Origin of the sequence: Nocardia sp. NPDC050435, assembly GCF_040655395.1 — a bacterium.
Classification (GTDB): domain Bacteria; phylum Actinomycetota; class Actinomycetes; order Mycobacteriales; family Mycobacteriaceae; genus Nocardia.
This window is the reverse complement of the sequence record NZ_JBFAJW010000001.1, coordinates 1-871,921: the sequence shown is the minus strand read 5'-3', so window position 1 is coordinate 871,921 and position 871,921 is coordinate 1. Positions and strand designations below refer to the sequence as shown.

Here is an 871,921-nt window from a genome sequence, read left to right as displayed (position 1 = left end):
ACCAGGTGCACGTCGGTGCCGCCGGTGAGCACGGTGATGCCCTTGTCGGCGACGTCGGCGCCGGTGAGGCGTTCGGCGAGGATCTTCGCGCCGGACAGGGTGCGTTGCTGGCGGTCGTGGAATTCGGGGCCGGCGGCGATTTTGAAGGCGACGGCTTTGGCGGCGATGGCGTGCATGAGCGGGCCACCCTGCTGGCCGGGGAAGACGGCGCTGTTGAGTTTTTTGGCGTAGTCCTGTTTGGCGAGGATGAGTCCGGAGCGGGGGCCGCCGAGGGTTTTGTGGACGGTGGAGGAGACGACATCGGCGTGCGGGATCGGGGAGGGGTGCAGGCCGGCGGCGACGAGTCCGGCGAAGTGGGCCATGTCGACCCAGAGGTAGGCGCCGACTTCGTCGGCGATCTCGCGGAAGGCGGCGAAGTCCTGGTGGCGGGGGTAGGCCGACCAACCCGCCACGATCACCCTGGGCCCGACATTGCGCGCGATCCGCCGGACCTCGTCCATATCGATCCGATGATCGTGGCGGCTGACGCCATAGGTCTGCGCGGAATACAGCTTGCCCGAGAAGTTGAGCCGCATGCCGTGGGTGAGGTGGCCGCCGTGGGCGAGGTCCAGGCCGAGCAGCCGGTCGCCGGGGTTCATCAGCGCCATCAGCACCGCGGCGTTGGCCTGGGCGCCGGAATGCGGTTGGACGTTGGCGAATTCGGCGCCGAAGAGTTCCTTGGCGCGGTCGCGGGCGAGGGTTTCCACGACGTCGACGTGTTCGCAGCCGCCGTAGTAGCGGCGGCCGGGGTAGCCCTCGGCGTATTTGTTGGTCAGGACGCTGCCCTGGGCTTGGAGCACCGCGCGGGGCACGAAGTTCTCCGAGGCGATCATCTCGAGGGTGTCGCGTTCGCGGGCGAGCTCGCCGGCCATCGCGGCGGCCAGCTCCGGATCGAGCTCACCGAGTGACTGCGCATTGACGGAAACGGTGGACATCGGAGGTGCACTCCTTCGAATCAGGCGCTCAGGGGCGCGGCGGTGACCTGGTGGCCGAGGTTGGTCAGCACCTCGGTGGTCGCCTTGGCGAAATTGAGAGTGATGAAATGCAGGCACGGCGCGCCTTCGGCGACGAGCCGCTGCGCCATCTCGGTGGCGATCTCGATGCCGGCCGCCCGCACCGCCGCCCGGTTCTCCTCCGGGCCGTCGCCGGCTGCTGCCGTCAGACGCTCGAGTACGGCGGCGGGCAGTGCCCGCCCGCTCAGCTCTTCGGCGCGCGCGACCGTGCGCAGCGAGGTGATCGGCATCAGCTCCGGAATGATCGGCTTGGCGCCCTGCTCCGGGTCCGCGGCCAGCACCCGATCGCGCAACCGCAGATAGTGCTCCACGTCGAAGAACATCTGCGTGATCGAATAGTCCGCGCCCGCACGCAGTTTCGCGATCAAGAACGCGGTATCGGTGTCCAGGTCCGGCGAGCGGTGGTGCCCCTCGGGGAAGGACGCCACGCCGACGTTGAAATCGCCGAGATCACGCACGATGCGCACGAGTTCCTCGGCGTAGGTGACGCCCTCGGGATGCTTGTGCCAGGCGCCCAGCGGGTCACCGGGCGGATCGCCGCGCAGCACCAGCATGTTGCGGATACCGCAGTCGGCGTAGGAGCCCACCAGCGCACGCAATTCCGCGAGGCTGTGCCCGACCGCGGTGAGGTGCGCGACCGGGGTCAGGGTGGTTTCCTGCGCCAGCTGGCCGGTGATGCGCGCGGTGCGGTCCTTGGTGGAACCGCCCGCACCGTAGGTCATCGACACGAACGCCGGATGCATGCGCTCGAATTCGCGCACCGCCCGCCACAGTCGCGCCTCACCCGCGGCATCGCGCGGCGGATTGAACTCCACCGAGAACGGCACCCGCGCACCGCCATGGGTGCGCAGGCTCTGAACGACGGACGGGACCATCGGGGAAATCCGGGACAATCGGCCGGAACCGAGGTGCCCGAGGTCGGGAACGGAATGCATGATCGCCTTCGTGTAGTGCCGGAGAACTCGGGACGCCGGGGCGCCGCACACCCGGTGCGGCGCCCCGGCGATCCGTCAGCGCAGCGCCCGCGCCGCCGCGACGAGATTGCGCAACGAGGCGACCACCTCGTCGGTGCGCCGCGTCTTCAAGCCGCAGTCCGGATTGGCCCAGAGCCGCTCGGCCGGAACCGCTTTCAACGCCTGTGCGAGCGAGGTCTCGATCTCCTCGGCGCCGGGCACGCGCGGGGAGTGGATGTCGTAGACACCCGGGCCCACGCCCAGATCGAAGCCCGCGGCGTTGAGGTCGTCGAGCACCTCCATGTGCGAGCGCGCCGCCTCGATCGAGGTGACATCGGCGTCCAATCCCGCGATGGCGCCGATGATCTCGCCGAACTCCGAGTAGCACAGGTGGGTGTGGATCTGGGTGACATCGGCCACGCCCGCGGTCGAGAGCCGGAACGCGTCCACCGCCCACGCCAGGTACTCGGCCTGATCCGCGCGCCGCAGCGGCAGCAGCTCACGCAGCGCGGGCTCGTCCACCTGGATGACGCCGATGCCGGCCGCCTCCAGATCCACCGTCTCGTCCCGGATGGCCAGCGCGATCTGACGCGCGGTGTCGGCCAGCGGCTGATCGTCGCGGATGTAGGACCAGGCCAGGATGGTCACCGGACCGGTGAGCATGCCCTTGACCGGCTTGGCCGTCAGCGACTGCGCGTAGGTGCTCCAGCCGACGGTCATCGCCGCCGGGCGGGTGACATCGCCGAACAGGATCGGCGGCCGCACGCACCGGGTGCCGTAGGACTGTACCCAGCCGTTGACGGTGGCGGCGAAACCGTCCAGCTGCTCGGCGAAGTACTGCACCATGTCGTTGCGCTCGGGTTCACCGTGCACCAGCACGTCCAGGCCGATCTCCTCCTGGAGCGTGATGACCTCGGCGATCTCGGCGCGCATCCGGTTGTCGTACTCGGCCTGATCGATCTCACCCTTGCGCAGTTCCGCGCGCGCCACCCGGATCCGGGAGGTCTGCGGGAACGAGCCGATGGTGGTGGTCGGCAGCAACGGCAGGTTCAGTCGTTCCTGTTGCAGCACGCGCCGTTCGTCGGCCGGAGTGCGGCGGCTGGCGTCGGCATCGAGCTCGGCCAGGCGCGCACGCACCGACTCGACCCGCAGACGGGGATCGGCCTTGCGATCGGCGACCGCGGTGCGCGCGATCTCGAGCGCCTCGGCGACCGCGTCCTCGCCGTCGTGCAGGGCGGTGGCCAGCACTCGGACCTCGGCGATCTTCTCCTTGCCGAAGGCCAGCCAGCTGCGCAGGCGCGGATCCAGCTCGGTTTCCGGCTCCAGGCCGTAGGGCGAGTGCAGCAGCGAGCACGAGCTCGACACCGCCACCGTGGCCCCGGCCTCGCGCAGCGCGCGCAGCCGCGGCAGCGCCTGGTCGGGATCCACGCGCCAGACGTTGTAGCCGGGCACGATGCCCGCCACGACCAGCGTGTCGCGCAGCGCGGCGGCGGCCGCGACATCGGCGGACCCGCCCGCCACCAGATCGATGGCGATGCCCTCCACGCCCGACTTCGCCAGCGCCGGAAGCACTTCACCCAGACGTCCGAAGTAGGAGGCGACCAGGATGGCGGGCCGGTTCTGGGCGTCGGCCAAGCGGCGATAGGCGGTGAAGACCGTCGCCTGCTCGGTCTCGGTGAGATCGGTCACCAGCGCGGGCTCGTCCAGCTGCACCCACTCGGCGCCCGCCTCGGCCAGCAGGCCCAGCAACTGCTCGTAGAGCGGCAGCAGATCCGGCAGCCGGTCCAGCAGATCACTGCCGTCCACCGACTTGGCCAGCTTCAGGAACGTGATCGGCCCCACGATCACCGGGCGGGCCGGAACGCCCAGCGCAAGCGCCTCTTTCAACTCGGCCAGCGGCTTCTCGGGATGCAGCGAGAACTCCGTCGCGGCCGAGAGCTCGGGCACCAGGTAGTGGTAGTTCGTGTCGAACCACTTGGTCATTTCCAGGGGCGCGACCTCGGCGGTGCCGCGCGCGGCGGCGAAATAGCGATCCAGCTCGTCGGCGATGCCGCCGACGCGCTCGGGCAGCGCGCCCAGCAGCACGGCCGTGTCGAGGACGTGGTCGTAATAGGAGAAGGTGCCCACCGGCACCGAGTCGAGTCCGGCGTCGCGGACGGCGGTGAGTTGCGCGGTGCGCAGGGTGCGGGCGACCTCGTGCAGGGCGGCGGCATCGGAGCGCCCGGCCCAGTAGGCCTCGATCGCACGCTTGAGTTCCCGGTTGGGCCCGATGCGCGGCAGTCCGAGCACCGTGGCGGTGAAGGTGTTGCGGGGGTTCGACATTGGTGAACTCCAGAGTTCGGCTACGGAAAGAGCCGCCACCCATTACGAGCGCACGCTGACGGAGCCCACTAAGCATCGTTCCCGTGCCCGGGTCCACTCGGCGTGCCACCCAATCCACGAGGCGACGACCGCCGGATACGGCGTATCCGGCACAACGGGCAGGTCTTCGGACTCGTGGGCATCGACCCTCGAACGGGTCGGCCTCGGGCTCGGGGCCCGGGGCTGGTCCTACCGACCGTCGCTTCCCAGGCATCGCGTACTCGCGCCCAGTGCGGGTGACGGCTGTCGTTCCCACTTACCGCTGCGGGACAGTCCCGGATTCTCACCGGGTTCCCTCTCACCCGCGCCTGTGCGAACACAAGCCCGGGCTTCGACGCCTCGGGTGGATCAGGGGCTCCTCGACTCCACCTCCGGCGAACCAGCTGCCAGATGAATATAGCTGGCCCCGGCTGCTAGGTTCACTCCCGCAGGGAACACCGGTGCGAATCCGGGGCTGTCCCGCAACTGTGACCGAGGAGCGAACCTTCATCCATGGCCACGACCTTCCTGGGTTGGAAGGCCGAAGGCGAGCGTCGATCCGGGAGCCAGGATACCTGCGCCACTTCAGGATCGAGCTTCACGAGGATGAGAATGCGAGTGCTCACTCGCCGCCGGCCCAGCGCCGCGCGGCTACCCGGCCACGCTCCGGAACGACGTCGTCGGTCCCGGGTCGCGGCCACCCTGGCAGGGCTGCTCGCAGTCGCCATGGTGTTCACCGGCTGTGCGTCCGACGACGGCGGCGCGGCGGCTTCGGCTCGCGCGCTGCGCGCCGCCGGCGACGGCACGCTGACGATCTACAACTCCTACAAGATCGCCGGACTGGACCCGATCGGCACCGGCACCAACTGGCTCTTCGACTGGGGAGTCGCGGAGAACCTGCTGCAGATCACCGAATCCGGCGAGGTCGCGCCGTGGCTGGCGGAATCGGTCACCCGCGACGGCGACACCCGCTGGGTGGTGCGCTTGCGCCCCGGCGTGACCTTCCAGAACGGCAAGCCGGTCGACGCCCCCGCCGTGGCCGCGGCCCTGACCAGGCAGATCGCGCGCTCGGCCGCGGCCCGGGTGTATCTGGACGCGGCCACGACGGTGGTCGCGGACGGCGACAAGGTCGTGCTGACCACACCCACCCCGAACGCGATGGTGCCCGCGGCGCTCGCCGCGCGGGACAACTCGCTGCAGATCTACGACGTCGCGGCCATGGAGGCCGCCGGCGGTGATTCGGCGAAGATCGTCGGCGCGGGCGCGTACTCGGGCCCGTACGCGATCACCGCGTGGACCCCGGAGAACCTGGTGCTCGCCCCCTACAGCAAGCACTGGGAGGGCACTCCGCCACTGAAGGGGATCACGGTCCGGGTGGTGCCCGACGAGCAGGCCCGCCTGGCCGGTGTGCGCAGCGGCGAGGCCGACATGGCGTTCTATCCCTCCACCTCGGCCAAGCTGGAGTTGCAGGGTGACAAGGACATGCACGTGCTGTCCTCGGAGCAGGCGTTGCAGTCGCTGCTGGTGGAGATGAACCTGAAGGCGGGCATCTTCACCGACACCGCGGTGCGCAAGGCGTTCACGGCCGCGATCGACTATCGGGCCATCGCCGCCGATGTCGGCAACGGCCAGTTCGCGGCCGCCACCGGTCTGTATCCGCCGTCGATGTCGTTCGCGGCCGACAACCAGGTGCACGATCTCGACGCCGCCAAGCGCGCGCTCGACGCGGCGGGCTGGGTGCCGGGCAGCGACGGCATCCGCGCCAAGGACGGCCGGAAACTGGTGGTGCGCTTCGTGACCCAGGCCCAGGGCCCGGAGACCAACGATGTCGCGATCGCGGTGCAGGACCAGGTGGCACGCGCCGGATTCGAGCTGCGCATCGACAACGCCGAGGATTCCGCGGCGGTGAAGAAGGACCCCGGCGCGTGGGACTCGTCGGTGGCGCTGAGCGGTTCGCTCTCCGGCACCGCCGACCCCATCCAGCCGTATCTGGTGCGCTGGACCACCGGCGGCTCCGCGAACGCCCAAGGCGTGGCGAACCCGGAAATCGACGCCATCGGCGCGCAACTGCGCGGCGAGTTCGACACCGCGCGCCGGGACGCGCTGCTGCGCCGGGCGCAGGAGATCCTGGTCCGGGACCAGGCCTATGTGGTGGCGGGCACGTTCAAGTACTTCACCGTGGTCACCGGTCCGGAGTGGGCCGACTATCGGGTGTCGAACGTGCGCCGGCATCTCACCAGCCGCACCGGCGCGTAACGCGTTTCGATGCGAGTTCTCGTCCCGGCCCGGCGCCGGGCGGTCGAGGCGTTGCTCACCCTGCTCGGCGCGAGCGTCCTGATCTGGGCGCTGCTGCCGCTGGCCCCGGGCGATCCCGCGCGCATGATCCTCGTCGCGCAGGGCGTTCCGGAGCCCACGCCCGAGCAGATCGGCGCGCTCGAGCGGGAGCTGCACCTGGATCGGCCGGTGCTCACGCAGTACGCGCACTGGCTGTGGGGTGTGCTGCGCGGCGACTTCGGGCTGTCGTTCGGGTCGGGGCGACCGGTGTCCGGTGAGTTCGCCGAGCGGCTGCCGGCGACGCTGCTCCTGGCGGCGGCAGCCCTGCTGCTGGCGTTGCTGCTCTCGGTGACGCTCGGTGTGCTCGCGGCCCGGTATCCGCGGCGCTGGCCGGATCACGGCACCCGGTGGGTGGCGCTGGTGTTCGCGTCGGTGCCCGGATTCGTGGTGGCGCTGGTGCTGATCCAGGTGCTCGTCGTGGGGCTGGGCTGGGGCAAGGCGGCCCTCGACGGCACCTGGCGGCAGGTGTGGCTGCCCGCGGTGTGCCTGGCGGTCGGACTGTCCGACAGCTGGTCCCGGCTGCTGCGGGCCACTCTGCTCGAATTCCTGGAATCACCCACCGCGGCGGTGCTGCGCGCTCGCGGCGCCTCGCGGTGGCGGATCCTGTGGCGGCACGGGCTGCCCAACAGCGCGGTGCCGTCGCTGCACGCGTTCGCCGTCGGGCTGGCGGTGCTGCTCGGCGGGGCGACGGTGGTGGAGACGGTGTTCACCTGGCCGGGGCTGGGCTCCTATGTGGTGGAGGCGGTGAAGACCCGCGACCTGCCGGTGATCCAGGCGTTCACCGTGTTCGCGACCGCGAGCTATGTTCTCACCAGCCTGCTGGCGGATCTGCTGTCCGCGGTGATCGACCGCAGAATCGCGGTGGCCGCGTGAGCGCCCGGCTGCGTCTGCCCGGGTCGGTGCGCGCCGGAGCGGTACTGCTCGCGATCCTGCTGGTGCTGGCGATCGCGGGTCCGATGCTGGTGCCGTTCCCGCCGAACGAACCGCACTACGCCGACAAACTGCTGGCGCCCAACGCCGAATACTGGCTCGGCACAGACCAGTACGGACGCGACCAGCTCGCCCGGGTGCTGCACGGCCTGCGGTTGTCGCTGCTGTCGGCGCTGCTGGTGCTGGCGGGGTCGGCGACCATCAGCCTGCTGGTCGGGCTCGCGGCCGGACTCTACGGTGGGCGGCTGGATCGGATCGTGTCCCGGGTGATCGATGTGGTGCTGGCGATCCCGGGGCTGGTGCTGGCCTTGGCCGTGGTCGGCCTGCTCGGACCGGGATACCTGAATTTGCTGCTGGCGCTGGTGATCACGAGCTGGGCAGCCGACGCCCGCGTCGCCCGGGCGCTGACCCTGGACGCCCGCGCCCGCCCCTATGTCGTCGCCGCGCGAGTCGCGGGTGTGAGCCGGCCCGCGATCGGCGTGCGGCACCTGCTGCCCGCGGTGGTCGGCCCGTTCCTGATCGTGGCCACGCTCCGGCTCGGCGGCATCGTGGTCGCCCTGGCCGGCCTGTCCTTCCTCGGTCTCGGCGTGCAGATGCCCCAGGCCGAACTCGGCGCGATCATGGGCGACGCGCGCCGATTCCTCACGGCCGCACCGTGGTTGCTGCTCGCTCCGGCGCTGGTGATTCTGCTGCTGGCCGCGGCGGCGAACCTGCTGGCCGAAGGGTTGCGGGAGCGCGGTGCGCGGGAGTCGGTGGGATGAATGGCACGGGAGGGCACGTGCGGGCCAAGGGGGCAGGCCCTGTCGCTGGATCGTTGTCGGGGTCGGTGTGCGAGGGGCTCGGTGGAAGAGCGGAAGCGGCGGCGGTCGTGCCGAGTTGGGTGAGGGAGGTAGCCCGATGAGCGCGCCGACTGCGGAGATTCGTGGGCTGACGGTGGCGTATCCAGGCGCTGGACCGGTGCTGCGCGCCGTGTCGCTGTGCGTGCGGCGCGGGGAGACGGTGGCGGTGGTCGGGCCCAGCGGGTCCGGCAAGACGACGTTGATTCGGGCGCTGCTCGGGACGCTGGACAGCGCGGCGCGGATCGACGGTACGGTGCACGTCGACGGGGTCGAGGTGCGGGACTTTTCCGCGCTGCGGGGAACGGTGCTCGGCTACGTCAGCCAGGATCCGTTCGCCGCGATGGATCCGATCATGTCCGTACGGACCAATATCGCGCAGGCTTGGCGGATCGCGCGGCGGCCGGTGCCGCGAGGGCGGATCGTCGCCGATTTGGAAGCCGTGGATATCGGCGATGCGGCGGCGCGCGTGCGGCAGCGGCCCTTCACCTGGTCCGGAGGCATGTTGCAGCGCGGTTCGGTGACGACCGCGCGAGCACTGGATCCGGCGCTGGTGCTGGCCGACGAACCGACCTCCGCGCTGGACGAAGCGAACGCGCACCGGGTGCTGGCCGCGTTGACGGCGGGGCCCGCGGCGCTGCTGATCGTCAGCCACGACCGGCGGCTGGTGCAGAAGTACGCCGACCGGGTGTACGTAGTCGACAACGGTGTCGTCGTCGAGGCAGATTCGGTGGAACTCGATGTCGCACCGCCGATTCCGGCGCGCAAGCCGGTGCCGCCCGGTCCACCACTGCTCCGTGCGCGCGGTGTGGCAAAGCTGTACACGGCCGATACCGGTCTGGCGGCCACCGATCTCGAGCTGCGCCGGGGCGAAATCCTCGGCATCGCCGGACCGTCCGGCGCGGGCAAGAGCACACTGCTGCGGGTGCTGGCCGGCCTCGAAGCGCCCAGCGCCGGTCACCTGAGCTGGGACGGCCGTGACGGCGCACCCGCGCCGGGCCGGATCGGTGTGATGTTCCAGGACGCCGTCGGCAGCTTGAACCCGCGAAGACCGATCTACCGCAGCATCACCGAGCCACTGCAACCGCGCCTGCGCAGCCGCCTGCCCCGCGCCGAGGCACTGGCCCTCGCCCGCGAGGCGCTGACGCGAGTCGGCCTGGGCGACCTCGATCCCGAACGGCGACCCGGTCAGCTCTCCGGTGGTCAGGCCCAGCGCGTAGCCCTTGCCCGAGCCCTGGTCGGCGATGTCCGCCTGCTGCTGGCCGACGAACCGACCGCCGCACTGGACGAAGCCTCGGCCGCGCGGATCATCGAAATCCTGCGCGAAGCTGCCGACGCGGGAATGGCGATTGTCCTGGTCTCACACTCGGAACGGCTGCTGGCCGAACTCGCCGACACCGTGGTGCGGATCGAACCGGTGCCGGAGGTTCCCGCCGCCGGGTGACGGGCGATCGGTATGGCGTGCGCTGTGGTTCGGCGATGCGATCGGCGCGGACACGGGCGAGACCGGTCCGGAGGTCGCGGCAGCTCACACTCTGACGCGATCGGGGCGCACGCGGACGAGGCGGGGGGCCGAATATCGCGGCAGCTCGTCACGTAGGCGCAATCGACGCGAACTCGAGCAAGGCCGGTCCGGCGCCCGCGACAGCTCGCCACGTCGGCGCAATCGGGGCGAACGCGGGCGAGGTGAGTTCTGGGTATCGCGGCAGCTCGTCACGCAGGCGCAATCGGCGCGAACGCGAGTGAGGAGGGCCCGGGATGTCGCGGCAGCTCGTCACGTAGACGCAATCGGCGCGAGCACGAGCAAGGCCGGTCCGGCGGCCGCGACAGCGCACCATTAATGCCTAATCGACGCGAACGCGGGCGAGGCAGGGGCCGGATGTCGCGGCAGCTCGTCATGTAGGTGTAATCGGGGCGAACGCGGGTGAGGTGGGTTCTGGGTGTCGTGGCAGCTCGCCATGTAGCCGCAATCGGGGCGAACGCAAGCGAGACCGGTCCGGATGTCGCCACAGTTCTCCATGAAGGCGCAATCGGCGCGAGCGCGTGCAAGACCGGTCCGGATGTTGCGGCAGATCGTCACGGAGCGCGGCGATCGACTCTTGCCGCACAGCCCGGAAGAACGCTGTCAGGACCGCTCCGATGCGGATGCTGCACAGCGTCAATTATTGATAACACCGTCGGCGAACAGGCGCAGGCTGGTGCGGATGGCGGTCGCTGAGGGGGCGGCCGGTTGGACGTTGCACAGGAATTCGGTCGCGTCGGGGAGTACGAGGTCGTCGCGGATCGCGGCGGCTACCTCGGTGGCGGAGCCGAGGTAGCCGTGGCCGGTGTCGACGTAGTCGCGTGCGGTGAAATCGGCGGGGAAGCGGCCGGTTTCGATCGAGGTCGCGACCCAGCGTTCGATGCCGGGGCGCATGTGCTCGAAGGCGGTCGCCGTGGTGTCCGCGCAGAGGACCGAACGGGAGACGCCCACGCGGGGGACGCGGCCGTCGGCGTGTTGTGCCGCACAGTATTTCGCGACGCGTTCGGCGGCGATCTCGTCGTGCGGTCCGTCGGGGGAGGATGTGCGGCCGGTGAGCACGCCGAGGTCGAGGTCGGCGGCGAGGGCGAAACCCGACTCCGAGGCGGTGCCGATCCACAGGCGCTCGCGCAGGCCGGGTGCGGCGGGCACCAGGTCGCTGCCCGGGGCCAGCGCCGCGCACAGGTGGTGCAGGGTGTCGAGGAATCGTTCGTGGCGGTCCTCGTGGGAACGGCCGAAGCGTTCGGCGGTTCGCGCGTCGGCGCCCGCGCCGAGCCCCAGTTCGAGCCGGCCGCCGCTGAGCGCGTCCACCATGGCCGCGTCCTCGGCGAGGCGGATCGGATCCTCCAGCGAGGCGACCACGACCGCGGTGCCCAGCCGGATCCGGGTCGTGCGCTGCGCGATGGCCGCGAGCAGCACCAGCGGCGAGGGGCAGTGCGCGCGCTGCGCCCCGAAGTGGTGCTGCGCCACCCAGAACGAATCGAACCCGCACTCCTCGGCGAACACCGCCAGGTCGACGGTCGCGCGGAGTTCCGTCGCTGCGTCCCCGGCGCCGACCACATGCGAGATGAACCCGAACCGCATAACCCACCTCTCGCCTCGAAACCGGATTCCACCGTAGCGGCGGTCGCGCGGATCCCCTATTCGTCGGATTCGGCGTCGGGGTGCAGGAGTTGCTGTGGTCCAGATTGATCGGATTCGACGTCAGGGTGCAGGAGGCGCTGTGGTCCAGATTGGTCGGATTCGACGTCGGGATGCGGGAGGCGCTGTGGTCCGGATTCCTCGGGCTCGGCGTCGGGATGCAGAAGGCGCTGCGGTCCGGCGCCGTTGCGGGCGAGGCTGTCGGCCGGGTTCAGGACGTAGCAGCGGCGCAGGGACAGGCAACCGCAGCCGATGCAGTCGGTGAGTTCGCTTTGCAGTTGCTCGATCTCGCGGCGGCGCGCCTCGAGGTGATCGCGCCAGCGCCGGGAGATGCGATCCCAGTCCCGCTTGCTGGGCATGTGATCCTCGGGCAGGCTCGCGAACACGGCCGCGACCTCGGCGAGCGGGATGCCCAGCCGTTTGGCGAACAGCACCAGCGATAGGCGGCGCAGCACGTGGCGGGGATAGCGCCGCTGGTTGCCGGAGGTGCGCACCGAGGTGATCAGGCCCTGGTCCTCGTAGAACCGCACGGCGGAGGTCGCGACACCCGCGCGCCGGGCCAGATCACCGATGGTCAGCAGATCGGTCGGAGTCTGTTTCATGCTGCGTTACCGCCGATCTCGGCGTGAAGTACGGCCGCCCCGCACGGTCAGGTCCCGCTCTCTGTTGACTTCAATAGAACTTGAAGTTTTAGCGTAGCCTGTCGTGACTGAAACTTCCTCGAAAAGCGCTGTGACAGCGGCAGATGTACCGGAAACCGACGATGCCGGGCGCTGGTCCGAACTGTTCGCGGGATCGCGGGCGGCAACCGTGCTGGTACTGGCGGGCGGCGTGGCGCTGTACGCGATGAACCTGTATTTCACCGCCGCGCTGATGCCCTCGATCGTCGAGGACATCGGCGGCGAGCGGTACTACGCCTGGGTCGCGACCGGCTTCCTGATGGCGGCGGTGATCGCCGCCATGCTGGTCAGCCGGATCCTCGAAGCCTGGGGTGCGGCGCGGGCCTACCTGACGGCGTTCCTGGTCTTCGCCGCCGGCGCCGGCCTGAACGCCGTGGCCCCGAGCATGGGGTTGCTCGTCGCGGGCCGGGTGGTGCAGGGGCTCGGCGGTGGTCTGCTCGCGGGTCTGGCCTTCGCCGTCATCAGAACCGCTCTGCCGCAGCGGCTCTGGGCGCGTGCGGCGGGGCTGGTGTCGGCCATGTGGGGTGTGGGCACGCTGATCGGCCCGGCCTCGGGCGGACTGTTCGCCGAACTCGGCGCGTGGCGGTGGGCCTATGCGCTGCTGCTGGTCGTCGCGGTGGTGCTGGCCGGACTGACGCGACGGGCACTGCCGCGCGGTGGTGCCGCCGCAGCTGACCGGGCTCCATTGCCCACCCTGCCGCTGGTGCTGCTCACCCTCGCCGCCACCGCCTTCAGCCTCAGCTCGACGGTCGCGCCGGGTGCGCACACGGCGATCGCGCTGGGCGTGGGCGTCGTGCTGATCGCCGCGTTCCTGGCGATCGAGGCAAGGGGGCGGCACAGTGTGCTCCCGAAACTCACCTACCAGCGCGGTAACTCGCTGAAGTGGGTCTACCTGACCGTGGCGGCGCTGTGCGCGGGCGTGATGACCGAGAACTTCATTCCCCTGTTCGGTCAGGAACTCGGCGGTCTCTCGCCGCTGGTGGCGGGTCTGCTGGGGGCGGCGCTGTCGGTGGGGTGGGTGGTGGCCCAGCTCTACAGCGTGGGTCTGGGCCCGCGGGCGGCACGCCGGGCGGTGCGGGTGGCGCCGGTGCTGCTCACCGGCGGTCTCGCCGCCTACGGCCTGCTGCAGATCGACACGGCCTCGGGCCCGCGCGTCGCGCTCTGGGCCCTGGCGCTTTTCGTGGCGGGCACCGGTATCGGCCTGGCGTTCCCGCATCTGAGTGTGGCCGCGATGCGCAGCACCGACGACCCGGCCGAGGGAGCCAAGGCGGCCGCCGCCCTCAACACCACCCAGTTGATCACCTACGCGGTGAGCGCGGCGATCGCGGGCACGCTGATCCGCTTCGGCGACGCGTCGGTGGTCGGTTCGGCGCGGTGGATGGCAATCGGTATCGCGGTGCTCACCGCGCTGGGGGTGGGGACCGCGGTTTTGGCCACGCGTGAGCGGTCCTGAACGAAGGTTCGGGCGCTGCACAGTTTTCGAGGCGTTCCGTCACGGTTTCGTTTCGTATGCCGTGACCAAACGTAAACGAATTAGATCCACGGTCAAGCGGGGAATGCCGCACAGGCTAACCCCCGATAATGTTCACTTATCGGAGGTCAGGACGGCGGGGTCGACTAACGAGACCATCTGGCGCGACACGGCTTTCGTTTCGTGTGAATACGTTGGTTGCGACGCAAACAACGCTACGATTCAGCGGTGTCGAGCGTATGCAACTACCCGGGATGTGTCCGACCCATTACGCGCGGGGGTGGCCCCGGCCGGCCCTCGGAATACTGCGATCACCCCGACCACACGCGATGGCGCGCGTGGCGGGAAAGGCAACGGCTCCAACAGGAGTCGGAGGCACCCGCCGCTTCCGTCACTGTGACGCCACAGGGGCCGGTGACCGTCGCCCGATTGCGCGCCGATGAGCTGCTCGGTCAGTTCCGTTTGCTCGCCGAACAACTGGGCACGAATCTGAACGCGGCCGTCGCGGAACTGGCCACCCTGGCCGACCCGTCGGTCGCCGAGGCGCAGGTCCAGGCGGTGCAGGCCGACGCCGGGCGGCGTATCGCCGAAGCCGAGGTCGCCGCCGTCGCCGCCGAGCAGGCCCGCCGCGACGCCGACGATGCCCGCGCCCTGGCCGAACAGGCCGCCGAGGACGCCGCCGACGCGGCCGAGCGGGCCGAAACACTGGTGGCCGAGGCGAACACGGCCCGCGACGACGCGTTGCGGGAGGTGGAGCAGGTCACCCGGCAGGCCGCCGACGACGTCTTCGCCGCCCGCAGCGAAGCCGAAGCCGACCTCCGCACCGCGCGCCGGGAAGCCGCCGAGGATGTCGCTCGCGCCCGCGAGCAGGCCGAGGAGGAGATCGAGAAGGCCCGCCGCAAGGCCGCCGCCGAAATCGAGCAGATCCGCCGGGAGTCCACGCAGCAGCTCACCGCCGCGGGCGCCGAACGCGACCTGGCGATCCAGCGGGCCGCCGACGCCGAACGCGCCATCGACCGCGCCGAGCAGGCAGCCGCCGAACGCGCCGAAGCCGCCGCCGAGGCACGCGAGGAAACCCGCCGCCTGCGCACCGAATTGGACACCGTCCGTGGTGAACTCACCGAAGCCCGCCGCACCGCCGCCGCCGAACTGGCCGCCGCCCGCGCCGACGCCGTGACCGCCGCGGAACAAGCCCGCGCCGAGGCCGCCGCCACCCTCGACCAGGTCCGCACCGAGGCCGCCCACCGCCTCGAAGCCCTCGACCAGGCCCGCGCCCAAACCCTGGCCCGCGCCGAACGCGCCGAAGCCCAGCTCGACGAGCACCTCGCCGAAGCTCGACGGCCGGGAAGGACTCCGCGTGCGACGGGCTGATCCTGCCTGGGCGGAATCGTTGGCGAGATCGTGCCCGGCTCGTGGAGTAAAGGCTCCGAATTCGTGCACCGCAGACTGAACAGGCTTGAACTACGCGGCGGGCAGCATGCGAAACGCGGATCGTGCCGAGGTGGCGGTAGTCGCCACGAGTCGTTGCCCGGCGCGGGCTCGTGCGTGGCGATAGCGCGACGAGTCCGCGCCCGGCAACGATCTTGTCTGTACTCTCCGCTGCGGCGGTGGTGAGTGACAACGAATGCTCGCCGGGCGGTTCTACTCGCTTGCGGCCTACCGGCTGTCAACGAGTTGCCGCCAGGATGGGTGACGCCGCTGGATCTCGCTAGGTGGCGGTCGCGGCAAGTCGACCTTGCCCGTGGCGGTGGAGCGCAAATCGCCCGAGCATGTGGCCCGCCGGAACGATCCTGTCAGGGCAGACGTGATCGAATTCCAGCGACCGGGGACATACGGTAGCGCGCTGCGTGGGTGGAGGCTCCAGCGTTCGAGCCTCCACCCACTCCGGCCTACAGCGCGAGCAACGCCCTGCTGGCCAGTGTGTTGTCGCGAATCGGCCGCATCGCCAGGCGAACCAGGGCGAGTGGGTTGTCGTCCCCGGCCGTGCGGTTGACGCTGAGTCTCCCGCAGGTGCGGCACTGGTGGATCAGCATCCACTCGCCGTCGGCGCGGGCGCTCATCGCCACGGCCGCCATGCGACCCCGGCACGGTGACGCACGATCGCCGGGGATGCGGCGATCGAGATGCAGTGAGGTCAGGCACGCCGGGCAGTGGTTGCGGTGCGCGGTGCCCGGCGCGTGAATCGGGACCACCTCGCGGCAGGCGACGCAGCGGAAATCGCCGGGACCGTCGTGGGCGTGCAAGACCGTCTTGTTTCGTTGCGGGCGACGCGCAGTCCGGTTGGTGTGGCGTGGCATTACAGCGCCCCGAAGGCTTCGAGCGGGAAGGGCGGCTGTGCGAGCGGGCGGACCGCGATGCGCATCAGCACCAACTGGTTGTCGTCGGCGCAGATCGGGCTCGCGGTCAGCTCGTCACAGCGCACGCAGCGGTGGATGAGCAGCCAGTCGCCGTCGCGCGGCACGGCGATGGACAGCGGCGACATCCGCGCGCCGCACTCGCTCGCGCCACCGTCGACATGGTCGAGGACGTGGCGGGAACGCAGGCAGGACGGGCAGTGGTTGCGTCGCACCTCGCCGGCGTAGGCGGACACGATCGAGCCGCACCACAGGCAGGTGAAGGTTTCGAGCTGACGAGAGGTATAGGTGGACACCCGGGGACTCCTTTGCTGAAGACAGGTTGTGACAGCAGGAGCAGGCCGAGCGGGTCCTCGACGGAACGCGTGAATCACGCGAGCGGATAGGGCACCGGGACACGCGTCCAAGGCGCAGCCGAGGGGAAAACGGCAGGCGGGGACGCGATTACGCGGCGCGGCGAGGCGCGCTCGGCGCTGGCCGGGACATCAACACCCGCTTTCTGGGCCGCAGCCCCGTGGTCATCGGCAAGACGACCGAAACCGTAGCAATCGGTCACCACCGCCGCCACCGAATTAATCGCGCGCCCCGGGCTGGTCCGGAACGCGCCCGCGACCGATCGCCGGCGGCGGAGAATGGACCGGGTGGACGACGCGAAACGGCCCGAAGGCGACGACGGCCGGGCAGCACGGTTGCGCGCGGCGGCCGCGGCCGAGGTCCACCGGCATCGAGGTCTGGTGCGCACCGCACGCCACGGTCGGATCCTCAGCGCGCTGATGCTGCCGATGGTGCAGGTGTCGCCGCCCGCGGGATATGGCGTGCTCACCACGGTCGGCCGCAGGACCGGTCGGCGGCGGCGCAAGTGCCTGCGGGTCGTGTGTCAGGGTGAGCGCGCCTACCTGGTGCAGCTCGTTCCGCCGCATCTGGGGCTGACCCGGCCCGGGGCGGTGACGAGCTGGGTGCACAACATCCGGGCGAATCCGCGAGTGCGACTGCGGGTTCGAGGCGGCACCGTCACGGGTACCGCGCGCGAGATCACCGACCCGATCGAAGCGGCGCGGGCCCGATCAGCGCTCTGCGACACCGTGTATCCGATCGACTACATCGAGGCCGCACTGCATCTACGTGGGCGGCCGACCCTGGCCAAGATCGTGGATCTGCACCGCTATTGGTTCGACACCGGGCATCCGCTCGTCATCGAATGGGCAGCAACGTCGCGGCGCGGCGAATAGTCCACGGGAATTTCGCTCATCCCAGGCGCTTCAGCTCCACCGCCTCGTCGAGGAACAGCACACCGTCGACCAGGTGCAGCTGATCCGGGTCGAGCGGAAAGTAGGCGAAGTCGTGGGAGGGCCGGCGCGTGGTGGGCGGGAGCGCGGCGGCCAAGGCGCGAGCGTCGAGGAGGGCGCGGTCCTGCTGGAGGGTCGAGAGCAGGCCCTCGAGCGAATCCGCGGGCGGCACATCGTCGCCGAGGGTGCCGAAAGCCGAGGCCAGGAAGGCGTAGCGCGGGCCGAGGCGGGTGGCGGCGATCGCACCGGCGCTCCACCAGGTGAGCTGGTGGTCGCCGAAGGACATGACGGTCTCGTGGCGTTGCAGGTGCAGGTTGGAGGCGAAGATCAGGGCGGGGCCCTGCTCGGCGACCGCGCAGAGGTTGGCGGCCATCAGGGCGTCCCGCAGAGCCGACAGGCGGGACCAGCGGGTGGGGGAGTCGTCGGCCATCCAGTGGTGGTAGCGCAGCAGGCCGATCGCGGTGCGCGCGTAGAGGTTCGCGCGTTCCCGCTCGGGTGCGCTGAGCTCGGGGGATCGGGTTTCGAGGAGAGCCAGCAGATCGTCGGCGATGATCCGCAGGCGCCGGGCGTGCGGGGAACGGCCGATCGACCGCGCGGGATCCATCGCGGCATCCTCGTTCGACCACGGTTCGTCGGGGCCCAGCAGCGCGTCGAGGTCTTCACCGCTCACGATCGTGGCGGGGCCCTGGAGCAGGGCGTAGAGAGCGGTGAGAGCTTCGCGCGGGCTCGCGGCCCAGTACTCCAGCGGACCGTCGATCCCGAAGAACCGCAGCTGTTCGTCATGGCACGCGTTGTAGTCCCGCATCCACTGCACGAGTTCGCGATTGGCGGCGACCGAGCCGAATCCGTGGCTGAAGCCGCGTTCCATGACCTCGTCGAGGCTGCCTTCCCCGGTGCGCAGGTAGTCGTCGACGACCAAGCCCATCAGGCAGTCGCTTTCGATGCCGAAGCCGCGATACCCCTCGTGCTCGACCAGATGGCGGAAGATCTCGTTGCGCGCTGTGCCCAGTTCGCCGACGAAATGGCGTGCTTCGCCCAGCCCCAGCAGCGTCGGGCGGGTGGGCAGCGCGCGCAGAAACGCCGAGATCCCGGGACCGTCGAGCGGGTAGGCCATGTTCTCGATATCCATACCTTCAACGGTATCGTTGAAATATCGGTGTAAACTTTCGCGACTTTTCCCAGGTTATCTACTGCATAACTTTCAACAGGGGGCTCATCATGAGGCCGGTCGATCTGGCGCGCGGGCACGGTCTGTCCACCCAGGCGATCCGGAACTACGAGGACGCCGGCATCCTGCCCGCCGCCGGGCGCACCGACTCCGGCTACCGCACCTACACCGAACTGCATGCCCGCGCCCTGCGCGCCTTCCTCGCCCTCGTCTCCGGGCACGGACATCAGACGGCCGCGGCGATCATGCGCGCAGTCCATCGCACCGCGACCGACGACGCGCTGCGACTCATCGACGAGAGCCACGCCCGCTTGCTCGAAGACCGCCACACCCTGACCGCCGTAGCGGCCGCGCTGCGCGACCTCGCGCCGGTGCCGGCCCAGCGCGGCGACACCTTCATCGGCCCGCTCGCCCGCGCGCTCGGCCTGCGCCCGGCCACACTGCGCGCCTGGGAGAACGCGGGATTGGTGCGGCCGAGGCGTGACCCGGCCACCGGCTACCGGATCTACGACGCCGCCGACGTCCGCGATATCCGCCTCGCCCATCAGCTGCGACGCGGCGGCTACCCGCTCGAACGGATCGCCCCGCTGCTCGCCCAGGTCCGCGCCGCCGGAGGCATCGCGCCGCTGGAATCGGCGCTGCGCGAATGGCAGGACCGCCTGTCCACGCGCGGCCGGGCGATGCTCACCGGCGCCGGGGCGCTGGCCGACTACCTCGAGGCCCGCGAGCTCACGTGCTGAGCTTGCCGCGCAACTCGATCGCGATCTGTGCGGCATCGAGATTCGCGAGTGCGTTGTCCAGGACGTCCGCGTCGAAGGTGCCGTCGTCGCGGGCGTCCAGCAGCGCCGAGCGCTGGGCGTCGATGACCGCGAGCCGGTGGCGTTTGGCGTCGGTGAAGGTCTGCTGGGTGGGTTCGCCGTCCGGATGCGGCGGTTCCGGGACGGTCTCGGCGGCGGTGCGCAGCATGTGCATGACCCGGGTCAGTTCGGCGCTGGTCTGCGCGTCGACCTCGGCCTGATCCACGTCGGAAGGCAGCCGGCGCAGCAGCGGCCCGAGGGTTCCGCCCTGGACGAGCAGCGAGATCAGCGCGACCGCGAACGCGATGAGCACCAGCACCGAACGCTGCGGGGTGTCCTCGGGCAGGGTCTGCGCCGCGGCGACGGTGACCGCGCCGCGCATGCCCGCCCACACCACCGCCGCGCCCTCCCGGCGGCCGAGCGGCTCCCGCAGAAAGTATTCGATGTTGGCCAGCCCCCGGGTGATTCGCACGCCGAGCCGGTCCAGCTGCCGTTCGGAGACCCTGCGGCGTTTACCGGCGTGTTCGAACATCTCCTGTTTGCCCTCGGGCGTGCTCATCTTCTCCTGCATGTCCTGCAGGCGCGGCTGGAGCAACTCGCCGCGGCGGACGCGGGCGTTCAGATAGACCAGCAGCGGGCTGACGTAGGCGGCGCGCACCAGGATCGTCAGGATCAGCGCACCGGCGGCGATGAGCACGGCGGTGCCGACGCCACCGTGATCGTGGTGCACGTTGGCCAGGATCGACCGGATCTGCAAGCCCAGCGTGAGGAACACGACGCCCTCCAGCACCAGTTCGATGGTGCCCCAGTTCTGGGTGTCGGAGAGCCGGTTGCGGGGTGAGAGATCGCGTGGCGCACGGAATCCGGTGATCAGCCCGGCCACCACCGCCGCGACCAGACCCGACCCGCCGAGCAGTTCGGCCGGCACCGAGGCGACGAACGGCACCGTGAACGAGAGGACGGTATTGACCGCGGAATCGGTGACGCGTTTGCGCACCACCAGATTCAGCCGGCCCACCACCCCGCCGATCACCACGGCCACCAGCACCGCGTAGGCGAAGGTGCCGACCGCGCCCCAGAAGGAGAACGCCGCGGCCGTCGCCACGATCGCGGTGCGCAGCAGCACCAGCGCGGTCGCGTCGTTGAGCAGGCTCTCGCCGTCGAGCATGGCCAGCACCCGTTTGGAGACCGAGGTCTGTTTGACGATGGAGGTCGCCACGGCGTCGGTCGGGCTGATGATCGCGCCCAGCGCGACACCCCAGGCGAACCCGAGATCGGGGATGACCAGCATGAAGAACACGCCGAGCACGAGCGCGGTGCCGACCACCAGCAGCACCGACAGACCGCTGATCGCCCCGAATTCGCGGCGGAAGTTCATCGAGGGCATCGACACCGCCGAGGAGTAGAGCAGCGGCGGCAGCAGCCCCTCCAGGATCCACTCGGGTTCGATGTGGACGGAGTCGAACACCGGCAGAAAACTCGCCGCCACCCCGAGCGCGACGAGCACCAGCGGCGAGGCCACCCCCAACCGGGGACCGGCGATGGCCGACGCGGCGATCACCAGCAACGCGGTCACGATCACGATCAGCAGTTCGGTCACGCGGCAATGGTGTCAGCTGGGCGGGCAGATGCGCGGTGTCCGCGCCGCGCTCGGCACGGTGTTCGAGCTGCTCGAGAACGGGCTGTCCGGGGTTCGGTGACGCCGGGCCGGACACACGGAAGAACGGCGACGCACCGAGAAAGCGGGCAAACCTCGGGTTATTGAGAGCAAGCGCTCATATCATCGGCGTATGCCCGAAAACGGTGGTGCGGGGCGGGTGCGGCCGAGAGTGCTGGGCGGGCGGCAGGTGGTGCTCGCGTCGGGGGCGGTGACGGTTGTTCTCGGCGTGGTGCTCGCGGTGTGGCCGGACAAGACGCTGCTGGTGGCGGAACTGCTACTGGGCTCGTATCTGCTTCTGAACGGGCTCGTTCAGGTGTGGACAGCGATCGGTGCCAAATTTGCTGTCCCATTGCGGGCTCTCGTGCTCACCAGCGGCGCGATCTCGCTGCTGTTGGCCGCGCTGTGCCTCTACGGCGGCAACTCGGTGCTGCTGCTGGCGATGTGGCTGGGCATCGCGTGGGCGGTGCGCGGCATCATCCACGCCACCGTCGCCGCCTGGGACACCCGGTTGCCTGCAGCCGGCCAGCACGAACTGCTCGGCCTGTTCACGATGGTGCTCGGGCTCGCGGTGCTCGCCCTGCCGTTCGAAACCCTGGAGGCGCTGGCGCTGGTCGGGGGCGGCGGGCTGATCGTGCTCGGCGTGCTGGAACTGCTCATCGCGGGTGTCGGTGCGGTGGTGGGCATTCCGGGCGCGGCGCGGGTCCCCGCGACGCGCGGCGGATGACTGGCGGGGGATCAAAGCAGCGGGTTCACTTGTCTCTATGGCACCTACTGATCAACGGCGGAGTTCGGCACACCCGCAGGCGCCGGCGGCGCCGCGGTCACCGGCGGAACTGATCGTCGTCACCCACGGTGCCGGCGCGCCGATCCAGCCGATCGCCCTGCGCGAGAACCTCGCCACGGCCGAACACGTCGGCACGCTGCTGCCCCTGGGCGCGCGGCTGCGCCGCGTCTTCGGCCCGCCCAGCCGATTGCCGGGGCGGCTGGCCGGTACCGAACAGGAACCCCAGGGCAGCGACTACCTGAACTATTTCGCGGTCGGTGGCGCGGTCTACGATCTCGAGGCGATCGCCGAGCGGCTGCGCGCCGACGACGCGGTCGACGGCGCCTACGTCAAACCGGGCGCCGAACCGCCGATCGCACCGCTGCACGAGGCCACCCGCTCCTACGCCGAGGCCCCGCCGGTGACGCCGGATTTCCAAGCGCGCCAAGGGTATCTGGATCCCGCGCCCACCGGCATCGACGCGCGCTGGGCCTGGACGCGGCCCGGTGGGCGCGGCACGGGCGTGCGCGTGGTCGACATCGAGGGCGCGTGGCTGTTCGGCCACGAAGATCTCACCCAGAATCAGGGCGGGCTGATCGGCGGCGAATCCGCCGACGACGAAGGCTGGCGCAATCACGGCACCGCGGTGGCGGGGGAGATCAGCGGTGACGTCAACAGTTTCGGCATCACCGGCATCGCCCCGGAGGCGATGATCCGGGCGGTGTCGATCTTCGGGGCGGGCTCGGCCGCGGCGATCCGCACGGCCGCGGACGCGCTCGGCCCCGGCGACATCATCCTGCTCGAACTGCACCGCCCCGGCCCGCGCCACAACTTCGCCGACCGCCCCGACCAGGCCGGTTACATCGCCATCGAATGGTGGCCCGACGATCTGGCCGCGATCCGCTACGCGCACGCGCGCGGCGTCGTGGTCGTGGAGGCCGCGGGCAACGGCGGCGAGAACCTCGACGCCGCGATCTACGACACCCGGCCCACCGGATTCCCCGCCACCTGGCGAAACCCGTTCCGCGCCGAGGATTCCGGGGCGATCATCGTCGGCGCGGGCGCACCGCCGCCGGGCACGCACGGCCGGGACCACGGCCCCGGCCGCTCCCGCCTGGCCTTCTCCAACTACGGCGCCCGCGTCGACACCCAGGGCTGGGGCCGGGAGGTCACCACCACCGGCTACGGCGACCTGCAGGGCGGGGCCGACGAAGAATACTGGTACACCGACACTTTCAGCGGCACCTCCAGCGCCTCACCGATCGTCGTCGGCGCGATCGCCTGCGCCCAGGGCATCCGCGCCACGGGACCGGGCCGGTTCACGCCCACCGAAATCCGTGCCCGCCTGCGCGCCACCGGTTCCCCGCAGACCGCCGCCCCGAACCGCCCAGCCACCCAGCGCATCGGCAACCTGCCCGATGTCACGGCCCTGGCCGAGGATGGTGCGGCGGATCCGGAGGAATCGGTTTAGCCTGCGGCTCCGGATCGCGCCGGAGTGGGAGGAATCGGTCCAGCCTGCGGGTCCAGACCGTGCCCGAGCCGGAGGAATCGGTCCCGCCTGCGCCTCCGGATCGTGCCCGAGCCGGAGGGATTGGGCCAGTCTGCGGCTCCAGATCGCGCCCGAGCGGGTGGAATCGGTCCAGCCTGCGCCTCCAGATCGCGCCCGAGCCGGAGGAATCAGCTTGGTCTGCGGCTCCGAATCGTGTCCGAGGTCGATGCGTCGAGGGCGGCTAGCGGTCGGTGGCCCCGACTTACGGATCACGCGTATGCCGCTGCGCCGTCGCCATCGTGCGCGAAGTCTGATCGCTGCCGATGTCGCAGCGGACGGCGGGCTGCCATCGATCGGCAGCGCCGCCACCCGCCCCCCGAATGCGTTGCGGCCGAACGAGCCGAGCCGCAACTCGGCGACGCTCGCCGTCGAGGCCGAGTCGGCGGTGTGTGCAGCTCCGGCGACATCGGTGAGCTGGCGCGCGAATGCTGCCTCAACCGCCACCGCGCGTGTTGCCGCGTCGCGTGGCCGGTGCCGAGTAGCTGGGTGCGGGGCGTAGCCGGGTGAACGTGGCGCGCGAACGCTGCGTTAACCGCCACCGCGCGTGTTGCCGCGTCGCGTGGCCGGTGCCGAGTAGCTGGGTGCGGGGCGTAGCCGGGTGAACATGCCGAGTACAGGGGTGAGCGCGGCTGTCGCCGCGGCGCCGAGGGTGGTGTCGGTGGCGCGGATCAGGCGGACGGTTTTCATTGCCGCTGTGAGGACTTCGCCGCCGCGCTCGCGCAGCTTGGTTTCGTAGCGGGCGACCGCATCGATGAGCGTGGCGCCGGCGTCGAGTTCAGCGAGCGTGGTGCCGGTCTCGAGTGCAGCGAGCAGGTCGGCGGCGTCCTGGATGGCCGCGCCCGCGCCCATGCCCGCGGTGGGCGGGGTGGCGTGCACGGCGTCCCCGAGCGCGGTGATGCGGCCGGCGGGCCAGGGGGCGAGGTCGGCGGCGCGGGTGGAGGCGGCGTTGAACCGGAACGCGCCCACTCCGGCGGGATCGGCGCGGGCGATGACCTCCAGGGTGTGGGCGGCCCAGTCGCGCGCGCGGAACGCTTCGAGCAGGGCTGTCCGCAGGGCGTCTCCGCGCAGGGCGCGCAGTGTGTCCGTGCGGGCGGATTCGGGGAACATCGCACCCCAGATGTAGGTCGGGCCGGTGGTGATCGACATGCTGAGTTCGGGTGCGCCGAGGGCGGCGTTGCCGACCGGGTCGAGGAAGCCGACGTAGAGCGCCGCGCCGCGTGGGCCGATCCCCATCGTGGAGCGGGTGCCGAGCCGGCGTTGCTCGGCGATGCTCAGCTCGGTGCGCCGGGTGCGGCCGGAGAATCCGATCAGGCCGGTCGGCCGGCTGGTCGGGCCCGCGCCCAGATGGCGCGCGACTATCGAGTGGGTGCCGTCGGCACCGACCACCAGATCGGCGGTTTCCGGCGCGCCGTCGGCGAAGACGACCCGTGGCATTCCGTGCTCGTCTGCTCCGACGGCCGAGACCGTCCGCCCGAGATGCAGATCCGCGCCGACGGCCTCGGCCAGCAGCGTGCGCAGCGTAATGCGATCGATGTCGATGCTCGCGCTCTCGGACAGGTCCGGGCCGTAGCCGAGCGTGCGGCCGCGGTAGTCCCAGAGCATGTCCCGGTCCCGCAGGCGCAGCGCCGATCCCGAGGCCAGCAGGCGGCGCACGAGCTCGGGCGCGACCAGCCTGTCGAGGGCCGCCAAGGCGCGCGCGTCGAGGGTGATGTGATACCCGCCGGTCGCCGCGACGTCGGTGTCGCGGTCGAACACCGCCACCTCGTACCCGGCCCGGCGTAGTCCCGAACCCAGTGCGAGCCCGCCGATTCCGCCTCCTACTACGACAACACGCATGCGCGAACGTCCTTTCTCGCCGAATGATCAGTCGTCGTCGACGGTGCCAGCAGTAGTGGCCGCCGAGTGGCCACTACGGATGGCACGATGCCCGCATGGCCAGAACGTCACATCGGGCACTGCGGCTGCTGTCCCTGCTCGGCTCGCCGCGGACGTGGCCGCTGCGCGAACTCGCCGCCCGGCTCGCCGTCAGCGAACGCACCGTGCGCCGCGACCTGGACACCTTGCGTGAACTCGGCTATCCGGTGCTGACCGTCCGCGGCCCCGACGGCGGCTACCGGCTCGGCGCCGGCCACACGCTGCCGCCGCTGCTGCTCGATCACGACCAGGCCCTCGCGATCGCGGTCGCGCTGCAAACCGCGCCCAGTTCGGTCTTCGGCTTGCAGGACGACACCGCCCGGGCGCTGGCCACCGTGCAGCGCGCGATACCCGAGACCCTGCGGGCCGCAATGGAATCCCTGCGCCTGACCAGGCTGCGCAACTACTGGGAGTTCCCCGCGCCCCCGATCGATCCGGCCGCGCTCACCGCCGTCGGCGCCGCCGTGCGGCGGCGTCATCTGCTCGTCGCCGAGGTACGCCGCCCCGACGGCACCCGCCCGGCTCCCGGCGAACCGGACTTCGCGCCCGCGCACCGCCTCGAACCCCACCACCTGGTGGTGTGGGCGGGCCGGTGGTACCTCATCGCCTTCGACCTCGGCGAGCACCGCTGGCGCGTACGCCGGGTGGACCGGTTGCACACCCGGCCCACCACCTCCGCTTTCGCGCCGCGCGAGCTGCCGGGCGGCGATCTCGCGCATTTCGTCATGAGCAGCCACGACCGCGGCGACACCGCCGCGGACTGGCCGTGCACCGGCACCGCGCGACTGCCCCTGCCCGCCCACATCGTGGCCCGCTGGGCGCCGGGCGGTGCCGTGGTCGAGCACCTCGACGACGAACACTGTCGCCTGACCCTCGGCGCGTGGTCCTGGGCCGGAATCGCCGGCATCCTCGCCACTTTCGACACCGACCTCACCGAGGTGCACCCCGCGGAACTCCGGCACGCTTGCCATCGCCTCGCGCGGCGCTACGCGGATATCCCGGCTGCCCGGCCGCCGAGCGACTGATAAACTCCGCGACCGAAAGACGCTCAGGCGGTAGTTATTCCGCGCAGCGCCGCGGCCAGGTCGGCACCGGAGGGTGTGCTGCCGGGATCGATCAGATGCTGGGCGGCCAGGCCGGTGAGCAGCGCCTGATAGAGAGCTCCGGTGCCGGGCTCGGCGACACCGTCGAAGAGGCGGGCCAGCCCGGTGCGGGCTTCGTCGAGGTTTCCGGCGAGCTGGGCGCGGGCCTCGGGGTGGGCGAGGGCGTCGAAGGTGGCCGACCAGACGCCACGGTGGCCGGCGATGGTGGTCAGAGCCGCGTCCCAGCGATCGGCGAAACGTTGCCACGGGTCGGCGGTTTCGGGCACTCGCGCCAGGGCCTTTTCCAGGTCGATGCCCCATTCGCGGGTGGCCTCGGCCAGCGCCGCGGTGAGCAGGGCCTCCTTGGAGCCGAAGTGATAGCCGATGGCCGCCATGCTCACCCCGGCAGCGGTCGCGATGTCGCGCACCGTAGTGCGCGCGTAGCCCTTGTCGAACAGGCAGACGCGCGCGCCGACCAGCAAGTCCTCCCGGTTTCCCATGCCGCCCATGCTAGCGCAAACGCCTTAGACATTTGTCTTGCGCATTTGCGCAAATCGATTGTAGGGTTTCGGACATGCAGCACAGGAGCACTCGCACCGTCCTGATCGCCGGCGCCGGCATCGCCGGGCCCACACTGGCCTTCTGGCTGCGCCGCTACGGGTTCGCCCCGACGATCGTGGAGAAGGCCCCGGAGTTGCGCGCGGGCGGTCAGGCCATCGATGTACTCGGCGCCGGCACCGAGGTGGTCCGGCGGATGGGCCTGCTGGAGCGGGTGCACGAGCGCAGCACCGGCAAGCGCGGCACCTCCTACGTCGACGCGGCGGGCAAGGTCCGCGCGAGCATCTCCAGCGAGACCTTCAACGGCGTGGGCGCCGACGGGGACACCGAGATTCAGCGCGGCGATCTCGCCGAGGTGCTGTACGAGGCCACCCGCGACGAGGTCGAATACCTTTTCGGCGATTCCGTCACCGCGCTGGATCAGCGCGAGGACGGCGTGCGGGTGCGCTTCGAGCACGCCGCGCCGCGCGTGTTCGAGCTGGTCGTCGGCGCCGACGGCGCCCATTCCCACACCCGCACACTGGCTTTCGGGCCGGAGTCGCGCTTCGCCCGGCACATGGGCTACTACATCGCCAGCTACACGATCCCGAACTTCCTGAACCTCGATCACTGGGAGCGGGATTACAACACCCCCGGCATGATCGCCGGCGCCTACAGCGCCCGCGCCAACACCGAGGCCAAGGCCATTTTCGCCTGGGCCTCCGACCCGCTCGAGTACGACCACCGCGACATCGCGGCCCAGAAACGCCTGCTCGCCACGACTTTCGCCGGGCAGGGCTGGCGGGTGCCCGAGCTGCTCGCCCACTTGGACCAGGCTTCCGACCTCTATCTCGACGCCATGGTGCAGATCCGCATGCGGTCCTGGTCCACGGGCCGGGTCGCCCTGGTCGGGGACGCGGGGTACTGCGCGTCCCCGCTCTCGGGGCAGGGTGCGGTCCTCGCGCTGGTGGGCGCGTACGTCCTGGCCGGTGAACTGGCCGCTGCCGCGGGCGATCACACCGTGGCGTTCGCGCGCTACGAGCAGCGGATGCGGCCCATGGTGCAGGCGTGCCAGAAGTTCGCCGAAGGCACCGGGGCCTGGTACGCGCCCGCGAGCAAGGCGATGATCGGCTTCCGCAACCTCAATGTCCGCCTGCTGCCGTATCTGCCGTGGCGCGGGCTGATCGGCGGGGCGCCGCAGAAAGTCGCGCGCACCATCGCGGCCGGGGATTACCCGGACCGTTTCGCTGCGCACTAGAACACGTTCTAGGTACGGTCGTCGCGTGAGCAAAACCGAGTCGATCGCGCGCGTCGGCCTCGCCTATGTGCTGGCCTTCGCCGCCGGCGGGGCGTGGCTGGCGTGGGGCCCCGAGACCCCATATTTGTTGCTGGACGGCCTGATCGCCGATCTGATCGCCACGCTGGTGGTGTTCGGTGCGAGCCGGCTGCACCGGAACTCGAGCTGCTACGACGCCTATTGGAGTGTGCTGCCGCCGCTGCTGATGCTGGCCTGGTGGCTCGAGATCGGCGCGCACGGCGAGCAGGCGCGGGCCTGGCTGGTGCTGGCGGTGATCGTGGTCTGGTCGATCCGGCTGACCGGCAACTGGCTCTACGCGTTTCCCGGTCTGCACCACGAGGATTGGCGCTATCCGATGCTGCGGGCCCGCGCGGGCCGCGCCGAGGCGCTGGCCGACCTGTTCGCGGTGCACGTCTTCCCGACGTTGCAGGTCTTCGCCGGGATGCTGCCGGTCTACGCGGTCCTGACCCACACCGGGCGTGGGCTCGGCTGGCTCGACGTGCTCGCGACCGCCCTCGGGCTGGGCGCGGTCGCGCTGTCGTTCACCGCCGACCTGCAGATGTATCGGTTCGCCGCGCGCCGCAGTCCGGGCCAGGCCATGGATCAGGGTTTGTGGAGCTGGTCGCGGCATCCGAACTACTTCGGCGAGTTCGGGTTCTGGCTCGCGCTGGGCCTGTTCGGGCTGGCCGCCGCGCCGCAGGCGTGGTGGTGGGTGCTGCTGGGCGCGCTGGGCATGTACGCGATGTTCCAGGGCGCGAGCATCCCGATGATGGAGACCCGCAGCCTGCAACGCCGTCCGGCGTATCAGGAGGTGATCGACCGGGTGCCCCGGTTCGTGCCGCGGCCGCCGCGCCGGCAGCGGGCGAAGGTCGCGTGAGCCGCCCGCGCGTCCTGGTCGCGGGACTGGGCGACACCGGACTGCTGACGGCCATCCACCTGGCCGCGCACGCCGAGGTGGTCGGGGTGTCCAGCAAACCGGGACTGGTCAGCGGCCAGGAACTCGGGCTGCGCCTGGCCCGGCCACGGACCTGGGCTCGCGACTACCGGGTGTCCTTCGATCGGTTCCGCCGCCTCGATCCGGTGCGCGTCGTGCACGCCACCCTGACCGGCCTCGATCTCGAGGCTCGCCGGGTACGGCTGACCACCCCCGACGGCGGCAGCGCCGCTGAAGCCTACGACGTGCTGGTGATCGCGACCGGTGTGCGCAACGGGTTCTGGCGCAGCCCGGAATTGCAGACCGGCGACGAAGTCGCCGCGGCGATCCAGGCGCAGCATCGGCGCCTGGCCGAGGCCGAGTCGGTGATCGTGCTCGGCGGCGGAGCCGCCGCGGTGAGCGCGGCGTTCAACCTGGCCGCCACCTGGCCGGACAAGCAGATCGATCTGTTCTTCCCCGGCGAGCGCGCCCTGACCGGGCACCACCACCGGGTGTGGCGCACGCTCAGCGCGCGGCTGCGCCGCCTGGGCGTGGGCCTGCATCCGGGGCATCGCGCGATCGTCCCCGAAGGCTTCGGCTGCGACGAGATCACCTCGGGCAAGGTCGAATGGAGCACCGGCCAGGCCGCGAGCAGCGCCGCCTCCGTGCTCTGGACGATCGGGCGGGCCACGCCCAACACCGCGTGGTTGCCCGATCGGCTGCTGGACGCGCACGGATTCGTCGTGGTCGACGAGTATCTGCGGGTGCGCGGCGCGTCCGGGGTCTACGCGATCGGCGACGCCGCCGCGACCGATCCGCTGCGCACCTCGGCCCGCAGTCGCGCCGACGGCCTGCTGGCCCACAACATCCGCGCCGAACTCGACGGCCGCACGCCCGAGCCGTTCCGGCCCGCCGCCCGGCGCTGGGGTTCGGTGGTGGGAGTCCAGCGCGACACGCTCGAGGTGTTCAGCCCCGGCGGCCGCGGTTTCCGCCTGCCGCTGTGGTCACGGCTGCATCCGCTGATCGTCGCGCGCGGCATCTACGGCGGCATCAGGCCCGAGCTCAGTACGGCGCGGGAACCTCGATGACGACCTCGGCCGGATTCGGGTTGGTGCTGACCGTCACTGCGACGCGGCCCGAGCCGGGCAGGGTGAAGAAGGCGGCGTGCCAGCCGTAGTGGCCGTCGTACTGCGTGGTGCGGGTCTCGGTGGAGCTCGCCCCGGTGTCCAGGTTGCGCAGGGTGACCGTGGTGGCGATCTCGCAGCTCTGCGCCGACAGCGAACTCAGCGGATTGGCGTCGGGCTGGAAGTTGACCATGACCCGCGCGGAGCTGTCGATGAAATCGGCGAACTCCCGCGCCTGCTGGCCCTGGCTCGCCGATACCTCGGCGTTCGCGGTGCCCGCACAGCCCGGGGTGGTGCCCTGGACGCGGGCGGGATCGAAATGCTGAGGGTCGGCGGCGGCCGGACCGGCGGTCAGCGCGACCGCGAGCATCGGCAGCGCGGAGGCCGCCGCGAGCTTCAGAACGTTCCGCATGCTGGCTCCGTCCTTGCACACACTGCATCGGTGGCGATTGCCTGGCGATTTTCACGCTAGCAGACCGGGTCGAGGCGGCTACGGGCCCGAGCTCGGGCGCGGTCGGTGAACTGGGGAACAACGGCCGATGACCGAGGGTGGTGGGCGCGTTGAATTCTCCGAGCGAATCGGGGTGCGCGCCGGTTTCTTCCCCGCATCGGCGCGGCCCGTCGCCCGCGTCCGCTGTGCGGCGCTGACCTGGGCGGCAACTGCGCCGGGCCCGCCGTGAGAGGTCTTCTCACACAGCCGATTACACACGGCGAGCGCGTTCACGGCGGCTGGCGCGGCCCGCGATTGCCGGTAGGGTTCGGCCCGGTTTGATCATGTGGCCGGGCTGCGCGCGCGAGGAGATACGGTGGCTGTCGATACTGTCCGTGAAGAACAGGCGATCCGCCGGTTGAGCGACAGTCTGCTCGAGACCTACGGCGAGACCCATTCTCCCGAGGACATCCATGCCGTGCTGGCGGCGGTCCGGGCGCGCTTCGACGGGCATCCGGTGCGCGAGTTCGTGCCGATCCTGATCGAGCGGATCGTGCACCGGGAGCTGGCGCCGCCCGCGCAGGGCAGCGTCATCGAGGAAGCCGCCGCGGCGGTCGAGCAGGGGGCCTCGCGCGCGGATCGCCGCCGGGCCGCGCGCGCCGGAGTGACGCTGAACCGCCGCACGGCGGCGATCGCCGGTGCCGCGGTGCTGGTCACAGTCGTGGTGGTGGCGCTGGTCGCCCGCGAGCCCGACCCGGCCCCCGCGGCCGCGCCGGTGACGCCCGCGCTGACGGTGGTGCGCGGAGTGGTCGGCTCGGAGAAGATGGCGTTCTTCGAAGATCAGCGAGTGATCGACGCGCTGGCCAAGCATGGACTGAAGGTGACCGCCGAGCCCGCCGGTTCGCGCCAGATCGCGACCTCGATCGACCTCGGCGCCTACGATTTCGCGTTCCCCTCCAGCAGTCCGGCCGCCGAGCGAATCCAGCGCGCCCGCAACGTGACCGCCAAGTACACCCCGTTCTCCTCGCCCATGGCGATCGCGACCTTCCAGCCGATCGCGGACCTGCTGACCGGCGCCGGGGTGCTGAAGCCCGGCCCCGCGCCGACCTTCGACGTCGCGCGCTACCTGGAGTTGGTGAACACCAACACCGAGTGGGCGCACCTGCCCGGCAACGCCACCTACCCGGTGCGCAAGAACATCCTGGTCTCCACCACCGATCCGCGCACCTCCAATTCCGCGGCCATGTACGCCGCGATCGCCAGCTTCGTCGCCAACGATCGCGCCGTGGTGCAGGGCGAACCCGCCGAGCAGGCGGTGCTGCCGACGTTGCAGCGGCTGTTCGCGGGCCAGGGCTACACCGAGAACTCCACGCAGGGGCCGTTCCAGGAGTACCTCTCGGGCGGCATGGGCCCCTCGCCGATGGTGCTGATCTACGAGGCGCAGTTCGTCGAGGCGGCCGTGCAGGGCAAGACCGCGCCGGGCATGGTGCTGACCTATCCGTCGCCGACAGTGCTCTCGCGCCACACCCTGGTGCCGCTGCGCGGTTCCGGCGACCAGGTGGGCCGACTGCTCTCCGGTGATCCCGAGCTGCAGCGGCTGGCCGCCGAGCACGGCTTCCGCACCGGCGATGCCGCCCAATTCGCGAAAGTCACCGCCGAGCACCGGGTTCCGGTCACCCCCGAGCTCATCGACGTCGTAGACACACCGACCTATGACACCCTCGAGCACCTGCTCGACGCGGTCGCGAAGGCTTATAACTGAGCTGCCGGCGCCGGGGTCTGGCCCGGTCGCCTGCGGTCGCCGAGCTCAGTAACTTGCCCGTCGGCGTCGGGTCCTGCGTGGTCGCCCGCGGTCGCCGGGTCCGACAACTGCGCCGCCGCGCCAAAGCCGCCGCCGACGCGGGCCTGCCCGGCTACCTCGAAGCCTCCACCGAACGCTCCGCGCGCCTCTACGCCCGCTGCGGCTTCGACCTCGAAGGCGACCTGATCCAACTCCCCGAAGACGGTCCCCTGTTGCGCCCCATGTGGTTCCGCGGGCGCCGGGGCTTGCGTGGTCGCCCGTCGTCGCCGAGTTCTGAACTGCGCTGCCGGGGTTCGGGGCTTGCGCGGTCGCCGCGCTCGTCCAGGTATAACAGCGCCGCTGGTGTTCGGGGCTTGCTCGGTCGACGCGGACGCGGGATCCTGAATGGTTCTGCCGAGTACCCCCTGGTGTCCGATTCGAGTAGCCGGGCACTCGCGGTTTCGACTCCGATCGGTGTCACCGTTCGAGGGGAGGGGCTGGACAGGAAGGAGGCCCTCCGCATGAACGGGATCCACACCCAGCAGATACCCGAGCGGACGTGCGGGCCGGCGAGCAGGACCGGAACCCACGCGATGCTGGTGTTCGGCACCGGCGTCGACTGCTATCTCTCGAATTTGGCGACCTTCGCGGCGCCGCACAACTATCAGGTCGTCCTCGCGGTCGAGCTGGACGAACGGGGCAGGCGCGCCCTGGGCGCCGACCGGCGTACCCGCGCCGAGGCGCTGCACACGTTCGTCCCCGAGGAGTTCGCGATGACCGAACTCGATCCGCGCCGCGAGCGGTCCCGGCAGACGTTGCGCGGCACCCTGTTTCGCGGGCACGTGCACCGCGGCGGCACCGAGCTGGCGACCGGTGTGGTCGCCGAGATCCGCCGGGTGGTGTATTTCGACGAACTCGGCGCCGGCACCCGGCGCGGCCAGGAACGGCTGACCCACCTGTGTTTCGGGGTCGCGGACCGGTTGTATCTGGCGCACCGGATCGGGCGCCGGCCCAGCTTCGATCAGATCGTCGCGGTCGGGCTGCTGCCGGGCACCGTGACCGACCTGCTCGGCGACCCGGTCGGCACGGACGCCCACGAGCTCGGCTTCGAGCAGGCACAGGCGATCATCCTGGGGCAGCGCCAGTTCACCGGCCAGCGGCTGCGGGCCGGGGAGATCGCGGTGGCGGCGTTCCGAGGTGCGGGCGAGGAGCCGGGGTTCCTGGCCGAACTCGCCGTGCGGCGGCAGGTCTATCTGGAGGTGGCGGACCTGGGGTGAAAGGGGCTGAATCTCGTTCGGCAGGGTCGAGCCCTCGGAGGTTGCGGACCTGGTGAAAGGGACGCGATCTCGTGCGGCAGGGTCGAGCCCTTGGAGGTTGCGGACCTGGGGTGAAAGGGCGCGATCTTGTTCGGCAGGGTCGAGCCCCTGGAAGTTGCGGACCTGGGGTGAAAGGGACGCGATCTCGCGTGGCAGGGTCGCGCCCCTGAAAGTCGCAGACCTGGGGTGCAGGGGGCCACCGCCGGTGGCGCGTCAATACCTCGCAGGTCGCGTTCGTTCACCGGGTATGTCAGGGGCGGTATCACCCGGTGGAGCGACGCGCGACGGCTCCGCGCGCCCTACCGTCGGAGCATGTCCGGCACCCTCGAATCCACACCCGCCGCAACCGGTTCCGGGCGGCGCATCGCCGAGATCGATGTGCTGCGCGGATTCGCGTTGTTCGGGATCCTGGTCACCAACGTCGTGGTCGCCACGACCCTGTTCAGTTTCGGCGGCACCCGCGAACAGCTGGTGCCCCGGTTCGACGGCACCGTGGACCATGTGGTGCACGGTGTGGTCACCGCGCTGTTCGAGGGCCGGTTCTATCTGCTGTTCGCGTTCCTGTTCGGCTACTCGTTCACGCTGCAGATCGCGGCGGCCCGGCGCGCGGGCGTCTCGGAGCGGGCGCGGCTGCTGCGGCGCTGCGCGGCGTTGCTGGTGATCGGCCTGGTGCACGTCTATCTGCTGTGGATCGGCGACATCCTGACCCTGTACGCGGTGCTGTGCCTGGTGCTGATCCTGTTGCGGAAACTGCGTCCGCGCACGGCGGTGGGACTGGGTGTGGGGCTGTACGCGGTGTGGTCGGCGCTGATGTTCCTGCCCGGTCCCGGGGACTCCGATGTCTACGAGTCGATGGCGCTGTTCATCGATCTGCCCGCGCTGCATGCCGGGTTCACCGGCGGCCCGGGTGCGACCTTCGCGGCGCAGACCGGCCTGTTCCCGGAGTTCCTGCTGGTGATCTGGTTCGGGCAGGCGGTGCCGAGCCTGGCGATGTTCTTGCTCGGGTTGGCGGCGGGCAAGCGCGGGCTGTTCGAGGATCGTGAGTGGGTGCGGCGCTGGACGCCGCGGGTTCTGCTGGCGGGGTTCGGCCTCGGAATACCGGTGTCGGCGGTGACTTTCGCGGGCGCGATGCACTGGCTGACACCGCCGCCCTGGTGGGCCGGGGCGCAGATGCTGGTGGCGCCGCTGATGACTTTCGCCTACATCGCCGCGGTGCTGGCCGCGACCCGCGCCGCGCGCACCGCCCGCTTCGCGGCCCGGCTCGCACCCGCGGGCCGGATGGCCGCCTCGAACTACATACTGCAATCGGTCGTGCTGATGGTTCTCTACACCGGTTACGGGTTCGCCCTGGCCGACAAGACCCCGCCCGTGGCGGTGCTCGGGCTGGCGCTGCTGACCTTCGCCGCACAGGTGGTGCTGAGCGCGCGCTGGCTGCGCACCCATCGGTACGGTCCGGTGGAGTGGCTGCTGCGCGCGGTCACCTACGGGGCGTGGCCGCCGTGGCGGCGCTGACTATTTCACCACCGGCCGGCCGCGATCGCGCCACACCAGCAGCGGCTCCACCACGCGCGCCGCGACCGGCCCGGCCACGGCCATCAGCAGCACGTAGGTGGTGGCCAGGGCGGCGAATTCGGCGGGGACCGCCCCTGCGGCGACCGCGAGCCCGGCGATGACGATGGAGAATTCGCCGTGGGCGACCAGGGCGGTGCCCGCGCGGGCGCGCCCGTAGCGCGAGGCCCCGGCCTGCTTGGCGGCCCACCAGCCGGTGGCGATCTTGGTGGCGATGGTGACCACCGCCAGCAGCAGCGCCCAGCCCAGCACTGGCGGAATGCTGGCCGGGTCGGTGCTGAGCCCGAACAGCACGAAGAACAGCGCCGCGAACAGATCCCGCAGCGGCTCCAGGATTTTCGTGGCGGCGTGCGCGGTGGAGTCCGAGATTGCGATGCCGAGCAGGAACGCCCCGACCGCCGCCGATACCTGCACCGCCGAGGCGACCCCGGCCACCAGCAGCGCCGAGCCGAGCAGTTTGAGCAGGAAGATCTCGCGGTCTTCGCTGTCGACGATCATCGAGACGTAGCGGCCGTAGCGCAGCGCGATCACCAGCACCACGGTGACCGCGAGCAGCGCGATGCCGAGGGTCTTCAGCCCGGCCAGGAACCCGGCCCCGGCCAGTACCGCGGTCAGCACCGGCAGGTAGCCGGCCATCACCAGGTCCTCGAAGACCAGGATCGAGAGCACCGTGGGGGTTTCCCGGTTGCCCAGGCGGCCCAGATCGTTGAGCACCTTGGCCACGATGCCCGAGGAGGAGATATAGGTGACCCCGGCCATGGCGATCGCACCGGTCAGGCCCCAGCCCAGGACCAGCGCCACGACCACGCCGGGGGTGGCGTTGAGGACCACGTCGAGCACGCCGGCCGCCCAGGAGCGGCGCAAGCCGGTGACGAGTTCGCTGGCGCTGTACTCCAATCCGAGCAGCAGCAACAGCAGTACCACGCCGATCTCGCTGGCGAGATGGATGAATTCGTCGACGTGCTGGAGTTCGATCAGGCCGCCGGTGCCGAAGAGCAGGCCGCCGAGGAGATAGAGCGGGATCGGCGACATCCCGATGCGGGCGGCGACCCGGCCGAGCAGACCCAGGCCGAAGATCACCGCGCCCAGCTGGATGAGAGCGAGGGCGGTGTGGTGTTCGACCATCGATCAGCCGTCGGCCAGGATGGCGGCCGCGGCCTCCAGTCCCTCGGTGGTGCCCACGACGATCAGCAGATCACCGGCGGTGAACAGGAACTCCGGGCCCGGGGAGGGAATCGGGTTGCCCGCGCGCATCACCGCGACGATGGAGGTCTTGGTGCGGGTGCGCATCTCGGTGTCGCCGAGCGGGCGGCCGTCGTAGGGCGAGCCCTTGCGGATCTGGAGCTGGCGGGTGGTCACCCCGTCGAATTCGCGATGCTCCTCGCGCAGCTGGGCGACCAGTTGCGGGGCGCCGAGCAGGTTGGCCAGCACGGCGGCCTCGTGCGCGGACAGCGGAATCTGTTCGGTGACATCGGGATTGTCGGACTTGCCGAGGATCAGATCGATCGAGCCGTCCTTGTGATCGATGATGCCGATCCGGCGCCGGCCGCGCGCGAGCGCGAACTCCTTGCGCACACCGATGCCGGGCAGGGGAGTCACCTCAACGTTCACCTCACCAGGTTAGCGGGGGTGCGGCGCGCACAACGGACCCGGCCGTCCGGTTTGTCCGATCGTGTCCGGGAAATAGCTGCTGCCACGAGGTTTCGGCGACGCGCACCGGCCGGCGGCACCCCCTGCGTGCCACCGGCCGGTGCCGATGATTATCCGGTATCGGCGGCCCGTGACCGGCCCGAACGGTCAGGTCAGCCCGCGAATGAACTCCGCGAGCAACTGGCCGCTGTAGTCGGGTTTGCCGTTGTTCTGGACCGCGGCCGCGCCGATGGTATCGATGTGGGTGTAGCCGGGCAGCTGTTCGACCTGCGCGGTCGGCGGCGTCGGGATCAGCGTGCCGACACCGAACTGGACCACGCTGTCCCCGGCCCAGGCCACGAAGTTCGGCTTGGTGCGAGACATGTTGGCATAGCGCAGGTTCGCCATGTCGCCGGTGCGCGACCCCGCCAGCCCGGCCGCGAGGTCCACCACGATCCGCAGCGGGAAGTAGGTCTCCCAGTAGGCGGTGGGCGCGCCGGTGCCGAGCTGGCGGGCGACCTCGTGGATGTCGGCGGTCTCGCGATTGGGCGCGGTCCAGGGCACCCCGGCGACGTCGTTGTAGTTGCGCCAAGTGTAGAGCGTGCCGGGGTCGGTCGGGGCGACGCGTACCTGGGGGCCCGCGCTCATGCGCAGATAGTTGCCCAGCACCGGGATCTGGGTGGCCAGGGCCGCGTTCGGGAAGGTCTTCTCCTGCACCGGCCCGCCCGCGAGCGCGCCGACGCCCTGTTGCAGCAGCGCGAAGTTGCCGGAGTTGTTGTCGATGAGGGTGCCCAGCAGCGCGGTGTTGGTGAACCGGAACTCCCGGATGCCGCCCTGGCCGCTGAGCACCGCGGGCCAGCTGCGACCGAACAGGAAGGCCAGGGGTCGCTTCGAGTTCGGGTTCGCGCGGCAGGTGGGCCAGCAGCTGGGACTCGCCGTCGGGATCCAGGTGCGCGGCCAGGCCCGCCAGCCGGTACAGCAGGAAGGCCTTGGTGCCGATGATCGGCGCCGGGCCGAAGGTGCGCAGCGGCAGCACGCCCGAATCCAGGCCCGCTTTCAGCACGTCGTCGACCGGGCCGAGGACGGCGTTGGCGACGTCGTGGAAGAACGGGGTGTTCTGGATCGCGGCGGGATCCGAGGACACCATGGTGTCCTGGGCGGCGAAGGCGGCGCACTGGTTGTAACCGGCGTCGGCGCGGGTGCCGGGATCGCCGTCGAAGTCCCAGTCGGCGAAGAGCCCGGTGACCATGCCGCCCATGGAGATTCCGGTGCACACGAACATGCGCTGGCGGCGCTGCTGGTCGGGCACCTCGTGCAGCATGATCTCGTACTGGTCGCGGATCACCCGCTCCACGCCCATCACGTCCAGGATCGGCAGGTCCGGGGAGGCTCTGAAGCCCGGGAAGACCCGGCCCTCGAGGGGTTTGCCGTTGAAGTAGTAGTCGACAGCGTCCAGGTAGTTCCCGCTGGCCAGCGCCGCGTCGAAACCGAAGGTCTCGTCCAGGCAGGCGCTGCGCCGGGCCATGGCCCAGAATTCCACGGTGCGGTCCAGGGCCTTGGCCGAGCGCACCGTATTGGCCGCGACGCCATCGGAATTCACCGCGCCGCCGTTGAGGCCCTGCTGCTGCACCACGATCGCGTCGGCGGCCGCGGACTCGGCCGGGCCGCCGGCGGGCCGGTAGCGCAGGAAACCGGTGCGGTCACAGGCGTCGGGGTGGGCGGGCGCGCCGGCGGGCAGCGGCAGCCGGAAGCTGACATAGGAGACCACGATGCCGTCGCGCTCGGCGATCGGCTGTTCCTGGCGATCGGTGGCCACCGACACCGGCGGCGCGTCCTGGGCCCCGGCCGTGGCCGGAGCCAGCAACCCGCCCGCGACCACCGTCGCCACCAACCCGTACCGAACAACCTGCCGCGCCGCATGTTTCACCCAGAGGACGTTGCCACGGCCTGTGCCCTGGGTCACTGGGCGATATGTCAGCTCCCGCCGCCCGCGCTCGTGCAGGTTGCCAAGCGTGGCAGGCTGGGCCGGTGACGAGTCGAGGTGTGTTGGTGACCGGGGCGTCCCGGGGGATCGGGCGGGCGATCGCGACCGCGTTCGCGGCGGGCGGCGATCGGGTGGTGGTGCACTACGCCGCGCGCCGCGCCGAAGCCGAACAGACCCTGGCCGGGCTGCCCGGCGCCGGGCACGCGCTGGTGGGCGGCGATCTGGGCACGGCCGAGGGCGCCGAGGCGGTGGTGTCGGCCGCGATCGAGGCGCTCGGGAGCATCGGGGTGCTGGTCAACAACGCGGCGGTGAACCTGGCCCATCCGGTGGCCGAGACCTCCTACGCCGACTGGCAGCGGATCTGGGCGCAGACGGTGAACGTCAACCTGCTGGGCACCGCGCACGTCAGCTACGGGGTGGCCCGGCACATGATCGAGCACGGCGTGGCCGGGCGCATCGTGAACATCGGCTCGCGCGGGGCGTTCCGGGGCGAACCCGATCATCCCGCCTACGGCGCGACCAAGGCCGCGGTGCACGCGCTCGCGCAATCGCTGGCGGTGTCGCTGGCCCCGCACGGCATCGGCGTGGCCGCGGTGGCGCCGGGGTTCGTGGCGACCGAACGCGTCGCCGACCGGGTCACCGCCGAGGTCGAGGCGCAGAGCCCGTTCGGGCGGGTCGGCACGCCGGGCGAAATCGCCTCGGCCGTCCGGTATCTCGCCTCGCCGGAGGCGAGCTGGACCTCGGGCGCGGTGCTCGACGTCAACGGCGCTTCGTACCTGCGGTAGGGCGCCGGCGGCGGCCCCTGGCGATGAGTTCGGGGTCGAAGTCGGGGTCCGACCACTGCTCGGCCAGGCTCATGCTCGGTTCGCGTCCGGCCGCGACGTGGGTGAACGCGCAGGCCGCGGCGGCCTCGGCGCGGCCTGCGGCGATCAGGTCGTAGAGCTCCTCGTGTTCGGAGCACTGTTCGGCCGGGTCGCGGGAAGCGGTGAGGCGGAACAGCCATTCGGTGCGCGCGGCCAGCGGGCCGAGCACGGTGGTCAGCAGCGGGTTGGCGGCCAGCTCGATGATCTCGGCGTGGAAGGCGGCGTTGGCGGCGGCGATGCGGGTGACCTCGCCCGCGGCGGTGGCCGCACGCGCCGCGCTCAGGCGCGCGCGCAGGGGTTCCAGTGTCGCGGGGGTGGCGCGCTCGGCGGCCAGGCGGGCGGCCAGCGATTCCAGGACCTCGCGGATGTCGAACAGGTCGCGCACGTCGGCGGGGGAGAAGCTGGCCACCAGCGCGCCCTTGTGCGGCACCAGCAGCACCAGGCCCTCGGCGGCGAGCATGCGCAGGGCCTCGCGCAGCGGGATGCGCGACACCGCGAGCTCGGCGGCGAGATCGCGCTCGACCAGGCGCGCGCCGGGGCGCAGTTCGACTTCGACGATGCGGCGCTTGAGCACCCGATAGGCGTGGTCGCGCAGCGAGGGGGCAGTCACGAGAACCCACAGTAACGGTAGCGCGCACGGGTTTTCACAGCCGAAACACGCCGGGAACACGGGGGCCACACCCGACCGCCAAGTTAACGGTATACCAATAAATGGAGGTGGCCGTGGCGGCGACACTGGAGCTGACGGGCGTCGGCAAGACCTACGGCGCGGTGCGCGCGCTGGACGCGGTGGACCTGAGCGTGCACCCCGGCGAGGTGCACTGCGTGCTCGGGGAGAACGGCGCGGGCAAGTCCACGCTGTGCAATCTCGTCTACGGCGGCGCGCGCCTGGACAGCGGCCGGATGCGCCTGTTCGGCCGCCCGTATCAGCCGCGCCGTCCCGCCGACGCGCTGCGCCACGGCATCGCCATGGTGCACCAGCATTTCAGCCTGGTGCCGGAGCTGACCGTCGCGGAGAACCTGGCCCTGGGCACGGGCCTGCGGCTGCGCGTGCCCCGGCGCGAACTCGCGGCGAGGGTCGCCGCGCTCGACGCCGAATTCGGCCTGCGCGTGGATCTTTCGGCCCGCGCCGGCGCGCTGTCGGTCGGTGACCGCCAGCAGGTCGAGATCGTCAAATGCCTGCTGCGCGACCCGCGCCTGGTGCTGCTGGACGAACCCACCGCGGTCCTGGGCCCCGCCGAGATCACCGCCCTGCTGGCCACCTGCCGCCGCATCGCCGACTCCGGGCGCGCGGTCGTGCTGGTCACCCACAAGCTCGGCGAAATCGAGACCGCCGGCGATCGCGCGACGGTGCTGCGCGGCGGGCGCGTCGCCGGAGCCGGGCCGCTGGCGGAGTTCACCCGGAATGCGCTGGTGGAGTTGATGATCGGACGCTCGGCCGCCGAGCTGAATCCCGCGCTGATTCTCGGCACGGGGGCTGCGCAGGAATTCGGTGCCGCGCAGTCCCCGGCTGGGTCCGGCGACCCGGACCGTGCCACGCAGGTCCATGATTCAGCGGCACCGGCTGACACGGGCCACGCCGCACCGGCTGACACAGCCCGCGCCGTAGTGGCGGACTCGGGCCGGGTCGCACCGGCGGACTCAGCGACGGTGTCGGACGACCCCGAGCATGGCGGGGATACAGCCCTGCTGGAGTCCGCACCCGGGCCTGACGATGCGGTGCGCGTCGTCGCGGCGAGCGTGACAGGCGGGCCCGCGGACGGCGGCGCAGAAGATGGCGGCGGCGCGGAATGTTCAGTGCGCGTGAGCGGGTTGCGCCTTGCCCGGCCCGGCGGTGGTTATGCGCTGGATGGCCTGGACCTGCGATTGCGCCCCGGGGAGATCACCGGGATCGCGGGGGTCGAGGGCAATGGGCAGAGTGAGCTGGTCGCGGTGCTCAGTGGCGCGCTGCGCCCCGCGGCCGGGACCTTCGAACTCGACGGCGCCGACCTCACGCACGCGAGCCCGGCCGCTCGCACCGCGGCCGGGCTCGGGGTGATCCCCGAGGATCGGCACCACGAGGGCTGCATCCCGGCCATGAGCGTCGCCGAAAACCTGTTCCTGGGCAGGCTTTCGACGTTCCGGCGGCGCGGCCTGCTGGATCGGCGCGCGCTGCACGCTGCCGCGGACCGGGTCATCGCCGGGCACGGCATCACAGCGCCCGGACCGCGCGCCCCCATGCGCACCCTCTCCGGCGGCAACCAGCAGAAGGTGGTGGTAGCGCGCGAGCTGGCGCTGGATCCGCTGCGCTGCCTGGTGGCCGCCCATCCCACGCGCGGGCTCGATCTCGGCGCGGTCGACGCCGTGCTGACCCGCCTGCGGGCCGCCGCGGCGGCCGGTGCGGCGGTGCTGATCGTCTCGCACGAGGTGCCCGAACTGCTCACCCTGTGCGACCGCGTCCTGGTCGCCTACCGGGGCCGCCTGCGCGGTCCCATCGACCCGGCCGATCCCGCGGCCGCCGACCGCATCGCCCATCTCATGCTCGGAACTGCCTCGTGAACACGATCTCCCGGCGGGGGCCCGCCGCGCTCTCGAAACTCCGACTGCCGGCCGCGGCGCGGCGCGATCTCGTCGTGTACTCCGGCGCGGTGACGGTGACGCTGCTGGTCGGGCTCGCCCTGGTGCTGATCGGCGGCGCGCGCCCGGCGACCGCGGCCGAGGCGCTGTGGTCGGGCATGTTCGGCTCGCCCTACGGCCTGGGCAGCGCGCTCAACGCGGCGGCGGTGCTGGCGCTGATCGGCACCGGGTTCACCATCGCCTACCGCGCGGGGCTGGTGAACGTCGGCGCCGAAGGACAATTGGCGCTCGGCGGCATCGCGGCCGCGGCGGTCGGGGTGCACCTGCCCGCGGCGACGCCGCCGCTGCTGGCGGTGCCGCTGGTGCTGGCGGCCGGATTCGCCGCCGGTGCGGGCTGGGCCGGGATCGCGGCGGGGCTGGCGGTGTGGCGCGGCACCAGCGAGGTCATCACGACGCTGCTGCTGAACTTCGTCGGGCTGGGCCTGGTGACGCTGGTGGTGCACGAACCGGCGCTGCTGCGTCAGCCGGTGACCTCCGCGGACACCCTGCCCCAGTCCGAGCCGCTGGCCGAGGGCGCGCGCCTGCCGCTGCTGGGCCTGCCCGAGTCCCCGGCCACCATCGCGGTGCTGCTGGCGCTGCTCGCGGCGGTGGCGACCTCGATCGTGCTGCGCCGCACCGCGATCGGTACCCGGCTGGCCGCGGTCGGCTTGTCCGGCCCCGCCTCGGCGCGACTGGGGTTGCCGGTGGCCCGGCTGCGTTTCGGGTCGCTGGCGACCGCGGGCGGGCTCGCCGGTGTGGCGGGCGCGGGTCTGGTGGCGACGGTGCCGTTCGTGCTGGCCGAGCACTTCACCTCCGGGTACGGCTTCGCCGGGCTGGTGGTGGGTCTGCTCGCGCGCGGCTCGCTGAGCGCGGTGGCCGGCATCGCGCTGGCCTTCGGCCTGCTCGCCTCGGGCGGGATCAATCTGCAACTGGCCGCGGGTGTTCCGGCGGCGAGCGTGCAGGTGGTGCAGAGCGTGCTGATCATCCTGGTGGCCGGCGCGGTCATCCTGCGCACCGGCGGTGCGCGATGAGCGCGGCGGGTGAACTGCTCGACGGCGGTGTGCGCCTGGCGATTCCGCTGCTGCTCGCCTCGGCGGGCGAGCTGGTCAGCCAGCGGGCCGGGGTGCTCAACCTCAGTGTCGAGGCGATGATGCTGACCGGCGCCTTCGCCGGGGCGCTCGGCGCGCACAGCAGCGGCAGCGCCGCGGCCGGGGTGCTGTGCGCGGTCGTGGCGAGTCTGCTGGTGGCGGCGTTGCAGGCGCTGCTGAGCGTGACGCTGCGGGCGGATCAGATCGTCACCGGCATCGCGGCCAACGCGCTGGCGCTGGGCGCCACCACCTACGGTGCGCGGCTGTATTTCACCGAGGGGCGCAGCGTGCCCGGCTTCGATCGGGTGGAAATCCCGGTGCTGCACGATATTCCGTTGCTCGGGCCGGCGCTGTTCGCCCAGACCGCGCTCGGCTATCTGGGGCTGGGCCTGGCGGTGGTGCTGGCGCTGGTGTTCGGTCATCGCAGCGGTCTCGGACTGGCGGTGACCGCGATCGGCGCGGACCCGGTGACCGCGGACCGCGCCGGGCTGCCGGTCGCGCTCATCCGCTACGGGGTGGTGCTGCTGGCCGGGCTCACCGCGGGCCTGGCGGGCGCGCACCTGGCCCTGGCCGACGTGCACGCCTTCACCGACAACCTCACCGCCGGGGCCGGCTACCTGGCGGTGGTCGCGGTCATCGCCGGGCGCTGGCGGGCCTGGCCGACGATGTTGGCCTGCCTGCTGTTCGGCCTCGCCCAGGCGCTGCAGTTCGCCGCGCCGTCCTTCGGCTGGCATCTGCCGACCGCGGTGCTGGTGATGTCGCCCTACCTGCTGGCCGTGCTGGCGGTGAGCGGGCTGGTCGGCGCCTCCCGCGCTCCGGCCGCGCTCACCCATCCCTTCGTGCGAGAGGCCAAGGCCTGATGACGCTGATCCTGACCCGCTCCGAGGTGCTGTCGATGATCGCCCTGCCGGAGGTGATCGCGGCGGTGCGCGCCGCGCACGCCGACCTGGCGCGCGGTGAGGCGCTCGCGCCCGCGCCGCCGGCGCTGCGGCTGCCCGGCTCGGAGTCGAGTTTCCTGGCCATGGCCGCGGCCTCGCGTCCGGCCGGGCTGGCGGTGGTCAAGCTGCTGGCCGATATGCCGGGCAATCGCGAGATCGGGCTGCCCGCACAGCGTTCGGCGATCCTGGCCGTGGCGACCGGGGACGGTTCCTGTGCGGCGCTGATCGACGGCGCCGCGGTCACCCGGGTACGCACGGCCGCGGCGTCGGCGGTCGCCACGGCCGCGCTGGCCCGCTCCGAGAGCCGGGTGCTGGGCCTGGTGGGCGCGGGCGCGTTGGCGCACGCCCATCTGGCCGCGCTGCGGGTGGTGCACGAGTTCGACCGGGTGCTGGTGTGGAGCCGCAGCGCGGCGACCGCGCGGGCCTTCGCCGAGGCCACCGGCGCGCAGGCGGCCGACTCGCCCGAGCAGGTGGTGCGCGCCGCGGACGTGCTGTGCACGCTGACCCCCGCCAAGCAGCCGGTGGTGCGGGGCGCGTGGTTCGCGCCGGGCCTGCACGTGAACGCGGTGGGCGCGCCGCCGCGCGCGGATCATCGCGAGATCGACTCCGAGGGGATCCGGCGGGCCCGGGTGGTGGTGGACAGCCGGCTCACCGCCGGGCACGAGTCCGGGGACGTGCTGATTCCGCTGCGTGAGGGGGTGATCGGGGCCGCGCATTTCGCCGACGAGATCGGCGAGGTGCTCATCGGCGCGAAACCCGGTCGCAGCAGCGGTGATCAGATCACCCTCTACAACTCCCTGGGGGTGGGTCTGCAGGATCTGGCGGTGGCGCGGCTGCTGCTCGACACCGCGCGCGCCCGCGGGCTGGGCACCGAGGTCGATTTGACGGCGTGAGCGCGATACGCGCGCGAAACCCGCTGGTAATCCAGCACTTCTAGGTTAATGGCATACCACTAAAGTTCGAAGGAAACACCCATGAAGAAGCTCGCCGTCGCCGCCCTGCTCGCCCTCGCGGCAGGCACGCTCCCCGCCTGCAGTGCCGGCTCCGACAGCGCCGGCGGCGCCCTGAAAGTCGGTGTGCTGTTCCCCGGCTCGCTCTCCGACGACGGATTCATGCAATCCGGCTACGAGGGCTATCAGCGCCTGCAACAGAGCCTGGGCGATCGGGTCGCGCTGACCAAGGTCGAACAGGTCGCGGCCGCCGACTACCAGCAGGTGCTCACCCGCCTGGCGACCGGCTCCGGACTGGTCGTGTCCTTCGGCGGGCAGACCGATTCGGTGCTGCGCCAGGTCGCGCCCGCGTTCCCGAAGGTGAAGTTCGTCGAGATCGGCGGGCCCGCCGACGCCGTCCCGCTGGCCAACCTGGCCTACTACGACCCGGTCCAGGCCGACGGTGGATTCCTGGCCGGCGCGTACGCCGCGCTGGTCTCCCGCACCGGCAAGGTCGCCTTCGTCGGCGGTATGGAACTGCCCGCGATCGTCAAGACCGCCAAGGCTTTCGAGCAGGGCGCCCGCCACGTGCGGCCCGAGGTGAGCGTGCTGGCGCCGCAGTATGTCGGCGATTTCAACGATGTCGCCAAGGCCAAGCAGGCCGCCCAGGCCGATGTCGGCGCGGGCGCGGGCGCGTTCGGGCAGCAGCTCAACCTGGGCCGCCAGGGCCTGGCCCAGGCCGCGAAGGAAGGCCGGGCCGTGGTGGTGGGCGGCCCGCTGGTCAAGCCGTGCGGCAGCGAGCCCGGGTATGCCGGCTACGTCAAGAGCGACACCGGCGCCGAACTCGAGCACGCGGTGCGCGCGGTGCTCGACAACAGCTTCCGCGCCGAGCAGGTGCGATTCGGGCTGGCCTCGGGCACCGGCGCCACCGACATCACCCTGTGCGAAACGACCCCGGAGATCAGCGCCGCGATGGAGAAGGTGAAAGCCGAAATCGCCGCGGGCAGCGTCACCGTCAACTGAGCGGTCTCGTCCCCTCGGGAATAACTCGCGCGAGCCGGGCCTTGGTCCCGGACATGACCAGTGCTGAGTTGTTGATCGACGCCTTCGGCCGAGTCCGGGAGAACGTGCACGGCGCTCTCGCGGAGCTGAGCACCGCCGAGCTCGGGGTTTCCCTCGAACCCGGCGCCAACTCCATCGCCTGGCTGGTATGGCATCTGACCCGCGTCCAGGACGATCACGTCGCCGAGGTGGCGGGCCTGAAACAGGTGTGGACCGCGGCGGGCTGGTCCGGCCGATTCGACCTGCCCTTCCCCGACTCGGCCACCGGCTACGGGCACACCGCCACCGAGATCGCCGCCCTCGACGGCGTACCCGCCGACCTGCTGCGGGGCTACTTCGACGCCGTCCACACCCAAACCGTCGACTACGTCCGCACCCTCACCGACACCGACCTGCCCCGCGTCGTCGACACCCGCTGGGATCCCCCGGTCACCCTCGGCGTCCGCTTGATCAGCGTCATCGACGACGACATCCAGCACTCCGGCCAGGCGGCTTTCATCCGCGGCGTCCTGCTGCGGCGGCGCTGAGCGCGCACTGCAGGAACAGATCGCAGCTTTCGGCGAGGTGCTTGTCTTTCCGCGAATATCGGTGCGGTGCGTGCATTTCGGCATGCACCGCATCGAGGGCGGGGCTCAGTCCTCGCGCACGATCAGGCCCGCGGCCTGGGCGAAGGCGGGGGCGAGATCGAGGAGTTGGGTGTAGTTGACGATGGCGCCGCGCAGGGCGTCGAGGCCGTTGGCGATGTCGAGGGTGCGGGCGCCGCGCAGGTCGACCTCCTGCATGCGGGCCCGGTCCAGGGCCAGGCGCGAGAGGGTGCAGCCGGGGAAGGTGAGCCGGTGCAGGGTGGCCTCGGCGAAGTCGACGTCGCGCAGCACGCAGTCCACGAACTCGACGTCGCGCAGGGTGGCGTTGCGGAAGTTCACCGATTCGAATTTGCAGCCCTCGAAACGGACCCGGCGCAGGCCCGCGCTGACGATCTCCACCCCGGACCAGGCGCTGTCCACCAGCTCGGCGTCCTGCCAGTCGCTCTGCCCGAGATTGGTGCCGACCAGGCGCACACCGCGCATCCAGACATCGGCGAAGCGGCTGAAGCGCAGGCTCCCGCGCAGCACCGTCAGCTCGGTGAGCGCGGACTCGACGAAACGGGAACCCCGGCAGTCTGGTTCGTCGAACTCCCGGCCGGTCAGGTGGATGTTGTCGTATTCCTGATCGGGTTCCAGCTCGGCGTCGCAGGGTTCGAGGCGGCGGGCGAAGGGCAGATCGGCCAGGGCGCGGGGCATGGCGTCGAGACTATCCGCCCCCGGTGACCGGTCCGGGCGGCTCAGGCCGGGAGCCGGTCCAGGAACGCGGCGATGAGCGGGGCGATCTCGCCGAGGTGGGTTTCCAGGGCGAAGTGGCCGGTGTCGAACAGGTGCAGCTCGGCCTCGGGCAGGTCGGCCAGGTAGGCGTGCGCGCCGGGCGCGGGGAAGAAGGGGTCGCCGGCGCCCCAGGCGATCAGGGTGGGCGGGGTGTGTTCGCGCAGCCAGGCCTGCCAGGCGGGGTAGCGGGCGAGATTGGATTTGTAATCGAAGGCCAGGGCCAGCTGGGCTTGCTCGCGGCCGGGCAGCTCCAGGAAATACTGGTCCAGGAGCCAGGATTCGGGAGACAGCACGCTGGTGTCGGGGACGCCGGTTTCGTATTGGCCGCGGGTGCCCTCGAGGGTCAGCAGTGCGCGGATGGTGTCGGCGGCACCGGGATCCTCGGGCCGCAGTGCGGTGAACGCACGCGCTCCCTCCGACAGCCCGGCCTCGTAGGCGTTGCCGTTCTGCACGATCAGCCCGGTGATCCACTCCGGGTGGCGTTCGGCCACGCGCAGGCCGACGGGTGCGCCGAAGTCGAAGAGGTAGAGGGCGAAGCGGTCCAGGCCCAGCCCGCGCAGGAATCCCTCGGTGATGTCGGCCAGCCGGTCGAAGGTGTAGTCGAAGCTGGCGGGCGCCTCGGTGTTGCCGAAGCCCGGATAGTCCGGGGCGATCAGGCGGTAGCGATCGCCCAGCGTGTCGATCAGGCGCCGGAACTGATGCGAGGCGGAGGGAAAGCCGTGCAGCAGCACCAGGGTCGGCGCGTCCGGGCGGGCGGGGACGGACTCCCGGTAGAAGACGTGCACGCCCTCGACGTCGAGGCGGTGGTGGCGGAGCACTGGCAGGCCCATCTCGTTCACATGCTTTCTCTCGAAGATGATGCATTAGATGTACGCGACGGCTTCTAATGTGTCAATCGTTCGATGTAGCATTAGTTCATGAGCGCGCAGCCCTTCCTGATCGGCGAACCGGTGGCATTGGATCTGGTCAACACCCGCCCCGCGGGCACCGATCTGCTGACCACCACCGGGGAACTGGCCGAATGGCTGCGCCGGCAAGGTGATCGACTGCCCGCGCCGGAGCGTCCGAGCGCCGAAGACCTGCGCCGGGTCCGCGAGGTCCGCGACCATCTCGCCGCGATCCTGGAAGCGCTCCTGCGCGGGCGCCGTCCACCCGAGAGCGCGCTGCGCGGACTGCGAGCCGCCCAGTCCGCCGCGCCCGCGATCCGCGACCTGCACTGGGACGGCACCGCCTTCACCGCGACGGTGACCCGGACCGGCCCGCGCGGCGCGCGACTGTCGGCCGCGCTGGCCGATTCCGCCGTCGACCTGCTCGCCGACCCGGCGATCGCGCGCCTGAAGCAATGCGAAGCCCACGACTGCGTACTGCTGTTCGTGCCCGCCCATCCCCGCCGGCGCTGGTGCTCCCCGCAACGCTGCGGCAACCGGGTGCGGGTGGCGCGCTACTACGACCGCCACGCTGCCGGCGTGCGCCCGGAAAGCCAAGGGGCGGAAGGCCGCTGAATTCCGCGCGCGGACCTGAACTTCTCGCTACCAATCAGGTTAGGCTAGCTTCTCCTTGTGTGTGATGCGGCTCGCGTTGGGCCGATCACACGCATTGACGGCACCACTGCCTCGGGCGTATCCCGAGAGAAGTCAGGACGAGATGACAACTATTCCGAGCACCGGATCCGGCGTGCTCAAAAGATCTTTCGGCGTCGTGGGCACCACGGTCGCGGCCGTGGGGCTGTTCGCCCCGGGCACCGCCACGGCCGATGTCTTCGTGCCGCTGCCCGACGGCCAGAAGGCGGCACCGGGCGCGCTGATCACCCGCACCGGCGAAAGCGCGCTGGTCTCACCGTCTTTGGCGGCCAACGGCGCCGGGCGAGTGGTGTGGGTGTCGGGGATGGTCGTCGCCGAGGTCACCGACACTCCCGAGGGTAAGGTCGGCCCGGACCGCGGGCCCTCCAACAGCCCCGGCAGCAACAACTCCTCCACCAGCGGCGCGTCCCAGCTCAACACCGGATACGTCATCGGCTGCCAGGTCAGCATCAGCGACGACGCGGTGTCGCTGGCCGCCAAGGCCGGGCTGGCCCCGCAGCGCGGCAGCCTCAGCGGGTCGATCGGGGTGCGGATGAGCCCCGGCGAGGTGCGGTTCGTGCAGCTCGAGCGCGCCGACATCGTCGGCCCCGGAACCTATTCGGTGGACTACACCCACGTGGACATGTCGATCGAGGGCTGCGGCGGCTACGCCCAGGCGCGCGCCTACACCAACCTCGAGATCGTCGGCGACAACCACTCCAAGACGACCCTCTACGGGCAGCCGTTCAGCATCGGCTGAACCGGCCGCACCGCAGCCATCCGTACCGAACCCTCGAAGGGTCAATCCTCATGTTCAACCGCAGAAATCGCGTGGCCGCCTCCGGGCTGGCCGCCGTCGCCGCGCTCGGGCTGCTGTCCACCGGCGCCGCCGACGCCGACACCTTCATCCCGCTGCCCGGCGGGGAATACACCCGGGACCTGCCCAACGGCATGACCATCACTGTCCGGCTGGTCGGCGAGTCGGCCAATATCAATCCCTCCATGGGCAGCACGCCGCTGCACCGCAACACCTGGGTCTCGGGCACCGCGCAGGTCGAGCTCACCGGCGGTGACCGGGCCAGCGTCGGGGCCAAGATCGCCCCCGGCTACATCGTGGGCTGCCAGGTCGACATCGGCGGCGGCGGGGTCAGCTCCAACGGCGGCCTCAGCACCAACGGGGACAAGGTCAACGCCTCCGTCGGCGCGGGCGGGCGCCTCACCCTGGGCCCCGGCCAGACCGGACGGCAGATGATCCTGGATCTGGAAGCCCCCGACGACTACGGCAACGAAGAACACAGCAAGGCCAACTCCTTCCGCGGCCCCACCGGCAGCGTCAGCTGGGCCGATGCCACCCTGGCCGTGGACGGCTGCGCCGGCTACGCCCAGGCGCGGGCCTTCGTGCTGGTCAAAGTCCGTGGCGCGCACGGCGTTTCCGTGGTGACCCTGTGGGGTCAGCCGTTCAGCCTGGGCTGAGCGAGCGGCTCGGTGGGCGCGGAGGCGCGTTCACCGGGCCCGGTCCGCGGCCAGGGCGCGCAGCGCGAGGTCGATCTGATGACCCAGCGCGTCCGGTCCGGGCAGTAGTTGCGCCACGCGCACGAGGCCGAGCAGCTGATAGGCGATGTCGCGGGCGCTGACGTCGGCGGCCAGGCTGTGATCGGTGCGCGCGCGGCGCACGGCCTGCTCGCCGAGTTCGGTGAGGTGGGTCAGGCAGCGGCGCAGGTCCGCGTCGTCGGGGGGCGCGGCGGTGAGCAGGTCGAGCATCGCTTTGCTGGCGGTGAGCCGGGTCAGTGTCGCGGTGAAGAATTCGCGCAGCGCCTCGCGCGCGGGCAGGCCGGGGGGCAGAGCCGCGGCGGCGAGGGCGCTCAGGTCGGTGCCGGTGGCGGCGTGCACCAGATCCTCGCGGGTGGGGAAGTGCCGGTAGAGCGTGCCGATGCCCACGCCCGCGGCCGCGGCGACCGCGCGCATGTCCACGGCCATGCCGTTTTCCCGGAACGCCGCGGCCGCGGCAGTAAGGATGCGTGCCCGATTCGCGACGGCGTCGCGGCGTTGTCTGCGATCGTCGGCCACTCCCGCAGCCTACCGCATTACGGAACACGTGTTCCGGAACGATGCTAGCCTGATGCGGAACATACGTTCCGGAATTTGGGAGGCGCGGTGCGCACGATCGTGATCACAGGTGGAACCGACGGCATGGGTGCGGCGCTGGCCCGCCACTACCTGCGCGCGGGTGAGCGAGTCGTCGTGATCGGCCGCAGCCGAGCCAAATTCGACGCTCTCACCGCAGGCGCGCCGGGCGCCGAATTCGTCGCCGCCGACCTGTCGCTGGTGGCCGAGAGCCGCCGGGTGGTCGCGCACCTGCGCGCCGAATACGAGCGCGTCGACGCGCTGGTACTGGCGGCCTCGTTCATCCGGCAACGCCGCGTCCTGACCGCCGAGGGCCACGAGGCGTCGTGGGCGCTGTTCTTCCTGTCCAAATACCTGTTCGTCACCGGACTGCGCGAGCTCCTCGCCGCGGCCCCCGCCCCGGTCGTGGTCAACACCGCTGTCCCGGGTGCGCGCGCCGACGCCCTGGACTTTGCCGACCTCGAATCCCGCGAACGATTCCGGTTCGCGACATCCAACGCCCGCCAGCGCCGCGCCAACGAACTGCTCGGACTCCTGGCCGTCGACGCCGACCCCCGCATGGCCTACTACACCTGGGGACCCGCCCGGCTGGTCCGCACGAGTTTCGCGGGGGAGGTAGGGCTCGGCATGAAAGTCGCTGCCGCCGTGCTGGGTACGGTGCTGGGCCAGCGTGCGGAGACGGCGATCGTTCCCGTCGTCGACCTTCTCGATGCCCCCATACCGGGCCGGGCCGCCTACCGTGGCGCCAAGCAGCGCGCGCTCGTCGCCGGGCCGGATGATCGGGCCGAGGCCGCGCGTCTGGCCGCGGCAGTAGAGCAAACCTGCGCACCGCACTGACACCCGGGCCGGTCGTGGTGTGGGGAAGTACGCAGAGCGTGCCGAACATCATGGCGGCTAGGCTGATTCGCATGCGGCTGAGGGCGGGGAAAGCGCTGTTGCTGGTGACCGATGGGTTGCTGGTGCTGTATTGGATCGCGGTCGTGCTGGACGCGATCCCGAAGGACGCGGCGTTCCGCGACTACTCGAATCCCGTTGTGCAGGCGTGGAACTGGTCGTTCTTGCCGCTGGACCTCGCCGCGGTGGTGTTCGGCTTCGCCGGACTACAGCTGATGCGGGTCGGGCATCGGCTCGGCTGGCTGGTGCTCACTGTCGGGCTGACGCTGACCTTCTGTGCTGGATTCATGGCCATCTCGTTCTGGGCCTACTACGGTGACTTCGATCCGATCTGGTGGTCGTCCAACGCGGTGCTGATGGCCGTGCCAGTCCTCGTCTTCGGTCTGCTCGCCGCCGATGGTGAAGCGGGCGTCACGAATTCGGTGACGCCGAAGCCGTGGGTCGGGTGCCGGTGATGGCCTGGCCGGTGCGGCTCGCGCCCGCCGACCTCGACGACGCGGTGGTCGCACTGCGCGAGTACCGCCCCGCCGACGCGGCAGCGTTGTTCGCGGCGCTCGACGACGACCGAGTGTGGGAACACCTTCCGTGCCGGATCCCTTGTGACGCCGCGGAACTGGACACGCTGTTGCAGGCCGAACCACGCGCACACCGTGTCCGCTTCACTGTCCGTCACCGTGGGGTGATCGCCGGAACCACGGCGGTGCTCTACGACCCCGCCGCGCCCGACGGGGTCGAGATCGGCGCGACGATGTTCGATCCGGCGGTGTGGGGGACCGGGGTGAACGCGCGGACCAAGCAGCTGCTGATACCGGCGGTGTTCGCCCAGGGCGCGGCCTGGATCCAGCTGCGCACCGATGAACGCAACGCGCGCTCGGCCGCGGCGATCCGCAAGCTCGGCGCGGTCGAACTCGGGGTGCGCGGCGATCGGCTGGTCCGGCGCGACGGCAGCGTGCGCAGGAGTCGTTTCTTCCGCATCGATCGGGTCCGCTCAGGGTGGCCCTGACAGGGTCTCCCTCGGCGGGAGGGGCGGTCCCAGACTGGGCGCATGCGCTATCGACTCTTCGGCCCCACCGGACTCCGCGTCTCGGAGATGGTGCTGGGCACCATGGGCTTTCATGATCCGGACGAGGCAAAACCGCTCCTGGCGGCCTACGCCGAAGCCGGCGGCAACGTACTCGACACCGCCTCGGCCTACGGCGCCAGCGAGGAGGTGCTCGGTGCGATCCTCGAGCACCGCGACCGGTTCGTGCTCGGCAGCAAATACACCCTGACCCGGGCGGCCGAGGACCCGAACGCGGCGGGCAACCATCGCAAGAACCTGCGGGCTTCGCTGGAACAGAGCCTGCGCCGGCTGCGCACCGACTATCTCGACATCTACTGGGTGCACGTGTGGGATCGCCACACGCCGCTCGAGGAGACCATGCGCGCGCTCGACGACGCGGTCCGCGCGGGAAAAGTCCTCTACCTCGGTATCTCCGACGCACCCGCCTGGGTGGTGGCCCGCGCCGACACCCTGGCCGAATGGCGCGGCTGGACACCGTTTTCCGGCGTGCAGGTGCCCTACAACCTGCTCGCGCGCGACATCGAACGCGAGCTGTTGCCGATGGCCGAGCACCTCGGGTTGAGCGTCACCGCGTGGGCTCCGCTGGCGGCGGGCAAACTCACCGCGAGCGCGACCAGCCGCCGCGTGGATCCCGCCGAGCTGACCGCCACCGAACGCGCGGCCGCCACCGCCGTGGCCCGGGTCGCCGCCGAGCTGGACGCCACTCCCGCCCAGGTCGCGCTGGCGTGGCTGCGGGACAGCTCGCCCGCGGTGCTGCCCATCATCGGCCCGCGCACCGTCGCCCAGCTGCAAGACAATCTCGCCGCCCTGGAGCTGCGCCTGCCGCCCGAGGCCCGCGCCGCCCTGGAAGCGGCGGTCCCGTTCGAACGCGGCTTCCCCGCCGACTTCATCGCCGAATGCGACGCCTCGGACTTCGTCTACGGCAACGCCGCCGCAACCGTGCGTCCCCGCTGATCGACGGTTCCGGGGCGGGTCGGCGTTTCCCTGGATAGGCCGACCTGCTCCGGTGATCAGCAGGGCTCGTCAGCCGAGCCCTGCTTGCGGTGCCCCACATCCCGCCATTCCACCCGGCGTTGCGCGACGCCGGTGCCGATTTCGTGGGGTGCGCGGCGTAGCCGCCGAGGGGGTCGGGCAGAATGCGTGCCGACAGCGGTGACCTGCGTCATGCCGCGCGGCACAGATTCCGCGTGAGCGAAAGTATTGACTTTTCCCGCCCCGCCGATCGGCCCAGCTCGGCGGCGGCGCACCCGGGGGCTCCGACCCGCCGTGAGGCGGGGCGGGACGCGATGAGCCCGGCCACACCTCTACCCTCGAATCATGCAGTCCTGGTCCGATACCGCCTTACCCACCGTCCCCGGAGCAGGGCCGCCGTTGCGGTTGTTCGACACCGCCGACCGGCAGGTACGCCCGGTCACGCCCGGGCCCACGGCCACCATGTACGTCTGCGGGATCACCCCCTACGACGCCACCCACCTGGGCCACGCCGCGACCTATCTGACCTTCGACCTGGTCAACCGGCTCTGGCGCGACGGCGGGCATGAGGTGCACTACGTGCAGAACGTCACCGACGTCGACGATCCGCTGTTCGAGCGCGCCGAGCGCGACGGCATGGACTGGCGGGAGCTGGGCACCCGCGAGATCAACCTCTTCCGCGAGGACATGACCGCGCTGCGGATCGTGCCGCCGCGGGAGTACATCGGCGCCGTCGAATCGGTCGACGAGGTGGTGGAGCTGGTGGAGAAGCTGCTCGCCGCCGGCGCCGCCTACACCGTCGAAGACGAGCAGTACCCCGACATCTACTTCCGCACCGACGCCACCGAGCAGTTCGGCTACGAATCCGGTTACGACCGCGCCACCATGGAGCGGTTCTTCGCCGAACGCGGCGGCGACCCGGACCGTCCCGGCAAGCGCGACCCGCTCGACGCGCTGCTGTGGCGCGCGGCCCGCCCGGACGAGCCGTCCTGGCCCGCTCCCTTCGGCGCGGGCCGGCCCGGCTGGCACATCGAGTGTGCGGCGATCGCCCTGAACCGCCTGGGCCCGGAATTCGACATCCAGGGCGGCGGCAGCGACCTGATCTACCCGCACCACGAGTATTCGGCCGCGCACGCCGAAGCACTCGGCGACACCCGGCGCTTCGCCCGCCATTATGTGCACGCCGGTCTGATCGGGCTCGACGGCGAGAAGATGTCGAAGTCCAAGGGCAATCTGGTGCTGGTGTCCACATTGCGCCGCGCCGGCACCGACCCGGGCGCGATCCGCCTGGGCCTGCTCGCGGGCCACTACCGCGCCGACCGCATGTGGACCGACGCCGTGCTGGCCGAGGCCGAACGCCGTCTGGAGCTGTGGCGTCGCGCCACCGCGCCGGCATCGGGCCCGGCGGCCGGCGACACCATCGCGCGCGTCCGCCAGCATCTGGCCGACGACCTGGACACGCCGAAAGCGCTTGCCGCCCTGGACAACTGGGCCGAGCAGGCACTGTCCTACGGCGGCCCCGACACCGAAGCGCCCGCGCTGATCCGCGTGGCCGTGGACGCACTGCTGGGCGTGCGACTCTGACCCTGCGGCTCACCCCTTGTCCTGGAACGGGTTTCGTGGTGGGCTGCACGGATGTGCTATCTCGGGTCCCGGCGGTTGATCGGGCGGCGCGGAGTGCTGGGCGGGCTGGTCGGTGCGGGGGTGCTGCTGGCGGCGGGGCAGTTGCGGGCGGCGGCCGAGCCGGGGGATCCGCGTACAGTCGCGGCGCGGCAGCGGTTCTTCGGCGCGCAGAACATCGACGAGACGACCGGGGCGGTGCACGCCGACCGGGTGGTGCTGTCCTGGGTCGGGTGCGCCACCTACGCCATGGCTTTCGCGGGTTCGGTGGTGTTGCTGGACGCGTGGGCGCCGCGGCTGACCAGTGCTGGCTACACCCCGGTGACCGCGCAGGAGCTGGCCGATCTGCGGCCCGAGGCGATCTTCATCGGGCACGGGCATTTCGATCACGCCGCCGACGCGGGCCGGATCGCGCAGGCCTGCGGCGCGGTCGTGTACGGCACCGCCGAGCACTGCGCGGCCATCCGCGCGCAGGTGCCCGACCCGTCGTTCGCGACGGTCGCCCTGGGTGACGCGCAGACCGCGATCGGTCAGCGCCACGAGGTGAGCCTGGGCGCGGTGCAGGTCAGCGCGATCCGGCACGTGCATTCCGGGCCCACCGCCCCCGACCGCACCGATCCGGCGGCCCCGGTCGTGCCCGTGCCGGAGCTGTGCGCGCTCGTTCGCAATCCACCCGCGCTCGACGGTGTGCTGCACACCCTGCCGCGGCTGCTCGACGCCGAGAACGGCGTGCTGCTCTATCAGTTCCGGGTGCCGGGTTTCAGCCTGGTCTGGCACGATTCGGCGGGCCCGCTGACCGAGAAGGCCCCGCGGGTCTTCGACGTGCTGGCCGGACTGCCCGGCACCGACGTGCACATCGGCACGGTGCAGGGCTTCAACCAGTTCACCAACGGGATGCGTGATCCGCGCACCTACATCGAGGCCCTGGCCCCGCGGCTGTTCGTGCCGACCCACCACGACAACTGGCTGCCCGGGCTCACCTCGAGCGCGGCGGCCTACGACGCGCCGATGCAGGCCGAGCTGGCGCGGATCCCCGCGGGCGCGCGCCCGGAGTTCCGGGCGCTGCACGACCCGGTGGATTACCTGAACCCGGCGCGGCTGACCTTCCGGCTCTGAGCGCCGGGCCGTTGCGCAACCGTGTCTGAAACGTGCGCACGTAAAAGTTAGCCATGAATACGCTGACACGGTGGCCTCGGTTCTCACGCCCATGCTGGCGACCGCCGGGCAGCCCCCGGACGACCGCGATCGCTGGGCCATCGAAATGAAATGGGACGGCATCCGCGCCCTGGCCTCCTGCGACGGCGCGCGATGCCGGCTGCACAGCCGCAACGGCCGCGACATCAGCGCCTCGTTCCCCGAACTCGCCGAGCAGTTGCTGACACTGGCCGACGGTCGGGTCCTGCTCGTGGACGGTGAGATCACCGCACCCGACCCCGCCACCGGCGCGCCCTCGTTCGCGCGCCTGCAACGCCGCATGCACGTCCTGCGCCCCACCCCGGCCCTGCTGCGGGAGGTGCCGGTCGAATACTTCGCCTTCGATGTCCTGGAACTCGACGGAGAGCCGGTGATGAATTTGCCGTATCAGCAACGCCGCGACCGGTTGGCCGCACTCGCCCTGGAAGGCCCGGGGGTGCACGCGTCCCCGTACTGGGTCGACGTCGACGCCGAGACCATGCTCGCGCTGGCCCACGAGCATCATCTCGAGGGCATCGTCAGCAAACTGCTCACCTCGACCTACCGCCCCGGCACCCGCTCGCCGGCCTGGATCAAAACCGCGATCCGCCACACCACCGAGGTGATCGTGGCCGGCTGGCTGCCCGGCAGCGGCCGCTTCGCCACCACCTTCGGCTCCCTGGTGCTGGGCGCCTACGACAGCGCGGACCGCCTGGTCCACATCGGCAACGTCGGCACCGGCTGGACGATGCCCGCCCGCCGCGCCCTGCAAGCCGACCTGGACCGTCTGGCTCGCCCCGACAGCCCCTTCGACCTGCCCCCGCCCCCGGCACTCACCCGCGCCGCCCACTGGGTGGACCCCAGCATCGTCGCCGACGTCGAGTACCGCGAGGCCTCCGCCGAGGGGCTGCGGCATCCGAGCTGGCGCGGTGTCCGCCTCGACAAGTCCCCGCACGAGGTGAAGGTGCCCGAGTCCGGCGAGTGAAGGCTCTCGCGTCTCGCGCAAACGCCGCCTACATCGGCCCTTCCGTATAGGACAACACATATATCTGCGTTATCTTATTGCTATGTCACTGCGGCACGCCATCCTGGGGTTGCTCTCCCTCGCGCCCATGAGCGGCTACGACTTGAAGAAGACCATCGACCAGAGCGTCGGGCACTTCTGGGCGGCGGATCAGTCGCAGGTGTACCGCACGCTGGCCGAGCTGGTGGAGCACGGCCTGGCTTCGCGGCGCACTGTCGTGCAGCAGGAGCGCCCGAATATGCACGTGCACAGCGTGACCGAGCGCGGCCTTGCCGAGCTGGACTCCTGGCTCACCTCGGCACCGCGCACGCCGCCGGTGCGCGACCCCTTCTTGGCTCGGCTGTTCTTCGCCGACCGGTTGCCGCCCGGGCGCACAGCCGAGCTGCTGCACGCCCGCCGCCGCGAGGTCACCGAGCAACTCACCGCGCTGCAGGCGATCTCGATCCCCGCCGAGGCGGCCGGCCTCGGGGAAACGCTGCGGCTTGCCACCCTCGATTACGGCATCGCCGCCGCCGAAGCCGAACTCGCCTGGCTGGAGCGCACGCAACGACGACTGGAACGGATCACCGGATGAGCACCCGCGCCGACCTCGACCGGATCGCGGCGCGCTACGCGAGGCATCCGAAAGTCTCCGGTTTCAGCGCGGCGATCGAGCAGCCCGGCACCGATTTCCGCTGGTGCTCCGGCGATCCGGGCCGGTCGTACTTCATCGCCAGCATCACCAAGCTCTACACCGTCACGCTCATCATGCAGCTGCGCCACGAGAAGGCGCTCACCCTCGACACTCCCGCGGCCGAGGTGCTCGGCGCGGAGACCATGCGCGGGCTTAATGTGCACGCCGGCCACGACTACGGCTCGGCCATCACGATCCGGGAACTGCTCGGCCAAACCTCGGGAATACCGGACTATTACGAGCAGAAGCGCCCCGACGGCACCACCTTCGCCGACACGATGACCCGCGAGGACGCCTTCTGGAGCTTCGAGGACCTGCTGGAGCTGGCCAGGAGCATGCCGAGCCGGTTCCCTCCGTCCGCACCGGGGCGAGCGCAGTACTGCGACACCAACTATCAGCTACTCGGACGCATCATCGAGATCGCGACCGGCGGCGACTTCGGCACCGCTCTGCATCGGCGCATCCTCGCACCACACGGCCTCGACGGCACCTGGCTGTTCGGGCCGCACACGCTGGACCGGTACGACGAGGTGGCGCCGCTGCGGCGTGGCAACCAGGTGCTGCGCATACCGCGAACGGTCGCGTCATTTCCGCCCGACGGCGCGGTCGTCTCCACAGCCGCCGACCAGGTGCGCTTCCTGCGCGCCTTCCAAGGCGGCGATCTGTTCCCGGCGCCCTACCTCGAGGAGATGACGGCGCGATGGCGTCCGGTGTTCTCACCCCTGGTGCCGATTCGGTACGGGCTCGGGATCATGCGCTATCGGCAGCCGCGCTGGCAAACCCCCTTCGCGCCCGCCCCGGAAATGATCGGCCACTCCGGCGCCTTCGGCACTGTGCTGTATTACGTGCCGGATCGCGATCTCTACATCGCCGCCGCCGTCAACCAGATGCGTTCACCCAGTCTCGCGCACATCATGCTCCTACGACTGGCTGCGCAGTTCTCGCACCCGCGGCGCCGGTCGAGCGCCCGCGAGGTTCGGTGAGAAGATCACCCGGCTCGATGGTCTCCTGCGCCGGTGATCAGCCCGCCGAGCATGGCCCGGGCCAGCTCCACCGCTCGGGCGCGACTCAGTGCGAGATCATCGGCTTCGGCGATGGTCAGCGACATTTCGGTGAGAGCGCCGTAGAGCGCGCGGGCGAGTAGTTCGGGCGGCTGCGGCCGTATTTGCCCCGCGTCGATCAGGCGCTGGGCGGCCTCCACGGCGAGTCCGCTGAGGTGGTGCTGGTCGATTTCACGCCAGCGTCGCCAGCCCAGTGCGATGGGGCCTTGGAGCAGCACGATGTGGCGATAGGCGGGTTCGGTGCAGATGTCGAGAAACGCTTCCATCGCACGCTCGGCGCCTTCCAGGGGATCGGCCGAGGAGTCGATCGCGGCTCGGATGCGTTGTGCCGCTTGCTGTTCGAGGTCGTCGAGGACTGCCTCGAACAGCCCCTTCTTGCCGTCGAAATGGTGATAGAGCGCGCCGCGGGTGAGGCCCGCCGCACGCACCAGCTCCTCTGCTGACAGATCGGCGTACTCCCGTTCGGCGAACAGGCGCGCCCCGGTCTCGAGCAGCGTTTGCCGGGTGTGCTCGACGTGCTTGTCACGCAAAGACTTCATACGCTAGGTTTAGCACATACAGTGTGTATGCCAGATGCGCTGTGCATTGATCGGAGCTGTCGGGATGGGCAAATCGGTGGATGTGGTGGTCGTCGGGGCCGGTATCGCGGGCCTCGTCGCCGCTCGGGACCTGGTGCGCGGCGGATCCGAGGTGCTGGTCCTCGAGGCCCGCGAGCGGGTGGGCGGCCGCGTGCTCAACGCGGAACTGCCCGGTGGCTCGCCGATCGAGGTCGGCGGCCAGTGGGTCGGCCCGACGCAGCGTCGGGTAATGGCGCTGATCGATGAACTGGGTCTGCGGACCTATCCCACGCACACCGCGGGGCGTCACATCGCCGAGCTGGGCAGCTCTCGCTCGGAATACACCGGTCGCATTCCGCGGGTGAACCCGCTGACGTTGCTCGATATCGCCCAGACGCAGTTCCGGCTGGACCGGCTGGCGCGCAAAGTCGCCCGGGCCGAGCCATGGGAGTACGAGCTGGCCGAGTCCCTGGACGCGCAAACCTTCGACACGTGGCTGCGCGACCACGCACGCACCACCGGCGGGCGAGCCTTCTTCCGATTGATCACCGAAGCCGTGTTCTCCACCGGGCCGCAGGACATGTCGGCGCTGTGGGCGAACTTCTATATCGGCGCCGCCGGCGGGCTCGACGCGCTGATCAACGTCGTCGACGGCGCCCAGCAGGACCGGGTCGTGGGCGGCACCCAAACCATCGCGCTGACCCTGGCTCACCAGCTCGGGGACCGGGTCGTCCTCGACAGCCCGGTCACCGAAATCGATTGGGACGACACGGGAGTGCGAATCCGCGCCGACGGCGCGACGGTGCGTGCGCGCCGCGCCGTGATCGCGATACCGCCACCACTGGCCGCCCGGATCCGGTTCACCCCGGGGCTGTCCGGGGATCGCGACCAACTCGTGCAGCGCATGCCGATGGGCCGGGTGATCAAGGTCAACGTCGCCTACGACGAACCGTTCTGGCGCGCCGAAGGCTGGTCCGGACAGGCCAACAGCGACCGGCGAGCCCTGGGCACCGTCTTCGACAACACCCCCTTCGGCGGTGGACCGGGCGTGCTCGTCGGTTTCCTCGAGGGCCGCCACGCCGACACCAGCGCCCGACTGAGTCCGGCGCAGCGGCGCGCACTGGTGCTCGAGGGCCTCGCCGGCTACTTCGGCCCCCGCGCCCGCACACCCATCGACTACATCGAAAAGGACTGGGCCGAAGAGGAATACAGCCGCGGCTGTTATGGCGCCTTCACCACTCCCGGCACCCTGACCAGGTTCGGGCCCGCGCTGCGCCGACCGATCGGCCCGCTGCACTGGGCCGGCACTGAAACCGCCACCGTGTGGCCCGGCTACATCGACGGCGCCGCCGAGTCCGGCCACCGCGCCGCCGCGGAGATCACCAGCGCGCTGACGGCCGCCCGCACCGACTCCATCGCTCGCACAGGCTCAACATCGGACAGGGCGGTTGGCCCGGAAAGGTAAATATGAACAGCAAAGACTCGATGCGGCCCGAGGCCACCACCGACCCGAAGCCGACCACCGCGACCGTGGCTGTGGTCGGTGCCGGATTGTCGGGACTGACCGCGGCGCGCACACTGCACCGGGCGGGTGTCGATGTGCTCGTGCTCGAGGCCGCCGACCGCTGTGGCGGGCGCGCGATGAGTGAAACCACCGCGCTGGGATCACGCGTGGATCTGGGCGGGCAGTGGATCGGCCACGACCATCCCCGTATCGCCGCGTTGGCCGCGGAACTGGGCGCTACCCAGTTCCGCATGCACACCACACAGCGGCCGACCATCCTCGACGGTGCCCGCCGGGTGCCGCTGGGCGCGCCGTCGATGCTGGCGACCGTCGGCCTTGTTCTCGGCCTGGAAGCGTTGTCCCGCCTGCACCCGCCCCGGCGATGGGAGACCACGACCGTCGCGGACTGGCTGGCCAAGGTGCCCGGGCGCACGCCACGCCGACTACTGGAGCTGACCGCCGCGACATCGTGGTGCGCCGACCTCGACCGGTTGTCCGTGCCGGCGATGATGCGGATGATCCGCCTGCAGGGCGGACTGCGGAACATGCTCTCCACCACCGGCGGTGCGCAGGAAAGCCTGCTGGTCGAAGGCGTCGGCACCCTGATCGACGGTCTCGCCGGTGAACTCGGCGACCGTGTCCGTCACGGGCACCGCGTCACCTCGATCGTCGAGGGCGCCGACGGCCTCACCCTCACCACGACCGCCGGCACGATCAACGCCACCGACGTCGTGGTGACAGTGCCGCCACCGTTGCTGAATCGCATCGACTTCCAGCCGCCCCTGCCGCCCGAGCGGAGCGCCATCACCGCTCGCACCTACATGGGGTCGGTCTACAAAGCGATCGCGGTGTTCCCGAAGCCGTTCTGGCGCGACCGGAGCAGGAACACCGAAATCATGGTCCTGGACGCGCCCGGAACCGCCGTGTTCGACACCAGTCCGCCCGGCGGCCCCGGCCACCTGTGCCTGCTGGTGGGTGGTCCGCACGCCCGCACCCTCGACCACCTCGACGCCGCCGCCCGGCGCGAAACCGTCCTCGGCCCCCTGGTCTCCTGGCTGGGCGCCGAGATCCTCGAACCGGTGAGCTGGTACGAGAAAGCCTGGCATCTCGACGACAACGTCGGCGGCGGCTACACCGCACTCCCCGAAATGGGCAGCACCGAGGCGACCATGCCGTGCACACCGGTCGGCGCCATCCATTGGGCCGGTACCGAAACAGCGGCCGAGCACCCGGGCTACCTCGACGGTGCCATCGAATCCGGCCACCGGGCCGCGCGCGAGGTTCTCGATGCCCTCGCGCGCCGAGATCGGCTCACCCCGCGATAGCGAAACCGGGAGAGTTCGAGCGTGGGGCTGACTTCTTCGAATCATCCGGGCGTGCCGTGGGGATCCGTTGTCGGTCTGTGGGTTTCCGATCGGGGCGTGGCCGGATTCGCTGTGGATGGGCTGCGCGGGTAGCCTCGCCCGCGCGGAGTTCGGTCGGAGGGGATGTAGGCATGGTGGTGTCGCTGGGGCGGTGGTGGCGCGGTGTCACCTGCTGGCGTGTGGTGAGCCTGGTCCTGGTCGCGTTACCGCGGGTGTTGGACACGCGTTTCCCGGTGCTGTCCGGCAGTGACGCCGGGGCGGACCGCGGCGAGGCGGCGGTGGTCTTGTCGGAGACCGTCGTCGGGGTGGGTTATCCGCCGGCGCGGCCGCTGGTCGAGCAATTGCTCGTGTTCGTCGCGGAGTCCGGCCTGGTGGTGCTGGTGCCCGCGGTCGTCTTCGCGTTGCCGCGTAGGTGTGTCCGGGCCGGAACGCGCTGGGCCGCGGCGATTCTGGCTGTTCTCGGTACGGTCGACGGGTATCTCGGGTTGAAGGCGCTCGAGCACAATGACACGGCGGGTTGGGATTTGCTGTTCCCGTCGCCGTTCTACCTGTTGGCAGCGGGTGCGCTCGTGCTCAGCCAACGGCAGCACCGGCCCGAAGCGAGTGAGCCCGCGACGAGCTAGGAACGCACCATCGTGCCAATGTGCGAATGTGCCTCCGCGAGCGAATCATTCGTGCGCCATACCTTTCGAGCCGGTCGGCTTCGCTCTTCTGCACAGGACTGTCGGTGCCGTCGATTACCGTCCAGCCATGGGCAACCGAATCGCTGGGTTCACCTACGACCGGGTGTCGGCCGGTGCTGTCAGCCTCAACGTCGCCATGGCCGGTTCCGGTAAACCGGTCGTACTCTTGCACGGCTTCCCGCAAACACACCTCGCGTGGCGCCATGTCGCTTCCGACCTCGCCAGAGACCATCAAGTGATCTGCCCGGATCTGCGCGGATACGGCGACAGCGACAAACCGGCTGATGATCCGAATGGTGACACCTACTCCAAACGCACGATGGCAGCCGACATTGTCGAACTCATGCGGTCACTGGGCCACAGTCGATTTGCCCTTGCCGGACACGATCGAGGTGGATTGGTCGCATTTCGTGCCGGGCTGGACCATCCACAGGCAATCAGCCATCTCGCAATCCTCGATGTGGTTCCGGCCGCGGAACTCTGGGCCGCACTGCACGGGACCGCCGGGATCTTCGCCTTCCACCTCTACCTGCTCGCGCAGCCGACCGATCTGGCCGAGCGCTTGATCCAAGCCGCACCCGATCTGTTCTTCGGGCACTTCCTCGACGGCTGGACAAAAATGCCGGACGCTATTCCCGCTGACATCCGCACCGCCTACCTCGCTGCCGCCCGCGAGCCCGCCGCCATCCATGCCGTTTGTGCCGACTACCGGGCGAGCGCATTCATCGACAATGTCCACGATGAATCCGATCGCAGATCTGGTCGCCGTCTGGTGATGCCCGTGGCTGCTCTCTGGCAAGACCCGGGCGAGGCCGTCCTTCCGTTCGATCCGTTGGCGATCTGGACTCGGTGGGCACAAGATCTCCGCACTGCCACAGTGGCGTGCGGCCACTTCCTGCCAGAGGAGCGGCCCGAGGTTGTGGTCGACGCGCTGCGCGACCTGATCGATTGACGCGTGGAAAGACCGAGTCCCGTGATGTGGAGGCTGCGGTGCCGACCGAGCAGCACACGCTTCTGCCGACGAGCGTGCGACCGGTGGCCGCACTGACATCGACCTGGATCTAACCGAGACTCAAGAACAGCAGGAGGGCGACCAGCCCGGTGAATCCGACCGCATGGCTTGCTGGGTGGCCCTCCGTCCAGATGATCGCCACTCCGGCGCAACCGTTTATCAGCGCGATCGCGACCGACACAGTAACCCTTTTGCGTGTAGTCCGCCGTTTCGGCGGACTATCGAACAGGGAAAACACGACCAGCCCAACGGCCACCAGCAGGGTCACCCCCCCGCCAATCGGCTCACAACCAGATCGCTCCAATTCTGACTGACAGCCAACCTGATCATTACAGCCAGATACAGGCCGACAACGACGAGCGCGGCCCCCCTTCGGTATGTTGCCCATCGCTGGCGCGGTTGGGACATAACATATTCCGATTTGTTCCACGCCCAGTCGTCGAGCAGCGCCGAGAATTCCCGGGCAAAACCTTCGTAGTCATCGAAACGCAAACCATCAATGACAAGAACCGGCTTTCTCCGGGTCAAGCATCGAGTTCGGTGACGGTGTGGTCGCGCACCTCCGGTCTTTCGTCCGGGAGCTGGATCGTGGCGAGTCTGGCCGGGTCGATGTTGATGTAGATGGTGGTGATTCGGCCTGCGCTGACGGTGAAGGCGATCACCGACAGCGGGGTTCGGTCGGCACGCCAGGACATGTGCCCGGGTACGCCGTTGACCAGCACCGGCCGGTGATGGGCGACCTCGCCGGAGAATCGGCGGGCACCGGCGGCGACCTTGGTGGCGCCCAGGGTGACCACCGGGCCGCCGGGGGTATCGACGGTCAGTTTCACCTCCGGGTCCAGGACGCGCAGGAGCGCTTCGAAGTCGCCGCTGCGGACTGCGGCATGAAAGGCTTCGACGACTTGTCGGTGTTCGCGGCCGCGGCCGGCGTACCGGTCCCCGGATTGGACCTTGCGGCGGGCGCGGCTGGCGATCATCTTGGCGGCGTCGCCGGATTTGCCCAGGATGTGGCCGATTTCGGCGAACGGCACCGCGAACATGTCGTGCAAGACGAACGCCAAGCGTTCGCTGGGAGCGAGCGAGTCGAGCACGACCAGCAGTGCCACGCCGACCGAGTCGGCCAGCAGCGCCTGCTCCTCCGGTGCGGGGCCCTCGTCCGGGGTCACCACGAAATCCGCGAACTCCTGCCCGAAAACGGTTTCAGGATGGGCGTGACGGGAGCGCAGCCGGTCCAGGCTCATCCGGGCGACGACGGTGGTCAGCCAGCCCGCCAGGTTCTCGATGGTTGTCGTGTCCTGGCGGGCCAGGCGCAGCCAGGCGTCTTGGACCACGTCCTCGGCGTCGGCGTGTGAACCCAGCACGCGGTATGCGACGGCGCGCAGGCGTTCGCGCTGGCCTTCGAACGCGCTGAGGACCTCCGGCGACTGCGCTGTCACGGTTTGCGCGACTGTCGCAGCGAGATCTGGTTGCCGTCCGGGTCTCTGGCCTCGACGCGCAGACCGAAGGGGTATTCGACGGGCTCGGGTTCTTCGAAGGTGACGCCGCGCTGCCGGAAGAGGTGGAAATCCGCTCGCAGATCGTCGGACTCGAGGATCACCGGGCCGGGGGCGATGTGGCGGCCGGATTCGCCGGGCAGTCCGGCGGCCGGCGCGTGCGGCCACAGAATGATCTGCACCGGGCTGTCCGGGACGCCGACGGTGAGGAATCTTCCATCGGGTCCGGGGTAGTCGACTCGCTTCTCCAGGCCGAGCCCACCGGCGTAGAACTCCAGCGCACGGTCTTGATCGGTGACGTAGACGGTCACGTACATGATGTTGTTCAGCATTCTGTGCTCCATTTACTCATAGGGGGCGACCACGGGTGCGGTCGCTGTTACCTATGACGAGCGCCGGGGCAGGAAGGTAACAGGGCGGCCGGAGCTGGATCGCTACCAGGGCAGGGGGCCGGTCTTGTCGAAGTAGCCGCCGGTCGGGCCATCGGGTGCCAGCCGCGCCATACGCACGATGATGTCGGCGCCCTCGGCGACGGTCTGGGTGCCCGCGTGGGCATTTAGGTCGGTCGCGGTGTAGCCGGGCTCCACCGCGTTGATGCGCATCGCCGGGAAGCGTTTCGCGTATTGCACGGTGAGGCGGTTGAGTGCGGTTTTCGAGGCGGGGTAGGACAGGCCGGGATAGGTGTAGGCCGAGGTGCCCGGGGTGGTGCTGCGGGTCAGCGAGGCCAGGGAACTGCTGACGTTCACGATGACCGGCGCAGACGATCGCGCCAGCAGCGGCAGGAAGGCGTGCAGGACCCGCACGGGTCCGAAGACGTTGGTGTCGAACACGATCCGCATAATGTCGGCGGTGACCTCGGCCACGTCGACCGCCCCGTTGCCCTCCACGTCGATGCCCGCGTTGTTGATCAGGACGTCGAGTCCGCCGTCGGCTTCGACGCGTGCGGCCGCGGCGTGGACCGAGGCGGTGTCGGTGACATCGAGTTCGACGAAACGGGCGCCGAGCCGAGCCGCCGCGGCGCGACCGCGGTCCGGATCGCGGCTGCCGAGGTACACCAGGTGGCCCGCGGCGATCAGCTGGCGGGCGCTCTCGAAGCCCAGGCCCTTGTTGGCTCCGGTGATCAGTGTTGTGGTCATGGCCTCAGGTTCGTCGCAGGCGAGCGGGTCAACCAGTGCCTCGGTCTTCCTGGGACTGCCGGTACCAGGCCGGGCACCCGGCACAATGAGGGCCATGGCGACAGCGGAGTTCGGAGTGGCGGTGCGCCGCTGGCGCGACCAGGCGGTATCGGAGTCCACGAACGGCGCGCGGCGTGTGCCGGGTCTGCGACGTGAGGAATTGGCGTTGCTGGCCGGCATCTCGGTGGATTATGTGACCCGGCTCGAGCAGGGCCGCGCGTCCAATCCGTCACCGCAGGTCGTCGCAGCGCTGGGCCGGGCGCTGCGATTGACCGGCGAGGAGCGTGCCCACCTGTATCGGCTTGCCGGTCTGGCTCTGCCCGAACCCGGCACCGTCGGCACCGAGATCCCACCCGCGGTGCAGCGCATGCTGGACCGGATGACCGGCATCCCGGTGGCGGTCTTCGACGCGTCCTGGACTCTGCTGCAAGCGAATTCGGCTTGTCTGGCGCTGCTCGGGGACGCGGCGAGCTGGCAGGGTAACGAACGCAACCGGGTGTGGCGGCATTTCGTGGCCCCGGGCCCGACCGGGCGGTACTCCCCGGAGTATCTGGATGCCTTGGAAACCGCTCTGGTCTCGGATCTGCGCACCGCCGCGGCCCACTATCCCGCCGACGCGGCCTTGCGCGAACTCATCCGCGATCTGCGTGCCCACAGCGCGCGTTTCGACGCGCTGTGGGAGTCGGGCGCGGTCGCCGGGTACGAGGTCACGGTCAAAACGATCGACCACCCCGTCGCGGGGCCGTTGACGCTGGACTGCGCCGTCCTCACGGTCGCGGGCTGTGATCTGCGGATCATGATCGACACCGCTGAACCGGGCAGTGTGGACGCCGAGCGGTTGGCACTGCTCACCGGTCCCGGGGAGATCGACCGATCAGGGTTCTAGGCGCCGTGGAAGGTTTGGGTGACGATCAGGCCGGCCCTGCTCAGTGTGAACGAGGTCGCGAACGGGTCGGCGCCTGATGTCCTGTCCTGCACGCGTTTTCCGGTCACGCGAACGAGAGCTGAGAGATCGGTGTCTGTCTGGATATCGATCGCCTGGACCTCGTAGTCGGAGGGCGAGAGTCGCGTGAGCCGCTCGACAATCGCTGTCGGGCCCTGGTATGGAGTGTCATCGACGGTGAGTTGCGCGTTTTCGGCGTACCAGAGTTCCAGGGCGTGCTGGCGGGCCGTGAGTTGCGCGAAGTAGAGGGCGGCGAAGGCCGTGGCATTGTCTCGGGTGAAGTGTTTTCCTGCGGTGTTCTCGACCATGACAGTCCTCCTGATCAGTTCCAGAAAGTGATCCGCGCAGATACCGGGCCGGTTCTCCGCTGTCGCCGCCAATGTGGCCACCCGGGCGTGCAGATCCTCGAGCGCGACCATCTGAGCGGCCAGACGATCGCGATGCGCGCTCAGTACGTCTCCCACGGTCACTGCGCCCGCGAGCACGTTCGCGATCTGGTCCAGGCCCAGACCCAGCTGGCGCAATGCCGAAACCTGGTACAGCCGCTGGACGTCGGTGTCGGTGTAGAGCCGGTGTCCGGTGGCGGTGCGCCGGGCTGGACGGACCAAGCCGATGCGGTCGTAATGGTGCAGCGTTCGAACCGTCAATCCGGCCTCGGAGGCGAGTTCGCCGACCTTCCACAGCTGCGTTCGCGGCATCCGCTTCCATCTCACTCCCGCCGGCGCACCGTGCGCCGGCGTCGTCGACGTTAGGACCTGACGCTACGTCAGGAGCAACCCAGCGAGAATGTCCGCTTTCGGTGGCGTCCGATGCGTCCGCGAGGGCCGACATCGGCCGGGACGGACAGGTGCAGCGGCGCACGGACATACTGGAACGGTGGCGACAGTTGTGGCCTTTCACGCCCACCCGGACGACGAGATCATCCTCACCGGCGGCACGCTGGCCAAATTGGCCGATGCCGGCCACCGGACGGTGATCGTGGTCGCTTGCGACGGGCACATGCGGTCGTTCGACGGTTCCGTCGCACCGCGGCTGCGCGAACTGCGTTCCAGCGCGCGGGTTCTCGGTGTCGCCAGAGTCGAACACCTCGGCTATGCCGATAGTGGCCATGGTCCGATCTTGTACCCGGATCCACCGGGACGGGTCCGGTTCGCCCGCGCTGACATCGCGCAGGCCGCTGAACGGCTGGCGTCGATTCTGCGTAGGGAACGCCCGGAAATCCTGCTCAGCTACGACCGCAACGGCGGGTACGGGCACCGCGACCATCTCCGGGTGCACGACGTCGGCGTCGAGGCCGCGGAGCGGGCCGGGGTCACGCGAGTGCTGGCCGCGACGCTGCCACGCGAGCCGCTGCAACGGCTGGCCACCCCGGCGCGCTGGCTGGGCTACGACGCCACCGCGATCCGTGACGGTTACACCGCCCGAGCCGAGATCACCCATCGCATCGATGTTTCGGCGTTCGCGGCCCAGCGGCTCGACGCGTTGGCCGAGCATCGAACCGTGCTCGACGGTGGCGGCCGCTTCGCCACCCTCGCACGTGCGCTATTGCGTACTCCGAAACCGGTTCGGGCACGGCTGTTCCGGTGGGAATGGTTCGCCGAGGAAGGTCGGCGGCCCTCGGTGTCCGGGCCGCTCGGCGATGTGTTCACCCCTGCGGCAACACTCCGTTAGTGCACGCATCGAGACCGCCCGACCCTAGCCGGCACTTGACCTGAACCATAGTTCGGGTAGCACGATCGGGCCCATGATTCTGGTTACCGGTGCAACAGGCAAGGTCGGCCGCGCGGCCGTCCACCAACTACACGAGGCGGGCGTCGATGTCCGTGCCTTGGTTCGCCGCCCCGAGTCGGTGACGTTTCCGTCCGGCGTAGAGGTCGTGCGCGGTGATCTGTCGGACCCGGGCTCGCTGGATACCGCGCTCGACGGAGTGCACGCGGTGTTCCTGGTGTGGCCGACCCTGGAAGCGGACGCCGCCGCGCCGGCCGTGATACGGCGGCTGGCCGAGCAGGCGCGCCACCTCGTCTACCTCTCCGCGCGAGGCGCCGACGAGCGGGTCGGCGCGGTGCTCGGTTCGCACGGCTATCTCGAACGGCTCATCGCGGAAGCGGGGGTGAACTGGACCTTCGTGCGCGCAGGCGGTTTCGCGGGCAACGATCTCGGCTGGGCGGACTCGATTCGCACGGAAGGTGTGGTGCGCGAACACTATGACGCATGGGCCCGGTCGGTGATCCACGAACGCGACATCGCCGCTGTGGGCGTCGGGGCACTGCTCGAGGGACACATCGGCGTCGTCTACGAGGTGACCGGCCCCGAGTCGCTGACCGCCCCGCAGCGGGCGCGGATCATCGCCGAGGTACTCGGAGTGCCGGTGCGGTTCGAGAAAACGTCCAGGGAGCAGATGCTTGCGGAGATGTCTACGTGGATGCCAGTCGCCGACGTGAACACGGCGCTGCTGGGGATGGATGAGATGACGGCGCGGCCGGAGCCGGTGCTGGCCACCGTCGCCGAAATTACCGGCGCACCCGCGCACACGTATCGGCAGTGGGTCACCGACCACGTCGCCGATTTCCGCTGAGCACCGGTCGACTCGGCTGACGGTGCTGCGCCTCTGCCATGGCCTCGGGCCACAGCTCGAGGGCGTGGCTGTCGATCGCGGCACGGATTCGGGACACGACGGCGGGCACGGGTTGGGCGGGCAGGCGGCGGCCGTCGCGCAGCCGCAGCGCGACGTGACCGAGGTCGGTTTCGGCGGGGCCGAGGACGAGTTGGTAGGGGGCGAGACGGGTTTCGCGGACGCGGGCGGCGAGACTGCCCTGCTCCGCCGGGAGCAGGCGTGCCCGCACGTCGGCGGACAGGAGCTGGTCGCGCAGGGCGGCCGCGGCGCTGTCCTGGGCTGCCGAGACCGGCAGGATCGCGGCTTGGACCGGGGCCAGCCAGGCGGGGAAGGCGCCGCCGTGGTGCTCGAGCAGGTGCGCGACCGCGCGCTCGAGGCTGCCCAGAACGCTGCGGTGCACCATGACCGGGCGATGCTCGGCCCCGTCGGCGCCGATGTAGCGCAGGTCGAATTGTTCGGGTTGGTGGAAATCGATCTGGACGGTGGACAGGGTCGATTCCCGCCCCGCGTGGTCGCGTACCTGGACATCGATCTTCGGGCCGTAGAAGGCGGCTTCACCCGCCTGCTCCTCGTAGGCGATGCCGGACCCGTCGAGGACCTCGCGCAGCAGCCGCACCGACCGCTGCCACAGCTGCGGCGCGGCCACGTACTTGCCGCCGGCAGCGGGCAGCGAGAGCCGATAGCGCGCGGCTTCGATCCCCAGTGCCCGATAGGCGGCCCCGATCATGGCCAGCGCGCTCGCGGCTTCCTGGCCGACTTGGCCGGGAGTGCAGAACAGGTGGGCGTCGTTGAGCTGGATCGCGCGCACGCGGGTCAAACCGCCCAGCACGCCGGACAATTCGGCGCGGTACATCGCCCCGATCTCGGCGATGCGCAGCGGCAGTTCCCGGTAGGAGCGGGAGCGCGAGCGGTAGATCAGCGCGTGGTGCGGGCACAGGCTCGGGCGCAGCATCAGCTGTTCGGAACCCAGGGGCATCGGCGGATACATGTCCTGGCGGTAGTGCGCCCAGTGCCCGGACCGCTCGTAGAGTTCGCGCTTGCCCAGGGCCGGGGAGTACACGTGCTGGTAGCCGGCGCGCCGTTCGACGGTGCGCAGGTATTCCTCGAGGCTGTGGCGCACGATCGCGCCGTCGGGCAGCCAGTAGGGCAGCCCGGACCCGATCAGCGGGTCGGTGTCGAACAGGCCGAGCTCGCGGCCCAGGACGCGGTGGTCGTACATAGCGGATCTCCTCCGAAGGGGAGGGCGGATGCGCGTGACGAAGCCCCGGGCATCCGCCCGGGGCTGGTGGAACAGGGTTCAGCGCGCCGGGACGTCGTCCGGCGTCGTGGTGTGGTCGGCGCGCTGCATGTCCGGCACGGTACCCGAGCCGGTGCGCGGCACTCCAGTGATATTCGCCGTTGACGCTCGCCCGCGCACCGAATTAGGTTCGGCTGATGCCCCAGACACGCGCCGAGAACTGGACCGAGGTGCCCGCCGAGCGGCTGCGCGAGCAGATCGCCGCGACGCTGTCGGGGTTCGCTCGCCACGAGGTCGAGCCGCAGGACCGCACCGCGGCGGCGGTGGCGCTGGCGATCGCCGAACGCGACGGCGAGCACGGGATCTGGCTGACCGAGCGCGCGGCCGGGCTGCGCGCGCACGCGGGCCAGTTCGCGCTGCCGGGCGGCAAATTGGATCCGGGAGAGGACGCGCCCGCGGCGGCGCTGCGGGAACTGCGGGAGGAACTGGGCGTCACGGCCCCGGGTTCGGCGGTGCTGGGGCTGCTCGACGACTACCCGACGCGCTCGGGTTATGTGATGACCCCGGTGGTGGCCTGGGTCGGGCAGTCGCCGCCGCTGCACCCCAATGTGGCGGAAGTGGCTGTGGTGCACTGGATTCCGTTCGCGGCATTGGACACCGAGCCCGAGTTCGTTCCGGTGCCCGGCTCGGATCGGCTCGCCATCCAGCTGCCGCTGCTGGGCGGGCACCTGCACGCCCCGACCGCGGCGATCCTGTACCAGTTCCGCGAGGTGGTGCTGCACCACCGTCCGACCCGGGTCGCGCATCTCGAGCAACCGCGCTTCGCCTGGAAGTGAGCGGCGCGCGTTCGATGGTGCGCGCGATCCTCGCGACTGCTGTACATGTCTGAGACACACGCCTAGATTCGGTGCTCATGGAACACCTCGAGGTGCACGCCCCCGACGGCCCGATCCAGGCGGTGCTGGCCCGCCCCACCGGTCCCGGCCCCTGGCCCGGGGTGGTGCTGCTGCACGATGTCACCGGCGACAGCGCCGATCTGCACCGGCATCTGCGCCTGCTCGCCGAGCACGGCTACCTCGCGATCGCCCCGAACCTGTTCAGCCGCGGCCGCACCCGCTGCATGCGCGCGGTGATGCGAGCCCTGTGGTTCACCGGCGGCACCACCGAGGCCGACCGCGAACCCGTGCGCGACATCCTGGCCACGCGCGAGCGCCTGCTCGCCGACCCGGCCTGCACCGGGCGCACCGCGATCAGCGGTTTCTGCATGGGCGGCGGGTTCGCGCTGCTGTGCGCGCCCGAAGGCTTCGACGCCGCGGCTCCCTTCTACGGCGGCCTCTACGGCGACTACCGCCGCCTGCTCGACGGCGCCTGCCCGGTGGTGGCCAGCTACGCCGCCCAGGATCCCTCGCTACGCGGCGCCCCGCGCAAACTCGAACGCACCCTCACCGAACTCGGTGTCGCCCACGACATCAAGACCTACCCCCGCACCACCCACGGCTTCGCCAACACCTTCCCCGGCGACCGGCTGCTACGCGTCACCGGATTCGGCTACAACCCCGAGGCCAGCGCGGACGCCTGGGCGCGGGTGTTCGCCTTCTTCGACACCCACCTGCGCGCTCAGCCCAGCAGTTCGTCGACATAGCACCAGCGCCAGGCCTCACCGGGCTCGATGCTGCGGATCACCGGGTGCGTGGTTGCGGCGTAATGCTTGGCGGCGTGATTGCCCGGTGAGGAGTCACAGCAGCCGATCTGCCCGCACGACAGGCACATTCGCAGGTGCACCCAGCTCAGGCCCTCGGCCACGCACTGCGCGCATTCGCCGGGTCCCTGCGGTTGCGGGGCCAGCGGCGCGGCGCGCAGATGCGCGCAGTCGTCTCCGCCGGGGGCGGCCAGCAGCTCGATCCGGTCGTCCTCGGTCTCGTCGAAGCGGTCGATCATCGATTCCTCGAGATCCAGGCGCGCCAGTACGTGCTGCAGGATCTCGTAGTCCATGCCGCCGGCGTCACGCACCCGCAGCACGGTGGCGCGCTCGGCGGCCAGCATCGCCAGGCGCAGGCGGCGGTATTCGGCGGTGGGCGTGGCCTGTTCGGCCTCCGAGCGGCCCAGTCGCTCCCAGGCGGCGTTGGTCTTCCAGGTGACGCGTTCGCGCAGCGACTGCACCACCGCCTCGGGGGTCTCGGGGGTGATCTGCTCCTCGAGCGCGGCCAGCCCCGCCGAGGTCGCCTGGGAGAGCAGCCCGGCCTTCTGCAGCGCGTCCTCCGCGCGGCTGGGACCGCGCAGTTTCAGCGCGCGCACCAGCCACGGCACCGAGGTGCCCTGCACCAGCAGCGTGCCGCCCACCACGACCAGCGCCAGCAGTTTGAGCACCGCCAGCTGCGGGGTGTCCTCGGGCAGCAGCAGCACCGCCGCCAAGGTCACCACCCCGCGCATGCCCGCCCACGACACCACCGTGGCATAGCGCAGGCCCTCCTCGGCGGGGGCGGTCACCAGCCCGAAGCGGCGCGAGAGCAGCGCCCACGGGAACACCCACAGCGGGCGCGCCAGCATGACGGTGGCCAGCACCGCCACCGCGGCCAGGATCAGCGTGGTGTGATCCAGGCCGCTGCCCCACGCGCCCTCCACGATCGCGCGCACCTGCAGGCCGATGATCAGGAACACCGCGCTCTCCAGAATGAACTGGATGGTGCGCCAGTTGGTGCGCTCGGCGATGCGCGAGGCCGCGCTCTGCCACACCGGCGCGTTGTGGCCCAGGATCATCCCGCACACCACGACCGCGATCACCCCGGAGGCGTGCACGCCTTCGGCGGGCAGGTAGGCGGCGAAGGGCGCCAGGAACGACAGGGTGGTGTCGAGCACCGGGTCGGTGATGCGCCGGCGCAGCAGCGCCAGCAGATAGGCCACCGCCACACCCACCAGCGCGCCGCCGCCCGCGGCGAGCAGGAAGTCACCGCCGGCGTTCCACACCGAGACCGTGCCCGCCGAGGCCGCGATCGCGGTGCGCAGCGCGACCAGCGCGGTCGCGTCGTTGAACAGCGATTCGTCCTCGAGGATCGTCACGATGCGCCGCGGCATCCCGATCCGGCGCGCGACCGCGGTGGCCGCGACCGCGTCGGGCGGGGCGACCACCGCGCCCAGGGCGACCGCGACCGCGAAGGGCACCGGCAGCAGCCACCACACCACCGCGGCCACGGCGAAGGTGGAGAACAGCACCAGCCCCACCGACAGCAGCGCGATGGTGCGGATGTTGGCGCGGAAGTCGACCAGGGAGGTGCGGATGGCCGCGGTGTAGAGCAGCGGCGGCAACAAACCCAGCAACACCACCTCCGGGTCCAGGTGGACCGTGGGCACGTGCGGCAGATACGAGGCCGCCACCCCGGCCACCGTCAGCACCAGCGGTTCGGAGACACCGAACCGCCGCGCCAGCGCGGCCAGGGCCGCCGCCGACGCTACGAGAACCACCAGGCCGATCGCCATATGCACCGCAGCATTCTCGCAGAGCACCCGCCGCGCGGTAGTTGACGCGTCCCGCAGCCGCCGAACCCGCTGTGGGAGTAGCGTGCACGCGCAATGCTGGTCGGCACGAGGAGGTAGACATGGACGAGTTCGCGGACTGGCGCGCAAACGGCCGCAGGTTCACCCATCGGGGCCACCAGATCTTCTGGCGCGACAGCGCCTTTCACGGCACCCTGCCCACGGCCGGGGAACCCGGGGCGGCAGGGGAGCGCGCGCTGCTGTGCGTACACGGCTTCCCGACCGCGTCCTGGGATTGGCACCGGATCTGGGCGGGATTGTGCGCGGAGTTCGATCGGGTGCTGGCGCCGGACATGATCGGGTTCGGCTGGTCGGCCAAGCCGCGCGACTACGAGTATTCGATCTTCGATCAGGCCGATCTGCACGAGCAGTTGCTGCGTGAGCAGGGGGTGCGCCGGGTGCACGTGCTGGCCCACGATTACGGCGACACCGTCGCCCAGGAGTTGCTGGCCCGCGACAGCGAACGCCGCGCCGCCGGCGACGATTCGCTCGTACTGGAATCGGTGTGCCTGCTCAACGGCGGACTGTTCCCCGAGACCCATCGCGCGCGCCCGATCCAGAAGCTGCTGGCCGGACCGCTGGGCCCGCTGCTGAGCCTGCTGGCCACCGAGGCCACCTTCGCCTCGAGCCTGGCCGCGGTGTTCGGGCCCGACACCAAACCGAGCGCGGCCGAACTGGATCAGTTCTGGCTGCTGTGGTGCGGGCGCCACGGTAAACGCAACGGGCACAAACTGATTCGCTACATGGCCGAGCGGCGCGCGCATCGGCAGCGCTGGGTGGGCGCGCTCGAACGCGCCGAGATCCCGCTACGGCTGATCGACGGACTGCTCGACCCGGTCTCCGGGGAGCACATGGTGGCCCGCTATCGCGAGCTCGTACCCGGCGCCGATGTGGTGGAGCTGGCGAAGGTGGGGCACTATCCGCAGCTCGAGGCCGCGCAGGAGACGCTGGAGGCGTTCCTGGAGTTTCATCGCACGCGGGTGAACTGACCCGAAAAGGCCCGAGCGCCAACCAGGTAACCGGTGGTTACCATTGGTGGCGTTCGGGTCGGAAGACTGCGGCATCCGGCTCAGCGGAGCCGCCGTGGCGCGGCTCAGAGGAAGATACCGATTCCCGCGAGCAGAACGGTGGCCACGAATGCGATGCCTGCGGCAAGAAGTGAGACGAGCATTGGACTTTTCCTTTCGTACTGCACCCGCACTTTGCGAGCCACATGGTTAATCTCCAGCTATTAGTGATCTGTTTCACAAAATCGGACACAAAACGCCAAATAGGTTCCTGACCGGCGCGAAAATTTCGTGCTATGGAGTCCGCCATAGAATGGCGGGCGTGGCAGCTACCCGCCGGCCCCGTACCGGCCCCACCCGACCTCGCGTCCCCGACGCCCGCCGCCGCATGATCGAGGGCGCGATCGAGTCCCTGCGCGTGCACGGCGCCAGCGCCACCAGCGTCGAAGCGGTCCTGGCCGCCACCGGCACACCCCGCGGCTCGGTCTACCACCATTTCCCCGGCGGGCGCACCCAGCTCATCGGCGACGCCGTCACCGCCGCGGGCACGGTAATGAGCGAACTCATCGACGCGCTCACCCGCGAGCACGACCCCGTGCACGCCCTCGAACGCTTCGCCGACCTGTGGCGCACCACCCTGCGCGACAGCGACTACCGCGCCGGCTGCCCCATCTTCGCCGTCGCCGTCGAAACCAACGACGACGCACCACAATTCGCGCACGCCGCCGCCGAGATCTTCGCCCGCTGGCACACCGCCCTGACCGGACTGCTGCTGCGCCACGACGTTCCCGCCGCCCGCGCCACCCGCCTGGCCACCCTCACCGTCGCCGCAATCGAAGGCGCGATCACCCTGAGCCGCGTCCAGCGCAGCACCGTGCCCCTGGACGACACCGTCGAAGAACTGCGTCACCTGCTGGCCACCGCCCAGCCCCCGGCCTGACGCCGCGGCGGGTTCTCGCGCCCGCACCGTCGGATCCCTGCCACGTGCGAGTCAGGCCGACCTGCCGCACCGCGACAACGCCCTCGTCATCGACAGCCCGCAGCCAAGTCTCGATCGGACCGGGCCGCCGCATTCGGGATCTGCGAGACACAAACCCGCCCCACGGTGTAGGCGGGTTCTCGCGGTTCGGCGGCGACGCGGTCTCCTCGGCACGGGCCCCGTCGCCCCCGGTCCCGTGCGGCATCGAGGGAACGCCTGCTGCACGCCCGCGCTCAGGACTTCACGGCCACGGCCGCGCGCAGGGTCCCGCGCAGCCAGCGCTGGGCGGGGTCGGCGTCGAGACGGGCGTGCCAGAGCTGGCAGATCTCGATCTCGGGCAGCGCCGCGGGAATCGGGAACCAGTGCAGGCCCAGGGCCGCGCCGTACTGCTCGGCCAGGCGCCGGGGGACCAGGCCCACGTGATCGGTGGCCGAGACCAGCAGCGCGGCCATGGCCGAGGTGGGCACGACCGCGGCGACCCGGCGGCGCAGGCCCTCGGCCGCGAGAGCCTCGTCCAGCGGCCCGTGGACGCGACCACGCCGCGACGCCGAAACATGCGGATGCTCGCACAACCGCGCCAGGCTCGGACGACGCTGCCCGGCCAGCGGATGACCGGCGCGCACGACACCGACGATCTGCTCGCGATAGAGCAACTGCGCGCGCAGATCCGGGGCCTCGGGGGCGCCCGCGCCGATATCGAGATCGACCGAACCGTCACGCAACGCCTCGAGGCTCTCGTTGCCCTCGGCCACGAAACGCAGCACCACCCCGGGCGCCACAGCCGCGGTCGCCGCGACCGCGGCTGTGGCCAAGGTCGCGGCGACACCGTCGTTGATGCGGATCGCGAAGCTGCGTTCCAGGGTCGCGACGTCCACGACGCGGTCGGCGCTGATCAGGGCGGCGGCTTCGTCGAGCAGGGAACGCACGCGCGGGGCGGTGCGCAGCGCGAACGGCGTCGGGGCCATGCCACGCCCGGCCCGCACCAGGATCGGGTCGCCCATTGCCCGGCGCAACCGGCCCAGCGCGCGACTGGTCGCCGGGATCGACAGGTGCAGGTGTTCGGCGGCGGCGGTGACGCTGCCGTGCTGCGACAGCGCGTCGAACACGCGCAGCAGATTCAGATCGAGCTGCTCGGACATAGTTGCATCCTATGCAATTCTAGATTGCCGAAGTTGCGTCGCACGAACATCACCCAGCTCCCTAGCGTGCTGGATATGCAAACCGATGTTGTGCACCACGACACCCCGACAATGCCGGCCACCCGACGCGGCCTGCCGGCGGTGATGTGCGCCTGCGTAGCCCTCGTCGTCGGCATGGTCGCCGCGATCAACCTCGCCGTGCCGATGCTCGCGGCAAGCTCCCTGCACCCCTCGGCCTCGGCGCTGGTGTGGATCGTGGACACCTATGTGATCGTCTTCGCCTGCCTGGTCATCCCCGCCGGCGCGGCCGGTGACCGATTCGGCCGCAAAGGCGTGCTGCTGGCCGGGCTGGGAGTGTTCGCCGCAGGCGCGCTGCTCTCGGCGCTCGCCCCGAATGTGGCGGTGCTGCTGGCCGGACGCGCGCTGACCGGCGTCGGCGCGGCCGCGGTGCTGCCCAACACGCTCGCGGTGCTGCTGCACGCGGTCGCCCCCGAACGCAAACCCGCCACCATCGCGGTGTGGGCCTCGATGACCGGCATCGGCGGCGTGCTCGGCAACGTCGGCGGCGGCGCGCTGCTCACCGGCGGCTCGTGGCGCTGGCTGTTCGCCGCCGCCGTCCCGCTCGCGCTCGTGCTGGCGGCGCTGAGCGCGGTGATCGCCCCCGTCTCGGCGCGCCACGACCGCCGTCTGGACCCGATCGGCACACTCCTGCTGGTCGCGGCGTCGGTGGCGCTGCTGCTCGGCATCGTCGAAGGCCCGGTCGCCGGCTGGGGCAGCACCCTGGTGATCGCCGGATTCCTCTGCGCCGCAGTCCTTTTCCCGGCCTGGATCGTGGTCGAGCTGAAGACCGGACAGCCGCTGCTGGATCCGCGCCTGTTCCGCATCCCGATCCTGCGCAGCGCCTGCCTGGGCATGACCGCGGTGTTCTTCGGCATGTTCGCCCTGTTCTACGTCAACGCCTCGTTCCTGCAATACGCCCACGGCTTCGGTGTGCTGCGCACCGGACTCGGCATCATCCCGCTGACTATCCCGATCATCGCCGGATCCCGCCACGTCGCCCGCCTGGCCGCCCGCGCCGGCCTCGACGCCACCCTCGCACTGGCCTTCGCCTGCGTCGGCGGCGGGCTGCTCGGGCTCTCCACCGGCGACACCCACACCCCCTACCCGATCTACGCCGGATGGCTGCTGCTCACCGGCATCGGCGTCACCCTGGCCCTGCCGACCCTGTCCGGCGCCATCACCGGCGCGCTACCGCACACGCTGGCCGGTGTCGGCGCCGGATTACAGGCCACCACCCGCGAATTCGGCAGCGCCCTGGGCGTCGCGGTCATCGGCACCGTGCTCACCGGCGGATTCGTGCACGCCCTGCCCGCCGACCTGCGCGCCGCCGGCGACCCGCACACCGTCGCCCAAGCCCTCGCCGCCGCCCCCACCCGATCCGCGGACATCATCGCCGCGTTCGGCGCCGGCGCGAGCACCGGACTGCGGGTGATCGGCCTCAGCGTGCTCGTGCTCGGCGCGCTCGTCGTCGGCCAGGCCGTGCTGTCGCGGCGCGCCACCCGATAGCCAAACTCAGACAGAAGGAAGAAAACCCATGCACGTCTTCGTCACCGGCGCCACCGGATGGATCGGCTCGGCCCTGGTCACCGACCTGCTCGACAACGGCCACGTGGTCACCGGCCTGGCCCGCTCCCAGGACGCGGCCGCCGCCCTGCGCCGCACCGGCGCCCTGGCCCGCCTCGGCGATCTCGACGACCTCGCGGGCCTGCGCGCCGCCGCCGAGGACGCCGACGCCGTCGTGCACCTGGCCAACAAGCACGACTGGTCCGACCCGGCCGAGACCGCGCGCTCGGAACGCGCCGCCGTCGCCACGCTCGCCGACACCCTCGCCGGCAGCGACCGCCCCCTCGCGTTCGCCTCGGTGCTCTCCGGCCTGGTGCGCGGCCGCCCCGCCACCGAAACCGACCCCTCGCCCGCGCTGGGACCCGACTCGCCCCGCGGCGGCACCGAAAACCTCGCCCTGACCTACGCCGAGAAAGGCGTGCGGGTGCTCGCGGTCCGCTTCGCACCCTCGGTGCACGGCGCCGGCGACACCGGATTCGTCGCCGCGCTCGTCGCGGCCGCCCGCCGCCACGGCGTCTCGGGATACCTGGGGGAGGGCACGACGACATGGGCGGCCGTGCATCGCGGCGACGCCGCCCGGCTGATCCGACTCGGACTCGCGAGCGCCCCGGCCGGTTCGATCCTGCACGCCGTCGCCGAACCCGCCGTCGGCACGCGCGCCATCGCCGAGGCGATCGGAGCCCGTCTCGGGGTGCCGGTGGCCGCGGTGCCGCCGGAGAACGCGGCCGCGCACTTCGGATTCCTCGGACGCTTCCTCGGCCTGGACATGGCCGCCACCGGCGAGCACACCCGCGCCCTGCTGTCCTGGAACCCGCTCGGCCCGAACCTGCTCGAGGACATCGCCCAGGGCGCCTACGACCACCCTTGAGCATCCGCGACAACCCGCGCCCCGGACTCTGTGCGGTCGCACACAGACCCGCACCGCCCGACCCGGCTAGCGTGGAACCCGGCCCGAACCACTTTGTCGCGGAATCGGTTCGGGGCCAGCCCACGCACCAGAGGAGACACCCGATGCGCCGTGCCGCCGAACTCGCCTTGGACACCTTCGAACTCGAACAGGACGGGCGCGTGCTCACCGCCGCCGTGGTGGCCCCGCCGCTGAACTTCGTCACCACCGAGGTCGTGCGCGACCTCGACCGGCTCACCCGCGCCGTCGACGGCGACGACAGCGTCGGAGCGGTCGTGCTCACCGGCGGACTGCCCGGCCGCTTCCTCACCCACGCCGACCCGCGCGCCCTGGCCGGGATGATCGAACTGCCGCACCCGTTCATCCCGGCCCGCGTCGCCGCACCGCTGCTGCGCGCCGGCGAACTGGGCCTGCGGGTGCCGGGCGTGGCCGACTCCGTGGAACGCCTCGGCGGACTCGGCGCGGGCCTGGTCTGGGGTTTCCGCTGGAAACGCGCCACCCTGCGGATGAACCGCTCCGCGACGGTCTACCTGGCCGCGATCAACGGCCCGGCACTGGGCGGCGGCAACGAAATCGCGCTGGCCTGCGACCTGCGCTACGCCGCCGACGCCGAGCACGTGTGCTTCGGCCAGATCGAAGCACCGGCCAACCTGATCCCCGGCGGCGGCGGCACCCAGCGCCTGACCCGCCTGCTCGGCGCCGCCGCCGCGCTGGAACTCACCCTCGAGGGCGCACCCCTGAGCGCCACGCAGGCCCACCGCCTCGGACTCGTGCACCGCTTGGTCGACCCCGACCGGCTGCTCACCGAAACCCGCACCACCGCAACCCGATTGGCCGCCCGCAACCCGGTCGTGATCGCCGAGGCCAAACGCGCCATCTACTTCGGCACCGATAAATCCCTGCCGCGCGCACTGGCCGCCGAACAAGCCGCCTTCCTGGCCACCGGCACCACACCCGGCGCGGCCCGCACCACCCGCGCCTTCTTCGAAGACCTCGACCGCCTCGGCGACACCCCGTTCCTGGCCGACCCCGAACCGTGGCTCAACGGCACCCGCGTCGACCAGACCAGCCGCTGACGCGAGCTACCCGGACACCGTCTCCACCCGCACCCAGGTGCTGTTGACCGCCGCCGCCCCGGAGAAGGTGTCGGTCAACGCGGGATCGTGCAGCACGTTGACGTTCTTGCCCGGCAGCGACGCCGCCACCTGCCAGCCCACCCCCGGCTCCTGATGACCCCACCCGTGCGGGACCGCGATCGTGCCGCACCGGATATCGGCGCTCACCTCCACCGGCACCACGATCGACCCCGTCTGCGAACGCACCGTCACCGGCTGACCGTCACGCAGCCCCCGCGCGGCGGCATCCTCGGGATGCATCAGCGCGGTGCAACGATCCTTGCCCTTGACCATCGAGGGCACATTGTGCAGCCAGGAGTTGTTGCTGCGCAGATGCCGCCGCCCGATCAGACGCAGATCGAACCCGCCCGCGCGCGCCCGCGCACCCCGATCCAGATCCGCGCCCAGCGCGCGGGCCGCATCCACGAAATCCGCCGGCGCCAACTGCACCCTGCGATCCTTGGTGCCGATCAGTTCCCGCAGCCGCGGCCGCAACGGCCCCAGATCGATACCGCCCGCGCTCTCGCGCACCGACCGCACCGTCAAACCCTTCCACCCCCGCCGCAGCACCCCGTAGGGCCCGGCCGCGATCCCCAGCGCCGACAACCGCAACGGACTGAACTGCTCGAACACCCGATGCGCCACCCCCGTCGTGCGAGCACGCAACGGCAGCGGCAGCACCTCGGTCACCAGCCGCGCCAAAATCTGCCAGTCCTCGAGCCCACCGGCCGGCGGATCGAACACCCGCGCGCTGTAACGCAGATTGTTGCGGACACTGAACACCGGCAGCAGCACATCCAGATCCTCGCGCTCGAGCGGCGAGATCGGCGGCAGGATGATATCGGCGTGCCGGGTCGTCTCGGTGACGTACATGTCCACGGCCACATAGAAATCCAGTGATTCCAGCGCCTCGTCCAGCTCACCGCGCTGCGGGGTGGACAGCACCGGATTGCCCGCGTAGGTGACCATCGCCCGGATCGCCCCGCCGCGGATCTCCGCACCCAGCACCGCCACCGGCAACTCGCTGCGAAACGACTTGAACCGCCCACTGCTGTCGGTCCACGCCCCATGACCCACCGGCAGATACTTGCCGAACCGGGCCGCATCGATCGGCGGCGTCGCGAACATCTGCCCACCGGCCCGGTCCAGATTCCCGGTGACCGCGTTGACCACATTGACCAGCCACTGCGTCAGCGTGCCCGTCACCTGCAGGCACACCCCGAGCCGGGCATAGAGCACCGCCGAACCCGCGGCCGCGTGCTCACGCGCCAACCGGCGGATCACCGGCGCCTCCACCCCCGCCGCGGCCGCCACCCGCTCCGGCGCGAAATCGGCCACCAGCGCCGCGAGCTGCTCGAAGCCCGCGCACTGGCGCGCGGTCACCCGCTCGTCACACAGGTTCTCGGTGACCAGCACGTGCAGCATCCCCAGCAACAGGAACGGATCCCCGCCCGGGGTCACCGCCACATGCTCATCGGCCAGGCGCGCGGTCTCGGTGCGGCGCGGATCGATCACCACCACCGTGCCGCCGCGCTCACGCACCGCCTTGATCCGCGACTTCGCCCCCGGCATCGTCGTCAGCGACCCGTTGGACACCGCCGGATTCGCCCCCAGGATCACCAGCCGGTCGGTGCGATCGATATCGGCCACCGGCATCAGCAGATTCGACCCGAACATCCGCCACGCCGCGAACTCCTGCGGGAACTGATCGATCGAGGACGCGGTGAAGAAATGCTTGGTCAGCAGCGCCGCCCGCAGCAGCGCCCCGTAGATCACCGAGGAACTGTGCGCGGCCGGATTGCCCAGATACATCCCGATCGCGCTGGGGCCGTGCTCGCGGCGCACCGCGCGCAACCGCCGCCCGATCTCGGCGAACGCCTCGTCCCAGCCGATCGGCTCGAACCCCGCACCCACCCGGCGCACCGGGGTGCGCAGCCGGTCGGGATCCTCGTGCAGCCCCGCCAGCGCGGTGGCCTTCGGGCAGATATAGCCCTTGGACAGCACGTCCTCGGGGTTGCCCTCGATCCTGGTGACCTGCTCGTCCTGGACGGTGACCAGGATTCCGCAGTGGGCCTCACACAGATTGCACTGCCGGGCGATCGTCTTGGCGCTCACGGGTTTTCACCTTTCCCCTCCGATACTGCCCCCAGGCTACCGCCTGTGGCTCAGACGGTTGATCCACCCACGGTCGGATATCGGGCCCGGCAACCCCGCCGCGCCCGGAAACCGGGGGTATAAATGACATGGTCACTCGACCTGACGCAATGTCCACCGACCGCGGATCGGAGCACACCCCCATGGCCCTGGCCCTGTCGACCACCGTGCGCGCCGCCTTCGAGGACGCCATCGAACGCACCCGCGCCGCCCTCGCCGAGCAAGGCTTCGGCATCCTCACCGAGATCGACCTGCGCGCCACGCTCGAAGCCAAACTCGGCCACCAGATGGAGGAGTACCGCATCCTCGGCGCCTGCAACCCCGCCCTGGCCCAGCGCGCCGTCGATATCGAACGCCAGATCGGGCTGCTGCTGCCGTGCAACGTGGTCGTGCGCCGCCATCCCGAACACGCCGACCTCGTCATCGTCGAAGCCATGAACCCGCAACTCATGGTCCAGGTCACCGGCGAACCCGACCTCGACCCGGTCGCCGAAGACGCTGCGGTCCGCCTGCGCGCCGCCCTGGCCACCCTCGGCCGCGACTGAGCCGTCACAGTGACGATTCAGCCTGGGGGACAAGAACATCCAGACCAGGGGAGTAGCCCCCGCACGGCACCGGCTCACTCCGGGCGTTTACCGAGCACCCCGTACAACAGCAGATCCTCCAGCGACCCCGCGAAACCGTCCAGATCATCGATATCGCGGATACACATCGCGAACAACGCCGCCCCGGCGATCGTGTCCAGCAACGTATTCGGATCCAGCCCCGGCGCACCACCCGCACCGAGATAGTCACCCAACTCCGCACGCGTCGGCGAATCCAAGCGCGCCGACAACTTCTCGTACAACGTCGCGTCCTGACGCATCTCCGTCATCAACCCCGGCATCGCCGCACGCGCCTCGGGGGAGCCGAACAACTGGATCGTGCCCCGGATGACCTTGCGGATCTCACTGGTCAGATCCGCGGCCGTATTCGCCATCCCGACATCGGGAAACACCGCCTGCGCGATCAGATGCGCCTTGGACGGCCAGCGCCGGTAGATCGCCGGCCGGCTCACCCCCGCCCGCACCGCGATCGCATCGATCGAGGTTGCCGCGTAACCGTTCTCGACCAGCAGACTGCGCGCGGCCTCGAGCACCGCGGTATCCACCGCGGGATCACGGCGGGGGCCGAGCCGATGGCGTGCGGTCACGAAATCTCATCCTTGTGAGGGCGGGCAGCAGTCGATACAGTCTGTCACAACAAAGTCGTTACAGTGTGTAACTGCTGCGGACTTCGAGGAGGAGCCGTGCCAGCCGTCCAACCCGACACCTACACCCCCGTCCCGCTACTGCAGGACAAAGTCATCCTCATCTCCGGCGTCGGCCCCGGACTCGGCCACGCCCTGGCCACCGAAGCCGCCCGCATGGGCGCCACCCTCATCCTGGCCTCCCGCACCGAACAACGCCTGCGCACCATCGCCACCGAACTCGAAACCCTCGGCGCCAAAACCGCCGTCATCCCCACCGACATCACCGACGAACCCCAGCGCGCCGCCCTCGCCGAACAAGCCCTCGCCGCCTTCGGCCGCATCGACTGCCTCATCAACAACGCCTTCGCCATCCCCCCGATGAACCCCATCACCCAGATCGAACTCGACGCCCTGCGCACCGTCAACGAAACCAACGTCTTCGCACCCCTGCGCCTGACCGCCCTGTTCGCCGACGCCCTGCAAGCCACCCGCGGCTCGGTCATCATGCTCAACTCCTGCGTCTCCTACAGCTCCCAACCCGAATTCTCCGGCTACAAACTCTCCAAAGGCACTCTCGCCCACCTCGCCTCCTCCCTGGCCACCGAACTCGGCCCCTGCGGAATCCGCGTCAACAGCGTCGCCCCCTCCTACGTCTACGAAGACATCAACAAGGCCTACTTCGACTGGCTCGCCACCCAAGCCGGCGTCGACCACGCCGAGATCTACCGCCAGAAAGCCGAACCCACCGACCTCAAACGCCTGGCCGGCCCCGAGGAAGTCGCCCGCGCGACCCTGTTCCTCGCCAGCGACCTCGCCAGCGCCATCACCGGACAAATGCTGACCGTCGACTGCGGGGAGTTCCACCGATGACCACCAAGAAACGCATCGTGCTGTGGGGGACCGGCGTCGTCGGCACCATGGTCCTCACCGAAATCCTGCGCCACCCCCACTTCGAACTCGTCGGCGTCGGCGTCGCCAACCCCGACAAGATCGGCAAAGACGCCGGCGACCTCTGCGGCGCCCCGAAAACCGGTGTCCTGGCCACCGATTCCGTCGACGAACTCATCGCCACCCGCCCCGACGCCCTCGTCCACTACGGACCCACCGCCGCCCTGGCCGACGACAACATCCGCATCATCAGCGCCTTCCTGCGCGCCGGCATCGACGTCTGCTCCACCGCCATGACACCGTGGGTGTGGCCACAGATGAAACAACTGCCCGACGTGTGGCGCGATCCGATCACCCAGGCCTGCGCCGAAGGCGGCGCCTCCTGCTTCACCACCGGCATCGACCCCGGCTTCGCCAACGACCTGTTTCCCATGACCCTGATGGGCCTGTGCGGCGAAGTCAGCTCCGTGCGCGCCTCGGAACTGCTCGACTACACCCAGTACGAAGGCGACTACGAATTCGAGATGGGCATCGGGCACCCACCCGAATTCACCGCCCTGCTCGAACACCCCGACATGCTCATCATGGCCTGGGGCGCCACCGTGCCGATGATCGCCGCCGCCGTCGGCATCGAACTCGACGACATCACCACCACCTGGGAAAAATGGGTCACACCCACCGATAGACCCACCGCCAAGGGCGCCGTCAAGGCGGGCACCGTCGCCGCGATCCGGTTCACCATCAACGGGACCTACCGCGGCCGCGAAGTCATCACCCTCGAACACGTCAACCGCATCGGCCTCGACGCCGCACCGGACTGGCCCGCCGGCACCCGTGACGATGTGTACCGCGTCGACATCACCGGCTCACCGTCGATTTCCCAGGAGACCTCGTTCCGGTTCACCGACGGCTCCGGGCGCACCCCGGCGGTCGCCGGATGCCTGGCGACCGGCCTGCGCGCCCTCAATGCCGTACCGGCTGTCAACGACTTGCCGCCAGGATGGGTGACGCCGCTGGATCTGCCATTGATCGCAGGCGCGGGCACGATCCGCTGACACCCTTCTTTTCGTCACAGTGACGTATTGAGGGAGGGTGGCTGGACCCGGGGAAGTGGGGGTCTCGACGCCAATCTTGTTGCGGATCATGATATTCCGGCGAAATACGGGTTTCGCCGGAATATTTTCATGGCCGACAGGATGACGCAGAGCAGATCAGCGAACATTCCGTCGGCGTGGGCGTCTCCAGGATCAAGGGATGGGGCGGGAGCCGAGCGGCCGATATACGAAACAGCGCATATATCAACATCATTCGGTCACCGCAGGCACCCCGATCGCCACGCCGTTCTCGAACCGATAATCGACATTATGACATTTCGTCCGCTGCCCCGCGGCTACCCGTCGAGTCCGAAACCAACCCCGGTGAGCTCCTCGGAGACCGACCACAGCCGCTTCGCCGTAACGGGATCACTCGCCGCCGCCGAACGACCGACCAGCGTCGGATGACCACGTAGCTCCCGCCGCCCATCCGGGCCCACATACGCGCCGCCCGGCAAATCCTGTGTCGCCGCGAACAACGTCGGCCACGCCCCCTGCGCACTGCTCTGCGCCAGCACCCTGCCCACCCCGTGCACGGCCGCCACCAGCACCCGATTACGGCCCTGCGTCCCCAGATTCGTCGCCGCGTAACCCGGATGCGCCGCCAGCGCCCGCAACGGCGAACCCGCCCGCCGCAACCGCCGATCCAGCTCGAGGGTGAACAGCAGATTGGCCAGCTTCGACTGACCGTAAGACGCCGCCAACCCGTACCGCCGCGTCGACAGCGTCAAATCGTCGAAATGAATCTCCCCCGCCCGATGCGCCCCCGACGCCAACGTCACCACCCGATCCCGCAGATGCGGCAACAGCAGATTGGTCAGCGCGAAATGCCCCAGATGATTCGTCCCGAACTGCAGATCGAACCCGTCCACCGTGCGCCTGCCCGCGAACCCGGCCACCCCCGCGTTGTTGACCAGAACGTCCACCGGCTCCCGCCACGACCGCCCGAACTCCCGAACCGACGCCAGATCGGCCAAATCCAGCCGCCGCACCACACAGTCCCCACCCACCAGCCGAGCCGCCTCCTGCCCCCGCCCGACATCCCGAACCGCCAGCACCACCCGCGCCCCGGCCCCCGCGAACCCCCGCGCCGTAGCCAACCCCACCCCGCTGTTCGCCCCCGTGATCAGCACAGTGCGCCCCACCAGCGAAGGCAGATCCGCCTCGGTCCATCCAGTCCGCGTCATCCCTCCGAACGTACCTGTCCCCCGGTCATCTGGGACGCCACGGCGTTGTAGACTCGATCTCGATATCGCCTGGGGGGACTAATGCGGTTAGCTTGCAACATCTTTCGTGTTTTTCGCGGTCATTATGGATAGCGTCGAGGTCGACGTCGCACGCCTGGCAGGTTTCCAGCTGGATCTGCGGGAATTGGGTGCGGCGTGCTCCACCAACGCATCCACCCTGCTAGCGGGTGTACAACTATCCAAGCCAACCGGGCTCCTCGAGTCTGTAGCTGCCCGATTCGAGACGTTCCGCACCGAAGTCTCCGTCGCCCAGCAGGTCGATCTACGCGCGATCACTACCCTCGCCGAGAAACTCGGCACTACCGCCGCCAGCTATCGAGCTACAGACGACTCCTTCGCCGGCGCCTTGACCACCGCGACAGCGAACGCGTTCGGTGCCGATGCAGCACCCGTGAGCACGACCGGCCAAGGCGTCACCCGGTTCCCAAGTCTGGAATCACCCACCTTCGCCGACCCACCAGAACCCTCTTACACCGTCCGGCGGGTTGTGCGTACCGCGATCGACGCGATCTCCCTGTTCGACGATCCCCTGAGCCAGGTACTCGGCATCAAACCAGCTGCTGACTATCTAGTGCCGCTGGAGGCCGATTGGGAGGCGCTCGAAGCACTCGGTAAGCGCATAGATCTGACCGGGATCAACGACTTCGTCTGCACGCAGAACCTCACCGCCGGCACCCGATGGTTGCAACAACACTGGACCGGAAGCGCCGCACTGACATTCGGCGAAAGTGTGACCAGCCTCGGACAGAAGATTTCCGACCGCAGCGACGATCTCGAAGCTGTCGCGAAGATCGTGACCAGCGCTGCTCCCCTGCTCGAACGACTGGTCTACAACCAGGCCATGGAACTCAGTAGCGGATTATTGCAATCGATGACCTTTCACGGCTTCACCCTCCCACTGGGCTGCTGGGCGCAATTGGTGAACCGGCCGATAGAAGAATCGATCCGTTCACAAGTCGTCGCAGCCGTAGACACTGCCACCAAGACGGCCATCTCCACGCAAACCGCGATCTCGACCACTCTCGACCGGATCTCCCAGGCACTCACCTACACGACCGGGCGAGCGATACCGGCATACAACGCAAGCGAATTCGAACTACCAGACAAGGTCAACGTGGATTTGGGCACGATTCGATACGGCTTCGGCGGCAGCGTGTGGTGGGAGTCGGCAATTGCATCCGCCTCCTGACCCGCCATTGGACCCGAAGCGGGCGGTGTACCGCTCCAAGACCGGAGCCTTGGACAAAGCCGAGGCCGCCGCGAACCGCAGCATCGACGCGGCCGCCGTGATTCTGGGCTGGAAGACCATGGGCTACACCCTCGCGCCAACCCTGCTGGAGGTCTACCTCGCCAACCACGACGACGGCTACGAGTACCGGTTCAGCGCCGACGAAGTCTGGCAGATCACCAGGGATCCGGCCGTCAAGAAGGCCATCACCGCATGTCAGGAATCGGTGAAGGACCAAGCGCGAGCCGACCCTCAGATCGGGATCATTAGAGAGGTGACCTCGCCCTGGGAAGGTGGCGTCGAGCCCGAAGACGATGACGTCCGGGCAGCGGTCGGGCACTTCGACGTGGCTGTCGGCGCCGATGTCACTGTGCGCCAGACCGGCGACGGCAGTGGCCTGGAGGCAGAGATCGACTACAAGATCTACCTGCATGACTTCTACAACTTCGACCTGCTCGAGCGCGAACGGCTCAGCTTGAACATCGGCGTTGACATCAACAATGAGATGCGACAGCTCGAGGAGGCCGGCTGGGCACGCAGCTACCGGTCGAAGGGCGAGACCGAGATCCGGAAAGGCTGGAAAGCAACCCTGTGAATCGGATGATCACGCGCTGGGCGCAAGGATGTGTGTCGGCTTGCATGCTGCTGGCCTTCGTGCCGGGATGTGCGGAAGACACCGCGGAGCAGCTGCGCATCGTGGCCGACTGCGGCAATTTCGTGTTCCCCACCGGTGTGGACCTGGTCTGGTATCACCGCGAGGTGATGTTCGGAGACTCCGTTGCCGAAGCCGTCGTGGATATCCCCACCGGGCAGCTCAGCGATTTCAAGGAACGGTCCAAACTGGTGGAGTTCGCGCCCGGAGTGCCTACGCGGTGGAAAGAGTCGTTCTGGCAAGGCAGCGGTCAGATCGAATTGCTCTCGGACGTGGAGAGGAATCAGCGTCTGGTGGAGGTGAATCAGACGCCCGCCAGGGCTGTGATCGTCCATGATCGGGGCAGCGACTCGCCGCGGGTGTTCGTTCGGGCCGCGTGCTGAGGGACTCAGCCGGAGATATCGGGGATCGTGATCGGGTTCGACCCTTGCGACAGGGATTCCGCGCCCGCGATTCCTACCAGGGCGGCGGCTACGGCTGGGCGGACCGGGATCAGCGGTGGGGAGCCTTGGGTCACTGTGGATCGGAAGCCTTGCAGGATCACCACCGTGCCCTCGGCCATGCGGTCGATCGGGGCGTTGTCAAGCAGGTAGGGGCTCGGGGAACGGTGGTCCTCGTGGGTTGTGCCGTCCGGGCGGGACCAGCCCTCCTGGCGGACACGGATGGACCAGGCGGCCTCGCCGGTGGTGCGCAGGGATTCGGCGAGGCCGTGGGCGCCGCGGAGGGAGAGCCAGCTCCAGTGGCTGCCGGACTCCCCGGCCAGGAAGCCGTGGCGGGCCAGGGCGAGGGTGCCGTCGGAGAGGCGGATCGTGAGCAGGACGGCGGCGGGGCGGTCGCCGCCGGGGCCGATGCTGTGCGCGGTGAGCTGGGTCGGCCACGCGCCCGTCAAGGCCAACAAGGGTGAGACGGTGTGTGTGCAATAGGCGGTGGGCGCGATGCGGCCGCGCCAATGCCCTGGGTCGCCGATCAGGGCGGCGGTGTCGGCCGGCGAAAGGCTGTGCAGGTATTCGGCTTCCACCAGGGACAAGGGGCCCAGCTCCCCCGCGTCGACGCTCGCGCGCAGCAGGCGGGTGTGCGGGTGGAAGACGTAGTTCTCGGCGAAAGAGTAGGTGGCTCGGGAACGGTCCACGGCCGCGATGAGCCGACGGCCCTCCACCTCGGAGACGCACGCCGTCGTCTCCGACAGGACGTGGATCCCGCGGTCCAGGAACGCGATCGCCGGTTCGGCGTGCGCATCGAAATCGTTGGCCAGCACCACGCCGTCCAGGCCCGCGTGCAGCAGGTCGGTCCAGTCCTGGGTCACCCGGGCGGTCGGGTGCTCCGCGTGCGCGGCGGCGAGGCGGACGGAATCCCGGTCGCAGAGGGCCGCCACCTCGATGCCGAGCCGGCGCGACCAGTCGGCCAAGTAGAGCCCACGCAGCAAACCCACGATTCCCAAACGCATGCAGCCAGGCTTACCGGTGAAAGTGCTCGGTAGCAAACGATTTTCAGGATGGTCGTTCGTTCAACTAACGTTGCCGGGTGCTTGGACATTCTCACGCGACCAGTGGCGCGCTGGCCTGGGCGGGGGCGGCGGCGCTGCTGCCCGTCACCGCGCTGACCTACCCGGTCATCCAGGAGGGCAGCGGTCATATCGGGACGGTCGAGCTGGTGCTCGGCGTCTTCCTGACCGCCGGCGCCGCGCTGCTCCCCGACGCCGACCACCCGAAGAGTTCCATCGCCCACGTGCTGGGCCCGGTGTCGTATTTCCTCTGCGTGCTGATCAGCAAGCTCTCCGGCGGCCACCGGCGCGGTACGCACTCGCTGCTGTTCGTCGCCGTCGCGTTCGCCGCCACGTGGGCGGGCGCGCACTGGCTCGGACGACCGTTCACCCTGGCCCTGGTCTTCTTCCTGCTGGCCTTGGCCGTCCGGGCCCTGCACCTGTGCCCGCCCGGCAACAGCGTGCGCACCTACGGCACGGTCATCGTGCTCGCCGTGTCGGGCACGTTCGTCATGGACCATTTCCTCACCGACAAGCCCGCCTGGCTCCCCTTCTGCGTGGCCCTGGGCGCCTTGGCCCACATCCTTGGCGACTGCCTCACCGACCGCGGCTGCCGGCTCTTCTGGCCATTCGACCTCCGCGTCCGGCTGCCTATCATCGAGCGCACCGGGAACAAGGTCGAAACCTGGGTGATCTCACCGCTGTTCGTCCTGGGGACGATGGCGGTCCTCTGGTACTGCGTCACCCAGCAGAACTGACGCCCCTGGGCGTCGTTGCGTCTTTTGGTTGCCGCGCGTGATGAATTGCGTAGCGGCACAGAGGGTTTGCATGCATTGATACGCATAGCCCGATTGGAGCATCTTTACTTCCCCGAGTTCATCTGATCGCAGCGTAGCAACCCTCGCCGCCGGCCTCCGGTTCAGCCGCACCGGAGGCCGATTGCGCGCCACTCGCCCCTACGAGCGGCGTGCAAACACCGGCAGCCCCTCTCCCCTGTCTACGGGCCCCCGAGCGAGCCCCTCCCCTTGTCGGAGCGGTCTTTTGACTTGAGTGGCACTGTGGTGACGATGTATACAAAGGATTCACATAGTTAGATGCGCATATCTACAAACTAGGATGCTTTCGTTGGAAGTCAGCCAGCCGGAACCGGCCTCGACTTCCCAGCTCAGAACAGCTGGTCGGAGTGCGCGTCCGCTTCTCCCCTGACGTCGTCGGCGAACTGCTCCTCCAGATCGGCGTCATCCCCCGCACTGTGCGCGGTGTACAGCAGCAGGCAGCCGCGGATACCGTCCAGTAGATCCTCGAGCAGGTCGAGGGCGGGGCGGACCGGATCCAACCGGCTGATCCGGAACTCGGCCAGCAAGGCGGCCCGCGTCGCGCTGTCGACCTCGTATTTGCGCGCCTGCTCTTCTATTTCGGCGACCCGCGCGACGACGGCCCACGGCGCCGGCACGTGCCCCTCGGAGACCGCCATCGCCTCGGCGATCAGGTCGGCGACGATCTCGGTGGGGGTCTCCCCCGCTACCAGCCGTTCCAGCACCAGGGTCGGCGTGTCCACCTGGAGGGCTTCCAGTTCGTCGGCCTCGACGACGACCTCCGTCGTGGGAATGCCGGCGAGCTCCCCCGCGACCTCGGCGGCGGCGAAGAGCCAGTGCGCGGCGGCCACCGAGGCCGAGGCGGGATCGAGCTCGGTGAACAGTTCCAGCGAGCCGAGTGGGTCGGCGCGCAGCAGTTGATCGGCGGCCTGCACCTGGGCCGGTGAGACGTCGGGCCGGGACAGTTCGACGGCCTGGCGGGCGCGGGCGGACAGGTCGCCGAGTTCGGCGGATTCGATGGCGCGCTGCTCCCGGTCCACCTCGGCGACGATCGTCTCGGTCAGTTCTTCGACGTCGATGAGGTGCAGGGCGCGCCCGAGCCGGTGCGCGGATTCGACGACGCCGCTGTAGGAGACGACCAGTCCGTGGTCGGTGGGCAGGTTGGGGTGCCGGATACCGGCTTCGACGTCCTTGAAGTTGCGGCGTTCCTCGGCGCGGCGCCAGGCTTCGCTGTTGGGGACGTCGGGATCGCCTGCGGCGCTGGCGGGATGGGTGTAGGTGCGCCACTGGAAGCGGGACAGGGTCGTGAGATTCGACGCCAATCCCGTTGCCTGGTCCGGACTTATCGGCGGCAGGACCGCCACAGTCTCGGTCAGGTCGCCGCGCCCGGTCGCCCAGATGGCGACGAGAGCGTTGCGGTCGGCGTCGAATGCGTATCGAGTCACGCCGCACAGTGTCGCCCATCGGCTGCCGTCGCGCCTGCGCATTGGGGTCCATTGGCGTTCGGGCAGCGGCGATTCCACGGGAGACGGGCAGGTGCGCCGGGTCGCGGGGTGTGCGGGTGGAAGAATCGGCGGCGGCGTATCCCCCGGCTGAAGGACTGCGGATGACTCTCGATCATGGTGACCCGGGCGACGCGCCCTCGATTCCGCAGCCGCTGGCGGCGGTGGTGAATGCCGCGCGGCCTTCTGCGGCGGAGGAGGCGCGCACGGTGGCGGCCTCGGGCAATACGGGGACGCTGGCCAGTCTGAGTTCGGACGGTACGCCGTGGGCGTCGTTCGTGACCTATGGCTTGCTGGCGGGGCAGCCGGTGCTGTGTGTGTCGCGGATGGCCGAGCACGGGCGGAATCTGGCGGCGGATGCGCGGGCGAGTATCGCGGTGGTGGCGCCGGAGTTGCCGGCGGATCCGCTGGCGGGGACGCGGATCACGCTGGCGGGTGTGGTGGAGCGGCCGGAGGGTGCGGAGTTGGCGGCGGCGCGGGAGGCGCATCTGGCGGCGGTGCCCGCGGCGCGGTACTACATCGACTACAGCGATTTCGCGCTGTGGGTGTTGCGGGTGCGGCGGGTGCGCTGGGTGGGTGGTTATGGGCGGATGGATTCGGCGTCGGCGGAGGAGTACGCGGCGGCGCGGCCGGATCCGGTGATTCCGGAGGCGGGGCGGGCGATCGAGCATTTGAACGCCGATCACGCGGATGCGTTGTTGTCGATGGCGCGGGCGCTGGGTGGGTATCCGGACGCGTCGGAGGCGAGTTGTGAGCGGGCGGATCGGTATGGGCTGGATTTGCGGGTGGTGACGCCGCGGGGTGTGGCGCGGACGCGGGTGGGTTATGTGGAGCCGGTGGACGGGGTGGATCAACTGCGTGCGGCGACAGTGGAATTGACGCGGCGTTCGCGGGCGGTGTGAGCGCGGTATTCAGCGTGAACTCTTGACGTTGTCGGGGTGGGGGTGGTTTGTTGAGGGCGTGAATTTAGAACACGTTGCAGTCGGGGGTGTGTGATGACGACTGCGCGTGGGCCGATCTTCCAGCTGTGCTGGGTGGTTGCCGACATCGCCGCGGCGACCCGGGAGTTCACCGAGCGCTACGGGGTCGAGAAGTGGTTCACGATCCCGGACGTGCGCTTCGGGCCGGAGCTGTGTGAGCATCGCGGCGCGCCCGCCGACTACACGATCACCGTCGCGCTGGGGTACGCGGGCGGGCAGCAGCTGGAGCTGATCGAGCCGCGGTCGGGGGTGAGCCTGTACTCCGAGCAGCTCGCGCACAGTGGGCCCGGTCTGCATCACGTGGCGTGGATTCCCGAGGACTTCGACGCCGCGCTGGCCGAGGCGCGGGCGGCGGGGCGGGAGATCGTGGCGCGCGGCGCCTTCGAGGGCGCCGGGATGGAGTTCGCCTATCTGGCGGGCGGCCCGATCGGCTCGTATGTGGAATTGATGCGGCTCTCGCCGGAGATGCGGGCGGTGTTCGACCAGCTCGTGCCGGACGGATATCGCAACCCCTGGACTTAGCCCCGCCCGAGTTGTCGCGGGCCCGGTCCCGCGCACCCACAGAAAGGTTGCACATTGCGATTCACCTATGCCGAGGCGATGACGAACCCGGAGTATTACGTGCCGTTGGCGCAGGCGGCCGAGGAGGCCGGGTACTCCTCGATCACGGTGGCGGACAGCATCGCCTATCCCAAGGAGTCCGATTCGACCTATCCCTACACTCCGGACGGGAATCGGGAGTTCCTGGAGGACAAGCCGTTCATCGAGGCGTTCGTGCTCTCGGCGGCGATCCTGGCGGCGACCAAGACGCTGCGGGCGACGCCGTTCGTGGTGAAGCTGCCGATCCGGCCGCCGGTGCTGGCGGCCAAGCAGGCGGCGTCGCTGGCGGCGTTGAGCAACAACCGGTTCGGGTTCGGTGTGGGCATCAGTCCGTGGCCGGATGATTTCGAGATCATGGACGTGCCGTTCGAGAAGCGTGGCGCGCGCATGGACGAGTGCATCGATATCGTGCGCGGGTTGTGCGCGGGCGGGTATTTCGAGTACCACGGCGAGTTCTACGACCTGCCGCCGATCAAGATCAGTCCGGTGCCGACCGAGCCGGTGCCGATCCTGATCGGCGGGCACAGTGCGCCGGCGTTGCGCCGGGCCGCGCGTTGCGACGGCTGGATGCACGCCGGCGGTGACGGCGAGGAGCTGGATCGGCTGCTGGGCAAGCTGAACAAGCTGCGGGAGGAGTACGGTTCGCGCAAGGACTACGAGGTGCATGTGATCTCGCTGGACGCCTACACCGTGGATGGGATCAAGCGGCTCGAGGACAAGGGCGTCACCGATGTGATCGTCGGCTTCCGGGTGCCCTACACCCGCGAGCACGACACCGAGAGCCTGGAGACCAAGATCGCGAATCTGTCCCGCTACGCGGAGAACATCATCGCGAAGACGTCCTGATTCAGGCGAGCGCGGCCCGGGTGGCCGCGTCGGCGGGCAGGAAGGATTCGATCGCGAGTTCGGCGACGGTGACGTTCATCGGGGTGCCGAAGACGGTGGTCACGCTGAGGAACGACAGGTCCTGCCCGTCGTGGCGCAGGCGCAGCGGGACCACCACCTGGTCGGGTTCGGGCAGGACGAGTTCGGTTTCGCCGCCGGGGTAGGCGCGGAGTTCGGCCCGCAGTTCGGCCAGCTCCGCGGACCCGGTGACTTCGATCTGGCGGGTCAGGCGGGCGAAGAGGTGCCCGCGCCATTCGGGCAGGTTGCGGATGCGCCCGGCGAGGCCGTCGGGGTGCAGGCTCAGGCGCAGGGCGTTGACCGGGGGCTGGAGCAGGGCGGGGTCGATGCCCTCGAGCAGCAGGGCTACTCCGGCGTTGGCGTCGATCATGGTCCAGGATTGGTCGATGGCCAGGGCCGGGTAGGGCTGCTGGCCGTCGAGGATTTGGCGGATGGCCGCGCGCACGGGCGCCATTTCGGGGGTGTCGAGGCCGGGTTCGGCGAAGGCGGGGGCGTAGCCGGCGGCCAGGAGCAGGCGGTTGCGTTCGCGCAGCGGGATCTGCAGGTGTTCGCAGAGGTTGGCCAGCATGGCTCGGCTGGGGGTGGCGCGGCCGGTTTCCAGGAAACTCAGGTGCCGGGCGGAGGTGTCGGCGCGGACGGCCAGTTCGAGTTGGCTGAGGCGGCGTTCCTGGCGCCAGTGCCGCAGCAGGTCGCCGGCTGTCATAGTGTGCACGATTGCACTCTAGGAATTTTCGGGGCGCGGGACCATTACCCGGCGGGTAATCATTCGTGGAGCGCGGCGTAGACGCGGGTGACGACGAGTTCGATCTGGGCGACGGCGCGGTCGAGCGGGCCGACCGGCTGGAACAGGTGGCTCAGGGTGAACCGGACCAGGATCTCGGCGAGGGTGGCCAGGTTCGCGTCGGAGAGATCGGGCAGGTCGTAGCTCGCGCGCATGGCGGGCACGAGGGCGGCGATGGCGCGGCCCAGGACCGGTTCGGGTTCGGTCATCAGGGCGGGCAGCAGGGTGGTGTCGCCGGTGTGGCGGCCGGAGAGCACGGCTTTGAGCAGGACGTTGTCGGCGCCGGTGCGCAGGGTGTATTCGGCGGCGCGGGTCATGCCGGCGCCGGGGTCGTCGGGGTGTTCGCTCAGGGTGGCGATGATTCCGGCGATGAACGTGGTGAGTTCGCGTTCGATGAGGGCGTCGGCGAGTTCTTGGCGGGTGCCGATCTCCTTGTAGAGCACGGGCCGGCTGATGCCGACGTCTTTGGCCAGGCGCGACATGTTGACCGCGCCCCAGCCTTCGGTGCAGACGACCTCGCGGGCCGCGTCCAGGGCGCGTTCGCGCAGGAGTTGGCGCATCTCTGTCTGGAAGTTCGGCGCTTGAGCCACGTCGGCCATCGTACAGCAGAGCCGGATCTGACTCCGTCGTTGACAACTCATATCTAGTTGTATCTACTGAATACACATTGCTCGAATGTGTAAACGGAGTACGACATGACATCTCGCATCGGCGACCCGGCCGCGCCCGTGTGGCGCGACCGCAAGCGCTATCTGTGGCTGCTCGGTCTGATCGCACCGACCGCGCTCGGCGTGGCCGCGGTCCTGGTCTGGGCGTTCAACTGGCTCGGCTGGCACGCCGCGGCCCCGGTCTGGTGGTGGATCGGCCCGATCCTGATCTATGTCCTGCTCCCCCTGCTGGACCTGTTCTTCGGCCCCGACGGACAGAACCCGCCCGAGGAGGTGATGGAGCGGCTGGAAAACGACAGGTACTACCGCTACTGCACCTACGCCTACATTCCGTTGCAGCTGGCCAGCATGGTGTTCGCCTGCTACCTGTGGACGGCCACCGACCTGTCCTGGCTCGGCGTCGACGGCGGTCTGGGGGTCGTCTCCAAGATCGGGCTGGCGTTCAGCATCGGCGCGATGGGCGGGGTCGGCATCAACACCGCGCACGAGCTCGGGCACAAGAAGGACCAGCTCGAACGCTGGCTGTCCAAGATCACCCTCGCCCAGACCGCCTACGGCCACTTCTACATCGAGCACAACCGCGGCCATCACGTGCGCGTGGCCACCCCCGAGGACCCGGCCAGCGCCCGCTTCGGGGAAACCTTCTGGGCCTTCCTGCCGCGCAGCGTGTGGGGCAGCCTGCGCTCGTCCTGGGAACTCGAGGCCGCCCGGCTGCGCCGCCTCGAGCACAGTCCCTGGACCCTGCGCAACGACGTGCTCAACGCCTGGCTGATGACGGTGGCGCTGTGGGGCGGGCTGGCCGTGGCCTTCGGCCCGTCGGTGCTGCCCTACCTGGTGATCCAGGCCGTCTACGGTTTCACGCTGCTGGAGACGGTCAACTATCTCGAGCACTACGGGCTGCTGCGTCAGCGCACCGCCTCCGGGCGCTATGAGCGCTGCACCCCCGTGCACAGCTGGAACTCCGACCACATCGTGACCAACATCTTCCTCTATCACCTGCAGCGCCACAGCGATCATCACGCCAACCCCACCCGCCGCTACCAGACCCTGCGCAGCATGGACGGCGCGCCGAATCTGCCCAGCGGCTACGCCAGCATGATCGCGCTGGCCTACTTCCCGCCGCTGTGGCGGCGGGTCATGGACCACCGCGTGCTCGACCACTACGACGGCGACATCGCGCGGGTCAACCTGCAACCGGCCAAGCGCGAGCGGCTGCTCGCCCGGTACGGGGCCCGGTGATGGCTGCCTACCGCTGCCCGGTGTGCGACTACGTCTACGACGAGGCCACCGGCGCGCCCCGGGAAGGTTTCCCGGCCGGCACCCCGTGGACGGACGTGCCCGAGGACTGGTGCTGCCCCGACTGCGGCGTCCGCGAGAAAGTCGATTTCGAACCCGCCGAGAGGACCACCCCGTGAGTACCGACTACAAGCTGTTCCGTTGCCTGCAATGCGGATTCGAGTACGACGAGGCCCTGGGCTGGCCCGAGGACGGCCTGTCCCCCGGCACCCGCTGGGCCGACATCCCCGCGGACTGGTCCTGCCCGGACTGCGGCGCGGCCAAGTCCGATTTCGAGATGGTCGAGGTCAGCCGCTCGTGAGCATCGTCATCGTGGGCGCGGGAGCGGCCGGCGCCACGGCGGCGCGCACGCTGCGCGAATCCGGATACCGCGGGCGGGTGGTGCTGGTGGGCGCGGAGACCCATCCGCCCTACCGGCGGCCCATGGTCTCCAAGGATCTGCTCGCCGGGACCCGCGCGCCCGAGCGGTGCCTGCTCGAATCCGCGGGGTACTGGGCCGAGCACGACATCGAGTTGCGCCTCGGCGCCACCGTCACCGATCTCGATACCGAGCGCGCCAGGGTGTGGCTGGGCACCGGCGAAGCCCTCGACTACGACCGGCTGCTGCTGGCCACCGGGGCGCGGGCGCGCCGGCTCGAACAGCATCAACCGGTGCGGGTGCGCTGCCTGCGCGGGGCCGGGGACGTCGCGGAGTTGCGGGCGGCGATCGACGCCGGGCCGCTGCTGGTCATCGGAGCCGGGCTGGTCGGGCTCGAGGTCGCCGCGACCGCGCGCGGGCTGGGCGGGCAGGTGCATGTACTCAACGCGAGCGCGGCACCGCTGGAACGCGTGGTGCCGGCGCGGGTCTCGGCGATGATCGCCGCCCTGCACGCCGAGCACGGGGTGCGCATCGACAACGACGTGCGCCTGGCCGGGGTCGAGCAGATCGACACCCGCGGCGTGGTGGCCACCGATGTGCGCGGACGCACCTGGACCGGCGCCTCGGCGCTGGTGGCTATCGGCGCGGAACCCGATACCGCGCTGGCCCGCACCGCCGGTCTCGCGGTCGGTGACGGGATCCTCGTCGACCACGAGTTCCGCACCTCCGCGCCGGGTGTGTTCGCCGCCGGTGACGTGGCGGCCCGGTTCACCGTGCGCCGGGGCCGCCACGAACGCGCCGAACACTGGAACAGCGCGGTCGCCCAGGGCGCGGCGGCCGCGAAAGCCATGCTCGGACAACCGGTCACCGAGCTGGAGACGCCGTGGGGCTGGTCCACCCAGTACGGGCTCAACCTGCAATTCGCGGGCGCACCGCGCGAGCACGAGGACCTGGTCGTGCACGGCTCGATCGAGTCCCGGGAATTCATCGCCTTGGCCGTGGCCGGGGGCGCGCTCGTCGGCGCGGTCGGCGTCGGCCGGCCCCGCGACATCCGCGCGGCCCGAACCCTGATCGCCTCGGGCCGGGTGGACACCACCGCAGGATGGGCCGAGCACGCCCGGGACCTGCCCGGCCTGGCCGCGCAGAGCGACACCAAATCGGCCATGGCGCGCTGATCGCCGTCGGAAACGGGCGAACCGACTCGCGCGCCGGTCGCCCGCCAGCCTGTCGGTGCCCGCTGCGGCCGAATTGTCGACAGTGCCAGACAGATCCGCCCGCCGTTGTGATCTTTCCAGCAAATGCCAGGTGGGATCGCTGCGGCGGGCGCGCAGGCTCTACGGTCGCGTGGGCAACACAGTGTGATGGTGGAAGGTGGCGGCGGCGTGGTGGGTACCCGGGACAAACTCGGCGAACTGGAAAAGATCCTGGCGGCGGCCGCCGAGCCCGCGGGTGCGAGCGCGATCGCCAAGCGGGCCAAGAAGGGCATTCCCAGTGTGCGGTCCCGGATCGAGCTGCTGGTGGACAAGGGCAGCTTCCTGGAGACCGGCGCGCTGGCGCGGCAGCCCGGTGTCCCCGACGCGCTCTACGGCGACGGCCTGGTTACCGGGCGCGGGCTGATCGCGGGCCGCCCGGTGGTGGTGATCGCGCACGACCAGACCGTCTACGGCGGCTCGGTCGGCGTCACCTCCGCGCGCAAGTTCATGCGCGCGCTGCAACTGGCCTTCGACACCGCGTGCCCGGTGGTGACGATCAACGACTCCGGCGGCGCGCGCATCCAGGACGCGGTGGGTTCGATCGCCTCCTTCGGCGACATCTCCCGGGTGCTGGAGAAGCTGTCGGGGTATGTGCCGCAGGTGTCGATCATTCTCGGCAAGTGCGCGGCCGGGTCGGTGTACGGGCCGATCAACACCGACGTGCTGATCGGTACCGGCGACTCCTACATGTTCGTCACCGGCCCGGAGGTGATCAAGGCCGTCAACGGCGAGGACATCACCGCCGAGGCGCTGGGCGGGGCGGCGGTGCAGGCCGAACGCGGCACCCTGCACCATGTCGCCGACACCGAGCAGGCCGCCTACGACTGGGCCCGCCGGTACCTGAGCTACATGCCGACCAGCTGTCTCGAGCAGCCGCCGATCGTCAACCCCGGTCTCGAACCCGAGCTCACCGCCTACGACCGCGAACTCGACACGCTCATCCCCGACTCCGACCGCACCGGCTACGACATGCACGAGATCCTGTTGCGGATCTTCGACGACGGCGAATTCCACGAGGTGCGCGCGGCGTTCGCGCCGAACCTGATCACCGGGTTCGCCCGCGTCGACGGCTATCCGGTCGGCGTGATCGCCAATCAGCCGCTGGTGCTGGGCGGTTCGATCGATGCCGCTTGCTCGGACAAGTCGACCTATTTCATCCGCCTGTGCGACGCGTTCAACATTCCGCTGGTCTTCGTCGTGGACACCCCCGGCGTGCTGCCGGGGCTGGAGCAGGAGGCGGCCGGGGTGATCATCCGCGGCGGCCGGGTGCCGCGCGCGATCATCGAGGCGACCGTGCCGATCATCAATCTGGTGGTGCGCAAGTCCTACGGCGGCGCCTACGGCATGATGGCGGCCCGCCAGGTCGGGGCCGACATCAGTTTCGCGTGGCCGACCGCGCGGATCGCGGTGATCGGCGCGGAGAGCGCCGTCGATTTGATCGGCAAGCGCCAGCTGGCCGCGGTGCCCGAGGAGCAGCGGGCCGCGGCGCGCGAGTTCATGGTCAACCATTACAACGAGACCATCGCCACCCCGTGGATCGCCGCCGAGCGCGGCTACATCGACGCGGTCATCGAACCCTCGCGCACCCGGCTCGAGATCCGGCGCGCGCTGCGGCTGCTGCGCGACAAGCCGCCGGTGAAGCCGGAGTTCAATCCGCGCAAGCACGCGGTGTATCCGATGTAGATGCTCAGCGCCCGCGCCGGGCGAGTTCGGCGCGGGCGGCGGCGAACCACTCCTGGGTGCCGCGCAGGCCGGACTCGATCTCTTTGCGCGCGCCCTGGAATCCGTAGAGTTCGCCGGCGAAGCGGGTCAGGACCGCGCCCTCGTGCTCGTCGAGTTCGGCGAGCATGTCGGTGTCCTCGAGCAGATAGGCGACGGCGGCCAGGTCACTGGGGGTCCAGGTGTCGCGGTAGGCGTTCCAGCCCTGTGCCGCGACCAGTGCGGCGCGCTCGAGGAGGGTCTCGCGCAGCGCGGCCCGGTCGGCGTCGCCGGGTGTGCGCGCTTTCAGGTGCTTCCAGCTGATCGGTTCGGCGTCGGCCACGTCGCGAACACCCCTTTCTGGTCAGTGGGTTCCTGAGCGCACTGTATCCCCCGGCATGCACCTAGGCTTGTTTCAGACCGATCGGTACGGGCATTCTGCCCGCAGTTCCTCGCAGTCTCTCGGCACCTCCGTTCCCCGAGCGAAAGCAGGCAGACCATGGCGACTCTGGCCGACATGCTCGTGCGCGACCTGGTCGCGCTCGGGGTCACCCGCATCCACGGCATCGTGGGCGACAGCCTCAATCCCATCGTCGACGCGGTCCGCCGCACCGAGGGCATCGAGTGGGTGCACGTCCGCCACGAGGAGGCCGCTGCGTTCGCCGCCTCCGCCGAGGCGCAGCTGACCGGCAAGCTCGCGGTCTGCGCGGGCAGCTGCGGGCCGGGCAACCTGCACCTGATCAACGGGCTCTACGACGCCCACCGCACCGGCGCGCCGGTGCTGGCGATCGCCTCCCACATCCCGCTGTCCCAGATCGGCACCGGGTTCTTCCAGGAGACCCATCCCCAGCACCTGTTCACCGAGTGCAGCGCTTTCAGCGAACTGATCTCCGCGCCCGAGCAGCTGCCCCGGCTGCTGCGCATCGCCGTGCAGACCGCGCTCGGCACGCCCGGGGTCGCGGTGCTGACCATCCCCGGCGATGTCAGCGCCCAGGACGCGCCCGCCGATCAGCCCGCACCCACCCACCTGGCGCAGCGCTCCCCGGTGGTGCCGGGCGCGCGGCGCATCGCCGAACTCGCCGAGATCCTCGACGACGCGGACAAGGTCATGCTGTTCTGCGGTGACGGCGTGGCCGACGCGCACGCCGAGGTGCTGGCCCTGGCCGAGGCGCTCGGCGCGCCGGTGGGCCACAGCCTGCGCGGCAAGCAGTGGATCCAATACGACAACCCCTTCGATGTCGGCATGAGCGGACTGCTCGGCTACGGCGCCTGCTACGAAGCCATGCACGAGGCCGACTGCGTGCTGCTGCTGGGCACCGACTTCCCCTACGACACCTTCCTGCCCCAGCGGCGCACGGTGCAGATCGACCACGACCTGACCCGCTTCGGCCGCCGCACTCCCCTGGAGCTGGCGGTGCACGGCGACATCAAGGAAACCCTCGCGCTGCTGCTGGGCCGGCTGCGCCCGCGCGCCGACCGCGCGTTCCTGGACAAGATGCTGCGCCGGCACGAGAAACTGCTGGACAAAGTGGTCTCGGCCTACACCGGCGACATCGCCCACCACACCCCGATCCACCCGGAATACGCTGCTGCGCTGCTGGATTCGCACGCCGCCGAGGACACGGTGTTCACCGTGGACACCGGCATGGGCAATGTCTGGGCGGCCCGCTACCTCACCCCCAACGGGCGGCGGCGGGTGATCGGGTCGTTCCTGCACGGCAGCATGGCCAACGCGCTGCCGCACGCGATCGGCGCCCAGCTCGCCTACCCGGACCGGCAGGTCGTCGCGATCTGCGGCGACGGCGGGCTGAGCATGCTGCTCGGGGAACTGCTGACCCTGCGCACCTACGATCTGCCGGTCAAGGTCGTGGTGTTCAACAACGCCAGCCTGGGCATGGTGAAACTGGAGATGATGGTCGACGGCTACCCCTCCTTCGGCACCGACCACGCCCCGGTCGATTTCACCGCGATCGCGCGCGCCTGCGGTCTGGCGGCGCTGCGGGTGCAGGACCCGGCCGCCATCGCCGAGGGCTTGCGCGCCACCTTCGCCACCGACGGTCCGGCGGTGCTGGAGTTGGTCACCGACCCCAACGCCCTGTCCATTCCGCCCAAGATCACCGGAGAGATGCTGCGCGGCTTCGCCCTCAGCGCCGGGCGCACGGTTCTGGGCGGCGGCGTGGGCACCATGCTGGATCTGGCACGCAGCAACCTGCGCAACATCCCCCGGCCCTGAGCCCGGCGTAACCCGTTGCGGGGCAACGGAATCCACCGTGCCCGCGACGCGTTTCACACACCGACCAGTTTGCGAAGTCGGCTCCTTTACGGAATCATTACCAAGCAGGTGAGCTGGGGGACTGCCGATGGCTGACTCCGCGAGTCCGTCTCAGGGCGAATCGAACCGAAAGGAGCTGCCCATGGCATACACGTATCACGCATACACCACGATGCCGTACCTCTTTCCTCGATCGCTGCGGCGTAACTGAACAACGTTCGCGGCAACCGACATTCTGTGCTCGACACGGCGGAAGGCCCACGGCCACCGCCGTCAGAATTGTGACGGATGGCTGAGGAATAGATGGTGGCACACGAAACCGCGCTCGCGCTGATCCAGCTGGGCGCGGTGTTTTTCGGGTTGGGACTGCTGGGCCGCATGGCCGCGCGGATCGGCATGTCGCCGATCCCCCTGTATCTGATCGGCGGGCTGGTCTTCGGCACCGGCGGCCTGGTCGAGTTGAATCACGTCGACGAATTCATCCACCTGGCCAGCGAGATCGGCGTCGTACTGCTGTTGCTGCTGCTCGGATTGGAGTACACCGCCAGCGAACTGGTCACCGGACTGAAGAGTTCCTGGGCGGCGGGCGTGCTCGACATCGTGCTCAACGCGACCCCCGGGGTCATCGTGGCGCTGATGCTGGGCTGGGGCGTGACCGGCGCGGTCGCGATGGCCGGGGTCACCTACATCTCCTCCTCGGGCATCATCGCCAAGGTGCTCGGAGACCTCGGGCGCCTGGGCAACCGCGAGACGCCGACGATCCTGTCGATCCTGGTCTTCGAAGACCTGGTCATGGCGGGCTATCTGCCGGTGCTCACCGCCGTGCTGGCCGGCGTCGGCTTCGCCGCCGGGCTCAAGACCCTCGGCATCGCACTGCTCGCCGTCACCGTGGTGCTGGTGATCGCGCTGCGCTACGGCCGCTACGTCTCGATGATCGTCGACAGCGAAGACCGCGAGATCTTCCTGCTCAAACTCCTCGGCTCGGCGCTACTGGTCGCCGGGATCGCCTCCGCCCTGCAGGTATCGGCGGCGGTGGGCGCGTTCCTGCTCGGCATCGCCATCTCCGACTCCACCGCCCACACCGCCACCAAGATCCTGGAACCACTGCGCGATCTGTTCGCCGCCATGTTCTTCGTGCTCTTCGGCCTGAGCACCGACCCGGCCAGCATCCCGCCGGTGCTGGGCTGGGCCATCGTGCTGGCCGTGACCACCACCGCCACCAAACTGGCGACCGGCTGGTGGGCGGCCAAACGCGCCGGAGCCTCGCGCTACGGGCGCGCCCGCGCGGGCACCGCCCTGGTGGCGCGCGGTGAGTTCTCCATCGTCATCGCCGGCCTGGCCGTCAGCGCCGGCGCGGTCCCCGGCCAGTTCGCGGCCATGGCCACCACCTATGTGCTGATCATGGCCGTCATGGGCCCGATCGCGGCGCGCGTGGTCGAGCCGCTGCTGGGCTGGTTCGACAGCCGCGCCCGCCCCACCGCGCCCGCCGCCGGGCACTCGCTCGAGATCACCGATGCCAAGCAGCCCTGAACACGGCGCCCGCACGGCACGGCGCGGCGTGTCGTTAGGGTGCTTGCCATGATGTCGAGTGGGCGCCGGTGACCGAGCAGACCCCTGCGGCGCGGTCCGGCTCGACCATCGCGGCTCCGGTCACCCGCGCCGATTCGGTTGCGCCGCAACAGCATCGGCACGACCTGGACGGACTGCGCGGTCTCGCGATCGCGCTGGTGGTGCTGTTCCACCTCTGGATGGACCGGGTCTCCGGCGGCGTGGACGTGTTCCTGGTGCTCTCGGGGTTCTTCTTCACCGGCATGGTGCTGCGGGGCGGCGCGATCGGGCCGACGCTGCGCCGCACCGGACGAAGGCTACTACCCGCGCTGCTGGTGGTGCTGGCCGCGGTGCTCGCCGCGACGGTGCTGCTGCGGCCCTACACCCAGTGGGGCGACATCTCCGCCCAGACCCTGGCCTCGGCGTTCTACTACCAGAACTGGTACCTGGCCGGAGCCGAGCTGGACTACCTCGCCCCGGATCCCTCGGTCAGCCCGCTCCAGCACCTGTGGTCGATGGCGGTCCAAGGCCAGTTCTATCTGGCGATGCTGGCGCTGATCGCGGTGTGGGCGCGCGCCACCGGGCGCACACCGCGCGCCCGCGCCGCACTGCTGCTCGGCGTGCTCGCCGTGGCGGGCCTGTCGTTCTGGTACGCCGCCGCGGGCACCGACCGCCACCAGGCCTGGACCTACTACGACACCGGTGCCCGCGCCTGGGAACTGCTCGCCGGTGCGGCGCTGGCGATCGCCGCACCGTGGATCACCGTCCCGCGCGCGCTGCGCGGTGTGCTCGGCGCGCTCGGGCTGCTCATGGTGCTGTGCTGCGGTGTGCTGATCGACGGGGCCGCGCACTTCCCCGGTCCGGCCGCCCTGTTCCCCGTCTCGGCCGCCCTCGCGCTGATCGTGTCCGGCATGGGCGCACAGCCGCCGGCGGCGAATCGGCTGCTGGCCACGCCGGCGCTGGTCCGCCTCGGCGGGCTCGCCTACGCGCTCTACCTGTGGCACTGGCCGATCCTGATCTTCTACCTCGCCGAATACGGGCAGGAAGCACCAGGGGTGCTGGGCGGGCTGAGCGTGCTCGGCCTCGCGCTGGTCGCGGCCTACGCCACCGAGCGCTGGATCGAGGCTCCGCTGCGCCGCCGCGAGCCCGCGCATCCGCGGCGGCGGCTCGTGCGGCTGACCAGCGCCGCCGCCGGGGTAGGCGTGCTGGCCTGCGCGCTCGGCTGGCAGGCCGTGCTCGCCGCCAATCCCCCGCACCCGCCCGCCGCCCTGGACCCACACCGCTACCCCGGTGCGACCGTGCTCACCGACGGCGTCCGCACCGCACCGGAACCCTTGCGCCCCACCGTCTTCGAAGGCCAGCAGGACGCACCGCGGCCCACCTTCGACGGCTGCATCACCCCGAACCGGGAGGTACGCGCCTGCGTCTACGGCGACCAAGACGCCGAGCGCACCATCGCCCTGGTCGGCGGATCGCACTCCGAGCACTGGCTGCCCGCACTGGAAGTCCTTGCCACCGAACACCGCTTCCGCATCCTGACCTACCTCAAGGAAGGGTGCCCGCTGACCCTGGTCGACGAGCCGTCCTACGCGCTGGCCCCGTTCCCGGAATGCCGGGAATGGTCGGGCGAGGTGCTCGACCGGCTGGACCAGCAGCGCCCGGACTGGGTGTTCGTCACCGCGACCCGCCCGCGCCCCGACCGCGGCGACGCCGTCCCGCCCGAGTACCTCGAGGTCTGGACCGCGCTGTCCGAGCGCGGCCTGCCGGTGCTCGCGGTGCGGGACACGCCGTGGCCGCGCCGCGACGGCGTCGGCTATCGCGCGCTGGACTGCCTGGCCCATCGCGGCAACGCCTACAGCTGTGGCGTCGACCGGGCGGCCGCGCTGGATCCGGAGAACCCCGCCCTGGAACCGGCCTCGGCCTATCCGATGGTCTTCCCGTTCGATCTCACCGACGCGCTCTGCCGGCCGGACCGGTGCCTGGCCGCGGAGGGCAATGTCCTGGTCTACCGGGACGAGCACCACCTCTCGGCCAGCTACGCGCGCACGCTCGCGCCGAGCCTGGGCCGGGAGATCGGCGCCATCACCGCCTGGTGGTGACGGCGCCGCGGGCTAGGTGGAGATGCGCTTGAGATCGCTGACCAGCCACCGGCCGTCGGGCTGTTCCTCGGCGGTGACCACGGCCGCGGTCAAGGTGACCTCGGCGGTGCGGTCGTTGGCGGTCGCCTGTTTGACGTAGCCGACCGCCAGCGCGGTGGTGCCGTGGACGGCACGCAATCCGGCATTGAATTCCACGACGTGACTGCGGCTGTTGGTCGCCAGATAATACTGACGGGTCGCATTCTGCGTATCGATGAGTTGCTGCCGATACGGCCCGGTCGTCGAATTGATCGCGCCCGCGAAGTAGGTGTCCAGCGATTGCGGCTCATAGGTCGAGATATGGCTCAGGAAATCGTGGATCGCGTGCAGGGCCGCGATGTGACGGCCGCCGATCTTCGCGATTTCGGGAGCCAGCACCGCCGCGGGCGCGGTCTGGGTCGGAATGGTGGTGGCCGCGCCCACGGCTCCGGCGGCGGTGGCCGAGGTGGCGGGTCCGCTGCTGGCGGGCGCGGTGTCGGTGTCCTGGCGGGTGCCGGCGTACACCGTGCCGACGGCTAGCGCGCCCAGCGGGAGGACGCCGGCGAGGGCGGCGAGCTTTCTTCGCGACATGCCCTTTCCTTCGGGCGGCGGTGGCGCATCCGGAAATGCCGGTGGCTCCGCCGGGGGGAAGGACAGGGACGCATTCTCTGAATCAGTCAAGATTTTCCTAACTGTCGAACGGCCGGTGCGAGACGCTACCTGCCCTCGGCCGTTCCGTCACACAAATGCCGCAGATTCGATACCTGCGACACGCACTTGCCGGAATTGGGCGAAATGTGCTGGTCCGGAACGTATTCGAGATCATCGGAGGAATTCCGCGTCGATTCCGGACGACCGGGTATGGCCCGCCTATGAGCACAGCCACCTCCGCGAATCTGCGTACCACCGCGGCCTGGGTCGGGGCCGCCGCCGTGATCGGCTCGCTCGCCTCCGGCCCCGGCGGCCAGTGGTACCGGCGCCTGGACAAGCCCGCCTTCCAGCCGCCGCCGGTCGTTTTCCCGATCGCCTGGACCCTGCTCTACGCCGATATCGCCGCCACCACCGCCCTGGCGCTGGATCACACCCCGGATCCGGCCGAGCGGCGCGCCACCCGCCGGGCGCTGGCCGCGAACCTGGTCCTGAACGCGGGCTGGACCTGGTTGTTCTTCCGCGCCCATCGCCTCGGGGCCGCCACCGCGGGCGCGGCCGCGCTCACCGCGAGCGGCGCCGACCTGACCCGCCGCGTCGCCGCCGCGCACCCGCGCGGGCGACTACTGGCCCCGTATCCGGCCTGGTGCGCGTTCGCCACCGTGCTCTCGGCCAGCATCTGGCGGCGCAACCGGCACTGAACCGGCGCGCCCGGTCAGCTCTCGATGCCGAACGCGGCGTCGAAGGCGGCGGCGGGCGGGGTGAGGGCGTTGAGGCGGCGGACGAAGGCGAGGGCTTCGGGCGCCCCGGCGAGCCGGTCCATGCCGGGGTCTTCCCATTCGATGGAGATCGGGCCGGTGTAAGCGATGGTGTTCAGGGCGCGGAAGCAGTCCTCCCAGAGCACGTCGCCGCGGCCGGTGGAGACGAAATCCCAGCCGCGGCGCGGATCGCCCCACGGCAGATGCGAGGACAGGCGGCCGCGGCGGCCGTCGGCGCGGCGCATCCGGATGTCCTTGCAGTCCACGTGATAGATCCGGTCGGCGAAGTCGAGGATGAAGGCGACCGGGTCCAGGTCCTGCCACAGGAAATGCGAAGGGTCCCAATTGAGTCCGAAGGCGGGGCGGTGCTCGACCGCGGCCAGCGCGCGCACGGTGGTCCAGTAGTCGTAGGCGATTTCGCTCGGGTGGACCTCGTGGGCGAAGCGCACGCCCTCGGCGTCGAAGACGTCGAGCACGGGGTTCCAGCGGTCGGCGAAATCCTGAAAGCCGCGCTCGATTGTCTGCGCCGGGACCGGCGGGAACATGGCCAGGGTGTGCCAGATGGCCGAGCCGGTGAAGCCGACGACGGTGCGGACTCCGAGCGCGGCGGCGGCGCGGGCGGTGTCGGCGATCTCGGCGGCGGCGCGCCGGCGCACCCCCTCGGGGTCGCCGTCGGCCCAGATCCGCGCGGGCAGGATCGCGCGGTGGCGTTCGTCGATGGGGTGATCGCAGACCGCCTGACCGACCAGGTGGTTGGACAGCGCGTACACCGACAGGCCGTGACGGCGCAGGGTCTCGCGTTTGGCGTCGAGGTAGTCCGGTTCGGCCAGCGCCCGGTCGACCTCGAAATGATCACCCGAACAAGCGATTTCGAGGCCGTCGTAGCCCCAGTCGGCGGCGAGCGCGCAGACCTGCTCGAAGGGCAGGTCGGCCCACTGTCCGGTGAACAGGGTGATCGGTCTCATGACGGGGCTCCCGTGCTGGTCCAGCGGCCCTGCGCGGCCGCGCTCGCCTGCACCGCGGCCAGGACGCGCTGCACGCCCAGGCCGTCGGCGAAGCCGGGCTCGGGGTCCTTGCCCGCGGCGATGGCGATGATCAGGTCGGCGATTTGGTTGGTGAAGGCGTGGTCGTAGCCCAGCGCGTGCCCGGGCGGCCACCAGGCTCCGGCGTAGGGGTGGCGGGGTTCGGTGACCAGGATGCGCCGGAATCCGGCGGTGTCGGCGGATTCGGTGTTGTCGTGGAACCACAGCACGTTCATCTCCTCCAGGTCGAAGGCCAGGCTGCCGCGGGTGCCGTTGAGTTCCAGGCGCAGCGCGTTCTTGCGGCCGGTCGCGACGCGGCTGGCCTCGAAGGAGGCCAGTCCGCCGCCGGAGAGCCGCCCCAGGAACAGTGCGGCGTCGTCGACGGTGACCGGGCCCCGGCCGGGGCCCTCGGGGTGCGGGCGTTCGGTGACGAAGGTGTCCAGCAGCGCCGAGACCCCGGTCAGGGTTTCGCCGGTGACGAACTGGGTGGCGTCGATGATGTGCGCGCCGATGTCGCCCAGCGCGCCGGATCCGGCGCGGTCGCGATCCAGGCGCCAGCTCAGCGGCGCCTGCGGATCGGCGAGCCAGTCCTGCAGGTACTGGGCGCGCACGTGCCGGATGGTGCCGATCCGGTCCTGCGCCACCAGGTTCCGGGCCAGGGCCAGCGCGGGGACGCGGCGGTAGCTGAATCCGACCATGGAGCGCACCCCGCGCGTGGCCGCCCGCTCGGCGGCGGCCGCCATCGCCTCGGCTTCGGCGACGGTGTTGGCCAGCGGTTTCTCACACAGCACGTGTTTGCCGGCCTGCAGGGCGGCGACGGCGATCTCGGCGTGCGAGTCGCCGGGGGTGCAGATATCGATGAGGTCGACATCGTCGCGCTCCAGCAGTGCGCGCCAGTCCCCCACCGCGTGCGCCCAGCCCAGCCGCGCCGCCGCGGCTTCCGCACGCCCGGCGTCGCGGCCGGCCAGCACCGACAGCACCGGCCGGACCGGCAATTCGAAGGCCGCGTCCACACTGCGCCAGGCGTGCGAATGCGCCCGGCCCATGAAGGCGTGGCCGATCATGCCGATGCCGAGGCTCGGCCGCTGCGTCGAACTCATCGGGCTCCGTTCGGTTCGGGGTCAGTACCCGTTGGCCAGGTACTGATCCACGTTGTCTTTGGTGACGACCGCGGAGAAGGTGGTGATCTTCGCGGGCACATCGTGTTCGGCGAGGTCGCCGAGGGCGCGGCGCTGGCCGAGCAGCCGGGCCAGCGCGACCGCCGAGGAGGCCATGGCGGGGCTGTAGAGCACGGTCGCCTGCAGGGGCGAGTCGCCGTTCTTGATCTCGTTCATGGCCTGGGTGGATCCGCCGCCACCGGCCATCACGAATTCACCGGCCCGGTTGGCCTGGCGGATGGCGGCGAGCACGCCGATGCCCTGGTCGTCGTCGTGGTTCCACATGGCGTCGATCTTCTTGGTCGCCTGCAGCATCTGGCTGGCCACCTGCTGGCCGCCCGCGGCGGTGAAGTCGGTGGATTGGCGTGCGGCGATACGGAATCCGGCGGCCTGGATCGCGTCGCGGAAGCCGCTGCTGCGTTCCTGGGTGAGTTGCAGGTTGTCGATGCCGGCGATCTCCACGATCACCGGGTCGGCGATCTTCTTCTCGCGCATCTTCGCGGCCAGGAAGTTGCCGGCGTTGACGCCCATGCCGTAGTTGTCGCCGCCGATCCAGGTGCGGTAGGCCAGCGCGGAGGCGAAGACGCGGTCGAGGTTGATCACCGGGATGCCCGCGGCCATCGCCTTCTTGGCGACCTCGGTCAGGGCATTGCCGTCGAAGGGCAGCACCACCAGCACGCCGACCTTCTGGTTGATCAGGGTCTGCACCTGTTCGATCTGGCGGGCGACGTCGTTGGTGCCCTCGGTGAGGTCGAGTTGCACGTCGCTGAAGCCCTGGGCCTGGGCGCGGGCGTTGCGGGTGATGGCGGCGGTCCAGCCGTGGTCGGCGGCGGGGGCGGAGAAGCCGATGCGCACCTGGGCGCCGGGAGCGGCGTTGTCGCCGCTGGCACCGGCGACCTGGGTGCTGGAGCCGGAGTCGTTGGAGGTGCAGGCGGCCGCGGCCAGGCCGGCGGCGGCCAGACCGGTGAGCAGGGCGCCGCGGCGGGTGAGGGTGTGGCTGGTACTCATCGTATTCCTTTGTGCATTACTGGTTTTCAGGTGAGAGTCGGGACGGCGCGGGCGCGGCCGAAACGCTGGAACAGCAGGACCGCGACGATGATCGCGCCCTTGCCGATGGCTTGGATGGGCTGTTCGAGGTTGTTGAGGATGAACAGGTCCTCGATGACGGTGAACACCAGCACCCCGAGGATGGATCCGGTGATGGTGCCGAAGCCGCCGCTGAGCAGGGTGCCGCCGATGACGACGGCGGCGATCGCGTCCAGTTCGTAGAGCTGGCCGTTGGTGCTGGCGCCGGTGGTGGTCTGCGCGGTGAGCATGATGGCGGCGACGCCGCAGCACAGGCCCGAGAGGGTGTAGAGCACCAGGGTGTGGCGGCGCACGTCGATGCCGGCCAGCCGGGCGGCCTCCGGGTTGCCGCCGACGGCGAAGCTGCGGCGGCCGAAGGTGGTGCGCTCGAGCAGGATCCAGCCGGCCAGCACCACCGCCACGAACAGGTACACCATCAGCGGTATGCCCAGCACCCGCTCCTGGGCCAGGGCCAGCAGGTCGGTGGTGACCAGCTGGGAGTGCCGTCCGGAGATCTGCTCGGCCAGCCCGCGCGCGGCGACCATCATGGCCAGGGTGACGATGAACGGCACCAGTCGGCCGTAGGCGATGAGCGCCCCGTTGAGCAGCCCGCAGGCCGCGCCGACGGCCAAGGCGCTGAACACCATTCCCGTCACGCCGTAGGACTGGGTGGCGGTGGTGGTGCACCACACCGAGGCCAGGGCGATGATCGCGCCGACCGACAGGTCGATGCCGCCGCCGATGATGACGAAGGTCATGCCGACGGTGACGACGCCGATCACCGAGGCCAGGGTCAGGATGGTGATGAGGTTGCCGGTGCTCAGGAAATCCTCGCCCTTGGTGACCGCGCCGACCACGATCAGCGCCACCAGCGCGGCCAGCAGGGTCGCGTGTTTGCGCAGTTCCCGACGCGCCCGGCTCGGCGCGGCCCGTTTCCCGGGCGCGGGGGTGCGCGCCGGCGGCGGTGTTCCGGTCTCGGCCCGCTGTGCCGGGTCGACTCGCTGACTCTCGCTCACAGGGCGCTTCCTTCCATGATCATGGCGATGATGGCGCTTTCGGTGAGCTCGGCCGCGGCGGCGGCGTGGATCACCGTGCCCTCGCGCAGCACCAGGACGCGGTCGGACAGGGCGAGCAGTTCGGGCAGGTCGCTCGAGACCAGCAGCACCGCGACGCCCTGCTCGGCGAGGCCGCGGATCTGGGTGTACACGTCGGCGCGCGCGCCGACGTCGACGCCGCGGGTGGGTTCGTCCAGCAGCAGGCAGCGGGCGTCGTCGAGCAGCCAGCGGGCCAGGATCGCCTTCTGCTGGTTGCCGCCGGAGAGTTCGCGCACCGGGTGCGCGGGGTCGGCGGGGCGCACGCCGACGCGGCCGAGCGCGGTGCGGGTGTCGGCGCGTTCACGGTGCCGGTCGAACCAGCCCAGGCGCGAGTAGCGCGGCAGCGAGGCGGCGGAGATGTTGCGGCCCACCGATTCCAGCAGGAACAGGGCCTGGGATTTACGTTCCTCGGGGGCCAGGCCGAGGCCGGCGGCGACCGCGGCGCGGGTGCTGCCGGGGCGCAGGCGGCGGCCGTCGAGGGTGACCTGTCCGGTGCTCGGGCGGCGCGCGCCGTAGATCGTCTCCAGGATTTCCGAGCGCCCGGCGCCGACGAGTCCGGCCAGTCCGACGATTTCGCCCGCGTGCACGGTGAAGGACAGGTCGTGGAAGCGCCCGGGCAGCGACAGGCCGGTCACGGACAGCATCTCCGCGCTCGACGGGCGGTCCGAGCGCGCCGCGCTCGCGGCCAGGTCGGTGCGGCCGGTCATCAGCGCGACCACCTCGTCGGTGCCGGTGGTCGCGGCGGGCAGCCCGGCGGCGACGGTGCGGCCGTCCTTGAGCACGGTGATCCGGTCGCCGATCGCCCGGATCTCCGCCAGCCGGTGCGAGATGTACACCACCGCAACGCCTTCGGCGCGCAACTGGCCGACGATGCGGAACAGGTTGGCCACCTCGTCGTTGCCGAGCGCGGCCGAGGGTTCGTCCATCACGATCAGCCGGGCGTCGTGGGAGAGCGCCCGCGCGATGCTGACCACCTGTTTGGCCGCGGCGGGCAGGGTGCCGACGGCGGTGCCGGGGTGCAGTTCGGCGTGGCCCAGGCGGGCGAGCAGATCGGTGGTCGCGCGGGCGGCCGGTGCGCGGCGGGTGAATCCGGCGCGGGCGTGCTCGTGGCCGAGGAAGATGTTCTCGGCGATGCTGAGCCCGTCGCACAGGTCCAGTTCCTGATAGATGGTGGCGATGCCGAGGCGGGTCGCGGCGGCGGGACCGCTCAGGCGCACCGGCGCACCGTGCCAGCGCAGCTCGCCCGCGTCGGGCTGGTGCGCGCCCGAGAGCACCTTGATCAGGGTGGATTTGCCGGCCCCGTTCTGGCCGAGCAGGCAGTGCACCTCCCCGGCGCGGACCTCGAGATCGACGTGATCCAGGGCCCGCACGCCCGGGAACTGTTTGACGATGCCCCGCATGGTGAGCACGGTGTCCATGGCCGGCCTCCTCGCCGGCGCCGCGGATCAGGCGACGCTGAAGACGTGATCGCTGATGAGCCGGGCCGCGCCGATCAGCCCGCCGACCCCGGCGAGTTCGGACAGCACCAGCGGCAGGTTGCCGGTGGCCAGCGGCAGCGACCGGCGGTAGACCACGCTGCGGATCTCCGCGAGCAGTGGGTGACCGAATCCGGTGAGACCGCCCGCGAGCACGACCAGGCCCGGGTTGAAGAAGCTGACCAGTCCCGCCAGCACCGAGCCCAGGTGCTCGCCGGCCTCGCGAATCATGGCCACCGCCACCGGATCTCCGGCCGCGGCGGCGTCGGCCAGGTCGGCGGCGCCGAGGGTGCCGTTGCGGGCCAGCCGCTCGGCCAGGAATGCCGAGCGCCCGGCGCGCGCGCTGGCCAGCGCCTCCCGGGCCAGGGCCGCCCCGCCCGCGTAGGCCTCCAGGCAGCCGGTGTTGCCGCAGGCGCACACCGGGCCGTCCTCGGCGATGCGGATGTGGCCGATGTCGCCCGCGCTGCCGGAGACGCCGCGGTAGATGCCGCCGCCGACCACGATGCCGCAGCCGACACCGGTGCCGACCTTGACCAGTAGGAAGTCCTCGACCGAATGCGCGGAGCCGGCGTGCATTTCGCCCAGCGCCATGATGTTGACGTCGTTGTCGACCAGGACCGGGCAGCCCAAGTCCTGCACCAGCGCCTCGCGCACCGGGAACCGGTGCCAGCCGGGCATGATCGGCGGGCTCACCGGCATGCCGTCGCGGAAGCTGACCGGGCCCGGCACCCCGAGGCCCGCGCCGTGCAGGCGGCCGCCGACGGCGTGTTCGGCGCGCAGTTTGCCGAGCAGGTCCAGGACGCGTTCCAGGACCGCGGCCGGGCCTTGGCGGATGTCGCAGGGTTCGGAAAGCTGTCCCAGGACGCGTAATTCGCCGTCGGTGATCGCGACGTCGATCGAGGTCGCGCCGATGTCGACGGCGGCGAAGCGCAGGCCGGAGGCCAGGCGGGCGATGGCCGAGCGGCGGCCGCCGCTGGAGGCGGCCAGGCCGCCGGCTTCGACGAGGCCGAGTTCGGCCAGCCGGTCGAGTTCGACGGCGAGCTTGGAGCGCGACAGTTGCGTGGGGTGGCCGAGGTCGGAGCGCGATTGCGGGCCCCGGTCGCGCAGCAGGCGCAAAATCCGCTCCTGGTGGGCGTTTTCAGGTCGAGCCGCGATCCGCATACGGCGATTGAACGCCTCTTTGTCGGTATCTGTCTCGACTTTCACCGATTTCGCACAAAGTTTGTTCTACGAAAAGACAAAGTGGTGGATGCCGTTGGCATCCACCACTTTCCGGACCGACGCTCAGGCCTCGGCGCGCACCGGCTCCTCCTCGGCCAGCACCGCCTCCCCGCGCGCGACCATGCCCGCCTCGTCGGAGAGCTTCAGATGCGGAATGAACAGGGCCAGCAGGAAAGCGATCGCCACGCCCGGCAGCAGATACCAGAACCCGGGAACCAGCGCGTCGACGTAGGCGCCGACGATCGCGTCGTGTAACTGCTCGGGCAGATCCTTGACCACCGAGGGCACCAGCCCGCCCGGATCCAGCCGCGCGGCCGCGGCCTGCTCCGGGTTCTCCCGCACCGCCGCCGTCAGCCCCTCGGTGAGCCGATTGGTGAAGATCGAGCCGAACACGGCCACGCCGATCGCGCCGCCCATCTCGCGGAAGTAGTTGTTGGCGCTGGTGGCCGTGCCGATCTGGTCGGGGGCGACCGCGTTCTGCACGACCAGCACGATGATCTGCATGATCAGGCCCAGGCCCGCGCCCATCACGAACAGCATGCCCGAGACCACCCACATCGAGGTGCCCGCGTTCAACTGGGTCAGCCACAGCATGCCCGCCGCCATGACCAGCGCGCCGATCGGCGGATACACCCGGTATCGACCGGTTTTCGTGATCGCCGTCATCGAGGTGATCAGGGTCGCCATCATGCCGATCATCATCGGGATCAGCAGCAGGCCCGACACCGACGCCGACGCGCCGGTGGCCATTTGCAGATAGGTGGGGATGAAGGCCAGCGCCGCGAACATCACCAGGCCGACTACCAGCCCGATCGCCGAGGTCAGCACGAAGGTGCGATTGCGGAACAGCCACAGCGGCAGCATCGGCTCCTGGGCCCGCGACTCCACCACCACGAACGCCGCGACCACCAGCACCAGCGCCGCGATCATCGCCGCGATCACCGTCGAATCCCAGGCGTAGCGTTTGCCGCCCCAGTCGGTCAGCAGAATCAGCAGCGTCGTCGCCGACGACATCAGCACCACGCCCAGGTAATCCGGGCGAGTCTTGGGCCGGTGACTCGGGATGCTCAGGTAGCGCCAGGCGATCACCATGGCCGCCAGCCCGATCGGCACATTGATCCAGAAGCACCAGCGCCAGCCGATGTGGTCGGCGAAGAAACCGCCCAGCAGCGGACCGGCCACCGAGGTGATGCCGAAGATCGCGCCCATCGGCGCCATGTACTTGCCGCGATCCTTGGCGGGCACCACGTCGGCGATGATGGCCTGCGCCAGGATCATCAGGCCGCCGCCGCCCACGCCCTGCAGGCCGCGGAAGGCGATGAACTCCCAGAACCCCGTCGCCAGCGCCGCGCCGACCGAGGCCGCGGTGAACACGCCGATGGCGAACAGGAACAGCACGCGGCGGCCGAACAGGTCGCCGAACTTGCCGTAGATGGGCATCACGATCGTGGTGGCCAGCAGATACGAGGTCGCGGTCCAGGCCATCTCCGAGACCCCGCCGAGTTCGCCGACGATGGTGGGCATCGCGGTGCCGACGATGGTCTGGTCCAGGCTGGCCAGGAACATGCCGGCGATCAGCGCGGAGAAGATCAGCCAGATCCGTTTCTGGGTGAGCACGATCGGGGTCGGCGGCGGGGTGGCCGTCGCGGTCATCGGTGACTCCTGTTCTGGTGGGTCTGTTCGAAGAGTCCGGTGGCCAGCGCGCACTGCGCGCGCAGCGCGTCGGCCAGCGACCGGGACGGTGTGGCGGCCAGCGACATCGCCGCCCGGGTGGTGAGGGTCGACATCAGGCCCGCGATGAGGCCGCCGAGCTCGGCCGCGTCCGGGCCGAGGCGGGCGGTCACCAGTTCGACCACCGCCGCCTCGTGGCGCGCGCCGGCGGCGAGGAAGCCCGCCAGCACCCGCGGCTCGGTCTTGATGATCTCGGCGACCAGCGCGATGCTCTCGCGGATCTCCTCGTCGGTCTCATAGCCCGAGGTGTAGAGCGCGAGCACGTCGTCGAGCAGGGCGCCGCCGGGGCCGCCCGCGACGAATTCCGCGCGCGCCGCCGGTGTTCCGATCTCGGCGACCGGGCCGACGACCGCGTCCAGCTTGGTCTCGTAGTAGTTGAAGAAGGTGCGCGGGGAGACGCCGACGGTCTTGGCGATGTCGTCGGTGGTGGTCGCGTCGAGGCCGCGCTCGAGGATCAGCCGGCGCGCGGCCAGGCACAGGTCCAGCCGGGTCTGGATCTTCTTGCGTTCCCGCAGGCCCAGTTCGGGTTCGGGATCCGGGGTCGTGGGCACGCGGAGAATCTAGCAGAAACTGCAAGTTTTCAGTAACTGCAATTTAGTACCTCGTCGTCGAGAGTCTCGACCAGCGTGTTCGCGCGGCAAGGGCACCGCCGTGCGGCAGAATCGCCGCCGACCGAACGTGCGCCGAGAACGAAGCGAGGATGCGTGAACTGGGAAGCGTGGCAGCGGAGCTGGGATCGGCAGCAGGAGTTCTACATGCCCGATCGCGAGGAACGCTTCCGGGTGATGCTCGACCTGGTCGAGGCCGCGGCCGGCAAGGCGCCCCGCGTGCTGGACCTGGCCTGCGGCACCGGAACCCTCAGCCGCCGCCTGCTCGCCCGGCTGCCCGAGGCGCGCGCGGTCGCGGTGGACCGCGACCCCACCCTGCTCGCCATGGCCGCGGGTTCCTTCGACGGTGACGCCGCCGTCACCGTCGTCACCGCCGACCTCGAAGACCCCGCCTGGGCCCGCGCCCTGCCCGGCGCGCCGTTCGACGCCGTGCTCACCGCCACCGCCACACACTGGATGCAACCCGGCGACCTGTCCCGCCTCTACGCCGACCTGCCCGCCCTGCTGCGCCCCGGCGGCCTGTTCCTCAACGCCGACCACATGCCCGACCCCGACACCCCGCGCCTGCTCGCCCTCGACGCCCTCATCCAGCGCACCCACCAGGAACGCGCCCGCGCCGAAGGCGCCCGCGACTGGGACGAATGGTGGCGCGAGGTCGCCACCGACCCGGCCCTGCGCACCGAATACGCCGCCAGCCGAACCATTTTCGACACTCGCACCCCCGGCACCCCCCAGCCACTCCCCTGGCACCTCACCCACCTGCGCGAAGCGGGCTTCGCCGAGGTCGGGGTCGCCTGGCGCTCCATCACCGACGCGGTGGTGGTCGCGATCCGCTGAGCCGGGCGCCGGGCGCCGGCCTGTGGCCCGGCGCAGCGATCATGGCGGGGCCGTTCCGCGCGGCAGTCACCGCGCAGCGGTCTCGACGCAGCGGTCCCGACGCAGCGCTCCCGACGCAGCGGTTACGTCACGGCCCGGCGCTATCGCGACCGTTTCGCGCCTCGGTTGCGATCCGATGCGCGTATGCAGGCTCAGCGTGTTGCTGCGGGCTCGGGGCGCGGGCTCCCAGCGGGCGGACCACCCACCAGGCGATCGACGTCCACGCCGAGGCCAGGACGAGCGCGCCCAGGACGTCGGTGGGGTGGTGGGCGCCGGCGTAGAGGCGCTGGGCCGCGACCAGAACCGGGACCAGCAGCAGGACGGCGGCCAACAGGCGCCAGCGGCGGCGGTCGGTGGCCCAGAGCAGGGCCGCGGTGCCCGCGTAGAGGGTGACCGAGGCGGCGACGTGGCCGGACGGGAAGCTCGAGGTGGGCGGCAGGTCGGGGTCGAGCGGGACCACTCGCGGGCGGTCACGGTCGACGATCGCGGACAGGGTGAGGAACGCGGTGATCTCACCGAGCAGCGCGACACCGAGGAACAGCACCGGCCGCCAGGAGCGCAGCACCGCCACCGCCAGCGCGGCCACGACCAGCGCCGCCGTGATGATCGCGAGCGTATTGCCGACATGGCCGAAGACGCCGAGCACACTGGTCAGCACGGGATCGCGGTGCTCGGACAGCCAGGCCACCACACCCAGATCCCAGCGCAGCACACCGTCTTCCAGCGCCCGCACCGCCAGGCCGAGGCCGAGCACCAGTCCGACCAGCAGCACCCACGCCACCGCGAGTTCGCCCATGCCGAGCCAGGGATGCGGCAGGGTCGACGGATGCGGGGCCGGGACCGGCCGCAGTTCCTGCGCGGAATCCGGCGGCACCGCACCGGGCAGCGGCCCGGCGTCCCGCACCCCGGAGTCGCGACGCCAGCGCTGGAAGGCGACCGTGGTGAGCACCAGCCACAGCGCGCCCAGCAGCCAGCCGCCGAGCACGTCGGAGACATAGTGCACGCCCAGCGCCACCCGGCTGCCCCCGATGACCGCCACGATCGCGACCACCGCACCCACCAGGATCCGCCGCGGCCACACCCGCTGACTCGGCGCGAACACCAGCACGAGCACCCCGTAGCAGATCAGCGAACTCATCGCGTGCCCGCTCGGGAAGCTCCAGCCGCCCGCGCTGTGCACCGGCGTCTCCACCACCGGCCGCAGCCGCGCGACCAGTTCCTTGACCACCCCGTTGAGCAGCAGACCGCCCGCCCCGGTGAGGATCATGTACCCGGCCAGGCGCGGCTGCCCGCGCACCAGCAGCCACAGCGCCGCGACGGCGAGCACCAGCATCAGCGTGATCGTCGCCCCCAGATCGGTGACGCCGAGCAGGATCTCGCGCAGCAACGCCTGCTCGGCCACCACCCGCACGAGCCGATCCGCCACCGCCTGATCCGCCTCCTGCAACGGCTCCCACCGCGCCCGCGCCGCCACGGTGAGCACCCCGAACCCGACCCCCACCGCCACCACCGCGACCAACGCCGCCACCCCGCGCCCCACAAACCGCTCGGCCGCCGACCGCCTCTCGACAACGACAGCCTCGTCCTCGCGCCCCTCCACACTCAACACAGCACCTTCCGCAGACCCGGATTTCTGCCCGATTTCCCCCGATCGGCGAATGCAATCAGTTGTGTCGCACACAGCGGCGCACCCCCGGCGGTGTGGCCGGGGGCGCGCTCGAATCATGCAGTCTGGGAACTACTTCGGCGGGGCGGGCACCATCGGGTCCTTGCACGCGGGCAGTTCCGGCGGGCAGGGGGCGAGGATGGTCGAGAAGTACTGGTAGGCCGAGAACAGGGCGAGCGGGCCGCCGACGGTGAGCAGCCCGACCATCGCCCCGACCGCGCCGAGGGTCGCCGCGCCGAGCACGCAACCCGCGATGGTCGCCCCGACCCAGGGCAGCAGCAGCGCGATGACGGGGCTGGCGATCGTCGCCCCGGCCGCGCCGCCGACCAGGCAGCCGACACCGCCGCCGAGCACCGCGCCGATGATCGCGCTGACCGCGCTGCCGATGGTCAGGCGCTGGGCGAGCACGCCGAGGGCTCCCTGATCACGCGGGGTGAAGGATTCGGCCACCGATTGCAGCGCCCGGTCACTGGAGACCATGTCACCCGGCGTCACCGCCGCCACCGGCGTGCCGCCCTCGCGAGACGGCGTGAGCACCGCGGTGTTGCCGTCGATGTGCGCGGCGATCGGGTAGGCGACGGCGTCGATGCGATAGGTGAGCGGGATCGCGGCCACGGGGGTGTCGTGGGCGTCGGTCACCACCAGCTGGTCGGCGACGGCGAGCAGTTTGCCGTCGCTGGTGGACAGCACCGCCGAATCCCCTTGCCGGCTCACCTCGTAGTGCACCTCGTTCGGCGCCGCGAGGGGTTCGGCGTTGGTGACTCCGGCGCTGACGCCGAGCGCCGCGACCGCCAGCGCGGCGAGGACTACGGACCTGTGCGATTTCATGAATACCTCATCGATAAATAAGTCGCCGCGACGCCGGACTGCGCCGCGGCGGGTGGGTGGGTTATCTACTGGTGTTGATCACGTCGCCGGTGAGCGTCCAGCGCTCCCCTTCGAACCGCTGGATCCGCATGGCCTCGAGCGGAAAGGCGTCGCCGGGCCCGGTTTTCATGGAGACGCCGGGCAGCAGCAGGTCGACGGGGATGTTGTCGAGGGCGCGCATGGCGTCGCGCAGCCCCTCGCGGGTGGGGCATTTCGCGGCGTCCAGGCTCTTGTGGAAGCTCTGGGCCATCGCCCAGCCGACCGCGGTGTACTGGTTGCCGGGGTCGGCGCCGGGCGCGTACTGGGCCACCTTGTCCCGGTAGGTGCGCATGCCCTGATCACTGACCCACTGCGAGTCGGCCGGGTCCTTCATGAACGCCACCGAGACCACGCCCTGCACGTTCTGGAATCCGACCGGTTTGAGCATGCTGACGGTGTTGGCGACCTGCGCGAGGATGTGCAGCGGGTTCCAGTCGGTGTTGCGGGCGTCGGCGGCCAGGGCCTGGGAGGCGAACTTGGGCGTCGAGAAGTTCAGCAGCACATCGGCTTTGGAGTTGGCGAGGTTGCGCAGCTGCGGTTCCACGGTCGGATCGGTGACCTCGTAGCTCTGCTCGGCGACCACCCGCACCCCGCTGCCGGCGACCGCCTCGGTGAAGCTGGTCAGCAGGTCCTTGCCGAAGTCGTCGTTCTGGTAGAGCACCGCGACGGTGGCATCGGGCCGCTGTTCGCGCACGTATTTCGCGAACGCCTGCCCTTCGGCGCGGTAGCTGGGCTGCCAGCCGATGGTCCACGGATGCTCGGTGTCGGTGCCCCACTTGGTCGCACCGCCGGCGACGAACGCCTGCGGCACCTTGCGCTGGTTCAGGTAGTCCCACACCGCCGAGGAGGTGGCGGTGCCGAGGGTGGAGAAGACCGCGAACACCTGATCCTGTTCGACCAGCCGGCGCACCTCCTCGACCGTCTTGGGTGGCTGGTAGCCGTCGTCGCGGATCAGGTATTCGACCTTGCGCCCGCCGAGGCCGCCGAGTTCGGCGTTGGCGTAGTCGAAGTAGGCGCGCACCCCCTTGGGCAGTTCGCCGTAGGCGGAGGCGGGTCCGGACAGCGGGTAGACGCCGCCGAGTTTCACGCTCTTGTCGGTGATGCCGATGGTTTGCTGACCCCGGCAGTCGCCCTGCCCCACGGTAGCCGCGTCCTCGCCCCGGCCGCCGCAGGCGCTCACCGCGAGCAGCAGCGCCGCCGCCATCCCGGCGGCGCGTATCGCCTCACTGCGCATTAGATGTCCTCTCCTCGATCCGGCGCCGCCGCGGGCTGTGCGCCCACGTTTGAGACGTGGGGAAAATAGCCTTGCGGGACAACACCATCCGCTGTCCGGCTCGGTGCCGGTGGCCAGCGTAAAAGCGCTGGTCAACGCTCGCATCGGTCGCGGCGGCCAGAGCTGGGGCCGCGATATTGGCCGGGCGAGACATGGACGCGCGCCGCGCGGTTCGTATTGACACCCTCGAAACGGCGTTGGAGTATCCGGTTATGTCAGCTGGATCACATTCGGTCGAACCGGTGTATCCGGCCGACGTGCAGGCCGAACGCAAACGCATCATCGGCAACGCCTACGACCACGCCGAGCAGATCGCCGACGCCGGGCTGCGCGCGATCCTGGCCCAGATCCCCGGTTACGCCGCGCGCGACAACTCCTTCCACGATGACGTGCACGACCAGCTGACCCGCCTGTGCCGCTCCGGGCTGGGCGCGTTCCTGGACCATCGCAAGGTCACCGCGACCGACGTCGCCTATGCCCGCCAGGCCGCCGCGCGCCGGGCCCGCGCCGGGCTCACCCTGATCGACTACATCGCGGCGTTCCGGCTGGGCCAGCAGGCGACCTGGAAGTCGCTGCTGTCCTTCGCCGGCGAGTCCGAGGCCGGGCGGCTGGCCGCGTTGTCGATGGTCGTCCCGCTGGCCCGCTACAACGATCTGATCAGCGCCGAGGCGGCGGGCGCCTACCTGGAATTCCAGCAGTCCCGCACCGCCGACTCCGATCGCGAGAGCCGCGAACTGCTGGCGCAGTTGCTCACCGGGTCGCTGCCCGAGCGCGGCCCGCTGCAGGCCCGGGCCGGCGCGCACGGCATCGGCGCCGACGGCGGCGGCGCGCTGGTGGTGGTGACCGCGACGGTGCTGGGCCACGAACCGGACGCCGCGCGCGACGGAACCGACAGCGAGGCACGCCAACTCGCGGCCGCCGCGCTGGCCGGGGTGGGCGTCAACGGCCTGCGCACGCTCGCGGTCGTGCACGGCACCGAGATCGTCGCCGTGCCGGCGCTGAGCCGCCGATCGGGCACGGCCGAGCTGCGCGAGCGGCTCGAGGCGACCCAGCGCAAGCTCGACGCCGCGGGGATCACGCTCGCGGTGGGCGTCAGCACGGTGGTCGCCGGCGTCGCGCAACTGCCCCGCGCCTACCAGCAGAGCCTGGACGCTTTGGCGCTGCTGCCCGCGACGGGCGGTGTCCTGGCGCTGCCGCACGTGACCCCGTTCCGGTATCTGCTGCTGCGCGCCGACGAGACCGCCCGCCACCTCATCGATCCGGCGCTGGCCGCGATGCTGTCCGAGGACCGGCTGCGCGGCGGCATCCTGGCCGAGACCATCCGCGCCTTCGCCGACGCCGACCTGAACATCCGCACGGCCGCCGACCGGCTGCGGATCCACCCCAATACGGCCAAGTACCGCCTGGGCCGCGTCCAGGATCTCACCGGCCGCAGCGTGCGCCGCGTGGAGGATCTGGTCGAACTGCTGGTCGCGATCGAATTGCAGCCCGCCGACGCCACTGTCGGATAGCTGGACATTAGCTATCCTTTGGAAGGTTGGTTGCGACCGAACCTCGAAGTGCGTTCCGAATGCCCGCGCGATGCGATTGGGAGAGACGAATGACGAACTTCACCACCGATAATTCCGGAATTCCCGTGCACAGTGACAGCGATTCGCTGACGGTGGGCCGCGACGGGCCGATCCTGCTGCACGACGCGTACCTGATCGAGAAGATGGCCCAGTTCAACCGCGAACGCGTGCCCGAGCGCCAGCCGCACGCCAAGGGCGGCGGCGCGTTCGGCGTCTTCGAGGTGACCCACGACGTCAGTGCCTACACCCACGCGCAGGTGTTCCAGCCCGGCACCCGCACCGAGGTGCTGGCCCGCTTCTCCACCGTCGCCGGCGAGCGCGGCAGCCCGGACACCTGGCGCGATCCGCGCGGCTTCGCGCTGAAGTTCTACACCACCGAGGGCAACTTCGATCTGGTCGGCAACAACACCCCGGTGTTCTTCATGCGGGATCCGCTGAAGTTCCAGGATTTCATCCGCTCCCAGAAGCGCCGGGCCGACAACAACCTGCGCGACAACGACATGCAGTGGGACTACTGGTCGCTCTCACCGGAGTCGGCCCACCAGGTGACCTGGCTGATGGGCGATCGGGGCATCCCGCGCAGCTGGCGGCACATGAACGGCTACTCCAGCCACACCTACATGTGGGTCAACGCCGGCGGGGAACGGTTCTGGGTGAAATACCACTTCAAGACCGATCAGGGCATCGAGTTCCTCACCCAGGACGAGGCGGACGCGCTGGTGGCCACCGACGCCGATTACCACACCCGCGACCTGTGGGAGTCCATCGAGAACGGCCGGCACCCCAGCTGGACGCTGCACATGCAGATCATGCCGTTCGAGGAGGCCAAGACCTACCGCTTCAACCCCTTCGACCTGACCAAGGTGTGGCCGCACGGCGACTACCCCCTGATCGAGGTCGGCAAGCTGACGCTGACCTCGAATCCGGTGAACTACCACACCGAGATCGAGCAGGCGGCGTTCGCGCCCAGCAACGCCGTGCCCGGCACCGGGCCCAGCCCCGACAAGATGCTGCTCGGGCGCTGGTTCTCCTACCCGGACGCGCACCGGTACCGGATCGGGCCCAACTATCAGGAGCTGCCGGTGAACACCCCGCGCGCGAGCGAGGTGCACTCCTACTCCAAGGACGGCCCGATGCGCCACCACAATCCGGGCGACCCGGTGTACGCGCCGAACTCCAAGGGCGGTCCCGCCGCCCGCGTCGACGGGCCGCGCGAGGCCGCGGGCTGGCACAGCGACGGCGAGATGGTGCGCGAGGCGTACACGCTGCGCGCCGACGACGACGATTGGGGGCAGGCGGGCACGCTGGTGCGCGAGGTCCTCGACGACGCCGCCCGCGAGCGCCTGGTCGGCAATATCGTCGGTCATCTCAGCAATGGCGTCACCGAGCCGGTGCTGGCCCAGGTCTATGAGTACCTCGGCAACATCGACGCCGATCTCGGCGCGCGCGTCCGGGCCGGAATGCAAACTCCGCGTTGATCGTTCACCGCGCGGCGGCCGGGTCTCCCCCGGCCGTCGTGCGCTGTCAGAGCCAGTTGTTGCGCCGGAAGGCCACCGCCAGCGCACCGCAGATGCTCACCATCACCACCAGCAGCGCCGGGTAGGCCCAGGCGATCTTCAGTTCCGGCATGTGCTCGAAGTTCATGCCGTAGATGCCGGCCAGCATCGTCGGCACCGCGGCCAGTGCGACCAGCGCCGAGATCCGGCGCATGTCGGCGCTCTGCTGCACGGTGATCTTGGCCAGGGCCGCGCCGATCAACGTGGTCAGGGCCTCGTCGAACTCCTCGATGCGCTCGGCGATCTTGGCGTGGTCGGCGGCGACGTGGCGCAGGTAGCGACGAATCTCCTTGGGCAGCGGCGTTTCCGGCTTGCCCAGCAGCCGCAGCGGCACCGCCAGCGGGCCGACCGCGCGGCGCAGCTCGACGATCTCACGCTTGAGCTGGTAGATCGATTCGATCGCGATCCCGCTGCCGGGGGTGAAGACCGCCTCCTCCATCGCGTCGACGTCGAGTTCGACCGACGCGCCGACCGCGAGGTAGGAGTCCACCACGTACTCGGCGATCGCGTGCAGCACCGCGCCGGGGCCCAGCCGCAGCCGGGCCGGGTCGGCTTCCAGCGCCTGCCGCACCCCGGCCAGCCCGGAATGCTCGCCGTGGCGCACCGCGACCAGGAAATCCGGGGCGGCGATCAGCAGCATCTCCCCGGTCTCCACGATCTCGCTGACGCTGTGCATGTCGTGCTCGACGTAGCCGACCGTGCGCAGCGCCAGCACCAGGGTGTCGTCGTAGCGTTCGAGTTTGGGGCGCTGCTCGGCCTTGACCGCGTCCTCGGCGGCCAGCGGATGCAATCCGAATACCCCTGCGACAGCGCCCATCTGATCCGCGCCGGGATCGTGCAGCCCCAGCCACACGAACCCCGCGCCCCGCTCGCGCACCTCGGCGAGCGCGGCCGCCGGAGTGCACGAACCCGGCAGCCGCACACCGTCGACATAGACCGCGCAATCGACGATCACCGACTCGATCCGATCGACCGGATCACCACCACCCGGCGACCGCCGGGGCACACGCGAAGACACCGGACGATGCTACGTCGCCTCGTCCAGCCGGAAATCCGCGAAATCGAAGCCGGGCGCGACGACACAGCTCACCAGGACGTCCTCGTCCACCGGGCGCGCGGACTGCGAGACCCCGCCCGGCACCACCGCCTGCGGGCGCTGCCCGGCCGCGACATCGGGCCCGAGCACGATCTCCTCGCCGCCGATGTTCAGCAGCAGCGCACCGCCGCGATGCCACAGCCACAGTTCGTCGGAGGCGACGGTGTGCGGCGCGGAGCGCTCGCCCGCGGGCAGCAGGAAGTAGATCGCGGTCGCGCTCGCCCGCGGCCCCGCATACCCCTCGGGCGTGAATTCCACGCCGCTGCGCCATGTCTCGCGATACCAGCCGCCCTCGGGATGCGGTCGCAGGTCGAGCTGTTCAGCCAACGCGGGACGATTCTCGCTCATCACCACACTGTAGAAGCCCTCTGGATAGCGTGCTGTCAGAGGGCGAGGCCGAGGTATTTGGTCTCGAGGTATTCCTCGAGACCCTCGCGGCCGCCTTCGCGGCCCAGGCCGGATTCCTTGACACCGCCGAACGGTGCGGCCGGGTCGGAGACGATGCCCGCGTTCACCCCGACCATGCCGGTGTCCAGCTGCTCGGCGAAAGCGAGTGTCTCGCGGAGGTTTTCGCCGTAGACGTAGCCGACCAGACCGGCCGGGGTGGCGTTGGCCTCGGCCAAGGCCTCGGCGGTGCCGGTGAAGGTACGGACCGGGGCGACCGGGCCGAAGATCTCCGAGTGCAGGATGCGCGCCCGCGCGGGCACATCGGCCAGTACCGTCGGCGCGTAGAAATATCCCGGCCCGGGCAACCGCTGCCCACCGGTGACCACCCGCGCGCCGCGCGCGACGGCTTCACCGACCAGCCGCTCGACGGCCTGGACCGCACCGGCGTCGATGAGCGGGCCCACTTCCGTGCCGGGCGCCATGCCGTCGCCGACCCGCAGCGCCGCCAACCGCGCCGCGAGCCGCTCCGTGAACGCCGCGGCCAGGGATTCGTGCACCAGGAACCGGTTGGCGGCGGTGCAGGCTTCCCCGGAGTTGCGCATCTTCGCCTCGACCGCGCCCGACACCGCGCGCTCGAGATCGGCGTGGGCCAGCACGACGAAGGGCGCGTTGCCGCCCAGTTCCATCGAGGTGCGCAGCACGCCCTGGGCGGCCTGCGCGAGCAGGGCCCGGCCGACCGCCGTGGACCCGGTGAAGGTCAGTTTCCGCAGCGCCGGATCGGCGATCAGCGGCCCGCACACCGCGGCGGCCGCGGCGGTGGTCACGCAATTCACCACGCCCGCCGGCACTCCCGCCTCGTCCAGCAGCGCCATCAGCGCGAGCGTGGTCAGCGGCGTCTGCGGGGCCGGTTTGACCACGATGGTGCAGCCCGCCGCGAGCGCGGGTGCGATCTTGCGGGCCGCCATGGCCAGCGGGAAGTTCCAGGGCGTGATGGCCAGGACCGGCCCGACCGGCCGCTTCATCGTGACGATGCGCCGCGCGCCCGACGGCGCGAGGCCATAGGACCCCGAGGAGCGCACGCCTTCCTCGGCGAACCAGCGGAAGAACTCCGCGCCGTAGCCGACCTCGCCGCGGGCCTCGGCCAGCGGCTTGCCCATTTCCGCGGTGATCAGCGCGGCGAACTGGCCGGCGCGCTCGTGCAGCAGCCCGAAAACGGTCATCAGCAGGTCGGCGCGGGCGCGCGGTGAGGTGCGCGCCCAGGCCCCCTGGGCGGCGACGGCCGCCGCGAGGGCGCGCTGGCCCGTGGCGGGGTCGGCGTCGGCGACCCGGGCGAGGATGGCGCCGGTCGCCGGGTTGCGCACCTCCAGCGTTGCCGGGTCACCGGTCCAGCGACCGTCGATGTAGTGCCCGCCGGGCAGATCCAGCAGAGTCGTCACCGGTCGTTCTCCGCCCCGTCGAACAGGATGATCTGGCGGATCGCGTGGCCCGCGGCCAGCCGGTCCATCGCCTCGTTGATCCGCGAGAGCTCGATCCGGTCCGAGATCAGCTGCTCCACCGGCAGCACGCCCTCGCGCCACATCCGCACATAGCGCGGGATGTCGCGCGCGGGCAGCGCCGAACCCAGATAGCTGCCCACGACCGTGCGCGCCTCGGCGGTGAGGGTCAGCGGCGAGATCGCCGCGCGGGCCCGCGGGCCCGGCAGACCGACGGTGATCGTGGTGCCGCCGGGTGCGGTCGCGGCGAACGCCGTCTCGAAAGCGCTGGCATGCCCGGCGCACTCGATCACGTAGCGGGCGCGAATTCCGTTGTCGGCCAGTTCGTCCGGCGTGCAGGCCAGATCCGCGCCCAGGGCGCGCGCCTGCTCGGCCTTGGCCGGCAGCGCGTCCACGGCGATGACCCGCCGCACCCCGAGCGCCTTGGCGACCAGCACGGCCGCCATGCCCACCCCGCCGAGACCGACGACCATCACCTCGTCGTCCGGGCCCGGCCGCGCCACATTGAGCACCGCGCCGCCGCCGGTCAGCACCGCGCAGCCGAACAGGGCCGCGATCTCGGCCGGCACGTCGGCCTCGACCGGCACCACCGAGGCGCGGTCGACGATCGCATGCGTGGCGAAGGCGGAGACGCCCAGGTGATGGTGTACTCGCGCGCCGTCGCGGGTCAGCCGGCCCGGATTGTGCAGCAACTCCCCCGCGTTGTTGGCCCGGCTGCCCTCCGTGCAGGGCAGCCGCCCGTCCTCGGCGCAGGCCGCGCACTGTCCGCAGCGGGGCAGGAAGGACATGACCACGCGCTGCCCGGCAGCCAGATCGTCTGCGCCGGAACCGGTCCGGACCACGATCCCGGCCGCTTCGTGCCCGAGCAGCATGGGCACCGGGCGCACCCGGTTGCCCTCGACCACACTAAGGTCGGAATGGCACACCCCCGCGGCCTCGATCCGGACGAGCACCTCGGTCGGACCGGGCTCCCCCAGGTCGAGTTGCGTGACGGCGATGGGCCGGGACTGCGCGAACGGGCGATCCCGTCCGATCTCTTCCAGGACGGCTCCGGTGATCTGCATACCGCCGACGCTAGGGCGCGGCGGCGGGCAACGATATAGCTACACTGCATACAGTGCCTGCTGTTCGCAGTGCACCGCGCACACCATCGAATGCGAGGTCGGCGATGGATTCCTCCGTCTCGGCGATTCTGGAGGGCCTGCACGCCGGGATCGCCCCGCCCGAGCTGGACGCGAGGGTGGCCGCGGCCCTGGCCCGGGGCGAGCTCACCCCCGCCGCCGGCGCCGCCGCCCGCGCCCTCGGCCTGCGCGCCGCCGAGCGCGGCCGCCGCGAGGCCGTGCTGCGCGCGCTCTACGACACCGCCACCGATCTCAGCGCGCTGCGCGACGTCGAAGCCGTCCTGCAGGCCATCGTCGGGCGCACCCGCACCCTGTCCGGCAGCGACATGGCCTACATCAGCCTCAACGACCACGCCAGCGACGAGACCTACATCCGCAAATCCGACGGCGTGATGACCGAGGCGTACCGGCTGCTGCGCATGCCCATCGGCACCGGCATCGTCGGGCGGGCCGCCGCCGGCGTCACGGCGTATCAGAGCGCGGACTATCTCGACGATCCCGAGCTCACCCATCTGCCGCACGTCGACGCCATCGTGCGCGCCGAAGGGGTGCGTTCCATCCTCGGCGTCCCGATGTCGCTGCGCGGCCGGGCGATCGGGGCGCTGCTCATCGCCGACCGCACCGTCCGCGCCTACCCGAACGAGACCGTCGATCTGCTCGACGCGATCGGCAAGCACGCGGCGGTGGCCCTGGACAACGCCGAGCAGTTCGCCGCGATCCGCGGCGCGCTGGAACGCCTGGGGCAGGAGCAGGTCTCGCGTCAGCACGAGATGTCGGAGCTGCACAGCCTGATGGCCATGGATCGCCGCCTGATCGAGACGGTGATCGGCGGGGGCGGCTACGACGGATTCGCCGAACTGGTGCGCCACCTGGTGGCCGGCCGGGTCGCCGTCCTGGACGCCGCGCACGGGGTGCTCACCGCGCACGCGCCCGAGCCCGGCTGGCCCGAGCGGGTAACTCGCCTGGCCGCGGGCCCGCTCGCTCGCTCCCTGCGCGCCGCGGCGGCGGCCGGGGAGCCGCGCGAACAGCGAGTCGGCCGCGAGACTTTCACGCTGGTCCCGGCCCGCACCGGCGGCGGGCACCTGGCGACGCTGCTGCTCGCGGACCGCCTGCCGGATCTGCCCGCGGGCCTGCTGGAGCGCCTGTCGGTGTTCCTGACCATCTTGCGCCTGTTCGACCGGGCCGCCCACGACGCGGCCCAGCAGATGCAGGCCGAACTCCTCGATGACCTGCTGTCCGGGCGCGACGTGCCCCGCGATCGCCTGCGGCAGCGCGCCGCCCGTTTCGGCCTGCGCGCCACCGACGATCTCACCGTCGTCGTCCTGTCCGCGCCCGGCGCGGACGACCGGCGGCTGGAAACGCTGCTGCGCGCCGCCGTCCGCACCCGCGCCCTCATCGCCCGCCACGGCGGCGATCTCTGTGTCGTCGCCGCCGACGACAGCTCGGTAGCCGAGCGCGTGCACCGCGCCCTGGCCGCCGAAACCAGCCCGCCCACCCTCGGATTCGCCGGTCCCGCACCGGGTTTCGACAGCCTCACCGGCTCCTATCGCCGCGCCCGGCGCGCCCTGGCCACCCTGCTCGCGCTCGGCCGCACCGGCGCGCTGCTGGACGGCGCGCGCCTCGGCGCGGTCGGCCTGCTCCTGGACGCCGCCCACACCCTGGACCCCGCCTTCGACCCGCTCACCGAGATCCGGCCGCTACTGGACTACGACGCCGCCCACCACACCACCCTCACCGAAACCACCTGGACCCACCTGGAATTCGGCGGCAACCTCGCCCGCACCGCCGCCGAGCTGTTCATCCACCGCAACACCGTCCGCCAGCGGCTGTCCCGCGTCGCCGAGTTGCTCGGCCACGACTGGCTGGACGGCCCGCGCCGCCTGGAGGTCCATCTCGCGGTGCGGGTGTGGAAGCTGTCGGCGGACACCGCCGTCCCGCCGGAGCTCCGCTAGTCCGGCAGCGCCGCAGCTGCCGAAACCGGCTGCGCGCGGCCACGATCCGCCCGGGTGAAAACCGTATTCTCATTTCGGCGTAATGCTATATTCACTCTCGATATCCCTGTTCTGCCAGCTAGTACCGCCGGAGTCACGCATGCGAACGATCCCCGCCGAACTCGTCGAGCGCTACGAGGCCGAGGGGTGGTGGACTCGCGACACCATCGGCGACATGCTGGCGCGCGGTCTCGCGGCAGCCCCGGACACCCCGTTCCGGGTGCACTCCGAGGTGCGGCCGTGGTCCGGGACATTCGGCGAGGTCGAGCGGGTGGCGCGAACCCTGGCCGCGGGGTTGCGCGCCCGGGGCGTGCGACCCGGCGACGTGGTGGCGTTCCAACTGCCGAATTGGATGGAGGCCGCCGCGACCTTCTGGGCGGCCTCGTTCCTGGGTGCGGTGGTGGTACCGATCGTGCACATCTACGGGCCGCGCGAGGTGGGCTACATTCTGCGGGCCGTGCGGCCGCGAGTGTTCGTCACCGCGGAACGGTTCGGCGCGTGGGAGTTCCACCCGGAGCTGTGTGCCGACGTCCCGATCGTCGGCGTGGTCGGCCGGGATTTCGACGCCTTGCTGGCCGCGGCGCCGATGAGCGGTGTGGTGCCGGTCGATCCCGGTAGCCCCGCGGTGTACGCCTTCACCTCGGGCACCACGCGGGCCCCGAAAGGCGTGGTGCACACCCACCGGACGCTGGGGTGTGAGACCCGCCAGCTGGCCGCCCACTATCCGGCCGACCTGGGCCCGCAGCTCACCGCCGCTCCCGTCGGGCATTTTATCGGCATGGTGAACGGGCTGCTGATTCCGATCCTCGACGGGATAGCGGTCGATCTCGTCGACCGCTGGGACCCGCCGCTGATCCTGGAGTTGATGCGCACCCACGGCAGCACCGTCGGCGGCGGCGTGCCGTACTACATGACCAGCCTCATCGACCATCCGTCGTTCACCCCCGAGCATCTGCGCCATCTGCGCTACGCGGGCATGGGCGGCGCGCCCGTCCCCGCGTCGGTGGCCGAGCGGCTGACGGCGCTCGGCATCACCGTCTACCGGGCCTACGGCAGTACCGAGCACCCCTCGATCACCGGATCACTGTGCACCGCACCGGAATCCAAGCGGCTCTACACCGACGGCACGAACCAGCCGGGCGTCGAGATCCGGCTCACCGCCGACGGCGAGATCCTCAGCCGGGGCCCGGACCTGTGCCTGGGCTACACCGACGACGCCCTGACCGCGGCGGCGTTCGACGCCGAGGGCTGGTACCACACCGGCGACATCGGCCACCTCGACGCCGACGGCTACCTGACCATCTCCGACCGCAAGTCCGACATGATCATTCGCGGCGGCGAGAACATCAGCGCGCTCGAGGTCGAGGAGGTGTTGCTGAGCCTGCCCGGTGTCGCCGAGGCCGCCGCGGTCGCGGCGCCCGACGAACGGCTCGGCGAGCACGTGGCGGCGGTGCTGCGCCTGCGCCCGGGCGGCGTGGCCCCGGACCTGGCGCGGTTGCGCGCCCACTTCGCGGCCTCCGGTCTGGCGAAACAGAAGTGGCCCGAGGAGATTCACGTCGTCGCGGACTTCCCGCGCACCGGCAGCGGCAAGATCCAGAAGTTCCGGGTCCGGCAGAACCTCGCCACTCCGGTGCCGCGGTGATCCGCGGGCACACCCGACGCGCGGCGCCCGACTCCAGCCCGCCGCGGCCGTAGTGCTTGCGCCACTGCGGCGCGGGAACCGCTGAGGTACGCGGTTTCGCGGCCTCAACGCCCCCGCCACCGCGGCGCGCGTTTCTCGGCGAAAGCGCGCGGTCCCTCCTGCGCGTCCTCGCTCCGGTAGCAGGGTTCGGCGACGGTTCGGGCGGCGTGCAGGGCGGCGGATCTGCCCATCTCCGTGGCGAGCATGACGGTGTCGCGGGCCGCTCGCACCGACAGCGGTGCCCCGTCGAGGATTTCGCGCGCCAGGGCCACGGCGGTGTCGAGCAGTCGCGCGGGTTCGGCGAGGCGATTGACCAGCCCGATCTCGTAGGCACGCTGAGCAGTGACGGGTTGGCCGGTGAGCAGCAGTTCCATCATGACGCGCTGCGGGATCATGTGGATCAGCGGCGCCGCCCAGGGCGAACTGCGGCCCACCCGCACCTCGGTGATCGCGAACCGCGCCGTCGTGCTGGCCACGCACAGATCGCAGGCCTGGGCGATCATCCAGCCGCCGGCGTAGGCGACGCCGTTCACGGCGGCGATCGTCGGTTTGCTCAGTTCGACGGTGTCGTAGGGCAGCGGGAACAGGGCGCGCGGCGGCACCGCCATCGCGGTGTCGACCATCTCCCGCAGATCGCCGCCCGCGCAGAACGCCTGCTCGCCCGCGCCGGTGAGGATGGCCACGCGCAAGCGGGGATCGTGTTCGAAGCGGTCCCACGCGGCGTAGAGCCCCTCGCGCACCTCCCGATCGAGACAGTTGTGCCGCTGCGGGCGATTCAGGGTGAGCACGGCGATGCCGTCGGGCCGCGCGTCGAACAGCACCGCGTCGTTCATCAGTATCCTCTCGCCGCGATGGCGTGGGCGGCCCGCGCCAGGTCTTCCCGGAAGCCGGGGTGGGCGATGGCCACCAGCCGGCGGGCGCGTTCGGCCAGGCTCTGTCCCCGCAGCTCGGCGGCCCCGTACTCGGTGACGATCACGTCCACTTCGCTGCGGGCGGTAGTCACCGGCCCCGCCAGCGCGGCGGTGATCCGGCTCACCGCACCGTTCTTCGCGGTGGCCGGCAGCACGATCAGCGCGTGACCGCCCGACGCGCGCAGTCCGCCGCGCACGAAATCCACCTGCCCGCCGGTGCCGCCGAGATAGGCGCTGCCGCTCTGCTCGGCGTTGACCTGACCGCCGAGATCGACCTCGAGCGCGGAGTTGATCGTCACCAGCCCTGCCAGGGACGCGAGCACGCCGGGGTCGTGGGTGTAGGAGGCAGGGCACATTCGCAGGCCGGGATTGCGGTGCGCGAATCGGTAGAGCCGCTGGGTTCCGATCAGCGCGCCGGTCACCGATACGCCCCGGTCGCGGGTCTTGCGCGCGTTGGTCACCACCCCGGCTTCGACGAGATCGACCAGACCGTCGCCGACCATGCCGGAGTGCACACCCAGATCGGCGCGGTCCAGCAGCAGCGGCAGGATCGCCTCGGGCACGGCCCCGACGCCGGTCTGCAGGACCGCCCCGTCACCGATGTAGTCCGCGGCGAAACGCGCGATGGCCGTGTCGGTTTCGCCGATCCGGGCGCGCGGCACCTCGACCGGCGGTCGCGAGACGCGCACCGCGACGTCGATCGCGCTCGCGGGCACGCTCGCGCCCGCCGTTCGCGGCACCTGGTCGTTGATCTCGGCGACCACGACCCGCGCCGTCGCGACGGCCGCCGGCACGTAGTCGCTGACCAGACCGCAACTGTGCTCGCCCGCCGCGTCGGCCGGAGCGACCTGCACGAAGGCGACATCGCACCGGAGGTGCCCGGACTCGATCATCGGGCCGATCCGGCTCACCGAACACGGAATCACCTGCAGCGCCTGCACTTCGGCCATGCTCCGCAGCGCACCGATCGCCCCCATGCTGGACAGCGCGAAGCCGCGCGCCGACTCCGGGGTGAACGCCCCCGAGAAGCTGGTGGCGATGAAGACGTGCAGCCCGCCGATCTGCTCGCCCTGCGCGGCGAGCGCCTCGATCAGCGTGGCGGGTTCGCCGCAGGCCTGCCCGACGACGATCCGGTCACCGGCGCGCAGGATCGCGCTCAGCTCCAGATCGGCGGGATCATCGATGATCTTCACGAGTCCCCCTGCGCTGCCGCGTCCTCGGCGCTCGGCCAGCCCCGCGCGTCCACGACGTGCGCGGTGTCCGCGCCCAGCCGGGGCGCGGGCCCGGCGACCGCGCCGGGCGTCCGGGAAAACCACGCGGGCATTCCGGGAAAGCGCACCGGCCCCTGCGGTGTCCGCACCGTCTCGAAGAACCCGACCGCCGCCAGGTGCGCGTCGTCGAACAGCTCGCCGAGCTCGCGCACCGGCGCGGCCGGGATATCGAGTGCGTGGAGCAGATCCAGCCACTGCCGGGTCGTGCGTTCGGCGAAGGTCGCTTCCAGCAGCGCGTACACGGCCTCGATCCGCCGCGCCCGCTGGGCCAGGGTCGCGAATTCCACACTGGCCCAGGCGGGGCGGACGGCCGCGACGAACGCCGACCACTGCTTGTCGTTGTAGACCAGCGCGGAGATGTACCCGTCCTTGGTCCGGTAGGGCCGCCGGTTGGGCGCGACCGCCCGCGGATACCCGGCCCCCGCGAGCGGCGGGTCGAACAGCGCGCCGTTCGCGTGCTCGACGAGCATGAACGCGGCCATCGTCTCGAACATCGCGACTTCGACCTCTTGTCCCTGCCCGGTGCGTTCGCGATCGAACAGCGCCATCACGGTGGCCCACAGCGCGGTCAGTCCCGCCACCTTGTCGGCCATGATGGTGCCGGCGTAGCCGGGCGCGCCGGTCAATCGCCGCTGCGCGTCGGCCATGCCGCATTCGGCCTGGATGGTGTCGTCGTAGGCGGTGCGGTCCGCGGCGGGGCCGCGCCGCCCGTAGCCGTAGCAGTTGGTGTAGACGATCGAAGGATTCAGCGCGGCCACCTCCGGGTAGGCGAAGCCGAGGGCGGCGATCGCGCGACCGCGCATCGAATGGATGAACACGTCCGCGTGGCCGATCAGATCCCGCAGTGCCGCAGCGCCTTCGGCGTCGCGCAGATCCAGCACCACGCTGCGTTTCCCGCGATTGACGTTGACGAACACACCCCCGAGGCCGGGCTCCGGCCCGATCGAGATGGCGCGGGTGTTGTCACCGGCGGGCGGTTCGATCTTGATCACGTCCGCGCCCATGTCGGCCATGATCTGGGTGCAGTACGGCCCCATAACCATGGCCGTCAGATCGACCACGCGCACCCCGCGCAACGGGCCTGTGTGCCTCATCTGCCTCCGCTCCACCGGATCTGGACGGTCGCCAGATTATCTGATTAATCCTTGCAAGGATAGTAAAGATACTGATATCAAGAATGGCGTGGAAAGCAGCAGAGCCGCCGGGACACCGCGGCCCGCGTCGATCGCTACGGTGCTCGACGCGGCACTCGCCGCCCGACCCGAAGCCCCTGCGGTAGAGGCGGATTCGGGCGTGTGGAGCTACGCGGAGCTGAACGAGCAGGCGCAGCGCGCGGCCGGGGCCCTGTGGTCGCTCGGCGTGCGGCCCGGCGATCGCGTCGCGGCGTGCCTGCCCAACGACCTCCCCATCGTCGCGGCTTTCTATGGCGCGCAGCGGATCGGCGCGATCTGGGCGGGCATCGGCGAGGCGCTCGCGGCGAGCGAGCAGGACGACCTGGTCGGGCGGTGCGCCCCGAAAGTCGTTCTGGGCGGGGCGAACTGCCGAATCGGGATGCCGTCGATCACCCCGGAGCACTGGTCCGCCCTGGTGCGCACCGCGACGGCGGCCCCGCGCGTACCGCAGGACGGCACCGCACCCGCCGCGATCGCCTTCACCAGCGGCACGTCGGGGCGCCCGAAAGCGGTGGTGCACAGCCAGCGCAACCTGCTGCTGCCGGGCGCGGCGCTGGTCGCCACCCGGGGCTGGGGGCCGCGACTGCGCAAAGGCGACAGCTTTCCCCTGACCATCCTCAACCTGCTGATACTGTCCACGCTGCTCACCGCACAGGCGGGCGGCTGCGCGGTGCTGACGAACCGGCGCGACGCCGACGGCGTCGCGGACTGGCTCGCCGAGCGCCGCGTCACGGTGTGGAACGGCGCGCCCGCGCAGCTCTACGACCTGGCCCGCCGCCCGCACCTGAATCCGGCGTCGCTGCACGAGGTCTGGAGCGGGGGCAGCGATACCCCCGACAGTGTGCGCACGGCGTTCACGGCCGCGCACGGGGTGCCGGTGCGCGCGACCTACGGGCTCACCGAAGCCCCGGCGGTGGTCGCCATCGACCCCGTCGGCGAGCAGTGGCGCGCCGGGGCGAGCGGGCGCGTCCTGCCGCACTACGACGTCGCCGCCTACGACGACGCCGGGATCCGGCTCCCCCCGGGCGAACTCGGCGAACTACGCCTCGGCGCGGCGAGTTCCGGACCGTGGGCACACACCTGGACCCCCGCGCCGGGTTGCTGGGAATCCGGCGGGCTGCGCCCCTTCGATCCCGGCCCCTTCCCCACCGGCGATATCGGCACCGTCAGCGCGGACGGCTGGCTGAGCGTGCTGGATCGCAAGAAGCTCGTCATCCTGCGCGGCGGAGCCAACGTGTATCCGCTCGAGGTGGAGCGGGTGATCGGCAAGCACCCCGCGATCGCGAAGGTCGCGGTCTGCCCGGCGCCCGACGAACGACTGGGGCAGCGAGTCGCGGCCTTGGTCGAAACCACGACCGTCACACCCGATTTCGAAGCCATCGCCACCGCGTGCCGCGCCGAGCTGGCCGGGTACAAGGTGCCCGAGATCTGGGCGCGCGTCGAGGCGCTCCCGGTCAACGCGATGGGCAAGGTGGAGCGCACCCGGCTGCCGGAAATGCTCACGCGGGCATCGGCCGTGCGCCTCCCGTCCGGCGGCCACCGATGAGCGGCACACCCCTGTTCGGCCTCGATGGCCGAGTCGCCCTCGTCACCGGCGCGTCCTCGGGCCTGGGCGCGGCGGTCGCGCGGGCGCTCGCCGGACTCGGCGCCCGCGTCGCGGTGGTCGCGCGCCGCGCCGACCGGCTGACGGTGCTGGCGCGGGAGATCGACGGCCTCGCCGTCCCGGCCGACCTGTCCGACCCGGCGAGCCCGACCGCGATCGTCGCGGCGGTGGCCGCCGCGCTGGGCCCGCCGGACATCCTGATCAACGCCGCCGGGAACCGTTTCTCCACCGCCCGGGCCGAAGCCGAGACCCCGCAGGAGATCCGCCGCACCGTCGAGCTGAACCTGGTGGCCCCGTTCCTGCTGGCGCAGCAGGTTTTTCCGCATATGCGCGGCGCCGGCGGCGCGATCGTCAACGTGTCCTCGATCTCCGGGCGGGTCGGCGTCCCCGGCATTCCGCAAGCCTCCTATGCCGCCAGCAAGGCCGGACTGTCGGGGCTGACCGCGGAGCTGGCGGTGCAGTGGGCGCGGTACTCGATCCGGGTCAACACCGTGGCACCGGGCTTCTTCCGCAGCGAGATCACCGACAGCCTCTACGACAGCGCCCGCGGCGGCGAGTACCTGCGCCGCAACACCCCCTTGCCCCGAGCGGGCACCGCCGAGGACATGGTCGGGGCGATCGTCTGGCTCGCCGGCGCCGCCGCGAGCTATGTGACCGGCCAGACCATCGTCGTCGACGGCGGCTGGACCGCCCGCTGACCGCCCGGCACCCGGGCCACCAGGAAGGAATTCCGCCCATGTTCTCCGCACTGCTGATCGAGAAAAACGAAGCCGGGCAGACGGTTTCGCATACCCGCGTGGACGAGGAGCGACTGCCCGCGGGCACGGTCACCCTCGAGGTCGAGTATTCCTCGCTCAATTACAAGGACGCCCTGGCCATCACCGGCGCCTCGCCGATCGCCCGGACCTTCCCGATGATTCCCGGCATCGACCTGGCGGGAATCGTCACCGCGAGCACGCACGCCGACTGGTCGCCCGGCGACCGCGCGGTGCTCAACGGCTGGGGCGTCGGCGAAAGCCACTGGGGCGGACTGGCGCAACGCGCCCGCCTCGACGGCGACTGGCTGGTGCCGCTGCCCGCCGCGTTCACCACCCGCCAGGCGATGGCGCTGGGCACCGCCGGGTACACCGCCGCCCTGTGCGTGCACGCCTTGCTGCGGCACGGGGTGCGCCCGGATCAGGGCGAGGTGCTCGTCACCGGGGCGACCGGCGGCGTGGGCAGCGTCGCCGTCGCCCTGCTGGCCGCCGCCGGATTCACGGTCGCCGCCGCCACCGGCAAGACCGGCGAAACCGGCTACCTGAGGGGGCTCGGGGCCGCCACGGTCCTGGATCGCGCCGAACTCGCCGAGCGCGGCAAACCACTCCAGCGGGAACGCTGGGCCGGGGTCGTCGAGGCCGCGGGCAGCCACACCCTGGCCAATGCCTGCGCCCAGACCCGCTACGACGGCGTGGTCGCCGCGTGCGGGCTGGCCCAGGGCATGGATTTCCCGGGCACCGTCGCCCCGTTCATCCTGCGCGGCGTGACGCTGCGCGGCATCGACAGCGTGCGGGCGCCCGCCCCGGCCCGCGCCGCGGCCTGGGCCCGGCTGGCCGCCGATCTGAAACCCGATGCGCTGGCCTCGATCACGCAGGAGATCGGCTTGTCCGAGGCGATCGCGGGCGCGCACCGGCTCATGGACGGCACGGTGCGCGGCCGCATCGTCGTCGACGTCAATCGATAACCAGGAGACACAGTGAGCAACAAGACCGTCGAACTCGACCTGTCCGACGTCGCGCCCCGGGTGGGTCAGCCGGTCGGCGGCGGGCAGCTCTGGGAACCGTGCAGTGCCTCCGACATCCGGCGCTGGGCCATGGCGATGGACTACCCGAACCCGCTGCACTGGGATCAGCGCTTCGCCCGGGAGTCCCGCTACGGCGGGCTGATCGCCCCGCAGTCCATGGCCGTCGCGCTGGACTACGGGCACGGCTGCGCCCCCGCCTGCGTCGGCCGGATACCGGGCAGCCACCTGATCTTCGCCGGTGAGGAGTGGTGGTTCTACGGCGCGCCGGTGCGGCCGGGCGATCAGCTGTTCCAGGAGCGCCGTTTCCACGACTACAAGGTGGCGGACACGAAATTCGCCGGGCCCACGCTGTTCTCGCGCGGCGACACCACCCACCGCAATCAGCACGGCGTGCTGGTGGCCCGCGAACGATCGACGACCATCCGCTATCTCGCCCGGGAGGCCCGCGAGCGCGGCATGTACGACAAGCAGGCCGGCGCGCCGAAGCGGTGGTCGGCGGCCGAACTCGACGCGGTGGCGGCCCTGCGCACCGAATGGCTGATGTCCAACCGGCTGGGCGTCTCCCCGCGCTTCGAGGAGGTGCGGGTCGGCCAGACACTGCCGCGCCGCGTGATCGGCCCGCACAGCATCGCCAGCTTCACCACCGAGTACCGGGCCTTCCTGTTCAACATCTGGGGCACCTTCGACTGGGTCACCCCGCCGGGCGTCGAGGACCCCTGGGTGTATCAGGATCCGGGCTGGATCGAGGGCTTCGCCTTCGACGAGGAGGGCGCGAAGATCGATCCGCGCAAGCGCGACGGTCTCTACGTCGGCCCCTCGCGCGGGCACACCGACAACGAGAAGGCCGACGAGGTCGGCATGGGCCGCGCCTACGGCTACGGCGCGACCATGGGCGCGTGGTGCACCGACTACCTGGCCTACTGGGCGGGCACCGAAGGCCTGGTGCGGCACATCAAATCCGATTTCCGGCTGCCCTCCTTCGAAGGCGACGTGACCTACTTCGACGCCGAGGTCACCGGGAAACAGCCGCAGTCGAGCTGGGGCGTGCCCGTGGTCGAGGTGACGCTGCGCCTCACCGATCAGAACGGCGGCGTGCTGGTGGATTCCACCGCCGAGGTCGAGTTGCCGCGCTAGCGGCCCGCAACGAACACAGAGGCAGCACAGATGGATTCGATCCTTTCCGGACCCTCGCTGGAGTCCGAGCCCGGCCTGGGCGCCCTGACCCTGCCGGGCTTCCTGCGGGAGGTGAGCGAGCGCTTCGCCGACCGCGAAGCGCTGGTGGCCCGCACCGGCGCGGAGATCACCCGGTGGAGCTACACCGACCTGTGGGACCGGTCGGTCGAGGTCGCCCGCGCACTGCACGCGCTCGGACTCGGCAAGGACGGCCGGGTCGGCGTGCTGATGACCAACCGGCCGGAGTGGATCTCGGCGGTCTTCGGCACCGCGCTGGCCGGCGGGGTCGCGGTCACCCTCAGCACCTTCGCCACCCCCGCCGAACTCGATCAGCTGCTGCGGGCTTCCGGAGTATCGGTGCTGCTGTTCGAGAAGCACGTACTGACAAGGGATTTCGCGCAGGTACTGGCCGAGCTCGAACCAGCGCTCGGCACCGCCGCCCCGGGCGCGCTGCGCTCGCCGCGCTACCCGTTCCTGCGCCACCTCGCGGCCGTCGGCCCCGACGCGGGCCCGGCGGTGGACACGTGGCCGGAGTTCCTGGCGCGCGGTCGCGGCGAATCGCACGAGTCGATCGCGGCGACCGCCGCCGGCGTGCGCCCGAGCGATCCCGCGGTGCTGTTCTTCTCCTCCGGCTCGACCAGTACCCCGAAGGGCATTCTCAGCGCGCATCGCGGGGTGGCCATCCAGCTGTGGCGCTTCCGGCGCATGTACGGTTTCACCCCGCGGGACCGGGTGCGCGGCTGGTCGGCCAACGGCTTCTTCTGGTCCGGCAACTTCGCGCTGGCCCTGGGCGCGACGCTGGCCAGCGGTGGCTCGCTGGTGCTGCAACCCACCTTCGAGCCCGCCGCCGCGCTGGCCCTGATGCAGGCCGAGCGGGTGAACTTTCCGTTCGCCTGGCCGCACCAGTGGGAACAGCTCGCGGCCGCGCCCGGCTGGGACAGCGCCGACCTGAGCAGCATGCGCTTCGTCGACGCCCGCAGTCCGTTCGCGCGGCACCCGACCGTCACCTCGCACTGGACCGAACCGAACCACGCCTACGGCAACACCGAGACCTTCACCATCACCACCTCCTATCCCGCCGACACCCCCGAGGACGTGCACGCGGGCAGCAACGGCGTGCCGCTGCCCGGCGTCACGATCAAGATCGCCGATCCGATCACCGGCGCGGTGCCGCCGCGCGGCGAGAGCGGCGAGATCTGCGTCAAGTCACCGACACTCATGCTCGGCTACCTCGGCGTCCCGCGCGAGGAGACCTTCGATCCCGACGGGTTCTTCCGCACGGGCGACGGCGGCTACCTCGACGCGGCCGGACGCCTGTTCTGGGTCGGGCGCCTGACCGACATCATCAAGACCGGCGGCGCGAACGTCTCCCCGGTGGAGGTCGACGAGGCGCTGGCCGCCTATCCGGGCGTGAAACTCGCGCGCACCGTCGGCGTGCCGCACGACACGCTCGGCGAGGTGGTCGTGGCCTGCGTGGTCGCCCACGACGGCGTGACGCTGGACGAGGACCGGATCCGCGCCTTCCTGCGCGAACGGCTGGCCAGCTACAAGGTGCCCCGGCACGTGTTGCCGTTCGACGAGCGCGATTTCGCGCTCACCGGCAACGCCAAGATCAAAGCCGGCGAACTGCGCGCCCTGGCCGCACAGCGGCTGACCTCCTGAGCACGCATCCCTTCCCGACCCCGACAAGGAGAATCCCATGGCCAAGCGCGACCTGCCGTATCCGCTCTTCGACGCCGACAACCACCTCTACGAGACCCGCGAGGCGCTGACCAGGTTCCTGCCCGACCGATACCGCGACGCCATCAAATACGTCGAGGTCGACGGCCGCACCAAGATCGCGATTCGCGGGCAGATCAGCAACTACATCCCCAATCCCACCTTCGACGTGGTGGCCCGGCCGGGCGCGATGGAGGACTACTTCAAGCACGGCAACCCCGACGGCAAGAGCATGCGCGACATCTTCGGCAAACCGATCCCGTCCGCGCCGGCGTTCCGCGAACCCGCGCCGCGCCTGGAACTCATGGACAAGTTGCAGATCGACCGGGCCCTGATGTTCCCGACCCTGGCCAGCCTCATCGAGGAACGCATGAAGGACGATCCGCAGCTGATCCACGCCGTCGTGCACTCGCTCAATCAGTGGCTGCACGAAACCTGGTCGTTCAACTACGCCGATCGCATCTTCACCGTGCCGGTGATCAGCCTGCCGATCGTGGAGCGGGCGATCGAGGAACTGGAGTGGGTGGTCGAGCGCGGCGCGCGGGCCATTCTGGTCCGCCCGGCGCCGGTGCCCGGCCTGTACGGTCCGCGCTCGTTCGCGGTGCCGGAGTTCGATCCGTTCTGGCGGCGGGTGGTCGAACTGGACGTGCTGGTCACCATGCACTCCTCGGACAGCGGCTACGCCCGCCACGCCTCGGAGTGGGACGGCGGCTCGCGCGAGATGCTGCCCTTCCAGATCAACACCTTCAAGATGATCAACGAATGGCAGCCGATTCGCGACGCGATGGCCTCCTGGGTCTGCCACGGCGCGCTGTTCCGGTTCCCGGAGTTGAAGATCGCCGTCATCGAGAACGGCGCCGCCTGGCTGCCCGGGCTGCTGGACAGTCTGGCGACGGTGTACAAGAAAGCCCCGCAGGGCTTTCCGGGCGATCCCGTCGAAGCGATCAAGAAGATCCACGTCAGCCCGTTCTGGGAGGAGGATCTGGTGGAGCTGTCGCGCGTCATCGGCGCCGACCACGTGCTGTTCGGCTCGGACTATCCGCATCCGGAGGGCCTGGCCGAACCGGCCCGGTACGTCGACGAGATCAAGGATCTGCCGTTGGCGGATCAGCGGCTGATCATGGGCGGCAATCTCGCCCGGCTGCTGAACCTCTGAGCGGCGGCGCGAGCGGCCGGGCTCCGGACGGCCGCTCGCCCGGTCAGCGCGCGCCGACGCGGCGCAGCCGGCGTCCCGGCGACTCGCCGCAGTAGAACGACTCCACCGGGGCGATCGGGGTGTCCGGCAGCGCCACCGCGGCCCAGGCCCGCGCTTTGAACGCCCGTGCGGCGTAACTCAATCGGTGCTCGACCACGCGCAGGCGGCCGTCCAGCTCCGCGGGCCGGGTGCGGCCCCAGACGGTGATCTCCATCGGCGCGCGGGCCAGTTGCCCGAGCACCCCCGAGCGCACCCGCTCGTCGGAGTCGTACAGCGCGCCCGCCACCGCGATCGCCTGCGGCGCGAGGTCGTGCAGGGCCGCGTCCGGGCTCAGCTCCGGATCCAGGAGCCGGGCCCCGAGGATGCGCAGCGGCCGCGGATCGGCCGGTGTGGTGAGGACGGTGACGTCCCAGCCCGCCATGGCGCGGTCGCACACCCAGCCGCCGGCGCAGCGGACCGCGTCGAGCGCGCTGGGGGCCAGCACGGCCATCCGATAGCGCCGTTGCCTACTCGGCTGTGCTGTCATCGCTGGACATCCTTGTCGCTGTGGGCAATCGGTAACGGGCGGCGAGGCGGCGGCGGTGCGCGGCCGGGGAGCCGTAGAGGGCGCGGTCGAGGGTGGCGCGCTCGAGGTAGCGGTGCAGGCCGCTGTCCCAGGTGTAGCCGTAGCCGCCGTGCAACTGCATCGCCTTGCCCGCGATCTCGACCGCGGCGGCGCAGGCGTGGGATTTGGCCATGGCCACCGCGACCACGGCGTCGGGGGCCTGGGCGGCGACCGCGTGGACCGCCGCGTCGACCAGATGCCGGGACACCGTGAGGCGCACCAGCATGTCGGCGCAGGCGTGCTTCACCGCCTGGAACGAGCCGATGGGGCGGCCGAATTGCCGCCGGGCGCCGGCGTAGGCGACGGTGGCGTCGAGCATGGCCTCGCTCAGGCCGAGACTGTCGCAGGCGATAGCGGCGGCGGCGCGATCGTGCAGGCGCCGCAGGGCCGCGACCGGGTCACCGGCGAAGCGCCGGATCGCCTCGGGTGCGACGGTGAGCTCGTCGGCGGCCACCGTGCCGAAGGCGCGGGTGCGGTCCAGCAAGGGCTGGGCGGCACGGGTGAGCCCGGCGGTGCGCGCGGAGAGCGCCACCACCACCGGAGGTCCACCGTCCTCGGTCGCGACCAGCAGGAACTCGTCGGCGACCGGCGCGTCGAGCACGAATCGCGCACTGCCGGACAGCACCCACCGGGTTCCGCGCCGCCCCAGGCGGAACGGCGCGCCGGGTGGTCCGCACGCGTCGGCGTCGGCCGTGAACGCCACCGCCACCGTCGACCGGCCCGCCGCGATCGCGGCCAGCGACTCGTCTCGCCCGGGTCCGGGTGCGAGGTGCAGGCAAGCGCCCACGGCCAGCACCGCGCCGGGATACGACCCGGTCGCCACGGCTCGGCCCCACTCCCGCGCGACGACGGCGGCCTCGGCGAACGTGGCTCCCGCACCGCCCAGTTCCTCCGGCACCTCCACCCCGAGCCAGCCCTGCCGGGCCAGCAGCCCGCGCGCGACCGGCGTCTCCGGCGCCGCACGGGACAGCACGGCGCGGGCCGTGTCACGCAATTCCGGGTGCAGTGCGGCGAATTCGGCGGCCGCCGCGGAGCCGATCATCGCCCGGCCGCCGGTTCCCGGGGCAGCCCGAGGCCGCGTTCGCCGATGATGGTGCGCTGGATCTCGCTGGTGCCGCCGGGGATCGTCCACTCCCAGGAACCGACGAAATCCAGCACCCAGGCCCCGGATTCCCAGCCGCCCGAGCGCGGTTTGCGCAGCACGCCGTGCGCTGCCACGCCCCCGAGCTCGGCCCCGAAATCGGTGAGCCGTTGCAGTAGTTCGCTGTAGTACAGCTTGACGATCGAGGCGTCGGCCGGGCCGGCGGCGCCGCGCTCGTGGCGCCGCACCAGATCACGGCACAGGGCGCGCAGGCCGGTGATCTCGGTGTCCAAGGCCGCCAGCCGGTCCAGCACGACGGGATCCTCGAGCGGCCGGCGGCCGTCCGGGCCGGGGTGCGCACACGATTCCAGCAGCCACCGGAACCCGGCATTGCCCAGGCGCTCGGCCAGTTCCAGCATGGTCAGGCCGCGTTCCGCGCCCAGCGTGCGCTGCGCGAGCTGCCATCCCGCATGCTCTGCACCGATCAGGTTCGCCGCGGGTATCCGCACCTGATCGAGAAAGATCTCGCAGAAGTGCGCTTCGCCGGTGGCCTGCCGGATCGGGCGCACGTCCAGGCCGGGCGAGCGCATGTCCAGCAGGAAGTACGAGATGCCGTGGCGCCGGGGCGCGTCCGGGTCGGTGCGGGCCAGCAGCAGACACCAGTCGGCGTACTGGGCGCCGCTGGCCCACACCTTCTGTCCGGTGACCACGTAGTCGTCGCCGGCCCGCCGGGCCGTGGTGGCCAGCGCCGCCAGATCCGATCCGGCCTCGGGTTCGGAGAAGCCCTGAACCCAGATCTCGCCGTCGAGAATCGCGGGCAGGTGCCGCGCGCGCTGGGCCTCGGTGCCGGCGGCGAGCAGGGTGGCGGCCGCGTGGTGAATCGCCACGAACGCCAGGACCAGGCGCGGCGCATCATGCGCGGCCAGCTCCTGGTACAGCACCACCTGCCGGGGAATCGAGAGGCCGCCGCCCCAGGCAGGCGGCCAGTGCGGCACCGCGTAGCCCGCGCCGCGCAAGGTCTGGAACCAATCCCGCTGGAACGCGACGAATTCGGTTTCCGGCGCTCCGGTCTGGGCGGCACGCCAGTCCCGGGGAATGTGCGCGCGACACCAGGCCCGCACCTCGGCCCGGAACTCGGCCAGGTCGTCGCCGGTCACGGCGCGGCCGTCCGCTGGTGCAGGGCCAGCAGCCGGTCCCGGTGCTCGGCCGACCGCATGGTGACCACCTCCGCGGCGAAACCGGCCTGCAGCGGACCGGCCAGCGCTTGCGAAAGATACATGTTGACCACTCGTTTCGTGCTGCGCAGCGCCTCCGCCGGCTGCGCCGCCAGCCGTTCGGCCAGGCGGTGCGCGGCGGGCAGCAGGTCCGCCGGCGGCACCGCCCTGCTGGCCAGTCCGAGCTGCACGGCGGTCGCGGCATCGATGCGATCGCCGGTGAACAGGTACTCCCGCGAGCGCAGGATCGGGGTGAGCAGCGGCCAGAACGCTGCGCCGCCGTCACCGGCGACCAATCCGACCGCGATGTGCGGATCGGCCAGGTACGCCCGCTCGGAGATCAGCGCGATATCGCTGAGCAGCGCGAGGCTGGCCCCCAATCCCACTGCCGCACCGTTGATCGCGGCGATCACCGGCAGGGGGAAGCGCAGCATCTCCTCGATGATCTGGGCGCCCTCGCGCACGCTTTCCTCCCGCGCCACCGGATCGTCGAGGAAGGAGGTGATCCAGGCCAGATCGCCGCCCGCGCTGAACGCGCGCCCGGCTCCGGTCAGGATCACCGCGCGCGCCTCGCGATCCGCGGCCAGCTGCCGCCACACCGAAGCCAGCGCCGAGTGCATGTCCGCATCGACCGCATTCAGTTCGCCGGGCCGATCCAGCACGACCACCCGGATCGGCCCCGCCGCCTCGACCCGCACCGCGTCCGGCAATTCGTAGGCCATATCGTCACGCCCCCTTCGCGTTCGCCGGTCCGGCGAACAACCCGGTGAGACCCCGCCGGCCGATCCGGCGGGTCAGGAGTTCCTCGGTGGCCGCGCTGCCGACCGGAAGCCGGCGCAACGGCAGGCTGTAGCGCGACAGCCACGACAGCGGCGACTCGTCACAGAACCCGAGCGCCCCGTGCACCTGATGCGCCACCCGGAACACGACCTCGGCGGCCTCCAGCGCCGCCACCCGCAGCGCCAGCGCGTCCTCGACCCGCTCGGGGCGCCGCTCCGCGACGGCCCACAGCGCGTATCGCGCCAGCATCTCCACCCCGCGCCGCTCCACCTCGGCGTCGGTCAGCTGGAACTGCACCCCCTGGAATTCCGCCAGCGGCTGCCCGAACTGCTCCCGCACCAGCACGTGCGCCCGCGCCAGATCCATCGCGCGATCCAGCATCCCGAGCAGCGTCCAGCACGGCAGCACCAGCCCGAGCGCCAGATCCGCGGCACCGTCCCGATCGGCTGCCCGGCCGACCGCGGCGCGCTCGCCGCGGCCTGCCTCACCGGGATGTCGTTCGGCGACAACGCCGTCGCCCCAGTCGGCTGCGCTGAGGGATGCGCGGAGCCCGGTTCCGCGCTCGCCGGGGACAGGCTCGCCGTTTCCCGTGGCGACAGAGCTGCGTCCGGCGGCATGCTCGGCCAGAACGATCCGACTGGAGGGGGTCTGTTCGATCGGGTGCCAAGTCAACGGCGCGCAGAAAGCGGTCGCCCGGGGCGGTGCGTCCGTGTGCGTCACTGTGACGTTGCCGGGTGTGCCCTCCAGTGTCACCGCGGCCCAGCGGTAGTCGAGTCCGGCCAGTGGCCCGCGCGGGGTGGAGCCCGAGATCACCACCAGGCCGTCGCCGCCGTCGGCCGGGCGGGCCAGGCGTTCGGCCACCGGGTACGGGACGGCCCAGTAGCCGGCGCTGCGGCACAGGGCGGCGGCGGCTTGGAGCTCGTGGGAGTCGCTGCGGGGTGCGAGGTCCCAGGCGCCGAGACCGGCCAGAATCGGTGCGACCAGCTCGCCGCGCCGGTGCGGGTACCGCTCGGCCTGCTGGAGCAGGGTGTCACCCCCGGCCTGGGCGAAGGCGCGGCGGGCCTGCCGGCCGAACTCGACGGCTTCGGCGCAGAGTTCCACGTCCATCAGGCGGCCGCCATCAGCGTGCGGGCCAGCAGGATTCGCTGCATTTCGATGCTGCCCGAGGCGACGGTCGACGCCTGGGCGTAGCGCCAGTGGTCGGCGACCGCGCGCTGGAAGCGGCGGCCGGGTTCGTCGTCCGGGGCGGCGGCCGCGATCTCGGCGAGGACGACGGCACTGTCCTGATCGAGCCGGGTGACCGCGATGCGGTAGGCGGCGGTGTCGCCCGGCGTGATCCGCCCCTGGCTCTGCAGCGCCAGCACCTGGTAGGCGAGCAGCCGGGCCCGCCGGCAATGGGTGAGCATGCGCGCCCACCGGCCGCGCAGTTGCGGCACCAGCCGCTCCCAGCCCGGGCCGAGCACTTCGGGCGCGCTCTGCAGCAGACGTTCGCAGCGCGCGTACCGCGCGATCCCGACCCGCTCGAGCGCGAGTACCTCGCGCACCACCCGCCAGCCGTCCCCCACCCGGCCCAGCACCTCGGCCTCGGTGACCCGGACCCCGTCGAGAAACACCTCGTTGAGATGGTGCGGCCCCAGCATCGAGCGAATGGGGCGCACCTCGATGCCGGGGCTCGACATCGGCACCAGGAAAACCGTGAGCCCCTGCTGCTTCCGGTCCGTGCGGGAGGTGCGCGCGAGCAGGAAGCACCATTGCGCGAGCTGCGCGTAGGAGGTCCAGATCTTCTGACCGGTGATCGACCAGCCGGCCCCGTCGGGCCGCGCGGCGGTGCGCAGCGAGGCCAGATCGGACCCGGAATCGGGCTCGCTGAACCCCTGGCACCAGATCACCGCACCGTGCGCGATGGGTGGCAGGTGCCGGCGCCGCTGTTCGGCGCTGCCGTGCCGCATCAGCGCCGGGCCCACCCAGTTCACGCCCATGTACTGCGCCCCGCGGGGTTCGTGGTGCGCCCACATCTCCTCGCGCACCACGGTCTGCTCCCAGATCGAGGCGCCGCGCCCGCCGAACTCCACGGGCCACGCCGCGCACAGCAATCCCCGCTCGGCCAGGACCTGGCAGAAGTGTTGCGCCACCGCCTGATCCGCCGGGTCGTCGGTGAACGCGCCGAGGAAGTCCGCGGGCACCTCGGTCGCCACGAGGTCGCGCAGTTCGCCGCGCAGGCGCGCCGCGGCTTCGCCCATCTCGAAGTCCATGCGCCGGACAGTACTTCAATCCTCATAAGGATAGCAATGTTTGAATGGTCAGCGAGCTGTGGGTAAACTCGCGAGGTCGACAAGGAAAGGGGTCTGCGTGACCAACCCCCGGCGTGGCCGGATCCCGCAACGCCGCATCGCGGAAACCGTTGCCGCGGAGCTGCGTACCCGCATCCTGTCCGGCGACGACGACTACCGCCTGCCCACCCAGGATCAGCTGGTCCAGGATTTCGGCGTCAGCTACCCCTCCATCCGCGAGGCCCTGCGCATCCTGGAGACCGAGGGCCTGGTGACGGTCCGGCGCGGCAACGTCGGCGGCGCCGAGGTGCACCGGCCGAACGAGTCGTCGGCGGCCTACCACCTGGGGCTGGCGCTCCAGGGCGCACGCGTCACCCTGGGCGATCTGGCCTCGGGCCTGCGCACGCTGGAACCCATGTGCGCCGCGGAGTGCGCCCGCCGCGAGGACCGCGCCGAGGTCGTGGTCCCGGCCCTGGAGGCCAATATCGCGGCCTGCACGGCCCTGATCGGCGAGGGCATCGAATTCACCCACACCGCACGTGAATTCCACGATCTGGTCGTGTCGTTCCACCCGAACGCCACCCTGCGCTACGTCGTGAGCAGCCTGGTGGCGCTCTGGTCCGCCCAGGAGGAAGCCTGGGCCGAGGTGCTCACCAAGCGCGGCGAGTACCCCTCGCCCGCGGACTCCGCCGAGGCCGTGCACACCCACGAGCGCATCACCGCGGCGATCGCGGCCGGTGACGCCGCCGAGGCCGAGCGCTACTACCGCAGCCACCTGGCCGCCACCCAGACCCTGGTCCTGGACCGCTTCGACAACGGCGTCGTCAACGCCTCCGCCGACGTGGTGCGCCAGGCCATGCAATCGAGCCGGGGCATGCGCATCTAGCTCGCCCGATCCGCCTGGTTCGCGAATCCTTTCGCGGGCCAGGCTTTTTCATGCCCGGATATCGAAATGTCAAGTATTGCTATCCTTATGAGGATTGTCGTACTGTGGCCCCACAAGCAGTGGCCCGCATCACGAAACGGACCGATCCGGCCGTCGCGCGGAGCGCCACGCATATCGACGTTCTCACCGTTCAGGGAGGCCCGCCTTGACTCAGGGCGCGCGCTACAGCAGCACCACAGCCATCACCCTCGCCGCCGGGGTAAGCCTCGAGCGCCTCACGCCCCCGAGCCGCCTGTTCGGCGCGAACGGCCTGCGCACCGGCGCCGATGGCCGCGTCTACGTCGCCCAGGTGGCCGGCAGCCAGATCAGCGCCCTGGACGTCGGCACCGGCGAACTCGAGACCATCAGCGCCAAGGGCGGCGACATCGTCGCCCCCGACGACATCGCCTTCGACGCCGCGGGCAATCTGTTCGCCACCGAGTACATGGACGCACGAGTCAGCCTGCGTGACAAGGACGGTCGCGTCCGGGTACTGCGCGACGACCTGCCCGGCGCGAACGGCATCACCGTGCATCACGGCCGGCTGTTCGTCAACGAGTGCCGCGTCGGCGGCCGCCTCATGGAACTGCCCCTGGACGGCGGCGCGCCGCGCGTGCTCCAGGACAACCTGCCGATGCCCAACGCCATGGAGGTCGGGCCCGACGGTCTCCTCTACTACCCCGTCATGGGCACCAACGACATCTGGCGCGTCGACCCGGACGGCGGTGCGCCCGAACGGGTCGCGGCCGATCTCGGCGTGCCCGACTCGGTGAAGTTCGACAGCGCGGGCCGGATCGTGTCCACCCAGGTCCAGACCGGCGAGGTGCTGCGCATCGATCCGCGCACCGGCGACCGGCAGGTGCTCGCGCGCCTGGCGCCCGGCCTGGACAACTGCACCTTCGTCGGCGATCGGCTGTTCGTCTCGAATTTCAGCGGCGAGATCACCGAGATCGAGCCCGGCGGCCGGACCCGGGCGGTTCTGCCGGGCGGTCTGCTGTGGCCGCTGGATCTCACCGTCGGACCCGACGGCGCCCTCTATGTCGCCGACGGCACCTACCTCTACGTGCAGCGGGCCGGCGAATTGCACGAGATCGCCTCGCTGTTCAGTCCCGGCACGCCCGGCTATGTGCGCGGCATCGCCGCCGTCGGCCCGGACGAGCTGGTGTGCACCACCTCCACCGGCGCGGTCTGCTACTACCGGCAGGGCCCGGACCCGCAGACCAAGCTCGTGGCCGAGGGCTTCGATCAGCTCTACGGCGTCGCCGCGACCGCGGACCGCACCGTCGTGGCCGCCGAACTCGGCGCCGGGCGCGTGCTCTCGATCCGGGCGGGGCAGGTCTCGGTGCTGGCCACCGGCCTGGACGCCCCGATGGGCGTCGCCTTCGGCCCGGACGGCACGGTGCTGACCGCCGAGTCCGGCGCCGGGCGCGTCGTCGCGATCAGCGGTGGCGGGGTGGACACGGTGGTGGACGGCCTGGAGTCGCCCCAGGGCATCCTGGTGCGCGGCACGCGATTGCTCGTCCTCGACGCCGGCCTGAAGGCGCTCGTCGCCGTCGATCTCGAGACCAAGGCCCGCCAGACCCTGGCGGGGAACCTCCCGGTCGGCGCGCCACCGGGCGTCGTCGCCAAACCGCTGCGCGGCACGCCGCCGTTCTCCGGTCCGATGGGCCCGTTCGCGGGCCTCACGGCCGGGCCGGACGGGACCGTCTACCTCTCGGCCGACGCCGAGGGCAGCGTGCTCGCACTGCGATTCGCGGAGTAATGATGGCGCACAACGGATTTCCCGGACTCACCGGACGCGTCGTGATCGTCTCCGGCGCGGGCGGCGGCGGCATCGGCACCGCCGTGACCCGGATGGTCGCCGCGGCCGGAGCCACGGTCCTGGCGGTGAGCCGGTCGCGGGACAACCTCGCCACCCACATCGAACCGCTTGCCGCCGAAGGGCTTCCGGTCGTTCCGGTGGCGGCGGACGCGGCCACCGACGCCGGGATCGCCACGGTGCTCGCGCACGCCCGCCGCACGGAGGGCGAGCTGTACGGCCTGGTCAACGTGGCCGGCGGCGCGGCCCCCGCGACCTGGATGCCCGCGACCCGGGTGACGCGCGCCGACTGGCGCGCCCTGTTCACCCAGAACCTGGAGACCATGTTCTTCATGAGCCAGGCCGTCGCGGCCGAGCTCACCGCGCACGGGCGGCCCGGCTCGATCGTGTCGATCTCCTCGATCAGCGGCATGAACACCGCGCCCTTCCACATCGCCTACGGCACCGCCAAGGCCGCGCTGGTCGCGGCGACCCGCACGCTCGCGGTCGAGCTGGCGGGGCACGACATCCGGGTCAACGCCGTCGCGCCCGGCGTCACCGAGACCCCTGCCTCGCGGGCCTATGTCGGCGCCGATCCGGACCGGGACCGCCGCGCCATCGCCATGGGCCGGCGCGGCCGCCCGGAGGAGCAGGCGGGCGCGGTGCTGTTCCTGCTGTCCGAGCTGGCCGGTTACGTCACGGGTCAGACGCTGCTGGTGGACGGCGGCCTGAATCTGAAGTGGACCCACCTCGGCGCGGACCACACCTCGCTGTTCCTCGAGGACGACGCCTTCCGCGCCGCCATCACGCACTGACACCACGGTTTTCCCCAGGAGGACGCCATGACCGACACCGAGCCCGCGCCACCGCTGTCGACGCCGATGACGATCGGTGTCGAGGCCTACATCTGCCCCGAGTACGCCCGGGCCGAGGGCGACAAGCTGTGGGCCAAGGTGTGGCAGCAGGTCTGCCGGGTGGAGGAGATCCCGCGCCCCGGCGACTTCCTCACCTACGAGATCGGGACGGATTCGATCATCGTGGTGCGCACCGCGGCGGGCGATATCCGCGCCCACCACAATGTCTGCGCCCATCGCGGCCGCCGGCTGATCGACGTCCCGCCGGGCGCGCACGACGCGCGCGGCAGCCGCAAACAGTTCGTCTGCGGTTTCCACGGGTGGCGCTACGACCTGGAGGGCCGCAACACCTTCGCCGCCGAACGCGGGGACTGGCCGTGCGGGCTCACCGAGCGCAACGACGGCCTGACCCCGGTGCGGGCCGACACCTGGGGCGGCTGGGTCTGGATCACGATGGATCCGGACTGCGAGCCGCTGCGCGCCTACCTGGAGCCGGCCGCCGGTCTGCTCGAGCATTTCGAGCTGGAGAACATGCGCTACCGGTGGCGGCGGTGGCTGACCTTCGACTGCAACTGGAAGGTCGCCTTCGAGGCGTTCATGGAGACCTACCACGTGCCCTACACCCACCCGGAGTTCATGAACTTCGGGCAGTTCCTGGGCTGGGCGCGGGCGCAGGGCCGGCACAGCAACATCGGCTACGACGCGCCGAAGGGCATGGAGGAGAACCAGGCCAAGGTGCGCCTGGGCAGCGGGCCCGACGCCAGGGTGTCCACGGCCACCCTGCAGAACTTCACCTGGGAGAACGCCAACACCAACACCACCCGCACCCTGGTCGACGTCGCCAACCGCCTGGTCGACGAATTGCCCGAGGGCACACCGGCGCCCGAGGTGCTGCGGTACTGGCTCGACACCGCGCGCGCCGAGGACGAGGCCCGCGGGGTGGTGTGGCCGAAGGTCGATCCGGCCGTCGTGGCCGAGGCCGGTACCGCCTGGCAGATCTTCCCGAATTTCCAGATCGGGCACGCGCTGAACAACATGCTCTGCTACCGGTTCCGGCCCTTCGGCACCGATCCGGACAAGTGCGTGTTCGAAGCCGCCGTCTTCGAACTCTTCCCGCCCGGCGAGGAACCGCACACCGAATGGGAGTACACCCCGGTGGGCGACCCGAACTGGCGCTCGGTGCTGCCGCAGGACTTCGACAATATGGCCGCCGTCCAGCAGGGGCTCAAGAGCCGCGGGTTCTCCGGCCCGAAGCCCAATCCGTATCGCGAGCGCAGCGTGGTCAACCTGCACCGCAATCTGGCGGCCTACATGGGCACCGGCGCCCCCCGCGATCTGACCTGAATCCTCCACCCCAGCAAGGACCTTCGCATGCACGACTGTGCGCCCACCCCGACTCCCGAGATCGACCTGCCGGCCCTGCGCGGGCGCTACCTCGCCGAACGCGACAAGCGCCTGCGCACCGAGGGCCAGGACCAATACCGGGTGACCGAGGACGGCTTCACCGATTTCTACGAAGCCGATCCCTACACCCCGGTGGTGCCGCGCGCCCCGATCACCGGCGAGATCGGCGTGGCGATTCTCGGCGGCGGCTGGGCCGGACTGATCGCCGCGGCCCGGCTCGAGCAGGCCGGGGTCACCGATTTCCGGATCATCGAACTCGGCGGCGATTTCGGCGGGGCCTGGTATTGGAACCGCTATCCCGGCATCCAGGTCGACACCGACAGCTACAGCTATCTGCCGCTGCTCGAGGAAACCGGGTACATGCCCACCGAGAAGTACGCCCGCGGCGACGAATGCTTCGAGCACGCCCAGCGCATCGGCAAGCACTTCAATCTCTACGAGCGCACCGTTTTCAGCACCCTGGTGCGCTCACTGGAGTGGGACGAGACGAGCAAGCGCTGGCGTGTGGGCACCAATCGCGGTGACGACATCCGCGCGCGGTTCGTCGTCATGGCGCAGGGCCCGTTCAACAAGCCGAAGCTGCCGGGCATCCCGGGCATCACCGAATTCCAGGGGCATGCCTTCCACAGCGCGCGGTGGGACTACGAGTACACCGGCGGCACGATGCGCGGCGGGCTGGACCGGCTGGCCGGCAAACGCGTCGCGGTGATCGGCACGGGAGCCAGTGGCATCCAGGTGATTCCGCATCTGGCGCGCGCCGCCGAGCACCTCTACGTCTTCCAGCGCACGCCCTCCTATGTCTACGATCGCGGTGACGTGCCCACCGATCCGGACTGGGCCGCCACCCTGCGCCCGGGCTGGACGCGCGAGCGCAAGCGCAACTTCCACACCGCCGCGTTCGAGGCGTTCGCGCCGGGCCAGCCGGATCTGATCTGCGACGGCTGGACCGAGGTGAGCCGCAACCTGGAGGCGCGGCTCACCGCCACCGGCGGCTGGGCGACGCTGACGCCCGAGGAGTTCCTGCGGCTGCGCGAGATCGAGGACTACCGGGCGATGGAGCGGGTCCGCCGCCGCGTCGACGAGGTGGTGCGCGACCCGGCGACCGCCGCCGCGCTCAAGCCCTACTACCGGTTCCTGTGCAAGCGGCCGTGTTTCAGCGACGAGTACCTGCCGACCTTCAACCGGGACAACGTCACTCTCGTCGACGTCTCGGAAACCAAAGGCGTGGAACGCATCACCGCCCATGGCGTGCGCGCGCACGGTGTCGAGCACGAGGTGGACTGCCTCGTCTTCGCCAGCGGTTTCGAGATCACCACCGATCTGGACCGCCGCCTGGGCATCGCCCCGTTCACCGGCCGCGCCGGACGCTCGCTCTACGACCATTGGGCCACGGGGTATCGCACGCTGCACGGGCTCACCACCAGTGGTTTCCCGAACATCTTCTTCACCGGGTTCCTGCAGGGCGGCGTCACCGCGAGCACCACCGACATGTTCGATCAGCAGGCGGGCCACATCGCCTACATCCTGGCCCACGCCCTGGAATCGGGGGCCGCCACCGTCGAGCCGACCGCCGAGGCCGTCGACCGGTGGTGTGCCACCGTGCGCGAGACGGCCGTCGACAATTCCGTCTTCCAGCGCGAATGCACGCCCGGCTACTACAACAACGAGGGCGAGAAACAGATCCGCTCACACCTGGGCGAGCCGTACTGGCCCGGCTTCTACGCGTTCGAGGATCTGCTGGAGGCGTGGCGCGCGACCGGCGAGCTGCCCGGCCTGAGGCTCGGGACCTAGCATGACCCGACTGAGATTCGACGGCCGCGTCGCCGTCGTCACCGGAGCCGGCCGCGGCCTGGGCCGCGCCTATGCCGAACTGCTGGCCGCGCGCGGCGCGCGGGTGATCGTCAACGATTCCGGCGGCACCGTGCGCGGCGACCGCGTCGAGGCCGAGGTCGCCGCCGAGGTGGCGCGCGCGATCCGCGACTTCGGCGGCGCGGCCCTGGCCTGCACCGAATCGGTCGCCACGCCGGCGGGCGGGCAGGCGATCGTCGACGCGGCCCTGGACGCCTACGGCCGCATCGACATCCTGATCCACAACGCGGGCAACGTGCGGCCCGGATCGCTCACCGAGCTGAGCTTCGAGGACTTCGAGGCCGTACTGGACGTCCATCTGCGCGGGGCGTTCCATCTCGTGCGGGCGGCCTTTCCGCGGATGAGCGCGGCCGGATACGGGCGAGTGGTGCTCACCTCCTCGATCGGCGGGCTGTACGGCAACCACCGGGTCGCCAACTACGCCGTCGCCAAGTCCTCGATGATCGGGCTGTCCAATGTGGTCGCGCTGGAGGGCGCGGCGGTGGGCGTCCGGTCCAATGTGATCGTGCCCGCGGCGCTGACCCGCATGGCCGAGGGCCTGGACACCTCCGCCTATCCGCCCATGCAGCCGGAGCTGGTGGCGCCCGCGGTGGGCTGGCTGGCACACGAAAGCTGTTCGGTCACCGGCGAAATGCTGGTCGCGATCGCGGGCCGGATAGCCCGCGCGTATATCGCCGAGACCCCCGGGGTGTACCGGCCCGACTGGACCATCGAGCAGGTCGCCGAGCAGCTGGACGCGATTCGCGCCAGCACCGGCGGCGATTGGCTGCTGCCGGTCGTCCCGTCCGCACACAACGACCACATCGCCAAGAGCTTCGCCTTGGCCACCGAAGGGCAGTGACCATGGGAGTCAAAGTCTACGAACGCATTCTGGAGCTGTTCGAAGCCGAGGGCATCGACACCCTCTTCGGCATTCCGGACCCGAACTTCGTGCATCTGTTCCATCGCGCGCAGGAGCGCGGCTGGACCGTGGTCGCGCCGCACCACGAGGAGGCGGCCGGGTTCATGGCCGAGGCGGTCGCCCGGATGACCGGCAGGGCCGCCGTCTGTATCGGCACGCTCGGCCCCGGTGTCGCGAATCTGGCGGGCGCCATGATGTGCGCCAAGGTCGAGAACTCGCCGGTCGTGTTCCTGGGCGGGCAGCGCTCCCGGATCACCGAGCAGCGGGTGCGGCGGGGCCGCATCCAATTCGTCAAGCAGTCGGGCTTGTTCGAACCGTCGGTGAAATACGCCGCGAGCATCGAATACGCGGACCAGACCGACGAGATCATCCGCGAGGGGCTGCGCCGGGCACTGTCGGGCACCCCCGGGCCGGTCTACATCGAATACCCCGCGCACGTCGTCCAGGAGGAGCTCGAGGTCGCACCGGCGTTGCCGCCCAGCGGGTATCGGCTCACCGGTCAGACCGCCGGGCCGGATCTGATCGCCGCGGCCGCGGCCCTCCTGCGCGCCGCGCGACAGCCGATCCTGCTGGCCGGGCACGGGATCCACACCAGCCGCGCCGGACAGGCGGTCCGCGCCCTGGCCGAGGAGCTGGCCTGCCCGATCATCCAGACCTCCGGCGGCACCTCCTATATCGAGGGACTCGAGGATCGCACCTTCCCCTACGGCTTCTCCCCCGCCGCGGTGCAAGCCGTGACCGGCTCGGATCTGTGCCTGGCCATCGGCACCGAGCTCGGCGAGCCGGTGCACTACGGCCGGGGCCGGCACTGGGCCGCGGGCGAGGCCGGGCGCAAGTGGATCCTGATCGAACAGGACCCGACCGCCGTCGGCGTGAACCGGCCCATCGACGTGCCGCTGGTCGGTGACCTGCGTGCCATCGTGCCGCAACTGACCGCGGCCCTGGCCGGCGCGCCCCGCACACCCACCGCGGAACTGGCCGGCTGGATCGAGCAGGACGCGGCCCGGATCGCCGAACTGGCCGCCTCCGCGCCGTCGGGCCGCTCGCCCGTGCACCCGGCGCGCCTGATAGTCGAAGCGACCCGGGCCTTTCCGGCCGAGGGCATCATGGTGCGCGACGGCGGGGCCACCACCATCTTCGGCTGGACCTACTCCCAGGCCAAACCGCACGACGTGATCTGGAATCAGAATTTCGGCCATCTCGGCACCGGACTGCCCTACGCCGTCGGCGCCTCGGTCGCCGACGGCGGCCGGCGACCGGTCATGCTCGTCACCGGCGATTCCTCCTTCCAGTTCCACATCGCCGAACTGGAGACCGCCGCGCGGCTGAATCTGCCCCTGGTGTGCGTCGTGGCCGTCGACTACGCCTGGGGCCTCGAGGTCGGGGTCTACAAGCGGACCTTCGGCCCGGACTCGCTCGAGACCGGCGTGCACTGGAGCACCGCGACCCGGCTGGACCAGGTCGCCGAGGGCTTCGGCTGCTACGGCGAATACGTCGAGCGCGACGCCGACATCGCGCCCGCGATCAAGCGGGCCTACGCCGCCGGGCGGCCCGGCGTCATCCACGTGGTCGTCGATCCGAAGGCGAATTCGGAGGAGATGCCCAGCTACGACGAATTCCGTACCTGGTACGCGGAAGGAATGCAGTGATGCGCGAATATCCGAGGTTCTACATCGGTGGCCGGTGGGTGCAGCCCGCGGGGCCCGGCACCTTCGAGGTGATCAACCCGGCGACCGAGGAGGTCGCCGGGGTCGTGGCCGCGGGCTCGGCGGCCGACATCGACCGGGCCGTCACGGCCGCCCGGCAGGCCTTTCCCGCCTGGGCCGCGACCGGCGTCGGCGAGCGGCTCGACCTGCTGCGCGCCATCGGCGCGGCCTACCAGCAGCGCCGTGCCGAGCTGGGCGCGGCGCTCACCGAGGAGATGGGCGCCCCGGCCGCGCTGGCCAACGGCTTCCAATTGGACTTGGCCGCAGGGCATCTGGCCCAGGCGACGGCCGTGCTGGCGGACTACGCCTTCAGCGAGCAGCGCGGGGCGACCCTGATCGTGAAGGAGCCGATCGGCGTCTGCGGGCTGATCACGCCGTGGAACTGGCCGCTGAGCCTGATCGCGGTCAAGGTGTTCCCGGCCCTGGCCACCGGCTGCACGATGGTGCTCAAGCCCTCGGAGCGCGCACCGTTCACCGGCCAGCTCTTCGCGGAAATCCTCGACGCCGCCGGTGTGCCCGCCGGAGTGTTCAATCTGGTGCAGGGCGACGGCCCGGGCGCGGGCGCGCCGCTCTCGGCGCATCCGGAGGTGGACATGATCTCCTTCACCGGCTCCACGCGCGCGGGCATCGAGGTCGCTCGCGCGGCCGCGCCCACGGTGAAGCGGGTGACCCAGGAGCTGGGCGGCAAGAGCCCCAACATCGTGCTCGACGACGCGGACTTCGCCGCGAACGTCGGCAAGGGCGTGGCGGCGGTGACCCTCAACTCCGGTCAGACCTGCAGTGCCACCACCCGGATGCTGGTCCCCCGGGCCCGCATGGCCGAGGCGGCCGAGCTCGCCCGGGCGGCGGCCGAGCGGGTCTCCGTCGGCGATCCGGCCGGGCCCGCCGAGGTCGGGCCGGTGGTCTCCGGCTCGCAGTTCGACCGGATCCAGTCGCTCATCCAGCAGGGCATCGACGAGGGCGCGACGCTGGTGACCGGCGGTGTGGGCCGGCCCGAGGGGCTGGCGCGCGGCTTCTACGTCCGGCCGACGGTATTCGCCGATGTCACCAACGACATGACCGTCGCCCGCGAGGAGATCTTCGGGCCGGTGCTCAGCATTCTCGGCTACGACGATCTCGAGCACGCGGTGCGCATCGCCAACGACACCGACTACGGACTCGCCGCCAATGTCGCCGGAGCCGACCTGGACCAGGCCCGGACCGTGGCGCGCCGGCTGCGGGCCGGGTACGTTTCGATCAACGACGGCTTCGATTTCGCGAGCCCCTTCGGCGGCTACAAGCGCAGCGGAAACGGCCGCGAGTGGGGCGCCTTCGGGTTCGAGGAGTACCTGGAGACCAAGGGCATCCTCGGGTACGCGCCCGAGGACGCGCGGGTGTGACCGTGGCCGCGCTCCGTACCGGAGAACTCAGTGCCCGGGTCGGCGTGGAAGTGCTCGACGTCGACGTCGACCGGCTGCTGCACGACGACGAGGTCGCCACCGGGTGCGCCGCCCTGCTCGAGGAGCACGGCGTGGTGCTGTTCCGGGAGCTGCACGCCGGCGACGACGCGCAGGTGGCGTTCGCGCGCAAGCTCGGCGAGCTGGTCCAGTTCGGCAAGTACGCCAATCCGAACGTGATGGAGATCAGCTTCGATCCCGGCAATCCCAACGCGAAATACTTTCCCAGCAACGACTATTGGCACATCGACGGCTCGATGGACGAGGTTCCGGCCAAGACCTCGGTGCTCAGCGCGCACACCATCACCGACACCGGCGGCGAGACCGCCTTCGCCAGCACCTACGCCGCCTACGACGAGCTCTCCGCCGCTGAGCGCGCGCGCTTCGCGGGGCTGCGCGTCGTGCACCGGATGGAGCGGATCCAGCGCCTGAGCTACCCCGACCCCACCCCCGAGCAGCTGGCCGACTGGGCACGCTGGCCCGATCGGGAGCACCCGCTGGTGTGGACGCACGAATCCGGGCGCCGGTCACTGGTTTTCGGCGCCAGCGCCGACCGGATCGTGGGCCTCGCGCCGGCGGCGAGCCGCGCGCTGCTCGACGAGCTGGAGCAGCGCGCGACCACCCCCGATCGCGTGCTGACCCACGCCTGGTCGGTCGGGGATCTCGTGCTGTGGGACAACACCGGGCTGGTGCACCGGGCCTGCGAATTCGATCGTGCGCAGCCGCGCCGCATGCATCGCAGCACGATCGTGGGCGAGGAGTCGATCAAATGACCGCGCGCACGGCGATCGTCACCGGCGGCGCCTCCGGGATCGGCCTGGCGATCAGCGCACGCCTGGCCGCCGACGGCGCCCCGGTGGCGATCTTCGACGTCGACGGCGCGGCCGCGCGTGCCGCCGCGGCCACGATCGCCGCGGCGGGCGGCCAGGCCATCGGACTGGCCGCCGACGTGACCGATCGCGGCGCGATCGACCGTGCCGTCGCCGACGTCCGCGCGGCGCTGGGGCCGCCGGCGATCCTGGTCAACAACGCCGGCGTCACCGTCGCCGGGCCGTTCCTCGAGCTCACCGCCGAGACCTGGAACCATGTGCTGGCGGTCAACCTGACCGGCACCGTCACGTGCTGCCAGGCGGTGCTGCCGGACATGCTCGCGCGGGGCTGGGGCCGCATCGTCAACATCTCCTCCTCCAGCACGCACAGCGGCGTGCCCGGTATGGCGGCCTATGTGGCGTCGAAGGCGGGCATGGTGGGTCTCACCAAGGTGCTGGCGCTGGAGTTCGGCCGCCAGGGCATCACCGTCAACACGATTCCGCCGGGCTTCATCGAGACGCCGATGATGCGCGACAGCCTGCGCCAGGGCGTCTTCGATCTGGAGCAGCAGGTGGCCAGGACGCCGGTCGGCCGCGTCGGGCGGCCCGAGGACATCGCCGCGACGTGCGCGTTCCTGGTGAGCCCGGAGGCCGCCTACATCACCGGGCAGGTCATCGGCGTCAACGGCGGCCGCAACACCTGACCCGGTCCCGACCCCGAAAGGAGTGGTCATGCCCCGTATTCCCCCCACGCCCGAGCCCGACTGGTCGCCGGAGATGTCGGCCTTCATCCGCGAGTTCCGCGCGGCCGCCCGCGCGGGCAAGCCGGGCGCGGGACGCCAGAGCGGGGCCAACCTGCTGGGCACCCTCGCCCGCTACCCGGCACTGGCCCAGCCGTTCCTGCTGTTCAATCGCCAGCTGCTGCACGGCAATTCCCTCCCGGTCGCGCAGCGTGAACTGCTGATCCTGCGGGTGGCCCGGCTGCGTGGCTCCGATTACGAATGGGCGCAGCATGTTCTGCTCGCCGCGGACGCGGGCCTGGGGCCCGCCGATTTCGCCCGGGTGGCCGCGGGCCCGGAGGCGCCGGGCTGGACGCCCACCGAACGGGTCCTGCTCCGGGCCGCCGACGAGCTGCTCGGCGACGGCGCGATCACCCGGCCCACGTGGGACGCCCTGGCCGCGGACTTCGAGGAGCGCCAGCTGATGGACATCGTATTCACGGTGGGCGCCTACGCCCTGGTGGCCATGGCGCTGCGCTCGTTCGAGGTCGAGCCGGAACCGAGCCTGCTCCCCCATCTTCCCGTCCGCTGACCCGACCGGAGCGACCATCGTGTGGACCCAGGCCGAACTGCTCCGACTGATGGACGTCCGCCCCGACGGCCCGGACCGCTATCACGCGCCCGCGCACGGGCCGACCGAGCGCGATGTCGTGGAGGCCGGGCAACTGCTGGGCGGCGCCGTGGTGGCGGCGGCCAAGACGGTGCCGCACCAACGGGTGGTCTCGGCCTCGATGATCTTCGCCCGGGCCGCCCGGCACAGCGCACCGCTGGCGCTGGCGGTGCAGGTGCTGCGCGCCGGCCGCACCTTCGGCTCGGTCCAGGTCCGGACCCAGCAGCACGAAAAGCTGTGCGGCGCGGGCCTGGTGCTGCTGGACGCCGGTGCGCCCGACCTGATCCGTTCGGTCGCGCCGCCCCCGGCGGTCACCCCGCCGGAGCGGCTGCGCGCGCACGACCTGCCCGGCACCGTCGTCGCGGGCCGCGAGATCCGTGTGGTCGACGACGCCTATACCGACGACGCGGCGCCGGTCGGGCCACCGGAGCTGTTCGTCTGGACCAGATTCCAGGACGCGCCCGAGCAGCAGTACCTGCACGCGGCCCTGCTGACCCAGTCCACCACGCACTGGACGGTCGCCGCTGCGCTGCGCCCGCACGCCGAGATCGGCCAGTCCATGGCGCACCGATCGATCTCCGCCGGAATCACCATGGCCAGCATCACTTTTCACGACGTGGCCGATGTGTCGCGGTGGCTGCTGTACGCCACCCGGGTCACCTACGCCGGGCACGGTCACGCGCAGAGCGAGGGCCGGGTCCACACCGAGGACGGCGGCCTGGTCGCCTCCTACGCCGTGCACGCCATGCTGCGCACGGCCGACCGGCCGCACACCTCACCCACCGCCCTCTAGGAAGGGACCGCCGATGCAGCCCTCGGGATTCGTGGACCGGCCGGACTATCGCGTGAGCATCCAGCGGATACGCAACCGGATCCGGGTGACCCACGCGGGCGCGACGCTCGCGGAGTCGACCGCGGCGCTGCTGGTGGCCGAACAGGATCACGGCATCGTGTTCTATCTGCCCGCGGCCGACGTGCGCCTGGACCTGCTCGTCCCGCACGAGCACACCTCGCGCTGCCCGTTCAAGGGCACGGCCCGGTATCGGCGTCCGCGCGCCGGCTCGGACCCGGTGGCCTGGGAGTACCCGGAGCCCTATCCGGAAGTCGCGCTGCTGCGCGGGCACCTCGGGTTCTGGCAGGACCGGGTCGAGCTCACGGTCGGGGTGGCGAATCCGGCGGTCAGCGGCCCCGCGGGCTCTCGCTGACCTGGACCAGGCATTCCTCCGCGAAGGCCAGCGCCTTCAGGTGGTAGGCCAGCGCCGTGTAGCCGAGGCTCAGATTGTGCCCCGCCTCGCCCAGCACCTCGAGTTCTACGCGGGGCGCGGCGCTGAACATTCCCGCGTACTCGGCCAGCGCCTCGGCATCGATGCGCCACACCTGCTCGTGCGCGCCGACGGTGATGTGCAGCGGAATCTGCACGCGCGCCGCCAGATTCGGGAACTCGTCGCGGGAGCGCAGGTGCGCGGCGATGTTCTCGTGCTCGGGGCGCGGTGCGCCGATCACGCTGCCGCCGACCAGTTCGGGCGGGTAGGCCGTCTCCGGATGCCAGACCAGATGCCGGACGTTCGGGGTGCGGCCCGGCCCCGGCGGCGCCGCCAGGTTCGGCTCCGCCCCCGATCCGCCGAGTTCCATGCCGAGCAGATGCGGGCCGATCGGGTCGGCCGCCATCCGCACGGCGAGTTCGCAACCGGCCGAATGCGCCAGCAGGAAAACGCCTTTGCCCTGCGGGCGGGCGCCCAGGATCGCCTCGTAGGCGTCGTACATCAACCGCACCCGCCGGCGCGGGTCGGTCATCCGCGCCGAGTACGGTGCGCTGCCGCCGTATCCGGGCCGGTCCAGCGCGAGCACGGTGTAGCCGAGCCGGGCCGCCGTGCGCAGCAGCGACAGCCGGGGATGGCCGGGGCAGTCGAAGTAGACGGAGGTGGTCTGGCCGCCGTGCAGCGCCAGCAGCACCGCACGCGGGTCCGGCACCTCGGCCAGCAGGCCGGTCATCGGGATGCCGTCGACCTCCGCGAGCACCGGCCCCGGCTGATCCGCACCGACGGCGCGAAGTTCGAATTCACCGAGCGTCATAATCTTTCACCCTTCTCGCGCTATCGGGCGCGCCGCATGACCCGGTCCGCGGCGGCCCAGTGTTCCTCGCGTACCCAGAGCCGGGCGAAGGCCGTCACCGCCTCCTGCGCCGGGACGCCGGCCAGCACGCGTTTGATCTCCCCGGCCGGGCGGTTGGCCAGCGCGCGGGCCAGCGCACGCCAGCCGTCCTCGAAATCCGCGCGCGGCAGCACCGCCTGCACCAGGCCGATCCGCTCGGCCTCGCGGGCCTCGAGTACGACGCCGGAACCGGCCAAGAGCAGCGCGCGGCTGCGGCCCACCAGTGCCGCCAGCCGCTCGGCGCCGCCCCAGGCCGGCATGATCTCGAGGGCGACCTGGTTGAAGCCGATCTCGATATCGTCGGCGGCCACCCGGATGTCCGCGGCCACCGCGACTTCCGCGCCGCCGCCGAAGGCGTGCCCGTTCAGCGCGGCGAGCACCGGCGCCGGGAACTCGGCCAGCTGATCGCAGATGCCCCGCATGCGCCAGGCCATCGCCGCGGCCTCGGCTTCGGTGCGCAAGGCGCTGAGCTCCTTGAGATCTCCGCCCGAGACGAAGGCTTTCTCGCCCGCGCCGCGCAGGACCAGGGCCCGCGCGCCGGCCGCGGCGGCGATGGCCTTCTCCAGCTCGTCCATCGTGGCCGGGGCGATCGCGTTGCGGGCGTGCGGGCGATCGATCGTGATGACCGCGAGCCCCTCGTCCAGTTCCAGGTCGACCATGCCGGCGCTCCCATCTGAAAGTTGCATTCTCCAATACGGAGAATAGCTTACGCACATGCTGTCCAGCGCTTCGTCACTTGCCCGCCAACATCAGGGCATTGCCAGGCTTCGCAAGCGAGAATACAATTCTCGCAAATCGTGAAGGAGGATTCCATGACGGCGACCACCCTGCCGTACCCGCTGTTCGACGCCGACAATCACCTCTACGAGACCGAGGAATCGCTGACCAAGTACCTGCCCGACAAGTACAAGAAGGCGATCCAGTACGTCCAGGTGAACGGCCGCACCAAGATCGCGGTGCGCGGCCACATCAGCGAGTACATCCCCAACCCCACCTTCGAGGTGGTGGCGCGGCCCGGCGCGATGGAGGACTACTTCAAGAACGGCAACCCCGAGGGCAAGAGCAAGCGCGAGATCTTCGGCAAATCCATGAAATCCCTCCCGGCCTTCCGGGAGCCCGGCGCGCGCCTGGCGCTCATGGACGAACTGCGCGTGGATCGCAGCCTGATGTTCCCGACCCTGGCGAGCCTGGTCGAGGAGCGCATGCGCGACGATCCGGAGCTGATCCACGCCGTGGTGCACGCGCTCAACGAATGGCTGCTCGAGGCCTGGAGTTTCAACTACCGGGACCGGATCTTCACCACCCCGGTGATCTCGCTGCCGATCCTGGACAAGGCCATCGAGGAACTGGACTGGGTCGTCGCCAACGGCGCCAAGGCGATCCTGGTGCGGCCCGCGCCGGTCCCCGGGTTCCAGGGCCCGCGCTCGTTCGCGCTGCCGGAGTTCGATCCGTTCTGGCAGCGCGTCGTCGAGCACGACATCCTGGTGGCGATGCACTCCTCCGACAGCGGCTACTCCCGCTTCGACGCCGAATGGGAGGGCAGCAAGACCGAGATGCTGCCGTTCCAGACCAACGCCTTCCGGATGGTCAACGAATGGCGGCCGGTGCAGGACACCGTCGCTTCCTGGGTGTGCCACGGCGCGCTGTTCCGGTTCCCGGAGCTCAAGCTGGCGATCATCGAGAGCGGTTCGGCCTGGCTCAAGCCGCTGCTGGAAACCCTGGCCGACGTCTACAAGAAGGCGCCCGAGGGCTTCGGCATGCAGGATCCGGTCGCGGCCATCAAGAAGAGCATCCACGTCAGCCCGTTCTACGAGGAGGGCGTCACCGAGTTGATCGACCTGGTCGGCGTGGACAAGGTGCTCTTCGGCTCGGATTATCCGCATCCGGAGGGCCTGGCCGAACCGACGCACTTCGCCGACATGCTCGCCCACCTGCCGGTCGAGGATCAGGCCAAGATCATGGGCGGCAATCTCGCGCGACTGCTGGGCGTATGACCGAGCCGGAGACGATTCCGGATCTGGTGCAGCGCGCGGCCGACCGCTTCGGCGCCGCCGAAGCGGTCGTCGACGGGCCGGTGCGGCTGAGCTTCACCGCACTGGCCGAGCGGGTGCGCCGGGCGGCCGGGGCCTTCGCCGCGGCCGGTCTGGACCGGGGCGACCGCGTGGCGCTCTGGGCGCCCAACTCCGCCGATTGGATCATCGCCGCCTTCGGCGTGCTCACCGCGGGCGGTGTGCTGGTGCCGGTCAACACCCGGTTCAAGGCGGCCGAAGCCGCCGATATCATCCATCGCAGCGGCGCGGCGATGGTCGTGGTGCACACCGGTTTTCCCGGCCTCGAGCACACCGCGCCCGCCGGCGTGCCGGTGCTCGACCTCGCCTCGGATCTCCTGTCCGAGGGCGCGCCGTTCGCCCGCGCGGTGCGCGCGACCGACATCGCCGACATCGTCTACACCTCGGGCACCACCGGAAAACCCAAGGGCGTCATGATGAATCATCGGCAGACGCTGCGCATGTACGCCGAGTGGTGCGATCTGGCCGATCTGCGCCGGGGCGATCGCTACCTGATCGTCAACCCGTTCTTCCACACCTTCGGCTACAAGGCCGGGGTGATCGCCGCGCTGATCCGCGGGGCGACCATCCTGCCGGTGGCGGTCTTCGACCTGGAGCGCGTGCTGGACCTGGTGGCGCGCGAGCGGGTGACGATGCTGCCCGGCCCGCCCACGCTGCTGGCCGCCCTGCTCACGGCCACCGGCTCGCACGACCTGTCCTCGCTGCGCGCCACCGTGACCGGGGCCGCCGACATTCCGGTGGAACTGATCCGCCGGGTCCGCACCGAACTGCCGTTCCGCTCGATCATGACCGGCTACGGCCTCACCGAGGCGGGCACCGCGACCGCCTCGCGCCCCGGCGACACCTTCGAGCAGATCGCCACGACCGTCGGAACGCCCTGCGCCGGAATCGAAGTGCGGATCGCCGAGGACGGCGAGGTGCTGGTGCGCGGCTACTCCGTCATGCAGGGCTACCTCGACGACCCGGCGGCCACCGCGCAGGCCGTCGACGCCGCGGGCTGGCTGCACACCGGCGATCTGGGCAGCCTCGACGACGGCGGCCGGCTGCGGATCATCGGCCGCAAGAAGGACATGTTCATCGTCGGCGGCTTCAACGCCTACCCGGCCGAGATCGAGGGCATTCTCCTCGAACATCCGGCGGTGGCGCAGGTCGCGGTCGTGGGCGTCGCCGACGAACGCCTGGGGCAGGTCGGGCGCGCGTTCGTCGTCGCGAAAAGCCCGGTGGCGGAGGCGGATCTGATCGCGTGGGCCCGGACCCGCATGGCGGGCTACAAGGCGCCGCGCACGGTCCGATTCCTGGACGCCCTGCCGCTGAACGCCACCGGAAAAGTGCAGAAGGACCTCCTGCGCTAGCCCCACCCTGTTATTGTCTTGGGAGAGTGACATTCTCCACTAGTGAGATTTACAATCTCACCCATACGGAACCGGCGTGACCGCCCCGCCGACCCCAGTCACACAGCGAGGAATCACATGAACATCGACGACCTGATCCTGGTGAGCATCGACGACCACGTCGTCGAGCCGCACAACATGTTCGACGGCCGGGTGCCGGGCAAATGGGCCGAGCACACGCCCCGGGTCGTGGTCGACGAGAAGGGCATCGACCGGTGGATGTACCGCGGCCGGCCCACCGGCGTGGCCGGGCTCAACGCCGTGGTCTCCTGGCCGCCGGAGGAATGGGGCCGCGATCCCGCCGGCTACGCCGAGATGCGCCCGGCGGTCTACGACATCCACGACCGCGTCAAGGACATGGACGCCAACGGCATTCACCTCTCGATGTGCTTTCCCACCTTCGCCGGGTTCAGCGCGGGCCATCTCAGTCACTTCAAGGACGAGATCACCGTCGCCATGATCCAGGCCTACAACGACTGGCACATCGAAGACTGGGTGGGCGCCTACCCCGAGCGCTTCATCCCCAATGCCATTCTGCCGCTGTGGGATCCGGCGCTCGCGGTGGCGGAGATCGAGCGGCTGGCCGCCCGCGGCTGCCACTCGGTGACGATGGCCGAACTGCCGCACATCGACGGACTGCCCAGCTACCACGACATCGACTACTGGGGCCCGGTCTTCGCCGCGCTCTCGGCCCACGGCACGGTGATGAACCTGCACATCGGCCAGGGTTTCGGCGCGCTGCGCCTGGCGCCCGACTCCCCCATCGACGCGCTGATGGTGCTGGCGCCCAGCATCTCCCAGCTCGCGGCCCAGGATCTGCTGTGGGGCCCGGCGTTCCGCACCTTCCCCGACCTGAAGGTGGCGCTGTCCGAGGGCGGCATCGGCTGGATCCCGTTCTTCCTGGACCGCTCGGACCGGCACTACACCAATCAGCGCTGGCTGCGCCGCGACTTCGGCGGCAAGATGCCCAGCGAGGTCTTCCGGGAGCACGTGCTGGCCTGCTACGTCACCGACAAGACGTCGCTGAAACTGCGCCACGAGATCGGCATCGACTCGATCGCCTGGGAGTGCGACTACCCGCACTCGGACTCGCTGTGGCCCAACGCCCCCGAGTTCGTGCTCGCCGAGTTGCAGGCCGCCGGCGCGGACGGCACCGACATCGACAAGATCACCTGGCAGAACGCCTGCCGGTTCTTCGGCATCGACCCCTTCGCCCGCACGCCGCGCGCGCAGGCCACCGTCGGCGCGCTGCGGGCGCGTGCCGCCGACGTCGACATATCGACCCGCTCGCGCAAGGAATACGCCGAGCTCTACGCCCAGCGCGCGCACTGAATCCCGTTCAGCACCACCGTTTCACCGATCGAAAGGAAAGTCCCGTGGGAAGAGTCGAGGGCAAGGTTGCCTTCATCACCGGGGCAGCCCGCGGCCAGGGCCGCAGCCACGCCGTCCGCCTGGCCGAGGAGGGCGCGGACATCATCGCGGTCGACATCTGCCGCAATATCGACAGCATCGGCTACGCGCTGTCCACGCCGGAGGATCTCCAGGAGACCGTGCGCCTGGTGGAGAAGACCGGCCGCCGGATCGTCGCCGAGCCGGCCGACGTCCGCGACGCCGCGGCCCTGCGCGCCGTCCTGGCGCGCGGCGTCGCCGAGTTCGGCCGGCTCGACATCGTGGTGGCCCAGGCCGGCATCGCCGGCATGAAGGGCCAACCCCAGTGGCAGGCCTGGTCCGATGTCATCGACACCAACCTGGTCGGCGTCATCAACGCCGTGCAGGCCGCGATCCCGCATCTCGGCGACGGCTCGGCCATCATCGCGACCGGCTCGGTCGCGGCGCTGATGGACGTCAGCAAGGTGGACCAGCCGGGCAAGGATCCGGGCGGGGTCGCCTACATGGTCGCCAAGCGGCTGCTCTCCCAGTACGTCCACGAACTCGCGACACACCTGGCGCCCAAGATGATTCGCGCCAATGTCGTGCACCCCACCAACTGCAACACCCCCATGTTGCAGAGCGAGCCGATGTACCGGTCCTTCCGGCCCGATCTGGAACACCCCACCCGCGCCGACGCCGAACCCGCCTTCCACGTCCAGCAGGCGATGCCGGTGCCGTACGTCGAGCCCGAGGACATCACCGACACCGTGCTGTTCCTGGCCTCCGACGAATCCCGCTTCATCACCGGTTCGCAGATCCGCGTCGACGCCGGGGGCTACCTGAAGTGGTACGACTACCACATCTGAAGGGAACGAAACCGTGAAAGTCCGCGTCGATCCGGACCGCTGCCAGGGTCACACGCTGTGCGCCATGATCGCTCCGAAAGCCTTCGAGCTCAGCGACATCGACGGCCATTCGTCCCCGGTCAGCGCCGACGTCCCCGCCGATCAGGAGGCCGAGGTGCGCGAAGCCGCGCACTCCTGCCCCGAGCGCGCGATCTCCATCAGCGAATAGAGGGCCGACCATGACCGCAGACCACGCCGGTCCGACGACCGAGCGCAAGCAGCCCGTGTTCCACTTCGACCGGTTCGCGCCGGACTACCGGGACAACTTCCAGGCCATCACCGGTGACATGCAGCAACGGTGCCCCCTGGCCTGGACCGACACCTACGACGGCCACTGGGTGGCGGCGGGCAATCGGGAAGTCTTCGAGCTCGCCCGCTGCCCGCACACCTCCAACGACCACGACCCGCAGGGCGTCCGAAAGGGCTACCGCGGCATCAGCATTCCGCCGCCACCGCGGGCCCGGGGCATCCGCGGCGGCATCCTGGAGATGGACGAGCCCGAGCATCGCGAGCTGCGCTCGGTGCTGAATCCGTATCTGTCCCCCGCCGCGGTCAAACGCTGGGTGCCGTTCATCGACGAGGTGGTGCGCGCCGCGATCGACGAGAAAATCGAGAGCGGCCGCATCGATTTCGTCGACGACCTGGCCAATATCGTGCCCGCCGTGCTCACGCTGGCGATGCTGGGCGTGCCGCTGCACAAGTGGGAGGTCTACAACGAGCCGGTGCACGCGGCGGTCTACACGCCACCGGACTCCGAGGATTATCCCCGGGTGGCCGAGATGCACCGGGCCATGGGGATCGACCTGCTGACGAATATGGCCGAGATCAAGGAGAATCCGCGCCCCGGGTTGATCCACGCCCTCACCGAGGCCACCCTGAACGGCGAACCGCTGCCCGACCTGGAGGCGCTGGGCATGCTCGCGCTGCTCATCGGCGGCGGCTTCGACACCACCACCGCGCTCACCGCGCACGCGCTGGAATGGCTGTCCGAGCATCCGGGCGAACGGGAGACCCTGAGCCGGGAACGCGACGTGCTGCTCGACGCGGCGACCGAGGAGTTCCTGCGCTACTACACCCCCGCACCCGGCGACGGCCGCACCATCGCCGAGGACTGCGAGGTCGCGGGCACGCGGTTCGAGGAGGGCGACCGGGTCTGGCTGTCCTGGGCGATGGCCAACCGGGACCCGCAGGTGTTCGAGAATCCCGAACAGCTGATCCTGGACCGGAAAGGCAACCGGCACTACAGCTTCGGGCTCGGCGTGCACCGGTGCATCGGTTCCAATGTGGCGCGCACGGTGTTCAAGCGGATGCTGGTGGCGGTCCTGGACCGGATCCCCGACTACACCTGCGATCCCGAGACCACGGTGCACTACGACACGATCGCGGTCATCCAGGGCATGCGGCATCTGCCGGCCACCTTCACCCCCGGGCCGCGGCTGGGGCCGGGGCTCGAGGAGACGCTGGCGAAGTTGCAGCAGGTCTGCGACGAGCAGCGCCTGGCCGAGCCGGTCACCGTGCACAAGGACACCGCACAGATCTGAGGCGGCGCGGCCCGGCCCGTACGAGCCGGGCCGCGCGCGCCCGAACACCACGAGGAGACGAGGTGGCCGAGGCTTCGGGGCGACCCCTGCCACAGCTCACGCTGGACAACGAATTCTTCTGGACCTCCGGCGCGGACGGCCGATTACGGATCCAGGAGTGCCGGTCCTGCGCGGCGCTGATCCATCCACCCCAGCCCGTGTGCCGCTACTGCCGCGGGCACGAGCTGGGGGTGCGCGCCGTGTCCGGCTTCGCGACGCTGGCCGGGTTCACCGTCAACGAACGTTTCGGCGGCCCCGGCCTGCCCGCGCCCTACGTGGTGGCTCAGGTCGCCCTCGAGGACGACCCGCGGGTCCGGCTCACCACGAACGTGATCGACTGCGATCCCGGCGATCTCGTGCTCGGCCTGCGCGTCGAGGTGACGTTCCGGGCCGACGGCGATGTCTGGCTGCCGCTGTTCCGTCCCGTCGCCGACCAGCCCGAGCCCGCCGCGCTCCCGATCGACGAGATCGCGCCGCAGGAGATCGCGCGGTACGTGCGCCCGATGCTCGGGCCGCGCAAGTTCGAGGATCGGGTCGCGCTGACCGGGGTCGGCATGTCCGAGATCGGCCGCCGGCTGCTGGTGCCGCCGCTGCGCTTGACCGTGCGCGCCTGCGAAGCCGCGGTCGCCGACGCCGGCCTCACCCTGGACGACATCGACGGGCTCTCCTCCTATCCCGGCGGCGGCAATCTGGGCGGATTCGGCGAGGGCGGGGTGACCGCGCTGGAGGCCGCGCTCGGCATCCGGCCGACCTGGCACAACGGCGGCATCGAGACCTTCGGTCCAGGCGGGTCGGTCATCGCGGCCATGCTCGCGGTCGCCGGTGGACTGGCCCGGCACGTGCTGTGCTTCCGCACCGTCTGGGAGGCCACCTTCAACGACCTGATGCGCAGCGGCCGGATCACCCCGTCCGGCGGGCGCGGCACCGGCTGGCTGGCCCCCTTCGGCGCCACCTCCGCGGCGCACACCCTGGCCCAGAACGCGCAGCGGCACTTCCACCGCTACGGCACCACGCGCGAGAGCCTGGGCTGGATCGCGCTCAACCAGCGCGCCAACGCCGCACTGAATCCCAGTGCGGTGTACCGGGATCCGATGACGATGGACGATTATCTCGGCGCCCGCACCATCACCACGCCGTTCGGCCTCTACGACTGCGACGTGCCCTGCGACGGCGCCGTCGCGGTCGTCGTCTCGGCGGTGGACGCGGCCTACGACCTCGCGAAACCGCCGGTGCTGGTGGAGGCGGTGGGCACCCAGATCATCGAGCGCCTCGACTGGGATCAGAGCACCCTCACCCACGAACCGCAGGTGCTCGGACCGGCCGCGCACCTGTGGACGCGCACCAGCCTGCGCCCCGCCGATGTCGACATCGCCGAACTCTACGACGGCTTCACCTTCAACTGCCTGTCCTGGCTCGAGGCGCTCGGCTTCTGCGGCATCGGCGAGGCCGGAGACTTCCTCGACGGCGGCAAGAACATCGCCCGCGACGGCCTGCTACCGCTGAACACCCACGGCGGGCAGCTCTCGCACGGCCGCACCCACGGCATGGGGCTGCTGCACGAGGCGGTCACGCAACTGCGCGGCGAAGCCGGGGACCGGCAGGTGCCGGGCGCCCGGGTCGGGGTCGTGTCGAGCGGCGGACTCACCCCGGGCGGCGCGATCCTGCTCCGCAGCGCGACCTGAGCGTCGCGGGAAAGGACATGACCATGCAGCTCGCACCCACCGCCGAGCAGCGGCTCTTCCGGGAGACCACGCGCGATTTCCTGGCCGGCACGGTCCCGCTCGGCACCGTGCGCGCACTCGGTGAGCGCGCGACCGGCCTGGATCGCGAGTGGTGGCGGCGCGGGGCCGAGCTGGGCTGGACCGCCCCGCTGGCGCCCGAGTCCCGCGGCGGCGGCAGCGTTTCCGGGCGGCCGCTCACCGAACTCGCCGCTGTCGCCACGGAATTCGGGCTGGCGTGCGCGCCGGGACCGCTCGCGGTGACCAATGCCGTGCTCGCCGGGCTGGCCCGTGCGGGCGAGCGGTTCGCCGAGCCGGTCGAGGCCATCGTCGCGGGCACGGCGATCGCCACCTGGGCGCTGTACGAACCCGGCCGGGGACTCGATCCGGCCCCGACGGGCTGCCTGGCCACGCCCGACGGCGACGGTTTCCGGCTGACCGGCAGCAAGGACCGCGTCGAGTACGGCGCGGACGCGGACCTGTTCCTGGTGACCGCGCACGCCCCCGGCGGGCCGGTGCAACTGCTGGTGCCCGCCACCGCGCCGGGCGTGCGCGTCACCCGCACCTGGACGCTGGATCTGGTGCGCACGACGGCGGCGGTCGAATTCCACGGCGTGCGCGTCGCGGGAGCCGTGCAGCACGGCGCGGAGGCCGCCGCCGCCGTGCAGGCGCAACTCCAGATCGCGGCCACCCTCACCGCCGCCGAGATGGTCGGCGCGACCGACCGCGCCTTCGACGCCACCGTCGGCTGGATGTTCGACCGCTACACCTTCGGCCGGCCGCTGGCCTCCTATCAGGCGCTCAAACACCGGATGGCCGACAACAAGACCTGGCTGGAAGCCGCCCGCGCCACCGCGTGGGCCGCGGCCGCCGCCTGGGACGACGACGCGCCCGCCGCCCCGGAGTGCGCCGCGGTCGCGAAAGCCTATGTCGGCGACCGGGCCCCGGTGATCGTGCAGGACTGTGTGCAGCTGCACGGCGGGATCGGCGTCACCTGGGAGCACGACCTGCATCTGTATCTGCGCCGCGTCACCCTCGGGCGCGCGCTCTACGGCACCCCCGAGGAACAGTACCGGCGCATCACCGAATTCCTGGAGCAGACCGCCGCATGAGCACCACCGATCTCGAGACCGTCGCGGAGTTCCGCGAGCGCGCCCGGCGCTGGCTGCGGGCCACCCTGCCGCCCGCGGCCAAGGGCTACACCGGCGTCGAGGACGACGCGATCTGGCAGCGGGCCCGCGAGCTGCAAGGGGTGCTGTTCGACGGCGGGTTCGCGGGCATCTGCTTCCCCGAAGCCTATGGGGGACAAGGACTCACGCCCGAGCACCAGCGCGCCTTCACCGAGGAGTCGCTGGGCTACGAGATGCCGCTGGTGCTCAACGTGCCGACCCTGGCGATCTGCGCGGCCACCATCCTGGATCTGGGCACCGAGGAGCAGAAGCGCGCGCACCTGCCGGCGGTGCTGCGCGGCCGGGAGATCCTCGCGCAGTTCCTCTCCGAACCGCGCGGCGGCTCGGATCTGGCCGGTCTCACCACCCGCGCGGACCGCGACGGCGCCGAATGGGTGCTCAACGGCGCCAAGATCTGGAGCTCCGGCGCCTACGGCTCCGACTACGGGCTGTGCCTGGCGCGCACGAATTGGGCGGTGCCCAAACACCAAGGGCTGACCCTGTTCCTGGTGCCGTGCCGCGCGCCCGGGGTGACGATCCAGCGCATCCGGCAGGTGACCGGGTCGACCGAGTTCTGCCAGGAGTTCTTCGACGACGTGCGGCTGCCGCCCGACGCCGTGCTGGGCGCGGTGGACGGCGGCTGGGCAGCCACCCAGCGCCTGCTGAACCACGAGCGCGCGGCCGTCGGCGGCACCTCCCCCTACACCAGCGGCGCGCGCCCGCACCTGGGCGGCGACGTCACCGCGCTGGTCGAGCTGGCGCGCGCGGTCGGCGGGATCGCCGACGCCCGGGTGCGCGAGGACATCGGCGCGGCCCGCGCGCGCAGCATCGTCCGCGACCAGCTCGTCGCCCAGGTCTCGCAGGCGATCGCGGCGGGCGCGATGCCGGCGGCCGCGGGCTCGCTGGTGCGGGTCTTCAGCGCCGAGAACGCCGCCCTGCAAGCGGATACGGCGGTGAAGATCGCGGGAGCCGCCGCGGCCACCGCGGGGGCGCACGATCCCGAGCACCGGATCGGGCTGGACTATCTGTTCCGGGCGGCGTGGAGCCTGGCGGGCGGCAGCACCGAGATGTCGCGCAACATCATCAGTGAGCGGCTGCTCGGCATGCCGCGCGAATACGCGGCCGACCGGGACGTGCCGTTCCATCAGGTCGAGCAGGGGCGTCGGCCCGGACCGGCGGCCCGGGCCGGGCACCCTTAGCGATTCGACTCCTTCATCCGCTCCAGATTCACCAGGATCGGATACCCGTTGACGCTCAACGCGTTTCCGTGGCCGGTCTGATGGATGTCGAACACGGACTGGATCGCGGCATAGAAGCCCTGCACATCGAGCGTCTGATTGACCGCGCGTTTGGCCTGGCGCAGACCGAAGGCCGGCATCGCCGCGATCCGGTGCGCTAGCGCCAGCGCGTGCGCGTCCAGCTCGGCGCGGGGCACCACCTTGTTCACCATGCCGAGCCGTTCGGCCTCCGCCGCGCCGACCGACTGGGCCGTGAACAGCAGTTCCTTGGCCTTGCGCGGCCCGAGTTCCCAGGTGTGCCCGTGATATTCCACGCCGCCGATGCCCATCAGGACCACCGGGTCGGAGAACTGCGCGTCGTCGGCGGCGACGATCAGATCGCAGGGCCAGCACAGCAGCAGCCCGCCCGCGATGCAGCGGCCCTGCACCGCGGCGATGGACGGTTTCGGCACGTTTCGCCAGCGCAGCGAATACTCCAGGTAGCGGCGCGATTCGGCGCCGTAGAGCAGCTCCAGGGTGATCTTGTCCGGGCGCGGGGCCGCGCTCTTGAGGTCGTGGCCGGAGGAGAAATGCTTGCCCTCGGCGCGCAACACGATCACCGCGACCGCGTCGTCGTCGGCGGCCTGCCGCCAGGCGGCGTCGAGTTCGTCCAGCAGCGCCGCGTTCTGGGCATTGGCCACCTCGGGACGATTCAGCGTGATCGTCGCTACCTTGTCCGCGACCTCGTAGCGAATATTCATCGGGAGCTCCTCATAGGCGCGTGGTGAACGACAGCCGTGTGCAACAATCGGAGAATTCGATTCTCTCAGTTCGGAATCAAGGATCTCACAGGTGGAGGGACGAAGCGACCGTGACCACCAGTCCAACCGGCGAGCCGGCCTGGAAACAGCGGGCCGTCGAGCGCTCGCTGCGCACCGCGAAGCGGCGCGCGGAGCTGCGCGTGCAGCGGTTTCTCGACGCCGCGCGCGCGATCATCACCGAGAAGGGCACCACCGATCTGACCGTGCAGGAGGTCGTCGATCGCTCGGGCCAGTCGCTGCGCAGCTTCTATCTCCAGTTCGACGGCAAGCACGAACTCCTGCTCGCCCTGTTCGAGGACGCGCTCAACCAGTCCGCCGACCAGATCCGCGCCGACACCGCCGCGACCCCGGTCCCGCTGGAACGCCTGCGCATCGCCGTCGAGCTGCTCTTCGAACGCTGCCGACCCGATCCGGAAACCCGGCGGCCGCTGTTCACCGACTTCGCACCGCAATTGCTCGCCACCCATCCGGCCCAGGTGAAGATCGCGCACACCGGACTGCTGGCGCTGTTCACCGACCTGATGGTCCAGGCACAGGCCGCCGGGGAGGTCCGCGCCGACATCACCCCGCGGCGGATGGCGGCGCTGGTCATGCAGACCGTCATGTTCACCGCCCAATCACCCGGCAACCCCGATCGCCACGGACCCCACGCGATCACCGCCGACGAGGTCTGGACCCTGTGTTCGCGGGGCGTCGCACGTCAGGAGCGGGAGCGATGAGGACCTATCGGGTGGCGCAGTGGGCCACCGGCACGATCGGCAGGCGTTCGCTGCGCGCGGTGCTCGACCATCCGGAACTGACGCTGGCCGGGGTGTATTCGCACACACCCGAGAAGGCCGGACGCGACGCGGGCGAGCTGTGCGGGCTGCCCGCGACAGGAGTGCGCGCGACGAACAGCCTGCCCGAACTACTGGCGCTGGATCTGGACTGCGTGCTCTACATGCCGCGCGCCTTCGAGCAGCGCGAGGTGCTCGCTCTGCTCGAAGCGGGAGTGAACGTGGTGACGACCTGCGGCCGGTTCCATCACCCGCCGAGCATGGACCCCGTGCTGCGCGAGCAGGTCGAGAGCGCCTGCGCCACCGGTGGTTCGGCCCTGCACGCCACCGGCAGCAGCCCCGGTTTCGTGACCGAGGCGCTGCCGCTGGTGCTCGCCTCGGTGCAGCGCCGGATCGACGGCCTCGCCATCGACGAATACGCCGACCTGTCCCAGCGCGACTCCCCCGCCATGCTCTTCCAGATCATGGGTTTCGGCCGCCCGCCCGCCGAATTCGACCAGGCCCGCGCCGACTACCTCGCCACCAGCTTCGGCCCCTCGTTACGTCTGCTCGCCGACGCCTTCGCCATTCCGGTCGGCACCATCACCGCGCACGGCGAGATCGCCACCGCCCGGCGCGCCACCACCATCGCCGCCGGCACGATCGAGGCGGGCGCCGTTGCCGCCCAGCGCATCACGATCACCACCCGGGCACCCGGCCACGCTCCCCTGCGCTTCCGCGCCACCTGGTACTGCACCACCGACCTCGACGCCGACTGGCATCTCCGCGAGACCGGCTGGCACGTCGCCGTCGACGGCGACGCCCCCTTGGACGTCGACATCCGCTTCCCCATCCCGCTCACCCGCATGGCCGAGGTCTCCCCCGGCTACACCGCCAACCGCGCCGTCAACGCCGTGCCCGCCCTCTGCCGCGCCCGCCCCGGCATCCGCACCACCCTGGACCTCCCGCATTTCCCGGGGGTCCGGTGACGACGCTGTCCGCCTTGCGCGCCCACCTGCTGCACACGGGCCTGCACCTCTCCCCTGCGGGCATTCCGGGCACACCCCTGATCGTGGTCGATCTCGACGAGCTCGCCGCGAACGAACCGGCCACCATCAGCCACACCTCCGCCCTCCTGCGCGAGAGCCTCCCGCTCACCATCGGCATCCTGCGCGGCCCCCTGACGCCCGACCTCGAGCCCTTGGCCGCCGCCCTCACCATGACCCTCACCTCGGCACAAGAACACCTCCACCGACAGTTCCTCGTGCCGGTCCCCGACCTCGACGCGGCCCTCGAACAACTCACCACGGCAATCACTTTCGCACCCCAGTCGTCGCTGGCCTGCGGCCAACTGCTCCGGCGCACCAGCGGCGCGAGCACCACCTCCGCTCTCGCCGCGGAAGCCGCCGTGTACTCGATGCTGCTGGGCGGCACCGAATTCGCGCGCTGGCTCGGCAAGCGCGACCGGCCCCGCCGCCGCGAAATCCGTAACCCCCACAAACCTTCGAACGCGTCCGGGCGGCCACCCGATCGGCGGCCGCGGCCCGACACCTCAGTGCCGCCGGACACGACCAGCACGGATCCGTACGACGCCGTCGCGGTGGGCAGGACCGAAGCGGAGCGAGGGCGCAGTGTGGTCGAGAGCTCCGAAGGTCGCGGCGCCACAATCCAGGTTCCGCACGACGCGATCGCGGCAGACCGGGCCGAAGCGGACCGGGGGCGCAGTGTGGCCGAGAGTCCCGAGGATCGCGGCGACACCGTCCAGGTTCCGCACGACGCCGTCGCGGCAGACCGGGCCGAAGCGGACCGGGGGCGCAGTGCGATCGAGAGCCCCGGGGGTCGAGGCGGCACCATCCAGGTTGCGGACGACACGGTCGCGGTGGACCGGACCGAAGCGGGTCGGGGGCGCGGTGCGATCGGGAGCTCCGGGGATCGCGACTTCTGCGGCGACACCGTCCAGGTTCCGCACGACGCGGTCACGGTCGGCAGGACCGAAGCAGACCGGGGGCGCAGTGTGGTCGAGAGCTCCGAGGATCAGGGCGGTTGCGGCGACGCCGTCCAGGTGCGGCGCGCGGGCTCGGCGCTCACGGTCGTGCTGAATCAGCCGGGGCGGCGCAATGCGCTCGGGGCTGGGATGCGCGAGGAATTGCTCGCGGCGCTGACGGTCGCCGAGGCCGATCCCGGCATCGAATCCGTCGAGCTCGGCGGGAGCGGGCCGGCGTTCTGCAGCGGCGGCGATCTGGCCGAATTCGGCGCTGCCACCGACCCGGTCGCGGCCTATCTGGTGCGGTTGGAGCGCGCGCCGTGGCGGGTGCTGGATCGGATCGCCGGCCGCGTGACCGTTCGCGTGCACGGCGCGTGCGTCGGGGCGGGCGCGGAGATCGCGGCCTTCGGTGGCCGTGTCGTCGCCGCGCCGGACACCTGGTTCCGGTTTCCGGAGATCGCCATGGGACTGATCCCGGGGGCCGGGGGGACGGTCAGTGTGCCGCGCCGCATCGGCCGCTGGCGCGCGGCGTGGCTGATGCTGTCCGGAACTCCACTGGCGGCGCGCGAGGCGTTGCGCTGGGGGCTCGTGGACGAGATCACCGAAAGTTCAGGCGAGGCAGATGCTTTCCGGCGCAGCTGAATCTTCCGCCGGCGCTCGTCCGGCCGTCCGGCGAGCGATGCCGGTGCGCGGCGAGACACCGTCTTGTCCGGTGCTGGCGTGGGCGGCCTCGGGCGGTATGGCGCTCACGGGATACCGGGGCGGCGCACCCGTGATGTCGCCCGCTCCGGCGTTCGAGTTGCTTCGGGCGGTGTCGGCGACGCTCGCCTCGGTGACCGGGCAGGTGGGCGAACGAGTGCTGATCGATCCGGCGGCAACGGTTTTCGGGCGCGCCGGCCGGTCGAGGCGGGAACGGGACGGGCGGCGGTCGGTCGGGGGCGCGAGCCGGATCCTGCGGACGGCCGACGGCTGGTGTGCGGTGACCTTGGCGCGCGCCGCGGATTTCGAGGCGGTGCCCGCGATCCTCGGCGACGCGACAGCGTCGGACGCGTGGGCGGCGCTGACCGCCGCCGCGCGGCGGTGGCCGGCGCGGACACTCGCCGAACGCGCACAATTGCTCGGCGTACCCGCTGCGGTCGTGCCCCCACGACCGTGGCCCGCCGACCGGCATGGCGGCCCCGAGCGATACCGCGAATCGGGCTCCGGACCGCCCCCGGACCGAGCCGAGGAGGCGGGCACCGCGCCGCCGAGCGGGCCGAGCCGGCCAGAAACGCCATCAGGACAGCGCTGCCCAGCGGCGGGCTCCCGAACCGAGCCGGACGACAACCTCCCGGGCACGGCGTCGCGACCGATGGATCGCCTCTTCGCGAATACTCTGCCCTGGAACACATCTCGCCTCGCCGCCGCGGTTCCGGAGGCCGCCCTGCGAGACTGTCTGGTGGTCGATCTGTCCGCGCTGTGGGCGGGTCCGCTGTGCGCGCGGCTGCTGGCGGCGGCCGGGGCGCGGGTGGTGAAGGTGGAGAGTGTGCACCGTCCGGACTCGGGGCGGGCGTGGAGTCCGGAGTTCTTCCGGTGGTTGCACGAGGGCAAGGAGTTCCGGAGCGTGGAATTCCGGACCGAGGCCGGGCGCCGGGAGCTGGCCGCCCTGCTCGACGCGGCGGATATCGTCGTCGAGGCCGCGCGCCCGCGAGCGCTGGCCCACCTCGGGCTGGCGCCCGAACAGCTCCGGCACCGGCCGGGCCGGGTGTGGTTGAGTCTCACCGGGTATGGGCGGGCGGAGCCGATGCGCGTCGCCTTCGGCGATGACGCCGCCGCGGCGGGCGGCCTGCTCGGCTGGGGTGTGGACGGGCCGATGTTCTGCGGTGACGCGATCGCGGATCCACTGTCCGGCATCTGTGCCGCGCTGGCGGTCGCGACCGCGGTGCGGGCGGGCGGCGGCGTGCTGCTCGATCTGTCCATGCGCGCTACCGCCGCCGCGTTCGCGGCGGCGCCGGCGATCGAGCACGGCCCGCACCGGGTCGTCCGGCACGGTGGCGGGTGGAGCGTGGAATGCGCTGCCTCCGAACACAATCAGCCGGTCCTGGCGCCGCCGGCGGGTGCCGGATGCTGATCCGGCGGGCACGCGTACTCGGCAGCGAGCACACCGATGTCCGGTGGCGCGGGGACCTCATCGTCGAATCCGGGACCGGCCTGCGCCCGCTACCCGGCGAGGACGATCTCGATGCCCGCGGCGGCTGGTTGCTGCCGGGGCTGCACGATCACCATATTCACCTGCGCGCGTTGGCTGTTCGCGCCGACTCGGTGTCGCTGAGCCCGGACCGGGTGGCCGGCCGCGCGCAGCTGATCGCCGAACTGCGGCGTCTGGACGCGGAGCTCCCCGCGGGCCGATGGATTCGCGGCATCGATTATCACGACTCCGTCGCCGGAGCCCTGGATCGCCGTCTGCTCGACCACGCCCTGCCCACGCGCCCGATCCGCGTCCAGCATCGCAGCGGCGCGCTCTGGACGCTCAATTCGGCCGCCTGCGCCGCGGTCGGCCTCGACGGATGTACGGCGACCGGTGTCGAACGCGAGCCGGACGGGCGGCCGACCGGCCGGCTCTGGCGGCTGGATTCCTGGCTCGGCGCGCGGGTTCCCCCGCTGTCCCCCGATCTCGCGCAGGTCAGCGCTCACGCCGCCCGCCACGGGATCACCGGGTTCACCGAGGCGACCCCCGAGCTGACGCAGGCCGATGTGGCCGCGCTCGCGGCGGCGGTGTCCGAGGGGCGGATCGCGCAGCGCCTGCACTGCATGGCTCCGCCCGCGATCACCGACCCGCGCGTGGCGCGTTTCACCCTCGGCCCCACCAAGATTCTGCTGGACGATCAGGCGCTCCCGACCCTGGACGCCTTCACCGACACCATCCGCGCCGCACACGCGGCGCACCGCCCGGTCGCGGTCCACTGCGTGACCCGAGTGCAATTGATCCTCACGCTCGCGGCACTGGCCGCCGCCGGGATCGCGCCGGGTGACCGCATCGAACACGGCGCGATCATCCCCGATACCGTGCTGGAGCACTTGCGCGACTCCGCGTTGACGGTGGTCACCCAGCCGCACTTCCCGATCGAACGGGCCGCCCAGTACGCCCGCGAGGTGCCCCGCGACGATCGAGCGGACCTGTGGCGGCTGGGTTCGCTGCGCCGCGCCGGGGTCGCGATCGCCGCCGGCACCGACGCCCCGTTCGGCGACCCGGATCCGTGGCGGGTCGTCGCGGCCGCCACGACCCGGCGTGCGGGCGAGTCGATTTCGTTGCCCGAGGCCCTCGCGCTGTTCCTCGGCCGAGCCGAGCGGCCCGCGCGGCCCCGAACGCTGCGCCCCGGCGCGCGTGCCGACCTCACTCTGCTCTCCGCCGCACCCGAGGACCTGGCGCGCGATCCGGCCGCCGCGGCCGACCTCGTCGCCGCGACCGTCGTCGCCGGCCGGCCCGTGCATCTGGGGGCCGACCGGTGAGGTGGGCGGCTCAGTAGACCCCGCACATCCCGTCGATCGACACTTCCTCCACCAGAACCTCTTCGACGAGTTCCGCGTCCTCGGTTCCCTCGCTCATGCCGACTCCTGACCCACGCGGACCGTGACCGCGCGCTCGTTCTCCAGCACCCGGCTGCCGCGCGGCGCGCGGGCGGGCGACACCAACGGCGCACCGAGCCGGGCGGCCAGCATCCGCGCTTCGGCGCGCGCACCGAGCACGGCGTGCGACCACGTCCACGCACAACCGAACGGCGCGAGCAGATCCGCGGTCTGCGCGAAGTTCGCGCGCTCGAGCAGATCGGGGTCGAGTACCACGCCGTAGAGCGCGAAGGCCCCGGACAGATTCATCGTCAGCGAACCGTCGCAGACGACGTGCACCGTCCCACCGGCGCCCGCGCGGCGTGCGGCCCGCCGCAGCACCGAGCGCCGCCGGGCCCTGCCGCCGCGGACCAGCGCGACCACCTCCGCCACCGCTACCGCCCCGGCCCTTGCAGCAGCGTGACCGCCGCGACGGCCGTCGGCCCGCCCACGGTGTGCGCCAGACCGATCCGCGCGCCGTCCACCTGGTGGCGGGCGCTGCCGCGCAACTGCTCGAACAGCTCCACGCACTGGGCGACGCCGGTCGCGCCGGGCGGATGACCCTTGGATTTCAGCCCGCCGCTGGTGTTCACCGGCAGGGATCCGCCGGGCCCGGTGGCGCCGGATTCGACCAGCTTGTACGCCTCGAACCGCTCGGCGAAGCCGAGGTCCTCGTAGCTGATCAGCTCCACGCCGGTGAAGAAGTCGTGCACCTCGGCGACGTCGACGTCCGAGGGGGTCAGGCCCGCCATGGCGAAGGCCCGCCGGGCGGCGCGCACGCTGGCCGGGAACGTGGTCATGTCCCGCTTGTGCTGGTGCATCACCGAATCCAGGCCCAGCCCCACGCCGCGCACCCACACCGGATGGTCGGTGTAGCGGTCCACCACGTCTTCGGCGGCCAGCACCAGGGCGGCCGCGCCGTCGCTCTGCGGCGCGCAGTCGTACAGCCCGAACGGCGTCACCACGGTGGGCGCGGCCAGCGCCTGTTCCAGCGTGATCTCGAACTGCAAGCGCGCCTTGCGATTACCGGCTCCGAAGGCGTGGTTCTTCACCGCGACCAGCGCGAGATGCTCGCGGGTGGCGGGTGACTCGTGCAGATAGCGGGTGACGTGCAGGGCGAACTCGGCCGGCGAGACCAGCCCGAGCGGGTAGTCCCAGGCGTTGTCGCGCGACATCGCCTCCCAGCCCCACAGCATGTCCTTGGAGGCCGATTCCCGCAGTTTGTCCGCCCCGAGTACCAGGGCGACGTCGCAGGCCCCGGACGCCACGCCGAACAGCGCGTTGCGCAGCGCGTCGTGCCCGGTGGCGCAGGCGTTCTCGATGCGCGACACCGGAATGTCGGGCAATCCGAGGGTGTCGGCGAGGATCCCGGAGGGGAATCCGTCGGCGGTGCCGCACTCACCGAACCAGGCGGCCTGGATGTCGCTCTTCGCCAAGCCTTTGTCGACCGTGGCGGCGCACTCGGCGAACGCCATCGGCAGCAGATCCTTGATGCCGAGCGCGAAATGTTCGGCGAAGGGCGTCATCCCCGCGCCGACGATGGCGACCCGCTTCATACTGTGTCCTCCTGCTCGGGCTCGAAGGCGTAGCCGTAGTCGGGTACGCCCGAGCGCACGGCCACGCGCCGCAGCGTCATCCGGCCGCGATCGCCGATGTCGACGGTGCCCGGCTCGGTGCCGGTCACCTTGGCCAGCGCCCGCACACCGACCTCGTCGAGTTCCACGATGACCAGCGAGTAGGGCGTCTTGAGCCCGGGCACCGGGACGTGCACGGTGACACCGGTGTAGACGGTGCCGGTGCGCGGCAGCGGCACCAGGCTGTAGTTGGTGGCCAGCGCGCCGTCCGAGCCCACCCGGTAGCGCGGCGGGAAATCCAATTCCGTTCCACCGGAATGTTTTCCGGCCACCCAGCGCACCTTGGCCTCGAAGGCCCGCTCATAGGCGGCCAGCGAGATCAGCAGTTCCGCGCCGGGCCGCTGCACACCCTCGGGTTTGGGCCGGGCGGCGGGTTCCCGGCGGTACACCCGCGCCTCGCCGCCCGCGACCGCGATACCGAACAAACTGCCCTGCTCCACCCCGACGAGCGGCCCCGTGCGGCCCGCCTCGGCCAGCGCCGCGAGCGCGAACAAACCCGCGGACGCGCCGAATGTGGGCAGCGGCACCGGGTTTCCGGCGCACAGCGCGACCGCCCGCTCGTGTTCCACACCCGCCACCGCCACCGGCACGTCCAGCCAGGTCGCCTCGAACGAGGCGAGCAGCCCGCGCGCGTGCAGCAGCCGGGGATCGCCGTAGTCGTGCACGTCACCGGCGGCGGTGCGGGTGCGCACCGGCAGGCTGCGCGAAATCCGGGCCGCCGTGCGCACTTCCAGCCCGCGCTCGGCGGTCAGCACCGCCACCGCGCCGGCCGGTTCCAGGTCGACGCCGATGATCAGGGTGCGCGGGCGGGCCGAGCTGACCGCGTCCAGCGCGGCGGGCGCGCCGCCGAGGCGCTCGACGACCTCGAGTTCCGGGTCCAGCCCGAGCCCGGCCAGCAGGGCCGCGGCATTGCCGCCCTCGAGCAGCGGCAGATCCCGGCTGACCAGGATCACCACGTGTGCCGCGCCCGCGCCGGCGTCGAGCACGGCGCGCCCGGCCTCCACGGCCAGCGTCACCGCGTCCTCGTCGTCGCCGGGCACCCGGTGCCCGGGCGCGCCCCAGCACGGCAGATACGTTCCCATCGCGGCGATGTGCGGCATCGAACCCTCTCCTTCTAGGTGACCGCGCCCGCGGTCTTCAGCGCGATGATGCGATCCCAGTCCAGGCCCAGCTCCAGCAGCACGTCCTCGGTCTGGGCCGCGAATTCCGGCGCCGGCCCGGAGGTGGGCGGGGCGAGGTCGAACTGCACCGGATTGGCCACCAGCTCGAGTTCGCCCGCGCGGACCAGATAGTCGTTGGCCCGCACCTGGGCGTCGTCGGCCACCTGCCGCGAATCCTGCACCGGGGCCCACGGACCCGCCAGCGTCGCGAATCGCTCGGACCACTCGGCCAGCGTGCGGGTGGCGATCACCTCCTGCAGAATCCCCACGGCGGCGGCGGTATTGGCGGCCAGGCCCGCGGCGTCGGCGAAGCGCGGATCCTGCGCCAGCTCGGGTCGTTCCAGGTGCTTGCACACATCGGCCCAGAACTTCGCGGGCTGCATCATGACGAAGGACAGGTAGCGCCCGTCGGCGGTCGCGTACAGCCCCGAGAGCGGATTGGCCGGGGAGCCGTGCGCGCCCAGCGGCGGCGGCGTCATCGGCTGGTCGAGATGCACCGAGAGCGCGATGCCGTGCCCCATCGACCACACCCCGCTGCCCAGCAGCGACACGTCCACGATCGCCGGGACGCCGGTGCGCTCGCGCTGCAACAGCGCCGCCGCGATCCCGCCGGCCAGATTGGTGCCGGAGATGGTGTCGCCGAAGGCCGGGCCGGGCGGCGGCACCATGCCCGCCACCCCCGCCGGGGTCAGGCTGGCGGCGATGCCGCCGCGCGCCCAGAACGCGGTCATGTCGTAGCCGCCCTTGCCGGACTCCTCGCCGCGCGGGCCCAGCGCGCTGCCGCGCGCGTAGACGATCCGCGGATTCACCGCCCGGATCTCGTCCACGTCGATCCGGAACCGGCGCCGATGCTCGGGCAGGAAGCTGGTCAGGAACACATCCGCGCGCTGGGCGAGCGCGTAGAGCACTTCGCGCCCTTCGGGTTTGGACATGTCCAGCCCGACGCTGCGCTTGCCGCGGTTGGCGTGCTCCCAGTTCGGGTTCGGGTCGCCCCGGACCTCGAAGGCGCCGGTGCGCCGCAGTCCGCGCTGCGGGTCGCCGGTGACCGCGTGCTCGATCTTGATCACCTCCGCGCCCCACTCGGCGAGCACCGCGCCCGCCGAGGGCACGAACCCGTACATCGCGACCTCGAGCACCCGGATGCCGTCCAGCGGCTTCACCGGATCACCGCCGCGAACGTCTTGCGCTCCAGGAACTCCTCGAGCCCCGCCACGCCGGATTCGCGGCCGATGCCCGACTGCTTGTAGCCGCCGAAGGGCGCGTCGGCGGCGAAGTAGTTGCCGCCGTTGATGCTCATCGTGCCGGTGCGGATCCGGCGGGCGACCGCGAGCGCGCGATCGTCGCTCGCGCTGAACACCCCGCCGGACAGGCCGTAGATGGAGTTGTTGGCGATCCGCACTGCCTCGTCGTCGTCCTCGAAGGGGATCACCACGAGCACCGGGCCGAAGACCTCCTCCTGCGCGATCTCGCTGTCGGGGTCGACCCCCGACAGCAGGGTCGGCGTATAGAAGAAGCCCGGGTCGACCTTCGTGCCGCCGGTCACCAGCGTCGCGCCCGCGGCCACCGCGCGCCGCACCATGGCGTCGACCTTCTCGCGCTGGCGCTCGCTGATCAGCGGTCCCATATAGGTTTTCGGGTCGCCCGGATCGCCGTGGCGGACGTGGCCGAAGTTCGCGGCCACCTTCTCGACCATCTCGTCGTGGCGCTCGCGCGGCACCAGCAGCCGGGTGGTCAGCGCGCAGCCCTGCCCGGCGTGGGTGACGACGCTGAAGGCCGCGAACAGCGCGGTCAGATCGAAGTCGGCGTCGTCGAGCACGACCATCGCGGACTTGCCGCCCAGCTCCAGGAAGACCCGCTTGAGGCTCTCGCCGGCCGCGGCCATGATGCGCCGTCCCACCGCGGTGGACCCGGTGAAGGTGACCATGTCCACCTCGGGATGGGTGGTCAGCGCCTCGCCCACCGCGACCTCGGAGGAGGCGAGAACGTTCACCACGCCCGCGGGAATGTCGGTGTGGCGCTGGATCAGCTCGCCGAGCGCCTGGGTGATCAACGGGGTGTCCGGCGCGCCCTTGAGCACGACGGTGCAGCCGGCGGCCAGGGCCGGCGCGAGCTTGGCCAAGGCCAGCTGATTCGGATAGTTGTAGGCCACGATCGCCGCGACGACACCGGCCGCTTCCTTCTCGACCCAGCGCCGGTGCCGCTGCCCGCGCGCCTCGGTCTCGGGCAGTTCCTCGGTCAGCGGATAGTTCTTCAGCAGGTCGGCGTAGTAGCTCACCAGGCCGATCGGGATGTCGAGCTGATTGCCCAGGGTCAGCGTGCGGGTGGCGCCGACCTCGGCGATGGTCAGCTCGCGCAGTTCTTCCCGGTGCTCGAGCAGCGCGTGGTGCAGTTGTTCCAGGCAGCGCACGCGCAGGGCGGTGTCGGTCGACCAAGCGGTGGTGTCGAAGGCACGGCGGGCGGCCGCGACGGCGGCTTCGGCATCGGCCACCGTGGCGTCGGGCGCGCGGCCGAGCACCGCGCCGGTGGCCGGATTGAGCGAGACGAAAGTCCGTGCGGGCGTGACGAGTTGCCCGTCGATGAGCAATCTGCGCCCCAGCTCGGCCGACTCTTCGTGCTCGCGCCCGGCGCCGGTACCCGACGGCGCCTGGTCCTGAGTGTGCATCCCGCCTCCTCGAATCGTGAAAACTAGATTCTCATAGATGGAGAATCCATAAATCGTTTTCCGCGAATCTAACCGCACGGCCGAGATTTCGTAACCCCCGGCGACTTTCGGCCCGCGACCCGATCGCAGGACCGCGACCAGCCCCGGCGTACCGGATCACGGAGGACTTGCCCCGGAGAGAATTGCGAGAGTACCGTTCTCCAATGATGGAAGGGAGATTCTTGTGATCGAGACGAGAGCGCTCAGCCCGGCCCTGGGCGTCGAGGTCACCGGCGTCGAGGACCTGCTCGACGAAGCCGTGATCAGTCGCTGCCTGGAGGCACTCACCTGGCGGGGCGTCCTGCTGATCCGAGGGCTGCACCTCGACGACGAGGCCCAGCTGGCCTTCAGCCGGCGCCTCGGCACGGTGCTGGCGCCGGCGGGCAAGGAGATCTTCAAGATCTCGCTCGACCCGGCCGTGCAGCCCTCGGCCGAATACCTCAAGAGCACATTCCACTGGCACATCGACGACACCACCAACGAGGTCCCGGCCAAGGCCACCATGCTGACCGGCCGGCACGTGGCCATGACCGGCGGCGGCACCGAATTCGCCAGCACCTACGCCGCCTTCGAGGCCCTGCCCGAGCAGGAGCAGAAGCGCTACGAACAGCTGCGGGTGGTGCACAGTTTCGAAGCGGCGCAACGCCTCACCCACCCCGATCCCTCCGAACAGGAGCTCGCGGCCTGGCGGCGGTTGCGCAGCCACGAGACCGCGCTGGTCTGGCAGCGCCGCGACGGTCGCCGCTCGCTGGTGATCGGCGCGACCGCCGACCACATCGTCGGCATGCCCGCCGAGCAGAGCCGCGCGCTGCTCGACGAACTGCTGGAGTGGACCACCCAGGAACGGTTCCGCTACACCCACGAGTGGGCCGTCGACGACGTGGTGGTCTGGGACAACACCGGCATGCTGCACCGCGCGCTGCCCTACGACCCGGCCTCGCGGCGCACGATGCACCGCACCACCATCGCCGGTGAAGAGCCGTGGGGATGAGCGCCGCGACGAAGACCGCCGTCGTCACCGGCGGCGCCTCCGGGATCGGCCTGGCGGTCGCGAAAAGACTGCGCGCCGACGGCTATTCGGTCGCCACGCTCGACCTGCGCCGCTCCCACGACGACGAACTGGCCTTCACCGCCGATGTCACCGACCCGGCCGCGGTGTCCGAGGCGTACGCCGCCGTGCGCGCGAAGCTCGGCCCGGTCACGGTTCTGGTGAACGCGGCGGGGATGGAGGGCTTCAAGCGGTTCGCCGATCTGTCCTTCGAGGAGTGGCAGCGGGTCGTCGCGGTGAACCTGGACGGCGTCTTCCACTGTGTGCAGGCGGTGCTGCCGGACATGCTCGACACCGGCTGGGGCCGGATCGTGAACATCTCCTCCTCCAGCGCGCATTCGGGGCAGCCGTTCATGGCGCACTACGTCGCGGCCAAGTCGGCGGTGAACGGCCTGACCAAGGCGCTGGCGCTGGAACTCGGCCCCTCGGGGATCACCGTCAACGCGGTGCCGCCGGGATTCATCGACACCCCGATGCTGCGCGGCGCGGAGGAGCGGCGGCTGCTCGGCGGCAGCGTGCAGGACCACATCAAGCGCACCCCCGTGCGCCGGGTCGGCCGGCCCGAGGACATCGCCGCGGCCTGCGCGTTCCTGATCTCGGAGGAGGCCGGGTACATCACCGGGCAGATCCTCGGGGTCAACGGCGGCCGGAATACCTAGCGTGACGGGAGGTGAACCGATGGCGGCGGATTTCGCGCTGCTGCTGGTGCGCGTGGTGGTCGGCGGCACAATGGCCGCCCACGGCGTCAATCACTGGCTCGGCGGCGGCCGGATCGCCGGTACCGCCCGCTGGTTCGGCGGACTCGGGCTGCGGTATCCGACGACCCAGGCGTGGTTCAGCGTGCTCACCGAGATCGGCGCGGGCGCGCTGCTCGTGCTCGGCCTGCTGACGCCGCTGGCGTGCGCCGCGGTCGTCTCGGTGATGCTGGTCGCCGGGCTGCTCGCGCACCGGGCCAACGGATTCTTCGTCTTCCGTGAGGGATACGAGTACGTGCTGGTGCTCGCGACGACGGCGCTCGCGCTCGGCGTGCTCGGCCCGGGGCGCTGGTCGCTGGATCGGCTCGCCGGGATCGAGCGCACCGGGTGGGCCGGCGGCGCGATCGCGCTCGGCGTGGGCGTGGCGGCCACGGCGGCGCTGCTGGCGGTGTGCTGGCGGCCCGAGCCGGAGCCGCCCGAATGCGCGCAATCCACCGAAGCGGCTGTGCCGCAGACCGAAACGATCACGGAGGACCGCTGATGCGGGTCGGATTCATCGGATTGGGCATCCAGGGTGGGCCGATGGCCCGCCGGATCGCCGCGGCCGGGCACCCCGTCACCCTGTGGGCGCGCCGCCCCGAGGCGCTGGAAGCCTTCCGCGACACCGGCGCCGCCTTCGCGGGCTCTCCCGCCGAGCTCGCCGCGGCCAGCGACCTGGTGTGCCTGTGCGTGGTCTCCGACGCGGACGTGCGCGAGCTCGTCACCCGGCCGGACGGCGTCCTCGCCGGGCTGCGGCCCGGCGGCGTCCTCGCCGTGCACAGCACCGTCCATCCGGACACGTGCATCGAGCTCGCCGAAACCGTGGGCGCGCAGGGCATCTCGCTGCTCGACGCACCGGTCAGCGGCGGCGGCCCGGCGGCGGAGGCGGGCACCCTGCTGGTGATGGCGGGCGGCGAGGCGGCCGTCGTCGACCGCTGCCGTCCGGTCTTCGACAGTTACGCGCGACTGGTGGTGCACCTCGGCGCGGTCGGCGCGGGCCAGGTCACCAAGATCATCAACAATCTGCTCTTCACCGCCAACCTCGCCACCGCCGCGGGCGCCCTGCGCGTCGGCGAGAGCCTCGGTCTCGATCCGAAAGGGCTGGGCGAACTCATTTCCCAGGGCACCGCGAACAGCTTCGCCCTGGGCCGCGTGGTCGCGAGCGGCGGACTCGACAGCATCGCGAAACACGCCTCCGGCCTGCTGCGCAAGGATGTCGCCCTGGCCGCCGACCTGGCCGCGCGCGCCGGCGCCGCGGACGGTGTCGTCTTCACCGCCGCCCGGAACACGCTGTCGGTCATGGATGACCTCCTCGGCCACTGAAAGGAACCCGATGCGCGTCGGATTCGTCGGGGCAGGACGCATGGGCGCGCCCATGATCGATCGCCTGCTCGCCGCGGGGCACGAGGTCCGCGTCCTCACCCGCACCTCGACGGGAAACCCGCCGCCCGGCCGGAAGCGGGCTGCCTCGGGGCCGCCCCGAACCGGCAGGTCGGCGGACGGCGACCTGCCCGTGCTACCGGCCGGGGCGCTGGTCACCGCGCAGGCAGCCGAACTCGCCGCCGGCGCGGCACTGGTGGTGGTCTGCGTCTTCACCGACGCGCAAGTGCGAGCGGTGTGTCTCGACGGTGAGCTGCTGCCCGCCATGGCGCACGGATCGGTCCTCGTGGTCCACACGACGGCCGGGCCGGGCACGATGGCGGCGGTCGCCGAGCGGGCCGCGCAGTACGGTGTCGACGTGCTCGACGCTCCCGTCAGCGGCGGGCCGCACGATATCGCGGCGGGCGCGCTGACCGTTTTCGCCGGCGGCGCCGACGCGGCCGTGCGGCGGGCCGAAGCGGTGCTCTCCTGCTACGCCGAGCCGATCCTGCACGTCGGACCGCTAGGGTCCGGGCAGCGGATGAAACTGCTCAACAACGCCGCGTTCGCCGCACAGCTCGGCGTCCTCGCCGAAATCGTCCGTCTCGCGGCTCGATTCGGTCTCGACGAGCAGACCGTGCTGCGCGCCCTGCCACACGGCAGCGCGGGCGGCCGGGCGCTCGCCGGCGCGGCGGCCCGCGGTTCGGTCGGTGACTTCGTCGCGGCCGTCGACGGTTTCCTGGCCAAGGACATCGCCGAGGTGCGCGCCACGACCGCCGGTCTCGGCGCGCACCTCGGTGAGCTGGAGCCGCTGATCGACCTGCTGAAACAGGTCACAAACCCAGCGATTTCGCGATGATCAGCTTCATCACCTCGCTGGTCCCCGCGTAGATCCGGGCCACCCGGGCGTCGGTGTAGAGGCGGGCGATGGGGTAGTCCATCATGTAGCCGTAGCCGCCGAACAGTTGCAGGCAGCGGTCCACGACCCGGGCCTGGACCTCGGTCGCGAACAATTTCACCCGCGCCGCGTCCGGGCCGGACAGCCGGCCCGCCACCAGTTCCAGCACCGCGTTGTCGACCAGCGCCTGGGCGGCTTCGATATCGGCCGACATCGCGGCGAGCTCGAACTTGGTGTTCTGGAACGAGGCGACCGGAGCGCCGAAAGCCTTGCGCTCCTTCACATATTCGATGGTGGCGGCGTGCGCCGCGCGCGCCTGCGCCACCGAGCCGACGGCGACCGTCATCCGCTCCTGGGGCAGGTTGTGTCCCAGGTAGCCGAACGCCGCGCCCTCCGCACCGAGCCGGTTGGCCACCGGCACCCGCACATCGGCGAAGGACAGCTCGACGGTGTCCTGCACCTTGCAGCCCATTTTCTCCAGGACCCGGCCCTTCTCGAAGCCGGGCATCCCGTCCTCGACCACCAGCAGGGTCAATCCGGCGCGGCGATCATCCGGATCGGTCGAGGTGCGCGCGACCACGACCACCAGATCCGCGAGCAGGCCGCCGGTGATGAAGGTCTTCGCGCCGTTGAGCACGTACTCCTCCCCGTCGCGAACGGCGGTGCTGCGCATACCCGCCAGATCCGAACCGGTGCCCGGCTCGGTCATCGCGACCGCGGTGAGCAGCCGGCCCGCGGCCAGGCCGGGGAACCAGCGTTGCCGCTGTTCGGCGTTCGCGTACTCGAGGAAGTAGGGCAGGATGACATCGATCTGGGTGCGCACCGTGCTCAGCGTGACCAGCGCCCGCTGGGCTTCCTCCTGGAGCACCGCGTTGTAGCGGTAGTCGGGCAGGCCCGCGCCGCCGTACTCCTCGGGGATCGCGGTGCCGAGCAGGCCCAGCGCGCCCAGCTGTTCGAAGACCGCGCGCGGCATCCGCCCGGCCCGTTCCCAGTCCGGATAGTTCGGCACCACCTCCTTGCCGATGAACTCGCGGGCCAGCTGCCGGAACGCTTCGTGATCCGGCGTGTAGACATCCCTGCGCATAGCGGCTCCTTCAGGACACGAGTTCGACGACGGTGGCGTTGGCGGTGCCGCCGCCCTCGCACATGGTCTGCAGGCCGTAGCGAATCCCGTTGTCGCGCATGTGGTTGACCATGCGCGTCAGCAGCACCGCGCCCGACCCGCCCAGCGGATGCCCGAGCGCGATCGCGCCGCCGAGCGGATTGCAGCGCTCGGGATCGGCGCCGGTTTCGGCGAGCCAGGCCAGCGGCACCGGCGCGAATGCCTCGTTGACCTCGAACACGCCCACCTCGTCCAGCGCGATCCCCGCCTTGCCGAGCACCTTCTCGGTCGCCGGGATCGGGCCGGTGAGCATGAGCACCGGATCCGATCCGGCCACCGCGCCCGCGCGATACCGCGCGATCGGCCGCAGTCCCAGGGCCCGCGCCCGCTGCGGGGTGGTGATCAGCACCGCCGCCGCGCCGTCGGAGATCTGGGACGCGTTGCCCGCGTGGATGACTCCGTCCGGGTCGAAGGCCGGTTTCAGCCCGGCCAGCTTCGCCGCGGTGGTGCCGCGCCGGATGCCCTCGTCGGCGCGCACGGTTCCGGATTCGGTGGGGACGGGCACGATCTGGGCGTCGAAGGCGCCGCGGTCCTGCGCCGCCGCCGCACGCTCGTGGGAGCGGGCCGCGTACTCGTCGAGCCTGGTCCGGTCCAAGCCCCACTTGCGGGCGATCAGCTCCGCGGACACCCCCTGGTTGAACGAGAAGTTCGCATACCGCGCCAGCGCTTTCGGCCCGTAGGGGCTCCCGCCGGCCTTGGCCGCGCCGAGCGGCACCCGGCTCATCACCTCCACTCCCCCGGCCACGACCACCTCCTGCTGCCCGGACATGACCGCCTGGGCCGCGAAATCCAGGGCCTGCTGGCTGGATCCGCAGGCCCGATTGACCGTCGTGCCCGGCACGCTCTCCGGCCAGCCCGCGGCCAGCACCGCGTAGCGGCCGATATTGCTGGATTGGTCGCCGACCTGGGACACGCAGCCCCAGACCACGTCGTCGATCACCGCCGGATCCAGCCCGGTCCGCTCGATCAGGGCGGCGAGCACGACCGCGGACAGGTCCGCGGCGTGCATCCCGGACAGTCCCCCGTTGCGTTTGCCCACCGGGGTGCGCACGGCCTCGACGATGACTGCCTCAGACATGCGCGCTCTCCTGTGCCGGCGCCGCGGCGCGCGTGAGATCGTCTACGGCCCAGCCGCCGGTGAAGCGCGGCTCTCGTTTCCCGGTGAAGGCGGCGAACGCTTCGGGCGCGTCCGAGGTCGCGAAGTTGACGCCCTGCGCCCGAGCCTCGGCGCCGAGCGCAGAGCGCAGATCGCCGCAGGCGCCCTCGTTCAGCAACGCTTTGGTCTGGGCCAGCGCCACGGGCGGGCCGGCGGCCAGGCGGTCGGCGAGTTCGTCGACGAAACCGTCGATCTCCGCGCGCGGCACCACCCAGGTGACCAGGTTCAGCTCGCGCGCCTGCTGCGCGTCGATCGTCTCGGCCAGCAGCGCCAGCCGTTTGGCCTGTTGCAGCCCGACCAGGCGCGGCAGCAGCCAGGACCCGCCCAGGTCCACCGACAGGCCGCGCCGGGCGAAGATCTGCGCGAAGCTGGATTCCGGTGTGGCGACGACGAAATCGCAACCCAGCGCCAGGTTCCAGCCCGCGCCCACGGCCACGCCGTCGACCTTCGCGATGACCGGCAGCGCCAGCTCCTGCAGTTGCAGCGCCACCTGGCTGAGCAGCCGCATCTTGCGCACCGGGTGCCCGGCGGTCAGCACCGAGACGTCCGCGCCCGAGCAGAACGCGCCGCCCGCGCCGGTGAGGATCAGCGCGCGCACGCCGGGGTCGTCACCCGCGGCGATCAGGGCGTCGCGCAGGCGCGCCCACAGCTCCCAGGTGACGGCGTTCCTGCGGCGCGGCCGGTTCAGCGTCAGCGTTCGCACGCCGTCGCGGTCGTCGACCAGCAGGTCGGGTTCGTCGATCATTTTCTGTTCTCCCACAGTCGATTTCGAAGCTCGTGGTTCAGCGGTAGCCGGGGCCGATCGCACCCTGTTCGCGCAGCCGCGCGATTTCGGCGCGCTCGCACCCCCATTCGGCCAGGACGGCGTCGGTGTGCTGGCCCAGCCCCGGGACGGCGTTCATCGGCGGGTCGAAGCCCGCCACGATCGCGGGCGGCAGCAGCGCCGGGATCGGGCCCGCGGGCGTGTCGACCGTGCGCCACCGGTCCCGCTTCGCCAGCTGCGGATGCGCGAGCACCTCGCTGGGCAGGTTGTAGCGCGCGTTGCCGATGCCCGCGTCGTCGGCGGCCCGCTGCACCTCGACGAGGTCGTGGCGCGCGCACCACGCGCCGATCGCCGCGTCCAGTTCGGCCCGATGCCGCACCCGCCCCGGATTGGTGCGGAACCGCGGCTCCTCGGCCAGATCCGGCCGGCCCAGGATCTCCCGGGCCAGGCGCTGCCATTCCCGGTCGTTCGTGGTGCCGAGCACCACGGTCTGCCCGTCGGCGGTGCGGTAGGAGCCGTACGGCGCGACCGCCGGGGAACTCAGGCCCAGCGGCTGCTGATCGATCCCCGCGTGCCGGGCATAGGTCAGGTGGTAGCCCATCACCTCGGTCATGGTGTCGAACAGGCTGACCGCGATGCTCGTGCCCGGCCCGGACTCCGAGCGCCCGCACAGCTGCGCCAGAATCGTGAGCGCCGCATACAGTCCCGTCGTGACGTCGGCGACCGGCGGCCCCGGTTTCGCCGGAGCGCCGGGGAATCCGGTCACCGCGCAGACGCCGGCCTCGGCCTGCACCAGCAGGTCGTAGGCGCGCTTGTGCGACAGCGGCCCGCCCGCGCCGAAACCGTCGATCTCGACGGCGATCAGGTGCGGGTGCCGGGTCGCGAGTTGCTCGGGCGCCAGCCCGAGCCGGCCGGTCGCGCCCGGCGCGAGATTCGAGACCAGCACCTGCGCCCGTGCCAGCAGGCGATGCAGGATCTCCACGCCCGCGGCGGCTTTCAGGTCGAGCGTGACCGATTCCTTGCCGCGGTTGACCCAGACGAAGTGCGCGGCCTGCCCGTGCACCACCGTGTCGTAGTGCCGGGCGAAATCACCGCCGGCCGGATTCTCGATCTTGATCACCCGCGCCCCGAAATCGGCGAGCGTGCGTGTGCACATCGGCGCCGAGACCGCTTGCTCCAGCGCGATCACGGTGATCCCGGCCAGCGGCGCGCGCGGTGGGTCGGCGTCGGCCATCACATCACCATGCCGCCGTCCACCGGCAGGACCTGACCGGTGACGAAGGAGGCGGCGTCGGAGGCCAGGAACACGAACGCGCCCGCGACCTCCTCCGGTTCGGCCCAGCGGCGCAACGGAATCCGGTTCAGCATCTGCGCGGCGAACTTCTCGTCGGTGCGGATCGTGCTCGTCATCGGGGTGGCGGCCAGGGGCGCGAGCGCGTTCACCAGGATCTGTTTGCGGGCCAGTTCCCGGGCCAGCGATTTCGTCATGCCGATGATCGCGGCCTTGGCGGCGGAATAGTTGATCTGCCCCAGCGTGCCGACGATGCCGGCCGAGGACGTGACGTTGATGATGCGCCCGGTACCGTCGACCGGCAGGTGCGGCAGCGCGGCCTGCGCGCAGGTGAACGTGCCGACCGCGTGGATCTCCAGCAGCCGCCGCACCGAGTCCGCGGAGGTGGCGGCGAACATGGCCGGATCGGTCACCCCCGCGTTGTTGACCAGGATATGCAAGGTCCCCCCGGCCAGCGCCGCGGCGCGCGCCGCCGCCGCGTCGGCGGCGGCGCGGTCGGTCACATCGAGCGCGAAGCTCTGGGCCACACCGCCGTTCGCGGCGATCTTCTCCGCCACGGCGGCGGCCCCCGCGCCGTCCCGGTCGGTCACCAGCACCGCCGCCCCCGCGCCGGCCAGCGCCACGGCCACGGCGGAGCCGATGCCGCCCGCCGCCCCGGTCACCAGCGCCGCGCGCCCGGTGAGATCGAACAGTCCGTGTCTGCTGGACATCAGTAGCTCCTCGGCAATCCCAAAGTGTGCGATCCCAGATAGTTGAGGATCATTTCCTGGCTGATCGGCGCGATCCGCATGACGCGCGCCTCCCGGAAATAGCGGGCCACGTGGTACTCCTCCGCGTAGCCCATGCCGCCGTGCGTCTGCAGTGCGCGGTCGGTCGCGGTGAATCCCGCTTCGGCGCACAGGTATTTGGCGGTGTTGGCTTCGCGCCCGCACGGCTTCCCGTGGTCGTAGAGCCAGGTCGCCTTGCGCAGCATCAGCTCCGCCGCGTCGAGGTGGGCCAGGGAATCGGCCAGCGGGAACTGAACGCCCTGGTTCATGCCGATCGGGCGGTCGAAGACGACGCGCTCCCGCGCGTAGCGCACCGCGCGGTCCAGCGCCACCCGGCCCAGCCCCAGCGCCTCGGCGGCGATCAGCATCCGCTCGGGATTCAGGCCGTCGAGGATGTACTGGAAACCCCGGCCCTCCTCGCCGACCCGGTCCTCGACCGGAATACGCAGGTCGTCGATGAACAGCTCGTTCGAACTCACCGCGTTGCGGCCCATTTTCGCGATCGGGCGGATGTCGACGCGGCTGCGGTCCAGATCGGTCAGGAACAGCGTCATCCCGTCGGTCTTCTTCGTCACCTCGGCGTAGGGCCGGGTGCGGGTGAGCAGCAGGATCTTTTCCGACTCCTGCGCCTTGGAGATCCACACCTTGCGCCCGTTGACCACGTAGTGATCGCCGTCGCGGCGCGCGAAGGTGGTGATGCGGGTGGTGTCCAGCCCGGCCCCGGGCTCGGTCACCCCGAAGCACACGTGCAACTCACCGCGCGCGATCCGGGGCAGCGTGCGTTGTTTGAGCTCCGCGGAGCCGTGCACCACGACCGGCTGCATGCCGAAGATCGACATATGGATCGAACTCGCGGCGTTCATCCCGCCCCCGGAGCGCGACACCTCCTCGGCCAGCAGCGCGGCCTCGGTGATGCCGAGCCCGTGGCCGCCGTACTCCTCCGGGATGGTGATGCCCAGCCAGCCGCCGCGCGCGATCGTCTCGTAGAACTCCGCCGGGAACTCGTGCGCGCGATCGCGCTCCGACCAATAGTTGTCGTCGAACTTTCTCAGCAGTTCGCGCAGGGATTCGCGGATCAGCTCCTGATCCTCCGTCAGCTCGAAACTCATGCCCGCGGACATGTCCAACTCCTCAGTCCGACGCGGGCAGGGGCTTGGCGGCCTTCACGCTCATGGGCGCGCCGTCACAGCCGAGCGCGCCCGAGCCGGAGGCGATGCACAGCACTTCGACCGATTCGTCGGCGTTGACGTAGCGTTTGCCGATCAGCGTCACGGCGGTTCCGGGGTCCGGCGCCGCGGCCGCGCCGGCGGCCGCGACCATCGGCGCGCCACCGCAGGTCAGCGTCGGAGCGCCGGTGGCGGGCACGCGGACGGCGACCACGCGGGTGCCGCACACCGTGCTGGCGAGCTGGTCACCGGGTCGTAGGGGCGATGCTGTCATGCTCGATCTCCTTTCCGGGCAGGCGATCCGCGAGCTGGGCCAGGTCGAAGGACTGGCGGGCCATCCAGAAACGCAGCACGCCGGTCAGCGAATAGCGCAGGAACAGCGCGGCGCCCACCACGCTCACCGCGACGCCCGTGAGCGCGAGGATGATCGCGTCCCGCTGGGCCAGCGGATCAGAGGTGTTGTGCGCCATGAGATAGGCCAGCAGCGTCAGCACCGGGCCGCCGATCAGCAGCGCGCCGCCCACCCGCAACCACAGCCCGGCCCGGCCCGCGGCCGGATCCGGGATCTTCAACTCGGCGATCTCACGGACGAAACGGTCCGCGCGTGTCTCGGTCATACGGAACTTCCTAGGTAGAGAGCGGCCAATTCCTCGCGCAGCCCGGCGCCCGGGCTGCCCTGGTGTTCGATCTGCCCGCGCACCAGCACCGCGGCGTGGTCGGCGATGTCGAGCACGGCGGCGGCGAACTGTTCGACGATCAGCACCGCCACCCCCGTGCGCGCGATCCGGGCCACCTGCTCGTAGAGCTGCGCGACCACCAGAGGCGCCAGGCCCATGGACAATTCGTCGAGCAGCAGCACGGCGGGTTCGGTGGCCAGGCCCCGGGCCAGGGCGAGCATCTGCTGTTCGCCGCCGGACATGGTGCCCGCGATCTGGCCCGCCCGCTGGGCGAGGATCGGGAAGCGCGTGTAGGCGATCTCCTCGATGCGCGCCAGCGGCTGCCCGGTGAACGTCATCATCAGCAGGTTGTCGCGCACCGTCAGGTTCGGGAACACGCCGCGCCCCTCCGGTATCAGGCACACGCCCGCCCGCGCGAGATCGCGCGGGCTCGCGCCGGTGACGTCGCGGCCGCCCAGCAGCAGCTGTCCCGCCGCGACCGGATGCACGCCCGCGGCGACCTGCAGCGTGGTCGTCTTGCCCGCGCCGTTGGGTCCGAGCAGCGCCACCACCTGCCCCGGCGCCACCGCGAGGTCGACGCCATGCAGCACCGTGATGGCGTCGTAAGCAGCACGCACGCCGCGCAATTCGAGCAGGTTGCTCACAGCTCCCCCAGGTAGGCGGCCAGCACGGTCTCGTCCCGGCGGATGAGCTCGGGCGGCCCCGAGGAGATGATCTTGCCGAGGTCCAGCACGAACACCTCGTCACAGACGCTCATGACCAGGCCCATGTCGTGCTCGACCAGCACCACGGCGGTGCCCTCGGCGGCCAGCCCGCGCAGCAGCTCGGCGAACCGCGCGGTCTCCGCGCCGTCCTGGCCCGCGGCCGGCTCGTCGAGCAGCAGCAGGCTGGGCCGCGCCGCCAGCGCCCGCCCCACCTCGACCAGCCGCGCGGAGCCGGTGGGCAGCTCGTCGGCGCAGGTGCCGGCCACCTCGCCGAGCCCGAGCCGGTCGAGCAGGGCGGAAACGGTGGCTGCGGCGTGCCGGCGGTGCGGCCCCAATTCCGCGGCGACGAGCAGATTGTCCCGCACCGTCAACCGGCCGAACAGTTCCAGTCGCTGGAAGGTGCGCGCCAGACCGTGGCGGGCGCGGCGCGTGGGACCCATCCGGGTGATGTCGCGCCCGTCCAGGCGGACCGTGCCGGCCGCGGGTCGCCGCAGCCCGCAGACGACGTCGAAGAGCGTGCTCTTGCCCGCGCCGTTCGGCCCGATGAGGCCGGTGATCCGGCCGCGCTCGGCACTCAGCCCGGCGCCGTCCAGGGCATGGCGGCCACCGAAGGTGACGCGCACGTCCTCAACTCGCAGTAGTGACGGCATGGTCGAGCACCTCCCGATCCGCGGCGCGCCACGGCCGGCGCACACCCCACCACTCCACCGGCACCTCGGCGGCGGCTTCGGCCGGGCGCTGCCTGGCCCGGGCCCAGCTCCGCACCGCGAGTGCGGCGATCAGCGAGCCGAAGAACAGGGTCCAGCCGTCGATGACCTCGGCCAGCCGCAGCAGCCACAGCAGCACCGGCATCCCGAGCAGCAGGCTCAGCGAAAGCCGGTCGCGCAGTGCGGGTTCCCAGCCCAGCCGCATCCGCGCCACCGCGCCGGTGCGCACCACGCCGCCGCCGAAGGCGATACCGGCCAGCGCCGGAACCACCTCGACCAGATGCTGGGTCGAGGGCCACAGCACGGGGACCGCGTTCAACGGTCCGAACAGCGCCACGCCGACGAACAGCCCGGCCCCGATCGCGCCCAGCCCGGCGAACACCGCGACCAGGAAGATCGGCAGCCCCGCGACGAAGGTGAACTGGTCGGCGGTGACCGAGCGCAGTTGCATGCCGTAGAGCGCGCCGCCGAGCCCGGCGATGCCCGCCGAGAGCGCGAACACCGCCACCTTGGCCAGCAACAGGTTCCCGCCCAGCGTGGCGTAGGCGGCTTCGCTGTCGCGCAGCGCGATGAGGCGCCGGCCGAACCGGCCGCGCCGCAGCAGCGCGATGCCCAGCCCGGCCAGGGCCAGGCAGATCGCCGCGAACACCGTGATCTCCGCGGTACTGTCCAGCCGCAGACCGAACAGCGCCGGCCCGGCGAGCTCGATCGAGCCCTGCTCGAACAGCGTGATCCGCACGCCGAGCAGTTCGAAGGAGGGCAGTGTGAAGATCCAGCGATCCAGCACCACCGCGAAAGCCGCTGTGCCCAGCGCCAGGTAGACACCCGAGAGCCGCAGCGCGGGCAGGGCGATCACCGCGCCGGCGGCCGCCGCGACCAGGACCGCCGCGGGCAGCGCCCAGGCCTGGCCCTGCGGGCCGAGATGCGCGTAGGCGATCGCGCCGATGCCCGCCATGCTCAGCTGGCACAGCGACAGCTGCCCGGCGTACCCGGCCAGCGGCACGAACGACAGCGCGATCACGCCGAAGGCGAAGACACGGCCGTAGCTGATCAGATCCGACTCACCCAGCACCGTCGCCAGGATCAGGCCGAACACCACCGTCACCGCGCCGAACAGCAGCGTGCCCCGCAGCGTCGGCGTCGGCACCTGGCTCAGCTGCCGGTCCCGGCCGCGCAACCGCCCGTGCGGGAACACCAGCAGCGCGAGGAACAGCAGCAGCGCGGGCGCGGCCAGCCGCAACCCGGGCAAATAGGCGTTCTGCGGCAAATATCCGGCGAGGTAGCTCTCCAGGCAGCCCACCACCACCGCGCCGAGGAAGGTCATCGGCAGGCTGCGCAGCCGGCCGAAAACCGCCGCGGTGTAGGCACTCACGATGAGCAGCGACAGCTGCGCGGCGTCCAGATTCACCATGGGCGCGATGAGAATGCCGCCCACCGCGGCGAGTTCGACGCCCAGGATCCAGGCCACCCGATTGGCCCGCACCGGGTCCGCGCCGGTCAGTCCGGCCAGCGCCCGATCGTCCACCCCGGCGCGCATCTCCGCGCCGGTGCGGGTGCGAAACAGCAACAGCCGCAACCCGATCGCGACGGCCACGGCCACCGCCATGGTCAGCGCCTGGTGCCAGGTGAGGGTGGCCGCGCCGAGCCGCAGCGGCGGCACGTCGGCGAAGAAGGCGGGCAGCGTGCGCGCCTTGTTCGGGTCCCAGATCCACCGCGCCGCGGCGATCAGGCCGCTCAGCAGCGCCACCGTCATCACCAGGCGTTCGGCCTCGCCCAGGCGCTGCACCGAGCGCATCGCGCGCTCGACCACCAGCCCCGCCAGCGGCGCCAGTACCAGCAGAACCAGCGGCAGGGCCACCGCGACCGGGACGCCCCAGCCGATGGTCAGCTGCCAGTAGCCGAACGCCGCCAGCATCCCCGCCGCGCCGTGCGCGAAATTGAAGACGCCGGTCGTGGTGTAGGTGAGCACCAGGCCGCTGCCGATCACGGCGTAGATGGCGGCGGTGCTCAGACCCACGATCCCGAAGGTGAGGAACTGTTCCATTACTTGATGTCGCTCACGCTCTTGCCGACGTCGGCGAGGGTGAACGGACGGTCGTAGGCGCCGGTGTAGCGGTAAGCCGGGATGTCGCAGCGGAACTGGCCCTGATCCGGCTTGAAATCAGCGGGCTGCCAGCCCTGCGGTGTCGCCCGCACCACGTTGAAGCACTTGGGCGGGGTCTCCCGGTCGGCCACGACATTGGGCGCGTTCAGCCCGCCGCCGGTCCACGCCTTCTCCTGGGCCGCCGCGGCGATGAGGCAGGCGCGGGTGAGTTGATCTCCGCAGCTGCCCGCCGATTTCGCGAACAGCAGCCAGGCCGAGAACGCGCGCATCGCCGCCATGGTGATATCGGCGCGCGGCGCGTACTTCTCGTACAGGTCCAGCAGCTGCTGGGTCGCCGGGGACGCCGACGGGTTCTCCACCGGCACCGTGCCGCCCAGATCCGCGTAATTGTTCTGGAAGTTCAGCGAGCGGCCCGCGGTCTCCAGGAACGACTTGTTGTAGGCGCTGTTGTTCGCGTCGATCCAGTCCAGCTTGTAGTCCATGCCGGTGAGCACGTCCTCCAGCTTGGCCAGCTGCCGCCAATCACCCAGGAACATCAGGCCTTTCACGCCTTTGCTCTTGATCGCCTGCGCGTAGGGCGTCCAGTCGGCGACCCCGCTGGCCGGGTAGAGATCGTTGTAGATGAAGCTCGCGCCGCCGGCCCGCATGGCCTCCGCGAACTTCTCCCCCATCACCTTGGTCACCGGCGAATCGCCGTTGATCATGCCGACCGCCCCGGCCGAGCCGGGATGGGCCTCCTGAAGCAGCCACCGGTAGTAGCCGGTGTACTGGAAGTAGTTGACGTAGGCGCTGGCCGAGGCGTTGTACTGCAGGTCCGACTGCACGTTCTGCTGCTGGGAGATCTGGCCGGGGAAGTCGGGCAGCAGGCAGGACAGCCGCTCCTTGGCGCCCAGGGCGTCGAGCGCCGAACCGCCGCCCACCAGCGCGAAATCCTCCCGGCACGCGTCGAGCATGCGCTGGCGGACCTCCATCAGCTTGGCGTCGCGGGTCGTGGTGACGATCTTGCGGCCGCCGATACCGCCGGCGGCGTTGCACCAGGAGGTGAACACCTTTGCCGCGTCGACGAATTCGGAGTTCTTGGTGAACCCCATGTCGGAGAAGACCCCGATCTTGATCTCCGCGGCGGTGACGCCCTGCGCGGCGGCCGCGGTGGGCTTGCCCGGGCCACACACGTCCTTCAGGTCACCGAAGTCACCCGAGGTCACGGCCTGGGCCGCGGTGGCCTCCTCGGTGCCCGGGCCGCTGCGGCCGCCGCATCCGGTGACCAGCAGCAGCGCCGCCACCAGCCCGACCAGTATTCGTTGCGTTCTCACGCTGGGTCCTTCACTCTCACACTAGTTTTCGTCGTCCGGGGCTCAGCAGGCGGTGGTCTGGCCGCCGCTCTGGATGGCGAGCAGCGCGCAGAAGGTCGCCGCTGCGACCTTCCACTGCCCGGCCTCCTTGACGGCCTGGCCGGACTGATCGGGCAGCACCGGATTGCCGTTGAGCAGCAGCGTGTACTTCACCTCGGCGTGCGTGCCGTCGGCGAAGGTGACCGCCGCGACCGTCACGCTGGTGCCGGCGGCCTGCGGGTTGACCGCCATGCCCTCGAGCGCCTGCTGGAAGGCCGCGCCCTTCTCCACCAGCCCGGCCCGGGTGGCGGCGGGAGTCTGCCCGTTGAAGAAGGTGACGTAGGCGTCGGTGACGGCCTTGGTGTCCGCGGCCGAGGCCGCCGTCGCGCTGGTCGCCGCGGCGGCGGTCGTGGCGGACGCGGCGGTCGTGGCGACCGGATCGGCGTCGTCGCCGCCACAGCCCGCGACCAGCGTCGCGGTGAGTGCGGCCAGACAGCAGGCGGTGACGGCGTGCCGCAGGGAAGTGCGCATGGTGTAACTCTTTTCAGCTTCTCGGGAGGCCGAGCACCCGCTCGGCGATGATGTTGCGTTGGATCTCGGAGGTGCCGCCGGCGATCGTCCCGGCGAAGCTGCGCAGATAGCGCTCGAACCAGCTGCTGGTGAAGTGCTCGATGCTCATCGGGGTGTACGGGCCGGTCATCGCGGGATGCCGCAGCCCCTCGGGGCCCGCGGCGTTCAGCGCCGCCTCCGAAGCGGCCTGCACCGCCTCCGAACCCAGCAGCTTGAGCACCGACAGCGCCGGAACATCCTGCTGCCCACGGGCTTCGCGGCTCAGCGCCGCCGAACCCAGCAGCCGCAGCGCGTGCAGATCCAGCACCAGCGTCGCGTAGCGGTCACGGTCCAGCTCGGTCCGCGGCCGGAAGTCGGCCACCAGGTCCTCGAGGCGATCGGCGAAACTCAGCCACAGCAGTGTGCGCTCGTGCCCGAGCGAGCCGTTGGCCACCTTCCAGCCCCCGTGCAGTTCGCCGACCAGGTTGGCCGCGGGCACCCGGACGTTCTCGAAGAAGACCTCGTTGAAGTCGAGATCGTCGGCGGCGCAGGCGGAGGCGAAGGGGCGCCGGGTCACACCCGGGGTGTCGGTGGGGATCAGCAGCACGCTGATGCCCTTGTGCTTGGGCGCGTCCGGATCGGTGCGCACGAAGGTCAGCAGGACGTCGGCGTTGTGTGCGCCCGAGGTCCACACCTTCTGCCCGTTCACCACGAACTGCTCGCCGTCCAGCACCGCGCGGGTGCGCAGCCCGGCCAGATCCGAACCGGCCGCCGGTTCGCTCATGCCCAGCGCGGCGGTGATCTCGGCCCGCAGAATCGGTGCGGCCCAGCGGGTGCGCTGCTCCGGGGTGCCGAAGCTGAGCAGCGAGGCCGCGATGATGCCCAGGCCCTGCGGATTGAAACTGTGGTAGATCCGCCGCTCGGACAGTTCGCGCAGGTGCACGTACTGCTGCAGCAGCGTCGCGTTGCGGCCGCCGAATTCCGGCGGATTGGCCGGCAGCAGCCAGCCGTTGTCGAACAGCAGGCGCTGCCAGCGGCGGGCCCAATCCGGGACGTCCGCGCTGGAGCGGGAACGCTGGGCGACCTCGGCCGCGCTGGGCAGGTGCGCGGTCAGGAAGTCGACGAACTCGGCGCGGAAGGCTTCCACGTCGGCATCAAAGGCGAGCTGCACGGTACTCCTCGGCGATCTGCGCGCGATGCGTGGCCGCGCCGCCGAGCAGCAGCTCGCCGAACTTGGCCCGCTTCAGCGCGAACTGCACGTCGTTTTCCCAGGTGAATCCCATGGCGCCGAACAACTGCACGCCGTGGCGGAACACCAGCGCCTGGCATTCCCCGGCCGCCGCCTTGGCCATCACCGCGGCGAGCTCGCGGCCGGGGTCGCGCTCGGCGATGGTCAGAGCGGCGTAATAGGCCAGGGCGCGGGCCCGTTCGATCGCCACGTGCATGTCGGCTGCCTTGTGTTTGACCGCTTGGAAGGCGCCGATCGGCACGCCGAACTGCTCGCGGGTGCGCACGTGTTCGAGCACCAGATCCAGGATGCGCCGGCAGGCCCCGACCGTGGTCAGCGCCAGACCGGTCAGCGCCGCTCGACGGGCCTCACGCACCGACGCGGCGGTGCGGTCCGCGTCGCGCACCCGCACGTTCACGAACGACACCTCCGCCAGATGCGCGACCGGATCGAGAATCTCGGTGCGCGTGGTCGTGACGGCGTCGGCGGGCACCACGAAGACTCCGGCCGCGGTCGCCACGGCCAGCTGCTCGGCGCGGTCGCCGTCCAGCACATGCCGGGCGGTGCCGTCCAGGCGCCAGCCGGTGCCCTCGCGGCGGGCGAGCACGCCCCCGAAGACCGCGGTCCCGGCGGTGGCGGGGCGCACGAATTCCGGTGCCAGCGGGGCGAAGTGGGTCATGGTCGCCAGGTACGGCGTGGGGTCGGTGGCCCGGCCCAGTTCCTCGAGCACGATGGCCAGCTCGACCGCGTTCGCCGGATCGGTGAGCTCGGTCCATCCGTGTTCCACGTAGGCCTGCCAGACCGGGGCGGGATCGGCGCCGTGGTCGACCACGTCGCGAACGACGGTCGGCGGGCAGCGTTTGGCGACGACGTCGCGCACGGTCTCCTGCCACAATCGCTGATCCGCGTCGAACTCGAAGAGCATCTTCGCCTCCCTCCTCGCGCCCTCGGCGCACAACGATGCGAGAATAGCATTCTCATTTGAGGAAAGTAAGAGTCTCAGAGCAATGCACGACACGCGGCCTACAGATCAGAACAAGGCCCGTTTCCGGTAAGGTGCAATCATGTTCTCCACACATGACGCAGGACCGGTCGCGCCGTGACCCTTCCGAATGACGAACCGGCCTGGAAGCAGCGCGCCGTGGAGCGCTCGCTGCGCAGCGCGAAACTGCGTGCTGAACAGCGGGTCCAGCGCTTTCTCGATGCCGCGCAGGCGATCATCACCGAGAAGGGCACCACCGACTTCACGGTCCAGGAGATCGTCGAGCGCTCCCGCCAATCGCTGCGCAGCTTCTATCTGCAGTTCGACGGCAAACACGAGCTGCTCCTCGCACTGTTCGAGGACGCCCTGGTCCGCACCGCCGATCAGATCCGGGCCGCCGCGGCGGGCAAGAAGGATCCGCTGGACCGGTTGCAGGTCGCGGTCGAGTTGCTGTTCGAGCTGTGCCGGCCCGATCCCACCGCGCAGCGCCCGCTGTTCACCGATTTCGCACCGCGCCTGCTGGTTTCGCATCCGGCGCAGGTCAAGGTCGCGCACGCGCCGCTGCTCGCGCTGTTCACCGAGCTGATGAGCGAGGCGGCCGAGGCGGGCGCGTTGCGGAGCGGCGCGGAGCCCAAGCGGATGGCGGCGATCGTCATGCAGACGGTCATGTTCACCGCGCAGTCCAGCGGCAGCACCGACGAGGAGACCATCCACCCCATCACCGCCGGTGAGGTGTGGGAGTTCTGCTCGACCGGGTTCACCGGCGGCGCGTAGCGAGAATCTTATTCTCATTCGTTGAGAATTATGATTACATCGGGTTATGCCCGACCTCTGGACCGATCTGCTGTCCTGCCTGGAGTTGCGCCCGAGCGCCGCTCCGGGCGATCCGAACCCGCGCGGCCCGGATCGCCCCGGCACGCTCGCCACGTTCGAGGGGCCCAACCAGCAGCTGGAGTATCACCGCCTGTTCGGCGGACAGCTGCTGGCCCAGTTCCTGCGCGCCGCCGATCTCGCCTGCCCCGACAAGGCCGTCAAGTCCGTGCATGTGCTGTTCGCGCGGGAGGGCAAGAGCGACGCGCCGGTGCGCTACGTCGTCCAGATCCAGCACCGCGGCAGGTCTTTCGCGACGCTGGCGATCACCGCACGGCAGAAGGGTGCGGTCATCGCTACCGCCGCGGTGTCCATGCACGTCGCCGAGGACGGGCCGCAGCAGCAGACCGTCGGCGCGGTGCCGCCGGTGCTCGGCCCCGAACACCGCGTCCACCTCGACCTGATCCCCTGGGAAACCCGCGCCGACGGCGACCTCGACACCCTCGCCGCGCACGCCCCCGACTACGACCTGTGGTCGCGCACCCCCGAGGTCGGCCCGGAACTCGGCCAGGCTCTGATCGCCTACGCCACCGACCTCAACCTCATCGGCACCGCCCTGCGCCCGCTCGAAGGCTACGGCCAGCGCGGCAACGGCACCGCCTTCACCTCCGCCACCACCTCCCACACCCTCTGGTTCCACCGCCCCTTCCGCCCCGACATCTGGCTCCTCCTGCGCCACCACAGCCCGATCCTCGCCCACGGCCGCTGCTTCGGCCGCGGCGACATCCTCACCCCCGAAGGCACCCTGGTAGCCACCTTCGCCCAGGAAGCCCTCCTACGCTTCCGGCCCTGAACCCACCCCGCCGAGCGACCTCCCGAAATCGGTGTGTCACATCGGATCACGGTTGAGCGCGGAGAATCTCGAAGACGTGTTCGTCGTGGGCCAGGTAGGGATGTCGTCGCGGGGCGAGAGAAGTCGGGTGGCGGCGGTGTAGGCGTCGGTGTGGCCGGTGGCGACGGCGGTGGCCAAGGCGGTGAGGGCGGGGTGGGTGCGGAGGCGGGATTGGGCGAGGGACAGGATTTGGGCGCGGGCTCGGGCGGTGCGGCGGGCGGGGGTGTCGGCGCGGTGGTGGGATTCGATGGCCTGGACGAGGTCGGGGAGGCCGTCGCCACGGGTGGCGCTGAGGGGATAGACGGGGGCGGTGGTTTCGGCGCGGAGGTCCCGGATGGTCTGGTCGGCGCCGTCGCGGTCGGCCTTGTTCACGACGATGAGGTCGGCGACCTCGAGCAGGCCGGCCTTGGCGGCCTGGACGGCGTCGCCCGCACCGGGATTGAGGATGACGAGGGTCGGGTCGGCGAGGGCGGCGATCTCGATCTCGGATTGGCCGACGCCGACGGTTTCCAGCAGGATCAGGTCGTAGGACAGCGCCGCGAGCAGGTGGATGGCGGCGGGGACGGCCTCGGCGAGCCCGCCCAGGTGCCCGCGGGTGGCGACGGAGCGAATCAGGACATCGGGGTCGTCCAGGTGCGCGGCCATCCGGATGCGGTCGCCGAGCAGCGCGCCGCCGCTGTAGGGCGAGGACGGATCCACAGCCAGCACCGCCACCCGCGACCCCTGTTCCCGATAGACCGTGACCAAGGCCGCGATCGTGCTCGACTTCCCCGCGCCGGGCGGCCCGGTGACGCCGACGACACGCACCGGCACCGCCTCGAGCACCGCCAATACCTCGGCCCGGCGCGGACTTTCGACCAGGCTCAGCAACCGGCCCACCGCCCGCACCGACCCGCCCCGCGCGGCCGCCACCAGGTCGGCGACGTTCATCGCCTCACCGGGCGGGCACCTCGATCAGCGTCGCGGACCCCATCCCGCCGCCGGCGCACAGCGCCACCAGCCCCAGTCCCCCACCGCGACGGCGCAATTCGTGCACCATCGTCACGATCATCCGGGCCCCGGTCGCCGCCACCGGGTGCCCCAGCGAGCACCCGCTGCCGTTCACGTTCACCCGCTCGGGGTCGAGACCGAACTCCTCGATCATCGCCACCGGCACCGAGGTGAACGCCTCGTTGATCTCGACGAGCGCGATGTCCTCGATCGAAACACCGGCGCGCGCCAGCGTTTTACGGATCGCGGCGATCGGCGCCAGCCCGGTCAGCGCCGGATCGATCCCGGCCGACGCCCAGGCCCGGATGGTGCCCAGCGCGGGCAGCCCCGCCCCGTCGGCGGCGAGGACCAGCGCGGCCGCCCCGTCGTTGGCTCCCGAGGCGTTGCCCGCCGTGATGCTGAAGCCCTCGATCTCCGGGTGCAGCGGCCGCAGCCCGGCCAGCTTCTCGGCGCTGGTGTCGCGCCGCGGATGCTCGTCCACGGCGAACCGCCCGTGCGGGGTGTCGATGGGCACGATCTCGGCCGCGAACCGCCCCGCGTCGATGGCCTCGATCGCCTGGCGGTGCGAGCGTAATGCCCAGGCGTCCAGCTGTTCCCGGCTCAGACCGTACTTCACCGCCGTGTTCCAGCCGACCGTGATCGACATGTCGAGGTTCGGCGCGTCGGGCCGGTCCGGGTGGGTGGGCGACACCCACGGATCCGCCCATTCGTCCGGCCCGGTCCGGAATCGGGCCTTGGGCGCGGTGGAATCGGAGTTCACGCCGCCGGCGATGATCAGCTCGTCCATCCCCGCCCGGATCGAGGCCGCCGCGCTCTGCACGGCCGCCATCCCGGCGGCGCAGTGCCGGTTGTGCGCCAGCCCGGGCACCAGGTCGAGCCCGGCGGTGATCGCGGCGTGCCGGGCCAGCACACCGCCGCCGTAGCGGCCTTCGCCCAGGATCACGTCGTCGATCGCGCGCCCGCCGACCTGGTCGGCGGCGGCCGCCACCACGTGGTGTGCGAGCTCGAACGCGGTGGTGTCGCGCAGGGTGCCGCGGCGCGCGGTGCCGATCGGCGTGCGCAGCGCGGAGACGATGACGGCTTCAGGCATGGGAGCTCTCCAGTTCGGCGACCAGGTTGCGGCGCAACAGCTTTCCGGTTTCGGTCTTGGGCAGTTCGGTGCGGAACACGATGGCGTCGGGCGTCTTGGCGGACCGCAGCCGGGCCTTCACCCAGCGGGTGATCTCGGCCGGGTCGCCGGTGCCGACGAGGACCGCGACCAGCCGCTGCCCCCATTCGGGATCCGGCACTCCGATCACGGCGGCCTCCTTGATGCCGGGCAGTTCCAGCAGCACGTCCTCGATCTCGGCGGGCGCGATGTTCTCACCGCCGCGGATGATGGTGTCGTCGGCGCGGCCCTCGATGAACAGGTAGCCGTCGGCGTCGAGGCGGCCCAGATCCCGGGTGGGGAACCAGCCGCCGGCCTCGAGCGCGCTGCGACCGCCGTATTCGCCGGAGATCTGCGCGCCGCGCGCGAACACCAGTCCGGTGGCTCCGGTCGCGGCGGGTTCGCCTGCCTCCGTGCGGATCTGGATCTCGATGCCGGGCAGCGGCCGACCGACCGAGCCCAGCCGCTCGCGCACCACCGGATCCTCGGACGCGACGGCGTGGCGATGCTCTTCCGGGCCGAGCACCGCGATGGAGGAGGCGGTCTCGGTGAGGCCGTAGGCGTTGACGAACCCGGTGTCCGGGAACACTCGCAGCGCCCGCTCCAGCACGGGGCGGGGCGTGCGCGACCCGCCGTAGGCAAGACTCTGCAGGCTCGGCGTCTCCGCCTGGCCCGCACCCACCGCCTCGACGATGCGCGCCAGCATGGTCGGCACCAGCATGGCGTGCGTAACCCGTTCGGCTCGAACGGTTTCCAGCCACTCCCGGGCGTCGAACGCCGTGAGGTACACGATGCGCCGCCCGGTGTAGAGGTTCGACAGCAGGTTCGTCAGGCCGGCGATGTGATAGGGCGGCACCGACACCAGGGTCGCGTCGGTCTCGGCGGCCGCGCCGAATTCGAGGGTGTTCAGTACGTAGGCCATGAGGTGGCGATGGCGCAGCAGCGCCGCCTTGGGCGCGGAGGTGGTCCCGCTGGTGTAGATGACGACCGCGACGCTCTCGCCACCGTGATCGAGGTCGGCGAGGCCGTCGGCGCCCGGTCCGCCCTCGCCTGCCACCAATTCGTCCAGATCGCCGGGGCGCAGCACCAGCGCGCCCGGATGCCGATCGATCAGCGCGTCGAGCTGCGCGGCGCCGAGCCGGTAGTTGAGCGGCACGAACGGCACTCCGGCCAAGACCGAGCCGAACAGCGCGACCGGGTAGGCGAGATGGTTCACGCCCAGGTAGAGCACCGCCGGATAGCCCCGGAACCGCGCGGCCGCGCGCCGGGCCAGCTCGGCGAGTTCGCCGGCGGTCAGGGTGCGACCGGCCGCCGTGACCACCGCGCGCCCACCGTTCGCGGACGCCATTTCGAGAATCATGTTGATGTTCATGAGAATGCTATTCTCGCCGAACGAGAGCGTTAATTGCAAGAGAGGACGTGCCATGCGAATCGAAGGAAGCTCGGCCCTGGTGGTCGGCGGCACCGGCGGCCTGGGCGAGGCCACCGTGCGCCGGCTGCGGGCCGCCGGAGCCGAGGTGGTGGTGGCCGACGTCGCCGACGACAAGGGCAAGCAGCTCGCGGCCGAACTCGGCGCCCACTACGTGCACACCGACGCCACCGACGAGGATTCCGTGCTGGCGGCGATCGCGGCCGCGGAAGCCCTGGCCCCGCTGCGCATTTCGGTGGACGCCCACGGCGGGCCGGCGGCCGGCGGCCGCCTGGTCGGCAAGGACGGCGCACCGCTCCCGCTGGCGGGCTTCCGCACCACCATCGAGTTCTATCTCACCGCCGTCTTCAACGTGCTGCGCCTGTCCGCGGCCGCCATCGCCAGAACCGAAGCGCTGGCGGAGGGTTCGCGCGGCGTCATCGTCAACACCGCCTCCATCGCCGCCTACGAGGGGCAGATCGGGCAACTGCCCTACGCCGCCGCCAAGGGCGGGGTGGTCGGGATGACGCTGGTCGCCGCGCGCGATCTGTCCCCGCTCGGCATCCGCGTGGTCACCATCGCGCCGGGCACCTTCAACACCCCGGCCTACGGCAAAGCGGCCGATCAGCTGGAGGCGTATTGGAGCAAGCAGGTGCCGCACCCGCGCCGGATGGGCCGCTCGCCCGAATACGGGCAACTGGTCCAGTCGATCGTGGAGAACGACTATCTCAACGGCGAGGTCATCCGGCTCGACGGCGCGCTGCGATTCCCGCCGAAGTAGCTCAGGGGATCGTGACGAAACCCTGGGCCGCCAGCCATTCCCGCGCGACCGTGGCCGGTTCGCGGCCTTCGACATCCACCTTGCGATTCAGCTCGGTGACCGATTCGTTGGTGAGCAGCCGGGAGATCGGGGTGAGCACCTCGACCACCGCCGGATGGTCCGCCGCGAAATCCGCGCGCAGCACCAGGGCGACGTTGTACTGCGGGAAGAAGCTCAGATCGTCCTCGAGCAGGCGCAGATCGAGCGCGGGAATGCGGCCGTCGGTGGCGGCCACGGAGCCGAAGCGGCACTGCCGGGCGTCGGCGGTGGACTGGTAGACGATCGCGTCGTCGACGACCTGCTTGACCACTTTCCCGGCGTCGATCCCGTATTTGCGGATCACGCCGGGGAAGCCGTCCTGGCGCACGCTGAACTCGGTGCCGACGCAGGTGGCCGCGGCCGCCGGATCGCTGTTGACCAGCCGCGCGTACTGCGACAGCGTCCGCACCCCGGTTTCCGCGGCGGTGCGCGCGCTGGTCGCGAGGGCGTAGGTGTTGTTCACCGGCGCCATCGCCGCCCAGAGCATGCCGTGCGCCGCGCGATCGGCGTCGCGGACCGCCTCGAACTGGGCCTGCGAGCCCGGCACCGGCGCTTCGTTGCCCAGGTAGTTGATCCAGCCGGTGCCGGTGTAGTCGTAGGCGATATCGATCTGCCCGCGCACCTGCGCGTCGCGCAGGCTGTTGGAGCCGACGATGTCGGTCAGGTCCCGCACCTGGGCCCCGGCCGCGTCCAGCGCGAAGGCGATGATCAGCCCGAGGATCTCCTGCTCGGTGAAATCCTTGGACCCCACGGTGATCCGCACGCCCGCCAGTTCCGGTACCGGCCGGATGCTGCCCGGCCCCACCTCCAGCGGCACCGAGCGACCGGCTTCCAGGCCGCAGGCGGCCAGCAGCATCGTCAGCGTCAGGGCCACGGCGGTCCAGCCGCGCCGGATCCTGGCGCTCATCGCAGCCCCTTCGGTCCGAGGTAGCGTTCGGCCAGCGCACCGACCCAGTCGATGAGCAGCGCCAGCGCGACCGCCAGCAGGGCGCCGACCCACAGGGTGACGTTGTCGCGCAGCTTGTAGCCGGTGTCGATGAGGATGCCCAGCCCACCGGCGCTCACCAGGAACGACAGCGTAGCGCTGCCGACCGCAAGCACCAGCGAGGTCCGCAGCCCGGCGAGAATGTAGGGCACGGCGAGCGGAAACTCCACGCGGTGCAGCACCGTCGCGGCCGACATGCCCTGCCCGCGCCCGGCGTCGGTGAGCGCCGGATCCACCTGCTGATAGCCGAGGATGGTGTTGCGCAGCACCGGCAGCAGCGACAGCAGCACGATCGGCGCGACGCCGATCCAGAACCCGGTGCTGCGGGTGAGCAGATAGAACAGCACGATCAGGCCGATCGCCGGCGCGGCCGCGCCGATATTGGCGATCCCGACGAAAATCGGTGCGAGAAAACGCAACCGGGGCCGGGTGAGCACGGTGCCCAGCGGCACCGCGAGGACGAGCACGATGCCGACCACGGTCGCGGTGATCAGCAGATGCTCCCAGGTGACGGTGGCGATATTGCCCGCGGTGAGACTGGCCCGCTGGGTGGCGGTGAGCTCACGCGCGAACGCCCACACCAGCACGCCCCCGCCGAGCAGCACGGCCAGCACCGGCTGCGCGAGCAACCGGATGCGTTCGGCGCGGCGTTCGGTCTGCGCGATCATGCCGAGCCGGTCCCGGAGTGCGCGGCGCGCAGGGCGGACAGGTGCGTGACCAGCGTGTCGATCGTGATCAATCCCGCATACACCCCGCGCCGGCCGGTGACGACGGCGTTCGCGGTGCTGTCGGCGAGCAGCGCCTCCAGGGCCTCCTGCAAGGTGGAGCGCAGCGAAACACCTTCGCCCACCGGCGTTCCCACCTCGCGCAGCGACTGCGCCTGGGCGAGCTGGGGCAGCGTGACCCAGCGCAGCGGCCGCCGCTGCGCGTCGAGCACCAGGCCGAAGTCGGTGCCGCTCTCGGCGATCTCACCGCGCAGCGCCGCCACGGTGTCGGTGTCCAGCGCGGTCGGGCAGGCGCCCAATTCGACGTCCTCGACGCGGGTGAGCGTGAGCTGTTTGAGCGCCGCGTCGGCGCCCACGAAACCGGCGACCGTGGCGTCGGCGGGCTCGGCGAGAATCGCGCCCGGAGTGTCGTATTGCAGGACCCGCGACTGCTCGCCCAGGACCGCGATCCGGTCGCCGAGCTTGACGGCCTCGTTGAAATCATGGGTGACGAACACGATCGTCTTGCGCAATTCCGCCTGCAGCCGCAGCAATTCGTCCTGAAGCAGCCCGCGCGTGATCGGGTCGACCGCGCCGAAGGGCTCGTCCATCAGCAGCACCGGCGGATCGGCGGCCAGCGCCCGCGCCACGCCGACCCGCTGCTGCTGGCCGCCGGAGAGCTGGCGGGGAAACCGGTCCCGGAAGGTCGCCGGATCCAGCCCGACCAGCTCCAGCATCTCGTCCACCCGGGCGCTGATGCGTTTGCGGTCCCAGCCGATCAGGCCCGGCACGGTGGCGACGTTCTTGGCGACCGTGAGGTGCGGGAACAAGCCCGCCTGCTGGATGGAATACCCGATCCCGCGCCGCAGCTGATCCGGATCGACCGACAGCGCGTCGCGCCCGTCGATGGTGATCGTCCCGGAACTGGGCTCGATCAGCCGGTTGATCATGCGCAGGGTGGTGGTCTTGCCGCACCCGGAGGGCCCGACCAGCACCACCGTCTCCCCCGCCGGGATCGTCAGCGACACGCTGCCCACCGCGGGATCGGCCTGCCCGGCATAGCGTTTGCCGACCGAGTCGAGCACGATCTCGACGCCGGACACGGCCGGCTCGACGGTGTCACTCACGAATTCCCCCGGAGGTGGTCAGTCGCCCGGCCAGGACGAGAAGGACATCGAGCAGCAGGGCCAGCAGGATGATCAGCACCGTGCCGGTCAGCGCCTGCGGCACCGCGGTCGGGGTGCCGAGCCGGGAGAGCCCGGAGAAGATGAGATTGCCCAGCCCCGGCCCCTTGGCGTAGGCGGCGATCGCCAGGATGCCCATGATCAACTGCGTGCTGACCCGCATCCCGGCCAGGATCGCGGGCCAGGCCAGCGGCAGCTCGATCCGGGTCAGCACCCGCAGCCGGTTCATGCCCACGCCGCGCGCGGCGTCCACCACCGCGGGATCGACCGAGGACAGCCCGACGAGGGTGTTACGCAGGATCGGCAGCAGCGCGTAGAGGACCAGCGCGGTGATGGTGGGCGGAACGCCCAGTCCGAGTACGGGAATCAGGATGCCCAGCAACGCGAACGACGGAATCGTCAGGATGATGCTCGCCGCGGCGGTGGCCGCCGCCGACCCCGCGGCGCTGCGATAGACCAGCGCGCCGACCACGATCGAGACGACGGCCGCGATCAGCACCGCCTGGACCACCGCCGATACGTGCAGGTAGGAATCGGTGATCAGCTGCCGGCGATGATCGGCGATGTAGGTCCACAGCGCGTCCAGTACCCTGCCCTCCCTCGGGTCGGCCCCGCCGAGCATAACGGCAAAGCGGCTCCGCCGCTGCGCGTTTCGGTCCGGCGCAGCGGCCCGGCAGGGTTCCCGACCAGCCTCCGGTCAGCTCTTGGCCGTGGCGAGCCGGTCGATGATGGCGTGGAAATCCGGGTGCTGGAAGGAGATCTCCTCGGCCGTGGTGGCGTAGTCGAGCGCGGCCAGCACCGCCCGTTCCAGGTGCAGGTTCAGCAGGCGCTTGGTGCTCTCGACCGCCTGCTGCGGCAGCCCGAGTATGCGCTCGGCACAGGCCAGCGCCGCGGCCAGCGGGTCGGCCACCACGTGATTGACCAGGCCCATCTCCCGGGCCCGCTGGGCGGGGATCTTGGCGCCGGTGAGCGCGTACTCCTTGGCCAGCAGCAGGCTGGTGTGCAGCGGCCAGGTCAGGGGCCCGCCGTCGGCCGCGACCAGACCCACCTGCACGTGCGGATCCTTCAGATAGGCGGTCTCGGCGATGTAGACGATGTCGCTCAGCGCGACCAGGCTGCAGCCCAGCCCGACGGCCGGGCCGTTGACGGCCGTGACCACCGGGACCCGGCACCGCGCCATCCCGAGCACGATGTCGCGACCGTGCGCGACGGTCTTGGACCGCAGGCCCGCGTCCCGGGCCAGCTCCGCGAGGTAGGCGAAGTCGCCGCCGGCCGAGAAGGCCGTGCCGCTGCCGGTGAGCACGGCCGCGCGGGCCGCGCGATCGTCGGACAGCTGCGGCCACAGCCGGGCCAGCCCCGTGTGCAGGGCGTCGTCGACGGCGTTGAGCGCGTCCGGCCGGTTCAGGGTGATGACGCGCAGGGCGCCGTCGGCGGTGACGGTGATTTCGTCAGGCAGGTCGTACACGTCAGACTTCCAATCCGAGAACGCGCGAGGCGATGATGTTCTTCTGAATCTGGGAGGTGCCGCCCATGACGGACTGCGCGCGGCTGTAGAGGTAGGCCCCGAACAGTTCCGGGTCGCCGGTGCCGGTGACGGCGAGCGCGGCATGGCCCACCGACTGCTCGACCCAGGTCATGAGCAGCTTGTCCAGCGAGCCCTCCGGACCGTGCGAGACGCCGTCCAGCTGTTCGGACAGCCGCCGCCGCACGTGCAGGCCCAGCATCTCGGTCTCCACGGCGGCCCAGGCGAGTTCGGCCGGCGGCGGTCCCTGGACCCGGGCGGCCAACTGGCGCACCAGTTTTCCGTACCGGGCCGCGTACCCGAGGGTGGCGGGCTCGCGCTCGTGCCCGACCACGGTCATGGCCAGTCGCCAGCCCTCGCCCGGCGCGCCGACCATCTGGTCGGCCGGGACGATCGCGCCGTCGAACTCGACCTGGCCGAACTCGGTGGTGACGCCGCTGATCATGCGCAGCGGACGCTGCCGCACCCCGGGTTGCTTCATCGAGACGACGAACGCGGAGATGCCCTTGTGCCGGGGCGCGGCGTGGTCGGTGCGGGCCAGCAGCAGGCACCAGTCCGCTACATCGGAGTAACTGGTCCAGATCTTGTGCCCGTGGATGATGTAGTGGTCGCCCGTGCGCGTCGCGGTGGTGCGCAGCGCGGCCAGATCCGATCCCGCGCCGGGTTCGCTGAAGCCCTGGCACCAGCGTTCGCTGCCGTCGATCATGCCGGGCAGGAACCGGCGCTGGATCGCGGCGCTGCCGTGGCGGCCCAGCCCGCTGACCAGATACCCGAGGCTGGGTCGCGGCGGCGCGCCCGCGGCGGTGAGTTCCTCGTCCAGGATCACGTCGTACACCGGCGGCAAGGCGTGCCCGCCCAGCTCCTCCGGCCAGGACAGCCCGAAGAATCCGGCCTCGTAGAGCGCGGCGTGCCACTCCCCCTGCTTGGCCCAGTACTCGTCGCCGGAGGTGGGGAACTGCCCCGCCACCTCGGCCAGCCAGTCCCGCAGCCGGCTCCGGAACGCCGCCTCCTGCGGCGAATCACGAAAGTCCACAGTCGATCTCCTCCAGTCGGACGGGGAACAGTTCGGTCGAGACCAGGCCCCGCCGCAGGTAGAGGTGCGCGAGGCAGTCCCAGGTGTTGCCGATGCCGCCGTGCACCTGGATCGCGGTCTCACAGACGGTGCGCGTGGCGCGTGCGCAGTACACCTTGGCCAGGCGCGCGGCGCGCACGGCCGATGCCGGGGCGAGTTCGTCCACCGCCCAGGCCGCATGGCGCAGCACGCTGATCGACCCCTCGATCAGCGCGAGCCCCTCCGCCAGCGGATGCGCGACGGCCTGGTAGGACCCGATCGTCTTGCCGTACTGCACACGGACTTTCGCGTACTCGGTGGCCAGCGCGTGCGCGCCGCGCGCGGCCCCGACCAGATCGGCGGTGGTGGCGACCAGCGCCAGCGCGTGCCAGCGTGCGGCCTGCTCGGCGGTCAGTTCGACCAGCGGGCGCAGCGGCAGCCGGATCTCGGCCTCCGCGCGAGTCGGATCGGCGCCGTCGCGCGCGGCCCCGACCGCGCCCGCCAGCAGGCGGTGGCCGTCGAGCACGAGCGCGGCCTGCGCGTCGCGGGCGTCCACCACTCGATCGGCCGTGGCGATCGTCCAGCGCCGATCCTGCTCGAGGCCGTGCGCGCGCAGGTCGTCGGCGAGCACCGGGCCCAGGAACGGCACGTCCACCAGGCCCCGGGCGAATTCCTCGGCCACCAGCGCGATTTCGACGCCGGAGGCGCCGTCGGAGCGCAGTGAGCGCCAACCGGCGGTATCGACGGCTTTCTCCAGCCGTGCGATCCGGGTGCTGTCGTCGAGGTCGGCGACGGAGCCGGGCCCGAGATCGTCGGCCAGTTTCGCGGCGGCGGCGCGCAATTGGCGCTGCTCACTCGTCAGACGGACGTCCATACTGCTCCTTGAGAACCCGGCGCAGAACCTTGCCGGAGGGAAGACGGGGAATGCGCGGCACGAACACCACATGGCGCGGCCGCTTGTAGGAGGCCAGCCGCGCGCCGACGTAGTCGGCGAGTTCGCCGGGGTCGGCCGCCCGGGCGGCCGCGACGGCGGCGACGATCGCCTCGCCGTCGGCGCGGTCGGGTACGCCGAACACCGCGCAGTCGGCCACCGCCGCGTGGGTGTGCAGCACGGCCTCCACCTCGGCGGGGGCGACCTGGAAGCCGCGCACCTTGATCATTTCCTTGAGCCGGTCGGTGAGCCGCAGCCGGCCCTGGTCGTCCAGCGCGCCCAGATCACCGGTCCGGTACCAGCCGTCCGCCGTGACCGGCGCTTCGGCGGTGTCCGGCAGGTATCCCGCCATCAGCGCCGGAGAGCACGCCTGGATCTCGCCGATACCGTTGGCCCCCAGCACCTTCCCGGTCTCCGGCGACACCACCCGCACCCGCACGCCCGGCACCGGCGGACCGACGGTGTCCAGCCGCGCCTGCCCGATCCGATTGCAGGCGATGACGGGCAACTCGCTGGTCCCGTAGGCGGGCAGCCAGCCGACGCCCGTGCGCCTGGTCACGGCCTCGGCGACCCCGGCCGACACCGGCGTCGCGCCCCACATGAAGTAGCGCAGCGAGGACAGGTCCCGGGACTCCAGCTCCGGATGCGCCGCCAGCGCCAGCGCGATCGGCGCGACCACCATTTCCACGGTGACGCGGTCGGATTCGATGTGCCGCAGCATCAGTTCCAGATCGAAGCGCCGATGCAGGCGCACGCGGGCCCCGGTGCGCAGCGCCAGCAGGATGTTGAGCAGCCCCAGAATGTGTGAGGGCGGTGTCAGCACCTGGATGCGGTCGCGCGCGGTGAAACCCAGCGCGTCGCGCCAGTGCCCGACCGCGGCCGCCAGCGAGCCGTGCGTATGCCGCACCGCCTTCGGCAAACCCGTTGTCCCGGAACTGAACACCAGCACGGCGTCACTGCCGGGATCGCACGCCGCGGCCGTGCTGATTCCGGTGTCCGGCACGCGGGGTGATCGTTGCGGTTCGCGCCCGAAGACGAGCGGATCGTCCAGCGACACCATCGGCAGCTCGGCGGCCAGCACCGGGTGCTCGCCCAGCGCGTGCGCGGGCCGGGTGATCCGCAGCGCGTGCCGCACCTCGGCCTGCTTCCAGGCCGGGCTGAGCAGCACGACCACCGCGCCGACCCGCCAGACGGCCAGCACCGCGAGCACGAATTCCGGCCGGTTCGAGCACATCAGCGCGACGCGGTCGCCGCGCCGCACCTCGCGGTCTCGCAGCGTCGCGGCGAGCCGCGCCGCCCGGACCTCCAGGTCGGCCGCGGTGTACTCGCGTTCCTCGAACAGCAGCGCCGCCTCGCTCATCCGCCGGCCCGGTGATCGTCGTACTCGCCCAGCCGCGGCGGTGGACCGTACTCCGGTCGATGGCCGGTCACCCGGATGGGACTCCCGATCAGCCGGTGACCGCCCGCCGCCACCACCGCGCCCGGCGCGGCGGCCAGCGCCTCGGGCAGCGTCCGCACCGCCGCGGCCGGGACGCCGAGCGACCGCAACCGCCGCTCCCAGCCGTCGGCGGTGTCGGCGCCGAGCGCCGCCGCGACGACCGTGAGGACCTCGGCCCGGCGCGCGACCCGCTCGGCCATGGTGTCGAACCCCGCGACGCCGGCCTCGCCGGCGAAGGACTTCCAGAATCCGTCGTGCGTGATGAACAGCGCCAGATAGCCCTCGGCGGTCGGAAACAGCTGGGCGGGAACGTAATACGAGTGCGCGCCGAACGGGCGGCGCCGCGGGACGGCGCCGGTGTCGAGATAGGCGGCCGCGTGATAGTTCAGCTGCGAGAGCATCACATCGCGCAGCGACACCTCCACCTGCCCGCCGCGACCGGACACGATCTGGGCCAGCAGGCCCAGCGCCGCGGTCAGGCCGGTGGAGTTGTCGGCCGCCGAGTACCCCGGCAGCGTCGGCGGTCCGGCGGGGTCCCCGGTCAGCGCGGCGACGCCGGTGGCCGCCTGGATGACGTAGTCGAAGGCCGGATGATCGCCCGCGTCCAGGCCGAACCCGGTGATGGCGACGCACACCAGCCGTTCGTTCCAGCGCCGCAGCGCGTCGTAGGTGAGCCCGAGCCGGTGGATCGCCGAGGGTTTCAGATTCACCAGCAGCGCCTGCGATCGCGCGGCCAGCGCACCCAGCCGCCGCTGGCCCGCCGGGTCGTTGAGGTCCAGGCGGATGCTGCGCTTGCCGCGGTTGAGGCTGGCGAAGTAGGAGTCGCCGACCTGGCGGGAGATGTCGCCGGCCGGGGGTTCGATCTTGAGGACCTCCGCGCCCAGGTCGGCCAGTTGCAGCGTGGCATAGGGCCCGGCCAGCATGGTGCCGACCTCGAGCACCCGGATTCCGGCCAGGGGCGCGGTCATCGCCATTCCTTGGCCAGGGTGGCGAGCATGTCCCGGGTCCGGCGTTTGGACGCCACCAACGCGTCTCGATCCTCGCCCAGCGGCAGCAGCCGTACCGACAGATCGGTCGCGCCGGCCTGCGCGTAGCGGCGCAGCCCCGCCGCGATGGCGTCCTCGTCGCCGGCCAGGCACAGGTCGCCGATATCGCGGGCCGAACCCTGCTCGAGCAGCCGCTGATAGTTCGGCGACACCTCGGCCTCGCCGAGGATCCGATTGGCGCGGGCCCGGGCCTCCTCGACCTCGGCCGGGCGGCACAGGCAGACGGGCAGGCCCGCGACGACGCGCGGCGCGGGCCGTCCGGCGGCGCTCGCCGCCGCGGTGATCCTGGGCACCACGTGCTCGGCGATCGCGCGTTCGTCCGCCATCCAGAGCACGGTGCCGTCGGCCTGCTCGCCCGCGATGCGCAGCATCACCGGGCCGAGCGCGGCGACGAGCACCGGCAGCGGTTCCACCGGGCCCAGATCCTGCGGATTGCGCACCGTGAACGACGAATTCGCCACGGCGACCTCGCCCGGGCCGCGCAGCGCCGCGTCGAGCACCTCGAGATAGTCCCGGGTGTAGGCGGCGGGCCGGTCGTAGGGCAGCCCGAGCATGTCACGCACGATCCAGTGGTGCGACGGGCCGACCCCGAGCGCCAGCCGGCCCCCGGCGGCGGCGTGCGCGGACAGCGCCTGCCGGGCCAGGGCGATCGGGTGCTGGGCCTGCAACGGCACCACGGCCGTGCCCAGTTCGATCCGGCTCGTCCGCGCGCCCATCAGCGCCACGGTGATCAGGGCGTCGAAGTCGGTGGGCAGCTGCGGGATCCACGCGGTGTCCAGGCCCGCCGATTCGGCCCAGTCGATATCGGCCAGCATGCGGGCGAGCTTGCGCGCGGTGTCGCCGCGCTCCGGGCCGATCATTACTCCGATGCGCACGATTCCTCCAGTGCCTGTCCGGGCCCGGCGCTTTCGGTCAGCGCCCGGATCTCGGTGACGAGTACCTCCAGTGCGGTGCCGGTCGGAAAGACCGCAGCCGCACCGGCTTCCAGCAGGGTGGGCACGTCGCCGCCCGGGATGGTGCCGCCGACGACCACCGCGATGTCGCCCGCCCCGGCGGCGCGCAGCGCGTCCACCACCCGGGTGGTCAGCGCCACGTGCGCGCCGGACAGAATGCTCAGGCCCACCACCGCGACGTCCTCCTGCAGCGCGATCGAGACGATGTCCTCGATGCGCTGGCGGATGCCGGTGTAGATCACCTCGAAACCGGCGTCGCGCAGGGTGCGGGCGACGATCTTGGCGCCCCGATCATGGCCGTCCAGGCCGGGTTTGGCGACCAGCACGCGCGCGGTCATCAGAACACCACCGGCTGCTGGAATTCGCCCCAGACGGCTTTGAGCGCGGTGGTCATCTCGCCGACGGTGCAGTAGGCGTTGACGCAGTCGATGAGCGGTTCCATCAGATTCCCCGTTCCTTCCGCGACGCGCGCGAGCGCCGCCAGCGTGCCGCGCACGGCTGCGGGATCGCGCTCGGCCTTGACCCGGGCCAGCCGCTTCAACTGCAGATCCCGGCCTTCGGCGTCGAGTTCGTAGGTGGCGATTTCGGGCGCGGGTTCCGCGGAGACGAAGCGGTTCACGCCGACGACCGGGCGTTCGCCGCGCTCGATCTCCCCGTGCAGCCGGTAGGCCTCGTCGGCGATCAGGCCCTGCAGGTAGCCGTCTTCGATGGCCCGCACCATGCCGCCGTGGTTCTCCAGGTCGGTCATGATCTCGATGACGCGCTGCTCGGTCGCGTCGGTGAGCGCCTCGACGAAGTAGGAGCCGCCCAGCGGATCGGCGACCCGGGCCACCCCGGTTTCGTAGGCGAGGATCTGCTGGGTGCGCAGCGCCATGGTCGCCGACGCCTCGCTGGGCAGCGCGAACGGTTCGTCCCAGGCGGCGGTGAACATCGATTGCACGCCGCCCAGCACCGCGGCCAGGGCCTCGTAGGCCACCCGCACCTGATTGTTCTGCGCCTGCGGGGCATACAGCGACGCGCCGCCGGCCACGCAGCCGAAGCGGAACATCGAGGCCTTGTCGGCTTGCGCGCCGTAGCGCTCGCGCACGATGGTGGCCCAGCGCCGCCGGCCGGCCCGGTACTTCGCGATCTCCTCGAAGAAGTCGCCGTGGGTGTAGAAGAAGAACGAGATCTGCGGCGCGAACTGATCGATGCTCATGCGCCCGCGCTCGACCACGGTGTCGCAGTAGGTCACGCCGTCGGCGAGGGTGAAGGCCATCTCCTGCACCGCGTTCGCGCCGGCGTCCCGAAAGTGCGCGCCCGCCACCGAGATCGCGTTGAAGCGCGGCACCTGCGCGGCGCAGAACTCGATGGTGTCGGCGATCAACCGCAGCGAAGGCTCCGGCGGCCAGATCCAGGTGCCGCGCGAGGCGTACTCCTTGAGGATGTCGTTCTGGATCGTGCCGGTGAGCTTGTCTCTGGGCACGCCTTGCTTCTCGGCCGCCGCGACGTACATCGCGAGCAGGATCGCGGCCGTGCCGTTGATGGTGAAGCTGGTGCTGATCTTGTCCAGCGGGATGCCGGCGAAGAGCACCTCGGCGTCGGCCAGGGTGTCGACCGCGACGCCGACCCGGCCCACCTCCTCCCCCACCTCGGGATCGTCGGAGTCGTAACCACATTGGGTGGGCAGGTCCAGCGCCACCGACAGCCCGGTGCCGCCCTGCTCGAGCAGATACCGGTAGCGGCGGTTGGACTCCTCGGCGGTGCCGAACCCGGAGTACTGGCGGAAGGTCCACAACCGGCCGCGGTAGCCGGTGGCGAAGTTGCCGCGGGTGAAGGGGAAGGCGCCCGGCGCGGGCGGATCGGCGGGCCGGTCGTCCGGTCCGTAGACCGGCCGCAGCGGGATGCCGGATGCGGTGGTGACTTGGTCGTTCATTGGTGGATACGGTACTTGCATAAATGGAGAATGCCAATACCACCTCGTGCAAACGTACCGGCCAGACCGCTATGCGTTGACTAATTTTCCCCGGCGTGGAAATCTGTTATCCAGTTTAGGAGAATCCGATTCTCACTCCAGGAGGAGGACGAATGCGCCTGCCGCCGTTGCCCGCCGAGCGCTGGGACGACCGCACCCGCGCCGCGTTCCGCACGCTGCTGCCCGCGCCGCGCCGCAACCCGGAGGGCGCCGGCCCCGCGATGTCGGTCCTGGCCCACCACCCGGAGCTGACCGAGGCGTTCCTGGGTTTCAGCGTGTACCTGCTGTTCCGCTCCACCCTCCCCCCGCGGGTGCGCGAACTGGCGATCCTGCGCGTCGCGCATCGCACCGGCTGCGCCTACGAGTGGCAGCACCACGCCGGTTTCGCGGCCACCGCGGGCTTGTCCGAGGCCGACATCGCCGCGGTCCGCGAGGGCACCGCCGCCGACGCGTTCGACCGCGTCGTGCTCACCGCGGTGGACGAACTGCTCGCGCGAACCACGCTGTCGGACCGGACCTGGGCCGCGCTGGGCGAGCAGCTCGCCGACCCCCAGCGCATGGATCTGGTTTTCACCGTCGGCGGCTACAGCCTGCTCGCCATGGCGTTCAACACCTTCGGCATCACGCCCGAACACGAAAGGTAACCCGGTGGCCCATTTCACCAAACCCGAATCGGGTAGCTGGACCGAGCAGTATCCACAGCTCGGCACCGGCCCCGTCGACTACACCGACTCCATCGACCCGGCCTTCTACGAGGACGAGCGCAACGCCATCTTCAAGAAGAGCTGGCTCAATGTCGGCCGGGTCGAGCGCCTGCCGCGCGTGGGCAGCTACTTCACCCGCGAATTGGCCTGCGTCGGCACCTCGCTCATCCTGACCCGGGGTTCCGATCAGCAGATCCGCGCCTTTCACAACATCTGCCGCCATCGCGGCAACAAGCTGGTGTGGAGCGACTTCCCGAACGAGGAAACCGCCGGCACCTGCCGCCAGTTCACCTGCAAGTACCACGCGTGGCGCTACAGCCTGGAGGGTGAGCTGACCTTCGTGCAGCAGGAGAAGGAGTTCTTCGACCTCGACAAGGGCGACTACGGCCTCAAAGAGGTGCGCTGCGAGGTCTGGGAGGGCTTCCTCTTCGTCAACCTCGACCCGCAGGCGCAGCCGCTCGCCGACTACCTCGGGCCGATGTTCGAGGGCATCCGGGGCTATCCGTTCCACGAGATGACCGAGGTCTACACCTACAAGGCCGAGATCGGCAGCAACTGGAAGCTGTTCATCGACGCGTTCGCCGAGTTCTACCACGCGCCGATCCTGCACATGAAGCAGGCGACCAAGGACGAGGCCGACAAGCTGGCCGGTTACGGCTACGAGGCGCTGCACTACGAGCTGTCCTCGCCGCATTCGATGATCTCCTCCTGGGGCGGCATGGCGCCGCCCAAGGACCCGAACATGGTCAAGCCGATCGAGCGGGTGCTGCGCAGCGGGCTGTTCGGACCCTGGGACCGCCCCGACATCGAGGGCCTGGCCGAATTGCCGCCCGGCCTCAACCCGGCCCGCCACAAGGCCTGGGGCGTGGACGAATTCGAGATCTTCCCGAACTTCTCCCTGCTGTTCTGGGCGCCCGGCTGGTACCTGACCTACCACTACTGGCCCACGGCGGTGGATCGCCACATCTTCGAGGCCAACCTCTACTTCGCGCCACCCAAGACCGCGCACCAGCGCATGGCCCAGGAACTGGCCGCGGTGACCTTCAAGGAATACGCGCTGCAGGACGCCAACACCCTGGAGGCCACGCAGACGATGCTCGCCACCCGCACCGTCTCGGAGTTCCCGCTCAACGATCAGGAGATCCTGCTGCGCCATCTGCACGTGATCGCCCAGAACACCGTCAAGGAGTACCGAGATGCCGCTGCTGCCCGCTGAATTCGCCGATCTGGAGCCCTTCGCGGCCGAGTGGTGCCTGGCCACCGAGGCCGAGCGCTACGCCCGGCGGCTGGCCTCCACCATGCCGCACATGCAGGAGTTCTACGACGCCGCCTTCCCGCGGCTGGCGGCGGCTCTCGAGTTCTGCGACAAGCACGAGTGGCCGGACCTGCCCGAGGACGCCCGCCGGCTCTTCCACCTCATGCAGTCGCTGGTGATGGTCTCGTTCCCGGTCGAGGTGTGGAAGCAGCCCCGGGTCCCCGACAGCGGCGCGGCCTGGGCCGAGCTGATCAACGAGCCGGTGGTCTGAACCGGCTGTCCCACCACAAGGAGAGCGAAATGCCCAAGGGCTATGTGATTTTCACCGAGGCCATCAAGGACCCGGCCGGCATGGCCGAGTACGCGCGCGCCGCCGGGGCGGCGATGCGCGGCGGCGGCCTGCGGCCACTGGCCGTGGACACCGCGCCGAGCGTGCTCGAGGGGGAATGGCACGGCAACCAGACCGTCGTCCTCGAGTTCGACTCGGTCGAGGCGGCTCGCGCCTGGTACGAATCGCCCGAGTACCAGCGGGCGGCGAAGCTGCGCCAGGCCGCGGCGGACACCAACGTGGTCCTCGTCGCCGGTTTCGAGCCGCCGAATCGCGAAGCGCCGCAACCATGATCACGGTGCGGGCGGCGGGGCTGCTCGATGTCGACACCGGCGAGATCCTCCGGCCCGGCATGCTGCGGATCGACGGCGATCGCATCGCCGGTGTCGGCGGCGAGCCCGAGGGCGAGATCCTCGATCTCGGCGAGCTGATCCTGCTGCCCGGACTGATGGACATGGAGGTCAACCTGCTCATGGGCGGCCGCGGCGAAACCGGGCTGCCCTCCAGCGTGCAGGACGATCCACCGCTGCGCATGCTGCGGGCGGTGGGCAACGCCCGCCGGACCCTGCGGGCGGGGTTCACCACGGTCCGCAATCTCGGCCTGTTCGTGAAAACCGGCGGCTATCTGCTGGATGTCGCGCTCGGGCGGGCCATCGACGGTGGCTGGATCGAGGGGCCGCGGATCGTGCCCGCCGGCCACGCCATCACCCCGACCGGCGGCCACCTGGACCCGACGATGTTCGCCGCCTTCGCACCCGATGTCCTGAAGCTGAGCCTCGAGGAAGGCATCGCCAACGGCGTCGACGAGGTGCGCAAGGCGGTGCGGTATCAGATCAAGCACGGTGCGCAGCTGATCAAGATCTGCGTCTCCGGCGGCGTCATGTCGCTGACCGGAGCGCCGGGCGCGCAACACTATTCGGACGAGGAGCTGCGCGCGATCGTCGACGAGGCGCACCGGCGCGGACTGAAGGTGGCCGCGCACACGCACGGCGCGGCGGCGGTCGAGCATGCGGTCGCGGCCGGCATCGACTGCATCGAACACGGTTTCCTGATCGACGACCAGGCGATCAAGGCGATGGTGGCGGCCGGGACCTGGCTGGTGCCGACCACCCGGCTCGCCGACGCCATGGATGTGTCCAAGGCCGATCCGGCGTTGCAGGCCAAGGCCGCCGAGATGTTCCCGAAGGCGCGGACCTCGGTGCTGGCCGCCTACCGGGCGGGGGTGAAGATCGCCGTCGGCACCGACGCGCCGGCGATCCCGCACGGCCGCAACGCCGACGAGCTCGTCGCGCTCGTCGAGCGCGGACTCACCCCGCTGGACGTGCTGCGGGCCGCGACCGTGCGCGCGGCCGAGCTGATCGGCGTCGCCGACCGGGGGCGGCTCGCCCCGGGCCTGCTGGCCGATGTCATCGGCGTGCCCGGAGATCCGTTGCGGGACATCACCGTCACCCAGCGGGTGCGCTTCGTCATGAAAGGCGGGAAGGTCTATGTCCAGGATTGAGGATCTGCTCGAGATCCAGCAGGTGCTGGCCCGGTACGCGGTGACGATCACCCGGGGCGATATCGACGGTCTGCTGGCGGTGTTCACCGCCGACGGCAGCTACAGCGCCTTCGGCGACACCTACACCCTGGAGCTGTTCCCGGAACTGGTCGCCGCCGCGCCGAAGGGGTTGTTCCTCACCGGCACTCCGGTGCTGGAACTCGACGGGGACACCGCCGCGGGCACTCAGCCCCTGTGTTTCATCGATCAGAGCACCCACGACATGCGCATCGGCTACTACACCGACACGCTCGTGCGAACCGAGGACGGGTGGCGCCTCCGGACCCGGCGGATGACCTTCATCCGGCGCAGCGGTGACCACGACTCCGGTATCCCGCACGCGTTCGAGCGGTCGAGGACATGAGCGTCTGATGGAGGTCACGGAGTTCCGGGCCGGGCTGCGGGCCTGGCTCGCGCACAACGATCTGTCGCCCGGGGCGGACCATACGCTCGACGGGCAGGTCGCCCAGCTCGCGCGGGTCCGGCGCGCGCTCTACGACGCGGGCTGGATGCGCTACGGCTGGCCCGCGCGGGTCGGCGGGCTCGGCGGGCCCGCGCTGCTGCGCGCGGTGCTCGGCGAAGAGGTGGCCGAGCGGGATCTGGCCGAGCCCGGGATCTACTCGATGATCGAGGTGCTGGCCCCGACCATGATCTCCTACGCCCGTCCCGCCCTGGCCGCGGACATGGTGCCGCGCCTGCTGTCGGGCCGGGAGCAGTGGTGCCAGGGGTTCTCCGAGCCGGGTTCGGGCAGCGATCTGGCCTCGATCACGACGAAAGCGGTTGCGCGCGGCCCGGATTGGGTGATCAACGGCCAGAAGGTGTGGACCAGCCTGGCGCAGTACGCCGCCCGCTGTGTGCTGCTGGCGCGCACCGGGCTGGGCCACGACGGCATCACCGCGTTCTTCCTCGACATGGACTCCCCCGGCGTCACCGTGCGCCCGCTGCGCACCATGCACGGCGTCGACGAGTTCGCCGAGGTCTACTTCGACGACGTCGTGGTACCCGCCGACCGGATGCTCGGCAACCCCGGCGACGGCTGGCGGGTGGCGATGGATCTGCTGCCGCACGAACGCTCCGCCTGCTTCTGGCATCGCATCGCCTACCTGTTCACCCGGCTCGATCGCCTCCTGGCGCACACCGCGATCCCGGACGCGGCCGACCTGGGCGCGGCGTACCTGGCGCTGCACACCGTGCGCTGCCGCTCCCGCGCCACCCAGCGGCGACTCGCGGCCGGCGCGCGCCTCGGCCCGGAAACGTCCATCGACAAGGTGCTGCTGGCGACCGCCGAACAGCATCTGTTCGACACCGTCCGCGATCTGCTGCCCGGAGCCCTGGAACTCACCGACCTCGAATGGCGCACCGAATACCTGTACTCGCGTGCCGCCACCATCTACGGCGGCACCGCCGAGATCCAGCGCAACATCATCGCCCGCCGCCTGCTCGATCTCGGAAAGGACTGAGCCATGGCCGATCTCGGCACCCAGGTCGAACTCGCGCTGCTCGAGCAGACGCTCCGCAAGACCATGCTGGCCGCCTCGGGCGCCGACCTCGATCGCGCCCTGCGTGACCTGGGCTGGCACGACATGCTCACCGAACTCCCCGACCTCGCCGTGCCCCTGGTCTTCCGCCTGCTCGGGGAAACCGGTGCGCACGCAGCACTGCTCGACGACGTGATCGACCACGCCGCCGGCCGCCCCCTGGGCGGCACGCCGCCACTGCCGTTCACCGGCGGCGCCTGGCTCACCTGGGAACGGACCGATCGCCCGGGGACCACCGTCGACGAGCAACTGCCCCTGCACCCGTCGACCGGTGCGGATCAGCCCGGTGCGGCCGTGGCGGCGGGACGGCGGGCCCTGGCCTGGTGGCTGATCGGCAGCAGCCGCGCCATGCTCACCCTGGCGCGGCGACATGCGCTGCAGCGCAGTCAGTTCGGGCGTCCGGTGGCGTCGTTCCAGGCGGTGCGGCATCGCCTCGCCGAGACGCTGGTGGCGATCGAGGGGGCGGAGGCAACGCTCGATGTCGCCGATTCCGAGTTCGGGGCGCTGCTGGCCAAGGCGGCGGCCGGGCGCGCGGCGCAGCTCACGGCACGGCACTGCCAGCAGGTGCTGGGCGGCATCGGCTTCACCGCCGAGCACGACCTGCACCGGCACCTGCGCCGGACGCTGGTGCTGGACGGGTTGCTCGGCAGCGCGCGCGAACTCGTGCGCGAAGCCGGCCACTCGCTGTGCGCCGAGGGCCGCGCCCCGCGACTGGCGCAGCTGTAATCCGACCATCGATAGCGGAGGAACTCGTTCCCATGGCCCGACCCCCCTCGTTCCAGCGGGCGACCGTGACCCGGATCATCAAGGAGAGCGCGGATTCCCGCACCTTCGTCCTGGCCCCGCACGACGCGCCGCTGGAGTATCAGGCCGGTCAGTTCTGCACCTTCCGGGTGCCCGTGGACGGCCGGCCGCTGTACCGGTCGTACTCGATGTCCAGCGCACCGGAAACCGACGGCGAACTGATGACCACCGTCAAGCGGGTGCCGGGCGGCCAGGTGTCGAACTGGTTGCACGACAACGTCTCCGAGGGCGACGAGCTGGAGATGAGCCGCGCCGCGGGCCGGTTCTGCCTGCGTCCGGCGACGGTGCCGCTGCTCGGCTTCAGCGGCGGCAGCGGCATCACCCCCGTGCTGTCGCTGGCCAAGAGCGCACTGGCCGGCACGACCCGCCGCGTCCGTCTGCTGTGCGCGGATCGCGACCGGTCCTCGGTGATCTTCGAGGCCGCGCTGCACGCCCTGGCCGAACGCTACCCGGGCCGACTGCAGGTGGTCCGTCATCTCGACACCGATCGGGGCTTGCTCACCCCGGACCGGGTACGCGCCTTCGTCGGCGCGGATACCCACGCCGACGTCTACGTCTGCGGCCCGGAACCCTTCATGGAGATGGTCGAAAACGCCCTCCCCGGACCAGGTCTGGTCTTCAGCGAGCGTTTCGGCGCACCCGCCCCGGTCGTCCCCGCCTCCGCGCCGGCGGTCGCCGACGTGGCGGACTCCCCGGCCCGCGCAGCCCCCGTGCAGGAGGCCGCGCCCACCCCCGCCCCCGCGGAGCGGAACACCGGCACGGCCGATTCCGCCGAGGGCACGGTGACGATCATCCTCGACCGCAAGAAAGTGTCGGTCCCCAGGCGGGCGGGCGAGACACTGCTGCAGGCCGCGCGCCGGGCCGGGCTCACGCCGCCGTTCTCCTGCGAGCAGGGCAACTGCGCGACCTGCATGGCCGTGCTCACCGAGGGCACCGCGACCATGGCCGTCAACGACGCGCTGACCGACGACGAGGTCGCCGACGGTTATGTGCTCACCTGCCAGGCCGTGCCCGACAGCGCCGCGGTGACCGTCCGCTACGAGTAGCCCCGCGCCCCACAAGCATTCGAAGTACCCCGAGAAATGGAGGACGGCACATGGCCAAGGCACTCGCACCCGAGGTCTCGACGTGGCCCGACGACGATCCGCGACTGATCGGCAGCGCCTGCGGGCCCTGCGGCGCGGTGACCTGGCCGCGCCAGCGGCGGTGTCCGCGCTGCGGCGGACCGGAGATGACCGACCGGCTGCTGCCCCGGCGCGGCACGCTGATCGCCTGGACCACTCAGGGTTTCGTGCCCAAACTGCCCTACGCGGGCCAGGAGACCGCCGACTCGTTCGAGCCGTTCGGCGTCGGGCTGGTGCAACTCGGCGACGAGGTCCGCGTCGAGACCCGGCTCACCGAGGCCGACCCCGACCGGCTGCGCGCCGGCATGGCCGTCGAGCTGGCGTTCGTGCCGCTGTACGCCGAGCCGGACGGCACGGAGGTCCTGACCGTGGCCTTCGCGCCGGTGTGAGCGCGGCATCCGGATGAGTAGAGGAGTATCGACATGAACGACGTGGCCATCATCGGCATCGGCATCCACCCCTTCGGCCGCTTCGCCAAGACGGCGATGGAGATGGGCGCGGAAGCCATCCAGGCCGCCCTGGCCGACGCCGGAATACAGTGGCGCGACATCCAATTCGGGTTCGGCGGCAGCTACGAGGTGAGCAACCCCGACGCCGTCACCCGGCTGGTCGGGCTGACCGGCATCCCGTTCACCAACGTGTTCAACGCCTGCGCCACCGCGGCCAGCTCGATCGAGCAGACCGCCGAGGCGATCCGCTCGGGCCGCTACGACCTCGGCATCGCGGTCGGCATGGACAAGCATCCGCGCGGCGCGTTCACCGACGACCCCGCCAAACTCGGCCTGCCGGGCTGGTACGCGGAGAACGGGCAGTTCGTCACCACGCAGTTCTTCGGCATCAAGGCCAACCGCTACCTGCAGGATCACGGCATCTCCCAGCGCACCCTGGCCCGGGTCGCCGCCAAGAACTACCGCAACGGCGTGCTCAACCCGAACGCGTTCCGGCGCAAGCCGCTCGGCGAGGACGAGATCCTCGCGTCGCCGATGCTGAACTATCCGTTGACGCACTACATGTTCTGCACGCCCGACGAAGGCGCGGCCGCGGTGATCATGTGCCGCGGCGACCTCGCCAAGCGCTACACCTCCACCCCGGTGTTCCTGCGCGCCTCGGCGATCCGGACCCGCCGCTACGGGGCCTACGAGGTGCACAGCACCTGGGCCGCCGTCGACGAGGACGTCTCCCCGACGGTGTACGCCTCGACCGACGCCTACACCGCCGCGGGCATCGGACCCGAGGACGTCGACGTGATCCAGTTGCAGGACACCGACGCCGGCGCCGAGGTGATCCACATGGCGGAGAACGGATTCTGCGCCGACGGCGAGCAGGAGAAGCTGCTGGCCGAAGGCGCGACCGAGATCGGCGGCCGGCTGCCGGTCAACACCGACGGCGGGCTCATCGCCAACGGCGAACCGATCGGCGCGTCCGGCATCCGCCAGGTCTACGAGCTGGTGCTGCAGTTGCGCGGACAGGCCGGTGACCGTCAGGTGCCCGGCAAACCCAAGGTCGGGTACGCGCAGGTCTACGGCGCGCCGGGCACCGCCGCGGCCTCGATCCTGTCGCTCTGACACCGCACGACAGTGCCGCCGCCCGGTCCGGGCGGCGGCACTGTCGTCGTATAAGATTGTGCGGCAGGCTATTTCAGCATGCTGCCCGCGTCGATCGGCAGCGGAACGCCGGTGACATAGCGCGCCTCGTCCGAGGCCAGGAACAGCACCGCGTTGCTCACGTCCACCGACTCCACCCACGGCACCGGCAGGGTGTGGAACATCCGGCAGATCGGTTCCAGATCGGCGGGGCCCGGATTCTCCAGGTCGGGACGGAACAGCTTGTAGGTGCCCTCGTTCATCACCATCGGGGTGTTCACGTGCGTGGGATGCACCGAGTTGACCCGGATCGAGTGCTGCCCCAGCTCCACCGCGAACGTGCGCATCAGGCCGACGACGCCGTGCTTGGCCGCGATGTAGTGGCCGACGTTCGGGTAGGCCTTGAGCCCGCCCACCGAGCTGGTCAGGATGATCGACCCGCCCCGCCCGCCCGCGACCAGGTGCGGGATCGCGGCCTTCACGCTCTTCCAGACGCCACCCAGATTGACGTCGATCATGTCCTGCCACAGGGTTTCGTCGAGATCGCTCAATTGACCGCCCTCGTTGCCGATCCCGGCGTTCGCGACGACCACGTCCAGCCGGCCGAGCTGCTCGACGCCGCCGTTCACCGCGGCCTCGAGCCCCGCGTAGTCGCGGACGTCGACCTCGGCGGTGACCACGCGGCGGCCCTCGGCTTTCACCAGATCGGCCGTCGTCGCGAGATCCTCGGGCGTGGACATCGCGAACGGCACGTTCTCGAGCTGCTTGCAGACGTCGACGGCGATGATGTCCGCGCCCTCCTGCGCCAATCGCACCGCGTGGCTGCGGCCCTGACCGCGCGCCGCACCCGTGATGAATGCGACCTTTCCCTCGACCCGTCCGGTCATTGCTTCCTCGATTCGTTGATATGCCGAAATGACTTGCCGGAGCGAACTACTCAGGCGTTCGGGATGTACTCGATGTGCAGCGCCTGCAGGCCGCGCAGGATGTAGGTGGGCTCGTAGTCGTAGCGCCGCGCGCCGGCGGGGCCGTGCTCGCGCTCGTCGATGCGGATGTCGAGCATGCGGTCCAGCAGCCGGTTGAAGGAGACGCGGCCCTCGACCCGGGCCAGCGGACCGCCCGGGCAGGTGTGCGCGCCGCGCCCGAAAGCGATGTGCTCGCGGGCATTCGGGCGGTCCAGGCGGAATTCGTGCGGGTCCTCGAAGCGACGCGGGTCCCGGTTGGCCGCGCCGGGGCACAGCATCACCGTCGTCCCGATCGGGATATCGACCCCGCCCACCCGGGTGTCCTGCTTGGCCAGGCGGAACATGCTCTTCACCGGCGCCTCCATGCGCAGCGTCTCCTCGACGAAGAGCGGGATCTTGGCGCGATCCGCCCGCAGTTCGCGCTGGATCTCCGGGTTGTCGGCCAGGAACCGGATACCGGAGGTCAGCAGCTTGGCCGTGGTCTCCTGGCCGGCCGCGAACAGGAAGGTGGCCGAGCGCACCACGTCGATGACCTCGGGCGTGGAGCCGTCCGGGTACTTCGCCAGCGCCAGCTGGGTGAGCACGTCGTCACGCGGGTCGGCCCGGCGGTCCTCGATGTAGGCGGAGAACTTCTCGTCCAGCCACGCCAGCGGATTGCTCGACAGCGCGTCGTCGTCCAGCGCGCCGACGCGCGAACCCGGCCGCTCCGCCCCGAGCACGACCCGGAACTTCTGATGGTCCTCCTCCGGCACGCCCAGCACGTCGGCGACCACGAGCAACGAGAAGGGCTTGGCGTAGGCGGCTCCGAAATCGCAGCGGCCCGCGGCGAGGAACTCGTCGAGCTGCTGGTCGGCCAGCCGCCACATGAACTCCTCGTTCTCCTTCAGCCGGGCCGGTGTGAGCAGCCGGTTCAGCACCGACCGCGCGTAGGTGTGCTGCGGCGGGTCCATGGTGACCATGTGCTCGAACATGGGCATCTTGTCCCGGTTCCGGTCGATCAGCTCACCCAGGTCGGAGCCCTCGACGTCGAACGGCAGGGGCGGGAACGGCCCGCCGACGGCGATGATCGAGGAGAAGAGGTCCGCGTTCTTGGTGACCTCGGCCGTCTCCTCGTATCCCGTCACCGCGAACACCCCGCGGTGCGGCAGGGCGGTCACCGGGCACTTCGCGCGCAGGTGGTCGTAATACGGATGGGGATCGGGAACCAGCGCCTGATCCGTGAAGTAGTCGACGGTGTCGAAATCAGTCATCCTGGCCAGCTCCTGCCATCGGTGAGGGCGATTCAGTTGATGGTAACGTCCATCTTCTGATTTGAGAATATGATTCTCATCGATGGTGGCGGCAACGCGAAGCGACCGGGGCGGTGTACCGCCCCGGCCGCTTGCCGGATATCGCCGAACCCGCTGCGGGTCAGGTGTTCTCGATCGCCTGCTCCGGACAGGCCGCCATGGCCTCGGCCACCGCATCCTCCAGCCCGATGGGCACCTCCTCCGCCACCACCTCGGAGTATCCGTATTCCGTCAGGGAAAAGACCTCCGGGCACACGGACACGCAGACGCCGAAGCCGCGGCAGCGATCCGCATCGATGCTGACCTTCATCGACCACCTCTTTTCTTGCCGCCCGGCGCCCCGGCGACTGCCTCGTGCGAGAATGTCATTCTCGCCAACGAGACGAGGGTTGCACACCCGCACTCGGGCCGTCAATCGGAATTCGCCACCGATCAGCCCATGGGCAGGAGATCCGCGGCCAGGGCGGGCGTGCCCACCCGGAAGGTCTCCACCGGCCCGATCGGCCCCGACGCCTGCGCGGCGACGTGCGCGCGCTCCTTGAATGCTCGTGCGGCGGAGCTCATCCGGTACTGGACCGGCCCCCCGACGCGACTGTCGAGTTCGGCCGGCCAGGTCTCACCCCACAGGGCGACTTCGAACTCCGCGGTGTCGAGGCTGTCGATCAGACCCGCCCGGATCCGCGAATCCACGCCGAACAGCGCGGTATCCAGAGCCAGCAGGTGCGGGCGGGCCGTCACGTAGGTGCTCAGGCAGGTCTCCAGATCCAGCACCTCCGCGCCGAGGATCCGGACCGGCCGGGGATCGTCGCATTCGGCGACGGCCACCCAGACCTCCCACCCGGCCAGCACCCGATCGAAGAGCCAGCCGCCCGCATTCTGTACCACGGCACGCGGATTCGGGCCGAGTATCGCCAGCCGGTAGCGGAGCTCACGGGATTCGACATGCTCGAGGGTCGCGTCCACCGAGGCCATCTGGCACTCCCGTGGGGCAAAGGAATTCATCAACCGGGTCGCCATGTGATTTCTCCATCTCACCGATGAGCTCGGTCGATACCTGCGGAAATGAGGATCTCCTGAATGGGATATCGGACCGCTCGCTGGGCTATAGCGTGATTTACTTAACACTGCGTTCGACGGAAGGTCAACCATGGAAAAACCCCGCCGCACCAGCGGGACCAGCGGTAAACTCCGCCTCCGTGAATCGGCCGTCCGGTCGCCGACAACGACGCGCCGGACCCGCCCCGGCGCAGGGCGACGATCTCCGCGCCGATCGCCAGCGCGGTTTCCTCCGGCGTCCGCCCACCCAGGTGCAGCCCGATCGGCGAACGCAGCTGCCGCAGTTGCGCTTCGGTGACGCCGGCCGCGCGCAGCTCGGCGCGCCGGACCCGGTCGGCCCGGCGCGATCCCATGGCGCCGACGTAGGCCACCGGTAGCCGCAGCGCCGCGGTGAGCACCGGGATGTCGAACTTCGGATCGTGCGCGAGCACGCAGATCACCGTCCGCCCGTCGACGGCCGTCCCGCTCAGATATCGGTGCGGCCACTGCACCACCACCTCGTGCGCGGCGGCGAAGCGCTCCCGGTCGAGGAAGGTCCGGCGCGCGTCGCAGACCGTGACGTGGTAGCCGAGCAGCCGCCCGACCGCACACAGGGCGCTCGCGAAATCCGTTGTCCCGAAGACGATCATGCGCGGCGGCGGGGCGAAGGTGTGCACGAAGACGGTGCGTTCCCGGTCGCCGCACCCGATCACCCGCACCCCGCTGGATCCGGCGTCGAGCATGTCGCGCGCCAGCCGCAGCACGGCCAGGTCCGCGCCGTCGAGATCGAAGCCGACCCCCAGCGCGTCGCGGGGACCGGCCGCCAGGACCGCGCCGGACTCCAGGTCTCGCACCCAGGCCATCGGCATGTCCGCGGCGAGGGCGGCCTCTACCGCCGCGAACTCGGCCGCCGTGACCCGGTGCACGAAGACCTCGACCTCGCCGCCGCAGGTCAAGCCGACCGCGAAGGCGTCGGAATCGCTGTAGCCGAAGCTCTTCCGCGCCGGCCGACCGGTCTCGAGCACCTCCAGGCACAGGTCGTGGACCGCCGCCTCCACACAGCCGCCGGACAGGCTGCCGTGCACCGTTCCGGCCGCGTCGACCGCCATGCTCGTCCCGATCGGGCGCGGTGCGCTGCCGCGCACGCCGATCAGGGTGGCCAGTGCGTACTCCGTCCCCGCCGCCTGCCAGCGCCGCAGGGGTACGGCCAGCTCCCGCATCTCACTCCCCTCGGTGCGTAAATATGATTCTCCAAAACCGCGATACTACATTTTCGATTCTGACATAGTAGATATTGACATCGCGCGAATTCCGCTGCTAGACAGGACTTCAGCGGCGATGTGCCCCGCCCCGTCTCCGATGTGAACGGAGGATCCTCCCCCATGACCCGACCCGCCCGCCCGCTCCGGTGGCCCCTCCGATGACCCGCACCGACACCGAAACGGCCGGCGTCGTCGGCGCTCGCGTCCCCCGCCTCGAGGACCTGCGCCTGCTCACCGGCGCCGGCGCCTTCGTCGACGACGTCACCCGGCCCGGCATGGGCCACGCGTGTTTCGTGCGCAGCCCGTTCGCCCGCGCCCGGATCACCGGCGTGGACAGCAGCGCGGCCCGCGCCCTGGACGGCGTGCTGGCCGTCTACACCGCCGCCGACCTGAACGCCGACGTGCACGAGATCTCCTACGCCCTGGACATGGCCGGCCTCCCGCCGGTCCCGCGCCCGCCGCTGGCCGACGACGAAGCCCGCTTCGTCGGTGATCCGGTCGCCCTCGTCGTCGCGGCCGACCGCTACCTCGCCGAGGACGCCGCGGAACTCGTGCTCGTCGACTACGAACCGCTGCCGCCGGTCCTGGATTTTCGCACCGCCGCCGAATCCACCGAACTCGTGCACGCCGGATTCCCCGAGAACTCCGCCGGGGTGATGGGCGGCCGCCCGCCCGCCGATCTGGACCCGGTCTTCGACGCGGCCGCGCACGTGGTGCGCCGGCAGCTCCAGCAGCAGGCGTACGCGCCGGTGCCGCTGGAGACGCGCGGCATCGTGGCCGAATGGTCCGCCGCCACCGCGGAAATGACCATCTGGACCTCCTCGCAGTCGCCGCACGAGGTGCGCGGCTTCTGCGCGCGGCTGCTCGGCATCGACGAGCACCGGGTGCGGGTCATCGTCGGCGACACCGGCGGCGGCTTCGGGCAGAAGGTGGCGCCGCAGCGCGAGGACGTCTGCGTCCTGCTGGCCGCGCGCCGCCTCGGCGGCGCCGTGAAATGGATCGAGGATCGCCAGGAGAACCTCATGGCGGCCGGGATGGCCCGGCACGAATACGGCGACGTCCGCATGGCTTTCGACGCGGACGGCACGATTCTGGCCGCCACCATCGACCACGTCCAGAACGTGGGCGCCTACCCGACGCCCTCGCCGGTCACCGGCGGCATGGTGGTCGGCTTGCTGCTGCCCGGACCGTACCGGATTCCCCAGGCGGGCTTCAGCGCCCGGTTCGTGTACACCAATACCGTCGGCCGCGTGGCCTACCGCGGCCCCTGGCAATTCGAGTCGGTGGCCCGCGAGGTGCTGCTCGACGCCGCGGCCCGCCGGATCGGGCTGGATCCGGTCGAACTGCGCCGCCGGAACATGCTGCGCCGCACCGATCTGCCCTACGCCAATCCGAACGGCATGCCCTACGGCGACATCACGCCGCTGGAGACTTTCGAGCAGGCCCTCGAGCTGCTCGACTACGACGCCTTCCGCGCCGAACAGCGCCGGGCCCGGGCCGAGGGCCGCTACCTCGGCGTGGGCACCTGCACCTATGTCGAACCCACCACCGGCAACACCCCCTTCCACGCCACCGAGGGCGCGACCATCCGGATCGAGCCCTCCGGCAAGGTGAACGTCTACGTCGCAGGCGGCTCGGCGGGCAACAGCCTCGAGACCACCGTGGTGCAGTTGACCGCCGATGCGCTCGGAGTCGACATCGCCGACGTCCGGACCGTGCAGGGCGACACCGCCGTGACGCCGTTCGGCGGCGGCACCGGCGGCAGCCGGTCCGGATCCATGACCGCCGGCGCCATCGCCGAGACCGCGGCCGGATTGCGCGAGCGCCTGCTCGCCCTCACGGCGCACACGCTGAAGGTGCCCGTCGAGGAGGTCGAGTTCACCGGCAGCCGCGGCTTCGCCCGCGGTGCGCCCGATACCGTGGTCACCCTCGCCGAGCTCGCCGCGCTGGCCTACTTCCAGCCCGACGCGCTGCCGCCGGGCTTGCCCCCGGGACTGGAGGCGAGCGGGCGGCATCGGGTGGGCCAGTTGATGATCTGGGCCAACGCCACCCACGTGTGCACCTGCGAGGTGGACACCGAGACCGGCCAGGTGACGCTGCTCCGCTACATCGTCAGCGAGGACTGCGGGCCGATGATCAATCCCGCCGTGGTGGAGGGCCAGATCTACGGCGGCACCGTGCAGGGCATCGGCGGCGCGCTCTACGAACACCTGGCCTACGACGAGGACGGCAACCCCGTGGCCACGACCTTCCTGGACTATCTGATGCCGACCGCCGCCGAGGTCCCGCTGATCGAGGTCGGTCACATCGAGACGCCGAGCCCGGGGCCGGGCGGCTACAAGGGGGTCGGCGAGGGCGGGGCCATCGGGTCGACCCCGGCGGTGCTCAACGCGGTGGCCGACGCGCTCGCGCCGCTGGGCGTGGAGATCACCGACCTGCCGCTTTCCCCCGCCGCCGTCGTCGCACTGGTGGACCGGGCCCGCGCGGGGGTGGCCGAATGAAGCCCGCCGCCTTCGCCTATCACGTTCCCGGCACCGCCGAGGCGGCCGTGGCGCTGCTGGCCGAACTGGGCGAGGACGCCAAGGTCATCGCCGGCGGGCAGAGCCTGGTCCCGATGCTGGCCCTGCGGCTGGCGGCCTTCGAGCACCTGATCGATCTGCGCGCGGTCGCGGGCCTGCGCGGCATCGAGGTGCGCGACGGCGCGGTATGGATCGGCGCGGCCACCACGCACACCGAGGTCGGCCGCTCGGCGGAGATCCGCCACCGGATTCCGTTGCTGGCCCGCGCGACTCCGCTGATCGGGCACTTCCAGATCCGCAACCGCGGCACCATCGGCGGCGCGATCGCGCACGCCGACGCGGCCGGTGAGTATCCCGCCGTCGCCCTGGCACTGGACGCCGAGCTGGAAGCGCTCGGGCCGCGCGGCGCGCGGGTGATTCCCGCGCGAGAGTTCTTCACCGGGATGTGGAGCACCGCGCTGGCCCCCGACGAACTGCTGACCGGCATGATCTTCCCGCAGTGGCCGGGCCGCAGCGGTTTCGCGATCGAGGAATTCGCCCGGCGCAGTGGCGATTTCGCGCTCGCGGGCGCGGTCGTCGCGATCCGGCTGGACGCGGATTCGCGGATCGAGCGCTGCCGCCTGGTGGTCTTCGGCCTGGGGCCGGCCGCGGTGCGGGCCACGGCCGTCGAAGCCGGCCTGCTCGGCCGCCCGGTGGCCGAGGTGTCGGCCACCGACATCGGGCAGGCCGCCACGGCGCCGCTGACATCGATTCCCTCGGACCTGCACGGCTCGGCCGCCTACCGGCGGCGGGTCGGGGCGGTCATGGTGGCACGAGCGTGGCGGCGCGCCGCCCGGGAGGCAAGTGATGACTGAGATCGACATCCGGCTGCGGATCAACGGGGCCGGCCGTCGCGACCGCGTGCCCGCGCGGCTGACCCTGGCCGACTATCTGCGTGAGCGCTGCGGTCTGACCGGCACCCATCTGGGGTGCGAACACGGCGTCTGCGGGGCGTGCACGGTCCTGCTGGACGGCGAGGCGGTGCGCGCCTGCCTGGTCTTCGCCGTGCAGGCCGACGGCGCGGAGGTAACCACCATCGAGGGCATCGCCGCCCCGGACGGGACACTGTCACCGGTGCAGCAGGCCTTCCGCGACCACCACGGCCTCCAGTGCGGCTTCTGCACACCGGGTTTCGTCGTCTCGGCCACCGCCTTCCTGCGCGAGCACCCGGACCCCTCCGACCGCGAGATCCGGGAGGGGCTGTCCGGCAACCTTTGCCGCTGCACCGGCTATCAGGGCATCGTGTGCGCCGTGCGCGCCGCCGCCGAAGCGAAGGACCCGGCATGAAACTCGAGAACACCTTCACGATTCCGGTTCCGGCCGCCGACGCCTGGCCGGTCCTGCTCGACCTGGAACGGATCGCGCCCTGTGTGCCCGGGGCGACCCTGACCTCGCGCGAGGGCGACGACTTCCACGGCAAGATCAAGGTCAAGCTGGGGCCGGTGGGGCTGACCTACAACGGCGTCATCAAGGTCGTCTCCCAGGATCCGCTCGCCCGCGTCGCCGTCCTGGAGGGTGGTGGCCGCGAAACCCGCGGCAACGGCACGGCCAAGGCGCGCATCGTCTGCCGGCTGGTCGAATCCGGAAGCGGCACCGAGGTTCTCGTCGACACAGATCTCGCCATCACCGGCAAGCCCGCCCAGTTCGGGCGGGGCGCGCTCGCCGATGTCGCGGGCACGCTGATCGGCCAGTTCGCCGACAACCTGGCCGCCGAGATCACCAGCGCGGCCCAAGCGCCCGCGCGGCTTCCGGATCCCGAACAGCCCGTGGCGGCCCGCGCCGCGGCCGAGCCGATCGACCTGCTCCAGGCCGCGGGTGTGGGCGCGCGATGGCGGGCCGCGTCGGCGGCGGCCGCGCTCGGCCTGGTGCTGGCGCTGATACTGACGCGCCGGCGGCGTTCGCGCGGCTGACTCGCCCCGCCCGTGCCTCAGGGCGCGGGGCGGACCGAGATCGAGGTGGTGTCCAGAAAGCCGTCCAGCCCTTCGGGACCGAACTCGCGGCCGAGGCCGCTGTTCTTCACGCCGCCGAAGGGCGCGAACGGATCCATGCTGTAGGGCTGGTTCAGGCCCACGGTCCCGGTGCGCATCCGGCGGGCCACGGCCAGGCCGTGGTCGAGATCCGGTGTCCAGACCGAGCCGGAGAGCCCGTATTCGGTGGCGTCGGCGAGCTTCACGGCGTGCTCCTCGTCGTCGTAGGGCACCACGCTCAGCACCGGTCCGAAGATCTCCTCCTGCGCGATGCGCATGGCGTTGTCCACGTCGACGAACAGCGTCGGACGGACATACCACCCGCGCCGCACGCCGTTGGGGAGCTCGGTGCCGCCGAGCAGCAGCCGCGCCCCCTCCCGCCGGCCGTGCTCGATGTAGCCGCGCACCCGCTGCTGCTGCCGCCGGGAGACCATCGGGCCGATCTGGGTCGCCTCGTCGAACGGATCGCCCACCACCAGCTTCTCCAGCATGCTCGCCAGCGCGTCCACGTACTCCCCGTACCGGCTGCGCGGCAACAGGATTCGCGTCTGCGCGACACAGGCCTGCCCGCTGTTCATCAGGCCGGCCACCCGTATCCCGGCGGCGAAGTCGGCCGGGTCGGCGTCGTCGAGGACCACGGCGGCGGACTTGCCGCCGAGTTCCAGGCCCACTCTGCGCAGCGCCGCTCCGCAGACCTCGGCGACCTCGCGTCCGGCGGCGGTGGATCCGGTGAACGACACTTTGTCGATCCCCGGATGCGACACCAGGTAGCGGCCGAGCGCCCGGTCCCCGGGTAACACGCTGACCACGCCCGGCGGCAATTCCAGCTGCTCGATCAGCTCGGCCAGCAGCGCCGCGTCCAGCGGCGTCTCCGGCGCGGGTTTGAGCACGACCGCGCAGCCCGCCAGCAGCGCGGGAATCAGTTTCGCCACGGACAGGAACATCGGCATGTTCCAGGGCACGATCGCGCCGATCACCCCGACCGGCCGCTTGCACACCAGGACCTCCGAGCCGAGGAAGCCCGGCCGGGACTCGGTCCACGGATAGGCCGCCGCGACATCGGCGAACGCGCGGATCATCGCCCCCGGCAGCCGCGCGTGCGCGGAACGCGAGAACGTCAGCGGCGCACCCATTTCCGTGCTGATCAGCGCGGCGATCTCTTCGACTCGCGGCGCGTAGAGCTCGGCCAGGCGCCGCACGAGCGCCACCCGCTCGGCCGGGTCCAGCCGGGGCCACGGGCCGGCGTCGACCGCCGCGCGGGCAGCCGCCACCGCGCGGTCGACGTCGGCCGGCCCCGGGGCGGGCACGCGCGCGACCGGCTGCTCGGTGTGCGGTGCGATCACCTCGATCGTGTCGGCGCCGCGGGGATCGACCCACTCGTTGCCGAGGAAAAGCTGCCGGGTACCGCGCATGTGCTACCTCATACGGACGTGATGTTCTTGTGGACGCGGCCGTCTTTCATGACGAAGCGGACGTCCTGGACGGTCGTGATGTCGGTGGTGGGATCGCCGGGGACGGCGATGATGTCGGCGAGCAGGCCCGGCGCCAGACGGCCGCGGTCCGCCACGCCGAGCAGATCCGCGCAGGTGACGGTCGCCGCGCGCAGCGCCTGCAGCGGCGTCATGCCGCGATCGACCAGCGCCCAGAGCTCCTTGGCGTTGTCGCCGTGCGGCACGGCGGGCGCGTCGGTACCGCAGGCGATCTTGACCCCGGCCCGGATCGCCTTGCGCAGCGTCTCGCGCGCCCGCGGGAAGACCTCGGCGGCCTTCTGGCGCAGGGCGGGCGCGGCTTTGGAGACATCGAGGCCCTCGGACAGATAACTGGTGGGCACCAGGAAGGTGCCGCGCTCGACCATCAGCGCGAGGGTGTCGTCACTGGCCAGCGAGCCGTGCTCGATGCAGTCCACTCCGGCCGCGATACAGGCGCGGATCCCGGCGTCGCCGTGCGCGTGCGCGGCCACCCGCACCCCGGCGCGATGCGCCTCGTCGACAATGGCCGCCAGTTCCTCGGCGGAGTACTGCTGGGCGCCGGCCACCGTACCGTGCGACATCACGCCGCCGGACGCGGAGATCTTGATGACCTCCGCGCCGTACTTGATCTGGTACCGCACCGATTCGCGCACCTGCGGCACGCCGTTGGCGCGGCCCTCCTCCACGCTCAGCGGCATGATGTGCGGCGCGAGCCGCTGGAACATCGTGGGGTCGAGGTGGCCGCCGGTCGGCGTGATGGCATGTCCCGCACCGACGATGCGCGGCCCATCGGCCCAGCCCTGTTCGATTGCGCGGCCCAGATCCACATCGAGCAGATAGCCGCCGGTCTTCACCATCAGCCCCAGATTGCGCACCGTGGTGAAGCCCGCGTGCAGGGTGGTGCGCGCGTTGACGGTGGCGCGCAGCGTCCGGTAGACCGGGTCGTCCTGCACACCGTGCATCGGATTCGGCAGTCCGGTCGGGGTGTCCGGCCCGCCGATGAGCAGATTGATCTCCATGTCCATCAGGCCGGGCAGCAGCGTCACCTCCCCCAGCTCGAGAACCTCCGCGTGGCCGGGCAACCGCGCGGGATCGAGCCCCTCGATCCGGTTGCCCCGGACCACGAGCACCGCCGGGGACCGCAGCTCCCCGCTGTCGAGGTCCAGCCACCGCGCGGCGCGCAGGATCGTGACGCGCTCGCTCACGGCAGGTCCGGTTCCAGGACGCAGGTCAGCTCCGAGGACCCGGAATCGGGGATGCGCGGCTGCCGCCACACCTCCACCGGGAAGGACACCATGATCATCGAATACAGCAGGTGCATCAGGTTTTTGGCGTCATCGGGCAGCTCGTTCAGCGGAAATTTGTCGCAGTAGGCGATGGCGTCCTCCGCGCGCGGGGTGATCGCGTCGTAGAAGCGCTGCATCTCGGCCATCGAACTGGCCAGGCGGCGCGCGTAGCGGGCCGGTTCGCCGGCCAGGCACCACCGGGCCGCGAACGGCTCCAGGTCGGCGAAGGGGCCGGGCAACAGGGGTGTGCTCATGGTCGTCTCACTCACTGCCGGGCCGCCGCGCGTTCGCGCTGGTAGTCACCGACCCAATCGGCGGCGACCTTGTGCAGGTGCCGCAGCAGGATTTCCTGGTCGTTGAGCTGAAAGGTGCTGACCGCGCGGGATTCCAGCATCATCTGCGTCGCCTCCAGGGTGGAGGCGTCCTGGAGCCCGTACTCCTTGAACGTCAGCGCCGACATCTCGTGCGCGACGCGCTCGCGCGCGGTGCGCGCGGGCGGGAAGTACAGATTGCCCTCGAACAGGTGCGTGTTGTGCGAGGTCGGCCAGTACTGATAGGTCAGATACCAGCCGCCGGACCAGATCAGGATCACGAAATTCGGCCACAGCTGGAACGAATCCAGGCCCCAGGGGTCGCAGCCGGCCGGGTTCAACCCCGCCGGCATGTCGCCGAGATCCGGAGTGTCCCAGGGGCCGAACAACCCGCTGCGGGTGATGTCCTCCATGGGTTTGCGCATCGAGGGATCGAGTTCCCAGGTCACGACGCCGGAGGTGCTGACCAGGCGGTGCGGCCCGTCGAGTTGGTAGTGCGGCGCCTCGAATCCGGCCTGCTGCGCCGCGAGCGAGAAATTGTCCGGCGTCTGCTTCCCGTGCAGGATCGGCGCGTGATAGAACTCCTGGAAGGCGTCCATGTACAGCTTCCAGTTGGCGCCCACCTCCGAGCGATAGCAGTACCGCTCGGTGAGCCGGTCGAAGGGATAGCCCTCCAGGGCGGTCACCATCGGGCCGAGGAATTCCCGCAGGGATCGGCTCGGTTCGGCGGCCAGATTCACGAAGATGAAGCCCGCCCACACCTCGCACCGCACCCGCACCAGCCCGAGCGCGCTCTTGTCCAGGTCGAAGAATTCCTCTTCCTGCTGCACGAAGGCCAGCGACCCGTCCAGGCCGTAGCGCCACCCGTGATATTTGCAGGTGAACTGCCGGCACGTGCCCGAGGTCTCCGCGCGCGGAAAATCATTCCACACCAGCTTGTTTCCGCGATGCCGGCAGATGTTGTGGTAGGCGTTGACCGCGCCGTCCCGGTCCCGGGAGATGATCACCGAGGTGTGCGCGACGTGGATCTCCTTGGTGAAATAACTGCCGGTGCGCGGTAATTGCTCGACGCGGCCGACCTGGAGCCAGGCGCGCTTGAAGATCGCCTCCCGCTCGAGCTCGAAGAACTCCGGCGCGATCGAGTCCTCATAGGACATCGGCGCGGTGCCGAGCTCGGGGTAGTGCTGGGTCCAGCTGCCCTCGGCGGGCTTGGGCCAACGAGGCATGGCGTACTCCTGGGGTGTGAGTGGATGGCGGGGCGCCTACCGGATCGGTTCCTCGCCGAGCACGGTGGTGCGCAACATCTCTCGCGGCGAATCCGCCGGATAGGGTGCGGCGCGATGGATGACGCCGCGGTTGTCCCAGATGACGGTGTCGCCCACCGACCACCGATGGGTGTAGACGCGCTCCGGTGCGGTGCAGCGCGCCAGCAGGCCGTCCAGCAGCGCCCGGCTGCGATCCGGGCTCATGTCCACGACATGATCGGTCGAGGCGCCCAGTACCAGCGAGCGCCGCCCGGACTTGTGCGTCCAGATCAGCGGATGCTCCTTGGTCGGCCGCCTGCGCCAGGCCGCCAGCTGCTCGGCCGACGGTCGCGCGGTCACCAGGCGTTGCGAAGCCTCCAGCGAATGCACCACCCGCAGCGGGGCCAGCGCGAGCTTCTCCTGGGCGCTGAGATTCTCGTAGGCCCGATAGGTGCTGGCGAATTCGGTCTCCCCGCCGCTGGCGGCGACCGCCTTGGCGGTGAGCATGGTGGCCATCTGCGGATAGGCGTCGTCCTCGGGGGTGCAGCCGTCGATGTGCCAGTCGAAGGTCGCGCGCAGGTAGCTCGCCGAGGAGTTCTTGCTGGTGTCGAGGCTGACCCGGTAGATGCCCTGGACCGGATGGTGCCCGGGCGAGGTGTCGACCTCGCCGAGCTTGCGGCACAGTGCGACCTGCGTTTCCGGATCCAGGTGCAGATCCCGGAACACGAGCACGCCGTGCGTCTCCAGGGCGGTCATCAGCAGGGCGGGAATCGAATCGTCCGCGAGCAGGCGCGCCGGCGTCAGGCCGGTGACCTCGGCGCCGACCTCGGGTCCGAGTTCGTCGATGGTGATCGTCACGGGTGGGGCTCCTCGATCCGTTCGATTTCCGCGTCGGCGCTGTCGACCGGTTTGGGTTGCTGGAATATCTCGACCGCCATCGCGACCATGACCAGGGAATAGATCAGCCGCAGCAGCGCGAGCGCGTCCTCGGGCAGCTCGTCGAGCGGGAATTTGTCGCAGTAGTCGATCGCCTCTTCCAGGCGGGGGAAGAACGCGTCGTAGAAGGCGGTCAGCTCGGGCATGGAACTGGCCATCCGGCGCGCGTAGCGTTCGGTTTCGGTGGCCAGGCACCAGGTTTCGGCGAATTCCTCGAAATCGGCGAAGGCGGGTGGCAAGACAGGCGCGGTCATGTCAGGCCCCTCCGGCGCGCAGATAGTCGTCGACCCAGTCGGCGACCGCCTTGTGGAAATGCTTGACCAGGATTTCCTGATCGTTGACCGGGAAATGCGTCACGCCGGCGGTGCGATAGGCCGATTCCAGCGCCGTCTGGGTGCCGGTCAGCATGCCCGCGTCCTGCAGCGCGAACTCCTTGAACACCACCGAGGCGACCTCGTGCTCGATCCGTTCGCGCACCGACCGGGCCGGCTGGAAGCACAGCATGCCCTCGAATCGATGGCTGCGATAGGAGGTCGGCCAATACCTGTAGAGCAGATACCACCCGTGGTAGACGAGGATCTCGATATTGGGGAAGATCTGGAAATTGTCGATGCCCCAGGGTTCGACCCCGCCGGGATTGAGCCCCTGGGAGCGCACGCCCAATTCCGGCGACTGCCACGGGCCGACCAGGCCGCTGCGGGTGGCGCGCTCGATCGGATACATGAATTCCGCGGGCAGCGTCCAGCGGCGCGCGCCCCCGGTCGAGACCATGCGGTGCGGGCCGTCGAGCTGGAAATGCGCGCACTCGAACCCTTTACCGGGTGTCCGGACCGCGGTGGGCACCTGCTGGGAATGCAGCCCGGGCACGTGGTAGTACTCCTGGAAGGCGTCGGCGAACAATTTCCAATTGCTCTGGTTGTCGGCCCGGAATTCGTACCACTCGGTCATCGTGTCGAAGGGGTAGTCCTCCAGGGCGGTGATCATCGGGCCGAGGAATTCGCGCAGGGTCTGGTGCGGTTCGGCCGCGAGGTTGACGAAGACGAAGCCCGCCCACACCTCGCAGTGCACGCGGACCAAGCCCAGCTTCTCGGTGTCGAGGTCGAAGAACTCCGCCGGCTGCTGCACGAAGGTCAGCGCGCCGTCCAGCCCGTAGCGCCAGCCGTGGTACTTACAGGTGAACTGCCGGCACGTCCCGGCGGTCTCCGCGCGCGGAAACTCGTTCCACACCAGCTTGTTTCCGCGATGGCGGCAGACATTGTGGAAGGCGCCGACGGCGCCGTCACGATCGCGCACCACCAGGATCGAGCTGCCGACCACGTCGAGTTCCTTGGTGAAATAGCTCCCGGTGCGCGGCAGCTGTTCGACGCGTCCGATGTTCAGCCAGGCGCGCCGGAAGATCGCCGCGCGCTCGAGTTCGAAGAATTCCGGGGAGACCGAGTCCTCGAACGACATCATCGCGGTGCCGAGTTCGGGATAGTGCTCGGTCCAGCTGCCCTCGGCGGGCCGGGGCCATTGCCGCGCGCTCGCGCGCTCCTTCGTTTCCCGCGGCGTGCTCATATCACCGACCCGCCGTTCACTCCGAGCACCTGACCGGTGATGTATCCGGCTTGCTCCGAGCACAGGAACACGCACGCGGCCGCGATGTCCTCCCCCGTGCCCAGGTGCCCGACCGGGATCGCACGGGCCATGGCGGCGTTGTCGGGCAGATGCCCGGCCGCCTGCGACTGCCGCGACATCGGCGTATCGATGCCGGAGGGCGGAATCGTGTTGACCGTGATGCCTTTCGACGCGTACTCGCGCGCCAGGCCCTTGGTCATGGCGACCACCGCGCCCTTGGCCGCGGTGTAGTGCACCATGCCCGGCGAGCCGCGCTGGGCACTCGACGAGGAGATCGTCACGATCCGGCCCCAGCCCGCCGCCAGCATGTCCGGGATCGCGGCCTGGGCGCAGTGGAAGACGCCGGTCAGGTTCACCTCGAGCACCCGCTGCCACGCCTGCGGCGAGATCTCGGTGAAGGGCGCGAAGGCCACCGAACCCGCACTGGTGACCAGGATTTCGATCGGGCCGAACTCGGCCCGGACCTTGCGCAGCGCCTCGTGCACCGCGGCGCGATCGGTGACGTCGGCCTCGCAGGCCATCGCCGCGCCGCCCGCGGCGCGCAGTTGCTCGGCCGCGCGCTGCGCGGCGGCGCCGTCGATATCGAGCACCGCGACCCGGTCACCGTGGCCGGCGAAGGATCGGCAGATGGACAGGCCCATCCCCGACGCGCCGCCGGTCACCACGGTGACCCGCGCGACGCCGGAGCGGCGCTGGGCCGGGGAGTCCTTCGGGAGAGTTGTCACAGGCAACACCACATTCGTCGATCGGCCGCGCGGCACCCGGCCTGCGCGGTGCCGGAACGGGGAAGGATGCCCTGCTCCGGAGCCTTAATCGAGTGATTAATTAAGCGAGTGATTAAGATATACGGCAGAGGATTCGCCGCTGTCAAGACACCCAGGAGGCCCCACCCATGAAGTCCCAGCGCGATGCCGCCACCGACAGCGCGACCACCCGGGCCGCACTGCTCGACGCGGCCGAGCGGATCATGCTCGAGGAGGGCTACGCCGCGGTCAGCACCCGCCGCATCGCCGCGCTGGCCGGCGCCAATTCCGCGCTGGTGTACTACTACTTCGGCAACATGGACAAGCTGTTCGTCGAATTGTTCCGGCGCGGCGCCGATCTCGGCTATCAGCACCAGCTCGACGCGCTGCGCTCCGAGCAGCCGCTGTGGGCGCTGTGGGAGTCCATCCACGACCAGTCCCGCACCGCGCTGACGATGGAGTTCGTCGCGCTGGCCAACCACCGCAAAGCCATCCGCACCGAAATCACCGAGTCCTCCCGGCGATTTCGCGCCCTTCAACTGACCGCGGTCACCGACATCCTCGAGCGGTACGGCGAGCGCGCCCGGGCCTACACTCCGGGCGCCCTGGTGCTGCTCATGTCCGGTATCTCCCGCTTCCTGCGCATGGAGGAGGCCTTCGGCATCGACACCTGCCACGCCGAGGCCGTCGAGCTGATCGAGACCTATCTGCGCGAGCTCGAAGGGGATCGGCGGCCGGCCCCCTGAGAAACCGCCGCCGCCCGGCCCGGTCAATGCGGGAGCAGATCCTTCCACGCGCCGATGCCGGGCCGGACCAGATCGGTCTGCTCGTAGAGCACACCGTCCGGGCCCACGTACTTGCCCGTCCGCGGGTCGTAGCGGGCGATGCCGACCGAGGGCGCGAGCAGGTTGTCGGCCGGCGGCGCGGGACCGTAGCGGGAATCCGGTGGGATGCCCTGGTTTTCGAGACCCGGGTCGCGCGGGTACGGCCCGACCACGGGCTGCTCGGCGGCCACCGGCTGGAACTCCTCGTCGCTGTTGCACAGCGCGGCGGTCGGCGCGCGTTTGCCCGGATTGCCCAGGCACGGGAAGTTCCGCGCGCCGCGCACGGCGATCTCGGAATCCTGCGGCAGCTTGCAGAACATCCCCTCCGGCGTATCGATGGTCGTGATGTCGGAGGGCAGGCGCCACTGCGAGGGCGGGAGGAAGCCGACGGTGCAGGCGGGCGGATCGGAGGTGCCGCTGAGCCGGAAATCGCCGAGGCCCCAGCCCGAGGCGTTGTTGGTGGGATGGACGGCCTGGATCATCGAGATCGCGGGCGGCAGCAGCACCAGGACCTGTTCCAGCGCAGCGTGATAGGTCACCCCGAGCTGGCCCACGCTGGACAGGTTGGCCAGCAGCACCGGCAGGGTCAGGCGCACCGAGTCCAGCAGCTGAGCGACATCGCGCGCCGCGCCGGGCCCGGTGTGCAGCAGGGTGCGCAGCTGCGGGTCGTCGGCCACCAGCTGCGCGGCGACGCCGGAGAGGCTGCGGGTCCAGATCCGGATCGCGTCGGCAGTGCGCGCCTGCGAATCCAGCAGGGGCACAGCGTCTTCCACCAGGGCGCGGGCGGCCGCACCGGCCCCGTTCAGGTCGGCGGCCAGCGTCCCCGCCGAGGCCAGCAGTGAATCCAGCTCGTGGCCAGCGCCGTTCACGCCCTGGAACAGCTCGCCGAGCAGATCCTGCAGCTGGTCCTGCGGGATGGTGCCGACCAGCGCACTGAGACTGTCCAGCATCGGACCGACCGGCTGCGGAATCGCGGTGTCGCGCCGCGCGATCACCGACCCCTCGGACAGATAGGGCGGCGAATCGCTGCGCGGGCGCAGGTCGACGTACTGTTCACCGACCGCCGAGACGCTGCGCACCCGTGCCTCCACCGCGGCCGGGATCGGCCAGGACGCGCTGATCGCCAGCGTGGCGCGCACGCCGTCCTCGGTGAGCTCGACGCCGGTGACCTTGCCGATCTCGACGCCGCGATAGGTGACATTGCCGAATCGGTAGAGACCGCCCGCGGCGGGCAGCTCGACCGTCACGGTGTAGCTGCCCACCCCCGCCAGCGTCGGCAGCCGCATATAGACGGTAGCCATCACCGCCAGCCCGAGGACGGACAGGATCGCGAAGATGGTCAGCTGGGTGCGGACGAATCGCGTGAGCAGCATCAGCGGCCTCCGGGGCTCGGCGGTGACGGTTCGATCGCGACGCCCAGCGGGTTCCTGGTCTGCGCGGCGTAGCCCGGATCGCCCACGGCCGCCTGGATCACCGCGGTCGGATCACCCCAGGGCGTGCCGAGCAACAGCTCGCGGCGCAGGCGCGGAATCGTCAGGTCGACCGTGGCCATCAGATTGACGTAGTCGCCCTTGAGCGCGTGGTCGATGCCGTACTGGCCGTAGGGATAGGTGGTGGCGAACGCGACGGCGGCCCCGATCCGGTCGCCGACATCGGCGAGCGCGTTCAGGGTCGGCTCGAGGTTCGCCAGATTGGCGAGTAGGTCACCGCGCACCTGCGCGACCACCTCGGCGGTGACCGTGCCGAAGGTCCGCAGCCGATCCAGCGCCGTCACCAGGGTCGGGCGCACCGCGATCAGCGCGTCCAGGGCCGGTGGCAGCTTGTGCAGGACGTCGGTGACGATATCGCGTTGCGCGGCAAAGGTTCCGGCCAGCCGGTTCAGCCCGCCGATGGTGGCGACGACGGCCGCCCGCTGCCCGTCCAGGGTGCCCATCAGCGCGTCCAGCCGGGTCAGCAACGCCGCGATCGTGTCCTGGCGCCCGGTGAACGCCTCGTTCAGGCCGTGGATGATGTCACCGACCTGGCCGAGCCCGCCGCCGTTGACCACCACCGAGATCGCGGCGAGGGTCTGCTCGGTGGACGGGTAGGTCGACGCGGAGCTGAGCGGGATGATCGCGCCACCGGCCAGTTGCCCCGCGGGCGCGACGCCGGGCGGGGTGTTCAGCGCCAGATGACTCGAGCCCAGCAGGCTCGTCTGCCCGATCGCCGCGACCGCGTTCGCCGGCACGACGGTGCCCGGGCGGACCGCGACCTCGACCTCGGCGTGCCAGCCCCGCAGGGTGATCGCACCGACGCTGCCGACCACCACGTCGTCGATCATGACCGGCGAATTCGACACCAGGGTACCGATATTCGCCATTTCCACGTGGATGACCGTGGCGCCCGGTTCGCGGCCGATCGCGCCGGGCAGCGGCAGGGAATTCACGCCCTGCCAACCGCAGCCGGGGACGGCGAGGATCGCGGCGAGGCCGAGTAGGGGCAGTACGCGCCGGCGCGATGGGCGGGTCTCGGTCATCTCAGCGGCCTCCGCCGGGAAAGAGGATGTCGACCAGGCTGGGCAGGGTCGGGGCCTGTGCCTGGGTGTCGACGACCTGGGGAACGAGGTGGGGTTCGGTGTAGATCAGATTGGCCGGATTCGCGGTCGGGCTGAGCACCGGGTTGACCGCCACCGGCAGATAGTTGAATTCCAGCAGCCGCAGGAACGGCCCGAGATACTCGTGGCATCGAGCCGCGGACTGCGCGGCGGTGAGGTTCTCCAGGCTGGCGATCCCACCGCAGATGAACTGGATCGGGTTGGTGAAGTTGTTGAGCGCGAACACTCCCGCCTCCGTGGCGGTGTCGGGGTTGTAGATGTTGTAGAAGTTCGCCAGGCTGGTCGGGAACAGGTGCAGCAGCTCCTCGAGGTCCTGGCGGTGGTCGACCAGGTTCTGTGTCACGTTCGCCAGCCGCCGCACCTGCTCGCTCGCGCGGTCCCGGTTGTCGTGCACGAACCGCTGGATGTCGCCGACGGCGACCGCGAGCGTCGACAGCGCCGCGTCCAGATCCGATCGGCTGTCGTCGAGCAGGCTGGTCAGGGTGGCCAGCCGATTCTGGAATTCGACGATCTGGACATTGCTGCCGCGCAACGCGGTGACGAACCGCTGCAGGTTCTCGATGATGTCGACGATGTCGCCGCTGCCGCTCGCCAGGATCCGGCCGACGTCCGACAGCTGGGTCAGCGTCCGGCGCAGCTTCTCACCATTGCCCGCCAGGGCATTCGCGGCGCTGTCGATGAAGCGGCCCGTGGAGCTGCCGGTGAGCGCGTCCGGGCCGAGATCGGTGGCCAGCCTGGTCAATTGGGCCTTGATCTCGTCCCATTCGACCGGCGTCGCGGTGCGCTCGAGCGGGATCACCGCCCCCGCACTCAGGACCGCGCCGCTGCCCCGATGGGACGGCGTCAGCTGCACATAGCGCGCCGCGACCAGGCTCTGCGCCACGATCACGGCTTTGGCCTCGGCGGGGATCCGGACGCCGCGGTCGATGTCGAGCACCATCTCGGTGGTGGTGCCGTGCGGTTCGATGGCGGCGATCCGGCCGACCCGCACGCCGGCGACCCGCACCTCGTCCCCCTCGTAGATCGCGGTGGCCGAACTGAACACGGCGCGAATCGACATGGGCGCGAGCAGCGTTCGGTAGGTGACCAGGGCTGCCGCGGCGAGCACGAGCACCGCCAGCAGCGCCGCGCCGAGCCGGCGGACACGGGAACTTCTCATCGGGGCGCCTCCGGAGCCGGCATCGGCACGATGCCGAACGCCTGATCGATGAACGGCTGAATCACCTCGGCCGGAATGAGATTCGCGACATAGGCGTTGTAAAACGGCCCGCTGGAGACGATCTCGCCCTGGGTCAGCGTGACCTTCACCAGGCCGGGCAGCGCCGCCGCGATGCTGTCCCGGTTGCGCTCCAGCATGGCGGTCACCGAGTTCAGGTGGTCCAGGACGGGCCCGAGTTCGGCCTGGTTGTCGGCGACCAATCCGGAGAGCTGCCGGGCGACCGCGGCGGTGTTGGCGAGCAGATCGACGATCGCCTGCCGCCGCTCGGTGAGCACGCCCAGCAGCGCGTTGCCGTTGAGCAGCAGGGCGTTGAGCTGATCGCCGCGCTGCGCCAGAATGCCGCTGACCTCGGCGGTGGCCCCGAGCAGATCGCGCAGCGAGGTGTCGCGCGCGTTGATCGAGCGGGACAGCGCGCTCAGGCCGTCGAAGGCCGGGCCCAGCCGGGGCGCGACCCGGTCCAGGGTCGAGGACAGCAGTTCCAGGGATTGGTCGAGCGCCGCGGTGTCGATCTCGGAGACGTTGGTCGTCAGATCGCCGACGGTGTCGGTCAGCGAATACGGCGCGGAGGTGCGCTCGGCCGGGATCACCTGGCCCGAGCGCAGGGTGCCCGGCCCCTGCGAGAGCAGCGTCAGCACCCGCTTGCCGAGCAGCGAGCCGGTCTTGATGTGCGCCGAGGTCTGTTCGCCGAGGCGGACTTTCGCGTCCAGGGTGAAGGTGACCCGGGCGTCGCCGTCGCGCAGGGCCACCTTCGCGACCCGGCCGACCGCCGAGCCCGAGACGACCACGTCGTCGCCGACCCGCAGGCCGCCGGCCTCGGTGAAGACCGCCTCGTACCGGACCGTGGTGCCCCATTCCAGCAGGCGCTGGGACTGCAACCCGATCAGGATCACGCACACGATCAGCACGATCCCGACCAGACCGTGGCGAACCAGGTGACTTCCGCGATATTCGAGCATGGCTAGGGCGCACACCTTCCCGTGTCCTGGGTGACGGCGGGCAGCACCACCACCGCGCCGGAGGGGTCGTTCACCCGCACGGTGAGCGAGCACAGGTAGTACTGGATGAAGTTGCCGTAGGTGCCGGTGCGGGCCATCTTGCGGAAGTTCTCCGGCGCCCGCTGCAAGGCCTGCTCCAGGGTCAGGCGGTCCGCGTCGAGAGCCGGTGCGAGGCGGGCGAGTTCGTCGACGGTGCCCGCCAGCGGCGGCCGGGCCCGGGTGAGCAGATCGGCCACCGAGGCGGTGCCGTTCTCCAGCGCCGTGACGGCCGCGCCGATCGGGTCGCGATCCTGGGCGAGCTGGGTCACCAGCTGTTCCAGCCGGTCGATGGTCGTGCCGAACTGACCGCCGTCGCGCGCGAGTGTCCGCAGCACCGTGTCGAGGTTGTCGATCAGCTGCTGGATGACCGTGCCGTTCTCGGCGAGCGTCGTGGCGAACGAGCCGGTGCGTGCGAGCAGGGAATCCATCGTGCCCTCCTTGCCCTGCAGGATCTCGAGCAGCGACCAGGTGAAGGTGTTCACGTCGCGGGCGTTCAGCCCCTGGATCACCGGTTTCAGGCCGCCCAGCAGCAGGTCGAGATCCAGTGCGGGCATGGTTCTCTCGGCCGGGATGCGGGCGCCGGGGCGCAGGATCTCGGTCGAGCCCGGGCCCTCGCCGAGCTCCAGGTACCGGTCCCCCACCAGGTTGAGATAGCGGATCGCGGCGCGGGTGCCGTGGGTGAGCACGATGCCGCGGTCGGCCTCGAACTCGACCGTCACCTGATGGTCGGCGCGCAGCCGGACGTCGCGGACCGTGCCCACCCGCACGCCGGCGATTCGGACGGTGTCGCCCGCGCGCAGGCCCGAGGAATCGGTGAAGTCCGCTGCGTATACGTCGGCCGAGCCGGAGCGGTAGTTGCTGAACACGACGAGCAGCACGCCGGACAGCACCAGCATCACCGCCGCGAAGACGCCGAACTTGATCAGCGGGCCGTTGCGCTGCGCGTTCATCGGACGCCGCCCGCACCGAACAGGATCTGTTGCAGCGATGCCGCGTTGAGCGTCACGTCCTGGTCTCCTCGCTCGAACGGATTGGCGCCGACATCGGCGACCACGAACTTCGGGCGCCCCTCGTAGGGCACCGGCAGCACCGAGCACTGCGGCCCGCCCGAGGCCGCCACCTCGGGCAGATCCTGGGGATACCGGTAGGGGTGGGTGCCGAAGAGGAAGTTGGCCGAGATGGCCACGCCCTCGTGCTCGGCCGGCGGTAGCGTGGCCAGCCGGGCCAGGCCCGCCACCGAACAGTGCAGGGCGGCACGGTAATCGGCGGCGAGCCCGGTGGTGGGCGCCAGCAGGCGCAGGGTCGTCGCCAGCGCCTCCCGATTGCCGCCGAGCACCTGGGTTCCGGTGTCGGACAGGCCGATCAGACCGGTCAGCAACGCGTCCAGGTTGTGCTGCTCCTCGACCACGGTCCCACTGAGACGGGTGAGGTCGCCCGCGAGATCGAGCAGGGCGGGCGCGGAATCGGCGTAGGCCTCGACCACCTGGGGCGCCAGGGTCAGATCGCGCTCGAGCGCGGGCAACGCCGATTCCACCTGGGCCAGAAACGCTTCCAGATCGGTGAGCATGCGCCCGGTCCGGTCACCACGCCCCTCGGTGGCGGCCGCGATGGCGCCCAGCGTCTGATTCAGCTTCTCCGGTTCGATGCGCCCGAGCACCTGGGTGAGCTGCTGGAACACCGTATTGATCTCGACGGTCACCTGCTCGGCGTCGAAGACCTGCCCGGCGGTGAGCGCGCCGGCGGCGGGACGTTCGGGCGGAATCAGCTGCACGAACTTGGCGCCGAACACCGTCGTGGCGGCGATGTCGACCGTGACGTCGGCGGGAATCCTCGGCAACTGATCCGCGTCGATGGCCAGTGTGATCGCCGCGAGCCCGTCCGGGCGCTCGTCGATGGCGGCCACCTTCCCGACCGTGACGCCGCGCATCTGCACCTTCGCGTCGGGATACATCACCAGGCCCGCGCGGCCCGAGAGCACGGTCACCGCGACGGTATCGGCGAGACCGCCGCGGAACAGGCCGACCGCACCGGCGACCAGCGCCACGATCACCCCGAGGGAGAGCAGGCCCACCACGGGACGCAAGAGCTTCGATATCACGGTTTCCCCTAGCCGGACAGATGGAAATTGCCGTTCGCGCCGTACACCGCCAGCGACACCAGCAGCGTGATCGACACGACCGCGATCAGTGAGGTCCGCACCGCGTTGCCCACCGCGGTGCCCACCCCGGAGGGCCCGCCGCTGGCGAAGAACCCGAAGTAGGTGTGGATCAACAGGATCGCCAGGGCCATCAGCACGGCCTGCCCGAAGGACCAGATCAGATCGATCGGGTTGAGAAAGGTCGAGAAATAGTGGTCGTAGAGCCCGGCGGACTGACCGAGCAGGAACACCGTTGTGAACCGGCTGGCGACGAACGAGGCGATGACCGCCAGTGCGTACAACGGCGTGATCGCGATCATTCCCGCCACGATCCGGGTGCCGACCAGATAGGTGATCGGCTCGATGGCCAGCGATTCCAGCGCGTCGATCTCCTCGTTGATCCGCATGGCGCCCAGCTGCGCGGTGGCCCCGGCCCCGAAGGTCGCCGCGAGGCCGATGCCCGCGACCACCGGTGCGGAGATCCGCACGTTGATGAACGCCGACAGGAAGCCGGTGAGCGCCTCGATGCCGATATTGCCCAGCGAGCTGTAGCCCTGCACCGCCAGCGTGCCGCCGGTGGCCAGGGTGAGGAATCCGACGATCACGACGGTGCCGCCGAACACCGCCAAAGCGCCTGCGCCCATGCTGATCTCGGCGATCAGGCGGATCGTCTCGCGGCGGTAGCGCACCGCCGCGAAGGGCGCGCGGGTCAGCGCTTTGACATAGAACAGCGTGTGGTCCCCGACGCCGCTCAGGCTCGTCACCGGACGGCGCAGGCGGCGCACGGTGCGCGGATATCTGGCTGCGATGGTCATCTCGGGCTCCTCACCGCGCCGTCACCTGGATGCCGATGGCGGTGACGACGACGTTGATGACGAACAGCGACATGAAGGCGTAGACCACGGTCTCGTTGACCGCGTTGCCCACCGATTTCGCGCCGCCGGTCACGATCAATCCCCGGTAGCAGGCGACCAGCCCCGCGACCACGCCGAACAGCAGCGCCTTGACCGAGGAGATGACGACTTCGCCGACGCCGGTGAGCAGGGTGATCCCGGCGGCGAAGGCGCCGGGATTGACGTCCTGGACGAAGACCGAAAAGGTGTAGCCGCCCAGGATGCCGATGATGCAGACCAGGTTGTTCAGCAGGAACGCCACCAGGCCGGAGGCGAGCATGCGCGGGGTGACCAGTCGCTGCACCGGATCGATGCCCAGCACCTGCATCGCGTCGATCTCCTCGCGGATGGTGCGTGAGCCCAGGTCCGCGCACATGGCGGTGGCACCCGAGCCGGCCACGATCAGGACGGTCACCATGGGGCCGACCTGGGTCACCGCCCCGAAGGCCGCGCCCGCGCCGCTGAGGTCCGCCGCGCCGAGTTCACGCAGCAGGATGTTGAGAGTGAAGCTGACCAGGACCGTGAACGGGATGGCCACCAGCAGGGTCGGCAGCATCGACACCCGGACGATGAACCAGGACTGCTCCAGGAATTCGCGAGTCTGGAACGGACGACGGAAGGCGAATCGGACGGCGTCCGCCGACATCGCGAACAAACCGCCGACCGTCCGCAGGACTCCTGAGCTGCGCCGGGACCAGCCCGCGACGCTGGGCGCCATGTGCTTACCGGCCTCCCACTAGAGTGAAAATGTGATTCTCATCTATGACGAAGCTTACATGCGAAAACAGGTAATGCAATACTCGCTCATTCGTAGGATCACCCTCGGAAAGACGGACGGAAGGTCCGAAATAGCAACGTGTCAGACCGGCTCGGCGGCATCGACCCTGCGCCGCTCTCCTAGCTGGAAAGTCTTATTTCCGCAGTCCTCACTATCAAAGGTGGCATGATTCCCCGGCTTTCGAGGTGGATTCCCACAAGTGCTGATAACGTCGTTCTCGCAATCGACAACGCGACGGATGTGGAAGTGCCATGAAGGATCTGGCTGATCCAGACACCGAGCTCGAATCCGCGCCGCGCGTCCGCGGCAGCACCGACGTGCAGGCCCTGCGGCTGGCCGCGGAGGAAGCACAGGCGGCCGCCGACGAGGCCGAAGCCGCCGCGCGCGAAGCCGCCGCACTGGCCGCCGCGGCCCGGGCTCGGGCGCACGCCGGCCGGCTGCGCCGGCGCGCCGAGGCCGCCGCGGCGGCGCCCGAGACCGAATCGGACCGCGACCCGGAGCCGGAAGACGCCGATGCCGGTGCGGCGGAATCCGAGGAACCCTCGGAGCCCGCCGCGCTGGTACACCGCCTGCGCACCCGGGTCGCGCAGGCCCGGCCACGGCGGCTCGCCTGGATCGCCGTGGCACTCGTCCTGCTCGTCGCCTCGGCGGGCGTCTGCGGCTACACGCTGTGGCAGCACCGCGAACTCACCCAGCAGGACCGCCGCGCGGCGGAGTTCACCGCGGCGGCGCGGCAGGGCGTCGTCGCGCTGACCTCACTGGATTTCAATCACGCCAAGGAAGACGTGCAGCGGGTCCTGGACAATTCGGCGGGCGCCTTCCACGACGACTTCCGGGGCCGCGCCGAGGATTTCACCAAGGTGGTGCAGCAATCGCAGGTCACCACCGAGGGCAGGGTCAACGCCAGCGCGGTGGAGTCGATGACCGACGACACCGCCGTGGTCCTGGTCGCCGCGACCTCGCGCATCACCAATGCCGCGGGCGCGCAACAGGAGCCGCGAGTCTGGCGGCTCAGCGTGACCGTGTCCCGAGTCGGCGACCAGCTCAAGATTTCGAAAGTCGAGTTCGTACCGTGAGCACCAGCACCCGCGCGCGGCTCGGCCGCGCCCTCCGTTCCCCGCGCACCGCACCGGGCGCACTGACCGTGCTGACCCTCGCGGCCGTCCTCGCCGCGGCGACGCTGTTCTGGACGCAGTATCTGCCCGACCGCCGCGCCGGCGACACCGGTTCCCAGGCCGCGCTGACCGCCGCGAAAGACGGCACCCTCGCGCTGCTGTCCTACGCCCCCGACACCCTCGACCGCGACTTCGCCACGGCCAGATCCCATCTCACCGGTGACTTCCTGACCTACTACAGCCAGTTCACCGACCAGGTCGTCGCACCGGCCGCCAAGGCGAAATCGGTACGGACCAGCGCGGTGATCGTGCGCGCGGCGGTCTCGGAGCTGCACGCGCACGCGGCGACGGTGCTGGTGTTCCTCAATCAGACGACCACCAGCACCGACAAACCCGAACCGGCCATGACGGCCAGCAGCGTGCGGGTCACGCTCACCGAAGTCGAGGGTTCCTGGCTGATTTCGGCCTTCGACCCGGTCTAGGCGAGTCAGCTCGCCGCGGCCGCGCCGGGCAGTTTGATGACCGACAGATACATCTCGAGAGTCGGCCGATACAGATCGATGTCGTTGAGCCGGCTGCCCAGGACCACCGAATCGCACGTCGCGATGAGCACGTGCGCGAAGGTGAGCGGCGGGATCAGCAGGGTGCCGCCGAGGCGGCCCAGGCCCTCGACGATGAACTCCGCCAGTTCCTCGACCACTTCCAGCCGTTTGGTCGCGACCCGTTCGCGCACTTCGGGATTGCGCAGCAGATACAGCGTGAACTCGTGGCCCAGGGCGGCCTGCTCGGCGCCGCGATCGTCGCCGAGCAGGCGCCACCGCTGGGCGATGTCGTCGAGTTCGCGCGCGCCCACCTCCCGCACCGCCGACAGCAACTCGGCGAAGGTGTCGAAGTAGCGCCGCCAGTACCGGTCACTCACCGCGAGGAAGAGATCCTCCTTGGTGGCGAAGTGCTTGTAGATCGCGCCCTTGGTGTAGCCGGCGGTGTGCGCGATGTCGTCGAGAGTGGCTGCGGTGAAACCCTTCTCGGCGAATACCGCCTCCGCGGCGTCGAGCAGCAGAGAGCGCGTGTGCGCCAGTCGTCGCTCCGCGGTCCAGCGCTCCACCATGCCGCGAGTCTAACAAAAGAATCTCAGAATCCTATTGGTCTCTCAGATACCCGTTGGTATATTGGCGGCGTACTGATCGCCGATTCGCATCCCGTGTCCACGCGGTTGAGCGGGCGACGTACTACCTCGATTCCGAAGGAGGCAGTTTCATGGCGGAACTGTCGAGCAAGAAGAGCACCCCCTACGTCACCGAGCCGCTCGGCGAAACCGCTTCGCTGGGTAGCCGAGTCACGGCGAAGAGCACACCGATCCGGATCTGGGCGATCCTGGGCGGGCTGATCCTGGCCTTCCAGCTCTACGTCTGGATCCGCTGGCTCACCGGCCCCAACTTCGAGCGGGTGCCCACCGGCCCCAGCGATCCCCCGACCCTGATGAAGACGATCCTCATCGTGTGGACGGTCGTCATCGTGGCCGGTCTCCCGGTCGGCATCTACTACTTCCTCGTCCGGCCCTGGCGGCGCGAACGCCGGATCACCCTGGACGGCATGCTGCTGGTGGCCTGCGGGCTGCTGTTCTTCCAGGACCCGCTGCTCAACTACTTCAACACGTGGAGCACCTACAACACCTGGATGTTCAACCGGGGTTCCTGGGTGCTCGACGTGCCGGGCTGGCGGTCCTTCGGCGAACCCGGCGCGATGATGGCCGAGCCCATCCTGATGAACGCGCCCGGCTACTCCTACGGCATCCTGCTGTGCACCATCCTGGGCTGCTGGATCATGCGCAAGGCCAAGGCGAAATGGCCCACCATCAGCAACAAGGGATTGATCGGGGTCCTGCTGGTCTGGACGTTCTTCTTCGACTTCGTCATCGAGGGCCTGTTCCTGATGCCGATGGGGCTGTTCACCTATCCGGGCGCGATCCAATCGCTGTCCATCAACGCGGGCACCTACTATCAGTGGCCGCTCTACGAGGGCCTGATGTGGGGCGGTGTGCAGGCCGGGCTGTGCTCGCTGCGCTACTTCACCGACGATCGCGGCCGCACCTTCGTCGAACGCGGACTCGAACATATCCAGGGCGGGTTCGTGCGGCAGCAATTCACCCGGTTCCTCGCCATTTTCGCGGCGTGCAGCGTCTTCTTCTTCGTCTGCTACAACATCCCGGCCCAGTGGTTCGCCATGCACGCCGACCCGTGGCCGGCCGATATCCAGAAGCGCTCGTACTTCGACATGGGCATCTGCGGTGAGGGCACCGGGCGGCTCTGCCCCGACCCCGCCCTGCCGATGCCCGGCAAGGACACCGGCTACATCGATCCCGACGGCCGGCTCGTGCTGCCGGACGGCGCCGAGCTCCCGAAAATCGTTCCCTTCGACCGAGGAAACTGAGATGCTGACCAGTCGAACCGACACCGCCGTCCCGGCCGAATCCGGCGCCACCGTTCCCGTGGAGTGGGAGACGGCGCCCTTCTATCAGGCCGTCGGCGACGAGGTGGAGGTCTTCCGCGCGGCGGCCCGCCGCGGCCTGCCCGTCCTGCTGAAGGGGCCCACCGGCTGCGGCAAGACCCGCTTCGTGGAGGCCATGGCCGACGAACTCGGCCGTGAACTGATCACCATCGCGGGCCACGAGGACATGACCTCGGCCGATCTCGTCGGCCGATTCCTGCTCAAAGGCGGGGAAACGGTCTGGGTCGACGGACCGCTGACCCGGGCCGTGCGCGCGGGCGCGATCTGCTACCTCGACGAGGTGGTGGAAGCGCGCCAGGACACCACCGTGGTCATCCATCCGCTCGCCGATCACCGCCGCGAACTGCCCGTCGATCGCCTCGGCACCACGCTGCGGGCGGCCGCGGGATTCCAGCTGGTGATCTCCTACAACCCCGGCTACCAGAGCGTGCTGAAGAATCTGAAGGAATCGACGCGGCAGCGTTTCGTCGGGATCGAGCTCGGTTTCCCTTCCGCCGCAATCGAAACCGAGGTGGTCGCGCACGAGGCCGGTGTCGACGCCGAAACGGCGGCGGCGCTGGTGCGGCTGGGCAACGCCATCCGGAACCTGGACGGTTCCCCGCTGCGCGAGGTCGCCTCCACGCGCATGCTGATACTCGCCGGCGGACTCGTGGCCGGCGGGCTGAGCCTGCGCGCGGCGGTCCAGTCGGCGGTGGTCCAGGTCCTGTCCGACGATCGCGATGTCGTGCGCGCCCTCGGCGAACTCGTCGACGCCGTGCTGCTCCAGCCATGAGCGGGGTCGAGCGGTTCCGGCTGCTCGCCACCTTCGTGGCGGGCCGGTCGGTGGGTGTCGCCGAGGCCGCGGCCGGAGCGGCCGCGCACACGAACGGTCAGGTCGTCTTCGTCTCGGCGGCGGCCACCGCCGAGACGCAGCGACGGGAGCTGCTGGTCCAGGCCGCCCTGCTGGGCGCGGGCAGCCTGGATCAGCGGTGGGTCAAGGCCTTACGCGGCCGGCCCGCGATCGCGCGGCGCTATCTGGCGCTGGAGGGACGGCGCGTGCTCACCGAACTCGCGCCGCGAGTTCCGCTCGCCGCGACGACGCTCACCGCGGCGGGCGACGTTCCGGCGAGCACCGGCGAAGCACTCGACAAGGCCAGGGGCCGGGCGAAAGTCGACGATCCGCCGCCGTGGTTCGGCGTCATCCACCCGGCCCGCCTGCTGGGTCCGGCGACGGGGCCCGGCACCCGGGCCACCGCCGCGGAACTGCGCCTGGAATTCGATCTGCTCGACGTGCCCGAGGACGAGGACGACGGCGAGCAGTCCGGGGAGAGCAAGATCCTGAAACTGTTCGAGAACCCACTGTTCGGGTCCCAGGCGCTGCTGGATCAGCTTCGCAAACGGCTCGGCGGCGCGCGATCGGCCGGCGACGGCGCGGCGGGCGGGGACGCGCGGATGCGGTCGGTGCGGCGGGCGCGCATGGTCGGGCCCGAGGCACGGCCGCTGCCCACGCGGATCCGGTTCACCGAGGACCGGCCCGGAGCGGCGGCCGGGGTCGGCGGGGCGCTCTACCCGGAGTGGGACGTACACGACAACCGGTATCGGGCCGAGTGGTGCCGGGTGCTCGACTTCCCCCTGACGGTGCCCGCGGATCTCGGGGCCGCCGGTGTCGCCCACGACGACGTGCTGCGGCGCCGCCTGGCCCGGGTCGGCCTGGGCCCCAAGGTCTTACGCCGCCGGCCCGACGGCGACGACCTCGACATCGAGGCGCTCATCGAGCTGTGCACCGACCTGCGGTCGGGCTACTCGCCGCCGGAACACGTCTACCTGGAGCATCGCAAACTCGCCCGAAACCTCGGCGTGCTCATCCTGCTCGACGCCTCCGGCTCGGCCACCGACACCGATCCGGACGGTCACACCGTGCACGAGCACCAGCGGCGGGCGGCCGCCACCCTGGCCGCCACGCTCGAGGAGCTCGGCGACCGCGTCGCGGTGTACGCCTTCCGCTCCCAGGGGCGGCACGCGGTGCACCTCCCGGCGATCAAGACCTTCGACCAGCGTTTCGGCGCGCTCGGCCGGGCCCGGCTGCACCAGCTGGAACCCTCGAACTACACCCGGCTCGGGGCGGGCATCCGCGGTGCGGGCGAAATCCTGAAAGCCGAGGCGGGTACCCAGAACCGTTTGCTCATCGTGCTTTCCGACGGCGTGCCCTACGACGACGGCTACGAGGGCCGCTACGCGGAAGCCGACGCCAACAAGGCGCTCGAGGAACTCCGGCTCGACGGCGTGGCCTGCCTGTGCCTGTCCATCGGCGCGACCACACCCGCCGCCGAACTCGCCCGCGTCTTCGGCTCCGCCGGGCACGCGGGCGCGCGGACCCTCGCCGAATTGAGCCCCCGCATGGACGAGCTGTTCCTCGCCGCGCTCCGCGAACTCAGCGCACCCCTGCCGCGCGGCGGGTGACCGGTCTGACATTGCCACCCTCGCCCGGTTGTGCGAACTTGGTAACAAGCCTGAAACAAGGCTTCCGGACGAGGGGTGCTGTACCCGGTGTGCGACAAGACGGCCCAGGAGGCCCGTCATGTCGTGGATCGTTCTCGCGCTCTCCGGAGTGCTCGAAGCCGTCTGGGCGACCGCCCTCGGCAAATCCGAGGCGTTCAGCAAACTCGTCCCTTCCCTGGTCTTCGCCGTCGCCCTGATCGGCAGCATGACCGGCCTCGCGTTCGCCATGCGCGACCTCCCCGTCGGCACCGCCTACGCGGTCTGGGTCGGCATCGGCGCCGTGCTCACCGTCGTCTACGCCATGGCCACCGGCGAAGAACCCCTCTCCCTGCTCAAAGTCGTGTTCCTGCTGATGATCGTCTCCGGCGTCGTCGGCCTGAAGCTCGCGCACTGACGATTACCCGCGGAGTAATCGACACGGGGCGGTGGGGGCGGGAAAGATCGTGAGCGAGTGAAAGGAAGTGGCGGATGACGACGACTGTGCCCTTCGCGTTCGATACCGACACCGCGAGCGAGCGGGTGGGTGAGCACGAGTTCGGGCTGGAGCTGTCCGAGCGGTGGACCACGTTCGGGGGGACCGCGAACGGCGGGTATCTGCTGGCGACGTGTTTGCAGGCGTTGCGGCAGGAGATTCCGCAGCCGGATCTGTTGTCGGCGTCGGCGCACTTCCTGCGGCCGGGGGTGCTGGGTCCGGCGCGGATCGCGACCGAGGTGGCGCGGATCGGGCGGCGGACCGCGACCGGGGCCGCGGTGCTCACGCGCGAGGAGCGCGAGATCGTCCGGGTGCTGGCGACTTTCACCGATCTGGGGCAGGCCGAGGGGCGGACGGCCGAGCGCGCGGACGCGCCGGAGCTGCCCGCGCCCGAGGAGTGCGTCGACCCGCTCGCCGGGCTCGGCGCGGTCGGCGCGGCGACCATCGCCGAGCGGGTGGAGTTCCGGATGCCCGAGCTGCCCGGCTTCTGGCGGGGCAACCCGGGCGGAACCAGCGCGGCCGATTTCTGGTGCCGGTTCACCGACGGGCGCGACGCCGATCCGATCGCGCTGGCCCTGCTGGTGGACGCGGCCGCCCCGGTCGTCATGGACCTCGGCGTCCCCGGCTCCTCCACCATCGAGCTGACCGTGCACATCCGCCGCCGGCCCGCCCCGGGCTGGCTGCGCTGCCGGGTCCGCACCAACTACCTGATCGACGGCTTCCACGAGGAGGACTTCGACATCTGGGACAGCACCGGGGCCCTGGTCGCCCAGTCCCGGCAGCTGGCCCTCATTCCGTGACGCTGCCGGCGGCGATCTTCCGGAACGAGCTCGGAAAAAGCTCGTCCGGACCGCGCCGCCGATAGTCCCGTTCGGAGTACGCCGCGCGCATGCGTTCGAACAGCGACTGCGCACGCCGGGTCCGCGCGGGGTGATCGAATCCCGGTAGTACGCCGTCGCGCATGATGACCCGGCCGGCAATCATCGAGAACGTCGCGGCGCGCCCCGTGCTGTTCATGCAGAGCGTGCGCACCGGATCGTCCAGAACGCCGTCCAGCGGGTCGTCGAGCCGGAAGGCGACGAGGTCGGCGGTGGCGCCTGCCTCGAGCCTGCCCAGATCCGCACGGCCCAGCGCCGCGGCGCCACCGAGGGTGGCGGCTGTCAGATAGTCGGCGTAGGTCGCCGCGTCCGTTCGGTGCGCGAGGATCTTGGCAACGGTCACGCCGGTGTCGATACCGCGCACCAGATCGGGTGGAAATGAGTCGGTGCCGAGCGAAATGCGCACACCGTCCGCTCGGTACCGCTGGAAACTGTCCAGCGCCGACCCGTGCCGCGCCGAAGTCAGCGGGCAGTGCACGATCGTCACCCCCGCGGCCGCGAGCACGGCGATGTCTTCCTCGGTGCCGCCGTCGACCCGAGGATGGGTATCGACGTAGATCCCGTGCGGCAGCAGCAGATTCGGCCCCAGCAGGCCGGTGCGCCGCAGCACCTCGAGCGGTGGTGCTCCGAACCTCTGGACGACGAGGTCGCGTTCGAGCAGTCCTTGCAGCGCGTGCAGCCGAACCGGGACTCCGGTCTCCGCGGCCAGAGCCGCAGTGCGACGCAGCAGTTCTTCGCTGAGCGTCTCGATCCGGCAGGGCAGCAATGCGCCGTGTACGAGCTCCGAGCCCCGCTTCCCCGCCCAGTCCAGAAACCGCGCGGCGTCCTCGAAGCCGCGCCGGCCCAGCGCCTCGTTCCAGTACAGCGACCGGCCGCCGTCGTCGTCGACCACGTTGACCGCGGACCGATAGCTGGGTCCCAGATAGACGCGCAGGCCCAGCCGCTCGGCGATCTCGGCCATGGCGACCGCGTCGTCGTAGGTCTCGGCCCAGTCGCTGTGCACCTCCGAGGCGATCGGCATGGCGGTCGTGACGCCGTGCCGCAGCAACTGGAGGAACCCGTACTCACGGATGAAGGCCCGCTCCTCGGCGTCGAAGACCGCCCGGCGCCGACACTCGGCATACTCACGAGACCACTGCAGGCCCGCGCCGAGTTCGGGTGCCTGCCACGAATCGAGCAGCGTGTGATCGATGTCGGTGAGCGCGTCGAGATCGATCAGGCCCGGCAGCAGCAGGGCTCGCCCCAGCTCGACGGTCTCGTCGGCGGCGGGGCCCGCGCCGCGGGGGCCCACGAAAACGATGCGCCGGCCCTCGACCACCACCTCACCGTCGGCGAGCAGCACATGCTCACCCGCCTCGTGACCGAGCACATGATCGGCGCGAAGACGACTACGCATGACGGGCTCCGGCCCCGGGCAGTTCGAACCCGTCCAGGGCGGTGTCAACCGATATCACCCTCCCGTGGTGGACGACGGTTCGCGCGGCGGGCCGATCCATCACCGCCGCGGTCGGACCGGCCGAATCGAGCAGCACGAACTCCGCCGGATCGCCCGGCGCGAATCCCGGCCGCAGTCCGAGCCGATCGAGCGGGCGCAATCCGCGATCCAGGACACTCGCCCCGCCCCAGGTGGCGATCGCCAAGGCGTGTTCGATCTCCGGGTCGCCGGCGAACCCGTTCGTGAACGCCAATTGCCAAGCGCGGTCGAGCATGTCGCCGTTGCCATAGGGCGACCAGTAGTCGCGCTGACCGTCCATGCCGACCCCGACCCGCACGCCGGCGGCGGCCAGCTCCAACAGCGGCAGTTCCCAGCCACGTGCGCCCGCCGCGTGCGTGATCGCCACGTCGGCGGCAGCGAGCCGGGCGATCATCGCGGGCACGCCGGGCAGTCCGCCGCACAGCGCGCGGGCGTGCGAGATCGTCACCCGGCCGCCCATGTCCAGCGCTTCGACTCGATCCAGGATGAGCGACATGGTGAACAAGCCGAGCTCACCGGGCTCGTGCAGGTGGATATCCACCCCCACCTGGTGCCGTTCGGCGAGGCCGAACACGATGTCCAGGTGCCGAACCGGGTCCCTGTCGATCTCGCACGGATCGATGCCGCCGATCAGATCGGCGCCGGCCCGCAGTGCCGTGTCCAGCAGGTCGGCGACACCACGCTCGAGCAAGATGCCCACCTGCGGGAACGCGACGATCTCGACATCGGCGTGCGTGGCGTAGCGCTCCCGGGCCGCGCACACCCCCTCGAACTTCGCCAATCCGGAATCGGCGTCCACCTGGGCGTGCGTGCGAATGCGTGTGGCGCCGTTGGCGATCGCGACCGCCAGGGTGAAGGTGGCGCGCTCGGTGACGGAGCGTTCCGCTGTGCGCCAGTGCTTCCGGTCGTTCATGATGCGCCCCCACCGCCCCGGGGCCCCGGTGTAGGGCCGTACCGGCAGACCGAGACAGCTGGAGTCCAGGTGCAGGTGCACATCCGAGAGCGCGGGCACGATCAGCCTGCCCGCGCCGTCCAGGACAGCGTGATCGCCGGTGTCCGAATCGACCTCACCGACGACGCCGCCGGTCACCACGACGTCGGTGCGTTCTCCGCCCCACGGACGCACATCGCTGATCAGCAGACTGCTCATGCGCCGGTCAGTCCTTTCCGAAATGGGCGGACTGCACGGTGATCATGCCGTCGGCACGCGGCGTCCACGTCAGTGCCGGATCCACGGCGTAGCTGGTGTCGGGGGTGTAGAGACCGATGATGAGCGCCTGAGCGTCGTTGAGCCGGAACAGCTCGCTGTAGGCGTCGATCCGGGCCTGCCCGCTGACGGTGCGGGTCTTGGCGACCAGGGCCTTGGTCGCCGGCAGCATGGCGTAGTCGTTCTGCTGGCCGCCGAACATGGACGACACCGGCGCGTCGCCGTCCATGGTCGAGGGCGCGTAGGTGTTCAAATACAGCCCCGCCACCGCCTTCTTGCCGTAGATGATCTGCGAGAGGCTGGCCTGGTCGGTGCCCTGGAGTGTGATGGTGACACCGGCCTTCGCCAGATCGCCCTGGATGGCCTGGGCGATCTCCGAACTCAGCGGGATGCGGCCGTTCGTCGCGTACTGGAACGGAATGGGCTGGCCGGTGTAGCCGGATTCGGCGACGAGTTGCCGGGCGCGGGCCGGATCATGCCGCGCCGCGGGGTAGTTCGGGTCGAAGCCGCCCACGTTGGCGGCCACCAGCTGGTTGTCGACCTTCGCCTTCCCGGCCAGCACGGTCCGCACGATCGCTTCGCGATCGATGGCCAGCCCGATCGCTTCGCGCAGCTTCTGATTCGCGAGCGGCCCGGTCGAGGAATTCATGCCGAGGAAGGTGACTCCGTTCGACGGCATGGACTGCACCGCCACGTTCGCCGAACCGGACACCGCCGACACCTGATTCGGTGCGATCAAGGCGATGTCCAGGCTGCCGGACTGCACGCCGTTCAGACGCGCGTCGGCGTCGGCCACTGTTTTGAAAGTGACCTTCTCGATCTCGGCCGGTGTTCCCCAGTAGTTCGGATTGCGCTTCAACACATATTCCACGCCCCGGGTGTAGTGGTCGAAGACGAAGGGTCCGGAGCCGACCGGAGCCGCCGCGAATCCGGCCGAGCCGAGTTTCGTATAGACCGATTCGGGCACGATCGAGACCCCGGTAACGATGGTGGGCCAGGCCGAGTACGCGGCGTTCAGGGTGAAGACAACGGTGTTCGGGGCTGTGACGGCGGCCGACTCGAACATCTCCATGTACGAGGCCGGGTCGCCGGTCGGGTTCGCTTTGATCGTGTTGTAGGTGAAGGCGACGTCCGAAGCCCGCACCGGCTCACCGTTGTGGAACTTCGCATCCTCGCGAATGGTGAAGGTCCACCGGGTGAAATCGCCGTTGGGCTCCCAGCGCGTCGCCAGCAGCGGGTCGATCTTGCCCGCGGCGTCGAATCGGGCAAGCTGGTCGAACGCGGCGAAGTAGTAGTTGTACCCGGCCAGGGATCCATCCATGATCGGGTCGGGTACCTTCTCGGGTTCGGTGACCGCGCCGACCACGAGCTCCCGGGTCGAGCTGTTCGAACTGCCCGCCGGCGCGCAGCCGGTCAGGAGTAGCGCGGCGGCGAGCACCGCCACCATGGTGGGCATCATGATTTTCACTGGGTTCCTCGAATCGGTAGTGCGAAATCAGGGGATACAGGGAAATGGCAGGCCACAAGGCGTTCGCTCGACCCGATCGGATCGAGCGCCGGCTCCTGTTGCGCGCAGAGGGGTTTCGCGTCCGGACAACGTGTCCGGAAGGAGCATCCGCTCGGCGGGTCGGCGGCGTCGGGCATCTCACCGCGAATCAGCGGCGCGGTTCGCCGGTCCCGCAGATGCGGGTCGGGCTGTGGCGCGGAGGCGATGAGCGCGCGGGTGTACGGGTGGCGAGGGCGGGTGAAGATCTGTTCGGTGGCCCCGATCTCGACCAGCTTGCCCAGATGCATGACCGCGACGCGATCGGCGACGTGGCGCACCACCGAAAGGTCGTGCGCGATGAAGAGATACGACAATCCGAGCCGCTCCTGCAGATCTTGCAGCAGGTTGATCACCTGCGCCTGCACCGAGGCGTCCAGTGCGGAGACGGGCTCGTCCAGCACCAGCACCTCCGGGTCCAGCGCGAGCGCCCGGGCGATCCCCAAGCGCTGGCGTTGCCCGCCGGAGAACGCCGCGGGCCGGCGCTCCAGCGTGTCCGGGGTGAGGCCGACCTGGGCGAGCAACTCCACGACGCGGTCGCGGGAATAACCGCCGGTGATGCGCAAGGGTTCGGCGACGATCTCGTGCGCCGTCATGCGTGGATCCAGCGCGGAGTAGGGATCCTGGAAGACCAGCTGCACCCGATTGCGCAGGGCCCGTCGCTCCCGCGCCGGCATCGTCCGCATGTCCTGTCCGAGGATCCGCACGGTTCCGGCGCTGGGTGTGTTGATGCCGAACAGGGTGCGCACCAGCGTCGATTTCCCGCCGCCGGACTCGCCGACCAACCCGAAGGTTTCGCCACGGCGTACTCCGAAACTCACTCCGTCCAGCGCCCGAATCGGACGAGCAGGTCGCAGGCCACGGCGCTGGCGGAAGGTCACGGCCAATCCGTCGACCCGAATGACCTCGTCGTGGGCCGTCGTACTCATCGGGCGTCCTGTCTACTCGACAAATTGTCCAGAGCGGGTGGGCAGGCCAGGGTCCGCCCGGTCCCGAATTCGACCGGGACCGGCACACCTGACGCGCAACTGTCGTCCTTGCCCTCGAAAGCGCAACGCGGCGCGAACGCGCAGCCCGCGGGTCGCGCCGCCGGCATCGGCGGCGCACCCGGAATGGCATAGGCGCGGCCGCCGACGACGGTGTCGCCGAGCAGACTCCGGTGCAGCCCACGGGTATACGGATGGGTGGCGTCGTCGAAGATCTGCCACACAGTGCCCGACTCCACGACCCGACCCGCATACATGATCAGCACTCGGTCGGCATGCTGAGCCACCAGCCCGAGATCGTGGGTGATCAGCACCATCGCGGCGCCGCTGCGCGCGCGAGCCGCGGCCAGCACCGCCATCAGCTGGGCCTGCACGGTCACATCCAGGGCCGTGGTGGGTTCGTCGGCGATCAGCACGGCCGGATCGTTGGCCATCGCCATCGCGATCACGGCCCGCTGTCGCATACCTCCCGACCACTCGTGCGGGTAGGCCCGGGCCCGCCGCGCGGGCTGCGGGATGCCCACGCTGTCGAGCAGATCGATCACGCGACGTCGTCGGGTGCGAGCGTCCAGCCGCTGATGGATCGCCAGCGCGCGCTCGATCTGGACACCGACCCGCCGCACCGGGTTCAGCGAGGTCATCGGATCCTGGAAGACCATGCCCAGTTCGGCGCCGCGCAGCCGCCGCAGGGTCTCGTCGGCGGCGCCGACGAGTTCGCGACCCCGGAAGCGGATGCTGCCGGAGAAGATCGTCAACGGCTCCGGAAGCAATCCGAGCACGGCGAGCATGGTCACCGACTTGCCGGATCCGGATTCCCCGACCAGGCACAGCACTTCACCCGCGGCCAGCCGCAAACTGACGCCGTCGACGAGCACGACGCGCGCGCCGTCCGCGCCGACGTATCCGACGCTCAGGTCGCTCACCTCGAGCAAGGGTGTTTCAGTCATGCCGCTACCGCCTTGCCGAGGCCCGGCTTCGGGCGGCGCACGGCCCGGCGCAAACCCACGGCTCGGTCGGTGAACCGCTGACCGACCAGCAGTGTTCCCGCGATCACCAGCAGCAGCGCGACCGCAGGCACGATCGTCAGGTAGGGGGCCTGCCGGATGTACTTCTGGCCATCGGTGATCATGAGTCCCCAGCTGGGCGTCGGCGGTTGTACCCCGAGACCGAGGTAGTCGAACGACGAGATCAAGATGATCACGTTGCCGAGATCGGCGGCGGCCAGGATTCCGACCGGCACGACCACGTGCGGGACGACGTGCTTGCGCAGCACCCACGGCGCGCCCGCGCCGAGCAGGCGTGGCGCGATGACGAAGTCGCGAACCGAGAGCCCGAGCGCGACCGCACGGGCGACGCGGGCATAGCCGACCCAGAAGGTGACGCCGAGGATGGTGGCCATCAACCCCACGCTCGGACCGCGCAGCGCCGAGAGCGCCATGATGACCAGGCTCATCGGCACCGCCAATTGCACATCGGCGTATCCCATGAGCACGCTGTCGAGCGGACCCCGGAAGTACCCGGAAACGGTCCCGATCACTACGCCGATGGCCGCGTTCACGCCGACGATGATCACGACGAGCAGCAGGGTGATCCGGCCCGCCAGCGCCAGCCGGCTGGCCAGGTCCCGCCCGAGCGAGTCGGTGCCCAGCGGGTAGTGACCGGTCGTGAACGGCCGCGTGAACGCCTGGCTCAATTCCTGGGCGTACGGGTCGTAGCCGGGCAGGAGCGGATAAACCAAGGCGAACAGCGCGACCACGAGGATCATCGCGGTACCGAGGAGCGCGAGGACATCGCGCGGGGCGGGGATCATCGGACTCTCGCTCTCGGATCGACGAAGCCGTACAGGATGTCGACGCAGAGATTCACGACGACGAAAATCGTGGCGATCACGACCAGCCCGGACTGCACGACCGGGAAGTCGCGGCTGAACACCGAGGTGAGCATCAGCTGCCCGAGCCCGGGCCAGGCGAACACCGCTTCCACGATCACCAGCCCGCCCAGCAGCGTGCCCAGATGGATGCCGGAGACGGTGAGCACGGGCAGCAGTGCGTTGGGCAACACCTCGCGCAGCAACACCGTCGCGCGCCGCTCACCCCGGGCGTAGGCGGTGCGCACGTAGTCCTGGCCACTCTCGGTGCTCAGCGCGTTGTCGAGCAGCCGGGAGTAGACGACGAACTGGGCGGTGGCGATGGTGACCGCCGGCATCACGATCGAGAGCGGATCCGCACCCGCCAGTGAGGGCAGCCAGCCCAGCGAGACCGAGAACACCAGCACCAGCAGCAATCCGAAGAGGAAGTCCGGCACCGCCAGCCGTGCGGCCCCGAGGCCGAGCAGGATTCCCCGCAGCGACCAGAACCCGCTCAGATGCACCGCGAGCACCGCACAGAACGCCAGTGCCACGCCGAGCGCGAAGCCGACGGCGCCCAATTGCACTGTCGCGGGCAGTCTTTCGAAAACGATGGCCATCGACGAGGTGCCCTGCTGACGGTAGGAGTCGCCGAAGTTCCCGCCGAGCAAGCCGCCCAGGTAGTCGAAATATTGATCCAGCGGCGGCTTGTCGAAGCCGAGTTGCGCGTTCAGTGCGGCGATGTCGGCCGCACTGGCGGTATCCGGTAGAAGCGAGGCGGCCGGGCTCCCGGTGAGCCGGCCCAGGACGAAGGCCAGCGTGATGACGACGAAAACGGTGATCACCGCCTGGGCCAGGCGGCGCAGCAGATAGGCGGTCAAGCTTCGAACCTCACTGACAGTTGGAGCAGATTCGGTATACAGAATCGGACCGATTGATATCTCAGCGGTTTTCCCAGCGTTTCCACCTGGTGACGCAATTCGTATATTTCTCGCGAAACCCTCAGTAAGAGAGACCGATCAACGACCAGATGCGCGCGCTGAGACCAGCGCAACCGATTGTGATGCGAATCGCCTCTGGCGAATTCGGTCGACTGAATGCACTCAGGCGCAAGGCCTGAGAGCTTCGTAGACTGACCGGATGTCCCGAGAATCCCGGTCGTCGCCAGCAGTCGACGACACGTCCCAGACGCGCCGGATCTACGACGACCTACGCCGCGGCATCATCACCGGCGTCTACCAGGAAGGACAGAAACTGCCCGAGGCCCGGCTCGCCGAGCAACTCGGCACCTCCCGGCTGCCGGTCCGAGAAGCACTGGCACTGCTGGAATTCGACGGCATCGTGAGCGCACGCCCCCGGCGCAGCGCGGTGGTCCGCTCATGGGACCGCACCGCGGTCGAGGAGCTCTTCGACGTCCGAATCGGCTTGGAGCCGCTGGCGGCGCGGCTCGCGGCGGCGCGGGTCCGGCGCGGCGCGGACACCGGCGCACTGCACGACGCGCTCCACGAGTCACATGCCGCCTTGGCCACCCACGATTGCTTGCACATCGCCGAGGCGAACGCGGCGCTGCACCGGGAGATCGTCGAACTGTCGGGCAACAGTCTGCTCACCCAGCTGATGCGCACTATCCTGGCGCGGATGGCCTGGCTGTTCGTTCTCACCACCCAGCGCGCCGTCGCGGCTCGGCTCGACCAACACCAGCACCTGATCGACGCCATCGTCTCCGGCGACGAACGTCTGGCCGAGTACGCGATGCTCGATCACACCGAGGCCGGGCGCGCACCGACCCTCGCGATCATCGACGCGCTGCGGCACGCGGATGGTCAGGACTGATCACCAGCGGTAGTCGAGGAACTTGCCGTCGAAGGTGACCACGACCCGGTCGCCGTCGGGGTCGGGGCGCCGGCTGATGTCGACGGTGAAGTTGATGGCGCTCATGATGCCGTCGCCGAATTCTTCGTGGATGAGCGCCTTGAGCGCGGGACCGTAGACGTTGACGGCTTCGACGAACCGGTAGACGGTCGGGTCGGTCATGATCGCCGGGTCGGCGGTCCGCGCGGGCTGCTGGCGCAGCGCCTCGGCGACGGTGTCGTCGAGGTCGAGCAGTGCGCAGATCGTCGCGGCCTGTTCGGCGGTGAGCGGGTGGCGCCCCAGCAGGGCCGCGGTGGCCCACACCAGGGGCGCGTCGATGGCCGCCGCCAGCTCCGCCCACGTCCGGCCGCCGCGCACGCGTGCGGCGTCCACGAGGGCGGCGGCCTGCGACTTGCTCATGATCGGTGTCATCGAAAACTCCTGTGTCGGTAGCGAACTTCGCCACCCTGCCACAGCCACAGCGGTATACCGCTATCGGAAACATACTGTTCACGGCACGCGTCGCGACCTGGAACTTCCGCCCGCGCGGTGAGGTTCGCGAAACAATCGCGACCCCGGCGCGGTCATGGCCGAGCAACAACACCCGCCCAGAATCGGCATGTTCCCGCACCGACCGAAGGGCTGCCCATGTCGTATCTGAAACCCGCGGAGTTCGTGACCCAGATGGTGGACGCCGGTCAGAGCAAGGCGCTGATGTCCACCCGCGACACCGTGATCCGCGCCTACATGGCCGGGGCGATCCTGGCGCTCGCGGCCGCGTTCGCCGTCACCATCACCGTGCAGACCGGCGAGCCGCTGCTCGGGGCGGTGCTGTTCCCGGTCGGGTTCTGCATGCTGTATCTGCTGGGCTTCGATCTGCTCACCGGCGTGTTCACCCTGGTGCCGCTGGCCTGGATCGACAAGCGACCGGGTGTGAATCTGCGGGCCATGCTGCGCAATTGGGGCCTGGTGTTCCTCGGCAACTTCGCCGGCGCGTTCACCGTGGCGGTCATGATCGCGATCATCGTGACCACGGGATTCGCCGTCGACCCGAACGAGGTGGGCCAGCGACTCGGCGTGATCGGCGAGTCCCGGACCCTCGGCTACGCGGAGTTCGGCGCCTCGGGCATGCTGACCCTGTTCATCCGGGCGGTGCTGTGCAACTGGATGGTGTCGACCGGGGTGGTCGCGGCGATGATGTCGACCTCGGTGTCGGGCAAGGTGATCGCGATGTGGATGCCGATCATGCTGTTCTTCTACATGGGCTTCGAGCATTCCATCGTCAACATGTTCCTGTTTCCGTCCGGCCTGCTGCTCGGCGGCGACTTCTCCGTCGGCGACTACCTGCTGTGGAACGAGATCCCGACGGTGCTGGGCAATCTCGTGGGCGGCCTGACCTTCGTCGGGCTGACGCTGTACGCGACCCACGGCCGCAAGCCCGCCGATCAGGAGACGGTTCCGGTGTGAGAACCGAGATCGCCCCGCCGGAGCGGCTCCGGCGGGGCGATCTCGGGGTGGCTCAGGCGCAGACGCGGTTGAGCTCGTTGGTCGCCGGATCGAGATCGGTGACGCTGTCGTCGATCAACGCGTTCGCGTAGCCCGCGATCACCGCGCTTTCCTCACCGCTGGTGAGCGCCGCCAGCGCCGACAGCCGGCCGGACAGCGCCTCGCGAGTCGCGGCGTCGAGATTTCCGCCGCTCATGTCGACAGCGGCGTTGATCAACTGAATCGCCTTGTCGCACGTGGGCGATGTGGCGGCCGCCGACCCCGCGGGAACGGCGATCAGCACCGCGCTCGTGGCGGCGACGAGTAGACCGGCGGCAAAAGACTTCATCATCACTGGCGCTCACTGTTTCGAAGGAACCCTGGGCTCTAGACAGTAGCCGGTCTCGCGACGCCGGGCGAATGCCCCGCAACTCGTTGCGCCGCCCGGGGATTCAGGCGATCGTGCGCGCGGAATGCTCGACGAGCTCGCGCAGCACCGCGAGGTCGATATCGCCCACGGCGCGGAAGGAAACACTCGCCGAACCCAGCTTCGTCCTCCCCAGGCGCGGACCGTAGTCCTGCGCCAGGTAGCGCCCGTCCTCGACCGCGTTGACGTAGAGGCTGAGGTAGTTCTTCTGCCGGGCGAGCCCGAGCAGGAACCAGCGCACGGATTTCCCGCGCGGGCGCGGTTGTTCGATATCGCCGTACCCGATGATTCGCTGCTCGGTGCCGCCCCAGAACGCGCCGGTCCACAGTCGCCGGGACAGGTGCGGCGCGGCCTCGACGATGACCTGGTCCAGCGTCGTCAACGCCGCCGCGTCCGGGTGCCCGGCGAGGAACTCGTCCACCGAGTGCTCGGCGATCTCCATGTCCAGCCTCCCGATCGAAAACCGTCTGCCGTGATGTTCTCATGGCGCGGGCAGGGTGATCCGGATGCGGGACCCGGGATCGGCGACGGCGATGGTGCCGTCGTGGAGTTCGACGATCCAGCGGGCGATGGCCAGGCCGAGGCCGGTGCCGCCGCCGGCGGTGCGGCCGCCGCGGGTGAAACGGTCGAAGACCCGGGCGCGTTCGGCGCTGGGAATTCCGGGGCCGTCGTCGACGACATCGATGACGACCGTGCCGGATTCGGCCCGGGCGTGCACGCGGACCTCACCGCCCGCGGGGCCGTGGCGGGCGGCGTTGTCGAGCAGGTTGAGTAACACCTGATGCAAACGTGCACCGTCTGCAACTATGCGCGCAGTGCTCGGCAGGACGTCGGTGCGGAAGGTGACGCCGCGCCCGAGCACCGCCGTCATCACCTCCGCCTCGGCGACCACGTCCTCGAGCAGGGGCGCGAGCGCGAGGTCTTCGCGATCGAGCGGGAACGCACCCGCTTCGATGCTGGACAGGTCCAGCAGCTCCGAGACCAGCAGGCCGAGGCGTTCGGTCTGCGCCAGCGCGGTGCGCAGCGTGGCCGGATCCGGTTCGGAGACACCGTCGACCAGGTTTTCCAGCACGGCGTTCAACGCGGTGATCGGCGTGCGCAATTCGTGCGAGACATTGGCGATGAGGTCGCGGCGCTGCTGATCGGCGGCGGCCAGATCGGCGGCCATCTGATTGAACGCCGCCGCCAGCTGCCCGACCTCGTCGCGGGAAGTGGCCCGCACCCGGCGGGTGTAATCCCCGTGCGCCATCCGCTGCGCCGCCGCCGTCATCTCCCGCAGCGGCCGGGTGATCCCGTGCGCGAGGATCTGGGAGGTCAGCAACGCGATGACGACCGCGGTCAAGGTGGTGCGCGGCGGCAGCCACCCGATCTGGAACCGGAAGAACCCGAACGCCACCCCGCCCGAGACCAGCATCAGGATCGCCAGCTTCAGCTTGATCGAGCGCACCGGATCCAGCGGCCGCGGCAGCACCTCGGCGATCCAATCCGACAGGCGCAGCAGCCGATCGCGCACGCTCACCCGCCCACCCGCCGCCCGCGGCGCACCCTCACGACCGCCCCTCCAGCGCATAGCCCACCCCGTGCACGGTGCGGATCAGATCCGCGCCGAGCTTGCGGCGCAGCGCCTTGATGTGACTGTCCACGGCCCGGGTCCCGGCCGCGTCGGCCCAGTCCCACACCTCCTCCAGCAGCCGTTCGCGCGCGAGCACCACCCGGGGCCGGCGCGCCAGCCGCGCCAGCAGCTCGAATTCCAGTGGCGTGAGCTGGGCTTCGCGTTCACCGCGCCAGACCCGGCGCTCATCCAGATCGATGCGCAGATCGCCGACGACGATGGTCGCGCCGTCGCGATCGGCGGTACGTTCCATGCGGCGCAGCAGCGCGTGCACGCGAGCGGTGAGCACCCGCAGCGAGAACGGCTTGGTCAGATAGTCGTCCGCGCCGACGCCCAACCCGATGAGCTGGTCGGTCTCGTCGGTGCGCGCGGTGAGCATGAGTACCGGCAGCGCGCGCCCGGACTGGATGCGCCGGCACACCTCCAGGCCGTCGAAGCCCGGCAGCATCACATCGAGCACGACCAGATCCGGGACCCGCGCCTGCACCGCGGCCACCGCGGCCGGGCCGTCGTGGGCCATCTCGACGAGGAAACCCTCCGCGCGCAGCCGGACCGCGACGGATTCGGCGATGGTCACCTCGTCGTCGACCACCAGGATCCGGCGGGCCGTGTGCCCGGTGCTGCTGTGTTCCATGTGCGCACCTTATCGAGCGCGTGTGCGCGGGCGTCGCACCAATTGTGGAGATCCTGTGCGCGCCCGGGCCGGCGAAAGCGGATGCGCGGACACCGGCTCGCGAGATACGTTGGCGGCGTGACTGTCCTAGGTGCTGTGTGTCTGCCGCAGGTCCCGCCGGAACGAGTGGCCGAGGTGGCCGCGGCCGCCGAGGACAGCGGGCTCGACGAGGTGTGGGTCTGGGAGGACTGCTTCTTCAGCGGCAGCGCGGTGAGCGCGGCCACGATCCTGGCGCGGACCGAACGGGTGCGCGTCGGCATCGGCGTGATGCCGGTCCCCCTGCGCAACGTGGCCCTGACCGCCATGGAGATCGCCGCCCTGGCCCGCATGTATCCCGGCCGGGTGCTGCCCGGCTTCGGGCACGGCGTGCAGGACTGGATGGGGCAGATCGGCGCGCGGGTCGACTCGCCGCTGACCCTGCTGCGGGAGCAGCTGATCGCGCTGCGCGGCCTGCTGAACGGCGAGAAGGTCAGCGTCGCGGGCCGGTACGTGCGGCTCGACGAAGTGGCGCTGGAGTGGCCGCCGACACCCGTGCCGCCGCTGGTGGCCGCCGCGACCGGCCCCAAGACGCTGCATCTGTCCGGCGCCCTGGCCGACGCCACCATTCTGACGTCGAGCACCACCCCCGACGACCTGCGCGCGGCCCGCGCGCAGGTGACGGCGGGCCACGTCGCCGCCGGGCGCACCGGCCCGGTCCGCGTGATCGCGAACCTGCTCACCGTGACCGGCCCGGACGCGCCCGCCCGGCTCGCCGCCGCTCAGCAAGCCAACGGCACCCCACATCGGCCCGAAGCGGGTGTCGCGGGCGATGCCGCCGCGATCGCCGACGCGGTCCTGCGCTGGGCCGAGGCCGGGGCGGACACCGTCATCCTCGAACCCGCGGCCGACGAGCCGGACCCGATCGCCTTCGTTCGATTCGCCGGCGAACAGGTCCGGCCCCTGCTGGATCAGGCCTAGAACGCGGGCCAGGGAATCGGGCGCGAGGTGCGCGGCACCGGCATCACCGGCTGGGCCACCAGCTCCTTCGCCCGGTGCCCGAGCGCCTCGATTTCGGCCTCGGTGAGGTGCGGCGCGAGCCGCTCGGCGATCTCGCCGGGCAGCGCCTTCACGAATTTCTCGATGTCGCCGACCAGTTCCTCGTCGATCGGCTGACCGGCCCACCCCCACAGCACGGTGCGCAGCTTGTGCTCGGTGTGCAGGCAGATGCCGTGGTCGACGCCGTAGATCTGCCCGTCGGTGCCCTCGAGCGCGTGCCCGCCCTTGCGGTCGGCGTTGTTGAGCAGCACATCGAGCACCGCCATCCGCTGCAACCGCGGGTCGTCGGCGTGGATCAGCGAGACCTCGTTGCCCAGATCGTCCTGGGCGCGCAGGATTTCGCGGAAACCCTCCGGCACCGCCCCGGCCGGGCACAGATCCACCAGATCGAGCCGATCGCCGCGCTCGGTGTGATTGTCGACCGACTCCACCCAGCGCTGCACCATCCCCGGCCCGTAGGGGCCCTCGCGCAGGATGGTCTCCGGGATGACGCCCCACCCCAGCGCGTCGGAGATCAGATACGACGCCACCTCGCGCCCGGCCAGGGTGCCGTCCGGGAAATCCCACAGCGGACGCTCGCCACGCACCGGTTTGTACACCACCCGGGGACCGTCGGCGACATCACAGACCAGCGTGACATTGGAGGCGGTGCTGATCCGCCCGACCACGGTCAGATCCGCCGTGCTGAACCCGTCGTCGGCCGTGCCGCGCTCCTGCCCGCCGGTCACCTCACTCCTCTAGCTCGGCCGGGCCGAAGGTGTCGCTGCGCTTGTACCCGTTGGTGCGCACACACATGTGGCCGCGCGGGGACAGCGGCTCCCCGCACAGCGGGCACGGCGGGCGGCCCGCCGCGATCACCCGGGTGGAACGCAGCGCGAACTCCCGCGCCTGCACCGGCGTCAGGAACACCCGGACCGCGTCCGGGCCCTCCTCGGTGTCATCGAGCACCACCGATTCGTCGACCTCGGTCTCGGTGATCGCGAGCAACTCCACCACCACCGCGCCGGCGTCGGCGTCCCAGCCCAAACCCATGGTGCCGACCCGGAATTCGGCATCGACCGGGGTGACCAGCGGCGCCACGTCGGCGACGTCGTCGGCCTGCGGCGGCACCGTGGCGCCGAAGCGGCGCGCGACCTCGTCCAGCAGCAGACCCATCCGGTCGGCGAGCACCTTGACCTGCTGCTTCTCCAGCAGCACGCTGACTACCCGGGGCTCCTGTACGGCCTGCAGGTAGAACGCGCGGTCACCCGGCTCACCGACGGTCCCGGCGACGAAACGATCGGGGGTGCGGAATACGTGGATTGCCCGTGCCAATCTGCACCTCCTGCGCAGTGTTCATGGTTCGCTCGCAACTCGCTCACGTGACCCTGTTCGACCATCCGCGGCGCGCTCGCGCCGCCTCTTCGTTTACAAGGAATCTCAGCGCTCCGCATTCCCATTATCCGCACCGGGAGTATTCCCGGTCTCCCCGCCGGGAACCGGCGCCTTCTCCGCGCCCCCGGCCGGTGCCAGCCCCGACAGGTCCGCGCCGGTGTCGTTGAGCCGCCAGACGTACGGGGCGGTCGGGGTGTAGCGGATCACGCTGAGCGAGGCCGGTTCGACCACGATGCGCTGGAAGCCGTCGAGGTGGATCCCGAACGCGTCGGCCAGCACCGACTTGATGACATCACCGTGCGTGCACGCCACCCACAGCACGTCAGCGCCGTTTTTCTCGGCGAACGCGCGGTCGTGGTCGCGGATCGCGGCGACCGCGCGGGCCTGCACCTGGGCCAGGCCCTCACCGCCCGGGAACACCGCGCCCGAGGCGTGCCGCTGCACCACCTTCCACAGCGGTTCGGTCACCAGATCGGCCAGCGGCTTGCCGGTCCAGTCGCCGTAATCGACCTCGAGCAACCGCTCGTCGAATTCCGGTTCCAGGCCCAGCTTCTCCGCCAGCGGCGCCAGCGTTCGCTGACAGCGCAACAGCGGTGAGGACACCAGGTGCGCGATCGGCAGCGCCGCGAGCCGGTCGACGAGCGCGCGCGCCTGATCGTTGCCGCGATCGGTCAGATCCACTCCCGCGCTGCGGCCGGCCAGCGTGCGGGCGGTATTGGAGGTGGATTGGCCGTGCCGCAACAGGATCACCGTCATGGCGTCACCCTACGCCCGCTCGCCAGCTCGGCCCCAGGGCCGATCGCCGTCACGTGGCCTCCACCACCCCGGTCGCCAGCAGCGCCATCACCGTCAGGCCGAGCAGGATGCGGTAGCCCACGAACCAGTTCAGCGAGTGCTTGGAGACGAACTTCAGCAGCCAGGCCACCGAGGCGTACCCGACGACGAAGGCGACGATCGTCGCCACCAGCAGCTGCGGACCGCTGGCGTTGAGGCCCTCGCCGGCGGGTTCGAAGGCGTCCGGCAGGCTGAACAGGCCCGAGGCCGTGACCGCCGGAATCGCGAGCAGGAACGAGAACCGCACCGCCGCTTCTCGTTCCAGCCCCAGGAACAGGCCCGCCGTGGAGGTCGCGCCCGAGCGCGAGACGCCGGGCACCAGCGCCAGGCACTGCGCGAAACCCATGATCAGGCCGTCGCGGGTGGTCAGCTGCTGGATCGGGCGGGTCTTGCGGCCGTAGTGCTCACCGGCGGCGATCACCAGGGCGAACGCGATCAGCATGAACGAGACGAGCCACAGATTGCGTGCGCCGGTACGGATCTCGTCCTTGAACACCAGGCCCAGCACGCCGATCGGGATGGTGGCGATGATCACGTACCAGCCGATGCGGTAGTCCAGATCGCGTTGCGCGGCCTCCTCGTTGCGCACGGCCTGGGCCTCGTAGGCGGCGATCCGCTCGCGGCTCATGGCCGGCAGCTTGGCGGTCACCTGATCGTGGATCGGCACGGTGTCGCGCCGGGTCAGCTTCTCCCAGTTCACCCCGAACCAGACCTTCACGATCCGCCCGATGTCCTTGGCGAAATACACCAGCACCGCCAGCTCGGTGCCCAGCTGGGTGACCGCGGTGAACGAGGCGCCGGCATCGTCGCCGAAGAACACCGACGAGACGATCCGCAGATGCGCCGAGGACGAGATCGGCAGGAATTCCGTGAGTCCCTGCACCAGACCGAGTACCAATGCCTGCACCCAGGTCATCGACTCACCCACGCGCACCCTCCTGTTCCGACTGACTGAATTGCCCGTTCGCACTGGGCAATTGGTGTGCGACGACGCCGCCGGGGAGGCGAATCGCCGCAATCTCGCAGCGACAGTACAGGCTCCGGGCGCGCCGCGACCGCGCGGCCGGTTCCAGTTCCCGCTCCGCGGGGGCCGTGCGCAGGTCGCTCCGGGCATCGGCCCGGCCCGCCGCACCGCTGTCCACCAGCCCGGGCCTGTCGAGGGACTCGAGCCGCCGCCGCCGTTTAGGCTTGGCGCCGTGACGAATGCGTGGACGCGGTGATGGAACAGCGGACGGTCGGCCGCAGCGGCCTACGGGTGTCCCGGATCGGACTGGCCACCCACACCTGGGGTGCGCAGACCGGCGCCGAGGCCGCGGCCGTGCAACTGGTCGCCTTCGCCGAGGCCGGCGGCACCCTGATCGACATCTCCCCCGCCTACGCCGGCGGCGCGGCCCAGCACGTGCTCGCCGAGTTGCTCGGCGACCTGGTCTCCCGCGACGACCTGGTGCTCAGTGGGTGCGCGGGCGTCGTCCCGGCGGTCGACCCGCCGCACGCCGACCCCGAGCTGCCCACGCCCGAACCGCCGCAACCCACGCCGGAAGCGTTGCGGCCCACCGTCGACGCCTCGCGCCGCACCCTGCTGCGCCAGCTCGACCGCACGCTGCTGGAACTGGGCACCGACTATCTCGACATCTGGAGCATCGGCGCGTGGGATCCGTGCACGCCGCTGGACGAGGTGGCCGAGACGCTGGATTACGCGGTGCGCTCGGGCAAGGTCCGGTACGGCGGTGTGCGCGGGTTCACCGCCTGGCAGCTGGCCAGCCTGGCGGCGATCGCGCCGATGTGCGTGGCGCAGACGCCGTATTCGCTGCTGGCGCGCGGCGCGGAGGCCGACGTGGTGCCCGCCGCCCAGCATCACGGACTCGGGGTGATCGCCTCGGCGCCGCTGGCCGGGGGCATCCTGACGGGCAAGTACCGCGATGGCGTGCCCGCCGATTCGCGCGGCGCGGACGAGGCGACGGCCGCGGAGATCCGCAGCCGGCTCGACGATCACGCCACCCGCGTGGTGGACGCCCTGGTCACCGCCGCGGACGGGCTGGGCACCTCGCCGCTGGCGGTCGCGCTGGCCTGGATCCGGGACCGGCCCGGCATCGCCTCGCTGATCGTGGGAGCCCGCGATATCGGGCAGCTGACCGGCGTGCTGGCCGCCGAGACCCTGGAGTTGCCGCGCGCGATCGGGGCGGCCATCGACGATGTCAGCGCACGCACCGACGGACCGTCGCCGGGATGGGCTTAGGCTTGCCTTCATGAGTCGTTCCGTTGGCGTTCGCGCCGTGCTCGCCGTGCTCGCGCTGCTCCTGGTCGCCGGGACCGCCGCCTGCGGTTCCGGCAGCGGGTCGAGTGCGGCCGGGCAGCAGGGTCTGTCCACCGCGGTCCTGCCCGACCAGACGCCCGAGCCGATCGGCCCGCCGCCCACGCCCGCGCTGCCGGCGACGGTGCGCGGGTTCGACGGCACCGAGGTCACGGTGAATTCCGCCGACCGGATCATCGCCGCCGACCGCTACGGCACCCTGATGCAGACCGTGTACGCGCTCGGACTGGGCGCGAACCTGGTGGGGCGCAGCACCTCCGGCGTGTTCCCCGCGGTGGCCGACCTGCCGAACGTCACCGGCGGCAACGGAATGCTGAACGTCGAATCGATCCTGGCGCTGCGGCCCACGGTCTTCCTCACCGACTCCACCAGCGCCACCCCCGCGGTGCGCGAGCAGTTGCGCGCGGCCGGGGTGACGGTGGTGTTCTTCGATTCCGAGCGCAGCATGACCGGCGTGGTGCCGCAGATCGAAGCGGTCGCCGCCGCCCTCGGCGTGCCCGAGCGCGGCCGCGCGCTGGCCGAGCGCACGCGCGCGGAGATCGCCGCCGCCGAAGCCGCGGTGCCCGCCCAGGAGAAGCCGCTGACCATCGCGTTCCTGTACCTGCGCAGCACCGCCATCACCATGATGGCGGGCCCCGGGTCCGGCGCGGACGCGCTCATCGCCGCCCTCGGCGCGCGCGACGCCGGCACGGCCGCGGGCCTGAAGGAACCGTTCACCGCCATCACCAGCGAGGCCATGATCGCCGCGGCACCGGATGTCTTCCTGGTGATGACCGACGGCCTGAAGTCGATCGGCGGCGTCGACGGCCTGCTGAAGGTCCCGGGCATCGCCCAGACGCCCGCGGGGCGCAACAAGCGCGTCGTGGAGATGTCGGACGCGGTCGTGCTGAGCTTCGGCCCGAACACCGGCCGCGTCATCGCCGCCCTGAACAAGGCCGTCTACGAACCCGCGCCCGCATGAGCGAACGGCTGGGCGCACCGGCGGATTCGGACGTCGGCCGGAACGAGATCGCGGTGGGCGATGCGGAGCGCGGGAGCAAGCCCGCCGAGCCGGAGCTGCCGAAATCGCGGGGGCGTTCGCGCACGACAGTGGTTTTCGCGCTCGCGATCGCGGCGTTGATCGTGCTGGCGCTGGTGTCGGCGGCGGTCGGACAGGTGCCGACCACCCCCGCCGAGGTGGCGGGCAGCATCGCGCATCGGATCGGGCTGGACTGGGGGCCGATGCCCGCGCATCCCGCCGGTGAGGTGACGCTGTGGGAGGTCCGGTTCCCGCGGGTACTGCTCGCGATGCTGGTCGGCGCGGCGCTGGCCACGGCCGGCGGGCTCTTACAGGGCGTGTTCGCCAATCCGCTGGCGGAGCCGGGCGTGATCGGCGTGTCCGCGGGCGCGGCGGTGGGCGCGGGCACCGTGATCGTGGCGGGCGGCGCGTTCGTGGCGGCCTGGTCGGTCGCGGCGGCGGCGTTCGTCGGCGGCTTGATCACCACGCTGCTGGTGTATCTGCTCTCCCGCTCGAACGGGCGCACCGAGGTGGTGACGCTGGTGCTCACCGGTGTCGCCATCAACGCGTTCGCGGGCGGCCTGATCGCGTTCCTGCTGTTCGTGGCCAGCCCGGCCGCCCGCGACCAGATCGTGTTCTGGCAGCTGGGCAGTCTCAACGGCGCGACCTGGGACGCGGTGTATGTCGTCGCCACGCTGACCGTCACGGGCGTGCTGGCCGCGATCCTCATCGCCCCACGCCTGGACCTGCTGGCGCTGGGCGAATCCGCCGCCCGCCACCTCGGCGTCGACGTGGAACGCCTGCGCCGCAACGTCATCGTGATCGTCGCCGTGCTCGCCACCGCGGGCGTCGCGTTCTCGGGCATCATCCTGTTCGTCGGCCTGATCGTCCCGCACCTGGTGCGCATGCTCGTCGGCCCCGGCCACCGCGTGCTGATCCCGTTGTCGGCCATCCTCGGCGCGGTGGTGCTGCTCGCCTCCGACGTCGGGGCACGCTCGCTGATCGACAATGCCGACCTCCCCCTCGGCATGCTCACCTCCCTGGTCGGCGGACCGTTCTTCTTCTGGCTGCTGCGCCGCACCCGGGCCCGCGCGGGAGGCTGGGGATGACCCGCTGTCGAGTCCGCCGCGCCACCCGCCCGCGCGGCGCGACCCCGCCCGGCCCGCCGCCGCGCGGCTCGGTCGATTTCCGTCCGGGAGCACGACATTCGGCACGAGGAGGCCGCGCATGAGCGGGTTGGGCGCGGTCTTCGCGCGGACGCACGAGCTGCCCGGCACGCCCGCGCGCGGCACCGTGACATTGCGCGCCCGCGACCTGACGGTGATCCGGGGCGGCTCCGCCCGAGCCGTGCTGGAAGCGGTCGACTTCGAGGTGGCCGCCGGGGAGGTGGTCGCGCTGGTGGGGCCCAACGGCGCGGGCAAGTCCACCTTGCTGGCGGCGCTGGCCGGAGAGCTGGACCCGAGCGCGGGCGCCGTCGAGCTGGACGGCCGTGCGCTCACCGAGTGGTCGACCCTGGACATGGCACGACGGCGTGCGGTGCTGCCGCAGACCCACACCGTCGGGTTCCCGTTCACCGCACTGGAAGTCGTCGCGATGGGCCGCGCGCCCTGGGTGCGCACCGAACGCCGCGAGGCGGACAACGAGCTGATCGCCGCCGCCCTGCGCGCCGCCGACGTGTTCCACCTGGCCGGGCGCTCGTTCCCGACGCTGTCGGGCGGCGAGCGCGCCCGCGTCGCGCTGGCGCGGGTCCTGGCCCAGGACACCGCGACCCTGCTGCTCGACGAGCCCACCGCCGCCCTCGATCTGGGCCACCAGGAGGCGGTGCTGCGCCTGGCCGCCGAGCGCGCGGCCGCGGGCGCCGCGGTCGTGGTGGTGCTGCACGATCTCGGCCTGGCCGCCGCCTACGCCGACCGGGTCGCCGTGCTGGAATCCGGCCGGATCGCCGCCGACGGCCCGCCGCGCGAGGTGCTCACCACCGAGCTGCTCTCGCGCGTCTATCAGCATCCGGTCGAGGTGTTCGATCATCCGGTGACCGGCGCGCAACTGGTGCTGCCGATCCGCCGCTGAGCGCACCCGCCCCGCTTACCGGCCGCGGCTCGCGGCGGCGGCTAAGGTCTGAATCGATCTTGAACGCCGCTGCTCCACTCCGCCGCCGGGAAGTGAGATGGCCGTGCCGAAATCGCTGAACATCGTTCTCGCGCTGACGTTTTCGGCCGGTGTCGGCATCGCGGCCCCGCCCGCCGCCGCGCACGACCCGATCGGCACCTGCTACGGCGGCGACTTCCGCTGGACCGCCGTGGAGGGCGCCATCACGATGGCGCCCCAGCTGCTGACCTTCACCTCGGCCGGCCGGCTCTGGGGCTGCGACAGCGCCGCGGGCATCACCGGCGCCACCTTCACCGGGGTGCACATCGCCCGATCGGACTGCATGCATCCGGCCGACGGCCCGCTCACCGTCGACCTGCTCTGGTCCAACGGCGAGACCAGCCGGCTGTGGGGCCCGTGGCCGGTGGGCATGATGCAGCCCACGGTCGGCGATCTCACGGTGGTCGGCGGCATGGGCCTGCACCGCCGGGTCCGGGTCGAAGCCTGGTACGAGATGATGACCCCGGACCAGATCAACGGCTGCGTCGGCCCCGGCCTCACCACCGGCGTCGGCCGGATGACCGCCCGGATCGTCGACTAGGACCGCTGCGGGGCGGCGGCCGGCTCCGCGGCCAGCGTGCCGTCACCGAGATAGCGGATCAGCGCGTTGAGCGCCCACACCGCGAAGAACGCCCCGCCCGGCACCGGCCCGACCGCCACGCCCCACGCCAGCGCACCGCCGCCGAACCAGATCAGCTCCAGCGCCAGCCGCCACCTCCCGCGCAACGGGAACCGCGCGTTGGCGGCCGCCCCGAACAGCGCCCACATGTAGATGAACAGCGCCGGCCCGACCAGCCCGGCGACAACGCGCAGCAGCAGCGAGCCGTCCAAGGTGAAACCCCAGGTGGCGGCCCCGGCGATGACGCCGAGTTCGAGCAGGAACATCACCACCAGGTTGGCGCCCTTGACTATTCGCACGACCGATCCCTTCAGCGCCAGATCAACTTCAGCACCGCCGGGGTCAGCAGCATGCGGATCACGGTGGCGTCCAGGATCAGCGCGGCGATCATGCCATAGGCGATGTATTTCATCAGGACCAGGTCGGAGAACCCGAACGCCCCGGTGACGACGATCAGGATCGCCGCGGCCGAGGTGATCACCCCGCCGGTGTGCGCCACGCCGTACCGGATCGCCTCCGGCGCGTCGGCCCCGGCCTGCCGGGCCTCCGAGACCCGCGACAGCAGGAACACCTCGTAGTCGGTGGACAGGCCGAACACCACGGTCACGATCAGCGCCAGCACCGCGAACATCAGCGGGCCCGGCGTGAAATGGAACCAGTCCGCGCCGTGGCCCTCGACGAAGATCCAGGTCAGCACGCCCAGCGTGGCGACGAGACTGAGCGCGCTCATGGCTACCGCCTTGAGCGCCAGCACGATCGAGCGGAACGCCACATACATCAGCAGCAGCGCGGCCAGCGCCAGGATCGCCACCAGCAGCGGCAGTCCTTCGAGCAGCCCGTTGATGCTGTCGCGCTCGAGCGCCGGCACCCCGGCCACCATCACCTGCACGTCGTCGGGTTCGGGCAGGGCGCGCAGTTGCGCGATCACCGCGTCGGCGTCGCGTTTGTCGGCGAGCCCGGCGTTGAGCACATTCACGCCGTCCTTGGTCGCGGCACTGGGCTCGAACCGCCCGGTCAGGCCCGGAATCTGATTGGCCGCATAACGGATGTCACTGAGCTGCTGCGGATCCGCGCCGACCACCACCAGTTTCAGCGGTTCGGTGCGGAAACTGGGAAACAGCTCGTCGAACCGTTCCTGGGCGACGCGGGCCGGATTCTCCGCGGCCAGATACTGCTCGCTGATCCCGCCGAATTCGATATGGCGGAACGGAATCGCCAAGGCCAGCAGCGCCAGCACGATCGGCACCGCCACCTTCCACGGCCGCCGCATCGCCCACAGGGCCAGCCGCGAGAAGAATCCCGCGTCGATCTGCGCCTCGGTCTTGGTGCGCGAGAACCGTTTCCAGCCCCACAGATCGATGCGCCGCCCCGCGATGCCCAGCGCCGCCGGGAGGGCGGTCACCGAGAGCAGCGCGGCCAGCAGCACCGAGCTGATGCCGCCGTAGGGCACCGAGCGCAGCACCCCGTTGGGGAAGATGAACAGCGCCGCGAGGCTGACCGCGATGATCGCCGCCGAGAACTGCACGGTGCGCCCGGCCGTGGCGACCGTGCGCGCGGTGGCCTCCTCGACGGTCTGCCCCGCGGCCAGCTCCTCCCGGAAGCGGGTGACGGTGAACAATCCGTAGTCGATCGCCAGACCGAGGCTGACCAGGGTCATCACGATGCTGGCGAAGACGTTGACGTCGATGAGGTGGGTCAGCCCGCGCATGATGCCGGAGGTGCCCAGGATCGTCATGCCGCCGATCAGCACCGGCAGCAGCGCGCCCACCACGCCGCCGAAGACGAAATACAGCAGGATCGCCACCAGCGGCAGCGCGATGATCTCCGCGCGCTTGATGTCGTCCTGCATGCCCGTGTTGAGCCCGGACAGGATCGGCTGCAACCCGGCCAGCTCCACCGTGGTCCCGCCGGGCCCGGTGCCGGGACCGTTGGCGCCCAGTTCATCGACGATCGCGGCGTAGTTCTCGACGGTCGCGGTGCCTTCCCCGCGCAATCCGACGCTGGCGAAAGCGTGAGTCTTGGTGGCGTCGGTGGCGTTGGCGGCGAACGGGCTGTCCCAATAGCTGTCGATCTTCTGGATGCGATCGGGGAAGCGCTCCAGCAGATCTCGCAGCGCGCCGGTCACCGGTCCGCGCACGGCCGGATCGTCGACGGTGTGCCCGGCGGGCGCGCTGTAGAGCAGGATCAGGTCGCTGTCGGTGTCGCGCCCGAAGGTGGAGTCGGCGATCTTGGAGGCGGCCACCGACTCGCTGGATTCGTCGAACCAGCCCTCCTGGGTCATCTTCTCGGCCACGCCCTGGCCGTAGAACCCGGACAGCGCCACCGCGCACACGGCGACGGCCAGCACGAGAAAGCGGTGGCGGTAGACGAACCGGCCCCACCGCAGCGAACCCGAATGCAGCATGTCAGCCGCAGGCCGCGGTGCGGTAGTCGGCCGAGCGCAGGATGCCGCACAGGTCGGTGCGCGAGATCTTCCACTTGCCGTCCAGCCACACGAAATGCACCACCGTGGTGCGCACGGCGGTGCCGGTGCCGTCCTTGTCCAGGCGCATGGTGGCGGTGAGGGTGCCGTCGCGGTTGTCGAAGACCGGGTCGGTCACGCCGTAGACCGCGCGCGGATTGTCCTGCAGCGCTTTGTACATGTCGGGGATGGCGTCCTTGAACGCGTCCCCGTCCTCGATCAGCGCGGTGCGTTCGCTGTCGGGCAGCGCCGGATCCAGGGCGCGCTTGATCTGCGCGTCGAGCTCGGCCGCGGTGGGCAGCGGCCGGTTGGCCGCGATCGAGGCGGAGGTGGCGGCCGAGGCGGACAGCGAGGCGTTGGCCGAGGAGCGCGCCGCGGCCACCGACCCCTCGTCGGGGCCGGAGCCGCCGCAGGCGGTGAGCGCGCCCGTCAGCAGCAGGGCAGCGGTCAGCAGAGTAAGTCGTGAGGAAAGCATCGAATTCCTACATCCCATCGATGACGGAACTGATCCGCCCCAGCAGGGCACGCACGGTCGTGACGTCCCGGTCCGCGGCGGCCTCGACCGGCGCGGCGTCGGGGATCATATCCCGCACCAGCGCCACCACACTGCGCTCGTCGTCCAAGTCGACGTCGGTGACGCGGACCTGAGCCCGCGCGACCACGTCTTCCGGACCGGGCACCGCGGTGTCGAGATCGGCGCGGTAGATCTCCAGCGTCAGTGTCGGCCCCACCGTCCGGAAGGCGTACGGCCGGCCGTCGGCGGTCACGCCGAAGCCGTGCGCGAACGGACCAACGGTTATGTCTTCGAGGACAAAACCCGATGGATGGTCGGCTTTCACTGCGAACTCCCTGAGTCGGACGCTTGGTAACACCCAAGATAAACGAAGTCGGACCGGGCTCGGCGAAACGACAGACCGGTCGCATCCCGCTACCCCGGTCGGCGGCCTCGGTGCGTCATCATGGTCAGATAGTGGGGTTGACCCCGGGTGTGAAGGAGTTCGGTGTGCGCGTCCCGTTGGCGCTGGCGAGTGCGGCGACGCTGCTGTTGCTGACCGGCTGCTCCACGTCCGAGAACAAGCCGGACGCGCCGACCCGCGAACCCGCCACCGCCGCCGTCGCCCCCGCGCCCACCGCCGCCCCCGCGGGCCAGGTGGTGCCGCTGGGCCGTCCGGTCTCCGCGCTCACCGCCGACCCGGGCACCGGCCAGCTCGCCGCCCTCGACGGCGCCACCCTGCTGCTCATCGACCCCGGCACCGCCGCCGTGCGCACCGTCGCGCTGCCCGCGCCGGGCGCGAGCCTGGCCCCCGGCAAATCCGGGGAGATCCTCGTCGCCGCACCGCAGCGGGTACTGCGCGTCGACGTCGCCGCGGCCCGGACCAGCGAGATCGCCGTCGACGGCGACGTCCGCTCGGTGGCGGCGGGCGAGGGCGACACGGTGCTGGCCGGAACGGCCGACGGCCGCGTGCGCACCCTCGCCGCCGACGGCGCGGTGCTGCGCACGATCTCCGGCCTGGTCTCGGCCGACGTCCTGGCCCGCACCCCCGACCACACCGTCGTCGTGGACCGCCATCAGTCCTCGCTCACCGAGATCGCCCCCGACGCCGACCGCCTCGGCCTGGCCCAGCGCGCCGGCGACGGCGCGACCAATATGATTACCGACCACTTCGGGCGGGTATTGGTGATCGACACCGCCGATAACGAATTACTCGTCTACAGCACCGGACCACTGCTCCTGCGGCAGCGGTTCCCGGTAGGATCTTCGCCTTACGCACTTGCCTACGATCGGCGGTCGGAGACCGTGTGGGTGACCTGCACGCAGAGCAACGAAGTAGTCGGATTCGAGCTGTCCACGGGCATCCCGGTGGAGGTGGGCCGCTACCCCGCGGTGCGCCAACCGGATTCGGTGACCGTGGACGAGCGCACCGGTGACCTGTTCGTGGGTTCCGCGACCGGTGACGGATTGCAGCGAATCCGGGCGGATCAGCGGAAGAGAGGGCAGTGATGGCGCCGAAACACTCCCGCGCTTTACCGGCGAGCTGGACGGAAAACACAAGCGACGACTACGAATACGTACCGTTGCGACTACCTAAGGATATGAATCGGGTGACCGCCTCCATGCGCCTGGCGATCCAGGCCGAGTTCGGTGGCTGGGAGTTATCGCGGGTCCGCGCCTACACCGACGGCAGCCGCCGCGTGCTGCTGCGCCGCCGCAAATCCGCGCACCTACCCCAGCCCGAGCCGGGGATGTGACGCCGATGTACGCAATCGTGCTGCGCCTGATGTTCCTGTTCGATCCGGAGCGCATCCATCACTGGGCTTTCGCCGCCATGAAGCTGGCCGCGCGGTTCGCGCCGGCCCGCGTCGTCATGCGCAAGCTGCTGGTCGCCGACGATCCGATCCTGCGCAACCGGGTGTTCGGCGTGGACTTCCCCGCGCCGCTGGGCATGGCCGCCGGTTTCGACAAGAACGCCGACGGCGCCGACACCTGGGGCCCGCTCGGTTTCGGCTACGCCGAGATCGGCACCGTCACCGCGCAGGCGCAGCCGGGCAATCCGGCGCCGCGCCTGTTCCGGCTGCCGGCCGACCACGGCCTGATCAACCGGATGGGCTTCAACAACTTCGGCGCCGAGCGGGCCGCCGAGCAGTTGCGCACGCGGGCCTCCACGGTGCCGATCGGCGCCAACATCGGCAAGACCAAGATCGTCGAACCGGCCGGCGCGGCCGCCGACTACGCGGTCAGCGCCGCCCTGCTGGGGCCGCTGGCCGACTTCGTCGTGGTCAACGTCAGCTCCCCCAACACGCCCGGCCTGCGCGACCTGCAGGCCGTCGAATCGCTGCGCCCGGTGCTGCAGGCGGTGCTGGCGACCGTGCGGGTGCCGGTGCTGGTGAAGATCGCCCCCGATCTGTCCGACGACGACATCGACGCGGTCGCCGATCTCGCCGTGGAACTGGGCCTGGCCGGAATCGTGGCCACCAACACCACGATTCGCCGCGACGGCCTGCGCACCGACGACGCCGCGGTCGCCGCCATGGGCGCGGGCGGGCTGTCCGGTCCCGCCGTTGCCGACCGCTCGCTCGAGGTGCTGCGCCGGCTCTACCGCCGCGTGGGTGATCGCCTGGTGCTGATCTCGGTCGGCGGCATCGAGACCGCCGACCAGGCCTTCGAGCGCATCCTGGCCGGCGCCAGCCTGCTGCAGGGTTTCACCGGCTTCATCTACGGCGGCCCGTTCTGGGCGCGCACGATTCATCGCGGTATCGCCGAGCGCCTGCGCCGGCACGGCTACACCTCGCTCGCCGAGGCGGTCGGCGCGGAGAACGTCGCCCGCACCTGATCGGCGGTCGCGGCCGCCGGGCTCGACCCCTCCCCGAGCCCGACGGCCGGCCGCGCCGCGCCGAAGGCCTCGACGCAGAGTCTGCGGGCCTCAGCCGTGGAAGCGCTGCACTCCCCCGGGGTGCGCGGCAACCAGGTGCGGCCGATGGCGGTATCTGTCGGCGAGCGGCGGATCTTCGACCTGCTCGAGCTGCAGGCGCGCGATCATCCGCTTGGACAGCATGATGACGGCCTGTTCCCACAGCAGTCCCAGGACGCCGGCGCAGTCGGCGGCGCGGGCCTGGGTGTGGCGGTTGTGCACGGAGTCGATGTCGCTGAGGATTTCGTCGAGTTCCATTCCCGCCCGCGCCTGTTCGCGGGTGAGCAGCCGGTCGGGCAGCCAGCTGAGCCGCCATAATCGGTCGCCGGAGCCGGTTTCCCGGTAGGCGGTCTCCGGCGTGATGTCGCTGGTCATGGTCCAATCGGTGGTGCGGATCATTGCGCTGTCTCCGGGTGCTGGAGCTCGGTTTTCGAGCTGCTCTGACGGAATTCCGAGTTGCCCGGCGCGCTGGACGGCCCGGTGCCGGGCCCTCCGGTCGTGCCGGAATTCTGGGTGCTGAGGTTCCCGGTCCGGCCCGCGACCCGGTCTGTGGTCGCCGGCGGTGAGATTCCTCCCCGCAATCGCGTATTCACCTGTGCTCGAGCCGTCCGGCGGCCGCCGGTCCTCCTTCTCCCGGCCACCCGCAGTGCCGATTCGGTCGGCTTATCGCTGGTCACCGACCAGTCGGTTACATATCCGATCATCGCGGCCGCCGCTCGAGCATGCGGGTGAGCAGCCGCAACACCGGTGTCGCCGCGGGCTCCGCCCGCTCGGCGGCCGGATCCGCGCTCAGATCCCGGTGCAATCGCTCGCGCGATTCCATTGCGGCCCGGGCCTGTTCGCGGGTGCACAGCTCGGGCGACCAGCTCAGCCGCCACGCGGGTTCGGCCGCGCGCCGGCTCGGGCGCCAGGCCCAGTCGGGCGTGACGCTGCTGGTCATGGACCGGCTGCTTTCGTAGATCGTCACGGCTGTCTCCCGGGAAGCGGTGCGGTGGACCCGGTGCCGGTTTCGCGGGTGCGCGCGAATCCGGCCGACTGAAAGGACCGGTCGGTCGGAGTTGCGCTGATCCGGAAACGGATTCGAGCAGCCGGGCAACGGCGTGGACAAGTTGTCTGGTGGGGTGAGCGGACACAGTACGTTCGCGCCTAGCCGCGGAAGTTGGGCTCCGGCTCGGTGGCGGGCCGGTGTTGCCGGCGGCGGCGGATACGGCGTTTCACGAGAACCACTCTCATCACCAGACCCTCCCGAGCTCCGGTGTGGCGAAAGGATCGCCTGGACTCCAGTGTGCCGGGTCCCGCAGGTCTATCGCCAGTCCTTCTGGGGCATTTGCCGCCAAACTGACGTCAAATGTCGTAACGCATAAGGGATTCACCGCGATCACCCTGGCTAAACCCGCAAGTTGGGCATATTGTGGGCCGATAGCCCCGCGGAAACGCGAAAAAGCCAACGCCATGTGGAGGAGGGGATCGCGCGATGATGCCGCAGGATCCCACCGTCGTCCAGGGCATCCTCGCCCGGCTGGGCAAGCACCGGGGGCTGGCCGACGGCGCGGATCGCCTGCGCACCACCGAGATCGACGCCAGAGCCCTGCTCGACCTGCCGGTGGTACGCGAGCGCGCCTACCGCACCGGCCTGCCCGCCGAGGAGGTCGTCCTGCCGGTGCTGCGCGAAAGCGCCCGCCACCTCGACCCCACCAAGCAACTCATCGCCGACGCCACCCTGGCCCTGGGCCTGCAACGCGAAAACCCCGCCGACGACATCGATCCCGGCGGCCTCTACGCCACCGACCTCGGCCTGCGCCGCTCCTACCTCGCCGAGAACTGGCAGCAACTGCACCGCGGCCTGGGCGCGCCCACCACCCCGCGCCAGCCCTCGGTGCGCTCCCTGCGCAGCAGCCTCGAGCAGCGCGCGCTCTCGGCCCTGGCCGAGCTGCTGGTCACGCCGGCCGCCGAACGTGTCGGCCCGGTTCGGCCACAACGTGTTTCGAATTCCGGGACGGTGACCGTCATCGGCGGCGCGGTCGTCGACCACCACTATCGCACCGACCGCATGCCGACCGCCGAAGGCACGCCGGTCTTCGGCCGTTTCGAGGAAAGAATCGGCGGCAAGGGATTCAACCGCGCGATCGCCGCGGCCGGCCTCGGCTTCCGCGTGCGCCTGATCACCGCCGTCGGCGACGATCCCGCGGGGCATCGCATTCTGCAATACCTGCACGAGATGGCGATCGAAACCGATCTGGTGACGGTGGTGCCGAACGAGCCCACCCCGGTGGCGGCCGTCATCATGGACGCCACCGGCGGTATCGGCACCATTCGCGCCGACAACGAGATGGTCCGCCTCACCCGCGACGCGCTGCGCCAACCGGCCGCGCGCGAGGCGATCACCGAATCCGACGCGGTGCTGCTCAGTTTCGACAATCCGTTCTCGGTGCTCGAGCAAGCGCTCGACATGCTCTCCACCGTCCCCGAGGGCCCGTGGCTGCTGGTGCAGCCCACCCCGCCGCTGGACCGGCCGCAGGATCGGCCGCAGGATCTGCACCGCTACTTCCGCCGGATCGACTACCTGCTCGGTACCCGCAACGAACTGAGCAGCCTGCTACTGCCCGGCGATCGCGGGCCGGTCGACGCGCAGGGGCATCCGATCGCGCGGGAACTGGTCGAGCGGCTGCACGCGCTGGGTGTGGACGCGGTCTGCGCGGTCGAGAACTATCGCTGCCGCGTGCGTTCCGCCGAGCTGGACCTGGAGATCGGCAAGCCGATGAGCGCCGGTCTCGCCGAATCCCCCGGCGCGCGTGCGGCTTTCACGGCGGCGCTGGCGCTGCGCCTGGTGCAGTCCGGGCGGGTCGCCGATCGCGCGGATCTGGATTGGGCGATCACGGCGATGGCGGTGCGCCAGATCACCGAGGCGGTTCCCCCGCTGTCGCTGACCGAAGAGATCGATCGCATCGCCGACTACCCGCTCAGCGGAACCGACGAGGGGTGACGCGGTGGCGATCAGCGGCGGAGGTGTTGCCCGCAGTTCGCCGCTGGACGACACCCTGCGCACTCGGTACCGTCTTGCCCTGCCGTTTGCCGCACCCTGAGTTATCTTCTGCTGCAAGCGCGCCCCGCGCCGATCGTCTCGACCTGCTGGGCGAAATGTCCCGAACGCCAGACTCTTCCGGAGGAGCATTGAACATAATCGTGTCGCATGCCGACGAAACGGCGCATCAGTTCGCCCGGAAGGGTCGCGAATTGCCGCTTCGGGTCAGCGAGTTGCGCGAGGACAGCGGAGAGCTGCTCGGCTACATTCTGGCATTCGGCACGGTCACCGACGGCTGCCTGGTGCGGATCCATTCCCGTTGCCTCTACGGCGAATCGCTGCGGTCCGACGACTGCGACTGCGGGCCGGAGCTCGACAAGGCCCTCGATCTCATCCAGCAGGCCGGCCACGGCGTGCTGGTGTACCTGGAGCAGGAAGGGCGCGGCCTGGGGCTGATCGCCAAGGCCCGCGGCTACCGGCACAGTGAACAGACCGGCGCCGACACCTTCGCCAGCTACGAGGCGCTGGGCTATCCCGCCGACGCCCGCAATTACGACCTCGCCGCCGAGCACCTGCGCAAGGTGCTCGAGTTACGGTCGGTGCAGTTGCTCACCAACAACCCCGTCAAGGCCGAAGCGGTGGCGCGCGCGGGCATCGCCGTCACGCCGGTCCCGCTGGGCACGCGCCCACTCAGCGAACGGGCGCGCGCGTATCTCGAGGCCAAGCGCCGACGCCGCGGCCATTGGATCCCGGCGGACTACGCACCGTGGGCCGCCGCCGCTGTCGATCCCGCCGCCGATCGCGCGCTCGTCGACACCGCCGTGATGCCGGCGCTGCCGCCCGAGCCGGCCTGCCCGCCCGAGGCCGCACCGGCCCCGGTCACCTCCAAGTGGCGGATCTGGCCGAAGCGGAACGTGTTACAGCCACAGGCGCAGCAGCGAGAGGTTCCCGGCGATCTGCCGGTCGGCTAGTCCGGCGGCGCGAAAGTCCTGGTGGTTCTCCGCACCGGTGAGCACCGCCAGGAACTGCACGCCGTTGCCCGCGGCCGCGGCGTAGTCCCGGTGGCTGTCTCCGACGCACAGCGTCTCCTCGGTGGCGATGCCCGCCCGCGCGAGCGTCGCGATCGGGCGGTGCAGCACCGCGGGATCCGGTTTGTGCGCACCGGTTTCGGCGGCGCCGTAGATATCGGCGGGCGCGAAGTAGTGGTCCAGTCCGATCTGCCGCAGATCCTGGACCACGTACTCGTAGCAGCCCGAACTGACGATGAGCCGGCGGATGCCGCGCCGGCGTAGCGCCTCCAGCAGCTGCGCCGCGCCGACGGTCGGCACCGATTTCCGCTCGGCCATGGCCCGGCGGTAGCGCCGGTCGAACTCGACCGGGTCGACGGCCGGCACGATCGCGGCGATCAGCTCGTGGAAGGGCCTGCCCCAGGCCGCGCGGATGGTCTCGTCCTCGAGCAGCACCCCGAAGGTGGCGGCGGTGGCGCGCAGCGCGGGCCAGCGGGTGCGGATCGTCGCGGCGATGGTGTCGTCGAAGTCGAACAGCACGGCCCGGCAGCGGCGCAGCAGGTCGGCGATGGTCGGCGGGGCGGCGGGCTCCGGGGTCACCGGCAGGTTGCGCGCGATCAGGTCCGCCTCGGCGATCAGATCGGCGACGCCGACCCGGGCGAAGCAGGAGCGGGCGTCCGCGGCGCGGCGGCGGGCCCGGTCCGGCCGGCCCGCCCCGATCGCGATCTTGGCGAGCCCGAGGTGGCAGCGGCCCGCGCCGAGCGGCTGATCCAGCCACCCGGTGAGCAGGAGCCCGCGCTGGTACAGCGGTTGCGCCCGCGCGGCGGCGCCGGACTCGTACCAGGCGTCCGCCAGGTATACCAGCGCCTCGGCGGTGCCTTCCGCGCAGCCCAGGCGCTCGTAGCGGTGCCGCGCCCGCTGGAAGGTTTCGATCGCGAGCGCGTGTTTCGATTCCCGCAGGGCACACAGCCCGAGTTCGATCAGGGTCGCGGCCTGCCCGTCCAGACCCGCGGTGTCCGGCGCGTGCGCCAGCACTTCGGCGAAATCCGCTCTGGCCGTGGCATATTCACCGAATCGCGAGTCGAACTGGGCGGACAGGCGCAGCGTCTCGCGGCGCTCGGCCGCGGTGGCGCCGGGTGGCAGCGCGGCCTCGCTGCGCGCCAGGCAGTCCAGGGTCTCGGCGCGGCGGCCGCGCCCGGCCTGGACGCGTCCGACCAGCGCGTGCATCCGCGCCCGCGCGACCGGCTCGGGCGCGACCGCGGCAGCCCGGGTGCCCAGCCGGACCAGCTCTCGCCAGCGCCCGCGCCCCCACAGGAACCCGGCCAGGGACTCCGCGAGGTCGAGCACGGCGGGGCCGTCGGCCCGCCGGAAGGCGATCTCGGCGAAGGCCAGGATGTTCTCGCGTTCACGTTCGAGGGCCGCGATGCGCCGCGGGCCGGAGTGGATATCGGCGTGAGTGCGAGCGAAGTCGCGATAGAACTCGACCAGCCGGGCTTCCAGGTCGGCGCGCGCGGCCGCGTCCAGCTTGCGCAGCGCGTAGTCCCGGATCCGGGGATCCAGGCATAATCGCCCCGCACCGGCGGGCCCCTGCGCACCGTCGAGGAGCGCGGCAGCGCCGATGATTCGTAGTCGCCGCTCCAGGTCCTCGTCGGCGAGGCCGGTGGCGGCGGCGAGAGCGGCGGGCGAAGCCGGAGCCGGATGCAGCGCGATCGCCATGATCACGGCACGGGTGGCCGGATCGTCGGTGAGCAGTGCGCAATCGCGATCCGCCGCAGGCCGCACCGGCACCGCCCCTCCCCCGGAAAAGATTCGGAACGATTCCACGGTATCCCGCCGTCCCGCCCCGCGCGGGCACTCCGGCGGGATCCGGCAATGCTGGTCGGGGGCGGTGTCCAGGGGTGAACCTGTTCCAGAAATGCAGTCCGTGCACGTAACGGACGCCACTTTACTAATTCTTTGGTTACGATAAGTGAGCCGCGCCACTCGATGACGCGCCGAAGCGTGAGTTGATGACACAACCCTCTGCACACCGTGTCAGCGACGGCGAACCATCGAGGTCGGTTCTCAGACAGAAGCTATCGGGAACAGGAATATGAGCACTACAGAAATCGGTTTCGCGCACGAGTCCGGCAAAACGGTCTACACCGTTCCCGAGGCGTTCCAGGAGACGATCAAGCTGCGGCCCGACGCCATCGCGTTGCGCACCGTCGGCGGCACCACCGAGATCAGCTGGCAGCAGTACGGCGATCGGGTGCGGGTGATCGCGGCGGGGTTGGCCAAGCTGGGCGTCACGCACGGCGACACCGTCGGCATCATGCTCACCAACCGCCCGGAGTTCAACCTGGTCGACACGGCCGCCCTGCACCTGGGCGCCACCCCGTTCTCCATCTACAACACCAGCTCCCCCGAGCAGATCACCCACCTGTTCACCAATGCCGAGAACAAGGTCGTGATCACCGAGCGCGCGTTCCTGGACACGGTGCGCGGCGCGGGCGTCCAGCTCGAGCACATCGTGCTCGTCGACGGCGCCGCCGAGGGCGCGGTGGATCTGGCCGCCGTGGAAGCGGATCCGCTGGCCGACTTCGACTTCGACGCCGCCTGGCAGGCCGTCAAGCCCGAAGACCTGGCCACCCTGATCTACACCTCGGGCACCACCGGCCCGTCCAAGGGCGTGGAGATCACCCACCGCAACGTGCTCGCCCAGATCATCGCGCTGGTCAACGGCCCGCTGCGGGTCGGCTACGACGACCGCGCCATCTCCTACCTGCCGGCCGCGCACGTCGCCGACCGCATCTCCGGTCACGCCATCAGCCTGCTCACCGGCATGCTCGTCACCTGCGTACCCGATCCGCGTGAGATCGCGGCCGCGCTGCCCGACGCCCGCCCGACCGTCTTCTTCGGCGTGCCCCGGGTGTGGCAGAAGATCAAGGCCGGCATCGACGGCAAGCTCTCGCTCGAGCCGAGCCCGGTGAAGAAGAAGCTGGCGCACTGGGCCATCGAGACCGGTGTCCAGGCCGCCCGCGCCGATCTGGCCGGCAAGTCCCGCGGCCCGGTGCTGGGCCTGCAGTACAAGGTCGCCGACGCGCTGGTGCTGTCCAAGCTGCGCGCCGCGCTGGGCATGGACAACCTCAAGGTCGCCGCCTCCGGCGCCGCGGCGATCCCGCCGGACACCCTGGAGTACTACCTGGGCCTGGGCTTCACCGTCACCGAGGTGTGGGGCATGTCCGAGACCACCGGCGTCGGCACCTACACCGAGCTGGCCAAGCCGCGCCCCGGCTCGGTCGGCCGCGCGGTCGACGGCCTGGAGCTGCGCCTGGGCGAGGACGGCGAACTGCTGTGCCGCGGCCCGATCGTCACCCCCGGCTACCGCAAGCAGGCCGACAAGACCAAGGAGGCGATCGACGACGACGGCTGGCTGCACACCGGCGACGTCGCCACCATCGATGCCGACGGCTACGTCCGCATCGTGGACCGCAAGAAGGAACTGATCATCAACGAGGCGGGAAAGAACATCTCCCCCACCAACATCGAGAACTCGGTGAAGTCGGCGTCCTCGCTGATCGGTCAGGTCGTCGCGATCGGCGAGGCCAAGCCCTACATCGGCGCGCTGATCACCCTGGATCCCGACACCGCCGCCCTGCGCGCCAAGGCGCTGGACGCCCCCGGTGACGACCTGGCCGCCCTCGCCCAGCGCAAGGAGATCCTCGACGAGGTCCGCGCCGCCGTCGAGGCCGGCAACCGCAAGCTGTCGCGGGTGGAGCAGATCAAGCGCTTCACCGTCGTGCCGCAGCCGTGGGAGCCGGGCGGCGAGGAGCTGACCCCGACCATGAAGCTCAAGCGCAACCCGATCGCGGCCAAGTACGGCGCCGAGATCGCCGCGCTCTACGAGAAGGACGCCCCGGCGACCGTCATCGACCTGAAGTAGCCGGAAACGACAGTGGCCCCGGACTTCTCGGTCCGGGGCCACTGGCGTTCCGCGGGTCAGCTCACCTCGTAGGTACCGATCAGCGTCGCGCGGCCCAGGGTGTGGAAGAACAGGTTGAATCCGAGCACCGCGGGCGCCACGTTCTCGTCGATGTCGAGCTGCTCGACGTCGACGGCGTGCACCACCACGAAGTAGCGGTGCGGGCCGTGCCCCTGCGGCGGGGCCGCGCCGACGTAGCCGGGGAATCCGGCGTCGTTGCGCAGGTTCAGCGCGCCCGCGGGCAGGCTGCCGCCCTTGCTGCCCGCACCGGCCGGCAGGGAGGTGGTCTCGGCCGGGATGTTCGCCGCCGCCCAGTGCCAGAAGCCGGAGGCGGTCGGGGCGTCCGGATCGTAGACGGTGACCGCGAAACTCTTGGTCTCCGGCGGGAATCCGGACCAGGACAGCTGCGGCGAGATGTCCTTGCCGCCCGCGCCCAGGACATCGCTGACCTGATCGTTGCCGAGGGTCTTGCCCTCTTCGATATCGGCGGAGGTGACGGTGAAGCTCGGGACCTGCGGAAGCGCGTCGTACGGGTTGTAGCTCATGGTTCCCCTTCTACTTCGATGAGATCAGCTGTGCAACAGGAAGTGTTCCAGGACGCGGGTGCCGAATTCGAGCGCTTCGACCGGAACGCGCTCGTCCACACCGTGGAACAGGGCACTGAAATCCAGATCCGGCGGCAATTGCAGGGGTGCGAAGCCGAAGCAGCGAATACCCAACCGGGCGAACGCTTTCGCGTCGGTGCCGCCGGAGAGCATGTACGGCACGGTGCGGCCCTGCGGATCGTGGGCGAGGATCGCCTCGTTCATCGCCTCGACCAGGTCGCCGTCGAAGGTGGTCTCGTAGGAGTCGAGTTTGGTGATCCACTCCCGCTCCACGTCGGGGCCGATGAGTTCGTCGACCTCGCGTTCGAACTCGGCCTGCCGGCCCGGCACCACTCGGCAGTCGACCACCGCCTCGGCCGTCTGCGGGATGACATTGGCCTTGTAGCCCGCACTGAGCATGGTCGGGTTCGCCGTGTCGCGCAGCGTGGCGCCGATGATGCGGGAGATGGTGCCCAGCTTGGCCAGCTGGCCTTCGATATCGGGACTGTGCGGATCGAACTGCAGCCCCGTCTCCTCGGCGACCGCCTTCAGGAACTCCGCGACCGAGTCCGAGAGCACCAGCGGGAAGGTGTGCTTGCCCAGGCGCGCCACCGCGTCGGCCAGAATGGTGACCGCGTTGTCCTCGTGCAGGAACGAACCGTGCCCGGCGCGGGCCTTGGCGCGCAACCGCATCCAGCCCAGGCCCTTCTCGGCGGTCTCCACCAGATACAGGCGGCGCTCGGTGCCGTCGGGGCGCGGGACCGTCAACGAGAAGCCGCCGACCTCACCGACCGCCTCGGTGATGCCCTCGAACAGGTCGGGCCGGTTGTCGACCAGCCACTGCGAGCCCCACTTGCCGCCCGCCTCCTCGTCGGCGAGGAAGGCGAACACGATGTCGCGCGGGGGCACCGTGCCCTCGATCTTGAACTGGCGGGCGATGGCCAGCATCATGCCGACCATGTCCTTCATATCGATCGCGCCGCGACCCCAGACATAGCCGTCGCGCACCGCCCCGGAGAACGGATGCACGCTCCAATCCGAGGCTTCGGCGGGCACCACGTCCAGATGGCCGTGCATGAGCAGGGCGCCGCGGCTGGGATCGGCGCCCCGCAGGCGGGCGAACACATTGCCGCGCCCGGGCTGCCCGGATTCCACGTACTCGGTGGTGTAGCCGACCTCTTGTAGCTGATCGGCCACCCACTGCGCGCACTCGTGCTCGCCCTTGGTGGTTTCCAGCTCGCCGGTATTGGAGGTGTCGAATCTGATCAGCGCGCTGACCAGCTCGACCACCTCGTTCACCGCGCGAGACCTGCCTTGGGGATCGGGACGTTCACCGTTTGCGGACACGTCCCTTTCCTACCATCCGGACCGGGACCCGCGCCGCGAGGACCTGGCGCGGAATTCCGATCACCCCGATCCGATCCCTGGCCCGGATCCCTACTGCGAGCAGGCGATGGCCGCGCAAGGCAATTCGGGCAGGGGTGCCGCTTCGGCCTCGGCGAGCGCCAAACCGATGGCTGTCATCAGAACCGAAACCACACCCGTAATCGCGCACATCTTCGTGAAGCGCATGTCACTCCTTTATCGGTGTCCGTTTTTGTTCTGGCGGGAATGCTAGGTGCGGATCGGGGCCGGGTTCGGGATCATCGCGGCGTTTCCCGGCCTCGGATCGGTATCGTTCGGAAGCATCGAAAAGGCCCCCGGCTGCGGACCGGGGGCCTTTTACGGTGTGCGAGTGTTACTCGGCGCTGCCGGAATGCGCGCGGGCCGACTCGGCCTCGGCATCGTCGTCGTCCTGAGCACCTTCGCTCTTGGACGGGTCGGACTTCTGCCCCTTCACGCTCGGCGCGTCGGCCTTGGGGGCCTGATCGTCCTTGGCGCCCTGCTCGTCACCGAAGGACGGGAGGGACGGCAAGCCCGGCAGACCGTTGGACTCTTCCTCTTCCTGCCGCGAGCCCTGCTGCAGCTGATCAGCCGAGCCCTGCTCGCCCTTGCGGGACTGGCCCTGCTGGGCCTCCGGGCTGTCGGCCTCGGCCCCACCCTTCTTGGAGCCCTTGCCGTCCGCGGGCTCGGACTTGCGGCTCTTCGGGGCCTGCTCGTCCTGCGCACCACCCAGGCCCGGCAGCCCGGGCAGTTCCGACAGCTGGGGAACCATGTCCATCAGGCCGTCCAGCGGGCCGTCAGCGACCTGGGACACCGCAGCCGGGGCCGGGGCGTCAGCCGCGGCCTGCGCCGCGGGCAGCGCCACGAAACCCGCCGTCGCGGCGGCAAACACTCCGGTCAGGGAAATCAGTCCTGCGATACGCATACCACTCCTTTTTCCGGTTGGTTTGATACGGAGGGGAATGCTAATAGATCAACGCAGCAGCCGACCGGTACGCACAATCACGGCGTTTCCGATTTACTCGTAATTTCTTTTTATTGCATTTCGCCCGGTGGTGGCCGGGAAAAGTTCGCGGCGCCGCGCCGAGCACGCGTGCGCACCCGCCAGGGTTTATGCCGCAGCGCATGCAATAGGCGCGGTCGCCGAATTCTCTTTTCCCGCATTGCCACATTCCGCGCGGCGGGCCCGGGGCGCGGGCACGGATCAGGGTGCGGAATCGGGGGTCACCCCGATGCGGTGCGCCCCACGCGGGCGGACAGTAGAAGCATGTCGCGCAGACCTTATGTTCCGCCTCGCTGGTTCATCGTCTCGGCCTGGTATGTCCATCGTGCGCTCTATCGGGGCTCGGGCGGCCGCCTGGGGCTCGGGCGGCCGCGCAACCGAAACCATTGGGGGACACTGCGGCTCACCACCGTCGGGCGGCGGACCGGTCAGCAGCGCAGCGTCCTGCTCGGATACTTCGAGGACGGGCCGAATCTGGTCACCCTCGCGATGAACGGGTGGGGTCCGGCCGAACCGGCGTGGTGGCTGAACCTGCGGTCTTCCCCGGAGGCGACGGTCGAACTGAAGGACGGTGCGCGCGCGGTGCGCGGGCGCGCCGCCACCGGTGCGGAACGAAATCGGTTGTGGGACAGGTGGCGTGAGATCGATCACGATCTCGACGGGTTCGCCGCGCGGCGGCCGAAGGAGACCGCCGTGGTGGTGCTCGAGCCGCGGTGAGTCGACGCCGGGTCGGCCGGACGATCCGCGCCGAGGCGGTCAGTTCGTCGCCGAAGTCGTCGGCGAGCTCGTGACCGTGGTGGTCGGTGTGGGCGAGCTGGTCACCGTGGCCTTGATCGGCCAGGGGCAGCGGCCGTCGCGCTCCAGGGCGTTGATCTCCTCGGCCGAGCGCGGGTCACCGGTGTAATCGAGCCGGTCCGTGCACTTCTGCCATTCACCGCAGACGATGATGCCGCATTCGTCGGTGCCGGGCACGGTCGTGGTGGGCGGCGGATTGCCGCAGGTGCCCGGGCCGCAATTGTCCGTGCCGGGCGGCGGGTTGCCACAGGTGCCGGGTCCGCAGTTGTCGGTGCCGGGGGCGGCGGTAGTCGGCGGCGGGTTGCCGCAGGTGCCCGGGCCGCAGTTGTCCGTGCCCGGCGCGGGCGGCGCGGCCACGGTCGGCGAGTTCGCGGCCGGTTCGTTCGGCGACACCGCCGGGTCTCCCGGTGCCGCGGTGCCGGTCGTGGTCTTGCTCGCCGGGGGCGTGGTCTTCGTGGTGGAGCTGGAAGCCGGGCCGCCGGAGCCGGATTGTGCACTGCCGCACGCTGTTACGGCGAGAACCAAGCCGATCAGAACGGCCAGCAGGCCCAGTAACACACGCAGCCGAGAACCCGTACGCATTGTCAACTTCCTCCCGCTGCGCGATCGCAGCACCACCCCGACCCGAGCTCAACAGCTGAGCTACCTGTCATTCGGCGTGACGGCCACGTTGTTACAGCCTGGAAGTTTCCCGGTGCTACTCCAGCAGGCGCTTGGGATGCATGCCATCGACCTGTCCGATGAAGGGCGGATGAATGCTGTATCCCAGCATGCGGCGGATGTCCTCGGAGACCGCGCGCACCACCTCGTGCGGGGTGGACAGGGTGAACGCCTCCTGCGGGCGCAGCCAGGGCTCGCAGTACTGGGCGGTGAGCGCCAGGCGCGGGCGCGGCGAGCGGTTCGCGCCGCCGCCGTGCCAGAGGGTGCCGAGGAAGAACACGCACGAACCGGCCGGCATGACGATCGGGGTGCGTACCGTGCCGGGGATCGGCAGCCGGTTGTCCCAGTGCTGGCTGCCCACCACGACATCGGTGGCGCCGTTGTCGGCGGTGAAATCATCGATGGCCCAGATGGTCGCGGCACCGAGGGCCGCGCGCGGGCGCGGGACGGGGTAGAAGCCGTCGTCGGTGTGCAGCATCTGCGCGTTCTCACCGGGCAGGATGTTGATCACCTGCAGCATGGACAGCAGGTAGTTCGGCAGGAACAGCCGGTCCAGCAGCGCCAGCACCCGGGGATGATCCACGATGCGGTCGCAGCTGCGCGTCTTGTTCAGCACGCTGTAGATCCGCTGGGTGGCATGGCCTTCGAAGTTGTTGCGCCCCGTGCGTTCCAGCAGCGGCTGCACCTCGCCGCGGATCTCGGCCAGCTCCGCGGGACTCAGCAGCCCCTCCAGGATCACGTAGCCATCACTGTGCACGGCCGCAAGATCGGCGGCCACCACCGCGGGATCCACGGCTGCCCCACCACTTTCGGAACGGCGATACGTTCCGGCGAGATCACCCGCCAGGTCGACAATCGATGACACCTCAGCGCTCATGACGCCCCTCCGATCCACGCACCGCACTGCACGCTGTCATTGTGCTCCCCCGTGCCGCCGCGCGCCTCCGATCGCGTCCCAGTCGTCGATCAACCCGGCCTCGTGCGCCAGAATCGCCGCTCGGACACGGTTGCTCGCGCCGATGCGGTGCAGGATCGCACTCACGTGCGCCTTCACCGTGCCCTCCGCGATCTGCAGCCGCTCGGCGATCTCCTGATTCGACAGCCCCTGCCCGACACAGGTCAGCACCTCGCGCTCGCGCCCGGTCAACTGCGCCACGCGCGCCCGCGCGGCACTCCGGCGCTCCAGCGCCCCGCCGCTGAGTTCGGTGATCACCCGGTGCGCGATCCGCGGCGACAGAAACGCCGCCCCTTTCGCCGCGGCGTGCACGCCCATGAGCAGTTCGCGCGGGTCCGACGCTTTGAGCAGAAACCCCTTCACCCCGGCCGCCAGCGCCCGCGCCACATAGTCACCCTCGTCGAAGGTGGTCAGCACGACCACCGCGATTCCCGGTTGCACCCTGCGCAATTCAGCGGCGGCTGCCAACCCGTCCATGCCCGGCATCCGGATGTCGAGCAGCGCGACATCGGGATCATGCACCCGCGCCAACTCGAGCGCCCGCCCACCGTCACCCGCCTCGGCCACCACCTCGATCTCCGGATCACTGCCCAGAATCGCGCGCACTCCGGCCCTGATCATGGCCTCGTCATCGGCCAGCAGCACCCGGATCACGACTCCGCCACCACCGGCCGCAGCGGAATACCGGCGGTAACTATGAAATCCGAACCACCCGACTCGGCACGAAACGTGCCCCCCAGCAGCTCGACCCGCTCGGCCAACCCGATCAACCCGGTGCCGGCAGACCGAGATTCGACCACTCCGACCAACGGCACCCGCCCTCCACCAGCACTCGACTCGGCCGCAGCGACCAGCGGCGTCCAGCTCCCAGCATTCGAACCATGCGACTGGGCTGCGGTTGACGTCGGTGTGGAGTGTGGGTTGGTGACGATGACGGTGAGGATGTCGCGGTGGGGCTCGAAACGGATGTGGACAGGCTGGCCGGGTGCGTGCCGGGCGGCGTTGGTCAAGGTTTCCTGGATGAGGCGGCGGAGGGTCTGTTCTGCTGGTGGCGGGAGGGGGTGGGTTGTCGGCTGGTGGAGTTCGACCGTCATGCCCGCTGACCGGGCGCGGGCGATGAGGGCATCGACGGAGAGGCTCGGTGGTTCGGGGCCGGTGTCGGTGCGCAGGAGGCCGACGGTGCGGCGGAGTTCGTCGGAGGCGGTGACCGCTGCTTCGCGGAGGCGGCGGGCGGATTCCCGGGTGGGTTCGTCGAGGGTGGCGCCGAGCTCGAGGGCGCCGGCTTGGACGGCGATCAAAGCGAGTTCGTGGCCGAGCGCGTCGTGCATGTCGGTGGCGATGCGGGCGCGTTCGCGCAGCCGGGCGCTCTCGGCGGTCAAGGTCTGGGTTCGTTCCAGCTGAGTTATCCGGTCGGCGCCGGCCGCGAGGAGTTCGGCCTGCTGGCGGCGGTAGCGGCCGATCACCCAGGGCAGGGCCACGAACAGCGCGAGCGTCATTCCGGCGCTGATCGATTCGGCGACGTCCACGGCCGCGATCGCGGCGGCCGCGCCGAAGGCGACCAAGAGGACGGGGCCGCCCCGCTCCGTCGGCACCCGGCGGCCTTGCAGGTAGGCGGCGAGGAACAGCACGGCGAAAAGCAGCTGCCGCCACGGCGGAAGGCCCTCCATGCCGAGTCCGTTCAGCACGCCACCCGCGGCCGTGATCGCGAGAAGAGCGCCGTACTTCATTGGACCGACCTTACCGAGCGCAGGCGGAGCAACCGCGCGGTCACCGTGGCCGTACCGGCCAGCGCGAGGACGGAGAGGCTGATCGTCAGGGGCGCGGCGAAGTACGTCAGCTGAGACCAGGTGACGTGTCGGCCGCCGGTGACGAACGAGATGATCGGCGGGTACGCGGCGAACACCGCGATCGGCAGGACCGCCGGCAGCAGCCGCGGCGCAATCGCCCACCACGGACGCCCGGCGCGCCGCCGTGCCCACCGCTGCGACCGGACCACTCCGGCGACGCCCAGCGCGAGCGCGAGCACGGCGATCGACCCGAGAATCGCTTCGAACAGCTGCCTGCCGCCGCCGACCTGCGCGGGTGTCTCGCCTCGGCTCAGCGCGACCAACCCGTGGACGATGTCGTAGGTGTCGTCCTGGAGGGCCGCGCTGTTGGCGAGTACCGCGAATCCGAAGCCCGTCGCCGGATCGATGGCCTGAAACGCGTTGTAGGTGAACAGATTTCCACTGTGCACCAGCAGGTCGGCACCGCCGTCCGCCGATTCCGGAGCCCAGCCCATGGCGTACTCGTCCACCGGCGACGACGTGTGCAGGACCTCCAGGCTCGCCTGGCTCAGCAATCGCGGCCCATGCCCGTTGTGCGCGATCAGCCACTTCCCCAGATCGGCCGCGGTGGTGATGACCCCGCCGCTGCCGCTGTCGTCCAGGAATCCGGCCAGCTCGGGCCGCGCGACCCAGCGACCGAAAATCGAGTTGAACCCCTCGGCAGGCATGACCTGGTCGGCGCGCACCGCGCTGTGCCCCATCCCGAGTGGGCCGAAGACGCGCTCGGCCAGGAAGTCACCGAAGCTGCGCCCGCTCGCCACCTCGACCAAGCGGGCCGCGAGGTTGTAGTTCACGTTGCAGTACTCGAACGCGGCCCCGGGGTCGGTGGCGAGGGCGGCGTCGCGCAAGCGGCTCACGTACTCGGCCAGCGACCCCGCCTCCCCCAGCTCCCCGATATCGACGGTCGAATCCGTGAGCCCCGAGGTCTGGTTCAGCAGGTGCCGGACCGTCACGGCACCGGCTCGCGGATCTCGCAGCCCGAAGCCGGGGAGCTGCTCGGCGACCGGCCGGTCCAGGCCGATTCGCCCCTCCTCCACCAGGATCAGCACGGCGGTGGCGGTGAACGCTTTGCTGAGCGACGCGATCCGCATCGGGGTATCCGCGGTGACCGCCCGACCGCCGGAATCACGACCGTAACCGGCCGCGTGCACGATCCGATCCCCGTGGGTGACGACAGCCGACAACCCCGGCAATCCCGTCTTGTCGAGCGCAGTGCGGAGATAGTCGTCGACAGCGGCCGGCGTCAGCGCAGGCGGCGCCGCGTACGCGGCCGGTAGCGCACCCGGACCTGCGACGAGACCGGCCACGAAGACCAGGACGGCGAGAAATCTGAACATGCCGACAACGCTAGGGATTCCAGCGCCCGCGCAAATCCCCCGATCGACCACACTTACCCCGGACGAAAGTTATAGAGCCGCGCCCTGATCACCCGATCGGCGCTACCGTGGACGAATGCCGGATGCCGTGCGCCCCGACGCCCTCGTCATCACCCGTGCCACCCCGGAAGACTGGTCCACCGTGATCGACTGGGCCGACGACGAGGGCTGGAACCCGGGTGCGGGCGACGCGGCTCCCTTCTTCACCCAGGATCCCGACGGCTTCTTCCTGGGCCGGATCGACGGCGAACCGGCCACCGCGGTGTCGGTGGTGAATTACGGCCCGGACTACGCCTTCCTCGGCTTCTACCTGGTCCGCAAAGACCTGCGCGGCCGCGGGCTCGGCATCGCTACCTGGCGCGCGGGCCTCGAGCACGCGGGCGGGCGGGTCGTGGGCTTGGACGGCGTCCCCGATCAGCAGGCGAACTATCGGCGCAGCGGCTTCGAACTCGCCTACCGCACCGCCCGATACACCGGGACCCCACTGCTGGATCCGCCCGACGGAACGGTGCGGGCCCTCGCCCCCGGCGACCTGTCCCGGGTCCACGACTACGACTCGGCCTGCCTGCCCGCCGACCGCCCCGGCTTCCTGACCGCGTGGCTCACCGACCCGCACCACCGCACGGTCGTCCGCGTCGTGGACGACCGCCTCACCGGCTTCGGCACCATCCGCCCCGCCCGGGACGCCCCGCGCGTGGGCCCACTGTTCGCCGACACCGCCGACGACGCCCGCCACCTGCTGGCCGCGTTGGCGGCGGAAGGCCCACTGGCAGTAGATGTTCCGCTCCGGAACGACCCCGCGGTCCGGCTCGCCGAGCAGGCCGGATTGCAGCCGAGTTTCGAGACGGCCCGCATGTACACCGGGCCGGTCCGACCGCACCGGATCGACCGGGTCTTCGGCACCACCACCCTCGAGTTGGGCTGAATTCCGCCGGAAACCCGCCGACCCCGAGATCAGTCCGGAACGGTCGCGGCCAGAGGCGCTCCAACGATCCACTCGTGCCCGAACGGATCGCGCATCCGGCCCTGCCGGACCCCGTAGGGCTGATCCGCCACCTCGAACACGCTCTCACCACCCGCCTCGACCATGCGCGCGGCCAGCCGATCCGGGTCGTCCACCAGCACGGTGAGCAGGACGCCCAGTCCGCCCAGCTGACCCGGATCCCGGTCGACGGCATCGGCGTCCTTGAGCTGGAATACCGCACCACCGGGCACCTCGAGTTCGGCGAAGACGACTCGACCGTCCGCGTCGTGCCGCTCGCGCAGCACCGCTCCGAATACGTCGCCGTAGTAGCGGATCGCCGCCGCGGCCCCTTCGACAACCAACTTCGGTGTGATCTTCTCGATGTTCATGGCACCATCCTGACCTCCCGCAACGCCGGCGGCTTGGACGTTTGGCACCTAGGGGGTCAGCACGAGGCGGCCGCGCAATTTCCCCGCGTGTAGACGCTCGTGCGCGGTCGCCGCCTGCTCCAGCGGCAGGGTCGCGGCCACCCGCAAGGTCAACCGGCTCGCGACGAGTTCGGCGAGCGTATCGGCGGCGGCGCTGATCCACTGCCGATGAATCCCGATGCCGCGCAACGCGGTCGGCGGGGTTCCCCCGACGACGGTGGCGAACGCGCCGCGCGTGCGGACCGCCGCCAAGGCGCGCACGCCCAGGCCCGCGGTGTCGAGCGCGCCGTCCACACCGCCGGGAACCAGGGCGCGCACCGCGGCCGCCAGATCACCGACCGCCCGGTCGACCACCCACTCCGCCCCCACCGCATGGAGGAAATCCGCGTCCCCGGCTGCCGCGACAGCGGCGACTCGCAGCCCGCGCCGACCGGCCAATTCCACCGCGAACCCGCCGACCGCACCCGCCGCGCCCGTGACCAGCACGGTCGCACCCGGCGGCAAGCCGAGGAGATCCAGCGCCTGCAGCGCGGTCGAACCGTTCAACGGCAGGGTCGCCGCCGCCACGGCGTCGACCTCGGGCGGCGCGGCCACGACCGCGCTCGTATCCAGTACGACGTAGTCGGCATAGGTACCCAGATCGACGTCGAGCAGATCACGTAAACCGATCACTTTCTGCCCCACCGCGAAAGCACCGGCACCCGCCCCTACGCCCGCGACGACTCCGGCGACGTCCCACCCCACGCCGGTGACAGCGCGCTCGGCCATGAGACCGGCCTCGACCAGCGCCCCCGACCGGGTCACGAGGTCGACGGGATTGACCGTCGCGGCTTCCACCCGGATCAGCACCTGCCCCGGACCCGGTGCGGGCACCTGGATTTCGATCATTTCCAGCACGTGCGGGTCCCCGTATCCTCGGGCGACAACCGCGCGCATCGTCTGTTCCTCAGCCATGCCACACAACGTATGGAGAGGTACTCTCCATCGGGAAGTAGGCACTCGTAAGTGCCTACCGCACCGAAGGGAGAGCGCTGTGCCCACTCGCACGGCCGCCGAGCAGCGCGCGCGGGCGAGCGCGGCCTACGACGCCTATCTCGCCGAATGCCCGGCCCGCCAATTGCTGGACCGGATCGCCGACAAGTGGGTCAGCCTCGTGATCACCGCCCTCGCCGACGGGCCGCAGCGCTACAGCGATCTGCAACGCCGGCTGGCCAGCGTCAGCCAGAAGATGCTGACCCAGACCCTGCGTCACCTCGAACGCGACGGCCTGGTCACGCGCACCCTCGCCCCCGCGGCCCCAGTTCGCGTCGACTACGAGCTCACCGAGCTCGGCGCCTCGCTGCTGCCGGTGATGCGGGCGATCAAGTCCTGGGCCGAAACCCACATGGACGAGGTCAAGCACGCCCGCGCCGCCTACGACGACACCCGCCGCTGAGCCGTTCGCGCTAGGCAATCCGCACCTGCGGAATCGATGCCATCAACGCGGCCCACTCGGGATAGCGCGCGAGTTTGTCCTCGTGCAGCGCCCCCAGTTTCGCGCCCAGCTCGGGGTCCGGATCGTCGGAGGTATCGGGCCCGATGACCAGGGTGTCGAGGTACGGGATGAGCTCCGGATCGCCGGCCAGATGGACCGGATCGTCCATGTAGCGCCGCACCGCGTCCAGATCGGCCAGGCCGACACAGTAGGCGTGGGTGAGCCCCTCCGCCGGGTCGCCCAGATGCTGCCCGACCACCGCGAACTCCACCGAATCGACCGCCGCAGTGCGCCGCAGCACCGCGAGCGCGGACTCCAGCTCCTGCTCCGTCACGCCTTCCCGGAACTTGAATCGTAGCTGGTGAACAATCATCTCTATCCTCCCAATTGAACTTGCTGGTTCAAATTAGTGGGTTCGTGGGTAACATTGCAAGAGTGAACCCGAGAGTTCAAAGAAGTTGACTCGGCTTAGGATTGGCCCGTGACGGGAGCAGCAACCGGCCGGGGCCGAATCGATAAGCGCCACGCCATCCTGGAGGCGGCCTTCGCGGTGTTCGCCGAACGCGGCTACGCCCAGGCCTGCGTGCAGGAGATCGCCGACGCGGCCGGCGTCGCCAAACCCACCGTCTACAACCACCTCAACGACAAGGAGACCCTGCTCCGCCACGCGATGGAAACCGCCGCCGACACCGTCGGGGCGGACTGCCTGCAGGCCCTCGCGCGCCTGCGCGACGACGTCACGGATCTCGAAGCAGCCCTGCGCGATTGCGCCGTCCGCATGCTGAAGGTCTGCAACAGTCCGCGCGCCCGCGCGTTGCGTTCGCTCACCTATGCCCAACTGGGCACCCTCCCCGACCTGGCCGATCTGGTCCAGGACCGCACCTCCGGCCGCCTCGCCGAAGCACTCGCCGACCGGCTGGCCCGCCTGGCGCTGTCCGGACGGCTGCGCTCGTGCGACCCCGCCGTGGCCGCCGAACAACTCCTCGCCCTGCTCACCGGACCGCTCGAAGCCCGGACCCGGCTCGGCACCCGCAAGGTCACCACCGCCGAACTCGAGGCGATCTCCGCCGCCGCCGTGGCGACCTTCCTCGCCGCCTACGGCAACTAGCCCCTTTCCCTCCTCTCTGTGCAGTTTTGAAACCGCACAGACGTTTCGCGGTACGGCAGACAGGTTGTTTAATACATAGTTAGATGCGCATATCGACACACTGGGATGTCAAACAGGCTTCTAAGAGCAGCGGTGACCGGTGCCACGACCGATCACCGCTGATCCGAACCTCAGAGGATCCCGTTCAAGATCCGCCCTATCTCCCCCATCACCTCGGGTTGATCGAAATCACCGTGCGCACAGTCCACCTCGAACGACCGCATCCGCCCCGCGATATAGGGCCGCCACGCCTGTTCGAGCGCTCCCCTCGGGTCGGGCTGCCGGTTGCCTTCCGCGTCGACGGTGGCGGCGAAGATCACCGCCTCGCCGTCGAAGTGCGGGGTGGTGAAATCGGCGAGCAGCCTGCTGTTGTTGATCAGGACCCGCGTCGCGCGCTCGGCCAGGCCCCGCACGGCCGGGGAATCGAGTTGGTCACCGAACCGGTCGGTCACCCACGCCTGGATGCCCGCCAAGGCGTCGTCCTCCGAGACGTCGGGTTGGGGGTCCGTGGTGATCGGCGGCGTGCTGTCCATGATGCCGAGCAGTCCGAGGGCCTTGCCGCGCCGCCCGAGTTCGGCGGCGACCGAATGCGCCACGATTCCGCCGTAGGACCAGCCGAGCAGGAAATACGGTCCCTCGGGCTGGAATTCGAGGATACGGTCGACATAGTCGTGGATCATCTCGCCGAAGGACTGCGCGAGCGGTCCGTCGTCGAGACCGCGCGATTGGATCGCGATGATCGGCCGGTCCGGCAGTTCCCGGCCGAGCCGTTGAAAGAACCAGCCGAGCCCGCCGCCGGGGTGCAGGCACCACAGCGGTTGCCGCGCCCCGGAGCTCTTCAGAACCAGGATCTGCTCGAAATCCATGCTCGCCGTGCTCTCGTCGAGCCTGGTCGCCAGTTCCGCGACGGTGGGCGCGTCGAAGACGAGCCGCACGGGGACCTCCACGCCGAGGGTGGCGCGGATCCGGCTGGTGAGCCGGGTGGCCAGCAGGGAGTGGCCGCCCAGGGCGAAGAAGTCGTCGTCGATGCCGACGCGGCCGACGCCCAGGATCTCGGCGAACAGATCGGCCAGGGTCTGTTCCCGTTCCGAGCGCGGCGCGCGATAGTCGTGTGCGGACAGCATTTCCGGGTCGGGCAGGGCCGTGCGGTCGAGTTTGCCGCCGGCGGTCAGCGGCAGCGCCTCGAGCACCATGACGGTCGCGGGGACCATGAAGTCCGGCAGCCGGTCGGCCGCCCAGCGGCGGACGTCGGCGGCCAGCAGACCTGCCTGCGGGTTGTTCGCGACGGGGCCGTGCGCGACCGGGGCGTACACGTCGGTCAGCGCGCGACCGGCGACCGTGCCGGGCGGCAGGAAGATCGCGTCCATGCGGCCGGGCCGGGCCGACCAGGTGACCGAGGTGGTGTATCCGAGGCGCGCCCCGAGCACGTGCAGATCCTCGGGGAGCACGTCCGCACGATCCGCGTCGCCGGGGAGCATGCCCTCGAAACCGACTTCGAGCGTGCCGGTCCGAGCGTCGTCCGGTACGGGTTGGCCCGCCTCGATCGCGCGGGCGGCGTCGATCTCACCCATCAGCCCGGCGTGCGGGATGCCGGTGACCCGGAGGCCGTCGGCAAGGGGGCCTTCCAGTACCGACCGCAGCGCGTCGAGTCCGCCGAAGTCGACTCGTGGAACGTCGGCGACCGACAGCGCGTCCGGCGCCTTGGACAGGACCACGTCATATCGGTAGCGCGTCAACTCGTCGACGGAGTAGCCGCGTTTGAGCCGGACCTCGACCGCCTCGAAACCACCGATCCCCGTGAAGAACTCCGGCGCCAGCAGCAACTCCTGCTCGGCCGCGATATCACGGCGCACCCGATCCCGCACCGCCACCGGATCCGCACCACCGTGTCGGCGCACCTGCACCGCCGTCGCGAACTCGGTCAGCAACGCGTAATTACGAACGTCGCCGACGAACACCGCACCGCCCGGAGCCAGCAGCCCCTCGACCTGTTCGAGCACCCCGCGCAGATAGTTCGGTCCCGGGAAGTACTGGACCACCGAATTCAGCACGACCGTATCGAAATAGCCGTCCGGCAGCTCCGCGATGTCGTCCGCGGCTTGCGCGCGCAAACGGACCCGCTCGACCCAGTCCGCGCCGAGCCCGGCCAGCTGCCGCCGCAACGCGCCAATCGTCGCGGCGGACAGATCCGTGCCCCAGTACTCCGCGCACTCGGGCGCGAACTGCGACAGCAGCAGGCCCGAGCCGACGCCGATCTCCAGTACCCGCCGCGGCGCGAGCTCCCGGATCCGGTCCACGGTCGCGGCGCGCCACTCCCGCATCTGGGCCAGCGGGATCGGGCGGCCGGTGTAGCTGCTGTTCCAGCCGCCGAAACCGGCACCGAATTCGGCGTCGTCCGGCACCGGCGCGGCCGCTTCGTCCGCGGCGGAGTACAGGTCGTCGTAGACCCGCCGCCACTGCCCCACCAGCTCGTCTTCGCCGACGATCGGGCCGGAACGATCGGCCACCACATAGCCGACGAGCACCTTGCCGCCCGCGGCGGTCTCGCGCGCCTGCACGACCGCGCGCGAGACCGAAGGATGCTGCACGAGCACGGTTTCCACTTCGCCCGGCTCCACCCGGAAGCCGCGGATCTTCACCTGGTCGTCGACGCGTCCCGCGAACTCCAACTGCCCCGCACCGGTCCAGCGCACCACGTCACCGGTGCGATACAGTCGCCCGCCCGCCGGATCGAAGGGGTCGGCCACGAACCGCGCGGCGGTCAGCTCCGGCCGCCCGTGGTACCCGCGCGCCAATTGCGCCCCGGCCACGTACAGTTCACCGGCGACGCCGACGGGGACGGGCTCCAGCCACGAATCCAGCACGTAGACCCGAGTATTGGCGACGGGAGCGCCGATCGGCACCGCCGTGCCCGCGTCGTCGTCGCGCACGCGATGAGCCGTCACATCGACGGTCGCCTCGGTGGGACCGTAGAGATTGTCGATCCGGATCGCGCCCCACGCCGCCCGGATGGCCTCGACCAGTGCGCGGCTCAGCGAGTCGGCGCCGGTGTTCACCTGCCGCACGCTCTGGAAAGCGTTGCCCGGCAGTGTCTCCGAGTGCTCCACCAGCGCGGCCAGCAGCGGCGGGGTGGCGAACAGCTTGGTCACCGCGTGCGTCTGCACCAGCCGGGCGATCTCCCCGGGATCCGAGCGTTGCTCGGCGGCCAGCACCAGGGTGCCGCCCCCGCACAGCGCGGGCCAGATCTCGTAGGTCGAGGCGTCGAAAGCCACCGACGAGTGCACCAGCACCCGCTCCCCCGGCTGCACCGTCCATGCCTGCGCCACTAGATTGGCGAGGTTGCCCTGCGTGATGCCGACGCCTTTGGGCACACCGGTCGAGCCGGAGGTATAGATCACATAGGCCACATCCTGCGGGCGCGGACGCCCGAAATCGCCGGGGCCGAAATCCGAAGCCGCCGAGCCCGTTTCCAGCAACAGCCGTGGCGCGTCCGCGGGCAGCACCTCGGTGGTGGCGCAATCGGTGACGACCACCAGCGGCTCGGCGTCACCGAGGATGAACGACAGCCGGTCCGCGGGATAGCCGGGGTCGATCGGCAGATATCCCGCCCCGGCCCGCAGCACGCCCAGCAACGCCACGATCAGGTCCGCGGATCGCGGCAACGCGACCGCGACCAGGCGGTCCGGCCCGGCTCCGCGCGACAGCAGCTCCCGCGCCAGCCGTTCGGCGCGGCCGGCGAGTTCCGCGTAGGTGAGCTCCGCGTCGCCGCATCGCACGGCGATCGCGTCCGGTGTCCGGGTCGTCTGCGACTGGACCAGCTCGGTCAGCGTGCGGTCCGGGTCGAGCGCGAGGCCGGTGTCGTTCCACCGGCGCAGCACCAGGTCTCGTTCCTCGGCGCCGAGGACGTCGATCGATCCCACGGTCGCGCCCGGGTGCGTGACCACCTGCCGCAGGATCCGTACCAGTCGCGCGGCGATCGCCTCGACGGTGGACCGGTCGAAGAGATCGGTCGCGTATTCGACGAAGCCGGCCCAGGACTGCCCGGCGGGCGTGTTGGCGATATTGACGAACAGATCGAATCGCGAGGCCGCGATCGAGGCGTTGTAGGGCTCGAGGGCCACGCCCGCGAATTCCATGGTGGGCAGGGCGTTGTTCTGGAAGGCCAGGGAGACCTGGAACAGCGGATGATGCGCGGCCGAGCGGACCGGGTTCAGCAGCTCCACGAGCAGTTCGAACGGCGCGTCCTGGTTCTCGTAGGCGGCCAGCGACTTGGCCCGCACCTGTTCCAGGACGGTGGTGAACGACGCGCCGGGCGTGACCGCTGCGCGCAGCACCCACGTGTTCACGAAGAACCCGACCAGGTCGGTCAGCGCGTCATCGGTCCGGCCCGCGATCGGCGCACCGATCGGAATATCCTCCCCCGCACCCAGTTTGAACAACAACACCGCCAACGCAGATTGCAACACCATCGACACCGTCGCACCCTGGCCCGCCGCCAGCAGCTCGACCGCAACACGCGTCTCGGCATCGATCTCGAACAAGACCATGTCACCGCGATAACTCGCCACCCGCGGCCGCGGCCGATCGGTGGGCAAGCGCAACTGCTCGGGCAGACCGTCCAATTCGGCTTGCCAGTAATCGAATTGCCGCGCCAGCACACTGTCCGGATCCTCGGGCGCGCCGAGCAGTTCCTGCTGCCAGAGCGTGTAATCCACGTACTGGACCGGCAGCGGCCGCCAGTCCGGCGCGTGCCCGGCCAGCCGGGCCGTGTACGCCTCGGCGAGGTCGCGCAGCAGCGGACCCATGGACCAGCCGTCACCGGCGATGTGGTGCACCAGCAGCACCAGCACACAGCTGTCGGCGTCGGCGCGCACCACCGTGCCCCGGATCGGAATCTCGGCGGACAGATCGAACCCGTAGCGCACCGCGGCGGTGACCGCCGCGTCGGCGCCGGCCGCGTCGTCGGCCTCGATCACCTCGAACGGCACCGTCACCGTGGCCGCCACCCGCTGCGCGGGCACCCCGTCGGCTTCCACGAAGCAGGTCCGCAGACTCTCGTGCCGTCCCACCACGTCGTCGATCGCGACACGCAGCACCGCGAGGTCCACCCCGCGCAGGCGCACGGCCAGCGGAATGTTGTAGGTGGCGGACGGGCCCTCCAGGCGATGGATGAACCACAGCCGCCGCTGCGCGAACGAGAGCGGCACGACGGCGGGCCGTGGGCGCGGCGTCAGCAGCGTGCGCACCGCGTGCCCGGGGTCGAGCCGGCGCGCCAGCTGCGCGACCGTCGGCGCGTCGAACACGGTCCGGATCGGGACCTCGACGCCGAGGACCACCCGGATCCGGCTCACCAGGCGGGTGGCCAGCAGCGAGTGCCCGCCGAGTTCGAAGAAGCTGTCGTCCGCCCCGACCTGCCCGACCCCGAGGATCTCGCCGAACAACTCGGCCAGCGCGCTTTCCCGGGCCCCGCTCGGAGCCCGATAGCGGGCCGAGGACGACATTTCCGGCTCCGGCAGCGCGGCCCGATCCAGTTTGCCGTTGGCGGTCAGCGGCACGGAGTCGAGCACCAGCACGGCCGCGGGGACCATGAAGTCCGGCAGGCGCTCGGCCGCGAACGCCCGCACCTGGCCGGCGTCGAGCTCGCGCACCGCCCGGTCGGCGACCACGTAGCCGACCAGCTGTTTGCCGCCGGCGCCGGTGTCGCGCGCCACCACCACGGCCCGCGTGACCGAGGGATGCTGTGCCAGCACGCTTTCGACCTCGCCCGGCTCGACGCGGAAGCCACGGATCTTCACCTGGTCGTCGACGCGGCCCGCGAACTCCAGCTGCCCCAGCGCATTCCAGCGCACGACATCGCCCGTGCGATACAGCCGGCCGCCGGCGGGATCGAAGGGATCGGCCACGAATCGCGACGCGGTGAGCCCGGCCTGCCCGTGGTAGCCGCGCGCGAGTTGCGCGCCGGCGATATACAACTCACCGGCCACGCCCACCGGAACCGGCGCGAGCCACGAATCCAGCACGAACACCCGCACATTGGCCAGCGCCGAACCGATCGGCACCGGGGCGTCCGAGACCGCGTCCGCCGCGAAGACCGTCGCGAACACGGTCGTCTCGGTGGGCCCGTAGCCATTGGTGACGCGCACGCCGGGCATCCGGTCCCGCAACCGCGCGACCAAGCCCGCGCCCAGCTCCGCACCACCCGCGACGACCTGCTCCACGCCGCCGAACACGGTGCCCGGCACGGTGTCCGCGTAGTCGAGAACCGCCGCCAGCAGCGCCGGTGTCGCGAACATGGTGGTGACCGAGCGCCGCTCGATCAGCGCGGCGAGCTCGGCCGGATCCGAGCGCTCCGCGGTCGCGATCACCACCGCGCCGCCGCTGATCAGCGCGGGCCAGATCTCGTAGGTGGAGGCGTCGAACGCGACCGAGGAGTGCACCAGGACGTGCTGCCCCGGACCGGTGGCCCAGGTCTGGGCGGCCAGGTTCGTGAGGTTGCGATGGGTCACCGCAACGCCTTTGGGCACACCGGTCGAGCCGGAGGTGTAGATCAGATACGCCAGGCCGTCCGGGTGCGGCGCGGCGGGCGAGGGCTCGGGGGCGTCGCCGAGTTCGTCCGGATACAGGCGCGCGGCTTCGGCGCCGGGCAGTGCGATGCCGCGCTGCGTCACGATTACCGCGGGCTCGGCATCGGAGAGGATGAACGCCAGGCGGTCCGAGGGGTAGGCGGGGTCGATGGGCAGGTACCCGCCGCCCGCCGTCAGCACCGCCAGCAGCGTCACGATCAGATCCGGTGACTTCGGAAGCGCAACCGCCACCACCGTTTCGGGGCCGACGCCGCGAGCGCTCAGCGCGCGGGCCAGCCGGTCGGCCCGCGCGGCGAGTTCCCCGTAGGTCAGATCCTGGTCCCCGCAGACGACAGCCCGCGCCGCCGGGGTCGCGGCGACCTGCTCGCGGAACAGGTCGACGACGGTGGCGTCCGGGAGCTCCGCAGTCGTCTCGTTCCACCGGCGCAGCACCAGGTCGCGTTCGTCACCGCCGAGCACGTCGATGCCGCGCACCGGGACGCTCGGATCCGCCGCCACCTGACGCAGGATCCGGGCCAGCCGCTCGGCCATCGCCTCGACCGTCTTCCGGTCGAAGACATCGGTGCGGTACTCCAGGTGCAGCGTCAGTTCCGGGGTGGCGTTCGCGATCAGGGTCAGCGGATAGTGCGACGGGGTGTTCGGTCGCGGGTCGGTGAGAGTGAGGCCGCTGGAACCGGTCGCCGCGCCGAGACCGGCCTCGTCGATCGGGTAGGACTCGAACGCGATCAGGGTGTCGAAGAGCGCGCTCAGCCCCAGCGCCCGGTGGATCTCGCTCAGGCCGACGTGGTGGTAGTCGAGCAACGCGACCTGGCGGGCCTGCAACCCGGTCAGCAAGTCCGCCACGGAATCTCGCGGCCCGAAACGCACCCGCACCGGCACCGTGTTGATGAACAATCCGACCATCGCGCCGACCTCGGCGATCGCGGGCGGTCGACCGGAGACCGTCGCGCCCGCGATCACGTCGCGGCGGCCGGTGGCCGCCGCGAGCAGCATGCCCCAGCCGCCCTGCACGACGGTGTTCACGGTGACGCCGAGCGCCGCCGCCTGCCTGCTCAGTGCCGCCGCAGTGCCGTTCAGCGGCACCAGCACCCGGTCCACGCCGGCCGGAGCCGAGGCATGGCCGCCGGCCAGCAGGGTCGGTTCGCGCACGCCCGCCAGTTCCGCTGTCCAAGCCTGGATTCCGGCGGTGGGGTCCTGGTGGGCCCACCACTTCAGGAAGTCGGTGTAGTCCGGGGGCGGTGGCAGGGCGTCGGCGGTGTAGAGCCGCAGGAGATCCTGGACGAGCAGCGGCATCGACCAGCCGTCGAGCAGCACGTGGTGCGCGGTGAGCACGAGTTCCGCCCGGTCCGCGGTCATCAGCACCAGCGTCAACCGCAGCAGCGGCGGCACGGCGGTGTCGAAATGCGTGTCGAGGTCCGCCACGAGCAGTCGTTCCAGGGCCGTGGACCGGTCGTCGGCGTCCAGGTCACGCAGATCGACGATGCGCCAGGGCAATTCGACGCCGTCCACGACGACCTGGATCGCGGTGCCCGAACGGTCGGCCGCGAACGCGACACGCAGGTTCGGGTGCCGGTTCAGCAGCGCCTGCCCGGCCGCGCGCAGCCGGGCCGCGTCCACCGCGCCGGTCAGGCCGAAGACGACCTGCATGTGGTAGGCATCGAATCCGGCGCCCGCCAGCTCCTGATGGAACAGCAGCCCCGACTGCATCGGGGTCAGCGGCCAGACCGCGGCCAGACCGGGATAGCGTCGCTCCAGTGCCTCGACCTCGCGCTGATCCAGCCGCACCAGCGGCAGATCCGAGGGTGTCAGTCCGCCCGCGCCGGGGGTCACGGCGTGGCGGGCCAGGCCCAGCAGCGCGTCGCGCCACAGCGCGGCCAGCTCCTCGAGCTCACGCTCCGCCAGCACCTGGTCGGGCGCGGCGAACACCACCTGCAGCACCGGGCCCGCGCCGGTGTCGACGACGATCGCGTTCACATCCAGCACCGACAGCACGGGCATGGCGGAGCTCGCGGGATCCGCCGGGGTGATCACCTGTTCGGCGTCGACGGACGGAGTCCAGCCCGCGCCCTGCAAACGCTGCGGCACGAGATCGGTGGAGGTGAAGCGGCCCAGATAGTTGAACCCGATCTGGCCGGTCGAATACGGCCGCAGCTCCGCGGCCGTCTCCGGATTCAGGTAGCGCAGCAGCCCGAATCCGATTCCCTTGTCCGGGATCGCGCGCAGTTGCTCCTTCACGGCCTTGAACAGCGCGCCGGCGGCCGGGCCGCCGCGACGCAGCTGATCCCAGTCCGCGTCCGCGCGCAGGCGCACCGGGAACACGCTGGTGAACCAGCCGACGGTGCGCGACAGATCGGCGCCGGGGACGGCGCTCTCCTCCCGGCCGTGCCCCTCCAGCCGGATCAGCACCGAGTCCGCGGCGACGCCGCGATCCGCGCGCCACCGAGTGACCGCCGCCGCCAGCGCCGCGAGCAGACCGTCTTCGACGCCGCCGCGGAACAGTGCGGGCAGCGTCGTCAGCACCGTCTCGGTCTCGGCCGGCGGCAGTTGCACCGGAACGTCGCGTGCGGTCGCCCGGGTATCGAGGCGCGGATCCAGCGGCCTGCGGCCCAGCAGCGGGTCCGGGCCGTCCAGAAGCGCACGCCACCAGGATGATTCGGCCACACGCTCGGCCCGTCGCGCTTCCTCGACCAGGCCGTGTGCCCAGCGGCGCAACGACGTCCCGGTCTCGGGCAACGCCGGTGTCGTTCCGGCGGCGATCGATTGCCACGCCGACGCCAAGTCCGGCAACAGGATTCGCCATGACACGCCGTCGACCACCAGATGGTGCGCCACGATGGCCAACCGCCCTGCCCGCCGCGCCCCTTCGTCGAACCAGACGAATTGCACCATCACCCCGGCCGCCGGGGCCAGGCGGCGCACCGCCGCCGTCAACTCCGCGACGACGTGCGCGCCCTCGGAATTGCCCCGGCCCGCGTCGATCTCGACCCGATGCAGCAGACCTTCGACCTCGACCGCGCCGACCGGAGCGACCTCGAGTTCGAAGGCGGCCTCGTCCTCGGCGGCGTCGGCCGCGCGCGCACCCGGTTCCGGACCGATCAGCCGGGACCGCAACGCGTCGTGCCGATCCAGCACCGCGGTCAGCGTCGCCGTCAATCCCGCGCGGTCGATGCCCACCGGCAGGTCCAGCAGCAGCGATTGGCTGAAGCCGTCGAATTCCGCACCGGCCGTGGCGCGCACGAATCGGGCCACCGGCAGCAGCGGCAACCGGCCGGCTCCGCCGCCCGGCAGCTCGGCCAGCGGCGCTGCCGCCGTGGCACGGTCCAGCGAGACGACGGCCAGGGCGGCCGCGGTGCGATGCTCGAAGACCTCGCGGGGATTCAGGTCGATGCCCAGGGCCCGGGCCCGCGAGACCACCTGGATGGAGCGGATGCTGTCGCCGCCCAGCTCGAAGAAGTCGTCGTCGACGCCGCCCCGGTCACGGCTCAGGACCTCGGCGAAGACGTCGGCGAGCGCCTGTTCCCGCTCGGTGCGCGGCGCGCGATAGCCCGCGGAGGCCCGCAGCTCCGGGTCCGGCAGGGCGGCGCGATCGAGTTTTCCGCTGGGCGTCAACGGCATCGCGTCCACGATCAGGATCACCGCCGGGACCATGAACTCCGGCAGCCGCTCCGCGACGAACGCGCGCAACGCCGCGCCGTCCGGCGAGCCGGTCGCGTCGAGGACCGCGTAGCCGATCAGCTGTTTGGCACCACCCGTCTCGCGCGCCAGCACCGCGGCGCGGGTCACCGAGGGATGCTGTGCCAGTACGGTTTCGACCTCGCCCGGCTCCACCCGGAAACCCCGGATCTTCACCTGGTCGTCGGCCCGGCCCGCGAACTCCAGCTGCCCGTGCGCGTTCCAGCGGACGACGTCGCCGGTGCGGTACAAGCGGCCGCCGGCGGAATCGAACGGGTCGGCCACGAACCGAGCGGCCGTCGCGCCGGGGCGGTGGTGGTAGCCGCGCGCCAGCTGGGCGCCGGCCACATAGAGTTCGCCCGCGACGCCGACGGCGACCGGAGACAGCCATGCGTCCAGCACGTAGGCCCGGGTGTTGGCGACCGGCGCACCGATCGGCACCACCGCGCCGACCTCCGCGGGCACGACGCACGCGGTGACATCGACCGTGGCCTCCGTCGGCCCGTACAGGTTGTCGATCCGCAGCGGGCCCCACGCCGCGCGCAGCGCCTCGACCAGGCCGCGACCGAGCGAATCCGCGCCGGTGTTCACTTGCCGCACGCTCCGGAACCGGCGCCCCGGCAGCGATCGCGCGTGCTCGACCAGCGCCGACAGCAGCGGCGGGGTCGCGAACATCTTGGTGACCGAGTGGGTGTCGGCCAGCTCGGCGATCTCGTCGGGATCGGAGCGGCGCGACGCGGCGACCACCAGCGTCGCGCCGCCGCACAGGGCGGGCCAGATCTCGTAGGTCGAGGCGTCGAAGGCGATCGAGGAGTGCATCAGGACCCGCTCGCCCGGGGCCGCGGACCAGGCCTGCGCGACGAGGTTGCCGACGTTGCGATGGGTGATACCAACGCCTTTGGGCACGCCGGTGGAGCCGGAGGTGTAGATCACGTAGGCCAGATTGTGCCCCGTCGGCGCGGCACCGATCTCGGATCCGGCGGCGGCCGCGGGCGAGTCGAGATAGAGCGTGCGGGCCACCTCCGGGAGCTCGGCCGCCGTGCCGGGATCGGTCACCACGACGGTCGGCGCGGCGTCGCGCAGGACGAAGGCGAGACGGTCGGCGGGATAGGCGGGATCGATCGGCAGATACGCGCCGCCCGCTTTCAGCACGGCGAGCAGGGCCACCAGCAGGTCCGCCGAGCGGGGCAGGGCGACCGCGACGATACTGTCGCGCCCGACGCCGTAGGAGCTCAGCGTACGCGCGAAACATGTTGCCCGGGTATCGAGTTCGCGATAAGTGAGTTCGGCGTCCACGCTGATCACCGCGAGCGCGTCCGGGGTCCGCATGACCTGGGCTCGGAACAATTCGTGCAGCGTGTCGTCCCGCAGATCGATCGCGGTGTCGTTCCATCGCCGAAGCACGAGTTCGCGTTCCCCGGCTCCCAGCAGATCGATCGAGGCGACCGCGACGTCCGGATCGGTCACCACCTGGCACAGGATCCGCGCCAACCTGGCGGCCATCGCCGCGACCGTCGGCCGGTCGAGGACGTCCGGGCGGAATTCGAGCCGCAGCCGCAGGCCGGGGTTCGCCGCGGCGAACAGGGTGAGCGGGTAGTGCGTGGGCGCGTCGGAGCGCAGGTCGGCGATCGCGAGGCCGCTCGCGCCCGCCGCCGCGCCGATCGCGGCTTGATCGACCGGGTAGGACTCGAACCCGATCAGGGTGTCGAACAGCGTGTTCAGTCCGATAGCGCGCTGGATCTCGCTCAACCCGACATGGTGGTGGTCGAGCAGGGCGGTTTGCCGGGTTTGCAGCTTGGTCAGCACCTCGGTCAGCGTGTCCCGGGGCGCGCAGCGCACGCGGATCGGCACCGTGTTGATGAACAACCCGACCATCGAGTCGACCTCGGCTACGGCGGGCGGGCGGCCGGAGACCGTGGCGCCGGCGAGCACGTCGCCGCGGCCGGTCGTCGCGGCGAGCAGGATGCCCCACGCGGCCTGCACGACGGTGTTCACCGTGACGCCGAGCGTCGCGGCGCGGTGGGTGAGCTGGGCCGCGACCTCCGAATCCAGAAGCACGTCCAGGCGTTCGACCGAGGCCGAGCCCGTGCTCTCGCCCCCGAGCAGCGTGGGTTCGCGCACGCCGTCGAGTTCGTGCCGCCAGGCGGCGAGGGCCTCGCGCGGTTCGCGCGCCGAGAGCCAGCGCAGGAAGGTCTTGTACTCCGGTGCGGGCGCGAGAACACCGGAGCCGTAGTGCGCGAGCAGGTCTCGCAGGATCAGCGGCAGCGACCAGCCGTCCAGCAGGACGTGGTGGGCGGTGAGGACGAGTTCCGCGCGCTGCTCGGTGGTCAGGACCAGCGTCATCCGCAGCAGCGGTGGCGACGCGAGGTCGAAGTGCGCGGTCCGGTCCTCGGCAAGCAGGCGCTCCAGGGTCGCCTCCCGGTCCTCGTCGTCGCGCAGATCGATTGTCCGCCAGGGCAGGTCGAGATCGTCCACAACCACCTGGACCAGGTCGCCGGACGGGCTCGCGGTGAATCCCGCCCGCAGATTCGGGTACCGGTCCAGCAGAGCCCGCGCGGCCGCTCGGAGCCGCGGCGCGTCGACCTGTCCGGTCAGTCCGAAGACGACCTGCATGTGGTAGGCGCCCGCGTCCGAAATGGCTTGATGGAACACCAGACCCGACTGCATCGGGGTGAGCGGCCAGATGTCCGAGAGCCCCGGGTATCGCCCCGCCAGCAGCTCGAGGCCGCGCTGATCCAGGCGCACCAGCGGCACGTCCGAGGGTGTCAGGCCACCCGCGCCGGCGGTGTCGGCGTGTGCCGCCAGACCCAGGGCCGCGCTGCGCCACAGCTGCGCGAGCGCCGCCGTCTCGGCCGGCGCCAGGACGCCGGTCGGCGCCGCGAAGGACACCTGGAGGACCGGACCGGCGGCGGTGTCGACGACGATCGCGGTGATGTCGAGCGCGGACACGACCGGCATCGCGGGGTCGGGTTCCGGCGCGCCCGCTTCGTGGATCGGCGTCCACCCGGACCCGCGCATGCGCGCGGGAACCAGGTCCGCCGCGGTGAAACGGCCGAGATAGTTGAATCCGATCTGGCCGGTCGAAAAGCGCTCCAGCACAGCGGCTGTCGCCGGATTCAGGTATCGCAGCAGCCCGAAGCCCAGGCCCTGCCCGGGGACGGCGCGCAGCTGCTCCTTCACCGCCTTCAGGGCGCCGCCCGCCGTCGGCCCACCGGCACACAGCTGGTCCCACTCCCCCGGCGCGTCCAACCGCACCGGATACACATTCGTGAACCAGCCGACGGTGCGCGACAGGTCCGCGCCCGCGACCGCCGACTCCTCCCGCCCGTGTCCCTCCAGGCGCAGCAGAACGCCGGACTCCGCGTCGCCACGCCAGCGCCGCACCGCCGCGGCCGAGGCCGCCAGCAGGCCGTCCGCCACGCCCGCGCGGTACCGGGCGGGCAGCCGGGTCAGCAGCGCCTCGGTGGCCGCGACCGGAAGTTCGACGGTGCTGCGCCGCACCGTCCCCATCAGATCGACGGCGGGGTCCAGCGGCCGCGCGCCCAGCGGCGGATCCGGGGCGTCGAGAACTCGCCGCCACCAATCCAATTCCGCCACGACCTCCGGCGCGGACGACCGCTCGGCCAGCCCGTGCGCCCACCGGCGCAGCGATGTCCCCGTCTCGGGCAGGATCGGGGCCGAACCGGCGGACACGGCCCGCCACGCCGACACCAGGTCCGGCAGCAGGATCCGCCACGAGACCCCGTCGATCACCAGGTGGTGCGCCACGATCGCCAACCGGCCCGCCCGCTCCGGCCCCTCGTCGAACCACACGAACAGCACCGGCACGCCCGCCGCCGGAGCCAAACGCCGCACCGCCGCCGCCAGTTCCGCGGTGAGGTCCGCCGGGCCGGCGACCCGGTGCAGCACCGCCGCGACGTCGACCGTTCCCGCCGGAGCTATCTCGAGACCGCCGCGGGCCGCCGGGCCCGCCTCGGCGTCGACCAGGCGCGACCGCAGCACGTCGTGGTGATCCACCACGGCGGACAGCGTCGCCACCAGGCCCCCGTGGTCGATGCCCACGGGCAGTTCCAGCACCATCGACTGGCTGAAGTGGTCGAAGCCGGGGCCCAGGTCCCGGAGGAAGTGAGCGACCGGGAGCAGCGGCAGCCAGCCGATGCCGCCGCCGGGCAACTCCGTTGCGGTGACCGAGTTTTCAGGTTCGGCGTGGGCGGCGAGAGCCGCCACCGTGCGATGTTCGAAGACTTCGCGCGGGCTGAGCCGGACCCCCAGCGCGCGGGCCCGGGAGACGACCTGGATCGAGCGGATGCTGTCCCCGCCCAGTTCGAAGAAGCTGTCGTCGACGCCGACTCGCTCCAACCCCAGGACCTCGGCGAACACGGCGGCGAGCAGGTGCTCGCGGTCGGTGCGCGGCGGCCGGTAGCGGGTGGTGGCGGTGAAATCCGGGGCGGGCAGGGCGGCGCGGTCGAGTTTCCCGTTCGGGGTGAGCGGCAGCGCGTCGAGGATCAGCACGGCAGCCGGGACGAGGTGGTCCGGCAGGTGCTCGACGGCGAAGCCGCGGAGTTCGGCGGGATCGAGGTCGCTGTCGGTGGCGACCACATAGCCGATCAGCCGGTCACCGTCTGCCACGACCGCGGCCTGGGCCACCCCCGCGTGCCGTGCCAGCAGGTTTTCGATCTCGCCGGGTTCGATCCGGTAGCCGCGCACCTTGACCTGATCGTCGGCCCGGCCCTCGTATTCCAGCTGCCCGTCCGCGGTCCACCGCACCAGGTCGCCCGTGCGATACATCCGGCCGCCGTGCGGGTCGAAGGGGTCGGCGACGAATCGGGCGGCGGTCAGGCCGCCGCGGCCGTGATAGCCGCGCGCCACCTGCGCACCGGCGACATACAGTTCGCCCGGCACGCCGACCGGTACCGGTGCGAGCCACGAATCCAGGACGAACACCCGGGTCGCGGCGACCGGCCTGCCGATCGGGACGGTCGCGCCGAGCTCGGGTCCCGCGCTGTATTCGGTGACACACGCGGTGGTCTCGGTGGGGCCGTAGCCGTTGCGCACCTCGATCCCGGAGTAGCGCGACCGCAGCCGGCGCACGACCGGCGCGGGCAACTGGGCCCCGCCCGCGACGACGCGGCGCAGGCTGCACAGCGGTTCGCCCGGCTGGGTTTCGGCGTGCTCGAGCACCGCGGCCAGCAGCGGCGGTGTCGCGAACATGGCTGTCACCCCGTGGTTTTCGATCAGCCGGGTGAGTTCGATGGGGTCCGAGCGCTGTTCGGCGGCGAGCACCAGTGCCGCACCGGCGCACAGGGCGGGCCAGATCTCGAAGGTGGAGGCGTCGAACGCGACCGACGAGTGCACCAGCACCCGGTCTCCGGCCGCACCCGACCAGGCCTGCGCCACGAGATTCGCCACGTTGCCGTGGGTGACGCCCACGCCTTTGGGCACGCCGGTGGACCCGGAGGTGTAGATCACGTGGGCCAGGCCGCGCGGATCGGTAAGGGCGAGTTCGGCGTCGGGCGCGGGCAGGTCCAGCGACAGGTGCGGCGCGGTCGTCGGCGGCAGCTGGGCGGCCGTGGCCGCGTCGGTGAGCACGGCGATCGGCTCGGCGTCGCCCAGGATGAAGGCCAAACGCTCGCTGGGATAGCCGATGTCGAGCGCGAGATACCCGCTGCCGGACTTCAGCACCGCCAGCAGCGCCACGATCAGGTCGGCCGAACGCGGGAGCGCCACGGCGACAAGGCGATCCGGCCCGGCGCCGTGCGCCGCCAGGATGCGGGCGCACCGTGTCGATCGGGTGTCGAGCTCGCGATAGGTCAGTTCCCGGTCACCCGAGACCACCGCGATCGCCTCCGGTGTGCGCGCGGCCCGAGCCCGGAACATCTCGACCACCGTGGCGCCGGACACCGCCGCGCCCGTCTCGTTCCACTGCCGCAGCAGCAGCGCGCGTTCACCCGCGTCGAGCACGTCGATCGATCCGACCGGGGCGTCCGGCGCCGCCCCGGCCGCGCGCAGCACCCGCAGCAGGCGGGCCACCAGCGCCTCGACGGTGCCCCGGTCGAACAGGTCGGTCGCGTATTCGACCAGACCGCTCCAGCGGGGACCGTCGGCGATGGTGAAGAACAGATCGAACCGGGCCGCGGCGACCGACGCGCCGTAGGGCTCGAAGGTCGCGCCCGGCAGCGCCAGGCTGGGCAGCGCGTTGTTCTGGAACGCCATCGACACCTGGAACAGCGGATGCCGGGCCGCCGAGCGGGGCGGGTTCAGCAGCTCGACGAGCAGCTCGAACGGCAGATCCTGATTCTCGTACGCGGACAGCGCCTTGTCCCGGACCGATCCGAGCACCTCGGCGAACGACATGCTCGCCCGCACCCCGGCGCGCAGCACCCAGGTGTTGACGAAGAACCCGACCAGATCCGTGAGCGCGTCGTCGGTGCGGCCGGCGATCGGTGTGCCGAGCGGAATATCCTCTCCGGCACCGACTTTGAACAGCAGCACCGCCAGCGCGGACTGCAGCACCATCGACACCGTCGCGCCCTCGCGCGCCGCCAGCGCTTCCACGGCCGCGCGGATCTCGGAATCGAGCGTGAACGGCACCACTTCACCCCGATAGCTCGCGGTCCGCGGCCGCGGCCGATCGGCGGGCAGGCGCAGTTGTTCCGGCACACCGTCGAGTTCGGCGCGCCAATACTCGAACTCGCGCGCGGCGCGGCTGCCGGGATCGTCTCGCGCGCCCAGCAGTTCCCGCTGCCACAGCGTGTAGTCGACGTACTGCACCGGCAGCGGCGGCCACTCGGGTGTCCGGCCCGCCCGCCGCGCCGCGTAGGCCGCGGACAGATCCCGCAGCAACGGCCCCATCGACCACCCGTCCCCGGCGATGTGGTGCAGCAGCAGCACCAGCACGCACTCGTCGCCGCCGTACCGGAAGACACTGGCGCGCACCGGAATCTCCGTGGTCAGGTCGAAGGCGTACCGCACCGCGGCGGTCACCGCCGACTCCACCTGCGCGGGGTCCACCTCGGTTTCCGTGCAGGGCACCTCGACCTGATGGAGCACCCGCTGCGCGGGCACACCGTCCACCTCGCGGAAAATCGTCCGCAGACTCTCGTGACGCGCGAGAACATCGCCGAGCGCCGCGCGCAGTGCGGCCACGTCCAGCCCGCGCGAGCGCACCGCCAGCGGAATGTTGAAGGTGGCCGAGGGGCCTTCCAGCTGATGGATGAACCACAGTCGCCGCTGCGCGAACGACAGCGGAATCAACTCGGGCCGAGCATATTTCGTCACCGCCGGGTGTACCCGGCCGGCACCGGCGAGCCGGGTCGCCAGCTGTGCCACCGTCGGGGCGTCGAAGATGGTCCGGATCGCGACCTCGACGCCCAGCACCGCGCGGATCCGGCCCGCCAGCCGGGTCGCCAGCAGGGAGTGACCGCCGAGGGCGAAGAAGTTGTCGTCGACGCCGACGCGCGTGCGCCCCAGCAGGTCGGCGAACAGCTCCGCCAGCCGGCGCTCCGCGCTGGTCTCCGGCGCGCGATACGGCTGGGTCGCCCGGAGTTCGGGCACCGGCAGCGCGGCCCGGTCCACTTTCCCGCTCGCGGTCAGCGGCACCGCCTCGAGCACGACAACGGCGCTGGGCACCAGGAAATCCGGGAGCCGGTCGACCGCGAACCGGCGCACCTCGGCACCGTCGAGTTCCGCCCCCGCCCTGGCCACCACATACCCGACCAGTACCTTGCCGCCCGCGTCGGCATCGCGCGCCACGACGACCGCCCGCGACACCGAAGGGTGCTGCGCCAGCGCGGATTCGACCTCACCGGGCTCCACCCGGAAGCCGCGGATCTTCACCTGATCGTCGACCCGGCCCGCGAACTCCAGCTGTCCATCGGCGGTCCAGCGCACCACGTCACCGGTCCGGTACAACCGCCCGCCCGCCGGATCGAACGGATCGGCCACGAATCGCGCGGCGGTGAGCCCCGCCTTGCCGTGATAGCCGCGCGCCAATTGCGCACCGGCCACATACAGTTCGCCCGCCACTCCGGGCGGCACCGGACGCAGCCACGAATCCAGCACGTAGGCCCGGGTATTGGCCACGGGCGCACCGATCGGCACCGTCGCGACTCCGACCGGCACCCGGCAGCGCGTGACGTTCACCGTCGCTTCGGTCGGGCCGTAGAGGTTGTCGATCCGGATCTCGCCGAACACGGCACGGATCGCGCCCACCAGCTCTGCCGTGAGCAGGTCGGCGCCGGTGTCGATCTGGCGCAGGCTCGACAGCGGCGCGCCCGGCAGCGACGCGACGTGCTCGACCAGCGCCGCCAGCAGGGGCGGGGTCGCGAACAGCCGGGTCACCGAGCGCGTCCGGATCAGCCGGATGATCTCGGCCGGGTCCGAACGCTGCTCGGCGGCGAGCACCAGCGTCGCGCCGCCGCACAGGGCGGGCCAGATCTCATAGGTCGAGGCGTCGAAGGCGATCGAGGAGTGCACCAGCACCCGCTCCCCCGGCGGCACCGCCCAGGCCTGGGCGGTCAGGTTCACGACGTTGCGGTGCGTGACGGCAACGCCTTTGGGCACGCCGGTGGAACCCGAGGTGTAGATCACGTAGGCCAGGTTCGGCGCCGCCGCGGGCACGAGCGGGCCGTCCGGCGCCGCGGTCTCCGGCCGATCGACATACAGCGCTGGAATCGTGTTGTCCGGCAACAGCTTCGCGAGCTCGGAATGGGTGACCATCGCGACCGGCGCGGCGTCGGCCAGAACGTAGGCCAGCCGCTGTGCGGGATAGGCCGGATCGATGGGCAGATACCCGCCGCCGGCGCGCAGCACCGCCAGCAGGGCCACGACCAACTCCGCGGAGCGGGGCAGCGCGACCGCGACGACGCGGTCGGGGCCGACGCCGAGCCGCACCAGTTCGCGCGCCAAACACTCGGCCCGGCTGTGCAATTCACCGTAGGTGAGTTCGATGTCACCGGCGACGAGCGCGACGGCCGCCGGTGTTCGCTCCGCCCACTCCTGGAACCGATCGACCAGCGTGCCCGGGGAGACCTCGGCACCGGTAGCGTTCCACGAGTCGAGCACTCGCACGCGCTCCGCGGCGTCGAGCGTCTCGATCGCCCCGATCGGGACCTCGGGATCGGCGCTCAGCGCCCCCAGGATCCGGACGAACCGCGCCGCCATCGCCTCGGCGGTAGCCCGGTCGAACAGGTCCGTCGCGTACTCCAGGTGCAGGTCCCACCCCGATCCGGCCTCGGCGACGGTGAAGGTCAGGTCGAAGCGGGATATCGTGGCGTCCAGCGCGTAGGGCTCGAATCCGGCTCCGGCCAGCTCGAGGGTGGGCGCGGCGTTGTTCTGCATGCTCAGCAACACCTGGAACAGCGGATGCCGCGCGGCCGAGCGCACCGGGTTGAGCAGCTCCACCAGCAGTTCGAACGGCAGGTCCTGATTCTCGTAGGCGGCCAGCGCTTTCCGCCGGACCTGCGCCAGGAGCTCGGCGAACGACGCCCCGGGCGCCACCCGCGCGCGCAGCACCCAGGTGTTGATGAAGAAGCCCACCAGATCCTGCAACGCGTCGTCGGTCCGGCCCGCGATCGGCGAGCCGATCGGAATATCCTCCTCCGCACCGAGTTTGAACAGCAGCACGGCCAGCGCCGACTGCAACGCCATCGAGGCGGTGGCGCCCGCCCGGCTCGCCAGCCGCTCCACCCGGGCCCGCAGCGCGCCGTCGATGCCGACGACGACGAGATCGCCCGCATTGCTCGCCGCCCGCGGCCGCGGCCGGTCCACCGGCAAGCGCAATTGCTCCGGGACGCCCTCGAGTTCGCGCCGCCAGTACTCGAACTGCCGGGACAGCACGCTCTCCGGATCGGTGGGCGAACCCAGCAGTTCCTGCTGCCACAGCGTGTAATCCACGTACTGCACCGGCAGCGGCTCCCAGTGCGGCGAGCGCCCCTGCCGGCGCGCCGCGTAGGCCTGCGACAGATCCCGCAGCAGCGGCCCCATCGACCACCCGTCACCGGCGATGTGGTGCACCAGCAGCACCACCACGCACTCCGCCGCGCCATACCGGAAGACGTTGGCGCGCAACGGAATCTCGGCGGCGAGATCGAAGGCGTAGCGGGTCGCGGCGGTGACCGCCGCGTCCAGTTCCGCCGGAGCCACCTCGGCGACAACCACCGGCGCCGCGACGGCGTCGGCCGCCAGCACCCGCTGGGCGGGCACGCCCTCGTGGTCGACGAAGATCGTGCGCAGGCTCTCGTGCCGGGCCAGCACATCCGCGACGGCGGCCGTGAAGGCCGCGGCGTCGAATTCGCCGGTGACCCGGACCGCCACCGGCATGTTGTAGGTGGCGGAGGGTCCTTCGAGCCGATGGATGAACCACAACCGGCGCTGCGCGAACGACAACGGGATCATTTCTAGCTCACCTCTCGATTCATCCTGCGCAGCGCCGGGCGGCGGGACGGCGCCAGCTGCGACCACCGCGCGTCCAGCTCGGCGACCGTGGCCGCCTCGAACATCACCCGGATCGGCACCTCGACGCCGAGCACCGCCCGGATCCGGCTGGTCAGCCGGGTGGCCAGCAGCGAATGCCCGCCCAGGGCGAAGAAACTGTCGTCCAGGCCGACCCGGCCGACGCCGAGGATCTCGGCGAACAGCCCGGCCAGGGCCCGCTCCCGCTCGGTCTGCGGCGCCCGGTACCGGTTGGCCGAGAGCCACTCCGGCTCCGGCAGCGCCCGGCGGTCGAGCTTGCCGTTGGTGGTCAGCGGCATCGCGTCGATCACCATCACCACCGTGGGCACCATGAAATCGGGCAGGCGGTCGGCCGCGAAACCCCGCACCTCGGTGGGCAGCAGAGTGTCCTGGGGATTGTTGGCGTAGGCGGCGGGATCGCCCACCGCGACCGCCGGCAGGTAGACATCGGTCAGCGCCTCCCGCGGCCCGTCGCCGGACCGCAGGAAGACCGCGTCCATGCGCCCCGCCTCCGCCGACCAGGTCACCGCCGTCGTGTACCCGAGGTCGCGGCCCAGCGCGTGCAGATCCTCCGGCAGCAGCCCACCGTCGGGCCGATCCGCGACGTCGGCGAGGACGCCCTCGAAGTCGGCCGCGGCGGAGCCGGACAGTCCGGCGTGCGGAATCCCGGTGACCCGCAGGCCGTCGCGATGGCCGTCGCGCAGCAGCGCGCGCAGTGAATCATGGTCGCAGAACGCCGCTTTCGGCACCTGCGCCACCGAGGTCGGCGCGGGCCGCGGACGCAGCACGACGTCGTACCGGTACCGGGTCAGCTCGTTGACCGCGAACCCGCGCTTGAGGCCGATATCGACCCCGCCGAGGCCGAGGTCGCGGGCCACCGCCAGGAAGTAGTCCGGGGCCAGCAGCAGTTCCTGTTCCGCCGCGATGTCGCGGCGTACGCGGTCGGCCAGCGACGCGGGATCCTCGTCCGCGCGTGCGGCCTGCACGGCGGTGACGAATGGTTCGAGCAGATCCAGGTTGCGGACGTCACCGACGAAGATCGCGCCGCCGGGCGCGAGCAGCCGCAGGATCCGCTCCAGCACGCGCCGCAGATACCGTTCGCCCGGGAAGTACTGGACCACGGAGTTCAGCACGATGGTGTCGAAATAGTTCGCGGGCAAACCCTCGGTATCGTCCGCGGCCCGGACACTCGGGAAGACCCGTTCGGCCAGCGCCGGATCGTGTTCGGCCACTTGCCGTTCCAGCGTGGCGATGGTCGCGGCCGAGAGATCGGTCGCCCAGTACTCGGCGCAGTCGGGGGCGAGCTGGGAGAGCAGCAGGCCCGAACCCACGCCGATCTCGAGCACGCGCGCGGGCCGCAGTTCCCGGATCCGCTCGACGGTCGCCGAGCGCCACTCCCGCATCTGCGCCAGCGGGATCGGCTGCCCGGTGTAGGTGCTGTTCCAGCCGCCGAAATCCGAGCCGAAGCCGGCGGCGGGTTCGGCCGCGCGCTCGTCGGCCGCCGCCGCGTTCGCGGCGTACAGGTCGTCGTAGACCCGGCGCCACTGGCCCACGAGTTCGTCCTCGCCCAGCGCGGGCCCGGACCGATCCGCCACCACGTACCCGACCAGCTGGGGCCCGCCGGCCTCGGCGTCACGGGCCACGACCGCGGCCTGGGACACCGCCGGGTGCTGCGCCAGCACGGTTTCGACCTCACCCGGCTCGACCCGGAAGCCCCGGATCTTCACCTGATCGTCGGCCCGGCCCGCGAACTCCAACTGCCCGTCCGCGTTCCAGCGCACGACATCGCCGGTCCGGTAGAGCCGCCCGCCCGCCGGATCGAACGGGTCGGCCACGAACCGGGCCGCGGTCAGGCTCGGCCGCCCGCGGTAGCCGCGCGCCACCTGCGCACCGGCCACATACAGTTCTCCGGGCACGCCGACCGGGACCGGCGTCAGCCACGAATCCAGCACGAACACCCGGGTATTGGCGTGCGGCACCCCGATCGGCACCGCGCCCGACTCGGCGCGACCGGCGTCGTGATCGGTCACGCACGCCGTCGTCTCGGTGGGTCCGTACCCGTTGATCACCTGCGCGCGCGGGTATTTCGCGTGCAGCCGCCGCACGACGCCGGCGGTCAGCTCGGCGCCGCCGGCGATGACCGCGCGCAGACTCCGCAGCGGATCGCCGGGCAGGGTCTCGTCGTGATCGAGCAACGCGGCCAGCATCGGCGGCGTGGCGAACATCTTGGTGACCGCCCGGGTATCGATCAGCCGGGCGAGTTCGACCGGATCCGAGCGCTGCTCGCCCGCCAGCACCGCCGTCGCGCCGCCGGCCAGGGTGGGCCAGATCTCGTAGGTGGAGGCGTCGAAGGCGATCGAGGTGTGTACCAGGACCCGGTCGGCGGCCTCGATCGGCCAGGCCTGGGCGATCAGGTTCACCACGTTGTGGTGGGTGACGGCAACGCCTTTGGGCACCCCGGTGGAACCCGAGGTGTAGATCACATACGCCAGCTGCTCCGGTCGCGGCGGCGCGAGCGGCAGACCGGCGTCGACTGCGGCGGCGTCCTCGACGCGCAGGCACCGTTCCGGCGGGCCGGGCAGCAGCGGCTCGGTCGCGGCGTCGGTGAGCACGACCGCGGGCGCGGCGTCGGCCAGGACGAACGCCAGCCGATCGGCCGGATAGGCCGCGTCGATCGGCAGGTACGCGCCGCCCGCCTTCAGCACGCCCAGCAGCGCCACGATCAGGTCGGCGGTGCGCGAGAGCGCGACGGCGACGACCTGGTCGGCGCGCACGCCGCGCGCACGCAGCGCGGAGGCCAGCCGGTCGGCGCGAACGTCCAGCTCCCGGTAGGTCAGCTCGGTGTCACCGCAGTCGACCGCGATCGCCTCCGGCGCTCGCTCGACCTGCGCGCCGAAGGCTCCGACCAGGGTGGTCTCCCGCAGGTCCACCGCGGTCTGGTTCCACTCCCGCAGCACGCGAGCGCGTTCCGCGGCGCCGAGCACGTCGATCGAGCCCACCGGCGCGTCCGGGAGCGCGGCCACCTGGCCCAGGATCTGCACGAAGCGGGCCGTCATCGACTCGACCGTGCCCTGGTCGAACAGCTCGGTCGCGTACTCGACGAACCCGCCCCACGCCGCGCCCGCGGGCGCGTCGGCGACATTGAAGAACAGATCGAACCGCGCGGCCGCGAGCGAGGCGTTGTAGGACTCGAACCGCAGGCCCGCGAGCTCGAGGGTGGGCAGCGCGTTGTTCTGGAACGCCAGCGACACCTGGAACAGCGGATGATGCGCGGCCGAGCGGACCGGATTGAGCAGCTCCACCAGCAGCTCGAACGGGATGTCCTGATTCTCGTAGGCCGCGAGCGCTTTCGCCCGGACCTGCGCGAGGATCTCCGCGAACGAGGCGCCCGGCGCGACGGCCGTGCGCAGCACCCAGGTGTTGACGAAGAACCCCACCAGATCGGTCAGCGCGTCATCGGTCCGGCCCGCGATCGGCGCACCGATCGGAATGTCCTCCCCCGCACCGAGTTTGAACAACAACACCGCCAGCGCGGATTGCAGCACCATGGATACGGTCGCACCCTGGCCCGCCGCCAGCCGCTCCACGCCCGCGCGCACCTCGGGGTCGATCTCGAACAGCACCATGTCACCGCGATAGCTCGCCACCTTCGGACGCGGCCGATCGGCGGGCAGGCGCAGCTGATCGGGCACACCGTCGAGTTCGCCGCGCCAGTACTCGAACTGGCGCGCCAGCACGCTTCCCGGATCCTGCGCGTCGCCGAGGAACTCGCGCTGCCACAGCGCGTAGTCGACGTACTGCACCGGCAGCGGCCGCCAGTCCGGCGCACGCCCCGCCAGGCGCGCCGCGTACGCCTGCGACAGGTCCCGCAGCAGCGGGCCCATCGACCAGCCGTCACCGGCGATGTGATGGATCAGCAGCACCAGCACGCACTCCTGCGGGCCCGCGCGGAAAACGGTGGCGCGGATCGGAATCTCGGCGGTGAGATCGAACCCGTAGCGCATGGCCGCGGCCCGTTCGGCGTGCTCGACCGCACCGCCGGTGTCGGTGATGGTGACCGGTACGGCCAGGTCCGCCGCCGCCAGGACCCGCTGGGCGGGCACGCCCTCGGTGTCGACGAAGACCGTGCGCAGGCTCTCGTGCCGGGCGATCACGTCACCGACCGCCGCGCGGAACGCCGCCGCGTCGAACGCGCCCGTCAACCGGACCGTCAGCGGCATGTTGTAGGTGGCCGAGGGACCTTCGAGACGATGGATGAACCACAGCCGCCGCTGCGCGAACGACAACGGCACCCGCTCGGGACGCGGGCGGCGGGTGAGCGCCGGGCGCACGTGCCCGCCCGGATCGAGCCGGGTCGCCAGCTCGGCCACGGTCGGGGCGTCGAACACCGTGCGGATCGGGACCTCCGCACCCAGCACCGCCCGGATCCGGCTGGTGAGGCGGGTCGCCAGCAGCGAGTGGCCGCCCAGGGCGAAGAAGTCGTCGGTCGTGCCGACCCGCTCCAGGCCCAGGATCTCGGCGAACAGCTCGGCCAATACGCGTTCCCGGTCGTCGGCCGGGGCGCGGTACTCCCCCGCCGCGACGAACTCCGGATCCGGCAGGGCGTGGCGGTCGAGTTTGCCGCCCGCGGTCAGCGGCAGCGCCTCGAGCACCTGGACCGAGCTGGGCACCATGAACTCCGGCAGGCGCTCGCTCGCCCAGCGGCGCACCTCGGCGGCCAGCAGGCCGGCGCGCGGATCGTTGGCGTGGCTCCCGGACGCCGGCGCGGCGGGCCGGTAGGTGCCGGTCAGCGGACGGCCGCGCACCGTGGCCGGATCGAGGAAGAGCACGTCCATCTGCCCCGGCTCGGCCGACCAGGTGACCGCCGTCGTGTACCCGGCCCGCGCGCCGAGGCGGTGCAGGTCCTCGGGCACCAGACCGTCGTGCGCGCCGTCGAGCACGCCCTCGAAGCCGACACCGGCGTCGTCGCCTGCTCGGCCGTCCCGAATCCGCTGTGTCACTGCGATTTCGGCGGTTAGGCCGTGGTGCGGGACACCGACCACCCGGATGCCGGCGGTCCGCTCGCTCGCCAGCAGTGACCGCAGCGCCTCCGGGCCGCCGAAAGGCACGCTCGGTATCCCGGTGCACGAGAACGGATCCGCGGGAGCCTTGCGCAGCACGACGTCGTACCGATAGCGGGTCAGCTCGTTCATCGCGTACCCGCGCTTGAGCCGCACGTCGATCGCGTCGAAACCACCTATGCCGGTGAAGAACTCCGGAGCCAGCAGCAACTCCTGCTCGGCCGCGATATCGCGGCGCACCCGATCCCGCACCGCCACCGGATCCGCACCACCGTGCCGGCGCACCTGCACCGCCGTCGCGAACTCGGTCAGCAACGCGTAATTACGAACATCGCCGACGAACACCGCGCCACCCGGAGCCAGCAGTTCCGCGACGCGCTCGAGCACGGTCCGCAGGTAGCCCGCACCGGGGAAGTACTGCACGACGGAATTCACGACGACGGTGTCGAAATGGCCTGCGGGCAAGCCGGTCACGTCGTCGGCGGCCTGGGCGCGCAGGTGCACCCGGTCGGCGAGGGCGGCGTCGAGTTCCGCGAGCTGGCGGCCCAGCGTGGCGATGGTGGCGGCGGAGAAGTCGGTGGCCCAGTATTCCGCGCAGTCCGGAGCGAGCTGCGACAGCAGCAGACCCGAGCCGACGCCGATCTCCAGCACCCGCGCCGGCCGCAGTTCCCGGATGCGCTCGGCGGTCGTGGACCGCCACTCCCGCATCTGCTCCAGGGGAATCGGCTCGCCGGTGTAGCTGCTGTTCCAGCCGTCGAAACCCGCGCCCAACTCCGCCGTCGGCGCCTGGGCGTGCGGGTCGGCGGCGGAATACAGGTCGTCGTAGACCCGCTGCCACTGGCCGACCAGCTCGGACGCGCCCACAGCCGGTCCGGACCGGTCGGCGACGATATAGGCCGCCAGCTGCTTGCCGGCTGCGGCGTCGCGGGCGACCACGACCGCGCGCGCGACCGAAGGATGCTGGGCGAGAACGTTTTCGATCTCCCCGGGCTCGACCCGGAAGCCCCGGATCTTCACCTGGTCGTCGCTGCGGCCGGCGAATTCCAGCTGCCCGTCCGCGCGCCAGCGCACGACGTCACCGGTGCGGTACAACCGGCCGCCCGCCGGATCGAACGGGTCGGCCACGAATCGGGCGGCCGTCAGGCCCGCCCTGCCGTGGTACCCGCGCGCCAATTGCGCACCCGCGACGTACAGTTCGCCCGCCACCCCGGCCGGAACCGGCGCGAGCCACGAATCCAGCACGTATACCCGGGTATTGGCGACCGGCGCGCCGATCGGCACGGTCGTGTCGCGGCTTTCGCCCGCCGCGGCGACCGGGTAGCTGGTGACGTCGACCGTGGCCTCGGTCGGTCCGTACAGGTTCTCGATCCGCACCTCGCCGACCGTGCGCTCCAGCGCTCGCACCAGGCCCGTATCGAGCGTGTCGGCTCCGGTGTTGATCTGCCGAATACTCTGGAACGGGTTGCCGGGCAAGCACTCCGCGTAATCGATCAGGGCCGCCAGCAGCGGCGGCGTGGCGAACAGCTTCGTCACCGTCCGGTCCTGGATCAGGGTCGTGATCTCGGCCGGGTCCGAACGCCGCTCGGCCGCGACCACCAGGGTCGCGCCCCCGCACAGCGCGGGCCAGATCTCGTAGGTCGAGGCGTCGAAGGCCACCGACGAGTGCACCAGCACCCGATCACCGGGCCGCGCCTGCCACGCCTGGGTCACCAGGTTCACGAGATTGGAGTGAGTGATGCCGACGCCCTTCGGCACGCCGGTGGAACCTGACGTGTAGATCACGTACGCCAGATTCTGTGGGGCGGCCGGGCGGACCGGACCGCCTCCGTCGCCGACGCAACCCACATCCCACCGCGGTATTCCGTTGTCCGGCAGCAGATCCGCGGTGTCCGCGTCGGTGAGCAGCACCACCGGCTCGGCGTCGGCCAGCACGAAGGCCAGCCGATCCGGTGGGTAGGCCGGGTCCAGCGGCAGGTACGCCCCGCCCGCCTCGAGCACGCCCAGCAGCGCGACGACGAGGTCGGCCGAGCGCGGCAGGGCGACCGCGACCACGCTGTCGGCCCGCACGCCCTGCTCGACCAGCGCCCGCGCGAGCCGGGCGGCGCGCGCCCCGAGTTCGCGGTAGGTCAGTTCGGTTTCCCCGCACAGCAGCGCGACCGCCTCGGGTGTCCGGTCGATCCGCGCGCGCACCAGATCGACCAGGGTGCCGCCGGGGACGGACACGGCGGTGTCGTTCCAGTCGCGCACGATCCGGTGCCGTTCCCCGGCATCGAGCACCTCGATGGACCCGACCGGGATGCCCGGCTCGGCCACCAGCCGCCGCAGCAGGCGCACCCAGCGCGCCGCCATGGCCTCGACGGTGGAACGGTCGAACAACTCCGTGGCGTACTCGACGAACGCCTGCCACCCGGTGCCCGCCGGGGCGTCGGCGACATTGAAGAACAGGTCGAAACGCGCGGTGCCGGTCGGCGCGCTGCGCGCCGCCAGTTCGACGCCGGCCAGACGCAGATCCGGCAGGGTGTTGTTCTGGAAGGCCAGGGTGACCTGGAACAGCGGATGATGCGCCGCCGAACGCGCCGGATTCAGCAGTTCGACCAGCAGCTCGAACGGAACGTCCTGATTCTCGTACCCGGCCAGCGCCTTGGTCCGGACCCGGCCGAGCAGCTCGGCGAAACCGGCCGCCGGGCGCACGTTCGCGCGCAGGACCCAGGTGTTGACGAAGAACCCGACCAGATCCGCCAGCGCGTCATCGGTCCGGCCCGCGATCGGCGCGCCGATCGGGATATCCTCTCCCGCACCGAGTTTGAACAGCAGCACCGCCAGCGCCGATTGCAATACCATCGACACGGTCGCGCCCTCGCGCGCGGCGAGCCGCTGCACGGCGAGCCTGGTCTCGGCATCGATCTCGAAGTGGACCATGTCCCCGCGATAACTCGCCACGCGGGGGCGCGGCCGGTCTCGCGGCAGGCGCACCTGTTCGGGCAGGCCGTCGAGTTCGCCGCGCCAGTACTCGAACTGACGCGCCAGCACGCTGCCGGGATCGGCGGCGTCGCCGAGGAATTCGCGCTGCCACAGCGTGTAGTCGACGTACTGCACCGGCAGCGGCGACCAGTCCGGCGCGCGGCCGGTCAGCCGGGCCGCGTAGGCGAGCGAGAGGTCCCGCAGCAGCGGCGTCAGCGACCAGCCGTCGCCCGCGATGTGATGGATCAGCAGCACCAGAACGCACTCGTCCGGGCCGCGCCGCAGGACGGTGGCGCGCAGCGGGATCTCGGTGGCGAGATCGAAGCCGTACCGGGCCGCCTCGGCCACCGCCGCGTCCAGCTCGCCGGGCGTGGCGCTGTCGGCGGCGAGCTCGAGGAACGGCGCCTCGACGCCGTCGGCGGCCAGTACCCGCTGCGACGGCACGCCCGCCACCTCGGGAAACACCGTGCGCAGGCTCTCGTGCCGGGCGACCACGTCACCGATCGCGGCGCGCAGGGCCGCGCGGTCCGCACCGCGCAACCCCACCGCCAGAGCCATGTTGTAGGTGGCCGAGGGGCCTTCCATGCGATGGATGAACCACAGCCGCCGCTGCGCGAACGACAGCGGCACCACCTCGGGCCGCGGCCGGGCCGTCAGCGCCGGGCGCACCTGGACCGCGCGGTCGAGCCGCGTCGCCAGCTGGGCGACCGTCGGCGCGTCGAAGACCGTGCGAATCGGGACCTCGACGCCGAGCACCGCCCGGATCCGGCTGGCCAGCCGGGTGGCCAGCAGCGAGTGCCCGCCCAGTTCGAAGAAGCTGTCGTCGACGCCGACCCGCTCCCGTTTCAGGATCTCGCCGAACAACTCGGCCAGCACGCGTTCGTGCGCGCCGCTGGGCGCGCGATAGTCCGCGGTGGACGTCAGATCCGGCGCCGGCAGCGCCGCCCGGTCCACCTTGCCGTTCGTGGTCAGCGGCATCGACGGCAGGACCAGCACCGCTGCCGGGACCATGAACTCCGGCAGCCGGCCGGCCGCGAACCGGCGCACCTGCTCGCCGGATTCCACCGGACCGACCACGTAGCCGATCAGCTGTTTGCCGCCGGTGGCGCTCTCGCGCGCCAGCACGAACGCCTGCGAGACCGAAGGATGCTGGGCCAGTGCGTTTTCCACCTCGCCCGGCTCGACCCGGAAGCCCCGGATCTTCACCTGGTCGTCGCCGCGGCCGACGAACTCCAGCACACCGGCGGCGGTCCAGCGCACCACGTCACCGGTGCGATAGAGGCGGCCGCCGTCCGGGGCGAAGGGGTCGGCGACGAACCGCGCCGCGGTGAGTCCGGCTTTGCCGTGATAGCCGCGCGTCAGCTGGGCTCCGGCCACATACAGTTCGCCCGCCACGCCGATCGGCGTGGGCCCGAGTCGCGCGTCCAGCACGAACGCCCGCACATCCGCGAGCGGCGCCCCGATCGGCACCGAGGTCGTGTGGTCGGCGGCCGCGGCGAAGCTGGTCGCGAAGACCGTGGTCTCGGTGGGTCCGTACCCGTTGAGCACGCGGATCGCACCCATGCGTTGCCGCAGTCGCGCGACCAAGCCCGGCGCGAGTTCCGCACCGCCGGCTATCACCTGCTCCACGCTGCGGAACCCGGTGGCGGGCAGGGTTTCCGCCTCGTCCAGCAGCGCCGAGAGCAGAGCGGGCGTGCCGAACATCTTCGTCACCGACCAGCGCGCGATGAGGGCGGCGAGCTCGGCGGGGTCCGAACGCTGCGCGCTCGCCACGACGACGGCGCCGCCGCTGACCAGCGCGGGCCAGATCTCGTAGGTGGAGGCGTCGAAGGCCACCGAGGAGTGCACCAGCACCCGCTGGCCCGCGCCGACCGAAAACGCCTGTGTGGCAAGGCTGCCCAGGTTGCGGTGGGTCACCAGCACGCCCTTGGGCACGCCGGTCGAGCCGGAGGTGTAGATCAGGTAGGCCGAATTCTCGGCGCGCACGCGGACTTCCGGGCTCGACGCGTCCACCTCGTCGTCGAGTTCGTCGAGATACACACGCGGGGCGGCGGCGGGCAACATCGGTTCCGTCGCACGATCGGTCAGGACCAGCGCCGGGGCGGCATCGGCCAGCACGAAGGCCAGTCGTTGCGAGGGGTAGGCGGGATCGATCGGCAGATACGCGCCACCCGCCTTCAGCACCGCCAGCAGGGCCACGATCAGGCCGGGTGAGCGCGGCAGGGCGACCGCCACGACGACCTCGGGACCCACGCCACGCGAGATCAGCACGCGCGCAAGTCGATCGGACCGCGCGTCGAGCTGCCGATAGGACAGCTCCCGCTCGGACCACACGACCGCCGTCGCGTCCGGGGCCGCCTGGGCCTGAGCCCGGAACATCTCGACCACGGTGCCGTAGCGGCCGGCCCGGCCGGCGGTGTCGTTCCACCGGCGCAGCACCAGTTCGCGTTCGACGTCGTCGAGCACGTCGATCGAACCCACGAGAGTGTCCGGCGCGGCGGTGATCTCCCGCAGGATCCGCACCAGCCGGGCGGCGGTGGCGGTGATCGTGGACCGGTCGAACAGGTCGGTGGCGTACTCGATGAACCCCTCCCACCCGGTGCTCGCCGTCCGGCCGCCGGCGGCCTCGCCGAGGTTGAAGGTCAGGTCGAATCGGGAAGTGGTGGCGGCGGGCGGCCGGGGATCGACTGTGACGCCGGGCAGTTCGAGGGTGGGCAGCGGATCGTTCTGCAGGGTCAGCAGCACCTGGAACAAGGGCTGATGCGCCGCCGAGCGGACCGGATTGAGCATTTCGACCAGCAGATCGAAGGGGGCGTCCTGGTTCTCGTAGGCCGCGAGCGCCTTGGCCCGGACCTGCGCGAGGATTTCGGTGTACGACGCCTCCGGCGTGACGGCCGTGCGCAGCACCCAGGTGTTGACGAAGAAACCCACCAGATCGGTCAGCGCGTCATCGGTCCGGCCCGCGATCGGCGCACCGATCGGAATATCCTCCCCCGCACCGAGTTTGAACAACAACACCGCCAACGCGGACTGCAGCACCATCGACACCGTCGCGCCCTGGCTCCCCGCCAGCCGCTCCACCGCGCCACGCGTCTCGGCGTCGATCTCGAACAAGACCAGGTCACCGCGATAACTCGCCACCCGCGGCCGCGGCCGATCGGTGGGCAAACGCAACTGCTCGGGCAGACCGTCCAACTCGGCACGCCAGTAATCGAACTGCCGCGCCAGCATGCTGGCCGGGTCGCTAGCGGCCCCCAGCATGTCCCGCTGCCACAGCGCGTAGTCGACATACTGCACGGGCAGCGGCCGCCACTGCGGCGCCCGGCCCGCCGAGCGCGCCGTGTACGCCTCCGACAGGTCCCGCAGCAGGGTGGTCACCGACCAGCCGTCCGCCGCGATGTGGTGGATCAGCAGCACCAGCGTCCAGTCGGTCTCGCCCGCGCGCAGCACGCTCGCGCGGATCGGCGGCTCGGCGGACAGGTCGAACCGGTAGCCCGCCGCCTCCGCGACCGCCGCGTCCAGGGCGACCGGCTCGACGTCGGCGACGCGCACCGGCACCTCGGCGGCCTCGGCGGCGAGCACCCGCTGGGCGGGCACGCCCTCGGTCTCCAGATACACCGTGCGCAGACATTCGTGCCGGCCCACCACGTCGCGCAGCGCCGCCGCGAACGCGGCCGCGTCGAACGCTCCGGTCAGCCGCGCCGTCAGCGGGACGTTGTAGGTGGCCGAGGGCCCCTCGAGCCGGTGGATGAACCACAGCCGCCGCTGCGCGAACGACAACGGCACCACCTCCGGCCGCGGCCGGGGCGAAAGCCGCGGGCGGACCGAGACATCGGCGTCCAGCCGAGTCGCCAATTGCGCGACCGTCGGCGCGTCGAACACCGTCCGGATCGGGACCTCGACGCCCAGCACCGCCCGGATCCGGCTGATCAGGTGCGTGGCCGAGAGCGAGTGGCCGCCCAGCTCGAAGAAGCTGTCGTCGGCGCCGACCCGATCGCGGGCGAGCACCTCGCCGAAGAGCCGGGCCAGGGCCTGCTCGCGATCGTCGCGCGGGGCGCGGTAGCGCGCCGCCGCCGTGAGCGCGGGCAGCGGCAGCGCCGCCCGGTCGAGTTTGCCGTTCGCGGTCAGCGGCAGCGCGTCGAGCACCACGACCGCGGTGGGCACCATGAACTCCGGCAGGCGCTCGGCCGCGAAACGGCGGATCTCCCCGCTCGCGGTGGCCTCGTCGGCGACCACGTAACCGATCAACTGCTTGCCGCCGCCGGTGTCCCGCGCGATCACCACCGCCCGCGAGACCGCCGGGTGGCGGGCAAGCACGGTCTCGACCTCGCCGGGCTCGACCCGGAAGCCGCGCACCTTGACCTGATCGTCGGCCCGGCCGATGAACTCCAGCACACCGGCCGCGGTCCAGCGCACCACGTCTCCGGTGCGGTACAGCCGGCCGCCGGCCGGATCGAAGGGGTCGGCGACGAAACGCGCCGCCGTCAGCGCCGCGCGCCCGTGATAGCCCCGGGCCAGTTGCGCACCGGCCACATACAGCTCCCCGGCCGTGCCCACCGGCACCGGCGACAACCACGAATCCAGCACGAAGACGCGCATGTTCGGCAGCGGCGTGCCGATCGGACTGCCACCGCGATCACCATGGGCCGCAACCAGTTCCAGCTTCGTCACGTGCACGGTGGTCTCGGTGATGCCGTACATGTTCACCAGCGCCGGGCCGTCGCCGTACCAGTCGCGCAGATCGGCCGGGTGCAACGCCTCGCCGCCGAAGATCACCAGGCGCAGCGCCGAATCCGGGGCTCCGCTCGCGGCGCGCGCGTCGGTCAGCGCGTGGAAGGCGGACGGCGTCTGGTTCAGGACCGTCACCCCCGTCTCGCGGATCAGGCGCCACAGGGCGGCCGGGGTGCGCACCACGTCCCACGGCACGACGACGACCCGGCCGCCGTGCAGCAGCGCGCCCCAGATCTCCCAGACCGAGAAGTCGAACGCCGGGGAATGGCACCACGCCCAGACGTCGTCCGCGCCGAACTCCCACAGTCCGGCGGTGCCCAGGAACAGCGACGCGATGTCGCGATGGGTGACGACGACGCCCTTGGGCGTTCCGGTCGAACCGGAGGTGTAGATCAGATAGGCGAGATTGCCCGGCTCCGGTCGCGTCGCCGGGCCGCCCCCGGCTGCGGCGGCCGCCTCAAGCAGGAGGTGCGGCGCGGCGCTGTCCGGCAGCGTGGCCGAGGTCGCCGCGTCGGTCAGGATCGCGACCGGGGTCGCGTCCGCGAGCACGAAGGCCAGGCGCTCGGGCGGATATCCCGGATCGAGCGGCAGGTAGCCGCCGCCCGCCTTCACCACCGCCACGATCGCGACGATCAGCTCCGCCGAACGCGGCAGCGCCACCGCCACCACGCTCTCCGGCCCGACACCGCGCGAAATCAGCCCGTGCGCAACCGCTTCGGCCCGCTGGTCCAACTCACGGTAGGTCAGCCGGGTATCGCCGCACACCACCGCGACCGCGTCCGGCCGGTCGGCGACGCTGCGTTCGAACAGGCCAAGCAGCGTGGCCCCCGCCTCGACCGGCGCCGCCGTGTCGTTCCACGCCTCCAGCACCCGGGCGCGTTCGGCGCCCAGGATGTCGACCGCGCCGATCGGCGCGGCGGGCTCGGCCACGGCCTGCCGCAGGTAGCACGCGACCGACTCGAGATAGCCGTGCAGGTCCTCGTCGGTGTAGAGCCGCGCGTCGCCCTCGATGCGCAGGTAGCCGCCGCGTTCGGCGTGCCGCTCGTAATAGAACACGATCGACAGGTCGCCGCTGCTGCCCGCCGAGAACAGTTGCACGTCGGCCGCGCCGTGCGTCATCCGCAGCGCGCCGAAGAACGACATGACGTTGACCACCGGCCCGAAGGCGTCGGCCGTGGCGCGCTGCAGATCGCGCCGGATATTCGACATGCCGTAGCGCAGATGGTCCTTGGCGCTCACGACGCTGCCGCGCAGGCGGTCCGCGAGCTCGCCGAGGGAGGTGTTCCGGCTGGATTTCACCGGCAGCGGAACCGTGTCCGAGAGTTGACAGGGCGTGTGCCGGGCGATGGCGTGCTGGTTGGAAACCGGCATCTGGAGGCAGAATTCGTCCCGTGCGGCGTAGCGCTGGACGGCGGCGGCCGCGACGGCGAGCAGCAGATACGGCAACCGGACGCCGAGCGTCTCCGCCGCGGCCAGCAACTCGCGCAGCTCGGTGCCGGACAGACCGCGCGAGCAACCGGCCCGCCCGGGCCGCGCGTCCGGGCCGGCGCTGCCGGACAGGCGCAGCGGCTCGGTGCCCACCGGGATCTGCCGGCGCCAGTACTCCCGGTCGATCGCCTGCTGACCGGCGCGATAGCGGCGGTCGCTGTCGAGAATGTCCTCGACGCTCACGAAATCGGCGGGGGCGACGGGCGTGCCGTCGACCGCGGCGTCGTAGACGTCCAGGACGCGCTGCGCCCAGGTGACCACGCCGACACCGTCCATAATGATGTGGTGGAAACACAGCGCCAGCAAATAGTGCCCGGCGCCGATTTCGAGCAGCGCCACCCGGAGCAGGGAATCCGCGGCCAGGTCGAACCCGAGTTCCCGCTCCGCGGACATGTATTCGAACGCGGCGGCTTTCGGATCGGTGCGGGCGGTGTAGTCGTGATGCACCGGCTCCCACTCCCGGATGTCCCGCGCGACCTGCACCGGACAGTCGGCGCCGCGCACGAAATTGACTGTCAGCGCCTCGGATTCGGCGTACACCCGGCGCACCGCGTCGAGGAAGCGGTCATGTTCGAGCTCCGCGCGAATATCGATATACACGACGCAGTTGTTCGGGACATCGGACAGCTCGTGTGCTAACCAGAGCTCTTTCTGAATCGATGTCAGACCGCGCGGCCGTGAATTACTGACGGATTCCATGGCTATCCCCTCGCTGATCAACCTCGGCGGGCCGACACCGGTCACCCGGCCGAGTTCCCGCTACCCGAACACTGTGGGACACAATGCTTTCCGCGCCGAGCGCGGACGGCATCGGACCGTCACGGTCTGGGCATCGCTCTACCGACTACACGAACTGGACGCTTGACCTTCATTGGATGAACCGCTCGAATCGGACAGTCTCTCGACTGCCCGTTACCTAGGAGCCCCCGAACCATGGCGCGGCACACTGGATCAGTATGTCGCAGAAGGGCGAACTGTCCATGTCTTACAGCGCGATTCGCGGACCGAACTGATAACTATTCAGGTTCTGTTCCGCCACACGCCAGATTTCACGGTTCGGAACCGAATACCCGGTTCGCTCACGGCATGCCGGTTTGACACCCTTCGAAATCGCTGATACCGCTTCGTAATCCGCCGTGACCGGCATAAAGGCATAGTCCGGCAGGTTTCGCCGCGGCCCCCAGGCAATGGATCTCCCTAATCTGAAATTGTTTCTTGTCGAGTTTCAGCGGTGAAATACGGACATAAACAGCCGGTACGCCATCGGTGCAGCAACATTTGTGACACCTGGTTCGTTTATCTAGCTTCAGCCTGCCTTCGGACTCGTATCGAGCCGAAAGCAGACCTCGACACTGGGACAGGCCCCGAACCGTGTCGTGCGACACGAGTTCCGGTGTCACATCCGGTCTTTCGGGATGTCGATCTTCCTGCATGATGGGCGCATGCTCCCCACCGAAGGTTTGGTCCAGGCAGCACGGCGTCGGGCCGTGATCGACACACCCCTCGGTACCGTGGAGTTCGCCGTCGCCGTGGGCGCGCACGCGCTTGCGGCACAACCGAATACCGTGTGGCGCCTGCCCGGCGGCGCGCACCTGCACCGCTGGCAGCAGGCCGGCGCGACGGTGGATCTGCTGCTCGGCGGAATCGAACTCCCGGCCTGGGACGGCGGTGCGCCGGTGCCGATGTGGGCCGCCATCTGGCAGGTCCGCGCCGAGGCCGCGGTGGCCGGAGTGGTCATCGCGGCGGAGCTGTCCGATCTACCGGCCGACGCCTACGGCGGACCGGATTCCGGAGAGTGCCTGGCCGCGGTCACCGTCGAGAACGAGCACTTCATGGTCGCCATCGGCGGACCGGACGCCGAACTGCTCACCCTGCAGGCCGCCGACGGCCGGCTGATGCCCGCCGACTGGGTGGATCTGCTGCCGGACAGCGCCGAATACGGTGAGCGCTATACCGATCCGGCCGGGATCGCCTGGCACCTGCCCGGCCTGGCGCCCCGGGAGGTGGCCCGCCTCTGCGTCGCCACGGCCTGGTGCCCGCGCGACGACGACCGGCCCGCCGCCTGGTTCGCGGTCGACATTCCGCTCGACACGGCCTACCTCCACCTGGTGGCCGAGCCGCCCACCGGCGACGAGATCTGATCGTTCCTCGCCGGAACCGCGCCACGACGGGGTTACGGACCGGTACAGTTTCTGTCACGGGCAGGGCCGGAAGCGTTACCGCAGCGCGGTAGCACCAAAGCCGAAGCGGCCCACTGTGATCGACGCTAGGACCTGCTTTGCCGCACCATCGAGTAACTCCCGGTTCCCTTTCCGTTCAGGACCTGCTCGGTGCGATGAGCCCCGAGCAACCGGTCAGCCACCGCGCCGATCCCGGCCCCACCGGCCGATTCCGGGTCGCCGCCGGCACCGCCGTCGCGACCGGCGCGCTGCTCGGTTCCGTCGCCCAGCTGGCGCCCGCCACCGCGGTCGCCGCGCCCCCGCCACCGCCCACCGACCTGGGTGCCGAGAACCCACTGGACGCGGGCCTGCGCTGGCTCTCCTCGCTGGCGCCCGCGCCGCCGCCCGCCCCGGTCGTGGCCGAGCAACCCGCACCGCCCGTCGCCGATCCGGAGCCCGCGCCCGCGCCGGCCCCCGCACCCGCGCCGTTCGGCTTCGCCCACCTGCCGCCACAGATCGCCGGACCGCTGGCCCAGGCCGAGCAGATCGTCAAGAACCTCCAGGATCTCCAGCAGCAGGCTCCGCTCCAAGCCGCCCCGGCGCCCGCCACCCCCGCCGTGCTCCCGGTCGCAGGCCAGATCAGCTCCGAATTCGGCAGCCGCTGGGGCGGATTCCACTACGGCGTCGACATCGCCGACGCCCTCGGCACCCCCATCCACTCCGCGATGGGCGGCACCGTCCTGGAAGCCGGACCGGCCTCCGGCTTCGGCCAGTGGGTCCGCGTGCAGCAGGACGACGGCACCATCGCCGTCTACGGCCACGTCAACGACTACTACGTGCACCCGGGCCAGCGCGTGGAAGCCGGCGAGGTCATCGCCTCGGTCGGCAACCGCGGCCAGTCCACCGGCCCGCACCTGCACCTCGAGATCTGGGACCAGGCCGGCAACAAGATCGACCCGGTGCCGTGGCTGGCGGACAACGGCGTGCACATGCACGAACACTGGGGCGAGGACTGAGCCCCGGCGCCGAATCAGGCTCGGCCGGAGGTCATTCCGCCGTCCACCACGTACTCCGCACCGTTGCAGTAACTGGACTCGGTGCTGGCCAGGAAGACGACCAGCGGAGTCACCTCCTCCGGTAACCCCAAGCGGGCCAGCGGATTCGAGCCCCGATCCACCTCCGGCGCACCCGTGGCGCCGAGCATCGGGGTGAGGATCCCGCCGGGATGCACCGAGTTGACCCGTACGCCGTGCGGAGCCAGCTCCAGCGCGGCCGATTTGGTGAACCCGCGCAGCCCGAACTTGGAGGCGGTGTAGGCGTGCACGCCCGGCACGCCCTGGATCCCCGCGGCCGAGGAGATATTGACCACGGCGGCGGGCGCGGCCGCGACCAGGGCGTCGCGGGCGGCGCTCACCCCGAGGAACGGGCCGGTCAGATTGATGGAAAGCACGTTCTGCCATTGTTTCTCGGAGTATTCGCCGAGCGGGCCGCCGTCCAGGACACCGGCATTGTTCACCAGCACGTCGAGTTTGCCGAAGCGCCAGACGGTTTCGGCGACCGCCGCCGCCCAATCCCCGGCGCTGGTGACGTCGAGATGGATATAGCCGGCGCGGGGGCCGAGCTCGGCCGCCAGCGCCGCGCCCGCCGCGTCGGCGATATCGCCGATCATCACGGCCGCGCCCTCGGCGACGAAGGCGCGCGCGTGCGACGCGCCCATTCCCGAGGCCGCGCCGCTGATCAGCGCGACGCGCCCGGCCAATCGTGCACTCATCGTGCGTATCTCCCTGGTGGTCAGCGAACCGGCGCGTGCGGCCGCTCGGGGCGGAACACGCAGCGCGTGCCGGAGTAGATGGTGGGCATGCACTCGTTGCAGTGCACACAGGCCGAGCGGGTGGACTCCGCGGCGCGAATACGGTGCAGCAGAGCGGGTTCGCGCAGCAGCGCCCGGCCCATGGCGACGAATTCGAAGCCCTCGGTCCGGGCCAGGCGCATGGTGTCGGCATTGGTGATGCCGCCCAGCAGGATCAGCGGCAGGGACAGTTCCCGGCGGAAGTGACGGGCCCGCTCCAGCAGGTACGCCTCCCGGTAGGGATATTCCTTGAGGAACGCCCGCCCGGCGAGACGGAAGCCCAGGCGCGCCGGGCCGGGCAGGACCTTCGCGAAGGCGCTGCGCGGGGCGTCGCCGTGGAAGAGCAGCATCGGATTGAGCAGTGAACTGCCCGCAGTCAATTCGAGGGCGTCCAGCGTGCCGTCGGCCTCCAGCCAGGCGGCGACCTGAAGCGATTCCGGGACCGTGAGGCCGCCGCGCACGCCGTCCTCCATATTGAGCTTCGCGATGATCGCGAGCCGGCCGCCCACGGCCTCCTTGACAGCGCGGGCGATCTCACGCGCCAGCCGGGCCCGGTTGCCGAGCGAACCGCCGTAGTCGTCCTTGCGGCGGTTCAGCAGCGGGCTCAGGAAAGAGCTGACCAGATAGTTGTGGCCGAAATGGATCTCCACCGCGTCGAAGCCGGACTCCTCGGCCAGCCGCGCGGCATTCGCGTGCGCGGCGACGAGTTCGCGGATCTCCGCGGCCCCGGGACTGGCGGTGAAGGCCATGCCCAGCGGGTTGAACATCCGGCTCGGCGCGAGGGCCGGCGCCCGGTTGGAGGCGGCGTTGGCCACCGGCCCGGCGTGCCCGATCTGCGCGCTGATCGCGGCACCCTCGGCGTGCACCGCCTCGGTCAGTTCCCGCAGTCCCGCAACGGCTTCCGGGCGCATCCAGATCTGATGCCGGTCGGTGCGGCCGCCCGGCGCGACCGCGCAGTAGGCGACGGTGGTCAGGCCGACGCCGCCGGCGGCGACCTCGCGGTGGAAGTCGATCAGGTCCCGGGTCACCAGGGCGTCGGGGGTGCGGCCCTCGAAGGTCGCGGCCTTGATCACGCGGTTGCGCAGGGTGATCGGCCCGAGCCGGGCCGGGGCGAAGATATCGTTCATCGTTGTTCTCCCGGCGTCGTCAGACCGGCCACCACGAACTCGCGCAGAGTGTCCAGATCCGGCTTCGCCATTCCGTGTTCGTCGATTTCGGGGCTGCCGAATCGCATGATGATCAGATCGAAGGCGAGCATCCAGCGCCGGCGGCCCTCCCGGGCCTCGAGCTCGGGCAGCAGTGCGGCCCAGGCGCCCATCCGGAACCAGGGGCCCTGCCACGCGGTGCGGTGGCGGCCCAGCACGAAGCGTGCCAGCAGGCGAAGGTGCAAGCGGCCCAGCGGATCCCGCGCGAGCTGGACGAACGGCGCTAGCACGGCGTCGACCACCTCGGGCAGGGCCTGCGCGTCCGCACGGGCCAGCCCGGCCGCCCACAGCGGACTCAGCCGGTCCTCGATCAGCGCGCCGACCAGGGACTCCTTCGACCCGAAGTGATAGTGCACCGCGGCCGCGTTGGCGCCCGCCGCGGCGCAGATCGCGCGAACCGAGACGTCGTCATAGGGCTCGGTCAGCAGCAGTGTTTCGGCCGCGGCCAGCAGGCGCTGTCTCGTGCCGGTCTTGGCCTCGTCCACCATGCGAAGAAGTGAAACACGTTTCAACCGATAATTCAATCATTGATTGAATCCATGGTAGCGACGTGAACGGCGTTGCCGCCCTGATGTTTCGCGCGATACATCGCCGAATCCGAGTGCCGCAGCAGCCGCCGATAGCGGCGCTCACCGCGCGCCTCGGACGCCTCCAGCACGGCGACGCCGACGCTCGCGGTGACCCGCACCGGCAGATCGGAGACGCTCTCGACCGCCCGGCGCAACCGCTCCCCGATCGTGGCCGGGTCCTCCCGCAGGGCGCCGACCACCACGAACTCCTCCCCGCCCGTGCGCGCGACCAGCGTGTCACCCTCGACGGCCGCCCACAGCCGCTGCGCCGTGTGGATCAGCACCTCGTCGCCCAGAGGGTGACCGAAGGTGTCGTTGACCGCTTTGAACCGGTCCAGATCCACCGTCGCGATGAACATCGCGGTGCGCCGCTGCCGACGCCCGATCGAGGACAGATGCGCGTTGAGCCCCCGGCGATTCCACAGTCCGGTCAGCGGATCCGACAGCGCGTCCACCCGCAGCAGCCAGTGACTGAACTGCATGAACGGGAGCACGACGCCGACCACGACCACCATCACCAGGATGACGCCCAGGCCCAGGGCGATATCGGCGCGCCGGCTCGCGCCGGGCTCGGCGAGATCACCGATGGCCAGCAGCACGGCGAGCAGCACGCTGGTCAGGACGGTCGAGGCGATGTGCAGGGCCAGAATCCGCGGACCGTGGAAGACGGCCGCATAGCCGCCCATCGCCGCTAGCAGCACGATGCCCAGCACCGCGACGACACGGTCGTGGGCGAGTAGCACGTTGAGCGCGGAATCCAGGTCGAACAGGACGATCCAGACCAGCGACTCGTATTCGCGCGGCCACGGGAAGAACCACCAGCGCACCGTCCACACGCCCGCGACCGCCGCCTCGACAACGCCCTGCACCTCGATGATGCGCCCCGGCGCCTCGCCCTGCGCCAGCGGCGCGAGCACCGCCAGGCACAGCATGACCAGCCCGCCGGCACCCAGCATGAACTTGAACGGCCCCAGCGCCCCGTGCGCCGCGAACGTCTCGACCCGGCGGCGGTAATCGACCCGATCGCGCCACCACCTGCGAAGTAACGATCGGTTGTCACTCATCGAGCAGTCGTCCTCAGGTCGACGGACCCCCGGTCTTCGAAAGCTGCCCGTCAGACTGCCACATCGTCGCGCCGCGGCGACCGTGACGCGACCGGAATGTCACCGGCCGAACATGCGCGCCATAATCGGAACGGGTGCGCGGACCGGGCTAATGTCGCTTTTATGAAGTTCACGGTAGAACTGGCGGACGAGAGCGTCGTGCAGTACCAAGACAAAGACACGTTCGCGATCGAAAACGGGGCCCTCAAGGTCATCAAGGGAGACGGCGGGGTGGAGATCTTCTCGCCCGTGTACTGGCGCAAGATCGACCAGCCGGTGGTGCCGGAACCGGTCGTCGAATCGGTGCACCTGCCCGCTTAGCCGGGGTGGGCCGTCACTCGGCGCGGTAGCGCAGCAGCACCACCGACTCGAAGTGTTTCGTCTCGGCCAGCCGGAGCTGGATCCGCTTGTCCAGTGCCGGGAAGAACTGGGTGCCGCCGCCGAGTAGCACGGGCGAGACGTACAGCTGGTACTCGTCGATGAGCCCGTGCGGGATCAGTGCGGCGGCCAGCTCCGCGCCGCCGACCTCCATGAGGCCGTCGCCCGCGGCCTTGAGCCTGCGCACCTCCTCGACCGCGTTCTCGGCGACCAGGGTGCTGTTCCAGCCGACCTCGGTGCGCGTGCGGGAGAACACGACCTTCGGCTTCTCGGTCCACAGCGTGCCGAATTCGCGCTGGACCGGCGGCGCGTCCGCGGGCACGAACGGCCAGTACTCGGCCATCAGCTCGTACATGCGCCGCCCGTGCAGCGACACCTCGAGTTCGCGAAAGCGATTGTTGTGGAACTGGTGCAGTTCGTCGTCCGGATCGGTCCAGTCGATCTTGCCGTCCCGGTCGTTGATGTAGCCGTCCAGAGACACGCCGAACCCGTAGATCAGTTTCCTCATGCGGGGTAGACCTCCTCCACGCTCGAAACTCATCGGTCTGTACGCCCACGATATGACGCACCGTCGGCGCGGGGCGCGACGGATCGCGCACGGGCCCGTGGTTTTCGATACGCCCGCGATATGTTGCGGCGAGGAGAATCGAGGTCCTATGCGTGTATTGATCGTGGAGGACGAACCGTATCTGGCCGCCGCGGTGCGGGACGGCCTGCGCTTGGCGGCGATCGCCGCCGACATCGCCGGCGACGGTGACACGGCGCTGGAGCTGCTCAGCGTCAACGCCTACGACATCGCGGTGCTCGATCGCGATATCCCGGGCCCGTCCGGGGACGAGATCGCGAAACGGATCGTCGCCTCCGGCAGTGGTATGCCGATCCTGATGCTGACCGCGGCCGACCGGCTCGACGACAAGGCCAGCGGGTTCGAGCTGGGCGCCGACGACTATTTGACCAAGCCGTTCGCGCTGCGCGAACTGGTGCTGCGGCTGCGCGCCCTGGACCGCCGTCGCGCGCACAACCGCCCGCCCGTGCGGGAGCTGGCGGGCCTGCGGGTCGATCCGTTCCGCCGGGAGGTCTTCCGCGACGGCCGCTATATCGCGTTGACCCGCAAGCAGTTCGCGGTGCTCGAGGTGCTCGTCGCGGCCGAGGGCGGAGTGGTCAGCGCCGAGGATCTGCTGGAGCGGGCCTGGGACGAGAACGCCGACCCGTTCACCAACGCCGTCCGAATCACGGTCTCGGCGCTGCGCAAACGGCTCGGCGAACCGTGGCTCATCGCGACCGTGCCCGGGGTCGGCTACCGCATCAGCGCGCCACCACAGGGCGAGGCCGGTGGTTAGAGCGCCCGGGTTGAGCGCCCGGCTCAAACTCACCCTCAGTTACGCCGGATTCGTCACACTGGCGGGCACGCTGCTGCTCGGGGCCGTGCTGGTGTTCTACCTGTACTACATGCCGCCGGGCTGGGTCGACACCACAGGCACCTTTTGGATCAACCGGTCGGTGCTGTTCCGCGCGTTCGCCCCGTTCATCGCCGTCGTGCTGCTGGCCCTGGTGCTGTTCGGGTTGCTGGGCGGCTGGCTGCTGGCCGGTCGCATGCTCGCACCCCTGACCCGCATCACCGAGGCCACCCGGCTGGCCGCCGACGGCTCACTCGCCCACCGGATCCGGCTGCCGGGCCGCCAAGACGAATTCCGCGAACTCGCCGACGCGTTCGACACCATGCTCGCGCGGCTCGAGGCCCATGTCGCCGAACAGCAGCGCTTCGCCGCCAACGCTTCGCACGAATTGCGCACCCCGCTGGCGATCACGCAGACGCTGCTCGACGTGGCCCGCAACGATCCGGATCGCGACACCGGCGAACTGGTGGCCCTGCTGCACGCGGTCAACACCCGGGCGATCAATCTCACCGAGGCGCTGCTGCTGCTCAGCCGCGCCGATCAGCGCTCGTTCACCCGCGAGCCCGTCGACCTGTCCCTGGTCGCCGAGGACGCCACCGAAACCCTGCTCCCGCTCGCGGAGAAACGCGGCCTCACCATCGAAACCTCCGGTGATTTCACGCCCACCCACGGCTCCCCCGCCCTGCTGCTGCAGATGACCACGAATCTGGTGCACAACGCGATCGTGCACAATCTGCCCGATCAGGGCCGGATCTGGGTCACCACCGCCGCCTATCCCGGAACGGCGGTGCTCACCGTCGAGAACACCGGCGACCGCCTCCATCCACAATTGGTCGCCACCCTGATCGAGCCGTTCCAGCGCGGGAACCGCCGGGTCCGCAGCGATCACGCGGGCGTCGGCCTCGGCTTGGCGATCGTCGCGAGCATCGTGCGCGCGCACGGCGGAGTCCTCACCCTCACCGCCCGCCCGGCCGGCGGCCTGTGCGTCACGATCCAGCTCGCGGCTTGACTCTCACACTCATGTGAGGCTTTACCGTGAGCCGGCCGGACCTGCTCGTCCGGCCGGAACAGGAGATGCGCATGTCGCCTTCATTCACCCCGGTCACCGTCCTCGGCACCGGACCGCGCGCGGCCGCGCTGGCCGCAACCCTCGGCGAGCACGCGCCGCGGGAGCGGGACCGCGCCCCGGGCACGTCGTCGCCGCTCGTCGTCTGCGTGGACGACTACGACACGGCCGCAAGGATTCTCGCCGACACCGAACTCGCGTCCCGCGACGTCGTGAACCTGACCTCGGGCACCGGCCCGCAGGCGCAGGATCTGGCCGACCTGGTCACCGGCCGTGGTGGCCGCTATCTCGACGGCGCGCTCATGGGGTATCCGGAGCACGTCGGCAATCCGGATACCGTCCTCGTCTACAGCGGCTCCCCGGAGCTGTTCCAGCGCCGCGAGGCGCTGCTCACCCGGCTCGGCACCGCGACCTATCTCGGCCCGGATCCCGCGACCGCCGCGCTCTACGACCTGTCCATGCTCGGCTTCGCCTGGGCTACCCTGCTCGGCTACCTGCACAGCGCCGCCCTCCTGCGCACCGCGGGTGTCTCGGCCACGAAAACCGCACCGCTGCTGAACCATTGGATGTCGACCACGGTCACCGCGGTGATCGCCGACTACGCCGGGCAGATCGACGAAGGCCGGTATCCCGGCGACGCCGAATGGCTCGAACTCGACGCCCCGCTCATGGATCACCTGGTCGACACCGCTGAAGCCCGCGGCGTCGACAGCGAACTGCCGCGGCTGATCCGGTCCCTCACCTACCGTGGCATCGACGCGGGGTTCGGCGGGAACAGTTTCGCGAACCTCATCGAACACCTCGCACCCTGGTCGAGCGCGAACAACGCTCGGCGCGAATAGAAGTCGCGGTCAGTGCTGGACCAGGCCGCCGACCGGAGTCGCCGCGACATGTCCGGTCGGCGGGAGGGTTCGGGCCAGCGTCAGGCCGGTGTCCACGAGCGCGGAGCGGCGCAGGGCGCCCACCTCGCCGAGCGGTGTCCAGGTCGGGTCGATCGTCGACCCGTCCGGTTCGGCCCGGAGCCGACCGCCGGTGATCCGCAGGCGATAGAAGATCCCGATGTTCTGGTGCGCGACACCCCCGTGGGCGACGGCCGCCGGGATCACCCGGGAATCCACGCCCAGCAGACGGTCGACGACGCCGTCGTGGCCGGTCTCCTCGCGGAGTTCCCGAATCACCGCGTCGAAGGGATCCTCGGTGTGTTCGACGCGGCCGCCCGGCAACGTCCAGGTGCCTTCGCCGTCCGGGGCCACATCCCGGACGAGCAGCACCCGCCCCTGCTCGAGGCACACGCCATAGGCCGCGATCCTGAAGCTCACCGGTCTCCTCGGTTCGACACCGTTCCCGCCGAACTGTAATCGACAGCGCACCGCCTAGTTGTCGCGCGGTCGCCACCGGGCTCGGGACGCGAAGCCCGAATGCCCCAGCCGCGCGGCGGATACCGATGTCAGCGCGCGAAGCAACCCAGTGCGCTTGGGGCGGTGAAGATCTCGTCAGCGACGAGATACCGCCGAACTCGGCTCTCTTCCGGTCTGGCCGACCGCGGCCGCCCCTGCGAACGCTTGTCGAGCCCGGCCGGCGAGTGTCCGGGCGATCACGACCGAACCCGATTGACCAGGTAGCCGACCGCCCGATACGCCAGCACGCCCGGCACGACGACCAGCAGCAACAGTCGCAGCGCCACCATCAGTCCCGTGACCGCCAGATAGACCGGGTTCACGCCGTCTGGTGAGCCGAATCCGTGCGTGTCCGACAGCGCCGCCGCGAACGGACGCAGCGCGAGGTACAGCAGGAGCGGGATCAGCGGCCAGAACAGCTTCATCGCGCGAGCTCCGGACCGGAGGTGAGAAACGCGAGCAGCAGCGCGTTGCCGATCACGCCGCCGGTGAGGAAGCGCTGCCGCGTGCCGCTGCGCAGCGGCACGCCGAGCAGGTCGGTGGTGCGGTAGAGGCGGGTGAAGATCTCGCGGTGGCCGAAGGCGCGCGCCGGAGCGAGCGCGAAACCGGTGGCCGACACCGAAACACCGAGCAGAACCGGTCCGCTGTCCATGTCGCCGGGGCCGTCGTAGCCGTCGCCGTACTCCCGGATTCCGCTGAAGCCGAGGAGGCCGCGCTCCTGGCCGAACAGCGCGGCCGCCAACTCCGCGGCGAGCTCGCGGTCGGCGAAGCCCGCGAAATAGGCGGCCAGCCCCGTGCCGGAGGCGCGCGGCGCGTCGTGCGCGTGTCCGTCGGTGCCCATGCGCTGAATCACCAGACCGGTGCCCGCGTCGATCTGGACGGCACGAACCCGACGCGCCCAATGGGTGAGAACCGCACTGTGGTCCACGCCGGTCACCCGCCCGTGAACCGCGATGGCGGCGGCGACCGCGGCCACGTCGGTCGGATAGGCCTCGCCCGGGAAGGTGTCGAGCAGGCCGGTGGGCGAGGCGAGCAGCCGCCGTTCGAAAGCCTCGATCATGGCGTCGTGCTGTCTGGCCGGCTCAGCCGGGAAGGCGGGGTCGAGCAGCCGGGCCATCCCCAGCGCGAGCGCGGGATAGGACAGATAGGCGTGCCCGTCCGCGCCGTCATGGGCGGACAAACCGTCCACGCCGTGCCAGGCCGAGGTGAACTCGGCTCGCACGGCGGGCAGCAGGCTCTTGACGGCGGCCCGGGTCACGATGGGGGCGTAGCGTTCTCGCCATTGCGGCTGCGCGAGCGCGACCTGGGCCAGACCCAGCGCCGTCATCTGATGTTCGAGCAGCCCCCACATGCCGGTGAGCCCGTCGGAGCCCGCGGCACGGCGGCGATCGTCCTCGGCTTGGAAGGCGACCAGTTCTTCGGCCAGCGCCCGCACCCGCTCCGGATCACCGCGATACCAGGCGTCGGCATCCCGGCCACACCACCAGCCCGGCAGCAGTCCCGCGACCAGGGCCGCCACCAGCAGACCCAGGCCGACGGCCAGCGGTTTACGAAACCGGGAGAGCGCTTCTCCGGGCGAACCCTCGTTCATGCCTCACGGTAACCGCGCCCGTGACCCATCTCCCCTATCCCGCAGCAACATTCACTGAGACCGCACAAGATCGCCACATCTACAGCGACCGGAGCGCGCGCACGAGCTCGTCCCCCTCGACTCGCATCGGCAGCCCGTGCCCCGGCACCAGCGTGCGCACGGGCTGCTCACCCAATCGCACGGCGGTGCCGCGGGTCAGGGCCTCGTCATGATTGAACACGCCGGGCAGCACCTGCGGTCCGGTGCGCTCGACCAGCGGATGCCCGGTGACCAGTGCGTCGCCGGAGAACAGCACGCCCTCCGACGGCAGCAGGTAGGCCGTGTGCCCACTGGTGTGCCCGGGGGTGGGCAGCGCGACCAACCCGCCCGGCAGCGCCGCCAGCACCTCCGGGTCCGCGGCCGTGGCCGTGGGCACGGTCATCCGGATGTGCCCGCGGATCGCGCGCAGCGTGTGCCCCAGCCAGCCCCGCCCGCGCCGCGTGCCCAGTTGCCGGGCCATCCCCACGGGCGTGATCTGTTGCAGGTATTCACGTTTGGCATGCCGCACCTCCTCAGCGCCGGTATAGACAGGCATGCCCACCCGTTCGACGAGCGTGGGCACCGCACCGATGTGGTCCAGGTGCGCGTGCGTGATCAGCACGGCCGCGATATCGCCGAGCTGGTGGCCGATCCGGGTGACCGACTCGAGCACGTCGGCGGTGTCGGCCGGATAGCCCGCGTCGATCACGGTGACCCCGGACCCGTCGCTCACCAGCGCCCAGTTGACATTCGTGCCCGCCACCACATGGACGGAGTCGGAAACCTGATTGATCTGCACTGGTGCTCGCCTACTCCTGGATCCGGTGTTCGATGACGCCGATGCCATCGATCTCCAACCGTAGTTCGTCGCCCGGGACGAGCCAGCGGCCCAGCTCCATACCGCTGCCGCCGGGCAGGGTGCCCGTGCACAGCAGTTCGCCCGGGTAGAGCTGTTCCCCCGCGAGACGTGAGCGACGGCCTCGGCGCTCGAGTATCGCATGCGCCGAGGCCGTCACCCCTGCCGAAGTCGCCGGCCGTCGGCGCGCCTCTCAGCGAGTTCGACTGTCCCGCTGCGCCTTCCGCTTGGCCCGCGCCATCCGCAGCAGATAGCCCGGTGTCGGGGGCACCCAGCCCAGTTGCACCGCCTGCCCGAGATCGTCCCGGTTGGCCCAGTGCTCGAGCACCAGGCCGTCCACGACCCGCAGCCAATGCGACTGGGTCACCGCGAAGGTCTTGCCGGTCGGCGGGAACACCTGATCGATCTGCCCGTCCGCGTTGTAGGCGACGAACGGCCCGGTGTGCCGCCCGTGCATGACCGTGTGCAGCGCGACCAGATCCCCGTCCACGACCGCGGCCTCGATCGTGTGCCGAAGATCCGAGTACGCCGCCCGCAACCACAGCGCGGTGGCGTAGTACGCGCCGGGCCCGCTGCCGCGGGTGTCGGGCGGTTCGGCCGCGGCCTCGCGATTGGTCGCGTCCGGGTGAATGATCGCGTCGAACTCGGCGCGCGTGCCGGTGGCCATGAGGTGCACCGAGCGGATGGCCACCGCGCGCGCCGTCTCGGCCGCGGTCACCGCAGAGCTGTCCATGCGGACCTCCCCCTCGTCGTGGAGCGAATGTGTCTCTCCTGTATCGCCCGCGACGCGTCCGCCGTTCACAGTGACAGCCACACGGGTTGACGACGTATGTAACGATCCCTACAGTCGACGGGGTGTCGACGAGATCCGCTGCGGGGCCGCCTGATTCACGGGATCAGCTCCTGGACGCGGCCGAGCGCCTCATGAGCGCGAAGGGGTACGCGGGGACGCCGGTGTCGGCGATCTGCAAGGCCGCCCAGGTGGCCCCGACCTCGCTGTATTGGCATTTCGGGAGCAAGGAGGGCATTCTCGCGGCCGTCATGGCCCGGGGTGCGCAACGCTGGTTCGACGCGCTGCCGCGCTGGGACGAGAGCGCCCCCGCGAGCGAGCCGGTCGAGGCGCTGATCGCCCGCGGCGCGGCGGCGGTGAGCGCGCATCCGATCTTTCTGCGCCTGTTCTATCTCCTGGTCCTCGACGGAGCCGCCGACGCGACGGTCGGCGGGCTGGTCCGCCAGGTGCGCGAGCAGGCACGGGCCTATTTCGCCGAGGCGATCACCGCGGTGCTGACGGTGACCGCCGGCGCGGAGGTCGCCCGCGTCGCCGCCGCCGAACTCACCCGCTTCGCCCTCGCGTTCTCCGACGGCTGCTTCTTCGCCACCCAACTCGAGCCGGACGAGGCCGATCTCGTGCGGATGTACGGCGACCTCGCGACCGCACTGGTGGCGCTGGCCCCGGCCGCGATCGCCCGCGCCCGGACCGCGACACCCACCGAAACAACCCCGGCACAGAGAGATTCGGTGCGATGAACGAGCAACGCACGGTACTGATCACCGGCGGGACCGGCAGCCTCGGCTATCGGGCCGCCGAGGCCGTCCTCGCCGGCGACCCGGACCTGCACGTCCTGCTCACCGGCCGGAACGCCGACCGGATCCGCACCGCGACAACGGCTCTGGGCAACCGGGCAACCGGACTGCGACTGGACCTGAGCTCGCTCGACGACGTGCGCCGGTTCGCCCGCGAGCTCCCCATGCACGACCTGCCGCCGTTGCACGCGATCGTGTGCAACGCCGGAATCCAGATCGTCACCGGCACGACACTGACGACCGACGGGATCGAAACCACGTTCGCGGTCAACCATCTCGGGCACTTCCTGCTGATCCGCGAGCTGCTGCCCAGCCTGCGCGCACCGGCGCGAATCATCCTCGTCGCCAGCGATACCCACGATCCGGCGAAACCGACCGGCATGCCCGCCCCGCGCTACCGCACCGCCGACGAACTTGCCCATCCCGGCCCGGCCGGCGCGGACAAGCCGGGCCCGACCGGGCGCCGGCGCTACACCACCGCCAAACTCTGCAACGTGCTCACCGCCTACGAGTTGGCGCGACAACTCGACGGCGGCGCGATCACCGTGAACGCGTTCGACCCCGGTTTGATGCCGGGCACCGGGCTCGGCCGCGACTACGGCGGGATCCAAGCCCTCGCCTGGCGCCGGCTGCTCCCCGCACTCACCGCGGTGCCGGGCCTGAATGTCCACACACCGCGCAGGTCCGGGCGGGCCCTGGCCCGGCTCGTGCTGGACCCGGCCCTGGCCGGGGTCACCGGAAAATACTTCTCGGGGCGTCGCATGATCCCCTCCTCCACCGACTCCTACGACGTGGCCAAAGCGCGCGACCTCTGGGCCACCTCCTGCGCGCTCACCGCGCGCTGACCGCCGCGGCCGTATTGCCACAGCGCCAGCGCGATCATCAGACCGAACGCCAGAAGTGCCGTGCCCGTGCGTATTCCGTGGAAGATGTCCCAGCGGGTGAGGATCTGCGCGTAGTTCTCCGGGGCGCCGGCCTCGACCCAGCGGTTGATCTGATGATTGATCGGGACGTTGCCCAGGCGGGTGATGGCGAAGGAGCTCACGACCAGGGCGGTGGCCGTGCCGGCGAGCATCCGGGCTTGCTCCCGGGTCAGGATCGCGAGCGCGAGGCAGCTGAGCGCCGCAGCGGCCATGGTGAGCTGCATGCTGATGCTGTTGGCCCGCATCAGCTGGGTGTGGAACTCCAGCCGCATCTGCAACGGCACCCGATGGAAGGTCGGCGCGATATTGGCCGCGCCGTAACCGAAAGCGCCGGCGAGTAATCCGGTGGTGAGGATCGCGATGGCCTGGGTGAGACGGGTACGCATGAGGACTCCTGGGGCGAGCGCTAGAATTCTTACAGCGCTGTAAACGTTAGAGTCGACGGACAACTTTGACAAGGGTGTAAGAATTTGGCTGCCGCACGAGAACCGCGCCGCCGCGCCGACGCCGAACGCAGTCGCGCGGCGATCCTGGACGCCGCCTGCCGGCTACTGTCCGAGGGCGCCGAGCCCGGCGGCCTGGCCGCCGTCGCGCAGGCGGCCGGCGTGACCCGCCAGACCGTCTACGCCCACTTCGCCAGTCGCGAAGAACTTTTCGCCGCCGTGGCCGACCGCCTGAAATCCGACACCGTCGCCGCCCTCGACGCCGCCGACCTGGAGACGGGCCCGGCCGCGGCCGCCCTGCTCCGGCTCCTCGACGTCAGCTGGCGCGCCGTCGACCTGCGCGCCGTGAAACAGCGCGTCGCCCCCGAAACCGCTCGGGCCCAGCACCCTCCGCCCCCGGTGCTGGACCGTCTGCTCCGCCTGCTCCGGCGCGGTCAGGCCGCCGGCGAATTCGACGGCACCGCCACACCGCAGTGGCTCGCGGCCACCGTCATCGCGATCACCCGGGCCGCCCGCGCCGAAGCCGAAGCGGGCCGCATGACCCGCGCCGAAGCCGAAAAGGCCCTGCACGCAACCGCTCTGCGATTGGTCAGCCCGTAACGGCGCCGTGCGCGGCGGAGCTGACGAGCTTGCGGTACTTGGCGAGCACGCCCGAGGTGTACTTGGGCGGCAGCGGCTCCCAGCCGGATTTGCGCGCGGCCAGTTCGCTCTCGTCGATCTCGACGTCCAGGCGGCGGTTGGCGACATCGAGGGTGATCGGGTCACCGTCGCGGACAAAGGCGATCGGGCCGCCGTCGACGGCCTCGGGCGCGACATGCCCGACGCACAAACCCGTTGTGCCGCCGGAGAATCGGCCGTCGGTGAGCAGCAGGACATCCTTGCCCAGCCCGGCGCCCTTGATCGCGCCGGTGATGGCCAGCATTTCGCGCATGCCGGGACCGCCCTTGGGCCCCTCGTTGCGGATGACCACCACGTCGCCGGCCGCGATCGTGCCGTCCTCGAGCGCGTTCATCGCGGCGCGCTCACCGTCGAAAACCCGTGCGGTGCCGCGGAAGACATCGGAATCGAAGCCCGCGCTCTTCACGACCGCGCCCTCGGGGGCCAGCGTGCCGTGCAGGATGGTCAGCCCGCCGGTCTTGTGGATCGGCCGATCGAGCGGCCGGATGACATCGCCGTCGAGGCTCAGCTCGAGGCCGGACAGGTTCTCGGCCATGGTCTTGCCGGTGACGGTCATGACATCGCCGTGCATCAGGCCCGCGTCGAGCAGCGCCTTCATCACGACCGGAATGCCGCCGACCTTGTCGACATCGTTCATCACGTAGCGCCCGAACGGTTTCAGATCGCCCAGGTGCGGGACCTTGTCGCCCACGCGGTTGAAATCGGCCAGGGTCAGGGGCACTCCGGCCTCGCGGGCGATGGCCAGCAGGTGCAGCACGGCGTTGGTGGAGCCGCCCAGCGCCATCACCACCGTGATGGCGTTCTCGAACGCCTCCAGCGTCAGGATGTCGCGGGCCGTGATGCCCCTCCGCAGCAGCTCGACGACGGCTTCGCCGGAACGCTCGGCGTACTCGTCGCGGCGGCGGTCGGGGGCGGGCGGCGCGGCCGAGCCCGGCAGGCTCATCCCGAGCGCCTCGGCCGCCGAGGCCATGGTGTTGGCGGTGTACATGCCGCCGCACGCGCCCTCGCCCGGGCAGATCGCCCGTTCGATCCGGTCGACCTCCTCGCGGGTGATCAGGCCCTTGATGCAGGCGCCGACGGCCTCGAAGGCGTCGATGATCGTGACGTCCTTGCCGTCGACATTGCCCGGCAGCGTCGACCCCGCGTAGAGGAACACGCTGGAGAGATCGAGCCGCGCGGCGGCCATCAGCATCCCGGGCAGGCTCTTGTCGCAGCCGGCCAGCAGGACCGAGCCGTCCAGCCGCTCGGCCATCATGACCGTCTCCACCGAGTCGGCGATGATCTCACGGCTGACCAGCGAGAAGTGCATGCCCTCGTGGCCCATCGAGATGCCGTCCGACACCGAGATCGTGCCGAATTCCAGCGGGTAGCCGCCGCCGGCGTGCACCCCGCGCTTGACGGCCTTGGCCAGCCTGTCCAGCGAGAGATTGCACGGGGTGATCTCGTTCCAGCTGGAGGCCACGCCGATCTGCGGCTTGGCCCAGTCGTCGTCGCCCATGCCCACGGCGCGGAGCATGCCGCGCGCGGCCGTCTTCTCGAGGCCGTCGGTCACGTCGCGTGAGCGCGGCTTGATATCGAACGACCGGTCGGAGTCGGGTGCCATGGCGCAAGTCTACGGCCGCCCGCACACCGTGCGATTTCGGTCTCGGGACCCGAAACGGAGGTCTAGGGTCGGACGCATGAGCGAACTCGAGCACGAGATCGACGACTACCTCACCCGCTACGCCGCCACCCTCACCCACTACGACGCGCAAGCCGCCGCCGAGCTGTGGGGGACGCCGGGCATGATCCTCGACGACCGCTTCGCGGGCGCGCTCGATTCCCGCGCGAAGATGGCCGAGGGACTCACCCAGTCCTACCCGCTCTATCAGAAGCTCGGCCTGGCCTCGGTGGGGTACGAACGCCTGAGTCTCCAGCAACTCGCGGACACGATCTACCTGGTCCGGGTCCGCTGGCTGTTCTACGACGCCGAGGGCGTCCAGCTCACCGACGGCACCAACAACTACATCCTGCGCCGCGACGACGACGGCCTGCACGCCTACGTGTGCATTCCCACCGACGAGGCGCAGAAGCTGCAACAGCTGGCCGAGGAACGGGGCATCGACCTGGCCGCGGAGATGGGCGGAGCCTCGGATTGAGCCGCGGCCGAGGATGTTTCGTCAGCCCGGCGAGCCCGCCCGGCGCAACCGGTCGGCGAGCCGCACGGCGTGCTCCCGGAACTCGGCGGGCTCCTCGATGACGAACTCCGCTCCGATCAGCCCGACCTGAACGATCAGCCACTCGAACGAATCCACCCGCGTGGTGACCCGGCAGCGCCGCGCGCCGAGCGCTTCGATCTCGCAGTCCTGGAACTTCAGCACGTCCGCGACCGTCGCCGCGGTGGCCTCGACCGTGACGACCGCGCGGTGCCGCGCCACGCTCAGCCCCTCGCGCAGGTACTCCGCACCCGACCGGGCGGGCAGCGGGCGCGGCGCGAAACGGCTTGCGGTAGCGGCGATCTCCTCGGCGCGATCGAGCCGGAAGCTGCGCCAGTCGGCCCGCTCCACATCCCAGGCCAGCAGATACCAGCGCAGATGCAGGTGGATCGCCCGATAGGGCTCGACCCGGCGACGGGAGCGGGTGCCGTCGCGGCTGATGTAGCTGAAGGTGAGGTGCTCGTGCCGCGCGGCCGCCCGGCCGACGGCGGCCAGGGTCTCGGGCGCGACGGCGGGCGCGTTCTGCGGCGCGGTTTCCACCGTCTCGCGCAACGCGAGCACGGCCGGGCGCAGCCGGGCGGGCAGGAACTGATCGAGTTTGCCGAAGGCGCGATCGGCGGCGGGCGCGAAACCCTCGGGACCGTCGTGCGGCTCGCGCGGGGTGGTCGCGCCGAGCAGGGCCAGGCTGACGAGGGTGGCGACGGCCTCGTCGTCGTCCAGCACCAGTGGCGGCAGCGCGCGCCCTGCGGCGAGGCGGTAGAAGCCGCTCGGCCCGGGCTGGGTCGAGACGGGATAGCCGTACTCGCGCAACCGCTCCACATCGCGGCGCAGGGTACGCGGGCTCACCTCGAGGCGGGCGGCGAGTTCCTGCCCGCTGAAGCGCCGGCCCGTCTGCAACTGGGCCAGCAGGTCGAGCATGCGGCGGGTGACATCGGCCATGACTCCAGCATGCCCGTAATCGCGGTCAGAATCCGGCCACATCTGCTCGTAGCGTCGAGATATGACCGCTTTCGAGCAGCACCGCAGCATCCGCATCCGGGGCGCCCGCACGAACAACCTGCGCCGGATCGATCTCGACGTCCCGCGCAACAGCCTCGTCGTCTTCGCCGGGGTCTCCGGCTCCGGCAAGTCCTCGCTGGTCTTCGACACGATCGCGGCCGAGGCCGGTCATCAGGTGAACGAGAACTATCCGCCCTTCGTGCGCAACCGGCTGCCGCGCTGGACGCGGCCCGCGGTCGACCACCTCGAGGGCCTCTCGCCGGTGGTGGTCATCGATCAGCGGCGGCTGGGCAGCAACGCGCGCTCCACCGTCGGCACCAGTACCGACGCCTACAGCTATCTGCGCCTGCTGTTCTCGCGGATCAGCACGCCGCACGTCGGGGAGTCCAACCACTTCTCGTTCAACGATCCGGCCGGAATGTGCCCCGCCTGTTCGGGATTGGGCGAGATCATGACCACCGCCGTGGACCGCGTGCTGGACCTGGACAAGTCGCTGCGCGCGGGCGCGGTGCGACTGCCGGGCTTCGGCAACGGCCAGTACTGGTACCGGCAGTACGCCGACATCGGGTCCTTCGACGCCGACACCCCGCTGCGGGAGTGGACCGCGGCCGAACGCGAGGCGCTGCTCTTCGGCGGCGCCGCGGCGGCGCGGCTGGGCACCCGGCCGCCGCGGGACTATGAGGGCGTCGTCGAACGCTTCGAACGGATCTACCTGCACACCGCCGACACCATCTCCGACCGCAAACAGGCGGTGCTGCGGCAATTCACCGAGACCCGCGAATGCCCGGACTGCCACGGCGAGCGGTTGCACGCCGCGGCCCGCGCCGCGCGGGTGCTCGGGCACACCATCACCGAGCTGAGCGCCCTGGAAATCGCCGAACTCGCCGAGGTGCTGGCTGCGGTCACCGAGGCGAACGTGGCGCCCGTGGTGGCGGCGCTGCGCGAGCGGCTGTCCGCGCTCACCACCATCGGCCTGGGCTACCTGTCGCTGGCCCGGCCCACCGGCACCCTGTCCGGCGGCGAGTCACAGCGGCTGAAGACGGTGCGGCACCTGGGCAGCAGCCTGGTCGAAATGCTCTACGTCTTCGACGAGCCCACGATGGGCCTGCACCCGCACGACGTGCACTCGCTGACCGAACTGCTGAAACAGTTGCGGGACAAGGGCAATACCGTGCTGGTGGTCGAACACGACCCCGATGTGATGCGGCACGCGGACCGCGTGGTGGAGATCGGGCCCGGGGCCGGCACCGCGGGCGGCGCGGTCGTGTTCGAGGGCTCGTTCGCCGAGTTGCGGGCCGCCGACACCCCGACCGGGCACGGCCTGCGCCGCCGCCCCGAACCGCGCCCGCACCGCACGCCCGCGGGCAAGCTGCGGGTCGACAACGCCACCCGCAACAATCTGCGCGGACTCACCGTCGACTTCCCCACCGGCGTGCTCACCGTGCTCACCGGCGTCGCCGGCTCCGGAAAGTCCAGCCTGGTGGCCGAATTGCTGGACCAGCACCCGGCCACCCTGGTCGACCAGCGCCCGGTCACCACCAACCGGCGTTCGACGCCGATCACCTACACCGGCATCGCCCCCGCCGTGCGCCGGCTCTTCGCCGCCCGCAACGACGTGCGGCCGACGCTGTTCAGCGCGAATTCGGCCGGGGCCTGCCCGGCCTGCAAGGGACTCGGCGTCATCTACACCGATCTGGCGTTCATGGAAGGGCAGGAAACGGTCTGCGAAACCTGTGCCGGACGACGGTTCACCCCCGAGGTGCTGCGCTACACCGTCGATGGCCTGAGCATCGCCGACATCGACGACCTCACCATCGCCGACGCCGCCGCCCGGCTGCCCGAGGCCGCGATCACCCGGCCGCTGCGCCGGCTCACCGAGGTCGGCCTCGGATACCTGCGCCTGGGCCAGGCGCTGACCACGCTCTCCGGCGGCGAATGCCAGCGCCTGAAGATCGCCAAGGAACTCGGCCGCCGCGGCGAGCACACCCTCTACGTCCTCGACGAGCCCACCACCGGCCTGCATCTGTCCGACATCGACACCCTGCTGGGTGTGCTCGGCACGCTGGTCGATCAGGGGAACACGGTGGTCGTCATCGAACACAACCTCGATGTCATCCGGCAGGCCGACCACGTCATCGATCTCGGGCCGGGGCCCGGACGGCACGGCGGGCAGCTCGTCTTCGCCGGGACGCCCGAGGCGCTGGCCGCCTGTTCGGCTTCCAAAACCGGGCGCGCCCTGCGGGATTGAGGTCAGCGACCGGCGGCGACCGGTGCGGCGGGCTGCTCGCTGCCCGGCTTGTCCCGGGTCAGCACATGGGTGATCACGAGTACGGCGAGCACCGTGCTGCACCCCGCGGCGCCCACCGCGAGACCGATTTCGATGCCCGAGTCGGACGGGTACCCGGTGGCGGCGGGATGCGCGGCTAGCACCGCGCCGGACATGGCGCTGCCGAAGGAGCCGCCGACGGTGCGCAGCACCTGGTTGAAACTCACCGCGCTGCCCAGTTCGGCGTCGGCGACGCTGCGGGCGATCAGCGCGGGCATGGCGGCATAGGTGGTGCCGATGCCCGCGCCGACGCCGAACATGCCGATCAGGATCTCCCACAGTTCGTCGTGCGCCAGCCACAGCACCAGACCGGAGCCGGCCACCAGGGCGGACCCGGGAATCAGCAAGGCGCGCATCGGAATACGCGCCGCGATCCGGCGCACCACCCGGTTGGCCGCGAAACTGCCGATCGACAGGGGCAGCATGACGAACCCGGCCCAGAACAGCGGCAGCCCCACGCCGTAACCGGTGCTCGTCGGCGCCTGGGCGATCAGGCTGGTGATCGACAAGCAGGCGTACATCGCCGCACCGAGGCCGATGGCGGTGCCGTTGGCGACGAGCACGTCGCCCGTGCGCAGCGTGCGCAAATTCACCAGCGCGTGCGGGGTGCCCAGTTCCACCAGGGCCCAGATGATCAGCAGCGCGACCGAGACCACCAGCAGGCCGATCGTCCACGGCGAGCCCCAGCCCCAGCGTGCGCCCTCGCCCGCGACGAGCAGCACGCCCGCCAGGCCCGTGCCGATCAGGAGCGCGCCGCGCAGATCGAACGGCAGCCGCGGGGCCTGCTCGTCCGGCCCGTCGGGCACCCGGAACCAGACGATCAGCACGGTCGAGAGCAGGAACAGGGCAGCGGCCCAGAAGGCGAACCGGTAACCGAGCACGTCGGCGAGGATGCCGGTGAGCGGGTAGCCCAGGCCGAGACCGCTGGCGACCGTCACCGACAGCGCCGAGATGCCGCCGCGCACCTCGGCGGCGGGCAGGTAGCGGCGGGCCAGCGCGATCGTCACCGGGACGATGCCGTAGCTGAGCCCCTGCAGGGCGCGGCCGATCAGGAAGATCACGAAGTTCGGCGCGGTGGCCGCGACGACCGAACCGAGCAGAATGATCGACAGCGACCACAGCAGCAGCCGCTTCTTGTGCGGTCCGTCGCTGAGTCTGCCCATGATCGGCGTCATCACGGCGCCGACCAGCAGGTTCACCGTGAGCGTCCACTGCGCGGCGCTGACCTCGACGTGCATGTCGTGGGCGATCGCCGGCACCAGCAGCATGCCGAGCGAGCTGACGATGGCGGCGGTGAGCGCCGTGTAGACCAGGACCGGGGTCAGGCGCGGTGCGGCGCTCATGCGAGCGGCTCCGTGCCCGCCAGCTTGCGCAGGGCCGGCACGGCACGGTCCAGCAGCGCCCGTTCGTCGTCGGTAAGACGTTCGGCGACAGCGTTTTCCAGCCAGTCCAGGCTCGCGGCGCGCTCCGCGCGGAGGCGGACCCGCCCGAGCGCGGTGAGTTCGATCCACGCCTTGCGGCGATCCTCGCTGTCCGGCGTGCGCTCGACCAGGCCGAGCGCCTCGAGTTCCCGGACCGCGGTCGCGATCGCCTGCGGGCTGACGTGCTGCGCCGCCGCCAGCGTGGTCGCGGTGGCCCGCCCCTGCCGGTCCAGATACCCCAGGATGCCGAGCTTGCCGACCGAGATGGTCCGGCCGCTCAACAGTCGCCGCAGAATCGGATGCAGGGCTTCGCCCAGCTCACGGGCAGTAGAGGAATCGGGCATGCCGAAAACTATACAACCAAGTTGATCAATTTAGTTGCTTAGTTTCTGTGATACCGGCCATCACGCTCGCGCTGCCCGGCGATGTCCGCGACAGGTGCGGCCGCGCCGTTCGGCGAACTCACCCCCGGCGGGGGAAGTGCGGCCGAGCCGGAGGGAGCAGATTCGGGGAAGTCCAGCAATCCATTCCGGAAGGGGCGATCCATGACACACGAGTCGGACATCGAGCACCCGGGGCGGCGCGCCGCCGCGGCCGGCACCTCGATCGCGGCGGCGATCCTGCTGCTCACCGTCGGCGTGATCTCCATCCTGCAAGGCATTTCGGCGATCGCCGCCGATCAGCTCTATGTGGCCGGATTCGAGTACATCTACCGGTTCGACACGACCGCGTGGGGCTGGACGCACACCGGGCTCGGAATCCTGCTGTCGCTCTGCGCGATCGGCTTGCTCTACGGGGCGACCTGGGCGCGGGCGGCGGCGATCTTCCTCGCCGCGCTGTCGATCATCGGCAATTTCCTCTCCCTCCCCTACTATCCGGCCTGGTCGATCCTGATCATCGTGCTCGATGTGGTGGTGATCTGGGCCGTCGCCACCTGGCGGCCCGACCGGGTCTGATCCGGGCGTCTCAGAGCAGGCCGACCCGACGGGCGGCGACGAGCGTCTCCGCCCGGGAGGTGGTCCCGAGCTTGGCGTAGATCCCGCGCAGATGCGTCTTCACGGTATTGATCGACACACCGAGGCCCTCCGCGATCTGCTGCGTGGTCCGCCCGGAGGGCAACTGCGCGAGCACCGTGCGCTCGGTGACGGTCAGGCGCGGCGGCGCGGCACCGCGCCGGACCGCGGGGTGCCGCCGGATCTCCTCGGCGAATCCGCTGTACCTGCCGAACGTGCCGCCGTGCGCGTCGAGCAACGCGAGCACGCCGGGGATCTCCAGGAACGGCCGCACGAGCCGATCCGGCGCGGCGGCCCACAGCGCCAACTCGACCGCGGCCTTGGCCGGCAGCGGATTCGTCAGCGCGGCCTGCGCCGCGGCGGTCAGCAGCAGGGCGGTGACGGTGTGCACCGGATGCGCCGCGTCGCGCGCGAGCACCGGTTCCACCAGCTCCAGAACGGTTTTCGGCTGCTCCGCGTGCGCGGCGACCGTCGCGCGGGCCAGCGCGATGCCCGGTTGCGCGCCGAGCGTCTCCTCGGCCCGATCGATCAGCGGCCGCAGCGTGTGCGCGTCGTTCACCTCGAGCAGGACGCGCACCACCTGGGGCAGCAGCAACCCCGTCACCGCGGGCAGCGCGCGGGCCCGTCGCAGCAGCGCCTCCAGGCTCGCGCGCAACGACACCGCCGCGGCGTACTTGTCCTCGACCGACCAGTACCGCCGCAGCTGTGTGACAACTGCCGCGCAGCGCGGCTCGGCCTGCGCCGCGCCGTGATCGCCCCGGAGATAACCGATATACGACGACACGCTCTGGGCCGCGACGGCGTCGGCCGACTCGCCGAGTTGCCGGGCGTGGGCGAGCCGCACCGCCCGGTCGGCGATGTCGCGCGCCACCGAGACCCCGCCCAGCACACCGACGGTGAGCGCGAGGCGCGCGGTGGCGCGCAGCACCAAGCGGTGGTGCCCGGCGCATTTGGCCAGCGCCAGGCCGCGCCGCAGTTGCCGTCTGGCGCCGCGCGCCTCGCCGCGTGCCAGCAGAACCGCGGCCACTTCGATCGCGACGTAGGCGTCGATCTCGGCCTGGCCGGTGACCGGAAGTGGTTCGGGCAGCGCGATTTCGGTGAGCCCGGTGCCGGTGGCGACCGCGGTGGCCACGGTCGCGGCCAGGATCAGCGGAGCCAGCCGGTCGAGCGGCGCGATCGTCTCGACGTCCGGCGTGCGCTCGCGCACCAGATCCAGGTGGGTCGCCGCGGCCGCGGCCTCGCGCCGTTCGAGCGCGTCGATCGCGCGCAGCACCCACAGGTAGGGGTCGTCGGCCGGCAGCCGGCCGGCCTGCTCGAACTGCTGGAACAACTGTGGCCCGCCGCCGTCGAGTACCACGCGCAGCGCCTGCTCGCGCAGGAAGCACTGCTGCTCGGCGGCCGTGCCCGCCAGCACGTGCGGCAGCGCGGCCAGCGGCATGTCCATCGCCGCGAACCAGTCGGCCGTGCGCCGGTGCACCTCGAAATGACCGGCGCCGTAGCGCGATTCGGCCAGCAGCTGGGCGCGCAGCATCGGGTGGTAGCGGAACCAGAGCTCCCCGTCGCGCGCCAGGTGCGTCACCGGGAAGTTGATCCGCAGCAGGCCGTCCAGCATCTGGTGCGCGTCGAGTTCGGTGAGCTGTTCGGCCAGGGCGGCGGTAAAGGTCTCGGGAACGCTCGTGTCGACGACGAATCGTCGGACCTGGCCGGGTAATTCGTCCACGAATTCGGCGAGCAGGAAATCCGCGACCGCGGGCGGGGTGCCCGCCAGCTCGGCCAGCGCGGTCCGGCGATCGGGGTGCGCGGCGAGCCGGGCCGCCGCGATCCGGACCAGCGCCGGCCAGCCGTGCGTCAGGTTCAGCACCGCGTCGAGTTCGGTGTCGGTGAGCAGGCAGCCGTGTTCCGCGCACAGCTCCCGCACCCGCGCGCCGGAGAACGCGAGATCCGCCGCGCTCAAACAGGTTACGAGCCCGGACAACTCCACCGCGTGCCACCGCAGCGGCGGCGCGAAGCGGGCCGAGATCACCGCGGTGGTCGAGGCGGGCAGGTGCGTGAGCAGGTATTCCAGGTAGGCCAGGGCGGGCGGTTCGGTGATCAGGTGCGCGTTGTCGATGACCAGCAGAGCCGGCGGCCGCGCCCGCGGCTCGAGCGCGGCGCGCAGCGCGGCGGCCCCGGCGTTGCGACCGGTCACCGTCAGCCACCGGACATCCAGACGCGGCTGCGCGGAGTACCGGTGGTTGCCGAGCCAATCGGCGATCAGCACGGTTTTCCCGCTGCCGGCCGGCGCCGAGATCAGCACCGCGTGACCGCGCGCCGTGGCGACGGCGGCGTCCAGCCGGCGATACAGCTCGGGCCGCGCGAGCGGGGTGAACGCGAAAGTCGGTATTTCGGTCCCGGACAATTTCGACTCTGTGGTCATCGGCTTCCCTCTATTCCCGCGATCGGCCCGGACATTTTCCGGCAGGACACTTCCGGAATGCTTCGAGCGAAATTCCGGAGCGTGCCCCACGCGCGCTCCGGCCGGGTTCGGAATACCCCGGCCGGAGCGCGGCGCCGATCACTCCGTTGTGATCAGAACAAAGGGCGCGTAATCGCGCACATGACCGTCCAGCCACTCCCAGATCGACGCGTCCTCGACGGCGGCGCCGCGCTGCCGGCACAGCCGCCAGCCCGCGTCGGACCGGTGCCAGATATCGCCGTCGCGATCCAGATACAGCCCGGGCAGGCGGGGTTCGCAGCCGAAGGCCGTGTCCCCCGGCGCCACGGGCCCGAGCAGGGCGACCAGGATCGATGCTCCGCAGGCGGTGGTCGTCGCGTGCGCGACGGAGGTCTTCGGTCCGGATTCGAGGGTCGGCGGTGTGGGCATCGGCTGCACTCCTAGAGGTCGAAGAATTGCGTTTCGACAATTATCCGACACCGCACTTCCATTCTTCTTTCAATTATCTTCCGCGCGACTTCCCGCCGAATTCGATATCTTTTCGTAATTCTCGAGAGTTGCGGAACCCGCCGGTGCCGTGAATACAGTAGCGGCGTTCCCGGTACTTGAATCCGAAATTCGGACGAGGAGGTAGTTCGCGTGAACTGGCGACAGCGGGCCGCGTGCCAGGGCGCCGCGCCCGGCATCTTTCATCCCGCCGTACCACCGAAAGGCGATCCGAGACAGGCCCTGGCCTACTGCCGGCGCTGTCCCGTCGTCACCGACTGCGCGGCACACGCGCTACAGATAACCCAGCGCCGCGGGATCGTCGCCGGCGTATGGCTGGACGCCGACCGCGAGGGCGCCGCGTTATTGCGGAACATCGCGGTGAAACAAGCCCGTCCGCCACGCTGCCTGAAGTGCTGGCGGGTCCTGCAATCGGATTGCCCCGACCGCGTCTGCGCGCTCTGCGGTTTTGCCGAGATCCCGGCCTGAAGGAGCGGATACCGTTGTCCGACAACGGGTTTGCTAGATACGTCACAGTCGTTTCAGTTTGTCGAACGGGTTTTTTGCGGGTAATTTACCGGGCGTTCTTCAGTTCAATTTGATGGTGTTGATTTCCCGACGGTTGGAGGGACGTCGTGTCATGACGGAACCACAGGTTCAGGTGTTCGGCCCGCTACAGGTTTCGCTCGGCGGTCGCACCGCTCGGATCGGCGCCGGTCGCCAACGAGCGGTCCTCGGGCGATTGGTGCTGGCCGGTGGGCAGGCGATCGGCAGCGATCGCCTGGTAGAGGATGTGTGGGAAGGCGATCCGCCGTCGCACGCGCCGAGCGTGTTGCAGGTGCAGATCCACAATTTGCGGCGGGTGCTCGAACCCGCGCGAAGACCGCGCGGCGCCGCACGAATTCTGGTGTCCGAGGGCGGCGGATACGCGCTGCGGCTGGCGGCCGCGAGTGTGGACGCATGGCGTTTCGAAGCACAGATGCGCCAGTACGAACAGCGGATGCACAATCCCGCGGATCGGCCCGGGCCGCTGGAACGGTACCGGCTGCTCGACGAGGCGCTGAATTGCTGGCACGGTGCGGCATTCGAATCCTTTTCCAGCGCTTCGTGGGCCACGGCGGAGGTTTCCCGCCTGACCGATTTACGGGTGAGCGCGACCGAGATGCGCGCCGAAGCGGCACTGGAACTGGGCCGCCTCGGTGAGGTCGTTACCGTGTTGCGTCAGCAGGTAGAAGAACACCCCGGACGCGAAGAAAGCGCGCGTTTGCTGGCCGCGGCGCAGTATCGGCTCGGACAACAGGTGGAGGCCCTGGCCACCGTGCGCAGGGCGCGCGAATACCTGCGCTCGGAATTCGGCATCGATCCCGGGCCCCGGCTGGCCGATCTCGAAACGGCGATCCTGAAACAGAGCGTCGAGCCCGAGCACGTGGGCGAGCACGCGACGACGCCGATCGTGGTGCCCGCGCCCGCCGACGAGCCGCGCCCGCGCCCACTGCCCGCCGAGGCCGAACCGACCTTCTATCCGCGACAGCGAGCGGCCCTGTCCGCCATCGCGACCGAGGCTCGCCGCTCCGGACTGCGGCTGACCTGGCTGGCCGGCGCCGCCGGCGCGGGCAAGACGACGCTCACGAGTTTCGTCGCCGCGCATCTGGCCGCCGCGGGCTGGACCACCGCCATCGGCCGCTGCCCCGAGGTCGACGGCGCGCCGCCCGCCTGGGCCTGGACCGAGATTCTCGCCGCCCTCGGCGGCGCGCCGGCGCTGTCGGAAACCACCGGCCACATCGACCCGTTCACGATCGTGCGCGCGGTGACCGAACGCTGCCGCGAACTGCTCGCGACCGGCCCGGTGGCCCTGGTCCTGGAGGACGCGCACCGCGCCGACGACGCGACGCTGCAGGTGCTGCGGCAGTTGACGAACTGGCTCCAGCAGGAGTCCGTGCTCGTGCTGGTGACGGTGCGCGACCACGAGCGGTCACCGGCGCTGCGCGCGGCGGAGGCGGCGCTGGCCGATCGGATGACCGAGCGGATCGTCCTGGCGGGCCTGGACCTGGCGGGCACCCGCAAGATCGCCCAGGACGCCGGTCTCACGACCATCGACCTGGCCGCGTTGCAGACGCTGCACGAACGCACAGGCGGCAATCCCTTCTTCGTCCGGGAACTGTCCAAACGGATCGCGGCGCGCGGAGATTCGCGCGGACTGCCCGAGAACATCCGCGCGGTGCTGATCGACCGGATCGACCAGCTGCCCGAGGGCATGCTGACCGTGCTCCAGTACATCGCGGTGTGGGGCCGGGAGATCGATTTCGACACCCTGCTCGGACTGTGCGGCGTCGCCGAGGAGACGCTCGTCGATCTGATCGACTCCGCCGTGGCGGCGCGCCTGGCCGGGTTCGACCACCGGGAGCGGATCGTCTTGAACCAGGCGCTGGTACAGGACACCGTGTACAACAGCATCTCGCCGCTGCGCCGCGTGCGCATGCACTGGAGCGCGCTGGAATTCCTGGAGGCGCGAGTCGACGCATGCTCCCCCGACCTCGGGTACGCGGAACTGCTCGCGCATCACGCCGCCCGCGGCGCGACCCGGACGACGGCCACGCACGCGCTGCGCCACGTGGTCGCGGTCGCGCGCGGCCACGAACGCCTGGGCATCCACCCGGTCGGCCTGTGGCGCAGCGCGGTCGAATTACACGAACTGGCAGGGCATTCCGCCCGCACCGCCGAGCCGGACGATCGGCTGGCCCTGTTCGAGACGCTGCGCGCCTTCGCCGACGCGCTGACCCAGGACGGGCACGCCCTGCATGCCCGGGTCGTGCGCAAACGCGCGCTCGGCCTGGCCGAGGAGCTGGACGACAAAATGCTGATGGTGCGGGCGCTGACCTGCCGGATCACCCCGACCATCTGGGTCGCCCAGGACTGGTGCCGGACCGACGCGCACCTGCTCGAAGCCCTGGAAGCCGCTCTGGCCCGCACCGATTCGGTGACCGAGCGGACCTCGCTGCTGATCACCCTCGCCATCGAGACCGCGGACGCGATTCCGCCGATGCGCGAGCGCGCCGCGGAGGCGCTGCGCCTGGCGCGCGGCGCCGCCGACGCCGAGTTGCTGTGCGCCGCACTCAATGCCGTGGCGAACACGGTCGCCGAACCCGGCGCCGCGGCGAGCCTGCGCGCGATCGCCGCGGAACTGCTCGACGTCGCCCGCACCGCCGGGCTGCGCGACTATCAGGCGCTGGCGCACTATCTGCGCTTCCTGGCGGCCTGCCGCGACGCCGACCTGGCCGCCGCGAACCGGCATTCGGCCGCCGCGCAGGAGTGCGCGCCCTACGGCCATCCGAGTCCGCTGCCCGACGTGCTGCTGGCCTTCGGCGCGGTGGTGGAGGTTCTGCGCGGCGATCTGGCCGAGGCCGAGCGCGCGTATCAGCGGTTCGCCGCCCGGATGACCGAGGCCGGCGTCGCGAACACCGAGGTGATCCGCATGGTCGGCGCGCTCACCCTGGGCTGGGCTCGCGGCGACCTCTCCGGCCTGCTGGACCGGCTGAAGACCCTCTACGACACCGCCCCGGACCGGGTGGCGCAGCTCTATATCGTGAGCCTGCTGCACGGTGGCGACGAAGCACAGGCGCGCACCCTGTTCCACGCGCATCCCGTCGTACGGCGCGACGTGCACCGCCCGCTGATGTGCGCCTTCCGCGCCACAGCCGCCGTGGCCCTGGGCGAGGTCGAGGCGGCCGCCGAACTGTTCGAAGCCCTGCTCCCCTACTCCGGCACGCTGCTCGGATTCCACACCGGCGCGGCCTATTTCGGTCCGGTCGACGCCCTGCTCGCCGATCTCGCCGAGCTCACCGGCCGCGCCGACACCGCGCACGCCCTGCGCGCCCGCGCCGACGCCGCGCTGCGCCGCATCCACACCGCCGCGGACGCCCTGGCCCCGCGCGCCCACCAGACCGGCGACGCGCCCCGGCCGCGACTCGCCGACAGCCCCGGTCTGCCCGCGCTGCTGTGAGCGGATCCGCCGTCGGCAGCGCGGCGCGATTTTCCCGGACCTGCTGGGGCACGGTGGATTCATGGCACACGACGACAAGACGCCGGCCTTCACCTGGCGCACCCGAGAACAACTGTTCGCCCGCCGGATCCTGGTGCTCGACGGCCCGCTCGACGACGACAACGGCGCGCTGCTCATGACGCAGCTGCTGACGCTGGCCGCCGAGGATCCCGACGCCGGCATCTCGCTATGGATCCACTCGCCGGGCGGGTCGGTGCCGGCGATGCTCGCCATCCGCGACGTGATGCGGCTGGTCCCCTGCGAGGTCTCGACGCTGGCGCTCGGATTGGCTTGCAGCGCCGGGCAATTCCTGCTCTCGGCCGGATCTCCGGGCCGGCGCTTCGCGCTGCCGCACGCGCGGATCCTCATGCATCAGGGTTCGGCGGGCATCGGCGGCAGCGCGGTCGAGGTCGAGGTGCAGGCCGGCGATCTGCGCTACACCGTGCAGACCGTGCTGGGCCTGATCGCCGCGGACACCGGTCAGTCCTACGACCAGATCTTCGACGACTCCCTGCACGACCGCTGGTTCACCGCGACCCAGGCCAAGGAGTACGGCTTCATCGACTCGATCGTCGACTCGTTCTGGCAGGTCGTGCCGCAGCGGCAGAAGGTGGGAATCGCATGAGCAGCTACACCATTCCGAATGTCATCGCCCAGCATCCGCGCGGCGAGCGCATCATGGACGTCTACTCGCACCTGCTCACCGAGCGCATCGTCTACCTCGGCACGCCGATCGATTCCGGCGTCGCCAACGCCCTGATCGCGCAGCTGCTGCACCTGGACGCCGACAGCCCGGGCCAGGACATCAACCTCTACGTCAATTGCGAGGGCGGCGATCTCACGGCCATGCTCGCGCTCTACGACACCATGCAGCACATCCAGTCCCCGGTGGTCACCACGTGCGTCGGCCAGGCCATCGCCGTCGGCGCGGTGCTGCTGACCGGCGGTGTGAAAGGCCGCCGCTCGATGCTCCCGCACGCCCGGGTGGTGCTGCACCAGCCCGCGGCCCGCGGCCAGGGCACCATCCCCGACCTCATCCTGCAGGCCGACGAACTGGTCCGGATGCGCGCCGAGGTCGAGGCCATCCTGGCCGAGCACACCGGGCAGACGGTGGAAACGCTGCGGCACGACACCGACCGCGACCGCGTCTTCACCGCCCGGGCGGCCATCGACTACGGCCTCGTCGACCAGGTGCTGGATCCGCGCGCCTGAGCGCTAGGCCGCGAGCAGCAGCCCGTTGTACGGTGCGCTCGCTCGCGGCCGCAGCGTGCGCACCGGCTCGGTGCGGTAGCGGGCCAGATCGTCGGCGACCTGATGGATGAGCCCGCCCACCGAACGGCCGAGCGCACCCGCCATCGCCGCGATCATCTCACTCGAGGGCTCCTTGAGGCCGCGCTCGACCTCGGACAGGTATTGCGGTGAAACACCTGCTCGCCCAGCGGTTTCCGCGAGCGTCTCGCGTTGCTCCTGGCGCAGCGCCCGCAGCCGCTGCCCGAGGGCCTCGCGCCACAGCGGTTCCCGGCCCGGCGCGGGACGGCGCTCGGCGGGCAGCGCCGGGCGACGGTCCGCCCGGGGCGCCTGCTGCTCCCGCCCGCCGGGAAGCGCGCGCAACCGCCGCGGTTCGGCCTGCGGAGTCTCGGCGCTCGGATGCTCGCTCATAGGGGGAGCGTACGACCCGGAACCGCCGCCGCGCCCGTCGCTCCGCTGTGGGCGAACACCGTCCGGCCCCGCGATTGTTCACCCGCGCTGGGCGAAGAACCCGGCCGCCGCCGTTTTTAGCATCGAGTCGACAACCCGCCACCTGAGGAAGGGGACCCGATGCCGGGGACTTTGACCGTATGGAAGTTCGCGAGTGCCACCGGAGCCGAGACCGCCGCCGCCACGCTGGAGGATCTGCAGCGCCGTGAGTTGATCACGGTGCAGGACGCGGCGATCGTCACCTGGCCCGCCGGCGCCAAACGCCCGAAAACCCGTCAGCTGCACAGTCTCGCCGGAGTCGGCGCGCTCGGCGGCGCGTTCTGGGGGCTGCTGTTCGGGCTGCTGCTGTTCGTCCCGCTGCTCGGCGCCGCGGTCGGCGCGGGGCTGGGCGCGATGTCGGGAGCCCTGGTCCATATCGGGATCGACGACGCCTTCATCAAGAAGGTGCGCGCCGGTCTCGCCCCGGGGACCTCGGCGCTGTTCGTGCTGACCTCCGATGCCATCCTGGACCGCATCCACGACGAATTCCGCGGCCAGTCCGCCGAATTGGTCTCCACCAACCTGTCCCACGAGCAGGAAGCCAGGCTGCGCGAGCTCTTCGCCGCCTAGCCTCCGGAATCCGCCCGTCCTGCCGGCAGGAGTGGTCATGAACGTCTATCCCCCGATCGCCGACCACGGGATCGTCGGCGATCTGCAAACCGCGGCCCTGATCTCGGCCGCGGGCACGATCGACTGGTGGTGCAGCCCGCGCTTCGATTCGCCGAGCGTGTTCGCCGCGCTGCTGGACGCCCAGCGCGGCGGCTACTGCCGGTTGGCCGCGAGCCCGGCCGAGGACGAGCCGACGGTGGGTCAGCTCTACCTTCCCGATACCGCCGTGCTGATCACCCGGTTCCTGGCGGCCGGCGGCGTCGGGGAGGTCATCGATTTCATGGACCCGATCCAGGACCGCGTCCCGGCCGAGCGGCACCGGCTGGTCCGGATCGTGCGAGTGGTGCGCGGCAGCATGTCGTTCGACTTCGCCTGCCGGCCGCGGTTCGACTACGCCCGCGCACCGCACACCCGGATGCTGCCCGGCCCGCGCCGGGCACTGTTCCAGAGCACCGGCGGCGACCTGCACGTCCAGGTCAGCGATCCGATCTCACTGCACGCCGACGGCGGTGACGTGGCCGCGCGCTTCGTCCTCGACGCCGGTCAGACCGCGGCGATCGTGCTGACCTGCACCACCGGCGGCGGCGCGGCGCCACCGCCGCCGGAGCGGGCGCAGGTGCTGGCCGATTTCGACGCCTGCCGGTCGTTCTGGCAGGGCTGGCTGCGCTCGTGTACCTACCGGGGCCGCTGGCAGGACATGGTCAAGCGCTCGGCGATCACGCTGAAACTGCTGACCTACGCCCCGACCGGCGCGCCGATCGCGGCGGCCACCATGGGCCTGCCCGAACAGCTCGGCGGCGAACGCAACTGGGACTACCGCTACACCTGGATCCGCGACGCGTCGCTGTCGATCCGCGCCCTGCTCGACCTGGGTTTCACCGAAGAGGCCGCCGCCTACCGGGATTGGCTGCGCGATCGGCTCGACGCCGGGCCGACGCCCTCCGGTGAGCCGTTGCAGATCATGTACCGGATCGACGGCGCGCCCCGGATCGAGGAGGAGATCCTCACCCATCTCTCGGGTTACCGCGATTCCCGCCCGGTCCGGCTCGGCAACGCCGCGGCCGACCAACTCCAGCTCGACATCTACGGCGAGGCCGCCGACGCGCTGGCCCAGTTCGCCGACCTCGGCAGCATCGGGGGCTGGCTGGCCTTCGCCGAACTGCTGGACTGGCTCGCCGGCAACTGGGACCGCCCCGACGAGGGCATCTGGGAAACCCGCGGCGGCCGAAAGCATTTCACCTACAGCCGACTGATGACCTGGGTCGCCTTCGAGCGCGGCATTTCGATGGCGACCACGCACGGCCGCCCGGCGGACGTGCCCCGCTGGACGCGCGCACGCGACGCGGTGTTCGCCCAGATCGTCGAGTGCGGCTGGAGCCGGGAACGGCAGGCCTTCGTCCAGCACTTCGACGGCGACGTCCTGGACGCCTCGCTGCTGCTGATGCCCCGGATGGGATTCCTGTCCCCGCACGACCCCGCGTGGCTGAGCACGCTGGACGCCATGGACGCCGAACTGGTCAGCGACAGCCTGGTCTACCGGTACGACCCCGCCGCCGCCCCGGACGGATTGGCCGGAGCCGAGGGCACATTCACCCTGTGCAGCTTCCTCTACGTCGAGGCGCTGGCCCGCTCGGGCCGCGTCGACCAGGCCCGCTACGCCTTCGACAAGATGCTCACCTACGCCAACCACGTCGGCCTGTTCGCCGAGGAGATCGGCCCCTCCGGCGCGCAATTGGGCAACTTCCCGCAGGCGTTCACGCACCTGGCCCTGGTGGCCGCCGCGCTCGCCCTGGACGAGCGGCTCGACGACCCCGGGCCGCCGTGACCCCGCCGCGCGGCGTACTGCTGCCGCTGGCGCTGGCACAGTTCCTCTGCAGCTTCGCCGGCTCGAACATGAACGTGATGATCACCGACATCAGCGCGGACCTGAACACCACCGTGTCCGGCGTGCAGCTGACGATCACCCTGTACCTGCTGGTGATGGCGGCGTTGATGATTCCCGGCGGCAAGCTCACCGACCGCTTCGGGCGCAAACGCTGCTTCGTCGCGGGGCTCGTGCTCTACGGGGCCGGGGCGCTGGTCGCCGCGATCGCGCCGACGCTGGGCGTGCTGGTGCTGGGCAATTCGCTCCTCGAGGGCATCGGCACTGCCATGCTGATCCCACCCGTCTACATCCTGGCCACCCTGTTGTTCACCGAAGCCAGTTCGCGGGCACGGGCTTTCGGCATGATCATGGCCATGGGCGGGATCGGCGCCGCCGCCGGACCGCTGCTCGGCGGACTGATCACCACCACGCTCGGCTGGCGGGCGGCCTTTGGCTTCCAGGTCCTGATCGTCGCCGTGATCATCGGGTCCAGCCGCCGGATTCTCGACCCGCTGCCCCCGGATCCGGGGCGCCCCTTCGATATTCGCGGTGCGATCCTGTCGGCGGCCGGGCTGGTCCTGCTCGTCGCGGGCATCCTCGCCGCGCAGGAGGATCTCGCGATGATGTGCACGCTGCTGGTGGCGGGGGCGGTGGTGCTGGCGATCTTCTTCGCCGGCGTGCGGGCCGAGGAACGCGCGGGGCGCGAACCGCTGCTCTCGACCCGCCTGTTCCGGAACCGCACCGCGAATCTCGGGCTGCTCACCCAGCATCTCCAGTGGCTGATACTGATGGGCACCTCGTTCGTCGTCTCGGCCTATCTGCAGGTCGTGCGCGGCTACAACGCCGTCGAAACCGGGGTCGTCTTCACCGCGGCCACTCTCGGCATGCTGCTCACCTCGCTGCCCGCCGCCCGCCTGGCCCGCCGCTGGTCCCGGCGCACCCTGATCGTCGCGGGTTTCGCCCTGACCGTCACCGGGATCGCGGTGCTGCTCGCGCCGGCCGGGCAGGTGTCCGGACCGTGGGGCTTCGCGCCCGGTCTCCTGCTGCTCGGCCTGGGGCTGGGCACGATGCTCACGCCGTCGGTCGACCTCGTCCAGTCCGCGTTCGGCGAACGACTCCAGGGCGAGATCTCCGGCCTGTCGCGCAGTGTCTCCAACCTGGGTTCGGCCCTGGGCGCCGCCGTCGCGGGCACCATCCTGGTCGCCCGGGCCGACAGTCACGGCTATGCCACCGCGATGATCACCCTGGCCGGTCTCGCCGGGGCCGGGCTGCTGGTCGCCCTCGCGCTGCCCCGGGCCGCCGAACCGAGAAGCGCCGCCCGGGAAGGCCATTGACACCGCGCGAAGGTCCCGCGACCCCGGCCGCGGCCCGGCTGCTTTACGGCCCGCTGTTCTCCCGGCGAGCACCGCTGGACCCGGACAACGCCGCCAGCCGGATCAGCGCCTACATCTACGGCAACGTCCTGGTGCTCACCGCGCTGGTGCCCGTGGTGGCGGCGGACAAGCACCTCGGCATCCTGGTGGTGCTCGGCACGTCGCTGTCCACCTTCGCCGCCCACGGTTTCGCCGAGACGGTCGCCCGCTCGGTGCGCGACCATCGCGGCACCGGCATCACCGACCGGGTCCGCCGACTGCGCAACTCGGTGCCGATCCTGAGCTCGGCCGCGGCGCCCTGCGTCATTCTCGCCGCGGGCTGGCTGGGCTGGCCGCAACCGCGCTCGGCCCAGTTGCTCGCCGAACTGACCGTGCTGCTCCGCATCGGCGGAATCGTGATCGTCATCGCCCACCTGCGGGGCGAACGCCCCACCCGCGCCTCGGTGATCGCCTCGGTCCTGCTGACCCTCGCCGCGGTCGGCGTGGTGGTGCTCGAACTCGCGCTCACCCATTGACCGCACCGGCCGCGGGCCGCCCGCGCACACGGCCGGGACAGCACCGAAGGGGGCGGGTGGCCTCAGCGTTTTCCGCGCGCGCACCCGGGTACCGCCCGCAAGCCGTGGTTTCCCCTCGGCAACTGCTCCATTCCGGTCGACAACGAGCCTGTCCGCATCAGCATCGATGAAGGAGCATGACAGTGAGCCTGATTCTCTGCGCCCTGCAAGACAGCGTCCTGACCCAGATCGTCGGCAACCCTGCCCCCGAAGCACCACCCATCGCCGACAAGCTGATGCAGATGGGGCGCTATTTCACCTGGCTGGTCCAGCTCTCCGGGGTCGCGGCCATCACCTACGGCGGCGGCCGCTTCGCGTGGGAGAAGTGGAACGGCGGCAGCCTGCAGTCACCGAAGATGATCGCCGGGGCCATGACCGGCGGCGCGGTCGCCACCAGTGCGGGCACGATCATGAATACGGTGGTCTGAGCCCGTTCAGCCGGTGACGTGATGGCGGCGCAGCGATTCGAAGAGTTCGCGCGCCGCCCCGGACACCAATCCGCCGTTCGTCGCGGCGTCCGCGGCGCGGGTGCGCGCGACCTGCTCGTGCAGATGTTCCATGCGCATATCGAGGCGGTTGGCCGCGTCCGCCGCCTCGGTCAATTCCGCGAGCAGTTCCGGCGGCACGTCGCCGCCGTAGCGGTAGAAGATCTTGTGTTCCAGGCTGGCCCAGAAGTCCATGGCGATCGTGCGGATCTGCAACTCGACCGGGACGTGTTCGACCCGGTCGCTCATGAACACCGGAAGTTCGAGCAGCAGGTGCAAACTCTTGTAGCCGTTGGGTTTCGGATGGGCGATGTAATCGCGCACCTCGGTCACGGTGACGTCGGATTGACTGGTGAGCATCTCCGCGATGCGGTAGGTGTCCTGAATGAAGCTGCAACTGATGCGGACGCCCGCGATGTCGACGATATTCTTCCGGATATCGTGCAGCGTCGCGGGAATGTCCTTGCGCTGCAATTTACGCAGAATGCTCTCGGGGGATTTCAGCCGCGAGCGGACGTGCTCGATCGGGCTGTAGTCGTGGATGTAGGTGAATTCGTCGGCGAGGATGTTGATCTTGGTCATCAGCTCGGAGGTGACGAATCGGTAGGACATCATGAACCGGGTGAACTCGCCCTCGAAGGGTACGAGGTCGCTGTCAGGAATGCTCATCGATGTCCTTGTCACCTGCTTTTCTGCCGAATGGAAACCGCCGGTCGTCCTGCCATTTTGTCAGTTCGATCTGAGACCAGGCTGAGTCGCCGCGCCGCCCCGCCCGCGACGTTCCGGCCGCCAGATTGCTCACATGCTGTTGACATGTCGCCAATAGTCCCGCCAGGCTGTTGCGCACACCGGTACACGAGGTCGGTGCGCCGAGGGAACAGGTGAGAGCGGTATGACACGCTGGGCATCGAGTGAGCACGCCGCGGTCCGGCCCGCGCCCTATCGCGTCGATCGCGGGGCCGCGCTGCGGGCCGTGCGCGCCACGCAACGCCGCCAACTCCTGGTGACGGCCGCCGATGTCTTCGCGCGCCGCGGATATCACGCGGCGCAGATGAGCGAGATCGCCGAACGCTCGGGCATGAGCAAACCGACCGTCTACAAACATTTTTCGGGAAAACTCGACCTCTATCTGGCGGTGCTCCAGGCCCGCCTGGATCGATTGGTCGCCGGCATCACACAGGCGGTACAGACCAGCGGTGACAATGCCGTCCGCGCGCGCGGCGCGGTCAAGGTCTACTTCGATTTCATCGACCTCGATCCCGACGGCTTCCGGCTGGTCTTCGAAACCGAAGTGCCCAGCGAACCATCGGTACGCCTGCGCATCGACCGCGAGCTCGACAATTGCGTCCGCACCACCGCCGATCTGCTGGCCCGCGAAACCGGGACCGATCTCTTCCGCGCTCGCATGCTGGCGGCCGGTCTGATCGGAATCTGCCGTTTCACCGCCCGCCAGTGGCTCGACGCCGGCCGCCCGATTCCCAAGGATCAGGCGATCGCCGCCACCGCGCTGCTCTGCGCGCGCGGATTGTCCGGGGTGCCGCTCGTGCGCCGCCTGCCCGAGAATGCCGCCGCCTTTCCCGCGCGCTGAGCCCGGCCCGGAATCGCCTCGCGCCACGCCCTTTCCGCGCTCACCCGCGCCGCCGTCCTGTGGAAGAGTGGGGCAGATCCGAATCCGCCGACCGATCATGGGAGCACGATGGAAACCGCATTCGATGTAGCCGAGCTGGTGGGCTACGGCTATCGCGCCGACGATTTCTACGAGGTCGGGCGCGAGAAGGTCCGCGAATACGCGCGTGCGGTCCAGGATTTCCACCCCGCGCACTGGCACGAGAGCAGCGCCGGCGAACTCGGCTACGCCGGGCTGCCGGTGCCGGCCACCTTCGCCTCGATCGTGGCCATGCAGGCCAATCAGGCACTGCTCGGGGGCGTGCTGACCGGGTACGACACCTTCGTGCACACCGATCAGGTCTTCGAGATGTACCAGCCGATCCTGGCCGGGGACCGACTGCTCATCGATGTCGAATTGTCCGCGGTGCGCCGGGTGGCGGGCAAAGACCTGCTCACCATCACCAATACGTTCACCGACGGGTCCGGCCGGGTCGTCCAGGTCATGCACACCACCGTCGTCGGCATCACCGACGCGGACGTCGCCGCCGGAATCGGCGAGGCCATCGAGGGTGTCATCATGAGCGGCTTGACCGCGCCCGCTCCCCCGGCCTCGGCGCCGGGCCACGACCTCCAGCACTCGGAGGTCTCGCGGACCCGGACGCCGCGCACGGCGATCCGGTTCGAGGACATCGCCGTGGGCGACGAGCTACCGGCCCGCACCGTCCGATTGACCCGCGGCGATCTGGTGAACTACGCCGGCGTGGCCGGTGACGCGAATCCGATCCACTGGAACGAGGGCATCGCCGCCCTGGCCGGGCTGCCGGACGTGATCGCGCACGGCATGCTCTCCATGGGCCTGGGCGCCGGGTTCGTCACCGGCTGGCTCGGCGATCCCGGCGCGGTGCTGCGCTACGGCGTCCGGCTGTCGAACTACGCCGTCGTCGACGCCGCCACCGCGGGCACGGTCGAATTCACCGGCCGGATCAAGTCGACCGATCCGCAGACCCGGACCGCCACGGTGGTGCTGATCGCGAAATCCGCAGGCCGCAAGATCTTCGGACTGGCCACCATGGACGTCCGGCTCGCCTGACCGGCGGCCGGGCGCGGGTGGTTACCCTGGCCGGGTGACGATCACCGAGTTGCCCTTCGGCTCCTGGCCCACCGCCATCACCTCCGACAGCGTCGTCAGCGCGGCGGTGCGCCTCGGCGAGGTGCGCGTGGACGGGCCGGACGTGTACTGGTCGGAGGGCCGCCCCAGCGAGGGCGGCCGGACGCAGATCGTGCGCCGCACCCCCGACGGAACGTGCACCGATCTGCTGCCGGAGAGCCTGAACGCCCGCACGGCCGTGCACGAATACGGCGGCGCCGCATGGTGGATCCGCGACGGGGTGTTCTTCGTGGTCGACTGGGACGATCAGCGGCTGTATCGAATCGAGCCCGGCGGCGAGCCGGTGGCGCTGACCCCGGAGCCCGCCGTGCCGCGCGGGGACCGCTACGCCGACGGCGCTTTCGGGCCCGGCGGCACCGTCGTCGCGGTCCGCGAGCACCATCCGGTGGGCGGGCGCGGCGCGGTCGACGTGCGCAACGAGATCGTCCGCCTGTCCGCCGACTGCCCGGGGCAGCCGGAAGTCCTGCTCAGCGGACCCGATTTCGTCGCCGCGCCGCGCCTGAGCCCGGACGGCGCCCAGCTCGCGGTCATCACCTGGGACCATCCGTCCATGCCGTGGGACGACACCGTGCTGCGGGTGCGCGATCTCGCGACCGGCGCCGACACCGTCGTGGCGGGCGGGCCGGGCGAGTCGGTGCAGGAACCGCGCTGGCAGGACGACGGCTCGCTGCTGTTCCTGTCCGACCGCAACGGCTGGTGGAATCTCTACCGGTGGACTCCGCGCGACGGCGTCACGGCGGTCGTGGCGATCGAGGCCGAAATCGGCATGCCCCCGTGGCTGCTCGGCTCGGCGCGCTATGCCGTCCTCGGCGACGGCAGTGTCGTTTTCGCGCGCTGGCGCGCGGGGTACGACGGCCTCGCGATCCGCCGCCCGGACGGGACGCTGACCGATCTGGACCTGCCGTTCTCCACCGTCAGCGCGCTGGTGCGCGCGGCGGCGGACGCCGTGATCGTGGTGGCGGGCACACCGACCACCGAACCCGGCGTCTACCGGATCACGCTGTCCGGCACGAACATCGAACTCGAAACCCTGCGCGCGCCCCGCGACCTCGGGCTCGACGCCGCCGATGTCTCGGTCCCCGAGCCGATTTCGTTCCCCTCGACCGATCGCACCGGCGCGCCGCGCACCGCCCACGCGCTGTTCTATCCGCCCACGAGCAGCCGGTACCGCGGTCCCGCCGCGGAGCGGCCGCCGCTGCTGGTCATGATCCACGGCGGGCCGACCTCGCAGGCGCTGCCGCTGCTCGCCTCGAGCACCCAGTACTGGACCAGCCGCGGCTTCGCCGTCGTCGACGTCAACTACGGCGGCTCCACCGGGTACGGCCGGGCCTATCGCGAACTGCTGCAGGACGCCTGGGGCGTAGTCGACGTCGCCGACTGCATCGCGGCCGCCCGCTGGCTCGCCGGCGACGATCGCGTCGACCCGCACCGGCTGGCCATCCGCGGCGGCTCGGCGGGCGGCTACACCACGCTCGCCGCGCTGGCCCGCGACGATTCGCCGTTCGCCGCCGGCGCCGACCACTACGGCGTCGCCGACCTCGAGGCGCTCGCCGCCGAGACGCACAAGTTCGAGAGCCGCTACCTCGACGGCCTCATCGGCGCGTACCCCGCCGAACGCGACCGCTACCGGCAGCGCTCCCCGATCCACCACGTCGACCAGTTCCGCAGTCCGCTGATCGTGTTACAGGGCAGCGAGGACGCCGTGGTGCCGCCCAACCAGTCCGAGATGATCGTCGACGCCCTGCGCGCCCGCGGCGTCCCGGTCAGCTACCTGCTCTTCGAGGGCGAGCAGCACGGCTTCCGCCGGGCCGAGAACATCCGCCGCGCACTGGATTCGGAACTGAGCTTCTACGCCCAGATCTTCGGCTTCGACCTGCCACCCGGCGAGAAGATCGACCCGGTGCCGGTCGAGAACCTGACGCGCGGTTAAACCTGCTGCTCGCGGCCAGCGCGTCTCCTACAATCCGAGCTCGTGCTGACACCGCCCACCAGCCTCGACGACGGCGCGATCGCGCGTGCGGTTCGCGCGCACTGGCTGCCCGACCTCCACGAGATCAAATATCTCCCCTGGGGATTCGGTGCGCACCACTGGCAAGCCATCGGTGCGGGCACGACGCTGTTCGTGACGCTGGACCAGCTGGAGCCCCGGCACACCGCCGCGTCCCTGGAAGCGGCCTACGCCGGCGCCGCCGCGCTCGCGGCCGGGTCGGCCGCGGTGTGCGCTCCGCTGCCCGCCGATACCGGCCGCTACACCGTCGCCGTCGGGAGCGAGGCGCTCAGCGTCACTCCGTGGCTGGACGGTCACAGCCCGACCGAGGCCGAAGCCGCCGAACCCGCGCACGCCCGGGAGGTGATCCGCGTCCTGAACGGGTTGCACCGGGCCACACCCCCTGCTGGAATTCGTCGCTGGACACCGCAGATCGGGCCCGATTTCGCCGACGAGCTGGCCGCGCGCACCGCCACGACGTGGACGAGCGGTCCCCTGGCCGAACCGGCACGCCGGGCTCTCCGCGCGCGCACCGCCGCCGTCGCGACCTGGACCCGCCGCTATCTGGAGCTGGCGAATTCGGCGCTCACACACCGTGGTTCCTGGGTGCCGACCCACGGCGAACCGCATCACCGCAACCAGGTGATCACCGGCGACGGACTCAAACTCGTCGACTGGGAGTCGCTCGCACTCGCACCGCCCGAACGCGACTACGCCGATCTGGGGGAGGCCGTCGAGAGCCTGCGCCCCGACCCCGCGATGGTCGAGCTGTTCGCCCTGGACTGGCGGCTCGCCGAGATAGCCGAGTACGCCCGCTGGTTCGCCGCAGCGCACACCGGCACCGACGACGATCACACCGCCCTGCAAGGTCTGTTCGAAGAACTCGACGTGAACGCCGGACGGTGATTCGAGACATGTTGCCGCGGAACGAATTCACATTTGCCTGTGCATTCGGTCCCATTGACCGGATCCTTGATCGAACAGCTGTCCGCGACGGGGTGTTCAGGTAATACTCGGGTGCTCCCATTTCATCGACGCCGACACGATAGGGGACGTGGAGCGATGAGCGATGGCGGTTTGGTAGCGGGTAACACGGTGATCGTCGCGGCCCTCGCCGCTCCCCCGCCCGAGGGCCGGGACATGTGCTGGGAACTCGCCGTGCGCTACCTGCCCAGCATCGACACCCCGGCCATCGGCGCCTGGCTGAGCCGGCATCCGCGGGGCGTCGTCGTCGCCCCGCGTCCGGACTGCTCCCCCGTGCTGCTGACGGCCGTCCATCGCGAATTGTCGGTCCCCCCGGGCGAATACGCGCTGTTCTGCGCGGCGCTCAACCCGGGCGCCCCCTGGACGGCTAGTCGAAATTCCGGCTGAGCCAGTCGACCGTCTGCATCCCGAACAGATCCGCGCCCCACTGGTAGAGATCGGTGAGCGCGGTGATCATGCTGCAGTCGCTGGGCGCGTAGGTGACGTCGGTGCCCGCGGCGGCCCACCGATCGGCCAGGTCGCGGGAGTCCGCGGCGGGCACCAGCGACATGGGCGAATCGTCCCGGGCGCAGGAGGTGATGAGCACCTTCGCCCGCGGCGCGGGGCCGGCGCCGAGCACGTTGTCGTCGAAGGCGTGCTGGAACGTCGGCTGGTCGACCGGTGCGATGCCGTTGGCGAACAGCGCGGCCAGCGGCACGAACGGCAAGCTGAAGTACGCCGGCGTCTGGCACTGGGTGCGATAGATGTTCGCCAGGCCCTGCCCGGCCGGGGTGAGCACCGAATCGACGCGCATTTCCGGATACCACGGCTCCAGCCCGAGCAGCGTCGCGAAGGCGAAACCCGAGCCCACCGAGCCGTCGGCGACCCGCAGGAAATTGCGCGGCACCACCACCATGCCCTCCAGCACAACGGATTTCACGTTCAGCTCGGGGGCATACTCGGCCGCCTTCTCGGCCGCGAACCCCGCCCCCACCCCGCCGCCCGCGATGCCGAAGATCGCGATCTGCGTGTCCGGACCGAGTTCCGCTTCGGGCAGCGACACCGCCGCGCGGGCGCCGTCGAGCAGCGTGTGGGCGGCGAACTTGCCCGCGAACACGCCGTGCGGTGTCGGATCGGCGTCATTGCCCACATCCGAGATCATGACCGCGTAGCCCTTGCCGAACAGCAGCGCCAGCGGGCCGAGCGCCGACCACGCCGCGCCGTCGAGCGGTGCGCCGCCGGTCCACTGCGTGCTGGGATGGCAATGCGCGCCGACGCTGTCGTTGGCTTCCTGATACGCGACGAGTTTGCGTTCCGCGGGCGGTGTCCCGTCCCGCGGGATCATCAGAATTCCGGTGGAGATCACCGGCGTCACCCCGTCCAGGCCCGTGGTGACGTACATGAGTTTGAAGGCCGTGAGGTTCGCGGGCTGAAATCCGGTGAACAGCACCTGGACCGGTTTCGCCTTGAGGATCGTCCCCGGCGTCGCGTCCGCGGGCAGCGGCGGTTCGGCGTAGAACGGGTCGGTGGCGGTCAGGGCCTCGAAGATCGTCTCGGGCGCGGCGATACTGCCCTCGCGCAGCGTCCCGACGACGTACCCGTTGAACACCTCCGACAGTGGTGGCGGCGGGGGCGACGGCTCGGCGGGAATCGCGCCGGCGTGCGGCGCCGCGGTGCCCAGCAGGACGGCGGCGACGGATAAACCGGCGGCCAGCAGAGCGCGGGGAGAAGCCATGCGATAGTTCGCCTTTCGGACGAGGTCAGCGGACGGCGGCGGGCACCGGGCCGGGCGGATCGAGGACGGTCACCGACAATCCCTGCGCCAGCGACAGGAAGAACGAGGGCAGGGTGAACAACGGCCGATGCTGCTGAATCTGGATCTCGTAGGGCGTGCGGAAGAGCGCTTCCAATTCCGGCCAATGGTTTTCGACCTGATCGCGATACTTGGGCAGCAGCTCGGAGGTGATGTAGTGCCAGCGCGAATCCAGGACCGAGAAGTTCCAGTCCGGCAGCGGCAGGGTGAGGATCGCCTGCCTGCCGTCGGCCAGGGTGACCTCGCGGCGCACCTGATCGAACAGCCGGGGCGGGACGACGCCCGCCACCGAGGGCGTGCCCGCCAGGGTCGACAGGTAGGTGACCGCATAGCCGATGTCGCCCTTGTAGTTCCGTACCTCGTCCCACTGGGCGCCGATCGCGGTGGCCTGCTCCCGGCGCAGCAGCACCGCGTTGCCGTCGGCGACACGGTCGTGATCGCCCGAGGCGATGCCCACCCAGGCGCGATAGATCGTGTCGTCGAACAGACCGGCGGCCCGGAATTCCGCCAGCGCCGGCAGGCCGCCGGTGACGTAGGCGTCGTGCATGGGCATCAGATCGGTGAAGATGTTCTTCTGCATCACCATGATCATGCCCAGGATCCACTGGTTGTCCTCGGGCGTGAGGGTGCGCGTGGCGCGCATGAGCGCGGCCAGCCCTTCGGGGAGCAGCGAAATCGCCTCGGGCCCCGCCGCATCGGTGAGCGCGACCTCGAATTGCTGGATCGCGGGGGCGAGCCCGGGCGCGGCGAAGACATTGTTCAGGAACTGGAAATCGAGCAGGCCGCCGGCGAAATCGGCGCCGACCGCGCCGCCCATTCCCGCCCACTGCAATTCCCGGTGCTCCACTTGCAGACGCTCGTAATAGGCGTAGGCCTTGGCGAGGTTCTGCCGGTTCGGATCCGGGCCGGTGCGCGGATCCCAGCTCGCGAGATCGATTCCCGCCTTGTCGCACAGGTCGACCAGCCAATACTGCAGCAGCAGCGCCGCATACCGCGGTGGCGCGATATCGGCCGCGCGGGCCTCGTTCAGCAACTCCCCCAGGTACGCGGCGTCGTAGGGCAGCACCGGATTGATGCCGCCCGGCCCAAAGGAGGCGTCACGATTGAGCAGCGGCAGATCCAGATAGTCACCCAGCGGCACCTCGGCGTGAGCGACCACTGGCACAGCGGGCGCGAGCAGAACGGCGAATACGGCTGCCGCCGAGAGGGTTCCGGATCGCAAGCGGGCGAATCGGGACACAGAACTCCTTTGTCGGACGGCGACCTCGCGGTAATAGCACGGAACTATAAATGCAGGTGTCGCTCGAACAAGGGAGGTTGTCCGGCGTCGTGTCGGTCCGCCACGCTGTGCCGCACCGGCCATTCGGGCCGGCCGCGCCGAAAACCGGATGCTGGGCGGCGTGGATCTGGCACTATTCGGTGAGGCGGCACTGTGGATAGCAGGGGGAGGCTGAGGTGACCGAGAAAGAAGCGGCCGCGCCCATCGAGCTCGCGGAGTTCGTCGCGGGCCTGCGCGCGGAACTGCGCGCCGCCCAAGCCGTTCGGGATCCGGGCCTGCGGTTCGCCGTCGGGCCGGTCTCCGTCGAGTTCTCCGTGGCCACGGTCCGGGAGGGCGGGCCCGAGGCCAAGCTCCGGTTCTGGGTCGTCGAAGCCGGCGGGTCGGCGCGCTGGTCCCGCGAGGCCGTGCAGAAGGTGACGCTGACGCTGACGCCGGTGGACGAACACGGCGCGCCGGTCCACATCCGCGACCAGGTCGCGGCACCGCCCGCCTAGCTGTCACGCGAAGGGCCGCAGCGTGGATACCGCGCGAGTGATGGAGCTCTACACGCCGTCGTCGGATCGGGGCGGAAGTCTCGGGTCGGGCTATCGGGTCGGCCCCGCGCTGGTGCTGACCGCCGCCCACGTGGTCACCGGGCTGCCGACCTGGCCCGCCGGTGACCCCGTCCCGGGCGAGGTCGGCACGGCCGGCGTGTGCTGGGCCCGGCCGCTGGGTCTGCCGGACTGGACCCCCGCGGTGGTCGTATGGCGCGACGACGACTCCGACGCCGCCGTGCTGCGCCTCGGCCCCGCCGCACCCGCGCTGCCGCCCGACAGTCCGGCGCCACGCTGGGGGCGCGTGGAGGGCAACCAGCCGATCGCCGTCACCGCCGTCGGTTTCCCGGTCGCGCTCGAGCGGCCGGACCGGATCCGCGACACCGAGCAGCTCTTCGGTTTCCTGGCACCGGCCGCCATGGCCAAGTCGGGGCTGTGGGCGGTCACCGTCTCGACCGCCGCTCCGGCCGCGCGCGGTGGCGGTTCGCCGTGGTCGGGCATGTCCGGCGCCGCGCTGTTCGCCGGGCCGTTCCTGGTCGGCGTGATCGTCGTGCATCCGGCGCACTTCGGCACCGATCGGGTGGTGGCGGTTCCGCTCGCCGGCCTGCTCACCGATCCCGCACTGGCCGAGCTGCTTCCGGCCGCGCGCACGATCCGTGCCGTCCGCCCGGCCCCCACCGCGCTCGCACCGGAGCAGGCCGTCGTGGATACGCTCCTGCTGCCGCCCGATCTGGTCGACCGGAGCACCGAGCTCGGCCAGCTCCGGGCCTCGGCCCGGCAAGCCGGTCCGGGCGGCCGCTCGGTGGTGCTCCTCACCCTGCACGGCATGGGCGGCGCCGGGAAAACCGCCCTGCCCGGCAGCTGGCCGCCGAGATGTCCCCCGAATTCTGCGATATTCGGCTAGAAACGGACCTGTACGGATTCACGCCGGGAATGGCGGCCCGCCCACCCGCCGAGGTGCTGGAGGAGTTGCTCGTTTCCGCCGGCATCGCCGCCGCCGATGTTCCGCCCACTGCCGAAAGACGGTCCGCTCTATGGCGCTCTCATCTGTCCGCCCGCCGCGTGCTGCTGGTGCTGGACAACGCCCGCGACGCCGAGCAGGTGCGCCCGATCCTGCCGGGCAGCGGTCCCGGCCGCTGCCTGGTGCTGGTGACCAGCCGCCGGCGGCTGGCCGAACTGGAGGCGACGGCCATCGTGGAAGTTAAGGTACTCGACCCCGCCGACGCGGTGGACCTGCTGATCCAGGCCAGCCGGCAGGACCCGGACCGATTCGCCGGCGCCCGAGCCGAATTGGCGACCGTGGCGGCCCTGTGCGGTTTCCTGCCGCTCGCGCTGCGCGCCGTCGCCGGCCTGCTGGCCCACATGACGCCCGGCGAGCTGGCCGAGGTCATGCGTTCGGCGCGGTATCCGCTGCAACACCTCGCCCAGGCCGACCGGGCGGCCGCCGCGGCCTACCGCGTCTCCTCCGACGCCCTCGACGACTCCCTGCGAGATCTGTTGCGCGCCTGTGCTTCCCATCCCGGCCCCGATTTCGATGCCGATTCGGTGGCCGCGCTCACCGGGCGCCCGCGCCCGCTGGTCGCCGTCCAGCTCGCCGAGCTGGCCGACAGCAACATGCTGCTCGGCCTGCCGCTGGGGCGCTACGGGTTCCACAGCCTGTTCCTCGGTTACGCCCGCCGCGACGCCACCGACCACCAGGACGCCGATCTGCTGCGGGCCGGCCTGGATCGACTGTGCACCGGCCTGCTGAACCGGATGGATGTGGCGGCCGGCCTGATCTACACCGACAGCCAGTACCTGCGCCGATCGTCCACCGCGGAATACGGTTTCACCGACCGCGAGCAGGCACAGACCTGGATGGGCGCGGCCGCCGACGAGCTGGTGACGACGGCACAGGCGGCTCTGGCGGCCGAGCTGCCCCAGGCGCCCGGCTTCGCGCTGCGGCTCGGCTACTGGCTGCACGCCGCCGGAAAGTCGGATCAGCCGATCGCGCTGTACGAGGCGGTGCGCGCGGCGGCCCACGCGGCCGGGGACCACACCGGCGAGGCGGACGCCCTGTCCGGACTGGGACTTGTCACTTACGCGCACGGCGAATTCGGCCGCGCGGCCGAGGCGTACCAGGCGGCGCGCGCGCTCTACGAGCAGGTGGGCAATCACCGCGCGCAAGCCGAAACCGTCCGGGGCCTGGCCGATGTCGGCCGGGTGCTGGGCTCGTATCGCGACGCGCAGGACAACTACCAGCGGGCCCTCGACCTGTACGAGACGGCCGAGGACGCCCGCGGCCAAGCCGATTCGCTCAAGGGCCTGGGCGATGTGGCCTTCGCGCGCGGTGACGGCCCGCGGGCCCGCGCCGCCTATCAGCGCGCCGCCGACCTGTGCGCCCGGATCGGCTACCGCAACGGCCAGGCGGACGCGCTCACCGGCCTGGGCGACAGCGCGATGCTCGACGGCGACCCGGCGACCGCCGAATCCGCCTTCCGGCAGTCGCACGACATCTACCTCGCCACCGGGAACGTGCACGGCCTCGCCTACGCCTACAAGGGGCTGGGCGATGCCACCCGAACGCTCGGCGACCTCGCGAACGCCCTGGCGTGGTATCGGCAGGCCGACGAGCTGTACCAGCGGATCGGATTTCCGGCCACCCACGCGGACGTGCTGCGCGGCACCGGCGACGCGGCCCGGGCCCAGGGCGACACCGACCGGGCCGCCGCCCTGTACCAGCGGGCCTACGATCTTTCGGCCGGCGTGCGTTACCTCGGCGGCCAGGCCGACGCGCTCAAAGCCCTCGGCGACCTGGCCCGCGAGGCGTCGGACACCCCGCGGGCCCGCGCCTGCTACCGGCAGGCGGCCGAACTGTACGACCGGACCGGGAACGCGGCCGGACAGGAGGCGACGCGGCGTCTCCTGAACGACCTGTGAACAAGACTGTCCGACAGCGTGTTACCGGAATCGCGGCTTGTCGTCCTGTCCGTCGTCGCCGGCGTTGGCCGGTTCGTTCCAGTTCTCACCCGCGGCACCGTCGGGACCGGGTGTCAGCATCAACTCATCCATAGTTCACCTCCTTCGCAGGATCGACCTGGCGACGCTGGGTGGTGATCACCGTTCTGCCCGTCGAGGAGATCGTTAGCCGAAGGTTCACCAGCGCGTGATCAATTGATACGCGCAACCCGGAGCTACTTCCCAGATTCTTTCGGCCCCGCGCGCAGGGCCGAAGGTCGGAAAAGGTCCCCGCGACGGCCCGGCTACCCTTCGCCGGGCCGCGGTGCGCGCGGTGCGCGCCCGGTCCAGCGCCGGTGCGCGCGGCTGAAGCCCGCGGCGTCGTGATAGCCCAGCCGGCGGGCGATTTCGGCGAGGGTGAGCTGGTCCAGGGTGAGCAACTCGGCGGCCAGACCGCCGCGCACCTCGTCGAGCAGCTCCTGGAACGACGTCCGCTCGGCGCGCAGATGCCGCCGCAGGGTGCGCTCGTCGAGGTGCAGCCGGGCCGCGACGGCGGCCGCGGTCGGGCCGGTGTCGAGCTCGGCGAGGATCAGCGAACGCACGCGGGCGGCCTGCCCGCGCCGGGCCCGGCGCGTCTCCAGCAACCGTTCGCAATGGGCTTCCAGCGCCTGGGCGGTGGTCGGGTCCGAGTGCGGCAGCGCCTGATCCAGCAGCGCCGCCGCGAACACGATCCGGTGCCGGTCGGCGCCGGTGCGCAGAACCACGCCGGGCAGGCGCTCGCGCAGCAGCCGCGCACGGGCGCCGCGGAATGCGGCCTCGACCCGTACGCCGGGGCGCTCCCCGATCGCCAGCGGGGTCAGCGTCGCGATCTTGGCCAGTTCCCGTTCGACGAAGAACTCGCGCACGTCCGCCGGGATCTCGCCGGCGTCGAACACCACGGCCAGGTCGCTGCCGTCCGGTTCGAGCGTGGGCCGGATGAACGCGAACGACAGCTCCGCGTATCCGACGCCGAGCCGGATCGCTTCGCGCACACTGGCACTGGAGAGCATCGCGTAACCCCACACGCCCAGGGTGCCGACCGTGTAGCGCGTTCCCGCCGTCACCCCCAGGCCTGGCCGGTCGCCGATGCGCCGCAACAGGTTACGCGCGACGGTCAGCTCCTGGCCCGCCTCCACCACGGTGTCGGGCCGCTCCAGGTCCGCCGGCCGTAATCCGGTGCCGGCCAGGCAGGCCGAGGCGGACACCGCGTGCTCGGCGCCGAGCCCGACGAGGATGCGCGCGGCGGCGGGCCCGCGGGGGTGGTCCCAGGCGGGGTGCTGCGGTAACGGGCTGACCTTCATGTCCGGAATTGACAATAGCCGACCCGAAGCGGACATCGCGCCGCCCGCCCGCGCGCTCGTACCGTCGTGCCATGACGAGTAGAGCGGTGTCCGTCGCCATCATCGGCGCCGGCTTCGGCGGACTGGCGGCGGCGATCGAATTGGATCGCCACGGCATCCACGAATACACGGTGTTCGAGCGCGGCGACTCGGTGGGCGGTGTGTGGCGGGCGAACTCGTATCCGGGCGCCGCCTGCGACGTGCCCTCGCCGACCTACTCGTTCTCCTACGCGCTGGAGACCGAATGGTCGCGGCGCTTCGGCACACAGCCCGAGATCCACGCCTATCTGCGGCGCACCGCCGACCGCTACGGCGTGACCCCGCACATCAGGTTCGGGGCCGAGGTCACCGCGGCGGCGTTCGACGCCGAGACGGGCGGCTGGCGCGTCGAACTGGCCGACGGCACCGTGTCACGATTCGATGTGCTGATCTGCGCGACCGGGCAGCTGTCGCGGCCCAAGCTGCCCGACCTCGCGGGCATGGACAGTTTCGCCGGGGCGCAGTTCCATTCGGCCGAGTGGGACCATTCCGTCGACCTCACCGGTAAGCGGGTCGCCGTGGTCGGCAGCGGGGCCAGCGCGGTGCAGATCGTGCCCGCGATCGCCGAGCGGGTCGCCGCGCTGGAGGTGGTGCAGCGATCGGCCTACTGGGTGGGCAACAAGTGGGATCACCGCACCAACCCGGTGGTCCGCCGCCTGCTGCGCCGCGTTCCCGGCCTGGCCCGCTGGCAGCACAACGCGGAATGGCTGTGGTACGAGGCGCGGGCGCCGTTCATCGCGCGCTGGGCCGAACCGGTGCAGATCGGGTTCGAGTGGTGGCTGAAGTTCAAGATCCGCCGCGAGATTCGCGATCCGGAGCTGCGGCGGGCCGTCACACCGGACTACCGGTTCGGCTGCAACCGGGTGCTGCTGTCCAACGCCTGGTATCCGACTCTCGACGCGCCCCACGTCCGGCTGCATCCGCACGGTGTGGCGCGGGTCGACGAGGAGGGACTCGTGCTGTCCGACGGCAGCACCGTCGCCGCCGACGTGATCGTGTGGTGCACCGGGTTCACCGCCAGCGAGTACCTGGCGCCGATCGATGTCACCGGGCGCGACGGCCGAAAACTGCACCAGGAGTGGAAATCCGGGCCCTACGCCCACCTCGGCATCACCGTCTCCGGATACCCCAACATGTTCCTCATGTACGGGCCGAACACCGGCTCGCTGACCAACACCATCACCTTCCTGCTGGAGAAGCAGGCGCGCTACGCCCGCCAGGCGATCCAGCGCCTCGCGCGGCAGGGCGGATGGCTCGACGTGCGCCGCGAAGCACAGGACGCCTACAACACCCGGCTCCAGAACACCCTGCGCACAACGGTCTTCACCACCGGCTGCCCCGGCTGGTACCACACCTCCGACGGCACGGTCACCGCCGTCTGGCCGGGTTCACACGTCGCCTACGCGCGTGCCACCCGCGAGGTCGACTTCGGCGAGTACGAGCACGGCGGGCTGCGTTAGCCGTTCGCGGACTGGGCATTTCACCAATGCCGGGCGCGCGGCTGCTCACCTCCCACAAATCGGGGTGAGAGCGAGCCGGGGCCGCGGCGCCGCGCCCTAGGTTGGGCCGATGTTCACGGCACGGCTCGGCGTTCGGACCAGAATTCTGGCGATCGCGCTGGTACCCAGCCTCACGCTGCTCACGCTCGGCACGGTGACCGCCGGCGATCTGCTGCGCGACAGCTACCGCATCCGGGACTGGGTCGAGGACCTCGACCGGGTCCGTCCGGTCGCGACCGAATTGCTCGCCGCGGTCCAGGACGAGCGGCTGCTCTCGCTGCGCCGGCTGACCGGCGACGCCGAGGTCCCCGAATTGCCCACCGCGCGAGCGCGCGTCGATCGCGGCTTCGACGCGCTCGAACGCGCCGACGCGCTCCGGCACCGGCCGGCGACGGGAATGGCCCAGCAGCGCGCCACGTTCGCGGGCGCGGTCACCTCGATGCGGGCCGCCGTCGACGGCCGCCGGATCGCTCCCGCGGACGCCTATGCCTTCTACAACGCTCCCTACTCGCTGTTCAACGACGGCTTCCGCCGCGCACAGCAGGCCGCGCCCGACCCGATGCTGGCGACCGCCGTCTCCGAGGCGGTCCGGCTGCTCAGCGCCACCGAGGCGATGTCGCGCAGCAACGCCGTGGCGCTCGCGCTGATCGGCTCGGAGGGGCGCGCCTTCGCCGCCGACGAATTCAGCACGCAGGCCGGTTTCTACCGGGCCGAAATCAGGAATCTGGCCACCGAATTCGGGACCCCGCGCAACGGCCCGCTGCTCGAACTCATGACCGGCGCGGCCTGGCGGCAGCTCTCGGAGGTGGAATCGGCCGTCCACGAACGCCTGCACGGCGACCCGGACGCCGCCCTGCCCGTCTCGATCGAGGCGTGGCAGGACACGGCGCGGGAAGTCACCGGCCGCCTGCTGGCGGCCTACAGCGACCAGCACCGGTACGCCGCGGGCAGCGCCGCCGACGCCGCGCGCCGCGCCGAGACCTCGGGCCTGCGCACCGCGATCGTCGTGACCGCGAGCAGCGTGCTGGCCCTGCTGATCGCGGTCTTCCTCGCCGACCGGATCATCCGCCGGTTGCGGCGGCTGCGCGCCGCCACCCTGGTCGTGGCCGATCAGCGCCTGCCCGCGGCGATCCGGCACGCCGAGACCGGCAGTGCCGCCGAACCCGTCGCTCCGGCACCGGAATTCGACGCCGGGCGGGACGAAATCGGCGAAGTGGCCAGGGCTTTCGAGTATGCCGCGACCGTGGCGGTCACCGCCGCGGCCGCCGAGGCCCGCACCCGGGCAGGGGTGCGGGCGGTGTTCGTCACCATCGCGCGCCGCAGCCAGCAGGTCATTCATCGCCAGCTCGACATCCTCGACACCGCCGAACGCGCCAGCGACGACCCCGCACTGCTCGACGTCCTGTTCGAACTCGACCATCTCGCCACCCGGGAGCGGCGCAACGCCGAAAACCTGCTGATCCTGGGCGGCAGCCGACCCGGCCGGCGGTGGCGTCATCCGGTCCCGGTCGTCGACATCGTGCGCAGCGCGGTCGGCGAGACCGCCGATTACCTGCGCGTCCGCGTCGGCCCGATGCCGGAGGTCGCGGTGCGCGGGGCCGTGGTCGCCGACATGATCCACCTCGTCGCCGAACTCCTCGACAACGCGACCGCCTTCTCACCGCCGCCGACCCGGGTCGACGCGGCCGCGAGCCTCGTCACCGGGGGCCTCGCCCTCGACATCCGCGATCAGGGCACCGGTCTGACCGACTCCGACCTCCGGCACTACAACAGCCTCCTGGCCGCCCCACCCGATTTCGGCCCCGGCTCGCTCGCGGCGGACTCCCGCATGGGCCTGTTCGTGGTGGCCCACCTCGCGAACGCGCACGGCGTCACCGTGCGCCTGGCCGAGTCCGAGTACGGCGGCGTGCGCGCCACCGTACTCCTGCCGGCCGCGTTGCTAGACGACCTCCCCGCCCGCACTCCCCCGGCCGACCGGCCCGGCACCGTGGCGCGGGCCTGACCCGAATTACGGTGCGGCCGACTGTGGCTCGCGCTCCGCCGCAACGTCATACGGGTGCGGCGGAGTTGCCCCGACGTCCTCGTCAGGCGGCGTGGCCAGGGCGGGGCGACAGCTGCGAGAGCAAATCCTCCATGGCCTTGCTCGCCAGGGCGCGGACCGTCTCGACCGGAACCATCTCCGGCTGCTGATCGCCGCGCTGGGATTGCCGCCAGGCATCCCGGATCAGGGTGCGCAGGTATTCGCTCTTGCTCAGCCCGAGGTCGCCGGCGAGCATTTCCCAGTGCAGGTTGTCGTCGTCGGAGAGCTTGACCGAGCGCGGCACCAGCCGGTCGGACTTGGCGTCGGGCGCGAGCCCGAACTCGGCCGGGGGGCCGGGCCGCACCTGGGCGCGGCCGACGATGGCGGCCATCTGCTCGGGGCTGACATCCCTCATCTCGCGATCAGTGCTCATTGCGGGCCTCCCATTGTTCGAACTCTGCGACCTGGGCGTCGGTCAGCGGGCGCACGTCGACGACGGTGATATCCGGAGCCAGCACCCGCGTGGTGACCTGTAGCGGCTGCCCGGCCTCGGACCTCATCCACAAATGCATCAGAACCCACCCGGTCGCCGCGTCGTCGCTGCGCGAGATCCAGGCCCGCCGGGTGCCGGCGAGCCACTGATTCATCAGCGCCTCGACCTCCCGTTCGGTGAGGCCGACCCCGGCGTTCTTCATCATTTGCGCCAGTGCCCAGTAGTACACGATCGCCACGGCATCGAGACTACCCAAGACCCTTTCGAGACTACCCCGGATGTCGTCGTGCAGCCACCGAACCTACCCGGCGAGCAGCGACAGAAAGCGCCGCGCGAACAGATAGGCGTCCCCGGGCCAGCGCGCGGACACGTAGTTGCCATCGGTCACCGTGAACGCCGCCCGGTCGTCGGTGGCGCTGCCGCGGCGCAGCAATTCGACCGGGCCGCGCCGGAATTGGGTGTCCGGGTGCACGAGCGCCGCGCGGACTTCGTCTTCGACATAGGCCGGGTAGGTCCGATAGTGCCGGCCCATCCGCCACGCGGTGGCGAAATACGCGGTGCGCTCCATGTATTTGGGCAGGCAGGTGGTGGTGCGGTCGGCCAGCAGGCTGCGGCCGGTGGCGGGGTTCTGCGCGCGAGCGGCCACGAGCACGCCATGGCAGATCGCGCCGACGGGGCGATTCAGCGACCAGAACCGGGCGACCTGCTCGTGCAGCGGCTCCGATCCGAGGTACTGCCGCATCCCGGGGCCGTGCCCGCCGGGCAGCAGCAGTCCGTCGAACTGCTCGACGTCGAGTTCGGCCCAGCCGCGGGTGGCCTGGAAGCCGGCGGATTCGCACAGTTGCGCGTAGTAGGCCCTGGGCTCGGGGGCCGCGCCGAGGATCGCACCGGTCAGCAATCGCGGATCGGCCTGGGCCCGGGTGCCGGACCGCTCGGTCGCGAAGACCACCTCGTGCCCGGCCTGGGTGAGCAGCCGCCAGGGCACCGCGACCTCGGTGACGTCGAAATCCCGGTCCGGAATCGGCAGCAGCACGCGCATGCCGGAATTCTCGCAGACTTCGCGCGCTCCGCTCGGCAAGCAGACCCGGCACGATCCCGAGAATTCAGGTTAGGCTGCCCTTAATAGCGAAGGAGTTGATCATGCGAATCGTCATCCTGTTCGGCACCGAGATGGGCACCTCGGAAGGCGTCGCCGAATGCCTGGCCGGCGAACTGGCCGCCTACCCGGTCTCGGTCCACGACATGTCCGACTTCCGCCCCGCCGACCTGGACGTGCGCGATCTGCACCTCATCGTCTGCTCCACCTACGGCGACGGCGATCTGCCCACCGGCGCGGAGCCGTTCTTCGACCAGCTCGATCGCACCGCCCCCGACCTGACCGGACTGCGCTTCGCCGTCTTCGGCCTCGGCGACAGCGTCTACGGCGACACGTTCAATCGCGGCGGTGAGATCGTTGTCGAGAAGCTCAGCGCCCGGGGCGCACTCCGCGTCGGCGAACACGCCCGTCACGACGCCTCCATGCCCCTCGACGCCAAAGTCCAGGCGCGCGAATGGGCCCGCACCCTTCCCCTCGACATCACCCCGGCGCTGCGCTGAGGATTTAGCATGGCGGCGTGACCAGCGAACCCGAAAACTCCGGCGGCCCCGTCGAAGCGCTCGCGCCCCCGCGCCTGCTGGCCGAGGGCCTGACGATGGTCGAGTCCGGCCGCTGGCACGAGGGCAGGCTCTGGCTCGCGCACTGGGGCAGCGGCGAAGTGCTGGCGATCGATCTCGACGGCCGCACCGAGGTCGTGGCCCCCGGGCCGGACGGCATGGGCTGGTCGATCGACTGGCTGCCCGACGGCGCGCTGCTGGTGTCGGGCCCCGCGCTGACCCGGGTGGATCCGGACGGGTCGGCCGTCGAATACAGCGCGCAGGGCGGCAACGAGCTCGTCGTGCATCCGGCCGGTCATGTCTACGTCAACGGCGCCGATTTCGACTTTCTGGGCGGCGGCGCACCCGAACCCGGCTGGATCCGCCGGATCGAGGCCGACGGCGCCGCGCGCGACGTCGCCGGCGACATCGACTTCCCCAACGGAATGGTGATCACCCCCGACGGCTCCACGCTGGTGATCGCGGAGTCCTTCGCGGGCCGGATGTCGGCCTTCGACATCCAGGCCGACGGCTCGCTGACCGGCCGGCGGGTCTGGGCCGACGGGCTCGGCCCGGACGGCATCAGCGTCGATGCCGGCGGCGGCATCTGGTGCCAGACCGCGGACATGCCCGACCCCGGCGATCCGAGCGTCCCCGCGGGCGTCGTCGTCCGGGTACTCGAGGGCGGCACGATCACCCATCGCGTCGAGACCGAACTCCCCTGCTTCTCTTGCGCGGTCGGCGGACCCGACGGGCAGCATCTGTTCCTGCTGTGCAACGAGTTCGACGGGATCGATCACCTCGAGGCCGTGCTGTCGCGGCGCAGCGCCCGCGTCTACGTCACCGAGCTGCCGCCGCTCTGAACCGAGCGGCTCACCCGAGCAGACGAGCCTTGGCCGCCGCGAACTCGGCGTCGGTGAGCGCGCCGGATTCGTGCAGCCGCCCGAGCTGCTCGAGCCGGCCCACCAGGTCCGCGCCGGGCGGCTCCGCGGCCGGTGGTGGAACGGGTTGCGCGGGAACGGCATACGCCTGCTGTTGCTCGGCCGCGTGCCGCTGACCGCGCCGGTCGACGGCGTTGGCGGTCGCGCGGGCGGTGCCGGTGATGACCGCCGTGCGCGCCACCGCGCCCAGCAGTCCGGGCCTGCCGATTCGTGCTCTGCCGAGAACCATGGGCCGGACCTTTCTAGGAGGCGACCAGGGCCGCGTCGAGGACGTCGCGCGGCACCTGGATGTGCAATTCGACTTCGCCGCCGGCCGCGCGCACCGCCTGGCCCAGCGCGCGGGCCCAGGTCTGCTCGTAGGCGACGACGACCGCCGAGTTCCCCGGACTGAGCGACTCGCGCACCACGTCCAGGTCGCTGTCGCTGATCAGCTCTCGCTGCACGGTCAGCTCCCCGAGCCCGAGCTCGGCGAGCGGCTCGGCGAATTCCCGCTCCGTGAGCCGGCCGTCGCTGTCCTTGGACAGCGACACCAGATCCAGGATGCTGACGTGGCCGTCGTCCACGACCGCCCGCAGCGCCGCGGTGACCGAGGGCGCGAGTTCGGTCCCCGGGAAGGAGAGGACGACCACTTCTACCGGGCCCAGGCCCGCCGCTGATTCCGCCATGCGCCCATGCTGGGCGCGGCGCGGGCCGCATGCCTCATCCGATGCGGGTGAGGTAGGACGGGGCGCGAATCTCATCCGAACCGAGTGAGGAACCGGCCGGCCACACACCCCTAACGTGGACAAAATGGGCTCTGTACTGGGAGAACTCCTGCCGCTGGCGGTCGGTGTCGCGATTTCGCCGATCCCGATCGTCGCGGCGATCCTGATGATCCTCTCGCGCAACGGCTCGGGAGCCGCGATCGGCTTCGCCCTCGGCTGGGTCTTCGGCATCGCGCTGGCCACGACGGTGGTGGTGCTGATCGCCGGCGCCGCCGACGGGTCGGGGTCCCGGGAACCCTCGGCCGCCGTGTCCTGGGTCAAGCTCGCACTGGGCGTGCTGTTGCTGGTGGTCGCGGCGGCGCAGTGGCGACAACGCCGGGACACCGATCCGCCGGGCTGGATGCGCGCCATCGACGAGTTCACCGCCGTCAAGGCCGCCGGGACGGCCGTGGTGCTGGCGGCGGTCAATCCGAAGAACCTGCTGCTGTGCGTGTCCGCCGGGGTGACGATCGGGGCGAGCGATCTCGGCACCGGCGGGCAGGTCGTCGCGGTGCTGGTGTTCACCGCGCTCGCCGCGGCCAGTGTGCTCGGCGTGGTGCTGGGCTATCTGCTGGCCGCGCAGCGCCTGCGCCCGGCCCTGGACAGCGCGCGGGTGTGGTTGCAAGCCAACAATCACGCCGTCATGGCGATCGTGCTGCTGCTCATGGGCGCGGTACTCGTCGGCAAGGGCATCGGCGGTCTCTGACCACGGCGGGAGCACAGATGAGCACGACGAAATGGCCGGTGTTCCAATCACTTCAAGGCTATCGGACGACCTGGCTGCGGGCCGATGTGGTCGCCGGGCTGACGGTGTGGGCGGTGCTGGTGCCCGAAGCGCTGGCCTACGCGAGCATCGCCGGGGTGCCGCCGGTGGTGGGCCTGTACGCGGCGCTGCCCGCGCTGGTGCTCTACGCGCTGGCCGGCAGTTCCCGTCATCTCGTCGTGGGCCCGATGTCGGCGACGGCGGCGCTGTCGGCGGCCATCATCGCTCCGCTGGCGGCCGCCGATTCCGGGCGCTACGTGGCGCTCTCCACGGCGCTGGCGATCGCCACGGGGGTGGTCGGGCTGCTCGCCGGTCTGATCCGCCTGGGGTTCGTCGCGAACTTCATCTCCGAACCGGTGCTCAAAGGCTTCATCGTCGGGCTCGCGCTGACCATCATCATCGGCCAGGTGCCCAAACTGCTCGGCATCGGCAAGCACGAGGGCAACTTCTTCCGGCAAGCCTGGGGCGTGCTCACCCACGTGGGCGAAACACAGTGGCGCACAGTGCTGCTCGGCGCGCTGAGCCTGGCGATCGTCGTCGGGTTGAAACGCTGGCTGCCGCTGGTGCCCGGTTCGCTGCTGGCCGTGCTGCTCGGCATCCTGGCCGTGCAGGCCCTGCGACTGGACGAGCACGGCGTCGACATCGTCGGGCACATCGATGCCGGGCTGCCCGCGCTGGGCCTGCCCGGCGGCGTGAGTTTCACCGACTATCTCGATCTGCTGGGCCCGGCGGTCGGCGTGGCCCTGATCGGTTTCGCGGAGGGGCTCGGCGCGGCGAAAACCTATGCCGCCAAGGCCGGTTACGAGGTCGACGCCGATCGCGAGCTGCTCGGCCTCGGCGCGGCCAATCTCGGCTCGGGCCTGGCCTCGGGCATGGTGGTCAACGGCAGCCTGTCCAAGACCGCCGTGAACGGATCGGCGGGCGCCAAGACCCAGGCGAGCGGGCTGATCGTCGCCGCGCTGACCGTGCTGACACTGCTGCTGCTGACCGGACTGTTCGAGAAATTGCCCGAGGCCACCCTGGCGGGCGTGGTGATCGCGGCCGTGCTCGAACTCGTCGATATCGCCTCGCTGCGCCGGCTGTACCGGGTGTGGACCGAACGCCTGGGCAGCATCTACGGGCGGGCGGCACGCGCGGATTTCACCGCGGCCATCGCCGCCCTGTTCGGCGTCCTGCTCTTCGACACCCTGCCGGGCCTGCTCATCGGCATCGGAATCTCGTTGCTGCTGCTGGTGTATCGCGCCTCCGAGCCGCACGTCACCTCGCTGGTCAAGCAGGGGACGCTGTGGCTGGACGCCGCCCGGCACCCGGATCTCACGGGCCGCCCGGATCTGCTGGTCGTGCGCGTCGAGTCCGGCTTGTTCTTCGCCAACGCCGAGTACGTCCGCGAACGCGTGCAGCGCCTTTGCGGCCCGCGGACCCGCCTGGTGGTGCTGGACGCCGAGACCTCGCCCAGCATCGATGTCACCGCCGCGGCGATGCTCGCCGCATTGCGCGACACCCTCGCCGGGCGCGGCATCGACTTCCGGATCGCCCGCTCGATCGGCCAGTTCGGCGACGAATTGAGCAGCGCCGCCACCGGTTCCGCGCCGATCGCCGTCTATCCGACCGTCACCGCGGCCACCGCCGACCTGCCCGAGCGGGCCGCACCGCCGGACTGAGCCGCGCCTGAACGGTCAGCGCGCCTTGCGTTTACGGGTCATCAGCATTCCGGCGAGCCAGCCGACGGCGAACGTCACCAGCAGCACCAGCCACATCGGCGACCGGATCGTGATGAGCAGGAATTCGATCTCCACCCGGTCGCGGTTCTCCAGGAAGAACAGCACCGCCAGCACGGTCAGGATCAGCGCGACCCACTGATTCAGCGACAGGCGCGACAGCGCCGAGGGTTGTTTGCGCGCGGGGCCGGGATTCGTCGGTGCGGTCATGATGTCTCCTTCGGTCGGGGGATTTCCGGATCCGGTTCACTGTCGGGCGCCGTGCTGATCAGGGCGCTCAACCAGCGGGTCGAGGGGTCGATATCGAGCAGCACCGCTTTGAGCAGCAGGGTCAGCGGCAATGCCAGCAGCGCGCCGAGCGCACCCAGCACCCACGACCAGAAGATCAGGGCCAGGAAGGTGACCGTCACGCTGAGCCCGACCGCGTCGCCCACGAATTTGGGCTGGATCACCGACTGGATGACGAAATTGACCACGCAGTAGAACACGATCACCCAGAGCATCAGGCGCGGGCCGCCGTCCAGCAGCGCCAGCAGCGCCGGCGGCGCGAGCCCGAGCACGAAACCGATGTTCGGAATGAAGTTGGTGATGAACGACAGCACCGCCCACAGCACCGGCAGCGGAACGCCGAACAGCCACAGCCCCACACCGTCGAAGACGCCGACGATCAAACCGAAAACCGTGGAGACGACCAGGTATCGGCGCGTTCCCGCGGCGAAGGCGCCCAGGGCGTAGGCGATGTCGGGCCGCAGCGCCTCGACGATCTCGACCCGGCGCCCGATCGACATCGCGTCGAAGGCCATGAACAGCAGCAGCGCCAGGACGAAGACCAGGTTCGACAGCACCCCGGCCAGTTCCCGCAGCACCGATTGCAGCAGGGTGACCAGCTGGTGGAAATCCAGCCCGCTGAGCATGTCCCGGATCTGCTCGCCGCCGATGCCGAGATCGCCGAGCACCGACCGCGCGCCGTCGAGCAGTTCGTCGAACCGCGACGAGTAGCCGGGCAGCTCGGTCGCCAGCTGGCCGATGGAAACCACCAGGACCGCCAGCAGCCCGAGCACGATCAGATACGCCGCGATCAGCGCGAGCGCCATACCCGCCCAGTTCGGCCAGCCGCGCCGCCGCACCCAGGACTGGACGGGCTGCACGGCCACCGTGAGCATCAGTGCGAGGAACGTCGGCCCGACGATGCCCGAGAACGCCTTCACCCCGGTGATGGCGATGACCGCCGCCGCGACCGCCAGCAGCACGATCAGCCCGCGTGGAATCGACCAGAGCGCGGGGGTTGGTGCTGCCGCGTCGCGTGACACCGCGATGACCTCCTCGAATGCCAGCCGTTCGCTGACCGGCGCGTGCCGGACTGCCGCCCAGTGATCGTCGACCGCCGCCCGGCCGGTCGGACTCACCCGTTCCGGATGAATCACAACAAGATCGTCTCCTTTCCCCGGGGCGGGCCCGCGCGCCACTAGGCTCCTGCAGGCAGAGCGCCATGACCAGCCATTCACTGCTCGGGAGCCTCGATGACCGTTTCGCGCCACTGCCCGGCACCGGGGGCCGCGGGGTTTCCGCGGTTCGCCTTCACCCCCCTGCCCCGGACGGCGCTGCGCGCGCAACTGGACGACCTCGCCGATGCGCCCGGCGGCGCTGTGCTGCTGATTTGCTGTCCGGTCGGCAGCGGGAAGACGGTGCTGCTGAGCGAGTGGGCGCAACACCGCCGGACGCGGGCCCGCTTCCGCCACACCGCGTGGCTGCCGGCCGAGGATCCGGCGGCGAGCACCACGCTGTGGCAGCGGCTGGCGAGCCGGCTCGATCTCACCGTGCCGCCGCAGCCGGCGTTATCCGCCCCGGTGGCCGAGGCCGAGGCCCTCGTCGCGGCGATCGGCCGCCGCCGGGAGCGGCACTTGATCGTCCTCGACGACGCGCACCTGATCACCGACCCGCTCACCCTGGCCGGTCTCGAACATCTGCTGCTGCGTTCGCCGCCGAACCTGCTGATGGTGCTCAGCGGCCGCTTCGAACCACCGCTGCGCTGGCATCTGCTGCACATGAACGCCCGGCTGCAGCGCTGGGGCTCGGACAAGCTCGCCTTCACCCCGGGCGAGGCCGCGCGACTCTGCCGGGAACACGGCTGCGAACTCGGCGCGAGCGAACTCGCGCTGCTGATGGACCTGACGCGCGGCTGGGCCGCCATGCTGCGCATCGCGGCGATCTCGCTGGCCGCCCACGCCGAGGACAGAACGGCGGCCCTCACCGCGCTGGCGCGACTACCGGTGTCGGTGTCGGACTTGCTGGCGGGTGAACTCATCGACGCGCTGACTCCGGAACTACGACTCTTCCTGACCCACACCAGCGTTCCGGTCGATTTCACCGAGCAGCTCGCCGCGGAACTGGCCGGGGGCGACGCCGGGCACTGGTTGCGCGAACTCGAACGGCTGCACTACCCGCTCACCTCGATCTCCCGCAACGGGCGGGTGTGGTACTCCTACCATCCGTTGCCGCGGGCCTACTTCCAGGCCGAACTCAACCGCTACGGCGCTCCCGTCGGTCAGGAGCTGCGGCTGCGCACCGCACGGTATCTGGAGTCGGCCGGGGAACCGGCCGCCGCGCTCCCCCATCTGCTCGCGCTGCCCGAGCAAGGTCCGCTGCTCGATTTTCTGCGCGAGCACGGGCTGAGCCTGACCCTGAGCGGCTTCGGCCCCAAACTCTTCGACGCCCTCGCGTCCTCGCGGCCTCTGTCGGAGGATCCCTACCTGCTGTTGCTACGCATCGTGGACGCGCTGCACCGCTCCGACATCCCCACGGCGCGAGCGTATTTCGACGCGCTGCGGCAGCGACCGGACGCGCAGGACTCGATGCTCGCCGCCCCGGCCCTGACGGCATTGCGCACCGCGGTGGGCTGTGCGCTGGCCACCGCGGGCGGTCTACCGGCACGCGAGATCGGCTCGCCGGAGCCCGTGCCCGCGACCGGTCGCGCCGACCTGGACTGCTACACCGCGATCGAAACCGCCACGGCTCTGCTGGTGCACGGCGATCGAGCCGGCGGCGAGGAGCGCCTGCGGCTGGGCCTGGCGACAGCCGAGGTGCACGACCACCCGCAGCTGCGGCTGCGCGCCCTGGTGCGGCTCGGCATGTCCGCGGGTCTGGGCGGGGCGCTCGGCACCATGCGCCGCCGGGCCGAATACGCGCTCGAGCTGGCTCATGGCCAGCGCCTGACCGCGACCGCGGAGGCGGCCCAGGCCGGTGCGATGGCGGCGTTCGGCGCCTATCTCCAGGGCGAGACCGAGCTCGATCGCCCCGAAGTGCTTCGGGCCGAACGGATCCTGCGCGACGGCTCGATCGGGGTGCCAGGCGGCTGGCACACCCGGGTGATCGCCACCCTGACCCGGTTCGACGACGCCGCGGACAAGATCACCGCGGCCGACCGGCTGCGCGCCGACTACGCCCGGATGCTCGACGGCGACCCGTTCGCCTCGGCCACCGGCGGGCTGCTCCCCTTCGTCGTGTGGGCGCTGCTGCGGGTGCGCGAACCCTACGAGGCCCAGTTGCTCGTCGAGCGCACCCGCACGGTGCTGGGCGAGCACCCCGAGATCCGCCTGGCCCGCGCCGCGCTCGCCGGCGACGCGCGGCGCGCCCGCGCCGTCGCCGAGCTGGTCGAGCCCCTGCTCGACGACGGGCCCGCGCTGCACGAGGTGCACCGCGTCACCGCGTGGTTGCTGCACGCGGGCGCGCAGGTCGACCTCGACAACACCGCCGGCGCCCACGAATCGGTCCAGCACGCGCTGCGCCACGCCGCGCCCGAGCGGATCGTGCGACCGTTCCTCGACGTGCCCGGCGCGATCGCCCTGCTGGACCGATTCGTGGGCAGCTTCGGCCACTGCGACGCCTTCGCCGTCGAGGTGCGCCGGCATCCCTTGGCGCACAACCGGAGTCAGCCCTCGAGCTTGACCGGAACCGAATTGAAGGTGCTGCGCCGGCTGCCCTCGGGCCGGACCAGCCAGGAGATCGCCGACGATCTGGGCATCTCGATCAATACCGTGAAGACCCATCTGCGCGGCATCTACAGCAAGCTCGGCACCGGTTCGCGGACCGAGGCGCTGACCGTGGCCCGGCGCGGCGGCCTGCTCTGATCGCACCCGGCGGAATTCACCCGCCGAGGGTGAGGCCGCCGGACGGTCACCGGCGGCATAGTCGCGAGGTGTCCACCCGCTACCAGTTCGTCGTCGACGGTGAGCTGTCCGAGCGCGCGCTGTCGGCCTTCCCGGATCTGTCCGTCGCGCCCCGCGAGCACGGCACCACGCTGCTGCACGGCACGGTCGCCGACCCCACCGCCATGCGCGGAATCCTCGCGCGCCTGGACAATCTCGGCCTCACGCTGCTGGAGATGCGGCAGCTGCCGGACTGAGCGGGCCCCCGCTCAGTCGGCGGCCGGCCCCCACGTCGAGGCCGCCCAGATCACGACCGCGTCCAGCGCGATGATCAGCACCGCCCACCACGGGTTGTAGGGCAGCGACAGGAAATTGAGCACCATCGACAACGCCGCCAGGCCGATCGCGGTCAACCGTCCCCAGACGGTGCCCATCATCAGGCCCAGCGCGGCGAAGGCGAGCAGCACGCCGACCACGATGTGCACCCAACCCCAGGTGGTCAGGTTCAAGCGGTAGCTGTAGTCGTCTACGGTGGCGAACAGTCCGTCCTCGGAGACCGCCGAAATGCCCTGCAGGATGGACATCAGCGCGACGACCAGCAGCAGTGTTCCGGCAGCGAAACGGATCCCGAAGGCGAATCCCTGACGCACCGGGTGCGAAGTTCCGATCCCGCTCATGGCGGTCCCCTTTCGAGAGATACAGGTATCCGGCACTCTGCTCGACCGCCCCCGGCCGGTGCCTCACCCGTCCCGGATGAGATGCGGCCCGCGCACCGCAGCCTCATCCGCATCGGGTGAGGCGGCAGGCCGCCACTCTGCGGAGGGTGTCGGTATGGCCCAGACATCGGTATCCGAGCGGCACGGGATCTTCGCGATCGTCACCCCGGATTAGCCGGCGATGGCGACGCACTCCGAGGACTCCGGGGCCGGGCGACCGGCGCGGCTCCGGTGGCTGCTCGTGATCGTGCTGCTGGTGCTGCTGGCCGTGCTGGCGGTGGCGTCGGTGCTGGCCCGGTTCGCGCACAGCGAGGTGCTCGACACCGATCGGTATGTCGCGACGGTGGCGCCGCTGGGGTCCGATCCGGTGCTGCGGGACGGGCTCACCGATCGGATCACCACCGCGATCGCCGACCGGCTGGACCTGGAAACCGTGTCCCGCGAGGCGGTTCAGGCGATCGTCGAGGCCGCGCCGCGCGTGCCGCGGGCCGTGGTCGGGTTGTCGCCGGTGTTCGCCGCGCAGGCCGAGGATTTCGTGCGCGACACCACCGCGTCGGTGCTGGCGTCACCGGAGTTCGAAACGCTGTGGACGCAGGTGAACCGGCGCGCGCACAGCGGTGTCGTCGCCGTCCTGGCGGGCGACGCGCCCGCGGCGCTCGGGATGGACGCGCAGGGCACCGTCACGGTGTCGCTGGCGCCGATCATCGACCGGGTGCGCGTGGCGCTGCTGGCGCGCGGATTCACCCTGGCGGAGCGCTTGCCCTCGATCGACGAGCAGTTCACGCTGTTCCGTTCGCCGGAACTGGTCGAGGCGCGGCGGTGGGTCTCGGCGCTGGATCGCGCGGCGCTGCTCTTGCCGTTGGCCGCCCTGCTGGTGGGCGCGGGCGCGGTCTGGGCCGCCCCCGAAGGCGCACGCCGACGGGCGTTTTCGTGGGTCGGCGCGACGGCGGCCGTGGCGATGGCGCTGCTGGCCGTGGCGCTGGGCATCGCCCGATCGGTCTACGTGCGCACGACGCCGGCCGATCTGCTCTCGGCACGGTCCGCGGGGATCGTGCTCGACGCGTTCCTCGCGCCCTTGCGCACCACGCTCTGGGCGGTGTTCGTGCTCGGAGTCGTGATCGCGCTGGCCGGGTACCTGACCGGTTCGTCGCGGTCCGCCGAGGCGATCCGCACCGCCGCCGACCGGATGGCGGCCCGCGTGCGACGCACCGGTTCACCCTCGTAGGAAGACGCCGATCCGGCTTTCGTCCAGCGTCAACGCCGCCACGATCACCGCGGCCCCGACGATCACCAGCGACATCACGAAGAGCCAGCTGACCGAGGTGAACGCGAGCCCCAGGGTGCCGAAGTGCTGCTGGGCGTTGGCCGTGATGCGCGGCAGCGCCACCCGGCCGCCCACGTGCACCGCAGTCAGGCCGACACCGGTGAGCAGGCCGGTGGCCCACACCCGGCGCCCGCGCAGCGCGCCCTTGGTCAGCAGGAACGGGGCCAGCGCCCAGACCGCCGTCCACACCGCGATCTCACCGAGCAGCGACAGCGGCCGCCCGGCATAGCGCACCTGGGCGAGATCGCGGGTCTGCGCGACCAGCGCCACCGCCAGCGCCACGGCCAGCAGCGCCACGAACCAGCGCCAGGCGTCGCGCGGCCCCATCGAGGGCACCTGCCAGACCGCGCCGTAGACCCGGCCCAGCGCCCGCGCGAAGGAGGTGCCGCTGATCAGGACCATCAGCAACCCGACGAATCCGAACGCGGCCACCGACGGATCGCTGGCGTCGGCGGACCCGGCCGACACCTCGCCCACCTCGAATCCGAATTGATCGGTGAAGACCTCGGCCGCACCGTGCCAGCCGCTGAACACCGAGGCAGCGATGATCACCGGCAGCACCGAGGTGAAGATCTGGGCGGCCAGGGCCAGCGCCCGATCGACGATCTGGATCTCGAGCAAGCCCGCCGCCACCCGCCACAGCGTCCGCCCGGCCGGGGTCCGGCGGAATCGCTCGGCCGCTGCCGGCAGCCGCTCCCGAGACATCCACGACACCGGCCCCATACTGGCCGCACCGGTCTCCTGCGGCGTCACCCGAATCGGGTGAGGAGCGGACCGAATATCAGCTGGGCGTCAGCAGCGTTCGCGCGCGGTCGGGGCCGAGGGAGAGCAGCAGGGTGGGCAGGCGCGGGCCGGTGTCGCGGGAGACCAGCAGCTGGTACAGGGCCTTGAAGAAGGTGCGCTGCTGCTTCTTCAGCTCGGGGGTCGGGTCGGCGTCGGCGGGCAGACCCGCCAGCAGTTTCGGAATAGCGTAGACCGTCGTGGTCAGGCCGGGCAGGGTCCAGTCGGTGACCATGCGTTCGACCAGAAGTGCTACGCCACCGCGGGTTTCGGGGTCGAGGTCCTGCCAGGCGGCGGCGTGGAATTCGGTGCGGACCAGGGTGCGGTCGGTGTCCGGCAGCGCCTCGGTGTAGCGGATCGCGTTGCTCAGGCGCGGCTCCAGCTGGGCCAGGAGTTCCGCGTCGGTGGCGGGCACGTCGCCGGCGCCCTCGGCGGCGAGCTGTTCGCGCAGCAACCGGGCGATCTGGGCGGTGTTGCCCGCGGTGAGATCGACCAGGGCCGACAGCAGGCGGAACGACACCGGGCGGGCCGACTGTTCGACCGACCCGGCGTGCGTGCGCACGCACAGCTCGTAGAGGTGCGCTTCCACCGCGGACGCCCGCCCCGCAACGACTTTCGCGCGATAGCGATCCCACTCGTCGTACAGCCGGACGATCGCCGAGGGCGAGAGGTCGATGGTGAAACCGTTGGCGGGCAGGCGGCGCGCGTAGAGCCAGCGCACCATGGGCGGTTCGAGGATGTCGAGAATGCTGCCCGGGGTGGCGGCCCCGCCGGCGCTGCTCGACAGCTTGCCGCCGCCGCCGGCCGGGCGCACGAACGAATAGACGGCCGTGGACGGCGCCTGCGCGGCGTAGAGCTCCCGGACGATGACGCGCCCGGAGGCGAACGAACTCGTCGGCGCGTGGTGATCCTCCCCGGCCGGTTCGAATTGCACCCCTTCGAAGGCCCACCGCATCGGCCAGTCCACCTTCCACACCAGTTTCCCGGAGGGGTGGCTGCCGTCGGCGAGACTGTGCCCGCCGGTGTGCCCGCAGCGACAGGTGTAGCCGACCGTGTCGCCGTCCCACCCGGTGACCTCGGTCGAATCCTTCCCGCACACTTCGCAATACGGCTTGTACGGGTAGTACGCGGCGCGCCGCTCCTCGACCGGGGTCTCGTGGCGGCCCTCGGTCTGGAACGTCTCGAGAATGTCGAAGATCTCGCCGCGCCGGTCCAGCGCCACCCGGATCCGCTCGTTGTAGGCGCCCGCCGGATAGGCGACCGATTGCCGGACCTCGCGCATCCGGATGCCCAGGCGGTCCAGCGCGTCGGTGAAGCGTGTCATGTGCCGCACGGCGTAGGACTCCTCGCGCCCGTCCGGATCGGGGACCGCGGCCAGCGGCTTGCCGACGTGCTCGGCCCACTGCTTCGGCACTCCCGCAGGCACTTTCCGGAATCGGTCGTAGTCGTCCCAGGAGTGATGGTGGATCGCGTCCAGCCCGCGCGCGAGCAGTTCCTCGGCGATCAGGTGCGCCGTCATCGCCTCGCGCAGGTTGCCGAGGTGGATCTCCCCGGAGGGACTGATCCCCGACGCGCACACCAGTGTCGTCGCACCGGTCTGTTTCGCGTGCTCGACGACGGCGTCGGCGGTGCGGGCGATCCACGACGCCTCACTGGCGGGGTCGCGAGTTTCCGGGAGATCGGGGCTGGACAGCACCGGTACACGCTATCAGCGGCGACCGGCGGTTTCGGCGGTCGATATGCGATACAAGACACAGTTGTTTCGTAAGTCCCGCGGCGTTACGCTCGGCACGTGCCACCACCCGATGCGGCCGAGCCGAAATCCCACGGTCGTCCCCGTGATCCGGAGCGCGACACCGCCCTGCTGGCGGCGGTCAGCGAGATCCTGCCCGAGGTCGGATACGACCGGCTGACAATGGATTCCGTCGCGGTCCGGGCGGGCGCGAGCCGCGCGACGGTGTACCGGCGCTGGAAGGACAAATCGGAGCTGGTCCGCGACGCGGTCCGGCTGCTGGCCTGGACCGAGCCCGTTCCCGACACCGGCAGCCTGCGCTCGGACCTGCTCGCCGTGGGCGCGATGTATCTCGACCGCGACGGCCCGCGCGATGCGATCCTGTCCGCGATCGCGGCCTCGATCAAACGCGATCCCCGGCTGCGCGACACCGTGGACGAGGTCATCGCCGCACCGCGGCGCGCGGCCTACGCCGCCATCGTCGACAACGCCCGCGCCCGCGGGGAGATCGCCGCCACCGCCGACACGGCACTCATCGCGGACGTGGTGCCCGCGATGATCTTCTACCGGCTCCTCGATTCCGAAGAGCCCCTCGACGGCGACTACTACGAGCGCGTCGTCGCCTCCTTGATCGTCCCCCTCTTGACGGGGAAAGCCGCCGATTCCGGTGCGGCGCACTGAATTCACATCCAGCACGGGGGTAGTAATGAAGATCGTCGTCTTCGGCGCGAGCGGCCCGACCGGACTCCAGGTGGTCCGCCAGGCGCTGACGAGAAACCAGCAGGTCACCGCGGCGGTACGCCGGCCCGGGGAATTTCCCGTCACGGATCCCCTGCTCCGGGTCGTGCGCACGGACGCGCGCGACGGCGACGCGGTCGCGGCCGCCCTCGCGGGCAGCGACGCCGTGATCTCGATCCTGGGCGGGAGCTACACCTGGAAACCCGTCTCGATCTTCACCGACGGCGTCGGAAACATCTTGCGCGCCATGCGGTTACACGGCGTGCGCCGACTGGTCTGCGTGAGCTCGGTCTGCGTCGCCGGCACCGCGGCCCCGGGCGAAACCCTGCTCTTCCGCACGCTGCTGCTCCCGGCCCTGCGCACCCTGGGCCGGACCGCCTACGCCGACATGGCGCGGATGGAAGACGCGGTCCGCGGCAGCGGGCTCGACTGGACCATCGTCCGCGCCTCCGGCCTGTTCGACGGCGCCGCGAGCACCGACTACACCCTCGCCCCGTCGAGCATCCCCGGCCGCTACACCGCCCGCGCCGATCTGGCCGACGCGCTGCTGAGCACGACGCTGGAGAACCGGTTCCTCGGCGCGTGCGTCGACGTGGTCACCACGACGGGCACACCGCGCCTGACCGACGCCTTCCGGCGCGGCTAGGGCGCGAACGGCATCGGGCACTCCGGAGATTCGCTGCACGCCACCAGATCCGCGCATCCGGCGTGCAACGCCGCCGCCAGGGTGGCGCGGACGGCGGTGAGTTCGGCCAGCTTCCGGTCGACCTCGCCGAGCTTTCCGGCCACCAGTCCCGGCAGGTCCGCGTCGGGCTGCCGCCGGGCGAGCAGGTCCGCGACCTCCGCGAGGGTGAAGCCGAGCCGCTGGGCGGCCTTGATCACCCGCAACACGGTCACCGACGCCTCCGGATACAGCCGGTGCCCGCCCAGGGTGCGGCCGGGCTCGGCGAGCAGGCCGCGCCGCTCGTAGTACCGCAGCGTCTGGACGTTCACCCCGGCCGCCGCGGCCAGCTGGCCGGTGCGCAACCCGGTCACCGGACCGCACGCTCCGCGAGGGCCTCGAGCACCGAGACATACGGCGGCGGAACCTCCACGCCCATGACCACGCCGTCCGCGGTGGCGGCGAAGTCGAAGCCGAAGAACGAACAGCACTCGCTTTCGCGCCCGGCCAGCTCCCGCGCGACCGCTTCGGCCCGCGCGTCCACGAGCAGCTCCAGTCGTCGCGGTCCGCGCCGGCGCACTGTCCGGACCGAGGTGCGCAGGAACCGGTCGAACTCGGCCACCCGGATCGGCCGGTCCGCGCTCGGCAGGGTGCACGCCGCGGGCAACCGATCCCCGGCAGCAGAGGAAATCGTCATGCTTCGACGGTAAGCCCGTACCCCGGTACCGGATACAACCCCGAGCGAAAGCCGCTCCGCCACTGCGCCGACGGCGATCCGCGCCTCAGCCGATATCGATGACGATCTTGCCGCCGTTGTGCCCGGCGTCGAGCAGCCGATGGGCCTCGGCGATCTGGTCGAGGCCGAGCACTTTCCCGATGCGCGGCCGCGCGAGGCCGCGCTCGAACACCGGTGTCATCTCGAGCAGACGCGCGCGCTCGCGGGTGAGGAAGATGCCGTACAGCGTCTGGTTACGCTGGTACAGCGAGTCCAGCGCGGTATCGGGCGCGAGGATCGTCGCGACCCGGCCGCCGTCGCGGGTGGCGGACAGACTGCGCGCCACGTTCTCCCCGCCGACGGTGTCCAGCACGGCATCCACGCCGCGGCCGCCGGTGTGCTCCCGGGCCACCTCGACGAAATCCTCCGACTTGTAGTCGATCGGCGTCGCACCCAGCTCCCGCACCAGCTCCGCGTGGTCGGCTCCGGCCGTGGCGAGCACGGACGCGCCTGCCGCGCGGGCGAATTGGATCGCGAAGGACCCGACGCCGCCGGACCCGCCGTGCACCAGCACGACCTGCCCCGGCCGCACGGCCAGCCGCCGGACGATCGCCTCCCAGGCCGTCCCACCGGCCAGGGGAATCGCGGCCGCCTCGCCGAAGGACAGCGCCGCGGGTTTCGGCGCGACGATCGCGGCGGAAGCGGCGTGGAATTCGGCGTACGCGGCACCGCCGTCGGCCAGCTCCGAGGTGTAGAACACCTCGTCCCCGACCGCGAAATCACTGACCCCCGGCCCGATTTCGGCGACGACACCGGCCACATCACTGCCCAGCACCGCCGGCAACGGCAGCCGCGGATTCGCCGCGCCTTCCCGCACAAGCGCGTCCACCGGGTTCGCGCTCGAGGCGTGCACCCGCACCAGCACCTCGCCCGGCCCGGCGATCGGTGTCCGTACCTCCTGGACCTCGAGGACGTCGGGCCCACCGAATTCCTTGATCGACGCTGCACGCATACTGCACCCTCTCTCTCGGGACGATCGTGATGTCTAGCCGCCCGCCCCCGCGATCGGGGACTTTTCGGGGACGGTGCGAATCAGCTTGTGGTTGGCGAACTCTCCGAGGCCGTAGTGCGAGAGCTCACGCCCGTAGCCCGAGCGCTCGACGCCGCCGAAGGGCAGCTCGGGCGCGGTCCCGGTCGGATGGTTGATCCACACCATGCCGCTGTCGAGCCGGTCCGCGACCGCGCGGGCGGCCTCGGCGTCACCCGAGTACACGGTGGCGCCCAGCCCGAAGGTCGAGGCGTTGGCCTGCGTCACCGCGTCGTCGGCGTCCTCGACCGCGTAGACGACGGCAACCGGACCGAACAGCTCCTCGTGGAACGCGCGCATCTCCGCGGTGACACCGGTCAGCACCGTGGCCTCGAAATAGGCGCCGGGACGGGCCATCCGGTGCCCGCCGACCTCGGCCGTCGCGCCGTGGTCGAGGGCGTCCTGGACGATCTCCGCGAGATCGGCGGCGGCCTGCTCGGACGACAGCGGCCCCAGCGTCGTGGACGTGTCCTTCGGGTCGCCCGCGCGCAGCGCCTCGAAAGCGCCGACCAGTCCGGCGACGAATCGGTCGTAGAGCTCGCCGACGACGAAGAATCGCTTCGAGGCCACGCAGCTCTGCCCGGTGTTGGCCATGCGCCCGGTGACCGCGGCCTCGATCAGCCGATCGAAATCCTCGCCCGCGTCGAGCACGACGAACGGATCGCTGCCGCCGAGTTCGAGCACGGACTTCTTCAGGTTCTTCCCGGCGTGCTCGCCCACACTCGCGCCCGCGGCCTCGCTGCCGGTCAGCGAGACGCCCTTGATCGCGGGATTGCCGATGATGCGCGCGATCTTCGAGCCGGAGACGAACAGATTCGTGTACACACCCGCGGGCGCACCGGCGTCGGCGAACAGCCGCTCCAGGGCCAGCGCCGACTGCGGGCAATTGCTGGCGTGCTTGATCAGCACCGTATTGCCGAGCGCCAGGTTCGGGGCGGCGAAGCGGACCACCTGATACAGCGGGAAGTTCCAGGGCATGATGCCCAGCAGCGTCCCGATCGGGACGGTGCGCACGATCGCCGAGCCGTCGTCGACCTCGATGGTCTCGTCGGCGGTCATCGCCGCGCTGTTGTCCGCGTAGTACCGCAGGATCGACGCGGCCAGGGCCACCTCGCCCTCGCTCTCGCCGATCAGCTTGCCCATCTCGAGGGTCAGCAACGACGCGAGCTCGTCCACCCGGTCGGCCATGAGCTCCGCGGCGCGGGCGAGGACGGCCGCGCGCTCGGCGGCGGGCCGGGCCCGCCACGCGGGATACGCGGCCGCCGCGGCGTCGACGGCCGCGTCGACCTGCTGGTCACTGAACTCGTCGAACTCCGCGACCGTGCTGTTGTCGGCCGGGTTGATCGTCGCGATCGCCATGAATCACACCTTTCGACGGGGTTGCGGCTCCGACCGCTATAGCCCGTGCGAAGGACGGCAAACGCACAGTGACATGCCGCACTGGTCAGTGCGGAACCGGGCCGCCCGCGGGCGGCCCGGTTCTCGATCGACGCGGATCAGGCCAGGTCGAAGCGGTCGTTCTCGGCGACCTTGATCCAGGCGGCCACGAAATCGGCGACGAACTTCGCGCCCGCGTCCCGCTGGGCGTACACCTCGGCCACCGCGCGCAGCACCGAGTGCGAGCCGAAGACCAGGTCGTTGGCCGTCGCGGTCCACTTGGTCGCGCCGGTACGCCGGTCGACGCCCTCGTAGACGTTGGCCGCGGACCCGGACGGCTTCCACTCGGTGTCCATGTCGAGCACGTTGACGAAGAAATCCGTGCTCAGCGTGCCCGGGCGGTCGGTGAAGACGCCGTGGGCGCTGCCGCCGTAGGTGGCGCCGAGGGCACGCAGTCCGCCGATCAGGACCGTCATTTCGGGCGCGGTCAGGTCGAGCATGTACGCGCGGTCCAGCAGCAGCCGTTCCAGCGGCGCCTTCTCCCCTTCGCGGACGTAGTTGCGGAACCCGTCGGCGCGCGGTTCGAGCACCGCGAACGACGCCACGTCGGTGGCGTCCTGGGTCGCGTCGGTCCGGCCGGGCCGGAACGGCACCGTGATCTCGTGACCGGCGTCCCGGGCCGCCTTTTCCACGGCGGCGGCGCCGGCGAGCACGATCACGTCGGCCAGCGAGACCTGCTTGCCGCCGGAACCGTTGAAGTCCTGCTGGATCCGTTCCAGCACGGGCAGCACCTCGGCCAGTTCCGCGGGTTCGTTGACCTCCCAATTCCGTTGCGGCTCCAGGCGGATTCGCGCGCCGTTGGCGCCGCCGCGCTTGTCGGTGCTGCGGAAGCTGGCCGCGGCCGCCCACGCGGTTTTGACCAGCTGCGTGACCGACAGCCCCGAGTCCAGGATCCGGGCCTTGAGCGCGACGATGTCGGGCGCGTCGATCAGTTCGTGCTCGACGGCGGGCACCGGATCCTGCCACAGCTGCGGCTCGGCCACCCACGGCCCCAGGTAGCGGCTGACCGGGCCCATGTCGCGGTGCAGCAGCTTGTACCAGGCCTTGGCGAACGCCTCGGCCAGTTCCTCCGGATGCTCGAGCCACCGGCTGGTGATCTCGCGGTAGACCGGATCCTCGCGCAGGGACAGATCGGTGGTCAGCATGGTGGGCTTGCGCGCGGGTCCGTCGAACGGATCCGGGATCGTGTTCTCGGCGTCCTTGGCCGTCCACTGCCAGGCGCCGGCGGGGCTCTTGGTCAGCTCCCACTCGTACCCGTAGAGGTTCTGCAGAAAACCGTTGCCCCACTTGGTGGGTGTGGCCGTCCACACCACCTCGAGGCCGCTGGTGATCGCGTCCTTGCCCTTGCCGGTGCCGAAGGCGCTCTTCCAGCCCAGGCCCTGCTGCTCGAGCGGCGCGGCCTCGGGTTCGGGGCCGACCAGCTCGGCGTCGCCGGCGCCGTGGGTCTTGCCGAAGCTGTGGCCGCCGACGATCAGGGCCGCGGTCTCCTCGTCGTTCATGGCCATGCGGCCGAACGTCTCGCGGATGTCGCGGGCGGCGGCGACCGGATCCGGCTGTCCGTTGGGCCCTTCGGGATTCACATAGATCAGGCCCATCTGGACCGCGCCGAGCGGACCCGACAGCTCCCGCTCGCCGCTGTAGCGCTCGTCGCCGAGCCAGGTGTCCTCCGGCCCCCAGAAGACCTCCTCCGGTTCCCAGATATCGGGCCGGCCGAAGCCGAACCCGAAGGTCTGGAAACCCATGGACTCCAGGGCCACATTGCCGGTGAAGACCAGCAGATCGGCCCAGGAGATCGCGTTGCCGTACTTCTGCTTGACCGGCCACAGCAGCCGGCGGGCCTTGTCCAGGTTGGCGTTGTCGGGCCAGCTGTTGAGCGGCGCGAAGCGCTGCGCCCCTTGGCCGCCGCCGCCACGCCCGTCGGCGATGCGGTAGGTGCCCGCGGCATGCCAGCTCATCCGGATGAACAGGCCGCCGTAGTTGCCGTAGTCGGCGGGCCACCAGTCCTGCGAATCGGTCAGCACGGCGGCGACGTCGGCCTTGAGGGCCTCGACGTCGAGCTTCTCGAATTCCTTGGCGTAGTCGAAACTTTCGCCGAGCGGGTTCGATTTGGACGAGTGCGCGTGCAGCACCGAGACATCGATCTGCTCGGGCCACCAGTCCTTGTTGCTGTGCGGGCGCCGGTCCGTCTTGGGTTGCGGGGACGGGATCGCCGGATTCTCGCTCTCGCTTTCGCTGCGAGTCTCGGTGTCGGGAGTGGGTGGACGACTATCGGATGTCACGACATTCCTTCCTGAAATGGGTGATGCGGTCCCCGCAACGACTGCCGGAATTCCGTGGCCGTAGGCACGCCCGGCAGTCTCGTCCGCGAACTGGGGCGGGTCAAGGCTGCTCGCCCGAAGCGCGATCACAGCGGCGAGTCCCGCGCGGCGCGGCTCCGGCGGCGGAATCGCGGATCACATTCTCGGATAGGCTATGTCGGATCCGCCGCGAACTTCTGCCGAGAGTGAGTCGTGTTCAGCCAGTCGTCCTCGCCGTCCGAAACCCCGGCCACCACGGCGAACGGCAGATCCGCCGCGATCGCGACGCGCGATCCCGCGCGGCGGGCGAGCGGTTACCGCCGCGATCTCGACGGCTTGCGCGGAGTGGCGATCCTGCTGGTGGTCGCCTTCCATATCTGGTTCCGGCGGGTCTCCGGCGGCGTCGACGTGTTCCTGGTGCTGTCGGGCTTCTTCTTCACCGGAATGCTGCTGCGCAGAGTCGAATCCGACGATTCCGGGCCGATCCTGCCCACGCTGCGCCGCACGGCGAAGCGGCTGCTGCCCGCGCTGGTGGTGGTGCTCGCGGCGGTGTCGGTCGCCTCGGTGCTGCTCAGTCCCTACACCCAGTGGGCCGGCATCGCCGACCAGACGCTGGCCTCGATATTCTACTACCAGAACTGGCAGCTGGCGCTGACATGGTCGGATTACCTGGCGGCCGACCCGTCGGTGAGCCCGCTCCAGCACCTGTGGTCGATGGCGGTGCAGGGCCAGTTCTATCTTGCGGCGCTGCTGGTGATCGCGGTGCTGGCCGGGCTGCTGCGGCAGTTCGGGCGCGGCGAGATGCTGCGCCCGGTGGTGCTGATCCTGACCCTGGTCGTGGTGCCGCTGTCGTTCGTCTACGCGATGCGCGGCACCGAAACACACCAGGCCTGGAACTATTACGACACCTTCGCCCGCGGCTGGGAACTGCTCACGGGATCCGCCCTCGCCGTCCTGGCGCCGCTGATTCGCCTGGCCCGGCCGATCCGGCAGACACTCGCGGTGCTCGGCCTGGCCGGTGTGCTGCTCTGCGGCGTGGTGCTCGACGGCGCGAACCAGTTCCCCGGCCCGGCGGCCCTGTTGCCCGTCGCCGCCACCGTCGCCGTCATCCTGGCCGGCGCGAATCTCGTTGCCGCCGAACGGCCCGCGCCGAATCGCTGGCTGGCCAGCCCGGTGCCGGTCCGGCTCGGCGAGCTGGCCTACGGCCTCTACCTGTGGCATTGGCCCCTGCTCATCTTCTACATGGCCGAGTCCGGGCAGCACCGGGTCGGTCCGGCGGCGGGACTGGCGCTCATCGCGTTGTCGCTGGCGCTGGCGTGGTTCACGCACCGCTGCATCGAGCAGCCGCTGCGCGGCAGGTCACGGGCGCGCCACTGGGCCGGCCCGGTCGTCGCGCTGCTCGGGGTGCTGGTGGTGTCGGCGTCCTCGATCTGGCACGTGGTGATCGACGCGCGGCCCGACGAGCCGATCGCCGGGCTGGACCAGAATCTCTATCCGGGCGCCGAAGCACTCGTCCACGGCATCCCCGTGCCCCCGGCGCCCTTGCGCCCCAGCCTGTTCGAGGCCGCGGCCGACGTGCCGCCCCCGACCCGGGACGGGTGCATCGCGGACTGGGACACCCGCGAGGTGATCACCTGCGTCTACGGCGACCAGACCGCCGAGCGCACCCTCGCGGTGGTGGGCAGCTCCCATGCCGAGCACTGGCTGCCCGCGCTCCAGGTGCTGGCCGCCGAACACCGGTTCCGGCTCGAGGTCTACCTGAAGATGGGCTGCCCGCTCACCGTCGCCGCCGCGCCGGAGTACCAGGGCGAATCCAATCCGGACTGCCGCGATTGGTCCCACGAGGTGATCGACCGGCTGGCGGTGGACCGCCCGGACTGGATCTTCACCACCGGCACGCGCCCGGTCGACGAAGGCGGCGACGAAACACCCCGGGACTACCTCGACGTGTGGACGGCGCTGGCCGAGCGCGGCCTGAATGTCGTTGCCATCCGCGACACCCCGTGGCTGCGCCGCGACGGCGGGGTCCGGTATCGCGCCGTCGATTGCCTCGGCGGCGGCGGCGATCCACTCAGCTGCGGAATGCGCCGGGACGCGGCGCTGAGCCCGGTCGATCCGGCCGCCGAACCGGCCGCCGGCTTTCCCAATGTCACGCCGATCGATCTCACCGACGCCGTGTGCCAGACCGACATCTGCCCGGTGGCGGCGGGCAATGTGCTCATCTATCACGACGAGCACCACCTCACCGCCAGCTACTCCCGGTCGCTGGCGCCGGCCCTGGGCCGGGAGCTCGGCCCAGTGCTCCGGTGGTGGTGATGTCCGCGGGCCGCCGCCTCGCGGTGCTCGCGACGCTGGCGGTGCTCGTCGTCGTGCCCGGCGCGACCACCTCCGAGACGCCCGCGGACCCCCTGCCGCGCGCACCGTATCCCGCTGTTTCGCAACGTATTCCGTACGGTCCGGAACCGGATACCTTCGGCGATCTGTACCTCCCGGAGGGCACGGTCGGACGGCTGCCCGTCGTGGTGATGATCCACGGCGGCGGGTGGGCGCAGAACCGGACGCTGACCCACTTCGCCCCGATCTCGCACTCACTGGCCGAAGCGGGAGTCGCGGTCTGGAGCATCGAATACCGCCGGGTGCACGGCGCCGGTGGCTGGCCGGTCACCCTGGCCGACGTCGCCGCGGCGGTGGCGGCGCTGGCGACGGTCGTGCAGGCCCGGGCCGGGCATCGCCTCGATCTGCGGCGGGTGCATCTGGCCGGGCACTCCGCCGGCGGGCACCTCGCGGCCTGGGTCGCGGGACGGCACACCCTGCCGGCGGAGGCTCCCGGGGTCCGGCCCGGTTTCCGCCCGCGCAGCGCCATCCTGATGGCCGGCGTCCTCGACCTCGAGCTCGCCGCAACACACGGCCGGGACGCGTTCGTCCGAGATCTGCTGGGCGGCTTGCCCGATCAGGTCCCCGAGCGGTATCGGACGGCCTCCCCCATCCGGCAGCTCCCGGTCGGCGTGCGCCTGCTGGCCGTGCACGGCGACGCCGACCGCGTCGTCCCGCTCGACCAGAGCCGGCGCTATGTGGACACGGCGATCGCACGCGGCGACAACGCCCGGCTGCTCGTGCTGCCCGGCGTCGGGCACGCGGAGTTCGTCGACGTCGCCTCCGCCGCGTGGGCCCGGACCCGCCAAACCATCCTCGAACAGGTCGACGCGGACCGCTGAGCCGCGCGCTACCACGATTCGATCAGGGGCGCGTCGTGTTCTCGCCGCCGCCAGGCCGCGGCGAGGCGGCGCAGCCGATGCGGCGCGGCGATCGCGTGGAAGCCCGCGATCCTGTTGTCCCGCACCGTGAGAACGGCGATGCCCAGGACACGATCCTCGAGGACGAACAGCACGGCCGGACAGCCGTTGACCACCGCGGCGTGGATCGACAGCGTGCCGCCGGCGAGTCGATGCTTGGCCGGGGACGGCGTCAGGCCCGCGCGGATCGCGGTCGCGATCCGCGCCGGGCTCGCGTAGTGGATCAGCTTCTCCGCCAGCCCGCCGACGCCGTCGGAGACGCCGGTCGCATCGTCGGTCAGCAGCGCGATCAGGCGTTCGGTGCGCCCGGAGGAGGCCGCCGCGAGGAACGCGGCCACGATCCGGCGGGCGGCGGCCTGATCGGCGATGGCCTCGGTGCGGACCGGAGCGAGGCGACGCCGGGCCCGGTGCAGGTGCTGCTGGCTCCCGGCCTCGGTCAGCGCGAGCATGGCGGCTATCTCGGCGTGGCTGTACGAAAACGCCTCGCGCAGCACATAAACGGCCCGTTCGATCGGGGTGAGCTGTTCCAGCACGGTCAGCATCGCCAAGGTCACCGATTCGCGCTGCACGAGCGTCTCGGCCGGACCGAGCATCGGGTCGGCGTCCAGCAGGGGTTCCGGCAGCCAGGCGCCGGAGGCGCGTTCGCGCCGCGCCGCCGCCGAGCGCAGCCGGTCGAGCGCCAGGTTGGTGACGATCTTCGTCAGCCAGGCTTCGGGCACCTCGACGTACTCCCGGTCGGCGGCGTGCCACCGCAGGAACGCCTCCTGCACCACGTCCTCGGCGTCGTGGGCCGAGCCGAGCAGCCGATAGGCGATCGAGGCCAGCCGGTCCCGGCCGGCCTCGAAATGCGCTGCGGTGGCGATGTTCACGAGCGTGACTCTAGGCGGCGACCGCCGCCGCGGCGCGGTTGTCCGCGCGCAGCCGGTATCGGCGAGTGGGCCGGCCGAAGGTCGGGCGGCTGATCGACCAGCCGCTGAGCGCCACGATCACGGCCTTCACCCGCGCCGCCGGGCGGCCGCAGAGGGCCCCGGGCTTCGCCCGGCCCGAGCTGTCGATCACCTGGAAGATCCCGTCCGCGCGGCCGAGGCTGATGTGATTGGCGAGGTGGGACAGCGCGGTCGTCTTGATCTCGCGTCCGGTCAGCTCGCCGACGATCGCGGCCACCGCCTGGGTGGCGGTGAACCCGGCCGACGCGCACGACATCGGCAGCGGGCGGCCGTTGTCGCCGTGCACGAAAACGCAGTCGCCCGCGACGAAGACGCCCGGATGCGAGACCGACCGCATCTGCCGGTCGACGATGATCCGGCCGTCGGCCCGGACTGCGAGCCCGCTCGCCGCGGCGATCGGGGCGACGGCGAAGCCGGCCGCCCAGACGGTCACGTCCGCGGCCAGCGCGGCGCCGCCGCCGACCAGCACCCGCGTCGGTTCCACCCGCTCGACGGTGGTGTGCTCGTGGATCTCGATGCCGAGGCGAGCGAACGCGTCCAGCAGGTGGCGGCGCGCCTTCGGCCCGAGCCAGCCACCCAGTTCGCCACTGGTGGCCAGGGCGACCGGCAGGCCGGGATGCGCCTCGGCGATCTCGGTCACCGCCTCGATCGCGGTGAGGTTCCCGCCGACGACCAGCACCCTCGCCCGCTCCCCCAGCCCGGCCAGCCGCGCGCGCAGCGCCCGGGCGGACGGGCGTCCGGCGACGTGGAAGGCGTGCTCGGCCACACCGGGGACGCCGTGGTCGGCGCTGGTGCTCCCGAGCGCGTAGAGCAGGGTGTCGTACCCGAGCCGATCCGCGCCCGCCGCGTCGGTGAGCGCGACGGTGCGGCACGCGGTGTCGATCCCGGTGACACGGGCCACGCGGAGTCGAATCCCGGTGCCCGCGAACACCTCCGACAGGGGCCGGTGCGGCAGGTCGTGGCCGGCGGCGAGCTGGTGCAGGCGCAGGCGCTCCACGAAATCGGGTTCGGCGTTGACGACGGTGATCTCGACGTCGTCGGCATGCAGCTTGCGGGCCAGGGTTCCGGCGGAGAAGGCTCCGGCGTATCCGGCCCCGAGGACGACGATGCGGTGCTTCATGATTCGCTCCTGTCTGGTTCGCGTACCCCCTGAACGAGACAGCGCCGGTTTTCCTGACAGCCCCGGACAGTGAGGCGCGTCACCGGGGCCGGAGCGCCCCGGTGGCCCGCCGCACCGGCTCGAGCGGCTAGTTGCCCGGTTCTTCCTGCAGCGCGCGGACTTCCACGCGCGAGCCGACCGCGGCCGAGGCCTGCTCGGCCCACGCGATCGCGGCCGCCTCGTCGTCGGCGTTGATGATCCAGAAGCCGCCGACGTACTCGGGCGCCTCCACGAACGGCGCGCGGGTGTGGGTCGGGGTGGCGCCGGTGGCGTCGACGGTGATCGCGGTCGAGGGCGGGTGCAGGCCGCCCGCGTGGACCAGCGCCTGCGCCGCGACCAGATCGTTGTTGAGCTTCTCGACCGCCGCCATCAGAGCTTCCAGCTCGGCGGGATCCATCTCCTGCATCGCGGCCATCGTCGGCTCGTCGGCGGTGTTGTGGGGCAGGGTCAGAAAGTACTGCGGCATCGTTTTCTCCTTGTTTCTCGGTGAGTGTTGTTCGGTAGACCGGGGCGGCGCGGGGAAATCATCGGTGCCCACCCGCCGCGCCCGCTGCGGCGAGGGAGCCCCGCACGCGGGCCGGGTCGTCGCCGAACCCGACGCACAGGCGCAGCAGCGCGTCGGCGAGCACGTGGCGGGCGAGTTCGGGCGGCACGGTGGCGGTGAGCGCGAGCGTGGTGACCCCGTGCTGCATCGCCCACAGCTCGGCCGCCCACATCGTCACTCGCGCAGGGTCTTCGGGCTGGAAGCGAGCGCTGTCGACGCAGGCCGCGACCAGATCCGTGATCGCCTCGAAGGCCGCGCGCCCCGGACCGTCACCCGGACCGGGGCCCACCGGTGGCGGATCGACGAACATGAACCGATACAGCCGCGGTTCGGCGACCCCGAAATCGAGGTAGGCGAACGCCGCCGCCGCGAGCGCGGCGACCGGATCCGCGGTGGCCCGCGCCGCCGCGGACGTGGCCGTGGCCAGCCGCGCGAACCCCCGCGCGCGCAGTTCTCCGTGCAGTGCGCCGGTCGCGCCGAACCGGCTGTAGATCGCCATGGTCGAGGTGCCGGCGGCACGGGCGATGCGGCGCACGGTCAGCGCCTGGGAGCCCTCCTGTTCCAGGATCGTGGCGGCCGCGGACAGCAGTTCACCGGCGGTGACCCGCGCTGCCGCCGAGACCTGATCCTGTTCGGGCACTGAGGAATCCCTTCTTCCGCCCACACCGTATAACAAAGTTATAGTCTGGGGAACATGTCCGTGAGATCTGCCGGCGATCGCCGGGCGAGCACCTGGTGGGCCGAAGCCGTGCTGGCCGCCGTGCCGCCGGGCGCGTTCGCCGTGGCGGCATCGATGACGGGATTGACCACCGCGCTGGTGCTGACAGCGGCGGTCACCGCGGGCATCGGTGTGCTGGCGCTGCGGTGGTTGCGCTCGGCGCGCCCGATCATCGGCGCGTGCGTCGGCGTCGGCATCTCGGCGCTGTTCGCCCTGCGCAGCGGTCAGGCCCGCGATTTCTTCCTGCCCGATCTCTGGTATCCGCCGGTGCTGGCCGGCATCCTCGTGCTTTCGACCGTGCTGGGCTATCCGCTGGTCGGCGTGCTGTGGAGCGTCGCGCGCCGCCGTCCGTTCGGCTGGCGGGCGGATCCGGTCTCGCGGCGACTGTTCGGCGCGGTGAGCCTGGCCGTGGCCGCGGCGTTCCTGACGCGCTTCGCGATCCAGTTCGCGATCTACCGCCAGGGCGATCTGGGCTGGCTCTCGGTGGGGCGCATCGCCACCGGGCTGCCGCTGACCGCGGTGATGCTGGCGCTGATCGTGCTGGCGATCCGGCGGGCCGATCGCCGCGAACGCGAGCACGCCGAGGTCGGGAAACCTCCCGCCCTCTGATACCGCAGGGGGATCCGGATCTGTGGTGCGGGCCTCGAGGATGGATCGCATGCTTCGACTTCCACGACGATCCCTCGGCGTTTTCGCGATTCTCACGGTGCTGGCGCTCGCCGTCGCCGGCTGCGGCGAGACACCCCGCACCCTCGACACCGCCGCCGTGCGGCAATCGCTTGCCCGCCTGCGTTCCGACACCGCGGTATGGGCGCTGGCCCGTGTCCAGGACGGCGAGCGGAGCTGGGATTTCACCAGCGGCACAGCCGAACTCGGCACCGAGACGCCGGTGCCCGCCGACGGGCATTTCCGGATCGGCAGCATTACCAAGACGTTCGTCGCCACCGTGATCCTGCAACTCGTCGCGGAGGGAACGCTGCGGCTCGACGAGCCGGTCGCCGACCGCGTGCCGCGCTACGCGCCGGTGACCGCCGGCGTGACCCTGCGCCACCTCCTCGACAACACCAGCGGTTTGCACGATGTCGTGCGGACGCTGCCCATGCCCGGGCAGCCGGAGTTCTTCCAGATCCGCTGGAAGAGCTGGTCTCCTTCGGAGCTGCTCGATCGAGCCCTGGGCTACCCGGTGTCCTTCGCGCCCGGTTCGGCCTACGAGTACTCGACGACCAACTACCTGCTGCTGGGCGAAGTGATCCAGGAGGTCACCGGGCACTCCTACGCGCGCGAGATCACCGACCGGATCATCGCGCCGCTGCGGCTCTCGCACACCTCGCTACCAGGGCAGAACACGACGATCCCCGAGCCGCACCCGCACGGGTATGTACCGGCCGAACACGGCCTGCTCGACTACACCGAGATGAATCCGGCGCTCTTCGGCGCGGGCGGCGAAATGCTCTCCACCACAGCGGATCTCACCACCTTCTTCGCCGCCCTGCTGAGCGGCCGCTTGCTACCGGACGCACTGCTCGCGCGCATGAAGACCGCGGGCGTGCCGGGCTCCAGCTACGGCCTGGGCCTGCGCCATCGGAGCACCTCGTGCGGCCTCGACGCCTTCGGCAACGACGGTGACGCGCTGACCCACCAGTCCTGGTCGTTCACCGCGGGCGCGCGGCAGGTGACCCTGGCGCTCGGGCCGAATTTCACCGGCGATCCCGACGACGCCGTGGACGCCTTCCTCGATGCCGCCCTCTGCGCGATCTGAGCCGCTCGGCTCAGCACGTCGCCGGGAAGGACAGCGCGTTCAGCAATCGCGTCGCCTCCGCTCGGTACTCGGCCAGCACATCGAAGCGCTCGCCGGGAATGATCGTCGTGCGCAGCTCGAAGTCCAGCGCTTCCAGCCGGGTACGCAGTTTCCCGGCGGCGTCGGCGGGCACCACCTCGAGTCCGCGCAGCACGGCGATGAACTCGGCGAACCGTTGCTCCAGGCTCGGCATCGCGCAACTCCCTCTCGTTGGCGCCCACGCGAACCGGAACTCGCGGGGCGATCACGCATCGGCGCTGATGCTCGAACAGACATCAACCAGGTTCGCACACGAGCAGATCAGCTATCCGACCGGCCACCGGTCGCGACGAAGGGCCTACCCGGGCCCCTGGATGGAATAGGTATAGCCGACGACCGAGCCCTCGGCAAGGCCCCTGGTCAGCCCCGCGACAAAACCCGGCCCGCACCCGAAAGTCGCGGCGCCACATGGTGATCGGTACCAATTGACACAGATACTCCGAGCCGTACGCGACCGATTCCGGGAGGACGCGCCTTCGAACTCTGTTGGCCGGAAACGGTTTACGCCCCGGGCGGCGACTTTGCCGGGCACGCTCAGGAACAGGACCGGGCCGGCTCGCCGCCGGGAGCGGTTGTCGCGCGATGCGCCCGGTTGACGGCCATGAGCCCGTCGAGGGCGTCCCGCGTCTGCACGAGTTCGGTGATGTGCTCGGACAATCGGTCGCGTTCGCGCGCCATCCGTTCGAACGCGGCATCGGTGTTGTCGTCGCTCGGCGCGTCGACGCAGGGCAGGATGTCGGCGATGGTCCGGCTGGACAGACCGGCGGCGTAGAGCCGCTGCAGGAACGTGACCCGGTCGACGTCGTAGGCGGTGTAATGGCGCTGGCCGGAGGGACTGCGGGTACTGGCCAGCAGCCCCTGGTCCTCGTAGTAGCGCAGCGAGCGCACGCTGGCTCCGGTCCGCGCCGCCAGTTCTCCGATCCGCACGGCTTCCTCTCGATATGAGCTGCCTCACAGCACTTGCCTCTGACATTGACGTCAGGTTTTAGCGTAGCGGACGTGCCCGCCGACGGGCGCTCGGGACTACGAAGGAGCTTGGATGACATCCCTTTTCGACAGCTACCGGCTCGGTGACCTGACCCTGCCCAACCGGGTGGTGATGGCCCCGATGACCCGGGTGCGCGCCGCCGCGGGCGGCCTGGCGACGCCGTCCATGGCGACCTACTACGCCCAGCGCGCCTCCGCCGGGCTGATCGTGTCCGAAGGCGTGCAGCCCAGCCTGATCGGGCAATCGAATCCGGGTACGCCCGGGCTCTACACCGACGCGCAGGTCGCGGCCTGGCGCCCGGTCACCGCCGCGCTGCACGCCAACGGCGGCCGGATCTTCGCGCAGATCATGCACGGCGGGCGGGTGTCGCACCCCGAGACGATGGGTGCCCAGCCGGTCGGCCCGTCCGCCGTCCCCGCGGTCGGCGACGTGTTCACCCCGTCCGGGCGGCAACCCGCACCGCTGCCGCGCGCCCTGGACCTCGCCGAGGTGCCCGAGCACGCGCGGTCCTACGGCGCGGCCGCGCGCCGCGCCCTCGAGGCCGGCTTCGACGGCGTCGAATTGCACGGCGCCAACGGCTATCTGATCTCCCAGTTCCTCGCCGCCAACGCCAATCTGCGCACCGACCGCTACGGCGGCTCGATCCGCAACCGGATCCGCTTCGCCGTCGAGGCGACCGCCGCCACGGTCGAGGCCGTGGGCGCGGCCCGCACCGGCATCCGCCTGTCCCCCGGCGCGACCTTCTGGGGCGTCGAGGAAACCGAGGTCGCCGAGCTGTACTCGGCGCTGCTGGACGAACTGATCCGCCTGGACCTCGCCTATATCCACCTGGAGGCGACCACCGACGACGAGCTGCTGCTCGCGCTGCGCCGCCAGTGGCCGGGCACCCTGATCATGAACCCCGTCTACCCGATGGGTCCCAAACAGGTGGGACGCGAGGACGCCGACCGCTGGCTCGGGCTCGGCGCCGACCTGATCAGCTTCGGCCGCGCCTTCATCGCCAACCCCGACCTCGTCGAACGCCTGCGCGGCGCGCTGCCGATCGCGCCGGTCGACGAGGTGGCCTACTACGAAGGTGGTGACGCGGGATACCTGACCTACCCGGCGTATCAGCACTCGGCCTGAGCGATGAGTTCTGCGACGATCACCCGTCTTATCCTGCGACCGGACTCGGACAAAGGAGCAGCGCATGGTGATCGTCGCAGGACATCTCGAAGTCGATCCGCGGGACCGGGCGGCCTACCTCGCCGACTGCGCCGCCGTCGTCGCGCAGGCGCGCAGCACACCCGGTTGCCTCGACTTCTCGATCGCGGCGGACCTGATCGACGACGCCCGCATCGTCATCTTCGAGCGGTGGGAGTCGCGGGCGGCCGTCGAGGCGTTCCGCGCCGGTGGCCCCTCCGACGCGCAGACCGCCGCGATCCGCGCTGCCTCGGTGGCCGAGTACGACATCGCCGCCGCCCGATCGCTGACCTGACCCGCTCAGGCGATTACCGCACGCACGACTTCCGGTGGCGCGGTGGCGATCACGGTATCCAGGGCGTGCCGGGCGGCCTCGAGATCACGGATGCTCGCCTCGATGCGCTCGCGCTCCCGATACAGATCGAGCAGCAGTTCCGGGCAATCCGCGATGAGCCGGCCGTCGCCGGTGGCCAGGCAGGGCAGCACGTCGGCGATGGTCGTCGTGGACAAGCCCGCGGCGAGCAAGCTCCGGATATTCAGTACCCGGGCGACATCGGATTCGTGGTATTCCCGATACCCCGACGGTTGCCGCTCGGGCCGCAGCAGCCCCTGTTCCTCGTAGTAGCGGAGCAGGCGCTGACTGACTCCGGTCCGCCGCTGCAACACCCCGATCCGCACCAAACCTCCCGCGACGCCTTGACTCTCACATATATGTGAGACTTTAGCGTAGCGGCATGTCCGATTCCCGCACCATGCTCGACCCGCCGAAAGCCGGTCCGCGCGAATGGCTCGGCCTCGCCGTGCTCGCCCTGCCCACCCTGTTGCTGGCGATGGACGTCACCGTCCTCTATCTGGCCGTTCCGCACCTCACGGCGGATCTGCGGCCGACCGGAATCGAACTGCTGTGGATCGCCGACAGCTACGGCTTTCTGATCGCCGGGTTCTTGATCACCATGGGCACGCTCGGCGACCGCATCGGGCGGCGCCGACTGCTGATGCTCGGCGCGAGCGGGTTCGCCGCGGCGTCGGTGCTCGCCGCCTTCGCCACCAGCCCGCTGCTGCTGATCCTGGCCCGCGCGCTGCTGGGTATCGCGGGCGCGACCCTGATGCCCTCCACACTCGCGTTGATCACCACCATGTTTCGCGAGGGCGGCCAGCGCGCGACCGCCATCGGCGTCTGGGCGACCTGCATGTCCGCGGGCATGGCGGCGGGCCCGATCCTCGGCGGCCTGATGCTGGAGTCGTTCTGGTGGGGTTCGGTGTTCCTGCTCGCCCTGCCGGTCATGGCGCTGCTGCTGGCCACCGCTCCGACCCTGCTGCCGGAGTATCGTGATCCCGCCGCCGGACGGATCGACGTCCCGAGTGTGCTGTTGAGCCTCGCCGCTATCCTGCCGGCGGTCTTCGGCATCAAGAAGGCCGCCGAGACCGGATTCTCCCTCGGATCGGTCGCGGCGATCCTGATCGGCCTGGGCTTCGGGTTCGTGTTCGTGCGCCGCCAACGCCGGCTCGCGTCGCCGCTGCTGGATCTCGGGCTGTTCGGCAATCCGGCCTTCCGCGCGGCGCTGTTGATCCTGCTCTTCGGGCTCGGCACGGTCGGCGGCAGCTACCTGTTCATCACCCAGTACCTCCAGCTGGTTCGCGGCTCGACGCCGCTGAACGCGGGCCTGTGGCTGTTGCCGCCCGCCGCGGCGCTGCTGATCGCGTCCACGCTGACGCCGATCATCGCGCGCACCGTCGCCCCGCGATTCGTGGTGGCCGGCGCCCTGGCGCTCGCGACCGCCGGGTACCTGTCCCTCGTCTTCGTCGACGCGGTCGGCGGCCTGCCGCTGCTGATCGCGGGCTTCGTTCTCGTCTATGCGGGCATCAGCCCGCTCATGGTGCTCGGCACCGATCTGGTCATCGGCGCCACCCCGCCGGAGCGGGCCGGTTCGGCGGCGGCGATGTCGGAAACCAGCATGGAGTTCGGCGTCGCGACCGGTATCGCCGTGCTCGGCGCGCTCGGCACCGCCGTCTACCGCGCCGACGCCTCCTCGGCGCCGGAAATGCCGGCGGCAGCGGCGGATTCGCTCGGCGCGGCCGACGCCGTCGCGGCGGATTTGCCCGCCGAACTCGGTGACGCGATCCGCGCGGCGGCGCGGGAGGCATTCACGAACGGGCTCAACCTCACCGCGCTGGTGTGTGCGGCGATCACGGCGGTGCTCACCGTGGTGGCCCTGCGGTCGCTGCGGCCGCCGGTTGGTGCGGCGGGCACCGAACATGATGTGCTGTCGATACCGACAAGGGCCGAATAGCCCTGCCACCGACTCGATCACCCGCGAAGCGAGACCGCAATGCCCAGATCCCTGTTCGGCTCTCTGTTCCGATTCATCGGGCGCATCTTCGCCGGCGCTCCCATCCTGGCCCTGTTCCTCGTGGTCGCCGTCCTGGTCGGCTTGTTCGCCGCGATCCTGCTGCTGACCAATTCCTCCCCCGCCGACCGAACGCCGACCACACCGACCGTCACCACAACCCGCAACTGCGCGCCCTTCGCGTGCACGGTCGGCCAGTGACACGAACGCCAACGGACCGAACATGTTTCGGTCCGTTGGCGGCGAACTGCTATCGCACGGAGTTGGCCAGCTGATCAGCGTAGGGCGCGACGAACTTCCCGACCAGGGGTAGCTCGGCCCGCGCGCCACCGACCTTGTTGGCCTGCACCATCGCCATGACCCACACGACGATCACGAAGACCGCGAGCACGAATCCGGCCAGGCTGAAGATGATCCCGACAGTGCCCAGGGCCGCGCCGAGGAAGCTCAGCACCACATTGGCCACGGTGGCCGCGCCGAAGAACACGATCGACTGCGCGGCATGGAATTTCACGTCGGGATCGTCTTTGCCGACGAACAGGAAGATGATGCCGGTGACCCAGCCCAGCACGTAGGACAGGATCGCACTGGTCTTTTTGTCCAGGCCGGAGGAGCGAGGCTGGTTGCTGGGGGGTTGAGAATATGTCATGGGGTAAGTAGACACTGCGCAAGCCACCTACCGATACCAACTTTCGGCAAAAACTGCCGGTCGCCAGGGAATCGCTCACCGCATGCCCGGCCGCCGCAGATGCCGCCGGACATCGCCCAGCAGATCGAGGTGGAACCGCCGCTCGGCGAATCGCCACTCCGCACCCCGACGAAAGAATTGATCCTCGTACCGCCCGGCGACAATGGGCTGTAGCGAAAGCCCTTCCACCGCCTGCAAAACGGTCACGTAAGACTGAGCGCGCGCGGTCCCCGCCTCCTCGTCCACTTCCAGAATCACATTCGTCGTCACATGCTTCGTCTTCGGCGTCCCGTCCGCGTAGACGATCACCATCCGCGCGAACATTTCCTCGATCGCCCTGCGCCCCTTCACCTCTCCCTACCCGCCCACGAACGCCGCGTCCGCGAGCAACTCCCCCAGCCCCGCGAAATCCCCGCGGTCCACCAGGTCGGCGTAGCGATAGATCAGGTTCTCCAGCAGGCGATGCGTCGACATGGCGTCACGCTACCGCCCGGCCTCGCGAACGGTCAGCAGTCACAACAGCAATCGCAGAGGCCGCAATCACCGCGGCCCCGCCGCCGCGCGAACGGCGGCGGTCGCCGCGACAGTCCTTACAGCAGTCGGCGAAGCAATTTCCGACGTCGAAGCACTGCCGAGCGGCCCACCCACGATTCCGATCACGCCGACGAGCCGGGGTCGAGGACCCGCCCGGCCGCCGGGTGGAACCGCACGGGTGGCCGGTCGAAGTCCCGGCGCCGAGCCGCCGGAGCACCGAGGTCAGCGGGTCCAGCAGCATCCAGCGGACCGCGGGCACATCGCGCAGTCCGGCCGCGGCGACCGCCCGGCGCAGGGCCGAATCCGATTCCCGCAGCAGGTCATACGCCGCGGGCAGCGTGGTTCCGGTCGCCGACAGTGGATTGAATTTCCCTTCCCTGCGATCGTCGTCGAAATCCTCGACCGCGTCGGCGAGGTGCGCGATCCGCCCGAAATGTCGCCCCGCCTCCCGCAGCGGTTCGACATTCTCCGCGCGTTCAGCGAGAACGGCTGTGTGACCGAAGAACTCGGCCGCGCACCGTTGCGCGGGGCCGGTCAGTTCGTCCACCGAACTCGAACGAACCTCTAGCTCCGCCTGCGAACCGATCGCGGCGACAAGCGGTTCCACATCCAGACCGATCCGGCCCGCCTGCACCCGCGCGCCATTCGCCCACCGGGTCGACACCCGCCCCATCGGACGCCGCGTCAGCACCGACCCGTCGCAATCCTCGACATGATCGCGGATCTTCGCCGAACCCAGCAGCAGCGACGCCGTCGAAGCCAGCAGCACCCCGGGCGAATCCGCGGCCGCCACCTCCGCGCGCCGCATCCGCCGCAGCGCGCAGCGACCCGCCGTGGTGCGCCGCATCGGCGCGGCCGACTGGGCCTCGGTGAGCACGCTGAGCAAGATCGCGTCGGTATTGGTCGCGGTGCGCGCCAATTGCCCCTGCCCGTCCCGCAATCCGAGACACAGCCCGCACATGTGGGCGCGCCACTGCGCCGGATCGATCCCATACTTCTCGGCACCGTGGGAACACGGCCGCAACATCCCGAACACTTACACTCCGCCCCAGCCTGCACGACCGATCGAACCCATTGATCTCCTGCACCTTTGCAGGACAGCGACCACAGCGCAATCGCAGGACTCGCCTGACGAACCGCGCAACCCTGGCGTTTGGGACGAACGCCGTGGCGTTTCGGTCGCGTTCCGGACGACCGCGCGCTGTTGCACCCGGCATGACGACGACAACGACTCCGACAGCGGCGGTGACGCCGAAACCCGCGGGCCGGGCCGGGCTCGCGCTGTTCACCATGTTCCTGGGCAGCTTCACCCTGGTCAGCGCCGAGTTCCTGCCGCCGGGCGTGCTGACCGCGATGGCCGCGGATCTGGGCGTGCGGGAGGGGGTGGTCGGGCTCTCGGTCAGCGCCACCGCGTTCACCGCGCTGCTGGCGGCCCTCGGCCTGAGCTCGGTGTTCCCGCGCCTGGACCGGCGCACCCTGCTGATGGCGCTGACCATCGGTGCGGCGGTGTCCAACCTGGTGGTGGCGCTCGCGCCAAACATCGTCCTGCTGCTGCTCGCGCGACTGCTGCTCGGCGCGGCGGTCGGCGGCTACTGGTCGATGGCGCTGGTGATCGCGACCCGGCTGGTGCCCGCCGACCGGCTCGGCAAGGCGATGATGCTCGTGAACGCGGGCACCACGGTCGCGACGGTGGCGGGCGTGCCGCTGGGTGTGCTGCTCAGCCAATTCGCGGGCTGGCGCGTCGTCTTCGTGGTCGCGGCCGCGCTCACGGTGGTGGCGGCGATCGCGGTGCGGCTGACGCTGCCGCCGATCCCGCCCGCGCCCGGTGTCGGCTGGTCGGCCATGGGCGGCGCGCTGCGCGCACCCGGCGTGGCCCTCGGCCTGCTCAGTGTGGTCGCCGTGATCGGCGGGCATTTCGCCGGCTACACCTACATCCGTCCCGCCCTCGCCGAACTGCTCGGCGCCGGCCCCGGCGCGATCCCGATCCTGTTGGCGCTGTTCGGCGTCGGCGGTCTCGTCGGCAACTTCGTGATCGGTTCGCTCGCCGACCGCAGACTGGAACTGCTGCTGGTGCTGGTGCCCGCCGTGATCGCGGTGTCCATCGCCGCGATCATCGCCTCCGCGCACCTGGCCGCGCTGGCCTATGTCGCGGTGATCCTGTGGGGCGGCGCGTTCGGCGGCATTCTCAATGTGGTGCAGGTGTGGATCTCGCGGGTGCTGCCCGACCGGGTCGAGGCGGGCAGCGGTCTGCTGGTGGCCGGGTTCCAGCTCGCCATCATTCTCGGCTCGGCGGTCGGCGGCCGGTTCGTCGACACCCTCGGCACCGCCACCACCTACGGTATCGCCGCCGTGCTCGCCCTGCTGGGCGGCATCGTGGTCCGCCTGTCGCTGGCGCGCGTCCAGCGTTGAGGTACTAAGACGGCATCCGGGCGTTGCGCCGCCACTCCGACGGCGTGACGCCCGTGTGCCGCCGGAAGGCGCGCCCGAAGGCCGTCTCCGAGCGATATCCCAACCGCCGCGCCACATTTCCCACCGAGACGTCCGGTTCGGCGAGGAACCGCTGTGCCCGTTCCACGCGCAGCGAGGTCAGGTAGCGGCCCGGGGTGAGGCCGGTGGCCGCCTGGAAGCGCGCGGCGAAACCGGAACGCGAGGCCAGCGCCACCTTCGCCAGCGCCTCGACCGTCCATTCCCGGCCCGGATCGGCATGCATGGCGGCCACCGCCCGCGCCAGGTCCGGCTCGTTCACCCGCAGCAGCCAGCGTTTGGGCGCGCAGCCGCGGGTGAACCACGACTCCAGCGCCATCGATGCGATCAAGGTCGCGACCCGATCCCCCTGCACCCCTTCGGGATCCGAGCATTCGGCGGCCAGATGCCGGAACATCGTCGCGGCCAACGGCGCGTGCCGCTCGAACTCGGTCAGCAGCACCCGCTCCGGCAGAGGCGTCGCCGCCGCACTCAACGGGGCGAGCTGAATACGCCACACCATCGCCTCGGACAGCGCCCGCACGGCGAACCGCACCTGCTGCGGCACGAACAGAAAATCCCCGTGCGCCAAATCCTCCGCCGCCCCCAGCCCCTCCACCCGCACCAACCCCTCCGCCACCACCAGCGCATTCGGCGCACCACTCAAATGCACCCAATCCCCCGCCGCCAGCCGGCACACCTCCCGCCCCGCATACCGCCACCGCTGCGCGGCCAGCACCTCCTCCAGCCCGCCATCCACCACCGCAACCATCCTCGCGCCATATCCCCTTACCGATGTCACCGTAGCAAGATGGCACCCGCCAGACCTGCGCGGAATCACTCCACGGTCGAACTAGGCCACGGCGGATTCGAGCAGTTCGCTCCACCGGGCCAGCACCAGCGCGGTGTACGCGTCGGCGGTGATGTCGTAGGCGCCGAGCGCATAGCCATCGTTTGCTTCGATCAACGCGGTTCGGCCGTCGGCCAGCACCCCGAAATCGATGGCGTAACCGCTGGGCGCGGTCTCCGACCGTCGATAGGCGGCCACGGCCGCTTCCACAAGGCGCAGATCGAGGAGCGCGGACTCGTCACCGCGGTAGCGGTCCACGGCCACGATGCGGTCCGCGTGAACGTAGACGCGATACTCCGCAACCCACTCCACCACCTCCGAGCACCAGACGCGTTGACGGCGGCTGACATTGCCGAGCACCGCGACATCCCGCTCGGAATAGAACACCGCGCCGGTGAAGTTCTTGCGCCGCTCCGCGGGTTTGACGAAGGTCGGTGGCAGCGCCCCCCTTTCGAACCCGCGCTCGACTTCGCCCAGCGTCGCCGTCCACACCGCGCGATGCAGAAATTCCCGGAGGCCGGCGGGGTAGTCGTCGGGTTCGGGAATGGGAATCCCGAGTTGCCGCATGGCACCGTGCATCGCGTCCATGTCACCGGCGATGAAAACCTCCGGCCCCAAGGGCAGCTGGCGGCGATGGACGCGCTTGCTCGTGTAGTACCGCACCGGTATCCCGCGCTGTTCCAGCCCTTCGCGCAGCAACGATTCCTCGTGTCGCATCGGGCCGCTACCGGCGTACTCGAGGTATGCGGTTGTGATCATGATCCCACCCGAGAGGGCCGGGGGCTCGGATCAGTGCTTCTTCTTGAAGGGGAGCACCTGGACGATGAGTACGACGAGGGTGCCGACGACGAAGCCGATGACGGCGGAGGCGGCGGTGTTGGTGAGCCATGCCAGGATTCCGCCGATGCCGGCGACGGCGTCGTGGACGGCTTCCTCCGCGTGGTGGACCAGTTCGTAGGGCCAGTGCCAGCCGAGGGTGTCGGTGCCGGTGAGCAGGATGTGGCCGCCGACCCAGAGCATCGCGACGGTGCCGATCACCGACAGCGCCGAGAGCAGCTTGGGCATGCCCGCCACCAGCCCGCGGCCCACGACCTGCGCGAACCGCGAGGATCGTTGTGCCAGCGCGAGTCCGATGTCGTCCATCTTCACGATCAGCCCGACGACGCCGTACACCGCGGCGGTGATGACCAGCGCGACGGCCACCAGAATGATCAGCCGCGGGAAGAACGACTGGTGCGCGACCTCGTTGAGGGCGATCACCATGATCTCGGCGGACAGGATGAAATCGGTGCGGATGGCGCCCGCCGTCATCGACTTCTCGTCGGCCGGACCGTCGGATTCGGCCGCGTGGCTGTCGTGATGCAGGAACCGGCCCAGCACCTTCTCCGCGCCTTCGAAGCACAGGTAGGCCGCGCCGATCATCAGGATCGGGGTGAGCAGCCAGGGCGCGAACTGGCTCAGGATCAGCGCCGCCGGCAGGATGAAAAGCAGCTTGTTGCGCAGCGAGCCGATCGCGATCCGCTTGATCATCGGCAGCTCGCGGTCGGCGGTGATGCCGTGCACGTACTGCGGCGTCACGGCGGTGTCGTCGATGACCACCCCGGCGGCCTTGGCGGTCGCCCGGCCGGTGGCCGCGCCGATGTCATCGATGGAAGCCGCCGCGAGCCGGGCCAACGCGGCCACGTCATCGAGGAGTCCGAACAGGCCTGCGCTCATGCATGGCAGATTACCGGCGCGCCGCCCGTTCAAACGAATGTGCAGCGTTTCCGGCGGGGCCGAACCGGTTACGAGTGCCTGATCAGCGCGTGATCGGTGTAACCGACCACCGGTTCCTGGAGCGCGTCGACGGCGTGCCGGTGCAGGGCGGTCTTGATCTCGGCCAGCACCGGCCCGCGCGTGTGGGCCAGCGACTGCGCGTATTCGACGGCCAGCGGCAGCACCCGATCGGTCTCGGCGGTCGCGTCCACCAGGCCGGCGGCGAGCGCGTCCGCGGCGCCGTAGCGGCGTCCGGTGACCAGCGCCTCGTGCGCCACCCCCGCGGGCAGCCGGGACCGCAGCATGGCCACGGCCGGGTAGGCGTAATTCGCACCCAGCGTGACCCCGGGGAAGCAGAAGAACCCCCGGTCGGCGCGCATCACCCGATGGTCGTGGGCGACGGCCAGGAACGCGCCCGCCCCGAAGGTGTGCCCGTTGAGCGCCGCGACGACCGGCATCGACAGGGTGAGGATGCGGCGCATCAGCAACTGCACCTCGGTGAGGTACCAGTCCGCCCGATCCGGCTGACCGGCACACCACGCGAGGTCCGCCCCGGTGGAGTAGTGCTTGCCGTCACCGGTGGTGACCAGCGCCGCCGGCCCCTCGCTCGCGAGCGCCTCGTCGAGGAGCGCGTTCATCTCGAACAGCCAGTCCGGATGGAATCGGTTCTCGGTGTCACGCTGCCCGCGCTCGCCGAGATGCACTACGAACACGTCGCCTTCACGCCGCATGTATGGCATCGGGGCAACCTACCGCAAACATTTTCGCCTCGACGCGTGCGACACGCCTGCGCCGGAAGCATGCTGGTGGCGGCGTATCCGAATCCCTCGCCCGGCCATCGGAATCCGCTTGCGCGAGATTCGCCGCTCTAACTCGGATACAGATTGTTCTTAGAATGGTCCGGTGACGGACATCGACGCCATCGGCGCACTCCAGGACCCGGTTCGGCGGCGACTCTACGACTACGTCGCGGCCAGCGCCGAACCGGTCAGCCGCAACGACGCGGCGACCACCGCCGGGATCCAGCGCACCCTGGCCGCACACCATCTCGACAAACTGGTCGAGGCCGGCTTGCTCGAGACCGAGAGCCGGCGGCTGTCGGGACGCTCGGGCCCGGGCGCGGGACGCCCTGCCAAGCTCTATCGCCGGACGACGACCGAACATCAGGTCTCGCTGCCGCCGCGCGACTATCGCACGGCCGCAGAGTTGTTGGCTCAGGTCGCTGAACAGGCTCGCCTGGATGTCGAACTGCACCGGGCGGCCCGCGAACAGGGCCGGGCCGCGCGCGGCGAACCCGTGCGGGACCGGACCGAGGTGGCCGACCTGCTGCGCGCCCGCGGCTACGAGCCTTTCGCCGACGACGACACCCTCCGCATGCGCAACTGCCCGTTCCACGCCCTCGCCGAGGCGTATCCCCCGCTGGTGTGCGGCATGAACCACGCCTTGCTGACGGGTCTGCTCGAGGACGCCGAGGGGGTGCGCGTCCGCCTGGACGCCCGGCCCGGAATCTGCTGTGTCGCCGTCGAATTCTCTAAAAACAATGATGATTGACATAGAGATTCACGGCGTGCTGAACTGAAGCCATGACCGGTTATCACCTCGCCGAACTGAACACCGCCCTGCTCAAATACCCGCTGGACGACCCGCGCATGGCGGGCTTCACCTCCATGCTCGAGCCGATCAACGCCCTCGCCGAGCGCTCCCCCGGCTACATCTGGCGCCTGGTGGACGATTCCGGCCTGGACGCCACCTCCATGCGCCCGCTCGGCGCGAACGTCATCGTGAACCTGTCGGTCTGGGAAACGCGAGAAGCCTTCTGGGACTACGTCTATCGCAGCGGCCATCTGGAATTCCTGCGCCGGCGCAGCGAGTGGTTCGAGCGCCCCCGCGAGCACATGATCGTCCTGTGGTGGATACCCGCCGGCCACACGCCGACCCTCGACGAGGCGCTCGAGCGCCTGCACGCGCTGCGCGCGAACGGCCCCTCGCCCCGCGCGTTCTCGTTGCGGGAGAAGTATTCCCCCGAGGAGGCGCTCGCGGCCCTACCGTGAGTGGCCGTCGATCGTCGCCATGTTCTCCTGCGCCCACGCCCGCAGGGCGGCCAGCGGAACCTCGAGCGACAACCCCAGAGCGGTGAGCCGGTAGTGCACACGCGGCGGGACGGTCGGTTCCACCCGCCGCGCGACCAGGCCGTCATCGACCAGATTCCGCAACGTCACCGACAGCATCTTCTGCGACACACCGGGCATCCGGCGGCGCAATTCGGCGAACCGAATCTCCTCGGGTTCGGCCTCGGCCAGCAGCTTGACCACCATCGACACCCACTTGGTGCCGATCCGGTCGAGCAGCCGCCGGGTCGGGCAATCCGGGTCGAACAGGTCGCCGCGCCGGTCGGGTTGTGCGGTCACCTCGAGCTCACCACCTGAGTAATCAGTGCCGTCTTCACGGATCGGGAACATTTCCTTAGCGTCAGGGTAGTCACCAATGGTTACCAGATGAAGGATTGTGATGACACTGTCGGCCTCCGATGTCCCGCTCCACCATCTCCCCGTCAACGGCACCACCGTCCATGCCGCCGTCCTGGGCACCGGCCCGGCAGTCCTGCTGCTGCACGGTTTTCCGCACACCTGGCAGCTCTGGCTCGGCCTCCTCGAGACCCTGGCCGCCGACCACCGCGTGATCGCCGCCGACCTGCGCGGACTCGGCGACAGCGACCGCCCCGAATCCGGCTACGACGCCGCCACTCTCGCCACCGACGCCGTCGAGCTGCTCGACGCCCTGGACGAACCCGACGCCGCCGTGGTCGGCATCGACCTCGGCGCCGCGCCCGCGTTCCTGATGGCGATGCGCCGGCCCGAGCGCGTCCGCGCCCTCGTCCTGATGGAGGCACTGCTGGGCCGCCTACCCGGCGCGCAGGATTTCCTCGCCGACGGCCCACCGTGGTGGTTCGGCTTCCACGGCGTCCCCGGCCTGGCCGAACAAGTCCTGTCCGGCCACGAATCCGCCTACATCGACTGGTTTCTCACGATCGGCACGCGCGGTCGCGGTGTGCCCGAGCCACTCCGGACCGCGTTCCTCGACGCCTACGGCAGCATCGAGGCGCTGCGCGCCGCGTTCGCGCACTATCGCGCCATGCCGCAGAGCTACCACCAGATCGACCGGGCCGCTACGGAAACCCGCCTGCGCGTGCCGACCCTGGCCGTGGGCGCACAGCCCGTCGGCGACGCGCTCGCCCGCCAACTGACCCCCTTGACCGACGACCTGACCAGTCACGTCATCCCCGATTGCGGGCACATCATCCCGGTCGACGGCCTGCCCGCGCTGCGGCCCCTGCTCACCGATTTCCTCCGCACGACAGGCCGCGAAAAGATTCTGCCGCTCCACTGATTAGAACCGCGAATCCGGGGTAAGTCGTGCTCCCGTCGCACAGAGGGCGACATCCGACCCACCACTAGGCAGGAGATTTATGGTGCTGCACGGCCTCATCGCCGAGATCCGCCAGGACATCACGACCGCGGAAGATCTCGGCGACATCCGCGCCGTCATCCGGCTGCAGGCGGTCCTGAGCGCGGCAGTCGACGCCGCCGACGCCGGCCCGAGAGGGCTCGAAGCGGAATTGACGCACTGATGCCGTGGCCGGCCCGGCGGATCCCCCGGGCCGGCCAAAGCTCGATCCGCAGCGCTCAACCACCCGGCTGCCCCGCCTCGGCCCCGGAGCCGAGCAGCAACGACAGCACGGCGTGCACCTCGGCTCGCGTGGGAATCGGCAGGCTGCCGCGCCCGTGAATGAACCCGATACCGAGATAAACCATGGCACCGGCCCGCAATCGCGCCGTCGCGCCATCGAATCCGAGCTCGGTCAACGCCGCGCGAATGGTGTCGAAGATCCGCTGATCCAGTTCGCGTACCGCCGTTTCCACCCGCGGATGGGTGCGGCTCCACTCCCGGACGGTGGCTTCGACCAGCCAATCGCGCTCGATCAGCAATCCGGCCATGGCCTCGAGCCGCTGCCCGATCGGCATCGAATCGACGGCGGCGAGCTCACCGATCATTCGAGCCTGCCGAGCCCCCCAGCGGTCGGCCATGGCTTCCACGAGTTGGTCGATATCGTCGAAATGCCAGTAGAAGCTGCCCTTGGTGACGCCCAGCGCTGCGCAGAGCCGGGCGATGCGCACCGCCGACGCGCCTTCCGCGGCGAGCAGGGCGAGCGCTCCGTCGACCCAGTCCTCCTGCGTCAGCCGAGGGCCGCGAGATCGCGGCGCGCGCTGCTGTTGCGCTTCGGCCTTCCTCGACTTGGGCCGCTCGGCGGTCATGACGGGTCGCGGGTGGGAGTCATCTGCACACCTCGATCGTAGAAGGAAGGATCCGCGCGCCGCCGGGTTCCATACTTTCGAGTACGTTGTGCAGTACGCAAAGGTATGGTTGGGCCGTTGTCCCACAGCGGGACTCGCCCGGAAGGATCACCGATGTCAGTGCAAACGCCCACCGGAGCGCAGACTCGCTGCCCGAGCGCCTTCCGCTACTGGGAGGCCCGCGCCACACCGAGCGTGCGGCGCTTCGAACGCACAGTCACCGCGCTGACCGGCCACAGCCCCTTCCCCACCGACGATCAGGCACACGCACTGTGTGAGGACCTGTTCTCCGGCGACCCCGTGGCCGAACGCTTCGTCGCCGCGGTCGTGCACGGCGCCGGCGGCTCGCGACGCGGCCGCGAAATGCTGGAGACCGCACTGGTTTCGGGGGTGGACGCGGTGCCGGAGGCCCCACCGGAGATGCGCGCACTCTTCGCCGAGTTCGAAACCGATCCCGACTGGCTGCGCCCGGAACTGGTGGAACAGGGCGCCGCGATCTGGCGTCGGTGGGGCACCATGCTTTTCAGCTTCGCGGGCGCCGAAACCCTGGAGGTGTACACCGAGGCGGCGGTGGCCACCCCGCTCTCGCTCGCGGGCGGTTACGCCGGGGACAGCGCGCTGCGGCGGTTTCTGGAGACCTGCCGATTCTGGATCGACGTCTCCCAGCCCGGCGCCCTGTTGACCCCGGGTTCACCGGGCCGGGCGACCGCCATGAAGGTGCGCGTCATGCACGTCTCGGTGCGCGCCCGGGTCGCCGAGCATCCGGAGTGGGACACGCCGCGCTGGGGTCTGCCGATCAGCCAGACCTATCAGCTGCTGACACTGCTGGCGGGCAGCGTCACCCCGGGCCTGGGGTTGTGGCTGCTCGGCTACCAGACCACCCCCTCGGAAATCCGTGCGCTGCTGCACTTCCAGCGCTACCTGGGGCATCTGCTCGGGGTCCGGTTGCGCTGGTGCCCGGAGACGATCGCCGATTCGCTGCGCGTGCTGGGCATGACCATCGTGTCCCGCTCCTTCGATTCCGGGCAGCACGGCGCCGAGCTGATCGAGTCCTATCCGGCGGCTTTCGCGCCGCGCCCGGGCCAGCGCGGCTGGACGCGCGTGCGCGCGGCCTACAACTTCCGGATCAACTCGGTCTACGCCGCCCTGTACATGGCACCCGGTACACGGCGCGGCTACCGGATGCCCGCGGCGTTCCCGTGGATCCTCATCCCCCTGGCCCGCTTCCCGCTGATCACCGGGATGGAAGTGGCGCGCCGGGTCTGCCCGCCGTTCGCGCGGCTGCACGAGCGGGTCATGAGCAGACACCGCGAGAACTGGTTACGCGCCCAAATGGCAGGCCGGGAAGCACAATTCGACGCGACCGGCGCCCTGCGGCGTTGAGCACCGATCGAGGAACAGTCATGCCGAGCACTGCCATCACCGAAGCCTGGAACGGGCCCGGCCGACGGGACGCCCGACTGACCACGGTCGCCCCGCACCACAACGGTCTACATCCCTCGTCGAGCCGCACGGCATTCGAGCACTGGTACTTCGACGCGCAGCTCGACAGCGGACACGTTGTGGTCGGTTTCCTCATCAAACGCCGCCCCGAAGATCTGCCGTGGGCGCGGCCATGGGTGGAGCTGATCGTCTACAGCCCCGACGGCGACCGCCGGCAGGTGTCACGGCGCTATCCATCGGCGGCGACCAGCTTTTCGGCCGCCGGCTGCGACGTGCGGATCGGCGCCAACACCGCCCGCTCGGAGTTTCCGGCCGGCGGACTGCCCACCCATCAGGTGCGACTGGCCGAAGACGGTGTGGCGTTCGAGCTCACCTTCGAGAACGAGACGCCCAGCTGGATGCCCGGCCGGGGCGAGACGCAGTTCGGCGACGGCGAGACCTTCGGGTGGGTGGTCGCCGCGCCCCGGGCACGGGTCCACGGCACCCTCGAGCTCGACGGAAAGAAAATAGCGGTCACCGGACGCGGCTACGCCGACCACAATTGGGGCGTCGGCGATATGAAACGCGTCATCGACCGCTGGCACTGGGGCCGCCTCTACACCGACGACTATTCGCTGCTGTACGCGAACGTGCTCACCCAGCCGCAACGCGGCAGCCACGCCATCGCCCCGCTCATGCTGGCGCGGGGCGCGGAGGTGGTCCTGTCGACCGGGGAAACGGTACTGAGCGAGGGGCCCGCGCGCTTCGACTCGGCCGCAGGCCGCGAATTCCCCGAGTGGATCGAACTACGGGTGCCCGATCAACTGGAATTGCGCCTCACCGTGAACTCCGTCATTCACGCGCACGACCTGCTCGACGACGTCCCCGTGCTGCGGTCGCGGCTGCTGCGCCCACTCGTGCACAAGGCGATCGGCCACCCGGCCTACTTCCGGTTCCATTCCACATTCGAGCTGACGCTCCGCGACGGCGGCACCGTCGAGCGGCGGACCGGGACCACCCTGCACGAACTCGTCGCCCTGCGCTGATCGGCCGGTGCGAGTACCCGGCGGGCACTCGCACCGGCCGCGGCATGGGCTCGATCAGTCCCGAAACGCGTCCTTGACCTTCTCGCCCGCGTCCTTGAGGTTGGACTTGACCTGATCGCCCTTGCCCTCGTTCTTCAGGTCCTGGTCATCGGTGGCCTCACCGAACTTTTCCTTCGCCTTACCGGCGAGTTCGTCGGCCTTGTTCTGAGCCTTGTCCGCTGTGCTCATCGTCTAGCCCCTTTCCTCGGTTGGACCGACCGTGCCTTGATCGAGTCGGTCGTCGGCCGTATAGCCCACCCGCGACGCGATAAACCGGCCGGGCCGAATCAGAGGAGACCACCCCGGCGGGCGACGCTGCGGGGTTCGGGATGCGAGGTGGTGAACACCTCGAGCCGCATGTCCTCGTCCTGGTAGGCGGACATCCGGACCACGCCGGGGTCGGCGGAGACGATGTCGTGAACTTCGTCACCGGTGAGGGGATAGTCCGGCACCGGATGGCGCCAATGCACGACCAGCAGCGTCCCGCCGGGTTCGAGATGCGCCACGGCCTGCTGTGTGACGGTGCGCAGCGTGTCCGCGTCGAGGTAGTAGCAGACCTCACTGAACACGATCAGGTCGAAGCGCGCCGCGGGCCAGTCGTCGCCGAGCGACCACCGGCGCAGCTCCACCCGGTCCCGGGCGGCGTCGAGCCGGACAGCGGCGGCGTCGAGCGCCTTGGCTATCGGGTCCGAGGCCAGGACCCGGTCACAGCGGGTGACCAGCTGTTCGGTGAGGGTGCCGATGGAGCAGCCGGGCTCGAAAGCGCTGCGGTAGCGCGGGTTCGGGAGCGCGGCCATGGTCAGCGCTCGTTTGCGCCGCTCGTACCAGCGGGTGGTGAAGCTCCACGGGTCCGCGGCGGCGGCGTACATGTCCTCGAAGTAGCTCGATGGCAGCGTCATGAGAAGTAGGTTTCGGTCGGGCCGGTGAATCGGCGCAGGATGTGCTCGGGCAGGATCGCCGCGTCCTCCGGCGCGGCCGACAGCGGCCGGATCTGGCTCGGAAATCGTGCTATCGCACGAGCTTTGGCCGCCTGCGCGTGCTCGGTCAGGCGCAGCGACACCGGCTCGAGGTGCGCCAGGCGCGGATGATCGGGAGTCGCCCAGTGCCACATCCAGATCGGATACTCCAGCAGCGGAACCCCGAGCCGCGCGGTGGCCGTCGCCGCGGCCCGGCCGACGGCCTCGTGGTCGGGATGGCCGTCGTTCCGCCATGTCGCCGCGCACCAACTGCCCGCCGGCTGATCGGCCAGCAGCGCCGACAGTTGCTCCGCCACCTCGGCTTCGGACTCCGCGACCCGGCCGTCGGCGATACCGAGGCGAATCGGCGATTCGACGCCCAATTCGGCGGCGGCACAGCGCGATTCCTCGACCCGCCGTGCCGCGAGCCGCTCTGGCGTCCAGGTCGGCGACGCGGGGTGCGAGCCTTCACCGTCGGTGGCGACGACCACGCGGACAGCCATGCCGAGGGCGCGGGCGGTGGCGATCAGGCCGCCCGCGCCGAGCACCTCGTCGTCGGGATGTGCGGCCACGACGGTCAAGCGGGTCACGCCCGCGAGGGTCAGCGCCGGCGAACGCGCCCGCCAGCTCGCCCAGACGCTGTCGTCGGGTCCCGGCGCGGTCGGGTCGATCACAGGCGCGTCCAGGAGAACTCCTCCCCCGCGACATCCTCGCCGAGCGCGGCGAGATCGGCCTCGGCGTGGCTCTGGCGCAGGTAGACCGCCAGATCGGCGACACGCCGAGCGTGGTCGGCGTCCAGGCACAGCGGGGCCGCGCCCAGGGCTCGGCCGACGCGATCGATGGTGTCGGTCGCCGCCTGCTCCACCACCGCGCGCACCGCCCGGGCCCGGGCCCGCTGGGCGACCGGATCCGACGGCACGCCCCGATCGATGTCGTCCGCCGCCCTGCCCAATACCGTGCGGGCCGCGTGCAATCCGCTCGCCACCGCGCCGAGATGGGCCAGTGCGTGCTCGTCGGCGCGGCCCGCGGCGGCTCGCGCGCGCAGTGGGCGGGCCACCTCGCAGGCGCTGCCGAACCAGCACGCGGCCACGCCGATCGCGCCGTGCCAGAATCCCGCCCGGCTCAGATAAGCACCCGGCGCACCGACCGGCACGGCCGCCACCTCCGCGAAATCCACTGCGCCGGAGTCGGAATCGCCCATGCCGACGGCATGCCAGGTGTCCGGAACCGGACGCACCCCCGGTTGTCGCAGCGCGACCGCGAACAGGGCGCGCTCGTCCCCGTGCCGGGCGGTGACCAGGGCGTGCGAGCAGATCGTGGCGCCGGAGCACCACAATTTGCGTCCGTCCAGCACCCAGTTCGACCCCTCCCGCCGTGCCCGCACCACCGGCTCGGGCGGTTCGGCCGCCCAGACACCCCAGAGCTCGCCGTCGACCGGCGGTGGCGCACCGAGTTCGGCCAGGATGGCCGCGGCGTCGGTGTGCGCCTCCACCAGCCGCCCGAGCACCGTGTCCTCGGCCGCGAAGCCGGCCAGCGCGCGGAAGCGTTCCCCGGTGTGGCCGCCGGCGGGCAACGGCAGGTCCAGCTTGCCCGCCGCCGAGAGTTCGCGCAGTCGCGCGGCGATGCTCTCCCCTGTCCTAGGCACTGTCGGCCTCCGAGACCTGATCCAGCGCACGCACATGCGCGGCGAACCCGTCCGGCGCCCGCCCCTCCGTCCGCCCGGAGGTCGTGACCACCACGTCCTCGGCCCACACCAGGTGCGCGCCGCGGGCCGTGGCCCGCTCGACCAGATCGACATCCTCACCCGTGGCGAGAGCGTCGAAACCGCCTGCGTCCCAGTAGATGTCGGCGCGAAATCCGAGATTCGCGCCATGGACGTGACCGTGCCCGTCACCTCGCGGCCGCCGATACCGTTGCTCGTATCGCGCGCGGGCCACGGGGGTGGACGCGCTCCAATCATCTACTCGCACAACGCCCGCCACGATGTCGGCACCGCGCCGGGCGTGTCGCAGCTGGCGTCGCAGCCACCACTGGTCCACCGCGGAGTCGGCATCGGTCGTGGCGAACCACGTCTCCCGGCCGCACCCGGCACCGGCCGCCGCGAAGCCGAGTCCACGCGCCATTCCGACGTTGGGTTCGTCCAGCGTCACCACCTCGATGTCCGGACCTGCCACGCGAGCCGATCCGTCGGTGCACCCATTCAGGACGAGCTGGATCCGCACCGGTATCGCCACCGCGTCCGCGCTGCGCCGCAGCGCGCGCAGACAGCGGGGCAGCAATTGCTCCTCGTTGCAGACCGGCACCACGACCACGATCCGGGTCGGTTCGGGCCGGTGCCGGCCACCCTCCTCCGAGACGATCATGCAGGGCAGATACCCTGCGGCAACCGCCACAAACGGGTTCAGATCTTGTCGTCGTACTCGTTGGCCGAAGGGTTGCCGGTCGAGATATCGGTGCTGCGCCCCTTACCCGAGCGCCGCCGGAACAGCACGACCACGGCGACGAGCACGACCAGGGCGATGATCACGAGTATTTCCATGCTCCCGCCCTACCCCGGGATCGTGGCGCCAATCACCGGCGAGGTCGCCCTCGCGAGTGCCGGTCAGTAGCCGAGGGCCGCACCGCGGTCGACCCGGTCGCACAGATCGAGGGCGTCGGTGGTGCAGGCCAGCGCCATCGCCCGGTGCGGGTAGATCACCAGCGTCGAAGCCATACCGGTCAGCTGTAGCGGCCGGGCCGCCGCGCCGTAGGCGATCACCGCGAACACCGTGTGCGGCCAGGCCAGGGTGTTGGCCCGGGCCAGCACCGTCACCCCGGCCGCGTCCATGAACAGCACCTCGCTGAGGTCGACCAGCACCCGATCGGGCTCGGGTCGCAGCATCCGGTCGAGCGCGTCGCCCAGCTGGGCGGCGGTGGTGGCGTCGATCTCGCCGGACACCGTGACGATGGGCCCGTGCTCGTCCTGGTTTTCGCACTCGACGATCAGGTTCTGGTTCATGACACAACTCCTCGGTGTAGGGCCACATCGCGAACTACGTTCTGGAGCTTCTGATTTCGTTCGTGCCGAGTCGGGGCGTCCTCAGGGTGGGAGCGAGACCGCGTCGGGTTCCTTGTCCGCGCGCAACCCGCGCCAGCTCGCGTGCCGCAGGCTCTCGCCGGTGAACTCCCGGTACTCGACCTCGCCGACCAGCACCGGGCGCACCCAGGACACCAGCCCGCCCTCCGATCCGAGATCCACCTGCGGTGCGGATTCCGCGATTGTGTCCAGATGGGCGCGCAACTGGCGGCGCGCGGCCAGCGTGAAGCCGGTACCGACATTGCCGATATGGACCAGGCGGCCCTCCGGGGTGTGGGCGCCGAGCACCAACGAACCGAAAGTCTGCGACATCATCCCGGTGCCCGGGGTCCACCCGGCCACGATCGCCTCGGCGGTCCGCCGGATCGGCGTCTTGATCCACGACGGCGAACGCCGGCCGGAATGATAGGCCGCCTCCACCTCTTTGGACATGATCCCTTCGAGGTGGTGTTCGGCGGCCAGCGCCAGCATGCGCTCGGCCGCCACGCCGCGCCAGTACGGCGGCACACTCACCAGTCCGCCGCCCAGCTCCAGGTCCTCGAGCAATTCGCGGCGCGTGAGATAGGGCAGCCCGGTCACCACCCGGTCATCGATGGCGAGTACATCGAAGCCGTACCACTGCGCCGGCACCGACGCGACCAACTCCGCACGAGGTTGCGCTACCTGCAAGCGGCGTTGCAGCAGCGCGAAAGACGGTACGCCCGAGGGAGTTTGGGTGAGCACCTCGCCGTCCAGGATCAACCTGCGACCCCGCGCGGCCTCGGCGAGCGCGGCGGCCAGCTCCGGAAAGGACGCGGTGAAGTCCCGGCGGCTCCGGCTGTAGAGGCGGCAGTCACGGCCGTCGGTGATCACCAGTCCGCGCGCCCCGTCCCACTTCATCTCGATCGCCCAGGCAGCGGTATCCGGCGGCCGTCCCGAGACGGCCAGCATCGGCGCAGGCACTGGCACCATACAGTCAGCGTATTCCTAGCTAACATCACTGGCGGGTGTTGGATCCGGGTAGGGTTCGATGATCACTACGGGGAGGAACGCGGCGTGGCGCGACTGCACCATCGGATCGACGAAATGGCCGACGACTCAGGCTTTCTCGGCCTCGTGGACCCACACGCCTACCGGGCGTTCGTGGGCGAGGACTGGACTTTGGCGGCGCTGTTCGAGCGAATCGAATCCGAGATGCGGCAGCGGCGGATACTGCTCTGGGGAACCGGCGGCGAGGAGCAATGGCGCATCGACATCACGGATTCGCCGATCGATCCGCGACTGCCGGTCATCCGGGGCGTCACCGGCCCCATCACCGTGAGCGGCGGCGAACTGATCGCCGTCAGTTTGGACACGCTCACCATGGCCGCCCAGTTCGCGGACTCGGCCGTGGACGACGACAAGGACGTCTACGGGTCACGGATCGAGCTTCCGAACGGGGATTACGTCTGCACGGTCAGCCAACTCACCGACTCAGAAGCCGATCGGACCCATACGGGCCCCGACTTCCATCTTCAGCTGCTGGCCGGCCGGATCGACCCGTGGTCGGAAGTCCCGTGGTCCGAGCTATGACGCCCGAGGTCAGGCGCCCAGCAACCGAATCTCGGTGTTCAGCAGATCCGCCTGTTCGGTCAGCTGGGTCGCGTCGGGCTCCTTGCCGATCCGCTCCAGCAACTCTTCCCGGCTGACGAGGGCCAGCCCGCCGGGTTCCGAGGAGACACGCACCTGCCCGGCCTCGAGCACCAGACTCGCCTCGGCCGCGTCGGCGCCGAGAAGTTCACGGAGGAGTTCGACGGTGACCTCGCCTGCTGTGTTGTCGATAGCCATAACGCCTGGTTGCCCGCACTGCCGCGCACCAAACACCGGATCACGGAGCCGGGCATGATCGTCAGGCTTTTACTGGCTCCGGAGGCAGCGCGCCAGCGTGGATTGAGGTGGCGATCCACGCCGGCGAGCACCGACCGGCGTGATAGGCCGATTCGATCTCCTTGGACACGATCCCGCGCGCATTGTGCTCGGCGGCGGCGTGCAGCAACTGGGCCGCCTCGATCCCCCGCCAGGACGGCGCCACACTCACCAGCGCGTGCCCTCGGCCGAGGCCCTCCAGACGGTGCCGGCGCACCAGGTACGGCGAGGAGGTCAGATCGCGCTCCTCGATCGCGAGCAGGTCGAAGGCGCACAGCCGCGCGGTCGGCCGGCTTTCTCGGGGGTGCCGGGGCAGCGACCGCAATGACTTTGCGGCCGAAGGCGTCTCGGCGCGGATGACACCGTCGAGGATCAGGGCCCGCTTGCGCGCCACCGCGACCACGGCCGCCGCGACCTCGGGATAGGACCCGGTGACCTCGCGCCGATCCGCGCCGACCAGTCGGCAGCGCACACCGTCACAGGCAGCCAGTACCCGCACGCCGTCCCACTGCAATTCGATCGCCCACGCGGGGTTGTCCGGGGGCCGTCCGGCGACGGCGTGCATCGGAGCTGGGAGTACGGTCACCTACGCCAGCATACTTTCAGCTAATCGCCGGGTGTGGCAGGTCGGAGGCCTCGCGCGGACGGCGCGGTCAGGCGGCGATCAACCGCGGCAGCAGCAAGGCCCGGCCGGCGGACAGAACCTTCGTCAGGTCCGGATACTCAGCCGGCTCGAGGTACACCGGCCGGGCGCGGCGCAGGCGGGTGCGATCGGGTTGGTCGCAGATGCGCACGAGCCTCGCCTTCGTCGTCACCACCAGATCGCATCCTGGCTCGCATCCGCGCCACAGCCCACGGCACCCGCCCACGCTCCAGCCGACCACCGCAATCGACTCCCGCCGCTCCGGATCCAGGCGGCGTGAATGATGCGTCGGCCGAATCCCCGCGCGCACCAGCTCGGCGATGAACGCCGATATCTGCGTCCGGGCGGCGTCCTCCCGCGAGCGGGTGGGCGGTGCGGCGAAATCGTAGGACATAGTGCGTCTTTCGGTCAGCACCCGACGGCAGGGCGGTCGTGCACCGAATGCCCTGCGCGAATGCTTTGAAACACCCGGCCCTGATCTCAGTTCGCACCGAACGCCGGGCGCAAGGCCCGCCACACCTCTCGCTGGAAGGCGTGGATGACACCTTCGGGTCCGCTCATGAGCGGACCGGGCTCGTAGAAGCCGGATTCCAGACCCCGCTGTACCTGTTCCATGACCTCGATGTCCTCGGCGACTCCCCTGCCGAACAGCAGCGCGTTCATCTCCTCGACCGGCTCGACCGGCAACTCGGGCCGCAGGTAGGCGCGGCCGATAGCACGGGTCGTGGCGGGACCGGTGGGTTCGAAACGCAGGAGGTGCTCGCCGACGTACCCGCTGACGACCAGGGAGTTGGGCCAGAGGGTGTACTGGGCGTACCCGTACTGACTGCCGGTCTTCCCGTCGGGAAACCTCGCCTGCCAGCGGGGCGCCAGGTGCTGACCGACGACCATTCCGAACTTCCCCCTCGTATTGAGTTCGTAGTCGAACTCCGCGCCGGTGACGGCGCAGATCGTCTCGGGATGGATGGTCGGGCAGTGATAGCACTCGCTGGAATTGTCCACCGCCAGTTTCCAGTTCGCGCGCACCACGGTGGGACGCTCGGGATCGGCCGGGATCAGGCCGTTGCCGGGATCGGCGAAGGGAAAGTCGTAGCCGGCTCGCCGCATCATGTCCGGCATGTCACCGAGTTGGTCCAGCAGTGGTTCCTGCGGCTCGAGGCAGACGAAGACGATGCCGCCGAAGGTGTCCACCGCCAGGGGCCGCAGGCCCAGCGTCGCCGCAGAGGGCAGACCACCTTGCTTGTGTTGCGGGATCCCCTTCAGCGAACCGTCCAGCCCATAGGTCCAGCCGTGGTAGGCGCACTGCAACGTGCGGCAGTTGCCGCTGCCCGTGGCAACCACATTGGCGCGGTGCCTGCACACATTGACGAACGCCCGCACCGCGTCGTCCCGGTCGCGCACCACCACCACCGGCACGCCCGCGACATCGGTGGTCAGATAGTCGCCCGGGTCGCGCACCTCGCGCAGCGTTCCGACGGCCTGCCAGGAGCGGCCGAGGATGAACCGCTGCTCGAGCCGGTAGAGCGCCGGTTCGTGATAGAAGGCGGCGGGTAGTGCCCGCCGGTCCGCGAGCAGACGGTCCACCTCGTCCGGATCGATCGAAACGCCTGCTGCGGCGAATTGCTCTGCTGTGGTTGACATCTGGGTCTCCCATTCCTGACTCCGTGCCGGATGCCCGGCTGCCGCCACGATAGGAAATAAAAGAGACACATATGTCTCACTTCTCGGCTAGCCTCGGCACGTGCGCGTGGATGCGGCCGACAACCGCGAACGAATCATCGAGGCATACCGGCAACTGGTCACCGCCACGAATCCGGACCCGCGGATGGACGATGTCGCGGCCACGGCCGGCATGGCCCGTGGCACGCTCTACCGGCACTTCAAAGACCGTGGCACGCTGCGCCGAGCTGTCCACATCCGCGTACTGGACGAAACCGAGCAGCTCCTGCGCGACGCGTTCGACCGGTCGGCCCCGCTGGAATCCGCGCTGGAGACCATAGTTCGGGAAAGTTTCGACCGAGTTCGCCTGGTGCAGTTGCTCTCCAGCAACCAGGACTATTTCGATCGCCGCATCGCCCGTCGCTGGACCACCTGGAAGCGCCCGCTCATCGAGGCGATGCGCGCCGCCCAGGGCCGCGGCGAACTCCGCGCCGACCTACCAGCCGATTGGCTCGTCGACACCCTGCTGTGGACCGTCTACGCCATCGCCATGAGCGACACCCCGCCGGGCCGCCGCGATCCCGCGGCCGCGGCGCTGTCCCTCTTCTTCGACGGCGCCCGCCCTCGGTAACCCGCCATGCGGCGACGCCCGCGCAGCGCAGGTCCGCACGAAATGGGGCCGCAGCTCAATGTCGCCGGCACCCCACCGGAACGACGCCGTGTTTCAGCACATCGTCCAGCCAATCCATCACACCCGGGAAGGTGATCAGCGAGCCGATGAGGTGCTCACCGGGGCTCAAGCGAAGGGTCGCGGCCACGCCGAACCCGCATTGTTCGCGGTAGAGGTCGGTGGCGCCGGCCACCGGGATCCACGGATCGTTCACCGCGTGGAAAAGGTAGAGCGGAACCGGCGACGCGCGCCCGCGCAGGTCGACGTCGCGAAAGATCCGATCGGCGAGATCGCTGTCGAGCGGCTTGTCGTATTTCGAGAACAACTCCAGGGGAACCCCGACCGCGCCCAGCAGCGCTTGGCGTCCACCACAGATGTCCTTCACCGGCGAACTCGCCACGAAGGCGCCGAGCTCGTTCATCGCGCCCAGGATCGCCGGGTGCTCGCGGGCGAAGGCGAGCACCACCGACAGCAGGATCCCGGATTCGATCCGGCCATCGAAAAGCCTTGCGATCCGGCGATAGTCGGTCATGATCCCGCCGAGCGCCGCCCCTGTGACCACCGAACGCAGTTCCGGTGCGTATTCCGGCAGCAGCATCGTCGCCGCATAGGAGGCCAGGCCACCCCCGGAATAGCCGACCAGTGCGTACCGGCTGTCGTCGAAGGCGGGGCCGAGCGCGGCCCGCGCCGCGCGCACCCCGTCGAGCACGAGGTGCCCCGCCACCCGCGGCTCGGCGTAGGCCATCCGCGGCCCTTCGTGATCCGGGATCAAGACCGCGTAGCCGCGTTCGAGCGCCTGCACCGTCGCGGGCGGGACGAGATTGAATCCCGTCATCGCGTCCGGCGTGCCGTGCGCCATATGGAAACCGGGCGTGCACCGAATTCCCATCGAATTGATCGGAAGAGAATGCACCACCACCGGCCTGTCGCCGTCCTGCCAATCAGCGGCGGGCACCAGCATTGTCGCAGTGCCGAACGACGGCGCCCCGGCCGAATCGCGCGTACCGAATTTCAACTGGATCGCCTGGCGAATCGGAACCGGCATCTGCGCTACCGCGACGACGCTGACATCACGGTGCTCGATCACCTCACCCGCCGCCGCGGCCCGCGTGGGCCACGCGTCGAAGAAGGGATCGCCCGCCGGGGTGGGCAGAATCGCCCGCCACAGCTTCGCATGTTCGGCAGCCAGTCCTCGCGGTGGCACCGGATCGGCAAGACCGTGCCGCGGAGCCGCCGAGACCGCGCTCACCGGCGACAACAGCATCGCCGCACAGCACACCCCGATCATCGCCGTGCCCCAGCGCGTGCGTCTCATCCGGCCCCGCTCTCGTCGTCATTTCGGCGCGATGGCGCAGCAGCCGATACCGGTATTTCTCATGAATTACCCCGAACCATTCGACGCACCGTGACACACGCTGTTTGCCTGCTCGAATGACGACACGCAAGAAGGGCAATTCTGTGATCCCAGCACTGCGGAGTTCGATATTTTCCGGAGCTGATCGGAAGGCGCGATAATTCGTTGTACGACGAGCATGGGCGCAGAGGACGCTGGTCCCGGTACAGCTGACCAAAGGAATCGATGATGTCGACCGCGGGTGAGATGATCACCGAAACCTTCGACTACGACGGCGGCCGCCAGGTCACGGTCTACCTCCCGGCGGAAAGACCGCAGGCGATCGTGTTCGCCGGTGACGGCGAGCTGATCGCACCATTGGGCGCCGATCTCGAGGCCGCCGACCTACCGGCAACCCTGATCGCCGGTGTACACCGACCGGCCGACGAGGCGCTGCGACTGCACGAGTACTCGCCGGGCTTCGACCCGCGGCGCTTCTCGGCACACGAACGATTCTTCGTCGACGAGGTCGGCGCATGGGTGCGATCACGGTTCGGCGTCACCCTGCCCGCCGAGCGCACCGCGGTGTGCGGTGTCTCCGCCGGCGCGGAACTAGCGCTGGCCCTGGGCCTTCGACATCCCGACGTCTACGGCACCATCTGGTGCGCCTCCCCCGGTGGCGGCTATCGACCACCCGTCACCATGCCGAATTCCCTCCCGCGCACCTACCTCGTGGCCGGCACCCTGGAGCCGTTCTTCCTCGAGAACGCGACCCGGTGGGCGGACGCCCTCCGCGCGACGGGCGCGGAGGTGATACTCACCGAGCGCATCGGCTCCCATGGCGACGCATTCTGGCGCGAGGAGTTCCCGCTGATGGCGGCCTGGACGCCGGGCCGATGATCAGGCTGCCCGAAACGGCGAGCTCAGTCCCACGGACCAACCACATGCCGAGCACCAGGGGTGTAAAATCGACATGAAATACGTTGATTCCAAACCTCTTTCGGCACCCAGGGTGACGCCGAACCAACCGGATACCCGTTCGCTTCGAGCGCGCCGAATCCAGCATGTCGTTCGCTCGGCACGTGTGACCGTCTGCCTCTCGGCATTCGCAGGCCGCCCACCGAAGGAGGCGTCCGATGGACGATCCGTACAAACTCCACGCGACGGCCATGCCCCTGGAACAACGGCGCGCCGCCCTCACCGCCTTGGCCGGCAAAATCAGATCCGGCGGCACCGAACTGGGCTGGCAGGTGACCTGGAACGTGGACTACGGGGACTTCACCTGGCTGATCGGCGGCCATATCAACAATATCGGCGACCCTTTCGACGACAACGAATTCAGCTCCGAGACCAAAGCCGTCGAAAGAGCGGTGCTCGACTATTTCGCCGAACTCTGGGGCATACCCCCGCCCCACGACCCGCAGGATCGTAATTCCTACTGGGGCTTCCTGCTGACCATGGGCGCCAGCGAAGGCAACATCTACGGCCTCTGGAACGCGCGCGACTATTTCCTCGGCAAAGATCTGCTGCTGCCCGAACACTCCTCCGGAGATGGCGTCGAGCCGCGCGAGCCGGTCCTGCTGTATTCCGTGGAAAGTCACTACTCGGTGGGAAAAACCGCGCACGTGCTGCTTCTGGAAACCCCGGCGGACGTCGGCGCGCGCCGCTACCCCGGACAATGCCCGATCGAAGGCGAATGGCCGCAGGGCGTGCCCGCCACCGGCGGCGGATCGGGCCCGGGCACGATCGACGTGCACGCGTTGCGGGCGCTGGTGGAATTCTTCGCCGCACGGCACCATCCGGTGATCGTCGTCCTCAACGCCGGCACCACCTTCAAGGGTGCGTGTGACGACATCGCCGCCGTGAACGAGATACTGGCCGAATGCTACTCGGCCACAACCGGTCCCAGCTGGCAGACGCGTCCGGGCAACGGTGGCCGACCCGACCGCAGAAGCTGGTACTGGATCCACGTGGACGGAGCCCTGGGAGCCGCGTATCTCCCCTTCTTCGCGATGGCCCCGGAGCGAGCCGATCTCGAATCCGGAATACCGGTGCCCGCCTTCGATTTCGCGGTTCCGGGCGTATGCTCGATGGTGGTCAGCGCGCACAAATGGATCGGGTCACCCTGGCCCGGCGGCGTCTACCTGACCCGCAACCGCTACCGGATGCGCCCGCCGCCCTTCCCGGAATACGTGGGCTCGGCCGACACCATGCTCGCCGGTTCCCGCAACGGCCAGACCGCCGTGGTGATGTGGGATTTCCTCGCTCGCAACTCCTACGAGACCCAAACCACGGAGGCGGTCACCGCGCTCCGCCTGGCCCGATACACCGAAGCAAAACTGACAGCGCTGCAACATAACTCGGATCACGTCCCGGATCTCTGGGTCGGCCGGTCCCCTTGGTCGCTGAGCATCCGTTTCCGACGCCCGGCCCAGGACATCGTCGACGAGTTCGGCCTGTCCGGGATGCGGGTTCAGGTACAGGGCGCCGATCGCGCCTACGTGCACCTCTACATCATGCGCGACACCCCACGGGACCGGATCGACGCGCTGATCCGGCGGCTGGCGGAACCGGGGGCCTTCTGAGCGTCGCGGACGCGTGCCGTTGACCGCAAGCCGCGCTGACATTATCGCTCGGCCGAATCCGCCTCTGCGGGACGGGACTTCAGCGTCGCGGCGCACCGCTGGAGCACGGGATCAGCGGGCCGCGGTAGCAGCTGATGCTCACATGATTCCGGTGAGCATCAGCACGCCCGGCAAGGTGATGGTGGCCAGGATGGTCTGCACACCGGTGATCGAAGCCATGAGCCTGGTGTCGCCGCCCATCCGGGTGGCCAGGATGTAGGCCGACGGCGCGGTCGGCAGCGCGCAGATGATGACAATGCTGGCCAGCACCGCCCCGGTCACTCCGAGGGCATGCGCGAGCGCACCGGCCAGCAGCGGTAGCGCGACGAGTTTGAGGATCGACGCCATCCCGATGTCGAAGGCGTCACGCAACCTCAGTTGCAACGTGATCGCGGCGCCGGCGGCCAGCGTCCCGCACATCAGCGCGGGCGAGGCGAGCAGTTGGATCGGCGCGGCCAGGACCTCGCCGAGACCGACACCGGACAGGTTGAGCCCGAGGCCGGCAAGACAGCCGAGAATCAGTGGGTTGAAAACCAGTTCCCGCCACGGTCCGGAACGGCGCGCCGGGTCGGCCTCGCCCCAGATCGACAGCGCCGTCACCGAGATGATGTTGACCAGCGGAACCACCACCGCGGCAGCGATAGCGAAAGTGGCCACCCCCTGCGCGCCGTGCAGCGCGGACGCGAAAACGAGCCCGATGTAGGTATTGATCCGGATGCTGCCCTGGATCAGGGATGTCAGCTGCGGCCCGTCCACCCGCAGCACCTTGCGGAGCGCGATCACCAGCAGTCCGGTACCACCGATCGGCACCGCGAGCCCGAACACGAGCAAACCGATCGATACCGACCCCAGATCAGTGGCGGCGATAGACGCGACGAACAGCGCCGGAGTGAATACCCAGTAGCTCATCCATTCCAGGCCGCGCCAGAACCCGGGGTCGTTGAGCGTGCGCCGGCGCAGCACCGCACCGAGCACGAGGATGAAAACGACCGGGACGATCGCGGTAGTCGCGAGCTGCATGCGGCTACTTTGCAGCAATATAAGACGCACTTCAACCGTTATTGCGAGCCGCCGCGGCATACCCCCGTGCACTACTGTGAGCCGGGTGAGCCAGCGCCCCAACGAATTCCTCTCTGCCGTACGAGAACTCGAAATCGCGGTCCGCAGCGGCATCGAGGCGGACATGTATCTGGCCGACGACCGGATGCGTAGCCGCTACGACGCGGCAACACCGGAGGACTTGGCAGAGGCGGGCCCGGTGCTGGCCGGGTTCCTCGGCGAGGTGCCCTTGCTCGCCCGGGCGCAGCTGGCGGTCCTCGTCGGCGCCTGCGTGGAAAATGGCGCGGACCCGGTGGCCTGCGCACCGCGGATACTGGCATATTTGGCCAAAGCCTTGGAGTCAGCGCGCGAATTCGCAACCGAGTGGTCGGCGAGTATGGAGATCGAGCTCCCCGATCCGGAACAGGATCCGGAGGTGCCGTTCGAACAACTGGCCGACGCGTTCGGAAGCGACCCGGTCATGGCCTGGTGGAGCGTGCCGTATCTGGAGCGGGCCGGGCTGGCCATGCTCCAGCACGCACCGGTCCGCACCCGGCTCGGCCCCATTCGCGGAATTCTGCGGGAACGCTGCGACGCCTACGCCCAGCAGACCGGACGCTACGACAAATGCCTGGACTACGTGCTTCGGGTCCTGGACGAAGAACCGCTGGTGGTGCTGGACCGCAACTCCGGCACGGGCTTCCAGATGCGAATGTCAGGGCTGGGCGACAACTTTCAGTTGCACACCCTGCTCGCCGACGCCCTGATCGGCGGCGGCCATCTGCCGGGCGAGCCGCCGACAGCCGAGGCGGTGGCAGCCTGCCGGGACGCGCCGGGAATGACGGAGCTGACCCGGGGCGCGTTCACCATGTTCGCCCCGGACGGCGAGCGGATCTGGAACGAGGGAACCCCCTCCGACATTCCGGTGATCGAGGGTGCGCGTCTGCTGATACTCGAACCGATCCCGATCCCGCACACTTGGCCCGCCGGGCGCTTCTTCCCTTACATGACAGGCGATTTGACCATGGAGCGTCCCCTGACCGCTGCCGAAGCCACCCGCTGGTTCGACCATGTCCGCGTCCCGGAACCCTCCGCCTGAAATCCCCGGCCGACGATCGGTGGTTGAGCTGAGCGGCCGTTCGGGATGGAACCACCGGCCGCCCGAACACGTCTAAGCTTCTAGGAATCAGATCGGCGGGAGATGCCATGGGGACGGGACCTGATCCGGGCGATCAGTTGAATGTGGTGCCTGCCGAGGTCAGCGACACCGGTCAGTTCGTGAAGCTGACCGCTGAGGAACTGGTCGCGGGGGTCAACTCCATCGATCGAGATATCGAAGGGCTGATGTCGTCGTGGACCGGCGATGCCGCGAACGCCTACTTGGAGGGTTGGCAGGAAACTCGCACGGGCGCATTGGAAGTACTGCAGGCGCTTCACACACTGGCCGATCTCTTGGGCGTATCCAGCCGGCGGTATACCGCGACCGACACCAGCAATTCGCAAACCTGGAACTCGCTAGACCTGTAGGGGGATTTCGTGACGAACCCGTTCTCAGTGAACTTGACTGAACTGGAAGACATCACACAAAAGATCAAGGCATTCGACGGTTTCGTCAGCGACTCGCTCGCCGGCCTGGATCAGCGAATCGCCGCAATGCACCAGAGCTGGACCGGGGCCGCCGCCGCCCAGCATGCCCAAGCACACCAGCAGTGGAAGCAGGGCGCGACCGACGTACGGGAAGGGATAGCGGCGGTCTGCGAAGTCGCCCGCCAAGCGCACGAGAATTACACCGAGACACTGGCTTCCAACCTACGGATGCTCGGACGCGAGTAGTGGCGCCGACTGTTCAGATCCATATCGACCCGAACGCCTACTACACTGTCGGAAACTTCTGCTTCGGGGCCGCACAAGCCATGTCGGCTGCCCTGGATGCCCACCTCGACACCGTAGCCGGGTGCACGAAGATCGCGGGCAGCGACGAAGGCGGCGAGGCGTGGGGCAATGGGTACAACACGGCTGCCAACGATCTCATCGCCGCGGCCGGCGACGCGATCCTCGCGTTGGAGAACTACGGCCGCATCGTCTACGAGATGGGCCGCCAGTGGGCGGAAACCGAATGGACCAACGCGGGCCAAAAGGGCTCAGCGCCAACGTATCCGGCGGACCCGGCGGCGACACAGCCCAAGCAACGGCCCACGATCGACGCCAAGGGCGGCGACGGAAAGGGCATCGAAGGCCTGGTCGAGCTGGCCGATGCCATCAATATCCCGATACCGAACGGCAATCGGGACAAGCTCGGTACCGCGTCGAAAGCATGGGAGAGCATCAACAAGGGGGTTTTCGACGGTAGCGTGGTGACATTGCAGGCCGCGGTCGAATACCTGGATTCCAGCGACTGCAAGTCACCCGACATCGACTACGTCTTCGACGACCTCGAAGAACTCCAGGCCGTCGTCGAAGACATCAGTACCCAGTTCCTCGATCTCGCCATCTCCTGCACCGAACACAACCTCTACCTGCTCGAAGTCCGCCAGGAAATCAACAAGCAGGCACTGGAAATGCTGGAGGACATGATCGTCGAGGCGGCGGTCGGGGCCATCGCGTCCAGACTCTCCCTCGGCGCCAGCCGTGCGGCGACAGCGGCCCGAGCAACCGAGCTCATCAAGAAATGCGCCGACACCCTGCGCGGGATGATCGCGGCGCGTAAGGCCGCACGCGTAGCGGCAGTGGGCAAAGCAGCCAAAGACGTCGGCATCGTCGCCCAGATGCGCCTGGCACTGCGTCGCTTCATCGACATGGTCAAGGACGTCGGGAAATCCAAGGGAGCCAAGAATCAGCGCAAAGGAAAACGTGGCGAGGAGCGCGCGGGAATCGACCCGTCCACGCCGAAGACTCCGATCTCGATCAACGGCCGCACCAGAATTCCGGACAAACTCGATCCCATCGCCGGAACGCTCACCGAAGTCAAGAACGTCAACTCGCTCAGCAAGACGAAGCAGATTCAGGATTTCCTGGACTACTCGAATGCGAATGGCTTGAAAATGGAACTGATCGTCGACACCCGGACAAAGCTGACCGGACCACTCCAGCAGCTCGTCGACACCGGTCAGATAACCTTGAAACGAATGCCTTTGCAATGACGCCATCGTCTGGAAGGAAATCATCAGGTCATGGCCGATCGCGCCTACACCGCACTGCTCGACGAACTGGCCGGCGCCGGCGTCGAGGTGTCCTCGGTCTCCGACCTGATCAACACCCGCGACCCGTACCCCGCCGCGGTCCCGATCCTCATCGATTGGCTGGCGAACCTGGATCAGAAGATGCCAGGCCCGGAAGAAGGGTTGAAGAAGGGCCTTCGAGAAGCGCTCATCCGCTCCCTGATCGTCAAGGAGGCGAAGAACACCGCCGCTCTCCCCGCGCTGCTGGCACAGTTCGATCTCTACGACCGGATCGCTCCCAACGTGCTCTGGGCCGCCGGATACGCCCTGGCCTGGCTGGCCCCTGCCGGCTACTACGACCGGATAGCACCGCTGGCCGCCGACCGCCGCTACGGGCTCGGACGGCGGGAGCTGATCCTGTGGCTGGGCAAATCCCGTAACCCGGAGGCCACAGCGATCATTCTCGATCAACTCGACGACCCCGCCGTCGCGACAGCCGCCCTGCAAGCCCTGGCCCGCCGCAAACCAGCCGGCGTGCGCGGCGTCGTCGAGCCATACCTGAACAGCGCCGACAGCGAGATCCGCAAACAAGCCCGCAAAGCCCTCGACAAGCTTCCCGCCTGAAAGCGGCGCTACATTCGACATCACACCGACCCGAGGAGAACGCTGTGCCGTCCTGGCGAGACACCGCCTCTGCGCTAGCTCAAGACGATCTGGACGAACTGCTCGAGGTCGCGATCCGTACCGCCGCCGAAGAACTCGCCGCGGAGGGCGAGTTCTATCCCTTCGCCGCCGCTGTCGCGGGCACCGGCGAGGTCCGGCTGATCGCCGCCCCGGATTCGTTCGACGCACAGCCACAACCGACCGCCGAAATCCGCGACCGACTGCTCGCCATTCTCGCTGCCACCGCGAAGGAGCTCCGAGCCGCCGCGGTAGTCACCGACGTCCGAGTCTCGGCAACGGGAGCCGATGCCATCGAGATCACCCTCGAACACGTCGAAGGCCACCCCATGCGCATCGTCACCCCGTATGTCCTGCGACCGGGCACTTCCCTCGACATCGACATGGACGCGACCAGCGCCCACACCTCTACCGCGCGAATCTGGGCCCATCCCTCCCCCGGCCGATGACCAAATACGACGACATGTCCTGGCACTACGACGGCGACTACCCCGACGACCTCGACGAGGACGCCGCGGCCACCCACATCGGCATGTACCTGACCTGGGCCATCAACAACGGCCTCGCCGGCGAGCAACACGAGTACGGCAAACGAGACCTACTCGAACAGCGCATCACGCCCGGCGACTACTTCCGCTACACCAATACCGAGCACCTCACCGACAACGACTTCACCGCTGCCGGCAATGCCTTCACCGTCGCCTATTACGACAGCTCGCGATACCTCGACGACTACGAAAAACTGTTCCGGCGCCTGCGCAGCATGTACCACGCGCCCGACACCTGGGATACCTACAACCGCGTCGAAGAACAGATCAGCAAGAGATACGGCCGTTGGGTCAAAAGGTACCGGTAGCTGAGGTCGTAGGATTCACCGGTTCACTCATCGCCGAGTAGTGCCGATCGAAGTCGCCGCTCCATGCGGCACAGCCCTTGCGGGCGGTCTCTTTTTATGGCATCGAACGGACGCGGTGCCTCCAAATGGACTATGGGGAACCGCGAATAGTGTTGTTAGGCACACTGTTTGGCTCGCGGATAGTAATCTGACATCGGAAGTAGGTGAAGTCACCGCCGGGGGTCGGAGCGGCGCGGAGGACTAGCACACCACGTTGCGGTGAGGGGGTTCGGTGCTCGATCCACGGGCTGTCGCAGTTGTCGTCAGGCGGAGAGAGGACGGTATTTCGGAGGACAAGACTCTGGAGATCACCGAATGCGAGTCCGGACCGCAGCGGATCCGCGTGCGGTTCGGCGGGTTCAAGGACTATCACTTCGGCCATGAGCGGGTGGCAATCCTCGATCGGCCGGCTCCGGTCGCCTTGGGGCCGCACCTGGTGCTGTTCGTGGACGGATCGGCGGCCGACGCGACCGAGGCGTACCTGTTCACCGGCCCGCCGACGGCCGGCTCGTGGTGGCATGTGCTGAGCAGGGCGGGTACGTGGAGCTCCCACCATGCTGAACGCGTGCGGGTACTGCCGAACGCCGCCACCGCCCCCCGCTCCCGCGATGTACTGACCTATTGGCGCACGGTGGCGCAGCGGCTACCCGGTGGTGAGATCTTGCTCCGAAACCATGACCGCCTCACATTCGTTCATCCAGAATGCGCCTTGACCCGAATTCTGGAGCGGGCAGCGATCGCCCCTGTACCGGACGACCAGATGGCGCTGCCGGTGTATCCCTTCCGCACCAACATCAGCCAGAGTGAGGCGGTACGCAAGGCGCTGCGCTATCCGATCGCGGTGATCGACGGTCCGCCCGGCACCGGGAAGACGCAGACGATCTTGAACATCATCGCCTCCGTGATCTGCGGTTCCGACGCTTCGGTGGGGGTGGTGTCCTTCAGTAACTCCGCTGTGGACAACGTCTTCGAGAAGCTGACCGGCGAAGGCTTCGGGATGGTCGCAGCCAACCTCGGTCGGAAGGACAAGAAGCAGGAGTTCTTCGACAGCCAGGGATCTCGCAACATGGCAGTCGATGCACTGTTGCACGCAGTGGCCGAGCCCGCGCCGGGCGCAGCGGAAGAGCTCGACAAGGTGAACCAGCGCCTGACGGCACTACTGGAACAGGATCGACAGCGCGCCGAACTCCGTAACGAACTGCATGCCTACCACCTCGAACAACAGCACTTCGAGGCTTATTTCGACCGTCGAGAAGTACCGGACGCCGAGGAGTTACCGCTGCTGCGTCGCTACAGCGCCGCCAAACTGCTCGATTTCATCGCCGACACCGATCCCCGCTGGATCCGCGACAGCGGTTGGGGCCGGATCGTCGATACCGTGAACCGGTATGTCAGATACCGAGCGCTTCGCAAGGTCGACGCCGACGACACCGACGTCGTTCTGCAAATCCAGCGTCTGTACTACGAGAAGAAGATCACCGAACTCGGACGCAGAATCGAGCATCTGACCAATACATTGGCCGGCAAGAAGTTCGACGAATTATCGGCTGACCAGGCACGGCTATCTCGGCAGTTGCTGGGCGACGCGCTGCGGAGTCGGTACACCTCGTTGTCCCGGATGGTCTACAACCCGCAGTATCGACGGAATTTCGGGCAGTTCACTCGGGACTATCCACTGATCCTGAGCACCTGCCATTCACTGCAGAACAGCATCGGCGAATCGGCGTTGCTGGACTACCTGATCATCGACGAGGCGTCACAAGTCGACCTGGTGACGGTGGCGCCGGCTTTGGCCTGTGCACGGAAGGTGATCGTGGTCGGTGATCTGGAGCAACTGCCGCCAGTCACCAAGGAACTCGTCGATCCGCTGCCTGCGCCGGATCCAGCGTTGGATTACCGGCAGAGTATCCTGGCCGCCATCATCGAGCTGTATGGCGACACCGTACCCCGGCAAATGCTGCGAGAACACTACCGGTGCGATCCCGACATCATCGGCTACTGCAATCGAACGTTCTACGGCGGCAGACTGATCCCGTATACGAGCAGCACGCCGGGGATCGCCCCGATGAAGGTGGTCCGAACTGCCCCGGGTAACCATATGCGCTACATCTTCGGGGACCCCGACCCCAAGTTCGACGGGCGGAGCAACCAGCGCGAAATCGACGTGATTCTGAACGAAGTCCTGCCGTGGGCAGCCGCTGATTTCGAACCGCATGATGTAGGAATCACCACTCCCTATCGTCGCCAGGCCGACAAGGTGACCGACGCCCTGATCGAGTCCATCGAGTCCGACACCGTGCACAAATTCCAAGGGCGCGAGAAGCAGGCGGTTGTCATGACTACGGTGCTGGACGGCACCGCTAGCGACCGCGCGGTCCGCTTTGCCGACGATCCCAGATTGATCAATGTGGCTGTATCCAGGGCGATGCGTATGTTCGTTCTCGTGACCCACCCGTCGGAGTTGCCGAAGAGCAGGTACCTCCGCGATCTCATCGGCTACATCCGGTACCGGGACCCCGTCGACAACGTCGTCGACAGCGATGTGGTGTCGATCTTCGACCTGTTGTACTCCGACTACGCGGTGCGTCGCCGGACTCATCCGCACATCGGCTGGGACCGCACCGAGGTGGATTCAGAGGACATCGCCCTCACTACGCTGGAGGGCATACTGTCCGAACCTGGCTACAGCCACCTGGGAACCCATCAGCAGGTCCTGCTGCGAAATGTTTTCCCGCGCACTCAGGATCGACTCGTAGGTCGACACCGTGAGTACGCCAGGCGCCGGTCATCCTTCGATTTCGTCATCTACAACCGAATAACCAACGCGAACCTGGGTGCCATCGAAGTGGACGGCTTCAGCACCCACGAAGCAGACCCGGTACAGCGCGCCCGCGACACGTTGAAGAACGAGATCTGCACCGAGTACGGCTTCGAACTGCTGCGTCTGTCGACCGTCGGCAGCAATGAGGCGGGCCGAATCCGCAGGTTCCTCGACGGGCTACCTTGACGACCGGTCACGTGGACTTTCGCCGTCCCGCCAGGCATGGGACCGAAGGCTACGGGTCAGAGCTCAGTTCGTCGGATGGGCGGAGCGAATGTCCGGTGCCTGCAACCAGTCCAGGACCTCGGCCTGCTCCGCGGCGGGGAGCACCTCGAATGCCTCGTAGGCGCAAGCACGCGCCACCGGGGTCTGGGTCGCGAGCAATCCGGCGATGATGGACCAGGTCAGCGAAATCCGGTTGAACCGATCGCTCTGGGCGGACGGCATTTTCGCGATATCGCCTGCGGCGCGGGCGGCAGTGTCATCGTGCGGGGCGCGATCGATCAGGGCGAAGGCGGCCGAGCCGGTGTGTGGACTGCCCGCCAGCGCCAGCGCGGAGAGTTCGGCGTTGCTCATCGTCTCGAAAGCGGGTGTGGGCCGAGTGCGCAGGCCGGTGGGATCGATATCGGCCCAGTCCAGATCGGACAACTCCGCGTCCAGATCGTCCCGGTCCTCGCCCGACATATCGTCTCACCCTCCAGTTTCTGTGGTTACCGCGTGCCGAAGATCGCCCGGAGCTCCTTCTTGAGCGCCCGGTAGAGCAGAACCTCAGAGTACTTGTCACCGATCGACCTCGCGTACTCGATCTCTTGCCGGTAAGCGCGGCGTTCCCACTCGGCGCGCGTTTCCAGATCCCACATCGCCCGCGTCCCGGTCCACTCACTGGCCCGATCGTCGCGCATGTGCTGGATCTCGTGCAGCCAGGCCCCGTAGGAGGCGTCCGGGTCGATGATCAACTGCCCGGCATGCCCGACCGAAGGACTCGGACCGTAGGCCATCGCACCGGGACGGAACTCGATGCGCACGCCCAGCGCCCTCGCCTCGGCTTCCAGCCTCGCGACCTCCTCCGGGTGGGTCTCGCGGGCCGACCCGTGCCGCCGCAGCGGGTCGTTGCTGTCACTGAACAGATGCGTGTCGCGCGACAGATCGGCATCGCACCCCTCGGGCACCAAGCCGAGCGGATCGCTCCAGACCGTGGGGTTGGGCGGGTAGACGGCAGGGTTCGGCGCGGGGCCGAGCCCCAGCGGGTCGCTGGTGAGGAACCGGCCGGTATCGGGGTCGTAGACCCGCGACAGATTGTTGTGAAGTCCGGTCTCGGGATCGTAGATCTGCCCCGGAAACCGTAGCGATGTCGACGCGCGGCCCTGCCAGGTGGCGTGGCCCCACAGATTGGTGCTGACGACGGCGGCGGATCGCCCCTCGTCGGGGGCGATCAATTCGACGGGCGTCCCGACCAGATCGGTGACGATGGCGTAGAACTCGCGGTCGATCGCCGCCTGGTCGGTCGCCTGGGTGATCGGGGTGTGCGCCCCCGGGTGGTACTGCCAGCGAGTCCGTTGCACGGCGTCGGCCTGCTCGATGAGATGCGTGCCGTCCCAGGTGTAGTCGACGCGTTCGAGGACGACGCCGTCGTCGGCGCGGTGCTGCTTGGCGGCGCGCCGCCCCAGCGCGTCGTAGCTGTAGTGCCAGTGTTCACCGTCGGGGGTGACGACCTCGACGAGCTGATCGAAGCTGTCGTAGCGGTAGTGCCAGATATCGGGCTTGTGGGACAGGCGCGTGGCGGTCTTGCGGATCAGCCGGCCCGCGCCGTCGTAGTGGTAGCGGGTGCGGCCGTCTCGAATGAGCAGGTTGTTCCGGTATTCGCGCCGGTCGGACGGCGCCGGGTCCCGCGACGGACCGCCGGTGATGTTGCCGAGAGCGTCGTATTCGTACTGTTCGGTGACGACCCCGTTGCGCCTCAGCGTGGCGATCCGGCCGATCGGGTCGAGCTGGTAGTCCCGCCGGGTCGGCCCGGCGTCCGCGCGGTGGGTTGTGTGGCTCGTGATGTATCCGTCTGCGCGCCAGGAATATTCGTCGGTGCGCAGCGATGCGGGCTCGGGTCGCCGCTCGGTTCCGAGGCCGAGGTTGAGCAGCTGCGCCGGAAACGCGGTGACGTCCTGGCGGATCAGTCTGCTGCCCTCGTCGTACCTGCGATCGACGGCGAGTTCGCCGACGCTCCAGCGGGTCAGGCGTCCGGCGGGATCGTGCTCGAAATCGATATCGTGCCCGTCGGTGGACATACCGGTCGGCAGCCCGAGAATGTTGAAGCGCCAGCGCGTTTCGGCACCCGATGGCGAGACGCGCGAGGTGCGGCGGCCCGCCGCGTCGTAGCCGAACCGCATCGGCGCCTGGTCGTCGAGACGCTGGGTGTCGAGCATTCCGGTCGGCGTGTAGCCGAATTCGAGTGTGTGCAGGGCTGTTTCACCATGGCCGCTAATCGCTGTCAGCACCCGCCCGGAGATGTCGTGGGTGTATCGCCGCCAGTCGCCGGCTTCGCTGGTCGTCGCGGTCAGTCTGCCGAGGCCGTCGTAGGTGTAGTGGCGCGCGACACCGGTTGGGGGGCGGATCGTTGCGACCCGACCGGCCGCGTCGCGGGCGTACTGCGTAGTGGCGCCCGTGTAGTCCGTCTGGGCGAGCAGTTGCCCGGCCGCATCGTAGGAGTAGAGCCAGGCCTGGCCGTTGGGGTTGGTGACAGCAACGAGCCGGCGTTCGGTATCCCAGGTGTACCGGGTGCTCGAGCCGTCCGGTTCGGTGCGTGCGAGCAGGAGATCGAAAGCGCCGTAGGTGAAGTGGGTGGTATGGCCCGCGGGATCGGTGCGTGCCAGCAGATTACCCTCCGGGTCGTAGGCCCAGGTTTCGGTGCGGCCGTCGGGCTCGACGCGCTCCAGCAGCTTTCCGTCCGCTGACCAACGCAGTGTCGTCGTGCCACCGTGGGCCTCGGTCATCCGCACGGGCCTGCCGAAACCGTCACGTTCGAGGGTGACGACGGCGTCCAGTGGCCCTGCGACCCGAATCGGGAGACCCGCGGCATCGACATCGATGCGGGTCACCGCACCGCCCGGTTCGGTGATCGTCGCCACGGCGCCGCACGGGTGATAGGTGTAGCAGGTCCGGCCGCCGTCCGGGGCGGTCACCGCGCTGAGATTGCCGCGTTGGTCCCATTCCCGTTGCTGCACAGCGCCGTCGACGTCGGTGATGCGGGACGGTCGGTGCTGGAACGAATACTCCAGCTCGACCGTCCGCCCATCGGGGCGGGTGACACCGGCGAGGTCACCGTGCTCGGTGTAGCGATACAGCGTGATCGCGCCGTCCGGCGCGATCACCTGCAAGGGCTTGCGATCGCTGTTGTAGTCGTAGTGGACCTGCCTGCCCAGCGGGTCCGCCACATCCCGCAGGCGCAGGTCGGCGTCGAAGCCGTAGGTGGTCACGGCGCCGAGCGAATCCGTTCGCGAACTGAGCCGACCGGTGCCGTCTGGGAATTCGAAATAGGACCACGCGCAGTCGAGCACACCCGCCGGCCCGCGCTGGCGGACCACCCGCCCGGCGCTGTCGTAGGTGTTGATCATCGAGTTACCGTTGGCATCGGTCCACGACACCATCCGGTGCTCGTCGTCATAGGTGTAGCGGGTGACCCCGGAGGCCGCCGTGGTGACTGCCGACAGCTCGCCCGCCGTGTAGTCGAAATGTCTTATCGGGACGGCGCTTTCCTCCGAGACGGTGACGGACAAATCCGTGACCCGACCCGCAGCTGCCGTGACCAGAACCCGGTATCCGCCGGAATGCGCTACCTCGACCGGGTTTCCGTGGGCGTCGTAGTGGAAGCGAATGCGATTGTGGTGGCGGTCGGTGATGGCGGAGATCGCATAGTTGCCGAGCGCCGTATCGCGCCCGGCCAGCGCCGGTTCCGGCGAAAAGTGCCAGAGCAGTTCGCGTTCCGGATCCCACACGCGATAGCCGCCGGCTTCGGTGCGGGTCAGCGTCCAGCGCAGCGACCCGGTCAGGGGTGCCACCGGGACGTCGGGTGCCGCGTGCGGGTAGGCGAGCATCACCCCGTCGTCGCCGACGAAGGTGACTCCGTCCGCCGACACGATGACGCGCAGATCGAACGTCGCAGACCAGGACGGGCCGAACCAGCGGCCGAAGCGGTAGTTCGAGCGGTGCCGTCGCCGCAGCAGCAGGGGCAGGACGCCTGGTAGCGCCAGATCCGTTTCCGGAAGCAGGAATTCGCCGGTTGCCACGTCTACCGGATCGCCGCGCTCCTCGACGTGGTCGGGCGTCCGGTCGCGTTCGGTGGGGTCGTTCTTCGTGGAATCGAAGGCATCCCGGTCGTTGTCGGCGCGGTCCTCGAAGTTCGGGTCGCGCGGTGCGTCGCGCTCGCGGGTTCCGGAGTCGTCCTCGGGGGACCTTTCAGGCTCTCGCTTCGGCTCGTCGGAACGGTTCTTGTCGCCCTGATCGTCCTTGTCGCGGTCTCGGTCGGGGCGGTCGTTCGCGCCGGGCTCCCTGTCGCCCCGTTCCTTTTCGCGGCCGTCGGGATCTGCGTCGCGGTCGGGACCAGGTTTCGCATCGGGGCGCGACTCTCCCTGCCACTTCGGGGCTTTCGAGTTCTCTCGTGGTCGCGCGTCGCTGTCGGGCTGGTTCTTCGGGCGGTCGGTGTCGGGGCTGCGTTCCGGGGAGTTCGGACTTCGGTCCGGCCCCGAGTGCCGAGCGTCCGGACTGCGCGGCGAACTCGTGTCCATCTGCCGCGGCGAGTTTTCCGGCCCCCGGGTGGTCGCGGGGGCATCGGGGCGCCGGGAACCGGGATCCGCCGGGGTTGTGGCACCGGGGACATCGTTGCGCGGAGCGTCGGGGTCACCGCGATGCGTATCCACGGAGTCGACACGCTCGGGGTCCACAGTCTTCGGATGGGTGCCGTCGACCGGCGTACGGGTATCGAGTTCCGTGCCCCTGTCGATCGGCGCTCCCGTGTTCGGTTTCGCCGCGGGGTCGATCACCTCTGGCGCGGGTCGCGCTGAATTCGGATCGCTCTGCGTCGCAGGCGAATTCGAATCAGGGCTCGTGGTAGGCGCCCTGGTGTCGTCCGTTCGCGGCGTGCTCGGATCGGCATCCTCCCCCGGGCCCTTGGCCCCCTGCTCCGGACTTTCTGGTTCCGGACGCTGTTCCGGGGCAGAGGCTTCTGTGTCCGGCTGAGTATCGGTCTCCGGCCGTTGCGTCGGAGTGTCCGCCTCTGGGCGTGGGTATGTATCAGCACTGGGATGTTGCGCGGGCGGGTCGGCGTCCCGCGTATCGGTATCGGGGCGCTGGTTCTGTACCTCCGCATCCGGCCGCGGCCTGCTATCGCCGTCCGGATGCTGGGTCGGAACCTCCGCATCTGGGCGCGGCCGGGTATCGGCATCAGGGCGCTGCGGAGGAGCATCGGTATCCGGCCGAGTGTCCATATCCGGCCGCTGCGCGGGGTTCTCGACCTCCGGGCTGCGCGGGGGCGGATCCGGTGTCGGCTCGGGCCTGGGAGCCGGATCAGGTTGTTGCGGAGCAGGTTCGGCGCGCTGCGCCGGTGGTTCGGGGCTCGCGTCCGGCTCGGTGCGCGGCCCCTCGGGGGCGTTGCGCGGTTCGGGGTCCGGTTGCGTGGGCAATGCCGGATCCGGGTCCTCGGTCTCGCGGCGCGGTGGGGCCGGATCATCCTGGCGTGGGCCCGACTCGACGCCGGGGTCCGGCTGGTTGTCCGGGGTAGCACGCGGGTTCGCCCGAGTTTCCGGCTGATTGGGGTGCGCCCCGGGTTCGTTCTCACCTCGCCGGTCCGGCGCCTGCGCCTCGGGGCGCGGCCCAGCCGCCGGTCGCTCCGGCGTCCCGTCGCGCGGGGGTGGCGCGTCGCCCCGGGTAGGCGCAGGAGGTGGTTGCCGGGATGATGAGTCGCCTCGGGCGGGGCCCGGTGGCGCCCCGCTGTCCGGCCCTGACATTCTGCGCCCCGCGTCGGAGAGCCGGTCCAGCCCTTTCAGTAGCGGTTTGACCGCTCCGCCACCGCCGGTCGCGGCTGTGAGCAGCGCGTCACCGGTGAGCGAGCCGAGTGCCTCGAACGGATTCTTGCGCGCGTCGGCGAGGATCGTCTGCACGGCTTTGCCAGGGTCCGCCACCGCGACCACCAGTCCGGTACCCATATCGGACAGGCTCTTCACGTATTCGGCCGGATGGGTCAGGTTGTAGATGTCGGTCGGATTCACCGAGCGCACGAACTGGCCGATCCCGGTCAAGCCGGTGAGCAGCCCGTCGGTGAAACTGAGTCCGGCGTGCTCGCCGAAATCGAGCAGATCCGAAAGATTGGCGTCCCAGCGGCTCAGGAACGGCGGTTCGGTCGGGGCTTTCGCCGTGGCGTCGGCGAGCTTGCCGGTCGTCTCGCCGGCGGCGTTGTCGCGCGCCACGCGGGCCGTCCGCAGAATATCGCGGGCGTTGTCACGGATCGATGTCCAGGAATCGACCAGCGGACTTTCCGCCTGCTGTTCGCCGGTGAGCGAATTCCACCGCGCTTTCTGGGCCCTTTCCTCACGGTCCGCGCGGTCCCACTCGGCAATGGCGTCGGCGGCGCGATCTTGCGCGGTCTTCACCGCGCCGGACCAATTCTCCAGCGCACCCGCGGCTTCGTTCATCGCCTCGGAGGCGTCCCACCACAACTTGGGCTGCTTGTCGTAGACGGCGTTGAACGCGTCCGCGCCCTGGCCGGTCCAGTCGGCGGCGTCGATGGTGCGCAGCGCGTCGCCGGTCTTCGAGATCGCCGAACCCATATCGCGCAGGTTCTTGGCGGCGTCGCTGATCGCGGTCGGGTCGCCGCGGATCAATTCCTTCGGATCGCGGGTCTGCCCGAGTTCGCGTTCCTCGACCGGGCCGCCCGTGAACGAGGCAACCTGATCGCCCGCGTCGTCCAGGAACTCCGACACACCCTCGGCGCCGAGCGTGTCGGCCACATCCGCGGCGACATCGAGGCCGTCGTCGACGATCTGCCCGACCTTTTCCACGCCCTTCTCGAGCGCGTCCTCGACGAAGTCGCCGACATTGTTGGCCCAGTCCCGCCACCCCACCTCGTCAGCCCTGCTCCTGCGGCTGCTGCAAGATCTTCGTGGCCGTTTCCGACGCTCCGGTGTTCCAGCCGGGGCTCGGCAGGACGCCCGCCGGGTCCGCGGCGACCGGGGTCATGAGCGGATTGAGTACGGCGTTGACCACGTTGGCATTCGCGAGCGCCTGCGGGCCAACCGTTTTCACCACCTGCCAGTTCCGGTTCACATGCTGGGCGGCGTCCGTGAACGATTTCGCGCTGTAGTCGGGGTTGCGCAGGTGGTTGAAAGGGTTGTCGCTCAGCGTTTGCGACCAGGACCGCTGCCGGATGTCGGCGCTTGACATATGCGGATTGCCCAGCATATGGGTGTACATCTCCTTGAACATGCCTTGGGCCTGCCGGTCCATCATGTGGTAACGGCCGCCCGCCAGCCCCAGCGTGCTGGCGATCGAGTTCGCCCCCTGCACGAGGTAGCGCACGCCCCAGCTCCAGCGTTCGGTGTACCCCTCGAATCCCTTCTGTACCGGCTCTTTTCCCGCTTCCAGGGAAGAGAGTGTCAGCAGGGCGAAGCCGCGCCCAACAGCGCCTGACTCCTTGACTCCCAAATCAGAGAGCTCACCGATGATTTCACCGATCCCCGTAGCGGCCTGCTGAAGGACCTTCGGGTCGACGTTCAGCCGATCAGTCACTGCCCACCTCCACCTCGTCGACCTCGGGCGGGAACGCCATCGGCGCGGACCCGCAGATATCCACCGTCACCCCGGTCGGATGCACGCATTCGGCCGCGTGCTCGCTCAATCGCCGGCCCGCCAGGGTGTGGAAGTGATACTCGCCGTCGGCATTCAGCTCTTCGCGGGCATGCAGATACCGGCCGTACTCGGCGACGCTGGTGAACGCGCAGATCCATTCGACGCCCCGATAGGGGGACATTCGGAGGCGCTGATCGGCGGTGATCGGCACGATCAGTACCGCGGATTCGAAGGCGGCCCGTAGCGCGACGGGATCACCGAAGCCCCGGTAGAACGAATCGATCTCGGACCTAAGGGTTTCGGAGACCCTCTCGACATCGATCATGAGCGACACCCCCCTTGCCAGCGTATCGTTATGCTACAGCACGTCTTAACGAAACCTGATCACTGTGTTCGATGTCAAACGGTCGCGTTGACCTCGGTGTGAGGCGCCGTTCGACTACGGCATCGCAAGATCAGAACTTGCCGAAGACCGCGAGTTGCTGTGGAGCGTAGGAAACCAGGTGGGCTGATGAGTTCAGGTGGGCCGCTGGCGATAGGCTGCCATCACCGGGGCGACGTCCAAAGATTCCAATCCCCACGTCCCACCATCGGTCGAGAAGATCGTCGCGACGGCCATCGCCTGCGTCGACGCGGGCGCGACCATCGTGCACAACCACAACGATGAGCCGAACTTCGGTCAACCGAGCGCGCATTCGGACCGACGGCGCTCGTCGGTCTGCCCCCACCCAAGCCAGCTTGAACGCCCACGTCAAGATGCTCAGGAAGAGCATTCTCGTCACGTTCGGCGCGGTCGGTTCGCGTCGACTCGATCCGCTTCGATCGACCGCAGCAATACGATGGCGGTGACGAAAGTCCATACCGTGAAATCAATTGCCGGTATCCAGTATCCGAGTACTCCATTCCAGGATACGGGCCCGTCTGGTACCAACAGAAGCAGACACCCCGGGATAGCAGTCGCGGCAATCCAAAGATTGAAGTACCCGAACCAGCGAGGAAAGGTCGGCACCGGTTTCGCGTCGAGGAAGGTAACGATTGCCAGCAGAAGCGATTCGAGCATTACGGGGCCGATCACGCTCAGGAACATCAGCCAGAAGAGGTCATCGAATGATTGCGTGATCTCGTCGGACCGATCCCCGGCGCGATAGGTAGCGGCGACCAATACCACGAGCGGGTAGATCAAGCCGACCATGTTGAGCAGCATGGTCATGGCGGCCGTCAACGACAGCATGCCGAATTTTCCTTCGATGCGCGCGATCCGTTGGGCGATCGCGGCAAAGAACGGCAGCATCAACATCGCCGCGAGCGTGCCGAGTGCGCACCCCAATCGGATGCGGAAATTCTCGTCGACAAGGCGGGTGGCGATCTGCGAAGCAGACCAATCCGGCGGAGTGGGTACTATCAGGTTCGCCAACATCAGCGCGCCTCCGTAGAGCGCGAGGCCGATGCATCCGGCGAAAAGACCGATCCGCTGGAGCTTCATCTGGTCGATGCCCTCACGAGCGGCCAGAGTATCCGCGGAATGAGTGGGCTTCATCGACGATATCTTCCCGATCCGGACACTAGGCCCATATGTACAACCCTGAGAGCGTCAACCACATTGCCACGCAGTAGGTTTCGAAGCCGACGCGGAGGGCGACAGGTGCGTGGCGAAGCTCCATGAAATCCAGGCCGATCAGTCGGGCCTTGGCTGCGGCTAGACCTATCAATATCAGCGCGAGAGCCGAACCCGCCCCATGTTGATGACCGACTGCGAACGACGCCACCGTGGCCAGCACGATGATCAACCAACCTATTCCCGCCCGGACCGGGATGCGTTCGGTCATCGGTCAGCCCACCAAGTACAGCATCGGAAACAGAAAGATCCACAACAGATCGACCAGATGCCAGAAGCACGCACCGGCGGTGATCACCGCGACCGTCGTCTCGCTGGGCGCGGGTCGCCGCGACAGCGTGGTCATGCACCCCAACATGATCAGGCCGACCAGCACATGCGCCAGGTGCATCCCGGTCAGCAAGAAGTACCAGGTGTAGAAGTCCCCGGCGGCCGGTGTGTGGCCGGCGGAAACCGCGGAAACGTACTCGCCGACCTTCACAGCGACGAAGACCGCCCCGAGCGCCATCGCGCCGGCGACCATACGTGTCGCGGCGGAGTTCCTACCCGAACGCAGCGCGTGCACGCCGACGACGACCAACAGTGAACTGCTCAGTAGCACAAGCATATTCGCGAATCCCACACCGTTGTGTAGCGTTCGGCGGGCGGCATCGAACGCGTCGACCGCCTGGGATCGTTCGATCACGAAGCAGGCGAACAACACGCTGAAGACCAGCAGATCGCCGAAGATCACGACCCAGATTCCCGGCTCGCCGGGCACCACCTTCGGCCGCTCGGTCGCTGAATTACCAACGGTCAGCAATGCGTTCACCGCAATTTCCTCGCACTCCGCAGCCTCGTGTGCAACATGTTCCATAACGCATGGTGTAACACGTTACACTGAGTGGCATGGCACCCGACACCTTCGCCAACCTGGCCGCCGCCAACCAGCAACTTTCGCTCACCCGAACCTTCGACGACGAAGAACAACAGCGCCGCGCCGCGATCGCGCTAGCGGCCAAGGATCTGGCCCGCAACCACGGATACCAGGGAGTCACCGTCCGCGAGGTCGCGCGCCTGGCCGAGGTGTCACCGGTGACGATCTACCGGTACTTCGGGTCCAAGGACGGCATCCTGCGCCACCTGATGGTCGAGTGGGCCATCGCCGTCGTCGAAAACCTTTACGCGACGGCCGAAACGCGCCGAGGTTCGGTCGCACACCGAATCAGCACCGGCATGCAATCGGTAATCGAGTGGGCCGGCGACGATGTGGAGTTACTGTCCGCAGGCATGACCGCGATTACATCGTCGCGAGTCGACGGGGTCGGCGTGGGCGTTGACAGCTACCGCCCGTTGTTCGTCGAACTCGCCCGAGGATGTCTGGGTGACCCCGGCTGGCAAGATCGCACTGGTGCCGCACACATCCTCGGACACGTCTACATCGCCTGCTTGCTGGACCTGACCGCAGGCCGCACCAGTCTCACCACTGTGCAACAGAACATGGCGACCGCCGCCACCCTGCTCCTGCGCGACGTGCGGTCGTGAACCGAGTACCAAGCCAAAACGGATACCTCCTCGACACGGGCACGGCTCCATCCGATTTCTGATCTGCGGTTGCGGAGTGCGGAACCGGTACCAGATCTCGCCGTCAACTCAAGCGCCAACGGCGCAGCCCAATCTCCTGCGCGGTCGGATTCGGCATGGCGACCACAGTCGAAGATGCAGGCGGCAGTATCGAGTGGGCGTATCTCTTGCCAGCGCCACCGCAGTGCAATCGAAGCAGGGGTGGCCCCGGCCGCCCTGATCGAGGCCCAGCCGCCCGGACCAGAACCGGCATCGGCGCGCCGACGGGTGGCAAGGGTCCACGGTGAAAGCAATACTGCAAAACCCGCTACACCGGCTACGCGGTGTTCGGCCGCTGGACCAAACACGAGGAATTGCTCGACCGCGACGATGTGGCCGCAGGCCACATCGTCCGCTTCCGGCGCTCAACTCCGGTACGAATCGGCCGCTGGCTGGTTAGCCTGACTCGAGTCCATTGAACGATCAAACGGAGGTGGGATATGAGGCGATCAGCAGTGGGGGCGGTCGGTCTGGCGGCTACGGTCGCGGCGGTCATGTGGGGCGGGCCGGCGCAGGCTCAGGACACGGTCTATTTCAACTATCAGGGATTGAACTGCGCGGTTGCCGATGGTGGCGTGCTGGGATGCGACCTGCCGAGCGGGATGGTGGTGATGCAGCGCCCCGGGTTCCTGCCGTCGGGCAGCGCGGACGATCTGACGCTACCGGTACCGGGGCAGCAGATCATCCAGGACGTGGCGGACGGGCCGATGCGCGCTGCCTCGCTGCCGGGGACACCGTTCACCCTCCCAGGTGGCAACCCACCTCCGGTGCTCGCGCCGAACGGATGCCCGGGACAGGGCTGTACACCGAATCCGCCTCTCCTGGGAACCCAAATCGTCTGCGGCGATGGCCATTACATGGCCCTCGGCTGCCGAACCCCGGGCGGTCACGGCTTCAGGCTGCCCCGCCCAGGTCAGGTCGTCGTGTACTGAGGTCAATTATGACAGGCACCTCGAGAGCCCGAGGTACAAGGCCCAACCGGAACACCGAGACGAAGACTGGAGGATCGGCTGGTGCGGGTGTTCGGGCCAGATGGAGCCGCAACAAGAACAAAAGCCGAAATCCATTGCCATACAATGGATTTCGGCTATTTCGGTGTCCGGAGGGGGACTTGAACCCCCACGCCCGATAAAGGGCACTAGCACCTCAAGCTAGCGCGTCTGCCATTCCGCCACCCGGACCGGTGTGCTCAGCAAGGTTATCGGATGCGTCGGCTGGGACCAAATCGCCTCGCCGAGCGGGCCCTGACCTGGGAATTCAGGGCCTCAGCGGCCGGTATCAGCAGACTCGGAGCTGCACATCCTTCACATCAGACACAGCTAGGGTTGAAGCTACAAGTCAGACCGGCTGTGGCCGCGCGGAACCCCGCGCGGCCACAGCTGGTTCAGCGCAGTTCCTCGAAGGTCCGCTCGAAGGCCAGCGCACCGTGCCCATCCGCGACCTGCCGATCGATCAGGTTCTTGATCGGCGCGACGACGTCGAGCGCCACACCGGCGTCGCGACTGGCGCGCACGATCGCGTCCAGCGCAGCCTTCTGGAACGCCAGGTGCTGCACGTCGGTCGTGTAGTCCCCCGACTCGATCATCCGCCCGTATTCGGGCAGCCCGTGAATCATGGCCCCCAGCCAGGCCGCGGCCCGGTGCGAGAACGTCGCGACCGATTGTCCGGCCGAGGCGACCATGGCCGCGCCGTGCATGAACCCGGTGAACATCGTGTACATGTTGGCCAGGAGGGCGAAGTCGTAGAGCGAGGCCAAGCCCGCGTCGTCACCGAAATACTCTGCGGTGCCGAATAATTCGAGTGCGGTCCGATTGGCGTCGAATACGGTCCGAGAACCGCTGTAGAGAACGGATGATCCCGGTTGCCCGATCATGTGCGGGACAGCCATGATCCCGCCGTCGAGGTATTCGATGCCGTGGCCGGCCGCCCAGCGGGCGAGCTCCCTGGCCTCCTCGGGCGCGGTGCTGGTCAGGTTGATCAGCTGCCGGCCGCGCAACTGCTCGGCGACCGGGTCCAAGGTCTCGTGCACCGAGGCGTGGTCGAGCAGCACAGCCACCACCACGTCAGCGGCCTGGACCGCGTCGGCGATCGAGGTCGTGCCGGTGGCGCCGGCGGCGACCAGTTCGGCGTCCTTGCCCGCGGAACGATTCCACACCGTCGTCGGATGTCCGCCTTGCACGAGCGCCGCGGCCAGCGCCCGGCCCATCGCGCCGAGACCGAGAATCGTCACTGTCGTCTGCTCCGCCATTGCGGGTCAACTCCTTCGATGCTGGAAACTTGTGGTCAGCGCGCTGGAATCAACCGTGCGGGACAGCCGTTGATCGGACAAGTACCTACTATTTAGTCAGGTACTTACCAATGCGAGTGTGAACAGGTAGCGAGGGTGCAGGCATGAGCGCGAAGAGATCCGGACCATATTTCTGCGGGATCGACGCGGCCATGGACGTACTCGGCGGCAAATGGAAACCGCTCATTCTCTGGGAGCTAGAGGAGCACGGGGCACGGCGGTTCGGTGAGCTGCGCCGCGGGCTGCCCGGGGTGTCGGAGAAAATGCTCATCCAGCACCTGCGCGAGCTCGAAGAGGACGGCGTCGTCTCGCGCGAGGTCTTCCCGGAGATCCCGCCGCGCGTCGAATACGAGCTCACCGAGCTGGGGTCGGCGCTCAATGCCGCGCTGGAACCGCTCGGCGCGTGGGGCAGCGCGCGGATCGCCCGGATCGGCGCGGCCCGCGTGCACGTCACCGCTACTTCGTGACCTTGATCCCCCACGGCAGGACGCGCTTGTCGGCGGCCGAGGTGGCGCGGAACAGGGTGTAGATGCCGTCCGAGCCCGGATCGATGCTCATCGAGCAGGCGAACATCTCCACCTTGGCGCCGCGCATGCGAGTGCCCGCGGACTGGACGTCGATCGCCCAGCTCGTGCCGCTCTTGCTCAGCGTGCCCCGCAGTGCGCCGCCGGTTCCGCTGGGCCAGGTGCCCATCGGATAGGCGCTCTCGAACCATCCGCCCGGTCCGACGTAGTCGGCCACCCAGAACTTGAACTCCGACACCTCGTCGGTGCGCAGCGGAATCCCAGCCTGGAGCACCTGGGCGTTCTGGCGGCTGGTGAAGAACGTCAGGTGGATCGGCTCACTCGGGCCTCCACTCCAATGCAGGCTCTCGATCAGCCCGCAACTCTGGACGACTTTCCGGACCGGGTCGTACGCGGCGCCGAGGCCCGGGTATGACGCCTTCCCATCGAACGTCATCGCCGTGACGACGTCGGGGTGAAGCTTGGTGTCGGCGTTCAATGCCAGTGCGATCAGGTACCCGCACGGCTGCGGCGCCCGGTAAGCGGTGGGGTCGGCGGCGTACTGCCAGTCGAGGCTGTATTCGTACATGCTCCCAGTGTCTCGCCCGATTTCCCGATGATCTCGTAAATCGTTGCGCCACTAGGCTTCTCCCCCGCGCGCCGCTCCCCCGGCGTGTCCGACCACCAGGCGATTGGCGTTCCGCCACCATCATTGTCTATAGTTCCCAAGCGCAGATGATCTTGAACATGTCTGTGCGACAACTCGACACATCACCGGTCCGGGTGGCGGAATGGCAGACGCGCTAGCTTGAGGTGCTAGTGCCCTTTATCGGGCGTGGGGGTTCAAGTCCCCCTTCGGACACACTTTCTCTTTCAGCCGAGCCTCGACTTCTACTTTCAGTTCCGCTGCCGCGATCCGCTCGCGCGCCGCCCGCGATCCAGCATGCCTGCAGCGGTCCCCGCAGTACTTGCGGGGCCGGCCACGCTGCCCGGTCTTGTCGGGCAGTCGCTTCGAGCAGACCTCACACCGTGGGCCGGCCGGCTTTTCACCGTCGTAGAGCCACGCCAGCAAATCCTTCTCGACTGCGCGCCCGCGCACCGCGGCGACGATCCTCTCGGCCATCATTGTCATCCAGGGGTCCGGCTCCGCACCGCCGGGCCCCGATACCGGATTGTCCTGGTTTTCTCCCATGAGCAGAAGCATCGAAGAGATCGCGGAGGAGCACGATCCTCCGACTCCTCCTGCGAGTTGCTCGAGGAACGCCCGGCTGTGCATATCGCTTCGTTCGATGGCGATGCGCAGTACCAATTCTTTGAACTCGAACTCACGGGCGTCGCGCCACACCTTGTCCCCGACGGGATCTCGGTACCGTCGTTGCCTCACCGCTGCTCCTGCCCGTCGCCGTTCCCTACGCCATTGTCCGCCGCGCCGGCGGTTTGCGATGTGATCGCCGTAGTACCGGCTGTGGGACCGGGCCGGCGCCTCATTCCGTGGATGAAGACGCTGAGCACTTCCAGCGCGTCGCTGGCCGGAGCTCTCCGGATCGCGATCACGGCGACCACCAGAGCGGAGACGATGAATGCCAGCGCGGGCAGCTGCAACAGCAGCACCACCCACTGGCCGGTTCGCCCGAGGTCGATCATGTCGACACTGTTCATGATGTTGTTCTCCTGAAGACGCAGCCCCCGCCAAAGGCGGGGGCATGGGGCAAATGCGCACAAAAAAACCCCAGCTGGCATCAGCTGGGGTGGATCACGGACACAGGAATGCCCGGTTGATGTACAAGGCTAAGGCATCGCCCCGGGCGTCGTCAACCTTGAAAACCGCTGGCAGACAACTTTTGTCGGCGTCGACCCGAGCGTGAGAACCGTCCGAATTTTGTACTTCTGGAGGGTCTTCTTCCTCTTCGGCGCCTTCCTCATCTCGTTGGCTCGGTACTGCGAGAACGGGCAGCGTCTCGGCGCTGACTCTCCGGGCGTTGCAGGCTCGGCTCACCTCTGTCTCGAAGTCGACGGTCAGTGGCTCGGAATGAACGTGTAGCTTGCGGGTGGCCGATGCGGTACGGCGTGCGCGGCCGCGGACAAGGTAGAACCTTGGACGGTTGTCCCGCTGATTTCACGGCGCCATCTCGAGCAGGCTCTTGCAGGCCCGGACCGCGCTTCAGGGGTCCAGCCACAGGTCCCAGCCCAGACAGGCCACCAGGGCCGCGAGCGTGCCGAGTCCCACCGCGCTGAACGCCCACGTTCCCTCGAACTCGCCGATACAGAAAATTGCGAGCGCGAATGCCAGGATCAGTCCGGGCCCGACTCTGCGGTATCTCACCAGAAAAGATCGCAGCACGTACTCACTCCTTCATGCACCAGCCCGCGTCGACGGGTAGCGTCCAGCCCCCGTCGCGGGCCGGCCATTCCGGCGCCGAAGCGGCGTGAATCCACTGTGCATCCCGCCACCGATGATCTCTCCGGTCCTTACGGAATCCCTACGGCCTCCCGGTGTAGCCGCTCGATCACCGCATCCAAGCATCCGAATCAGCGGTGCCGGCGTGCCCCCTGCGAATCGCACGAGGCCGGATGCCGTTTCCCTGCTCGGTTTTCGACTCCGGCCAGGCACTCGGCGAAATGCCGTACTCCGTCCTGGGACGGTCCCGCCTACAGCGTCTTGCTGGTTTCAGCGAGAATGCGAGCCAGCTGTTCGTAGTCGGTGTCCTGCCCTTCCAGGATGTCGGCGGTCTTGCGTTCACCATTGCCCATCGAGCGCAGCACTCCGGGCACCGGTGCGATGCCCGCGGCGTTGAACACCATGAACGACACCTTGCTCTTCGCCACGTTGATCACCGCGGCGTGCTGTCCGTTCTTCGAGAAATGCGGCTTACCGTAGAGCAATTGCTCTTCCGCCCCGGGCACCGTGGCGGTGATCATGGACCGCAGGCGCTCGCAGACCTCGACTTGCCACGGCAGGCCCTTGTTGATGTATCGGGTGACTTCGTTGTCCATCGCTTCTCCTCGGATCGGGTGGTTGTCGCGGCGGGGTCAGTCGCCGATCGCTCCGCAGGAGATGTTGACCTGGGTCGCGGTCAGGGAGCGGCCCCGGTCGGAGGCGGCGAAGGCGGCCACATATCCGACGTCGGCCAGGGACGCGGCGCGGCCGAGCAGCGTGGCGTCGTGAATGCTCTGGCGCGCGGCTTCGGTCTCCGGGATGTCCGGGAACGACTCCGGGATACCGCCGGTCAGCAGGGACACCACGCGCACGCCGTGCGGGCCGAGTTCGCACGCCCACTGCCGGCGCAGCCCTTCCACGGCGTCGCAACCGATCTGGACATTGCCGAGGCCGGGTGTGCGGGAGGTGGGGTCGGACCCACCGAAGAACAGAATCGCGCCGGACTTCTGGGCGATCATGTGCCGAGCGGCGGCCTGGGTGGTCAGCAATTGCGAGGTGACCAAGGTGCTGATCGCCTGGGCGAAATCGGTGACCGAAATGTCGGCGAGCGGCTCGAAGAGGGATGTCTGGGAGATCACGTTCACCGAAATGTCCAGGCTGCCGGCTCTTTCGACGATCGCGTCGGCGTGGTCTGCGACCGCGCCGGCCTCGAGCACGTCGACGACGGCGGTTTCGGCGCGACCACCCTGGTCGCGAATCCGCGCGGCGACGGCATCGAGGGTGGCGGCGGTGCGGCCGACGAGGAAGCAGTTCGCGCCCTCGGCGGCAAAGCCTGCTGCCATCGCGGAGCCGATAGCCCCACCGGCGCCGTAGATCACGGCGTTCTTGTCTGCAAGCAACATTTTTCTCTCCTATCGGTTGGCCCTACAGGAGCGAAGTTATTGCGGCCGTCGCGGCGGGCGCATCGGTCGGATTACCGGTAATCCACTCAGGCTCCGGCGCCCGGATAGGTCATCGGACGGCTCACAGATCGAGCTGCGCGAGCTCGACGCGCCGTTTGACACCGAGTTTGGGATAAGCCTTGTAGAGGTGGTGCCCGACCGTGCGCGGGCTCAGAAAGAGCCGGGCACCGATCTCCTTGTTGCTGTGCCCGGCTGCCGCGAGCCGGACCACCTGAATCTCCTGCGCGGTAAGCAGTTTCATCGGGTCACCGCGGTGTTCGACCGGCGGCTTGCCGAGTGCCGAGAGCTCTACGCGGGCCCGTTCCGCCCACCTTCGCGCGCCGACCCGATCGAAAGTCGCCGTAGCCGCGAGCAACTGCTCGCGGGCCTCGGCGCGGCGCCTGCGCCGGCGCAACCATTCGCCGAACACCAGCTGGGTCCGGGCTCGATCGTAGGCGCCGTCGTGTGCGGCGTGCAGGCGCAGGGCGGCGAGAAAGTGCTGCTCGGCGGGTTCGTCGCCGGTAGTCAGCAGGGCAGAGCAGCGATGAAATAGCGCCTTGCCCAACGGACTTCCGCAGTGCCGCGTCCAGTGCTCGAATGCGTCGAGGTGGGCCGCAGCGCGTTCGGCAACCCCGCCCCGCAGGGCGGCCTCCACGTGGTCGGGGACCGCCCTGATCAGAAAGTCGTGTGCGGCGGGCCCGGTGCACACGCCGTCGAGCAGGTCCAGGGCGGCCTCGAACCGCCCTGCGGACAATTCGCCGACCGCGAGCCCCCAGGAGAGCAGCGCCGCGTGAGTCGGATGGCGCTCGATGAGCAGTGCGCCGATCTCGGCGGCGAGCTCGCGGGACCGATGTTCGTCCCCGGCGACCGCCGCCAGCCACACGGATATGGCCTGCAGCGCCACCACCTCGGTCACCATGCCGAGTTCGGTGCCGAGCGAAACAGCCTCCGCCACCGATGTTTCCGCCTCCAGGAACTTTCCGCTGAGCAGCTGGGCGAGGGCTTGGCATTCCAGGGCGTAGGGAATCAACTGGACCGCCCCCGCGGCGCGCGCCCGATCGATCGCCGGGCCGATGACGGCGGCGGTGCCGGCGTCGTCGGCGAGCATCAGGCCGCTGAAGGCCGCGGCGACCTCGTGCAGATAGTCCGCCGTGCCCGAGCGTGCCGCGCTCAGCTGCGCGGTCATGGCCTCGACCGCGGTTTCCGGCCGCCCGGCGAGAAAATCCGCCCAGGCGATCTGTCCGGCGACATGCGGCAGCAAGGGCGAATCGGCCGGTAGGCGCAGTGATTTCAGCTGGCGCATCCCCTGTTCGAGCAGATCTCGTCGCCCGGCGTCGCGCGCGCAGCACATGGCCTCGGCCAGGATGAATACCGCTCGGACGGGGTCGCTCTCGACGACCAGGTCCGCGGCGGTCAGCGCGAGGTCGGCGTCGGCCGCCGACGAGGTTCGTTCGTACTCGATCTGCGCCCTGATATGCGTTGCGTCGGCGGCTATTCCGGTGTCGCCGGTGAGCGCGGCGGCTTCGGCGGCGAGCCGGGTCGCGCGATCCGTCCGGCCCGCGTCGTAGGCGGCGCGGGCGGCCAGCAGCAGACGCCGGGCTCGCGGCGCGGGGTCGACGCTGAGCCGCCCGGCGCGATCGTAGGCCGCCGAGACTGCCATCGCCCCGCCGCGATGCTGGGCCCGCCGGGCCGTCTTCTCCAGCTCCGCGGCAACCCGCTCATCCGGGTCGGTGGTCGCGGCGGCCAGGTGCCAGGCTCGCCGGTCGGCTTCCTCGGGCCTGCTCAGGGCGTGGGCGAAGCGCTGATGCACCGCGATCCGCTGATGGTGGGTCGCCTGCTGATACGCGGCGGCGCGAATCAGCGGGTGCCGGAACATCAGGTCGTCGCTGGACATGGTGACGAGGTCCGCGTTCTCGGCGGCTTCGAGATCGGCGGCCGTGAGATCGAACGCGCCGGCCACGCGCAGAATCGTGGCGACCCCCGCCCCGGTATCGGCCGCCGCGATCAGCAGCAGCGTGCGGGTGCCCGCGGGTAGATCGGCGATCTGCGCGCGAAAACTGTCCTGCACCCGCCGCGCCACCGGCAGCGGTCCGACTTCGTGCACGGGATCGGCGTGGCCGGCCCGCTCGGCGCCGCGCCGTGCCGTCCCCAATTCGATGAGTGCCAGCGGATTTCCGGCGGATTCGGCCAGCACCCGATCGCGTCCCGGCACGGTGAGGCCCGGCGCGCGCGCCTCGAGTAGTTCGATCGCGGCCGAGAGCGGCAAACCGTCCAGCCGCAGTGTCCGGATGCCGGGTGTGGTGAACGGCGGCACTGTCTCCCGGACCGCTAGCACCACCGCGATGGGATCGGCGTGGAATCGGCGGGCAGCGAACAACAGGGCGTCCGACGAGCTGCGGTCCAGCCACTGGGCGTCATCGATCAGGACCAGCGTCGGGGTTTCGGCCGCCAATTCGGCCAGCAGCGTCAGGGTCGCCGCGCCGACGAGAAACCGGTTGGCCTCCGGGGCGTCGATCTGTCCGAACGCCGCGCGCAGTGCGGCCGCCTGTGGTGCCGGAAGTCCGTCGAGCCGATCCAGATACGGATACAGCAACAGGTGCAGGGCTCCGAAAGCCAACTCGGCCTCGGATTCGACGCCGACTCCGCGCATCACACGCATTCCCGGCGCCGTGGCCGCGTACTCCACCAGCGCCGACTTCCCGATACCGGCCTCGCCGCGGAGCACCAGCGAGCGGCTGATTCCCGTGCTCGCCTCGGCCAGCAGTTCATCGATCTCGGCTTGCTCGCTCGCCCGACCTAACAGCACGCCCGTCAGCCTAACGAGACGGACCGCGCGGTGCGCCTGGGCCGCCGCGTCAGTCTCCGCCCTGTTCCGCCAGGCATTCGGTGATGCCGCGCACCATATCGACCAGGGGCTCGAGTGTGCCCGAGCCGATCTCCAGGTTGTAGCGTCGGGTGGTGCCCACACGCTGCACGCCCAGCACGCCCGCGTCACGCAGAATCTTCAGGTGATGTGACACGGCAGGCTGGGAAAGTTCGATGGCGTTGGCGATTTCGCCCACGGTGAGTACCCCGCCCGCCTCGATCAGCCGCTGGACGATTTCCTGGCGTCGCTCGTCGCCGAGCGCTGCAAGCAACGGCCGGGCCGCTCGGAAGAGTGCGGGGATGTCGTGTTTCGGCACTCACCTATTCTGTCGGTGAGCGGGCTTGGGCGGTGCGGGCGGCATCGCCTCGGCGAGTGCGCGCAGGTGCGACACCGGCAGCATGCGTCGTTCACCGAGTTCGGCCCAGGCGCTCAGCATCGACCGTGTCTGGGAGCCGATTTTGGTGCCGTGTACCCGCATGAACTCCTCCAGGTCGAAGGGAGTCAGCATAGGCAGTACCCGCATCATTACCCGCATCCGCCGGTCGAGCGCCCGAGGATCCGGCGGGGCGGAGAGCCCGCGCTCGGCCGCCACGGCGGTAAGGGCCTCGAACGCCGCCTGTGACGCGAGGGTGGTGTCGGCGCGCAGTGCGTTGAAGGACCAGTTCGCGATTTCCAGGGCCGCCATGAACGGCACGGTCAGCGCCGCGTAGGCGGCGCCGGTGCCGTGGCGACCGGTTCGGGTCCGCACGCCCGAATCCCGCAACACGGCCCGCAGGGGCGCGACCCGATCCGGGCGACCGGCCAGCATCGCGGCTCCACCCGGCGGGCGATAGTAGGTGATGCGCTCAGGGCGCTCGGTGCCGAGCGGGGCGGACCAGGCCAGGTCCGCGACACTCAGTGCGACCAGCTGACTTTCGGGCCAGACGGCCGCCAGCACGGGCCGGTCGGCGAGGTTCTGATCGAGGGCGACGATGGTGCTGTCACCTACGGACCCACCCAAAGACCGCAACCATGGGCCGGTCAATGCTGTCGAGTCGACCATCAGCCAGACGCTGTGCCAGTCGGTGTCGGCGACCGCGGCCGGATCGGTATAGACGCGTGCCGGTTTCACCGATGCGGTGGCAGGGCTTCGCATTCGGCGCAGCCTCGTCACGGACACTCCCCCGCGCACCTCGCGTTCCTGGCGGGGCTTGACCAGGTAGCTGATAGTCGCTGCGCCACGCGCCAATTCGGCTCCGTAGACCTGTCCGAGCGCCCCGGCGCCCACGATCAAGATGTCCATGCCAACCATTCATTCATCGAAACATTTAGATTTATGGATGTTATTGGTCTTCTCCGTGGCATGCAATCCGAGGCCTGGTCGCGGTCGTGCGCCGAGTTGCGCAGTAGCGGAGTGTATTTCGCCAGCAGTTCGCCGGGCCGACCACAACCTGACTGCGGATTGTTTTGGCATCGATGGGGGCGGCCACGCGTAGCCTGGACGGCATGGGGGAATCGCTGTACCAGGACCTCGCCGACGCAGGTGGCCTCGAGGCTGTTCTTCGGGCCGCGTGTCCCGACTGCGATATCAAGATGAGAGCTGCCCTAGGTGCTTCCGGCGGCTTCGCGGCCACGGTCAGCAAGCACGACCGCGCCGTGTACGTCATACCGCTTGTGCAGCAACGCCTTTTCCGCGTGCGACATAAGCTGCGGTCCGGTATCTGAGCTATCTCGCTACGACGGATCTGGCAGAGGTCACCGGATCCGCTGCGGTCTGGCTCGACGGCGCCACCGCGCGAGAGTTGGCCAGCGCGTGGCCCTTCGCCGACTTCATCGGCATCGCCGACGCATACGAGAGCGGCGACCGGATCGAGTTCGCGTGGCAGTGGCGCCGCGCATACGACATGTACGGCTTGGGCGAGTTCGTCGAGGCTGCAATGGAAGTGCCGCGGTTGCGGCGGATGTACCCGTTCACGTCGCTGTCCTGGATGTCGTTTCGTCCGACCGCTGACGAGTACAGGGTGCCCGGGCCATGGGTGCGGTCGGTTGGCGATGGATGGTTCACCGTCAATGCGGATCAGCGGGTGAAACCCGAGCTCACCTACGACGCCGATGCGGCAGTCCGAGTGTGCGTCGCCGAGATGAACCGCCTCGGCGTGCCGTCCCCCGAGGAACTTCGGGACGCTCGGCTCCGGACAGGCAGAAGCTAGCGGGTGCGGCCTGAGATCCGGCCGCGTCACGCTGACCTCGGGTTCTGAGCCTCGTCCACCGCCCTGCCGGGCGGTATCGTTTCCGGCCATGTCAGATGTGCAGCGGCGCAAGGCGCGTCGCGGCCGCGACCAGATAACGACGACCGCCGCAGGCTGGGGGCCCCCGCGCATCGTCGAACTGGTCGGCTACGCGTTTCTGGTCGCGGGGTGGGTCGCGATGGCGCTCGGACTGTGGTCGACGCCGGCGCCGGATACGGCGTACGTGCTGGATACGAACGACCAGTTCGTCGCGTTGTTCTACGTGTACGGACCGTTGTTCGCCGTGCTTGCTCCGGGCTTGCTCTTCGTCGGCGTCCGGGTGGTGCGGAACCGGGTCGACTCCTGGGTGCTCGTCGGTGCCGGGCTGACGCTGGGTCTGTACACCCAACTCGTCGCTACTCTGAGGTTTCTCACCGACCGTCGGCCTGACCTGCCCGGCTACATCGACGTGAGCCTGATCTGCACCGCTGTCGCGTGTGCCGCCGCGCTCGCGGCGGTTTTCGTGCGCAGGTGGCCCAGCCGCAGTTATCCGCTCTGGATCGCTGTCACGCTGGTCGTGGCCGTGACCGCGGTCGGGCCGCTGATCGCCTCGCACGGCGAGCGGATGGGGCCGGTCGGGTTGCTGTCCGCGCATCCGGAATGCGGGCTCACTATGCCGGACTGGGTCGACGCCGACGGCACGGCGGTCTACACGGGAACCGTCGAGGCCGGGTACCGCCCGGATACGAGGGGCAAGCCCGCGTCGATGGGCCCCGTCCTGGTGACGGTGACACTCGCCGACGGAAGGATGACGACGGCGATATCGCCGGACAATCCCGCGGCGATGGCCGACACGTCGGAGTTGCGACGCAAGTCTCGCTCGTTCGTCACCTCGACGCAGCACGCCGAAGTCCGCGTGTACAGCAGGATGAGCTCACCGGAATGCGACCACGGCACCCGCGTTACCGCCGTGACGTTCAGCGGGACCGCGGCGAAGAATGATGCCGAGGGAAGACCCGTGGACCTGCACCACATCGACGGGAAGCTGACGCGAGTAGTCGACTAAACCACCTCGCCACCGCCGCGAGTGCGAGACACTTCCTCGAGCCGAACCCGCCACCGACCGTCCCGCCGACGACGAACAGACCTCAGCGGCGGGATGGTCGAACCACAGCGCGCACGCAGCAGGAGATCCATGCCAGGCCACCGACTCGTCGAGTTACAGCGGGCGCAATTGAATTCGCGCGACCCCGAGGAGGCGGCGGCGTTCGTTGCCCAGAACTACGTCCAGAGCCGGATCCGCTTCCGGAAAGCCCCGCCCGGCGGGCGAGTCCGCCTCGAGGCCACGATGTGCGGGCAGATCAGCGCCTCTCGGATTCGCAGCACGCTCGGCTACAGCTGCCACCTCGAGGCCCGGCCCGACACCCTCTATTTCGAACAGACCCTGCGCGGACGCGGGCGGATACGCCTGGGCGACTACGACCTGCGACAGCAGCGCGGAACGTTGATGGTGTGCCCAGCCGGCGCACCGATCCGCACCGACTGCGACAGCCACGACGTGAATCTGCTCAACCTCGCCTTCGACGCGCTCGCCGACGGTATCGCACAATCCGGAATCGACTCCGCCGCTTTCCGTTTCACTGCCCTCACCCCCTTGAATTCGCAGCGCCGCCGCTTCTGGTGCCGGCTGTTCGATCTGGTTCATCACGAACTCGCCGGCACCGACTCCCCGGTCCTGACCGAACTCGTGGTGACCAATCTGACCCGCAGCCTCGCGGCGGCGGCCCTGGTGGTCTTCCCCAACACCACCATGGACCAGCATCTGCAATCCGGCCCCGGAGCCGTGGGCGCCTCGGCGCTGGGACGGGCGGTGGACTACCTGCACAGCAACCCCGCTCAGCCGATCACCGTCACCGAGCTCGCCGCGCACGCGGGCACGAGTGTGCGCGCTCTGCAGCACGCCTTCCGCAACAAGTACCAGCGCACGCCGTTGGAATACCTGCGTCACCTGCGGTTGCACCGAGCCCGCCAAGACCTCCTCGCCGCCACCCCCAGCGACGGGCTCACCGTCGCCCGGGTCGCGGCCCGCTGGGGATTCGGGCACCAGGGTCGTTTCGCCGAGTTCTATGCCCGGGAGTTCGGTCACTCACCCAAACAGGACCTGCGACACTGAAAGCCCCCTAGACCGCCGTGGCGGGCACTTCCGGACGCCGCGACCTCCATGCGCGCGCCAGGTCGAGCAACTGCCGGACATCGGTATCGAAGTCGCTGCTGCCGAGAATGGCCCGCTGCGGCGTCATTTCGTAGGCCGGGGCGAGTCCCGCCGCCCGGGCTCGGGTCGCGCACGTGATGCGGTGCGCGTAGTCCTCGACACTGTGCGCGTTCTCGGCGGGCATGTAGGGCGTGAGATGTATCAGCGCATCCCGTATTTCGACGGCCATCCGGAAGGCCCGCGTGGCCGGATCGGCGTCCGGCGCCGGGTGCATCACTATCTCGGGGACCGCGGCCGTGAGGTCCCGCCACAGCGGGTCCAGGCGGCGACAGGCCCGTCCGGCGGAGTCCAGCCGCACAGCCCGGACCAACGCCCTCGCAACCGGGAACGCGGGCACGACGCCGCTGAGCGTGATGCACACCGTGAACGCCAACTCGGCCCGCGGCAGCTGCGGTCCGAGAGGCGGCCAGCCGGTGGCCAGTTGCAGCCCGGACAGAAGTTGAATGCCCAGCGCGAATGCAACACTCACCATTATGCCCACGCCCGCGACCGCCTCCGCCGCGGTGAGATCGGCGATTCTGAACTCGCGCAGAAGCATTCGCAACCAGACCACCGTGTAGAACGCGATCGGCGTGACCGCGATAGAGATGACGAGCCCATCTCCCGTCCGACCCATATCGAGCGGTAGTCCGTCGCTGCGCGCCCCCGCACCCGCGATTACAAGCGCGACCGCCGAGATCAGGGCGACGCCGCCACTCAACCACAGCCGCCGCAGCAGCACAGCCGGGTCGTAGCCACTGCGGCGGATGCAGGCGAGGGCGTAGATATGAGCCGTCGTCAGCGCGACGCAGCCCAGCGCCAACTCCAGCACCGGCCCGGAGGAGTTCGGTGCGGACGCGAACCGGAAGAGCAGCATGGCCGCCGCACCCCAGGCGAAGAGCTGGGTGATGATTCGATCCAGGACCGTGTCACGGCAGAGCAGGAAGCGGCCCACCGCGACGGCCGCGATCCAGACGGTGATCGGCCACGCGACGAAACCGGGAATCAACGATGACACGCGCGGTGCGCCTCCGGTCGAGCGAGATACGTTCTCGCGCATAGTACTCGGCCGTGCGAATTACAGTGGGGTCGTTGTTCGCCTATCACCGACCGCGACGATTGGAAGCCGACATGCAGCGCAGGATTTCCACCACCATTCGAGCAAGCGCCGCGACCGCCCTTGTCGCCGCGGCAATCGCAGCCGGGGCGAGCACCGCTTCCGCGCAGGTCCCAGCGGTACCCACGGATCCGAACGCATCCGCCGACACCATCGGCGGATTCTGCGACCCGGCCAACCCCAACCCGTCGAGCTTCGGCGACCTCCTCGCGTGCATCATCGGAATTTCCTCGTCCGGGTCCAACCGCTGATAAGCGCTGTCTACACCAAGGAAGGCGCTGGCGCCGAGGATGCCGATGCGGCCGAAGGTGTCAGGGACTTCCTCGCCTATCTGGACACCGACCTCGAAGGCGATCTCCGGGCCTATATGTTCCGATTGGAGAATGGTCGATATCCGGGCGCGGACGACCCATTACCGAAGCTGTAGCAGAGGGTCCGAGAGTCGAGGCGGGCAACGCTGAGGTGCACGACGCCGAGAGCGCCGCGAATCAGGCGCTGCTGCGAAAGGTCAACGGCGCGAGTCGAGTTCACCGCCTCCGTGGCACTGCGGTCACCCCGCTGCGGCGGGCGGTTCAGTATCGAGTCGCTCGGTGATGAACTCGCGGAGCCGGTCGATCTCCCGGCGCAACAGCGCGTTCTCCTGCGCGAGGGAAGAAATGACCGCCCGGGCCTTCCCGGTGGAGTCGAATGGGTCGCGCGGCGCCGGGGTGGGGCCCTCCTCGCCGGCGATGGTTCTGATGCGGTTGCGCATGGTCGGCAGGTCGGCGCCCTTGCGCAGCAGCACTCGGGCTGCCACATCCTCGGCCTCGCGGAGCAGGGCGAGCAGGATGTGTTCGGTGCCGATGTAGCCGTGGCCCAGGGCCATCGCCTCCCGCAGGGAAAGCTCCAGTGCCTGCTTCGCGCCCGCCGTGAACGGGATGTGCCCCGATGACGCTTTCCGCTCCCCGCGGCCGACATCCACCTCGACCTCGGCACGAATCGTCTCCGGTTCGATGTCCAGCGATCGCAGTGCCCGCATCCCTACACCGTGCTCGTCGCTGAAAAGGCCGAGCAGCAGGTGTTCGGTGCCGATGTGCTCGTGCCCGCGGCTACGAGCCTCTTCCTGGGCACGAACCACCGTCGCGCGGGCTTGGTCGGTGAAACGTTCGAACATGTGACCATTGTGCACGAATTACGTTGCGAGCCCATCAGTCTCGGCCAGCTGCTCGCCATCGGCAGACCCCGCTCCGCTCGTGCCAGACGCACGGCAATGCCGCTTCGGGTCACCACGACTGCCGTTCAGCACCGGCCAGCTCGATTCGGATCGTTCACAGGCGCCGCCTACAGGTCTCGCATACGGTCCTCGGCCGCCGGAGTGCGGGTCTGCTCGATCCGGCATCGGCTAGATCAACATGGAGCCCATGCGAACACGGTTCCTGGCGGCGATCGGTACCGCCAGCACTCCCGTGCCGACGACATCGGTGTGCGGGCCCAGGGTCTGGGGCAGGACCGACAAGCGGGGTGCGGCGCCCTCCACACCGATGTCCCATTCGGCGCAGGGTTCCTCGATGGTGACCGAAATCTTGTCCTCGGGGAGGGGATCTCGGCCGAAACGGCGGCGCAAAGCATTCACGTCTTGCGGGACGAGAGTGCGCGGAGGTGGTGTGCGGTGGCCGCGGCCGTGGTCGTTTGCCTCCAGCCAGGCGCGTACGGCTTCGCGAGTCGGGATCGGCCCGAGCTCGCCGGGCTGACGGTAATCGACCACACCGTCCTCGATTACGCCCTCGTCATCGCTGACAAAACAATACATACGGATTTCGCCGTTCTCCGCAACGCACCACTCGCTCGCGAAGAAAAACGGATCACCGTAACCCTGTTCGTAGAAATGCGCGGCCCCGAACCGGCGGCTCAACTCGGCACAACGGCTACCGGGGTCGTCGCCGGGAGGCCAATCAGCGACCACCAGTGTCCAACCGTCCAATGCCGGGCTTACAAACGCCTCCGGATAGTGGTAAGGGCTGCTGCCCCAGCCGTCGTCGTAGCGGTAGAGGTCTCTGAACAAGTTGAACGGCCGTCTACCCGGGTCCGATTCGTGTGAGAGGTTGCGCCACGCGGCGAACCCCATTCGCAAAGTGGCCGGTATCGGATCGCACAGTCCGAACGCGTCCAGCACCGCTGCCTGATCGGTCGTGGGCAAGGCGTACCACCCTTGGTACAACACGACCGGTACAGGTGTTTCGGTGGCCTGCTTCATCCGGATCAGCCGGTGCACCAACGCCAGATCAGCCGGATCGAGTAGATGCCAGCCGAATTCAGCCAATATCCCCACTGCCGCACCGCGAGCTCGTGAGGGACGATTGCGCACCTCGCGCAACACACCGACAAGCCCGAGACCTCCCGTGGCGAGAGTCGCGAAGGCTGCCTCGCGAACCCATTCCGCCGAACTGTCCAGCAGTGCGACCAGCGCGGCCACGTGGCGGCATCGTCGCGGGTCCGCGCCTTCGGGTTTCCAACCCCAATGAGGGATACCCGGCTCGGGCTCGGCGGCGGGCGGGAATTCGGGAAACCTGACCCCGGCGGGCACACCCAGAAACTCGGCGAGTCGATCCCGGAATCCGCTGTCATCGGCCCACGCGAACTTGTCCACGAACATCTCGAAATGATTCCAGGGGTAGCGCAGTGTTCGTAGGGCCGCGAGGGCGTCGGGCCAGGCGTAGGCGTGCTCCTCCTCTCGCAGAACTCGCACAGCGGCCCACGCATGACCGAATAGATCGTCCCTGTCATCGTGATCCATCACCGCCCGGGCTTGTCGCCGTAGCGCCGGATCCGGATCCACCAGTAGCCGGCCGAACTCGGTGGCATCCATTGTTCTGAAACCCACACGGGCACCGTAGCTTCGAGCACCGACAGGTACATGACAGATCGAACAGAGCCTAGGGTCGCCAGTTGTCCAGCCCGAAGCGGACGAGATCGGTCATCGCCCGATAGCCCGCGTAGACGTCGCGTCGCGGATCCAACCCGTCCTTCTCGCTTCCGCTCGTGACGCCGATGGCGTAGGGGTCGGCGCCCGCGAAGTACCAGAGCGGGCCGCCCGACCATCCGTCCGAGACGTGGTGGACTGTTTCGTATTCCCGGCCGGGGTCGTCGTTGTCGATATCGCGGATGCCGAGTGCGAAATTGACCGCGGGGCGGCCACCGAAGGTGTCCGGGTACCCGGATGAGGTGTAGTTGCGGCTCTCGATGTCGCTGTCGCCCGCGCTGCGCGTGCCCATCCAGCCGAGTGCGTTGCCGAGCGGCTGGTACAGCCGGCACAGGGCGTAGTCGTAGCCGAAGACCTCGCCGCCCTGTGGCCGGTAGCCGCGGAATTCGGAGACGTAGGAGGAGCCGAAGGGGGTCGGGTTCGGATCGCCGTATCGATACGCGGGGATGAATTGCACCCACCAATTCGGCTGATCCCACGGCATGACGTGTCCGGCTGTCAGGACGAGATTCGGGCCGACCAGGACCCCGCTTCCGCCTGCCGTCGGGGTGTAGACCTTGCCGATCGTGCGCCAGGGGTACGGGAACCGCTCCGCCTCGGCGGCGAAGGCCTCCAGGAAGATTCGATCCTCGGCGAGGCCGGATCGGCGGGCCGAGACCGGATACGGCGCGAGATCGGGGAGGTATCGCTGCTCGACCCATGGCGGGCGGTACCCGCGGAGGTGGGTGTCGTGGCTCGGCGATGCCGTTTCGGGGTCGATTTCGAGTTCGGTCTGTTCGCGTCCTGGAATGGTGGACCTGATCTGACCGTCGGATTCGAGGACTCGCCAATCGGCGGTTGGCCCCGGCGAATCACCGACCTGGAACGCTGTCTTGGGGGTGTAGTCCGACCGGATATAGATTCCGCTGTCCGGTTCGATCAGCGCTGCCATATCGGGCGGGATCGGTTCCGTGGCCGGGATGGGGGCGGCTGTGCGCATCTCCTCCAGCGTCAGTCCGGGCGCCGGACCGGTGGTGGTGGTAGTCATCGGGTCCTCCTCGCAGTGGTGGGCGGTTCGAATGTGACCCGTCGAATTCTTCGCGATTGGTAGCGAAGTGGCATGAGTGGTCGGCTACTCGCCTTTTCGGGCCCACTGCGCCGCCGGGCGCGCGAGAACGGCGTCTTGAATCACGGCCTGATGCCGCGCCCGCCCGGCTGACCGAAACGGAATCAGCCGAAATTCGAGAAGTCCCGCATCGCCAGGGCGAACATCAGCATCGACGCCCCCTGGAAGATTGTCAGGACAACGGCGGCACCGGCGATGAAGGGCGCGGCACGAGCCTTGCCCCCGCGGCCCAGCACTATCGCTATCGACGCCGGGACCAAGGGCCACATGCACCAGATCAGCGGCCCGGCGAAGGTGGCGTGACGCGGATCCCATGGGCAGGCAAAGGTCAGAGCCATCAGGGTCCCGACGCCTGCGACGCACGCGAGAACGAGCGCAACGTGGACCATCCAGTCGGACCGCCGCGACGATCGTGGTGCCGGGCGCGACGGCGACACAGATGAATTCACCCGTTGATGACAGCACTCCCGAGCGGTGCTGTACAGCCCCGGAAGTTCTCGGCACGTACGTACCGAAGTTGTTCCAGCAGTGTGGATCCGATCACGCCGTCCGGAAATCGCGTGGCGCTGGGCTTACCGTCTGGAGATGAGCCGGCCTACGCCTATCTCCGCACCGGGTGACCCGCACTACACGCTGCCCAACGAATGGGACTTCGCCGCCGAACGTCTCGCCCTGCTCGGCGCGGCCTATGACGCGGAAAGTATCGCGCTCGCAGAGCGTTTGGGGGTGAGCGCGGGTTGGCGGTGCCTGGAGGCCGGAGCCGGCGGTGGATCCTTCGCGCGATGGCTGTGCGGGACCGCGCTGCCCGGTGGACGGGTGCTCGCGGTCGACGCCGACCCTCGGCATCTCACCGATCTGCCCGGTCTCGGTGGCGAAGTCGCCCAGCTCGATCTCGTGGCCGGCGAAATCCCCGAGCGGGCATTCGATTTCGTCCACACTCGGTTCGTGCTGCTGCACATCGCCGAGCGAGACCTCGTGCTGCGGCGATTGGCCCGAGCCCTGGCGCCGGGCGGTGTGCTTGTCCTCGAGGAGGGCGACAGGCTCGGTGTGCTCGACCAGATGCCTGGCGCGTTCGGCGAAGTCTGGCGCGCCTTCGCGCGCTCGACCGAGCGGGCGGGCGCGAGTCAATCGTGGGCTCGCGACCTTCCCGCACAGTTGGCGGCACTCGGGCTCGAGGAGGTGCACGCCGAGGCCGATATCCCCATGTTCCGCGGCGGATCGCCGGTCGCCCGGATGTGGAGCCTCACTTGGGAGCAAACCCGCGACAGCTTGGTCACTCTCGGCGTCGCACCCGAGGTGATCGCCGCCGCGCAAGCCGAGCTGGAAGACGAGAAGCGATGGCACTTCGCTCCGCCTACGATCCGTGCGTGGGGCCACCGAACGGGATAGCCCTGGAGCGTCCACGCCCAGCAGGCCGTCTGTCAACTGCTGATTCCCGAAATCAGGGACGCGCGACCAGCACCGGGCACTCGGCATGCTGGATCAGGAAACTGCTGGTGGAGCCGAGCAGCAGACCGCGGAAGCCGCCGCGCCCGCGGCTGCCGACGACGACGAGTTGCGCCGATTCGGACCAGTGCAGCAGGCGGTCGGTCGGAGCCGACACCGAGACGTCGCGAGTCAGGCGGACCTCGGGATATCTTTCGCTCCACCCTGCGAGCTGCTGGGAGAGGACGGCGTCCTCCTCGGCTTGCATGGTCGCGTGCAGGGCGGCGGCGCGGGCTTGATCGAGCACTTCGCCGTAGTGCCATTCGGTCCAGGAGTGGACAGCGACCAGGTCGGTGCCGCGCTCGGCGGCGTGGGCGAATGCCGCGGCGACGGCGGCCGCGCTCACCGGTCCCCCATCGATGCCGACGACGACCGGGCCCGTGGTGCGCGGCTCACCACGGATCACGACGACCTCTCCGTGGGCGCGGCTGGTGACCGCGAGCACGGTGGAGCCGAAGTGGGCGAGCATTCCGGATCGGCCGGTGCCGCCGACGACCACCAGGTTCGCCGACTCGGAAAGCTCGACCAAGAGCTTGGCGGGGCCGAGGTCGGAGATCTCGATGCCGACCTCGAGGCCCGGGGCGGTGTCCAGCGCCAGCCGACGGGCGCGGTCGACGGCCTCTTTCGCCTTCGGCCCGGTGATCTCGCTGATCGGCGCGACGATGCCGGCGGCGGCGACCACGGCCTGGGACACCGCGATGTCGAGTCCGTTCGCGATGAGCAGTCGCCGACCGCGTTGCGCGGCGGTGCGGGCCGCCCACCGCACGGCATGCTCGGCGCCCTCGGATCCGTCGGTGCCGACAACGACCGGCGCGGAGGCGAGATCATGGCGTTCCTCGGGGCGAGTGCTCATGGTGTGCCTTTCGGGTCAGTGCCGGGAGCGGATGATCGCGAGCGGGCAGGGCGTCACCGGCAGTAGTGCCTGACCGACGGATCCGAGGGTCATCCCGGGGAAGCCGCCGACGCCGTGGCTGCCGACAACGATCAACTGGGCCGCCTCGCCGGCCTCGACCAGCGCTTTCACCGGCCGGTCCTCGACGATCACACGGGTCAGCCGCACGCCCGGGTACTGCCCGGCGAAGTGCTCGAGCGCGGTGTCGAGCGTCCGTTCCGCAAGCTGCGGGTTGGGAGATCCTTTGTCGTCCAGGCGATCCCAGGCGTGCACCGCCAGCAGTTCGACATCGCGCCGGGACGCTTCGTCGAACGCGACCTCCAGCGCCCGGACGCTGTCGGCGGAGGCGTCGACACCGACCACGATCGGGGCTGTAGTCGGCGCCGCTTCGGCGTTGGGGACGACGACGACCGGGCCGGTGGCATGCCGGGTGAGCGCCGTGCTGACCGACCCGAGCGCGATGCGGCGGTAGGCTCCCACTCCGAGGGAACCGACGACAACGAAGCGGGCGGTTTCGGCGAGTGCGGTCAAAACCGGAATGGGTGCTTCGTCGATGAGGAATGTCCGGGTCGTGATCCCACCCAGCGGTGCGGCGACGGCAACGGCGGAACGCTCCGCTTCCGCCAGTGCTCGCTCGGCGGTTTCGCGGAACTGATCGTAGTAGAGCCGGGTAGGACTGTCGTCCAGTGGCGTCTCGTAGGGCACGGCGAAGACCAGATGCAGGGGCGCTTTGTGCAGCGCGGCGTCGACCGCGGCCCAGGCGACCGCGGCCGTCGCGGAATCGGAGGCGTCGACACCGACGACGATCGGCCGGTCGATCGTATTGGTGGGCATTCAGCAACCCTCCCCGGAGAAGGTATTCGCTGGTGAAAGGTTATGACTGTGCGACATCGTGACCTCTCGACAGACGTGATCCGGTGCACTCGCATGACGGTGTGCCCACTACGGCAACCGTATGGCAACACTAATCGGAAATAGCTGATCGCCCTACCTTGGCAGCGGATTGTTACCTGCCGCGCACGACCGCGAGTCCCCTTTCGGACCCGGAAACGCCGACGACACGCAGGTGCGACGTTTATGCAGCATTCACAGGGTTATGCGGTTTGGACATGACCAGGACGTGAGTGAGACCTGCATGACCCCATACGATTTCATCGATTCGACCAACGTGGACCCCGCGCTCCATGTCAGCGCCAATCCCCTGCTCACCCTCGCCCGCGAGCAACGAGCCGGACCCGAGGTCTGGCAGCGGTTCGCGATCGCCGAGTTCCAAGCGCTGGAGTTCGAGCGCGTCACCTTCGCGTTCTTGCTCGCCCGCTGTCCACGGCACGCCGCGGGAGAGGTCTTCGAGGGAGCGGTCACCGAGATGGCCCAAGTGCGAACTCACCTGCTGCACAAGGTATGTCCCGCGCTGGGGACCGCGGAGAAGAGCCTCGCCGAGGCCGCCCTCTCGCCGGAGGTCAAGCAGTTGGCCGAATTCCAGGCGTGGGTGGCCTTTCACGCCGGTCCGGGCGAGGCGGCGTTGTCGATGTGGGCCGACGGAGTCCTCTGGGCGGCCACGACAGGCGCTTGGGCCGAGATCCTGCGCGGCGACGACCGGGCTCCGGCGGAACTGATCGAGCACTTGGACGACGGCGCCGACTACGCCGAGGGCACCGGCGCGGAGGCGATCGCGCCCGTGATCGCCGCCGGGCTCGAGCACGGTGAGCAGGCCGCTCACCTCACCCGCTCCGCGAATCGCGTCGACCAGGTGATGCGCACCTGGTGGTCCTTTGTCGCGCACGGCGACGATCCGACCCACTGACATCGCGAGCCGCCGTTTTCTGGCACGGCGGTTCCGCTAGGAGACGTCGATGACCGCACCCCACAGGAGCATGTTCGGACCGGCCTTCACCTTTCTCGGTGTTCCCGCGGTGGAGTTGTCCGATCTCGATCCGGCCGACGTGGTGATCCTCGGCGCACCCTTCGATGCCGGCACCTCACACCGGCCCGGAGCCCGGTTCGGGCCCAACGCGATTCGCGGCGCCGACTGCGCGCCCTGGGACGGCATGCGCCCGCACCTGGCCCTGCGCGTCGACCCGCTGACCGACTTGCGCGTGGTCGACGGCGGCGATATCGAGATGCCGCCCGGCGACACGGCCGAGAGCATGCGCCGCCTGCAAGCAGCTGTCGCCACGGTGCTGTCGGCCGGCGCCGTCCCGGTCGTGCTCGGCGGTGATCACACCATTTCCCTGGGCACGATGCGGGCCCTCGCGGCGCATCGCCGCCCGGAACGGACCGCGCTGGTGCATTTCGACGCGCACGCCGACACCGACGACACCCAGTTCGGGCTCCGGGAGGCGCACGGCACGCAGATGCGGCGCCTCGTCGAGGAAGGCGCCGTCGCCGGCGCCGATCTGATCCAGATCGGGCTGCGCGGCTACTGGCCCGCTCCCCCGGCCCTGGAGTGGATGGCGGCCAACGGCCTGCGCTCCTACGAGATGAGCGAGATCGGGGCCCGCGGGCTGCCCGCGGTGCTGGCCGAGGTCGTCGCGACCGCGACCGCACACGCGAGCGCTGTGCATCTCTCGGTCGACATCGACGTCGCCGATCCCGCCGCCGCGCCCGGCACCGGCACGCCCGAGCCGGGCGGGTTCACCTCGCGCGAACTGCTCGACTCGGTCCGCGCCCTCGCTCAGCGACTCCCGCTGGCCGGCGTCGAAATCGTCGAGGTCAGCCCGCCCTACGACCACGCGGAAACCACCGCCTACCTAGCCAATCGCGTTGTCCTGGAGGCCCTCTCCGGGATCGCCTGGCGGCGGGCGCTCGACAACGGAGTCGCCTGGCAGCCCGACCGACCCCTACTCGACAACCGTTCAGGGAGAACCCCATGACACCCACCGACTCCGCGATGAGCCGATTGATCGCGCGGATCGATTCCGGCGCCGGCGATCTCGACAGCACCGGTGATCGAACCCCGATGTACGACGCCACCATCGAGGAGGTCGATGGCCGTGATATTCGCATCGGCGACAAGTGGCTGGCCGACTTCGCCTCCTGCAACTACCTCGGCTTCGATCTGAACGAGGAGATCATCGCCGCCTCGCAGGCCGCGATCGAACGCTGGGGCACGCACCCGAGCTGGTCGCGCCTGCTGGGTAATCCGGCGCTCTACCCCGAGATCGAGGAACGGCTCACCGACCTCCTGCATGCTCCGGATTCGCTTGTCCTGCCGACGATTACGCTCATCCACACCGCTGTGCTGCCGATGCTCGCCGAGGGCGGCGGCATCCTGCTGGACCGCCGCGCGCACAAAACCCTGTTCGACACCGCGGTTATCGCCGAGAATCGGGGCAGCTACGTCGAACGGTTCCGTCAGGAAGATCTCGACGCCTTCGAAGATCAGCTGCGCGCGGCGCGTGGCGCGATCGGCCCGGACGGGCCGTTGCTGGTCTGTCTCGACGGGCTCAACAGCATGACCGGCAATGTGCCGCCGTTGGCGGATATGCTCGCGCTCTGTGAGCATCAGGGCGCGATCCTGTATGTCGACGACGCGCACGGATTCGGGGTGCTGGGCGAAAACCCCTCGCCCACGCTGCCGTACGGCTATCGAGGCAACAGTGTGGTCCGTCACCTGGGGCAGGGGTACGAGAATCTGATCCTGGTCGGCGGATTCTCCAAGGCGTACTCCGCGATCCTGGCGTTCATCGCGCTGCCCACCCCGCTCAAGGAGAAGCTGAAGTACAGCGCGCCGCCCTATCTGTATTCCGGTCCCTCGCCTACCGCGTCACTGGCCGGAGTGCTGGCGGGATTCGATGTCAACGACCGCGACGGTGATGTGATCCGCGCCGACCTCTACACCAAGACCCGCCGCGTCCTGGATCATCTCGGCGCGCTCGGCATCGACACCCCGAACGTTTCCGGGTCGCCGATCATCGAGATCCCCGTCGCCGATCCGGACACCGTGCCCCAAGCGGCGAAACTGCTGTGGGACAACGGTATCTACGTCACGCTGGCCGCCTATCCGCTGGTTCCGAAGAAGGAGGCCGGGTTTCGCGTCCAAATGACCGCCGCCAACACGACCGAGCATGTCGAGCGGCTCTGCGACGCCCTGAGTCTGCTGGTCGAGCGGAGCATCATCACGACCGGACCGGACGGGGCCGATGACTGACGTCACGGTGACGGTGAACCGCGAGCAGCATCACCTGTGTGCGCCGGTGAGTATCGCCGGGTTCCTGCACAGCGCCGGCTATCGGGCCGACGCGGTCTCGGTGTCGGTCGGCGGCCGGCTCGTGCGCCGCGCCGACTGGCACGACTATGCGCTCACCGACGGGCTGGAGTTGTGTGCGATCAGCCTCGGGGCCGGGGAGACGCGGAGTCGGGGCGCGGATCCGTGGCGACTGGGCGAGGCGGAACTGGAGTCCCGGTTGATGTTCGCGATTCCCGAGGACGCGGATCTCACCTATCTGGCCGCCGTCACCCAGGCCGCGGCGATCCAGTCCGCGACCGTCGAGGCCAGTCCCGAAACCCCGGAGGTCCTGCGGGATGTCGTGGATCTGCTGCTGGATCAGGGGGTGCAGATCCTGCCCCATACTTCCGGCTGCCGAGCTGCTCGGGCCGCCGTCGAGGCGGCGAGGCACGGGGCCGACATCGTCGGTGCTCGCCGGGTGCAACTGATCGTCACCGGCGGTGAGCTACCTGATGCGCGCGAACTCCGCAGGGCGGCTGCGCGTCTGGTCGACGACGGATTCCACGTCTATCCTCGCCTGAACGCTGATGCGGAACTCGCGGCCGAACTCGTGGCGCTCGGCTGCGCCGGACTCGTCCTGGAAGGATCGCCCAGCGGTTCCGGGCGGGGTATCGCCGACGTCGCGAAGTTCGCGGCTGTCCTGGACCGGGTCGACGTGCCGGTGATCCTGGGCGCGGGCACCGGTACGGCGGCGCACGCCTGTCAGGCGATGGAGATGGGTTGCGCCGCAGTCGCTTCCACGATTGTCTTTCGGGCGGTCGATCAGGCGGGCGCGGCGGCCGCGCTGGCGCTGGCCGTCGCTGCCGGGCGGGGGGCGTGGCTCGCCGAGCACGCGCGGTAGTTCACTCGGCCGCGATCGGGAACGGGGCCGTCACCTCGAAATCGCGATCGATCGCCTCGACAAGAGTGGATCCGTTGTCGCCCAGACCGATACGGTCAGCCCATCGCCGCACGAGCGGCAAGAACGCGACCAGGTCTCGATGCACGCCGTTCAGCAAGCCCGGCAACAAGGGGCGCGGCACGACCACGCTTTCCGCGGCGCGACGGTGCGCGCCGGTGTCCTGCCAGACGCGCAGCTCCTCGACACCGATCTCGACTTCGGGCGTCGGGTCATGCCCCAGCCACGGCGACCTTCCTCCGAGCACAGCGGCCCAGGTGCGCCAATCCTCCAGCCCAGCACAACATCCCGGAGTCACCACTGCCCCGGTGACGGTGTCGGTCACACGGAGGCCGCCGCAGAGAATGAGGTCCTCCGCGGCCACGATCTGAGCCACCCACCTCCTGGGGGCTCGCGAATTCCGTGGGCTCGAGCGCACTCCTCAGCCCACTCACGAACAACCCGACTTCAGCGTCCGAACAATCACCGTCGAGCGGAATCCAGGAGTACGGTTCGGCCGAGGCGACCGGCCACAGCTGTGGCGGTTCGAACTCGAAGTTCGGTACCTCGATGACGGCTTGCATCTTGATCAGTCGAACACTGAAGCAGAGCCACCCCCGTTCTTTCCTCTGATTTTCGGTGGCCTGCCGACTGAGCACGAGTGCTTCGGCTCACTCGTCGCCTGCGCCGAGGAACTCCTCGCGCTCGTATCGCCAGCTCTGCAAATAGGGATAGGACGTGTCGACGGCGTGCGCTGCGCGGACTGCGCGGGCCGGTTCGGCGAATTCATCGGCGCCTTGGCGGACGAGAGTCTGGTGGAAGCCGGCGTGGCGGTCCCGGAAATGGCTCATCCACAGCATGACGAGGTCGTCGTCGGCGTCGAGGGTCATCACCGGAGCCGCCGAACCGCTTTGGCGCCTTTCGATCTCCCAGCCACCTCCACTACGCGGTGTCGCGACGAATTCGGGTTCGCTACCCCACGTCCATCCGCCGCCAGGTGTTTCCCGGTGCCCGTCGGTCCGAAACTTGGCCAGGGCTCCGGCCAGCGCGGCGGGCGTCCATGGTGCCGGGAAGAAGGTGCAGAGGGCGATCGAGAGTTCGGATCGGGACAGGTCCCGCGGATGTGCGTCCAAGGTGGCCGCGTCCCACCGTCCGGGTTTGTCGCCCAGTAGATCGATCAGCACTCTGGAGGCGAACGAGGGCGAGCCTTCGTCGACCAGTGCGATATGCAGCTGGAGTTGCATCAGGAAATGTCGCCGATCCGTCCGGGTCACGAAGGGCGGTAAAGGTATCGAGGCCACGGTTGGTCGGCCCCAGGGTACCGATGGGGGAAGATCTCGCACGGCTCATTATGCGGGCGCGGCGCCATCCCCGCTCTCAGCGCCCTGCGCGGTAGCAACGCCCACTAGCCTGCGCTGGGCATTTCTTGATCCCGCGGCTTCGGTGACCAGCGGGGACATGGATGATGTTGCGGTGGATTCAGAGGAAATCAGGGCCCGCGCCGGTGAACTGGCGGCGCGACTCGGGGTAGGAGCTCCGCAGGTTCGGGCAGGGGATGTACCGGAGTGGATTGCGGAAGGCGCACGGGTAAAGCTCGAGCGAAAGGGGACGGTTCTCGTTGTGGGTTCCGGTTTTCACGAGCATTCCCCGGCGGAGCGTGAGGCGGTATTGGCCAGCGTGCTCGTAATAGCCGATCTGTATCGCAATGCCCGCTGGAAACCGTTCATGGTTCTTCCGGTCGTATTCGTGCTGGCGCTGCCCGCGGGTTATTTCACCGGCCTGCAAGGAATTCCGAGCGGGCCGGTCATGGTGGCGGCCGCCGCTCTCGGACTGCTCAGCTATTTCGCGGCCTTCATGGTCTGGGGCAGGCAGCTCACGTATCGGCACGATCGCCGGGTGGCGGAGTCGATGGGGCGCGAAGCTGTCGAGCGACTCCTCGGGCTGGACGAGCGCAAACGTCGTGAACTGCGGGGATGGCCACGAATGTATGTCCGGCTGCTGGCCCCGACCGAGAGCCGGCGGGCCGAGCGGTTGGGTGTGCTCCTCGGGCGAGCCTGACGCCGATACCCCGGAGACGACACGGGGCGAGGATCGTGGGCCATATCCGCCCCGCGAGTCGCGGTAGGACAGACTGGGCAGGTCCCGAGCTCGATCGCCCTCCGACATCGAGGCTACCGATGCCCCTGATCTCTCCAGGCTCTGCGCTCAGCGATCTTCCCCAGTACCCCGCCGGCACCTCGTTCGGGCCGGATATCGATGGCGCGCACCGGGTTCTGCTCTCCGATGCGCCCGAGGAGCACAAGCGGGCGGCGTTTCTGGAGTGGGCGGCGCGCCACCAGCCGTGTGTCTTCGGGCGTCTGGCCACCAAGGCAGGGCCCGCCGCGCGCGGGGTGCGGATGAATATCTGCTGGATCGGCGACGACGTGCTGGACGCGGGGGCCGAGGCGGTCGCCGAGCGCATCGCCGCCGACCGCGGTACCTGGAAGGAGCAGGCCGCGACCGGATCCACCAGTGCTTTTCTCATCGTGTTCAACAGCCGCCGACTGGCCTGGGCGCTGCCGGGCCCCGAGCTGACGGCGGTGTGCCTGGACCTGGCCTCGCTGTATCTGGTGGAGCACGCCCCGATCCGGCCCGACCTGATCTACACCGAGGCCATTCCGCTCCGGGACCGGGACGGCGGGCTGCGGCTGTTCAAAGGCAGCGTGCAACTGTTCCACACCGGCGCGCACCTGCGCCGCCACCACGACCGGCGCATCCCCGGTGGGGCGATGATCTCGGTCAATGGTCCCGGGCACTACGCCAATTCTCTTGTCGCGCAGGGCTTGTGCCCGAGCCTGGCGGAATCCGCGCCCATGGTCCGGCGGCTGGCGGCGCGCTCCATCGGGGCCGGCGGGCTCGGGGACGATCGGGCCCGGTCCACCACCTGGCATCGCGAAGGCCCGCCGGGCGAGCGTGACAGCGCGCGCTGGTTCGCCGCCGCCTACCATCTCGACGTCCTCATCCAGTCCGGCGTCGTGGACAATCCGGCCCTGCGGACCGGGCCGTGCCCGCCGGAGGACATGTGGTCCTGGCTGCACCTGGACTACATCGACGCGCGCCCCACCACGCCCGAGGATCGCACGCACGGCTGGTTCCACGGTGTTCCCGACACCGACTTGCACCGCAACCCCTGGCCGCCGGTCCGCCCGGTCGACGCGCCCGACTTCAACTATTGAGCGAGCGGCGGGTGGTCGAGCACGCGGGGCTTGTATTCGACCAGCTGGATGCTGTTGTCGAAGGTGCGGTGCTCGGTCATGTCGAGGGCGACGTCGGGATAGCCGTCGTAGATGCGCTCGGCACCGGTGGCACCGGTGATCACCGGGAACATGACGACGCGGAAGCGGTCGACTAGGCCGGCGCGGAGCAGGGCGCGGGCCAGGCTCAGGCTGCCGATGGTGCTGAGCAGCTGCGAGCCGCTCTCTTTCATCGCGCGCACCGCCTCGACGGCGTCGTCGCGGACGAGGGTGGAGTTGGCCCAGGTCAGTGGTTTCTCGAGCGAGGAGGAGAACACGATCTTGGTGGCCTGGGTGAGTTCGTCGACCGAGGCCTCTTCCTCGGGGCGGAACTCGTCTTGGCCGTCCGGGACGTCGCCGGCGGCGAAGCCCGACATCAAGCGGTAGGTGTTGGCGCCCATGAGGTAGGTGACCTTGGGCTGTTCTCCGAGCCAGGCGAGGTATTCCGGGCCTTCGAGGCCCCAGAAACCGGGCCAGCCTTCTCCCGAGGCGTAGCCGTCGAGGGAGGTGATGAAGTCGACGAGAAGCTCCGGCATGGCGATGTCCTTTCCTAGGGTGTCATCACTGTTGACCGGTCGGACGCCGTGAACTCATCGGCCGCGCCGGAAACTCAGAACCTCGCCCCGGGAAGTTTTCCGGCCTGCCGGATCCACGACGTGAGTTGTTTGCGGTCCAGCTCGTCGCCTTCGTGGATGTCGAGATAACGGACCCCGTCGTGCTTGGACGCCTTGGGCGGCATCGGGTCCAGCGAGGTGCCGGTGAGAAACGCCACCTGCACGTATCCGGTGAAGCAGCGGAACGACAGGAACCAGCCCTCGTCCAGGCCGTAATAGGGCTGATTCCATTTCACGGCCTTGTGGACGCCGGGAACCGTTTTCCCGATGAGGTCGTCCAGGGACTGTCCGATCGGCCGCTTCCATTCGGGCATCGCGGCGATATAGGCGCGCACGGGTTCCTCGCCTTCGCCCTTGGGGATCTGCGGGTTGCCGCCCGAGAGCAGCTTGGGCTTGCCGGTGTCGGTCATGGTCTACTCCGATGGTTGCCCCCAGACGAATCCGTCGGGGTCGGTGAACGCCGCGGCGTCGGTTCCTACCCGGAGCCGGTGCGACCCGCTGCCCTCGGCGGGAATACCGGCTGTTTTGGCCAGCGACTTGTGCTTGTTGAGGGTGAGCTTGACGGGCCCGGTGTCGAGTTCGACGTATTTGCGGCCGTAGCTTTTCGTGACGGTGAAGCCGTGTTCGGTGTAGAACTGCTTGCTCGCGGACACGTCGGCGACGCCGAGCTGGAGCACGAATTCCTCGATCTGCGCGGTGGCGGGACCGGTGTCCTTCTTCGATGACGACGCTACTGTCCAAATCGTACCGTCGGGCGCCTGGACGGCGCCGCCGTAACCCCAGAGCGACTTCGTGGCCGGACGCAGCACCGTGGCGCCCGCCGCGGCGGCGCTGTCGATGAGCCGCCGCACGGAAGCGGGATTGGCGACGACGAGCGAGAGGGTGAAGCCGCGATACCCGGAGGTCGGCGCCGAGGACGCGCTGACGCGCACGCGCTCGGCGACCTCCGGGAATGCGGCGGCATAGAAAGCTGCGGCCGTCGCGGTGTCGGACACCTCGACTGTGACATTTTCGATGGTTGACATGGGTTTATTCTAGGAAGCCCCGCTATGCCGCAGCTTCTCGATTCCTGATCGGTTCCTCGGCCGGGCTACCGGGTGGAGACGAGTTCGGCCTCGAATTCGTAGTGCCGCACCCCGTGGACGAACGCGGTGTATTCGCGCCGGTCGAACAATAAGGTGGTGCTTCCGATCGCGGCCCGGCACCGGGGTGCGGCGCTGAATGCGTAGAGGCCGTCGGCATTTCGGGTGACGATCAGCGCTCCGGTGATCGGGGCGCCCGCTCGGATCGCCTGCTGGAACTCTTCGAACTGCGCGTGGTCGAGAACCAGGCATTCCGCGAGTGGGACCGGTCGAACCGCGGGGCCCGCGAGTTTGTCGTCCCAGAGCAGAGTTCGGTGGTTGTCGCGGTAGACCATGACACATGCCTGCTGGGGGGAACTGGCAGTCGCCTTGCGGAACTGGGCGGCGGTCGGTGTCGGCAACAACATGGTGGATCCTTTCGAACTGTGCTGCCGGCCTCGGTGCCGGCAGCACGGGTGCGCGCTACGGAAGGCTTCCGACGGCGGCGAAATTGCAGGGGCGGGCATAGTCGCCGTCGTCGACCGGCTGCTCCGGTCGCCAGTCCGTGGCATAGGTGATGCCCGGCTCGGTGATGGCCCACCCGTCGAAAAAGGCCTGGAACTGCTCGCGGGTGCGCAAGGTGACCGGCGTGCTGGCATCGGCGAACACGGCGGCGCCGGCGGCGACCTGCTCTTTGATCTTCGGGCCCGCGTCCTCGAGGGAGACGTGGGTCATCGCGATGTGACTGCCGGGGGCGAGCGCGTCACGCAGGTGCGCGACGATCTTGCCGGGTTCGCTGGCGTCGGGGACCCAGGGCAGCACCGAAACCAGCAGCAGCCCAACCGGTTCGGAGAAATCGATCAGCCGCCGGGTGTCGGGGTGGGCGAGGATGCGGGCGGGGTCGCGCAGGTCGGCGTCGACCATCGCCGCGGTGTCGGTCACGCCCTGCTCGTGCAGCAGGTCGCGGGCGCGGTTGATCGCTTCCTCGTCGTTGTCGACGTAGACGACACGGCTCTCTGGCGCGAGCGCACGGGCGACCTCGTGGGTGTTGCCGCCGGTCGGCAGCCCCGACCCGATATCGAGGAACTGGCGGATTCCGGCGCCGACCATGTAGCGCACGGCGCGGGTGAGGAACCGGCGATTGTGCTGGGCCCACATCGGATAGAACGGAATGTCGGCGTAGAGCCGGTGGATGAACGGCAGATCCGATTCGAAGATCACCTCGCCGGTGACCATGTGGTGGTAGATGCGCGCGGAGCTGGGCCGGTGGGTGTCTATCGGCCGAGCTTCGAAGTCGTTGTCGGACATTACTTTTCCTCTGCTTTTCGCTGGATGGTCGGGCGGCTGCGTAGTCCACGGGCGAGGTGCTCGATGAACTGGCCGGAATCGTGGGGACTCAGGGCGGTCATGGCCAGGCGGTTGAAGATCTTGTCGCGGATGGCGACAGCGGGTTTGTCGTCGATGTAGCGGATCTCGCCCTGGGCTTCGACGACGGCCATCTCGAGATCGCCCGCCGTCCCCGGGGAGGGCACGCGGACCAGGATGTAGCGGTCCTCCATGCCCGCTCCGGGCGCCTGGTGGGTGAAGGGCATGATCTGGATCTGGATATTGGGACGGCGGCCCAGCTCGAGCAGGTGGGTGATCTGGTCGAGCATGACCGCGTCCCCGCCGTAGGTACGGCGCAGGCAGGATTCGGACAAGATGGCGTGGAACTCGGGCGCCCCGCGCCGCAGCAGGATCCCCTGGCGCGCGATGCGGGCATGGACGTAGTCGTCGACGGTGAGGGCGTCCGGATCATCCGGATCGGGTTGCAGCGGTTCGTGCAGCGCGCGGATGTAGCTCTCGTGCTGGAGCAGGCCGGGCACGATCTCGGCGCCGGTCTCGCGCAGCCGGTCGGCCACGCTCTCGAGATCGACGAGTAGTCGCAACTCCTCGATGTAGGCGCGGCGGTAGCCGGAGTTCCAGAATCCGCGCCGATGGCTGTCCTCGCGCAGGTCGAGCAGGATCCCGATGTAGTCGTCGTCGGTGACGCCGAGCTGTCTGACCAGCTGGTCCAGGGCCTGGGCACTCAGGTTGCCGGTGCCCGCGATCACCGCCGCGATTCGCGATTGACTGACCCCGATCAGCTTGCCCGCGTCCGCCTGGGTGGTGCGGGCCCGGCGCAGCACCGCGTCGACTTCTCGCCCTAGCAGCACTTTTCGTGCGGTTCGTGCCATGGTCCCCACCGTATCGGGATGCGGCGCGGCGAATCTCACCAGTTTCGCTATCCTGATTATCAGGTTAGATTATCAGGCACGATAATTCGGCGAACAAACCGAAGGGTGAGTCCACACTGTGACTTGCCCAGCGGCACAAGAAGAGTGAGCCCACTCATGGATGTCACCGAACCCGCGCGCAGCGGTCCGGATGCCGCGACCTCGGACAGCTGGGGTCAGCGGCTGCGCTTGTTCCGCCGTTCGCATTTAGGGCTCAGCCGTGGGGATTTCGCCGAACTGATCAACGATCGCGCGCGGCGCGACGCTCTCAACGTCGCCTGTTCGGAACGCCACGTCGCCCGCTGGGAACTCGGCGAGGTCCGCAAGCCGAGCAAGATCTACCGCACTTTGCTGACCGGCCTCGGCGCACCGGTTCCGGAGACCGGCGCCCTGCTGCCGCCCGCGACCGGGCGCGGCCGGGAAGCCTCGCGACCACCCGAAACACGCACACTCCGTGGTGGTTCCGGCGCGGACCCGTCCCTGCTGGAAGCCCTCGCATCCGCGGTCGTGGGCTCCCCCGACATTCTGACGCCCTGGCTGCCGGCGCTCGAGGAGCCGAGGATCGGCTGCGGCACAGCCGATCTCGATCTGGCCGCGGTGCGCGATGCCACGGCCGGACTGCGCGAACTCGACCAGCGGCACGGCGGCGGGGCGGTCGCCCGTCCGGCGCTCGAGCTGCTGCGCTCGGCGCGGGTGCTGCTGGCCCGTCAGCGCGGGCACAAACTCGCGCACCCGCTGCTGGTCGCCGCCGCCGATGTGGCGCGGCTGCTCGGCTGGGTCTATCACGACATCGGCGATCAACACCGCGCCCGCCGATTCGCTGTCCTGGCACTGGATTCCGCCCGGCGGGCCGGGGCGGACAGCCTCGTCGCCTCGACCCTCTACGTCTTGGGGCGCATCAGCTTGCTCGAGCGCAACCCCCGGGTCGCCCTGCGCGTGTTCCAGCTCGGGCAGCTGCCGGCCCAGGACGCCGCCGACGGCGGTGAGTCCGCGCGGCTGTATGCCAACGAGGCGTGGGCGCACGCCATGATGGGTGACCACGCCCGGATGCGGACCGCGCTGGCGCGGGCCGAGGCGGGGATCGCCGAGGCCGGAGAAGGTGTCGACCCGTGGGCCCGGGTGTTCGTCAGCCCCGGCGAGTTCGCGGGCATGCGCTCGGTGATCTTCAACGAGTACGCCCTGACCACCCGCGGCCCGGCCGCCGACCACTACACCGCCGCGGCCGTGGACTCCGCTCGCGACTCGTTGCGCGCGGCCGCGCCGGGACGACCGGCCCGCAGCATCCTGTTCGACAACATCACGATCGCCACCGGCATGTTCCGCCTCGGCGAGATCGAGGACGCGCTGCCCTACGCGCGGACCGCCCTGGAGCTGACCGCCCAGGTCGACAGCGGCCGGGTCGGTGAACGGCTGCGGACGATGGCGCACGCCGCGGCCCCGGCGTCCGGGCGCTCCGATGTCCGCGACATGCGCCGGCAGGTGCGCGCCGCGACGTCCCGGGACCGGTCGCACCCAGATGTCCTGTCGAATGTCATTGTCGCAGAGAACATTTGACGGTTTACTCGCGAGTATGACGCGCAGCATCCGCAGAAATGACCACCTGGGCCCGCGCCGGCGTCGACGCGCCGCGGGTGTCTGATGGGCGGCGCGCAGCGGGCCGGGCTCGCCATGACACCGGACCACGGCGCCACGCGCCCGGGGCGGCTGGGCACCGCCGAGGGATTATTGGAATCGCGGCAGTTACTCCTCGCGATCGCCGGGAACATGCGCGGCTCCTCCCCGCTGATCGAGTGGGCGCGCGAACTCGGCGATCTGCACGCGACGCTGGTCACCGCGGCGGTGTCGACCACCCGGCGGCCCGCCGACTTCGACGCGACCGCCACCTACAGCCTGGTCAACACCGTCATCGGGCTGATCGACGAGTGGTCGGCCCGCCATCTGCCCCGTCCCACGCTGGGGCGGCGGCACACGCATTCCCTCGGTGAGGTGATCAGCCACATGGCCGAGACCTACGCCCACGTGCAGTGGACGCTGCGGCACGCGCGCAGCGCCGAGCAGCAGCACCACGCGACGCTGCGCTTCGCTCAGGTGCAGGAGGGGTACGCCGATCTCGTCGAGGAGATCCGGACATTGCGGGTCATCCTGCCGATCGGCCCGGCCTAGGCTCGAGACGCCGGACGCCGGGATGCGTGTCATGGACCGGAAGAGCCTGCGCGAGAGGGAAGACTCTCGCTATGTCCAAGCCACAGCGGGTTCTCGAGGTAGTGCGGGCCGCCGAGGACGCCATTCGCCCGAACTACACCGGGGTGGTCGTCGGCGCGATCTTCTTCGCCTGGTCGGTCTCCCCGTCGCTGCTGCCGCGCACCTGGTTGTTCCAGGGGTTGGTCAGCGGCATCAGCGCGGTGATCGGCTACGGGGTGGGGTGCGTGCTGGCGTGGGCGGTGCGCAAGTGGGTGTGGCCGCGGCTGCCCGCCCGGGCCCGGGCCCGCACCCGGTTCTTCCTGCGCACCTCGGACCGGACGCGCCAGCTCACCAAACTGGTGATCGTGCTCGGCGCGGCCATCGGCGCGGCGGCCATTCTGGCGCGTTCGGCGCGCTGGCAGCGGGACCTGCAGGTCCTCATGGGGATGGAGCCGGTCGACACCTCCAGCTATCTGCGCGCCGAGTTGCTGGCCGCCGCGACGGTCGCGCTGGTCATCGGCGTTTACCGGATCGTGCGGTGGCTGATCCGGGCCGTCGTGCGGGTGCTCAATATCGACTGGCGGATTCCGCGCGCCGTCGCGCTGCCGGCCGGATTTCTGGTGGTGGTCGTACTGAGTGTGCTGCTGTTCCAGGGCGTGCTGGCCAAAGCCTTCTTCTCCGTGGCGAATTCGGTGTTCAGCGTGCGCAACAGCAACACCTCCCCCGCCGCCGTGCAACCCGTGCTGCCGGAGCGCTCGGGCAGCCCGCAGTCCCTCGCGTCCTGGAACACGCTGGGTTCGGAGGGGCGCTGGTTCGTCTCGTTCGTGCCGAGCGCCGAGCGCATCGCGGCGGTGACCGGGGCGCCCGCGCGGGAACCGATCCGCGTCTACGCCGGACTCGAATCGGCCGAGGACCCCGAGGCCATCGCCGATCTGGTGGTGGCCGAACTCGACCGGACCGGCGCCTTCCAGCGCAAGGTCCTGGTGCTGGTCACCACCACCGGCACCGGCTGGGTGGACTCCACCACCGCCGAATCCATCGAATACCTCTACGGCGGCGATTCCGCGATCGCGGCCACGCAGTACTCGTATCTGCCCAGCGTGCTGTCGTTCCTGTCGGACAAGTCCAAGGCCGCCGAGGCCGGCCGGCTGCTGGTGCACGCGGTGCACGAACGCTGGGCGCGACTGCCGCGCGAGGCGCGCCCCGAATTGCTGGTCTACGGCGAAAGTCTGGGCTCGCAGGGCTCCGAGGCCGCCTTCACCGGACTCGACGACATCCGCACGCTGGTGGACGGCGTGCTGTGGGTGGGGCCGCCCAATTCCAATCGGCTCTGGAGCCAGCTCACCGCGCGCCGCGACCCGGGCACGCCCGAGATCCTGCCCATCTACGCCGACGGGCTGATCGTCCGCTTCGCCGCCGACGCCGCGAATCTGGGCCGCCCGGACGGGCCCTGGGTCGACCCGCGCATCGCCTACCTGCAGCACGCTTCCGACCCGATCGTCTGGTGGTCGCCGGATCTGCTCTTCGAACGACCGGATTGGCTGCGCGAACCACGCGGCGCGGATGTCTCCCGGTCCATTCGCTGGTGGCCGGTCGTCACCTTCTGGCAGATCAGCGCCGACCTCGCCCACGCGCAGAAGGTGCCTTCCGGGCACGGGCACCGTTACGGCACCCTCGTACTCGACGGGTGGGTGGCGGTGGCGCAGCCGCAGAACTGGAATCGCGACCTCGAGCAGCGGATCCGGCAGGCCCTCGTCGAGGATTCCGACTGGGAGATCGCGCACAAGTAGCGGCTCAGTCCGGCTCGGCGGCGGCGAGCACGCGCCGCGCCGCCGCCGGGTCGGCGAGCGGATTTCCGGCGTGCACGGCGGATTCCGCCAGGATTTCGCGCAGGTCGGACTCGTCCAGACGCGCGAACCGCATGGACCACGCCGCGTAGCGACGCCGCGGGGTCACTGCGCGCTCGCTCACGGTCAGGTCGGTGTGCAGCTCGTCGCGCTGGATGCGGGCGTAGGTCTGTTCGACCGCGTCGCGCTCGCCCTCGAGCACCTGCACGAAACCCGCCCGAGCCGGGCCGTAGCGCAGGTAGACCAGCAGACCGGTGACGTCGTCGGCCGCGTTGCGGGCCCGAGCCCGCCCCAGCAGGGTCTCCACCTCGTGCTCGCTCAGGACGAAACTGGCCGTGCTGGAGTAGGTGAGGGTGTAGGGCATACAGATTCTGTAGCACGGGTCGTTACGGCTCGTCGGCTTCGGGCGGCGCGATCTGCGAGCAATGCCTCAGCAATGTCGGCGAAACAGCTCGGCAACGTGACCGTGGTGAAGTGCTCGCAGCGGAATATGTTGCCCGGCAATCACTCTAACCGGAGAGGCCGAGGCGGCGATTCCGATCCAGCGCTTGCCCGGAACACGGAAGTAGGTTGCTATGACGATGCTGCACCTGAGGTGCTTCGCTGTCACCGGCTCGGTGGCGGCGGCGTGATCTTCCAATCCTGCTGCACCCCGGTCGATATCGCCCACCTGCTGCGCCGCCGCTACGGGCTGCCGGTGGAACTGGCCGACAATCGGCCCATGCTGCGGTGCGGAACGCGAATCGGCGCGGTGGACATGCCCGCCACACTCGGACGCCGGGTCCGCACACTGCTGCCCGCCGAACCGTCGGTGCCCATCGTGAGCACCTCGCGGGATCGGCGATGGACGTTCCTGGTCGAACCGGCGCACCCCGGCTGCCCGGACCGGCTCGCCCCGCACCAGGTCGTGCCGCGCCCGAGCGGGCGGGTCGTGCTGCTGCCGGTGACGCACGCGGGGCCGGGTTCGTACTGGGCCTCCGAACCCACGCCCGGCCCGCTGCGACTGCCCGGTCAGGCGACGGTTCTCGAGGCCGCGCGGCGGGTGGTCGACGCGGAGGACACCGACCGGCCGGGTACCGGCGACGCCAACCGGGCCGGGTCGCTACCGGGCTCCGGCTGGTAGACGACTGTGGCGGAGCCGGGACCTACCCGGCGACGAGTTCGGCGCAGCGCTCGCCGACGAGCATGACGGTGATGTTCGGGTTCACCGTCGTGTGCGCCGGGAACACCGAGGCGTCGGCGACGCGCAACCCGTCGACGCCCTTCACCCGCAATTCCGGATCCAGCGGGCTCAGCGGGTCGTCCGCGGCGCCCATGCGGACCGTGCCCACCGGGTGGTAGACGGTGTTGTGGGTGCGGCGGATGTAATCGGCCAGTTCGGCATCGGAGTCGGTGTCCGGTCCGGGATAGAGCTCACGGGCCACCCACTCGGAAAGCGGTGCCGCCGCGGCGATCTCGCGGGCCTTGCGCAGACCGGCGATCATCACGCGCAGGTCGTGCCCCTCGGGATCGGTGAAATAGCGCGGGTCCACGCGTGGCTTGTCGCGGAAGTCGCGCGACCGCAGCCGGACCGTGCCGCGCGAGCGGGCCTGGGTGACATTCGGCGTGAGGCAGAAGGTGTTCTCGGCGGTCGGATAGCCCTGGCGCAACGTGTGCATGTCGAACGGCACGCTGCCGTAGTGCATCATCAGGTCGGGCCGGTCCAGGCCGTCGACGGTCGGGGTGAAGATGCCGATCTCCCACCACTGGGTGGAGCTGCGCACCATCGGCCGCTTGGTCTCGAAGCCGATCACGCCTTCGGGGTGATCCTGCAGGTGCGCGCCGACGCCGGGCGCGTCGAGCAGGACCTCGACGCCGATCTCGCGCAGGTGATCCGCGGGCCCGATCCCGGAGAGCAGCAACAGTTTCGGCGAATCGATGGCGCCGGCGCTGAGGATGACCTCGCGCCCCGCCGAGACCCGGGTGGTGCGGCCGAAGGCGTTGTCGGTGAGTTCGACGCCGACGGCGCGACCGCCCTCGATCACGATCCGCTTCACCCAGGCACCGGTCCGGACGGTGAGGTTGGGCCGGTCCAGATGCGGATGCAGATAACTCACCGAGGCGGAGGCGCGCACGCCGTCGGCGCGGCGGTTGATCTGAAAGAAGTTGGCGCCGTTGACCACCGTGTGGCCGGAGTTGAATTCGGCGCGCGGAATGCCGACGGCCGCGCAGGCGTCGAGCAGGGCGACGCCGCACGGGTCCTTAGGTGGCACGGTCATGATGTGGACGGGACCGCTGCGCCCGTGGTGCTCCCCCGGGGCGTCGTTGGTTTCGATCCGCGGGTACAGCCGGTACACCGAGGACGCGCCCCAGCCGGTGCAGCCGTGGTCGCGTTCCCAGGCGTCCAGATCCTCACGCGGGGCCCAGAAGGCGATGCAGCTGTTGTGCGAGGAACAGCCGCCGAGCACCTTGGCCCGGGCGTGCCGCATGAACGAATTGCCGTTCTCCTGCGGCTCGATCGGGTAATCCCAGTCGTACCCCGATTCGAGCAACTCCATCCAGCGGTCCAGGCGCAGGATGGCGTCATCGCCGACGTCGCTCGGCCCGGCCTCGAGCAGGCACACCGTCACCGACGGGTTCTCCGACAGCCGGGAGGCCACCGCCGCGCCGGCCGACCCGCCGCCGATGATCACATAGTCGAAGTCAGGCATTGTGGCTCCCCTCGGACGCGGCGAACCAGCCGGTGACGCCCGGCCGGAGGTTCTCGTAGACGTGCTTGGGCTCGCGATACTCGGCCAGCCCGGTGGGCCCCAGCTCCCGGCCGACGCCGGAATGGCCGAACCCGCCCCATTCGGCCTGCGGCAGATAAGGGCCGAAGTCGTTGATCCACATGGTGCCGCACCGGATCCGGGCGGCGACGCGGCGGGCGCGCGCGGCGTCGGCGGACCACACCGCGCCCGCGAGTCCGTATTCGGTGTCATTGGCGATAGCGACGGCTTCGTCCTCGGTGGTGAAGGTCTCCACCGTGACGGTCGGGCCGAAGGCCTCCTCGTGCACGCACGCCATCTCCCGGGTGGCGCCGTCGATGACGGTCGGCAGATAGAACCAGCCGTCGTCGAGCGAACCGCTGCCCTGATCACCGGTCGCGAACCGGCCACCGGTGCGGATGACCGCGCCGTCGGCGCGGGCCTGTTCGACGTAGGCGTGCACCTTGTCCCGATGCGCGGCGGAGATCAGCGGCGCGGTCTCGGTGCCCGCGGCGAACGGCAGGCCGAGCCGGATCCGCTCGGCGCGGCGCACCAGTTCGTCGACGAAGCGGTCGTGCGCCGCGGCCTCGACGATCAATCGCGCACCCGCCGAGCACACTTGGCCGGAGTGCAGGAACGCGGCGTTCAAGGCGTTGTCGACGGCGGCGGCCAGGCGCTCGTCGGTGTCGCAGGCGTCGGCGAAGACGACGTTCGGGTTCTTGCCGCCGAGCTCGAGCGCGATCTTCTTGACGGTCGCGGCCGCTTCGCGGGCGATGACCTTGCCGGTGACCAGGCCGCCGGTGAAGGAGACGAGGTCGACGCCGGGGTGCGACGACAGCGGAGCGCCGGCCGTCGCGCCCGCGCCGAGTACGAGATTGGCCACGCCCGGCGGCAGTTCCAGCTCGTGCAGCACCTCCAGCAGCAGGATGGCGGTGTGCGGGGTGAGTTCCGCGGGCTTGAGCACGAAGGTGTTGCCCGCGGCCAGCGCCGGCGCGACCTTCCAGGCCGCTTGCAGCAGCGGATAGTTCCACGGGGTGATCAGCCCGCAGACGCCGACCGGCTCGTAGACGATCCGGGAGTCGATGTCGCGCGAGCCCGCGTCGACGACGCGGCCGGCGTCCTGGGTCGCCAGCTTCCCGAAATACCGGAAACAGTTCGCGATGTCGGTCATGTCGATGTCCGACTCGTAGGGCCGCTTCCCGGTGTCGAGCGTCTCGGCGCGGACGAATTCCGCGCGCCGGGCGTCGATCGCCGCGGCGACGCGCAGCAGCAGGTCGCCGCGCTGCTCGGCGGAGGTGTCGCGCCACGGGCCGTCGTCGAAGGCCCGCCGCGCCGCGGCGATGGCGGCCACGGTGTCGGCCGCGTCCGCCTCGGCGACGATGCCCACCAGGGAATTGTCTGCCGGGCAACGGATTTCGCGTGTCGCACCGGCCTCGGCCGTGCGCCACGCGCCGTCGATGTAGAGCGTCCTACTCATGCGCGGGGGTCCCTTCCGGATCGGGCTGGTACTCGTACTGGTCGTGCTCCGTGCGCCGCAGATGCAGGTAGCCGAGGTGGCGTTCGTACTGATCGAGAATGTCGCCGATGATCTGCTCCCGGCTGTATCCGTTCAGCGAGTAGCCCTGGGACCCCTCGGCGAGATAGACCTCGCACCGAAAGTATCGGTCGCTGGATCGTTGCGCGAGCACCGCGTATGTGGGTGTCGGCGCCGACACCGGCCAGATGCCGTACTCGAATCGGGGCTCGTCGCCCTGATCGACGAGCAGCCGCGGGGACGGCAGCCCCTCGTTGTCACCGGAATCGTCGATGGCCGCGGTCAGGCCCATGCGCTCGAATTCCGCGGTGACCTCCCGCATCGCCGGCAGCACGGTGCTCGCCATGAACTTCCGGGTGGCCGCCGGACCCGGGTAGGACATGGTGCCCAGCAGCCGGCGTCGCCAGTTGTCACCGGTCTGCCCGCGCCCGGCGGCGATGGCCTTCGGCAGCGAGGTGCGGTAGCTGTCGAGTTTGTAGGACTCCTGATGCGTCGAGCGCAGCAGCGCGACGCCGATCAGGGCGAGCATGAACGAGAACGGCAGGCCCATGATGATGGTCGCGTTCTGCAGCGTCGTGATCGACCCACCCGCGCCGGCGAACAGCATCGACAGGGTGAGCAGCCCGATCGCCACCGACCAGGAAATCCGCGTGCCGCGCGCGCAGTCCGACATCGGATCGGGCAGCCGGGAGGTGAAATTGCCCATCACGAGCGAACCCGAGTCGGCGCTGGTCACGTAGAACAGCAGACCGGTGATGGTCGCGACGCCGAGCAGCAGCGTCGCGCCCGGATACTGCTGCAGCATCGAGTAGAAGCCGACCTCGGGGTGCGCGGCCGTCGCCTCGGCGAATTCGCGGTCGGTGCGGGCGATTTCGAGTGCGCTGTTGCCGAAGATCGAGATCCACAGCAGGATGAAACTGAACGGCACCGCCAGCACGCCGAAGATGAACTGCCGCAGCGTGCGCCCGCGGGAGATGCGCGCCAGGAACAGCCCCACGAACGGCGCCCAGGCCACCCACCAGGCCCAGAAGAACAATGTCCAGGTGTCGAGCCAGGTGCTGGGCTCGTTGGCGGTCTCCGGGTTGCGCTCCCAGGCGAAGGTGTCCAGCGTGCGGTCGAGGAAGGTGGCGAAGTAGTCGCCGGCGTTCTGCGCGAGCGCGTTGAGCAGGAAGTCCGAGCGGCCCGCCAGCAGGATGTAGACGAGCATCGCGATCGCGAGGATGACATTGGCCTCCGACAGCCGCCGGATCCCCTTGTCGATCCCGGTCAGCGCGGAGATCGTCGTGACGATCACCGACAGCGCGATGAGCCCGATCTGCGCGGCCTTGCCCTGCTCGATGCCGAACATCTCGTGCAAGCCGTAGTTCAGCTGCACGACGCCGATTCCCAGCGAGGTGGCGACGCCGAAGATGGTGCCGAGCACCGCGGCCACGTCGATGGCGTCGCCCCAGCGGCCGTGCACCCGCTTGCCGAAGATCGGGTAGAGCGCCGCCCGGATGGTGAGCGGCAGGTTGTGCCGGAAGGCGTAGTAGCCGAGCGCGCTGCCCATCAGCGCGTACATCGCCCATCCGGAGATGCCGTAGTGGAACAGCGTCCAGGTCACCGCCTGGCGCGCGGCGTCGTTGGTGGCGGCCGTGCCCACGGGTGGCCGCAGGTAGTTGTAGACCGGTTCGGCGACCGAGAAGAACATCAGATCGATGCCGATGCCCGCGCCGAACAGCATCGCCGTCCAGGTGAACAGGCTGTACTCCGGGCGGGATTCCTCCGGGCCCAGCCGGTAGCGGCCGTACCGGCTCGCGCCCAGGAACACGACCAGGCCGACGATCGCCGTCGCCAGCACGAAATACCACCAGCCGAACCAGGTCGAGATGAAGGTCTTGACCTCGCTGACGACGGACTCGGCGTTGGCGGGGGCGGCGAGGGCCCAGATCGCAAAGGCGAGAACCAGCCCCGCGGCCGTGCAATACACCGGTTTGTTGACCGATCTGACCGCCGGAACCGGGAACGCGGAGTCGGCGAATCCGCCGTGGTCGGCTTTTTCGAGCTTGTCGTCGTGCGGTGGAACGTCGGCGCCGCTCATTCGCTGAATGGTAGCCAGATGGGCGGGCCGGGTGTGTCAGGTCGGGGCCCGTGTCCGGCTGGCCACCCGGCGACCTAGACATCTGTCCAGAGGCTTGTCTACCCTTCTTGCGGACGGTCGATCACCCGCGGGAAAGACGAGATGCGCGATGCCTGAACAGAATCGGTGGCCCGGACCGGAGGTGGGCGACCTGAGCGGGCGTGTCGCCGTGATCACCGGGGCCAACACCGGCATCGGGCTCGAGGTCGCGCGCCGGCTGGCCGCCGCGAACGCCGAGGTGGTCCTGGCCTGCCGGGATCTCCAGCGCGCCCGAACAGCGGTCGACGATATCCGGACCACCTGCGCGAGCGCCCAACTCGCCGTGGTTCAGGTGGATATGGGCAGCCTGGCGTCGATCGCCGAGTGCGCCGAACAGGTGCGCGCCCGATGGCCCGCTCTCGACCTGCTGATCAACAACGCGGGCGTGATGGCGGCCCGCCCCGGCCGCACCGCCGACGGATTCGAAACCGATTTCGGCACGAACTTTCTCGGCCACTTCGCGCTGACCGGGCGGCTCATCGATCTGATCACCGTCGCACCGGCGGGCCGCGTCGTGACCGTCAGCAGCATCACGCACCGGCGGCGGTCGGCGACACTGGATTTCGAACAACTCGACCAACTGGAGCACTTCGACCCGGCGACGGCCTACAGCCGCTCCAAGTTGGCCTCGACGGTCTTCATGGTCGAACTCGGCCGCCGCCTGGCCCGCAGCGGGGCGACGACCCGGTCGGCGGGCGCGCACCCCGGCGGCGTGCGGACCGGCATTCTGCACCACCAGAATCGGCTGATCCGACTGGTTTACAGCCCCCGCTTCATCCGGCTGACGAACTGGTTCACGCAGAGCCCCGCGGAGGGCGCCCTACCCGTGCTGCGCGCGGCCTTGGACCCCGAAACCCGCAACGGGGACTACTACGGCCCCGCCGGGCGCGGCGAGCTGATCGGGCCGCCGGTCCCGGTCGAGATGTCGCGGCGCGCCAGGGACCCCGAGACCGGCCGCCGCCTCTGGGACTTCGCACAGGATCTGACCGGTGTGCGCTTCCTGGAGCATCCGGCCGCACCCTGAGGAACCTCCGAGCCGCGGATGCCACAGCAGAGCTAGGCGGGGACCGCGTCCCACAGGACCGGGAGGTGCAGGGACGAGTTCGCCGCGGTGCAGTAGACGTAGGAGGTCGTTCCCGCGGCCGCGGCGGCGCCATTGAGCAGCCTGCCGTCCGCGCACTGGGCGATGGCGATGAAAGTGCCGCCCGTGCAGGTGATTCCGGCGGTGTTCTCGTCGTTCCAGGTCAGCGCGCAGCCCAGCCACGCGGGGGCCACGCCGTCCAGCGCTCCGTCGTCGGCGGTCGCGGTGCCGGGCAGCAGGAGCGCCGCGAACGCGAGCGCGGAGATCGTCCCGAACTTCGTCAGCTTCATGCGATGACATTATGCTCCAGCACAATTCGCGGGTCATCCCCCAGAAAGTGGGGGCGGGTCGCCTGGGGAGGAAGTACGTCCGGAGCGGGGTGGCGGGAGCTAGTGTCGGAGGTCACATGACGGGACGATTTCGGGAGGTTCGGATGAGCAGGACAGCAGTCGGAGCGCGGGTCGGGGTCGCCGCCGCGTCGGTACTGGGATTCGCCGCGGTGATCGGTACCGGGACGGCGCAGGCCGCGCCGCAGGATTGCACCGTCACGCGGGATCTGGTGAGCGCCACCGCGCAGTGCCACGACACCGACGCGCCGGCGGGGCGCGAGTACACCGTGGTCACCGAGTGCTGGGGCCTGCACGGGGTGCCGAATGCGTGGCCGCTCATGGCGATCGGGCCGTACCGGGGTTCATGGGGCGGTTGGTTCGCCCCGGACGGGCGGGGCTCGTCGTCGTGCCTGGGCCCGGCCAGTGTCGGGACCCTCACCAATGCCTACGTCGCGATCTACCGCGACTGATCGGAAGGTTTTCGCATGTTCGCCGCTTCGTTGTCCCGAGTTCTGCCCGGCGTCGCCGCCGGAGTCGCCGCGCTGGCGCTGCTCGCCCCGGCCGCGCAGGCCGACCCGCCGGAGTGGGAGGTGCCCAAGTCCTGCTCCGGAGTGTTCCCGACCACCGACGGCTCGGCGGACATCGAATCCTGCCTCTACGTCTACCAGGGCGCGCTGCGGGCGTACGGCAGCCTCACCTCCAAGACCGGGTCGTCCACGATCGAGAACTGCACGATGGTCGTGACCATCATCGACAAGGACGCCTATGCCAGCGGGCTGCCGGACGAGATCATCGCGTCCAGCGGTCCGCTGCCCTGCTACAACGGCAGCTATCCCTCGCCGCCGCTGACGGTCGCGAAGGAGCGCGTCCAGGCCGGGCATCGATACGCCGTCTTCACCGAGATCACCAAGGACGGCCGGGGCGTCGCGCGCATCTACAGCCCGGAACTGCAGCCCTAGCCGGGGCGACCGGCCGGTCCGTCAGCGCGGGACGGACTGGCCCGGTCGCAACACCGTGCCGCACCCGCCGGCCTTCTGGAAATCGGGAAGCAGGTGCGGCAGTACCGAACCCGAGTACTCGCGCAGGTCCTGTAGTTGCCGCTCGTCGCGCACGACGTCCTTGCGGACCCAGTCCTCGTCCACGCCGAACGAGCCGTCCTGGTAGCGCTGGACCTGGTAGTAGTCGCGCGTCATCCGGGGGTCGAGGGTGAGTCCGTTGTGCCACCAGGCGCCGTGGGTGTGCACGAACGTGGGTTTGCGGTCCTCGAAGACATAGTCTTCGAGGCTCCTGCCGTCGGTGCCCGCGTAGATGTCGGCGATCCGCGATTCGGTGAGCCCGGCCATATCGATCAGCAGCAGGCGTGAGGTGAGCGAACTTCCGCCCATGTCGGGCGCCAGCAGACTGCCCTGCTGCAAGCCGAGGATGTCGGCGTAACCGTTGACATAGCGGCCGAAGCGCTCGGCGATCCAGCACAGCGGCACATCGGCGTCGGCGCGATAGGATTCGGCCGCGTCGGCCAGCGCGACACCGGACGGGATCAGCGCGCCGACCAGTGTCAGCGCGACCAGTGCCCGGCCCCGGGTGCGCAGGCGGCCGAGCAACTCCGCCGCCGAGATCACGACGACGAACGCGGCCAGTGCCCACACCGGGGTGGCGAACCGGAACTGCGCCATCCAGTCCGGCTGCAGCACGCAGTAGGCGATCATCGCCAGCGCCAGCGGAACCAGCAGGGCGACAACGCCGTCGCGCCACCGGCTCGGTGCGGCTAGGGCGAGGCCGACCACGCCGACCGCCGCGATGACCGCGGGCGCTCCGGCGTACTGCACCAGTTCCCCGGCCCGGGTCAGGTCGTGCACGGTCGGCAGCGCCTGGTGTTTGGCGACCGCGGTGTTGGCCACGAGCCGGCCGAACTCGGCGATCCGCCACAGCAGGTAGGCGCCGAACGGAATGGCGAACGCGGCAACGGAATACAGCACGTGCCGCAGGCCGGTGAGCCACACCGCGCGCCGCACCAGGATCAGCGACACCAGCGGGTAGGCGGCCAGGTAGATCAGTCCGTCGGGCCGGGTCAGGGCCGCGAACGCCGCGATGAGGCCGGCGATCACCGCCACCGCCGGCGTCCATAGTCGATGGTCCAGCACGGCCAGGAACAGGTGCACGGCCAACGCGCAGGCCGCCAGCGCGAACAACGAGTTCTCCAGGCCGGAGAAGCACCAGATCACGAACGACGGAATCGCCGCCAGCACAACGCCTGTCGCGAAGGTGACCAGCGCGGGCCAGCGCGACACCCGGCGGGCGGCCAGGTAGCAGGCGACCAGGATCCCGGCGCAGCAGAGCAGCGCGATCGCCTTCGGATAGAGGACGAAGTCCGGGACGCCGAAGAGGGCGCCGCGGTCGAACAGGCCGAGCCACTCCCCCACGACGAGCACCGCGAGCCAGGTCGGGTTGGAGAACCCCTCCACCGGTTCGGCGCCGGGCTGTAACACCGGGCCGAAACCGTTGGCGACGCTGCGCGCGTAGGCGAAGGTGATTCCCGCGTCGTCCACCAGCCAGTTGCCGTATCGCGCCGCCTGTAAGCCCAGCAGCAGGACGCCGCCCGCCACCGCCGCCACCGCTGCCCACCACGATCGACCCCACCGGCGCCGCGACTGTTCCTGCTGCTCGGCAGGAGCTTGCGGCCGCGCGGTCACTACCTCAACCATTCATCAGATCCCAAGTTCGAACGATCTCGCCTAGAACGCAAGAACCTTAGCGCTCCTCACGAATCCTGCTACCCGACGCCGTCGAGCTTGAAACCCACACCACCACACCTGGTCTCCGAGCACCACCCGAGATTCAGGGGGCATGAGATCGTAAGACGATAAGGGACTAGGCTTCTCATCGCCTATCGTGCTAGGGAGCGCGAAGGATGAGGAGACCAGGATGCCGAAGATCGTAGTGTTCGGGGCGACCGGATACACCGGGCGAATGACCGCCGCGGCGCTGGTCGCCCGTGGTGCGGCGCCGGTGCTGGCCGGACGCGACGCGACCGCGCTGACGCGGCTGGCCGCCGAGCTCGGTGGCGCGCCGACCGCGGTCGCCGATGTCACCGACCCGGACTCGGTGCGCGCCCTGCTCGGGCGCGGTGATGTGCTGGTGACCACGGTCGGGCCGTTCCTGCGCTACGGCGGGCCCGCCCTGGCCGCGGCGATCGGGGCCGGTGCGCACTACCTCGACTCGACCGGCGAGGGGCCGTTCATCCGCAGGGTCTTCGAGCAGGACGACCAGGCGCGCGCCGCCGGCTCGGCGCTGCTCACCGCGTTCGGATTCGATTACGTGCCAGGCAATCTGGCCGCCGGGCTGGCCTTGCAGGCCGCGCCCGACGCACGCCGGGCCGACATCGGATACTTCGTGCGCAGCCCCGGCACCAGCGGCGGCACCCGCGCCTCGATGGCCGGCATGCTGTTCGAACCCGGTTTCGCGCTGCGCTCCGGGCAGGTGGTCACCGAACGCACCGGTACGCGGGTGCGGTCCTTCGATCTCGGCGGCTCGGCGCGCACCGGCGTATCGATCCCCGGCTCCGAGCATTTCGCGCTGTCGCGCAGCTACCCGCGGCTGCGTGCGGTCGATGTGTTCCTGGGCCTGCCGCCGGTCGCGGCGCGCGGCTTGCAGGCCGGATCGCGGGTGTTCTCGACGGTCGGGCAGGTGCCGCCGCTCAAGCGCGGACTCGACGGGCTGCTGGCCCGCGCCGTCAAAGGCTCCACCGGCGGGCCCGGGGCGCAGGCACGCGGGCGGGTGCGCTCCTGGGTGGTCGCCGAAGCTTGTGACGAGGCCGGAAAGCCCTTGGCGACAGTAACTCTCGATGGTGGTGATCCCTACGATTTCACCGCGGCGATGCTGGCCTGGGGCGCCGAGACCGCACTCGACGGTGGTCTGCGCGGCACGGGCGCGCTGGGGCCGGTCGACGCGTTCGGCCTCGAGGCGCTGCACGCGGCCGCGCTGGCCGCGGGGTGGACACAGCGGCCGGTGTCCGTGCCGAACCGGTAGGCACCCGGCCTCGCGGTGATCAGTCGCGGTCGGATGACCGGTCGTGCAGGGCCAGCAACAGGTGGTCGAACGCGCCCACCGCCGAGCGCGGCGGCGGAGTCTTCTGCACGGCCGCGATCAGCGCCTCGGCGATCTCGGCCGGTTCCGCGCCGGTCTCCTGCGCGCGCCAGTTCAGCACCTTGCCCGCCTGGTCCGCGGTGATCGAATACATCAGGATCAGCACGCCCTTGGCCTGCTCGAGCACCGCGCGGGCCGCGACGACGTCGGGCACCACCGCGTCCAAGGTCTCGCGTTCGGCGGTCTCGAGGGTCTCGCTCAGATCGATGTAGTAGCCCCGGGCGCCGAGGGCGGCTCCGGCGTCGTCGAGGATGCGCTCGGAAACGATCATCACCTGATGCTGATCGCCCGCGGTGTCGAGAAACCGATGCCGGCTGGAGAACGCCTCGCCCTCGCGGATCGAGCGCGCGATGGACTCGGCGACCTGATGCCGGTCCTCGGGATGTTTGTGCGCCAGCATCAGTTCGGTGGTCGGTTCCACCTCGCCCGGGCGGTAGCCGTGCATGAGATACACCTCCGGCGACCACTCCCAGCGCTGGGAATCGAACCAGAACCGGAACTTCCCGAACCCCGGCCCGCCCGCGCCCAGCGGATCCCGCGCGCGGCCGGTCGACTCGTCACCAGTTCCTGTCACCCGGCCGATTATTCCGCCACCCGCACCGGATGCGCCGTCGCCGCGCGGCACCGGCGCCGATCAGAGCGGATCGCCGGCGGCCACCGTCGCGGCGAGCGCGCGCAGGCCCTGGACCAGGCCGGTTCGCTGGTCGCGGGTGAGGGTTTCGGTCAGGGCGGTCTCGTGGGCGAGCAGATCGCGGACCACCCGTTCGATCAGTTCGTGGCCCGCCGCGGTCAGGGTGACCAGCACGCCGCGGCGGGACGCGGCCGTGGGCGCCCGCAGGATCAGGCCCTCGGCCTCGGCCCGGGACAGTCGCTGGGAGATCGCGCCCGCGGTGACCAGGCTGCGCAGCGTGATCTGCCGGGTCGTGAGCTGGTAGGGGTGGCCGGCGCGGCGCAGGGTGCTGAGCAGGTCGAGGGTGGACTCGTCGATGCCGAGGCGGGCGAGGGTGCGGGCGCGTTCGTCGGCGAGCAGCTTGGCCGCCCGCCACAGCGGGGTGATCACCTCGATCGACTCGACGCGCGCGCCGGGCAGTTCCCGCTGCCACGCGGCGGCGATCTCGTGGGCGGTGGGCACCGCGTCGTCCTGCGCGGGTGGCATGTGGTCGGCTCCTTCGGTACGTTTAGTGCTAAATATAGACGAAGGAGGAAGCAGATGACCCGAACCATCGTGATCACCGGCGGCAGCCGCGGCATCGGACGCCAGGTGGCGCGACGCTTCGCCGACACCGGAGCCGAGGTCGTGATCACCGGGCGCTCCGGGCGCGTGCACGAGACCGCCGCGGAGCTGGGCGTCACCGGAATCGAGTGCGACGCGGGCGATCCCGCGGGGGTCGAGTCCTTCGCGGCGCGGCTGGCGGGTGGGGTCGACGTGCTGGTCAACATGGCCGGCGGCAACTCCGATCTCACCGCGCCCGCGCCGCGAACCCTCGAAGAGCTTGCCGCGCAATGGCATGCCAACCTGTCGGCGAACCTGCTGACCGCCGTTCTCACCACCACCGCCCTGCGCGAGCGGCTGCGGCCCGGCGGCGCGGTGATCAATGTCGGCTCCATCGGCGCCGAATACGCCTCGAGTTCCTACGGCGCGGCCAAAGCCGCTCTGGCCGCCTGGTCGGCGGGCTTGTCGGCCGAACTGGGCCCGAGCGACATCACGGTCAACCTCGTGGCTCCCGGCTACATCGAGGACACCGATTTCTTCCACGGCCGGCTCACCGACGAGCGCCGCGACCAGCTGATCGCCGCGACCCACGACAAACGCCCCGGCAACCCCGGCGACGTCGCCGGACTGATCGAATTCCTGGCCTCACCCCAGGCCCGGCACCTCACCGGTCAGACCATCCACCTCAACGGCGGCGCGTACACCACCCGCTGAGCGCGGCGAGCCCTTCGGACCCAGTGCGTGATCGGCGGGCGCGCGCGTGGTCTAGGTTCTTTTCCACCAGTATCGAAGGAGCCGCCACATGTCGGATCGGGAAGAACTCACCTGGGAACTGTTCGGGTCCGCGAGCCGCGCGCTCGCCGAGCAGATCGCCGGCGACGGGTTCGAGCCGGACCTCGTCCTGTCCATCGCCCGCGGTGGGCTGTTCGTCGCGGGCGCGCTCGGCTACGCCCTCGACGTGAAGAACCTGCACGTGATGAACGTCGAGTTCTACACCGGCGTGGATCAGCGCCTGGACCTGCCGGTCATGCTGCCGCCGGTCCCCCAGGCCGTCGATCTGGCCGGCGCCCGCGTGCTGGTGGCCGACGACGTCGCCGACACCGGGGCCACCCTGAAGCTGGTGCGCGACTTCTGCGCCGACAAGGTCGCCGAGGTCCGCTGCGCGGTCATCTACCAGAAGCCGCACTCGGAGGTCGACTGCGAGTACGTGTGGAAACGCACCGATCGCTGGATCAACTTCCCCTGGTCGGTCCAGCCGCCGGTCGTCACCCGCGCGGCCCAGGTGCTGGACGCGTAGGCTACCCGCGTCCCATCTGCTCGGAGGTCTGATCCAGTGCGTGTCCTTGTGACCGGAGCCAATCGCGGCATCGGAGCCGCGATCGCGAGTCGGCTTGCCGCAGAAGGGCATGTGGTGTGGGGGACGCATCGCGGGAGTGCGGTGCCGGAGGGGGTGCGCGGGGTCGAGTGCGATGTCACCAGTGACGAGTCGGTGGATGCGGCGTTCCGGGTGATCGAGACCGAGGACGGGCCGGTGGAGGCGGTGATCGCCAATGCGGGGATCACCGAGGACACGCTGGTCATGCGGATGAGCAGTGCGCAGTTCGGGCGGGTGATCGACACCAATCTGACCGGGGTCTTCCGGGTGGTTCAGCGCGCGACCCGCAATATGCTCAAGCAGCGCCACGGGCGCATCGTGATCATCGGCTCGGCCTCCGGCCTGTCCGGGATGCCCGGCCAGGTCAACTACACCGCGGCGAAAGCGGGTGTCGTCGGGATCGCACGGTCGCTGGCGCGCGAGCTGGGTTCGCGCAACATCACCGCGAATGTGATCGCGCCCGGTTTCACCGAGACCGACATGGCCGCCGCCGTCAGCGAAAAGGTTGTCGCGACGGCTCTTTCGCACATTCCGCTGGGCCGGTTCGGCAAGCCGGAGGAAATCGCGGCCACCGCCGCCTTCCTGCTCTCCCCCGGCGCCGCCTACATCACCGGCACCGTGATCAACGTCGACGGCGGAATCGGCATGGGGCACTGAGCCGTAGCGCATTACGTTTGGACGACGCCGGGGAACTCAACTCGGCTCCCAGCTATAGATCCAGGAACTTCCCCGCGTCGCGGCGACCACATTAACGGCGCCCGCGGCGGGCCGCCACTGAATTAAGCGACCAGCGTTCAGGCGCGGTCGTGCAGGGTGATTTGGTAGCCATCCGGGTCGGCGAAGGTGAACGTCCGGCCGAAGGGCCCGTCGATCGGCGCGGACACGATGGTGTGACCGTCGGCGACGAGCGCGTCGTGGATGGCCTGCACGTCGGTGGCGTGCAGCCAGATCGCGGCTCCGATGCCCGGTTGCGCGACGGCGCCGAGATCAGTGCCGGGAACGACGTCGCGCAGGGCGAACGCGATCGGCTTCGTCTCGAAGACGACGGCGTGCGGCGGGCCGGCCGGTGAGCGGACGAGGCCCAGGTACTGCTCGTAGAACGCCTGCGAGGCGGCGAGGTCGCGCGCTTGCAGCGAGAGGAAAACGGGTCCGGTGACAGGCATGTGAGCTCTCCCTTCATGTATGTCAGTCTCCTGACACATAAGACTGTATGTCAGAATACTGACATGAGTCAAGACGGGGTCGACCTGGAAACATCACTGGGCTACCTGCTGAAAGAGGCCTCGAGCGCCCTGCGCGCGGCCATGGAGGAAGTGCTGCGGCCCCTGGACATGAGCGTGACGCACTACTCCTGCCTCGAACTGCTGGCCCAGCGACCGGGCCTGTCGAACTCCGAGCTGGCGCGCGGCGCGTTCGTGACCCGGCAGACGATGAACGTGCTGCTCCAGACCCTGGAACGGGAAGGTCACGTGTCCCGGCCCGCCAAGGCGCCCGTCGGCAAGGTCCTGCCCACCCGGCTCACGCCCCTGGGTCGCCGGAAGCTCGAGAAGGCGACGGCGGCGGTCCGGTCCGTCGAGCTCAGGATGCTGGACGGGCTGAGCGAGACCGAGCGCGCCGGGGCGTCCCGGATCCTGCGCAGCATGATCGGGTCCCTGCGCGGCGGCGCGTAGCGCGGTTTCGGCGGTGAGCCGCTAAAGTTTCCCGCGCAGGTGGAACTGCAACGCGTTCCAATGGGGAGGGGAATCATCATGCCCGCGTGGCGAATCGGATCGGCGCTCTGTGCGGCGGTGGTAGCGCTCGGGGTGGGCCTCGCGCCCGCGCGAGCCGAACTGCCGGTGCAGTACAGCGTGCTCAGCGGAATACAGGCCGAGCTGGCGAACCCCGGCGGATCACTGCCGGGCAGCAACGACTGGCACTGCGCACCGACCGGAGAGCATCCGAATCCTGTGGTTCTGGTGCACGGCGGGGCCGGTGCGGGCGCGCAAACCAATTGGGGCACAGTCGTTCCGCTGCTGGCCAACGCGGGCTACTGCGTCTTCGCCCTGACCTACGGGGCGCTCGATCAGCCCTGGCCGGTCTCGGCGCTGGGCGGGCTGACCGGCACCGCCGAGCAGAACGCGCGCGTCGTCGGCGCCTTCATCGAACGGGTCTCCGACGCCACCGGCGCACCGAAGGTGGATATCGTCGGGCACTCGCTGGGCACGCTGCTGCCGAACTACTACGCGAAACGATTCGGCGGCGCGGCGCGGATCGATCGCTACGTCTCGCTGGCACCGCTGTGGCTGGGCACCTTCGGCGATCAGCTGGCCGTCGCCCGCGCCTATGCCGCGCAGCTGGGCGTCGGCCCGGCCCTCGAGGCGGCCCTGTCCGCCCAGCCCAGTGGGAACGAAGCGCAGACCGGATCTCGGCTGATGAACGATCTGCATTCCGACGGAATGTATGTTCCCGGCATCACCTACACAAATATCGCCACCAGACACGACCAGGTCGTGCTGCCCTACACCTCCGGACTACTCCCCGGTGACGGCGTTACGAACATCCTGCTCCAGGAGGGCTGTTCGCGGAATTCGGCTGATCATCTCGGCATCGTCGCCGATCCGCGCGCTACGGCCCACCTGCTCAACGCCCTCGATCCCCGGCATCCGCGACCGGTGCCCTGCGCCTGATCGATCACTGGTCGACGGAATACTCCCGGAGCAGGCGCTGCATGCCGACCATGCCCGCCGTGGTGGCGAGGCCCAGCGGTGTGCTGCCGTCGGCGGTTTCGGGAGCGATGGACGCGCCCGCGTCGAGCAGGGCCCGGGCGATCGCGGCGTGGCGGTAGACGACGGCGACGTGCAGGGCCGACCAGCCGTTCGAGGTGCGGGCGTCCGGGTTCGCGCCGGACTCGAGCAGTATTCTCGCGACTTCCACGCGGCCGTGGTCGGCGGCGATCAGCAACGGCGTCCAGCCGCTGTGATTCGGTGCGTCGCAATCGGTTCCGGCGTGCAGGAGGTCGCGGATCAGGTTCCCGTCGCCCGCCGCCGCGGCTCGGTGCGCGGCGGTCGCGCCCTGCTCGTCCGACGTCGCGTGGGTGCTGTGGGTGACCAGCAGCCGGATGTGATCGTGGCGCGCCGCGGAGATGGCGAGATCGCCCGGGGTGCGGTCGTGGGTGTCCCGCGCTCGCGGGTCGGCGCCGGCGGCGAGCAGCAGCGCGACGACCTCGGGTGGCTGGCGGCGTGTCGCGATGTGCAGCGGCGTGCCGCCCTCGGCGTCGCGCTGACCCGAAGCGACTGCGGCCGCCAGGAGCCCGGCATCGCGGCTGTCGAAGACATCGTTCAGGACCACGTATCCGTACTTGTCGACGGAATACAGGTCTGCGCCTGCCCGCAGCAGGAATCGCACCGACTCCGCGTCACGCAGGCGCACAGCTGTTCGCAATGCTCGATTGTCGCCGAACTCGACATCGGCCCCGGCTTCCAGCAGTTCCCGTACGAGGTCCGGTCGGCGACGTAGGACGGCCATACTTAGTGCGGTATCGCCCGAACGCGTGCAAGTGTCCGGATTCATGCCCTGCGCCAGGAAGATTCGGATCTCGTCGAAGGAGCCTGCCCCGATCGCGTTCCGCAACGGTTGATCCAGCCGGGACTGCTCGCCCCGGGCCAGAATCGCGAAGCAACCGGTGAGGCCCTCGCCCGAGGGATCGCGAGCCAATTCCCGCTCGATCTCGGCCGGGCTGTGCACCGGCGCCACCACCCGCCCGTCCAGCAGGCCGATCACGTGCTGCGCGCCCTGGCACCGAACATGGATCGCTCGCCGCAGCAAGGGTTCCTGGTCCGCTGTGCTCATCGAATTCTCCACCGGACTGACCAACTCCCACTTACCGTAGAAGATCGTTGCGCCACCCGGGAACTATCGCACTGACAGTCCGGCGACGCCTCGCATCGCGGCACGCCCGCGTTCGGCGGCCGCCGGGTCCGCGAGCAGCTGGATCTCCTGGTTGACGGCCATGGAGATACCGATGAGCATGGTGGCGACCTGCTCGGGCGGGTACTCAGCAGAATCACGCTGTGCCGCGGCGATTTCGGACACCAGGAAGGCCCGCCAGTCGATCACGACCGCGCGCAGCCGATCCCGCAGGACCCCCGGACGCCCATCCAGCTCGGCCGAAGCAGCCGTGACGAAGCAACCTCCGGGAAAGGGACATTCGGCCAGATACTCGATCCAGGCGTCGATCAGCCTGCCCAGGCGGTCCGCGCCGGGCGGCAATTCCACCAGCGGATCCACCACCGCGGCCCGGAAGATCCGCCCGGCCTGCTCCAGCGCGGCCGACTGCAAGTGCTCCCGCGACCCGAACGGCCCGAGCACCCCCGCCTTGCTCATGCCGAGCTGACCCGCCAGCGCCCCGATCGTCAAGCCCTCCAAGCCGATACACGAGGCTTCGGACACGGCCGCGCGCACGATCCGGTCCCGGGTGCGAGCGGCTTCGGCGACGGAATTTCGAGGCGACATGACACCACCATAGCGTCCGATCGTTCGCTATAGTTATAACGAACGATCGGACGCCAAAAGAGAGATGTACTGATGAGGGACCTACTACACCTGGACGCCGCCGCCTTGGCGCTGATCGCCCACGATGTCGCAACGCTTCCCGACGCGGCCCTGACCGCGCCGACACCCTGCACCGGCTGGACCGTCGCCGACCTGATCGACCACATGAACGAGCGCCACGAGGCGGTCATCGAATCGGTCCTCGACCCTCTCGAGCCCGAAACCGGCGATCCCCGCGACGGTTTCGCCCACACCGCCGCTCGGTGGATCGTCGCCATGGACCGCAGCGGCGACACCGTCGCCCTCCCCCAGCGCGGCCCCCTGCCCACCAGCACCGTCCTGTCCGTCCACTTCGTCGACATGCTCGTGCACCGCTGGGACCTCGCCCGAGCCCTCGCCCGCCCCTGCCCCGTTCCCGATCGGCTGCTCCGCCGCGCCCTGCCGATCGCCGAGTCGATCACCGCCCCGGGCAGCACACTCAACGGTCCCGGCGGCGCCTACCGGCCGCGCGTCGAGCGCGCCGGCGATCTCGGCGACATGGACACGATCGCGGCCTTTTTGGGCCGGGACCCGAATTGGCGCGCGCCCGTGCGGCACTGAGGCCCGTGCGGTACACGCGACCGAGCACCGGCGGTCAGTGGCCGAGTTCGTGTTTCGGGGAGACGCCGTAGGTTTCCTTGTAGAGCTGGGCGAAGCGGCCGGGGTGGGTGAAGCCCCAGCGGGCGGCGATGACGGCGACGGTGTATCCGTCGCTGGGCTCGGCGGCGCGCAGGTCGGTGCGGGCGCGGTCGAGGCGGACGCGGCGCAGGTATTCCAGGGGTGTCGTGTCGTGCTGGCTGCGGAAGGCGTTCTGCAGGGCGCGGACGCTGGTGCCGGCGTGGGTGGCCAGTTCCGCGATGGTGATCGGGCGGGCGGGGTTGGCCTGGAGGTAATCGATCGCGCGCTGGACCGCCGAGGTGGAGACGGCGCCGGGGCCGGGTTGCAGATGCAGGTCCATCGTGGTGTTGGGGAAGACCGCCAGCGCCGCCGCGGCCAGGGTGCGGGTGAGGTTGTGCACGACCAGCTCGGTCAGGACCGGTGAGTCCGGCGCGGTCAGTTCGTGGTGGGTGAGGTCGAACAACCGGCCCCAGAAGCGCTGGCTGCGAGAGTCTCTCGGCTCCAGCGAGGTGAAACGGAACCCGCCCGGGTCGACGCCGGATTCCGCGGCCAGCTCGACGAGCACGGCGTACGGGATGTGCAGCAGGTTCACGTCGTGGCTGTCGCAGTCGGCCAGGATCGGCACCCCGAACGGGAACATGGTCAGGTCGTTGCGGTGCTGCTGCAGGTCGTGGCCGCCGCCGCGCAGTCGCGCGCGCCCGCGCAGCGACCGCTCGAAATAGATGTGGTCCTCCAGCGGCGCGATCTGGCAGGTGTAGCCGATCGTGCTGCGAATCTCGGTCGCGATGACCTCACCCCACACCATGGCGCTGGTGCGCACCCGGCAGCGCGGTGGCGCCGCCCAGAACCGCAGCGCGTTGTCGGAATACATCTCGGACACGAAGGCAACGGTTTCCTCGGCGTCCCGGGAGGACAGTTCCTCCCGGCGCGCCTCGATCATCCGGTGCTGAGTCATGACAGAACCTCGTGGAGTGGGAAGCTCGCGATTTGCCCACCAGTATCCGCTCGAGCGCGCGCGAGGGTGCGCGAATCCCGTACTGCGCCTGCGACTTGTCCGGAAAACGACGCCGCCGGGCAGGGAAACTAGCCAGTCTGCGCAGAGTGGTCGATCGCGGCGCCGCCGCTTCCTACTGTCGAGTCATGCGTCCGACGTGGCACGTTGCGAGGGGAAGAGATCGTCGATGACCACCATCAACGAGGGACGGGTGCTGGCCGCGCTGCACGCCGGCACCACACCGCTGACCGTTCCGGGTTTCGAGAGCGTCACCCACCTGGACGTCAAGGTGATCCGCAAGGCCCTCACCTCACTCACCGCCTCGGGCCTGATCGAACCGACCGGCACGGCACCGGAGCCGAGCTGGGAGTTGACCGACCGGGCCCGGCGCTGGCTGGAAACCGCGATCGGCCGCGCGTCCCTGGATGTGCCGGCGATCGCTCCGCCGATCCCGGCCGGCGAGGGGTGAGCGCGCGAGCGGGGCGATGCTGATTCGACTGCGAATCGCGTGGCGGGCGATTCGGGCCCGCTGTTTCGCGCACACCGTCGGCCCGTTGACACTGCGCCCGCCCCGGCCGCCGTGCGGCACGGAGCCGGACCGCGCGGTGCGCGGCGAGACCGCGCGCGGCTGAGCCGGCTCCGGGCACTGCTAGGGTGCCCGGGTGGATCCGGACTGCTACCGGCTGATCGAGCTGCGTCCCCTCGGCGAGGTGATGCCGGCCTGGGAACCGCACTTCCCGCAGTACGACACGGTGCGCGGCTACTCCGAACTCGGGCACGTCTTCCTGCGCGACAGCGCGACGCGCGCGTACGCGGTGCTGCACCCGTACGAGGCGCGGGCCGAAAGTTACGGCCGCTTCCTCGATCTCGACGACTTCATCACCGACGTCCTGCTGGACCGGGTGTTCACGAAATACGTGCTCCGGCCGCCGCATGTGGCACAGATCCGGCGGCTGCTCGGCCCGCTGGCGGAGGGCGAGGTCTACATCGCCACGCCGTACCCGTTCCTCGGCGGCTCGGAGGAACCGGACGCGTACATGAAGGGCGATCTCTGGGTCTTCCTGGATCTGGTGGCCCAGAGCGTGGAGTTCTAGCCGCGCAGGTGCGCGACGATCTCGTCCTTCAGCTGTAGCCGTTCCATCTTCAGACCCGTGACGACCTCGTCGTCGCTGTAATCGCGCTCGGCGGCAACGACTTTCGCGTCGGCCTCCTGATACCGCTCGACCAGCCGGGACAGCCGGGGATCCGCCGCCGCCCGGGCGTCGAACTCCTGCTGGGTCACGTTCAGATCAGCGAGCAGGTTGTGCATGGTGCGCCCTCTCGACTCCGCGGACTCGGCTCTCGACCCAAGGTAGCGACCGGTGTTCGCGCCGTCGTGCCGACACGCACAGCGAAAAGCCGGACAGCGCACTGTCCGGCGTTTCGGCTTCGTTATTCCGCGACCGCCGGAGCGGGCGCTTTCCGGGCCGCGTATTTCCCGTAGAGGAAGAAATACAACTTCACGTACTGTCCGACGAGGATCGCGTTGATGATCGTGCCCTCCCGGATGAAATGCGGTGCGCCGAGGAACATCAGGCCGATGCTCGCCGACAGGGCCAGCAGCGTGCAGTCGAAGACGGTCTTGATATTGCCCCACTTCCAGCCGGTCTTCTGCTGGATGGTGTTGACGAACAGGTCGATGGGCATCAGCACCAGGTTGGCGCGGATCATCAGGAACAGTCCGAGTGCCAGCATCGCGTCGGCGAAGAAGAGCAGCACGAGATTGGCCGCATAAGGCTCCAGATGGATCCACTCGGTGACCATCAGATTGAAATCCAGCAGCAAGGCCAGGACCAGTGCCGGAACCATCGAGAGCAGGTTGCTCGCTTTGAAATTGCGCGGCCAGATCAAGAAGGTCAGCACGAGCATGATGACTTCGAGGATGAGATTGAAATTGCCCTGGGTGAGCGGCGGCAGCACCAGCGTCATCGTGCGGGTCAGGCTGCTCTGCGGGGAAATGCCGATACCCGCCCGGATCGCCAGGCTCAGGCCCAGCGTCAGAATGTAGATACCGGCGACGTAGATGATCCAGCGCCGCGCCTTGTTACCGGTGTCGACGACTGCGGCGTCTTTGTCGTGTTGCATAACGGTCGCATCCCTTGATTCGAAGTAGCCGGGCTACTTCATGAAGCCGAAGCGGTCGAGCGAGATGAACAGCGTCAGCAGTTTGTTGACCACCGGTTCGCCCTCGTTGTGATTGCCGAGCCGGGCCAGGGCCTCGTCGATCGAGCGGGTCGCCGTGACGAGTTCGGCCAGGTCCATATCGGCCATCACGCCGTAGAACTCCAGCGGCAGCACGGCTTTCGACTCGCCGTCGGCGGTCACCAGGCAGCCGCCGACCAGCGCGTCGAGCCGGCCCAGGTTGGCGGCCATCTCGGCGCTGTCGGTGCCGACGACGACGAAGTAGGCCGAGGGCGCGGGCCAGAAGGTGGACACGGCGCCGCGCTCGATCGAGACGCCCTTGAACAGTCCGTTGACCACGTGCCGCGCGCCGTCGGCGTAGCGCTGCACGACGGAGATCCGGTTGAGCCGCTCGCCCTCGTGCTCGGGGACCACCACGCCGTCGCGCAGCGGCACCCAGACCTCCTGGGCGAACTTCAGGTGCCCGCGTCCGTACACGTCGAAGAGCAGCACCTTCGCCTGGGTGCCGTCCTCGGAGACCTCGATCGGCGTGAGCTCGAGCTGCTCGGCGCGCAGGTCGGCGAGGCCGGGCCGGGGCTGCCGGGCCAGGACCGAGTAGTCCAGGCCGGCGGGACGCAGCAGCCTGCGGTCCTTGGCGACGAGCTCGCCGCCCTTGAACACATAGCGCGGGTTGATCTTCGAGAGGCTGTCGGTCAGGACGATGTCGGCGAAGCGGCCCGGGCTCAGCGAACCGAGGTCGCGGTCCTTGTGGAAGGACCGCGCGGCGTAGAGGGTGCCCATCTTGATCGCCTGGATCGGCGGCATGCCCATCTCGATGGCCAGCGAGATGACCCAGTCGATGTGGCCGTGGCGCAGCACGCGGTCCACCGAGATGTTGTCGGCGCAGAGCTGGAAGTTCTCGGCCGGCCAGCGGCGTTTGACGATGGCGCGCAGCATGGTCCGGATCACCTCGGGGCTGCCGACGCCGAATTTGATCTGGGTGTTCAGGCCGTAGCGGATGCTCTTCTCGATGTCGTCCTCGTTCCAGACATCGTGATTGTTGTCCACACCGATCGCGGGCATGTAGTTGAGCAGGGTGTCCGACAGGGCGGTGACGCCCCAGTGGCAGTTCACGAATCCGGCGTTCGCGCGGCCCAGGGCGGACTTGCGGAAATCGTCGGCGTTGCCGGTCATGTAGGACAGGTGGGCCAGCTCGCCGAGTCCGATGACCGGGTCCATCGCCAGCATCGCCTCGGTGACCTCGGTCGAGGTCTTCTTGCCGGGCGCGAAGGCGTAGAGCCGGTACGGCAGCTGCTCGTGCTCGTTGAACAGCACCTTCATCGCGTCCACCGCCTCCGCGCCGGCCGCGCTGGCGAAGTCGAGGGTCTCGCCGAAGACGGTGGTGGTGCCGCTGGGCACGATCGCCTCGCCGAAGGCCGCCGGGTGGGCGAGCTGGGATTCGAAATGCAGGTGCGTGTCGATGAGCCCCGGAATGGCGTAGAGGCCCTCGCCGTCGAAGACTTCGCGGAACCGGACGATCGTTTCGTCCGGATTCAGGGCGATGATCCGCTTTCCGTGTACCAGCAGCGAACCCGGATACACCGATTCGCTGTGCACGTCGAGAATCTGCAGATTGCGCAGCAGCAGATCGGCCTCCTGCTCGCCCTCCAGAATGCCGAAGATCGTCCGGACGTGGGCATCCTGGGCGGCCACGTCGGCACGTGGGGCGTCGGTCGTCGAATCATGTGTGCGCATAGTGGTCCTCGCATCGGTGGAGACGAATGTGCAGGTAAAGGCCGATCTGTGCGGCCGTTTCGCCTGGTATCGATAGAACTCGATCGGCACCGTTGCCCACAAGCATTCGTTTTCGCACGACATGTGCGCTTTTTTCGTACACTTCGCGCCAGGAGGTGCGTGGTGCTCCATTCACGGTTACTGCAATACATCGATGAGGTGGCCCGGCTCGGGTCCATCCGCGCGGCCGGCGCCCGGCTGCATGTCGCGCCCTCGGCGATCAACCGGCAAATTCTGTTGCTGGAGGCCGAACTCGATCAGCCGCTGTTCGAGCGACTACCCCGCGGTATGCGCCCGACGCCCGCCGGTGAGGCTCTCCTCGCGCATATCCGGCGCACGCTGCAGCAGTACCGGGAGACGGTCGCCGATATCCGCGATCTGCACGCCCTGGGCACCGGCGAGGTCGTGATCGCCACCATGACCGGCCTGGCCAGCGGGGTCGTGGCGACCGCGGCGGCGGCGTTCCGGGCCCGGCACCCGCAGGTCCGGATCTCGATCCGCACCATGTCCACGCTGGAGATCCTGCGGGCGGTGGAGGACAGCGAGGCCGATCTCGGGCTGGGCTTCAACGTGCCGACCTCGACGCAGATCGAGGTGTGCTGGCAACTCAACACCCGGCTGGGAGTCGTTGTCGCCCCGCATCATCCGCTGGCCGGGCTGGACACCGTCCCGCTCGCGCATTGCGCGCCGTATCCGCTGATCTTCGCCGACCGGTCCATGGTCATCCACGGCATCGTGGCCGAAGCCTTCGCCAACGCCGGCCTCGATCTCCAGCCGGCCTTCCACACCAATTCGATCGAGACCATGAAGCGCCTCGCCACCTCCGGCGACGCGATCGCCTTCCTCAGCGAGTTCGACGTCGCCGAGGAATTGCGGGACGGCCGCCTCGCCTACCGCCCCGCTCGCGACGCCTTCAGCAACAATGTCGTCTCCCTGGTGCGCCGGGAGAAGCACGGCCACGGACTGGCCGGCCTGCTGCTGGCCGACGAGATCGTCGCGGCCCTGCGCCCCGAACCCGCCCGCCCCGGCTGACCCGGGGCGAACGAAAAAGCGTGGGAGCCGCTGTGTTCGGCGCCCACGCTTTCCCGGTGGCGAGGGTCAGGGCTGGCCGCCCCAGTAGGCGTAGCCGGAATCGATGAGATCCTGTCCGCCACACTGAATTTCACCGATGATGGCGCCGATGATCGCACCGGGAATGATGCCGATGATGACGAAGAGGATGCCGACGGCGGCGCCGATCAGCGCGCCGATCCCGGCGCAGGGCGCGGCGCGGTTGAGCTCGTAGTTCCACCAGTCCATCGAGGAGTTGAAGTTCTCGCGGCGCAGCACCGGGGTGGTGGCGGCGAGGGTGAGCTGATGGCCGTCCTCGGCGATCGAGGCGGCCAGCGGGAAGCGCTTGCCGTCGGCGGTGATCGAGAGCGGGATGGTGGCGACCGTGGCACCGGCGTCGTCGTGCAGCAGCACCGCCGAGTTGGCGGCATCGAGGGTGAAGGCGCCGCCGGTGACGGTGGTGACCAGCGCACCCGCCTCGGGATGGGAGTCCAGGCTGTAGCCGATGCCCCGATCCGTGCCGTGCGTGCCGGGATCGGCCTGTGCCGGTGCGGCCGAGAGCAAGCCGGCGGCGAGACCGGCGCAGGTGAGAGCGGCGACCGCGAACCTCGTATACATGAACCACTCCTTCGGGTGTGAGCGATGCATTCTTCGACGATGGGGGAACACGCGCTGGGGTGAATGTAGCGGTAAATGGACCCCCCGCCCCGCAGGCAAGGGCAAATGAGCCGCTATCTTGTTTTCTCGCCGCTCGGAGCGGAGGGCCGGTCCCAGCCCGACCTGATCGGCGCCCCGTCCTACCGTCCCACGCTCAACTCCCGTCACACAGGTGTGCCGGCGGGTGTCCTCGCACGCTCGCTCGGATCGGAGGGTTCAGATGTCGCTGTCGGTATTGCCTCCCGCCCCACCGCGGCTCGATGCCGCGCTGCCGCTGCCGCTGCCGGACCTCGCGCCGCGCCGGCCCGGAATGCTCGGGCGCGCAGCGCTGTCCGGCGGCATCGCGCTCGCCGCGACCACGTTCGCGCTCGCGGGCTGGCACCGGCGCTGGATCGCCGACGACGGACTCATCGTGCTGCGCACCGTGCGGAACCTGCTGGCGGGCAACGGCCCGGTGTTCAACGCCGACGAGCGCGTGGAAACCAACACCAGCGCCCTGTGGACCTATGTGGTGTGGTTCTTCGGCTGGCTGACGCAGGCGCGCCTGGAATACGTCGCGCTCGGCGCGGCGCTCGGCCTGTCGGTGCTGGCGCTGGTCGTCGCGATGCTCGGTTCGGCGCGACTGTGGGGCGGATCCGCCTCCGCCGTGCTGGTTCCGGCGGGCGCGATCGTCTATCTCGCGCTGCCGCCGGCGGCCGACTACGCCACCTCGGGGCTGGAGACCGGCCTGGTGCTCGCCTGGCTGGCGGTGCTGTGGCTGCTGCTGGTGCGCTGGTCGCAGCGGGCGGGAGGCGTTGTCGCGCCCGTGTTCTGGGCGGGGCTCGCACCCCTGGTCCGGCCGGAGCTCACGGTGGTCGGCGGCCTGGCGCTGCTCCTGCTGATCTTCGCGCCGCGGCCGTGGGCGGCGCGGGCACGGCTGATCGGCGTCGCGGGACTGGTTCCGGTCGGATACCAGATCTGGCGTATGGGCTACTACGGACTGCCCTATCCCAATACCGCCGTCGCCAAGGACGCCGGTGGGGCGAAGTGGTCCCAGGGCTGGATCTACCTGGCGGACTTCGCGGGTCCGTATCGGCTCTGGCTGCCGCTGCTGATCCTGCTCGCCGCGGTGGTGTTCGTCCTGCGCCACCGCGTCCGGCGCGAGGGCCCCGCCGCCCGGTGGCGCTCCCCCGCCGCCGTCGTCGCGGTCATGGTCGGCAGCGGAATCGTGCTCACCGTCTACGAATTGCGCGTCGGCGGCGATTTCATGCACGGCCGCATGCTGCTGCCGCAGCTGTTCTGCCTGCTGCTGCCGGTACTGGTGCTGCCGCTGCCCGCGTTCGGAAAGCGCTGCCTGCCACTGCTTTGCGCGGTGGCGGGTCTCCTCGCATGGGCGGTGTCGGCCGCGCACACCACGGCCGTGACCTCCCGCACCGAGATCCGTGCCAACGGCATCGTCGACGAGCGCATCTACTACGTGCTCAACACCGGACACGATCACCCCATCCGCGCCGAGGACTACCTCGACTATCCACGGATGCGGCCGATGCTCCGGGATATCGCCGACACGCCCAACGGCGGGCTGTTGGTCAACCTGCCCGATCAGACATACTGGTATGTCGTTCCGCCCCCGCAGCCCATTCCCGAGGGCGGCGCGGGCCATACCGTGTTGTTCCTCAATCTAGGGATGACCAGCATGAATCTGCCGTTGTCGGTACGCGTCATCGATCCGGTCGGCCTGGCGTATCCGCTGGCGGCGCATACCGATCGGCTCACCGACGGCCGCATCGGGCACGACAAGCACCTCGACGCCAGCTGGGCGGTGGTCGACGCCGGCGTGGTCGACAGGCATCCCTGGCTGGCCGCGCACATCGACCCGGCCTGGGTGCGCAAGGCGCGCACGGCCCTGTCCTGCCCCAGCACCCAGGATCTGCTGGCCGCCACCCGTGCCCCGCTCACCCCGACCCGCTTCCGGCACAACATCATGCAGTCGCTGACCTTCGCCGCCACCGAGATCGATCGCATTCCGGCCTACGAGATCGCGCGCTGCCGCCTGACCCCGCCGGTACCGAACTGACCCCGACCAGACCCGAGGATCCCGAACCGGAATGACGATGACGGCACGCGAGCGAGGAAACCCGGCGATCGCGGCCGAATCGGCTCCGCGACAGGATATTTCGACCACCGCACTGGGCATCGCGGTGCTGGCCGCGGTGGCGGCGCTGGCCTGGCACGTCTCCGCGATTCCGCTCGGCAGCCCGTACTACGGGCTGTTCAACAACGATGTCGACCAGTACGTCTATACCGCGGGCGGGGAGGCCGTCCGCTACGGCGTCAGCCTGTACGACACCCCGGTGTTCTTCGACATGGAGTTCACCTACACGCCGTTCGCCGGGTTGCTGTTCGTCGTGTTCACCTTCGCCGTCCCGGCCGTGGCGAAAGCCCTGTGGTGGCTGGCGATCATGGCGGCCCTCGTCGCGCTGGTCGCGCTGTGCCTGCGCGCCCTGCAGTACCGGAACAGCACGCGCACCTGGGTTTTCGCGCTCGCGCTGGCCGTGGTGTGCACCGCGCTGGAACCGGTCCGGTCCACGATCTGGCTCGGGCAGATCAATATCTTCCTGGTCCTGCTCGTGGTCTGGGACCTGACCCGCCCGCGCGCGGCGAAGCTGCGCGGCGCGGCGGTCGGCCTCGCGGCGGGCATCAAATTGACGCCCGCGTTCTTCCTGGTCTACCTCGCCTGTACCCGGCAGTGGCGGGCGCTGGGGCTGGCGGCCGCCGCCTTCGCGGGCACGGTCGGAATCGGATTCCTGGTCCGGCCCACCGATTCCACCACCTATTGGGGTCGCCAGTTCGACGCGACCGGGCGGGTCGGCCCGGTCGACTCCCCCGCCAATCAATCCGTCAACGGCATGCTCGCGCAGCTGCTGCGCTTCTACGAGGTGGACCGCTACGCGGTGCCGAGCCCGGCCGCGACGGTCTACGTGCCGCCTACCTGGATGTGGCTGGCTGTGGCGCTCCCGCTCGTCGCGCTGGGGCTGACGGCGGCGGTGCGCGCGTACCGGTCCGGGCGGATCCTGCTCTCGGTCACCCTCGCGGGCATGGCGTCGGCGTGCGCCTCCCCGTTCTCCTGGGGGCACCACTGGGTGTGGTTCGTGCCGTTGCTGGTGCTCGCGCTGGACCGGGCCCGGACCAGCCGCACGCTGCGCGCCTGGACGCTGCCCGCGCTCGTCGTGCTCGTCAGTTTCTGCTGGTGGTGGAACTATCCCGGGCGCGGGCCCATCCGCGACGCACCGCACCCGATCGGTCTCGGCCTGTTCATGCTGCCGCGCGAGGACGTGCCGGACTGGTGGGCCCAGCTCGCCGTGCCGTTCTACTCCAGTTGCTATCTGCTGCTCTATGTCGCCGCGGCTGTCTATGTCCTGCGGGCGAGTCGATCCGCTGCGACGCGCCCCTGACCGCGTGGACCGGAGTTCGACTCGGGCTGACTCGAAGGGTGGGCACGGCGCTGTCCGGATGGTTTCATTCGCGCTGAGCACTGGTTCGAGGGAAAGGCGCGTACATGTCGAGCTTCGCAGATTCCGGGACCGCGCCGCGGGTGGTCAAGCTCGGCGCGCATATCGGCGCGCGCGTCGAGGGCGTGCGGCTCGGCGGCGATCTGGACGCGCGCACGGTCGCGGCGATCCGGGCCGCGCTGCATGAGCACAAGGTGATCTTCTTCCAGGGTCAGCAGCATCTGACCGAGGACGCGCAGTACGAATTCGCCGAGCTGCTCGGCACCCCGACCACGCCGCATCCGACGCTGGCGGCGGGCGCGAAGAGCCTGGCCATCGATTCCCAGCACGGCCGCTCCAACGTCTGGCACACCGACGTCACCTTCGTCGACCGGGTGCCTGCGGCCTCGATCCTGCGGGCGGTCGCCCTGCCCAGCTACGGCGGCTCGACCACCTGGGCCTCGACGGTGGCCGCCTATGCCGCGCTGCCGCAACCGCTCCGGGTGCTGGCCGAGAATCTGCGGGCCCGGCACAGCAACCGCTACGACTACGCCGGGGAGGGCCGCGCGTCGGAGCAGAATTCCGCGGCCTACCGCCGGGAATTCGAGGCGACGTACTTCGAGACCGAACACCCGGTGGTCGAGGTGCATCCGGACACCGGAGAGCGCGCGCTGCTGCTGGGCTGCTTCGTCAAAGAACTCGTCGGGCTCTCGGGCAGCGAGTCGCGGGCGCTGTTCCAGCTGTTCCAGCACCGGATCACCCGGCTCGAGCACACCACCCGCTGGGACTGGTCGCTGGGCGACGTCGCCATCTGGGACAACCGCGCCACCCAGCACTACGCCATCGACGACTACGACGGCAGCGAACACCGCAGGCTCACCCGCATCACGCTCGCGGGCGACATCCCGGTCGGCGTCGACGGACGGCCCAGCCGGGTGGTGGCCGGTGACGCCGGGTCCTACGCCCCGGTCGAGGTGCCGCGCGCGGCGTAAGGCCACAACGCCATAACGGCGTGTCGCGCCCAGCGCGCCGCCACGAGCCGAGCGCGCGCGATCGACTAGGGTCCAGAGGCTCACGAATCTGGAACCGACCGGTCTGCGGCCGACAAGGGGATCCCGTGCATCTGTGGAGCTACATCCGGGGGCGGGGTGAAGTCCTGGCGTTCCTCACCTATCAGCACGCGTCGCTGGCCTTCCAGACCGTGCTGGTCGGCACCGTCATCGCCGTGCTCATCGCGATCGCGGTCTATCGGCTGCCGCTGCTGTCCTCGCTCACGCTGACCTCGAGCCGGGTCGCGCTGACCATTCCCTCGCTGGCGCTGCTGGCCCTGCTGCTGGTCCCCTTCGGGCTCGGCGTGGTGCCCTCGTTCCTGATGCTGGCGTTCTTCGCGATGCTGCCGGTGATCGGCAACGCCATCGTGGGCCTGCGCTCGGTGCCGAGTTCGGTGATCGAGTCCGCGCGCGGGATCGGATTGTCGCGCCGGCGCATCCTGTTCACCATCGAACTGCCGATCGCGTGGCCGGTCATTCTCACCGGCATCCGGGTGTCCACGCAGATGGTGGTCGGCGTCGCCGCCATCGTCGCCTACGTCCTGGGTCCCGGGCTGGGCTCGCTCATCTTCAACGGCCTGTCCCGGCTCGGCGGCGCCAATGCCCTGGAAATGGCGCTGACCGGCACCCTGCTCATCATCGCGATCGCGTTGGTGTTCGACGCGCTCCTCGTCCTGCTCGGACGTCTCACCATCGCAAAGGGACTCTCATGACCGAGGAAGTGACCACCCGGACGGTTCCGTCGGAACGCAATGTGACCGGCGCGTCCATCCGGCTGGAAGGCGTCGTCAAACGCTATCGGGGACAGGACGAGCCGGCGGTCGAGCGCCTGGACCTGGAGATCGAGGCGGGCCAGATCGTGGCCTTCGTCGGGCCGTCCGGCTGCGGCAAGACCACCACCCTGAAGATGATCAATCGGCTGATCGAGCCGACCGAGGGCCGCATCCTCATCGACGGACGCGATGTCACCAAGGAGGATCCGGACAAGCTGCGGCAGTCGATCGGCTACGTCATCCAGTCCGGCGGCCTGTTCCCGCACTGGTCGGTGGCCAAGAACATCGGCGCCATCCCGCGCGTGCTCGGCTGGGACAAGCAGCGCATCGCCGAACGCACCGAGTATCTGCTGGACCTGGTCGGGCTGGACCCGGCGACCTTCGCCGACCGGCTGCCCAAGGACATGTCCGGCGGCCAGCAGCAGCGCGTCGGCGTCGCGCGGGCGCTGGCCGCCGACCCGCCGGTGCTGCTGATGGACGAGCCGTTCGGCGCGGTCGATCCGATCACCCGGGTTCGCTTGCAGGACAGCCTGATCGCCATCCAGCACGAGCTCGGCAAGACGATCGTGATCGTCACCCACGATTTCGAAGAGGCGACCAAGCTCGGGGACAAGGTGCTGATCCTGTCCGAGGGCGGGCACATCGAGCAGTACGCGACACCGGAGGAGATCCTCACCGATCCGGCCACGCCGTTCGTCGAGGAGTTCGTCGGGTCCGGGGCGAAACTCGCGTACCTGACGGTGTCGCGGGTGCGGGACGTGGAGTACGACAAGGTGTTCACCGCGCGCATCGGCGAGCCCTCGCAGGAGGTGATCGCCCGGGCGCGCGCGGCGGGCCACGATTGGATCGTGGTGGTCGACCGGGCCGGGCGACCGCGGTCGTGGCCCTCGCTCACCGAAGTCGCGACGAAGCCCGAGGTCTCGGACTTCCTGGATCGGCGGCTGCCGGTGGTGGCCCGGTCCTCGACGCTCAACGACGCCTTCGACGAGATGCTCGCGACCAGCCAGGGTGCGACCCTGGTGACCGACGGGCGTGGCGCGGTGGTGGGGTCGCTCAGCATCGGGGCGGTGACCGAGCTGATCCGCAACAAGCTCGCCGAGGGGCACCCCGAGGACGAGGAAGACTCCTACGAAACCTATGTCGACGGCACCGATCCCGCGCCGACGCCGGTGGTGGCCGCCGAGGACGAACCCGGATCCGTGGCCTCGACCGCGCCCGGGGAATCGGCCGGGCCGGCATGAACCGGCTGCGCCGCCTGCCGATCGACGTCTGGTTCGAACCGGTCATCATCCTGGCGATCGGGATCGGCTATGTGCTCTGGTACCGGTCCACCACCTTCACCTCGACCGAGCAGGCATCGCTGGCCTGGGCGAACCTGCAGTCCACGATTCTCGCGCACATCAAGCTGACCGTGGTGGCCACGCTGATCGTCGTCGTGGTGGCGATACCGCTCGGGATCGCGCTGACCCGGCCCGCACTGAAACGGCTGGAGCCGTTCGCGGTGAACCTCGCCAATATCGGCCAGGCCGCGCCGGCGGTCGGGCTGCTGGTGCTGTTCACCTTCTGGCTCGGCACCGGATTCCGCACCGCCGTCATCGGTCTCGTCGTCTACGCGATCCTGCCGATCCTGCAGAACACCATCATCGGGCTGCGGCAGGTGGATCAGCGCACCATCGAGGCCGCGCGCGGCATCGGGTTCTCGGCCGCGCGCACCCTGGTGCAGGTCGAGTTGCCGCTGGCGGTGCCGGTGATACTCAACGGCGTGCGCACCGCGCTGGTCATCCTGGTCGGCACCGCGACGCTCAGCACGTTCATCGGGGCGACCAGTCTCGGCACGCTGATCACCACCGGCGTCACGCTGTTCCTGCCCAAACTGCTGATCTCCGGCGCGATTCTGGTCGGTCTGCTGGCGCTGGTCATCGACTGGCTCGGCCGGCTGGTCGAATTGGCCGCGACCCCGCGAGGTGTGGCATGAGGCCGATGCGCGCCGGAGCGCTTGCGCTACTGGTGATTTCGCTGCTCGCCGGCTGCGGGCTGGTGAGTTCGTCGGGCACCTTCCACGACGCGAGCCTGCCGGACGGGCAGCGTCCTCTGGACGGGGCGGAGCTGGTCGTCACCTCGAAGAGCTTCACCGAGGGCGTGCTGCTCGGCAAGATCACCGCGACCTACCTGGCCGCAGCCGGGGCCACGGTGACCGACCTGACCGGCGCGCCGGGATCGGCGTCCTCGCGCCAGGCCCAGCTCAACGGCGACGCCGACATCCTGTGGGAGTACACCGGCACCGGCTGGGTCAACTATCACAACGAGACCGAGACCATCGCCGACCCGCGGGAACTCTGGCAGCGCGTGCACGACATCGAGAAGCGCGACTACGACCTGGAATGGCTGCCGCCCGCCAACTTCAACGACACCTACGCTTTCGCCGCCGCCGGCCCGACCGCGCGGCGACTGAACGTGCAGTCGCTGTCGGAGGTCGCCGCCCTCCCCGTCGGCGACCGCACCTTCTGCGTCGACGACGAATTCTTCAGCCGCTCCGACGGTTTCCTGCCGATGCTGGAGAAATACGGCATGCCCTACAACACCCCGGACGGGGTGCCCGCGGGCAATGTCACCCGGATGGACGCCGGCGTCATCTATCCCTCCACGGCCAAGAGCGCACCCTGCAACTTCGGCATGGTCTACACCACCGATGGCCGGGTCAAGAACCTCGACCTGACCGTCCTGGACGACGACAAGAAATACTTCCTGCCCTACAGCGGCACCGCCGTCGTCCGCGGCCCGATCATCGAGCAGTACCCCGCCCTGCGCCCCCTGCTCGGCACCCTCTCCGAACGCCTCACCGACCAGCTCATGCAGGACCTCAACGGCCGCGTCGACATCGACGGCGAGGACCCCGCCGACGTCGCCTACGACTGGTTGCGCAGCGAGAAACTGATCGACTAGGACCGGCGCGATCGGAAGGTGCGCACCAGATCGGCAGTCCAGCGATCCGGGATCTCCCAGGGGATGAAGTGCCCGCCGACCGGGTGGGCGGAGATCTCGACATGGTTGTACCAGGGCGCACGATCACCGGCCAGAAACGACGCGATGCGCTCCTCCGAATCGGCCACGCCCGGCGGATTCTCGTAATCGACGAAGGTGATCCCGGTCGGCGCCTCGACAATCGGAGTGCGGTCGTGGACGGGAGTCCACGGATAGCGATTGTTGTTGGCGTAGGTGCGAATGGAGCTGGCGATCCCGTTGCCGGTCCAGTAGATCGTGGCGTGCGTGAGCAAGTCGTCGCGGGTGAAGACCGAGTAGATGTCGCCACCGTTGTCGGACCACTTCATCCAGCGCTCCAGGATCCAGGCGAGCATGCCGACCGGCGAGTCGGACAAGCCGAACCCCAGGGTGCTCGGCGCGAGGACATGGGCGGCGAGGTGCCCGGCGAAGCGGTTTTCGATGTCGACCAGACGACGACGCAGATCGGCGGGCAGATCGGGTGGAATCGGCCGGCCGCCGGACAGATCCCAGGCGCGGTCGCCGGTGAAGAAATCGAGTTTCAGGGCGGACCCGATGTGTATGCCGCACAGCGAGTCCGCGTATTTGTGGCCGAGTTGGCCGGTGACCAGCGCGCCGACATCGCAGCCCGCGGCCGCGTACCGGGTATGGCCGAGCACGCCGGTCATCAACTCGTGCCAGAGGTCGGCGATCTTCCAGAAATTCATGTCGGGAAGCGTCGGAGTCGAGTAGCCGAAGCCCGGCAACGACGGAATGATCACCTCGAAGGCGTCCGCCGGGTCGCCGCCGAAAGCGGCCGGATCGGCGAGCCGGTCGACGACTTTGGACCAGTGCCAGAACGTCCAGGGCCAGCCGTGGCTGAGAATCAGCGGGACGGTGCGCGGTCCGATTCCGGGCTTGCGCATGAAATGCACGCGAGCACCGGAGACCTCGACGAAGTAGTGCTCATAGCTGTTGATCGTCTTTTCCGCTGCGCGCCAGTCGTATCCGTCCGCCCAGTACTCGGCCAGCTCCTGCAGCAACGCTCGGGGCACGCCGTAGCGGCCGTCTTCGTTCCCGATATCGTCGGGCCATCGGGTGGCCCGCAGCCGTGACCGCAGGTCCTCGAGCACGCGCTCCTCGACGGCGATGGGCTCGGGCGTCAACTGGTGCCCGCCGATGCTCATAGCTGGGGCCCTTCGCCGGGCTCGTCGGCGAGATGAACTATGCGGTCGAAGATCTCGGCCACGCCGAGCAACTGAACGCGGTCTTCGGGCGAGAGACGCTCGAGCAATACACCCAGGCGCCGGGCGCGGTCGGTATGGCGCTCGCGCACCAGGGCTTGCCCCGCATCGGTCAGCGACAGCACCGCCGCCCGGCCGTCCAGCGGATCCGGTTCGCGCCGCATCAGACCGTCGTCCGCCAGCTTGGCCACTGCCGAGGTGAGCGCCGGTTGCTTGATCTGTTCTGTCCGGACGAGATCGCTCAACCGGCAGCTGCCAACCCGGGACAGCGTGTGCAGCACCGACAGCGCGGAGAAGCTCAATCGGCCCGAGTCCGGCAGTCGGATGAACACCGAGTTGAAGTTTTCGAGAGCGAGGGTCAGCCGCTCGACAGCCTGAACGTCGTCCACGACGAAACTATATCAACTATCGATCTAAATGCGCCGGTTGGCGCTACCACCAGGTGCGGACTTCGGCCGGGAGGTTCTGCTCGGGGACGGTCGACAGTGTCCACTGGCCGGTCGGGGTTCGGTCGGCCTGGTGGTGGGCGACGTCGCCCGAGTAGACGAAGAGGCGGTCCGGCTCGGTGGTGAGCCAGCCGACGCCGAAGCGGTGGTTGCGGCTGCGGCTGAAGGTGCCGACGGTGCAGGTTTGGGCGCCGGTGGATGTTTCGAGGATCGAGATGGTGGCCATCAGGTTTTCTGCGGGCTGGATCGTGGCGCGGTAGCGGCCGCTGGGCGAGATGGCCGAGGTGGTCAGCCAGGTGTCGCCCGCGAGGGCGGGGTCGTCGACGCGGCCGCAGGCCGCAGTGGCGGTCATCAGGGCGAGCACGGCGGTGAGCACCGCCGTGCCGCCTCGGGTGCGACTGAAGCCCATCACGCCCCTCCCCTTCGGTGTGCTGCCTGATCGGCAAGGTACAACCGTGTTTTCCCGCGCGCCAGGCATTTTCGGGGCGGGCGCTCAGGCCGCGCGAGCGACCAGGCCGGCGGGCTCGGCGGCGAGGCGCTGGGATCGGCGGGCCAGGACGACCATGACCGCCGGGACGAGCAGGTCGTGGACCAGGACGCCGCCGGTGTTGCCGGGCGCGTGATCGCCGTGGGCGAACCACTGGTAGAGGTGGCCGATCAGGGCGCCCCACAGGAACATGCCCGCGCCGAGGCCGAGGGTGATCCGCTCGCGGGCCGTGGTCGCGGGCATGGCGGCGCGGAAGCCCATCACCGCCAGCGCCAGGTTGGCGAAGGCGATCTCGAATTCGAAAGGCGTCTGGGCGAAGCCGATCGCGGTGGCCATGACCTCCGGGGCGCCGAGGAAGGCGAGGGTCATCCACAGGCTGCCCAGGCCCAGCGCGACGGCGGCCCACCAGCGCTGCCAGAGCTCCAGCGCGGCGTGCCGGGACGGGCTGCGGCGGGTGTGCAGGTATGCCCCGATGACCGCGAGCAGCGGCCAGAGCAGCGGGACAGCGGACTGGGCGAGGTAGGAAAGCTCGTTCATACTCCTGAGTCTTGCATGATTAATATTAACTAGTAAAGACTCTGTTAGGCTCGACACGTGGATGATGGACTAGCCGATTTGCTGCACCGGGTCGTGTTCCTGCTCGGCGAGGCCGCGCGCAAGCGCGCCGACGACGCGGGCGGGCCGACCTACAGCCAGATGCGGCTGCTGGGCACGCTGGAGGAGATCCAGCCGGTGACTCAGCACGAGCTGGCGCGGGCGCTGTCGGTCTCCGACCCGGCGATCAGCCGGGCGCTGCGGCCGCTGGAGGCGGCGGGGCTGGTGCGCGTGGACCCTGACCCCGCGCACGGCCGTCGACGGCTGGTCAGCACGACGGCCACGGGCCGGAAAGCGTTCCACGACAGCGGAAAACCGCTCTACGACGAACTCCGCAAGGCCCTGCTCGACGCCGGATTCCCCTACGAGCGCTATCTGCGCGACACGCTGCGGCTGGCCGAATTGCTCGAGGGTCCGTGAGCCGGGTCCGGAAACGACGATGCCGCCGCGCGGAACACTCCGGCGGCGGCATCGACAGCGTCGGTCAGCCCGCGCTGCCCGTCGAGAGCTTCTTGCGCCATTCGGCACACGCCTGCGGATCGGCGTCGGGGCGGTCCTGGCCGTCGCGACCACAGCCCGCACGGGTGTAGCCGGAACGGTCCAGGCCGAAGCGGTTGTAGCCCCAGCGGTCGTAACCGGAATGGTCGTAGCCGGAGCGGTCATAACCCCAGCGGTCGTAACCGGCACGGTCGTAGCCGAAGCGATCGAATCCGTCGGAGTCGTAGTCGTCCTCATCGGCCGGGCCAGGGCAGCCGAGCCCGGTGTCGATGCCGCCGCCCGGGCACATCGCGGGCGGTTTCGGCGCGGGCGTCGTGGTGGAAGGCGGTGCGGGAGTAGTCGTCACCGGCGGCGCGGGGGTCGTGGTGGTGACGGGTGGCGCTGGTGTCGTCGGCGCGGGCGTGGTGACGGTCGGCGTCGCGAACGCGGGGGCGATCACCGCGGCGGGCACGAGCAATACCGACCCGGCCAAGGCCGTGCGCGCCAGCGCCGACCGTAGTCTCCGGTGCCGGCGGACTTCAGTGGTCATCATTGATCTCCTGTCCGAAACTCTGTACTCGAAACCGTTGCGACCACCCCTCTCGGGCCGCAACGGCTGTATAACCCTGATTCGGCGGGCCGGTGTTACATCGGAAGCCGTTCCGCCGCAGCGCGTACGGAGGGGTCACAGGGTGCAGCGCGCGCCCGGGGCCGGTGGTTTCAGGTCGACCAGATAGTCCGCGACGGCGGCGTCGACACAGGGATTGGCGGCCAGCGACGCGGTGTGCTGTTCGCCCTCCACGGTCAGCAGCGCGCCGCGCAGGGTTTCGGCGAGGCTGATGCCGCCCGAGTGCGGCGTGGCGGGGTCGCCGGTGGTCGAGACGATCAGGGGTGCGGGCAGGTTTTCGATACCGGTGGCGTGCGGGTAGCCCAGAGTCGGTGCCACCGGCCAGAATTCGCAGCCGTCGCGGGCCCCGTCGGCCCCGGTGCCGGGATCCACGAAGGGGGCGACGGCGAGGATCCGGCGACGCAGCTCGGTCTCCTGCTCGGGAGTACGACGCTCCTCGTCGAGGCAGTTGATCGCGTAGTTGGCTTCGAGCATGTTGGGCCAGCGACCATCCGCGCCCCGGCCACTGAACGCGTCACCGAGGCCGAGCAGGATATCGCCGCGGCCGGTGGCGATTTCGGCGATGCCCTGCTGGATCGCGGGCCACGCCGACGCGTCGTACAGTCCCGCGCCCACACCACCGACGGCCGCCGCGAAATCCAGCTGCCTGCCGTTTCCGGCCGGAACGGGACGATCGATCAGCGGACGCGTGATGGCCAGGAACGTCTCGGTGGCTTTCGCCGGGTCGGTCCCCAGCGCGCAGCCCGGGCGGGTAGCGCAATCAGCGGCCATCTTCTCGAAGGACCGCTGGAACGCCGTGAACTGCTGGATGCGCCGCGGCACGGTGCCGATCAGCGGGTCCACCGCACCGTCCAGGACCAGCGCCCGCACGTGCTGCGGGAACATCTCCGCGTAGACCGCGCCCAGGCGGGTGCCGTAGCTGAGCCCGGCGTAGCTCAGCTTGTCGTCACCGACCGCGGCGCGCAGCACGTCCATGTCGCGGGCGGCGTCGCGAGTGCCCAGGTGGGAGAACACCTCCAGGCCACCGGAACGTTGCGCGCACCGGTCCATCAGCGCTCTGGTCTCCTCGGCCGTCCAGCGGCCCGGCACCGAGGCCATGGGCAGCGCCACCTGCCCGGCGTCGTAGTCCGCGTCGCCGAAGCAATCCACGGCCGGAGTCGACGCGCCGACGCCGCGCGGATCGAAACCGATCAGATCGAAGCGCTCGGTGATCGGATTGTCGGCCCAGAGCTTCGCGGCCGCGACGGCCAGGCTCATCCCCGCGCCGCCCGGTCCGCCCGGATTGAGCACCAGGGAACCGATCTTCGGGCCGCGCGCAGGCACTTTCAGCAGTGCGATCTGCGCGGTCCGGCCGTCGGGCCGCTGGTAGTCCAGCGGCACCTCCATCCGCGCGCAACTCAGATCCGCGCGACTGGTGAACGCCTTGTCGTCGTTCTCGGTCGTGGCATATCCGGCGCAGCCGCCGAACGCGAGCTGCTGGTCGTAGTAGCGCGACAGCGACGGTTCGGGCTCGGATCGCGTGCACCCGGTCAGGGCCAGCAGGGACAGGGCCACCGTCAAGGCGGCCGTACGGGTTTTCATGAGAACTCCATCAGGTTGCCGAAATCGGGCTAGATCCAGCCCTTTTCGCGAGCTTTGAGCGCGGCCTCGTACCGGTTGGCGACACCGAGTTTGGCCATGGCGGAGGACAGGTAGTTACGTGTCGTCCCGGGTGACAGGTGGGCGCGCCGGGCGATCTCGTCGACGGAAGCGCCGTCGAGGGCGTACTCCAGCACATCGGCCTCGCGACCGGTGAGCACGGTGTCACCGGCGCTGATCGCCTCGGCCGCCAGTTCCGGGTCGACGTAGCGCCCGCCCTCGTGCACCGTCCGGATGACCTGGGCCAGGGTCGAGGCCGAGGTGGTCTTCGGCAGGAAGCCGCGCACGCCCGCCGAGAGCGCGCGTTTGAGATAGCCGGGCCGGCCGTGGCTGGTGACGATCAGGGTCCCCGCGCCGGGAGTGAGTCGCAGCAGTCGCACGGCGGTCTCGATCCCATCCATGCCGGGCATCTGCAGATCGATCACCGCGACCGCCACCGGCGCCTGCTCGGCCACCCGGCGCTCCCAGACGGCGAGCAGTTCCTCACCGGAACCCACGTGACCGACCACCTCGAGCTCGGCCTCGAGGTCGAGCAGCGTGGCCAGCGCGGCCCGGATCAGCGTCTCGTCGTCGGCCAGCAGAACCGGAATCACTTCTTCTCCCAACGTATGTCGAGGCGAAACGCCTCGCCGGTGGCATCGATGTCCAGGCTCGCGCCGGTGGCGGCGAGCCGTTCGGCCAGGCCGCGCAGCCCGGACAGCTCCCCCGGCGTCCCGCGCGGGCGGTCGTTGCGCAGGGACATGCCGGCGTCGCCGAGCACGAGCACCGCGGAGGTCGCCGCGGAATGCTCGACAATATTGGTGGTGCCCTCGCGCACCACCCAGGCGGCGACCTCGTGGTAGCGGGCCGGCACCCGCGCCGCGTCCCCCTCGACCACCAGCCGGCACCCCACCGCGGACAGCAGCGAGCGGGCTCCGGCCACCTCGGCCAGCAGGTCGATGCCGCGGTAGCCGCGCACCAGCTGGCGCATCTGGCCCATCGACTCGACCGCCAGCGCTTTCACCTCGTCCATTTCCGCGGCGGCCCGACCGGTGTCCCCGGAGCGCGAAAGAGCGGCCGCCAGTTCGCTTTTCACGGCGATCGCGGAGAAGCCCCGGCCGACGACATCGTGCAGGTCACGCGAGAAGCGCAGCCGCTCCTCGGCGACCTGCAGATCGGCCTCGACGACCCGGGCCCGCTCCAGCTCGTCCACGACCCGCAGCGCCCAGATGGTGAGGACCATGGTCCCGCCGATCAGAGCGCCCGCCCCGATGGTCATCGCGGCCGCGACCAACCCGGTGCGCGGCGAGGAGCCGTAGGCCAGGCCGGTGGCGACGCCGATACCGATGATCGCCGGCCAGCGGTGCCGCGGCAGGAACGAGGCGATCGAGAAGATGGCGAGCATGGCCGCGTAGACGCCGGAGATGCTGGCCTGGTCGACGGCGTGCTCGTCCTCGGCCAGGCGGGCGTAGCAGGCGAAGCCCAGCCACACGAGCACCAGGAGCACGACGGCGACCTGCATGGCCCTGCGGCGCGGAACGATGTCCGAGGACAGCGCGAGCACGGGCTGCACCTCCAGCGCGAGGATGGCCGCCAGGCCCGAGACCACGACGCCGGCGATCGCCGCCGGGGATCGCACCGAGGTGCTCACCAGGACGACGACCAGCGCGGCCACGGTGACCTGCAGGGTGACCCGGGTGTAGAAGCGGAACTTGGCCGCGCCCGACAACCCGTGCCACCATGCGGTCAGGCGGGTCATCCCCGGTCGTCCCATCGGAAACTCTTGCGGGTCAGCGCCAGTGCCAGGACCGTCCATAGCGCCAGTGTGGCAAACGGGCGCCCGAGTTCGGCGCACGTGCCCGCGAAGTCCAGGGCCGCGTCGGAGGAGGCCGCGGTGGCGAGTTTGCCGGCCGCGCCCAGCGAGATCAGGTCCGAGACCGCGGCGAACGGCGTCCAATCGGCCACGGCGGCCAGACGATCGGGCAGGATGTTGCGCAGCGATCCCATCCCGAGGGTCGCGACGATCATCACCGGCATGGAGGTGATCTGCGCGGCCTCCGCGTTCTTGGTCACGGCGCTGGTCGCCAGCGCCAGCAGGGAGAACAGCACGGCGCCGCCCAGCAGGGCCAGCGCGATCGCCGGCGGATTGACCGGGGCGGGCGTGCCTGCCCCGTAGACCACCGCGGCGACCACGACGGTGCAGACCAGCGTCACCCCCAGGCCCGGAATCGCCGGGGCCGTCTGGATCCGCCAGTCGGTGGCCTCCCCGGTGCGCAACCGCTTCAGCACCCCTTCCCCGCGACGCGTGGTGACCATCGACAGCACCGAGTAGTACTGCACGAAAAGCAGTGCGAGCAATGCGAGCAACTCGAACGCCGTCGCGGCCATGGCGGCCGTCGGCGCTTTGCCGTCGCGGGCGAGGAAGAAGGTGACCAGCGGGAGGCCGATCGGGAACACCGTCGCCATGTAGACCAGGGTCTTGTTGCGGCGGAATTGCAGGTACTCCGCCTTGGCCAGCGCGGCCAGGGGGCGGCGGCGAAAACCGGTGGGCGGGGTGGCGGTGTCGATCATCGGGTGGCTCCGATCAGTTCGGGGGTGGCGGCCGGTTCGTCGGCGATGTCCAGGAAGACCGACTCCAGCGAGGCGGCGCGGGCCTCCAGGCCGCCCAGGCGCAGGCCCTGCGCGCCGGCCCAGCCCAGCAGTTCGTAGAGGTGGCCCTGCAGATCGTGGGTGCTGACGGTGACCCGGGACTGCGCGTCGATCCGCGCGCCGGACAGCGGCGGCAGCGGCACGCCCGGATGGTCGAAGACGATCCGGGCGGGATGCCCGTCGACGATCTCGCGCAGCGTGCCGGAGCGGGCGATCGCGCCCTTGTGCATGATCGCGATCCGGTCGGCCAGCGCCTCGGCTTCGTCCAGGTAGTGCGTGGTGAGCACCATGGTCACGCCCGCGGCCTTGAGGTCGGCGAGCAATCGCCAAGTGGCGCGGCGGCTTTCCGGATCCAGGCCGGTGGTCGGCTCGTCCAGGAACAGCAGCTTGGGCCGGCCCAGCAGGGCGCAGGCCAGATCGACGCGGCGCTGCTCGCCGCCGGAGAGCGCGCCGACGCGCACGCCGGCCCGGTCGGTCAGGTCGACCTGGGCGAGCACGGCGTCGGCCGTGGTCGGGGCGGTGCAGGTCCCGCGCCACATCTCCAGCGCTTCGCGCACGGTCAGTTCGGCGGGCAGCCCGCCGGACTGCAGCATGGTGCCCACGAACGGCCGCACCTCCGCGCGGTCGCGGCGCGGGTCGAGGCCGAAGACCGCGACCTCGCCGCCGGTGGGCGCGGCGAGACCTTCGAGCAGATCGAGCGTGGACGTCTTTCCGGCGCCGTTGGTGCCCAGCAGGGCGAAGACCTCACCGGCGAGCACCTGCAGGTCGACGCCCCTGACCGCTTCGAACGCGGTCTTGCCGGCGCCGTAGGTGCGGCGCAGGCCGCGCGCGGTGATGACATCGTCGATCGGGTGGTTCCGAGGTGTGCGATGTGCGTTGTTCATACGATCAACGATCGCGGACCGCGGACGGTGTCAGTAGTAAGCGCAGTCACCGAATCCCGGTGACTCCGCCATGGTCAAGCCATGACAAATGTCATGCGCGGTCACCAGGCGACCGGCAGCGCCTTCGGCCCGCGCACCAGCAGGCCGCTCTTCCAAGGGACTTCGTCGACGGGCACGGCCAAGCGCAGCGCGGGGAACCGGCGCAGCAGGGTGTCCAGGGCGATCTGGAGTTCCAGGCGGGCCAGCTGGGCGCCCAGGCAGTGGTGCGCGCCGTGCCCGAAAGCCATGTGCGGGTTGCTGATCCGGGACAGGTCCAGGTTCTCCGGGTCGGCGAACACGGCCTCGTCGCGGTTGGCGGCCTGGGTGTTGACGAAGACCGCCTCGCCCGCGCGTACGGTGACGCCGCTGAGCTCCACGTCCTCGGTGGCGATGCGGGCGAAGGCGCCGCCGGAACCGAGTTGGACGTGGCGCAGCAACTCCTCCACCGCCGCGGGCACCTGATCCGGGTTGTGCCGCAACAGGTCCCAGTGGCCGGGTTCGGTGAGCAGGACGTAGGTGAAGTTGGCGATCTGGTTGGCGGTGGTCTCGTGCCCGGCGATGAGGATGCCGACGCCCAGGTTGACGAGTTCTTTCTCGCTCAGGCGATCGTCGTCGTCGCGAGCCGAGACCAGCGCGCTGAGCAGATCGTCGGCGGGCTCGGCGCGGCGCTGGGCGATCAGCTCGGCCAGGTAGCCCTCCAATCCCGCACGGGCGGCCGCGATCTGAGGGCGGGTGTAGGCGGTGGTGGACAGGATCGCGTCGGAGAAATCGCGGAAGCGATGCTGCTGTTCGGTGGGGACGCCGAGCATTTCGCAGATGAGGGTGACCGGTAGCGGCAGCGCGAAGTGCCGCACGAGGTCGGCGGGCGGGCCGGTCTCCTCGATCGCGTCGAGGAGACCGTCCACGATCTGCTGGGCGCGCGGGCGCAGCGCCTGCACGCGGCGGCCGGTGAACGCCTTGGCCACCAGTTTCCGCAGCCGAGTGTGCTCGGGCGGGTCCATGCTGAGCAGCGAATCCCCGCGCGGCGGTTCCGGTGTCGCGCGCGGCACGTCCTCGCGGTCCACCGCCAGCGCTCGGCTGAACCGCTGGTCGGCCAGCACCAGCCGGACATCGTCGTACCGGGTGATCAGCCACCCGTCCCCGCCGTAGGGCAATCGGATCCGCGCCACGGGTTCCTCGCGGCGCAGCCGCGCCAGCAGGGGATCGATCTCGAGCCGGAACGGTTCGCCGAATGGATAGCTTCGAACCTCGAAGTCGGTGGTCATCGCGCTCTCTCTTTCCGGATCTGAGCGGGCCGTACGCACACAAAACTCGTTGCTCTAGCTAACGTAAACCGTCATACCCGACCCCGTCAACGAGTGACTTCCACTACCCCACTGGGCAATTCGCATCGAACCAGGCCCTCCCCCACCCCCACCCGACCAGCGCATCAGCGGCTACGCCTCACTCGGTGACGATGGCGACGGCGTCGATCTCGACGAGCATTTCCGCGCGGGGCAGGCCGGTGAAGACGGTGGTGCGGCTGGGGAGGACGTCGCCGGTGGTGTGGGCGGTGACGAAGGCGCCGTAGGCCTCGTTCATGATCGCGAAGTCTTCGCGCTTGGTGAGGTAGACGCGGAGCATGACGACGTCGTCGAAGGTGGCGCCGGCGGCGTCGATGATGGCCTTGACGTTCTGCAGGGTGCGGGTGGTCTGGGCGGCGACGTCGCCGGGGTAGAGGTATTCGCTGGTGGCCGGGTCGACCGGGCCCTGGCCGGAGACCTGGACAAACGGGCCCTTGCGCACGCCCTGGGAGAAGGTGTGCGCGGGGGCGGGGGCGTCGGTGGTGCGGACGGCGATCTTCTTGCTCATGGTCAGCCTTTCGGGGTGGGGGTGTCGCGGCCGGGGGTCCAGCCGAGTTCGGTGGAGACGGCATCGGCGGCGGCGCGTACCTGCGGCAGCCGCGCCAGCACCTGATCGTGGTCGAGCAGCATGTCGGGCACCGACATGGAGACCGCGGCCACCACCGCGCCGGTGCCGTCGCGGACCGGGACGCCGATGCAGTTGACGAAGGTCTCGTGCTCCTCGTGGTCTTCGGCATAGCCTTGCGCCGCAACGAGTTCCAGCTCGGCCAGGTAGCCGTCGGGAGTCAGGATGGTGCGCTCGGTGAACTTGCGGTATTCGATCCGCTCGGCGATCGCCCGCCACTGGGCGCGCGGCTGCGCGCAGACCAGCACCTTCCCGACGGCGGTGCAGTGCAGCGGCGCGGGCCGCCCGATCCGCGAATACATGCGCACGCTCTGGATGGCGTCGAACTTGTCGATGTAGACGACCTCACCGGCCTCGTAGGTGGCCAGATGGATGGTCTGGCCGGTGGCGGTGTTGAGCGCGCTCAGATGCGGCCGCGCCAAGGTTCGCACGTCACGGCGTTCCAGCGCCTGATTGGCCAGTTCGAACAGCCGGGAGCCGAGCACGTAGCGGTGCTCGCGATCGTGGGTGACGAAGCGCTGCGATTCCATGGTCTGCAACAGCCGCAGCACCGTCGACTTGTGCACGCCGAGCTCGGCCGCCAACTGCTCCAGCGATCGCTCGTCCTCGCCGAGGGAGATCAGGATTGTCAACGCGCGCAACAGACTCTGGCTCATGACGCCACATTCTCGGCCACGACCGCGTCGGTGTAGCGCACCCGGTCCCACTCCGGGGCGCTGCTCGCGGCCAGGGCGGCAAGCCGTTGCGGGGCAGGCAGATCCGCGCCGTCGCCGGTGCCGGTCAGGGCCGCCGCCGCGCACAGGTGACCGAAGCGCAAGCGCTCGACCAGGGGCCGCCCGTGCAGCAGCGCCGCGAGGTAACCGCCGGCGAAGGCGTCACCGGCCCCGATCCGCTCGGTGATCTCGAGCGCGAGGGCGGGCACCTCGGCCCGCTCGGCGCCGGAGAAGCCGGTGACGGAGTGCTCGTTGTTCTTGATCACCAGATGCGCGGGTTCGGGAAACAGCGCCCGCAGCCGGTCGGCGTCGCCGGTGCCGAACACCGCCTCGGCTTCATCGGCCCCGAGGAAGACGATGTCGCTGCCGCGCACGTGCCGGGCCAGGATCGCCGGGGCGTCGCCGGCCCGCGCCGCCCACAGCGCCGGGCGGAAGTTCAGGTCGAAGCTCACCAGCCGCCCGCGCCGCGGCAGCGCGATCAGCGCTTCGGTGAGCCCGGTGGCGGAGCCGGAGAGCGCGGTGGTGATGCCGGTGAAATGCACCAGCTCGCAGCCTTCCAGGACACCGGCGGCCGCGTCGAGATCCGCGGTGGACAGCGCGCTGGCCGCGGAACCGTTGCGGTAGTAGAGCATTCGGCTGTCGCTCGCGCCCAGATCGGTCGCCTTCCCGGATCCGCTGCCGCGCTCTTTGACATAGACGGCGGTGGGCCGGGCCGGATCGGTGACCACGGCGGAGACATCCACCCCGCGCGCGGCCAGATGCCCGGTGAGGTACCGGCCGAAGCCGTCGTCGCCGACGCGCGAGAGCCAGGTGGCCTCGACGTTGAGTTGGGCGAGCACCGTGGCCACGTTCGCCTCGGCGCCCCCGGCGGTGCGCTCGAAGGTCTCGGACTCCTCCAGCGGACCCGGCCGCGCCACCAGAACCGCGAGCCCCTCCCCGACTGTCACCGCCCGTGGGCGCGGTGACGTAGTAGGCCACGTCACTCCGATCTCCCTTCTGCTCTTGCGGCTATCGGCCATCCCGTGCAGAATAACCACACCAAACACAATGTGCAACATACGTTGCAAAATATGCAATGCATGAACAGCATAACCGGCGGAGCCGAATCCGCGGGAAGGAGCGAGGTGGCGATCGACGAGAAAGCCGTTGCCGCACTGCACGATCGGCGGCTCGGCCCCGAGCACAAGAGCCTGCCGCCCGCGGCCTGGGGCCGCACCGCGCGGCAGTTCCTGGATTCCGGTCCGCACCTCGACGAGTTCCAGACGCCGCTGCTCACCGTCGACCGCGCGGCCGTCGCCGCCAATGTCGCGGTGATGGCCGACTGGGCCGCCGCGGCCGGCGTCCGGCTCGCCCCGCACGGCAAGACGACGATGTCACCGCAGCTGTGGGCCCAGCAGCTCGCCGCGGGCAGCTGGGGCCTGACCTTCGCCACCATCTGGCAGGTGCAGGCGGCGCGCGCGTTCGGCGTGAGCCGCGTCCTGCTGGCCAACGCGCTGGTCGATCCGGCCGGATTGCGCTGGATCGCCGCGGAATCGGCACAGGACCCGGCCTTCGAGTTCTACTGCTGGGCCGACAGCGTCGAGACCGTCGCCGTGATGGACGAGCACCTGCGCGCGGCCGGCGCGCACACGCGGCTGCGGGTGATCGTGGAACTCGGTGGGCCACACGGCCGCACCGGCGCGCGCAGCGTCGCCCAGGCGCACGCGGTCGCGGCGGCGATCGGCCGCTCGGAGTACCTGGTGCTGGCCGGTGTGGGCGGTTACGAGGGCGCGCTCGCGCACGACCGCAAGCCGGTGGCGCTGGCCGCGGTGCGCCGCTACCTCACCGAGGTGGCGCGCCTGCACCGCGAACTCGCCGAGGCCGCGGCGTATCCCGAGGGCGCGATCATCACCGCCGGCGGCAGCGCCTACCCCGATCTGGTCGTCGAAAGCCTGGGTCCGCTCGCCGACGAGCAAGGCGCGCAAGGCGTTCCGACCACGGTCGTGCTGCGGTCCGGGGCCTACATCATCCACGACGACGGCTTCTACGCCGGCATCTCGCCGCTGGCCGCCTCCCGCAGCGAGCGCCCCCTGCGCTCGGCCATGCACGGCTGGGCGCGCACCGTCTCCCGGCCGGAGCCCGGCCTCGCCCTGCTGGACGCGGGCAAGCGCGATTTGCCCTTCGACGAGGGGCTCCCGATCCCGCAGGGGCTGGACGCCACGATCTCGGCGCTCAACGACCAGCACGCGTTCCTCCGGCTGCCGGGCGGCACGCCCGCGGACCTGCCCGTCGGCACCGTGGTGCGGCTCGGTTTGTCGCACCCCTGCACCGCTTTCGACAAATGGCGGCTGATCCCGGTCATCGACGACGCCGGGGCCGACCGTCCGCGCGTCGTCGACTTCCTGCACACCTTCTTCTGACGAGCGGGCGACATGACCGATTTGCTATTCCGAGACATCGACATCATCGACGGCACGGGCGCGCCCCGGTTCCGCGGCGACGTCCACCTCGCGCGCGGGCGGATCAGCGCGATCACCGCGCCCGGCGCGAGCACCGCCGCGGGCCGGATCATCGAGTCCGCGCCGGGTTCCGTGCTCGCGCCCGGCTTCATCGATATGCACGCCCACTCGGACCTGCACCTGCTCACCGATCCCGGGCACTTCCCGAAGGTGAGCCAGGGCATCACCACCGAGGTCATCGGCCAGGACGGCCTGTCCTACGCCCCCATCGACGAGCCCAGCCTCGCGGTGCTGCGCCGCCAGATCGCCGGCTGGAACGGCAATCCCGTCGATCTGGACTTCTCCTGGCGCAGCGTCGCCCAGTACCTGGACCGGCTCGATCAGGGCATCACGCCCAACGCCGCGTACCTGGTGCCGCAGGGCACGCTGCGGCTGCTGGTGGTCGGCAGCGAGCAGCGTCCGGCGAGCGGCGCGGAGATCGGCCGCATGTGCGATCTGCTGGCCCAGGGCTTCGCCGAGGGCGCGGTCGGCATGTCCAGCGGACTCACCTACACGCCCGGAATGTACGCCGACACAGCCGAATTGACGGCGCTGTGCGAGGTGGTGGCCGAACACGGCGGGTACTACGCCCCGCACACCCGCTCCTACGGCAAGGGCGCGCTCGAGGCGTACGCCGAGATGATCGAGCTGGCCCGGCGCACCGGCTGCGCCCTGCATCTCACCCACGCCACCATGAACTTCGGCGTGAATCGCGGTCGCGCGCCGGAGTTCCTGGCGCTGATCGACGCCGCGCGCGCCGAGGGCTGCGACATCACCCTCGACACCTACCCGTACCTGCCGGGCTCGACCACGCTGTCGGCGCTGCTGCCGAGCTGGGCGATGTCCGGCGGCCCGGACGCGGCGCTGGCACGCCTGGACGATCCCGCCGAGCGCGCGCGGATCGCGCTCGACGTCACCGTGCACGGGTCCGACGGCTGCCACGGCGTCACCGTGGAGTGGGAGACCATCCAGATCAGCGGCGTCGCCGACACCGCGCTGGACCGCCACGTCGGCAAGACCGTCGCCCAGATCGCCACCGACAGCGGCGTCGCGCCGGTCGAGGTCTTCTTCGACCTGCTGCGCCGCGACCAATTGGCCACCACGATCCTGCAGCACGTCGGGCACGAGGAGAACGTGCGCGCGATCATGGCGCATCCAGGGCACATGGGCGGCAGCGACGCGCTGCTGGTCGGCGACCGGCCCCACCCCCGCGCCTGGGGCACCTTCCCGCGCTACCTCGGCCGCTACGTGCGCGAACTCGGCGTGCTCGACCTCGAGGACTGCGTGCACCACCTCACCGGCCGGCCCGCCGAACGCCTGCGGCTCGCCGATCGCGGCCACCTGTTCACCGGCTACGCCGCCGATCTGGTGCTCTTCGATCCGGCCACGATCACCGACACCGCCACCTTCGAGCAGCCCAAGCAGCAGGCGCGCGGCATCCAGCACGTCCTGGTCAACGGCGAATTCGTGATCCGCGACGGCGCGCCCACCGGCGCGCTGGCCGGTCGGGCGCTGCGCATGGACACCGCACGAAAGGAGACAGTGTGAGCACCCCGAACGCGATGGAGGTCATCCTGGCCGACCGCGTGCTCAGCGTCGTCCGCGCCCCGGAAATCCCGGACCCGGTCGCCCTCGCGGAAGCCTTGGCGGGCTCGGGCATCCGGGCCCTGGAACTCACCTTCACCACCCCCGGGGTGCTCGATTGCCTGCGCGCCGCCACGACGGCCGCGGACGCGGTGGTCGGTGTCGGCACCGTCCTGCGCGCCGAGCAGGCCGCGGCCGCCATCGACCACGGCGCACGGTTCCTGGTGACGCCGGGCGTGCGCGCCGAGGTCGCCGCCGTCGCGGCCGAGCACGGCATCCCGGTGGTGATGGGCGCGTTCACGCCCACCGAGGTGCTCACCGCACTCGATCTGGGCGCCGCCGCGGTGAAGATCTTTCCGGCCCGGGCCCTGGGTCCCGGCTATCTGAAAGATCTGCGCGGCCCCTTCCCCGACGTGGCGCTCATTCCCTCGGGAGGCGTCAACGCGGGCAACGCCGCGCAATTCCTCGCCAGCGGGGCCGTCGCGGTCACCGCGGGCACCGATGTCGTTGCCCCCTCCGACGTCGCCGCGGGCCGATGGTCCGACATCGCCTCGCGCGCGGCGTCTTTCGTTCGATCCATGAAGTGAGAGGTACCCCGGCATGACCGCCGCCGTCGACTGGCTTCGCACGACCACACCCGGGCTCCTGGTGCTCTGTGGTCTCGCGATCGCCGTACTGCTGTTCGCCATCATCAAAGTCAAACTGGAACCGTTCATCGCGCTCCTGCTCACCGGGCTCGGCCTGGCGCTGGCCGCCGGGCTGCCGGTGTCGAAGATCGTCGGCACCGCCATCAAGGCCGGTGATTCCCTGCTGGAGACCGGTTTCGGCGGCATCCTCGGCCACATCGCGGTCATCATCGGGCTCGGCACCGTGCTCGGCGCGATCCTGGAGCAATCCGGTGGCGCCGACATTCTCACCGGCAGGCTGCTGAAGATCTTCGGGGAGAAGGGCGCTCCGGTGGCCATGGGCCTGCTCGGGCTCATCTTCGGCATCCCGGTCTTCTTCGATATCGGCATCTTCGTGCTGGCGCCGCTGATCTACGTCGCGGCCAAGCGCGGCGGACGCTCGCTGGTGCTCTACGCGATGCCGATGCTGGCGGGCCTGTCGATGACGCACGCGTTCCTGCCGCCGCATCCCGGACCGGTCGCCCTCGGCGGTCTGCTCGGGGTGAGCCTGGGCTGGCTGATCCTGATCGGATTCGTCTGCGGCATTCCCGGATTCATCGCCGCCGGCCTGGTCTGGGGCACCTACATCGGCAAGCGGATCCACGTCGAGGTGCCCGACGAGTTCCTGGTGCGTTCCGACGGGTCGCGCGGCGGGCAACAGATCGCCGCCGATACCGAGGACGAGACCGCCGAGCGCAGGACCGGCGACGGTCCCGGCACCGCGACCGACCCCGGCGCGGTCGCCGTGCGGCAGGCACCGCCGTCGGTCGGACTGATCGGCGCGATCATCGCGATTCCGCTGATCCTGATTCTCGGCGCGACGTTCGGCACCCAGCTGCTCGACGCGGATTCGCAGCTGCTGCAAGTGCTCACCTTCCTCGGCACGCCCGCCGTCGCGCTGCTGATCGCGGTGCTCATCGCCTTCTATGTGCTCGGGGTGCGGCGCGGTTCCAGCGTGCAGGAACTGAGCACGCTGACCGCGGAGTCGCTGCGGCCGGTCGGCATGCTGCTGCTGGTGGTCGGCGCGGGCGCGTTCTTCGGCAAGGTCATCTCGGCCACCGGCATCGGCACCGCCCTGGCCGACACCATGTCCGCCGCGGGTCTGCCCGTGATCGTGCTCGCCTACATCATCAGCTGCGGCCTGCGCATCGCCCAGGGCTCGGCCACCGTCGCCATCGTCACCACCGGCGGCATCGTCGCGCCGCTGGTCGCCGGGCACGACTACTCGCAACTGTCGATCGCGCTGATCGCCATGGCGATCGCGGCCGGGTCGATCATCCTCAGCCACGTCAACGACGGCGGCTTCTGGATCATCGCGAAGTACTTCAACCTCACGGTGAAGCAGACGCTGCAGACCTGGACGGTGCTCGAAACCGTCCTGTCCGTGGTGAGTTTCGCGGTCGCGGCCCTGCTGTTCGCGATCGTCAGCTGAGTCCGGCTCCGCACGGCGGGTCACCGGGTGATCCGCCGTGCGGCCCGTTCGCCCGGGTCAGGAACGATCGAGGAGCAGGTCCACCCCTTCGTCGGTGTGCAGGCGCAGGTGCGTGGTGGTCGCGGAGACGATCGCGTTGCGGAAGCGCCCGGTGCCGGTGAACTGCTCGACGATCGGTCGCAGCCGGGGCGAGCGGCGGTCGAGTGCGTCCCACTCCCCCTGTGCCACCACGACGAACCCGTGATAATCGCGGGCGGTCTCGCTCAGCCCCTCGGGCTGCCAGCCGAGCCGGGGTGAGCTGGCCAGGTAGAGAGTGAGATCGACGCAGGCACCGTCGGCGGCGCACAGGCGCATCGGCACCCGGTCGGCGGCGTAGTCGAAGTCGCGGGTGGTCAGGGTCCACCCCGCCGGGTCGCGGTAGGCGTAATCGACGCCCGTCGGCGGAGCCAGGGTGGCCTGCGTCATGTCGGCGGGCCGGTTGTCCAGCACCTCGCTCGTGTACGCGACATCGGTGGCGGTGAAGGCCCATTCCGCGTTCGGATCGATGGGCTTGTGCCAGAACCCGGTTCGATCGCCGTCGCGGCCCTCGACACGCAGTTCCCGGTCGAAGGAGTCACCGCCGGTCTGGTGAATACTGAGGGTCGAGGTGATCTCGCCCGGAATCTTCGGCTGCGGCACCCAATCCGGGGGCGGCAGCTGGATATCGGCGTACTCCCGGAAGAACGGCCGCAGGAAGGCGAAGCGGGCGAATTCGCCCTCGAAATTCGTCGGCGCGGAGTCGACGGCCGACTGATCCTCGTAGGAGTAGGTGAAGAAGACGGTGTCGGCGCCCGAGATGTCGAAATCCCACAGACGCGTGAACATGTCGCCGTATTCGTTGATCACGAAGGTGGTCGACCCGGCCGACGACAGATTGATCGCGCGAAACCGCCCGTTCAACGGACCCGCCATTTCGAAGCTGTAATCATCGGCCAGCGCGGGAACACCCGGACGCAGCGGGTCGCTGCCGGGCAGCCACGGATCCAGGATGACGATCCGGTTCCCCTCAGGCGACAACACGAAAACCGTGGTGACCCCCGCCCCACCCACCGGTTGCGGATTGCCCGCGGTGTCGGTCCAGAATCCCTCCTGCCGGAACGGTGCCAGCTCGACATAGCGCGGATCCAGCCAGGACAGACTCCAGGCCCGCGAATCCGGGCGGACCCGCTGCCCGGACGGATTCAGCCACACCGGCGACCCGAAACGTTCGGTCCACCACCATAATTCCGGCGTCTGATCGGCGGATTCCAGCGTATATATGCGGCCGTCGGGCACGATCGCCACCAGCCGGGCCCCGTCCACCGAGATTCCGCTGATATGCCCACGCAGGCAATTCGGCAGCGGCGGGACACGCCAGCCCGACTCGCCTTCCACGGCCTTCACATACAGCTGCTGATCGAGCAATGCGTATTGCCAGACCTCGTTGAACCCCATTGTCTCGGTGCGCAACTCGACCCGGCGCGGCAGGCGCGCCGCGACCCCCGCCGGTGCCGGCGGCATCGTGAACAGGCCGATGCCGACATTCGGATAGTGCATCGGCACCGGCCACGCTCCGGCGCGCCCCGGCAGCGTCAGCGCCGCGCAACTGATCGGCTCCGGCAGCACACCGAAGGGCAGCCATTCATCCGCTGCCGCCGGTCCGGCCGTCGACACACCCAGCACCACAGCAACCGCCGCCACCGCAGGCGACCAGCACCTAGCCATTCCCGTCCGGGTCCTTCCGTCATTCGGGTACACGACACGAGCAGGTTTGCCAGGTAAGTCCACAGTCGGCGAACGCGTTTCACGCCGCCGATCGCCCGGGAGAAAATACCTCGAATTGGTGGAAAGTGTCTTCGACACGCCATTCAGCGTGCGATGTGCCTGCGAAATCGTGCGCGGCCTTTATAGCCTGGCCGCCTGCGACGAATTCTGCTGGCGGCCTGATCCCGGATACCGTCGCTGTCGCGTGCGACATCGTGAAGTCCGGAAACACGAGCGCCGCACCGATTCCGCTCGCGGCATTGCGTTCTCTGTCGGCTGCGCGTAATTGGATCGGACGGCTGGCGGGCATCGATATGACCGGCTACGCTCTTGCCGATCGGCTGGTCTGGATACAGGGGGCGGTAGTGGCTGTGACGAGACTCGCGGGTATCACGCTGGCGGTAGGTGCGACGTGTGCGGCTCTACTCGGATGCACGGCTGATACCGACGAGCCCAGCAAGCTCGAACCCGGCGACTGCGTGACCAGAGGCAGCAGCTTCGAACCCGGTTCCATGACGCCCGTGTCATGCGACTCACCGGAAGCGGGCAGGTTCGTCACCGCGACACGGCCGGTCGAGGACGCCGGCAAGACGTGTCCGGGGGCCTACCTGGTCGGATATCTGACCAATGGTGACAATATCGCGTGCTTGCAACTCTACAATCAGTGGACAGTCGACTTGTATTGGCCTTCAGGGGTTCCCAAACCCAGCAGGATTCCCGCTAACTCCTGAGCGCGTTGCCGCGCACGCTGACCAACCCTCGCTTGATAGGCCACTTTCGGCCCGAGGTGTCGCTGTGGCCGACAGCGCCGCCACGTCAGAATTATCGCCTCCAGAGAATCATCGCCTCCAGGCCCACGACATAGCCGACGAGCGCCGCCACCACACCGCCGAGCACCACCACGAGCCAAGACTTCCCGCGCCACCGAAGTGTCACCACCACGAGGATGGTGAACACCAGAGTTCCGATGAACAGAACCACGCCAGGTGTCTGATCTGCGTACATGGGGTAGCTATCCGCGTGAATGGAGGGCACGGTGGTCGAATCGGCTCATCGGGAGACGATGTTTCACTACTGACAGGAGATAAGCGCCACACCTCCTGATACCCGGCCGAGCGGAGTCGGCTCGCTTCATTCGTTGCGGTGCAGCAGTAGCGCCGGATCCCCGGTTACGGGCGGCGGCGCTCCGAGGCAGCTACGACCGGGCGCAGCGCATCGGCCGCGGCCTGGAGCGTCGCGGTCGGCACGTCGGCGTAGAGGGATTCGTGCAGGCGGGCGGACGCGGTCATCGCCAGGTCGGTGTGCGCCCGGCCGGACTCGGTGAGCTGGACCAGGCGGCCCCGCGCGTCGCCCTGATCGGGTCCGCTCGCCACATACCCCGAGGCGGTCAGGCGTTGCAGGACATTGCTGATGCCGCCGGAGGTGAGGAACAGCGCGCGACTCAGATCGCTGGGGCGCAGCGGGCCGTCGGCGCGACGCAGGGCCGCCAGGACGTCGAACTCCGCGTAGGTCAGGCCCAGGTCCGCGAGTTCGGCCTTCATGGCCTGCTCGTGTCGTACCGCCAGCCTCGAAATGCGTTTGCTGAGCGCGAGTCTGGTCACCGTGTCGGCGGGCACCCCTGCCCGCGTCCAGTGTTCGACCAGCCCGTCGACTTCGTCCCGCATGGCGCGAGCCTAACACTTTCGGTATTGCTTTCCTAAAAGCTTTCTGAATAGACTTCTCGCATGGCAGCAATCATTCGCGGCGGGACACTCATCGACACCGACCCGGTCCGGGTACTGACCGCCGACCTGCGCATCGACAATGGGCGCATCACCGAGATCGGCAGCGGCCTGCGAGTGCCCGCGGATGCCGAGGTGCTCGACGCGACCGGGATGCTCGTCCTCCCCGGTTTCGTGGACGCCCACCGGCACACCTGGCAGTCCGGCATCCGCATGGCCGGTCCCGACATCTCCTTCCCCGGCTACCTCGACCTGGTGCTGGGCACGTTCGCGCCGCGCTACCAGCCCGAAGACGTCCGCATCGGCACCCTCGCCGGGGCGCTGGAGTGCCTCGACGCCGGCATCACCACGGTGCTCGACTGGTCTCACATCCAGCACACCCCCGACCACACCTCAGCCGCTGTCGACGGAATCCGGGCCGCCGGAATCCGGGCCGTCTTCGGTTACTGCGTAACCGATCCCGACCTGCGCGCAGCGCGGGACGCCCTGGCCGCGACCGGCGGTGGGCTCGTCACCATGGCGATGGCGCCCTACGGTCCGGAGATCGTCGACGAGGCGGCCGCGCTCGCGGAATGGCGGATCGCGCGCGAGCTGGATCTGCCCGTCACGGTGCATGCCGGCGGCTACGGTCCGGACAGCGCGGCCAGAGGACTCGATTTCCTGCGACGCAACGAATTGCTCGGCCCGCGAACCAATTACGCGCACGGCAACTCCTACACCGATGACCAGTTGAAGTTGATCGCCGACACCGGGGGCACACTGTCGGTCTCCCCGCTGGTGGAGGCGGCGCTCGGGTTCGGGGCGCCGATCACCGCGCGGGCGGTCGCGGCGGGCGTGCCGACCGGGCTCGGCGCGGACAGTGTGGTCAGCGGGCCGGGAGACATGTTCAGCCTCATGCGCTCCGCTTACGGGTTCGCCCGGCTCGACTCCGGATTCAGCACCCGCGACGCCTTGCGGGCCGCGACCGTCGACGGCGCCAAGGCGGCCGGGGTCGAGGGCGCCGGCACCCTCGCGCCGGGCAGCCACGCCGATATCGTCCTGCTACGCAACGATCTTCCCGGTCACGACCCGGTGGCATCGGTGGTGCTCGGCATGGACACCCGTGCCGTCGACACCGTCCTCGTCGGTGGCCGGATCGTCAAACAGGGCGGACACCTGGTGTCCGCGAACCTGGCCGAGGTGCGCGCGGTCCTGGCCGCGTCCACCGCGCGTCTCACCGCGGCGGCGTAAGGTTTTCGGCCACCGTCGGCCGTGCCGACCCGAGGTAATTCGGTGGCCGCGGTCCGGGGTGTTCAGTAGTTTGCGGCTATGGCGTATGAGGATCCGCTGGCATATGCGCTGGGGCTGGAAGGGGTCGCGCTGCTGCGCGCATTCGCCGGGGAGTACGACCGGGAGTTCGTCGATGCTCGCGTCGCGGAGATTCGGCGAATACTCACCGACCACGCGCCCACGGGCATGGACGTCGAACACGTGGACACCGTTGCGGGCTATGGCATCTGGTCGGAGACCTACGACAATCCGGGGAATCCGGCGTTCGATTTCGACGAGGAAATCATTCGCGCGGTCGCGGGCACTCTGCCGCCCGGCGTCGCGCTCGACGCGGCGTGTGGCACGGGAAGAGTCGCGGCGATGCTGGTCGACTGTGGACATCGGGTGATCGGGGTCGACAGTTCGCCGGACATGCTGGCCCATGCGCGGAATCGTCTGGAACAAGCGACCTTTCGCCTGGGCGAGCTGCGCACGCTGCCCGTCGAGAACGACGAAGTCGATGTGGTGGTCTGCTCGCTCGCCCTCACCCACGTACCGGATCTGGCACCGGTTTTCGACGAGTTCGCCCGTGTGCTGCGGCCCGGTGGCCACTTGGTGATCGCGGATGTCCATCCCGAACAGGTCGCGCGTAGCCGGGTCCCCACAATTCGCCTTCCCGACGGAGCAGCCGGGCGGGTGCGGTCGTACTGCCACCGCACCGGCGATTACGTGCGAGCCGCAGTGGCCGCGGGGTTTGCCATCCGGCGCTGCGACGAGCCTGTCGTTTCCTCGCCTCGCCCAGCCGCAACCACCGATCTGGGGCCGTGGGATGCCTGGCCTTGGTCGCTCGACGGTCTCGCACCGGAGGCCGCCCAGGCCGCGAACGCCGGCGTTCCGTCGATGATCCTGTGGCACTTGGAATTACTGGACCGCTGAGACCTGAAGGCGCTCATGTCGATCGGCGGGCCGCCGAGCATGGCGGTAGACGTGCCGACCGGTCGACCTGTCGTAACTATCTAGGGCAGGTGTCGAACTCTCTGCGCAGCTTCATCTCCAGAGCATCGGCCTCCGGTGTGGGGCTCTTTCCGCTGTTTCCTTCGGCGTTGTAATCGCATCCACCGACGATCACAAGACCGTGAAATTCTGAGTACACAGCGACGGCACCCTTTTCCCGAACACCAGCCTTGTCTGTCCAGGCCAGCACCAGCGGATGGCTCGTTGTCGGCTGTATCTCGGTGATCACCGATCGCAGGTCGGTCTCGGTCGTCGCCGTGTTCGGCAACACCATCCAGATTTTCGACAGCGCGCCGTCCTCGACGGCGATCTCGAACACGGCATTCGGTGGCAGCCGATCGGTCTTCTCGCGGACGGCCTGCTCCTGGACAGCGGAGTAGGGGAACATGATCGCCCAATTGGGCCCAGTTCCACCTGCGGCCGCAATCGTCAGCTCTGCGGGTTCGGCACCGAGGCCGGCCCGGGCAGCCTCTACCACGTGACGGACCGGCTCTTCGCTGGTGATTTCGACACGTAGTAGCCAATCACGATCTGGCGTTCGGCCCGCACCGATCGTCCCCGTGGGAAGCAAAGATTGGATAGCCCTGAGTCTCCGCGCGTCGGCGACGACCAGCTCCGGTTCCAGCCTCGTTCCGTAATAGCCGACCGCTGATCTGTCGCCGACGTGCAAGGTCGTCGAGTGATCACCCTCGACGACATGCTCTTTCCTGGCCCCGTTCAGCCGGACCGCCACGTCGGCGATCTGTTGCTCCGATGCCTGAGGCATGGTCACGATCAGCCTGAACTTCAGCTCGAAGACGTCCTGGTCCGAGTTCTGCACCTCGACGCATTCGACCCCGGGCATCACCTTGATCGCCGCCTCGATCGCCGCGATCTTCTCTCCCCGATGCGGATCAACGCTGAAGCAGCTCGCCAGCGCTGCTACAGCCAGCACGACCAGTACGACCACGAATGCGCGATACAAGGCAGGTCCCCTCCGGACAATCTTGGCCGGAACTCTATCCGGGAGTGTCGGATTCGGGCAGAGTTTGCGCAGCTATCTCTGCGGCCGGTTGACCGTCGCACTCCTGGCGCAGCGCTGGCCGCCGAAAGCATCCACGTGGCTCTGATCGCTCGGTACAGGACGGCCGCGGTAACCGCCGACACGCACCGATCCGCCGAATTGAGTATGGTGCAAGACCTCGAGCCTCCTGACCGACCTGGTCGGCCGGTGCTCGGAGTGGACAATTGAGCAAAGTGAAAGCGATGACTGATCCGAGCTGGCAGCTCGTTCGCGCAGATGAAGTTATGGGGACACTGACCCAAGGCGCCGTCGACATGTTCTGGACGGACTGCATGTTCGAGCCGGGGCCTAGGTGGCCGTATCTCCAGCCGTTGTTCACTGCTTCGCGTGACGCCTGGCGGCGCGGCGACTCGAGAGCTGCTGCCGAAGCCGACGAGGCAATACGGGCCCAGGGCCTCGTTCTCGTACCGAGTGAGGGCGGGCCGCCGCTCAGAGGATTTCTCATCCGTATCAACGGCGACAAGGCGCGCTTTCGATACTGATCGCCGACGAACGGGGAATTCGACGGTACTAACGCGCTCAACTGCCGCTGGACGCTCGGCCAGCAGGCCCGGTTCGGCACCGCAGCGAACGCACTCAACTGCCAATGTCCTCACCCCGACCCCTCCGACTAACCCCGGATTCCTCCGGTTAGCCGCCGGCCCTTCAACATACGAACCACACACACCACTGCGGTCTCTGGAACGCACGAAGCGGGTGGTGATGGACCAGCCGCACGTTCGGCCGACGGACGCACCGAACCGCCGGTTATCGAGTGGTGGGTGCTGATCAGCTCTGGAATCATGGGGGTCGGCGTTCCGGATCGGTTGCCGGTAGGAGGAATTCGCAGATGACCACCGTGCGGCGGTTCTGGATCGAATTCGACCCGCAGGAGTGCCCCGACGTCCGGTTCCGGCAGGGCGTCGGCGTGTCCGGCTTCGATGTGCGGGATTGCTTGTCAATGGTGGCGGATCTGCTCGGCGACCGACAGTTGCCGCCCGTGCGCCGAATTACCGCCGATATCTCACTGGCCGGGCCACTCCCGGTGAGTCGCCGCTATCTCGGCGTCTCGGTGTGGCGCGGCGTGTGGTATCCACCCGTGAACCTTGCGACCGGACCGACCCGCAGCGTCGACCGAAGAGGTACACCCTTCGACTATCCGACACCCGTCACACGATCACGCCCGAGGCGCGCTAGCGAAACCGTCTGCACGAAAGCCACGTGGTGGGACGAAATCCCGCATGTCGACAACCTGCTGTGGCCGCTGGTGCACATGCACCGCGCCGAGACCGTCCGTGGAATGCGGTCGAGCGCCCCGGTACTGCGCGACGCCTACGCCAAGGATTCGACCTACGGGGATATGATGCGCGAAGCGCTCGACTTCATGATCGCGTGGCGCCCGACCCCGGACGAGTGGTTCGACCCGACCGAGACCAGGTTCGCCGAGCAACGGGACCTGGACGATTACCTGCGGGCCTTCCGCGACTACTTGTCCGGAACTCGCCCGGAGCCGATCTATCCTCCCGGCAGCGAACCGCTTTCACCCGAGGACGCGTTGCAGCGAGCCATCGGACGTTTGGTCTTCACTCGCCCGGGGGCGATCGACGCTCGCGGCGTCGAATCGCTTCCACCTGACGCGGAACCACAACCTCCCCAGAACGAGTGAAACCGTCTGGGCTCCAAGACGTCTTCTCTTCAGCGCAAGCTCAATAGGGTCTTGGATTCGATGCGGGTCAGCTTCTCGGGGATTGCGGACGAAGCAGAGGCCGGTGATACGCGTTCCATCGAGCCGGACAGCCACGACGCCGTCGATCTCCCCATCGATCCGGAAGATCAGTGCCGGACTGCTGTTGACCACGGCGGGTTCGGTGGGGCGACAATCTGCTGCGCACCGTAGGAGCGGATCCGGTCACTGCTGTGTGGACCGGCGGTCGCGGTCACAGCTGCGCCAGCCTGCACAGCCAACTGGACGGCGCATCGATCACGATGTCGCTTGCAGGAGCTGCGTTACCTTCATTCGGCCGGCGTCGAAGTGTGCCGTGATTTCCCGGCCGTAGTAATCGATGATGCTGATCGTGTCATTTCCCGTGAACGACACACGCTTGGGACATGGCTGACTTTCCGGCGCCTGCCACACGTCGGTCTGCCTACTGAACAGGCCGCCACGCTCCCGCAGCCGGACCCCGCAGAGGGTATCGATCATGGCCTCAGTGCGATATCTGACGACCTCGTGACGACCGTCGGAGCTCACCGCGACGACCACGGGCGAGCGGTCGCTAGGATTCAGGAGCAACCACCACAGCATCAGCGGCGCGAGGGGTAGCACCGACAGCATCAGGATGCCTGCGGGCACGAGCCGGTCCTGCGCACGCCGCCACCCGATTCTCGATGCGAGCAGAACCAGGACCGCCGTCGCGATCCAGCACATAGGCATAGCCCAGGCGGGGAACTCCTGGAACCGATAGAAGCGATCCGACAGGTAGATCACCGGCACGCCCGCGAGGTCGACGATCAACAGCACAGAGACCGAGAGCAGCCAGACAATCCGCAATCGGCGCGGCGCCCTGCCCCTCGCGCGCCCTGGCCTATTCGGCGCGGGAATCGTCTCGTCGGTCGCCCGCTCTGCCAACATTCAGCCCAACTCTTTCGATCGACGTTCGGCTCTGGCGGCCGAATCACCGCCGGATATGCGGTCAGACGCGCTGTCGCCGGTCCTCTCGCAAGCAAGGTGCCGCCGATGATTATGCCCGCTCGATCGATGCGAGGAGCGGCCTTGCGCGACAACATGTTTGCCGAGGCGCTCCCTCCACCGACCATCGGTCATTTGCCCGCAGCCCGCGACTCGGCCGACCGTCGGGCTTCGCGTTGACGACGATGCTCGGACTGCGGATGTCGAGGCGTGCCAGTCCCTTCCCAGTTCGTGCCGGAGACGGGTGAGGTAGCTGCGGACGTAGGCGACGGCGTCCGGGTCGCCGCCGAGGTTGTTGCCGGGGAGGAGCCCGCACCCCCGGCGGATGGAGGTCGACGCGGCCGCCATCTCTTCGGTGGCATCGATTCGCTTCGAGAACGGGCGCGACACCCCCAGGACGGCTGAGGCGAATGTGACGACGATCACTGATAGTTTGCCGTGACGAATCTCGACGCAGCGGGTCCAACCCAGGAGCAGCGGAGGAGGTGCCGGCGTGACCATGACGTCGCCCGCACCCGAGGCAACGTTGGACGACGCGACCCTGGTCGGTCGGTCGCGTGACGGCGATGTCCGGGCATATGAGCAGCTGGTGCTGCGCTACCAAGGTCCGATGTTCCGATTGGCTGCCAGGATGCTGGCCGATCGCGCCGAGGCCGAGGACGTGACCCAGGAGGTATTCCTGAAGGCTTGGCGCACGATCGGGCGACTGCAGGACGACGCGGCCTTCGCCGGGTGGCTTTACCGGGTGACGACCAACCGCTGTCTCAACATCCTGCGCGTCCGGCGGCTCCCCGCCGACGTGGACCCGGACACAACGGCCTCCCCACACGCCGCCACCAGACCCGAACACGCGACCGAAATTAGCGGCCAGATGGCCGCGCTGACCGACGCGCTGCAGCAGCTGACACCCGAACAGCGGGCCTGCTGGCTGCTGCGCGAAGTGCACGGCCGCTCCTATGACGAGATCGCTGAGATCGTCGGCGCCAACAGAACATCGGTGCGCGGGCGAATCGCGCGCGCCCGAGCCCAACTGGCCGAGGTGATGCAGCCATGGCGGTGACCCGGACCGACAACGACTACCTGCTTCCGTGCGAACGCGGTCTGGAAGAGGTGTGGGAGCGACTCGACGACGTCGACGGCGACGACCACGATGTGTCGTGCCCGCACTGCGCCGCGGCCCGCGAAAGCCTGCTGACCCTGCGCAACGCCACCCGGGAGTTGATCGAGGAACCCGATCCGCCGCCCCCCGACCTGTTCGGCCGAATCATGTCCGCCGTGCGCGCCGATGTGCGTCGCAGCCGGACCGTCACCGTGGACACGCCGTTGCCCGGCGCGATCCAGGTCAGCGAACAGGCCGTGGCCACCGTCCTGCGATTCGCCGCCGACACCGTCGACGGCGTGCGCGCCCGCGGGTGCCGGGTACACAGCAGCGAAACCGACGACGACGGTGAACAGACGATCGCGGTCGAGATGACCATTGCCGTGCGCAACGGCGAGCAGACCATCGAGACGCTGGTGTCGGCGGTCCGCGAGCGTGCGCGCGCTGCGACGAATGCCCGCATCGGAGTTCGATTGGGCAGGCTCGACATCACCGTGGTCGACCTCTACGAGGAGCAGCGATGACCGGCCCCGCCCCGGCGGCCGAACTGGTCGTTGGGGAGCCGGTCATCGCTGGTGTGGCTGCCAGGGCGGCCGGCCGGGTTCCGGGTGTGGCTCGACTGGAACCAGGTGTGCTCGGACTGGTCGGTCAACTCGTCCGCTCCGGGCGGCAGTTGTGGACCGGTCAGGACCCGGTCCCGTCGGCGGGTGTCCGGGTGCGGCGAGCGGGTGGCCTGCTCGATATCCAGATCGATCTGGTCCTTTCGGCCTCGGGGAATGTCGCCGAGGTGGGCCGGGCCGTCCAGCGGTCCGTGGCCGAGGCGGTCACCGAAGCCACCGGCGCCGAGGTCGACTCGGTCCGGGTGTACGTAGTCGATATAGAAACGGGGCGCCCGTGAACACCGACGAGCTGACCGACCGGATCGTCGCGGCGATCGACACCATCGATGGCGCCGACCCAGCGGTGCCGATGGGGTTACAGAACAATCGCTGGCTGCCGGGACGAGCCGCCGTGGATCTCGGAGAGACGGTGGAGATCCGGGTGGTCGCCATGACGCTGCCCCTGCCGCCGTTGGTCGAGAAGCTGGACGCGGCCGTGCGCCCGGCTCTCGCCGGAAGCGCTTGGGCGCGTAGAGCATTGCGAATCCACGTCGTGGACCTGCACGCCGACGCGTTCGGCAGCGACTCAGATCACTCCCCCGGCCCGTGACGATTCGCCGGTCGCGGTGTCCTATCCACGACAGTTCGTCAGTCCTTGTAGCACAAGACAATTGGGAGGCATGATGTCCAGCAGCACCGAGAACACCAAGACCGTGGCGAAGAGCGGTGACGGGGACAAGCGCGGCGCCCTGGTGACCGACCAGGGCACCACCACGATCGCCGACTCCGTCGTGCAGAAGATCGCCGGGATGGCCGCGCGGGAGGTGCGCGGTGTGCACGACCTCGGCGGCGGCACCGCGCGTGCGATCGGCGCACTGCGCGACCGGATTCCGGGCGCGTCTTCGAGTGTCGGCCAAGGCGTGTCGGTCGAGGTCGGCGAGAAGCAGGCCGCGGTCGACCTCGAGCTCGTCGTCGAATACGGCGTCGCCATCGCCGAGCTGGCCGCCGCGGTGCGCCGCAACGTGATCACCGCGATCGAGCAGATGACCGCGCTCGAAGTCGTGGAAGTCAACATCAACGTCAATGACGTCTACATCGAGGACGACACCGAGGACCAGCAGCCGACTCGCGACCGGGTGCAGTGACATGAACGCCACCATGATCTGCCTCGTCCTGGGCCTGTCCCTCGGATTCGCCGCCGCCTTCGGCGGATTGGGCGCCTTCGCTGTCGTGTTGATCTTCGGTGGCCTCGGCCTACTCATCGGGCGCTGGCTCGACGGCGAGGTCGACCTGTCCGGGCTGCTGCGTTCGGCGCAGGATCGGGGCCGACGGTGACCAGCGCCGCCGTCCACCTGCCCGGCACGACCACGGTCGGCGAGCGCGCGGTGCGCCGGATCGCCGAGCGGGCCGCCACCGAGGTGGCGGGAGTCGACTCCCGGGTGCAGGTGGACGCGCAGGTCGCCGAGGCCGGCGCGACCCTGTCCGTCCGGCTTCCGATCCGCTACCCGCTGCCGGTCGGCCGGGTCGCCGACGAATGTCGCGCGCATCTGATCGCCCGAACCGAGGAGCTGACCGGTCTCACCGTCCCCCGAGTCGATATCGAGATTTCGGCGATGGTGCCCGCACCACCGGAGCGGAGGGTCCGATGACGCGCTTGCCGCGCCGGGTCGTCCCGGCGGTCGTCGTCGCGGTATTGCTTTGTGCCGCAGCCATACTCGTCGCGGTGTCGCTGATCCAGCGGCTCGCCGGGACTCGGGAGTGGGTCTCCTACGACAGCGTCGCCGGGCGGCTGCACGACACCACGTGGGGCAGCGCGTGGGTGCTGGCGGCCGGCATCGGCGTCACCGCGCTCGGGTTGGTACTGCTGGCGGCGGCGGCCGTGCCCGGAAAGCCGGTCGTGCTCGCGCTCGAACCCGGTGACGGGATCGAGGCGGGTATCGCTCGCCGCAGTCTGCGGCAGGCACTCGCCGAGGCGGCGGGTCGCGTCGACGGTCTGGACAGGACGCGAGTCGCGCTGCGCAAGAATAAGATTCACGTCAAGGGTCACACCCGCCACACCCTCGAGCAGACCGCGCAGGAGATCGGATCCGCCGTCGCCGATCGGCTGGACCGCATCAAACCGGCCACCGTTCCGCTCTTGCGCACCAGCCTGCGCACGATCGACAAGGGAGGTGCCCGATGAGTACCTCCGCCAACCGGCCCGCCCGGCTCAACCGCATCGTGCTGGGTTTGCTCGGCCTGCTGTGCACCGTCGGCGGCGCACTGCTGATCGCGGCACACTTCGGTGCCTTCGACACCGCTGCCGGATCGCCGCTGGTCCCAGGCACCGAGGAACCGCCACGGCCGGTCTTCTACCTGGTGATCGCCGCTGCGGTGCTGGCTGCCCTGCTCGCTTTGCGTTGGCTGGCGGCACAGTTCACCCGGTTGCCCAAGCCCACCCGGTGGCAGCTCGGCGACGCCAGTGTCCAGGGCCGGACCATCCTCGGTTCCGATATCGCCGCCGCCGCGGTGGCAGCCGATATCGAAACCTATGTGGGCGTCCGGTCCGCGACGGCCCGGCTCTCGGGCAGCGCGCTCGGGCCCGACCTGCGTCTGCTGGTCGACGTCGACCCCGCGGCCGACCTGTCCGCCTTACGCGAGCAGATCGTCGGACACGCCGTCGCCCGGCTGCGTACGGCGCTCGACCTGGCTGTCATCGCCGTGACGGTCGAGTTCCGCATTGCGGGCCGGAGCCGGGCAAGCCGTGGCCTCGTCGGAGCCCCGCGGTAGCGGGTCGGGCGGCACCCGGCAGACTGAGGGTATGGGTTCTGGTTCCGCACCTCGGCCGTCGCCCGAGGATTTGGCCGCAGCGCACGACAAGACCGTTCCCGATGTCATCCGGCCCGGCTTGCGCGTGTTGTTCTGCGGAATCAATCCCGGTCTGTGGTCCGGGGCCACCGGATACCATTTCGCACGTCCGGGAAATCGGTTCTGGCCGGCGCTTCACCGATCCGGCTTCACCCCACGCCAACTGCGACCCGACGAACCTCGAGAACTGCTCGCCCTGGGCTTGGGCATCACGAATGTGGCTACGCGCACCACCGCCAAAGCCGAGCAACTGACCGCCGACGAACTGCGTGCCGGCGGGCGCGCCCTGGTAGACCGGGTCGAGCAGTATCAACCCCGCGTGCTGGCCGTGCTCGGTATCGGCGCCTACCGCACGGCCTTCGGTCGTCCCCGTACCACCATCGGCCCGCAAACCGAGCGGATCGGTGACACCGCGATCTGGGTTCTGCCCAACCCCAGCGGGCTCAACGCCCACTACACACTCGACGCCCTCGCCTCGGAATTCCGCGCGCTGCGCGAGAGGGTCGAAACCTGCTGACCTGGTTCCGCCTCGCGCAAGGCCGCTGCCGCGCAGCGCAGGCCTCCGCTGAACCATCCCGAATGCGAGTGTCAGCGCCGGGCCGAGATCTTGCAGCGTCTGGCCGTGATTCGGGTCCTGGGGCCACCATCAGCAATGGCGTGGGCGGCAGGAAACCTATCGGGTCTGCTTCGCGCCTGTTGATTCCTGAAAGTCGACGAGAGCTTCTCCGTGCACCTGCGCCCACCGCGTCAGCATCGCTATCGGCTCCTGGAGCGTCTCGCCGAGCGGTGTCAGGCTGTATTCAACCCGCGGAGGCGCTTCGGCGTAGCGCCGGCGATCGACGAGGCCGTTGCTCTCCAGGCGCCGCAAGGTCTGGGTCAGCACCTTGCGAGAGATACCGCCGGACAAGGCAACGAGTTCACTGTGCCGCTTGGGGCCGTCTGCCAGCGCGTACAGGGTGACTACCGCCCACTTGTTCGCGATGACCTCCATCGCTGCGCGCGCCGGACAGTCGGTCATGAACATGATTCCGGCAGCAGCACGCACGGCCCGTAGGTTACCAAAAGGTACCTATCGGCTTCCTAGCGTTGCCATCATGCACATCACAGCCCTGACCCTGTCCGTCTTGCTCGCGGTGGCGATGCTCCAATCCGGAGTGATGAAGTTCGTCCGCCCCGCGTGGATACGCCAATTCGCCGAAGCAGTGCACCTCACCACCTCCCAGCTCACCATCCTCGGAAGCCTGCAGATCGCCGCGACGATCGGTCTCGTCGGAGGCATCTGGTTCCCGCCCTTCGCGATCGCCGCCGCAATCGGACTGGTGCTCTATTTCGCCGGCGCGATCCTGGCCCACATCCGCAGCGGCGACCGGAACATGGCGGGCGCCACGATCTTCCTCGCGTTCTCGATCGCGACATCGGTCGTGCTCGTTCTCGACGTTTGGCTCGACTGAGCCCCGCGATATCACCTCAACGGCACCAACCGCACTGCACCTGTGCGATCTACGAACGTCCGCTCCTACCGCGACCCACCCGTGGTCGGCCGTCCAAAACCAGCTGACCGACGGCGCTTCACGATGCGCGCTCGAGCCGATGAGCGAGCGGATTGTTCGACCTCTCGGTGCGGCTCCCGCGCTCGATCGCGGCTGTACCTGGCTGAAACCGCGACGAACCCGAAGGCCACCTGGTCTTACAACGACTCCGGCACGTCGTTCACCGCGCCGGAATTCGGTTCTCCCGCACGGGATGGGCTGTACCAGCCTCCAGGCTGGCGGTTGTCAGCGCTCTCGGTATCAGCACGATTGCCTTCACTCCACCGTATGGGGACTCTGTAAGTCGAACCGTAATCCCATGGCGCGCCGCAAGTTTCGCGATCACGAACAATCCGAGCCGGCTATCTCCGGACATGGTCGCGACGCTGAAATCCGGTGGCTGTGCCAGCAGCGCGTTGCGGGCGGCCATATCCGCGACCGTCATGCCGAGGCCCTGATCGGCGATCTCGACGGCGATACCTTTGCCGACCGTGCCACCACTGACCTCGACGTGTGAGTCCGGAGGGGAGAACGTTGTGGCATTGTCGGCCAGTTCTGCCAGGAGGTGGATGATATCGGTGACGGCGGATCCGGCGATCTGCGCCTCCGGCACATTCCGAACATGAATTCTGGTGTAGTCCAGCGATTCCGCGGCCGCACCGCGCACCACATCGACCAGTGGCACCGGATGGCGCCACTGTCGTCCCGGCTGTTCGCCGCCGAGCACGATGAGGTTCTCGGAATTGCGGCGGGCCCGGGTCGCCAAATGGTCGAGCTGGAACAGCAATGCCAGCCGGTCGGATTCCGTTTCCTCCCGCTCGGCTTTGTCGAGCAAGGCCAACTGGCGGTGCACCACCACCTGGGAGCGGTGGGCGATTTTGACGAACACCGCGTTCACACCCGCCCGGGTTTTGGCCTCCGCCACCGCCGCCGCCACCGCCGCCCGATGCGCGCGATTGAAAGCGTCGGCGACGTGCCCGATCTCGTCGCCGCCGAAATCCAATCGATCCGCGTCCCCGTCGATCGCCTCGCCGGCCGAAAGCCGTCGGATGGTCTCCGGCAACCGCTCATCGGCCAATTCCAGCGTGGCGCGGCGGAGCTGGCGCAGACGCGCGATGAACCTGTTGGCCAGCGCCAGCGCACCGAGGAACGCCAGCAGCGCGAGCGAGAGCACGCCCGCCCCGGCCAACAGCGAGTTCCGGTTGAGTCGATTGCCTTGTTCGGTCGCCTCGAAATGCGCGTCGACGCTTTGGGTTTCCCACAGGCTCAGCAGATCGCCCCGGACTTTGCCCGCAACCTGCTGCCATTCGGTCAGCGTCAGCGGCAGCGGATCGGCGGACGCGGCGGCGGATCGACCGGTACCGGATTCGGTGACCGGACCACGCTCGAGGATTGCGTCCTCCATGGCGCGCAACCGCTGCCATTCCGAGCCGGCGGTGATCGCCTTCCACTGGTCGAGATGCGCCCCCTCCAGCACCGACCCGACGTAGGTGATCTCGCCACGTCCGTCGCCGATATACCCGGCCAACTCCACAAGCAGCTGCGGTGACAGCTCCCCGGTGAGCATCACCAATGAGCCTAACCCGCTTGTCTTCGAGATAGATTCGGCGGCCCGCAGCGCGTGGACCGACTTGTACAGTTCGACCGCGATATGGGAATCGGGCGCCACGCTCGCCGAGATCAGCCAGCCATTGATGATGGCCGCTACCGCCATGCTGTACGCGGTGAACGCGTCCGCGGCCGGAATCGCGCGCGCATCGACAGCAGCCCGCAAGGCAGGCACCTTCTGGCCGACACCTACTCGAAAGAACCCGTCCTTGAGGTCCGGCCGCAGTTCCGACAGCGCATTGGCTTGGGCCACCACCGCCGCGTACCCCGCGTCGGATTGCTTGCGCGCCGCCGGTAGTGCGGGCCCTGCCGAGTCGTCCCCGGCCAGGAACAGCAGCGAAAGCCTGCGCTCCTCCTGGAACGCTTCGATCATCATGATCGACGGCCCGGAGGTGCCACGCGCCAGCTCAGCGAACCGATTGGCCTCCCGTCCGCTCTGCACCAGATAGGCAGATCCGCCGATCCCGATCGCAAGCAACGCGAGACTCGGAATGAGCACAATGACAAGGACCCGGGTCCGAACACTGACAACCCGGCGCCACCGCGCCGCGGGCATATTGAGGAATTTGCTGCTGATCACCGAGTTCTCGCCTACCTACCAGCCTGGCTACCTGCCAGCGGTGCACGCAAAGGTAGTCACCGAAACGTCACCCCCGCAGCACTTTCGCGGATCGAACGGTTTCCGGCGTTCTCCCGGCTGCTCCCACGCGCATCGGCTCCCGGCGCGACAGTCACCAGCGGCCGAGGAGTGTAGCGCGGCGAGAGACCATCCAGGCGTGGCGCCAGCAATGCTCGCTCATGCCGAGTTGCGTACGGCTCAACAACCCAGCGCCATGCCCGGGGACTCTATGTGTCGAAGTCAGGCGATCGCGTTGAAGCCTTCATCGCGGCAGCCAACTCGACGAGATCGCGGCTGGTCTATGACTCCATGGCTCTATGTGCCGGCCTGGCCGTCGATCCGTTCCCGGATGAGGTCGGCGTGCCCGTTGTGCCGAGCATATTCCTCGATCATGTGTACAAGGATCCATCGCAGGCTGTATCGGTCGCCGGTCGGCTCGTGCACACCGACGGTGTCGAGCGACTCGCAGACATCGACGATCTCGCGGGATCGGTCACATACGCTGTGCCACAACCGAAGTGATTCGTCCACGTCAACGCCGTCCACATCGAAGTCGGCGCCGTCCGGAGTGTCGTCGTGCCAATACCGGAACGGAGTATCTCCGCCGGACAAGATCCGGTCGAACCAGCCTAGTTCGACATCGGTCAGATGGCGGACGAGACCGATCAGCGACAACGCTGACGGCTCCACTGCCCGCAGGCGAAGCTGGTCGGCGGTGAGTCCGGAACACTTCCGGGCCAGTGTTTCTCGATGGAACTCCAGAACGCCGGTGAGTGTCTCACGTTCCCCAGCAAGCTGATGTGCCTCGGTCTGTTGCGTCGACTCCACTCGTTCATGATGCCGGGTGCTCGCGCTGATTGAACCGGTCGCAGACCACTGACCGACTCGACGGCTCGTGCACTGTCGTGCCGCGTGGCGCGCGGAAGACGCAGTCGCAAGCTCCGGCAGAGCGTGTGGGTGTCGTCGAGTAAGGGTACGGACGTTTCGAACTCTCCGCGGGCAGCTGCTCATCACAAGGTCCGGCGGGAGAGCTGCGGCCATGGAGGCGGGAATCGAACCCGCGACCTCCACTTTGGCAAGTGACGCTCTAACGACTGTGCTACTCCATGACCAGCTTGACCTTACCAAGCGAAACGCGCTGTCCGACAATGGAGCCTGTCGACCGATCACAATCAGCAGATGCCGCACCCACGCGAGCCGGACGCACTGAAATGCCGCTGAGGGCTCGGGCCGGCGGGCCAGGAGCGGCACCGCGGCGAACGCACTCAACTGCTGAGCTGCGGATGGACGAGGTTCCTCTACTCTCCGATCATGCTCAAGCTCAGGTTGACCAATCCTCATAACGACAAGATGATCGCAGTGTGGTTGGAACCTCTGTGTGAGGACTACTGGATGCGGCCTGGCGAGTCGTTCACGATCGAGTTCGACGAGAACGATTTCTCTGAGTCCATGTGCGGGGCGCATTTCGACGTTTCGTGGGTTGATAACGATCTGGTCGTGTGGGCTGGCGCCATTGCACATGTGCGCGATCAGTCGGGTGTCGAGCTTGGATGCGGGCATCAACGCCCACCCGCGGATTAGTGGCCGGTGGCGCAACTGCCACATCCGCACATAGCCGCGTATCGGTTGCTCAGATAGACGCGGCGCGACTGCTCCGGCGCAACTACAGCAATGACGTATCAGCGGTGCCTACCGGTCAACCAAGACGCGCCACCGATCGGACTACACGCAGCTCGGGAATACCAATTGCCTTGGCCGTCAGCAGAAACACGACTCCGCCGACAACGGTGGCGGCGGCGATGGTCACCACTTGCTGGACGACGACCGTATCGATCATCGACTGCGTGCAAGCAACAGCCGCGAAAGCAACTGTCCCCGCGATACCGGAGGCAGCCCCGACCCGGCCGGCGGTCTCACCGACGACAGTGAAGCCGAGCAGGCCGTGGCGGCGGCGCAGCAACACGTGCCCGGTCACCGCTCCCGTCAGGTAGGCCAGCGAGCTTGCGACCCCGAGCATCACGACGACAAGGCTGCCCTCGAACAGGGTCGCCGCACCCGCGATCGCAGCGATCTTGGTGGTCACCATGACGAGATTGATCATGGTGGGGGTGCGGGTGTCGTTGTAGGCATAGAACACTCGCATCTGCAGCATGACCAGCGCGAACGGTGCCAGACCGAATGCCGAGCACGCTACCGCGATACCGATCAGGCGAGCCGCGTCCGGGGCCACCCGGCCGATGAAAACCAGGGTGGTGAACGCGGGCCCGAGCAGGCTCATCGCGACGGTGACCGGGATCAGCGCGGTCGAGAGGTAGCGGGCGCCGCGCGCGAGATCGGCACGGACCGCGGCGTGATCCTGGTAGGCGGCTGCCCGGGAGATACGCGGCATCAAGACGGTGAGCACGGAAGCGGCCAGGATGCCGTAGGGAACCTGGAACAGCAGTTCGGCGTAGCTGTAAACCGAGACCCCGCCGTGATCGAAGGCTACGCGCATGGTGATGGCGACACCGACCTGGCTGATCGCGGCATAGACGACGAGCCAGCTCAGCATCGGCAACCCGGTCCGCACCGGGCGCCAGGTGTAGGGCAGTGGTCGTACCTGCCAACTCCATCGGAACCGGTCGCGGCGCAACGCGGCGATCACCCATCCGGCTTGCCCGGCGATGCCGGCGGTGGTCCCGATGCCGATCGTGAGGACTTGGGCGGTGGTCATCGAGGACGGTGTCAAGGTGAGCGGTCCGGGGAGCAGCGCGAATACCGCGCAGGTGGTGAGCATGATGGCGTTGTTGACTACCGGAGCCCAGGCGGCGGTGGTGAAGCTGTCGCGCACGTTGAGCACCGCGCTCACCACGACGGTCACTCCGTAGAAGAAGATCTGCGGCAGCAGCAGATACGCCCACCAGGTCGCAAGGTGACGTTGGGTGGGGTCGGCGACGAACGCGCGCACGATCAGCGGAGCGCACAGCACGGTGAGTACTGTGATGGCCGCCAGGGCCAGGATCGAGGCCAGCATCACCCGTTGGGTGAACTCACGAGAGCGTTTCCGGCCGTGGCGGCGCGCGCGGGTCAACAGTGGTACGACAGCGCTGGCCAGGACGCTTCCCAGCAGCAACTCGTAGACCATGTTCGGCAGGTTGTTGACGCCGTTGTAGGCATCGCCGACCGCTGCGGTTCCGAGGATGGCGGCCACCGCGAGCGTGCGTGTGAATCCGGTGATCCTGCTGGCGATGCCCGCGACAGCGACTGCTTTGCTTGCCCGGGCCAGGTTCTCGTTCTCCGAAACCGCTTCTCGACGAACGGATTTGCCACCCGACGCCCCGATGGTGGAGCGTTGGTCGGTGTGCTGGATTGGGAGGGGTTGGGTCGGGAAGCTGCCGTAGTCGTTCAACGCCTCACCCGCCGTGGAGTCGCAATCACAGCGCCCAGGCTACGTGTCGAGAACACCGGCTCCAGCCTCCTCGGCCGCGTGATCGTCCGGGAATCGCCACACCGGAATCATTCGAAGGCGCTGCGACACTCGTCCTGAGCAAGAGTTGGGCGGGCCGGTGATCGGACTTGATGCCGCTGGGCGCCGGTTCGAGGGTGTGACGCTGCGTCGTCCGCGGAGCAGAGGACTGCTCCTCAAACGTCCGCATCTGCCGCGTTCCGCGCCGACTGATTCGGCCAGTGCGTGAGGGAACGGGCCTACTTGATAACTCGTTGCCTGCAGTTCGGTCCGGAGATTACTGTCGGCACTGTCTCGCCTAAGGCGCGCTGGCTTTGGTTGATCGCGCCCGCAGTGTGGAGAGGGTAGCCGCCCGTTCGAGTCGGGCCGAGTCCGGAGGGAGTCCGCAGAAGGTTGCGGACTCCCTTAAGCCTCCCGAACGCACTGATCTGCCGCTACCCGCGCGGTCCGACCGGCAAGCGCGGACCCTATGGAAGAAAAACTGCCGAACGCATGGTCCCCAGCAATCCATCATCATCCGATGATCGGATGCGGTCACCGATAGATCGACCGCGACCCGAGGATGCGTTCGGCCTCGTCATCGATGTTGCGCGGCAGACTCTTTTGGTCGATCGAGCCTCACCCGAGTAGGCGTCCGATGATCTTCCACGAAACCTGTGCGCTGCGTTGCCAAATCATCCTGTTCGCCAATTCCGGTTCCGGTGGACTGTCGATTTCATGCTGGGGCTCCCATGGAAAGTCGAAGTGCACCACCATCGCGCGCCGCTGTCGCTCCAGCGCCTGCACAGCAGTGAGTAGTTCGTTCGTCTCGCCACCGCGCAAATCGGGTTTTCGTCGGTTGCCCCCGCCGTCGGGGGCAACCGAAGTCGGGGGAAGCCTAGAGCGCGGGTGCGACTCTACGATTCGCTCATGATCTCCTCGACGCGCACAGTACGTATCAGTCTCGCCGCCCTCGCCATCACCGCCGGACTCGTCACCGCGGCCGGTCCGGCCGCCGCGGAAACGCCCGGTACCGGCAGCAGCTCTGGTTCTGCCGAGCTGGGTCAGAAGCTCATCGAGGCGTTCGCCTGCGCGGTGGGCGCCCAGTCCTGCCCGATCATCATCCGCCCCTAATAGCGGCCGGTTCGATCAAGTACAGGAACAACCGGAAAAGCAACGGCCCGCGGCTCGGCCCTCTGTCGGGCCGTTGCTTCGAGTATCGGTGATTGCGCTTACCGACGGCTCACCCCAGGTGGCCGGGTCAGTGAAGACGAACTCGCGGCCGTGGCGCGGCGGGCGGCCGTTGGTGCCCGGTAGCCGCGGCGGACTGCCTTACCACAGGAAGCACCCGCCGCCGCTAGATCGATTACCTGGGACTGTGTGTTGTCGGTGCCGGAAGTTATTGTGCCGGTGTATGTTCCGAAGGCACAGAGGCCAGGACCTCGTTCACAAGCCGGTAAACGGCAGTCTCGCTGCACAACCGATCCACCGTTCTGCGCGACTCCTCGACGCGACCCGCCCGCACTCTCATGCCCGCGGAGTGCGTGATGCTCGGGCCGCAAGGCGACGTCCGGCGACCACACTGAACGCCCACGCGCGCCCCGCCTTTGATCCATCCAGACGTTCGGAGGCGCAGTAGCGCTGCTACAGCAAGAAAATCAGGAATCCAAACCAGGTAACTCCCACGCACAGCAGGACCAGCAACAAAACACCGATGACCACTGAGCTAGAGAAGATCACCCGGGCCAGCTGAGCCGTGCGCTGCCCTGCCGACCGACCCGCATCCTCGTTGCCGGAAGTGACCCCGACCGCGACGGCACCCGCTTTGCCTGCCGTGATCCTCCCCAGGATTGCTTCGGTGCCGCTTCCCTGCCCGGCGCGTTGACTCTCACCCACGTCGTCAGATTGCCACAACACGACCTGACGGTTGCCACTGCCTTGAGATCGTTCCGGACCAACGCATCGTCATTCCGCTTACGGGCGGTTAGCCGACCGAGCCGCAGTTTCCTGGACGCACGCAAATACCGCTGTGCGCGCCGAGGGAACCGGCCAAGCCGCAGTTGTCGGCCGGCCGGTTCCGCTCAGGCTCAGGACATCCGCTTCTGCCGAGCCGAGTGCAGGGAGGTGCGATCGCGCCCTATCTGATTCACTGTGGGCTTGGTGATCAGGAGGTACACATGTCGGCTTATGGTCCAGCGCTTTTCGTTTCCAGGAAGGACGGCGCGCATCTGTCCCAGCAGGAGCAGGACCAGGTCTTCGAGCTCGTTCGAGCCGCATGCCTGGACTCGGGAATGACCGACGAGGAGGGGCTTCCGGTCGAACCCTCGAACTACGGCTACGACGAGGAAGAGGCCGGGTCGCTGGGAATCCTGCTGTACTCCTCGTATGCCTATGCAGGCATGCCGAAAGAAGTTCGAGCCGACGTGGAACACAGCTGGGAACAGCAGGGCGAACGAGTGGCGGCGAGGGTCGAGGAAAGCTCCCCTGGAATCTACGCGTTCACGACCTATGGAGTCGAAAACTGACGGCCCCAGTTTCCACAGATGCCGCGCCCCGCGCGCTAATCGGCCGTCCAGACTGGCTGCCCGGCACCACTTCCCAACGCACGCACATGCCGAGACCCGCGCGTTGGTCGGCCGTCCAAACCGGTTGGCCACCCCTCAGCCATCACCGGACCATCAACCATCAGTGACGGCTGACCTGGTCACCAGCCGTACAGCGAGAAGTCGCGGCCGTCGCCGATTGTGGCCAACGCCTCCCGGCAGTAGTCGATCATGTGCTCGGGCAACTCAGCAGGGAAAAACCATTCCAAACCCGCGCACTTGTCCGGCTCTCGATTCGCTGGTACGCCTTCCCACCGCCGGACCGTGAAGAAGAACGCCATACGCCCCGATGCGTTGTGCATGATGTGGCTGAATTCGACATCATCGGCCGCGATCTCGACGCCGACCTCCTCGGCCGCCTCCCGGATCAGCGCGGCCACCACCGATTCGCCTTCCTCCAGATGCCCCGACGGCACATGCCAAGCACCGTCCTCGAAGCCGGTGCCCTCGCGTTGACCGAACAAGATCCGACCGCGGTCATCGGTGAGCAACAAATGCACGTCCCCGATCAAGGAATGCCGGCCGATACTGGTAGTCGTCAAGATGAACCTTCCGCATGGTTGTCGGAATCGCATTGAGCAATAGCCCGTCATGGGCGGCGACCAAGGCGATGACCTGCGCAGCGCCTCCGAGCTCCTGCCGAAGCTTCCCGCGCAGAACTCATTTGCTTCGCAATCGGAATGCAGGAGGCACCTTCTTACGTAGAGGGAAGCTCCCGAATCAAGACGTCGAATAGTGGTGCCTCAGGCCAGGCCGGTCGCAGCACACCCACGCGGCTCCAGCCCCAGTGCACATATGTCTGGTACGCGCGAGTGTTCAAGGGGTCGACCAATAGGGTGGCTCGGCGCTCTGCTCGATTGCCCAATAGCTCATCGTGCATCGCTCTCGCGATGCCCTTGCCCGCGAACTCGACTCGGACCATGATTTCGCTGAGCGCGAAGGTCCGTTTGCCATCTTCGGCCGTGAACGAGGCCAGCTCCCCTTGATCTAGTTCCAGACCGCCCCACCACCGTGTGTTTTCGAACAACGGCCACCCCCAGGTCTGACCACAGGCCACGCCGTCTACCCATGCCATCACGAGTTCGAATCCTCGGGCGCGCTCCGGGTGGGTGTACGCATCGAACCGACGCATGAATGCCTCGGGTGTCTCGAAGGTGTCGCCGGACTCGATAGCCTGCACATACGAGTGCCGGAAGATCTCCTCGACAGTGGAACGGAGTTCACGGGCTTCTGCGCTCGTATGGGTCCGGAACTCTATGTCCGGTCGGCTGCTAATCATGTGTGAGCCTGCCTGTTCACCAACTGGTCGAACCGATCGTCGAAGCCCTCCGAATCCCGGGCGGCTGCCCGAACCGGTTGAAGTTCACGCAACGTGCGCGGCGAGGAGACCGATTTCTCCAAGTCCTCGAGTACAAGCAGACCCTGCTCTACAGCGCCGGTGATGTCGCCGACCTTCACAAGGGATGCCGCCCAGCCAGCGCGATAGTTGGCGGTATTTCGAGCCCCCGCGTGCTCTAGCGCGAGCCCGCCGGACAGATCTGCAGACTTCTTCACCTTGCCGAGGTCGCCGAAGCCTCGGGCTTCCTGGAAGCGGACTTCGGTTGCGGTGACGAACCGAATCCAATACGGGCATTCGTCCGCCGCCTCGTGTGACAGAGCGAAATCGAGTTCACGCCAGGCTGTCGCGACCGCCTTACCGAAAGCTGCCGCGTCTCCGATCACGGCCTGGGCTTGCGCCTCCCGAGTCGCGATCAACGCGTGGAGGCGCCCCGGCGGCCGACCTCGCGTGAGGTCTCTGGCCCGGGAGACGAGGTTCAATGCGCGGTGCGGGTCAGCCCTGCCCGTTCGCCCGAGATGGATGGTCAGGTGGGCAAGATACAGACAGCTCTGCACAGTGAGTTCGTCGTTCCCTGCCTGATTCGCCATGGAGAACGCTTCGTAGTAGCAATTTCGGGCCAAGTCGTGCATGTCGGCGTCGTAGGCCAGCCAGCCCGCGATCAAGGCTAGTGTGCCTGTCGCAGAGAGGTATTCACGCCCCGCACGCTCCTCGAATGTTCCCGTCTCGATTCGATTCTCAGCGATCCGCAGTAGGCCTACTGCTTCCTCGAGAAGCGTCATCCCGCCGATCACTTGCTCACGCTGTTCGAGCTTCGACGCACTCTGAGCCAGCAGCCGCGCATCGCCGAGACCCGTATCGCTCGGAGCGAAGCTCGACGCAAGGAGCGCGGCTCCCGCCGCGAATCCAAATTGTCGCCGCTTCACCTCTGCCTCCTCTCCCCGTTCCGGCGATACGACGGGCTCAGCGGACACTGCCATCAAGCCCGCCTCTTCCATTGCAGCGCGAAAACGCGCCAGCTGGTCGTCGGTGAGCTTCGCCAGGACAGTGTCCAGTAATTCCGCAGATTCGCCCTTGACCGGCCGTTCCTGCGTGGCGCGTTCCCACTTCCGAACAGTGGATTCGCCTACTCCGGCCATCAGCGCGAAGGGCTCCAACCCCTTCCGCAACGCGATTTCGCGTAGGGCCCGCACCTCGAGGCCGGTCCACCTGGTGACGATCATGGCCACCCCTGTCGTTGTCCGCAACGCACCGTGTCAGAAGCGTAGCGAAAGCGTGCGATTTCGACTCTGGGATCGAACGTCTCGGCTGGCAATGATCGAAGTGCGCCTGATCCAAGCATCTTCCATCCCTTCGGATACCGAACGGAAGTTGACGCGGGGCCCTCGGGCGCACCTACGCCACTACGGGACAGGGGGTCTCGATGACCGCGCCAGCCATACCCGCCGCGCTTGCGAGCCCGCCTCCCGAGCCGGATACGGCCACAGAACTGTCGAGGGTGGATCGATGAAGCGACGGCCTAATGCGATCGGCTTCCTGGACACCGAACTCTGCGGCGATCAGTGGCTGGTTCACCAACAGTTGATTCGGGCGGTGGCCAACGCAGACGAGTCGGACTTCTGTGGGTTCGTCATCCACAACCCGGCAGAAGATGAAGCGCCGAAGCCGTTGGAGCGGCTTCGCACGATGTGGAACAACCTCGGCGAGCCGTTCATCTACATCCCCGGCTTCGACCATGTCAGCAGTTTGAACCTGGGTGCCAATCTGCGATCGAAACTTCGTGTGGCGGACCCGAGTGTCCTTGATCTCGAGGGGGAGAGCACCTCGGAGGACCAGCAGAAAGTTGATGCCGCCGTCCGCAGGTGGAGACAGAAACGTTTTGCTTCGAGGCCGCAGTCGGAATGAGCACTCAGCAGCCATCTGTCGGTGACCGCCGGTGCGGCGGTCGACCGGCAGACACACCATTCCGCAGTGTCACAAGAACTTTCCGGGATTAGCGGCGACCGGACGCGGCAGCTTCGGGCGATCGGCCCGATACGCCGAGACCACCGAGGACAGTTCGTGTGGGCTGGCGCCGTGCATGATCACCGAGTGGCAGCCGAGATCGTATTCGCGCGAGATCTTGCGGACGCATTGTTCCGGCGTGCCGTAGGCGGCGGAGGCGAGCCATTCGTCGGGGATCAGCGCGTCGAATTGTTCCAGGACCTCGACCGAGGCGGAGGCGTCGATGGGGCCGGCCGCGGCGGCGTCGAGATAAAGCTGGGTGCCGCGGATCCGTTCCCAGATTTGAGGGTCCCAGCCGTTGGCGGCGATCAGCACGTCGGCGTAGGCCTGTAGGTAGGTGACCAGGCGGCCGGTGCGGCGGCGCAGCTGGTCCTCGGGCGAGAGCGCGTCGCTGGCGGTCGCGAGGCAGGACCAGATGCGGACGCTGTCGGGGTCCTTGCCTGCTCGTTCCGCGCCGCGGCGCACGGCCGCAACGGAATTGGCGGTGGCCTCGTCGGAGAAGAAGGTGTGCAGGACGACGAAGTCGCCGAGCTCACCAGCCAGCTCCATGGTCTTCGGGCCGACCGCGACGAAACCGATCGGCGGCGCGTCTTCCAGACCGTTCTGGTGGTACAGCACCGGCCACGAACCGGCCGGTCCCGAGTGGTTGAGGATGGTCTCCCCCGCCCACAACCGCCGCAGGATGCCGACGAAGTCGCGCAGCTGGGCCGCGGTGACGGCGGGCAGGCCGATGGCCTGCCAGTTCGCGGCCATGCCGCGGCCGAAGGCCATGGCGTAGCGGCCCTCGGTGAGGGCCTGCATGGTGGAGCCGATGGTCGCGGTGACCATGGGGTGGCGGGTGTGATGGTTGGTGGCGGCGGCCGCGATGCCCAGGCCGGTGGTGCAGCCGGCCAGGCCGCCGGACAGGACCGCCGAATCCTTCACGGTCATGCGTTCGCCGATCATGCACGACCCCAGGCCGATCTCCTCGGCGGCGCGCGCCTCCGGGAACAGGACGCGGGCGTCGGCGGGATGGCGGGTGATGCAGTAGTAGGCCAGTTCGTTCAGTTGCTCGATCACGAAAGCTTCTCTCCCAGTGCGGATGTCGATGTCAGGCGCCGAGGTCGGCGAGCAGGGTCTCGACCAGTGGCCGATGATGGAAGAGCACCTCGATGTTCTCGGGGCGCTCCATCTCGCCGAAATGCACCTGACGGCCGCCGGAGCGCATGAAGACGATGCAGTAGTTGAGGGCGGCGAACAGCGTGTACCAGGTCAGGTCACCGACCTCTACGCCCGAGTACTCGGTGTAGGCCGCCACGACGTCGTCCGCGCGCAGGAATTCCGGCATGCCGGGCAGCCCGAAGGTGTCGGCGATCGTCTGGAAGACGCGGTGCGCGAAGATGAGCCAGGCCAGGTCGAGTTCGCGCGGGCCGATCGTCGCCAGCTCCCAGTCCAGCACCGCTGCCGGGGTGTAGTCGCGGTACAGGCAGTTGCCGATGCGCGCGTCGCCCCACGACAGCACGGTCTCGGCGGGGTCGGGCAGATTCGCGGTGAGCCAGTCCAGGAGGCGGCGCGCCAGCGGTGAGTGGCCGCTGTCCGCCGCAGCGAATTCGTACCAGGATCTGGCGCGTTCGAGGGTACGCTCCAGCGGGGTGGCGCCCGGCTGACGCGGGTCGAGGAAGGCGAAGCGGGCGGCGGCGTCCGGAATGGCGTGCAGGGCGGCGAGCGTGCGGATCGTGCTGTCCTGCAACAGGTCTCGCTGTTCGGGGGTGGCGTCGAAGAGCCAGTTGTCGCCGAAGGTGTAGGGCATCACGTCCGGCGGCACCACGCCGTCGACGCGGTCCATCAGCAGGAACGGGGTGCCGAGCACGGTGCCGGTGGGCTCGAGGAAGCGGACGCGCGGGACGGGGACGTCGCTCGTCTCGGCCACCAGGCGCATCGTGTCGAACTGGTGCCGCAGGTCGTAGTGCTCGAGGATCGGGAAATCGCCGGGGGCGGGCACCATGCGCCCGATCAGTTCCTCGGTCCGGGGCGCGCCGGCTTCGGTCCAGGCCAGGCCGAGCACCAGGGTTTCGGCCGACATGCCGTTGCTGTCGATGCCCGAGCGCAGGGTGACCTGCGGCGCCGCGTCCGCGGGTAACCGGGCGGCCAGCCAGTCGGTGAGGCGCGGGATCAGCCCGCCGGTGTCGCGGCTGCTGCGCTGCAGTCGCATGCCCGTATCGGCCCGAGGCTCAGACATTGGTCACTCCTGACGAATTCGCGAAAGCTGCGGTAACCATCGACCGCCGCCGCGCAATTGTCAACAAGGGTTCTCAATGAATGGGTCAGCTCAGGTAGGCAGCGATCGCCTCCACCAAACCCGCTCGCGCGCTTGCCACTTCGTCGGCGGGCGTGAGGCGTCGTTCGCTGTTGAGGCCCCGGAGCGCGGGCGGGATCAGGCAGCGCACCCGATGCACCTTCAGCGGATCCAGCGGCAAGTCCGCCAGGGAGTACTCGAACGCGCGCAGCCAGGCGTTCTCGTATCCGGCCATCGCGGCCGCGGTCCGCGGGAAGACCGACTCGCGTTCGATCTGCTCGTTCGGCAACCCGGCGCGCAGCGTCTCCACCGCGCGCCCCTCGGGCGTGCCCAGGATCGTCCAGATCGCCTCGATCATCGTCGCGACCCGTTCCCGGACCGACCCGTGGAACACCGGCCACGACTCCGGAGCGTTGGCGCCACTGCGCTCGGTCAGCTCGAGCAGCACCTCGGCCCACAGTCCGTCCAGATCACCGAACTGGTGCTTGAGGGTCCCCCAGCTGACCCCCGCCGCCCGCGCCACGCGATTGGCCGACAACGGTTCGCCGGAGCTCTCCGCCAGACAGGTGATCGCGACGTCGAGCAAGCGCTGCCTGGTCTCGCGGCCCTTGCGGTTGAGGCGGGTCCCGGCCGCCGATTGCGTCGCCATCGATACCTCCACTTCGGTCCGGCCGGTGGAAGCTTGTCACACTGCCGCCGGAACGCCATCGAGCCGGTTGCCGCGATGCCGGATCCCCGCGACCGAGAGCGTCCCGGTGAGCGCCAGGACACGGGGACCGACGCGAGCAACTACATTCGTGGCCATGACAATTGGGGGGACCGCCGCGCGACGGCCGGTCAGTTTGTGGTGGCTGCTATCGATGGGTTTCGTGACGGCCTCGGCAGGGGCGTTGTGTGTGGCCATGTTGTGGTGGCAAGCCGCCCAGAGCGACAGTTGGGCAGCGCTGTTCACCGGGGTAGGGCTGCTGGGGACCGGATTGCTGTGGCTGATTCTGGGATCGATCGGACTCCTCGTCTACCGCAGAGTTCTCGTCTCGCTCATCGCTCCGGCCCTGGTTGCCGGCAGTCTCGGCCTGCTCTATGGGAATGTCGCCGGCAAGATCGGCTGGCGACTATCCGAAGGCGCGTTGGCGGACGCTGCCGCCGAGTGCGCCCGCACGAACGAGACTCGGCGGATCGGCGTGTACCAGGTGGTACAGGTCTACCCCTCGCACGGGGGCTGCGCGTTCGTCGTACGTGAAGCGAAGACCTTCACCACCGGTCTCGCCTTCGCCTATTACCCGAGCGGCGCCCCACCGGAGGAGCCGCGCTCGGCCTACGTCACCAGTTACACCTACGCGCCCCTCGACGGCCCGTGGTATCGCGTCGAGATTCACGAGCCGTTCGACTGAGGCAGGCGAACAGGACACGCCCGAGTGGTGGCGTCGGGTCGGGGGTGAACGGCCGCAGGGTGGGTGGTGGGTGTGGGAGTCTGCTGGGATGGCATCCGAGACACCGTTGTCCGCGGCCCAGCTCTTCGACGAGATCGGTGTGGCGTACGAGAGGGCGTTTCGGGAGCTACCGGAGCAGGCGGCGGCGCTGGGGTGGCTGGCGGAGCAGTTGCCCGCCGGGGCGCGGGTGGTGGATGTGGGTAGCGGTACCGGGGTTCCGGCCGCGCGAATGTTGTGTGACAACGGGTTTCGGGTCACCGGGATCGACGTGTCGCCGGTGATGGTGGAGGTCGCGCGGAAGCAGGTGCCGGGGGCGGAGTTCCATCAGGCCGATGTGCGGGAGTACGAGGCCGCGGAGGTGGACGCCGTGTGCGCGTTCTTCCCGCTGTTGCAGATGACGCGGGCGGAGATCGACGCGGCGATCCGGCGGATGACCGGATGGCTGCGGCCGGGCGGGTATCTCGTGCTGGCCACGGTGCCCGCCGATATCGAGCAGATCGACATCGTCTTCCTGGGACGGCCCGCCCGGGTCAGCAGTTACGCCGAGCCGAGCCTGCTGAAGGTGCTGGAGGCGGCGGGGCTCGAGGTTCTGGAGTCACGGCAGAGCGTCTTCATCCCCGACCACGAACCCGCCGCCCCGGAACCGCATCTGTTCGTTTACTGCCGCCGCCCCGCTTAACCCCGCCGCCGGTGCGGCAGGATTGGGCGATGACCGAGAACGACTCCCCGACCGGCCGGTGGCGGCACGCGGCGCGACTACTTGCGTGCGTCGTGTTCCTGCTCGGCCTGTTCTACCTGGTGGCCGTCACGAAGGTTATCGATATCGAGTCGGTGCGCGGGCTCGTGCAGGACACCGGCCCGGCGGCCCCGTTCGTCTACGTGGTGGTCTCGGCGGTGCTCGGGGCGATCCTGGTGCCGGGGCCGATCATGGCCGCGAGCAGCGGGCTGCTGTTCGGTCCGCTGGTCGGCACGTTCGTGACCCTGGGCGCGACGGTGGGCACGGCGACGATCTCCGCGTTCCTGGGCCGGCGGGCCGGACGGAGCAGTGCGCGGGGTCTGCTCGGGGCCGAACGAGCCGACCGGGTCGACGCGCAGATCGAGCGGCTCGGACTGTGGGCCGTGGTCGGGCAGCGGTTCGTGCCGGGCATCCCGGACGCGATGGCGTCCTATGTGTTCGGCGCGTTCGGCGTCCCGCTGTGGCAGATGGCGGTGGGAGCGCTGATCGGTTCGGCGCCGCGGGCGTTCGTCTACACCGCGCTCGGGGCCTCGATCGGCGATCTGTCCGCGCCGCTGGCCTATTCGGCGATCGCGGTCTGGTGCGTCACCGCCTCGCTCGGCGCTTTCGCCGCGCATCGCGGGTACCGCAGCTGGCGGCGGCGCGACGATCACCCGGCGGAACCGGTCGAAGCCGCAAAGCCCTCGGGCACATAGCCGCGGACCTACCCAGACGCCTTCACGGGAAAGCTACGCCGGGCCCACACGCTCCAACTCGGTCCATCCCGCCCACCCCCGCGCCCGGAGCAACTCGACCAACCGCCGCGCCGCGGGCCACGCGTCGAACACCAGCCGGTCGAGCACCGCGGCCAGCGCGGGCTCGACACCGACGCCGAGGTACTCCACACCGCGCTCGGCAGTCAGCCGGGTCAGGTGCTCGGCCATCCGATCCGCGAGCGCCACCAGCGACGGATCGTCCGCACCGAGATCCAAAACACTACCCAGCGTGCGATAGAAATCGAGAAGTTGCGGCCGCTCGAGCTGTTCGTGCTTGCGCGCCACCAGGTCCGGGACGCGTTCGGGAGCGTGCGCGGCCAACGGAATCCATCCGTCGCGTTCGACGCGGACGATGCGCTCGTCGATGCCCAGGGCCCGCAGGCGATCCAGCAACTCCACCACCGCGGCCGGCAGCGCGAGGCCGTCGCCCGCGGCCAGGCGCGCGATCTGTTCGCGGTGCCGCCGGCGCTCCCGGATCTCCGCGCGCAACCGGGCGTCGATCTCGGCGACGGCGGCCGCGAACTCCGCCGGGTCGGCGCGCAGCAGGTCGCGCACCCGGGCCAGGGGCACCCCGGCCTGAGCCAGGGTGCGGATCCGGATGAGTTCGACAACGGTCGCCGGATGGTAGCGGCGATAGCCGGAGTGGTCCCGCTCCGGTTCCGGCAGCAACCCTTTGGCGTGGTAGTGCCGCACCGCGCGCACCGTCACGCCGCCGTAGGCGGCCAGCTCGCCGATCGTCAGCATGGCTCCAGTGTGCTCCGGACGATGTCCGCGACCGCGGCGGCGTGCGTGACGACGAGTCCGTGCCCGGCGTCGACCCAGGTGACATCGATGCCGGGGTGCGCCGCGAGCAAGCGGTCGTAGCCGGAGCGCCAGAGCCGATTGTGCCGGGGCGCACGCCCTTCCGTGCCCGCCATCGCCGTGGCGGCGATCAGGTGCACCGGACAGCGCACCCGGCGATACCGGTCGAGCAAGCCGAGCCGGATCCGGTCGAGTTCGCGATTGAGGTCGAGAATCTGCGCTGCGGTGAGCGCCACTCGGCGCGGCGTGCCACTGTGCAGCGCGTGCCATTTCGCCGCTTCTTCCCACATCGCACGGAATTCCGGCAGGTCGGCCTCGGTGAGGAACGGTTCGGGGAGGGGATTCGCGCCGTCGAGCAGCACCAGTTCCGCGGCCGCGCCGGGCGCTTCCGCGGCGTGCTGCACGATCAGGTCCGCGCCGAGCGAGTGCCCGGCCAGGATCGGCGCGGCGTCCCGGCCGCGCCGGCGCAGGTCCGCGAGCACGGCGCCCAGATCGCGACCGAACCCGGCGAAGGAATAGTGGTCCGCGGCCGAGGACCGGCCGTGACCGCGCAGATCGAAGCTCACCACCTCGAAGTCGCGGCGCAGCAGCGTGAGCAACTCGTGCAGCTCCGCCTGCGTGGAGGTGAGCCCGGGCGCGAACACCAGCAGTCGTCCCGCGCCGCCGCGCGAGACGGCGATGCGCACGCCGTCGTGATCCACCGTGAAATGCTCGAGCGCTTCGATTTTCGTCATGCCGACGATGCTGCGGGGTTGACCCTGCGTCAGGGTCAACCCCGCGGTTGTCAGCGGCGGAAGGGTTCGGCGAGCTGGGGCAGGTAGTCGACCGGATAGTCCGGCTTCGCGGCCATGCCCAGATCGTCACTGGTGAAGCGCCGCCCGGCGTCGTAGCTGTAGGTGCGCAGCAGGTGATCCCACAGCAGCGTGAAGAGCCCGAAGTTCACGTCGCCGACGCCGGCGAACTTCAGGTGATGGAAGCGGTGACCTTCGTTGAGCGCCAGCACATATTTCAACGGCCCGACCCGATAGTCGGCGTTGGAGTGCTGCAACAGCAGTTGCACGGCCACCGCGAGCGAGAGCGCCGCGGCCACCGAGACCGGCAGACCGAGCAGCAGCAACGGCGTGACGCCGGCGGCCATCTCCAGCGTCTGGTGCAGCGGATGCTTCATCAGGCCGTTCAGTCCGTAGAAGCGCCGCACACTGTGGTGCACGGCGTGGAAACGCCACAGCACGCCGATCTTGTGACTGGCGTAGTGGGTGAGGGTGATGCCCAGGTCGGCGCACAGGATCGCGAACAGCACCTGCACCGCGAACGGGAGCCCGGCGGGCCAGATGCCGTCGCCGGGAAGCAGCGCGGCGAGCACGGGAATGGCGGCCGTACTGGCCAGGATGAGGGTTTCGTTGACGAAGGTGTGGATCGTGTCGCGGCGGGTGTCGCCGTGATCGTCGTTCCACGCCCGCTCGTAGGGCAGAATCCGCTCGACCAGGAACGACAGCGCGACCGCCGCGGCCAGCAGCACGAGCAGCCAGAGTTTGTCCGCCCCGGCGGCGATCAGCGCGATTCCGGAACCGTTGACGCCCAGCAGCATCAGGGGCGCGTACCCGTAGCGGACGACGGGTTGTAAGAGCTCGACCATGGTGTCAGCCTGGCCGCCCGGCACCGGGCCGGGCTTGAAGAAATCTGCTGACTTCAGCGCCACCCGGTGGCGTGCAGGGCTTCGGTCGGGGTGAGGCCGAACAGGTCGCGGCAGGTCCGGGTCAGGTGCGCGCTGTCGGCGAATCCGGCGGCGTGCGCGGCCTCGGTGAACGAGGCGCCGGCCCGCACCGCGTCCATGGCCAGCCGCAGTCTGGTCCAGCGGCGCCACGCCGCGTACGGCAAGCCCATGTGCGCGGCGAACACGTGCGAGAGCCGGCTCGGCGAGAGCGCGACCTGGGCCGCCAGCTCGACCAGAGACGGTGGGCCCGCGGGGTTTCCGGTGGCCAGCCGGACCGCGACGGCCGCCGACTCCGCGCTCCGGGACTCCCCCGCCGGGATAGGCGCCGGACGCGGTACGGCCGCCGCGAGCCAGCTCCGCACCCGGTCGGCAGGCAGTCCGTGCAATCGTGCGGCGGCTGCACGCCCGGCGACGCTGTCGGGGTCGAGATAGGCCAGCAGCCCGGTGGTTCCGGGCGCCGCGCGCACTTCGTGCCGCGCCCCGGGCGGAATGACGGCGACCGTCGCCGCGCTCGCGCGCCCGGCGGCGTCCACGAGCTCGACCCCGCCCCGGGTGACCAGCAGCACCTGCACCGCGGCATGGGAGTGGGCCGCGGTGTCGCCGATCTCCCCGCTGAACGCCATCAGCCCGGGCGTGAAGGCGACACCGCCCGACCACCGGCCTGCCGAGTCACGCATGGGCGCGAGTGTAGAGCCCGCTCAGACGAGGGCCGGTTGTTTCTCGGGTTCGGTGGTCTCCGGCTCGGTCTCGGTCAGCGGCGCGGAGGGCCCGTCGAAGACCTCTTGATCGAGGATGCCCTCGCGTTTGGCGACCAGCACCGGCACCACCATCTGGCCGGCGACATTGGTGGCGGTGCGGATCATGTCGAGAATCGGGTCGATGGCCAGCAGCATGCCCGCGGCGGCCAGCGGCAGTCCGAGGGTGGACAGGGTCAGGGTCAGCATCACGATGGCGCCGGTTAGTCCCGCGGTCGCCGCCGAGCCGACCACCGAGACGAACGCGATCAGCAGGTAGTCGCGGATCCCGAGTTCGATGCCGCTGATCTGGGCGACGAAGATCGCGGCCACCGCCGGGTACACCGCGGCGCAGCCGTCCATCTTGGTGGTCGCGCCGAACGGCACCGCGAACGAGCCGTATTCGCGCGGGACGCCGAGCCTTTCGATGGTGAGGCGCTGGGTCAGCGGCATGGTGCCGATCGAGGACCGCGAGACGAAGGCCAGCTCCAGCGCGGGCCAGGCCTTGGCGTAGAAGCGCAGCGGGTTCACGCCGCCGACGAAGCGCAGCAGCACCGGGTACACGACCGCGAGCACGAGCAGGCACCCGATGTAGATGGCGGCGGTGAAGGTCGCCAGCGGCCGCACCAGATCCCAGCCGTAGCCGGCGATCGCCTTGCCGATCAGGCCGGCGGTGCCGATCGGGGCCAGGCGGATCACCCACCACAGCGCCTTCTGCACCAATTGCAGCACCGATTCGGCGAGGTCGAGCACGGGCTTGGCGGCGTCGCCGAGCTTGAGAGCCGCGATGCCGAAGACCAGGCCGAGGAAGACCAGTTGCAGCACATTGCCATTGGTGAACGCGCCGACCACATTGGTGGGGATGATGCCGGTGAGGAAGTCGGTCCAGCCGCTCTTGTGCTCGGGCGCCTTCACCCCGGTCAGCGTCAGCTCGACGCCGCGACCGGGGTTGGTGAGCAGACCGAGGGTGATGCCGACGGCGACCGCGATCAGCGAGGTGCCCAGGAACCACAGCAGGGTGCGCCCGGCCAGCCGCGCGGCATTGGTGACGTGCCGCAGGCCCGCGACGCTGACCAGCACTGCGGTGAACACCAGCGGCGGCACCGCGAGCTTGAGCAGCTGGACGAAAATGGTGCCGATCTGGGTCAGCGTGGTGGTGAGCCAGGCGGCGCCGGTGGCGCGGGCGATGAGGCCCGCGACGATACCGACCGCCAGGCCGAGCAGGATCTGGACGCCGAACGACCAGCGCGCCGGATTCAGCGAGCGCGCAGCGGGGGTAGACATGGGAGTACTCCAGGGGAACGAGGTGACCGGGCGAGGACGCGGGTCAGCGACACAGGTGGGCGGCGAGGCGGCCCAGGTCGACGTGCAGCCTGGCGACCAGGCGCACCACCGTCACGGAGTAGTTCACAGTTCGACCACGATACGCGATTCATCCGATCAATTTCGCCCCCGGGGCGAAACCGCTACGGAGTGACGATCGCGAACCCTGGATCCGGCTTGTCCAGGACGTTCTTCAGCTGCAGCAGCACCGCACCGTTGCCCTCGATGCCGATCTCGCCCTTCTGGACCGCGGCCATCACGTCCCCGCCGGCCAGGATCGTGCCGATCAAGGTGGCGCGGGTCAGGGTGACTGTGGCGTCCGGGGCGGGCAGTCCGTCCTCGGGGGCGCGGTCGTAGTGGACCAGCACGCCGTTGCGCAGTTCGACCCGGTGCACGCGGTTGTTCTGGTCCCGGAAACGCCAGTCCGAGGTCAGTCGCATGTCCCATGCCTTGGGGCCGTCGATGACCAGGGACATGGCATCGAAGGCCTGCTCCACGGTCAGCGCGGCCAGCAGGCTCTTGGAGTTGGCCGTGGTGGGTGTGCCGAAGGCGCCGTTGCGCAGTTCGTGCGCACCGCTGAGGAAGAAGTTGCGCCAGGTGGAGTTCTCGGTGCCGTAGCCGAGCTGCTCGAAGATGCTCGCCTGCAGGTCTTTCGCCTTCTTGTCGTTCGCGTCGGCGAAGACCGCGTAGTTCGCCAACTGCGCGGCCCAGCGGTAGTCGCCGGTCTCGTAGGCCTGCTGCGCCTTGCGCAGCACCGCGGCCGCGCCGCCGATGGCCTCGACGTGCCGCCGCGCGCTCTCGACCGGCGGGTGCTCCCACAGGTGGGCGGGGTTGCCGTCGAACCAGCCCATGTAGCGCTGGTAGATCGCCTTCACGTTGTGGCTGACCGAGCCGTAATAGCCGTGGGTGGACCAGGATTGGGTGAGTCCCGGCGGCAATTGCAGCTGTTCGGCGATCTCCGCGCCGACGAATCCCTTGTTCAGCATGCGCAGGGTCTGGTCGTGCAGGTAGGCGTAGAGGTCGCGCTGCACCGAGAGGTAGTCGACGATCTTGTCGGTGCCCCAGGTCGGCCAGTGGTGGGAGGCGAAGACCAGGTCCGATTTGCGGGCGTAGAGGTTGATCGACTCGGTCAGGTACTGCGACCACACGTGCGGGTCGCGCACCAGCGCGCCGCGCAGGGTGAGGATGTTGTGCATGGTGTGGGTGGCGTTCTCGGCCATGCACAGGATGCGGCGGTCGGGGAAGTAGAGATTCATCTCCGAGGGCGCCTCGGTGCCCGGCGTCAGCTGGAACACCATGCGCACGCCGTCGATCGTCTCTTCCTGCCCGGTGCGGGTGACGTCGCGGGTGGGCGCGATCAGCGAGACGGTGCCGATCGAGGTGGTCTGGCCCAGTCCGGCCCCCACCTGCCCCTTCGGGCCGCGCGGCAGCGCCGAGCCGTACATATAGGCCGCGCGGCGGGCCATCGCGGTGCCGGCGAAGATGTTCTCCGCCACCGCGTGCTCGACCAGGCCCGCCGGGGCGAGCACCGGGCAACGTCCGGCGGCGGCGTCCTCGCGGGTGGTGACGCCCAGCGCGCCGCCGAAGTGGTCGACGTGGGAGTGGGTGTAGATCAGCCCGGTGACGGGGCGGTCCCCGCGGTGGGCGCGATAGAGGGCCAGGCCGGCGGCCGCGGTCTCGGTCGAGATCAGCGGATCGATGACGATCACGCCGGTGTCGCCTTCGATCAGCGTCATGTTGGACAGGTCCAGACCGCGGATCTGATAGAAGCCGGGGGCGATCTCGTAGAGGCCCTGCTTCACGGTCAGCTGGGAGTGCCGCCACAGGCTCGGGTGCACCGAGTGCGGGCACGGCTCGCCGAGGAACTCGTAGGAGTCGTTGTCCCACACCGTTTTCCCGGCGGCATCCCGGATGACACCCGGTTGCAGCGCGGCGACGAACCCACGGTCGGCGTCGGCGAAGTCGGCGGTGTCGGTCAGCGGCAGGGTCGCCGTCGCGCGCTCGTTCGCCGTGCGCACGTGCTCGCTCGGCTCGGTCTGCGTGGCCGAGGGCCGCACCTCGGGAGCGTCGTCGTCACAGCCGCTGAGCGCCGAACCGACGCCGACCGCGGCCAGCGCCGCCGCGCCGACGCCGAACACGCCGCGCCGCGACACCCCCGTCCGCCGCTCCCCCGCGTTGTCTTCCGCGTCGCCGATCATGAAGTCTCCTGTTCCCTGCCCACAGCAATGTTCGAGCTACCTGCCAGCCTAGCATCTTATTGCAGTGTGACTGCAATAGTGCTCGGATCCGCCCCCTGTGATCGGATAACAGACATGACCGACGAAGGCACCCGCCGGCGCCGCAACCCCGAGCAGACCCGGGCCGTGATCATCCAGGCCCTGCTGGAGTCGTTGAAGGAGGGCGATTTCCAGCCGACCACCAAGGCGATCGCCGCCCGCGCGGGCGTCTCCGAGCGCAGCATCTTCGTGCACTTCCCCGACCGGGACGAACTGCTGGTGGCGGCCACCGACGCCCAATCGCAGCAGGTGGAGGCGCTCATCGTGCGCCCGGACCCGGCGCTGCCGCTGACCGAGCGGATCGAGGCGGTGGTGGCGCAGAGCGCGGCCGTCTTCGCCCTACAGCGCAACCCGCGCCTGCTCGGGCTGCTCACCTCCGACACGGTGCCCGGCGTGGATGCCCGGATGCGGCTGACCGACAAGCGCATCCGCGCCGCCCTGGCCGCGACGTTCGCGCCGGAACTGACGGGCGCGGACCCGGAGTTGCTCGACCTGATCGACGCCGCCGCCGGCTGGCCGACCCGCCATCATCTCGTCGATCGCCGCGGACTCGGCCCGGCCGCCGCCTCCGCGGCCGTCCGCCGGGCGCTGACGGCGTTGCTCGCCTGAATCGAAGTCCGGGGTTGTCGCTCGCGGCAGGCACATTCGCCGCCGCGCGCACGGCGTTGCCACGAGAACGCCGCTAACCGACCGGAATCCACTGGAGCCCCGCCCCGGTTGGGGGCCGGAAACCGAACCGATGAACCCAAAAGCCGGACAAGTAGTACATACTATCGCGTTGGGGGGCGGCAGAATGCCTCTCAGTAGCTGGTAGAACGAACCTCAATCAGGGGCTTATATGAGTGAATTGACCACGCGTACGCGAATCACCCGACGACTCCGGGTCGGTCGGCGGGGCATCGCGCCAGTCGTTATGGCGGCGTCGGTGTTCGCCGCGCTGGTGGCCGGATGCAACTCCTCCGAACCCTCCGCCTCGACCACCTCCGCCGCGCCGCCGGCGGAACTGCCCGAAGGCACCCAGCTGGTGTCCGAGTGCTCCAAGACCACCCAGACGCTGCAGTCGGTGCACATGGCGCTCAACATCACCAACATCCCGAACCTGCCGATGGAGAAGGTCGACGCCGGCGTCACCAACCAGCCACAGGGCCAGGGGGCGGCCCAGGGTGAGGCGAAGATTCGCACCAAGCCGGAGGCGGACTTCATCGAGGCGAAGTTCCTCGTCGTCGACAAGACGCTGTACGCGCTGACCGACGGCTCCACCTACACCAAGATCGGTCCGGCGGAACGGATCTACGATCCGGGCGTCCTGCTGGACAAGGACAAGGGCCTGGCCAACGTCATCGCCCAGATCAAGAACGCCAAGGCCGAAGGCCGCGAGAAGATCGACGGCGTCGACACCGTGAAGGTCACCGGCACCATCAGCCCGTCGGCCATCGACCCGATCGTGCCCAAGGCCGGCGAGGGCCAGGCCGATCTGCCGATCACCGTCTGGATCAAGGACGTCGCGCCGCCGACCACCTCGGCCACCCAGCTGCCCTCCACCGCGGCCTCGCCGGGCACCGGCCCGAACCTCATCCGCGCCATCGTGAAGAAGGACGCGGGCGAGATCAAGCTGACGCTGAGCGACCACGGCAAGCCCGTGAACGTACTCAAGCCCGGCAGCTAGTTTTCTCATATCGACCGGCACAGGAGGACCGGTCCGGGAGCACTGGGGGCGGCTTCGGCTATTCCCTGCTCGCGGACCGGCTTTCCCGTTTTCGGGCCCCTTCGCATGTCAACGCGGCTTCCCGGCGATGCAACGAAGCTCACGGCTTAAGAGATTCTTCAGAGAGATGCAAGCAGCCGCACGGAAGATTCCGACGTAACGATCGGAAGAACTCCGCCCGCGGCGCGAGCTAGACCCTTTTCCAAAGGATAGACATGACGACGAGTGACCGCCCCGCTACCGAGGAGCAGGACTTCCGTCGGCCGCCCGGCCCCCCACCCGGCCCCCCTCCGGTGTCGAACGTCTGGGTGTACAACGGCAAAGCCTACGACCTGAGCCAGTGGATCTCCAAGCATCCCGGCGGGGAATTCTTCATCGGCCGCACCAAGAATCGCGACATCACCTCGATCATCGGCTCCTACCACAAGGATCCGGAGCGGATCGGGCGCATGATCGAACGCTATGCCCTGGACCGGCAGGCGATTCCGGAAGACATCCACCCCAAGGCCAACGCGCCCGACTTCCTGTTCAAGGAGGGCTTCGACAGCTGGCGCGATACGCCGAAGTACCGCTTCGACGACAAGAACGACCTGCTGCACAAGGTGAAGGCGCGGCTCAAGGAACCCGAGCTCGCCGCCCGCCTGCAACGGATGGACACGCTGTTCAACATCGTGGTCGCGGTCCTGGTGGTGCTGTATTTCGGCGTGCAGGGGCTGCGGCTGGCCGAGCCGAACTGGATGCCGCTGCCGCTGTTCGTGCTCGCGATGGTGGTCTTGCGCAGCGGCCTGGCCGGATTCGGCCACTACGCCATCCACCGGGCGCAGAAGACGCAGTGGAGCAAGATCGCCGTCAACGCCTTCGACCTGAACTACGTCGCGCTGGCGTTCGTCACCGCCGACGGGCACGCGCTGCTGCACCACCCGCACACCCAGAGTGAAGTCGACATCAAGAAGAACGTCTTCACGATGATGATGCAGGTGCCGCGGCTGTACCGGATCCCGGTGCACACCATGCACAAGTTCGGCCACACGCTGACCGGCATGCTGATCCGCCTGCTCGACGTCTGCCGCCTGGTCCGCCAGGTCGGCGTGCGCGACATGTACGGCACCCGCCGCGGCGCGCTCGGGCACTTCGTCGGCTCCTTCGGCGTGCGCTTCCTGCTGATCGGCGAGCTGGTGGTGTTCACCCTGGCCGGCGACTTCTGGGCCTGGGCCCTGCAATTCGTCGTCACCATGTGGGTCAGCACGTTCCTGGTCGTGGCCAGCCACGACTTCGAGGTCGACACCGAGGAACTGCACTCCGACACCGAGGACTGGGGCGTGAACCAGCTCGAACAGGCCTACGACCTGACCGTCGTCGGCAATCGCTGGGTCGACTGCTTCCTGTCGGCGGGCCTGAGCTCGCACCGCGTGCACCACGTATTGCCCTACCAGCGCAGCGGATTCGCCAATATCGCGACCGAGGACGTGGTGCGCGAGGAGGCGGAGAAGTTCGGCGTGGAATGGCTGCCGGCGAAGAGTTTCTTCACCGACCGTTTCCCGAAACAGATCCGGACCTACCTGCTCGCGCCCTCGCGCGAGGCGGAGGAGAACAAGTGGGGCCTGGTGCGTGAGCACCTGTCGCCCTCGGCCTTGAAAACGTGCGCCACCTATACGGCGCAGGGCTTCACCGGAATCGGAACGGTGTAACCGACTCCGCCGTTATCGGCGACCGCGCCGCCTGGAGGGTGACGGCGTGGCCTCCATTTTCATTCTCGAAAGGAAGAAGTTCGTGTCTGTGATTGTCGATGAGGGTGGCGCGCGGCCGGAAACCGGCCGGCACTTGGTGGGGGCCGAGCACGGATACGGAGTGCTCCCGCCGGCTCCCCCGACCTCGGTGGCGGTGATCGAGGGCATCGCCACCGGGTCGCCGAGCGAGGTCTATTCGCAGGCCGAGGCGGCCGGCAAGGTGGCCGCGCTGTTCGCCGATCCGGCGCAGCGGGCCCGCATTCCGCGGATCTACCAGAAGACCAGGATCGACAGCCGCCGCCTGGCGGTCGACCCGCTGGATCCGGAGTTCCTGTCCTACAGCCGCAGACCGGCCACGATCCGCGAGCGCATGGACCTGTTCTACGAGCACGCGGTGCCGCTGGCCGTCGACGTGGCCGGGCGCGCCATCGCCGGGCTCGCCGATCCCGCCGCCGAACTCGGGCTGCTGGTCTTCGTGACCAGCACCGGATTCATCGCCCCCGGCGTGGACGTGGCCGTGGTCAAGAAGCTGGGCCTGGCGCCCTCGATCAACCGCGTCATGGTCAACTTCATGGGCTGCGCGGCCGCGATGAACGGCATCCGCTCGGCCGCGGACTACGTGCGCGCCCATCCGGACAAGAAGGCGCTGGTGATCGCGCTGGAACTGAGTTCGGTCAACGCCGTCTTCGACGACAACGTCAACGACGTCATCATCCACAGCCTCTTCGGCGACGGGTGCGGCGCGGTGGTGATCGGCGCGGGCCAGGTGCATCAGCCGCTCGCGCCGGGCAGCGTCGTCATCCGCGACAGCTTCAGCCAGTTGTTCGACGACGCCGAGGACGGCATCGTGCTGCGCGTCAACGACAACGGGATCACCTGCGAGCTGGCCGAGAGCCTGCCGGACTACATCCTGCACGGCGTCGACCCGGTGGTCACCGAGGCGCTGGCGCGCAACGGGTTGCGCAAATCCGAGGTCGATCTGTGGGCCATCCACCCGGGCGGGCCGAAGATCATCGAGCAGTCCGCGCGCTCGCTCGGCATCCCGCTCGAGACCGCCGCGCCCAGCTGGGACATCCTGGCCCAGCACGGCAACATGCTGAGTGTCTCGCTGATCTTCGTGCTGGAAGCCATGATCGAGCAGGCCGAGTCCGTCGCCCCGATCTCCACGGGCGTCGCGTTCTCCTTCGCGCCGGGGGTCACCCTCGAGGGAATGATCTTCGACATCATTCGCCGATAATCGCCGCGAGAATTCCGAAAGAAGCGCAGTAGCAATGCAATTGATCAGATTTCTGCTCTCGATCTCCCGGGTGCGGATCGCGGCCGTGGTGCTCGCGGGCCTCGTCTGCGGCGCGGCCAACACCTACCTGCTCACCCTGATCCGCGGGGTGGTGTCGCCGGAGCCGCATCCGGCGGTCACCGTGCAGAACTTCGCCCTGACCGGGCTGGTGATCCTGGTCAGCGGCGTGCTCTCGCAGATCCTGCTGCTGCGGCTGGCCCAGGACGCCATCTACCGGCTGCGCGCCGATCTCAGCTCCAGCATCGTCGCGGCCCCGCTCGAGCATCTGGAACGGCTCGGCATGCACCGGCTGATGGCCACCCTCACCGAGGACGTGCGGTCACTGTCGCAGGCGGTCACCGCGATCCCGAGCATCTGCATCGACGTGGCCACCATCGTCGGCTGCTTCGTGTTCCTGGCCGTGGTGTCCGGGCCGATCTTCGCGATCACCATCGCGGGCACCCTGCTCGGCATCGCGTGCGTGGAGACGTTCCTCAAGCGGGTGCGGCGCATCTATCACGCGGCCCGCGAGAACGAGGACGCGCTGCTGCGCTCCTTCCAGGCCGTGACGCTGGGCATCAAGGAACTCAAGCTGCATCGCGGCCGCCGCCGCGACTTCATGGACCGGCAGTTGCTGGGCACCTCCGGGCGGCTGCGCGACCAGAACGTGGACGCCGGCTCGAAATTCGCCCTCGCCCAGGGGGTCGGGCAGATCCTGCAACTCGGGACGATGGCGCTGATCCTGTTCGTCATCGCCTCCGCGCTGGACCTGCCGCACGATGTGATGGTCGCCTACGTGCTGGTGACGACGTTCCTGTCGATGCCGATGCAGAACTTCATGCACCGGCTGCCGGACCTGCTGCGCGGCGACGTGGCGCTGGCCAAGATCCGCACCATGAACCTGTCGATGGAGACGCTGCACGACGAGGAGCAGCTGCCCTTCGACGACCGGCCCGCCGTGACGTCGGCGCGCCTGGAGCTGAGCGGGGTGAGCTACAGCTACCGCACCGAGTTGCCGCCGCCGTTCCCGCCGCCGGGCGCACCGGAGCCCGGGGCCGCGGGGCCGCGCGCCGCGGATCCCGGCTCGGGCCGGCCGGGTGGGCCGCCGCCGAAGGGCCGCCCGGGCGGGCCGCATCCGTTCCCGCCACCCGGCCGGGGCGGCCCCGGCGGACCGGATGTGAACGGCCACAAGCGGATCCATCACGGCGGCGCGGACGGCATGCCGATGCCGATGGCTCCCCTGCCCGAACCCGGCGCCGACGAGGGCTTCCACCTGGGCCCGCTGGACCTGGTGTTCGAGCCCGGCCAGATCAGTTTCGTCGTCGGCGGCAACGGCAGCGGCAAGTCGACGCTCGCCAAAATCGTGACCGGACTCTACGTTCCGCGCACCGGCCGGTTGACGCTCAACGGCGAGCAGATCGATCACGAGAACATCGAGTGGTTCCGGCAGAACTCCTCGGCGGTGTTCACCGATTTCCACCTGTTCGAGGACTACCTCGGTTTCGACCGGCCCGATCTGGACGGCGAGGTCCGGCGCTACCTGACCGAACTGCAGATCGCGCACAAGGTGACCGTGGAGAACGGGCGGCTGTCCACGCTGGATCTGTCCCAGGGCCAGCGCAAGCGCCTGGCGCTGCTCACCGCCCTGCTCGAGGACCGCGCCATCTACGTCTTCGACGAATGGGCCGCCGACCAGGATCCGAAGTTCCGCGACGTGTTCTATCGCGAGATCCTCACCGAGCTCAAACAGCGCGGGAAGACGGTCATCGTCATCACCCACGACGACCGCTACTTCGACTGCGCCGACCAGCTGGTGAAGCTGGACTTCGGTCGCGTCGCCGAGCGCAGCGCCGCCGAGTAGACCGGCCGGGCTCCCCGTTCCCGACGGGGAGCCCGCTACGCCGGAGTGCGCGTGCGGTGGCGGTCCATCTCCTCGTGGTTCTCCGCGGCCCAATCCACCAGTGCGCCCACGATGTCGAGCAGGCTCGCGCCCAGCGGGGTGAGGCTGTACTCGACGCGCGGCGGCACCTCCGGATAGGAGGTGCGACTGACCAATCCGTCCTGATGCAGTTGCCGCAGCGTCAACGTCAGCATGCGCTGGGAGATGCCGGCGACGCCGGTCTGCAGGTCGCTGTAGCGCAGCGGGCCGTTCTCCAGCACCGCGATCACCAGCAGGCTCCACTTGTCGCCGATCCGGCCCAGGACGCGGCGGATGGAATCCATTCGATCGGCGGGGATGCCGGCGCACGGCCCGATACGGGACGTGCGGTCCGGTCGGTTGTACTCCATTACCCACCTTTGCCTTCGACACGAACACGAATGTGCCTTTTGTACGGACTGTTTCGTTGTTCCATCCTCATCCCACACACCCGAAACAGGAAGTGGGGAATCTCGTGTCGAAGGTCATCGCGGTATTCGGAGCCGGTACCGGACTCGGAAAGTCGGTCGCACACCGGTTCGGCCGGGAGGGTTTCCGGGTCGCTCTGGTGGCGCGCCGACGCGACCGCCTGGACGCGCTCGTGCGCGGCCTCGCCGAGGCGGGTGTCGACGCCGCCGGGTTCACCGCCGATCTCGGCGATCCGGCCGCGGTCCCCACGGTGATCGCCGCCGTGCGGGAGCGGTTCGGGCGCATCGACGTCGTCGAGTACGGGCCCATCGCCGGTGCGCAACAGTTCACTCCCGCAAGCGAACTCGACGCCGCCGCGTTGGCGCGCCTGGTGCCGCTGCTCCTGCTGACTCCGGTCGAGGTGGTTCGCGCGCTGCTACCGGAATGGATCGAACGCGGCGACGGCGCGTTCCTGTTGACCCACGGCTATTCCGCCGTCGAGCCGCTGCCCGCGCTGAGCGGCGTCGGCCCGATCATGGCCGCCGCCCGCAACTACGTCTACTCGCTGCACGGCGAGCTCGCCGACGCCGGGATCTATGTCGGCACGCTCGCCGTCGCCGCCTACATCACCGGCAGCGAGATCGCCGAAAACGCCTCCGCCACACCGGGGTCAGGGCTGCCGCTGGCCGATCCGGACGACCTCGCCGACCACTACTGGTCGATGTACGTCGCCCGCGACCGCCTCGAGGTGGTGCACCCGGCGATTCCGGGGCGGCATCCGGCGGCCCGCCCGGCCTAGCCGAGCCGGGCGAGGATATCCGCGGCGACCCGGTCCGGGATCTCGAGGTGCGGGCAATGGCCTGCGTCGGAGTACTCGACGAGGTCGAGGCCGGGTCGGCGGCGGCGCAGTTCCGCCGCGATCGCGGAGCCCGCCACCGGGTCGCGCATTCCCCACAGAAATGACAGGGGCACTTCGGTTTTCGCGACGGCGGCCTCCAGCCGCTCCCGGTGCGCGGCGCGCTCGGGAATGTAGCGGAGCAGCCGGCGGTGCAGGTCGCGCTCCGGCGCGTTCTCGCGCAGCGCGCGGTAGTGCGACGCCGCCGCCCGGGGCTCCAGCGGATGCTCGGGCGAGAAGACCGCGCCCCAGCTCTTGGCGAACACCCGCTCGGTGAGCACGGCCCCGGCGACCCGTCCGAGCACCGGCCATCGGCTGACCCGCTGGATGAGCCGGGGGCGATACAGGTGCGCGTACAGCCCGGCATTCATGAAGACGCAATGGGTGACAGCGCACGCCCGATCCGCTCGAGCGAGCAGTTCACTGGCCACGATCGCGCCGTAATCGTAGGCGAGGACCGCCGTCTCGGAGATCGCGAGCCGGTCCAGCAGCGCTTCGACCAGGTCCGCCTGCTCGAACACGCTGTAGCGATGTGCCCGCGGCTTCTCCGTCCCGCCGTAGCCGAGAAAGTCGAACGCCACCACGGTGTGCCGGCGGGCGAGCGCGGGCTCGATTCCCGCCCATTCGAAGCTGGATGCCGGAAATCCGTGCAACAGCACCAGCGGGGTACCGCTGCCGGACTTCCGCACGAACACCCGGCGGCGCACCCCGCGAACACGCACCTCGACCGTCTCGCCGGCCTCGCGCCACCGCGCCAATTCCTCCGTGGCCATCTCGTCCTCTCCGCGACCGATTCCCTACCGCCCGCGCTCGGTATTCTCACGACCATGACCCCCGCGGCGCTTCCGGAAACGTGCGGTGCCCGCCCATGACGCCCCGCATCCAGATCCACGGCGGCCACTGCGCCTACCTCGGTCCGCCACCTCGGGGCGCGCTGCACTCCACCTCGACCGCCCAACTCGTCGTCGGCGTCGACGCACCGATCGTCCTGGAGGTCCCGGGCCTCCCCCACATCACCACGTACAGCACGGTGGTGCCCGCACGCAGCCCGCACCGCATCCACGCGCTGGGCGAACGGGTCCTGCTCTGCTATTCCGATCCCGCCGCGGACACCTCGGCCCGGCACCTGGACCGGATGCGCTACCGGTCCGGCCCGTTCGGGCTCGGGCACCCGCGCGAGAAGCAGCTCATCGCGGCCGGCACGACCGGCCCGCTCGAGCTCGAGCACGTGCTGGATCTGGCGTGCCTGGCGCCGGCCGGCACGCTCGACCACAGGATCGCGCGGGCGGCCGGCACGATTCGCGCGGACCCGGCCGCGCCCCATCGCGCCGCGGCCGCCGCCGCGGCCCTGGGCATGTCGACCTCCTACTTCCTGCGGCTGTTCGCCGAGCACACCGCGACCAGCTACCGCCGCTACATCCAGTGGGCCCGAATCCTGCACGCGGGCACGGGCATCGCCCACGGCCACGACTTCACGAGCGCGGCCACCGCGGCGGGCTTCGCGTCACCGTCGCATTTCAGCGATGTCTTCCGCGCGATGTTCGGTCTCACCCCCAGTGCGGTGTTCACCGCACTCGCGGCCGAGGTCTCCAGCGACTTCCCGGTACCGGCCCGAGGTTTGGCCGGGCCCGGCGGAGGCATTACCGCGGAGTAGTGGGCGATATCGATCAGGAGGTCCCCCGTGCCGTCAGGGATCCGCAGAGTACTGCCGTTCGACCGGGCCGCCGGGTGGGTGTCGGAGCAGGTGCGAGCGCGGGTGCCGCGGGCGGATATGGCCGAGCGGGATCCGGAATTCATCGAGCGGGCACTGGAATTGAGCTGGCGGCTGGTGCGGGTGTACTTCCGAGCCGAGATCAAAGGCATCGAGCGGGTGCCGGAGCGCGGGCCGATGCTGTTGGTGGGCAATCATTCCGGCGGCAACGTCTCCCCCGAGGTGGTGGTGACGACGCTGGCGTTCACCCGGCATTTCGGGCCGCAGCGGCCGTTCTATCAGCTGGCGCACGATCTGGTGATGGCGTTCCCGGTGCTGGGCGGCTATCTGCGCAAATTCGGGACGGTGGCCGCCGATCCGGACAGCGCCCGCGCCGCCCTGGACAGCGGGGCCGCGGTCCTGGTGTATCCCGGCGGGGACTGGGAGGTGCACCGCCCCGCGTGGGAGCAGGATCGGATCGATTTCGCGCAGCGCACCGGCTTCCTGCGCCTGGCCTGGGACGCCCGGGTGCCGATCGTGCCCGTGATCAACTACGGCGCGCACGAGAATCAGCTGATCCTGACCCGCGGTGACCGGATCGCCCGGCTGCTGCGCCTGGACCGGATGCTGCGGCTGAAGGTGTTCCCGATCTCCCTCGCCCTGCCCTGGGGCCTCAACCTCGGCGACCTCGCGGGCCATATTCCCTTGCCCACCAAGGTGACCGTCGAGTTCCTCGACCCCATCGACCTGCGCGCCGTCCTCGGCGCGGAACTCGATCCGCAGCGCGGCTACGACCACGTGACCGGCGTGATGCAGCGTGCGCTGAAACGACTCGCCGCGGACCGCACCCTGCCGGTGCTGGGCTGAGCGACCGAGATCTTCCACAATCGGAGCCATGCCGAAACCGTGCCTGCTGCTCCAGCTGCGTCCCGAGCACTCCGCCTCCGACGACGAATACTTCGCCATGCTCCGCGCGGGCGGCCTGGCGCCCGAGCAGGTGGTGCGGGTCCGGATGGATCAGGGGTGGCCCGATCCCGATCTCGACGACTACGCCGCGGTCATCGTCGGCGGCGGGCCGAGCAATGTCAGCAGCCCGGAGCACAAGAAATACGACTACCAGCGGGAATTCGAGCCGAAACTGCGCGGCCTGGTCACCGAGATCGTCCGGCGGGACCTGCCCTACCTGGGCGCCTGCTACGGGCTGGGCATGCTCGCGGACGTGCTCGGCGGCAAGGTCGGCACCGAGAACTTCGCCGAATCACCCGGCGCGCAGACCATCGAGCTCAACGAGGCCGCCGCCACCGATCCGCTGCTGCGGGGTCTGCCCCGGAGCTTCCGCGCGTTCGTCGGCCACAAGGAGGCCTGTCAGGCCGTCCCGCCCGAGGCCGTGCTGCTGGCGGGTTCGGCGGGCTGCCCGGTGCAGATCATTCGCGTCGGCGCGAATGTCTACGCCACCCAGTTCCATCCCGAACTCGACGGCGACGGCCTGGCGGTGCGCATCGAAACCTACCGGCACGCCGGGTATTTCGACCCCGCCGAGGCCGAGGAGCTGATCGAGCTCGGGCACCGCGAGTCCATCACCGTCCCGATGGAGATCCTGCGCCGGTTCTGCGCGCGCTATCTGGGCCGCTAGTCCTTGGCGTCCCCGCGCACCACCTCGGTGCTGTGATCGGAGTCCGGCGCGGTGGCGTCGACCTCCTCGGGCGCGCCGGTCTCGGTGGCCACGCCGGTGGCGATATCGATCTGCTCGCCGATGTACCGGATGGTCACCGCCGCGACGGCGGCCACCGGCACGGCGAGGAACGCGCCGACGATGCCGTAGAGCGAGCCGCCGGCGGTGACCGCGAGCAGCACGATGACGGCGTGCAGCTTCATGCTGCGCGATTGCAGAACCGGTTGCAGCACATTGCCTTCCAGCTGCTGCACCGCGAGGATGATGCCGAGCACGATCAGCGCGGTGGTGACGCCGTTGGCGACCAGGGCGACCAGCACCGCCAGCGCGCCCGCCACGAACGCGCCCACGATGGGCACGAAGCCGCCGAGGAAGGTCAGCACCGCGAGCACCGCCGCCAGCGGCACCCCGAGAATCACCAGGCCCGCGCCGATGAACACCGCGTCGATCAGGCTGACCAGGGCCTGCGTGCGGATGAACCCGCCCAGGGTGACCCAGATGCGGGCCAGCACCTGCTCCAGGTGGGTGCCGCAGCGGCTGCCGGTGACCTGGTGCAGCCAGGGCAGGAACCGCGGCCCGTCCTTGACGAAGAAGAACGCCAGCACCAGCACCAGGAACAGGGTGACCAGCACCGAGGTCGCGGTGGTGACACCGCTGAACACGCCGGAGGCGATCTGCTCGGCGCTGGACTGGAGCCGGCCGGTCACCGCCTCGACGGCGGAGTCGAGCTGTTCGTCGCGCACCCGCAGCGGCGGGCCCTGCAGCCAGTTGCGCACCCGGTCGACGCCGTCGGTCGCCTTCTCCGCGAGGTCGGGCGACTGGTCGACGACCGTGGGCACGATCAGCGCGATGACCCCGGCCAGCACGGCGATGAAGCCGAGCAGCGACACCGACGCCGCGGCGGCCGGCGGCCAGCCCTTCTTCATCAGCCAGCCCGCGGGCGGCCACAGCACGGTGGCGACGACGATGGCCAGCAGGACCGGCAGCACCACCACCCACAGCTTGGCCAGCAGGAACATCAGTACCCACGCCCCGGCCGCGATCGCGACCACGCACACGGCCCACTTGGCCAGCCAGACGACGCCGCGCCCGATGACCTGGCCGCGATCGGGTGTACCGTCGGTTTTGCCGCTGTCGAATGCCTCGTTGAGCCCGCTCACGCCGCAAGTCTCGCATGCCGTGGTCGTTCGGGCAGGTATTGCCCGCGTGGGTGCTCCGTCACCCTCCGGTGCGCGCCGCTCGGCCCGTGCGCTGCTGCGACGCGCTGAATACCGTGTGCAGGAATCGGATTCGCACCGTCCGGGGCGCGGGAAACCCGCTCGCGGGCACCGGCGCGCGGCGTAATCTTGGTGGATGGACGCGGTCTCGTCGACTGTCGGAGTTGAGGAGGAGTTCCTGCTCGCCGACCCCGAGACGGGCGCGCCGGCCGCCAAGAACGAGGCGGTCGCGCAGACGGCCAAGGAAGCCGGCATCGCGCTGCAGCTGGAGCTCACCCGCTGTCAGGTGGAGACCAGCACCGACGTGCACACCAACACGCCCGACCTGCTCGACCAGCTGCGCGCGCTGCGGCGCGGGGTGGCCTCCTGCGCGAAGGTCAACGACACGCAGCTGCTGGCGGTGGCGATCCCGCCGACGGTGCCGGGCCGGGTCCCGGTCACCGACACCCCGCGGTATCAGCGGATCTCCGACGGGTTCGGGCTGCTCGCCCAGGAGCAGGGCCTGTGCGGCTCGCACGTGCACGTCGCCGTGCCGGATCGGGAGACAGCCGTGCAGGTGAGCAATTACCTCCGGCCGTGGCTGCCGCTGTTCCTGGCGCTCACCGCGAACTCGGCGATCTACGGCGGGGTGGAGACGGGGTACGCCAGCTGGCGCAGCATTCTGTGGCGGCGCTGGCCCAGCGCCGGTCCGCCGCCCTACTTCCGGTCCGTCCAGGATTACGACGCCATGGTGGCGATGATGCTGTCCAGCGGGATCATGCTCGACGAGCGGATGGTCTACTGGGACGTGCGCCCGTCGATCCAATGGCCGACCGTGGAGATCCGGGTCAGCGACGTCCCGGCCACCGTCGAGGAGACGGCACTGCTGGCCACGCTGGTCCGCGCCACCGTGCTGCGGGCGCGAATGTCGCTGGAACGCGGGGAGATCGCGCCGCCCGTCGCGGCCGACGTCCTGCGCGCCGCATACTGGAAGGCCGCGCGCACCGGCCTGGACGGCGACGCCGTCGCCCCCGTCGACGGCCGCATCCTGCCCACCCGCGAACTACTGGGCGAACTGCTCGACTATGTCTCCCCCGCCCTGGACGCCCTCGGCGACCACCCCTTCGTCACCGCCACCGTCGCCGCCGTCCTCGAACGCGGCAACGGGGCGATCCGCCAGCGCCGCGCCTTCCGCCGCCGCGGCAGCGTCGAGGACGTGGTCAGCGAACTGGCCGATGCCACGCTGGAGGGTTGCCGCGCTTAGGTTTTCGCGACGTGGAGGTGCGTGCTAGAGCCGTTGCCACGGCGAGCAGGCGGCCCCCGGGCGCGGGCTCTCGCAGATCATGAAACCGACCGCGTGATGGTCTCCCCGGCTAGCGACCTGCACGTGGTACAGACCACGTTCGTCGACTCTCAGCTCGGCCGCGGTAGTCAGGAACCGGACATCGGTCCGGTAGGCCTGGCTTTTTGCCGGGTCGCGGAGTTGATATCTGACGGCGTAGACGAGAGTCGCCGGAGCGACCGGTGCGGCGCCGGGCAGCGGCTCGACCTCGCTGATCCACTGTGACTCGCTGTCGACGCCGGCCTGGTAGCCGTTCCACTCCAGGACGCCGTACACCGGGAACTCGTCCTCCTGGGTCATCGCGTCCGATACACCCATCCCCATGAACACCGCGACCAGGCTCAGCGACAGCAGCGTCAACGTCGCGGAGGTGGTCGTGACCGCGGATCGCCGCCTCCTCAGCCTGGTACACAGCCGTCGCCGGGCGAACCGGCGGTCCCGGTGGCGCATCAGTACGGCCAGTTCGAGTCGGAGCCAGAACCACATCGCAACCCCGATTATCAGCGGGATCGCGACAAGCAGGACAAGCGTGGGCCGGTATGAGGACAAGAAACTCGTCGCCGGGACATAGACCATGACCGTCACGGCGGTGACCACCATGTACGTGGGCAGCACGTGGATCCAGCGCAGCAGCGCGCGCACGACCGGCAGTACCGCCCGCGCGGACAACCACAGCGCCACACCGATACTCGCGAGCAACATGGCGAGCCCCAGCCGGTCCGTCCGCAGGGCCTGGCTCAGTCCACCTTCGGCGAATGTCTCCCACCACCTACCCGCGGCCAGCTGCAACACCACGATGGCCACGCCAGCGACCAGCAACAACACTCCGGTCGCGGTCGACCGATCCCGCTGCGGCAATGCCAGGGTCAGCCGCCACCGTTCCCGCTGGTAGGCCCAGAAGCCATGCGTCCGGGCCTGATTCAGCCGATCGATGCGCTGCACCTCACGATGGACAGCGTTCTCGAGCACGGCGCGATCGACCGGGGTCAGCACGCTGCCGTGGTCTTCGGTGACCTTCAGCAGCGCCTGTAGCACCTCGAACGGCTGTTTGCGCGCGTTGCGGACGCTGTAGGCGCCGGCGATGAAGGCGGCCAGCACGGCCCCGGCGCTGCTCAGGAGAATCTGCCACCATGTCCCCACGCGGCGATCCTTGCAGACACCCTCGGCCATGATGAAATGGGCTGATGAGTGCTGATGACGACAAGGTGATCGAACTCGCGGGCAAGATCTTCGATCTGGCGCGCCAGGGCGATGCCGACGCCCTGGCCGCCTATCTGGACGCCGGGGTTCCGGCCAACCTCACCAACGATCGCGGCGACGGGCTGCTCATGCTCGCCGCCTACCACGGCCACCGCGACGCCGTCGCCGTGCTGCTGCTGCGCGGCGCGGACGCGAATCAGCTCAACGACAGCGGGCAGACCCCGCTCTCGGGCGCAGTCTTCAAGGGCGACAAGGACATCATGGGCCTGCTGATCAACGCGGGGGCCGACCTGGACGCGGGCACGCCTTCGGCCCGCGACACCGCCGAGATGTTCGGCCAGACCGCACTGCTGAACGCGCTGGCCGAACAGCGGCAGTAGGGCTATCCGTTCTTCGCCACTGCCGACACGGCCTTGCGCGCGGCGACCAGCACCGGATCCCACACCGGCGAGAACGGCGGCGCGTACCCGAGATCCAGCGCCGTCATCTGCTCGACGGTCATCCGCGCGGTCAGGGCGACGGCGGCGATGTCGACCCGCTTGCCCGCGCCCTCACGGCCGACGATCTGCGCACCGAGCAACCGCCCGGTGCGCCGCTCGGCCAGCATCTTCACCGTCATCGGCGCCGCTTCGGGGTAGTAGCCTGCGCGACTGGTCGACTCGATGGTGACGGTGACGAACTGCAACCCGGCCGCCGCGGCGTCCCGCTCCCGCAAACCGGTCCGCGCCACCTCGAGATCGCACACCTTGCTGACCGCGGTGCCGACCACGCCGGGGAATGTCGCGTAGCCGCCGCCGATATTGGTCCCGATGATCTGCCCGTGCTTGTTGGCGTGCGTGCCGAGCGCGATGTGCACGCGCCGCCCCGACACCAGGTCGAGCACCTCGACGCAATCGCCGCCCGCCCAGATCGCGTCCTGCCCCTGCACCCGCATCGACAGATCGGTGAGCAGGCCACCGTGTTCGCCCAGCGGCAGGCCCGCCGCCGCGGCCAGCGTCGTCTCGGGCCGCACCCCGATGCCCAGGACCACCACGTCGGCCGGGTACTCGCCGTCGGCCGTGCGCACCGCGCACACCCGGCCCGACTCCCCGGTGCGGATCTCGGTGACCTCCGCGCCCGCGATGATCTCCACCCCGAGCCCGCCCATGGCCTCGTGCACCAGCGCGCCCATATCGGGATCGAGGGTGGACATCGGCTGCGCCCCGCGATTGATCATGGTGACCTGATAGCCGCGCTTGATCAGCGCCTCGGCCATCTCCACGCCGATGTAGCCCGCGCCGACCACCACCGCTCGCCGGCCCGCGGTGTGCTCGAGCGTCTCGATCAGCGCCTGGCCGTCCTCCAGCGTCTGCACCCCGTGCACACCCGGCGCGTCGATGCCCGGCAGGTCGGGCCGGATCGGCCGGGCGCCGGTGGCGAGCACGAGTTTGTCGTAGCCGCACCACGATTCGACGCCGTCGGCGTCGCGCACCCGGACCCGCTTGCCCGCGACGTCCACCTCGAGCACCTCGGTGCGCAACCGCAGATCGATGTCGCGCTCGCGATGCTCGTCCGGCGTGCGCGCGATCAGGTCGTCCCGGTCGGCCACGTCCCCGGCGACCCAGTACGGAATGCCGCAGGCCGAGTAGGAGGCGAACCGGCCGCGTTCGAAGACCACGATCTCCAGTTCGCCCGGTCCGCGCATCCGGCGGGCCTGCGACGCCGCCGACATGCCCGTGGCATCCGCTCCGACGATCACCAAACGCTCACTCATACCCGCCACGCTACGGCCTGCGGCCGGGCGGCTTCGCACACAGCATCCGGCGAGTTTCACCACTTACCCAGCGACGGACCGGTATCTATCGCACACTGATCATCTGCAAACGCTGTGTGAGGGCAGCGTTTTCGCTGTGGGAGCATCATATGAGCGAGCGAAGCGAGCGAATCATGTTACAGCGCGCCGTGCGCATGGCGGAGCCGAGCGCCAGCGAGGTGAAGTCATGAGCACAACCGATGACGAACGCCGGCTCGCCGAACTCGGCTACAAACAGGAACTGGCCCGCTCCTGGTCCGGATTCTCCAATTTCGCGATCAGTTTCACCATTGTCTCGATCCTGACCGGCGGCCTGGCCAGTTATGGCATCGGCTTGGCCAACGGTGGCCCGATCACCATGGCGTGGGGCTGGCCACTGGTCTCGATCATGGTGCTGTTCGTCGGCTTGGCCATGGCCGAATTGGCGTCGGCCTATCCGACCTCGGGCGGCCTGTATTGGTGGGCCTCGGAACTCGGCGGCCCGATCTGGGGCTGGTTCACCGGCTGGTTCAACCTGATCGGCCAGATCGCGGTGACGGCCTCCATCGATTACGGCGCCGCCATTTTCACCACCTCCGTGCTGAATGTGATCGGCCTCGAGATCGGCACCGACCGCACCGCGATCTTCGGGGTATTCGCCGTCATCCTGGTGCTGCACGCGATATTGAACGCGATCGGGCCGCACCTGTCCGCGGTGATCAACAATATCTCGGCCTGGTGGCATGTGGCCGGTGTCGCGGTCTTCGTGCTGGTGCTCGGTATCGGCGCCCAGGACCATCAGAGCATCGGATTCGTCTTCACCGAGACCGTCGACAACAGCGCGGTCGGATTCGGCGGCGTCGCCTTCTGTTTCCTGCTGGGCCTGCTGCACGCGCAATACACGTTCACCGGTTACGACGCCTCGGCGCACATGAGCGAGGAAACCCACGACGCCGCGCGCATGGCGGCCAAGGGCATCGTCAACACCATCATCGTCTCGGCGGTGGCCGGCTACCTGCTGATCATGGCGGTGACCTTCGCCATCCCGAACCTCGACGACGCCCTCGATCCGACCAAGAACAGCGGCTATCCGGTGATCTATATCCTGGAGAACTCGCTGAATTCCTTCTGGTCGGGCGCATTGCTGATCATCGCCGCGGTGGCGCAATTGTTCTGCGGCTACGCCTCGGTCACCTCGGCCTCGCGCATGCTGTTCGCGTTCGCCCGCGACGGCGCGGTGCCCGGCTCGGCGCTGTGGTCGAAACTGTCGGCGCGCAAGGTGCCGGTGAACGCGGTGCTGTTCATTTCCTTCTTCGCGTTCGTGCTGCTGATTCCCTCGATGCTGGTGCCCGCCGAGAACGCGCCCGTCGCCTACGCCGCCGCCACCTCGGTGGCCACCATCGGCCTCTATATCGCCTACGGCATTCCGATTCTGCTGCGCCAGCTGCACGGCAGCCGATTCCGGACCGGCCCATGGCAATTGGGCGGCTGGTATCGGCCGATCGGTGTCGTGGCGTTGATCTGGATCGCGTTGATCAGCGTGCTGTTCATCCTGCCCACCGACGATCGCGGATATCCGTGGAACGGCGAGTTCACCTGGACCGTGGTCAATTACGCCCCGCTCACCCTGGTGACCGTGGTCGGCGCGATCGGCATCTGGTGGTTCGTCTCGGCGCGCCGCTGGTTCACCGGGCCGAAACGCACCGTCGCCGAACCGCCCACCGAGACTTCCGTAGAGGCGTGAGCGGCAACGCTATTCGGTCGCGCCGGTTAGGTTGGGAGGGTGAGTTACGAGTTCGTCATCGTGCCCGCGGCGGTCGTGTCCACACCCGATCAGGTCATGGCCTATTTCCGGTCCCAGGCCGGGAAACCGGTGCGCGATGATCTGCAATTGACACTGATTCCCGGCATGGAGTCGTGGAATCGGACCATTCCCGCGTCCCGGTCACACGCGCGGGTGCGCCTGGAGGCGGCCGGTGACGCCGTGCGCGTCACCGCCGCCGACAGCATCGGTCGCCGCCGCACGCGCGGGTCGGCCGTGGATTACGCGGCGCCCGCGGTGCGACGGATGATCGAGAGCCTGATCGCCGGCTTCGGATACGCCGTCTACGACGCCCGGAGCCGGACTTTCAGTCGGCCGTGACCGGCCTCAGTGGCCCGGCAGCACGCACGCGGCATCGAGACCGAGTACGTGATTGAGGCGGCCGAAGGCCAGCCAGGAGCCGATGCTCATGGACAGCTCGACCACCTCGGCCTGGGAGTAGTGCGCGAACATGCGCTGCCAGAACTCGTCGTCGAGGTTGTGGTGGTCGACGGCGTAGCGTTCGGCGTACTCGGCGGCCAGCCGGGTCCGCTCGTCGAACAGGTCCGTGGTCTTCCAGTCGGTCACGGCGTCGGCGAAAGCCTCCTCGACCTTCTGCCCGTCGCGCTCGGTGCGCCAGTCCAGGCAGAAGATGCAGCCGTTGATCTGCGCGATGCGCAGGCGGGCCGCTTCGAATTCGCGCAGGCCGAGCGTGGAGTGCTCGTAGACCGAGAGCGAGAAGCCGGAGGCGGGGATGCCGATGCCGGGCACCATTTCGCCCCACACGTAGCCGATCGGGTCTTTGCCCTCGGGTACATCGATGATCACGGGTTCTTCCTTCCGAGTTTGCCGACCGCTGGAGTCAGCGGCACGTCGAGTGCGTCGTAGAGACCGGGCTCGGCCGCGGTCAGCCAGCCGATGGCGTTCACCAATCGGCCTGCGGCGGTGGCGTTTCCGCCCGCCGAACGGTTGCCGCCCTCATCCTCGGCCTCGATGCTGACCTCGATGCGCGGGCGGCCCTCGATGATCACGCGGTGCGCGCCGACGCCGTCGGGCGGCAGCGGCCAGTCGCGGGCGCAGTCGGGGTGGATGCGGGTGACGTGCTCGATCACGATGCGCGGTTCGCCCGCGACGATGCCCTGCACCTCGAACCGGATCGCCCCCTGCGTGCCGCCCTCGAACTCGCCCATGAGTTCGGTGCTGACGGTCGCGTCCAGGGCACGGCGGTCCACCGTCTCGCGGATCTCGTCGAGTTCGACGCCGAGACCGCGCGCCAGCATGCGCACCTGTCCGCCCCAGGCCATGGTCGGCACGCCCGGGGCGAGCATCGGCGGTTCGTAGTCCATGGGCTGGCCCATGCCGATGATCCAGCGCACCGAATCGGGCTGGTCGTAGGTGGTGTAGTCGAAGATCTCCTGGCACCGGACCACGTCGACGGTGCTCGCGAGGCCGCTGATCAGCAGTGGGAGCACATCATTGCCCCAGCCCGGATCGACGCCGGAGACGAACAGCGAACCGCCGCCGGCCTCGATCGCGTCGAGCACCGGCTGCCGGAATTCCGGCGGGGCATTGCGCGGGTCGTAGAGCGGGTAGAGCGCGGGCGTGACCACCACGGCGCCCGCGCGGATGGCCTTGGCGATGTCGGCGAGCGCCTCCTCGGGCCGGATCTCACCCGAGGCCGCGTAGACGACCGCGCCCGGGCGCGCGGCGAGCGCCGCGTCGATGTCGGCGGAGCAGGCCACGCCCAGGTCGTAGTCGAGTCCGGCCAGCGGGCCCGCGTCCCGGCCGACCTTGTCGGGATTGTGTACCAGTACACCAGCTAGTTCGAGCTCCGGGTGAGCGTCGACGGCGCGAATCGCCGCCCGGCCCACGTTGCCGGTGCCCCATACCACAGTGGGGATCATCGGCGAAGCGTAGCAAGTGCTTGGTTGGTTCGGAGTTGTTTTGGCGGGGTCGATTCAGGTCAGGGAATCGCGTTGTAGCGCACCAGATATTCGGCCAGGCGGGTCAGATCGGCGTCCGGCCAATCCCGGAAGCGTTCGGTGAAGGCGGCCCGGCGCGCGGCTTCGGCCTCCCCCGCGATCCGGCGCCCCTCGGCGGTCGGATGCAGGCGCAGGTTGCGGCGGTTGGCCGGATCCACCACGCGGGTCAGGTATCCGAGCTGCTCCAGCGCGGCGACCTGGCGGCTGACCGTCGACTTGTCGAGCAGGAAGTGCTCGGCGACCTCACTGGCCTGGCACCCGTCACGCTCGATGAGCAGGTCCAGGATGCTGGCCGCGACCAGCGAGAGGTCGGGGTGCAATTCGGCGGCGCGACCACGCGCGCGGCGCGCGAAGGCGGTCAGTTCGCGCTGGATGTCCTGGATCGCGGACCCGCGTGGCGACTCGTTCGACATAGTTGTAGTATACAACCGATCGCATAGTTGCATTTACCAACCATTGGAGTCTCGTCGTGAAGACCTCGGCAGCACAGCTGCGGCATGTGTCCGCGCACCTGCTCACCCCGCTGCTCATGTGCCTGGGCATGGCCCTGGCCTACCTGGGCGCGTTTCATCAGCCCGAACCCCATCACCTGCAGGTCGCCGTCGTCGGCACCGCGCCGCAGCAGATGGTGCTGGCCCAGACCCTGAAGGACGAGGCCGGCCCGGGGCTCGAGGTGCTGACCCTGCCCGACCGCGACGCGGCCCTCGAGCAGTTGCGGGCGCGCGACCTCGCCGGCGCCTACGTTCCCGACGCGCGGCACCCGGAACTGCTTGTCGCCAAGGGCAGTTCGGATACCACGGCCATGGCCGCCGAGGTCGTCTTCGAGCAGGTGGCCGGACAGCAGGGCGTGCCGCTGAAGGTCACCGACGTCGCGCCCACCGCGCCCGGCGACCCGACCGGGCAGGGCATCTTCTTCCTGCTCGTCGCTTTGAGCGTGGGCTCCTACGGCAGCGTGGCGGCCATCGGCGCGGCCGGCGCCGGGTTGAGCATGCGCGTGCGCGCGCTGATCGGGGTGGCGACCTCGCTCGCGGTCAGCGTCATCGGGCTCGCCGTGGCCGGGCCGGTATTCGGCGTGATCGATCACGACTACACCGCGATCTGGGCCCTGTCGTGGCTGTACTCGACGGGCATCGTGCTGGTCGGCATCGGACTGCACACATTCCTGAAGCGCTGGACGACGCTGGTGCTGATGATCCTGTTCGTGATGCTCAACTTCACCACCTCCGGCGGCATCTATCGGCCGGAGTTGCAGAACGGGTTCTTCGGTGCGCTGCACTCGTTCTGGAACGGGGCCGGATTCGTGGAGGGCGCGCGCAGCCTGCTCTATTTCGACGGCGGGGCCGGGCTGGGCGGGCGCCTGGTCAGCCTGGTGTTGTGGCTGGTCGCGGGCTTGGCGCTGCTACTGGTCGCGGCGCGGCACGAGCGCGGGCAGCAGGCTGTCGCGGAGCGAGAGAGTGTCGCCGAGGAGGAAATGGAAGAGGCGGTCGGCGTGTAAGCCCCCCGGGCCTGCGCGATCGGCGGGCACCGGGTATGGTTGAGGCATCTCGCACCGACTCCGGTGCTTCGCCATTCGGCTGATCTCCCCACTCTCACCAAAAACACTTTATGTGTAACCGACGGTTACAGATACTTTTTGCGGCGAGATCTCGTGCCGATCGGCTTCGGGCAGGTACAGTCGAATTCCTTTCCCGAGCAACAGAACACGTCTGATTTCCGCGCCTCCCCCGGGCGACTCGCCGAAACACATCGGCGAGTCGGCCTGCAGCGAGTACGGTGTAGCGCGCCGCACAGCGCAGACATGGCGATGATCATCGCGGAAAGGCGGAGCGCTACCGATGTACGAGCCGTATTCGCACCTGCCTGCCCAGAATTCGGCCGATCAACCACCGTTAGCCGCGCGCTACCAGTCCGCCGACCCGATCCGGTTGCACGGCAGCCTGGTCTATCCGATGTACTCCGAGCAGTTCGGCCCGGCCGCCACCACCCTCACCATGTACACCGTCTCCGCCGCGCCGCCGCCCGGATTGCGCGGCCACGGCATCGGGCTCTCGGTCACCGACGGATACATCGGCATCGACGGCAGACAGCTCGGCGGCGTCGACGTCTGGAGCGATGTGCTCTCCGGGGGCGTCACTTTCGAACTCACCCCGACCAGCCCGCAAGCTCTGTTCACGCTGACACCTGTGTGGGTCGACGAAACCGGCGCGCAGAAATCGTGGACCGGCAATTACGGCATCGTCGTCGAAACCGCCCCGGACGGGCGAATGACGCTGTGGTGCAGCGTCGGCGAGGGGCCCGCCAATTTCGCCAACCTCGTCATCGGCGTCGACACCGGGGCCGGAGCCGCACCCCGCACCTGGCTCGCCCCCGCCGCCGGCGCGGAACCCGCAGGTTCGGCGGGCGGCGGCCAGGTCGCCGAATCCTCCGCCCCGATCCCGGTGTCACAGGAGTTCTTCGAGACCGCCGGCGAACCGGTCGCCGCCCCACAGGCCCCCGCCATCGGTTCCCCGGAGTGGTTTGCCGCCGCCGGAACGCGACCAGAACACGGCCGCCTCACCGGGGCAGACGTCGACCCCTTCGCAACACCGGAGCCCGCTCCCTTCTCCGGCGACACCCGTGCGCCCAACTGGCCCGCACCCACCACCGGCCAAAGCGGCTTCGGCGCCGACTGGCAATCCCGTTTCGAGCCCGCACAATTCGACCCACCCCGCGAAACGGCCCCCGCCCCCGCGATCAGCACCTTCGGCCAGCCGGTCCGCGAACCAACCCAGAACCCGTTCGATCAATCCGCCCCCGCCGACACCCCGCCCCGCCGCCGAGCACCGGCCCGCCTGGAAGCCCCGCCCGCCGAGCCACATCCGCAAAACACTTTCGGCGATCCCGTCCACGCGGACGCCCCACCAGCGAACCCGTTCACCACCCCCGCACGCGACGAAACCCCCTTCGGCTTGCCCCTCCGCCAGAGCACCCGCACGCCGTCCACCGACTCACCCCTCCCACCCCGCAACGAGCAGCACCCCGCGGACGCCTTCCCGAACACTCCCGCGCCCACTGCAGACTCGTTCGCCCTCCCGACTCGCAAGACCGGCATGTCCAGGGAACCAGGCCGCCAGGCCCCCTCCACATCAGCGGATTCTTTCGGCCTGCCGACACGCAACACCACCGGCCCCGGCGAAACCCACCGCCAGAACGCGTCCACACCGGCGGACTCATTCGGTCTACCGACACGCAACACCACCAGCCCCGGCGAAACCCACCGCCAGAACACCTCCACACCGGCGGACTCATTCGGCCTAGCGACACGCAACACCACTTCCGGCGAAACCCTCCGCCCGGAAAGCTCGACGCCGCAGGATTCGTTCGGCCTGCCTACGCGCAGCACCGGCACCTTCGGCGAAGCAGGCCGCCCGGACACCTCACCGGACCCGTTCGCACTGCCAACGCGGAACGCGGACACCGGCGGTGGGCTCGCACCAACGCGGTCTCCGAGCACCTCCTCGCAGGAGGGACACCCCTCATTCGATCTGCCGGTTCGCCAGGTCGCACGCACTTTCTCGGCCGACTCCCTCACCGCGTCGCAACCCTCGGCCCCCGCCCGCACACCGATCCACCACGACGCAGCCGATCCGGCGGCGGACCCCTTCGCCCTGCCAACTCGCCGCACCGGCACCTCCGCCGAAACAAATTCCCGCCTGGATTCCTCCACGGCGCTGGACTCATTCGGCTTGCCGACTCGCCACACCACGAGCCCCGACGAACCCCTGCGCCAGGACACCCCCACATCGGCAGACTCCTTCGGCCTCCCGACGCGCAACGCCACCAGCTCCGACGAAACGTCCCGCCGAGATGCCTCGACGGCGCTGGACCCGTTCGGGTTGCCGACACGCAACACCACCAGCCGCGACCAAACCCTGAGCCAGGACACCTCCACATCGGCGGACTCCTTCGGCCTGCCGACACGCAACACCACCAGCTCTGACGAAACCCTCCGCCAGGACGCCTCCAACCCGCTGGACTCGTTCGGCTTGCCGACGCGCAAAACCGGCAGCTTCGCCGAATCAGTTCGCCACGACGCAGCTGATCCTTTCGCGCTGCCGACTCGCAACCCGAGCGCATCCGCCGAACGGAGTTCCTCGGAAACGCAAGCCTGGTCGGCTGACGCCTTCGGGCAGGCGGCGCACGGGCGGAGTTCGGCGGATACGTCGGCTTCGGTCGGGCACAACGGGTTCGGGGAGGCGGATAGTTCACTCGGTGAGCGGAGCGCCGCCGAGCCGCCGCCCGCTCCGAGGCGGGATTGGTTCGGTAACGAGATTCCGGATGACGCGCCGAGTGGGCGTGGTGGGCAGGAGTCGCCGGTGGCGGCGTTCACCTGGCAGGTGGACGCGGTGCAGTCGATGGTCGCGGCGCAGCCGAAGGTGGCCGGGCAGCAGGATTGGTTCGCGCCGAATACGGCGGCACAGCCTGTGGTGCAGGAGGATTGGCCGATTGCGCCGGGGCAGCCGCTCGCTATTCCGGCGTGGGCGCCGGGTGAGGTTCCCGGGCACACCGGTGACGCCGAGTGGCGGCCGGGAGCGGTGCGCGACCCGAATCCCGATCTCGGCTATCGCGGCGCGCTCTACGACCTGGGCGTCGCCATGTACGGTCGCGGCGAGGAGGACGAAGCCTGCGGACTGTGGGCGCAGGCGGCGGAGGCCGGGCACGCCGCAGCCGCTTACGACCTCGGCGTGGTCCGATTCCGGCGCGGCGATGTCGCCGATACCGAGCGCTGGTGGCGCGTCGCCGCGGACAACCGCGAACCCCGGGCGATGTCCGGACTCGCGGAACTCCTCGACCGCCAGGGCAATTACGCCGAAGCGGGCGTCTGGCGCGAAGCCGCCGAGCAGCAGCGCGCAACCGTCGACCAGTCCGCCTGAGCGGCCAGCGCACCTCGAAACACTTCGCGCACCCGCCGCTGAATCGACGGTCGAAGGCCGCGCTCGAAACGGATCAGCCGGCCTGCGCGCGCAAAATGTCGCGGGCCGCCATAAGGGCGAAGCCGAGGAGGTTCAGGCCGCGCCAGGTGGTGGGATCGGCGGCGCGGGGGTCGTCGGCGGTGAGGCCGATGCCCCAGATCCGATCGGTGGGGCTGGCTTCCACCAGGACGCGGTCGCCGGTGCGGAGCAGGTATTCGCGGAGGGGTTCGTGCTGGCCGAACTTGGCTACGTTGCCGGTGACGACGATGTCGAAACGGGCGGCGTTCCAAGTGGTTTCGTCGAAGTCGCGCACCACGCGGCCCAGGTCCTTGGCCTGCTTGGGGTGGGCGACCTCCAGGATCCGCGCGGCGGTCGCGGTGTCGCCGAACAGCATCGCCTTGCCCCACATCATGTAGTGCTCGGCGCTGCGGAAGACGTTGCCGTCGACGGTGAACTCGACCGGCCACCACTGGCTCAGCGCGCCGGGACCGATGCTCCCGTCGCGCTGCGGCCGGTGGCCCCAGAAGGTCAGATACTTGACCGATCCGCCCTGCTGGAGATAGGTGGCCAGGTCCTGGGCCGTGCGCATGCTCATCGCAGGGATGATGCCCGAGGCCACCGGCAACGCCAAACGAATTAGGCGACGGCGAACGTCAGCAACTGCGCGGGGCCGCCCGGGTCCCGCGACCACGAATAGCCGAACCACACGCCCGGCGTGATCTCGCGGATCTCGTCCAGGATCTGCGGCGTCGGCGACGGCCGGTAGTCCAGCACCCAGGACGGCCCGCCGTCGAGCAGGCCCGGTCCCCGGAACACATCCGCCGGCCAGCCCTCGACGCCGGCCGGAGTGATGCGGTTCTGCAGGTAGCCGCCGTCCGGGCCGGTGTAGAAGGTTTTGCCGATCCACACCGCCGGAGTCCACGCCTGCATGTCGATCGGCCGGATCACCCAGCCGTTCTTCACGCCCATCGGCACCGCGCCGGGCGACGCGTCCCGATAGATGGCGTCCTGTTGCGCGGGGTTGCAGCGGAAACGCAGGGAATCGATGGTCGCCGCTCGGTTGCCCTCGTACAGGACGCAGCCGCCGCCGTAGTCGGCGTCGGCGTGGGCCACCGGGACCGCGAGGGGCGCCACGACGAGCGCGGCACCCAGGCCCGCGGGTACTAACCACCGCGTCAGAGCGTGTAGACGGGACTTATGGCTGGTACGCATATGAGCCTCCAGGGTCTCCCCGACCTAGTGGCGATGCTAGTTCGCTGTCCGGTAGCCGGGTTGAACTGTCACCAAAACGCAACTACCCCTCTCGGTGCCGCCACGAAAATCGGTTTCGCCGGGCGGGCGGCGCTGGGTATGTTGTGGGGCATGGGTAGTCCAGGCGGGAACGGAGCGTGCGCTGTCGGCGCGTTCTACCTTCGACTGCGCACGGTGGCCTGGGCTCAGCCGGCGCACCGTGACTTCCCGATCGCGCGCTAGACCGCACGCCGTGGCGCGCTGTCCGCGCTGATCGGATTCTTCGCCGACGTCTCGTCGGTCTCACCGTGCCCTGGCATGGGTCCGGGCGAATCACTGGTTCCTGATTCGACCACTCCGTCCGGAGGACACCCATGTCCCGCAATCGTTCCCTTCCGCGTGCCCGCGATACCCACACCGGGCCGCGCAAACGGCTGTCGCAGAACTTCCTCGCCGACGCCGCGACCGCGCGCCTGCTGGTCCGCGAATCCCGGGTCGGTGCGGCCGATCTCGTCGTGGAGATCGGCGCCGGCGACGGCATGCTCACCCGTCAGCTGCTCGGCACGGCCGGGCGGATCCTGGCGTACGAGATCGACGGCCACTACGCCGGGCGGTTGCGCCGCCGCTACGCGGGAGACGATCGAATCCGCTGCTATCACAGCGATTTTCGCGCGGTCACGCCGCCCGGGGAACCCTTCGCGGTGGTCGCGAACATCCCGTTCGCCAGCAGTACCGACATCGTCCGCTGGTGCCTGGCCGCCCCGCACCTGCGCTCGGCCACGCTGCTCGTGCAGGAGGAGTTCGCGCGCAAGCACTCCGGCGGTTACGGCCGCTGGACCAAACTGGCCGTCACCCAGTATCCGATGGTCGCACTGGAACTCGGGCCGCGCGTCGACCGGCGGCGCTTCCACCCGATACCCCAGGTCGACGGCGCGATCCTGCACCTACGCACCCATCCCCGGCCGCTGCTCCCCCACGCGACCCTTCCCGCCTATCGACGCTTCGTCGCGCTGGGCTTCACCGGTGTCGGCGGTTCGCTCGCCGCCACCCTGAGCCGCGAGTTCCCTGCCCGCGCCGTCCGCAAAGCCTTTGCGGATACCGGGATTCCGCTCGACGCACCCGTGGGGCTGGTTGCGCCGCCGCAGTGGCTGGCCATCTTCCAGATGCTCATCTGATCCTCGGACACGCTGTGCAGCAACGGAATTCGAAGTTCGCAGCGCACGTCCGAGGCCGGGCGCGCGTGTAATCACCGCACGCCCGGCCTGCGATTCGCCTAGGGTTGCTGGCTGGACCAACTACAGGGGCGGTCGGTCCGGCTGCCCGGGGAGGACATCGTCTATGACGAATCCGAGTCAGCCACAGCCCCAGGACGGATCCGGTTCGGCGCTCCCGGCCGGGACGCCGGGTTCGGTCCCATCGCCGGGACAACCCGCTTCGCCGGGCTCCTACCAGGCAGCAGGCCAGGGCGGCGATCACGCGGCGGGCCAATCACCCTGGGGTGCGGTCCCGGGGCAAGCCGCACCTACCACGGCCGACCGAGCAGGCTACCCAGCGCCGCACGGCTCCTATCCCACCCCCGGCCAGCCGGTCCCGCCTGCCGGTTTTCCGGGCGCGGGTCAGCACATGCCCGCGAGCCCGCCCCCGTACGGCGCGCAGCCACCGAACCCGTATCAAGGACAAGCCGTTCCGCCCGGATACCCGGCGGCCCACGGTCAGCGGCCGGGCTATCCGCCGCAGCCCGGCCGACCGGGTGTCGCCCTGGGACGGGTGGCGGGCGCGCTACTGCTGGTCGCCGCGATTCTGGCGGGGATCGAGCGGCTGGTCTTCGGCGGCAGGTACTACTTCCGAACCGATTTCTGGCTCGAAATACCCTTGATCCTGATTCTGCTGGCCGCCGTGGTCTCGGCGGTGCTGCTGCTGATCGGGCTGCCGTCTCCCGCGCTGCGCACGTTTGCCGCGGCCGGCGCGGGCATGTTGCTCACCTCCGGCCTGACCGCGGTGATTTTCAACAGCCGGTTCTCCGGCGTCGTATCAGGCGTCGCCCTGCTCACGCTGCTGAGCTTCCTACTCAACCTCGCCGCCCTCGTCCTGGCCATGGTTTCGGCCGGTAAATCCGGTGCCGCGACAGCCCCGCCTCCGGCCCAGTGGACCCCGCCCGCACCGGCACCGAACGCCTGGGGTCAGCCGACGCCGCCCCAGTACCCGCCGCACTGACCTCCCGCAGTTGCCCGGATGCCCGGACGTTGTCGGTAGCCGGGGTTACGATGCGCACATGGCGCATCCGGCTCCGGTGGTCTCGGGGGCGACGGTCGCGGCGGGCCGATCGCCCGGCACCGGGGTGGCCGAGGTGGTGGCCCGGTTCGCGCAGGCCTGGCGCGAACGGGACGAGCCGCCGTCGCTGCCGGAGTTCCTCCCGGATTCCCCGGCGATCCGCCGCGTCTCGCTCATCGAGTTGATCAAGGTGGATCTGGCGCACCGCTGGGCCCGGGCCGCCGCGCCCAAGCGGCTCGCCGATTACGCGGCGGAGCTGCCCGAACTCGCCGGCTGGCCGCTGCCGCCGGATCTGATCTACGAGGAGTTCCACGTCCGCAAGCAGGCGGGCGAGGCGGTGGCGCTCGCGGAATACACCGCGACGTATCCGGCCCAGGCTGAGCAGCTTTCGGAGCTGCTGGCCACCGACGATTACCACAGCACGCTGCTGTCGGCGGCCGAGCCCGCCCGGCTGGAAGAGATCGAGGCCGGGCAGCGCATCGACGATTTCGATCTGATGACCGGCCTCGGCCGGGGCGCGTTCGCCCGGGTGTTCCTGGCCCGGCAGCGGTCCATGCAGCGGCTGGTCGCGGTGAAGATCTCACAGGACCGCAGCGCCGAACCGCAGACGCTGGCCCAGCTGGATCACGACTACATCGTGCGGGTCTTCGATCAGCGCGTGCTCGAGGACCGCGGCCTGCGGCTGCTGTACATGCAGTACGTGCCGGGCGGCACGCTGTTCACCGTGCTGGAGCGGGTGCGGCGCACCCCGCCGGAGCAACGCCGGGGCCAATTGCTGCTCGACGTCGTCGACGAGGTGCTGGCGGACAAGGGCGAGATCCGCCCGGGCGAATCCCCGGTGCGCGCCGAGCTGGCCGGGCTGTCCTGGCCGGAGACCATCGCCTGGCTGGGCCGCCGGCTGGCGCGCGCGCTGGATTACGCCGACCATCGCGGCGTGCTGCACCGCGATATCAAGCCCGCGAACGTGCTGCTGACCGCCGAGGGCGAGCCGAAGCTGGCGGATTTCAACATCAGTTTCAGCGGCTCGGTGTCCGGCGCCAGCCCCGTGGCCTATTTCGGCGGCTCCCTGGCCTACATGTCGCCGGAGCAGCTGGCTGCGGTGCACCCGGACAAGCCGGGCACCGCCGCCGACCTGGACATCCGCAGCGACCTGTTCGCGCTGGCAGTGGTGCTGTGGGAGCTGCTGACCGGCGCCAAGCCCTTCGCCGACGACGGCGTCACCGGCGGCGACCGCACCACCCTGGACGGCATGCTGGAGCGCCGCGAGGCCAGCCCGGAGGCGCTGCCCTACGCCGATCTGCCGGCGGACTGCCCGGCCACCCTGCGCCGCGCCCTGGCGCGAGCCCTGGAGCCGGACCCGGACAAGCGCTGGGCCGACGGCGCGGAGCTGGCCCAGCAGTTCGACGTCTGCCTGGACGCCCGCGCCCGCGACCTGGTGGATCCCCCGCCGAACAGTCCGCGCCGGCGCGCGCGGGCGCTCATGCACCCGATCATGGCCTGCGCCATCGCGATTCCGAACGCGCTGGCCATCTGGTACAGCTACCACCACAACCGGACGCTGATCATCGGCAAGTTCGACGCGGCGGCCCAGCACCGGTTCGATCAGATCGCGCTGACCACCTACGGGCTGTGCTTCCTGGTCGGTTTCATCGTGACGAATCTGCTGCTGGTGCGCCTGTGGTCGACCGCACGGGGGCTGGCGCGCGGGCAGAGCTACGACGCGGCCACGCTGGCCCGGGTGCGCGCCGACACGCTACGGCTCGGCACTCGCAACGTGCTGACCTGTTTCGCGCTGTGGGCGCTGGCGGGCATCGTGGTCCCGCTCTCGGTGCGGCTCACCGGCAACCACATCGCCGGGTCGGATTACCTGCACTTCTTCATCACCCAGATCGTCTGCGGCGCGATCGCCATGGCATATCCCTATTTCCTGGTGACGTTCTACGCGGTGCGCTGCCTGTATCCGATGTTCCTGCCGCACGGCGGCATCGGCGACGACGACCGCCGCCGGCTGGAGCAGTTGGATCGCCGCAGCACCTATTTCCTGGCCATCGCGGCGGCGGTGCCGCTGCTGGGGGTCGCGGGCGCCACGTTCATTCCGGTCGCCGACATGGGCGGGGTGATCCTGGCGATCCGGGTGCTGTGCGTGGGCAGCGCGCTGGCCTTCCTCGCCGTCTACTGGCTGTTCCGCATGCTGGAGAAGGACCTGAACGCGCTGCAACGCATCGTCGTTCGTTAGCGGCTAGGTCACTTCACGGCCGGCGCGGCGTCGGGCTTGGTGCACAGCGCGTGCGCGGTGTCGTTGAGCTGCGCGACGTAGGGCGTGATCATGCCGTTGTCGCGCAGCACCATGCCGGCTTCGACCTCGTTGACCGAACCGACGTAGGCGCTGGCGACCTTCTCGGTCTGCAGCAGCTGGATCGGCGCGGCGGTGTCCTCGGCTTCGAGCGCGGCCTGGCGCAGGCCCGCGTCGGCGCAGATCTGCGACGGCGCGGCGCCCTGCTTGCCCGCCACGACGACCATCTCGTGGTCGGCGTGCGCGATGCCGGACATGGCGACGAGCATGCCGGTCACGGCGACACCGACGCCGAATGCACGGATTTTCATGTGAGCCTTTCCGAACAGTTGCGTGTTCGGGCGTGAGCCCGGCCCGGGGCGGTCCCGAGCACCACGGTTATTCGGTGGGGCGGTGCGGGCGGATGGGTCAACTCGGTTGGACGAGTGTCCGTTTCAGGATCTTGCCGGTGGCGTTGCGCGGCAGCGCGTCCAGGAAGGTCACATCGCGCGGGACCGAGAAGCGGCTGAGCCGGTGCCGGATGTAGTTGCGCACCATGTCGCGGTCCAGCCCGAATCCCTCGCGGGTCACCACGAACGCGGCCAGCCGCTGCCCGTATTCGCGGTCCGGGACCCCGACCACCGCCACCTCGCTGACCTGCGGCAGGTGCGCGAGCGCCTCCTCGACCGGGCGCGGGAAGACGTTCTCACCGCCGGAGATGATCATCTCGTCGTCGCGGCCCGCGACGAACACCAGTCCGTCGGCGTCGATGTAGCCGAGATCGCCGGTGTCGAGCATGCCCTCGGCCTCGGCGGGCGGGGTCGCGTCGGTGTATCCGTCGAAGAGCATGTGGTTGCTGACGAAGATCCGCCCGGTGACGCCGCGCGGGACCGGGCGCAGTTCCTGGTCCAGGATCGCCAGCCTGGTGCCCAGCGGCGGGCGACCGGCCGTGGTGGGGGCGGCCCGCAGGTCGGCGGGATCGGCGATGGTCGCCCAGGACACCTCGGTGGATCCGTACACGTTGTAGAGGGTGTCGCCGAAGATCTCCTGGAACCGCCGCACCGTCGAACCGGCCAGCGGCGCACCGCAACTGGCGACGATGCGCAGGCTGCTGCGGTCGTAGTGCGCGAGCACGTGCGGCGGCAGGTCGAGGATGCGGTTGATCATCACCGGCACCACGATCAGCGCGCTCACCCGATGCTGTTCGATCAGGCGCAGGGTGTCCTCGGCGTCGAATCGTTCCGGCAGCACCACACTCGCCCGGATCGGGGTGCTGATCTGTAGCGCCGCCAGGCCCCAGGTGTGGAACAGCGGCGCGGGGATCAGCATGGTCTCGTCCATCCGGAACGGGATCCGCGACAGCAGCGCCGCGACGGTGCCGAAACCCTTGGGGTGCGGGCGGCGGGCGCTCTTGGGGGTGCCGCTGGTGCCGGAGGTGAGCACGATCAGGCGGCCGGGCTGCGGCGGGCGGGAGAACGCGGGCGCGTCCAGCATCAGCAGGTCGTCGACGTTCATCGGGCCGTCCGGGCGCGGCGGCGAGGTGGAGTAGCGCGCGATGCTGGGCGAGACGTATTTGAGCAGATGCTCGTACTCGTCGTCGCGGAAGATCGCGGCCAGGCCGTGCCGCTGCACCACCTCCTCGATCTGCCCCGCCGAGAGCCCGGTGTTGAGCAGCACGGTGTCGACGCCCAATTTGCCCGCGGCGACCATGCATTCGACCATCGGCGCGCTGTTGCGGGCGAGCAGTCCGATGCTGGTGCGGGGCCCGAAGCCGAGCGTGGCCAGCGCGGCGGCGAGACGGTGGGTGCGCTGGTGCACCGCGGCGAAGGTGTGCTCGACGTCGGGGTCGGCCAGCCCGAGCCGCTTGGGCGTGTAGGCGGCGGCCGCCGCGTAGCCGCCGGCCAGATTGAATCCCCATTTCGCGAGGCCGCCCAGTTGCTTGAGGCCGCGGTCGAATCGATAGGAGCGCACCACGCCGGTGGTGACCAGTTGCCGGGCGATGTTCACCTGTAGCCGGGTCGCGGAGTCCTCGCCGTTGACCAGGATCGAGGTGGGCGCACCCTGGATCGCCTCGGCCACGCGCGTCAAACCCGCGCGCGCCCAGCCGATCACGGCGAGGTTGTCGAATTCGGCCAGGATCGGATGTATGCGGCCCGCGCCGAAAATGGTGACGGTGACCCGGGTTTTCTCGGCCTCCAGGGCGGCGTCGACGGTGCGGCGCAGCCGGATCGCGACGAAACTTCCGGTGGCCGGGCACTGCAATTCGAGTATTTCCCGTTCCCGCGCGACAACGAGATCGATCGGCGGTACGGTGATTTCCGTACCGGACACGCTGGCTCGAATCGACAGGATCACTCGCGTTTCTGAATTTTCTTGTTCAGCGGTTCCGATACCGGAAAACATTCGCGTGTAGGTCTGCGGCTCCAGCAGCAGATCCCACATCGCCATGCTGTCGACCTCGTATTCGAGATCGACTGTGATGACATCGGTTATCAATGGTGTGCATTTCTGTCGGCCGATCTCCAGGTGCAGACAGATCGGCGTGTGCAAGTATTTGTACGCACCGGTAACAGCAACGTCAAGAGCCGATCTCTTTGCTCGGCGATTGCCGCGGGCGTGTCAATACCCCGCCGCGCGCGAAAAGTCTCAGCTTCTGTTCCTCCCGGCAGAATATGATCGAGATATCCACGCGCGCAGTGTTGTTCGCGAGGATGAGCAGAACGGGAGAACCATGACCGCCAGAGCCGAACTGGAACGCGAACTGGGTGGTCCACTGGCCGCCCTGGATCTGCTCTCCGACAACGACATTCGCGAATTACTGATGACCTTCCGGACAGCGCGGCGGATCGAGGCGGCCATGCTGAACGAATCCGTGGACAGCGTCGTGGGCACCCTGCCCTGGCCGCTGCGCACCCCCGCGAAGAAGATCATGTTCGGCAATCGGCTCGGCTGATGGCGGATCTGGTCACCCACGCGCAACTGGTCCTGCTCGCCCGGACCTTGCACGTGCCGGCCGAACGGCTGGCACATCTGGAGCGGCTCGGCGCCGCGGCCCTGCACGAGCTGCAACAGCGCATGGCGGCGGTGATCTTCGCCCAGCACGCCGCGACCTTCGAGCGGATCGGCAAACTCGTGCCGGTGATTCCGCTGAGTATCTCGATTCCCTTGGTGCAGAAGCTCGTTCCGCCCATGATGACCGGTAGAGCGGCGGGCGCCGTGGGTGTGAAGTATCCCAAAAAAGCCGCGGATGCCGTCTGGATGCTGGAGCCCGGCTACGCCGCGGACTGCGCACCCTATCTGGACCCGCACACCGTCGGGCAGCTCGCCGACGTGGCGCCGCCGGAACCGATCGTGCGCATCACCAACGAGGTGCTCCGCCGCGGCGACTACGTCACGGCGGGCCCGTTCCTCGCCTACGCCACCCCGGCGCTGATCCGCGCCATCGAGGCGGGCGTCCCCGACGACGAGGGCCTGATCCGCTCGGCGGCCTACGCGTACTCGGGCGAGAATCTCAGCGGCGTCATGCGCCAGCTGCTGCACGGGCGCTCACACCGCATACCGCGGATGGTGACCTCGGTGCTGGAGGGCTCGGCCGAACTGCGCCTGGCCGCGCTGTCGGTGTTCGCCCGCTGCGACAGCGACGTGGTCGGCGCGGTCGGCGAGCTCATGTTCGAATTCGGCGCGGCCAGTGCTATCACCGAACTGATCGAGACCGCCATCGACGCGGGCTCGGTACCCGAGCTGCTGCGCTTCGCCGGCAATCTGCGCCCGTCGGCGCTGGACAGCCTGGCCGCCAATCCCGTGGTGGGCGATCACGCACGCCTGTCGAAGGTGGTGGCCGCGCTGGAGGGCGCGGACGAGCCCGCGCTGTGGCGGGGCCTGCTGAGCTGGATCGAACGCGCAGATTTCGCCGTGCAGCGCCAGGTCACGGCGATGATCGCGGACCTGACCGATCCGACGCTGCTCGCGGTGCCCGGGGCGGCCACCGAGGCGCGGATCTGGCCGGCGCTGCTGCGACTGCTGGCCGAAGCCGATGTCGACACCCAGGCGCTGTTCGGCGAGGTGTGGGCGTTGCTGATGCCGGCCGTGCGGCACGATCTGCAGCGCCGCGTCTCCGACCTCGGGCTGGACACCCGATTGGCGACGCTGACCGTCACCCTGGACATCTACGCGTGAACCGCTGCCCGCGTGCGCCTCTCGCCCCGACGACCGAGGCGCACGCGGGACAGCGGAGTTCTACACCGGGGTGAAATCGCGCGCGGCGATGTAGCCGGGCCGGCGGCCCGGCGCCGCGAACGGCTCCACCAGGGTGTTCTCCACGCTGTTGAACACCAGGAAGATGTTCGAGCGCGGATAGGGAGTGATGTTGTTCGACGACCCGTGCATGATGTTGGAATCGAACAGCAGCGCCGAGCCGGCCCGCCCGGTGAACTGCGTGATGCCGTGCCGTTCGGCCAGCACCGCGATGTCCGAGGGCGTGGGCACGCCGATCTCCTGCTCCTGCAACGACTCCCGGTAGTTCTCGGCCGGCGTGGTGCCCTGACACGGCACGAAGGTGCGGTGCGAGCCGGGCATCACCATCAGGCTGCCGTTGACCGGATAGTTGTCGGTCAGCGCGATCGACAGGCTCACCGCACGCGGCGCGGGCATGCCGTCCTCGGCGTGCCAGGTCTCGAAATCGGAGTGCCAGTAGAAACCGTTGCCGCGGAACCCGGGCATGTAGTTGATCCTGGTCTGATGCAGGTACACCTCCGAGCCGAGCACCTCGCGGGCCGGCCCGGTGATCCGGGACTGGCGCACCAGATCGGCGACGGCGGCACTGAGCTTGTGCACCTCGAACACCGAGCGCACCCGATTCGAAGAGCGCTCCCGGATCACCCGATCGTCCTCCGCGAGAGCGGAATCGGTGGCCAGGCGGGCGATCTCGGCGCTGAACTCGGCCACCTCGGCGGGGCTGAGCAGGGCGTCGAGCACAGCGTAACCGTCGGTGCCGAACGAGGCGAGCGCCTCGGTGCCGATCTGGCCCCACACCGTGGGGTCCATCCGCTCCACATGCCGGATCGGACCGCCCATGCGAGTCGGGTAGTTGTCCAGCAGGTCCGTCTCAACGGTGTGCTGCAACACCATTCGTTACCTCCCTCAGTTGTCGTCGACGACCACCAGCGGGTAGACGCCGTTCTCGTCGTGGACTTCCTTTCCGGTGACCGGCGGATTGAACACGCACAGCATCCGCATCCGCGTCCGGGTTTCGAGGCGGTGCTTCTCGTGCCCGTCGAGCAGATACATGGTGCCGGGGGCCAGCGGGTAGGTGACGTCGTTGTCGAGGTCGGTCAGCGTGCCCTCGCCCTCCACCAGCCACACCGCTTCGACGTGGTTCTGGTAGTGGAAGACGTGGGTGGTGCCGGCCTCGATCGTGGTCTCGTGGAAGGAGAACCCGACCCGGTCGCCGCCGAGGACGATGCGCTTGGAGCGCCAGCCCTCGGCGCCGACGTCGCGGTCGGTGCCGGTGATCTCCGCGGTGGTCCGAACGATCACTGGTTGCCGTCCTTACCCAGGTGGTGCAGGCGCTGCCAGCCGGTGCACACCGTGTCGATGGCGCCGGTGAGCAGGTGCAGGCCCAGATCGAGTTCCTCGTCGGTGATGGTCAGCGGGGGCAGCAGCTTGACGACCTCGTCGCTCGAGCCCGAGGTCTCCACCAGCAGCCCGCGCTCGAAGGCCACCTGGGCGACCTTGCCGGCCTGCGACGGATCGTCGAACGCGATGCCCTGCACCAGCCCGCGACCACGGGTGGACAGGCCCGGGAAGTACTCGGCGACCTGGCTCAGTGCCTCGTTGACCCGCTTGCCCTTGGCCTCGGTGGCCAGCTGCAGGGTGTCGTCGGACCAGTAGTGCGACAGCGCGGCCTCGGCGGTGACGAAGGCCGGGTTGTTGCCGCGGAAGGTGCCGTTGTGCTCACCCGGCGACCAGACGTCGTGCTCGGGCTTGAACAGCACCAGCGCCATCGGCAGACCGTAGCCGCCGATCGACTTGGACAGCGTCACGATGTCGGGTGTGATGCCGGCCACCTCGAAGGAGAAGAACGGGCCGGTGCGGCCGCAGCCCATCTGCACGTCGTCGACGATCAGCAGGATCTCGCGGGCCGCGCACAGCCCGGCCAGGTGCCGCAGCCATTCCGCGCGGGACACGTTGACGCCGCCCTCACCCTGAACGGTCTCCACGATCACCGCGGCCGGGCGGTCGAAGCCCGAGGAGGTGTCGTCGAGCACCCGCTCCATCCACTGGAAGTCCTGGGTGGTGTTGTCGAAGTAGCCGTCGTAGGGCATGTGCGCGGCGTGCACCAGCGGCACGCCGGCGCCGGCGCGCTTGGCGGCGTTGCCGGTGACCGAGAGCGCACCGAGAGTCATGCCGTGGAAGGCGTTGGTGAAGCTCAGGATGGTCTGGCGGCCGGTGACCTTGCGGGCCAGCTTGAGCGCCGCCTCGACGGCGTTCGCGCCGGTCGGGCCGGGGAACTGCACCTTGTAGTCGAGGTTGCGCGGCGTCAGGATCGTGTCGCGCATGGTTTCGAGCAGCTTGCGCTTGGCGCCGGTGGACATGTCCAGGCCGTGCGTGATGCCGTCACTGGCGATGTAGTCCAGCAGCGGCTTCTTGAGCACGTCGTTGTTGTGGCCGTAGTTCAGCGCGCCGGCGCCGGCGAAGAAGTCCAGGTACTTCTTGCCGTCCTCGTCGCGCAGCCAGGCGCCCTTGGCGGTGGTGAACACCGCGGGCCAGGAACGGCAGTAGCCGCGGACGTTGGATTCCAGCTCGTCGAAAATGGTCGTCTCGGCGGTAATCACTTTCGGGCCTCCTGATCGATCGGGGCAATGCGATATAGGTCTTCGGCTTCGTGGCTGTCCGGGAACAACTCCGGATCGAACATCGCGGACTTGGTGATCTGGGCGCCACGACGCCGAGCCACCGAGGAGAACATCGCGATGGAACCGGGGTTGTCCGGCGCGATGGTGGTTTCCAGAACCGAAACCCCGTGCGGGGCAACGGTGTCGAGCAGATGCTGAATCATCTCGGTGCCGGTGCCCAGCCCCTGCTGGGCCTGCTCGACGGCCACCTGCCACACGAACACGGTGTCCGGGGCCTCGGGCCGCAGGAATCCGATGACGAATCCCACGACTCGGCCGTCGACCTCGGCCACCACGGAGGATCCGTGGAAATCGCGACACCACAGCAGGTAGGCGTAGCTCGAGTTGGTGTCGAGCACTTGCGAATCCTTGGCGATTCGCCAGATCTGCGCGGCGTCGCCGACGCGCGGGGCGCGCATGACCGGGGCGGCGAGGCGGTCGATTTCAGCAATAGTGCCGTCGTCGAGCGTGGGCAGTGTTGGTGTGGACATACATCTCCCTCTTCGGGTCTGCAGTACTTACACAGCTTTGCGAGCGAACTTTGCGGTGAACGTGTCGAACTCTTTGCGGTTGTGTTACGAACAGGAAACATCGCCTGGTCAGAGGGCATCACGAACTACCGGCACGCGGCCGGTTAGCGGGATTCCCGGTGGGTTCTAGCCTTGGACATCCAGGCGGTAGCCAAGGCCACGGACGGTGACCACGATGCGTGCGTCGGACGGATCGCGTTCGATCTTGGTGCGGAGCCGGCGGATGTGAACGTCGACGATGCGCTCATCGCCGAAAAAGCCGTCGTCCCAGACGCGTTCGAGCAGCAGTGCGCGCGAGAGCACCCGCCCGGGCGTTTCGGCGAGTTCACAAAGCAGCCGGAATTCGGTGATGGTGAGGTGGATCTCCTCGGTTCCGCGCCGGACGGCGCCGGAATCGGGGGTGAGCACCAGCGGCGCGTCGGGCAGGGCGTCGAGCACGATCTCGCGCGGAGCGTCGCGTTCGGCCGTCAGCCGGGCCCGGCGGCGCAGGGCGCGCATGCGGGCGGAGATCTCCTTGATCTCGAACGGCTTGGTGACGAAGTCGTCGGCACCGGCCTCCAGCGCGGCCACCACGTCGTGGGTGTCGTCGCGGGAGCTGATGACGATGATCGGCACGTCGTGCTCGCGGCGGATCTCCCGGATGCAGTCGAAGCCATCCATGTCGCCGAGCATCAACTCGACGATCATTACATCCGGTACGCCCTTGCTGCGCAGGTAGGACAGTGCGTCTTCGGCCTCGTTCGCCTCGGAAACGTCGTAGCCCTCGTCCTCCATCGCCAGGCGCAATTCGCCCCTGACTTTCTCGTCCTCGTCAACGATCATCAGGTTGGTGCTCAAAAGGTCCTCATCCCTTGCCAGAGCGGACCACGTCAGTACGGAAACTCGCATCCCCATACCGACGCGACATTCCGCCTTCGAGCAACTTGCCAACCCGGGGGATACCCGAACCGGTCGTTCGGTAAACCCCTTGTAACAGGCGGGTTAGTTGCTGGCTATCTCCAACCCTGTGCTGATACCCGCTCGGAATGCAAGTTCGCGGTGAGCTTGGCCACAATCGGGCGAACCTTGGAATATCGTGTGAATTCCGCCGCTGGAGGGTGGACTCCGCCGTGAAAGCGGAGTAAGGACAATGCTTTTCGCCCCGTTTGCCGCATGCGCCCCTGGGTAGCTGCCCACTATGGCCTTCTCACTGCGCAGCACGATGTCGGAAACGCTCCGCGGCGGTTCACTGTTCGCCCTGGGAATGGGTCTCAAGGTCGCCGAAATACCCATACAGGCCTTGGCATCCGGCGGCCGGGCCGCGGCGGACGGTCTCACCGCGCTCGCGCCGGAGCAGTTGCGTTCCGAGCTGGGCGCTCTGCTGGACCCGAGTCCCGAACGCACGCAACGCCGCGTGGCCGTGCACGAGGACCGCGCCTCGATCGAGGTGCACGGCCTGGCGACCGGCAAGCACGCCGAACTCGTCCCGGAACTGGAGCGGGAACTCGAGCACCACCCCGCCGTGCGGGAGTGGAAACTCAACACCGTGACCGGGCGGATCGCCGCCGAACTCGCCCACGGTGCCGAGGACCTGCCCGAACTGCTGCACGTCGTCGAGCAGATCGAGGAGGACGCCGATGTCGCCGACCTCGGCTGGAGCCGGCGCACCGAGTTCCCGGCCGATCGAGAACCGCTGCTGGCGGCCGGAATCCAGGTCGCGGGTGATCTGGCGGCGCTCGCGATCTCGACCGTGGGGCTGGTGCTGCCGTTCCAGCCGCCGCTGCGCGCGCTGCGCGGCGTCGCCGCCGTCATCGATACCCAGCCCCGGGTGCGGCGCGTGATCGAGGCTCGATTGGGGCGCACGCGGGCGGATCTCGTGCTCGCGCTGACCAATGCCTTCGGCAACGCGGTCAACGACAGCGCCGCCGAGAGCGTGGCGAACCTGCTGGTCGACACCGTGCAGCGCACCGCGACACTGACCGAGGCGCTGGCCCGCAACCAGCGCTGGCGGGCCTGGGAGGCGGAACTGGCCGCCACCGGCAGCCCCGGCGTGGCCACACCGCTGCCCCCGCACACCCGCCCCTGCGAGCTGCCGCCCGGCCCGGTGGAGCGGGTCGCGGACGAGACCGCGGCGGGCGCGCTGTTCGGCGCGACCGCCTTCGCGGGCAGCGCCCGCGCCGCCGAGGCCGCCGACGCCCTGCACCTGGGTGCACCGAAGGCGGCACGCGCGGCACGCGAAGCGTACGCGGCGGCGGTGTCGACCACCCTGGCCCGAGCGGGCGTGCTCACGCTGTACCCGGCGATGTGGCGCCGCCTGGATCGGCTCACCACGATCGTGATCGACGGCGAGGCCCTGCTGACCTCCCGCCGCGTCGTCCTCGAGGCCGAGGCCCTCGACCCGCGCTGGCGCGATCGGCCCGACGCGAAATCCGAAGCGGCAGAAGACGACCAACGCGCCGCCGCGCACGTGTGGAGCGCCGCGCAGCGGCTGCTGCGGGCGGCGGCGGACGAAAACGGCGCTGTCCGTCCCGATTCCGGCGCGCGTGGCGGTGCTGCGGACACCGAGTCCGAGGAGGCCCCGAGGGAGCGGCCCGCCACCAGCCGGGACTCGCGCACCGCCGAAGCTGGCGGTCGACAGCCGGGCAGCGCCGAGGCCGGATCCACCGATCGAGGCGTGAGCGCCGAGTCCGGCATGGCCGGGGAGTCCACCGGGCAGAGCGCGGATGGGATCGGCGCGCGGTTGCGGCTGGTGCACCCCGATAGTGGGAAGCCGGATCAGGGGGCGACGGCGCGGCCGGCGTGGCGGGAGTTGCGGGAGGGCTCGCGGGTGGTGGGGCGGGTGCTGATCGGGCGGGAGCTCGATCGGCACGCGCATGCGCTGCTGACTGCGGCACGGAGCGCCGGGCTGCGGGTGGTGCTCGCCGCGGGGGCCGATGGGGCCGAACTGCGTTCGCTGGCGGACGAATTCATCGATACGGGGGTGTCGCTGAGCAAATGCGTGCACAAATTGCAGGAGAACGGGCATGTGGTGGCGGTGCTGAGCCCGCGGGCGCACAAGGCGCTGGCGTGGGCCGACGCCGGAATCGGGTTGTGCGGCAGGGAGGGTGAGCGCTTGCGGCTGCCGTGGAGCGCGGACGTGGTGTGCCGGGATCTGAGCCAGGTGCGGCGCATTCTCGCGGCGGTCGCGCCCGCGCGCGCCACGAGTGAACGCGGGCGCGCGCTGGCGCTGTCCGGGGCCGCGCTGGGCGCGCTGCTGCTGGCCACCGGGCCGCAGCGACGCGGCCGCACCTCCCCCATGCTCACCGCGCAGGTGCTCGGCTTGGCCAACGGCGCGCTCAGCGGCTGGCAGGCGGTGCGCGGCACTCCCGCGGCCGCCCTGGCCCCGCTATTGCATTGGCACGCACTGGAACCCGACGAGGTGCTCTCCCGCCTGCCGGATCCGCAGCCGCTGGCCGAGCGGACCGCGCCGCGCCGCTCCGCCCGCGACCAACTGCTGGCCCCGCTCGCCCCGGTCCTGTCCTTCGGCAAGCACGTCCGCAACGAACTCGCCGACCCCCTGACCCCGATCCTCGGCGTGGGCGCGGTCGCCACCGCCATCCTCGGCTCCCCCTCGGACGCGATCCTGCTCTCCTCGGTCCTCACCGTGAACGCCGTCGTCTCCGCCCGTCAGCGCCAGCGCGCCGAAAACGCCCTCGACCATCTACTGGCCGGCGAGGAACTCACCGCACGCCTGGTGGACGCAATCCATTTGCGCGACAACGCATCGGCACGCATCGCCGCCGATCAGCATTCGGAGGCCAAGACCGGAACCGACCAACGCGATCAGCGCTCGGAGGCCGACACCGCAGCCGACCAACGCGATCAACGCTCAGAGGCCGAGTCGGTAGACCTAGAACCGGACTCCGCTACGGCTGCATCCGACCGCGCACGCGCGCTGCCACCCACGTCCCGGTCCGAAACGGCCAACGAGACCGCACCGACACGCACCGGTGAAACCGCAGCGCCACGCGGCCTGCGCACCCGCGATCTGCAAGGCATCGATCTCTCCGACAAGGCTCTGCGCGGCGCGCAGGTGCCCGCGCGTCAGCTCCGGGTCGGCGATCTCATCGCCCTGCGCGGCGGCGATGTCGTCCCCGCGGACGCCCGGCTGCTGCTGGCCGACGATCTCGAGCTCGACGAGTCGGGCCTTACCGGTGAATCCATCACCGTGCCCAAGGATCTGGCCGCGACCCCGGGCGCGGAGCTCGGCGATCGGGCCTGCATGGTGTTCGAGGGCAGCACGGTGGTCAGCGGCGCGGGGCTGGCGGTGGTGGTCGCGGTCGGCGCGGAAACGCAGGCGGGCCGGGCCGCGGCGGGTGCGGTGCCGCCCGAAAAGGGTGGTGTGCAAGCGCAGTTGCGGCGGCTGACCCAGCGGGCGCTGCCGCTCACCCTGGCCGGTGGCGCGGCCGTCACGGTCCTCGGCGGGCTGCGCGGACGCACGCTGCGCACCGCCATCGCCGACGGTGTCGGCGTCGCGGTGGCGGCGGTGCCGGAGGGGCTGCCGCTGGTGGCCACGGTCGCGCAGCTGGCGGCCGCGCGGCGGCTCTCACGCTACGGGGTTCTGGTGCGGGCCAGCCGCACGGTGGAGGCGCTGGGCCGGGTGGACACCCTGTGCTTCGACAAGACCGGCACCCTCACCGAGGGCCGCCTGCGCCTGACCACGCTGGCCGATCTGCACGACCAGTGGGAACCGGACGCCGATTCCGACAGCGCGCGCCGGCTGCTGCGCGCGGCCGCCCGCGCCTGCCCCGACCCTGCCGACGGTCCCGTGCTGCACGCGACCGACCGCGCGGTGCTCGACGCCGCGGAAGTCCTCGGCGACGACGCCCGCGCCTGGGATCCGATCGATGAGATCCCCTTCGAATCCAATCGCGGCTACGCCGCCGCCCTGGGCCACACCACGCGCCGGCTGCGCCTGGTGGTCAAGGGCGCGCCCGAGGTGGTGCTTCCGCGCTGCACCCGCCTGCGCACCGCAGACGGCAAGCAGGAGCTGCCGCCGGACCTGCGCGAACGGGCCGAGCAGACGGTGCGGTCGCTGGCCGAGCAGGGGCTGCGGGTGCTGGTGGTGGCCCGCCGCGATCTCTCCGATCGCCCGGACGACGTCGAGGACGCGATCGGCGAACTCACGCTGCTCGGTTTCCTCGGCCTGGCCGACACCGCCCGCCCGCAGTCGCGGCCGCTGGTGGACGCGTTGCAGCACAACGGAATCAGCGTCCGGATGATCACCGGCGATCATCCGGTGACCGCGGCCGCGGTGGCGCGGCAGCTCGGCATCGCGGCCGAGCGGGTGGCCACCGGCGCCGATCTGGACCGCCTCGACGAGCAGGCGCAGACCGAATTGATCGAGCACAGCACCGTTTTCGCGCGGGTCACCCCGGAGCAGAAGGTACGGATCGTCGCGGGCCTGCGGCGCGCGGGTCACGTGGTCGGGATGACCGGCGACGGCGCCAACGACGCCGCCGCGATCCGCAGCGCCGACATCGGAATCGGATTGGCCGCACACGGATCCGCCGCGGCCCGCAATGCCGCCGACCTGGTGCTCACCGACCCCGATCCGACCGCGCTGCTGCACGCCCTGGTCGAGGGTCGCGGGATGTGGCAGCGCATCAACAACGCGGTCGGCGTCCTCGTCGGCGGCAACGCGGGCGAGGTGGCGTTCACCCTCTACGGCACCGCCGTCGCGGGCGCGGCGCCGCTGGGCACCCGCCCGTTCCTGCTCGTGAACATGCTCACCGACATGTTCCCGGCGCTGGCACTGGCGCTCGCGCCGGACCGCGACCGCCCGGATCCGGGCGCGGACGCCGCCGCGGCCGCCGCCCAGCGCGCGGCTCAGCTCGCCCAGATCCCGCCCGCACAGCTGGGCGCGGAATTGGCGCGCACCATCGCGATCCGGGGCATCGCCACCGCCGCGGGCGCCTCCGGCGCCTGGACTCTCGCCCGCTACACCGGCACTCGGCGGCGCGCCGCCACCGTCGGCCTGGTCGCGCTGATCGGCACTCAGCTCGGGCAGACGCTGCTCTCCGGCCGCACCAGTCCGCTGGTGTGGGTGACCACCGCCGCCAGCGCGGGCGTGCTCGGGGTCATCGTCATGACGCCGGGCCTGTGCCACTACTTCGGTTGCACGCCACTGGGTCCGGTGGGCTGGGGCATCGCCACCAGCTCGGCGGTCGCGGCCACCGCCGGCGCGGCGGTGCTGCCGCGGCTGCTCCCGCAGCCCACGGCCTGAGCCGCCGGCACGCACGAAGCGGGGCCCGTGATCCCTGGGATCACGGGCCCCGCCTGCTGGAGAGATAGTTCGAGCCGACGTGTCTCACCACTCGTCGTGTGGAGTCTCCAGACGATTGAAATTGCTCCGGCTGCCGTCCGGGCGCCGGTCCTGATACAGGAAGCGGAAGTGGCGGGCGTCGAAGGTGTCGAACCACCGCTCCCACTCCACCGGTTGCAGGATCGCGCCGCCGTAGCCGGGGAAATCGAAACGCAGATTGCCCAGCCGCCCGTTGGTCTCGCTGAACGGGGTGGTGGCCGGGCGGGCGCCGCGCTGTTCGGCCCAGCGGCGGATGACCTCGTGATTGCGCGTGACCATCGTGCCGTCGGCGCGCTCGCTGGGTGTTTCGGTGTGCTGTTCGATGTGCAACGACCGGCTTTCGGCCGTTTCGGGCTGCGTATTCCGGGCGACTAGTCGTCGCTGGCGGTCCATGCCGACCCTCCTTAGCGCCCTCAGCGGTATTCCGGTTCCCACTCAGGTACCCGATGCGCTCGCGCGGCAAACCGGCCGCTCGCGGTTAGCTGAGATTCGCCCGGGTTTGTCGCCCGCGCGCTGGGTATCCGGGGACCATGATCGATACGCCGCAGCCCGAACCAGGGCTCACCCAGCCGCCCCTGCCGGGTCCGGAGCCGGTGCCGCCGACACCGGGGCCGGATCCGTTCCCGGAACCGAACCCGATTCCGCCGCTGCCGCCGGATCCGAGCCCGGCGCCGCCCAATCCCGACGATCCGCGTCCGCCGCTGCCGCCGGTTCCCGGCCCGCCGCCGATCCCGCGCTAGTCGCGCAGGGCCTGCTCGCGCAGCGCGGTCAGGGTCTTGGACAGGATCCGGGAGACGTGCATCTGGGAGACGCCAAGCACGTCGGCGATCTCGGTCTGGGTCTTGTTCTCGAAGAAGCGCATGATCAGCACCTGACGCTCGCGCTCGGGCAGGTCCGCGATCAGCGGCTTGACGGCCATGAAGTCCTCCACCAGGTGGTAGGACGGCTCTTCCTCGCCCAGGCTTTCCAGCAGCGGCAGCGGCGCGTTGTCGATGTCGTCGCCGGCCACGGCGTCGATGGACTGGGATTGGTAGGCGTTGCCCGCGATCAGCGCCTGGGTGACCTCCATCAGGTCCACGTCGAGTTCGGCCGCGATCTCGCGCGCCCGCGGCACCCGGCCCAGCCGCTGCGACATCTGCTCGATGGTCGGGCCGATGCTGAGCTGAATCTCCTTGATACGCCGCGGAACTCGCACCGCCCAGGTGTTGTCGCGGAAGTGCCGGCGCACCTCACCCATGATGGTGGGCACCGCGAAGGCCAGGAACGAGGACCCGCGGGTCACGTCGAACCGGTCCGCGGCCTGCACCAACCCCAGCCGCGCCACCTGGAGCAGATCGTCGAAGATCTCCCCGCGTCCGGAGAATTTGCGCGCGATGTGCTCGGCCAGCGGCAGGCAGCGCTGAATCAGCTCTTCCCGCATGGGCTCCCGGCGTGGGTCGTCGGGGGCCAGCGCGGCTATCTTCTCGAAGAGGGGCTCGATATTGTCGTAGCTGTCGCCGGGCGATCTGGACTCACCCGTCATCCGCCACCCCTCGTACCCAGCTGAAGTCCACCATCGTCGGATACCCGCCGAGCGCCGCGTCGTACGGCTCCTGCACGGCCGCGATCGACGCGGTCAGCGTGCGCACGATGTGCCAGCCGAAGCCGGCCTGCTCGACCACGGCGTCGGAGGCCGCGACCGAGGCGACGTGCACGAACATCTGCCGGTCGTCATAGCTGAATTCGCACTCCAGCACGGAGTCGGGCACCGCCTCCATGATCAGCGACGTGGCCACCTCGTCCAGGGCGAGCCGGATATCGGTGACCTCGTCGAGCGCGAAATCGGCGATCAGCGAGACGGTTTCGGCGAGTGCGCGCAGCATCGTCAGCTGGTCGAACTGGGCTGGTAACCGCACGCCGATCGTGGTCGTCTTCGTTGAGGATCGGGAAGTCCACTCCCCCATAGCCCATCACCACCTTGTTCGCGCCGCCGGTTTGCGCGGTCCGGCTACTTGGCGCTGCCCGCCATGCTCCAACCGCGACGTCCTCACCGAGGCGCTTACCCGGTCCGGGCCGGGGCAAACACGAACCTGGTCAGCTGCCCGTCTGAATCCGTTCGTGCGCGGTCAGCAGGAGGTGATCGAATTCGGTGCGCATGTGCGCGGTGGACAGCACCATGGTGGCGATGTCGGCGACCAGTTGCCCGGCCAGCGCGCGCAGCTTGACGTTGGTTTCCTGGGAGCGCCAGCTGAGCACCTTGAACGCCTGCTCGGAGCTGATCCCGTAGACCAGCATCAGCGCGCCCTTGGCCTGTTCGATCACCGCGCGGGCCGCGTACAGCTCGGGCAGCGTGTCGTCGAGGGTTTCCCGGCGGTGTTCCTCGAGGGTGTCGGTGACATCGATGTAGTACCCGGCCGTGCCCGCGACGTGCCCGTCCTGCTCGATCAGCCGGTCGGCGACGACGATGACGTGATGCACCGAGCCCGCGGTGTCGATGATGCGGTGGCGGCTGGAGAACGGGTCGCCGTGCTGGACGGTCTTGGCCAGCGTGCTGGCGACCTGCGCGCGATCTTCGGGATGTTTGTGTGTGAGCAGCAGTTCCGTGGTCGGGGTGATGGTGCCGGGCGCATACCCGTGCATTTCCGCCACCTCGTCGGACCACTCCCAGCGTTCGTCGTCGAACCAGTACCGGAAGGTGCCGACGCTCTGCGGCTTGCCCATTCCGATCACGCGGCCCAGGGCCACCGAGTCCTCGGACTCCGTGCTCACCTCATGAACCGATCCACTCTCTATCACAGCGCAAGTATGCGTGCCGCGCGGCGTGTGGACGAGTGGATCGGACGGTTCGGGGACCAACGTCATCTAGGCGTCGAGGGCCGCCCGCATCGTGGGGTAGTAGGCGAACATCGGCCGCACTCCGGTGAGTTCGAAGGCGCGCTCGATTTCCGGCCTGCCGGTGACGACGCGCAGGTCCACACCGTTGCACGCGGCGCGCTCGCGGGCGGTGGCGAGACCGGCCGCCGCGCGCAGGGCGACGAAGCGCGTGGCCCGCAGATCGATCACGACGGCGGGCACGCCCGCGTCGATCGCGTTGTCCAGGGTGGCCCGGAACATCGGGTAGACGGCGGCGTCGAGTTCGCCCTCCACCCGGACCACGACACTGCGTTTGCGCCGATCGACCCGTTGCGACCACATGCGGCTCTGATGGAACCGCGACTTCGAGGTGTCGTCGGCGACGCCGTCGGTAGACATGTGCGCACTCGTCAGGGGGTGCAGCACTACTGCATCCGTAGGCATGACATACCTCCCAGAATCAGGGGGGATCTCCGGCTCGTGCGAGGGGTGTGGCCACTGCGGGGAAAATGAGCGGCGAGCTGGATACCGAACTCGTGTCGCGAACGCTCCCGCCGACCGTGCACCGAGCGTCTCCTCGTCGAGGCGTTCGCTGTGAACCGGGGTCGGCTGTAGTCTCAACCTCTCCTCAGTCTGGCACGGCCACTGTGTTCTGTACACCGAATCGGCCCGGCGAGCGCTTCCGGACGGAAACAGTCGCCGCGCGCCGTCGCCGCCGGGCCCGCGCCGGGGTTTGCCCGCGCACGTCACGGGGCATAACCGCCTCAGACTGCCTGGCGCCGTGGATAGGAGTCCCGCCGTGAAAATCGCGATGGTGGCCGAATGTGCTTCTCCGTTAACCGAACTCGCCGGCGGCCCGGCCAGTGGCCGCACCGTCGCCATCGCGGCGCTCGCGGCCGCGCTGGTGCGCGCCGGTCACGAGGTGACGGTGTACACGCGCCGGCAGGACCCGCATACCCGGACCGTGGTGCCGGCCCGCGAGGGCTACCGGGTGGTGCACGTCCCGGCCGGGCCGCCGCGCCCGCTGCCGCGCGACCAAATCCTGCCCCATCTGGGCGAATTCGGCACTTTTCTGCGCAAGCACTGGAGTCTGCGGCGGCCGGACGTGGTGCACGCGCACTTCTGGATGTCGGCGCTCGCGGCCGAATTGGCCGCGCGCTCACACGGATTGCCGGTGGTGGTGTCCTTCCACGGCCTCGGCACCGTCAAACGGCGCTTCCACGGCCTGGCCGACACCAGCCCGCGCCCGCGCATCCGTTTCGAGCGGCTGATCGCGACGCGCGCCACCCAGGTCCTGGCCACCTGCGCCGACGAGGTCGCCGAGCTGGCCCGGATGGGCGTGCCGCGCTTCCGGATCTCGGTGGTACCCGGCGGTGTCGACCTGGCCCGATTCACCCCCGACGGCACGGTCGCCGTCAAGCACCAGCCGCACCGGGTGCTGGCGGTCGGAAGACTGGTGCGCCGCAAGGGTTTCGATCTCGCGGTGCGCACCCTGGCGGAGCTGCCCCGGACCGAGCTGGTGATCGCGGGCGGCGCCGTCGGCGACGACCTCGACGACGACGCCGAGACCCGCCGCCTGCGCCGCCTGGCGACCGAACACGGTGTGGCGGACCGGCTTCGAATGCTGGGCCCGGTCTCGCACGCCGCCCTGCCCCGGCTGTACCGCTCGGCCGACGTGGTGCTCTGCACCCCGTGGTACGAGCCCTTCGGGCTGGTCCCGCTGGAGGCCATGGCGTGCGGGAAGCCGGTCGTGGCCACCGCGGTCGGCGGGCAGCTGGACACCGTCGTCGACGGCGTGACCGGCCGCCTGGTCGCGCCGCCCGAACCGGCCACCGTCGCCCGCGCCGTGCAGGCCCTGCTCGCCGATCCGCAGCAGCGCGCGGCCTGGGGCGCCGCCGGCAGCCGGCGGGCCGAAGAACGGTACTCGTGGGATCGCGTCGCGGCCGACACCCTCGAGACCTACGAGCGCGCCACCCCGATCCGCAGCAGTCCCCCGCTCTCGGCGGCTCCGCTGCCCGCCGTCGCCAACGCCCGCTGAGCTCTCAGGACCTGTCCGCGCCCGGGGCGGGCCCCGGCTCGGAATCCCGGCGCCACCGCCACGGCGTGATCACCCAGGCGATCGCGAACAGCAGCGCCACCACGACTCCGGCCAGCGCGCCCGCCCACGGCACGGCCACCACCACCTCGAAGACGAGCACGACGGCCCCGGTCAGGGCCACACCCAGCAGTCCCACCCCCGCCAGCGCGCACCGGTGCGCGGCCGCGACGACGTTGCCCAGGCGGTGGCGGCGGAACAGGATGCGATGCCAGGAAACGGGGGCGACCAGGAAGACCGTCGCGCCGACGGCCGCCGCCACGGTGACCAGGTACAGCAGCCGCAGCGGCTGCGAGAGGTGCGCGAAAGCGGCTTGGAAGGGCAGCAGGAGCAGCGCGCTGATCAGGAATTGGATACCGGTCTGTACCACCCGCAACTCCTGGATCAGATTCGCCCAGTTGCGGTCCAGCCGTTCGGTTTCGGTCTCGGTCCGGGCCTGCCGGTTCCGATCCGCGCCGGTGTCGTGCTCGTGCACCTGCACCCTCCTACCTGCGAGGTATCCGCGTTATACCCGGTCGGGTCACGATTAACCGCGCGGACGCCGGGTACCACCGCCCTATGGTCCCGACCACCGAGGAACTGCTGCACGCGCTGACCCGCGCGGTCACCACCCTGTCCGGCACCGGCATCCGGTTCGCCGTGGCGGGTGGTTGCGCGGTGTACGCGCGCGGTGGGCCGGCCACCCATCACGACGTGGACATCTTCGTCAAGCCCGAGGACACCGGCGCGGCGGTGCAGGCGCTGGCCGCGGACGGTCTGCGGGTGTGCGAGCCGCCCGAGGACTGGCTGACCAAGGTCTACGACGGCGACACTCTGATCGACGTCATCTTCCGGCCCAACAACCGGGACGTCACCGACGAGTTGCTCGATCGCGCCGAGAGCCTGCGCATCGGGCCGACCACCGCGCCGGTGGTCAGCGGCACCGATCTGATGGTCGACAAGCTGCTGGTCTTCGACGCGCACCGGCTGGATCTGAGCCCGATCCTGCACATCGCTCGCGATCTGCGCGAACAGGTGGACTGGGCGGCGGTGCGCCGCCAGACCGAGCACTCGCCCTACGCCCGGGCCTTCCTCGGGCTGCTCGCCGATCTGGGCGTGGCCGACACCGGAATCAGTAACGGGGGCAACGACACCGAGGGAGCCGAGTAGATGGAGACACCGCAATACGTCGTCGCGCATCTGCGCCGCGCACTCGCCGAGGATCCGCGCACCTGCGAACTCGGCATCCACGTCACCATCCGCGGTGACGTGGTCGTGCTGGGCGGCGAAGTGAGCAGCGCCGAACGCAAACAAGCCATGGAGACCGTGATCCGGGAGCAGGTGCCGCAGGCGCGCATCCACAACGACGTGCACGTCACCCTGCCCTGCGCCCCCGAGGGCTCCGAAGACCTCACCGCGCCCGAAAGGAGCTGAGCCCATGCGTATCGCGGCCGTGGGGGATGTACACCTGGGTGCGGAATCGGCCGGGCAGTTGCGGCCGGTCCTGCGCGAACTGCCGGAGCGCGCGGACGCGCTGCTGCTGGCCGGCGACCTGACCCAGCACGGCACCCTGGACGAGGCGCGGGTGGTGGCCGCCGAGTTCGCCGATCTCGGCCTGCCGGTGGTCGCGGTGCTGGGCAATCACGATCACCACAGCGATCAGCAGGACGCCATCACCGACATACTCGGCGAGCACGGGATCACGGTGCTGGAAGGCACCTCGGTCACCCTCGACATCGACGGGCGCACCCTGGGCATCGCCGGCTGCAAGGGTTTCGGCGGCGGCTTCGCCGGCAAGTGCGCGAGCATCTTCGGCGAGCGCCTGATGCGCGAATTCGCCGGGCACACCGTGGATGTGGCGGAATCGCTGCGCAGCGCGCTGGCCGAGCTGGACACCGACGTGACGGTCGTGCTCACGCACTACTCCCCCGTCAGCGACACCCTGCACGGCGAACCGCCGGAGATCTACGCCTTCCTCGGCTCGTATCTGCTCGGCGAGCCGATCGACGAGTTCGGGGTCGATCTGGCCCTGCACGGACACGCGCACGCCGGCACCGAGCGTGGCACCACCCCGGGCGGCATCCGGGTGCGTAATGTGGCCGAGCCGGTGATCCGCGCGGCCTACGCGATCTACGAATTGCAGCCCGCGGATTCCCTGGCTGCCCGGTGAACGCCCTGATTGACCGAGCCGAACCCGGGTATCGCTGGCAGTGTACCCGTTCGGCCGAGAAGGAGTTTCCTATGGTTGGCGAACACGACGTCCCGGATCATGCACGCACGACCCGCAGCCATGCGGGCGAGACGCTCGAGGATTCCCGGAACTGGCCCGGCATCATCCTGGTGATGCTCGGCATCGTCGGGCTCGCGCTGACGGTCACCGCGGCCGGATACGGTTTCGAGGGCTGGGCGATCGTCGGCGGTATCGCGACGGTGCTGTGCCTGGGCATCGGCACGTTCCTGGTCTGGGCCGAGCACCGCCGGGTCCGCAAGCAGGAAACGCTCGCGAGTGACGATCGCGGGCACTGATGAAGCTCAGCTACCTGGGTGTGCCGGCCGCCGCGGCGGCACTGCTGCTCACCGGCTGCGTGCAGGGCCCGACCGGCGAGACGCCGGCGGGCCCGGCCACGCCGACGAACCCCAAGATCACGATGACGTTCAATTCCCCCTCGCAGAGTTCACAGCTCCCCGATCCGGATCAGATCACCCCGGACGCGGCGAACCAGCTGTGCACCATGTTCCGTGACGAACTGGGCGATTGGCAGGGCCAGACCGCCGTGCTGGCCCGGGTCGCCTTCAACGGCACCGTGCACAACTGGGCGATGCGCAACGGCGGGCTCAACGATCTGATCGTGCGCGACCGCAGCGTGATCGACACCGCCACCACCGCGGCCTGCCCGCAGACCCGCGAGGAAGTACTGCGCGCCCTCGACGTGCCCGACCTGGCCTCCGGCCTGGCCGGTTTCTGAATCCCTTGAAGCACAGGAGAATTCGATGACCAAGCGCCTGAAATCCCGCACCACCGCCGTGGCCGCCGCGCTGGCCGCACTGGCCCTGATGGCCACCGGCTGCGACGAGGCGGAGAAGGCCGTGAACAAGGGCGGCGACACGCCCTGCAGCGAATTCACCGCCCAGGACAAGGACAAGCAGCGCACCACGGTGGCCAAGTTCCTGGAAGACGATCAGGGCCAGAAGGACGTGCCGAACGATCAGACCGTCGACAACTCCATCACCGCGATCGAATTGATGTGCGCCGCCCAGGCCAACAAGGACACCCCCATCAACAAGGCCGACCTGACCGGCATCCTCGTGCCGAAGTAGGAAAAGCCCCAGCTCTACCGCCGGGAGGCGTTGTTTCATGCACTCGACCGCAGACACGGCCGTGACCCTGGTGCTGCGGGCGCGCGGCCTCGGCGGCCTGCTCACCGCGCTGCCCGCACTGCGTGGCCTGCGGGCCGCCCGGCCGCATCACCGGCTGGTGCTGGCCGCGCCCGGCTGGTTGCGCCCGATCGCCGATCTGACCGGCTGTGTGGACGAGCTGCACGCCACCCCGATCCTCGGGGACCTGCGCTGGAACGCCGCGCCGCCGACCAGCGCGGTGAACCTGCACGGCCCCGGCCCGGAGGGAATCGCCGATCTCGACACCACCGATCCCGAGCAGCTCATCTCCTTTCGGCACCCGGACTTCCCGCTGGTGCGCGGTCCGGCCTGGCCGGAGGATCTGCCCGAGACCGCGCGCTGGTGCCGGCTGCTGGAATCGGCCGGGATTCCGGCGGATCCGGCCCGCATCGAGCTGGATCCGCCGCCGGAGACATCCGGGCAGCGCACCCACGTCCTGATCCATCCGGGCGCGAACGCGCCGGCGCGGCAGTGGCCCGCCGAACGGTTCGCCACGGTCGCCTCGCGGCTGCACGCGGCCGGTCACGCGATCCTGGTGACTGGAACGGCGTCGGAGCTGCCGCTCGCGCGCTATGTGGCCGAGCACGCCGGGTTGCCCGAAACCGCCGTGGTGGCAGGCGAACTCACGCTGCGGCAGCTGGCCGCCACGGTCGCGGGCGCGGCGCTGGTGATCAGTGGCGATACCGGCGTCGGGCACCTGGCCACCGCGTTCGGCACGCCGTCGGTCCTCGTCTTCGGGCCCAATTCCCCCGTCCTGGCGGGCCCACCGCCCGAGCGCACCGCCCATATCGTGTTGTGGGCCGGGGAGATCGGTGATCCGCACGCGTCCGAGGCCGGACCCGGACTGCTGCGGATCAGCGCCATGGAGGTCATCGACGCCGCCGAGCGGCAATTGAGCATCACCCGGCAATTACCGACGATGGAAAACAAACTCGTGCAGTAAATCAACCGGACACAAAAAGTCCGCCCGGCTCGTACGAGCCGGGCGGACTTCGTTTCTATCGCGGATGACTAGTCCTGTCGGTGCTGGTGAGCGCGCTGCCGCTGCTCGTCCAGACCGGCCTCGGCGCGGGCCTTCTCGGCGGCGGCTTCCTTGCCGGCGGCTTCGCGCTGGGATTCGGCCTTGTCCTGCTGGGCGCGGCCTTCCTCGCGCACGTCGTCGCGTCCGAAGATGGCTCCGGCCGCCTCCTTGATCTTGCCCTTCACACCTTCGACTGCGCCTTCGGCGCCTTCCCGGGGACCGCTCTTGTGCTCGGTCACGATATATCTACCTCCGAAATCCGGTTATCAGGTGGACACTTGCCGTCTACCCCGCGATATCGAGCTCAATCAGCACGCGGCGGAATTCGGTCCGGGTTTCGGCGCCTCCGGATCGGATATGCCCTGCCTATGACGGCACTATGGAAAAGCGATGCCGAAATCCCGGCGCGGCTCCGATTGAACGCGGGATCGCGGTTCGACACCGTCGTGATCGGCGGCGGGATCACCGGTCTGGTCACCGCGCTGCTGCTGGCCGAGAGCGGCGTGGAGGTCGCGGTGCTGGAGGCACGCCGGGTCGGCGCGGCCGCCAGCGGTCTGAACACCGGCAAGATCAGCCTGTTGCAGGGCACCCGCGCCCAGCAGATCGCCGGGCGGCATTCGATCGGCACCCTGCGTGAGTATCTCGCCGCCAATCGCGACGGCCAGGACTGGCTGGTGCGCTTCTGCGCGGAACACAACGTGCCGCTCCAGCGCGAGGCCGCCCTCACCTACGCGCAGACCGCCGCCGAGGTGAAGCGGGTGCGCGCCGAGTACGAGGCGACCCAGCGCGCCGGGCTACCCACCGAGTTGATCGGCAAGCCGGACACACCCTTCCCCGCGCACGGCGCGGTCCGGCTCGACAATCAGGTCCAGGTCGACCCGATGGCGCTGATCGCCGCGCTGGCCGTAGCGGTCGAAGCGCACGCGACGCCGATCTTCGAGTCCACCCGCGCGCACGGTGTGCGCTCCGGCCCCGGCGGTGACCTGGTGATCGACACCGAACACGGCGAGCTCACCGCGCACTCGGTGGTGCTGGCCACCGGCATGCCGATTCTCGATCGCGGCGGCTTCTTCGCGCGACTGGAGCCGCAGCGCTCCTATCTCACCGCTTACCGTGTGCCGCAGGAGATTCCGCGCGAGATGTATCTCAGTGCCGGGCAGCCGACGAAGTCGCTGCGCTACGCGCCCAGCCCGGAGGACGATCTACTGATCGTCGGCGGCAACGCCCACGGCGTCGGGCGCACAGACCGGGCGAGCGCACATGTCCAGGCCTTGGTCGACTGGACACAACGCTGGTTCCCCGGCGCCGAGCCGCTGTACCGGTGGTCGGCTCAGGATCATCACCCGATCGGTGAGCTGCCCTACGTGGGCCCACTGTTGCCCGGCCAGGATCGGATCATGGTCGCCACCGGTTTCGCCAAGTGGGGCCTGACCAACGGCGCCGCGGCGGCGCTCGCGCTGGCCGGGCACCGCACCGGCAAGCCGCCGGCCTGGGCCGCGACCTTCCAGTCCTGGCAGCCCGCGGAGCTGAAGGGCTGGTTCTCCGCCTTGAAAGCCAATACCGCTGTCGCCCAGCAGATGTCGAGCGGCTGGCTGCTGCGGCTGACGCACGGGCCCGGCACCGCCCCCGCCGAGGGCTGCGGCAAGATCGAGCGGCACGGGCTCGAACCGACCGCGGTCAGCACCGTCGAGGGCACCACCACCGAGGTCTCCGCGGTCTGCCCGCACCTGGGCGGGATCGTGCGCTGGAACGACGCCGAGAACTCCTGGGACTGCCCGCTGCACGGCTCCCGCTTCGCGCCCGACGGCACCGTGCTGGAGGGGCCCGCCACGAAAGGGCTTACGCCCCGGGTGGTTCCGCGTCCGCTGCACTGAGTGACCGGCTCGATCCGCACCGGCGCGCCGCCGGACCTGCGACGCCCGGCCGCTGTAGTGCGCGGCGCGGGCGCGGAATTGTAGGGTTACCGGCAGCGCCGGAGCATGTCCGGTCGCCGAGCGAGCGAAGGGACAGCGGGGATGTCGGAAACCTCGACCGAGGTGCTTCTGGACGACTTCGGGGGAACACAGTGAACAACACGGCGGAAGTGTTGCTCGATGACTTCGAGAACAAAGCGAACTGGGACGTCGCCGGTGCCGGCGCCGACCGCAGCCACCTCACCACGTTCGCCGAGGGCGCGCCCACCAAGGAAGTGCGGTCCTACGCCGACGGGCGCGCCGGCGCCGACCACCGGGCGCTGGTCCTGCTGATCAAATCCGCCGCCGACGACCTCGAGGTCGACCTGATCACCAAGGACGGCCGATCCTTCGCCGTCCCCGGGCAATTGAGCGGCCTGAACCTCTGGGTGCGTTCCCCACACGCCTCGATCCGCATCTTCGCCGCCCTCGGCGCTGCCGACGGCAGCACCCGCGACGTCCTACTCGGCAAGGTCACCGCCAGCGCCGAATGGCAGCACGTCAAGCACCAGCTCGACACCCCCATCGACGGCGCCAACCTCCTCGCCCTCAAGATCCGTCTCATGGCCGTCACCAAGCAGACCGGCGAACTGATGATCCTCCTCGACGACCTGACCGCCCGCACCACCACGCCCTGAGGCCGCGCTAACCGCGGCTGAGCGTGATGGTGGTCCAGGCGCCGACGTGGATTCGGTCGCCGGGGTGGACCTGGACCGGAATGTTACGGGGGATGTCGTCCTCGGAGTCGTTGAGGCTGGTGCCGTTGGTGGAGCCGAGGTCGATGAGGGTGGCGGCGTAGGGGGTGAGGTGCAGGGTGGCGTGGACGCGGGAGACGCCGGCGTCGGCGGGCGGGATGCCGAGATCGATCTCCGGGTTCACGCCCTGGGAAACGCTGTGCTTGCCGATCAGGATGTCGCTGCCGCGCAACATGATCCGGCGTTCCGGGAAGTAGGCGGGGAAGGGCACCTGGTCGGCGTCGGGGCCGTTGCGGGCCTGCACCCGGGCGTAGAGCTCGCGGTCCGCGGCGATGGTGGCGATCCAGCCCAGCTGCGGCGCGGGCGGCGGGTCGGGCAGCTCGGGTTCCAGGGCCGGCGGCTTGCCCACCAGCGTCGGCCCCGGACCGATCAGGGTCGGCTGGTCGGGCTCGGCGAGCTGCGGCTCGGCCGCGACGACCGGCTCGGCGGGCGCGCCCAGCACCAGATCGTGGCCGCACTCCTCACAGAACCGGCTGCCGCTGCCCGGCGTGTGACACACCGGGCACGCGACCGCACCGGGCCGGGCGACCGGCGGCCCGATCTGGGTGCCGCACTGGTCGCAGTAATCGGTGGATTCCGAGGCGTGCCCGTCGGGACAGGTAACCATCAGGACTGCTTCGGCGGGATCCGGACCGTCTTGACCGAGCGGGCCTCGAGCGCCTTCTCGTCGAAAGCCTCCACCTTCGTGCGCAACCGCACGGTGCCGTTGTGCTCGTCCACCTCGACCACATTGCGCAGCAGCTTCGCGGTCTCGGCGTTACCGGCCTGGGTGGCCAGCTCCACGGCCCGGCGCAGTTTCGCCGTCGCGGTGTCCACGTCGCCGAGTTTGCGGGCGTCCAGGCCCTCCTGCACCACCTGGGCCAGCTCGGCCTGATCGGTGTATTTGGCGACGCGGTCGCTGATCCGGGCCGAGAGCTCGGTGTCCTCGGTCCAGACCGCGCGCACCAGCCCCTTGCCGACCTCCTGCTCCCCCGCGAACACGGTGACCCGCGCGGCGGCCTTCTCCCGGCCCGGCGCGGCCGGTTCGACCCGCACCTGCAGGTGGTATTCGCGTTCCTCCGCGCCCCAGGAACCGAGCGGGAAATCCCGGACCTGCGGGCTGTTCTCGACCTGCATGCCGGTCAGGTCCAGAATGGCCGGTGCGACCTGCTTGACGTAGTTCACCGTCGCCCCCGCCGGTGTCCACACGCGCAGCCGCAGTTCGGGAATCGCCTTCGCCAGCGAGGATTCCATCATCGCGCGGAAGTCGGCGGCCAGGCCCTCGGCCTCCTTGACCACGTCGGTGCCGCCGTGCAGGGCGTTGGAGATCTGCTGCATTTCCTTGACCACGTAATCTGCGCCGACTCCCCGGCAGTCGCAGGTGAACAGGCCTTCGGACAGCTTGATCTCGGCTTCGAGGGTTTCGGGCTCCTCGTGCTCGTTCTTCCCGTCGGTCAGCAGGATGGCGTGCACCATCGCGCCCTCGTGCTTCTTGGCCAGCTGGCGGGCCAGTCCGAGCCAGGTGCCCATGGCCGTGCCGCCGGAGGGGCGCAGCTTGTCCAGCTGACGCCGGGCCGCGGCCAGGTTCTGCGGGGTCGCCGGCAGCGAGGGCTCGTCCTTGGGAAAGATCAAGCGCGCCTTGGCCGTTCCCTCGATGATGGCGAAACGGGTGTCCTGGTCGAGCACGTCCAGCGCGGCCAGGGTGGCCTCGCGCGCGCCCTGGAACTTGCGGCCGGTGGCCATGGAGCCGGAACAGTCGATGATCAGGATCTCGACCCGTTCCGGCGGCGTCTCGGCGGCGACGAAATCGGCGCCCGCCTCGACGGTGACGATGGCGTCGACCGTGTCCGCGCCCTCGGCCAGATACTCGTTCTGGTCGACGGCGACCGAAATCCCTTGGTTTTCCTGGGAACTCACAATGTTCTCCTGCTGGGTGGATCAGGTGATGGGTGCCAGTGCGACGGTGATGTTGTCGCGCCCGCCGCTGCGCAACGCGAATTCCACGAGTTCGCGCGCGGCGGGCATCCGTTCGGCCGCGGTGGCGATGGCGGCCAGCTCCTGGGCGCGGGGCCGGTAGTTCCACAGCCCGTCGCTGCACAGCAGCAGCACACCCGGGCCGGTGGTGGTGAAGCTGCCGACGCAGCTCTCGGCGGCCGGGTCGGCGCCGGAATCGGCGCCGAGCCAGCGCATCAGGTGGTGCGCGCGCGGGTGCTGCATCGCCGTCTCGTCGTCGGTGCCGAGATCGACCAGGGTCTGGGCGTAGGAATCGTCCTTGGTCAGCCGCTGCGAGGGCGGGCAGGTCGACGCCGAGGATTCGGTGCGCAGCCAATAGGCCCGGCTGTCACCGATATTGACGTGCGCGATCTCGAATTCGCCGGTGCCGTACCCACGCACGATCGCCGAGACATAGGTGCACGAGGGCGCGTGACCGCTGGGTTTGGCGGTGGCCCGGACCGCCTTGATGGCGGCCAGTAGCCCGGCGTAGACGGCGTCGGTGAGCGAATCGCCCTCGGCCAGCGCGAGCAGGCAGCCGTCCACGCCCGCGCGCACCGCGGCGCCCGAGGCGGCCTGCGGGTCCTCCGAGGAGGACACGCCGTCGCTCACCACGATCACCGTGGTGCCCGGGATCCCGCCCGGACCGTCGAGGACGGCGGCGGCCACCGAATCCTCGTTGCGCGCGTGGCTGAGCCCGCGATCGGTGGCCAGGTAGACCGCACCCAGGTCGGCCTCGAAACGGTCGGGCTGCGTGCGTAATTGGCCGCAACCGCGGCAGTAGCCCTCGGCGTCGTGCTCGCGCCCGCCGCAACTCTCGCAGGTCGACGGCTCGGCGGCGAGCTCCTTGGAGGGCCGGGGCAGCGCCGCCCGCCGCGCCCCGATCTCCTGCCCGCACTCCTCGCAGAAGCGGTCCTTTCCGCCCACCCGCGCGCGGCAGTTCGGACAGGTGGCGCCGCGGCGCGGGCCGTCGGACAGGGGCAGCGGTTCGGTCGGCAGCAAGCTCGCGGTCGGAGTCAAGTCAGTGCTCACAGTGGGTTTCGGGACGGGCGGGGACACCGCGTCGCGCGGCGGTTCGATGGTCATAGCGTGGTTCTCGGACGGACCCGGTTGGCGCGCTCGACCATGTCGAAACGCGCCCACATATCGGGTGTTTCGCGCGCCAGATCGCGATAGCAGCGCTCCAGGCCGGTGCGCACGCCCTCCTGGTCGAGGGGCGCGCCCAGCAGCGGCGCGGCCGTGGCGGGCGTCTTGCCCGCGCCCAGCCAGGCCAGCGCGGCGTCGAGCACCTGCATCCGCACCTGGGCGCGGCGGCGGGTGGACTCGATGGTGAGGCTCTGCACCCGCTCGCCCGCTTCGCGCAGCACCTGCTCGGACAGCTCGTCCGGGCCGCGGTCGGCGAGAATCGTGGCGACGGCGGCGATCCGGGCCTCGGTGTAGAGCGCCGAGGAGGGCTCGACCTGGTCCAGCACGTCGACCGCGCCGGCGCGGTCGCCGCCGTGGCGGCGCAGCCGCGCCAGGCCGAAGGCCGCGCTGACGAAGGCGTGGTCGGTGCGCCACACCAGTTCGTAGTAGCGCGCCGCCTGGAAGCGGTCGGCGGGCACGCCCGACAGGTGCGTGTCCCCGGCCGCCGCGCCGTTGCCGCCGGAGTCGCGCCGCGCGGCCGCGGTGTGCACCGCCAGTTCGGCGACGGCGGCCAGCGCCAGCTTGGGGGCCGGTTCGCCGGGCAGCGCCGCGTAGACGGAGTCGAAATCCGTGTAGGCGCCGCGGAAGTCACCGGCCAGCAGCCGGGCCTGCCCGCGGTACCAGGCCAGCCGCCAGTCGCCGGGCAGGGTGGTGGCGAGCGCGTCGATCCGGGCGAAGGCGTCGTCGTGGTCGCCGATGTCGAGGGCGGCGCGGACCAGGCGCAGCGGAATCTCCACCGATTCCTCGCCGGTGGTGACGACCGCCGCCAGACCGGCGGTGAAGGCCGGTTCGAGTTCGGCCGGCGAGACGCCGCCGGTGGTGGCCAGCAGCGGCGCGCCGCTGTCGCCCGGGTCGACCAGCGGAACCGGCAGCGCCGCGATGAGATCGGCCGGAGCGACGACGGCCTCGGCTCCGATGCCGAACACGGCCCGCGGCGGACCGAAGAAGGCCGACATGCCCGGCCGCGGCACGCCGTCGTCGGTGGCCAGCACCTCGCGCAGCACGCCGGTCAGCTGATCGGCCATCTCCTCGGTGGACGGGAAACGATCGTCGGCCTCGTCGCTGGTGGCGCGGCGCAGGAATCGGTGCAGCGAATCGTAGTTCGCCAGCAGCGGCTCGTCGGCGGGATCGGGCAGCGGGCCGAGGATGCCGTTCTGCAATCCCAGCCGCAGCATGAGCACGGCCAGGGTGCGGCCCACGGTGTAGATCTCGGTGGCGACCGTGGGGCCGGTCGCGGCGATCTCGGGGGCCTGGTAGCCGGGCGTGCCGTAGATCGGGCTGGATTCGTCGTCCATCGCGATGACTGCGCCGAGATCGATCAGCTTGAGGTGATCTTCGGATTGGATCATGTTGTCGGGCTTGAAATCACAGTAGGCCAGCCCGTTGGCGTGCAGATAGCCGAGCGCGGGCAGCATGCCCAGGATGTAGGCGATGGCCTGCGGCGCGGGCAGGTGACCGCCCACCGTGTCGCGGTGCCGGCGCAGGATCTGCTTGAGCGAGGTGCCGCCGACGTACTCCATCACGATGTAGCCGACCGCGATGCCGTCGTCGCCGACGTGCTCGACGAAGTTGAAGATCTTGAAGATGCTGGGGTGCTCGACCTCGGCCAGGAAGCGCTTCTCGGCCAGGGCCGCCTTCATCGCGTCCTCGTCGCCGGAGTTCAGCAGGCCCTTGAGCACCACCCAGCGATTGCCGACATTGTGGTCCACGGCCAGATAGATCCAGCCGAAGCCGCCGTGGGCCAGACAGCCTTTCACCTCGTACTGCCCGCCGACCCGGTCGCCGGCGACCAGCTTGGGCGTGAAGGAGAACTTGGTCCCGCAGTGCGGGCAGAACCCTTCGGTGCGGCCCGGGCGGCCGTCGCGGCTGCGCCCGACCGCGCGGCCGCAACTGCCGCAATACCGTTTCTCCTCGGCGACCTGCGGATCGGTCAGGATGGCCGCGAGCGGATTCACCTTCGGCTGGCGCGGCATCTCCACCAGTCCGCCGCCGAGTCCGCCGCGCCTGCTCTGGCTCGACGACGAGCGGCCGGTGCGCACCGAGCGCGACGATCGGCTCGCCCCGGTGGCGGCTTCGGTCGTCGCCTGCGTCGTGGTGCCGGTCCGGCTCGGCGCGGCGCCGCAGACATCGCAGTACCCGTCGGAAATGGTTCCGGTGCACCCGGGTTCACCGCAGGACTGCGGCCCCTCCGGCGCCGCGACCGGTATCGATTCCAGCGTCTTGGATTCCGACGGCGCGGTGCCGCAGCGGTCGCAGTACCCGTCCTCGATGGTGCCGCCGCATCCGGGTTCAGTGCAGATCATCGCGTCCTCCCGGCCTTCTTCTCCCCGATCAGCTGCTGATAGTCGGCGACGGCTCGGGTGGCCGCCGCCAGGTCGCAGGGTTTGCGGGTGAGCAACCCCGCCGCGACCTGATAGGCCTCGAGCACTTCCCGATCCTCGCTCACCCCGACGCGCGAGGCCTTGGCCTGATAGGCGCCGAGGCGGCCCCGCAATTCGGCGCGGCGGTCCAGCAGCCCCTGGGCCAGCGCCTCGTCCGCCTGGGCGGCTTCGGTCGCCTCGGCGATCCGCCGGCGCAAGCCCGGCAGCGCCTTCGCGGGCCCGGATTCGACAGCCAGCCAGGACAATTCGCTGCCCAACTGCGCGGTGAGATCGGGGCGCTCCGGCAGCGGGGCGGTACGAATGCGGGCTTGCGCGTCGGCCCGGACCCGCACGGCGCGCTCGCGCGCCGTGCGCAACTCCTCCCAGCGCCGCCTGGTTTCGGCGATCGCGGCGGGCCAATCCTTGGTGATCGCCGTCAACTCGGTGAGCACCACGGACTGGCGGCGCACGGCCGTGCCGATCTCGGCGACGCGCGCTTCGATCTCCGAGGCGGTGAGCGAGAGCGGGTCGGTGCCCGCGCGGCGCATCAGGGCGTCGATTTCCGCTGCGATGGCCTGGAATTCGGGTGTCAGGCCCTGCCCCAGCTCGACCTGCGCCTGCAACGGCCCGAGCCCAGCGGCGACCCGCGAGTTGACCGCGTCGACCCCGTCCAGGAATTCGGCGATCCGCGGGAAGGTGGCGCGCATACGCTCCAACGTATCGGCCAGGCCGACGAACAGGACGGTTTCGCGGGGACCGGTCAGCGACCGCTGCGCCATCGGAATCGGGGTGCGCCCGGCCTCGTGCGGGCGGCCGCGCAGCAACTGCGTCAGCTCGACCCGGGCCCGATCATCGACGCGGTGGCGGGTGCCGCGCAGCGTGCGCGCCTGGTCGAGGATGGCCTTCATCCGGCCGTGGTCCTCCCACATCAGATCCAGCGCCTGGCGCACCGGCTCCCAGCGCTGGGCGGTGAGCCCCGCGGGCGGGAAGTGGCGCATCAGGTTCAGCCCGGGATGATTGTCCAGTTCCAGCAGCGTGCTGGTGATCGCGTCGAATTGCGCGGTGCGATCGGCGAGTTCGCGATCGATCTCGGCGACGGAGAGCGGCAGCATGGCGACGGCCCTCACTCGCTGTACCGGGTGGGCGGCGGCCCGGGCGAGGGGCCCAGCTGCGAGAGATGGCGGGCGTAGCTGCGTTCCCAGCTGCCGTCGACGCGAATGCGCTCGATCACGCCGTTGACGAAGCGGACCAGTTCCGCATTGTTCTTGGCGACGCCGACCGCGTAGGCCCCGCTGCCGATCGGCTCACCGAGTACCGCCAGGTGGCGGTCCTGGGCGACCAGGCCGTACAGGATCGGTTCGTCGGCGCTGATCGCGTCGACGTGGCCCTGCTGCAACGCGGCCAGGCAATCGGTCCAGTTTGTCACCCCGAGCACCGTCATGCGGATGGGCAGGGCGAACAGCGGCGCGGCCGCGGTGGTGCCGGTGGCGACGCACACCCGCTTGCCCGCGAGGTCGGCGCCGCTACGGATGCCGGAGCTCCTGGGGGCCGCGATCCGCTGCGTCGCACGGTAGTAGACGCCGGAGAAGTCGACGTCGCGGCGGCGCTGGCAGGTGGCGGAGAAGGTGCGCACGATCATGTCGACCTGACGATCGCGCAGCGCGGTGGTGCGTTCGGCGGCCGTCACCGAGCGCAACTCGACCTTGTCGCGATCGCCGAAGAGGCTGTAGGCGATCTCGCGGGCGATATCGATGTCGAAACCCTCGAGTTCGCCGGTGGTCGGATTGCGGAAGCCGAACAGATAGGTGTTCTGGTCGACGCCGATCCGCACACGGCCGTTGGCCACGATGGCGGCCATCGGCGAACCGGCGGGCATCGCGCCGGGGCTCGGCAGCGGCCCGGGGCGCAGGCTGGTTTCGGCGTCGCACTCCCCCTCGCCCTGCGGCGGGGTGGTGATCGGGGTGAGCTCCGGCGGGGCCGGGTTGACCACCGCGACCGGAGAGGACTGCGGCACCGAGGAATCCATGGTGCAGCCAGCGAGCAGCAGCGCCGCCGCGAGCAGCGGCGCGAGCGCGCGGGCCCTCACAGGAACTCCTTGACCCGCGGCCACAATCCGACGATGACCGCGGCGGCCGCGAACAGCATCAGCAGCAAGGTCGCGGAGGGACTGAACGTCAGCGCGTCGCCCGCGGAGTCGACGCCGCCGCGCAGGTCGCCGCGGACCGCGCCGAGTTCCTGGCGCAGCGACTCGTCCAGGCTGGTGAACTTGGTGGCCGAGGATTCCGGGCCGCGCCCGATGGCCTGGGCGACCGCGTCGGGGAACTTCGCCGCCTGGTAGTCCTCGACCTGTTTGCGGTGCCCGGCCGTCCAGCTCTGAAAACGCTGGGAGGCGGTGGAATCCGCGCCGGTGACCGCGGTGAGGCGGTCGCGCAGCGCGGTGGTGTGCCGGGTGAAGACCTCCTCGCCCTCGGCGATATCGCCCCGGGTGATCAGCTGCAAGGTCTCGGCCGTGCGGGCCTGCTGCGCGAGAATCCGGGCCTGGGCCAGTGTTTCGAACCGGTGCGCCGCGCCCTTGTCCCCGCCGTCGAGCGCGGCGCCGGCCACCGTGGTGGCGACCACGACCCAAATCAGCGCGAGCACCGTCGCGCCGGCCGCCGCGGCCAGGCCGAGATTGAACCGGCGGTTGGTGCGCTCCACCAAGAGGTACGACCCGGCGCCACAGGCGATCAGCACCAGCAGCAGCAAACCCAGGGTGCCCCACGGCAGCGCGCTGATACGCCCCTGTTCGGCGTCGACCGCCGCGAACCGGTCGGTGCTGAGCCGCTCGGCGTTCCGCAGCAGCGAATTCTGCATGAGCGCGGAGGCTTCGCGCAGATAGGCCGAACCGACCGGAAAGCCCTGCCGGTTGTTGGCGCGCGCCGCCTCGACCAGGCCGGTGTAGGCGGGTAGTTCGGCGCTGATGCGCGCCACGATCAGCCGGGTCTGCCCGTCGTCGGCGCCGACGGTGGCCTCGGCCAGCGCGGCCGCCGCGTCGGCCAGCGCGGTCTGATAGCGGACCCGCACATCGGGCGCCTCGATGCCGCCGGAGAGGAAGGCCTCCGCCGCGGCGGCGTCGGCCGCCGAGAGCGAGACGTAGAGGTTCTGCGCCGCGTAGGCCAGCGGCTCGGTGCGATCGAGCGCCGCCTCGTGCCGAGAGATCTTGCCGCTCAGCTGATTCGCGCTGGTGAAGCCCGCGATCAGGCACAACGTGACGACTACGAGCACGACGACGCCGATCGCGCCCGGCGTCGTCGCGGCGAAGCGCCGCAACCACATCGCCGCGTTCCGCGCCGCCGCTGGTAGGCGAGGTCTCACACCGTCCCCCCTTCATCTCCCGGCCGGTGTCTCGCTCGCGATAGTACGTCAGCCGTTAGCCCCGCGCCGCCTATTAACCGGCGGGGGCCCGAGCTGCGGCGAAGGGCCTATCGCGGGGTCGTCAGCACGCTGAGGTAGCTGGGCCGCGCGGGGTCGAGAACGATTGCCTGGCCGCGGATCTGACGCTGTTTCCAGGGCGCGATGAAGTGCCGCGGAAAGCTGCTGCGGCTGATCGAGACGCGCAGGCGATGGCCGGCGCGCAGCAGCGCCTCGGTGGGGTTGATCTCGATATCGATGTCGAAGGGGAGGCCGGGCTCCAGCGGGACGGCGGTGTCGGCGGTGAGGGTGTGCACCGGGAAGAGGAGTTCGCCGTCGACGTGGTAGCTCTGCTCGGCGTCGGTGGCGCGCAGGGACGACAGCAGCGCGCCCCGCGTCAGCGGCACCGAGGCGCCGTCGGGGCGCACGTCGCACACGGTGACCGACCAGAACGCGTCCGTGCCCGCGGCCACGGCGCGCAGGTGCAGATTCATCGGTCCGGTGAGCACGGTGTCGGCGGTGCAGGGCGCGCTGGTGAAGGTGACGGCGGCGGCCTCGTTGCGGCGATCGTCGTTGCCGAACTCGGCGCCGAAGAGCAACGCGGCGCCCATGCTCAGCACCGCGGTGTTGTTGGAGGCCGCGCTCCCCCGGCGCTCGGGCAGCGGGATCCGGCACTCGCGCTCGCCCGGCTGTCCGGCCAGTCCGGCGTCGGTTCCGGCGTGTGCCGCGGTGCCGGTGCTGTCGCCGGTCAGGTAGAACCTGCGCACCCCGGCCGCCGGGTCGGGGAAGGCGTCGCGGCGCACCCAGGCTCCGTCGCCCTGGCGGCGCACGGTGATCGGCCCGTAGCCGTCGATGCCGTTGTCGACGCCCTTGACCCAGCGGTCGAAGAAGGCGCACTGCAATTCGTCGAGCGCCTGCGGGTTGCCCGCGTCGCCGAAGCCCGAGCCCGCCGTCAAGTGGTAGGAGTCGTCGACGAGCACCTGCTTCGGCCCGGGCGGCACCGGAATGCGGTCGTAGAGGCGGAAATTCGAACGGTTGTAGACATCGTGCCAGCCGCCGTGGATCCAGGTGGGCACCGTGATGTCCTCGTACTTGCAGAGCCGGGCCGCCCACATCGGGTTCAGGTAGCCGTCCTCGTGGTCGGCGGTGAACGCCAGGCGCAACGCGCGGGTCAGCCAGCCGGGGCCACCGAACACCCGGTCCCGCAGCAGTTTTCCGGCGATCCCCGCACGCACCAGCCCGGGCCAGGCCGGTACCCATTTACCGCCGGTGACCGCCAGCATCCAGAGAATGATGCCCGGCGTGGGCACGCCGCCGGTCAGCCCGAGCTCGCGCACCGGGTTCTCTCCGGCCTCGATCGCGAAGCACGCCCGCACGCCGTCGATCTGCTGTCCGGCGGTGAGCAGCGCCGCGATCGCGCCGTAGGACAGGCCCTGCACCGCGACATCGCCGTTGCACCACGGCTGTTCGCGCACCCAGCGCACCACCTCGGCGTAGTCGCGCTGCTCGCGCGGACTGAAGAAATCCCAGGCGCCGGTGGAACTTCCGGTGCCGCGCACGTCCACCATCAGCCCGACGTAGCCACGCGAGACGGCGGTGCGGTTGATCGCGAAGGGTTCCAGCACGCCGCCCGCCGGGGTGCGCAGCACGTCCCGGGCGGTCATGCGGGTGCGATCGGAGGGCTCCAGCCGGGCGGCCAGGCGCCGCAGCACGGTGTTGAACCGCATGCCGTGCCGGTTCAGCATCTTGTTGTAGGCGGTGAAGTTGATGATCGCGGGCAGCGGTTCGGCGGTCGGGCCGGCGCTGTCGCCGGGGCGCACGATGTCCGCGGTGAGCACCGCGCCGTCGGACATGGCAATCGGAACGGTGTTGCGCCCGAACAGTTTCGGATATCGCACCGGGCCGATATCGAAGCGGGCGTCCGGCGCGGCGGCACCGACGGCGGCGGACAACGGCTGACCCATGGGTACCCCTCGCGACGACTGTCTCAGATGCTTGACTATGGTGCGCTCGGCAGCGCCGCCTTGTCGAGAGCGGCCTTGTCCATGACACGGTGCAGGCCCCAATTCAGGCCGCGCATGGCGAGGTTGTAGGTGAGCGGCAGATACCGCTGGGCGTAGTAGCCGACACGAATGTCGAACGAGGTGAACACCATGAACCGGTTGCGCCGCACGCCGCGAACCAGCGAGCGGGCGGCCGCGTCGGGGGTCACCGCGTGCCGCACGAACAGGCCGATCGCACGCTGCACGGCGGCGGCCTCGCGGTCCACCCCGGCGATGTCGACGCGCTCGACCATGGGCGTGGCCATCGCGCCCGGGCACACCAGGCTGACCCCGATCCGGTGCCGGCGCAGATCGAACCGCAGCACCTCCGAGACGCCGCGCAGCCCGAATTTGCCCGCGCTGTACGGCGCGTGCCAGGGCAGGCCGAACAGCCCCGCCGCCGAGGACACATTCACCAGATGCCCGCCGCGCCCCGCCGCGATCATCGGCGGCACGAACTCCTCGATCACATGGATCGGTCCCATCAGGTCGATATCGATGGTGCGCCGCCACTGTTCGTGGGTGAGCCGTTCGACGGCGCCCCAGGTCGCGATGCCCGCGACGTTCATCACGATGTCGACGCTGGGCACCTCGGCGTGCACCTTCCCGGCCAGCGCCACCACCGCGTCATGGTCGCTGACATCGGCCGACTCGGCCAGCAGCACCGTGGCTCCGGTCGCGCGCAGGTCGGCGGCGGTACGCTGCAGCCCGGCGTCGTCGATGTCGGTGAGAATCAGCCGCGCCCCCTCGGCCGCCACCGCGAACGCGGTACTGCGACCCAGGCCACCGGCCGCACCTGTGATGAGGCAGCTTTTCCCGTCGAACTTGGTCATGCCACGACGATAGCCTTTTACGAACACTGTTGTCTATTTATCCCCGGCCTGCGTTTCGCCGCGCGGCGACGCGACGGCGGCCAGCATGGAGGGCACCGAAACCAGCAGCGACAGTGGAGGTCCGTGATGACCACCGTGCACAGTGACCGCAGCATCGAAGTCCGGAACCCGGCCGACGGGACGGTGGTCGGCGAAGTCGCCGACCAGGACCGCACCGCCGTCGGCACCGCGGTCGAGTCCTTACGCGCCGCCCAGCCCGCCTGGGCCGAACTCGGTCCCGCCGGACGCGCGAAATGGCTGCTGCGCTGGCAGGACTGGCTGATCGACAACGCCGGGCGGCTCACCGAGGTGGTGCGCTCGGAGACGGGCAAGCCCCGCGCCACCGCCGAGATCGAAGCGCCCGCCGCGGTGGACCTGATGAAGTACTGGGCCCGCAACGCCGAGCGCTTCCTGGCCGACGATCACCCGAAGCCGCACAACCTGCTCGGCAAGACCAAGCGGCTCACCACGTGCTATCGCCCGTACCCGGTGGTCGGCGTCATCACGCCGTGGAACTTCCCGTTGCTCAATCCGTTCTTCGACGCGCTGCCCGCGCTCATGGCCGGGGCAGCCGTGCTGGTCAAACCCTCCGAGATCACCCCGCTCAGCGCCGTCGAGATCGGCCGCGGCTGGGCCGAAATCGGTGCGCCCGCGGTGTTCTCGGTGGTCACCGGCGGCGGCGACACCGGGCGCGCGGTGGTGGACACCGCCGACTACATCCAGTTCACCGGCTCCACCGCCACCGGCCGCAAGATCGCCGCCGCGTGCGGGGAGCGACTCGTGCCGTGCAGCCTCGAACTCGGCGGCAAGGATCCCGCCCTCGTGCTCGCCGACGCCGATCTCGAGCGCGCCGCCAACGGCATCGCCTACGGTGCCATGTTCAACGCGGGCCAGGTCTGCATCTCGGTCGAGCGCGTCTACGTCGAGGAACCGGTCTACGACGAGTTCGTCACCAAGCTGACCGAACGCGTCGCGGCGCTGCGTCAGGGCGACGACGCCCAGCCCTATACCGCCGACATCGGCGCGATGGCGACCGCCGCGCAACGCGACATCGTGCAGCGTCACGTCGAGGAGGCACTCGCCGCCGGGGCACGCGCCACCGTCGGCGGAAAGCCCACGGGCACCGGCACTTTCTTCGAACCGACCGTGCTGGTCGACGTCGACCACACCATGTCCTGCCTCACCGAGGAGACCTTCGGGCCGACCATCCCGGTGGTGCGGGTCGCCGACGAGGACGAGGCGGTCCGCCTGGCCAACGACTCCGCCTACGGGCTCTCGGCCACGGTGTGGACCGGGGACAAGCAGCGCGGCGAGCGGGTGGCGCGACGGCTGGAGGCCGGGGCGGTCAACGTCAACGACGCGTTCGCCAACCTGTTCAGTTTCGCGCTGCCCATGGGCGGCTGGAAGGACTCCGGCATCGGCACCCGCTGGGGCGGCGCGGCCGGGATTCGCAAATACTGCCGTCAGCAGGCGATCACGGTGCCGCGACTGCCCACACAGCAGGCCGAGGTCACCTGGTTCCCGGCCTCGAAGCTCAAGTCGCGCGCGGTGATCGCGCTGCTGCAGGGCATGGCGGCGCGGGGCCGGCGGCGAATCACCGGATTGCGCCCCTGATCCGACGCGCCGGCCGGTGCTGTGAGGATGGCAGGGTCACTTCGAGCAGGAAGCAGCACATGACAGTCGACTACGAGACGGTGGACCGGGTCGCGGTGATCCGGTTGAACCGGCCCGGCAAACGCAATGCCTTCGACGCGGCCCTGACCGCGGGCCTGGATCGCGCCCTCAACGAATTCGAGGACGACCCGGAGATCTGGGCCGCGGTGCTGACCGGTGTCGGGCGCGGCTTCTCGGCGGGCACCGACCTGGCCGCCGGATCCGGCGGGCAGACCGAGCGCGGCGGCGAGTACGGCGTGATCCGCCGCCGCCGCGGCAAGCCGCTGATCGCGGCCGTGGAGGGCTTCGCCTTCGGCGGCGGCATGGAGGTGGTGCTGGCCTGCGATCTCGTGGTCGCCGCCCGCGACGCCGAGTTCGGGCTGCCGGAGGTGCGCCGGGGCGTCATCGCCACCTGCGGCGGCCTGTTCCGGACCCAGCGCGCGCTGCCGCTGAACGTCGCCAAGCAGATGCTGCTCACCGGCGACCCGCTCGCCGCCGAGCGCGCCTACCAGCTGGGTTTCGTCAACACCGTGGCCGAGACGGGCACCGCGCTGAAGGTCGCCACCGAACTGGCCCACCGGATCTGCCGCAATGCCCCGATCTCGGTGCGCGAGACCCTCACGGCGATGGAGCACGCGCACGCCGCCGCCGACGAAACCGCTTGGCGCAGTACCGAACAGGCGATGCTGACAACCCTCGCCTCGGCCGACACCCAGGAGGGGATCGCGGCGTTCCTGGAACGCCGGGAGCCGCGCTGGACCGGACGCTGAACATCCCTGATTCGCGCCCCGGCCCGGGCGAACGCCTCTACCGTAGGCAGCGCCGAGAAACTGTTCGCCCCGCCCGCGGACCGCGCTCCCCGGGCTTGGAGGAGGAGCACGCATGCCGCAGGATCTGCCTGCCGCCGACGACCTCGTCGACGTGGTCGCCGCGTACCTCAGCGAGCACGCGCGCGGCCCCGGTGGTCCGGCCGCCGCGCGGCTGCTGCGGATGGCGCGCGGGCTGCCGGTCGGGCGCCTGCCGGTGCTGCGCACCGTCGCGCGCTACCTGAGCGACCAGCCCGAAACACCCGAAAACCGCCTGGCGGCCGACCTTTTGCGCATCGCCGCCCGCGAGATCGATATGGGCCCGGGCATCCGGCGTGGCGACGCCCACCGCCTGCGCCGTCTCCTCGGAACAGACGGCTCCTACCCCGAGCTGGTACAACAACTGGCGCACCGGTTGCGTGACCCCGCTCCCCTGCCGGATTGGGAGCGCACCCTCGCGTACCTGCGGGCCGCCGCCGCCGAACGACTCCGTATCGCCGATCCCGACCACACGCGCACCGAAGGCTGAATTGTCCACCGACACAGCAGTACTAGCCCGAGACCTCGCCGAGATCCTGGCCCGCGACCTGCCCGGGCCGCTGACCGTGTCCGACCTGCGGCTGCTGCCGGAGCCGCCCGCGGCGGCGCTGCTCTCGGGCGGCGCGGCGGGCGAGAGCTGGTCCTTCGACGTCCGCGACGCCGGCGCGACGGTGCACCCGCTGCTGCTGCGCCGCGACTACCCCGACGGCCGGACCCGCAATCCCGATCTGCTCGCCGGGCGCAAGGACGCCCTGGACCGCGCGAGCGAATTCGCCCTGCTGCGCCGGCTGTACGCGGCCGGAGCGGCCGTCCCCCGTCCGGTCGCCGTGCCGCGCCCCGACGACGCGCTCCGGGACTGCTACCTCGTCGCGCGGCCCGAGGGCGAGATCACCTCCGCGCACGAGCTGCGCACCGTTCGGCAGGTGGCGGCGGAGCTGGCGCGCATCCATTCCTTCACCGTCGCCGAGGTGCCCTTCTTCCCGCAGCGCCCGCTCGCGGATCGCCTCGAGCTGGTGCGCGAACTGCTCGACATCGGCGGGCCGCCGCGCCCCGCGCTGGAAGCCGGGCTGCGCTGGTGCCGCGACCGGCTCCCCGCGCTCGGTGAACGACCGATGTGCCTGGTGCACGGCGACTTTCGACCCGGCAACTTTGTCATCGGCCCGGACGGATTGCAGGCCGTCCTCGGGTGGGAACGCGCCCATCTCGGCGATCCGGCCTTCGATCTCGGCCATGCCTGCCTGCCGTCCTGGCACCGCGGCTCGGCGGAGTTCCGCGCCGATTTCCTCGCGGCCTACCACGCCGCCGGCGGCGCCCCGGTGGAGGAACGGGACGTGCATTTCGGCTCGGTGCTGAGCACCCTGATCACCGGCGGTATCGTGCTCAGCCGCACCATCGGCTTCCGGTCCGGCGCGGAGCGCACCGTCGAGTCCGCCGCCGTCGGCCGGCGGATCGCGGTGCTGGAATACGACCTGCTGGCTCTGCTGGACACCTGAGCGGGCACAGCCCGGAGAGGAACGACCGTGCCGGACGATCCGTTCGACGCCCGCCCGCCCACCAGCCACGAGCGGCAATCCGGTCTGCCGTGGGACGCCTCCTACCGGAACGGCCCGGCCCCGTGGGAGATCGACGGCCCGCAACCGGCCGTCGTGCGCCTGGCGGCGGCGGGCGGCGTCACCGGTTCGGTGCTCGACGCCGGCTGCGGAAGCGGCGCGAACGCCCTGCACCTCGCCGCGCTCGGCCTGCCCGTGCTGGGGGTCGACGTGGCCGAGACCGCCCTGGCACGCGCCCGCGCAGCCGCCGCCGCGCTCGGCGTGGACGCCGAGTTCACCACCGCCGACGCACTGCACCTGGAGCGCCTGCACCGCCGCTTCGACACCGTGCTGGACTCCGGCCTGTTCCACACCTTCGACGCCGGCGAACGCCTCGCCTACGCCGCGAGCCTCGCGGCGGTCACCGAACCCGGTGGCACGGTATACATCCTGTGCTTCAGCGACGACGGCCCCGACGCCGGTCCGCATCCGGTTCGGCGGGCCGACTTCGCAGCGGCGTTCGGAGCGGGCTGGCGCATCGCCGGCATCGCGCCGGATCGCATCCACACCCGCTATCACGAGCACGGCGCCCCGGCCTGGCTCGCCACCGTGGCGCGAACCGGCTAGCCACGCCCCGACATCCGCGGTGACCGGGCCGCAGGAGCCGGGCTCGACACCCGCGCCCGCGGCTCCCGGCGCCTATACCAGCTCGGGCACCCGTCGCGCGGCACGGTGGGAGCGCGCGCGGAACTCCTGCGGCGGACAGCCTTTCCAGCGCCGGAAGGCGCGGATGAACGAGGCCGCTTCGGCGTAGCCGAGGCGGGCCGCGACCTGTTCGGTGGTCATGTCGGTGTGGGTGAGCAGTTCCTCGGACAGCATCTGGCGGACCTCGTCGAGCAGGGCTCGGAAGGAGGTGCCCTCCTCGCTGAGCCGGCGTGACAGCGTGCGGGCGCTCATGAAGAGGCCGGCGGCGACGGTGGCCTGATCCGGGATCTCGCCCGGGTTCCGGATCAGCTGGTCACGGACCGAGCCCGCCACCCCGGTGCGCGCCCGGCGGCGGGCCAGCAGATCGCGGCACAGTTGTTCGCAGGCCACGCGCGCCCGGTCGCTGGCCCGCGGCAGCGGCAGGTCCAGGTAGGCGGCGTCGAAGGCGACGAGGTCGGCGGACGCGGCGAAGGCCGGATCGATGCCGAAAACGGCGCGGTGGCGCGCGGTATCCGGCGGTGGGGCGTGCCGGAAGGTGACGCGCTGCAGCGGGACCGCGATCGAGAACAGCTCCTTGCCGACGGCCTGGATGCCGGCCAGTGCCCGCTCCACCAGGAAGGCGCGGACGTCCTCGGGAATCTGGCTGCCGTCCAGCAGGATTCGGCCCTCACCGTGGCGTTCGGCGAAGCTCAGCCGGCCGCAGGCGAGCGCCGGATCCAGGTGCCGCAGCAGCACATCGATCACCTCGCGCAGCGTCCGGCTGGACAGCAGCGCCAGCCCCCAGGGGCCGTCGAGCGAAACGCGATAGCGCGCACCGGCTTCCGCACCCAGCCCCGGTTCGCCGCCGAGCCGGGCCAGCACATTGCGCAGCACGTGGATTTCGGTGCGCGCGGAGATCTGCGCGTCTGGGTCAATCTCCGCCCCGGTGCCGAGCGCGGTGCCTGCGACGCAGTCCGCGGCCGGCATGCCGCGCTCCTCGGCCAGCCGGATGAGTTGGTGAACGCTCGCGATGCCGCGCCGATTTTCCCAGTCGAACATAGGGTGCTGGTCCTCAAAGCTACATTGTTGTTTGGCGAAAGGTATCAATCGACCAGCGGATCAGTGCACAGATTTCCGAAATGTTGTTACTCGCCATAACACGTGCGTGCCCGGTCTGTCCCACCGGGACAACGCTGCCGGACCGGTCGCCCGCACCGAGGGCGACAACGTCTGGGACAGGGTAAACCCCGTGCGTATCAGCGCGGTTCGGCAAGCAGCAACTCGATGGCGGCCAGGATCCGGTCCACCCCGAATCGCTCCGGATCATCGAGCACACAGCGTGCCAAGGCCTGCAGACAACCCTGCACGATCTCCACCAGCACATCCAGGTCGACCTGATCCGCACCGGCCGGGCGCGGGGCCAGCCAGTCCGCCAGCAGCTGCCGCATCGGATCACGGAATTCGTTGCGCGCCTTGCGAATATGGTCCCGCAGCAGCGGCGGCACGCCGTCGATCGGGAAGTAGACCAGCCGCCAGGTGTCGGGCATCGTCCGCACATCGTCCAGGAACCGGCCCAGCGCCGTGATGAGCACTTGCTCGGTGGCGCAACCGGGTTCCGGATCGGCGAGCAGCGCGCGGGCGATCGCCGCGCGCATCCGATCGGTCTCCCGCTCGATCAGCGCCGTCAGCAGCTCGTCCCGATTGCCGAAGGAGTCGTAGACGACCGGGCGGGTGACGCCGCCGTGCTCGGCGACCGCGGCGATGGTGACCTGGGTGAACCCCTCGGTGGCGACGATGCGCAGCGCGGTGTCCAGCAGCTGCTCGCGCCGATCGGCGGGCAGCAACCGCTTGGCGTAGCGCCGCCGGGCCGGGCCGGGGTCGGTCCGAATTCTGGCCATGCTCAGCTCTTTCCGACGCCGGCCGCGGCGACGGCGCGACGGGTCAGCCAGTGCAGCGTGGTCGCCACCGCGTCCCGGCGCGCCGACCCGCCCTCGGCCAGCACCAGCCGCGCCGCGGTCTCGGACGCGCTGATCACCGCGTAGCTGAACACCTCGGCGTCGATCTCGCGCTCGCCCAGGGCCGCCACCAGCTCGAGCACCGCCCGGACGCGCACGCGCAGCGCGTCCCGGCCGCCGGCCACGCGCTCGTGGGCCGCGTGCGGCATGCCCTCGCCCGGCATCAGCACGAATCGCCAGGTCTCGGGCGCCGCCAGCACGACGTCGAGGAACATGTCGGCGGCGCGCAGCGCCACCCCGGTGGGGTCGGTGCCGGGCTCGATCTCGGGCAGCGCGGCCGCGGCCATGAGCAGGGCGCGCTGCTCCTCGCGATCGAGCAGGGCGTCGAAAAGACTGTCACGATCACCGAACTCGGCGTAGACGGCGGGGCGCGTCAGGCCGGCGGCACGCGCGATCGCGTGCATGCTCACGCTGGCGTAGCCGTCCCGGACGATGAGTTCGCGTGTCGCGTCGAGGATGTGCTCGCGTCGCGTGGACGACACCCTCTCCTCCATCTCGGTCGGTCGTCTTCTCGAAATCCCCGGTTTGCTGGACCCGTCGGGCCAGTGTACGCAACCGGCGGCCCACACTCGGAAATCTGCCGAATTCGGTGCGCTGTTCCCCGGTTCGGACCCGAAATTGACGTCGTTGTTTTACGGTATGTCCGGTACCGGCTCCCCCGCGCCCGACCGGGCCGGCAGGGATCACACCGCGATGCACAGCCCCGTCGGCATTGCGGCGCAAGGCATTCGGCGACATCCGCGGTCCGGGTCCGCCGTGCGGCCGGAACCGGCACGGCGCGCTGTGCGCGGCGGGGGTGAGGGAGGGTTCATGAGCGGCGGCCCGGCGGCCCCGGACGACACGGCGACGGCGCTGCGCATCGTTCGCCAGAATGTCACCGGCACAGCGGTTTCCAGTATCCGCACCTTCGGGCGCGCGGTCGACCTCGGTCTCGAATCGGTGCGCGGCGGGCTCGCCGACCTGATCGGGATGCGGTTCCAGTGGCACGAAATGCTGCGCCAGGCTTGGTATCTCGTCACCGTGACCGCGATTCCGGCGATCCTGATGGCGGTCCCGTTCGGCGTGGTCGTCTCGGTGCAGGTCGGCAACCTCATCCACCAGCTCGGCGCCGACTCCATGATCGGCGCCGCCGGCGGGCTCGGGGTGATCCAGCAGGGCGCGCCGATCGCCACGGGCCTGCTGCTCGGCGGCGCGGGCGCCTCCGCCATCGCCGCCGACCTCGGTGCGCGCACCGTGCGCGAGGAGATCGACGCGCTGCGCACCATGGGCATCTCGCCGGTGCACCGGCTGGTGATTCCGCGGGTCGCGGCCATGCTGCTGGTGGCGCCGCTGCTCAATATCCTCATCGTCTTCGTCGGCGTCGTCTCGGGGTACGCGGTCGCGATCAGCGCGCAGAACGTGACGCCGGGCAGCTACTGGGCGGCCTTCGGCTCCTTCGCCGTGGTGGCCGATGTCTGGATCTCCCTCGCCAAGGCCGTGCTCTTCGGATTCCTGGTGGTGATCGTCGCGTGCCAGCGCGGGCTGGAGGCCAAGGGCGGGCCGCGCGGAGTCGCCGACGGCGTGAACGCCGCCGTCGTCATCTCGGTGGCCTCGATCATCGTGGTGAACCTGGTGATCACCCAGGTGGTCACCATGTTCATGCCACTGCGGGTGGCGTGATGGCCACGCCGTACGCGCCCCGGGGCCTGCGCTGGGCCTACCGCGTCGCGCGGCACCCGGATCGGCTGCTGCGCCCGGTCGAGAACACCGGATTCCTGCTCGGGTTCGTCTTCCAGGCGCTGTGGGCGATCCCGCTGACGTTGCGCCGGTACCGATCCCAGACCATGCGCATGATCACGGACATGACCTGGGGTCGCGGGTCGGTGATCGTCGGCGGCGGCACCGTGCCGATGCTGATCGTGCTCGGCATCGCCATGGGCGCGGGCGTCGGCATCCAGTCCTTCGCCGCGCTCGACCTGATCGGCCTGGGTCCGGTCACCGGCGTGGTGTCGGCGTTCGCCAACACCCGCGAGCTGGCGCCGATCGCCGCGGCGATCGGCTTCGCCGCCCAGGCCGGCTGCCGGATGACCGCCGAGATCGGCTCGATGCGCATCTCCGAGGAGATCGACGCCATCGAATCGCTGGGCCTGCGCTCGATCCCGTTCGTGGTGACCACGCGGGTGATCGCGGGCGCGATCGCCATCGTGCCGACGTTCCTGATCGCGCTGGTGCTGTCCTATCTGGCCTGCTCGACGGTGATCGTGCTGCTGCACGGGCAGGCGGGCGGGGTCTACGACCACTACTTCTTCCAGTTCACCAGCGGCTACGACGTGCTCGCCGCGGTGGTGAAGATCCTGGTCTTCGGCGTGGCCGTGATCCTGATCCATTGCTACTACGGGTTTTTCGCCGCCGGTGGACCCGAGGGCGTCGGCATCGCCTCCGGCCGGGCCGTGCGGGCCAGCTTCGTCGCGATCATCGGCCTGGACATGCTGCTCACCCTCGCGCTGTGGGGCATCAATTCCGCCATCGAGTTCCCGGGGTGAGCACATGCCGAACTATTCGATTCCCGGTGTGAGCATGGGGCGGCGGGGCGCCCGCGCGGTCGGCGCGCTGGCGCTGGTCGTGACCGCGGTCGCCGCGCTGACCTGGCGGGCCGGGCTGGACGAGCGGCCCGCCGACCGGCTGCGCGTGCAGGTGCGTACCGAAGAGATCGGCCAGGGCGTCGTCCCCGGGACCCGGGTGCGGCTGGACGGTGTGGTGGTCGGCGAGGTCGCCGAGATCGCCCCGGCCGGCCTGGGACAGCAGCTGATCAGCCTCGAACTGGACCGGGCCCAGACCGCCTCGCTCACCGACGCGCTCAGCGTCGACTACGCCCCCGAGAACCTGTTCGGCATCAGCGCGGTGACCCTGCGCGCCGCGTCCGGCGGCGCGCCGCTGACCGAAGGCACGGTCGTGGATCTGTCCGGGGCGCGGGCCGCCGAGGTCGACGACGTCACGATGGGCGCGCTGCTGCAGGAGCTCACCGCGACCTCCACCGACGTGCTCACGCCACAGCTGAGTGAGCTGATCCACCGGTTCAGCGGCCAATTGCGTTCCTTCACACCGTTGTTCGAGGCCGTCATCGCGCTGAGCACCGCGGTCGCCGACACCCAGCGCTATCGCACGGACTATCTGCTCGACCAGTACGCGGCCTTCTTCGCCGGCGTCGGCGACTTCAGCGGGGCCACGTTCCGGCTCGTGAACTCCGTGATGAACATCGAGATCTTCGTCAACGATCGGGCGCGCTACGACGCCACCATCGCCATGGTCACCGAGGGCGCGTTTCCCGCGATCGGGCGGGTCGGTGCGGCCGCCGAGCAGTATCTGACCGGCTACGCCGCCGCGTTGACGCCGGTCGTGGCGGCACTGGCGGCGACGGTGTCCGATCCGCGGCGGTCCCAGGTCGAGATGGACGAATTGATCACACGCCTGAACAGCATGTTCGTACAGACACCGGACGGTCCGGCGCTCACCATGGACCTCACGCTGCGCGCGCTGCCCGGGCTGGCGGTTCCGCTGCTCGGGCAGCAGCGCTACACCGAGCTGGGAGGGGAGCGATGAAAACCCTGTCACTGCGGGCCATCCTGGTCCGGCTGACGCTGTTCACCGCGGTCGTGCTCGCGCTGCTGCTGGTGATCGTCAACGCGATCAGCCGCCCGATCGAGGGCGAGACCGCGAGCTACAGCGCCGAATTCACCGATGCCAGCGGCCTGAAGACGGGCGACGACGTGCGCATGTTCGGCGTCGGCGTGGGCAAGGTGTCGGCCATCGAGCTGCGAGGCGATCGGGCCCGGGTGCGCTTCACGGTGCGCTCGGAGCGGCCCCTCTACGACAGCAGCGTGCCGGCGATCCGCTACCAGACCCTCACCGGCCAGCGCTACGTCGACATCCGCCAGCCCGACGCCCCCGGCCCGCTGCTGCCCGCCGGCGCCACCATCGGCGTCGCCGATACCGTGCCCTCCTTCGATATCACCCAGCTGTTCAACGGATTACAACCGGTGATCCAGGAGTTCTCCCCCGGCGCGCTCAATCAGTTCACCGAAAGCATGGTCGCGGTCATCGAGGGCAACGGCGCGGGCATCGGCCCGGCCCTGGATTCGATCGAGAAGCTCAGCCGCTACACCACCGACCGGCAGGCGGTGATCTCCACCATCGTGGCGAATCTGCACGCCATCTCCACCCAGATCGGCGGCAAGTCACCGCATCTGGTGACGCTGCTGCGCGGCATCGCCGAGGTGTTCACCGCCTTTCGCGCCAAGCTGGACGGCCTGCTCGATTTCGCCGCGGTCGCACCCACCGCGCTGGGCCCGCTGAACCGCCTGATGGCGACGCTGGGTTTCACCGAATCCGCGAATCCCGATCTCTACACCGACCTGATGCTGCTGTTCCCCGATCCGCAGGCCGCCGCCGACGCCATCGGCAAGCTCCCTGGTCTGCTCCAGGCCCTGAGCAACCTGCTGCCGCCGGCCCAGCCCGGCCAGGTCAGCCTGACCTGCTCCAGGGGCGCCGCCGAGCTCCCCCAGGTGCTTTCGGTCCTGGTCGCCGGTCAGCGGGTGGCGATATGCAACGGATGATCGCGGGCGTGCTGGAGCGCCTGCTGCCGCACACGCCCGATCGGCACGAAGCGGCCAAGAATCGCTGGGAATTCCGGCTCGGCATGCTCGGCGCGGCCTTCGTCGCGCTGCTCCTGCTGGCCACCGCCGTCATCTACGTGCTGCCGCTGGGCAAGACGACCTACACCGCGGAACTCGCCGAGGCGCAATCGATCCGCACCGGCGCGCAGGTGCGAGTGGCCGGCATCACCGTCGGGTCGGTCACCGAGCTGGAGCTGCTGCCGGATCGGGTGCGGATGCGCTTCACCGTCGATCGCGAGGTCTTCCTCGGCGCGGATACCCGCCTCGAGATCCGCATGCTCACCGCCGTCGGCGGGCACTATCTCGCGGTGCTCCCCGCCGGGCAGAAGCCCCTGGGTTCCGCGTTGATCCCGCCCAGCCGGGTGCGTCTGCCCTACAGCCTGGTGCAGACCTTGCAGGACGCCGCCACGCCGGTCGCCGAGGTCGACGGCGAGGTCCTGCGCCGCAATTTCGCCGCCCTGCAGGATTCCCTCGCCGACAGCCCCGACGCGCTGCGCCGGATGGGCACGGCGGCACAGAGTTTCGTGACCATTCTGGAACGGCAGAACCAGGATGTCTCCCGGGCCCTGACCGTGATGGACGAGTACCTGAGCACCATCGACGCCAACAAGTCCCTGCTGGGCACCTTCGTGCGGGAACTCGGCACGGTGATGGTGCTCGGCCTGAACAAGCGCTCGGAGATCGAGGTGGCACTGACCATCGCGGCGCAACTGCTCTCCCGCATCGCGGCGCTGGAGCCGTCCTATCGCGACATCCTGCAACCGATGACGATTAAGCTGCGCGAGCTGCTCCCGCAGCTGCGCGAGCTCAGCGTGCAACTGGACGCGGCGCTGCCGACCTGGCGCGAGCTGCGCGAACGGCTCGTGGCGGCAACCACGTCCGAGGAGGGGCTGGTCATCGATCACTCCATGCTCGCCGTGTGCGTGCCGGTGCCGGGGCGGGGGTGCTGAGATGCTCAAGCGCGTCCTCGCCGCACCCGGCTTCGTCACCGTCGCCGGCGCCCTGCTGCTCGCCGTGGTGACGGTGCTGGCGTATCTGATCGTGGTCGATCCGATGAAGAAAACAATCGCCTACTGCGCGGTGCTGCCCGACGCCGTCGGCCTCTATCCCGGCAATCACGTCACCATGCTGGGCATTCCGGTCGGCACGGTCGACACCATCCGGCCCGACGGCACCGGCGTGCGGGTCGAGTTCCGGCTCGCGGCCGAGCGCGCCCTGCGCGGGGAGGTCACCGCCACCACCGTCGCCGACAACCTGGTCGCCGACCGCGACCTGGCGGTGCTCGGGGATGCCATGTCCGCCGACCGGTGGGATCCGCGCCGCTGCATCAGCAAGACCTTCACCCCGAAGAGCATCAGCCAGACGCTGCAGGGCTTTTCGCGGCTGGCCGATCAACTCAACGGCGCGACCCGGCCCGGCGAGCGCACCCGTGTCCACGACAGCGTGCTCGCCTTCGACAAAGCCACCGCCGGGACCGGTCCCGCCCTCAACACCCTGATCAATGATCTCGCCGAGGCGCTGCGCGCCCCCGACGCCGCGATCGGCCACATCGGCGCGCTGCTCGACTCCTACGCGGGCCTGATCAAGAGCGTCGCGACCAACTGGGATGCCATCACCACCGTGCTGGAAAACGTCGGCACCGGCATCGCGTTCATCAATCAGCTCTGGGGCCGCACCGTGCAGCTGATCGATTCGCTGCTGGTGATCCTGCCCTGGCTCAACGATCTGTCCCGGGAATGGGGGCGGCCCCTGCTCGGGGCGCTCGATGGCGCGTTGCCCGGGCTGCGGCTGCTCTCGGCCAATGTCACGACGCTCCAGCAGATCGTCACGATGATTCCGCCGGTGGTGGAATCGTTCACGCGCATGCTCGATCCGGTCACCGGCAAGCCCCGATTGACCTACGCGCCACCGAAAGTGGCGCTGCCGCCGGAGCAGGCCGGCCAGATCTGCGCGGCCGTCAACGCACTGGCGCCGGGGCGTTGCCGGACCGACGCGGGCCTGGTGCCGCTGCTGCTCGGAACGGCGGGTGCGTGATGAAACGATTCGCCCGCGCCGGGCTCGCCCTCGCCGCCACCGCCGCACTGCTGCTTCCCGGCTGCGGTTTCGACCCCGCGCAGGTCCCGGTGCCCGGCGCGACGGTGTCCGGTCCCACCTATCAGGTGCGGATCGAGCTCGCCAACGCGCTCAATCTGCCCAGCCAGGCGAAGGTCGTCGCCAACGGTGCGCAGGTCGGGAGCCTGCGCGAGGTGCGGGTGCTGGACCCGACCCCGCAGCGGCCCGGACGGGTCGAGGCGGTCGTCGAGATCAGCGCCGCGGTGCGCCTGCCGGTGCACACCACCGTGCGGCTGCGGCAGAACACCGTGCTCGGCGATGTCTTCATCGGACTCAGCACGCCCGCAGCCGGTTTCGACGAGCTCATCCCGCCGGGCGGCACCATCCCGCTGGACCGGACCGAGCCGGCGCTGCAAATCGAAGACCTGCTCGCCGGCATGTCGACCTTCGTCGGCGGCGGCGCGGTGCAGCAGGTCCAGGACATGATCGTCCGGCTGAACCGCGTGCTGCCCGACCGGCCCGCCGATACCGCGCGCATCTTCGACGTGCTCGGCCGGGATGTCACCGATGTCGCGGGCAATCTGGGTTCGGTGGACCGGTTCCTGGACGCCATCGAACGGGATCTGGACGCGGTACTGGGCAATCCCCGCGAATTGAGCGAGTTGCTCAGCGCGCGCGGCGCGGTGGAGATCCCGGCCGGCGCCAAATCGCTGGTGCTGACGCTCGGGGTGATCGGCGCGCTGGGCATCATCGGGCACGCGGTGGAGTGGCTCGGCCCACTGTTGTCGGCCGGTGAGGCGGCCGCGAAAGCTCTTGTCCCCCTGCTGTTCACGAATCGTCCGCTGGATCTGACCGCGCCGTCGAATCTCAACCGCCTGGTCGCGCTGCTCCGGGACACCCTCATTCCGTTCGTGCAGCACGGTCCCAAGGTCACCATCGGGCGCGTCGACTTCGACGGCGCACCGCCGGTGGCCACCGACGAGCAGGTGACGGCGATCATCAACGCCCTGAAGATGATCGGAGTGGTGCGATGAGCTCCGCGGACACGACCCGGCGCATCGGCACCCTGGCTTCGCTGGCCGCGATCGGTGCGATCCTGGTGCTCGGCGCGTCCTACCTCACCTTCGGTGTGGTCAAGGTCGACTGGTTCGCCGAACGCCGGACCGCCACCATGCTGGTGCCCGATTCCGGCGGCCTGCTGCCCCGCTCCAAGGTGCTGCTGTCGGGCATCGAGGTGGGCTCGGTCGGCGCGGTGCGCCATACCGGGGCCGGCATCGAGGTCGTCTTCGATTACGACGCCGCCTATCAACTCCCGGCCGACAGCACGGTGCGCATCGAGGCGCTGTCCGGGCTGGGCGAGCCCTATATCGAGTTCCGCCCCAACCACCCCGGCGGGCCCTACCTCGCCGACGGTGCGCGGGTCGACGCGGCCAGGATTATCGCCCCGGTCTCGATTCCCGAGGTCGCGCGTAGCGCCACCGCGCTGCTGCAACAGCTCGATCCGAAAGCGCTGAGCCGCATCGTCGCGACCTTCAGCACCGGACTGGAGGGCACCGACGCGCTGATCCCGCAGCTGTCCAGGTCCACCGACCTGCTGGCCGCGACACTGCTCAGCCGCACCGATCTGATCCGGCAGATGCTGGTCGACATGCAGGCCCGGGCCGAGCGCATGGCCTGGGGCGGTGGGGAATTGACCGGCGCCGCCGCGGCCTGGGCCGATTTCGGGCCGCGCGTGACCGAGGTCGCCGACGCGATCGCGCGCGTGATCCGGATCGGCGACACCCCGGGCGATTATCTGCTCGACACCCCCGAGACGATCGGACTGGTGCCCCTGCTCGACGAGCTCGCGGTGAAGGTGCACAAGCTCGGCCCCGAGCTGCGCACCCTGCTGCCGGTCCTCGAGCCGCTGTTCGCGTTGCTGCCCGGGCCGATCTCGCGGATCGACCTGGGCAGCCTCATCAGCCAGGCGCTACACGCCACCAGCCCGGACGGGTTGCGGTTGCAGATCGGAATCCGGTAGCGCCCGCAGCAGGGCGCCGCCGATGGCCAGCAGCCACAGCATCATCAGACCCCCCATGGTGGCGGTGGTGCCCCAGCCGTTGGCGGCGTAGAACTCGGCCGGCGTGTTCCCGAAAAACATCGACGGGACGAACAGCACCTGCGCCGCGGCCAGCGCGTACGCCGACCACACCGTCCAGCGCGGCAGCAGCCGGGCCTTGGACACCCCGAAACCGAAGGCGCACAGGAACAACGCGATCAGCAGCTTCGAGATCGAGCCGTACAGGATGTAGGTGCCCGAGACCGTGATGGTCGGATCGATCGGCTCGGGGGCCTCGATCACCGCGCCGACCTCGAGGCCGGTGGAGACGAACGAGACGGTGAGCCACATCAGGCCCGCCGCCGTCGCGAGCCCGCCGGCCCACTCGTATTCGGGCGCACGGTCCCGGACCAGGTACCGGATGCCCGACATGAACACCACGAGCACCGTCAGCCCGGTGAGCCCGAACATGCTGCGGGTGAAGACGTTCCAGTCCGGCGGCGGACCGGAGTACACGAAATAGAGCGGCAGTTCGACCAGGGTGAGCACGGCGGCGATCACGCCCGCCGCCCCGGTGACTCGCCGAATCATGCTGTTGTCCATAGATATTCACTCCAGACGACCGTCGAGCAGTCATTAGTATATGTCTTATACTTTAAGTGTTATACCCTGGACTCCAGCATCCCCGCATCAGACTGGAGAGTGAGATCCATGCCCGGCCTCCCCGACGATCTGGCCCGGTTGTGGCGACAGCGCAAACCCGCCCGGCTCGGCCGGCCCGCAGGTCTCGACGTGGATCAGGTGGTGCGCGTCGCCGTCGATCTGGCCGACCGCGCCGGACTGCCCGGCGCCACCCTCCCCAAAATCGCCGCCGAACTCGGCGTCACCCCCATGTCGCTCTACCGCCATATCGGCTCGAAGGAAGAACTGCTCGTTCTGATGGGCGACCTCGGCTACGGACTGCCCCCGGAACCCCAATCACCCCAGGACGATTGGCGCGCCCAGCTGCACGACTGGGCACACGCCCAGTGGGACGTGCACCGCCGCCGCCCCTGGCTCACCCACCTGCCGATCGCGGGCCCGCCCCGCGGCCCGCACCACACCGCCTGGCTCGACGCCGGCCTGCGCGCCCTGCGCGACACCGCCCTCACCCCCGGCGCGAAACTCGGCACCCTCGCCGTCGTCAGCGGCTATGTCCGCCAAGCCGACCAGCAGGCCCAGCAACTCGCCGCGGGCTGGCTCGCCGACGGCCGGGACCAACCCCGGCACGAACAGCACTACGGCCGTCAGATGGCCGCCCTGATCGACGCCACCGATTTCCCCGATGCCGCCGCGCTGTTCGCCTCGGGCCTCTTCGAATCACCCCCGCCCACCGCCGATCCCACCGGCGACGACTTCCGCTTCGGCCTGAACCTGATCCTCGACGGTGTGGCCGCCTCGATCGCCGGCGGCTAGGCGGCCGGGACCGGGCGGGTCCGATCGGTGGCCAGCAGCACTGCGACAGCGCCCAGCATCGTCCCGGTGACCCAGCGCTGGGCCCGCATCCACAGCGGCCGGCCGGACAGGAACACCGCGACCGACGCGGCGCCCAGCACGATCAGCCCGTTGACGAACAACGCGATGCCGATCTGCACCGAGCCCAGCACCAGGCTCTGCAACCAGACCTGCCCGTGCTCGGGCGTCACGAACTGCGGAATCAGCGCCATGTAGATGATCGCGATCTTGGGATTGAGCAGGTTGGTGACGAGCCCCATGGTGAACAGCCTGCGCGAGGAGTCGGGCGGCAGATCCGAGGTCTCGAACACCGACAGTCCGCCCCGCAACGTCTTCCACGCCAAATACACCAGATACGCGGCGCCGGCCAGCTTCATCGCCAGATACAACCCCGGCACCACCGCGAAGATCGCCGTGATCCCTACCGTGGCCGCCACCAGATACACCAGGAACCCCACCGCCACCCCCGCCAGCGACACCAGCCCCGCCCGCCGCCCCTGCGAGACGGTCCGCGACACCAGATACATCATGTTCGGCCCCGGCGTCAGCACCATCCCGAGTTCGGTCGCGGCAATTCCCAGCAACGCCGTGGTTTCGATCATGCACCCATCCTCGCCCCCACGTCTCGGCCACCGCAATCCGTCCCCCGGCAATCCGGCCCTGATTGTCGGCTACCCGCGCCCCGTCAGCGCTCGCCGTTCTCCTCGACGATCGATTCCTGGTAGATGTCGGCGTAGGTGCGCGAATCCTTGATCAGCTCGTCACAGAAAGCCGCCACGTCCCGCCCGATGATCTCCATGACCCCTTTACCGGCTCCGATTCCTTCTTCGAAGAAGTCGAGAATTCCGGGCAGCAGCGTACCGTCGGTCAACTCGACGGGCCCCACCTTGATGAAGTACTTCTGCATCTCCTCGTAGACGATGCGATAGTCCGGCGGCAGCGCCTTGACCCGCGCCACGTGCGCCCGCCATTCCCGCTTACCCTCGATGAGGTCCCGGATGCCCATTCATCCTCCCAACCGGCTCAGTTTCCGTGCCACGGAGGCGTTCAGCTGCGCGCGCCACTTGTCGCGGTAGCTGCCGGCGCCCTCTTCGCCCGCGACGGCCGCGCAGAAGCCGCGGATGTCCCGGCCCAGCGCCTCCTGCACACCGTGCCCCTCGGCGGCGGTTTCTTCGAGCAGTCCGAGGACGCCGTCGAGAATCGGCATCAGATTGCGTCCGGTGAAGCTGGAGTACGGGGACAGGTGCGCGTTGATCTCCTCCCACGCCGCCCGGTATTCGGCGGGCAGCCCAGCGGCGCGCGCCTCGAAAGCCTGGCACTCCCTGGTGAGATCGCTGCCGGTGACCGTCTCCCAGAAGTTCATCCCGCGCTCTCCTTGAGCTCGTTGATGCGCAGCGAGAGGTATTCCCACTTCGCCCAGAACGCCGCGAGCTCGCGGCGACCGGCGTCGTTCAGCGCGTAGAATTTTCGGGGCGGGCCGACTTCGGACGGTCGTTTGGAAACCTCGACCAGGCCGTTCTTCTCCAGCCGCACCAGGATGGTGTACACCGTCCCCTCGATGACATCCACGAAACCGAGATCGTTGAGCCGCCGGGTGATGGCGTAGCCGTAGGTCTCCTCGGCGTCGATGATCTTCAGGACGCATCCCTCGAGCGTGCCTTTCAGCATCTCCGTCAAATTCTCCGTGACATTCCTCCTGACAACCGGAGCGGCACTACTGAGTACCACCCACTACCCACAGTAGCAGGGCACGGTCGGTACTCGGTATTGCCGAGTACCACTAGTCGGTGTTACGTTATAGCGGTAGTCGGCGACACCGATTAGCTTGCCGAATCACCCTCCCGCGCAGCGCCTTCCACTCGACGCCGCGGCAGATCCCCTACGAAGGACCCTTCGATGACGACATCGCAACCGGCGATCCGAGCGCGCGGGCTCGAAAAGTCCTACCGGGACCTCCAAGTCCTGCGCGGCGTGGATTTCGAGGTCGCCCCGGGCAGCGTCTTCGCGCTGCTCGGCGCCAACGGCGCGGGCAAGACCACGGTCGTGCGCATCCTGTGCACGCTCCTGCGAGCCGACGCGGGAACCGCGAGCGTCAACGGGTTCGACGTCGCCGCCGAACCGGCCGCGGTGCGCGAATCCCTCAGCCTCACCGGGCAATTCGCCGCCGTCGACGAAATCCTCAGCGGGCGTGAGAATCTCGTGCTGATCGCCAACCTGCGACGAGTCGAGGCCCCGGGCGCGGTCGCCGACGAACTGCTCGAGCGCTTCGCCCTCACCGACGCCGGCGCCCGCCGGGTGGCAACCTACTCCGGCGGCATGCGCCGGCGCCTCGACATCGCCATGAGCCTCATCGGAAACCCGCCGGTCATCTTCCTCGACGAGCCCACGACCGGCCTCGACCCGCAGGCCCGCCTGGAAGTGTGGCAGGCCGTGCGAGATCTCACCGCGCGCGGCGCGACCGTCCTGCTCACCACGCAGTATCTGGACGAGGCCGAACAACTCGCCGACCGCATCGCGATCCTGCACCACGGCCGAATCATCGTGAACGGCACCCTCGCCGAACTCCAGGCGCTGCTGCCGCCCGCCAAGGTCGAGTACGTCGAGAAGCGCCCCACCCTCGAGGAAGTATTCCTCGCCCTCGTCGGCGACGAGAACGTCCCGGCACCGACCAGCAAGGACCCACGATGACCACACGATTCCTCGGTGACACCCGCTATCTGCTGGGCCGGTCACTCCGGCACATCGTGCGCAGCCCCGACACCATCATCACCACCACGATCATGCCGATCGCGTTCCTGCTGCTGTTCGTCTACGTGTTCGGCGGCGCGATCGAGACCGGAACGGACTCGTATGTGACCTATCTGCTGCCTGGCGTGCTGCTGATCACGATCGCCTCGGGCATCACCTACACCGCTTTCCGGCTGTTCCTGGACATGAAGAACGGCATCGTCGAGCGATTCCAATCCATGCCGGTCGCGCGCTCGTCGATCCTGTGGGCACACGTGCTCACCTCCCTGGTGGCGAACGCGATCTCGCTCGCGGTCGTGGTGCTCGTGGCCCTGCTGATGGGCTTTCGCTCCGGTGCGGGCCTGCTCGCCTGGCTCGCGGTCGGCGGCATCCTGTTGCTGATCACGCTGGCGCTGACCTGGCTCGCCGTCATCCCCGGCCTGACCGCCAAATCCCCAGACGGAGCGAGCGGTTTCTCCTACCCGCTGATCTTCCTCCCGTTCGTCAGCTCGGCCTTCGTGCCCACCGATTCGATGCCCGGACCGGTGCGCGCGTTCGCCGAACACCAGCCGACGACCTCCATCGTCAACGCCATTCGCGATCTGTTCGCCCAGGATCCGGTCGGCGGCGAGATCTGGATCGCCCTGGGCTGGTGCGCCGGAATCCTCGTGGTCTCCTACGCCTGCGCCATGCGCATCTATCGGCGCAAGGTGTCCTGAGCCGCCGCCCGGGTCAGCGCTTGCGGGCGACTCCGCAGAAGGCCGCCGCCGAGCGGATCCGCTCCGGTTCCACCGGCTCGAACGGTCGCCAGGCGGGCACCTGGACGAAACCGGGTTCGATCAGGGACCAGCCGTCGAACAGGGCCGCCAGTTCTTGCCGGGATCTCGGCTCGTAGGGCGCCGCGCCGGTCCCGGCATAGAAACCGCACATGCGCACGAAGGCCGGGTGCACGGCGGCGCCGTCCCAGGCGGCGAAGTAGCTGCCCTCGGGGACCGCGTCGCGCAGCGTGGCGACGATGCGCCGGGCTTCGCCGGAGGTCTTCGCGTATCCGGCGGTGCACATGCTCAGCACCGCGATCGGCTCCCCGAAATCGAGGATCCGCCGCGACTCGGCGAGAATCCGTTCCGGGTCGTGGATATCGGCGTCGACGTGACCGACGACCCCGTCCGGGGTGGTGCTCGTCATCAGGGCGCGGGCGTGGGTCAGGACCAGCGGATCGTTGTCCACGTACACGATCCGCGCGGACGCATCGATTTTCTGGGCGATCTCGTGCACGTTGCACGGCCCCGGCAGGCCACAGCCCAGATCCAGGAATTGCCGAATCCCTTTCTCGGCCAATACCCGCACCGCGCGGGCGGCGAACTCGCGCCCGTCCTGGGCCATGCGGCCGATGCCGGGAAATCGCACCCTGCATTCGCGACCGACCAGGGAGTCGACTTGGTAATAGTCCTTGCCGCCCGCCCAGAAATTCCAGATCCGGGCGGCGTGCGGGAGGTCGGTGCGGATCAGCGTGCCACCTTCGGGATCACCCATCGGGCAACTCCTTCCGCGCACATGCCGAACACGTCGATCGGGCCATCTACTCCACGGTAGGAAGCGACCGCTGCGTGTTCAATCGCTTGCGCGGATTGGCCGAAACCGGTGTGCCCAGCGACGTTTATCGGACAGATCACGCGGGCCGACCCAGGACGCGAGACCGCACCTCGGTCGCCCACTGGACGTATTCGACCGTCACCCCGTCGGGGTGACGGAGATAGGCGAACCGTCCGGTGGCGCTGGTGTGCGGACCGTCGATCAGCTCCGCGCCCGCCTCGGCGAGTTCGGTGATCAGCTCGCCGAGGTCGTCGACAATCACCGGACCGACCGTCGCGCGGTAGCGATCGGTGTGCTCCGGCGGGCCCGCGATCAGCAGGAAATCGCCGACCGCCGCGAGTTCCGCCCGCTCGAAAGCGAATCGCAGATCCGCCGCGCGGCCCACGATTCGCTCGTACAGCGGCAGGGAGTGGTCGAGGTCGGTGACGAACAGTCGGGCGTAGGTCTTCACGATCCGCATACCGGGGGACGCTACGGTGGATCCGCCGACGACAGCAGTACGCACTTGAAGGTGAGCGCCGATGCCCAGCGAGGAAGAACTGGCCCGCGATATCGCGCGGCGGGTGTTCGCCGTCGTCTCCACCCGGTGGGGGCTGCGCGTCCTGGAGGAGATCCAGCCCGGCCCCCGCCGCTTCCGCGAACTGCATCGTGCGCTCGACGGCATCAGCTACAAAATGCTCACCCAGACGCTGCGCGCCCTCGAAACCCACGGTTTGCTCGCCCGGTACGACCACGGCACCGCCAATCCCCGGGTCGACTACACCCTCACCGAGGCCGGAACTCGGCTCCTGACAACCGTTTACGGCCTGTGCGACTGGTCGCGGGCGCATCTGGACGGCCTGCTCGACGCGCCCGCGCATCGCGCCGGCTGAGGTTTCGCGGGCCCGGAACCGTTTCCTTATCGCGGCGTGTCCGGACGGATAGAATTCAATCGGCTCGACATGCGCCACCGTGATTGTCGCCCAAGGGGATCCGCGTCATGGATTTGATCACCGAACCGACCCAGGAAACGCTGTGGCGGACCTTGCACACGGTGAGCGAGTGGGTGAAATTCGCGGACGCCAAGGCGGGCGCGACATTAGCGCTCTCGGGCGCGATGCTCGCCCTGCTGTCCGGTCGATTACGCGAAGTTCCCGAGCCACCCACCGCGAGTCTGATCATGCTGTACGTCTCGGTGGCGCTGGCCGGTGTCAGCGCGCTGCTGGCCGTGTGGACGGTGCTGCCCCGAACGAGGCGCCTCGGGGCGAACTCCCTCATCCACTACGGCACGATCGCGCGATTCGCCTCCGCCGAGCACTATCGCACCGCGATGCTCGCCGCGCTCGCCGATCCGGCCGCCTTCGACGCCGCGCTCGCCCACCATGTCTGGACGATCGCCCGCGCGGCGACACGCAAGTACGTGCTCGTCACCTGGGCGATCCGTTTCCTGGCCGCGGCCCTGGTGGTGGGCGTGGCCACCGTGGTGTAGCGCGTCAGCCGTTGGCGGCGGCGTAGGCCGAGGCCAGCTCGGCCGGGATGCGCCCGCGGCTGGAGACCTCGTGGCCCTGCTCGCGCGCCCAGGCCCGGATGGCCGCGGTCTGCTCGCGGTCCACCACCGAGCGCTTCTCGGTGCTCTTGGCGCGACCCGAGCGACCGACCTTGCGCGCGTGCGGCACCCACTGCTCGAACAGCGCCCGCAGCTGCTTGGCGTTGAGCGTGGAAAGGTCCATCTCATAGGCGACGCCATCTACAGCGAACGACACCGTCTCCTCCGCGGGAGATGTGCCGTCGAAGTCATCGACCAGTGTCACAACAACCTTGCGCGCCATGCTGAACTGCCCTTCGAGTCGCCAGAACCTGTTGGACGCAAACGTTAGCGGAACACCATAACCGCGCAGATAGGCAGGGGACCCGAAAGCGAGTTCCGCCGCCATTCCCGCCACCGGCGCGGTTCCGCGATATGGTGCCGGCACGGGCTCGCGCAAGCATGGGGGACGAGTGGATACGGCCGAGCGTTACGAGTTATTCGCCGAATTCGAAGTGCGCGGGCACTCCCCCTCCTCGGCGGCATGGAGTCGCGGAATCGCGTCCGACCCCGCGATACTCGCCCTGATCGATCAGCTTCCGGCCGGCAAACGCCGGCCGAATCACGTGCTGGCCGCCGCACGGTTTCTCGGGGCCGAACCGGGCCCGTACCCGAGGTTCCGGGACTGGCTGCTGGCACACTGGGACCGCGTGGCCGAGGTGGCGCTGGCCCGATTCACCCAGACCAACGAGCCCGGCCGCACGGCCACCCTGCTTCCCCTGCTGGCGCGGTTGCCGGGGCCGTTGGCGCTGATCGAGGTGGGCGCCTCGGCCGGGCTCTGCCTCTACCCCGATCGGTACAGCTACCGCTACGACGACACGGTGACCCTCGACCCCGCCGCCGGGGCGTCGCCGGTGCTACTCCCCTGCGCGACCACCGGCAATCCGCCGCTCCCCGCCGAACTCCCGATTGTCGTCTCGCGCACGGGTATCGACGTGAACCCGCTCGACGTCGCCGCGCCCGACGATATGGCGTGGCTCGAAGCGCTGGTCTGGCCGGAACAGCGGCATCGCCTCCGGCGGTTGCGGGCCGCGGCCGAGATCGTCCGCGCGGATCCGCCGGCCATGATCACCGGCGACCTGCTCGACACCGTGGCCGCGGCGGTGGCCGCGGCGCCCGCGGAGGCCACCGTCGTGGTGTTCGGCAGCGCTGTCCTCACCTACCTCGATCCCGCGTCACGTCGGGCCTTCGAAACCCTGGTGCACGCGCTGCCCTGCCGGTGGATCGCCAATGAGGGTGCGGGCGTGCTCGATTCCGTCGCGGCGCGACTCCCCTACCCGCCGCACACCACCCGCGACAGGTTCGTGCTCAGCCTGGACGGCCGCCCCGTCGCCTACGCCGGGCCACACGGCCAATCCCTCGACTGGCTCGCGGACACCGCCGTCGTGCGCGAAGATCACTGAGATGCCCGTCGATCCGCACCTGCTCGCCGCATTCACGCTGACCACCGTCATCGCCCTCGTCACGCCGGGCCCGGACATGCTGTTCGTGCTCGGCTGCGGCATGCGGGGCGGACCCCGCGCCGGGCTGCTGGCCACCCTTGGCGTCGTCACCGGCGACGCGCTGTACATCGCCGCGGCGGCCGCCGGACTCGCCGTCCTGCTGACCACCTTCCCGGTCGTGTTCACGGTACTGCGCCTGGCTGGAGCGGCCTATCTGGTGTATCTCGGCATCCGAATGATTTACCAGCGCAAGTACTCCCGGCTCGACGAACCCGCCGTCGGCATATCCGGCCGACGGGCGTTCTGGAACGGCGTGGTCTCCTCGGCGGCCAACCCGCAGACGTTCACGTTCATGGTGGCGTTGCTGCCCCAGTTCATCGATCCCGCCGCGGGCCCGGTGTGGGCGCAATTCGCCGTTCTCGGCGCCGTCCTGATCATCCTGGAGTTCCTCGCCGACGGCACGGTCGGCGTCCTGGCCGGCCGCATCGGCGCCTGGCTGCGCGAACATCAGGCGCTGCGCCGCAAGATCGACACCGCCACCGGCGGCCTGTTCATCGGCCTCGGCGTCCGCCTGGCGACCGAACGATGACGGCGATCGAGATCCCTGCCGCCTTCGCGAACGCGGCCACACGCGCAGGATCCCAGGGGCGGGACTGGATCGCGGCGCTCCCCGGCCTCGTCGACGAACTGCTGCACCGCTGGTCTTGCGCACCGGACGGGCCGGTGCTGCACGGCCAGGTCGGCATCGTGGTGCCGGTCCGCCGCGACGACCTGCCGCCCGCCGTTCTCAAAGTGTCGTTCCCGCACCCCCGCAACCGCCACGAACCCGACGCGTACGCCGCGTGGCAGGGCCGCGGCGCGACCCATCTCTTCGCCAGGGCCGACGACCATTACGCAATGCTGCTGGAGCGAGCGTCGCACCGCACGCTCGCCACGATCTCCGACCCGGAGGAAGCCCTCACGATCCAAGGCCGCCTGTCCCACCGGCTCTCCATCGCCGCACCTCCGGACCTGCCCCGACTGTCCGACCGAAACGAACGATGGGCCGACAGAATCCGCTCCACCGCAGCCGCTTTCGATCACCCACTGCCGCAGCGAGTCATCCACGCCGCGCTGGCCACCGTGCGCGACCTCGGCCCCGGGCAACCCGCCATGCTCGTGCACGGCGACCTGCACGACGCCAACATTCTCGCCTCCGATCGAGAACCCTGGCTCGCGATCGACCCGAAAACCTACGTCGGCGACCCCGCCCACGAAGCCCTCAACATCCTCCGCAGCCCCCGCTTCGCCCCCCCTGCTCCGCTCCCCGTCCCTCCGCCCCACCCTCCACCGCCTCCTCGACATCTATTGCGAAGCAGCCCGACTCGACCCCACCACACCCGCCGCTGGCTCCAATTCCACGCAGTCCGCGAAGCCCTCTGGGGCCGCCGCCACAACGACCCCACCTGGCTGATCCGAGCCACCGACAATCTCGCCGAAGCACTGACGTGATTCGGACCGACCGAGGCCGGTTACGCGAGAATGCGCTCGGCCAGCGAGACGATGATTCCCTCGGGGCCGCGGATGTAGGCCATCCGCCACACCCCCTCGTATTCACCGATGCCGCCCACCAGGCCGTAACCAGCCGCCGCCGCGCGGTCCACGGCGGCCCGTAGATCCGTCACCTCGAAAGCGACGTTGCGCAAGCCCAACTCGTTGGCCGGGGCGGCGGGCGAGCCCGGAAGATGCTCCGGGCGCCGGAAACTCGACAATTCCAGGGTCGTCCCGCCACCCGGCACCCGCAGCATGACGATCTCGGTGGCGGCACCGGTCATCCCGATCACAGTGTCGAGAAACTCCCCCTCGACGACCATCTTCTGATCGGCCTCCAACCCGAGTCCGACGAAGAACGCCGTGACGGTGTCGAGATCGGCGACGGTGATGCCGACGTGGTCGAAACGCTGCGCGAAGCCCATCGATGACCTTTCTCGGGACGATGCCGTGCCCACCGTAATCGGCCCGGTGCAGGATGGAGTCGTGGTCCGTGAATCCGCTCCTCCATTCGAGGGACGCGCGCTGGTCGATTGTCCCGAAAACCGCTCTGCGCGCCGCCGTAGAGTTGCCTCGTGTCCGTGAATATCGACCTCTCGATCCATATCGAGCAACTGTCCTCCCCCGACGAGGCCGACGCCGTGGAAGTCGCCGTGCAGGAGGTACTGAAGGAGCACCGGATCGACTCCTGGATGTATGTCGGCGTCTTCCACAATCCGCCCTGGGTCAAGGTGTCCAGCGAGCACGGGCCGATCATCGTCCGGGGATTCGGCGAGTGGAGCACAACCTTCGAGCGCGACATCACCGCGGCCATTCGCGGCGTCGCACCCGAGGCGCACATCGATCTGGAGTGGGGCTACCCCGACGAACGCTGAGCCGAGTTGCGGGTGACCCCCGGCAGCGCTAGTCTCAGTGAACACTTGTGCACTCAATTCCGGCACCGCCCGCTTCCCGACCCCACGACCGGCCGCCCGGCGGCTATTGTTGCCCCGCGGCCGGAAACCCGTCGTGGCCTGCCCGGAACCAGCGGGGCACGCCCGAATTCGGGCACCGCGGCCGCCGACGACGTCGGAAGCCGGAAAGGGAGGGCAGAGCATGCTGCGGAGCAATGATCCGCTGACGGCCGCCCCGTGGGGGTCACGCCTGCTCGGCCGGGAGGACGAAGCGGCCGGCACCCGGCGACTGCGCATCCAGGTGCTGCTGACGGTGCCCATCGTGCTGGCCAACCTGGCCGGTGTCGTCGTGTCGATCACCCTGGTCGGGTTCGTGCTCCCGGGCCCGTCGGTGTTCACCGAGAAACTCGTCCTCGTCGACGCCGTCGCCGCGCCGGTGTACGCGGCGGTCGCGGTGCTGATCGGAGTCTGGTGGGGCACGGCGCGCGGTCTGGCCGCGCTCGGCTGGGCACTCGACCCGGACGCGGTACCGACCGAACAGCAGCAGGCGGCGGCCGCGTCGGTGCCCCGGCGGCTGGTGCGCATGCAGGCGGTGCTGTGGTGCGGCGGCGTGGTGGTGCTCACCCTGCTGTCCGGCCTCGCCGACCCCGGGCTGATCCCGAAGGTCGCGTTCGGCATCACCTTCAGCGCGGTGGTGGTGTGCGCGAGCACCTATCTGATCATCGAATTCGCGTTGCGGCCGGTGACCTCGCGGGTGCTGTCCACGCGCGCCGCCCGCTCCCCCAGGGGCATCGGCATCTTCGGCCGATCGCTGCTGATGTGGCTGGTCGGCTCGGGTCTGCCCGTCGCCGGGCTGATGGTGCTGGCCGTGCTCGCCCTGGCGACCGACGACGTGAGCACCGCGCGATTGGCGGTGTGCGTGCTGTCGCTGGGCGGGGCCGCGCTGCTGATCGGCCTGCTGCTGATGACCCAGACGCTGGCGGCGACGGTCGCGCCGATCAACGGCGTGCGCCGAGCCATGCGCGAAGTCGAGAAGGGTGAACTCGACCTGGAACTCGCCGTCTACGACGGCACCGAACTGGGCGAATTGCAGAGCGGCTTCAACAACATGGTCGGCGGATTGCGGGAACGCGAGGAGATCCGGGATCTGTTCGGCAGGCACGTCGGACGCGAGGTCGCCAACGCCGCGCTGACCGGCAACGCCCGGCTCGGGGGCGTCGAAGTCGAGGCGGCGGCGCTGTTCATCGACATCGTCGGTTCCACCGGCATGGCCGCGTCCCTGCCCGCACCCGACATGGTCGCGATTCTCAATCGCTTCTTCGGCGTGGTGGTCGACGAGGTGGAACGCCACGGCGGCCTGCTCAACAAATTCGAGGGTGACGCCGCGCTCGCCGTCTTCGGCACGCCCACACCGCTGCCCGACGCGGCGGGCGCCGCCCTGGCCTGCGGCCGCGCCATCCGCGCCCGGCTCGACACCGACGCCACCGATTTCGTGGCGGCCATCGGCATCGCCGAGGGGCGGGTCGTCGCGGGCAATGTCGGCGCCCGGCAGCGCTACGAGTTCACGGTGATCGGCGACGCGGTCAACGAGGCGGCCCGCTTGTGTGAACTGGCGAAACAGGATTCCCTCCTGCTCACCTCGGACAAAACGGTCGCCGCCGCCGATCCCGCCGAGGCCGCGCACTGGCGGCTCGGGGAATCGGTGGAGTTGCGGGGCCGGCCGACCCCGACCCGCCTCGCCCGGCCGGCCGGAAATGCCTGACAGGCTTCGACACTCCGGTCTTACGGCGTACTGATGTCCGGCCGCTGGCCGCCGGTTGGATGCTGCCCATGAACCGAATCCACTGCCGACCCGTCGGCCGGCTCGGCTTCCTGGCATTGGCACTGACGCCGATGACTGTCTCCGTTCAGGCCACGGCGGCCGGAGGCATGGTGCTCACCAATGCGGACTCCGCCAGGTCCGTCGTCGCGGAGGTCGGCCACGACATCGAGGTCCGCCTCACCAGCTACCGCGAAAACGGAGTCACCTACACCTGGCACCTCCCCACCTCCAGCTCACCTGCCCTACCTCGCGTCTCCGGCAGCCTGACCCCCACCGGCCACACCGAAGCCGTCTTCCACACCGACGATCTCGGCGACTCCGTCATCACCGCCGAACGCACCTGCCACCCCGACCCCAACCGCAAATGCCCCGCCACCGTGCGGCCCTGGAAAGCCGCGATCCGCGTGAAGTAACCACCCAGCCTGCAATCGGGCTGATCGATCCCCCACGTCCTGGGAATCGATCAGCCCGATTCCTGTTTCAGGCGCGCCACCGCATTCATCCTGGCGAGTAGCATGAGGTGACGCGATTCTGGAGGGGGCATCCATGTCGGAGAACGATCAGCCGGTGCAGGAGAACGATCCGCGAGCCCGGTGGCGGCACCTGCCGCCCGAGCCGGTCCGGTATGTCGAGGAGACACATCTCGACGGGGAGTCGTCGAGTTATACGGTGCCCGCTGTCGACCCTGGACAGGACTTCGTTCGCCTCTACGGCGGATAGCCCGTCGCGCGAATACGTTCGGAGTCGGTTCAAAGCCTCTGCCGCCGAGGATCTGTAGCGGGCGAGGTGGGCGAGGTGGGCGAAGGGGCCGCGTTCGTGCGGCGCAGGTGCCACGATGGTCGATCGTGACCAGCTATGTTCTCGCGATCGATCTCGGAAAGACCGGCTGCCGAGCTTCTCTGCGGGCCGAGGGGCGGCAGATCCGGTACGCCGAAGGGGTGGGGGCTCCCGGCCTGGCCGCCGCGGGCGGTGTCGACGCGGCGCGGCACGCCATCGGGACGGTGCTCGAAACAATCGATCCGCCAGACGGTTTCGCGCTCTTCGTCGGCGCGGCAGGGGCGGCGTCCGCTCCGGAGGCGGCCGCACAGCTCGCCCGGCAGCTGGCCGAGCACGCCGGGGCGAGCACCACGGCGGTCACCTCCGATGCCGTGACCGCCCATGCGGGGGCGCTCGGCGGATCCCCCGGCGTCGTCCTCGCGGCGGGCACCGGGACTGTCGCGACCGCCGTCGACGACGCGGGGCGCTTCACCCGGGTCGACGGCTGGGGTCCGCTGCTCGGCGACGAGGGCAGCGGTGGGTGGATCGGACTGGAAGGGTTGCGGGCCGCGCTGCGCGCCCACGACGGCCGGGGACCGCACACGGCGCTGGTCGCCGCCGTCGGCGAATGCTATGCGATCACACCCGGCGAGTTGCCGAGCTTCCTTGGGCAGCAGGAGAATCCGGCGCTGACGGCAGCGCGGTTCGCACCCGCCGTGGCCGCGGCCGCCACCGACGACGACACAGCGGCCGCCATCATGACCGCCGCGGGCCGGGCACTGGGCCGTTCGGTGCTGGCCGCGATCGAACGGTCCGGCCTGCGCCCACCGGTCCCGTACGCGCTCACCGGCGGACTCGGCAATCTCGGCCCGGCCCTGCTGCACCCGCTCGATCGGCTGATCGACGGTGCCGTCGACCGCCGCACTCCCCTCGGCCAGCCGATCGACGGCGCCGCCCTGCTGGCCGAGGCCACGGCAACCGCATTGGAGTCCTTGATCATTCGAATCCGCTGACAAATATTGACAGCGAGGGTGTGACCACTGACACTTACTTGCAATCGATCCACTGCGCCACCGGGGAGCTGCGATGAACGCACTCAATCTCGCCGTCATCGTCGTCTACCTCGTCACCGTGGCGTGGATCGGTCTGCGGCTGTCGGGCAAGCAGAAATCCAGCACCGACTATTTCGTCGGCGAGGGCCGAATGCTGTGGTGGACGGTGTGTTTCTCGGTCGTGGCGACCGAAACCAGTGTGCTCACGGTGATCTCGATTCCGGGCGGCGCGTACACCGATCAGGGCTTCGGCAATGTCGAACTGGCGATCGGCTACATCATCGGCCGCACGGTCGTCGCGGCCGTGCTGATCCCGCTGTACAAACGCGGCGGTTTCGTCAGCGCCTACCAGTACCTGGAACTGCGCTTCGGCCGTTATCTCCAGGGCGTCGCCTCGGTGACCTTCGTCTTCACCCGGCTGCTCGCCGAGGGCGTGCGGCTGTTCGCCTCGGCGATCCCGATCAAGTTGCTGCTCAGCGAGTTCGGGGTGACCATCGGCTACGACGTCATCATCATCGCTCTGACCTTGGTGACGGTGGTCTACACCTACCTGGGCGGCATCAAGGCGGTGATCTGGACCGACGCGCTCCAGATGGGCCTCTACCTGCTCGGCGCGATCATCGCGATCTGCGTGCTCACCGGCCACGTCGGCGCGGACGGCTACGCGGATGCGCTGCACGCGGGCAAGTTCCGCGTCTTCGACACCGACTTCGACCTGGCGCACATCCTGACCAGCAGCTTCGCCCTGCCGACCGCGATCCTGGGCGGCGCCATCTTCGCCATGGCCTCGCACGGTTCGGACCAGTTGATCGTGCAGCGCATCCTGGCGACGCGGTCGCTGCGCGACAGTCAGAAGGCGATGATCGCCTCCGGCGTCTTCGTGGCCGTGCAGTTCGCGGCGTTCTCCCTGGTCGGCGCGCTGCTGTGGTCCTACAACGACGGCAAGACACCCAAGGAGCTCGGGCTCTCCAGCGCGGACAGCCTCTACCCCGAGTTCATTCTGCACGGGCTGCCGGTGGTGATCTCCGGGCTGCTGGTCGCGGGCATCCTCGGCGCGGCCATGGGTTCGCTGTCCTCGGCGCTCAACTCGATGGCGAATTCGACTGTCGCGGACATCATTCGCAGTTTCAGCCGCGCGACGCTGTCCGACGAGACGATGCTGCGCCTGGCGCGGATCATGACGCTGGTGTGGGCGGTGCTGATGGCGTTGTGCGCCATGGGTTTCAGCGCGACGACCGGCAACGTGTACCTCACGGCGCTGACCATCGCCGGCTACACCTACGGCGCGCTGCTCGGTGCGTTCCTGCTCGGCCGGCTCGTCAAGCGCGCCAATCAGTTCGACGCGATCGTCGCCTTCGTGGTCACGGTGATCGTGATGACGTTCGTGGTGCGCGTGATCAAAATCGATGTCATGGTCGCGGGCACGGTGACCGAAAAGGGCATCGCCGCTCAGTGGCTGGTGCCGATCGGGGTCGTCGTCACCCTGGTCGTCGGCGGGATCACCTCTCGTTTTCATCCCGCTCCCGCTCCGGTCGAGCCCGACGAGGCGCGGGCGGTGGCCTGATGCGCGTCTTGGGCCTGATGTCGGGCACCTCGCACGACGCGATCGATGCGGTCGGCGCGGAGATCGACCTGCGGGATGACACGCTGGAGGTGAATATCGCCGGGCTGCTCAGCCGCCCGTATTCCCCCGGGCTGTGCGCGGAGCTGATCGCCGCGCTGCCGCCGGGTTCGGTCGACATGGCCACGGTGTGCCGCCTCGACACCGCGATCGGCCAGGAATTCGCGGCGGTCGCGGCAGCGGCGAACGCCGAATTCTTCGACGGCGCCGCCGATCTCGTCGCCTCACACGGGCAGACGGTGTACCACTGGGTCGCGCAGGGCGGCACGCACGGCACACTGCAACTCGGACAGCCCGCCTGGATCGCCGAGCGAACGGGCTTGCCCGTCGTCAGCGATTTCCGGGCTCGCGATATCGCGGCAGGCGGCCAGGGCGCCCCGCTGGTCGGGCTGTTCGACGTGCTGTGGCTGGCGGGACGCCCGGGCCGTGCGGCAGCGCTGAACATCGGCGGAATCGCGAACGTGACCGTCACCGGGGACGTTCCGGCGGCCTTCGACACCGGGCCCGGTAACGCGCTCATCGACGCCGCGGTGGCCCTCGTCACCGGCGACCGGGAGCACTTCGATCGCGCGGGCGCTCGCGCCGCACGCGGCAGAATAGACCAGAACCTGCTGAAACAGCTTCTCGCGGAACCCTATTACGTCGAAACGCCGCCCAAATCGACCGGCAAGGAACTGTTCAACCGCGCCTACCTCGAGCGCGTGTTGCGCGGCCGGACGCTCGCGCCCGGCGATATCGTCGCCACTGTGACCGCCCTGACCGCACACACCATCGCCGACGCCCTCGACCCGTACGCGCCCACCGAGGTCATCGCCTCGGGCGGCGGCACCCGCAACCCGGCCCTGCTGGCGACGCTGCGCGCGCGGCTGGGTTCGGCCCGGCTGTGCACCTCCGACGATCTCGGCCTGCCCTCGGCCGCCAAGGAGGCCACCGCCTTCGCCGTGCTGGGTTACCTCACCGTGCACGGTCACACCGGAACGGTCGCCGCCTGCACCGGCGCGACCCACGCCAGCGTGCTCGGCTCGGTCACCCCCGGGGCCAACGGGTTCCCTTGCCGCACCGCGCGAAAGCCGCCGCGCCGACTAACGGTAGAGTGCCGTGGCCCCCGCTGACGACGTCCGGACGCGGCTGCTCGCGGCGATGCCGGGGCTCACCCCCAGCGGGCTCAAGGTCGCGCGCGTGATCCAGGACGATCCGGCCGCCGTCGCCCAGCTGACGGTGAACCAGCTCGCGGAGCGGTCGGCCACCAGCACCTCCGCGGTGGTGCGCCTGGCCAAGACGCTCGGCTACGACGGCTATCCTCAGCTGCGTCTCGCACTCGCCGCCGCCGGAACCGACAGCGGGACACCGGTGTTCGCCACCGACATCGACGCCGACGACGCGCTGTCGAAGGTGCTGCACAAGCTGACCGCGTTCGAGACCGAGGGGATGCTGGCCACCGCCGAGCTCGCCGACCCCGCGACCATGGAGGCCGTCGTCGACGCCCTGGTCGGCGCGCGGCGCGTGCAGCTCATCGGCATCGGGGCGTCCGGGCTCGTGGCCATGGACATGGCGCAGAAGCTCACGCGCATCGGCATGTGGTGCGGCGCCTGCACGTCCGAGGACGACGCGCTGGTGCAGGCCAGCCTGCTCGCGGCCGGCGATGTGCTGCTCGCCTTCTCCCACTCCGGGGAGACCGCCGGAATCGTCGACGCGGTCGAGCGGGCGGGGCGCACCCGCGCGACGACGGTCGCCGTGACGGCCGGCACCCAATCCAAACTCGCTCGCGCGGCGCGCCATACCGTGCTCGTGGCCGGCCGGGAAGACGGCTTCCGTTCCGCGGCGCTGGCGAGCCGGATGAGTCAGCTCCTGATCGTCGACACCCTCTATGTCGGTGTCCTGCAACGCACTCCGAGCGCACACGACGCGCTGCGCCGGACCTACGACGCGGTCGCCGACCGCCGGAAGAAGGAGGTTCGGTGAACCGTCCCCGCCGGATCGCGGCACTGGCCACCGAACTCGCCAATCCGCGCACCGCCGCGCTCGATTCGATGCCGGTCGAGGAGGTGCTGCGCGTCATGAACGCCGAGGACGCGCGCGTGGCTTCGGCTGTGGCGCAGGCGATCCCAGCGATCACCCGCGCGGTCGAACGCATCGTCGCGGCGCGCGAACGCGGTGGACGGTTGATCTACGCCGGGGCCGGCACCAGCGGCAGGCTGGGCGTTCTCGACGCGGTGGAATGCCCGCCGACGTTCGGCACCGATCCCGGTGCGGTGCTCGGCATCATCGCCGGTGGTCCGCGCGCGTTCACCCAGGCGGTCGAAGGCGCGGAGGACGATCCGGCCCGGGCCGAGCAGGACTTGGCCGCGGTGACACTCTCCGCCGCCGACGCCGTGGTGGGTCTGGCGGCGAGCGGTCGCACCCCCTATGTCCTCGGGGCGCTGCGCTACGGGCGCGCGGTCGGCGCGACCACGATCGCGCTCTCGTGCAACCTCGACGCCGAGTCCAGCGCGCTCGCCGACGTGGCCATCGAGATCGACACCGGCCCGGAGGTGCTCACCGGTTCCACCCGGCTCAAGGCCGGTACCGCGCAGAAGATGGTCTGCAACATGCTCTCGACCGCGAGCATGGTCCGCGACGGCCGGGTCTACGGCAACCTCATGGTCGACGTGCGCCCGACCAACGCCAAGCTCGTCGACCGCGCCCGCCGCATCGTCGCCGAGGCCACCGGCGTCGACCTGCCGGCCGCCGCCGCGCTGCTCGACGCCGCCGCCGGACATCCGAAAACGGCGATCGTCATGCAGCTGGCCGGGGTCGACGCGGCGACGGCCCGCACGCTGCTCACCCGATCGAACGGATTCGTGCGCGCGGCCGTGGGCGACTAGCGGGCCGAGCCGGCGCTTTTGCGCTGATTGGCGAGGAAGCGAGCCTTCTTCTCCCGATTCCCGCAGGTGTTCATCTCACACCAGCGGCGGGTGCGACTGCGACTGGTGTCGAAGAAGGCGGCTCGGCAGGTCGGCGAGGCGCACAGCGCCATCCGGCCGTCGCGTTCGCCCGAGACGATGCTGATCGCGTCGGCGGCGATCACGCCGAGCGCGTCTTCCAGATCGGACGCTCCGAGCCGCCATTCCCGCTTGCCCGCGGCGGTGAGAGCCGCCGTTGCCCGGCCTCGCGCGCTGTGTTCGTTGATGATCCGGACGGCGGACCGGGGCAGTGGATCCTGGACCGCGACTGCCGTCGCGGCGGCGTGCACGGCTTCTCGCAGCCGGCGCGCGAGTTCGAGCTGGTCGGGCGTGCAGGACGCCACCGCCAAGCCGTTGACCGCCAGCCAATCCAGGAGTCGCCGCGGCGTGGGAATGCGCTCCACCGGCTCGCCGCGGCGTTCGGTGAGCGTGGCCGTGAAGCTCGTCGCCAGCACGCTGCCGAGGCGGAAATCGGGGAACTCTGCGGACATGGAACCACCATAGCCGGTTGCGGCTCGGAGACGAGACATGTTAGAACCGTCTTAGCCGGTTCCACCGAACACAGGAGGTTTCATGCCTGCTTCGACGAGTGCTGTCCACGCCTTCCAGGCCCACGCCACCGACGCCGAACTCGACGATCTGCGCGCGCGACTGGCGGCGACCCGGCTACCGGAGCCGGAAACGGTCGTCCGGCCCGCACCCGACCCGCACCGCTGGGACCAGGGCGTCCCGCTCGCCGACCTCAGCGACCTGCTGCACTACTGGCGCACCGAATACGACTGGCGCGCATTCGAGGCGCGGCTCGATCACCTCGGCCAGTTCCGCACGACCATCGACGGCCTGGGCATCCATTTCCTGCACCGCCGATCCGCCCGCGCGGACGCCACTCCCCTGCTGCTGACGCACGGCTGGCCGGGCAGCGTCGCCGAATTCGCCGACATCGCCGAGGAACTGGCGGATCCGAAAGCCGAAGGCGCACCGGCGTTTCACGTCGTGATCCCCGCCCTGCCCGGCTTCGGTTACAGCGACAAGCCGGCCACCACCGGGTGGGGCGTCGGGAAGATCGCCGCCGCCTGGGTGGAGCTGATGCACCGGCTCGGCTACGACGAGTTCGTGGCCCACGGCGGCGACTGGGGCGGGGTGATCACCACGGTTCTCGGCGGCAGGTTCCCGGACCAGGTGCTGGGCATCCACACGCTGACACCGCAGGCGCCGCCCGGCCTGAGCACCGCCGGGCTCACCGCCGCCGAGCGCGCGTGGGTCGAACAGACCCGGGCGTTCTGGAACGGGCCCCGCGCGGCCTACGCGAAGCAGCAGGCGTCGCGGCCGCAGACCATCGGCTACTCGCTGGTCGACTCGCCCGCGGGTCTACTCGCCTGGATCCTGGACAAGTTCGCCGAGTGGACCGACAACGTGGACAGCCTGTTTGAAACCATCTCGCGCGACCGGATTCTCGACACCGTCACGCTGTATTGGCTGACGCGCAGCGGCGCGTCGTCGGCACGGATCTACTACGAAAGCCACGGCGGGATCAACGCGTTCGACCCCGGGCTGCGCGTCGAGGTCCCGGCGGCGATCAGTGTGTATCCCCGCGATATCGAGAAGGCTCCGCGCCCGTGGGCGCAGGAGCGCTACCGGCGGATCGTCCACTGGAACACCCCGCCCCGGGGCGGCCACTTCCCCTCGCTCGAGGTTCCCGAGTATTTCGTCGCCGACCTCCAGCAGGGCCTGGCCGCCGTGCTGGCCGCCGGACGCTGAGGAGCCTGCCGCCAATCTGCTGAAACCGGTTCCCAATCCAGCCCTCTTCAAATACGATGCACCACGCAACGTATTACCGGTGGCGGTATCGCCACACACGAGAAGAGGTCCCGTCAGTGCTGACGCCCCAAGACGAACTGCTGTGTCATCAGCTACCCACCACGTTCGATCACGTCCAGCAGAGCGATCTGCGCTGGACCGAACGCGTGGTCATGTACGGCTTCGACACCACCGGCACGGTGAGCATCATGACCGGCCTGGCGCGCTACCCCAATCGGGACGTGAGCGACGCCTACGCGATGATCACCGTCGGCGGCAAGCAGGCGCACGTGGTGCGCCTGTCCCGCGAAATCGGCGGACGCTACGACGATTTGGGGTCGTGGCAGGTCGGCCCGTATCGCTACGAGGTGATCGAACCGCTGCGCAAAGTCCACGCCCGCCTCGGCGACAACGACAGCGGCATCGCGCTGCAACTGGACTTCGAAGGCGAATTCCCCGCCTACGAACAGGAACCCGCGTTCTTCCGCAGTCGCGGCCGGGTGCGCGAGGACGCGCGCCGGTACTACCAGAACGGCCGCATCTCCGGCTGGTTCGAGGTGGACGGAAAGCGCACCGAGATCGATCCGGAAACCTGGTGGTTCGGGCGCGACCACTCCTGGGGCACCCGGCACGGCGGAGGCGGCGGCAGCCTCGGGGAGGGCGAGGATCTGCGGCCGGGCGACGTGCCCGACGGCGTCCTCTACTACATGGGCATCTTCGAATTCGAGGACGAGCTGGTGCATTTCGCCCAGCGCGAGACCGCCGACGGGCAGCGCTGGCACTTCGAGGGAAACGTGCTGCCGCGCCTGGGTTCCACCGGATCGGTCACGCCCATCGTGCGCACCGACCACGCGCTGACCTTCCGGGACGACTTCCGCATCGTCAGCGGCGGCAGCTTCACCGCGCACGACGCCGACGGGCGGGCGCGCGAATTCGCCGTCACCCCGATCTCGGATTTCTGGCCCGGCATCGCCGGCTACGACCGCTACCGCGGCTACGCCTCCGGGATGTGGCGGGGCGAGACCTGGCGCGACCACTTCGTCGCGGACCTCACCGACACGGCCGATCTGCGGCCGGCGAGCATGCTGTCGGAGACGTTCTGCCGGGTCGAGTGCGCGGGGAAGGTCGGCTACGGCTTGGTCGAGATGGTGTTCATGGGTCGCAACGCACGGTACGGGTACGAGGGGTACGGATCGTGAGCGTCGCCCGGCCGGCTCCCGAGGAGATCCCGGCGCTGCTCGAGCCTCAGGTGCGCCGCTATCTACCCGGCACCGGAAAGGCCCGGATCCGCGACTTCGCCCGCACGGCACGGGGTTTCGCGACCGAGACCTACCTGTTCGAGGTCGAGGACGGATTCGGGGCGGTGCCGCTGGTCCTGCGGCGGCCACCGGAAGACGCCCTGTTTCCCGACTACGATCTGCTGCGCCAGGTCCTGGTCATGCAACGACTGGCGGACACTCCGATTCCGGTGCCCACCGTCGCGTGGCTCGAGCGCGGTGACGCCCAGCTCGGCAGCCCCTACTTCGTCATGAACCGGCTCGAGGGCGAGGCGCCCAGCGATTTCCCGTCGTATCACACCGCGGGAAACTACTTCGACGCCGAACCCGCCGATCGCACGCGGATGTGGTGGGGCTGCGTGGACATGATGGCCGCGATCCACCGGCTGGATTGGCGGGCACTGCGATTGGGTTTCCTGATGCCCGGCCCGCAGGACACCAATCCGGTGCGGCAGATCGTCCACTACCTGGACACCGCGCTGGACTGGGCGTGCGGGGGCGAGCAGCCGCGGATCTATCGGCGCGCGATCGAGTACCTGCGTGCGAACCAGTACACGCCCGAACACATCACCCTGTGCTGGGGCGACGCGCGCATGTCGAACATCCTCTACGACACCGAGTTCCGGGTCAGCGGGGTGCTCGACTGGGAGATCGCCTACCTCGGCGATCACGAGGCCGATCTGGCCTGGATGCTCTTCCTCGAATGGGCCAGCACCGAATTCGAGGGCCGCGCGCCGCTGCCCGGCACCCCGAGCCGCGCGGAAACGATCGCCCACTACGAACAGCGCAGCGGTCTGCCGGTGCGCAACCTGCGCTACAACGAGATCCTCGCCGCGGTGCTGCTCTCGATCCCATTGCTGCGCATGGCACATCGCGTGCAGCTGCCGCCGGAGATGAACATCACCGGTTTCTGCACCGCGCGCCTCGAACAGTTGCTGGGTTGACCGCGCCCGTTCGGCACACCATTTTTCACGTTAGTTAGGGAATTACATGACCATTCATCATCGGCTCGTGCGCCTCACCGCTGCCGCTGCCGTAGCAAGCGTTCTCGCGGCCGGCGTGCAGGCGACGGCCACCGCCCAGCCCGCACCCGCGAACACCGGATCATCCAGCGGCTCCGCCGATTCCGGCGACAACGCCGCGCCCAGACTGGCTTCGGTCGACAACTTCCGCGATGTCGGCGGCCTCGGATCCGGATACCCGGCCGGCAGTGGTGAGCGCGTGCGCCAGGGCGTCTTCTACCGCTCGAACGTTTTCACCACGAGCGACGCCGACCTGGCCACGCTGCGCTCACTGCGGCTGGCCGCCGTCTACGACCTGCGCGGGCCCGCGGAGATCGCGGCGAAACCGGACCGGCTGCCCGACGGCGTGGCCTACCGGAACATCCCGATCCTGAGCGGCAATATCGAAGAGGAGGCGGGCGCGGTTCGCAGCCAGGAGGAAGCTCGCGAACTCGCCCGCAACGTCTACCGGACCTTCGTGACCGGTTCGAGTGAGCGAGCCGCCATCGGCGAGCTGCTCACCGCGCTGGCCACCACGCCCGGCCGCCAGGTCTTCCACTGCAACGCGGGCAAGGACCGCACCGGCTGGGTCGCCGCCACCCTGCTCGGCCTGGCCGGCGTCGCCCGCGAGACGATCATGGCCGACTTCCTGCTCACCAACGAGTTCTCGGCGAAGTCGATCAAGGCGCGACGCGACCAGATCGTGGCGCAGTACGGCGAAGCCGCCGCCCAGATCTTCGACCCCATCCTCGGCGTCGAAGCCACCTTCCTCGAAGCCGCCTGGGCCCGCATGGATCAGGACTACGGCTCGGTCGAGAAGTACGTCACCACCGGCCTCGGCCTCACCCCCACCACCGCCGCCCAACTGCGCTCCAAGCTCCTGAGCTGAGCATCCAGTGCTCGCCCCGGGCAGCGTCGCCCGGGGCGAGCACTCCCCCACCGTCCCGCCCCAATGCAAACCGGTCGGTCGAATTGCGCTCGGTTCCGGCATCGGCTCCCAGCACACGATTTCACCGCGACGGCCGATTCCTGCGTCGATCCACTCGCGCAGCCCGGAGGGCAGTTCGTCCTCGGGGTCCAGGCCGGCGAAACCGGCGCGCAGGTCGAGCAGCGCTGCCGCACTGTCGTTCATCCTCATCGAGAGCACGAGGCGGCCGTCAATGGGTGAGGGGGCGGAGGCGGAGGATGGTGTGGGTGGTGGCGTAGGTGTAGTTGCCCTTGCCGTGGGTGGTGAGGTGGCCGGGGCCGGTGAGGGCGGGGCGGTTGGCGGTGATGGCGAGGAAGGGGATGTCCCAGGTGGGGGTGCCGGTGTGGAGGTCCAGGGCCCAGAGGCCGGCGGCGTCGGAGAAGAGGGCGGTGTGGCCGTCGCCGGCCAGGAGTCCGCCGTAGCGGAGGTTTTCGGTGCGCCACAGGCGGGTGCCGGTGCGGAGGTCGAGGCCGGTCAGGGTGCGGGCGTTGCTGTCTTCCAGGAGGGCGATGTCGCCGAGGATGGCGGACGCGGTGCCGGTGGTGGTGTTGTTGTACTCCGCGCGTGGGGCGGTGACCAGGTCGGGGCTGGTCCAGAGGCGGGCGCCGGTGCGGCGGTCGTGGGCGCCGTCGGCGAGCAGGAGGGGGACGGTGTCGTCGGTGGGGTTGTCGATCGAAAGATGGTGGGCGACCGGGCTTTCGGTGGTGGCGAGCGTGCGGCCCGTGCGGTCGAGGACGGCGGTGCCCTCGGTCTGGTCACCGCGGCAGGCGGCGCGCGGCAGCACGACCAGGGCGCCGAGGGTTTCGGTGGCGTCGGAGCAGCCCACCGCGCGCTCGTGCCAGGTCGGTTTTCCGGTGGCGAGGTCGAAGCCGGCGATGTCGCCACCGAGGGTGAACACGCCCTGGCCGTGGGCGACGTCCAAGGATTCGGAGACCGGGTCTTCCCAGAGTGCGCCCATCTCGTAGGGCTGGGTCCAGTACGCGTCCGGGTCGGCGAGCGTTCCGGCGTGGACGCGCACATCGTCGGATTCGACGTCGCCCTCGGCGAGATAGATTCGATCGTCGAAGGTCTGGAGGGCGAAGGTGAGAAAGTCGACCGGGGTGCGGGTGACCGTGCCGGTCTCGACGTCGTAGCCGACCAGTTCCTCGAAGGTGTAGCAGACGATCTGGCCGTCGACCGGAGTGAGTCCGCAGCCGCGGAGGTCGGCGGCGGGAGCCTGCCAGCGCCGCGCACCGGTGGCGGCGTCGATGCCGACGAGCAGCGGGTCCCGCAGCCCCGAGTAGTCGCCGTCCGGTGACCCGAGCACCGTCACCAGGGTGGCACCGGCCTCGATGAATCCCGGTGAACCCCAATCCAATGCGGTGCCCTCGCGGGGGTGGCGGAACTCCGCGTCCGCCCGCCCGTAGTCGGCGGCGCCGAGCGACCAGGCGAGCCCGGGAGCGGCGTCCGAAGTGCCGGTGATCTTGCGCGTCGTGTCCTCGGGCTGCGTGAGCACGACGATCGCGGCGGTGCTGGTGACGACGGCGGCGGTGGCGGCGAGCATGAGGTTGCGCAGGCCGGGGATCATCGCGTCACCTCGAAACCGGGATTCGTGGCGATCGCCTCCAGCAGTTCGTACGGCAGCGCCTCCTCGGGCGCCTCGGCGGAGCTGACCACGATTTCCACCCCGGACGGCCGGGTGACGGTGACCGTGCGCCCCATGCGCATCGGAGCGCCGGACCCGATTGTCGTGCCCTGCCATTGCTCGGTCTCTACCACCGCCCCGTCCGGCAAGGAGCGCGCGCGACTGTTCGACGGACGATCCGGCATCGGGCGCCCGGTGCTGATCGACACGCTGAGCCGCGAGGGCCGATCGGGCGTGGTCACCCGAACTACCTGGCACACACCGCCGGTGTCGGCCGGTAAGAGCGCACCGAGCGGACGATCGAGGGTGAGCTCGCCGAGTGGGATCCCGGCAAGCACCGCGTCCCATCGGCGCGCCTGAGCCCGGTCGATCACCGGAGCGGAATCGGCGTACCCACAGGATTCGGGCGGACCGGACGTGCCGGGCGGGATGGGCGCGGTGGTGCCGAGTCCGGCGGCGGTGGCCAGCGCGACGAGTTCCTCGCCGGTCAGCACGATGGCGCGGATACCGCCGTCGGTCCCGTCGGAGGCGCTCGCGTGCACGACCGAGCCGTCGGGCAGATAGGCCGTGGCGGTGCGGGTCAGGGTTCGCCCTCCGCCCAGCTCGTACCAGGTGTCATGGAGGTCGACGGTCGTGCCGTCGGGCAGGCGCCGCCGCTCGTCGAGCGCACCGGCGACGCACGGCGGGACCGGCTCGCCGGACTGCCGGACGGTCACCGACAGCGACCCGACCCGGCCGCCGCGCAGCAGCGTGGCGCGCGCGTCGGTGAAACCGCCGAGCGACTGCGTGCCATCACCGAGAATCGGCTGGAATATCAGCGATGCGTCCACCGGGGCGAACGCGATCTCGACATCGCCGGGCAGCGCGGCCCGCAGCGCCTGCGTCATCGCACCGGCTTTGGGCCCGGAGAACCACGGGTAGGACGGATTGTCGTACTCGCGTGTGCCGGCGAAGGCCATCCCGACCGTCCGGTCTTCCTGCGGCGGCTCGACCACCTCACACCCCGGGATCCGCACCGGATAGGTGGCTGTCGGCGTGACGTAGGTGTATTCGGGCTCCGGCGGCTCCGTGGTAGCCGGAACCGGCGTGACCGGCGCGGTCGTCAACTCCGGCTCCCGTTCGTGCAGCAACCCGGCGAGCAGATAGGCGGCCGCGACGACGGCAACACAGGTCAGCACCACTGTCCACCGGGTCACGGCGGCCGAGGGCGCGCGCACCTCCCGCTCGTCACCGTCATCCATGATCTGCATTCTGTCGAACCCCGCGCCGCCACACAAAACCCTTGTGCCGGGGGCACATTGCGGCACGGGGTCGCTCTTGCTGCGCCGGTACCCAGAAATCTAGCAACGCTAGACAATCTAGCCACGCCAGTGTTACTGTTGCTCCAGTTCCTAGCGTTGCTAGATTCCGAGTAGAGGGAAGATCGACATGCTTATCGTCGCCGGCCAGATCGTTGCCGTTGCCGCCGTTCTCGCCAACGCCGTCGTCTACGGCACCGATGTCTGCGGGGCCGTGATCATGCGGTCGGTGTACCGCAGGCTCGATGACGCGACGGTGACCATCAGCGCGGGCTGGGGGCACTACTACGGCGACAAGCGCATGCCGGTCGTCGGGGTGACCGGTGTGGTCACCGCGGTGCTCACCGTGTTGATCGCAGTGCTGGCCGGGCAGATCGGCGCCGCGGTCGCGGCGGGAGTCGCGGTGGCGGCGCTGGTCACCTGGCTCGCCCTCTACGCCCGCATCGCCAAGCCGATCAACACCCAGCAGACCGCCGCCGCGCGGAGCGGCGTCATCCCGGCCAATGCCCGTGCCCTGCAGGACAAGTGGGACAGCATCCTGAAGTACCGGGTCAGCCTCCAGTTCCTCGCCCTCGCCGGACTGTGCGTCGCACTGATCCTGCTCTGACCAGACCCCCGACATCACCATCCAAGGAGTAGTGCCATGACCTTCACCAGCAACGAGCAGCAGTTCCTCGCGGAGGCCGGGATCGGCCGCCTGGCCACGGTGTCGCCCGACGGCGTCGTGCAGAACAACCCGACCGGCTACCGGGTGAACGCCGACGGCACGATCGACATCGGCGGCATGCAGATGCGCACCAGCCGCAAGTACCGCAATGTCGAGGCGGGCAGCCAGGTGTCGTTCGTCGTGGACGAGCAGGTCTCGATGGATCCGTACGTGATCCGCGGTGTCGAGGTGCGCGGCAAGGCCGAGGCGCTCGAGGACCAGGAGCCGCCGTTCCCGCACCAGGAGCGCGCGATCATCCGGATTCGCCCCGAGCGGATCATCTCCTGGGGCATCGACGGCGGCTCCTTCGACTTCGCGGGGCGCGCCGCGGGCTAGCCACGAGACAGCACGCGAAAAAGGCGTTCCCGGCACACCGGGTACGCCCTTTTCGTGTTCCACCCCCGGGAAACATTGCTGCACAGCGGTTCTGTGCGTCCCCGGCCCGCTGTCCGGAACACGCGCCGACCGGCCGCCGGACGAAATCAATTGGGACGTTTCGGGATTCTCGGCTCCCGTTCGGCGCGGCGCGGATCCAGCGGCCACGCCCGACCATTACCGTTGGGCACCAACGCGAAAGGAGCTCGATCCCGGTTCCCCCGATCCACCTCCGTCGTGCCGCTGACGAATTGTGCTCCGAGGTCGGCCGCTCGAAGCGAGTCGCGCACGAGGCGCGTGTGATCCGCAATATCGCAGTATCTTTCGCCGCGACGAATATGGTCAACAGTCCAACGCCAGAATAAATCGCTTGGTGATGAGGTGCCCGACGTGGCGCCAAGCGTCGGCCGGTCGGTCGTGTATATACATGCATGTCCTGCGCGCGGAACAACTCTGCCGCCGCGCCCAGGTGCCTTTCCGCATGCCTGAATGTCGTTCGTCCCGTGTGGCCACAGCTGATTCAGGAGGTTCGAAGGTCGATGAGTAACGAAGAATTATCGGGGCGTCCGTCGACTCTGGCGGACGTCCTGCTCCGTCGCGCTGCCGAACAACCCGCGCAGGTCGCCTACACCTTTCTCGACGGGCGCGGCGGGCGCGAGGTCGAGAATTACGCCCTGCTGCTGAACCGTGTGCTCGACCTGGCGGCCCGGCTGGGGAAAATCAGCGCACCCGGTGATCGAATTCTGCTGCTCTGCCCACCGGGCCCGGACATGGTGCACGCCTTTTTCGCCTGCCTGCTGACCCGGCGCGTGGCCGTGCCGCTGTATGTGCCGACCTCGCAACGACATTCCGACACCGTGGCCGCGATCGCACGCGACAGCGGCGCCGTCGCCGTCCTGGCTCCCGCTGCCGCGGCGGCGGTGGCGCGCGAGCTGCTGAGCTGGCCCGACGAGCGGATCATCGACACCACGGCGGCCGAGGGCGAGCCGTCCCCGCAGCCGCTGGACGCGCCGCTGCCCGGGGCCGACGACGTGACGCACCTGCAATACACCTCCGGTTCCACCGGCTCCCCGAAAGGCGTGGTGGTGCGCCACCGCAACCTCGTGGACAATCTCGATTGCCTCCGGCGCGCACTCGGGCACACCGAAAGCACCGCGGCCGTGCACTGGCTGCCGCCCTCGCACGACATGGGCCTGATTCTGGGAATTCTGCTGCCATTGTTCGTGGGATATCCGGTGACGCTCATGGCCCCGGAAACCTTTCTGCGCAGGCCCCTGCTCTGGTTGCGCGAGATCGCGCAACAGCCGAATACCACTGCGGGCGGACCGAATCTGGCCTACGGAATCTGCGCCGAACGGATATCGGACGCCGAGGCGGACGAACTGGACCTGTCGCGCTGGAATGTGGCGTTCGTCGGTGCCGAACCGGTGAATCCCACGGTGCTGTCGACCTTCGCCGACAAGTTCGCCCGCAGCGGATTTCGCCGGGAAAGCTTCTTTCCCGGTTACGGGCTCGCCGAGGCCACCCTGTATGTCGGCGGCGGGCCGGTCGGATCCGGTGTCCGCACACGCGAGTTCGCGAACGAGGATCTGGAAAATGGTCTCGTCACGCAGAATTCGACGGGCCGGGAACTGGTCGACTACGGCCCGGTCCGGGCCGGGACGGGGGCGATAGTCGATCCCGTCACCCTGCGCCGCGCCGATCCGGGCCGCGTCGGCGAACTCTGGCTGCACGGCCCGAGCGTCACCACGGGCTACTGGAACAAAGCCGAGGAAAGCGCGCACACTTTCGCTGCCGAAATCGCCGGTGAAAACGGCACGACATATCTGCGGACCGGAGATCTCGGATTTCTGGTCGAGGGAAATCTGTTCCTCTGCGGGCGGCTCAAAGAGCTGATGATCATCAACGGGCGGAATCTGTTCCCGCAGGACATCGAATGGACCGTCGAATCCGCGCACCCGGGCCTGCGCCGCGGCGGTTGCGCCGCACTGTCCGTCGAGATCCACGGCGAGGAGCGGCTGGTCGTCGTCCAGGAACTCGACGACGCCGCCGACACCGCCGCCCTGGAGGAGTCGATCCGGTCCGCGGTCAGCCGGGACCACGCCGTCGCGCTGTATCGCGTGCTGTTCGTCGACAGAGGCCAGGTGCTCAAGACCACCAGCGGCAAGATCCGCCGGTCGCATCTGCGCCACCTGTACGCCGACGCATTCGAATCGAGGGCCATATGAGCCAGCCGCAGGACGACGCCGACACCACCACCGTATTCCTGCACTGGGCCCAGCAGCGCCTGGGACTCGATGCCGTGGACCCGCGCACCCCGCTCACCGCGCTCGGCCTGGACTCGGTGAAGGCCGCCGAGCTGCTGACCATCCTCGAGGACCGCTTCGGCGTCGAGCTCTCCGCCGAGGACATCTACGGCGGCATGTGCGTCGCCGACCTGGTCACGGCCGTCACCGAACACGGTGCGCCCGGCGGCCACCCGGTACCGGCCGCTCCCCTGCTCCGCCCGGCCGGCGCCGGTCTGGACTTCGGCCTGTTCTTCTTCGCCAGCGACGCACAGCACGCCGACGCACAGCGCTACCAGCTGCTGTTCGACAGCGCCCGCTTCGCCGACGCGCACGGCTTCAGCTCGATCTGGTTGCCCGAGCGCCACTTCCACAAGTTCGGCGGCCTGTACCCGAACCCGGCCGTGCTCGGCGCGGCGCTGGCCGCGATCACGCGACGGGTGCGGATCCGGGCCGGCAGCGTGGTGCTGCCGCTGCACAACCCGGTGCGGGTGGCCGAGGACTGGTCGGTGGTCGACAACCTCTCCGACGGCCGCGTGGACGTCGCCTTCGCCACCGGCTGGAACCCCGACGATTTCGTGCTCGCGCCGCACGACTACGTCACCCGCGTCGAGGCCACCCGCTCCGGCATGGAGACGGTGCGGCGGCTCTGGCGCGGCGCGTCGGTCACGCTGCCGAACGGCGTGGGCGAACCGCGCCCGGTGCGCATCTTCCCCACCCCGATCCAGCCGGAGCTGGCCACCTGGGTGACGTGCAGCGGCGGCGTCGAACGCTTCGAGATGGCCGGCGAACTCGGCGCGAATGTGCTGACCGCACTGCTCTTCCAGAGCGTCGACGAACTGGCGGACAAGATCACCGCCTTCCGCAAGGCCCGCGCCCGCCACGGGCACGACGCCGACGCGGGCAAGGTCACGGTCATGCTGCACACCTTCGTCGGAGCCGACGAGGCCGCGGTGCGCGACACCGTGCGGGGGCCGTTCCGCAGCTACCTCGCGGATTCGGTCGACCTGTGGCGGCGCGGCGCGGAGTCGCTCGACGCCTTGGACGATCGTTCGCGAAACAAGGTGCTGGACTTCGCTTTCGAGCGCTACTACCGCACCAACGGCCTCTTCGGCACCCCCGAATCGGCGCTGTCGATGGTCGAGAGCCTGCGCCAGGCGGGCGCCGGCGAGATCGCCAGCCTCATCGATTTCGGTGTGGCCGCGCCGACGGTGCTCGACGGCCTCGAATCGCTGGCCGCCCTCGCGGGCAAAGCACGTTCGCTGTGAGTTCCGGATCTTCAGGAGGCGGGATGCACGACCCTCGATCACCCCGGCACGCCCGTGACGGCCAGGGTTCCACTCTTCCGCTCACCGCGGCCCAGCGCGCGATCGGACTATTGCAGCAGCTGGCGGGCACGACGCCGGTGTCCAACGCGCTCTATCTCGAGCTCGCCGGCGCCCTGGACACCGCGCTGCTGGCCGCGTCGTTCGCGCAGGCGCTCGACGAGTTCGAGGTCGGCCGCGTCCGCGTCGTCGAGGTGGACGGACAGCTCAGGCAGATCGTGGACGACACCGCCCACGGCGCGGTACGACTGCTGGATTTCACCACCGAGGCCGATCCCGTTGCGGCAGCGCACGATTGGATGCACGCGGACTACCGCGCACCCATCGCCCTGGCGACCGGCCCGGTGGTCGGGGGCGCGATCCTGCACGTCGCGGGCGGGCAGTGGTTCTGGTATCTGCGCGCCCATCACATCGCGATGGACGGCGTTGCCGCGCTGAACATCCTGACCCGCAGCGCACAGCTCTACACCGCCGCACAGGACGGCGCCGAGCCCGCGGCGCCGCGGATCCGGACGCTGAGCGAGATCGTCGCCGCCGACGAGCAGTACCGCGCCTCGCAGCGCTTCCACGACGACCGGATGTTCTGGTCGAAGTACGTGGCCGAGCTCCCCGCGCCGGTCACCCTGACCGACCGGGCCGCGCTCGCCGAGGAGCACCCGCTCGCGGTCGGCGCGCCGCTCTCCCCCGCGACCGACGCCGCGCTGCGCACCGCCGTCGCGACGCGGTCGAGCAGCCCGGCGGTGTTCGTTCTCGCCGCGTTCGGCCTCTACCTGGCCCGCATGACCGGCACCGACGACGTCGTGCTGAGCCTGCCGGTGTCGGCGCGGGTCACCGCGGCCATGGGCCGCTCCGGCGGGATGACCGCCAATATCGTGCCGTTCCGGGTCACCGTCACCCCCGGCGCCACGGTCGGCGACCTGCTCGAGCAGACGCGGCGCACGCTGCTGGATGTGCTGCGCGGGCAACGCTATCGGCACGAGGACATGCTGCAGGACTCGGAATCGAGCGCGGCCCGCACGCTGCCGCAGGCCGCCGGGCCAATGGTCGATCTGATGGTGCTCGAGACGAAGATCGCCCTCGGCGACATCACCGGCCGGCTGCGGGTCCTGACCCCCGGCCTGGTGCCCGATCTGTCGGTGAACGTCTATCCGGCCGTCGGCGGCGAGAGCACCCGGCTCGATGTCTTCGCCAATCCGAGCGTCTACACCGCCGAGCAGGTCGCCTCGCACCACCGCCGTTTCACGCGGTTCCTCGACACTTTCCTGCACTGCGTGATCGCCGATACCGAGACTGCCCTGCGCGCCGTGGAATTGCTCGAGCCCGGCGAGTATCAGCTGTTGCGCGAGCGCGGCGACGGCGGACCCGGGCCGGAACCGATCACGCTGCCCGACTTGCTGTTCCGGGCGGCGGCAGCCCATGCGGACCGGCCCGCGCTCGAGGACGGCGTGCGCACCTGGACCTACCGGGACCTCGACACCTGGTCGGATCGGTGTGCGCGAGCGCTGCGCGAGCGCGGGGCGGGCCCGGAAACTACGGTGGCGCTGGCGATTCCGCGCTCGGCCGCATGGGTGCGCGCCGTGTGGGCGGTCGCCAAGACCGGCGCGGCGTTCGTGACCGTCGATCTCACCCAGCCGGTCGAGCGCACCCGGTTCATCCTCTCCGACTGCGCTACCGCTCTCGTGCTGACCAGCGCCGAAACAGACGCTGCGGCAATCGGATTCCCCGTCTTCGACATCGACGACCTGGCGCCCACTGCCACCGAGCCGGTCGATCGCGGCACGGCGCGTCCGGGCAATACCGCCTACATCGTCTACACCTCGGGCTCGACGGGCACGCCGAAGGGCGTCGCCGTCACCCATGCGGGACTGTCCGGCGTCGCGGACACGCTCAGCCGCCGGTACGAGCTCGACAGCGACTCCCGGATGCTGGCGGTCGCCGCCCGCACCTTCGACGCCGCCCTGTTCGAGCTGCTGGCGGCGGTCTCGGCCGGGGCCGCGCTGATCGTCGCGCCCGGCGATGTCTTCGCCGGCGCGGCCCTGCAGGAGTTGCTGCGTGCCCAAGGTGTGACTCACGCATGTTTGACTCCGGCCGTCGCGGCGACCCTGGACGCGCGGCGCCTCGACGCACTGCGCGTGCTGATGGTCGCCGGCGAGGCGTGCCCGCCCGCGCTGGTGCGGCACTGGTCCGGAAGCGACATCCGGCTGGACAATCTGTACGGGCCGAGCGAGGCCACGATCTGGGTCACCGCCGCGCAACTGCGCCCCGGTGACGCGGTGTCGCTGGGCCACGCGATACCGGGCGTGCGGCTGCGCGTGCTGGACGCGTGGCTGCGGCCGGTCCCCGCCGGGGTGGCGGGCGAGCTGTACGTGACCGGCCCCGGGCTGGCCCGCGGCTATCTCGGTCGATCCGGCGCGACCGCGGCGGCGTTCGTGGCGGATCCGGACGGACCGGCGGGGACGCGGATGTACCGCACCGGCGACGTGGTGCGCCGCGAGACCGGCGGCCAGGCGCGCCTGCTCTTCGTCGGCCGCACCGATTCCCAGGTCAAGATTCGCGGCCAGCGCCTCGAGCTCGGCGAGATCGAGGCCGTGCTGACCGGCTTGGCCGAGGTACGGCAAGCGGTCGTCAGCGTCGTCGGCGAACCCGAGACGGCATGGGTGGCCGCCTATCTCACCGCGGCGCCGGGACACGCACTCGACACCGCCGCGGTCCGCCTGGCGCTGACCCGGCGGCTGCCGTCCTACATGGTCCCCGCGACCTTCACCGTGCTCGACGCCCTGCCCATGACCTCGACCGGCAAGCTGGATCGCCGGGCGCTGCCGGCGCCGCGGCGACCGGTCACGGACTTCCGCGCCGCGGCCTCCCCGTTCGAGGAGATCGTCGCCGCCGCGTTCGCGGAGGCACTGGGCGTCGACCACGTCGGCGCCGACGACGACTTCTTCGCCCGCGGCGGTCATTCCATCTCCGCGACGCGGGTGGCGGGCCGGCTGGCCGAGGTGACCGGCCGCGCGGTCGGCGTCCGCGACATCTTCGACGCGCCCACGGCCGCGGCGCTGGCCCGGGTGCTGACCGGCCGCGACATCGGTCCGGGCCAGCAGCGATCGGCGCTGTCGGCGCGTCCGCGACCGGCGCGAATCCCGTTGTCGTTCGCGCAGTCACGCATGTGGTTCGGCAATCGTTTCGATCCGCGATCGCCGACCTACAACATCCCGCTGGTCTTCCACCTGAACGGAACACTGGACACCGGCGCTCTGGAAACGGCGCTCTCCGCGCTGATCACGCGCCACGAGGTGTTGCGGACCCGCTATCCCGAACTGGACGGGGTGCCGCACCAGGAGGTGGTCGCGGACGCGACCTGCGCGCTCGCGGTTGCCGACGTGGATCCGGCGCGACTGCACGACGCGGTCGCCGAGCAGGTCCGGCGCGGTTTCGACCTGCGGGCCGACCTGCCGTTGCGGGCCGATGTCTTCCGGTGCGGGCCGATCGAGCACGTTCTGGTGCTGGTCGTCCATCACATCGCCGCGGACGGCCTGTCGATGGCGCCCCTGCTGCGCGATCTGTCGACCGCGTACGCCGCCTTCGCGGCGGGCCGCGCGCCGCAGTGGGACACGCTGCCGGTGCAGTACGCGGATTACGCCCTGTGGCAGCGCGACCTGCTGGATCCGGAGTCCGAGACCCACGCCGCTCTCGCGGCCCAATGTCGCTACTGGGAACGGGAATTGGCGGGTGCGCCGCAGCCGATCGCACTGCCCGCCGATCGGCCGCGCCCGGCGGTGCTGAGCCAGCGCGGCGACGTCGTCGAGTTCACCATCGACGCGCCGCTGCGCGAGGCGCTGTCCCGGCTCGCGCGCGAGCACCGGGTCAGCACCTCGATGGTGTTGCAGGCGGCGCTGACGGTCCTGCTCTCGCGGCTGGGCGCCGGACCCGACATCTCGATCGGCGGCCCGGTGGCCGGACGCGGCGAGCCGGCCCTGCGGGACCTGGTCGGCTTCTTCGTCAACACCTGGGTGCTGCGGGTCGACCTGTCCGGCAACCCGCGCTTCGAGCAGGTGCTCGACCAGGTCCGGGGCAAGGCCCTGACCGCCTACGAGAACCAGGACGCCCCGTTCGAGCGCCTGGTGGAGCTGATCAATCCGGCCCGCTCGACGGCCCACCACCCGTTGTTCCAGGTCTCGCTCGAGGTGCAGACCGGCGGTCTGCCCGCGCTCGAACTGCCGGACCTGGTCACGGAATTCCGCGCCTGCTCCACCGCGAGCGCCAAGAACGACCTGCATGTCGATCTGATCGAGACCCACGCCGACGCGGGGACGCCGCCGGTCCTGGCCGGCCGGATCGAATACGCCACCGACCTGTTCGACCGGGCCACGGTGACCGGCATCGCCGAGCGCTACCTGCGCGTGCTGAGCGCGGTCTGCGCCGACCCCTCGGAGACGATCGCCGATATCGACCTGCTGAACCGGACCGAACGCGAACAGCTGCTGGCACAGGGCAACTCGCGCGCCGGGCACCCGGCACCGACCACCATCGTGGCCGCGTTCCGCGAACGAGTCGCCGCGACACCGGATTCGGTGGCCCTGCGGTGCGGCGACGAGGCGCTGACCTACGCGGAACTGGCCACCCGGGTCGAGGATGCGGCGCGAGTGCTGGCGAGCCGGGGTGTCGGCCGCGGTGCGGTCGTGGCGGTCGCGGTGCCGCGGTCGGTCGAGCTGGTGACAGCCGTGCTGGCGGTGGTCACCGCCGGTGCCGCCTACCTGCCGATCGATCCCGGCTATCCGAGCAGCCGGATCGAATTCATCCTCACCGACGCGAATCCGGCCCTGGTGCTGACGACCCCGGCGATCGCGGCGGACCTGCCGCTGGGTGAGCGAGCGACGCTGGACGTCGCCGACCTCGCCACGACGACCGACATCGCCCTGCCGTCCCCGGCACCGGCCGACGCGGCCTACGTAATCTACACCTCCGGTTCGACCGGCCGCCCGAAAGGCGTTGTCGTCGAACACCGCGGCGTGGTGAACATGGCGGTGCACGGGTGGCCGGACGGTCCGGGCGAGCGGGTGCTGCTGCACTCGTCGATGGCGTTCGACGCCTCGGCCTACGAACTGTGGCCCGCCCTGCTGACCGGCGCCACGCTGGTCGTCGCCGCGCCGGGCCGATCGGATCTCGCGGAGCTGAGCCGGACCGTCGCGCGGCACGACGTGACAGCGCTGTATGTGACGACCCCGCTGTTCGAGATGCTGGCGGGTGCGGACCTGGCCCTCGATTCGATCCGGCGCGTGGTCACGGCCGGTGACGCGCTGCGACCGGTCGCGATCGCCCGGTTCCGTGACCGGTGGCCGGGCATCGAGGTCGTCAATGCCTACGGGCCGACCGAGAACACGGTGTGTGTGGCGACCTATGTGGTCCCCGCCGCGCCGGAGTGGATCGCCGGGGCGAGTGTCCCGATCGGCGGGCCCGTCGGGAATATGCGTGTGTTCGTGCTGGATTCGCGGTTGCGCCCGGTTCCGGCCGGGGTGCCGGGCGAATTGTATGTGGCCGGAGTGCAAGTCGCGCGCGGCTACCGGAACCGGCCGGGCCTGACCGCGGCCCGGTTCCCGGCCTGCCCGTTCGTCCCCGGTGCGCGCATGTACCGGACCGGCGACGTGGTGCGCTGGACGCGCGCCGGAGTGCTGGAATTCGTCACCCGCGCCGACGAACAGGTCAAGGTGCGCGGGTACCGGATCGAGCCCGGCGAGGTCGAAGCGGCGCTGACCGCGCATCCGCAGGTCGCGCAGTCGGTGGTGATCGCCCGCGAGATCGACTCGGCGGCAGCGGATTCCGTAGCCGAGAAGCGACTGGTCGGCTATGTCGTCCTGGACGGCGAGGCCGCGGGCGAGGAGATTCGGCGGTTCGTCGCGGCGCGACTGCCGGAGTACCTGGTTCCGTCGGCGATCGTCGTCCTGGACCGGCTGCCGCTGACCCCCAACGGGAAGGTGGATCGGCGGGCCCTGCCCGCGCCCGTCTTCGCCACCACCGGCGACCGCGCGGCAGCGACGCCGGCGGAGGCCGCGGTCGTCACCGTCTTCGCCGAGATACTCGGACTGGCCCGGGTCGGAGTCGACGACGATTTCTTCGCCCTCGGCGGGCACTCCCTGTCGGCGATGCGGGTGGCCGCGCGGGTGACCGCGCTGCTGGGCACCGAGGTGGGTGTGCGGGAGGTCTTCGAATCCCCCACGCCCGCGCGGCTGGCGCACGCGCTCACCGAGCGCGGCGTGCACCCGGCGCGACCGGAGCTGACCGTGCGCGCGCGACCGGACCGAATCCCGTTGTCGTTCGCGCAGTCCCGGCTGTGGTTCATCAACCGCTTCGAGCCGGACTCCCCCGCCTACAACATCCCGATGGTGTTGCGCCTGCGCGGTCCGCTGGACCAGGCGGCGCTGGCCGCGGCGCTGACGGACGTGGTGGCGCGGCACGAAAGCCTGCACACCGTGTTCCCCGACGACGACGGGGTGCCGTACCAGCGCATCCTGCCGATCGAGGAGGCCACGCCGACGATCGAGCGGATCGCGGCCGAGCCCGGTGCGGTCGAGACGGTCCTTGCGGGCCTCGTGCGCCGGGGGTTCGATGTCGCCGCGGAGCCGCCGCTGCGCGCGACGCTGCTGCGCAACGATGTCGACGACCACACGGTCGTGCTGGTGCTGCACCACATCGCCGCCGACGGCTGGTCGATCGCGCCGTTCGTGCGCGACCTCACCGCCGCCTACGGCGCGCGGGTGCGGGGCCGGGCGCCACAGTGGGCGCCGCTGCCGGTGCAGTACGCGGATTTCACGCTGTGGCAACGCGCGACGCTCGGCGCGGAGTCCGACCCGGACAGCGTGCTGGCGACCCAATTCCAGTACTGGGAAACCGAACTCGCGGACGCGCCGCAGCCGCTGACACTGCCGGTGGACCGACCGCGCCCGCCGATCGCGAGCCATCGCGGCGAGGTGATCGAGTTCGGGTTCGAGCCCGAGCTGTGCGCGGCGCTGTACCGGCTCGCGCACGAACGCCGGGTGAGCGTGTCGATGCTGCTGCAGTCGGCGCTCGCGGTATTGCTGTCGCGGGTCGGGGCGGGCGAGGACATCTGCCTCGGCGGCCCGGTCGCCGGGCGCGCCCAGGAGGCGACCCACGATCTGATCGGCTTCTTCGTCAACACCTGGGTGCTGCGCGTGGACCTGAGCGGCGACCCGCGCTTCGAGCAGGTGCTCGACCAGGTTCGCCGAAAAGCGCTGGCCGCCTACGAGAATCAGGACGCGCCGTTCGAGCGCCTGGTCGAACTGCTGCAACCTGCGCGCTCGCCCGCCTACCACTCGCTGTTCCAGGTGTCGTTCGCCCTGCAGAACAACCTGCTGCCCGAGTTGCGGCTGCCGGACCTGGCGGCCGAGATCGTCCCCGTGCTCACCGGGACCGCCAAGTTCGACCTGCACGTCGACGTAACCGAGCGGGCGAATCCCGCCGGTGGCGATCCGATGCTGTCCGGCCGCGTCGAATACGCCACCGATCTGTTCGATCGCGGCACCGTGGTCGATCTCGCCGCACGCTATCTGCGCCTGCTGGACGCCGTCACCACGGATCCGGCCCGGCCGCTGAGCCGGATGGACATTCTCGCCCCCGAGGAACGCGACCGGGTGCTGCGCGTCTGGAACGACACGGCGGCGCCGGTGCCGGACGCGCGCTCGCTCGCCCGCCAGTTCGCGCGGCAGGTCGAAGCCACCCCGGCGGCGACCGCCGTCGTGCACACCGAAGGCGAACTCACGTATCGGGAATTGGGCGCGCGGGTGGAGGTTCTCGCGCGCACGCTGGCCGCGCGCGGCGTCGGCCGGGGCTCGATCGTGGCCGTGGCGATGCCCCGGTCGGCCGACCTGGTGACCGCCGTGCTGGCCGTAGTCGTCGCCGGGGCCGCATACCTGCCGATCGACCCCGAATATCCCTCCAGCCGAATCGAATTCATTCTCGGCGACGCCGAACCGCTGCTCGTACTGACGACGGCTCCGCTCGCGGCGCGCTTGCCGCTGGCCGGGCGTGCCGTGCTGTGCCTGGATGCCCCCGACCGCGCGGAGGTGCCCGCGGGCGTCGAGTTCCCCGTGTTGTCCCCGGCCGACGCCGCGTACCTGATCTACACCTCCGGCTCGACCGGACGCCCGAAAGGCGTGGTGGTCGAACACGGGGGCGTACGCACCATGGCGGCGCACGGCTGGCCGGGCGGACCCGGCCGGCGGGTGCTGCTGCATTCGTCGATGGCGTTCGACGCCTCGGCCTACGAGTTGTGGCCCGCGCTGCTGGCCGGGTCGGCGCTCGTCCTCGCCCCGCCCGACCGGCTCGATCTCGGCGCGCTGCTGAGCACCGTGCGCCGCCACGACGTGACGACGATCTTCGCGGCGACCGCGCTGTTCGAGGTGCTCGCGACCGCCGGTCCGGAGCTGACCGCCGCGCCGCTGCGTCAGGTCGTCACCGGCGGCGACGCCTTGAGTTCGGCCGCGGTGACCCGATTCCGGGAGCGCTGGCCCGGTGTCGACATCGCCAACGCCTACGGGCCGACCGAGAACACGGTGTGCGTGAGCACCCATCGAATCCTCGCCGCTCAGCCGTGGTCCGACGCGGCGCGGGTGCCGATCGGCACCCCGGTGGCGAATGTGCGGGTGTTCATCCTGGACGGGCGGCTGCGGCCGGTGCCGGTGGGTGTGGCGGGCGAATTGTATGTCGCCGGAGCGCAATTGGCGCGCGGCTACGCGGGCCGCCACGGGCTGACCGCGACCCGCTTCGTGGCGTGCCCCTTCGGGACGGCCGAGCGGATGTACCGGACCGGGGACGTGGTGCGCTGGACCCGCGACGGCGTGCTCGAGTTCGCGGGCCGCGCCGACGACCAGGTGAAGGTGCGCGGATACCGGATCGAGCCCGGCGAGGTCGAGGCCGCGCTGATGGCGCATCCGGCGGTCGCGCGCGCGGTGGTCGTCGCGCGCGCCCTGTCCGGGGACAGCGCGGAGGTGCTCGACAAGCAACTGGTCGCCTATCTCGTGCGCGATCACGACACCACGGTCGGCGACGACAGCGACCGGGCGGCCGATCTGATCGAGCACTGGCGCCAGGTCTACGACAACCTGTACGGCGGCAAGGAGAGCTACCTCGGCAACGGACGCGAGTTCGCCGAACCGCTGGCCCTGGACGCCGACTTCGGCGGCTGGAACAGCAGCTACACCGGCGAGCCGATCCCGGTCGGCCAGATGCGGGAGTGGCGCGACGCGGTCGTCGACCGGGTGCTGGCCCTGCGGCCGGAACGCGTGCTCGAGATCGGCGTCGGTTCGGGTCTGCTCATGTCGCGGCTGGCGCCGGAGTGCGCCGAGTACTGGTGCACCGACTTCTCGGCGGCCACCATCGCCAATCTGGAATCGCGCCTGCGCGAATCGGGGGTCGGGTGGGCGGACCGGGTGCGGCTGCGCGTGCAGTCCGCCGACGACGTCTCCGAACTGCCGGGCGGCCGCTTCGACGTGGTGGTGCTGAACTCGGTGGCGCAGTACTTCCCGAGCGCCGCCTACCTCGTCGACGTGATCGACAAGGCGCTGGGCCTGCTCGCGCCCGGCGGCGCGCTGTTCCTCGGCGATATCCGTAACCTGACGCTGCTGCGCGCCTTCGCGACCGGCACCCAGCTGGCCGGCGGCGGCGCGCACGACACGGTCGGCGCGGTGCGCGAGCGGGCCCGGCGCACGCTGGCGGCCGAACAGGAACTGCTGGTCGCGCCCGAGTTCTTCCTGGCTCTGCGGGATCGGATCTCCGGCCTCGCGGCGGTGGACATCGAATTGAAGTACGCGCCGGTCGACAACGAGCTGACGCGCTATCGCTACGACGTGGTGCTGCGCAAGAGCCCGGCGCGGGTCCGGTCGGTGGCCGAGCTGCCGCGGCGGCCCTGGGCCGAGTTCGGCGATCTGCGCGAACTCCACGCCCGGCTGGCCGCCGAGCGACCCGAGAGCCTGCGCATCAACGGAATACCGCAGGCCGGAACGGTCGCCGACGTCACGGCCGCGCACGTCCTGGACGACGCGGCCGAGGACACCCGCATCACCGAGCTGGACCTGAGCGTGCCCGCCCCGGCGGTGCTGCCACACGAGATCCGCTCGCTCGGTGCGATTTCGGGCTACACGGTGGCGGTGACCTGGTCACCGGCGCCGGGTGCCATGGACGCGGTCCTGGTCCGGGACGCGGACGCGCACACCACGTTCGACGGTCTCGCCCAGGCCGCCGGGCCGCTGGACGCGCTCGGCGCGTATGTGAACGATCCCGGCATCGGCGATCTGGTGACCGAGATCCGCCGGTTCGCGGCGGATCGGTTGCCGGAGTTCATGATCCCCGCGGCGATCGTCGTGCTCGACGAGCTGCCGCTGCTGCCCAGCGGCAAGGTGGACCGTCGTGCGCTGCCCGCCCCGCGGTTGCGCGGCTCGGTCTCCCGCGCACCGTCGACGCCGGTGGAGGAGACCGTCGTCGCGATCTTCGCGGAGGTGCTCGGAACCGATCTGGTCGGGGTCGAGGACGATTTCTTCGCGCTCGGCGGGCATTCGCTGTCCGCGACCCGGGTGGCGTCACGGGTCGCGACGGCCACCGGCGTGTCGGTGGAGGTGCGCGACGTGTTCGACGCGCCCACCGCCGCGCGGCTGGCCGCCGTGGTGGCCGGGCGTTCGGGCGTCGCGCCGCCACCCGGCGTGGCCCTGGCCCCCCGCGACCGGTCACAGGGAATACCCTTGTCGTTCGCGCAGTCCCGCATGTGGTTCATCAACCGTTTCGAGCCGGACTCCCCCGCCTACAACATCGCGGTGGTGCTGCGCCTGCGCGGGCCGCTGGACGCGGCGGCGCTGTCGGCGGCCCTGGGCGACGTCACGGCACGGCACGAGAGCTTGCGCACGGTGTTCCCGGAGTCGAAAGGCGTTCCGAGCCAACATATTCTGCCCGTCGAGGACCTGGCGTCGGTGGCGTGCGAGGCGGTCGAGCCGAGCGAGCTCACCCGGCGGGTGCGCAATTTCGTGCGGCAGGGCTTCGACATCGCCACGCGACCGCCGTGGCGCGTGACGCTGCTGCGCGGCGGGCCCGAGGAACACCTGCTGGTCGTGGTGCTGCATCACCTCGTCGCCGACGGCTGGTCGGTCGCGCCGCTGATGCGCGATCTGTCCGCGGCCTACACCGCGCGTGCGGCGGGGCAAGCGCCCCGGTGGACGCCGCTGCCCGTGCAGTACGCCGACTACACCCTCTGGCAACGCGAGACGCTCGGCGCGCAGACCGATCCGGACAGCGTCGCCGCCCGTCAACTCGCTTACTGGACAACACAATTGGCGGAGCTGCCGGACCGGCTGGAGTTGCCCGCCGACCGGCCGCGGCCGGTGGTGGCGTCCCAGCGCGGTGACAGCTACACCTTCACCCTCGACGCCGCGACGGCCGCCGGGCTCGGCGCGGTGGCGCGCACCCGGCGGGTGACGGTGTTCATGGTGGTGCATGCCGCGCTGACCGTGCTGCTGTCGCGCTTGTCGGGCAGCACCGACATCGCCGTGGGCACCCCGATCGCGGGACGCGGCGCGGCAGCGCTCGACGACCTGGTCGGCATGTTCGTCAACACGCTCGTCCTGCGCTCCCGCGTCGAGCCGGCCGAGTCCTTCACCGACCTGCTCGAGCGGTGCCGCCAGGTGGATCTGGCCGCGTTCGCGCACGCCGACCTCCCGTTCGAGCGCGTCGTCGAGGCCCTCGATCCACCCCGCAGCCAGGCGCATCATCCGTTGTTCCAGGTGCTGCTGGCCTTCCAGAACCTCGACCTGGACCCGGCCCTGGTGCGGTTGCCGGGACTCACCGTCGAGCCGCTCGAGAGTCTCGACATCGGGGTCGAACGCTTCGACCTCACGGTCACCGTCGCCGACATTCCCGACATCCCGGCCGACGGAGTCCCGATCACCCTCGGTTTCGCGCTGGACCTGTTCGACCGGTCGACCATCGTGGCCTTCGCCGAGCGTTTCCAGCGCACACTGGCCGCGGTGGCGGCCGATCCCGGCATCGGCCTGCGCGAGCTGGATCTGCTCACCGCCGACGAGCGAATCGCGCTGCGCCGCTGGGCCGCTGGCGAGGCGAGCCCGGCGGCGAGTCTGCTGCCCGAGATCCTCGCGCGCGCCGCGGCGGCGTTCCCGGCGCGGACCGCGCTCGTCCACGCGGGACAGGAGTGGACCTACCGGGAGCTCGACGAGTGGTCGAATCGATGCGCGCGGGCGCTGATCGATCGGGGCGCCCGCCCGGAAACGGTGGTGGCGCTCGCGATTCCGCGCTCGGCGGCCTGGGTTCGCGCGGTGTGGGCGGTCGCCAAGACCGGGGCCGCGTTCGTCTCGCTCGATCCGGCGCAACCGGAGCAGCGCAATCGCGGCGTTCTCGCCGACTGCGCGGCGACCTTGCTGATGGCCGCGCCCGGCGCGGTGGCGGCGCCCGGCATCACCCGGTTCGATCCGGACGAGTTCGACCCGGCCCCCTGGAGCGCCGATCCGATCGGCGACGGTGACCGGCTCGGCGCGATCCGGCCCGGCAACACCGCCTACGTCGTCTACACCTCGGGCTCGACCGGTATGCCCAAGGGCGTCACGGTCACCCACGCCGGACTCGCCGCGGTCACCGCGGCACAGCACCGCGACCTCCGGCTCGAGGCCGGGGCGCGGGTATTGGCCGTCGCCGCACGCACTTTCGACGCGGCGATCTTCGAACTGCTGCTCGCGACTCCGGTGGGGGCGGCGCTGATCGTCGCGCCCGAGGCCGTCTTCGGCGGAGCGCCGTTGACGGAGCTGATGCGCGCCGAAGGTGTGACTCATGCATGTTTGACTCCGGCGGTCGCGGCGACGCTCGACGCCGGGCGGCTCGAGGATGTGCGCGTGCTGATGCTGGCGGGCGAAGCGTGCCCGCCCGCGCTGGTGCGGAACTGGTCCGGCACCGATGCCGCCGGGGTCCGGACCGTGCACAATCTCTACGGTCCCAGCGAGGCCACGATCTGGGTGACCGGTGCGCGATCGCAGGCCGGCGCGCCGGTATCGATCGGCGGCCCGATTCCCGGTGTCCGCGCGGTGGTGCTGGACACCTGCCTGAACCTGGTGCCGCCCGGGGTGATCGGCGAACTCTACGTCGCCGGACCCGGTGTGGCCCGCGGCTATCTCGGGCGGCCCGGCACGACGGCGGCGGCGTTCGTCGCCGACCCGTTCGGGCCCAGCGGATCCCGCCTGTACCGCACCGGCGACCTGGTGCGCCGCCGCCCCGACGACGGCGCGCTGCTGGTGCTCGGACGCGCCGACTTCCAGATCAAGATCCGCGGCCAGCGCCTGGAACTCGGCGAGATCGAAGCCGTCCTCACCGAGCTTCCCGAGGTGGAGCGGGCCGTGGTCACCCCGGTGCCGCACGGCACGAGCGTGCGTCTGGCCGCGTATCTCACCCCGGCCCCTGGCCACCGGCCCGATCCGGTCGGCCTCCGGGCGGCCGCGGCCCAGCGCCTGCCGTCCTACATGGTTCCCGACACCTGCGTGATCCTCGACGAACTGCCGATGACCGCGACCGGAAAGGTGGACCTGCGCGCGCTGCCGGAACCCGAGTGGGCGACCACGACCTACCGGGCGCCCGCCACCCCCGCCGAGGAGATCGTGGCCGCGGTGTTCGCGCAGGTACTCGGCCGCGACCAGGTGGGTGCCGACGACGACTTCTTCGCCCTGGGCGGCGACAGCATCGTGTCGATCCAGCTGGTCGCCCGGGCCCAGGAACGCGGCGTGGTGTTCACACCGCGCCAGGTCTTCGAGGCGCGCACGGTCGCCGCGCTGGCGCGGGTGGCCGAATCGGTCGCGCCCGCACCGGTCCTGGCGGAGCTGCCCGGCGGCGGCGTCGGGCCGCTGCCGTTGACCCCGATCGTCCGGTGGATGGCCGAGCACGGCGATTTCGGCCGATGGAATCAGACCCTGGTCCTCACCGCTCCGGCCGGAATGGACCGGGCGGCGCTGACAACGCTTATGGGCGCGCTGATCGACCGGCACGACATGCTGCGGGCGCGGCTGTGGCACGACGGCCAGGACTGGCGGCTGGAAACCCGCCCGCGCGGGTCCGTCGACGTCGCGGCACTGGTGCACACCGTGGACAGTGACGGCCGGGACCGCGCTTCCGTGGCCGCCACGGCGGTCGACGCGGCGCTGAGCCGCCTGAATCCGGCCGACGGCGTTGTCTTGCAAGCACTCTGGTTCCCGCCGTCGGACACCTCGATCCCGGGTCAGCTGATACTGCTCGCCCACCATCTCGTGGTTGACGGCGTCTCGTGGCGCATCCTGCTGCCCGACCTGCTGACGGCGTGGCAGGTGCATCGCACGGGGGCTCCGGTGTCCCTGCCGCCCGTGGGCACCTCGATGCGGCGCTGGGCGCACGGCTTGGCCGACGCGGCGCTGACACCGGCGCGGATGGCGGAGTTGCCACTGTGGCAACGCATAGTCGACGGACCGGACCCGGCTCTCGGGTCCCGGACGTCGGTGGGCACGAAACATACACGGCGCGTGCGGGTTTCACCGGAAATCACCGAGGCGCTGCTGACCCGGGTGCCCGCGGCCGTCCACGGTGACGTCCAAGACGCGCTGGTGGCCGCACTTGCCCTGGCGCTCGTGCGCTGGCGAGCCGGACGAGGCGTGCTGGAATCCTCGGCACTGATCCGGCTGGAAGGCCACGGCCGCGAGGAACAGGCGCTCCCGGGCGCGAACCTGACCGCCACCGCCGGATGGTTCACGACGGTGTACCCGGTCCGGATCGAGCTGGCCGGAATCGATCTCGCGGACGCCTTCGCCGGCGGCCCGGCGATCGAGACGGCGGTCAAGCACACCAAGGAGCACCTGCGCGCGATTCCGGACCACGGCCTCGGCTACGGGCTGCTGCGCTACCTCAACCCGGAGACGGCGCGGTCGCTGCCCGCCGACCTGCCCGCGCAGGTCGCGTTCAACTATCTGGGTCAACTGTCCGGCGGCGCGAGCGGCTCCGATTTCGCCGTCACCGACGAACTCGGCGCTCCGCTGGCCGACGCCGATCTGCACGCCATGGCGACGGCGGCCGTCGACATCACGGCGGCCGTCACCGACGGCCGTCTGTCCGCCACCTTCGTCTACCGCGACGACGTGCTCGACGGGCCGGAGGTCGAGGAGCTGGCCCGGCTGTGGGCCGACGCGCTGCACGCCGTCGTCACGCGGCTGCGCCACCCGCGGTCCGGCGGGCACACACCGTCGGACTTCCCGCTGGTCCGGGCCGCGCAGTCCGACATCGCGCGCTGGGAGGCCCGTTACCCGGCGCTGAGCGAGGTCTGGCCGTTGTCGCCGTTGCAGTCCGGCCTGCTGTTCCACGCCCGGCTCGCCGGGCCGGGTACCGACGTCTACGCGGTGCAGCTCGCGATCACGCTGTCCGGAACGGTGGACGCCGCCCGCCTGCGTCACGCGACCGAGTCCCTGCCGCGGCGGTACCCGAATCTGGGCGTGGCGTTCGCCGCCACCGACGCCGGCGACGGCGTGCAGATCGTCACCGGCGAGGTCGTCGTGCCGTGGCGCGAGGTCGACCTGCGCGGGGAGCCGGATCCGGAGTCCGCGCTCGCGGCGGTGCTGGACCGGGACAAGACCGAACCGTTCGATCCGGAGCAGCCGCCGCTGCTGCGCGGCACGCTGATCGCGGTGTCCGACACCAGGTTCACCCTGGCGCTGTCCTACCACCACGTGCTCTTCGACGGGTGGTCGATGCCCGAGCTGCTGCGCACGCTGCTCGCGGTGTACGCGGATCCGGCGGTCGCGCTCGCTCCGGAGCCGGGCTATCGCGCCTACCTCGGCTGGCTCGCCCGGCAGGATCCCGCGGCGTCGCTGCGGGCGTGGCGGCACGCGCTGGCGGGAGCCGAGGCGACGCTGCTGGCTCCGCACCAGGACTCGTCGCAGCGAACCCGGTCCGTCGCCGTCGATCTCGACGGTGCGCTCTCCGACCGGCTCCTCGCCGCCGCGTCCGCCGCCGGGGTCACACCGAACACCGTGTTCCAGGTGGCGTGGGCGATCCTCACCGGCTACCTGGCCGGGCGCGCGGATGTCGTGTTCGGGACGACGGTGTCCGGGCGGCCCGCGCAACTGCCCGGCATCGAAACCGCGGTCGGGCTCTTCATCAATACGCTGCCGGTGCGGGTCCGGCTGCGCCCGGACGAGCCGGTGCCCGCGCTGCTGCGCCGGGTGCAGGCCGAACAGTCCGAACTGCTGGGGCATCATCAGCTCGGCCTGTCCGATATCCATGCCGCGGTGGATGTTCCGGCGCTGTTCGACACCGTGCTGGTCTTCGAGTCCTATCCCGTCGACGAGGCCGCGCTGGCCGCCCAGGCCGCCGCGATCGAGGACATGCGGGTCGAGGAGCTGCGGTCCGACGACGCCGCGCACTACCCACTGGCGTTGATCGTGATCAAGGGCGACCCGTTCCGGGCGCAGGTGCAGTACCGGCCCGGCGTTTTCACGCGCGAGTGGGCGCGCGAGTGCGCCGATCGGCTCACGCGCGTGCTGACGGCGATGACGGCCGCGGACCCGGTTCCGGCGGCCATGGATCTGCTCTCGCCCGTCGAGCGGGCCCGGCTCGCGCCGGTGCGTGGGCGCCCGGCGGAGCCGCCCCGGACGCTGGCGGAGTTGCTCGGCGCGGGCGCCGCCCTCGATCCGGTCGCCCCGGCCGTGGTGACGGACGCGCGGACAGTGAGTTTCGCTGAGCTGGACGGACATTCGAACCGGTTGGCGCGACTGCTGATCGGCCACGGGATCGGCCCGGGCGACGCCGTCGCGCTGGCGCTGCCGCGCGGCGTCGAGTTCCTGGCCGGACTGTGGGCGGTGACCAAGGCCGGTGCGGCCTTCGTGCCGATCGACCCGCGCCATCCGCTGGACCGGGTCACCGGCATGCTCGCCGATTCCGCTGTGCGCCTTACCCTCTCGATCGCCGAGACGGTGCGCACGGTCCCCGGAGCGGCCGCCGTGCTGCGGCTCGACGATCCGGAACTGCCCGCACGACTGGCGGAGTTCTCGGCAGCCGCAGTGACCGATGCCGATCGGATCCGCCCCCTGCGTCCCGGCCACGACGCCTACGTCGTCTACACCTCCGGATCGACGGGCACCCCGAAGGGTGTCGTGGTCGACCACCAGGGACTGGCGAACTTCACCGCCGAGCAGCGCGAGCGCTATCGCGTCGGGCCGGACTCGCGCATCCTGGCGGTGTCGGCCACGGGCTTCGACGCGGTGATGATGGAACTGCTCATGGCGCATCCGAACGGGGCCGCGCTGGTGGTCTCGCCGCCGGAGGTCTTCGGCGGCCCGGCCCTGACCGATCTGCTGCGGCGACAGCGGGTTTCGCACGCCTTCGTGACCACCAGCGTGCTGGCGACCATGTCGCCGGCCGGGCTGGACGCGCTGCGGGTGCTCGTCACCGGCGGCGAGCGGGTGCCCGCGGAGCTGGTGGCGGCCTGGGCCCCGGATCGGCAGCTCTACATCGCCTACGGGCCGACCGAGACGGTCATCGTCACCACGCTCGGCGAGCCGATGCGGCCCGACGCGCCGGTCACACTCGGCCGGCCGATCCGCGGCGTCGAGGCCGTCGTCCTGGACACGCTGTTGCGGCCGGTACCCGCCGGCGTGCCGGGTGAGCTGTATCTCGGCGGCATCCAGCAGGCCCTGGGTTACGCGAAGCGGCCCGGCACGACGGCTGCGGCGTTCGTCGCGAATCCGTTCGGCCGCACCGGCTCCCGGCTGTATCGCACCGGCGATCTGGTGTGCTGGAATGCGGAAGGTGAGCTGGAGTTCTTGGGCCGCAACGACTTCCAGGTGAAGGTGCGCGGACAGCGGGTCGAGCTGGGCGAGATCGAGGCGGTGCTCGCCGAGCAGACCGGGGTCCGCAGCGCCGTCGTGGTGCAGCACGCGCGGTCCCAGCGTCTGATCGGGTATCTCGTCGGCGCCGATCTCGACGCGGAACGGGTGCTGACCGCCGCGCGCCATCGCCTGCCGGCGCACATGGTGCCCGACGCCTGCCTGGTACTGCCGGAGTTGCCGTTGACGGTGAGCGGCAAGGTGGATCGCGCGGCGCTGCCGGAACCGCAGGCGCGCACACGGTCCTCGCGCGAGCCCTCGACCGCGGCCGAACGTCTGGTGGCGGCGGTGTTCGCCGAGGTGCTCGGGCTCGAGCGCGTCGGGGCGGACGACGACTTCTTCGCGCTGGGCGGGCATTCGCTCTCGGCGATGCGCGCGGGCGCGCGGCTGGCCGCCGCCACGGGGGTGCGGATCGGCGTGCGCGAGGTGTTCGAAGCGCCGACGCCCGCACTGCTGGCGCGGGCGCTGGCGGGCGGCGCGACGGCGACGCCTGCCCTGGTCGCCGGGCCACGACCGGACCGGGTGCCGTTGTCGTTCGCGCAGCTGCGCATGTGGTTCGTCAACCGGTTCCACGGAGCCGCGGCCTCGTACACCATTCCGCTGGTGCTGCGGCTGACCGGCGAACTCGACACCGGCGCGCTGCGCGCGGCGATCGGCGATGTGGTCGGCCGGCACGAAAGCCTGCGCACGCTCTTCCCCGACGAGGACGGGACGCCGTTCCAGCGGGTGCTGCCCGCGGAGCGCGCCGAGGTCCCGATCGAGGTGCGGTCGGTGGCACCGGCGCGATTCGACGCCGCCGTCGCCGCCTCGATCCGGGGCGGATTCGAGCTGGCGACCGAACTGCCCCTGCGAGTCACGCTGCTGGACAACGGATCCGGCGACCACGTCCTGACGCTGCTGATTCATCACATCGCCGCCGACGGCTGGTCGCTCGCGCCGCTCGCGCGCGACCTGTCGGCCGCGTACACGGCACGGCTCGCCGGCCGAGCCCCGGACTGGACGCCGTTGCCCGTGCACTACGCGGACTACGCGCTGTGGCAGCGGTCGCAACTGGGCGCGCACGACGATCCGGATTCGGCCGCGGCGCGTCAGCTCGCCTATTGGACAGCGCAGCTGGCCGAGTTGCCGGAGCGACTGGACCTGCCCGCCGACCGGCCGCGGCCGATGGTCGCCTCGCACGCCGGTGCCACCTACTCGTGCACTATCGACGGCCAATTGTTCGCCAGGACAGCGGAACTGGCCGCCGCGCACGGCGCGACCGTGTTCATGGTCGTCCACGCGGCGGTGGCGCTGCTGCTGTCGCGCCTGTCCGGGGCCACCGACATCGCCGTCGGGACGCCGATCGCGGGGCGCGGGGCGGCGGTCCTGGACGAGGTCGTCGGCATGTTCGTCAACACGCTGGTGTTGCGGACGCGGATCGAGGAGTGCGGATCGTTCGCGGATCTGCTCGAGCAGGTCCGGCAGGTCGATCTCGAGGCGTTCGCGCGATCCGACGTGCCGTTCGAGCGGGTGGTGGAGGCCATCGATCTGCCCCGCACCCAGGCGCATCACCCGCTGTTCCAGGTCCTGCTCGCTTTCCAGAATCTCGACCTCGATCCGGCGGCCGCGCGCCTGCCGGGGCTGCGGGTCACGCCGCTGGCCCTGGATACCGGCGTCGAACGATTCGATCTCTCGATCACCGTCGCCGATCTCCCCGACGCGGCGGGCGATTTCCCGGTCGTTCTCGGATACGCCACCGATCTGTTCGATCGGCCCACGATCGTGGAACTGGCGGGCCGTCTGGAGCGAATCCTGCGCGCCGTCGTGGCCGAACCCGGGGCCGGATTGCGCGTGCTGGAGCTCACCGATGCGGCGGAGCGAGAAGCGTTGCGGCAGTGCGGCGATGGCGGTCCGGCGCGGACACCGAGTTCGCTGGGCGACCTGTTCGACGAGGCGGCCGCGCGGTTCCCGGATCGGGTGGCGGTCACCGAGGGCACGCACCGCCTGACCTACGCCGAACTCGATCGCTGGTCGAATCGGTGCGCGCGGATGCTCATCGAACGGGGCGCGGGCCCGGAGACGGTGGTGGCGATCGCGCTGCCCCGGTCGGCGGCCTGGGTGCGGGCGGTCTGGGCGGTCGCGAAGACCGGCGCCGCGTTCGTCTCGCTGGATCCGGGCGCGCCGCGCGAACGAAATCTGTTCCTGCTGCGCGACGCGCACGTGAGCGTCGTGCTCGCCGACACCAAGGACTGCGCGGACGCCGCCTCGGACGCGGCGGAGTGGCGTGATGCCGGTATCCCGGTCATCGACTCCGATCTGTTCGATCTCCTCCAGTACAGCGATGTCGCGGTGCTCGCGGAGGACCGACTCGGCCGCGCGCGGGCGAGCACCACCGCCTACGTCGTGTACACCTCGGGGACGACCGGCACACCCAAGGGTGTCGCCGTGACCAACGCCGGGCTGGCCACCGTGGCGCAGGACCAGCGCCGCCGGTTCGGCCTGGACGCCGATTCCCGCGTATTGATGGTCGCGGCACGGACTTTCGACGCGGCCGTGTTCGAGCTGCTGGCGGCCGTGTCGGCCGGGGCGGCGCTGGTCGTCGCGCCGGGCGAGGTCTTCGCCGGAGCGCCGCTGACGGCGTTGCTGCGCGCCGAAGGGGTCACCCACGCCTGTGTGACACCCGCCGTGGCGGCGACGCTGGACGCCGGACAGCTCGACGGTCTGCGCGTCGTGATGGTCGCCGGTGAGGCGTGCCCACCGGCGCTGGTGCGGCAATGGTCCGGCACCGACGCCGCCGGGGTGCGCGCGATGCACAACCTGTACGGGCCCAGCGAAGCGACGATCTGGGTCACCGCCGCCGCGCTGGGCGGGGACGAACCGGTGTCGCTGGGCGGGCCGATCCCCGGCGTCCGGCTGGCCGTGCTGGACGCGTGGCTGCGACCGGTGCCAGCGGGCGTGCTCGGCGAGTTGTACGCCGCCGGTCCCGGTGTGGCGCGCGGATATCTGGGCCGCCCGGGGTTGACGGCCGGATCGTTCGTCGCCGATCCCGGCGGGCCGGCCGGATCGCGGATGTACCGCACCGGCGACCTGGTGCGGTGGGCGCCCGCCGGCGACGGGTACCGGCTGATGTTCGCCGGGCGCGCCGACCGGCAGGTCAAGATCCGCGCCCAGCGCCTGGAACTCGGCGAAATCGAAGCCGCGCTGACCGAGCTGGCCGAGGTCGGCCGGGCGGTGGTCGTCGCACACGAGGACGGGGCAATTCGATTGGCCGCCTACATCACTCCGGCGCCGGGGCGGCTGCCCGATGCGGACACGGTCCGGCAGGCGCTCGCACGCCGGCTGCCCTCGTTCATGGTGCCCGACACGGTCACCCTGCTGGCGGAACTGCCGCTGACCGCGACCGGCAAGCTCGATCACCGCGCCCTGCCGGCCCCGGAGCTGGTCTCGGTGGTCTACCGGGCGCCGTCGACGCCGTTCGAGGAACTCGCGGTCTCGGCCTTCGCCGAGGTCTTGGCGGTGGACCGGGTCGGGGTCGACGACGACTTCTTCGCGCGGGGCGGGCATTCGCTGTCGGCGACGCGGGTGGCCGCCCGGATCGCCGCGGCGGCGGGCGCCGAGGTGGGCGTGCGCGAGGTGTTCGACGCGCCGACCGCGGCCCAGCTCGCGGGGCTGCTCGCCGCGCGCACGGCCGGCGGCGCGCCCGCGCACGCGAGGTTGACCGTCCGGGAGCGGCCCGAGTACCCGCCGCTGTCGTTCGCGCAGTGGCGAATGTGGTTCCTGCACCGGCTCGAACCGGATTCCCCGGCCTACCACATTCCGCTGGTGCTGCGCATGACCGGCGAACTGGATATCGCGGCGCTGACCTCGGCGCTCGGCGACGTGGTGGCGCGGCACGAGTCGCTGCGCACCATGTTCCCGGACCGGGACGGGAAGCCCTACCAGCGGATCGGGCCGATCGGCGCGGTCGACGTCGAGGTCGGCCGGGTCGATTCGGCGGATCTCGAGCAGGTGATCCGGCCGCTGGTGCGGCGCGGTTTCGATCTGGCGAACGAGCCGCCGCTGCGGGTCACCCTGCTGGGCACGGGTTCTCGCGAACACGTCCTCGTGCTGGTGCTGCATCACATCGCGGCCGACGGCTGGTCGCTGACGCCGCTGGCGCGCGATCTGTCGCTGGCCTACGCGGCGCGCCGGACCGGGACGGCGCCGGTGTGGGCCGCGCCGCTGCCGGTGCAGTACGCGGATTACGCGCTGTGGCAGGCGGAACTGCTGGGCGCCGAGTCCGATCCCGAGAGCATGTCCGCGCGGCAGGTCCGGTACTGGACCGACCAGCTGGCCGGGCTGCCCGACCGGCTGGAGTTGCCCGCCGATCGGGCGCGTCCCGCGGTGGCCTCGCACCGCGGCGACACGTATTCCTTCGCGCTGGAACCCGCGACGGCGGCCGGGCTGCACCGGCTCGCCCGGACCCGGCACGCGACGGTGTTCATGGTGGTGCACGCGGCGCTGGCGCTGGTGCTGGCCCGGGTCTCGGGCAGCGGCGATATCGCGGTGGGCACGCCGATCGCGGGCCGGGGCGCGGCGGCGCTGGACGGGCTGGTCGGCATGTTCGTCAACACCCTGGTGCTGCGGACCCGGGTCGAGGAGACCGGGTCGTTCGGCGATCTGCTCGAGCGGACCCGCCGGGTCGATCTGGAGGCGTTCGCCCACGCCGACATTCCGTTCGAGCGAGTGGTGGAAGCGATCGACCCGCCGCGCACCCAGGCCCATCATCCGCTGTTCCAGGTGATGCTGGCGTTCCAGAAGCTCGATTCCGCGCCCGCCACGGATCTGCTCGCCGGAATTACCTGCACGCCGATAGATCTCGGCATCGGTGTCGAACGCTTCGACCTGACCTTCACCGTGTCCGACGCCCCGGACGGCGCCTTGATGGTCGGCGTGAGCTACGCCCTCGACCTGTTCGACCGGTCGACGATCGTCGCATTGACCGGGCGGCTGCGGCGGGTGCTCGAGACCGCGGCGGCCGATCCCGCGATCGGCGTGCGGGAACTCGACGTGCTCGAACCGAATGAGCGAATGCTGTTGTCGCGCTGGGGTGACGGTGGTGCGGGGCCGGAGCGGGTCACGTTGACCGCGATGCTCGCCCGCGCCGCCGCGGAGCACGCGGACCGGGTCGCGGTGACCGATTCCGGTGGCGAGTGGACCTATCAGGAAATCGACGAGTGGTCCAACCGGTGCGCGCGACGGCTGATCGAGGCCGGCGTCGGCCCGGATTCCGTTGTCGCGATCTCGATTCCGCGCAGCGCGGCATGGGTGCGGGCGGTGTGGGCGGTGGCCAAGGCCGGTGGCGCGTTTGTCTCGGTCGATCCCGCGCATCCGGTCGAGCGCACTCGGTTCATCCTCGCCGACTGTGCGGCCGCGCTCGTGCTCGTCGATGGGACCGCCGCCGAGGCGGGTGCGATCCCCGTGCTCGACCTGGCTGCCGATCTCTCCGCCTACAGTCCCGCGCCGGTCGGCGACGACGACCGCGGCGGTGTGGTGCGCCCGGCGAACACCGCCTACGCCATCTACACCTCGGGATCGACCGGAACACCGAAGGGGGTGGCCGTCACCCACGCGGGATTGGCGGCCGTCGCCGCGGTCCAGCAGGCCCGCTGCCACCCGGATCCGCGGTCCCGCGTCCTGGCCGGGACCGCACGCACTTTCGACGCCGCGGTCATCGAGCTGCTGCTGGCGGTCACGGCCGGAGCCGCCCTGGTGGTCGCGCCGGACGACGTCTTCGCCGGGGAGCCGCTCGCCGAGTTGCTGCGTACCGAGCGCGTCACGCACGCGTTCCTGTCACCGGCGGTGGGGCTGTCGGTGGATCCGGCCGGGCTCGACGATCTGCGGGCCATCCTGGCCGGTGGCGAGGCGTGCCCGCCGGAGCTGGTGCGGCGCTGGACCGGCACGGACGCCGCCGGTGTGCGCAAGGTGCACAACGTGTACGGGCCGAGCGAGTGCACGATGTGGATCGCCGGCACGCCCCTGGAGCCCGGCCGCCCGGTGTCGCTGGGCGGTCCGATTCCGGACACTGTTCTGGCGGTGCTGGATTCGGCGCTGCGGCCGGTGCCGCCGGGCGCGGTCGGTGAGTTGTACGTGGCCGGTCCGAGTGTCGCGCGCGGCTACATCCATCGGCCGGGCGCCACCGCGGCCTCGTTCGTCGCCGACCCGTTCGGCCCGGCCGGTGCGCGGATGTATCGCACCGGCGATCTGGTGCGCTGGGCGGTCCGCGGCGACGAGGCGGTGCTGATGTTCGTGGGGCGCGCCGACTTCCAGGTGAAGGTCCGCGGTCAACGGGTCGAGCTCGGCGAAATCGAAACGGCGCTGACCGGATTGGACGAGGTGCGGCAAGCGGTGGTGACCGTCCACTCCCCCGGCACCGAGGCACGCCTGGCCGCCTACGTCACCCGCACGCCGGGCGGCACCGCGGACCCAGCGACCATCCGGCGGGCGCTGGCGGGCCGACTGCCCTCGTTCCTGGTCCCCGACACCGTCACCGTGCTGGAGGCGCTGCCGCTGACCGGGAACGGCAAGGTCGATCGGCGTGCGCTGCCTGCACCGGAGCGGGCGGGTGCGACCTACCGCGCGCCCGCGACACCGCTGGAGAACACGGTGGTCTCGGTGTTCGCGGAGGTGCTCGGTGTCGAGCGGGTGGGCGTCGACGACGACTTCTTCACCCTGGGCGGCACCTCGGTGGTCGCCATGCAGGTGATGTCGCAGCTGCGTGCCCGCACCGGGACCGCCGTGCCCTACCGGTTGCTGTTCGCCGATCCGACACCGGCGGCCCTGGCCCGGTACCTGGCGACACCGCAGGCCGAGGTCGGCGTCTCCCTCGGCGTCCTGACACCGCTGCGCTCGACCGGGCACAAGGCGCCGCTGTTCTGCGTCCATCCGGGTGGCGGTCTGGCCTGGGTCTACGGTGCGCTGGCCGGACACCTCGACCCCGATCGTCCCGTCTACGGCCTGCAGGATCCCTACATCGTCGAGAACGGCCCCCGCCTGGACTCGGTCGAGGCCTACGCCGAGCGCTACGTCGAGGAACTCCTGCGAGCGTTCCCCGACACGACCTACCACCTGCTCGGCTGGTCGCTGGGCGGAAAGATCGCGCACGCCATGGCGACCCGCCTGCGCGAGGCGGGTCACTCCGTCGGGCTGCTCGCACTGGTCGACGCCGGGATAGCCGAAAACATCACCGTGACACCGGATCCCGAGCGGGATCAGCGTGCGCTGACCGAGTTCCTGCACGGCTGGCGCGGCTTCCTCGGCATGACCGGCGATCAGCGGGTCGACGATCCGGCCGCACTGCTTCCGCTCATCGCGGACCGGCTCAGCAGCGCGGGGATCCTGACTCCGCAGCAGGTGGAACGCGTGACCGAGTGCTTCACCACCCCGGTGCCGCACACGCCGGGCTGCTTCACCGGCGACGCCACCCTGTTCGTCGCCACCCGCGAGTCGTATCGGGACCAGATCGCCGGCACCTGGCGCGGGCACATCACCGGGACCATCCACGAGGTCGCGATCGACGAATGGCACACCGGGATGCTGAATCCGACCGGAGCGGGCGCGATCGGCCCGATCCTGAACACGCTGCTGCGGGACCGCGATTAGCGGTCACGCCCGTGCGAGAAAGGAGGCGATGTCGGCGGCGATCCGATCCGGATACTCGCCGTTGATCGCGTGCGAGGCCGTCGGATAGACGAGAACCGTTGCGTCGCCGAGCGTTTCCCGGGCTTGCTCGGCGGCCCGGTTCGCGTCGTGCATGACGGACTCGCCCGCGAGCAGGACCAGGAACGGCATCCGCGCGCGGGCGAGTTGCTCGGTACCGAACTGCGTCGCGGCCGGCAGGTGCAGGGCGTAGGTCTGCATTCCCGCTTCGATCATGTCGGCGATGGGGACGTCCTCGGTCGGCGCGCCACCGGCGACCCACCTGTTGAAGCTGTCGCGCCAGCTCCTCGGCAGCCAGCGCACCGAGGCCGGAATCGAGCGGACGATCGTCTCGAACGGCATGGGCGCGAACGTCATCGCCGGATCGAGCAGGATCACCCGGCCGATGCCCGCCGGTTCGCGGACCGCCAGATTGGTGGCGGTCCACCCGCCGATCGACATGCCGACCAGGTCGACGGTGTCGTGCGGAAGCTGTCGCAGCGCCTGGTGCAGCCAGCGCGCCTGGTCGGCGTCGTTCTCGATCGGCCGGGCCTGGATGCTGGCGCCGGGCTCGCCGAGCAGGTCGACGGTGTAGACCGTGCGCAGCGCGCGCAGCGAGGCAAGATTGTCGGCCCACACCGGAGTGGCCGCGGCCCGGCCCGGCAGCAGCACCAGCGGCGCCGCCTCCGGGCGCGCCCCGTCGAACCGATACACGCGCACCACGCCGTAGTCAGTACGCAGATCCAATACCCGGTCGGGGCTGGGCAATTCGCGCATCGCGCGGTCGTAGGCGGCCTGGAAACGACGGTAGCCCTCGGCGGAGGTGAAGTGCCCGACCGGAGCGGTGTCACGCAGGGCCAGCCACGCCATGATCGCCAGCACCGTCACCCCCGCGGCGGCGACCAGCACCCTGGTGCGCCGCCGATATCTCGGCGCTGCGGTCGTGTTCTCGGACAAGGGAATTCGCCTCCGTCAGATCTGCCGAACCCACGCGAGCAGGAACAGGACCGCGAGCACCGCCGTCACCACGGCCACCGGGATCGGCCACAGCGGCCCGCCGTCGCCGAGGTAGCGGCGCTCGACCCGCTCGACCATCGCCGCGAGCCCGAGCATCGCGAGCACCGCCACACCGGTGCCGAAGACACCCACCAGCGCGTGCACCACCCAGGCCCCGGCCAGCGACGGGCCGCCCCAGGCGTTCACCCACCCCTGGTCGTCGATGACGAACCCGTAGCCCAGACCGCGCACGAGCATGAGCACCGACATCGCCGTGAGCACCAGCGCGGGAAACCACAGCAGACCCACGACCACGAGATGGCGCACCCGGCCGCCGGTGGCGCCGCCGAACCGGACCAGTGCCCCGGGTGCGGCGGTGAGCGGTAGTGCGAGCCGGGCAGCGCCGCTTCTGGTTGCATACATTCGACGTCCTCCTGCATCAGAGAATACCCACAATAGGACACGGATGTCCCATAAATCTTCAACGAAGTTCGAAATTGGCAGGTCGGTGTACTGTTCTCGGCATGACGCGCAGCAGACCGACGGACGCGACCGCGACGAAATCCGGTGGTCCGCGCACCCGCACCCGCGCCGCGATCATGGACGCCGCGCTCACCCTGTGGTCCCGCGATTTCACCTCCGCCCTCGCCGATATCGCCGACCGCGCCGAGGTCAGCCGCAGCACCCTGCACCGCTACTTCCCGGAGCGCCAGGACCTGCTGGACGCGCTGCTCACCGAGTCGCTCGAGGTCCTGGACGGGATCGCGCGCGCCGCCGCCGACAACACCACCTCCGCCTTCGACCACCTGACCTACCTGCTGCGCTCCTTCGTCGAAGTCGGCAGCCGCGTGGTGTTCCTGTTCGCCGACCCCGACCGTTTCGCCGGAAACCCGCGCTGGACCGACGTCGGCGACGTCTCCCTGCGCCACCTGATCGAAGCGGCGCAGGCCGACGGCGATCTCGACCCCGAGTTACCCGCCGAATGGCTGGAAGGGGTGTTCAACGCGCACATCTACCTCGCCGCCGACGCCGCCCAGCGCGGCGCGCCCACACACGCCGCCGGCGAAATGGCGGTGCGCACTCTGCTCGGTGGAATCGGATCCAGCCGCACCGCACGACGCTGATCGCGTCCCCCGATCGAAAGGTGTCCCCATGCCACGCCGCGAGATCGACATCGATGTTCCCGACCTCTCCGGTCAACGCGCGGTCGTCACGGGTGCGAGCGACGGCATCGGACTGGGGATCGCGACACGCCTGGCCGCGGCCGGTGCCGAGGTGATCATGCCCGTCCGCAATCCCCGCAAGGGCGAGGCGGCCGTCGCATCGATCCGGCAGCATGCATCGCAGGCGCAAATCGCCCTGCGCGAACTCGATCTCTCCGCGCTGAGCTCGGTCGCGGCCCTCGGCAAGGCCCTGCTCGACGAGGGCCGCCCCATCCACCTGCTGATCAACAACGCCGGTGTCATGACCCCGCCCGAACGGCAGTCGACCGCCGACGGCTTCGAATTGCAGTTCGGCACCAATCATCTCGGCCACGTCGCCCTCGTCTGCCACCTCCTCCCCCTCCTGCGAGCCGGCGGCGCGCGGGTGACCTCACAGGTCAGTGTGTCGGCGAACCGGGGCGCCATCAACTGGGACGACCTGAACTGGGAGCACTCCTACAGCGGGCAGCGCGCCTACAGCCAATCCAAGATCGCGCTGGGCCTTTTCGGCCTCGAACTCGACCGCCGCAGCCGAGCCGCCGGCTGGGGCATCACGAGCAACCTGTCACACCCCGGCATCGCCCCCACCAGCCTGCTCGCCGCCCGCCCCGAACTCGGCCGCGCGAAGGACACCCTGGTCGTCCGCGTGATCCGCGGCCTCTCCGCCCGTGGCATCCTGCTCGGCACCGTGCGATCCGCGCAGCTGCCCGCGCTCTACGCCGCCACGTCACCCCAGGCCGCGGGCTCCGGCTTCTACGGCCCCAGCGGGCCGGGCCATCTGGGCGGCCCGCCCGCCGAACAGCGGCTCTACAGCAGGCTGCGCAGCGCCGAGGAGGCGCGGCGCGTGTGGAAGATCTCCGAGGAACTCGTTCAGCTTCAGTTCCCGGCGTAATTTCCGGATCACACCGAGACCCGGGCGAGAAAATCGGTCACGACCGCCGCCCACTCCCCCGGCCGCTCACTGGCGAGCGCATGCCCGGAATCCAGTTCGGCCACCGTGACATCCGGCAGCAGGCGAGCGAGTTCGGTTGCGTGCGAGGGCGAGACGACCAGGTCGTGCCGGCCCGCGACGACCAGCGCCGGCACGGAGACGGCCTCCAGCTCGCCACGAACGTCGACGCGGGTGAGCAGATCGAGCTGATCGTCGGCGCCGGGCGGGAGCCCGGCCCCGATGGCCGCGGCGAGCGCCTCGATCTCGGCCGCGGAGCGGCGGTCCAGCCACTCCGGGCTCCAGCCGAGCAGAATCAGATACGCCGCCAGCGCTTCCGGATCGGCCGCCAGCCGCCGCCAGGTCTCGACGACCACTCGCAGCCGGGCATTGGGCCGGGCGAAACCGGCCGAGAGCACCAGCGCGGTGACCCGCTCCGGATAGCGCGTCGCCAGGCGAACGGCGACCGCCGCGCCCGTGGAGTATCCGAGCACCGCGAACCGCTCCTGCCCCGCACGCTCGGCCGCGCCCGCCAATCCGTCGGCGAGCCCGTCGAGCGTGAGCGGCGTCGCACTGCGCGGCGTCGCACCCGAACCCGGATAGTCCGGAGCCACCACCGTATTCGTGGCCGCCAGGTGATCGACGAGCACTCCGAAACTGTCTTCGACGTCACTGCTCGCCCCATGCGCGAGCAGCAGACCCGGCCCACCACCCCGCACGATGCCGACGAGTTCCTTGCTGGCCGGCGCCCCGGCAATTCGCTGTGTCATACACCGACGCTAAAATCTCACATCGATGTGAGAGTCAAGGCGAGATGAACGGGATCACATGCGGATCGGCGAGTTGTCCCGGCGGACGGGCGTAAACCACCGCCTGCTGCGCTACTACGAGGAACAAGGCCTGCTCACCGCAGACCGCACCGGCGGCGGCTTCCGCGACTTCGGCCCCGACGCGCCGGTCGTCGTCCAACAGATCCGCGCCCTGCTCGCCGCCGGCCTGCCCACCCGCGTCATCCGCGAAATCCTCCCGTGCGCACACGGCCCCGCCCCGGAATTGGAGGCGCACCCCGACATGATCGCCGTGCTGCGCCGCGAGCTACGCGACGTCGAAGCGCGCCTGAACTGCCTGTCGGAAACCCGCGACCTTCTCGCCGGCTACCTGGCCCGAATCGACCGGAATTAAATCGCTTTTGCGCGCGAAGTCCGGCTGCTACCTTGGCATTACACAAACAACGGAGGGGTCGGAATGACCAGGCAGCACGCATTCTCGGCGGGTCGGCACGCAGCCGGCAGCCCCGCGAAGCATGCCCCGGTCGCCGCACACGCGCATACGCATCCGATCGGTCCTCGATGAGAGAGTGAATTCCTCCTCGAGGGCCGCCCCACACCCCCGTGGGAGCGGCCCTTTTCCATTGATCAACACAATTCCCGGGCTCGTAGCTCAACACGGGAGAGCAACTGTTTTGCACGCAGTTGGTTGTCGGTTCGAATCCGATCGAGTCCACGCAGAGCGAAGCCAAAGCGGTCGCGGCACCAGTTTGTGGAACTGGTCGTAGCGGGTTCGAGTCCCGTCGCTCTGCCCAACTTCCGAGGCCGGAGGCCTTAAACCGACTTGGAGAATGCTGGCCATTCGACGTTTTCCAAGTCTATCCCAAGTTTTGGGGCACTTCCGTACCAAGTGGCGGCGCGAAATACAGATCGAGAACATCTCGGTTGTCCGGCACATCCCGCGGTTGCTCGACATAGTGCGCCGCGGTCGTTCGCGAGCCCGGTGCGTGATTGAGCTGCCGACCGGCCGCGCCGAACCCCTTGGCGTGGGCCGTTGCCGTCGCGACGGTCTTGCGGTAAGTGCGCAGATTGGAGTCGAGCATGGCTAATGAGCGAATCGACAACTGGCAGCACATCTCAGCCGGCCGTGCAGTCGGCCCATTTCATGTTCATTCGGCGACGCTGCGGCCGCCCCGGTGACACAGTCCTCAGCTGAGTTTCGGCAATCCACCCCCGCCGGCTCTCATCCCCACCGCTACACCAGGAAGGCCGGCGCTCACGTGCATCCTCCCCTCAAGCTAAGAGCTCCTCCGATCCGCCGCGACAGTCTTCGGGATGTCCCTGAGGCAGGTTGTTCGCTCGGGATCGACACTCTCAGTACAGCCGTCTGATGAAAGGCAGCGGATTACACAAATGGCAGGGGGAACAACAATGAATAGCACTTCACGTAGCAGACCGAAAAGCGGACGATCCACGCGATCCCACCGGCCGAAAATCTGGCCACCCCAGCATATCCCAGATTTCGGGCTGTGGGTATGGCGATTCCGTGACTACTATCGTGACATTACCCAAGATGAACTGGCGCGTCGCGGCGGCTTCAGCAATTCCTTGGTACGAAAGATCGAGTCCAACAATCATCTTCCGGACCGATTGATCGTCGACCAGATCATCAATGTGCTCGGGCTTGACGAAGCGCAACAACGCCTTCTCACCGAACTCTGGTATCCCGCAATCGATCTGACGCCAATCGACTACCTCCGAAGCCGATTCACCGATGCAGGTGGGCTGGAAACCTTGGAATACCACCACCGACATGGCACCCCGGCGATGGCACATAACTTCATCTGGGATGTTCTGGCGGCCAACAGTTCCGCCAAGCAGCTCATGCCCGGCATCGAAGAAGCGGAGAACAACTACCTGCTGTGGACGTTCAGCCCCGCCGCTCGCCCGGCCTTCGCTGATTGGGATCACGAGGCACCCCAACTGGCGGCCATCGCCCTAGGCGTTCTGGCGCGCCACCGACAGGCCCCCCGCGCCCAACACGTGTACAACGAACTGCTGCGCAAGCCGGAGTTCGCGAAATTGATGCCGAGGACAACAACTGTCGCCTACGGATGCCAGCCAGACAAACTCATTCACCGCTTCGACGCCACGACAGGTGATTCGATCTCCATGAGCGTTCAGACATCCGATCATTTCGGCACCCACGAAGTATTCCTGACCTGCGGATTCAAGCACCTTTACAGCGGGCCGGCGCGGTAGAGACATCTGCCGCCGACTCTGGATATTCGGCGATAGCCGACCAGGCTGGCGCTCCGCTGCCATTGAGCGCCAGCCTCTTCTGGATCGACATTTCTCCTGTACAAGTCCCGGTCCGCTTGCCTAACGACTCGGCCAGCGACGCAATCCCCCGTGGAACCGGATCACAGCGACCAGGCTACGTGTCGAGAACACCGGCTCCAGTTGCCTTCTCGCACGCGCAATCGGCCGGTCGTCGCCACACCGGCGTCACCTGGTCGCAGGATCCCGTCCTCACGACACGTCTAACCCTGGGTTCGAGGCGATCGCCTCGAGCAGGGCTTGCGAGACCGGCTCGTCGGCAGCGGTGACGCTGGAGTCGACCGTGATCTGTGTCCCGGAGGGTCGGGTAACGGTCACCGTGCGCGATCTACGCGCCGTGGACTTCGTCGGCCCCGATGCCGTGGACCGCGATTCCTCGGTCGTGAGCACCGCACCGTCGGCGAGGCGGCGCGAGGTCGCTGCGTTGTCCGGCGAATCCTGTTGCGGGAACGGTTGTCCGATGATGATCTTGATGCTCAGCAGCGAGTCCTGCTCGGGTGTCCCGAGTCCGACGATCTGGCAGACACCACCGCCCATGTAGGCAGGCAGCAGCGCACCCAGTGGAGGGGAGAGGGTCAATCCGTCGAGCGGGATCCCCACCAGCACGGCGTTCCAGCGGCGGGCCTGGGCCTCGGCGATCGCCGGGGACCGCTTCAGTCCGGTGAAACACCTGCCGGGCGGCCCGGGTGTTCCGGGCGGAACCGGCGCGGTGACGCGAAGTCCCGGGGTGGTGACGATCGTGACGAGTTCCTCGATGGTCAAAGGGATAGCCGCCGCCCGGTCGGTGACCTGGTCTGTGGCGTTCGCGCGAACGACCGTCCCGTCGGGCAGGTAGGCGGTGGCGGTCCGGGACAGAGTGCGAACCCGGTTCGTCTCGTGCCAGGTGTCGTGGGTGTCGATGATCGTGCCGTCGGCCAGGGTGCGTCTTTCGTCGAGATCTCCCGCGACGCACGGCGGTACCGGCTGGGCGGACAGGCGCACGCTCACCCGCAGCGCGCCGGCCCGGTCTCCGCGCAACAGCGTGGCGCGGGCGGCGGTGTCGCTGCCGTAGTTCTCCTGTTTCGGGTCCTCCCCGAGGATCGGCTCGAACAGCAGCGACCGCTGCAGCGAGGCGAAGGCGATCTCGACATCCTCTGGTAGCGCCGCGCGCAATGCCTCCGTCATTGCCGTCGCCTTGGGCCCGGAGAACCACGGATAGAACGGATTGTCGTATCCGTCCTTCTCGCCGAGGATCACGCCGAACAGACCCCCTTTCCGCGGTGGTTCGACGGTCTCACACCCTGAGATCTGCACCGGAAACCGTACCGGTGGAGTGACATAGGAGTAGCCGGAGGGTGGCGTGCTCGGTGGCGTGGGGTCGAACAGCAACCCGGCGGCCAGGTACGCGGCGGCGACGACCGCTACACAGCTCAGAGCCACTTTCCAGCGGCTGGCGGTTGCGTATTTGTCCCCGCCTTTTTCCAGGTCGTGCACTGTCCCTATCCGTTCAGGATCGAAGATGACGTCGGAGGCTCGGACCCGGACATTTTGTCGAAACGGCCGCTGCGCGGTTGCCTCAACAACGCGCGCCCGCGTTCGGGGGTGAGGCTGTAGGCCAGCACCGGGTCGGCGAGCAACGCTACCGGGGCGATGTGATCTGGAGTCCGGGGCTGCCAGTGCGCCATCGCGGGCTCGAGCGCATGCCACAGGGCCGCGGGATCGGAGTGGTGCTGCGCGAGTGCCTTTCGTACCGCGGCGTCGAATGCTGGGTTGCCGTAGCACAGCTGGTAGCCGGGCCGCTCTGTCCGGGCCCGGTGCCCGTCGATGGCGCGTTTGATCGCGCCCCCGGGATCGGTTCGTGCGGTCTCGAGGATCTGGGCAGTATCGAGCGCGGAGCCGTACCAGGGTTCTTTGTGCGCGTGTTGCAGGAACATGCATGGCACGAACTCTTCGGTGAACAACGAACCCGTGAAGAAGCCGTCCGGGGCGGGCGAGAGCGATAGCAGACGCGAAAGGATCCGGGAGGCCTCGTAGGGGGAGGAGGTGGATTGGAACATCTGGAGCTGGGTTTGTAAGACGGTGGCGCGGGACCGGCCGAATCGCTGGGCTTTTTCCAAAGCCGCCGTGGCTTCGTCGACCTTCCCGGAAAGGGCATCGGCCCGAGCCTGTTCCACCACCAGATCCCAGTTGTCCCGGGTTTTGCCCTGCGGCTGACGTAGTTGGTGGAGGCCTTGGTACAGCGACTCCATGAGTGCGGTGAACGACGGGTATCGCCGCGGAAATTCAGCCCAGGAAAATACGCTGTAGGCGGCCCACTCGCCGTTCTCGTCGCGGTCGGCCGGGTCGAGGAACAGGGCCCCCGCGTCGGTGTGCAGGGAGATCAGTAACCCGCGATCGAACGGGTTGCCCGGCGCGTCGACCGGTGCCTCGGTGACCAGGTCGGCCCACGACTCCCAGGAGGGTTCGAGCTCGCGCAGCCATCCCAGATTGGTGGTATCTCGCATCTTCCATACGAATTCCCCGGCGTGGCGCCAACCATTGGTGGTCAGCAGGAAGCTGCGATAGGAGGGCGGCAACCGCAGGCCGAGACGCTGCTCGACCGCGCCGACGTCGGCCTCGCCGGCCGGGGCGTACCCGAGCCAGCGTTGCTGCACTACCTCTGGATCCAACTCATCAGGATCTCTGCTGGCGATCCATTCTTCACTCCACAGCTCCAGCCACGGTCTCCAGTTCATTTCGTGACTCCCAGGACCAGCCGGTGACAAGTTCGGTCTCGGCGCAGGCAGATATCGACCCTACCGGTGAACCGGTGGGCTTTGGTGTGTTCGCGGTCGGACACACCTGACGACGGCAGTCCCAGTGCGATAGACGCGGTGACGGTCCAGTCGAGCTGCTTGATCGATCCTTCGCTCGTGAAATAACGGGCATCGGGATCGGCGCCCGCTTCTAGATGTGCGCGTATCTGCCCTTGATCAGTCCATGCCATCCGGCCGAGGCCAGCTCGGCCATCCTGCTCATCGTGCATGACCACGGTGTCACCTTTCTCTCAAACGATCGTTTCTGGGAACCATCCGACGCTGGCGGATCTCCTTGGCGATCTGCGCCAAGACCTCAGCGCCGGAGCGGGTTTCGTCGCGCACGAAGCTGTTGTAGTCGGCACCGTCGCAGAGTGCGGACACGAAGATGTCGGCGATCGCTTAGCACACAACGCGCTCGCCGACCACCAACGACATTGGGGCTCAATCAATCCCAGCGCGTGAATAGCGGGCCCGCTGCGATGGCGAGGTGTCGAACTGCATGCCGATCGAGCCGGGCCGGAAGTACACCGCGTGCCTAGGAGGCGGGAAGCGGTTCGTCCTCGATGACGGCGCTCTGCCACGCGACCGCCGCCGCGGCGTCCACCCACCGTGGCTGGCTCCATGTGCCCGGCGGCACCACTCGCTTTCCTTCCTTGTCGAAGTACGGCGGCGGCTGAGTGAACTCGCCGGGCTCGAACTTGTCCGGGCAGCGATACAGGGCCATGGCGCTTCGGTGAGCTGGAACCAGCAGCGAGATCGGTCCGCCGCCGCCGAACGAACAGTCCACCACCCCGGTGAGCCGATAACTGTGGTCGGTGTCGTTGCGGCAGGTGAACTTCTCGCAGGACAGGCCCTCGGGAAGTCCTTCCGCGGCGGCGTGCGGAGCCAGCATCGTCACCGCGGCGCCAACCACCGCCGTGCCCAGCAGAGCGCCGATGAATCGTGCTGCCATGTGTATCAACCTCATTCGTCGATTCCAGGCCCCAGCGTTGTTGCTGTGGACCATCCGGTACTGCCGGTGCAGGGCCCCACGAGCCGGGGTCGGGATCGATGACTACACCGATGCCGATTCCAAGTCGTGATCGGTCGATCCTCGCTGCTGTCAATGGAAGAGCCACCGTCGACTTTGCCGACCCGGGATCCTGGTGGGGCCGGTCGTAGCGCGCACCTGATATCACCGACCGGCCCAGCAGTGGATCGCCGTCGCGGCGACTGCGACGTTAGTAAGTCGGGACCCGCGACAACAGGGGGCCAGCCCCACCTTTGGTGGGGCGACTCGCGGTGGAGCTGGATTGCCGCGACCGACGACAACCCTGCGGCGGAAATCAGCGGCACCTTCGGTGACCTCCCCTACTGCCGGCCCGGGCTAATCACCCACGCACTGGCCGACGCGCAGCCTGTCGGTTCGGAATGCGCTGGGCGCGGTTGCGGTCCTCGGCGGGGGTTGTGCCCACGTATCCCCCAGTTCGTTGATCGCGATCAAGATCGGAAAACACAGTCCATGATCATGAAGCAGGCGTCGTCATCAGCTGAAGCAATCACAGCGGCTGACCTGTCCTATCGGTTCTCGAGCGGCACTACGCGCCCCGGAGTGGGGTTTGGCTGCAGCTCGATGCCCTGAGTCCACGCCCACACCATGAAGACCAGTGCACCGATCGCGACGATGGCCGTTGCGAGCACCGACACTCGCGTGAGCCAATCGCGGGGATCCGGGTCACCAGGACTGGCGTTCACGAGTCGATCTCGAGTTCGTTGATCACATAACCATCGTCACGATAGAGCCTCCACCAGGGAAGTGCTAGGAATAGCATATGTCGCGTGAATCCTCGCAACTAGTGGTGATATTCGTCGACGAGGGCGCGATCCCGTTCCGCAGCGCGGTGGCCTCAGCACCATGAAGCGCTGCGGGGCCGACTCGGGATTGGCCCGGTACGGCCGAAACTTTTCATCGCTGGGCACGGACACGTCCCGGCTGTTCTGGCAGCTGCCAGAACGGGTCGGTGAAGTCGCGCTCGTCGAGAAGTCGCTGGTTGAACTCGCGACCGTGTGGCTCGAAGTCGTACTTTGGCCGTCGCCGTACCACGGTCCGGCCAGCCGCAACACCGTCGTTGCATCAGCGACATAGCCACCACCCGGATCGTTGTCGGCCGTCTATTGCTCGGCGTGGTCGCGGCCGCAGAACAAACAGATCATCGTGCAGGTGCCGACAACGTCGTCCCACCACTGCCGGGCCGGACGCGGGAATCGAACAGGGTCGTCCCGCGATCGCGCTCATAACGGCGCGGGGCGAGTCAGGCGGTCTCGGCCTTGGTCCGGGCGTACGCGCGCGCCGCGCGCACACGATCCCCGCATCGTGTCGAGCACCAGTGCCGTCGACCGCGGCGGATCAGATACCGGTTACACGGCACCGACCCGCACATGGTCAGCAATTGTGCGTCCTCGCCGGTGAGCAGGTCGGCCGCGTCGGCCGCCAGTCGGGCCAGTGCCCGGTCCAGGATTTCCTCGGGCGGGCAAACCGCGGCGCGGTACGGGCCGTCGGTCTCGTCCCAGCGCAGCACCGGCGCCGTCGCCGCGCGGCGCATCGCTTCGTTGACCGCGGACAGCGCACTGGACAGCGGCGGTTGCCGGTCGACGTGCGCGGCGAACAGCGACCGGATGTGTTCGCGCAAGACCCACAACTGCGCCACGCATTGCTCGCCCACGGTGACGTCGAGGGGCGCCAAGCCGCGTTCGCGCAGCCAGTGCGTCGCCGACTCCGCAGTACCCAGTTCGTCGATGACCTTCGCGCCCGGTACCACGTAGGCGCTGTCGGCGAAGTCGAGTGCAAGGTAGGCCTGCGCACCGGGCGAGCGGGGCAGCGCGGCAGCGTTGTTGGCGGTCGAAACGCTCACCGATCTCACGTTACCACTTGTCATTAGCCGTGAGGTGACCTACGTTCACTCACGGATAAAGTCCAGAAATACCATGAGGAGACTGTGATGAGACGTGCCGATCATTGGATCGACGTCCAGGTCATCGGCGGTCCGACCGCCTTGTTCGAATACGGTGGTCTGCGCTTGCTCACCGACCCGACCTTCGATGCGCCCCGCGTCTTCCCCCAGCCCGGCGGCCTGCTCACCAAGACGACCGCGGCCGCCCTCGCACCAGCCGATCTCGGCCCGATCGACGTCGTGCTGCTCTCCCACGACGAACACCCCGACAATCTCGATGCCGCCGGCCGGGCGCTACTCGCCGAGGTGGGATCGACACTGACCACTCCGGCCGGCGCACGGCGCCTCGGGAACCGGGCCATCGGCTTAGCCGACTGGGAGACGGTCGAACTCGATCGCCCCGACGATGGCACCATCACGGTCACGGCGGTACCGGCGATCCACGGGCCCGGCCCCCGTGCGCAGGTCGAAGCGATCGTTGGCCCGGTCGTGGGGTTCGTGCTGACCGGAGCGGGCCTGCCCACGGTCTACGTCAGCGGCGACAACGCCTCGCTGAGCGCGGTCGCCGAGATCGCGCAGCTTTTCGCCCCGGTCGACACCGCCATCCTCTTCGCCGGCGCACCACGATTCCCGATGCTGTTCGACAACGCGCCGATCGTGCTCGACAGCGCCCAAACCGCCCAGGCCGCCGACATTCTCGGCGCACGGCAGGTGGTTCCCGTGCACTTCGAGGGGTGGTCGCATTTCACCGAGGGGCGTGCCGACCTGGTCGCGGCGTTCACCGCCGCCGGATTGGCCGACCGCCTCGATCTGGGCGAGCGGGGCTGACCCCGAGATGAAGACATTCCACCAGATCGGCGAGGCCGTCGACAGCCGGGCACAGCGTCGCACCCTGCAGGTCCTTGTCGCGGCGCAGGCACTCAGCGGCGCCGGTCTGGCGGCGGGTGTGACCGTGGGCGCGCTGTTGGCCCAGGACATGCTCGACTCCACCGGCCTCGCCGGACTACCGAGTGCGCTCGGCACAGCGGGTTCGGCACTGGCAGCCGTCGTCGTCGCCCGCATCTCGCACACGCGGGGCCGTCGGCCCGGCCTGGTGACCGGGTACCTGGTCGGCGCGCTGGGCAGCCTCGGCGTGGTCGCCGCCGCCACGCTGGACCTGCCGCTGCTGCTGTTTTCGGCTCTGGCCGTCTATGGGGCGGGCACCTCGACCAATCTGCAAGCCCGCTACGCCGGAGCCGATCTGGCAAGCCCCGCCCACCGCGCCCGCGCGGTCTCTACCGTGCTGCTGGCCACCACGGCCGGGGCGGTCATCGGCCCGAACCTGACCCAGGTCACCACCGGTCTGGCCCGCCGCCTGCACATCCCGGACCTGGCGGGTCCATTCCTGGTGCCAGCAGCCGCCTATGCCGGGGCGGCTGCGATCTTGGCCTTCTGGTTGCGGCCGGACCCGCTGTTGCTGGCCCGCACACGCGGCGACCACGTCACCACCGAGCCCGACAGCGCCGCGACGGTGGCACAGGCGGCGAGGCGGGCCGGTCTGTGGACCGGGGTCACTGTCGTGGTCCTAGCGCAGATGGTGATGGTCGCGATCATGACGATGACCCCGGTCCACATGAGCGCCCACACCCACGACGCGGCGGCCGCGGGCCTGGCGGTTTCCGTTCACCTGGGCGCGATGTATCTGCCGTCGCCGGTGACCGGCCGGCTCGTCGACCGCTACGGGCGCCCCGCCACCGCAGCCGCGTCCGGCGTGACACTGGGCGGGGCCGCGATCCTCGCCGCGACTGCCCCCAGCGACTCGGTCACGGCGCTGACCATGGCCCTGGCGCTGCTCGGGCTCGGCTGGAATCTTGGTCTGGTCGCCGGCACCGCGATGGTCACCGACGCAGCATCGCTGTCGACCCGCGCCACCGTTCAGGGTCGCGTCGATGTCGGCATCGCGATCGCGGCCGCGGTAGGTGGGCTGGGTTCAGGTGCCGTGGTCGCAGCGGCGGGTTATCCCACGTTAGCCCTGGGCGGCGGCGGCCTCGCGCTGATCATCGTGGCGGCAGCGACACTCGAGGGGCATCGTGCTCGCCGGGCAGCATCGGGCGCGCACGGTCAGGCAGGGATCGGCGCCCACCGTGTTCGGTGATGGGAAAGGCCAGTCACAGAGTCGAATTCGAGGCCGGTCCCGCATTGTCGTCATCGGCACCGCACACATGGCTGCATCGGTGAACGGTGAGGTCGCGTCCATGCTCGAGTGGTTCTGATCGCGAATCTCGGCGCCACCTTGATCGCGAATCCCAGCACCGCTCGATTTAGTGTTCGTGAATCTCGACAGCACCCCGAACCCGACGATGATGCGTAATCTCAGCGTCCGCCCAACTGCCGTTCGCCGCCCGCCACAAGACCTCCACCCTGCCTGTCATGAGACCAGAACCTGCGGCAGCCCCCGTGGGTGAACTTGTTCCAATTCCGCAAGCTGAACAAGATGAAAATGGCCAGGCGCCGTGCGCCGAACGCACGCACATGTCTGCGGGCTCAGGCGGTCAACGCAACACCTCTTCGAGTGCTTCTGATGGTGTGCGGAATCCGAGAGTTTGTCGAGGACGCCCATTGAGTTCATCGGCGATCGCATCGAAATCGGACTGGCTGTATGTGCGTAGATCCAGGTGCCGGGGAAGGTACTGACGCAGCAGTCCGTTGGTGTTCTCATTGCTGCTGCGTTGCCACGGACTTTTCGGATCACAAAAATAGACCCGGACGCCGGTTGCGGCGGTGAAGGCCACGTGTTCGGCCATTTCATAGCCTTGATCCCAGGTCAGCGTCCGCCGCAACGCATCAGGCAGGGTGAGGATCCGGGCCGCCAGAGCGTCAGCGACCAGATCAGCGCGCTTGCCTTCGGGCAGGGCGACCAGCAGCAGAAACCGGGTAGACCGTTCGACCAGGGTGGCAACCGGAGACATGCCTCGCCCGAACACCAGATCGCCTTCCCAATGCCCGGGCACGGCTCGATCAGCGGCCTCGGCGGGGCGTTCGGCGATGTTGAGCACGCCGCGGCGCTGACCGCGCCCGTCGGGTTCGCGTTTGACTTTGGGCCGGCGTATCGCCCGGTGGGTGCGCAGATAGCGGGTCAGCTCGTGGCGCAACTCGCCCCGAGCCTGGATGAACAAAGTTCGGTAGATCGTCTCGTGCGACACATAACCCATGCTGGACTGCGGATTTCGGCGCAGCCAGCCCGCGATCTGCCGCGGCGACCATGCCAGAGCGAGTTTCTCGGCCACCACCGCGGCCAATGCCGGATCGCGGGACAATTTGGTCGGTTTCGGTCTTGTTGCCCGAGACCATGCCGCCTGGTCGGCGGGCAGAGCTCGGTAGACGAAACGACCGCCGCGCCCGGCGACCTCCCGCGAGATCGTCGAGGGTGCTCGTCCCAGTCCTCGGGCGATACTGCTCAGCGAGTCCCCGGCGGCCAATCCGCGTGAGATCTTCTCTCGCTCGGCCAGACTCAGCCGAAGGCGGCCGCGGTGGCGAGGAACCGGCCGGACACCGCCGCAGCGTTTGAGCAGGTCACGCACCGTGGACGGGTGCCGGCGCATCTCCCGGGCCAGGACCTTGATCGCTTGTCCGGACCGCCACCGCCGCCACGCCTCCTCGACCTGCGCCTCGGTCAACGGGACGCCGGTGTTCGGCAGCACCGGGCTAGGAGTGCCAGACTGAACGAGTGCCTACATCGACCGGAGTAACCGTCGTCGCGCACCGAGGACTCGCGCCTGGTCTCCCGGAGAACACACTGGCCGCCTTTCGCGGCGCGATCACACTCGACGTCGACGCAATCGAGATCGACCTCCGAGTCACCGCCGACGGGCATCTCGTCGTTATGCACGACGACACAGTAGATCGGACCACCAACGGTCACGGCCGGGTCGCCGACATGACATTGGCCGAGATCAAGACTCTCGACGCCGGCTCGCTCGCCGGTTCGGCCTTCAGCGGAGAGCGGATACCGACTTACCGCGAAGCGCTCGAGGTGCTGCAGGGACATCGGATGCAGCTGCTGCTCGACATCAAGGACTGCCCACCCGAAGCCAAGGAGGAAATCGTTGCGATGACCGATCACTTCGACGCCTCGCACAAGGTGATCCTCGGTCCGCGCACGGTCACCGACCTGCACGAATTCAAAAAACTGGATCCACGCCTGAGGACGTTGGCGCTCGTGCCCGGACGAACGGACCTCCCGCCGGACCCATCGGAGATCGCGGCATTCATCGCCGCCGACGCAGACATCGTCCGTCTCTGGCCAGCCTGGCTGCTGACCGACCACAACACCGGCGCTCAGCTCGTCGAAAGCGTCGTCGCGCGCGGAGCACCGGTATGGACCTGCGCCGACACCCTCTACGGCGACATCAGCGCCGACACCCCCGAGAACGATCTCAAGCGACTCATCGACATCGGCGTGACGGGCATCCTCACCAACCTGCCAGAACTACTGATGGACATCGTGCGCTGAGACCGAACCCGATCGCCCGCTGACCACATCACCTCGCGCAGCACCATCGACTCCGAGCGCCAACCACCTCCGGCGCCGGGGGTTGACGAAAACATAGGGACACCCCCCCGGCAGAGCGAGTACTCGGATGACAAGTTGGATTCAGATGTGAAGCAGCCCGCGAGGGCGTTCAACCACTTCCATCTTGTTACCGAGGAACCGCAGGGCTGAGTGCATGGGCTGAGTCGTCTCGGGCACGAGTAGAAGGCATCCGCTCATCAGCCTATCGGTCCCGCAGGCTTCGCGGATTCACTGCCGGGTCAGGCCGATAACTTGTTGCAATCTGCTGTGGATGGTTACCCGAGGGCGGGGCGTGACAACCTGTCGCGATCGCAAGCGACCACTCCGCTCCGGTGGGTAATCAGGTACAGCCGAACCGCAGCCAGCACGGCCCGTAATGGTGTCGAGATCGACGACTATCCGTCGGACGACACGCTGTCGAAATTCGCGATTCAGCGATGCCGAATTCGGGATCAGAGCCACTCGAGATGCGGGATCGGGCGACTGCCAACCGCGCTGGATGCGGAACTGTCGCGCCTAGCCTGCGATTCAGCCCGATTCGTCGCACGGTCGGCAAGGACGACAGCACCACCGTCCGTCAGCTGACGCGCGCGCCCGACTGCTGAGCAACGTCCAAAGCCGAGGGCGCGGGGACGTTCAGGCTGTCACGGCAGCTCCCAGAACGGGCCGGTGAGTCCGCACTCGTCGAGAAGACGCTGGTTGAACTCGCGGCTGTGTGGCTGGAAGTCAGGGTGTAGGCGGTCGCCGTACCACGGCCCGGCCAGTCGCCACACCGTCGTTGCGTCAACGACATAGCCGCCACCCGGATCGTTGTCGGCTGTCCATTGCTCGGCGTGGTCGCGGTCGCAGAACATCCGGATCATCGTGCAGGTGCCGACAACGTCGTCCCACCACTGCCGGGCCGGCCGCGGGAATCGGACAGTCGGTCCAGCCGGGGGCGTGACCGTCGGCCCCGAAACAAGCCTGATTTCAGCGCCGCACTGCGGGCAGGCAGTGTCGATGCGAACGTCGAGATGCAGTGCGGCGCTGATGCCGAAGGAGTCCCACGCACATCCACCCCACCAGCGGCGATCATCGTGGCCGTCGGCCGGGGTCACCACGAACGCCATCGGGGCGGCGGTGAATGGATGCGCCATCCGCACCGCGTCTCGGTCGGGATTCAGGACCAGCGCGTGCTCGTGGGCCAGGTCGTCGAGGATCTGATGGATGGAGTCGATGGTGGACTGAGTCCGACCGGCCAGCTCTGCCAGCGATGGCGCGCGGCCCTGGGCCGCGAACGTCTGGTAGACGAGATCGCGAACTCTGCGTGACAGCGGCGTGTTCAATACGTTCTCCTGCATCGTGCCTGTTGGTGGCTGCTGGAATCTGACAGCTCATGCGCTATCCCCCTGGTGCGCGATCTCGAGCCACGCACCGTCCGAAGGTCACACGGCTGCTACAGGCTCAAAGTCGACGCGTGCGGTGACACGGTCGAGCGGGCCAGAGCCTTGGCTTTGGTCCGGATCAACACCTGCCGCGGCGCACGCGCGATGTCCGAGGCCATCGCCACCGCGACCGAACGAAGGTTCGCGCCAGGCACAACGCGACTGACCAGACCGATCCGCAGCGCCTCAGCAGCCTCGACGCGCCGCCCGGTGAAGCACAGATCACGAGCAGTCGCCCCGCCGAGCAGATCATGGAGCGGACCGTAGACGATGTCGGCCCAACTCTGCTCGGGGTGCCCGAATACTGCGGTCTGCGAGCAGATCCGGATATCGCACAGGGTGGCCATATCGAAACCTCCGGCAAGCGCCGGGCCGTCGATGGCAGCGAGGACCGGGAGCGGGAACCGCAGCAGCGTGTGATGGAAGCGGTCACTGGAAGGCCACAACGTCTGCTGGACAATTGGGTCCGAGCTCGTGAACTCACCGAGATCGAACCCGGCACTGAACACCGCGCCCGCACCGATGAGCACCACGACACGGACGCGTTCGTCCTTGGCCAAAGCATCGAGCTCGTCACTGATGCTGTCGCGCAACGCGATCGACAGCGCGTTCTTCTTCTCAGGACGGTTCAACGTAAGGACGGCGACACCCTCGGCCGGGAATTCGGTTTGCAGCAGAGCTGAAGTCATGGCAGTTATTATATGACGATCGCTCTACATACGCATCCGCTACACTGAACCGTGCCCGCACGAACCGACACCCGCCAACGTGTACTGCAGACCGCAGCGGAACTGTTCCGCCGACAGGGTTTTGCCAATACCGGCCTCAAACAGATCATCACCACCAGCGGCGCCCCATGGGGTTCGCTCTACCACTTCTTTCCCGAGGGCAAAGAACAACTGGCCGAGGAGGCGATGCGCGAGGCCGGCGCGCGATTCGAAAAGTTGATGGCCCTGACTCTCGCGCGTGCCGCCGACCCGCAGACCGCGGTGCGCGACTTCTTTTCGCTCGGCGCCCAGGCGCTGGAGAACTCCGACTACGCCGACGGCTGCCCGATCGGCGCGGTAGCCGCCGAGGTGGCCTCCACCGTGCCGCGCCTGCGCCGAGCCTGCGAGGCGGTGTTCGCCTCCTGGCTCGAGCGGATCACCGAATCTTTGACCACTCCACAGATTCCCGCCGAAGACGCGGCGCGGCTGGCCATGGTGATCTTGTCGATGTTCGAGGGCGCGATCGTGCTCAGCCGCTCCCAGCGATCGATCATCCCGCTGAAGACCTCAGGGGAAACCGCGGCGCAGTTGGTCGCAGCGGCCGCCGCGCGGGCCAACGGTTGAGCTCTTCCGTTGGCCGCGAGCGGTTTCAGGCCTTGAAGTACACCAGTTGGTGGGTCGTGACCAACGGTTCGCCGGTGTCGGACCACAGCTGGGCGGACTGATCGAAGAAGCCGTTTCCGAAATGCTGGGCGCGCGCTGCGGCCAGGACATGTCGATTCGACTGCGCGGCGAGCAGTTCGCGGTTGGCGTGAAAATAGATGGTCATAGAGACGGTGCCAGCGGGAACCATGCGTTGCAGCCGCAGCATGACCCGCGGGAAGAACACATCACTCATCGCTGTGAGGGCGGGGTAGTCCAGGGCGCGGGCGGGATGATCACACACCCAGACCGTCGTTGCCGACGTGGTCGGCAGATCATGTGTGGGAGCTATCCCGCCCTCGATAAACCGTAGATCGTAGTTGTCGACCCAGGAAACCAAGCCCGACAACTCGGCGCGCGGAAGCTCCGGCGCGGAGACCACCGTCGGCGCGAGCGCCTCGGTAGCGCTCCACGTCGCGCGCCGGCTGCCGAAAACCGCGGTGGCGGTGGTGACGAGCTGGTCTCGCTGGATCACGGTTACCGACCAATGCTGGGTGCTGCGATTGGTGCGCACCGGCTGCGCCGAGACGACGAAGTCGCCCTCGGCGATAGGTCCCGCATAGTTGACGGTCAGCGAGATCGGATCGCCGATGTGGCGAGAGTCCAGCTGGATCGCACGGACCATCGTGGCCGCCGTGATACCGCCGAACGGTCCGACGATGTTGGCGTAGGCCGACGTGGTGCGCCCTCGGAACTCGCCGGGTCCCAGCGGGTCCAGGGCCACGGCGATGTCGAATAGATGCGATGCGCTGGTCTCGGTCAAAGGTCAATCCTCAGTCGCGGTGTCAAGGTGCGGCCCCACGGGGCCGGGTCAGGTCGTGGGTGGAGCGAGCGACGGCCTTGATGACAGGTCTCGCCTCTGGTCAGCATCGTCCTGCCAGAAATGCTCGGACAGGCTGCGGCGCCGCCGCCGGGCTTGGCGGTCGGTGAACTCGGCGATTCCCCGGGCCTCGGGCGGGTAGGGCGTGATCGGCACTTCGAAAGCCAGCGCACCGGAGACATGCAGATCGGCACCCTTGTTCAAGATGAACTTGGTGCGCCGCACCGTCGTCGGATGCTTGGCGAGCATCACCTCGGTCAAGGCCGTCACCTCATCGTCCAGTTCTTCGGCGGTGCAGAGCCGGTTGATCAGGTCATGGCGTTCGGCGGTCGCCGCGCTGAACAGTGCACCGAGGAGGTTCCATTCCTTGGCTTTGCGGCGGCCCGCGAAGCGGCCGAGCCGCGAGGTTCCGCCCCAGCCCGGGGTGATCTCCCAATCGATTTCGGGCATCCCCCACCGAGAGCGGTCGGTAGCGATGACGAAATCGCAGACCAGCGTCAGTTCCAGACCACCGCCGGTACAGACGCCGTCGACCGCGGCGATTGTGATCGGAGTCAGATCCTCGATGATCTGCACCGTCTCCTGGTAGCTGCGGACCTGCCAGTAGACATCCTCGGGGTCCCATGAGTTGAACTCGGCGACATCATCACCAGCACAGAAGGTTTCGCCCGCGCCGCGCAAGATCAGGATCCGGCAATCGCGGTCGTCGCGGACCTGACGCACGGCGTGGTTGAGTTCAGCGGACAACGCTCGATCCAACGCGTTGTGTACATTTGGGCGGTTCAAGGTGATCGTGGTGATGACGCCGTAGCGGTCGAAGATCATGTGCTGATAGGGAGATTCCATGCGGCGCTCCTGCGGCCGAAGTTACTTGCGTAACGAGACTCTAAGGCGGCCGGTCTCGTTACGCAAGGCACTGCGGGTATTCTTCTGGGCATGAATCAGGTTGGCGCAGGCAGGGATCGGGACTGTTCGGTGTTCCGCACCGTGGACGCCGTCGGCGATGCCTGGTCATGGCTGATACTGCGGGAGGCGATCTTCGATCGTGTCTGCCGCTTCGAGGACTTCCGAGCTCGGCTCGCCATCGCCCGGTCCACGCTGTCGGGGCGGCTCGAGCAACTGACCTCCGCTGGCCTGTTCGAGCGGCATTCGAGCCCGGCCATCGGCGTGGAGTACAGGCTCGCCCCACCGGGAGAGGACTTCCTCGGGTGCCTGATGACAGCTATGCGATGGGGTGACCACTGGGCCGGCACCGATGCCGACCCACCGGTGCGGGCGGTTCATCGGGAGTGCGGGCAGGTGATGACCGCAGTGCTCGCGTGTTCGCGGTGCGGCGGGCGTCTCGAGGCACGCGAGGTCGGTTTCGATTCCCGACCCGAGCCGGTGACATGCAGCAGTGGCGCCGGCGCCCGCCAACGCGCGCCTGGGCTGGAATTGCTCGAACGCGTGCGACCCTGCTCGATCGCGCGCACCTTGCAGGTGGTCGGTGACCGATGGAGCGCACTGATCATCCAGGAGTGCTTCTTCGGCGCCCACCGCTTCGACGACTTCGCCCGGCAGTTGAGTATCGCTCCGAACATCTTGTCCCAACGATTGAACCGACTCGTCGAACACGCCGTGCTGACGCGTACGCCATACCAGGACAACCCGGTTCGTCACGAATATCGGCTCACCGCAAGTGGTTTCGATCTATATCCGGTACCACTGGCCATGCTCACCTGGGGCGACCGCTGGCTTTCGCATGGGCGGCCACCGGTCGTGCTCACCCACCTCGCCTGCGACCACCAGTTCACCGCACAGCTGGTCTGCTCGGCCTGCGCAGGGCCGTTGGGGAACGCCGACATCGACCTCACCCCGAGACGGCACCCGTAGCCCCGGTGGGGCATTCGGGGCTTTCGGTTATCGCAGCGCCGAATGGTCTCCGAGATACGTTCAGATCGCCAGGCGCGCTGCGATCCCGTCGAGCACGGAGTCCAGACCGACCTCGAACTGCCATTGCGCATCATCCTTGCGGCTGGCCTCGTGGAGATAGCGCGCGTACCTCGGGTAGCGGCCGGTGTTCACGAGCCAGGCCATCTGGGTGGCGAGTCCCGCGCGGGCCTCCTCACGGGAAGACCAGCCGCGCGCTTGAAGCATCTGACCCAGCCTGACCTCCGAGTCGACCGCGCCGTGCACATAGGCGGTGATGGTGCTGTAGACCGCCATGGCGGTGTCCACGTCAAGCTCGAGGCCGTCGAGTGCGACCAAAACCGCCTCGGTGACCGCCAACTGGTTCGGAGTCGGCGCACCGTAGTTCACTCGCGCAACCCACGAGTGCGCGACCATGACCTCCCTGATGCGCAGGGCAACCGACCGCACGGCGGCACGCCACCCGTCATGGCTGCCGGGAAGAGCCATCTCCGCGTAGACGAAGTCGACCATCAGCTCGAGCAATTCGTCCTTGTTCGTGACGTAGCGGTACGCGGCCATTGGAGCCACACCCAGTTCGGTGGCCAGCCGGCGCATGGTCACCGCGTCGAGCCCCTCGGCGTCGGCGACAGCGACAGCGACCTCCGCGATCCGCTGAGGAGACAAGGTGACGCGGGGGGCCGGCGCTGGTCGTTCGATGCGCTCCCACACCGATCCCCGGTCCCTGCCTTCACTTGCCGACTGCGGCTCCTGAGAGGTCACCGTTCGAGTTCCTTTCGCCGATAGATGTCGCGTACAGCGTAACCGCAGTGGACAACGTACACAAGCGGGTGTACGTTGTATTTCATGGATACAACGTACACAGGTTCAGTTGTCTCGATGCCTGACTCCACTACCGGCAGTGTCCTGCGAGTCGTGGTGATCATCGGAAGCACCCGAGAAGGACGATTCGGTCCGGTTGTCGCCGAATGGATCGCCGGACACATCGATCAGCGCGCGGACATGAAAGCCGAGATAGTCGACCTCGCCGAGACGCCCCTGCCGACCGTTCTCCCGGCTTTCGGCCAGACGCCCTCCGACGAGGTCATCGCACAGCTCAGCGCAGTGACGCCCCGGCTGGCCCAGGCGGACGCCTTCGTGATCGTCACCCCCGAGTACAACCACAGCTTCCCCGCGCCGCTGAAGAACGCCCTCGACTGGCACAACGAGCAGTGGCACGCCAAGCCGGTCGGGTTCGTCTCCTACGGCGGCCTGGCGGGCGGTTTACGCGCGGTCGAGCATCTCCGCGTAGTACTCGCCGAACTGCACGCGGTCACCATCCGAAACACCGTCAGCTTCCACAACTACGCAGCGGTGTTCGGGGCCGACGGTCAACCGTCCGAACCCGGGGCCGACAACGCCGCAGGCTCCATGCTCGATCAGCTCAGTTGGTGGGGGCAGGCTTTACAAGAGGCCCGACGCCTCCGTCCGTATGCCGTCTGACATCGCCGTAGCCAACAACCACGCCGCTCGACACTCCAGCACCTCTTCCAGCCCCCGACCGCATCGCCCGAATTCCCCTCGTCGCAGAACGGTCGGCCTCTCTCGAAAGCTAATGACCGATGCCTGTCAGTCCTCCCGAACGTGCCAGCGACATCCTGGCCCGCCCTTTCTCTCTGGGCGGGCTCAGCCTGCCCAACCGCGTCGTGATGGCGCCGATGACACGTGAGTTCTCCCCCGCCGGTGTGCCGGGCCCTGACGTCGCGCAGTACTACGCCCGACGGGCGGCCGCTGGTATCGGCCTGATCGTCACCGAGGGCACCTACGTAGGTCACGACTCAGCGGGCAGCAGCGGCCGAGTTCCGCAGTTCTATGGCAATGAGGCTCTGGCGGGCTGGGCAGCTGTAGCCGAGGAGGTCCACCAGGCAGGAGGCCGGATCATGCCGCAGCTATGGCACGTCGGCATGGAGCGCACCGTCGGCAATGGGCCGGTGCCCGACGCCCCGCGGATCGGCCCCTCCGGCATCGGGCTGGACGGTGCGCACTCAGGGCGTGAGATGACTCAGGGCGATATCGACGAGGTGGTCACGGCGTACGCCTCGGCGGCGGCTGCCGCCGAGGCGCTGGGCTTCGACGGCGTCGAAATCCACGGTGGCCATGGCTATCTGATCGACCAATTCTTTTGGGCCCATACCAACCGGCGCACCGACGCGTACGGAGGGGACATCGCGGGCCGCGCAAGTTTCGCCGCCGAGATCGTGGCTGCCTGCCGGGACAGCGTCTCCGGCGATTTCCCGATCTCGTTCCGCTTGTCGCAGTGGAAGGTCAACCACTACCAGGCGCGGATCGCGGAGACGCCTCAGGAACTGGAGATCATCCTGACCTTGCTTGCCGACGCCGGCGTCGATGTCTTCCACTGCTCCACCCGCCGGTTCCAACTCCCCGAGTTCGAGAACTCGGACCTGAACTTGGCGGGCTGGGCAAAAAAGATATCCGGGAAACCGGTCATCAGCGTCGGCTCGGTAGGCCTGAGCAACGAGTTCCCGAACATGTCACAAGGCGAACCCGCCGACATCGTCGAGCTGCTCGACCGCATGGAGCGAGACGAGTTCGACCTCGTGGCCGTCGGTCGAGCCCTGCTGGGAGATCCCGAGTGGCTCACGAAAGTTCTCACCGGCCGCACCGACCAGCTCACGCCCTTCCACGCGGGCATCCTCAGCAACCTCCGGTGAGCACCGATTCAACGCTCGGTCGAGCGCAGATGGTTGAAAAGATTGGAGCAACACAGCATGCACACCCGACCTACACTCGGTGATTCATCACGATCTGTCACCGCTCACGAGGTGGCCTCCCGATTCGCCGAAGGGCTACAACAGTCAGGCGCGGCGGGCGACGCGGACGGCTACGACGCCGCTTTTGCGGCGGATGTGGTGTGGGGCAGTCCATATGGCGCCTCGGTCACGGGCTACTCCGAATTGAACGCCATCCACCGCCGTTTGATGAAGGCCCGGGTTGCGCCGTCGTCACACTTCGAGGTTGTGGGCGCGACTTCGCCCGCGCCAGGAGTCGTGCTGACCCAAATCTGCAGGCTCGCCACCGAGGTCGGCGGATTCTCGGAAATCGCCATGTACATACTGGTCGAGCGAGATGGCAGATGGTGGCTTGCAGGGGCCCAGAACACTCCGATCACGGATCCGCCTCAGCGAACCGAAGCCTGATCATGATCCAGCGCGCATAGGGCAGGTCTGCTCCGAAGTAGGCGATGCCGCCGAGTCCGCGCCGTCGCACAAGGTCCGAGGGTCCGCGAACGTCGGCGACACGCCCTCACCGCCAGGGTGCATGCGCACACCCCCGCCGCGCGCAACTCGAAGTCATCCCACGGCCAGATAAATCCCGGCTGACCTAGCCCGAATAGTTCGGTCGCTCAACTCGAACGGGTTCGAGCCTCCGTCGACGATCGCTACCACTCGATGCGATGACTCATGCCGACATTTGCTGCCCCTCGCTTCCGTGGTGGAGGCTCGTTCCCGACGATGGATCCGATTCGTACAGCCGGATGCATCGGCGGCTGCGATGTCGTTGATCGGTGAAAGTTGGCATCGGTAAGTGGGCGCCGGGCCGTCTCGCTCTGATCGCGGGCCCCGTGATCTCCGGTCGGGATATGCCCGGCTGCCGGAAGTCGGCAACCGGACATCGGTTCGCGCGATGGTCGATCGAGTTCAGTGCGCGGATACGACATCCCGAACCTGGGACCGGGGCTCTACCGGAGGCTCAAGCGGCATGTCGGCGCTTTGCGGCGCGGGCTTCCGTGCTGCGGCCAGTACCGTCCCGGCCAAGCCGACTGCCAGACCGAGGGCCGTCAGCGGGTGCAGGGGCTGATCGATCACCAGCCACGCCATCACGGCCGTGACCGCGGGGATGATGAAGAACATCCGGCTGACGCGGGTGACGTCCCATCGCTGGAGCATGGTGTTGAGCAGCAAGAACGCACCCATCGAGTTGATCAGCACCATCCAGATCAGTGATCCGGTGAAACGCGCGGGATCCGAGACGTGCAGGTCACCGCCGGCCAGGGCCATCAGTCCTGCGAAAGGAGCGGCTACTGCCATGTGCACAGCGGTGCCGGCCCGGGTATCGATTTTCGGGGTGAAGTGCTTCTGGTAGACGGTGCCGAGGCCGAGGCCGAGCAGGCCAACGACGCACAGCAACAGTCCGGTCAGCGAGAAGGAAGACTGGTCCAGGACCGCCAAACCAACTCCGAGTCCGCCGATTCCGAAGCCCAGCCACTGTCGGCGGCTCACCCGCTCCCCGAGCAGGCCCGCGAAGACCGCGATCAAGACCGGGCTCAAACCCTGTACCAGGGAAACGACGGCGGCGGTGACGTGCTCGCCCATCGCGCTGTAGAAGCCGCCGAACTGGACCAGTTGCATCAACAGGCCGGCGACCATCGTGTGTACGAGCATCCGGCCCCGGGGCCAGGCCGCGCCCGCGGCCAGGGCAAGCACGATCAGCAGGATGCCGGCTATGGCGAATCGCGCGAACAGCACCACCATGGGCGGGGCCGCGCCGACTCCGATGACGCCCGCAATGAAGGCGCTGCTCCACATGAAGATCAATGTGGGCGGGCCCGCTAATTCCAGAAGCCGGTTGTTCATCGGATCACCTCTCTCACGTGCTAACCACCTTGGATGGTTACCACCATTTCATTGGCCAATTAACCGGTCAAGGGGGTTACTATGTGTATGTGTTCACATTCGACGATCCGCACTACTTCGTCAGCGGTAACCTCGCGCTGAATTTCATCGGCACCGTGATCGGCCGCCGCCATGAGCGGCTCGATATGGTGAGAACACCTGCGGCGCTTGGTGATTGGATCCATTCGGCGGGGATATTGGACAGCGTCCCCGACTGTGATGACGCCGTCGTGCGGGAGGCCGCGGATCTGCGCGAAGCCGCCTACCGACTGGCCCGAGCGGTCATGGCCGGCGAAGCGTTCACCGACGCTGATCGCCGGCTGATCAATACCGTCGCCCGGGGCGCGACTCCGGAGACCACGCTGGGCCCAGATGGAACTGTGCAACGTACCGGCAGCGCGGCGCAGGCGATGACCGCCATTGCACGCTCGGCCGTCGAACTGTTCGGTGATCCCGACCGGGCACGAATCAAGGAGTGTGGACGCGAGGGCTGCACCCGCCTCTATCTCGATACTTCACGCGGCAGCTCGCGCAGGTGGTGCGATATGGCCGTTTGTGGCAACCGGGCCAAAAGCGCCGCCTTTCGAGCCCGACATACCGAGCCGGTGTGACGGCTGTCGCAGCCAAGACGGCAAAGCCTGCTGCAGGAGGGGCACGTCTGAATGTGACAGATATGTGTCATTGCGGCGATCGGCCAGCGCGCCGATGATGGGTTCATGCCCCTGAACCATCGCGTTGTCATCGTGGTCTTCCCCGACATCGACCTGCTCGATGTCACGGGGCCGGCCGAGGTGTTCGCGCTGGCGAACCGGGAGGGTGGCGACCGGGTGCGCTACGAGGTGCGCCTGGCCAGCCCCACGGGCGGGACGGTGACCACCTCGGCCGGAGTGCGACTGCTGACGGATGTCGCCTTCGACGAGATCGAGGGCGAGATCGACACGCTGATCGTGCCCGGAGCGGTAGAGATGACCTCGGCCGGAGCGGTGGCACTGATCAACGACGATGTGGTGGCCTGGCTCGAGGTGATCGCGCCCCGGGTGCGCCGCCTCGCCTCGGTCTGCGTCGGCGCGCACCTGCTGGCCGCCGCGGGTTTGCTGGACGGGAAGGTCGCCACCACGCACTGGTCCACCGCCGATCAGCTCGCCACCGAGTACCCGCAGATCAGCGTCGACCCGGACCCAATCTTCGTCCGATCCGGGCGGGTGTGGACTGGCGCCGGGATCAGCGCCTGCCTGGATCTCTCGCTGGCCCTGGTCGCCGAGGATCACGGCGAAGAACTGGCGCTGGCAGTCGCGCGGCAGCTCGTCGTCTACCTGAAGCGCCAGGGCGGGCAGAGCCAGTTCAGCGTGCCGCTGAGCCGGCCGGCCACCTCGCGGCGCGACATCGACGATCTGCGGCTGTTCATCGCCGAGCATCTCGACGGTGATCTGTCGGTGTCCGCGCTCGCGACCCGAATGAGCTTGAGCGACCGGCATTTCGCCCGCGTCTTCCGGCAGGAGACCGGGACCGGGGTCGCCGCCTACGTGGAGGCGGCCCGGGTCGAAGCGGCCCGGCGGCTGCTGGAGACGACCGACGAACCGCTGGCGGCGGTCGGCGCGGCCGTCGGCCTCGGCTCGGTGGAGACCTTGCACCGCGCCTTCCGTAAACAACTCGGCACCAGCCCCGGCGCGTATCGCCGCCGCTTCCGCACTATCGCCTGAATCCAGGCCACACCTGTGCCGTAGCCGACTCCGGTTACGGATGACGCCGAGTTCGATCCTCGGCTTTCACCCCCGAAAGGAAACTCTCATGTCCTCTGTCGTACCCTCGCCCACTCTGCGTACCGTCGTCGGCCTCGACAACGAGCTGCCGCGCCTGGCCGACGCCACCCTGATCATGATCGACTTCCAGAACACCTACCGCACCGGTGTAATGGCCCTGACCGGTGCGGAGGAGGCTCTCGCGGCCGGTGCCCGCTTGCTGGCTGCGGCCCGCGCTCTAGGCCGCCCGATCGTGCACATCATCAACGACGGTGGCGAAGGCACCCCGTATGACATCCGCGCCGAGATCGGTGCGATCAGCGCCGAGGTCGCTCCGCTCGAGGGCGAGCCGGTCGTGGTCAAGGAGGTCCCCAATGCCTTCTACGGCACGAACCTCGAGAAGACCCTGCAAGACCTGGGCTCCGGAACCGAACTCGTACTGGCCGGCTTCATGACCCACATGTGCGTCACCTTCACCGCCGAAGGCGCCTCCAACCTCGGCTACCGTCCCACGGTAGTCGCCGAGGCCACGGCAACGCGCTCGCTGCCGACCGTCGACGGTCCGGCCGTCTCGGCCGCCGCGCTGCAGTCGGCGGCCCTGGCCACCATCGCCGACCGTTTCGGCCCTGTCGCCTCCACTGTCGACGACCTCACCGTCTGAGTGTGACGTGCCCGGCTCGGACGAATACAGTGTCCGAGCCGGCGGCGAGCCTGAGATTCTCGGCCAGCCACAAAACCGCCGAGCCGGGAAGATCGCGACAGACAATGCGCTTGCCCGGTGGCCCTCATGGGCGCATTCGTTGATTGGCCGCAGCCGCTCATGCCGGTGACATTCGGACGCGCGTCTGCCCGAGGTAGCTGCCGCTGCGTACGCATTCAATCGAGTGCGTGTCCGATCGTGGTTTTGATATGCGCGGGCAATCGCTCATGGTGGTCGCCGGTGTTGACCGTGCCAGTGGGCTCGAACATCAGGATCGATGCACCATCTGCGGATGAGGGCTTGTGTTCCACGCCGCGCGGCACGACGAACACCGATCCCTGTTGGAGGGTCACTGCGCGTTCATCGTTCCCTTCGCGCAGAGCAATTCGCAATTGGCCGGAGAGGACGAGGAAGAACTCGTCGGTATCGTCGTGCCGATGCCAGGCGAATTCGCCGCCAACCTTGGCGATACGGACGTCGTAGTCATTGACGCGGGCAGCGATCCTCGGAGCCCACAGTTCATCGAACGCCGCCAGCGCGGCACGCAGATCGACTGGTTCTCTGATCACCTAGTCATCGTCGTCGACAAATCCGAACCTGGAAAGTGATAGAAATAGCATATGTCGCACGAATCCTCGCATCGAGTGGTGGTGATCGTCGACGAGGGCTCGAACCCGTTCGAGTTGAGCGTCGCGACTGAACTGTTCGGGCTGCGCCGGCCGGAGTTGAACCGACCGTGGTATGACTTCGAACTGTGCGCCGAGGGCGGTGCCGCGCGCATGCATGGCGGGTTCTTCACCCTCGGCGGAGTTTCCGGGCTCGCCGCGGTCGAGACGGCCGACACCGTGATCGTGCCGAACCGACCCGATCCGGACGCGGGGTGCACACCGGAGGTGCTGCGCGCCGTGCGGCAGGCCGCTGAGCGCGGCGCGCGTCTGGTGAGTTTCTGCACCGGGGCGTTCACTCTGGCCGCAGCCGGAATTCTCGACGGGCGTCGGGCCACCACGCACTGGCGCTGGGCCGAGCGATTCGCTGAACTCTATCCCAAGGTGTTGTTGCAGCCCGATGTCCTCTATGTCGACGAGGGCGACGTGCTGACCGCAGCCGGCAGCGCCGCCGCGCTCGATCTGTGCCTGCATCTGATCCGGCACGACCACGGTGCCGAGATCGCGACCGCGGTCAGTCGCCGGTTGGTGTTCGCCGGTCACCGCGACGGCGGACAGCGCCAGTTCGTCGAAGCGCCCATCGCCCCGGTCAAGGACGTCTCTTTGCGGCCCGTACTCGATTGGGCCAGAACATCTTTGGATCACCCGATCACCGTGACCGAGCTCGCCGCACGGGCGGCGGTAAGCCCGGCTACCCTGCACCGGCGTTTTCAGGCCGAGTTGGGCACCACGCCACTGGCCTGGCTGACCGGCGAACGGGTCGCACTCGCGTGCCGCCTGCTCGAACGCGGCGAACAGAACCTCGAGCTTGTCGCACATGCCAGCGGGCTGGGTACCGCCGCCAATCTCAGAGCCATCATGCGCCGCCGAATCGGGTTGACTCCCACCACATATCGCCGCCACTTCGGACCGGGCGCAGCCATTTCGGGCTAGCGACCTGGGCGCCTCCGAACCGCCACCGCTGGACTATCGCGTGCAGACCCCCACGATGTTCGCGCGCCTGCCGGCGACATGACGGGCATCCCCGCGCGCCGAGAAGATGGCCGTCGCGGTGCCATCACCATTGCCCTGAAGCGACCTTCGATGCCCTCTTTGTGCGGTTGCAGCACGAGGGCTTTGGGACGTTAGGGGTACTCGAGGGCATCTGAAACACCAGGCGCGCACCACCGCCGTCGGCATCGGTGGCTACCAACGTGCCTCCATGCAAGATGGCAATGTCGCGCGCGATGGCCAGACCGAGCCCGGCCCCTCCGTCATCGCGGCCGCGGGCCGTGTCGAGCCGGGCGAATCGCTCGAAGATCCGGTCACGCTCCGGTGCCGGAATTCCGGGACCGTCATCGACGACTTCCAAAACGGCGTTGTTGTGAACATTGTTGAGACGCAACATGACCCGACTGGTCGCATGCGCCTCGGCGTTGTCGAGCAGATTGGTGATCAATCGGCGCAGGTGGCTGCGGTGGGCCTGCACAATCACACCCTGAGTCGTGGTTACCTCGATGTCAACAGCACTGTACCGCTGCGCTGTTGCGCGGACGAGTCTGTCGAGATCGACTGGCTCGCGGAGGATCTCGGCGGTCGATTCAAGACGTGCGAGGGTCAGCAGGTCACTGATGAGCAGTTCGAGGCGATCGAGATCTTCGAGGGCGCCGTCAGCGACGGTAATCCAGTCGGCGCGCTCAGGGTAGCGGGCAGCGACCTCGAGCGGTGTCCGCACGCTCGCCAGGGGACTGCGTAGTTCGTGGGATGCATCGGCGATGAACTGCCGCTCTCGGCGGGTGGACTGTTCCAAACGCGAGAGAGTGTCGTTGAGTGTGGTTGCGAGTCTGGCGATTTCGTCACCTGTAGGGGGAACCGGCATTCGGCGTCCGAGGTTCTGAGCTGTGAGGCGTGCGAATTCGGCTCGAATCGACTCCACCGGCCGCATTGCCCGACCGGTCGCGAACCAGGTCGACGCGGCAACGAGCAGCAGCAAGGGCGGCGCCGCGAACAGCAAGAGTCGCGTCGTCGCCTGCGTGGCGTCCTGAATGGACTCGGTGGTTACATCGGCGGTGACGACCACGTCTCCTTGGTCGCGCATGGAGACCGTGGTCGTTACCTCGCGGGTCGGCACGTCGGCGGGGCCGATCGTGAAGACTTGCCGACCCAGATCAGGGGTTCCGAGCTTGTCGTTGGCGGGTGATGACCCACCCGGATGCGAAGTCTGGCTCTGTTGTGTGTTCTGGCGTGGCTGCCACATTTCACCGTCACGGGCGGCGATGCGGATGGTCACCGACCGATCCACCAGCTCGACCGGCTCGCCTGCCGCCAGCGCTGCTGCCGCTGCACCGAGTTGGCGTCGCAGCATGTCATCGAGTCCGGAGCTGAGGCTGGACTCGACGTGGTGCACGGTGGCCCAGCCCGCCGCGAGCAGCGCCACCGCTACGACAGCGGTGGCGGCGACCGTTGTTCGTGCCCGCACAGATCTCCACGATCGTATCGGCCGACGTACGGGTTCAGTCATCACTGAGGCCTTGTGCGATCAATCGGTAGCCGTGCCCGCGAACGGTACGGATGCTGCGACGACCGAAGGGCGCGTCGATCTTGCGGCGCAGAGCGCTGATATGCACCTCGACCACATTCGAGTCTCCCTGGAAGGCGAAATCCCATCCACTGGTAAGCAATTCACGTTTGGAGACCAGCTGACCGGGACGTCGGGCCAAGATCTCCAGTACAGAAAACTCTTTGCTGGTCAGGGCGATATCGGTGCCCGCGCGGCGGCAGACTCGAGTGGCGGGGTCGAGCGTGAGATCACCGATTCGCAGCAACGGCGGCCGAGGAGATGGCCGACGGCGCACCAGACTACGCAACCGCGCGAGAAGCACGACATACGAGAACGGCTTCGTCACATAGTCATCGGCGCCCGAGTCGAGCGCTTCGGCCTCGTCGAACTCACCATCCTTGGCGGTGAGCATGAGGATCGGCGTCCAATCCCTCGCCTGCCGCAAGAGCGAACACACCCGATAGCCGTTGAGGCCTGGCAGCATGATGTCGAGGACGATGACGTCGTACTTGAAGGTCTGCGCGAGTTCCAGGCCGTCGCGCCCGTCACCGGCCACATCCACCACCCACCCTTCGGCTTCCAAACCTGATCGCAGCGCATCGGCCAGCCGGGTCTCGTCCTCCACCACCAATATTCGCACTCAGCGATACTCGCAGGCATGTCTGAAGGCATCTTCAGCTTTGTTCAGACAGACTTCAGGTCGACTCCCCAAACTGACTGCGTTCCGGTCCTCCCGGAACATCGGCCCGGGAGCGGTGATGCTGGTAGGGGTGCGCCGACATCCACCCCACCAGAGATGCCGTCGACGGAAGTGACGTGTGCACGAGGGGAATTCAGCCCCACGGCAAAGGCGCGTCGTAGCCATGCTGCGCTGCGCCCCGAGCTGATCCCGGCGTACACGCCAGTGCGGCCGTGGCTTCGGGGTCGAGGGTGGTGGCTCGGGTGCCCGGTTCGGAATTGCCGGGTCCCCGAGTCACCGTTCAAAACGGACCCGACGGACCCACCCACCAGCCAGCCGGTGATCGCCGCTTCAGCCTCCTTCAGGCCCGCTTCAGCGTGCGTCGGCCACAGTGTTGATGCTTCGGAGACACCGGTGCATAACCCAGAGGAGAAGGCAATGCTCAGCAGAACCTCCGACCGCGCCATCGCATTCGCTCTCTGCGCGGCCACCCTGCTCGCCGTCGGCGCGGGTGGCACGGTATCCGCCGCCGCAGACCCCGGGGCCTTCGAGGGTTCCGGCGGCCAGGAAGTGACCATCCAGGAACCCGGCGGCGGTGCAGTGATCTACCGCGACGAAGACATGGTCGATGGGCGCCGCGTGACGATCGAACGGGACGGCAATCGTGTGATCATCCATCGGGAAGGCGCACCCGATATCGTCTGCTACCACAACTCGGCCGAGGTACCGGGTCCGCGGCCTGGTGGTGTCTACTTCAATTCGCCGACCTGCTGACACCGCCGTTCGCGCGCGTCCTCCCCCTGGCTGGGGAGGGCGCGTCGGCGGCGTGCGCTGCGGACTCGGAGGCATCGGATACCGAGGAGGGGCGTGCCATGCAAGCTCGGTCATGATCTGGCTTCGGTTGATGGGTGCGATCGCCATCGGCACGAGAGCAGTCCGGCGGCAAGGCTGGCCAACTCAGCGCAACCCGGACGGGCAGTTGGACGGCGGACGTGGCGCCAACCTGAGAGCGCAGTGAAACTGCGCACCTTTCCCACGAGGTTCGTTTGTCGCCCCGGCCTGCAGCGACGGCGCAGAGCTCGCCGACAACCACGGTGAGTTCAGCCCGCTACCCACCCTCGAGCGCGCGGTTCGAACGACTCCGCGGCTGAAAATGTCACGTTGGACCGTGATGCCAGAACAGCTCCTCGACCCGTCCGTTCTGCTGACCGGCGACGTTACCGGCGAGCTACCTGCCGTGCCAGCACGGCAGTTATGGATAGCTCGTCATCCGAGATTGTCTCCGCGCGGCCGCTGTAGGCTTCAGGTGAGGTCGCGCGGAACCGTCGTCGTCCAGCTCCGGCGATAGACCTCGATGCCGTGTTCCAGGGCGATCAACCGATTAGTGACCAGGAAATCTGTTGCAGTGCAGGTCATTACGCTGTGTGTGTGCGGACCTCGGTGTCCCAGTCGCCGCGGCTGATGGCGTCGGTGCGATCGCATTCCACGCGGGCCGAGAGTGCTTCGCCCTCGGTGAGCACGAAGCGGTTCAGTTCCGTTCGGTGCGGGTGAGTCCGTCGGTGCGGTCGACGGTGGTGCCGTCGGAGTAGGTGATCTCCACTGTCTGGGTGCGCGAGATAGCGTCCCAGTGCACCGATTTCGTTGCCGGGACCTCGACAGTGTCGAGCGGGCTGGGCGGGTCGGGGCGCGGCGGCGCGGTCGGGGTGCGTTTGGGTAGGCGCAGTAGCGCGTCACCGAGGTCCAACGCTACGGTGACGGGCTCGGGAGAGGGCCACAGCCACGGCCAATAGGACGCCGACACCGCGACTTGAATGCGACTCCCCCGCGCCGAAGGCGTGTCCGGTCGCCACCAGCGGCACGCGGACGCGGTAGTCCTCGCCCGGCGTTGCGGGCTGCGGGAATTCGTGCGAATCGCGGTGGGTGAGGTTGAGTACGCCGGTCGTCACCAGGCGTGCGGATTCGTCGGCTGTCACCTCGCATAGTCGCACCGCCAATTGCGCGCATGGAGATCCGCGGTCACGGTGAGCTCGACCTCGCCGGTGCCGAGGATCTCTAGTCGCTCGCTCAGTGGAGCGGAGGTGAAGGTGTGCGAGCGTCCGTTGTCGGCGGCTTGGTTGCCGGGCCGACCGGCCAGGTCGCCGTACTGGAGCACGCTGCCGGCTGCCGCGCCCACCGTCCGGGTGGAAACCAATTGGGCCGGTTCGAGTTTCAGCTGATCGGCGGGCCCGAACGTGAGCGTGCTGCCGCGCAGCGCGCAGTCGAGCTGCTCGATCTCGGGGGCGGGCCACACCGGTTCGGTGACCCAGCGGCCGGGACGTTCGTCGAGATCGCTGCCGAACGGGGCCGGGTCGGGCATCCAGGCCCGCAGGGCGGGCAGGACGTCCACGCCGTTGTCGACGCCGCGCAAGTAGTGATCGAACCAGCGCAGGCACTCGCCGATGAAGTCCATGGCCGGACCGGGCGCGGCCTGGTGCGGGTAGGTGTGCGCCCACGGACCGATCAATCCCTTTGCCGGAGCGTCGAGTTCGGACAGTAGACGCAGCACCACGCCGCGGTAGGGGTCGGCCCAGCCGCCCACCGTCAGCACCGCGGCGCGGATCGACCCGGGGTTCTCGGTCACCGATCCATGCTTCCAGAACGCATCGCGGCGTTGATGCTCGAGCCAGGCCCCGATGTAGGCGGGGGTGTGGGCCATGCGGTCGAACCACGCCGCGCGCCAGCCGTCACCGTAGACCTCGGGGTCCTGGGGTCGGGCGTTGTAGCAGAGCACGGTGGCGGCCCACGGCAGCATTTCCGAGGCCAGCAGCGATCCGCCGCTGTAGTGGACGTCGTCGGCGTAGCGGTCGTCGGTGGAGCAGACGGTGACGACGGCTTTGAGCTGTGGTGGATCCATGGCCGCGATCTGCAAGCCGTTGAATCCGCCCCAGGATTTGCCGATCATCGCCACAGTGCCGTCACACCACCGTTGTTCGGCCAGCCAGGCGAGGATTTCGACGCCGTCGTCGAGTTCGGTCTGATGGTATTCGTCGAGCATGATGCCCTCGGAATCGCCGCTGCCGCGGGAGTCCACCCGGACCGCGGCGTAGCCGGCTCGCGCGAACGCGGCATGCAGCGTGATGTCGCGCGCGGCGGTGCCGTCGTTCTTGCGGTACGGGATGTACTCCAGGACCGCCGGTTGTGGTGTGGTGACGTCGGCGGGCAGCCACACCCGGGCGGCCAAGCGCACGCCGTCACGCATCGGGATCCATACATGCCGGACAACCCGCACGGGATGGACGTCGATCACGGGTTCTGGTTGTGCCACCGGGGTCCCTTCGAGGGTGTCACTGACGAGCGGGCACGGCTGCGAGCCAGACAAATTGCCACTATGTAGCTACACAGGGAAGGTTAGCCAAGGCGAGACGGAAATCAGGGATTCTTCCCGCGAATGTCCGCGCGAAGTGGCCACCTGGCCCAGGCTTGCGCTATTGCAACAAAGTTGCTGCGTGTCTGCGCGAGGTTGGTGTCGTGGACTGGGATCGTGATCGGCATGGCTTCCGGTGCGCCGAAACCGAGCGCCGCAGAGAAGCCCGAATCCGCGACAGAGGGCCACGCGGGCACCAGCCACAGTCGTGGGTTCGAGTTCCCGAGCGCGATGACAGTGCTGGCCGTCGTGTTGCTGGCGGTGTGGATCCTGGCCGCGGTCATCCCCAGCGGCGAGTTCGAACGCGACGCCGCCGGCAACCCGATGCGCGACACCTATCACCGTGTCCCCGCGCCCCAGGATTGGCCCGCGCGCATCGCCGACTTCTTCCTGGCGCCGGTGAACGGGCTCTACGGCGTGCAGGACCAGAGCACCGGCGAATTGAGCCCGTCGGCGATCGGCGCCATCTATGGCAGTGTCGGGGTGTTCCTGTTCGTGCTGGCCATCGGGGCGTTCATCACCATGGTCTTCGCCACCGGCGCGCTGGACCGGGGCATCGCGCTGGCGGCGCTGCGCCTGCGCGACCGGGGCTGGATGCTGGTCGCCGGCATCATGGCGCTGTTCTCGTTACTGGGCTCGGTGGTCGGTTGGTCGGAGGAGACGCTCGGTTTCTATGGATTGATCGTGCCGTTGCTGCTCGCGCTGGGCTACGACCGCCTGGTGGCCGCGGCGGCGATTCTGCTGAGTTCCGGTGTGGGCGCGCTGCGTTCGACGGTCAACCCGTTCGCCATCGGCGTCGCTTCCTCCGCCGCCGGGGTCTCGATAGGGGATGGCATCGTGTTGCGCGTGACGATGCTGGTGGCGCTGACCGCGGTCACCATCGCCTACGTCTTGCGCTACGGCCGCAAGGTCCGCCGCGACCCCTCTGCCTCGCTGACCGGCTTCCTGCCCGGCGACCGCGAGAGCACGGCGCCCGAGCACCTCTATGGACTGACTCGGACGCACCGCCTGGTGCTGGCCGTCCTGGTTCTCAGTTTCGCGATGATGATCTTCTCGGTGATCCCCTGGTCCAGCGCGCTCACCGGTGACCCGAAAGGCGCTCCCTATAGCTGGGAGCTGGGATGGTCGTTCCCACAGTTGTCAGCGTTGTTCATAACCGCGGCTGTGCTGGTGGGCGTGCTTGCCCGCTTCGGCGAGAAGAAGCTGACCGGGCTGCTCGTGCAGGGAGCCGGGGACTTCCTCGCCCCCGCGATCGTGGTCGCCCTGGCGCGCGGTGTCGCGGTGATCATGAACAACGCCAAGATCACCGACACCGTGCTGCACACGGTCCAAAGCGTGGTCGACGGCACCTCCTCGGTGCTGTTCGCCGAGTTGATGTGGATAGTGAACCTGCCGCTGGCTTTTCTGATTCCCAGTACCTCCGGGCACGCGACCCTTGCGATGCCCGTTCTCGCGCCGCTGGCCGGTTTCGCTGGAGTGCCGGTTTCGCTGGAGTGCCGGCTTCGCTGGTGGTCACCGCGTGGGCCGCCTCCAGCGGCTTCATGAATCTGTGGATCCCCACCAGTGCGGTGATCATGGGCGGGCTGGCACTAGCGAAGGTCGGCTACAACACCTACCTGCGCTTCATCGCGCCGCTGCTGGCGATCCTGGTCGTGCTCATCGCCGGATTCCTCATGCTGGGCGCGCTCATGAACTGATAGCCGAGGTGGCCTGAACCTCGACCGCATCCGCTGCCCGAGAGTATCCCGGAAATCCGGAGCGTCTCACCAACGCCCGCGCCGCCACCTACGGGACCGTGCACACCCTGTTCGTCGACATCGACGCGGGCGTCGCGGGCGGGCCAGTCGCAGACGGTTCAATCACCGACAGCGCCCATGAACCCGGCGCCCTTAACGAAACCTCGCACCGCACAATACTTTTCGATGGCCAGGTGCCGACCGTCCGCGGTGTGAACATTCGCAGGCGGCGGCGATTCTGCGCGACGTCTCCTAGCAGAGCTCCTTTCCGGCTGGAGAAGGCGCCCGCCGCAGTGTGGGCCGGCGCCTTCCGCGCGATCACCGAGGCGATGAGGCCGGGCGAGTCCTGGTGTCGATGGCCGCGTCCAAGCTTTTGTTGAGTGCCACGATCTCATCGACGGTGTCGCCGTACTTCGACGCGAATTCCGCTCGCGCTTTACCTCGCCGGAAGTACAGGAACGCCCGCCCGGTCTGCAGCTGCCAGGTGTACCAGAACAGGTAAGGCACTGTGAGGACGAAATTTACAATGCCCCAGACGATCCACACATCGTTGTTGAACCAGCCGTCCGAGGGCATGACCGTCGGAAAAATGTTGTAGATCGCGATCACGAGCATCAAAACGGGAAGCGTGTAGATGCGAGCCATGATGTAGAGCTCGGGCCGACCCTTCACCAGCGGGTATATTTCGGCCACCGCGAGAATGCAGATACTGGCCGCGAAATGCTCCTCCTGTGGCGGATACCCACCGAAAGTGAAGCAGAGATTCCAGGTGGTGTAGAGGAAGTTCCAGGCCATCGTCGTGTAGGCGACCAATTCGGCGTTCTTCCCCGGAAGCACTGCCCAAAAGCGCGGCGAATAGGGAATCGTGAGGCACAGCCCAAGCCCCACCGCAGCGTTCCAGTAGTTGCCGATCTCCGCATCCCGGATAGTTGCCTCGGCAATGTTGAGAAACAGGATGGCGTAGGGGAACCACAAGAACCTCGGGTTTCGCAGCAGCGACCAGACCGGGCCTTCCCGCTGCTCGGCGGCGGCGATTCGCATCGCACCGACCGCGGTCAAAGGGATCAGTACCGAGAGGATCTTCGCCCAGGAAAACCAATTGATAAGGCCGATATCTCGGCCGGGACCCCAAATCCACAGCGGAAAGGTGAGCAGGGACAGTCCCCACACCCACATCGCAGGGCGCGGGTGTGCACGCATATAGTCGACGATCACCCACAGCACCGCACAGAATACGGCCATGGACAACGCTGTAACCCATGTGAACGGGGCAGGATTTCCTGTCACAGCCTCGGAGGCTGCACTGATCCCAATCACAACCAACCACCTTCCGCGATACTACGATCAAAGGGCACCGGTAAACGTTTTCCATCTTCGGCTACGACGCCCGTGCACCACCGGAGCCGCGCCGCGTGGGTCGCGCCGGCCGCGACTTCATGGTTGGAAATTCACCGAAAGGCCTCTGCACTGCGTACTCAATGGGCACTGAACCGGACGGCGCCCACTAATTTCGGACATACTCGACCGTGGTATCTGAACGCGCACATCGAGAATTGAGACACAGCTCGGTGACCGAGTGCAGGCGGGATGGGACCGTCAGTACGCGCTGCCGGTGGCGAGTTGCTCGATGACGTGCAACTCGTGGTCGATCTTCGCAAGGGTAGCGCACGGATCGCGCGATCCACCTGTAGCGTCGCCCGGCTGTTCACGTCGGAATTCCAGGTGCGCCAGCATCGTTCCGCCCTCGACCGCCCGGCCGGCGAAGGCGATGACGACGGTGCTCGACTGCATGACGCACCAACCCGGTCGAAGCCGGGCGGTCATCGCGGCTTCCCGGCCTTCACTGTCCCGCACGAGCAAACGAAGGGACTCACCACGCTCTTCGATAATGCGGACGCTCGCCACACCGGGCTCGTACCGCGGCGTCGCGTGCTCCAGATCGGCGACGACACTCCACACGGCTTCGAAAGAGGCCCGGATGAGCCGGGTGCCGACAACAGCACCCGGCAGATCCGCGGCCAAGACTGCCAGCCGGTCTATAGGGTTCAGTTGGTGTTGCAGCGCATCGCGCAGGATTGGCTGGTCCTGAGCCTGACCGGCAGTACGTTCGCGGTCGGAACCACCATCGCGGGCCGACGTCGTTCAGACGGCGAGCGGTCGCCACTACGGAAGTCGTGCGCATTAGCCAGTTAGTAGCTAGTGCGAAAACCTCTTGGCGTGTCACAGTTCGACACGCCGAACACTTTCGGTGGCACAGACCCTACGCATGTCCGTACCCGACCTCCTATCAGCATGACACCACCGGCGTTTGTCGCGGTGGTCGGCCGCGTCGATCAGGGCGGATGACGACGATTCGATCCGTCCCACAGAAATCCCACACTTTTGATGGGAAGCAACCAGGCCTGTCGGGTCACGTCCAGGAGCCACGCGCTATCGGAAACCGTTGCAGCGTGCCCTAATTGGGCGCGTTGAGCCTGGGCCGGCAGACTGGAACCGGTGTCAGGTGGTCGCGCGCTCGAATCCTGTCGGCTCACCCCTCGCCGACGGCAAGTTTGAGCGGATATCAGCCTAGGTTGCCGCCCGGGGCGGAGAGACCGCCAAATGTAGACTCCGGCGCAGCCCTCGGGGTTTACCCGGGAATGCGTGGACCGAAGCCTCTCCGGCCTGCGCATCCCACATCGGAGCAACATCCAAGCCGAACTGGCCGGCGGACGACCGCCAGCACAGTTCGCGCCCCTGCGCACTGCCCCTGCTGTGCCGCGCCCGGCTCTGCGCTCACGGAACGGCCTCCGCGTCGAGCCACATTGGATAGCACTCCCTCACGCCCAGACCCTTGAATCAGCTACGGCACAGATGCGATTGCTGACCGATTGCTGTGCCGCGAAATGTCCCGGCGTGTCCCGATGGGACACGCCGGGACCTACCGGGAGATACGACTTGATCCTTTCCAAGGCTTCACCAAGTTTTGGGCCGGGACGTGCGGGGACAAGATGGGTCGCGCCGGGCACAGGAGGCTCTCTAGAATCTGTACTCAGGCAGCACGTTTGGGGCCGACGAGGACCACGAGGGGCGGGGCGGGACCTGGCCGGAAATCGCGGAACTTATCGCTGGTCGTAGCGGGTTCGAGTCCCGTCGCTCTGCCCAACTTCCAGGTCAGCCCTTGTTTACCGGCCACAAAATTCCGCACGACTCAAGTTTTCCAATTCCCTACCAATTTTCTCAGCGGATTTTCCCCACTGGCGAACCGAGATAGAGGTCGAGCACGTCCCGGTGGTCGGGCACATCGCGCGGTGTCTCGACATAGTGATCCGCGGTGATGCGCGATTCCGCGGCATGGTTGAGCTGGCGCCCCGCCGCCTCGACGCCCTTGGCCGCGGCGATCGCGGTAGCGGCGTTTTGCGGTAAGCCCGCAGATTGATGTGCGCGAACTCCGTGCTCTTCGATCAGATCGGGCAGGCGCGTGGTCAGCCGGGTCTTGATACGCCCCCGGCAGCGGGCCGCCGACACCGTCGACCTTCGTGGGTGAATTCGTCGACGCCGGGGTCGCCGCGGCTGCGGCCAGCAGTGCGGCTTGCTCACCGCGATACCGCTCCGCGGTCTCGACGAGGATCGGCAGGTGGTGCAGACGTTCACGGATGCCGCGGGATGGGCGCTCACCGTGGGTCTCCGCCAGATCGCCCTCGTCGTATTCGGGCGCGGGGGCCGGGGTTGGCCGGCCGGAGTCGGCGAACTTGGCCGGGTGGCGGCGGACCCCCGCGATGGTCTCCCCTCGTCTTGCACAGATGGCAACGTCGGATATTGGAACTGTCCGAATGGGTGGTCGGGGTAGTCGGGGCGGGTCTGTCTGTGATCAGTGAGGTCCGGCGTGGCCGGGGCCGCTTGTGGCGGTCGGGTCATCTGTGGCTATTGGATCTGCCGCAGCCTCCGCGTCGCTGTCGGTGGCGGCCGAGCAGAGGGCATGCGCTTCGCGCAGGGCGCTGCCTGCGTTCGCGTTGGAGCTCGCGGCGAGGCACCCGAGGGCTTGATCGGTCAAAGCCCGGACCAGACGCTGCGGGCCTATGCCAGGATCTGCGACAAGGAGCCGTCGCTCGACATCGACGCTGTGCGCCAGGGCTGGGATGATCTTTTCAAAGAAGTATCCCGGCCCGTAGTCGAGCACCGATTCGCGGATGTTGCGGCGGCGCAACAGGATCCCCAGCTCGGCCAACTGGGCGGCATCGTGTGGGATCGGGTGTGTCCTGGCATTGATCGCTTCGTTGATGACCTCCAGGCCCGCGCGGTAGGCGTCCCGGACGCTGAAGGACCAGTGGTAAAGGCTCGAGCCGAGCACAGGTTGGAGGGCCAGGTCCGGGTCGATGCCGATCGGGACCGCGTGGACGGCGTCGGGCCGCTCGTCGCGGGCTCCGGATCTGGCGAAGTGCGCGGCTTGGAGGGCTTGGAGAAATCCGAAGTTGCCGCGCTTGCCTTCGGCTGGGAGTTGGTCGCAGGCGAGGATGGCCTCCGCCAGGAGTGCTCGCGCTCGCTGCGGTTGGCCGGCGTCGGCGAACCGCAGGGCGGCCCCGGAGGTCCAGATCGCGAGTTCGGGAAGTTGCCGTGGATTGTTTGCTGCCCTCCGGCGCTCGAGTTCGAGGACCTCGCGTTCGATATCCAGGCTCGCATCGGCGCGTCCAGCCAGGTCGAGGTAGATCGCCAGGTCCAGCAGTTGCCATGCAGGGTGGCCGGAGGAGTAGCCCCCCGCAGACTCCCTCGCGCGGCAGATGGCGACAACCTCCTGCTGGACGGCCACTGCTTGCGCGAACCGTCCGAATTCCGCCAGGCAGTGCGCGAGATCCGCGAGGATCGCGATTTCCTGTCTTTTGCCCTCACGGTGCAGATTGACGCGCCGGGCAAGTTCTGCGGCTTCGTGTTTCGCGGCAAGGCTCAGGTCGTCGGCGTGCGCAAGGGAGTACTGCAGACCGAGGGATGCGATCGCGTGCATGGCAGCAGTGATGTGTTCCGAGGCTCCGTCGGTGACCAAGCCTCGGTGGATGGCAGCGGCCTCTTCGAAGTACGGGATGCGTTCCGCCTGACGGTCTCGGTCGATCTGCCATCCGAATTCCATCAGGATGCGAGCCAGCCTGGGCAGGCCGGTGGACGGCTGTGCCTCGGCAGCCTTCCGGTTCTCGACGATCATGTCCTCGGTGATCGGTTCAGGCCTCATCGGAGGGCCTCCTCGCTACTTGACGGCGGGTGATCGGCAAGGTCCTGGCGATCAAGCCCATCCCCGAGACCGGCGGCTGACGTTGGCAGCGTAGGCCGCCCAGTCGCCAGCGGAGTGGCGTTGCCATGCGACGGCCACCTCGGTGTGGACGCCGAGGGTGCGGGCCAGGATGGCCGCGGGTCTCACTGGCGAACACTCGATGCCCGTGACGCCGAATGCGCGACGCCTTCCAGGGATCACGAGCGCGGTTTCACACTCCGACGCCGTGTCGGGCAGAGATCGTCGCTGAACCGACCGTTGTGAGCAAGAAACCGATAGAGACGAGCAGACAGAATACGGCGCGACGGAGTCGCACTCGACGGGCTTGGTGAAGGAAGGAGGCGCGCCAAAGTTCCACGAGGGCTCCACCGATGCCTGATCAGCAAGCCGAGACCACCACCAAGGCGTGGATGTGCCTGGTCTGCGGCTGGATCTACTACGAATCACTGGGCTGCCCAGAGGAAGGAATCGCTCCCGGAACTCGGTGGCACGACGTTCCCGGCACCTGGGTGTGCCCGGACTGCGGCGCGACGAAGGACGACTTCGTCATGACCGCACTCTAGTCCGGTCCGTGAACCATCACGGGAATAATCCATGAAGGCCGATCCCGATCGCTTCACCGACAAACGTTGCCGTAAGACGACGACACGACCAGGAATTCGCTCGCAGCACTCATTCCGGCACCACCGGCCTGGGGCCGTGTACGCCGCTTCCCGCGCTGACCGAACCGATCAGCGCGGGTCGAGCCAACCGAGGGCGGGTCAGCGCACCACGTCGTAGACCAGTTTGGCGACCCCGTTGGTGTACACAGCCGAATCACGCAGGCGCAGTGGCTGTTTGTCACGATCGGACCGGCTGAACAGACTCTTGCCGGCACCCAGCAGAACCGGGAAGACGAGCAGGTTGTAGCGGTCGATCAGCTCGGCGTCGCCGAGGCGGCGGGCCAGTTCGGCGCTGCCGTGGATGAAGATCGCGCCGCCGTCGGTTTCCTTGAGCTCGGCCACGTCCTCGGTGCTGCGCAGGATGGTGGTCGGGCCCCAGCCGTCGAGGAGATCGGATTCGGTGAGGGCGGTGGACAGAACGTACTTGGGCAACTCCTTATAGGCGATGTGATCGTCGGACTCGCGCCAGTACGGAGCGAAGGCCTCGTAACTGCGTCGGCCGAACAGCAGGGCGGTGTGGTCGGCGAGTTCTTCGCTCTTGAGGGAGTAGGCCTCCGGGACGAACTCGGTGTCCATCACCCAGCCGCCACCGCGATGTCCCTCTTCCTTGCCGCCCGGTGAGTCCACGACGCCGTCCAGCGACATGAACCCGGTGTACACCAATTCGCGTGACACATTTCCTCCTGCATTCGATGGTTCGATCCGCTGCTCTTGTGGCGGCGGATTCTCATCTTCGCCGTGTGTAAAGCCCTGCAACAAGCAATGTTTCGGCAACGCTCCGCTAAGCGCGACTCAACGCTTAGCGGAATTAAACGATGTGCTCACCGAATGCGGGCAGCCCGGCTACTCGGCCATCTCCGCGACGACTTCGAGGAAGGGATCGACGAGCGGATTCTTGCGAGCGCTCGGCCACATCAGGCCGTAGTCGATCGGGCGCGCGTCATGAAACGGGACGAAGGCCATGCCGGGACGGGAATGGAATTCGCGGGCGCGCAACGAGACGGTGCTGACCCCGGCACCTTGGCTGACGTGCACCAGTACCTCGGGCCAGAAGCTCGTGGCCGGGCCCTGCGCTATCGGCCTCCCAGCGGGAGTGCGCAGCGGGAAGTACTCGTCCATCCAGTAGCGCGGCACGAGATCGTCGGCGAGGGTGACCAGTGTCACGTCCGCCATTTCTTCCACCGATATCGATTCCCGGGTGGCGAACGGATGACTGTCCGGCACCATCAGGGCTCGCTGTTCGGAGAACAGGATCGGCCCGGTGGTGATATCGGGTTCTCTGATGGGGAATTCGGTGAGCTGCAAATCGACCGCACCCGAACGCATCCGGCCGAGCGGATCGATCAGCTGGATCTCCTCGACGCCGACCGCGGTGTTCGGGTAGCGCTCCTGAAAGGCCGCTGCCGCTCGCACCAGCAGGTTTCCGCACCAGGGCGCGGAAAATCCCACGGTGATCGTCTGGGTGACGGAACCGCCCTGACTCGCCGCACGCACGCTGGCCGAGATTTGGTCGTAGGCGGGTCGTAAGTCGTCGCGCAGCTGTTTCCCCAGTGGCGTGAGCAACACTCTGCGGCTGTTGCGCTCGAAGAGCGGTGCACCGATGCGCCGTTCCAGCGCGGCAATTGTCTGGCTGATTCGGCTGGTCGTCACATGCAGGCGCTCGGCCGTACGGCCGAAGTGCAGTTCCTCGGCGAGCGCGAGAAATGCCTCCAGTTCGAGACGTTCCAGCATCGATGTCCTCAGTTCGTGAAGCGGCGCTCAACTTAGCATGCTCGAATCAGGACTTGACAACACCGCTGCGGGCGTGCCGATTCCGTCGGGAGAGGCGCGTCACAGGATTCGGGAGCAGCAGAACGTCTTGGCGCCAGCACGCCGATTTGTGCGGGTTACGCATGCCCTCGTCGTGCGAATAATGACTTCCCCAGTGCCCGAGCCCGAACGTGTTGTGCCGCTCCGGGTTCGCCCTACCGTGTCTCACACATTTAAGGAGGCAACGGATGACGATCACCCGACCGCACAGGACCACGATTTCGGCCTCGGTGCTGGCCGTGCTGGCAACGGCGACCACTGTGAGCACTCTCGGCACCGGGGTAGCCGGTGCGGCGGAATGCACCGCGCTCCAGGTGGTTTCGGCGCGCGGCACCAACGAACCCGGCGGAGCATGGAGCACGTTCCGACTTGGCACCGTGGTCGGCAACCCGGTGTACTCGGCGATCGCCGACAAGCTCGGCGCGACGACCGACGCCTACCGGGTCGACTACCCCGCCGACCTTAACCAGCCGCGCTCGGTCAAGGCCGGAAACCGTGACCTGGTCGAACACGTCGTGGCGCAGGCCGCCGCCTGCCCGAGACAGCGTTTCGTGCTGGTCGGCTACTCCCAGGGCGCCAACGTAGTGGACAACTCGATCGGGGTCAGCAGCGAGGGCGCCAAGGTCGGTGGCCCGATCGTCGCGACCCTGCCCGACCGGCTCGCGCCGCGAATCGTGGCCGTGCTGCTGTTCGGAAACCCGATTCGCGAGCTGGGGAGGTCGGTCACCGGCACGTACGCCGACCGCACCTACGACGTCTGCAACGCGAACGACCCGGTCTGCGATCCGGACGGGAGCGACTGGAATGTCCACTTGCGCTACGCCCGATATGCCGATGCCGCAGCGGAATTCGTCGATGCTCGGATGTGAGCGTGGATCAGGGGGACGAGCGGCGCAAGGCTGGTTGGTCCGGCTCGGAACTCTGGATATCTAATGTGCGGACGATCGCTTGCCGCACAAACGTCGTTGCTCCTCCAGCCGACGGGCGTACTCCGAAGCTTCGACTGGATCCAGGCTGAACGGCGGCGTTATGAATGCGCTGCAAACTGTCGCACTTCTGGTCGTCGATGAGCCGTTGGGGCCTGTCGAATGATCGTCGGCGCTGCAACCAAACAGCGCAAGGACCACTGCTGACACAGGCAGGAAGAGCAGTGCTCGATCCCGCAAGCCCAGAGGCCGGCTCCCATGTGCATCGCTCATGAAACGACGCTATTTTCAGTCAAACCAAGCAGACATCACTCGTCGGTCTGAAGCACACCCCCTACTGCGGAATGACGAAACTGGTTCCACGCCGACGTCACCGACTCGTCCCATGACTAGCGCTGAGGCGCAACGGTTCCCGATCGCAACTCGGCCGGTATCGTATGCGGCAGTACCGGACGTTCACAGGTTCGGTGGTCGTGCCGCGGCACATCGCCGGGCTGCCTTGGACGGCAAGCTGTCTCGTCGCGCCGGGATCACCGATTCGAACCGCGCAGTGATTGGCACGCTGCCGCTACAGTGCCCAGGGTGTGGAGGGAGAGTTCGTGTTCGACGACGTCAGCGGTTTGAGCCCGGAGGATGCCGCACTGTGGACCGCGCTCGCCGAGCAGTGCCGCCCCATTCTCCGGAATGAGGGAATGGAAGCAGTCCAGACCTTCTTGGCGGAAAGCGATGTGAGCACCATCCACGCAATCGCGATCACCTGGGCGTTGCTGGGGAAGCCCGACACACCCCTTCGAAGCGCCATCGACGCTGTGACCACAATTGCGGCTCGGAGGTAAATCAGTACTGGCCAGCGTGTACCAACACACGCCACTCCGCAGATGCGGACATTCAGTCGGCCGGCGCTGAAGCCCTTCGACGCGCGGGTCTTCTATGGGAGCGCCACCGGCGATATCGACCGAACAAACCGCTTCGAAAATCGGTACACGCTGTATTCCCGTCGGGACATAGGTCCAACGTCCTGGTCGAGGATCAGTCACAGGATCATCGCCACGATCGACAGCGCCGCTGCCGCGCTCACCCGCCGGGACAGCACAGATCTGAAATACGTTGTGTCGCATGGATACTGCTGGTTCCCGATTGGAACGAGCCTGGATGGCTACTCCTCGTTCTATGACGACAACGATCACAGCAGTGCATTTCGGTGCCGCCGAACCTGTTTTCGTCCGACTCCCGGGAGGCCACCATGACCACCTCTGAAGCTCGCCCCTCGACCAATCAGCAACTGCTCGACCAACTCGGCGGGACCGCCGGAATGATCTACAGCGCCTTGCCGGTGCTGGCCTTCGTCGTTGCGAATGCCCTTGTCGCCTTGCCGATCGCGATCGGTGCGGCACTGGTGGTGGCTGTCGCGCTCACTGTGTGGCGGAGGCGGCGTGGGGAACCGTTCAGTACGGCGATCGGCGGCGTCGTCGGCGTGGTGGCTGCGGGTGCCGTGGCGTTGTGGACGGGTTCAGCGGGCGGGTACTTCCTGATCGGGATCTGGGTCAGCCTGGCCGTCGCGCTGGTGCTGCTGGTCTCGCTGGCGGTGCGGCGGCCGTTGACGGGCGTCGTGTGGAATGCGTTGCACGGCGGGCATTACGCGTGGCGTGGCAACCGGTCGAGCCTGACCCGGCACGATCTGGCGACGCTGACCCTGACGATACTGTTCGGGGCCCGCTTCCTCGTGCAGCGCTGGCTGTATGAGAACGAGGCGACGGGCTGGCTGGCGTTCGCGAAGATCGCGATGGGTATGCCGTTGCTCGCGGTCGCGCTGGTAGTCGTGGTGTGGGCGTTCCGACGTTCCACCGAGCAGTTCGTACCGGCTCCAGCGGACCGGGACGACTCCCCCGCGGTCCGTAATCAGTAAAGCGTCGAAAGTAGTTGGTTGTAGCGGATATCTACCGCGGCGGCGTACTTGGCGACATGCTCCATGGTCTTGCTCAGCAGCATCGGGTCCTTGTTCAAGACCAGGGCGGCGACTTCGCTGGCGGCTTCGGATATCGCCTGGGCGTAGCACACGATCCGAACGACATCGCCGGGATCGAGATCCGAGACGTTCTGCACTCCGGCTTCCGGCGTCACCGGCGGCAGTTCCTGGGCGGCCCGCGCGAAATCTCCTGCGGGTTTGATGAACAGATCGGAGTCGAGGCTGATGCTCAGGTCATCGCCGACCAGGAAAGGACGGAAAGTCCCGCCGGGATCGATACAGCCGTAGAAGGGATTGTGGAACAGTGCCGCGTTGAGGCAGCCCGCTCCGCCCGGGACATTTCCGGTATCGGCGAGGTAGTACGTTTGCGCCGGGGTCGGCACCAGGACGTATTCGGTCTCGAACAGGCTGATCGCCCGGTACAGCGCCGGCGCTGCCGTGATGCCCTTGGCCGGAAGGGTGGTGAGATCGATCCGGCACAGATACGGCGTCCGGTTGATGATGTTGAGGACCTTCTTGTCGCCGCCTGCCGAGGCGGCGACCCCCAGCAGGGCGCCGATATTGCGGCAGAACGACGAGGTGCGCACCCGAGGATCGGTCTTCATGTTGCCGCCGCTGTGCTCACCGATCAATTGGATTATCGTCCCGAAACCGGTGCCGGCGGTGATCGAGACCAATTCGGTCGACGGCAGACTGGTGAAACGCCAGATATAGGGATGATCGGGATCCCAATCTAAAGCCGTGAAGTGGTTCAGCTTTTTGTCGCGGACGGTGACCGACCAATCCTTGTGCGGCGACCACTGGGCCTTGATGCCCGGTTCCGCCAGTGCCGAGCGGACCGCCGCAGACCCCAGCCACTGCATATGCGCCCCGGCCTCGGGGGTCACGGGGGCCTGTTCGACTGCTCTGGGTTGACTTGCAGGAGAACCGGTCTGGGTGGGGGTCGCTTCGGTTCCCGCACCGCGTCGAGTAATGGTGAACTTGCCCTTGACCGTCACGTGTGCTTTCCGTGGCTGAGCACCGGGCATTTCTTCTTTACTTGTCATGAGATTCCTTGGCCCGACAGCGAATTGACCGACATCGATTCTATCGCCGCCCGGCGCCCGGAAGTCCGGAAATGCAAATGAGGACCGAACGGTCTCGCCGAGTTCGATCCGTCGCTCGTCAGCGGAATTCGCCGGATGCCCTGCGGCGCGTCACGGAGCCGCAGGACATCACCGACAGGTCACGGGTGCGCGGATCCCGCAGCGCCGCCATCGCTTCCATGAGCGAGGGCTACGCGCGATTGAGGTCTCGTGCCAGCAGAGCCACCGAGGCGCTGGCGATGCCTGTGGTGGTGGTGAGATCGATGGAGGTCAGTTGCGCTATGCGGCGTAGGCGGTAGTCGAGGGTGTTGGGGTGGATGAACAGTTGCTTGGCGGTGAGTTGACGGCTGAGGTTCCGCGCGAGGTAGACACGCATTGTTTCGAGTAGTTCTGGATGCTTGTCCAAGGGGGCGAGCGCGGTGGCGAGCTGGTTGATGCCGGGACCGGACCGGGACAGCTGGTATTCCAAGGCGAGGTCCGCCGGGTGATACAGGCCCGGGGGCCGCTGGGCCGCGCGGACCAGGTCGAGGAGTTCGTGTGCCTGTTCGGCACAGTCGGGTATGCCGTCGGTGGGAGTGGTGATCACCACAGCGGTCACCGGAACCTGGGCCGCCTGCGACAACGCCGTACATGTCTCCGATGTCACTGCGCCGGGCCCGGACTCCGTGGCAGGGACCAGCAGGGTTCCTCCTTTCGGATTCAGCAAGGCCAGCGCGCGGGAGTCGAAGACGCCGGCCAGTGCCGATTGCACGCGGCGCAGTTTGCGTTTGGCCGCGATGGCCGCCGAGACCCGCGGGTTCTGTTCATCGGCGTGCGGTGGAATCGCCAGCGCCACCACGTGATAGGCGGCGGCGACCGGGATCTCACCCTGGCGCGCGAGGGCGGCCGTACTGTGACCGCTCAACAGGGCCGAAGCCAAAGTATGTGCGGCGGTGTGGTGTTCACGCGCGACGAGACGGTGTTCGGTGGAGTAGGCGGCGGTCGCGGTCACCGTGATCGACTCGAGCAATTCGAGGGTCAGGTCGACTGCCAGCAGCAGTTCGGCGTGATCTTCGGTGCCGGCACGCGCGGTCGCGAGACAGAGCCCGAGCCGGATTCCCTCGTGGTAAGCGCGCAGGACGGCCTCGAGCGGGACCCCCTCGCGCGCCCACTGGGTGGCCGCAGCTTCGATCGGAGCCAGCTGCGCGTCCTGGGGAACGGATCGATGGTCGAGCAGGTCGATGATCAGCGACAGGCAATGCCGGGTCATCGTGGTTACCTCGCCACGGAGTTGCTCGCCGGGCAGAGTCCGGCAGGGGGCCAGACACGTCGCGAAATAGTCCACCAGCCGGGCGGCGACGCGATCGGTGTCGGCGAGCGCGAGCGAGGCCGGTTGTCCGGCGAATCGCACTGCGGTGCCCGGGACACCGGTCGAGAGGTCGAGGGTCGAAAATGGCATGTGCGTAGCTCCGTTGCCTGCACGAGTGTGGTCTTTCGCACTCGTCTGTCCCGATAATTACTGTGCGCCAACTGATTACGGTGAATCAGGACGGTTCCGCAGTTGGTGGTATTGGAGTTCCAGTCCGTCCATGAGAGCTCGCAGGCCGGTCTCGAAAGCGTCCTGAGCGATCCGCTGCTGGCGTTCGGCGAGCAGATGCGCTTCGTTCAGATGCGGGTAGTGGCGGTCGTAGACCGCGGCGTCGGCGGGAAAGCCCGCGGCGAACGACCCCAGCGCGGACCCGGTGACGAAGTAACGCATGAGCGCGCCCACGCTGGTGGCCGTGCGCCGCGGCCAGCCGGCGGCGACGAGTCCACCGAAGACGGCGTCGGCGATCCGCAGGGCGTGTACGCGATGCCCTGGGCCGCTGGCCAGGGCGGGCACTATTTCGTGATGCGCGGCGATGGCGGCGCGGTAGGAACGCGCCCAGGTCTCCAAAGCCGGACGCCAAGCCGGGTTTTCCGCGCTCAAGCCGCTGAACATGGAGGTGTCGACGTCGGCGAGCACGGCGTCCACCAGCGCGTCGATCAGCTCGTCCATCGTTGCCAGGTGGTTGTAGAGCGAGGGGCCTTGCACCCCGAGTTCGGTGGCGATGCGCCGAGTCGAGACAGCGGCCAAGCCCTCGGCGTCGAGGAGTGCCAGCGCGGTGGTGACGATGCGGTCGCGGCTCAGTAGCTGCCGGGGCGGTCGCGCCATGTGGTCTCCATTCCGAACTGCTTGCACCGCTAAACTAGCGGTGCAAGTTGAATCGCGGGCGGCCTTCGCCGAAATCGCACGCCAGCAGGTCACCATCGGTCGTCTCGACACTCGACGGGCACGTCGAGGCCAGCGGTGCCACGGCCATGTCGAAGTGTTCGTGGTTCATCGGCCCCGAAACCCGCCCTGCCAGCGCCCGTTCGCAGGCTCCGGCCGCTGCGACCGGCGGAATTACGGGGCGTTCACCCCAGGTGAGGAGCCAGAATCGCCGCGCCCGCACGGACGGCGGCCCAGTCCGTGCGGTTGTGCCGCGCGAGCGCACGCGGCAACCACGTCCGGCGCTGCGCCTGTTCCCGAACCAGTGCGGGGAGGTCGAGTTCGATACCTGCGACCGCCCCGGCCGCCGCCAGATGGTCCACCCGCTCCTGCATCGCTTGCAGCAGTCGGTGGTCGAAATCGGTTACCGCAGCGACGAATTCCTGAGTGCTGAGGATCCTGCGGCCCGACGGTGGTGCGGAGAACGCGATCTCACCTTCGGGATCGGGTGCGAACCGCCACGCCACGGTGACCGTGTCCGCGGCGCCGAGGGTGCGCCACCACCGAAACCGGGGCCCGAAGCGCAGATACGAGGTGTCGGTCCATCGCAGGCCATAGGCTTCCGAGGCGCAGGCGACAACGGAATCATCGAGGATGTCCGGATCAGCAGCATCGACGATCCATCCCTCGGCTTCCGCGGCAAAGAAATTCGCTAAGTCATCCGGTACCGGCTCGAGCGCCGAAGGCAACACGTCGAGCAGGTCTTCCCACAATCGGACCACGTAATAGTCCACCCAGGGCGGCTCTGCCGCGGGGTTCTCGCGGGTTCGGGCCAAAGTCTGCTCGGAATACCGGAGCAACTCGACACCATCGACCTCCAGTCCGTACCACCCTTGAGTGAGCCCGAACCAGTGCAGCGTCGAACGCTCGCCCCACGGGACGACCTCGTCCAAGGGCGCCAGTTCGAACGGGATCCACATCATGGCCCTGATCCAACTGCTGGAGCCACATCCTGTCGAATCATTCGGTCCCGGCCAGTCCCAGGCCCGCCGGTCGGACGCCGTGCTGGCGGCAGCGACTTCACGCTTTCAGGGAATTGCTCGGTCCATGTCCTGAAACTGTGGCACCGGCCGGGTACTGGCCGCGGTGACCATCGCGACCAGGCTGGCAACGACAACACTGAGCAGCGCGGGCAGCGTACCGAGATGTTCGATCAGATACGCCACCAACGGTGGGGCGCAGAAGAAGGCGCCATAGCCGATCCACGACACCACCGACACACGGATAGCCGCGTTCGCTGAATCGTCGGCCGCAGCGCTCATCCCGACCGGGAAACCCAGCGAAGCCCCCAGCCCCCACAGCACGCAACCCAGCATGACCAGCACCAACTGATGGCAATAGACAACCAGCAGCACTCCCCCACCGACCATCACCGCCAGCAGCCGTAACGCGCCGACACGCCCCACGCGGTCGAGGAGCACCGGGCCACCGGCGCGGCCCACCGTCAGTGCCACGATGAAAACCGCGTACCCCAGCGCGCCGATCGTTTCGGAACGGTGATGTCCGTCGACCAGCGCCAGCGCGAGCCAGTTGCCGGCGATTCCTTCACACAACGCGAACGCCAGCACCGTGATCCCGATGAGCACGGTGCGCGATTCCCGCCACGCCCCTGTCAACGACAGCGTCCCCTGCTTCTCGGAATCGTGCGCCGTCTCCGCCTCCGGGCCGTCGCGAGGTATATGCGCGGCGGCGAACACCACCCCCGCAGCGGCGGCGACAGCGGTGAAGGTCAGTTGGGTGGCAACCGATTCCGAAGCCGCCGAAGCGATCACACCGATCGCGCTGCCGATGATCGTTCCCAGGCTGAGACCGGCGTGCAGTAGCGGAAGCAGGGGCCGTCCGGCGCGCTTCTCCAGGCGGCCACCCGCGACGTTCATCGCGACATCCCACAGCCCGATTCCGAGCCCGTAGAGACCGAGCCCGAACGCCACGACAGGCGCGGACGTTCCGGCAAGGCCACCGATCATCGCGATGAGCGCCGTGGTCGTCCCGACCGTGCCGACCAGTAGCGCTGTGCGCGGCCCGAGCCGGGCCACCACGGCTCCGCCCAGCGGTAACCCGATCAGTGTCCCGATCCCCGGCGCGAGGAGCAGCACACCCATCTGCGCGGTCGTCAGATCGAGGGTGTCGCGCGCGGCGGGCACGCGCGAGACCCAAGACCCGAGTGTTAGCCCGTTGACCGCGAACACGATCGCGGTCGCCGCGACCGCCCTGTTCGTGTCCCACCAGGATTGTGCACGGTCGAACATCTGCGTTGGCCGTCCCATCTCATCGAGTATGACCAGTCACCGCCGGATCGCTGGCTACAGTTCGTCGGCCTCGGACCGGTACAGAGCTATCCCGGCCGAGGTCAGCATGATGCGACCGCCTGCCGGCGCGTCACCGACCTGCTGAGGAATCACCAGAGAACCGGACCGCTCGTGAAAGTTGATACGCGCGAACACTATTCGGGCGAGCAGGGAAGCAGGATACGGTGCATCGTGGCGATACACAGTCCTCTAAACCGCCGACAGGCGAGAAGCCGCACGCGATCGCAACGCAGGTCGCTCGACGATGGGCGCGGGTAGGTTCGGCTCCGTGAGGATGGGCGTCGTGCTGGTGACCGGCTCGTCCGGGGTCGTAGGGGCCGCGGTCGCACGGGAAATGCACACGGCGGGATGGCAGGTACGCGGATGGGATATGCGCCCGGGCCCGTGGACGACCCACTGCGGTGACCTCCGCGACCCGGAAACGCGAACCCGCGCCGTCTGCGGTGTAGAGGTCGTTGTGCACGCTGCCGCGCTGCACGCACCCCATGTCGGTGTGGTTCCCGAGGACGAGTTCCGTGCGGTCAATGTCGAGGCCACCGCCGCGTTGCTCGAGCGAGCCGCCGAATGCGATGTCCGCAGATTCGTCTACACGAGCACGACCTCGGTATACGGCCACGCCCTGGTACCGGAGGGCCGTGCGGTGTGGGTCGATGAAACCCTGCCCGTGCGGCCGCGCGACATCTACGACGAAACCAAGCTCGCCGCCGAAGCCGCCGTCACCGGCTCCCGCCAGCCGTTCACGACCATCGTTCTGCGCATCGCCCGCTGCTTTCCCGAGGCGCCCGCCGTGCAGGCCGCACATCGGCTCTATCGTGGTGTCGACGTCCGCGACGTCGCCCGGGCGCATCGGCTGGCCGCCGAACGCGCACAGGTGACGGGGATATTCAACATCGCCGGCCCGATCATGTTCGGCCGCAACGATACCCGGCAGTTATGGCACGATGCCGCGGCGCTGCTCACCGAGCGTGCGCCACACACGGTGGCGCTGTTCCGCCGGCAGGACTGGCCGCTACCGGCCAGGATCGACCGAGTCTACGATTCCAGCAAGGCAGGTCTTCAACTAGGTTACGAGCCCGGCTACGGCGTCGAAGCCCTCGCCTCGCTGCCGTAGCCGAGGCCCCGTTTGTTCGAACCGGCACCTCACCGCTCAAATTCGGCGGCCTGATCGGCTAGGAGCCGATCCACCGCTCGATCTGGTCCAGGTCACCGGCGAAGGCCTCGACGCCGTCCTCGGGATACAGCAGCTCCCAGCACTCCGACGCGGGCCCGGAGTTCGACAGCACGTAACCGGCCAACCTAGCCCGTTCGACCAGCCCACGGACGCGCTCGAGGATCGGATCCGCCGCCACCGGGACCGCCCGCAGTCGCGAGGGCCGCTCACCCGGCGTCATGGCCGGGCCGGTCGTGCCTGGATAGACGCTCGCGATCGTGCGGCCCGTAGTCGGCCACCGCGTCGCGAGCCTCCTGCATCGGTGCCCACCGCACGCCGCGCTCGACGATCGCTTCCAACTCGGTCACGCTCGGCAGCCGCCGCTCCAGCAGCCACTCCAGCAGCAGGGACTCGAAGTCGATGAAAACCATGATCTCCTTCGCTACGAGGCACCGGCCACAGCCGGCGTCCGCCGGCGCGATCGCGAATCCCTCGTACCCGATGTGTCGCATATCGAAGGCTCGCCGCTACACGATGACGCCCCGAATCCGGGATCGGACCGGGCGTTATGGTCTCCCGGCTTCTGCAAATGGTGAGGGCGCACCTCCACTGCGCCTGGTCTCGACCCGCGCTGTCGCACCGCCAGCGAAATGCTTATCGTCGCAGTGTCATTCGGGATAGCCCGAGGCGAGGTGCTCAGCGCGGAATATTCCGCAGCTCGGCCGTCGCCCTCAGCCATCCCGCCCACGCTGCCGCCGCGCGGCCCGCAGCTCGGGGTCGAGACGTTCCCGCATGGACTCATCCGCGCCCGGACCGGCGAGGAAAGCGAGATCGACGGCCGAGAGCGGGCGTCCACTGCGCTGGTCCACGAGACCTGGCACGATTTCCGCGCCGGTGCCCTGGTCGGTCAGCACGACGCTCGGCGCCTCCGTGCCCGCATGGGCGCGCCCCCAGGCGTACAGGGCGATGAGCACCGGGGACAGATCTCGCCCTTTGCCGGTGATGAGGTACTCGTAGCGGGGCGGAGCCTGGCTGTAGCGCCGGCGTTCGAGCAGACCGGACTCGACCAGAGTCCGCAGCCGCTTGGTCAGCATGGTGGGTGCGATACCGAGATTGCGCTCGAACTCGTCGAATCGGGTGTACCCGTCGAGCGCGTCGCGCACGATCAGCAGCGTCCACCAATCCCCGACGTGCTCGAGCGCGCCGGCTATCGGGCACCCCATCGTTTCGAAGCTCGTACGTCGCACCCGCCCATCCTTCCATCGAACCCAGTTACTTGCATAATAGTAGTTACTCGATCTAGCGTGTGCCGCGGCACTGGTGAACGATCGAAAGGCCCACTTGTGACTTCCTCCCCCGGAACCTCCACCCTCGTCATCGGCGCGGGCGGGCGACACGGCGGCACCGGCACCCACATCGTGCGGCGCCTGCGCGAGCACGCCCACGCGGTGCGCGTGCTGGTGCGCACCGATGACGAACGCGCACAACACCTTCGCACCCTCGGCGCCCAGACCGTCGTGGGCGACCTGCTGGACAACCGGACGCTGGACGCCGCTGTGGCGGACGTGGACTCGATCTACTTCACCTACCCGGTAGCGCCCGGCATCGAGGCCGCCGCGGCGAACCTCGCTGTCGCGGTCCGCCGGGCCGGGAACAGACCGCGCCTGGTCGTGATGTCGATGGCGGTCTCGGCCGAGGCCGGCCCCAGCGGGCTCGGGCGGGCCCAGTGGGCGGCCGAGGAGGTCCTGTCCTGGGCCGGGCTCGAACCCACGATCCTGCGGATCAAAGCGCTCTTCTTCGAGAACCTCGCACTGCTGCACGGTGGGTCCATCCGCCGAACCGGCCGTTTCAGCAACAGCTTCGGCGATGCCGAGGTGCCGTGGATCAGCGGCCTCGACGCCGCCGATCTCGCCGTGGCCGCGCTGACCGATCCGGCGCAATACCCAAGCGGCACAACGCACTACCCGTCCGGCGCGGTCGCCCTCAGCCACGCCGATATCGCCGCCGCCCTCGGCGCGGCCCTGGGCAGGCCGGTCCGATACACCCCGGTCAGCGCGCGCGAGTGGCAGCACGAACTGGAGCACCTCGCGCACGACGACACGAGCATCAACACCGCTATGGCACAGCACATCTCGGCCGTCGGCTCCGCCTTCGCCGCGCTACCGCCGACCCCGGTCGATCCGGCCGCACTCGAGAAAGCCATCGGCCGCACACCACAGTCGTTCCCCGACTTCCTCAGCGAACACCGGCATCATTTCGTGGCGTCGGCCTGAGTCGGATAGCAGCGAAGGCGGCATCCGCCAATCCATGCTGCCAGTGTTCGCTCCCTACGGCAGCTCTGGCCGGCCGGAGTCGACGGATGCCCGTCGCCCCGGTCAGGGCCGAGCAACCGCCAACGCCAGTTTGCCTGTCGTGGAACCGGATTCGATGCGTCGATGCGCCTCGATCACCTGGTCCATGGGCAGCGTTTCAACCGGAATACGCAGCTGACCGGCGCTCGCGGCGGCTACCGCACGGCGCAGCGCCGCACCGGCGGCGCCGGGGTCGGCCGCCGCGAAGGCCGCCAGGTTGAACCCGGAGACGGTCTTGTTGGTGAACCACAGTTCGTTGGCCGATACGCCGACGTCCGCGGCCCCGGACGCATTGCCCATCACCACCATCCGGCCCATCGGCGCGAGCCGCTCCACGGAGGCTTGCCGAGTCGGGCCGCCGACCATGTCCACCACGATGTCGAATTCCCCGGCCTCGGCGAGCCGATCGCGCACGATCACCTCGTCGTAGCCGAAGGTCCTGGCCACAGCGATTTTCTCCGGGCTGCCGACGGTGCCGACCACCCGACCGGCACCCAGCAGTCGCGCGGCTTGCCCGAGCTGGCTGCCGACGCCGCCCGCGGCCGCGTGCACGAGCACGCTCTCCCCCGGCTCGATGCGGGCGACCCGGTCCAGCACGAGAAAGGCGGTCGTGCTGTTGGAGGGCAACGCCGCGGCGGTGGCCAGCGGCAGGGACCGCTCGTCGACCGGGACGACCAGCTCGGCGGCTGTGACCACGACCTCGGCGTAACCGCCGCCGGCGACGATGGTCAGCGCGGCTACCGCCTGGCCGACAGCCAGCCCTTCCACACCTTCGCCGAGCGCGCGGACGTAGCCGGAGACCTCGATGCCGGGAACGAAGGGCAGTGCGACATCGACGACGCCTCGGCGGTAGAGAATTTCGGCGAAGTTCGCGCCGGCGTAGGCCACGTCGATGGCGACCTCGCCCGGACCGGGCTCTGGAATGGCGGCGGCAGCCTCGCGCAGGACCTCCGCGGGACCGAACTCGGGGATCGTGATCGCCTTCATCTGCAAGTTGTTGCTCATGACTACGATCCTGCGGGCCCGTCGGCGGGGATGGCAGTGTCGGTTCATGGGGGGTGTGGCACCACCAGGCTAGGAACCCAGCAACCGCTCCAGCCGCTCCTCGGTGCCACTGCCGGCAACCGGGTTGTGCAGGATCAGATGGTGGCCGGGGTATTCGGACAGGGGGAGCAGTGTCGCCTCGAACACCATCACCCCGACGTCGGGATGATCGACGGCCTTGACGGCGCTCGTGTGCTCGGCGGCGTCGTGGCGCGCCCACAGCTGCGCGAATTCCGGACTGAGCTTCGTCAACTCCATTGCGATACGCGTGAATTCGGGATCGCCGGGATAGCGGGCGGCGTCGGCGCGGAAGCCGGCGGCCACCGCCGGGGCGATCTCGTCCCAGTGCTGGTGCAGCACCCGGAAGCGGGCGTTGGTGAAGAAGGAAACCAGGCAGTTGTGGTCGGTGTCGCTGTAGCCGAACGCCGAACGTGCCGCATCGTTGACCGCGGTGAAGTTCCAATGGCGGTCGCGGATGTAGGCGGGGCGCGGAGCCCAGGTGTCGAGCAGGCGCTGTATCTGGGGTGAGGGCGGCGTCGACGGTGCGGCCCGCCGTTGCGGCGGGTTCAGCCCGGCCAGGCGATAGAGATGGGCGTGTTCGACGTCATCGAGGCGCAGAGCTTGCGCGACGGCGTCGAGGACGTCGTCGGACACCTTGATGTCGCGCCCCTGCTCGAGCCAGGTGTACCAGGACACCCCGACCCCGGCCAAGACCGCGACCTCCTCACGTCGCAATCCCGGTGTTCGTCGCCGCCCGGCTTCGGGAAAGCCGACCGCACCGGGAGACAACCGTTCGCGGCGGCTGCGGAGGAACTCACGGAGTTCTTCGCGCCGCCGGGCGCTGTCACGGTGGCCGTGGTTAACTGCGGTGCTGCTCACGCAGTCGACCATAGAACGCGGCCGGGTTGCGTGCGCGACCCCTCCCCGGCCGAGGGATCAGGACGCTGATATTCGGGCAGGTGAGCGCGGGGCCGGATCTGCGGAGCAGGCGAACAGTTGCCAGCGCGTAAACAATTTTCGATACGCCGACAATATCCGCCCACTTATACCGTCGACTCACTGAATCTCCCGAACCACAGGGATCTCGAACAGTAGGGGAAGACGATGAAACTGCGCGAACTCGCCGTTACGGCGCTTCTGGTCCTCGGTATCTCCGGCCTCACCGTCCCTGCCCAGGCCGCCAGCGGATACGACCGCTGTCCGAACGGGCATTTCTGCCTGTTCAGCGCCGCCAACGGAGGCGGGCGAATGGCATCCTTCCGCCTCGGCTCCACCGATCTGCGCCTGCAGAATATCGATGGTCAAGCCTATTCGAAGTGGAACCGCACCGGCCGATTTTGGGACGGGTTCACCGAATACAACTATCGCGGCGGGATCATCTTCCGGAGCGGCCCCGGCCAGCAGCTCAATATTCCGGCCGACGTGGCCGTCCAAGTGCATTCGGTGAAGGCGGTCTGACCTGAAATCAGCTCGGCGCGAATGCGTTCGACGTCAGGTGGCCTGGCCGGACTACGCGGAGGCCCGGCGAAAGTGCCGGGTGAGGACTCCTGGTGCACCCGCGCGTACAGTCTGGTTTCGGTTCACGAGAGTCGCACGGAGATGGGGTATTTCGAGGAAGCCACAGCCGTGCCGGGGGTAAGGAAGCACGATGACCGACCAGGTGCCGGCATACGACGATCAGGAACTCCTGGGCCGGGTACGCCGGGCCGCCCAGGAAGCCGAGCTGGGCGGACACCGGGAGGCCTTCGTCCGGATGGCTCCCCGGCTCGTAGGCGGAACGCTGATCCTGGGCCTGCTGGCGGCGCTGGGCATCGCGGCCACCGTGGCGCTGAGCCTCGAGGTGCTCACTCGCACGGACCAGATGGGCGGAAAGCTCGGATCCGCCATCGGCCTTGTGTTCGCGGGCCCGTTCGCCCTGCTTTTCGGGTTCGCCTTCGTCGCGGACCTGTACCGGGGATTTCTCGGGCCCGCTTCGGCCCGGGCGGTACGCCTGGATCTATTCGAGCGCGGATTGGTGTCCACCGAGAACGGTGCGGTGCGGTGCGTGCGCTACGACACCACCGTGATCTATCAGGAGTTGGTCCGCCACCTGCTCTACGGCGTGGTGGAAACCAAGATCACCCACGACTACACCCTGCTGGACACCGAAGGCAAAGAACTACAGCTACAGGACTTTTCGCAAGGCGGTCCGCCCAACGCCGACCGCTGGGGCCCGGCTTTCCAGCAAGCGGTGACAGCGGCGCAGCTCCCAGCGATCACCGAGAAACTGCACCGAGGCGTAACCGTGTCCTTCGGTGATCTATGGCTGACGAAACACGAGTTCGGTGCCGGTGCACGATCGGTCGCGTGGTCGGAGGTCCGCCAGATCGCCGTGCAAGGCGGGGACATGCGTGTACTGGCCTACGGGCGGTGGTTCGCGCTGACCAGTACCCCGGTTCGAAAAATCCCCAACTTCTATGTGCTGCTGGCTTCGGCCCGCACGCTGGTCGCGAACCCGCATCAGCCGGACACCAGCCCGGCCCCGCAGCCTGTGCCGACACCGGCCGGCCGCGCACCCGACAACTTCGGCGAGCTGCTGGCGATGGTGATGGGCAACAACGCGACCGCCGAGCGGTTGATCGCCTACGAACGGGAGAAGCAGCCGGGCGCTGACCGTACGACTTGGATATCGGAAGCCATCGAACGTCTGCGCCGTGACCGAGAACGCCGCGGGTGAGGCGCTCCTGGCGCTGCGAGCAAGGCTGACCCACGTGCGGTCCAGCGGTAGCGTGGGTCGGGAGGGCCTGATCGATGGACAGGGCCCGTCGCTGACAAGGGGAGGTTCATCATGCGACAAGTCCGGATTATCGCTCACCTGAGCACGTATTCACCGGAAGTACTGCGGTCGATGCCAGATCGACCCGGCGGGAAAAGACTGGACGAGTGGCGGTCCCACTTCGGTGGTTCGATGGATGCGGAGCTGGCCGACTCGTTCGGGGGCATGCGGAAATTCTCACTGCAACCGCTCGCCGAGGTGCCGGCCGACACTTACATCGATCTGATGTTCGTGCATTCACCACCGGGCGGTTTCCAGCAAGGTGACATCGGCCCGCACTCGGTGGTGCTGAGCGAATTCATCGCTCCCCCAGACACTTCACCGCCAGGTCTCGCTTGACAGAATTCGAGCCGACGTTCGGTGCGGTGCGCTCATGGCCGGGCACGCGTGCGAAATATTGGGTTGCTGCTCAGCCTATTTCAGCACCACAGTTCGAGGATGAACCGCCCTTACATCGCACCCGCGATCCGGCCTGCGACACACGCTGACGAGCACGCCCTGGCCGTGATCGACCGCGCCACATGGTCGACCACGGTCAGCCCCGCCGCGCTGTGGCCGGTCGGCACCCCGTTCTTCGACGAGCACACCCAGCCCGAAAACGTTCTGGTCGCACACGACGACACCCACATCGTGGGATACCTCAAGCTGCGGCCGTACCCGCATCCCGCCTGCTCCGACCACATCCAGGAAATCCACGGGTTCGCGGTGTCGCCCAGCCAACAAGGCCGGGGCATCGGCAGTTTTCTGATCCGCGCCGCTCAGAAGGAGGCGATCCGGCGACAGGCCCGCCGCGTCCGGCTGCGTGTACTGGGCACCAACCTCCGTGCACAAAGGCTGTACCTCGCGCATAGATTTCAAGTCGAGGGCCGGCTCCGTGAACAGTTCTTGATCGCAGGACAGTATGTCGATGACGTGCTGATGGGCACCCTTCTCGGATAGCGCGCGAGCGCCACGCCGGTCACTCCCCCGTCATCGACCAGCGCAGTTCCCAATCTGCACGGGTCATCTCGTAGCGGACCTCCCCATGTTCGGAGCCTTCGATCGCCGGCAGCTCGGGTGAGTATGTCCGCACGTGAGTCATGCCGAGCTTCTCCATGACATTGCGCGAAGCGTGGTTGACGAACATCGTTTCGGCCCAGACCTTGCGCACACCGAGTTCGGTGAATGCCTTGTGCAGCAGTGCGATCGAGCCTTCGGTGGCGAACCCGGCACCCCAGGCCGCCTTGCGGAGCCGGTAACCGAGTTCGACCTCGTCGCCGGGGCCGCCGGCTTCGGGGCGCAGGATGAACCAGCCGATGAAAGCGCCGTCGGCCTTCTCGTGTGCCGCGAAAATACCGAAGGCGTTGTCCCACTTCCGGTACTGGTTCAGGAGACGAGGCAGCATTTCGCCGCGGATGGTTTCCGGTGGCGTCGGCACACCGCCGGAGAGGTAGCGCATGACCTCCGGGTCGCTGTCGAGTTCGACGAGCAATTCGGCGTCGTCCTCGGTGAAGTGGCGCAGCGACAATCGTTCGGTGTGGAGATAGATGGCCATTCACGATGATCACACACCGGCCGTAGCGTTGCTCATCGATACCACCCCGCCCCGGGTTCGGCCAGGCTACGGCTGGTCCTCGGGGAAGACCTGCCGGAAGATCTCCTCGGCGTGACTGCTGGGCTCCGGAGCACCCGCGACCAGACGAAAAGTGCGCCGACCGTCCGGGCGCCGGCCCGCGCGCAGAAACAGATCGCCCGGGTGCGCCCCGCGATGGCGCCGGTCGGCGAACTCGTAGAGATGGGTGACCAGCACCAGTTGCACAGAGGAGTCCAGGAGCGCCTCGACCAGCGGGGTCAGGATCCGGGCGGCGTCGCCCTCGCTGGTGGAAGCGAAGGATTCGTTGGACAGCAACAGCGAACCGGGACCGATCCGGTCGACGACGGCGCGCATACGGACCAGCTCTTCGACGAGTTTTCCGTAGGTCATCGTGCGGTCTTCGTCGGTGACGAAATGGGTGAAGATACCGGTGCGCACGGTGGCTTCGAATCGCTCGGCGACGACGAACATGCCCGCCTGCATCATGACCTGGGCGGCGCCGACGCTGCGCAGGAAGGTCGATTTGCCGCCGTTGTTGGCGCCGGTGACAACCAGCAGCGTGCGGCCGGTGGCGTCGAGATCGTTGCCGACCACCTCTCCGCGCGCGGACAAACACAGGGTGATGTCACGTAATCCGTTGCAGCGCAGTGTATTCGTCCCCGCAGGGTGCACGGTCGGCAAGCACGTCGGAATTCCCGCCGCGGTCAGGTGCTCGTGCAGATTCAAGCAGCCGAGGTAGAAGGCGAGCTCGGTGCGCAGCCGCTCGAAGAATCCGTGGATGTGGTCGACGGCGTAGCTAACCACCGCTGCCAGGTCACCGAGTGCCCGATCACGGAGCTCCACGATCGGATTCAATTGCGGATTGAACCGGGCTTCGGGGTCCTCGATCGGACGGAATGCGCGCATGGCCCGGCGATCCGATCCGAAGCGGCCGCGCCACGGGGTGAGTGGTTCGTGAACGACGATATCGGCGATCTTGTTTCCGAGGCCCAGCCCGGCCCCCAGATGCAGGCCGTGCTCGAATTGCACTGCGGTCAAATGAGTCTCGATCGTATCGAGATAGGCGTCATCGAAATGGTCGGTGACCGTGTCGACCAGCGCCCGCAGCCCCGCCGAGGAGAAGTCGGTGGCGTGGTCTCGGCAATGCGCCCGCAGCCGGCGCAGGCAGCCGAGCAGTTCGCCGAACGCCGGCAGCGATAGGACCAGTTTGCCGCCCGGCCGGCGACCATTAGCGACCGGCCAGCGCCGGATCTGCGTCGGCATGACCGCGATCCGATAGAGCTCACGGATCGCCGACGGGTGGGTCAGGCAGTCGGTCAGTACCGCCTGCCGGTAACCGATCACCGCAGGATCGGTGATCGGGGCGAGCACCGTCGCCTGGACGACCTGTCCGATCAGTGGGTCGGGGCCGGACATGGCCGCGAACACCGACTCCAGGCCCAGATCGGTGACGGCGTGGTCACCGGTGGGCGCGGTCGCGGATATCCGATCGGGCGGGTGCAGCAGATTCACTCGCATGCGGCCACCCTCGCGGTCACCAGATCGTAGGTGAGCCCGTAGCGTTCGGCGAGCACCACCGCGTGGGCCTGCCCGTCGGCCGCGCGGCGCACGATACGGAACGTGCGCCGCGCCGGATCGTCGGGTTCGGTGCCCGCGACCATGCTCACTGTTTCCGGGCGTGCCGCGGCGAGTTCGACGAAGAAGGTCACCCACACCGCGACCGATCCGGCCTCTATGATCCGGTCCAGGATCTGCCCGCTGATCCGGGCTCCGTCGAGGGTGCTGGTCGAACTGAAGCTCTCGTTGAGGATCAGCAGGCTGTCGGGGGTGGCGTGGGCGAGGGTCTCACGGACCCGTTCGAGTTCGGCCAGCAGTCGCCCGTCGGCATCGGTGGCCTGCTCGGCGCGTTCGAAATGCGTCATCAGCCGGTCGGGCAGGGACAGCCGTGCCGAGCGCGCGGGGACCGGGCAGCCGAGCGCGGCCAGATAGGTGAGCTGGCCGATCATCCGCGCGAAAGTGGTTTTGCCGCCCTGGTTGGGCCCGGTGACGACGAGAACCCGCTCGGGGCCCGACAGTTCGAAGTCGTTGCACACCAACGGCTCGGTTCGGCCGGGCTTGCTCGCCAGCGCCACGTCGAAGGCCGCCTCGGCGCCGATACCACCGTGCGCATCGACGATCCGCGGCAGGCACGTGGGTGCGGCGAGGGTGGTCAGGAAGTCGAGATAGCGCAGATAGAAATGGATCTCGCGGTCGAACGTGACCACGGCCGGGTCGGCGAACTCGGGATGCCGGTCGGCGAAGTCCGCGAGCAGGCCGAATGCCTCGGGCGCCAGTGCGGCGACCCGGTCGAGGATCTGCTCCTCCATCTGGTTCATGTCCGGCCACTGCGGCTGCGCGGGCGACGGGGGTGGCGGACCGGCGCCGAAACGCGCCAGCAGATCGGTGATCGTTGCGGTGTAGTCGGACTTTCCGTCGGCGGGGCCGACCGCGAGCGTCGCAGTGTCGAGGATGCGGATGCTGTATCGGACCGCCGCGAGCGCCTGCTGCACCGCGCGAACGTCCGCGGTCAGACCGGTGATCTCCGGGCCGGCGACCGCCTCGACGACGACGTCTCGCCAATTCCGCAGCGCTCGCGAGGTCAGCGGCAGCGATGGCAGCGCCTGTGCCATGGCGGCGAGGACGGTGAGGTAGTCGGCGGCAGCGTCCAGATGCCAGCGTTGCCGTTGGCGCGGATCTTGGAGCCGGGCCGCGTCGGCGCGGCGCCGCCGCATCCGGCGCAGGCCGGCGGCGAAATTGTCGAAGACAGCACGTGTTTCGTTGTGAGCGAGATCGGCGAAGACCTCTTGGCGGTATCGGACGGTGTCGTGGTCGCGTACCGGCCGCCGGAATAGCGCCGCGAGGTCGTAGTCGTCCGGGGAACCGACAATCGCGGGGATCACCTGGTCGAGACGTAGATCCGCCACTGTTGCCGCGTCGACGGAGACCGTCGCCGCGGCCGACGCTTCACGCGGCCACACCACGCTGTCAGCGCGCATCGGCGACCCCCTCCTGTGCTGTGCGAAGCCGGTTCCCACTGTCCGCCATCGGAGGTTAGGCAGCGGTGCACCGCTCGTCAATCATCGACGGAGACTCGACGCCCGCGTTGTCCGCCAGGCGCGGCCACGGATCGCTCTCGGGCAACGTGGGTTCGGGCGGGTCCGCTGACTCAGGTCTCTGCTGTGCCGAATGTCAGCCGGCGTTCGAGGTGCAGATGGTGTCCAGTACGGCCAGCGGCTTGACGACTCGGGCGAGGCCGAGGCCGAACAAGAGATTCGTCGGGAAGCCCAGACCCTGGTTGCCCAAGTCCAGAGCGGCTCTTTCCGCCGCGGCGGCGGTGGGGCCGCGCCCCGTGTAGTAGACCGGCTCGACGGCGTTCGACCACGCTGTCCAGGTGTCGTATTCCACCACCGAGGCGCACTCGTTGTGGACCCGGGCGAAAACGGTGCAACGGTCGGCGTTGCAGCCCGCGAGAGCGGCTGCGTCCGCCGCGGCCTGCGACGGATAATCCACTGCCACTGCGACACCGGTGTGATGTTCCCACGGCGTGCCGGAGGTTTTCTGCTGGTAGATGGCGATCGCACCGTACAGATCACCGGCCGCTTGCGCCGTCCCGCCACCCGCGACGATCAACGCGCCCGCAATCGGGAGAACCGTGACCAGCGCTGACCTACCCAACAACGACATGAACTCCACCCCTGCGACAAACGGTACCGACCGATAGATCATTGCCGCCCGCGCACGGGGTGTCCAGTTCGCACGTTATGCCATGCGCGACAGGTATGTTCGGTTACTCGGCCGCACAGGTCCATTGCGGCTGCACAAAATCGGTAGTCGCGTCGATTGAGACAAATTCGTGGTAGGCACCAGCGCGCACGCGCGAGGGCTCGTAACCGCGACGTGGCCGGGAGTCCCTCGGCCCGTTAATCTTCCAAGTCCCAGCGCGTCCGGAGCTCTGCGGGATCGTCCGCTCAGTTGAGCCGCGGCTGGTAGTGGTCGAACCAGACGGCGAAGTCCAAGAGGTGTTCCAGGTCCAGACGGTCTGGTTCGGTCAGGTCGGTCGCGGGGCGGTCCAGGGCCTTGGTGACCGCGTCTCGGTCATAGAGGTCGAAGACGGGGTGGTTGGAGGTCGCGAGCAGGTCGGAGGCCTGGGCGTGGATGGATTCGACGTAGGCGAGATTCTTGGTGACGGGATAGTGGCTTTTCACGCGCTCGACCACCGAACGCGGGAGGGTGTCGGCGGTGGCGGCGCGCAGGAGGCTCTTCTCGCGCCCGTCGAAGGACTTCAGGGACCACGGGGTGTTGTAGACGTATTCGACCAGGCGGTGGTCGCAGTACGGGACGCGCACCTCGAGGCCGGCGGCCATGCTGAGGCGGTCCTTGCGGTCGAGCAAGGTGCGCAGGAAGCGGGTGATGTGCAGGTGCGAGACCTTGCGCATCCGGAAGTCGAGGTCGTTCTCGTCGTCCCGGCGAGCGACTTCCGCGCACGCGTCGGTGAAGCTGTCCGCGAGGTAGGCGTCCAGGTCCAGCGCGTGGGTCAGGTCGGGGTCGAGCAGACGGGTGCGCTGGGTGAACTCGGGCGGCAGGACCGTCTGCCACGGAAAGACCGACAGCCCGTGCTGGGCCGCGGTGGCGAACCAGCGATAGCCGGCGAAAACCTCGTCGGCGGATTCACCGGACAGTGCGACGGTGGAATGCGCGCGGATGGCCTTGAACAGCAGATACAGCGAGGTGTCGCCGTCGCCGAAACCGCACGGTAGGTCGCGAGCGGTGACCACCGCGGATCGGACCGCCGGGTCGGCGAGACCCGCACTGCTCAGCGTGATTTCCCGGTGCGCGGAACCGACGTGGTCGGCCACCGCGCGGGCGAACGGCGCGTCGAGTGTCGAGCGCCATTCGTCGGGCACGAAATCCGTTTCCTGCCGGTCGAATTCGACGCTGAAGGTGCGCAGCTGTTCGCCTCGCCCGCGGAGATGCTCGGCCGCGAGGGCGGTCATCGCCGAGGAGTCCAGTCCGCCGGACAAGAGCGCGCAGCGTGGGACGTCGGAAATCAACTGCCGCGCCATGGTGTCTGCGAGCAGCTCACGGACATGCCTGACGGTGGCCGCGCGGTCGTCGCGGTGCTCGGTGGTGCGTAGCGACCAGTACCGGGTGGTGCGGGAACCATTGCGGTCCACCGTTATCACCGCCCCGGGCGGCACCTGGTGCATTCCGGCCCAGGCCACTCGTTCGGGCCGTGCGCTGACCACGAAGAGTTCACGAAGACCGTCGAGTCGAATTCTGCTGTCCACGAGCGGGTTCGCGAGTATCGCCTTGGGTTCGGAGCCGAAGAGCACGCCGTCGGAGGTCGGGTGGTAGTAGAAGGGCTTGATGCCGAGGCGATCTCGTACCATCACCAACCGTTCGGTGCGCGCATCCCAGATCGCGAAGGCGTACATGCCGTTCAGCCGCTCCGCGAAAGACAGACCCCACTCCAGGTAGGCCCGCAACACGACCTCGGTGTCGGACTCGGTGGTGCAGTGCTGCCCGCGACCGCGTAGTTCGGCACGTAGTTCGCGGAAGTTGTACGCCTCGCCCGAATACACCATGGCCACAACACCTTCCGGGGTGTCGACGACCATCGGCTGGGCGCCGCCGGCTCGGTCGATGATGGCCAGACGCCGGTGGCCGAGGGCGGCGTGCGGTGCGATCCAGGTGCCCGAATCGTCAGGTCCGCGGCAGGCCATGGTCGCGGTCATCGAGTCGATGCTGTTGCTGCCCGAGGTCGAGAGGTCGCGTTCGAAGGAGATCCATCCGGTGATTCCACACATGCCACAAACGCTAGAGTCACTCTAAAAATAAAGCAACACTCTTTTTGTAGTTCATGTAGTAATCTAGGGTCATGGCTGAACCCGGGCTTCGTGAACGCAAGAAGCAGCGCACCAGGATGGCGATCACCGAAGCGGCGTACCGCCTGTTCGAGACGCACGGCTTCGAGGAGACGACCGTGACGGAAATCGCTGCCGCAGCGGAGGTTTCGCCGGCCACGTTCTTCAACCACTTCCCGACCAAGGAGGCGGTTCTTTTCGCCGAAGGGGGTGACCTGGTCGAAATCGGGCTCGCCGCGGTCGCCGGCCGCAGCACTGACGCGTCCGTCGGTGTCGTTCTCGCCGACGCGATGCGCGCGATATTGCGCGAAATGGCCGGGGGCCCACGCGACCCGTCCGGCGGCCTCGAGGCGACCCGCGTCCGGCTGCTGATGTCGGTGCCCTCGTTGCGCGCGGCCACGCTGCAACGCCTCTTCGAGGTGGAAGATCGATTGGCTCGCGCGTTGTGTGCGGCGTTCCCGACGAAACTCGACGAAGTGCAGGCCGCGATCCTGGTCGGCGGGTTGTGCGGCGCCTTGTTCGCGGGAGGGCGGGCGGCGATGCGGGAGGGCGGTACGTTCGAGCAGGCCATCGACGGCGCGCTAGCGTTGGCTCTGCGGGCGGCAGACGACTCGAACCTTGGGTGAACGCCGCGTTCAGCGGAGCGGACTCTGGTGCGGCAGGCAGGATGGTCGCATGCGTGACCCACTCAGGCTGCTTGTCGGCGACTTCTACGATTCGGGCATCCAGCGTTGGCCAGGCTCGGAGCTTGTTCTCACCACCGAGGGTGGGTTGTTCCTGATCGATGCCAACTCGCCTTCGCGTGAGCAGATTGCCGAGTTCGATTCTGCACCTGCACAATTCGCGTGGCTCGACGCGCGGCACCATGGAATTCTGTGCTACCGGTTCAGCCGAAGCCCCTGGCAGCATTACGCATACAACCCGCACGACGACACCCCACCCGGGAAGATCGCCGGCCTGCCGACTGTCGAATCAGGACAGACTTTGACGTTCAGATTGGGCCTGGCGGAGGTCGATGCCACGCCAGTGCTGGCCGTTCGAACGGTTCGATGGCCCGAGCACTTCGTGAGCGCTCTCCGAGCGACGATCGATCGACTGGTCCAGCAGCAGTCCGAGAAAGACATCCGGATCGACGAGAACAACGATTTTCATCTGTTCGTCGGCAGTGAGCGGATCGCGCGTCGCGCCGGAGTGCGGTGCCGCGTCGGTTGAAAGCTATAACGTCGGCAGGTGGTCCCCTGCCTCGGGGTATCGCCCATTCTCCAATCTGAACAGGTATGCCCGAAGGTCATCCTCGAGGTCGGTGGCCAGGTAGGTGAGGAAATCCCGTACGCCTGCGGCCGCCTCGGCGCGCTGCGCATCGACACCCGCTCCGGTCCACTCGGCGAGCAAATCGGCAAGGTGCCGCTCGACCTTGTTGCGATCACTCCACCACGCGCGAACCGTCGCGGGTGTCCATCGCGCGTCACCATCGAAGGCGTAGCCACCGCAAGGGTCGTCGTTTGCCGCGTCCAGCAGACATTTCACCTCAGCGGGCGACTTCGGTTGCCGGTAGACGAACTCGTTGTAGTACTCGCCCCCGTACAGAACGTGCCGCGGCGCGTAATCTCTTCCAGTCCAACAGGTATCGGTCTGACCGGTGTAGACCGGGCCCGGCACGTTCAACCAATGCTTATCGGCCCACCTACTCCCATCGTCAAAGGTGATGCCGAAGGTGTCCGAGGGTGTCGAATTCAGAGGATCCCAGTATCGGGGCAGGTCGGCCATGACAACAGCATTCCGCACAGCGCGATATCCGGCATGGGCAGCTCTCGCCCGGAATTCGTTGCCGCAGTGACACGTCTACGAGTCCTCTCGGCGGAGGTGTTCGAGGACGAGGCTGCGGACAGGTTCGACGTCGGCCAGGAGGCCGTGCCCCGCATCGGGCAGGATCACCGTCTGCGCGCCGGCGCGCCGCGCGACCTCCGCGGCCGCCTCCGAATCGTGCACCTGGCTCGCCCCGGCCAGGGCGACGAGGGTCGGGATCGGCAGCTGTGTCAGCTCTTCTGGCAGGTGCGGGTACACGATCGGTGAAGCCGGGAAGTGGGCGGCGCCGTGAGCGAGCAGGTCGAAGTAGGCCTCTACGTCCGCGGGCGCGGTGCCGGGGCCGTCCGGGGCCAGCAGCGCGCGGGCATTCTCGAAGGTGGGGTGTGGGTCGCGGTTGCGGCCCAGCTCCTCGAATTCCGGGCTGAGCCCGGCGAAGACGAGGGGCGGATCGAGCAGGACCAGGCGGCGCACGCGGTCGGGATGGGCGAGCGCGAATCGGAACGCGAGGTGCCCGCCCAGGGACTGGCCGCACAGGTCGGCGGCGGGGAGTCCGAGCAGATCGAAGGTTTCCGCGAGCCAGTCCACGAGATCGTCCATGCTGTTCAAGGCCGTGCCGGTGTGCCGACTGCGGCCGGGCTCGCCCATGACGTCCACTGCACGCACGTGATGCTCTTCGGCCAGCGAACCGACTACCGGCCACCACATTCCGGACGTGCCGCCGTAGCCGTGGAGCAGGACCAGCGACCGCGCCGCGGCCGAACCCGCGGAGGTGACTCGTGTCGTTCCATACCGGCCCGGAAGATCTACCGGCTCGGCCGGCACCGGCCAGTACGACATCACTGTGTCGTAGGCGGCGAAAAATGCTCTCTCCAGCTCAGGGGTGGCGAAGGCGCTCGCCCCCGAACTCGAATCCGTTACTCGGGACATTGTCACCAATCCTTTCCAAGTCAGCTGTATTATGTCAGATGTATGGAAACGAAGGGAAGGGGTTCGCGTGCCGAAGCAGGTCGATCACCGGGAACGCCGCGAGACCATCGCACGCGCACTGTGGCGAGTGGTGGAACAACAAGGCTGGGCGCGCGCGACGATGCGCGAGGTCGCCGGCGCGGCGGGCGTCTCGCTCGGACAGGTCCAGCACTATTTCGCCTCGCGGACAGCGATGCTGGAGTTCGCGATGGAGTTCGCCTCCGAGCAGACCTCGCAGCGCATCGTCCAGAGCCTCGACCGGCTCGACTCGCCACCGCATCCCCGGGACGCACTGCGCGTGACCCTCCTGGAGATGCTCCCCCTGCACGCGGACGCCCGGGCCACCAGCCGCATGAGCGCCGCCTACACCCTCGAGGCGCTGCACGACCCGGAACTGCACGAACGGGCGCGGCGCGGACTCCAGGACGGCAGGGCACTGACCGAGCGCCTGATCAGGCAAGCAATCGCCGACGGCCACATTGCGCCGGATCGCGACCCGGTCATCGAGACGAACCTCGTTCTCGCGCTGACCGGCTTCACCCCACTTCTCGACCTCGACGTCATCGATCCCGAGGCCGCGTCGGCGGCTATCGATTACTACCTCGACAGGCTCTTCGATTGCCCCTCGCTGTGATTTTTGACCTTTGGGCCTGAGCGACGTTGCTCATCAATAGATGCGCATATCTAGACAGTTAGATGTTGAAGCGAGCGAGATGTCCTTAACCTCAACCGATCTCATTCACCCACCGCGCGTTGAAGAATTTTCCGCCGCAGCGATGACTTTTCCGGAGCACCCTCGTCTTTACCGGTGAACGCGCTACCAACCCAGCGCGACCAATTCAGTGAGGACCACGAGATGACCGCCACCACCGCCACCCAGACCGCCACCGTCCACCCCGGCAAGATCCGCAACCGTGTCCTGTGGACCCTGCAGATCGTGCTCGGCCTGTTCTTCATCATCGCCTCCGGCGGCCCGAAGCTGGTCATCCCCCAGACTCTGATGGAAAGCAACGCCACCGCCTTCTCGATCCCGCTGGGGCTGCTGATCTTCATCGGTCTCGCCGAGGTCGCCGGCGGCATCGGACTCATGGTGCCCCGCCTGGCCGCGGCCGCCGCGATCGGCCTGGCGATCGTCACCTTCCTCGCCGCCGGCTTCAACGTCTTCCTGGCCGGATCCCCGGAGCTGGCCCCCTTCCCGCTGGCGCTCACCGCGATCTTCGCCTGGATCGCCTACGAACGCCGCGCCTCGCTCACCGAACTGCGCACGCTGATCAAGCGATGACCCCCGCATAACGCCCGGCTACCGGCGGCTACCGAGCCGCCGGTAGCCGCGTTGTGCGTTCCGGGGCGGTCCGGTCGGGTTGGCCGGACCGTCTCGTCGGAGTCACGGGGCGGGCCAACCACCCCGCGACTACTCGATAGGTTCAAACCGCGGCACTCCTTCGGACGCGCTGCCGGGCACCTGCCCGAGCATCACCACCATGTACGGCCGCAGGCCCAGACTCTCGTAGTACCGCCGCACCCGATCGTTGCCGACGAACACCTCCAGGCTCCATTGCCGCAGACCCAGCCGCCGGAAATGGTCGAGCACGGTGTCCACCAGGGCCGTGCCGAGTCCGCTGCCACGCTGATCCGGCAGGACCGCCAGCGATTCCAGCATGCCGATCCGGCCGGTCTCCATCGACGCCTGGGCGCCGGTCACCCGGACGAACGCGTACCCGACAGCGCGGCCATTCGCGTCCTGGGCGAGAAAGAGCCTGGCGCCCGCGTCGGTAGCCAGCCACTGCCGGTAGCGCTCGCTTCGGTGCTCCCAGCTGGAACCCTGCTCCCGGAAAGGCACTTCGACTACCAGTTCGGAGGGTGGATTGTCCCGATGGTGACCGAGCATCGACAGCCACAGCGGCTCGACGCGGTCGATATCGGCGGCCTCCGCCTCGAAGATCGAATATTCAGCCATAGCGAAAGGCTATATCCGATTCGAGGGGAATCGCGCGCAGCTCGGGCAGGCCGGGCAGGCGGGGGGTGTCGGCAGGGTTTGCGTGAGCAGCTGACCGAGGAGTGATTCCGGCGCCGGCCGGTGGTTCAATCGGTCGGTGCGTGGTGACGAGATCCTCGGTCAGTGGAGTGCCGACGCCGGATATCACAGCTCGATGGAGGACGAGCAGTTCGTCTTCTGGAGTGACGGTGTCGGTTTGGTGGAGTACGCGCGGCCGGATGTGCGCGAGTACGTACTGTTCCGCTGGGAGCGGACGGCGATTCGGAAGGTGCGGCTCGAACCGCATCGGTGCGTCCGGCGCGACGGGGATGCCGAGGTCGATGACGCTGTGCCCGAAGCAGCCGAGATCGGTTATCGGATCACACGGGAGCCGCGGCCGTTGATCGGCGAGGTGCTGCCGGTGCTGTATCTGCCCGCTCCGTTCGCGGCGACTCCGGACCGGGGGTACGGGCTGATCACGAGGGAACCGGCGGTGCATTTCACCAGGATGCGGAATCGAGGGTGACCCAGCAGCGCCGGATCGGCGGCGACCAAGTGGAGCATCACGCACGGCGCAGCGGTTTCAGCGATCCGGTCAGATGCTCGGGCCGCACCCCGAACGCTACGAGCCGGCCGAACAGGTGCGGCAAGCCCGACCAGTGTCGAAGCGCGCGCAGCGGTTGCGGAAGCCGCAGGGGCGCAATGGTTTCGGAGCCTTCGATGGAGGGTGCGGCGAGGAAGTTGCGCTGGGCGCGCCGCTGAGCGAGCTGAGTAAGCATCGCGGGCCGATACCGGCGGCGCTGCACGCGGGCGAGGTCACGGTCACGCAGCCGGCCTTCGCGCAGGGCCGGGGCCAGGATGCGGGCGGCGGCGACGGCGTCCTGCACGGCCAGGTTGATGCCGACGCCGGCGATGGGCGACATGGCGTGGGCCGCATCGCCGATCAGTAGTGCGCCGGGCGTCCACCAGCGGCGCAGGCGATCGATGCGGACCTCCAGGGCGGCGATGTCGCCGGTGTGGATGTCGGCGGCACGGGCGGCGAGGAACGGCGCCAGGCGCGCGACGGTCCGGCGCACCCACGCACCGTCGTCGGCGCGGACCGCGTCGGCCGCGCCCTTGTCGATCAGCAGCGCCGCCTGCCAGTAGTCGCCGCGGTTGATCAGGATCAGGCCGCCGGAGCCGGAGAAGCGCAGCGTGGTCGTCTCGGGATCGCCCGGCAGCCGCGGGATTCGGATGTAGAGGCAGTCGTGCGGCGCGGCCGAGGTGCGCGGCCGCAGCCCGAGCAGGCGGCGGACCGTGGAGTGCCGGCCGTCGGTTGCCACCACCAGGTCCGCCTCGAGGTGATGGTGGCGGCCGGTGTCCTTGTCCAGATAGCGCACGCCGCGCACCCGGCCATCGGACCACAGCAGATCGTCGACCTCGGCGTTCTGCGCCAGATCGAATGTCGTTTCGGCGCAGGCGGTCTCGGCGAGCAGGTTGAGCAGGTCCCATTGCGGCACCAGGGCGATGTGCTGATGCCGGCCGGGCAGGCGGCTGAAATCCTCGGTGAGCGAACCGTCGTCGAAATCCATGACCAGGCGCTGGACTCGCTGCTGCGGCAGGGCGGCGAAGCGGTCACCGAGGCCCAGTTCGTCGAGCAGGCCCAGGGTCGAGGCATGCACGGTATCGCCGCGGAAGTCGCGCAGGAAGTCCGGATATTTCTCCAGTACCGCGACCGGCACTCCCGCTCGGGCGAGCAGCAGGCCCAGCATCAGGCCCGCGGGGCCGCCGCCGACGATCACACAGGACACCGACTGCTTCGAAACAGCGGCCATGACACACCTCCACTAATCGGGGACTAATTCCCCGTTTAATGGCGATGCTACCGTAAGCGGGGAAATTGTCCACGGTTGGAAGGTGGCTGTGAAAGAACTACGCGCCGATGCCAAACGCAATCGCGAGCAGATTCTGCTGGCGGCACAGCAGGTGTTCCTGGATCACGGTCCCGAAGCGCCGCTCGATCGCATCGCCGAGCGGGCCGGGATCGGCAATGCGACGCTCTACCGGCACTTTCCGACGCGGGCCGAGCTGATCCGCGCGGTGGCGATCGACCGCATGGCGCAGGTGACCGACGCGGCGAACCGGGCGCTGGCAACGCAACCCACCGCCCGCGAAGCGCTGGCGGCCTTCGCGCGTGAGGTGGTGGAGCGCCGGATCGTGGCCATGCTGCCCATTCTGGGCGGTCATCTCGAGGAGTCCGCCGACTTCACCACTGCCAGAAGCACTCTGGTGGTAGCGGTGGACGCGCTGACGACGGCGGCCCACGAACAGGGCGCGCTACGAGCGGATCTCGGAACCGCCGATCTGGTCATGTTCCTCACCGTCCTGACCCGGCCGCTGCCCGCGCTGTCGGCCGCGTTCAACGACGAGGTGCGCGCCCGGATGCTCACCACCCTGCTGGACGGAATGTCCGCCGCCGCGCCCACCGCCCTGCCCGCCCCGCTGAGCGTCGAGCGCATCACCACCGACCTCACCGCCGAACGGACCTGACCTCGGCACGCCATCCGCGGGCGGAATCTCCAGCCACACCGAGATCGTGCTCGACATCCAGTCGGCAGCGCCGAATCACGTAGTCGGGTGGAGCGATTCGGGTGCGGGGACTATGTGTTTCGCGTGATTCGCGGAGCCGCGCGTTTGCGGGATCTTCGAGAGGTACCTGATCGAAGGAGACCCGATGACTTATGTGACCACCGAGGACGGCACTCGAATCTTCTACAAGGACTGGGGGCCCGACGACGGGATTCCCGTGCTGCTCAGCCATGGCTGGCCGCTGAACTCCGACAGCTGGGAGAGCCAGGCGCTGTATCTGGCCGAGCACGGCTGCCGGGTCATCGCGCACGACCGCCGCGGCCACGGCCGGTCCACCCAGACCTGGACCGGCAACGAGATGGACACCTACGCCGACGATCTGGCGACCCTGCTCGACACCCTGGATCTGCTCGGCGTGACGCTGGTCGGCCACTCCACCGGCGGTGGCGAGATCACCCGCTATCTGGGCCGGCACGGCTCGGCCCGGGTCGCGAAACTCGTTCTCGTCTCGGCGGTTCCGCCGCTCATGCTGCGCACCGACGACAACCCCGAGGGGCTGCCGATCGAGGTCTTCGACGGCATCCGCGCCGGTGAGCGCGCCTCGCGGGCGCAGCTGTATCGCGAGTTGGCCGACGGGCCGTTCTTCGGTCACAACCGCCGCGGCGACATTCCGCAGGGCGTGCGGGACGCGTTCTGGTCGCAGGGCATGGCCTCCGGGCATCGCAACGCCTACGAGTGCATAGCGGCGTTCTCGGCCACGGACTTTCGTGACGACCTGGCGCGCGTCGACGTGCCGGCCCTGGTCATCCACGGCGACGACGATCAGATCGTGCCGTTCGAGGTCGGTGGCCGGCGCTCGGCCGAACTCATCCCCAAAGCCGAACTGAGGGTCTACGCCGGCGCCGGGCACGCACTGCCCGACACCGAAAAAGACCGCCTCGCCGAGGATCTGCTCACCTTCATCCGCTCCTGAACGGACATCATCATGCACAAACCGCCGATCGTTCTCATCCACGGACTCTGGATGACCCCCGCGAGCTGGGACACCTGGGCCGGCCGCTTCCGTGCCCGCGGCCATCAGGTGCTCGTCCCGGGCTGGCCGGGACTGGGTGACCGCAGCCCCGCCGAGGTCCGCGCCGATCCGAAAGCCCTGGCAGGCATCGGAATCAAGGAGATCGTCGACCATTACGACGAGATCATCCGCGCCCTGCCCGAACAGCCGATCATCATGGGGCACTCCTTCGGCGGCATCTTCGCCCAGATGCTGCTCGACCGCGGCTTGGGGGTCGCCGGTGTCGGCGTCGCGCCCGGGCAGCCGGCCGGGGTGACCGCACTGCCGTTCTCGACGCTGCGCACCGGGTTGCCGGTGCTGTCGAATCCGTTCCGTAAGAACAAGGCGTCGCCGATCTCCAAGCGTCACTTCCACTACACCTTCGGCAACGACCTGTCCCGCGCCGACTCCGACCGGGAGTGGGAGCGGAGCGCGGTGCACTCCTACAACCGCGTGTTCTTCGAAGGCGTGCTGTCCTTGCCCCGGGCCCGCTCCGGGATCACGGCCGTGGACTTCAGGAAACCGGATCGGGCGCCCCTGCTGCTGATCTCGGCCGAGCGGGACCACGTCGCCCCGCCGCGTATTCAGCGCGCCACCCTCGCCGAATACGCCGAGGGCACCGCGGTGGTCGAGCGGGTCGAGTATCCCGGCCGCACGCACCGGCTGGTCAGCCAGGACGGCTGGGAGGAGATCGCCGATCACGCGCTGGACTGGGCGCTGCGCCACGCCGCGACCCGATCCGTCCAATTCACCGATTCCCGCTCCACGAAAGAAGAATGATCATGTCCGCACGTTCTCTGCGCCACTGGCTGACAGCCCTGGCCGCCGCCACCCTTATCACCGCGGGCCCGCTCCCCGCCGCCGGAGCCGCGCCGGCCGACCCCACCATCGTGCTGGTGCACGGCGCGTTCGCCGACGCCACGAGCTGGGACGCGGTCGCCGCTGAGCTCCGCGGCCGCGGTTATACCGTTGTCACGGTAGACAATCCGTTGCGCGGCCCGCGCAACGACGCCGCCGCGGTGCAGCGCGTCCTGGACACCATCGCCGGACCGGTCGTGCTCGTCGGCCATTCCTACGGGGGCGCGGTCATCACCAACACCCACGACTCCGACGTGCGCGCCAATGTCTACATCGCCGCCTTCGCCCCGGCCGCGGGCGAATTCGTGCAGGGCCTGCTCGACCCGATCCGCTTCCCCGGTAGCCGGATCCTGCCGCCCGCACTGCAATTGCGGCCGGTGGGCGCCGGACTCGACGGGTTCATCGCCGAACCCTACTTCCACGAGATCTTCGCCCAGGATGTCGGCGCGGAGACCGCCGCGACCATGTTCGCGCATCAGAACTCGGCCTCACTGCTGGCCAATCTGGAACCCAGCGGCGCGCCGTCCTGGGCGAACGTCCCCAGCTGGTACCTGCTCTCCCAGCAGGACAACGTGATTCCCGCCGCCGCGCAACGGTTCATGGCCAACCGCGCGGCCGCCGCGCGCACCACCGAGATCCCCGCGTCCCACGCCTCCCTGGTCTCGCGGCCCGGGACCGTCGCCGACACCATCGAGGCCGCCGTCACCGCGACGCGCTGATTCGATAGTCCGGGGATCGGCGAAAGCGGCGGCGCTGTCAGCGATTCAGCGCCGCCGCCAGCTGCCGGCGCGAGGTGACGTCGAGCTTCCGGAAGACCTTGCGCAGGTGGTAGTCGACGGTGCTGGGGCTGAGGAACAGTCGCTCGGCGATGACCTGGTTGGTGACGCCGTCGCCGGCCAGGTTCGCGATCGCCTCCTCCTGGGCGGTGAGCGCCGTCGGGCGGCGCTGCGGCAGGTCCGAGACGATGCCGAGCGGTGCGAGTTCGCGTGCGGCGCGGGCCAGCCAGGATTCGGCGCCCTCGGCGCGGAAGCGGCTCGCGGCCTGCTCCAGATGCGCCGTGGCCTCGCTGCGGCGCCGCGCCCTGCGCAACCACTCCCCCAGCAACAGGTGCGCCCGGCCGGCGTACATCGGGTTGTCCGCCGCCGCCAGCGCCGTGATCGCCTCGCGCAGCGGGGGTTCCGGGTCCGCGGCCAGCAGGGCCGCGCTCATCGCGCGCAGTCCCGCCCCGACGGGTGTGTTCAGTACTCGGCTGTCGCGCTCGAGCCGATCTCGCAGGGCCGTGGCGGTGCGCAGTTCCGCGTGGTGCACCGCGGCTTCGATGAGGTCGACGGCCAGCCAGGCGTCGGGATCGGTTCCGGTGGCCAGCAATCGGTGCGCGGCGTCCCAGGCCGCGTCGCGGTTGTTCGCCGCCAGGTGTTGCAGCAGTTCGGCGCGGACCCACAGTTCCACGCCCGCACCGAAATCCGCGAGCCGACAGGCTTCGGCCTCGGTGGCGGCCTCCTTCGGATCGATGGCGGGTTCGCCCGTCCAGCCCCGCAGTCCGGCCCGCAGCGCGCGCACCGAGAGGTGATCCTCGGGATATCCCGAAACCGTCAGCAGCACAATCGTTTCGGCGATCCGGGCCCGACCGGTGGCGACGCGGCCGACCTGGATGTCGAAGTGCGCCCGGAACGAGACGATATTGACGAGCAGATAGTCGCTGACGGCGCCGCGTGCCGAGGCCTCGAGGCCGGCGAGTACGGCGTCGCGACCGGCGTCGTCGAGCAACGCGCCCGCGGTGTGCACCACACCGCTGTAGGTGGTCAGATAGCCCAGATCGGGCGAGTGCTGCCGCAGGAATTCCCGCACCGCCGCCTGATAGGTGGCGCGCATGCCGGGGCGGCCCAGCACGAACTCGGCGTAGCAGCGCAGGGCGAGGGTCGCCGCACCGGGCGGGCGGTCGCGTGTCAAGCGCTCCGCCGCGTGCGCGAGTTCGGGCGCGGTCGCCGTGGTCGTCAGATAGGTCGAGAGCCAGGTTGCGCGGATTCCCATACCCAGCGCGTCGAGCGCTTGGTCGGGCCGCCGCGCCGACTCCAGCGCACGGGCCAGCCGGAGCAGCGCGTCCGCCCGGCCGCCGAAGGCACCCGCGTCGATCGTCGGGATCAGGCTCTCGGCCCGCACGACGTCGAGTTCGGCATTCTGATCGGCGCGCAGGAACCGCGTGTCGATTTCTCCGGTGAGCGCCCGGGACTGGAGCATCGCCCCGGCCAGCAGCGCGGACTGGGCGGCCGCCAGCAGGCGGCTCGCGCGCCGAGCGCCGAGGCAGGCGTCGGCCGCGCGCACCAGCAGCCGGGTCCGGGTCGCGTAATCGCCCCGGCGGCCCGACTCCGCCGCGGCGAGCTCCAGTTGATCGGCGAGCTCGTCGTCGACCCCGCTGCTCGCCGCGGCGCGGTGCAGCAGCGCCCGCTGCTCCAGGTGCAGGTCCGCGGCGGCGCGGGCGAGGTAGCGGTGCGCGTCGCGGCGCTGCTCGAGGGTGCTGCCCGCGTGCACCGCCGAGCGAATCAGCTGGTGCCGGAACAGCACTCGGTCCGAGATCGCGACGAGGTCGGCGAGTTCGGCCGAGGTGGAGGCGTCTGCCGGTAATCCCGCCTGGCCGGCGGCGGCGGCGATCACGCTCAGCGCGCCCTCGGCGTCCAGTGCGGCGATCAGCAGCCAGTGCCGGCCGGCGGGCGGCAACGCGTCGACCTGGCGCAGGTATTGCGACTGCAGGTGCGCGCCGAGCGGAATCGGCTCGGGCAGCAGCGCGGCGCCTTCGAGTTGCCGCCGGGTCAGCTCGTCGCCCAGGTCACGCAGTGCCAGCGGATTGCCGCCGGTCGCGTCGGCGATCCGTTCGGCTACCGCCGGTTCGATGTCCGCGGCCACCACCGCGCGCAGCAGGGAGACCGCGGCGGCGGCCGGCAGCCCGGTCAGCCGGCGGACCGGCAGGCCCGTCAGCTGGGGACCGACGGCGTCGGTTCGGCACCCGAAGACCAGCACGATCGGGTCGGCGAGCAACCGGCGCCCGACGAAGGCGAACGCGTTCAGGGAATCCTCGTCGATCCACTGCGCGTCATCGATCCAGCAGAACACCGGTCGTTCCGCGGCGAGCAGAGTGACCAGCGACAGCAGCGCCAGCCCGATCGCCGCCCGGTTGCCGTTCGCGCCGTCGGCCAGGCCGGAGGCGACGAGCAAGGTCGTGCGATGGGTGTCGGCGAGCCGATCGAGCGCGTCGCGGTGCGCGAGCACGAGTCGTTGCAGTGCGGCGAACGGCAGATCGAATTCCACCTCCGCGCCGGTGAGGTGCACCACCTCGAATCCGGCGAGTTCGGCCAGCACCTCGGTGACGAGTGCCGTCTTGCCGATGCCCGCGTCGCCTTCGAGCACCGTGGTCGAGCTGCGACCGGATTCGGCGGCGGCGCACAGCGCACGCAGCCACGCCAGGTCCTCGGTGCGGCCGTGCAAGGGGGACATCGACCGCACCGGAACTCCTTGACACGCGTAACTCGAGTTTTCCTCGACAGTGCCGTCCCGCACCGGATTCCGGACCACGTGAAGCACGTAGTCTTCAGGTCCGCTCCAGCACCGCCCGGTGTTCGCGCAGCTGGCGGCGCGAGGAGATGTTCAATTTCCGGAAGACCTTGCGCAGGTGATAGTCGACGGTGTTCGGGCTGAGGAACAAGGTGGAGGCGATCTCCGGATTCGTCGCCCCGGCCGCGGCCAGCCGTGCGACCTGAGCCTCCTGCACGGTCAGTCGCGGCGCGCTCGCGGGTGCGCCGAGCGCGGCAGATTCGCCCAGCGCCGCCAGTTCGCGGTGGGCACGCTCGACGAAGGCGGTGATACCGGCTTGCTCGAAACCCGCGCTCGCGCGGCGCAAGTGGATGCCGGCGTCCTTGCGGCGCCGGTTACGGCGCAGCCATTCGCCGTAGAGCAGGTGGGTTCGGTCCAGGTCGCCGGGAGCGTTCGTCGTCGCGAGCAACTCCAGTGCGGTGCGGAAATGCTGCTCGGCGGCGGGGGTTTCGTCGAGCAGCGCCTGACAGCGGGCGCTGACGCCGCGCGCCCACGGTGACCCGGACGCGGCGGCCACCTCCGCCAGCGTCGCGGCGCCGCGGGCCGCGTCCGCCCGATGCCCGCAGCGCACAGCGGCTTCCACGTGTTCGGGCAGATACCGGAGCAGGGCCTGGGGGACGGCGTGCCGCAACACGTCGGTCAGCTTCGCGAGGGCGGCTTCGGGGGCGCCCCGGGCCAGATCCCGCACCGCCAGCGCGTGCAGGGTCGTGGAGTGGACGGCGCCGTAGCCCGCCGCCAGGCCCGCCGACGCGACCTGCTCCACCAGTTCCGGCGCTTGCCCGGACCAGGCCAGATAGGCGCCGTTGCGGACGTGCTCGGCGGGATAGCCCATGGCGCGCCGGGTTTCGCGCACCCGCTCGATCGTGCGACTCGCCGCGAGCGGATCGCTGCGGTCGACATCACACACCGACCGCATCCACAGGTAGGTGTCGAGGGCCTTGAGCGCACCGCCGGCCACGGCGACGCGTTCGCTCTGGTCCAGATGCCGGTCCCGGGCACGCTCGTCCCACAGCGCCGTCGTCAGCGCCACCCCGGCCGGGCCGAACAGCAGAATGCGCGGATCGTCGCCGAGCGCGGCGATGGCCTCGACCGCGGCGCGAATCGGGGCCACGGCCTCGGCGTAGGGGTCCAGGATCAGGGCTGCCACGCCGGTGAGCACGGTGGCGACCACATCGCCGGACGTCCCGGCGGCCCGCCGCATCCGGGTGCCGATCTCGGCGAATGTTGTTCCGCGCAAACGGCTTTCGACCGGCAGGGCGAGATCGAAGGCGTGCAGCAGCGCCTGCCGCTCGCGGTCCGGATCCCGGTCCCGGAACAGCTCCGCCGCCGCGACCAGGTGGGCGGCGGCCTCGGGGATGGCCGCCGCGTCGAGCAGGAACACCGCCAGCGAGGCGCGCAGCGCCAGGCGCCGGCCGGTCCGGATCGGATCGCCGTCGGCACCGCCGCCGCGTTCGAGCAGCTCCAGCGCGAACCGGCCCGCCCCGGCGGCCGCCGCAGCTTCGGCGGCGTCGATCAAGCGTTCCTGCCGGCGATCCGGGTCGACGGTGAGCTCGGCGGCCTTGGTCAGCAGGCTTGCCTGCGAGATCAGGCCACCGCGCCGGGCGGCGCGGTAGGCCGCCGCGGCGAGGCGGTCCGCGACGCCGTCGTCGGGGCGGGCGGCGGCTTCGGCGGCGTGCCAGGCCGCGAGATCGTCCAGGTCACGGGCGCGGGCAGCGACCGCGAGCGCGGCGTGCACGCGGCGGCGGTCGGCGGCCGGTACGGCGCTGTAGACCGCGGTCTGGATGAGCGGGTGCCGGAAGCGCACGGTCCCCCCGATGATCACCAGACCGGCCGAATCCGCTGTCTCACCGGCACTCTCGTCCACGCCGAGCAGTGCCGCGGCCTCGTCGACCAGCCGCAGGTCACCGGTCGACTCCGCGGCGGCGACCAGCAGCCACTGCTGCGCCGGCACCGGTAGCGAGCGGGCCTGGCGCTGATAGAGCTGCTCCAGCTGCCGGCCCGAGCCCAGCGGGGAGGGAATGAACGACGAATCTGCCAGCCGCCGCACACCCAGATCCTCGCCGAGGTCGGTCAGGGCCAGCGGATTGCCGCCGACCGCGTCGACGATTCCCGCGGCCACCAGTGGATCGGAGGTCACGCCGAGCCGGGTGGTGAGCAGGGCGATGGCATCGGCCCGGTCCAACTCGGCGAGCTCGACCACCGGCACGCCGCCCAGATGCACGTCGACATCGGGGTCCGGCCGGGCGGCGAAGAGCACCAGCACCGCCTCGGCATGCAGACGGCGGGCCGCGAAACCCAAGGCGTCCAGCGATTCCCGGTCCATCCACTGGACGTCGTCGACGACGCACAGCACCGGAACCTCACGAGCCACGTACGCGAGCAGACCCAGCAGCGCGCGCCCGACCAGGAACCGATCGGGCACCGGGCCTCGGCTGCGGCCGACCGCGACCTCCAGCCCTTGGCGTTCCTGGGCCGGCAACACGGCCGAATCCGGCTCCAGGCGCGCGAGCAACCGTTGCAGACCGGCGTAGGGCAGCGCCTGTTCCACCTCGAAACCGTCCGAGCGCAGGATCCGGAATCCCGCGGCCCGGGTGACGGCGGCCTCGAGCAGGGCGGTCTTTCCGATACCCGGGTCCCCCAGCAGCCGCAGCGCCCGCCCCTGGCTGTTGCGCACGATCGAGAGCAGGCCGGCGATTTCGGCCAACTGGTCGTCGCGCCCGAGCAGAAAGCCCCTCTCCCCCGTCATGCGCTGGGCCCGGGAACGACTCGGTGGGGCGTGAACACGACTTGCCTCCCTGATGGAACCTGGAGGCGGAACTTAGCACTGCCGCCGGATGCGAAACTCCAGGCGTGACCGACGTAACGCTCCGGCCCTTGGACGAGCCCTTGGCGACGAGGGCGGCGATCATCGTGGCGGGAGACGAGGTCCGCGCCGAGCTTTCGCTCGACTGACACAGCGCCGGGCTCAAGGATTGGCGCAGAGTTCTGCAATGGCGGCGTTCTACTTTTGACTCGCGAGGCGGCCCGGTCAGGGACGGCGGGGCCGTGAAAGGACTCGCGCACAAGGAATTACGATGAAGAGCAAGACGATCAAGGCGACGGCGGCCGCGTTCGCGTCCGTCCTGATTCTCGGCGGCGCGGCGACCGTGACGGCGCGCCCCGCGCAGGCCGCGACGGAGTGGTCCGCCAAGACCGCCGGGGCCAAGGCGTGGGGCACCTACTGGTTCAGCGGGGGCCGCTCCTATGTCGAGGGCACGCTGTGTGACACCGCGAGCGACGAGCGGTCGGCCGCGCTGAGTCTCTGGTGGAATCACAACTGGAACGGGCCCTCGCGCACCGAGCACCCCGAAGCCCACGGCAACGGCAAGTGCGTGGACTTCAGCTACAACTCGCAGTGGGAAGACAACCTGAAGGCGAACATCCACACCGAGAACTACTGGGGGCAGTACAACGGCGACGACTTCTGGATCTGGACGTAACCACCCTGCCCGTGGCGTCCGCTGACCGATCAGCGGGCGCCGCTCAGTCCGGTGGTTCCGTCGCCTCGGGGCTGCGGCTCTCGGCGTCGAGGTCGTCGCGCTGTGGAGCGGTGCCCGAACCCACCAGATCCGTTTCGGCGGCCACGTCGGTGCGGTCGTCCTCGGAGCTGCGATCGGCCACGTCGATGGCAGCGCTCAACTCGTCCTCGAGCCGTTGCGCGGTCGCGTGATCACCGGCCTGCTCGGCCGTGCTGATGTCCTCGCGCAGCTGGGCGATGATGTTCTGGTATCCCATGGGGCCATCCTCGGTGGTGATCGGAGGCCGGATGGTCCGGCATCCGGCTGATGGTCGTCGCCGTACCCGCTCCTCCGGGCCCGAAACCCCGCACCGAAAAGTGCGGGACCCGAACCGATCTACTTCGAAGCGTCGTCGAGAAAACCGTTGAGCAACGGCAGGAGCAGGTCCGACCGGAAGGTGATGTCGTTGTGGGTGGTGCCGGGCACGGTTTCCAGCCGTGCCCGGCCGGGCGCGGCGGCCTCGAACCGGGCGACCATCTCGACGGCGTGATCGCGTGCGAGCGCGTCGGATTCGGCGGTCAGGACGAGTGTGCGGGCGCGGATCTGATCCAGCTGGGTGGTCCAGTCGTAGTCCTGGGTGAGCAATTGCCTTGTCTTGGTGACCAAGTCGGCCCATCCGGCCGGGTTCGGCGCGACCGCGGTATACATCTGATACAGCGGTGTCTGCCGCATCGCCTCGGGATCCATCGCGGCCATGCCGGCGCGGGTCTCGGGCAGCCAGCCCGAGGAGCGGAACGGGGCCGAGGCGATGATCAGGCGGTCGACGAGTTCGGGAGTGCGAGCGGCCATTTGCAGGGCGACGCCGCCGCCGAGCGAGTAGCCGAGCACGTCGGCCCTGCCCAGCGCCAGGTGTTCGGTCAGCGCTGCCACATCGTCGGCCAGCGCCTCGTAGGACAGGGGCCGATCGAAGTCGGGGCTGTGTCCGTGGGCTTGCAGATCCACCAGCACGACCTGCCGGGTCTTCGCGAGTTCCGGGACCATTGCACCGAAGGTGGCTTCACCGGTAACCAGGCCGCCGTGCAGCAGGATCAGTGGCGCACCGGTGCCGTGGGTCTCGTAATAGATTCGGCCGCCGTTGATTTCGGCGTAGTGGCCTTTGCCGTCGGCGGAGGCCTGGTCGGCTGCCGCGGGCGGCGAGGCGGGGCTGCCCTCGCTGCAACTGCTCAGCAGCATCGCCGTCAGGGCTGCCGCGGTCACCGTGGCGACCTTCGCCAAGCGTGAGGTGGTGCGTGTGAACATGGTGAAACTCCTTGTTTAGCGATGGTTTTGGGGGTTGTCGGATGGTCAGACCAGCGCGGCGGCGCGGGGCCGAACCTCGGTCGCGGGGGCCGCCGGCTGCTCGATAGCGCCGACCTGGGTTCGGATGAACGCTCCGATCCAGCCCCAGGCGAGCAGGGACGCGGCAGCGAACAGCACACTGGTGAGGCCGGGAACGACATAGGGCAGGACCAGGTAGGCGATGCCCACCGCGACACTCGCGACGGCCATGGCATTGCGCCCCTGCGCGGCGAAGCGACGGGCGAGCACGATCTCGGCGGCCACCAGGGCGACACCGGCGATCATCGCCGCTACCCCGTGCCCGATGCCGTGCCAGGTCAGGGTGTCGGCGGCACCGACCGGAAAGTTCTGCACCGGATCGCAGACGAGCACCCCCGCCGCGACGAGACCCGCGCCGAACACGCCGACCAGGCGCGGAATCCAGACGTGCCCGGGGCCGGTCGTCATGGTGCGGCGCAGGCCGATCGCGGCGGCCAGGAACATCAGCCCGGTGAGCACGAAATTGGCGATCTGGATCCAGCCCAGTTCGCCCAGGGCGAGCTGGCTGAGCATATGACGGCGCAGGTCGAACCCGTCGCGGGTCGCGGCCTGGGCCAGCGCCACGACGAAGAAGGCGGGGGTGGCGTAAACGCCTGCGGCGAGCAGCTTTTCGGTCTTCATCAGAATCTTTCGTCGGGGGGATGCGGGTGCGGCGCCAGATAATCTGTACGCTGTTCAGAAGAGAACATACGACCACTTCTGGACAGCGTCCAGATATAGTGGTGCACGTCACATGGAGGACGCGTGGGCGATACCGGAACGAAGCGGTCGACCTATCGGCACGGCGCGCTGAAAGAGGCGCTGATCGAGGCGGGCGTGGCGATGGCGCGGGAAAGCGGCGGGCCGCAGGGCATCGCGCTGCGGGAGGCGGCCCGGCAGGCGGGCGTCGCACCGAACGCGGCCTATACGCATTTCGCGAACAAGGACGCGCTGATCCAGGCCGTCGCCCGGGTCGCGCTGGCGAAGCTGGCGGCGACCATGGTCGCCGAGCAAGAGGCGGTGACGCCCTCCGACGATCCCGCCGGAACCGCCCGCGCGCGCTTCCACGCGGTCGGGACGGGGTATCTGCGGTTCGCCCGGGAAGAACCCGGCCTGTTCCGGACCGCCTTCACCACCCAGAGCGACGTGAGCGCGGTCGCCGAGCCGGCCGCGGCGGGACCCACGGGCCGCTCGGCCATCGATCTGCTGTCGGACTCCCTCGACGGCCTGGTCGAGGCCGGGCTTCTGGCCGCCGACCGTCGCCCGGGAGCGGAGTTCAAAGCCTGGCCGACCGTGCACGGACTGGCCTACCTCGCCGTGGACGGCCCGCTGCGGTTCTTGGAGCCCGAGCAACTCGACGACGTCACCGCGCAGCTGCTCGAGATGCTCGACCGCGGACTCTAATCCGGACCGGCGTCCGCGCGCAGATACTCCAGAATCGCGAGCACCCGCCGATTGCGCGCGGCGCCCGGCGGCAGATCGAGCTTGGTAAAGATCGCGTTGATGTGTTTTTCCACCGCGCTGCGGGTGACGTACAGCTCGGCGCAGATGGCGGCGTTGCTGTGGCCCTCGGCCATCAGCGTAAGCACCGCGCGCTCCCGCTCGGTGAGGCGGTTCAGCGGCGATTCGGCACGGCTGTGCAGCAACAGTTGACGTACCACCTCGGGGTCGAAGGCGGTACCTCCCCGACCGACCCGTTCGACGGCGTCGAGGAACGCGTCGATCGCCGAGACGCGATCCTTGAGCAGGTAGCCGATGCCCCCGCTCCCGGTCAAGAACTCTGTCGCGTAACGCCTTTCGATGTATTGCGAGAGCACGAGCACCCCGACGCCCGGCCAGCGCCGCCGGATCTCGAGCGCCGCCCGGATCCCCTCGTCGAGATGATCCGGCGGCATCCGGACGTCGGCGATGACCAGATCCGGCGGACGCAGCGCCACCGCGGCGAGCAATTCGACGGCGGTGCCCACCGAGTCGACGATCTCGTGGCCCTCCGCGGCGAGCAACTGGGCGATGCTCTCGCGCAGCAGCGCCGAATCCTCGGCCAGGGTTATGCGCACGGCACCTCCATCCGCAGAATGGTCGGACCACCGGCCGGGCTCTCGACGCGCAGCGTCCCGTCCAGCGCGCCGACCCGCGCGGCGATGCCGGTGAGCCCGTGGCCAGACGAATCCGCCCCGCCACGGCCGTCGTCGCGGACCACCAGGCTGAGCACACCCGCCGTCTGCGTGACGGCGATGTCGACCCGCTGCGCCGCAGCATGCTTGATCACGTTCGTGATCGCCTCGCTCGCGGTGAAGTAGCAGGCCGACTCGACCGGTCGCGGCGGGCGCGTCGCGAGCCGGTACTCGAGGTGAATCGGCACCGGCGTGCGATCGGCCAGGGCGTCGAGCGCGCACCGCAGTCCGTCGCGGTCCAGCATGGCGGGATAGACGCGCCCGGACACCGCGCGCAGATCCGCGAGAATGCTGTGCGTCTCGGCGAGGGCGCGGCGATGCAGTTCGGCCTGCGGGCCGGGCTCGGCGGTGCGCTCCGCGCGCCCGAGCAGAATCGAGAGCGCGACCACCCGCTGCTGCACGCCGTCGTGAATGTCGCGCTCGATGCGGCGGCGCTCTTCGTCGATCGCGGCGACCACCTCGGCCCGCGCCGAGGTCAACCGGTCCACCCGCTGCGCCAGCTCCTCGGATCCGGGCCGGGAGAACAGATTCCACAGCCGCGCCTCCATGCCGACCAGCCCGGCCACGCCCTGTGCGGCCAGATATCCCAGCACCAGGCCGGGCAGGATCAGTACCGCGACGGTCATCCACGTCACGCGCCCGGGCTCGGGCGCGTCCATCAGCGGTACCGCACCGCCGGTGGCCGCCCCGATCAGCACGCTGACCGTGACCGCGACGCCCGCGACGATCAGCAGCAGAATGATCGCGGTGAGCAGGCCGACCAGCGCGCGCATCCCCAGATAGGCCGTCGCCCGGCGACCCGCCGGGCGACCGCGCAGCCGGGCACCGCACAGGGGAGCCAGCCGAATTCGCTCGAGCGCGATCACCGATTCCACCGCGCGCGGCGCGAGCAGACCGGTCAGCGCTCCGGCGACGTCGACCGGCGCCATGAGCACACCCAGGCCGAGCCCAACCGCGACGCGGCCGGCGCGACGCACTCCCCCGGCCGGAGTCCACGGGGCCGCTCTCGTCATCCTCCGATTCTCTCGTGCCGTCCCCGCCGCCGGCCACCGACCCGGCGCACCACGAAGACCGCGACAGCGACGAAGACGGTGAGAACGACAAGTTTCTGCAGGACATCGGCATAGGGCTCTACGGCGTCCCAGTTCTCCCCGAGGTAGTAGCCCGAGAGCACGAAGATCGTGTTCCAGATCAAGCTGCCGGCAGTCGTGAGGACCGTGAACCGGACGACGCTCATCCGCTCGATCCCGGCCGGGATCGAGATCAGGCTACGGAACAGCGGGATCATCCGCCCGAAGAACACCGCCTTGGTGCCGTGCCGCTGGAACCACGCCTCGGCCTTGTCGACGTCGCCGACGCGCACCAGCGGCAGCCAGGCCACGATGCGGCGCATCCGGTCGCGGCCGAGCAGCGCTCCGAGGCCGTAGAGCACCAGGGCGCCCGCCACCGATCCCGCCGTGGTCCAGAACAATGCCTCGGCCAGCGTGAAATCACCGCGGCTGGCGGTAAATCCGGCCAGCGGCAGAATGATCTCACTCGGCAACGGTGGAAACAGATTCTCCAGGGCGATGCCCAGGCCCGCGCCGGGACTGCCCAGTGTTTCCATCAGCCGCACCGCCCAGCCCGCAAGGCCCGAGAGTTCGCCGCCGGTCGAATTCGTGATCGTATCCATGGTTTCGACGCTAGGAATCGCGGGGCGCGCGGGCACTGGTGCTCGCCGCCGGGCGGGCGCGGGACATCCGCACCGGCCGGGGTGGGGTTTTCCGCAGGAGAAGGCAGGGTTTACCGCATCACGGACGGGTCGGCCGGTTCCTAACGTCGAGGCATGCGCAAGAAACTGTTTCGGAGCGCGCTGGCGCTCGGCGCGGTCGTTGTCACCTTCGTTCTGGTGTTCGCGCTGGTGCTGGTCACCCGGCGGGATCAGATGCTCGCCGGAGTCGTGGGACGTACCGCGGATTGGTCGAATGTCGATGTGGTGCTGCGTATTTCGGATCCCAGCCGGAACCGGGTCTGGACCGGCACCGGGGCGGGCGTCCCGCACCGCGAGCCGCTGGGGCCGGACAGCCGGTTTCGGATCGGCAGTATCACCAAGACTTTCGTCGCCACGGTGGTGTTGCAGCTGGTGGACGAAGGGCGCGTCGGGCTGGACCGGCCGATCGCCGACCACTTGCCCGGGGTGGTACCCGGCGGTGAGCGAATCACCGTGCGGCAGTTGCTCAACCACACCAGCGGCCTCTACGACTACATGAAGAACCCCGGCATGTCGACCAACCGCTGGCGCGGCACCGAGCGCTTCGCCACCTACCGCCCCGAGCACCTGCTGGAAGCCGCCTTCCGGCACCCGCCCTACTTCGAACCGGGCGCCCGGTTCCGCTACTCCAACACCAACTACATCGTGCTCGGCAGCCTGATCGAGCGCGTCACCGGCGCGCACTACGGTGCGGAGGTCGAGCGGCGGATCCTGGCGCCACTGCGACTGTCCCATACCACCGTGCCGGGTGCGGATCCCGCGATACCGGAGCCGGCGATCCGGGCCCGGCAGCCGATCACCGACGGAACCGTCGCCGACGTCACCGAGATGAATCCCTCGCTGGACTGGGCGGCGGGCGAGATGCTCTCCACCACAGCCGATCTCGACAGATTCCTGGGAGCGCTCCTCGGCGGCGAGCTGATCAGCGCCGCCGCGTTGACGGAGATGAAGCGCTCGGTGCCGATGGGCATGGGGTTCCACTACGGCCTCGGCCTGCAACGGTTCGATCCGCCGTGCGGCGAATCGATCTGGGGTCACGGGGGCGAGCTGCTCGGCTACCTGACCTTCGCCTACCGGTCGGCGGCCGAGCGTTCGCTGTCCATGGTGATCGCCTCGGCCGGTTCCGCGAACGCGCTACCGTTCTACGCGACCGTCACTGCCGCATTCTGCCTGGCCTGACCGGTCGCACACGGCTGCAGACGGAGGCATTAGCCTGCTCGGAGTGAAAAGCCCTCGATTACGCACGCTGGAGCGCGAGATCCGCGCGGACGCGGCGGCGCTCGAGCGCTTCTGGGCGGAGCTGGCCGCGAGCGGCGCGCCGCTGATCGAGCCGGTTCCCGGCCGGCCGGACGAGCGACTGGTCACGGTGGTGTGGCGGGAGACGCGATCGGTCAGCGGGGTGTATGTGCTGGCGAACCGGGTCACCGACGGCGCGAACGCGCGGCGGGGCATGATGCGCCGGATCGACGGGACCGATGTCTGGTATGCCAGCCTGCGACTACCCGTGGGCTCGCGGTGCTCCTACCGCATTCACCCTTTCGATGCGGATGATCCGCACCTCACCGAGGACGGGCCGCGCGGCGGGTCGGCGCGCTGGCTCCCCGACGATCGATCGGATCCGTTGAACGCGCACGCGAACGGGCCGTTCGGTTCGATGATCGAGCTGGAGGGCGCGCCCAGCCTCGCCGAGTGGACCGCGAAACCGGTGCTGGACGACCGGACCACCGCGATCGAGTTCACCGCCTCGACCGGTGCCCGGTATCGGTTACGTCGTTTCGTCCCTGCGGATTTCGACCCGGAGCCCCGGGTGCTGGTGGTGACCGATGCCGAGCGCTGGTTCGGCGACTTCGGCATCGTCGGCGCGATCTCGGCGGCCGTGACCGCCGGGCGGATCGCTCCCACCCTCGTGGTGGGGGTCGAAGCCGGTCCCCCCGAGGACCGGATGCGGCAGCTCGGAGCCGACCCGGCTTTCATCGACACGCTGGCCGACGAGATCCTGCCGGCCGTCGCCCCGGCTCCGGCGCACGTCACGCTGTGCGGTCAAAGTCTGGGCGGGCTCACCGCTGTGGCGGCCGCGCTGTGGCGCCCCGACGCCTTCGACACGGTGCTGGCGCAGTCGGCGTCCACCTGGTGGCGGCCCGGGATGACCACTCGCCCAACGCGATTCGGAGACGGCGACACCTGGCTCGCCGAGCAGGCCGCCGTCGCGCCGGTCTCGGCGGTGCGGATACGGATGGCCGTCGGAGCGAACGAGGGGCCGATGCGCCGCGACCTGGCGGCGCTGCGCGAACTGCTGATCACGCGTGGCTTCGACGCCGCGCTGGAGGTCTACGCGGGCGGCCACGACTGGTGCTGCTGGGCGGCCGCCCTGCTGGCCGGCCTGGCGGCGGACCAGCCCTGAGGCCGGTGCGCGAGCACACCGGCCTCGCCGGGATCACTTGGTGCGCAGGTCCTTCAGCGCCTCCTCCACCCGGTCCAGGGTGTAGTTGGCGTCGGTGTACCCGGCGACGGTGTTCTTGCCGCCCACATAGACCCGGCCGCCCTTGACCGCGGGCAGCTGCTGGTAGAGCGAGGTCCCCTGCACGGTCTTCATGAACGGGTTGACCGCGCCGCGCAGATTGGAATCCAGGAACAGCACGTCCGCGTCGCCGACGGCGGAGTCCAGCTTCTCGTTGGAAAGAGTTGCCTCGGCTTCCTTCTTCCCCTGGACCACCGCGTTCTCCTGGCCGGACCAGGCGAAGCCCAGCGGGCGCAGCAGCGTGCCCTGCATGGAGTTCTCACCCCAGGCGTAGAAGTTGTTCTCCTCGTAGGAGCCGATCACGCCGACCCGCTTGCCCTGGATGACGTCCTTGTAGGTCTCGGCGATGCCGCGCTGCCGCTGGCCGAACGCGGCTTGGAGCGCCTCGGCCTTGGCGCGGACGCCGAGCGCGTCGGCGATCTGCTCGGTGCGCAAGGTCCACTTGGCGCGATCGCCGCCGCGCAGGGTGAAGGTGTACACGGGGGCGATCTCGCGCAGCGCCGCGGTGGTCTTCTCGTCGTAGATGTTCGGCGCGAAGATCAGATCCGGGTTCAGGGCGGCGATGTCCTCGAGCTTCGGTTCCTGGGTCGCGACCACCGGGACCTGTTGCACCGCGGCCAGTTTGGACTCGGGGATGATGCCGGGCTCGAACGCGCCCTGGCCGATCGGGGTGAAGCCGAGATCGTAGACGGGCTGGGTGGCCGCGTAGTGCAGCGTGACGATCCGCTGGGGCGTTTCGGGCACGGTGACCGCGGCGCCGGTGGCGTCGGTGACGGTGCGGGTCGCCGCGGCGGCGGTGCCGCCGTCCTCGGCGGCCGAGCAACCGGTCAGGACCAGCGCGGCGGCTGCGACCAGCGACAGACATAGGGACTTCATGGAGCGACCTTCCGGGTATCGGCGCCGGGGACCGCGCGGCGGCCCCGGTGCCGGGTGATGAGGTGAGGCCCGCCGTTCACGGGATCCTCGATTACGGTGGCTTCGATGTCGAAGACCTCGGCGAAGAGTTCGGGGGTGAGCACCTCGCCGGGAGTGCCCTGGGCGACGATTCGCCCCTGGGAGAGCACGATCAGATGTCCGGCGTAGCGGGCCGCGTGATTGATGTCGTGCAGCACCGCGACGATCGTGCGGCCGGTGGTGTGGTTGAGGTCGGCGAACAGATCCAGCAGTGAGATCTGGTGTGCGACATCGAGAAACGTCGTCGGCTCGTCGAGCAGCAGAATGGGGCTCTCTTGGGCCAGGGTCATCGCGACCCAGGCGCGCTGGCGCTGGCCGCCGGAGAGTTCGTCGACCGGGCGCGCGGTCAGTTCGGTGAGGCCGGTCTGCTCCAGCGCATGGCGCACGCTGCGTTCGTCCTCGGGGCTCCAGCGCGCGAGCACCGATTGATGGGGGTAGCGACCGCGGCGCACGAGATCGAGCACCGAGATCCCCGCCGGGGTGATCGCCGATTGCGGCAGCAGGCCCAGCCGGGTGGCCAGGTCTTTGGCGCGCATGCGGTGAATGTCCTTGCCGTCCAGGTACACCGCGCCCACGGTGGGCCGCAGCAACCGGGACAGCGACCGCAGCAGGGTGGATTTGCCGCTGGCGTTCGGGCCGAGGATCACGGTGAACTCGCCGTCGGGTATCTCGACCGAGAGGTGCTCGCCGATGACGCGGCCGTCGTAGGCCATGGTGATGTCGTCGGCGCGCAGGGCGGCGCCGCGCTGATCGGGTGTGGTCACAGGGCTCCTTTCCGGTTCTCCCGCACGAGCAGGGTCAGCAGGTAGAGGCCGCCGACGGCCACGGTGACCACGCCGACGGGATAGGCGTGGCCGGGCACGGCGTGCTGGGCGACGAGATCGGCGCTGGCCAGAATCAGCGCGCCCGCCGCGGCGGCCGGGGCCAGGGCCGTGCCGGACGCGCCGGCCAGCCGGCGGCCGATATGCGGTGCGGCCAAGGCCACGAAGGCGATCGGGCCCGCGGCGGCGGTGGCGACCGCGACGAGCACCACGCCGCCGAGCACCAGGGCCAGCCGCCGGCGCGCCGGGTCGACGCCGAGCGCGGCGGCCACGTCCTCACCGAGATCGAGCACCGGCAGCGCGCGCTGGAAGCCCACGCAGACCGCGATCGTGAGCAGCGCGCCCGTGACCAGGGCCGGGCCGGTGTGGGTGAAACTGACGGCGTTCAGCGAACCGGCGCCCCACACGGTGGCGATCTGCGAGATCTCCGAATCGGCCACCAGATGGAAGTAGGTCTCCAGCGCCACCATCATGGCGTTGAGGCCGATGCCGACGATCACCAAGCGGAATCCGGCCGCTCCCCCACCGCGGCTGAGCAGCAGCACCAGCAGGGTGACGACCAGCCCGCCCGCCAGCGCACCGCCCGCGACCGCCGCGAAACCGACTCCGGCGAAACTGATCACGGCGACGCCGCCGGCCGAGGCGCCCGCGGTGAAGCCGATGACGTCGGGGCTGCCGAGCGGATTGCGCGTGATGCACTGGAACAGCGCCCCGGCCACGCCGAGCATCGCGCCGAGCAGCACCGCGGCGGTCGCGCGTGGCAACCGCCACTGCACGATGAACAGCTCCGACGTGCGGGTGCCGTGCCCGGTCAGCGCCGCGAACACCGCCGACGGCGAGTACGTCACCTTGCCCAGCATCAGCGCGGCCAGGGTGACGCCCGCGGTCAGCAGCAGCAACCCCGCGCACACCGCCGCGGAGCGCAGCGGGATGCGGGCGGACACACCGGGCCCGCGCAACACCAGCGCACCGGTATCGATCGACGCTGTCATTGGGCGTGCACCTTCTTGCTGGAGACGAGCCGGATCAGCACCGGTGCGCCCACGAAGGCGGTCACCACGCCGACCGGCATTTCGCGCAGCGGCAGCGCCACCCGCGCCAGCACGTCCGCGCTCAACAGCACGACGGGCGCGACCAGCGCGCAGAGCGGAATGATGCGGCGCTGATCGTTGCCGACCAGCAGCCGGCACACGTGCGGCACCATCAGCCCGAGGAACGCCACCGGACCCGCGACCGCGGTGGCCGCGCCGGTCAGCAGCGTCACCGCGAGCACGGTGCCGACCCGCACGCGGCGGGTGTCCACACCCAGTGCGGCAGCGGTGTCTTCACCGAGCGCGACCGCGTTGAGCGGACGCACCAGCAGGAAAGCGAGCAGCAATCCGGCGCCGAGGTAGGGAGCGATTCCGGCGAGGTCCGAGAGCGCGCGACCGGCGACCGAACCCGCGACCCACGAGCGATAGCCGTCGAACGCGCCGGCGTCGGTCAACCGGATCGCCGTGGTCAAGCCGCCCAGGACCGCCGCGAGCGCGACCCCGGCGAGGATCATCCGCAGCGGGGTGGCGGGGCCGCGGCCCGCGGCGGCCAGGGTCAGCAGCATGATCGTCGCGATCAGGGAACCGGCGAGCGCGGGCAGCACCAGGGCACTAGTGGTACTCGCCGCTCCGGTCCACAGCGCGAGGGTAACCCCCAGTGCCGCACCGCCGTTCACACCGAGAATGCCGGGGTCCGCCAACGGGTTGCGGGTGTAGGCCTGGATGAGCGCGCCACCCACGCCCAGGGCCGCGCCGACCGCGATCGCCACCGCGGTGCGCGGCAGTCGCAGGTCGAGGACCAGGGCGTCGGCTTGCTGGTCACCGTGGCCGAGGACGGCGGCGAGAACGCGTCCGGGGGCGATGCTTTCGGCGCCGACCAGCAGGCTCGCCGCCACACACAGCAGCAGCGCCCCGGCTACCGCGCCCGCGACGACGACGGTTCGAGCGCCGAGTCCAGCGGAATCAGACATGGGCGACGGTTACTCTGCCGAAGGGGCCGAAACCCCAACCGAGCTGGGTGTTCTCGACACCGACCGCGCCCGCGGCGCGCAACAGCTCCGTGATCCGCGCCTGGGCGCGCAGCGGCGCGCCGGTGACGGCCAGGCTGGTGAGCGCCTGCTCGGCGACGTGGTCGTCGACGGCGGCGCGGTCGCCGGTCGGTTCGAACACCACCAGGCAGCCACCGGCCGCGAAGGCCGTGCGCAGCAGTGCCAGGCACTGCTCGTCGGTGCGGCCGGCCAGGGCGGCGACGAGCACGGCGCAGTCGTGCGCCGGCCATTCCTCGGCGGCCGCGCCCGGCAGATGCACGGTGCGGCCGCGCGCGATTCGCTCGGCGATCAGCGCGGCCGAGTCGCCGGTGACGGCCAGCGTCCGGGCGGCCTGGACGGCGGGAAGGTCGGGCAGCACGTCCAGGACGTAGGCCAGTTGTTCGGCGGCCCGGTCCGCGTGGGCGGCGTCCAGCGCGGGGTCGGCGGCCCGGCGCTCGCGCCAGCCGAGGGTGCCGAGCCGGGCTGCGTGCCCGCCGGAGCGCAGCACGTCGAGCAGGTCCACCAGGGCCAGCGCTTCCCGATTCACGGGATTGTCGAGCGAGAGTTCCTCGTGCGCGGCGTCTTCGCAGAGCGCGGCGCCGAGCGGGGTGTTGCGGTAGCGGTCGCCGTCGGATTCGAGCAGTCCGAGCGAGGTCATCCCGTCGAGCAGCGGCAACAGGCGGTCGGCCGGAATCGCGGTCTCGGCGGCCAGGCCGGTCAGGGTGTCGACGCCGTAGGCGACGGTGGCGTTGATGCCCAGCGTGACCGCAACCCGGGTCAGCACGGGCGGCAGCAGTTCGGTCATCTCGTGCAGTTGGCGCAGCAGGGCGGCGGCGGTTTCCTCCTCCGCCCCGGCGGCCGGGGTCAGGCTTTCCGCGGTGTCGGGCGTCTGGACGGTCTGCTGGGTCTTGGGGCGGCGCCAGTACCCGACGACCTCGACGTCCTCCTTGGGCAGACCCCGTTCGGTGCGCAGGTAGCGGCGGATCGGGGCGATGGTCATGGCTTCGCCCGCCACCCAGGCGTAGGCGCGGCCCTCGGGGAAAGCGATGCGGCGCACCGCGTCGAAGAGCAGCGTGTTCTCCCCCGACGCGACGCCGTCGCGGACCAGCCACTCGACGACGACCTCGGGCCGGGTCGGCGTCTGCTGGCGATCCGCCTCGGTGGGCACCTCGATGACGACGTGTCCGCGTGTCCCCGCCGGGGCGTCCTCGAGCCAGCGGGCGATGGCGGGCAGCGCGGTTTCGTCACCGGCGAGCAGGTGCCAGTCGGCGTCGGTATTGATCAGCGCACAGGATTTCGGTCCCGCGAAGGCGATCTCGTCGCCGGGCTCGGCGGTGAACGCCCAGGACGCGGCGAGGCCGTGGTCGTGGCGGACGACATCGATGTCGAAGGTATTGCGCTCCGGATCCCAGGCGCGGACGGTGTAGTCGCGAGTGTTGGCCAGTACCTCCGGGTTCCAGGAGAAACGGTTCGCCTCCTGCGTGCCGAGCCGGGGCAGCGGGCCGTCGGCGGGCGGCACGATCAGCTTGACGTGATCGTCGAACCCGTCGGACTGGAACGCCGCGCGCGGGAAGCCCTCGCCCATCGTCCCTTCGGCCAACTCGGGGCCCGCCAGGGTGATCCGGCGCATGTTCGGCGTAACATCGACGACCGCGGCCACCTGCGCCCGGCGCATCACGATCGGGAAGATGTGCAGGGGGCGGGACGTGCGCGGCATTCGAACTCCAGACATCGACGGACACAAAGGCAAGGCTTACCTTATATCTGTCGAATGCGGGTCGGCGCGCGCCCCCGCCACCGCGCAGCTACCGCCTGGCTCGCTCAGTGCCCGAGTGCCGAATCACCTTCTGCCCCTGGCGTGCTCGCTGCGGCCCGCCGGCAATAGCTATCGGCTCTAGCTGCTCGTATGCCCGCGTCGATGGTGGCACCATCGATCCGTGGACAAACTGCTGGTCTTGGTGAACGGGCTCCCGGGCGCGGGGAAGACAACTCTGGGCACCGGGCTCGCACGGTCGTTGAACGCGTGGTTCCTGTCCAAGGACGTCATCAAGGAGGCTTTGGCCGGGTGCCTCGAAAACGCGGTCGAGACACCCGACTTGGGTGGCGTCGCCATGGACACGATCTGGGCGCTGGCCGCTCGAGCGCCGGCCGACGTCGTCATCGACTCCTGGTGGTTCAAGCCGCGCGACCTCGCCTTCGCCCGCGCGGGCATCGCCGGGGCCGGAGCCCGCCGCACCCTCGAGGTGTGGTGTGACCTGCCCGCGGCGACCGCGCGATCCCGTTATGCCGCACGGCAACGGGCGCCGATCCATCGCGATCGGCAGCGTCTGGCCGAGCACTGGGACGAATGGGCCGCCCACGCCGCACCGCTCGGCCTCGCGCCGGTCCTGGTCGTCGACACCACCGGGCCGATAGATCACGGCGCGCTGGCAGAGCGTATCCAAGCGATGGCGTCGCCGCCGCACTGAACGGCCCGCGCGAGTCAGTGCAGGTAGTGGGTCAGTCCGTCGCCGATCTGGCGGGCAGCCGCGCAGGGCTCCGGCGCGTCGGGGTTCAGATTGCGGATAGTGAAGATGATCAGGCCCATGGGGACGGTCACGCCGATGTAGCAGCCGATTCGGTTCGAGTCCTGGGCGGCGCGGAACTGGTGGGATGGGCGGGCGGCGACCGTCAGCGGGGTGAAATCGACGTAGCGGCCGTTCTGGGTGAAGTCCTGGATCGTCTTGCGGGTGGCGGTGATCGTCACCTCGGACTTGCCGGTCGAAGACTGCCAGCGACAGGCGAGGTCACCGGAATCGTCGGTGATCACCGCTTTACTTTCCGGGCGGTAGCCCTGCCGGTTGATGTCGGACGCGGCGATTCCGCACGGATTCCAGAGCACGACAGGCGCTTTCGTGGTGGATGGCGGTTCCGGGGCCGGTTCGCTCGGGCTCGCGCTACTCGTAGCGGTGGTGCTCGCCGGCGGGGTGGAACTCGAGGGGGTCGCGGACGATTGGTCGTTACCGCATGCCGTGAGGATCGAGGCCATGCCGAGGGCCGCGGCCAGCAGCGCCGTCGATGTGCGACTACCCAACATAAGGGGCTCCTTTGGTGCTGTCCCTCGCGTGCGTGAAGTCGCGGTGGCCGCGGCGCTCGTTACAGGGCGCGTCGAGGTGATGTCACAGTGCCCCGCCCCGTCTCGTCATCTCGATAACAGTGAACGAACGACAAAGGACACGATCATGACGATGCAGCAGCACATTCCGGCGGAGACCCGAGCGAGCGGACATCCGGTGCGGTGGAAGATGTGGCTCCTGACCCTCGCGGGCCTGTACCCCTTGCTGGTCGCGTTGGTGATGGTCACCGCGCCCCTGCTCGAACCGCTGCCGACACCGCTGCGACTCGCCTGCATCATGCCGGTTGCGGTCGCCGCGATGGTGTGGGGTGTGATGCCGGTGCTAACCCGGCGCTTCGCTCACTGGCTGTCCGCCTGAAAACGTCGGACCGAGAACGGATCTCGTCACGGGCGGTTTCCGCCTGCGCGGCGACCGAGCGGGTAGGCGTCGCGCAGGCGATGCACGGTCGCCGTGACGGCGGCCCGAATGTCGTTCTCGTTCAACGGGGTCGAGAGCAGGGCGGAAGTGAACGAGAAGCCTTCGATCAGGGCGAACAACAGGTGTGCCTCGCGGTGTAGCGCGTCCTCGTCGATGGTGCGATCGGCCAGGGCCTCACGTAGCAGCGAGCGGATCAGCTCGGCGCCGGCGTGGGAGGTCGCGGCGATGTCGGCGGCGAACTCGGGGTCCGTGCGCGCCAGGACGCGGTATTCGACCAGGGCGATGTTCTCCTTGGCCTCCTGCTCGGTGGTGGGCGCGGCGAAGGCGATGATGTCCACGATCCGGGCGGCCGGGTCGTCGGACATCGCCGCGGCGCGGTCGACGGCGCGCTGCATAAGGACACCCAGGGTGAAGCGCATGACCTCGCGGACGGTGTCGCCGAAGTAGTGCCGGATGCTGCCGATGGCCAAACCGGTGCGGGCGGCGATCCGGGCGAGAGTCACCGAACGGAGACCGTACTCGGCGATTTCGTCGATGACGGCGTCGGCGACCTGCTCCCGGCGGGTGTCCGGGTCGACTCTCTTGGGCACGAACTTCACCTTAGCGGTTCTAGCATTATCGTGCTAATTTTTTTGGCATGGCCATGCTAGAACTCCGCCTGCCGCGCTCGACCGATGCTGGACGGAGAACGCGCCTGCGATCAGAACGCTTGTCTTCGAGTCGATTCCGACGAGTCACGGGCGGGATCGTCGCAGTCGCCGCACTCCTGCTCGCCGGCTGCACACCCGCTACTCCCCCCTCGAGTTCCGGCCCGGATCTCGGCCACTATCTCGACCAAGAACTGGCCTGGGGCGGATGCGCGGACACCGCGACCAGCACGGCCGATGCCGAACTATTCGCGAACCCCGCGCTCGAATGCGCCTCGGCGCAGGTGCCTCTCGACTACGACGACCCAGAAGGCGAGCGGGCGCAGATCGCACTCCTGCGGCTGCCCGCCACCGGCGAGGCCGAGGGTTCGTTGCTCATCGATCCGGGCGGCCCAGGCGGGTCCGGCACCGGCTTCATCGCGTCGACGGTGCCGCTGTGGCAGGCGAACCCCGTCAACGAGCGCTTCGACATCGTCGGCTTCGATCCGCGCGGCATCGGCTCGTCGACCCCGGCCCTCGACTGCTACACCGACGCGGAGTACGACACCGGTGCCGTGCCGCGATTCGGCGTGGTCTACGACGTCACGAGCGCCGGACAGGCCGCCGAGCTCGCGGCGCGCTGCGCCGCCGCCTCCGGCTCGGCGAACCTGGCCAATGCCGGATCCACGAACGTCGTCCGCGACATGGACATCCTGCGAGCGGCGCTCGGTGACGACCAGCTGACCTACCTCGGCTACAGCTACGGCTCCGAGCTCGGCGCCATGTACGCCGCTACCTATCCCGAGCGGGTCCGCGCGATCGTGCTCGACGGCGCGGTCGCACCGGATCTGACGGCGCGCGAATTCCGCCTGTCCCAATTTCGTGGGCTGCAAGCCCGATTCGACGATCTCGCCGCGCTCTGCGCCCGATCGCGCGACTGTGTCCTGGGTTCCGATCCACGGGCGGCGAACGATCGCCTGCGCGAAATCGTGCGGCCGATCATCGCGAATCCGGCGCCGACGACCAGCGGCCGTACCGTCAGCGTCTGGGACGTCTACCTCGGCATCAGCGGCGGCCTGTATGCGGAAACGAAGTGGCCAGACGTCATTTCGGCCCTGACCGCGCTCGAGGCCGGGCGCGGCGACGAGATGCTCGCCCTGCGCGACACCTTCTACGCCCGCGCGGCGGACGGCGCCTACGGTATGGACTTCGACACCAACATCGCGGTGCGTTGCATGGATTCGCCTCGCTTGTCGCCCGAGCAGACCACGGCCCTTGCCCGCGAAATCGGGCGCGCCGCACCGATGTTCGACCTGGACGTGTTCACAGCGAGAAGCTTCCACAGCGAGTGCGCGGCCTGGCCCGCACCGCCTACGCGCGCCGAACCCTGGCTCTCCGTTCCCGCCGACCTCCCCGCGACGCTTGTCGTTTCGACCACCGGTGATCCCGCGACGCCGCACGAGGGCGGCATCGCGATGGCGCGAGCGCTCGGCGGAAGCCTGCTCACCGTGGCGGGCAAGCAGCACGGGGCGTATCTGCTCGGCGGCAGCAAGTGCGTCGACGAGACGGTGAACGCTTATCTCCTCCGCCTCGAGACCCCGCCTGCGGACGCCCGTTGCAGCCTCTGACATGCTGGGATGCAGCGACATTCATTGCCCAGAGCGCACGGTGCGACGGCGGCATTCGCACCTCAGGCCCGGCCGCCGCCGACGGTCACAATCGCTCGAGACCCGCGGCGAGGACGGCGATCCCCGAGGTGAGCACGCCGGCCACCAGCACCGTGGCGCCGACCCACACGCTCGCGATCATCGGGTTGGGACGCTGCGGGTCGCGGCCGAGTACCGACAGGAAGAAGCCGGCGGGCATCAGGATGGCCGCGACGAGCACGGCGATCGCGCCGCCGTGGGCCCAGCCCGGGCTCGCGCCCGCGGCGGTACCCAGCACGCCCAGCAGCAGCCCGAGCATCACCAGGACACCCGCGTGCGCGTGCCCGGCGCGAAAGAACGACTTCTGCAGTTCGTTGGCCGGTTGGGCGCCGGTGACGACCCGCAGCAGGAAGGTGCCGCCGAACGCGATGGTCGCCACGGAAAGGATGGTCGCGCCGAAGGCGATGGTGGCGATGGGACTGATCGGTGAGACGTACACGGCGGGATTCCCCTGCTTCCGAGTTATTGGATAGTGCAACTATCTAAGTTTGGATAGTTACAGTATCCAATGTCAAGGGTGTCGTCGCGAAGGAGTGCACAGTGTTGATCTCGGAGCTGGCCGCGCAGACCGGGGTGCCGGTGCCGACGGTGAAGTTCTATCTCCGCGAAGGCGTACTGCCGCCGGGCCGCGCGAGCAGCGCGACGCGGGCGCACTACGACGAATCGCACGTCCGCCGCATCGCCCTGATCAAAGCCCTGTCCCAGCTCGGCCTGTCGATGGCCCGGATCAAATCGATCGTCGAGCTCATCGACCACCCCGGCGATTCCCTGGTGGACACTCTCGGCGATGCCACCGCGGCCCTGCCGCCCGCCGTCGACCCTGACACCGAGGGCGACCGTTCTCGCGTGGCCGCCCTGCTGGCCTCGGTCGGCTACACCCTCCCCGCCACCTACCCGGCGGTCATCCAGCTGGAGCAGGCTCTGGCCGCGGCCGAAGCCGCCGGCCTCCCGATGACCGAAGAGCGACTGCGCGCCTACGCGCCGCACGTGATGGCGATCGCCGCCTACGACATCGACCACCTCCCCGTCGAATCCCCCTCCCACGCCGTCGAATACGCGGTTCTCGGCACCGCCCTGTACGAACCGGTGCTGGCCGCGCTGCGCCGGATCTCGCACGCCGAGCTCGCGATCAGACGTCTCGCCGGTACCGAGGCTCCGGAATGACTGTCACACCTCGGATGTGCAGGAACCCCTGCCTTCTCGAGCAGACTTCATTGTCGGCACGATCATCGTTGACCGGCTGATGCTCGAAAGATGCTGTGGGTACAGCAGACCGGCTCCACTCCGGGTATGCCCCGCCACACGATCACGAAACGCCCGCGAACTGGTGCCCCACCTGGCCTTTCGATGCGCCCAGGTGACAACCCACCCGGGCGCGTCGAACTAGACCGCGTCGGCGGCGGTGCGAATCAGGCCGGCCACGACATCCGGCCGCGACACGTAGATGGCATGGCTACCGGGCGTTTCGGCCACCGTGGCACCGATGCGCTCGGCCATCATCGCCTGGGCGGCGGGCGGGATCATCTTGTCCTCGGTGACGTGCAGATACCAGCTGGGCTTGCTGCGCCAGGCGGGCTCGCCGACCGGGCCGCCCAGCGCGTCCAGTCCCCACGGAACTTGGGAATCGGCCAGGAAGGCGGCATCTTCCGCGGGCAGGTCACCGGCGAAGGACTCGTGGAATCGGGCGCGGTCCAGGAACAGGTAGCCTTCGACCGGGGGGAGGATCGGAGGCTGCGGGCCGTCCTGCGGGAACGTGGCGATGAGGCTGTTCACCGATTCGTCCTTGTCGGGGGCGAACGCGGTGATGTACACCAAGGCGCTCACCTTTTCATGGGTGCCCGCTTCGGTGATGACCGCGCCACCATAGGAATGCCCGACCAGCACCGCCTCACCCTCGACGCCGTCGAGGATCAGCCGGGTGGCCGCGGCGTCGTCCGCGAGGGATTTCGTCGCGTTCTGGACTACGCGAACGGTGTAGCCGTCCCCGGTGAGCTCGTCGTAGACGTTGCGCCATCCGGCTCCGTCGACGAATCCCCCGTGTACGAGCACGATCGTCGGTTTGCTCATGGCAACCTCCCTCGGTGGCAGGGTGGCGCGGTCGCGCACCCGGAACTGCCGGTCACATCGTCGACCGGGACCGGCCGCCGTGACGCGGACGACCGCGCACTGTGCGCGGACGACAGCGCATCACTGCCGGGGCGCCGGATCCGGGTGGCCGCGGCGCATCTCGCCGGGACTCACGCCATAGGTCGCACGGAAGGCCCGGTTGAAGCCGCTGAGATCGCCGAAGCCGCCGCGGTGCGCCAGCGCCGCGATGCTGAGGTGTTCGAGCCGGCGATCCAGGAGTTCCGCGCGGACGCAAGCCAATCGGCGGCGGCGCAGATAGAGCGCGACCGATTCGTTCTCGGCCTGGAACAGCTTGTGCAGGTAGCGCGTCGAAATATTCATCGCCGCAGCGATTTCCGCCGGAGTGAGACCCGGGTCACGCAGGTGCCAATCGATGTGGGCTTTGATGCGCGGCACCAGACTGCGCTGTGCGGCGTCGGCGTGCCGGGCATCGTCGGGTTCGGCCAGCAGGCACAGCGCCAGATCGGTGGTGCGGGCCAGCACTTCCTCCGATCGCGAGTCCGCCAGCTCTGCGCCGTGCCGGATCAGATCGAGCACGAATCGGCCGACCACGCCGGAGAGTCCGTGCCGGCCCGAGAGCGGACGCCCGGCGGCGGCGCGGCGTTCCTTGTCCGTGAGCGGGACCGCCGCCGCCGGTATCGAAAGCACCGAGACCGACCACGGCCGGGTGAACGTCCAGGTGAACGGCCGGGCGTTCTCGTACACGACGAAGTCGCCCGGAGTCAGCTCGGCGACGCGGCCGTCCTGCGCCAACGACGCGGCGCCTGCGGTGAGGACCGCGATCTGGAAGAACGCGGCATCAGAGGCCCGGATGCAGCGCGGTGTGCGCCGATGGACGTGCGGGGTCGCGGTCAACTCCGCGAACAGCAGCCGCCCGCGGGTCGTTCCGTGCAACCGCGCCGTCGGATCGGGCGAACGATCCCACCCCTCCAGCCGCACCGGAGCGAAGGTGTCAGCCAGTATGTGATGCCAATAGTCCTCGCGCTCAGCGGGTTCGATCTCATCAGTTGAGGCGGCGATGTCGGGCACATCTCCTATGTTCTCGAATTCGCCCGGCCCCGGAAACGGTTTGATCGACCGATTTCCCGTCCGGGTTCGATAGCCGCGGAACAGATTCCGCCGATTCGACGACAGTCGGTGTAGGCGGGCGCGGCGCCCGATCGGGCGAGTGGGAGCGAGAATGAGCCATCGAGTGAAGTTGGGTGTTGTCGCGGCCGTTGGCGTGATCGGACTCGTGTACGGCATCAGCGCGTACGGGAAGTCGAGTGCGCCCGCGGAGGTGTGGAATCCGTGTACCGGCATCTCCGATGACGCGCTGCTGGCCGCTGGGCTCGACCCCGCCACCAGGGATAGCGGAATCCCCCAGCCGCGGGATTCCGGGCGGGCGATCTGCCGCTGGGCCGCGCCGCGGTATGCGTACACGGTGACGGTGTTCTCCACGGCCGAGGCCGCGATCGAACTCGCGCACGAATCGGGAAGTTTCGGTTGGCGCGACGTGACGATCGCCGCCCGGCCGGGGCGGCGATTCGAGGTGGCCGGCCCGTCCGCGCATCGGAACTGCCACGTCCTGTTCCCGGCGCACCACGGTGTGCTCCAGATCAGCGTTGCCATCGAATTCGGTGACACCGATCGCGTAAGCGCTTGCGAGCGTCTGGAATCTGTTGGGCAGGCGCTGGTTCCGGTGCTGCCGGAGTAGTGGACGCTACTGCTGCCGGGCGGCGATCGCGGCGTTCAGGCCGAGCAATCCGGGGCCGAAGATTTTCTCGGCGAAGAAATCCCGCTGGGCGCGGCCGTCCCCCTCGGTCGGTTCGAATTCCGCCGACCATTGCACCAGGCACGTCCGGTCGCCGCTCTCCAGCACCTTCATCCGGGCGCGGTAGCCGGTCACGGGGAAGGGATGCTCGACGAATTCGTAGACCACCTCCATCCCCGCCGCGTCGAGGCTCACCAGTCGCTCGGTGAGCGTGGCGCCGTCCGCGGTGGTCAGCTCCCGGACGCAACCGGGCTCGGCGTCCGTACCGCTGTGCAGGCGGCTGGCCGCGATCGCCGGGTGCCAGCGATGGATGTCCCCGAAGTCGGCGATTTCGCGCCAGACGGTCGCGGAGGGATGCGGTGAGACGGTCTCGACGGCGACATGCATGAGGAGCTCCTTGTCCACGACTGACCACGATTATTCCAAAAACGCACCAAGACAGAGTGATTCGCACAAACACGGGTTACGCGGCACGAGCAGGGAGTCCTTCGTGACTCGCTCCCGGCAGCGACCATTTATACCCGCCGACACATCAAGCCCCCGCTGGGGTGCCGCCCCGGCGAATGTCGTGCGGCCTCGAACGGCCCGCCGGCTGAAATAATCGCGCGGCCCCCTGTGCCCGGATGTCCTCACCCGCCCCACCCCCGGGCCGCCGCAACGCGACTACAGGATCGAGGACCGACCATGGGAGTGCTGGCCCCCGGCAGTCAACGCCGGACGCTGGAGGAACTGCTGGACCGAGTCGATCTGGACCACGGCGACGTCCGCGCCAAACGCTCCGCGTTCTGGCTCATGCTCGCGCTGTCCAGCGTCATCGCGGTCTCGGGCGTGATCGGCGATTCCACGGCCACGGTGATCGGCGCGATGATCGTGGCACCGCTCTCGGTCCCGATCCTGGGTGTCGGGCTGGGTATCGCCACCGGCCGTGCGGCGCTGATCGGGCGCAGCCTGCTGCTGGTGCTCGCGGGCGTCGCCCTGGTGGTGGTGATCGGATTCCTGACCGCGAAACTACTGCCCAATCCGGGCGACGTGCTGGCCAACCCCCAGGTGGCAGGTCGCACCTCACCGAAGCTGATGGACCTGACCGCGGCCTTGGCGACGGGGTTGGTCGGCGTGATCGCGATGATCCGCCGGGATGTGGGCGACGTGCTGCCCGGCGTGGCGATCGCGATCTCCCTGGTGCCGCCGCTCGGCGTGGTCGGCGTGTGTCTCGGCTCGCACGCCCCGGGCCTCGCGCTCGGCGCCTTCGTTCTGTTCGCCTCGAATATGGTGGCGATGATCGTCACGGCCACCATCATTTTCGTCGCGACCGGATACGCGAACGAAGCCGGAGTCGGAGCGGCCCGGCGCGGGCGCGCCTACGCGGTACTGGCGGCCGCGCTGACCCTCGTCGCGGTGCCGATGGTGGTGAACTCGCTGTCCACGGTGTGGGCCGACCGCATCGCGCACGCGGCCCGGGGCTGGTTGACCGATGTCCCCGGCGCCGAGATCACCCAGGTGACCGTGCACAGCAGCACCGCCACCATCGAGGTCCTCGCACCCGCAGACCTGCCGCCGGTGGACCAATTGCAGAAGCAGGTCGAAGATCTGGTGCCGTGGCATCCGCGGGTGGTCGTCGTGCACACCGTGGGCAGCCGTACGCAGAACTGATCGCCCGACGCGAAAAATAGGTCGCGTCGCGCACGACTGTTTCTCTACTATTCATTCTGGGCGGCGTTCCGAAGAGGAAGTGCGAAAGGGTGATTCCGGCGTCCACACGAGGTGACCTGACCCCGTGATTTCGGCCCGGGGTCTGTGAGAGCCTTGCGACCCGCGAAGTGGGCAGGAAGGCTCGAAGACGATGGCGACACGCAAGAGGCACACCCCGGAGCAGGTCGTGCGCAAGCTGGGCGAGGCCGATCGGCTGCTGGGCGAGGGCAAGGACATCGCCGATGTGTGCCGGCC

832 protein-coding genes, 5 tRNA genes, 4 pseudogenes and 3 riboswitches are annotated in these 871,921 nt (G+C 69.7%); of the genes and pseudogenes, 414 read left to right on the top strand and 427 right to left on the bottom strand.

Features of this window, described 5'->3' with window-relative positions; translation table 11 throughout:
• From glyA to metE, 3 genes are all read right to left on the bottom strand, one after another.
• A partial coding sequence (gene glyA, locus AB0I43_RS04205; protein WP_357431148.1) for a serine hydroxymethyltransferase occupies window positions 1–974 on the bottom strand: 974 nt, incomplete at its 3' end.
• A gap of 20 nt (window positions 975–994) precedes the next feature.
• Window positions 995–1,927, bottom strand: coding sequence for a methylenetetrahydrofolate reductase (locus AB0I43_RS04200; RefSeq protein WP_356973154.1), 933 nt, complete (start codon window positions 1,925–1,927; stop codon window positions 995–997).
• Window positions 1,928–2,062: 135 nt separating this feature from the next.
• Window positions 2,063–4,327, bottom strand: coding sequence for a 5-methyltetrahydropteroyltriglutamate--homocysteine S-methyltransferase (gene metE / locus AB0I43_RS04195; RefSeq protein WP_356973110.1), 2,265 nt, complete (start codon window positions 4,325–4,327; stop codon window positions 2,063–2,065).
• Window positions 4,328–4,466: 139 nt separating this feature from the next.
• A riboswitch (cobalamin riboswitch) is annotated at window positions 4,467–4,687 on the bottom strand.
• A 65-nt stretch (window positions 4,688–4,752) separates the two neighbouring features.
• Window positions 4,753–4,943, top strand: a riboswitch (cobalamin riboswitch).
• A gap of 14 nt (window positions 4,944–4,957) precedes the next feature.
• Between metE and AB0I43_RS04190 the strand changes: the two genes are divergently transcribed.
• The 4 genes from AB0I43_RS04190 to AB0I43_RS04175 all read left to right on the top strand — a co-directional run bounded on the left by AB0I43_RS04190 (window position 4,958) and on the right by AB0I43_RS04175 (window position 9,889).
• Window positions 4,958–6,601, top strand: coding sequence for an ABC transporter substrate-binding protein (locus AB0I43_RS04190; RefSeq protein WP_356973109.1), 1,644 nt, complete (start codon window positions 4,958–4,960; stop codon window positions 6,599–6,601).
• A gap of 9 nt (window positions 6,602–6,610) precedes the next feature.
• Window positions 6,611–7,552 carry an ABC transporter permease gene (locus tag AB0I43_RS04185; protein ID WP_356973107.1) on the top strand — a complete coding sequence of 314 codons (942 nt, stop codon included), beginning with the start codon at window positions 6,611–6,613 and terminating at the stop codon, window positions 7,550–7,552.
• The gene (locus AB0I43_RS04180) at window positions 7,549–8,370 is read left to right on the top strand and encodes an ABC transporter permease (RefSeq protein WP_356973105.1); all 822 of its coding nucleotides are present in this window, start codon (window positions 7,549–7,551) and stop codon (window positions 8,368–8,370) included. The genes AB0I43_RS04185 and AB0I43_RS04180 overlap by 4 nt, the downstream gene beginning before the upstream one ends.
• A gap of 136 nt (window positions 8,371–8,506) precedes the next feature.
• The gene (locus tag AB0I43_RS04175) at window positions 8,507–9,889 is read left to right on the top strand and encodes an ATP-binding cassette domain-containing protein (protein WP_356973103.1); all 1,383 of its coding nucleotides are present in this window, start codon (window positions 8,507–8,509) and stop codon (window positions 9,887–9,889) included.
• Window positions 9,890–10,603: 714 nt separating this feature from the next.
• On the opposite strand, the gene AB0I43_RS04170 is transcribed toward AB0I43_RS04175, so the two are convergent.
• Window positions 10,604–11,548 (bottom strand): LLM class flavin-dependent oxidoreductase, encoded by a 945-nt coding sequence (locus tag AB0I43_RS04170; RefSeq protein WP_356973102.1) that lies wholly within the window; start codon window positions 11,546–11,548, stop codon window positions 10,604–10,606.
• Between the two features lie 221 nt (window positions 11,549–11,769).
• A pseudogene (soxR, locus tag AB0I43_RS04165) lies at window positions 11,770–12,207 on the bottom strand (redox-sensitive transcriptional activator SoxR); the annotation flags it as partial.
• Window positions 12,208–12,337: 130 nt separating this feature from the next.
• Here soxR and AB0I43_RS04160 point away from each other — a divergent pair.
• Complete coding sequence (locus tag AB0I43_RS04160) at window positions 12,338–13,738, top strand: MFS transporter (protein WP_356973101.1); 1,401 nt, start codon at window positions 12,338–12,340, stop codon at window positions 13,736–13,738.
• Window positions 13,739–14,170: 432 nt separating this feature from the next.
• Window positions 14,171–15,127: a hypothetical protein gene (locus AB0I43_RS04155; protein ID WP_357431146.1), complete on the top strand. Its 957-nt coding sequence runs from the start codon at window positions 14,171–14,173 to the stop codon at window positions 15,125–15,127.
• A gap of 518 nt (window positions 15,128–15,645) precedes the next feature.
• On the opposite strand, the gene AB0I43_RS04150 is transcribed toward AB0I43_RS04155, so the two are convergent.
• A complete protein-coding gene (locus tag AB0I43_RS04150; protein ID WP_356973098.1) occupies window positions 15,646–15,999 on the bottom strand; it encodes an RNHCP domain-containing protein in 354 nt (117 codons plus the stop codon).
• A gap of 53 nt (window positions 16,000–16,052) precedes the next feature.
• Window positions 16,053–16,406: an RNHCP domain-containing protein gene (locus tag AB0I43_RS04145; protein ID WP_356973097.1), complete on the bottom strand. Its 354-nt coding sequence runs from the start codon at window positions 16,404–16,406 to the stop codon at window positions 16,053–16,055.
• A 345-nt stretch (window positions 16,407–16,751) separates the two neighbouring features.
• On the opposite strand from AB0I43_RS04145, the gene AB0I43_RS04140 reads away from it, so the two are divergent.
• On the top strand, window positions 16,752–17,339 hold the full coding sequence (locus tag AB0I43_RS04140) for a nitroreductase family deazaflavin-dependent oxidoreductase (RefSeq protein ID WP_356973096.1): 588 nt from the start codon (window positions 16,752–16,754) through the stop codon (window positions 17,337–17,339).
• Between the two features lie 16 nt (window positions 17,340–17,355).
• Here AB0I43_RS04140 and AB0I43_RS04135 read toward each other — a convergent pair whose 3' ends face one another.
• Window positions 17,356–18,525: an erythromycin esterase family protein gene (locus tag AB0I43_RS04135; RefSeq protein ID WP_356973095.1), complete on the bottom strand. Its 1,170-nt coding sequence runs from the start codon at window positions 18,523–18,525 to the stop codon at window positions 17,356–17,358.
• An 89-nt stretch (window positions 18,526–18,614) separates the two neighbouring features.
• On the opposite strand from AB0I43_RS04135, the gene AB0I43_RS04130 reads away from it, so the two are divergent.
• The gene (locus AB0I43_RS04130) at window positions 18,615–19,304 is read left to right on the top strand and encodes a TioE family transcriptional regulator (RefSeq protein WP_356973094.1); all 690 of its coding nucleotides are present in this window, start codon (window positions 18,615–18,617) and stop codon (window positions 19,302–19,304) included.
• Here AB0I43_RS04130 and AB0I43_RS04125 read toward each other — a convergent pair.
• Window positions 19,294–20,961 carry a sodium:proton antiporter gene (locus AB0I43_RS04125; protein WP_356973093.1) on the bottom strand — a complete coding sequence of 556 codons (1,668 nt, stop codon included), beginning with the start codon at window positions 20,959–20,961 and terminating at the stop codon, window positions 19,294–19,296. The two genes, AB0I43_RS04130 and AB0I43_RS04125, sit on opposite strands and share 11 nt — an antisense overlap.
• Window positions 20,962–21,151: 190 nt before the next feature.
• Here AB0I43_RS04125 and AB0I43_RS04120 point away from each other — a divergent pair, with 190 nt between their 5' ends.
• Both AB0I43_RS04120 and AB0I43_RS04115 read left to right on the top strand, forming a co-directional pair.
• The gene (locus AB0I43_RS04120) at window positions 21,152–21,745 is read left to right on the top strand and encodes a DUF308 domain-containing protein (protein WP_356973091.1); all 594 of its coding nucleotides are present in this window, start codon (window positions 21,152–21,154) and stop codon (window positions 21,743–21,745) included.
• 37 nt (window positions 21,746–21,782) lie between these two features.
• The gene (locus tag AB0I43_RS04115) at window positions 21,783–23,255 is read left to right on the top strand and encodes a S8 family serine peptidase (protein ID WP_356973090.1); all 1,473 of its coding nucleotides are present in this window, start codon (window positions 21,783–21,785) and stop codon (window positions 23,253–23,255) included.
• 606 nt (window positions 23,256–23,861) lie between these two features.
• Here the strand turns inward: AB0I43_RS04115 and AB0I43_RS04110 are convergent.
• Window positions 23,862–25,169 (bottom strand): FAD-dependent monooxygenase, encoded by a 1,308-nt coding sequence (locus AB0I43_RS04110; RefSeq protein WP_356973089.1) that lies wholly within the window; start codon window positions 25,167–25,169, stop codon window positions 23,862–23,864.
• A 95-nt stretch (window positions 25,170–25,264) separates the two neighbouring features.
• Between AB0I43_RS04110 and AB0I43_RS04105 the strand changes: the two genes are divergently transcribed.
• Window positions 25,265–26,272 carry a WYL domain-containing protein gene (locus AB0I43_RS04105; protein ID WP_356973088.1) on the top strand — a complete coding sequence of 336 codons (1,008 nt, stop codon included), beginning with the start codon at window positions 25,265–25,267 and terminating at the stop codon, window positions 26,270–26,272.
• 23 nt (window positions 26,273–26,295) lie between these two features.
• Here the strand turns inward: AB0I43_RS04105 and AB0I43_RS04100 are convergent, their stop codons facing one another.
• Window positions 26,296–26,829, bottom strand: coding sequence for a TetR family transcriptional regulator (locus tag AB0I43_RS04100; protein ID WP_356973086.1), 534 nt, complete (start codon window positions 26,827–26,829; stop codon window positions 26,296–26,298).
• 74 nt (window positions 26,830–26,903) lie between these two features.
• Here AB0I43_RS04100 and AB0I43_RS04095 point away from each other — a divergent pair, with 74 nt between their 5' ends.
• From AB0I43_RS04095 to AB0I43_RS04085, 3 genes are read left to right on the top strand one after another with little or no spacing between them, the layout of a single operon-like run.
• Window positions 26,904–28,124, top strand: coding sequence for an FAD-dependent monooxygenase (locus AB0I43_RS04095; RefSeq protein ID WP_356973084.1), 1,221 nt, complete (start codon window positions 26,904–26,906; stop codon window positions 28,122–28,124).
• A 25-nt stretch (window positions 28,125–28,149) separates the two neighbouring features.
• Window positions 28,150–29,040 carry a DUF1295 domain-containing protein gene (locus tag AB0I43_RS04090; RefSeq protein WP_356973082.1) on the top strand — a complete coding sequence of 297 codons (891 nt, stop codon included), beginning with the start codon at window positions 28,150–28,152 and terminating at the stop codon, window positions 29,038–29,040.
• Window positions 29,037–30,164 carry an FAD-dependent oxidoreductase gene (locus tag AB0I43_RS04085; RefSeq protein ID WP_356973081.1) on the top strand — a complete coding sequence of 376 codons (1,128 nt, stop codon included), beginning with the start codon at window positions 29,037–29,039 and terminating at the stop codon, window positions 30,162–30,164. Before AB0I43_RS04090 ends, AB0I43_RS04085 begins: the two co-directional genes overlap by 4 nt.
• On the opposite strand, the gene AB0I43_RS04080 is transcribed toward AB0I43_RS04085, so the two are convergent.
• Window positions 30,139–30,612 carry a hypothetical protein gene (locus AB0I43_RS04080; RefSeq protein WP_356973079.1) on the bottom strand — a complete coding sequence of 158 codons (474 nt, stop codon included), beginning with the start codon at window positions 30,610–30,612 and terminating at the stop codon, window positions 30,139–30,141. The two genes, AB0I43_RS04085 and AB0I43_RS04080, sit on opposite strands and share 26 nt — an antisense overlap.
• A gap of 394 nt (window positions 30,613–31,006) precedes the next feature.
• On the opposite strand from AB0I43_RS04080, the gene AB0I43_RS04075 reads away from it, so the two are divergent.
• The 3 genes from AB0I43_RS04075 (at window position 31,007) to AB0I43_RS04065 (ending at window position 35,238) form a co-directional block, all read left to right on the top strand.
• A complete protein-coding gene (locus AB0I43_RS04075; protein WP_356973077.1) occupies window positions 31,007–32,392 on the top strand; it encodes a three-helix bundle dimerization domain-containing protein in 1,386 nt (461 codons plus the stop codon).
• 539 nt (window positions 32,393–32,931) lie between these two features.
• Window positions 32,932–33,687 (top strand): hypothetical protein, encoded by a 756-nt coding sequence (locus tag AB0I43_RS04070; protein WP_356973076.1) that lies wholly within the window; start codon window positions 32,932–32,934, stop codon window positions 33,685–33,687.
• 351 nt (window positions 33,688–34,038) lie between these two features.
• Window positions 34,039–35,238, top strand: a complete 1,200-nt coding sequence (locus AB0I43_RS04065; protein WP_356973074.1) for a DUF418 domain-containing protein — start codon at window positions 34,039–34,041, stop codon at window positions 35,236–35,238.
• Here the strand turns inward: AB0I43_RS04065 and AB0I43_RS04060 are convergent, their stop codons facing one another.
• From AB0I43_RS04060 to AB0I43_RS04050, 3 genes are all read right to left on the bottom strand, one after another.
• Window positions 35,239–36,420: a cation:proton antiporter gene (locus tag AB0I43_RS04060; protein WP_356973072.1), complete on the bottom strand. Its 1,182-nt coding sequence runs from the start codon at window positions 36,418–36,420 to the stop codon at window positions 35,239–35,241.
• A 3-nt stretch (window positions 36,421–36,423) separates the two neighbouring features.
• A complete protein-coding gene (locus tag AB0I43_RS04055) occupies window positions 36,424–36,906 on the bottom strand; it encodes a TrkA C-terminal domain-containing protein (protein WP_356973070.1) in 483 nt (160 codons plus the stop codon).
• Between the two features lie 186 nt (window positions 36,907–37,092).
• The gene (locus AB0I43_RS04050; protein ID WP_356973069.1) at window positions 37,093–37,773 is read right to left on the bottom strand and encodes a hypothetical protein; all 681 of its coding nucleotides are present in this window, start codon (window positions 37,771–37,773) and stop codon (window positions 37,093–37,095) included.
• A gap of 64 nt (window positions 37,774–37,837) precedes the next feature.
• Here AB0I43_RS04050 and AB0I43_RS04045 point away from each other — a divergent pair, with 64 nt between their 5' ends.
• Window positions 37,838–38,956, top strand: a complete 1,119-nt coding sequence (locus AB0I43_RS04045) for a hypothetical protein (protein ID WP_356973068.1) — start codon at window positions 37,838–37,840, stop codon at window positions 38,954–38,956.
• A gap of 17 nt (window positions 38,957–38,973) precedes the next feature.
• On the top strand, window positions 38,974–39,693 hold the full coding sequence (locus tag AB0I43_RS04040; protein ID WP_356973067.1) for an SDR family oxidoreductase: 720 nt from the start codon (window positions 38,974–38,976) through the stop codon (window positions 39,691–39,693).
• On the opposite strand, the gene AB0I43_RS04035 is transcribed toward AB0I43_RS04040, so the two are convergent.
• Window positions 39,668–40,381 carry a GntR family transcriptional regulator gene (locus AB0I43_RS04035; protein ID WP_356973065.1) on the bottom strand — a complete coding sequence of 238 codons (714 nt, stop codon included), beginning with the start codon at window positions 40,379–40,381 and terminating at the stop codon, window positions 39,668–39,670. The two genes, AB0I43_RS04040 and AB0I43_RS04035, sit on opposite strands and share 26 nt — an antisense overlap.
• A gap of 113 nt (window positions 40,382–40,494) precedes the next feature.
• On the opposite strand from AB0I43_RS04035, the gene AB0I43_RS04030 reads away from it, so the two are divergent.
• The 6 genes from AB0I43_RS04030 (at window position 40,495) to AB0I43_RS04005 (ending at window position 46,910) form a co-directional block, all read left to right on the top strand.
• Complete coding sequence (locus AB0I43_RS04030; RefSeq protein ID WP_356973063.1) at window positions 40,495–42,309, top strand: ATP-binding cassette domain-containing protein; 1,815 nt, start codon at window positions 40,495–40,497, stop codon at window positions 42,307–42,309.
• Between the two features lie 101 nt (window positions 42,310–42,410).
• Window positions 42,411–43,397, top strand: coding sequence for an ABC transporter permease (locus AB0I43_RS04025; protein ID WP_356973152.1), 987 nt, complete (start codon window positions 42,411–42,413; stop codon window positions 43,395–43,397).
• Entirely contained in the window at window positions 43,394–44,314 is a 921-nt protein-coding gene (locus AB0I43_RS04020; RefSeq protein WP_356973061.1) for an ABC transporter permease, read from the top strand. Before AB0I43_RS04025 ends, AB0I43_RS04020 begins: the two co-directional genes overlap by 4 nt.
• Complete coding sequence (locus AB0I43_RS04015) at window positions 44,314–45,285, top strand: Gfo/Idh/MocA family oxidoreductase (protein ID WP_356973059.1); 972 nt, start codon at window positions 44,314–44,316, stop codon at window positions 45,283–45,285. The genes AB0I43_RS04020 and AB0I43_RS04015 overlap by 1 nt, the downstream gene beginning before the upstream one ends.
• A gap of 81 nt (window positions 45,286–45,366) precedes the next feature.
• Window positions 45,367–46,344: a BMP family ABC transporter substrate-binding protein gene (locus AB0I43_RS04010; protein ID WP_356973057.1), complete on the top strand. Its 978-nt coding sequence runs from the start codon at window positions 45,367–45,369 to the stop codon at window positions 46,342–46,344.
• A 53-nt stretch (window positions 46,345–46,397) separates the two neighbouring features.
• Window positions 46,398–46,910, top strand: a complete 513-nt coding sequence (locus tag AB0I43_RS04005) for a DinB family protein (protein WP_356973055.1) — start codon at window positions 46,398–46,400, stop codon at window positions 46,908–46,910.
• Between the two features lie 105 nt (window positions 46,911–47,015).
• Here AB0I43_RS04005 and AB0I43_RS04000 read toward each other — a convergent pair whose 3' ends face one another.
• Entirely contained in the window at window positions 47,016–47,663 is a 648-nt protein-coding gene (locus tag AB0I43_RS04000) for a pentapeptide repeat-containing protein (RefSeq protein ID WP_356973053.1), read from the bottom strand.
• Window positions 47,664–47,704: 41 nt separating this feature from the next.
• The gene (locus AB0I43_RS03995) at window positions 47,705–48,571 is read right to left on the bottom strand and encodes an alpha/beta hydrolase (protein ID WP_356973051.1); all 867 of its coding nucleotides are present in this window, start codon (window positions 48,569–48,571) and stop codon (window positions 47,705–47,707) included.
• Window positions 48,572–48,658: 87 nt separating this feature from the next.
• On the opposite strand from AB0I43_RS03995, the gene AB0I43_RS03990 reads away from it, so the two are divergent.
• The 3 genes from AB0I43_RS03990 to AB0I43_RS03980 all read left to right on the top strand — a co-directional run bounded on the left by AB0I43_RS03990 (window position 48,659) and on the right by AB0I43_RS03980 (window position 50,773).
• Window positions 48,659–49,243, top strand: a complete 585-nt coding sequence (locus AB0I43_RS03990) for a CGNR zinc finger domain-containing protein (RefSeq protein WP_356973049.1) — start codon at window positions 48,659–48,661, stop codon at window positions 49,241–49,243.
• A gap of 142 nt (window positions 49,244–49,385) precedes the next feature.
• Window positions 49,386–50,060, top strand: coding sequence for an MspA family porin (locus AB0I43_RS03985; RefSeq protein WP_357431143.1), 675 nt, complete (start codon window positions 49,386–49,388; stop codon window positions 50,058–50,060).
• A 50-nt stretch (window positions 50,061–50,110) separates the two neighbouring features.
• Window positions 50,111–50,773 (top strand): MspA family porin, encoded by a 663-nt coding sequence (locus tag AB0I43_RS03980; RefSeq protein ID WP_356973045.1) that lies wholly within the window; start codon window positions 50,111–50,113, stop codon window positions 50,771–50,773.
• A 30-nt stretch (window positions 50,774–50,803) separates the two neighbouring features.
• On the opposite strand, the gene AB0I43_RS03975 is transcribed toward AB0I43_RS03980, so the two are convergent.
• Window positions 50,804–51,367 (bottom strand): TetR family transcriptional regulator, encoded by a 564-nt coding sequence (locus AB0I43_RS03975; RefSeq protein ID WP_356973043.1) that lies wholly within the window; start codon window positions 51,365–51,367, stop codon window positions 50,804–50,806.
• An 87-nt stretch (window positions 51,368–51,454) separates the two neighbouring features.
• Here AB0I43_RS03975 and AB0I43_RS03970 point away from each other — a divergent pair, with 87 nt between their 5' ends.
• From AB0I43_RS03970 to AB0I43_RS03930, 9 genes are all read left to right on the top strand, one after another.
• Complete coding sequence (locus tag AB0I43_RS03970; RefSeq protein WP_356973041.1) at window positions 51,455–52,261, top strand: SDR family NAD(P)-dependent oxidoreductase; 807 nt, start codon at window positions 51,455–51,457, stop codon at window positions 52,259–52,261.
• A gap of 71 nt (window positions 52,262–52,332) precedes the next feature.
• A complete protein-coding gene (locus AB0I43_RS03965; RefSeq protein WP_356973039.1) occupies window positions 52,333–52,773 on the top strand; it encodes a DUF5360 family protein in 441 nt (146 codons plus the stop codon).
• The gene (locus AB0I43_RS03960) at window positions 52,773–53,321 is read left to right on the top strand and encodes a GNAT family protein (RefSeq protein WP_356973037.1); all 549 of its coding nucleotides are present in this window, start codon (window positions 52,773–52,775) and stop codon (window positions 53,319–53,321) included. Before AB0I43_RS03965 ends, AB0I43_RS03960 begins: the two co-directional genes overlap by 1 nt.
• A 42-nt stretch (window positions 53,322–53,363) precedes the next feature.
• Window positions 53,364–54,335 (top strand): aldo/keto reductase, encoded by a 972-nt coding sequence (locus tag AB0I43_RS03955; RefSeq protein ID WP_356973036.1) that lies wholly within the window; start codon window positions 53,364–53,366, stop codon window positions 54,333–54,335.
• Window positions 54,336–54,698: 363 nt separating this feature from the next.
• The gene (gene mshC / locus AB0I43_RS03950) at window positions 54,699–55,937 is read left to right on the top strand and encodes a cysteine--1-D-myo-inosityl 2-amino-2-deoxy-alpha-D-glucopyranoside ligase (protein WP_356973035.1); all 1,239 of its coding nucleotides are present in this window, start codon (window positions 54,699–54,701) and stop codon (window positions 55,935–55,937) included.
• A gap of 51 nt (window positions 55,938–55,988) precedes the next feature.
• Window positions 55,989–57,089, top strand: a complete 1,101-nt coding sequence (locus tag AB0I43_RS03945; RefSeq protein ID WP_356973034.1) for an MBL fold metallo-hydrolase — start codon at window positions 55,989–55,991, stop codon at window positions 57,087–57,089.
• A gap of 91 nt (window positions 57,090–57,180) precedes the next feature.
• On the top strand, window positions 57,181–58,131 hold the full coding sequence (gene ligD, locus AB0I43_RS03940; protein ID WP_356973150.1) for a non-homologous end-joining DNA ligase: 951 nt from the start codon (window positions 57,181–57,183) through the stop codon (window positions 58,129–58,131).
• An 82-nt stretch (window positions 58,132–58,213) separates the two neighbouring features.
• A complete protein-coding gene (locus tag AB0I43_RS03935; RefSeq protein WP_356973032.1) occupies window positions 58,214–58,744 on the top strand; it encodes a PadR family transcriptional regulator in 531 nt (176 codons plus the stop codon).
• Window positions 58,741–59,826: a serine hydrolase domain-containing protein gene (locus AB0I43_RS03930; protein WP_356973031.1), complete on the top strand. Its 1,086-nt coding sequence runs from the start codon at window positions 58,741–58,743 to the stop codon at window positions 59,824–59,826. Before AB0I43_RS03935 ends, AB0I43_RS03930 begins: the two co-directional genes overlap by 4 nt.
• A 5-nt stretch (window positions 59,827–59,831) precedes the next feature.
• On the opposite strand, the gene AB0I43_RS03925 is transcribed toward AB0I43_RS03930, so the two are convergent.
• Entirely contained in the window at window positions 59,832–60,443 is a 612-nt protein-coding gene (locus tag AB0I43_RS03925; protein WP_356973029.1) for a TetR/AcrR family transcriptional regulator, read from the bottom strand.
• A gap of 64 nt (window positions 60,444–60,507) precedes the next feature.
• On the opposite strand from AB0I43_RS03925, the gene AB0I43_RS03920 reads away from it, so the two are divergent.
• The 4 genes from AB0I43_RS03920 to AB0I43_RS03905 all read left to right on the top strand — a co-directional run bounded on the left by AB0I43_RS03920 (window position 60,508) and on the right by AB0I43_RS03905 (window position 64,964).
• Window positions 60,508–61,926: a flavin monoamine oxidase family protein gene (locus AB0I43_RS03920; protein ID WP_356973027.1), complete on the top strand. Its 1,419-nt coding sequence runs from the start codon at window positions 60,508–60,510 to the stop codon at window positions 61,924–61,926.
• A gap of 2 nt (window positions 61,927–61,928) precedes the next feature.
• Entirely contained in the window at window positions 61,929–63,290 is a 1,362-nt protein-coding gene (locus tag AB0I43_RS03915) for an FAD-dependent oxidoreductase (protein WP_356973025.1), read from the top strand.
• A 170-nt stretch (window positions 63,291–63,460) separates the two neighbouring features.
• On the top strand, window positions 63,461–63,952 hold the full coding sequence (locus AB0I43_RS03910) for a hypothetical protein (protein ID WP_356973023.1): 492 nt from the start codon (window positions 63,461–63,463) through the stop codon (window positions 63,950–63,952).
• Between the two features lie 127 nt (window positions 63,953–64,079).
• Window positions 64,080–64,964 carry an alpha/beta hydrolase gene (locus AB0I43_RS03905; RefSeq protein WP_356973021.1) on the top strand — a complete coding sequence of 295 codons (885 nt, stop codon included), beginning with the start codon at window positions 64,080–64,082 and terminating at the stop codon, window positions 64,962–64,964.
• Window positions 64,965–65,073: 109 nt separating this feature from the next.
• On the opposite strand, the gene AB0I43_RS03900 is transcribed toward AB0I43_RS03905, so the two are convergent.
• From AB0I43_RS03900 to AB0I43_RS03885, 4 genes are all read right to left on the bottom strand, one after another.
• Complete coding sequence (locus tag AB0I43_RS03900; RefSeq protein ID WP_357431141.1) at window positions 65,074–65,292, bottom strand: hypothetical protein; 219 nt, start codon at window positions 65,290–65,292, stop codon at window positions 65,074–65,076.
• Between the two features lie 256 nt (window positions 65,293–65,548).
• The gene (locus AB0I43_RS03895) at window positions 65,549–66,460 is read right to left on the bottom strand and encodes a sigma-70 family RNA polymerase sigma factor (RefSeq protein WP_356973019.1); all 912 of its coding nucleotides are present in this window, start codon (window positions 66,458–66,460) and stop codon (window positions 65,549–65,551) included.
• On the bottom strand, window positions 66,457–66,849 hold the full coding sequence (locus AB0I43_RS03890) for a VOC family protein (protein ID WP_356973017.1): 393 nt from the start codon (window positions 66,847–66,849) through the stop codon (window positions 66,457–66,459). Before AB0I43_RS03890 ends, AB0I43_RS03895 begins: the two co-directional genes overlap by 4 nt.
• A 102-nt stretch (window positions 66,850–66,951) precedes the next feature.
• Entirely contained in the window at window positions 66,952–67,653 is a 702-nt protein-coding gene (locus AB0I43_RS03885) for an SDR family NAD(P)-dependent oxidoreductase (protein WP_356973015.1), read from the bottom strand.
• A 94-nt stretch (window positions 67,654–67,747) separates the two neighbouring features.
• On the opposite strand from AB0I43_RS03885, the gene AB0I43_RS03880 reads away from it, so the two are divergent.
• On the top strand, window positions 67,748–68,578 hold the full coding sequence (locus AB0I43_RS03880; RefSeq protein WP_356973014.1) for a helix-turn-helix transcriptional regulator: 831 nt from the start codon (window positions 67,748–67,750) through the stop codon (window positions 68,576–68,578).
• On the opposite strand, the gene AB0I43_RS03875 is transcribed toward AB0I43_RS03880, so the two are convergent.
• A complete protein-coding gene (locus AB0I43_RS03875) occupies window positions 68,575–69,333 on the bottom strand; it encodes a MerR family transcriptional regulator (protein ID WP_356973013.1) in 759 nt (252 codons plus the stop codon). The genes AB0I43_RS03880 and AB0I43_RS03875 overlap by 4 nt on opposite strands.
• Before the next feature lie 178 nt (window positions 69,334–69,511).
• Between AB0I43_RS03875 and AB0I43_RS03870 the strand changes: the two genes are divergently transcribed.
• Window positions 69,512–70,306 carry a PIG-L family deacetylase gene (locus AB0I43_RS03870; RefSeq protein ID WP_356973012.1) on the top strand — a complete coding sequence of 265 codons (795 nt, stop codon included), beginning with the start codon at window positions 69,512–69,514 and terminating at the stop codon, window positions 70,304–70,306.
• 73 nt (window positions 70,307–70,379) lie between these two features.
• The gene (locus tag AB0I43_RS03865) at window positions 70,380–71,210 is read left to right on the top strand and encodes an NAD(P)H-binding protein (RefSeq protein WP_357431139.1); all 831 of its coding nucleotides are present in this window, start codon (window positions 70,380–70,382) and stop codon (window positions 71,208–71,210) included.
• Here AB0I43_RS03865 and thrS read toward each other — a convergent pair.
• Window positions 71,182–72,468 (bottom strand): threonine--tRNA ligase, encoded by a 1,287-nt coding sequence (gene thrS / locus AB0I43_RS03860; RefSeq protein ID WP_356973010.1) that lies wholly within the window; start codon window positions 72,466–72,468, stop codon window positions 71,182–71,184. The two genes, AB0I43_RS03865 and thrS, sit on opposite strands and share 29 nt — an antisense overlap.
• 215 nt (window positions 72,469–72,683) lie before the next feature.
• Between thrS and AB0I43_RS03855 the strand changes: the two genes are divergently transcribed.
• Window positions 72,684–73,322, top strand: a complete 639-nt coding sequence (locus tag AB0I43_RS03855) for a CoA pyrophosphatase (protein ID WP_356973009.1) — start codon at window positions 72,684–72,686, stop codon at window positions 73,320–73,322.
• A gap of 77 nt (window positions 73,323–73,399) precedes the next feature.
• Window positions 73,400–74,128, top strand: a complete 729-nt coding sequence (locus AB0I43_RS03850; RefSeq protein WP_356973007.1) for a dienelactone hydrolase family protein — start codon at window positions 73,400–73,402, stop codon at window positions 74,126–74,128.
• Here the strand turns inward: AB0I43_RS03850 and AB0I43_RS03845 are convergent.
• Window positions 74,104–75,960 carry a Na+/H+ antiporter gene (locus AB0I43_RS03845; protein ID WP_357431172.1) on the bottom strand — a complete coding sequence of 619 codons (1,857 nt, stop codon included), beginning with the start codon at window positions 75,958–75,960 and terminating at the stop codon, window positions 74,104–74,106. The two genes, AB0I43_RS03850 and AB0I43_RS03845, sit on opposite strands and share 25 nt — an antisense overlap.
• A 119-nt stretch (window positions 75,961–76,079) precedes the next feature.
• Here AB0I43_RS03845 and AB0I43_RS03840 point away from each other — a divergent pair, with 119 nt between their 5' ends.
• Together AB0I43_RS03840 and AB0I43_RS03835 are read left to right on the top strand one after the other, a co-directional pair.
• Window positions 76,080–77,006 (top strand): alpha/beta hydrolase, encoded by a 927-nt coding sequence (locus AB0I43_RS03840; protein ID WP_357431137.1) that lies wholly within the window; start codon window positions 76,080–76,082, stop codon window positions 77,004–77,006.
• Between the two features lie 340 nt (window positions 77,007–77,346).
• Window positions 77,347–77,964 (top strand): TetR/AcrR family transcriptional regulator, encoded by a 618-nt coding sequence (locus tag AB0I43_RS03835; RefSeq protein WP_356973005.1) that lies wholly within the window; start codon window positions 77,347–77,349, stop codon window positions 77,962–77,964.
• Window positions 77,965–78,236: 272 nt separating this feature from the next.
• Here the strand turns inward: AB0I43_RS03835 and AB0I43_RS03830 are convergent, their stop codons facing one another.
• Window positions 78,237–79,142: a LysR family transcriptional regulator gene (locus AB0I43_RS03830; RefSeq protein ID WP_356973004.1), complete on the bottom strand. Its 906-nt coding sequence runs from the start codon at window positions 79,140–79,142 to the stop codon at window positions 78,237–78,239.
• A gap of 75 nt (window positions 79,143–79,217) precedes the next feature.
• Here AB0I43_RS03830 and AB0I43_RS03825 point away from each other — a divergent pair, with 75 nt between their 5' ends.
• From AB0I43_RS03825 to AB0I43_RS03815, 3 genes are all read left to right on the top strand, one after another.
• On the top strand, window positions 79,218–80,708 hold the full coding sequence (locus AB0I43_RS03825; RefSeq protein ID WP_356973003.1) for an MFS transporter: 1,491 nt from the start codon (window positions 79,218–79,220) through the stop codon (window positions 80,706–80,708).
• A gap of 28 nt (window positions 80,709–80,736) precedes the next feature.
• Complete coding sequence (locus AB0I43_RS03820) at window positions 80,737–81,633, top strand: NAD-dependent epimerase/dehydratase family protein (protein ID WP_356973002.1); 897 nt, start codon at window positions 80,737–80,739, stop codon at window positions 81,631–81,633.
• Window positions 81,634–81,776: 143 nt separating this feature from the next.
• Window positions 81,777–82,748 (top strand): enoyl-CoA hydratase-related protein, encoded by a 972-nt coding sequence (locus tag AB0I43_RS03815; protein ID WP_356973001.1) that lies wholly within the window; start codon window positions 81,777–81,779, stop codon window positions 82,746–82,748.
• 6 nt (window positions 82,749–82,754) lie between these two features.
• On the opposite strand, the gene AB0I43_RS03810 is transcribed toward AB0I43_RS03815, so the two are convergent.
• Window positions 82,755–84,902 carry a molybdopterin-dependent oxidoreductase gene (locus AB0I43_RS03810; RefSeq protein WP_357431135.1) on the bottom strand — a complete coding sequence of 716 codons (2,148 nt, stop codon included), beginning with the start codon at window positions 84,900–84,902 and terminating at the stop codon, window positions 82,755–82,757.
• Between the two features lie 182 nt (window positions 84,903–85,084).
• Here AB0I43_RS03810 and AB0I43_RS03805 point away from each other — a divergent pair, with 182 nt between their 5' ends.
• Entirely contained in the window at window positions 85,085–85,486 is a 402-nt protein-coding gene (locus AB0I43_RS03805) for a DUF302 domain-containing protein (protein ID WP_356973146.1), read from the top strand.
• Window positions 85,487–85,560: 74 nt separating this feature from the next.
• Here the strand turns inward: AB0I43_RS03805 and AB0I43_RS03800 are convergent, their stop codons facing one another.
• Entirely contained in the window at window positions 85,561–86,133 is a 573-nt protein-coding gene (locus AB0I43_RS03800; RefSeq protein WP_356972999.1) for a TetR/AcrR family transcriptional regulator, read from the bottom strand.
• Window positions 86,134–86,229: 96 nt separating this feature from the next.
• On the opposite strand from AB0I43_RS03800, the gene AB0I43_RS03795 reads away from it, so the two are divergent.
• A complete protein-coding gene (locus AB0I43_RS03795) occupies window positions 86,230–87,042 on the top strand; it encodes an SDR family oxidoreductase (RefSeq protein ID WP_356972998.1) in 813 nt (270 codons plus the stop codon).
• Window positions 87,039–88,115 carry a dihydrodipicolinate reductase gene (locus AB0I43_RS03790; RefSeq protein ID WP_356972997.1) on the top strand — a complete coding sequence of 359 codons (1,077 nt, stop codon included), beginning with the start codon at window positions 87,039–87,041 and terminating at the stop codon, window positions 88,113–88,115. Before AB0I43_RS03795 ends, AB0I43_RS03790 begins: the two co-directional genes overlap by 4 nt.
• Before the next feature lie 335 nt (window positions 88,116–88,450).
• Here the strand turns inward: AB0I43_RS03790 and AB0I43_RS03785 are convergent, their stop codons facing one another.
• Window positions 88,451–89,341 (bottom strand): oxidoreductase, encoded by an 891-nt coding sequence (locus AB0I43_RS03785; RefSeq protein ID WP_356972996.1) that lies wholly within the window; start codon window positions 89,339–89,341, stop codon window positions 88,451–88,453.
• 106 nt (window positions 89,342–89,447) lie between these two features.
• Between AB0I43_RS03785 and AB0I43_RS03780 the strand changes: the two genes are divergently transcribed.
• From AB0I43_RS03780 to AB0I43_RS03770, 3 genes are read left to right on the top strand one after another with little or no spacing between them, the layout of a single operon-like run.
• On the top strand, window positions 89,448–90,590 hold the full coding sequence (locus tag AB0I43_RS03780) for a hypothetical protein (protein WP_356972994.1): 1,143 nt from the start codon (window positions 89,448–89,450) through the stop codon (window positions 90,588–90,590).
• 25 nt (window positions 90,591–90,615) lie between these two features.
• Complete coding sequence (locus tag AB0I43_RS03775) at window positions 90,616–91,224, top strand: hypothetical protein (protein ID WP_356972993.1); 609 nt, start codon at window positions 90,616–90,618, stop codon at window positions 91,222–91,224.
• A 44-nt stretch (window positions 91,225–91,268) separates the two neighbouring features.
• Window positions 91,269–91,664 carry a hypothetical protein gene (locus tag AB0I43_RS03770; RefSeq protein WP_356972991.1) on the top strand — a complete coding sequence of 132 codons (396 nt, stop codon included), beginning with the start codon at window positions 91,269–91,271 and terminating at the stop codon, window positions 91,662–91,664.
• 5 nt (window positions 91,665–91,669) lie between these two features.
• On the opposite strand, the gene AB0I43_RS03765 is transcribed toward AB0I43_RS03770, so the two are convergent.
• Window positions 91,670–92,725: a Gfo/Idh/MocA family oxidoreductase gene (locus tag AB0I43_RS03765; RefSeq protein WP_356972990.1), complete on the bottom strand. Its 1,056-nt coding sequence runs from the start codon at window positions 92,723–92,725 to the stop codon at window positions 91,670–91,672.
• 77 nt (window positions 92,726–92,802) lie between these two features.
• Here AB0I43_RS03765 and AB0I43_RS03760 point away from each other — a divergent pair, with 77 nt between their 5' ends.
• On the top strand, window positions 92,803–93,519 hold the full coding sequence (locus tag AB0I43_RS03760) for a metal-dependent hydrolase (protein ID WP_356972989.1): 717 nt from the start codon (window positions 92,803–92,805) through the stop codon (window positions 93,517–93,519).
• A gap of 407 nt (window positions 93,520–93,926) precedes the next feature.
• On the opposite strand, the gene AB0I43_RS03755 is transcribed toward AB0I43_RS03760, so the two are convergent.
• A complete protein-coding gene (locus AB0I43_RS03755) occupies window positions 93,927–95,021 on the bottom strand; it encodes a hypothetical protein (RefSeq protein ID WP_356972988.1) in 1,095 nt (364 codons plus the stop codon).
• A gap of 161 nt (window positions 95,022–95,182) precedes the next feature.
• Here AB0I43_RS03755 and AB0I43_RS03750 point away from each other — a divergent pair, with 161 nt between their 5' ends.
• The 3 genes from AB0I43_RS03750 to AB0I43_RS03740 all read left to right on the top strand — a co-directional run bounded on the left by AB0I43_RS03750 (window position 95,183) and on the right by AB0I43_RS03740 (window position 97,504).
• Window positions 95,183–95,980: a DUF2470 domain-containing protein gene (locus AB0I43_RS03750; RefSeq protein WP_356972987.1), complete on the top strand. Its 798-nt coding sequence runs from the start codon at window positions 95,183–95,185 to the stop codon at window positions 95,978–95,980.
• 93 nt (window positions 95,981–96,073) lie between these two features.
• Window positions 96,074–96,580: a VOC family protein gene (locus AB0I43_RS03745; protein WP_356972986.1), complete on the top strand. Its 507-nt coding sequence runs from the start codon at window positions 96,074–96,076 to the stop codon at window positions 96,578–96,580.
• A gap of 54 nt (window positions 96,581–96,634) precedes the next feature.
• Window positions 96,635–97,504, top strand: coding sequence for an LLM class flavin-dependent oxidoreductase (locus AB0I43_RS03740; RefSeq protein WP_356972985.1), 870 nt, complete (start codon window positions 96,635–96,637; stop codon window positions 97,502–97,504).
• Between the two features lies 1 nt (window position 97,505).
• Here the strand turns inward: AB0I43_RS03740 and AB0I43_RS03735 are convergent, their stop codons facing one another.
• Both AB0I43_RS03735 and AB0I43_RS03730 read right to left on the bottom strand, forming a co-directional pair.
• Window positions 97,506–98,264, bottom strand: a complete 759-nt coding sequence (locus tag AB0I43_RS03735; RefSeq protein ID WP_356973144.1) for a helix-turn-helix transcriptional regulator — start codon at window positions 98,262–98,264, stop codon at window positions 97,506–97,508.
• Window positions 98,265–98,323: 59 nt separating this feature from the next.
• On the bottom strand, window positions 98,324–98,932 hold the full coding sequence (locus AB0I43_RS03730; RefSeq protein WP_356972984.1) for a TetR family transcriptional regulator: 609 nt from the start codon (window positions 98,930–98,932) through the stop codon (window positions 98,324–98,326).
• A gap of 105 nt (window positions 98,933–99,037) precedes the next feature.
• On the opposite strand from AB0I43_RS03730, the gene AB0I43_RS03725 reads away from it, so the two are divergent.
• From AB0I43_RS03725 to AB0I43_RS03705, 5 genes are all read left to right on the top strand, one after another.
• Complete coding sequence (locus tag AB0I43_RS03725) at window positions 99,038–100,249, top strand: alkane 1-monooxygenase (RefSeq protein ID WP_356972983.1); 1,212 nt, start codon at window positions 99,038–99,040, stop codon at window positions 100,247–100,249.
• Window positions 100,249–100,425 (top strand): rubredoxin, encoded by a 177-nt coding sequence (locus AB0I43_RS03720; protein ID WP_356972982.1) that lies wholly within the window; start codon window positions 100,249–100,251, stop codon window positions 100,423–100,425. The genes AB0I43_RS03725 and AB0I43_RS03720 overlap by 1 nt, the downstream gene beginning before the upstream one ends.
• The gene (locus AB0I43_RS03715) at window positions 100,422–100,607 is read left to right on the top strand and encodes a rubredoxin (protein WP_356972981.1); all 186 of its coding nucleotides are present in this window, start codon (window positions 100,422–100,424) and stop codon (window positions 100,605–100,607) included. Before AB0I43_RS03720 ends, AB0I43_RS03715 begins: the two co-directional genes overlap by 4 nt.
• On the top strand, window positions 100,604–101,839 hold the full coding sequence (locus tag AB0I43_RS03710) for an FAD-dependent oxidoreductase (protein WP_356972980.1): 1,236 nt from the start codon (window positions 100,604–100,606) through the stop codon (window positions 101,837–101,839). The genes AB0I43_RS03715 and AB0I43_RS03710 overlap by 4 nt, the downstream gene beginning before the upstream one ends.
• A gap of 207 nt (window positions 101,840–102,046) precedes the next feature.
• Window positions 102,047–103,600, top strand: coding sequence for an acyl-CoA carboxylase subunit beta (locus tag AB0I43_RS03705; RefSeq protein WP_356972979.1), 1,554 nt, complete (start codon window positions 102,047–102,049; stop codon window positions 103,598–103,600).
• 4 nt (window positions 103,601–103,604) lie between these two features.
• Here the strand turns inward: AB0I43_RS03705 and AB0I43_RS03700 are convergent, their stop codons facing one another.
• Window positions 103,605–103,958 (bottom strand): hypothetical protein, encoded by a 354-nt coding sequence (locus tag AB0I43_RS03700; protein ID WP_356972978.1) that lies wholly within the window; start codon window positions 103,956–103,958, stop codon window positions 103,605–103,607.
• A gap of 156 nt (window positions 103,959–104,114) precedes the next feature.
• Here AB0I43_RS03700 and AB0I43_RS03695 point away from each other — a divergent pair, with 156 nt between their 5' ends.
• The 3 genes from AB0I43_RS03695 to AB0I43_RS03685 all read left to right on the top strand — a co-directional run bounded on the left by AB0I43_RS03695 (window position 104,115) and on the right by AB0I43_RS03685 (window position 109,534).
• Entirely contained in the window at window positions 104,115–105,848 is a 1,734-nt protein-coding gene (locus tag AB0I43_RS03695) for a pyruvate dehydrogenase (protein ID WP_356972977.1), read from the top strand.
• 342 nt (window positions 105,849–106,190) lie between these two features.
• Window positions 106,191–107,417 carry a cation:proton antiporter gene (locus AB0I43_RS03690; RefSeq protein ID WP_356972976.1) on the top strand — a complete coding sequence of 409 codons (1,227 nt, stop codon included), beginning with the start codon at window positions 106,191–106,193 and terminating at the stop codon, window positions 107,415–107,417.
• Between the two features lie 68 nt (window positions 107,418–107,485).
• Window positions 107,486–109,534, top strand: coding sequence for an acyltransferase family protein (locus AB0I43_RS03685; RefSeq protein WP_356972975.1), 2,049 nt, complete (start codon window positions 107,486–107,488; stop codon window positions 109,532–109,534).
• Window positions 109,535–109,546: 12 nt separating this feature from the next.
• On the opposite strand, the gene AB0I43_RS03680 is transcribed toward AB0I43_RS03685, so the two are convergent.
• Window positions 109,547–110,143 carry a hypothetical protein gene (locus tag AB0I43_RS03680; protein ID WP_356972974.1) on the bottom strand — a complete coding sequence of 199 codons (597 nt, stop codon included), beginning with the start codon at window positions 110,141–110,143 and terminating at the stop codon, window positions 109,547–109,549.
• Window positions 110,144–110,424: 281 nt separating this feature from the next.
• On the opposite strand from AB0I43_RS03680, the gene AB0I43_RS03675 reads away from it, so the two are divergent.
• A complete protein-coding gene (locus AB0I43_RS03675; protein WP_356972973.1) occupies window positions 110,425–110,901 on the top strand; it encodes a TspO/MBR family protein in 477 nt (158 codons plus the stop codon).
• A gap of 14 nt (window positions 110,902–110,915) precedes the next feature.
• On the opposite strand, the gene AB0I43_RS03670 is transcribed toward AB0I43_RS03675, so the two are convergent.
• The 8 genes from AB0I43_RS03670 to AB0I43_RS03635 form a co-directional block, all read right to left on the bottom strand.
• On the bottom strand, window positions 110,916–111,923 hold the full coding sequence (locus AB0I43_RS03670; protein ID WP_356972972.1) for a sugar phosphate isomerase/epimerase family protein: 1,008 nt from the start codon (window positions 111,921–111,923) through the stop codon (window positions 110,916–110,918).
• A complete protein-coding gene (locus AB0I43_RS03665; RefSeq protein ID WP_356972971.1) occupies window positions 111,920–113,080 on the bottom strand; it encodes a Gfo/Idh/MocA family oxidoreductase in 1,161 nt (386 codons plus the stop codon). The genes AB0I43_RS03670 and AB0I43_RS03665 overlap by 4 nt, the downstream gene beginning before the upstream one ends.
• A gap of 21 nt (window positions 113,081–113,101) precedes the next feature.
• The gene (locus AB0I43_RS03660) at window positions 113,102–114,145 is read right to left on the bottom strand and encodes a substrate-binding domain-containing protein (protein WP_356972970.1); all 1,044 of its coding nucleotides are present in this window, start codon (window positions 114,143–114,145) and stop codon (window positions 113,102–113,104) included.
• 26 nt (window positions 114,146–114,171) lie between these two features.
• Window positions 114,172–115,218, bottom strand: a complete 1,047-nt coding sequence (locus AB0I43_RS03655; RefSeq protein WP_357431133.1) for an ABC transporter permease — start codon at window positions 115,216–115,218, stop codon at window positions 114,172–114,174.
• The gene (locus AB0I43_RS03650) at window positions 115,215–116,714 is read right to left on the bottom strand and encodes a sugar ABC transporter ATP-binding protein (protein WP_357431131.1); all 1,500 of its coding nucleotides are present in this window, start codon (window positions 116,712–116,714) and stop codon (window positions 115,215–115,217) included. Before AB0I43_RS03650 ends, AB0I43_RS03655 begins: the two co-directional genes overlap by 4 nt.
• A 27-nt stretch (window positions 116,715–116,741) precedes the next feature.
• Window positions 116,742–117,932, bottom strand: coding sequence for an ROK family protein (locus AB0I43_RS03645; protein ID WP_357431129.1), 1,191 nt, complete (start codon window positions 117,930–117,932; stop codon window positions 116,742–116,744).
• 123 nt (window positions 117,933–118,055) lie between these two features.
• Complete coding sequence (locus tag AB0I43_RS03640) at window positions 118,056–119,645, bottom strand: MDR family MFS transporter (RefSeq protein WP_357431127.1); 1,590 nt, start codon at window positions 119,643–119,645, stop codon at window positions 118,056–118,058.
• Complete coding sequence (locus AB0I43_RS03635) at window positions 119,642–120,274, bottom strand: helix-turn-helix domain-containing protein (RefSeq protein ID WP_356972965.1); 633 nt, start codon at window positions 120,272–120,274, stop codon at window positions 119,642–119,644. Before AB0I43_RS03635 ends, AB0I43_RS03640 begins: the two co-directional genes overlap by 4 nt.
• Window positions 120,275–120,427: 153 nt before the next feature.
• Between AB0I43_RS03635 and AB0I43_RS03630 the strand changes: the two genes are divergently transcribed.
• Window positions 120,428–121,168, top strand: coding sequence for a class I SAM-dependent methyltransferase (locus tag AB0I43_RS03630; RefSeq protein ID WP_356972964.1), 741 nt, complete (start codon window positions 120,428–120,430; stop codon window positions 121,166–121,168).
• A gap of 127 nt (window positions 121,169–121,295) precedes the next feature.
• Here AB0I43_RS03630 and AB0I43_RS03625 read toward each other — a convergent pair whose 3' ends face one another.
• The 3 genes from AB0I43_RS03625 to AB0I43_RS03615 all read right to left on the bottom strand — a co-directional run bounded on the left by AB0I43_RS03625 (window position 121,296) and on the right by AB0I43_RS03615 (window position 125,013).
• Window positions 121,296–122,807, bottom strand: coding sequence for a phosphatase PAP2 family protein (locus tag AB0I43_RS03625; protein WP_356973142.1), 1,512 nt, complete (start codon window positions 122,805–122,807; stop codon window positions 121,296–121,298).
• A 138-nt stretch (window positions 122,808–122,945) separates the two neighbouring features.
• A complete protein-coding gene (locus AB0I43_RS03620; protein WP_356972963.1) occupies window positions 122,946–123,701 on the bottom strand; it encodes a hypothetical protein in 756 nt (251 codons plus the stop codon).
• 61 nt (window positions 123,702–123,762) lie between these two features.
• Entirely contained in the window at window positions 123,763–125,013 is a 1,251-nt protein-coding gene (locus tag AB0I43_RS03615) for an ABC transporter substrate-binding protein (RefSeq protein ID WP_356972962.1), read from the bottom strand.
• 251 nt (window positions 125,014–125,264) lie between these two features.
• Between AB0I43_RS03615 and AB0I43_RS03610 the strand changes: the two genes are divergently transcribed.
• Both AB0I43_RS03610 and AB0I43_RS03605 read left to right on the top strand, forming a co-directional pair.
• The gene (locus AB0I43_RS03610) at window positions 125,265–126,563 is read left to right on the top strand and encodes a helix-turn-helix domain-containing protein (RefSeq protein ID WP_356972961.1); all 1,299 of its coding nucleotides are present in this window, start codon (window positions 125,265–125,267) and stop codon (window positions 126,561–126,563) included.
• 89 nt (window positions 126,564–126,652) lie between these two features.
• Window positions 126,653–128,101 carry a catalase gene (locus AB0I43_RS03605; RefSeq protein WP_356972960.1) on the top strand — a complete coding sequence of 483 codons (1,449 nt, stop codon included), beginning with the start codon at window positions 126,653–126,655 and terminating at the stop codon, window positions 128,099–128,101.
• Between the two features lie 46 nt (window positions 128,102–128,147).
• On the opposite strand, the gene AB0I43_RS03600 is transcribed toward AB0I43_RS03605, so the two are convergent.
• The 4 genes from AB0I43_RS03600 to AB0I43_RS03585 are packed head-to-tail and all read right to left on the bottom strand — an operon-like array spanning window position 128,148 to window position 132,219.
• A complete protein-coding gene (locus AB0I43_RS03600) occupies window positions 128,148–129,185 on the bottom strand; it encodes a magnesium and cobalt transport protein CorA (RefSeq protein WP_356973140.1) in 1,038 nt (345 codons plus the stop codon).
• Window positions 129,186–129,206: 21 nt separating this feature from the next.
• Window positions 129,207–129,623, bottom strand: coding sequence for a cupin domain-containing protein (locus AB0I43_RS03595; protein WP_356972959.1), 417 nt, complete (start codon window positions 129,621–129,623; stop codon window positions 129,207–129,209).
• A 35-nt stretch (window positions 129,624–129,658) separates the two neighbouring features.
• Window positions 129,659–131,098, bottom strand: a complete 1,440-nt coding sequence (locus AB0I43_RS03590; RefSeq protein WP_356972957.1) for an NAD-dependent succinate-semialdehyde dehydrogenase — start codon at window positions 131,096–131,098, stop codon at window positions 129,659–129,661.
• Window positions 131,095–132,219 (bottom strand): alcohol dehydrogenase catalytic domain-containing protein, encoded by a 1,125-nt coding sequence (locus AB0I43_RS03585; RefSeq protein ID WP_356972956.1) that lies wholly within the window; start codon window positions 132,217–132,219, stop codon window positions 131,095–131,097. Before AB0I43_RS03585 ends, AB0I43_RS03590 begins: the two co-directional genes overlap by 4 nt.
• Window positions 132,220–132,323: 104 nt before the next feature.
• Here AB0I43_RS03585 and AB0I43_RS03580 point away from each other — a divergent pair, with 104 nt between their 5' ends.
• Complete coding sequence (locus AB0I43_RS03580; RefSeq protein ID WP_356972955.1) at window positions 132,324–134,228, top strand: helix-turn-helix domain-containing protein; 1,905 nt, start codon at window positions 132,324–132,326, stop codon at window positions 134,226–134,228.
• A gap of 139 nt (window positions 134,229–134,367) precedes the next feature.
• Window positions 134,368–135,909 carry an AMP-binding protein gene (locus AB0I43_RS03575; protein ID WP_356972954.1) on the top strand — a complete coding sequence of 514 codons (1,542 nt, stop codon included), beginning with the start codon at window positions 134,368–134,370 and terminating at the stop codon, window positions 135,907–135,909.
• A 104-nt stretch (window positions 135,910–136,013) separates the two neighbouring features.
• Here AB0I43_RS03575 and AB0I43_RS03570 read toward each other — a convergent pair whose 3' ends face one another.
• Genes AB0I43_RS03570 through AB0I43_RS03560 form a run of 3 tightly spaced genes read right to left on the bottom strand, consistent with a single transcriptional unit; the run spans window position 136,014 to window position 139,224 of the window.
• On the bottom strand, window positions 136,014–136,781 hold the full coding sequence (locus tag AB0I43_RS03570; protein WP_356972953.1) for an enoyl-CoA hydratase-related protein: 768 nt from the start codon (window positions 136,779–136,781) through the stop codon (window positions 136,014–136,016).
• Complete coding sequence (locus AB0I43_RS03565; protein ID WP_356972952.1) at window positions 136,781–138,052, bottom strand: acetyl-CoA hydrolase/transferase C-terminal domain-containing protein; 1,272 nt, start codon at window positions 138,050–138,052, stop codon at window positions 136,781–136,783. Before AB0I43_RS03565 ends, AB0I43_RS03570 begins: the two co-directional genes overlap by 1 nt.
• Window positions 138,049–139,224, bottom strand: a complete 1,176-nt coding sequence (locus AB0I43_RS03560) for a CoA transferase (RefSeq protein WP_356972951.1) — start codon at window positions 139,222–139,224, stop codon at window positions 138,049–138,051. Before AB0I43_RS03560 ends, AB0I43_RS03565 begins: the two co-directional genes overlap by 4 nt.
• A gap of 88 nt (window positions 139,225–139,312) precedes the next feature.
• Here AB0I43_RS03560 and AB0I43_RS03555 point away from each other — a divergent pair, with 88 nt between their 5' ends.
• The 6 genes from AB0I43_RS03555 to AB0I43_RS03530 are packed head-to-tail and all read left to right on the top strand — an operon-like array spanning window position 139,313 to window position 146,733.
• Window positions 139,313–140,848, top strand: coding sequence for a class I adenylate-forming enzyme family protein (locus AB0I43_RS03555; protein WP_356972949.1), 1,536 nt, complete (start codon window positions 139,313–139,315; stop codon window positions 140,846–140,848).
• Window positions 140,845–141,603: an SDR family oxidoreductase gene (locus AB0I43_RS03550; RefSeq protein WP_356972948.1), complete on the top strand. Its 759-nt coding sequence runs from the start codon at window positions 140,845–140,847 to the stop codon at window positions 141,601–141,603. Before AB0I43_RS03555 ends, AB0I43_RS03550 begins: the two co-directional genes overlap by 4 nt.
• Window positions 141,604–141,641: 38 nt before the next feature.
• The gene (locus AB0I43_RS03545) at window positions 141,642–142,625 is read left to right on the top strand and encodes an MDR family oxidoreductase (protein WP_356972947.1); all 984 of its coding nucleotides are present in this window, start codon (window positions 141,642–141,644) and stop codon (window positions 142,623–142,625) included.
• Between the two features lie 12 nt (window positions 142,626–142,637).
• Complete coding sequence (locus AB0I43_RS03540) at window positions 142,638–143,819, top strand: MaoC family dehydratase N-terminal domain-containing protein (RefSeq protein WP_356972946.1); 1,182 nt, start codon at window positions 142,638–142,640, stop codon at window positions 143,817–143,819.
• A 30-nt stretch (window positions 143,820–143,849) separates the two neighbouring features.
• Entirely contained in the window at window positions 143,850–145,520 is a 1,671-nt protein-coding gene (locus AB0I43_RS03535) for an AMP-binding protein (protein ID WP_356972945.1), read from the top strand.
• A gap of 37 nt (window positions 145,521–145,557) precedes the next feature.
• The gene (locus AB0I43_RS03530) at window positions 145,558–146,733 is read left to right on the top strand and encodes an amidohydrolase family protein (RefSeq protein ID WP_356972943.1); all 1,176 of its coding nucleotides are present in this window, start codon (window positions 145,558–145,560) and stop codon (window positions 146,731–146,733) included.
• Window positions 146,734–146,776: 43 nt separating this feature from the next.
• On the opposite strand, the gene AB0I43_RS03525 is transcribed toward AB0I43_RS03530, so the two are convergent.
• Genes AB0I43_RS03525 through AB0I43_RS03500 form a run of 6 tightly spaced genes read right to left on the bottom strand, consistent with a single transcriptional unit; the run spans window position 146,777 to window position 152,703 of the window.
• Window positions 146,777–147,298 (bottom strand): hypothetical protein, encoded by a 522-nt coding sequence (locus AB0I43_RS03525; RefSeq protein ID WP_356972942.1) that lies wholly within the window; start codon window positions 147,296–147,298, stop codon window positions 146,777–146,779.
• The gene (locus tag AB0I43_RS03520; RefSeq protein ID WP_356972941.1) at window positions 147,279–148,418 is read right to left on the bottom strand and encodes an acyl-CoA dehydrogenase family protein; all 1,140 of its coding nucleotides are present in this window, start codon (window positions 148,416–148,418) and stop codon (window positions 147,279–147,281) included. The genes AB0I43_RS03525 and AB0I43_RS03520 overlap by 20 nt, the downstream gene beginning before the upstream one ends.
• The gene (locus tag AB0I43_RS03515; RefSeq protein ID WP_356972939.1) at window positions 148,415–149,614 is read right to left on the bottom strand and encodes an acyl-CoA dehydrogenase family protein; all 1,200 of its coding nucleotides are present in this window, start codon (window positions 149,612–149,614) and stop codon (window positions 148,415–148,417) included. The genes AB0I43_RS03520 and AB0I43_RS03515 overlap by 4 nt, the downstream gene beginning before the upstream one ends.
• Window positions 149,611–150,393 carry an enoyl-CoA hydratase/isomerase family protein gene (locus AB0I43_RS03510; protein WP_356972937.1) on the bottom strand — a complete coding sequence of 261 codons (783 nt, stop codon included), beginning with the start codon at window positions 150,391–150,393 and terminating at the stop codon, window positions 149,611–149,613. The genes AB0I43_RS03515 and AB0I43_RS03510 overlap by 4 nt, the downstream gene beginning before the upstream one ends.
• A 4-nt stretch (window positions 150,394–150,397) precedes the next feature.
• Window positions 150,398–151,558 carry an acyl-CoA dehydrogenase family protein gene (locus AB0I43_RS03505; protein ID WP_356972935.1) on the bottom strand — a complete coding sequence of 387 codons (1,161 nt, stop codon included), beginning with the start codon at window positions 151,556–151,558 and terminating at the stop codon, window positions 150,398–150,400.
• Window positions 151,558–152,703 (bottom strand): acyl-CoA dehydrogenase family protein, encoded by a 1,146-nt coding sequence (locus tag AB0I43_RS03500; RefSeq protein ID WP_356972933.1) that lies wholly within the window; start codon window positions 152,701–152,703, stop codon window positions 151,558–151,560. Before AB0I43_RS03500 ends, AB0I43_RS03505 begins: the two co-directional genes overlap by 1 nt.
• 97 nt (window positions 152,704–152,800) lie before the next feature.
• Here AB0I43_RS03500 and AB0I43_RS03495 point away from each other — a divergent pair, with 97 nt between their 5' ends.
• The 13 genes from AB0I43_RS03495 (at window position 152,801) to AB0I43_RS03435 (ending at window position 167,017) form a co-directional block, all read left to right on the top strand.
• A complete protein-coding gene (locus AB0I43_RS03495; RefSeq protein ID WP_356972931.1) occupies window positions 152,801–153,607 on the top strand; it encodes an FCD domain-containing protein in 807 nt (268 codons plus the stop codon).
• A 205-nt stretch (window positions 153,608–153,812) separates the two neighbouring features.
• A complete protein-coding gene (locus AB0I43_RS03490; RefSeq protein WP_356972930.1) occupies window positions 153,813–155,408 on the top strand; it encodes an SMP-30/gluconolactonase/LRE family protein in 1,596 nt (531 codons plus the stop codon).
• 2 nt (window positions 155,409–155,410) lie between these two features.
• Window positions 155,411–156,259, top strand: coding sequence for an SDR family oxidoreductase (locus tag AB0I43_RS03485; RefSeq protein WP_356972929.1), 849 nt, complete (start codon window positions 155,411–155,413; stop codon window positions 156,257–156,259).
• A gap of 27 nt (window positions 156,260–156,286) precedes the next feature.
• Window positions 156,287–157,642: an aromatic ring-hydroxylating dioxygenase subunit alpha gene (locus AB0I43_RS03480; RefSeq protein ID WP_356972927.1), complete on the top strand. Its 1,356-nt coding sequence runs from the start codon at window positions 156,287–156,289 to the stop codon at window positions 157,640–157,642.
• Window positions 157,643–157,669: 27 nt separating this feature from the next.
• Window positions 157,670–159,493 (top strand): NAD(P)/FAD-dependent oxidoreductase, encoded by a 1,824-nt coding sequence (locus AB0I43_RS03475; RefSeq protein ID WP_356972925.1) that lies wholly within the window; start codon window positions 157,670–157,672, stop codon window positions 159,491–159,493.
• A 1-nt stretch (window position 159,494) separates the two neighbouring features.
• Window positions 159,495–160,412 (top strand): SDR family NAD(P)-dependent oxidoreductase, encoded by a 918-nt coding sequence (locus AB0I43_RS03470; protein WP_356972924.1) that lies wholly within the window; start codon window positions 159,495–159,497, stop codon window positions 160,410–160,412.
• 2 nt (window positions 160,413–160,414) lie between these two features.
• On the top strand, window positions 160,415–162,121 hold the full coding sequence (locus AB0I43_RS03465) for a thiamine pyrophosphate-binding protein (RefSeq protein WP_356972922.1): 1,707 nt from the start codon (window positions 160,415–160,417) through the stop codon (window positions 162,119–162,121).
• Complete coding sequence (locus AB0I43_RS03460; RefSeq protein ID WP_356972920.1) at window positions 162,121–163,557, top strand: aldehyde dehydrogenase family protein; 1,437 nt, start codon at window positions 162,121–162,123, stop codon at window positions 163,555–163,557. The genes AB0I43_RS03465 and AB0I43_RS03460 overlap by 1 nt, the downstream gene beginning before the upstream one ends.
• Window positions 163,558–163,559: 2 nt before the next feature.
• Complete coding sequence (locus AB0I43_RS03455) at window positions 163,560–164,387, top strand: TauD/TfdA family dioxygenase (RefSeq protein WP_356972918.1); 828 nt, start codon at window positions 163,560–163,562, stop codon at window positions 164,385–164,387.
• The gene (gene fabG, locus AB0I43_RS03450; RefSeq protein WP_356972916.1) at window positions 164,384–165,127 is read left to right on the top strand and encodes a 3-oxoacyl-ACP reductase FabG; all 744 of its coding nucleotides are present in this window, start codon (window positions 164,384–164,386) and stop codon (window positions 165,125–165,127) included. The genes AB0I43_RS03455 and fabG (AB0I43_RS03450) overlap by 4 nt, the downstream gene beginning before the upstream one ends.
• A 28-nt stretch (window positions 165,128–165,155) precedes the next feature.
• Entirely contained in the window at window positions 165,156–165,734 is a 579-nt protein-coding gene (locus AB0I43_RS03445; RefSeq protein WP_356972915.1) for a carboxymuconolactone decarboxylase family protein, read from the top strand.
• A gap of 19 nt (window positions 165,735–165,753) precedes the next feature.
• Window positions 165,754–166,605 carry an acyl-CoA thioesterase domain-containing protein gene (locus tag AB0I43_RS03440; RefSeq protein ID WP_356972914.1) on the top strand — a complete coding sequence of 284 codons (852 nt, stop codon included), beginning with the start codon at window positions 165,754–165,756 and terminating at the stop codon, window positions 166,603–166,605.
• 13 nt (window positions 166,606–166,618) lie between these two features.
• Complete coding sequence (locus AB0I43_RS03435; protein ID WP_356972912.1) at window positions 166,619–167,017, top strand: DUF427 domain-containing protein; 399 nt, start codon at window positions 166,619–166,621, stop codon at window positions 167,015–167,017.
• Here the strand turns inward: AB0I43_RS03435 and AB0I43_RS03430 are convergent.
• Both AB0I43_RS03430 and AB0I43_RS03425 read right to left on the bottom strand, forming a co-directional pair.
• Complete coding sequence (locus tag AB0I43_RS03430; RefSeq protein ID WP_356972911.1) at window positions 166,992–167,885, bottom strand: alpha/beta hydrolase; 894 nt, start codon at window positions 167,883–167,885, stop codon at window positions 166,992–166,994. The genes AB0I43_RS03435 and AB0I43_RS03430 overlap by 26 nt on opposite strands.
• Before the next feature lie 20 nt (window positions 167,886–167,905).
• Window positions 167,906–168,622: an enoyl-CoA hydratase/isomerase family protein gene (locus AB0I43_RS03425; RefSeq protein ID WP_356972909.1), complete on the bottom strand. Its 717-nt coding sequence runs from the start codon at window positions 168,620–168,622 to the stop codon at window positions 167,906–167,908.
• 153 nt (window positions 168,623–168,775) lie between these two features.
• Here AB0I43_RS03425 and AB0I43_RS03420 point away from each other — a divergent pair, with 153 nt between their 5' ends.
• From AB0I43_RS03420 to AB0I43_RS03380, 9 genes are all read left to right on the top strand, one after another.
• A complete protein-coding gene (locus tag AB0I43_RS03420; protein ID WP_356972908.1) occupies window positions 168,776–169,957 on the top strand; it encodes an amidohydrolase family protein in 1,182 nt (393 codons plus the stop codon).
• Window positions 169,954–171,384 (top strand): FadD3 family acyl-CoA ligase, encoded by a 1,431-nt coding sequence (locus AB0I43_RS03415; protein ID WP_356972907.1) that lies wholly within the window; start codon window positions 169,954–169,956, stop codon window positions 171,382–171,384. Before AB0I43_RS03420 ends, AB0I43_RS03415 begins: the two co-directional genes overlap by 4 nt.
• A gap of 117 nt (window positions 171,385–171,501) precedes the next feature.
• On the top strand, window positions 171,502–172,755 hold the full coding sequence (locus tag AB0I43_RS03410; protein ID WP_356972905.1) for an amidohydrolase family protein: 1,254 nt from the start codon (window positions 171,502–171,504) through the stop codon (window positions 172,753–172,755).
• Between the two features lie 44 nt (window positions 172,756–172,799).
• Entirely contained in the window at window positions 172,800–173,660 is an 861-nt protein-coding gene (locus AB0I43_RS03405) for a mycofactocin-coupled SDR family oxidoreductase (protein ID WP_356972903.1), read from the top strand.
• Window positions 173,661–173,673: 13 nt separating this feature from the next.
• Complete coding sequence (locus AB0I43_RS03400; RefSeq protein ID WP_356972902.1) at window positions 173,674–173,868, top strand: ferredoxin; 195 nt, start codon at window positions 173,674–173,676, stop codon at window positions 173,866–173,868.
• A 10-nt stretch (window positions 173,869–173,878) separates the two neighbouring features.
• Window positions 173,879–175,240 carry a cytochrome P450 gene (locus tag AB0I43_RS03395; RefSeq protein WP_356972900.1) on the top strand — a complete coding sequence of 454 codons (1,362 nt, stop codon included), beginning with the start codon at window positions 173,879–173,881 and terminating at the stop codon, window positions 175,238–175,240.
• 62 nt (window positions 175,241–175,302) lie between these two features.
• Complete coding sequence (locus tag AB0I43_RS03390) at window positions 175,303–176,961, top strand: OB-fold domain-containing protein (protein WP_356972899.1); 1,659 nt, start codon at window positions 175,303–175,305, stop codon at window positions 176,959–176,961.
• 17 nt (window positions 176,962–176,978) lie between these two features.
• The gene (locus AB0I43_RS03385) at window positions 176,979–178,109 is read left to right on the top strand and encodes an acyl-CoA dehydrogenase family protein (RefSeq protein WP_356972898.1); all 1,131 of its coding nucleotides are present in this window, start codon (window positions 176,979–176,981) and stop codon (window positions 178,107–178,109) included.
• Complete coding sequence (locus tag AB0I43_RS03380; RefSeq protein ID WP_356972896.1) at window positions 178,106–179,365, top strand: acyl-CoA dehydrogenase family protein; 1,260 nt, start codon at window positions 178,106–178,108, stop codon at window positions 179,363–179,365. The genes AB0I43_RS03385 and AB0I43_RS03380 overlap by 4 nt, the downstream gene beginning before the upstream one ends.
• Here AB0I43_RS03380 and AB0I43_RS03375 read toward each other — a convergent pair.
• Window positions 179,362–180,144, bottom strand: a complete 783-nt coding sequence (locus tag AB0I43_RS03375) for an enoyl-CoA hydratase (protein ID WP_356972895.1) — start codon at window positions 180,142–180,144, stop codon at window positions 179,362–179,364. The two genes, AB0I43_RS03380 and AB0I43_RS03375, sit on opposite strands and share 4 nt — an antisense overlap.
• Before the next feature lie 110 nt (window positions 180,145–180,254).
• On the opposite strand from AB0I43_RS03375, the gene AB0I43_RS03370 reads away from it, so the two are divergent.
• The 5 genes from AB0I43_RS03370 (at window position 180,255) to AB0I43_RS03350 (ending at window position 186,432) form a co-directional block, all read left to right on the top strand.
• Window positions 180,255–180,923, top strand: a complete 669-nt coding sequence (locus AB0I43_RS03370) for a TetR/AcrR family transcriptional regulator (RefSeq protein ID WP_356972893.1) — start codon at window positions 180,255–180,257, stop codon at window positions 180,921–180,923.
• Window positions 180,920–181,948: a dihydrodipicolinate reductase gene (locus AB0I43_RS03365; protein ID WP_356972892.1), complete on the top strand. Its 1,029-nt coding sequence runs from the start codon at window positions 180,920–180,922 to the stop codon at window positions 181,946–181,948. Before AB0I43_RS03370 ends, AB0I43_RS03365 begins: the two co-directional genes overlap by 4 nt.
• The gene (locus tag AB0I43_RS03360) at window positions 181,945–183,585 is read left to right on the top strand and encodes an enoyl-CoA hydratase/isomerase family protein (RefSeq protein WP_356972891.1); all 1,641 of its coding nucleotides are present in this window, start codon (window positions 181,945–181,947) and stop codon (window positions 183,583–183,585) included. The genes AB0I43_RS03365 and AB0I43_RS03360 overlap by 4 nt, the downstream gene beginning before the upstream one ends.
• A gap of 70 nt (window positions 183,586–183,655) precedes the next feature.
• The gene (locus AB0I43_RS03355) at window positions 183,656–185,053 is read left to right on the top strand and encodes a CoA transferase (RefSeq protein WP_356972889.1); all 1,398 of its coding nucleotides are present in this window, start codon (window positions 183,656–183,658) and stop codon (window positions 185,051–185,053) included.
• A complete protein-coding gene (locus AB0I43_RS03350) occupies window positions 185,047–186,432 on the top strand; it encodes an amidohydrolase family protein (protein WP_357431125.1) in 1,386 nt (461 codons plus the stop codon). Before AB0I43_RS03355 ends, AB0I43_RS03350 begins: the two co-directional genes overlap by 7 nt.
• 10 nt (window positions 186,433–186,442) lie before the next feature.
• Here AB0I43_RS03350 and mftA read toward each other — a convergent pair whose 3' ends face one another.
• The 6 genes from mftA to AB0I43_RS03320 are packed head-to-tail and all read right to left on the bottom strand — an operon-like array spanning window position 186,443 to window position 191,984.
• On the bottom strand, window positions 186,443–186,529 hold the full coding sequence (gene mftA / locus AB0I43_RS03345; RefSeq protein WP_356973138.1) for a mycofactocin precursor MftA: 87 nt from the start codon (window positions 186,527–186,529) through the stop codon (window positions 186,443–186,445).
• Window positions 186,526–186,921 carry a hypothetical protein gene (locus AB0I43_RS03340; protein ID WP_356973155.1) on the bottom strand — a complete coding sequence of 132 codons (396 nt, stop codon included), beginning with the start codon at window positions 186,919–186,921 and terminating at the stop codon, window positions 186,526–186,528. The genes mftA and AB0I43_RS03340 overlap by 4 nt, the downstream gene beginning before the upstream one ends.
• Before the next feature lie 2 nt (window positions 186,922–186,923).
• Window positions 186,924–188,084 (bottom strand): thiolase family protein, encoded by a 1,161-nt coding sequence (locus AB0I43_RS03335; protein ID WP_356972887.1) that lies wholly within the window; start codon window positions 188,082–188,084, stop codon window positions 186,924–186,926.
• Window positions 188,081–189,262 carry an OB-fold domain-containing protein gene (locus tag AB0I43_RS03330; RefSeq protein ID WP_356972886.1) on the bottom strand — a complete coding sequence of 394 codons (1,182 nt, stop codon included), beginning with the start codon at window positions 189,260–189,262 and terminating at the stop codon, window positions 188,081–188,083. Before AB0I43_RS03330 ends, AB0I43_RS03335 begins: the two co-directional genes overlap by 4 nt.
• Before the next feature lie 14 nt (window positions 189,263–189,276).
• Window positions 189,277–190,482, bottom strand: coding sequence for a CoA transferase (locus tag AB0I43_RS03325; protein ID WP_356972885.1), 1,206 nt, complete (start codon window positions 190,480–190,482; stop codon window positions 189,277–189,279).
• Window positions 190,479–191,984 carry an aldehyde dehydrogenase family protein gene (locus AB0I43_RS03320; RefSeq protein ID WP_356972884.1) on the bottom strand — a complete coding sequence of 502 codons (1,506 nt, stop codon included), beginning with the start codon at window positions 191,982–191,984 and terminating at the stop codon, window positions 190,479–190,481. Before AB0I43_RS03320 ends, AB0I43_RS03325 begins: the two co-directional genes overlap by 4 nt.
• Window positions 191,985–192,207: 223 nt before the next feature.
• Here AB0I43_RS03320 and AB0I43_RS03315 point away from each other — a divergent pair, with 223 nt between their 5' ends.
• From AB0I43_RS03315 to AB0I43_RS03295, 5 genes are read left to right on the top strand one after another with little or no spacing between them, the layout of a single operon-like run.
• On the top strand, window positions 192,208–193,014 hold the full coding sequence (locus tag AB0I43_RS03315) for a TauD/TfdA family dioxygenase (protein WP_356972882.1): 807 nt from the start codon (window positions 192,208–192,210) through the stop codon (window positions 193,012–193,014).
• A complete protein-coding gene (locus AB0I43_RS03310; RefSeq protein ID WP_356972880.1) occupies window positions 193,011–193,730 on the top strand; it encodes an SDR family NAD(P)-dependent oxidoreductase in 720 nt (239 codons plus the stop codon). Before AB0I43_RS03315 ends, AB0I43_RS03310 begins: the two co-directional genes overlap by 4 nt.
• 19 nt (window positions 193,731–193,749) lie before the next feature.
• Window positions 193,750–194,307 carry a DoxX family protein gene (locus tag AB0I43_RS03305; RefSeq protein ID WP_356972879.1) on the top strand — a complete coding sequence of 186 codons (558 nt, stop codon included), beginning with the start codon at window positions 193,750–193,752 and terminating at the stop codon, window positions 194,305–194,307.
• Window positions 194,307–195,128, top strand: a complete 822-nt coding sequence (locus AB0I43_RS03300) for an NAD(P)-dependent oxidoreductase (protein WP_356972878.1) — start codon at window positions 194,307–194,309, stop codon at window positions 195,126–195,128. The genes AB0I43_RS03305 and AB0I43_RS03300 overlap by 1 nt, the downstream gene beginning before the upstream one ends.
• A gap of 10 nt (window positions 195,129–195,138) precedes the next feature.
• Window positions 195,139–196,023: an NAD(P)-dependent oxidoreductase gene (locus AB0I43_RS03295; protein WP_356972877.1), complete on the top strand. Its 885-nt coding sequence runs from the start codon at window positions 195,139–195,141 to the stop codon at window positions 196,021–196,023.
• Here AB0I43_RS03295 and AB0I43_RS03290 read toward each other — a convergent pair.
• Genes AB0I43_RS03290 through AB0I43_RS03220 form a run of 15 tightly spaced genes read right to left on the bottom strand, consistent with a single transcriptional unit; the run spans window position 195,998 to window position 210,592 of the window.
• A complete protein-coding gene (locus AB0I43_RS03290; protein WP_356972875.1) occupies window positions 195,998–197,146 on the bottom strand; it encodes an acyl-CoA dehydrogenase family protein in 1,149 nt (382 codons plus the stop codon). The two genes, AB0I43_RS03295 and AB0I43_RS03290, sit on opposite strands and share 26 nt — an antisense overlap.
• Window positions 197,147–197,156: 10 nt before the next feature.
• Window positions 197,157–198,302, bottom strand: a complete 1,146-nt coding sequence (locus AB0I43_RS03285) for a thiolase family protein (protein WP_356972874.1) — start codon at window positions 198,300–198,302, stop codon at window positions 197,157–197,159.
• Window positions 198,295–199,125 (bottom strand): enoyl-CoA hydratase-related protein, encoded by an 831-nt coding sequence (locus tag AB0I43_RS03280; protein WP_356972873.1) that lies wholly within the window; start codon window positions 199,123–199,125, stop codon window positions 198,295–198,297. The genes AB0I43_RS03285 and AB0I43_RS03280 overlap by 8 nt, the downstream gene beginning before the upstream one ends.
• Before the next feature lie 37 nt (window positions 199,126–199,162).
• Window positions 199,163–200,377: a CaiB/BaiF CoA-transferase family protein gene (locus tag AB0I43_RS03275; protein ID WP_356972871.1), complete on the bottom strand. Its 1,215-nt coding sequence runs from the start codon at window positions 200,375–200,377 to the stop codon at window positions 199,163–199,165.
• Window positions 200,377–201,144 (bottom strand): SDR family NAD(P)-dependent oxidoreductase, encoded by a 768-nt coding sequence (locus AB0I43_RS03270; RefSeq protein WP_356972869.1) that lies wholly within the window; start codon window positions 201,142–201,144, stop codon window positions 200,377–200,379. Before AB0I43_RS03270 ends, AB0I43_RS03275 begins: the two co-directional genes overlap by 1 nt.
• Window positions 201,144–202,310, bottom strand: a complete 1,167-nt coding sequence (locus AB0I43_RS03265) for an acyl-CoA dehydrogenase family protein (protein ID WP_356973136.1) — start codon at window positions 202,308–202,310, stop codon at window positions 201,144–201,146. Before AB0I43_RS03265 ends, AB0I43_RS03270 begins: the two co-directional genes overlap by 1 nt.
• 22 nt (window positions 202,311–202,332) lie before the next feature.
• Window positions 202,333–202,641: a hypothetical protein gene (locus tag AB0I43_RS03260; RefSeq protein ID WP_356972868.1), complete on the bottom strand. Its 309-nt coding sequence runs from the start codon at window positions 202,639–202,641 to the stop codon at window positions 202,333–202,335.
• Entirely contained in the window at window positions 202,613–202,984 is a 372-nt protein-coding gene (locus AB0I43_RS03255) for a hypothetical protein (protein ID WP_356972866.1), read from the bottom strand. Before AB0I43_RS03255 ends, AB0I43_RS03260 begins: the two co-directional genes overlap by 29 nt.
• Window positions 202,981–203,688, bottom strand: coding sequence for an ABC transporter ATP-binding protein (locus AB0I43_RS03250; protein WP_356972863.1), 708 nt, complete (start codon window positions 203,686–203,688; stop codon window positions 202,981–202,983). The genes AB0I43_RS03255 and AB0I43_RS03250 overlap by 4 nt, the downstream gene beginning before the upstream one ends.
• Window positions 203,685–204,398: an ABC transporter ATP-binding protein gene (locus AB0I43_RS03245; RefSeq protein ID WP_356972861.1), complete on the bottom strand. Its 714-nt coding sequence runs from the start codon at window positions 204,396–204,398 to the stop codon at window positions 203,685–203,687. Before AB0I43_RS03245 ends, AB0I43_RS03250 begins: the two co-directional genes overlap by 4 nt.
• Window positions 204,376–206,499, bottom strand: a complete 2,124-nt coding sequence (locus AB0I43_RS03240; RefSeq protein ID WP_356972859.1) for an ABC transporter permease — start codon at window positions 206,497–206,499, stop codon at window positions 204,376–204,378. The genes AB0I43_RS03245 and AB0I43_RS03240 overlap by 23 nt, the downstream gene beginning before the upstream one ends.
• Window positions 206,499–207,872: an ABC transporter substrate-binding protein gene (locus AB0I43_RS03235; RefSeq protein ID WP_356972857.1), complete on the bottom strand. Its 1,374-nt coding sequence runs from the start codon at window positions 207,870–207,872 to the stop codon at window positions 206,499–206,501. The genes AB0I43_RS03240 and AB0I43_RS03235 overlap by 1 nt, the downstream gene beginning before the upstream one ends.
• 42 nt (window positions 207,873–207,914) lie before the next feature.
• Window positions 207,915–208,421, bottom strand: a complete 507-nt coding sequence (locus tag AB0I43_RS03230; RefSeq protein WP_356972855.1) for a hypothetical protein — start codon at window positions 208,419–208,421, stop codon at window positions 207,915–207,917.
• 13 nt (window positions 208,422–208,434) lie between these two features.
• Window positions 208,435–209,610 (bottom strand): acyl-CoA dehydrogenase family protein, encoded by a 1,176-nt coding sequence (locus AB0I43_RS03225; RefSeq protein ID WP_356972853.1) that lies wholly within the window; start codon window positions 209,608–209,610, stop codon window positions 208,435–208,437.
• Window positions 209,594–210,592: an acyl-CoA dehydrogenase family protein gene (locus AB0I43_RS03220; RefSeq protein WP_356972851.1), complete on the bottom strand. Its 999-nt coding sequence runs from the start codon at window positions 210,590–210,592 to the stop codon at window positions 209,594–209,596. Before AB0I43_RS03220 ends, AB0I43_RS03225 begins: the two co-directional genes overlap by 17 nt.
• Before the next feature lie 174 nt (window positions 210,593–210,766).
• Here AB0I43_RS03220 and AB0I43_RS03215 point away from each other — a divergent pair, with 174 nt between their 5' ends.
• Both AB0I43_RS03215 and AB0I43_RS03210 read left to right on the top strand, forming a co-directional pair.
• The gene (locus AB0I43_RS03215; RefSeq protein ID WP_356972849.1) at window positions 210,767–211,423 is read left to right on the top strand and encodes a TetR/AcrR family transcriptional regulator; all 657 of its coding nucleotides are present in this window, start codon (window positions 210,767–210,769) and stop codon (window positions 211,421–211,423) included.
• A gap of 46 nt (window positions 211,424–211,469) precedes the next feature.
• Complete coding sequence (locus AB0I43_RS03210) at window positions 211,470–212,312, top strand: acyl-CoA thioesterase domain-containing protein (protein ID WP_356972847.1); 843 nt, start codon at window positions 211,470–211,472, stop codon at window positions 212,310–212,312.
• A gap of 36 nt (window positions 212,313–212,348) precedes the next feature.
• On the opposite strand, the gene AB0I43_RS03205 is transcribed toward AB0I43_RS03210, so the two are convergent.
• From AB0I43_RS03205 to AB0I43_RS03195, 3 genes are read right to left on the bottom strand one after another with little or no spacing between them, the layout of a single operon-like run.
• Window positions 212,349–213,281 carry a GTP-binding protein gene (locus tag AB0I43_RS03205; RefSeq protein WP_356972846.1) on the bottom strand — a complete coding sequence of 311 codons (933 nt, stop codon included), beginning with the start codon at window positions 213,279–213,281 and terminating at the stop codon, window positions 212,349–212,351.
• Window positions 213,282–213,285: 4 nt separating this feature from the next.
• Entirely contained in the window at window positions 213,286–214,431 is a 1,146-nt protein-coding gene (locus AB0I43_RS03200) for a thiolase family protein (protein ID WP_356972844.1), read from the bottom strand.
• Entirely contained in the window at window positions 214,424–215,860 is a 1,437-nt protein-coding gene (locus AB0I43_RS03195; RefSeq protein WP_356972842.1) for a fatty acid--CoA ligase family protein, read from the bottom strand. Before AB0I43_RS03195 ends, AB0I43_RS03200 begins: the two co-directional genes overlap by 8 nt.
• A 52-nt stretch (window positions 215,861–215,912) precedes the next feature.
• Here AB0I43_RS03195 and AB0I43_RS03190 point away from each other — a divergent pair, with 52 nt between their 5' ends.
• The gene (locus tag AB0I43_RS03190) at window positions 215,913–216,677 is read left to right on the top strand and encodes an SDR family NAD(P)-dependent oxidoreductase (protein ID WP_356972840.1); all 765 of its coding nucleotides are present in this window, start codon (window positions 215,913–215,915) and stop codon (window positions 216,675–216,677) included.
• 1 nt (window position 216,678) lies between these two features.
• Here the strand turns inward: AB0I43_RS03190 and AB0I43_RS03185 are convergent, their stop codons facing one another.
• From AB0I43_RS03185 to AB0I43_RS03130, 12 genes are all read right to left on the bottom strand, one after another.
• Window positions 216,679–217,662, bottom strand: a complete 984-nt coding sequence (locus AB0I43_RS03185; protein WP_356972839.1) for a glycine betaine ABC transporter substrate-binding protein — start codon at window positions 217,660–217,662, stop codon at window positions 216,679–216,681.
• Window positions 217,659–218,408 (bottom strand): ABC transporter permease, encoded by a 750-nt coding sequence (locus AB0I43_RS03180; protein WP_356972837.1) that lies wholly within the window; start codon window positions 218,406–218,408, stop codon window positions 217,659–217,661. Before AB0I43_RS03180 ends, AB0I43_RS03185 begins: the two co-directional genes overlap by 4 nt.
• Window positions 218,405–219,571 (bottom strand): ATP-binding cassette domain-containing protein, encoded by a 1,167-nt coding sequence (locus AB0I43_RS03175; protein ID WP_356972835.1) that lies wholly within the window; start codon window positions 219,569–219,571, stop codon window positions 218,405–218,407. Before AB0I43_RS03175 ends, AB0I43_RS03180 begins: the two co-directional genes overlap by 4 nt.
• The gene (locus AB0I43_RS03170; protein ID WP_356973134.1) at window positions 219,564–220,214 is read right to left on the bottom strand and encodes an ABC transporter permease; all 651 of its coding nucleotides are present in this window, start codon (window positions 220,212–220,214) and stop codon (window positions 219,564–219,566) included. The genes AB0I43_RS03175 and AB0I43_RS03170 overlap by 8 nt, the downstream gene beginning before the upstream one ends.
• A gap of 111 nt (window positions 220,215–220,325) precedes the next feature.
• Complete coding sequence (locus AB0I43_RS03165) at window positions 220,326–221,093, bottom strand: enoyl-CoA hydratase/isomerase family protein (protein WP_356972833.1); 768 nt, start codon at window positions 221,091–221,093, stop codon at window positions 220,326–220,328.
• A 1-nt stretch (window position 221,094) separates the two neighbouring features.
• Complete coding sequence (locus AB0I43_RS03160; RefSeq protein ID WP_357431123.1) at window positions 221,095–222,183, bottom strand: acyl-CoA dehydrogenase family protein; 1,089 nt, start codon at window positions 222,181–222,183, stop codon at window positions 221,095–221,097.
• Window positions 222,170–223,075, bottom strand: a complete 906-nt coding sequence (locus tag AB0I43_RS03155; protein WP_356972828.1) for an acyl-CoA dehydrogenase family protein — start codon at window positions 223,073–223,075, stop codon at window positions 222,170–222,172. Before AB0I43_RS03155 ends, AB0I43_RS03160 begins: the two co-directional genes overlap by 14 nt.
• Window positions 223,053–224,492, bottom strand: coding sequence for an AMP-binding protein (locus AB0I43_RS03150; protein WP_356972826.1), 1,440 nt, complete (start codon window positions 224,490–224,492; stop codon window positions 223,053–223,055). Before AB0I43_RS03150 ends, AB0I43_RS03155 begins: the two co-directional genes overlap by 23 nt.
• Window positions 224,489–225,538 (bottom strand): CoA transferase, encoded by a 1,050-nt coding sequence (locus AB0I43_RS03145; protein ID WP_356972824.1) that lies wholly within the window; start codon window positions 225,536–225,538, stop codon window positions 224,489–224,491. Before AB0I43_RS03145 ends, AB0I43_RS03150 begins: the two co-directional genes overlap by 4 nt.
• The gene (locus AB0I43_RS03140; RefSeq protein WP_356972822.1) at window positions 225,535–226,491 is read right to left on the bottom strand and encodes a TIGR03564 family F420-dependent LLM class oxidoreductase; all 957 of its coding nucleotides are present in this window, start codon (window positions 226,489–226,491) and stop codon (window positions 225,535–225,537) included. Before AB0I43_RS03140 ends, AB0I43_RS03145 begins: the two co-directional genes overlap by 4 nt.
• On the bottom strand, window positions 226,476–226,907 hold the full coding sequence (locus AB0I43_RS03135) for a cobalamin B12-binding domain-containing protein (RefSeq protein WP_356972820.1): 432 nt from the start codon (window positions 226,905–226,907) through the stop codon (window positions 226,476–226,478). Before AB0I43_RS03135 ends, AB0I43_RS03140 begins: the two co-directional genes overlap by 16 nt.
• Window positions 226,907–228,484, bottom strand: a complete 1,578-nt coding sequence (locus tag AB0I43_RS03130; protein ID WP_356972819.1) for a methylmalonyl-CoA mutase family protein — start codon at window positions 228,482–228,484, stop codon at window positions 226,907–226,909. Before AB0I43_RS03130 ends, AB0I43_RS03135 begins: the two co-directional genes overlap by 1 nt.
• A gap of 152 nt (window positions 228,485–228,636) precedes the next feature.
• Here AB0I43_RS03130 and AB0I43_RS03125 point away from each other — a divergent pair, with 152 nt between their 5' ends.
• Genes AB0I43_RS03125 through AB0I43_RS03075 form a run of 11 tightly spaced genes read left to right on the top strand, consistent with a single transcriptional unit; the run spans window position 228,637 to window position 237,381 of the window.
• Entirely contained in the window at window positions 228,637–229,167 is a 531-nt protein-coding gene (locus tag AB0I43_RS03125; protein WP_356972817.1) for a carboxymuconolactone decarboxylase family protein, read from the top strand.
• A gap of 4 nt (window positions 229,168–229,171) precedes the next feature.
• Window positions 229,172–230,443: an aromatic ring-hydroxylating dioxygenase subunit alpha gene (locus AB0I43_RS03120; protein WP_356972815.1), complete on the top strand. Its 1,272-nt coding sequence runs from the start codon at window positions 229,172–229,174 to the stop codon at window positions 230,441–230,443.
• A complete protein-coding gene (locus AB0I43_RS03115) occupies window positions 230,424–230,753 on the top strand; it encodes a hypothetical protein (RefSeq protein ID WP_356972813.1) in 330 nt (109 codons plus the stop codon). The genes AB0I43_RS03120 and AB0I43_RS03115 overlap by 20 nt, the downstream gene beginning before the upstream one ends.
• A 29-nt stretch (window positions 230,754–230,782) precedes the next feature.
• Window positions 230,783–231,103 carry a DUF1330 domain-containing protein gene (locus tag AB0I43_RS03110; protein ID WP_356972811.1) on the top strand — a complete coding sequence of 107 codons (321 nt, stop codon included), beginning with the start codon at window positions 230,783–230,785 and terminating at the stop codon, window positions 231,101–231,103.
• On the top strand, window positions 231,100–232,311 hold the full coding sequence (locus AB0I43_RS03105) for an amidohydrolase family protein (protein WP_356972809.1): 1,212 nt from the start codon (window positions 231,100–231,102) through the stop codon (window positions 232,309–232,311). Before AB0I43_RS03110 ends, AB0I43_RS03105 begins: the two co-directional genes overlap by 4 nt.
• Window positions 232,298–232,714, top strand: a complete 417-nt coding sequence (locus tag AB0I43_RS03100; protein WP_356972807.1) for a nuclear transport factor 2 family protein — start codon at window positions 232,298–232,300, stop codon at window positions 232,712–232,714. Before AB0I43_RS03105 ends, AB0I43_RS03100 begins: the two co-directional genes overlap by 14 nt.
• Window positions 232,715–232,721: 7 nt before the next feature.
• A complete protein-coding gene (locus AB0I43_RS03095) occupies window positions 232,722–233,810 on the top strand; it encodes an acyl-CoA dehydrogenase family protein (protein WP_356972805.1) in 1,089 nt (362 codons plus the stop codon).
• 3 nt (window positions 233,811–233,813) lie between these two features.
• Complete coding sequence (locus AB0I43_RS03090; RefSeq protein ID WP_356972804.1) at window positions 233,814–234,614, top strand: acyl-CoA dehydrogenase family protein; 801 nt, start codon at window positions 233,814–233,816, stop codon at window positions 234,612–234,614.
• Window positions 234,615–234,646: 32 nt separating this feature from the next.
• On the top strand, window positions 234,647–235,738 hold the full coding sequence (locus tag AB0I43_RS03085) for a 2Fe-2S iron-sulfur cluster-binding protein (protein WP_356972802.1): 1,092 nt from the start codon (window positions 234,647–234,649) through the stop codon (window positions 235,736–235,738).
• 50 nt (window positions 235,739–235,788) lie between these two features.
• Window positions 235,789–236,205: an OB-fold domain-containing protein gene (locus AB0I43_RS03080; protein WP_356972801.1), complete on the top strand. Its 417-nt coding sequence runs from the start codon at window positions 235,789–235,791 to the stop codon at window positions 236,203–236,205.
• A 33-nt stretch (window positions 236,206–236,238) separates the two neighbouring features.
• Window positions 236,239–237,381, top strand: coding sequence for a thiolase family protein (locus tag AB0I43_RS03075; protein ID WP_356972800.1), 1,143 nt, complete (start codon window positions 236,239–236,241; stop codon window positions 237,379–237,381).
• A gap of 68 nt (window positions 237,382–237,449) precedes the next feature.
• Here the strand turns inward: AB0I43_RS03075 and AB0I43_RS03070 are convergent, their stop codons facing one another.
• The 5 genes from AB0I43_RS03070 to AB0I43_RS03050 form a co-directional block, all read right to left on the bottom strand.
• On the bottom strand, window positions 237,450–238,286 hold the full coding sequence (locus tag AB0I43_RS03070; protein ID WP_356972799.1) for a mycofactocin-coupled SDR family oxidoreductase: 837 nt from the start codon (window positions 238,284–238,286) through the stop codon (window positions 237,450–237,452).
• Window positions 238,287–238,336: 50 nt separating this feature from the next.
• Window positions 238,337–239,614 carry a cytochrome P450 gene (locus tag AB0I43_RS03065; RefSeq protein WP_356972798.1) on the bottom strand — a complete coding sequence of 426 codons (1,278 nt, stop codon included), beginning with the start codon at window positions 239,612–239,614 and terminating at the stop codon, window positions 238,337–238,339.
• Window positions 239,615–239,774: 160 nt separating this feature from the next.
• Complete coding sequence (locus AB0I43_RS03060; protein WP_356972797.1) at window positions 239,775–239,963, bottom strand: ferredoxin; 189 nt, start codon at window positions 239,961–239,963, stop codon at window positions 239,775–239,777.
• 122 nt (window positions 239,964–240,085) lie between these two features.
• Window positions 240,086–240,670 carry a hypothetical protein gene (locus AB0I43_RS03055; protein ID WP_356972795.1) on the bottom strand — a complete coding sequence of 195 codons (585 nt, stop codon included), beginning with the start codon at window positions 240,668–240,670 and terminating at the stop codon, window positions 240,086–240,088.
• A 101-nt stretch (window positions 240,671–240,771) separates the two neighbouring features.
• Complete coding sequence (locus AB0I43_RS03050) at window positions 240,772–241,908, bottom strand: XdhC family protein (protein ID WP_356972794.1); 1,137 nt, start codon at window positions 241,906–241,908, stop codon at window positions 240,772–240,774.
• Between the two features lie 200 nt (window positions 241,909–242,108).
• Between AB0I43_RS03050 and AB0I43_RS03045 the strand changes: the two genes are divergently transcribed.
• From AB0I43_RS03045 to AB0I43_RS03030, 4 genes are read left to right on the top strand one after another with little or no spacing between them, the layout of a single operon-like run.
• On the top strand, window positions 242,109–244,451 hold the full coding sequence (locus AB0I43_RS03045; protein WP_356972792.1) for a xanthine dehydrogenase family protein molybdopterin-binding subunit: 2,343 nt from the start codon (window positions 242,109–242,111) through the stop codon (window positions 244,449–244,451).
• A complete protein-coding gene (locus AB0I43_RS03040) occupies window positions 244,448–245,323 on the top strand; it encodes an FAD binding domain-containing protein (protein ID WP_356972791.1) in 876 nt (291 codons plus the stop codon). The genes AB0I43_RS03045 and AB0I43_RS03040 overlap by 4 nt, the downstream gene beginning before the upstream one ends.
• The gene (locus AB0I43_RS03035; protein ID WP_356972790.1) at window positions 245,316–245,795 is read left to right on the top strand and encodes a (2Fe-2S)-binding protein; all 480 of its coding nucleotides are present in this window, start codon (window positions 245,316–245,318) and stop codon (window positions 245,793–245,795) included. Before AB0I43_RS03040 ends, AB0I43_RS03035 begins: the two co-directional genes overlap by 8 nt.
• A complete protein-coding gene (locus tag AB0I43_RS03030; protein WP_356972789.1) occupies window positions 245,792–246,418 on the top strand; it encodes an SRPBCC family protein in 627 nt (208 codons plus the stop codon). Before AB0I43_RS03035 ends, AB0I43_RS03030 begins: the two co-directional genes overlap by 4 nt.
• 17 nt (window positions 246,419–246,435) lie before the next feature.
• On the opposite strand, the gene AB0I43_RS03025 is transcribed toward AB0I43_RS03030, so the two are convergent.
• Genes AB0I43_RS03025 through AB0I43_RS02990 form a run of 8 tightly spaced genes read right to left on the bottom strand, consistent with a single transcriptional unit; the run spans window position 246,436 to window position 254,063 of the window.
• Window positions 246,436–247,887 (bottom strand): aldehyde dehydrogenase, encoded by a 1,452-nt coding sequence (locus AB0I43_RS03025; protein WP_357431121.1) that lies wholly within the window; start codon window positions 247,885–247,887, stop codon window positions 246,436–246,438.
• An 8-nt stretch (window positions 247,888–247,895) separates the two neighbouring features.
• On the bottom strand, window positions 247,896–249,149 hold the full coding sequence (locus AB0I43_RS03020) for an amidohydrolase family protein (RefSeq protein WP_356972787.1): 1,254 nt from the start codon (window positions 249,147–249,149) through the stop codon (window positions 247,896–247,898).
• A complete protein-coding gene (locus tag AB0I43_RS03015) occupies window positions 249,146–249,484 on the bottom strand; it encodes a hypothetical protein (RefSeq protein WP_356972786.1) in 339 nt (112 codons plus the stop codon). The genes AB0I43_RS03020 and AB0I43_RS03015 overlap by 4 nt, the downstream gene beginning before the upstream one ends.
• Window positions 249,485–249,495: 11 nt before the next feature.
• Window positions 249,496–250,767 carry an aromatic ring-hydroxylating dioxygenase subunit alpha gene (locus AB0I43_RS03010; RefSeq protein ID WP_356972785.1) on the bottom strand — a complete coding sequence of 424 codons (1,272 nt, stop codon included), beginning with the start codon at window positions 250,765–250,767 and terminating at the stop codon, window positions 249,496–249,498.
• Between the two features lie 36 nt (window positions 250,768–250,803).
• Window positions 250,804–251,643, bottom strand: a complete 840-nt coding sequence (locus AB0I43_RS03005) for a TauD/TfdA family dioxygenase (protein ID WP_356972783.1) — start codon at window positions 251,641–251,643, stop codon at window positions 250,804–250,806.
• Complete coding sequence (locus tag AB0I43_RS03000) at window positions 251,640–251,975, bottom strand: hypothetical protein (RefSeq protein ID WP_356972782.1); 336 nt, start codon at window positions 251,973–251,975, stop codon at window positions 251,640–251,642. Before AB0I43_RS03000 ends, AB0I43_RS03005 begins: the two co-directional genes overlap by 4 nt.
• A 1-nt stretch (window position 251,976) precedes the next feature.
• The gene (locus tag AB0I43_RS02995; protein WP_356972781.1) at window positions 251,977–253,278 is read right to left on the bottom strand and encodes an aromatic ring-hydroxylating dioxygenase subunit alpha; all 1,302 of its coding nucleotides are present in this window, start codon (window positions 253,276–253,278) and stop codon (window positions 251,977–251,979) included.
• Entirely contained in the window at window positions 253,275–254,063 is a 789-nt protein-coding gene (locus tag AB0I43_RS02990) for an SDR family NAD(P)-dependent oxidoreductase (protein WP_356972780.1), read from the bottom strand. The genes AB0I43_RS02995 and AB0I43_RS02990 overlap by 4 nt, the downstream gene beginning before the upstream one ends.
• Window positions 254,064–254,230: 167 nt before the next feature.
• Here AB0I43_RS02990 and AB0I43_RS02985 point away from each other — a divergent pair, with 167 nt between their 5' ends.
• Window positions 254,231–254,827, top strand: coding sequence for a helix-turn-helix domain-containing protein (locus tag AB0I43_RS02985; RefSeq protein ID WP_356972779.1), 597 nt, complete (start codon window positions 254,231–254,233; stop codon window positions 254,825–254,827).
• A gap of 23 nt (window positions 254,828–254,850) precedes the next feature.
• Here AB0I43_RS02985 and AB0I43_RS02980 read toward each other — a convergent pair whose 3' ends face one another.
• The 8 genes from AB0I43_RS02980 to AB0I43_RS02945 are packed head-to-tail and all read right to left on the bottom strand — an operon-like array spanning window position 254,851 to window position 263,499.
• Window positions 254,851–256,275 (bottom strand): MlaD family protein, encoded by a 1,425-nt coding sequence (locus tag AB0I43_RS02980; protein WP_356973132.1) that lies wholly within the window; start codon window positions 256,273–256,275, stop codon window positions 254,851–254,853.
• Between the two features lie 2 nt (window positions 256,276–256,277).
• Window positions 256,278–257,420 (bottom strand): MCE family protein, encoded by a 1,143-nt coding sequence (locus tag AB0I43_RS02975; RefSeq protein WP_356972778.1) that lies wholly within the window; start codon window positions 257,418–257,420, stop codon window positions 256,278–256,280.
• A 1-nt stretch (window position 257,421) separates the two neighbouring features.
• Entirely contained in the window at window positions 257,422–258,657 is a 1,236-nt protein-coding gene (locus tag AB0I43_RS02970) for an MCE family protein (RefSeq protein WP_356972777.1), read from the bottom strand.
• On the bottom strand, window positions 258,654–259,673 hold the full coding sequence (locus AB0I43_RS02965; RefSeq protein WP_356972776.1) for an MCE family protein: 1,020 nt from the start codon (window positions 259,671–259,673) through the stop codon (window positions 258,654–258,656). The genes AB0I43_RS02970 and AB0I43_RS02965 overlap by 4 nt, the downstream gene beginning before the upstream one ends.
• A 2-nt stretch (window positions 259,674–259,675) precedes the next feature.
• The gene (locus AB0I43_RS02960; protein WP_356972775.1) at window positions 259,676–260,701 is read right to left on the bottom strand and encodes an MCE family protein; all 1,026 of its coding nucleotides are present in this window, start codon (window positions 260,699–260,701) and stop codon (window positions 259,676–259,678) included.
• Window positions 260,698–261,849 (bottom strand): MCE family protein, encoded by a 1,152-nt coding sequence (locus AB0I43_RS02955; protein ID WP_356972774.1) that lies wholly within the window; start codon window positions 261,847–261,849, stop codon window positions 260,698–260,700. Before AB0I43_RS02955 ends, AB0I43_RS02960 begins: the two co-directional genes overlap by 4 nt.
• Before the next feature lie 8 nt (window positions 261,850–261,857).
• Entirely contained in the window at window positions 261,858–262,703 is an 846-nt protein-coding gene (locus AB0I43_RS02950) for an ABC transporter permease (protein WP_356972772.1), read from the bottom strand.
• 10 nt (window positions 262,704–262,713) lie between these two features.
• A complete protein-coding gene (locus AB0I43_RS02945; RefSeq protein WP_356972770.1) occupies window positions 262,714–263,499 on the bottom strand; it encodes an ABC transporter permease in 786 nt (261 codons plus the stop codon).
• Window positions 263,500–263,810: 311 nt separating this feature from the next.
• Between AB0I43_RS02945 and AB0I43_RS02940 the strand changes: the two genes are divergently transcribed.
• Window positions 263,811–264,635 carry a hypothetical protein gene (locus AB0I43_RS02940; RefSeq protein WP_356972769.1) on the top strand — a complete coding sequence of 275 codons (825 nt, stop codon included), beginning with the start codon at window positions 263,811–263,813 and terminating at the stop codon, window positions 264,633–264,635.
• Window positions 264,632–265,156: a twin-arginine translocation pathway signal gene (locus tag AB0I43_RS02935; RefSeq protein WP_356972768.1), complete on the top strand. Its 525-nt coding sequence runs from the start codon at window positions 264,632–264,634 to the stop codon at window positions 265,154–265,156. The genes AB0I43_RS02940 and AB0I43_RS02935 overlap by 4 nt, the downstream gene beginning before the upstream one ends.
• 5 nt (window positions 265,157–265,161) lie before the next feature.
• Here the strand turns inward: AB0I43_RS02935 and AB0I43_RS02930 are convergent, their stop codons facing one another.
• Window positions 265,162–265,782: a helix-turn-helix domain-containing protein gene (locus AB0I43_RS02930; RefSeq protein ID WP_356972766.1), complete on the bottom strand. Its 621-nt coding sequence runs from the start codon at window positions 265,780–265,782 to the stop codon at window positions 265,162–265,164.
• 149 nt (window positions 265,783–265,931) lie between these two features.
• Here AB0I43_RS02930 and AB0I43_RS02925 point away from each other — a divergent pair, with 149 nt between their 5' ends.
• The 5 genes from AB0I43_RS02925 (at window position 265,932) to AB0I43_RS02905 (ending at window position 270,932) form a co-directional block, all read left to right on the top strand.
• Window positions 265,932–267,104, top strand: coding sequence for a spirocyclase AveC family protein (locus tag AB0I43_RS02925; RefSeq protein ID WP_356972765.1), 1,173 nt, complete (start codon window positions 265,932–265,934; stop codon window positions 267,102–267,104).
• Window position 267,105: 1 nt separating this feature from the next.
• Window positions 267,106–267,954: a CbbQ/NirQ/NorQ/GpvN family protein gene (locus tag AB0I43_RS02920; RefSeq protein ID WP_356972764.1), complete on the top strand. Its 849-nt coding sequence runs from the start codon at window positions 267,106–267,108 to the stop codon at window positions 267,952–267,954.
• Complete coding sequence (locus tag AB0I43_RS02915) at window positions 267,951–269,621, top strand: VWA domain-containing protein (protein ID WP_356972762.1); 1,671 nt, start codon at window positions 267,951–267,953, stop codon at window positions 269,619–269,621. Before AB0I43_RS02920 ends, AB0I43_RS02915 begins: the two co-directional genes overlap by 4 nt.
• A 43-nt stretch (window positions 269,622–269,664) precedes the next feature.
• Window positions 269,665–269,730, top strand: a riboswitch (guanidine-III (ykkC-III) riboswitch).
• Window positions 269,731–269,739: 9 nt separating this feature from the next.
• Window positions 269,740–270,054 (top strand): multidrug efflux SMR transporter, encoded by a 315-nt coding sequence (locus AB0I43_RS02910; protein ID WP_356972760.1) that lies wholly within the window; start codon window positions 269,740–269,742, stop codon window positions 270,052–270,054.
• A 74-nt stretch (window positions 270,055–270,128) separates the two neighbouring features.
• Complete coding sequence (locus AB0I43_RS02905) at window positions 270,129–270,932, top strand: thioesterase family protein (RefSeq protein ID WP_356972758.1); 804 nt, start codon at window positions 270,129–270,131, stop codon at window positions 270,930–270,932.
• On the opposite strand, the gene AB0I43_RS02900 is transcribed toward AB0I43_RS02905, so the two are convergent.
• Genes AB0I43_RS02900 through AB0I43_RS02870 form a run of 7 tightly spaced genes read right to left on the bottom strand, consistent with a single transcriptional unit; the run spans window position 270,922 to window position 278,947 of the window.
• The gene (locus AB0I43_RS02900; protein WP_356972756.1) at window positions 270,922–272,406 is read right to left on the bottom strand and encodes a chlorohydrolase family protein; all 1,485 of its coding nucleotides are present in this window, start codon (window positions 272,404–272,406) and stop codon (window positions 270,922–270,924) included. The two genes, AB0I43_RS02905 and AB0I43_RS02900, sit on opposite strands and share 11 nt — an antisense overlap.
• Window positions 272,399–273,634 (bottom strand): amidohydrolase family protein, encoded by a 1,236-nt coding sequence (locus AB0I43_RS02895; RefSeq protein WP_356972755.1) that lies wholly within the window; start codon window positions 273,632–273,634, stop codon window positions 272,399–272,401. Before AB0I43_RS02895 ends, AB0I43_RS02900 begins: the two co-directional genes overlap by 8 nt.
• 7 nt (window positions 273,635–273,641) lie before the next feature.
• Window positions 273,642–275,150, bottom strand: coding sequence for an ABC transporter substrate-binding protein (locus tag AB0I43_RS02890; protein ID WP_357431170.1), 1,509 nt, complete (start codon window positions 275,148–275,150; stop codon window positions 273,642–273,644).
• Between the two features lie 5 nt (window positions 275,151–275,155).
• Window positions 275,156–276,163 carry an oligopeptide/dipeptide ABC transporter ATP-binding protein gene (locus AB0I43_RS02885; protein ID WP_356972754.1) on the bottom strand — a complete coding sequence of 336 codons (1,008 nt, stop codon included), beginning with the start codon at window positions 276,161–276,163 and terminating at the stop codon, window positions 275,156–275,158.
• A complete protein-coding gene (locus AB0I43_RS02880; RefSeq protein WP_356972752.1) occupies window positions 276,160–277,167 on the bottom strand; it encodes an ABC transporter ATP-binding protein in 1,008 nt (335 codons plus the stop codon). Before AB0I43_RS02880 ends, AB0I43_RS02885 begins: the two co-directional genes overlap by 4 nt.
• Window positions 277,164–278,030: an ABC transporter permease gene (locus AB0I43_RS02875; protein WP_356972750.1), complete on the bottom strand. Its 867-nt coding sequence runs from the start codon at window positions 278,028–278,030 to the stop codon at window positions 277,164–277,166. The genes AB0I43_RS02880 and AB0I43_RS02875 overlap by 4 nt, the downstream gene beginning before the upstream one ends.
• Window positions 278,027–278,947 carry an ABC transporter permease gene (locus AB0I43_RS02870; protein WP_356972749.1) on the bottom strand — a complete coding sequence of 307 codons (921 nt, stop codon included), beginning with the start codon at window positions 278,945–278,947 and terminating at the stop codon, window positions 278,027–278,029. The genes AB0I43_RS02875 and AB0I43_RS02870 overlap by 4 nt, the downstream gene beginning before the upstream one ends.
• Window positions 278,948–279,206: 259 nt before the next feature.
• Here AB0I43_RS02870 and AB0I43_RS02865 point away from each other — a divergent pair, with 259 nt between their 5' ends.
• Window positions 279,207–279,899: a GntR family transcriptional regulator gene (locus AB0I43_RS02865; RefSeq protein ID WP_356972747.1), complete on the top strand. Its 693-nt coding sequence runs from the start codon at window positions 279,207–279,209 to the stop codon at window positions 279,897–279,899.
• Here AB0I43_RS02865 and cynS read toward each other — a convergent pair whose 3' ends face one another.
• Entirely contained in the window at window positions 279,900–280,349 is a 450-nt protein-coding gene (gene cynS, locus AB0I43_RS02860; RefSeq protein WP_356972746.1) for a cyanase, read from the bottom strand.
• Window positions 280,350–280,565: 216 nt separating this feature from the next.
• On the opposite strand from cynS, the gene AB0I43_RS02855 reads away from it, so the two are divergent.
• On the top strand, window positions 280,566–281,384 hold the full coding sequence (locus tag AB0I43_RS02855) for a formate/nitrite transporter family protein (protein WP_356972745.1): 819 nt from the start codon (window positions 280,566–280,568) through the stop codon (window positions 281,382–281,384).
• Window positions 281,385–281,436: 52 nt separating this feature from the next.
• On the opposite strand, the gene AB0I43_RS02850 is transcribed toward AB0I43_RS02855, so the two are convergent.
• The 4 genes from AB0I43_RS02850 to AB0I43_RS02835 form a co-directional block, all read right to left on the bottom strand.
• Window positions 281,437–281,754 (bottom strand): hypothetical protein, encoded by a 318-nt coding sequence (locus AB0I43_RS02850; protein ID WP_356972744.1) that lies wholly within the window; start codon window positions 281,752–281,754, stop codon window positions 281,437–281,439.
• Between the two features lie 100 nt (window positions 281,755–281,854).
• Window positions 281,855–282,271, bottom strand: coding sequence for a DUF1801 domain-containing protein (locus AB0I43_RS02845; RefSeq protein WP_356972743.1), 417 nt, complete (start codon window positions 282,269–282,271; stop codon window positions 281,855–281,857).
• Between the two features lie 39 nt (window positions 282,272–282,310).
• Window positions 282,311–283,348, bottom strand: a complete 1,038-nt coding sequence (locus tag AB0I43_RS02840; protein WP_356972741.1) for an ATP-binding protein — start codon at window positions 283,346–283,348, stop codon at window positions 282,311–282,313.
• A gap of 28 nt (window positions 283,349–283,376) precedes the next feature.
• Window positions 283,377–284,075: a response regulator transcription factor gene (locus AB0I43_RS02835; protein ID WP_356972739.1), complete on the bottom strand. Its 699-nt coding sequence runs from the start codon at window positions 284,073–284,075 to the stop codon at window positions 283,377–283,379.
• 117 nt (window positions 284,076–284,192) lie between these two features.
• Here AB0I43_RS02835 and AB0I43_RS02830 point away from each other — a divergent pair, with 117 nt between their 5' ends.
• The gene (locus AB0I43_RS02830) at window positions 284,193–285,071 is read left to right on the top strand and encodes an LLM class flavin-dependent oxidoreductase (RefSeq protein ID WP_356972738.1); all 879 of its coding nucleotides are present in this window, start codon (window positions 284,193–284,195) and stop codon (window positions 285,069–285,071) included.
• On the opposite strand, the gene AB0I43_RS02825 is transcribed toward AB0I43_RS02830, so the two are convergent.
• From AB0I43_RS02825 to AB0I43_RS02810, 4 genes are all read right to left on the bottom strand, one after another.
• Window positions 285,068–285,877, bottom strand: a complete 810-nt coding sequence (locus AB0I43_RS02825; RefSeq protein WP_356972737.1) for an SCO1664 family protein — start codon at window positions 285,875–285,877, stop codon at window positions 285,068–285,070. The genes AB0I43_RS02830 and AB0I43_RS02825 overlap by 4 nt on opposite strands.
• Before the next feature lies 1 nt (window position 285,878).
• On the bottom strand, window positions 285,879–286,463 hold the full coding sequence (locus AB0I43_RS02820; protein ID WP_356972736.1) for a DUF3090 domain-containing protein: 585 nt from the start codon (window positions 286,461–286,463) through the stop codon (window positions 285,879–285,881).
• 105 nt (window positions 286,464–286,568) lie between these two features.
• Window positions 286,569–287,279: a histidine phosphatase family protein gene (locus tag AB0I43_RS02815; RefSeq protein ID WP_356972735.1), complete on the bottom strand. Its 711-nt coding sequence runs from the start codon at window positions 287,277–287,279 to the stop codon at window positions 286,569–286,571.
• 49 nt (window positions 287,280–287,328) lie between these two features.
• The gene (locus tag AB0I43_RS02810; protein WP_356973129.1) at window positions 287,329–288,273 is read right to left on the bottom strand and encodes an undecaprenyl-diphosphate phosphatase; all 945 of its coding nucleotides are present in this window, start codon (window positions 288,271–288,273) and stop codon (window positions 287,329–287,331) included.
• Window positions 288,274–288,576: 303 nt separating this feature from the next.
• On the opposite strand from AB0I43_RS02810, the gene AB0I43_RS02805 reads away from it, so the two are divergent.
• The 5 genes from AB0I43_RS02805 (at window position 288,577) to AB0I43_RS02785 (ending at window position 293,351) form a co-directional block, all read left to right on the top strand.
• Entirely contained in the window at window positions 288,577–289,593 is a 1,017-nt protein-coding gene (locus tag AB0I43_RS02805) for an aldo/keto reductase (RefSeq protein ID WP_356972734.1), read from the top strand.
• 10 nt (window positions 289,594–289,603) lie between these two features.
• A complete protein-coding gene (locus AB0I43_RS02800; protein WP_356972733.1) occupies window positions 289,604–290,629 on the top strand; it encodes an ABC transporter substrate-binding protein in 1,026 nt (341 codons plus the stop codon).
• Complete coding sequence (locus AB0I43_RS02795) at window positions 290,626–291,774, top strand: iron ABC transporter permease (protein WP_356972732.1); 1,149 nt, start codon at window positions 290,626–290,628, stop codon at window positions 291,772–291,774. The genes AB0I43_RS02800 and AB0I43_RS02795 overlap by 4 nt, the downstream gene beginning before the upstream one ends.
• Window positions 291,775–291,892: 118 nt before the next feature.
• On the top strand, window positions 291,893–292,732 hold the full coding sequence (locus AB0I43_RS02790) for a heme ABC transporter ATP-binding protein (protein WP_356972731.1): 840 nt from the start codon (window positions 291,893–291,895) through the stop codon (window positions 292,730–292,732).
• A gap of 97 nt (window positions 292,733–292,829) precedes the next feature.
• Complete coding sequence (locus AB0I43_RS02785; protein ID WP_356972730.1) at window positions 292,830–293,351, top strand: hypothetical protein; 522 nt, start codon at window positions 292,830–292,832, stop codon at window positions 293,349–293,351.
• Here AB0I43_RS02785 and AB0I43_RS02780 read toward each other — a convergent pair.
• Genes AB0I43_RS02780 through AB0I43_RS02765 form a run of 4 tightly spaced genes read right to left on the bottom strand, consistent with a single transcriptional unit; the run spans window position 293,348 to window position 296,729 of the window.
• Window positions 293,348–293,728: a YrdB family protein gene (locus AB0I43_RS02780; RefSeq protein ID WP_356972728.1), complete on the bottom strand. Its 381-nt coding sequence runs from the start codon at window positions 293,726–293,728 to the stop codon at window positions 293,348–293,350. The genes AB0I43_RS02785 and AB0I43_RS02780 overlap by 4 nt on opposite strands.
• An 11-nt stretch (window positions 293,729–293,739) precedes the next feature.
• Window positions 293,740–295,833, bottom strand: coding sequence for an MMPL family transporter (locus AB0I43_RS02775; RefSeq protein WP_356972727.1), 2,094 nt, complete (start codon window positions 295,831–295,833; stop codon window positions 293,740–293,742).
• A 1-nt stretch (window position 295,834) separates the two neighbouring features.
• Window positions 295,835–296,365, bottom strand: a complete 531-nt coding sequence (locus tag AB0I43_RS02770; protein ID WP_356972726.1) for a hypothetical protein — start codon at window positions 296,363–296,365, stop codon at window positions 295,835–295,837.
• Window positions 296,366–296,372: 7 nt separating this feature from the next.
• Complete coding sequence (locus tag AB0I43_RS02765) at window positions 296,373–296,729, bottom strand: hypothetical protein (RefSeq protein WP_356972725.1); 357 nt, start codon at window positions 296,727–296,729, stop codon at window positions 296,373–296,375.
• Between the two features lie 164 nt (window positions 296,730–296,893).
• Here AB0I43_RS02765 and AB0I43_RS02760 point away from each other — a divergent pair, with 164 nt between their 5' ends.
• Genes AB0I43_RS02760 through AB0I43_RS02750 form a run of 3 tightly spaced genes read left to right on the top strand, consistent with a single transcriptional unit; the run spans window position 296,894 to window position 299,222 of the window.
• Window positions 296,894–297,892, top strand: a complete 999-nt coding sequence (locus AB0I43_RS02760) for a hypothetical protein (protein ID WP_356972724.1) — start codon at window positions 296,894–296,896, stop codon at window positions 297,890–297,892.
• Entirely contained in the window at window positions 297,892–298,140 is a 249-nt protein-coding gene (locus AB0I43_RS02755) for a DUF5703 family protein (protein WP_356972723.1), read from the top strand. The genes AB0I43_RS02760 and AB0I43_RS02755 overlap by 1 nt, the downstream gene beginning before the upstream one ends.
• A 5-nt stretch (window positions 298,141–298,145) precedes the next feature.
• The gene (locus AB0I43_RS02750; RefSeq protein WP_356972722.1) at window positions 298,146–299,222 is read left to right on the top strand and encodes a quinone-dependent dihydroorotate dehydrogenase; all 1,077 of its coding nucleotides are present in this window, start codon (window positions 298,146–298,148) and stop codon (window positions 299,220–299,222) included.
• Between the two features lie 90 nt (window positions 299,223–299,312).
• On the opposite strand, the gene AB0I43_RS02745 is transcribed toward AB0I43_RS02750, so the two are convergent.
• Entirely contained in the window at window positions 299,313–299,699 is a 387-nt protein-coding gene (locus AB0I43_RS02745; protein ID WP_356972720.1) for a hypothetical protein, read from the bottom strand.
• A 301-nt stretch (window positions 299,700–300,000) separates the two neighbouring features.
• Window positions 300,001–300,267 (bottom strand): hypothetical protein, encoded by a 267-nt coding sequence (locus tag AB0I43_RS02740; protein WP_356972719.1) that lies wholly within the window; start codon window positions 300,265–300,267, stop codon window positions 300,001–300,003.
• Between the two features lie 507 nt (window positions 300,268–300,774).
• Between AB0I43_RS02740 and AB0I43_RS02735 the strand changes: the two genes are divergently transcribed.
• Together AB0I43_RS02735 and AB0I43_RS02730 are read left to right on the top strand one after the other, a co-directional pair.
• Complete coding sequence (locus tag AB0I43_RS02735; protein WP_356972718.1) at window positions 300,775–302,283, top strand: PfkB family carbohydrate kinase; 1,509 nt, start codon at window positions 300,775–300,777, stop codon at window positions 302,281–302,283.
• Window positions 302,284–302,534: 251 nt separating this feature from the next.
• A complete protein-coding gene (locus tag AB0I43_RS02730) occupies window positions 302,535–303,293 on the top strand; it encodes a GTP cyclohydrolase II (protein ID WP_356972717.1) in 759 nt (252 codons plus the stop codon).
• Here the strand turns inward: AB0I43_RS02730 and AB0I43_RS02725 are convergent.
• Window positions 303,240–305,117 carry an HAD hydrolase-like protein gene (locus tag AB0I43_RS02725; RefSeq protein ID WP_356972716.1) on the bottom strand — a complete coding sequence of 626 codons (1,878 nt, stop codon included), beginning with the start codon at window positions 305,115–305,117 and terminating at the stop codon, window positions 303,240–303,242. The genes AB0I43_RS02730 and AB0I43_RS02725 overlap by 54 nt on opposite strands.
• A gap of 304 nt (window positions 305,118–305,421) precedes the next feature.
• Here AB0I43_RS02725 and AB0I43_RS02720 point away from each other — a divergent pair, with 304 nt between their 5' ends.
• Window positions 305,422–307,254 (top strand): long-chain fatty acid--CoA ligase, encoded by a 1,833-nt coding sequence (locus AB0I43_RS02720; protein ID WP_357431119.1) that lies wholly within the window; start codon window positions 305,422–305,424, stop codon window positions 307,252–307,254.
• A 56-nt stretch (window positions 307,255–307,310) separates the two neighbouring features.
• Here the strand turns inward: AB0I43_RS02720 and AB0I43_RS02715 are convergent, their stop codons facing one another.
• The 4 genes from AB0I43_RS02715 to AB0I43_RS02700 form a co-directional block, all read right to left on the bottom strand.
• Window positions 307,311–307,838 carry a YbhB/YbcL family Raf kinase inhibitor-like protein gene (locus AB0I43_RS02715; RefSeq protein ID WP_356972714.1) on the bottom strand — a complete coding sequence of 176 codons (528 nt, stop codon included), beginning with the start codon at window positions 307,836–307,838 and terminating at the stop codon, window positions 307,311–307,313.
• 24 nt (window positions 307,839–307,862) lie between these two features.
• Complete coding sequence (locus AB0I43_RS02710) at window positions 307,863–309,224, bottom strand: M20/M25/M40 family metallo-hydrolase (protein ID WP_356972713.1); 1,362 nt, start codon at window positions 309,222–309,224, stop codon at window positions 307,863–307,865.
• 90 nt (window positions 309,225–309,314) lie between these two features.
• Window positions 309,315–309,449, bottom strand: coding sequence for a hypothetical protein (locus tag AB0I43_RS02705; protein ID WP_356972711.1), 135 nt, complete (start codon window positions 309,447–309,449; stop codon window positions 309,315–309,317).
• Window positions 309,450–309,615: 166 nt separating this feature from the next.
• Complete coding sequence (locus AB0I43_RS02700; RefSeq protein WP_356972710.1) at window positions 309,616–310,185, bottom strand: hypothetical protein; 570 nt, start codon at window positions 310,183–310,185, stop codon at window positions 309,616–309,618.
• Between the two features lie 342 nt (window positions 310,186–310,527).
• Between AB0I43_RS02700 and AB0I43_RS02695 the strand changes: the two genes are divergently transcribed.
• Window positions 310,528–310,980, top strand: coding sequence for a nitroreductase/quinone reductase family protein (locus AB0I43_RS02695; protein WP_357431117.1), 453 nt, complete (start codon window positions 310,528–310,530; stop codon window positions 310,978–310,980).
• A gap of 39 nt (window positions 310,981–311,019) precedes the next feature.
• Here the strand turns inward: AB0I43_RS02695 and AB0I43_RS02690 are convergent, their stop codons facing one another.
• From AB0I43_RS02690 to AB0I43_RS02670, 5 genes are all read right to left on the bottom strand, one after another.
• Window positions 311,020–311,640, bottom strand: a complete 621-nt coding sequence (locus AB0I43_RS02690; RefSeq protein WP_357431115.1) for a hypothetical protein — start codon at window positions 311,638–311,640, stop codon at window positions 311,020–311,022.
• 115 nt (window positions 311,641–311,755) lie between these two features.
• A complete protein-coding gene (locus AB0I43_RS02685) occupies window positions 311,756–312,595 on the bottom strand; it encodes a phytanoyl-CoA dioxygenase family protein (RefSeq protein ID WP_357431113.1) in 840 nt (279 codons plus the stop codon).
• A gap of 36 nt (window positions 312,596–312,631) precedes the next feature.
• Window positions 312,632–313,327, bottom strand: coding sequence for a response regulator transcription factor (locus tag AB0I43_RS02680; protein ID WP_357431111.1), 696 nt, complete (start codon window positions 313,325–313,327; stop codon window positions 312,632–312,634).
• A complete protein-coding gene (locus AB0I43_RS02675) occupies window positions 313,324–314,400 on the bottom strand; it encodes a histidine kinase (protein ID WP_357431109.1) in 1,077 nt (358 codons plus the stop codon). The genes AB0I43_RS02680 and AB0I43_RS02675 overlap by 4 nt, the downstream gene beginning before the upstream one ends.
• Window positions 314,397–315,836, bottom strand: a complete 1,440-nt coding sequence (locus AB0I43_RS02670; RefSeq protein ID WP_357431107.1) for a serine hydrolase domain-containing protein — start codon at window positions 315,834–315,836, stop codon at window positions 314,397–314,399. The genes AB0I43_RS02675 and AB0I43_RS02670 overlap by 4 nt, the downstream gene beginning before the upstream one ends.
• Window positions 315,837–315,951: 115 nt before the next feature.
• Here AB0I43_RS02670 and AB0I43_RS02665 point away from each other — a divergent pair, with 115 nt between their 5' ends.
• The gene (locus AB0I43_RS02665; protein WP_357431105.1) at window positions 315,952–316,800 is read left to right on the top strand and encodes a GNAT family N-acetyltransferase; all 849 of its coding nucleotides are present in this window, start codon (window positions 315,952–315,954) and stop codon (window positions 316,798–316,800) included.
• Between the two features lie 29 nt (window positions 316,801–316,829).
• Here the strand turns inward: AB0I43_RS02665 and AB0I43_RS02660 are convergent, their stop codons facing one another.
• Entirely contained in the window at window positions 316,830–317,228 is a 399-nt protein-coding gene (locus tag AB0I43_RS02660; protein ID WP_356972701.1) for a VOC family protein, read from the bottom strand.
• A gap of 48 nt (window positions 317,229–317,276) precedes the next feature.
• Window positions 317,277–318,221, bottom strand: coding sequence for a zinc-binding dehydrogenase (locus tag AB0I43_RS02655; protein WP_357431103.1), 945 nt, complete (start codon window positions 318,219–318,221; stop codon window positions 317,277–317,279).
• A gap of 79 nt (window positions 318,222–318,300) precedes the next feature.
• On the opposite strand from AB0I43_RS02655, the gene AB0I43_RS02650 reads away from it, so the two are divergent.
• Complete coding sequence (locus AB0I43_RS02650; protein WP_357431101.1) at window positions 318,301–318,702, top strand: helix-turn-helix domain-containing protein; 402 nt, start codon at window positions 318,301–318,303, stop codon at window positions 318,700–318,702.
• Window positions 318,703–318,712: 10 nt separating this feature from the next.
• On the opposite strand, the gene AB0I43_RS02645 is transcribed toward AB0I43_RS02650, so the two are convergent.
• Window positions 318,713–319,114, bottom strand: a complete 402-nt coding sequence (locus tag AB0I43_RS02645) for a Dabb family protein (protein ID WP_357431099.1) — start codon at window positions 319,112–319,114, stop codon at window positions 318,713–318,715.
• A gap of 108 nt (window positions 319,115–319,222) precedes the next feature.
• Between AB0I43_RS02645 and AB0I43_RS02640 the strand changes: the two genes are divergently transcribed.
• Entirely contained in the window at window positions 319,223–319,849 is a 627-nt protein-coding gene (locus tag AB0I43_RS02640) for a TetR/AcrR family transcriptional regulator (RefSeq protein WP_357431098.1), read from the top strand.
• A gap of 170 nt (window positions 319,850–320,019) precedes the next feature.
• Here the strand turns inward: AB0I43_RS02640 and AB0I43_RS02635 are convergent, their stop codons facing one another.
• Both AB0I43_RS02635 and AB0I43_RS02630 read right to left on the bottom strand, forming a co-directional pair.
• Entirely contained in the window at window positions 320,020–340,539 is a 20,520-nt protein-coding gene (locus AB0I43_RS02635) for a non-ribosomal peptide synthase/polyketide synthase (protein WP_357431096.1), read from the bottom strand.
• Window positions 340,540–340,541: 2 nt separating this feature from the next.
• Entirely contained in the window at window positions 340,542–355,535 is a 14,994-nt protein-coding gene (locus AB0I43_RS02630) for an amino acid adenylation domain-containing protein (RefSeq protein ID WP_357431094.1), read from the bottom strand.
• 788 nt (window positions 355,536–356,323) lie between these two features.
• On the opposite strand from AB0I43_RS02630, the gene AB0I43_RS02625 reads away from it, so the two are divergent.
• Both AB0I43_RS02625 and AB0I43_RS02620 read left to right on the top strand, forming a co-directional pair.
• The gene (locus AB0I43_RS02625; RefSeq protein ID WP_356972694.1) at window positions 356,324–356,977 is read left to right on the top strand and encodes a hypothetical protein; all 654 of its coding nucleotides are present in this window, start codon (window positions 356,324–356,326) and stop codon (window positions 356,975–356,977) included.
• A gap of 194 nt (window positions 356,978–357,171) precedes the next feature.
• The gene (locus tag AB0I43_RS02620; RefSeq protein WP_356972693.1) at window positions 357,172–358,011 is read left to right on the top strand and encodes a M23 family metallopeptidase; all 840 of its coding nucleotides are present in this window, start codon (window positions 357,172–357,174) and stop codon (window positions 358,009–358,011) included.
• Between the two features lie 14 nt (window positions 358,012–358,025).
• On the opposite strand, the gene AB0I43_RS02615 is transcribed toward AB0I43_RS02620, so the two are convergent.
• From AB0I43_RS02615 to AB0I43_RS02600, 4 genes are read right to left on the bottom strand one after another with little or no spacing between them, the layout of a single operon-like run.
• Window positions 358,026–358,766 carry an SDR family oxidoreductase gene (locus AB0I43_RS02615; protein WP_356972692.1) on the bottom strand — a complete coding sequence of 247 codons (741 nt, stop codon included), beginning with the start codon at window positions 358,764–358,766 and terminating at the stop codon, window positions 358,026–358,028.
• 20 nt (window positions 358,767–358,786) lie between these two features.
• On the bottom strand, window positions 358,787–359,971 hold the full coding sequence (locus tag AB0I43_RS02610; protein ID WP_356972691.1) for an NADH:flavin oxidoreductase: 1,185 nt from the start codon (window positions 359,969–359,971) through the stop codon (window positions 358,787–358,789).
• Window positions 359,968–360,537, bottom strand: a complete 570-nt coding sequence (locus AB0I43_RS02605; protein WP_356972690.1) for a TetR family transcriptional regulator — start codon at window positions 360,535–360,537, stop codon at window positions 359,968–359,970. The genes AB0I43_RS02610 and AB0I43_RS02605 overlap by 4 nt, the downstream gene beginning before the upstream one ends.
• Window positions 360,538–360,569: 32 nt before the next feature.
• Entirely contained in the window at window positions 360,570–361,682 is a 1,113-nt protein-coding gene (locus AB0I43_RS02600) for a GGDEF domain-containing protein (RefSeq protein WP_356972688.1), read from the bottom strand.
• A gap of 162 nt (window positions 361,683–361,844) precedes the next feature.
• On the opposite strand from AB0I43_RS02600, the gene AB0I43_RS02595 reads away from it, so the two are divergent.
• On the top strand, window positions 361,845–362,042 hold the full coding sequence (locus tag AB0I43_RS02595) for a hypothetical protein (protein WP_356972687.1): 198 nt from the start codon (window positions 361,845–361,847) through the stop codon (window positions 362,040–362,042).
• Between the two features lie 13 nt (window positions 362,043–362,055).
• Here AB0I43_RS02595 and AB0I43_RS02590 read toward each other — a convergent pair whose 3' ends face one another.
• On the bottom strand, window positions 362,056–362,607 hold the full coding sequence (locus AB0I43_RS02590) for a dihydrofolate reductase family protein (RefSeq protein ID WP_356972684.1): 552 nt from the start codon (window positions 362,605–362,607) through the stop codon (window positions 362,056–362,058).
• Between the two features lie 148 nt (window positions 362,608–362,755).
• Here AB0I43_RS02590 and AB0I43_RS02585 point away from each other — a divergent pair, with 148 nt between their 5' ends.
• The 3 genes from AB0I43_RS02585 (at window position 362,756) to AB0I43_RS02575 (ending at window position 365,404) form a co-directional block, all read left to right on the top strand.
• Window positions 362,756–363,439: a response regulator transcription factor gene (locus AB0I43_RS02585; protein ID WP_356972683.1), complete on the top strand. Its 684-nt coding sequence runs from the start codon at window positions 362,756–362,758 to the stop codon at window positions 363,437–363,439.
• Window positions 363,432–364,505, top strand: a complete 1,074-nt coding sequence (locus AB0I43_RS02580; RefSeq protein ID WP_356972681.1) for a HAMP domain-containing sensor histidine kinase — start codon at window positions 363,432–363,434, stop codon at window positions 364,503–364,505. Before AB0I43_RS02585 ends, AB0I43_RS02580 begins: the two co-directional genes overlap by 8 nt.
• A gap of 71 nt (window positions 364,506–364,576) precedes the next feature.
• Window positions 364,577–365,404 (top strand): NAD(P)-dependent oxidoreductase, encoded by an 828-nt coding sequence (locus AB0I43_RS02575; RefSeq protein WP_356972680.1) that lies wholly within the window; start codon window positions 364,577–364,579, stop codon window positions 365,402–365,404.
• A gap of 9 nt (window positions 365,405–365,413) precedes the next feature.
• On the opposite strand, the gene AB0I43_RS02570 is transcribed toward AB0I43_RS02575, so the two are convergent.
• The 6 genes and pseudogenes from AB0I43_RS02570 to AB0I43_RS02545 all read right to left on the bottom strand — a co-directional run bounded on the left by AB0I43_RS02570 (window position 365,414) and on the right by AB0I43_RS02545 (window position 369,157).
• Window positions 365,414–365,881: an NUDIX domain-containing protein gene (locus tag AB0I43_RS02570; RefSeq protein ID WP_356972679.1), complete on the bottom strand. Its 468-nt coding sequence runs from the start codon at window positions 365,879–365,881 to the stop codon at window positions 365,414–365,416.
• Window positions 365,882–366,156: 275 nt separating this feature from the next.
• Window positions 366,157–366,384: a hypothetical protein gene (locus tag AB0I43_RS02565; protein WP_356972678.1), complete on the bottom strand. Its 228-nt coding sequence runs from the start codon at window positions 366,382–366,384 to the stop codon at window positions 366,157–366,159.
• The gene (locus AB0I43_RS02560; protein WP_356972677.1) at window positions 366,381–367,550 is read right to left on the bottom strand and encodes a hypothetical protein; all 1,170 of its coding nucleotides are present in this window, start codon (window positions 367,548–367,550) and stop codon (window positions 366,381–366,383) included. Before AB0I43_RS02560 ends, AB0I43_RS02565 begins: the two co-directional genes overlap by 4 nt.
• Before the next feature lie 79 nt (window positions 367,551–367,629).
• Window positions 367,630–368,367: an MBL fold metallo-hydrolase gene (locus AB0I43_RS02555; RefSeq protein WP_356972675.1), complete on the bottom strand. Its 738-nt coding sequence runs from the start codon at window positions 368,365–368,367 to the stop codon at window positions 367,630–367,632.
• Window positions 368,368–368,377: 10 nt separating this feature from the next.
• Window positions 368,378–368,568, bottom strand: a pseudogene (locus AB0I43_RS02550) (fumarylacetoacetate hydrolase family protein); the annotation flags it as partial.
• A 49-nt stretch (window positions 368,569–368,617) separates the two neighbouring features.
• A complete protein-coding gene (locus tag AB0I43_RS02545; protein WP_356972674.1) occupies window positions 368,618–369,157 on the bottom strand; it encodes an ester cyclase in 540 nt (179 codons plus the stop codon).
• Between the two features lie 122 nt (window positions 369,158–369,279).
• Between AB0I43_RS02545 and AB0I43_RS02540 the strand changes: the two genes are divergently transcribed.
• Both AB0I43_RS02540 and AB0I43_RS02535 read left to right on the top strand, forming a co-directional pair.
• Window positions 369,280–369,951, top strand: a complete 672-nt coding sequence (locus AB0I43_RS02540) for a TetR/AcrR family transcriptional regulator (RefSeq protein ID WP_356972672.1) — start codon at window positions 369,280–369,282, stop codon at window positions 369,949–369,951.
• Window positions 369,948–370,853: an SDR family NAD(P)-dependent oxidoreductase gene (locus AB0I43_RS02535; protein ID WP_356972671.1), complete on the top strand. Its 906-nt coding sequence runs from the start codon at window positions 369,948–369,950 to the stop codon at window positions 370,851–370,853. The genes AB0I43_RS02540 and AB0I43_RS02535 overlap by 4 nt, the downstream gene beginning before the upstream one ends.
• Here the strand turns inward: AB0I43_RS02535 and AB0I43_RS02530 are convergent.
• Window positions 370,793–371,317 carry a DUF1772 domain-containing protein gene (locus AB0I43_RS02530; protein ID WP_356972670.1) on the bottom strand — a complete coding sequence of 175 codons (525 nt, stop codon included), beginning with the start codon at window positions 371,315–371,317 and terminating at the stop codon, window positions 370,793–370,795. The genes AB0I43_RS02535 and AB0I43_RS02530 overlap by 61 nt on opposite strands.
• A gap of 84 nt (window positions 371,318–371,401) precedes the next feature.
• Between AB0I43_RS02530 and AB0I43_RS02525 the strand changes: the two genes are divergently transcribed.
• A complete protein-coding gene (locus AB0I43_RS02525) occupies window positions 371,402–371,974 on the top strand; it encodes a helix-turn-helix domain-containing protein (RefSeq protein ID WP_356972669.1) in 573 nt (190 codons plus the stop codon).
• Here the strand turns inward: AB0I43_RS02525 and ilvD are convergent.
• On the bottom strand, window positions 371,964–373,655 hold the full coding sequence (ilvD, locus tag AB0I43_RS02520) for a dihydroxy-acid dehydratase (protein WP_356972668.1): 1,692 nt from the start codon (window positions 373,653–373,655) through the stop codon (window positions 371,964–371,966). The genes AB0I43_RS02525 and ilvD overlap by 11 nt on opposite strands.
• A 76-nt stretch (window positions 373,656–373,731) precedes the next feature.
• Here ilvD and AB0I43_RS02515 point away from each other — a divergent pair, with 76 nt between their 5' ends.
• Window positions 373,732–374,190 carry a hypothetical protein gene (locus AB0I43_RS02515; protein WP_356972667.1) on the top strand — a complete coding sequence of 153 codons (459 nt, stop codon included), beginning with the start codon at window positions 373,732–373,734 and terminating at the stop codon, window positions 374,188–374,190.
• A 21-nt stretch (window positions 374,191–374,211) separates the two neighbouring features.
• Here the strand turns inward: AB0I43_RS02515 and AB0I43_RS02510 are convergent, their stop codons facing one another.
• Window positions 374,212–375,186: a YafY family protein gene (locus AB0I43_RS02510; protein WP_356972666.1), complete on the bottom strand. Its 975-nt coding sequence runs from the start codon at window positions 375,184–375,186 to the stop codon at window positions 374,212–374,214.
• A 61-nt stretch (window positions 375,187–375,247) separates the two neighbouring features.
• On the opposite strand from AB0I43_RS02510, the gene AB0I43_RS02505 reads away from it, so the two are divergent.
• The gene (locus AB0I43_RS02505; protein ID WP_356972665.1) at window positions 375,248–377,494 is read left to right on the top strand and encodes an excinuclease ABC subunit UvrA; all 2,247 of its coding nucleotides are present in this window, start codon (window positions 375,248–375,250) and stop codon (window positions 377,492–377,494) included.
• A gap of 2 nt (window positions 377,495–377,496) precedes the next feature.
• On the opposite strand, the gene AB0I43_RS02500 is transcribed toward AB0I43_RS02505, so the two are convergent.
• Both AB0I43_RS02500 and AB0I43_RS02495 read right to left on the bottom strand, forming a co-directional pair.
• Window positions 377,497–378,915 (bottom strand): MFS transporter, encoded by a 1,419-nt coding sequence (locus tag AB0I43_RS02500; protein ID WP_356972663.1) that lies wholly within the window; start codon window positions 378,913–378,915, stop codon window positions 377,497–377,499.
• Window positions 378,912–379,337, bottom strand: a complete 426-nt coding sequence (locus tag AB0I43_RS02495) for a MarR family transcriptional regulator (protein WP_356972662.1) — start codon at window positions 379,335–379,337, stop codon at window positions 378,912–378,914. Before AB0I43_RS02495 ends, AB0I43_RS02500 begins: the two co-directional genes overlap by 4 nt.
• Window positions 379,338–379,538: 201 nt before the next feature.
• Between AB0I43_RS02495 and AB0I43_RS02490 the strand changes: the two genes are divergently transcribed.
• A complete protein-coding gene (locus AB0I43_RS02490) occupies window positions 379,539–379,949 on the top strand; it encodes a hypothetical protein (protein WP_356972661.1) in 411 nt (136 codons plus the stop codon).
• Window positions 379,950–379,959: 10 nt separating this feature from the next.
• Here the strand turns inward: AB0I43_RS02490 and AB0I43_RS02485 are convergent, their stop codons facing one another.
• Together AB0I43_RS02485 and AB0I43_RS02480 are read right to left on the bottom strand one after the other, a co-directional pair.
• Window positions 379,960–382,422: a LuxR C-terminal-related transcriptional regulator gene (locus tag AB0I43_RS02485; RefSeq protein ID WP_357431091.1), complete on the bottom strand. Its 2,463-nt coding sequence runs from the start codon at window positions 382,420–382,422 to the stop codon at window positions 379,960–379,962.
• Between the two features lie 138 nt (window positions 382,423–382,560).
• Window positions 382,561–382,869: a hypothetical protein gene (locus AB0I43_RS02480; RefSeq protein WP_356972659.1), complete on the bottom strand. Its 309-nt coding sequence runs from the start codon at window positions 382,867–382,869 to the stop codon at window positions 382,561–382,563.
• A gap of 210 nt (window positions 382,870–383,079) precedes the next feature.
• On the opposite strand from AB0I43_RS02480, the gene AB0I43_RS02475 reads away from it, so the two are divergent.
• The 4 genes from AB0I43_RS02475 to AB0I43_RS02460 all read left to right on the top strand — a co-directional run bounded on the left by AB0I43_RS02475 (window position 383,080) and on the right by AB0I43_RS02460 (window position 388,177).
• Window positions 383,080–383,415, top strand: coding sequence for a WhiB family transcriptional regulator (locus AB0I43_RS02475; protein ID WP_356972657.1), 336 nt, complete (start codon window positions 383,080–383,082; stop codon window positions 383,413–383,415).
• Window positions 383,416–383,566: 151 nt separating this feature from the next.
• Window positions 383,567–386,926: a BTAD domain-containing putative transcriptional regulator gene (locus AB0I43_RS02470; protein ID WP_356972655.1), complete on the top strand. Its 3,360-nt coding sequence runs from the start codon at window positions 383,567–383,569 to the stop codon at window positions 386,924–386,926.
• 61 nt (window positions 386,927–386,987) lie between these two features.
• Window positions 386,988–387,590, top strand: coding sequence for an ATP-dependent Clp protease proteolytic subunit (locus AB0I43_RS02465; RefSeq protein WP_356972654.1), 603 nt, complete (start codon window positions 386,988–386,990; stop codon window positions 387,588–387,590).
• Window positions 387,587–388,177, top strand: coding sequence for an ATP-dependent Clp protease proteolytic subunit (locus tag AB0I43_RS02460; protein ID WP_356972653.1), 591 nt, complete (start codon window positions 387,587–387,589; stop codon window positions 388,175–388,177). Before AB0I43_RS02465 ends, AB0I43_RS02460 begins: the two co-directional genes overlap by 4 nt.
• A gap of 3 nt (window positions 388,178–388,180) precedes the next feature.
• On the opposite strand, the gene AB0I43_RS02455 is transcribed toward AB0I43_RS02460, so the two are convergent.
• Complete coding sequence (locus AB0I43_RS02455; protein WP_356972651.1) at window positions 388,181–388,624, bottom strand: helix-turn-helix transcriptional regulator; 444 nt, start codon at window positions 388,622–388,624, stop codon at window positions 388,181–388,183.
• Window positions 388,625–388,783: 159 nt separating this feature from the next.
• Here AB0I43_RS02455 and AB0I43_RS02450 point away from each other — a divergent pair, with 159 nt between their 5' ends.
• The 5 genes from AB0I43_RS02450 (at window position 388,784) to AB0I43_RS02430 (ending at window position 393,530) form a co-directional block, all read left to right on the top strand.
• Window positions 388,784–389,272: a DUF1269 domain-containing protein gene (locus tag AB0I43_RS02450; protein ID WP_356972649.1), complete on the top strand. Its 489-nt coding sequence runs from the start codon at window positions 388,784–388,786 to the stop codon at window positions 389,270–389,272.
• A 37-nt stretch (window positions 389,273–389,309) separates the two neighbouring features.
• The gene (locus tag AB0I43_RS02445; RefSeq protein ID WP_356972648.1) at window positions 389,310–391,136 is read left to right on the top strand and encodes a glycoside hydrolase family 15 protein; all 1,827 of its coding nucleotides are present in this window, start codon (window positions 389,310–389,312) and stop codon (window positions 391,134–391,136) included.
• Entirely contained in the window at window positions 391,133–392,509 is a 1,377-nt protein-coding gene (locus AB0I43_RS02440; RefSeq protein WP_356972646.1) for an MFS transporter, read from the top strand. Before AB0I43_RS02445 ends, AB0I43_RS02440 begins: the two co-directional genes overlap by 4 nt.
• Window positions 392,506–393,063, top strand: coding sequence for a hypothetical protein (locus AB0I43_RS02435; protein ID WP_356972644.1), 558 nt, complete (start codon window positions 392,506–392,508; stop codon window positions 393,061–393,063). The genes AB0I43_RS02440 and AB0I43_RS02435 overlap by 4 nt, the downstream gene beginning before the upstream one ends.
• A gap of 176 nt (window positions 393,064–393,239) precedes the next feature.
• Window positions 393,240–393,530, top strand: a complete 291-nt coding sequence (locus tag AB0I43_RS02430; RefSeq protein WP_356972643.1) for a hypothetical protein — start codon at window positions 393,240–393,242, stop codon at window positions 393,528–393,530.
• A gap of 6 nt (window positions 393,531–393,536) precedes the next feature.
• Here the strand turns inward: AB0I43_RS02430 and AB0I43_RS02425 are convergent, their stop codons facing one another.
• On the bottom strand, window positions 393,537–394,256 hold the full coding sequence (locus AB0I43_RS02425) for a GTP pyrophosphokinase family protein (protein ID WP_356972642.1): 720 nt from the start codon (window positions 394,254–394,256) through the stop codon (window positions 393,537–393,539).
• Window positions 394,243–394,434: a hypothetical protein gene (locus AB0I43_RS02420; RefSeq protein ID WP_356972641.1), complete on the bottom strand. Its 192-nt coding sequence runs from the start codon at window positions 394,432–394,434 to the stop codon at window positions 394,243–394,245. The genes AB0I43_RS02425 and AB0I43_RS02420 overlap by 14 nt, the downstream gene beginning before the upstream one ends.
• A 45-nt stretch (window positions 394,435–394,479) precedes the next feature.
• Between AB0I43_RS02420 and AB0I43_RS02415 the strand changes: the two genes are divergently transcribed.
• From AB0I43_RS02415 to AB0I43_RS02395, 5 genes are all read left to right on the top strand, one after another.
• On the top strand, window positions 394,480–395,175 hold the full coding sequence (locus AB0I43_RS02415; RefSeq protein ID WP_356972640.1) for a TetR/AcrR family transcriptional regulator: 696 nt from the start codon (window positions 394,480–394,482) through the stop codon (window positions 395,173–395,175).
• Window positions 395,176–395,283: 108 nt separating this feature from the next.
• Window positions 395,284–396,285 (top strand): fused (3R)-hydroxyacyl-ACP dehydratase subunits HadA/HadB, encoded by a 1,002-nt coding sequence (locus tag AB0I43_RS02410; RefSeq protein ID WP_357431089.1) that lies wholly within the window; start codon window positions 395,284–395,286, stop codon window positions 396,283–396,285.
• Window positions 396,286–396,319: 34 nt separating this feature from the next.
• Window positions 396,320–398,293 carry a prolyl oligopeptidase family serine peptidase gene (locus AB0I43_RS02405; RefSeq protein WP_357431087.1) on the top strand — a complete coding sequence of 658 codons (1,974 nt, stop codon included), beginning with the start codon at window positions 396,320–396,322 and terminating at the stop codon, window positions 398,291–398,293.
• Window positions 398,294–398,335: 42 nt separating this feature from the next.
• On the top strand, window positions 398,336–399,256 hold the full coding sequence (locus AB0I43_RS02400) for a phosphotransferase (RefSeq protein ID WP_357431085.1): 921 nt from the start codon (window positions 398,336–398,338) through the stop codon (window positions 399,254–399,256).
• A 156-nt stretch (window positions 399,257–399,412) separates the two neighbouring features.
• Window positions 399,413–399,721, top strand: coding sequence for a hypothetical protein (locus tag AB0I43_RS02395; protein WP_356972635.1), 309 nt, complete (start codon window positions 399,413–399,415; stop codon window positions 399,719–399,721).
• Here the strand turns inward: AB0I43_RS02395 and AB0I43_RS02390 are convergent.
• Window positions 399,702–401,048 (bottom strand): lipase family protein, encoded by a 1,347-nt coding sequence (locus tag AB0I43_RS02390; protein WP_356972634.1) that lies wholly within the window; start codon window positions 401,046–401,048, stop codon window positions 399,702–399,704. The two genes, AB0I43_RS02395 and AB0I43_RS02390, sit on opposite strands and share 20 nt — an antisense overlap.
• A gap of 25 nt (window positions 401,049–401,073) precedes the next feature.
• A complete protein-coding gene (locus AB0I43_RS02385; RefSeq protein ID WP_357431083.1) occupies window positions 401,074–402,366 on the bottom strand; it encodes a hypothetical protein in 1,293 nt (430 codons plus the stop codon).
• A gap of 215 nt (window positions 402,367–402,581) precedes the next feature.
• Between AB0I43_RS02385 and AB0I43_RS02380 the strand changes: the two genes are divergently transcribed.
• The 3 genes from AB0I43_RS02380 to AB0I43_RS02370 are packed head-to-tail and all read left to right on the top strand — an operon-like array spanning window position 402,582 to window position 405,857.
• Entirely contained in the window at window positions 402,582–402,899 is a 318-nt protein-coding gene (locus AB0I43_RS02380) for a trypco2 family protein (RefSeq protein ID WP_356972632.1), read from the top strand.
• Window positions 402,900–402,921: 22 nt separating this feature from the next.
• A complete protein-coding gene (locus tag AB0I43_RS02375) occupies window positions 402,922–403,842 on the top strand; it encodes a trypsin-like peptidase domain-containing protein (RefSeq protein ID WP_357431081.1) in 921 nt (306 codons plus the stop codon).
• Window positions 403,843–403,871: 29 nt separating this feature from the next.
• Complete coding sequence (locus tag AB0I43_RS02370) at window positions 403,872–405,857, top strand: tetratricopeptide repeat protein (RefSeq protein WP_357431079.1); 1,986 nt, start codon at window positions 403,872–403,874, stop codon at window positions 405,855–405,857.
• Window positions 405,858–406,180: 323 nt separating this feature from the next.
• On the opposite strand, the gene AB0I43_RS02365 is transcribed toward AB0I43_RS02370, so the two are convergent.
• Window positions 406,181–407,215 (bottom strand): AraC family transcriptional regulator ligand-binding domain-containing protein, encoded by a 1,035-nt coding sequence (locus AB0I43_RS02365; protein WP_357431077.1) that lies wholly within the window; start codon window positions 407,213–407,215, stop codon window positions 406,181–406,183.
• 71 nt (window positions 407,216–407,286) lie between these two features.
• Between AB0I43_RS02365 and AB0I43_RS02360 the strand changes: the two genes are divergently transcribed.
• Window positions 407,287–408,753 (top strand): NAD(P)/FAD-dependent oxidoreductase, encoded by a 1,467-nt coding sequence (locus tag AB0I43_RS02360; RefSeq protein ID WP_357431075.1) that lies wholly within the window; start codon window positions 407,287–407,289, stop codon window positions 408,751–408,753.
• A 109-nt stretch (window positions 408,754–408,862) separates the two neighbouring features.
• Window positions 408,863–410,794, top strand: a complete 1,932-nt coding sequence (locus AB0I43_RS02355) for an ATP-binding protein (RefSeq protein ID WP_357431073.1) — start codon at window positions 408,863–408,865, stop codon at window positions 410,792–410,794.
• A gap of 82 nt (window positions 410,795–410,876) precedes the next feature.
• Here the strand turns inward: AB0I43_RS02355 and AB0I43_RS02350 are convergent, their stop codons facing one another.
• From AB0I43_RS02350 to AB0I43_RS02340, 3 genes are all read right to left on the bottom strand, one after another.
• Window positions 410,877–411,245 carry a hypothetical protein gene (locus AB0I43_RS02350; protein ID WP_356972625.1) on the bottom strand — a complete coding sequence of 123 codons (369 nt, stop codon included), beginning with the start codon at window positions 411,243–411,245 and terminating at the stop codon, window positions 410,877–410,879.
• On the bottom strand, window positions 411,235–411,543 hold the full coding sequence (locus AB0I43_RS02345) for a hypothetical protein (RefSeq protein WP_356972623.1): 309 nt from the start codon (window positions 411,541–411,543) through the stop codon (window positions 411,235–411,237). Before AB0I43_RS02345 ends, AB0I43_RS02350 begins: the two co-directional genes overlap by 11 nt.
• 63 nt (window positions 411,544–411,606) lie before the next feature.
• Complete coding sequence (locus tag AB0I43_RS02340) at window positions 411,607–412,344, bottom strand: type 1 glutamine amidotransferase domain-containing protein (RefSeq protein ID WP_357431071.1); 738 nt, start codon at window positions 412,342–412,344, stop codon at window positions 411,607–411,609.
• Between the two features lie 101 nt (window positions 412,345–412,445).
• Here AB0I43_RS02340 and AB0I43_RS02335 point away from each other — a divergent pair, with 101 nt between their 5' ends.
• The gene (locus AB0I43_RS02335) at window positions 412,446–412,901 is read left to right on the top strand and encodes a flavodoxin domain-containing protein (protein ID WP_357431069.1); all 456 of its coding nucleotides are present in this window, start codon (window positions 412,446–412,448) and stop codon (window positions 412,899–412,901) included.
• Between the two features lie 17 nt (window positions 412,902–412,918).
• The gene (locus AB0I43_RS02330) at window positions 412,919–413,800 is read left to right on the top strand and encodes an SMP-30/gluconolactonase/LRE family protein (protein ID WP_357431067.1); all 882 of its coding nucleotides are present in this window, start codon (window positions 412,919–412,921) and stop codon (window positions 413,798–413,800) included.
• A 10-nt stretch (window positions 413,801–413,810) separates the two neighbouring features.
• Here the strand turns inward: AB0I43_RS02330 and AB0I43_RS02325 are convergent, their stop codons facing one another.
• On the bottom strand, window positions 413,811–414,107 hold the full coding sequence (locus tag AB0I43_RS02325) for an SHOCT domain-containing protein (protein ID WP_357431065.1): 297 nt from the start codon (window positions 414,105–414,107) through the stop codon (window positions 413,811–413,813).
• A 13-nt stretch (window positions 414,108–414,120) separates the two neighbouring features.
• Window positions 414,121–414,543 carry a DUF6325 family protein gene (locus tag AB0I43_RS02320; protein WP_356972618.1) on the bottom strand — a complete coding sequence of 141 codons (423 nt, stop codon included), beginning with the start codon at window positions 414,541–414,543 and terminating at the stop codon, window positions 414,121–414,123.
• A 124-nt stretch (window positions 414,544–414,667) separates the two neighbouring features.
• On the opposite strand from AB0I43_RS02320, the gene AB0I43_RS02315 reads away from it, so the two are divergent.
• The gene (locus AB0I43_RS02315) at window positions 414,668–415,327 is read left to right on the top strand and encodes a GAP family protein (RefSeq protein ID WP_357431063.1); all 660 of its coding nucleotides are present in this window, start codon (window positions 414,668–414,670) and stop codon (window positions 415,325–415,327) included.
• Window positions 415,328–415,344: 17 nt separating this feature from the next.
• Window positions 415,345–417,045, top strand: coding sequence for a SulP family inorganic anion transporter (locus AB0I43_RS02310; protein ID WP_357431061.1), 1,701 nt, complete (start codon window positions 415,345–415,347; stop codon window positions 417,043–417,045).
• Between the two features lie 15 nt (window positions 417,046–417,060).
• Here AB0I43_RS02310 and AB0I43_RS02305 read toward each other — a convergent pair whose 3' ends face one another.
• The gene (locus AB0I43_RS02305) at window positions 417,061–417,312 is read right to left on the bottom strand and encodes a hypothetical protein (RefSeq protein WP_356972614.1); all 252 of its coding nucleotides are present in this window, start codon (window positions 417,310–417,312) and stop codon (window positions 417,061–417,063) included.
• The gene (locus tag AB0I43_RS02300) at window positions 417,309–418,418 is read right to left on the bottom strand and encodes an AI-2E family transporter (RefSeq protein WP_357431168.1); all 1,110 of its coding nucleotides are present in this window, start codon (window positions 418,416–418,418) and stop codon (window positions 417,309–417,311) included. The genes AB0I43_RS02305 and AB0I43_RS02300 overlap by 4 nt, the downstream gene beginning before the upstream one ends.
• A 204-nt stretch (window positions 418,419–418,622) precedes the next feature.
• Here AB0I43_RS02300 and AB0I43_RS02295 point away from each other — a divergent pair, with 204 nt between their 5' ends.
• Together AB0I43_RS02295 and AB0I43_RS02290 are read left to right on the top strand one after the other, a co-directional pair.
• Complete coding sequence (locus tag AB0I43_RS02295) at window positions 418,623–421,229, top strand: LuxR C-terminal-related transcriptional regulator (RefSeq protein ID WP_357431059.1); 2,607 nt, start codon at window positions 418,623–418,625, stop codon at window positions 421,227–421,229.
• A 68-nt stretch (window positions 421,230–421,297) separates the two neighbouring features.
• Window positions 421,298–421,504, top strand: coding sequence for a hypothetical protein (locus AB0I43_RS02290; RefSeq protein ID WP_356972612.1), 207 nt, complete (start codon window positions 421,298–421,300; stop codon window positions 421,502–421,504).
• Window positions 421,505–421,516: 12 nt separating this feature from the next.
• On the opposite strand, the gene AB0I43_RS02285 is transcribed toward AB0I43_RS02290, so the two are convergent.
• Window positions 421,517–421,924 carry a hypothetical protein gene (locus AB0I43_RS02285; protein ID WP_357431057.1) on the bottom strand — a complete coding sequence of 136 codons (408 nt, stop codon included), beginning with the start codon at window positions 421,922–421,924 and terminating at the stop codon, window positions 421,517–421,519.
• 220 nt (window positions 421,925–422,144) lie between these two features.
• Here AB0I43_RS02285 and AB0I43_RS02280 point away from each other — a divergent pair, with 220 nt between their 5' ends.
• Complete coding sequence (locus tag AB0I43_RS02280; RefSeq protein WP_357431055.1) at window positions 422,145–423,188, top strand: hypothetical protein; 1,044 nt, start codon at window positions 422,145–422,147, stop codon at window positions 423,186–423,188.
• On the opposite strand, the gene AB0I43_RS02275 is transcribed toward AB0I43_RS02280, so the two are convergent.
• Together AB0I43_RS02275 and lysS are read right to left on the bottom strand one after the other, a co-directional pair.
• Complete coding sequence (locus tag AB0I43_RS02275; RefSeq protein WP_357431166.1) at window positions 423,177–423,992, bottom strand: hypothetical protein; 816 nt, start codon at window positions 423,990–423,992, stop codon at window positions 423,177–423,179. The genes AB0I43_RS02280 and AB0I43_RS02275 overlap by 12 nt on opposite strands.
• 76 nt (window positions 423,993–424,068) lie before the next feature.
• Window positions 424,069–425,763, bottom strand: coding sequence for a lysine--tRNA ligase (lysS, locus tag AB0I43_RS02270; RefSeq protein ID WP_357431053.1), 1,695 nt, complete (start codon window positions 425,761–425,763; stop codon window positions 424,069–424,071).
• A gap of 96 nt (window positions 425,764–425,859) precedes the next feature.
• Here lysS and AB0I43_RS02265 point away from each other — a divergent pair, with 96 nt between their 5' ends.
• Window positions 425,860–426,480, top strand: a complete 621-nt coding sequence (locus tag AB0I43_RS02265; protein WP_357431051.1) for a TetR/AcrR family transcriptional regulator — start codon at window positions 425,860–425,862, stop codon at window positions 426,478–426,480.
• A gap of 25 nt (window positions 426,481–426,505) precedes the next feature.
• A complete protein-coding gene (locus tag AB0I43_RS02260; RefSeq protein ID WP_357431049.1) occupies window positions 426,506–427,183 on the top strand; it encodes an NAD(P)H-binding protein in 678 nt (225 codons plus the stop codon).
• Here the strand turns inward: AB0I43_RS02260 and AB0I43_RS02255 are convergent.
• The 5 genes from AB0I43_RS02255 to katG all read right to left on the bottom strand — a co-directional run bounded on the left by AB0I43_RS02255 (window position 427,180) and on the right by katG (window position 432,716).
• Window positions 427,180–427,572: a MerR family transcriptional regulator gene (locus tag AB0I43_RS02255; protein WP_357431047.1), complete on the bottom strand. Its 393-nt coding sequence runs from the start codon at window positions 427,570–427,572 to the stop codon at window positions 427,180–427,182. The two genes, AB0I43_RS02260 and AB0I43_RS02255, sit on opposite strands and share 4 nt — an antisense overlap.
• Window positions 427,569–427,895, bottom strand: a complete 327-nt coding sequence (locus AB0I43_RS02250) for a hypothetical protein (protein WP_357431045.1) — start codon at window positions 427,893–427,895, stop codon at window positions 427,569–427,571. The genes AB0I43_RS02255 and AB0I43_RS02250 overlap by 4 nt, the downstream gene beginning before the upstream one ends.
• 85 nt (window positions 427,896–427,980) lie before the next feature.
• Window positions 427,981–428,925 (bottom strand): zinc-binding dehydrogenase, encoded by a 945-nt coding sequence (locus AB0I43_RS02245; protein ID WP_357431043.1) that lies wholly within the window; start codon window positions 428,923–428,925, stop codon window positions 427,981–427,983.
• A gap of 33 nt (window positions 428,926–428,958) precedes the next feature.
• Window positions 428,959–430,359, bottom strand: coding sequence for an NAD-dependent succinate-semialdehyde dehydrogenase (locus AB0I43_RS02240; protein WP_357431041.1), 1,401 nt, complete (start codon window positions 430,357–430,359; stop codon window positions 428,959–428,961).
• Between the two features lie 137 nt (window positions 430,360–430,496).
• Window positions 430,497–432,716 (bottom strand): catalase/peroxidase HPI, encoded by a 2,220-nt coding sequence (katG, locus tag AB0I43_RS02235; RefSeq protein WP_357431039.1) that lies wholly within the window; start codon window positions 432,714–432,716, stop codon window positions 430,497–430,499.
• A gap of 231 nt (window positions 432,717–432,947) precedes the next feature.
• On the opposite strand from katG, the gene AB0I43_RS02230 reads away from it, so the two are divergent.
• Window positions 432,948–435,050, top strand: a complete 2,103-nt coding sequence (locus AB0I43_RS02230; RefSeq protein ID WP_357431037.1) for an acyltransferase family protein — start codon at window positions 432,948–432,950, stop codon at window positions 435,048–435,050.
• The gene (locus AB0I43_RS02225; RefSeq protein WP_357431164.1) at window positions 435,050–435,949 is read left to right on the top strand and encodes an alpha/beta fold hydrolase; all 900 of its coding nucleotides are present in this window, start codon (window positions 435,050–435,052) and stop codon (window positions 435,947–435,949) included. The genes AB0I43_RS02230 and AB0I43_RS02225 overlap by 1 nt, the downstream gene beginning before the upstream one ends.
• An 8-nt stretch (window positions 435,950–435,957) precedes the next feature.
• Here AB0I43_RS02225 and AB0I43_RS02220 read toward each other — a convergent pair whose 3' ends face one another.
• From AB0I43_RS02220 to AB0I43_RS02205, 4 genes are all read right to left on the bottom strand, one after another.
• Window positions 435,958–436,896 carry a sigma-70 family RNA polymerase sigma factor gene (locus AB0I43_RS02220; protein WP_356972596.1) on the bottom strand — a complete coding sequence of 313 codons (939 nt, stop codon included), beginning with the start codon at window positions 436,894–436,896 and terminating at the stop codon, window positions 435,958–435,960.
• A gap of 10 nt (window positions 436,897–436,906) precedes the next feature.
• Window positions 436,907–438,094, bottom strand: coding sequence for an FAD-dependent oxidoreductase (locus AB0I43_RS02215; RefSeq protein WP_356972595.1), 1,188 nt, complete (start codon window positions 438,092–438,094; stop codon window positions 436,907–436,909).
• Between the two features lie 127 nt (window positions 438,095–438,221).
• Window positions 438,222–438,599, bottom strand: coding sequence for a YciI family protein (locus tag AB0I43_RS02210; protein ID WP_357431035.1), 378 nt, complete (start codon window positions 438,597–438,599; stop codon window positions 438,222–438,224).
• A 58-nt stretch (window positions 438,600–438,657) separates the two neighbouring features.
• The gene (locus AB0I43_RS02205; RefSeq protein ID WP_357431033.1) at window positions 438,658–439,317 is read right to left on the bottom strand and encodes a TetR/AcrR family transcriptional regulator; all 660 of its coding nucleotides are present in this window, start codon (window positions 439,315–439,317) and stop codon (window positions 438,658–438,660) included.
• A gap of 54 nt (window positions 439,318–439,371) precedes the next feature.
• Here AB0I43_RS02205 and AB0I43_RS02200 point away from each other — a divergent pair, with 54 nt between their 5' ends.
• Together AB0I43_RS02200 and AB0I43_RS02195 are read left to right on the top strand one after the other, a co-directional pair.
• Window positions 439,372–440,004 carry a DUF3159 domain-containing protein gene (locus tag AB0I43_RS02200; RefSeq protein ID WP_356972592.1) on the top strand — a complete coding sequence of 211 codons (633 nt, stop codon included), beginning with the start codon at window positions 439,372–439,374 and terminating at the stop codon, window positions 440,002–440,004.
• 49 nt (window positions 440,005–440,053) lie between these two features.
• Entirely contained in the window at window positions 440,054–441,154 is a 1,101-nt protein-coding gene (locus AB0I43_RS02195; RefSeq protein ID WP_357431031.1) for a serine hydrolase domain-containing protein, read from the top strand.
• A gap of 10 nt (window positions 441,155–441,164) precedes the next feature.
• On the opposite strand, the gene AB0I43_RS02190 is transcribed toward AB0I43_RS02195, so the two are convergent.
• Window positions 441,165–441,386: a hypothetical protein gene (locus AB0I43_RS02190; protein ID WP_356972590.1), complete on the bottom strand. Its 222-nt coding sequence runs from the start codon at window positions 441,384–441,386 to the stop codon at window positions 441,165–441,167.
• 380 nt (window positions 441,387–441,766) lie between these two features.
• A complete protein-coding gene (locus AB0I43_RS02185) occupies window positions 441,767–442,159 on the bottom strand; it encodes a MerR family transcriptional regulator (protein WP_356972589.1) in 393 nt (130 codons plus the stop codon).
• Window positions 442,160–442,271: 112 nt separating this feature from the next.
• Here AB0I43_RS02185 and AB0I43_RS02180 point away from each other — a divergent pair, with 112 nt between their 5' ends.
• The gene (locus AB0I43_RS02180; protein ID WP_357431029.1) at window positions 442,272–443,345 is read left to right on the top strand and encodes an alkene reductase; all 1,074 of its coding nucleotides are present in this window, start codon (window positions 442,272–442,274) and stop codon (window positions 443,343–443,345) included.
• A 64-nt stretch (window positions 443,346–443,409) separates the two neighbouring features.
• Complete coding sequence (locus AB0I43_RS02175) at window positions 443,410–443,697, top strand: antibiotic biosynthesis monooxygenase family protein (protein ID WP_357431027.1); 288 nt, start codon at window positions 443,410–443,412, stop codon at window positions 443,695–443,697.
• 5 nt (window positions 443,698–443,702) lie between these two features.
• On the opposite strand, the gene AB0I43_RS02170 is transcribed toward AB0I43_RS02175, so the two are convergent.
• Entirely contained in the window at window positions 443,703–444,080 is a 378-nt protein-coding gene (locus AB0I43_RS02170; protein ID WP_357431025.1) for a MerR family transcriptional regulator, read from the bottom strand.
• A 56-nt stretch (window positions 444,081–444,136) separates the two neighbouring features.
• On the opposite strand from AB0I43_RS02170, the gene AB0I43_RS02165 reads away from it, so the two are divergent.
• Both AB0I43_RS02165 and AB0I43_RS02160 read left to right on the top strand, forming a co-directional pair.
• Window positions 444,137–445,693: an MFS transporter gene (locus tag AB0I43_RS02165; protein ID WP_357431023.1), complete on the top strand. Its 1,557-nt coding sequence runs from the start codon at window positions 444,137–444,139 to the stop codon at window positions 445,691–445,693.
• 39 nt (window positions 445,694–445,732) lie between these two features.
• Window positions 445,733–445,951, top strand: a complete 219-nt coding sequence (locus tag AB0I43_RS02160; RefSeq protein WP_356972582.1) for a hypothetical protein — start codon at window positions 445,733–445,735, stop codon at window positions 445,949–445,951.
• Window positions 445,952–446,000: 49 nt separating this feature from the next.
• On the opposite strand, the gene AB0I43_RS02155 is transcribed toward AB0I43_RS02160, so the two are convergent.
• From AB0I43_RS02155 to AB0I43_RS02145, 3 genes are all read right to left on the bottom strand, one after another.
• Window positions 446,001–446,399 carry a DUF4870 domain-containing protein gene (locus AB0I43_RS02155; RefSeq protein ID WP_356972581.1) on the bottom strand — a complete coding sequence of 133 codons (399 nt, stop codon included), beginning with the start codon at window positions 446,397–446,399 and terminating at the stop codon, window positions 446,001–446,003.
• 75 nt (window positions 446,400–446,474) lie between these two features.
• The gene (locus AB0I43_RS02150) at window positions 446,475–446,789 is read right to left on the bottom strand and encodes a nuclear transport factor 2 family protein (RefSeq protein WP_357431021.1); all 315 of its coding nucleotides are present in this window, start codon (window positions 446,787–446,789) and stop codon (window positions 446,475–446,477) included.
• Window positions 446,790–446,916: 127 nt separating this feature from the next.
• Window positions 446,917–447,999 carry a DUF5685 family protein gene (locus AB0I43_RS02145; protein ID WP_357431162.1) on the bottom strand — a complete coding sequence of 361 codons (1,083 nt, stop codon included), beginning with the start codon at window positions 447,997–447,999 and terminating at the stop codon, window positions 446,917–446,919.
• 188 nt (window positions 448,000–448,187) lie between these two features.
• Here AB0I43_RS02145 and AB0I43_RS02140 point away from each other — a divergent pair, with 188 nt between their 5' ends.
• Window positions 448,188–449,381 carry an MFS transporter gene (locus tag AB0I43_RS02140; protein ID WP_357431019.1) on the top strand — a complete coding sequence of 398 codons (1,194 nt, stop codon included), beginning with the start codon at window positions 448,188–448,190 and terminating at the stop codon, window positions 449,379–449,381.
• A 4-nt stretch (window positions 449,382–449,385) separates the two neighbouring features.
• Here the strand turns inward: AB0I43_RS02140 and AB0I43_RS02135 are convergent, their stop codons facing one another.
• The 4 genes from AB0I43_RS02135 to AB0I43_RS02120 form a co-directional block, all read right to left on the bottom strand.
• Complete coding sequence (locus AB0I43_RS02135; RefSeq protein WP_357431017.1) at window positions 449,386–450,207, bottom strand: AraC family transcriptional regulator; 822 nt, start codon at window positions 450,205–450,207, stop codon at window positions 449,386–449,388.
• An 81-nt stretch (window positions 450,208–450,288) separates the two neighbouring features.
• Window positions 450,289–451,044 carry an ATP-grasp domain-containing protein gene (locus AB0I43_RS02130; protein WP_356972574.1) on the bottom strand — a complete coding sequence of 252 codons (756 nt, stop codon included), beginning with the start codon at window positions 451,042–451,044 and terminating at the stop codon, window positions 450,289–450,291.
• Between the two features lie 30 nt (window positions 451,045–451,074).
• On the bottom strand, window positions 451,075–452,001 hold the full coding sequence (locus AB0I43_RS02125; RefSeq protein ID WP_356972573.1) for a DUF808 domain-containing protein: 927 nt from the start codon (window positions 451,999–452,001) through the stop codon (window positions 451,075–451,077).
• Window positions 452,002–452,069: 68 nt separating this feature from the next.
• A complete protein-coding gene (locus AB0I43_RS02120) occupies window positions 452,070–452,780 on the bottom strand; it encodes an enoyl-CoA hydratase/isomerase family protein (RefSeq protein WP_357431015.1) in 711 nt (236 codons plus the stop codon).
• 163 nt (window positions 452,781–452,943) lie between these two features.
• On the opposite strand from AB0I43_RS02120, the gene AB0I43_RS02115 reads away from it, so the two are divergent.
• On the top strand, window positions 452,944–453,591 hold the full coding sequence (locus AB0I43_RS02115; protein ID WP_357431013.1) for a helix-turn-helix domain-containing protein: 648 nt from the start codon (window positions 452,944–452,946) through the stop codon (window positions 453,589–453,591).
• Between the two features lie 32 nt (window positions 453,592–453,623).
• Entirely contained in the window at window positions 453,624–454,091 is a 468-nt protein-coding gene (locus AB0I43_RS02110) for a DUF3291 domain-containing protein (RefSeq protein WP_357431011.1), read from the top strand.
• Here AB0I43_RS02110 and AB0I43_RS02105 read toward each other — a convergent pair.
• Entirely contained in the window at window positions 454,083–454,499 is a 417-nt protein-coding gene (locus AB0I43_RS02105) for a helix-turn-helix domain-containing protein (protein ID WP_357431009.1), read from the bottom strand. The two genes, AB0I43_RS02110 and AB0I43_RS02105, sit on opposite strands and share 9 nt — an antisense overlap.
• 49 nt (window positions 454,500–454,548) lie before the next feature.
• Here AB0I43_RS02105 and AB0I43_RS02100 point away from each other — a divergent pair, with 49 nt between their 5' ends.
• Together AB0I43_RS02100 and AB0I43_RS02095 are read left to right on the top strand one after the other, a co-directional pair.
• A complete protein-coding gene (locus tag AB0I43_RS02100) occupies window positions 454,549–455,427 on the top strand; it encodes an alpha/beta hydrolase (RefSeq protein ID WP_357431007.1) in 879 nt (292 codons plus the stop codon).
• A gap of 79 nt (window positions 455,428–455,506) precedes the next feature.
• Window positions 455,507–455,668, top strand: a complete 162-nt coding sequence (locus tag AB0I43_RS02095; RefSeq protein WP_356972565.1) for a hypothetical protein — start codon at window positions 455,507–455,509, stop codon at window positions 455,666–455,668.
• 55 nt (window positions 455,669–455,723) lie between these two features.
• On the opposite strand, the gene AB0I43_RS02090 is transcribed toward AB0I43_RS02095, so the two are convergent.
• A complete protein-coding gene (locus AB0I43_RS02090) occupies window positions 455,724–456,353 on the bottom strand; it encodes a TetR/AcrR family transcriptional regulator (RefSeq protein ID WP_357431005.1) in 630 nt (209 codons plus the stop codon).
• A gap of 153 nt (window positions 456,354–456,506) precedes the next feature.
• Between AB0I43_RS02090 and AB0I43_RS02085 the strand changes: the two genes are divergently transcribed.
• Window positions 456,507–457,775, top strand: a complete 1,269-nt coding sequence (locus tag AB0I43_RS02085) for an oxygenase MpaB family protein (RefSeq protein WP_357431003.1) — start codon at window positions 456,507–456,509, stop codon at window positions 457,773–457,775.
• Between the two features lie 20 nt (window positions 457,776–457,795).
• Entirely contained in the window at window positions 457,796–458,860 is a 1,065-nt protein-coding gene (locus AB0I43_RS02080) for a lipocalin-like domain-containing protein (protein ID WP_357431001.1), read from the top strand.
• Between the two features lie 54 nt (window positions 458,861–458,914).
• Here AB0I43_RS02080 and AB0I43_RS02075 read toward each other — a convergent pair whose 3' ends face one another.
• The 8 genes from AB0I43_RS02075 to ligD (AB0I43_RS02040) form a co-directional block, all read right to left on the bottom strand.
• Window positions 458,915–459,088, bottom strand: coding sequence for a CsbD family protein (locus tag AB0I43_RS02075; RefSeq protein WP_356972558.1), 174 nt, complete (start codon window positions 459,086–459,088; stop codon window positions 458,915–458,917).
• A gap of 98 nt (window positions 459,089–459,186) precedes the next feature.
• Entirely contained in the window at window positions 459,187–459,798 is a 612-nt protein-coding gene (locus AB0I43_RS02070; protein ID WP_357430999.1) for an SAM-dependent methyltransferase, read from the bottom strand.
• Window positions 459,795–460,529 (bottom strand): PIG-L family deacetylase, encoded by a 735-nt coding sequence (locus AB0I43_RS02065; RefSeq protein WP_357430997.1) that lies wholly within the window; start codon window positions 460,527–460,529, stop codon window positions 459,795–459,797. The genes AB0I43_RS02070 and AB0I43_RS02065 overlap by 4 nt, the downstream gene beginning before the upstream one ends.
• A complete protein-coding gene (locus tag AB0I43_RS02060; protein WP_357430995.1) occupies window positions 460,526–461,500 on the bottom strand; it encodes an acyl-CoA dehydrogenase family protein in 975 nt (324 codons plus the stop codon). Before AB0I43_RS02060 ends, AB0I43_RS02065 begins: the two co-directional genes overlap by 4 nt.
• Window positions 461,493–462,218 carry a glycosyltransferase gene (locus tag AB0I43_RS02055; protein ID WP_357430994.1) on the bottom strand — a complete coding sequence of 242 codons (726 nt, stop codon included), beginning with the start codon at window positions 462,216–462,218 and terminating at the stop codon, window positions 461,493–461,495. Before AB0I43_RS02055 ends, AB0I43_RS02060 begins: the two co-directional genes overlap by 8 nt.
• Window positions 462,219–462,256: 38 nt before the next feature.
• Window positions 462,257–462,394: a hypothetical protein gene (locus AB0I43_RS02050; RefSeq protein WP_356972553.1), complete on the bottom strand. Its 138-nt coding sequence runs from the start codon at window positions 462,392–462,394 to the stop codon at window positions 462,257–462,259.
• Window positions 462,395–462,457: 63 nt separating this feature from the next.
• Window positions 462,458–462,853 (bottom strand): STAS domain-containing protein, encoded by a 396-nt coding sequence (locus AB0I43_RS02045; RefSeq protein WP_357430992.1) that lies wholly within the window; start codon window positions 462,851–462,853, stop codon window positions 462,458–462,460.
• 81 nt (window positions 462,854–462,934) lie between these two features.
• Window positions 462,935–463,882: a non-homologous end-joining DNA ligase gene (ligD, locus tag AB0I43_RS02040; RefSeq protein WP_357430990.1), complete on the bottom strand. Its 948-nt coding sequence runs from the start codon at window positions 463,880–463,882 to the stop codon at window positions 462,935–462,937.
• A gap of 84 nt (window positions 463,883–463,966) precedes the next feature.
• Here ligD (AB0I43_RS02040) and AB0I43_RS02035 point away from each other — a divergent pair, with 84 nt between their 5' ends.
• Window positions 463,967–464,482 (top strand): hypothetical protein, encoded by a 516-nt coding sequence (locus AB0I43_RS02035; RefSeq protein ID WP_356972549.1) that lies wholly within the window; start codon window positions 463,967–463,969, stop codon window positions 464,480–464,482.
• 9 nt (window positions 464,483–464,491) lie between these two features.
• Here AB0I43_RS02035 and AB0I43_RS02030 read toward each other — a convergent pair whose 3' ends face one another.
• The 4 genes from AB0I43_RS02030 to AB0I43_RS02015 form a co-directional block, all read right to left on the bottom strand.
• A complete protein-coding gene (locus AB0I43_RS02030) occupies window positions 464,492–464,737 on the bottom strand; it encodes a hypothetical protein (RefSeq protein ID WP_356972548.1) in 246 nt (81 codons plus the stop codon).
• Window positions 464,738–464,798: 61 nt separating this feature from the next.
• Window positions 464,799–465,401 carry a hypothetical protein gene (locus AB0I43_RS02025; RefSeq protein WP_356972547.1) on the bottom strand — a complete coding sequence of 201 codons (603 nt, stop codon included), beginning with the start codon at window positions 465,399–465,401 and terminating at the stop codon, window positions 464,799–464,801.
• 67 nt (window positions 465,402–465,468) lie between these two features.
• Window positions 465,469–465,852: a hypothetical protein gene (locus tag AB0I43_RS02020; RefSeq protein ID WP_356972546.1), complete on the bottom strand. Its 384-nt coding sequence runs from the start codon at window positions 465,850–465,852 to the stop codon at window positions 465,469–465,471.
• An 86-nt stretch (window positions 465,853–465,938) separates the two neighbouring features.
• Window positions 465,939–467,099, bottom strand: a complete 1,161-nt coding sequence (locus tag AB0I43_RS02015) for an aromatic ring-hydroxylating dioxygenase subunit alpha (protein WP_356972545.1) — start codon at window positions 467,097–467,099, stop codon at window positions 465,939–465,941.
• Between the two features lie 100 nt (window positions 467,100–467,199).
• Between AB0I43_RS02015 and AB0I43_RS02010 the strand changes: the two genes are divergently transcribed.
• Complete coding sequence (locus AB0I43_RS02010) at window positions 467,200–467,748, top strand: TetR family transcriptional regulator (protein WP_356972543.1); 549 nt, start codon at window positions 467,200–467,202, stop codon at window positions 467,746–467,748.
• Between the two features lie 55 nt (window positions 467,749–467,803).
• Here the strand turns inward: AB0I43_RS02010 and AB0I43_RS02005 are convergent, their stop codons facing one another.
• On the bottom strand, window positions 467,804–469,102 hold the full coding sequence (locus AB0I43_RS02005; protein ID WP_357430988.1) for a lipase family protein: 1,299 nt from the start codon (window positions 469,100–469,102) through the stop codon (window positions 467,804–467,806).
• 267 nt (window positions 469,103–469,369) lie between these two features.
• Between AB0I43_RS02005 and AB0I43_RS02000 the strand changes: the two genes are divergently transcribed.
• Window positions 469,370–470,020 (top strand): alpha/beta hydrolase-fold protein, encoded by a 651-nt coding sequence (locus AB0I43_RS02000; RefSeq protein ID WP_357430986.1) that lies wholly within the window; start codon window positions 469,370–469,372, stop codon window positions 470,018–470,020.
• Between the two features lie 236 nt (window positions 470,021–470,256).
• Window positions 470,257–471,705, top strand: a complete 1,449-nt coding sequence (locus AB0I43_RS01995) for a pyridoxal-dependent decarboxylase (protein WP_357430984.1) — start codon at window positions 470,257–470,259, stop codon at window positions 471,703–471,705.
• A gap of 138 nt (window positions 471,706–471,843) precedes the next feature.
• Here the strand turns inward: AB0I43_RS01995 and AB0I43_RS01990 are convergent, their stop codons facing one another.
• Window positions 471,844–472,824 carry an AEC family transporter gene (locus AB0I43_RS01990; RefSeq protein WP_356972536.1) on the bottom strand — a complete coding sequence of 327 codons (981 nt, stop codon included), beginning with the start codon at window positions 472,822–472,824 and terminating at the stop codon, window positions 471,844–471,846.
• A gap of 25 nt (window positions 472,825–472,849) precedes the next feature.
• Here AB0I43_RS01990 and AB0I43_RS01985 point away from each other — a divergent pair, with 25 nt between their 5' ends.
• The 8 genes from AB0I43_RS01985 to AB0I43_RS01950 all read left to right on the top strand — a co-directional run bounded on the left by AB0I43_RS01985 (window position 472,850) and on the right by AB0I43_RS01950 (window position 480,523).
• A complete protein-coding gene (locus tag AB0I43_RS01985) occupies window positions 472,850–473,881 on the top strand; it encodes a hypothetical protein (RefSeq protein WP_356972535.1) in 1,032 nt (343 codons plus the stop codon).
• A 107-nt stretch (window positions 473,882–473,988) separates the two neighbouring features.
• Entirely contained in the window at window positions 473,989–474,309 is a 321-nt protein-coding gene (locus AB0I43_RS01980; protein WP_356972534.1) for a WXG100 family type VII secretion target, read from the top strand.
• Window positions 474,310–474,318: 9 nt separating this feature from the next.
• Complete coding sequence (locus AB0I43_RS01975) at window positions 474,319–474,615, top strand: WXG100 family type VII secretion target (protein WP_356972533.1); 297 nt, start codon at window positions 474,319–474,321, stop codon at window positions 474,613–474,615.
• Window positions 474,615–475,922, top strand: coding sequence for a putative toxin (locus AB0I43_RS01970; RefSeq protein WP_356972531.1), 1,308 nt, complete (start codon window positions 474,615–474,617; stop codon window positions 475,920–475,922). The genes AB0I43_RS01975 and AB0I43_RS01970 overlap by 1 nt, the downstream gene beginning before the upstream one ends.
• A 30-nt stretch (window positions 475,923–475,952) precedes the next feature.
• A complete protein-coding gene (locus AB0I43_RS01965; RefSeq protein ID WP_356972530.1) occupies window positions 475,953–476,564 on the top strand; it encodes a hypothetical protein in 612 nt (203 codons plus the stop codon).
• 44 nt (window positions 476,565–476,608) lie between these two features.
• A complete protein-coding gene (locus AB0I43_RS01960) occupies window positions 476,609–477,070 on the top strand; it encodes a hypothetical protein (RefSeq protein WP_356972529.1) in 462 nt (153 codons plus the stop codon).
• Window positions 477,067–477,477, top strand: a complete 411-nt coding sequence (locus AB0I43_RS01955) for a hypothetical protein (RefSeq protein ID WP_356972528.1) — start codon at window positions 477,067–477,069, stop codon at window positions 477,475–477,477. Before AB0I43_RS01960 ends, AB0I43_RS01955 begins: the two co-directional genes overlap by 4 nt.
• Before the next feature lie 271 nt (window positions 477,478–477,748).
• Window positions 477,749–480,523: an AAA domain-containing protein gene (locus AB0I43_RS01950; protein WP_356972527.1), complete on the top strand. Its 2,775-nt coding sequence runs from the start codon at window positions 477,749–477,751 to the stop codon at window positions 480,521–480,523.
• Window positions 480,524–480,586: 63 nt separating this feature from the next.
• Here AB0I43_RS01950 and AB0I43_RS01945 read toward each other — a convergent pair whose 3' ends face one another.
• Genes AB0I43_RS01945 through AB0I43_RS01930 form a run of 4 tightly spaced genes read right to left on the bottom strand, consistent with a single transcriptional unit; the run spans window position 480,587 to window position 488,492 of the window.
• A complete protein-coding gene (locus AB0I43_RS01945; RefSeq protein ID WP_356972526.1) occupies window positions 480,587–481,021 on the bottom strand; it encodes a hypothetical protein in 435 nt (144 codons plus the stop codon).
• Between the two features lie 26 nt (window positions 481,022–481,047).
• Entirely contained in the window at window positions 481,048–487,443 is a 6,396-nt protein-coding gene (locus tag AB0I43_RS01940) for a putative T7SS-secreted protein (RefSeq protein WP_356972525.1), read from the bottom strand.
• Window positions 487,444–487,447: 4 nt separating this feature from the next.
• A complete protein-coding gene (locus tag AB0I43_RS01935; RefSeq protein ID WP_356972524.1) occupies window positions 487,448–488,107 on the bottom strand; it encodes a hypothetical protein in 660 nt (219 codons plus the stop codon).
• Window positions 488,100–488,492, bottom strand: coding sequence for a hypothetical protein (locus tag AB0I43_RS01930; protein ID WP_356972523.1), 393 nt, complete (start codon window positions 488,490–488,492; stop codon window positions 488,100–488,102). The genes AB0I43_RS01935 and AB0I43_RS01930 overlap by 8 nt, the downstream gene beginning before the upstream one ends.
• 220 nt (window positions 488,493–488,712) lie before the next feature.
• On the opposite strand from AB0I43_RS01930, the pseudogene AB0I43_RS01925 reads away from it, so the two are divergent.
• Window positions 488,713–488,862, top strand: a pseudogene (locus AB0I43_RS01925) (3-keto-5-aminohexanoate cleavage protein); the annotation flags it as partial.
• 83 nt (window positions 488,863–488,945) lie between these two features.
• Here the strand turns inward: AB0I43_RS01925 and AB0I43_RS01920 are convergent.
• From AB0I43_RS01920 to AB0I43_RS01910, 3 genes are read right to left on the bottom strand one after another with little or no spacing between them, the layout of a single operon-like run.
• Entirely contained in the window at window positions 488,946–489,704 is a 759-nt protein-coding gene (locus tag AB0I43_RS01920) for a hypothetical protein (RefSeq protein WP_356972522.1), read from the bottom strand.
• A gap of 25 nt (window positions 489,705–489,729) precedes the next feature.
• Entirely contained in the window at window positions 489,730–489,993 is a 264-nt protein-coding gene (locus AB0I43_RS01915; RefSeq protein ID WP_356972521.1) for a cytochrome C oxidase subunit IV family protein, read from the bottom strand.
• A 3-nt stretch (window positions 489,994–489,996) separates the two neighbouring features.
• A complete protein-coding gene (locus AB0I43_RS01910) occupies window positions 489,997–490,638 on the bottom strand; it encodes a cytochrome c oxidase subunit 3 (protein WP_356972520.1) in 642 nt (213 codons plus the stop codon).
• Between the two features lie 32 nt (window positions 490,639–490,670).
• Between AB0I43_RS01910 and AB0I43_RS01905 the strand changes: the two genes are divergently transcribed.
• Together AB0I43_RS01905 and AB0I43_RS01900 are read left to right on the top strand one after the other, a co-directional pair.
• On the top strand, window positions 490,671–491,306 hold the full coding sequence (locus tag AB0I43_RS01905) for a TetR/AcrR family transcriptional regulator (RefSeq protein WP_356972519.1): 636 nt from the start codon (window positions 490,671–490,673) through the stop codon (window positions 491,304–491,306).
• Between the two features lie 518 nt (window positions 491,307–491,824).
• A complete protein-coding gene (locus AB0I43_RS01900) occupies window positions 491,825–492,316 on the top strand; it encodes a hypothetical protein (protein WP_356972518.1) in 492 nt (163 codons plus the stop codon).
• A gap of 164 nt (window positions 492,317–492,480) precedes the next feature.
• On the opposite strand, the gene AB0I43_RS01895 is transcribed toward AB0I43_RS01900, so the two are convergent.
• Window positions 492,481–492,565, bottom strand: a tRNA-Leu gene (locus tag AB0I43_RS01895).
• A gap of 203 nt (window positions 492,566–492,768) precedes the next feature.
• Window positions 492,769–493,632 carry an NAD(P)-binding domain-containing protein gene (locus AB0I43_RS01890; protein WP_356972516.1) on the bottom strand — a complete coding sequence of 288 codons (864 nt, stop codon included), beginning with the start codon at window positions 493,630–493,632 and terminating at the stop codon, window positions 492,769–492,771.
• Window positions 493,633–493,775: 143 nt separating this feature from the next.
• Here AB0I43_RS01890 and AB0I43_RS01885 point away from each other — a divergent pair, with 143 nt between their 5' ends.
• On the top strand, window positions 493,776–494,138 hold the full coding sequence (locus AB0I43_RS01885; protein WP_356972514.1) for a helix-turn-helix domain-containing protein: 363 nt from the start codon (window positions 493,776–493,778) through the stop codon (window positions 494,136–494,138).
• Here AB0I43_RS01885 and AB0I43_RS01880 read toward each other — a convergent pair.
• Entirely contained in the window at window positions 494,128–494,763 is a 636-nt protein-coding gene (locus AB0I43_RS01880) for a hypothetical protein (protein ID WP_356972512.1), read from the bottom strand. The genes AB0I43_RS01885 and AB0I43_RS01880 overlap by 11 nt on opposite strands.
• 188 nt (window positions 494,764–494,951) lie before the next feature.
• On the opposite strand from AB0I43_RS01880, the gene AB0I43_RS01875 reads away from it, so the two are divergent.
• Window positions 494,952–495,036 (top strand) — tRNA-Leu (locus AB0I43_RS01875).
• On the opposite strand, the gene AB0I43_RS01870 is transcribed toward AB0I43_RS01875, so the two are convergent.
• The 8 genes from AB0I43_RS01870 to AB0I43_RS01835 form a co-directional block, all read right to left on the bottom strand.
• A complete protein-coding gene (locus AB0I43_RS01870) occupies window positions 495,001–495,558 on the bottom strand; it encodes a hypothetical protein (RefSeq protein ID WP_356972510.1) in 558 nt (185 codons plus the stop codon). The two genes, AB0I43_RS01875 and AB0I43_RS01870, sit on opposite strands and share 36 nt — an antisense overlap.
• On the bottom strand, window positions 495,555–495,833 hold the full coding sequence (locus tag AB0I43_RS01865; RefSeq protein ID WP_356972508.1) for a hypothetical protein: 279 nt from the start codon (window positions 495,831–495,833) through the stop codon (window positions 495,555–495,557). The genes AB0I43_RS01870 and AB0I43_RS01865 overlap by 4 nt, the downstream gene beginning before the upstream one ends.
• A 502-nt stretch (window positions 495,834–496,335) precedes the next feature.
• Window positions 496,336–496,497, bottom strand: coding sequence for a hypothetical protein (locus AB0I43_RS01860; RefSeq protein ID WP_356972506.1), 162 nt, complete (start codon window positions 496,495–496,497; stop codon window positions 496,336–496,338).
• A gap of 326 nt (window positions 496,498–496,823) precedes the next feature.
• The gene (locus AB0I43_RS01855; RefSeq protein WP_356972504.1) at window positions 496,824–497,168 is read right to left on the bottom strand and encodes a DUF1801 domain-containing protein; all 345 of its coding nucleotides are present in this window, start codon (window positions 497,166–497,168) and stop codon (window positions 496,824–496,826) included.
• A gap of 36 nt (window positions 497,169–497,204) precedes the next feature.
• Window positions 497,205–497,954, bottom strand: coding sequence for an SDR family oxidoreductase (locus AB0I43_RS01850; RefSeq protein WP_356972502.1), 750 nt, complete (start codon window positions 497,952–497,954; stop codon window positions 497,205–497,207).
• Between the two features lie 121 nt (window positions 497,955–498,075).
• A complete protein-coding gene (locus AB0I43_RS01845; protein ID WP_356972501.1) occupies window positions 498,076–500,799 on the bottom strand; it encodes an AAA family ATPase in 2,724 nt (907 codons plus the stop codon).
• Between the two features lie 49 nt (window positions 500,800–500,848).
• Complete coding sequence (locus AB0I43_RS01840) at window positions 500,849–501,175, bottom strand: metalloregulator ArsR/SmtB family transcription factor (protein ID WP_356972500.1); 327 nt, start codon at window positions 501,173–501,175, stop codon at window positions 500,849–500,851.
• Window positions 501,176–502,141: a 2-dehydropantoate 2-reductase N-terminal domain-containing protein gene (locus AB0I43_RS01835; protein WP_357430982.1), complete on the bottom strand. Its 966-nt coding sequence runs from the start codon at window positions 502,139–502,141 to the stop codon at window positions 501,176–501,178.
• 203 nt (window positions 502,142–502,344) lie between these two features.
• On the opposite strand from AB0I43_RS01835, the gene AB0I43_RS01830 reads away from it, so the two are divergent.
• The 4 genes from AB0I43_RS01830 (at window position 502,345) to AB0I43_RS01815 (ending at window position 505,239) form a co-directional block, all read left to right on the top strand.
• Complete coding sequence (locus tag AB0I43_RS01830; protein ID WP_356972497.1) at window positions 502,345–502,563, top strand: hypothetical protein; 219 nt, start codon at window positions 502,345–502,347, stop codon at window positions 502,561–502,563.
• Between the two features lie 77 nt (window positions 502,564–502,640).
• Window positions 502,641–503,048 carry a DUF6193 family natural product biosynthesis protein gene (locus AB0I43_RS01825; RefSeq protein ID WP_356972496.1) on the top strand — a complete coding sequence of 136 codons (408 nt, stop codon included), beginning with the start codon at window positions 502,641–502,643 and terminating at the stop codon, window positions 503,046–503,048.
• An 88-nt stretch (window positions 503,049–503,136) separates the two neighbouring features.
• Window positions 503,137–504,132, top strand: a complete 996-nt coding sequence (locus AB0I43_RS01820; RefSeq protein ID WP_357430980.1) for a hypothetical protein — start codon at window positions 503,137–503,139, stop codon at window positions 504,130–504,132.
• Window positions 504,133–504,261: 129 nt separating this feature from the next.
• Window positions 504,262–505,239: an AraC family transcriptional regulator gene (locus AB0I43_RS01815; RefSeq protein WP_356972494.1), complete on the top strand. Its 978-nt coding sequence runs from the start codon at window positions 504,262–504,264 to the stop codon at window positions 505,237–505,239.
• A 7-nt stretch (window positions 505,240–505,246) separates the two neighbouring features.
• Here AB0I43_RS01815 and AB0I43_RS01810 read toward each other — a convergent pair whose 3' ends face one another.
• Window positions 505,247–506,335, bottom strand: a complete 1,089-nt coding sequence (locus AB0I43_RS01810) for an MAB_1171c family putative transporter (RefSeq protein ID WP_356972492.1) — start codon at window positions 506,333–506,335, stop codon at window positions 505,247–505,249.
• Between the two features lie 74 nt (window positions 506,336–506,409).
• Here AB0I43_RS01810 and AB0I43_RS01805 point away from each other — a divergent pair, with 74 nt between their 5' ends.
• A complete protein-coding gene (locus AB0I43_RS01805; protein WP_356972491.1) occupies window positions 506,410–506,685 on the top strand; it encodes a hypothetical protein in 276 nt (91 codons plus the stop codon).
• 299 nt (window positions 506,686–506,984) lie between these two features.
• On the opposite strand, the gene AB0I43_RS01800 is transcribed toward AB0I43_RS01805, so the two are convergent.
• The 4 genes from AB0I43_RS01800 to AB0I43_RS01785 all read right to left on the bottom strand — a co-directional run bounded on the left by AB0I43_RS01800 (window position 506,985) and on the right by AB0I43_RS01785 (window position 510,836).
• Window positions 506,985–507,587 (bottom strand): Clp protease N-terminal domain-containing protein, encoded by a 603-nt coding sequence (locus tag AB0I43_RS01800; protein WP_356972490.1) that lies wholly within the window; start codon window positions 507,585–507,587, stop codon window positions 506,985–506,987.
• Window positions 507,588–507,815: 228 nt separating this feature from the next.
• Window positions 507,816–509,279, bottom strand: a complete 1,464-nt coding sequence (locus AB0I43_RS01795) for a hypothetical protein (protein ID WP_356972489.1) — start codon at window positions 509,277–509,279, stop codon at window positions 507,816–507,818.
• 67 nt (window positions 509,280–509,346) lie between these two features.
• On the bottom strand, window positions 509,347–510,420 hold the full coding sequence (locus AB0I43_RS01790) for a trypsin-like serine protease (RefSeq protein WP_356972488.1): 1,074 nt from the start codon (window positions 510,418–510,420) through the stop codon (window positions 509,347–509,349).
• Window positions 510,421–510,602: 182 nt separating this feature from the next.
• Entirely contained in the window at window positions 510,603–510,836 is a 234-nt protein-coding gene (locus AB0I43_RS01785) for a hypothetical protein (RefSeq protein WP_356972487.1), read from the bottom strand.
• 247 nt (window positions 510,837–511,083) lie between these two features.
• Here AB0I43_RS01785 and AB0I43_RS01780 point away from each other — a divergent pair, with 247 nt between their 5' ends.
• A complete protein-coding gene (locus AB0I43_RS01780) occupies window positions 511,084–511,887 on the top strand; it encodes a class I SAM-dependent methyltransferase (RefSeq protein ID WP_356972486.1) in 804 nt (267 codons plus the stop codon).
• A 52-nt stretch (window positions 511,888–511,939) separates the two neighbouring features.
• Here the strand turns inward: AB0I43_RS01780 and AB0I43_RS01775 are convergent, their stop codons facing one another.
• Together AB0I43_RS01775 and AB0I43_RS01770 are read right to left on the bottom strand one after the other, a co-directional pair.
• Window positions 511,940–512,836, bottom strand: coding sequence for a universal stress protein (locus AB0I43_RS01775; protein WP_356972485.1), 897 nt, complete (start codon window positions 512,834–512,836; stop codon window positions 511,940–511,942).
• A 15-nt stretch (window positions 512,837–512,851) separates the two neighbouring features.
• Entirely contained in the window at window positions 512,852–513,709 is an 858-nt protein-coding gene (locus AB0I43_RS01770) for a universal stress protein (RefSeq protein WP_356972484.1), read from the bottom strand.
• 301 nt (window positions 513,710–514,010) lie between these two features.
• Between AB0I43_RS01770 and AB0I43_RS01765 the strand changes: the two genes are divergently transcribed.
• From AB0I43_RS01765 to thiG, 4 genes are read left to right on the top strand one after another with little or no spacing between them, the layout of a single operon-like run.
• Window positions 514,011–514,679, top strand: coding sequence for a hypothetical protein (locus tag AB0I43_RS01765; RefSeq protein WP_356972483.1), 669 nt, complete (start codon window positions 514,011–514,013; stop codon window positions 514,677–514,679).
• Window positions 514,680–514,728: 49 nt separating this feature from the next.
• Window positions 514,729–515,748 carry an agmatinase gene (gene speB, locus AB0I43_RS01760; RefSeq protein ID WP_356972482.1) on the top strand — a complete coding sequence of 340 codons (1,020 nt, stop codon included), beginning with the start codon at window positions 514,729–514,731 and terminating at the stop codon, window positions 515,746–515,748.
• Complete coding sequence (locus tag AB0I43_RS01755) at window positions 515,745–517,025, top strand: pyridoxal phosphate-dependent aminotransferase family protein (RefSeq protein WP_356972481.1); 1,281 nt, start codon at window positions 515,745–515,747, stop codon at window positions 517,023–517,025. The genes speB and AB0I43_RS01755 overlap by 4 nt, the downstream gene beginning before the upstream one ends.
• Complete coding sequence (thiG, locus tag AB0I43_RS01750; protein WP_356972480.1) at window positions 517,018–517,944, top strand: thiazole synthase; 927 nt, start codon at window positions 517,018–517,020, stop codon at window positions 517,942–517,944. Before AB0I43_RS01755 ends, thiG begins: the two co-directional genes overlap by 8 nt.
• 1 nt (window position 517,945) lies before the next feature.
• On the opposite strand, the gene AB0I43_RS01745 is transcribed toward thiG, so the two are convergent.
• A complete protein-coding gene (locus AB0I43_RS01745; protein ID WP_357430978.1) occupies window positions 517,946–518,377 on the bottom strand; it encodes a hypothetical protein in 432 nt (143 codons plus the stop codon).
• Window positions 518,378–518,651: 274 nt separating this feature from the next.
• A complete protein-coding gene (locus AB0I43_RS01740; RefSeq protein WP_356972477.1) occupies window positions 518,652–519,224 on the bottom strand; it encodes a hypothetical protein in 573 nt (190 codons plus the stop codon).
• 214 nt (window positions 519,225–519,438) lie between these two features.
• Between AB0I43_RS01740 and AB0I43_RS01735 the strand changes: the two genes are divergently transcribed.
• Together AB0I43_RS01735 and AB0I43_RS01730 are read left to right on the top strand one after the other, a co-directional pair.
• Entirely contained in the window at window positions 519,439–520,038 is a 600-nt protein-coding gene (locus AB0I43_RS01735; protein ID WP_356972475.1) for a hypothetical protein, read from the top strand.
• Window positions 520,039–520,157: 119 nt separating this feature from the next.
• Window positions 520,158–521,195, top strand: coding sequence for a hypothetical protein (locus AB0I43_RS01730; RefSeq protein ID WP_356972473.1), 1,038 nt, complete (start codon window positions 520,158–520,160; stop codon window positions 521,193–521,195).
• On the opposite strand, the gene AB0I43_RS01725 is transcribed toward AB0I43_RS01730, so the two are convergent.
• The 6 genes from AB0I43_RS01725 to AB0I43_RS01700 form a co-directional block, all read right to left on the bottom strand.
• Complete coding sequence (locus AB0I43_RS01725) at window positions 521,189–521,788, bottom strand: dihydrofolate reductase family protein (protein ID WP_356972471.1); 600 nt, start codon at window positions 521,786–521,788, stop codon at window positions 521,189–521,191. The two genes, AB0I43_RS01730 and AB0I43_RS01725, sit on opposite strands and share 7 nt — an antisense overlap.
• A 74-nt stretch (window positions 521,789–521,862) precedes the next feature.
• Window positions 521,863–522,276: a DUF1801 domain-containing protein gene (locus AB0I43_RS01720; RefSeq protein ID WP_356972470.1), complete on the bottom strand. Its 414-nt coding sequence runs from the start codon at window positions 522,274–522,276 to the stop codon at window positions 521,863–521,865.
• A 3-nt stretch (window positions 522,277–522,279) separates the two neighbouring features.
• A complete protein-coding gene (locus AB0I43_RS01715; protein WP_356972469.1) occupies window positions 522,280–522,891 on the bottom strand; it encodes a glyoxalase in 612 nt (203 codons plus the stop codon).
• Between the two features lie 65 nt (window positions 522,892–522,956).
• On the bottom strand, window positions 522,957–523,355 hold the full coding sequence (locus AB0I43_RS01710; protein ID WP_356972467.1) for a hypothetical protein: 399 nt from the start codon (window positions 523,353–523,355) through the stop codon (window positions 522,957–522,959).
• Between the two features lie 55 nt (window positions 523,356–523,410).
• Complete coding sequence (locus AB0I43_RS01705) at window positions 523,411–524,235, bottom strand: SAM-dependent methyltransferase (RefSeq protein WP_356972465.1); 825 nt, start codon at window positions 524,233–524,235, stop codon at window positions 523,411–523,413.
• A complete protein-coding gene (locus tag AB0I43_RS01700) occupies window positions 524,235–525,143 on the bottom strand; it encodes a helix-turn-helix transcriptional regulator (protein ID WP_356972463.1) in 909 nt (302 codons plus the stop codon). The genes AB0I43_RS01705 and AB0I43_RS01700 overlap by 1 nt, the downstream gene beginning before the upstream one ends.
• A gap of 156 nt (window positions 525,144–525,299) precedes the next feature.
• Between AB0I43_RS01700 and AB0I43_RS01695 the strand changes: the two genes are divergently transcribed.
• The 3 genes from AB0I43_RS01695 (at window position 525,300) to AB0I43_RS01685 (ending at window position 529,153) form a co-directional block, all read left to right on the top strand.
• A complete protein-coding gene (locus AB0I43_RS01695) occupies window positions 525,300–526,736 on the top strand; it encodes a hypothetical protein (protein ID WP_356972461.1) in 1,437 nt (478 codons plus the stop codon).
• 84 nt (window positions 526,737–526,820) lie between these two features.
• Window positions 526,821–527,345 (top strand): hypothetical protein, encoded by a 525-nt coding sequence (locus AB0I43_RS01690; RefSeq protein WP_356972459.1) that lies wholly within the window; start codon window positions 526,821–526,823, stop codon window positions 527,343–527,345.
• Window positions 527,346–527,416: 71 nt separating this feature from the next.
• The gene (locus AB0I43_RS01685; protein WP_356972457.1) at window positions 527,417–529,153 is read left to right on the top strand and encodes an alpha/beta-hydrolase family protein; all 1,737 of its coding nucleotides are present in this window, start codon (window positions 527,417–527,419) and stop codon (window positions 529,151–529,153) included.
• Window positions 529,154–529,157: 4 nt separating this feature from the next.
• On the opposite strand, the gene AB0I43_RS01680 is transcribed toward AB0I43_RS01685, so the two are convergent.
• The gene (locus tag AB0I43_RS01680) at window positions 529,158–529,574 is read right to left on the bottom strand and encodes a BLUF domain-containing protein (RefSeq protein ID WP_356972456.1); all 417 of its coding nucleotides are present in this window, start codon (window positions 529,572–529,574) and stop codon (window positions 529,158–529,160) included.
• A gap of 231 nt (window positions 529,575–529,805) precedes the next feature.
• On the opposite strand from AB0I43_RS01680, the gene AB0I43_RS01675 reads away from it, so the two are divergent.
• Window positions 529,806–530,333, top strand: coding sequence for a hypothetical protein (locus tag AB0I43_RS01675; RefSeq protein WP_357430976.1), 528 nt, complete (start codon window positions 529,806–529,808; stop codon window positions 530,331–530,333).
• 22 nt (window positions 530,334–530,355) lie between these two features.
• On the opposite strand, the gene AB0I43_RS01670 is transcribed toward AB0I43_RS01675, so the two are convergent.
• From AB0I43_RS01670 to betT, 3 genes are read right to left on the bottom strand one after another with little or no spacing between them, the layout of a single operon-like run.
• A complete protein-coding gene (locus AB0I43_RS01670) occupies window positions 530,356–531,900 on the bottom strand; it encodes a GMC oxidoreductase (protein ID WP_356972452.1) in 1,545 nt (514 codons plus the stop codon).
• Entirely contained in the window at window positions 531,893–533,413 is a 1,521-nt protein-coding gene (locus AB0I43_RS01665) for an aldehyde dehydrogenase family protein (RefSeq protein ID WP_356972451.1), read from the bottom strand. The genes AB0I43_RS01670 and AB0I43_RS01665 overlap by 8 nt, the downstream gene beginning before the upstream one ends.
• Entirely contained in the window at window positions 533,406–535,550 is a 2,145-nt protein-coding gene (betT, locus tag AB0I43_RS01660) for a choline BCCT transporter BetT (RefSeq protein WP_356972449.1), read from the bottom strand. Before betT ends, AB0I43_RS01665 begins: the two co-directional genes overlap by 8 nt.
• Window positions 535,551–535,698: 148 nt before the next feature.
• Between betT and AB0I43_RS01655 the strand changes: the two genes are divergently transcribed.
• Window positions 535,699–536,652 carry an oxidoreductase gene (locus tag AB0I43_RS01655; protein WP_356972448.1) on the top strand — a complete coding sequence of 318 codons (954 nt, stop codon included), beginning with the start codon at window positions 535,699–535,701 and terminating at the stop codon, window positions 536,650–536,652.
• Between the two features lie 32 nt (window positions 536,653–536,684).
• Here the strand turns inward: AB0I43_RS01655 and AB0I43_RS01650 are convergent, their stop codons facing one another.
• Window positions 536,685–536,999, bottom strand: a complete 315-nt coding sequence (locus AB0I43_RS01650) for a hypothetical protein (RefSeq protein WP_356972446.1) — start codon at window positions 536,997–536,999, stop codon at window positions 536,685–536,687.
• A 143-nt stretch (window positions 537,000–537,142) separates the two neighbouring features.
• Here AB0I43_RS01650 and AB0I43_RS01645 point away from each other — a divergent pair, with 143 nt between their 5' ends.
• Window positions 537,143–537,508 carry a hypothetical protein gene (locus AB0I43_RS01645; protein ID WP_356972445.1) on the top strand — a complete coding sequence of 122 codons (366 nt, stop codon included), beginning with the start codon at window positions 537,143–537,145 and terminating at the stop codon, window positions 537,506–537,508.
• A gap of 15 nt (window positions 537,509–537,523) precedes the next feature.
• Window positions 537,524–537,997, top strand: a complete 474-nt coding sequence (locus AB0I43_RS01640) for a hypothetical protein (protein WP_356972443.1) — start codon at window positions 537,524–537,526, stop codon at window positions 537,995–537,997.
• Window positions 537,998–538,018: 21 nt separating this feature from the next.
• Here the strand turns inward: AB0I43_RS01640 and AB0I43_RS01635 are convergent, their stop codons facing one another.
• Entirely contained in the window at window positions 538,019–539,740 is a 1,722-nt protein-coding gene (locus tag AB0I43_RS01635) for a hypothetical protein (RefSeq protein ID WP_356972441.1), read from the bottom strand.
• A 220-nt stretch (window positions 539,741–539,960) separates the two neighbouring features.
• On the opposite strand from AB0I43_RS01635, the gene AB0I43_RS01630 reads away from it, so the two are divergent.
• Window positions 539,961–541,064 carry a saccharopine dehydrogenase NADP-binding domain-containing protein gene (locus AB0I43_RS01630; RefSeq protein ID WP_356972440.1) on the top strand — a complete coding sequence of 368 codons (1,104 nt, stop codon included), beginning with the start codon at window positions 539,961–539,963 and terminating at the stop codon, window positions 541,062–541,064.
• A 19-nt stretch (window positions 541,065–541,083) separates the two neighbouring features.
• Here the strand turns inward: AB0I43_RS01630 and AB0I43_RS01625 are convergent, their stop codons facing one another.
• Together AB0I43_RS01625 and AB0I43_RS01620 are read right to left on the bottom strand one after the other, a co-directional pair.
• Entirely contained in the window at window positions 541,084–541,755 is a 672-nt protein-coding gene (locus AB0I43_RS01625) for a PAS and ANTAR domain-containing protein (RefSeq protein ID WP_356972439.1), read from the bottom strand.
• A 60-nt stretch (window positions 541,756–541,815) separates the two neighbouring features.
• Window positions 541,816–542,337 carry a MarR family transcriptional regulator gene (locus tag AB0I43_RS01620; protein WP_356972437.1) on the bottom strand — a complete coding sequence of 174 codons (522 nt, stop codon included), beginning with the start codon at window positions 542,335–542,337 and terminating at the stop codon, window positions 541,816–541,818.
• A 54-nt stretch (window positions 542,338–542,391) separates the two neighbouring features.
• Here AB0I43_RS01620 and AB0I43_RS01615 point away from each other — a divergent pair, with 54 nt between their 5' ends.
• The 3 genes from AB0I43_RS01615 (at window position 542,392) to fabG (AB0I43_RS01605) (ending at window position 544,426) form a co-directional block, all read left to right on the top strand.
• Window positions 542,392–543,108: an SDR family oxidoreductase gene (locus tag AB0I43_RS01615; protein WP_356972436.1), complete on the top strand. Its 717-nt coding sequence runs from the start codon at window positions 542,392–542,394 to the stop codon at window positions 543,106–543,108.
• Between the two features lie 88 nt (window positions 543,109–543,196).
• Window positions 543,197–543,691, top strand: coding sequence for a phosphoribosyltransferase (locus AB0I43_RS01610; protein WP_356972435.1), 495 nt, complete (start codon window positions 543,197–543,199; stop codon window positions 543,689–543,691).
• A 36-nt stretch (window positions 543,692–543,727) separates the two neighbouring features.
• Window positions 543,728–544,426, top strand: coding sequence for a 3-oxoacyl-ACP reductase FabG (gene fabG, locus AB0I43_RS01605; protein WP_356972434.1), 699 nt, complete (start codon window positions 543,728–543,730; stop codon window positions 544,424–544,426).
• A gap of 137 nt (window positions 544,427–544,563) precedes the next feature.
• Here the strand turns inward: fabG (AB0I43_RS01605) and AB0I43_RS01600 are convergent, their stop codons facing one another.
• A complete protein-coding gene (locus AB0I43_RS01600; RefSeq protein ID WP_356972433.1) occupies window positions 544,564–544,932 on the bottom strand; it encodes a VOC family protein in 369 nt (122 codons plus the stop codon).
• A 63-nt stretch (window positions 544,933–544,995) separates the two neighbouring features.
• Here AB0I43_RS01600 and AB0I43_RS01595 point away from each other — a divergent pair, with 63 nt between their 5' ends.
• Window positions 544,996–545,439: a MarR family transcriptional regulator gene (locus tag AB0I43_RS01595; protein WP_356972432.1), complete on the top strand. Its 444-nt coding sequence runs from the start codon at window positions 544,996–544,998 to the stop codon at window positions 545,437–545,439.
• Window positions 545,440–545,517: 78 nt separating this feature from the next.
• A complete protein-coding gene (locus AB0I43_RS01590; protein WP_356972431.1) occupies window positions 545,518–546,435 on the top strand; it encodes an alpha/beta fold hydrolase in 918 nt (305 codons plus the stop codon).
• 4 nt (window positions 546,436–546,439) lie between these two features.
• Here AB0I43_RS01590 and AB0I43_RS01585 read toward each other — a convergent pair whose 3' ends face one another.
• Together AB0I43_RS01585 and AB0I43_RS01580 are read right to left on the bottom strand one after the other, a co-directional pair.
• Window positions 546,440–547,597 (bottom strand): ankyrin repeat domain-containing protein, encoded by a 1,158-nt coding sequence (locus AB0I43_RS01585; RefSeq protein ID WP_356972430.1) that lies wholly within the window; start codon window positions 547,595–547,597, stop codon window positions 546,440–546,442.
• Between the two features lie 63 nt (window positions 547,598–547,660).
• Window positions 547,661–548,260, bottom strand: coding sequence for a TetR/AcrR family transcriptional regulator (locus AB0I43_RS01580; RefSeq protein ID WP_356972429.1), 600 nt, complete (start codon window positions 548,258–548,260; stop codon window positions 547,661–547,663).
• A gap of 72 nt (window positions 548,261–548,332) precedes the next feature.
• On the opposite strand from AB0I43_RS01580, the gene AB0I43_RS01575 reads away from it, so the two are divergent.
• Complete coding sequence (locus AB0I43_RS01575) at window positions 548,333–548,899, top strand: maleylpyruvate isomerase family mycothiol-dependent enzyme (RefSeq protein WP_356972428.1); 567 nt, start codon at window positions 548,333–548,335, stop codon at window positions 548,897–548,899.
• 34 nt (window positions 548,900–548,933) lie between these two features.
• On the opposite strand, the gene AB0I43_RS01570 is transcribed toward AB0I43_RS01575, so the two are convergent.
• A complete protein-coding gene (locus AB0I43_RS01570; RefSeq protein WP_357430974.1) occupies window positions 548,934–549,911 on the bottom strand; it encodes a helix-turn-helix transcriptional regulator in 978 nt (325 codons plus the stop codon).
• Between the two features lie 226 nt (window positions 549,912–550,137).
• Between AB0I43_RS01570 and AB0I43_RS01565 the strand changes: the two genes are divergently transcribed.
• Together AB0I43_RS01565 and AB0I43_RS01560 are read left to right on the top strand one after the other, a co-directional pair.
• Window positions 550,138–550,419 (top strand): hypothetical protein, encoded by a 282-nt coding sequence (locus tag AB0I43_RS01565; protein WP_356972426.1) that lies wholly within the window; start codon window positions 550,138–550,140, stop codon window positions 550,417–550,419.
• 193 nt (window positions 550,420–550,612) lie between these two features.
• Window positions 550,613–551,044: a T6SS immunity protein Tdi1 domain-containing protein gene (locus AB0I43_RS01560; protein ID WP_357430972.1), complete on the top strand. Its 432-nt coding sequence runs from the start codon at window positions 550,613–550,615 to the stop codon at window positions 551,042–551,044.
• On the opposite strand, the gene AB0I43_RS01555 is transcribed toward AB0I43_RS01560, so the two are convergent.
• The 3 genes from AB0I43_RS01555 to AB0I43_RS01545 form a co-directional block, all read right to left on the bottom strand.
• Complete coding sequence (locus AB0I43_RS01555; protein ID WP_357430970.1) at window positions 551,041–551,259, bottom strand: DUF465 domain-containing protein; 219 nt, start codon at window positions 551,257–551,259, stop codon at window positions 551,041–551,043. The two genes, AB0I43_RS01560 and AB0I43_RS01555, sit on opposite strands and share 4 nt — an antisense overlap.
• Before the next feature lie 122 nt (window positions 551,260–551,381).
• Window positions 551,382–552,074 carry a DUF6198 family protein gene (locus AB0I43_RS01550; protein ID WP_357430968.1) on the bottom strand — a complete coding sequence of 231 codons (693 nt, stop codon included), beginning with the start codon at window positions 552,072–552,074 and terminating at the stop codon, window positions 551,382–551,384.
• A 33-nt stretch (window positions 552,075–552,107) separates the two neighbouring features.
• Window positions 552,108–553,865, bottom strand: coding sequence for an adenine deaminase C-terminal domain-containing protein (locus tag AB0I43_RS01545; protein WP_357430966.1), 1,758 nt, complete (start codon window positions 553,863–553,865; stop codon window positions 552,108–552,110).
• A 162-nt stretch (window positions 553,866–554,027) separates the two neighbouring features.
• Between AB0I43_RS01545 and AB0I43_RS01540 the strand changes: the two genes are divergently transcribed.
• Window positions 554,028–554,936, top strand: coding sequence for a LysR family transcriptional regulator (locus AB0I43_RS01540; RefSeq protein WP_356972420.1), 909 nt, complete (start codon window positions 554,028–554,030; stop codon window positions 554,934–554,936).
• Window positions 554,937–555,002: 66 nt separating this feature from the next.
• Here the strand turns inward: AB0I43_RS01540 and AB0I43_RS01535 are convergent, their stop codons facing one another.
• Window positions 555,003–555,572 carry a hypothetical protein gene (locus AB0I43_RS01535; RefSeq protein ID WP_356972419.1) on the bottom strand — a complete coding sequence of 190 codons (570 nt, stop codon included), beginning with the start codon at window positions 555,570–555,572 and terminating at the stop codon, window positions 555,003–555,005.
• A gap of 349 nt (window positions 555,573–555,921) precedes the next feature.
• Between AB0I43_RS01535 and zomB the strand changes: the two genes are divergently transcribed.
• The 7 genes from zomB to AB0I43_RS01500 all read left to right on the top strand — a co-directional run bounded on the left by zomB (window position 555,922) and on the right by AB0I43_RS01500 (window position 563,846).
• Window positions 555,922–557,667: a flagellar motor control protein ZomB gene (gene zomB / locus AB0I43_RS01530; RefSeq protein WP_357431160.1), complete on the top strand. Its 1,746-nt coding sequence runs from the start codon at window positions 555,922–555,924 to the stop codon at window positions 557,665–557,667.
• A 31-nt stretch (window positions 557,668–557,698) separates the two neighbouring features.
• A complete protein-coding gene (locus AB0I43_RS01525; protein ID WP_357430964.1) occupies window positions 557,699–559,045 on the top strand; it encodes a glycosyltransferase 87 family protein in 1,347 nt (448 codons plus the stop codon).
• 104 nt (window positions 559,046–559,149) lie between these two features.
• The gene (locus tag AB0I43_RS01520) at window positions 559,150–560,073 is read left to right on the top strand and encodes a TauD/TfdA family dioxygenase (RefSeq protein WP_357430962.1); all 924 of its coding nucleotides are present in this window, start codon (window positions 559,150–559,152) and stop codon (window positions 560,071–560,073) included.
• A gap of 125 nt (window positions 560,074–560,198) precedes the next feature.
• On the top strand, window positions 560,199–560,843 hold the full coding sequence (locus AB0I43_RS01515) for an ABC transporter permease (protein ID WP_356972414.1): 645 nt from the start codon (window positions 560,199–560,201) through the stop codon (window positions 560,841–560,843).
• Entirely contained in the window at window positions 560,840–562,144 is a 1,305-nt protein-coding gene (locus AB0I43_RS01510) for an ATP-binding cassette domain-containing protein (protein ID WP_357430960.1), read from the top strand. The genes AB0I43_RS01515 and AB0I43_RS01510 overlap by 4 nt, the downstream gene beginning before the upstream one ends.
• A complete protein-coding gene (locus AB0I43_RS01505; protein WP_357430958.1) occupies window positions 562,141–562,878 on the top strand; it encodes an ABC transporter permease in 738 nt (245 codons plus the stop codon). The genes AB0I43_RS01510 and AB0I43_RS01505 overlap by 4 nt, the downstream gene beginning before the upstream one ends.
• Window positions 562,875–563,846: a glycine betaine ABC transporter substrate-binding protein gene (locus AB0I43_RS01500; protein ID WP_357430956.1), complete on the top strand. Its 972-nt coding sequence runs from the start codon at window positions 562,875–562,877 to the stop codon at window positions 563,844–563,846. Before AB0I43_RS01505 ends, AB0I43_RS01500 begins: the two co-directional genes overlap by 4 nt.
• Here AB0I43_RS01500 and AB0I43_RS01495 read toward each other — a convergent pair.
• The 4 genes from AB0I43_RS01495 to AB0I43_RS01480 form a co-directional block, all read right to left on the bottom strand.
• Window positions 563,843–565,069 (bottom strand): epoxide hydrolase family protein, encoded by a 1,227-nt coding sequence (locus AB0I43_RS01495; RefSeq protein WP_357430954.1) that lies wholly within the window; start codon window positions 565,067–565,069, stop codon window positions 563,843–563,845. The genes AB0I43_RS01500 and AB0I43_RS01495 overlap by 4 nt on opposite strands.
• Window positions 565,066–565,515, bottom strand: a complete 450-nt coding sequence (locus AB0I43_RS01490; protein ID WP_357430952.1) for a MarR family transcriptional regulator — start codon at window positions 565,513–565,515, stop codon at window positions 565,066–565,068. Before AB0I43_RS01490 ends, AB0I43_RS01495 begins: the two co-directional genes overlap by 4 nt.
• Window positions 565,516–565,558: 43 nt before the next feature.
• Window positions 565,559–565,984 (bottom strand): hypothetical protein, encoded by a 426-nt coding sequence (locus AB0I43_RS01485; RefSeq protein WP_357430949.1) that lies wholly within the window; start codon window positions 565,982–565,984, stop codon window positions 565,559–565,561.
• An 81-nt stretch (window positions 565,985–566,065) separates the two neighbouring features.
• The gene (locus AB0I43_RS01480; protein WP_357430947.1) at window positions 566,066–566,596 is read right to left on the bottom strand and encodes a DUF6790 family protein; all 531 of its coding nucleotides are present in this window, start codon (window positions 566,594–566,596) and stop codon (window positions 566,066–566,068) included.
• 57 nt (window positions 566,597–566,653) lie between these two features.
• On the opposite strand from AB0I43_RS01480, the gene AB0I43_RS01475 reads away from it, so the two are divergent.
• The gene (locus AB0I43_RS01475) at window positions 566,654–567,073 is read left to right on the top strand and encodes a MarR family transcriptional regulator (protein WP_357430945.1); all 420 of its coding nucleotides are present in this window, start codon (window positions 566,654–566,656) and stop codon (window positions 567,071–567,073) included.
• Window positions 567,074–567,137: 64 nt separating this feature from the next.
• Here the strand turns inward: AB0I43_RS01475 and AB0I43_RS01470 are convergent, their stop codons facing one another.
• From AB0I43_RS01470 to AB0I43_RS01425, 10 genes are all read right to left on the bottom strand, one after another.
• On the bottom strand, window positions 567,138–567,680 hold the full coding sequence (locus tag AB0I43_RS01470; RefSeq protein ID WP_357430943.1) for a hypothetical protein: 543 nt from the start codon (window positions 567,678–567,680) through the stop codon (window positions 567,138–567,140).
• A gap of 135 nt (window positions 567,681–567,815) precedes the next feature.
• Window positions 567,816–569,339, bottom strand: coding sequence for an alpha/beta hydrolase (locus AB0I43_RS01465; protein ID WP_357430941.1), 1,524 nt, complete (start codon window positions 569,337–569,339; stop codon window positions 567,816–567,818).
• A gap of 29 nt (window positions 569,340–569,368) precedes the next feature.
• Window positions 569,369–569,989, bottom strand: coding sequence for a response regulator transcription factor (locus AB0I43_RS01460; RefSeq protein ID WP_356972405.1), 621 nt, complete (start codon window positions 569,987–569,989; stop codon window positions 569,369–569,371).
• Window positions 569,986–571,149, bottom strand: a complete 1,164-nt coding sequence (locus tag AB0I43_RS01455; protein WP_357430939.1) for a histidine kinase — start codon at window positions 571,147–571,149, stop codon at window positions 569,986–569,988. Before AB0I43_RS01455 ends, AB0I43_RS01460 begins: the two co-directional genes overlap by 4 nt.
• Complete coding sequence (locus AB0I43_RS01450; protein WP_357430937.1) at window positions 571,131–571,946, bottom strand: ABC transporter permease; 816 nt, start codon at window positions 571,944–571,946, stop codon at window positions 571,131–571,133. Before AB0I43_RS01450 ends, AB0I43_RS01455 begins: the two co-directional genes overlap by 19 nt.
• Window positions 571,943–572,908 carry an ABC transporter ATP-binding protein gene (locus AB0I43_RS01445; protein WP_357430935.1) on the bottom strand — a complete coding sequence of 322 codons (966 nt, stop codon included), beginning with the start codon at window positions 572,906–572,908 and terminating at the stop codon, window positions 571,943–571,945. Before AB0I43_RS01445 ends, AB0I43_RS01450 begins: the two co-directional genes overlap by 4 nt.
• A 101-nt stretch (window positions 572,909–573,009) precedes the next feature.
• Window positions 573,010–574,212, bottom strand: a complete 1,203-nt coding sequence (locus tag AB0I43_RS01440; protein ID WP_357430933.1) for a cytochrome P450 — start codon at window positions 574,210–574,212, stop codon at window positions 573,010–573,012.
• A 178-nt stretch (window positions 574,213–574,390) separates the two neighbouring features.
• Window positions 574,391–574,798: a RidA family protein gene (locus AB0I43_RS01435; RefSeq protein WP_356972400.1), complete on the bottom strand. Its 408-nt coding sequence runs from the start codon at window positions 574,796–574,798 to the stop codon at window positions 574,391–574,393.
• Window positions 574,799–574,800: 2 nt separating this feature from the next.
• The gene (locus tag AB0I43_RS01430) at window positions 574,801–575,571 is read right to left on the bottom strand and encodes an IclR family transcriptional regulator (protein ID WP_356972399.1); all 771 of its coding nucleotides are present in this window, start codon (window positions 575,569–575,571) and stop codon (window positions 574,801–574,803) included.
• Window positions 575,568–576,611, bottom strand: coding sequence for a sugar kinase (locus AB0I43_RS01425; protein ID WP_357430931.1), 1,044 nt, complete (start codon window positions 576,609–576,611; stop codon window positions 575,568–575,570). The genes AB0I43_RS01430 and AB0I43_RS01425 overlap by 4 nt, the downstream gene beginning before the upstream one ends.
• A 96-nt stretch (window positions 576,612–576,707) precedes the next feature.
• On the opposite strand from AB0I43_RS01425, the gene AB0I43_RS01420 reads away from it, so the two are divergent.
• Genes AB0I43_RS01420 through AB0I43_RS01405 form a run of 4 tightly spaced genes read left to right on the top strand, consistent with a single transcriptional unit; the run spans window position 576,708 to window position 581,786 of the window.
• Window positions 576,708–578,027 (top strand): amino acid deaminase, encoded by a 1,320-nt coding sequence (locus AB0I43_RS01420; protein ID WP_357430929.1) that lies wholly within the window; start codon window positions 576,708–576,710, stop codon window positions 578,025–578,027.
• Window positions 578,028–578,039: 12 nt separating this feature from the next.
• Entirely contained in the window at window positions 578,040–579,653 is a 1,614-nt protein-coding gene (locus tag AB0I43_RS01415) for a D-aminoacylase (protein WP_357430927.1), read from the top strand.
• 14 nt (window positions 579,654–579,667) lie between these two features.
• The gene (locus AB0I43_RS01410) at window positions 579,668–580,276 is read left to right on the top strand and encodes a bifunctional 4-hydroxy-2-oxoglutarate aldolase/2-dehydro-3-deoxy-phosphogluconate aldolase (RefSeq protein ID WP_357431158.1); all 609 of its coding nucleotides are present in this window, start codon (window positions 579,668–579,670) and stop codon (window positions 580,274–580,276) included.
• 13 nt (window positions 580,277–580,289) lie between these two features.
• Window positions 580,290–581,786 carry an SLC13 family permease gene (locus AB0I43_RS01405; protein ID WP_357430925.1) on the top strand — a complete coding sequence of 499 codons (1,497 nt, stop codon included), beginning with the start codon at window positions 580,290–580,292 and terminating at the stop codon, window positions 581,784–581,786.
• A 57-nt stretch (window positions 581,787–581,843) separates the two neighbouring features.
• Here the strand turns inward: AB0I43_RS01405 and AB0I43_RS01400 are convergent, their stop codons facing one another.
• A complete protein-coding gene (locus tag AB0I43_RS01400; RefSeq protein ID WP_357430923.1) occupies window positions 581,844–583,505 on the bottom strand; it encodes a hypothetical protein in 1,662 nt (553 codons plus the stop codon).
• Window positions 583,506–583,783: 278 nt separating this feature from the next.
• Between AB0I43_RS01400 and AB0I43_RS01395 the strand changes: the two genes are divergently transcribed.
• Window positions 583,784–584,299, top strand: coding sequence for a hypothetical protein (locus AB0I43_RS01395; RefSeq protein ID WP_356972392.1), 516 nt, complete (start codon window positions 583,784–583,786; stop codon window positions 584,297–584,299).
• Between the two features lie 91 nt (window positions 584,300–584,390).
• On the opposite strand, the gene AB0I43_RS01390 is transcribed toward AB0I43_RS01395, so the two are convergent.
• Together AB0I43_RS01390 and AB0I43_RS01385 are read right to left on the bottom strand one after the other, a co-directional pair.
• Window positions 584,391–584,549, bottom strand: coding sequence for a hypothetical protein (locus AB0I43_RS01390; protein WP_356972390.1), 159 nt, complete (start codon window positions 584,547–584,549; stop codon window positions 584,391–584,393).
• 188 nt (window positions 584,550–584,737) lie between these two features.
• Window positions 584,738–585,232, bottom strand: coding sequence for a MarR family transcriptional regulator (locus AB0I43_RS01385; protein ID WP_356972388.1), 495 nt, complete (start codon window positions 585,230–585,232; stop codon window positions 584,738–584,740).
• Between the two features lie 60 nt (window positions 585,233–585,292).
• Between AB0I43_RS01385 and AB0I43_RS01380 the strand changes: the two genes are divergently transcribed.
• Entirely contained in the window at window positions 585,293–586,519 is a 1,227-nt protein-coding gene (locus tag AB0I43_RS01380; protein WP_357430921.1) for an amidohydrolase family protein, read from the top strand.
• A gap of 78 nt (window positions 586,520–586,597) precedes the next feature.
• Window positions 586,598–587,473 (top strand): methyltransferase domain-containing protein, encoded by an 876-nt coding sequence (locus AB0I43_RS01375; protein WP_357430919.1) that lies wholly within the window; start codon window positions 586,598–586,600, stop codon window positions 587,471–587,473.
• Between the two features lie 76 nt (window positions 587,474–587,549).
• Here AB0I43_RS01375 and AB0I43_RS01370 read toward each other — a convergent pair whose 3' ends face one another.
• Window positions 587,550–588,500: a hypothetical protein gene (locus AB0I43_RS01370; RefSeq protein WP_357430917.1), complete on the bottom strand. Its 951-nt coding sequence runs from the start codon at window positions 588,498–588,500 to the stop codon at window positions 587,550–587,552.
• Between the two features lie 871 nt (window positions 588,501–589,371).
• Here AB0I43_RS01370 and AB0I43_RS01365 point away from each other — a divergent pair.
• Window positions 589,372–590,259 (top strand): hypothetical protein, encoded by an 888-nt coding sequence (locus AB0I43_RS01365; RefSeq protein ID WP_357430915.1) that lies wholly within the window; start codon window positions 589,372–589,374, stop codon window positions 590,257–590,259.
• Between the two features lie 315 nt (window positions 590,260–590,574).
• Here AB0I43_RS01365 and AB0I43_RS01360 read toward each other — a convergent pair whose 3' ends face one another.
• Window positions 590,575–591,114, bottom strand: a complete 540-nt coding sequence (locus AB0I43_RS01360) for a hypothetical protein (protein WP_357430913.1) — start codon at window positions 591,112–591,114, stop codon at window positions 590,575–590,577.
• A 667-nt stretch (window positions 591,115–591,781) separates the two neighbouring features.
• On the opposite strand from AB0I43_RS01360, the gene AB0I43_RS01355 reads away from it, so the two are divergent.
• From AB0I43_RS01355 to mug, 10 genes are all read left to right on the top strand, one after another.
• Complete coding sequence (locus AB0I43_RS01355) at window positions 591,782–592,342, top strand: sigma-70 family RNA polymerase sigma factor (protein WP_357431156.1); 561 nt, start codon at window positions 591,782–591,784, stop codon at window positions 592,340–592,342.
• Window positions 592,333–592,905, top strand: coding sequence for an Asp23/Gls24 family envelope stress response protein (locus AB0I43_RS01350; RefSeq protein ID WP_357430911.1), 573 nt, complete (start codon window positions 592,333–592,335; stop codon window positions 592,903–592,905). The genes AB0I43_RS01355 and AB0I43_RS01350 overlap by 10 nt, the downstream gene beginning before the upstream one ends.
• On the top strand, window positions 592,902–593,279 hold the full coding sequence (locus AB0I43_RS01345; protein ID WP_356972376.1) for an Asp23/Gls24 family envelope stress response protein: 378 nt from the start codon (window positions 592,902–592,904) through the stop codon (window positions 593,277–593,279). Before AB0I43_RS01350 ends, AB0I43_RS01345 begins: the two co-directional genes overlap by 4 nt.
• Window positions 593,276–593,590: a hypothetical protein gene (locus tag AB0I43_RS01340; protein WP_356972374.1), complete on the top strand. Its 315-nt coding sequence runs from the start codon at window positions 593,276–593,278 to the stop codon at window positions 593,588–593,590. The genes AB0I43_RS01345 and AB0I43_RS01340 overlap by 4 nt, the downstream gene beginning before the upstream one ends.
• Before the next feature lie 70 nt (window positions 593,591–593,660).
• Window positions 593,661–594,125 (top strand): Asp23/Gls24 family envelope stress response protein, encoded by a 465-nt coding sequence (locus tag AB0I43_RS01335; RefSeq protein ID WP_356972373.1) that lies wholly within the window; start codon window positions 593,661–593,663, stop codon window positions 594,123–594,125.
• 1 nt (window position 594,126) lies between these two features.
• Window positions 594,127–594,315 (top strand): hypothetical protein, encoded by a 189-nt coding sequence (locus tag AB0I43_RS01330; protein ID WP_356972372.1) that lies wholly within the window; start codon window positions 594,127–594,129, stop codon window positions 594,313–594,315.
• The gene (locus tag AB0I43_RS01325) at window positions 594,312–594,629 is read left to right on the top strand and encodes an Asp23/Gls24 family envelope stress response protein (protein ID WP_356972371.1); all 318 of its coding nucleotides are present in this window, start codon (window positions 594,312–594,314) and stop codon (window positions 594,627–594,629) included. Before AB0I43_RS01330 ends, AB0I43_RS01325 begins: the two co-directional genes overlap by 4 nt.
• Complete coding sequence (locus AB0I43_RS01320; protein ID WP_356972370.1) at window positions 594,626–595,162, top strand: DUF6286 domain-containing protein; 537 nt, start codon at window positions 594,626–594,628, stop codon at window positions 595,160–595,162. The genes AB0I43_RS01325 and AB0I43_RS01320 overlap by 4 nt, the downstream gene beginning before the upstream one ends.
• A complete protein-coding gene (locus AB0I43_RS01315; RefSeq protein ID WP_356972369.1) occupies window positions 595,159–595,749 on the top strand; it encodes an alkaline shock response membrane anchor protein AmaP in 591 nt (196 codons plus the stop codon). Before AB0I43_RS01320 ends, AB0I43_RS01315 begins: the two co-directional genes overlap by 4 nt.
• Window positions 595,750–595,780: 31 nt before the next feature.
• A complete protein-coding gene (gene mug / locus AB0I43_RS01310) occupies window positions 595,781–596,344 on the top strand; it encodes a G/U mismatch-specific DNA glycosylase (RefSeq protein WP_356973121.1) in 564 nt (187 codons plus the stop codon).
• Window positions 596,345–596,500: 156 nt separating this feature from the next.
• Here the strand turns inward: mug and AB0I43_RS01305 are convergent, their stop codons facing one another.
• Entirely contained in the window at window positions 596,501–596,872 is a 372-nt protein-coding gene (locus AB0I43_RS01305) for a helix-turn-helix domain-containing protein (protein ID WP_356972368.1), read from the bottom strand.
• A gap of 49 nt (window positions 596,873–596,921) precedes the next feature.
• Here AB0I43_RS01305 and AB0I43_RS01300 point away from each other — a divergent pair, with 49 nt between their 5' ends.
• Window positions 596,922–597,278 (top strand): DoxX family protein, encoded by a 357-nt coding sequence (locus AB0I43_RS01300; protein WP_357430909.1) that lies wholly within the window; start codon window positions 596,922–596,924, stop codon window positions 597,276–597,278.
• A 259-nt stretch (window positions 597,279–597,537) separates the two neighbouring features.
• Here AB0I43_RS01300 and AB0I43_RS01295 read toward each other — a convergent pair whose 3' ends face one another.
• From AB0I43_RS01295 to AB0I43_RS01285, 3 genes are all read right to left on the bottom strand, one after another.
• The gene (locus AB0I43_RS01295) at window positions 597,538–599,544 is read right to left on the bottom strand and encodes a nitrate- and nitrite sensing domain-containing protein (RefSeq protein ID WP_356972365.1); all 2,007 of its coding nucleotides are present in this window, start codon (window positions 599,542–599,544) and stop codon (window positions 597,538–597,540) included.
• Window positions 599,545–599,898: 354 nt separating this feature from the next.
• Entirely contained in the window at window positions 599,899–600,411 is a 513-nt protein-coding gene (locus AB0I43_RS01290) for a DinB family protein (protein WP_356972364.1), read from the bottom strand.
• A 209-nt stretch (window positions 600,412–600,620) separates the two neighbouring features.
• Window positions 600,621–600,692: transfer RNA gene (locus AB0I43_RS01285), tRNA-OTHER, on the bottom strand.
• 202 nt (window positions 600,693–600,894) lie between these two features.
• On the opposite strand from AB0I43_RS01285, the gene AB0I43_RS01280 reads away from it, so the two are divergent.
• On the top strand, window positions 600,895–601,164 hold the full coding sequence (locus tag AB0I43_RS01280) for a hypothetical protein (protein ID WP_356972362.1): 270 nt from the start codon (window positions 600,895–600,897) through the stop codon (window positions 601,162–601,164).
• Window positions 601,165–601,279: 115 nt separating this feature from the next.
• Here the strand turns inward: AB0I43_RS01280 and AB0I43_RS01275 are convergent, their stop codons facing one another.
• The gene (locus AB0I43_RS01275; protein ID WP_356972361.1) at window positions 601,280–602,773 is read right to left on the bottom strand and encodes a lipid II flippase MurJ; all 1,494 of its coding nucleotides are present in this window, start codon (window positions 602,771–602,773) and stop codon (window positions 601,280–601,282) included.
• A 1,164-nt stretch (window positions 602,774–603,937) separates the two neighbouring features.
• On the opposite strand from AB0I43_RS01275, the gene AB0I43_RS01270 reads away from it, so the two are divergent.
• A complete protein-coding gene (locus AB0I43_RS01270) occupies window positions 603,938–604,141 on the top strand; it encodes a hypothetical protein (protein ID WP_356972360.1) in 204 nt (67 codons plus the stop codon).
• 510 nt (window positions 604,142–604,651) lie between these two features.
• On the opposite strand, the gene AB0I43_RS01265 is transcribed toward AB0I43_RS01270, so the two are convergent.
• Window positions 604,652–604,903 carry a hypothetical protein gene (locus AB0I43_RS01265; RefSeq protein WP_356972359.1) on the bottom strand — a complete coding sequence of 84 codons (252 nt, stop codon included), beginning with the start codon at window positions 604,901–604,903 and terminating at the stop codon, window positions 604,652–604,654.
• A 281-nt stretch (window positions 604,904–605,184) separates the two neighbouring features.
• Here AB0I43_RS01265 and AB0I43_RS01260 point away from each other — a divergent pair, with 281 nt between their 5' ends.
• The gene (locus tag AB0I43_RS01260; RefSeq protein WP_356972357.1) at window positions 605,185–605,532 is read left to right on the top strand and encodes a hypothetical protein; all 348 of its coding nucleotides are present in this window, start codon (window positions 605,185–605,187) and stop codon (window positions 605,530–605,532) included.
• A gap of 179 nt (window positions 605,533–605,711) precedes the next feature.
• Here AB0I43_RS01260 and AB0I43_RS01255 read toward each other — a convergent pair whose 3' ends face one another.
• From AB0I43_RS01255 to AB0I43_RS01245, 3 genes are all read right to left on the bottom strand, one after another.
• A complete protein-coding gene (locus tag AB0I43_RS01255; RefSeq protein ID WP_357430907.1) occupies window positions 605,712–606,110 on the bottom strand; it encodes an NUDIX domain-containing protein in 399 nt (132 codons plus the stop codon).
• Window positions 606,111–606,307: 197 nt separating this feature from the next.
• Complete coding sequence (locus AB0I43_RS01250) at window positions 606,308–606,889, bottom strand: GNAT family N-acetyltransferase (protein ID WP_356972354.1); 582 nt, start codon at window positions 606,887–606,889, stop codon at window positions 606,308–606,310.
• On the bottom strand, window positions 606,886–608,169 hold the full coding sequence (locus tag AB0I43_RS01245) for a hypothetical protein (RefSeq protein WP_356972353.1): 1,284 nt from the start codon (window positions 608,167–608,169) through the stop codon (window positions 606,886–606,888). The genes AB0I43_RS01250 and AB0I43_RS01245 overlap by 4 nt, the downstream gene beginning before the upstream one ends.
• A gap of 283 nt (window positions 608,170–608,452) precedes the next feature.
• Here AB0I43_RS01245 and AB0I43_RS01240 point away from each other — a divergent pair, with 283 nt between their 5' ends.
• Window positions 608,453–608,851 carry a hypothetical protein gene (locus AB0I43_RS01240; RefSeq protein ID WP_356972351.1) on the top strand — a complete coding sequence of 133 codons (399 nt, stop codon included), beginning with the start codon at window positions 608,453–608,455 and terminating at the stop codon, window positions 608,849–608,851.
• 69 nt (window positions 608,852–608,920) lie between these two features.
• Here the strand turns inward: AB0I43_RS01240 and AB0I43_RS01235 are convergent, their stop codons facing one another.
• The 3 genes from AB0I43_RS01235 to AB0I43_RS01225 all read right to left on the bottom strand — a co-directional run bounded on the left by AB0I43_RS01235 (window position 608,921) and on the right by AB0I43_RS01225 (window position 611,874).
• Window positions 608,921–610,006, bottom strand: coding sequence for a TIGR03857 family LLM class F420-dependent oxidoreductase (locus tag AB0I43_RS01235; RefSeq protein ID WP_356973120.1), 1,086 nt, complete (start codon window positions 610,004–610,006; stop codon window positions 608,921–608,923).
• Window positions 610,007–610,040: 34 nt separating this feature from the next.
• Window positions 610,041–611,168, bottom strand: coding sequence for a phosphotransferase family protein (locus AB0I43_RS01230; protein ID WP_356972350.1), 1,128 nt, complete (start codon window positions 611,166–611,168; stop codon window positions 610,041–610,043).
• An 85-nt stretch (window positions 611,169–611,253) separates the two neighbouring features.
• Window positions 611,254–611,874 (bottom strand): TetR/AcrR family transcriptional regulator, encoded by a 621-nt coding sequence (locus AB0I43_RS01225; RefSeq protein WP_356972349.1) that lies wholly within the window; start codon window positions 611,872–611,874, stop codon window positions 611,254–611,256.
• Window positions 611,875–612,028: 154 nt separating this feature from the next.
• On the opposite strand from AB0I43_RS01225, the gene AB0I43_RS01220 reads away from it, so the two are divergent.
• From AB0I43_RS01220 to AB0I43_RS01210, 3 genes are all read left to right on the top strand, one after another.
• Window positions 612,029–612,616: a hypothetical protein gene (locus AB0I43_RS01220; RefSeq protein WP_357430905.1), complete on the top strand. Its 588-nt coding sequence runs from the start codon at window positions 612,029–612,031 to the stop codon at window positions 612,614–612,616.
• Between the two features lie 88 nt (window positions 612,617–612,704).
• Window positions 612,705–613,334, top strand: a complete 630-nt coding sequence (locus AB0I43_RS01215) for a methyltransferase domain-containing protein (RefSeq protein WP_356972346.1) — start codon at window positions 612,705–612,707, stop codon at window positions 613,332–613,334.
• A gap of 29 nt (window positions 613,335–613,363) precedes the next feature.
• Entirely contained in the window at window positions 613,364–614,086 is a 723-nt protein-coding gene (locus AB0I43_RS01210; protein ID WP_356972345.1) for a TVP38/TMEM64 family protein, read from the top strand.
• Window positions 614,087–614,119: 33 nt separating this feature from the next.
• Here AB0I43_RS01210 and AB0I43_RS01205 read toward each other — a convergent pair whose 3' ends face one another.
• The 6 genes from AB0I43_RS01205 to AB0I43_RS01180 form a co-directional block, all read right to left on the bottom strand.
• Window positions 614,120–614,890, bottom strand: a complete 771-nt coding sequence (locus AB0I43_RS01205) for a MerR family transcriptional regulator (RefSeq protein WP_356972344.1) — start codon at window positions 614,888–614,890, stop codon at window positions 614,120–614,122.
• Window positions 614,884–615,681, bottom strand: a complete 798-nt coding sequence (locus tag AB0I43_RS01200; protein WP_356972343.1) for an alpha/beta hydrolase — start codon at window positions 615,679–615,681, stop codon at window positions 614,884–614,886. Before AB0I43_RS01200 ends, AB0I43_RS01205 begins: the two co-directional genes overlap by 7 nt.
• A 50-nt stretch (window positions 615,682–615,731) precedes the next feature.
• Window positions 615,732–616,583: a sterol desaturase family protein gene (locus AB0I43_RS01195; RefSeq protein WP_356972341.1), complete on the bottom strand. Its 852-nt coding sequence runs from the start codon at window positions 616,581–616,583 to the stop codon at window positions 615,732–615,734.
• Window positions 616,584–616,636: 53 nt separating this feature from the next.
• Window positions 616,637–617,338 carry a helix-turn-helix domain-containing protein gene (locus AB0I43_RS01190; RefSeq protein ID WP_356972340.1) on the bottom strand — a complete coding sequence of 234 codons (702 nt, stop codon included), beginning with the start codon at window positions 617,336–617,338 and terminating at the stop codon, window positions 616,637–616,639.
• 21 nt (window positions 617,339–617,359) lie between these two features.
• Window positions 617,360–618,679, bottom strand: a complete 1,320-nt coding sequence (locus AB0I43_RS01185; protein ID WP_356972339.1) for a dicarboxylate/amino acid:cation symporter — start codon at window positions 618,677–618,679, stop codon at window positions 617,360–617,362.
• A gap of 182 nt (window positions 618,680–618,861) precedes the next feature.
• Window positions 618,862–620,916: an alkyl sulfatase dimerization domain-containing protein gene (locus AB0I43_RS01180; RefSeq protein WP_356972338.1), complete on the bottom strand. Its 2,055-nt coding sequence runs from the start codon at window positions 620,914–620,916 to the stop codon at window positions 618,862–618,864.
• Window positions 620,917–621,030: 114 nt separating this feature from the next.
• On the opposite strand from AB0I43_RS01180, the gene AB0I43_RS01175 reads away from it, so the two are divergent.
• The 5 genes from AB0I43_RS01175 (at window position 621,031) to AB0I43_RS01155 (ending at window position 627,563) form a co-directional block, all read left to right on the top strand.
• Complete coding sequence (locus AB0I43_RS01175) at window positions 621,031–621,603, top strand: helix-turn-helix domain-containing protein (protein ID WP_356972336.1); 573 nt, start codon at window positions 621,031–621,033, stop codon at window positions 621,601–621,603.
• 316 nt (window positions 621,604–621,919) lie between these two features.
• Window positions 621,920–622,660 carry an LppX_LprAFG lipoprotein gene (locus tag AB0I43_RS01170; RefSeq protein WP_356972335.1) on the top strand — a complete coding sequence of 247 codons (741 nt, stop codon included), beginning with the start codon at window positions 621,920–621,922 and terminating at the stop codon, window positions 622,658–622,660.
• 254 nt (window positions 622,661–622,914) lie between these two features.
• Window positions 622,915–624,387, top strand: coding sequence for a fatty acid desaturase (locus AB0I43_RS01165; RefSeq protein WP_356972334.1), 1,473 nt, complete (start codon window positions 622,915–622,917; stop codon window positions 624,385–624,387).
• Window positions 624,388–624,520: 133 nt separating this feature from the next.
• Window positions 624,521–625,663, top strand: coding sequence for a 3-oxoacyl-[acyl-carrier-protein] synthase III C-terminal domain-containing protein (locus AB0I43_RS01160; RefSeq protein WP_356973118.1), 1,143 nt, complete (start codon window positions 624,521–624,523; stop codon window positions 625,661–625,663).
• A 34-nt stretch (window positions 625,664–625,697) separates the two neighbouring features.
• On the top strand, window positions 625,698–627,563 hold the full coding sequence (locus tag AB0I43_RS01155) for an ATP-binding cassette domain-containing protein (protein WP_356972333.1): 1,866 nt from the start codon (window positions 625,698–625,700) through the stop codon (window positions 627,561–627,563).
• Between the two features lie 35 nt (window positions 627,564–627,598).
• Here the strand turns inward: AB0I43_RS01155 and AB0I43_RS01150 are convergent, their stop codons facing one another.
• Window positions 627,599–627,925: a helix-turn-helix domain-containing protein gene (locus AB0I43_RS01150; protein WP_356973116.1), complete on the bottom strand. Its 327-nt coding sequence runs from the start codon at window positions 627,923–627,925 to the stop codon at window positions 627,599–627,601.
• A gap of 170 nt (window positions 627,926–628,095) precedes the next feature.
• On the opposite strand from AB0I43_RS01150, the gene AB0I43_RS01145 reads away from it, so the two are divergent.
• Window positions 628,096–628,827 carry an SDR family NAD(P)-dependent oxidoreductase gene (locus tag AB0I43_RS01145; protein WP_356972332.1) on the top strand — a complete coding sequence of 244 codons (732 nt, stop codon included), beginning with the start codon at window positions 628,096–628,098 and terminating at the stop codon, window positions 628,825–628,827.
• Here the strand turns inward: AB0I43_RS01145 and AB0I43_RS01140 are convergent.
• Window positions 628,824–629,696 (bottom strand): alpha/beta hydrolase, encoded by an 873-nt coding sequence (locus tag AB0I43_RS01140; protein ID WP_356972331.1) that lies wholly within the window; start codon window positions 629,694–629,696, stop codon window positions 628,824–628,826. The two genes, AB0I43_RS01145 and AB0I43_RS01140, sit on opposite strands and share 4 nt — an antisense overlap.
• Before the next feature lie 95 nt (window positions 629,697–629,791).
• Between AB0I43_RS01140 and AB0I43_RS01135 the strand changes: the two genes are divergently transcribed.
• The 3 genes from AB0I43_RS01135 to AB0I43_RS01125 are packed head-to-tail and all read left to right on the top strand — an operon-like array spanning window position 629,792 to window position 632,246.
• Complete coding sequence (locus AB0I43_RS01135; RefSeq protein ID WP_356972329.1) at window positions 629,792–630,577, top strand: helix-turn-helix transcriptional regulator; 786 nt, start codon at window positions 629,792–629,794, stop codon at window positions 630,575–630,577.
• Between the two features lie 27 nt (window positions 630,578–630,604).
• Entirely contained in the window at window positions 630,605–631,480 is an 876-nt protein-coding gene (locus AB0I43_RS01130) for a lysophospholipid acyltransferase family protein (RefSeq protein ID WP_356972328.1), read from the top strand.
• 28 nt (window positions 631,481–631,508) lie between these two features.
• Window positions 631,509–632,246 (top strand): glutamine amidotransferase, encoded by a 738-nt coding sequence (locus AB0I43_RS01125; protein ID WP_356972327.1) that lies wholly within the window; start codon window positions 631,509–631,511, stop codon window positions 632,244–632,246.
• Here AB0I43_RS01125 and AB0I43_RS01120 read toward each other — a convergent pair.
• On the bottom strand, window positions 632,243–633,445 hold the full coding sequence (locus AB0I43_RS01120) for an AI-2E family transporter (RefSeq protein WP_356972326.1): 1,203 nt from the start codon (window positions 633,443–633,445) through the stop codon (window positions 632,243–632,245). The genes AB0I43_RS01125 and AB0I43_RS01120 overlap by 4 nt on opposite strands.
• Window positions 633,446–633,638: 193 nt before the next feature.
• Here AB0I43_RS01120 and AB0I43_RS01115 point away from each other — a divergent pair, with 193 nt between their 5' ends.
• Window positions 633,639–634,745 carry a glutamate--cysteine ligase gene (locus tag AB0I43_RS01115; protein WP_356972324.1) on the top strand — a complete coding sequence of 369 codons (1,107 nt, stop codon included), beginning with the start codon at window positions 633,639–633,641 and terminating at the stop codon, window positions 634,743–634,745.
• Between the two features lie 24 nt (window positions 634,746–634,769).
• On the opposite strand, the gene AB0I43_RS01110 is transcribed toward AB0I43_RS01115, so the two are convergent.
• On the bottom strand, window positions 634,770–635,963 hold the full coding sequence (locus AB0I43_RS01110) for a hypothetical protein (protein ID WP_356972323.1): 1,194 nt from the start codon (window positions 635,961–635,963) through the stop codon (window positions 634,770–634,772).
• A gap of 44 nt (window positions 635,964–636,007) precedes the next feature.
• Between AB0I43_RS01110 and AB0I43_RS01105 the strand changes: the two genes are divergently transcribed.
• The gene (locus tag AB0I43_RS01105) at window positions 636,008–636,403 is read left to right on the top strand and encodes an ankyrin repeat domain-containing protein (RefSeq protein WP_356972321.1); all 396 of its coding nucleotides are present in this window, start codon (window positions 636,008–636,010) and stop codon (window positions 636,401–636,403) included.
• A 2-nt stretch (window positions 636,404–636,405) separates the two neighbouring features.
• Here AB0I43_RS01105 and AB0I43_RS01100 read toward each other — a convergent pair whose 3' ends face one another.
• Window positions 636,406–637,776, bottom strand: a complete 1,371-nt coding sequence (locus AB0I43_RS01100) for an FAD-dependent oxidoreductase (RefSeq protein WP_356972319.1) — start codon at window positions 637,774–637,776, stop codon at window positions 636,406–636,408.
• A 226-nt stretch (window positions 637,777–638,002) separates the two neighbouring features.
• Between AB0I43_RS01100 and AB0I43_RS01095 the strand changes: the two genes are divergently transcribed.
• Window positions 638,003–639,538: an amino acid permease gene (locus AB0I43_RS01095; RefSeq protein WP_356972317.1), complete on the top strand. Its 1,536-nt coding sequence runs from the start codon at window positions 638,003–638,005 to the stop codon at window positions 639,536–639,538.
• A 39-nt stretch (window positions 639,539–639,577) separates the two neighbouring features.
• The gene (locus AB0I43_RS01090; protein WP_356972316.1) at window positions 639,578–639,937 is read left to right on the top strand and encodes a hypothetical protein; all 360 of its coding nucleotides are present in this window, start codon (window positions 639,578–639,580) and stop codon (window positions 639,935–639,937) included.
• A gap of 6 nt (window positions 639,938–639,943) precedes the next feature.
• Here AB0I43_RS01090 and AB0I43_RS01085 read toward each other — a convergent pair whose 3' ends face one another.
• Genes AB0I43_RS01085 through AB0I43_RS01075 form a run of 3 tightly spaced genes read right to left on the bottom strand, consistent with a single transcriptional unit; the run spans window position 639,944 to window position 641,990 of the window.
• The gene (locus AB0I43_RS01085; protein ID WP_356972314.1) at window positions 639,944–640,423 is read right to left on the bottom strand and encodes a carboxymuconolactone decarboxylase family protein; all 480 of its coding nucleotides are present in this window, start codon (window positions 640,421–640,423) and stop codon (window positions 639,944–639,946) included.
• A complete protein-coding gene (locus tag AB0I43_RS01080) occupies window positions 640,420–641,499 on the bottom strand; it encodes a dihydrodipicolinate reductase (RefSeq protein ID WP_356972313.1) in 1,080 nt (359 codons plus the stop codon). Before AB0I43_RS01080 ends, AB0I43_RS01085 begins: the two co-directional genes overlap by 4 nt.
• A gap of 59 nt (window positions 641,500–641,558) precedes the next feature.
• Complete coding sequence (locus AB0I43_RS01075; protein WP_356972312.1) at window positions 641,559–641,990, bottom strand: MarR family transcriptional regulator; 432 nt, start codon at window positions 641,988–641,990, stop codon at window positions 641,559–641,561.
• A gap of 56 nt (window positions 641,991–642,046) precedes the next feature.
• Here AB0I43_RS01075 and AB0I43_RS01070 point away from each other — a divergent pair, with 56 nt between their 5' ends.
• Window positions 642,047–643,072, top strand: a complete 1,026-nt coding sequence (locus AB0I43_RS01070; RefSeq protein WP_356972311.1) for a hypothetical protein — start codon at window positions 642,047–642,049, stop codon at window positions 643,070–643,072.
• A gap of 340 nt (window positions 643,073–643,412) precedes the next feature.
• Window positions 643,413–646,490, top strand: a complete 3,078-nt coding sequence (locus AB0I43_RS01065) for a hypothetical protein (protein WP_356972309.1) — start codon at window positions 643,413–643,415, stop codon at window positions 646,488–646,490.
• Window positions 646,491–646,563: 73 nt separating this feature from the next.
• Here AB0I43_RS01065 and AB0I43_RS01060 read toward each other — a convergent pair whose 3' ends face one another.
• Together AB0I43_RS01060 and AB0I43_RS01055 are read right to left on the bottom strand one after the other, a co-directional pair.
• Window positions 646,564–647,124, bottom strand: coding sequence for an NADAR family protein (locus AB0I43_RS01060; RefSeq protein WP_356972308.1), 561 nt, complete (start codon window positions 647,122–647,124; stop codon window positions 646,564–646,566).
• Between the two features lie 41 nt (window positions 647,125–647,165).
• Entirely contained in the window at window positions 647,166–647,663 is a 498-nt protein-coding gene (locus tag AB0I43_RS01055; protein ID WP_356972307.1) for a hypothetical protein, read from the bottom strand.
• A 470-nt stretch (window positions 647,664–648,133) separates the two neighbouring features.
• Between AB0I43_RS01055 and erm the strand changes: the two genes are divergently transcribed.
• The 3 genes from erm to AB0I43_RS01040 all read left to right on the top strand — a co-directional run bounded on the left by erm (window position 648,134) and on the right by AB0I43_RS01040 (window position 652,266).
• Entirely contained in the window at window positions 648,134–648,934 is an 801-nt protein-coding gene (gene erm, locus AB0I43_RS01050) for a 23S ribosomal RNA methyltransferase Erm (RefSeq protein WP_356972306.1), read from the top strand.
• A gap of 448 nt (window positions 648,935–649,382) precedes the next feature.
• Window positions 649,383–649,973, top strand: coding sequence for a hypothetical protein (locus AB0I43_RS01045; RefSeq protein WP_356972305.1), 591 nt, complete (start codon window positions 649,383–649,385; stop codon window positions 649,971–649,973).
• 58 nt (window positions 649,974–650,031) lie between these two features.
• On the top strand, window positions 650,032–652,266 hold the full coding sequence (locus tag AB0I43_RS01040; RefSeq protein ID WP_356972304.1) for a serine/threonine-protein kinase: 2,235 nt from the start codon (window positions 650,032–650,034) through the stop codon (window positions 652,264–652,266).
• 8 nt (window positions 652,267–652,274) lie between these two features.
• Here the strand turns inward: AB0I43_RS01040 and AB0I43_RS01035 are convergent, their stop codons facing one another.
• Complete coding sequence (locus AB0I43_RS01035) at window positions 652,275–652,634, bottom strand: hypothetical protein (protein WP_356972303.1); 360 nt, start codon at window positions 652,632–652,634, stop codon at window positions 652,275–652,277.
• A 97-nt stretch (window positions 652,635–652,731) separates the two neighbouring features.
• The gene (locus AB0I43_RS01030; RefSeq protein WP_356972302.1) at window positions 652,732–654,750 is read right to left on the bottom strand and encodes an AMP-binding protein; all 2,019 of its coding nucleotides are present in this window, start codon (window positions 654,748–654,750) and stop codon (window positions 652,732–652,734) included.
• A gap of 283 nt (window positions 654,751–655,033) precedes the next feature.
• On the opposite strand from AB0I43_RS01030, the gene AB0I43_RS01025 reads away from it, so the two are divergent.
• Window positions 655,034–655,255: a hypothetical protein gene (locus AB0I43_RS01025; protein ID WP_356972301.1), complete on the top strand. Its 222-nt coding sequence runs from the start codon at window positions 655,034–655,036 to the stop codon at window positions 655,253–655,255.
• Window positions 655,255–656,478 carry a hypothetical protein gene (locus tag AB0I43_RS01020; protein ID WP_356972300.1) on the top strand — a complete coding sequence of 408 codons (1,224 nt, stop codon included), beginning with the start codon at window positions 655,255–655,257 and terminating at the stop codon, window positions 656,476–656,478. Before AB0I43_RS01025 ends, AB0I43_RS01020 begins: the two co-directional genes overlap by 1 nt.
• A gap of 60 nt (window positions 656,479–656,538) precedes the next feature.
• On the opposite strand, the gene thpD is transcribed toward AB0I43_RS01020, so the two are convergent.
• The 5 genes from thpD to AB0I43_RS00995 all read right to left on the bottom strand — a co-directional run bounded on the left by thpD (window position 656,539) and on the right by AB0I43_RS00995 (window position 660,562).
• The gene (gene thpD, locus AB0I43_RS01015) at window positions 656,539–657,375 is read right to left on the bottom strand and encodes an ectoine hydroxylase (RefSeq protein WP_356973115.1); all 837 of its coding nucleotides are present in this window, start codon (window positions 657,373–657,375) and stop codon (window positions 656,539–656,541) included.
• 66 nt (window positions 657,376–657,441) lie between these two features.
• Window positions 657,442–657,837, bottom strand: coding sequence for an ectoine synthase (locus AB0I43_RS01010; RefSeq protein ID WP_356972299.1), 396 nt, complete (start codon window positions 657,835–657,837; stop codon window positions 657,442–657,444).
• The gene (ectB, locus tag AB0I43_RS01005) at window positions 657,834–659,135 is read right to left on the bottom strand and encodes a diaminobutyrate--2-oxoglutarate transaminase (protein ID WP_356972298.1); all 1,302 of its coding nucleotides are present in this window, start codon (window positions 659,133–659,135) and stop codon (window positions 657,834–657,836) included. Before ectB ends, AB0I43_RS01010 begins: the two co-directional genes overlap by 4 nt.
• The gene (gene ectA / locus AB0I43_RS01000; RefSeq protein WP_357431154.1) at window positions 659,132–659,614 is read right to left on the bottom strand and encodes a diaminobutyrate acetyltransferase; all 483 of its coding nucleotides are present in this window, start codon (window positions 659,612–659,614) and stop codon (window positions 659,132–659,134) included. Before ectA ends, ectB begins: the two co-directional genes overlap by 4 nt.
• Window positions 659,615–659,851: 237 nt before the next feature.
• Window positions 659,852–660,562 (bottom strand): response regulator transcription factor, encoded by a 711-nt coding sequence (locus tag AB0I43_RS00995; protein ID WP_356972297.1) that lies wholly within the window; start codon window positions 660,560–660,562, stop codon window positions 659,852–659,854.
• A 340-nt stretch (window positions 660,563–660,902) separates the two neighbouring features.
• Between AB0I43_RS00995 and AB0I43_RS00990 the strand changes: the two genes are divergently transcribed.
• Entirely contained in the window at window positions 660,903–665,969 is a 5,067-nt protein-coding gene (locus AB0I43_RS00990) for a cation-translocating P-type ATPase (RefSeq protein WP_356972296.1), read from the top strand.
• Between the two features lie 84 nt (window positions 665,970–666,053).
• Here the strand turns inward: AB0I43_RS00990 and AB0I43_RS00985 are convergent, their stop codons facing one another.
• On the bottom strand, window positions 666,054–666,440 hold the full coding sequence (locus AB0I43_RS00985; protein WP_356972295.1) for a hypothetical protein: 387 nt from the start codon (window positions 666,438–666,440) through the stop codon (window positions 666,054–666,056).
• A 137-nt stretch (window positions 666,441–666,577) separates the two neighbouring features.
• Between AB0I43_RS00985 and AB0I43_RS00980 the strand changes: the two genes are divergently transcribed.
• Entirely contained in the window at window positions 666,578–666,787 is a 210-nt protein-coding gene (locus AB0I43_RS00980; RefSeq protein ID WP_356972294.1) for a hypothetical protein, read from the top strand.
• On the opposite strand, the gene AB0I43_RS00975 is transcribed toward AB0I43_RS00980, so the two are convergent.
• The 4 genes from AB0I43_RS00975 to AB0I43_RS00960 all read right to left on the bottom strand — a co-directional run bounded on the left by AB0I43_RS00975 (window position 666,784) and on the right by AB0I43_RS00960 (window position 669,278).
• Window positions 666,784–667,569, bottom strand: coding sequence for a SigB/SigF/SigG family RNA polymerase sigma factor (locus AB0I43_RS00975; protein WP_356972293.1), 786 nt, complete (start codon window positions 667,567–667,569; stop codon window positions 666,784–666,786). The genes AB0I43_RS00980 and AB0I43_RS00975 overlap by 4 nt on opposite strands.
• Complete coding sequence (locus AB0I43_RS00970; RefSeq protein ID WP_356972292.1) at window positions 667,559–667,942, bottom strand: anti-sigma factor; 384 nt, start codon at window positions 667,940–667,942, stop codon at window positions 667,559–667,561. Before AB0I43_RS00970 ends, AB0I43_RS00975 begins: the two co-directional genes overlap by 11 nt.
• Window positions 667,943–668,120: 178 nt before the next feature.
• Entirely contained in the window at window positions 668,121–668,747 is a 627-nt protein-coding gene (locus AB0I43_RS00965; protein WP_356973112.1) for a PAS and ANTAR domain-containing protein, read from the bottom strand.
• A 141-nt stretch (window positions 668,748–668,888) separates the two neighbouring features.
• Entirely contained in the window at window positions 668,889–669,278 is a 390-nt protein-coding gene (locus AB0I43_RS00960) for an STAS domain-containing protein (protein ID WP_356972291.1), read from the bottom strand.
• Window positions 669,279–669,678: 400 nt separating this feature from the next.
• Between AB0I43_RS00960 and AB0I43_RS00955 the strand changes: the two genes are divergently transcribed.
• Window positions 669,679–670,917, top strand: coding sequence for a glycosyltransferase (locus AB0I43_RS00955; protein ID WP_356972289.1), 1,239 nt, complete (start codon window positions 669,679–669,681; stop codon window positions 670,915–670,917).
• Between the two features lie 4 nt (window positions 670,918–670,921).
• Here the strand turns inward: AB0I43_RS00955 and AB0I43_RS00950 are convergent, their stop codons facing one another.
• On the bottom strand, window positions 670,922–671,449 hold the full coding sequence (locus tag AB0I43_RS00950; RefSeq protein ID WP_356972288.1) for a DUF6328 family protein: 528 nt from the start codon (window positions 671,447–671,449) through the stop codon (window positions 670,922–670,924).
• An 83-nt stretch (window positions 671,450–671,532) separates the two neighbouring features.
• On the opposite strand from AB0I43_RS00950, the gene AB0I43_RS00945 reads away from it, so the two are divergent.
• The 7 genes from AB0I43_RS00945 to AB0I43_RS00915 all read left to right on the top strand — a co-directional run bounded on the left by AB0I43_RS00945 (window position 671,533) and on the right by AB0I43_RS00915 (window position 675,292).
• Entirely contained in the window at window positions 671,533–672,123 is a 591-nt protein-coding gene (locus tag AB0I43_RS00945; RefSeq protein WP_356972287.1) for a nucleotidyltransferase family protein, read from the top strand.
• Window positions 672,124–672,387 (top strand): BON domain-containing protein, encoded by a 264-nt coding sequence (locus AB0I43_RS00940; RefSeq protein WP_356972286.1) that lies wholly within the window; start codon window positions 672,124–672,126, stop codon window positions 672,385–672,387.
• A gap of 4 nt (window positions 672,388–672,391) precedes the next feature.
• Entirely contained in the window at window positions 672,392–673,123 is a 732-nt protein-coding gene (locus tag AB0I43_RS00935; protein ID WP_356972285.1) for a metallophosphoesterase, read from the top strand.
• 71 nt (window positions 673,124–673,194) lie between these two features.
• A complete protein-coding gene (locus tag AB0I43_RS00930; RefSeq protein WP_356972284.1) occupies window positions 673,195–673,479 on the top strand; it encodes a hypothetical protein in 285 nt (94 codons plus the stop codon).
• A complete protein-coding gene (locus tag AB0I43_RS00925) occupies window positions 673,479–673,919 on the top strand; it encodes a hypothetical protein (protein ID WP_356972283.1) in 441 nt (146 codons plus the stop codon). Before AB0I43_RS00930 ends, AB0I43_RS00925 begins: the two co-directional genes overlap by 1 nt.
• 25 nt (window positions 673,920–673,944) lie before the next feature.
• A complete protein-coding gene (locus AB0I43_RS00920) occupies window positions 673,945–674,271 on the top strand; it encodes a hypothetical protein (protein WP_356972281.1) in 327 nt (108 codons plus the stop codon).
• A 37-nt stretch (window positions 674,272–674,308) separates the two neighbouring features.
• On the top strand, window positions 674,309–675,292 hold the full coding sequence (locus tag AB0I43_RS00915; RefSeq protein WP_356972279.1) for a glycosyltransferase family 9 protein: 984 nt from the start codon (window positions 674,309–674,311) through the stop codon (window positions 675,290–675,292).
• 68 nt (window positions 675,293–675,360) lie between these two features.
• Here the strand turns inward: AB0I43_RS00915 and AB0I43_RS00910 are convergent, their stop codons facing one another.
• A complete protein-coding gene (locus tag AB0I43_RS00910) occupies window positions 675,361–675,609 on the bottom strand; it encodes a CsbD family protein (RefSeq protein WP_356977349.1) in 249 nt (82 codons plus the stop codon).
• 129 nt (window positions 675,610–675,738) lie between these two features.
• On the opposite strand from AB0I43_RS00910, the gene AB0I43_RS00905 reads away from it, so the two are divergent.
• Both AB0I43_RS00905 and AB0I43_RS00900 read left to right on the top strand, forming a co-directional pair.
• Window positions 675,739–677,244 carry an FAD-dependent oxidoreductase gene (locus tag AB0I43_RS00905; RefSeq protein WP_356977351.1) on the top strand — a complete coding sequence of 502 codons (1,506 nt, stop codon included), beginning with the start codon at window positions 675,739–675,741 and terminating at the stop codon, window positions 677,242–677,244.
• A 191-nt stretch (window positions 677,245–677,435) separates the two neighbouring features.
• A complete protein-coding gene (locus tag AB0I43_RS00900; RefSeq protein WP_356977353.1) occupies window positions 677,436–677,960 on the top strand; it encodes a hypothetical protein in 525 nt (174 codons plus the stop codon).
• Window positions 677,961–677,967: 7 nt separating this feature from the next.
• Here the strand turns inward: AB0I43_RS00900 and AB0I43_RS00895 are convergent, their stop codons facing one another.
• The 9 genes from AB0I43_RS00895 to AB0I43_RS00855 all read right to left on the bottom strand — a co-directional run bounded on the left by AB0I43_RS00895 (window position 677,968) and on the right by AB0I43_RS00855 (window position 689,858).
• A complete protein-coding gene (locus AB0I43_RS00895; protein WP_356977355.1) occupies window positions 677,968–678,684 on the bottom strand; it encodes an FHA domain-containing protein in 717 nt (238 codons plus the stop codon).
• Entirely contained in the window at window positions 678,684–679,973 is a 1,290-nt protein-coding gene (locus AB0I43_RS00890; protein WP_356977357.1) for a VWA domain-containing protein, read from the bottom strand. The genes AB0I43_RS00895 and AB0I43_RS00890 overlap by 1 nt, the downstream gene beginning before the upstream one ends.
• A 21-nt stretch (window positions 679,974–679,994) precedes the next feature.
• Window positions 679,995–681,134 carry a protein phosphatase 2C domain-containing protein gene (locus AB0I43_RS00885; RefSeq protein ID WP_357430903.1) on the bottom strand — a complete coding sequence of 380 codons (1,140 nt, stop codon included), beginning with the start codon at window positions 681,132–681,134 and terminating at the stop codon, window positions 679,995–679,997.
• Window positions 681,131–683,536, bottom strand: a complete 2,406-nt coding sequence (locus AB0I43_RS00880; protein ID WP_357430901.1) for a tetratricopeptide repeat protein — start codon at window positions 683,534–683,536, stop codon at window positions 681,131–681,133. The genes AB0I43_RS00885 and AB0I43_RS00880 overlap by 4 nt, the downstream gene beginning before the upstream one ends.
• Window positions 683,533–684,720: a hypothetical protein gene (locus tag AB0I43_RS00875; RefSeq protein ID WP_357430899.1), complete on the bottom strand. Its 1,188-nt coding sequence runs from the start codon at window positions 684,718–684,720 to the stop codon at window positions 683,533–683,535. The genes AB0I43_RS00880 and AB0I43_RS00875 overlap by 4 nt, the downstream gene beginning before the upstream one ends.
• Entirely contained in the window at window positions 684,717–685,679 is a 963-nt protein-coding gene (locus tag AB0I43_RS00870; protein ID WP_356977364.1) for a glutamate ABC transporter substrate-binding protein, read from the bottom strand. The genes AB0I43_RS00875 and AB0I43_RS00870 overlap by 4 nt, the downstream gene beginning before the upstream one ends.
• Window positions 685,676–686,908 carry a hypothetical protein gene (locus tag AB0I43_RS00865; RefSeq protein ID WP_356977366.1) on the bottom strand — a complete coding sequence of 411 codons (1,233 nt, stop codon included), beginning with the start codon at window positions 686,906–686,908 and terminating at the stop codon, window positions 685,676–685,678. The genes AB0I43_RS00870 and AB0I43_RS00865 overlap by 4 nt, the downstream gene beginning before the upstream one ends.
• Before the next feature lie 146 nt (window positions 686,909–687,054).
• On the bottom strand, window positions 687,055–688,947 hold the full coding sequence (locus tag AB0I43_RS00860; RefSeq protein ID WP_356977368.1) for a CocE/NonD family hydrolase: 1,893 nt from the start codon (window positions 688,945–688,947) through the stop codon (window positions 687,055–687,057).
• Window positions 688,948–688,982: 35 nt separating this feature from the next.
• Entirely contained in the window at window positions 688,983–689,858 is an 876-nt protein-coding gene (locus AB0I43_RS00855; protein ID WP_356977369.1) for an SDR family oxidoreductase, read from the bottom strand.
• A 126-nt stretch (window positions 689,859–689,984) separates the two neighbouring features.
• Between AB0I43_RS00855 and AB0I43_RS00850 the strand changes: the two genes are divergently transcribed.
• The 5 genes from AB0I43_RS00850 to AB0I43_RS00830 all read left to right on the top strand — a co-directional run bounded on the left by AB0I43_RS00850 (window position 689,985) and on the right by AB0I43_RS00830 (window position 694,551).
• Window positions 689,985–691,511 (top strand): aldehyde dehydrogenase family protein, encoded by a 1,527-nt coding sequence (locus AB0I43_RS00850; RefSeq protein WP_356977371.1) that lies wholly within the window; start codon window positions 689,985–689,987, stop codon window positions 691,509–691,511.
• 59 nt (window positions 691,512–691,570) lie between these two features.
• Window positions 691,571–692,320, top strand: a complete 750-nt coding sequence (locus tag AB0I43_RS00845; RefSeq protein WP_356977373.1) for an enoyl-CoA hydratase-related protein — start codon at window positions 691,571–691,573, stop codon at window positions 692,318–692,320.
• Between the two features lie 112 nt (window positions 692,321–692,432).
• Entirely contained in the window at window positions 692,433–692,885 is a 453-nt protein-coding gene (locus AB0I43_RS00840) for a DUF6285 domain-containing protein (protein ID WP_356977375.1), read from the top strand.
• Window position 692,886: 1 nt separating this feature from the next.
• Window positions 692,887–693,888 carry a phosphotransferase family protein gene (locus AB0I43_RS00835; RefSeq protein ID WP_356977377.1) on the top strand — a complete coding sequence of 334 codons (1,002 nt, stop codon included), beginning with the start codon at window positions 692,887–692,889 and terminating at the stop codon, window positions 693,886–693,888.
• Between the two features lie 27 nt (window positions 693,889–693,915).
• Window positions 693,916–694,551 (top strand): class I SAM-dependent methyltransferase, encoded by a 636-nt coding sequence (locus AB0I43_RS00830; RefSeq protein WP_356977379.1) that lies wholly within the window; start codon window positions 693,916–693,918, stop codon window positions 694,549–694,551.
• 72 nt (window positions 694,552–694,623) lie between these two features.
• Here the strand turns inward: AB0I43_RS00830 and AB0I43_RS00825 are convergent, their stop codons facing one another.
• The 3 genes from AB0I43_RS00825 to AB0I43_RS00815 form a co-directional block, all read right to left on the bottom strand.
• Entirely contained in the window at window positions 694,624–695,667 is a 1,044-nt protein-coding gene (locus AB0I43_RS00825) for an AraC family transcriptional regulator (RefSeq protein ID WP_356977380.1), read from the bottom strand.
• 197 nt (window positions 695,668–695,864) lie between these two features.
• Window positions 695,865–696,506, bottom strand: coding sequence for a TetR/AcrR family transcriptional regulator (locus tag AB0I43_RS00820; RefSeq protein WP_356977381.1), 642 nt, complete (start codon window positions 696,504–696,506; stop codon window positions 695,865–695,867).
• A gap of 2 nt (window positions 696,507–696,508) precedes the next feature.
• On the bottom strand, window positions 696,509–697,105 hold the full coding sequence (locus AB0I43_RS00815; RefSeq protein ID WP_356977382.1) for a helix-turn-helix domain-containing protein: 597 nt from the start codon (window positions 697,103–697,105) through the stop codon (window positions 696,509–696,511).
• A gap of 328 nt (window positions 697,106–697,433) precedes the next feature.
• Between AB0I43_RS00815 and AB0I43_RS00810 the strand changes: the two genes are divergently transcribed.
• The 8 genes from AB0I43_RS00810 to AB0I43_RS00775 are packed head-to-tail and all read left to right on the top strand — an operon-like array spanning window position 697,434 to window position 705,347.
• The gene (locus tag AB0I43_RS00810) at window positions 697,434–698,282 is read left to right on the top strand and encodes an ABC transporter permease (protein ID WP_356977383.1); all 849 of its coding nucleotides are present in this window, start codon (window positions 697,434–697,436) and stop codon (window positions 698,280–698,282) included.
• Window positions 698,279–699,145, top strand: coding sequence for an ABC transporter permease (locus tag AB0I43_RS00805; protein WP_356977384.1), 867 nt, complete (start codon window positions 698,279–698,281; stop codon window positions 699,143–699,145). The genes AB0I43_RS00810 and AB0I43_RS00805 overlap by 4 nt, the downstream gene beginning before the upstream one ends.
• Before the next feature lie 4 nt (window positions 699,146–699,149).
• Window positions 699,150–700,202 carry a mammalian cell entry protein gene (locus AB0I43_RS00800; protein ID WP_356977385.1) on the top strand — a complete coding sequence of 351 codons (1,053 nt, stop codon included), beginning with the start codon at window positions 699,150–699,152 and terminating at the stop codon, window positions 700,200–700,202.
• Complete coding sequence (locus tag AB0I43_RS00795; RefSeq protein ID WP_356977386.1) at window positions 700,199–701,215, top strand: MCE family protein; 1,017 nt, start codon at window positions 700,199–700,201, stop codon at window positions 701,213–701,215. The genes AB0I43_RS00800 and AB0I43_RS00795 overlap by 4 nt, the downstream gene beginning before the upstream one ends.
• Window positions 701,203–702,225, top strand: coding sequence for an MlaD family protein (locus AB0I43_RS00790; protein ID WP_356977387.1), 1,023 nt, complete (start codon window positions 701,203–701,205; stop codon window positions 702,223–702,225). Before AB0I43_RS00795 ends, AB0I43_RS00790 begins: the two co-directional genes overlap by 13 nt.
• Window position 702,226: 1 nt before the next feature.
• The gene (locus AB0I43_RS00785) at window positions 702,227–703,309 is read left to right on the top strand and encodes an MlaD family protein (RefSeq protein WP_356977388.1); all 1,083 of its coding nucleotides are present in this window, start codon (window positions 702,227–702,229) and stop codon (window positions 703,307–703,309) included.
• Window positions 703,309–704,361 carry an MlaD family protein gene (locus AB0I43_RS00780; protein WP_356977389.1) on the top strand — a complete coding sequence of 351 codons (1,053 nt, stop codon included), beginning with the start codon at window positions 703,309–703,311 and terminating at the stop codon, window positions 704,359–704,361. Before AB0I43_RS00785 ends, AB0I43_RS00780 begins: the two co-directional genes overlap by 1 nt.
• The gene (locus AB0I43_RS00775) at window positions 704,358–705,347 is read left to right on the top strand and encodes an MlaD family protein (RefSeq protein ID WP_356977390.1); all 990 of its coding nucleotides are present in this window, start codon (window positions 704,358–704,360) and stop codon (window positions 705,345–705,347) included. The genes AB0I43_RS00780 and AB0I43_RS00775 overlap by 4 nt, the downstream gene beginning before the upstream one ends.
• On the opposite strand, the gene AB0I43_RS00770 is transcribed toward AB0I43_RS00775, so the two are convergent.
• A complete protein-coding gene (locus AB0I43_RS00770; RefSeq protein ID WP_356977392.1) occupies window positions 705,297–705,956 on the bottom strand; it encodes a hypothetical protein in 660 nt (219 codons plus the stop codon). The genes AB0I43_RS00775 and AB0I43_RS00770 overlap by 51 nt on opposite strands.
• Before the next feature lie 120 nt (window positions 705,957–706,076).
• On the opposite strand from AB0I43_RS00770, the gene AB0I43_RS00765 reads away from it, so the two are divergent.
• Window positions 706,077–706,820, top strand: a complete 744-nt coding sequence (locus AB0I43_RS00765; protein ID WP_356977394.1) for a TetR/AcrR family transcriptional regulator — start codon at window positions 706,077–706,079, stop codon at window positions 706,818–706,820.
• Here AB0I43_RS00765 and AB0I43_RS00760 read toward each other — a convergent pair.
• From AB0I43_RS00760 to AB0I43_RS00745, 4 genes are all read right to left on the bottom strand, one after another.
• Complete coding sequence (locus tag AB0I43_RS00760) at window positions 706,817–707,461, bottom strand: LysE family translocator (protein WP_356977396.1); 645 nt, start codon at window positions 707,459–707,461, stop codon at window positions 706,817–706,819. The genes AB0I43_RS00765 and AB0I43_RS00760 overlap by 4 nt on opposite strands.
• A gap of 83 nt (window positions 707,462–707,544) precedes the next feature.
• Window positions 707,545–707,865 (bottom strand): DUF1048 domain-containing protein, encoded by a 321-nt coding sequence (locus AB0I43_RS00755; RefSeq protein ID WP_356977398.1) that lies wholly within the window; start codon window positions 707,863–707,865, stop codon window positions 707,545–707,547.
• On the bottom strand, window positions 707,866–708,222 hold the full coding sequence (locus AB0I43_RS00750; protein ID WP_356977400.1) for a DUF1048 domain-containing protein: 357 nt from the start codon (window positions 708,220–708,222) through the stop codon (window positions 707,866–707,868).
• On the bottom strand, window positions 708,219–708,527 hold the full coding sequence (locus AB0I43_RS00745) for a PadR family transcriptional regulator (protein ID WP_356977402.1): 309 nt from the start codon (window positions 708,525–708,527) through the stop codon (window positions 708,219–708,221). The genes AB0I43_RS00750 and AB0I43_RS00745 overlap by 4 nt, the downstream gene beginning before the upstream one ends.
• A 228-nt stretch (window positions 708,528–708,755) precedes the next feature.
• On the opposite strand from AB0I43_RS00745, the gene AB0I43_RS00740 reads away from it, so the two are divergent.
• Together AB0I43_RS00740 and AB0I43_RS00735 are read left to right on the top strand one after the other, a co-directional pair.
• Window positions 708,756–709,547 carry an ATP-binding cassette domain-containing protein gene (locus tag AB0I43_RS00740; RefSeq protein ID WP_356977404.1) on the top strand — a complete coding sequence of 264 codons (792 nt, stop codon included), beginning with the start codon at window positions 708,756–708,758 and terminating at the stop codon, window positions 709,545–709,547.
• A complete protein-coding gene (locus tag AB0I43_RS00735) occupies window positions 709,544–710,305 on the top strand; it encodes an ABC transporter permease (protein ID WP_356977406.1) in 762 nt (253 codons plus the stop codon). Before AB0I43_RS00740 ends, AB0I43_RS00735 begins: the two co-directional genes overlap by 4 nt.
• 13 nt (window positions 710,306–710,318) lie before the next feature.
• Here AB0I43_RS00735 and AB0I43_RS00730 read toward each other — a convergent pair whose 3' ends face one another.
• Window positions 710,319–711,119: an SAM-dependent methyltransferase gene (locus AB0I43_RS00730; protein ID WP_356977408.1), complete on the bottom strand. Its 801-nt coding sequence runs from the start codon at window positions 711,117–711,119 to the stop codon at window positions 710,319–710,321.
• Window positions 711,120–711,255: 136 nt separating this feature from the next.
• Window positions 711,256–711,639: a VOC family protein gene (locus AB0I43_RS00725; RefSeq protein WP_356977410.1), complete on the bottom strand. Its 384-nt coding sequence runs from the start codon at window positions 711,637–711,639 to the stop codon at window positions 711,256–711,258.
• A 61-nt stretch (window positions 711,640–711,700) separates the two neighbouring features.
• On the opposite strand from AB0I43_RS00725, the gene AB0I43_RS00720 reads away from it, so the two are divergent.
• Window positions 711,701–712,051 carry a helix-turn-helix domain-containing protein gene (locus AB0I43_RS00720; RefSeq protein ID WP_356977412.1) on the top strand — a complete coding sequence of 117 codons (351 nt, stop codon included), beginning with the start codon at window positions 711,701–711,703 and terminating at the stop codon, window positions 712,049–712,051.
• 107 nt (window positions 712,052–712,158) lie between these two features.
• The gene (locus AB0I43_RS00715) at window positions 712,159–712,647 is read left to right on the top strand and encodes a Pycsar system effector family protein (protein WP_356977413.1); all 489 of its coding nucleotides are present in this window, start codon (window positions 712,159–712,161) and stop codon (window positions 712,645–712,647) included.
• A gap of 4 nt (window positions 712,648–712,651) precedes the next feature.
• Here the strand turns inward: AB0I43_RS00715 and AB0I43_RS00710 are convergent, their stop codons facing one another.
• Window positions 712,652–712,987, bottom strand: a complete 336-nt coding sequence (locus tag AB0I43_RS00710) for an Lsr2 family protein (RefSeq protein WP_356977415.1) — start codon at window positions 712,985–712,987, stop codon at window positions 712,652–712,654.
• A 169-nt stretch (window positions 712,988–713,156) separates the two neighbouring features.
• Here AB0I43_RS00710 and AB0I43_RS00705 point away from each other — a divergent pair, with 169 nt between their 5' ends.
• The 3 genes from AB0I43_RS00705 to AB0I43_RS00695 are packed head-to-tail and all read left to right on the top strand — an operon-like array spanning window position 713,157 to window position 715,676.
• Complete coding sequence (locus tag AB0I43_RS00705; RefSeq protein ID WP_356977417.1) at window positions 713,157–714,146, top strand: DUF2332 domain-containing protein; 990 nt, start codon at window positions 713,157–713,159, stop codon at window positions 714,144–714,146.
• Window position 714,147: 1 nt separating this feature from the next.
• Window positions 714,148–714,774: a LysE family translocator gene (locus AB0I43_RS00700; RefSeq protein ID WP_356977419.1), complete on the top strand. Its 627-nt coding sequence runs from the start codon at window positions 714,148–714,150 to the stop codon at window positions 714,772–714,774.
• Window positions 714,771–715,676: an aminoglycoside phosphotransferase family protein gene (locus tag AB0I43_RS00695; protein ID WP_356977420.1), complete on the top strand. Its 906-nt coding sequence runs from the start codon at window positions 714,771–714,773 to the stop codon at window positions 715,674–715,676. The genes AB0I43_RS00700 and AB0I43_RS00695 overlap by 4 nt, the downstream gene beginning before the upstream one ends.
• A 20-nt stretch (window positions 715,677–715,696) precedes the next feature.
• Here AB0I43_RS00695 and AB0I43_RS00690 read toward each other — a convergent pair whose 3' ends face one another.
• On the bottom strand, window positions 715,697–716,140 hold the full coding sequence (locus AB0I43_RS00690; RefSeq protein ID WP_356977421.1) for a VOC family protein: 444 nt from the start codon (window positions 716,138–716,140) through the stop codon (window positions 715,697–715,699).
• Window positions 716,141–716,290: 150 nt separating this feature from the next.
• Here AB0I43_RS00690 and AB0I43_RS00685 point away from each other — a divergent pair, with 150 nt between their 5' ends.
• From AB0I43_RS00685 to murQ, 9 genes are all read left to right on the top strand, one after another.
• Complete coding sequence (locus tag AB0I43_RS00685) at window positions 716,291–716,590, top strand: hypothetical protein (RefSeq protein WP_356977422.1); 300 nt, start codon at window positions 716,291–716,293, stop codon at window positions 716,588–716,590.
• A 220-nt stretch (window positions 716,591–716,810) separates the two neighbouring features.
• Window positions 716,811–718,370 (top strand): adenylate/guanylate cyclase domain-containing protein, encoded by a 1,560-nt coding sequence (locus AB0I43_RS00680; protein WP_356977424.1) that lies wholly within the window; start codon window positions 716,811–716,813, stop codon window positions 718,368–718,370.
• A gap of 68 nt (window positions 718,371–718,438) precedes the next feature.
• Window positions 718,439–718,843 carry a hypothetical protein gene (locus AB0I43_RS00675; protein WP_357430897.1) on the top strand — a complete coding sequence of 135 codons (405 nt, stop codon included), beginning with the start codon at window positions 718,439–718,441 and terminating at the stop codon, window positions 718,841–718,843.
• Window positions 718,844–718,976: 133 nt separating this feature from the next.
• Window positions 718,977–719,150 carry a hypothetical protein gene (locus AB0I43_RS00670; protein WP_356977428.1) on the top strand — a complete coding sequence of 58 codons (174 nt, stop codon included), beginning with the start codon at window positions 718,977–718,979 and terminating at the stop codon, window positions 719,148–719,150.
• 125 nt (window positions 719,151–719,275) lie between these two features.
• Window positions 719,276–720,199, top strand: a complete 924-nt coding sequence (locus tag AB0I43_RS00665) for a BadF/BadG/BcrA/BcrD ATPase family protein (RefSeq protein ID WP_356977430.1) — start codon at window positions 719,276–719,278, stop codon at window positions 720,197–720,199.
• Window positions 720,200–720,272: 73 nt separating this feature from the next.
• Window positions 720,273–721,802: a sodium:solute symporter gene (locus AB0I43_RS00660; RefSeq protein ID WP_356977432.1), complete on the top strand. Its 1,530-nt coding sequence runs from the start codon at window positions 720,273–720,275 to the stop codon at window positions 721,800–721,802.
• Window positions 721,802–722,971 carry an anhydro-N-acetylmuramic acid kinase gene (locus tag AB0I43_RS00655; protein WP_356977434.1) on the top strand — a complete coding sequence of 390 codons (1,170 nt, stop codon included), beginning with the start codon at window positions 721,802–721,804 and terminating at the stop codon, window positions 722,969–722,971. Before AB0I43_RS00660 ends, AB0I43_RS00655 begins: the two co-directional genes overlap by 1 nt.
• On the top strand, window positions 722,958–723,821 hold the full coding sequence (locus AB0I43_RS00650) for a MurR/RpiR family transcriptional regulator (protein ID WP_356977436.1): 864 nt from the start codon (window positions 722,958–722,960) through the stop codon (window positions 723,819–723,821). Before AB0I43_RS00655 ends, AB0I43_RS00650 begins: the two co-directional genes overlap by 14 nt.
• A complete protein-coding gene (murQ, locus tag AB0I43_RS00645) occupies window positions 723,818–724,723 on the top strand; it encodes an N-acetylmuramic acid 6-phosphate etherase (protein ID WP_356977438.1) in 906 nt (301 codons plus the stop codon). Before AB0I43_RS00650 ends, murQ begins: the two co-directional genes overlap by 4 nt.
• Here murQ and AB0I43_RS00640 read toward each other — a convergent pair.
• Complete coding sequence (locus AB0I43_RS00640) at window positions 724,720–725,292, bottom strand: CGNR zinc finger domain-containing protein (RefSeq protein WP_356977439.1); 573 nt, start codon at window positions 725,290–725,292, stop codon at window positions 724,720–724,722. The genes murQ and AB0I43_RS00640 overlap by 4 nt on opposite strands.
• A gap of 82 nt (window positions 725,293–725,374) precedes the next feature.
• Here AB0I43_RS00640 and AB0I43_RS00635 point away from each other — a divergent pair, with 82 nt between their 5' ends.
• The 4 genes from AB0I43_RS00635 (at window position 725,375) to AB0I43_RS00620 (ending at window position 729,765) form a co-directional block, all read left to right on the top strand.
• Entirely contained in the window at window positions 725,375–726,559 is a 1,185-nt protein-coding gene (locus AB0I43_RS00635) for an epoxide hydrolase (RefSeq protein ID WP_356977442.1), read from the top strand.
• Between the two features lie 116 nt (window positions 726,560–726,675).
• Window positions 726,676–727,797 (top strand): hypothetical protein, encoded by a 1,122-nt coding sequence (locus tag AB0I43_RS00630; RefSeq protein ID WP_356977444.1) that lies wholly within the window; start codon window positions 726,676–726,678, stop codon window positions 727,795–727,797.
• The gene (locus AB0I43_RS00625) at window positions 727,794–728,819 is read left to right on the top strand and encodes a phosphotransferase family protein (protein WP_356977446.1); all 1,026 of its coding nucleotides are present in this window, start codon (window positions 727,794–727,796) and stop codon (window positions 728,817–728,819) included. The genes AB0I43_RS00630 and AB0I43_RS00625 overlap by 4 nt, the downstream gene beginning before the upstream one ends.
• 46 nt (window positions 728,820–728,865) lie before the next feature.
• Window positions 728,866–729,765, top strand: a complete 900-nt coding sequence (locus AB0I43_RS00620) for a tyrosine-protein phosphatase (protein ID WP_356977447.1) — start codon at window positions 728,866–728,868, stop codon at window positions 729,763–729,765.
• Window positions 729,766–730,033: 268 nt separating this feature from the next.
• On the opposite strand, the gene AB0I43_RS00615 is transcribed toward AB0I43_RS00620, so the two are convergent.
• Complete coding sequence (locus tag AB0I43_RS00615; protein ID WP_356977448.1) at window positions 730,034–731,410, bottom strand: PQQ-binding-like beta-propeller repeat protein; 1,377 nt, start codon at window positions 731,408–731,410, stop codon at window positions 730,034–730,036.
• The gene (locus AB0I43_RS00610; RefSeq protein ID WP_356977450.1) at window positions 731,407–732,708 is read right to left on the bottom strand and encodes a hypothetical protein; all 1,302 of its coding nucleotides are present in this window, start codon (window positions 732,706–732,708) and stop codon (window positions 731,407–731,409) included. The genes AB0I43_RS00615 and AB0I43_RS00610 overlap by 4 nt, the downstream gene beginning before the upstream one ends.
• Before the next feature lie 187 nt (window positions 732,709–732,895).
• On the opposite strand from AB0I43_RS00610, the gene AB0I43_RS00605 reads away from it, so the two are divergent.
• The 5 genes from AB0I43_RS00605 (at window position 732,896) to AB0I43_RS00585 (ending at window position 762,970) form a co-directional block, all read left to right on the top strand.
• Complete coding sequence (locus AB0I43_RS00605) at window positions 732,896–733,372, top strand: DUF1772 domain-containing protein (protein WP_356977452.1); 477 nt, start codon at window positions 732,896–732,898, stop codon at window positions 733,370–733,372.
• Between the two features lie 36 nt (window positions 733,373–733,408).
• Window positions 733,409–733,807, top strand: a complete 399-nt coding sequence (locus tag AB0I43_RS00600; RefSeq protein ID WP_356977454.1) for a PPOX class F420-dependent oxidoreductase — start codon at window positions 733,409–733,411, stop codon at window positions 733,805–733,807.
• Window positions 733,808–734,385: 578 nt separating this feature from the next.
• Window positions 734,386–736,074 carry a fatty acyl-AMP ligase gene (locus AB0I43_RS00595; RefSeq protein WP_356977456.1) on the top strand — a complete coding sequence of 563 codons (1,689 nt, stop codon included), beginning with the start codon at window positions 734,386–734,388 and terminating at the stop codon, window positions 736,072–736,074.
• A complete protein-coding gene (locus tag AB0I43_RS00590; RefSeq protein WP_356977458.1) occupies window positions 736,071–737,399 on the top strand; it encodes a MupA/Atu3671 family FMN-dependent luciferase-like monooxygenase in 1,329 nt (442 codons plus the stop codon). The genes AB0I43_RS00595 and AB0I43_RS00590 overlap by 4 nt, the downstream gene beginning before the upstream one ends.
• 23 nt (window positions 737,400–737,422) lie before the next feature.
• Window positions 737,423–762,970, top strand: coding sequence for a non-ribosomal peptide synthase/polyketide synthase (locus AB0I43_RS00585; protein ID WP_356977460.1), 25,548 nt, complete (start codon window positions 737,423–737,425; stop codon window positions 762,968–762,970).
• Window positions 762,971–762,973: 3 nt separating this feature from the next.
• Here the strand turns inward: AB0I43_RS00585 and AB0I43_RS00580 are convergent, their stop codons facing one another.
• Together AB0I43_RS00580 and AB0I43_RS00575 are read right to left on the bottom strand one after the other, a co-directional pair.
• Window positions 762,974–763,963: an alpha/beta hydrolase gene (locus AB0I43_RS00580; protein WP_356977462.1), complete on the bottom strand. Its 990-nt coding sequence runs from the start codon at window positions 763,961–763,963 to the stop codon at window positions 762,974–762,976.
• A gap of 15 nt (window positions 763,964–763,978) precedes the next feature.
• Window positions 763,979–764,425 carry a hypothetical protein gene (locus tag AB0I43_RS00575; RefSeq protein ID WP_356977464.1) on the bottom strand — a complete coding sequence of 149 codons (447 nt, stop codon included), beginning with the start codon at window positions 764,423–764,425 and terminating at the stop codon, window positions 763,979–763,981.
• 101 nt (window positions 764,426–764,526) lie between these two features.
• On the opposite strand from AB0I43_RS00575, the gene AB0I43_RS00570 reads away from it, so the two are divergent.
• Together AB0I43_RS00570 and AB0I43_RS00565 are read left to right on the top strand one after the other, a co-directional pair.
• Window positions 764,527–765,126 (top strand): TetR/AcrR family transcriptional regulator, encoded by a 600-nt coding sequence (locus AB0I43_RS00570; RefSeq protein ID WP_356977466.1) that lies wholly within the window; start codon window positions 764,527–764,529, stop codon window positions 765,124–765,126.
• Window positions 765,127–765,154: 28 nt separating this feature from the next.
• On the top strand, window positions 765,155–766,096 hold the full coding sequence (locus tag AB0I43_RS00565; protein WP_356977468.1) for an SDR family oxidoreductase: 942 nt from the start codon (window positions 765,155–765,157) through the stop codon (window positions 766,094–766,096).
• Window positions 766,097–766,104: 8 nt separating this feature from the next.
• Here AB0I43_RS00565 and AB0I43_RS00560 read toward each other — a convergent pair whose 3' ends face one another.
• Window positions 766,105–766,902 carry an alpha/beta hydrolase gene (locus AB0I43_RS00560; protein ID WP_356977470.1) on the bottom strand — a complete coding sequence of 266 codons (798 nt, stop codon included), beginning with the start codon at window positions 766,900–766,902 and terminating at the stop codon, window positions 766,105–766,107.
• Between the two features lie 58 nt (window positions 766,903–766,960).
• Here AB0I43_RS00560 and AB0I43_RS00555 point away from each other — a divergent pair, with 58 nt between their 5' ends.
• The 3 genes from AB0I43_RS00555 to AB0I43_RS00545 all read left to right on the top strand — a co-directional run bounded on the left by AB0I43_RS00555 (window position 766,961) and on the right by AB0I43_RS00545 (window position 767,714).
• The gene (locus tag AB0I43_RS00555) at window positions 766,961–767,314 is read left to right on the top strand and encodes a MerR family transcriptional regulator (RefSeq protein ID WP_356977472.1); all 354 of its coding nucleotides are present in this window, start codon (window positions 766,961–766,963) and stop codon (window positions 767,312–767,314) included.
• 247 nt (window positions 767,315–767,561) lie between these two features.
• A tRNA-Ala gene (locus tag AB0I43_RS00550) sits at window positions 767,562–767,635 on the top strand.
• A 2-nt stretch (window positions 767,636–767,637) separates the two neighbouring features.
• Window positions 767,638–767,714, top strand: a tRNA-His gene (locus tag AB0I43_RS00545).
• A gap of 63 nt (window positions 767,715–767,777) precedes the next feature.
• Here the strand turns inward: AB0I43_RS00545 and AB0I43_RS00540 are convergent.
• A complete protein-coding gene (locus AB0I43_RS00540) occupies window positions 767,778–768,002 on the bottom strand; it encodes a hypothetical protein (protein WP_356977473.1) in 225 nt (74 codons plus the stop codon).
• Between the two features lie 328 nt (window positions 768,003–768,330).
• Here AB0I43_RS00540 and AB0I43_RS00535 point away from each other — a divergent pair, with 328 nt between their 5' ends.
• Window positions 768,331–769,161 carry a helix-turn-helix domain-containing protein gene (locus AB0I43_RS00535; protein WP_356977474.1) on the top strand — a complete coding sequence of 277 codons (831 nt, stop codon included), beginning with the start codon at window positions 768,331–768,333 and terminating at the stop codon, window positions 769,159–769,161.
• A 270-nt stretch (window positions 769,162–769,431) separates the two neighbouring features.
• Here the strand turns inward: AB0I43_RS00535 and AB0I43_RS00530 are convergent, their stop codons facing one another.
• From AB0I43_RS00530 to AB0I43_RS00520, 3 genes are read right to left on the bottom strand one after another with little or no spacing between them, the layout of a single operon-like run.
• Complete coding sequence (locus tag AB0I43_RS00530; protein ID WP_356977476.1) at window positions 769,432–770,712, bottom strand: hypothetical protein; 1,281 nt, start codon at window positions 770,710–770,712, stop codon at window positions 769,432–769,434.
• A gap of 5 nt (window positions 770,713–770,717) precedes the next feature.
• On the bottom strand, window positions 770,718–771,953 hold the full coding sequence (locus AB0I43_RS00525) for an SMI1/KNR4 family protein (protein WP_356977478.1): 1,236 nt from the start codon (window positions 771,951–771,953) through the stop codon (window positions 770,718–770,720).
• Window positions 771,950–772,249 carry a hypothetical protein gene (locus AB0I43_RS00520; RefSeq protein ID WP_356977480.1) on the bottom strand — a complete coding sequence of 100 codons (300 nt, stop codon included), beginning with the start codon at window positions 772,247–772,249 and terminating at the stop codon, window positions 771,950–771,952. The genes AB0I43_RS00525 and AB0I43_RS00520 overlap by 4 nt, the downstream gene beginning before the upstream one ends.
• Here AB0I43_RS00520 and AB0I43_RS00515 point away from each other — a divergent pair.
• A complete protein-coding gene (locus AB0I43_RS00515; protein WP_356977482.1) occupies window positions 772,242–772,478 on the top strand; it encodes a hypothetical protein in 237 nt (78 codons plus the stop codon). The genes AB0I43_RS00520 and AB0I43_RS00515 overlap by 8 nt on opposite strands.
• Window positions 772,479–772,551: 73 nt before the next feature.
• Here AB0I43_RS00515 and AB0I43_RS00510 read toward each other — a convergent pair whose 3' ends face one another.
• Together AB0I43_RS00510 and AB0I43_RS00505 are read right to left on the bottom strand one after the other, a co-directional pair.
• The gene (locus AB0I43_RS00510) at window positions 772,552–772,968 is read right to left on the bottom strand and encodes a hypothetical protein (protein ID WP_356977484.1); all 417 of its coding nucleotides are present in this window, start codon (window positions 772,966–772,968) and stop codon (window positions 772,552–772,554) included.
• 1,339 nt (window positions 772,969–774,307) lie between these two features.
• Window positions 774,308–774,907, bottom strand: a complete 600-nt coding sequence (locus AB0I43_RS00505; protein ID WP_356977486.1) for an ABATE domain-containing protein — start codon at window positions 774,905–774,907, stop codon at window positions 774,308–774,310.
• An 87-nt stretch (window positions 774,908–774,994) separates the two neighbouring features.
• Between AB0I43_RS00505 and AB0I43_RS00500 the strand changes: the two genes are divergently transcribed.
• Window positions 774,995–775,774: an MBL fold metallo-hydrolase gene (locus AB0I43_RS00500; protein ID WP_356977488.1), complete on the top strand. Its 780-nt coding sequence runs from the start codon at window positions 774,995–774,997 to the stop codon at window positions 775,772–775,774.
• A gap of 7 nt (window positions 775,775–775,781) precedes the next feature.
• A complete protein-coding gene (locus AB0I43_RS00495; protein ID WP_356977490.1) occupies window positions 775,782–777,080 on the top strand; it encodes an MFS transporter in 1,299 nt (432 codons plus the stop codon).
• 397 nt (window positions 777,081–777,477) lie between these two features.
• Here AB0I43_RS00495 and AB0I43_RS00490 read toward each other — a convergent pair whose 3' ends face one another.
• Complete coding sequence (locus AB0I43_RS00490) at window positions 777,478–778,626, bottom strand: IS30 family transposase (RefSeq protein ID WP_356977492.1); 1,149 nt, start codon at window positions 778,624–778,626, stop codon at window positions 777,478–777,480.
• A 26-nt stretch (window positions 778,627–778,652) separates the two neighbouring features.
• Here AB0I43_RS00490 and AB0I43_RS00485 point away from each other — a divergent pair, with 26 nt between their 5' ends.
• The gene (locus tag AB0I43_RS00485; protein ID WP_356977494.1) at window positions 778,653–779,438 is read left to right on the top strand and encodes a glycerophosphodiester phosphodiesterase family protein; all 786 of its coding nucleotides are present in this window, start codon (window positions 778,653–778,655) and stop codon (window positions 779,436–779,438) included.
• A 704-nt stretch (window positions 779,439–780,142) separates the two neighbouring features.
• Here the strand turns inward: AB0I43_RS00485 and AB0I43_RS00480 are convergent.
• Entirely contained in the window at window positions 780,143–780,823 is a 681-nt protein-coding gene (locus AB0I43_RS00480; RefSeq protein WP_357430895.1) for an alkylmercury lyase family protein, read from the bottom strand.
• Window positions 780,824–780,933: 110 nt separating this feature from the next.
• The gene (locus AB0I43_RS00475; protein WP_356977498.1) at window positions 780,934–781,611 is read right to left on the bottom strand and encodes an enoyl-CoA hydratase/isomerase family protein; all 678 of its coding nucleotides are present in this window, start codon (window positions 781,609–781,611) and stop codon (window positions 780,934–780,936) included.
• 51 nt (window positions 781,612–781,662) lie between these two features.
• Between AB0I43_RS00475 and AB0I43_RS00470 the strand changes: the two genes are divergently transcribed.
• Window positions 781,663–782,253 carry a TetR/AcrR family transcriptional regulator gene (locus AB0I43_RS00470; protein ID WP_356977500.1) on the top strand — a complete coding sequence of 197 codons (591 nt, stop codon included), beginning with the start codon at window positions 781,663–781,665 and terminating at the stop codon, window positions 782,251–782,253.
• Window positions 782,254–782,278: 25 nt separating this feature from the next.
• Here AB0I43_RS00470 and AB0I43_RS00465 read toward each other — a convergent pair whose 3' ends face one another.
• Entirely contained in the window at window positions 782,279–783,094 is an 816-nt protein-coding gene (locus AB0I43_RS00465; RefSeq protein WP_356977502.1) for a thioesterase family protein, read from the bottom strand.
• A 48-nt stretch (window positions 783,095–783,142) separates the two neighbouring features.
• Window positions 783,143–783,976 carry an enoyl-CoA hydratase/isomerase family protein gene (locus tag AB0I43_RS00460; RefSeq protein WP_356977504.1) on the bottom strand — a complete coding sequence of 278 codons (834 nt, stop codon included), beginning with the start codon at window positions 783,974–783,976 and terminating at the stop codon, window positions 783,143–783,145.
• A 150-nt stretch (window positions 783,977–784,126) separates the two neighbouring features.
• Between AB0I43_RS00460 and AB0I43_RS00455 the strand changes: the two genes are divergently transcribed.
• Window positions 784,127–785,023: a helix-turn-helix domain-containing protein gene (locus AB0I43_RS00455; RefSeq protein ID WP_357430893.1), complete on the top strand. Its 897-nt coding sequence runs from the start codon at window positions 784,127–784,129 to the stop codon at window positions 785,021–785,023.
• Window positions 785,024–785,083: 60 nt separating this feature from the next.
• On the opposite strand, the gene AB0I43_RS00450 is transcribed toward AB0I43_RS00455, so the two are convergent.
• On the bottom strand, window positions 785,084–785,821 hold the full coding sequence (locus AB0I43_RS00450; protein WP_357430891.1) for a TetR/AcrR family transcriptional regulator: 738 nt from the start codon (window positions 785,819–785,821) through the stop codon (window positions 785,084–785,086).
• A gap of 117 nt (window positions 785,822–785,938) precedes the next feature.
• Here AB0I43_RS00450 and AB0I43_RS00445 point away from each other — a divergent pair, with 117 nt between their 5' ends.
• The 3 genes from AB0I43_RS00445 to AB0I43_RS00435 all read left to right on the top strand — a co-directional run bounded on the left by AB0I43_RS00445 (window position 785,939) and on the right by AB0I43_RS00435 (window position 788,256).
• Window positions 785,939–786,541: an NAD(P)H-dependent oxidoreductase gene (locus AB0I43_RS00445; protein WP_357430889.1), complete on the top strand. Its 603-nt coding sequence runs from the start codon at window positions 785,939–785,941 to the stop codon at window positions 786,539–786,541.
• Between the two features lie 119 nt (window positions 786,542–786,660).
• Window positions 786,661–787,770 carry an NADH:flavin oxidoreductase gene (locus tag AB0I43_RS00440; protein WP_356977512.1) on the top strand — a complete coding sequence of 370 codons (1,110 nt, stop codon included), beginning with the start codon at window positions 786,661–786,663 and terminating at the stop codon, window positions 787,768–787,770.
• A 111-nt stretch (window positions 787,771–787,881) separates the two neighbouring features.
• Entirely contained in the window at window positions 787,882–788,256 is a 375-nt protein-coding gene (locus tag AB0I43_RS00435) for a DUF4440 domain-containing protein (RefSeq protein ID WP_356977513.1), read from the top strand.
• A 501-nt stretch (window positions 788,257–788,757) separates the two neighbouring features.
• On the opposite strand, the gene AB0I43_RS00430 is transcribed toward AB0I43_RS00435, so the two are convergent.
• Window positions 788,758–789,645 (bottom strand): DMT family transporter, encoded by an 888-nt coding sequence (locus AB0I43_RS00430; RefSeq protein ID WP_357431152.1) that lies wholly within the window; start codon window positions 789,643–789,645, stop codon window positions 788,758–788,760.
• A gap of 65 nt (window positions 789,646–789,710) precedes the next feature.
• Here AB0I43_RS00430 and AB0I43_RS00425 point away from each other — a divergent pair, with 65 nt between their 5' ends.
• From AB0I43_RS00425 to AB0I43_RS00415, 3 genes are all read left to right on the top strand, one after another.
• A complete protein-coding gene (locus tag AB0I43_RS00425) occupies window positions 789,711–790,343 on the top strand; it encodes an ABATE domain-containing protein (protein ID WP_356977517.1) in 633 nt (210 codons plus the stop codon).
• Between the two features lie 105 nt (window positions 790,344–790,448).
• Complete coding sequence (locus AB0I43_RS00420) at window positions 790,449–791,432, top strand: helix-turn-helix domain-containing protein (protein ID WP_356977519.1); 984 nt, start codon at window positions 790,449–790,451, stop codon at window positions 791,430–791,432.
• Between the two features lie 88 nt (window positions 791,433–791,520).
• Window positions 791,521–792,132: an isochorismatase family protein gene (locus AB0I43_RS00415; protein ID WP_356977521.1), complete on the top strand. Its 612-nt coding sequence runs from the start codon at window positions 791,521–791,523 to the stop codon at window positions 792,130–792,132.
• Between the two features lie 215 nt (window positions 792,133–792,347).
• On the opposite strand, the gene AB0I43_RS00410 is transcribed toward AB0I43_RS00415, so the two are convergent.
• Window positions 792,348–792,740 carry a cupin domain-containing protein gene (locus AB0I43_RS00410; RefSeq protein WP_356977523.1) on the bottom strand — a complete coding sequence of 131 codons (393 nt, stop codon included), beginning with the start codon at window positions 792,738–792,740 and terminating at the stop codon, window positions 792,348–792,350.
• Between the two features lie 78 nt (window positions 792,741–792,818).
• Between AB0I43_RS00410 and AB0I43_RS00405 the strand changes: the two genes are divergently transcribed.
• Entirely contained in the window at window positions 792,819–793,769 is a 951-nt protein-coding gene (locus AB0I43_RS00405) for a helix-turn-helix domain-containing protein (RefSeq protein WP_357430887.1), read from the top strand.
• Window positions 793,770–793,893: 124 nt separating this feature from the next.
• On the opposite strand, the gene AB0I43_RS00400 is transcribed toward AB0I43_RS00405, so the two are convergent.
• On the bottom strand, window positions 793,894–795,252 hold the full coding sequence (locus AB0I43_RS00400) for a HAMP domain-containing sensor histidine kinase (RefSeq protein WP_356977527.1): 1,359 nt from the start codon (window positions 795,250–795,252) through the stop codon (window positions 793,894–793,896).
• Window positions 795,253–795,328: 76 nt separating this feature from the next.
• Window positions 795,329–796,015 (bottom strand): response regulator transcription factor, encoded by a 687-nt coding sequence (locus AB0I43_RS00395; protein WP_356977529.1) that lies wholly within the window; start codon window positions 796,013–796,015, stop codon window positions 795,329–795,331.
• Between the two features lie 453 nt (window positions 796,016–796,468).
• Between AB0I43_RS00395 and AB0I43_RS00390 the strand changes: the two genes are divergently transcribed.
• The gene (locus AB0I43_RS00390; protein ID WP_357430885.1) at window positions 796,469–796,828 is read left to right on the top strand and encodes a hypothetical protein; all 360 of its coding nucleotides are present in this window, start codon (window positions 796,469–796,471) and stop codon (window positions 796,826–796,828) included.
• Between the two features lie 754 nt (window positions 796,829–797,582).
• On the opposite strand, the gene AB0I43_RS00385 is transcribed toward AB0I43_RS00390, so the two are convergent.
• Together AB0I43_RS00385 and AB0I43_RS00380 are read right to left on the bottom strand one after the other, a co-directional pair.
• The gene (locus AB0I43_RS00385; RefSeq protein ID WP_356977669.1) at window positions 797,583–797,855 is read right to left on the bottom strand and encodes a hypothetical protein; all 273 of its coding nucleotides are present in this window, start codon (window positions 797,853–797,855) and stop codon (window positions 797,583–797,585) included.
• Window positions 797,785–799,292 (bottom strand): annotated as a pseudogene (locus tag AB0I43_RS00380) (CocE/NonD family hydrolase). Before AB0I43_RS00380 ends, AB0I43_RS00385 begins: the two are co-directional and overlap by 71 nt.
• 291 nt (window positions 799,293–799,583) lie before the next feature.
• On the opposite strand from AB0I43_RS00380, the gene AB0I43_RS00375 reads away from it, so the two are divergent.
• Both AB0I43_RS00375 and AB0I43_RS00370 read left to right on the top strand, forming a co-directional pair.
• Window positions 799,584–801,002, top strand: a complete 1,419-nt coding sequence (locus tag AB0I43_RS00375; RefSeq protein WP_356977532.1) for a YfcC family protein — start codon at window positions 799,584–799,586, stop codon at window positions 801,000–801,002.
• Complete coding sequence (locus AB0I43_RS00370; protein ID WP_357430883.1) at window positions 800,999–801,154, top strand: hypothetical protein; 156 nt, start codon at window positions 800,999–801,001, stop codon at window positions 801,152–801,154. The genes AB0I43_RS00375 and AB0I43_RS00370 overlap by 4 nt, the downstream gene beginning before the upstream one ends.
• Before the next feature lie 357 nt (window positions 801,155–801,511).
• Here AB0I43_RS00370 and AB0I43_RS00365 read toward each other — a convergent pair whose 3' ends face one another.
• From AB0I43_RS00365 to AB0I43_RS00350, 4 genes are all read right to left on the bottom strand, one after another.
• Entirely contained in the window at window positions 801,512–802,435 is a 924-nt protein-coding gene (locus AB0I43_RS00365; RefSeq protein ID WP_356977535.1) for a hypothetical protein, read from the bottom strand.
• 354 nt (window positions 802,436–802,789) lie between these two features.
• Entirely contained in the window at window positions 802,790–803,215 is a 426-nt protein-coding gene (locus tag AB0I43_RS00360) for an SRPBCC family protein (protein WP_356977537.1), read from the bottom strand.
• 1,197 nt (window positions 803,216–804,412) lie between these two features.
• Window positions 804,413–804,700 (bottom strand): hypothetical protein, encoded by a 288-nt coding sequence (locus AB0I43_RS00355; protein ID WP_356977539.1) that lies wholly within the window; start codon window positions 804,698–804,700, stop codon window positions 804,413–804,415.
• A 343-nt stretch (window positions 804,701–805,043) separates the two neighbouring features.
• Window positions 805,044–806,393, bottom strand: coding sequence for a tetratricopeptide repeat protein (locus AB0I43_RS00350; RefSeq protein ID WP_356977541.1), 1,350 nt, complete (start codon window positions 806,391–806,393; stop codon window positions 805,044–805,046).
• A gap of 410 nt (window positions 806,394–806,803) precedes the next feature.
• Here AB0I43_RS00350 and AB0I43_RS00345 point away from each other — a divergent pair, with 410 nt between their 5' ends.
• Complete coding sequence (locus AB0I43_RS00345) at window positions 806,804–806,995, top strand: rubredoxin (protein ID WP_356977543.1); 192 nt, start codon at window positions 806,804–806,806, stop codon at window positions 806,993–806,995.
• Between the two features lie 198 nt (window positions 806,996–807,193).
• Here the strand turns inward: AB0I43_RS00345 and AB0I43_RS00340 are convergent, their stop codons facing one another.
• The gene (locus tag AB0I43_RS00340; protein WP_357430881.1) at window positions 807,194–807,769 is read right to left on the bottom strand and encodes a dihydrofolate reductase family protein; all 576 of its coding nucleotides are present in this window, start codon (window positions 807,767–807,769) and stop codon (window positions 807,194–807,196) included.
• A 168-nt stretch (window positions 807,770–807,937) separates the two neighbouring features.
• A complete protein-coding gene (locus AB0I43_RS00335) occupies window positions 807,938–808,825 on the bottom strand; it encodes a LysR family transcriptional regulator (protein ID WP_356977548.1) in 888 nt (295 codons plus the stop codon).
• A 266-nt stretch (window positions 808,826–809,091) separates the two neighbouring features.
• Between AB0I43_RS00335 and AB0I43_RS00330 the strand changes: the two genes are divergently transcribed.
• The 3 genes from AB0I43_RS00330 to AB0I43_RS00320 all read left to right on the top strand — a co-directional run bounded on the left by AB0I43_RS00330 (window position 809,092) and on the right by AB0I43_RS00320 (window position 811,735).
• On the top strand, window positions 809,092–809,772 hold the full coding sequence (locus AB0I43_RS00330) for a cutinase family protein (RefSeq protein ID WP_357430879.1): 681 nt from the start codon (window positions 809,092–809,094) through the stop codon (window positions 809,770–809,772).
• 656 nt (window positions 809,773–810,428) lie between these two features.
• Window positions 810,429–810,665, top strand: a complete 237-nt coding sequence (locus AB0I43_RS00325; protein WP_356977552.1) for a hypothetical protein — start codon at window positions 810,429–810,431, stop codon at window positions 810,663–810,665.
• Window positions 810,666–811,030: 365 nt separating this feature from the next.
• Complete coding sequence (locus AB0I43_RS00320; RefSeq protein WP_356977554.1) at window positions 811,031–811,735, top strand: DUF3159 domain-containing protein; 705 nt, start codon at window positions 811,031–811,033, stop codon at window positions 811,733–811,735.
• Here the strand turns inward: AB0I43_RS00320 and AB0I43_RS00315 are convergent.
• From AB0I43_RS00315 to AB0I43_RS00295, 5 genes are all read right to left on the bottom strand, one after another.
• Entirely contained in the window at window positions 811,729–812,682 is a 954-nt protein-coding gene (locus AB0I43_RS00315) for a hypothetical protein (protein WP_357430877.1), read from the bottom strand. The two genes, AB0I43_RS00320 and AB0I43_RS00315, sit on opposite strands and share 7 nt — an antisense overlap.
• Window positions 812,683–813,070: 388 nt before the next feature.
• Window positions 813,071–814,318, bottom strand: a complete 1,248-nt coding sequence (locus AB0I43_RS00310; protein ID WP_356977556.1) for a helix-turn-helix domain-containing protein — start codon at window positions 814,316–814,318, stop codon at window positions 813,071–813,073.
• Between the two features lie 75 nt (window positions 814,319–814,393).
• Window positions 814,394–815,053, bottom strand: coding sequence for a TetR/AcrR family transcriptional regulator C-terminal domain-containing protein (locus AB0I43_RS00305; protein ID WP_356977557.1), 660 nt, complete (start codon window positions 815,051–815,053; stop codon window positions 814,394–814,396).
• Window positions 815,054–815,295: 242 nt separating this feature from the next.
• Complete coding sequence (locus tag AB0I43_RS00300; RefSeq protein WP_356977558.1) at window positions 815,296–816,072, bottom strand: DUF5984 family protein; 777 nt, start codon at window positions 816,070–816,072, stop codon at window positions 815,296–815,298.
• Window positions 816,073–816,177: 105 nt separating this feature from the next.
• The gene (locus AB0I43_RS00295; RefSeq protein WP_357430875.1) at window positions 816,178–817,416 is read right to left on the bottom strand and encodes an MFS transporter; all 1,239 of its coding nucleotides are present in this window, start codon (window positions 817,414–817,416) and stop codon (window positions 816,178–816,180) included.
• A 316-nt stretch (window positions 817,417–817,732) separates the two neighbouring features.
• Between AB0I43_RS00295 and AB0I43_RS00290 the strand changes: the two genes are divergently transcribed.
• A complete protein-coding gene (locus AB0I43_RS00290; protein ID WP_357431150.1) occupies window positions 817,733–818,569 on the top strand; it encodes an NAD(P)-dependent oxidoreductase in 837 nt (278 codons plus the stop codon).
• 58 nt (window positions 818,570–818,627) lie between these two features.
• Here the strand turns inward: AB0I43_RS00290 and AB0I43_RS00285 are convergent, their stop codons facing one another.
• From AB0I43_RS00285 to AB0I43_RS00275, 3 genes are all read right to left on the bottom strand, one after another.
• The gene (locus AB0I43_RS00285; protein ID WP_356977564.1) at window positions 818,628–818,849 is read right to left on the bottom strand and encodes a hypothetical protein; all 222 of its coding nucleotides are present in this window, start codon (window positions 818,847–818,849) and stop codon (window positions 818,628–818,630) included.
• Window positions 818,836–819,039: a hypothetical protein gene (locus tag AB0I43_RS00280; RefSeq protein ID WP_356977566.1), complete on the bottom strand. Its 204-nt coding sequence runs from the start codon at window positions 819,037–819,039 to the stop codon at window positions 818,836–818,838. Before AB0I43_RS00280 ends, AB0I43_RS00285 begins: the two co-directional genes overlap by 14 nt.
• A gap of 300 nt (window positions 819,040–819,339) precedes the next feature.
• Entirely contained in the window at window positions 819,340–819,855 is a 516-nt protein-coding gene (locus AB0I43_RS00275; RefSeq protein WP_356977568.1) for a helix-turn-helix domain-containing protein, read from the bottom strand.
• A gap of 96 nt (window positions 819,856–819,951) precedes the next feature.
• Between AB0I43_RS00275 and AB0I43_RS00270 the strand changes: the two genes are divergently transcribed.
• Complete coding sequence (locus AB0I43_RS00270; protein ID WP_356977570.1) at window positions 819,952–820,881, top strand: NAD(P)H-binding protein; 930 nt, start codon at window positions 819,952–819,954, stop codon at window positions 820,879–820,881.
• Between the two features lie 102 nt (window positions 820,882–820,983).
• Here AB0I43_RS00270 and AB0I43_RS00265 read toward each other — a convergent pair whose 3' ends face one another.
• On the bottom strand, window positions 820,984–821,964 hold the full coding sequence (locus tag AB0I43_RS00265) for a zinc-binding dehydrogenase (protein ID WP_357430873.1): 981 nt from the start codon (window positions 821,962–821,964) through the stop codon (window positions 820,984–820,986).
• A gap of 69 nt (window positions 821,965–822,033) precedes the next feature.
• Window positions 822,034–822,882 (bottom strand): helix-turn-helix transcriptional regulator, encoded by an 849-nt coding sequence (locus AB0I43_RS00260; RefSeq protein WP_357430871.1) that lies wholly within the window; start codon window positions 822,880–822,882, stop codon window positions 822,034–822,036.
• A gap of 225 nt (window positions 822,883–823,107) precedes the next feature.
• Here AB0I43_RS00260 and AB0I43_RS00255 point away from each other — a divergent pair, with 225 nt between their 5' ends.
• The 4 genes from AB0I43_RS00255 (at window position 823,108) to AB0I43_RS00240 (ending at window position 825,757) form a co-directional block, all read left to right on the top strand.
• Window positions 823,108–823,461 carry a peptidase inhibitor family I36 protein gene (locus AB0I43_RS00255; protein ID WP_356977575.1) on the top strand — a complete coding sequence of 118 codons (354 nt, stop codon included), beginning with the start codon at window positions 823,108–823,110 and terminating at the stop codon, window positions 823,459–823,461.
• A 190-nt stretch (window positions 823,462–823,651) separates the two neighbouring features.
• A complete protein-coding gene (locus tag AB0I43_RS00250) occupies window positions 823,652–824,719 on the top strand; it encodes a DUF6585 family protein (protein ID WP_357430869.1) in 1,068 nt (355 codons plus the stop codon).
• Between the two features lie 231 nt (window positions 824,720–824,950).
• Complete coding sequence (locus tag AB0I43_RS00245) at window positions 824,951–825,157, top strand: hypothetical protein (protein WP_356977578.1); 207 nt, start codon at window positions 824,951–824,953, stop codon at window positions 825,155–825,157.
• Window positions 825,158–825,256: 99 nt separating this feature from the next.
• Window positions 825,257–825,757 carry an N-acetyltransferase gene (locus AB0I43_RS00240; RefSeq protein ID WP_357430867.1) on the top strand — a complete coding sequence of 167 codons (501 nt, stop codon included), beginning with the start codon at window positions 825,257–825,259 and terminating at the stop codon, window positions 825,755–825,757.
• Window positions 825,758–825,776: 19 nt separating this feature from the next.
• On the opposite strand, the gene AB0I43_RS00235 is transcribed toward AB0I43_RS00240, so the two are convergent.
• The 5 genes from AB0I43_RS00235 to asnB all read right to left on the bottom strand — a co-directional run bounded on the left by AB0I43_RS00235 (window position 825,777) and on the right by asnB (window position 832,237).
• Window positions 825,777–826,352: a GNAT family N-acetyltransferase gene (locus AB0I43_RS00235; protein WP_356977582.1), complete on the bottom strand. Its 576-nt coding sequence runs from the start codon at window positions 826,350–826,352 to the stop codon at window positions 825,777–825,779.
• A 66-nt stretch (window positions 826,353–826,418) separates the two neighbouring features.
• Window positions 826,419–827,909, bottom strand: a complete 1,491-nt coding sequence (locus AB0I43_RS00230) for a DNA mismatch repair protein (protein WP_356977584.1) — start codon at window positions 827,907–827,909, stop codon at window positions 826,419–826,421.
• Complete coding sequence (locus AB0I43_RS00225) at window positions 827,900–829,426, bottom strand: DNA mismatch repair protein MutS (RefSeq protein ID WP_356977585.1); 1,527 nt, start codon at window positions 829,424–829,426, stop codon at window positions 827,900–827,902. Before AB0I43_RS00225 ends, AB0I43_RS00230 begins: the two co-directional genes overlap by 10 nt.
• 193 nt (window positions 829,427–829,619) lie before the next feature.
• Complete coding sequence (locus AB0I43_RS00220) at window positions 829,620–830,114, bottom strand: DUF4189 domain-containing protein (RefSeq protein WP_356977661.1); 495 nt, start codon at window positions 830,112–830,114, stop codon at window positions 829,620–829,622.
• Between the two features lie 284 nt (window positions 830,115–830,398).
• Window positions 830,399–832,237, bottom strand: a complete 1,839-nt coding sequence (gene asnB, locus AB0I43_RS00215) for an asparagine synthase (glutamine-hydrolyzing) (protein WP_356977587.1) — start codon at window positions 832,235–832,237, stop codon at window positions 830,399–830,401.
• 71 nt (window positions 832,238–832,308) lie between these two features.
• Between asnB and AB0I43_RS00210 the strand changes: the two genes are divergently transcribed.
• Both AB0I43_RS00210 and AB0I43_RS00205 read left to right on the top strand, forming a co-directional pair.
• Window positions 832,309–832,920 carry a TetR/AcrR family transcriptional regulator gene (locus AB0I43_RS00210; protein WP_356977588.1) on the top strand — a complete coding sequence of 204 codons (612 nt, stop codon included), beginning with the start codon at window positions 832,309–832,311 and terminating at the stop codon, window positions 832,918–832,920.
• 49 nt (window positions 832,921–832,969) lie between these two features.
• Window positions 832,970–833,506, top strand: a complete 537-nt coding sequence (locus tag AB0I43_RS00205; protein ID WP_356977589.1) for a hypothetical protein — start codon at window positions 832,970–832,972, stop codon at window positions 833,504–833,506.
• Window positions 833,507–833,509: 3 nt separating this feature from the next.
• On the opposite strand, the gene AB0I43_RS00200 is transcribed toward AB0I43_RS00205, so the two are convergent.
• Window positions 833,510–834,061 carry a ferredoxin gene (locus AB0I43_RS00200; RefSeq protein ID WP_357430865.1) on the bottom strand — a complete coding sequence of 184 codons (552 nt, stop codon included), beginning with the start codon at window positions 834,059–834,061 and terminating at the stop codon, window positions 833,510–833,512.
• A 75-nt stretch (window positions 834,062–834,136) separates the two neighbouring features.
• Window positions 834,137–835,027, bottom strand: coding sequence for an alpha/beta fold hydrolase (locus AB0I43_RS00195; protein ID WP_356977593.1), 891 nt, complete (start codon window positions 835,025–835,027; stop codon window positions 834,137–834,139).
• A gap of 67 nt (window positions 835,028–835,094) precedes the next feature.
• Between AB0I43_RS00195 and AB0I43_RS00190 the strand changes: the two genes are divergently transcribed.
• Together AB0I43_RS00190 and AB0I43_RS00185 are read left to right on the top strand one after the other, a co-directional pair.
• Complete coding sequence (locus tag AB0I43_RS00190; RefSeq protein WP_356977595.1) at window positions 835,095–835,700, top strand: TetR/AcrR family transcriptional regulator; 606 nt, start codon at window positions 835,095–835,097, stop codon at window positions 835,698–835,700.
• A 222-nt stretch (window positions 835,701–835,922) separates the two neighbouring features.
• Window positions 835,923–836,348 (top strand): DoxX family protein, encoded by a 426-nt coding sequence (locus tag AB0I43_RS00185; protein ID WP_356977596.1) that lies wholly within the window; start codon window positions 835,923–835,925, stop codon window positions 836,346–836,348.
• 129 nt (window positions 836,349–836,477) lie between these two features.
• On the opposite strand, the gene AB0I43_RS00180 is transcribed toward AB0I43_RS00185, so the two are convergent.
• A complete protein-coding gene (locus AB0I43_RS00180; protein ID WP_356977598.1) occupies window positions 836,478–837,023 on the bottom strand; it encodes a GNAT family N-acetyltransferase in 546 nt (181 codons plus the stop codon).
• A 136-nt stretch (window positions 837,024–837,159) separates the two neighbouring features.
• Here AB0I43_RS00180 and AB0I43_RS00175 point away from each other — a divergent pair, with 136 nt between their 5' ends.
• Entirely contained in the window at window positions 837,160–837,567 is a 408-nt protein-coding gene (locus tag AB0I43_RS00175; protein ID WP_356977600.1) for a hypothetical protein, read from the top strand.
• Between the two features lie 37 nt (window positions 837,568–837,604).
• On the opposite strand, the gene AB0I43_RS00170 is transcribed toward AB0I43_RS00175, so the two are convergent.
• Window positions 837,605–838,855 (bottom strand): FAD-dependent oxidoreductase, encoded by a 1,251-nt coding sequence (locus AB0I43_RS00170; RefSeq protein ID WP_356977602.1) that lies wholly within the window; start codon window positions 838,853–838,855, stop codon window positions 837,605–837,607.
• Between the two features lie 82 nt (window positions 838,856–838,937).
• Here AB0I43_RS00170 and AB0I43_RS00165 point away from each other — a divergent pair, with 82 nt between their 5' ends.
• The 4 genes from AB0I43_RS00165 (at window position 838,938) to AB0I43_RS00150 (ending at window position 842,237) form a co-directional block, all read left to right on the top strand.
• Window positions 838,938–839,570, top strand: a complete 633-nt coding sequence (locus AB0I43_RS00165) for a helix-turn-helix domain-containing protein (protein ID WP_356977604.1) — start codon at window positions 838,938–838,940, stop codon at window positions 839,568–839,570.
• A gap of 184 nt (window positions 839,571–839,754) precedes the next feature.
• Window positions 839,755–840,582 carry an alpha/beta hydrolase gene (locus AB0I43_RS00160; protein ID WP_356977606.1) on the top strand — a complete coding sequence of 276 codons (828 nt, stop codon included), beginning with the start codon at window positions 839,755–839,757 and terminating at the stop codon, window positions 840,580–840,582.
• 12 nt (window positions 840,583–840,594) lie between these two features.
• Window positions 840,595–841,440, top strand: a complete 846-nt coding sequence (locus tag AB0I43_RS00155) for an alpha/beta fold hydrolase (RefSeq protein ID WP_356977607.1) — start codon at window positions 840,595–840,597, stop codon at window positions 841,438–841,440.
• A 2-nt stretch (window positions 841,441–841,442) separates the two neighbouring features.
• The gene (locus AB0I43_RS00150; protein WP_356977608.1) at window positions 841,443–842,237 is read left to right on the top strand and encodes an alpha/beta hydrolase; all 795 of its coding nucleotides are present in this window, start codon (window positions 841,443–841,445) and stop codon (window positions 842,235–842,237) included.
• Window positions 842,238–842,274: 37 nt separating this feature from the next.
• On the opposite strand, the gene AB0I43_RS00145 is transcribed toward AB0I43_RS00150, so the two are convergent.
• Both AB0I43_RS00145 and AB0I43_RS00140 read right to left on the bottom strand, forming a co-directional pair.
• On the bottom strand, window positions 842,275–845,007 hold the full coding sequence (locus tag AB0I43_RS00145; RefSeq protein WP_356977663.1) for an AAA family ATPase: 2,733 nt from the start codon (window positions 845,005–845,007) through the stop codon (window positions 842,275–842,277).
• A 94-nt stretch (window positions 845,008–845,101) separates the two neighbouring features.
• Window positions 845,102–847,849 carry an AAA family ATPase gene (locus tag AB0I43_RS00140; RefSeq protein WP_356977610.1) on the bottom strand — a complete coding sequence of 916 codons (2,748 nt, stop codon included), beginning with the start codon at window positions 847,847–847,849 and terminating at the stop codon, window positions 845,102–845,104.
• A gap of 328 nt (window positions 847,850–848,177) precedes the next feature.
• Here AB0I43_RS00140 and AB0I43_RS00135 point away from each other — a divergent pair, with 328 nt between their 5' ends.
• Complete coding sequence (locus tag AB0I43_RS00135; protein ID WP_356977612.1) at window positions 848,178–848,582, top strand: hypothetical protein; 405 nt, start codon at window positions 848,178–848,180, stop codon at window positions 848,580–848,582.
• Window positions 848,583–848,625: 43 nt separating this feature from the next.
• Here AB0I43_RS00135 and AB0I43_RS00130 read toward each other — a convergent pair whose 3' ends face one another.
• From AB0I43_RS00130 to AB0I43_RS00120, 3 genes are all read right to left on the bottom strand, one after another.
• Entirely contained in the window at window positions 848,626–848,877 is a 252-nt protein-coding gene (locus AB0I43_RS00130) for a hypothetical protein (protein ID WP_356977614.1), read from the bottom strand.
• A gap of 119 nt (window positions 848,878–848,996) precedes the next feature.
• Entirely contained in the window at window positions 848,997–849,899 is a 903-nt protein-coding gene (locus AB0I43_RS00125) for an alpha/beta hydrolase (RefSeq protein ID WP_356977616.1), read from the bottom strand.
• A 45-nt stretch (window positions 849,900–849,944) separates the two neighbouring features.
• Entirely contained in the window at window positions 849,945–850,598 is a 654-nt protein-coding gene (locus tag AB0I43_RS00120) for a DUF998 domain-containing protein (RefSeq protein WP_356977618.1), read from the bottom strand.
• Window positions 850,599–850,721: 123 nt separating this feature from the next.
• Between AB0I43_RS00120 and AB0I43_RS00115 the strand changes: the two genes are divergently transcribed.
• Window positions 850,722–851,360 (top strand): WHG domain-containing protein, encoded by a 639-nt coding sequence (locus tag AB0I43_RS00115; RefSeq protein ID WP_356977620.1) that lies wholly within the window; start codon window positions 850,722–850,724, stop codon window positions 851,358–851,360.
• On the opposite strand, the gene AB0I43_RS00110 is transcribed toward AB0I43_RS00115, so the two are convergent.
• Genes AB0I43_RS00110 through AB0I43_RS00100 form a run of 3 tightly spaced genes read right to left on the bottom strand, consistent with a single transcriptional unit; the run spans window position 851,357 to window position 853,802 of the window.
• Window positions 851,357–852,013, bottom strand: coding sequence for a response regulator transcription factor (locus AB0I43_RS00110; protein WP_356977621.1), 657 nt, complete (start codon window positions 852,011–852,013; stop codon window positions 851,357–851,359). The two genes, AB0I43_RS00115 and AB0I43_RS00110, sit on opposite strands and share 4 nt — an antisense overlap.
• Window positions 852,004–853,143: a histidine kinase gene (locus tag AB0I43_RS00105; protein ID WP_356977623.1), complete on the bottom strand. Its 1,140-nt coding sequence runs from the start codon at window positions 853,141–853,143 to the stop codon at window positions 852,004–852,006. The genes AB0I43_RS00110 and AB0I43_RS00105 overlap by 10 nt, the downstream gene beginning before the upstream one ends.
• Entirely contained in the window at window positions 853,140–853,802 is a 663-nt protein-coding gene (locus tag AB0I43_RS00100) for a DedA family protein (RefSeq protein WP_356977625.1), read from the bottom strand. The genes AB0I43_RS00105 and AB0I43_RS00100 overlap by 4 nt, the downstream gene beginning before the upstream one ends.
• 153 nt (window positions 853,803–853,955) lie before the next feature.
• Here AB0I43_RS00100 and AB0I43_RS00095 point away from each other — a divergent pair, with 153 nt between their 5' ends.
• Window positions 853,956–855,059 (top strand): serine hydrolase domain-containing protein, encoded by a 1,104-nt coding sequence (locus tag AB0I43_RS00095; RefSeq protein WP_356977627.1) that lies wholly within the window; start codon window positions 853,956–853,958, stop codon window positions 855,057–855,059.
• A 43-nt stretch (window positions 855,060–855,102) separates the two neighbouring features.
• On the top strand, window positions 855,103–856,281 hold the full coding sequence (locus AB0I43_RS00090; RefSeq protein WP_356977629.1) for an alpha/beta hydrolase-fold protein: 1,179 nt from the start codon (window positions 855,103–855,105) through the stop codon (window positions 856,279–856,281).
• A 33-nt stretch (window positions 856,282–856,314) separates the two neighbouring features.
• Here the strand turns inward: AB0I43_RS00090 and AB0I43_RS00085 are convergent, their stop codons facing one another.
• From AB0I43_RS00085 to AB0I43_RS00065, 5 genes are read right to left on the bottom strand one after another with little or no spacing between them, the layout of a single operon-like run.
• Complete coding sequence (locus tag AB0I43_RS00085; protein ID WP_356977631.1) at window positions 856,315–857,274, bottom strand: ABC transporter substrate-binding protein; 960 nt, start codon at window positions 857,272–857,274, stop codon at window positions 856,315–856,317.
• The gene (locus AB0I43_RS00080) at window positions 857,271–858,065 is read right to left on the bottom strand and encodes an ABC transporter ATP-binding protein (protein ID WP_356977665.1); all 795 of its coding nucleotides are present in this window, start codon (window positions 858,063–858,065) and stop codon (window positions 857,271–857,273) included. The genes AB0I43_RS00085 and AB0I43_RS00080 overlap by 4 nt, the downstream gene beginning before the upstream one ends.
• Before the next feature lie 47 nt (window positions 858,066–858,112).
• Window positions 858,113–859,165, bottom strand: a complete 1,053-nt coding sequence (locus AB0I43_RS00075; RefSeq protein WP_356977633.1) for an iron chelate uptake ABC transporter family permease subunit — start codon at window positions 859,163–859,165, stop codon at window positions 858,113–858,115.
• Window positions 859,162–860,175 carry an iron ABC transporter permease gene (locus tag AB0I43_RS00070; RefSeq protein ID WP_356977634.1) on the bottom strand — a complete coding sequence of 338 codons (1,014 nt, stop codon included), beginning with the start codon at window positions 860,173–860,175 and terminating at the stop codon, window positions 859,162–859,164. The genes AB0I43_RS00075 and AB0I43_RS00070 overlap by 4 nt, the downstream gene beginning before the upstream one ends.
• Entirely contained in the window at window positions 860,168–861,949 is a 1,782-nt protein-coding gene (locus AB0I43_RS00065; RefSeq protein WP_356977636.1) for a siderophore-interacting protein, read from the bottom strand. The genes AB0I43_RS00070 and AB0I43_RS00065 overlap by 8 nt, the downstream gene beginning before the upstream one ends.
• Window positions 861,950–862,169: 220 nt before the next feature.
• Here AB0I43_RS00065 and AB0I43_RS00060 point away from each other — a divergent pair, with 220 nt between their 5' ends.
• A complete protein-coding gene (locus AB0I43_RS00060) occupies window positions 862,170–862,700 on the top strand; it encodes an AAA family ATPase (RefSeq protein ID WP_356977638.1) in 531 nt (176 codons plus the stop codon).
• Between the two features lie 14 nt (window positions 862,701–862,714).
• On the opposite strand, the gene AB0I43_RS00055 is transcribed toward AB0I43_RS00060, so the two are convergent.
• The gene (locus tag AB0I43_RS00055) at window positions 862,715–863,308 is read right to left on the bottom strand and encodes a DUF3558 family protein (protein WP_356977640.1); all 594 of its coding nucleotides are present in this window, start codon (window positions 863,306–863,308) and stop codon (window positions 862,715–862,717) included.
• Window positions 863,309–863,336: 28 nt separating this feature from the next.
• On the opposite strand from AB0I43_RS00055, the gene AB0I43_RS00050 reads away from it, so the two are divergent.
• Window positions 863,337–863,705 (top strand): hypothetical protein, encoded by a 369-nt coding sequence (locus tag AB0I43_RS00050; RefSeq protein WP_356977642.1) that lies wholly within the window; start codon window positions 863,337–863,339, stop codon window positions 863,703–863,705.
• Between the two features lie 26 nt (window positions 863,706–863,731).
• On the opposite strand, the gene AB0I43_RS00045 is transcribed toward AB0I43_RS00050, so the two are convergent.
• Window positions 863,732–864,355: a TetR family transcriptional regulator C-terminal domain-containing protein gene (locus tag AB0I43_RS00045; RefSeq protein WP_356977644.1), complete on the bottom strand. Its 624-nt coding sequence runs from the start codon at window positions 864,353–864,355 to the stop codon at window positions 863,732–863,734.
• A 119-nt stretch (window positions 864,356–864,474) separates the two neighbouring features.
• Here AB0I43_RS00045 and AB0I43_RS00040 point away from each other — a divergent pair, with 119 nt between their 5' ends.
• Complete coding sequence (locus tag AB0I43_RS00040; protein WP_356977646.1) at window positions 864,475–866,019, top strand: alpha/beta hydrolase; 1,545 nt, start codon at window positions 864,475–864,477, stop codon at window positions 866,017–866,019.
• An 85-nt stretch (window positions 866,020–866,104) separates the two neighbouring features.
• Here AB0I43_RS00040 and AB0I43_RS00035 read toward each other — a convergent pair whose 3' ends face one another.
• Window positions 866,105–866,521 carry a hypothetical protein gene (locus AB0I43_RS00035; RefSeq protein WP_356977667.1) on the bottom strand — a complete coding sequence of 139 codons (417 nt, stop codon included), beginning with the start codon at window positions 866,519–866,521 and terminating at the stop codon, window positions 866,105–866,107.
• Window positions 866,522–866,637: 116 nt separating this feature from the next.
• On the opposite strand from AB0I43_RS00035, the gene AB0I43_RS00030 reads away from it, so the two are divergent.
• Window positions 866,638–867,261: a MerR family transcriptional regulator gene (locus AB0I43_RS00030; protein ID WP_356977648.1), complete on the top strand. Its 624-nt coding sequence runs from the start codon at window positions 866,638–866,640 to the stop codon at window positions 867,259–867,261.
• Between the two features lie 219 nt (window positions 867,262–867,480).
• Here the strand turns inward: AB0I43_RS00030 and AB0I43_RS00025 are convergent, their stop codons facing one another.
• Window positions 867,481–868,164 carry an alpha/beta hydrolase gene (locus AB0I43_RS00025; RefSeq protein WP_356977650.1) on the bottom strand — a complete coding sequence of 228 codons (684 nt, stop codon included), beginning with the start codon at window positions 868,162–868,164 and terminating at the stop codon, window positions 867,481–867,483.
• Between the two features lie 120 nt (window positions 868,165–868,284).
• Window positions 868,285–869,253 carry a helix-turn-helix domain-containing protein gene (locus AB0I43_RS00020; RefSeq protein ID WP_356977653.1) on the bottom strand — a complete coding sequence of 323 codons (969 nt, stop codon included), beginning with the start codon at window positions 869,251–869,253 and terminating at the stop codon, window positions 868,285–868,287.
• 163 nt (window positions 869,254–869,416) lie between these two features.
• On the opposite strand from AB0I43_RS00020, the gene AB0I43_RS00015 reads away from it, so the two are divergent.
• Window positions 869,417–869,920, top strand: coding sequence for a DUF3558 family protein (locus AB0I43_RS00015; protein ID WP_356977655.1), 504 nt, complete (start codon window positions 869,417–869,419; stop codon window positions 869,918–869,920).
• 6 nt (window positions 869,921–869,926) lie between these two features.
• On the opposite strand, the gene AB0I43_RS00010 is transcribed toward AB0I43_RS00015, so the two are convergent.
• Entirely contained in the window at window positions 869,927–870,364 is a 438-nt protein-coding gene (locus AB0I43_RS00010) for an SRPBCC family protein (RefSeq protein WP_356977657.1), read from the bottom strand.
• 297 nt (window positions 870,365–870,661) lie between these two features.
• Between AB0I43_RS00010 and AB0I43_RS00005 the strand changes: the two genes are divergently transcribed.
• Window positions 870,662–871,627, top strand: coding sequence for a TIGR00341 family protein (locus tag AB0I43_RS00005; protein WP_356977659.1), 966 nt, complete (start codon window positions 870,662–870,664; stop codon window positions 871,625–871,627).
• Window positions 871,628–871,921: the final 294 nt, after the last annotated feature.

Coding starts and splice junctions, on each gene's coding strand:
- AB0I43_RS02470 (WP_356972655.1), top strand. CDS start 383,567: ATGACGGAACCACAGGTTCAGGTGTTCGGCCCGCTACAGGTTTCGCTC.
- AB0I43_RS02590 (WP_356972684.1), bottom strand. CDS start 362,607: ATGAGGAAACTGATCTACGGGTTCGGCGTGTCTCTGGACGGCTACATC.
- AB0I43_RS04170 (WP_356973102.1), bottom strand. CDS start 11,548: ATGCGGTTCGGGTTCATCTCGCATGTGGTCGGCGCCGGGGACGCAGCG.
- AB0I43_RS02365 (WP_357431077.1), bottom strand. CDS start 407,215: ATGAAGGTCAGCCCGTTACCGCAGCACCCCGCCTGGGACCACCCCCGC.
- AB0I43_RS00440 (WP_356977512.1), top strand. CDS start 786,661: ATGCCTGTCAGTCCTCCCGAACGTGCCAGCGACATCCTGGCCCGCCCT.
- AB0I43_RS01075 (WP_356972312.1), bottom strand. CDS start 641,990: ATGTCGAACGAGTCGCCACGCGGGTCCGCGATCCAGGACATCCAGCGC.
- AB0I43_RS01060 (WP_356972308.1), bottom strand. CDS start 647,124: ATGAGCATGCGCACGGCCCAGGACCTGGCCACCTATCTCCAGCAGGGC.
- AB0I43_RS02020 (WP_356972546.1), bottom strand. CDS start 465,852: ATGTCCTACGATTTCGCCGCACCGCCCACCCGCTCGCGGGAGGACGCC.
- AB0I43_RS01450 (WP_357430937.1), bottom strand. CDS start 571,946: ATGATCGACACCGCCACCCCGCCCACCGGTTTTCGCCGCCGCCCCCTG.
- AB0I43_RS02445 (WP_356972648.1), top strand. CDS start 389,310: ATGAACGTCTATCCCCCGATCGCCGACCACGGGATCGTCGGCGATCTG.
- thrS (WP_356973010.1), bottom strand. CDS start 72,468: ATGTACGACCACCGCGTCCTGGGCCGCGAGCTCGGCCTGTTCGACACC.
- AB0I43_RS00655 (WP_356977434.1), top strand. CDS start 721,802: ATGCGCGTCTTGGGCCTGATGTCGGGCACCTCGCACGACGCGATCGAT.
- AB0I43_RS03640 (WP_357431127.1), bottom strand. CDS start 119,645: ATGACCGCGACGGCCACCCCGCCGCCGACCCCGATCGTGCTCACCCAG.
- AB0I43_RS02500 (WP_356972663.1), bottom strand. CDS start 378,915: ATGAGCGCCGCACCGCGCCTGACCCCGGTCCTGGTCTACACGGCGCTC.
- AB0I43_RS03525 (WP_356972942.1), bottom strand. CDS start 147,298: ATGACAGCACAGCCGAGTAGGCAACGGCGCTATCGGATGGCCGTGCTG.
- AB0I43_RS02810 (WP_356973129.1), bottom strand. CDS start 288,273: ATGACCTGGGTGCAGGCATTGGTACTCGGTCTGGTGCAGGGACTCACG.
- AB0I43_RS01155 (WP_356972333.1), top strand. CDS start 625,698: ATGCAATTGATCAGATTTCTGCTCTCGATCTCCCGGGTGCGGATCGCG.
- AB0I43_RS03850 (WP_356973007.1), top strand. CDS start 73,400: ATGGAACACCTCGAGGTGCACGCCCCCGACGGCCCGATCCAGGCGGTG.
- AB0I43_RS02975 (WP_356972778.1), bottom strand. CDS start 257,420: ATGACCGAGACCCGCCCATCGCGCCGGCGCGTACTGCCCCTACTCGGC.
- AB0I43_RS03100 (WP_356972807.1), top strand. CDS start 232,298: ATGTCCAGGATTGAGGATCTGCTCGAGATCCAGCAGGTGCTGGCCCGG.
- AB0I43_RS02430 (WP_356972643.1), top strand. CDS start 393,240: ATGACAGTGAGCCTGATTCTCTGCGCCCTGCAAGACAGCGTCCTGACC.
- AB0I43_RS02155 (WP_356972581.1), bottom strand. CDS start 446,399: ATGACATATTCTCAACCCCCCAGCAACCAGCCTCGCTCCTCCGGCCTG.
- AB0I43_RS01040 (WP_356972304.1), top strand. CDS start 650,032: ATGGCGCATCCGGCTCCGGTGGTCTCGGGGGCGACGGTCGCGGCGGGC.
- AB0I43_RS02565 (WP_356972678.1), bottom strand. CDS start 366,384: ATGAAGCTGTTCTGGCCGCTGATCCCGCTCCTGCTGTACCTCGCGCTG.
- AB0I43_RS02775 (WP_356972727.1), bottom strand. CDS start 295,833: ATGCTGCATTCGGGTTCGCTGCGGTGGGGCCGGTTCGTCTACCGCCAC.
- AB0I43_RS01420 (WP_357430929.1), top strand. CDS start 576,708: ATGAACAGCATAACCGGCGGAGCCGAATCCGCGGGAAGGAGCGAGGTG.
- AB0I43_RS02390 (WP_356972634.1), bottom strand. CDS start 401,048: ATGGCTTCTCCCCGCGCTCTGCTGGCCGCCGGTTTATCCGTCGCCGCC.
- AB0I43_RS02530 (WP_356972670.1), bottom strand. CDS start 371,317: ATGCGTACCCGTCTCACCCAGGCCATCGCGATCCTCACCACCGGATTA.
- AB0I43_RS03465 (WP_356972922.1), top strand. CDS start 160,415: ATGGGAGTCAAAGTCTACGAACGCATTCTGGAGCTGTTCGAAGCCGAG.
- AB0I43_RS03010 (WP_356972785.1), bottom strand. CDS start 250,767: ATGCCTCGTTGGCCCAAGCCCGCCGAGGGCAGCTGGACCCAGCACTAC.
- AB0I43_RS00895 (WP_356977355.1), bottom strand. CDS start 678,684: ATGGTTACCTGTCCCGACGGGCACGCCTCGGAATCCACCGATTACTGC.
- AB0I43_RS03930 (WP_356973031.1), top strand. CDS start 58,741: ATGAGCACCCGCGCCGACCTCGACCGGATCGCGGCGCGCTACGCGAGG.
- AB0I43_RS00365 (WP_356977535.1), bottom strand. CDS start 802,435: ATGGCCGTATTCTGTGCGGTGCTGTGGGTGATCGTCGACTATATGCGT.
- AB0I43_RS03030 (WP_356972789.1), top strand. CDS start 245,792: ATGAAACTCGAGAACACCTTCACGATTCCGGTTCCGGCCGCCGACGCC.
- AB0I43_RS02485 (WP_357431091.1), bottom strand. CDS start 382,422: ATGACCACAGAGTCGAAATTGTCCGGGACCGAAATACCGACTTTCGCG.
- AB0I43_RS03910 (WP_356973023.1), top strand. CDS start 63,461: ATGGTGGTGTCGCTGGGGCGGTGGTGGCGCGGTGTCACCTGCTGGCGT.
- AB0I43_RS02885 (WP_356972754.1), bottom strand. CDS start 276,163: ATGAGTACGACGGCCCACGACGAGGTCATTCGGGTCGACGGATTGGCC.
- AB0I43_RS01855 (WP_356972504.1), bottom strand. CDS start 497,168: ATGGACAACGAAGTCACCCGATACATCAACAAGGGCCTGCCGTGGCAA.
- AB0I43_RS03620 (WP_356972963.1), bottom strand. CDS start 123,701: ATGAAATCGCACAGGTCCGTAGTCCTCGCCGCGCTGGCGGTCGCGGCG.
- AB0I43_RS01680 (WP_356972456.1), bottom strand. CDS start 529,574: ATGCCCTACACCCTCACCTACTCCAGCACGGCCAGTTTCGTCCTGAGC.
- AB0I43_RS02295 (WP_357431059.1), top strand. CDS start 418,623: ATGACCGTTTCGCGCCACTGCCCGGCACCGGGGGCCGCGGGGTTTCCG.
- AB0I43_RS00065 (WP_356977636.1), bottom strand. CDS start 861,949: ATGCCGCGCACGTCCCGCCCCCTGCACATCTTCCCGATCGTGATGCGC.
- AB0I43_RS00460 (WP_356977504.1), bottom strand. CDS start 783,976: ATGATCTTCGACCGCTACGGCGTCATCACCACGATCACCTTGAACCGC.
- AB0I43_RS01350 (WP_357430911.1), top strand. CDS start 592,333: ATGGCGGTGACCCGGACCGACAACGACTACCTGCTTCCGTGCGAACGC.
- AB0I43_RS01990 (WP_356972536.1), bottom strand. CDS start 472,824: ATGCCGCGGCGGCTCGCAATAACGGTTGAAGTGCGTCTTATATTGCTG.
- AB0I43_RS01535 (WP_356972419.1), bottom strand. CDS start 555,572: ATGTATACGAGGTTCGCGGTCGCCGCTCTCACCTGCGCCGGTCTCGCC.
- AB0I43_RS03725 (WP_356972983.1), top strand. CDS start 99,038: ATGACATCTCGCATCGGCGACCCGGCCGCGCCCGTGTGGCGCGACCGC.
- AB0I43_RS03500 (WP_356972933.1), bottom strand. CDS start 152,703: ATGGACTTCGAGATGGGCGAAGCCGCGGCGCGCCTGCGCGGCGAACTG.
- AB0I43_RS03435 (WP_356972912.1), top strand. CDS start 166,619: ATGCAGCCCTCGGGATTCGTGGACCGGCCGGACTATCGCGTGAGCATC.
- AB0I43_RS01165 (WP_356972334.1), top strand. CDS start 622,915: ATGACGACGAGTGACCGCCCCGCTACCGAGGAGCAGGACTTCCGTCGG.
- AB0I43_RS02455 (WP_356972651.1), bottom strand. CDS start 388,624: ATGAGCGAGCATCCGAGCGCCGAGACTCCGCAGGCCGAACCGCGGCGG.
- AB0I43_RS00185 (WP_356977596.1), top strand. CDS start 835,923: ATGACCGCCACCACCGCCACCCAGACCGCCACCGTCCACCCCGGCAAG.
- AB0I43_RS00880 (WP_357430901.1), bottom strand. CDS start 683,536: ATGATCTGCACTGAACCCGGATGCGGCGGCACCATCGAGGACGGGTAC.
- AB0I43_RS03905 (WP_356973021.1), top strand. CDS start 64,080: ATGGGCAACCGAATCGCTGGGTTCACCTACGACCGGGTGTCGGCCGGT.
- AB0I43_RS02050 (WP_356972553.1), bottom strand. CDS start 462,394: ATGGAAATACTCGTGATCATCGCCCTGGTCGTGCTCGTCGCCGTGGTC.
- AB0I43_RS01945 (WP_356972526.1), bottom strand. CDS start 481,021: ATGTCGGGCGAGGACCGGGACGATCTGGACGCGGAGTTGTCCGATCTG.
- AB0I43_RS00710 (WP_356977415.1), bottom strand. CDS start 712,987: ATGGCGCGCAAGGTTGTTGTGACACTGGTCGATGACTTCGACGGCACA.
- AB0I43_RS02960 (WP_356972775.1), bottom strand. CDS start 260,701: ATGAACGCGCAGCGCAACGGCCCGCTGATCAAGTTCGGCGTCTTCGCG.
- AB0I43_RS03000 (WP_356972782.1), bottom strand. CDS start 251,975: ATGACCGCGCCTGTCTTGCCACCCGCCTTCGCCGATTTCGAGGAATTC.
- AB0I43_RS03205 (WP_356972846.1), bottom strand. CDS start 213,281: ATGAACGTCGCCGACCTGGTGGCGGCCGCGCGGGGCGGGTCGGTGCGG.
- AB0I43_RS00535 (WP_356977474.1), top strand. CDS start 768,331: ATGAATAGCACTTCACGTAGCAGACCGAAAAGCGGACGATCCACGCGA.
- AB0I43_RS03060 (WP_356972797.1), bottom strand. CDS start 239,963: ATGAAGGTCAGCATCGATGCGGATCGCTGCCGCGGCTTCGGCGTCTGC.
- AB0I43_RS02675 (WP_357431109.1), bottom strand. CDS start 314,400: ATGAAGTACGGCGCTCTTCTCGCGATCACGGCCGCGGGTGGCGTGCTG.
- AB0I43_RS01435 (WP_356972400.1), bottom strand. CDS start 574,798: ATGAGCAAGAAGATCGCCGTCCGCACCACCGACGCCCCCGCCCCCGCG.
- AB0I43_RS02790 (WP_356972731.1), top strand. CDS start 291,893: ATGAGCGGGTTGGGCGCGGTCTTCGCGCGGACGCACGAGCTGCCCGGC.
- AB0I43_RS02890 (WP_357431170.1), bottom strand. CDS start 275,150: ATGATGCCCACCATGGTGGCGGTGCTCGCCGCCGCGCTACTCCTGACC.
- AB0I43_RS03505 (WP_356972935.1), bottom strand. CDS start 151,558: ATGGACGTGGAACTCTGCGCCGAAGCCGTCGAGTTCGGCCGGCAGGCC.
- AB0I43_RS01615 (WP_356972436.1), top strand. CDS start 542,392: ATGACCCGAACCATCGTGATCACCGGCGGCAGCCGCGGCATCGGACGC.
- AB0I43_RS03690 (WP_356972976.1), top strand. CDS start 106,191: ATGGTGGCACACGAAACCGCGCTCGCGCTGATCCAGCTGGGCGCGGTG.
- AB0I43_RS01710 (WP_356972467.1), bottom strand. CDS start 523,355: ATGTTGTTGCCGACACCGACCGCCGCCCAGTTCCGCAAGGCGACTGCC.
- AB0I43_RS00430 (WP_357431152.1), bottom strand. CDS start 789,645: ATGTGGAGCAGCGCCTTCATTGCGGGCGTCATCGGAGTCGGCGCGGCC.
- AB0I43_RS03830 (WP_356973004.1), bottom strand. CDS start 79,142: ATGTCCGAGCAGCTCGATCTGAATCTGCTGCGCGTGTTCGACGCGCTG.
- AB0I43_RS03290 (WP_356972875.1), bottom strand. CDS start 197,146: ATGCGCAGGGATGTCTACACGCCGGATCACGAAGCGTTCCGGCAGCTG.
- AB0I43_RS01645 (WP_356972445.1), top strand. CDS start 537,143: ATGAGCAGGACAGCAGTCGGAGCGCGGGTCGGGGTCGCCGCCGCGTCG.
- AB0I43_RS01260 (WP_356972357.1), top strand. CDS start 605,185: ATGTCGGCTTATGGTCCAGCGCTTTTCGTTTCCAGGAAGGACGGCGCG.
- AB0I43_RS01720 (WP_356972470.1), bottom strand. CDS start 522,276: ATGACCGACACCGGCAAGCCCAAGCTGCTCTCGGGCGGCAACCCGCAG.
- AB0I43_RS03425 (WP_356972909.1), bottom strand. CDS start 168,622: ATGGTCGACCTGGAACTGGACGAGGGGCTCGCGGTCATCACGATCGAT.
- AB0I43_RS01815 (WP_356972494.1), top strand. CDS start 504,262: ATGCCAGGCCACCGACTCGTCGAGTTACAGCGGGCGCAATTGAATTCG.
- AB0I43_RS00095 (WP_356977627.1), top strand. CDS start 853,956: ATGCGCAAGAAACTGTTTCGGAGCGCGCTGGCGCTCGGCGCGGTCGTT.
- AB0I43_RS01890 (WP_356972516.1), bottom strand. CDS start 493,632: ATGGCGGAGCAGACGACAGTGACGATTCTCGGTCTCGGCGCGATGGGC.
- AB0I43_RS02700 (WP_356972710.1), bottom strand. CDS start 310,185: ATGCGTATCGCAGGACTGATTTCCCTGACCGGAGTGTTTGCCGCCGCG.
- AB0I43_RS02145 (WP_357431162.1), bottom strand. CDS start 447,999: ATGTTGCGGCCGTGTTCCCACGGTGCCGAGAAGTATGGGATCGATCCG.
- AB0I43_RS03990 (WP_356973049.1), top strand. CDS start 48,659: ATGAGCGCGCAGCCCTTCCTGATCGGCGAACCGGTGGCATTGGATCTG.
- AB0I43_RS00940 (WP_356972286.1), top strand. CDS start 672,124: ATGGAGACACCGCAATACGTCGTCGCGCATCTGCGCCGCGCACTCGCC.
- AB0I43_RS01095 (WP_356972317.1), top strand. CDS start 638,003: ATGAGCACAACCGATGACGAACGCCGGCTCGCCGAACTCGGCTACAAA.
- AB0I43_RS02225 (WP_357431164.1), top strand. CDS start 435,050: ATGTCCGCGGGCCGCCGCCTCGCGGTGCTCGCGACGCTGGCGGTGCTC.
- AB0I43_RS00225 (WP_356977585.1), bottom strand. CDS start 829,426: ATGCGCGCTGACAGCGTGGTGTGGCCGCGTGAAGCGTCGGCCGCGGCG.
- AB0I43_RS01715 (WP_356972469.1), bottom strand. CDS start 522,891: ATGTCAACCATCGAAAATGTCACAGTCGAGGTGTCCGACACCGCGACG.
- AB0I43_RS02130 (WP_356972574.1), bottom strand. CDS start 451,044: ATGATCACAACCGCATACCTCGAGTACGCCGGTAGCGGCCCGATGCGA.
- AB0I43_RS02560 (WP_356972677.1), bottom strand. CDS start 367,550: ATGAACGAGGGTTCGCCCGGAGAAGCGCTCTCCCGGTTTCGTAAACCG.
- AB0I43_RS02585 (WP_356972683.1), top strand. CDS start 362,756: ATGCGTGTATTGATCGTGGAGGACGAACCGTATCTGGCCGCCGCGGTG.
- AB0I43_RS00845 (WP_356977373.1), top strand. CDS start 691,571: ATGACAGTCGACTACGAGACGGTGGACCGGGTCGCGGTGATCCGGTTG.
- AB0I43_RS02545 (WP_356972674.1), bottom strand. CDS start 369,157: ATGGACAGCTCTGCGGTGACCGCGGCCGAGACGGCGCGCGCGGTGGCC.
- AB0I43_RS02335 (WP_357431069.1), top strand. CDS start 412,446: ATGCGAATCGTCATCCTGTTCGGCACCGAGATGGGCACCTCGGAAGGC.
- AB0I43_RS01640 (WP_356972443.1), top strand. CDS start 537,524: ATGTTCGCCGCTTCGTTGTCCCGAGTTCTGCCCGGCGTCGCCGCCGGA.
- AB0I43_RS00150 (WP_356977608.1), top strand. CDS start 841,443: ATGTCCGCACGTTCTCTGCGCCACTGGCTGACAGCCCTGGCCGCCGCC.
- AB0I43_RS01210 (WP_356972345.1), top strand. CDS start 613,364: ATGACCGAGAACGACTCCCCGACCGGCCGGTGGCGGCACGCGGCGCGA.
- AB0I43_RS03135 (WP_356972820.1), bottom strand. CDS start 226,907: ATGACCGCGCGCGTGCTGGTCGCCAAACCCGGCCTGGACGGCCATGAT.
- AB0I43_RS01440 (WP_357430933.1), bottom strand. CDS start 574,212: ATGACCACCGACTTCGAGGTTCGAAGCTATCCATTCGGCGAACCGTTC.
- AB0I43_RS01115 (WP_356972324.1), top strand. CDS start 633,639: ATGGACGCGGTCTCGTCGACTGTCGGAGTTGAGGAGGAGTTCCTGCTC.
- AB0I43_RS00300 (WP_356977558.1), bottom strand. CDS start 816,072: ATGATGTGGATCCCGTTCGAACTGGCGCCCTTGGACGAGGTCGTCCCG.
- AB0I43_RS00285 (WP_356977564.1), bottom strand. CDS start 818,849: ATGACGCCGGGTGAGCGGCCCTCGCGACTGCGGGCGGTCCCGGTGGCG.
- AB0I43_RS02605 (WP_356972690.1), bottom strand. CDS start 360,537: ATGGTGGACGAGGCCAAGACCGGCACGAGACAGCGCCTGCTGGCCGCG.
- AB0I43_RS04175 (WP_356973103.1), top strand. CDS start 8,507: ATGAGCGCGCCGACTGCGGAGATTCGTGGGCTGACGGTGGCGTATCCA.
- AB0I43_RS02785 (WP_356972730.1), top strand. CDS start 292,830: ATGGCCGTGCCGAAATCGCTGAACATCGTTCTCGCGCTGACGTTTTCG.
- AB0I43_RS00720 (WP_356977412.1), top strand. CDS start 711,701: ATGCCCAGCGAGGAAGAACTGGCCCGCGATATCGCGCGGCGGGTGTTC.
- AB0I43_RS02615 (WP_356972692.1), bottom strand. CDS start 358,766: ATGAGTGCACGATTGGCCGGGCGCGTCGCGCTGATCAGCGGCGCGGCC.
- AB0I43_RS03420 (WP_356972908.1), top strand. CDS start 168,776: ATGACGGCGACCACCCTGCCGTACCCGCTGTTCGACGCCGACAATCAC.
- AB0I43_RS02805 (WP_356972734.1), top strand. CDS start 288,577: ATGGAACAGCGGACGGTCGGCCGCAGCGGCCTACGGGTGTCCCGGATC.
- AB0I43_RS01140 (WP_356972331.1), bottom strand. CDS start 629,696: ATGGCCACGGAGGAATTGGCGCGGTGGCGCGAGGCCGGCGAGACGGTC.
- AB0I43_RS03840 (WP_357431137.1), top strand. CDS start 76,080: ATGGACGAGTTCGCGGACTGGCGCGCAAACGGCCGCAGGTTCACCCAT.
- AB0I43_RS03680 (WP_356972974.1), bottom strand. CDS start 110,143: ATGTCGCGAAGAAAGCTCGCCGCCCTCGCCGGCGTCCTCCCGCTGGGC.
- AB0I43_RS03055 (WP_356972795.1), bottom strand. CDS start 240,670: ATGGCGACCCGGTTGATGAATTCCTTTGCCCCACGGGAGTGCCAGATG.
- AB0I43_RS03330 (WP_356972886.1), bottom strand. CDS start 189,262: ATGCCGCACATCGCCGCGATGGGAACGTATCTGCCGTGCTGGGGCGCG.
- AB0I43_RS00375 (WP_356977532.1), top strand. CDS start 799,584: ATGGCTTCCGGTGCGCCGAAACCGAGCGCCGCAGAGAAGCCCGAATCC.
- AB0I43_RS03595 (WP_356972959.1), bottom strand. CDS start 129,623: ATGAGCGAGAATCGTCCCGCGTTGGCTGAACAGCTCGACCTGCGACCG.
- AB0I43_RS04105 (WP_356973088.1), top strand. CDS start 25,265: ATGGCCAGAACGTCACATCGGGCACTGCGGCTGCTGTCCCTGCTCGGC.
- AB0I43_RS03480 (WP_356972927.1), top strand. CDS start 156,287: ATGACCGACACCGAGCCCGCGCCACCGCTGTCGACGCCGATGACGATC.
- AB0I43_RS03275 (WP_356972871.1), bottom strand. CDS start 200,377: ATGGCCGACGCCGACCCACCGCGCGCGCCGCTGGCCGGGATCACCGTG.
- AB0I43_RS00660 (WP_356977432.1), top strand. CDS start 720,273: ATGAACGCACTCAATCTCGCCGTCATCGTCGTCTACCTCGTCACCGTG.
- AB0I43_RS01585 (WP_356972430.1), bottom strand. CDS start 547,597: ATGAGCACAGCGGACCAGGAACCCTTGCTGCGGCGAGCGATCCATGTT.
- AB0I43_RS02715 (WP_356972714.1), bottom strand. CDS start 307,838: ATGAGCTACAACCCGTACGACGCGCTTCCGCAGGTCCCGAGCTTCACC.
- AB0I43_RS00200 (WP_357430865.1), bottom strand. CDS start 834,061: ATGGCCGACCTGCCCCGATACTGGGATCCTCTGAATTCGACACCCTCG.
- AB0I43_RS00500 (WP_356977488.1), top strand. CDS start 774,995: ATGAGACGTGCCGATCATTGGATCGACGTCCAGGTCATCGGCGGTCCG.
- AB0I43_RS04110 (WP_356973089.1), bottom strand. CDS start 25,169: ATGCGTGTTGTCGTAGTAGGAGGCGGAATCGGCGGGCTCGCACTGGGT.
- AB0I43_RS01580 (WP_356972429.1), bottom strand. CDS start 548,260: ATGTCGCCTCGAAATTCCGTCGCCGAAGCCGCTCGCACCCGGGACCGG.
- AB0I43_RS00675 (WP_357430897.1), top strand. CDS start 718,439: ATGAACCGAATCCACTGCCGACCCGTCGGCCGGCTCGGCTTCCTGGCA.
- AB0I43_RS01545 (WP_357430966.1), bottom strand. CDS start 553,865: ATGCGCACACATGATTCGACGACCGACGCCCCACGTGCCGACGTGGCC.
- AB0I43_RS00740 (WP_356977404.1), top strand. CDS start 708,756: ATGACGACATCGCAACCGGCGATCCGAGCGCGCGGGCTCGAAAAGTCC.
- AB0I43_RS02250 (WP_357431045.1), bottom strand. CDS start 427,895: ATGACGATTTCCTCTGCTGCCGGGGATCGGTTGCCCGCGGCGTGCACC.
- AB0I43_RS00985 (WP_356972295.1), bottom strand. CDS start 666,440: ATGGACCGCCAGCGACGACTAGTCGCCCGGAATACGCAGCCCGAAACG.
- AB0I43_RS00785 (WP_356977388.1), top strand. CDS start 702,227: ATGCTCAAGCGCGTCCTCGCCGCACCCGGCTTCGTCACCGTCGCCGGC.
- AB0I43_RS00920 (WP_356972281.1), top strand. CDS start 673,945: ATGACCAAGCGCCTGAAATCCCGCACCACCGCCGTGGCCGCCGCGCTG.
- AB0I43_RS01315 (WP_356972369.1), top strand. CDS start 595,159: ATGAGTACCTCCGCCAACCGGCCCGCCCGGCTCAACCGCATCGTGCTG.
- AB0I43_RS03645 (WP_357431129.1), bottom strand. CDS start 117,932: ATGCGGATCGCGGCTCGACCTGAAAACGCCCACCAGGAGCGGATTTTG.
- AB0I43_RS00310 (WP_356977556.1), bottom strand. CDS start 814,318: ATGCCATTTTCGACCCTCGACCTCTCGACCGGTGTCCCGGGCACCGCA.
- AB0I43_RS00160 (WP_356977606.1), top strand. CDS start 839,755: ATGACTTATGTGACCACCGAGGACGGCACTCGAATCTTCTACAAGGAC.
- AB0I43_RS00445 (WP_357430889.1), top strand. CDS start 785,939: ATGCCTGACTCCACTACCGGCAGTGTCCTGCGAGTCGTGGTGATCATC.
- AB0I43_RS00850 (WP_356977371.1), top strand. CDS start 689,985: ATGACCACCGTGCACAGTGACCGCAGCATCGAAGTCCGGAACCCGGCC.
- AB0I43_RS01190 (WP_356972340.1), bottom strand. CDS start 617,338: ATGCGTGACTCGGCAGGCCGGTGGTCGGGCGGTGTCGCCTTCACGCCC.
- AB0I43_RS02965 (WP_356972776.1), bottom strand. CDS start 259,673: ATGCTCGAATATCGCGGAAGTCACCTGGTTCGCCACGGTCTGGTCGGG.
- AB0I43_RS02360 (WP_357431075.1), top strand. CDS start 407,287: ATGACGAGTAGAGCGGTGTCCGTCGCCATCATCGGCGCCGGCTTCGGC.
- AB0I43_RS00140 (WP_356977610.1), bottom strand. CDS start 847,849: ATGACGGGGGAGAGGGGCTTTCTGCTCGGGCGCGACGACCAGTTGGCC.
- AB0I43_RS02275 (WP_357431166.1), bottom strand. CDS start 423,992: ATGTCTCGGGAGCGGCTGCCGGCAGCGGCCGAGCGATTCCGCCGGACC.
- AB0I43_RS00610 (WP_356977450.1), bottom strand. CDS start 732,708: ATGGATGACGGTGACGAGCGGGAGGTGCGCGCGCCCTCGGCCGCCGTG.
- AB0I43_RS02895 (WP_356972755.1), bottom strand. CDS start 273,634: ATGAGCAGTCTGCTGATCAGCGATGTGCGTCCGTGGGGCGGAGAACGC.
- AB0I43_RS02495 (WP_356972662.1), bottom strand. CDS start 379,337: ATGCCCGATTCCTCTACTGCCCGTGAGCTGGGCGAAGCCCTGCATCCG.
- AB0I43_RS01665 (WP_356972451.1), bottom strand. CDS start 533,413: ATGAGTAGGACGCTCTACATCGACGGCGCGTGGCGCACGGCCGAGGCC.
- AB0I43_RS02075 (WP_356972558.1), bottom strand. CDS start 459,088: ATGAGCACAGCGGACAAGGCTCAGAACAAGGCCGACGAACTCGCCGGT.
- AB0I43_RS01220 (WP_357430905.1), top strand. CDS start 612,029: ATGACAATTGGGGGGACCGCCGCGCGACGGCCGGTCAGTTTGTGGTGG.
- AB0I43_RS01740 (WP_356972477.1), bottom strand. CDS start 519,224: ATGCAACTCCAGCTGCATATCGCACTGGTCGACGAAGGCTCGCCCTCG.
- AB0I43_RS01865 (WP_356972508.1), bottom strand. CDS start 495,833: ATGAACAGTGTCGACATGATCGACCTCGGGCGAACCGGCCAGTGGGTG.
- AB0I43_RS00855 (WP_356977369.1), bottom strand. CDS start 689,858: ATGACCAAGTTCGACGGGAAAAGCTGCCTCATCACAGGTGCGGCCGGT.
- AB0I43_RS01555 (WP_357430970.1), bottom strand. CDS start 551,259: ATGCACAACCTGCTCGCTGATCTGAACGTGACCCAGCAGGAGTTCGAC.
- AB0I43_RS02665 (WP_357431105.1), top strand. CDS start 315,952: ATGCCGGATGCCGTGCGCCCCGACGCCCTCGTCATCACCCGTGCCACC.
- AB0I43_RS00780 (WP_356977389.1), top strand. CDS start 703,309: ATGAAACGATTCGCCCGCGCCGGGCTCGCCCTCGCCGCCACCGCCGCA.
- AB0I43_RS03460 (WP_356972920.1), top strand. CDS start 162,121: ATGCGCGAATATCCGAGGTTCTACATCGGTGGCCGGTGGGTGCAGCCC.
- AB0I43_RS00070 (WP_356977634.1), bottom strand. CDS start 860,175: ATGTCTGATTCCGCTGGACTCGGCGCTCGAACCGTCGTCGTCGCGGGC.
- AB0I43_RS02600 (WP_356972688.1), bottom strand. CDS start 361,682: ATGAGTGACAACCGATCGTTACTTCGCAGGTGGTGGCGCGATCGGGTC.
- AB0I43_RS01230 (WP_356972350.1), bottom strand. CDS start 611,168: ATGTCTGAGCCTCGGGCCGATACGGGCATGCGACTGCAGCGCAGCAGC.
- AB0I43_RS01035 (WP_356972303.1), bottom strand. CDS start 652,634: ATGAAAATCCGTGCATTCGGCGTCGGTGTCGCCGTGACCGGCATGCTC.
- AB0I43_RS03875 (WP_356973013.1), bottom strand. CDS start 69,333: ATGCCGCGAACGCAGCTGTGGAAGGTCGGCGAACTCGCCTCCGAGGCC.
- AB0I43_RS00680 (WP_356977424.1), top strand. CDS start 716,811: ATGCTGCGGAGCAATGATCCGCTGACGGCCGCCCCGTGGGGGTCACGC.
- AB0I43_RS02015 (WP_356972545.1), bottom strand. CDS start 467,099: ATGTCAACCACAGCAGAGCAATTCGCCGCAGCAGGCGTTTCGATCGAT.
- AB0I43_RS03075 (WP_356972800.1), top strand. CDS start 236,239: ATGAACGACGTGGCCATCATCGGCATCGGCATCCACCCCTTCGGCCGC.
- AB0I43_RS00170 (WP_356977602.1), bottom strand. CDS start 838,855: ATGGCCGCTGTTTCGAAGCAGTCGGTGTCCTGTGTGATCGTCGGCGGC.
- AB0I43_RS02610 (WP_356972691.1), bottom strand. CDS start 359,971: ATGAACGATATCTTCGCCCCGGCCCGGCTCGGGCCGATCACCCTGCGC.
- AB0I43_RS01150 (WP_356973116.1), bottom strand. CDS start 627,925: ATGGATTCCATCCGCCGCGTCCTGGGCCGGATCGGCGACAAGTGGAGC.
- AB0I43_RS03570 (WP_356972953.1), bottom strand. CDS start 136,781: ATGAACGACGCGGTGCTGTTCGACGCGCGGCCCGACGGCATCGCCGTG.
- AB0I43_RS03380 (WP_356972896.1), top strand. CDS start 178,106: ATGAGCACCACCGATCTCGAGACCGTCGCGGAGTTCCGCGAGCGCGCC.
- AB0I43_RS02630 (WP_357431094.1), bottom strand. CDS start 355,535: ATGGAATCCGTCAGTAATTCACGGCCGCGCGGTCTGACATCGATTCAG.
- AB0I43_RS00235 (WP_356977582.1), bottom strand. CDS start 826,352: ATGGCCATCTATCTCCACACCGAACGATTGTCGCTGCGCCACTTCACC.
- AB0I43_RS01240 (WP_356972351.1), top strand. CDS start 608,453: ATGAAGCGACGGCCTAATGCGATCGGCTTCCTGGACACCGAACTCTGC.
- AB0I43_RS00620 (WP_356977447.1), top strand. CDS start 728,866: ATGACCATTCATCATCGGCTCGTGCGCCTCACCGCTGCCGCTGCCGTA.
- AB0I43_RS01785 (WP_356972487.1), bottom strand. CDS start 510,836: ATGGCTCTGACCTTTGCCTGCCCATGGGATCCGCGTCACGCCACCTTC.
- AB0I43_RS01765 (WP_356972483.1), top strand. CDS start 514,011: ATGACCCCATACGATTTCATCGATTCGACCAACGTGGACCCCGCGCTC.
- AB0I43_RS00105 (WP_356977623.1), bottom strand. CDS start 853,143: ATGACGAGAGCGGCCCCGTGGACTCCGGCCGGGGGAGTGCGTCGCGCC.
- AB0I43_RS03285 (WP_356972874.1), bottom strand. CDS start 198,302: ATGTCTGAGGCAGTCATCGTCGAGGCCGTGCGCACCCCGGTGGGCAAA.
- AB0I43_RS02855 (WP_356972745.1), top strand. CDS start 280,566: ATGTCGTATCTGAAACCCGCGGAGTTCGTGACCCAGATGGTGGACGCC.
- AB0I43_RS04100 (WP_356973086.1), bottom strand. CDS start 26,829: ATGGGAAACCGGGAGGACTTGCTGGTCGGCGCGCGCGTCTGCCTGTTC.
- AB0I43_RS02095 (WP_356972565.1), top strand. CDS start 455,507: ATGGTGCTGCACGGCCTCATCGCCGAGATCCGCCAGGACATCACGACC.
- AB0I43_RS00330 (WP_357430879.1), top strand. CDS start 809,092: ATGACGATCACCCGACCGCACAGGACCACGATTTCGGCCTCGGTGCTG.
- AB0I43_RS01480 (WP_357430947.1), bottom strand. CDS start 566,596: ATGAACGAGCTTTCCTACCTCGCCCAGTCCGCTGTCCCGCTGCTCTGG.
- AB0I43_RS02340 (WP_357431071.1), bottom strand. CDS start 412,344: ATGCGCGTGCTGCTGCCGATTCCGGACCGGGATTTCGACGTCACCGAG.
- AB0I43_RS03785 (WP_356972996.1), bottom strand. CDS start 89,341: ATGACGCGGACTGGATGGACCGAGGCGGATCTGCCTTCGCTGGTGGGG.
- AB0I43_RS00565 (WP_356977468.1), top strand. CDS start 765,155: ATGCCACGCCGCGAGATCGACATCGATGTTCCCGACCTCTCCGGTCAA.
- metE (WP_356973110.1), bottom strand. CDS start 4,327: ATGTCGAACCCCCGCAACACCTTCACCGCCACGGTGCTCGGACTGCCG.
- AB0I43_RS00120 (WP_356977618.1), bottom strand. CDS start 850,598: ATGAAGACCGAAAAGCTGCTCGCCGCAGGCGTTTACGCCACCCCCGCC.
- AB0I43_RS03155 (WP_356972828.1), bottom strand. CDS start 223,075: ATGGACGTCCGTCTGACGAGTGAGCAGCGCCAATTGCGCGCCGCCGCC.
- AB0I43_RS00860 (WP_356977368.1), bottom strand. CDS start 688,947: ATGGGTCAGCCGTTGTCCGCCGCCGTCGGTGCCGCCGCGCCGGACGCC.
- AB0I43_RS02395 (WP_356972635.1), top strand. CDS start 399,413: ATGAGCGATGGCGGTTTGGTAGCGGGTAACACGGTGATCGTCGCGGCC.
- mftA (WP_356973138.1), bottom strand. CDS start 186,529: ATGAGCGAGGGAACCGAGGACGCGGAACTCGTCGAAGAGGTTCTGGTG.
- AB0I43_RS00525 (WP_356977478.1), bottom strand. CDS start 771,953: ATGAACTGGAGACCGTGGCTGGAGCTGTGGAGTGAAGAATGGATCGCC.
- AB0I43_RS00125 (WP_356977616.1), bottom strand. CDS start 849,899: ATGTTCACACGCACCACCTCACGCTTGGCGAAGGTCGCCACGGTGACC.
- AB0I43_RS01705 (WP_356972465.1), bottom strand. CDS start 524,235: ATGTCCGACAACGACTTCGAAGCTCGGCCGATAGACACCCACCGGCCC.
- AB0I43_RS00700 (WP_356977419.1), top strand. CDS start 714,148: ATGCCCGTCGATCCGCACCTGCTCGCCGCATTCACGCTGACCACCGTC.
- AB0I43_RS04135 (WP_356973095.1), bottom strand. CDS start 18,525: ATGGATATCGAGAACATGGCCTACCCGCTCGACGGTCCCGGGATCTCG.
- AB0I43_RS00085 (WP_356977631.1), bottom strand. CDS start 857,274: ATGAAGTCCCTATGTCTGTCGCTGGTCGCAGCCGCCGCGCTGGTCCTG.
- AB0I43_RS00010 (WP_356977657.1), bottom strand. CDS start 870,364: ATGCATGTCGCCGTCGAGACCGTCTCACCGCATCCCTCCGCGACCGTC.
- AB0I43_RS00640 (WP_356977439.1), bottom strand. CDS start 725,292: ATGTCCGCAGAGTTCCCCGATTTCCGCCTCGGCAGCGTGCTGGCGACG.
- AB0I43_RS03880 (WP_356973014.1), top strand. CDS start 67,748: ATGGCGACAGCGGAGTTCGGAGTGGCGGTGCGCCGCTGGCGCGACCAG.
- AB0I43_RS03855 (WP_356973009.1), top strand. CDS start 72,684: ATGCCCCAGACACGCGCCGAGAACTGGACCGAGGTGCCCGCCGAGCGG.
- AB0I43_RS03090 (WP_356972804.1), top strand. CDS start 233,814: ATGGCCGATCTCGGCACCCAGGTCGAACTCGCGCTGCTCGAGCAGACG.
- AB0I43_RS00420 (WP_356977519.1), top strand. CDS start 790,449: ATGCCCCTGAACCATCGCGTTGTCATCGTGGTCTTCCCCGACATCGAC.
- AB0I43_RS04000 (WP_356973053.1), bottom strand. CDS start 47,663: ATGCCCCGCGCCCTGGCCGATCTGCCCTTCGCCCGCCGCCTCGAACCC.
- AB0I43_RS02505 (WP_356972665.1), top strand. CDS start 375,248: ATGACCGCTTTCGAGCAGCACCGCAGCATCCGCATCCGGGGCGCCCGC.
- AB0I43_RS00760 (WP_356977396.1), bottom strand. CDS start 707,461: ATGATCGAAACCACGGCGTTGCTGGGAATTGCCGCGACCGAACTCGGG.
- AB0I43_RS00350 (WP_356977541.1), bottom strand. CDS start 806,393: ATGAGGCCTGAACCGATCACCGAGGACATGATCGTCGAGAACCGGAAG.
- AB0I43_RS02660 (WP_356972701.1), bottom strand. CDS start 317,228: ATGAACATCGAGAAGATCACACCGAAGTTGGTTGTCGAAGGGGCCGCG.
- AB0I43_RS03445 (WP_356972915.1), top strand. CDS start 165,156: ATGCCCCGTATTCCCCCCACGCCCGAGCCCGACTGGTCGCCGGAGATG.
- AB0I43_RS03295 (WP_356972877.1), top strand. CDS start 195,139: ATGCGCGTCGGATTCGTCGGGGCAGGACGCATGGGCGCGCCCATGATC.
- AB0I43_RS01575 (WP_356972428.1), top strand. CDS start 548,333: ATGAGGGACCTACTACACCTGGACGCCGCCGCCTTGGCGCTGATCGCC.
- AB0I43_RS01835 (WP_357430982.1), bottom strand. CDS start 502,141: ATGGACATCTTGATCGTGGGCGCCGGGGCGCTCGGACAGGTCTACGGA.
- AB0I43_RS00735 (WP_356977406.1), top strand. CDS start 709,544: ATGACCACACGATTCCTCGGTGACACCCGCTATCTGCTGGGCCGGTCA.
- AB0I43_RS03040 (WP_356972791.1), top strand. CDS start 244,448: ATGAAGCCCGCCGCCTTCGCCTATCACGTTCCCGGCACCGCCGAGGCG.
- AB0I43_RS00255 (WP_356977575.1), top strand. CDS start 823,108: ATGAAACTGCGCGAACTCGCCGTTACGGCGCTTCTGGTCCTCGGTATC.
- AB0I43_RS03980 (WP_356973045.1), top strand. CDS start 50,111: ATGTTCAACCGCAGAAATCGCGTGGCCGCCTCCGGGCTGGCCGCCGTC.
- AB0I43_RS04015 (WP_356973059.1), top strand. CDS start 44,314: ATGACGCTGATCCTGACCCGCTCCGAGGTGCTGTCGATGATCGCCCTG.
- AB0I43_RS02920 (WP_356972764.1), top strand. CDS start 267,106: ATGCTGACCAGTCGAACCGACACCGCCGTCCCGGCCGAATCCGGCGCC.
- AB0I43_RS03580 (WP_356972955.1), top strand. CDS start 132,324: ATGGATTCCTCCGTCTCGGCGATTCTGGAGGGCCTGCACGCCGGGATC.
- AB0I43_RS00905 (WP_356977351.1), top strand. CDS start 675,739: ATGACGGCACTATGGAAAAGCGATGCCGAAATCCCGGCGCGGCTCCGA.
- AB0I43_RS02695 (WP_357431117.1), top strand. CDS start 310,528: ATGTCGCGCAGACCTTATGTTCCGCCTCGCTGGTTCATCGTCTCGGCC.
- AB0I43_RS02535 (WP_356972671.1), top strand. CDS start 369,948: ATGAACGAGCAACGCACGGTACTGATCACCGGCGGGACCGGCAGCCTC.
- AB0I43_RS03270 (WP_356972869.1), bottom strand. CDS start 201,144: ATGTCCAGCAGACACGGACTGTTCGATCTCACCGGGCGCGCGGCGCTG.
- AB0I43_RS00915 (WP_356972279.1), top strand. CDS start 674,309: ATGCACTCGACCGCAGACACGGCCGTGACCCTGGTGCTGCGGGCGCGC.
- AB0I43_RS00265 (WP_357430873.1), bottom strand. CDS start 821,964: ATGAGCAACAACTTGCAGATGAAGGCGATCACGATCCCCGAGTTCGGT.
- AB0I43_RS03375 (WP_356972895.1), bottom strand. CDS start 180,144: ATGAATATTCGCTACGAGGTCGCGGACAAGGTAGCGACGATCACGCTG.
- AB0I43_RS00145 (WP_356977663.1), bottom strand. CDS start 845,007: ATGTCCCCCTTGCACGGCCGCACCGAGGACCTGGCGTGGCTGCGTGCG.
- AB0I43_RS01820 (WP_357430980.1), top strand. CDS start 503,137: ATGTCAGATGTGCAGCGGCGCAAGGCGCGTCGCGGCCGCGACCAGATA.
- AB0I43_RS01280 (WP_356972362.1), top strand. CDS start 600,895: ATGCTCAAGCTCAGGTTGACCAATCCTCATAACGACAAGATGATCGCA.
- AB0I43_RS00715 (WP_356977413.1), top strand. CDS start 712,159: ATGGATTTGATCACCGAACCGACCCAGGAAACGCTGTGGCGGACCTTG.
- AB0I43_RS02215 (WP_356972595.1), bottom strand. CDS start 438,094: ATGAAGCACCGCATCGTCGTCCTCGGGGCCGGATACGCCGGAGCCTTC.
- AB0I43_RS01175 (WP_356972336.1), top strand. CDS start 621,031: ATGACCGACGAAGGCACCCGCCGGCGCCGCAACCCCGAGCAGACCCGG.
- AB0I43_RS02800 (WP_356972733.1), top strand. CDS start 289,604: ATGAGTCGTTCCGTTGGCGTTCGCGCCGTGCTCGCCGTGCTCGCGCTG.
- AB0I43_RS01200 (WP_356972343.1), bottom strand. CDS start 615,681: ATGACGAAAATCGAAGCGCTCGAGCATTTCACGGTGGATCACGACGGC.
- AB0I43_RS01565 (WP_356972426.1), top strand. CDS start 550,138: ATGACCACCATCAACGAGGGACGGGTGCTGGCCGCGCTGCACGCCGGC.
- AB0I43_RS03195 (WP_356972842.1), bottom strand. CDS start 215,860: ATGAACATCAACATGATTCTCGAAATGGCGTCCGCGAACGGTGGGCGC.
- AB0I43_RS04185 (WP_356973107.1), top strand. CDS start 6,611: ATGCGAGTTCTCGTCCCGGCCCGGCGCCGGGCGGTCGAGGCGTTGCTC.
- AB0I43_RS02635 (WP_357431096.1), bottom strand. CDS start 340,539: ATGATCCCGTTGTCGTTCGCGCAGCGCCGGTTGTGGTTCATCCATCGG.
- AB0I43_RS00250 (WP_357430869.1), top strand. CDS start 823,652: ATGACCGACCAGGTGCCGGCATACGACGATCAGGAACTCCTGGGCCGG.
- AB0I43_RS00220 (WP_356977661.1), bottom strand. CDS start 830,114: ATGTCGTTGTTGGGTAGGTCAGCGCTGGTCACGGTTCTCCCGATTGCG.
- AB0I43_RS03750 (WP_356972987.1), top strand. CDS start 95,183: ATGACTCTCGATCATGGTGACCCGGGCGACGCGCCCTCGATTCCGCAG.
- AB0I43_RS00885 (WP_357430903.1), bottom strand. CDS start 681,134: ATGACCATCGAACCGCCGCGCGACGCGGTGTCCCCGCCCGTCCCGAAA.
- AB0I43_RS02055 (WP_357430994.1), bottom strand. CDS start 462,218: ATGATCGTCTCGGAGGAGGGTGGCCGGCACCGGCCCGAACCGACCCGG.
- AB0I43_RS04065 (WP_356973074.1), top strand. CDS start 34,039: ATGTCCGGCACCCTCGAATCCACACCCGCCGCAACCGGTTCCGGGCGG.
- AB0I43_RS03430 (WP_356972911.1), bottom strand. CDS start 167,885: ATGACGCTCGGTGAATTCGAACTTCGCGCCGTCGGTGCGGATCAGCCG.
- AB0I43_RS04005 (WP_356973055.1), top strand. CDS start 46,398: ATGACCAGTGCTGAGTTGTTGATCGACGCCTTCGGCCGAGTCCGGGAG.
- AB0I43_RS01880 (WP_356972512.1), bottom strand. CDS start 494,763: ATGTACGAATACAGCCTCGACTGGCAGTACGCCGCCGACCCCACCGCT.
- AB0I43_RS03200 (WP_356972844.1), bottom strand. CDS start 214,431: ATGCCTGAAGCCGTCATCGTCTCCGCGCTGCGCACGCCGATCGGCACC.
- AB0I43_RS02100 (WP_357431007.1), top strand. CDS start 454,549: ATGACACTGTCGGCCTCCGATGTCCCGCTCCACCATCTCCCCGTCAAC.
- AB0I43_RS03080 (WP_356972801.1), top strand. CDS start 235,789: ATGGCCAAGGCACTCGCACCCGAGGTCTCGACGTGGCCCGACGACGAT.
- AB0I43_RS03035 (WP_356972790.1), top strand. CDS start 245,316: ATGACTGAGATCGACATCCGGCTGCGGATCAACGGGGCCGGCCGTCGC.
- AB0I43_RS01595 (WP_356972432.1), top strand. CDS start 544,996: ATGAGTCAAGACGGGGTCGACCTGGAAACATCACTGGGCTACCTGCTG.
- AB0I43_RS01610 (WP_356972435.1), top strand. CDS start 543,197: ATGTCGGATCGGGAAGAACTCACCTGGGAACTGTTCGGGTCCGCGAGC.
- AB0I43_RS01650 (WP_356972446.1), bottom strand. CDS start 536,999: ATGAAGCTGACGAAGTTCGGGACGATCTCCGCGCTCGCGTTCGCGGCG.
- AB0I43_RS03535 (WP_356972945.1), top strand. CDS start 143,850: ATGGATTCGATCCTTTCCGGACCCTCGCTGGAGTCCGAGCCCGGCCTG.
- AB0I43_RS01520 (WP_357430962.1), top strand. CDS start 559,150: ATGTCGAGCTTCGCAGATTCCGGGACCGCGCCGCGGGTGGTCAAGCTC.
- AB0I43_RS00510 (WP_356977484.1), bottom strand. CDS start 772,968: ATGGCAGCACGATTCATCGGCGCTCTGCTGGGCACGGCGGTGGTTGGC.
- AB0I43_RS02125 (WP_356972573.1), bottom strand. CDS start 452,001: ATGAGCGCAGGCCTGTTCGGACTCCTCGATGACGTGGCCGCGTTGGCC.
- AB0I43_RS01505 (WP_357430958.1), top strand. CDS start 562,141: ATGAACCGGCTGCGCCGCCTGCCGATCGACGTCTGGTTCGAACCGGTC.
- AB0I43_RS03765 (WP_356972990.1), bottom strand. CDS start 92,725: ATGCGTTTGGGAATCGTGGGTTTGCTGCGTGGGCTCTACTTGGCCGAC.
- AB0I43_RS00865 (WP_356977366.1), bottom strand. CDS start 686,908: ATGTGGTTGCGGCGCTTCGCCGCGACGACGCCGGGCGCGATCGGCGTC.
- AB0I43_RS01135 (WP_356972329.1), top strand. CDS start 629,792: ATGACGCCCCGCATCCAGATCCACGGCGGCCACTGCGCCTACCTCGGT.
- AB0I43_RS00335 (WP_356977548.1), bottom strand. CDS start 808,825: ATGCTGGAACGTCTCGAACTGGAGGCATTTCTCGCGCTCGCCGAGGAA.
- AB0I43_RS01455 (WP_357430939.1), bottom strand. CDS start 571,149: ATGGGACGACCGGGGATGACCCGCCTGACCGCATGGTGGCACGGGTTG.
- AB0I43_RS00750 (WP_356977400.1), bottom strand. CDS start 708,222: ATGAACTTCTGGGAGACGGTCACCGGCAGCGATCTCACCAGGGAGTGC.
- AB0I43_RS04095 (WP_356973084.1), top strand. CDS start 26,904: ATGCAGCACAGGAGCACTCGCACCGTCCTGATCGCCGGCGCCGGCATC.
- AB0I43_RS03945 (WP_356973034.1), top strand. CDS start 55,989: ATGTGCTATCTCGGGTCCCGGCGGTTGATCGGGCGGCGCGGAGTGCTG.
- AB0I43_RS03745 (WP_356972986.1), top strand. CDS start 96,074: ATGACGACTGCGCGTGGGCCGATCTTCCAGCTGTGCTGGGTGGTTGCC.
- AB0I43_RS03720 (WP_356972982.1), top strand. CDS start 100,249: ATGGCTGCCTACCGCTGCCCGGTGTGCGACTACGTCTACGACGAGGCC.
- AB0I43_RS01800 (WP_356972490.1), bottom strand. CDS start 507,587: ATGTTCGAACGTTTCACCGACCAAGCCCGCGCGACGGTGGTTCGTGCC.
- AB0I43_RS01510 (WP_357430960.1), top strand. CDS start 560,840: ATGACCGAGGAAGTGACCACCCGGACGGTTCCGTCGGAACGCAATGTG.
- AB0I43_RS00370 (WP_357430883.1), top strand. CDS start 800,999: ATGAATCTGTGGATCCCCACCAGTGCGGTGATCATGGGCGGGCTGGCA.
- AB0I43_RS00605 (WP_356977452.1), top strand. CDS start 732,896: ATGCTTATCGTCGCCGGCCAGATCGTTGCCGTTGCCGCCGTTCTCGCC.
- AB0I43_RS02925 (WP_356972765.1), top strand. CDS start 265,932: ATGGCGGAACTGTCGAGCAAGAAGAGCACCCCCTACGTCACCGAGCCG.
- AB0I43_RS03240 (WP_356972859.1), bottom strand. CDS start 206,499: ATGGAACAGTTCCTCACCTTCGGGATCGTGGGTCTGAGCACCGCCGCC.
- asnB (WP_356977587.1), bottom strand. CDS start 832,237: ATGTGTGGAATCACCGGATGGATCTCCTTCGAACGCGACCTCTCGACC.
- AB0I43_RS01550 (WP_357430968.1), bottom strand. CDS start 552,074: ATGCAACACGACAAAGACGCCGCAGTCGTCGACACCGGTAACAAGGCG.
- AB0I43_RS00695 (WP_356977420.1), top strand. CDS start 714,771: ATGACGGCGATCGAGATCCCTGCCGCCTTCGCGAACGCGGCCACACGC.
- AB0I43_RS02000 (WP_357430986.1), top strand. CDS start 469,370: ATGTCGACCGCGGGTGAGATGATCACCGAAACCTTCGACTACGACGGC.
- AB0I43_RS03605 (WP_356972960.1), top strand. CDS start 126,653: ATGACGAACTTCACCACCGATAATTCCGGAATTCCCGTGCACAGTGAC.
- AB0I43_RS03485 (WP_356972929.1), top strand. CDS start 155,411: ATGGCGCACAACGGATTTCCCGGACTCACCGGACGCGTCGTGATCGTC.
- AB0I43_RS03935 (WP_356973032.1), top strand. CDS start 58,214: ATGTCACTGCGGCACGCCATCCTGGGGTTGCTCTCCCTCGCGCCCATG.
- AB0I43_RS00965 (WP_356973112.1), bottom strand. CDS start 668,747: ATGGGCAAGCCGCAGAGCGTCGGCACCTTCCGGTACTGGTTCGACGAC.
- AB0I43_RS02720 (WP_357431119.1), top strand. CDS start 305,422: ATGAGCACTACAGAAATCGGTTTCGCGCACGAGTCCGGCAAAACGGTC.
- AB0I43_RS01995 (WP_357430984.1), top strand. CDS start 470,257: ATGGACGATCCGTACAAACTCCACGCGACGGCCATGCCCCTGGAACAA.
- AB0I43_RS03985 (WP_357431143.1), top strand. CDS start 49,386: ATGACAACTATTCCGAGCACCGGATCCGGCGTGCTCAAAAGATCTTTC.
- AB0I43_RS00595 (WP_356977456.1), top strand. CDS start 734,386: ATGAGTAACGAAGAATTATCGGGGCGTCCGTCGACTCTGGCGGACGTC.
- AB0I43_RS03230 (WP_356972855.1), bottom strand. CDS start 208,421: ATGCGCACTTCCCTGCGGCACGCCGTCACCGCCTGCTGTCTGGCCGCA.
- AB0I43_RS00180 (WP_356977598.1), bottom strand. CDS start 837,023: ATGGCTGAATATTCGATCTTCGAGGCGGAGGCCGCCGATATCGACCGC.
- AB0I43_RS03300 (WP_356972878.1), top strand. CDS start 194,307: ATGCGGGTCGGATTCATCGGATTGGGCATCCAGGGTGGGCCGATGGCC.
- AB0I43_RS00590 (WP_356977458.1), top strand. CDS start 736,071: ATGAGCCAGCCGCAGGACGACGCCGACACCACCACCGTATTCCTGCAC.
- AB0I43_RS03410 (WP_356972905.1), top strand. CDS start 171,502: ATGAACATCGACGACCTGATCCTGGTGAGCATCGACGACCACGTCGTC.
- ligD (WP_357430990.1), bottom strand. CDS start 463,882: ATGGTGCCAGTGCCTGCGCCGATGCTGGCCGTCTCGGGACGGCCGCCG.
- AB0I43_RS02190 (WP_356972590.1), bottom strand. CDS start 441,386: ATGCCGAGCCTGGAGCAACGGTTCGCCGAGTTCATCGCCGTGCTGCGC.
- betT (WP_356972449.1), bottom strand. CDS start 535,550: ATGAGCGGCGCCGACGTTCCACCGCACGACGACAAGCTCGAAAAAGCC.
- AB0I43_RS02685 (WP_357431113.1), bottom strand. CDS start 312,595: ATGAGCGCTGAGGTGTCATCGATTGTCGACCTGGCGGGTGATCTCGCC.
- AB0I43_RS01345 (WP_356972376.1), top strand. CDS start 592,902: ATGACCGGCCCCGCCCCGGCGGCCGAACTGGTCGTTGGGGAGCCGGTC.
- AB0I43_RS01335 (WP_356972373.1), top strand. CDS start 593,661: ATGATGTCCAGCAGCACCGAGAACACCAAGACCGTGGCGAAGAGCGGT.
- AB0I43_RS00935 (WP_356972285.1), top strand. CDS start 672,392: ATGCGTATCGCGGCCGTGGGGGATGTACACCTGGGTGCGGAATCGGCC.
- AB0I43_RS03150 (WP_356972826.1), bottom strand. CDS start 224,492: ATGAGCGAGGCGGCGCTGCTGTTCGAGGAACGCGAGTACACCGCGGCC.
- AB0I43_RS00560 (WP_356977470.1), bottom strand. CDS start 766,902: ATGACACAGCGAATTGCCGGGGCGCCGGCCAGCAAGGAACTCGTCGGC.
- AB0I43_RS00670 (WP_356977428.1), top strand. CDS start 718,977: ATGTCGGAGAACGATCAGCCGGTGCAGGAGAACGATCCGCGAGCCCGG.
- AB0I43_RS03820 (WP_356973002.1), top strand. CDS start 80,737: ATGCACGTCTTCGTCACCGGCGCCACCGGATGGATCGGCTCGGCCCTG.
- AB0I43_RS01780 (WP_356972486.1), top strand. CDS start 511,084: ATGAGCCGGCCTACGCCTATCTCCGCACCGGGTGACCCGCACTACACG.
- AB0I43_RS04115 (WP_356973090.1), top strand. CDS start 21,783: ATGGCACCTACTGATCAACGGCGGAGTTCGGCACACCCGCAGGCGCCG.
- AB0I43_RS00600 (WP_356977454.1), top strand. CDS start 733,409: ATGACCTTCACCAGCAACGAGCAGCAGTTCCTCGCGGAGGCCGGGATC.
- AB0I43_RS03320 (WP_356972884.1), bottom strand. CDS start 191,984: ATGCACACTCAGGACCAGGCGCCGTCGGGTACCGGCGCCGGGCGCGAG.
- AB0I43_RS01410 (WP_357431158.1), top strand. CDS start 579,668: ATGGAGGTCATCCTGGCCGACCGCGTGCTCAGCGTCGTCCGCGCCCCG.
- AB0I43_RS00205 (WP_356977589.1), top strand. CDS start 832,970: ATGCGTGACCCACTCAGGCTGCTTGTCGGCGACTTCTACGATTCGGGC.
- AB0I43_RS02325 (WP_357431065.1), bottom strand. CDS start 414,107: ATGGTTCTCGGCAGAGCACGAATCGGCAGGCCCGGACTGCTGGGCGCG.
- AB0I43_RS01105 (WP_356972321.1), top strand. CDS start 636,008: ATGAGTGCTGATGACGACAAGGTGATCGAACTCGCGGGCAAGATCTTC.
- AB0I43_RS03675 (WP_356972973.1), top strand. CDS start 110,425: ATGAGCACAGCCACCTCCGCGAATCTGCGTACCACCGCGGCCTGGGTC.
- AB0I43_RS02120 (WP_357431015.1), bottom strand. CDS start 452,780: ATGCCATACATGCGGCGTGAAGGCGACGTGTTCGTAGTGCATCTCGGC.
- AB0I43_RS03550 (WP_356972948.1), top strand. CDS start 140,845: ATGAGCGGCACACCCCTGTTCGGCCTCGATGGCCGAGTCGCCCTCGTC.
- AB0I43_RS03350 (WP_357431125.1), top strand. CDS start 185,047: ATGCTGATCCGGCGGGCACGCGTACTCGGCAGCGAGCACACCGATGTC.
- AB0I43_RS00495 (WP_356977490.1), top strand. CDS start 775,782: ATGAAGACATTCCACCAGATCGGCGAGGCCGTCGACAGCCGGGCACAG.
- AB0I43_RS03925 (WP_356973029.1), bottom strand. CDS start 60,443: ATGAAGTCTTTGCGTGACAAGCACGTCGAGCACACCCGGCAAACGCTG.
- AB0I43_RS00515 (WP_356977482.1), top strand. CDS start 772,242: ATGACCACGGTGTCACCTTTCTCTCAAACGATCGTTTCTGGGAACCAT.
- AB0I43_RS03335 (WP_356972887.1), bottom strand. CDS start 188,084: ATGAAGCGGGTCGCCATCGTCGGCGCGGGGATGACGCCCTTCGCCGAA.
- speB (WP_356972482.1), top strand. CDS start 514,729: ATGACCGCACCCCACAGGAGCATGTTCGGACCGGCCTTCACCTTTCTC.
- AB0I43_RS02085 (WP_357431003.1), top strand. CDS start 456,507: ATGTCAGTGCAAACGCCCACCGGAGCGCAGACTCGCTGCCCGAGCGCC.
- AB0I43_RS00770 (WP_356977392.1), bottom strand. CDS start 705,956: ATGATTCGGCGAGTCACCGGGGCGGCGGGCGTGATCGCCGCCGTGCTC.
- AB0I43_RS02355 (WP_357431073.1), top strand. CDS start 408,863: ATGTTCACGGCACGGCTCGGCGTTCGGACCAGAATTCTGGCGATCGCG.
- AB0I43_RS03180 (WP_356972837.1), bottom strand. CDS start 218,408: ATGATCGCGCAGACCGAACGCCGCGCCGAACGCATCCGGTTGCTCGCG.
- AB0I43_RS02575 (WP_356972680.1), top strand. CDS start 364,577: ATGTCGCCTTCATTCACCCCGGTCACCGTCCTCGGCACCGGACCGCGC.
- AB0I43_RS02135 (WP_357431017.1), bottom strand. CDS start 450,207: ATGGTTGCGGTGGTGGATGGCGGGCTGGAGGAGGTGCTGGCCGCGCAG.
- AB0I43_RS03920 (WP_356973027.1), top strand. CDS start 60,508: ATGGGCAAATCGGTGGATGTGGTGGTCGTCGGGGCCGGTATCGCGGGC.
- AB0I43_RS01355 (WP_357431156.1), top strand. CDS start 591,782: ATGACGTCGCCCGCACCCGAGGCAACGTTGGACGACGCGACCCTGGTC.
- AB0I43_RS01205 (WP_356972344.1), bottom strand. CDS start 614,890: ATGCTGACGATCGGCGAGCTGGCCGCCTACGGCGGCGTGACGGTGCGC.
- AB0I43_RS01385 (WP_356972388.1), bottom strand. CDS start 585,232: ATGCGGGACGAAGTCGACGGGCTGGTCGAACACTGGACGCGGGCAGGG.
- AB0I43_RS01245 (WP_356972353.1), bottom strand. CDS start 608,169: ATGATCGTCACCAGGTGGACCGGCCTCGAGGTGCGGGCCCTACGCGAA.
- AB0I43_RS03220 (WP_356972851.1), bottom strand. CDS start 210,592: ATGCTCTTCGAGTTCGACGCGGATCAGCGATTGTGGCAGGAGACCGTG.
- AB0I43_RS01430 (WP_356972399.1), bottom strand. CDS start 575,571: ATGAGCCAGAGTCTGTTGCGCGCGTTGACAATCCTGATCTCCCTCGGC.
- AB0I43_RS02350 (WP_356972625.1), bottom strand. CDS start 411,245: ATGAGCACTGATCGCGAGATGAGGGATGTCAGCCCCGAGCAGATGGCC.
- AB0I43_RS03045 (WP_356972792.1), top strand. CDS start 242,109: ATGACCCGCACCGACACCGAAACGGCCGGCGTCGTCGGCGCTCGCGTC.
- AB0I43_RS01225 (WP_356972349.1), bottom strand. CDS start 611,874: ATGGCGACGCAATCGGCGGCCGGGACCCGCCTCAACCGCAAGGGCCGC.
- AB0I43_RS00055 (WP_356977640.1), bottom strand. CDS start 863,308: ATGTTGGGTAGTCGCACATCGACGGCGCTGCTGGCCGCGGCCCTCGGC.
- AB0I43_RS02930 (WP_356972766.1), bottom strand. CDS start 265,782: ATGGTGGAGCGCTGGACCGCGGAGCGACGACTGGCGCACACGCGCTCT.
- AB0I43_RS02195 (WP_357431031.1), top strand. CDS start 440,054: ATGCTTCGACTTCCACGACGATCCCTCGGCGTTTTCGCGATTCTCACG.
- AB0I43_RS01065 (WP_356972309.1), top strand. CDS start 643,413: ATGTACGAGCCGTATTCGCACCTGCCTGCCCAGAATTCGGCCGATCAA.
- AB0I43_RS02875 (WP_356972750.1), bottom strand. CDS start 278,030: ATGATCCCCGCCCCGCGCGATGTCCTCGCGCTCCTCGGTACCGCGATG.
- AB0I43_RS01930 (WP_356972523.1), bottom strand. CDS start 488,492: ATGATCGATGTCGAGAGGGTCTCCGAAACCCTTAGGTCCGAGATCGAT.
- AB0I43_RS00540 (WP_356977473.1), bottom strand. CDS start 768,002: ATGCTCGACTCCAATCTGCGCACTTACCGCAAGACCGTCGCGACGGCA.
- AB0I43_RS02645 (WP_357431099.1), bottom strand. CDS start 319,114: ATGATTGTTCACCAGCTACGATTCAAGTTCCGGGAAGGCGTGACGGAG.
- AB0I43_RS02460 (WP_356972653.1), top strand. CDS start 387,587: ATGAGCAGCTACACCATTCCGAATGTCATCGCCCAGCATCCGCGCGGC.
- AB0I43_RS01600 (WP_356972433.1), bottom strand. CDS start 544,932: ATGCCTGTCACCGGACCCGTTTTCCTCTCGCTGCAAGCGCGCGACCTC.
- AB0I43_RS02900 (WP_356972756.1), bottom strand. CDS start 272,406: ATGCGTAGTCGTCTTCGCGCCGATCATGTGCTCGGTCACGAGGCGGGT.
- AB0I43_RS03545 (WP_356972947.1), top strand. CDS start 141,642: ATGTTCTCCGCACTGCTGATCGAGAAAAACGAAGCCGGGCAGACGGTT.
- AB0I43_RS00945 (WP_356972287.1), top strand. CDS start 671,533: ATGGTCCCGACCACCGAGGAACTGCTGCACGCGCTGACCCGCGCGGTC.
- AB0I43_RS04020 (WP_356973061.1), top strand. CDS start 43,394: ATGAGCGCGGCGGGTGAACTGCTCGACGGCGGTGTGCGCCTGGCGATT.
- AB0I43_RS00690 (WP_356977421.1), bottom strand. CDS start 716,140: ATGGGCTTCGCGCAGCGTTTCGACCACGTCGGCATCACCGTCGCCGAT.
- AB0I43_RS00415 (WP_356977521.1), top strand. CDS start 791,521: ATGTCCTCTGTCGTACCCTCGCCCACTCTGCGTACCGTCGTCGGCCTC.
- AB0I43_RS04130 (WP_356973094.1), top strand. CDS start 18,615: ATGAGGCCGGTCGATCTGGCGCGCGGGCACGGTCTGTCCACCCAGGCG.
- AB0I43_RS03105 (WP_356972809.1), top strand. CDS start 231,100: ATGATCACGGTGCGGGCGGCGGGGCTGCTCGATGTCGACACCGGCGAG.
- AB0I43_RS02795 (WP_356972732.1), top strand. CDS start 290,626: ATGAGCGAACGGCTGGGCGCACCGGCGGATTCGGACGTCGGCCGGAAC.
- AB0I43_RS01630 (WP_356972440.1), top strand. CDS start 539,961: ATGCCGAAGATCGTAGTGTTCGGGGCGACCGGATACACCGGGCGAATG.
- AB0I43_RS01300 (WP_357430909.1), top strand. CDS start 596,922: ATGCACATCACAGCCCTGACCCTGTCCGTCTTGCTCGCGGTGGCGATG.
- AB0I43_RS01980 (WP_356972534.1), top strand. CDS start 473,989: ATGGGGACGGGACCTGATCCGGGCGATCAGTTGAATGTGGTGCCTGCC.
- AB0I43_RS03365 (WP_356972892.1), top strand. CDS start 180,920: ATGAGGACCTATCGGGTGGCGCAGTGGGCCACCGGCACGATCGGCAGG.
- AB0I43_RS00075 (WP_356977633.1), bottom strand. CDS start 859,165: ATGACAGCGTCGATCGATACCGGTGCGCTGGTGTTGCGCGGGCCCGGT.
- AB0I43_RS01465 (WP_357430941.1), bottom strand. CDS start 569,339: ATGAAAACCCGTACGGCCGCCTTGACGGTGGCCCTGTCCCTGCTGGCC.
- AB0I43_RS01690 (WP_356972459.1), top strand. CDS start 526,821: ATGGGCGGCGCGCAGCGGGCCGGGCTCGCCATGACACCGGACCACGGC.
- AB0I43_RS03185 (WP_356972839.1), bottom strand. CDS start 217,662: ATGAGCGCCAGGATCCGGCGCGGCTGGACCGCCGTGGCCCTGACGCTG.
- thiG (WP_356972480.1), top strand. CDS start 517,018: ATGACTGACGTCACGGTGACGGTGAACCGCGAGCAGCATCACCTGTGT.
- AB0I43_RS02315 (WP_357431063.1), top strand. CDS start 414,668: ATGGGCTCTGTACTGGGAGAACTCCTGCCGCTGGCGGTCGGTGTCGCG.
- AB0I43_RS02165 (WP_357431023.1), top strand. CDS start 444,137: ATGTCCGATTCCCGCACCATGCTCGACCCGCCGAAAGCCGGTCCGCGC.
- mshC (WP_356973035.1), top strand. CDS start 54,699: ATGCAGTCCTGGTCCGATACCGCCTTACCCACCGTCCCCGGAGCAGGG.
- AB0I43_RS01020 (WP_356972300.1), top strand. CDS start 655,255: ATGGCGGATCTGGTCACCCACGCGCAACTGGTCCTGCTCGCCCGGACC.
- AB0I43_RS00025 (WP_356977650.1), bottom strand. CDS start 868,164: ATGAGCAAACCGACGATCGTGCTCGTACACGGGGGATTCGTCGACGGA.
- AB0I43_RS00130 (WP_356977614.1), bottom strand. CDS start 848,877: ATGGGATACCAGAACATCATCGCCCAGCTGCGCGAGGACATCAGCACG.
- AB0I43_RS00305 (WP_356977557.1), bottom strand. CDS start 815,053: ATGGCGCGACCGCCCCGGCAGCTACTGAGCCGCGACCGCATCGTCACC.
- AB0I43_RS01885 (WP_356972514.1), top strand. CDS start 493,776: ATGAGCGCGAAGAGATCCGGACCATATTTCTGCGGGATCGACGCGGCC.
- AB0I43_RS00230 (WP_356977584.1), bottom strand. CDS start 827,909: ATGCGAGTGAATCTGCTGCACCCGCCCGATCGGATATCCGCGACCGCG.
- AB0I43_RS02745 (WP_356972720.1), bottom strand. CDS start 299,699: ATGATCCGCACCACCGATTGGACCATGACCAGCGACATCACGCCGGAG.
- AB0I43_RS02070 (WP_357430999.1), bottom strand. CDS start 459,798: ATGACGCTGCCATCGAGCTACTTCGAGGACATGTACGCCGCCGCCGCG.
- AB0I43_RS01415 (WP_357430927.1), top strand. CDS start 578,040: ATGACCGATTTGCTATTCCGAGACATCGACATCATCGACGGCACGGGC.
- AB0I43_RS02880 (WP_356972752.1), bottom strand. CDS start 277,167: ATGACTGAAACACCCTTGCTCGAGGTGAGCGACCTGAGCGTCGGATAC.
- AB0I43_RS03260 (WP_356972868.1), bottom strand. CDS start 202,641: ATGACAGCATCGCCCCTACGACCCGGTGACCAGCTCGCCAGCACGGTG.
- AB0I43_RS03110 (WP_356972811.1), top strand. CDS start 230,783: ATGCCCAAGGGCTATGTGATTTTCACCGAGGCCATCAAGGACCCGGCC.
- AB0I43_RS02865 (WP_356972747.1), top strand. CDS start 279,207: ATGTCCCGAGAATCCCGGTCGTCGCCAGCAGTCGACGACACGTCCCAG.
- AB0I43_RS02425 (WP_356972642.1), bottom strand. CDS start 394,256: ATGAGCATTCCTGACAGCGACCTCGTACCCTTCGAGGGCGAGTTCACC.
- erm (WP_356972306.1), top strand. CDS start 648,134: ATGTCCCGCAATCGTTCCCTTCCGCGTGCCCGCGATACCCACACCGGG.
- AB0I43_RS02320 (WP_356972618.1), bottom strand. CDS start 414,543: ATGGCGGAATCAGCGGCGGGCCTGGGCCCGGTAGAAGTGGTCGTCCTC.
- AB0I43_RS01915 (WP_356972521.1), bottom strand. CDS start 489,993: ATGACCGAACGCATCCCGGTCCGGGCGGGAATAGGTTGGTTGATCATC.
- AB0I43_RS02160 (WP_356972582.1), top strand. CDS start 445,733: ATGCCCAGATCCCTGTTCGGCTCTCTGTTCCGATTCATCGGGCGCATC.
- AB0I43_RS01330 (WP_356972372.1), top strand. CDS start 594,127: ATGAACGCCACCATGATCTGCCTCGTCCTGGGCCTGTCCCTCGGATTC.
- AB0I43_RS01910 (WP_356972520.1), bottom strand. CDS start 490,638: ATGGAACATGTTGCACACGAGGCTGCGGAGTGCGAGGAAATTGCGGTG.
- AB0I43_RS02415 (WP_356972640.1), top strand. CDS start 394,480: ATGACACGCTGGGCATCGAGTGAGCACGCCGCGGTCCGGCCCGCGCCC.
- AB0I43_RS02480 (WP_356972659.1), bottom strand. CDS start 382,869: ATGCCCACACCGCCGACCCTCGAATCCGGACCGAAGACCTCCGTCGCG.
- AB0I43_RS00975 (WP_356972293.1), bottom strand. CDS start 667,569: ATGACGGGTGAGTCCAGATCGCCCGGCGACAGCTACGACAATATCGAG.
- AB0I43_RS00810 (WP_356977383.1), top strand. CDS start 697,434: ATGAGCGGCGGCCCGGCGGCCCCGGACGACACGGCGACGGCGCTGCGC.
- AB0I43_RS03280 (WP_356972873.1), bottom strand. CDS start 199,125: ATGATCGACGAACCCGACCTGCTGGTCGACGACCGCGACGGCGTGCGA.
- AB0I43_RS04200 (WP_356973154.1), bottom strand. CDS start 1,927: ATGGTCCCGTCCGTCGTTCAGAGCCTGCGCACCCATGGCGGTGCGCGG.
- AB0I43_RS03310 (WP_356972880.1), top strand. CDS start 193,011: ATGAGCGCCGCGACGAAGACCGCCGTCGTCACCGGCGGCGCCTCCGGG.
- AB0I43_RS03650 (WP_357431131.1), bottom strand. CDS start 116,714: ATGGACACCGTGCTCACCATGCGGGGCATCGTCAAACAGTTCCCGGGC.
- AB0I43_RS03845 (WP_357431172.1), bottom strand. CDS start 75,960: ATGGCGATCGGCCTGGTGGTTCTCGTAGCGTCGGCGGCGGCCCTGGCC.
- AB0I43_RS01470 (WP_357430943.1), bottom strand. CDS start 567,680: ATGACCACTGAAGTCCGCCGGCACCGGAGACTACGGTCGGCGCTGGCG.
- AB0I43_RS03825 (WP_356973003.1), top strand. CDS start 79,218: ATGCAAACCGATGTTGTGCACCACGACACCCCGACAATGCCGGCCACC.
- AB0I43_RS02510 (WP_356972666.1), bottom strand. CDS start 375,186: ATGGCCGATGTCACCCGCCGCATGCTCGACCTGCTGGCCCAGTTGCAG.
- AB0I43_RS00210 (WP_356977588.1), top strand. CDS start 832,309: ATGGCTGAACCCGGGCTTCGTGAACGCAAGAAGCAGCGCACCAGGATG.
- AB0I43_RS03735 (WP_356973144.1), bottom strand. CDS start 98,264: ATGACAGCCGGCGACCTGCTGCGGCACTGGCGCCAGGAACGCCGCCTC.
- AB0I43_RS01590 (WP_356972431.1), top strand. CDS start 545,518: ATGCCCGCGTGGCGAATCGGATCGGCGCTCTGTGCGGCGGTGGTAGCG.
- AB0I43_RS00345 (WP_356977543.1), top strand. CDS start 806,804: ATGCCTGATCAGCAAGCCGAGACCACCACCAAGGCGTGGATGTGCCTG.
- ectA (WP_357431154.1), bottom strand. CDS start 659,614: ATGCGCGCCCCGCGCGTCGGCGACGCCGCGCAGATCTGGCGAATCGCC.
- AB0I43_RS02080 (WP_357431001.1), top strand. CDS start 457,796: ATGCCGAGCACTGCCATCACCGAAGCCTGGAACGGGCCCGGCCGACGG.
- AB0I43_RS02005 (WP_357430988.1), bottom strand. CDS start 469,102: ATGAGACGCACGCGCTGGGGCACGGCGATGATCGGGGTGTGCTGTGCG.
- AB0I43_RS01180 (WP_356972338.1), bottom strand. CDS start 620,916: ATGATCGGCGACGCGGAAGACAACGCGGGGGAGCGGCGGACGGGGGTG.
- AB0I43_RS01445 (WP_357430935.1), bottom strand. CDS start 572,908: ATGAACAACGCACATCGCACACCTCGGAACCACCCGATCGACGATGTC.
- AB0I43_RS02045 (WP_357430992.1), bottom strand. CDS start 462,853: ATGAACCAGAACCTGATCGTCGAGTGCGAAAACCAGGACGAGCACGGG.
- AB0I43_RS00135 (WP_356977612.1), top strand. CDS start 848,178: ATGAAGAGCAAGACGATCAAGGCGACGGCGGCCGCGTTCGCGTCCGTC.
- AB0I43_RS04120 (WP_356973091.1), top strand. CDS start 21,152: ATGCCCGAAAACGGTGGTGCGGGGCGGGTGCGGCCGAGAGTGCTGGGC.
- AB0I43_RS03395 (WP_356972900.1), top strand. CDS start 173,879: ATGACCGCAGACCACGCCGGTCCGACGACCGAGCGCAAGCAGCCCGTG.
- AB0I43_RS02200 (WP_356972592.1), top strand. CDS start 439,372: ATGTCCGTGAGATCTGCCGGCGATCGCCGGGCGAGCACCTGGTGGGCC.
- AB0I43_RS01320 (WP_356972370.1), top strand. CDS start 594,626: ATGACGCGCTTGCCGCGCCGGGTCGTCCCGGCGGTCGTCGTCGCGGTA.
- AB0I43_RS02595 (WP_356972687.1), top strand. CDS start 361,845: ATGAAGTTCACGGTAGAACTGGCGGACGAGAGCGTCGTGCAGTACCAA.
- AB0I43_RS01045 (WP_356972305.1), top strand. CDS start 649,383: ATGCCCGCGAGCCCGCCCCCGTACGGCGCGCAGCCACCGAACCCGTAT.
- AB0I43_RS01405 (WP_357430925.1), top strand. CDS start 580,290: ATGACCGCCGCCGTCGACTGGCTTCGCACGACCACACCCGGGCTCCTG.
- AB0I43_RS02260 (WP_357431049.1), top strand. CDS start 426,506: ATGAAGATCGTCGTCTTCGGCGCGAGCGGCCCGACCGGACTCCAGGTG.
- AB0I43_RS00155 (WP_356977607.1), top strand. CDS start 840,595: ATGCACAAACCGCCGATCGTTCTCATCCACGGACTCTGGATGACCCCC.
- AB0I43_RS03415 (WP_356972907.1), top strand. CDS start 169,954: ATGACCGAGCCGGAGACGATTCCGGATCTGGTGCAGCGCGCGGCCGAC.
- thpD (WP_356973115.1), bottom strand. CDS start 657,375: ATGGGCGGTCCGATCCGGCATGTGGAGCGGATGGACCCCACGGTGTGG.
- AB0I43_RS03385 (WP_356972898.1), top strand. CDS start 176,979: ATGACCATGCAGCTCGCACCCACCGCCGAGCAGCGGCTCTTCCGGGAG.
- AB0I43_RS01965 (WP_356972530.1), top strand. CDS start 475,953: ATGGCCGATCGCGCCTACACCGCACTGCTCGACGAACTGGCCGGCGCC.
- AB0I43_RS01025 (WP_356972301.1), top strand. CDS start 655,034: ATGACCGCCAGAGCCGAACTGGAACGCGAACTGGGTGGTCCACTGGCC.
- AB0I43_RS01655 (WP_356972448.1), top strand. CDS start 535,699: ATGCCTGAACAGAATCGGTGGCCCGGACCGGAGGTGGGCGACCTGAGC.
- AB0I43_RS00575 (WP_356977464.1), bottom strand. CDS start 764,425: ATGTATGCAACCAGAAGCGGCGCTGCCCGGCTCGCACTACCGCTCACC.
- AB0I43_RS03305 (WP_356972879.1), top strand. CDS start 193,750: ATGGCGGCGGATTTCGCGCTGCTGCTGGTGCGCGTGGTGGTCGGCGGC.
- AB0I43_RS02850 (WP_356972744.1), bottom strand. CDS start 281,754: ATGATGAAGTCTTTTGCCGCCGGTCTACTCGTCGCCGCCACGAGCGCG.
- AB0I43_RS00790 (WP_356977387.1), top strand. CDS start 701,203: ATGCAACGGATGATCGCGGGCGTGCTGGAGCGCCTGCTGCCGCACACG.
- AB0I43_RS02770 (WP_356972726.1), bottom strand. CDS start 296,365: ATGCTTTCCTCACGACTTACTCTGCTGACCGCTGCCCTGCTGCTGACG.
- AB0I43_RS00005 (WP_356977659.1), top strand. CDS start 870,662: ATGGGAGTGCTGGCCCCCGGCAGTCAACGCCGGACGCTGGAGGAACTG.
- AB0I43_RS03955 (WP_356973036.1), top strand. CDS start 53,364: ATGCGCTATCGACTCTTCGGCCCCACCGGACTCCGCGTCTCGGAGATG.
- AB0I43_RS03470 (WP_356972924.1), top strand. CDS start 159,495: ATGACCCGACTGAGATTCGACGGCCGCGTCGCCGTCGTCACCGGAGCC.
- AB0I43_RS03575 (WP_356972954.1), top strand. CDS start 134,368: ATGCGAACGATCCCCGCCGAACTCGTCGAGCGCTACGAGGCCGAGGGG.
- AB0I43_RS03670 (WP_356972972.1), bottom strand. CDS start 111,923: ATGAGACCGATCACCCTGTTCACCGGACAGTGGGCCGACCTGCCCTTC.
- AB0I43_RS01670 (WP_356972452.1), bottom strand. CDS start 531,900: ATGCCTGACTTCGACTATGTGATCATCGGCGGCGGGTCGGCCGGCGCG.
- AB0I43_RS03050 (WP_356972794.1), bottom strand. CDS start 241,908: ATGCGGGAGCTGGCCGTACCCCTGCGGCGCTGGCAGGCGGCGGGGACG.
- AB0I43_RS01830 (WP_356972497.1), top strand. CDS start 502,345: ATGGGGGAATCGCTGTACCAGGACCTCGCCGACGCAGGTGGCCTCGAG.
- AB0I43_RS03865 (WP_357431139.1), top strand. CDS start 70,380: ATGATTCTGGTTACCGGTGCAACAGGCAAGGTCGGCCGCGCGGCCGTC.
- AB0I43_RS02140 (WP_357431019.1), top strand. CDS start 448,188: ATGACGACGACAACGACTCCGACAGCGGCGGTGACGCCGAAACCCGCG.
- AB0I43_RS02670 (WP_357431107.1), bottom strand. CDS start 315,836: ATGTTCAGATTTCTCGCCGTCCTGGTCTTCGTGGCCGGTCTCGTCGCA.
- AB0I43_RS00100 (WP_356977625.1), bottom strand. CDS start 853,802: ATGGATACGATCACGAATTCGACCGGCGGCGAACTCTCGGGCCTTGCG.
- AB0I43_RS01700 (WP_356972463.1), bottom strand. CDS start 525,143: ATGGCACGAACCGCACGAAAAGTGCTGCTAGGGCGAGAAGTCGACGCG.
- AB0I43_RS02245 (WP_357431043.1), bottom strand. CDS start 428,925: ATGCGTGCAGCGTCGATCAAGGAATTCGGTGGGCCCGACGTCCTCGAG.
- AB0I43_RS00960 (WP_356972291.1), bottom strand. CDS start 669,278: ATGTCTACCGACGGCGTCGCCGACGACACCTCGAAGTCGCGGTTCCAT.
- AB0I43_RS01215 (WP_356972346.1), top strand. CDS start 612,705: ATGGCATCCGAGACACCGTTGTCCGCGGCCCAGCTCTTCGACGAGATC.
- AB0I43_RS00755 (WP_356977398.1), bottom strand. CDS start 707,865: ATGGGCATCCGGGACCTCATCGAGGGTAAGCGGGAATGGCGGGCGCAC.
- AB0I43_RS03025 (WP_357431121.1), bottom strand. CDS start 247,887: ATGCGCGGTACCCGGCAGCTTTTCCTCGGCAACGAGTGGGTCGATCCC.
- AB0I43_RS03960 (WP_356973037.1), top strand. CDS start 52,773: ATGGCCTGGCCGGTGCGGCTCGCGCCCGCCGACCTCGACGACGCGGTG.
- AB0I43_RS04060 (WP_356973072.1), bottom strand. CDS start 36,420: ATGGTCGAACACCACACCGCCCTCGCTCTCATCCAGCTGGGCGCGGTG.
- AB0I43_RS01735 (WP_356972475.1), top strand. CDS start 519,439: ATGGATGATGTTGCGGTGGATTCAGAGGAAATCAGGGCCCGCGCCGGT.
- AB0I43_RS04080 (WP_356973079.1), bottom strand. CDS start 30,612: ATGCGGAACGTTCTGAAGCTCGCGGCGGCCTCCGCGCTGCCGATGCTC.
- AB0I43_RS00775 (WP_356977390.1), top strand. CDS start 704,358: ATGAGCTCCGCGGACACGACCCGGCGCATCGGCACCCTGGCTTCGCTG.
- ligD (WP_356973150.1), top strand. CDS start 57,181: ATGCTGGCGACCGCCGGGCAGCCCCCGGACGACCGCGATCGCTGGGCC.
- AB0I43_RS02995 (WP_356972781.1), bottom strand. CDS start 253,278: ATGAGCACGCCGCGGGAAACGAAGGAGCGCGCGAGCGCGCGGCAATGG.
- AB0I43_RS02490 (WP_356972661.1), top strand. CDS start 379,539: ATGACACACGAGTCGGACATCGAGCACCCGGGGCGGCGCGCCGCCGCG.
- AB0I43_RS03965 (WP_356973039.1), top strand. CDS start 52,333: ATGCGGCTGAGGGCGGGGAAAGCGCTGTTGCTGGTGACCGATGGGTTG.
- AB0I43_RS02175 (WP_357431027.1), top strand. CDS start 443,410: ATGGTGATCGTCGCAGGACATCTCGAAGTCGATCCGCGGGACCGGGCG.
- AB0I43_RS02815 (WP_356972735.1), bottom strand. CDS start 287,279: ATGACGGTGATCCTGTTGCGGCACGGCCAATCCACCTCCAATACCGCC.
- AB0I43_RS00290 (WP_357431150.1), top strand. CDS start 817,733: ATGGGCGTCGTGCTGGTGACCGGCTCGTCCGGGGTCGTAGGGGCCGCG.
- AB0I43_RS02985 (WP_356972779.1), top strand. CDS start 254,231: ATGAAGTCCCAGCGCGATGCCGCCACCGACAGCGCGACCACCCGGGCC.
- AB0I43_RS01900 (WP_356972518.1), top strand. CDS start 491,825: ATGAGGCGATCAGCAGTGGGGGCGGTCGGTCTGGCGGCTACGGTCGCG.
- AB0I43_RS03125 (WP_356972817.1), top strand. CDS start 228,637: ATGCGCCTGCCGCCGTTGCCCGCCGAGCGCTGGGACGACCGCACCCGC.
- AB0I43_RS02755 (WP_356972723.1), top strand. CDS start 297,892: ATGGCGCCGAAACACTCCCGCGCTTTACCGGCGAGCTGGACGGAAAAC.
- AB0I43_RS02950 (WP_356972772.1), bottom strand. CDS start 262,703: ATGACCATCGCAGCCAGATATCCGCGCACCGTGCGCCGCCTGCGCCGT.
- AB0I43_RS00195 (WP_356977593.1), bottom strand. CDS start 835,027: ATGTCCCGAGTAACGGATTCGAGTTCGGGGGCGAGCGCCTTCGCCACC.
- AB0I43_RS00295 (WP_357430875.1), bottom strand. CDS start 817,416: ATGGGACGGCCAACGCAGATGTTCGACCGTGCACAATCCTGGTGGGAC.
- AB0I43_RS03805 (WP_356973146.1), top strand. CDS start 85,085: ATGGCCCTGGCCCTGTCGACCACCGTGCGCGCCGCCTTCGAGGACGCC.
- fabG (WP_356972916.1), top strand. CDS start 164,384: ATGACCGCGCGCACGGCGATCGTCACCGGCGGCGCCTCCGGGATCGGC.
- AB0I43_RS02465 (WP_356972654.1), top strand. CDS start 386,988: ATGGCACACGACGACAAGACGCCGGCCTTCACCTGGCGCACCCGAGAA.
- AB0I43_RS02835 (WP_356972739.1), bottom strand. CDS start 284,075: ATGGAACACAGCAGCACCGGGCACACGGCCCGCCGGATCCTGGTGGTC.
- AB0I43_RS01500 (WP_357430956.1), top strand. CDS start 562,875: ATGAGGCCGATGCGCGCCGGAGCGCTTGCGCTACTGGTGATTTCGCTG.
- AB0I43_RS03245 (WP_356972861.1), bottom strand. CDS start 204,398: ATGCCGTCACTACTGCGAGTTGAGGACGTGCGCGTCACCTTCGGTGGC.
- AB0I43_RS02620 (WP_356972693.1), top strand. CDS start 357,172: ATGAGCCCCGAGCAACCGGTCAGCCACCGCGCCGATCCCGGCCCCACC.
- AB0I43_RS02655 (WP_357431103.1), bottom strand. CDS start 318,221: ATGGCTGAGGAACAGACGATGCGCGCGGTTGTCGCCCGAGGATACGGG.
- AB0I43_RS00585 (WP_356977460.1), top strand. CDS start 737,423: ATGCACGACCCTCGATCACCCCGGCACGCCCGTGACGGCCAGGGTTCC.
- AB0I43_RS02905 (WP_356972758.1), top strand. CDS start 270,129: ATGACGACGACTGTGCCCTTCGCGTTCGATACCGACACCGCGAGCGAG.
- AB0I43_RS01380 (WP_357430921.1), top strand. CDS start 585,293: ATGGCAGCAATCATTCGCGGCGGGACACTCATCGACACCGACCCGGTC.
- AB0I43_RS01775 (WP_356972485.1), bottom strand. CDS start 512,836: ATGAGCACTCGCCCCGAGGAACGCCATGATCTCGCCTCCGCGCCGGTC.
- AB0I43_RS02910 (WP_356972760.1), top strand. CDS start 269,740: ATGTCGTGGATCGTTCTCGCGCTCTCCGGAGTGCTCGAAGCCGTCTGG.
- AB0I43_RS01850 (WP_356972502.1), bottom strand. CDS start 497,954: ATGTTGCTTGCAGACAAGAACGCCGTGATCTACGGCGCCGGTGGGGCT.
- AB0I43_RS01250 (WP_356972354.1), bottom strand. CDS start 606,889: ATGATTAGCAGCCGACCGGACATAGAGTTCCGGACCCATACGAGCGCA.
- cynS (WP_356972746.1), bottom strand. CDS start 280,349: ATGACACCGATCATGAGCAAGTCGCAGGCCGCCGCCCTCGTGGACGCC.
- AB0I43_RS03190 (WP_356972840.1), top strand. CDS start 215,913: ATGCGAATCGAAGGAAGCTCGGCCCTGGTGGTCGGCGGCACCGGCGGC.
- AB0I43_RS03115 (WP_356972813.1), top strand. CDS start 230,424: ATGCCGCTGCTGCCCGCTGAATTCGCCGATCTGGAGCCCTTCGCGGCC.
- AB0I43_RS02180 (WP_357431029.1), top strand. CDS start 442,272: ATGACATCCCTTTTCGACAGCTACCGGCTCGGTGACCTGACCCTGCCC.
- AB0I43_RS02735 (WP_356972718.1), top strand. CDS start 300,775: ATGATGCCGCAGGATCCCACCGTCGTCCAGGGCATCCTCGCCCGGCTG.
- AB0I43_RS03915 (WP_356973025.1), top strand. CDS start 61,929: ATGAACAGCAAAGACTCGATGCGGCCCGAGGCCACCACCGACCCGAAG.
- AB0I43_RS03510 (WP_356972937.1), bottom strand. CDS start 150,393: ATGGCCTACGAATTGCCGGACGCGGTGCGGGTCGAGGCGGCGGGGCCG.
- AB0I43_RS00825 (WP_356977380.1), bottom strand. CDS start 695,667: ATGTTCGACTGGGAAAATCGGCGCGGCATCGCGAGCGTTCACCAACTC.
- AB0I43_RS00725 (WP_356977410.1), bottom strand. CDS start 711,639: ATGCGGATCGTGAAGACCTACGCCCGACTGTTCGTCACCGACCTCGAC.
- AB0I43_RS00080 (WP_356977665.1), bottom strand. CDS start 858,065: ATGGCCTACGACGGCCGCGTCATCGGCGAGCACCTCTCGGTCGAGATA.
- AB0I43_RS00925 (WP_356972283.1), top strand. CDS start 673,479: ATGAAGCTCAGCTACCTGGGTGTGCCGGCCGCCGCGGCGGCACTGCTG.
- AB0I43_RS01695 (WP_356972461.1), top strand. CDS start 525,300: ATGGATGTCACCGAACCCGCGCGCAGCGGTCCGGATGCCGCGACCTCG.
- AB0I43_RS03695 (WP_356972977.1), top strand. CDS start 104,115: ATGGCGACTCTGGCCGACATGCTCGTGCGCGACCTGGTCGCGCTCGGG.
- AB0I43_RS00570 (WP_356977466.1), top strand. CDS start 764,527: ATGACGCGCAGCAGACCGACGGACGCGACCGCGACGAAATCCGGTGGT.
- AB0I43_RS03665 (WP_356972971.1), bottom strand. CDS start 113,080: ATGAGTTCGACGCAGCGGCCGAGCCTCGGCATCGGCATGATCGGCCAC.
- AB0I43_RS02285 (WP_357431057.1), bottom strand. CDS start 421,924: ATGAGCGGGATCGGAACTTCGCACCCGGTGCGTCAGGGATTCGCCTTC.
- AB0I43_RS01195 (WP_356972341.1), bottom strand. CDS start 616,583: ATGGTCGAGCTCTTACAACCCGTCGTCCGCTACGGGTACGCGCCCCTG.
- AB0I43_RS03475 (WP_356972925.1), top strand. CDS start 157,670: ATGCACGACTGTGCGCCCACCCCGACTCCCGAGATCGACCTGCCGGCC.
- AB0I43_RS03815 (WP_356973001.1), top strand. CDS start 81,777: ATGCGCCGTGCCGCCGAACTCGCCTTGGACACCTTCGAACTCGAACAG.
- AB0I43_RS03890 (WP_356973017.1), bottom strand. CDS start 66,849: ATGCTGAACAACATCATGTACGTGACCGTCTACGTCACCGATCAAGAC.
- AB0I43_RS04070 (WP_356973076.1), top strand. CDS start 32,932: ATGAACGGGATCCACACCCAGCAGATACCCGAGCGGACGTGCGGGCCG.
- AB0I43_RS03070 (WP_356972799.1), bottom strand. CDS start 238,286: ATGACCGGACGGGTCGAGGGAAAGGTCGCATTCATCACGGGTGCGGCG.
- AB0I43_RS02450 (WP_356972649.1), top strand. CDS start 388,784: ATGCCGGGGACTTTGACCGTATGGAAGTTCGCGAGTGCCACCGGAGCC.
- AB0I43_RS03995 (WP_356973051.1), bottom strand. CDS start 48,571: ATGGGCCTGCCAGTGCTCCGCCACCACCGCCTCGACGTCGAGGGCGTG.
- AB0I43_RS02090 (WP_357431005.1), bottom strand. CDS start 456,353: ATGACCGCCGAGCGGCCCAAGTCGAGGAAGGCCGAAGCGCAACAGCAG.
- AB0I43_RS03615 (WP_356972962.1), bottom strand. CDS start 125,013: ATGCGCAGTGAGGCGATACGCGCCGCCGGGATGGCGGCGGCGCTGCTG.
- AB0I43_RS03530 (WP_356972943.1), top strand. CDS start 145,558: ATGGCCAAGCGCGACCTGCCGTATCCGCTCTTCGACGCCGACAACCAC.
- AB0I43_RS01725 (WP_356972471.1), bottom strand. CDS start 521,788: ATGCCGGAGCTTCTCGTCGACTTCATCACCTCCCTCGACGGCTACGCC.
- AB0I43_RS03265 (WP_356973136.1), bottom strand. CDS start 202,310: ATGAGTTTCGAGCTGACGGAGGATCAGGAGCTGATCCGCGAATCCCTG.
- AB0I43_RS03085 (WP_356972802.1), top strand. CDS start 234,647: ATGGCCCGACCCCCCTCGTTCCAGCGGGCGACCGTGACCCGGATCATC.
- AB0I43_RS01185 (WP_356972339.1), bottom strand. CDS start 618,679: ATGTCTACCCCCGCTGCGCGCTCGCTGAATCCGGCGCGCTGGTCGTTC.
- AB0I43_RS03770 (WP_356972991.1), top strand. CDS start 91,269: ATGCTGCTGGCCTTCGTGCCGGGATGTGCGGAAGACACCGCGGAGCAG.
- AB0I43_RS03520 (WP_356972941.1), bottom strand. CDS start 148,418: ATGATCGGCTCCGCGGCGGCCGCCGAATTCGCCGCACTGCACCCGGAA.
- AB0I43_RS03585 (WP_356972956.1), bottom strand. CDS start 132,219: ATGCAGATCACCGGAGCCGTCCTGGAAGAGATCGGACGGGATCGCCCG.
- AB0I43_RS00820 (WP_356977381.1), bottom strand. CDS start 696,506: ATGGCCAGAATTCGGACCGACCCCGGCCCGGCCCGGCGGCGCTACGCC.
- AB0I43_RS01525 (WP_357430964.1), top strand. CDS start 557,699: ATGACGATGACGGCACGCGAGCGAGGAAACCCGGCGATCGCGGCCGAA.
- AB0I43_RS03790 (WP_356972997.1), top strand. CDS start 87,039: ATGACCACCAAGAAACGCATCGTGCTGTGGGGGACCGGCGTCGTCGGC.
- AB0I43_RS00840 (WP_356977375.1), top strand. CDS start 692,433: ATGCCGCAGGATCTGCCTGCCGCCGACGACCTCGTCGACGTGGTCGCC.
- AB0I43_RS01955 (WP_356972528.1), top strand. CDS start 477,067: ATGACCAAATACGACGACATGTCCTGGCACTACGACGGCGACTACCCC.
- AB0I43_RS01905 (WP_356972519.1), top strand. CDS start 490,671: ATGGCACCCGACACCTTCGCCAACCTGGCCGCCGCCAACCAGCAACTT.
- AB0I43_RS01080 (WP_356972313.1), bottom strand. CDS start 641,499: ATGATCCCCACTGTGGTATGGGGCACCGGCAACGTGGGCCGGGCGGCG.
- AB0I43_RS00800 (WP_356977385.1), top strand. CDS start 699,150: ATGCCGAACTATTCGATTCCCGGTGTGAGCATGGGGCGGCGGGGCGCC.
- AB0I43_RS02210 (WP_357431035.1), bottom strand. CDS start 438,599: ATGCCGCAGTACTTTCTGACCCTGCCCCACAACACCGCCGACGAGCCG.
- zomB (WP_357431160.1), top strand. CDS start 555,922: ATGCTCGGGCGCGCAGCGCTGTCCGGCGGCATCGCGCTCGCCGCGACC.
- AB0I43_RS00615 (WP_356977448.1), bottom strand. CDS start 731,410: ATGATCCCCGGCCTGCGCAACCTCATGCTCGCCGCCACCGCCGCCGTC.
- AB0I43_RS03145 (WP_356972824.1), bottom strand. CDS start 225,538: ATGACCGCGCCCCTGGCCGGAATCCGGGTGCTCGAGGTCGGCACCATG.
- AB0I43_RS01270 (WP_356972360.1), top strand. CDS start 603,938: ATGATCTCCTCGACGCGCACAGTACGTATCAGTCTCGCCGCCCTCGCC.
- AB0I43_RS02370 (WP_357431079.1), top strand. CDS start 403,872: ATGGCGGCCCGCCCACCCGCCGAGGTGCTGGAGGAGTTGCTCGTTTCC.
- AB0I43_RS02305 (WP_356972614.1), bottom strand. CDS start 417,312: ATGACCGCACCGACGAATCCCGGCCCCGCGCGCAAACAACCCTCGGCG.
- AB0I43_RS03255 (WP_356972866.1), bottom strand. CDS start 202,984: ATGACCGAGACACGCGCGGACCGTTTCGTCCGTGAGATCGCCGAGTTG.
- AB0I43_RS01770 (WP_356972484.1), bottom strand. CDS start 513,709: ATGCCCACCAATACGATCGACCGGCCGATCGTCGTCGGTGTCGACGCC.
- AB0I43_RS03015 (WP_356972786.1), bottom strand. CDS start 249,484: ATGAGCACACCCCTGTTGCCCGGCCCCTTCGCCGACCTGGAGCCGTTC.
- AB0I43_RS02240 (WP_357431041.1), bottom strand. CDS start 430,359: ATGGCGATCGCGACGATCAACCCGGCCGACAACAGCACGGTCGCGGAG.
- AB0I43_RS02110 (WP_357431011.1), top strand. CDS start 453,624: ATGACCGGTTATCACCTCGCCGAACTGAACACCGCCCTGCTCAAATAC.
- AB0I43_RS02940 (WP_356972769.1), top strand. CDS start 263,811: ATGAAGGATCTGGCTGATCCAGACACCGAGCTCGAATCCGCGCCGCGC.
- AB0I43_RS00795 (WP_356977386.1), top strand. CDS start 700,199: ATGAAAACCCTGTCACTGCGGGCCATCCTGGTCCGGCTGACGCTGTTC.
- AB0I43_RS04190 (WP_356973109.1), top strand. CDS start 4,958: ATGCGAGTGCTCACTCGCCGCCGGCCCAGCGCCGCGCGGCTACCCGGC.
- AB0I43_RS00240 (WP_357430867.1), top strand. CDS start 825,257: ATGAACCGCCCTTACATCGCACCCGCGATCCGGCCTGCGACACACGCT.
- AB0I43_RS03095 (WP_356972805.1), top strand. CDS start 232,722: ATGGAGGTCACGGAGTTCCGGGCCGGGCTGCGGGCCTGGCTCGCGCAC.
- AB0I43_RS00930 (WP_356972284.1), top strand. CDS start 673,195: ATGGTTGGCGAACACGACGTCCCGGATCATGCACGCACGACCCGCAGC.
- AB0I43_RS01920 (WP_356972522.1), bottom strand. CDS start 489,704: ATGAAGCCCACTCATTCCGCGGATACTCTGGCCGCTCGTGAGGGCATC.
- AB0I43_RS01755 (WP_356972481.1), top strand. CDS start 515,745: ATGACACCCACCGACTCCGCGATGAGCCGATTGATCGCGCGGATCGAT.
- AB0I43_RS03660 (WP_356972970.1), bottom strand. CDS start 114,145: ATGAGTACCAGCCACACCCTCACCCGCCGCGGCGCCCTGCTCACCGGT.
- AB0I43_RS02690 (WP_357431115.1), bottom strand. CDS start 311,640: ATGCGTACGGGTTCTCGGCTGCGTGTGTTACTGGGCCTGCTGGCCGTT.
- AB0I43_RS02705 (WP_356972711.1), bottom strand. CDS start 309,449: ATGCGCTTCACGAAGATGTGCGCGATTACGGGTGTGGTTTCGGTTCTG.
- AB0I43_RS01790 (WP_356972488.1), bottom strand. CDS start 510,420: ATGACTACCACCACCACCGGTCCGGCGCCCGGACTGACGCTGGAGGAG.
- AB0I43_RS02945 (WP_356972770.1), bottom strand. CDS start 263,499: ATGGCGCCCAGCGTCGCGGGCTGGTCCCGGCGCAGCTCAGGAGTCCTG.
- ilvD (WP_356972668.1), bottom strand. CDS start 373,655: ATGGCACCCGACTCCGACCGGTCGTTCGATATCAAGCCGCGCTCACGC.
- AB0I43_RS03560 (WP_356972951.1), bottom strand. CDS start 139,224: ATGAGGCACACAGGCCCGTTGCGCGGGGTGCGCGTGGTCGATCTGACG.
- AB0I43_RS01030 (WP_356972302.1), bottom strand. CDS start 654,750: ATGGCGATGTGGGATCTGCTGCTGGAGCCGCAGACCTACACGCGAATG.
- AB0I43_RS03210 (WP_356972847.1), top strand. CDS start 211,470: ATGCCCGACCTCTGGACCGATCTGCTGTCCTGCCTGGAGTTGCGCCCG.
- AB0I43_RS00635 (WP_356977442.1), top strand. CDS start 725,375: ATGCCTGCTTCGACGAGTGCTGTCCACGCCTTCCAGGCCCACGCCACC.
- AB0I43_RS02515 (WP_356972667.1), top strand. CDS start 373,732: ATGAGCGAACTCGAGCACGAGATCGACGACTACCTCACCCGCTACGCC.
- AB0I43_RS01730 (WP_356972473.1), top strand. CDS start 520,158: ATGCCCCTGATCTCTCCAGGCTCTGCGCTCAGCGATCTTCCCCAGTAC.
- AB0I43_RS00730 (WP_356977408.1), bottom strand. CDS start 711,119: ATGGGTGATCCCGAAGGTGGCACGCTGATCCGCACCGACCTCCCGCAC.
- AB0I43_RS01795 (WP_356972489.1), bottom strand. CDS start 509,279: ATGGATGCCACCGAGTTCGGCCGGCTACTGGTGGATCCGGATCCGGCG.
- AB0I43_RS01125 (WP_356972327.1), top strand. CDS start 631,509: ATGCCGAAACCGTGCCTGCTGCTCCAGCTGCGTCCCGAGCACTCCGCC.
- AB0I43_RS03065 (WP_356972798.1), bottom strand. CDS start 239,614: ATGACTGATTTCGACACCGTCGACTACTTCACGGATCAGGCGCTGGTT.
- AB0I43_RS02915 (WP_356972762.1), top strand. CDS start 267,951: ATGAGCGGGGTCGAGCGGTTCCGGCTGCTCGCCACCTTCGTGGCGGGC.
- AB0I43_RS00475 (WP_356977498.1), bottom strand. CDS start 781,611: ATGACTTCAGCTCTGCTGCAAACCGAATTCCCGGCCGAGGGTGTCGCC.
- AB0I43_RS00555 (WP_356977472.1), top strand. CDS start 766,961: ATGCGGATCGGCGAGTTGTCCCGGCGGACGGGCGTAAACCACCGCCTG.
- AB0I43_RS01100 (WP_356972319.1), bottom strand. CDS start 637,776: ATGAGTGAGCGTTTGGTGATCGTCGGAGCGGATGCCACGGGCATGTCG.
- AB0I43_RS02845 (WP_356972743.1), bottom strand. CDS start 282,271: ATGGAGATCGCCGAGCACTCGGTGGACGAGTTCCTCGCCGGGCACCCG.
- AB0I43_RS02310 (WP_357431061.1), top strand. CDS start 415,345: ATGAGCACGACGAAATGGCCGGTGTTCCAATCACTTCAAGGCTATCGG.
- mug (WP_356973121.1), top strand. CDS start 595,781: ATGGGTTCTGGTTCCGCACCTCGGCCGTCGCCCGAGGATTTGGCCGCA.
- AB0I43_RS03610 (WP_356972961.1), top strand. CDS start 125,265: ATGTCAGCTGGATCACATTCGGTCGAACCGGTGTATCCGGCCGACGTG.
- AB0I43_RS01635 (WP_356972441.1), bottom strand. CDS start 539,740: ATGGTTGAGGTAGTGACCGCGCGGCCGCAAGCTCCTGCCGAGCAGCAG.
- AB0I43_RS04010 (WP_356973057.1), top strand. CDS start 45,367: ATGAAGAAGCTCGCCGTCGCCGCCCTGCTCGCCCTCGCGGCAGGCACG.
- AB0I43_RS00980 (WP_356972294.1), top strand. CDS start 666,578: ATGATCGATACGCCGCAGCCCGAACCAGGGCTCACCCAGCCGCCCCTG.
- AB0I43_RS00765 (WP_356977394.1), top strand. CDS start 706,077: ATGCCCGGCCTCCCCGACGATCTGGCCCGGTTGTGGCGACAGCGCAAA.
- AB0I43_RS02280 (WP_357431055.1), top strand. CDS start 422,145: ATGGCGACGCACTCCGAGGACTCCGGGGCCGGGCGACCGGCGCGGCTC.
- AB0I43_RS01495 (WP_357430954.1), bottom strand. CDS start 565,069: ATGAGCATCGGCGGGCACCAGTTGACGCCCGAGCCCATCGCCGTCGAG.
- AB0I43_RS00280 (WP_356977566.1), bottom strand. CDS start 819,039: ATGGTTTTCATCGACTTCGAGTCCCTGCTGCTGGAGTGGCTGCTGGAG.
- AB0I43_RS00245 (WP_356977578.1), top strand. CDS start 824,951: ATGGATGCGGAGCTGGCCGACTCGTTCGGGGGCATGCGGAAATTCTCA.
- AB0I43_RS02410 (WP_357431089.1), top strand. CDS start 395,284: ATGGAAACCGCATTCGATGTAGCCGAGCTGGTGGGCTACGGCTATCGC.
- AB0I43_RS00990 (WP_356972296.1), top strand. CDS start 660,903: ATGGCCTTCTCACTGCGCAGCACGATGTCGGAAACGCTCCGCGGCGGT.
- AB0I43_RS01570 (WP_357430974.1), bottom strand. CDS start 549,911: ATGACTCAGCACCGGATGATCGAGGCGCGCCGGGAGGAACTGTCCTCC.
- AB0I43_RS01620 (WP_356972437.1), bottom strand. CDS start 542,337: ATGCCACCCGCGCAGGACGACGCGGTGCCCACCGCCCACGAGATCGCC.
- AB0I43_RS00745 (WP_356977402.1), bottom strand. CDS start 708,527: ATGCTGAAAGGCACGCTCGAGGGATGCGTCCTGAAGATCATCGACGCC.
- AB0I43_RS01685 (WP_356972457.1), top strand. CDS start 527,417: ATGTCCAAGCCACAGCGGGTTCTCGAGGTAGTGCGGGCCGCCGAGGAC.
- AB0I43_RS02105 (WP_357431009.1), bottom strand. CDS start 454,499: ATGTTCCCGATCCGTGAAGACGGCACTGATTACTCAGGTGGTGAGCTC.
- AB0I43_RS02750 (WP_356972722.1), top strand. CDS start 298,146: ATGTACGCAATCGTGCTGCGCCTGATGTTCCTGTTCGATCCGGAGCGC.
- AB0I43_RS03130 (WP_356972819.1), bottom strand. CDS start 228,484: ATGAACGACCAAGTCACCACCGCATCCGGCATCCCGCTGCGGCCGGTC.
- AB0I43_RS03885 (WP_356973015.1), bottom strand. CDS start 67,653: ATGACCACAACACTGATCACCGGAGCCAACAAGGGCCTGGGCTTCGAG.
- AB0I43_RS02030 (WP_356972548.1), bottom strand. CDS start 464,737: ATGGCTATCGACAACACAGCAGGCGAGGTCACCGTCGAACTCCTCCGT.
- AB0I43_RS01375 (WP_357430919.1), top strand. CDS start 586,598: ATGGCGTATGAGGATCCGCTGGCATATGCGCTGGGGCTGGAAGGGGTC.
- AB0I43_RS02970 (WP_356972777.1), bottom strand. CDS start 258,657: ATGAGAAGTTCCCGTGTCCGCCGGCTCGGCGCGGCGCTGCTGGCGGTG.